Source organism: Sulfurimonas sp. HSL-1716 (genome assembly GCF_039645975.1).
Taxonomy (GTDB): Bacteria; Campylobacterota; Campylobacteria; order Campylobacterales; family Sulfurimonadaceae; genus Hydrocurvibacter; species Hydrocurvibacter sulfurireducens.
This window is the reverse complement of record NZ_CP147918.1, coordinates 115,344-1,038,089: the sequence shown is the minus strand read 5'-3', so window position 1 is coordinate 1,038,089 and position 922,746 is coordinate 115,344. Positions and strand designations below refer to the sequence as shown.

Genomic DNA, 922,746 nt, shown 5'->3' with positions numbered 1-922,746 from the left:
ATGAAAAACATGTCATGTACGTCTGGCTGGACGCACTTTTAAACTACGTGACCGCCCTTGGTTACGGTACGGATGAGAAAAATATGACATTCTGGCCCGCGGATATGCATCTTGTGGGCAAAGATATTCTACGTTTTCATGCCATCTACTGGCCTGCATTTTTAATGAGTCTGGATATGCCTCTTCCAAAGCATATCGGTGCACACGGATGGTGGACGCGTGACGGTGAAAAGATGAGCAAATCCAAAGGCAACGTAGTATCTCCAAGAGAGGTGAGTGAAGCGTACGGATTAGAAAATTTCAGATATTTCATGCTCAGAGAAGTCCCTTTCGGACAAGACGGCGACTTTTCCCAGCGTGCGTTCATAGACCGTATCAACTCCGATCTCAGCAACGATCTGGGCAACCTTCTAAACCGCATCATCGGAATGAGCGGCAAATATTCCGAGTTTCATATCGACAGTGCGGACGTGATCAAATACCACTCAAAAGAGCTGGATGAAGCAAACGGCATACTCGATTCTTTGAACGGTTTTATAGATAATCTTCAGCCTCACAGATACCTTGAAGAGCTGTGGAAGCTTTTCAGCATCGGCAACAAAGCCATAGAGGAACACGCTCCATGGGTCAAGATGAAAGAGGAGAGAAAAGATGAAGCGCTGGCGACGGTCGCCCTGATAGCTAACGTCCTTGCAAAAGCTTCTATAGTACTGCATCCCGTTATGCCTAGCACGACTTCGATCATAGCAGACGCTTTAGGATTTGTCATAGATACAGAATCTTACAGAGATATTGTTTTAGACAAAGCGCTCTTAAAACCGTTCGTCATAAAACAGGTACCTCCTTTGTTCCCGCGTGTCGAGGAACCTTTGATGCAAGAAGCACCTAAAACACTCGAACCCAAAGCTGAGCTAAAACCCGAACCTAAAAAAATGGAAGCAAAAAAAGAGACTACCGTAGAAGACGACAACTTAATAGAGATCGGACAGTTCTTCGAAACATCTCTTAAAATAGGAACCGTATTAGAAGCTGCCGAAGTGCCTAAAAGTAAAAAGCTCATACAGCTCAAGGTCGATGTAGGAGAGGAAGTTCCCCGCCAGATATTAGCAGGTATTAGAGAATTTTACGAGCCTGAAGCACTTGTAGACACACAAGTGTGCGTCGTGGCAAACCTCAAACCTGCAAAACTTATGGGATTGCTTTCTGAAGGGATGCTTTTAGCCGCAAAAGATGAAAACGGACTTTCTCTCATCAGACCGGAGAAACCTAAAAAAGCGGGCACGCCGATTGGATGAGATTAGAAAACGTTATAGCATTAACGAATGCTGCTCTTCTAAACACTCCCTACGTAACTTCGTTTAGCGGCATATCTATTGAGGCAAAAAACCTCAAAAGAGGTTCTCTTTTTATCGCCAGGAACAACGCGGACATAGAGCTTGCCATCGCAAACGGAGCATACGGGATCGTATTTGATTCTCCGACGCAGATAACGGACAACGAGATAGCGTGGATAAAGGTAGACGACGTTGCCGCAGCTCTTTCACGTATACTCAGATTTCATATCCTGGATAAAAATCTTACCGCTTACGAGTGTGACGAGATAACAATTAAACTGGCTTTGCAGATCATGACGGATTCCACGTTAAAGATCTTAAACGGCGACATTTACGAGACTTTTAAAGAGTTGTGGGAAATGAATGAAGATTCCGTCGTTCTCTTCTCTTCCCGTCTGGCATATAAAGAGATATTCGTCAATCCAAAGAGTATGCCAAAACTCGCGGCTTCCAAAATAAACATCATCGAACAGACCCTCTTTGAAACCTCCTTCATCTATGAAGACAAATACTACGAAAGACAGCTTTTATCGCCTTTTTTCATCCCTTATCTGGAGATACTGCTGCATATGTTTAAAACACAGAAGATAAACTTCAGGATCACCTCTTTTAGTACAATAAACCATTTTGAAGCCGTATTTACAAACAAAAACTTTGAAGCCAAAGAGTTCGGCACAAGCGACAAGGTCCTGATATTCGAACCGAGTTTTGAACTCATAGGCTCTCAGATCGATTTTTTACAGACACAGGCGAACTGGGCAAAGATCATATACATCATCCCCTCCGGTAAAAAAAAGAATATGCAAAATACGCAAAATATATATACATATAACACTCAACTTGATATAATCGATATATTAAGAGATGTGAACTTTCATTTTGCTCTCATTGCCGAGCAGAATAAAAGTCTGCTTGAAAAAAGTTTTTTTGTAAAAAAACAGAGACAACTGACTTTAGACTTTTAACGGAGACGGCGGAAAATGGATAGAAGAGATTTTATAACGGCGAGTCTTGGCGCAGCTACGGCTGTCGCACTGAGCGGATGTAACGAGGGTAACCATGTCGCCATCGATTACTCGAAACATCCAAAAAAAAACGATGACGATATCAAAAGAGTAAACGTAAACAAAAATAAAAAAACCGTTATAACCCTTGCTACGAGCTGGCCGGCACACTTTCCCATAATGGGGATCGGTGTCGAACGTTTTGCACAAAAGGTTAAAGATGCAAGCGGCGGTTCTTTGGAAGTAAAACTGTTTCCAAAGAACACTCTTGTTCCCGCTCTAGCCGTTTTTGATGCGGCAAGCAGCGGGCAGATAGACGCTTTTCACTCGGGTCCCTACTACTGGAAAGGCAAAAACAGCTCTTTTTCGCTTTTCAGCGGCATCCCTTTCGGTTTTACGGCTGAAGAGATAAACTCCTGGATGCTTTTTGGCGGAGGATTGGAACTGTGGAGAGAAAAATACGATAAATACAATCTTTTCCCTCTTTTAGGCGGAAACACAAACATACAGATGGGTGGATGGTTCAGAAAGAAGATCAATTCTCTGGCGGATATGCAGGGACTGAAAATGAGAATACCAGGTCTTGGCGGAGAGGTCTTTTCCAAAATGGGAGTTAACCCCATACTTCTTCCGGCAGGCGAGATCTATACCTCTTTGGAGCGCGGCGTGATAGATGCCACCGAATGGGTGGGACCGTATCTGGACATGAAGATGGGCTTTTACAAGGTCGCGCCATACTATTACTCAGGATGGCATGAACCGGGCTCTATTTTGGAACTGACTTTTAACAAACAGTCCTGGAAAAAGCTCGGATTCGAACATAAAGCCATAATAGAACTCGCATCGAGCGATCTGAACTCCGCTATGACCTCAGAGTTTCATTATGAGAATATTCATGCTCTCAAACAGCTTAAATCGCTGGGCGTGGAACTTTTAAAATTCCCGGATGAAGTGAACGAAGCGGGGAAAAAAGGTTTGCAGAAAGTCATAGAGGAACAATCAGCTAAAAATAAAGATTTTGAGATAGTATATGAGTCTATAAAGAATCATTTAGATCTCAGTAAGGTTTGGGCAGATACGAGTTTAAAATACTTTTTAAATGTCAGGTGACATGTAATAGAAAAGGACCTAAGATGATGGAACTGAACTATTTTGATTGGACAGTGATAATGGTAGCTTTTGCCGCTGTTTACATAGCCGTAAGTTTTTTCGGCGAGACGGGAGAGTAGTAAACATCTATCTTAAAAACTCTATTTTATAAAAATCCCGGAGTTCGTTATACAGATCCGGAAAATTTTTCTTTAAAGAGTCCGGTTTTTCAAAAAATATCTCGGTAAGCACTGCGAAAAACTCTGCCTCGTTCGTAGCGGCGTATCCTCCTATAAGCTTGTATTTTCCCCACTCTCTGTTTTTTACCGCGATTTCGCTCAATACTTTGAAATTTCTCTGCAATGTATGCGCCCAGGAGGCATATTTTGATTTTTGAAGCGGAGGGATTCCGTCTATCTCTCCATCCATGAAGTCTATCTCATGTGCGAACTCATGTATTATTACATTGTTGCGGTGCAGATGATAAGCCTCTTTTTTTGCTTCATGCCAGCTTATGACCACAGTGTCGTTTATCGATTGTCCTTCAAGAAAGAATTTTTCGTTCGTATAGACACCGCCGTTTGATTTTATCTCTTTGGTTATGATCGTATTGGGATAGATGATTATCGTTTTAAGGTTATCGTAGCAATTTTGCGTATTTATGTTTAAAAGCAGCAGACAGGCATAAAAACCGATAATAAGCTTCATCTCGGTCGTAACGTTTAAATGAACCCCGATAAACTCTTTTGTATTGACAAAGAGCAGAATCGATCTTTGTATCCTTTCTTTCTCGTCCTGTGACAATCTTTTGTAATGAGGTGTTTTCATCAAAACCTCTTCATATTCATCTAAAAAAGGCAGATTTGAAATGTTTTTGAGTCTATATCTTTTATATATCGAATAAAGTATCAAAAGAAGAACAGCGCCGCCTCCTGCTTCTAAAAGCAAAATAAGAAACGAAAAATAATAATCCATTTATAAATTCTTCCTTTTTTAAGATATAATCCGATTTTTAAAACCTATGAGATTATACACTACTAAAAAGATTATATATGATGAAGATTCTGTTTTTTCTGATACCGATATCCGTTTTTGCTTCGATCAGCGGTGTTTTGATCGACAAGGACACCAACAGCACCGTTTCAAATGCCAAAGTGTTTGATACGAAGAGCGAAGTTTTAAGCGATAAAGACGGCAGATTTACCATTGACAACAAAGATGACCTTCTCCATATAAAAGCTTACGGATACAGACCCTACAGCTTTAAAAGCGATGATAACGATACAAAACACTATCTGCAGCCCATCAGGATAAAAGCCCTGTATCTTTCTTTCTGGGGAGCAAGGATCAATTCAAAGACCTTAAAAAAGATCATCAAAATGATAGACGACAACGAGATAAACGCTGTAGTTGTAGACATAAAAAACGAATTTGGATGGACCTCTTACAAAACGGATTACGAAAATGCGAACAAAATCGGCGCATGGAAACATAGAACCATCAAAAATATAGACAAATTTATGAAACTCATGAAAGAGAAAAACATCTATACTATAGGCCGTGTAGTAGTTTTTAAAGATGAGCTCAGAGCCGTAAACTTTCCGCAATATGCGCTCAAAGAATCAGATGGAAAAGTATGGAGAAACCGTGAGAATATGGCATGGGTAGATCCCTACATATCCAAATCATACGATTATGTTCTTTCGATCGCTGCCGATGCGGCAAAAAGAGGCTTTGACGAAATCAACTTCGACTATATCAGATTTCCCGCAAAACTCTCTTTGGAGTTCAGCAAGAAAAACAGTGAAAAGAACCGTATAGACGCCATCGGAGAGTTCATACAAAGAGCGCAGGAAAAACTTCGCCCTTACGGAACTTTCATCTCGGTCGACACCTACGGAAATGTCTGCTGGGCGGATGACGATACGAACATAGGGCACACGATAAGCTCCCTTGCAAGATACACGGACTATCTCTCTCCTATGCTCTATCCTTCGGGTTTTGCAAGCGGTTCATTCGGATTTAAGAACCCTGCGGCATATCCGTATGAGACCATCTACAGAAGTGTCAAACATATCCATTGCGAGATAGCTCCAAACAGGATCCGCCCTTGGCTTCAGGCGTTTAAAGATTATGCTTTTGATAAAAGATATTATAAAAGAAAAGAGATACAAGAACAGATAAAAGCCTGTGCAGATGCGAATACGAGCGGATGGATGTTTTGGAATCCATCAAGCAGATATGACGAAAGCTACTTCATCCCTATAGATGAACCATCTCATGTATATCAAGCCCAAAACCGCTGAGGCCTACAAACTCTTTTTGTTTTGAAGAGGTGATAAGATTCATACTCTTTACACCAAGAGATTTCAATATCTGAGCACCGATACCGTACTCTTTCATCGAAGAGTCTTCTTCATGCGTCGGTTTGTTTATAAATATCAAAACACCGCTGTTTTGTTTTAAATACTCGATGGAATCGACAAGATGATTGTATCTTGGCTGATTCAAAAACAGGTCGATGTCCGGTATGACGTTATGAACTTTCACGTTTGATACGGAACCGACACTGTGAAACACGATAGCCGTGTGATCTATCTTATTGTGATCCAAAAAGGTGTATTTTTTGACTTTCACACCGAAGAATTCTATCGCTTCTTCTTCCGTTTTACTTACCAATATCTCATTTGCGAGTCTATACTCCACTATATCGGAGATATATACAATGTTCATGTCGTTTTCTTTTGCAAAAATATCCAGATCGTCGCGGCGCGCCATAGTTCCGTCGTCTTTGATGATCTCACAAATTACGGCGCTTTCACTGAGTCCTGCAAGCCTGCAAAGATCCACCGAACCTTCGGTATGTCCCGTACGGACCAAAGTACCTCCCTCTTTAGCTATTAAAGGAAAAATATGCCCCGGTCTTACAAGTTCGTGCTTATTGCTTATGGGACTTGCCAAAACTTTTATGGCCATGTCCCGTTCGCCGGCGGAAATACCGGTCTTTGCATCCGCAGCATCGACGGAAACCGTAAATGCCGTTTCATGAGTAGAAGTGTTTGAGCTTACCATAGGATTGAGATCGAGTCTTGTGGCTATCTCTTTGTTTATCGCTACGCAGATCAACCCTCTTGCGCGAGTCGCCATAAAATTGACATGTTCGGGTGTGGAAAAGACAGATGCGTATACGAGGTCGCCCTCATTCTCACGATCTTCATCATCGACCATGATGACCATTTTTCCTTTTTTCATATCTTCTATAGCTTGTAAAACTCTCGTAGTCGGTGTCATAACTCTTCTTTCCGTATAATTTATATCCGGCATTATATTCAAACTTAGCTAAAAAGCATTATAAACAGAAAAAAGCCTTGACAAAAGAGGTATATTTTCATATAATTTCGGCCCAACAACAGGTTGGCGCAGTCGTAAATACCGCGGAATAGAGCAGTTCGGTAGCTCGTCGGGCTCATAACCCGAAGGTCATAGGTTCAAATCCTATTTCCGCAACCAAGACGTCATTTTAAATATTTAATATTGGGGTATCGCCAAGCGGTAAGGCATTGGTTTTTGGTACCAACATTCGGGGGTTCGAATCCCTCTACCCCATCCAAGAAAAAGATCGCGGAATAGAGCAGCTCGGTAGCTCGTCGGGCTCATAACCCGAAGGTCATAGGTTCAAATCCTATTTCCGCAACCAAGACGTCATTTTAAATATTTAATATTGGGGTATCGCCAAGCGGTAAGGCATTGGTTTTTGGTACCAACATTCGGGGGTTCGAATCCCTCTACCCCATCCACAAAAATCTATCATATTCCTTTTCTTTACCAGATCAAAATATAAACCGAACATACGATTTTATTATCCGTCTGTGTTATTATTAGATATGAAAAAAGAGACCAGAGAACAAAGAAGCGATATCGTCAATGATATCTTACACTATATATACTCATATATCGATACCGATCTCAATGTCGCCGAACTTTCATCGATGAAGCAGATAAGCGCTCATCATCTTCATAGGATCTTCAAAGAGGAAACGGGAAATAATATTTATGAGACAATAAGGTCTATCCGGCTGCAAAAAGCCGCAAACCTCCTTTTGACCAACAGATACGCTTCCATTTCCGAAATCGCTTCTATGTGCGGATATAGTTCACAGACATCTTTTATCAAGGCTTTTAAAAGCAGATTCGAGACTCCTCCAGGTGATTGGAGAAGAGGCGCTTATCTCGCGTTTTCTCAAAAGATATTATCAAGTTCGCCAAGCGCGAGCTCTTCGGATTCGGATTTTACCGGACTGATACCCAAGATCGTAAAAACAGAGCCTGTCAAAGTCGCTTACATAAGACATAAGGGTTACAATATCTCCATAAAAAACACTTGGAACAGATTGTACGCATGGTGTATTGAAAACAGGATAGAAAAAGAAAACAGACAGATAGCCCTGCATCATGACAACCCTGCGATAACGCCTTTACAGGAGTGTGCCTATGTTGCAGCAGTAGAGCTTCCAAAGGGAATCTCTCCTCCTCATGGACAGATCGGATACTTAGAGATACCCGGCTCATTATGCGCCGTATTTGATATAAAAGGAAGATACGGAGACGTATTGCGTTTTATGCGGTACGTATATCATATATGGCTTCCAAACAGCGGTTTTGAGACGAAAACGCAGCCGCCGTATGCCGTTTATAAAAAAAATCATTTTTTAAACGAAAGCGGAGAGTTCGAACTGGAATTTTTTCTTCCCATCCGGATATTATAAAGATATCTCACATCTCTTCGATAAGGGCATAATATACCGCAGAGATCATATCTATCCCCGTTTTTATCTCATCAAGCGTGGGATGCGTAAAATTGAACCTGGCCTCCGAGTTGATCGATACGTCGGTATAAAACTCTCCTCCTGGAACAAAAACCGCTCCGTCGTTCAAACATTTCCTAGCCAGTTCATATGCATCTATCCCGCCTTGAAAACTGCCGTATATGAACATCCCTCCATCCGGCTTTTTAAATTTAAAGTTTGGGATCAGCCGGCCCAGTTCTTGTGCCAAATAATCGCATTTATATTTGTAAACGGCTCTTATTTTCGGCAGATGGGTATCAAACAGGCCGCGGCTGAAAAACTCATCGGCTATCATCTGCGAAAGTGTGGACGTATGCAGATCCGTTCTCTCTTTTAACGCCAAAAGCGGCTTTAACAGCTTCTCTTTTCCTCTTATCCATCCGAGTCTTAGCCCGGGAGCCAGTGTTTTTGAGAAGGAACCTATATGCAAAGAATTCAACGGAGCAAATGAAGTGAGCATGGGTAGTCTTTTTTCAAAAAAAAGCTCCATGTATGCACCGTCTTCTACGATTATTCCGTTGTTTCTTATCGCCGATTCTGCCAAACGTTCACGTTTGTCGATGCTGTAACATTTCCCCGTAGGATTTTGAAAATCACACATCAGATAGGCTCTGCCGATCTTTGAAAATATCTTTTCAAAATTTTCGATATCCACTCCGTCGTCGGCAAGTTCTATCGGATACAAAGGACATTCGTTCGAATTAAAGACATTTAAAGCTCCGAGATAAGCCGGTGCTTCGACCACCGCCCCCTCTTTAAAATAGACACGGCTTATGATATCAAGGGCTTGCTGCGCTCCGGTTGTTATAAGTATGTTTTTAGGATCGGTCTGCAGACCCAAAGAAGTATAATAAGACGCCAGTTTTTCCCGAAGCGGTGCAATGCCCGCACTAAATGAATATTGCAGCGCCTCGGGCGCTGACAATATTTTTTGGGTAATGGAAGAGATATCTTCTGCGGGGAAAAGTATCTCATCGGGCAAACCGCCCGCAAACGATATGGTATCGCTTCCTATGATCTCTAATATCTCTCTTACAAACGAACGCTTCATAAAACATCCTTTTTTTGTTTGAGATTATAAGGGAAAATAAAAAGTTTTTCTTTATCCAAACATACACAGATATTATCCAAAATGTGTATATTTACTATTCAAAACTATTTTACTGGCGCTCTTGACTTGTTTGATCCAAGATATCCTGCTTTTGCACATTAGTGTTCTTTGGCTGTTTTGCCATAAAGCTGATCGTAACCCGTCTGTTCTTATCACGCCCTTCGCTTGTATCGTTTGTCGCTACAGGTCTATATTCGCCATAACCCACTGCCCCCAGTCTGTCGCCGCTGACACCGTCTTTGACCAGCTCTTTTACGACGGATAAAGCTCTCGCGCTCGATAACTGCCAATTATCTTTATACACCGAATCTTTTGCAGGTACGATGTTATCCGTATATCCGTTTACCAGAACATCGACATTGCTTGGCATCTGCTTTATGATCAAAACGATACGTTTTAAAAAGAGCAGAGTATCATGATCTGTTATCTTCGCACTGTCTTTTTTAAACAGCAGCGATGCAGGCATATTTATTATAAAACCGTCTTGAGCGTCTTGTATAGAGACTGCCGAACCGCTTTGCTCCTTTTCGATCGACTCTTTTGCATCGATAACGGCCCGTTTTATATTTAAGAGTTCCATCAGAACCCCGCCGCTTACAATACTGTCCGAACCTGCAACTCCGTTCGTTGCGGCATCTTTTGCGGCATCTCCCTGGTTTGTTACCGGTACTCCGCCGTTTAAAACACTTTTGGATCCCGTTAGCGATCCGGGAGAGGAACCTTGATTTTTATTATCTCCCGGCCGTGCGGCCTTCTTGATCACCGGAGTCATCTGCTGCGGTCTTGGAGCGTAGGAATATATCTGGACAAAAGCGGCTTTTAGTGCTTCCATTTTTACTTTATTAACAGAAGCCAAAGCATAAAGAGCGATAAAAAGAGCCAGCAGCAGACTTAAAAAGTCGGCATACGGGACAGCCCATTTCTCTCCTGCCGGGCACTCCGTTTTCTTACATCTTTTTTTCATTTTTTGCCTGCTTTATTGTTCAAACTTACTTTTTTTCTCTTCGAGCGGAGAGAAATAATGGAATAGCTTGCCTTCAAGTGCTCTTGGATTGTCTCCAGAAGCGATACCTAAAATACCTGCTAGAATGATCTGTTTTTCTCTGATATTATGGCGCGATTTGGCTTTGAGCTTGTTTCCTATCGGGCCGATAAACATATATGCTCCCGCGATACCGGTCACCGTCGCCGTAAACGCACCGGCGATACCTTCTGCCATCGCTACGGGGTCGTTTAGTTTTTGAAGGGCGAGAATCAGTCCCATGACGGCACCGATGAGACCCATGACGGGACACGTCTCCCCTGCGAGTATCCAATAATGCGCCGCACCGTGATAATACTCCTCCGTTTCATCGATCAAGATTTCCAACGTTGTCTCTATCTCATCGATATCTATTCCATCAATTGTCATGCTGAGACCTTTTTTAAAGAACTCGTCATCGATGTTGTTTATATGCGGCTCTAAACCCAAAAGCCCGTCTCGACGTGCAATTATAGAAAACTCTATGATCTGATTGATACGCTCTTGAAAGTTGACGGGGCTTTTCTTAAAGACAAATTTCAGCTCTCTATAGGCTGCTTTGACATAATCTCCGCTTGTCCCCGTCATTGCACTGGCAAGTGCCGTAGGGATAACTATAAGAAACGATGTGATATGAAGAAGACCCAGAGGATTTCCTCCGTCGAGTATATCTCCGGTAGATAGCGAGATGACGGCGAACAACATCCCTAAAATAACGGTTAAATCCAAAACACACTCCAAATCTTAACTATTTATTACTGCGAACAATAGGAATTAGATTAGATCGGCTAAAAAACACTTTCATGTAACCAAAAACACGATCGATAAAAATTATATCACAAATTATCCAACTCTCATTTTTCCCCGATATATATCGATTCCTCTTGTCTGTTTGCTTTTATTCCGTTAACCAAAGCATAAAGGGTAGGCAGATAAAGAAGGTTTAAAAATGTCCCCCAGACAAGTCCGAACCCTATCGATACGGCGATAGGCTGCAGTATGACGGCCTGCCCTGTTGCATAAAAGATCAGAGTGAACAATCCCAAAAAGGTTGTGACAGATGTAATAACGATAGGACGGAGTCTCAACTTCGCACGGTTATAAAACTCATCGGTTTTATGTGTGCCGTGAAGAAAATCAAGCATGATAATACCGTCGTTTATAACGACTCCCGCTAGCCCCAGGATACCGATCACAGAAGGCATCGTCATATTTATACCCAAAAGTTTATGCCCTAAAAGCGCGCCCAGCACTGAAAGCGGGATAACGCTCATTACCATCAGAGCGTATTTTATCTTCGGAAAGATCAGAAGCAGTGTGATAAGAATCAAAAAAAGCGCCAAGAACACCGCTTTTTTCATATCGGTCTTCAACTGGGAACTTTTCTCCTTCTCTCCCAAAAGGTTTACCTCGATACCCGAATCCGCTATCGCATCGAGTGTGGGCTGCAGTTGATCGAGTATCTCCTGAGGCGTTATATGTCTTTTGTCGACATTTGCAAACACCGTTTTTACGATACTGCCGTTGAGTTTGTCTATCTTCTCGTAATCGCGTATTTTTATGATATCTGCGACCTGTAGCAGTTTTACGTAGCGTCCGTCACCCAGAGGAACGTCAAAATCAAGCAGCGTCTTTGTCTTGTCCTTATCCATATCCTCCGTTTTTATCTCCATGACACCGCGATCGTTAAACGTGCTCGTCTGGCGTTTTTCCAAGAAATAATCACTCAGCAGTTTTGCGATTGATCCTTCGCTGAGTCCCAGACTTTCTCCGTAAGGGTTGATCTTGATCTTGTACTCCATCTTTCCGTAGCGGATATTGTCGCTGTAGTTCAAGACTCCATTTATACCCGAAAGCTGTTTTTCAAGTTTTTTGATAGAACTTTCAAGCTCCGCATCGTTCATACCCGAAAGATTTATCTGGATATCGCTTCTGATGATCCCCGGTTTGTCTTCCATCACTCCGAGTTCTACCATATGATATCTCTTTTTATACGGTGCGATTATCTTTTTAGCAAGCGGCGAAAGTTCAAAAGTACGTTTTTTTCTTATCTTTTCGGGGTCGTTAAAATCAAAGGAAAAGTTTAACAGAGGATTGACATATTTGTTTATCCAGTTCGTATCTTCTCTGTCATAGAGTTCCATCGTGATAAAAAATACGTTGTTGGAATGTTCCGTCTCCCCTGAAAGACTTCTTCTGTATCCGCTGGTAGCGGAGATCGATTTGAGAGAGAACTCCTTTTTGTGTTTCATCATCTCATGCTCTATCTCTCTGGCTATTTTAAAAGTGTCCTCTATGGGCGTATCGACGCTCAGTTTTCCGGAAATATACAGGTTGTTACCGTCAAAATTCGGAAAGAATTGAAACTTCATGGATTTCGCGGTAACGACGGTCAGCAGCGGTATGAGGATCAAGAACAGAAGCAGCGAAGTCTTTTTATATTTTATGAATTTGTGCAGAATTTTTTCATAAAGATTTTGAAATCCCGTCCAGTCGAAAAGATTGTCGCTTTTTCGCAAAAACTCCTGTGCATGCAGGGGCAAAAAGAAAAAGCTTTCAAACAGAGAACCAAGAAGTATCATCACTACCACGATGGGAACCATGATCATAAATAGTGCTATTTCACCTGTAAGCATGAACATAGGCAAGAATGCCACTACAGTCGTCACGGTAGCCAGAGTCACGGGCAGCATCATCTCTTTTACCCCGATAAGTGCAGCTTCGTCCCTTGCTCTCCCTTCGTCGATGTGACGCTGAATGTTCTCGCTTACGACTATCGCATCGTCGACCACGATACCAATGACTATCAAAGCTCCCAAAAGGGAGACAATATTGATGGAATACCCCATATAGTATATGAACAGAAGTCCTATGATGAAAGAAAAAGGGATCCCCACAACTACGATGATAGCGATCCTGAGATTTATGAAGATATACATGGACACAAAGACCAGTATCAGCCCGAACATCATATTCGATATGACAGTGTTCAAACGCTCCTTGATAGGTTTGGAACTGTCTTGATAAAAGTCGAATATGACGTCTTTATAGTTTTTTTCTATCTTTTTGACATATTTTCGAAGCTGTTTGGAAAGGACTATGGAGTCCCCCTCTTCCGATTTGTCGATGACAAGCGTCAGTGTCTGATTGCCGTTAAAGGATGAAAGCGTATTCGTCTGTGGATAGTAGATATCCACATCCGCTATATCGCCGAGTCTTACAAATCTGTTGTCTATTTTCAATATCGCGTCTTTATAGTCCTGTTTGGAACCTTTCCCGTTGACTGTGGAAACAAATACGAAGTTTCCTCTGTCTTCTATATTTCCGATCGGGAAGATATAAGAGAGGTTCGATATGGCGCCGATGACGTCTGCGTGATTGAGATTATAGGTGAGTATCGCATTTGAGTTCAACTTGATGGAGAGTTCCTGATCGGCATCTCCTCTGATGGATATTTCGCTGATGCTTTTTATTCTCGAGAGTTTTGTCTGTATCTCTTTGGCTATCGGTATCAGCGCACTTTTTGGCAGCTTCGTGGATGAAATGGAGAGTTTTATAAGAGATTTTGTCTTGTCTAAAAGCTTTGCTACGGGTTCGTTCATATCAGAAGGAAGATACTGCCTCGATGCCGAGATGGAATCTTTGACCTTACTCAAAACGTTTATCTTGTTCGCATGTTCATTCAGCGTCAATATGATCGTAAAAGAACCGGGGATGATGGTCGTCTCCGTCTTGTCTATGCCGCTTATACTGCTTATCTCGTCCTCTATATCGCGGACTGCCATCTTGTCCATGTTCGTCGCGCTCGTTCCCGCATATTTTCCCGTAATGCTTATCTTGTCCAGCTCGACGGTTGGAAACAGCTCTTTTGGGATATTTACATAAGCGTTATAACCGAGATATATCAAAAAGATCAGCAGAACGTAACTGAGATGCTTGTTTTTTATGAAATACTCTATTAATCTGTCCATCGGTTACTCTTCTATCTGTCTGGCTATATGTTCGGGAATACTCTTGCTTGCGGCAGCTCCCAGTTTTTCGAGTTTTTGAAACTGTGTTGTTATGCTTCCCGCACCCAAATGCAGTTTGTTATATGTCTCCTCATACGTTTTTTGTACGGTCTGTATCTGCTTGCCGAGCTTCTCGACACTCTCGACAAATCCTACAAACTTGTCAAACAGCAGCCCTGCCCGTTTTGCTATCTCTTGGGCATTTCTCTGCTGATGTTCATACTTCCATGTGTTTTCCACCGCGCGCAAAGAGACCATGAGCGTCGTAGGACCGACAAGTACGACTCTCTTTTTAAAAGCGTAGTCAAACAGGGTCGGATCGGACTCCATCGCCATCAAAAGTGCGCTCTCTATAGGCACGAACATAAAGATGAAGTCCAGAGTTTCGACACCCTTTAATTTCGTATAGTCCTTGGCGCTGAGCTCATCCACATGTTTTTTCATCGATGCCACATGCAGCAAAGCAAAACGATTCTTATCGTTTTCGTCATTCTCATTTATATACTGTTCATATGCCCTTAACGAAGTCTTTGCATCGATGATGATCTCCCGCGTATCGGGCAGATGTACGATAACATCGGGACGAAAACGGCTTCCGTCTCCCTCATGATGCAAACTGGTTTCACGCTCATACTCATGCCCTTCACGCAGTCCAGAGCTCTCTAATACCCTCTCGAGTATCATCTCTCCCCAGATCCCCTGCTTCTTGCTTTCGCCTTTAAGCGCACGTGTGAGATTTTTGGCATCGGTGCTCATCTGATGGTTTATCTCTTTGATCGCTTTTATCTCGGATTGAAGCATGGAGCGGTCTTTTGCCTCTTTTATGTAGACATCGTCGATCTGTTTTTTAAAAGCGTCGAACTGCTCTTTTATCGGTGTTATCATCTTTGTGAGCGCATCTTTGTTTTGCGTGGAGAATTTTTCGGAATTGGATGCGAGTATCTTGTCCGCAAGCTCTTTGAACTCGAGCTTCATATGTTCTTTGTTCTCTTCAAGCGTACTAAGTTTTTCCGCACTCATCTGACGCTCTTTTTCAAGCATCGTTTCAAGCTGGGCTATCTTGCTTTTGGAGTCCGCATACTCCTCTGTAAGCTGCTCGAATCTTGCACTTTTTTGCTCCAGCCCGCGGACTCTCTCGACTAACGTCGCTTTTTGAGTGTTTAATTCATTTATGTTCTGTCTTTGTCTGTCATATTCCTCTTTTAAAAGCCCTATCTCGTTTTTATGCCTGTTTTTTAGAGATTTAAAACCGACCAGCCAGACACTCAGTCCTCCGGCAAGAAGACTTAAAACTGCGATAATAGACTCGTACATAGAGGTTTATTCCAAATATTTGGCTATCGTCTGGCCGTAACGGACACTCTTTTTGCCGCTTACCAAAAGATCAAACATGTTCTCTTCACTGATAATGACTATGGTCGAACCCATCTCAAAACATCCAAAATCATCGCCTTTGTTCAAATATAGTTCTTCATACTCGTAAACGCTTTGACTGTGCGCATTCGCATTTGTCTTGATGCGCGGCTCAAAAGAGACCTGCATCACACCCACGTTCAAGGCACCGACAAGAACCATATAAAATACTTTTTTATCCAAGGTTTCGCATTTTATGACAACGCGCTCGTTTTCTATAAAAAGGTTCACTCTTTTTTTCAGCGAAGGCATATTTACCGGGTAAAGTTTTCCCGGTATATGGACCGCTTTGAGGACTTTGAGATTCATCGGAATATGGTAACGATGGTAGTCTTTGGGCGAAAGGTAAAAGTTTATGAACTGGCCGTTATGTACCGCTTTTTTCTCTTCATCGCTGAAATTTTCTCCCAACAGTTCATCCGTACTGTACTGCATCCCTTTTATCTGCAGCGCATAACTCTCATCAAGATCTCCGCATTCGGATATCAGCGAATCGCATGGAGAGATAAAATCGGCTCCGTCTAAACTATAATGTCTGTTTTCTCTTAAGCGGCGCGTAAAAAGTTCATTGAGACTCTTGTATGTCGCCGGTGAATGAAACTCGCTCATATCAAGCCCCATCAAGGATACGTAGCTTTGGTTCACGATACGCTGAAACCATGAAGGGAACTTATGCGATGCGAATTTTCCAAATTTTTGTGATATTAAACTCGTTATATGTTTATTCAAGATTTTATCTCCCTCTTTGCTATCTCTTCTATCAATACGGTTGCATACGAGCCTTTTGGCAGAGAAAAATGAAGCTCATACCAGGCTTCTTCCTCTTTGTACTCTCCCTCTACGTTTTCTGGAAATATCCAAGCATAGCGTCTGGCACCGTCGGCTGCGATCTTCTCGTCATAATCTTTTTCGATTAGCCTTGCTTCATCTTTCGCCTGCCATGCCTTTTTACCGCATAACAGCCCGGTTATCGAGACTTTTTTCTCTTCAAATCTTTTTATATCGTCCTGATCGCCTTCAAAATTGAAAAGACGTCCGTGCGGATAATGTTCTATGACATCTCCGACTATCATCTTAAACGGATGTGTCTGCTCTTTCATCTGCTCCAAAGTATGTTTTGAAAGGTTCAGCATAGGTTCCAGTTCTTTAACGCTAAAACTGTTTATTAGCGCACTTATCTCCAGGCGGCGGCTGAGCCAAAGATTGAAAAGATGGCTCTGATACGAGTTTATAAGCAGTTTTTTCACCTTTGGATTACGCTCTTTTGCCTGACCCCGAGCGACTTTTTCTCCGAGAATATAGTTATCGCCGTCATTGCCGAAACGCTGGTATCCGAAGAAATTGGGAAGTCCGAACTCTTTTATATGTTTCAGAGCCAAAGATATTTTTTTGGCATTTGTAGGATTGACTTTTTTCAGACGGATAAAAAACCTGTTTCCTTTGAGATGCCCCGTTCGTATCTTGTTGTCATGATATGTTTTTGAAAGTATCTTGATATCGGGATTATCAAAGCTTTCCATCTGTTTTTCATATTTTTTATTGACGGAGATATACTGCTTGGTCATCGCGTTCTTGTCTTTGAGACCGGCATAACCGATCTCTTTGGCTTTGATGCCAAGATATACGCATATCTTGTCTATCATTTCCCATGTAGTAAGGTTTTTTTTCCTTACATGCAAAATAAGGTGTTCCCCTTCACCGCTAAACTCGTAAAGCGGTATCTCATCTACCACGAAATCTCTAGCCGTTTGTTTGAAAACAAAATCTATACTAGAGTGGTTCATACTATAAAAACGGTTCATATTCGCCTTTTAAAAATGGTGTGGTTTGCACCTGTTTTTGTATCTTTTTCTCGCTGCTTTTGCAAAGACGGTGATCGGCGTTCTCGTCTGTGCCGCACGTCTTTGCACCGCTTTTTTCTCTCTTGCGCCGAATGATACGAGCATCTCATACTCTTCGCCGCTGCAGCCTATATCTTTTGATATTTTTTTTAAAAAATCGTATCCTAAAGCATTTACAGACGACAGTTTATCCAAATCACTGAAAATACCGTCTGAAATATCCATACCAGAACTCAAATATCTTGTAGCACGGGAAATAAAAGCATCTCTGAGCATGATATTTCTAAACTTCGATCTCGGATGAAGCACTCCGCCTCTCAGCAGCTTTTTGAGATCCTTTTTAGAATCTCCTATCCTTCCCGTATAAGCCAAAAGGTCTCCCTTTTTCATCCCACGCCTCAAAAGAGGTTTTTTCGTTTTAGAGATTATCGTCACGCTGATATCGAGCTTGCTGTTGGAGATAGTGTCTCCGCCGATAATGTCGATACCGTATTTTTCAGCGGCTTGTATGAAACCCGAAGATATCTCTTTCATTCCCGATCTGCCTATATCTTTTGGCATTGCGACCGCGAGCAGTGCATAAAGAGGTGTTGCGTTCATTGCAACTGCATCACTGATATTGACTATCATAGCCCTGTATGCTATCTCTTTTAAGCTCATCCAGTTCCGTTTGAAGTGAACATCTTCGAAAAATGCGTCTTTTGAGTAGACATACCCCCCTATTAACGCCCCGTCGTCACCGATTCGTTTACTTTTTATGCTAAAATGCGATATAAAACAATCTTCTAAATTCATGGGGATATTTTATATAAAATGTGATTAAGGATATGTTAAAGTATATCCCTATAAAATAGCTATATATTGTGATACTATGGTTATCATAGTGATACAAAGGACAACAAAATATGAAGTTCTCTATAAAATCGATATTTAAAAATCTTCTATTTTTTTTAACACTCAGTTCTTCATTGCTGTTTGTTATCTCTCTTATTGAAGTCAACAGATATGCATCGTTCAACAAGATCAAAAGTATTAAAGAACAGAAACTGCTCGTAAATAAGATGTACGATCTTGGAAGAAACGATATAGATTACAGTATTATCCAAGTCCGCGGAATGAGTGCCGAACTCAAAACCGAAGCCCTCTCTTTAAATACGATATCGTCATACGACTTTTTGTGGAATATTTTGGGAATGAACGGCGACTTTGAAAAAGATACGAATAAACTTTTAGTGCTTGAAGATGAATATATCGCCAAACTAAGCGCATATTACGAAAACAATACAAATCAATTGGATCGAAAACTGCAAGAACTCACCGCTTCGAAACAAGCGGTTTTGAATCTGCTCAACGAAATGATCTTTAAAAACGTGGATTATGATTACAGAAAATTTTCCATAACACAGTGGCTTATCTATCTTACGTTTCTTAACTCTTTGATAGCTTCCTTCTGGTATTATAAAAAACTAAAGATCATATATAATGATATAAAATCTCTTTTTGCCGTAGGTCATGAAAAAACATCCGAAACCGCGGCAACAAAAGAGATAGACGCCATCCAGCTGAGAATGGTAAGAAAACCTACCACGACCCAAAATCCAAGTATGGTGGATCCCGTTACGGGCATAAAAAACTACAAAGGGATGATCCACGCATACTCCGAGAAAAAAGGGATGAAAGACAGTAATTACACGACCGTTTGTGTCTTTGAAGTGGATAATTTCAAAAAATACGACAAAGAGCTTCCTAAAGAGCTGAGCCAGTCCATCTTGAAAAAGATCTCTTTTATTATGTCTCTTTACGAGCAGCCCACGGATGTTATCGCACGCATCGATTTCGATCAGTTCGCGGTAATACTTTCAAGAGATTCAAAAGAAAAAGCTCTTAACGATTGCGAATCTATCAGAAAAAGCATCGAAGAGGCCGTATTTAAAGATCCAAAAGGCGCAAAGATACCGTTTACGCTCAGCGGAGGCTTTGTCATAAAACAGAGTAACAGATCGTTAGAAGATACTATCTCGCATGCCAAAGAAGTGTTGCAAACTGCAAAAACAAACGGATATAATCGTATCGCCCAAATACGCGACCACGCTGAAAAATTCTAAACCTGTTACAAAACGGAACTTCTAATAAGCTGTTTTTAACTTATAAGTGATTCAAATAGTAACATAACGCCAGTTCGTTCGAATAATAATCAATTTTAATCTTACACAAGCAATATCCAGATACAATAAAGGCATTATTTCTCTTAAAAAGGAAAGCAAATTGAGTATTCCTATTTATACTTATGATGCAGTTATCGTCGGAGCTGGACTAGCAGGTTGTGCAGCTGCGCGAGAACTACAAAATGCAGGCAAACATGTTGCTGTTATAACTAAACTACACCCTCTTCGCTCTCACTCCGGTGCAGCGCAGGGCGGGATCAATGCAGCTCTTAGTGATAAAGACAGCATAGAGTTACACGAGTTTGATACCGTAAAAGGTTCTGATTATTTGGCTGATCAAGACGCAGTCGAATTTATGTGTCAAAAAGCGCCTGAAACAATTCGTTGGGCAGAAAGAATGGGTGCGGCGTTCAGCCGTACCGCAGACGGCAAGATCGCACAACGTCCTTTTGGAGGTCAATCATCTCCTCGTGCATGTTATGCAAAAGACAGAACAGGTCTGACACTTTTGCAAACTATATATGAGCAGGCTTTTCGCGCAGGCGTAAAGTTTTGGGATGAATGGTATGCGGCAGACATCATCTATAAGGACGGAAAAGTCTCCGGTGTCGTAGCGTTTAACATCCGTGATATGCAGATGGCGATCTTCAATGCGAAATCCGTATTGTTCGCCACAGGCGGTTATGCACGTTCGTTCAAGATCAACTCGAACGCACATGCAAATACGGGTGACGGTCTTTCTATCGTAGCCCGTCATGGTCTCCCGCTGGAAGATATGGAGTTTGTTCAATTCCACCCCTCAGGTCTTTCCGGTAACGGCGTGCTTATCTCTGAAGCAGCCCGCGGTGAAGGCGGACGCCTCTTCAACTCTAAAGGCGAACGTTTTATGGAAAGATACGCACCAAACGCACTTGAACTTGCTTCACGTGACGTTGTGAGCCGTGCGATCATGAACGAGATCCGTGAAGGCCGCGGTGTAGGACCGAGAAAAGATGCAGTTTTCTTGGATGTAACGCACTTAGGAAAAGAGTTGATCATGGAAAGACTTCCCGAACTTCGTGATCTTGCCATCACTTTCCTTGGTCTTGATATGATTAAAGAACCTATTCTTATCTCCGCTACGGCTCACTACTCTATGGGCGGTATTCCTGTTGATATTCCTGGTCACGTCCGCAAAAACAACGATGAATTCGTCGAAGGTTTCTATGCGGCGGGAGAATGTTCGTGTGTGTCTGTCCACGGTGCAAACCGTCTTGGTGCCAACTCGGTTCTTGAAGCACTTCTTTTCGGACGTTTTGTCGGTAAGACGATGGTTGAAGAGATCGACAGCATTCCTCTTAGAAAAGCAACTCAAGAAGATGCAAATACCGCATTAAACGAGATAATCTGGATACTGAACAACAACGGAAACGAAACCGTTCCCGCTTTACGTGCAGAACTGCAAGACAGCATGACGCATAATGCAGGTGCCTTTAGAACACAAGAATCTTTGGAAGAAGCCGTCAGAAAAGTAAAAGAGCTGCGCCAGAGATTTAAAAATATCCGTATCGCCGACAAATCAAAAGTGTTTAACACAGAACTTCAAGAAGCGATCGAACTCGGACATATGCTTGATTACTCAGCCTTTATCGTAGAAAGCGCGGTCGCAAGACGTGAAAGCCGCGGTGCCCATTATAGAGAAGATTATCTAGAACGCGACGACGTCAACTTCTTAAAACACACGATGGCATATATGGATAAAAACGGCGATCTAACACTTGACTATATGCCTGTAACTCTTGGTAAACATGAGTTAAAAGCAAGAAATTACTAAGGAGATTACAGATATGGGTACTCATAAAATCACTACACAAGATGTAACTTTTAAAGTATTTCGTTTCAATGCTGATGAAGATTACCTTCCATACTATAAAGAGTATAAGATGGAAGTCACTTCTGAAGAGGTTGTACTGGATATATTAAATAGAATCAAATGGGATCATGACGGCAGTTTTTCTTACCGTCGCAGCTGCCGTCACGGAATATGCGGTGCTTGTGCCATAAAAGTAAACGGCCGTGCCACTCTTGCTTGTAAAGAGAGCATGAACGATATGATAGAACTTTTCGGTAATGAGATCACGCTGGAGCCTCTAAGCATCAAACGCTCGGTAAAAGATATGATCATCGACAAGGGCGATTTCTGGGAAAAACACGCACAGGTACAGCCGTATCTTGTAAGCGATATCGAAGATAATCCCGAATCAGAGCATCTTGTCTCTCCTGAAGAGGCTGAAAGACTGCTTGATTCGGATATCTGTATTCAATGCGGGGCTTGTCACTATGCTTGTCCTGTCGTAGAGGTCAATGAAGATTTCATCGGTCCTGCAGCGTTTGCAAAAGCATATCGTTTTGAAGCCGATGTTCGTGATGAAGCGGGAACTTCCCGTATCAGCGAAGTCAACCAAGAAGCTCAAGGCGTGTGGGATTGTGTCAAATGTTATGAATGTCAAGAAGCATGTCCAAAAGAGGTCAACCCAATTGAGAAGATCACGAAACTTCACAATATGATCTTTACTAAAGGCGTCGCTAAGAACAATGTCGCAACGCGTCATGCCGTCGGCTTCAAACATTCTATCGCTAAACACGGGCTTTTGGACGAGGGTGAACTTGTCCGTTACTCCGAAGGAAATATCGGTGTGATCAAACATGTTCCAGTCGCTATAAAAATGTTTAAAAAAGGTAAGATAGTATTGCCTTGGAATATGCCAAAAGCAGATAAATTGGATGAGATCAAAAAACTTGTCAAATCATCATCTACAGCTAAGTTCTAGGAGTTATAAGCAATGAAAAAATTAAGATATGCACTTTTTACAGGTTGTACCGCTAAAGAGAGTACTCCTGAGCAGATGATGTCGACTATGGCGGTTGCACGCAAGCTCGGAATAGAACTTATAGAACTGACTGAAGCTTCTTGCTGCGGGGCCTCACATCTGCAGGATTATGATGATTTCTTGTCATTGGTACTTAACGCCCGCAATATCGCATATGCGGAAAAACACGGTCTTACAATGGTGACGATCTGTAACACGTGTCAGCTAAACACGGCTATGACAAAACACAGACTCGATAATAACGCCGAACTAAAGTCCAAAGTGAACGAAAAGCTTGCCGAAGTCGGATTGGAGTATAAAGGGACATCACATGTCACTCACTTCTTGTACGCATTGATCGACGATTTCGGTTTGGACAAGATCAAAAGCATGGTTGTCAAACCTCTTAGCCAATTTAACATCGCACCGTTTTACGGCTGTCACAACATCCGCCCTTCCGAGCTTCAAAACGAATCTCACAAAAGCGCGGAGAACCCGTACAATCCTACCTCGCTGGATGATCTTATCATCGCTTGCGGCGGTATGAACGTCGATTATAATGAGAAAAACAAATGCTGCGGTTTCCATGCTGAGCTTCAGGCTCCTCGTACTGCTGCGATTCTTACAGGAAATGCGGTTGCAGGTGCGATGGATGCAAATGCCGACTGGATGGTCACACCTTGTCCTTTATGCCACCTCAAGCTTGATACACAAACAGGTCATGCTTCTAAAGAGATCGGCCGCGAGGTAACGCTTCCTGTACTTCATATGCAGCAGATGCTCGGTCTTGCCCTTGGATGTACATATGAAGAGTTAGGTCTTAAACACCACGTTACCGACGTCAACTTCATATAGTCGTCGTTCTCAAGCTTTGGCTTGGGAATTTTGTGACATTGCCCTTTCATCCGCATAAAGGTGAAAAAACAGATATGTACAAAATCTTCAAACTCTTATCTACTCTTATTGTTGCATTATTCATAAGCGGATGCAGCGCTTTAGTATCGACAAGGTCTCTGCCTTCCACGACGCTGCCAAATAAAAATCTTCATGTAAATAAAAAAATTTTAGCTATCCCCGTCTATTTTAAAGGTTTCGAGCTAAACAGCGATAATATTGAGCTCAAGCACTATGAAGGCATATTGCAGGCGGAACAGTTCTGGATCGCTTCTCCAAGCGATGAACAAAAACTGCAGCTAAAAGAGTCTGCTATAACACTTATAAACGCAGGTTTTGTTCGAGAACTAAAAGCACAGGGTTTGGATATAGAAAATATAGATGCAGCCAAACCTGACGACCCGGAAGGGTTCAAGCTCACAGGAAAGATCAATAGGATCGTCATCAAAACATACGGAGCGGGATTCGGCGGTTTCGGCTCAGCGGGCGATTATTGGGAATGCTACCTTTACCTTGATAAGATAGAGATGACCTCCTTTGACGGTACTCAGACCTATCTTCTTGACAAACCTGCAACAATCTATGCAAAATTAAACGGTTCACCTATTAAACTGGGAAGTTTTCTTGAGGGGTTCATCTGGATGGCAAAGCTTGCAGACAATCCTTTTACATCTCTTCCGCAGTACTACATGAACAATATAGTCCACTCTCCCGTCGAAGTCGCAGGAAGGATATCAGCCCGTATGTTTTTGCAAAAATTAAACGATAACATAATAAAGTAATACTATGTCAAACTCGATAGAAATAATCTCATGGAACGTCAACGGAATACGCGCAATAGCCACAAAAGAAGCACTCAAGTGGCTTGATGAAAGAGATACCGACATCCTTTGTCTTCAAGAGATAAAAGCCTCACAGGACCAGATCCCCGACACTCTTTTTGCAAAACAGCATAACGAGATCATAATCAACAGCGCCGATAGAAAAGGCTACTCAGGGACTGCTACCTTTTCTGCGATCAAGAGTGATTATACCTCTACATGCAAAGATATCGACACTATGAACGAAGGACGCATCATAGAGCAGCATTTCGGCGACGTGGCGCTGTTCAACGTCTACTTTCCAAACGGTCAAAAAGATGATGAAAGGCTCTCGCATAAAATGAAGTTCTATGATGATTTTTTAAAACATTGCGAAAAACTGCGCGAAGAGGGAAAATCGATCATTATCTGCGGCGACGTAAATACCGCTCACCGCGAAATAGATCTTAAGAATCCAAAGGCTAACTCTGAGCGCTCAGGTTTCCTGCCGATCGAGCGTGCCTGGATAGACAAGCTGCTAGAACATGGCTACATTGATACTTTTCGCTATGTTCACGGAGATGTGGAAGATGCTTACAGCTGGTGGAGTTACCGTTTTAATGCACGTGCGAACAATGCAGGCTGGAGGATAGACTACTTTTTCATATCCGAAGATCTTGCAGAGAATCTGGAAGATGCTTTTATCCTTTCAGATATCACCGGCTCGGACCATTGTCCCGTTGGAATAAAAATCTCTATTTAAAAATCTAAAGGGCTGATTAACTTCGCTTTATTTATTTCCGAAACAACATGCGTATAAATCATAGTTGTTTCCACACGTTTATGCCCTAACAATTCCTGAATACTTCTTAAATCTATGCCTGCTTGTAGTAAATGAGTAGCATAACTGTGTCTAAAAATATGATGCCGCCTTTGTTCACTGCTTCTTGGATCAGTTGCAATTTTGATATTTTGAGCTGTTTTATATATAATATTCGTTGAATAAATAGTTATACAAGGAAGTCGAACTAATTATGGACGATTTAATAAGATCATTTGATGTTCCAATTATCCGGAATCTTACTCGGGAAAGGGAATGGTCTTACAGTAACTATTTTAATCAAATTTTGGAAGCTATTGAATTCCATTGCGAAGGAAGTCCAGTTTCTGATTATATGAAGCATCAAATATCCAGAATAATGCATCAAGGCTATGTTCTAATTAATGAAATCCCTTTTTCCTCGCCTGTTAGGTCAATTTATGAATCAATGGAAAAGATTGTTTCAGAAGATAATTGCAGAGGAGTTTTAAAAAATATTACTAAGCAGGTGGGGTTCCCTGTCTTACATACTCATTTTGCACAAAGCTCATGCATAATTGAAAATTGGAAAAATTTCGCACATCAAACTAATCTTTCGCAACAAGCCTTTTCAGTTGAAACCATGTATGAATCATTGATTTCATCACTGGATAAGCCTAAAAAAACTGGTGAATGGATTGTGTTCAGTAAAACTGATAATGGAATTGTTTTTTGGTGCATTTGGCTACATAGTGCTGGAGATGAGAAATTGATTGAAATTATAAAGAATCAGTGTGTATAACAAACTAAAGGAGACCAATCAAAAATCCGCGGGCGGCTTTTTGATTGCTCATTTTAAACGTTATTTTTTCGGCCTAAACGCTTTTATGACTTCTTCATTCGTCTCTATATACGGCCCTTCTATAAGGTCGATGCAGTACGGTACTGCAGGAAATACCGCATCGAGACATTCACGGATCGATTTTGGTTTTCCCGGAAGATTGATGATAAGAGACTTTCCTCTGATACCCGCAGTCTGGCGCGAAAGGATCGCCGTCGGGACATACTGCAGGCTCACCTGACGCATAAGCTCTCCAAAGCCCGGCATCATCTTTTGACATACGTTTTCCGTGGCTTCGGGCGTTACGTCACGCAGTGCAGGACCCGTTCCTCCTGTTGTCACGACCAGACAGCACCCTGCTTCATCACAAAGCTCTTTCATCGTCGTTTCTATGACGTCTTGTTCATCGGGAATACATCTGTAGACTATCTCGAACTCGCTTGTCAGATAGTCTTTCATCGTGTCTTGTATCGCCATTCCCGAGATATCTTCATATATCCCCGCACTTGCTCTGTCGCTTGCCGTGATAACGCCTATCTTTATTTCTGCCATTAAAAAAATCTCCTATTTCGTTTGTAAAAAATGGTTCGCACCTTTGATAAGATACGTGGTTGCGTACTCTTTGAAAAACTCGTTTGCTCCCTGTACATCGATGATCCTGTCTTCGCTTCCGAGATATACTTCGACATGGACTCCGCTGTGTACTATCTCTTGAAGTTTGGAGCTGTCCCACTCATATTCGAGCAGCTCTTTTAGTTCGCTCTCTTTTGTCAGGATATGCTGCGTCTTTTTCAGCTCATGGGGTTCAAAGCACCCTTTTATAAAGTGGCTGAGATAGACCTCTTTGTTTTTTTTGTATGCCATCAGCTGTGCCCGTTTAAAGCTTTCCGGCTTGGTCTGGAAGAACGCCGGTGAAAAAAGCTGGAGTGTATCGACTCTGTCTTTGCAGGACATCGTGTATTCAAACGCCTTGATTGCTCCGTAGCTAAATCCCGCTACCGTATATATCCCCTCTTTGATATACTGCTTAAAAAACGAGACATCGTCTTTTAAAGAAAACCCGCTATAGTACACCATCTAATTTCCTTATGATCTCGTTTTTAGTGATGCTCTCACGTTCAAAAAGAATACCTTCGACATAGTCCAAAACAGCGTTTAGACTGCTTAGAGTTTCTCTTGTTTCGAGGTAAAGCTTATTTAAGATAGAATCTTCCTGCTCTTTGGAGGCAAAAAGAGTCTCTCCCATACCAAAATCCTCTATCATCTCTTTGATAGCCTGTTTTGCTTCATCAAGATCGACCTTTGCACTGCTGGAATGCTCGTTATATTTCAGTTCGCATGCAGCAACTCCCGCTAAAAGCATCTTTATGCGCGATTCTATCTCATGTTTTAAAAGCGGCGTCGTGACGGGCGGAGTCATGGTCTCGTTGGATAAGAGCAGTTTCTCAAAATCGATGTCAAAGACCGTTGCAGCTACGGCTTTACCCGCCTGATAGCATACACGGTGCGCTTTTTGCTCTTCGTTGAGTATCAGAAGTTTTCTTTTGCCGAACATCACCTTGTCTTTTACTTGATAGAAATGTTCCATCGTGACCCTTGCGGTGTTTTGGCGGAGGGAAAGAAGTGCAGCCTCATTAACGAGTGCTGCGAGCGACGCACCGTTAAAACCTACCGTCATATTTGCAAGAGCGTTTATATCCGTTTCATTTGGGATACTTGCCAGATACTTGGAGATGATGGAGGCGCGTTCATGTTTTGTAGGAAGATCGACAAAGATACGTCTGTCAAAACGCCCCGCGCGTAAAAGCGCATTGTCTAAAACATCTATCTTGTTTGTCGCCGCAATCACGATGATGTCGCTTGATTCTTCAAAACCGTCCATCTCCGTAAGAAGCTGATTGAGCGTCGCTTCACGCTCGTCGTTACGGTTTCCGTCACGCTTTTTGCCGACTGCGTCTATCTCGTCTATAAAGATGATCGCCGGTGCGTTTTTCTTCGCGGCGGTAAAAAGATCATGTACTCTTTTTGCCCCCATACCGACATATATCTGTACAAACGAAGCACCGCTTTGGTAGAAAAAAGGTACATCCGCCTCCTTTGCAACCGCTTTTGCTATCATCGTCTTTCCGACGCCCGGAGGTCCCACAAGAAGTACGCCTCTTGGCATCCTCGCACCGAAGTTTCTATAGCGTTTCGGGTTTTTCATAAAGTCGATTATCTCCGAAAGCTCTATCTTGACCTCGCCTATTCCTCCTATATCGTCAAAAGAGACATTCGGCCGTATAGCCTGGATCGGCTCGTTTGAGGAGATCGGAGCGGTCGAATCTAACGGATTTGATGCATGAATAAGCATTTTGTTCTTCTGATACCATCGAAACATGAATGAACCCACACCCAGCATCAAGATCAGTACAAGAAGATAAAGAAGAGAACTCTGCCCGTTTTCTATCTCGACCTCGTAATCCACAAACATCTTTGGAGACACCTGTGAACTCGCTATTTTGTAAAGTCCTTTTCGTGTCTTGAGATAAACATACTCTTTTGTCGCAATGACTTTCGTAACACTGTGGTTTTCAAGCAGTTTTTGTGCATCACGCAGCGTTATGGCATCGGATGTATCGCGCAAAATGGCAAACAGCACAAGCGCTATGATAAAAAAAGCCGACACATAGATGGCGATATTATTATATTTAGATTTGAGCATAGTTATATTCATCCTTCACAATATAATCCCTACATGTAATCCAATTTCCGCTTAAATCTTCATCTGATTTTATAATTACCTTATTGAAATACTGATCTAATCCGTAATACGTATCCTCATTTTTTTGGCTTTCTATCAGTACATCAAGTTCGTTCATATGAGTTTTTCTAAACTTCAGATTTTTTGCGTCTATTAGGGCTGTAAGTTCATGCAAACGCTCTTTGGCAAGCTGCCCGTTTATCTCGCTTTTCATAGCTGCGGAAGGTGTTCCGTCGCGTTTTGAGTAGGTAAAGGCATGAACATGCGTCAAAGGAAGCCGATCTATGTTTTGCATAGCTTCTTTCCATAACGCTTCGCTCTCTCCCGGATGTCCGACTATAAAATCGGTACCCAGAGCGAACCCTTTTTCGCTCAGCATATCAAAGAGTTTAACATCGTTTTCATAGCGGTTGCGTCTGTTCATAAACTTCAGCATCTCAGGCGACGTATGCTGTAGTGCAATATGAAGATGGCGCTCCAGCCATGGCTCGGTAAGTATCTCTTTAAACTCGTCATTTACCTGGATCGGCTCCAGACTTCCTATCCTTATACGTCTGACTCCCCGGATCTGGCTCATTTTCTTCATCAAGCGGGCGATGTTCGTGCCCTCGCCCGTTCCGTAGCTCCCTACATTCGTACCCGTGAGGATGAACTCTCCAAAACCGTTAGCCGAAAGTCTGTATACCTGTTCGAGTATGCGTTTTTCATCGAGGCTTCGCGCATCGCCGCGTACAAAAGGGATGATACAGTAATTGCACCTGAAGTTGCATCCCTCTTGGATCTTGATGAAAGCCCGGCTTTTGCCTATAAACTCCTCGACGACCGCATCATCCACGAAATCAAGATCGCCCAGCTCGTAAAACGGCGTATTCTCTTTTAAAAGAGTGTTTATCTTCTTCTTTTCGCTCTGACCGAACACGCCGAAGACCTTTTTGTTTTCAAAAAGACTTTCACCTTTCGTATGCGCGCCGCATCCCGTCAAAAACACTTTTGCGCCGATACTTTTTTCGACATGGTTCACGTATGAGCGCACGGTAGTGTCCGCACCGTTTGTCACGGTACATGAGTTTACGACGACGACATCCGCTTCGGCTTCGTTCTCCGTTATCTCAAAATCCTGCAGGTTTTGCATCATCACCTGAGAATCAAAAAGGTTCGTCCTGCATCCGAACGTTTTAAAATAGACTTTTTTCTTCATCTACACCTCTTCCAGATACAGTTTCTGTGTCGGATACGCTATGGTGATATCGCCCGCTCTGTTGAACTCTTCTACTATCTCAAGCGAGATGGTGCTTCTTAGGGTCAGCGTGCCGTAAGCGTTTGTCAAGTACCAGGAACTGATGACGACGCCGTTTGGCTCTATGAAAGAGAATATCCTCGGCTCGACGTTCGTATTTTTAAGACTGTAGTTGTTTCTCAGTTTGTTTAACTGCTTACGGGTTATATCCGTATACCCTTTTGAATACTTTCTCGTGATCTCTTTACAGATATTGAGTGCTTTTTTATGGTTGGAATCGAAGGTTATGATTATATCTATCCCGTCCCAGACCGTTTTTAAGGAGTGATGCGTATAGTTGGCGATCATCCTTGTAAAAACATAGTTGTTTGGTATAAACACTATACGCCCCGCACGGCGGTTTTTATGGTACGACGTGAGAGTGATATCTTCTAAGATAGTCATACGCAGCAGCGAAATGTCCAAGACATCGCCGATATACATCATCCCGTCCATGTCCACGCGTATCCTGTCTCCCACATGTATGCTTCCGCCAAATACGATGACCAGCCATCCGAGAATGCTCATAAACCAGTCTTTCATAGCGATCGCGATACCTGCGGATGCAAACCCGAGGATGGTTACCATATATGCAACGTTCTCTATATAGTTGAAAAACAAGATCAACAAGATCAGCGTAAAATTGGTAAACGTAATAATCTTGTTGGCCGTATAAAATCTTTCATTGTCCGTTATGTATTTTTTTATTATGAGCTTTATTAAAAAAGATAAAACGAACAGGCTTACTACGATGATGCCGATCTTTATGAGTTTATATATCTGTTCTTCTATCTTTTTGTTGATGTTTATCTCGATGACCTCGATGCGTTTTTTATAAACGCTGTCCGTTATATTGATGGTGTCAAGGGCGATGGTAAATCTATCAAGCTGTTTTTTCAAAGCTTCGAGCGAGTCTTTGGTCTTTTTGTCTTTTTGCAAAACGATGAGATTATCGTATATCCCTTTTTTCATCTTTAGCAGCTCTATGAGCCTTGTTAAGCGCTCTTTTTGCTTTATATAATCTTCATGATTGTTACGCAGCTGTTTTATGAAAGAATATCCCGTAAAGATATCAAGAGGATTGTTTATAGGCGGTATCTCTCCTATCTCCGGCGGAGTAAGCAGCTCTGCAAAAGGGGTTGCATCCTTGCCTTTTAACTGAAGCATCTGATTTGAAAGAATATTCTCTTTGGAGCGAAGAGCGCTCAATTCTTCGATGTTTTGTCCGTATTTGTTGTTCTTAGAGAGCTTTGCTATTTTTGCCCGCACCTCGGCAAGATTGTTTTTGACCTCTATGGATGTCAGATAGGAACTGTAGTTTTTCATCCATACGCTGTCTGCGGGAATATCGTTATCGATTGCACTCAGTGACGCCGTATATTCTTGGATAAGATGCTGTTTTTGCTTTACAAATTCAGGATCGCTCCTATTGCCGTCTTTGTTTTGTACCGCTGCCGCCCAGACGGACGCGGTAAAAAATAAAACCAAAAGCAGTTTTTGCATCAAAGGGCCTTGAAGGATCTTAATACGTCTTTGACTACGGCGCTGTCTACTTCATCCGTGATTTTGACTCCGCCTATATGCTCTGGAAGGATAAAAGTGATCATCGTGTCCGAGCTTTTTTTATCAAGATAAAAGGCTTCATAAAAGCTTTCTATGTCTTTTACGTCGTAACTCACGGGCAGACGGTATTTTAAAAGAATATTTTTGATCCTCATCGCTTCATGTTCTGTCAAAAGTTCCAGCTTCAACGCCAGTGCATTTGCCATGACCATACCGATGGAGACCGCTTCACCGTGAAGATATGTTTTGTACTCTGTTTCGTTTTCTATGACATGCGCGAAGGTGTGTCCGTAGTTCAAAGCTGCCCGGAGACCTTTTTCCTTCTCGTCTTTTGAAACGACGTCCGCCTTTATCTCGACAGATTTTTTGACGGCTTCTGCCAGAAGCGTCGTATTGTTCAGATCATTTTCTTCAAGCCATGAGAAGAATTCATCATCGAACGTTACGGCCATCTTCACTATCTCCGCGATCCCAGCAGCGAATTCGCGTGAGGGAAGCGTCGATAGAAAATAGGGATCGATATAAACCGCATTTGGCTGATGGAACGCTCCTACGAGATTTTTGCCGTAAGTGTTATTCATACCGGTCTTGCCGCCCACGCTGGCATCCACTTGCGAAAGCAGGGTCGTAGGTATCTGAATAAAATCTATCCCTCTTTGGTAGATACTCGCCGCATATCCCGTCATATCGCCTATGACACCGCCTCCAAAAGCTATCAACAGTGAATTGCGGTTAAAACGGTGATTGAAAAGGTTTTCAAGGATCATATCGATCGTCTCTTGGTTTTTATACTCTTCACCGTCGGGTACGGTGATAACGTAGAGCTCTTTTGCAGAGATAGCATTAAGAAGATATCTGAGATGAAATCCCGCTACGGTCGGATTCGTTATGATCGCCGTTTTTGTATCAAAGTGTATATCTTTAAGTTTGTCAATCGTTATTTTATATGAATCATCCACAACTTTTTTAAGAGCAATATCTACTACCATCGTATACATCCGTCAAATTAAATTTATTAATTTTAGATAATACTTTATTTTTGCTTAAAAGTCTGTGAAACAGTGGTCTGTACAGAGACTTTAGAGTTGTACCGGGATAAATATCTGATGATATTCGTCAAGTTTATAATAGAGTCTTTCGCTGTCTGTCGAAAAGAGGGAGTACAGCTGTCTGCCCACCATCTTTTTGGTAAAAGGCAGCACCTGCAAAAAGTTCTCTTTCTCCTTTAGTTCGCGGATAGGGTTATTCCCGCTTTCGGTAATCTTGATCGATTTGGAAAAGATCGTGGCAAGATTGTTAAAATGCTCGATCACCTGCTCTTTATACTCGTCTTTTTCGTTCGTATAGTTGAAGAGTTCCAGATTGAATCCCATCTGCGAAGAGATATCGAAAATCGTGCTCGAAACCTTTTCCAGATCCCTGTTCTCGGTGAGTATCGCCAATGCGTCTTTGAGCTTTGAAAACGACCTGTTTGCAATTTTAAGTACCGGAACATGAGCGTCATAAAGCATACTTCGCGTATCGTTGTTTTTAAAGATATCTTTTGAGACCATGACAAGACCTATATGATATCTTCTGACATCCGTGTGAAAAGCGTCCTTTACGGACATCTCACTATAATCTATATCCACGGTTACACTGTCTGAGCGCAGCTTTTTGATATGCCGCAGCAGATCGATATCTCCCGGATTATAGACCTTTATATAGAGTTTGTGTTTGAAGTTTTTATGGATAAAAAGAGCGCGTCTGAGCAGATCTTTGACGTTTTGCGGTTTCTCTTTGGACATATCCACGTAAAGATAAAGGTTTGAACCAAAAGGCTCCGGAAACTGCCCGAGTTCACGCTTAATGGCACGGTAGACCGATTTTAACACTGAAGGTTCGCCGACAAGCAGCAAAAGATCGTTCGGATGGATCATGCGCCTGCTTGAAGGCATCATCAATTCGCGGTTTCTGTAGATAGCGACTATTCTCCATCTGTTTTGTTCAATAACGCCTATATGACGGTAAACGAAAGAACTTCCAAACGGGACAAGGACTTCCATTATCTCACCCTCTCCGAGCCCCACGTTCTGCGCAATCACGGGAACGTTAGGAAGATAATCAAGAAGCCTTGAAGCCATTATCTCATGCTCTTTTACATAAACGACGTTGGAATCTTTGTTCTTTATGTTCCATTGGTCCAAAACGATTATGCGAAGCTGTTTTTTTATTGCCCGTATATTTTTGATCGTATTTTCTACGTCTGAGAGGTTGTCCATCGCTATAAGCACCTGTACGAACTCCATCTTCAGAAGGTTGGCAAGCTTGTAAAGACTTGTCGGGTCGAACTCGTAAAACTTAAAACGTGCCGGGTTAGCGTTTTCATATACCGAAGCTTTCATCTGCACCACGTAGTAGATGTTGTCGCTTGTGTAAGTATCCACGACGCGCTCTATAAAATGATTGCCGATCTCGCTGTCGCTGATTATTAGAATCTTTTTCATAAACGTGATTATAGCAGAAGATAAAATAGTGTTATAATTTCAAACATTATATAATAAAGAGAATTTATGGAATTTCAAGTAGAAAAAGTATCGGGCAAAGCCAGAGCGTGCACCATCAAAACCGCTCACTCCATCATCAAAACTCCGGTCTTTATGCCCGTGGGGACCGTAGGAAGCGTCAAAGGTCTCGATATGGCGGACATGAACGAGCTTTTGGGTGCGGACATCATCTTAGCCAACACCTATCATATGTATCTGCGTCCGGGTGACGACGTGGTGGCAAAAATGGGAAAACTTCACGGTTTTACCACTTACCCGAAAAGTTTTCTCACCGACAGCGGCGGATTTCAGGCGTTTTCCCTCAGCGACATCTCAAAACCGAGTGAAAAAGGGATAGAGTTTAGAAGCCATATCGACGGCAGCAAGCATTTTTTCACGCCCGAGAAGGTCATAGATATCCAGCTCAATCTCGGAAGCGACATCATGATGATCCTAGACGACCTTGTGGCACTTCCCGCGACACAGGAGCGCATAAAAACATCCATCGAACGTACGACCGCATGGGCGGAGGATTCCATCAAATATTTCAGAGCCAAACAAAAAGAGGGGATCGGCACGGACCAGAACATCTTTGCCATCATTCAAGGCGGAACGGACAAGGCGTTTCGCACGAAATCGGCAACGGAACTCTGCGCGCTTGATTATGACGGCTTTGCCATCGGCGGACTCTCCGTGGGCGAACTCAACGAAGAGATGTACGATACGGTGGAGCACACGGTACAGTATATGCCGCAGGACAAACCCCGCTATCTTATGGGTGTCGGAACTCCCGAAGACCTCATAGAAAACATCGAGCGCGGGGTGGATATGTTTGATTGCGTCATGCCAACCAGAAATGCCAGAAACGGCACGCTTTTTACCTCGTTTGGAAAGCTAAACATCAAAGGCGCGAAGTTCAAACTCGACCACAAACCCGTAGATGAGGAGTGCGACTGTCTTACATGTAAGCGTTACAGCAGAGCATACTTGAACCACCTCTTCCGTGCAAGAGAGATAACATACTTCAGGCTTGCGACCATTCACAACCTGCACTACTATCTCACGCTTATGAAGCAGGCACGCGAGGCGATACTTGCGGACAGATATACAGAGTTTAAAAAAGAGTTTTACGCAAAAAGGAGCGATTCATGACACTTGGAGTAAACATAGACCACGTAGCAGTCCTTAGAGAAGCCAGACGCGTAAACGATCCCGACATTATGATGGCGCTTTATACCGCCGTACAGGCGGGAGCCGACCAGATAACCATCCACCTTCGCGAAGACAGACGCCATATCCAGGATATAGACGCACAAAAGATCATCGCATCCAGCGGTGTGCCCGTAAACCTGGAGTGCTCCGTAAATCAAGGTATCCTTGATATTGTCTGCGATCTTCAGCCTCACCGCGCGACACTCGTGCCTGAAAAACGCGAAGAGGTCACGACCGAGGGCGGACTTGACATCTTTAAGAACGAGGATGAGGTAGCCCGCGCGATAGAACAGCTGCACGATTCGCTCATTCCCGTCTCCCTGTTCGTCGATCCTACAAAAGAAGCGATGCAACAAAGCAAAGAGCTGGGAGCGGAGATGGTGGAACTTCACACGGGAGAGTTCGCAAACCTTTTTGCGATGCTCAACTCCTCGCTTAGCCACTCGAACCACAGCATCAAAGAGCTTGAGCTTCCGCGCTACGAGCTTGCCTCGCGTCTTGAAAAATCGCTCATAGCACTACAAGAGAGTGCCAAATATGCAAAAGAATTGGGTCTTGAAGTAGCCGCGGGACACGGTCTTAATTATATCAACGTCAAGCACATCACTGCGATAAAAGAGATAAGCGAACTCAACATCGGTCAAAGCATCATCGCACGCTCTGTATTCACGGGGCTTGATGCAGCCGTCAAAGAGATGAAAAGATTAGTCGGCGCATAATGAAAAAGATTGCCATCAGTATCGGCGATATCAACGGCGTTGGACTCGAGATCGCTTTAAAAGCCCATGAAGAGGTAAGCCGTCTGTGCCACCCTGTCTACTGCGTGGATGAGAAACTGCTTATAGAAGGCGCAAAACTTCTGAACGTGAAACTGCCAAAAGAGCTTATCTGCAGATCCGTTGATCTGGATATAAACATAGAGCCTTCAAAAGTCACCAGAGAAAGCGGTACATACTCCTATCTCTCGTTCTTAGAAGCGGTAAAACTTTGCGAAAGAGGCGAATGCGACGCCGTCGTGACTCTGCCCGTACATAAAGAAGCATGGATGAAGGCCGGGCTTAAATATAAAGGACATACGGATATGCTTCGCGATTATTTTAAGCGCGATGCCATCATGATGCTTGGATGCGAGAAGCTTTACGTTCCTCTTTTTACAGAACACATCCCGCTTCGCGAAGTACCCTCGCATATAAAAAAAGAGAAGCTCACCCGCTTTTTGCTCGATCTGCACAAGAGCATAGGAGGCAAACGCGTAGCGGTGCTTGGGCTCAACCCGCATGCGGGCGATAACGGAGCCATAGGCGATGAGGAAAGAGAGATAGAACAGGCCATAGCCCAAGCAAACGGGGAGATAGGAGACGAACTGTTCTTCGGTCCCGTCGTCCCCGATGTCGCTTTTGCACCCTACTTCAGAGACACGGTGCAGTATATCTGCGCGATGTATCATGACCAGGGGCTGGCTCCTCTAAAAGCGCTTTATTTTCAAGAGAGCATAAACGTTTCGCTCAATCTGCCAATCGTCAGAACATCCGTAGATCATGGAACTGCTTTTGACATTGCATACAAAAACAAAGCGGACACCCTAAGCTATATCAATGCCGTAAAAGCAGCCATAGAACTCTCTAAATAAACTCTGCACCGATAGTCAAAGCACCTAAAAGAAGCAGCATCAAAGCGCTCATCTTTCCTGCTTTATTTTTGGAAAAGATGTAGGAGTAAAAAGCTTTTAGGATGTTGTTGCTTCCCGCGGCTATGATGATAGCCGTCGATGCACCCGTAACCGTCACATTGAATTTCGATGACAAAATAGAGAGCACGAACGGATCTATATCCGTAAACCCGATGACAAAGGACAATACATTCAAACCGATATTGCCGTACTTTGAAAAAACGAAATGTGTGATAACAGACATCGCTATAAATAAAAATGCGAATATAAACGCCGTGGAAAGTTCGAGCGGGTTTTTGTCCTGTGCCCCGTCCACGTCTTTTACGGGTTCTTTGACCGCTCTTTTATAAAATATATACGATATGAGCGCACTCAAAGCCGTAAATACGCTAAAGGGCACAAGCAGTTTGCTCGCTATCTCGTAATCAAACGTATAAGCTATCCCCAAAAGCCTGATATACATAAAAGCCGTCGCCATAATGATGGATGACGTAAAAAGGTAGGGAGTATCTCCGCGCGAAGCTTTTTTTGCCAGTACGATCGTCGTAGCGGTACTTGAATATATCCCGCCGAGTATCCCCGCAAGCAGATAGCCTTTTTCTTTGAAGACATATTTTTTAAGGACATATCCCACATAGGAGAACATCGACACCACGACTACGGCCAACCAGACTTTAAAATAGGAAACAGGGATAAACTCCGATATGTTTGTATGCGGCAAAAGAGGCAGGATCACCGCACTTAAAAGAAGCAGTTTGGCAAAAGTCTCTATCTCTCGTTCATCAAAAATCGTATAAAAATGCCCCAATTTTTTGTTAAGATTCGAGATAAAGATTATGGCGACAAAAACAACTATCAAGAACCATATATCGAACTTCACTACTATCATCCCGAAGCTGTAAACAAGAGTACTCAGTAAGAACAAAAGTATTCCCGTACGGCTGTTTTTAAGCTTAAAATAGTAAAAAAGCGCAAAATGGAAGACTATCGCGATGTAGCCGATGATATAAAGAAGCATATCTATCTTGGCAAATATAAAACCGATAAGCGCTATGAACGAAAATGTTCTGACGCTGCCTATCTCTTTTGACGTATCATGGTGGACTCTGTACTCTTTTATCTCCAGACCGATCAGCAGCCCTGCCGTGATAACGACGATAAACTCGACCCAGACCTCGTTTAAAAATGATTCTAACATATCGGTGTCCTACTTTTTTATTAATGCAAAAAGCTTCTCTTTCGCATCTCGGATCTTCATATTGAAATATGCCTGCAGCTCTGAGAGCTGCTCTTTTGTAAACTGTTTTTTGTTCCTGTTTATGAGCTGAAGCCTTTTGCTGTTGTCCTGAATATTTCCAAAGGAGTCCTGCAACTCTTTTAGGTCATACACTTTTTTCAAAGCTTTGTCCTCTTTATCAAGATGTTTTTCATAAGCATCCAGCGCATATCGGAACTTTTTAAACGCTATTCTCAGTTTATGAAGTTCATGCAGAGATGTTTTGTGATCTATCTTGGCAAATCTTTTATAAACGTTTTTAGCACTCTTTTTTATTATCTCGTATCTGCTTGCTTTTTCTATGCCGCGTATCAAAATCTTAGTACTTTTACCAAGCGACTTCAGCTCTTTGACGCTCCTTTTGTACTCTTTATCCCGCAGCAGCGCCAAAAACTTCTTGTTTCGTTTGGGTGCAAATATCTTACGCAGCTTCTCCTTTGTTTCCTGAGCGCAATCGATCGAATCTATCTCGGCGAGAAAAAGGTCGAGATCGCGCAAAGAGGAGGTAGGTTTTAAGAGTTTTTTCAAAAGAGCCGAAAGGTTTAAAGCTCTTTTCTTATCCGTTTTTTTGCCGTATATCTCGCTGTACGCGTAAATCTTTCTTAAATTTACCCGATAACGGTGCAAAAGCTCGATATCGTTGTCAAGATGCAGTTTTTTATACAATCTCTTTGCAAGGACCATTTTGTTTTTAAATGATTTTTCAAACTTCAAAAACCGCCTCCTTTTTATACAAAGATCATCGTAACGATCACACTTTTGTGTGATATACTGATAAACAGATTATATTATAAGGTAAAAATATGAAAATAGCTATCGGTGTAAAAGATGATTCTCTGATTTTTTTTGGAAATGCCGGGCATACACCTGCATTTGCCGTTTTTGATATGACGGGAGGAGGGATGTTTCGTTCGTTCAAACTCGAAGAGATACGGGAAAACCCTAGAACGGATCTTGACGAACATGACCATGACGAAGACCACCACTGCGATCACGCGGATGACGACGCCGAGCATGTAGCCCAGCATTTTAAAATGGGAAAAGTATTGGAGGATTGTGATTATATCGTCGTAAAACGTGCCTGTAAAAACACGGCAAACGCAATGAAAAGCTACGGGGTAAAAATAGTCAAGTACGAAGGTTCTTCGCAAAAAGCGGATGCGATTTTAAAAGAGCTTTCTGGCAAATTTGTTTAAGATCTTATCTTTTCATAGATCTCTTTTCTGTCCTTTTCTATCTCTACAGCAGAGTTCAGGCTTTTATGCTTGAACTTTTTATATAGTTTATATTGAAAAAAGATACCAACGACACCTAAAACCGAAAGATAAATCAGCAGTATTTTCATATCCGTTTTGAAATAATCCAAAAGAATACTGCTGAATCCTCCCGCTATAATGGCCCCGGAGATTATGAACGACCTTATCATCAGATAGTCTTTGAGTTCCACATCCTCTTCTTGCATAAAATCCACCGTATGCACCCTTGCTATCTCAAACGTTATTCCCTGGACAGTGAATATGCTCAGTATGATGTAGGTAAACACAGGTATTGAAACGCTATAGAACATATAACTGCTCATCTGTACTATATCCAAAAGGATCGAAAACAGATATATGCGGTAGATACGTATGTTTTTAAAAAGCGGCTGTATGAAACCGTCAAGCGCACCGATGAGCATAAATATACTTATCATATATACGGGAAGATAGGTTCCTTCCAGCTTCGTGACAAACGGCAAAATGGTCCAGTCTATGTAAGTGATGATGAAGAGAACTAACGATTGGGTTCTAACAAACCTGCTCTTTTTTATCTCTTGGAAGATAGTGGCATAATTACGAAACGGCATCGCTTCTTTCCTGACAAAAAAACTTAATTTCCATTTACGATTGTACTACAATTTAAACACAATAAAGTTGTATAATTTGCATTGAATTTAAGAAAGAATCCAACTGACGGAAAAAACACAGATGATAAAAAAAGGGGCGAGACTGCGCATTCTTCTACTCGAAGACGATCCGCTGATAGGCGATATCGTCTCGGAGTTTTTAGAGGAGTGCGGTTATGAAGTCGTAAATGTGTTTGACGGAGAAGAAGCCGTAGACAAAGCGTATGAAGAGCGTTTCGATGCTTTTATATTCGACGTGAAAGTGCCCTTAAAGAACGGTTTTGACGTACTGAAATCTCTCAGAGCCGCAAAGCAGGATGTTCCGACCATCTTCATAACCTCACTTTCCAGCGTTGAGGACATGTCAAACGGCTATGACGCGGGATGCGACGACTACATAAAAAAACCTTTTGAACTCAAAGAACTTCAGCTGCGTCTTTCAAAACTGCTCAAAAGATCCTTTTCTCTTAACAATGAGGACAAGATCGTTTTAAACGATCTTTGGTCTTTTGAGCCAAATACCGGAAAACTAAGCGGCAAGGAAGGAGATCTTTTCCTGACGAAAAAAGAGACAAAGATACTCAAAACCCTTATATCGCATAAAGGGAAAATGGTCTCTCATGAACAGATCATAAATGCTGCATGGGATTATGACGATGAAGGAACAGAGGAAAATCTTCGTACATACATAAAAAAACTGCGCAAGATATTAGGCAAAGAGATGATACAAAACATACGCAAACAAGGATATCTGCTTGCTGTTAGCTGAAAAACGTTCTCTTTTAAAGTTCGTATCCGTCTTCGTTGCGCTCAACACGGTTTTTCTAGTCACGCTGTCCATCCTTTATTTCAACTACCAAAAAAACGTATATACGGAGATACTCCAAGACGAGATGGTCAACTATGCCGAAACGGCTTCTGAGTCGATCTATTACACCGACAACATAGAAAAACTGGACGATTTTCTGCTTCATGATGCAAGATTCGGCGTAGCTCTGCTGGATAAAAAACAAAAACTTATCTTCCCTGCACAAAACAGTTTTGATATAAAATTCAAAAAAGGTTTTTCCACTTACGGCAGTCACTATTTTTATATAAAGACGATAGAACTCGATCAAATAAAAGAGGTGCATTACCTTGTTGTCAGAGCCGATACCATAGACGAAGAACTGGCAAAGACGCGAAGAATCCTCTATATCGTTCTTTTCTTTTCGATCCTGTTTTTCGGGATAGTTATCTTCATCCTTTCAAAACTTTTTTTACGCCCGCTGCGCGAGTACATCGAACTATTAGACAGATTTATAAGAGATGCCACCCACGAGCTTAATACTCCCATCTCAGTCATCTCCATGAGTCTGGAAAGATTGGACAAAAATGATCTGAGCCGTAAGAACATAAAATCGATACAACACATTCAAGTCGCCACCAAAACGCTCTCTCATCTTTACGGAGACTTGACGTTTTTGATGTTTCCCTCACAGTCATACCCGATAAACAAGATACGGCTGGACAGCCTTATTTTGCAGCGCATAGAGTACTTCATGCCTCTTGCATCCGCAAAACATCTTCGATTTTCGACACAACTGCAAGAATGCGAGATCATGATTAACGAGCACATCATAAGCAGGATCATAGACAACCTTCTCTCAAACGCCATAAAATACAATAAAAGAGGAGGAGAGATAAAAGTGAGCCTCGGGCAAGATTCTTTGAGTATTTCGGACACGGGCATAGGGTTTGATACCGCTTTAAGCGATCAGATATTTGAACGCTATAAGAGACTCGAAAACAGCAGCGGCGGATTCGGGCTCGGTTTGAGCATCGTAAAATCACTGTGCGATATGTATGATATAGATATTCAGGTTCACTCGCAAAAAGATGTCGGCACCACTTTTACGCTCTCTTGGAAAAATTCACGAATTATTCACACTTCATGATATAAAATTCCCGAAGCACAAAAAATGTGTCATACATAACAAAGGAATTTTAATGAAAAAAATCATTGCTCTTGTTCTTGCTCTTGGCTTGACATCTGTATTTGCCACTGAAGCCGTTAAAGCTGATGCTAAAGCTGAAATGAAAACTGAAAAAGCCGAAAAAAAGGCTGAAAAGAAAGAGATGAAAGCCGAAAAAAAAGCTAAAAAGGCTAAAAAACACTCAGCTAAAAAAGCTAAAAAGCATTCAGCAAAAAAAGCTAAAAAACATACAGCTAAAAAAACTGAAAAAACAGAAGCAGCTGCTCCAGCAGCAAAATAATCTTATGAGAGAGACATCTCTCTCATAAACTTTTTAAAAACTCCCCTAACCTCTCTTTTTAAAGATCAAAAGCGTTTTGTCATGCTCATCGTAAAGCGAAAAAGTCTGTTTATCTACAAGCTTTAATGACGGTATCTTTTGAAACAGCCCTATCTTGTGAAAATACTGTACTATCGTATCTTGATGCTTTTTATATCTGCCGTCTTCGCATTTATCAAAAAGAGTGAACTTTGTATGAAGCTCGTCATTTTCAAATACGGCGTCCACTATGAGAAACTCGTTTTCGTTCTCATTGCTCATCGTACCTTCGGCAACATCGCTAAAACCGTAAAGAGTGTTGATGTCAGCTATAAAGACGCCTTCGTCGTTGAGTTTTGAAGCGACCGCTTCCATAAACTTCAAAAGCTCCTCTTTGTTCATAAAATTCAACACGTCAAAGATCGCCACGACCGCATCGTATTTGCCCTCTACATCACTGACATCGATACACTCGGCGTCAAGCCCTATCTCTTTGCACTCATCGACCATCACTTGGCTCAGATCAACACCCTTGCAGGTAACGCCGTCGCTTATCATACGGCGCATAAAACCGCCGCGTCCGCATCCCACGTCAAGAAGCGTCTTTACATTGTAATCATCAAGTTCGGAGCGGTAGAGGTTGTATAGCGATTCTGTCGCTTCTTCTATGCCTAAGAGGTGCTCGGCTTTTGCGTAGAGGTCTAGGTTTGTCATCTCTGCTCGGATTTGATGACTTTTTCTATCTTTTCATAGATATCAAGCACTTCGCTTTTCTTCTCAAAAAAGCTGTTTTTGTTCGCTATGAGGTAGGTAGAAGACTCCATGATATCTTCGACCACTTCAAGACCGTTTTGCTTCATGGTCGTACCCGTCTCCACGATGTCTACTATCATATCTGCAAGTCCGACAAGAGGTGCCAGTTCGATGGAACCGTAAAGTTTGATGACGTCAGCTGCTATGGCACGGTCTGCAAAGTAGCGTTTTGTGATGTTTACCATCTTTGTAGCGACCTTTATCTCCGGCTTGCTAAGGTCGAGTTTTTCGCCCTTTTTCATCCCGATAGCCACCTTACAGATACCGCGGCGAAGATCAAGAAGACGGATGACATCCAGCCCCTGCTCCTCTAAAGTATCCAGCCCGACCACGCCGATGTCCGCTGCTTGATGGTACACGTATGTCGCAACGTCTTGGTTACGTACGAGTAAAAACTTAAACTTCTCAGTCTCTAAAATCAGTTTTCTGTCATCAAATGCAAAAGTATCACCGAAGATATTTGCAAATATCTCCAATGTTTCTTCAGCGATACGCCCTTTTGGAAGTGCAACGGTTAGCATAGATCAGCCTTTTTCATAATATTTTTCATCCCTTTAAAAATCAGCTCGTCATCCAAAACGGCGTCTTTAAAGATATTTTTGAGTTCGGGTGCATCTCCGCCTGTCAGATAAACGGGCAAAGCATAGCTCATAACGTCGCGGTAAAGCAGTCCAACCTGAGCGTAAGTGAGTGCATCCTCGGAATTTTTCGGTATTTTATCCAAATCTATCTCAAAGTTATATGAGTAATCCAGCCTCGGCGATATCCCGGTGTACGCTTTATGGCTTGCACTCAATCCCAGAGCTATGTATCCGCCGACAAACGCACCCTTTCTCACTACATCTACCGTGATGGCGCTTCCCGCATCTATGACAACGCCGTTTTCTATTGACTCGCATACCGCTATGCGGTCTATGCCCATTGTCTCATAGTATTTTTTCATGTCTACAAAGGCTTTGAGGTCTATCCAGTTTGGAAAGTTTTTCAGCTCTTGTCCTACCTTCTCGTTCACGCAGATATAAAATATCTTCTCTTCGCTCTTTTTCAGCTCGTAGTCGGCTGTGGCTATCTTCTCTTTTACGCCCTCACGATAAAAATCGAACGTCGTGTTTCCTATATCGCAGAGAGTCAATCTTGTAGACTCCACCCGCAGCTTAAAAAAGCTTCTCTGGCTTTTGAGCATAACGGCGCATCGATAAAAAGGACTTTGAATTTGAAGCCGTGATCGCTGAATATGATGAGCTTTTGGTAGATCTCCTCAAATTTTTTGACATCTTTCATAAGCAGCCTGCTTGTCTGAGAGACTGCGAATATGGCGGTAAAATACCCTCTTGTGTCTGTCGCATGATATATCTTTATCCTGTTTCTCACGCCCAGCTGAGAAGGTTTTATCTCTACCATTTTTTTGTATAAGTTACCGTTTTCTCTTAGCGAGTCGACTACTGCTTGCATATTTGTGGCTGCCTTCTTAACTATTCAATTACGCAATTATAGTATAATCACACTTATAAAATTCCATAGACTTCTTGCAAAACCCTTGTTATCCTTACCGCTTTTTAGCTCTCTGAGGTTATCAGGGGTTATGCAAGAAGTCTAATAAAAAGTATAAATAATGAACAATATCTCCATAGTCATCCTCGCTGCGGGAAAAGGCAGCCGTATGAAGTCGAACAAAGCAAAAGTCCTGCACAACATCAGCGGCAAACCTATGCTTTACCACATCGTAAAAGAGTCCCTAAAGGTGAGCGATGACGTGAGCATCGTCGTAGCACACCAAAAAGACGCAGTGGAGCAGGAGATAAAAAAATATTTTCCCGACATAAACTTCATAGAACAAGACGACGTAAACTTTCCGGGTACGGGCGGAGCGATGAGAAACATCACGGCAAAAAACTCTCATGTACTCGTGCTTAACGGAGATATGCCGCTCATTACCGCAGAGTCATTGCAAGGTTTTCTGGATGCAAGAGCGGACATCGTACTTTCCATTTTCGATCTCGAAGACCCGAGCGGTTACGGCCGCGTGAAGATAGAAAACGGCGAAGTCAGCTACATCGTCGAACAAAAGGACGCAAACGGGTATGAGATTGCCATTACTCAAGTTAACGCGGGAATATACTCTTTTAAAAAAGAGGTCTTGGATACTTATATACCGCGTCTTGAAAACAATAATGCGCAAAGCGAATACTACCTCACGGACATCATTAAGATGGCAAAAGAGGACGGACTTGTCATCAAGCCTCTTTTGGTAGACGAGGAGCATTTCAAAGGCGTAAACTCCAAGCTCGACCTTGCAAGCGCGGAAATAATCATGCAAGAGCGCATAAAAAACAAGTGGATGACAGAGGGTGTGAGCATGAACCTTCCGCATACTATCTACATCGAAGAGGGAGTACAGTTTTTTGGAGAGTGTCTGGTGGAGAACAACTGCCGCATTACGGGTGAGAGCCTCATCAAAAACTCCATCATCAAGTCTTCAAGCGTCATAGAAGACTCCGTCGTCATCGACTCGGATGTAGGGCCTTTGGCGCATCTGCGCCCGGCTTCACACATCGAGGGTACGCATATCGGCAACTTCGTAGAGGTCAAGAAAAGTACGCTCAAAGGCGTAAAAGCGGGACACCTGAGCTACATCGGCGACAGCGAGGTGGATGAGGGTACGAACATCGGCGCGGGCGTCATCACATGCAACTACGACGGCATCAAAAAACACAAGACTAAGATAGGCAAGAACGTTTTCGTGGGAAGCGACAGCCAGCTCGTCGCACCCGTAGAGATAGAAGACGACGTGATGATAGCCGCAGGAACGACAGTGACAAGCGGAAAAGTGCCAAGCGGAAGCCTAGCTATCAGCCGAACGAAAATACGTTTCATCGAAGGATTCTTTCAGAAATTTTTCGGGAAAAAATAGATGTATAAGATCTTTTTTGCGATAGGCATCGTCTTCATCATCTTGGGAGTCTTGGCTTTCCTGTTCAAGGGAAATCTGTTTCAACTTCCCGGAGACATCGTCGTAAAAAAAGAAAACTTCAGCTTTTATTTTCCTATCACTAGCATGATACTTCTCAGTGTCATGCTAAGCCTCGTATTTACAATTCTTTCAAAAATCTTTAAATAATCCGAACTTTTAGGTAGAATGTTTAAAACTCTATCGGGAAGCTGTTTTGAAGATCATACACTTTAGCGACACGCATCTGGGTTTTAACGACCTCGATGTCTTAAACGATGACAACATCAACCAAAGGGAAGCGGACTTTTACGACGCTTTCTCTCAGGTAGTAGAGCAGATCAAAGAGATAAAACCAGATTACATCATCCACACGGGCGACCTTTTTCACCGCTCACACCCGTCAAACCGCGCCATCACATTTGCACTTGAACAGTTTAAGATCATAGACTCTCTTGACATCCCCTTCATCCTTATAGCGGGAAACCACTCTACGCCCAGAACAAATCTAAGCTCACCCATACTCAAGATATTCGAGAACTTTAAAAACGTCTATCTTTCCTACGAGCAGGCATATAAAAAGGTGGCATTTAGCGATGTCCTCTTTCACACCCTGCCCCACATGAACGACGAGACAAAGGCTCTCTCGCAGATAGAACTCTGCGAAGCAAACATAGACAAAAGCAAAAAGAACATCATGATGATGCACTGCTCCGTGGGCGCATTTTACCTGATGCAGGAGTTTGGCGAGTGGGTCTACCCAAGTGATAAAGAGTACATCTTCAAGATGATGGACTACGTGGCTCTTGGTCACTGGCACGGTTTTGGAAAGGTCGGCAAACATGAGAACGTCTATTACAGCGGTTCGATCGAGCGCACAAGTCTGGGCGACAAACGCAACTCCAAAGGGTTTGTCCTTCTCACGTTAAAAGAGACTTTGTCGGTGGAATACAAAGAGATAGCCATCCGCCCCATAGTGCAAAAAGAGATAGACTGCGAGGAGTATGAAAGCTCCGTCTCAAAGCTCGACACAAGCGACGTCAAAGATGCGCTTGTGGAGATACGTCTTACAAACCTTACCGCGTTGCAGTCCATAGACATCCAAAACTCCGCCATAAAAGAACTATTTCCTGATGCCTTACATGTAAGCGTCAAACGGGAGTTTAAACAGGGAACAAACGAAAGCACTGCCCGTGATGTCGAAGCACTTTCTTTAGAAGAGTTTTTTCTCGAACACATCAAAGAGGATAGCAAAGAGAAGGAGTTTGAAAGACTTAAACACAAAGTCCAAGAGCTCTTTGCAGAGTATGAGGAGGCAGCAGATGATACTCTCTAGCCTCCACTTGGAAAACTTCAAAAAGTACACCGCTTTTGACATCGAGTTCGGCGAGGGGCTTGTGGGGATCATCGGCAAGAACGGAAGCGGAAAGTCCACCATCTTTGAAGCGATCCTTTTAGCCCTCTACGGCGAGATGAAAAGCCGAGGAAACAAAGATCTCATACGTAACGCCGACGCTTCTGCAAAAGACGCTGTCGTAGTGGAACTTGTGTTTGAGTATGAGGGTGCGACATTCAGGGTCGTTAGAGAGTTTCGAGGAAAGACACTCACCGCAAACGCCAAACTCTTTAAAAACGAAGAGCTCATAACAAGCGGAGCAAAAGAGGTGACCTCCTCCATCGTCAAGATAACCAAGATGAGCAAAGACGCCTTCATGCACACCCTCTTCGCTTCCCAAAAAGAGCTCACAAGCCTGAGCACTCTTAAAAATGAAGACAGAAAGAGGATGATACGTAAGCTCTTGGGGCTGGAGAAAATAGACTTCGTAGAAAACAGCCTCATAGAAAAGAGCCGTCAGCTCAAACGCGAGATAGAAGCGTTTAAAGAGGTATTCCTCGGCGATGATGAGATAAAACAGAAGCTCGAGCAGATAAAAGCCGATGAAGCGAGCAAGTCTGCTCTTTTAAAAGATGAGAAGAGCAAGAGCGAAGAACTCTCTCACATCAGACAAAGAGAACAGCATCTTAAACAAGAGCTCTCCCTCCTTACCAAGACAAAAGAGCAGAAACAAAAGCTCTTTGCAGAGTTTGAACGCGCCCAGCAGGCACACGACTCCGAGGTAATGAACCATGTCAAGCTCACGGCGGAACTGCATCAGCTCGAGCACAAACAAGCCGAACTAAAGACACTCGAACCTCAAAAAGCGCAGTTCACACAGCTGCAAGAGCAGATCAAACAGCAAGAACAGCTCAGAGAGTTCCACCTCAAAAAAGAGGGTATCCTCAAAGAGCAAAAAGCCCTCACGGACGAGTGGCACAAGTCAAAAGCCGACATCCATGTACTTGAAAAAGAGTGCGAGATGTATGAGCAGTTCACCTTCGATGCAAAAAACCTGGAGCAGGAGCTCTCCATACGTCAAGACAACATAGAGGTCAAGCACACCATAGAGCGCGAACTCCTTGCAGAGATGGCGGGCGAACAGAAGCTCATAGACAGAACAAACGCCAAGATAGCAAACCTCAAGGAGCTCGGAAGCGAGTCGGCTTGTCCTACATGTACAAGACCGCTTTTAGAGGAGTATGACAACGTCATCAAGTCGCTTGTAGACATCGTCAACAACACCCACAAAAAAAAGGTAGACGAGTACAAAAAACAGCTCTTAGCCGTACAGACCCAAAAAGCCGACCTCGAAGCACAAAAAAAGCTCAAAGACAAAGAGTTCGCAGAGCTGAGCGGCAAGATAAAGATCATAGAGAGCAAGCTCATAGACCTCAAAAAAGCAAAAGAGCACTTCACCCAAGTGGAGCAAAAAGGTGTAAAGAACAAAGAGGAACTAAAAGCACTCGAAGCCTACAGCTACGACGAGAAACTGCACAATGAACTCAAAAACAGCCTTAGCGCCATAGAGCCGCAGTACAAACACGCACTCAGCCTAGAGACGGAGCTAAAACGCCTCGTGCTTGTGAAGTCGGACTTGGAGAACGTCAACAAAAAGATAGCCGAGCTAGCCCTTACATGTAAGAACAAAGACACGGAGTTTAAAAGCATCATCTACGATGAAAAACAGCACGAAAAGACACTTGAAGAGCACGATGCCATCATAAAGACCATAGATGAGAAAACGGCGGTCATAAACGAGTTAAAGGTGCAGATAGCACGCATCGAAGGGGAGATAAAGAGCATCCAAAACTCTCTGGACAACAACGACGCACAGCTCAAAAAGGTGCAAGGCAAAAAAGACGACCTCACGGACTTTGAAAAGATCAAGACAAGCCTAGCCGAGTTCAAGACCCGTCTCAACTCTCAGGTAGCACCGAGGATATCGAGCATCGCCTCGGAGATGTACGCACGCATCACCAAAGGCAAGTACCAGCACATAGAGGTGAGCAACGACTTTGACTTCTTCATCTACGACGAGGGCAAAAAGTACCCGATCGAGCGATTTTCAGGCGGAGAGGTAGACCTCGCGAACCTAGTCCTGCGCATCGCCATCTCAAAGACCCTCACGGAACTCAGTGGTGCTTCAAGCGTAGAGTTTTTGGCATTTGACGAGGTGTTTGGAAGTCAGGACGAAAACAGACGGATGGAGATACTAGAAGCATTCCACACCATCAAAGAGCAATACCGACAAATATTTCTGATAAGCCACGAGATGGAGATAAAAGAGATGTTTGAGCGGATTGTGGAGTTGTGATAAAAAGTTTAATGACTATAATTTATACTATAATTTCCAAGAATATCTTTACGTATAATATTTAAATTCAACAATTCATTAATAGCATTTGAAATATCAGTTTGAGAAAACTTATTTTTTTTCTTTTCAGACCATTCATGGAGCTTTTTGATAACTTCCACTTCATTTATGTTTTGATTATTTAAAATAATAAAACAAACTGTGGCTATTAATTCTAATTTTTCATTGGATGAATATGAATTAACTAGTTTTGCAGCTTTTTTAATGAAAGGTAAAAACATTGACAATTCTTTTTCCATTTTCTCACTAGTTAAAGTTTGATGAGCTACTGCTAATGCTTTTTCTGTTTGAAATTTATGAAATTCTTGAAACTCTTTAATGTCTCTTGACAATATATCTATTGCATATGAATATGGACCATAGTGATGTGCTTGAAATTTAAAATAATCTTTTCTACTTAAAACATTAATAAAGAAAGCAGCTTTTTGTAATCTTATTTTTGAGAACTTATCTAATTCTTTTTTAATGGTCATCAATATCATATGAGACATTGTTAACTTTGGAGCTTTCTTTACATCTGCCTTATACATTAATGCAGGTTCATACACATATATATCCTTTTCTTTTGAAAGAGGAAATATATAACTTTCTATAACTTTTTTGACTTCTTTCCAGTTCAATCCACCATTTCCACTTCCTAATGGTGGGATCGCTATTGATTGAATATTTTTTTCTTTTAATAAGTCTACTAAGGCTTTCATACCATTTTCAATATATTCTATCTTAGATTTTTCTCGCCATTTATCTTTTGTAGGAAAATTAATAATTAATTTTTCATTTTCAAAAAAATAATGTAATTTTCCAGGATGTAATTCATGACTTTTACAAGCTTTCATATAAGATTCATTAGTTAGAGGAAATTTATTTTTAAACTGATAGGCAAGCCCTTTTCCCATGAATCCTTCACAATTCACAGTATTGACTAAACACTCAGCTTCACTTTCTAAAATATTTCCAGTTGTTAATGTATACATTGTAATTAATGTCCTTTAAAAGACTGAGCTTGTACATTTATAAAGAAAGAAGGACTATTACCGTAAATACTTTGGTATAACTCTTGTATGTATTTTTTTGTTGTTTCAGACTTGACAATAATCGACTGGAACGCTCCTGGTAAAATAGCTTCATGATTAGCTACACATTCTGCCATACAAACTTCTTTACATTCTGGATTAGAATACTCTCGTTCGTTCATTAATTCCCAATCAATTTTTTCAATTCCCTCTTCATAATCATAACTTACTAAAGGATTCATATGTTTAGGATGTGTCGGGAAGATTCTGAAATCATTTTCTTTATTAGCTGCAATTCTTCTACGAATGGTAATATATACAAATTCTTCGTCTGGATGATTCATTTGAACTCTTCCAGCAAATGGTGTACCTAAGAAAAAATGGAAAGGAATCAGGTAAGATATCTTATGTTTATTTCTAAAATCTATTATGTCTTGTTCAGCAACATCTTTAAAATCACTACTCAAATTTGATCTAGCTTTCAAACCATCTCTTAAAATTGAATCCATATTCGACAAAGCAGTCAAATGATATAATAACTTTCCATCTTTAATATTTTTGGGCATACCCATTTCCTTTTATTAACTTGAATTTTACAAGATAATTTAAATCTATTTTACTATATATAAAATAAATTCTTATATAAGCTATAATCACCCCATGAAATTCATAGCTGACTGCCATTTAGGGAAGATCGCTAAGTATCTGCAAAAGATAAGATATTTATAAAGCAGCACTTACACTGTAACGCCACTTATGTTGACTTACATGTACATGAAAACCATGCTCTTCAAGCATCTTTTTTAGTGCATGTACCTCATAAAAATGAGCAGGTTCACCGAGAAGTTTTTCCATAGCCCAGAGGCTCTTGCCCAAAAACGTTCCCTTATCAAAATCATAAATAAAGAGTTTTCCGTTTTTTTTGAGAACCCTTACAACTTCTTTCATAGCCATATCCGGATCAGTAAGATGGTGTAGTGATTCTCCCATGAGTACGGCATCAAAACTATCATCATCAAAAGGCAGCGCTTCTGCAGTTGCCGTATGTACTTCTACATACTCCTCGGTATATTTGAGCATACCCTTCGCCGGGTCTACTGCTACATATCTCAGCTTGGGATTGCATCTGTATGCGAACTCGCACATCATTCCTGTCCCTGCTCCGATGTCTAAAACGGATGCTTCGTCACATAACGGTTTTATGAACATGCAAAGTTCTTCCACCACCTTCTTTGGGTATAAAGAGGAGCTAAAGTGTTTAAAGACAAATCCTAGATAGTTAAACGGGATCATAGGTCACTTTCCTTTTATAACGAACAAGAGGTTAGATAATTGTATCATTAAATTCACATTTCCAAAGTAGTTTGAACTTTCATATAAGCTATAATAATCCCATGAAATTCATAGCCGACTGCCATTTGGGAAAGATCGCCAAGTATCTGCGGATATTCGGCTTTGACACACTTTACTTTCAGAGCATAGACGATGACGACATCATAGAGATCGCGCAAAAAGAGGAGCGTTTTCTTCTCACGAGCGACAAGATACTCTACCAGAGGATGAAACATCACGACGCTTTGTATCTTGTCCATGCAGGGTATGAGGAGCAGTTAAAAGAGATATTTCACCACTACAAGCTTTTTGACAAGACCAAGCCGCTCAGCAGATGCATCAAGTGTAATGGCGAGCTTGAAAAAATAGAGAAGCTGGAAGTCATCGAAGAGCTCAAAGCTAAGACCAGAAAGTATTTCGACACCTTTGAAAAGTGCAAAGAGTGCGGCAGGGTGTACTGGCACGGCGACCACTACAAGAACATGCTAAAGTTCACAGAAGAGTTCATTAAATCAAAAATCTTAAAAAAAACAAAGAAAATGAGAGTATAATGTGTACTTATTCCAAGATTAATAGAGGTTATTTATGCTACGAGTATCCTTGTTAATGCTTCTCTTCATCTCCTGCCTGTTCTCAGCGGATATCGCTATTGTCAAAAAGCTCGACGGTGAAGTCTTCGCTAAAAGAAAGAGTGAAATGGTCAAACTAAAGATCGGCGATCAGCTTCAAGTCGGCGATACCCTCATAACACGGCTTCACAGCAGCATAGGGGTCATATTTCATGACGGCACCATCGTGTCGCTGGGTGAAAAAAGCGTCCTTTCCATAGACCAGTATCTTTTCAAACCTGTCGAAAAAGATTACAAGTTTGATATAGACCTGCACAAAGGGGTCGCATCCTTTGAGTCGGGCAAGATCAGCGAACTTTCCCCTCAGTCCGTAAAATTCAAAGTCCCCGAAGGGACCATCGGGATACGCGGTACGAAGTTTTATGTGGAGGTCAGGTAATGGAACCGATAGTAATGATCGCATGGCTGGGGATATTGATAGCCGGGATGATGAGCAATCCGACCACGACCGTAGTACTTGCAGATAACGGAAAAGCAGAGAACGCCATCGTCGTAAAGACAAAAAAGGGTTCGGTCGTTCTTGACAAGCCGGGCTCATACGTAAGCCTCTCATCGCAAAACAGCGCTCCGAGCAGCGTAAAAGTGATGACAAAAGAGCAGATACAAAGCAGATTTAAAGGCGCGATCGCAAGTGCGCCTTTAAAACCCATAAGCGTGCTGCTGTATTTTAAAAACGATTCAAACGAGTTGACGGACGAGTCCAAAGCGAAACTTCCGCAGATACTCAAAGACATTAAAGACAGGATGCCTTGTGAGGTAAATATTATCGGGCATACCGATACGAAGGGCTCCGCCGAACACAACGTAGTGTTGTCTTTAGAGAGAGCCAACAGCGTTAAAGAGTGGATCCAGTCACAAAGCGTAGATATCCTCAAACTGCATGTGGAATCTTACGGAGAGTCAAATCTGCTGGTACCGACCGGAGACAACGTCTCCGAAGAGAAAAACCGCAGGGTAGAACTGCTCATAAGATGACCTAGATGAAAAAGTCGACGCTTCTTTTGGGGTTTCTCTTTACCGTTGTCATATATGCGGCGGTATTTTACAGCGGTGTCATAGAGTACTACGATCTTAAGATCTATGACTACACATACAAAGCAGCCGAATTATATGACAAAGAAACGCAGGCGCCCGTTGTCATCATCGATGTCGATGAGAAAAGTCTGGCTGCATTGGGACAGTGGCCGTGGTCGCGGGTGATACTGGCAAATCTCGTAAAGACGATCGCCTCTCAAAAGCCTGCCAGCATAGGTTTTGACATCATCTTCCCAGAACATGACAAAACCTCCCCAAAAGAGATGCTCTCCTTTTATGACAAGTACTTTTCGACAAAGATCAAAATAGACGGACTCCCAGATGCGCTTATGGATAACGACAAGCTCTTTGCCCAGATACTAAAAGAGACGAAAACCGTCCTGCCGGTCTATCTGAGCAACAAGATACACCCTAACGGCCGCTGTTTCATCCCCCAAAACAACATCCTTCCCTCTTCTTCTTCGCAGAAATATATCGAAGCGAGCTATATGCTGTGCAATATCCGAGAACTTCAAAAAGAGGCTTTTAGCATAGGTTTCATAAACTCACAAAGAGATGCCGACGGCATCTTCAGAAGAACATCGCTCTTCATAAAGTACCACGACAGGGTCATTCCTTCTTTGGGACTCGCGACCCTTTCAAGCGTGGACAGATTGAGTGTCGCCGATGACAAGATATCGGTCCTAGGGCAGAGTTTTCATATGGGGAAAAACGCCGAGGTGCTGCTTGATTTTCACAATACGAAAGATTACCGCGTCCTCTCGGCCGTGGACGTTCTCAGCGGTCATACCGACCTGACAAAACTAAAAGGAAAGTTTGTCCTCATAGGCACATCGGCGGTAGGTCTGCATGACAGGTACATGATCTCCGCTTCACGTACGATCCCAGGCGTGTTCGTCCATGCGGCTCTGATAGACAATATCATGAACGACACTCTGAAATACCAGCCCGAACTCCTTAAAAAGGTCAGTTTCTTTGTTTCGATGTTGTTATCGTTTCTGCTGGTATATCTGCTGATAGAAAGGGATTACTTAAAACTTTTCATCCTCTTTTCATCGGCGATCGTGATCGAATATTTTCTCGGGGTCTACTATCTGGACCGCAACGTCTACATCTCGTCGGGATACTTTCTGATCCCTTTTGGCATCTACTTCTTTATCGTAAACGTCATCGTCATTATCATCGACTACAAAGACAGGCAGAAGTTTATACAAGATCTTGTCAAGGCGCATTCTGCGACTCTGGACAACATGGCGCTGGTCGCCGAGACAAGAGATACGGACACGGGTGCGCATATTTTACGGACGAAGAACTATATAGCGCTTCTGGTGGATCATATGCACACGAACAAGATGTGCAAAGACAAGCTGACAAAGAATTTCAGAGACCTTATGTTCAGGGCTGCGCCTTTGCATGATATAGGCAAAGTCGGGATCCCCGACAAGATACTGCAAAAACCGGGGAAGTTGACCGAAGAGGAGTTCGAGATCATGAAGACTCATACGACGCTGGGCAAAAACATCCTCGAACACGCCATAGAGGGCAACGAAGAGAACGAGTTTTTAAAGATAGCCTACAACATAGCCTACTACCACCATGAAAAATGGGACGGAAGCGGTTACCCCGTCGGTCTGAAAAAAGAGGAGATACCTCTTGAAGCACGCCTGATGGCTGTCTCTGACGTGTATGACGCACTTATAAGCAAACGATGCTACAAAGAGGGGTTTAGCTACGAAGAAGCCGAGAAGATCATCATCGAAGGCAAAGGAACGCATTTCGATCCCGTGCTCATAGATATCTTCATCGAGATAAAAGAGAAGTTCAAAGAGATAGCGGAACGTATAACGGAATAGTCATTTGAGCATCAAGATGCCTGCGAACCTGCCCGTCTGCCCTCTGCTTTGTAAAACTTCGCGCATATAGCAGCCTCACACTTGATGCTAGACAATATGCGTTGAGCTACTCTCTTTGAGCGCTCTCGTTTAATATCCCCTTTATCATGTTTTTAAAAATAAAGAAGTGCATAGGCTTCATGGCATACCAGTAGATTCTGCCCCATATTCCTCTAGGGTAGAAATATGCGGACTGGATGAGCCTGTTGTCGATTATCTTAAACTCCAACCAAGCTTGTCCGGGGAGTTTCATCTGCGCGAACAGCAGAAGTCTTTGGTTTGGTTCTATATCTTCCACCCTCCAAAAATCCACACACTCGCCCAATCTCAGATCGCAGATATCTCTTCTTCCCCTGTTGAGTCCTGCGCCGCCGAGAATCTTATCGATAACACCTCGTATCTCCCACAAAAAGTCGTAGTCATACCATCCGTGCCCTCCGCCGAGGGAAGTGATGGTTTTAAAAACTTTTTCTTTATCGTAACCGTCTATGCTTGCCTCCTGCCTGTCCACAAAAACTGCATCGTTTATCTGCTTTGCATGTGCTTTATCCCACATGGTTCCGTCTGCGTCGCTCCATCTGCTGATGACCTGTTGTTGTTCTATCTCATCCACAGCTTTTTGCACGGCTTGAACATAGGCCATCGGCTTGATATGCGGATAATATTTTTGCGCATTGTCATTTTGTATCACGACTTCCGATCTCAACCCTTCTATAAGTGCTTTTGCGACCTTAAACGGAACGGGAGTGAAAAGATTGAGCCAATAAGATGAAAGATTGATGCTCATAAAGGGTACAGGAAGAAGGTACCTTTTCAGACCCAGAGCCTTTGCGGTTTGAAGCATCATTTCCCTATAGGGCATCTTTTCGGAGCCGATATCAACAATGAGGTTTTTGTCGTATTTAAGATACAAAGATGAAGCAAGATAGTCGATAACATCATCGACTGCAATGGGCTGTGCGAGAGTATCGACCCACTTGGGAGTTATGAGTACCGGGAGTTTTTCTACAAGATGACGGATGATCTCAAAGCTTGCACTTCCCGAACCGATGATCACGCCCGCTCTGATCCAGAGAGTCTGTGTCGTTTTTGAAGAGCTTAGTATCTCTCCTGTTTCGAGCCTGCTCAAAAGATGTTCGCTCGTATCGCTGTTTTTTACACCAAGACCGCCAAGATATACCACTCTTTTTACTCCGCATGCCGTCGCTGTGTCTATGAAGTTTTGGGCTGAAAGTTTGTCGAGTTCTTTGTAGTTTGGTTTGTTGAGCGAATGGATAAGATAATAAGCCGTGTCTACACCTTCTAGTGCATTTCTTAGCGCTTCTTTATCGAATGTGTCACCCTCTATGATCTCATGCACTGCAAGCACTTCAGGAGAAAGACTTTTTTTATTCCGCACAAAGATTCTTAGCTGGACTTCTCGGTTTTTTAAAAGATGTTGTTTTAACCGCCTGCCTATGTATCCGTTTGCACCCGTGAGTAGTACCTTCATAACAAACTCCTCATCTTAAAGTCATTATCATTTCAGCATCAAGATGCCTGCGAACCTGCCCGTCTGCCCCTCCGCTCTGTATGAAAAATACTCTTTTGTGTTACAGGCGGAACAGACACCGTCGTTTTGTATGTGCTCCTCTTGTATGCCGCACTCTTTTAGCTGTGTGAGTATGATCTTGTTTATGTCGAGGTAGTAATTCCCTGCGTGTTTTTCAAAAGCGTAACCAAACTCCTTTTTACTCTCTTCATATATCTCTTCGCCGACCTCATAACAGCACACGCCGATGGCAGAGCCAACGGAGACGATGATCTCTTGCGGGTTTGAACCGTACTCGCTTTGCATCGTCTGCACTACGTTTTTGACAATGTTGCCAAACGCTCCCGCACGACCCGCATGTGCTACGCCGATGGCTTTGTGCACGGGGTCGTAAAAAAGCACCGGAGTGCAGTCTGCGACCATTACCATAAGAGGAACGTTTTTTCTGTTTGTCACGAGTGCGTCGCAGGTCGGCGGAGTATGAAAAGTGTCTTTTGGAGTCACGACATGGACGATGTCGGAGTGTATCTGCTTCATATGCACCAAAACATCTTTGTTATAGCCGAGCTTTTGTGCCAGAAGCGCGTGGTTGGCATCGACGGCTTTTATGTCGTCGCCTACATGAAAAGCGAGGTTGCCTCCCTCATCCCGCGTGGAAAACCTGCAAAGTACTTCCGTAAACTTCTCTATCATCGTCACTCTTTTGCTTCGTCTTCATGTTTGGACTTGTTAAACTCTCTTGCTATTTTGGAGAGTTCCCTCAGACGGTCAACGACCTTTGCATTGACGATTTTTGCATCTTCACCCGTCAGTATGGATATCCCCTCGTCTATGTTCTTGACCGCGTACACGGTAAAAGTGCCGTTTTTCACCGCTTCGAGCACCTCCTCTTTGAGCATCAGATGTTTTACGTTCGCATGGGGGATGATGACCCCGTAAGAGGCTTTAGGGTCATGACGCATACAGATGTCGAAGAACCCTTCTATCTTCTCGTTTACCCCGCCGATGGCCTGTACTTCCCCAAACTGGTTTACAGAGCCCGTCACGGCGATATTTTGCTTTATGGGCAGCTCGCTCAATGAGGAGAGGATGGCGTAAAGCTCCGTGGACGAAGCGCTGTCGCCCTCGACCATACCGTAAGACTGTTCGAACACGAGCGAGACGGAGAGGCTAAGCGGCATATCTTTGGCGTATGTAGAGCCCAGATAGGAACTGAGGATCATTACCCCTTTTGAGTGGATAGGCCCGCTGAGCTCGACCTTTCGCTCGATGTCGATTATCTCACCTTTGCCGATCCTGGTCCTTGCGGTGATCCTTGTGGCCACACCGAAATCATACCCGCCCAAAGAGATGAAGCTAAGAGCGTTTATCTGCCCCACCGTACTTCCGCCGACGTTTATCATGATAGTCCCCTCTTCTATCATCTCGTAAAGCTTTCTTTGGATGCGGTTGAGACGCTCTTTGCGGGTCAAAAGAACTTTGTCGATACTCTGTTTGTCGATTACTCCGCTTCCCTCTTTTTTCGACCAGTAATCCGCTTCTTTGAGCAGGTCCGAAAGCGTTCTGAGATGCGTGGAAAACTTCAGGGCATGCGAGACCTCGCGGGAACTCTCTTCTATAACTCTGGCAACGGCATTTGGAGTCAGAGGAAGCAGTCCGTCGCGCTTTGCTATGGTGCCTATCATCCTTGCATAAAGCCCGATGTTTTCTTTGGAGCGCGGCATATCGTCTTCAAAATCCGCACTGACCTTAAAGAGCTCCTCAAAATCGGGATCGTAGTGGTGCAAAAGATAGTAAAGCACCCGTTCTCCGATAAGAACGACCTTGACGTCTATGGGGATCGGCTCGGGCTCAAGCGAGGTCGTACTGATAAGCGAATACTGCTGGACAAGAGACTCTATGCGTATCTCTTTTGAGCGCAGGACGCGTTTTAACTCTTCATACGCAAAAGGCTGCATAAGCAGTTTTCTCGCGTTTAAGATGAGATACCCTCCGTTTGCTTTGTGCAGCGCACCCGGTTTGATCATCGTAAAATCCGTAATGAGCGTTCCGACCTGTGATGAGTATTCCATCTTTCCTATGATGTTTTGATGCGTGGGATTGTCTTCAAAGATGACGGGTGCGGAGCTGTCCGCTTCGTGAGAGATAAGAAGGTTCACCTCGTATTTTGAGAATGTCGGCGCGTAGAATTCCTGCATGAAAGGAGGCATGTTCATATCGTCCAATTTGACTACAAAATCCCTTACGTTGCGGATGACGTCTTGCTTCAGGGCATCAAGATAAGCGATGATCTTCTCAAAGCCGCCGTATTTTTCGCGAAGATCGTCGATAAGCGATGTCACCGCGTTCTCGGTCGTTTTTTTATCAAGCGATTTAAACTCTTTTTGCTGTGCTTTGGCAAGTTCGCTGACCTTGCGCAATCCCTCTTTTAAGATCGCCTCATATTCTGTCAGTTTACGGTTTATCTCCTCTTTTTGTTCGCCTTTGATGGCTTTGAACTCTTCTGCTGAGAGCTTTTTACCGTCGATGATAGGGACAAAGGTCACGCGCGTCATGGAGGATGCGTCCATCGCGACGTCATGTTTGAGGGCTTCTTCTTGGAGTTCTTTAAAGATAGCGCTTTGCTGATTGAGGTATTTTTCTACGATCGCCTCACGCTCGTTATGATAGCTGTTGCTTTCAAAGACTGTCGGAAGTATCTCTTTTAAAAGTTCGACGAGTTCATCGACATCCTCTTTAAACTCTGCGGCTTTTCCCGGCGAAAGTTCTATGGCGAGCGGTTTTCTCGGATCTTGAAAATTGTTTACGTAACACCAGTCGCTTGGAACTTTTCGGCTTGCCGCTTTTTCCTGCAAAAAGCTCAAGATAGTAGAAAACTTCCCGCTTCCCGCCGGCCCCATGGCAAAAACGTTGTAACCGCTCTGCTGGATGTCGATAGCAAAATCCACCGCTTCAAAAGCTTTTTTTTGCCCGATAGGCTGCGTCAAAGGCTCAAGTTCTTCGGTGCTGTCAAATGAAAAAAGCTCGCTCTCGCATGCATGGTAAAGCTGCGATACCTCTAAAGTATATTCCATAATATCACCTCGTTCACTGTTATATAATCGGGTATTTTAGAAACTCCGGACGATTATATCATCTTTTGATCTTTGCAAATCATCCGGTGTTTTAAGCACACTCTCCTTTAAAATATTTCTTAAGCAGAAACGGAGGAATGACCGTCGTAGCTATGATGACAAAGATCAGCATTGCGTATATTTCGTTTGGAAGGATGCCGTTTACCCTTCCCATCTCTGCAAAGATAAGCCCTACTTCGCCTCTTGGTATCATCGAGATACCGATGAGGGCGTTGTTCCTTGCACAGCTTTGAATGATGAAAAACGCACCTATGAACTTGGTAATAAAAGCAAGAGAGATAAATGAAACGGACATCACCCAAAAAGAAGCCGACGAAAAATCTATGACCCGCAGATCCATGGAGAGACCGACCATGACAAAAAAGATGGGGGTAAATATCTGGATGATGGGGGTCATGTTCTTTCTGACCTCGCCAAGCAGTATCTCGTTTGTGTTCAAAAAAGCTCCAAAAGGCAGAAAGAACCTGCGTGAAAGGGCTACTCCTGCCGCAAACGAACCGAGGATGGCGGGAGCACCTACCAGATGCGAAAAATACGCAAAAAGCAAAATAAGAGAGATAATGATGGTCGGGATATATCCGGGCACGAGATGGCGTCCATGATATTTGTGTATGAGGTAGGAAAGAGTCTTTGCCAAAACGGGTGCGAGCACCAAAAACATCAAAACCATTCCCGCCACGGAGAGGGTATGTCTGAAGTTCGCTTCATGCGAGACGGAAAAGTCATATATGAAAACCAAAAGGATGATGCCGATGATATCGTCTATCACCGCCGCGCCGATGACGATCTGGGCTATATTGGTATTTTCCATATGGATATCCCGCAATACCCGAAGCGTGATGCCTATACTCGTCGCCGTAAGCGTACCGCCAATGAACAAGGAGATGTCAAAAGCCAGTCCGAAAAGATAGTAAGAGGTCAAAAGCCCTGTGCCAAGCGGCAGTACCACACCTAATATCGCGACTACCAAAGATTTCATTCCGGCGTTCTTCAAACGCGCAAAATCGGTCTCTATCCCCACTTCAAACAGAAGCAGGATGATCCCGATCTCAGCCAATATCTTGAGTATTTCGTTTGGCTCGATCACGCCTAAAACAGAGGAACCGAGAAGTACCCCTGCAAAAAGCTCGCCCAAAACGGAAGGGATACCCAGCCGCGCAAAAAGCTCGCCCAATATACGGGCGACGATGAGAATCAAAAAGAGTATCAGAAAAAAGTCATGTGCTTCCATCCAAATATTATACTACATTGCTCTCAAATAATAATGATATAATTTTCAAAAGCTCAAACAAGGGACACGGACTTGGCAAACATAATCATCTATCACAGTCTCATCATAGCCGGCGAACTTCTCGTAGTCCTGGTTCTTGCACACATGTTATATAAGAGACGCACGCCGACGAGCATGATCGCCTGGCTCTTGTTTATGATCCTTATGCCCTATGTCGCGGTCGTTTTATATATGATCTTTGGCTCAAGAAAACGAGAGAACAGGTACAAAAAAGAGCACATCACGCTAAAAAAACATACTCACCGTTTTGACAAAGAGAACCCCATAAACGAAGTCCTGCGAAGTTACGACATAGCAGATGCGGTCGAAAACGAGCATTTTGAGCTCTTTACCGATCCTTTAGAAGCGTATAAAGAGTTCATGAACTGCATAGCGGATGCAAAAAGTTCCATTTACATCTGCACCTATATCTTTAGATATGACGACGTCACCAAAGATATCATAAAGGCCCTTATCAATAAAGCAAAAGAGGGAGTCGAAATAAAGATACTCCTTGATTCTTTGGGTTCCATAGATCTGTATCTCTTTAGCGGCAGACTCAGACGGCTCAAAAAAGCGGGCGTACAGATACAGTTTTTTATGCCTATCTTCGAGATGCCTTTTAGAAACTACATAAATCTTAGAAACCACAGAAAAATATATATTTTCGATAACAAAAAAGTCTTAAGCGGAGGGATGAACGTCTCAAACGAATATTTCGGATCGGCCCCTGACGCTTCCAGACGCGAAGACATACTTTTTTTGGTAGAGGGTTCCTCAGCCGAGCAGTATTTCGAGATCTTTGCATCAGACTGGTTCTACGCTTCGCAAGAAAAACTCAGCTTTTCGGCAGACACTATTCAAAACGGCGGAGATGCGTACGTACAGGTCGTCCCTTCGGGACCTGACATGAAAAAAGATGCTCTTTACGAAGCCCTGCTCTGCGCTATTTACAGTGCCAAAAAACGGATATGGATCGTTACTCCCTATTTTGTGCCGGATGTCTCTTTGGTCGAAGCGCTCGTCATCGCAAAACACAAAGGCATAGACGTCAGACTCATAACGCCAAAAGAGTCAAACTATTTCATAGCCGATCTGACGAGAAGTTCATATATGAGAGAGCTTGAAGAATCCGGCATAGAGGTCGCACTTTATAACGGCGCGATGCTTCATGCAAAGGCCATTATATTTGACGAGACAAGCGTAATGCTGGGAAGCGTGAACATAGACAACAGAAGCCTGTTCTTAAACTACGAGGTTGCCACGTTCGTCTACTCCGCCAAAGTCATAAAAGAGATCGAAGTATGGATGCAGAAGCTTTTGGACAGATCTTCAAACGGCGTAAAACAGCCTTCTGCACCCAGAAGGATCATAGAAAACCTGATGAGGATCATAGCACCGCAATTGTAACGAAGGAAAAGAGAAGAGAATGTTTTTACCAGGCAACTATATAAAATCTTTGAACCATCAAGACAGATACTGTAACGAGAATTTTACCGTTTTATGCTGGAATGTAGCAAAACTCTCTCTTTCGGGCGCTTACAAAGAGTTCTTAGACTCTCTTATCGAAGACAAAAAGATAGACATCCTGCTTTTACAGGAGGTTAAAAAACGGGTAACGAATGAACTGGATATATACGACTACTCCTATATCCTCTCTCCAAATATCCAAACGAAAAGCCATGTTTTCGGTGTTTTGAGTGCATTTAAGATCTCTTGCGACAACGTTCTTTCCCTGCTTACAAAGAAAAAGGAGATGCTCTACACCACGCACAAGGTCACACTCATAACCGAACACAAGATATCAAACGAAAAAAAGCTGATAATAGTAAATCTGCATGCGATAAATTTTGTAAAGAACAGCGACTTTTACAATGAACTCCAAAACATCAGATCAGCTGTCATATCACATAAAGGGGCTATGATCGTCGCAGGAGATTTTAATACATGGAACACCAAACGAGTGGAATCCCTGCGAGAGTTCACAAGCGATCTCTCCCTTAAGCAGGTCACATTTTCCGATAATACGAATCTGAAAAAAGTCTTTTCACACAGTCTGGATCATATATTTTACAGAGGTCTTGAGCTTGTCGATTCGCATGTCATAAACAGCAAAAATATCTCCGACCATAACCCTATCGTAGCAGAGTTCAAGTTTTTAGACTTCTAGAAACAACACCGAAAAAAAGCTCTTAAAGGGCTTAAGTAGCTTCGTTTTTTTAATCTACTTTTTGATTTAAGGCATATAATACTCCTTTATGCTTAGTACTTTGACAAAAGGTAGCCGTATGAGAGATGTTTTACGAATCAAAAACGCACTTTGGGGTCTGTTTATCTCAGACGCCGTCTGTATGCCGGCACACTGGTACTATAATCTGGATTATCTTAAAAAAGATTTCGGGAAGATCACGGGTTATAACGATGCACCTCATCCCCATCTTGAGTCTTTTATGGTCGGTAATCCCTACTTTCCCGATGTGAAAAATGCCAAAGAACTCGGTCGTTCGTACGATATCCTGCATGAACACATCCGCTTTTACGACACCTCGTACAGCCATCTGCAAACAGACGTGATGGCACATTCGGGAGAACACGGCAATCTTATGCCCCGTTTTGATGAAAGATACCACTACCACCATGGACTCAAAGCGGGAGAGAACACTCTGGGAGCGAACCTCATCAGAGTCCTTATGCGCTCCGTCATCAAAAACGGCGGTTATGACGAAAAAAGTTTTTTGGATGATTTTGTACAGTATATGACCTCGGGAACGAACCGCGATCCCTATCTGGAGATCTACCTGCGCGACTGGTTTGAAAACTACTCCAAAGGGATACCTCCGGAGCTGTGTGCAGGAAGTCAAAAGGACAAATGGTCGATCGCCGCGCATGGAGGCATTATCCGTCCGCTTGTGCTTTCTCTGCTCTCAAAGAACTCGTACGAGGGCTTGGGTGTCGCCATAACACATCAAGAACTGACTCACAGGTCTCAAAACATCTCTTCTGCTCTTGGCGTGCTTATACCGTTTTTGACAAAGCTTCTGCACGGTGAAGAACCGATGAAACAGTTGAATGAATATGCAAAACAGATCCCTCTCATCAAGATACACGGAGATGAATTGACAAGGATGTATCATGACCATAAAGGCCCCAGCAACATCCCAAAAGAGCTGATGTGGAAGATACATACCGAATTTTCGGACGAATACCTCGACGAGATCCTCCCCTCCGCCACCGATGAGAGCATGATAACAAAACGTTTTGCCACGGCATGTTATCCCGAACACGGAGTACCTCTGATATTTTATTTCTTATATAAAAACGGTTTTGATTTTAAATCTTCTCTTTTTGACAACGCGAACGCAGGCGGTGACAACGTACACAGAGGAATAATACTCGGTCTTCTCTCAGGCGCTTCTGCAAAAGAGATACCAGAGTCGTTAAAGGAAAGCCTTATAGAGTACAGGACATTAAAAGATGAGATAAACGCTTTTGCAGAATATTGCAAATAAGAGTGATTAAGTATGAAAAAATAGTTTTTGCGCTACACTTTTTATATAAACTTTTTTAATATTTTGCGAGGTGTAGTGTGAAATATTCATTAAATATAAGAGAGGTGACTTACGCCCTCTCGGGAGCGTTGGACTTTGTCGGCATAGACGACACTCTGCACGGCAAAAGAGTGGCATATATGGCAGCTGAACTCGCTAAAGAGCTTTCTTGGGACAAAACACTCATCGACGACATCATCTTTACAGGGATGCTGCATGACTGCGGTGTTTCTTCAACGGATGTTCACACCCATCTCGTCACGGAACTCGACTGGGACAACTCTCAAGTCCACTCCATACGCGGGGAAGGCCTCTTAAAGACGACAAAAACTTACGGCAGATTTTCCACTTACGTAAGATACCACCATACCCATTGGCAAGACCTGCCCGATACGCTCAGCCAACGTGAAAAAGAGGTATCCAACCTTATCTATCTTGTAGACAGGATAGATGCTCTCAACGCTCAGATGAAGAACAGCGGCATAAGATCTATACGCTCTATGCAAGAAACCGTCAACAAATACTCAGGCATTATGTTCTCACCGAAATTAGTAGAAGGTTTTATGACAATATCCGCTCGTGATTCATTCTGGTTTTATCTTGAGAACGAAGCATTGGAAGAGTACTTCTTGGAGTGGATAGAAAAAGGTTTTGACAAAGATCTCTCGTTTGAAGAGATCAAAGAGATATCTCTTATGTTTGCCGCCGTCGTAGATGCGAAAAGCACGTTTACCTCTGAACACTCCATCAGCGTAAGCAGCCTCTCGCGTTATTTAGCCGATCTGTTCGAACTTCCTAAAGAGAGCTGCGAGAAGATAGAGTTGGCTGCCCTGCTGCACGATCTTGGAAAACTAAGAGTCGATGACGCCATATTGGACAAACCTTCAAAACTAAATACCGATGAAAGATTGATAATGAACCGCCACGGATTTGATTCGTTTATCATACTCAGACATATCAAAGGTTTTAAAGAGATAGCCCATTTGGCGTCTCTTCATCATGAAACTCTGGATGCCAAAGGATACCCGTACAATCTCAGTGCATCGGATATTCCCATAGAAGCAAGGATCATAACGGTAGCAGACATATTTCAAGCTCTCATACAAGACAGACCCTACAGAGCAGGACTTGATATGAATGAGGCTTACGATATCCTCTACCGGATGTGCGAAGACGGAAAACTTGATTTTGCCGTTGTAGAGATGTTAAAAGAGCACTTGCAGAGCTGTTATGAAAAAGCCCGCATAAAATATGAGATATTACAGAGTTAAAAACAAGTAGATTAAAGCTATTAAGCCATTTAATGCTAAAATATAACACTTAAACCAAGTATATACGACAAGGCTGAAAATGGTTATACCCTCCGATCTGTTAAAAGACAAGAAAATACTTTTGGGAGTGACGGGTTCTATCGCGATCTACAAATCGCTTGAACTCATCCGTCTGCTTACAAAAGCAGGCGCCGATGTAAGAGTCGTCATGAGCGAAGCTGCCAAAAAATTCGTGACTCCGCTTACATTCGAAGCGCTTTGTACGAACAAAGTGCTCGACGAACAAAGCGAATCATGGTCAAGCGATCATAACCATATTAAAACAACAGAGTGGGCCGATATCTTCGTCATAGCGCCCTGCAGCGCGAACACAATTGCAAAACTGGCTAACGCCGTTGCCGACAACATGCTGCTTCAATGCGCGCTGGCATACCCCTACAAAAAAATAATAGCACCTTCTGCAAACACAAATATGCTTGCAAACCCCATAACACAGGGCAATCTAAAGATGCTCGCCATCGCTAACTATGAAGTGGTGGCAACTCAGACGAAAGAGCTTGCCTGCAAGACCGTCGGGGACGGCGCCATGGCCGAACCTTCCGAGATATTCTGGTATATTGCAAGAGAGATTTTAAAAGAGGATTTTTGGGTAGACAGACGCGTCATAGTGACAGGCGGAGGAACGGTCGAAAAGATAGACGACGTGCGTTATATCTCCAACTTTTCAAGCGGCAAGATGGCAAGCGCGCTTGCAGCTGCGCTCTTTTGCAAAGGTGCGGACGTCAACCTCATAGCCACGAAGTTTGACGCCGATCTGCCAAAAGCCGTACATACCATAGACGTAAGTTCAAGTGAAGAGATGCAGGAGTTCGTAACCGATTCGATACGCATCGCAAAAAAAGGTAAACTCTCAAAACCTTCGCTTGCTTCGGACAAACCGATCGAACTTATACAAAAAGAGCCCTATCTCTTTATGGCTGCCGCCGTCAGCGATTATATCCCGGCATATGCACAAAACGGCAAACTCAAAAAAGAGGCTCTTGGCTCGTCTTGGAGTCTTGAACTAAAACAAAACACCGATATCTTGAAAAACGTAGATAAAGAGGGAATAAAAGTCGTCGGTTTCAAAGCCGAGACAGACGCCGCTCATGCAAAAGAAAATGCGGCTTCGCTTATAACAGACAAAGGAGCAGATGCCGTTTGCCTCAACCTCTTGTCAGACGATAAAAGCTTCGGCACCGATGACAACGAGATAGAGTTCATCACAAAAGAAGGTTCCCTTACGCTTGCACGTACGGACAAACTATCCCTTTCATTTAAAATTCTGGAAAACGCAAAACAGCTATGAGTTTTTCCGTAAGCGACCTTTCCAATATACTTAAACTGGCTTCCTCTTCGCCCGCCGAAGCCAAAGCGCTTATAAAACTGCTCACTATTGACGTGATCAAATCCTTGGGAGAGAGCAAGTATCTCATTCAAACAGCTTCTAAAGAGCTGACGGCAAACAGTGAAAACAAACTGCAAGAGGGTGCAAGATACTGGACGCAGATCGAGGTAAAACAAAACTCGATTCCGATACTTTCAAAGCTTATCAAACATCCCGCCGTTTTAAAACATCTGCAAAATCTTCCTTTGCTCTTTGAAGCAAAAGAGCTGCATAGCATACTGACACATGAAAAGCCGCTTGAAAACATCAAAAACAGACTTCTGGAACATCTCTCGCACGCATCTTCAAAAGAGGAATTTTCCCAGCTTTCCAACCTGCTTCTGTCGGTCTTGCAAAACACGCTGACGATTCCTTTGCAGTATCAGCACTATTTTGGGCTATTTCAAATGAAAAAACGATACAATAAAACTACAAAAAGATCTCAAATAGATTTCTACGCCGCACTTCACAATCTAGGACCGGTCGATGGAACCATAATACTCATAGAAGATGAGATATCCATAGATTTGAACGTAGCGTTTAAAACGACAAAACTTTTTTTGGAAGAGAATTTGAACAATATCAGATATAAAACGAACATACATCTCAAAGAAGATATACAGCCTCTTTATAACCTGCAGACCAACGCTATTTTGGATATAAACGTATGAATAAGGCTTTGCATGTAGCCATCATCATGGACGGAAACGGACGCTGGGCCGAGAGCAAAAAGCAAAAAAGGGTCAAAGGGCACGAACAGGGAGCAAAAGCCGTACGGGAGATAACAAAGTTCTGCGCGACTCACAAAGATATCGAAAGACTCACGCTTTACGCCTTTTCGACCGAAAACTGGAAACGTCCCCGCCTTGAAGTGGAGTTTTTAATGAAACTTCTGGAAAAATACCTGAAAAACGAGCTTGAGGTCTACATCAAAAACAACATCAGATTCGAGCCGATCGGCGATATCAGAGCATTTTCCGCATCGCTTCAAAAACTGATAAAAGAGGTAAAACAAAAAACTGCGCACTGCGACGGGCTTGTTCAAAGCCTGGCTCTAAATTACGGTTCGCATGACGAGATATTACGTGCGGTAAACAAACTCAGACATGAGAAGAAAGATATAACGAACGAGATGTTGTCAAACGCGCTGGACTGCAAACATCAGGTGGATATCATGATAAGAACAGGCGGAGACCAGAGAATATCGAACTTCCTGCTCTGGCAGCTCAGTTATGCCGAACTTTTCTTCACCGACACGCTGTGGCCCGACTTTCATGAGGATGAATTAACAGACATATTAAACGAGTTCGGCAAAAGAGAACGCAGATTCGGAGGGCTTAATTAGTGGAACTTTTTTTAGTATTTATATTCGGTACGCTATTCGGTTCATTTTTAAATGTCGTTATTTTGCGCATACCAAAAGACGAAAGTGTTATGTTTCCCGCATCTCACTGTTTCTCCTGCAATACGCCTTTAAAACCTTGGCACAACATTCCGCTGATCTCATGGATCTTTTTAGGAGGAAAATGCTCGTTTTGCAAAGCGCCCGTCTCCATCCAGTACCCAGCGATCGAATTTTTAAGCGGAATGATATTTTTCATCATCGCCTACAAAATGGGCATTACTCTTTCTTCGACTTTTACGGCACTCGCTTTTTTAGTGCTCCTTGCACTCTCGATGATCGATTTCAAGTACAAGACGGTACCGGACAGTCTCAATCTTTTGGCGCTTTTGCTTGCGGTACTCAGCGCATATTCACTTGATATGCTGATCGTAAATCTTCAAAACGCCCTGCTCTTTGCCGGCGGGTTCACGCTTTTGAGGTTTGCTCTCTCTTACGTACTGACATCAGCTGCCTATAAAAAGGCAAAAAGAAACGATACCCCTTGGACAAAGCATTATCACAGATATCCATTTGTCGAAGCGATGGGTGAAGCCGACATTATGATAGCCGCTACCATGGGTGCGCTTTTGGGACTCAAACTCACCCTTTTTGCCATCTTTTTGGCGGCCGTTTTGGCGCTTCCGGTCATGCTTTTGGTCATGAACCGTTCGGCCGAAGAGCAAAGAGTGCCGTTCATCCCGTTTTTGGCGCTTGCAACGTTCATAACCTATCTTCTCGATTCACAAATCTACAACTATTTGGAAAACCTGTATGCATAAACTCAGACGCTATATCATAAATAATTTTTCTATTCTGTTTTTATCCATATTTTTGCCTCTTTTTGCTATTGCGTCCGTCATATTTATGATAAAGCTCGCGACCTACACGGCGGTAATTCAGCTGACGTTTTTGGAGATGCTAAAGCTTTACGTCTTCGTACTTCCCGAGATACTTTTTTATACCCTTCCCGTTACTTTTTTCATCTCTGCGACCCTGACGCTGTTTCGGCTCTCCAACGATAACGAGATGATAGTCGTCTTTGCACTCGGTATAAAGCCGGGCTTTTTGATAAAGACCTTTCTCAAACCCGCCATACTGCTCTGTCTGCTTTTGGTCTTTGATTTTTTTATCCTCTTTCCGCATGCTACGGTGTTATCGAGTAATTTCATCTCCTACAAAAAGAGCGAAGCCAAGTTTAATATAAAAGCATCCGAGTTCGGAAATAACTTCGGAAACTGGCTTTTATATGTCGGAAAAAATAATGAAGACGGAACTTTCGGAGATGTCTTTTTGTTTAACAAAGAGAAAAATGACGAAATCCTCATAAATGCAAAAAAGGCAGAGGTCATCAACCAAAACGGCATACTAAAGCTCAAGCTTCATAACGGAGAGGGATACAGCTACACCGCAAGCAGCCTTTCACAGATCGATTACGAAACCATGATTATAAACGATATGATGAAAACAGACCTGCACACCTATAGAAAACCTCTTGAATACTGGTTAAGCAAAGACAGAGCGAACAGTAAAAGGCATATGTTCATAACAGACACTCTTTTGAGCCTCTTTCCTATCATATCCCTCTTCTTGGTCATCGCCATCGGTGTCGTACATGTAAGACATCAGAAGGGTTTTGTGTACCTCTATCTTTTTATCAGTATCGTCTTGTATTACGGAGCCACGGTCGGGCTTATAGACGTTATCGGTTTTTACACGATCCCTTTTGTTTTTATAATGTCTTTGGGACTCGGTTACTTCATATATAACAAGAAAATATTGGCAAGATTTTGAAAGTTAAAGCGACCATCTCCTATAACGGTACAAAATTTTACGGCTCGCAGGTTCAAGAGAACAAGATAACCGTGAACGGAACCTTGCAGGAAGTCTTAAAATCGATGGGCGTCGAATCAAAGCTCGAAGCATCTGGAAGAACGGACAGAGGCGTTCATGCGACTGGTCAGGTGGTAGATTTCGAGATTCCGGAATTTTGGAAAGATACGAAGAAGCTTTTAGAGACCATGAACTCCAAACTCCCGCCCTCCATACAAGTAAGAAGAATAGAGATCGCAGGTGATGATTTTCATGCACGCTACGGTGCTTCCAGACGCGTATACAGATATCTTCTCAAAGAGGGACGCTCCAACCCTTTTGAAGATGAATTCGTCACGTTCGTGGACCAACTAAATATAGAAGTTCTTCGCGAAGCAGCAAAACTGTTCGAAGGGACACACGACTTTAAAGAGTTTCATAAAAGAGGAAGCGACAACAAGACCACCGTGCGGACAATATATAAAACATCCGTGTACCGCCACAAGGGCGTAACGGTTTTATATTTTGAAGCAAACGGCTTTCTGCGTTCTCAGATACGATTGATGGTCGCTATGCTGCTTGGCATAAACGAGGGCAGATTCTCTTTAGAAGACCTCAAAAACCGGCTTGAATGCAAAAAAAAGACAGCATTAAAGCCGGCCCCCTCAAACGGGCTGTATCTGGCTAAGATATTTTATTCGTGAGCGTCTCTGCGCTTGTTGAAGTAAGGTATGTACTTTGCCGTCTGGTAAATACCGTGCGCTAATGTCTTCATCCTGTTAAACAGCTCCGGATGCTCTTTGGAATGATCTTTAAGAGGAGTCTGGCTGTCTATTTTGTACAACCCTTCAAACTTGTTCGTGCTTTTATAGTAAAACTCTTTTCCGACCAGACCCAGCGTAGGATCGGCACGGTTGAACATCGTATATGCAAAATGGCTGTCTTTAAACTGCGGATCAAAGACATTGCGTCCCAAAGTCGTAGCCGTGTAATGGATGCCCGCCAATGAAGCGATAGAAGGCAGAGCATCCAGTTCCGACATAACCGTGTCAAAGACCTTATGCTCTTTTATCATAGGCGAGTAGATCACAAACGGTACGCGAAACGATCCCAGTCCCAGATTCGACGTACTTTCTCCCGGCGGCACATGCTGCGAATAGCCGTCTATTCCATGATCTCCCCAAAACACGAAGATCGTATTTTTAAAGTAATCGCTCTTTTCGGCTTCGCGCATAAAAAGACCCACCGAATAATCTAAGAATCTAAAAGAATTATACTCTTCAAGGGACGCAAATCCATATTTTTTTACCTCTTTAAGAGGTACGTCAGTACGGATTTTGAAACCATGCTCGTTATCCGGAATCGTATATGGTCTGTGGTTGCCCGATGTCTGGATGACCGCAACAAACGGCTCTTTCTCTTTTACCAGTACTTTGTTGGCTTCTATCGCCAGATCCGCATCGGATATTCCCCATACGTCTGTACGCGGTGCACTGTATCTTTCTTCCTCGTAAAGATCGAGGTTGTCCATGGATTCATTAAGCATCCCGCGTATATTTCCCCATGACGCTGAGCCGCCTATAAAATAAAGCTTTCTGTATCCTTTAAAATCCTCCAAGATACTGTGCTGATTAACTATGAGCGGATTACGGCTTGACGTTCCGTGAAGCTCCGTATCGGGAAGAGATGTGAGCAGAGCATAGACGCTTCTTGCAGTTCCTACGGTAGGAGTGAAATAGTTTTTAAAATACCATCCTTTGTCTGCATATTTTTTCAAATAAGGAGAAGGATTGATAGGATTCCCCGATACGCTGGATTTATAAGACGCAAAAGACTCCATCAAGACGATGACGACGTTTGGTTTGCCGCCTACCGGATTGATTGGATTTGCCTGACGTTTAAAATAAAGTTTCTCTTTATCTTTATGCACGACGCCGAGATAATCCGCCATCACGTCGTAATAACTTCTGACCTTATTTACATCATAAGAGATACGGCCGTTTTTCCAAGTATCAAAAAAGTAATGGATCGGATTATACGTAAGCTGCGCGGCAAACGGATGTTTTGAAAAAGATGCATCCGACCAGCGAAGCGGGTACTGGTTCAGTTTTCCCCATCCCATGGCAAAAAGTATGAAAAAACTAACAAAACCTACGATGATCTTCATCATAATAGAATAATGAACATTCTCTTTTTTTTCTATGGAGGTAAAAAGTTTGCCGACAAGCCATGCAAACACGCTTACAAGCAGAATAAAGCCGATATTTATCCATATGACATGGTAGCTTTCCCAGACCATTTCCATAGCCGTATCGAAATCTTCCAAAAGTCTTACGGCCGTAAAATCAAGTCTGCTTCCCAGATAAGAGTAAAAACCGAAATCTACTGCGTAAAAGAACATATATACGGCAAAAATGATCGTAAGATAGGTGATCCAAAAATATTTTGCCACTCTGTTTTTAAAAGGGGAAAGATACGGGATCCATCCTAAAAAGAACAAAGGCGCGGCCATGATCACTACCATTCTAAGATCGAATCTGCTTCCAAGCCACAGCGACATCCAAAAGTCATACGATGACAGAGGAGAAAGAGGATCTGTGAAATAAAAATAAAATATCAGTCTCAAAACTGATAAAAAAAGTGTCGTTGAAACTATATAGACGGCTAAAAAACGAAGGAGATGGGGAAGTCTGAACACGCAATAAACCTTGAAATAATTTATATTATTGTATCAAGTTATAGTTAATAACTAAGTAATACATCAACTATTTTTGTTATAATTCCAAAAAAATTTTAGATCATCAGCGGAGAGTGTTTTGGAAAATTTAAGTTATTATGAAATATTAGAGATAGACCAAAATGCAGACAAATCTGTAATTAAAAAAGCCTACAGAAGGCTTGCCAAAGAGTACCACCCCGACAAGAATCAGGGTGACAAAGAGGCAGAAATAAAATTTAAATTTATAAATGAAGCCTATCAAGTGCTAAGCGACGATAAACAAAGATCCATCTACGACAGATACGGCAAAGAGGGGCTTCAAGGAATGGGCACAGGCCGTTCGTCGTCTGGGATGGGCGGTTTTGAGGATCTGGGCAGTATATTTGAAGAGATGTTCGGCGGTTTTGGAGGCGGCGGATCCAGACGTTCTCGCGCAGATATGGACAAGTTCCCTCTTGATATGAACGTCGACATGAGCATCAGTTTTAATGAAGCGGTATTCGGCTGCGAAAAAGAGATAAACTACAAATACAAAAAATCATGCCAAAGCTGTAAAGGTACGGGAGCAAAAGACGGTAAACTCTCTACCTGCGGCCAATGTCAGGGAAAAGGACAGGTCTATATCCGTCAAGGTTTTATGACGTTCTCCCAGACATGTCCCGTCTGTCACGGCGAGGGAAGCATGCCCTCTGAAAAATGCGGTGACTGCCGCGGCAGCGGATACACCGAAGTTAAAGAGAGCGTAACGATCAATGTGCCAAAAGGGATAGATTCGGGCAACAGACTCAGAGTCGGCGGACGCGGTAACATAGGCAAGAACGGCCACCGCGGCGACCTCTATGTGACCTTCAGCGTACAGGCGGACAAACATTTCATTAGAAGCGAAAACGATGTTTATATCGAGATTCCGGTATTTTTCACTCAGGCGATAACGGGAGAAGAGATAACCATCCCTTCACTCACGGGAGAACTGAAACTTCAACTGGATGTCGGTACACGCGACAAACAGCAGTTCAAATTTAGAAAAGAGGGGATCGACGATGTCCACGGTCATGGCAAAGGCGATCTGATCGCTCAGGTGAACATTACCTATCCCAAAAAGCTCAACGACGAGCAGAGACAGCTTCTTGCAAAACTGCAAGAGTCTTTCGGCATAGAATCGAAACCACACGAAAGCGTTTTGGATTCTGCCATAGATAAAATGAAAAGCTGGTTCAAATAGGCTTTTTGCTCTTTATTTGACCTCTATTTTTTTAGCATCAGAGGATTTTGCCAATTTCGGAATAACGACCTCGAGCTCACCGTTTTCGGTAGAGGCGTTGATATTTTCGGCATCGGCATCTTTTGGAAGTGTGAAACTTCTTTGAAACTTGCCATAGCTGCTCTCGCATCTGTAATAATCGTCTTTATCAACTTCGTTTTTGTATTTTCTCTCTCCCGATATCGTTAGTACGTTATCTTTGACATCGATCGAAATATCCTCTTTTTTAACACCGGGAAGATCGACTTCTACGTGGTAGGCGAACTCACCTTCTCGGGTATTGACCACCGGAACAAAACTTGACAGAGAGCCTTCCGGTGAAAGAGAAGGGAAGCTCATAGACATCTTTTTTTCTAAATTGCGCAGCTCTTGAAACGGATCGAACTTAGTAAGAAACATTTTGACTCCTTTTTTATTGATATAATGATATCTTATAACTATATATCTTAATCAATATTTATAAAAAAGCATTAATGAAGGTGTCAACCAAGAGAGATGCTCATCTCGTATATCCATTTTTGAAGCGGAGCCATCGCTTCGTAGTCCTTATAAAGAGTATCTATGAGTTTGCTACCCTCCTCTATCAAATGAGGGTCATATCTTTTATATGCAGCCATCTCTTTATAAAGCGAAAGTTCTGCGTTTGGCATCTCTTTTTTAAAACCGACGGGATATCTTTTCATAGATGGCGGCATGATCTCATACCCCTGCTTTTTCAGGTCTTGTAATATTCCCGCCAGTTCCTCTCTGTGTTGTTCGTTTTTTATATAATGACGGTAAGCTTCCAGTATCTCTTTTTCAAACCATCGTATGCCGACCGCCACGAAAAGCTCGTCTATACCGTAATGCATATAAAAACTGCTGCTTTGCAGACGTTTCTTATTTCCCTGCCAAAAGATATAGCCTATACGGGTTTTAATGGGGTCGCTCAAGGCCGTTTTATTTCTCCGGCTGTCTTTATATATGCGAAAGAGAGAACCGTTGATTTTGGGAACGGCGTTGATAGTAGGCTCAATTGCCATCAGGTGTTCGCCCATCTCGATGACAAAATCGCGAGAAGGTTCGAGTATAATCTTCTCGTATCGTGATTTTTGCGTTAAGAACCACTCTTTGTTGTTATTTTTAGAAATATCTTTCAAAAAAGGGATCACCTCTTTTGAAAATCCGCCAAACTCCATTTTACGCTACTTTACGGCCAATTTTCTGTTTTTAAAGGCAAGAGCTATAAGAGCGAAGATGATGATATACGTTACAGGCACAAAACCGGGGATCGGTACGGGATCGCCCTTTGCGTATGAATGCATACCCGCAAGATAGTAGTTTACGCCGAAATACGTCATGATAACCGACGTAAACGCCAGCAGGGATATGACACTGTAATTAAAAGGCGTATACAGCGATTTAATAAATCTAAGGTGTACGACGACCGCATAGACTAAAATAGTAACCAAGGCCCATGTCTCTTTTGGATCCCATCCCCAGTAGCGCCCCCAGCTCTCGTTCGCCCAGACGCCGCCTAAAAAGTTCCCTGTAGTAAGCATCGCAAGCCCTATAAGAAGACTCATCTCGTTTATGGCGTTGAGCTCGATAATGGAACTGCTGATACGTTTGTCGTTGTGTTTATTTTTTACGACAAAAAGAATGATCGTAATAAAGCCCAAAAGTGCTCCAAGTCCCAAGAAACCGTAACTTGCGGTGATCATGGAGACGTGGATACTCAACCAGTACGACTGAAGCACCGGTACAAGGTTAGTGACTTTCGGATCCATCCAGTTAAGATGCGCAACAAACAGGATCAATCCCGCCAGAATAGATGTCGAAGCAAGAGTGATCGGTGAATGTTTAGAGAAGATAAATCCTGCAAGCACCGTCGCCCATGCAATATAGACCATGGATTCAAAACCGTTCGACCAAGGCGCATGTCCCGAAATATACCATCTCACGGCAAGCCCCATGGTATGCGCAATAAAGAAGGCTATAAGCAGGAACATTGCGGATTTGCTATATATGTCTATCTTAAACGAAGGTCTGAGTATCTTTACAAAAGAGAGCGCTAAAAGCACGAAACCGACAAGGAAGTAAAGAGGCCAAAGCTTTTCAAAGACATACGAGTGGTTGTAAGCTATCTCCAAAGATATTTTTTTATCTTCTGGATAGACCGCCGCACCGTAAAAACGCTGATATTTTTCTATTCTCGTCAACGCCTTATCGGCTTTTGTCCAGTCACCGGTTTTTAAAGCTTTATCGACATTGGAAAAATAATCGATTGCGATGTTTCTGATGTTTAAAGAGATCGTTTTGTCAAAGGTTTGCAGAGCATCGACCGTCGCAAACCACTTATGGTTAATATCGTTTGGTTTCGGCCATATCTTGACAATAGCGCCCGAATAGACCATATACGCGACGTTTACGCGTTCGTCCACGGCTAAAACCGCTTTATCGAAATTATCTCTGTTATTAGGTGCTTTGCGGATCGCTTCATCGGCATATTTTTCAAGTTTGTATCCTTGCAAGTCGTTAGGAGCCTGAAAGAACTGCGAAAAGGAAGCGTATCTTTCGCTTTTAGGGATACCGAGGATCTTATTGATCTCTTTGTTCGACGTATTGATCATCTTGATCTCGCGCCACGCGTCCGGACGTATCATCATCCCGAGTATGACCTGGTTTGCATCAAGCCCCAGTATGGAGTTTCCTCTATGTATCTTGTTTAATATCTCGGTTGCCAGCGTATCAAACGGTTTCATACGTCCGCTGCTGTCTTGTACGACTATCCTGCTGAACTTGTCCGCATGCCCTTTGTCAAAAGACTTTATCGTCTTAATGATAGGGTTTAGTTCCTCGGCATACGAGTTGCTATAGGTAAATACAGCCGCCAGTGCCAATAGTGCCGCTACGGTTCTGCTCGCGCTTATCTCTTTTGCTTTTTTGGAGAGTTTCGCAAATCTGCCGTTTGACATGAACAGAGAACCGAACATTCCTACGGCAAGCATCAAATATCCTATATACGTTATGATCGTACCTGGATCGTTATTGACCGAGAGTATGGTCCCTTTTTCATCCTGATCGTAAGAGGACTGGAAAAATCTGTATCCGCGGTGATCGAGGATATGGTTCATATAGATGCGGTAAGGTTCTTGCAGGTTCTGCTCCTTGTCTATCAGTGTTACCTCGCTTGCGTACGATGCGGGAGACATCGAGCCAGGATAGCGTTCAAGCTGAAAATCGTTGAGTTTTATACCAAACGGCAGATTGATGATCTTTGCTCCGTAATTGATCGAGAGCTTTACGCCGTCCACAAGAACGCTTGAATCGTCCCCGATATCACCCGAACGGCCGTATACCAAGACCGTTTTTTTCTCTTTTGCGTCACCGACCTCAAAGCGCAAAGCGTCTATGCCCGGATTTCTGGCTTTTGCATTCGGATTGCGAACGATCTTTTTCACAGCCGAAGGATAAAACTCGCGCAGCACGAAGTTCGTATTGTTATATGAATGAAGGATGCGGGTCACGAGCTCCTCTTTCGAATTTGCTTTAAGTGTTCCGCCGCTTTTGTCGTCCATCTTAAGATATGTCAGATCCATTTGATGGTTTATGTAGATTTTTTTGTTATCGACAAATATCTCTATCACGGGCTTGTCAAATTTTTTGCCCGAGCCGAAATCCAGAACCAGATCGCCCGTTTCAAAAAACTCTCCCTGTGAAAGCTGAACGCTCTGCCCCCGTCCGTTTAAAGTGACCATCATGCTTGCGGTCGGTTTTCCGTTTTTATCCTCGACAAGCTGTATGACGGCATCGGGAATATATTCTGCAAGTTTTACATGCATCTCTTTGGCACCGATCTTGATATTCTGGTTATAACTGTTGGATGCGTTTTTAGAGAGATAAAGTTTTTTGAAACTTTCTACGGTATTAGTACCGTCGGTCGCTTTGACGTTTAGATAAGGTTCCGAACTTGTCATAACCGAAGAAGTTTGCCCTTCTCGTATATGCATCATCCCTTCAAAACCCATATAGCGCGTGACTGCAGCGCCTAAGAGGATCACAAAGAATGCGACATGGAATACAAAAATAAGTGTTTTCTTTCGTGCGTACATCTTAAAGTTTATAATATTTAAGAAGAGGTTGACGGCCAGCAGTCCCAAAAGGATCTCAAACCATCTTGCGTTATATATATCGGCTTTTGCCGTCATAGTACCGAAATCATTCTCTACGATGGTCGCGTATCCGATAGAAAATGCAAAAATGAGCATCAAAACAGCCGCTGTTTTCATCGAGCCCATAAATGACAATATTTTTTTCATTATTACACCTTTTATATTTGACTCTGTATTGTAATAAAACATAGTAAACACAGAGATAAAAAAACCTATCTTACCTGCTTATTTCAGCTCTCCCCAGTTATCTCCGATGTTTAAAGAGGCTTTGAGAGGAATCTTAAGTTCATATATCTCTTCCATAATTTTTTTGAATCTGAGCCCGAGTTCCTCTGCCGCATCTTCATCAATCTCAAATATCAGTTCATCGTGAATCTGCAAGAGCATCTTTGCTCCGAGATCTTCAGCCCGTATGATCTCGTCGATCTTGTTCATGGAAAGTTTTATAAGGTCCGACACGCTGCCTTGGAACTTTGTGTTCACGCTTTCTCTTTCATATGCGGCTTTTAGCATCGGCGTCGCTTTTGCATAGTCAAAATAGCGTCTGCGGCGAAGCAGTGTTTCGACATAGCCCTTCTCTTTGCTCTCTTCGATGATATAGTTGAAATATTCTTTTACGTTATGAAATTTCTCAAAATATTTCGTAATGATATCTTTTGCTTCTTTCGTGCTAATGTTGAGGGTATCTGAAAGCTTTTTTTGCCCCATGCCGTATAAAAGCCCGAAGTTCACTGTCTTGGCGATGTTCCTCTTGCCTGCTGCCTCCTCTTCTCCAAAAAGCACTATCGCCGTTTGAAGGTGAATATCCTTATCCTCTTTAAACGCGTCTACCAACACCTCGTCTTCGCTAAAATGCGCAAGAAGCCTAAGCTCGATCTGCGAGTAGTCTATCCCGACAAGTTTTTTACCTTTTGGCGCCGTAAAACCTCTGCGTATCTTTACTCCCAGATCGCTTCTTACCGGAATATTCTGGAGATTCGGATTTTTTGAGCTCAGACGCCCCGTTGCCGTTCCCGTCTGAACGAAAGAGGTATGCACTCTGCCGTCTGCACTCTCCTGCGAAAGTTTCAAAAGCGGCTCGATATATGTCGAATAGAGTTTATGCACCTCCCTGTAATCGAGTATATATCTTATGATCTCATGCTCGCCGATAAGAGCGCTTAAGACCTTTTCATCAGTCGAATACCCCGTCTTTGTTTTTTTCCCAGAAGGCAGCCCGAGCGTTTCAAATAAAACCGTACCGAGCTGCTGAGGAGAGTTAAGATTGAACTCACATCCGGCGGCGGCGTAGATATCTTTTGTAAGAGAAGCAAGCCTCAGCTTCACCTCTTGCAAAAAAAGAGTCAAAAATCCGTCATCGACTGTGATACCGTTTTGCTCCATCCTTAAAAGCGTGGATATAAAGGGATATTCTACGTTTGAAGCCTCCTCTAAAAGATACTCCGTCGAGTTGTGTTTAAACTTTTGAACAAGCAGATTGTAAAGCCGAAGCGTGATCAAAGCATCTTCTGCGGCATATCTGCAGGCATCTTCGACCTCGACAGAAGCAAATGTTTCTCCTTTTTTTACCGTATCCTTAAACGAGATCATAGTATGATTTAACATCGTTTTGGAGAGGTGATCGAGCGAGAGTTTGCCTTCGGGATCATGCAGCCATGCAAGTATCATGCTGTCTCCGTAGATATCAAGATCCTCTCTTAAGAATTTTGTCACAAAATGAAGATCGAACTTGATGTTATGCCCTACCACTCTGCAGGCAAATATTTTTTTGATAGCCTCTTTTGCATCCTCTGCGTCTATCTGCCGGGGAACTCCCAGATACGAATGGGCAAGAGGCACGTAAAACGCCTGTTTTGCATCAAAACAGAAGCTGAACCCGACAAGCGTGTCTTTATAGGGATCGAGCCCTGTGGTTTCCGTGTCAAAAGCTACGGTATCTTCGGTTTTTAAAGCCGCTAAAACACTTTTTAATGCTTCAGCGTTCGTTATAAGAGTCGTTTTGAAATCTTCGAGTTTTGGCTCCTTGATAGTTTCATAAACCACTTCTACTCCGTTTTTGGTAGTACCTGTTTTTTGCTCCTCCATAACCCCTTTTGCATGGAGCGATCTTAAAATGGCATTCATCTCATAATGCACAAGTTCGTCATAGATAGGAATAAAAGGATTTTCATAATGCATCTCGTACTCGTCAAAATCAAACTCGTCAAAGACATCTTTTCTCAGTGTAACGAGCCTTTTAGACATAAAAGCATTCTCTTTGTTTTCGATCAGTTTTTTTTGAACTCCCGCGGGAGTGACATCGTCTATGTTTTCGTAGATATTTTCAAGTGTTTTGTAGGTCGAGATAAGTTTTTGGGCAGTCACCTTTCCTATCCCCTTTACACCGGGGATATTGTCCGCACTGTCGCCAAGAAGCGATTGAAAATCGATAAACTGTCCGGGAGTGACGCCGTACTTTTGCATACACTCCGCTTCGTTTATCGTTTTTCTTTTGATGGCATCGACCAATACTACCTTATCGTCGTCTATAAGCTGGTAAAGATCTTTGTCATGGGAAACTATCTTTACGTTATACCCTTTTTTTACGGCTATGCTCGCGACGGTAGCGATCATATCATCGGCTTCATACCCCGTCATGCCAAGAGTACGAAAACCCATCTTGTCTATCCACTCTATCGCCACGGGAAGCTGCAAGGTCAGCTCGTGCGGAGGCGCACTGCGGTTTGCTTTGTAGTTCGGATCTATCTCGTTTCTAAACGTATCGCCTTTTGAGTCTATCGCAAACACCAAATAATCGCTGCTATGCTCTTTTTGCAAAGAGGAGATGAAATTGACAAAACCCGTTAAAAGTCCCGTCGGAAATCCTTCTTTGTTGCTAAGATGCTGCGGAAGCGCATAAAAACTTCTAAAAAAGAATCCGAAAGTATCTATTATGGTTACTGTTTTTGACATAAAATATCCTATAAACAAATCTAAACAGAAGTATATCCAATCTTAATTTATCTATATTTAATCTATTGAAGATAAAATATGAGGTCACGTCGTTCATATAAATTTGACTAATAACAACCGGGATCTGAATTTGAAAACTTACAACACATACTATACGACCCTGCATGATTTTGAACAGTTTTTGGATGTCAGAGACATTGAAGACGGCGAAAATCTGCTTATTCAGATATTTACGGCAAAAAACGACGAAAAAAGTATAGCCGCTCTTTTAGATGAGATCGTTTCACTGCTTCCAAGCGCATCCGTCATAGGAGCCACAACGGACGGAGAGATATGTAACGGTACGGTGAGTACGGAAAAAACCGTCGTCTCCTTAAGCGTCTTTGAAAAAACAAAACTCAAGACAGCACTTGTCGAAAACTGCGTCGACAGCGAAGATACGGGTAGAAAATTAGCCAAAGAGCTTATAGATCAAAACACTAAACTCCTTATAACTTTTTCAGAGGGAATAACCTGTAACGGCGAAGAGTACTTAAAAGGCATCTCGTCGGTAAGCAGCGAAGTGATCGTTGCAGGAGGAATGGCAGGAGATAACGCCAAATTTAAAACGACCTATGTTTTTACACAAAACGGCATCACGTCAAACGGTGCCGTCGGCGCCGCTCTTTCCAATCATGTGCTTCAAGTCCATACCGACTACAACTTTAACTGGCTTAGCATCGGCAAGAATATGACCGTAACAAAAGCCAAAAGGAACAGGGTTTACACCATCGACGGTATTCCTGCTTACGATATATATAAAAGATATCTGGGTAAAGAGACTGCCGACGAACTTCCCGTCTTGGGAGTAGAATACCCCATGATAGTTAAAAGAAACGGTATAAAAGTCGCAAGAGCCGTTTTAAGAAGACACAGGGACCGCTCTTTGTCTTTTGCGGGCAATCTCAACCGCGGAGATATCGTTACTTTCGGATACGGAGACGTTGAGAGCATACTAAACAACTCTATACTCTCCGAACACAACCTGCAAAACAAATCCATAGAATCCATCTTCATCTACTCCTGTATGGCTAGACGAAGATTCATGCCCGATTTCATTCAACAGGAGATAGAACCCTTAAACGAGATCACAGGATGCTCCGGTTTTTTTACGTACGGCGAATTTTTCAGCACAAAAAAAAGAAAAGAGCTCCTAAACCAGAGTATGACCATTCTAACGCTTAGCGAATCAAAAAATGTCAATATTAAAAAAACATTGCTTTCCAACAGAGAGATAAAGTTAAACACTTATCAAAAATCGATAAAGACCCTCTCTCACATACTCAATGTCACGACGAACGAACTGCATAAAAGAAACAAAAAGCTCGAAAAATTCTCAAAAGAGATACTTGCCAGAGAGGAATCTCTCAATCTTGCTCAAAAGATAGGACACTTCGGAAGCTGGGAAGTCGATCTTAAAACAGGAAATTCCATTCTCTCAAAAGAGAGTTACAGGATGTACAAGATCGACTTCAACGAGACGCATGCGACCATTAAAACATTTTTAAACAGAGTCGTCGAAGAGGATAAACCTCTGGCTTTAAAAACGCTCGAAGAGCTCAAAGACGGAACGATAAAGAGTATCGAGCTCAGGATAAGAAGAGCCGATGACATGATCATCCATGTACTTTTAAACGGCAAAATGATCTTTAGCGATAAAGGCGCACCCATCAAAATAGTCGGAACGACACTGGATATAACGGAGCTGGTCGATACAAAGAAAAAACTCGAAGAACAGACAAAACTTCTCAATTTTCAAGCTTATTACGACAGTCTTACCAAGCTTCCAAACCGTGCTTTGTTCAACGACAGACTCGAACAAACGATAGCCAACTCAAAACGCAACGATCAGATATTTGCACTTTTGTTTATAGATCTGGATAATTTTAAAGAGATAAACGACACTCTGGGGCATCACATAGGGGACAAGGTCTTGCAAATAGTCTCCAAACGTCTTTCGACCTGTGTGAGGATCGATGATTCACTTTCCCGTTTGGGCGGCGACGAATTTACCGTGATCATACATAATCTAAAGAATCCCGAAGCAGTGGCGGAAGTAGCGCAAAAGCTTTTAGATATGATAAAGTCAAAGATCACAGTGGACAATAACGAGCTTTATCTTTCAGCCAGTATCGGTATCAGCATCTTCCCTAAAGACGCCTCAAACAGCAGCGATCTCATTAAATTTTCCGACAGTGCGATGTATAAGGCAAAAGAGAAAGGAAAGAACAACTATCAGTTTTATTCGGCGGATATGACACAGATAGCATTTGAAAAGATTTTGATGCAGACCAGCCTCCATGTCGCGGTTAACAAAAAAGAGTTTGTTGTCTATTATCAGCCGCAGGTCGATACCAGGAATGAGTTCATAACGGGTGTCGAAGCTCTTGTGAGATGGGATCACCCGACAATGGGTATCATACCTCCTGACAAATTCATCCCTTTAGCCGAAGAGATCGGCTTTATCGTGTCTTTGGACAAATACGTCATAAGACAGGCTATGTCGGATTTTGCGGACTGGAACAAAAAAGGGCTCTCTCCCGGCATTCTCTCTCTCAATCTTTCCACAAAACTTCTCAACAGCGAACATTTCATAGACGATCTGAAATATATCATAAAAGAGACGGGATTTAATGTCAAACAGCTTGAGTTAGAGATCACCGAAAGCCAGATGATGCAAGATCCTCTTAGTTCCATACAGAAATTACAGACGTTAAGTGACATGGGCATAACGATAGCAATCGACGATTTTGGCACGGGATACTCCTCTTTGGCGTATCTCAAACGTCTGCCCGTCGATAAACTGAAGATAGATAAATCATTCGTAGACGATCTTCCAAACGATGAAGAGGACTGTGCTATTTCAAAAGCCATCATCGCACTTGCAAAAAGCCTGAACCTGAAGATCGTCGCAGAAGGTGTCGAGAGAAAAGAGCAAAAAGAGTTTTTACTTGAAAACGGATGCGATCTCATTCAAGGCTACTATTACTCCAAACCTCTTCCAAAAAAGGATGTGGAAGTTCTTTTCAAAGCGCCCTTTTTCTATAAAGCATATAGCCTGTAAATCTACGGTGTTATCTGTCTTTCGACCTTTAAGCGGTTTTGATCGGAAGCTTCAAGCATATCATCGATACAATCTTCTAAAAGCTCATGGTCATACCCTGCATCGCTGGCTTTTTTCAGACCAATATTTATGGACATCTCACTTAAAGGGTTGTTAACGGGAATTATCGTTTTTACTATATTTAATGCGGTAGAATACTCGGCAAGTTCCGGCGGCGCCAGATGAGGAAAGTCAGAATAGCGTATCATATCGACAAAATCCGTATCGAACTCCCAATGTTCAAAGATTGCAGCGGTAACGGTAGCCGTTGTTTCATCCACGTAAGATTTTTCGACCGTGGCTATATTGTGTGTCATCTCTATCTCCGACTTAAAGGTCATAACCTCGTCATGCTGTATGATATAGCTTGCGATAAGTATCTTTCCCGTTTCCTGCAGCAGCGATGCCAAAAAAAGCTTATCCGCTTTTTCCTTGTCTATTTTTTTATACCAGCTGTAGATAAGAGCTGCCTGCTTTGAAGAGACTTCCGCAAACTTTTCCGATGTCGTAGCGTATGGCTCCATATCTACATTTAAGAGTTTTCTGACGGAGTTGCTTAAAATAATGGAGCGTGTCATGCTCATACCAAACAAAGAAACTGCCTGAGAAACGCTTTTGATGTCCTTTTTAAAACTGTATAACGGCGAGTTTGCGGCTTTTAGCAGGTTTGCGATGATCATAGGGTCGTCTTCGATCACTTTGACCAAATCAGCAATAGAACTCTCGGGATCAAGGAATATCTTTTGTATCTGAGTAATGGTCTTTGGAAGCGGTGGAAGCGATTTTATACTTTCAAGTATAGAGATTTTCATCAAACTGCCTTACGTGTTTTTGTACTTATTATATAATAACTTAGTTTAGATCTCTCCTAAATCGAATATGAAAATGGCTGATATGACTGATCTATATCAGAAAGCTTTAAGGAAAAAAGCTCTTGAACCCTCTTTTGGATATCCAGCCAAAAAGATTCCAAAATGATACTTGAACCCACATTTTTGTCCATCTCGAAGATAGAGCCTTCAAGAGATTCTATGATTTCCAAAACCGTTATCTCGTAAGCCGGACGGGAAAGTTTATAGCCTCCGTTAGAGCCTCTTACACTTATGAGCAATCCTGCTTTTCTCAGCTGTGAAAGCAGCTGTTCGAGATAACTGTGAGAAAGAGATGTCATCGCCGCTATCTCTCTTACCTGCATGGTTCTGCCATTTATCGAATGAGAAAGTACATGCATGGCTGCCAAGCCGTACAAACCTTTTGAACTGACACCTATCATAGTTCACTCCATAAAATCGGGATATATCTTTTTGATCACAAAGTAGACCTTGCAACCGATGCAGTAGCCAAAAAACGTTTCCAGCAGACCGCATAGTAAAAAAACCGCCGTCGTAACAAAGAGCAGTATATCCAACCTTAAATGATACTCCGCTATGAGCAGCAGCATAAAAAACAACCCGAATCCCGCCGCCAATCTTTTAGCTCCGGCATCGGCCATATATGTTTTTAAAGAAAAAACTTTTTTTGTCGCAATAGACAATTGATAGATCAAGCTGTATTGTTTCAAAAAGTAAAGACGCATCAAAAAATCCATAGCTGCAAAATATATAAAAAAAATCTGTGATGTCGTCAAAAACAAAACAACGAATAATAAAATATAAACACTGCTTACTCTTGTAACAGTGGCATCAATCTGTTTAAAAATTATAGGACATGTACTTGTCATCATATTGCCTTTTAACGCTTTATTTGCGTAATAATAATCGTTTTTCAGACGATACACAAGTATTCCTAGTGAATTACTACGGATTAAAACGATAGAAACTTATTGCATAAATTATATTTATATGTGATTATTAGTAGATATAATATAGCGGATTGCGTCATTGTGTAAAATAGGAATTATTTTATCTTATTATCATAAACTATCTAATATAATTATAAGTATTATATGTTAAGATTATAACTATAAATTCCAGAAGGAGAATTGATGAAAAAAATTGTAGGCGTTTTATCTGCCGCAATGATTTTATATGCAAATGGTATCAATTATTCAGATTCACCGTCTCTAGAGCAAGCGATAGAAATGGTAAAATCAGATAATCTAGAGGTAAAGGCGGCGCGGTTTGACGAACAGATCGCAACTGAAGATGCAGATATTGCAAACAGCTATAATTACGGAAGCTTGAATTTCATGCAAGATGTAGCAAGAAGTAACGACGCAGGTAATGTTTTCGGATTCAAACTGACATCAAGAGAAGCAACGTTTGGAGATTTCGGTGCACAGGAGTTTATGACTAATTTTATGGCAGGACATCCTGATTATGTTACACCTCCTCATGATTTGAACTATCCCGAAGACAGAAGTTTCTTCCAGAGCAAACTCAAATATGAAGTGGCAATATTCACGGGCTTCAAGCTTTCGAGCTACCAAAATATCTCTGAAGCTATGAAAAAGATGAAAACGCTTGACAAAGACAAGCTTTTGAACGAAAAAATATATCAGATCAGAAAAAGCTACTATGATATGGCTCTTTTAAAATATACGGTAGAGAATTTAAATATAATTTTGAACAATATAAACACTTTAGAAGATATGACAAAGAACATGATAAAAGAGGGATATGCAAAAAATGTCGACCTTTTGGAAGTTCAAGCAAAAAAAGGCAACGTGACTCGTCTTGTCAATCAGATGACTTCAAACGAAAAACTTTTGTACCACTATCTGAGCTTTTTGCTAAATCGTGATATAACATCTATCAAAACCCCCGATCAGGACATTAAAATGCCTTCGATCAACAACGACGACATTATTGCAAACAACTTAGATATCAAAAGAGCGACGACCGGTCTGGAGATAAGAAAAAATATGGTCAGTGCGGAACAATCGGCTTATTATCCAACCATCGGAGCTTTTGCCGAAATGTCTACGGCTGATGATACTTTTTTAGGCGATGCTGACAAACATAAAGCTTACACAGTAGGTGCAAGACTTACATGGAACATATTTAACGGCGGAAAAGACTCTGCATCCGTGCAAAAAGCACGAATTGAAAGACTAAAAACTCAAACACAGGTCGAACTTGCAAAAAAAGGGATACTTCTTCAAGTTGCAAAGATCAAAACACAAATACAATCTTATGACGACGATATAGCTTCTTTAAAACAAGAGCTGAAACTTGCGGACCAGATATATAAAAACTATGAAGCAAGATACCGCGAGCAGCTTGCGTCTATGAGCGATGTGATCATAAAACAATCGCAGCAGATTGAAAAGATACTAAAACTACAAGAGGCGAGAAACAAAAGAAACGAGCGTATCTTTGCCTTAGAAAACATATCAAACGGAGATAGATAATGAAAAAAATTATAGCTATGGTGCTTCTTAGTTCAGCACTTTTTGCTGAGGCGATGACACTTTCGGGGAGTGTTATTTCAGATAATCAAAAAATGATTACAAGTCGTTTTATGGGGTTTGTTACACAGGTAAACGTGTCAGAAGGGGAAAAAGTAAAAAAAGGACAGCTGCTTTACACGATCGACTCAAAAGAGATCGATTCTGCACTTAATCAGGTCGAACTCGGTATATCTCAAGCGCAGTTGTCACTGCAGATGTACCAAAACCAATATGAGAACGTAAAACTGAACCTAGAGCGTCATAAACGCCTTTTGGAAAAAGACATGGTTTCAAAATACGATGTCGAGAATCTTGCTCTTGCGGCCAAAAACCTTAAAGATATGATATCTATCGCAACCAAACAGGTGGAACAGGCACAAGCACGCCTTGCAGAAGTTAAGAACCAGTATCAATACTTAAACATAAAAGCTCCTAACAACGGTGTCGTCATAGCCAAGAACATAAAGGTAGGTGAGATGGCGATGCCAGGTATGCCTGCAGTCGTACTTTCGGATCTTACAGACCTGAAAATATCCGTAGAGATAGCAGAAAGCGATCTGAAAAAGTTTCCTTACGGCAAAAGGGTAAAAGTAGAGATACCTTCGACGGGAATCGTCACAACGGGTAAAGTAACGGCTATCATACCTAATTCAAATCCTATGACACACTCATTTAAGATCAAAGTATCGTTTAAGAACAACAATGGTGTCGTATATCCCGGTATGTACGCGACCATTACTGCTGAGTAAGGGTAAAGATTATGAAACATCAACCATACGAACCTAAAGATGTAGCAGGTAAATTAGCCAAGACGTTCATACAGAACCCTCTTACTATGGTACTTGGCATATTTTTACTTGCACTGGGCTATATATCTTTGGAGATCATGCCCCGTGAAGAAAACCCGCAGATGGTCGTCAGCGGGTCGACGGTCATCGTTGCCCTTCCCGGTGCAACGGCGGCAGAAGTCGAACGTGTCATAGTGAAACCTCTGGAGAGAAAGCTCAAAGAGGTAAAAGGTGTCGAACATATTTACGGCACGGCTATGGATAACGTAGGGATCGTCAATGCGGCGTTTTTTATCGGAGAGAAAAAAGAGGATTCGAATCTAAAAGTCTACGACAAGATAATGCAAAACTCCGACATGTTTCCAAAAGGAGCTATGAACCCTATTATCAAGCCGCTCGATATCGATGTCGACATCCCTATCGTGTCCGTTGCGTTTTACAGCAATGACAAAAACATGACCGAAACCGACCTTTACGATAACGTAAAAAGTATCCAGCACTACATAAACGGTCTGCCGAACGTTGCCGTTACGGACTTAAAAGGCGGACATAAGCACCAGTTCAACATAGAAGTAGATATAAACAAACTCTCAGGATATAATCTGTCTTTGGGACAGATAACACAAGCTGTGCAGTCTTTAGCGTATAACGTGCCAAATATCAAGAACAGAACAAAAGACAACAAAATAGTGATATTCGGCGTGAAAAACGCTATTCAGAGCGTCGAAGATATCAACAATATAATCGTTGCGGAGTATATGGGTTCTCCTATATATCTCAAACAGGTGGCTACGGTAACAGACGGATACAACTACCAAAACTTCAAATCCGCACAGATCAGTATACGAAGTGCAGATCATAAGTTTAGCAAGCTTCAAAACCAGGTAACGCTTACGATATCCAAACTTCAAGGCACAAATGCCGTCGTGATAGCCGATGCGGTCAAAGAAGAATTGAGCAAATACAAAGATATGCTCTCTAAAAACGGTATAAACTACGTAATCACCAGAAATGACGGCGAACGCGCTAACGATGCGGTAAACGAACTTGTGATGCACTTGGTCGTCTCTATCATCATCATCGCTATCCTGCTCATCTTCGTACTTGGATGGAGAGAATCCCTTATCGTTACATTTACGGTTCCTGCGATCCTCGCCATCACGCTTTTTGTCGCATACTTAAGCGGACAGACGATCAACAGGATCACGCTCTTTGCCTTCCTGCTCAGTCTGGGGCTTTTGGTTGATGCGGCCATCATCGTTATCGAGAACATACACCGTCACTATCATTCGGCGGATTCTGCGCACAAAGACAAAGATGAACTGATGATAGAAGCGACCGACGAGATAGGCTCTCCGACAAACATTGCAACTCTGGCGATCATTATGACGATGATACCGATGGCTTTTGTCGGTCAGATGATGGGACAATTCATGAAACCTATTCCGGCAAACGTTCCCGTCGCACTTATAGCTTCACTTTTTGTAGCTTATATATTTACGCCTTATCTGGCAGTAAGAATTTTAAAAAGACCTAAGCATAATGAGGAGCACAAATAATGTTTGCGAAATTTGAACAGACTGTATTAAAAGGTATTCAAAGCAGTACGCAGAGAAAACTTATTATTCTTGGAACGATAGCAGCCCTTATCTTATCCGTTATGATGATACCTACGGAGATAGTTTTGGCGAAAATGCTGCCAGGGAAGAACAACGACACCTATAACGTCTATGTAAAACTGCCTCAGGGAAGCTCAATAGAGCAGACAAAAAAGGTCACGGACTGTGTCTCTTCTATAATTCAGCAAGAAAAGGAAGTAACGGATCTGGAAGTGTTCCTAGGAATGGGATCGCCTCTTGATTTTGCAGGGCTTATCAAAGGTTCACAGTTTAAAAACTCCGAAAACGTTGCGGAGATCGTAGTCAATCTGACAAAAAAACATGAAAGAGACGAGCCTTCGTATATGATGGTACAGCGCCTTCGTCCGGTTGTTTTAAAAAGCTGTCAGCCTATATCAAAAGAGAGCGATATCTCTTTTGTAGAACCGCCTGCGGGACCGCCTACCCTAGCAGCCGTCGTCGCGGAAATTTACGGAAACGATGCGCCCGGGATAAGAGATTTGGCAGGAAAAGTCGAAAAAATATTTAAAAAGACAAAAGGTCTGGTGGATGTCGATGTCATGGAAGACGCTATCTACGATACTTTCGACATAAAAATCAATCCTGAAAAAGCAGCCCGTTCGGGCGTCGGCATCAAACAGATAAACAATATCATGTACCTTGCGTTTGAAGGAATGGACATAGCGGTAAAGAACTCTCCGAAATACAACGACCAGATACCTATCTTTTTATCGCTCAGCGACGGTTCGAAAAGATTTACAAAAAAAGATCTCAACGCCGTTCAAGCCAAGCTTTCAAGTCTAAAGCTGATGAATAAGTTCGGTATGATGGTCCCTATCACGGAGATGGTTGACATCCAGCCTACGAAATCTCATCCGCTCATTATGAGTAAAGATCTGCACCAAATGACCAACGTAATGGCAGAAACGGACATGGTGTCTCAAGTCTATCCGCTTATGGATGCAAGAAACCAGATTTTAAAAGAACTCAGCGGTGAATACGACATAAGCAAAACGGGGCTTTTCGATCTTGAATTAAAAGACAAAAAAAGCGGTAAGATCTATGATTTGAAATGGGACGGAGAGATGAAAGTCACCCTCGATACTTTCAGAGACCTTGGAGGGGCGTTCATCGCGGCTCTTGTATTGATCTTCTTGCTGATGGTGGTCTATTATAAAAGTTATACTCTAAGCGGTATTATCCTGGTAGGAAGTTTCCTTTCTATCATAGGAGTCATCGTCGGTCACTGGATCATGGACGTGTTTACGACAGATACCTTCTTTTTAACGGCAACATCGCTTATCGGCTTTATCGCCCTTATCGGTATCAGTTCTCGTAACTCGCTGCTGCTTATAGACTTTACAAAATCATTGATGCATGACAAAGGTATGCATAAAGCAGAAGCTATCGCTTACGCGACCGCAACTCGTGCAAAACCGATCTTTTTGACTGCAACAGCTATCATTCTTGCTTCAACGCTTCTGGCGGGTGACGCGGTATTTGGAGGTCTGGGCGTTTCATTGATATTTGGAACCGTGGCAGCGGTGATTGCATCGCTTATCGTAGTTCCGATACTTCTGTTTAATGCTGATCTGGATAAACATTTCCATTTCCATGAGAAAAAAGCCGTATCCATTACGGATCCTCTATAATCATCTCGTACATGCATATATGCATGTGCGAAGCAATTAAAAGTACTTTTTCTTTTCAATGCAGAGCCGTGTCACTGCTAAAAATCGCTAGATGCTTTATCTTTAGATTTTTTACAATGACGTGATAATATCAATACTTCTTTACCGATTCTTCATTACCTATTTTACTATGTCGTGTATTTTTAATAGGCAGTATTGTTATCAAAAAAGGGGAAGAGATCTCATATAAAGAATCAGTATCTGCAAGATCATTGTCACTTATCTGCTTTGCATCGATATTTTGAGGCGTAAACGCCTCAGAAAATTCCGCATTTAACGAAATCTTCTGAAATGTTTTATTCTCTATCATTTCATTGTTTATCTCTTTTGACATAAAGACATCTTTTAAAAAATCTTCTATAAAAAATAGATTCTTTTGGTTCTTCATATAAAAGCCTTTTTCGTTATATCTTTTTGTATATAACGAATTGTAGATGAAATCTCCTTAATCTTTTCTTTAATATAAAGTATTACAATCCTACGATAATATTGTTATATGCGATACCGGCATACGCTTTTTTCCCTACGCTAAAGGAATCCATTTCATCTTTTTTCAAAAGCGTTATCAACAGCGTTTTTTCATTGATTCTTAGTGCAAGTTCCGAGTTTAGATCAGTACTCTCAAGAGATTCTACCGTTCCTTCCAGCAGATTTAGGTCTTTTGTCTCTTTAGGCGGAGCCGCATATATCTTGATATCGCTTGATTTTATGATCGCGTATATATCGCTGCCGACATGCAGGTTCATACTATTAGCCGATTTTGAAGTGATAGTCGACAATACTTCGCTTCCTCCCGACAAAGTTATGGTTATGAGAGAACTTAATTCATTTGAATCGATTTTTGATATCTTTGAAGGGATCTGATTTCTCGCACTTGTCGTGAGAAACGTTCTCTTAAGTATTTTGGATAAGAGTTCCGGGCTGTCTCCGGCTTCGCTGAAACGGTCGATAAACTGACGATGAAGCTCGTTTAGCCGATCGTATGTTTTTATAAGTTCATGTGCATAGGGTGTAAGTGTAGTGCCTCCCCCGCCCTTTCCTCCTATTTTTCTTTGAATGATAGGCTCGTCTGCCAGCTCGTTCATCCCGTTTATTCTTTCCCATGCCGCTTTATAGCTCATCTTCATCTCTTTTGCTGCGGCATTTATGGAACCTGTCTTTTCGATCATGTTCAAAAGTTCGATCCGTCCCGAACCTAAAAAGCTTCGTCCATCTTTTTTAAGCCAAAAACGACCGTCTATTTCCATTGTAAACTACCTTCGGTTTTAATTAATGCATTTTACAGTTTTTTTATATAAATTTAAAGGGAACAAAAAGGATAGGACCTCATTTGTTCTGAGGTCTTTTACAGAAGACAGGTTTCAAGAACCTGTCTGAAAAGGTTTATATCTTTGCGTAGCTTACACTAATGCAGGCATCAAGATTGCCAAGCTCTTTTAACACGATATCGCTAACGGCACTGTCAACAATGATCACGGCCAATGCTTCGGATTTAGAGTTTCTTCCCAGACGGAAATCCGAGATGTTCACGTTATGGCCGGCTAGTATCGTCCCTACGCTTCCGATCACTCCCGGTACATCCGTATTTTTAAAGAATATCATATTGCCTTTTAGCGCGACATCTACGGTAAAGCCGTCGATCTCTACCATACGCTGGATATTGTCGTCAAACATAGTGGCTCTGATCGTAGTTACCTGTTTATCGGTAGTAAGTTTAACCGTTATAAGGTTTTTATATACCGATGAATCCGCCAAAGATTCAGTCTCGACTTTGATCCCTTTTTCTTTCGCTACGAAATCGGCATTGACATAGTTGATCGTATCGCCGCTGTTTTCTGCCAAAGCACCTACCGTAACGAAAGTAGACAATGAATCGACAAACTCGGCAATGGCACCCTGCCCGCTCACCTTAATGGAGACAATCGGAGCACGGTTCTTTTGAGAAGCAAGGAAGCCCAGTTTTTGTCCCATCTCCATGTACGGTTTCACAAATGCAGGTATCTTGTTCTCATCGATCGGAAGGTTCAAAGCATTCGGATACGCCATCCCTTTTGCAGCCTGAATGGCCTGTTCTGCAGCCTGTGTACCGATGTTATATTGAGATTCGTATGTATTTGCACCCAAGTGAGGAGAAACTACGATATTGTCAAGGTCGAGCAGAGGATTGCTAGTAGCCGGTTCTTTGACAAAAACATCTATCCCTGCAAAACGGATCTTACCGGATGTCAAACCATTATACAGAGCTTCCTCGTTGTAAAGACCGCCGCGTGCACAGTTAACGAGAACTACGCCGTCTTTCATTTTGGCGATCTCTTTTTCATTAATGATATTTATCGTTTCGCTGTTTTTTGGAGTATGAATCGTAATGACGTCACAAGCAAGAATATCATCGAAGTTTTCGGTATAAACCATATCCAGATCAGTTACTTTAGACGGATGAATATACGGATCGTATGCTACGATATCCATCTCAAAGGCTTTCGCACGTTTTGCAACACGTGAACCGATATTACCAAAACCGATAATACCGAGTTTTTTGCCTTTAAGTTCATAGCCGTACCATTTTTCGCGTTTCCAGATACGTTGGTTTTTCAAATGATCGTGAGAATAAGGGAACATTCTCATACAAGAAAGCATATGCGCCATTGTAAGCTCGACCGCGGCTATCGTGTTTGCTGTAGGTACATTCATAACGATGATACCCTCTTTTGAACACCCTTCGATATCGACATTGTCCACACCGACACCCGCGCGAACGATCGCTTTCATGTTTTTTGCGGCTGCAATGAACTTCTCATCGACATCGGTAGAACTGCGCGTGATCGCGATATCTGCGTCTGAAAGCATATTTAAAAGTTCTGTTTTGTCGACATCTGCAGCAAAAATATAATTTATATTTTCATCATCCTGAAGCATTTTAAGTCCGGCTTCATGGATATGGTCGCAAACGATTACTGTACTTTTTTCCATTGTTTCTCCTCTTTATAAGGCAAAATTTTTGCATTTATATCATAAGTTTTTAAAGCTTTTACTAATGAATCCAACTTACTCTTTTCTTCAGAGTAAATAAGAAGTTTTGTATCCAAATGATCTTTTTTCAGATAATACCGCATTTTATATTGTTTCAATACTTCTTGCAAACAAAAAAACTGATAAGGGTCGGAGATAGATGCATTTAGCTGATAAATTTTTGTCAAAACTATCTGCTCGGAAAGATCCAAATCAACAAAAATCTCATTGACAGGATAGAAGAATCCGCCTTTTTCACTTTTAGAGAGATGGTTTAACCATAAAGGTTCGGACTTCTCGTCTTTTATTTTTGTATTTTTGATTTTTACATCTACTGCTTGCATATCTTCGGACGGATTTATATCTATCAAAAAGATAACGATAAAAATAGCGACTCCAATCGTTATAATCGGAGTCAGCCATTTAAAAGCACTTTGCATTTTATTGTAGTTGGTCTTTTATCAAATCACCTAAAGAGTGAGATTCGTTATCGTTGATCTCATTCATTAACTCTTGATTTTTAATATAGTCCAGTTTTTTTACCGATAAGCGGATACGGTCACGGCGGGTATCGATCGTAGCGATCGCCGCTTCGATATCCGAACCGATTTGTAGTTCTTCTTTAACTAGCGGTGCCAGATCTTCATCACGGATAAGCGCGTCGATCCCGTCTTCTAGCTGAACGAAGATGCCGAAATCTTTTATATCGCGGATCTTCCCATGTACGACCTGATTTACTTTATGAGTCGTAGCAAACTTGTCGATCGGGCTCTCTTGCAGAGCTTTAGAGTTCAAAGAGATTTTTTGCTCCTCTTTGTTGATCTTCGCTATTTTGACCTTTACTTCGTCGCCGACTTTTAGGAAATCTTTACATTTAACGTTCTTTTCCCAGCTAGCGTCTTGATTATGAAGAAGTCCTTCGACACCGCCGATACGGACAAAAGCGCCAAAATCGGTCAATGATGTAACAGTTCCGTCTACAATATCGCCTTCATGGAAGTTTTTAACGAACTCATCGAAAGGTTTCGGTAAAAGACGCTTAAGCGATACGCGCAGTTTATGTGTTTTAGGGTTTATCTCGATAACTTCGACATCTATCTCTTGACCGACGCTTAAGTAATCCGCAGGGTTTTTAACGTTTTTGTCCCAAGTGATCTCGGAAATATGCAGGAAACCTTCGATATCGTTACCAAGGTCGACAAATACGCCGTACGCTTCAACGTTGCTTACCGTTACGGTAATCGTATCGCCTTCATCCAATTCGTCTTCGACTTCCGCCCAAGGATCCGGTTGAACGGCTTTGATCGATAATGAGAGATGACGTTTGTCTTTGTCGTAAGATATAGCTTTAACGGTTACCACATCGCCTTCTTTATAAAGTTTAGACGGGTTCACAGGACCTTTATAAGAGATCTCGTTATAGTGTACAAGACCGTCGACACCGCCGACATCTACGAACATACCGTAGCTTGTAATCTTTTTGATTGTACCTTCGACAATGACGTCTTCTTGCATCAATGCATCGATGATCTCTTTTTTGCGTTTACGCTCTTCATTGAAGAGTTTGCGGCGCGAAACCACTATCGTGTTCTCGTCGTCGTCTATTTTAACGACCTGCGCTTTTATCTTACGCCCTACTACGTCTTCATTGTCTTTAAAAGCTGCCAATGAACGTGGCATAAAGAAAGAGACATCATCGGCTTCTACAATATAACCGCCGCGATTTTTCTTAGTAATAGTACCTTCTATGATCAGATCTTCGAAGTTCTCTTTGTTCGCTTGAATGAAATCCAGAGTTTTCTTTTGTTCAAGTACCTTCTTATAAGATATCTTTGGACGCTCATTATAATGACCCGTCACCATAACGGTGATCTTATCACCTACTTTGAACGCAAGTTCTCCGTTTTCATCACGCAGTTCATCTAAACTTAGAATACCCTCTAATTTGTCGCCTACGCCTACTAAAGCCCTGTTGTCTTCTGCTTGTATCTCTACGATTTCGCCTTCTGTTATACGATTTGACTCTTGCTCCTTCAGCGAAGCTTCAAACATCTCAGCAAAATTTTCCTCTTCTAATGGTTCGTTATCGATTGCCATACACATTTCCCTTGTTACATATAAAATTGTGTGATTATAACCAAAAAACTGTTACATATATATTAATTTCGCATTTATCTTGGCAAAATCAGAGTATAATTTAACAGGAGATAAAAAATATGCCGTTAAACGAGTTAGCAGGGAAAAAAGCGCCCGAAGAGATTTTAGTAAATATCGAGGAGCTGATCGATTCCTACTACAGTAAAAAACCGGATCTCTCCAAACAAGAGAATCTTGTCTCTTTCGGAACTTCGGGACACAGAGGAAGCTCTTTTAAGGGAAGCTTTAACGAAGACCATATTTTAGCCATCACACAGGCGGTTGCCGAGTACAGAAAAGAGCGCGTCAAAAAAGCTCTTTTCATAGGGATGGACACCCACGCACTCTCTACCTCCGCCCACAAAACCGCACTCGAAGTATTGGCGGCGAACGAAGTCAGCGTGTACTACACTTTAAAATATACGCCGACTCCAGTGATCTCAAATGCCATCCTCACCCATGAAGGTACCGACGGCATAGTTGTGACGCCCTCACACAATCCTCCCGAAGACGGAGGATTCAAGTATAACTCATCAAACGGAGGTCCCGCAGACGAAACAGCGACCTCTTGGATAGAAAACAGAGCTAACGAGATCCTGAAAAACGGGCTTAAAGATGTAAAAAGGCTTCCCTACGAAGAAGCTTTGCGATCCAAATACCTTACAGAGTACGATTTCGTCACTCCCTATGTAGAAGGTTTAAAAGAGGTGATCGACATGCAGGCGATCAAAGCTTCCGGCATATCTATGGGAGCCGATGCACTCGGCGGAAGCGGGATGGATTACTATAATGCGATCAAAAAGTTTTACGGTCTAAACATGACCGTGTTTAACGATACGCCGGATTTTACCTTCTCATTCATGCACTGCGACAAGGACGGCAAGATACGGATGGACTGTTCGAGCCCTTATGCGATGGCGGGGCTCATCGGGCTCAAAGACAGGTTCGACATAGCTTTTGGAAACGACACGGACTTCGACAGACACGGCATCGTCACAAAAAGCAAAGGGCTTTTAAATCCGAACCATTACCTTGCAGTTGCCATCGACTATCTGGCAAAACACAGAGATTTCAAAGGCTTCGGAGTAGGAAAAACTCTTGTGAGCAGTTCTATGATAGACAGAGTCTGTGCAGACAACGATATACAAGTTTACGAAACACCCGTCGGCTTCAAATGGTTTGTCCGTCCGATGATAGAAAAAAAGATATTTTTCGGCGGAGAAGAGAGTGCAGGAGCCAGTTTTTTAAGAAGAGACAAAGATGTCTGGAGTACGGACAAGGATGGTATCATCATGTCTCTTTTAAGTGCGGAAATACTGGCAAAAACAGGTATTGATCCGGGCCAATACTACGAAAACCTGACAAAAAAATTCGGTACTCCCGTCTATGCAAGAATAGACGCCCCTGCTGATTTCGAACAAAAAAAGATACTAAAAAATCTCTCGCCAAGCGATATCAAAACGACCGTTTTGGCAGGAGAGAAAATAGAAAAAATATTGACAAGCGCCGACAATGGGGCAAAAATAGGCGGGCTGAAAGTGGTTTCTAAAAACGGCTGGTTTGCCATAAGGCCCTCAGGTACGGAAGACGTATACAAGATATATGCGGAAAGTTTTATAGACGAATCCCACCTGAAAGAGATTCAAAAAGAGGCTCAGGAGATAGTAAACTCACTGTTTTGATCTTCTTGACACTGCCAAATTCAATATGAGGAGTTGCGATGAGAGTGATTAGTCTGATAAACGGGTCTATGATTTCTGAATCCTCATCCATATATGCCCTGCACTATGCAAAAGAGCTCGGCGCGGTATTTGAGCTGGTTCACATCAAGGGGCAGGATTCCTTGGACGAAGTCAGAAAAAGTGCCGAAGACCTAAGTGCGGCTGCCCTTGCGTCGGATGTCGAAAACGAATTTCTTATTTTTGAGAATTTCAATGAGTTTAGACACTACGTAGCTGAAAAAGATATCGATATTATCTTTTGTTCCACCAGACAAAACCACTCTATCTTCGACAGATCGTTTGCACAGGTGCTCATAAGAGCAAAAATGAAAACGGACCTGGCGGTGGTAAAGATAGTAAAACTTTCCATGCAAGGCAGTGTCGACAAACTTATCCTGCCGATACGAGATTTCAAGCTCTCCGTTAAAAAGTTCTCTTTTTTCACGACATTCGCACTTTCATACGACTCAAAAGCTGAAATATATTCGATAGACAAGGTTTCCAAAGGAAAAATGGCAACTATCGATACCCAAAAAGAAAAAAGCAGACTCAAAGAGATAATCTTTCATCTCAGACACTATTTCCGCCTCGCCAAGATGCTGGATTTTAAATTTTCCGTCAAACATGACTATGCCTTGACCGAAGGAGACAGAGTAAAAGCCCATATAGCCAATCACGGATACGATCTGGCGATAGTCGGCGGTCATCACGACAGAGGTTTTTTCGGGCAGCATCCCATAGACATATTGTTTAAAAAACCTATGCTCAATATCATATATTTTATTCCTTATAAGGATGAACAGTGAGAGCTTATGAGTTGTCCGAGCAAAGTCTCTTAAAAGAGTTCAGGACAACGAAAAACGGATTGAGCCTTCATGACGTGCAAAAAAGGCAGGCCGATTTCGGAAAGAACATAATCGAGAAAAAAGAGAAAAAGAACTATATCAAAGAGTATTTCAAACAGTATATAGAGTTTTTTCCCATTCTGCTTGAGATCGCCGGAATCTTGGCGTTTATAGCCGAATATTACCAGCCGAACCAAGGAAACGACGTCTTGGGATATGCCATCTTCGGCGCCGTCGTCATCAATGCGACTTTTACGTTTTGGCAGAACTTTAAAGCCGACAAAGCGATGGACGCCCTTTTAAAACTTATGCCTACCATCATAAAAGTAAAACGCGAGAGCAAAATCATAGAGATTGAAGCAAGCGAACTCGTACCCGGAGACATCATCGTCCTCGAAGAGGGAGACAAGATAGCAGCCGATGGCGTCTTGCTTGAAGCAAACGAGCTTTATATCAACACCTCTTCGCTTGACGGAGAATCTAAACCGAGCAAAAGAGAGCTTACAAGCAAGGGTGCAAAACGCGAGATAGATGCAAAAAACATGGTTTATGCGGGAACAAGCGTCGTAAACGGCAGCGGTGAAGCCGTCGTCGTGGCTACAAGTATGGCAACGGAGTTCGGAAAGATAGCCACCCTTACCGGCAATATAGAAAAAGGGCTGACTCCTCTTGAAAAAGAGGTGATAAACATGACCAAGATCTTGACCGTACTTGCCCTGCTTGCGGGCGTCGTGTTTTTTCTGCTGGGCTACTTTTCCGGCAAAGGGATGCTTATCGCCGCTATCTTCGCGCTCTCTTTGATCGTCGCCAACGTCCCCGAAGGATTACTTCCAACCATAACCCTTTCATTGTCCCTCGCTTCTCAAAGAATGGCAAAGAAAAACGCGCTTATCAAGAACCTCGCCTCAGTTCAGACTCTTGGAAGCGTGACCACGATATGTACCGATAAGACGGGAACTTTGACAAAGAACGAGATGACTTTAAAAGAGATATATCTTACAAGCGGCGAAAAGATATCCGTCAGCGGGAATGGATATGAGACTAAAGGAGACTTTACGCTAAAGAACAAAAACGAAAATTCGGATAAGCATCTCAAAACGGTTTTATATGCGGGACTGTTTAACTCAAGGGCAAGCATCGATGACGATAAAATAGTGGGCGATCCGACCGAACTAGCCATAATCGCCGCTGCCAAAAAATATAATATACAAAACGATTTTGAAAAAATAAAAGAGAATCCTTTCAGCAGTGAAAGAAAGATGATGTCGACATTTGGAAAAATAGACGGCAAAGAGGTACTTTTTGTCAAAGGAGCACCCGAAATCATCTTTACAAAAACGACACACTATCAAGACAAAGACGAGATAAAAAAGTTTGACAAAGATGCCACGGACAAACTGCAAAAAGAGCTTGAAGATTTCCAAAACAGAGCATACAGAGTCTTAGCGATCGCCCTAAACGACAAAGACGATGAAGAGGGCCTTACTCTGCTGGGGCTTGTCGCTATCATGGACATCGCAAGATCCGAAGTCAAAGATGCACTGCAAAAATGCTACACGGCAGGTATAAGAACCATAATGATCACTGGTGACAATGCCAATACCGCCGCAGCCATCGGCAGACAGATAGGATTAAGATACGACGGAGTCCTCACAGGCGATGAAGTCGCACAAATGAGCGGCGAAGAGCTGCAAAAGATGCTAGAAGACAAGACATACGTCTTTGCCAGAATGGCAAGCAATCAAAAGCTCAAGATCGCCGATGCTCTGCAAAAAAACGGCGAAGTCGTGGCGATGACAGGAGACGGCGTGAATGATTCTCCCTCTTTGAAAAAAGCGGATATCGGCATCGCGATGGGAAGCGGAACGGACGTGGCAAAAGAATCAAGCGATATGATACTGCTCGACGACAATTTCAACTCCATCGTCTCTGCCATCGAAGAGGGAAGAACTGTCTATTTCAATATCAAAAAATTCGTAACATATATCCTTTCATCCAATGTTCCCGAGATCGTACCCTATATCCTCTCTTTCTTTTTAAAGATACCAAATCCACTTTCTGTCATCCAGATACTCTCTATCGATCTCGGTTCAGATATGCTTCCGGGACTTGCCCTTGGAAGTGAAAAACCGGAAAAAAACATCATGAAAAGACCGCCTGTTGGAAAAGATGAAAAGATACTTGATTGGGAAGTGTTTAAGCGCGGTTATTTTTTTATCGGGATCATCGAAGCGAGTGCGGCGATGTTCGCATTCGCAAGCTTTCTTTTTTCTCACGGCTGGCAGTACGGAGATGTAAACCTCAATAACCCACTCTTTCATGCACAGGCAATGACAATGACACTTTTGGGGGCTGTAACAAGCCAGCTCGCCAATGTCTGGACGATGCGAAGCTGGGATTTTAATATCTGGACGATAAGCTGGAAGTCGAACAAAACGCTTTTATTTGCCTGGGGAGCGGTACTTACATGGATATATATGCTTCTAAACGTAGCAGCGGTTCAAAAAGTTTTCAATACCGCCCACGTACCCGTAAAAGATCTGTGGATACTGCTTCCTTTTCCTCTTTTGATCCTAGTCTCGCATGAAACCTATAAATACCTGAGATTAAAAAAGATGCGCTACGCAGAGATCGGCTGAGACTATCTTACTCTTTGCAGATAAACGACACTCAGCGGAGCAAGTGTCAAAACAAGACTATGTTTTCTTCCGTGATGCTCTTTGGCTTCCGATCTTATAGGTTCTTCTCTCGTTTTTGAACACCCCCCGAAAGACTCATGATCGGAGTTGAATATCTCTTTGTACTCCCCCTCTTTTGGAACTCCGATACGGTAATCATTATGCATCGTGTCCGAAAAATTACAAACGGCTATGACGGGCTTCACCCCTCTGCCGCCGATGCGAATAAAAGCGATAACATTTGCCCTGTAATCATTTTCGTCTATCCAGGAAAAGCCGTTTTTTTCCACGTCGTTTTTATGCAGAGCAGGCAGTTTTGCATAAAGTTTATTGAGTGTTATGAGAAGATCGCGTATCCCTTTATGTGCTTTATGCTCCAAAAGATGCCAGTCAAGGCTCTGCTCGAAATTCCACTCCGCAAACTGCGCGAACTCTGCACCCATAAACAAAAGTTTTTTGCCAGGATGGGCGAACATCAACGAATAAAGCGCTCTTAAATTCGCGAATTTTTTCTCATAACCTCCCGGCATCTTGTTGATCAGAGAGCCTTTCATATGTACGACCTCGTCATGACTTAAAGGAAGCAGATAGTTCTCGTTGTACATATAAACGAAACTAAAGGTCAGGTTTTGATGATGATGCTGCCTGAAAAGCGGATTGATCTTCATATATTTCAAGATATCGTGCATCCAGCCCATGTTCCACTTGTATCCGAATCCAAGCCCTCCTACATCCACTGGTCTGGTGACCATCGAGTAGTTCGTGGATTCTTCGGCAAACATCATGATATCGCCAAACTCTCCGTAAGCAGCCGTATTGAGCTGTTTTAAAAATTTGACGGCTCCGCGGTTTATATTGCTCCCGTCCTCGTTTGGCACCCATTCGCCCTCACATCTGGCATAATCCAGATAGAGCATGGAAGCCACGGCGTCTACTCTGATACCGTCAATATGGTACATCTCCAGCCAAAAAAGAGCCGAACTGATCAAAAATGCGCGTACCTCGTTTCTGTCATAGTTGAAAACGGCGCTGCCCCATTCGGGGTGAAACCCTTTTCTCGGATCTTCATGCTCATAAAGACAGGTGCCGTCGAAGTTTATAAGACCATGCCCGTCCGTTACAAAATGCGAAGGAACCCAGTCCAAAATCACGCCGATGCCGCTGCCGTGCATGATATCGACAAAGTTCATAAACTCCTGCGGATTCCCGTAGCGGGACGTCGGAGCAAAGTATCCCGTGACCTGATAGCCCCAAGAGCCTTCAAAGGGATACTCCGTGATGGGAAGAAGCTCGACATGCGTAAAGTTCATCTCTTTTAGATATGTCGCCAGCTCTTTTGCCGCTTCCGTGTAGGTTAAAAAACGGTTCTCCGCTTCGACCTTCCTTTTCCATGAACCAAGGTGGACCTCATAGATCGAGACAGGAGCCTTGTGGGAATTTTTTTTCGCACGCGACCTCATCCATTTTTTATCCCTCCAGCCGTAATCTTCCAGACTCCATATCTTTGAAGCAGAGTTTGGCGCCACTTCGGCATAAAATGCATACGGGTCCGCTTTTTGTGCCGTGCCTTGGTCAGAAGAGATATGATACTTGTAGGTCATCTCCTGTTTTACTTCCGTTATAAACCCTTCCCATATCCCCGATCCGTCATCGCGAAGCTTTAAAGGATGAGCAGAGGCATCATATCCGTTGAAATCACCTATAACAAAAACGCTGCGGGCATTTGGAGCCCACAGCGCGAAATACACTCCACGGCTTTTTTTTCTCTGCATAAAATGCGAACCCAGATGTTTGTAGAGCCTTGAGTGCGTACCCTCTTTAAAAAGATAGATGTCATAGTCGCTAAAGAGCGTTACATCGTAAAATATCTCGTGCTTCATAGGTTCGGCTTTAAAGTGTGTTTTTTCTCTAGGACATATCGGTATACAGCTTCGTATCTCTTTGCCGAATCATCCCAGCTGAAATGCTCTTTCATCGCACGCTCCTGCATATCTTTAAACGCACTTTTGTCCTTACGGTATATCTCTACCGCCCATAACACTGTGTAGTAAAGCGCTTCCGCAGAAGCATCGTAAAACTTGAACCCGTTGCCGTTTTTATGATGTTCGTCGAAGTTGGTTATCGTATCGTCAAGTCCGCCCGTCGCACGGACGATCGGCAGTGTTCCGTAACGCAGACCGTATATCTGGTTGAGCCCGCACGGTTCAAAGAGCGAAGGCATCAAAAACATATCACATCCCGCTTCTATCTTGTGGGCAAGAACGTCGCTGTATCCCACATGCAAGCCGAAATTTTGCCTGTGAAACGCCACATCGTCAAAAAAACTCACAGCCCATCTTTCCCCTGTTCCAAGCATCACGATCTGTACATCGAGATCCAACAGACCGTTTATCACCGTACTGATAAGCCCTATCCCCTTTTGCTCCACAAAACGCCCAATAAAACCGATAAGCGGTACGTCCTCTCGCAGTTCAAGCCCGAAATGTCTTTGAATGTCCCTTTTACACTCCGATTTTCCGCTCATATCGCCGATATCATATTTTTTGGCGATGGCATTGTCAAGGGAGGGGTTCCACTCACTGTAATCGACGCCATTAAGTATGCCAAAAAGCTTGCCCGAATGCGCCCTTATATGATCCTGCAATCCAAAACCGAACTCCGGCGTCTGTATCTCCTTGGCATATTGTTTAGATACCGTAGTGAGGGCATCGGCATGCATGATACCGCCTTTAAGGAGATTTGCACTGTTGAGGCTCTCGAACTCATGGGCATTGAAATGCTCCCAGCCGACCTCCAAAATATCCATGACGTTTTTATGAAATATTCCCTGATGCGCAAGATTATGGATAGTGAGTACCGATTTTGCAAAAGCGAAATCATGCACAAAGCGGGTTTTCATCATAAGCGTCATAGCCGCGGTATGCCAATCGTTGGCATGAACGATGTCGGGAGCAAACTGCAGCATCTTGCTGAGCTGCAGGGTCGCTTTGGAGAAAAATATAAAACGGTTGGCATTGTCTTCATAAGAGCCTTCATGGTCGTCATAAAGCCCGCTTCTGCCGAAATATTTCTCATAGTCTATAAAATATACGGGTACTTCGCTTTGCGCCAAAGAAGTCGTATAAACGCCCGCCCAAAGCTCTCCCATGGAACCCATGGGAACGCCTAAAGGAGCCTCCAGCTTTTTCAAACTGTTTTTATCGATCTGGTAATATCTGGGCATCACGACTATGATGTCGTGTCCGAGTTTTTTTATCGCTTTTGGAAGAGCACCGGCCACATCGGCGAGTCCGCCCGTCTTTGCAAATCCTGCCACTTCCGAAGCAGCAAACAGAATCTTCAATCTCTTTTTGCTCATCTGACATCCTTTAGTAATAGTGCGCCTTGTAAGGAAGCGTCTTGCATCTGCGTCGTTACTATTTTAACATCTTCAAGGGCTATGGGCATAGCAAAATCTTTGATCCTGGAAGTTATTATCTGCAAAATGTCCTCGTTCGCTCTAACGATACCGCCGCCAAGAACCAGTATCTCGGGATTAAAAAGGGTTATGACCGTACCCGCAGCATAAAGCAAAGCCGTTATAAAATCATCATAGATATTTTTTGCCTTTACATCTTTGCTCTTTTTTAATTCTTCCAGATTTAAAGCGCTTTCGACGAGATTATGCTCCTTGTGTTTCAGAAGACCGGATCCCGAAGCAAAAAGTTCCAGACAGTTACTTTTTCCACACCCGCACAAAAAGGGAGTCTCTTTATAGGGAATATGTCCTATCTCCGTCGCCATGCCGGCATGTCCGCGAATCAGTCTGCCTGCGCTGATGACTCCAAGACCCAGTCCCGTTCCTACGTATAAAGCGCATATCTCTTTACTCTGAAAATGTGCAGCTTCCGCCATTACTGCACAGTCAAGATCGTTTTCAATGAAGAGTTTTAAATCATATTTCGTCTCGAAATAGTTTTTTATGTCATGATTGTCTATTTTGATGTTTGGAGCCGAAAGGATTACCCCGTTTTTCACCTGCCCTGCATAAGCGATACAGATGTTTTTTATGCCGTGATGTTTTTTTAATATCTCTTCTATCCACTCTAAAAGACCGATCTTCACGCTTTTTACAAACAATGTTTCCATAAGAGTATCGTTCTCTAGTATCCTAGCACGATAATAGGTTCCTCCCGCATCTATGCTCAAATTCATGCCAGACTCTTATACAGCCTCAGATATTCCAGCGCGCTCGGTCTGAAAGAAAAATCGCACCCCATATTGAACTCGATCGTCGCTTTGAATTTTTTAGCCTCTTTTTTGAGTTTTAAAGCTCTCTCAACGGCAGAGAGAAACTCTTTTTTATTCTGTTTTTTAAAGACTATCCCTTCACCGCAAGCTTTTTTATCTTCATGGACGCTGTCTTTGAGTCCTCCCACCGCATGCACTATCGGGATCGTGCCGTAACGCATGGCGATCATCTGGTTCAATCCGCAGGGTTCGAACTTTGAGGGCATCAGTAAAAAATCCGCTGCAGCATAGATCCTGTGTGAAAGCTCTTCATCATACCCTTCGAAAAATTCAAAGTTATCATGCTCGTTTGAAAACCGCGCCAGCTTTTTGGAAAACTCGGCACTGCCTTCTCCAAGCAAAAACAGATTTATTTTTTTCTCAAGCAGCATCTTTATGGAATCTATCAGCAGGTCTATCCCTTTTTGTTCCACTAATCTAGCGATCATGACAAAAAGCGGCCGCCTCGGGTCTTTTAGCTTGGATCTTTTTATGAAGTCCGCTTTGTTCTTATACTTGTTATCAAGTGTTTTTTCATCATACGTAAAAGGGAGTATCGCATCCTTTGCAGGATCGAAAACAGTATCGTTTATCCCGTTTAAAACACCTGTCAGTTTCTTTTTATGATGCGCTAAAAAACCTTCCAGTCCGCATCCGAACTCTTTTGTCAATATCTCTTTGGCATAACTGGGACTAACCGTAGTTATACGGTCGCTATAGGCTATTGCAGCTTTTAAAAAGTTTACTTTTTCATAAAATTCAAGACCGTCCATCGTAAAATATTTCTTGTCTATACCGAGCCTCTCAAGCGAGTTTTTTCCGAAAATCCCCTGATACGCAAGATTATGGATCGTAAATACCGTCTTGATCTTCATCTTGCGTTCATGAATAAAAAGTGCGCACAAAGCCGTATGCCAGTCGTTAAGATGCAAGATAGCAATATTTAACATCGATGCAAGTTCGACGAGGGCCATGCAAAATATTCCAAAACGCAGATCGTTGTTCGCATAGTCGCCGTCTTTATCGCAGTAAAGGTTTTTAGTAGCACTGAGCAGCGGCGCTTCTATGAAATATGTCCTCATAGAACCGCTTTGTTTCGTATAGAGGTTTATCTTATAGTCGATCCCTCCAAGAGATATCTTATACGATTTTTCATAATCAAATCCGTCTTTGTCCATAAATCCGTATAAGGGCATGACTCTGGAGATTTCGACATACTCTTGCAGGATATGCGGAAGCGCATCGGCGACATCGGCAAGCCCGCCGCTTTTTGCATAGGGAAATATTTCACTCGAAGCGAAAAGAACTTTCATGATACTAATCTCCCCGCAAAAGTCTGGCGCAGTCTTCGGGCACAACACTGTTTATCGCCATTCCGGTAGATATTTCAAAACCGCCGAGATTATATATCCTCGGGGTAATGCGCAGACTAAATCGGTAATTTCTGTCCAGACTTTCCATATAACGTTCGTTTTCAAAGTTTTTATTTAAAGGTGCCATCTGAAAAGAAAGGTTGTAATCAAATCTGCCGAGCTGTCCGCTAAGCTTTTCAAATACGATCCTGATCAAAGCGCTCAGATCCGTTATCTCTTTTCTTGTGCATCTGCCAAGACCGGATATGTTGACAATAGGAACGATCATAACTTCAAAAGGGTAAGCACTCGCATAGGGGCAAAACGCTATGAAATCACCGATCTTGCTGACGATCCTTTTTTTTGCAAGCATCTCGTTATGGATCATATCCTCAATAATCCCTCTTCCATGACGGCTGTAATAGGTCATATTGCGGTCCAAAAAGACAAGCTCGCTTTTTGGCATAACGGGAAGTGCAAGTATCTGGGTATGGGGATGGTCCTGCGTCGATCCTGCGTTTTGCCCGAAATTTTTAAATATGCTCAGATGGATTAACCTTTTGTCTTTTCTCAGATCCTCCATGCGGATGATCATGCTCCTTAGCCAGTTCTCTAACGCATCTGCGTCCAGCTGCACGATGTCGCAGTCATGGCATGGCGAATCTATGAGAATCTCATGCGCACCCACTCCCGGGATCGATTCGAACATTCCGTCTCTTTTTGAAACGTCTTCCAGCTCGATCTGCACGGCTTTATAGAGGTTGGGAACCACTCTTGTCTTCCAAGAAGGAAGATTGGCTTCATTATCTCTGATAGCAAATACTTCAGGAGGGGTCAGATCCTCGTTGCCTTCGCAAAAAGGGCACATAGAACTCGTGTTCTTTTTTTTATCCGTATGGCTGAGATTGGGTCTGTAAAGTCTTTCGGGAGCAATAAGTACATATTGATTATGAATTCTATCTAGTCTTATCTCAGACATCGGACAACTCCAATTCTACTTTTAAATTTAACTTCGAGGAAAAAGGCAGCGTCAAAACAAACGATACTTCCTGAGCCGTTTTATCAAAACCTTTTTCGCTTTTTGATACGGTATTTAATATATACCCGAAGATATTGCACTTTCGGTCGATCTTCAGCCTTAAGACTTTTTTCGTAAAATCGTCGACCATAACAAGTTCATCACAATTATACTCTTTTAAACCCTTTTGCAAGGTTTTACCGTTAAATGTGACCCGGTGAGGATGAGCGAAATGTAAGTTGAACTCCTGTGCATAAAAAAGCTTCTCTTTATACTCGCTGCTGCATTTTAGATCCAGACTAAAGGAGTTATCTTTGAAGCGGTATTCTTTTTTCAAATTCGTTTCATAACACCAATCCAGATATATTCCGCCCGTTCTGCTGAAGCTGTTTTTGTTTTTATGAAACGAGAACGGCCTGTTAGCAAAATCAGCGATATCCGTAAAAGCCATATTCTTAAAGCTTTCCAAAGTAAGCTCGTCACGACAAAAATGGTCTATAAAGGAATATTTTGGATGCCAGTCGTAGATAAGCTCGGCTTTAAGCTTGTCATCCGTTAAGGCTTTTTCACTGTGAATCGTATCTATCCCTGTATCTTCATCAAGACTCTCACCGCTCTCTTTGAGACGAAGCAATTTTTCATGATAGATTTCCTTTTGCCGCATCAGCGTATTTTGCCAGTTAAAAAGCACGTCAAGCGCGCCAAACTCCATCATCTGTCCGCCGAATTTCGATGAAAAAACCATACTGAGGTTTTTTGTGACGACTTTGAGCTCATCATAACCGTCCTTGTCGATATCGAGAAGTTCGATGCTTACCTCTTTTTTTGCACATGATCTTTCAAGTTCCAAAAGATATCGGTATGCATTGTCCCGGAGGTTTGGAAGATATATCCCGCCGAATATTCCGTGCCAGTAGACATCGTTCGTCTGCAGCTTGTAAAGGGATTCCAGCGCATTTTTACCGAGCGCCTCACGCTGCTTACTGAAATAGAGCATTCTTTTGTGAAGATAGTTGCTCTCTTTGTATTTTATAAAAAAGTTTTTCCAGATGCCGCCCTTTATAAAAGAGATTCCCACATCGTTGAAATAATGCTCTCCGACACTTTGTTTTAACTCCTCAAGTGCTTGTGCCTGCGTGCTTTTGAGACTCCATTCCCCCATTTCGAAGTATGACGTGTTGTTAAGGTATGCTATGCCCAGCGAACGGTTTTTTTTCATGTATGTGCCGTAGTGCTGCGAGAGTATTCTATCATCCGCCAAAACGGCTTCTACGAACTCTTTTAGCCAATGTTTCTCATAGACCCACGTATGCGTTTTTGGCCAGAGACCGAACTTTTCCGCATCATCAAATACGACGGCTGCCGAATCTTCATCCGAAGCAGACGATAAAACGGATGCTATGGCATTTTGCACGTCGTAAAACGGCAGCGCGTATCTCAGTGCTTTTGATATGGGGAAAAGTCCTATCTCTTTGGCACTCTCTTCTGTCGTATAATATCCGTTCATCTGGGAGGCTTCAAAGCCGCTGCTTAAAAAATGGTAATCATCCACCACGGCATAATCAATTCCGCATTCTGCCAGATCCGGCACCAGTGCCGATTCCCATACCCTTTCGGTAAGCCATAATCCTCTGGGGCTTACTTTAAAATATTTTTTTATATACCTGTTTAGTTTTTTTATCTGCGCGATGCGGTCGGGTGAGGGAATAGCGCTTAAAACAGGTTCATAATAACCGGCGCTGAGCCATTCTATGGAACCTTGTTTTGTCAGATAACGCATATTCTCAAAGATATCCGGATTTTTTGTTCTGATCCGCTCAAGCAGCCAGCCGCTGCAATGCACGGCAAATTTAAACTCTGGATACTTCGCCATGGTCTCGAAAAAAGGTCTGTAACAGAGATTTACGGCACTTTCAACAGAATCACTGAAATTATCGACAGGCTGATGCATATGGATACCAAACAGCAGCGATACTCTTTTCATCTTTGTTTCCTACACGAACCAGTTATGACTGTAATCATTACCGACATCTATCTTAAGCTCGCCGAATCCCGGCAGAGTCTGGATCACACTGCCCTCTTTTTCCAGTTCGAACCTTATATGTATCTCACCGTTTTTCATTTTACTTTTATCGATGCTGATCTCAAGCTGGTCTTTGCATGCGACATTCACTTCCAGCCCGTCCAGAAAAACCTTTTGCGTTTCAAATCCGACTTTTCCTCTGACATTTATCGGATCTATGATGATCTCTATGAGATCACTGCCGCACAGCTCTTTCATCTTCGCTTCAAATGCAAAGTAGAGTTTTTCGTCGTCTTGTCCGTAGAGTATCCTTTTTATCGGTCCTCTTTGTTTGTCCATCGTCGAAAATATCTTGCTTTCGTCCACGACGCCGCATCCTATCCATTCAAAGAAAGAATCATGTTTTCCGTTGATCACCGGCGATATATCCGACTGCGGTTTGAGCCAGAAACTTTGAGCACTTTTGTTCTTGATAACAGGGATAAAGAGGTCTGAAGGAGGTGTAATATTGATCAGATTGTATATATTTATCAGATGCGAACGGAACAGTTCATCAAACTCCTCCCCGAATTCGCTGTAGTGATCGTCTCCGTACCACCAGAACCAATCCGAACACTCTGCTATGAGAAAATGTTCGTTTATCTTCTCGATCACCTCTTTGTCCAGAGATTCTTTATGATGTTCATAATCTCTTTTGGTCAGATATAAAAGCTCCCATGCCCTTGTCTTTTCTCTGTGCCCCACCCAGGTGTTGAACTCGCCATGTATCCAGCTTCCGGGCGCCAGACGCGATAGTTTTTTTAATGAAAGTCCGCAGATTTCTTCCATGGTTATGGTCTCGCACCAAGGCAGATTTTTCAGCTTTTCATAAAGCGAATTGAAAAAATTAAAACCGTTCTTCTTAAAAAACTCCCATGCGTTTTCACCGTCTAAAATCACGAACACTACGGCATCGGGATTCACGTCGCGTATCTTTTGAAGCTCGCTTATAAAGTTCGAAGACGCTTCATACGAGTCCGAATGCCTGTATGTAAAGCCTATGAGATCGCTTAGGTTATGATCGCGAAAACCGATACAGACGTCATTGTAAGAGTATGGAAAATAGATATCGGCTCTATTGTTCGAGTTGAGAGACTTAAACAGTATCTCCTCATCCGTGGCGATCCATTTCACTCCGCAAAATCTTAAGAGCTCTATGCTTTTTTCATCGACGGCGCCCTCGGCAGGCCAAAAACCTTCGGGCATAAAACCGAATGTGTCGTAAAACAGTTCCTGCGCCTTTTTAACCTGCATCAAAGCGTCCTCTTCAAGGTTGATATACTCTTTTGGCATGTTTGTGGCGGGATTTGCGATGCGGGCATTGCCCATGTCCATAAGCAAAGGAAGGATCGGATGGTTCAACGGCGTCGTAGAGATCATTATGACCCCTTCTTTTTTCAGTTTTAAATAGTAATCGAATATGCCCGAGATAAATATGGAAAGCTCGTTTAAAAGCAAAAACTTCTCTTCTAGATCGTAATCTTTCTGTTTTTTTATCAGTCTTTTTACAAGATCGCTGTTTTCCTGAAGATAGATACCGCACCAAGAGAGCATAAAAAGTATCTCCAGCTCTATGAGTTCATCATTGTTGAAATGTTCTTGGATATAGAGTTCCTTGTACCTCTCAAACGGTACGACCATCGTCTCGTAGTTTGAACTTTTGCATATCTTGATGACCCAGTTCCTGTCGTCTTCATCGAGATAGGAGGGATTTTTCAGCCATAGCTCCAAAAACTTGTCGTTTTCCTGCGGCTTATCGTAATAGAGTTTTAATTGCTGCATCAAGGGAGGAGTGATATTGAAAGTAGCTTTGACGCCACTGTGCTTTGAAAGCATCCATGGCATATCGTAGTAGTCCTTAATCGCATGCAAAAAGACCCAAGGCATCTGCATGATACCGGTGGCATCGCGATAATCGGGCTGATGCATATGCCACATAAAGCTCAGTTTCAAGTCTTATCCTTCTTTAGAAGACCACTCGGCCATTTTCGTGTTATAGCTATTATATAACGCTTCTCCTGATATTTCGTCTTTTGCCTGAATATAGATATTTAGGCACTCTCTGTACTGGTCGGGTATCATCAATATCCAGTCGCTCTCATTCTCCCAGATCTTCACACCGTCGATCAATGATGATTTTTTTCCTTTTGCGTCTTCTAGGAACTTTCTCATCATCTTCCCTTTTAAAGACTGCGGACATTTTACTTTAAAAGCCTTATAGTAAAATTCATCTATTCTTGTGGAGACTTCCGATAGTCTCACGCCGTTATTGCTTAAAAGCTCCATGATTTTCAAGCTCGCATACATGCCGTCACGAGTGTAACTGAACTCTTTAAAACTAAAGTTCCCGTGGACAGTAGCAATAAGATCGTACTTTTTAAGCTGTTCCACTTTAAAATCGGAATATTTTCCGCGCTCTATTATAAGGTTTTCAAAATAGATGATATCCGGTGCCCAAGTCGGCAAGAACACCCGCTTTTTCTTTGATTTTGCTTCCAGATTTAAAAGGTACAAGACACAATAAAGCGCTTTTACTTTGTCAAGAACCTCTCCTTTGTCCGTCACCAGAACTATTTTTTGAACGTTTGGATAGATCAAAACGCCCATCTGATACTTCAGGCTTTGTACGATCCTTGAAGTGTTCTCTTCCGAGCGTTTCTTAAGTGCTTGGATGTTTGAGAGTTTCTGCTCGTCGTAATAGGAGTTTAAAACGATATTTTCGATTCCGATATCATTGAGAATACTTGGAAACATCTCCGCGGCGCTTCCGTGCATCAGATCGACTACGACTCGGAAATTGGCGTACTTTATGCTCGAATGATCCAAAGTCTTTTCTATGGCATATTTATAGCTCATGCATTCCGTTTTATAACGAGTATCGAAGATCTTTCCTATCTTCGAGTACTCTACTCTTCGAAACTTTTCCGTAAAAAAGTTTTTCTCGACGATTTTAGCAAGAGCGGAATTTACTCTTATGGCGTTATCATTGAAGAACGTGAGCTCGGAATTTGTAGGATCGATGACGGATCGTTTAAAATGTACTCCGGCAATAAGGTTCTCATCATTTGCAAGCGTAAACCTCAAAACAGGCTGCGGCGCACTTTTTATGTCCTGCACGTTGATACCCGCAGAGAGCAGTCCTCCCAAAAATGCACGTTTGAGCATACGGGAACTTCTATCGTCATCTCTACCTACAATCACTGTCGATCCTATGGGAAGCTGTACGGCAAAGGCTTCGGCAAGTTTTGTGACCATCTCGCAGGAAAGTTCGACGTTGCTCGTACCAAAGACCGTTCCGTTTTCAAAAATGGAGTTTTTGTATCTGCTTCCAAAAATTATATTGCGGCTGACTATCGATGCGGCTTCTATCTTTTTATCGGCCCAGATGACAACATCTTGTTCAAAAGAGGCAAGTTCGCCTATTTCGCACCCTTCAGCCAGGATCAACCCTGCCTTTACCGTGACGCCTTTTCCTATCGTATTGTTGTTACAGATAATACAGTTGTCAAGTTTGACATGCTTGTCTATCTCTATATCGTTCCACAATACGCAGTTTCTGACCTTGCTTAACGCTCCTATCGTGACGTTGCTGCCTATGACGACATTGCTTAGCTTTACGCCTTTTTTCAATGTGACGTTCTCTCCCAATACGACAGTACCGACTATCTCCACCGTCGGATCCAGATCATATTTTGACGCCGTATAGAGCGTACCGTCGGGGTAATCTTTTTTATATCCGGGAATATCAAACTGTATCCTGCAATTGAGTATATCTTCATAAACCTCTCTATAACTCTCCGGATTGCCTACGTCGCGCCAATATCCGTTAAGGTTGTATCCCATCAGATCTATCTGTTTTTGCATCAGTGAAGGAAAAAGATCTTTGGCAAAATCGAAATTCTCGTTCTCGGGAATGTAGCTTAATATCTCCGGTTCTACGACGTAAATTCCGGTATTGATGGTATCGCTGAACACCTCTCCCCAGCTCGGCTTTTCCAGAAACTTCTCGATGACGTTCTCTTCATTTGCGATCACTACACCGAACTGCAGAGGGTTTTCGACGGAGGTGAGTCCGATGGAAAGTTTTGATTTTTTCTTTTTATGAAAATCAAATAACTTTTGAAAATCAAAATCGGTCACAAGATCGCCGCTTATGACGATAAAGTTCTCGTCTCCTATATGTTTTTGTGCGAGTTTTACGGCTCCCGCCGTTCCGTAATCGTCATCGGGCACGACATAGGTGATATTTATACCGAAGTCGCTTCCGTCTTTAAAATACTCTTTTATGATGTCGGGTTTGAAGTACAAAAGCAATATGAACTCTTTGATGCCTAATTTTTTAAGCATCATCATCGTATGTTCCATCATAGGCTTGTTTATGATGGGGAGCATCGGTTTTGGTATAGAGTGGGTAAGGGGCTGGATCCTCGTTCCAAAACCGCCGGCCATTACTACTGCTTTCATATAGACTCCTCCTTAATCTAAATAGTTTATCGCATCTATCAAATGCTTTGGAAGTTCATATCTCTTTGACACGACCTCTTCTATCTCCATAAAATCAAACTTTCCGCTGTTATATACGACCACTTTATTGGAATCGTTATGCTCCAAAAGGTAATCGATCGCACGGATGGTAAAATCAAAAGCCATCATCCTGTCGTATACGCTGGGACTGCCTCCTCTTTGGATATGCCCCAGTATACTGACTCTGGTCTCCATCCCGAACTTCTCCTCTATCCAGCTATGGATTTCGGGGGTTTTTTTGGCGCCTTCGGAGATTATCGCCAGTATGTAGTTTCTTCCCTCTTTTATCTCTTGGATCAGTCTTCTCTCCAAAGCGTCTTTTTGAAACTCGATCTCAGGGATAATACAGATCTCCGCTCCGCTTACGATGGCCGATACTATCGCCAGATAGCCGCATTCGCGTCCCATCACCTCGACTAAAAAAGCGCGGTTAAAAGATGAAGCGGTATCTCTTATCTTGTCCAGAGCATCTCTTATGACGTTTAAGGAGGTGTCTACTCCCAGACAGTACTCCGTCCCGTAGATATCGTTGTCGATCGTGCTTGGAATACCCACAAAGTTGATATCGAACTCCGAACTTAACTTCTGCATGGCCCGAAATGTCCCGTCACCGCCCAAAACGACCAAACCTTTGATGTTCAAAGCTTTCAAGTTTTCATACGCCTGTTTTCTATATTCGTATTCATAAAATCTTTTCGAACGCGAAGAGCGGATGATCGTACCTCCGAAGTGAACGATTCCCGAAACATCTTTATGCGCCGCTTTTTTTATTTTGTTATCGATGAGACCGTCCAAGCCGTCATATATAAGGTAGGCATCTTGACCTTTCTTATACGTATAATCAACAAATTTTTTTATCGCCGGATTCATACCGGGCGCATCGCCGCCCGAACACATTATTGCAAGTGCCATTATTTTATTTCCTCATCTTTTCTGACATACCGATAATCGTACATCAACTCATAATACTCTTTTGCAAGCCTTCCCGAATCAAACTCGAGATCTATTTCGGTCATAGCGTTTTTCATGATCTTTATCCATTTATCGGGATCATCGTAATAGGTCGGAACGATGACGCTCTCTAAGATGTCCATCATGTTCTTGTTATCTATCTTATCCTGTTCGGATACGTTAAGATTATGATCGACTTCGGGTATGGTAAAGGCGTTTCTGCCGTCTCTTGCGAACTCCGGATGCCATCCGTCGTTTATGGAAAAATGAATGGAACCGTTCATACTGGCAGTCATACCGCTGGTTCCGCATGCTTCTCTCGTGATCCTCGGAGTGTTCAGCCAAATGTCGCTTCCCTGCTTTAAAAGTTTGGACAAAGAGAGTTCATATTCGATAAGAACCGCGATATTTTTATGCTTGTGCCCGATATATATAAGTTCATTAAACATATCGATCGCCCCATGATCGGTAGGATACGGTTTTCCTGCCCAGATGATCTGTACAGGCATATCTTTGTTTTCGACAAGCTTCAAAAATCTGTCCATATCGTATTTAAGAAGTCCCGGACGCTTATACTCGGCAAATCTTCTTGCCCAGACGATGGTCAAGATCTCAGGATCAAACATCTTACCCGTCTGGTCGACGACTTCATCGAAAAGCATCTTTTTGAGGTGCTTTTTTCTTGCGACAAGCTCATAATCCTCGTGCTCGTCAAGAGCCCTCAAAAGTGTTTTATCCGTCCAGTATTTTTTGTTTTGCGCATTTGTCAAAGAGATGATTTCACATCTGTTTGCAACGTCTGCCCACATCTCGCTTGCTACTTTCTGGTGGATCTTTGAAACGGCATTGGCTATTTTTGAAGTCCTTAAAGCGCCTACGGTAAGGTTGAACTTTTCATCGCTCTTATTTCCGTTTATAGTATGGATACTTTGCGGGTCAAGACCGTTGAAAAAGCCCATCTCCCGCAAAAAAGTAAAATCGTGGATTTCATTTCCGGCGGCTTCTGGCGTATGGGTGGTAAAGACGACATGTTCTCTTAATGTCTCGACATCCTTGAAACGGCCGTACAGCTCATATATAAGAGGAAGTGCGTGCCCTTCGTTCATATGGTAGACATCTATTTTTCTATTGATAGCTTCCAGGACTCTCACGCCTCCTATGCCAAGAACTATCTCCTGTGCAACCCTTGTTCTTTCGTTTTCTTCATAAAGTTTATGCGTGATCGTACGCGAAAGATAATCGTTCTCATCGATATCTGTCGAAAGAAGGATGATAGGAGCCGTTCCAAAGATGTCGGGATGAAGCAAAAACGCCTTAATAACAACGTCTTTATTTTGTATCTTGACATTTACTTTTACGTCAAGCTCTTCTAAAAAATAGTAGAATTTCCTAGTATACTGCGGTCTTAAAGTACGGTCTTCATTTCTGACCTGATCATAGTAGCCAAAACTCCATAATATCCCGATACCTACTATGTTTTGTTTTAGATCGTATGCACTGCGCATATGAGAACCCGATAAAAACCCCAGACCGCCGGAATATATCTTCAAGGATTGATCGATAGCAAACTCCATCGAGAAGTATGCAATGCTTGTGGTGAATTTTTGATTGATATCATAGGAGTGAAGTTTCATAATCTACCTTACTTACTTTGCTAAATCTATTTAGCAATCTTTCCATGCAGTCAATTATAATATATTTATTTTACGTAATAAAAAATAAATCTACTTCTTACTTTAATACTCTCAAACTCTTTTAATCAGGGAACTGCGCGCACCTTATGTTTTACCGGACAAATAAGCTGATATTATCTTATCTTAAAAAATTCTACTTGTATGAACAAAAAAAAATTTTCATATATATAAGATTTCAGTTCTTTTTTTTGTTACGAATCTAAACACTTGTCGCTTTAAACAGGAGATATCTTTGATATCGGCAGAAAAAAGAAGATCATCTGTTTTCTATGGCATTTACCACTTTTTGAATGATCCAATCGGGCGTAGAAGCACCCGCACTGATACCGCATAGTTTTTTTGAGTCGAACCAGGACATCTCTATATCTTTTTCATCCTCTATATGGTAGCTGTCATTGCAGTACTCTTTGGCGATACTATAGAGCTGTTTTGTATTCGATGAGTTTTTACCGCCTATTATCACCATGACATCGGCTCTTTTTGCCAGTTTTCTCACCGCATCCTGATTTTCAAACGTTGCATTGCAGATAGTATTGAATACTCTGACCTCTTTGTGTCTTGGTATAAGATAGTTGGCTATCTGGAGATACTCTTCGACTTTACGAGTTGTTTGAGCCACCAATGCCACGCGCTCTTTGAGTTTCAGATCTTCCAGATCCTCTGGCGAGGTGACCACGTGCGCACCTTTTGTGGCGTAGCTTTTTACGCCTTTTATTTCGGGGTGGGCTTCATCTCCGAATATAACGATATCATACCCCTGTTCGCTCATCTCTTCGCATATCTGCTGAGGCTTGGTAACGTACGGACATGTCGCATCGACGACTTCCACGCCGCCGTTTTTTAAAAGTTCCAGCTCGGCTTTTGGAATACCATGCGTCCTGATGACCGCTTTGTCACCTGTTTTAAACGTGGAAAGATCTTCCGTCAATCCCACTTTATAGTCGCTGTCCAGCCTTTGTATCTCTTTTGCATTATGGATCAACGGTCCGTATGTAACGGAGTTTTTATTCTCTTCGGCTATCTTTATGGCACGTTTGACACCGAAGCAAAATCCGTAGTTTTCTGCAAGTTCAAGTTTCATATCGTTATCTTTCGGGCAAAAATTTCATTAATTAATCAAATTTGATTGTCGTCAGGTTCTGCAAAAGCTCAAAGAAGTTCGGAAACGAAGTCTTTATACAATCTATGTCTTCGACTTCCATGCCGCATCTGAGTCCTGCGATTATGAAACTCATAGCGATTCTGTGGTCGCCATAGCTGTTGATCACGGCACTTTTCAATTCACCGCCCTTTACACTGTATCCGTCTTTTACCTCATCGACCTCTATCCCGCAGGATCTCAGACCTTCTACGACCGTTGCTATCCTGTCGCTCTCTTTTACACGCAATTCTTCGGCATTTTTTACGGTGCTTACGCCCTTTGCACATGCAAAAGCGATAGAAAGAGCGGGAAGCTCGTCGATCAGCCAGGAGATATTGTCTTGAACCGTTATTGCTTTTAAAGGAGCATATTTTACCGTGATGTTGCCTATGGGTTCGTATTTGTCCTCTTTAAGATCATACGTTATATCCGCACCCATGCGCTCCAGTGCTTTAAACGCTTCTATGCGGGTCTTGTTTAACGTGACGCCCTGAAGCCTAACGGAAGAACCTGGAGTGATAGCCGCCGCTACGGCAAAGAAAAATGCACTGGACGGATCGGCTGGCACACGTATATCCAAAGGCGACAAAAGCTTCGTAAGCGGAGCGATCGTAGTCTTGAGATCTTCGGAATTTATATTCGCGCCCATCCCTTTTAACATCCTCTCCGTATGATCGCGGCTTAGTTCCGGTTCGCTGTACGTACATACTCCGTCGGATCTGAGAGCCGCAAGAATCATCGCGCTTTTTACCTGAGCCGAAGCGATCTTGCTTTTGTAATCAAACGCTTTTAATGAAGCGCCTCTGATACTTAAGGGCGCCAGATCTCCGTCATTTCTTCCGTCTAGTTTCGCACCTATATCGCGAAGCGGTGCAGTCACTCTTTTCATAGGACGGCGGCGGAGATATTCATCGCCCGTTAAAACAAAATGACCCTTGGCGGAACTCAAAAGCCCGCAAAAAAGGCGTATTCCCGTTCCAGAATTTCCGCAGTCAAGAATATTTTCGCTCTCTTGTATACCCGATGAGCTGATCTTTATGACCTCTCCGTCATCAAGTACTTTTGCTCCGAGATTCTTTACGATCTCCAATGAATTCATGGTATCTTCTGCACGCAGAAAGTTCTTTATCACGGATTCGCCCTCGGCCAACATAGCAAACATGACCGATCTGTGCGATATTGACTTGTCCGAAGCGATCTTATCGGTCTCAAAATCAAATTTTTTTGAAGGATATACGTTTACTTTTTTCATCTAAGAGTAAGCCCCAGTTTTTCATTCAATGCATTCAAGACGGTGTCCATTGTCGACGTGATATCCTCCTCCTCGAGTGTCTTTGTCAGCGACTGCAGAACAAATCTTATAGTAAGGCTCGCATTATCACCGAGCTTTTCGTCCATATATTTGTCGACAGGGTAAAAACGAACGATCTCTTCCGTTTTGTTTTGGGATATGACCTCTTGGACATCTTTATAGCTCAAAGTGTTCGGAACAAGGACGCTCAGATCTCTAAAAGAAGCCTGATACTTCGAATAGGCTTTAGCTTCGACAAGATCAAACGACAGTTTGTCAAAATCTATCTCGCAGATAAAAGTATCGTCCAGATCGAACTCATCTTGAACAACCGGATGAAGCTTGTATATCTCTCCGACCTCTTGAGCGTTCATGAGTATCTTCGCGCATTGATACGGATTTGCCAAGTTGTGTCTGGTTTCATGTTTGACCAAAGCCACGTCACCGATTATATTCGAGACCGATTGGACAAAAGTCCCAAAATCCATTTTTTTGGATTTTCCGCTGTTCAAGACTCCGTCTTTATCCGCATCTCCGCTATAGATAAAAGCCATCTTAATCGACTCTTCCCTTAAAGGAGAAAAAACCGAACCTACCTCAAAAAGCCTTATGTCTTTATAGCCGGATTTTGCATTCAGGCTTGCTGCATTGAGCAGTCCAAGCATCAATGTAGGGCGCATTGTATCAAGCGTGTTTACGATCGGGTTTAAAAGCTCCAGACTCTCCTCCACACAAGAAAAACCGTATTCTTTAAGCTTTGCTTTTTCGTTGAACACGAAATGCACCGTTTCAAAAAAGCCCTGACTGGCAGCGCTGTTTCTGTATTTTCTCAATTTTTTAAATTGGAAGAATCCGCTTGAAAGCGGGTTTTTCTCTCGCAAAGTAAAAGGTTTGGACGGGATGTTGTCTATCCCTACAAGACGTACGATCTCTTCGACGATATCCTGTTTGTTCACTATGTCATGGCGGTATCTCGGAACGGACACGACAAAGCTGCTGCCTTGAGACTTGCCTATATCAAATCCAAGGTTTTGAAGTATCTTAGTGATCGTCGTCTTATCTATATTTGCGCCGATTATACTGTTTATCTCATCTACGCTGATACTTACTACGACATCTTCATACTCGTCGCAAAGTTCGATATCGCCGCCGTAAATATCCGATTGGCTGTACTCTTCGAACATACCTATAAAATAGTTAAGTCCTATATTCAGTTTCGGTTCGCTTCCTCTTGAAGTACGGTAAAACAGGGGACCGTTTTCGATCTTGTTCTCTGCCATCTGCTTTGAGATGATATGCGGCGGAATATAGCTTGCTTCGATAATGGTAAGGCCCTCGTTCGAGCTCATTTTCGATACATCGCACTGTTTTATACCGACGATAGAAGCCACCTCCTCTTTTGCATATATACAAGCATATCCAAGTTCGTTCATCGCCAAAGAGACTTTTATCTTTTTATCGCTTTCTTCACTGTCTTTAAAGAAGTTATAGTCATACGCTCTTAAGATAACGCCTGTCGTATAAGTGGAGTAAAAAAGGATCGCATCCAGATCCGACTGCTGTTTTTCTTCTACCTGAGACAAACGCAACGTGACTATAAAAGGAAGCTTGACATCTTTTAGATCGATCGCCTTGTATCTTAGATTGACGTTTAATCCGTCCGTATGAGAAAACTGAAGGACTCTTCCGATTCCCATCCGTCTGTCTTGATCCTGAGCATCATCTATCTTTTTAAGGGGGCGGCTGTAAGCAGCACACAGATCACGGGACACTCCGTATATACTCAGACAATCTCCTCTGTTAGCGGTTAGTTCTATCTCTATGAGGGTATCTTGAAGATACGGGTTTTCACAAAGCTCCTGACCGAGCTTGAACTCGCCTATAGAGGAATCGAATTCGATGATCCCGCCGCCGATATCCGCAAGACCAAGTTCAGCGGCCGAACAGATCATCCCCTCGCTTTCGACTCCGCGAAGCTTTACGGGTTTTATCTTCAGTCCGCCCGGCATCTCTGCACCGACAGTCGCAACCGCTACATGAAGACCTCTTCTTACATTTGCCGCACCGCACACTATCTGGCGTATACTTGTCCCGATATCCACTTTACAAACATTGAGCTTATCCGCGTCGGGATGTTTTTCACACTCCAGTACATGACCGAAGACTATCTTGTTTGGGATCTTGTACTCTACAACCCTGTCTACCTCTAAACCGATCGAGTTTAGTGTTTTACACAACTCTTCGGTAGATTTATCTTCGATACTTATAAATTCGTTTAACCAACTTTTTGTAACTATCATTGAAACTGCTCCAATAGTCTGACATCTCCCTCAAATAACGAACGAAGGTCTCCGATATGATGTATGAGCATTGCAAAACGTTCAACGCCCAGTCCGAATGCGTATCCGCTCACATTTTCATATTCAACCGCTTTAAAGACGTTCGGATCGACGATTCCGCATCCCAAAACTTCAAGCCAGCCCGTATGAGAACATACACGGCACCCCTCGCCTTTACAGAAGATACAGGAGATGTCTACCTCCGCCGAAGGTTCCGTAAAAGGGAAAAAGCTCGGTCTAAAACGCACATCTACGTCACCGAACATATATTTTAAAAAGTCTTCTAGTATATATTTCAGATTTGCGAAAGAGACCGTACCTGCGTCGTCCACCAGCAGCCCCTCGACTTGATGAAACATCGGTGTGTGGGTCAGGTCATAATCGCGTCTAAACACCGCACCCGGAGCTATCATACGGATAGGCGGTTTCGTACTGAGCATCGTTCGTATCTGAACTGGCGAAGTATGCGTACGAAGAAGCATCTCGTCTTTAAAGTAAAAGGTGTCCTGCATATCGCGCGCCGGATGATATTTCGGCAGGTTCAAAGCTTCGAAGTTATGAAAATCGTCCTCTACCATCGGTCCCGTTTCGACAGAAAAATTCATAGAAGAAAAGTATTCGACGATTCTGTCCATAGTTTCCATCACGGGATGCAAAGCGCCTTTTCTTGAAGTCGTCGAGAAAAGAGAGACATCTATGGCCTCGGCTTTCATCGCTTCTTGCAGCTCTTTTGTCTGCAGAATTATTTTTTGTTCGTTAAACAGTGAAGTCAATTCACTTTTATGGGTATTGAGTTCCTTTGCAAAGGATGCCTTCTGCTCATTTGGCACAGCCTTCATCTTTTCAAACTGTTCGGCTAAAATACCTTTTTTCCCAAAAACAGCTATACGTATATTCTCTAAATCTTCAACACTATCGGCTGATCTGATTTTTTCATACCACTCTTTCAAATAGAGTCTCCAGTAATTAATTTAAAATGATTATACAGAAAAATCCATTACAAAAAGCTTGATGCAGAGGCACTCTTCAGTTTTTAAAGTAAAAAAATAACATTTATGATAGAATCTAAATCAGGATTATTTTAATACTATAAAAAAGGTTAAAAAATGTGTTTATTTTGTAAAATTGTTGATAAAAAGATCCCCGCGAACATAGAGTTGGAAAGTGATGACTTTATGGCATTTCACGATATAAATCCAAAAGCACCCGTTCATATACTCGCTATTCCAAAGCTCCATGTCGACAGTTTTAACGAAGTCTCTGCCCAGACCATGGGAGGCATGACCGCTTTCATCCAGGAACTTACTAAAAAACTAGCAATAGATAAAAGCGGCTACAGAGTCATCACAAATGTCGGGGAAAACGGCGGACAAGAGGTGAAGCATCTTCACTGGCACGTTCTCGGCGGTTCAAAACTAAAATGGGATCATCTCGCAGATGCCGATCCGAAAGATTTCTTATAAAAGATGAACTATGCTTAAAAAAACACTACTATTTATAGCGCTTGTTTCATTTGCCCAAGGCGAAACCTTCAAAGAGTTTCAACAAAAACAGATGAGTCAAGAAAGCGGTAATAAGCAGGAGTTTGCCAAATACAAAAAATCTCAGGAAGATGCCTTTGAAAAGTATAAAAAAGCCCAGCTCAAGGCGTTTGAAGATTATAAAAAATCACTGGGAAAATACTGGAAAGAACCAAAACTTTCTACAAAAAAAGAGTGGGTCGCTTATACTCCGGACAAAAAAACAAGGACCGATGTCGATTTCGAAAAAAACACGATCACTTTAGAAACTATCGCCGATTCTCCCGAGGATGCAAAACAAAAACTCAAAACAGCCCTTGCCAGAGTTGTTACGATCGACAACAAAGGAGTTCAGGAAAGCGATCCGCTTGAAAAGATCCTCGATAAGATCAAAAAACCCTCAGGCGTTATCGATGCGCAGGTGAAGAACGAACCTATTCTTTCAAATATCATTTTCGACAAGACACCGACGAAAAACAGCATAAAAACATATGTAGACGATCATGTAAAAAATAACAAAATCACGGTACTGAACTCGAAAATAGAAGGTTTTCACGTTTATAGTTTAAACATACCGATGCCTTCGGATTCCATGCAAAAAAAAGCGCAGCAATATTACGGCGATGTCAAATACTTTGCCGCAAAAGAGAGGTTGAATATTCCTCTACTGTTTGCGATCATGCAGACAGAAAGCAGTTTCAATCCAAGAGCAAGGTCGTACATTCCGGCATTCGGACTTATGCAGATAGTTCCAAGCAGTGCAGGTATGGATGCATACGATTATCTTTACAACGAAAGAAGACTGGTCTCTTCAAGCTATCTTTACAACAGTACCAATAACATCATGATGGGAAGTGCTTATCTGCACCTTCTGTATTTCAAGTATCTAAAAGAGATCAAAGATCCTACAAGCAGACTGTACTGTACCATTGCGGCATATAACACGGGAGCGGGCAACATAGCATGGGCGTTTAACAAGAACAAAAACCTGTCACGCAAACAGAAATATTCTATGAGCTATGCGGCAGAAGATATCAACTCCCTCTCACCCGGCCAAGTCTATAACAGACTTCTTAGCGATCTCAGATTCGACGAGCCGAAACTTTATCTTAAAAACGTATCAAAGCGTATGATCGCGTACGATAAGATATATAACCATTAGATACCTATTGCGGACAGCTTTCGATCTCGCCCATATCTATATGAGATCCGCCTCCCGATATCATATGCTCGTTCTCTCTTATCGTCTTACCGTTATGAATGACGGTATAGCTTATCTTGACACTGTCGCGGATCGTATTGATAGTCGAGCAGTAAGTCTCCAGTGAAGCCATGACATAGCGTGCCGCAGCCGTATCATCCGCATCGGAATCGAACTTATAGATAAGATGCAGCGTATTGAACTTTCTCGGATGATCGTCATTACGCACTACATCACCTTCGATCGAAAGATTAGTAACGGTTTTTCCCTGATTTTTCGGAAGCAGTATCATATCCGTAGCACTGCATGTAATGATACCGCTTAGAAAATACTCTACGGGAGTAATGGTCGGGCAATCAATGATAAAACTGCTCTTTTCGGTCTTTGCCTCAAACTTCATTGCTTCTTGATGTGTTACGACTACTTTCATACTAATAGCTCCGGATTTGTTTTGGCAATAAACTCTCTAAAATAGTTTAATTGCTCTTTAGTTCTCACAGTTGCAGTACCGCCTTGTGAGGTTCTGGCATTCATAGAGTGTCGTAATGCCAAATACTCCATCACATCTTCATCGATACGCTCATCTATCTCTTTTAAGTATTTAAATTCTATCTTACTCAGATCAACTCCAAGTTCCTCGCCTTTTGCAACTGCACGGCCTGTGATAAAGTGCGCTTCTCTAAACGGTATAGCGCACTTTTCTACCAAATAATCTGCAAGGTCCGTTGCACTTAAGTGACCTATCGCACATGCTTTTTCCATATTGTGTGCTTTTACGGTCATTGTTTTGATGGCTTCTTTTAGTATCTCTAACGAGATTTCCGCCGTGTCCACAGCATCAAATACTCCCTCTTTATCCTCTTGAGTATCTTTGTTATAAGCTAAAGGAAGTGCTTTCATAACGGTTAAAAGTCCCATTAAAGAACCGTAGACTCTCCCTGTTTTACCGCGAAGAAGTTCCGGAACGTCCGGATTTTTCTTTTGCGGCATAATGGATGAACCTGTAGAGTATTCATCGCTGAGTTCTACAAATCCAAACTCATAACTTGACCACATTACAAGCTCTTCACTGAGTCTGGAGATGTGCATCATCATAGTAGAGATATTAAAAAGTATCTCTAAAGCAAAATCCCTGTCGCTCACCGTATCCAAACAGTTGGTACTTACACTTCCAAATCCAAGAAGTTCTGCGGTCATCTCTCTATCGACGTTATGCGGTGTTCCTGCAAGTGCTGCACATCCAAGAGGCGAGATATTATTTCTTTCATACGAGCTTTCAAATCTCTCTATATCTCTTTTAAACATTGCCAGATATGCACTTAGATGAAAAGCAAAGTTGATCGGTTGGGCGTGTTGTAGGTGTGTCATACCGGGGATTAAAGTCTCTGTATGCTGCTCAGCTACAACCAATATCTCAGACATTAGTTTTTTAATAGCTTCAACAATAGATAGATTTTTCTTTAGAGTCCAACGGCGAAAATCAACTGCAACCTGATCGTTTCTACTTCTTGCGGTATGGAGTTTTTTCCCTGCATCGCCGATAAGTGCCGTTAAACGTTTTTCGATCCCCATGTGCAGGTCTTCATCACTAATCTTCCATTCGAACTCGCCGGATTCTATCTCTTGTTGGATCTGCTTGAGTCCTTTTATGATAGAATCAAGCTCTTCTGCTGTGAGAATGTTCTGTTTTTGCAGCATCGTTGCATGAGCGATAGAACCTTCGATATCTTCTTGGTACAATCTTCTATCGAACATGATCGAAGCATTGAACTCATCCAGCAGCGATGATGCCGTTTTGCTAAAACGTCCGGACCACATCTTATCCATAATATCTCCAAATAAAAAAGTTCAGAATTTTAACTTAAGTTACTGTAAGTTACGCTTAGAAAAAAGCCGTATGAGGGAGAATCGATATATTCTTAATATCAGATCGTTAATTGCAGGCAGGGACTTTGCCGCTGTCTTTTGCGTATTCAACAAGGAAGTCTCTAAGATGCTTTGCATTTTTTTTAAACCTGTCACCGCTGAAATATTCTCGGGAGGCTTTCGCTTTTTCGCTTTTTAAATGCACGGCCGCCAGATCGGCGCCGTTGTCTTTAAGCATTTTTTTCCAGGTTCTCATGTTCTTTGACGTTGACATTCCCTGTCCGCCTCCATGACAATGACGACACTCTTTTACATACTCTCTTTGCCCCTTGTAAACGGCAGCGGTTGATGTTGCTTGAGTAATAAAAAAGGTTGAAATTATAAAAAATAATATTCTACTTGTCATCATACGCCTTCCATCAAAACAATAGCCTATAGTACATCAGATTTAATAATAGTTACCTTATACTAAAATAATCACAAATATTTAATTTTTAGAGTTGATACTTTTTGTATAACTGCTCGTCCAAAGTCCATAAACCGCGCTCTTTTAGACTCTCTATCACACCTGCATTACACTCGACGTCACCCGGCCATTCTCTATGAAATCCGTCTATGGTGTTTTTTGTCGTTCCATCGATTCCGACCATCAATCCAGAAACAAAAATATCACGGGTCGCATCGATATTATTCACGACTCTCCAAATAAGCATATACGCATTGGAGATATCGTTTTTTTCCTCATCCACAAAAACCGCTATGCGAACATTTTCACTAAGTACGCTCATAGCGTTAAAACACTCTTTTAAAGGTCTGGATTTTTTTACGGTCATCACCGTTATAGGATTATTCGCATGGCGCATATACTGCTGCAGCCCGGTAACCTCAGGACAGAGCTCCTGCACTTTTTTCAAAAGATCTTCATCGCCTAACAGCTGCGGAGCGGTAACGATATTCGCCGCGGTAACGTCGATACCCAGCTTGCCGCCGACAAGAGCTTCGTTGGAAGAATGGTCAAGAGCATCCGTCACGCCTTCGGTAATAAACAAGCGTTTGGGATCGAATCTGTTTAAAATATATGTCGCCAATGCATCGTAGTTTGTAAGTTTTGGCGCCGATGCATCTAAAAACACCGCATGCTTCACAAAACTCATCTGTCCCGAACCCCAAAAAAGATGCATGAACTGCTTTGCATGACCTTTATAAAGGGTTTGCATCTTTGCAAGTATCAGATTATGAAAAACTCCGTTTTCGGGCATATGATAATCTATAAGATCCGGCGCATTCGTTTTAAGCAGAGGTAAAAAGATCCTCTCTGTCGCCCATCCCATATACTTATCTTCAAGCGGCGGTTTTCCGACGACCGTTGCAAGATACACTGGCTTTTTTTTGCTTGTTATAGCACTTACTTCCATAAACGGATATTTCTCTTTTAACGTGTAATACCCCGTATGATCTCCAAAAGGGCCTTCCACTTTAAATTCGGACGGATCCACCCATCCCTCGATGACATAATCTGCATCAGAAGGTATATAAAGAGGTGTCGTAAGCGAAGACACGAGTTTTGCCGGCTCTTTTTTAATAAGCCCGTAAAGAAGAAGTTCGTTCACTCCGTACGGAAGAGGAGCGGTCGCACACCAGGTATAAAGAGGATCTCCGCCGATCGCCACGGTAACAGGCATCTTTTTGCCCGCTTTTTGGTATTGATCGAAGAAATGAGAAGAGTCTTTATGTATCTGCCAATGCATTCCCAGATGCTTTTTATCATACACCTGAAGTCTGTACATACCAAGATTTACCATCTCTCCGTCCATGCTTTGCGTATACACTTGCCCCATGGTGATGAACGGACCGCCGTCCTCTTCCCATGTCGTAAGTATAGGAAGCTTATATAGATCTATATCATCATTGAGATACTTTATTTTTTGACATTCGCCTTCGCCTTTGAGACGTTTAGGAAAAATGTTCTTTAACGAAAAAAGCTCTCCGAGCATAGACATCTTCGCTTTAAGTCCGCTCGGCGGTTTCATATGAAGAAGTTTCGTTATCTCATCGGCCACAGACTCGATTGTTCTGCCAAAAAGCAGTTCACATCTTCTGTATGAACCAAAGACATTCATAAGTACTGGAACATCAAATTCCACGCCATTCTTTGAATCGACGGGGTGCGTAAAAAGCAGGGCTTTGCCGCCGTCTTTTTTCTTCACTTCGGCATAAGCAAGATGAGGGATCTCCAGATATATGTCGACCTTATCATGTATTACGGTAAGTTCGTTTTCTTTTGTAAGTAACTGTATGGTATTTTGCATTCTTTCTCTTTACGGGGTAAACTGTTTTCCCCTGATTAAAGGGGATATGGGTGTAACTTTTAGATTTACAGGGTCGATGTCATCTTCGATGCCATGACTTCCGCACGGTGTAAAAGCTCTTTTGCGCCTTTAGTTATCATATCTTGGCCTATCACTCTTCCGATACTCTTGTATTCGGATACTTTCGCCGTCGTATCTTCATGCAACACTTCAGAACCGTCAGGCATTCCCAAAATCGCTTTTATCGTTATATCTTCGCCTTTAACTACGGCGTTGACACCTATAGGTACCTGACATCCGCCATCAAGCGAATCTACGAAATCTCTCTCGACGGTCGTGGCTATCATGGTCGAATCGTCCTGCAGTCTCGATACTATCTCGATGACTTTAGGGTCATCGATAGCTTCGATACCAAGTGCTCCCTGCCCCATGGACGGTATCATCTCATCCAGCGAGATCGGATAGACATATTTTACAGAACCCGTGAACCCTAGACGGTTAATACCCGCAGATGCAAGGATGATAGCGTCAAAATCACCGTTCTTTAGCTTTTTGATACGCGTATCCACGTTGCCGCGAAGGTCTTTTATCGTCAGATCGGGGCGGAGACGTTCTATCTGCATTCTGCGTCGAAGAGACGATGTACCGACTATAGCACCCTCAGGCAGTGCTTCGATACTCTCATATTTTTCACTTAAAAGCGCATCCCTTGAATCTTCACGCTCCGTTATGGCTCCAAGAACAAAACCTTTTGGAAGCTCCGTAGGCACATCTTTTAAAGAGTGTACTGCTATCTGTGCTTCGCCGCGCAGCATCGCCTCTTCCAGTTCTTTTAGAAAAAGACCTTTTCCGCCTATTTGAGACAAAGCTTTGTCCTGTATCCTGTCTCCCGTAGTTACTATAACATTTAGTTCAACTTCTAATCCCGGATTTTGCTGCTGTAAAACAGATTTTATATGGTTTGACTGCCATAGGGCAAGTTGACTCCCGCGAGTAGCTATAGTTAGTTTTTTCATAATTTAATGTACCTTTACGCTTTTGTATTTATTTTTCGTCGGATCTTTTTGCCCGTCAAAATAGACGGTAGGCGTTCCGTTTACCAATAGTGCGTTTGCGATCTTCTGATCGGAATTAAACGCGTTTTCGACCATGATCGAATGAATATCCTTGCGCGTTATCTTCGTATCGAGCGCATCGTTTATGACATCGAGTATCTTTTGTTCGTTCGTCTCTCTGGCATTGATCTTAAGATCATACATCTTAAGGAGAGAGTCTTTTTTACCCTGCAGTTCTAGATATATCGCTGCTCTGCACACCGTAGGAGATGCAGGATGCAGTCCTTCGAGCGGATAGTGGTAGTAATAGACCGCAAAATCCTGCGGATATTTTTTCATATATGCGAGCGCGCCCGGCACGAAACTTCTGCAAAACGGGCACAAAGGATCCGAAAAAAGTGCGATTTTATGCGCTGCGTTCTCATCGCCATAAAGCAGATTCGACCTGCTATAGAACTCCTCTTTAAACTTAGGACTTACCGTGTCGTTTAACTTGATCCCCGTTTTAAGATCTATCAGTTCAGTAGCTATAAAGCCGTCTTTTACAAAGTAGATCGAGCTTTGCGATATTTTTTTCTCATCTTTGCCTATCTTTGCTTTTCCCGAAAAAGAGACAATATAGGCCTGCCATCCTTCGGGTCTTTGCAGATCTTTTTTATCTACGACCTTTACATCAAGCGAAATGATATTTGGATTCTTTACGATACTGTCTTTTAAAAACTTTACGACCTCTTTCGAATAATCTTTTGCCTGTGCAAAAACGGAAACCGAAAGCAGACTACTTGTCAGAAATAGTGTCATTAATAACTTCGACATCGATAACATCTTCATCCTTTCTTGTTGTATCAGTTTTAATATTGCATTTCCCGGATTTTACATTATAATAATTAATGATCATCGATGTGAAAACGGAAAATTGTAAAGCTATCCCTATGATATCCGTTAAAAATCCCGGCAAAATAAGTAAAATGGCACCAAACACCGTAAAGAGATTCAGTTTTTGAAACTCCTCCAGATCAATGCAGTTAAAAGAGACCGCGCTAAGATTCTGCAAAAACGTCGTACGAAAATTTATGAGGATTGCTATACCCAAAAAAGCTGTAAATATAATCTCGAAAAAAGTAGCCAAACCGCCTATTTGAGAAGAGATATTTACAGATATAAGGACCTCTAAAAAAAGGTATACGACGAAATAAATCATCTACAGGCGTCCTAAAATAACATGTAAGATATCATCGGCTTTGACATCCTCTTTCGTGTACGCAGCTCTGTCAAATATCTGCACCATCCCGTTGGCAAGCTCTTTTCCGATTATAATCGTATAGGGATACCCTACCAGTTCGGCATCTTTCATCTTAAATCCAAAACGCTCTTTTCTGTCATCAAGTACGGTCTCTACGCCTTTTGCTTTGAGCTCGGCGTAAAGTCTTTCGCCAAGAGCCGTCTGCTCTTCGTCCTTGATGTTTGAGATCATCACGTTTACCATGTACGGAGCGCTCTGCTTGGTCCATTTACAGCCGTTTTCATCATGATGCTGCTCTATGATTGCCGCTACAAGACGGCTGACACCCATGCCGTAAGTTCCCATAATAAACGGTTCAGCCTGTCCTTTTTCATTGAGAAACTCGGCTTTTAAAACCTTTGAATAGGTAGTACCGAGCTTAAAGATATGTCCGACTTCTATCCCTTTGGTATATGAAAGCGTTCCGTCACAGTACGGACAGCCGTCTCCCTCTTTTACTTCCACGATATCGGCAAAATATGCTTCGTTTAGCACCGACATGTCAACGCCTATGAAATGGTAATCTTTCTCGTTTGCACCGCATATCATATTTTTTGCTTCATAAAGATCTTCGTCTATAACGCAATTGACTTTTACCTGGTCAAGAGGTCCCATAAAACCTGCTACAAGACCGATCTCTGCAAGCTCGCTTTCATCCACATCGACTACATCGATGGCACCCGTACTGCTTTGTGCTTTTTTCTCTTGGAGCGTATCGCAGCCGCGGAGGAAGAAGAGCGCAATCTCGCTTCTGTCTTCAAAGACCAATCTTTTTGCTACGGCTTTTACGGTATAGTAAGGATCGACTTTAAAAAACTCAGCGAGTTCCTCTATGCTTTTTACATCAGGCGTCAAAAACTTGTTGAACTGTGCTTCGGGAGCTTCTGGGATATTCTTACGCTTCGCACGTTTTGCCGCTTCGATATTTGCGCCGTATTCGCATTTGTCACAGACCGCTATGGTATCTTCGCCGCTCTCGGCAAGCACCATCAGCTCTTTTGACCCTGTTCCGCCGATCGCCCCGCTGTCGGCTTCGACTATTCTAAAGTTCAAACCTAAACGAGTGAGGACTTTCTTATATGCTTCTTCGACCGCATTGAACTCGCGGTCGAGATCCTCTAGGGTAGCGTGAAAACTGTATCCGTCTTTCATCAGAAACTCACGGCCTCTCATAAGCCCGAATCTCGGACGCGCTTCATCACGGAACTTTGTCTTTATCTGATATAGGTGAAGAGGAAGCTGTTTATAGCTTGTGACCTTGTTGCGGACAAGGTTAACCATCATCTCTTCATGTGTAGGTCCAAGGACGAAAAGATTGTCTTTTCTATCTTTAAATCTTAAAAGTTCTTTTCCGAACTTCTCGATGCGTCCGCTCTCCTGCCAAAGTTCTGCAGGTGTTACGAAGCTGAGTTCGACCTCCTGCGCTCCTATGTCCTGCATCTCTTCGTTTATGATATTCTCTATCTTTTTCAAGACTCTTTTTCCAAGAGGCAAAAAGTTATACAATCCGCTTGCTACCTGTGAGATAAATCCCGCTCGTGAAAGAAAAATATGGCTTGGAAGTGTTGCATCCGAAGGCGCTTCTTTCGTTGTTGGAACATATAAGTTTGACAATCTCATCTACTTTATCAGCCTTTAATAGTGTATTCGCATTTATATTTGTCTAATAGTGAAGATTTTTCATTTCTCAATAAAAACTTTATCGATTCTATCATCGTATCTGCATTGGCCTCGCCGGACACTTGACGTATCTTATGCGTGATATCATGCAAAAATCTTTTCAATACCTGTTCATTCATTTTCAGTATCTCTTTTTCATACTCTTTAGGGATATACCCGTTTGATATGACACGGTTGGTCTCTTCCTGCGCGGCTTTATGAGCATGATTGTATATCTCTTTGATGATAGGCTCTACCGATAAACTTCTAAGCCATTCGTAAAACTGCATAGTTTGACGTCCTATGATCGCATAGGAACGTTTTGCTTCATCCTCTCTGATAGTCATATTTTCGTTGACGATCGATTTAAGATCGTCTATCACAAACAGATTTATGTTCTCGCCGTGAGAAAAGCTTATATCGCGCGGCAGCGCCATGTCAAACCAAAAACGCTCAAAATCACAGTTCTTTATGATCGCATCCGTGATTATAGGTTCTTTAGAAGATGTCGCCGTAAAGAGGATCTCGAATTGATTGACGAGATCGGAGAGTTCGGAAAAATCTTTGACCTTCGCACCGCATTCGACCGCGAGATCTTCTGCACTTTCTCTTGTTCTGTTCACTATATAGACCTCTACTCCGTTAGAAGCCAGGTGCTTGGCCGTGATCTCGGACATCTCGCCTACACCGATGACCAGGGCTTTTTTCCCCTCTATATCTTTTAAGACGTCACGAAGCTTCGTTACCGCGACACTTGCTATGGAAACCGGTTTTGAAGAGATATTCGTAACGTTTCTCACCGCTGCGGCGCATTTAAACGCGTAATGCATAGCACGCGAAAGTTTTTGTCCGCAGAAGTTGTTATCGTAAGAGAATCTAAACGCGTCTTTAAGCTGTCCTGCGATCTGCGTCTCGCCTATGACCAAAGAATCCAGTGAGGACGCGACGCTAAAGAGGTGGTGAATCGCCCCTTGATCGTCAAAGATATCCGCACGGCCTTCAAGCTCTTCTTCGCTTATGCCCGAACGTTCGTTTAAAAGCTTAAAGATATGTTTTGTTGCCGTCATGACGCTAGAGCAGCTTACCAGTACTTCCATTCTGTTGCATGTCGAGATAAGAATACTTTCATGAATGGCTTCTGAAGAGTTTAGCTTTGCCAGACAGTCTTTTAACTGTTCATCGTTTGAGAAAGAGAGTTTCTCACGAATCTCTATGGTTGAATTTTTATGCGTAAAGCTTATCGTTAAGTAGTGCATTAGTAACTTCTTTTTATCATTGTGTCTAAAATTTCTGTCAATTCCACATCCTTTAGAACCGCTTGCTTTGCTTCGTTTGAAAGTTTTACAGCCAGTGCAAACGATTTTTCGATGGATTTGTGTTCATCCATTTTTGTTTTTATCCAGATACTGTCTTGCGAAGATATTTTCTTGCCATGTAAAGAGACCAGTCTTTTTTTGTTTTCATCATCCAAAGAGTGATAAAGATAGATGTAAGGCAAAGTACATTTTCCCTCCACAAAATCGTTCATAGCGGGTTTTCCGAGTGTTTTTTCGTCTGAGACGATATCCAAGATATCATCTATGATTTGAAACGAAAGACCGAGATTCTTACCGTAAAGGGCATACGACGCCATATCTTTACCTGCCAAAACAGCGGCTGCCGTCGCACTCGCCTCTATGAGCGAAGCTGTTTTGAGATAAAGCATGTCCAGATATGTCTTTTCATCATCGTTGAAGTTTTTTGCAAGGTTGACGTCTTGCATCTCTCCCACGGAGAGCGAAGTGACCGCAGAAGAAACGACGGATGCGATCTGTTTATCGAACGAAACAAGGGAGGTGAAGGCTTTTGAATAGAGTATATCTCCCAGCATTATGGCGATCTTGCTTCCTTCAGTAGCATTCACAGAAGCGTTTCCGCGTCTTAGCGAGGCATCGTCTATCACATCGTCATGTAACAGGCTGGCAGCATGTATGAGCTCGATAATGGCGGCCAGCAATACCGATTCGTCGTTCACGGATGCGATTTTCAACACGAGTTTGGCGCGCAAGCGTTTTCCGCCTGCAAGAGTCGAGAACAGATGAGTGACGTCATCATAATCTATCTCTTTTATCAGTCTGTCTATCTCTTGTTCTACTCTCTCAATCATCCCTGCAATGCTTCCTTGGTCAAAAACTTCAAATCTATCTGCTCTTTTTTATCAAAAAGAAAAAGCTCGAAAACAGCTTCTTGTGTCTGATAATCAAATTTTACAAATTTTAAAATAATATACGGCAACGAGTAAAATCCGCCTGCACGCGTTTTTAACTCCACTCTAACCGATTGGTTCACATGATTTAAATAAAGTATATTTTGTGCTACTGCCTCATCATAAGACCTCAGGACAACCAGTCCGTCATTATGATACAGAGTCCATCTAAATTTAAATAATTTTTCAATACCCTCATATTTTACAAGAATTTTCTCTGTTTTATCCTTTTTTAGTTTTATATTGTACTTCGTTTTATAAAGTTGTGCATTAATCGAAACACTAAAAAAGGATAAGAGTAAAATTACCTGTAAAAATCTGATCATTAAAATTCTTACTCGTTCTGAGTCAGAACATTCCCCATACTTTCGATATAAAGACTTTTTACTTTTGTCTGAACATCGTCAAGATTTTCAAAAGCAAATTGTGCAATATCTCTTTCCAATGCTTCTGCATCGTCTGCGTTTAGCATAAGTTCTAAAACAGCCATACGCTCTATGATGCGCTCCAATTCAGCATCGACTAAACCACGGTTTGCATTGAAGATGATATCCATAAATTTGCTCTTAGGCGAGCCCATGAAGATATCATCTTCATCTTCAAAAATATTGTACATATCGGTATCCATTAAATATTATTTTTGCGATTATATCACATCGACTCTATATAAACGCTTACGCATGATCAAGAAAAACTCTCTCATGCTATCTGCACAGGAGGTCTTATTCTGTACACGACAGCGTAGAGTAGCGGAACATAGATTAGATTCAGCACAGTTGCCCAGGTTACACCGAATCCTAAAGAAACGGCCATGGGTTGAAGGATCAAAGCTTGGCCAGAAGCAAAAAAGATAAGGGTAGAAAGCCCCAAAACGGTCGTTATCGACGTTAAAAGAATAGGCCGCAGCCTTGTCCTTGCCATCTTCATAAGCTCTTCGCTGTTTTTTGCTTCTTTAATAAAACTGACCATGATCAGCCCGTCGTTGACCACGACTCCGGCAAGTCCGACGATGCCTATTAGTCCCGGCATCGTGATGTTTATGCCCATAATAAGGTGCCCTGCCAGAACTCCCAGCAGCGACAAAGGTATGGTACTTAACACGATCAGTGATTTTCTAAAGGAGTTGAACAGCCAGATCAGAGTGATAAAGATCAAAAATATTGCGATAATAGCCGATTCGCCTATCTCTTTTTTATTTTTGTTGTTCTCTTTTTCCTCCCCTTTTATATCAAGCGTATACCCTTCCTTTTGCAGTTCTTTGATCACGGGTGTTATTTTTTGCATCACTTCTGAAGAGGTTATTTTTCTCTTATCAAGAGATGCAAAAACGGTACGTATCCTTTTTCCGTCCTCTTTGTTTATCGTGACAAACCCCTGTACTACGATAAAATCACAGATATCTTTCAATGAAACGAAACGATCCGATCCCGGAATGCTCAACTCTATATCGTTTAAAGAGGAAAGTCTGTCTTTTACATCCCCTTCTACCCTTATACGGATAAGTCCGTCTTCATTGAACATCTTTGCATATTCACCCTTTAAATAAAATGACCGAAGCTGGTTTGAGACCGTCTGCTCGTTAAAGCCCAGCGATTGACCGTATCTGTTCACGCGGAGCTTCAGCTCTTTTGCGCCGATAGCCGCATCGTCTGCTATGTTATAAACGCCGTTTACTTTAAAAAGAGCCGACTGCAGTTTTTTCACTCCTTTGATTATCTCATCTTCACTTTTTCCGCTGAGACTGATCTCTATATCGTTCGCCACTACGCCGGCTCCCGGAACGGTTACGCTGAGTTCGTCAAAGACCGGATTTTTGTTCTCGTCTTTTTCGTTCTTGAAATTTTTGATCCACTCTTTTATCTCCTCGGCCATATCTTTTGCATCGCGCTCGCGTACCAATAGCTTTTTATCATAATCGATGCTGAGAAAAGGATTTATATATCTGTTGTAAAAATTATCCGGAGCGCGCTCTTTGAGATCTATAAATATCTGAAACAGATTGTCGCCGAGTTCTGCTTCGTTTTTGGCATCTATTTTGATCCCGATAACACTCGTAACGCTTGAGAACTCTTTTTTATTGAGTTTTTTCAACAGCATCTTCTCTATGCGTGTAACCTGTTTTTCGGTGTCTTGAAGTTCGGAGTTCACATCTACTTTACCGCTTACGTATATCTGCGTAACGTCGAACTCCGGAAAAAGCTGAAACTTGCTTTGTTTGACCATCACGAACGTTCCAAGCAGAATGCTCACAACTATCATTATCAGCGACAAAAGCTTTTTTCTAAATAAAAAATGAAGCAGCACGTCATACCATCTGTAAAGATGCGCCCAGATGGAATGAGTGGCAAAACTCTCTTTTTGCAGCCTTAAAAAATCATAAGCATGCAGAGGAAGAAAGTAGAACGCTTCAAAAAGAGAGCTGAGAAGGAGTACGGATATCATGACGGGAATGATCTTTATGAACGCTCCCATGTCTCCCGTCAGCAAAAGCATCGGCAAAAATGCGAAAATGGTTGTAAGCGTTGCGGTAAGTACTGCGGGAAACATCTCAACAGCACCGATCACCGCAGCCTCGCGCCTGCTTTTTCCCTCTTCCAGATGTCTATAGATATTTTCCGCCACGACGATAGCCTCGTCCACCAGCATCCCAAGAGCGATAAGCGCACCCAAAAGAGAGAGCATATTGATACTGTCACCCAAAAGCTGCGTCGCAATGAGACCTATCATAAAACTGACGGGAATCCCTATAGCCACGACAAAAGCGATACCGCGGTTGACAAAAATGAGCAGTGATGCAAATACCAGAATAAGTCCGAAAAGTATGTTTGAAACAACCGTATTAAGACGGTTTTTTATCCAGATGGAAGTATCCGTATAAACTCTGTACTGCAAGTTTGGATATTGCTTCTCCTTTTCTTTGAGTATCTGTTTTATCTGTCTTGAAAGAGCTATCGCGTTTCCGGATTTCGATTTTGTGATATTGACGGAAATATTTCTCACGCCGTTATAATGAGATATCTCGCTCTCGTCGCTGAGTTCAAAGGATACGGCTGCTATATCGCCTATCCTTACCCTTTTGCCCAAGACGCTTATGAGTGTGTCCTCCACGCTTTTTTTATTTTTTTCGCCGTTATACGTCGATATGAACAGATGCGACCCTCTTTGTTTTATGGTCCCTACAGGAAAGATGGAACTGATATTTGAAAGCGCAGCTACGACCGATGGCTGATCAAGCCCGTATGCTTTGATGCGCTCTTCGTTTATGCGAAAGACGAGTTCGTCATCGGCGTCTCCTCTGATAGTTATCTCACTTAGGTCTTTGAGCTTTGAAAGTTCGCTTTTCAGCTCGTCCGCACGCTGTATCAGCTCTTTTGTACTTACCTTCCCCGCAAGCGCTATCAGAACAAGAGGAAAAGATTTTTCCTGTATCTTGGCTATAGGATCGTTCATATCTGAAGGAAGATCGTGCTTTATCTTGTCTATCGCGTCTTTTACGTCGTTGAGTACGGAAATATTGTTCGAACCGCGTTTGATATCCACGGTTATAGTAAAAGCACCGTTTTTTATGACCGTCTTGATAGTATCGAGTGATTCAATATTTTTGAGTTCGTCTTCTATGTTCTTGGCGGCCATCTTATCAAGTACGTCCGGACTCGTACCTGCATAACCGCCGCTGATGATGATCTGGTCCGTGTCGATCGGAGGGAATATCTCTTTTGGAACGTTGAGATAGGCAAATGCAGACATCACCAATATAAACAGCAGAAATATATGGTTTAAGATCGGTTTGTCTATGGCAAATTCGACGAATCTTCTGATCAAAACAGTTCCTAAAATATAGTGTCGAGTATCTGGTTTTTAAACTTTATCGCCTCTACTTTGGCGTTGATTATCTCATGTTCCTCTTTCAGCGAATCGTATTCCCTTTGCAGTTTGGCGATTTCCCTGCTTTTATAGTATATCTCATGCTGCAGATACATCTTTGGAAAAACCGTTATAAAGACCAAAGAGATTATGAGCAGCAGCTGCAGCAGATACTTTAAATCCAATGCTTTTTTCGGTTTTATAACAGAGGAAACCTCATCTAAAATCTCATGTTTGTCATTCATCTTTTTATCTTAAATACTCTTAATTTCGCACTTCTGCTTCTTGGATTTTTTTTAAGTTCGTCCTCTTTTGCAGTGATCGGCTTTTTCGACTTTACCCTGCCGATAGCGTGATCTCTTGTACAAGTACACCTGAATGCTTCAGGCGGACATATACACTCTTTACTCCACTCGTTAAATCTCTGCTTTACAATCCTGTCTTCAAGCGAATGAAACGAGATGATTGCAACGTCTGTATCGACAAGTCCTATATTTTGTATCTCGTCTAAAAGCGTGTTTAACTCGCCTAGTTCATCGTTTACCTCGATTCGGATCGCCTGCATCAAAAGAGTGGCGGGATGGATCTTCTTGCCGCGAGGAAGAAGATGCCTGAGCTTTTCGCTCAGCTCTTTTGCAGAATGAAAAGGACGGTTATTTACGATGTATGACGCCACCTGTTTATAGTTTCTCATCTCGCCGTAATCTCTGAGTATTTTTTCAAGTTCGATGACAGAATAACCGTTTACGACATCCGATGCACTCAAGAGAGCATCTTTATCCATTCTCATATCAAGAGTATCACTTTCGTAGGAGAACCCTCTCTCTTTTTGATCCAGCTGCAAAGAAGACACTCCGATGTCCGCCAGAATCCCTTTTATTTCAGTAACATCGTTGTTTTTCAGTATCTCTTTAATCACTTTGGAAAAACGACCTTTTTTGATCTCTACTCTCTCTTTAAACGGCCCTAATCGCTCGGTCGAAAAGTCGATGGCCGTCTGATCTTGATCTATACCGATAAGCTTGATACCGGGCTTGTTCTCTAACAGCAGTGAAGAGTGCCCGCCGTATCCCATGGTACAGTCTATTATGATCCCTTCGTCCACGTCGTCAAAAGCCTCTAAGACTTCTCTGTACAAAACGGGGATGTGCGGGATATCTTTCATGACAAACAGGCCTTTTTTAACTTTTAATGTAATTATAGCTTAATAAACTCGGTAAAATCATCCACCAGCATGCTGACTTTTTTGTCTTTTCTCATGATGAGGATAAAATCCCTTTCAAAACTGTAACCGTGAATATCAAGCTCGAAAAGCAAGCCTTCGCGCAGCTCTTTTTCTACGGATATCTTAGGAAGACAACTGATGTAGTTGGGACTCAGTTTCAAGAATTTTTTTATCGTCTCTGTATGATCGAACTCCATATAGATATTTACGGGCTCGGGAGCGATAGCATCCAAAAATACAGCTCTCGTTCCTGAACCTACCTCTCTCATTATCCACTGCATATTTGACAAATTGTCTATGTAGTGGCCTTTTTTTGCCGCCAGTTCTTTGTTAGACGTAACAACTACCAGCTCATCCGTAATTATCTTTTTACAGACAAGTGCCTCGTCATTGCACTTGTCTTCTATGAATCCGATATCGTATACGCCCTCTTTTATCATATGTATTACGTCGTTCGTGTTTGCCGATTTCAAAGAAAATTTTACATTCTTGCGTATACGGCTGTATTCGTCTATATATTTTGGCAAAAGATAATTGGTTATCGTAACACTTGCGCAGATACGCAGATTTCCCTCTATCTTTTGAGAAGAGAAGTTCGTAAAGATTTTCTGAAGAGAATCGACATGCGGAAATATCTGTTCTAAAAAAAGCACTCCTCTTTCATTCAATGTCAATTTTTTGCCTATTCTTTCAAAAAGATTTTCACCTACTATCTTTTCCAGCTCTTTTACCGACATAGAGATGGCGGACTGGCTCATATTGAACTCCGCAGCGACGTCGATAACCTTTTGCTTATGTGCCAGAGATATGAAAACTTCAAGCTGTTTTAATGTAAACATTGTTTTTTCCTTTATAAGTCCTATAATTATATACAAAAAAATTGAATAAAAAGATTAATAAATCTATTTATGTTTTATCAAATTTTTATGATAAAATTCGTAAAAAAAAAGGAACACGCAATATATGAAAAGAAGAGATTTCTTTAAAACGGCTGCCGTTATGGGAGCCGCTACAGTCGGTAGCAGCGCTTTTGGTAGTGAAACTACCACAAGACAGCCTATAGACAATAGACCGATATCTAAAATCAATTTTCCGGAAAAACGGCCGATGATCACCTATTCCGACCGTCCTCCGCTTCTGGAAGCACCGCGTGAAACTTTTACGCAAACCATTACTCCAAACGATCAGTTCTTTGTCAGATGGCATCTTCCTGAGATTCCGACATATAACGATACAGACAAGTTCACTATTTCCATAAACGGTTTGGTAAAGACTCCTTATCAGATAACCCTCAAACAGCTAAAAGAAGATTTTGAACAGGTCGAAGTCACTGCTGTAATGCAGTGCGGCGGAAACAGTCGTTCGGCATTTCAGCCGATAACAGGCGGTATCCAATGGGGCAGCGGTGCTATGGGCTGTGCTAAATGGAAAGGTGTAAGACTCAGCGATCTGCTTCACCGCGCAGGACTTCAAAAAGAATCCGAATGGATTGGTTTTAACGGTCTGGATAATGCAGCATACTACAAAACCCCGAACTTCGTACGCGAACTTCATCTAAGCGAGCTGGATGACCACGTCATCGTTGCATATGAGATGAACGGCGAAGACCTGCCGTACTTAAACGGATATCCGGTACGTCTGGTTCTTCCCGGATACTACTCCGACAGCTGGGTCAAGATGTTAAGCAATATCACCGTAACTGACAAATACAAAAATCTTTTCTTTATGGATGTCGCTTACCGCGTTCCGGATAACGAAACCGAGTCCGAAACTCCCGAGCACAAATATAAAACGACCAAACCGATTACCACTATGAACGTAAAATCCGTCATAGGTTTTCCTGCAAACGGAGAGACCGTCGCATACGGCTCGCAGCTGGTTGTACGCGGTGTTGCATTTGACAGCGGTATCGGTATCAAAGACGTATTTATATCTTTAGACGACGGCAAAACATGGGAAGCAGCCATACTCGATGACGGCAAAGCCGGACGCTATGCGTACAGAGGATTTAGATACAGTTTTAAACCCGAAACCTACGGCGAAGTAAGAATCATGGCTAAAGCGGTGGATAAACTCGGTAATGAACAGCCTCTTACAAAAGACGTCAAATGGAACCACGGCGGATACAAATTCAACGGTATCGACGTAGTAACGATCAAAATCGCATAAAGGGAGAACTGATGAAAAAACTATTATTACTACTGGCATTTAGTACGGCGATGTTCGCACAGGTCAGTAAAGCCGTCGAAGTTCCCTACATCTCTTATGAGATCAAGATGGGTAAAGGGTTTGACGAAGTAAACGCAAACTGTCTGATGTGCCACTCTTTTGGATATATCACGAATCAGGGCCCGCAGTCTCGTGCGTTTTGGAAGGCAAAAGTAGACAAGATGATAACACACTTTAAAGCACCTATCGCCAAATCGGATGCAAAAATCATCGTAAACTACCTGAGCAAACACTACGGAAACGGCAAATAAGCCATTATAAGAGCGGCTGTATGCGGATCTTCTTTGCATATATGCGCCGCTCTTTCATATCCCTCTCATCCAAGTATCCAAAAGAGCGGTTTTTGGATACAATTATCTTATGAATAAACAACTCGTACAATCTCAGATCAAAACATTTTCCCTCTCCATGTTCAGGAAGGATTTCTTTGGGATCTATCACGGTTCCATATCGGCCAAGACAGACTCGAATCAGTTCATCATAAATACGGACGATGCGATCTTCGATTCACTTAATGAGAGAACTCTCATAGAACTTAACTTCAAAAAAGATTATAGATGGAAACAGGCGAGTCTTGATGCAGACATCCATAAAAACATATATGCTCAAATAAGCGATGCCAAGTTCGTCACTTTTACAATGCCCCCTTTTACGACGGCTTATTCGCTCGATCACAACATCATAATCCCAAAAGATTATTTCGGATATATGGAGATCGGACGTTTGGATATCGTCAGCCCTCAGCAGTTTGAAGATTGGTATGACAGGGCCCAAAGCGAGATCACAAAGTATCTAAAAACAAACGATACGGATATCATGGTCATACGCGGGTACGGTATCTATGCATATAACAGGGATATTCATCTTATGGCAAAAAAGCTCGCCATCTTGGAAAAAAGCTGTAGACTTTTGATGCTTGAGAGAGACAAAAAATCTCTCTCTTTCGATTAAATTCTAGCTCGTCAAAGCGTCTTTACGGCCTCAAAAGCCACCTCAAACATCTTGTCTATCTCTTCATGTGTTATGATGTAAGGCGGCATAAAATAAACAGTCGAACCTAACGGACGAAGCAATACCCCGTTATCCAAACCATACTGATACACCTTCAGTCCGATTCTTTGCTGCGGTGTGAAACCTTTAAGATCAAATGCGCATATCATCCCTGTCTGCCGAATATTTTCTACGATATCCAACTCTTGAAATTTTTGCAGTTTTTCATACATGTAAGCAGATATTTTCTTGTTATTTTCTATAACACCGTTTTCTTCAAAGATATCCAAAGTGGCGTTGGCAGCAGCACATGCAAGAGCGTTTCCGGTATAACTGTGTGAGTGTAAAAAAGCCTTATACTCACTGTAATCGCAATAAAAGAGACTATAGATATCATCGGTCGTCAACACCACAGAAAGCGGCAGATACCCTCCTGTCAACCCTTTTGACAGAACCATAAAATCGGGATTTATACCGGCTTGTTCGCACGCAAACATCGTGCCGGTACGACCGAAACCGACCATCACTTCATCTGCGATAAAATGGATCCCGTACTTCTTGCAGGTAAAGCTCACATGCAGTAAAAAATCGGGATGGTACATATGCATAGAGCCTGCACCCTGCACAAGAGGTTCGACAATAAACGCGGATATCTCTCCTGCTCTTCTCTCGCACAGCTCTTCGAATTTTTTTGCAGCGTTAAGTGCTGCTTGTTTAGTTTGATCTTTCGGTACTTCGGTCTGAATCGAGCTTATTAAAAGAGGTTCGTAGGTCTCCTTGTAAAGCTCGACGTCACCTACGGAAAGCGCACCGATCGTTTCTCCGTGATAGCTGTTTTTCAATGAAACAAAAAGTGTCCTCTCTCTTCCGCTGTTTTTATGTGCATGATAACTCATCTTCAAAGCAACTTCGATGGCACTTGAGCCGTTGTCTGCATAAAAACACTTGTTCAGCCCTTCGGGAGTCAGCTCTACGAGTCTTTTTGAAAGTTTTATAATGGGTTCATGGGTAAAGCCCGCAAGGATGACATGTTCGAGTGAATCAAGCTGCTCTTTTATCTTGGAATTTATATACTTGTTCGTATGACCGAAAAGGTTTACCCACCAGCTGCTTACAGCATCGATATACCTGTTTTCTTCAAAATCTTCCAGATAGACGCCATGAGCCTTTTTTACAGGGATAATCGGTAAAAACTCATGATCTTTCATCTGTGTACAAGGGTGCCAAATATGCTCTAGATCCTGATTCGATAGTTGTAAATTATTCATATTCTCTTCCTTTTGCAAAATCATACCAAAAGTAGCTTTTTTTATACAGCTTTAATACGAAATATCATAGAATAACCAAATTTTCAAAATAAGGTTTATTTTTTATGATTTCATGGATGCAAAGACACCGTAAATGGTTAGTTATAACGATTTGGATCTCAACAATAGCGTTTATAGGTGCGGGATTTGTCGGCTGGGGGCAGTACAACTACGGCAAAAAAGCAAGCGCGGCCGCAAAGGTCGGTGATGTCGATATTAGTTACAGTGAGCTCCAGCGGGAATACGGCCGTATGTACGCATACTTTAACAATATGTTTCAAGGAAAGTTTGACGAAGCTCAAGCAAAAAGCTTCGGCCTTCAAAAACAGGCTCTGAGTCAGCTGATCAATCAGGCACTTATCTTAAATCTCGCGAACAGTTATGATCTGAGAGTAAGCGATAAGGAAGTTTTCGATCTTATCAAATCTCAAAAAGGTTTTCAGACCAACGGTGTTTTTGACAAAGACCTCTACAAGACCGTACTTTCCAGAAATAACCTCTCTACCAAAGAGTACGAAGGAGGGTTAAGAAAACAGCTTTTGATACAAAAAACATTGAATATGCTGAGCATAAAGCCCACCGCACTTGAAGAACAGTCCATAAATACAATACTCGATATAGCAGATAAGATAAACTATAAAGTCCTTGACCGTTCGATGATAAAAGTGGACACGTCCGACGAGAAACTGAAAGCTTTTTGGCAGGGAAGAAAATCGGACTTTATGAGCGAACCGAGCTATGATGTCTCATATATAGTGCAAACGCCTCTGAACAAAGAGTACACAGACGGTGAACTTACGGATTATTACAATGCTCATAAATCACAGTTTACGAGTATAGACGGAAAAATCAAGATCCCCGACGATGCTAGAGAACTCATTACCGCAATGCTCAACAAAGAAGAAACAAAAAAAGAAGCACTCAGAACGTTCGTAGCATACAAAAAAGGGGAACTTGATAAAAGTATCGTTATCAAAAATGCATCTTTAAGCAGTTCAAAAAATATTTTTAATGCAGATATCTTAAAAGAGCTATCGGAACTAACAGATGCAAAACCTTACCTGAAACCAAAACTTATAAACGGCAAGTATGTCATCATCAAACTTGACAAAACAAATCCGTCGGCTCCAAAAAGCTTCGAAGCGGCTAAAGCCGAAGTTCTGGCAGTTTATCTTGCAGAAGGAAAAGAGAGCCAGCTGCAAAAACTCGCTCAAGACTCCGTAGCTACATTTAACGGGAAAAATACCGATTTTATAACGGTAAAAGACGGCGGTAAAATACCGGGACTGACCGAACAAGAGGGAACAGAGTTCTTAAATCAGCTTTTTAAGAATAACAAAAAACGCGGTTTTGTTACTCTAGGTAATAAAAAAATAGTTTTATTTAATATTTTGGAACAAAAGTTGCTCGATGATTCCAAAGAGAATGTTGATTCTGTTATAGTTAAGCTAAGAACTGATCTATTAAATCAAAACCTGCTTAAAATGTTGAAAAAGCGTTTTAAAACCGAAATATTTGTAGAAGGACTGTAAGTTGAACAAAACTGTTTTAGCCATAGATATAGGATCAACTAAAGTTAGCGCGATTATCGCGGACATAAACGAAAATGGCAATATACAGATTACAGGTTCAGGAAAAGCCAAAGCTCAAGGCTTAAAAAAAGGCAGTATAACTAACATCGAGTTAGCATCGAAATCTATAAGAAACGCTCTGTCAGATGCCAAACGTGTCGCGGGCATAGACATAAAAAATGCCATCGTCTCCATATCCGGAGCATACACTAAAAGTCTTAACTCCAGCGGTATCGTAAATATTCCGCATAAAGAGATAAGCGTCAAAGAGATAAACCGCGTTATGCATACCTCTTTATATAATGCGAACATCCCAAACGAATATGAAGTCCTTCATGCACTTCCGTACAACTTCAAAGTGGATGAGCAGGACTTTATCGAAGATCCTCTGGGTATGAACGCTTCAAGACTCGAAGTCGAAACACATATCATAACTACGCAAAAATCAAATCTTCATAACCTGCGAAAAGCAGTTAAGGCAGCCGGAGTAGAAGTCGAGAACGTTATACTCTCAGGGTATGCTTCTGCCATCGCCGTTTTAAACCATGATGAAAAAGAGCTGGGTGTCGCGGTCATAGATATGGGCGGAAACACCTGCAATATAGTCGTCCATTCCGGAAACTCCATACGATACAATGACTTCTTGGGCGTCGGTTCCAATCATATAACGAACGATCTTTCCATGGCTCTTCACACTCCGCTCAACGTCGCTGAAAGAGTCAAGATGAACTACGGTTCTTTAAACACTCCGAGCAACGACCTTATAGAACTCCCGATCATCGGAGATGAAAGCTCCACGCATGAAGTATCGTTGGAAGTGGTCCATAACGTCATCTACGCGAGAGTTGAAGAGACACTGATGATAATAGCGCAGTCATTGGAAAAAAGCGGACTCAAAGAACACTTGGGAGCCGGTGTCGTTTTAACAGGCGGTTTTAGCAATATGGACGGGATCAGGGAACTGGCAGTCGCCATCTTTGACAATATGCCAGTACGCCTTGCGCAAGCTCCTGAAATGGACGGACTTTATGATGATGTCAGAGGTCCGCAATTTTCAGCGGCACTCGGACTCATCAAATATGCAGCAGATAACTACTCTCCTTACGAGATAGACGTAAACAAACGTATGAGACATCACGGCGAACCTCCGGTTCAAGACAGTACGGTTGATTTCAATTCAGATGAAATAGTGGAAAATTCCATTCCCGTTCCGCCGGAAAACGATATAAAATCAAAACTGGCGAAATTGCCGAATGAGAAAGAGAAGAAAAGAGATGAAGCGACTGTAGTCTCAAAATTTTGGAATTGGGCTACCCAGTTATTTTAAGCAAGTTAAATCAAAGGAGTGTGTAAGATGGATCCATTTTCAGTAGAAGAAGCAAGAGCTACAAACGGAGCTCGGATAGTAGCAGTCGGTGTCGGCGGCGGCGGCGGTAATATGATAGGGCATATGCTTCGAGAAGGGGTAAACGGTATCGACATGATAGTCGTCAATACCGATGCTCAGGTCCTCGAAGAGTCAAGCGCGTCTACAAGAATACAGATCGGTACGAAACTTACCAAAGGTCTCGGAGCAGGTATGAAGCCTGAGATCGGCAAAGAATCCGCATTGGAGAGTTACGATGAGATCCGTACTGCACTTGAGGGCGCTGATATCGTCTTTGTCGCGGCCGGTCTTGGCGGAGGAACGGGAACAGGTGCTGCTCCGGTCGTTGCGCAGATCGCAAAAGAGGTCGGTGCATTAACCATATCTATCGTCACTAAACCGTTTGTGTTTGAAGGCAAAAAACGCCTGAAGCTTGCAGAAACGGGACTTGAAGAGTTAAAACAAGAAAGCGATTCTATCGTTGTCATCCCAAATGACAAACTTCTTTCCATCATAGACCGTAAACTCGGTATGAAAGAGAGCTTTAAGATTGTTGATTCCGTTTTAGCTCAAGCCGTAAGCGGAACATCGGGTGTTATTCTCTCAAGCGGCGATAACGATATCAATCTTGACTTTGCCGATCTACAAACCGTTATGAGCCATCGCGGTATGGCACTTATGGGTGTGGGCGAGCATCAAGGTGAAAACGCAGCTTATGAAGCCATCAAAGCCGCTATCGAATCTCCGCTGCTTGACAATATGTCTATCAATGGAGCGCTGGGTGTTCTTGTACACTTCAATATGCATCCGAACTTTCCTATGATGGAACTTGCCAACTCTATGGAAGTCGTACATGAAAGCGCACACGAAGATGCGGAAGTTATCTTCGGTACATCTACAGATGACTCTCTTCCTGAAGACTTTGTCCGTATCACTCTTGTCGCGACAGGATTTGAAAAAGATATCAACACAAATAACAGCAATTTTGAACCTGAAGTAAAAGCACCTCCAAGAGCCGTTGTTCGTCCTAGACTTGTCGTCGGCGGCGATATAGGTGATGATTACCTTGAAGTACCGACATATATGAGAAGACAACAAGACTGATCCGATTTTGTCCTCCTTTGAAAAACTCATCAAGGCCAAAACACTCCTCGGCCTTGGTGAAAAAGCCTCCCTTGCAGAAATAAAAAACAGATACAAGACACTGATAAAGAAATGGCATCCGGATAAACACAAAAACGATGCAAAAACCGCCACAAAAATGAGTGCGCAGATAAACGAAGCCTACGAGATACTTCTTGCCTACTGTAACAATTATGATTATCCTTTTGATGAAGAGAGTCTGAAAAAAACAAGCATGTCACCGCAAGAGTGGTGGGAAGAGAAATTCGGGACGAAGAAAAACAGTATTTGATCAGCTGCGTCTAAGCAGCATAAGACGTCTGATAAACAAAACGATCAAAGCCGCGGCAAGTATCTTAAAATCTATCTCGCTGGCTATATGCAGGTTGTCAAAAGTATCGCTTGTCGTCGCTTCCCTGCCCATAGCCTGTAGTTCAAGTATTTTCGGAACATATACGCCGCTGAACATTAACGATGTCGCTACGACAAGAAATGCGGAATAAAAAAGTGTCTTGTCCCTTTGTCCTGTTTTATACATCACCGCTTCATACAGCGCGACACTAAAAGCGAGAAAATAGATAAAATAACTGAATCTTAAAAATATTTCACTCATTATAACGCCTTCGTTATAATGGTCTATCAAAAGATCGACAGCCAGCCTGTCAGTATGAAATATTACGGGAGCGACGATGGCACCCAGCACAAAAACCGCACCGAATGAAGCCGCCAATAAAATCAAATAACCAAAATCCGCATATATTTTTTTATTCATCTATCGCCTTTACTGTAAAACCTCTGTCAAAACCGCTTAAATCTTTGTAAAAATCTATATTGCCGTAAACTTTATCGGATAAAAAGTTTACTATTTTATCCCTTTGATCATAACCCATCTCACAACAAAAAAAACTAATATCCCGATTTAAAAACTCTATAAGAAGCTTTTTTATTATCTCATCTCCTATCTTTCCCCCAAACAGAGCATTTTGAGGCTCATAGGAGAGGTTTGATTCCAAAGGGGCATCATCGGCTATGTATGGAGGATTCGATACAAGAAAATCTATCTTTTCCTTTACCGGTTCGAGTAAAGAGCCGTGTCTTAGTTCTATTCTTTTCTCCAATCCGAATCTTTTTATGTTTTCCTCTGCTATTTTCAATGCGTCTTTAGAGATATCTACGGCAATAAACTCTGCATTTGGCAGATACTGCGCCAAGACTATAGATATGATCCCGCTACCCACTCCGACCTCTGCGAATACAAGCCGGCTCTCTTTGTCTTCGATACGTTTGAGTACCTCGTCGATAAGCAATTCTGTCTCGGGTCTGGGGATGAGCGCACCGTAATCTATAAAAAACTCCCGAGAATAAAAGCTGACGCGGTTGGTAATATATTCAAGAGGTTCGTTCAAAGAACGCCGTTGTGCTTTGTTTATGATCTCGTTCGCATTTTCGATCATCTCGTCTTTATGCATCATAAGCCAAAGTTCATCGCATCCAAACGAGTGCATGAGTATCAACTGTGCTTCGCGTGCGGGTCTTTCGATCTTGCCGTTTAAAATATCAATTAACTCTTTTTGCAGCTCTTTTAATCTATATTCGGACATGCACCCTCTAAAGCACCGGTATCCGCATCCGCTATATCAACGCCTAATGCTTTTAGCCTTTCGATGACAGGCGGATGCGTATAGTGAAAAAATATATATACCGGATGGGAAAGCGGAAAGCTTTTGTTTTCCGTCACGAGTTTTTTCAAGGCATTTGCAAGCTCTATCTCTCCGCTCGCTCCGCCGAGCTGTGCTCCCATCTTGTCTGCTTCATACTCATTATGTCTGCTAAGAATACCCATGACAGGCATCATGACAAAGCTCAACACAGGCATGAATATCAAAAAAAGTATCATGATGATATACGGTGAAGGAGACAAGCCCATCTCAAGGTAGAGGTTTTGAGGAAGATTTCCAAACAGAGCGAACATCGCAAAAAGCATGACGCCTACAAGCGCTATATTTTTATATATGTCGCCATGCGCGAAATGTCCGAGCTCATGCCCTAAGACCGCAAGCAGTTCTTTTGGCTCCAGTTTTTGCAGCAGCGTATCGAAAAGCACTACCCTTTTTGTCTTTCCAAGACCGCCGAAATAAGCATTAAGTCTTGCATCGCGTTTGCTTGCGTCGCTTATAAACACTCCGCTGCTTACAAAGCCTGTCTTATCCATTAACGCTTTTATCTCCTGGGCAAGTTTTTCATCTTCAAGCGGGGTAAGTTTGTCAAAGAACATAGCTCTCACTGTAGGAAAGAACATGTTTATCAAGATCATGACACCGAAGATAAAGACAAAACTCCATAACCACCAAAACTGCAACGTAGTCATTATGAGATAGACGCCCCAAACGACGAGTCCGCCAAAAAGTATGCTCAAGACCAGAGTCACTAACGTGTCTTTTATGAACTGCCCCGCCGTCGATTTGTTAAATCCGAATTTTTCATCCAGTACGAACTTCTCATATATTGAAAACGGCAGTGATATAAGGGAGTTGATAAGGACAAAACCAAGAACGACGGCTACGCTTTTTAGCGCTTCGTTTGCTATGAACAGATTGTTACTGAGATATGCAATCCCAAATCCTATCCATATCAAAACAGTCATATAATCGACAATCGTGTTTGCAATGGAAAGTCTCTCTTTGGCGATGGCATAGTCTGCCGCTTTTACATACTCATCGCACTCCATAAGTACCGGAGCTTTCTTCTTTGCCTGGGCTATATACCCGATCTGCATAACACTGACATAGAGATTTATCAGTACATAAAACGAATATAGCGTTATGATTGTCATTAACATATATTTCCAAAATCCTTTTTTATATTATTTGACCGGTATAGTACCTATATTCTTTTCAATGTGGATCGAATCCGTAACATTAACCAGGTAGTCATAGCTTAGTACATATATTATACCGATGATCAACCCGATCAGGATCACGCTCCATACTACTCTTTTTTTATGACCTTTGAGAGAATCGTAATCAGATATATCTTCCAAATTCGGTTCCGACATTTCAGATCCTTTATTTTATGATCGTAATCATATCCAAAATAGAATATCTATCTCTTAAGCCTTTGAAGCAATATGACGATTTAAGTATATTTTTTATCCATGATCTATCTATGTACCGGCAAAGAAGGCTGATTTTTATATATTCGCTCGGATATATCCGTAAAAAAGGACATAGCTTCAAAATCGGCTATGTCCTTTTATAAAAACGGCGGTTATGTTCTAAAGGCTTCGAGTTTGCTATGCAGCTCGGTCGTCATAGCATTAAGATGGTCCGCAGCAGCAGCGATCTCTTCCACGTTTCTTGCGTTCGTAGAGGAGATATGATTGATCTCGTCTACTTTGGAGACTATATTTTCGATTCCGTTTCCGGCATTTGTGAAATCTTGCACCGTTTTATCGGCGACATCAACGGCTTGATTGACGATAGTAGCCGTATGCGTTATCTTTTTCTCTACTTCTGAAGCCACTTGAGAAAGCTCTTCGATATCTTTTGAACCATTGTTCATCTGAGCGCTCAGATCGATGATCGATTTTACGATGACATTGATCGTCGCATTGATCTCGACAAGAGATTTTTGCGTACGTTCGGCAAGTTTTCTCACTTCGTCCGCAACAACGGCAAATCCGCGGCCATGTTCACCTGCGCGTGCTGCTTCGATAGCAGCATTGAGCGCAAGCAGATTTGTCTGGTCGGCAATATCGGAGATCACTTCAAGTACCGATTTCACCTGTTCGGCATCATTGGAGATATTTTTCATACGATCGGCAAGCTCTATCTCTACTTCTGCTGATTCTTGTACTCTAGATGTCAATCCTATGATATCCTCTTTCGCATCTTCTAAGGTTTCGTTGGCATTGAGAATATCCTCTTTGCTTTTTTGCGAATCTTCGATCGCTTTGAGGATAGAGTTTCTGATCTCATCGGCCTGATGTGTCGCATCATTGATAATGGAAACCGATTTTTCGACGCTGCTGCCCACGTTCATAGCGGTTGCAGACAACTCATGGGCGATCGTAACGTTCTCGTCGCTTTTTCCTTTGGCAATACTTAACGTCTCCCGTACCTTGGATATAAAACTGTTGATCTCAACAGAGGTCTGCCCTATCTCATCTTTTGAATCGATATTAAGTTTTTCCGTAAGATTTCCAGCACCCAGATTGCTCGATACGCGGTTGATCTCTTTTAAGGAAGCTAAAATATATTGAGAGATGACATGCCCGATCACGGAAGCAAATATCACAACGAACGCGTTTGCGATGGTTATGTAGATCAATGTCGTATTTTGTTTCTTCTTGATCTTATCGATAGAGCTCAAGAGATTTTGTGAAAGATGGTTCTCCACGTCTTTTAAAAGGTTTATTTTTTTGGTTATCATCTTGAACCAGTATGTCGCATCGACGTTCAGCTGAACGTCGGGAGTAGCATTTAGTATGATCGAACGCATACGTTCGACCTCGTTTACGGCATCTCCTTTAAGTGTCTGTTTCAAGACTTCGATATTATCTTTGTCCGCCAGTATTTTGAAACTTTTTAAGAAAGTATTTTGTTCGACGATCAGCGTATTGAATTTCGTACGATCCTGGGTAGTTACGCGGCCGCTGCCGAATATACCCGATCCGACCGCTCTTTCTATTCCTGCACGCTCTTTGGAATAAAGAAAATTCACATAGGAGTTAAGCTTTTTTACAACGGTCTGGTTCGTCGAAACTTTTGACAGCACTCCGATGGAATCTAAGAAATCTCCGTTCGTGATCGTATAATAGGCTATGGCGTCTTTTTTAGATATGCTCTGCCCCGTCACGCTTGTACGAATTGTTTTAAGATCATCCAATCTGGCTACGGATTCTTGCAGTTTGGATACGAACTCTTTAGGCATCGCATCCAGGTCCGAATTTTTAATAGTTTCTCTCAATTTTTTCAGCCGTTCATCCGTCAATGTGCGCTGTTTTGGCAGGAGATCGCCGAACTTAGCGCCTTTGGATGCAAGATATCCTGCAGACATGCCGCGTTCTTTTTGCATCTCATGTACCAATCCGCTGACATCCACTGAAACCGTCAATGCTTTTTTTAGAACATCGCTCTCACTCACCACATGAGCTTTTTCGACCAAAACAAGTGCTATCTGTGCCAAGAGCGCAATTGCAGGAATAGCAAAAAGCAAAAATAATTTACCGCGGATGCTAAAATATTTTAATAACCCCATTTCTCTTCCTTTTCTTCAAAATACCGACATCGTAATAAACGAATCATTCATTCTTAGATTTTAATAAAGGTATACTATATCACCTTTTTATTTATATTTCTTTGATTTAGAACATTAAAATTTAAAATATCATCTTTATGAGAATACATAAGTCTTTTTTATATTTTTTCCCGTAGATTAATGTTAAATTAACACACACCTGATAGAATCTTGCACATTTTATTTACTAAGGATATATAGTGCTCAAACTCATCTCTCTCTCGCTTATGATCTTGGCATCGGCATCTTTTGCCGACGAAGGCTACGAGGTCTTTAAAAATAACTGCAAAAAGTGCCATGCCGAACTTTTGACAAAAGAGTACACTCTAAAAAACCTGGACAAAATAAAAGCACCTCCTATGAATGAAGTCGCTAACCGCCTAAAAGAACAGGTTAGCATCAAAGAAGATGAATTCGAGGATGTTAAAAGACGTGTTATAATAGCTTTTATAAAAGACTATATCCAAAATCCGCGGGCCGAAGACACGATGTGCAGGATGGGTGCCGTTGAGAAGTTCGGCGTCATGCCCGCCGTCAAGACCTTAAAAGAGGATGAGCGCCAAGCAGTCGCCAAATGGATATACGACAGATACGAGGATGTGAAATTTTAAGCTATGGACAATGATTTTTTAGAACTGATCGAACCGACACCAAAGATCAAAAACAAAAAATGCGGAGTGCTGGTTTTTTTCATAAGCTTTTTTTTAAAGTTTTCTCCCGCCCTTTTTGCTTTATGGGCATGGTATCTGTATGATTATTTCATAGCGGGAGCCGTGCTTCTTATCACTTTTTTGATCGTAGGCATCATACGTTCAAAATTGCGAAACGAAGTAATCCCGGCAAATCAAAGAGAATTCGCCTATACCGACAACGCCATTGCCGTCTGGTATGTTGCAAAACGTATCTGTTTTTAATCCACAATCTAGTAAACTACCTTTTTTATAAACTTTAGGGATACAAAACAAATATGGCACTAATAGACCTACTAAATATATCTAAACACTACGAAGCGCAAAAGATCCTGGAAAATATAAACTTTCATGTCGAAGAGGGAGAGCGTATCGTCATAATCGGAAAGAACGGCAGCGGAAAATCGACGCTGATGAAGATCGTGGACGGCTCGCTTGAAGCAGACGCGGGAGAGCGCATCACCCGTCAGGACCTAGAGGTAAAAATGCTCTCACAGCGTCCGGAGTTCAAAGAGGGACAAAGTGTAAAAGAAGCCGTCAGAGACGGCTTAAAAGAGCTTATAGACGCCAAAAAGAGATATGACGAGATCTCGCTTCTGCTCGTCGATGATTTTGAAAACAGAAATCTGCTCGATGAACATGCAAAACTTGGAAACTATCTCGACCACCATAGTGCCTGGAGTCTGGATGACAAGATTCAAAGGGTGATAGAGCATTTTAAACTCAAAGAGTATGAAGACAAACCCGTACTTCTCTTGAGCGGAGGAGAACAAAGACGCGTCGCACTTGCTTCACTTCTTCTTCAAAAGCCAGATGTACTGCTTCTTGACGAACCGACCAACCATCTTGACGTCTATATGGTGGAGTTTTTGGAAGATCTTATCTTAAAAGAGAAATTCACGCTCGTCTTTATCTCCCATGACAGATATTTTATAGACAGGATAGCTACAAAAAGCATAGAGGTCGAAGAGTGCAGACTTAGAGAGTTCAAAGGAGGATACAGCGATTACCTTGCTCAAAAAGAGGAGATCCTCCGTACTCTTCAAAAACAGCATGAAAATCTTTTAAGGCTCGTAAAATCGGAAAACGAGTGGTACTCTAGAGGTGTGCGGGCAAGACTCAAACGCAACGAAGGCAGAAAAGCACGTCTGATGGAGCTTCGAGAAGACGCAAAGACAAATCCCGCAAAGATACGCAAAATGAGTGTAGAGCTTGAGCGTGAAGCAAAAAACTTCAACCGCGACAAAAGCGTCAACAGACAAAAAATGCTTTTTGAGGTAGAAGATCTCAATGTAACCCTTGGTACAAAAAAACTCATAGACAATTTCAGTACACGCATCCTGCAAAAAGATGTCATCGCGATAGTCGGACCAAACGGCAGCGGAAAATCAACGCTGCTTAAAACACTTTTGGGACGTATCAAACCGACAAGCGGAACCATAAACCGCGGCGATTTTACTATCGGGTATTTCGACCAGCACAGAGAGATGCTCGATGACAGCAAAGACCTCATCGAAACGTTTTGCCCAAACGGCGGAGACAGAGTAGACGTGCAGGGGAAAAATATGCATGTTTACGGCTACTTAAAGAACTTTCTTTTTCCGAGAGAATTCTTGGACAAAAAGATAAGCGTGCTCAGCGGCGGAGAAAAAAACCGCGTCGCCCTTGCACTTTTATTTACCAAAAAGGTGGATATCCTCATCCTCGATGAGCCGACGAACGACCTCGATATTCCGACCATCAACATCTTGGAAGAAAAACTCACAAACTTCCCGGGTGCCGTCATCATCGTCAGCCACGACAGGTATTTCGTGGACAAGATCGCCAAAAAACTCTTTATCTTCAAAGGCGATGCAAAGATCGAAGAGAGCTATCAGCAGTACTCCGAATACTTGGAACTAGAACGCGAACTTCAAGAGCTCTCGGAGATGGAAAAAGAGAGCACAAAGGAAAAACCCGTCGAGAGAGTTAAACAAAAAACGCTCAAACTGACGTTTAAAGAGAAAATAGCCTTGGAAAAACTGCCATCGGAGATAAATGAGCTGGAAAAACGCATAGATGAGAAAAAAAGCTGTCTTGCCGATCCTTCATGTTATGAAAAGATAGGCATTACCGTCTTAGCGGCTGAGCTTCAAGAACTCGAAGATACCTATGAGCAAAAGGTCGAAGAACTGCTCAGCATCGAAGAGAAGGTCGAGGAGATAGAAAACTCCTAGTTTCTTTTGGCAAGTTCGCTGAAGTCTATCTCCTCTTTAGAGTCCTCTTTGCGTTTTTTGTCTTCATCATAGTTTCCCGTAGTAAAAACAACAGAAGCACCCTTATTGAGAGTACACCCTTTTATTCCGGGAACGCACGGAACGTTTAACAGTTTGCAGTGCCCTTTTAGATCATGTTGACAAGTCCAGCCCATCTTATTTCTCGTAATCTACTACTTTTGTTTTTTCAACGACTTCTTTTATCAACGCAAGGACTTCAAGATGCGCAGGATGCGTCGCATAGAGCGCCAAATCGTCTTTTGTCTCGAACGTTGAATACAGACTCATGTCATAAGCTCTCTCACTATGGTTGAAGTCTATTCCAACTTCCATCTTTTTAAGAACATCGATCTTTGAAGGCAGTTTTTCAAGCATGCCTTTTACCGTTAATATATTATCGTATTTATCTTCATCTTTAAATTTGAACATCACTATATGAACTATCACATTTTCTCCTTGTTACAATACGCTCTTCCAAAAAAATTCGGCTAATATTACGACTGAAATTATACCTGCAATATTTAAAAATAGGCCATATTTCATCATTGTTCTTACATCCACGGCTCCGCTGCTCATAGCTATGGCGTTTGGCGGAGTGGCGATAGGGAGCATAAACGCATATGAAGCGCAGACGGTAGCTATCATCATAAAAAGCGTGACGTTTATGCCCGCTTTGAGCGCAACAGCATAGATGACGGGAAGCATGATGGAAACAAGCGCGGTGTTTGAGGTGATCTCCGTGGTAAAAGTAATAAGCACGGCGACTATGAGGATGAGCAGCATCGGTGAAAGAGCGGTAAAGCCTAATATATATGAAGCAAGAGCGTCGGCAAGCCCTGTTTTTGTAAATGCGGCCGCTATGGAAAATCCGGCACCGAACAAGAACATGATCCTATAGGGTATCCTCTCTTTGTCGCTCATCCACTCCAGAATACGAAAAGGCTCTATAAACAGCAGCAGCCCGGTACCTAAAAGCACGGCACTCTCGTTTAGTCCAAGACCGTTCCAGTAAGGTCTGATCGGTGCATTGACAAACAGAAGCATGATCAGTCCCGTAAGGATATACATCACCTTTTTTTGCTCTCTTGTCAAAGAGAACACCTCCCCTTTACGCTCCATCTTTACATTTTTAACGCCGATAGAAAGTAAAAATCCCACGACAAATATCATGACAAAACAAAGCGGCGCCACCATGAGCACCCATTTTAAAAACGGAATAAGCACCAAAGAGTGCTCCTGCATGATGCCAAAAAGTATGAGGTTGGGCGGCGTACCGATGGGCGTGAGTATCCCTCCCACGCTGGCACCGTATGCGATGGCAAGAGCAAAACGCATCTTCAGCCTCTCCTCTTGCGTGATATACAGCGCAATGGGCATCAGCAGCAAAGCGGTGGTGGTGTTTGAAAGGATCGCACTAAGCAGTGCGGAAGTGATGATGAGAGAGTAGATGATACCGCTTACCGTATCAGGGAAAAAAGAGAGTATCTTTTCTGCCAGATAACGGTGCAGTCCTGTCTTCTCAACCGCTATGGCAAGCAAAAATCCTCCTAAAAACAAAAAAATGATGGGATTGGAGTAGTTAACTGCGGTCGCTTTGGTAGAAAGTACTCCAAAAGCGGGAAAAAGCACGATGGGCATCAAAGACACAACCGCCAAAGGAAGCCCCTCATTTGTCCACAAAACGACCAAAAAAGCGATAAGTCCGAGCAAAGAGCTCTGTGCGATGTTGAAAAAAGAGAATGAGAGAAAAAAGATAGCAATACCTGCCAACCCCGCTGTCGATATCTTTTTTATCTGTGCTATCTGCTCATTCACACTTTACTTCTTTATAAAGAGAAATGCACCGACAACAAAACTGACAGCACCGCCGATATACATCATCATCACTTTGTCTGTTTGCGAGCCTGTAATAGCATGAGTGATTTGCGAACCGACGGATGTGGAGAGTTGGTAACCCCATACTGCAAGTCCAATACCTAAGACCGCTAAAACAATACCGACTAATTTCATTGTACCATTTGAACTATTTGCCATACTGAACTCCTGATGAAATGTTAATTCAAATATTATACTTATTTATTTTCTGATAACAAAATAGAGCTGTTTATATTTTTCCATTCAAATATGCTTTATACAAATCCTTTGGAAATTTTTCTATAGTTTACAGGAAGAAACTATTGCGTAAGCAGGTCTTTGAGACTCTCTTTAGGATCTTTTCCTTCGAGTATCTTGTAGACTTCGGTGGCTATTGGGAGATATATCTTTTTTTCCTCTGCTATCATATGCAAAGCGTAGGCCGTACCTATGCCCTCTGCTACTTCGCCCAGCTCTTTTACTATCGTCTCTTTTGATTTTCCATCGGCCAGACCGAGCCCTACCCTGAAGTTTCTCGACATGGTAGAAGATGCCGTCAAAAAGAGATCACCCGCACCGCTGAGACCTATGAAACTTTCATCTTTTGTTCCATAGTTACGTCCGAATCTCTGCATCTCTACAAGACCGCGTGCGATGAGTGAAGCTGCCGCATTTTTGCCGAGCTTCAGACCTTCGCAGATACCGGCAGCGATCGCGATGACATTTTTATATGCACCTGATATTTCTGCACCCATCACGTCTGTTGACATATAGGTCTTGATAAAACTCGGGAAAAAAGAAGCAAACTCTGCACTGAGTTCTTCGTTTTTCGAGTTGATAACAAGAGCCGTAGGAAGAGAGTGCATCACCTCCGCGGCAAAAGAGGGACCCGATAAAAAGCAGATGTTTTCTTCGGGGATATACTCGTCATATATCTCGTTTAAAAACTTTCCTGTTGCCGCTTCTATGCCTTTTGAGGCTACCAATACTTTTTGGCCGTTAAACATGAAATGCTCTTTTAACCATCCCGATATCTGCTGTGCCGGTATGGTAATAACGAGATATTCAAGTTTTAGTATCTCTTCTATCGAGATAAAGTTTTTTAGCTCCCGCGGTGTTCTGGAAGCGATATATACGTCATTTTTTTCAGACAACGCAAAAGCCAGAGCCGTGCCCCATTTACCAGCTCCAATTACGCCAATTGGCATTGTATCTCCTTCCGATCGTTTTTTCGAACTCTTTTATGTCGTTTTCATAACCTACGATAACCAGTACATCATCCTCTTTCAAAGGCTCTTTATTGGCTTTTTTCGTATATATGAAAGAGGTGTCCAGATTCTCTCTGATGATCGCCAGAACAAGCAGTCCGTATCTGTTTTTCCAGTCTATGCTTTCTATGTTCTGACCTATGACTTCCGAATCTTGCTCTATAGTAACCTGTGCTATTTGAAGTTCATCGTCCGAGTAAAGAATGTTATTTAATATCTCCGTAACAAAGGGACGTTCGAGCATCTCGGTTATGATATTGACCGTTGTTTGCGTGATGGGGATTATCTTGTTGGCACCCGCCATTTTTAGCTTTCTTCCGCTTTCTTGATCGGAAGAGAGCGCGATAATGATCAAATTTTCGTACACCGCTCTAAGCGAGATGGTCAAAAAGATATTTTCCGCCGTATCCTCAAGAGCACAAAACACGATAAGTTCATCGATATCATATTCGTTTTCCAGATCCGACCAATCATCGTCGATACTGAACTTCGAAACTTTAAAATTGTTTTCCTGAAGAAATTTAAAGTCTTTGTCTTCAAGTACGAAAAGAGAGAGATCGTTGTACTTCGTCTTAAGACTATGCGCGATCTCAAGCGCAAATTCGTTATATCCGAATATTATTGCCGATTTCATCTGTCACTCTTTGTGTGAAGGTATTTTTTAAACTCTTCTATAAATACGTAGTCACCTACGATTATAAGCATATCTCCCGTTTCGAGCAGTGTATTTTCGATCGGGTTGAAAAGAAAATGGTTCATGGAACTCTTATATATCCCCAAAAGCAGAAGTTTAAACCTGCTGCTGTCGATATCGGCGATACTTCCGTTGTACCGTATCATAACGTCGTCTACCAGTATTTCGGATATCTGTATGCCGTTCGTTTCCGATCTAAGTGCATGAATAAGCTCAAAAGCGACCGGCTGACCGATATACTCTTTTGCAATAAGACCGATAAACTCCTGAGAAAAGACGATATTTGAAACACCGGCCAGTTCAAGTTTCTTTCTGTTTTGCTTGTTTTGCAAAATGGAGATTATCTCGACCTGCTTGCTGATAGATCTTACCGTAAGAATCGTATAAATGTTGTCTATATCGCTGTCTTCCAGACACAAAACGTATTTTACCTGAGTATTGATATTGAGCTTTAGGTTTTCATAAGTACTGAGCAGTCCGGAATCATGGTCAAATGCAATGAAACCGTCATGCACGGCTTCATCTACATATTTTTTCTCTTTATCCAAGACCACTATGTTTAGTCCGTCTTTTTTTAGTTTCAGAGCTACTTGGCGGCCGATCTCTTTATATCCGCAGATCAGATATATTTTTTTCAGTTTGGCGATATCTTCGATATTCTTGATCTCTTTTATCTCTTCGATCTTTTCGGTGAAAGCAGAAACGACCAAAGATGTCGTAAACGCCATGACCGCGATCCCCGATGTGATAACGATAACGGCAACGATACGCCCCGCTTCGCTTACCGTAACGATATCTCCGTATCCGACGGTAGATATGGTCACAACCGACCAGTAAAAAGCGTCAAAGAGCGTTTTTATCGGAGATTCGGGAAGGTGTGCTTCCATGATGTATACGAGGACGGACGATACAAAGATGATGATAGAAGCAAAGATAAGAAGCGTTATAAATTCGAACTTCTTTGACAAAAGAACCGAAGCAAATGTTTTAACGCTTCTTGTATATCTGAAAAGTTTGAATATTCTAAAGAGAATAAAGATGCGGAGCAGTCTGAGTTCATGGAAGAACGGGACGATCGCAAGCAGATCTATAATGGAACTGATCGAACGGATATGCTCGAACTTCGATCTCATCACCTTGTATAAAGCACGTCTCAGACGAAAATCACGCGAAAGCGCCGTGTCTTTCTCATACTGCGCGATTATGATGGAGGTCGAACTATCATATACCCACAGGCGAAGTGTATACTCGATCATAAAGATGATCGATATCACGTAATCGTTGAAAAATTTAAAATAGACGTTCAGATGGTTCTTAACCTCTTCAATAAGAATGAATACGCTGGCAAAGATGAGAATCATCATAAAAAAATCAACATATTTTTTGAATCTATATTGATCGTTTTCTAAAAAGTTGTAAAAAAAGCGTTTTGTGTTTTCATACTTTTTAGAACCGTTTATGGCATAAACGGCTCCGATAAACAAACGCTTTGCTATATTCATAGTTAACTCAATTTTGCTTTTAGTATGTCATTGACCGCCTGAGGATTTGCACTGCCTTTTGAAGCTTTCATGGTTTGACCCACGAAGAATCCGAACAGTTTGTCTTTTCCGCTTTTATATTCAGCGACCTTGTCCTGGTTTGCAGCAAGGATCTCATCGATGATAGCCTCGATAGCACCCGTATCACTTACCTGTTTGAGACCGAGTTTGTCGATAGCATCGTCGACGCCGCTTTCATTCTCCATCAGATAATCAAGCACCTCTTTTGCCGCTTTGCCGCTGATAGTGTTGTCTTCGATGCGTTTTACCAGCATTCCCAGTTTTTTTGCATCCACAGGCGAGGTTTCGACACTCATACCGCCTTTTAGACGCCCTTGAAGCTCGACCGTAAGCCAGGTTACCGCATTTTTAGCGCTTATACCTTCATCCATCATCTCTTCAAAGAATTTCGCCATCTCTAAAGTAGAAGTAATGACCGAAGCATTATACTCGTTCATACCGAAATCTTTAACGAAACGCTCTTTTTTCTCATCGGGAAGTTCTGGGATCTGCGTCGCCTGAACGTACATTTCATCGGTAACGACCGCTTTTAAAAGGTCGGGTTCCGGGAAGTAACGGTAATCCGCCGCTTCTTCCTTGCCGCGCATACTTCTGGTCTCCTGTTTCGCCTGATCGAAAAGACGGGTTTCTTGAACGATCTCTTGATCGTATACACCGTCTTCCCAAGCCTCTTTTTGACGAGCCACTTCAAGCTCGATAGCTCTTTGAATAAATCTAAAAGAGTTGATATTCTTGATCTCGACACGGGTATAGAGATTCTCATCTCCTTTAGGACGAATGGAAACGTTCACATCCACGCGAAAAGACCCCTCTTGCATGTTTGCATCGGAGATATCGAGATATCTTACGATCGAGTGGAGCTTTTTAAGGTAGAGTATCGCCTCTTCCGCACTTCTCATATCAGGCTCAGAAACTATCTCCAAAAGCGGAGTTCCCGCACGGTTCAGATCCACTTTGGAGATATCGCCGTCATGGATGTTTTTCCCCGCATCCGCTTCTATGTGCGCGCGGTTGATGCCTATGATCTTTTTGCTTCCGTCTTCAAAATCTATCTCCAGTTTTCCATGTTCGACTATCGGAGTATAAAGCTGAGTGATCTGGTAAGCCGAAGGGCTGTCAGGGTAAAAGTAGGATTTTCTGTCAAAATATGAAGTTCTGTTGATCGTCGCGTCTATCGCCGTTCCAAACATCACCGCTTTTTTTAACACCTCTTTGTTAAAGACGGGCAAAGCTCCTGGAAGTGCCAGACAGGTAGGGCAAGTGTTGGTATTTTGTTTATGGTTAAAACTTGTAGGGCATGAGCAAAAAAGTTTTGTTTTTGTATTAAGTTGTACGTGAACCTCTAGTCCTATGACTATTTCAAACATTATTTAGGCCTTTATAAATTTTCTGATTGATGCATAAGCAAAAACTCCGCATGACTCTACAGCTCTTACCTGCTCATCCGTCGTGATTCCGCCCAGTGCGATTATTTTAATGTTTATTTTACCTACAATTTCTTTTAAACGAGCTAAACCTTTTGGAATTCCTTTGCCCGGCGAAAAAAAGACGGGGCTGTATGTCACGGCGTCGGCTCCGAGTTCGCTCGCTTTTTTGATCTCGTCAAAGGTATGCGTACTCACTACCACGAAAAGCCCGAGCCGTTTTGCCGGCCCGATATCATCGAACTGAACGGAAGTCAGATGCACTCCGTAAGCGTTTAGGGTATCTGCAAGCATATAATCTTGGTGCAGAATCGGCGCGATCTTTCTGCTTTTGCATGTAGAGACAAAAATTTCTGCGAATCGGGCATAATTTTTGTTTTCTTTATCTCTGTAAAGAGCAAAGTCTGTCTTGCTGCTGTCAAGTATCGATGAGAGTTTTGTGGAGAATGTTTTAGTATCGGTTCCGTAGTAGGCGGGATCAGTTATCAAGTAGCTTTTTATCATCAAGCCGCTTTTCTATCGTCTGCAGGATCTTTGTCTGTTTTTTGATCTCTTCAAGATGCATTCTTCTTACCCTGAACGAATCGATCAAAAGCATTACTACCAAAGAGATGAAAAGAAATACGAATGAGACGAGCAAAGAGTTTATGACACCCAAAAAAAGAAAGAGCTTAAATGTCATAAACGTGCCTATGATAACAAAGGCCAGCGAGGCACCATGCAAGAAACCAAGAATTCTGTCAAACGTTGTTTTTTGCATGATCGTTACGGGTTAGTGATCTTCAGAGACCGCTACAGCACCGCCAAGATAAACATAAGTAAGCATCATAAAGATGAACGCTTGCAAAAATGCCATAAAAGTAAGAAGCGCAAACGGGATGATAGGCAAGAACCAAGGTGCCAGCATCAAGATTACCGCTAAGAACATATCGTCACCTTTAACGTTACCGAAGAGACGGAAGCTAAGAGAGATGATACGAGAGATATGAGAAACGATCTCGATCGGGAACATCAACCAAGCCAGCCACCAAACAGGCCCCATAAAATGCGCGAAATACGAAATGATACCGTTACGGCGGATACCTTCGAAGTTATAATAGAAAAACACGACTAAAGCTAACGCCAAAGTAAAGTTTAGAGATGAAGACGGAGCTTCAAAACCAGGAATGATTCCTATAATGTTTGCAATACCGACAAATAGACCGATCGTTGCTACTAGAGGAAGATAACGGCGCGCTTCCTCTTTACCCATTACGTCTGCCCCCATTGCAAGCACACCGCCGAGGTATGCTTCTAAAACGTTTTGAGTACCTGTGGGAACCACACGTAGATTCGACATTGCGACCTTAGCCAGTACTAGTACGATAGCCGCTGTAAAAAGCGTATGCGTAATAAATATGAAAATATGGTTCTCTGAAATCAAACCAAAGAATGTAAATAATTCACCCATTCGAGATGCCCCTGTCTTGAAATAATTGCGTGATTATATAAAAACTTCTATTAAACTATTCTTTTTACATCCCTGCATAAGAAGATTATAGAGATAAAAGGCTCTCTTTGGCTATAATTCTGTTATGAAAAAAGTAGCGATCATCGGAGCCGGAGCCGCCGGATTGACCGCCTCGGTCATTTTGGCAAGAGAGGGTGTTCAAGTCGAGCTCTTTGAGCAAAATTCTAAAAATGCAAAGAAAATACTCGTTTCTGGGAACGGGCACTGCAATATCTCAAACAAAAATATCGACGTCTCAAACTATATATCCGATAATCCGCAATTTGCGGAGTACGCTTTAAAACGGTTCGGATTCAAAGAGCTTGAAAAGTTTATGAACTCTCTAGGGCTGCTTCTCTTTTGCAAAGAGGACGGCAAATGCTATCCGCTCTCGTACGAAGCAAAAAGCGTCCTAAGTGCTTTTGAAGAGACGCTGGCGAACCTTGATGTAAAGATCTTTAACGGCCACAGAGTGGAATCGATCACTAAAGACAAATGCTTTACGCTTACATGTAATGATAATGAAAAGCGTTACGGCGGTTACGATGCGCTCATCGTCGCAAGCGGACTCAAAGCCGCCCCTCAGCTCGGCGGAAACGACGACGGGTTGAAATTTGCACGCTCTTTGGGACACACGATATCTGAGCCTTACCCTTCACTAGTCGGGCTTCACAGCGATTCTGAGCACAACGGGATGCTCTCGGGCGTCAAAGTGAGAGGCAGGATCTGTGTCTATGTAGACAGATTCAAAGAAAAAAGTATCAAAGGGGATATCCTTTTTACCGCTTACGGCATCTCCGGTCTTGCCGTGCTCGATATCTCGCAGACTGCTTCAAAAGCACTTTTGAATCATCAAGAGGTCGAATTGTCTCTCGATCTTATTTCAGAGTTTAATCCGCAGTCTCTATCGGCACAGTTGCTTCAGCTATGTAAAAAAGTCCCGCAGCACTCTGTCTTGAGCCTTCTTAGCGGGATCATCCCCTCAAAACTTGCAGCCGTCGTTTTAAAGGAGATGAAGATACAAGAGAGTATGCAGGCTCTGCACTTGAACACAAAGATGATAAAAGGGATAATGAACAAACTTCAAAACTACAGACTCAGGATCATCGATACTCACGGCTATAAACATGCAGAAGTATGCGGCGGCGGAGTAAATACCAATGAAATTGATGCTAAAAGTTTTGAGTCCAAAAAGGTAAAAGATCTCTACTTTATCGGTGAAGTGCTCGATGTCACTGGAGAGCGCGGCGGATACAACTTTCAGTTCGCGTTCGCATCCGCTCATCAATGTGCCAAAGCGGTCTTGAACGGCTTTTCTTAAACATTTACCTCGATTTTGTTGCGTCCGCTTGTCTTTGCAGCATAAAGAGCTTTGTCTACGCGCACTATAGGCGTGTCATAGTTTATATCATCCGCCGATAAAGCCGTCACGCCGATACTTACCGTAAACCCGACACTCCCGTTTTCAATCTCTATCTTCGTTTCAAAAGTTTCCTGCAAAATCCTGTTTGCCAGAACAACGGCGTTGTCTATATTCGTATCGGGAAGAATCATAGCGAACTCTTCACCTCCTATCCTTCCGATAATATCCGCTTTTCTTGAATTAAGTTTTAAGATATCGGCAAACTTTTTCAAAACGATATCACCGATCAGATGTCCGAACGTATCGTTGATATCTTTGAACCTGTCGAGATCAAACATGATTAAAGATATCTCATGGTGTTCATCTCTTTTAATTTTAGATATCTCCTCTTCTAAACGGCCGGTGAAATACCTTCTGTTAAAAAGTTCCGTCAAATAATCCGTCGTAGCCTGTTTCTCAAGTTTTTCCTGCATCTCTTTTTGAAGTGTAACATCCAAAATACTCCAGATCATGGCACTCTTTTGTTTTGTCAGTTCGATCTGAGAACCGATAAATTCGCACCAGATAAGTTTGCCGTCTTTTCTTTTAAGCTGATGCTCCATATGCAGATAGGAATTTTTATCGGTATTGAGAATTTTTTCCCGAGCAGTTTGGTAGGAAAGATCGTCTAAATAATAGATTATCGCATTTTCTCCTACAAGTTCGGATTTTGAAAAACCGATGATCTCACAAAAACGCTTGTTAACCATCAATATCTGGCAACTGCTGTCGATAAGCAGTATTCCCGATGCATTGTTTTCAAAGATCATTTCAAACTGCTGTTTTGCAAGAGAAAGCTCGTCAAGAACGGATTGTCTCTCCAGAAACGATCCCGCCCACCGTGCAAGAAGCTTCATGAACTCATCGTCTATCTTGTCATATTCCAAATGTCTGGCTTGAGCCGAAGAGAAGTTTATCGTACCGTAAATTTTTGAGTTTACTCTGATAGGAGCTCCTATGTATGACACAAGATTGAAGTCTCTGTGGCATGGATGGCCTCTATATTTCGACGTCGTGACATCGGTAATGGCTAAAACACTATCCGTTTCCAGTGTCGTTTTGCAATACGTCGAACCAAGTTCGAACAACTGTCCGTCAAACAGCGTCTGGGGAGGCGATGACTGAACATCGACCCTATACTCTTCACCGACGATATGACTGACGATCCCAAACTCCAAACCGAAATACTCTTTGCCTATTTCCAACGCTTTTCTGAGTGTCTCTATAGGACTTATATCAGATATGGCCGCAATTTCGTTTAATTTATGAAGTACACTGTTTTGACGTTCGACCGTCTTTAATCTATCCGACAAAGTATATTTCCTTTAATTTTATTAAGACGGGATTCTAACAGATTTTAACTGTAATATTTCTTCTATAAATATACATCATACGCTTTATTTTTCCCCGCTGTCATGAAATCATACATCTTTTATTGTGCATAAAGAATTAATATATATAATATATAAAAAATAAGGTTGACAATATGACGATACTCATAATAATTGCGGTTGCGGCGTTGATTTTGATACTTATGTACAACTCTCTCATAGCAAAGAAAAATCAGGTCGAAAACATATTTGGAGGCGTGGATGCAGTACTAAAAAAACGTTATGACCTTATCCCTAATCTCGTTGCATCCGTTTCAAAATATATGGAACATGAAAAATCTATCTTGGAAAATGTGACCAAGCTTCGCTCAGAAGCCAACAAACCGGGTCTCAGCGACAAAGAGAAGATAGAACTGGATACAAAGATCACCTCGGCATTAGGCTCCATTATGGTCGCAGTCGAGAACTATCCTGATCTCAAAGCAAACGAAAACGTCATGAATCTTCAGCATAACCTGACGGAAATAGAATCTCAGATATCAGCCGCACGCCGCGCTTATAATCAGGCAGTTACGGACTACAACAATGCGATCGAAATGTTTCCGACGAATATGATGGCTTCATTTATGAGCCTTGGCAAAAAAGATGTCTTTGTCATAAGCGAAGGCGAGCGCAAGAACGTAAACGTAAAAGAGATGTTTAACTCATAATAGATGAAAAGTATCGGCCATCTTACGGATTTTTACTACAACACCCTTTATCCGACGCTTCAGGAGCTCGAAGAACAAAGACGTGCACTCAAAGACAAGATCATCAAGTTCGGGATACTCCTGGCTGTCGCCGGGCTGTTGATCTTCTATTTTTTAACCGACGGGTTCAAATCGATAGACACCGATATGATAATCTTTTTTATATTTGCTCTCGGCGCTTCGGGTGCATTTTTGTATAAGATACTTATAAAAGACTACGCTTCCTCTTTTAAAACCAAGATTATAGAGCCTCTTATCCATGAGATAGACGATAATCTAAGATACGATCCAGTCTACAAGATCGAAGAGCGTATCTTTATCGATTCAAAACTCTTTACGGACAAGATCGACAGATACAGCGGCAATGACTATGTAACAGGGAAGATAGATTCGGTAGATATAACTTTTTCGGATGTTCATGCAGAGCAGAAACATGAAGATTCAAAAGGCAGAACAACGTGGAGCACGATATTCAAAGGCTTGTTTATCGTCACTTCGTTTAACAAATATTTCTCTAATTCTACTATAATTCTCCCTGATAGTGCGGAGAATCTGTTCGGATCGGTCATAGGAAGCTGGCTGCAGTCAAAAAATCTCGCAAGAAACCAGCTTGTAAAAATGGATGATCCGGCATTTGAAAAAGAGTTTGTCGTTTACGGAAGCGACCAGATAGAAGCCAGATATATTTTGACCCATTCTATGATGAAAAGGATCCTTGACCTGAAGAAAAAAACGGGAAAACCCGTTTACATCTCTTTTGTGAACGGTCAGATGAACCTTGCGATAGAATACGACAAGGACCTGTTCGAACCGTCCGTATTCAGATCACTTTTAGAGTATCAAGTCGCTATGGAATATGTCAAGACTCTGCAATTGACCGTAGCGATAATAGAAGAGCTGAAATTAAATGAAAGATTATGGAGCAAGCGATGAAACAAAATGAGATATTTATCACCAGCATAAAAGATTTTTTTACTCTAAAGATGATGAAATATTCCGTAGCTCCCTTTATCGCGACTATGGTCGTCATCTATGCTCTTTTTTTCTATTTTGCAGGTTCTACCGTCCAGCAGCTTCATCAAGCGACCCTGCATGTAGAGCAGACTCAGTCAAACGTTATTGACGGAGTGGAAAACACGGATTCGTTCGTCGGTGACTTTAAAGGCTCTTCCGTCGTGGAATTTTTGATGAGCCACGCCGTTACGGCATGGATCATGACCTTTTTATTTTACACGGTAGGAAGTATGCTCGCACTTGTGGTCTCTATTTTTATAGCGGTCATCGTCATAGCATTTTTAACCCCTTTTGTATTAAAAGAGCTCCAAAAGAAGCATTATTCCGATATCGAGATGAAAGGGCATGACAACTTTTTTATCTCGATACTCAAAGTGATAAAATGGTTTTTGATAATGACCGCGATGCTTATACTCTTTGTCCCGTTTTATTTTGTACCGATATTGAATGTCATTATGTTCAATATTCCTATGTATTACTTCTTTCATAAAATGATCACTTATGACGTCTCTTCCAACATCAATACAAACGAGGAGTATAAAAAGATAATGTTCTTCTCCGGCAACGATATGCGTATAAAGACCTTTGTCTTGTATCTTGTCTCGCTTATCCCTTTTGCTATTCTTTTCGGCGGGATCTTTTACGTCATATTCATGGGGCACGCATATTTTAAAGAGACCAGAGAGCTCAGACTAAGCGATAACAATAGTTCTATCTAATTTAGCGAACAGATCCTTTAAAGCCGAGCTTTCGGCCTTTATCTCAAAAACAACATCCGACTCAAAACTCTTATTTACTATATCCACCCCGCACTGCAGGCATTCGTACTCGACTCTTCCTATGTCCGTATATGCAAACGTGATCGATACGGTTTCCTCTTTTTTATATTCTAAAAGCTCCGCAGCGTTTATCGCCATATTCACGGCATCGCTGTACGCACGTACCAGCCCGCCTGTTCCCAGCTTTGTTCCGCCGAAATATCTGACCACGATGACAGCCGTGTTCACCAGTTCTTTTCCCTGCAGGACTGAGAGTGTCGGCTTGCCGGAAGTACCTTTTGGTTCACCGTCGTCACTTGAGTTCTCGACTATCTGGTCAAATTCGTTTAGGTACCTGTATGAGGTCACGAAATGTCTTGCTTTTGGATGTTCCCGCTTAAGTGTTTCCAGTGTAGTTTTATATGCAGTATAGGGCACTAGATGCGCTATAAACTTTGATTGTTTCTCTTCGTAGGTTGCGGTGGATTCTTTTTGGATTGTAAACATTAAGGATACTTACATGTAAGAAAATTCTTACATGTGTTCTTTATGCTATATTTGTAAAGATATGCTGGATATCTTCATCGTCTTCTAATCTGTCGATCATCTTGTTTACAGATTCCAACTGCTTATCCGTTAATTCTATCGGGGTGTTTGCAATGCGCTGAAGTTCCGCTTTTTTCAGCTGTATTCCAAGCTTTTCAAACGCATTTTGAAGATTACCGAAGTCGGTATAATCGGCAGTGACCAAAACAACTCCTTCCTCTTCCTCTATCTCTTCAAGACCCGAATCTATCAACTCAAGTTCAAGCTCTTCTAAATCCATATCATCAGTCTTATCAAATTCGAATACAGCTTTGCGGGAGAACATAAATTCGAGTGATCCGTTTGTCAAGACTTCTCCGCCGTTTTTATTTACAGTCGATTTTACGTTTGCAACTGTACGTGTGTTATTATCGGTCGCACACTCTATGAAAAGAAGGACGCCGTGAGGTGCTTTTGCCTCAAAGTTTACTTCAAGCATCGCAGCCGTATCTTTTGCCGTAGCTCTTTTTATCGCCGCTTCGATGTTGTCTTTAGGCATATTTTCAGCTTTGGCATTTAAAATAGCCGTACGGAGTCTCGGGTTCATATCAGGATCTGTCCCGCCCTCTTTTGCCGCCATAGTAATAATTTTTCCAAGTTTTGGAAATACTTTAGACATATTTCCCCAACGTTTCATTTTAGCTGCTTTTCTATATTCAAAAGCTCTACCCATAGTTAGATTCCTAGTAAAATATTTTGGGTGATTATAGCAAACTCACATTTAAAAAAAGATTGTTTATTCAGCAGACGGAGCAGGATCCGTCTACTGGCGGGAATTTTTATTTTGAACTCTAAAAGATCATTTCCAGGTCGTTTCGACTATATGAGCCGATTTTTTGTACGGGAACTTCTCTACAAGCTGTTTAATACCGAGTTTTTGATCACCCGATCTCATAAAGTGTGCCAACGTAACGGAAGCCCAATAGTCATTCTCGTATGCCGTACCTTCAAGTTGGACCGGAATACCTTTGTTGTTTACCGTATGACAGGCCGCACACGTTACAGGCCCTGCATAATTTCCGTCAGGACTGTATTGAAGCGCCTGCTCATGCGTCGTAATGTCGACCGTTCTGCTTTTGCCGTCATAACGAGTCGAATATAGACCGTGAGTCGATTCATGACAAGATTGGCATGCGATATCTCCGTGACCTTTAGAGTAGCGATACAGTGAATGTTTGTTGTTCTGATCGATCGGGAAATACTCTCCTCCCATACTCTCGACAAACGGAGCGGCATGACAATCGGCACAGTGAGGCTCGCCGGCACTCAGCCACCAGTCGTTACCACCTGAAGCCGCGCTGTAAGGGACATCTCCGCCTGTCGGATGATTCCATGGTTTTAAGTCAAGCTTGCCGTTTTTACCGACATTTTTAAGTATCGTAGCCGACTTGTGCTCCGTATAATATCTTTGTACCTCGTTTTTACCCGTAGTTTTAGGATCGATCAGTGCATTAAAACGTTTCATATCCCCTTTTGCAAGTTTTTCAACTATCTCTTTTAAGCTTTTATTACGCAGCGTTTTACCCTCTTGCGTCGCAGCATCTTTTAGATCGTCCGCTTTGTAAAGGGCTTGAGCTATCTTCGTATGACAATTCGTACAGTACAGCCCTCTCAACTCTTTTGCGTTTTTTCCTTTTTCGTCCTTTGTACTGACATTGGCAAAAAGGTATTTGCCGATCGCGTTTAAAAAGAAAGGCGGTTTTGCGGCGGGGTTGGAGTGTGCATCACGACGGACATAACATCCGCCTCCGCTTGTTCGGATATCTTTATTGTTAAAACGTCCTTCACCGTAACGATCGCTCACGCGGAGCGGATTCGTATCATCGTTCATAGACGGATCTTGAAAATGCGTCGGATGACAGGATTGACATGCTTGACTTCTTGAAGCTCCGTCAGGCATAGGAACCATACCCAAGTGAAAGCCGTGAATCGCTTCTGTCAATGTTTTTGCTTTAACGGTTTTATAGCCGGTCGCACCGGGACGAGGTTCCTGCAGATTACCGGAAACATTATCACCATGACAATCGGCACAGTTGATCTCACCTATCTTACCCAAACGGTTCGATGATGCTTTTGGATCGTAATACTTTAAAAACGCAGTCTTATGATGTTTGTCATGCAGACTCAATATATTTATGGATGCTTCTGAAAGCCTTGCCATATATTCACTTTCATCGGGATAGGTTTTCCAATAGTTATACTCTTCATCGGAGAACTTCAATCCTTCGTCTCTGGCCATTTTTGCCGCTTTTCCTTCGCGTGAATGACAGGCATAACAGTTTGGAATATCGACAGGATTGGTGCCGAAATATTCGACTATCTTTCCATGGTCTATGATCGGCCTGCCGCTTTGATCATGCAGTTGAACCATCGATTTTTGAAACGGCTGAAAATCCTTTTCGGTCACGGAACGGATACTGCCTTTTCTCGTATCGTCGTTAAAGGCTGTCAGAGGAAGACCCAAAGCATCCCAGAGATGAGAAGCAGTAAGCTTTAGCTTTACATCGGTCACCGAGGGAACCAGTGTATCCGTAAAGACTATGTTTCCACCGTCTTTTCCTGCATAATCCAGATATCCTCCCGATACATCTTTACCCGTAGGGCCCGCATCTATCTTTACTTTGATATCCTTCCCGACATACAGACGGTCTTTTTTCGTCGCTCCGGCAGGGATTGTACCTTCAAGATCCTTATAGATAAACAGATGTTTCCATACGTAATTTGCGACATTATCACCGGCATCGTCCATATGTCCGTTACCGTCGACATCTTTCATAACACTCCAGTATTTCATTTTATTACCTTCGGAATACGAATTGTTTTTAACGTAATAATAGAGCTTTTTATTATCGTTTGGAGTGATCAAAGCAGGAAGCTGTCCTCCCGTTCCTGTTTTTACAGCTTGCGACTGTATAGAATTGTACGGAGGGATGACACAGCAGTAACTCATCTCAAAACCGACACAATGCATCCCCAGCTCGTAGTTTATAAATATTCTATAGTCCGTTTCCGGATTATAGGCTTTGATGGTCTTTCCTTCACTTTGATATATTACAGGCTGAAGTTTAAATAACCTAAACGGCGGATTCTTATCATATGCGCTCAAAGGCGTGAACGCACTGAAAAAAATAGCGACTATGACAGAAAATCTCAATATTTTTCTTACCATTTTCATTTCCCCCCCCCTCTTTGTTCGTTGTTACGAACACAACAGTGTTACATAAGAAATCTTAATCTAACTTTACATATGTTTTATTTGATTTTTTTATATATTAAACAAAGAAAGAAAATAGATACATCTACAATTTGATATAATCTCATTATTAAAAGGATTTTATATGAGAGCGTTTTCTAAATTGAAACATCATATCTTTAACGCTTTTAGAGAGATATTTATCTATAATCATAACTCTCTGCTCTTTAGGGCAAAACTTTTTGCTCTGCTCGTTGGCGTGGACAATGAAGAGCATGATAATGATTATTATATAAACCTGAGAAGCACTGCGATAAAAATATATAATGACGAAGACAGAGCCGATCTTCTCGTGCTCACGACAAAAGAGATTGTTAGAAAAATCAGAAAATCAAACGAGTTCAATATAGACAAACTGATAGAGTCCGTCGTGCAGGAGTTAAAAGAGATTCCTAGGTATGCAAAAAAAATAGACAAAGAGAGCCTGTCGTCTTTGCTGGAAGTAGCAGATGATGAAGAGACAAAGATATATCAAAACAGGATAATAGAGTTTTTAGATAATTTAAAAGCCGAAACGTATGCGAAACACAATCTTACGGATTGATTCGGCATACGCGTTTTTTTAAAGGTTGAACTTCTCTACCTCAAAAAAACTCTCTTCGGATATATTTTTAAAAGCCGCATTCAAAGATACGAAAAGCGAAGGGTATTTTTTCTCCATTTCAAAAAGCATCTCTTTCATATCGGCCCGTGCATGCGGCATCTTTATATCAAAACGCATAGAAGGACATGCCTCATCGCCGATTGTGGGCATATCGTTTTCCAAAGCAGCGGCCGCAAGCTGACGTTCTCGGAGCTGGATAAGCGGACGTATGACGATGAGACCGTTATCCGCTTTGTATTTGGGTGCGAGAGAACGCATCTGTCCGTTATAGATAAAGTTCATAAAAAAGCTCTCCGCGGCATCATCGAGATGATGCCCCAGAGCCACTTTGTTGCATCCGTATTTCTCTGCGGCACTGTAAAGAGAACCGCGTCTCATACGTGAAAAGAAACTGCAAAAAGAGGAGTTCTTTCTTATCTTGTCTTCTGCAAGATCATAGATGTTGGTATCGTATATCTCATAGGGGATATCATGCTCGGCACAATGCGCTTTTAATCTGTCAAAATTTTCATTCATCCCGTATGAGACCGTTACGGCAAGAAACTCAAACTTAAAGGGCGCACGTCTTTGCTGCTCTTTGAGCGCATGAACAAGCGTTAGTGAATCTTTTCCTCCGCTAAGGCCGACAAGGATCTTATCGCCCTCTTCTACAAGATTAAATTCGGCGTTCGTCTTGCCGAGCTTGCTCATTATCTTTTTTGAAAGTTTTATGGACATATGAAGCTATTTTCCGATACGCTCGACCATCTTCATAACAAATTCGGCACTTATCTTCGCACTGCTTACCAGAAACTCGTCAAAACTGAAACTCGCATCCATATCTGCCGCATCACTGATGGCACGAAGAATAAAGAACGGTACATCTAAGGCATTACACACGACAGCAACGCTTCCGCCTTCCATCTCTAATGCATCGGCATTAAAAGTGGCGCCTATCCAGTTTTTTCTCTCTTCGTTCGCCACGAATTGATCGCCAGTAGCGATGATACCCTCTTTTACGCGCAGTCCCATATCCGATGCTACGCCTTTTGCTATCTCTATAAGTTCTTCATCCGCATCGACATAAACGGCTCCCTCCGGGACATACCCGAAAGGATGCCCGAATGCGGTAATGTCAAGGTCGTGCTGGGAAAGCTTTGTAGCGACGACCAGGTCACCTACTTTTAGATCCGGACTAACAGCTCCGGCAACGCCGCTGAAAAGCAGCATCTGCGCTCCGAAATGTTCAATCATAGTCGCTGCTGTAAGTGTTGAAAACACTTTGCCGATTTTAGAGTAAGCGATGATCAGATCAACACCGTTATAGCTTGCCTCATAATACTTGTTTCCTGCATATTCAGTCGTTTTGTACTCACCGACAGTTTCCAAAATCGGAGATATCTCTTCGGGCATCGCACCCATTATTGCTAATTTCAAATCTTTACCTCTACTGTTTCTATTTTTTCATCAAAAAGCGGCAGCTTGTGCAGTATTTTTGCATCGCTGTCCATTATGCAGCTGCCGCCCCAAAATCCCAGACCGTCTTCAAAACCGACACGATTGACAAATACGACTTTTGTACCGCAATGAAGCGTCAAATTCGTCAGAAGGTCATACCACTGTTCTTGTATCGTAAGAGAATCATCTTTAAAACCGCGTGCAGGAGATGCCGCAAGAACATAAACTATTTTCGGTTTTTTGGCAAACAGCTCTTTTACGGTATCGGGGTTCCAAAGGTCTTCACATACCAAAAGTGCCGCTTCTCCGTACGATGTCTTAAAAGACTCGAACTCTTTTCCGCAGTCAAAATATCTGGCTTCTTCAAACATCCCGTAATTTGGCAGATGAACCTTTTTATGAACGTTTAACAACTCGCCTCCGCTAAAATACAAAGCGCAGTTAAAATACTCATCGTCTATCTTGAGCGCGGCACCGACTACGATATCTCTATGCACGCTCGCATCGCATAGCGGTTTGAGCTCATCTATGAGAAATGCATCTTCAAGCAGCTTGTCCTGTAAAAGATAACCGTTTAGCGCAAGTTCGCAAAAAACGATAACTTCGCTTTTACACGCAAGAGCTTCCTCTACTACGCGATCTAAGTTAGTTCTGTTTAATTTAGGAGTATTTTGAACTAAAGTTATTTTCATGCTTTACGCTTTAAGCGCTTGTATCACACTGTTTAAAGAATCCATGTCCGATACATTGAGCGTCTCGACATCTTTAGCGATTCTGCGGTTGAGCCCTTTTAAGACGTTTCCGTTACCAAACTCGATGAACAGGTCTATATCCGAAGCTATCGCTTCTATAGACTGCTTATATTTTACGGGTTTTACAAGCTGATCTTTTAAAAGAGCGATCGCTTCATCTTTCGTACCGTACGGTTTTGTAGTAACGTTAGAGATGATCGGAGCTGCAAAGTTCTCTTTTACCATTCCCTTCATCGCTTCTTCCAGCGGTGTCTGCGCAGAAAAAAGCAGTTCACAGTGGCTGGCAACGGACATATTTAAAAGTATCGCACGCTTTGCGCCGGCTTCTTTAAATGTACTCTCCATAGACTCCAGGTCGGCTTTCATTCCAGCAACGACGACTTGACCGTCTTGGTTGAAGTTTGCCGCCCATACCTTTTTACCTTCTGTTCTTGCCTGTGCACACACTTTTTCAACACTCTCGTCATCAAGACCGACAAGCGCCATCATTCCCGCTTCGATCCCCTCACATGCTTCTTGCATCAATGCCCCGCGCTTATGTACCAATTCCACTGCATCGACATAATCGATCGCACCTGAAGCACACAAAGCACTAAATTCACCTAATGAGTGACCAAGTAAAAGTGCCGGTGTCGTTGGATTTGCCTCTTGAAACAAGCGATAAGCGATGATACTTATCAATAAAATAGCGGGCTGTGTATACGCGGTCTGAGCCAGCTTGTCGTTCTCTTGGAACAACAGCTCTTGAAAATCAACACCTATCCTTTGCCCTGCTTTGTCAAACATTTCACGTGCCAATTCACTGTTCTCATAAAACGATTTGCCCATACCTATAGTTTGACTTCCCTGCCCCGGAAATATCATCGCTATTTTTTTACTCATTTAACTCCCTGTTTTTTTGATAAATAATTGTATTACAGCCCGTATTCGCTGTTTTCCGAGATCTTTTTTCGGAGTGTGTTTCTGTTTAATCCCAGTTTATCCGCTAACTGCAGCTGCGATTTGAATTTTTTAAGTCCGGCGCGGATAAGAGGAACTTCATATAAATAGAGATTATTTCTATAATCGTTATTCGTTCCTATTTTGTCTTCCAAATAATTTTCAATGAGATGCATTAACTCGTTTACAGTGATATTTTCCAAAAAGGAATAGGAAAATATCTGTTTTTTAAGCGATATAGAGTTATCCGAGACATCGGGAATAAAATTGGATTTGTTAAATTTTACGTCGTCTCTGACTATCTCTTTGATCTCTTCTAGATATATATCGATCAAAGCCTCAACGTCTTCCATTCTTTTACTTAATGGAGGAAGGTCAAGCTTTACGCTGAAAATATCATCATACATCTCGCCGATATTCGTGCTTGCACACGTAGCGATGACTCTGATCTTTTTGTTTTTTATAGCTTGGAAAACTCTTTGAATGTTCGGGGAACTGTCTATGTTGGTTATGATTATCTCGTTTGAACTCTCGATCGCAGTCAAAAGTTCCTCAAAAGAGGAGGCGTCGATAACAGAAGCATTGGGTACGATATATTTAGCCAGTGTTTTTTTACCTGTGCCTCTTTCACCGTAAATAAGGGTATTCACGGTAAGAGTCTTCAGTAAATTAACTGTTTTAAATGCTTCTTTTGAAGCATTTGAAGCGGTAATAAACTTAGTGACAGCCACAGCCACTGTTGCCGCCAGTACTACAACAATCATCATCAACTGCATTTTCAGCAGGGACTCCTGTCATAGCTTCTTCAGCAGATGCGTCGCGAATATTGTTTATTGCAACGGTAAACATAAGATCTTTACCGGCTAGCGGGTGATTGAAATCGATAACGACAGAGCCGTCTTTGATCTCTTTGACAATCACTTGTACGGTAGAACCGTCTTCGCCTTGACCGTAAAGGCTCATCCCTTCTGAAAGTTCTATTCCGGCGAACTGTTCGCTTGGAAGTTCTTGAATGGCTTCTGCATTATAAGAACCGTAAGCATCTTCAGCCTTCACAAGAACTTCGCCTTTATCGCCGATAGTCATATTCTCGATCCCTTTTTCAAGACCCGGAATGATTTGACCTTTACCAAACATAAATACTAACGGTGCTCCGCCGATATTACTATCTACTATAGTATCTCCATCACGTACTTCATACTCAATAGATACTATTTGATTTTTTTCAATTGCCATATTTTCACCTTACGTATATATTTCACGGATTGTATCATTTATAATTTTCATATAGGCTGAAATATAGATAATGATACTGTTATTTTAAGCTTGCTAGAGCTTTTTTTGCCGTTTTTGCTTCACTGCTTGACGGATATGCCGCTATCAATGCATTAAAAAATTTTTTTGCGTTATCGTTGTCTTTCGTATACTTCATCGACAAAGCGGTATGCAGCATCAAGTTGGGCATATATTTGGCTTTATCGTAAAGAGTCGCACTTGTTTTGTAAAAAGCGATTGCATCGCCGTAGTTCTTTCTCTTATAGTTTATCTCACCAAGCATATAGTTGGAATATGCGGGTTTATACTTTTTTGAGATCAAATAAGTAAAATACTCAATCGCTTTCGTATAGTTCTTGCTTTTATAATAACTCTCGGCTTTATTGTAAACCGTCGACGTTTTCATTGAATCTAAGCTGGAACCGCTTTTTCTGGATGATGATTTGATACTCGAACCGACCAGTTTCTTAAATTCGTTGATATCTTTGACAAGATTGTTGAACTCCTCTTTGGAGACATAGTTGGTGTTTATCGTATCTATCGATGCGGATATCTCCGTTATCAGAGCTTTCAGCTTCTCTATATTTTCCGTATTCGTCTGTATGAGAGCATCTATTTTGTCATTGCGCTCTTTTTGTGCAGCGGAAAGATCTTTGGAGCTTTGCAAAAGAGCATTGATATCCGTACTGTTTTTATGCGATTTGTCCGCTATGCTTTCCAAAACGGTCTGAAACCCGTCGATTCTTTCACGCAACGAATCCACTTTGCTGTTTACAGATAAAGTTTTTTTATTGAGAGATTCTAGTTTTTGTTTATTGCCGAAGATCGCTTTTTCACTTGTCGTGAGTCCATAAGGCGACGCAGAGTTCAGATCGCCGGCTCCAAACGCGGAAGGTTCGGAACTAAACAGCGATATCGGAAGAAATGCAGCAATTAATACAAAAGATATACTGCGTTTCATAAGTTACGGAAGAAGCTTGAAATCTACACGGCGGTTTTTTTGCCAGCACTCTTTTGTTTTTTCATTACAGACAGGTGCACTTTTACCATAGCTGACCATTGAGATACGTTTTGCGTCAACACCTTCGTTAACAAGTTCTGTTTTAACGGTTTGGGCACGTTTAAGGCCAAGAGCAAAGTTATATTCATCACTTCCCCATTCGTCACAGTTTCCTTCAAGTTTGATAGAATACGCACTTGCAGCAGCTTTAGCGATATCTGCATCTTTCGTGACAGTTTCTTTCATATCTTGACGAATCGCATATTTGTCAAAATCAAAATATACGGAAGTCATTGTACTTTCTATATTAGCCATAGTCATCTCATTAGAATCAGCTTTCATTGTATCATTAGATGCAACACCTTGAGAAGATACGCTTTCTGTTTGAACACTTGAAACTTCTTCAACAGGCTGAGTTTTAGTAGACGCAGCCTCTTTATTCGTTTCGTCAACCGTCGGCTTATTTGAACTACATCCTGTTAATAATAATACTGCAACAGCAACACTTGAAAGTATAATATTTTTCATTACACACACCCTTATTTATGAAATATCCGCTATTGTAACGAAAAATAGCAAATATGTACATATAAAATTCGGCATTACCAGTCAATTGACTGAATTTTTCCGTAACTGAGAGGGAAAAGATAGTTTTTATTGTACTTTAGCCTTATTACCCCTATAGAACTCTGCTGCATATAGTTTTTAATAAACAATATCGCATCGCCGTCTTGAGAAAATCTTGGAAATTCGTTCATCCCCGTAGCAGTCAATCGTCTTATAAAATCCGTTTCCGTAGATATCAGATGAAGGTTAAAAGTGTTATCCGAAAAATTATCGGAGCTCTCTCTGGATTTATAGACTATATACTGATTATGCGCGCTGCATGATGAGTTGCTTTTACCGTAATAGACCAGCTGCTCGACGCCTTTTTGTCCGATGACTTTTGAAAAAATATTCGGATATCCCAGACGATTTGACACAAATACGATCTTATTGTCTTTTAAAAACTGCCCGTTGACATCTATACCGCTGTATGTCGTAAGACGCCTTGTCTTTCTTGTATCGACGTTGTACATATAGATATCCGGCTGCCCCGAAGGAGCCATCGTCACAAGCAGTTTTTTACCGTCCAGACTTACGTCCGAACAGACGATCATTCCGTCAGAAGAAAGTATATTTGAAACCTTTGCCGTTTTTATATCGACTTTTTTCAGTGACGGTTTCTTTCCACTTAAAGAGGTGTAGTAAAACGCGGTCTGCTCTTTATTCGCCCACTTAGGAAAGACGTTCAGTCCGCCTGTCACTATTTTCTGAGAAAAAGCCAAAGTATAATCGCAGATCAATATCTCGCTCTGTCCGGGAGCGACAAGACGGGAGAGCAATATCTTTTTTTTGATCCAGTCTACGGGCTCTGCACCCATAAAATTATTTATGTCGTAAGCCATCGCATGCGAAACGAAGACATAAAGTTTTTTGTTCTTGATCCTATAGCTTTTTTTCATAACGTCATTAGAGTTCTTTATGATCTTCATATCTATGTTCAAAGCCTGATTGTCATCTTCATAAAGCTTATATCTCAAAACATAGTCTTTATCTTTGTCCTCGGCAACCACTTCGGTATTGTTATAGTGCGTAATATAATTATGACGGTCGACGTTAAAAAGAGACAAGACGTTAAGATCGCTTATCAAAGCTTTAAAAAACCTTTTTTTGAAAGTCGCATCATAACTTATTGACGAGTCTTCCACACCGATAGTCGGCAGAGTATCGACTTTTTTCACTACCTCTATAGTAGCATCCGCTCCAAAAGATAGAGTTATTAAAAATAACAAACTTAAAAAAATACGCAATCTCACTCCTTGGCTTTCAATATGATCGTATAACTTCCGGATCTATTTTCAGGATTTTCCGGAAATTTCAGCATATCGATTCTATTTTTCAATCTGTCCACTTCCCCGTTAAACGTCTCATCGGCAGAATACGACAGGATTATAAAATCCAATACCGTTCCGTCTGCACCAAGTCTTATAAGAACTTTGGCACTTTGTCCTTGAGTGTTTTGGGGCGGAAAAAAATTATTATAGATTTCTCCCTGTATTTTAGCCAAAAACTCGTTAACCTCTTGTCCCGATGAGCCCTCATCGCTTGTTACCTGCACGTCCGCTTTTGCAAACTTCGTATTTTCGACCTTCTCTTTTATGGATTCGACATCGTTTTTACTGCTTCTTTTTATCTTTTTAGTAAGCCGCAGCAGCTGATTTTTATCTATCGAATCCGCTTTTTTTTCACTTATCTTATCAACGGATTTTGTCCAAACGCTTGAGAATAAAGAGGAAACGTCTTTTGGCGCTTCATTTTTCTCGATCTGATCACTATTGTTTTTTTTCGATTCGTTTACCGGCCGGGTCTGCATGACTATCGATACGGTGATAGCATCATTTTTTTGCAAAGCATAAGATTTTATCTGCTGCGATGAAAACAATACATAAGAGAAAAGTATAAAAACGAGAAGCAGTATTACCGATGACATTAAGCCGCTTATGTAAAAGTAGCTGTTGTTGTTATTAACCATTTGTAGCTAGAGATATCTCACTAAACCCTGCTTGTTTCACGGCTGCGATTATTGACATCACGACACCGTAATCCAAGGATTTGTCGGCACTGATAGTGACGGTGGGTTTACCTTTAAGTGTTTGTGCAAACTGCATGAAATTGTCTGCAAACGTGCGCAATTCAAAACTGTTTTTATTGACTTTGATGTTTCTGTCTTTATCGATAGTTATATGAACAGGTGAAACTTTGGATATCTGCTTGATGGCAGAACCTTGAGGCAGATTTATCAACTCTTCATATACTATGTTGGGCGCTATGACCATGAGTATGGCAAGCAGAACCAGCATCACATCCACTAAAGGAGTGATATTGAGTTCCGGCTTCTCATCCCAATCGTAGATCATCATCTATATACTCTTTGAAAGTATAGAATCGGACTGCATTTTCAACAAGCCCGAGAGCTCGAACGCTTTTCTCTTTAATATTTGATGGTACGTATAAGCAAATATCGCCACGAATATACCCGTTGCAGTTGCGACAAGGGCGTCGGACACGCCTGAAGCGATTATTGCCATCGTACCGCTTGACTGTCCTATATGGCTAAAAGTATCCAAGATAGAAACGACCGTACCGAAAAGCCCGATAAACGGTGATGTCGACGCAACGATAGATAAAAAAGAGAGCCCTTTGGTAGCCTCTTTCGTGGCAGCAAAAAGGGCTAGATCAAAAAGCTCTTTTGAGATCTTAGAGGAACTTTTTATAAAGTGGCGCAAAAAAGAGTTTTCAGAGACATGCGACGCCCCCATAAGGACGGTTTCAAGAGAAGAGTTTTCATTTGATATCCACTTATTTAGCGAAAAGAGTCTGTAAAAGAAAACCCAATTGACAATAAAGAAGTATAAAGACAACACTGCCAGCACTATAAGCGTGACAGGATGGCTTTTTATATAAAAATCTATAATCTCATTTATCATAATGAAACTATATTAACTTTTGAGCTGCGTTTTCAAGTCTAGCAGAAACTGTCGCGATCGCAGTCGCGGAATCTGAGACATCCTCAATAAGCTTTTTGGCATCCGCAAGAGCTGTTGCGATTTCGCTTTCAGATTCGCCTTGGATCGCAACCGCACCGTCAACCAGTACGACGACCTTCGACTCGTCTACTTGCACAACTCCCCAATTTATAGCAACCGATTCGACAGTTTTATCTTCTGTCTCCAGGTCGATTACACCAGCTTGCAGCAAAGTAGTCAGCGAAGCGTGATGTGCTAAAACTCCAAACTCACCCTCTTCACCGGGAAGAGTAGCACTAACGACGTCACCGTTATAGATCTCGCCGTTAGGAGTCAGGATTTCAAGTCTGAATGTATCCATAACAATCCTTTAGAGTTTATATGGACTATTTACTTTTTTGCTTTTCAGCTTTAGCAATAGCCTCATCCATACCGCCAACCATATAGAAAGCTGATTCCGGCATGTGGTCGAATTCACCGTCTAGGATACCTTTGAATCCTTTGATAGTGTCTTCAAGTTTAACATATTTACCAGGAGCACCTGTAAATACTTCTGCAACGAAGAACGGTTGAGAAAGGAATTTCTCGATCTTACGAGCACGTTCAACAGTCGCTTTATCGTCTTCAGAAAGCTCGTCCATACCAAGAATCGCGATGATATCTTGTAGGTCTTTGTATTTTTGAAGAGTTTGTTGTACACCACGTGCAACATTATAGTGCTCTTCACCGATAATTTGCGGGTCAAGTAGTCTTGAAGTAGAATCCAGTGGATCAACCGCAGGATAGATACCTTTTTCCGCAATTTTACGGTTAAGAACCGTCGTAGCATCAAGGTGAGCGAAAACTGAAGCCGGAGCCGGGTCAGTCAAGTCATCCGCAGGTACATATACAGCTTGAACCGATGTAATTGAACCGGATTTTGTAGATGTAATACGATCTTGTAAAGCACCCATCTCACGAGCAAGTGTCGGTTGGTAACCAACTGCTGAAGGGATACGTCCAAGAAGTGCAGACATCTCTGAACCTGATTGAGCAAAACGGAAGATGTTGTCGATGAACATCAATACGTCAAGTTTCTTCTCATCACGGAAGTACTCAGCCATTGTAAGACCGGTAAGCGCGATACGGTTACGTGCTCCAGGAGGCTCACTCATCTGTCCGTAGCACAGTGCAACTTTGTCCAAAACGTTCGATTCAAGCATTTCGTGGTAAAGGTCGTTCCCCTCACGAGTACGCTCTCCAACACCTGCGAATACTGAAAGACCGTCGTGTCCGTGCGCAACGTTGTGGATAAGTTCCATGATGATGACCGTTTTACCAACACCCGCACCACCAAATAGTCCAACTTTACCACCTTTTGCGTATGGAGCAAGAAGGTCAACAACTTTGATACCTGTTTCAAACATCTCTGTTTTAGTCGATTGATCAACCAATACCGGAGGATCTCGGTGGATAGACCACATCTCAGAATCCGTAATTTGATCACCCTCATCGATAGTCTCACCGATAACGTTGAATATACGTCCTAGAACTTTTTCGCCGACAGGAACTTTAATAGGAGCACCTGTTGCAACAGCTTCCATACCGCGTACTAAACCTTCACTCATATCCATAGCGATGGTTCTAACACGACCATCACCAAGGTGGGCTGCAACTTCAAGTACAAGACGGAACTCGTTACCTTCAACATTAGCCTTAACTTCAATTGCTTCGTTGACTACCGGAAGATATCCGTCAAAATCAACGTCAACAACTGGACCCATAACCTGACTAATTTTACCAATCATATTTTTCTCCATTATTTCATAGACTCCACGCCGCTTATGATTTCTATAAGCTCTGTCGTAATAGCAGCTTGACGTGCTTTATTGTATTGAACATTTAATGTCTTAACCATCTCTTTAGCATTGTTTGTCGCCGCATCCATCGCCTGCATACGCGAGCTGTGTTCTGCCGCAACCGAATCTATCAACGCGTAGTACATATTGTTTTCAACATACTTGTTAAGCAGAGATTTCAACATTATTTCTTCATCTTGAGCTTCTATCTCCAGTAAAGATTCTTTTGCAGCATCTTCACAGTTGAACTGATCTGAATCGATAGGCAGGATTTTATTTACATGCAGCTCCTGGGTAATAACGTTTTTATACCCGTTGTACACGATGTAGATACCATCTGTTTTCCCATCATAAAAATCATTCATAGATGTAGCAATAAACTTGCTAGAACGCTCTAAGTCGGGCTTCGAACTTAAATCTTTGACTTCATCGAACATGTCGATCTCTTTATATTTAAAGTATTCAATACCCTTTTTACCGATTCCACGAAGACGTATTTTTACTTGCTTAGCTTGGAACTCAGATATCAGTTTGCTCACCGCTTTAATGGTTTGAATATTAAAGCCTCCACATAACCCTTTATCTGCAGTAACAAAAATAATGTCGACTATCTTTGGATTTTCGATCTTTTCAAAAGAACGGTTTCCTATACCTTCGACGTTATAACATTTTATACGACCAGCGATTTCGGCAATAACCTGATTTATCTTATTAGAAAAAAGACGAGAACGTTTAGCCAACTCTTCTGCACGGCGAAGCTTTGCAGTAGATACAAGCTTCATCGCACGTGTTGTCTTTTGAGTGTTTGCAACACTTTTGATCTGTCTTTGAATATTTTTCAAGTTTGCCATAGAAATACTTCCTTACGCTACTACAAAGCTAGTTTTGAACTCTTCTAGTGCTTTTAACATTAACGCATGCGTATCATCGTCAATTTTAGATGAGCTTCTGATATTCTCAAAGATTTGAGGATGAGAAGCTTCAATAAACGGATATAACTCCGCTTCAAAACGAACTACGTTCGAGACATCCATATCATCTAAGAAACCTTGGTTACCAGCAAAGATAATAAGAGCTTGTTTCTCAGCAGAAAGTGGAGAGTACGGAGGCTGTTTAAGAACCTCTACCATTCTTTGTCCACGCTCTAGCTGTTTACGGGAAACTTCGTCAAGGTCAGATGCGAACTGAGCGAATGCTTGAAGTTCACGGTACTGAGCAAGGTCAAGACGTAATGTACCGGCAACTTGCTTGGTAGCTTTGATCTGAGCAGCACCACCGACACGAGAAACTGAAAGACCGACGTTGATCGCAGGACGAACACCTGAGTTGAATAGGTCAGTTTCTAGGAATATCTGTCCATCTGTAATAGAGATGACGTTTGTCGGGATATATGCCGCAACGTCACCCGCTTGAGTTTCAATGATAGGAAGAGCAGTTAATGAACCTGCACCTTTTTCATCGTTTAGTTTCGCTGCACGCTCTAGTAGACGAGAGTGTAGGTAGAAAACATCCCCTGGATATGCTTCACGGCCCGGAGGACGACGAAGGATCAGTGACATTTCACGGTATGCAACTGCATGTTTTGTAAGATCATCATAAACGATAAGACCATGACGTGCATTGTCACGGAAATATTCACCCATAGTTACACCTGTATACGGTGCAAGAAATTGTAATGCAGCAGCTTCAGCAGCCGTAGCAGAGACGATGATCGTATACTCCATCGCGCCATGCTCTTCAAGACGACGAACGACTTGAGCGATAGTAGATTGTTTTTGACCTACAGCAACGTAGATACATACAACGCCGTTACCTTTTTGATTGATAATCGCATCCAATGCAACCGTTGTCTTACCTGTTTGACGGTCACCGATGATAAGCTCACGTTGACCACGTCCGATCGGAACAAGAGCATCAATAGCTTTGATACCTGTTGCAAGCGGTTCATGAACTGATTTACGAGCCATAATGCCAGGTGCTTTTTCTTCAACCACGCGAACTTCTGTAGTTTCGATCGGACCTTTACCGTCGATCGGCTCACCAAGTGCATTTACAACACGTCCAAGTAACGCATCCCCTACCGGCGTACTTAAAAGTTTTCCTAAACGTTTAACGCTCATTCCCTCTTTTAAAGCGTTTCCGCCTCCAAGTATAACGATACCTGCACTACTTTCTTCAAGGTTCATAGCAAGACCAAGAGTTCCCTCTTCGAATTCAACCATTTCACCAGCCATAACATTATTTAAACCGTAAACTTGTGCAACACCATCAGCATAAGATAATATCTTACCTGTTTCATTGATATCAACTTTAAGTTCAAAGTTTTCGATACGTTCTTTAATAATAGAACTTATTTCGTCAGCTTTTACTTTTGCTACCACTACTTTTCTCCTCTCTTCGTATTAAATTGCTTTTAAAATATGCTCAATGATTTGAGTATTTATTCTTGATTTTGAAAAATCGATCTCGATTCCAAGATCTTCTACTTTCATCTTTATACCGTCAAAGTCGTTTTTAACAAACTCTAAAGTGATATTAGAATCGATTTTTTTACTGATTCCGGCACTTAGTTCTTTTAAAACCGTTCCATCAATGTCACTATTGCTATAAACAACTCCATTATAAGAATTATTTATTTTAGCGATCTCTTTTTTTATAACTTTTGATAATGCAGGAATTATGTCTATACGATTATGTTCGACCAACAGATCGATCAGGCTGTTTAGTTTTTGGGATTCGGCAGATTTCACCGAATCTAAAAGAATATCGCGTTTTTGACTCTTTGCAACGTTCGGGCTTTCCATGATCTGAGAATATTTTAAATTTTTAAATTCATCGGCCAGTGTTTCAAAAACAACATCGACAACAACCAATTCATCGCTACTGAAAATATTTTTCAAAGCTTTACTGTAACGTTTTGCTATCAACTCTTCCATTATGCAACCTTTTTCAAGATAACATCGACCATGGCTTTTTTATCAAAACCGTTATTATCTTCTGTCAGTAATTCATTTAGTGTAGCGTTCACTACTTCTCTTACCATTTTTCTTTTTTCAAACTCCATCATAGTGACACTCTGTTTTCCTATGATTTCAAGTTCGTTATTACATTGATTCATAATATTGTCATTTATTACTTTATTCTCTTTTTTAGCAGCTTCTAAAATCTCTTTTGCTAATTTTTCAGAATCTTGAATCTTTTGTAAAGCTTTCTCTTTTGCCGCTTTTGACTCATTCAACTTATCTTGAACTTTTTGCAGTTCGTCAGAGATCGATCTGCTTCTGCCGGAGAAATAGCTTTTTGCCGGTTCCGCGACAAAATACCAGATTATTCCGGCAAAAACTACAAAGTTTATCGTGCGCCACAAAATATCCGTCGAGTGACCCCCACCCTGTTCAGATGCCAGCGCATAAGTTGATACCATAAGCATTAATAATACAATTCTACTCATGAACATCCTTACAGTTGACTAAATTTAGCTTTAATAGCTTCTTTAAACAGTGGAACTTGCGACAACAAGGCACCATTTAACTCTTCACGCTCTTGAGCTAAACTTTGTTCAAACTCAACATATTCACTTGCCAATTCAGCACGTTTTGCTTCTAACTTGCTTTGTGCCAATTCCTTAGCATCTGCAATCACCTTCTCCCTTAAAGCTGCCGCTTCCAATTTAGCATCCATAACAATTTGCTCTGCTTTTGCGATCAACGCATTAACCTCTTCGTCATTCGATCCGATTTGTTGCAGATCTTTTTTAATGTCAGCATCACGCTTATGCATATAAGCTAGCAAAGGGTTATAGAGCCAACTGTTTAGAACGGCAATAAGGATAAGAAATACAACCAGTGTTACACCAAGCAGTATCGGACTTATATCTAACATAGCACCTCCTAAAAGTTGCGTGATTATACTATTTATAAATTGAAACAATAGTTAAACGTTGCTTTTTTTTTATGAAAGTTTTGTTTTTTTATGAAAGTTTTAAAAGAAATTGCTCTATTTGAGCATCATTTGAAAATTCAACGGTCATTTTATTTGATTTGAAGACCGCTTTAAATCCAAGATTTTCAAGTTTTGTTTTTAAATGTGAAAAATCCAATTCGATCTTTTCATCTTGTTGTACCGGTTTTTCGATATCGTTTTTAATCGATTTGACCATACTTTCGACATCTCTTACGCTTAGCTTTTGACCTATGATGGAATCGACGATCAGCTGCTGGTCTTTTTCATCAAGTCCGATAAGAGCTCTGGCATGTCCTGATGAAATCTTGTTGTCTATTAATGCTTTTTGCGTTTTTTTTGAAAGCTGTAAAAGCCGCATAGTATTTGTAATATGCGTTCTGCTTTTATGGATTTTTGCAGCCAGATCCTCATGTGTGATATTATGTATCTTTATCAATTCATCGTACGCATTTGCCATTTCGATTGCATTTAGTTCGTCACGCTGAATATTTTCGATTAACGCCAGTTGGCGCATCTTTTCATCATCTACTTTCATACATATTGCGCGGATGGTTTTTAGTTTTGCCAGTTTTGAAGCACGCAGCCTTCTCTCACCCGACACCAAGATATATCCGTCGATGTCCTCGATCACGACTATAGGCTGTAAAAGGCCGTCATGCTTGATCGATTCACTGAGTTCCATCAATGATTCTTCATTAAAATGCTTTCTAGGCTGATAAGGATTCGGTTTGATATTTTTTAACGATATTTCCAAGACAGAGTTCGTATTTGGAATCTCGTTATCATACACTTTTTCCATTTCACCGAGAAGGGCGCCGAGTCCTCGGCCTAACGCTTTGTTTTTCATTATGCTATTATCGCCTGCGCCAGATCTTGGTATGCTTCCGAACCGCTTGATTTTACGTCGTATAGAATCACAGGCTTTCCAAAAGAGGGAGATTCTGCAAGTTTTACGTTTCTCGGTATAACGATATATTCATCTTCGACATCTTTAAAAAGTTTGCCTTGAAAATGCTGTCTAAGATCTGCGAACACCTGTTTTGAAAGATTGTTTTGAGAGCTGAACATCGTCGGCAGAAAGCCTTTGATGGAAAGCTTCGGATTTATCGTCTTGCGGATAAGCCTGACGGTATTTAAAAGCTGTGCCAGACCCTCAAGAGCAAAAAATTCGCATTGTATTGGGATGATTACGGAGTTTGAAGCCGACAAAGCATTTATCGTCATCGGTCCGAGCGCCGGCGGTGAGTCGATAATAATATAGTCGTAATCCTTTATCACCAAAGAGATCGCCTTTTTCAATACCAGCTCTCTGCCTTGGGTATTTCCTGATTCATAATACTCTTTTTCTATCCCTACAAGACCGATGTTGGACGGTGCGAGATGAAGAGTGGGAAGCGTGGATTTCAGGATTATATCTTTTAGTTTTTTTGTACCGATGAGCACATGATAGATATTGAATTCGTAATCGTTTCTATGAAAACCCAGAGACGTCGTCGCATTGGCCTGAGGATCTGCATCTATCAAAAGAACTTTTTTTTCAGCCACTGCCAACGATGCAGCCAGATTGACGGCCGTCGTAGTTTTACCGACGCCGCCTTTTTGATTCGCTATTACAATTACTTCACTCATCTTAAACTAAATATCCTTTGACCATCGCTTATAATTGAACCGTCTTCCTGCAAAATAGCATTCAAAAGAGAAACTTTTTTATCCCCGCCATGTGCAAAATAGTTTTTGCTTTTGTCAAATTCTAACTTATATTTACTAAAAATATGCTTCCATCCGATATTTTTTTTCAAATAATTAAAATAACAATTTAAAATATTTTCTTTAGAAATGGCAACATCAAGGCTACAGAAGCCTTCCGGCGCCGAAACCAGATTTAATCCTATGCCGCAGATCAGATCGTCTTTGAGTATATTTGTAATAGTTCCTCCGATCTTTTTATCTCCTATATAAAAATCATTGGGCCATTTTAACCAGACTTTTGAGCCTTTATCCTCTAAAACCTGCTTAAGCAGATAGGAGAAATAGATGGAAGACGATTCCAGTCTCAGATCGTCGGGGAGATCTTTTAGGGGAATACTGAACGAAAAGAAAAGGTTTCCCTCTTCTCCTATCCAACTGTTGCCTCTGCTGCCCTGTCCGTCGTACTGTTTCTGCGCCGTAACCGCCACAGGCGAAATCAGTTCTCCCTTTTTTAACGATTCTTTTAAATATCTCTGCGTCGAATCTACCGCCTCAAGATAAATAATCTTCAACTTTTAAATGCTTTCCGTTGATATAAGAGAGAATATCCATCTCTTTTTTCGATGCAGGCTGGACTCTGTATATCTTTATGGCTCCCAAAGTACATCCGACGACTATATGATCATCGTTTATCTCGAGTATTTTTCCGGCATCGTATGCACGGCAGGCAGAACGAAGCATTATCTCTTTTAATTTTAATCCGCTTTTTAGATAGATGCCCGGCCATGGGGTAAACGCTCTGTATTTATTGTACAAAATAACCGCATCCTCAAACTCTATTTCACCGTCGGCTTTAGTGATCTTCGAGCAGTTGGTCGCTTCTTTATTGACCTGCTTCTCCTGTTTATAACTTTCATAATTTCTCAAGACATCCAAAGTCAGATCGGCTGCGATATGCGTCAGCTTCTCAAAAAGAGTACTTACCATCTCATCATCATCTATCGCGGTTTTGGATATTTTGATGATATCTCCGGTATCGAGTCCTTCATCCATCTTCATGGCAGTAACACCCGTATGGGTATCGCCGTTTAAGATAGCTTCTTGTATGGGACTTGCCCCTCTGTATTTTGGAAGGATAGAAGCATGAAGGTTGATGCATGGAGCATGATTTAATATTTTTGGAGGTAGGATCTGCCCGTATGCAGCAACGACGATAAAGTCGCATTCGATCTTTAGAAGTTCGTCTATCACCTCTTTATCTTTGAGTTTTTCAGGCTGATATGTTTTTATACCGGCGCGTTCCGCCGTTATCTTCACCGGAGGGGCAGTCATGACCTTTTTTCTGCCGACCGGTTTATCAGGCTGTGTATAGACAGCCGCAACTTCCATATCCTTCGCACGAATAAGCTCTTCCAGAATTTTTTGGGCATATACGGGCGTACCCATAAAGATAACTTTCAAAATCAAATCTCCTTACATGTAAAGAGTGTTCCGCCTAAATGTTTATCATCTATTAGAAAACTTCTTACATCTTCTAGATTAAATCCGCTCGCCAAAAACATCTCCCGTTCGCATGTAAGCATATATGAAGCCGCTTTTAACTTTGTAACGATGCCTCCCGTTGCAAACTCGCTGTTTGGAGATGCGCACTGCTGAAGTTCGCATTCATCTATAAACCTGACGACTTTTCTTACTTTTGCATCGCTGTTTTTATGTGGATCACTGTCGTAATACGCATCTATGTCTGAAAGTATTATAAGCATATCTGCATTAATATTACATGACACATAGGCTGAAAGCTGATCGTTATCGCCCACTCCGAGTTCATCGGTAGCAGTCGCATCATTTTCGTTTACTATCGGAACCACTCCGTTTTCAAGCAGAATGTTCATAGTGTTCTTGATCTTTTCATTTTGGTTGGGAGTGTTCAAATTCGCAGCCGTCAGCAGGATCTGCGCACACAGTTCGTTATGTTCTGCAAACGCCAAACGGTATTTCTTCATCAAAAGAGGCTGGCCGATGGCGGCTAATGCCTGCTTGTTCTGCAAAATCTTTTTATCGAGCTTCAGCTGCGTGTAACCCGCTGAAACCGCACCCGATGAAACAAGAACGACTTCATATCTTTTTTTCAGATCGATCAGCAGTTTTACAATATTTGCAAGCCTGTCTTCGGCGATATGTGAATCCTGCGTCAAGACGGCCGTTCCGACTTTTATGACTATACGTTTCATTGCTTTCTGTCGGTATGAACTAAATTGAACAGCGCATATTTCAACGCTTCTATATTCTTACTTGTTGCAGAAGAGATAGGAGCTACAAAATAGGGTTTGGTTCTATCGTAACCCAGTGTCTCATCGGCTGTTTTCTGGATGTAATACGGAATCAATTCGTCAAAATCAAAATCACTTTGTTCATTCGCCTGAAGCCCTAAGAGATCTAAAAAGCCATTTACCAGATCATTGACATCTTCTTGAGCGATAATATCTACTCTTGTAAGTGCTACGGCATACTTGCTGTTGGCGAGTATGCCGGAAAATGATGCCACTTCGCTTTTTAAAGTCTCGAACTGTTCTTTGAGATCTCTATATGAAGCAAGGTCTATCATGAACAAAAGGGTTTTCGTTCTCTCTATATGACGTAAAAATTGGATGCCGAGTCCTTTTCCTTCGCTTGCACCGCCGATGATTCCAGGGATATCGGCCATGATAAACGATTCAAAATCACCGATATTGACCTGTCCGAGTTTTGGTGTAAGTGTCGTAAACTCATAGTTTGCTATCTCGGGACGTGCATTTGAAACGGTCGAGATCAGTGTGGATTTTCCGACATTGGGAAAACCTACAAGACCGACGTCGGCAATCAGTTTCAGATCTAATTTTATCCTCTGCGTCTGTCCCGCTTCACCCGGCTGGCAATACGTAGGTCTTTGGTTTGTCGATGATTTGAAATGGGTATTTCCAAGACCGCCTTTTCCACCTTCTAAGAACATCACTTCCTGCCCGTTTTCAAGCATATCAAACAGAACCTCTCCGCTCTCTTTGTCTATGATCTGGGTACCGGGAGGAACGATGATAACTTTTTTTTCTCCGGATTTTCCCGTCATGTTTCTAGGTGCACCCGGCGCGCCGTTATCGGCTTTTATATGCATATTTTTTTGAAAATGAGAAAGCGTATGGGTATTATTGTCGCACTTAAACCAGATATCACCGCCTTTTCCGCCGTCACCGCCATTCGGCCCGCCGTTTACAACAAATTTTTCACGACGGAATGAAGCACATCCTGCTCCACCTTTACCAGAAGAGACCGAAAGCTCTACGCTGTCTACAAACATAAAAATCCTTGTGCAATATTTAAAAATCCATTCTACTTACATGTAGAGAGAAAATGAACTGTTAAAGACTGAAATTTAAAATGAAATTATAGTTAAAAAAATGAATTAAAAAAAGAGTTTGTCAGAGAAATCTTTAGGCAAATGCCTAAAGAAGTGAAAATTATGCAGCAGGTACGATAGAAACTTCTTTACGAGTTTTATCTTTACGACCGAACTCTACAACACCGTCTACAAGCGCATATAAAGTATGATCTTTACCCATACCGATATTTAGACCCGGATGAATCTTTGTTCCTCTTTGACGAACGATAATATTTCCAGCTCTAACTGTTTGTCCACCGTATTTTTTAACACCAAGTCTACGACCGGCTGAATCACGGTTATTCTGTGTACTACCCTGACCTTTTTTGTGAGCCATATCTATCTCCTACTTTTTAGTTAATTACGCAGCAATTTTTGTGATGCGCACACGTGTGAAGTCTCTTCTGAAACCACGTTTTACTTTGCTGTCTTTACGACGACGTTTTTTGAAGGTGATTACTTTTTTAGCACGACCTTCATTGATAACTTCAGCAGTTACGACAGCACCCTCTACAAACGGAGTACCGATTTTTAGTTCACCAGCGTTAACTGCGAGAACTTCTTTGATTTCAACAGTGTCTTTAGGTTCAAGACTCATTTTATCGAACAATAAAACATCGCCCTCTTGAACTTTATATTGTTTACCACCGTTTTTGATGATTGCGTACATAGCGCTTCCTTAAATCTTAATAAGTATATAAAAAGTTCGCGAATTATACATAAACTAGCTTTAAGTTTTGTTTAACTGAAACAAATTTATTTGCAACATAATATCCCATATATAGAGAAAATAGCAACTTTATAAACAAACTTCATCAATATGCCTGAAAACGTATTGAAAAAAAGAGGTACAAAAACGGTACACTCACCTCTTCAAAAATTCATCCTGTAACTTCTTGATCTGCCTTTTATCACTGATGCATGAGTCTGCCGTATTCCATAGGTCGGTCGTGTAATTTGCTACGTCTTTTTGCGTGGTGTTCTCGTCGAGCTTTATTACCGGCATCTCTTGAGTTTTTAAGAGCTCGTCCGGGATCGTTACTGTCGTGACGTTGATGTCATGAACGGTTACTATCTTCGGCTCCGGCTGATTGCTGCAACCTATAAAGAGTATCGAACAACACAGGAGCAACAGGGCCGTCATCTGTTTTTTTAGCATCTTCTATCCTTGTTTTGATTTTTGTTATCTTTTGCGTGCGCTTGATGTCTGCGTGCGATTTTTTGTTGAGAGCTTCGACCAGTGAAGCATTGTCCGCTTTGAGCTTGCCGATCTGCTGTAAGTTTTCTGTGTTCTGCAGCGTAAGCTCATCTACCTTACCCACCGCCTGCGTGTACGATGCTTTCTCGTTTGCGTAGTCCTGCTGAGCCGTCTTCAAGTCTGACCGAGCTATCATATACATGATGAATAACACCGCAAGCGCTCCGCCGAGCAATACGGCAAATATATCTACCGCATACTGTTTTATCGTGTGGAATGATGGAATACTAAACATTGTCTCTCCTTACCAAAATATATAACTGCCGTCCGAGAACAGCTTGTACTGTTGAGCATACTTGTAGATCTGCTCCGGATACTCGTAGTTGATGTCGCAGGCGTTTAGCTTTGTACCGTCTAAAAACGTGATGGTCCTGCGCTTGCAGTATTTTCTTGCTGTGTCGTGCGGTACTTCTCTTACATGTAAGGCTGCTCTAGCTCGTGAGATCTCTTTGTTCACAAGCGGTCCGCCGTTGTATACCTGGTACGCTGTCCACAAGTGAGAAGAGTAAGCCTGCTTCTTGCACTGCTTCATGATGAGCGCCTGAGCACGAAGCTGATTTTCAATGCTTTTGATCTCGACGACATCGTTGTCGTCGAGATACTTCTGCCATACCCTGTAAGTGATCTGCGCGACACCTTGGGAGCCTACGCCGTCACGGCTTATGACGTCTCGGCATCTGCTCTCTTGTTTGAGCTGTCCTATGGCATACCAGTACGGAAAACCTACACCGAAGACTCTGTAATGCTCACGACGTACGTCTTGCACATACGACCGACATCGATCACCCGCCGAAAGCGTAGCAAACAGGAAAAGTAATATATATAGCGATTGCAACATAATGTTTTGCCTTTAATGGTTCATCCCATACTATCTCTGTCCACACAAGTTTTCTAAGTACGTGTGCATGCAGAAAACCTGCATTTGTCAAAAGCATTTTGAGTGCAGCAAGCTGAATAGGTGCCGGTATATGTGAATATGCATTTGAAAAGAAAAGGATCATCAAACATAAAAATAATATAATCTCAAGCCATACTCTTTTTATTTGTGTCATCTATGTATCTCCTCTTTTATTTCATCGAATGTCTGCTTTGCTCCAAGCTTTTCAGTGATGATCAATTCCATAAGATAAAATGTCCTTGTGCCCTGATGTCCAACGAACCCTGCTATTGCAACTGCAAGTAAATCATTTAGACCATATCCGATAAGTCCAATATATGCGAGCATAGTCAATCCGACATTTATGAACATGTCCATTATGAAAAAACCAAGCTTCTTGAAAAATGATCTGTCTTTATGATCTCTTCTAAAAAAATTTAAAGCAGCTCCCCAAGATCCTGCTAAAAAAGCAATAAGTGTAGAGAAATAATTTATATCATTAAAATTGTTGTGCGGCATCCCCTTACTCCCCCTCGCTTTTCTTACAGTGGTTGTATTCAAATCTCTGCAAAAAGCAACAGACCAGATCCAAAAACCGATTTGATTTACCTTGCTGCTGCAGTCTTCCGATGTGACTCGATATAGTCTCGTCTTGACTACCGTTTAGCCAGACTACATTAAATGTCTGATCTTTGACAAGTAGATATCTATACCATCTTGATTTCTTTTTCATATCATCGTCGAACTTTTCAAATAAAGCTTTTTGCTGTTCAGGTGTGCGGTTCATTATGTCGGTCTCCCCGTATTCCATATTTGACTCTGTTGTGTTCCTGCATCCAATAAGATAGCTTGTAAGTCAGTTTTAGTTAAATTTTTAACTGAGTTATCTTTAGCTACCCAAGGAACTGTAGTGGTAGTATCTGGAAGGGCATTAATAGCTCTACTCATACGATCTTGAGAAGTCTCATCTCCTTGATAAACAACTCCGTTATAGGTTACTTCAATACTATCAACGGCTGTTTGTCTGTCTATTTTCCATGCATCGGTAGCAAAAAGTAGATCACTTGCGTCTTCTGCAGTAGTATCTACTGTCATGTCAGATTTGTAGTTTTTAACGTAAACTCCCGGCGACTTTTCAGTCAGCTGTGATACTGGGACTAAAGTTTCTACACCCGCCACAAGTACCTTCAATCTAAGTTCAGACATTTTTAGTTTCTCCTTCGTAAGTTACTATTATTCTTGCGGCCGCAGATGTCGCAGTGGATACATCACTATCAAAACCATGGCCATACAGATTGTCAGTTGAACCCTTAAGCTGATAAGAAGCAGTGAGAACCTCTATACCGTCCGCCTTCGAAAATGCTTTGGCTCCTCTTGAGTTGTTTCCAGAGTCGATAGTCCAACCCGGTTCTGCCCAAACTCCGCCTATTTGAATTTCAAGTTTGACATCACAGCTTTCATACTTGTCATTCCCGAAAGGATTATCTATATAGTATGTGTTGTTTACGGATATAGTTCCTATGTCAAGTATCTTTCTGTTTCCAAGAACTTTGAGTCTGTTTACGATCATATAATCTTCTGCAAGTGTAGGTACATCATAATCATCGATGTTTGTTATGCTCCCATTTGCATCCACATCGACGGTAATTGGCAGATATGCAGGCTGAGGATCTAACGCGACCGCTTTATCGATGTTTAATGTCCCGTCAGCGTTTATAGGAACAAGGTAGAAATCAGTATAGTATTGATCCCCTCCTGTCGAAGAGTACATGCTCACAGACGTAGATACATTGTTTGCTGTAAACTCATACCCCCCTTGTATAGTGTTAGAATCTCCTTGATTTAGAATATCTGACTGATACCCTGTACCGCCTCCTATGCTGATCTTGTTTGTTACAGCGGTACCGGGATAAAATTTAAATACCAGTTTATATCGTTGCCCGATGGCCGTAGCTACTGCAAAATTTACCCAGTGGTTTGACTGCCCGCTACTATCAAGCTTTAAAGATCCTCCGTATAGTGCGCTGTAAGAATCTCCATATAAGATACCTGTATAGTTCGCGAGACTTGCGGATGAGTCGAAAGAATCCTGAAAGTTTGCCTTGTACCACTTTCTTGTTTTAGGACTGAAGCAAGATCCAAATCCAAAAAACTGATCGTACTGCGGTTCGTATTTAGTACCATATAAAGTATTGTCTCCATACAATTTATAAGTATAATTTTTTACGCCGCTCACCAAGTTTGTAGAAGCAAAGGTGATGTTCCCTACGTTTTCAACGCTGTTGTCCATACCTGTAGTCCCAACTCCGTTTGAATAAGACACAACAAGAGAAGCTGCTGATACCTCGGAATTTGAAAGGCTGAATATAGGTTTGCCAAGTACACCCGATCTGCTCATTACCTTTGTATCATTAAGTTCTGATTTAGTGGCAAGGATATCAGGGTTTATGCTCTGTGCATATGCCTGTGCATAGGCGGCGCTTTGTGCTGCTGCGTCTGCATTGGCTTGAACTCCCTGCTCGATGAGTGCTACTTCGTCTTCAAGCTGTGTTACAGCGCTTTGGGTTTCTGTTTCAAGGTATGTCTTTATATCTCCCATAATAGAAACAAGCTTATCCCCTGTTGTAGATATAACGTCATTTGCTGCTATAGTCTGTGTAGGATTAAAATCATTTACAGTTATTGCCATTTTTTATGCTCCTTTTTTGATGTTCTCTATCTGAGACGCTATGTTGATGTCCTCTTTGCTCGCCGCTGCCCAGTCGGTAGACACATAAGCTCCACTTGCGCGTGCGGTCGTACATTCATTGATGTTCGTACCGTCAAGCCAAAGATCTCCGATGTCATACGGAGTGTACGGCTCTACACTAAATACTCTCACGCTGTTGTCGTTCGCTCCGGCACTTACAAGCTGACCGAGCATCTTTTTGATGCTTGCCACCTGTAGCGATGAACAGAAGACCCAGTTACTGCCGTTGAAATATTTATATAAAAAGTTTTGAGTGTCGTTCCATCTCAAGCCGCTCAGTCTCTCGTCATCATAAGTGAATGTCCCTATGGCCACTTCAGACGTACTGAGCTTCCATATATCATAAGCGTTCGGGCTCGCAGGTTCGGAAGCAGATGTATATATGGTCATGATCCCGTCTATAAATGCTTTTTCTATGAGCCCTGCATCGCGGATCATATAGATGAGGCACGGGTCTATGACGTCAAGTGTGTATGTGGTTGCAAGACTCGTATTTTTGGAAGTATCTACGGCATAGAAATCAACTTCGTACTGACCTGTATCGAGGTTGTCTACTGTCAGCGAGTTTGTGACGGCCGTGTATACTTGTCCGTTTATCTCGATCTTATAGTATAAAAAGTCGATTTCCGTGTTTTTCGTCCAGGTAAAATATATTTTCCCGTTCGATGAGCTTGCCGTCACGTTTTGCACCTGAGCTGGAGGATTTGATTTTCCTGTAAAGTAGTACGTTATCTCTTTGGTCCCTACTTTAAACGTGTACGTCTGCCCGGATGTAAGTTCATTTTTAAATACGAAATAGTTGCTGTCGCTCTGGCCGTACTTAGTACCGTTCACGAAGATGTCCGTGCGCATGGCCGTCTGTCCTACCCAAGAGAGGGTGAGCAGTTCGTCCACGCTTCCGTCGTTGTTTTTTACTATGTTCTCCGTCGCCTGCAGGTTTGTGATGCTGTCTACATACACGACCTCCTCCACGTTTATGACCGCCGTATCGTCGTACACGCTTGCGTTGTACTCTATGGCTTTTATCTTGCGCGTGAAGTCACTTGCTCTGCTGATATTTACGACTCTGTAGAGATTGGTCGCTTCGGTGTCCTGACGGCCGAAAGCATACACGTCGTACTTCTGCGGGATATCCGTGAGCGTGTTTACCGTCAATGTGTCTGTGACAGTCTGTACAGTGAGGGCAGGAACGTCGATGATGATGATGCGGTCGTCTTCAAGGCGTACTTGGAGTTCATACGGCACGTCTGCTTCGAGCGTTACTTCCATGTCGAGCGTGACTGTTGTATCTGTAGCGCTGACGATACGGCCGTCTGCCATGGTGTTCGTCATGTAGCGCTTTCCTACTTTTATGACATCTCCTACATTACAAGCTATGGAGTCCACAGAAGCGTTGAACGATACTGTCTCTGTTATGTAGCGGTTGTAGTTGAGCAGAAACTGCGCATAGTCGGCAGCCTGCTGTCTGTCACAGCAACCGTACATGTTTATGCTTGACTTGATCTCGTCCGCACTGCTGTCGTAGCTGCTGCTTTGCAGCTGAACCGTCTTTGCTTTGTAGCCGTCTGTCTTATCATAATACGTCACTTCGACTACGTTCGTGCGTTGGTTGTACGGTATGTATTCAAGTGCAAAACTGCTCTCTAGTATGTTTCCGGACGTAAACAAGAAGCTCTCTGTCGGAATAGCTACTGGCTTGTCGACGATAGGCGTGAATTTGTTGCCCATCTGCACCACGGTAGCACGGCCAAGCAGTGACAACATGTTTAACGCACCTTGAAGTTCTTGCTGAGAGTCTATGTATAGACCGGCTTTCATGTTTTTTGTATCGCAGTACGCTGCCCACTCAGTTAACATATCCATATCGATATCCGACTCAGGTATCCCGTTTCTCGCAAGGAGATCATAGCACGCCCATGCAGGGTTGTCTTTTGGTTTGTCGGTCCCGATATTGACGACATTACATGTAACCGTCGGGAAACCTCCGTTTAGCTGGTCGGTAGCGAGGGCGTTTATACCCAGAAGTGCGACTCCGGGATAGATAAAGTCGTCGTAAACGATCTCGTTCACGTAATCGAGTGCGAAATCGTTTGCTACTCTTGTGTTTGTGCTGTAAGAGCTTGTCCTAACCACCTTGACTTCGTACTGAGCTCTTGGAAGCTGTTCAAGCTTGTACGAAAGACGTTTTGTTGTCTTGTACACAGTGGTTATCTTTTGGACCGCCTCCGTCCCGGATATGATTGACTTATGCGAGTAAGTGTACCTTGGAGTTATGAATCCGTATCCGTCATAGTATTGCGGTCCGTAGTAATACTGTCCTTTGTATGTGCTTGAGATGACCGATGATCCGTCGATGTCGCTTATATAATAATAATTATAAAGGCCGCCTTGCAGATAGTCCCAGTCTACGTCTCCTACCTTACGGTAGAATATCTCGAACTCAAGGCTGATGCTCGCATAGCTGCCGTCGTCTTTGATATTGAAAAGCCCTTTTGGCAGCGAGACAACTACTTCCATCTCTTGCACGGTGTTGCCAGCAGTTGTGTAAGTAGTCTCCGCGTTTAAATCGTTGAGCCCTCTTTGAAGAGACGCAGTCGTAGTGCTGTTTCTAAAGTTTCCTATAACTGACTGATCCGCTGTCCCGCTTGTAGTAGAGTATGTCACATCGGTGAAGTTTGCGATAGGCTGTCCGTTTATCTCTATGTCGGAGATGGAGTCCACCTCTCCGTCGTTTACTGCAAAGAGCATGTTTAGATGCTGCTTGTCCCCATCAAGCGATAGATAACTCGCTATGATTGGCGGTGTGACCCTCGCCTCTCCGAGCATGATCGGAAGTGCGCTTCCTGCCGCGGCCGCATTACTTCCTCCGTCAAAAGCATAGGTAGGAGATATCTGGTCTAAGTTTTTGTTCGTGGCAAGAGACGGCTGTGCGACAGGCATCAAAGCGTTGATGAGAAGACCACCTCCTACGATGACGCCTACCTGAAGAGCAGCGAACGCAAACGAGCTGCCGTAAAACCCTGCACCTACATAACCGGCTGTAGCTCCCGCAAAAGCACCTGCAAGATGCGGAGCTGCTATGACAAGAGCGATCATCGCCACCGTGCGGATAGGATCGCTTCCCCCGCCTCCTCCGCCTGCAGGGATGGCCACAAACGAGATATGGTCCGTCTCTCTTACGATGACGCTTGTATCTTGGATGATATGTCCGTTTTTAGATACGACAATATCCATGCCGTCTTTTGCTTTTGGAAGGTACTCAGATACCGCTTTGCCGTGAATGATCTTTACGATCTCTTTGTCGCGGGGATTGAAAGGATCGTTTAGTACCGTCAGCCACGCCATCTGTAAAATCCTTTTATGATGTTTTTCACAAGCGGAGAGTCTACTTTGACGATGTGCGAGTGAGCGCCTCTGTGTGAGTGCAGCATCGTCTTATAGTCGATCATCACACCGAAGTGCGTCACCAACTTCGGGTGTTCTTCATTCATCGCCATAGCTACCGCGCAGTTTGGCTCCGGAGCATCGATGCGCTCCCATCTCGAAGATATCTCGTGAAGGTACTGCGTAAAACTTCCGCGAACATCAGAAGTATCCACGGCGACGTCGGGTATGTTTATGCCGAGTATATGCTCATACCAAAGCACGAGCACGCCGTAGCAGTCTGCACCCGTGAACGTACGCCCGCGGTCTTTGTAAGGTATGCCGATAAAGCGCGTCATCATACGGACACCCCCTTGTTTCCTATGCTCGGAAAGCCACCGTATCTCGGAGCATTGCCGAGCTGTGTGCATCGCTTGAGCGTCTTGTCGCACACCGTCTCGGCACCTGAGTACCCGCATAGCTCTGACCTGAACTTGAATCTGCAGGAGTTTGGCAGCATGCGGGTAAACGGTATGCGTTTGCTGAACAGATCTCTCGCGCTTACAGTAAAAGACACCTCCATGTTCGTTATATTCTGGCTTGAAAGTGTCAGGTCGTGGCTGTATGCCGGGGTAGTATTGTCAAGGTCTTTTGAGTTCACTACCGACAAAGTTACGTTTATGGGATCAAAACCGTTTTGTTTGATGTAGACGTCATAAGCGCGCACGTACTCGCCGATGATGTTGTTGACGTTCGAGGCTTTGATCTGAAACTGCGATGTTTCGGCGTTCGCGCTCTCACTGATCTCTTCGATGGTAAAAGGAAACTTCTGCCATGTCTGAGAGTTCCAGACTACGTCTTCGTTGTTGTTGGCGATGCGTATCGTCTCTGCAATACCCGGGATGGTGATCTCTAAAAGTATGATGAACACGCTGTCGGTTGTAAGCTTGTTTTTTTCGACTTTGACGACAGGGCTTAATGTCTGCATCAGATCTCCTCTATAACTATTTGTGTACTTTGGTAATCTTTACCGAACTGCTCAAAAGAGATAGAGTCTTCAGAAAATCTTACTATGTACGAGATATCTTCTATCGGATGGATAAACTCAAATGCAACACCCTGATTTACTACAAAAAAATTATCTAGCGTGTCCGCTTCTGCGTTTGTAAGTGCGCCAAAGCTTAACGTGAATTTTTTAAGCGCTCTTGTATTTTTTGGCGCCGTCTGTTCATAGCCAGCATCATATTTTGCTCTGCTTACAGGTTTGATGCGCTGCGTACTAAGTCCTGTAGGCACTAAAGGGAAAGTATTCATCTAATCCCCTTTAACGCATCTCTGATGCCGTTTACGTTTCGTGCGACTCCGTCCAATACGATAGAAATAACTTTCTCCTGTTCTCCGCGCGCATTGGTTCTTGTCATCTCACTTATCTTATCTGCGCTTATAGATTGACCGCTTTTGTTTTCTATGTTTATGACCACATTTGAACCGCCGCCGCCTTTCATGCTTACAGGAATGCTTCGTCCATCAGGAAGCGGTACATATGCTTCAGGCATTCTTCCCTCCCCAAAGAGAGTAAGTTGCGGAGAGTTTGCGATACCTCCGTTTGCGTATGCTTTTAAAGGAACTGGACCGCTGCTTGTCATGATGCCTCCGTTTTCAAAGGCAGTACCTAAAAACCCTCCGCTGCCAAACATAGACCCAAACAGAGGCGCGGTGATCTGCTTCTCGATCGCCATTCTTAAAATATCACTTATGATGGTGTCTGCAAGATCATCGAAGCTGAGCTTTCCTGTCTTTGCAAACTGAACGAATGCGTCTGTGGTCCCTGACAAAGCATCTTGCATTACTTTTTGCCCGTTTTGAAAATCTGTAGGCAGGTTTTTTACATAGTCGTCATACCCTTTTTTCATCCCCTCGAATGCAGATCCTGTCTTGAGGATACTCGCCTGCTCATAGTCATATCGTGCCTTTAAAACATCGTTTACATCCTGCTCTTTTTCGAGCCTTGCTTGAGCCTGCTCTTTAAGGTTTTTAGATAGCGCATCATCAAGTTTTCTATGATCTATGCCGTTCTTTTTTGCTGTGACTATGAGATTTTCTATCTTCGACTCTTCTGCTTTGAGTTCGACAGTTTTTTTAACGTCTAGGTTTTGTTTGTCTACGGTATCTGCGAGAATATGTGCTTTTGCCAAGATATCGTTTTGTACTGCACCGTAGTCTTTGCCGATGATGCTTCGATCGCGCAGCGCTTTGTTTATGCCGATCTGTATCTGGTACTCTTCAGTTACACTTGGGCTCACTTGTTTGAGGCTGCCAACTAGTTGATCTTGAGTAATATTGCTATGCTTTGTAGGGACAAGCATCGCAGGATGCTTTTTATTATCTGTCGATGTATTTTTTGGCTTTGACGGAGTAGGTTGAGAGATAGATTTTTGGAGAGAATCTTCCACCACGTTTTTCGATTTTTCTATGATCGCCAGAAAATCTTCTCTTGCTTTTATATTCTTTTTTGTATCTGCATACATCTTTTCTAAGGCTTTGCTTTCGCTGTCGCTCAGAATAAATCCATGTTGTACTCTAAATGCTGCTCCTGCTATTCTAGCGCCGAGAGATTCAAATCCGTTAGTCAGACCTACTACAGCTTCAGATACTCCGTAAACTACATCTAAAGCTACGACACCGAATGTATCTATGCCTATGGTAAGCTTATGAATATCATCATCACTCATATCATTCATAAGTTTACTGAGTTCGTTCATTCCTTTTTTTGCACCGTTGAATGAATCTTCCGTGATTTTTCCGTCAAGCTGATCCCAAGAGTTTTCAAGGTTGCTTACAGAGACTGACCAGGTATCAGGAACTTCAAACTGTTCAAGTCTGCTTTTTACCAAACCTACGACATCGGATGTATTTTTCAGCTTGTCGTTTGAAAGTCCGATAGATTTTAAGAATCTTCCAAGATCACTGTTTGCAAGGACTGTACCTGTAGCAAGTCCATCAACACCAGCAAGGAGTTCATTAAACTGCACTCCTGCACTCCCCGCGGCTATTGATACCATTTTGGTAAGATCGATCATGTCTTTTGTAGATGCTCCCGCAGCTTTCATGCTCGGATACATCGTTTTATATATTGCTATGGTTTGTGTAAGTGTATGCGGTGTCTGCGCGTTGATAGTTTGCAGATCTTTCAGGATCGAAATGTTTTCTATATTTGCGAGTCTGTACTTGTCTGTGACGCTCAGCATCTTTCCTGTGGAGTCTATATTTTGAGATGTGGCGACTGTAAGAGCGTTAAGACCTGCTTTTGCGTTTTCTATATCTTTGTTGTAGTTAAGACCCTCTGCCATAACTTTTTGAGCGGTAGTTACAGATACATAAGCACTTGCCAAAGACAAAACATTTCTCTTCATGTTACTTATGGCTTTTTTTACACTTGCCTCTGCGCGGTCCATACCTGATACGAGTTTTGTGGTATCGCTTTTGACATCGAAAAGTAAAGTTGCTACAGTGCCTTTACCCATTTTTACCACCTCCGAATATGGCTTTTACTTTAGCGGCAAGACCGCTGAGTGAATCTTTTTTCTTTTCTTTATATGTCAGCATAAAGTCCGTCGCTTTTGCAGACCCGCCCATGAAAGCGTTCATCATGTGAGACATGGTCGCAAGCTGCACTTCAGACCTGTCTGCATGAAACGGTTCCATCTCATAGTACTCCAACCACTCGTGAAGCTCAGAGGCGCTTAATGTATGTTCAAGTTCCGCCACTGTTCTGCCAAGAGAAAGAGCTAACTTAAAAAGGAACTTCCTGTCTGCAGTTACTTTCCCGGAACGTCAGATTTATTGATCTCGTCATAGATCTCTTTAATACCGTCAAATACACCCTCTTTCATTTTTTTAAGATCATCAAGAGGGATTGCAGGCTCTACAAGTGCATAATAAACTGTCTTTGTAACAACCATGACATAGTCTTTTTTTGTACGCTCAATATTTACATCTGCGGCTTCTGCAAGAGTCAGTTCTCTTACTTTTACTTCACCGCCCCATGCTTTTACTTTAATAGTCGTTTCGGAAGTTTTTGTAAACTTTTTTGAAATATCATCTATAGTAAGCATTATGCGGCCGCCGTTTCAGCAGGAGTACCTACAGTCTCTATGGTGACTTCAGCTTTATATTTGCCTTCCTGCTCACCGACTACTTTAAAGTTTGTAACTCGGCAGGTGCGGGTAATGGTTGTACCGTTAGTACCAAGAGAATCTTTCATCTCGACTATGACTATTATTTCAGTATTATCATCGATCGCTGTCTCAAGTAAGTTTACTCCTTGGGATGCAGACGGATCATAAAGCACGGTCATGTTAATGGCGCCTTGGACCAATGCTCCTGCAGCAACGATCTGGTTGTCGCTGTTTATAGGGTTGTATCTTTTAACAGCCCTTGATTTGTCTTTTACTGCGGACAGATCGAGAAGATCACCGACGTCTACAGCAGACGCTACATCTGCTCCGGCTTTTACTATTATCCCTTGGTAATCAGGTAGTGACATTTTTTATCCTTTTTTAAAAATTAAATTCAATGGTCTCTCTAAAGAGTTTTGTATGCTCTTCATATCCGTCAAAACTCGATAAGTTATGAGGAAACTTTGAAAAGCTGTACAGTGCCTCTTTGACCTGCTCTTTTATCGCCTTGACACTAGGATACGTTGTAGCGTAGATATCAATTTGAAACATGTACTTAGATCCGTATGCTTGAGCGCTGTTTAAAGACTGCTGATCGTTTCCGATTATGAGCGTGTAAACGATTGCCGGCTTTTTACAGTTCTCAGGCATAAACAAGGGATATACCCTCTCGTTTACCAGTGGAACATTCATTGATAAATGAGAAAATAGATCTTCTTCTATCATCTTTTTGACCTTTCAAACTCGTTTGATACGCCTTTTTGAAGCGTTTTTTTTACCTGTTCTAATGCTTCATCTGCCTTTGATATTGCAGGTCGCATAAATGGATGAGGAGCGCTGTGCGATGTTCCGAACTCTACAAAATGCGCGTACCATCCTGCAGCGACTTCACCTTTTATCTTCCACCTTGTCCCGTCTTTTAATTTGAACTTTTTTGTTTTTTTCTTACTCGCTCTCGGGAGAACTGAGTAATAGATCTCATTTTTATCTTTGCTCTTTCTCTTTACTACATCAAGGCTGTCTCTTAGACTTCCTGTATCTACTGGAACACGCCTCTTAATATCTTCCATGATGACTTTTGCACCTGATCTCACTGCTTGACGCATAAGTCTTTTTTGAACATTATGCGAAAAGTTTTTCAAGACGTTTAACATCTCATCTTCACCGATAAGAGTAGCCTCAACCACTTGTGACCTCCGTAGCCATGATCTGCAATGTCTTATTTGCTTCGCGTACATTTATGACCGAGTTGATGTCAAACTCTCTTGTGCCGTAGACGATCTTCATATCAGGCGTTACGCCAGGTATGAATCTCATCTCGATCTGATGTGTCACTTCAGAGTTTACGCTTTTGCTCACAAAATACTCTTTTCCTGATAATGGGACTATGGATACATAAACCGTTGCAAAAAGTACATCATCATCTGCTACACCGCCGAACGTGTCTCTTGTTCCTGTATGCTGTTTGATCTCTACTTTGTGTTTTAGGTTTCCGCTTCTCATAGTCGACCTACCCTGTACTTTGAAAGAAGAAAATCGTTATAGTCACTCTTAATGACAGAGTTAATAGTTCCAACGATGATATCTTCTCTATTTTCATACACAGTAGCTACTCGGATGAGAACCCATTGTTTTATCGGTTTTGGTACACTCGCTGCATCTGCATACCCTGAACGATATGTGATTTTTATGGCTTTAAATAAGTCCGCTACATAGAGACCTTCAAAAAAGCGAACCCGTGGAGGCTCACAACTGTCATCTACTTCATAAAGCGTACTGTCTAAAGTCACATAGGCACTATTTCCGTACGGTATATACTCTATGCTGTCTACTGCTATGAGCGGTGACTTTGGAAGTTCAAAGTTGCCTACATAGTCATCTAGATAAAAAACATTAGTAGTCTCAAGCAGATTGCGAGATGTGATCTCCTCTGCCTGAGCTTCCGCAACATCTATCAAAGCTTGAATATAATCATCATCCGTTTCGTCTAAGACTCTAAGATGTGCTTTTGCTTCAACTAATGTTACGGCACTCATCTACTACAGTTCCTTCTCTTTAAATTTTTCGCCCTCTAATGAGACGTCCACAAATGATTCGATTTCCTCATCTGTCAAAACAACACCTTCGATCTCTGCAGTTTTAAGTGCTACTTGACGGTACAGGTCTTTAAGCTCAAGCTCAAGCATTTCTTTGTATCTGATCGCATTTGCTTTTGCTTCACGCTCTCTATCTACTTTGATCTGCTCGTCGAGTTTAAATACTGCATCCTCATATGCTGGTATATTTACAGGCTCTGCTTGATTTGAGTTGATAAGGTTAATAGCTTCTTTTATGGAAACGGTTATCTTATCTCCTGGAGCATGGCTGCCGTCAGGACCGCTTCGCCCTGTCAGCAGCTTTATCTGCAACTTTTTCATAAATTATCCCTTACGCCATTTGTAGCGTTTTTACAGCTTCTGAGAGCACAAGTTTCCCGTCTACACGTTTATCTACTCTAAAACCGATGTGTCCTGTATCAGCATATTTTTCATCAAAACGTTTTACCGTCATGACCTTACGGTCTTTGATGTAGTAGTAACTCATATCTCCAAATGAGATAGGTTTCGCACCAGTAGCGATATCAGGCATATGTTTATTAATAACAATAGGGCGACCAAGTAATGTAGAAGGAGCTCCATTTAGACCTTTATTTACTAGATAGTCACCATTGCTGTCTTTTAACTTCATGATCGCGACTAAAGTATTTCTGTTCATTTTCCACACAGCATTTGCAGCATAGTCTTCATCTAGTGATCCCCAAAGATCGATGATCTCATCTGCAGTGATCGCAGAAGCAGAAGCGGCAGTCTTTCCGACTTCAGCTGTGATAAGAAACCCTGTAGGCTTTTTAACACCGTCGCCAAGAACAAACGCAAGCTCTTCCGCTTTTGTAGTAGACTTTGCAAATTTTAGGGCTACATATGCTTCGATACTTGAGATGCTGTCTTGTAAAAGTTCCTCTGTTACTTTGAGGATGCGGCCCGTTTTATAAGCACCCATGCTGACCTGTCCGATCGTAGGATCTGATTCAGGATATGAGCCCTCTTCATCTATCCATCCATTTGCACCGTCATCACCCTCGACGGGAATATTTTCCACAGAAGAAGACATACTTACAGTAGCTAAAGGACGCATATATGATTTCTCGGTAAGTTTAGCGATGATAGTAGTAGCAAATGTTTCAGGGACTAGATAAGCGCCTTCTGCTGCTACACCCTCGTTCAGTGAACGTGTCATCTCAGGATTTAAAGGTTTACGGCTTTGCATAGTCCAGAAAGCTTCACGGTACATCTCTTTTTTGTCTTTTTCTTGACCTTCTGTACGGACATCAGTTACTAATGGATCTCTCTGGTTTTGACCCATAAAACTTTCACGCTCTTTTGATTTTGCATCACGTTGTATTGCTTTATCAAGTTGAGCACGTGTATCGTCAAACTCTTTTTCAAGATCATCGTATTCTTTTGACTGTTCGTCATTCAGACCGTTAGGATTTGTATCCAACATTGCTCTCATCTTTGCATTTGCTTTATTCATTTTTTCACGTAGTTGTGCGATTAGCATGTAATCTCCCTTTGTTTTAGATTTAATCTTCTACGGAGTATTTCCGTATTTCTGAGACTTGGAGTCTCTGCCTCTTGTGGTTGTACTGTTCCTGCAGATCTTCCGATCGTTGCACCTTTGTCAAAACCTTTCCACACTGCAGATAACTCAACAATAGTAAAGTCTGTTACGAGCACATGTGTAGGTTCACCTTTTTTCTCTGTAATGGTTACATCATGTACGATATAGCCAATACTTACATCCGTGAGTATCCTGTCGTTATACTTTTGGAAGACAAGATATGAATCTTTATCTGATCCAAAAGTTACGTCTGCTTTTACTTCACCATCTTCTATTCTTTTATTTTCTACTCTACCTGCAGCTGTATCAACTGACTTGTTATGATCCTTAAAAAAAGTATATAGTTCATCTAGTCTTGCACCGTTTACATCTAGTTCTTCAATATAGATCTCATCAGTCCACCAGTCATAACGCTCACCGGCATTATCTTTGCTTATCAAGATAAATGGAATCGTTCTATTTTGTACATCGATCTGAGAGACATCGCCTTTTGCTCCCGATGCACGTGTACATTTGTTTCCACAAAATCTATTTATATAACCGACTTCATTCATACGAGCAATGATCTCTTCTTTAGTTCGTGGCATTTTGTTTATCCTTTCCAAAATTTAGAGGTACTAACATATCATCTAGTCCGTCTACAGGGTTTAAATCTTCAAGTTCACGCGCTTCGTTTCTGTTCATCCAACACGCTTTCGTGATCGCTGATTCATAAGCTTGATATCTAGTTAAAGTATCTCCTCGTAGGAGTGCTCCCATGTTGAACTTAACGTAATATGATTTTTTTTCTGTAGCTGTAAAGCATTTTCGTTTTGTCTCTTGTTCTATGCGGATACACCAAGGTCTGATAGCATTTGTCACAAAGTCGATAGACTGCTGCTCAATGTTTGAAAATGTAGCTTTGTCTAGTTCGTTTATCATATGTGGAGGAACACGAAATATTGAAGCGATCTCTGCTTTTGTAAACTTACGAGATTCTATGAATTGACCGTCTTTGTTTGATATGGTAATAGGCGTGAATGTATATCCATCTTCAAGGATAAGAGGCTTTCCTGCATTCATAAGTCCCTGATATGCTTCTTTGAAACTTTCTTTGAATCTTTTAAAAGCTGTGTCACTCATCTTTGTGACTTCTTTACCGCTTACTACGCCGCTTGGATTTGCACCATTTTTAAAAAGAGTGGACCCGAATGTCTCCATGGCTATACTTGCACCTATGGTATGTCTGTTGTAAGCTATGGCGCTGATACCGACAATACCATTTAAGCTCATCCCTATGTAGTGAAGTACCTCGCTGGCATCTAAGCCAACTTCTCCGTAAGATGATGTATAGATATACCCGATGCGGCCGCTATCGAGTCTGACGACTTTCATTTTTTCATTGTCTAATGGGTATATCCCTGTAATAACTCCGGCATTGTTTCTGACTATCTGCGCATAGAAGTTTCCTCTTAGAAGTAAATGGACCATAAGAAGCTGAAAAAATGAAAATGATGTCATATCCGGATTTGGTTCATCATGTAAAATATGATAAAGTTGATGTTGTGTATCTTTTTTATTGAATGTTTTTGATGATCTTATCTCTGTTTTATATACCGATATTGGAAGTGATGCTATTGATTCGCTGACTATGTTTACACAGTCATAGACTGCAGTATGTTCCATAGCCCTTTTAGTTGTAACATTTACACCAGAATATGATTCTGAAGAGAAGAGAGCACTAAGCCACTCTTTTGGACTTGAAAGTGTAGATGTATCACGAGACATAAGAGCATTTATGATATTCATCTTTCACTCTCTTTTTTCCCGTGGGAAAATTTAAGAGATCTGATCGCTTGTATAAAAAAGATAAGCATTAAGATAGCGTGAAGTAATAACGCTGATGCATAGGCATAGCGATATACATTTGGAAATGATAAAGCTATGGCAGAAGCCATACTGAACAATATAAGTCCGAAGAAAATATAAAGTGCTATTAGATACTTAAATGTTTGCATAGTGAGACTATACAATCGATTTTAAAAAGAGGTAAAAAGCATTACATATCTGTAATGCTTTTATATTTAAAACTTTAAATAGTCCTTATTCCTCTCTCCTCATAAACACTTTTTTCTTTAGGTTCATAAGATATAGCACGAGCAAGCGTATTTATGATGGCAGCACATCCGTCTATCTTTCTATTTGGTTTAGACTTATCCGGTTTTATGTTCCCTGCAGCATCACTTAGTACACTCATGTTTGATACCATCCACTTTGTTACAGGGTTTCCGTCATGAGTAAGTGTCTTTTTTTTTATGGAATCTTTAAAGTTAAATGTCGGTTCACTTATAGTCATATATCCTTGTCGTATCTGTACACATCCTTCAAACTCACTCTCACGTTCTATGTTTGATATGAGTGTGGCTGCTCGGTATGGATCATAACAGATCTCATCCACACCATCTTCTATGTCTTTCAAGATATCTTTTTGGATATAGTCATAATCTATTGTATTACCAGGTGTCGCGGTGATATATCCTTCTAAAATCCATTTAGTCAATGGAGCTCTTAACTCACTCTCACGTTCTTTTACAGTATCTGCAGGGATGTAATAGTGCTGAGTCGTATGAAATCTATTATTTGGAAATAGATATGTTTTTGCTTTTGCGGTAAAGTCATCTGTCCTTGATAGGTCTACACCTAATAATACGGCTATAGCCTCACTAAGATCTACTTCATCAGCTTTGCATGCTTCCCAATCATCAAAATTTATGAAATGTTCTGCAGCGTTTACCCATTTATTTAGGTCCTTTACGAAAAAGTTATTGCGTGTCTCACTTCTCTCTTTTGCCTGCTTTGCTTGTTTTCTCATATAATCCCATGACTTTGATATTCCTAAGTTCGGATTTGCTTTATACCATACGCTTTCATCAAATGGATCATCGCCTTTGTCAAGCTCACATATGAAAGCAAAATAATTGTCATCTTCTATGATTCCGTCCATTACTTTTTTTGCATACTCGTATTCAATAGCACCGGATGAAGCTGTATCAAATCCTGCAGTTGTAATATCAAACATCATAGGTTGAACTCTTGATCCTTGAGAGGATTCTATAACCTCCCTCATGTCCCTGTTTGGATGTGCATGTGTCTCATCACCTATACCCATACCAATGTTTAGTCCATCCTCTGTTTTGCTATCACGGCCGAGTGGTCTGATAGTTGTTGATGTAGGATTGATGTTAATTGTAGAATATGCAATAGTCGAATTTTTATTTAATTCGATGTTTGACTCAACCATCTTTTTACATCCGTTCCAAATGATCTTTGCTTGCTCTTTTTTTGTAGCATATGAAACTATCTGGTTTCCTTTTTCCAGTGTGAGAATTGACTCAGCTATACCAACACCGGATGCTAATATAGACTTTCCATTTTTACGAGGTATAAACCAGAATGCATAATTAAAGCGTCTTATCCACTGGACTCTTCCATTTTTTAAAATAGGGTCTCCGTACCTATCTAGTCTTTTCTTTTGCCATCCAAAGCATATAGCTATGGACCTGCGCTGCCAATCTTCTAGCTGTATACGTTGGCCTGCAAGTTCTCCCTCGAAATGTTTTAGCTGCTCAATGATCTTTACATATGCTACGCCAAGCTTCTTATTAAAGCGTATGTCATCACGAAGTCCTGACTCTACTGCTGTTAAGTCTTTCTTATGACGTTCAAACGTCTTTTCATAGTACGGTATACGGTTAGAACTGCTTTGCTTTTTAGACATCTATTTCTTCGTCATTGAGCTGATCCGCTATATCAAATAGGGATGCTTCTTCTTTCTCTGATTCAGGGGTAAGGTTAAGTCGTTTACGTGAAGCTATTGAAAGTCCTAGTTGGCTTGCAGCTTTCATCATGTTATTAAACTCTGATTGTGCAAGGTTCTCGTACGGAGATATGTATACGGTACCTTTAGAGCTTTCTTCTACGGATCCTTGCGACTGTATGATCATGTGAAACTTTAACCATCTCTCATAGCTCAAAGCAAAGCCTACGAGTACCGGTTCATCTAAACTTGAATAATTATTACCGAGCTCTTTTTTCACTTCATCTACTTTACGTAGTGCGATCTTCCCCAGAATAGGATTGCGCATATCTATGAGGGACTTGTCTTTTATGCTGTCTCCGTAGTTCTTGCGGATCCACCCCTCTTTATCTCTTCTTCGCTGCAGAGCTCCCCTTGAAACATCATTTTGTTCGGCGATTAAATTCTCTGATTTTGTTGTTTCCTCAAATTCAGATCTTATATATTCCCAATCGATACCTTTTGCCAAAACTAATCCTTTTGTTTAAGGTTGGAGCATAATTGCCCGAACCTTAAAAAATACATGTGTTTTATCAAAAAATAGCCACCCCCCTAAAAAAACAGTTTGTAAAAAGTTAACAGGGGAGGCGGTGTTCAGGTTTTCAGACTGTAGGTATTTCATGCCCCCCTGCCTTTCATGGATTCATCATCTGCTGTTTTTTTATTGTGACATGAGTGACAAAGCGGTTGAAGATTTGATAGATCAAGTCGTTTTGTATAGTCTTCTGTTATTGGAATAATATGATCTACAACATCAGCATTTGTAATTATGTCTAGTTGTTGACATCTCTTACAAAGTCCTCCGTTACGCTCCATAATAGTTTCTCTTATAGATTTCCATTCTTTAGAATGATAGAACTTCGAGTGATCTTTATTGCGTTTATGATTATCATATATTCGATGTTTATACTTACTCACAATACGCTTATGATCGCCGCAATATCTTTCACTTATAGAGATAAGATTATTGCATCCTACTTGATTACAAATCTTTTTTGGCATGATCCATCTCCATATCACCTATTCCAAAAAATAGCCAGTTAGTGTTCACTTTTCTACGGATACAAAACATTGTAAGAGCATCATAAGATATCAGGTTCCTACTCTTTTGTACTGCTAAAGCTCCGGGTGAAGTTCTTAGTTCGTATGCAACATTCTTATCAAATACCTTACTGTTTGGATAATCTTTACTGATTACATCTTTAATACGTTCTATCACATCAGTTACTTGGATGATCTTCATTTCTTCTTTAGCCATTGATAAACTCCAGTTGTTTTGATTGGTATAGTTCTATGAGTCTCTTTGCTGTGAGCTGTCCGATGAACTTGTCTGTGGTAGATGTGAATTGCATTGTATCGTTGTCATACAGACCGATGCGCTCTACTCCGTCGATTGTGAGCTTCATCTTCTTTGGAAGGTACGATATGTAGATTTCATTTGCCAAAAAGTTTGTAAGGTTGTAGGTCTTTCCGTTGAGATCTTTATCGTGCAGATGCCTCATAGCTGCAAGCTTTAGTAGGTCCAAATCTATGTCGATGCGCTTGAACTCTTGATATGCATCCTCTTTTTTCCCTTTAAACTTCGTATTTACACCGTATATGAAGTAGAGATCATTAAACTCTTTACTGAACAAATATCCTTTTTTGTCTTCACGCGCATTATTATCATTTAGATTAATATCTTCGTTCGGTAAGCGTTCGGCACTATGTTGTGAAAAGCCTATATTTTTGGGTTTATAAGTGTTCGATTCGTTCGGTAAGCGTTCGGCTTGATTTTTAGCATAGCTATAGTGCTGTCTATTTTTAATAGTCCAATGACTTAGAAACAGTTCTATTTCATGGTTAAATTCTTTTATCCAATCATGAGCGGTACTTGTACTCACTTCCCAGCTCTTTGCGTAGAACCTAAACGAATTATGATCTCCGTGTTCCATGTCATCCCAATATTCTTGAAAACACCGTGCTTTCTTGCGCCCGTTTGTCCTCTCGGTCTTGAGTAACCGTATATAGTCGGTAGGATAGTTTTTATAGTTCATTCTCATCATATTATTTGTATCTCTACCTTATCGTTAAATGTTTCTTGTATGCCAGAACGTGTAACCGTATATGTGGTCTCTGCTCTCCTGACGTCGTCAAACTTCAGCTCATCTCTATTAAGCCATAGTTTTATGGGTTCATGATTGACGTCTTGTCTCTCTTTTGTAACCTTGACCTCTACGGAACCGTCACCTGATTGAGAGTGATATACCATGATCTGCATGTCAGCCTCATAGTCACTAAGCCCGGAACCATAACTACTCATAGTTCCGTTCTTTATATCATCCTTTGAAAGCTGTACGATCATCATAAGTGTTATGCCAGTCTCTTGTACTACAGCATTTAGAACAGCATCGATATCGCCTTTTCTATCGCTATCGCTATTACCTTTGAATGTCTTATGAGTAAGCTTCATCTTGGAGTCAATGAGCACAAAACGTATACCATGCTTACGCCACATCATGCGTATCATGCGCGCAACATCCATGACATCCCTGCTCTTCATCATCGATGTATCTATGATCCTGTAGTTGTCTAAGTTCGACTGTCCTTTCATACGCTTCGTAAGTTTTGCCATCTTCCAAGCCGGCATCTCAAAGCTGAAGAAGAGACTGTTAAATCCAACTGATGTATTGAAAAGGATCTGTTTAAGAAGTGTTGTCTTGCCGACATTTCTTTCACCGCCGACATGAACGAGCTGTGCCGGCTCTATACCATCACAAAGCATCTCATCAAACTTTCGTATGCCTGTAGCTATCTTCGGCGGTTCTACCATATTATCGTAGTCGTATATAGCCTGTCTCATGGTAATAGGCATACCGATGTCGCTTGACTCTTCCATCTTTTGAAGTTCCATATCTATCATCGCCTGAACTTCATCAGTCGTCACCTGGTCTTCAAGTATCATCTTTTTGATAGATGTAGCTAGTTCAAGCATCTTCCTCTTCTTCGCATATTCAACTATCTGATCGATGTAGCTTGTGACATTTGCTATAGGATTTGCAGACAGTATGTCCAGCATGACTGCTTCATCAAACTTGTTTTGTTTAGATAGCTGTAGTTTGATGAACTCTTCATCTATCGGTTTGTTCGATCTGTAAAGGTTATGCATGGCATCGTATATATCTCGATGCGACGGAAGATAAAATATTTCTGTATGAAGCCTTGAGAAGATCTCGTCTCTCTCATCTTCTTCCATGGAGAACAGGACAGAGCTTAGTACACTCTTTTCAAATACAAGGTTATAAAGGTTATCATGCATCAGTACGCTCTTGCACCAGTTTTGTTTTCATAAGGGCAGTTTGTGTGTCTGTAGAAGTAGCGTGAGTGTGTACCGCCGCGATCGTTTGGTTCATCAAATACCATCAACGGGCTCGGCGCACCTGCATCTATAAATTTCTTGTGAAGATCTGCTATGCGTTGAGTAAGATGGCGTATCTTCATTTCGTACGCCTCATCAAATGTGAGCGACTTTCCTGCCATGAAATGTAAGTGAAGTTTTGCAGGAGTAGATCCGGATTTGAGTGTGATCTTTGACATCATTCATCCTTTGGTGGTGTTGGTAGATGTTTGAGCTGTTGCTCTAGCTCGAAGTTTGCTGTGTTTGACTCCCGAAGCTCTTTTAAAAGTCTCTCTTTCTCATCTTCTGAGATATTCCCGTCTTCTAGTGCTTCTTTTGCGGATCTAAATACGTCAGAACTTTCCATCATCGCCTTATCTGCAAGCTGACCTATCTTTTTGACTGTAGGTGTGACATCGTCATTACGGACTAAGAGCATGTCGAAATTAGATGCTATGTATTCAAGAGGTCCCATGTCATTCGTAAGTTCAAGAAAGTGGACAAACTCGGTAAGAGTCAAGTCACCGTTTGCGTATGATGGCTTGAGCTTGTTTTCTAACGTACCTGGTTGTAGCCCAAGCTCTTCCGCGACATCATCAAACTCCAAACCGATTGCTTTTCGGTTTACAGTTATAGCCTTTCGTATGAGCTGACACAGTTTCGGGTCTTTTGGGGATTTGTTTTCTGCATAGTCTTTCATGCGGATACCTTTTTATGATTTGTAGGATTAGACTCGTCTTGGTCTTGTTTTGTATCATTTGAAATGTATTTGGATATATCTATCCACGAATCGAATGGGATTTCATGATTTTTTTGAAGTTCTACCATGATTTCATAAGACGGTTTTCTTATGCCTCTCAGGATGTGATTTGATGCCGAATCGGCGTAATACTGTAAAAGTATTTTTTTAAGTGCTTTTCGTTCCATCCGAGAATGATACATAAAGTATCTTTAATAAAATATTAAATGGATACTTTATGTATCTACAAATATAATACAATATGTATCACAGAATATAGGAAAAAATATATGTCGTTTGCCGATAATTTAAAAAAAATTATGAATGATAAAAATATAACAGCTCTTGATATAGCCAATAAACTAAACGTTTCAAGAGGGACTGTTACACATTGGTCGAATGGTGTTAGAACACCTGATCCAGACAAGATAAAAGAACTTGCAAATATTTTAAAGATAAACGTAGCTGAACTGTTTGGTGAAAAATTAAAATCAAGAGTACGCACGATACCGCTCATAGGACTCGCAAGCTGCGGAATACCACAGGAATACGATCTAAACGGATACGAGCCGATACCTGTAAGTGAAGATATCTATGAGGAGGGGATGTACGCAGTACAGGCAGAGGGAAACAGTATGAGTCCGAAGATCAACGACAGGGCCATAGTCTACTGCAACATCCATAGGCAGATCGACAACGGGAATATAGTCCACTATAACTTAAACGGCGTAAGCGGTATAAAAAAGTATAAAATAAACGAGAAGGGAGATATCATCTCTCTCGTACCTCTAAATAGCGACTACGATGTCATTACCGTACACGCAGATGATAATCTGGATCTAAAGATGGCTCGCGTCGTAGGCGTTATAGATATGGATTTTTAAAATTACTGTATAATGGAAAAAAAATAAAGGGAATGTCATGGCTCTACTAGATTGTCCTGAGTGTGGTCATAAAGTGTCAAGTGCGGCGGCATCTTGCCCTAGCTGCGGATCTCCTATAGCACAAGACATCATCGGCGAGCAAAGAACTACTACCATACAGGAAACAAGCAAGAGGCTAAAGCTTCAGATCATTCTCTCGTCAGCTTTGTTTTGGATAGGGCTCATAGCGGTATTTACAAGTCCATTGGAAGCAGCGTCAAGCGCAGTGCCAACTCTCATACTATTTATCGGAGCTGTATGGTACATAGTCGTAAGATTTATGATCTGGTGGAATCATAAATAATATATGATTATTTAATTTTAATAAAAAATACTATACCCAAGATCTATATCCGTCTTCTTTTCAAATGTTGTTTTTGCAGTCTTCACATATCTATATAAATACCTATTATAATGTGCAAGATATGAATCGCATGTAGAAAAATCTAAACTTGTTTTAGCAAATAAAGAATTAGTTATAAGTCCAAATAAAATAAATATCTTCATTGCTTTCCTTTATTTTTAAAATATTATATAAAAAACAATAGATACTAAATGTATCTTTTTTAATATTCCTTTAAAGATACATTTAGTATCATTTTCAAATCACAACATGAAACACATTGAAAAAAGCGTGTTACTTGTTTTGATGTTCTTACATGTAAAGAAACGGGCGCAGGATCACCGTATGTCAAATATAACAGTACCGAAGCTCATCAAGCGGAGTCAGGTTTTAAAGTTCGATGCAGCAGGCTCATCTGTTTGTTGTACAGAGTTTTAATGGAGATAAAAGTGAAAAGAGTTATTTATAAGACTAAATGGGCTTTAACTAGAAAACGTGGTAAACAATGGGATTATAAGCCAAGCAAGTAGAGTAATTTTCCCGCGGGAAAAAAGATGAAAAAAAGAAATGCATAGTCACTTGCTGTGGAAGTAAAAATGGTAAAGATGAACATCTAACTTTTTATATTCCAAATAATGGATCTCATGAGAAGCTAAATGGATATTTAGAGATAGATGGATTAAAAGCTTTTAAAAGCTACAAAATAACTATAGAGGAGATATGATGATAAAGATTACAAAACTACAGCTACAACAGGTATTTAAAACAGTTGATAATAAAAATTCAAAATTTGAATTAAATCATATTTATATAGATGATGAGAATATTGTTTCAACAGATACACGAGCAATATCTATTATTCAGCATGATGAAAAAGTTGATATTCCATTTCTTATATGTAGAAGTATTATAGATGTAGCATTAAAAAATAAAAATGCTTACTTCTATGATATTCATCAGAAAGGTATAGACTTACTTGATAAAGATGATCGTCATATAATGAGCATTATTCAACCGGAAAGAAGTGATAATCATTTTAGGTTTCCAGATTACAAAAGAGTAATACCAAAAAAGACTACTAAGCAAATTGAATTTTATCAAAAGAGCCAAATAAGTGGTTTACTACTAGCAAATAGAGTTTTTATTGATGAAAAATATGTACCGGATGTGAAAGAAGGTACTGTAGGTATAACAGGTTCAAACACTCCAATAATTATAAATGATCCAATTACAAAACTTACATATGTGGCAATGCCTATATGTGGTATTTTAGATGATTAAATAAGGAAATATCTTGGATGCAGCATACGAAGCCTATAAACAAAAGTGCAGAGAGCTTGGTATAAGGCCAAGCCCTAAAGAGAAGATATTTGCAGATGAGATCAAAAGTAGTAGTGGATCTCATCATGAAGATATCACAGAGATCTCAAGAAAAAGAACATTGGAGCGAGGCTTCACTCCAAAAAAGATCAATAATGATACGGAAGAAGATAGCAACATAAAAGAAGAGGAGATAGTCGTGGAAACTACATTTGGAAAAGGCGGGGTCAAGAGATGCGCATCATGCGGATTCACAAAGAGCGCGGGGGAGTTTTACAAAAACAAGACGACAAAAGACGGATTGGAGAGCTACTGCAAAGATTGTAAAAAGTCAAAAAACGGAACATCCAAAAGAAAGCAAAAAGACGAATCAAACCCGTGGCCAAAACAGAACATTTTCCCTATGAGCAAAGAGGTCGTAAGATACATCACGATAGAACGCGCAAAGGAGTTCGTGCTCGAAGCATATAAAAAAGGCTATGAAGATCATGGTCTTGAGATGAAACAGCTTGAAGAAAACATATCTCTCAATGATCTTCTGCAATAAAGGCAAAACAATGGACGCAACTACATACACATTTATAGCTTGGACCATAGGCATAGTGCTGATGGCAGGCGTGGCCATACGCTACATAATGAAATCAGACAAAGACAGCTACATAGAAAGCGATGACTATGTACTGCGCGACTTTATGACAAAGAGGAAGAGATGAGCACTATCTGGAGCGAACCTTACAGCAGAGTGCTCGAAGAGGCTAAGCAGGCTTTTTATCATACGAGGACTGTGATGCGTAGTCAAAAAGTAGAAACGGTCCCGGAGCGTCGTCTCGATCTCAGAGGAAACCCGAGAGCCAAAGATGAAGCAAGAGAAAAAGTTATCGGCTATGTAGATGGACTGAGACGGATCAGGGTTTGGAGATGAAATGTGCAAAGTAACAAGACCGCCTCTCAGATATCACGGCGGCAAGTGGAGAGCAGCTCCTAAGATCATACCTTACTTTCCTCCGCACACTACATACGCAGAGCCGTACGGCGGTGGTGCAAGTGTGCTTCTTAGAAAGCCCAGAAGTAAGAACGAGATCTACAACGACTTGGACGGTGAGATTGTAAACGTGTTCCGGGTACTTCGTGACAAAGATGCAGCAGAAGAACTCATAAGACTTTTACAGCTTACTCCGTTTAGCAGGGATGAAATGCTTTTAGCTTGGGAAGAGTGTGAAGATGAAATAGAGAGAGCACGTAGAACAATAACGAGATCTCAACTTGGTTTTGGTTCTTCCGGAGCAACAAGAGGAAGAAAAAGTTTTGCAGGATTTGCAATCAACAATAATAAAGCACTTCAATTTAAAAGTCTACCAGGTAATTTATATCAGATAACAGAAAGACTTAAAGATGTAATTTTTGAAAATGTTGATGCATTTAGAATTTTTGAGAAACTAGATAGAGAAGATACATTGTTTTATTGTGATCCTCCATATATAAATTCAACAAGAACAAGTATTCCTAGCGGTTCACATTATCAACATGAAATGAGTGATGAAGATCATTTAAAGCTGCTACAAAAAATAAAGATACTAAAAGGAAAAGTTGTGCTTAGTGGGTATCGATCTGAAATGTATATGGATATCTTGAAAGATTGGAAATTTGTAACTTTTCAATCACAGATAAGCAGCCAAAGTAATGGCGGAACACTCCGTGAAGAATGTTTATGGATCAAACCGTCAAATACGCAGAGAGATCTGTTTTCTTGAGGAGAAAGAAATGTGCAAAGTAACAAGACCGCCTCTCAGATATCACGGTGGCAAGTGGAAAGCAGCTCCGAAGATCATCCCGTACTTTCCTCCGCACACTACATACGCAGAGCCGTACGGCGGTGGTGCAAGTGTGCTTCTTAGAAAGCCCAGAAGTAAGAACGAGATCTACAACGATCTTGACGGCGATATCGTCAATGTGTTTCGCGTGCTCAGAGATAAGGAAGCATCGCAAGAGCTTATCAGACTTTTACAGTTTACTCCTTTCTCACGAGATGAGATGATTCTTGCTTGGGATGATACAGAGGATGAAATAGAAAGAGCACGCAGAACGATAGTACGTTCACAGATGGGTTTTGGTTCTGCAGGTGCTACGAAAGGTCGTACAGGTTTTCGTGGACTTGATGTTTATGAGAACAGCTACTCAGCTCCGGCAAAACAGTTTAAAGAACTTCCATACCATCTTCAAGCGATCATCGAGAGACTGCAAGGTGTAGTTCTTGAAAATACAGATGGACTAAAGATCATAGAGCAAGCCGACATAGAAAGTACACTTTTTTATGTAGATCCTCCGTACATGGTACATACACGTTCAAGCATGAAAAGCGGTGCAAAGTATTACCGTCATGAGATGACCGATGAAGACCACGAAGAACTGCTGAAAAGGATACTAAGAGCAAAGGCAAACGTACTCATCAGCGGGTACAAGTCCGACATGTACATGGACATGCTGAAAGACTGGGAATTTGTGACGTTTGAGTCAAGATCTAGTTCAAATAAAGGTACGACTATGCGAGAAGAATGTTTATGGATCAAACCGTCAAATACGCAGAGAGATCTGTTTTCTTGAGGAGAAAGAAATGAGTAAATACCCACATAATCCACTATGGAGAATATCATGAACAATAGAGTAAGACTTTGGCACATAGAGTTCGATGCTGCTCACCCGGACGAGCCGGACTGCTACACGGTCGTGCAGAGTGAAAAGGAACCGACGAAAGAGTGGTGTGAAAAGGTGCTGCCGATGTGCGGTGCGATCTATGTGCAAAGCATAACGGAAGTAACGGAAAAAGATATACGCGGTATCGCGTTAAAGAGGATCATTTATAGGAGAGAGCAAAATGACATTGAGCTTCCTGATCCATTTAATATGATGCAAAAGTCAAGGATATGAGATGAGCAGTATAGAACAGATAGACCTTCCAGAAACAAAAGAGATTTTAAACTTTGATCCACATTTTTTAATAAAAGTAAAAGAAGGTTCAAAGGGAGCTACGATTAGAAATAATCCTGTATCTCTTGGATATAAGAAGATCGATGATGATATAGTCGTAGAAGTAATCAGTTGTGAAAAAACTTTTTTCGTAATAGAGAAAGGTGAAATGTATGCAAGAAATCCGAAAGACTCTACGTTTAGAATAATAACTAATTATAAAGATCTTGGATTTGATTCACAGAGAGATGCTATCAGATTTTATAAATCGTATTTTCATCTAAAAAGAGAGTTTGCCTATATTGTTGTTTTTGAGAGAGTAGGAAAGGATTTGTTATGCGAGTAAACTTTGAAAATTTAGATCTCATCCCGGAGTTACTAAAAAAAATAGAAGATCTTGAGATAAAAATCGAGAAGATGTCCCCTCCCGTAAATAGTAAAAAAGATGTTGCGAGAGTCTTGGACGTAACGCCACGGACCGTAAACAATTATATCACGCAAGGCTACCTTCAAGAGGGAGTACACTTTCATAGAAAAGGTGCTAAAATGTTGGTGTTTATAGAGTCTGCTATTCTTGAATTTAGGGAACAACTAAAAAAAGGAATGGTAAAAAATGAAAAAGTTGCGGTTTAAAAATCGAAACGGGGTTCTTTATTTTGGCGTTGACGGAAAGTTTAAATCATCGAAGATGAAATATAACACCGTGAATAAAAATATTCTCATCGGAAAATTCAACAGAGGCGAGATAGACGATGAGCTATCGTTTTGCGATGAGAAAACGAGTTTTGTAACAGACCTGGTATCTCAGGTCGTAGAGAACAAAAGCAAGCATCTCAAACACAAAACTATGATAGCATACAGGTCGTCGTATTCAAACCATATTGTACCCTATTTTAAAGGAAAAACGGCGTCTGAGATAAAGCCTCTTCATATCAAAGAGTTTCAAGACGCGATGGTCGACCGGGGGCTTAAAAAAGAGAGCGTACAGTTTGCAAGGATCTTGCTAAAAGAGGCATTTGAAAATGCGGTCTTAAATGAGCATATACAAAGCAACCCTGTAGATGCGGTAAGTATGCCGAAGATAAAGTACAAGAAAGAGAAGCCGAAGCCGTTTACGCTCGATGAGATAGATCTTATCTTGGAAAGTGCGAAAGGACAGTTGAAAAACTTTCTCGGCATCTCTTTTTTTACTGGGATGAGATCGGGCGAGTTGTTAGCTCTGACTTGGGATGATTTAGATTTTACGGAAAATACAATAACGATCAACAAAACAGTGGCGCAGGGCATCATCAACTCGGCAAAGACAAGATCTAGCGAGAGAGATATCGAGATGCTCGATAAGTGCAGAGAGTTCTTTAAAAGTCAGAGACTTGTTACAGGTCTTAAAAACAGCTACGTTTTTTTAAATGCAAAAGGGAACCATTACAGCTCAAACGATTATTTCTACGGAAAGTATCAGGCTTTACTTGAATCTCTAAACATTGAAAAAAGAGCGCTGCATAATACACGACACTCGTTTGCAAGTATCATGCTGAACAATAAAGTAGATACATTATGGGTATCTCATACGCTTGGACATGAAAATCTGCAAATCACCTTGAGTATATATACTCACTTTATGCCGAAAAAAGAAAAAATGAGGCTGCACTTCTTAGAAAAGAGGTACAAAAACGGTACAGAGGCTTAACAAAAGCCCATAGATAGGGCTTTTAGTTCTAAGTTTTGTTTAAATCTCTAACTTTTTACTTTCATACCATTTTCTCAACCATCTGTCCAACGGATTGATAAGTTTATATATTACCGGTACAACCAAAAGTGTCAAAAACATCGAGCTAAGAAGCCCGCCGATGACCGCTATTGCCATCGGTGCTTTTGTTTCGCTTCCCAAGCTTGTACTGATCGCAATCGGAATCATAGCAAAAATCATAGCGATTGTCGTCATAAGTATCGGTCTCAGCCTTTTTTCACCAGCTTCAAGAAGCGCATCATCCGCATTTTTACCTTTTTCCACGGCAATATTTGCAAAATCGACAAGCAGTACCGCATTTTTTCCGACCATTCCCATAAGCAGCATAAAACCTATCATGACAAAAAGACTAAACTGTAATCCCGTCAAGTACAGTGCTATCATGACACCGATGATACTTAGAGGCAGAGCCATCATGATGATAACGGGCTGAATGAGCGATTCATAAAGTACCGCTAGGATAATGAACATCAAGATGATCGAAAGCCCTACAGCTGCACCGAAAGCCTTGCCCGTCTTTACCATCTCATCGGCAAAACCCGTGAACTGGTATGTGACTCCCGGAGGCAGCAGTTTATCTATCCCCTCTTTGGTATAGTTCACCGCACCGCCCAGGTCAAGTCCGAAAAGATCAGCATATACACTTACCTGTCTCTGCCTGTCAAAGTGGTAGATGGAAGCCTGCGACGAAGTCTTCGTAAAGTTCACCAAACCGCTTAGATATACAAGTTCGCCGTTTGCTGCACGCAGCTGTATCTTTTTGATATCGGCTATACTTACCCTCTGCGCATCATTGAGCCTGAGCGTAATGTTATACTGTTTGCCGTTCTCTTCAAAGTATGATATCTCCAGATCGCTTGAAAAAGCCGTTGAGATCGCTTGAGATATCTGTGACGCCGAGATACCAAGCCTTGAAGCGTTCTCTCTTATGATGTTGATATCTATCTGAGGTTTTCCCTCATCTAGATTCGTATCGATATCAGCAAAACCTTTTTTCTTGGCCAAATACTCCGTCAGGTTCTTCGTAGCAGTTTTTAAAGCATCGAATGAATCGGATTTCAATACGATCTGGTAAGGCACGGTCACGCCCGCTCCTTTTATATTCGGGATCGCCGCGGCGGTTATAAACATATTTTTATTTTGATAGGGTTTGAGTTCATCTCTAAACATTTGAATGATCTGCTCCTGATTCTGAGCTCTTTTGTTCTTCGGTGTCAGTTTTACGTAGATAAGGGCCTTATTTTTTTCTTGAACACTGTTATACCCGACAGAAAGAGTCGTGAAAAGCACGTTCTTATCTTTTTTTACGAGATTCTCTATCTTTTTGGATTCTTTTATCATCTCTTCCAAAGATATACCCGTATTGGCTTTGAGGTTTATCTCGAACTCCGCTTTATCCTCCTTTGGAATAAAGTCCATCCCTATTTTCGGAAAGAGGCTCAGCGAACCCACAAAAACAAGTATGACAAAAAGAAGCGTCAAGACCTTAAATCTCAATACGAATTTCAGCGTCTTGTCGTACATCCTCTCTAAAAGCTTAAATACCGGCTCGGTAAGATTATAAAACCTGCTCTCGCCTTTTTGCAGGACCCTTGCACTGAGGCTCGGCATAAAGCTCATGGCCACCGTATATGAAATGACAACGGCAAAACCAACCGTCATGGCAAAACTTTCAAAGAATTTGCCTACGATCCCGCTCATGTTGGCGACAGGGATAAATACGGCCAAAAGCATCGCGGAGATCGCAAGAATGGCAAACGCCATCTCTTTTACGCCGAGAAACGCGGCTTCATACTTGCTCATACCCGCTTCCATCTTCTTGTAGATGTTCTCCAGTACGACAATGGCATCATCGATGATGATACCGATGGAGAGCGTAAGTCCGATAAGCGTCATTTTATTTAGATCAAATCCCATATAGTTCATCAATGCGATCGTCCCTATAATGGATATCGGGATGGAAAGTGCAGAAACGGCCGTGATCGTAAAATTACGCAAAAATCCAAATACGATGATAACGGCCAAAAACGCTCCGTAAACCAGATCGAACTCGACATCTTCTAAAGAGTGGATGATAAAGGGTGCCGTATCCTGAAGCGTTTGTACTCCGTAATCGTCTCCCGCCATCTTTTGCAGTTTCGGTACAACAGCCTTTACCCGTTTGATGATATCAAGCGTATTCGTGCCCGAGATCTTTTGGACTTCGAGCATGACGCCCTCTTTGCCGTTATAAGAAGCGTAGCTTTTCGCATCGCTGAGCCCATCTTGTACTTTTGCTATATCTTTTAGTTTTATATTGTCTTTTACGACTATGTTTTTTAATTCATCGATGCTCAAAGCATCGGCTTTGGTTTTGAGCACATACTCTTGTGTTTGAGATACAAGCTTTCCTCCGCCTATCTTGACATTTTCTCTTGCGACGATATCATTTAGCTCTTTGACCGTGATACCGAACTTGTTAAGAAGATCGATGTCAGGATAGATCCGTATCTCCCTGTCTTTGTATCCGATGATGTTGATCGCTCCGACACCGTTTATTTTTTGTAGAGCGGGCTTCACCTTTTCATCGGCAAACACCATAAGGCTTTTGATATTGTCTTTTTTCGCGGTCAAAAATACGTTTATGACAGACGCCGAACCGATATCAAGTTTGCTTACGAGCGGCGTTTTCGCATTGGTCGGCAGAGTCACCGCAGAGACCTTGTCTCTGACATCGTTCGTCGCTTCGTCTATATTTCTTTCCAAAAAGAACTTTACCGTAACGACGCTCACCCCGTCACTGCTTGTAGAGACGATGGTATCCACTCCGCCTATGCTCGATATCGCTTCTTCTATCTTGTCCGTTACCTGCGATTCTATAGTGCTTGATTCGGCTCCCGGGTAGATCGTTTTTACGGTTACCATCGGAAAATCGACATTGGGGAAAAGTGCTGCAGGCATCGATTTGAAGCTCATATATCCGAAAATAACGAGCGTGATGACATACATCAGTGTCGCTATGGGTCTGGTTATCGCTAATTTATACATTCAATACTACTTACTTTTTGTCTGTTTGGATATATCCGTCTCCAAACAGTCCTACGATAAAATCATCTGCTCTTACTTCTGCTTTGATCTTTCTGTTGGAATTATTTGCCGAAGGGTATATCTTCGATATTTTCCCCGTGTACTCTTTTGTATCCCCGTCCACTTTGTATCTGAAGAGATCTCCGACTTTGACCTCTTTCCAATGCGTCTGGTCAAATTCGACTATAAGTTTTCTCTTTGACCTGCTTTGAATATTGAAAACGGTCTTTAGCGTCATGGAACTCACCACATCGCCCGCTTCTATGTCTTTGTTGAAAATCACCCCGTCAAAAGGCGCGTAAAGAACGGTGTTATCAAGCAGCGCTTTTTTATAAGCGACATTTGCCTGAGCTTCGGCAAAAACCGCTTTTGCCCTTTCGTATGCCAGCTTGTACTTGTCAAACAGCGCTTCGTCTATAAGTTTTTTTATCTTCTTTTGTCTCTCATAATCTCTCAGAGTGAATGCAAGGTTCACTCTTGCATCTTCCAGACTGCTTTTTGCCATCTCCAAAGAGGCTTGAAGATCGGAGTTTTGAAGCTCTGCGAGCTTGTCTCCCTTTTTTACATACGAAGAGACATCCACATAGACCTTCTCGACGATGCCGCTTGCATAAAAAGCCAAAGATGCGCTCTTGTCCGCTTTTACATCAAACGTCGCGTAGATGCCTTCTGCATTCAATGCCGAGAAGAGTATCATCAGACTCAGTAATATTTTTTTCATTGTAGATACTCTCCTATATTCTTGCCACCATAGAAATAGTAGGTCGCATAGGCGATCTGCTCATCGTTAAGGGCTTTTGTATAAAGAGCTTTTGCGTCTGTAAGCGAGCTTAATGCATCCAAGTATGTCACATTATCCACGATTCCCGCATTGTACTTCTCTTCAATGGTCTTAAATGCGCTTGTTGCGGCATCCAAAGCACTTTTTGCACTTTTTATCTCCGCTCTTGATGTTTTAAGTCCCTCCTCGGCTATCTCGAAGTTTATCTTCTGCTCTTTTGTTTTGTAGTGTATCTGTGCCTTCAATGACTGGGCGTTGAGCATAAGCGCTTCTTCACTTTGGCTGACTGCACCGAAATCAAAAAGACGGATATTTGCCGTGACCATCACTTTATTCTGGTTTTTAGGCGGTAAATAGCTTTGAGGTATTCCGTCTGTTCCGTCATACTCATACAAACTGTAGCTGTCTTCAACACGGATGTTTGGATAATACACACTTGAAACAGAACGTGCCGTGTAGCCTAAAGAGTCTTTTTGTGCGATCAGTGCTTTTGTATCGTCTGAAAGTTCGTAAGAGTCCTCATTGACCTCTTTAAAAGAGGATTTCTGCAGTACGTCAACCGATTTTCCGACAAGCAGTTCCAACTGTTTTTTTGCAGAGAGTATCTGCAGTTTGAGGGCATCTATATTGTAGCTGTTGGTGTCAAATGCCGCTTGAAGTCTGTCCACATCGTCTTTTGTAGCCACTTTTGCTATATAAAACTGCTGCATTCTGTAGAGTTGTGCTTTGAGTGACTTTTGTGCTTCCGTTTTTGCATCGAGTGAAGCCTGCAGTGTTTTTATATTGTAAAAAGTCTTCGTGATCTGTAAAGAGAGGCTTTTTTTTGTTGCTTCGCTCTCATATCCGCTTGAGAGCAGTTCGCTTTTCTTTTGATCCACCAATGCCGAACGTCTTCCTCCGTCATAGATATCAAGTCCCACTTTTGCGTAACCTACATAGGTAGTTCCAGGCTGGATAGGATTACGTTCATCGTATCTTTGATAAAGTCCGCCAAGATCAAGAGTAGGAAGGTAGCCTCTTTTTTGTGAAGAAAGCTCTTTTTTCTTGGCCTCTTGAGCGAGTGTCTTTGCTACTACCAAATCACTTTTTTGTGTAGCGTAATCCAGCAGCTCTTTTAAGTTATCCGCATAAATGAAAGCGGGGATCAATAACAGTGCGATTCTTCTCATTTTTTTACCTCTATTAGTTCAAATATCGTATCTATATAACTGTTTATCTCATATTCCAAATCATCGATGGCCTCAGTTACGCAACTTGAAATAAACATTCCGCCTCCAAACGCCAAAAGACCGTTGGCAAGTGTTTTTGCACTCTCCACTATCTCTCCTTTTGCAACCGCTTCATCCAGCATATTTGTAAACCACTGCCGGTACGTAAGATGGCATTTTGTCTGAAACTCCAATATCTCTTTCACAGGTTCGGATAAAGAGATCGAAATCAGCTCTTTATAGAGCTCTCTCACCTCAGCCTCTTCCTCATTATAAAAAAAATCAAAAAACAGTTTGATCTTCTCTTTTATTGAACCGGCTTTTGAAAGCTTTTTATCCAAAATGGCATTATGTTCCATCAGTAAGATGTTCACGATCTCAAATACGATATCCTCTTTATTTTGGAAATACTCGTAAAATGTCCCTTTGCCTATTCCGGCTTCTGCGGTGATCTGAGAAATAGTAAGATGCGCTATCCCTTTTTTAACAACGAGATCTTTACATGTAAGAGCAATATCCCTGCGTTTTTGTACCTTATCTACAATAATCGCCATTAAATCTCCATCTGCAAAACAAGAATGACCGACCATCAGTCATTTATAGGATTGTAAAGTTTTTTTACTTTATTTTTGCTAAACTCAAACAACCCTCGTCTCGATTAAAAAGAAAATAAACTTTACTCTGCAGCACTTCACTTGATATAACTCAATGACTTTTTTCTCCCCTTCTCACTATACTTCGCCTGAATTTTACGTCTTTTAACACATTTGTACAGAACAGACGAACAAGGTAAAAAATGAGCGAATTTTTAACAGGCACACAAACGGCATCACCTTTTGAAGGCCAATTCCCGGACGGGCACCCCGTACGGGTCTATCTCGAAGAGAATCTTTTGATACGTAAATATATTTCCGAACTGCGTTCTATCAATATCCAACAACATTATGAGTATTTCAAAGAACTTTTTTCTAAGCTGTGCGACGTGGAAAAACACTTTGTACGCAAAGAAAATCAGCTTTTTCCCTATCTGGAAAAGTACGGCTGGACCAGTCCGAGCCAAAATATGTGGGCTTTTCACGATCAAATACGTGAAGAGATCAAGCAGGCCCGCCAAGCGATAGAATCGAAAGACTTTCAGAGTATCGTCTATACGGCAAACACTGTTTTTAGAAGTCTCGAGCATATTCTACAGGTTGAAGAGGGAAGGCTGCTGCCAAACGCTATGAACATGCTTAGCGAAGAGGATTGGAAAGAGTTCCGTGAGGGTGATGAGGAGATCGGCTGGATGTTCAGTACAGCGCCTACACCTTACCCGGAGCCGGAGTATGTTCACCCAAGCAAAGATACGAAAAAGCGCAAACTGCCTTTTGGTCTCGAGGATAAAACTCACTACGACGAAGGTTATCTTACCCCCGAGCAGGTCAACTCTATCTTTCGGATACTTCCTGTGGACATTACCTATGTCGATGAGAACGATCGCGTCGTGTTTTACAACCGCGGCGATGAACGTGTCTTCCCGCGAAGTGCAGGTATCATTGGCCGCGAAGTAAAGTTCTGCCATCCTCCAAAGAGCGTCGATCAAGTGCTGCGTATTCTTGACGAGTTCAAGAAAGGAACAAAGGATGTGGCTGATTTTTGGATTCAGTTCAAAGGCAAATTCGTCCATATCCGCTACTTTGCCGTGCGCGACGAACAGATGAACTATAAAGGTGTTATCGAAATGAGCCAGGACGTCACCGATATCCGTGCGCTCCAAGGTGAAAAAAGACTGCTTGAGTGGGATTGATAAAAAAAGCCTCCGCTTATTTTTGCTTTATCTTTATATAAATTCAGTGAGCTTTCATCTCGATAAAAAGAAAATGTGCATCGCTCAAAGCACTTATATGTAAGCGGCTTTCCTGCGTTATCTTTATAGCATCGCCGCTGTCTACATGCAAAGTGCCCTGTGGGTGTAAGCCGTTGACATCCGCAGTTCCCTCTATCTGTACGAAATAAAGCTGTCTGTTCTCTTTTATCGAATGTAAGATATTCCTCCCTGCGTCAAGTTCACATACATAAATATTAACATTTTGATGTATCTTTACTTTAGCATCACCCTCCTCATCCGAAACGATATGAAGAAGTCTGTTTTTTCTTTCCTCATATCCAAACGATGCATCGTCGTATATCTTGCTTAGACCTTTTCTAGGAGGCAGTATCCATATCTGCAAAAGTCTGAGATCATCTGTCTTATGGTTATTGTATTCGGAATGATAGATGCCCTCTCCAGCACTCATGTACTGAACATCTCCCCGATGAAGAGTCTTTTCGTTTCCCATCGAGTCTTTATGTGTCATTTCGCCCTCGACGATATAGGAAATGATCTCCATATCACGGTGAGGATGCATGGGAAATCCGCTCTGCGGGTGCACAATATCGTCGTTTAATACGCGCAGAACTCCGAACTTCATATTGTCGTAGTCTCTGTACTCGGCAAAAGAGAAATGAAACCGACTCCGTAACCATCCCTGATTTGATACGAACATCTTATCTTTTTCTATTTTTTCCAGCATCTCTCTTCTCCTTTATTGAATCATCCAGCTTCGCATACTCAGATTGCCGTGTTCTATCCCCTCATAGAGAAAACTGCTTTTATCTCCTTTTTGCATCGCACCTGCGATATAAAGCAGCGGTATGTAATGCTCTGTACTCGGATGTGCAAGATGCGCATATCGCTGCCTGTTTTCGATATCTAATAATGCATCGAAGTCACCTCGCAGGATAGAATCTTTTACAAACCCGTCAAACTCTTTTGCCCAGCTGTCTATGGGTGCGTTTTTATCAAAAAGCACAGCCTCTCGAAGATTATGGGTCACATTGCCGCTTGCTATTATTATAACTTCCTCTTCACGTAGAATTCCGAGGGTTTTGCCCGTCTCAAAATGTTCCTGCAATGATAATGTCGAATTGATGCTCAGCTGTATCACCGGAGTATCCATCTTTGGAAAAAGATGAACAAGCACACTCCAGACTCCGTGATCCAGATCTCTGTTCTCTACCTTTAGCGAAGGGATAAGTTTTTGTAGTTTCGGGATCAGGAACTCTGCGTTTTTGGCTTTATATTTCACATTGTAAAGCGCATCTGGAAAGCCGTACATATCATACATGACATTTTCATCGCTATGCAGAGCCGCTGCACTGTAGGATGTCGTCCAATGTGCAGAGATAAACAATATTGCCTTTGGCTTTTCAAGCATCTTGCCCACTCTTTTCAACGAGTCCGTGAATTCGTTTTTCTCTATGGCGTTCATAGGATTGCCGTGCCCTATGAACAAGGCAGGCATCCTTTTTGTTTCTTTTTTTAAAGGTTGCATTGAATATCCTTTATTTTTGCAGTATTCCTTCCAGTTCGACACTCATTTTAACCTCATCGCCGACCATCACTCCGCCTGTTTCAATGACTTGATTCCAGTTAAGCCCGAAATCCTTTCTGTTGATCTTGCCTGAAAGCGACAGCCCTGTTCTTGTATTGCCCCAAGGATCTTTTACAACGGTTCCGCTGGTTTCAAGTTCCATCTTAACCTCTTTTGTTATACCATGGATAGTCAATTTGCCGTAAGCGGTATCGCCGTTCGTTTTAGTAAGGTTAAAACGTATCACAGGATATTTTTTTGCATCGAAGAAATCCGCACTTTTGAGATGAGCATCTCTTTTGGCATTATCTGTACTTAACGAACTCACCTCGATTTCGCCTTTTAAGGAGCGCAGAGTTTTTGTCTTTTCGTCATAAACGAAACTTCCGTCAAACTTTTTAAACTCCCCTTTGACATTTGAGATCATCATATGTCTCACTTTAAATGCAACGTTGGAATGGTTTGGATCGACTTTATAGGTTCCTGCCAACAAAGAACCCGCACTCAATATAGAAGCTAATAATACGTCTTTTAATCTCATCTTGTATCCTTTAAAGTATCGACTGGTAGTATTTGACTTAAAAAAACTTACTGTGCTTTGTTCAGTTTTCTTAACAATGCAAATAACGTTTGTGTTTCATCCTCATTCAAAACCTCGAAATACTCCTCAAAGTTTTTCGCATGACCGGGAAACAACTTCTCTATAATCTCTTTACCTTTTTGGGTAATGGAAAGTATAGAAGCCCTTTTATCTTTTAAATCAGCAACGGAATTGATCCAACCGTCTCTTTTTAGATTTCTGACAACGACCGTAACATTACCGGGCGTACCCATAGTAAGTTTTGTTATCGCCCCTACGTTCATGTCACCTCTGTGATACAGCACTTCAAGAATCTGAAACTGATTCATTGTCAGCCCGAACGACTGGATATATACAGACTCTTTTGCCCTTATCTTGTTATAAGTACGAAAAAGCTGTATCCATGTTTTCATAGAGTTGTCGGCTCTTGTCCCGTAACTTTTTTCTATATTTATCTTCAAAACAATCACCTCGGCAAAAATTATATTACTAATTAGTAATAATGTCAAGTATAAAAACAATATCTTAAAATTTAAAAATATTTAAAACCTGTACGTATACATAAGTCCGCCGTATATGTCTGGGGTTTTCTGGCTTGTGATGTATGATGACTGCATCTGATAGAAATATGTCAGTTTATGAGCATCGTAATAAAGATCCCCTCCCAGATACAATGAACCGTTGACGTAATTTTTATCCGTATAGTACCCCTCGCTCTTTGCTCCGTCTAAAATATAGGAGTATGCCAGTGCTTCGATATTTATCCCCGCACTAAGAGCCCATCCGAACCCTTTTTGCTTTTTGTTAAGATGCAAAAGAGAAGCCTCCTCCTTTAGATAGGGGTAATGCACGTTAAAGTTTTGGGTGTAGTTTTTTCCAAAACGGAACATACTGCCGGCAAACGCATCCGTGACAAAATTACCCGCCTGAAAACCGCAGTGGCTGAATATATCCATATCGAGACCGCCGGCAGTATGTTTCTGCCAGTTTTTTTTCCCGTATCTGAAAAGAGTGTTTACAATGTAGCGCGTTCTCAGCTGAGTATCCCACCCTTGAGGTATTTTGTTTTTTATGAGCCTGTGAAAGGATTTTTGCAGATTTCCGGCTCCGGATTCTTTTCCCACTACTCCCATATCTACTCTGTACTCTTTAACGCTGTTTTCATCCCACTTAAACAAAAACAGCGACAGTGCCATATACCCGGCATAGGGAATATCGTCATACTGAGGCGTTGTAAGCGTAGTATCTTTTGGGGTGATCATTATCTGGCTTATGCTCGCTCCCGCAGTATAGCTCTTATACTCCGCCGTATCTGTAAAAGGTATCTTGTTTATAAGACCGAGCATCATATCGCTGTAACCGCCAGAGATATTGGCATCATCTTTTGATCTCTCGCTGTCAAGCCAGCTCAGGGCAAATCCGTTCGTGAAATGCTTGTCCGTTCCCGCAAAATAATCATTATACAGCTGAAACGAGAATTGATCCCCATAAAGGCTCATCGAGCAAAAAAGAGCGAGCAAAAACGACGATCTTTTCAAAAGAGTCTTCCTATCTTTCTAAATCCTATCCAGTATAGAAGGATTCCCAAGCTCATGACACCCAAGAAGTAGGGATAAAGCTCTAAAAACGGCGTCCCTCTGTAAAATATGCTCTCACTGCCCTCTATGTAATAACGCAAAGGAGAAAAAAGTGAGAAGAACTCCAGTATCGGATGCATCGCATACACCGGCGTCCATGCACCGCTTAAAAAGATGAGAGGCATCATGATGACTATGGAAAACTGTGCCACCTGCATGATGTCTTTTGCCACGGCTGCTACAAAAAGCCCTATTCCCGCACTTGCGAACGAATACAGAAACGTCAGCAGCATAAATGCCCAAAACGAGCCGTTCATAGGGGTGTCAAAGATATAAAACAAAACAAATCCAAGGCTTAACACGACCCCAAAAGTGACTATGATAACCTGAGAAAAGCTTTTAGCCAGGATGGTTATCCTCGGATCGACCGGCATCAACAGCATGATATCCCAAGTCCCCTCCTCCTTCTCTTTTACAAACACGATAGCGGTGAGAATGACCACAAGCATCGTGATGAGCGAAAGCAGTTCTGAGAGTGCCATAAAGGATTTATTATCGGAGTTTTGATTAAAAAGTTTATGTATCTTCAGCTCGAGAGGAATATCTATCTGTTCGAATCCTAAGATGATGTTTTGCAGATACGAAAGCGTCGTAAACCCTTGAGAAGCTGATGTAGCATCGAGAAGAACGTTTAACTGGGTATCTTTTTTCTGGCGGTAAAGCGTCTCAAAATCCGAATCAAAGACAAGACCGACCATCACCTCCTTGTTAAAGATCGCCTGACTCAGGTCCTTTTGCGAATTAAAACGGATCGGCCGAACGAACTCGGGCGTGTGCAAAGAGGAAAGTATTTTTTGACTGATCCCGCCTCCGCTGTTGTCCACATACCCTACAACGACGTTTCTCGGTTCTATATCGATGCCGTCACCCGCTACATAGATATCTATCGTAAAAGAGTACAAGACCAAAAGGACAAGCATCGGCGAACGCATGAAGCTTGCCATCTCTTTTGCAAAAACCACCAAGAATACACGTATCATCTCATCTCCTTTTTAAGGAGCAACACTCCGCTTGTGAGCAGGGTTATGAAAAAACCTGCCATGATAAAAAGGTAAAGCACTATCTTTGAGGAGTCAAAACCCTGACCTATCAAAAAGGTATCGTAGAGAATATGGTTGTAGTACATAACGGGAAACAGATGGGCTTCGACCCAGGATGCACCCTGCATCGAAGAGATAGGCATCAGCATCCCCGAGTATAAAAACGCAGGCAGGATGGTGATGATGACCGTCATTACCACGGCTACGATCTGTCTACTTGTGACGATCGATATAAGCATCCCTATGCTCAGACTTATGAGAATATACATCTCGCTTGACATCCAGTACAGGAAAAAACTGCCTCTGAAAGGGACTTTAAAAAGCAGCGTTGCCCAGAGAAAAAGGATGAAGATATTGAGAGAATGAAGCAAAAAGACGGGGAGAAGCTTTGCGATCAAAAACTCGAACTTGTTGATAGGCGATGCATAAAAATTGAATATCGTTCCTTTTTCTTTCTCTTTGACAATCAAGAGTGCCGTCAGAATAGCGGGCGCCACGAGCAGGACGAGTCCGATGAGTCCCGGGACTATGGCATCTTCGTCCCTCATCGCCTGATTGAACAGCGTACGGGTGTTCAGTGAGATCATCGGAGCGTTCTGTGCAGCCGCGCTGAGTATGACTCCCTGCACATAGCTTTGCATCGTACTTGCCCTGTTTGCAAAAGCCGCATCGATAAAGACCCCCAGCTCCACTTTCTGCCCTTTGACAAGATTTTTTTCAAACGAGCTCGGGATGATCAGTACGATATCGGTATCTGCCTGTTTGATCGAGTCCAAAGCTTCTTTTTCGTTTTGAAGTTTGAGCGTCGCGTCGAAATACTTTGAATGCTGAAACTTTGAGATAAGCTCTCTTGAAAGCTTCGTGTTGTCATAATCTATGATATTTATTCTCGAATGCGTCACGTCCATGGCTATCCCGTATCCAAAAAGCACGGTGACCATCGAGGGCATCATATAGACCATGATGATAAGGCGCGTCCTTATCAGCTCGGTTATCTCTTTGAGAATGAACGCTTTTATGACCGAAATTCTTATGCCGCTTTTCATCTTGAGACCTTATAAAAATCAAGGAATATATCTTCGAAACTTTTTGCATCGGGATATTTTTTATAGAGATTTTCTACACTGTCGTCTGCGATCTTCTCTCCGTTTTTCAGCAAGACCACTCTGTCGCAATACTCCGCTTCACTCATATAATGCGTCGTGATCAGGATAGAGATGCCCCACACCTCTTTTAGTTTTTGGAGTATCTGCCAGAACTGCGCACGCGCCAGAGTATCGACCCCGCTTGTCGGCTCATCCAAAAACAAAACTAGCGGTTCATGCAAAAGTGCAGCGGCGATCGAAAAGCGCTGGTTCACACCCAGAGGAAGTTCATTTGGAAAACTGTCAAGATGGTGTTCAAATCCTAGTTCAGAAGCATAGATCTTTATCCGTTCTACGGCTTTTAAGGCGTCGATCCTGTGCATCCTGGCAAAATAAAGAAGGTTCTCTCTCACGGTCATATCTTTATACAAGGCGAAGTGCTGGCTGACGTAGCCGATCTTGGATTTAAGCTCTCTTCTGTCTTTTCCGCTTTTTATCGTTTTTGTAAGAAGGGTGAGCTCCCCCTCGTCTATCGGATAAAGCCCCAGAAGCATCTTTATAAATGTTGTTTTCCCTGCTCCGTTGGCTCCCAAAAGTCCGAGTATCTCTCCGCGTTTGAGCTGCATATCTATATTTTTGTTCGCCACGAACGAGCCGAACCGCTTTGTTATGCCATGGGCTTGCATCACTACCAAAGGGATATCTTCGCTGCTCTCTTTTTTCTTGATGGCAATATCTGCTATCTTTCTCTTCTCTTGAAGCGCATTGACAAAGAAAAGTCCTTCTAAAGTAGGCTCGGTAAACGGAGCGGAAAGTTTTTCCAAAGAGTAAGTCTTGTTCGCAAATGAGAGACAGTCCTCATTTTCACAAGAGGATGCGGAGACATATGTGTAGGGACGTATGGAGTCTATCAATTCTGCGGACGTTCCGCCGGCTATGATCTTTGAATTGTGAAAAAGATGCACTCTGTCCATCTTCAAGGCTTCTTGCATATAGGCCGTACTTACGATGATGATGGTACCTTCCTCTTTTCTGATACTGTCAAGTATCTCCCAGAGTTCAAGGCGGCTGAGCGGGTCGACGCCTGTCGTCGGTTCATCGAGGATCAAAAGTTTCGGGCGGTGCAAAAGAGCGCAGATAAGCGAAAGTTTTTGCATCATACCACCGCTTAACTGCTCTGCCCTCCTGTCGGTAAAGTCACTGAGTCCGGACATATGCAGAAGCTTCTTTTTATAATCTTGAAAAGCTGCATCGTTTTTCAATCCCCGCAGATCCGCAAAGAAACGAAGATGCTCGTCCACCGTCAAAGTATCGTAAAGGACCAGACCTATTCCCTGAGGCATGAACCCCGTGTACTCTTTGATGGATTCGGCTTCTTTTGCGGAGTGATATATTTGTCCCAGATAACTGATCTCACCTTCAAAATTACTTACACCTGCGATGGCATGCATCAAAGAGCTTTTCCCGGCACCGTCAGCTCCGATAAAACCGATGATCTCGCCTCTCTCAGCCTCAAACGAAGCGTCGCTTACGGCTGTCACCTTTTTATATCTGAGCGTCACATTTTTTACGTTAAGATCAGCCATGAAGATATTTCCATCTCAGTAAAAACAAAAAAGTTATAGACACAGTCGATATCAGCGAGAGCTCCAATGCCTGCTGCATCCCGTAATGTTCCCAGACAAAACCAAAAAGATACGCACCCACGGCTCCAAAAAGAGCGATTCCCGCATAAAAAATACCGTATATCAGACCTCTGTTATCCGCACTTTTTGCTATGTAAGCACGGTTTGCATTTAGAGAAGCTACCGTAAAAAGCCCTAAAAACCCGTAGGATATCCATGTAAACAAAGGTGTTTGAAGGTACAAAAGCAGTTGAGAGAAAACTCCACTCAAATATGCGAACAGCATTATTTTTTTCACCCCAATCTTGTCTGTCCAGACACCGATGATATAACTCGTTAATGTCTGCATAGTGGTCGATACGACAAAAAGAAGAGGAACAAGCAAAGTCGCAATCCCGACGCTTTTTGCCTGCATGGTAAAAAAAGCGTCATTGAGAGCGGCCATCATAAAAAGAAAATAGAACAAAAGAGATTTTATGACCGTCTTGTCGTTTTGCGTCAGCTTAAAAGAAAGCCTGCCGTATACGGCAGCAGGTTTTGGAATATCCGCTACAAAAAAAAGGACTATGACAAGCCCGATAATACCGGGAAGCAGTGTGGCGTAAAATATATTTCGTATCACGGCTTCGCTCTGCCCGAAAACGTAAAGCATACCGAACAAAAAAACGGTACCGCTCAGCTCGCCGGCAATATCAAGCGTTTTGTGAAACCCGAATGTCTTTCCAGAACTGTTCTTTTGGCTGTAATGCGCGATCATCAGGTCTTTTGGAGCGGAACGCACTCCTTTACCCAAACGCTCGAAACTTTTTATAAGAGCTATCGATTTGTATCCGTGAGTCAATCCAAGCAGAGGCTTGCTGAGAGTCGAGAGCAGATAACCGCCCACTACCAGCGGTTTTACCACTCCGTAGCGATCCGCAATATAACCTGAGATTACGCGCAGACCGTAAGAAATAAATGTGGCAACGGCTACTATAATACCGAGCTTGTCCATCCCTTCATGCAAAACTGTAACGACAAAAATGGGTAATATCGGATTTATCATGGCTGAAGCAAAATCCGTAAAGAAACTCGTCCACCCCAACATCACAACATTTTTGTTGATCGTTCTCATATTTTGGGAATCTCACTTAGCGAACCCGGAAGGTCCTCTCCGTTTAGCGAAACGATACCGATAGCAGGGATACCGAGCTTTAAGAGCGGATTTACCTTCAACGGTCTTAGATGAACGGCATATACCCTCTGGATCCTGTCGCTTCTTACACTGACGTCTTTTGGCGTGAACTCAGCTTTTTGTGCAACTCTGACGACCTCTGCTTGTATGGGTTTATCAGGATAAGCATCTAAAAATATGACCGCTTTGTCGCCCACTTTTATTTTTCCGCTTTGCAGAGTATCTATGAATATTTTCAGATAAAGACTTTTGGGATCGATGAGTGTTGCCACGACCATTCCTGAATTCAAAACCTCACCTTTGTTTGCAACCTTTTCGACTACAAAACCGTCAATAGGCGATTTTATGGAGAGATCATTTATCATGATCTTTAGTTTGTCGCGGTCGGCATTTAATGATGCGATATTATTTTTTGCCGCGTCGACGTTTGCGTCCAATGCGATCAGTTTTTTATTTTGTCCGAGCGCGAGCGTTAACGTATAGTTTGCGATATCTATACTTTTTTGCGCTTGATACAACCGCTGCTGCTGTGAGCTGTAACTGTTTTTTGAATGGGCCAGCTGCAGTTTTGAATATTCGAATTTCTGCTGGCTGATAAGATTTTTTTCAAAAAGTGTTTTGTTGCGTCCAAAATCGACTTCATCCTGTTTTAGCTGCTGGTGCAGCGACGATAGGGAATCTTCAAGCTCTTTTTTTTGAGCGACGGCTATATCTACGGCCTTTTTTGCCTTTTTGATCTCTAGAGGGACACTCTCTTTGGCGATCAAATTTTCCTGCTCAAGTGCCTTAAGTCCCTCTTTTGCAGAATTTATGCCGTCGTTAAGCGAACGCAGCTGCGCTTCATACTCGTCACTTTGCAGTGTTGCCACTTTATCACCCGTTTTGATGCTCTGTCCGTCTTGGACATAGATTTCGTCTATGCGGCCAGGATATTTCGTGTTCAATGCGATGAGATCACCGTCGACATTTCCTGAAGATGCTACGAGGTTATCAGAGAGTTTTACTGGATTTAACTGTTTGTATATCAGGATGGAAGCGAGAAAGAATAATATTAAGACTAAAGCGTAGATTCCATATTTTTTTATCATCTAGACTCCTTCTTTGTACGTCTAGTATAACATAGAGTTACTCTGATATTATAGAAATATCACCATGTAACGTTATAAAAACGTTACTCGATCTTTATTTTACAACGGCGATTGCGTCTATCTCCACTAAAGCATTTTTAGGAAGTGTTTTGACCGCTACGGTAGAGCGTGCCGGTTTGTGAGAGCCAAACGCCTGAGCATATATTTCGTTCACCGTAGCAAAGTCATCCATACTTGCCAAAAAGATAGTCGTTTTAATGACTTGATTCAGATCGCTTCCCGCTTCTTGAAGTACGGCGGTAAGATTTTTAAGAACTTGTTTTGTTTGGATGATTACATCATCTTCAAGCATTACTCCCTCGGGTGTCAGTGCTATCTGTCCTGATGTGTAGACCATACCGTTTGCCACTACGGCTTGTGAATACGGACCGATCGCCGAAGGGGCCTTGTTTGTTTGTACGAATTGCATAAATTTCCTTTTATTATTTGTTTGATATGTAAAATGAGCAAAGCCCATTTTACTACGCTAGGCCGCTATGGCACTAAAGCTTGCCTCATTCGAGGCAGAAAATCAATGTATCTCTATTAATTTTTTAAAGACTCTGTAAAGGTTCTCGACCTCGTCTTTGGTCGTTCTCTCGTTTATGGAGTGAATTGTATCATTTTTGACACCGAATTCTATTACATCCACACCGCAGGGAGCTATAAACCTTGCATCGCTTGTCCCGCCGGCAGTGGAGTATTTCGTTTGTATGCCAGTTATCTGCTTTATCGCCGAATCGATATCTTTTACTATCTTCGTATCGGAGTCCGTTACAAACGGATATGCGCTCTGGTCAAGTTCAAGCGTGTAATCCGTTTCTTTAAAATATTTATGGACAAAATCCTCTATCTCTTTTGTCGTCGTCTTTGTGGAGTTTCTGACATTAAACATCATCTCCAAAGAGTTCGGCGTGACGTTTGTTACCTGCATTCCTGCTCTTATATCCGTTACGACGAATTTGCTTGGCGAAAAATACTCATCTCCCTCATCAAGGTCGATACCCGCGACCTTATCCAGCACTTTTGCGATCTGATGGATAGGGTTTACAGACTTCTCCGGGTATGCCGCGTGTCCCTGTTTTCCCTTTATTTTTATGAGCCCGTTGATGGAGCCGCGGCGCCCCACTTTGATGGCATCACCGAAGATCTGCTCGCAGGTAGGCTCGGCGACTACGCAGCTATCGGGCATCAAAGAGTGTTCTTCAAGGTATTTAAGCACTTCGAGCGTTCCGTATTTTGCTGGTCCCTCCTCGTCTGAGGTTAAAAGCAAAGAGAGCGTCCCATCGAACTTTTCTGTCTCTTTCACCGCCTGAATGAACGCCGCAAGACCGCTTTTCATATCCTGAGCGCCTCGTCCGTAGATATAACCCTCTTTTTCAACGGCCGTATAAGGATCCGTGTCCCACCCGCTTCCCGCGGGTACGACATCGACATGTCCCGCAAAACAGAGATGTCTGCCTTCACTAAATTTTTTGTAGATAAAAAGATTTTTGACTTCGTTTTTATCTACTCTAATGGCAGTAAACCCTTCAAGATAGTTTTTTACAAACTCTAATATTTCTCCGTCATCGGGAGTTTCGCTTTTTGAATGTATTAAAAATTTAAACAGTTCTATAACGTTCATTATTTTTCCGGGTTTTCATAAAATACGTAGGGTGTGGAATAATTACTCACTTCGAAATAGAGCTTCTTTTCGCCTTCGTCCACTTTATAATTGAAATTTTTGTCCAGATAGCCGTATCCGTAACGATAATCTCTGGAAACATCGCCCTGTGTGCTGACGGCTGTCGAGAGTTTGTCTATATTGATAAATCTTTGTACAAGCTTCTCTCCCATGTAGATATCCAGCACTCCGTTGGTACCCGTCCAGTTCTGAATACTTCTGCTGACCTTGTTTTGTGTTTCTTTCGTACACCCGCTTACAAGCAGCAAAACAGCGGCACTGTAGAACAAAATTTTTTTCATCATACGCCTTTTTTTATTTGTATGACAATTATATCAAGAAAAGCTGTTAAAAAAAATTGTTTTCATTTTTATTACAAAATTAATTGATTCTGATATAATGTAACAGTTATTATTTTTTCTTGGAGTTTTTATGAGCAAAATGTTGGATATCTCAGTCTTATATGTAGAAGATGAGGAAACTATTCGAAATTCTGTTACCCGTTCGCTTGCATTAATGGTAAAAGACGTGCATGTAGCAGAAAACGGAGAAGAAGCCCTTTTAAGCATAAAAGATTTTCCCATTGACCTTATCATTACGGATATACGTATGCCCAAGCTTGACGGACTGAGCTTGATCGAAAAGCTGCGTAACGACGGATTGGATGTTCCGGTCATCATTACTTCTGCATTTAATGAGATAGAATATTTGAACAAAGCCATCGATCTTAACGTCGATAAATTTATAAACAAACCTATACGCTTGAACACGCTCATGGATGCCATTACGAAAATTGCGCAGAACATTGAAAATAAAAAACAGTTAAAAGAGAGAATGGAACAGCTTTCACGCTATAGAAAAGTCATTGAAGATACCAACTTTATCATATATGTGTCACCGGATAAAGAGCTTATAGGAATAAACGAAGAGTTTACGAGATTTATAAAAGATCTTGATATAGACCCCAAAAGCATAAAATCGATAGACGATATTTTTCAAAAAGAAGATACAAAACAACTTATGCAAAAGGTTTTGGATTATCAGATTTTCAGTTCTCAAATAACACTTAATTTCGAAGATAAAAGATTTTCCGTCCTGCTTACCGCTTTTGCTTCAGTTTTTCATGGTGAGAATATAAAAGAGATCACATTCCTTTTTAAAGATCTCACTTCGGTTTTAAAAGACAAAGACGAGCTTATCCAGAGATTATATACCGATGATCTTACAGGCCTGCCGAACCGTCAAAAACTTTTTAGCGATCTTTTAGAATCCGAACATCAGTATGATATGATGATCATCGATGTCGACGGCTTTTCAAAAATAAACCATCTTTACGGTTTTAAAAGCGGTGACAGCATCCTAAAACAGATAACAAAAGTCTTAAAAAGCTACTGGCCCGATACAAGACCGCATACGCTTTATAGAGCCGATATGGACCATTTTGTGATCTTAAGCGAAAAGATGGACCCTGTCGACATTGGTGCATCAAGGGAACTGGCTCAAAAGATAATAAAATATCTTGAGGAACAGACCTTCACGATCTTAAACGAAACAGAGATAGACGTCAATTTTACTATCGGCGCATGCTGCGACTCAAACGATGACCTGTACGCCGAAGCATCACTTGCTTTGGAGATGGCAAAAAGCATGCACAGCAACTTTAAATGTTTTAACGACTTTGAAGATATAAAACCTTTGGCAGAAAAAAACCTGCAGATGCAGATCAAGATCAAAAGAGCGCTCAAAGAGGGCAAGATCCTGAACTACTACCAACCCATCGTGGATGCCGAAGGTAAATTGGTCAAATACGAAGCACTGGTAAGAATGGAAGATCCGGATACAGGAAAGATTCTGACGCCTTACCATTTCTTAGATATCGCGCGCGAGTCTAAGAACTATACTCTGTTAACAAAACAGGTTATAAACAACGCTTTTTCGGATTTTAAAACATCAAAGATCCCTTTTAGCATCAACCTCTCTTTTGTCGACATAGTCAACCCTGAGATAGTCTTGATGCTCGAACAGATGATAAAACAGCATCAGGGACCGCCTTTGACGATCGAGCTGTTGGAGAACGAAGGTTTTATAAACATATCCGAAACCATAAAATTCTGTAAGAACATGAAAAGTTTCGGCGCAAAAATAGCGATAGACGATTTTGGAAGCGGATACTCTAACTTTATCTATTTCTTCGATATGCCTATCGATATCTTAAAGATAGACGGCGCTCTTATAAAAAGGGTCCATGACTACCGCGGATATCTGGCATTAGAGACCATCGTCGGTTTTGCCCGTAATCTTGGAATAAAGATCGTCGCCGAATTCGTAGAAGACAAAGAAACGTTCGAAAAACTGCAAGAACTTAAGATAGAGATGTACCAGGGTTACTATTTTTCAGAGCCAAAAGCATTTGACGAGCTGTAGATGAATTTGATAAAGCGGATATCGTCTCATTTTATCATCAAACTGCTGGTAATCATCGTTCCGCCCATGATCATCATCTTGTATCTCACGAGCGAAAAGCTTGCGAACAGTTATCTAAACTATAAAGCGCTCAGCGACGTTAAAAAATCGATCATAGTCTCGACACAAATCGGAAATCTGATCCATGAGATCCAGATAGAAAGAGGAATGTCCGCCGATTATATCGGTTCTAACGGAGTGAAATTTTCAGACGAACTTCCAAAACAATACAAACGCGTAGATATCCGCTTTGCCGCTTTAAAGACATTATTGAAATGCCCGGATTACTGTGCGTTCACTAAAAACATAGACGAGATAAACTCTATCTTTGACACTATTACGGCTATACGTAAAAAGGTGAAAGATCTTGATATCTCCGTCGAGTCCGAGATAGACTTTTATACAAAGATAATCTCGCTGTACCTCAACGATATCTCTCTTTTTTCCAAACGTTCAAAAGACGGATGGCTCACCCGAGAACTGCTCTCTTATGAAAATATCCTATATGCCGAAGAGAGAATGGGGATCGAACGCGCTATCGGCGTCAGTACTTTTGCAAACAAAAAATTCTTTCCGGGAATGCGCGAAAAAATGACGATGGTAGTAGCCGAACATAAAATATTTTTAAAACTTTTTCTCTCAAACAGTAGTGATGAATCGATCACGTATTATTACAAAATAATGAACGCACAATCTTTTGACGAAATAGAACGAATGGAAAAACTTCTGCTTAACAGTAAAGATTCGGACCATTTCGATGTAAATGACACCTATTGGTTCAATCTTATCTCTAAAAAGGTCAACGCTTTAAAAGATGTCCATGAATATCTCGCCCAAAACATCATCAAATATATAAAAACCCGCGAATATCAGATGTACAACAATATGATAGAAACTTTCATTTTGAACATTCTTATGATACTCACGGGAATGCTGGTCACGCCTTACGTCGCCAAAAAACTTTATACCGAGAACAAGGATCAGCAAAAAGTTCTCTTTCAGCAATCCAAAATGGCGGCAATGGGAGAGATGATAGGCGCCATAGCGCATCAATGGCGCCAGCCCTTAAATGCCGTAGGTGTCTTGGCTCAGGAGATAGAGTTCAAATATGAAAACGACATCCTCGAAAAAGAGGAACTAAGAACATTAAACGCGCAGCTGCTGAAATATTTGGACTATATGTCAAAGACCATAAATGATTTTCGTAATTTCTTCAAACCCGACAAGGAAAAAACGATTTTCAATATAGAAAACGCGATCAAAGATTCTTTAAACATCGTCGGCAAACAGCTCGAAGCGCATGGGATAGATATAACGATAAAAGCGATATGCGGATATATAGATAAAAACACGGCCTGTCTGTGTGAAGTCAAAGGATATGAAAGCGAGTTCAAACAGGTCATCATCAATCTTATAAACAACGCCCGTGAAGCGATACAGGAAAACGTAAAAAAATCGCCTTCTGCAAAAAAAGAGATCTCGATCATCATCGAAAGAACCGAATCGGATCTGATCATACATGTAAAAGATACGGGAGGAGGGATAAAGGAGAGCATGCTCGATACGATCTTTGATATCTACATCTCCAGTAAACAAGAACAGCAGGGTACAGGGCTTGGTCTGTATATGTCAAAACTTATAATCGAAAGAAACATGCTCGGAACGATAACGGCAAAAAATATAAAAGACGGGGCAGAATTCGAGATATTTCTTACCCCTGCGCCTAAGGTTTCGTAACATACCCGTTATTGCAGAAGTTCCTTCAACGCTCTGTCTATATCGGGATGAATAAATTGATAACCTGCATCCTGCAAAGCTTTTGGGTATACCTCTTTAGAACCCGTTACTACACCGGCGGCTTCGCCGTATATGATCTTTAGAACAAACTCAGGAAGAGGAAAAATCGTCGGTCGGTGAAGTGCTTTTCCGAGAGCTTTCGTAAACACCCTGTTTGTAACGGGATTTGGTGTAGTGGCATTATATATGCCCGTCAGATTATTTTCGATGACAAATTTATATATGTGTACCAAATCGACGATGCTGATCCAGCTCATCATGGCTTTTCCGTCACCTATGATCCCGCCGACACCCAGCCTAAAAGGGGTCAGCATCTGTTTTAGGGCTCCTCCCTCTTTTCCCAAAACGATGCCAAACCTTAGGATCGCCGTAGGCTTGCTGCATGAAAGTGCGACATTCTCCCACCTGCTTGCAAGAGAACCTAAAAAATCATCTGCTATCTCTTTTGTCGTTTCATCACAAGGGACATTATCCGGATAGATACCGACTGCCGAAGTAGATATAAGATGCTTGACCTCGCTTTCGTTTATGGCTGCAACTAAGGTCTTTGTCGTGTCAACTCTGCTGCTAATGAGAATCTTTTTATACTCCTTGTTCCATCTTTTTATGATAGGCGCACCAGCAAGGTTTATAACGACATCTACCCCCTCAAGCTTTTCAAGGATCAGCTCTTTTGAATCATTTCTGTGGACATAGACCACATCTTTGTATTGCTGCTGTATAGCAGTTCCGACAAATCCGCTTGCTCCCGTTATCGCTATCTTCATCTTCATACCTTTTTATTTTTTAAGGTTTCATTCTCATTCATTGTATATCAAAATTCTATAAATATAATTTAACCCGCCTATGTACTTTTCTTTTTAAAAATCTATACCGCCGTACATTACGATAAAGGCGCAAATAAAGACTCAAGCTCCTTTGGGTAAGGGTTTAAAAACACCTGATCCAAAAGATATCCGATCTTGTATTTTTGGGCATAAAGACGAATCGTAGCCAGCGGCGTACCAAGAGGGATCATCTTGTTTGCATAATCTTTTATCTGTGTATGCAGTACCGCTTTTTCATCTGAAGCAAGCTCGTTTTTAAAAAATCCTGCCATATGCTCCAATACATTTTGATTACATTTTACGGAGCTTTTTTTTGAGAGAGCCGTCTTAAAAAGCAGCTCATAGTTTTTAAACAGTTCTTCAAATTTCAAGCCGTCATGATCTGCCACGACATTGCCCAGCTCTCTGTAAAGCTTCTCGTCCTTTGCCTGAAGAAGAAACTTATACTTTGTATGAAATTCTGCAAGTTCCTTCATCTGCGAGGATGATCTTTTAAATTTTTCAAAGGCATCGTAGCTAAAAAGGTGTATCAGAAAATTTTCTCTCATTTTCGGATCACACAGACGCCCCTCCTCTTCCATCGGCAATAACGGATATTCATCTCTGCATGCTTTTGCGAAAAGCCCGTAACTTTTCCTGCTTTGCAAACCGTTTTTTTCATAAGTCGCTGTAGTACCCAACCCGCAGCTCGGCGACCTTGATTTAAAAATGATGCCTGAAAGGTCTAAAGGTTTAAGGAGTTTCATCTCTGCTTCAACGCCTTTTTCAAGCTCTTTTGTTACATCTGTAAGGTCATGATTTCTAAGCACTTTCAGCTTATCATCGAAACTTACCAGCCTGACTGAAGGTCTCGGCGTGCCAAAAACAACTGCTTCGGGACAAAAAGGCGTGAGCTCGGCATATTTTCCAAGCGCATCAACAATGAAACTATCACGCTTGTCACCTCCATCATAACGGACCTTTTCTCCAAGCAGACAGCCTGATACGGCAATATTCAAAAAAACTCCTCAGATCTTGATTTTTTTCAGGCGAAGCGCGTTGACGATAACCGATACGGAGCTAAAGCTCATCGCCGTCGCCGCAATGACGGGTGATAAAAGCACTCCAAAATACGGATAAAGTATACCCGCGGCAATAGGGATGCCCGCGCTGTTATAAACAAACGCAAAAAAGAGGTTTTCTCTTATGTTTTTCATCGTCGCACGGCTGAGCTTTCTCACTTTGACGATCCCCAGCAGGTCTCCTTTTATCAGTGTGATCCCTGCACTTTGTATGGCAACGTCGGTTCCAGTTCCCATAGCTATGCCCACATCTGCCTGTGCTAGAGCGGGTGCATCGTTGATACCGTCACCCGCCATAGCTACAATCTCGCCTTTGCTTTGCAGCTGTTTGATCACCGCCGCTTTACCTTCTGGCATAATATTGGCATGGACTTCATCGATTTCAAGTCTGCGTGCCACGGCATTTGCCGTACGCTCGTTATCACCGCTTAACATAACGATACGTATCCCTTCTGCTTTGAGCATTTTAACGGCTTTTGCAGATGTCTCTTTGACGGGATCTTCTATACAGAACATACCGCTGAGCTTGGAATCTATCGCCATAAATATGACGCTTTTTGCATCTTTACGCAGATCATCGGCCCTCTCGCGAAGCTCTTTTGTAGAGATGTCCAGACTTTCGAGATAACTATCGCTTCCAAGTACGATCTTTTTATTCTCGATTTCGCCTCTTATCCCTTTACCCGTCAGAGAATCAAATCCCACCACTTCCGCAAGAGAGACATCTTGTTCTTTTGCATATTCGATCACGGCTTCGGCTAAAGGGTGCTCGCTTGCTTTTTCTAAACTTGCACCGTATCTTAAGACCTCTTGTGCATCAAACCCTTCTGCTGTTATCATCTGCGTTACTTTAGGTTTTCCCTGCGTCAGGGTTCCTGTCTTGTCAACGACCAGAGCGGTCGCTTTTTCCATAGTTTCGAGCGTCTGCGCATCTTTTATCAATATCCCCAAAAGTGCCGCTCGTCCCGTGCCTACCATTATGGAGATCGGAGTCGCAAGACCCAAAGCGCACGGACAGGCGATGATAAGTACCGAAACTGCGGCAACGATCCCGTAAGCAAGGCGCGGTTCAGGCCCCCATATCCACCATCCGATAAATGCCAAAACCGCCGATATGACGACAGCAGGAACAAAATAGCTTGAGACCGTATCGGCAAGCTGCTGTATCGGAGCACGCGAACGCTGTGCGACAGCTACCATTTGTACGATCTGAGACAGCATCGTATCGCTTCCGATCTTTTGCGCCTGCATCACCAAAGTTCCGTTTTTATTCAGCGTGGCACCTATCAATCTCTCACCTGGCGATTTTTGGATCCATACAGGTTCTCCTGTTATCATGGATTCGTCGACATTACTGCTTCCCTCCACGACAACACCGTCTACAGGTATCTTTTCTCCCGGTTTGATCCTGAGTCTGTCTCCCACCATGACGGCATCAAGGTTTATATCTTCGTCATTTCCATGTGCATCGATGCGGTGAGCCTGTTTTGGAGAGAGGTTCAAAAGCGTTGTTATCGCACTGTTGGTTTTGCTGCGTGCGTTTAGTTCCAGCACCTGCCCCAAAAGCACCAAGACAGTTATAACGGCGGCCGCTTCAAAGTAAACATGTACCAATCCCTCTTGCGTTTGCATAAGATGCGGAAAGATCTCTGGAAACAGAAGTGCCGTAACACTGTATATCCACGCCGTTGCAACGCCAATGGAGATAAGCGTGAACATATTGAGATTCCATGTCCTGATCGACTGCCAGCCTCGGACAAAAAAAGGCCATCCTCCCCAGAGTACTACGGGCATGGAGAAAATAAACTCAAACCATTGAACACTTTTCATAGAGATCGCCTCAGGCAACAAATCCGGCACCAGATCCGCCGTCATAGCGATGATAAAGACAGGCAGAGCAAAAACCAAACCGATCCAAAAACGGCGCTTCATATACTCCAGTTCAACATTCTCTTCATCTGTTTGCACCGTTACCGGTTCAAGCGCCATGCCGCACTTCGGGCATGTTCCCGGTTTGTCGCTGATGATCTCGGGATGCATAGGACAGGTATACTTTGTTGTGTGCGGCGGAGCAGTTTGAACCTCTTTTTCTAAAGCCATACCGCACTTCGGACAGGTTCCGGGATGATCCTGATGTATCTCCGGATGCATCGGACAGGTGTAAAAGGTTTTTTTGATCTCGCAGCTGCCGTCTTGACAGCTTGCAGGTTCTATTAAATTCATCACTTACCTCCATCTTTAAATGTCGTCAGCCGATTTAAAACCTTGTTCTAAAAATCCCAGTCATCCAAAACAGGTTTTTTCTCTTTTTTACTCTCCCGGCTTTTTTCTTCTATGATATTTATTTCAGGTTCATCGTCCTCGCTTGCAAATACCTGCGGACTTTTCAACATCTCTTCATACTCAAGCTGCAGACCTTTTGAGGTCATTATAAACCCGTTGACCTTTATCTTTCCATCATGGATGAGTTTATGATGCTCCTTACAAAGCGGTATAAGGTTATGCTTGTGGTCTTGATGGAAATGCCCGATGAATCCTGCTTTGTCCGAGAGTGACTGCTGCGAGATATGATGCACGTCTTCTGCCATTGCCCCGCAGATAACGCACTTTGTAACATACAGCTCTTTGTTGTACTTGCTTGTCTTTTTCTTGACAAGCAGCTCAAGTTCGTCAAAATCATTCGCAAGACGTTTGCGTATCGTATTTGCGGTATCTAAAAATTCTCCGTCCATATGCAGTGATTTTGCAAACTCCAACCCGTATATACTGCTTCCGCTGCCTGCTTGAAGAACACGGTTGAAGACGAGGATATCTTTCTCCTCGTCATACTCTACGCTCAGATGCAGGTCTACCACGTTCTTAAGCCTGCGAATCTCTGCCATCGTAGAGAGCTGATGCAGGTGTGTCGCAAACAAAAAGATACTTCTTAATTTTGCCAGTTTTATGATGGCGCTTGCAACTATGGCGACGCCTGAGAGCGTTTCTGTTCCGTGAGATATTTCATCTCCCAAAACCAAGGATTTCACGCTTGCTCGGTTAAATATATTTTTGAGCTCGACCATCTCTACGGCAAATGTGGAAAGCCCTTTAGCCAGATTGTCGCGTGAGACGATGCGGGTAAAGATAGACTCAAAAAGTGAGAACTTCATTGCCGAAGCACTCACGAAAAATCCGCTTTGAGCCATCAAAACGGCGATACCGATACTCTTCATCAACGATGATTTTCCGCTTGAATTGATGCCGTACAGAAGTACGCCGTTAATATCATGCCCGTCATGAACATGCACATCGAGCATCACCGTTTTTGGATATGGTACATCCATGTATTCGCGGCTGCCCATGACAATGTCGTTTGGTATATAGATGCCGCGGCGCTGCTGCAGCTCGATGAGCGGATGGCGAAGCTGCATGATCTGCATAAAATTTTCATCTTCCTTGACATCCACGAGCATCGGCCTTGAGTGGTTATACATCTGCGCGACTTTTGAGGAGCTCACCGCCACGTCCAGATCTGCGACATACTGGATAATACGATCAAACAGCAGTGCATAACGGCGCTCATAAACAGCTTGCAATTGAGTATATCTCTCTTTGACGAGAGCGACTATTTTGCTCTTGTTTCGCATGATTTTATCGGAAAGTTCGTCCAAGAACGGGGAGGTTACTTTGACGTTGTTCGTCAGTTTTTTAACGCTGAACTCGCTAAAACTCACCCGCAACCCTTCAATGTCGATGATCTGGCTTTTAAAGACACTCTCGATCAGCGAATATCTGTTTTTACTCAGCGTGATGTAATACCCCTCTTTTTCAAGAACGCCAAGAGCCACGTTCGCACCCGAGCCGTTTGAGGTAACGCCGTTTATGAGCTCCTGAATATGTTCCATGATGATACTAAACATCTGAAGCATTTTTGCGTTTTCATCCACCAGCGTGTCCACGGCAGAATCGATACCCCGCATCAAAAAGTTTTCATCAATGGTCGCTATGGTAAAGCGTCTTGAGACGTCAAGATCGATGCTTTTGGAGATATCTCTTAAAAACTCGTCTACTTCCTGTTCGCTAAACGTCGTCTTTTGAATCTTGTGTTTTTTAATGTAGTTCATCAGCTCTTTGATGTTTATCATCGACTCATAGATATGATTCATCTCAAAAGGATGCAAGCGTCCCAGATCTAAACGGCGGGAAAGGCGCTCCATATCATATATTCCGCGCATGATCTCTTCAAGATAACGCGTGTGGGAGTTTACCCTCTCGATCAGATTATAACGGCGCGTTAGTTCTTCTTTGTCCATTATGGGATTTAAAAGTCTCTCTTTTAAAAGACGGCGCCCTATTGCCGTAGCGCTTTTGTCAAGCATCTTTAAAAGCGTCATCTCGTTTCGATCTTTTGAGATGATGGAAAGCTGTTCTAACGCATTGTTTCCAAGGTACATATAACGCCTGTTGTCGATGATATTTGGGCGGTCGAGTTTTTGGATGATATGAACATCATGCTCGATGACAAAATGTATGAGTATCGCCAGCGCCTGAGATATCATAGGGGAGCGTTCAAGATCAAGATGTTCTATGGGAGAGAGAAGCGACTGGATCTGATAAACCTTTTCAAACAGTTCGTTTTGATAATCGATACGGGGAATATCATGGTTTACGGTATAGTGATAATGCTCCGGGATCTCAAGATAGTTTAAAACAGAACGCTGATCGTCCACGCCGTCTAAAAACGTGAGCACAACTTCGCTTGTTTTGTAAATATTTAAAAGATTAAAAACCTCGTCAAGCGCATAAGATGGGTCTTCACTGCTCCCATGCGTTTCGTATAACCAGGTCTTGCCCGTCGTTATATCGATGGCGCCGTACCCTACCGTGTAGATATCTCTGTGCTTGTCGATCAAAAGCGAGACTATATAATTGTCGTCGTTATCTATCGTGTAGTCAAAATTCGTACCCGGAGAGATGATCTGCGAGATATATCTGCTTATCTTCGGAGGTTTTCCGCGCTGTTTGACGACGACCACCGTATACTTCTGCTCTTGGATAAGACGGTTTAGATACCTCTCAAAGGAGACTGCAGGTACTCCTGCCAAAAGAGGGTTTTTTGCAGAGTTTTCTATTATCGATTTGTTCTTTTTCGTCAGTTGAATATTTAAAAGTTCTGCAATCTCTTTGGCTTTTCCTATCTGTTCGTCATCATTATTGATTTCATAGACTTCGAAAAAAGTACCGATCTCCATAAAAACTACCGTATCGTTTCCATATTTCTCTTCGAAATGGTTTTGAAGATCGAAATATATCTCCGTCAGAAGTCTGTTTTTCTGGTCTAAAAGTCTATCTATATCTGATGATAACATTGAAAAGCGCCTTTTTTCGTATACACATTTTATGCAATTATAACGCAACTGTTATGATATAAATATTGCATAAGGCATTAAAAGATATACTGTTGGAAATAATTTATTAAAAAGGTAAATTAATGAAAAGGCCTAAGCCTGTTGACAAAAATACGCATTCAGTCAGCCCCACGGTAATTTGCGCCATTCCGATATGCAAAAACACGATGATACTCTCGATATCATCGGCTGCACAGCTTCAAGGAATATCCTAAAAAACATGCTAGAGAAGATATCCTCGCAATACAAAGAGTTAAGAGAAATAGATCAAAATTTTAAACAAATAAAAGAGGAAATTCGATGAAGAGACCATTGCTGTTATCTGCCTTATTATCAAGTATGATTTTTGCTCAAGACTTGAAAACAACGCTTCAAGAGGTTATACAGACCAATCCCGATATCATAGAACGGGCAAAAAACTACAATGTCACAAAAGAGGACATTACCGTTGTTAAATCCGGGTATTACCCCAAACTCAATCTTTCACTGGGTATAGGTAAGGAAAAAAACGACCAATACGACAGACCGGGACTTGCCGATGCAAATACGAATTTCTCCGTTTATGAAAACTCCATTTCACTGACCCAGAACATTTTCGACGGTTTTTCTACGACATATCAGTTACAAGAGCAAAAAGCCCGAACGATTTCCGCAGCATACAGCTACATCGAAAAAGTAAACTCCGTTTCATTTTCTACGGTCAGTGCATATTTGGAACTTATGAGGAACAAAGAGCTTTTACAAACATCAAAAGAGAATGTAAAAATAACCGACGAGATATTTAAAAAAGTACAAAAACTCTACGATTCCGGTCTGACCACGTTATCCGAGGTCAACAAGATTCAATCCTCTCTTTCTTTGGCAAAAGCCAACTATGTCGTTCAAAAGAACAGCCTTATGGACGCCAAATTCGTCCTGCAGAGATTTTTAGGAAGGTATCTTGACCCGGACAAAATGCAAAAGCCGGAACTTGACGTCGCACTGCCAGCTTCAATGGAAGACGCTGCACAAAAAGCGATACAAAACAACCCTTCGATTCTCGTCGCAAAATACAATATAAAACTGGCACAGGCGACTTACAAAGAGAAAAAAGCACCTTACTATCCCTCAGTCGATCTTGAAGTCTCACAATCGATGAACAAAAACCTAAGCGGTATAGAAGGTCATAACGATACATTCAGGGCGATGGCGTACGTAACATACAATTTTTTCAACGGTTTTGCAGATCAGGCGAATCTGCAAAAAAGTATCAGCCAGATACATCAAGAGGTTCAAAATAAAAGCTCCCTGCGCAGACAAGTCATTCAAAACCTCAATCAGGCATGGACCTCCTATAAAAATCTAAAAGAGCAGCTGGAAGATTTAAAAGAGTACAAAACATACAGTTTAAAGACGCTGACTCTATACTCAAAAGAGTATGATCTTGGAAGACGCTCTTTGCTCGATCTTCTCTCCGCCCAAAATGATTTTATAGGTTCAAAATCACAGATCATCAATAATGAGTACAACCTTTTGCTTGCAAAAGCCAGAATCCTTGATGCGATGGGAGGACTTGTAAATGCCGTACTTACGAATAGCGACGTAAACTATTACGGTTCCGTCGGATTACATGGCGCTAAAGCGGAGAATAACGATACCGTCTTGATCTCGTATGACAGAGACAATGATCTTATCGTTGACGACAGCGACCTCTGCGACAACTCCCTTTCAAAAGAGATGAAAGATATCTACGGCTGTTCGTTCAAAGATACCAATATCTCCGTTATCGAAAGATATTCTCCATTTACGTTTGAAGATGATTCCGCAGAGCTCACTAACAGCGGATCAAAAAGGCTCAATGCCCTTGTAAAACAGCTCAGTCCATACGGATTGAAAAAAATAAAACTCACGATCATCGGTAATACCGACAGTGACGACCTGAGTCAAAAAGAGATCTCCAAACTCTCTGAGAAAAGAGCCAAATCGATCGCGGCTCTCTTTGAAAAAGAAGGTGTTTTAAAAGAGAATATACAACTATTGTCCAAAGGAAACGAAGCTCCGCTGGTGAGCGATGAAACATCACAGGGCAAAGAAATGAACAACAGAGTGGATATCATAGTAAAAAAATTGAAATAGCAGGGGAGAAAATACGTGGCAATTGTATCTTATGAAAATCTAAGGATGGACTCTCTTCTTGATTGTCTGGTTTTATTTACAAAACTTTATCATAAACCATACTCCGCAGAAGCCTTAACGGCAGGACTTCCTATAGAGATGGGCAAAGAGACTCCCGAACTGTTTTCCATAAATAACTCTAAAGGGCTTTTTTCCCGTGCCGCCGAAAGAGCCGGACTAAAATCCTCTTTAATAAAAAGACCCCTGCAGCAGATTTCGCCACTTCAACTCCCTATGATCATTCTTTTATCGAATCAGGGCGCATGCATACTCGACAGCTTTAACAAGGAGCGCACAGAAGCCAAGATAATCATGCCTGCCGAAGAAGCGATAGAACAGTGGGTAGACATAGATACGCTTGCCGATGAATATGTCGGTTACGCCTTCATGATAAAAAAAGCCTTCGAATACACGGACGAAACATCAAGAACGCTTCAACTAAAGCAAAAACACTGGTTTTGGAGTACTGTAAAACTCTCTTTTGGCATATATAAAGATGTGATCCTCGCTTCTTTGCTCATAAATCTTTTTGTCCTTGCAAGCCCTCTTTTTACCATGAACGTCTACGACAGGGTCGTGCCAAATAATGCTATGGAGACCCTTTGGGTTTTTGCCATAGGTGTCACCATCGCCTACAGTCTTGATACGTTCTTAAAGTTCACTCGTACCTACCTGCTTGAAATGGCCGCCAAAAAAAGCGACATTATCATGTCTTCTATCGTCTTTGAAAAGGTCATGAATCTTAAAATGGCGTTTCATCCCACTTCTGTAGGTTCTTTTGCCAGTAACATAAAAGATTTCGACGCTATAAGAAACTTCTTGACAAACGCAACGATGGCAGCCGTCATAGATCTTCCCTTCACCATTATTTTTCTTGCCGTTATCAGCTATATCGGCGGAACGATAGTGTTTATACCTATAATTACCATGGGTATCATTTTAAGTTATGCATTTTTTATTAAAAAACCTCTGCGCAAAAGTATCGAAAGCACGCATGAAGCAAGTGCGAAAAAAAGTGCGATCTTGATAGAAACCCTGAACAACATAGAGACGTTAAAAACTTTAGGAACGTTAAACTTAGCGCAATGGCAATGGGAGGAAGCAACGGGAGAGATAGCGTCGCGCGGATTAAAATCCAGACTGCTCTCGGCCTCCATCCCCACCATAACACAATTTCTCATCCAGCTCAATACGGTAATGGTCGTAGTTTACGGAGCTTATCTCATAAAAGATTTTGAACTCTCGATGGGTGGGCTCATAGCGGTCGTGATCCTAACAGGCAGAACTCTTGCACCTATGGGACAGGTCGCAGGGCTGATGACAAACTATGAAAACACTAAAACATCGTACAATACGATAAACGAGATTATCTCACAACCAAGCGAAAGACCCGCGGGCAAAAAATTTGTCGAAAAACCTGACTTTAAAGGGACCATCGAGTTTAAAGAGGTGACATTCAAATATCCGGGTTCGGATGTCGAAGTACTGAAAAACGTATCTTTTCAGATCAATCCCGGCGAAAAGGTGGCTTTTATCGGCAGGATAGGCTCTGGAAAAAGCACCATCTTAAAGCTTATCCTCGGACTCTACGAGCCAGACAGCGGACAAGTGCTTATAGACGGCATCGATATCAAGCAGATAGACCCTGCCGATCTGCGAAAAAACATAGGATACGTATCACAGGACATTATGCTCTTTCGGGGAACGCTAAAAGAAAACATTACATACAGGGCAACACATGCAAACGATGCGGCTATGATCCGAGCCGCGCGAATCAGCACAACGGCAGAGTTTGTGAAAAAACATCCTAAAGGTTACGAGATGCCGGTAGGCGAACGAGGTGCAGGACTTTCGGGAGGTCAGAGACAAAGCATAGGCGTAGCGCGCGCATTTTTGCTTGATTCGCCGATAATGCTCTTGGACGAACCTACAAATGCAATGGATCAGATAACAGAAGCCAAACTGCTAAACAATCTGCAAGAGACATTACAAGAAAAAACATCTATGTTTGTAACACAAAAAATGGCTCTTTTAAAGATCGTAGACAGAGTAATCGTCCTAAATGACGGAAAGATCATTGTCGACGCACCGAAAGAGGAAGCATTAAAACAGTTGCAGGGAGGCAGTTCCAATGGCTAATAACGAGTTTAACGAAAGAGACTATGAGTTTATGCAGAGCCTCAGTGCCGCCATTTTGGAAAAAACTCCTTCAAGAATAAGCAGAGTTTTAAAGATATGGCTGCTGACTATCGCCATAGCGATTATCTGGGCTTCATTTGCATCGATAGACGAAATAACCAGAGGAAGCGGCAAAGTCATTCCCTACGGACAAAATCAAAAAATACAAAATCTTGAAGGAGGTATAGTCGAATCAATAATGGTGCATGAGGGAGATGAGGTCAAAAAAGACCAGATTATCTTGAAGATAAACAACTCAAAATCCACTTCGACCGCTACATCCAACGTCATTAAACTCACGGCGTTAAAAGCAAAAAAACTGCGTTTGCAGGCAGAGGCGAATCTTTTACCTTTTCACATGCCTCAGACCGACGATGAAACTTTCAAGACTCAACTGACATTGGAAAACAAGCTGTACACCTCGGATATGGAGGAGTATAAAGCAAAAGACGATTCTCTTGTCGATCAGATCGAACAAAAAAAACAGGAGTATAGAGAAGCTCTTGACAGCATCGACAATATCACAAGATCCCTCCGTTATGTGCAAGAAGAGATCGAAATGACCGCTCCTATGGTAAGAGAAGGGGTCAAATCAAAAGTGGATTTTTTGAAACTAAAACGCGAAGGCAACGACATTACACAAAAACTCGATGCCGCCAAATCGTCTCTTCCGAGGCTTAAATCGGCTATCAGCGAATATAGGAACAAAAGAATAGAAGCAAAACAAAAATTTGTCAACGACAAAAGAGAAGAGCTGAACAAAGCAACTTCCGATCTGGAAGGTTTAAGCGCCGAGCAGGTCGCATTTACGGATCAAGTCAACAGAACGCTTGTGAGATCTCCCGTGAACGGGATCGTTCAAAAACTTTTTATAAATACCGTCGGAGGGGTTATAAAACCGGGGGATGATCTGGTTGAAATAGTTCCGACAAGCGAGAAGCTTTATCTAGAGGTCAAGATAAAACCGACAGACATAGCATTCATACATCCGGGTGCAGAAGCACAAGTGAAATTCACGGCTTATGACTACGCCATCTACGGAGGGCTTGTCGGAAAAGTGGTCAATATCAGCCCCGACAGTATTACAGATGAAAAAGACAATACCTATTATCTTATAAAAATAGAAACCGCCAAAAATTATTTAGGAACAAAAGAGCATCCTCTCAAGATCATCCCCGGAATGGTGGTCAACGTCAATATTGTAACCGGCAAAAAAACGGTGATGGAATATATTTTGAAACCTATCCTTAAATCGAAGCAGTATGTCTTTACGGAGCGATAAAATGCAAACGATCCTATTTTTCAGTTACGACTATACTATGCTGCAAGAACTTGAAAAAAAAGAGGATCGCCACCCTTTTGAAAGTTTTGATAATGAAGCCGGGCTTATTGCATATATCAAAGAGAACCCCGACTCGATCGTAGTAGCCGATTACGACAGTGTTTCACATGAGGTCAACGATTGGATATCTTCTGACAAAGCTCCAAAAAATCTGATCATCCTTGAAAAAGTACCCACTCTCGCTACAGGGAGATTTTTAATCTCTCACGGCATAAACGGATATGGAAACTCGCGAATGCAAAAGGTACATTATACACAGATGATCGAAACCGTAAGCAGTTCGCAAATATGGACATATCCAGAACTCACAGCAGCTCTTGTAACGTTAAATTCAAACATGATCAATGCCGATGCAAAACCGCTTATACAAAGACTTTCCGATAAAGAAAAGGAAGTCACTTTTTATATATTAAACGGATTTACCAATGCGGCTATCGCTAATAAAATGGATATCTCGACAAGAACAGTCAAAGCGCACGTGAGTTCTATATTTCAAAAGCTGCATGTCAACGACAGAGTTTCATTAGTTCTTTTATTGAAATAAACATATAGAGCACATTAACTGTGATCTACATGTATTTGCGTGTTGATCTCGACGGTTACACTATGTCCGTCATCCGTTGTTCCCGTGTATTGGTGATACGTAGCATCTGTTGCCGTATCTGTTACGATATTATCTCCTAAATGCCATGTCGTATCCGCTTTTCCGTCACCGTTTGAATCATTATTGAGCGTTACAGTGTCATGAGTATCGCCGTCGATCGTTAAAGTATTGTTATTGTCAGTAATATCAAGTACGTCACCGAGCGAGACAGATACGTTTTGAGCACCGTTTCCTAGATCCAAAGATTCTATATTATGAACATTATGAACTATATTTCCAAGATCGAGGTGCATATCTCCGTCGTACATCAATATATCGAACCCGCCGACCGTACTTTGCATCGTAGCTTCATGACCGGTACTGCTTTCAGTCGAAGTAACGGACGCAGTAATTGCATCAAGATGAGTTGTGTCAATTTGACTATTGCTTATTAGAGTAGCATTGACATTCCCTCCTTCATCGACGCTAAGAGTGTAACTCCCGTCACTATTTGCATTTAAAGTATTGCCGTCACTATCTGTTAAAGTAGTGCCGTCTGGAAGATTGTCAATAGTTATATTGCTTAATGTTTCACTGCCATCTGTATCCGTAAGTCCTGCATTTAACGTTACATCATATTGATACTGTGTGGATGTTTGATCCCCTTCAAAGACAATATTTTCAATATTCGATATGGTTGACGGATCACCTTGTATAGTACCATTATCGTCCACTTTATAAATAGAAAATTCGCTATTATCCGAATTACCTGTTCCATTTTTATTTAACGTATTGTAATCATTAAATGAAATCTCGTTATGATTACTGTCAAAAATCTTATAGTCACTTGAAGTTCCTGTAAAATACAATGTATCCGTTCCGCTACCACCATCTATTTTTACATTATTATAGTTACTATTACTATTTAACTGTATCTTATCGTCACCACTTCCTAGATCAATTGAACCGGTATAGCTAGTCGTATCACTATTAGAATCTCCACGATGACTGTGTGAGTCTCCATGATAACTATCTGAATCATCATCTGAGCTACTAGTTGTTACTCCTTGGAAATTACCGTCTATTTGTACGATATCATTGCCTTGCCCCATATTTATTACGCTACCGTCAGCATTCCCGCCAATGATCAAGCTATCGTCACCACTTCCAAGATCGATAGTTTTATCGTTTGCACTATATTTTATATTAATATTATCATCACCGCTGCTTGTAGAGATAGAAGAAGCATTCATATTATCGATATCCAAAGAGATATCTGTACTTCCGTGCGATGTATAATCACTATCTAAATTCGTGCCCCCTGTTTCATGAACTTCTATATCATTAAATATATTACCTAAACTATTTTCTACTACCTGTTCTGCTCCTATATCAATACTCAATGTCGGTACTTCAGCCGTTACATCATTTGCCGTAAATACTCCGCTGTTAACATCATATTTTCCATCGGCAAAATCTATTGTCTCGATATTTCTCAGCTCGTTGACATCACCTATACCGTTACCGTCGCTGTCCGTTGAAACTTTTTCGGTTATTATCGTATTGCCGTTTGCATCTGTCGTGATCGTATAATCAGCTACATTACCGTTGAAAACAGCAGTATCATTACCATTTCCGCCATCGATGACAAGATGGTCATTCGCATCATTGTCATTTATATGTATAGTATCATTTCCTCTTCCCATCATCGCATAATCATCAGTCACTTCCGTCTCGGCATTTGACCATGTACCATGCCAGTAATGAGTAGTATTCGTTTCATCCGTCTGATTTCCTGCCGTGTCTGTTTCGGTAACTTTAAAAAACTCATTGTCGTTTATCGGAGTGCCATCAAGATTACTGATATCCGTACTCCATCTACCGTCTGTTCCGACTGTTGCCGTAGCAACAGGATTATTGTCTTCATCATATAATGTGATCGTATTTCCTGCTTCAGCACCCGTACCGCTCATAGTTATAGAAGTAAAATCACCATTATTATCGACTATATTCGTAATAGCGAGCTTATCCATTTCTGATGCCACCGTATCAACAGTGATACTTTGCGTAGTCTGTGCGCTGTTTCCGGCTGTGTCTGTTGTCGTGATAGTGAGGTTTTGAGTTCCGTCTGCAAGCTGGCTTGTCGTAACAGAGTATGTACCGTCAGTTCCGACTGTCGCAGTTCCTACTGTCTCACCCGCCGCATTGGTAATAACCACCGTTGCTCCGGCTTCGCCTGTTCCGTTGATTGTCGGTGTGTTGTCGCTTGTAATAGTATCAGTCGCAGATGCACCAGTATCGCTAGCAGCAGCGATATCCGCCGTCGGTGTCGCTATGCCCGTATCAACAGTGATACTTTGCGTAGTCTGTGCGCTGTTTCCGGCTGTGTCTGTTGTCGTGATAGTGAGGTTTTGAGTTCCGTCTGCAAGCTGGCTTGTCGTAACAGAGTATGTACCGTCAGTTCCGACTGTCGCAGTTCCTACTGTCTCACCCGCCGCATTGGTAATAACCACCGTTGCTCCGGCTTCGCCTGTTCCGTTGATTGTCGGTGTGTTGTCGCTTGTAATAGTATCAGTCGCAGATGCACCCGTATCGCTAGCAGCAGCGATATCCGCCGTCGGTGTCGCTATGCCCGTATCAACAGTGATACTTTGCGTAGTCTGTGCGCTGTTTCCGGCTGTGTCTGTTGTCGTGATAGTGAGGTTTTGAGTTCCGTCTGCAAGCTGGCTTGTCGTAACAGAGTATGTACCGTCAGTTCCGACTGTCGCAGTTCCTACTGTCTCACCCGCCGCATTGGTAATAACCACCGTTGCTCCGGCTTCGCCTGTTCCGTTGATTGTCGGTGTGTTGTCGCTTGTAATAGTATCAGTCGCAGATGCACCCGTATCGCTAGCAGCAGCGATATCCGCCGTCGGTGTCGCTATGCCCGTATCAACAGTGATACTTTGCGTAGTCTGTGCGCTGTTTCCGGCTGTGTCTGTTGTCGTGATAGTGAGGTTTTGAGTTCCGTCTGCAAGCTGGCTTGTCGTAACAGAGTATGTACCGTCAGTTCCGACTGTCGCAGTTCCTACTGTCTCACCCGCCGCATTGGTAATAACCACCGTTGCTCCGGCTTCGCCTGTTCCGTTGATTGTCGGTGTGTTGTCGCTTGTAATAGTATCAGTCGCAGATGCACCCGTATCGCTAGCAGCAGCGATATCCGCCGTCGGTGTCGCTATGCCCGTATCAACAGTGATACTTTGCGTAGTCTGTGCGCTGTTTCCGGCTGTGTCTGTTGTCGTGATAGTGAGGTTTTGAGTTCCGTCTGCAAGCTGGCTTGTCGTAACAGAGTATGTACCGTCAGTTCCGACTGTCGCAGTTCCTACTGTCTCACCCGCCGCATTGGTAATAACCACCGTTGCTCCGGCTTCGCCTGTTCCGTTGATTGTCGGTGTGTTGTCGCTTGTAATAGTATCAGTCGCAGATGCACCCGTATCGCTAGCAGCAGCGATATCCGCCGTCGGTGTCGCTATGCCCGTATCAACAGTGATACTTTGCGTAGTCTGTGCGCTGTTTCCGGCTGTGTCTGTTGTCGTGATAGTGAGGTTTTGAGTTCCGTCTGCAAGCTGGCTTGTCGTAACAGAGTATGTACCGTCAGTTCCGACTGTCGCAGTTCCTACTGTCTCACCCGCCGCATTGGTAATAACCACCGTTGCTCCGGCTTCGCCTGTTCCGTTGATTGTCGGTGTGTTGTCGCTTGTAATAGTATCAGTCGCAGATGCACCCGTATCGCTAGCAGCAGCGATATCCGCCGTCGGTGTCGCTATGCCCGTATCAACAGTGATACTTTGCGTAGTCTGTGCGCTGTTTCCGGCTGTGTCTGTTGTCGTGATAGTGAGGTTTTGAGTTCCGTCTGCAAGCTGGCTTGTCGTAACAGAGTATGTACCGTCAGTTCCGACTGTCGCAGTTCCTACTGTCTCACCCGCCGCATTGGTAATAACCACCGTTGCTCCGGCTTCGCCTGTTCCGTTGATTGTCGGTGTGTTGTCGCTTGTAATAGTATCAGTCGCAGATGCACCCGTATCGCTAGCAGCAGCGATATCCGCCGTCGGTGTCGCTATGCCCGTATCAACAGTGATACTTTGCGTAGTCTGTGCGCTGTTTCCGGCTGTGTCTGTTGTCGTGATAGTGAGGTTTTGAGTTCCGTCTGCAAGCTGGCTTGTCGTAACAGAGTATGTACCGTCAGTTCCGACTGTCGCAGTTCCTACTGTCTCACCCGCCGCATTGGTAATAACCACCGTTGCTCCGGCTTCGCCTGTTCCGTTGATTGTCGGTGTGTTGTCGCTTGTAATAGTATCAGTCGCAGATGCACCCGTATCGCTAGCAGCAGCGATATCCGCCGTCGGTGTCGCTATGCCCGTATCAACAGTGATACTTTGCGTAGTCTGTGCGCTGTTTCCGGCTGTGTCTGTTGTCGTGATAGTGAGGTTTTGAGTTCCGTCTGCAAGCTGGCTTGTCGTAACAGAGTATGTACCGTCAGTTCCGACTGTCGCAGTTCCTACTGTCTCACCCGCCGCATTGGTAATAACCACCGTTGCTCCGGCTTCGCCTGTTCCGTTGATTGTCGGTGTGTTGTCGCTTGTAATAGTATCAGTCGCAGATGCACCCGTATCGCTAGCAGCAGCGATATCCGCCGTCGGTGTCGCTATGCCCGTATCAACAGTGATACTTTGCGTAGTCTGTGCGCTGTTTCCGGCTGTGTCTGTTGTCGTGATAGTGAGGTTTTGAGTTCCGTCTGCAAGCTGGCTTGTCGTAACAGAGTATGTACCGTCAGTTCCGACTGTCGCAGTTCCTACTGTCTCACCCGCCGCATTGGTAATAACCACCGTTGCTCCGGCTTCGCCTGTTCCGTTGATTGTCGGTGTGTTGTCGCTTGTAATAGTATCAGTCGCAGATGCACCCGTATCGCTAGCAGCAGCGATATCCGCCGTCGGTGTCGCTATGCCCGTATCAACAGTGATACTTTGCGTAGTCTGTGCGCTGTTTCCGGCTGTGTCTGTTGTCGTGATAGTGAGGTTTTGAGTTCCGTCTGCAAGCTGGCTTGTCGTAACAGAGTATGTACCGTCAGTTCCGACTGTCGCAGTTCCTACTGTCTCACCCGCCGCATTGGTAATAACCACCGTTGCTCCGGCTTCGCCTGTTCCGTTGATTGTCGGTGTGTTGTCGCTTGTAATAGTATCAGTCGCAGATGCACCCGTATCGCTAGCAGCAGCGATATCCGCCGTCGGTGTCGCTATGCCCGTATCAACAGTGATACTTTGCGTAGTCTGTGCGCTGTTTCCGGCTGTGTCTGTTGTCGTGATAGTGAGGTTTTGAGTTCCGTCTGCAAGCTGGCTTGTCGTAACAGAGTATGTACCGTCAGTTCCGACTGTCGCAGTTCCTACTGTCTCACCCGCCGCATTGGTAATAACCACCGTTGCTCCGGCTTCGCCTGTTCCGTTGATTGTCGGTGTGTTGTCGCTTGTAATAGTATCAGTCGCAGATGCACCCGTATCGCTAGCAGCAGCGATATCCGCCGTCGGTGTCGCTATGCCCGTATCAACAGTGATACTTTGCGTAGTCTGTGCGCTGTTTCCGGCTGTGTCTGTTGTCGTGATAGTGAGGTTTTGAGTTCCGTCTGCAAGCTGGCTTGTCGTAACAGAGTATGTACCGTCAGTTCCGACTGTCGCAGTTCCTACTGTCTCACCCGCCGCATTGGTAATAACCACCGTTGCTCCGGCTTCGCCTGTTCCGTTGATTGTCGGTGTGTTGTCGCTTGTAATAGTATCAGTCGCAGATGCACCCGTATCGCTAGCAGCAGCGATATCCGCCGTCGGTGTCGCTATGCCCGTATCAACAGTGATACTTTGCGTAGTCTGTGCGCTGTTTCCGGCTGTGTCTGTTGTCGTGATAGTGAGGTTTTGAGTTCCGTCTGCAAGCTGGCTTGTCGTAACAGAGTATGTACCGTCAGTTCCGACTGTCGCAGTTCCTACTGTCTCACCCGCCGCATTGGTAATAACCACCGTTGCTCCGGCTTCGCCTGTTCCGTTGATTGTCGGTGTGTTGTCGCTTGTAATAGTATCAGTCGCAGATGCACCCGTATCGCTAGCAGCAGCGATATCCGCCGTCGGTGTCGCTATGCCCGTATCTATTGTCACATTTTGAGAGATAGAACCTGTATTTCCTGCCGCATCGGTAGCAGTAACCGTCAAATCGTTAGAACCTTCCGGTAATTCTGACGTAGTGATATAATAATTACCTGAATGATCCGCAACACCGCTGCCCACAATATTGCCGCTTGCATCTGTTATTATCACGGCAGCACCTGCTTCTGTCGTACCGATAATAGTAGGCGTATCTATATTGGTAATAGTATCCGTGGTACTATTTGAATTGGATGAATTTTCTAAACTTGAAGTAAGTCCGCTTAAACTCACATCTTTATTAAATAGATTATTTTGTAATGCTATTGTATTTATGTTTGAATCGAGATTGCTTTTGTCGTTTACATCAAAAGAAGATTGTGCTATATGAGGATCTCTTAATGAAGCGTTTATATTTAAGAAAACATTATTTATATCTATCTTATGAAAATCCGCTTTTAGTCCTATCTCATGGAAATCCGCTTTTACACTGTCTGTAGATTCGACCATCGATACACCATCTGTTCCGGCAGCCGTTTGAATATCGTCGATATTAACATCAGCACCATATTTGGTAATAATATTCGTTATTGAATCATGATTGCTAGCTACTTCATCTTGAGAAAACGGCTCGGACGACAAAGATGCATCAAAAAGCTGTGCATTATCACCAAGCAGTACGATATCCGTTCCGTCTGTTCCCGTGACGATTATACTGTCGGTGGAAGAATTCGATTTATCACCGATAACAATCTCACCTTCCAAGATTTGATCGCCTTTTGTCAGAACCCTCAAAGAACCGTCTGCACTTTTTGCATAAAACTTACCGTCTATACTTTCTACTTTTCCAATAACTGCCGCCATCTCAGACTCCTCATATACAATTAATCAACGCTATAATAAAATAATAAAGCAAATTAAGATATTGTACTCGGGTACAATCCTAGGCTATGAAAAGATAAAAAGATGCAAATAAGAGAAATAATATTGACCGAGCTATATACGGCATATGAAATATTACAACATGAAAAAGAAGAGATAAGTTATAAAGAGTTCGAAGATTTAGTCTATGAGATGAAAAAAGAGAATTATAAGATTATAACTCTCATTGATGATAATAGAGCCACGACGTACGCCGGCATAAAAATAGAAACAAATCTAAAATATAAAAAACATTTACATATATACGAGCTTATAAGCATAAAAGATAAAAAAAATCTTCAATATACTATGGAGATGTTATCTTATCTTATAGATTTTGCAAAAATGAACCTATGCAAAAATATATTGTTTTCTTTTAATGAAAGCGATAGTGAATTAAATCTATCAATTATTAAAAACGGATTTCAAAAGGCAGAATCACTCTACATAAAAGAGGTAAAATAAGCGTTATAAAAAGAGAGAGTTGATTGTAAAGATTTGAAAGGAAGGATAAATCCGATAACTAGGCGGCGACCTACGTTTCCACACCTGAAAGGTGCAGTATTATCAGCGATGGGAGGCTTAGCTTCTGGGTTCGGAATGGGGCCAGGCGTTTCCCTCTCTCTGTAGCCACCTAGACAATCGGATATAAAAGCACCGGGATGCGCTTATATCCAACTGCTTGGACTTGAGGAGTTTATTATCAAAGTCAACATTTACAACAACAGACCGCTTTGCTTATACTAAGTAAGGCAGTGAGCTAAAAAAAAGACGAACGTACTATTAGTACTGGTCAGCTAAACAGATTACTCTGCGTACACATCCAGCCTATCAAGCTTGTAGTCTTCAAGCGTACTTCAGGGAAAGTTCATCTTGGAGTTGGCTTCCCGCTTAGATGCTTTCAGCGGTTATCACATCCGTGCGTAGCTACCCAGCGATGCTCTTGGCAGAACAACTGGTGCACCAGTGGCACGTCCAACCCGGTCCTCTCGTACTAGGGTCAGCTCTCCTCAACTTTCCTACGCCCACGGAAGATAGGGACCGAACTGTCTCACGACGTTCTGAACCCAGCTCGCGTACCGCTTTAAATGGCGAACAGCCATACCCTTGGGACCTGCTCCAGCCCCAGGATGCGATGAGCCGACATCGAGGTGCCAAACCTCCCCGATGTGAGCTCTTGGGGGAGATCAGCCTGTTATCCCCGGCGTACCTTTTATCCTTTGAGCGATGGCCCTTCCACTCAGAACCACCGGATCACTATGACCGTCTTTCGACTCTGCTCGACGTGTTTGTCTCACAGTCAGTCCGGCTTATGCCATTATACTCTACGAAGGATTTCCAACCCTTCTGAGCCGAACTTTGTAAGCCTCCGTTACTTTTTAGGAGGCGACCGCCCCAGTCAAACTACCCACCAGACATTGTCCTCGCACGAGATAATCGTACCAAGTTAGCTATCAGAATATCCAAGGGTGGTATCTCAAGGATGCCTCCGTAAAAACTGGCGTTTCTACATCAACGGCTCCCACCTATCCTGCACATGGATATCCCAATAGCAATGTCAAGCTATAGTAAAGGTGCACGGGGTCTTTCCGTCTTTCCGCGGGTAGGAGGAATTTTCACCTCCACTACAATTTCACTGGATCCCTGGTTGAGACAGCTCCCATCTCGTTACGCCATTCATGCAGGTCGGTATTTAACCGACAAGGAATTTCGCTACCTTAGGACCGTTATAGTTACGGCCGCCGTTTACTTGTGCTTCAATTCAATGCTTCGCAGAGCTAACAAATCCTTTTAACATTCAAGCACCGGGCAGGCGTCACACCCTATACATCCTCTTACGAGTTAGCAGAGTGCTGTGTTTTTGGTAAACAGTCGGGAGGGACACTTTGCTGCGGCCTTTGATCGCTTTGGAGAGTAAATCTCCTAACGATTAAGGCACACCTTATACCGAAGATACGGTGCTAGTTTGCAGAGTTCCTTAACCAGGGTTCTTCCACGCGCCTTAGAATACTCATCTCACCCACCTGTGTCGGTTTACGGTACGGGCAACGGCTGTTCTCGCTTAGAGGCTTTTCTCGGCACGACAGTATCAACGATTCAACCCGCTCTCCGAAGAGATTGGATTGCCTGTCAGGTCTCGGATTCGCGATAAGCGGATTTGCCTGCTTATCATCCTACACCCTTCGAGCCACTATTCCATCAGTGACCTCGTTTAACTCTATGCGTCCCCCCATCACTCAAATGAACAACCGTCGGTATCGGAATATTAACCGATTTGCCATCGTCTACCCCTTTCGGACTCGACTTAGGTCCCGACTAACCTACGATGACGAGCATCGCGTAGGAAACCTTGGGTTTACGGCGAAGGGAATTCTCATCCCTTTTATCGCTACTCATGCCTGCATGCTCACTTCCAAACGCTCCACCACTCCTTGCCGGTATGGCTTCTACGCTGTTTGGAACGCTCTCCTACCACTCATAGTAAACTATGAATCTAGAGCTTCGGTGTACATCTTAGCCCCGTTATATTTTCGGCGCAGAATCGCTAGACCAGTGAGCTGTTACGCTTTCTTTAAAGGATGGCTGCTTCTAAGCCAACCTCCTGGTTGTCACAGCAACTCCACATCCTTTTCCACTCAGATGTAACTTTGGGACCTTAGCTGCTAGTCTGGGTTGTTCCCCTCTTGACGATTGATTTTATCACCCACCGCCTGACTCCCGAGGTTGCACATACAGTATTCGGAGTTTGATAGGGTTTGGTACCGCGGTAGGCAGCCCTAGCCCTGTCAGTGCTCTACCCCTGTATGCTAATGCTCGAGGCTATACCTAAATATATTTCGGAGAGAACCAGCTATCACTGAGTTTGATTGGCCTTTCACCCCTATCCACAAGTCATCCCGAGACTTTTCAACGTCAATGGGTTCGGTCCTCCACTGGCTCTTACACCAGCTTCAACCTGCTCATGGATAGATCACTCAGTTTCGGGTCTGCAGCATCTGACTATGTCGCCCTATTAAGACTCGCTTTCGCTACGGCTTCGCGTTCGCTTAACCTCGCCAGATACCACAACTCGCAGGCTCATTATGCAAAAGGCAGTCCGTCACACTTATATAATAGTGCTCCGAATGATTGTAAGCCATAGGTTTCAGGTTCTATTTCACTCTGCTCACCGCAGTTCTTTTCACCTTTCCCTCACGGTACTGGTTCACTATCGGTCTGGTAGTAGTATTTAGGATTGGAGGGTGGTCCCCCGGCTTCAGTCAAGATAACACGTGTCCCGACCTACTCTGGATCCTGCTGGCTTATCGTCGATTTCGATTATGGGGCTATCACCCTCTATGGCCCATCTTTCCAAATGGCTCATCTATCGACTCAAATACCGTATGCAGTCCGCAACCCCTAGTGCAAGCACCAGGTTTGTCCTAATCCCATTTCGCTCGCCGCTACTTTGGGAATCTCGTTTGATTTCTCTTCCTGAAGGTACTGAGATGTTTCACTTCCCTTCGTTCGCCCCCCGTAGGGTGACATGACTCGCGCCATGCCGGGTTGCCCCATTCAGAAATCCCCGGATCAAAGCTTCTTGGCAGCTCCCCGAGGCTTTTCGCAGCCTAGTACGTCTTTCATCGCCTCTACCAGCCAAGGCATCCACCTATGGCCCTTAATATCTTTTTTTTATATGATACGTTATCCGAACAAAGTCCGAATACCTACGTTAACACTGGGTTTACTTCAGCAGTAAGCTCATCGCACTAGTGCGATTGGACTCTCTGTCGAAGAGAACTTAGCGTTAGCGCAGCCTAAGGAATTACTTCCTTTGGCGTACTATTCTAATTTGCGCTCACTGCCTTACTTAACATAAGACAGCGATCTGTTGTAGTTGTTATTTCAAAAATAAACCTTGTTTATTCTTTACTTTAGTTGACTTTGACAATATTAATTTAATGAACTCTTCTTAGACTTTTAAAGTCTAACACTAAACCTACCTCTGTAGGTCTGGTGTTAAACTTCTTTATTCTCTTCTTCATTTTTCAAGTACTATAACTCAAAAATGGTGGGCCTAAGAGGACTTGAACCTCTGACCTCACCCTTATCAGGGGTGCACTCTAACCAGCTGAGCTATAGGCCCGAGAATAATCGGTCGATATGTGAAATAACATAGATCACTGAAAACTAAGCAAGCAGACAACTGAACAACTAACATTTTTTTCTCGTGTGAGATTTTCTTTATATTGAGCATATCAAACGAATGATATCTCTTTACTCTAGAAAGGAGGTGATCCAACCGCAGGTTCTCCTACGGTTACCTTGTTACGACTTCACCCCAGTCGCTAATTCCACCGTAAGCGGTAGCCCCCCGAAGGTTAGCTTCCCGATTTCGGGTGAAATCAACTCCCATGGTGTGACGGGCGGTGAGTACAAGACCCGGGAACGTATTCACCGTAGCAATGCTGATCTACGATTACTAGTGATTCCAGCTTCATGCTCTCGAGTTGCAGAGAACAATCCGAACTGAGAGACGCTTTAAGAGATTGGCTCCACCTCGCGGTATCGCAACTCTCTGTACGCCCCATTGTAGCACGTGTGTAGCCCTGGCCGTAAGGGCCATGATGACTTGACGTCGTCCTCACCTTCCTCCTCCTTACGAAGGCAGTCTCGTTAGAGTGCTCAGCCAAACTGTTAGCAACTAACGACGAGGGTTGCGCTCGTTGCGGGACTTAACCCAACATCTCACGACACGAGCTGACGACAGCCGTGCAGCACCTGTTTTCAAGTTCCCCGAAAGGCACTACCGTATCTCTACAGTATTCTATCAATGTCAAGGCCAGGTAAGGTTCTTCGCGTATCTTCGAATTAAACCACATGCTCCACCACTTGTGCGGGTCCCCGTCTATTCCTTTGAGTTTTAATCTTGCGACCGTACTCCCCAGGCGGTTCACTTAATCCGTTTGGTGCATCACCGAGATGACAAGCATCCCGACGACTAGTGAACATCGTTTAGGGCGTGGACTACCAGGGTATCTAATCCTGTTTGCTCCCCACGCTTTCACGCCTTAGCGTCAGTTATGTTCCAGGAGATCGCCTTCGCTTTCGGTATTCCTAGTGATATCTACGGATTTTACCCCTACACCACTAATTCCATCTCCCCCTCCCATACTCTAGGCTCCCAGTTTCAAGTGCAGTTCTACAGTTAAGCTGTAGGATTTCACACCTGACTTGACAACCCGCCTACGCGTCCTTTACGCCCAGTGATTCCGAGTAACGCTTGCACCCTCCGTATTACCGCGGCTGCTGGCACGGAGTTAGCCGGTGCTTATTCATGAGCTACCGTCATTATCTTGACTCATAAAAGGAGTTTACACACCGAAATGCGTCATCCTCCACGCGGCGTTGCTGCATCAGGGTTCCCCCCATTGTGCAATATTCCTCACTGCTGCCTCCCGTAGGAGTCTGGTCCGTGTCTCAGTACCAGTGTGGCGGATCATCCTCTCAAACCCGCTACCCGTCATTGCCTTGGTGAGCCCTTACCTCACCAACTAGCTGATAGGATATAGTCTGATCCCAAAGCGAAAAAACATTTCCCGTTTAAGCTTCTGCTTAAAAGGTGTATCCAGTATTAATCACCGTTTCCAGTGGCTATCCCGGTCTTTGGGGCACATTAACTATATATTACTCACCCGTGCGCCACTAATCCTAAGAGCAAGCTCTTATTCATCGTTCGACTTGCATGTGTTAAGCACGCCGCCAGCGTTCACTCTGAGCCAGGATCAAACTCTCCATAATTGAATTATTTGAACCAAAGCCCAAGATAAAAATCATTGGCTTTATTTTTTAAAAAGTATCCATTTAATAAATAGTATTAAATAGACGGTTATGTTATAGTTATCTTTAAGTAAACTTCCGACAACCCTAACTCTCGTTAGCCGTCCCCGTCGTCTACTTGCTTAGTTTTCAATGATCTCAAAACAAATCTCCCTGATCCTCAACTCGAAAATCAGCTATTCCATTTTTTTCGCTCGCTATGCTCTCTTCAGAAACATTTCCGCTTCGCGAAAAGCGCTTCGCTTGTTTTGTGGACGGGAATTATAGGGAAAATATTCTTAAAAATCTATTAAATTAGAAAAACTACTGGATATGGACATAACCCGTTTCAGGCTCTATAGCTATTTGTGTTGATTCAGACGATCTCGTTAATGTAATGATACAAGGATTTCCGCCTGCATCTTTTTGAATTAGCTTTGAGGCTCCCCCATCTGTGTAAGGCGCATCCAGCTTATGAGGGCCGTCATACATCGGTCGACCCAAATGATCAAACGATATTCTTAAGCCGCTTCCGCTGCAGTTGCTTGAAAAAGTGATATTTGTAATGCCGTATTCATTTCCTAAATTCAATTTATCGCTTGCATCACTATCACCGTAAGCAACGGTACCTACGCTATAGCCACCCGTTAATCTTTTTGTCTTATCTAACGGATTTAAAGCTATCTCCGTAGGATTTGGAACTCCATCATAATTATTACTATCGCTATATATCGTATATGCCCATTTATTACCGCTTCCACCAGTCTTGGCAAAGAATATCTGCCATCTTTTTTGATACCAATGCGCATCATTAGCATCATATTTATCATCCATCAATGCCAGATGCTGTGTATATCGTATATGTGAGATCACCTGATTCGCTGCTTCAGATAATTTGTTTTGGGCAAATTTTGGGATAAAAATAGCAGCAAGAATCCCGATTACAACAATTACAAAAACAAGTTCCAACATTGTAAAAGCTGATCTTTTCATTTTTTTTCTTTACATAAAATTATTATGCTTCCATTGTAACGAAAAAGTGATATAAAGTAAATTAGAAAAATAAAAAAGTAAAAAAGAGCAAGAAAACGGCTTGGATATAAGCCGAAGAGGACAGAAGAGCTTAAAGCTCTTCTGCTTTTTCAACGCTGTAAAGGATGTCATCCATCGGATGGCGATACATCGGCATTCCAAGACGTTTTTCATCAAGGACATGACCGATGAAGCCGATCGAACGGCCGACCACGAAGAATGCATTTAACGCACCTGCATCGATGAAACCGTCGATCTCATCTTCCGCATAGCCAAGTGCACGCCACATATCTACCATTAAGATACCGATAGTACCGTCAACGTTCAAGATAAGGTTATCTTTTTTACTTGTAGTAAGCTTTTCAACTTCGAGTGCAAAGTCAAGCAGCGGAGTCGCCGGGAAGTTTTCAGCAGCAAATTTTTTAAGTCCGCTTACACGTAGATCCGGATTACGAACCGATTTAATACGGTGTCCGATACCCGAAATTGTTTTACCCTCTTTTTTCATATAGTTGATAAATTCGGCAGGACTCATCCCGTTGTCGTTCGCATATTTAAAGTAACGCGCAGCATCGTCGATCGCTCCGCCGAAACGCGGGCCGATCGTTAAAAGACCTGTAACAAGAGAAGAGATCACATCTTTACCCGCACGAGCCGTAACTTTGGCATTATGAGCGCCCGAAACCGCAGGACCATGATCTGCAACGGTTTTGATAACGGTTTCAATATATTCCGTAGCCCATTTCGGATAACGTTTTTTGAACCATAGAAGTGATATAACATCACCTATACCGAATCCTGTTTCAGGAGTTGCGACCGAAGAGATCGGGAATCCGGCATAAGTCGCTTCGTCACCGCGATCATCACTGATCGTACAGATAAACTCTTTTGCACGACGTACCGTCGGAACTACTTTTAACTCAGGTTCTACAATATCTGTGATTACTCCGTCTGCTTTCAATTTAGTATATACCTCGTTGATTTTCGCCGGAAGATCGTTGAAAGATTCAGGAACAAAGATACCGGCTTCAGCCATCGCTTTATTTTTAGCGGCTGCCGTTTCAGCATCGGCATTCGCACTAGCACCCGCATGACCGAACTGAACGCCAGAACTGAAATGTTTGGCAATCGTACCGATACACCATGCAATGATCGGCTTCTTGATCTTTCCTGATTTTACAGCTTCAATAACTTTGTACTCTTCAGTACCGCCTACTTCGCCAAGTAAGATCATATATTTTACTTCAGGATTACCTTCCATACGTAAAAGATTATCAATGAAGACCGAACCGACAAATCTGTCACCGCCGATCGCAACACCCTCTGCAATACCGTCCGCATTGATAGCGATTATGTTTGAAAGTTCGTTAAACAAACCACCCGAGCGAGTCACAAGACCACAAGAACCTGCACGGTGAAGTTTAGAGTTTACAATATTTTCAATAGTTCCTCCGACGTTTGCAATCTTAAACGCACCCGGAGCGATACCACCGACAGTAGCAGGCCCGATAACCGTAACGCCTGCATCGCGAGCTGATTGGTTCATCTTTCTTGCAAGTCTCTCAGGGATACCCTCTGCAGTAACCATAACAGTTTTAAACTGCCCTTTGATAGCGATCGCTTCCATCGTTACGTCATAAGCAGTTCTAAACGATGCAAAGTTTAGAAGTACGTCAGCTTTTGGAAAAGCTTGTGCCGCTTCGCCTGTAGAACGGAAAACCGGAACCATTATTTCATCCGGTCCATAGAAAAATTTCTCAAATTTATTGTTTGACGTCGGAGCTACGATAGCTGCGACCGACGGCTTCTCGCGAGAAATAGTATAATCATAATCAAGCATACGCTGAATCGCGCTTTTATTGTTATTCCAAAAAATTGCTTGTGTATCTTTAGTAAATAATGCACCCATAATATCTCCTTACTTCTCTAAAGCCATACGAACGATATCGGTAACGTGAGTTTCCGGTCCGTAAACTTCTATGTACAGGCCTAAACGGTCTGCTGCTTCTTTAATGTCTTTAAGACCTTTTTCATAGTTAGGTCCGCCGCGGCGTACGTAAATACGAGTATTATGCGCTTTTAATTTTTCTGCATATTCTTCAAACGACTGGATGATACCGGTAAATGTTTTTGCGACATCAGTAAAGTTTGCGATAGCTCCACCGATGATCAGGATCTTATCACGGCCTTTTGCATCTTTATGACGAGTCATAAGATCAAAAAGAGTATCTGCATAGAATTTTGTTTCACCCGTAGTCGGACCGCCTGAATATTCACCGTAGTTCGCAAGGTCTGAAACATTACCCGAAAGGTCAGCAATAGTATCGGCGTAAACGACCGAAGCGCCACCGCCTGCAACCATAGTCCAGATTCTTCCCATAGGGTTAAGAATAGTAAGTTTAAGTGAAGCACCGGATTTCGCATCTGCTTCTGCAATCGCTTTTTCTTCAGGAGATTGGTCTTCCATGCCAAACGCCGTCGGGAACTCTATCGCACCCCAAGAATCTCTCATCATAAAGCCTGCAGTATCGTCCAGACGAGCCACTAGGTCCAAAATAGCCATTTCGTTATTATCCAGCATAACGATCGGGTTGATCTCTAAGTACGCAAAGTTCAAATCTCTGTAAAATTTAAAGAACTGTATTGCAAATGATGCAAAAGTCGCTTTATTCGCTTCAGGAATATCTGAAGGGATATTAGCTTTTACTGCATGCTCGATATCGCCATCGCTCATATTGATCGGGATATGTACTTCATTTACTTTTTCATCCCAGCCTTCTTCTACTTCCATACCGCCTTCTGCTGACATATAAAGTACATCGTCTTCACCGACAGTTGTTGCAGAGATGTAGTATTCTTGCTCTTGTGAGTGAGGAGTGAAAGGCTCAACTATAAAATGAGTCAACTGTCCATGTTGCCCTGAAAGCAGTGTAGTCGTGTGAGACATTTTTTCATCTATCCATGCAGCGGCATCGGCTAATGTTACGTCACCAGGTTTGTTTGTTTTAAATAGAACAAGATCATTTTTACCACGCTTACCGAAAAGCATATCCGGTTTTGCTACAAGAGGTTCTTGTTTTAGCCATTCAAAACCATGCTCCTCAGCTTTTGCTTTTAATTCAGCACCGCTGGTCACCAGTACAGATTTAAATCCGTAGTGAAACCCGCTGAAATACTTTTCCCAGTGTTTCGAGAAAATTGCTTTACCGTCGTATTCACGAATCGCTCTTTGAGCCATTGCAACTCCTTACTTATAGTTGAATATTTGGGGATGATTGTAGCATAAATTATCTTTTTGATACGTTGTATTTATAATTCTTAGTAGTATTTATAGTTTTATTTGTTAATTTTTGTAACATAAGTTTTGTATACTTTACAGCCTTTGTAACTTATAGTTACATTAATCGAGTCTTTATGTTTGATTTTTGAGAGTGTATTACCTTGACAATAACCTATCTCATAAAACTTCAATCTTAATTGCAGTTTTTTATTGTTTGCATTCACGCAGGCAATATTTTTTTCCTTTAATTTTTCTGCCAGATCTTTTGCGATATGCATATCATATGCAAAATGCTCTTGCGGATCATCTAAAAAGCAGTAAATATATTTATTAAATAATACCATCGTAGCGTTCAATGATAAAAACAGAAGTGAAATTATGAATATCGTCTTGTATGTTCCTCTAAATTGTTTGAGTCTTACCCTGTACGAATGATAAAATGTTTGTGCCGCTATCGGTAAAGCCAGCAAAATATATGGAGCAAAGTTTTCCAGATGAAGTCTTTGCCTAAAAGATAGTAATAAAGAGATCATAAAAGCCGTAGACGATATATACCAGAGAATATCTTCTCTTGAAGTTACATATCTTCTATATAAAATATAAAATATATACACAAATACTATCGGGGTAAAAATAGCGGAATAGATAGCAAGCGTATCTAAAAAATGCCCTTTAGGAAGGCCGGTCGTATCAAAGCCGTTAACATATAAGGATGAAGAAAAAAGAAAAAGATTAAGGAGCGCAAACCGATAGTTTTTCTCCTTTATCGCATAAAACATCAACCCTAAATACAAAAATATTATACTCGGGCTTACAAACCAGATAGGTACTAATAATAAATACTTAAAATATGGATTTATGCTATAAAGGTTTAAATACAAAAACAGTGAAAAAATAACAAGACCGGCACTGTTTACCACTATAGAAGAGCTTAAAACACCCGGAAGAAGTATGAATACGACCAGCAGCCATAATCTGTCTCTATCATATTTTAGATATTTCTTGGAAAAGTGAAAAAGCAGAAGTGCACTTGAGAGATGCAGCAATATCATCGGCAATCTAAGAGCTACATCATTTTGTCCAAATGTCGCTAAAGAAAACTCTTCTATATACTTTAATACAGAGAAACCGCCGTTAAGCAGAGTAACTTCACTATAGCCTATCGACAGCTGCGAAGTTTCATATAATAAAAAAAGAGCATCTAATCCTAAAATTAGGAATAAGATGAGATATTTCTTCATAATTTTAAGAAGTTTCCTATTATCTCGTAACCAAATTCGCTCATTATGGATTCAGGATGAAACTGTACACCGAAAATCGGTTTATCTTTAATACGAAGGGCCATGATCTCATCATCATCCATGCTATACGCCGTCGGTTCGATCACGTTTGGAAGAGAGTCTTTTTCAACAATCAATGAATGATACCTTGTCGCACGAAACTGCTCCGGAATCTTTTTAAATATATCGCATTCAGCCGACTGCTGCATAATCGATGTTTTTCCATGCATCATATTTTTTGCACGCACCACATTCGCTCCGTAGACCTGTGCAATACTTTGATGGCCCAAACATATGCCCAGAATAGGAAGCTTGTCTTTGAAATAATCTATAACTTCCAGAGTTATCCCAGCATCATCGGGGGTTGCCGGACCAGGAGAGACAATGATCTTCTCAGGTTTTAGGGCTTTGATCTCCTCCAAAGTAAGTTCATCGTTTCTTATGACTTTCAAATCTGCCCCGAGCTCCAGACAATACTGGACTATGTTATAGGTAAAACTATCATAATTGTCAATCATTAAAATCATATCTGTATCTCTTTGCTATAAGTGACGTAATTATAGCATCTCAGATATGATTTAGTTCTTACACACTGAAGCACTCAGCGCTTTTTTGTTCTTTTCGATAAATTTTGGTCCGATACCTTTAACTATTGTCAGATCTTCGATACTCTTAAAACAATGCGTCTTTCTATATTTTAAAATAGCATCGGCTTTTTTTATACCTATCCCTTTTAAACTCATCAGCTCATCTTTACCTGCCGTATTTATATCGACCGCACCAAACAACAAACCGGCTAAAATAGCCACTATGACGAAAACTTTCATTTTCTTTCCTTTTTTTGAGATAAGAACACTATAGAACAAAAATAAATATTTTTCAAAATTTATTGCATTTTGTCATGATTTATGATTAAATTCCGGCACTATCTCTTTGAGCTTTTTGAGCTTGTCCTGAGTATCAAGCAGTTCATGAATATCTTGATTTAATTTTTCTATATCATAGTGTGTCTTTCCTGCAACGGTTATAGATTCATACTGCGTTTTTGCATCGCTGTCGTCGATGAGCAGTTCTTCATACAGTTTTTCTCCCGCCCTTAGTCCGCTGAACTCTATCTTAATGTCATTATTGCCCGACAATGTGATCATTCGTTTTGCCAAGTCCGTGATCTTCACGGGATCACCCATATCAAGTATGAATATCTCTCCGCCGCTGCCTATGGCTCCGGCTTGAAGTACAAGTTCGCATGCTTCTGGTATCAGCATAAAATATCTAGTTATATCAGGATGCGTGACCGTGACCGGACCGCCGTTTTCTATTTGGGCTTTAAATTTCGGTATCACGCTTCCGCTGCTTCCAAGAACGTTTCCAAATCTGACCGCCACGATCTCTGTACTGTTTTGATCTCTATTATCCGAAGATGTCGCATTCGCATTTTGTGCATACAGCTCGCATATCCTTTTGGTCGTGCCCATGACGTTTGTAGGACGCACGGCTTTATCTGTGGATATAAGTACGAATTTTTTTACTTTGTGCTTTATGGCACAATCGATTGCATTCTTTGTTCCGACAACATTATTGATAATGGCTTCGGATATATTGTCTTCGACCAAAGGCACATGCTTATACGCTGCTGCATGTATAATGATATCGGGACGATGTTTTTCAAAAGTCTTGTCCAACAGATCTTTGTTCACGACCGATTGCATAACGAGTATAGGTTTGAACTCGCTTAATTCTTCGGCAATACTGTACAGATTGAACTCGCTATGATCCAAAAGGATCAACTCTCTGGCTCCGAAATATGCACACTGTCTGCTTATTTCACTTCCTATACTTCCGCCCGCTCCCGTTATGAGAACCGTTTTTTCCTTGATAAAATCTTCTATGACCGCTTTATCCAAGTCTTTGGGATGTCTTGCGAGAAGATCTTCTACCGAGATATCTTTTAGCTGTTTCGCAAAATCTTTATCCCTCAGTATCTCGTCTAACGACGGTAATATCTTAATAGTTTTAAAATAAGGGCTAAGATCATCGTATATCTCTTTTACTCTTTGCACGGAAGCCGAAGGCATCGCAATAACAAGCAGGTCCACTCTATTATCCTGCGTTATTTTTTCTTGTAGTTCTTCTTTTGACAATATTCTGACACCGTCGATCGATCTTTTCTGGAGTATCTTATCGTCATCGATAAAATATCTGACTTTATATTCACTGTTACGAAACTCTTCTTCAAGCTTTATACCAGCTCTTCCGGCTCCGTATATCACTATCGTTTTGGATTTGCTCACTAAACTCTTGTTCACTAAATAATAATACATATACATGGCGAAATTGATGGAGAACAGATATAAAAAAAGTTCTGAAGCCAGAAATGCAAATCTCGCTTCTCCGTAGAGTACAGGCAGGTAGATCAAAAATGCAGCGATATATACTATACTTTTGATCAAAAACGTTTTTTGAGTCGCTTTACTCCATGAAAGAGAATAATCCTTAAAAATCAGTGCTGAAGCCAAAATACGAACAATCAATACAAAAAGAACGACATTCATGTCAAACGGTATGTGAAAAATAAAGAATGTCCATGAAAACGTTGCAAAAGTCAATGCAATTATTACCAGAAAATTCAATATCCTTTTATCGATCATAAGCATTATTGAAACCCTTTTTTTCTATCAACAAATATCATTACACCGGAAAGTAATAGTAAAGCCATTATAAATGCGATAAATACATTAGAGATGAAATATACCAATAGAAATAAAACTATATTTACGAAAATCGAATATATCACTACTTTACTATGATCCCAGCCGCTTTGCGTAAGTCTTTGATATGCATGTTTTCTATGTGCCTGACTTAATTTTTCACGATTTTTGTATCTTCTAAATAGTGTTAAAGTGGCATCGAACCAAAAAACTCCAAAGAGGATTATCCATACCCATAAATTCGAACTATCCCGGTTTGCATAATATATCGTAAATACGGCTATATTATAGCCTAAAAGAGTACTCCCGACATCTCCCATGAATATTTTTGCTTTATGCCAGTTCCAAACCAAAAAACCTAAAACCGTGACGGCCAACACAAGAAAATGACCGCCGCCAAAAAAAAGATATCCCGCAATAGCAAGAAATACGGCTTCGCTTCCCGCATAGCCGTCTATACCGTCTAAGAAATTATATAAATTGACAAACCATACTATTAAGAAAAATGCAAAAATATTTGTAATGATCTGATTGTTGATCACAAATATTCCAATGTCTAGATTTTCAAATCCTCCTAAGAAATATAATCCTAAAACAGCGACCAGAGTTTGAGCAAACAATCTGAATTTTGCACTTAACTCAAACAGATCATCCAAATAAGATACGGCTGAAATAATCACTCCCGTTATCAAGGCATAAAACAGATTTTGTCCTATTTGATCGTTTAAATATAGATACAAAAGGCCTGCGAACCAAGTAACGGCTATGGCAATACCTCCTCCATGCGGTACAGGGATCGTATGACTGCTTCGTTCATTTACATGAGCAAAAAGCGACTTTTTTATAGCATAGTTTTTTATCAAATAGGTAAGTATGGTCGATAAAATAAAAAATGCAAAATAAATCATTAACTACCTCATATTCCTGTATATAAATTGCTTTATTGCACCGGGCAGCATAAAAAGTATAAAATGTGCGACAGCATAAGCATAACCTTTATATCCAAAACCAAATAAACGTGTTGCTTTAAATTTTAATTTCATTACTTCCAGAGCTCTTTGCATATTTCTTCTTCTATTAAAAAAAGCATTATTCGTTCGAACCTTTACTAAAGTTTCTTGAATATTATAAAATTTACGATTATTTTGAAAGCCTCTAATCCATAGGTCCATATCTTCATTGAACTTTGTAGAATCATACAAACCGACTTCAATAAAAAACCTTCTCCTTATCAGTGTTGTTACATGCGCCATAGAATTTCTTCTTTTCATGCCTTGAAGGATATCTTCATTCAATTCAGGATATTTAATTAACTGCTTTTGATTCGTGTCCATGTTAAACTCTTCAATATATCCGCCGCATACATCGATATCTATGTTCTTTTTCATTACTTCAATCTGTTTTTCAAGTCTAGTATTGACAGAAATATCATCTGCATCCATTCTTGCAATATATTCATAGTCTTTGTTTAAGACGATTTCCAGTAATTCATTTAAGGAATATGCCAACCCTTTGTTTTCATCTCGTTTATTTAAAAAAGTGATTTTTTTCGACTCATATTCAAGTTTTAGAAAATCATTTAGTTCATCCGGGAGTTTACCGTCGCACTGAACAAATATATCAAACTCCTTTATTGTCTGAGCATATAAACTTTCTAGGGCTTCTTTTAAATATTTTAACTTGTCATTTTTATATACCGACATTATTACAACACAATTCATACAACTTGTCCTTTATTACAGTCATATCTGTTTTTTTTAATTTCTTCGTTCGCTAAAACGCCGATAGATATAAACAATATCATTGATGCCGGAAATTTTAAAATCACTTGATAATGAACCATAGACATAATAAACATGATAAACATGATAGAGAATTGTGCATACTTTCTTTTATATTTTACTATTAAATATACTATTAAACTTAGAAAAGTCATCATACTAAACAAACCATATCTAAAGATAGCATTAAAAAAATCTATTTCTCCCATCCCAAATATTTTATAATACCCATTTTCCTGTCCGGAACCGATCAATGTAAAAATTCCGTTTTGATAAAATCCGCTTATCAATTTACTTACAGGTTCCGTAACCATTGCATAAATATACCAATTTAATAGTTCATCTGTAAAGAAAAAATTAATGAACGAAACAATTGCCAATATGACCGTAAAAAAAATCAATGTTAAAAAAAATAGATACAATTTAGTTGCTTTGGCCTGTTTAAACAAAGTCGTTCTCAATACGATATAAATAAGAAACATCATATAGGCGGATTTCGAACCGCTTAGAAAGATAGCAGTTATAGCTAAAAAAATCAAAATATTTAAAGAATCTTTCTTGATATATTTGCGTGAATCAAAAATAAAAGCAAAAAGAACCACTAAAAAAGCTCCCGTGGCCGATGTATCGAACATCGGTCCCCAAGGTTTCGATGCCACCCCTATAATAGGATATTTAACTGTAGGAGGATAAAAATTATTTGTTTTGACAATATATTGAAGATAATGCGTTATAACACCCTTTAATTCAGGGAAAAAGTAATAAAGAAGAAACTCGGCGATCACATATAACGCATACAACAAAGTAAACCTATATATTAAACGGGTAAATGATGAGATATCATAATTAATCAATCTAATATAAAGATAAATAAAAAGCGGAACAACTACATATAAAACAAAAATAAATTGTGAAAAAAGCGTTCCCCTTATTGAAGATACGATTAAATTTATAAAAATAAAAATAAAAAAGAGAAAGACACTAAAATCTATTTTATGGATTTTGTAAGAAAATTTCTTTTTTAACAAAGCTTGAAAAAATGTCGCGATCAAGAGGGGGAATAATGCCACATATATAATACTTCCGCTATATATTTTAATTATTCTGATAAAAATACTAAATAGAACCGTCGTAGAAAGCAAGAAATTCATTATCAATATTTACTTTTAACATTTTTAAAAATGATTTTTATTAAATTAACAGTTGAATTAAACAGAAATCTTCCTAGTGAGATCTTCTCTTCATTGAGCAATAAAGCGTATAAATAAAAAGCTTTTCGATAACTTTTATCTGTTTTTCGATCAGAGATAGAATTGATATCTATTCTATAATCTATAAGGTTCAGATTCATTAAGTAAGGTTTTTTCCCGCTATACACATTATCTATCCAAAAGGCCCAGTCTTCTAATGCGACTAAATGCGGATCCTCTCTAAACTTTATTTTAGAATTATTTCTCATAATTGCAGTATTGATGTTTATATAGTTTGAAAGCGTCAAAATAAAAAAATCATTCATAAGATATTTTAATTTATTAAAAGTTTTTTGATTATTGAACTTACCTATTTTATTACTATGTATATCAATAGTGTATGCAAGAGAATGAACAATGTCTATATTATCAAACTCACTAAGAACAGCTAATTGTTTTTCAAGTTTTTCAGGTAACCATACATCGTCCGCATCCAGGAATGCAATATATTCTCCTTTAGCATTCTCAAGCCCGATATTTCTTGGTCTTGCCGGTCCACCGCTATTGTATTCTAATTTTATTAGCTTTATCCTTGGGTCTGCAATATTTTCAACTACTGTCCTGCTTTCATCAAGAGAGCAGTTGTCCACTATAAGCATTTCCCAATTTTGATATGTTTGATCTATGACGCTTTTAACGGTTTGTAAAATATATTTTTCCGCATTATACATAGGCGTGATGATGGAAACTAAAATTTCTTCGTTCATAATTTGCATTCCAATAGATCAAATATTTTATTTATCTCTTCTTTCATTTTGTCTTTTGTCTCAAAATCTATCAGCGATCTTAATTTGTCGTTTTTCACGCTTACGTCATTATAAGACGATTTATCATCTTTATTTATTTCTATATCTATATGACGCTTATATCGTTTTTCGTACTCATTTTTTATTAGGTATGCAAGTTCAATTACTTCGTAGGTTCTATTTGATGAAAGATTGTATATCTCATTTGTTGCATTTATCCTGAGAAGTTTTTCTATTATATCCGATACATCTCCCATATATATAAAATCTCTTTTTGCTCTGCCGTTACTTTTTAAAATGATTTTACCATTCTCGTAAGCCGATCTTGTCAAATCGTTTAATACCAAATACCATTTGTCACTCTCTGTAAAAGTCGGTGCACCATAACTATTGGTCAATCTTAAAACGGTATATTTTAAATCGTGCGTAAATCCGAACTGTTTCACATAGTATTCTGCAAAAAGATGAGTAGATGCATAATCATTTTTCGGGTTCAATTCGCTTTTTTCCGTAATTGTTCCCTCGCTTGCACCATAAACATGAAACGTACTTAAGTAAACAAAATTTTTTAATTTTTTTTCACTTAATACTTCAAGTAGATTTCTAGTACCGAAAGTATTTATATCCAACGCATTTTTTGCGTAATCTGGTAAGAAAAACTCATTGTAACTTGCCAAGTGTACACAAAAGTCCAGATCAAAATTCAATTTTTCTCTTAGCTCATCTATCTTTGTTACATCTGCTTCAATTAATGTATATTTGATGTTTGCTATTTTTTGTTTTGAACTTCTTGATAAAATATAAACTTCATAACCCAGATTGGCCAGATGTGCACTGATCCAACTTCCTAGATTTCCCAATCCTCCGGTAACTAGAACTTTACCATTCATATTCAATATCTTTTAAATCAATATTTACTGCTTCATCGGGGTCATGTTCCATATCAGCCAAGTTTAAAAGCATGTTATAATCTTCCAATCCTCTAAAAGCCATCCATAGATTTGGTTTGATCGTGAGCCTTTGATAGTTGTTTCGTGAAAGTTTTGCACTAAAAAACTCTTTTGTTTTTTCATCGTATATAACAAACTCTATCTCACCGACAGGCACAACCAAGTTTAACGTCATTTCAGTATGTTTTTTCCATCCTTTGATATAATTTTTATTGATCGTAGAAAAATAAGCCTCTCCAAATCCGTCAAATCCGGGATCACTTTTCTTCATTGCATGAAAAAGATCTCCTTTTGGATGAAAAATCTGTTTTAATGGTGTTAAGCTTACTCCGTCCATGCCAATCCTTTAGTTTTAGCCATAGATTCATACTCTTCTATTTGTTCGACTGTTTTTGTAAAAATATTGTTCTTTGTTTTATAAAAATCATAATACCATTCACTTGTAAACCGAATAGTATCTTTATATTCCAAGTTAGCCTGCCATTTCAGATAAAAAAGCGCCTTGTCACAATTTAATTTTAACAGCCCTGCTTCATGAAAAGGTATATTATCGGTAACCTTATAAGCTTGAGAGACACTGTCAAAATGCCAATATTCGCTTAAATCGATCAACAGTTCTTCGACAGTATGATTTTGCTCTGCTCTTGGACCAAAATTAAATGCTTCACCATGTAAATCTTCATTGTTATACAGATCTGCACCCAAATTCAAATATCCGCTTATCGGTTCTAACACATGCTGCCAAGGTCGTGTTGCCCTAGGACTTCTGATCTCTACGCACTTTCCTTCGCTCCATGCTTTCACACAGTCTACGACGATCCTGTCTTTTGCCCAGTCTCCGCCGCCGATAACATTACCGGCTCTGCCTATAGCCAATCTGACATTACACTCCTTACGTTTGAAAAAAGAGTGGTAATACGATTTTATTATGAGCTCCGCAGCGCCTTTGCTACCGCTATATATATCTTTACCGCCCATTTTATCATCCTCTTTATATCCCCACACCTGCTCGACATTATCATAGGCTTTGTCACTGGTGATAATGATTGCTTTACAAATATGATTCGATATTTTCAGAGCCTCTAAAATATTTGTCGTACCCATCACGTTTGACGAGATCGTTTCTATCGGATCGCTGTATGATGTGGAAACGATAGGTTGCGCAGCCAGATGAAATAAAAAATCCGGTTTCTCGTTAGAGACGATCTCTATCATCTTTTGAAGATCTCTGATGTCTTCTAAATAATGTTTGATCTTATTTTCCAGTTTGAGCTCTTCAAACATAGACGGGCTGGTGGGAATATCTTTTGAAATACCTATAACATCTGCTCCCAACTTTAAAAGCCACGTCGTTAACCAGCTGCCTTTAAAACCTGTATGGCCAGTTACTAAGACTTTTTTGTTTTTATATATATTTTTAAACATCACCATACCTTCCACGGTGCTTGAGCTTCATCCCAAAGTTGATTGAGGTCGTTTTTATCTTTTAAGCTGTCCATAGGTTTCCAAAAGCCTTTATGTTTATATGTAAATATCTCACCGTCATTTGCAAGGTTTTGCAAGGGAGCCTGTTCAAAAACCGTACTCTCATTATCTATGATATAATCGAATACTTTTGGTTCACATACAAAAAAACCGCCGTTTATCCATCCGCCGTCACCTTTTGGTTTTTCTTTAAAATGTGTTACTTGAAAATCATCCGTGATATTAAGAGCTCCGAACCTGCCTTCGGGCTGTACTGAGGTCATAGTAAGAGCTTTACCGTGAGATTTGTGAAATTTAACGAGTTCTGCGATATTCACATCACTTACACCGTCTCCATATGTCAACATAAAAGATTCATTGCCTACGTATTGCTGAGCTTTTTTGATACGACTGCCCGTCATACTGTTAAGCCCTGTATCGATCAACGTGACTTTCCATGGCTCGCTCGAGTTATTTAATATTTCCATATTATTGTTTTTTAAATCAATGGTTACGTCGCTTTGATGTAAAAAATAGTTTGCAAAGTACTCTTTGATGTAATACCCTTTATATCCAAGCAATACTACAAAATCATTAAAGCCGTAATGAGAATAGATTTTCATTATGTGCCATAAAATCGGTTTACCGCCAATCTCTACCATTGGTTTTGGTCTGATATCTGTTTCTTCGCTCAGCCTTGTCCCAAATCCGCCGGCTAATAGTAGTACTTTCATTGCTTATCCTCTTAAAAATATTTTTTATTGTAACTTATCAAACTATAGTTCAATGAATTTATTATAGTAATCCTGATAAGTTCTAAAAAGCTTACTTTTAAATTCATTATTTTTGATCGTAAATTTTGTATCTCTAACATTTTCTTTAAACTCATTGATATAATCTACTACTTCTCCCAATGTAGTATCATATGCAGCGATATTTTCTATATACAGCGGTTTATTTTGGTTAAAAACAGTATCAGTAAACTCGTCAACCACATCCTGAACGTATAAGTAGCGCATATTGATGTTTCTATCAAAAACATTGATTTCCAAATTTTTTATACTGTTATATATCCATGTAGACATTACCGAGTTATAGTTAGGTTTACATCCTTCACCAAACAGATGCGGCAGTCTATAGATAAAACAATTGATACTGTTTTCTTTTGAATATCTTTCAATCAATATTTCAGATTCTCTTTTTGTTTTTCCATATTCGTTTTTCAAGAGTTTTGCATGGATAGAAGAAGCCAGTAATATGGGAATGTTTTTATTAGCCTGTGTCAATATATCAATAATTGCTTTTGTCAATACTACATTGGACTCTTTAAAATCTTCTTCGGTACTACCGGGTCTGACCTCTCCTGCGAGATGACAGATAAAATCACTCTCCAATACCAAGGTTTTTAATTTATCAGCAGTATCGTTTCTATTGAATTCTAAAATACTTACTTTCTTATCTTCTAATTTTTTTAATAGATTTTTTCCGATAAATCCTTTTGATCCCGTAACTAAGACTTTAACCATTATCATCAACTCCACCAAAAATATTTTCTATCCAATTTTCAAATAAATAGTGTTCAAAAACAGGGTCAGAACAAAAATCGCTTTGAAAAAAACCTAGATCTAGCTCTAAATGATCTCTTTTTATAATGATAATATTTTTATCATTATAAAAAGGTTCATCTTTTATATGATAATTTGTTGTCAGCAGTTTCAGTTCAGCCCCGAGCGCCTCGAACGTTCTCATTGTTAAGCCGTTTTGAATGTTTAGTTCTATATCCAACACTGCTTTGGACTCTTTGTATACTTCTAATATTTTATCGGTACCTACAGAATAAGTTTTCAAGTATTTTAAATCTTTGATATTTATTTTTTGAAGCAGTATAAGCCTCAATAAACCCATTTTAGTAATAAAGAGATGATACTTAAAGTTCAAACCATTCTTTTTACATATCTCATCGATCTCTTTTACTATTTTAAGCCTATCGCTGTGGTATGCCCCAAAAAAAACAAGATCATACCGTTTCTTCTTTTTATTTTGTGCCAAAACCTGATATTTTTTTGTATAAAACAATGGCAAATATTTCAGTCCATACTGTTTTGCATCTTCCCGATCAAATGTTTTTACTACATCAAAATATTTGATTATGGAATCATACTTACTTTGCAACATAGAGTCCCATTGATACATTACAAATTTTGCATTCGGCAGCCGCTCTTTTAAATACTCCAGCATTTGCGGCGATAATATCCCGCCTCGTATCACAAATACTATGTCGTACATATCATGCGAAATATTTTGTAATATCTTGTTTCGGTATCTATCTTTTAAATAATCTGCAGCTCTTTTAACAGTTCTATTTAAAACTCGATATAAAGGGGTATATAAATCTTCTTCATAAAAAGTCACCCTCGCGCTTTTTCGTTCTAAAAGATCAATGATGTCTTTATGGTAACTATAAAACTTTGGTGCAATAAATAAAATGTTTTTGCCTGAGATATTCATTCTGTACTTGCTGCTATATACCCTTACTCTTTTTCTTTATAATATAATCTTTTAAACAGAGTATATCAATATCCGTTGATTTAAATGTTCGAATCGCATCCGAAGGTGTTTCAACGATCGGCTCATCCGCTATATTGAATGATGTTTCCAAAATTAACGGAATACCCGTTCGTTTATAAAATGCTTTAATTAAATGATAATATGGCGGATTTATATCTTCTGTTACTGTTTGAATCCTTGCCGTATTGTCTTCGTGTGTAATTGCCGGAACCAGTTCCGCTTTGCCTTTTCTTACGTATGCGGCCAATAACATAAAAGGAGAATCTATCTCTAACTCAAAAAACTCATTTACTTTTTCTGCTAAAACCGAAGGAGTGAACGGTCTAAAGCTTTCCCTAAATTTAACCCTAGAATTAAGGATGTCTTTCATATCCTTTCTTCTCGGATCTGCAATAATACTCCTATTACCAAGTGCTCTAGGTCCAAACTCGCTTCGTCCCTGGAACCAACTCGTTATGTATCCTTGCTCAATATATGAAGCGAACGTATCATATAATTCATCTAGATTCGTATAGTGTATTATTTCAAGATCTTCGTCATTTGAATATTTGTTTATCGCTTCTTTTATGTCATCATCAGTATATTCTTTACCAAGGGAATCTGTTGTCGCTACGTAGGTTCTCGGGTTATTATTAAGAACATTATGTACATAAAGGGCTTGTCCTACTGCTAAACCGTTATCCCCTGAATTCGGGTGAATAAAAATATTATCGAATTTAGAATGTATGAGGACTTGATAATTTGCGACACAGTTAAGACCCACGCCACCGGCTATACAGAGATTTTTAGAACCTGTTTTTTCATAAAGCCAGTTAGCAAGAAAGATCATTACATCTTCTGTTAATTTTTGAACAGCATATGCTAAATCTCTATGTACATCAGTGATCTCTTCCGATTTTAATCTTGTCGGAAAAGATTTTAAAAACTTGTTATAATCCGGTAATTGATATAACACCTCTCTTTTGCTAAAACCTCTTTTTACCAGTTGTTTAAAATCCTTAATACTATACTCCGTTGTATTAAAAATCAGATCTTTTTTCAATATATCATAGTATCTAGGTGATCCGTATGGGGCTAGCCCCATCGTTTTCCCCTCTTCATTCGTTTTAAAGCCGACTTTTTTTGTAAAGGCTGCATACATGCCTCCCAGACTATGCCGAACCGGTAAATCATAGAATGTATCTATCTGATTTCCTTGACCATAAGCCAGACATCCCGATAATTGATCTCCTCCTGTTCTTTTCAAAGGCACGCCTTGTCCGTCAACGACCATAATTGCTGCATCTTCAAAGCCAGAAGGTAAAAAGGCTTGACAGGCGTGACCGAAATGATGCTCTAACTCAACAAATTTTATATTTGGATTTTGATTATAGAAAAACTGCTTCATTGATTCATTATATCTATAACTGTAAGCTACGTAATCAATATCATCGATAGTTAAATTTTGGGAATCTAATAAGTAGTTCAAAAGTTTTAAAAAGTTTGCTGATTTGCTGAAATCTACCGTAGAATAGTCGTTTTGCAGATCAAACGGCAGGTCAACGTTTTTTTCATATATCGCCGGATTAGAGTTCCATCCAAAAGTTTTTAGATCATTTTTAGATATAGGTAATAAAATATCATTTTTAATTCTTGTAAGTCTTTCTAAACTAGTAGCAATTTTTACTTCTCCATCTATAACCAAAACGCCACTAAATCCATGTCCACTCATCGTAAAACTTAATATATTACTACTCATCTATTCAATTTCCTTTTTTTTTTATTTATCTTATCAAATTAACTATAAATGTTAACTTCTATGTGTTTAAAATATTTTCATATTTAATTTTTTCGATCATCTCTTGCGGATTTTCAAAGTATTTAGACAGCTTTTTTAATTTTTCTTCACTTAACATCCACCATCTTGAGGATAAAAGTTCTTCCCTTGTTGCTGTATCGAACCGGAACTTAATATGTTTAGCGGGTACTCCGGCAACAATACTGTATGCTTCTACATCTTTTGTTACAACAGCACCGGCGCCGATTACCGCACCCACTCCGATATTTACTCCGGCTTTTATAATGGCTCCATAACCTATCCAGACATCATAGCCGATATTTGTTATTGTTTGATTACCGACGTAATGGTTCGTATCTATAAAGAAAAACGGCAGAGGCTGTGTATTGTCATAAAAAACAGGACTCGTGCTGACCATATGTGTAGGATGTTCCGATAACCCTATCTGTACTCGGCTCGCTATCGAACAGAACTTTGCGACTTTCGTATTGACCAGAGTGGAAGATGATTGAATGTAGCTATAATCATCAACTTGCGTATTTTGCAAAAATACATCGTCAAACAGAACTGTATTTCTTCCGATCGAACTATCTTTGTCTAAAAAAGCACCATAGTGTATTTTACTGTGGGGGTACTTCTTTAGCAATAAAAAGTACTTGATCGTTTTTTTTATTTTTTTTAACATTGTACCTACTCGCGTGTAATGTCATTTTCTAATAACTTATAAATAAAATCGATATTTCTTTTTAAGTTCTTTCCGTCCAGAGGTCCGATATATTCTTCCATAACTTTACGATCTAAAAAAGGTTCGTATCTTTCATGCTTGTTTTTAAAATCATAAAAAGCCTGAACCATATCATCTACGTTGTTTATAGTAACTAATTCTGAATGGTTATCAAACGGAGGAGTAAATACCTCCGTATCATTTTTATAGTATATCACCGGTATTCCCATGCATGAAGCTTCAAACAGTGTTTGGGAATGTATACTGATATACAGATCTGTTTTTAAAAGGATCTCATTCATTGAAATTGAATCATAAACACTTACCGCCAAATTCGGAAAATATTGGGCTGCAAAATCTTGATACTGCTTTATATATCCGTTTGATCTGACTTTTATATTTATATTTACCTCTGTTTTATTATCTTTAATTTTTTGAAATGCTGCAAGAAGATCATATACAAAATCAAACTCCGTAGCTACATATGAGTTTAAACTACTCACTCCAAAACCTGAAGCACCTATTGTTACGGTCGGATTAGTTCGATCTATACTGTTTTTTTTCATCGATGAATACATGTCCATTCGCGGATCACCGATAGCAACCACATTATCCATCCCTTCAAAATAATTATCTTTAACACTTTGGGAATATGCATTTATCATTGTTGCGTATTTTCCCTCATCGCCGTATTTGCCTAAAAGAAGTCCGTTAGCTATAAAATAGCTGGGAATATTTCTGCTCTTACAAACGCAATCGACAAGTATACTGACCTTACCGATATTGGAAATCAAAATATTCATATTGAGAGGATGTCTGTCAATATAATATATCACATCATCTATAATCTTCAGTTTTTCTATGCAGCTTTTTTCCAACTTGGCTTCAATGATCTTATATATCTGTTTTGACACATTATGACCATTGCTCAAAACCAATTGATAATATCGCTGCTTTTTAAAGTTCTCCAGCAAATCATCTTTTATTTTTTTATACTCTTTTACGAATACGCTAACTGGTATGATTCTGGATAAAAGATTCTCTTTTAAACTGGAAGTTCTCGAAAAACTGGATTGAACGACATTGATCTTATTGTCTGATTTTAACTTTTTTATGATGCTTCGTGTTGGGTAATACTCTTCTACAAAAATACTTTTTTTATCTGCAGTAAAAATCATCTTATCCATAAACAACATACTTTTTGCATGTATCAGCGTAACGGTCTGCTTTAACTGATGCAAAACTTTACGAAAACCTTTTGGCTGTGTTCTTTCTTCCAACCATTTATCTATAGGAAAATAAAAACTATTTTGATTGTTTGTCTCATGTTCGATTATCGTATAGCTCACCGCCAAAGCATCCAATACACTTGATATACGATCAGTATCGGAAATTATAAAGAGCTGTTCGAATTGCATATCCTTTATTTTTGACAAAGATAAATGTAACCTTATATAGGTCAAACAATCATTTAAAATTTCCAGTCTAAAAGAGATTCCAAAAGATACGTTTTTATAACTAAATATATCGTTGCCTTTTGGGTCGTTGTACCAGTTTTTGAGAAACTTATAAACTATCATGTTATTCATTTCCATTGTGTCTGAATCGGACAAGTGATCAATATAAAAAGCACTTCCGCCAATAGATTCTATCTCTTTTTTTAATCTGAGATCGTAAGTGAGCACTAGATCGTCTTTGAGCTGATATTGATCGCTGATACTATGAAAATAATAAAAAGAATCAATTACATAAATTTTTCTAAATTTATTTTTCATATTTTATAGATTAACCTTATTTTTTATCTTACGCATTATAGAGAACAATTCGTTTTTATTCGTTGAAAAAACAACGGGAACAATAAATACTCCGATACAGACCAATATCGTATACACCATGCCCTTCAGTATAAAATTACTTAGATAACCTGACATTATGTCAGGAATCGAACTTGCAAAAAATGCCAAAACAACAAAGAAAACGACTGTATAAAACTGATGAAAAAGAAATGGAAACATCTTGATTTTTAAAACCTTTACATTGAAAAACAATTGTATATTCACACCGACTACTTGAGTCAACACCATTTTCAATGCAAGACCTTCTGCACCAAGTTTATAATGAAAAATAAAAAGGTAGCTAAGGACAAGACCGGAAAATGAAACGAATATACCTATTTTGCTATACGGTTTTGTTTCTCCCATTGCAAAAAACAGTGATCCGTTTAATTGTCCATATGTTTGATGAATAGGAAAAAATGCAATTATTACCAATGCAAAAAAAGCGCCCTTAAAACTTTCATTTGTAAAGATATGTATTAAATTTTCACTTTGAAAAGATATAAACACTCCAAAGTATGCTGCTATTGCATAGAGCATAGGAACGTATCTTTTAAAAAGCTTTTGGATATCTTCGATATTTTTAGAAGCATATGATTTTGAGAATTCGCGAGTGATAACCGGTGTCATTGCACTTGTAAACACAAAACACATCGCAGCAAGAGAATACGCCAAGCCGTAATACCCTGTTTGAACGGAACCGCTTACTTTTTGTAAAAGCCAAATATCGAACAGGCTAACTGAAATAGCGACAGAATTAAAAACGAACAGCGGCGATGAAAATCTATAGAACTCCATTATTAAACTTATATATTTTATTTTCTTGAATATTTGCTTTGTAAAGATACTTTTTCTTATAAATAAAACAGTGATTACCATTAAGAAGGACAGTAATGAAATATAATGAAAATAAAAATAAGAAGATAGATCAAAAAGTGTATAATGAACCATATATAAAAGCAAAAACAATATAGCTATTTTATGCAATATTTTAATTAACTCTACAGAAACCGTCAAAGCATGCGCATCCGATATTTTTATAAAAACTTGTGTAAGCCATGTAAAAAAACCAAACCACATACCAAAATATATATACTTAACGGGAATAGCCGGTAAAAAGGTATTTGTGTATCCAAATACATCTATACTGACTATAAAAATAGATAATACGGTCAATAGCAAGAATGCAAATAGAAAATAAAAAGAGAGCAGGTCTTTTCGTGTATGCGAGGCTGAAAGTTTTGTAAAGAACGCTATGGACGTACTAGCATCCAAAAAAGCAATTACCTGATTAAAAAACTGCTGTATAAAACTAAATTGTCCATAGGTCACAGGGCCGAGTGCTTTTGGCACTATCGCAACCAATATAACATTTATAATACCGGTCACAATATTAGACAATAACTTTATGATGTATCTTTTTTTAAGACTATCTTCCACGTTTATCAGATCTTTTTAATTAATTTTGCAGGGTTACCAGCATATATTGTTCTAGACGGAACATTTTTAGTGACAACGCTGCCTGCTCCAACTATACTGTTTTCACCTATTTCAACGCCGGGCAGTATTATTGAATTCGCACCTATCCAGCAACCTTTTCTCAAGTAAACATTCTCTGCCTCATAACTATATTGTTCTATTAAATATTTTTCCTTATCATCATATTTATGGTTTGACGTATAAATATGTACGCCTGAACCCATCATGACAAAATCTTCAATAATCACTTTCCCTAAATTTTCATCGCGAGGATCGGCAAAGATCATCGTTTGCGGTCTAATAATGACTTTTTTCCCGATAGAGATCTTTGAACAGCATATTGCATAGGCACCTGCTCTAAATTCTGCCGTATCGTCAAAACTTTCAAACTTTTTTTTACAAAGATGCAGCATGCTGGATTTAAAATATAATTTCCAATGTGTAAAAGGGCAATCCGGTCCCACTCTGTCATTTTTTATGTCAAATCTTATTTTATTTATTATATCCAAAAACATAAATCTCTTAACCTTTCACATACCATTCGTTCGGATCATTTTTCTGATCTACGGGGAAATCATTAGTATCTAATCTAGGTATCAACAACCTACTGCCGACAGAAAGATCTGCTACATCGACATCGGTTGTAAATGCCGCTTTACAATTTAATTTAGCCAGGATATCAACGGCTTCATTTGAATATGAGCCATAAGGAAAACAAGCGGTCCAATTATCTATATCGACTCCCACTTCTTGTAAAAAACTTAAAGACGAGGTCAGATCTTGCTCTAATTTTTTCTTGGAAAGTTTATTCCACCAATAGTGATCATACCCATGACATCCTATGTGCATCCCCTCTTTTAACATCTCTTTTATGTTCGATCTGCTCATATATAGTTCATCACTAAACTCTTGCTCATCTTTATTTAGAAAAAGTGAAAATAAAAAATCCGTGATCTTATATCTTACCTCTTCATCAAGTTCAACCTGAAGCAGCCTTTTTACAAATACGACATCCTTATCGTCAAATCTGTTCGCACAAGCAAGTTTATTATAATAATATTCAAAACTATCAAGTCCATACTCATCTCTATAAATATTCAACTGCTCTTTAATGGTATCGACGATCTTGATCGTATCGACTTGGGATGCCAAAATGAAATGTATTTTATTCACGTCCAGAACCTTATTTTCACAAACGGTTTTTGCGGGGATATAAAAACTTCCCTGAACTTTATTCTCTGCTAAAACAGGAAAGACATTTTTATAATGATCGATATAACCGTCATCAAATGTCAAAAGAATTGACTTTGGAGGTAATTCTTTTTGATTTTCCATACTAAAAATCAACTCTTCCATAGTAATAAACCGATAGTGTTTTTTAAAAAACATTATTTGTTCTCTGAACAGTTTTAAGTCTAGACCTTTTATATTTGGATATTTTGAGTTTTTTAAATCTCTCACATAGTGGTACATGACAACTGTTAGTTTTTTGTTCATATCTTGCTACTCACATAATTTGGTCTGTCTTGGTCACCGTCAGCCTTACATTGTCTAAACTTTAGGCCATCTGTTTTATCCGATACACAAAAAACGGAAATATTTTTTTGCACAAAAGGCTCAAAAAAGTTTGGCACGATTATGTCTTCGCTCTCAAAATCCAATCTATCGAACCCGGCGTTAAGCATATGGATATCTTCAAATCCATATGAAATAAAGTCACAATACTCATAATGATTATCGACTATATATTTATATAAAAAATTCGTTATATATCCCATGTTGCGTTCATCACCGTAAAAATCTACAATACGGTAAACTTTTCTATCCAGATATGCAGCCGTTCTGCAAATAAATATATTACTAATCAAACCCGATTTTTTAACCGTATAGATATCATATTTGTATATCGGATAGTTCACAAATCTTTTTTCGATATATTTTAGGTCTTTAAAAGGGACAATCTCTTTAAAGTCATCAAAAACAAATGATTGCAGCTCACTAATATCTTTAGCCAACTCTATTACGACATCGTTACTTTCGTGAAATGCTTTATAAGTTTTCAATATGGATTTGTCTCTGGTTTTTAACACTTTATATTCATCTATCGTATCATTAACCAAAAAGTATTGTTCCATTCTATTCCAATTCATTTTAATGATCTGATAGATCGGCTTTGTTTGAATACCTGCACCGGGTGCGGCAAAAAATCGATGTGGAACATTTTTTATAACAAAATCTCTGAGTTTCAATCCTAAAAGAGGAACGGTACAATCATCTCGTACTTTCCATAATGATCCTGCCAGATCGGGAATCTTCAAAAAATTATATTTAATAAAACCGAAAAGACCGATTATTTCATTTTGAGCATCTTGAGCTATCGCAAAATTTAATTTTTCCTTGTCTTGAAATTCATATAAGAAAAGATGTTTATCAACAGAAAGAATATGATTTTTTTTCCAATATTTATCTAAAAACTCCATGATCTTTTCTGTATCGTTAATAGTCGCAAAAGATATGTTCATTATTAACTATTACTTTTATTTTTAAGGATTTCAGACAATCCATCTACGGTCGCTGCCCGATCATTTAAAATATCATCCGTGTCCAGTGTTACGCCAAAGTTCGTTTCAATATCCAGCAATAAACCGAATAAGGAAAGAGAATCCACATAACCGTTCTCAAACATATTGATCTCACTATCTATTTTGTTTTTTTCTATTCCTGTTTTTTCGCAGATCCAAGAGATCAAAAATTCTTTATATTCATTCATATAGTATCCTTTACCTTTATAATTTGACCCATTCTTTCTTTTCAAACGACTCTTTTGCCTTATGAAACAGGTTTAAACCGTTCTTCGCGTGTTCGATTCCAAAGACATATTTGCTTTTATAGGAGTTTTTCTGATTAAAATTATCGAACTGTTCTGCTATATCAGTATATAAATTTGCAAAAGCTTCGATAAATCCGGAAGGATGTCCCGACGTCATTCTATTATATCTTTTTTCATTTGCGATCATGCAATCATTGCCTCTATCCACAATAATCTTATCGCCGTTAAAAAAAGACATCTTTAATTCTTCTGATTTTTCTTGAACCCAGCTAGCACTTCCTTTTGTTCCATATACTTCTATGCTTAATCCGTTTCTATGTCCAATGGCACTTTTACTGATCCAAAGCGAAGCTTTTTTATTGTCCTTATAGTTTAAAAGCATTTTCACATCATCAATGACATTATATGAGGAAAATGTACTGAAATGCCCTATAATCTCATCAGGTTCCTCTTCAATGAGAAAATAAGCCAAATGATGTAGGTGTGCGCCTAAATCCAGACAGATCATTGGAATGTAATCATCTTTCAATCTCCAAGGCTGCGGATATTTTACACTTTTTGGAGGTCTTAAAAATGTTTCTTGAGGCATCTCTAGTTTAATATTTATTATTTCGCCTAATTCGTTGTTCACTATTCTTTCTTTTAGTTCCCTGACCATTGGATATCCGCTATAATTATTCGTTACTACCAAAAATTTATTTTTAGAGAGTTCTTCCAGTCTTACGGCATCGGCTAATGAAGAAACCAATGGTTTTTCACAGATCACGGGAATATTTTTGCTTAATAGATATTCCAATGCTTCAAAATGCAACGGTGTAGGCGTCAATATCGCAACGATATCGATATCTTCACATTCGAGCATCGTGATGTAGTTATTATAACTTTTTACATTCCATGCTTGTTCCATTTCATGATTAATTTCAGATTTACTGCTAAACACGCCTGCTACAACCTCAAACCTGTCATCCATTTGACTTGCAATATAATGAGGAGTCCCCGCTATTGAGTATTTACTTCCTCCGATAAAAGCCAATTTATATTTTTTCATAATATATCTCCATCTTTTAGTTTTATACTGTAGTCATCAAATGATCAACTTATCTATTACATACTCTAACGGATAATCCATCTTCTCCAACGCTTTTAATATTTCTCCATACCCTTGAACTGCCGTTATCAATATATTGTAATCGGTATTTTTTAAAACTTCCGGCGGTTTAACATCTTTACCGCAAAACTTCTTTGTATGCTTTTTTACATCGCTATCAACAAAAAACTCTATCTCAAAATCTTTAAAAAATATACTTTTTTCAAGTAAACTTTTTGAATTCCCGCTTGCACCCCATATGACTATTTTAGGATATTCGCTAGGTTTTGCAATAAAATCAAGTCCTACATACCGGCATATCTCGTCCACATTTAATTCTTTTACGAACTTTATATCTCTTATTCTTTGTAAAACAATCTCATCGAAGTAAACCGTTTTACAATTTATCTTTTTCAATAACCCGTATAGGATTATCATATTTTTTGTGAAATCGATATCAAGATGCTCATATTTGAAATCCATACTAATTTGAAATAAGCAATTTTGAAGTTCGTTCTTTTCTATCAGATCTGCAAAATTCTCAAGATCTTCAATCGTTCCATTACCCTCAGTAAATAAATATTTAATCGTTACTAAGTTTGGATTTATGGACGAATACTCTATGAGATTGCCTATAACGTCTTTTAAATTATTTCGGCCTCTGACCAACTCAAAAGTTTTTTCAGATCCCGAATCTATACTTGTTGTCAATTGCAGTTTATTTTCTGATAATAATTTTTCTACTATCTCGGATCTTTTTATTCCATTGGTAACCAGCCTATGTCTTGCATTTGGAATTTTATTTGAGATCTGTTCTAAGATGCCGTCAAAATTTTTATCGATAGTCGGCTCTCCTCCGCCCCACACAACGGTATGGCAGTTGTCTAAACTGCCCTCCTCTAAAAATGCGTCTATCGTTCCCATAATATTATACGAAGGCTGTGATCCGCCGTAATATTCATCACTGCAATAGGAACATCTTAAATTACACACTGAATGATATTCGAACGAAAGATATCTGATGTCAAGAGAGTTTATCGCATCCCATTCTTTATATTCCAAGAAAGGACAGCCGTCACAAGGATTTTCAATGCCGGTATTTATTTGATGATGCAGCTCTTTTTTCGCATTTAAAATATCATAACTGCTAATTATCTGCTCAGGATCTTTCTCAACAGAGAGTATGGTCACATCCCCTTTTCTTTGGTTATTTACAAAAAATCTTCGACAGCAGGTATTGACTTCATTTGGTCTTAGAAAAACAGAATAGTGCAGATCGGTACAACTCCAGCTCTTCCCTTCCATACTGCTGACATAATCAAGCACCGCTTCTACTCTCTTGGCAAGACTCATATCTCGTTTAGACATTATGTCCATAAACTCTTTTGTGATTTGACAATACGAGGTCTTACATGTTGATGTTATATTTTTTATTTTATCAATACTTATTAACTTTAAAGAATGGTCATATAAAAATTCATATAGTTTTATAATTTGTTCCCTATTTGAAGAGTGTCTCCTAATCTCCTTCACACGGCTTGCAACCATACCGATTAAACCTAAAGAATAGCTTTCTAGAAATTTTTCTGACAACAACCCGCTGCTAATAGCATCTTTTAAAGTCTTTCCTATCTCACGCCATGCTCTAATATACCCCTCAATATGCTTTTGCGAGACTGTATTTATAATCGATTCTTCTCTATGGCTTTTTAAGTATAGGATTTTATTTAAATAGCCTGTTTTTTCTGCAAATTGATAAATTTTATATATAAAATCTATATCTTCATGCAGACCACCTGCAAAATATATATTATGTTTTTTTATAAGATCCTTTCTCATTGCGGTATAAATGACCGAACCGTCCATTCTTGCAGAAAGAAAATTATCTATTAACGTGTTTTTATCAAATAAAAATTTACCGTCTCTTCTCCCGGTATAAAAATCTTTTCTTGATTCATTATGTTTTGCGGAATCTCTTGCCCAGTCAAATCCGACTGCCATCAGATTTTTATCGTTATGAACGATATACGAGTTTAATGAAGACAGATAATCCTCCGTTACGATATCATCGCTATCTATAAATAATAGCCACTCTCCGTTTGAAGCATCGATGCCATGGTTTCTTGCAGTACCCGGACCTCCGTTCTCAGTTAACTCAATTAATTTTAGGTTCAATTTATTATATTTTTTAACTTTTTTTATCGTATCGTCACTTGAGGCGTCGTCTACGACAACGACTTCAAATTTATCATGCGGAAAATTTTGTCTATTCAGACTATCTAAACATTTATAGATAAAACCGCTGGAGTTATATGTCGGTATTATGATACTAAAGATAATATCTTCATTTTTTTTATTAACTATATCCATACTAGATCCTATTTTAATATATCAAAAATTCAATTTTCAAGGCTTTTTAGAACTACCCTTGCCGGTGCACCATCCGTTCCTATCAGTTTTAAAGGCATACATATAAGCTCATATCTTCCACTTTTAATGTTCGCCAGATTCAAACCTTCAAGGATAATTACGTTTTTTTCTAACAAAAATTTATGAATACTAGCATCTTTAGAATTAAATGATTCAATAGACAAATAATCTATACCTATCAGACCTATATTATTTTCAACTAAATATTTGGCAGCACTCATTCCCAATGAGATGAAATCCTTATGAAAAAAATCATCTTTCCAAAACGTAGAATTTTTAGTTTTAAATAAAATCTTCGTATACCCATGTATGTTATATGATCTGATATCTTCATACTCTATGGTTGTTTGAACATCGACCTCTATTACGAGGCAGTCACCGATCAGCAGTTCAATATCTATCGCATCGACCGTATCGCCGGATTCAATAAAATGATACGGAGCATCTATATGCGTACCGCTATGGACTCCCATGCATAAATTCGTTACGTTACAGAGATCGCCCTTTGCAATGGATACCGACTTCGACAGTTCAACGGACGGATCACCAGGCCAGGATATCATATTTTTCGAAACCGGAACAGAAACATCAAATATTTTCATTATCATTCCTTAAATGAAAAGTCATTGTATCGCTCATACCTTTTTTTTGATATCCATGTTGACCAAAATAATCTCTTTGCGCTTGTATCAGATTTGCAGGCAGCACTTCAGACGATATTGAATCTAAAAAAGACAAAACGGATGACATCACAGGTATCGGAATACGGTGCGTAATGGCTGTAAGTACGGTTTCTCTTAAATTTTCAACTTTTAAGTTTACACAGTCTATTATTTGCCGGGACAGTAAAAGATTTTTATTATTCGTATTTTGTTTCTCAATAATATCCACTAATTTATATAATATCTCTGATTCAATAATACATCCGTTTAACCAAACTTTGGCAACTTCTTGAATGTTTATGTTCCAATTAAATTTATCAGAGGCTTCAGAAATGATCATCAGTCCGTTTACATATGAAATAATTTGTGCTAAATACTGAGCATCTTTCAATCTCAATAAATGCGTCTGTATTTGAGCATATAACTCCTTTTCACTTACACTTTTGGAAGAGTAACAAAAACGTAAATCTGATAGACTTGATATATATCTTTCATTTACAGAGGCTGTTAACGGCGGTGCCGGGACACCTAGGTTTAATGCAGCGATAGAGGTGTCTTTGCCTGTTCCTTTATGACTGGAACTATCAAGGATCTCATCTAAAATATAATTACCATTCTTATCGGTCATCGTAACTATTTGTGCAGTGATTTTCATTAAGTAACTGCGTCCCTCTGCTTCATTCCAATCATCATACACTTTTTTAATTTCATCAGGCTGCATATTGAGCATTCTTTTTTGCATATCATATGATTCTGCTATGATCTGCATTAACGAATATTCGATACCGTTATGCACCATTTTAACAAAATGCCCGGAACCTTCAGAACCGATCCATCGACAACAATATTCATTGTTTCTATCTTTAGCAGCTATTGCCTGCAGTATCTCTTTTGTATCGTTCCATGCACTTACATCGCCGCCGACCATTATTGACGGACCTTTTAAAGCGCCTTCAGAACCTCCGGAAATACCGCATCCAAGATACCTGATCTGTTTTGATGCTAAAAAGTCAAGTCTTCTTTTTGTATCTTCGTAATGTGAGTTCCCGCCATCTATCAAAATATCATTTTTGGCTAAATACTGAATTGTTTCTTCTATAACCTTATCCACCGCATTACCTGCAGTAATCATCATTAAGATTTTTTTAGGATTTTTAAGAGAGCTTACAAAATCATTTATGTTCAAAAATCTGGTAACAGTTTTGTTTCTACATTTTTTATCCATAAATTTTTGTACGGCTTTCTCTTCATTGACATCATACCGATTGAAAACTGCCACATTAAATCCATGGTTTGCAAAATTTAATGCAATATTTTGTCCCATGACGCCAAGTCCATATACACCTATATCGTATTTCACAACATATCCTTACCAATTTGAGTCATTATTTTACTACATATCTCATCTACAGAGTTATCATTACCCATAGAGACGGTCAATACATTATTGTTTATTTCCAAAATATCATATTGACTTTTTAAAAGCTCTTCTGAGAAAAAATGATTCTGTCTCGCTTTTAAACGTCGATAAGCAGTATCATAATCTATATCTAAAAATATATATTGTACGATATCAAACGATCCTTTAGACAATATTTTTCTATATTTTTCTTTTAATGCAGAACATGCAAGAACACTCATCTTATTGTGCTCATTCCAGCCCTTGATCTCTTGAGATAACTTCTCAAGCCACTGTGATCTGTCATCATCCGTTAAAGGAATATTATTTGCCATTTTTTCAATATTGATATCAGAATGATAATCATCTGCATCATAAAAAGGACAGGTCAACAGTTCTGCCAATCTAATACCGACCGAAGTTTTACCCGCCCCTGATACGCCACAAACTATATAGATCATTTTATATCTTCATTAACTTTCTAATTAAAGCCGAGGCATCATAATCTTTGAACATCTCTTGAATTTTAAACTTCATCACTTTTCCCATTGAATTTTTCGGCAAAGCTTCAATAATTTCATATCCCATGGGCTGTTGAAAATCGGCTAAAGAATTTCTACACTCTAATTTAATTTTTGTTAAATTAAAATCCATATTCTTTTTCGGCACTATTACAGCAACTACCGCTTCTCCGAAATAGATATCATCAACACCTATCACTGCACATTCTTCAACAAATTCAAATTTACTGATAACATCTTCTATATCTTTTGGGTACACTAAAGTACCTCCGACATTGATGACATCTTTTTTTCTTCCTTTGAAATATAAAAACCCTTCATCATCGACGTATCCGATATCTCCTGTATAAAAATATCCGTTTTTTACACTTTCATTCGTTGCTTTTTCATTTTTATAATATCCTACAAATTTTGTAAGAGTCTTACAAATAATCTCACCTTCAGTATTTGCAACAACTTCTTCACCATTATCATCAACTATTTTTAAGTCAACATATCTTAGAGGCGTTCCAACACTGCTCACTTTATTTTTACTATCATTAGGTGATAAGTTTGTTGCTGTTCCTATTTCTGATGCCCCATACATTTCATGGAAATCAGCATTAAACTGTTTAATGCATTCACTTTTTATATCATCTTTTAATAACGCTGAAGATGAAACAACTGTGCGCAATGAATCCAAATTAAAAGTCTTCTCTTTTAATTTGAGTAATAACAATTCCAAGTTAGACGCAACTAGTATTGCAAAAGAAACTTTATGTTTTTCAACAGCTTCTAACCAAACCTGAGGATTGAATTTTTTTAGAAGCACTGATGTAGCACCTAACATAATAGGGAGTAAAACAAGTCGCTGTGCTAGAGAGTGGTACATAGGCGATGATGCGATTATAACATCCTCTTGAATCAGTCCATAAAGTTCTTTTGCACTTAGCATAGCCCTATTAATCTTTGTTTCTTGAGAAAAAATGATTGGCTTTGGTTCACCTGTCGATCCAGATGTCATCGTTAGAATATATGGACTGGTTATATCTATATCATATTGCCCCAAAGAGTATGTCTTTGTTCTATATCTTTTTATATCTTGAAAAACTTTACTCTCTAAAACTTTTTCACCGACAACAATCCATTTTTTACTATCCAGAATGGTTTGTAATTTGTCTGCGTGCTGCTTTATAACATTTGACAAGCCGATAATATATTGAATATCTGAACTTTTCATTGCTTTTTCAATAGCATCATCACTCATAGTTGTGTTGATCGGCACTAAAACAGCACCTAAGTTGGCAACTGCAAACATTGTTACAACAAACTCATATGAATTATCTAATAAAATCAATATATGTTCTTTTTTTTGAACACCAACATTTTCTAAAAGTTGAGATAAACATTTAACATCTTCCGTCAACTCCGAATATGTATACGTTTTATCAGATACAATAATAGCTGCTCTGTCCGGAAACTGTTTTGCATTTTTAATTAAAAAGTTTATTATCATAGGCTAAAATCCATCATCTACTATATTTTGTCCTTTTGTATTTTTACTTTATCATTTTTCATTAATTATATGTGCCTTTAATGTAATAAGCTGCTCAATTAATAAATCAAATTTTTCCTTATTAAAAAATTTATAATAAAACAACTGTACAATCGTTTTATAGTTTAATTCGAACTTTTTATTCTTATCTATATCAACAAAAACAACAGGTTTTTTATAAACCCAATCTTCTGCATTTATAGGATTTTTTTGAGCATTTTTATAATAATTTAATGTATCTAGTTTGGAGAACATCGCACGTTTTTCATTTTTAAAAACATTTTTAAGAAAACCATTATACTCATAATCTCTTACTGTTCTATAATTTGAAAAGCAACTCATGATTTTTCTATCTGTTAAAAATGTTGTGTGAGTTTTAACTAATTCAGACTTTTTCAAATGGTTTTCAATTGCATATTGATAAAAGATATCTTGATTATACCTATAACTAGTATAAAAAGACTGCATTATAAAAACTGATATTATACTAAGTAATAGTATTTTACCAAACATATTATTTATTTTCCTCATCAATTGTACACTTGTATACACTAAAATTGATATACCTAGAGGCATTAACAATTGATGACGTGAATCCCAATCATATACTCTGGGTAGTTTACCTACCATAATATATGGAAAAACTGCAAACAAAAAACCACTTATTCCTATAAAAATAAATGTATATGAAATTTTCTTACTTATCTGTAAATTTCTAAATATATACAATAATCCCAACAAAACAATAGTAAAAAAATATAAATGTTTATAACTATATAATAATGCAATTTCTGCTGGTTCATAAAAGGAACTATAAATAGATCGATGGAATAGATCAAAGAGCTTGATTAAATCAAAATGTATGCTATTATAATTTTCATATGCTCCATAAGGAGGAAAGTAGTTTATTTTAATTAACCAATATATAATCGGTAGTAATATAAAATCTATATATTTAAAAAGAAATGATTTAATTTTAAAGTTTTCTTTTGAAAATTCATATTGCAATGCATATAATAAAACCAACCCATAAAATACGAGTAGTGAATTGACACTGAACGACAGAAAAAATAATATATATATTAGAATTCTTTTAAATATATTTTGAGAGTTTTGAATATATTTTACAAATAAAAAAAATGCTATAAAAAACAAAAGCAAATAAAAGTTTGATGGTAAATTAATTAATGCGATTTTTGCACTGTTAAGTGGTATTACTAGATATAATAAAACTATACAAAAAATATCTTCATCTCGTAACTTATCGAGAGATTGTAAGATTTTAAATATCAAAATACCTGTAAAAAAATATGAAAAATAAGTAATAAACCTATATATGACAATACTATTATCAAAGTACAATAATATTCCATGTATTGGCGATATAAAATCCAAGCCACCTGTAGCCTGATTAAAAATATTATGAATAAAGCTATAATCATGCCCTATAAGCGAATAATCATCCCAATATATCCCATCATAATTCAAAAAATTAAGAATATTTGTAATACAGTAAATGAGAAACAGTATCATATATCTTTTATTAGTTTGAGAAATAGTCATGAACAATCCTGCTAATATAGTAAATATCTTTTGGCTTTAATTGATAATACATGGGCAGCCTTACCAATCTTTCACTTTCTCGTGTTGTAAAAATATCTTTCCCAACAAATCTACCGAACTTTTTACCGGCAGCGGACGAATGCAGAGGTACATAATGAAATACTGCAAATATTCCATTTTTGTTTAAATATTCTAAAAATTTTGTTCTTTCTTCAATATCTTTTACTTTCAAATAAAACATATGAGAATTATGAATACATTCTTTTGGGATATTGGGAAGTTCTATTAATCTTTTTTCTTCTAGTGGTTTTAATTCCTTATAATAACTTTGCCAAGAATTTAATCTGTTTTGATTAATTTCATCTGCTTTTTCAAGATTACCCCATAAATATGCTGCACTAACATCATTGAGAAGATAGCTGCTTCCTATATTTACCCATGTGTATTTGTCGACCATCCCTCTGAAAAACAGGCTCCTGTTGGTTCCTTTTTCTCTTATGACTTCTGCTTTTTCAATAAACTGTTTATCATTTATTATTAAAAGTCCGCCTTCTCCCGCACTTGTATAATTTTTTGTTTCATGAAAACTATAGGTTCCTAAATGCCCGATCGTTCCTAGTGGTCTGTTTTTATAACTGCTCATCATTCCTTGAGCTGCATCTTCTACAACAAAAAGACCATATCGTGATGCAATTTTCATAATCGCATCCATTTCGCATGCTATGCCGGCATAATGAACAGGAACTATAACTTTTGTTTTATTTGTGATCGCTTGCTCTATTTTTGTTTCATCTATATTCATGGTATCGGGACGGATATCTACAAAAACAATTTTTGCCCCTCTTAAAGTAAAAGCATTTGCTGTACTGACAAATGTATATGAAGGCATAATAACTTCATCTCCTTCTCTTATATCAAGAAGTATTGCTGCCATTTCAAGCGCATGAGTACATGACGGCGTTAAAAGTACCTTTTCACAATTTAGCTTTTCTTCAAACCATTGATGACATTTTTTTGAAAAGTCTCCATCTCCTGAGATTTTAAGGCTTTTTATCGATTGCAATATATATTGTTCTTCATTCCCAGTCGAAGGAGGTTTATTAAACGGTATCATTTATCTTTTCCTTCCTACTATAAATAAACTTCCGCCACATAAGTTTGGCAAAAATCGGTTTAATTTATTTTCTATTCTTGATATCCAAAGCAATAAGTGATTTAGAGGTGAAATTATTGAAATATCTTTATCATATTCTTGATTTTTGACTTCTCTACCGTTATCTTTTTCAAGTAGTCGCCTTAATATAAGTAGTAAAATTATACTTATAAAAAAATACCTTGCACTCAATACTTCAAAACCTTCTTCCTCTAATTTTTGCATCAATTGTTTTTTTGTATATCTAATTTTATGTCCTGCAATAGCATCACTTCTATTCCAAAGCCACATATGCGAAGGAACCGTTAATACTATTTTCCCATTTTCCTGAAGCATTCTGTTAACATTTTTTAATGCCGCGCTTGCATCTTCGATATGCTCAAGCACATCAAACATACAAACTGCATTAAATTCATTTTCAAATGGAGTGTCAAGTAAGTTGAATTGATAACATTTTTCTATACCGTAGCTTTGAGCATATTTTAATCCTGTTAAATGCATTTCTCCTACAGATATATCTTTATACTCATTTTCTATCAAGTACCTTGATACATTACCTGTACCCGCACCTATTTCTATGATTTTTTCATGTTTTTCAATAAATTTTTTTATATTGTTGAAGATAAACTCTTTTCGTGCAATAAACCAAAAATGTTTTTCTTCTTGTTTATAAAGGTTTTCTAAACCCTTTACATTGTAATCTGCATGACCATCGATAGTTTCATGAAAAATTTTGATGTTATCAACATTTTTATACTCCTGTAAAATCATATATTAGACCTTAGCATTCAAAACTCTTCATAAATTGGGTTGCATTTCGTCCTTCATTGAAAATAAGATCTATTATACTCACGCTATGCTCAAATGGCAAAAAAAGTTGGTTATACTCGGGATAACCGCTGTAGTCTATCCATTCTACTTGAATATTTTCCTGTTTTGCCAGATTTTTATTAAAATAATTTTTTGCAGCAGGTCCACTCAGATATACATTGGCATCACACTGTTTACAAATCGCCAACAGTTTTTCAGTTTGTCCATTTGACAATTCAAATTCATCTGACCATCTGATTTTCGTAGTTATACCGAGTATCTTATTTATAGTCATTATAAATTTATAGTTTATCTCGCTCAAATACTTCTCTTCACCCTTTAAATATAGTTCTTCAAAAATGTCTTTATATTCTTGAAAATATTTTGCTTTTGCATAGCTTTGGGATATTGTACTCCAATGTTTTTTATTCCATCTATTGTCTGCAACTTTAGTATCTTTTATTTTTTGCTCCAAATTTTTTTGTTCTACTGGGATCGTTATCCACTGAACACCCTGAAATGTTTTTATTTTGTTTCGGTTTCGCCAATCATTTTTTGTATATTGAACATCATCATAAAAAATAAATTCATCTACACTGCTTATTAGATCGAAATAACCTTTCCATGGAATATAATTAGATTGTAATATTGCTATTTTTTTCATACTTTTTGCAATATGTACCCGGCAACAATTTTAGTACTCATAATAGGCCCTTTTAGAACTTTAAAATTTTTACCAATACTCCTTTCAATGAATTCCATATCTAAAAATAAAATATTTTCCGGTAAGTTTTGTTTTGTAATTGCATCTCTGACCATTTCATTTGTTTGATCTAGTTTTCTATAATATTTTTCACTGTTTATCGGCATTGAGTTTGTAAAAAAAATATTTTCTTCTTTTGTTAAATAGTCTAAACTACACATTCCTGAAAGAAAAAGCAACGCATTTTCACTCATGATTTCACTGAATTTTTGAATTATATTTTGAAATTTTTCAGGAGTCGAAAAGTGATAAACTCTAAATGCTGCAATACAGTCAAACTGCATTTTTATATTATTAATTTCAAAATATTTTTCATCAGTACCAATAAAAAAATTTACTTTTTTCTCCATCAGGTCGATAAGTTCCAATTGATCAATTTTAGTTAAAATTTTTTTATAATCTAACGCATAATAATCTGGTTCAATAATTAAAGCTTCCTTTATCGCTTCATTAGTAATTACTTCAGATATGAAACGAAATCCTCCACCGCCTATTTCTAAAATTCTTTTCGGTTTATATTTCTGAACTTCTTGAACACATTCATCTACATAAGGCTCTATATGTCCAGGAATATATTGTATCCCTGTTCCAAGCAAATTTGATACTTTTCTTTGATCTCCAACCATTTTAAAGCTCATGACTGTTTTCCTGTTCGTAAATATTTTTTATAATAGTATATGGTCTGTTTTTCACTTCTTTGAAAACTTTAGATAAATAAATTCCCATTATTCCAAGCACCAAAATGATTAAACCTCCAAAAAACCATATTGAGATAATAAGGGATGTCCAGCCTTGAAATGCAATATTTAAAACCAATTTATTATAAATGAGTTTTAAAATAAAGATGGCAGATACTAAAGTTATAAAAAATCCAAAGTAAAAAATGTACACCAAAGGTTTACTACTGAAAGAAGTTATAGAATTAGTTAACAATGAAACTTTTTTTTTGAAAGTATATGTTGTTTTACTATGTGATCCTTTTTTTACTTTTACACCTAACTGGTTATAGCCGGTATCAGCTAAAATTCCTCCTAAAAACACCTCGGATTCGTTATAAAGGATTAAGGATTTGACATATTTTTTATTCATCAACCTGGCTGTTAATATGTTTGATGGAATTTGTATTGATGATAGAGCATCAACTATCTTCCAAAAAATTGTACCGCTTAATTTTTCGAACCAATGGCCTTTCCGCTGAGCTTGGACACCGTAGACGACATCTATATCTTGACTATTTTGCATCTCTGACCAAAACTTAGCTAATAATTCAGGTTCTTCTTCTAAATCACTATCTATCAAAAAAACATAATCACCTTCAGTATGAGAGAGTCCTGTCATAATTGCTTTATGATGTCCAAAGTTCCGTGAAAGTTCTATAACTTTCACTTTACTGTCTTTTTGATGTAAATTTATCGCTTTTTGTAAGCTATCATCCGGGCTTCCGTCATCTACAAAAATTATTTCATAATCGTTCGTAATTTTTCTAGCTTCCTGTGTAATTCTTTCATAAAACTCATTTATATAAAATGATGATTTATACAGCGTCGTTACTATAGACAGTTGCATAGAAAACTCCTTACGACCTTCTTTATTTAATTTTTCATTCTAGTTTTTTAATGGCGTATATTATAAGCTAAACCCATCATCAACTATAATATTCTGTCCGTTCACATACCTGCTCATATCACTAAGCAGGTATACCAGAGTGCCTTTTAGATCACTTTTATCTAACATACCTTTATTTGAGCATTGTTTTTTATATGCTTCCAAAAAAGGTTCCGGCTGATTATCAAATATACCGCCGGGACTCAACGCGTTTACCTTGATGTTCATCCCTTTAAAGTATTTTGCCATATACTTTGTAAGGTGAATAAGTCCTGATTTTATAGCGGCATACTCTACAGGCATTGTCATCGGCGTATTATCGTATATCTCAAACTTTGGAGCGACTACCCCATATATGGAACTGATATTGATGATATTTCCATATCCCTGTTTCTGGAAATAGGTAGCAAATTGCTGTGAAGCAGTAAAATACCCGCCCAGGTTTAAACCTATGTTCTCTACAAAATCTTCATACTTTACATCAAAAAAATGCTTACCGTAGTTTTTATTTCTCGGGTAAGCATTATTTACCAACGCATCTATCCTGCCGTATTTTCCGTCAAGATACTCTAGACACTCTTGTAATGAATCCGTAGAAGTGATATCAAGTCTTATAAAATCTATATTTGAACTGTTCAGTTCTTTTGACAGGTCTGCTTTTGCCTTTGTACCGAGTTCTTCATTTATATCTGCGATTACAGCTATACCGTCATTTTCCACTATGGCTTTGATAAACTCTTTTCCTATAAGTCCTGCACCGCCGGTAACGACTACTACCTTGCTATCTAGCATCTTGTTTCCTCATCAAAAACTCTACAAATTCAAAATCAAGTTCATTGTCTATATCGATCGATCTTTCTTCGGGCATTACGTATAGACCTGTTCTTTCCAAAAAGATAGAATTTTCATTTAATATGGTATCTCTTTTCCATATATAGATCGAGGCGTTCATATCATAGCTTTTTGGTGCGTCTTGTCTTCTTACAACCGTATCGTCCAGTTTCTTGGAGAGTTCTACTTTACCGTTCTTATCTACTTCTACAAGATTAAAATAAGGGCTTCGTCTGCTCGGCATAGCCGTGATAAGATTATCATTGTCGTTTTGTATGAACTGTTCGAACGAATCTACTATATCTTCAACGCTTCTAAGCGGTGCGGTTACATCCAGATCTATCAAATAGTCAAATTTCTTACCGTAATATTCTTCACTCTTCATAAAAGCATCTTTTATGACATCCAGCTTACCTGCGGTATCACCTGCCATTTCAGCACTTCTTTTAAAGAACACTTCAGCACCGTATTTTTTGGCAGTATCAGCTATTTCATCCGAATCGGTACTGATCACAATATGCTCAAATAATCCGGAAGCTTTAGCCTGTTCGATCGTATAAGCTATAAGAGGCTTACCGTTTATCTCTTTGATATTTTTATTTTTCACACCTTTGGAACCGCCTCGAGCACATATAGTACATAGTACATTCTTCATCTATTTTGTTCCTGAATCATAAATACCGTGTTCATAGTTTCCAATCCTTCTTCATAACTGCATACATCGTTTTGATTATCCAAAATCGCTTTATGCATCTGTTCGAACATATGATTTCTTTGCAAAATCTGCATATTATAAACCTGCTCTAGACCGGATTTATCTTTTTGGATTAGATGATTGTTTATAAAGTCTAATTCATAGCTGTGTTCAAAAGTATGCACCAGCATTTTTCTATATGTAATCTTACTTATATAGTCTATCGATACATTAACAATGGTTCCGTTTTTCGTTTTGCCGATGAATGTAGTAAGATCATCCGTCTCAATCTCTAAATCGGAGATTTTTAACTGATAACTTTTGACCTCTTTTATTTTACCGAATAACCACTGTACATAATCTATTTCATGAGTCAGATCAAGTAAAACTCCACCGCCTCCATCTTTTTTCGCACTATATGAAGTTCTATAATCTATATCGGGTCTCCAGTCAGGCAAGTATTGTCCGCAATTTACATATGCACTTAATACTTTTTCTTTATCTATGAGATCTTTCAGTTTTTTCAACAATGGATGAAATCTAAGTACATAACCGACAAAAACTTTATTTTTCTCTATTTTTAACTCTCTTTTTGTTTCAAAAAGAGGTTTTTCGCAAAAAATCAATCTGTCAGAAATTTGAGATTCCAAATATACAAGCTGCTCATAATGTTTATTTGTTTCAGATGCGATGACAAAATAATCATATAAACCTAGATCAGGTACTTGTTCTAAAGATATATATGTTGTTTTGTCTTTCAATGTTTGTTTTGTAACGATATCGATATTCTTAATACTTTCAAACTTGGATAACACATCTTCGTGCCTTTTACCGATTGAACCATAGCCGATAATCAATACTTTCAATCAAAACACCTTATGATATTCATTATTCGCTTTTTCGAACTCTTCCATTCTGCCGATATCCAGCCAATACTCCCGTATAGGAAAAGAGATACTTTTCATATTGTTCGCAATAACTTTTTCAAAAAGTGTCGGCATATCAAAAAATTGGTTTTTCGGTATAAAATCCAATACTGCCCGATCAAGTATATACACTCCGCCGCTTACATAAAAATTGTGTACCGGTTTTTCCGCAATACTTTTTATATTTATTCCGTCTATATTGACAACACCGTAAGGTACCTGAAAATCGTATTCTCGAACCCCCATTGTCGCGACCGAACTATTTTGTATATGATAATCCATCATATGTTCGAAATTAATATTTGTAAGCAGATCACCGTTCATCACAAAAAACGGCTCATTCAACTTCTCTTGTATGAGACTTAATGCTCCTGCCGTACCCATTCTTTTCTCTTCATGAACATATTCTATATGAACTCCAAGCTTTGAACCGTTGCCAAAATAATTTTCGATCATCTCCGATTTGTAACTTACACTAAGAACGATATTTGAAAATCCATATTTTTTGAAATTTAATATAATGGTCTCTAAGATAGGCTTATCTCCGACTTTTAACATCGGTTTTGGTATCTTTTCCGTTAAAGGTCTAAGTCTGGTACCAAGTCCGCCAACCATCAAAACGACCTTATTATTCCTATTCTTAGGTTTTAAAAGCTCATCGACCTCTTCTATGCCTATAAGCTTTCCCGTATTGTCGACTACCGGTATCTGATAAAGCTTTTTTTCTACGGCTATCTCCAGTATTTTCTCTTTTGTATCTTCGATTGAACAGGTTGTCGGTGTTTTAAAAATAATAGGTTCGATGGCATCGTCGAGCGAAAGATTATTTAAAAGACCTCTTCTGATATCGCCGTCAGTAAGCGTGCCTAATAGTTTTTCATTCTCATCAACAACAAGAGCAATTTTCATCGCTCCGCTATCGATGATTTTTAATGCTTCTTTTATGCTGGAACTTGGATTTAATATTATGTTTTTATAATTTTTCATTGAGAAACCTTAACTGTATAAAAAGATTTTTTAAGAATTTGATTCAAATCTGCGTTTTTGATCTCTTTTATTATTAACCGACTTGCACATCCGTCACCATAAGGATTTTTAATATGTTTCAACCTATTTTTAAAAGCATCGGAATAAACAGTATCAAAAGCTTTTAAAATATCTTTTTTTGCCGGAGTACAGTCTATTACGCTGTCCGCTTTGATACGGCCTTTTTGTCTATCTCCGATATTAATAGTGGCAACTTTAAAGCTCGGTGCTTCGATCAAACCGCTCGAACTGTTTCCTGCCATTGCATCAACATATTGCAAAGCACTTAAATATCTAAGTTGTCCCAAAGATGTAAAACCAACCGCTTTGTGCGAATTTTTTGATACATATTCATCTATCATCTTATTTATGATTCTTCCGTCGGTATCGCTGTTTGCTTTGGTAAAGATGATCTTTGTATCTGTAAGTTCGTCAACTGCATCCAACAGCTCTTGAAACTGCTCTTTTGCAGTCGCATTTTCTAAAGTCACGGGATGAAACGTGACGAGTATGTTTTTGATTCCGAGTTTAAAATCGATAGAGTTTTCAAACTCCTCTTTCGACAAGAGTTGAAGTCTTTTGATGTTTTCTATACCCATGCCGCCGACGTTAAAGACTCTCTCAGGATGTTCACCGAGTTGTATTACCCTGTTTTTATACTCCTGTGTAGCAGTAAAATGAAGATGGCTCATCTTTGTTATGCTGTGCCTTATAGCTTCGTCAAAAGCACCTTCTGTCGTCTCTCCGCCATGAAGATGAGCGATAGGAATACGAGCTATCATAGCGGTACTTACTGCTGAAAATATCTCATATCTGTCACCGAGGACAACAAGGATATCCGGCTGCAACTCTTCATAAGCATCTGCAAAACCTATCTGGGCGATCCCCATAGATTTTGATATGCCCACAGAAGTATCAGAAGAGAGCAGCATCTCTATTTTTTTATCTATATGAAAATCTTTCTCTATCTCTTTGTAAGTCAACCCGAATTCAGGAGACAGATGCATACCCGTCACCACGACTTGTAGCTGTAACGTATCATCGGCTTCTATCTCTTTCATCAGCCAATAAAGCAGCCCATACTCTGCACGGGTTCCGGTAACTACACAGATTTTTTTCTTACTCATAACAGCTCATCTTTCTTATAATCTCGTGTCGCAACAGTTCCGATGACCTCATCCCATCTCATCGGGCTTATACCGTTACCGGGTCTTTTTACGGCAAGATTTTCTTGCGTCAAGATATCGCCTTTTTTTATTGCCTTGCCTGATACTATGGACTTTCTGGCGATCGGTTTGTTTTTCAGTTCACTTTTACTCGGTTTTTTGACACTGCTTCCAAGAGCCAGTTCGATATTGCGTATAGCCTGTACCATGGTCTGTAATTCATCCGGTTCTAAACTTGCCTTATGATCGGGACCCTCCATCGTTTTATCAAGAGTAAAATGTTTTTCTATACAGCTTGCACCTAAAGCGACGGCAGCTATATCAACCTCTATGCCCAATGTATGGTCGCTATACCCATAAGGGATGTCAAACGTCCTGCCTATCGTCACCATAGCTTTTAGATTTACATCTTCCAACGGTGTAGGATACTCGGTATTTGCATGTAAAACAGTAATGTTTGCTTTAGATGTACCTGCATCTATCAATATATCTAAAGCATCTTCTATCTCGCCGATGTCACTCATTCCCGTAGAAAGAATGACCTTTTTATTGAGTCTGCCTATATGTCTTAAATACGGAAGATTAGTGATCTCGCCGCTAGGTATTTTAAATACCTGTAACCCAAGATCATTTAAGAGCTCAATACTATCGTGGTCAAAGGGTGTAGAGAGGAACATAACATTTTTTACTTTACAGTACGCCATCAACTCTTTATGCGTGTCAACGTCAAGTTCCAGTTTTTTGATCATCTCGAATTGAGATTCCTCTTTATCGGTAGTCTGTTTTTGATAATCCGCTTTTGCAGCGTTTTTACTCACTAGATTTTCAGCTTTGAACGTTTGAAATTTTACTGCATCCGCGCCGGCTTGAACCGCTGCATCTATAAGTTTTTTTGCCAGTTCGATCGAACCGTTATGGTTTACTCCGGCTTCTGCGATAATAAAAGTTTTACTCATTTTACGACACTCCCGGCTTTTACGAAACCTGATGCTTCTGTATTCTCTTTTGAGGTCGCACTGCTTCCGTAAAACGTATTTGATTTCACTACTGTTCCGCCATTGATGATCGCACCTGTCGATATATGACAGTTATCTTCTACGACCGCATCATGCTCTATAAGTGCTTTTGAGTTTATGATGCAGTTCCTGCCGATTTTTGCATCGGCATTTACAAGAGCGTCATGCATTATGATAGTCCCCTCTTCTACCTTGGCATGTTTTGACACATAAGCTCTAGGGGAGATCACCACAGGCAGTTCAAATCCTGCTCTTTTTGCCAGTTCAAAGAGCCTTACTCTTACCTCCGAAGATCTGATCTGCCCGACCGCAATAAATGCGAATCTGTATTTCTGCGCCAATGTATCGAGATCGGCATCACTGCCTATGACTTCATAACCTAAGACCTTTTTCCCTATCAATTCGGCCTGATCGATTATACCGGCTATCTCGAATCTGCCTTCCTGCTCAATCACATCTATGCAAGATTTACAATGACCGCCGCCGCCGATAAGGATGATCTTTTCCATCTATATTCTCACCGAACTTGGGATGTTCACTATTCTGTCTTCAAGGTAGACCGAGTTTGAGATATCCGTACATTGACATTCTTTGAACATCTCAAGCCTGTTCATCAGTGTCCAGATAGGTCTTGTCATCACGCCGTTCTCATTAGTGAACTTTAAGAACGCGTCTCTATGGGCTCTGTCTTTTAACGATACTGCATGCAGCCAGTAGTTTGATCTGCTGTCTTGCGGTTCTTTTATAAATTCTATATCTGTCAAGTCGGCAAAAAAACCTTCATACTCTTTTGCAAGTTCTCTTTTATTTTGCAAGAACACTTCTAATTGTTCTAGTTGAGCCACTAAAAGTGCTGCATTAATATTGGGAAGGCGATAGTTGTAACCTATCATATCATGGGTATATTCCCATCTATGCGGTACTTTTGCAGTCGTTGTCATATGCTTGGCTTTTTTTGCCAGTTCTTCATCATTTGTGATAATACAGCCGCCGCCGCCCGAAGTGATTATCTTATTTCCGTTGAAGCTGATAGCGGCCAGTTTCCCAAAAGTTCCGGTATGTCTGCCTTTATAATAACTTCCCAGGCTTTCTGCTGCATCTTCGACTAAAACTATATGCCACTTATCACAGATATCTTTTATTTCGTCAATTCTGCATGGATGTCCAAACGTGTGCATCGGTACACAGGCTTTTACGATTTTTCCCGTAATTCTATTGACACATCGGTTCTCTTTTACCTCACAGTTCTCGTTCAGGAATTTCTCTAATGATGAAGGAGAAAGTCCAAGTGTATCGAGATCTACATCTACAAAGACCGGTTGTGCATTACAGTAGCTTATCGCATTGCATGTAGCGATGAACGTCAAAGGTTGAGTTATTACTTCGTCGCCGTTTTGTACTCCTGCCAAAAGCAATGAAATATGTAAAGCACTGGTTCCATTGGTTGTGGCAACGGCATATTTTACCCCCGTAAATTCAGCGATCTTTTTTTCAAATTCGTCTACAAACTTTCCGACTGATGAAACAAAAGTAGAGTCAATACATTCGTTCAGGTATTTTTTTTCATTGCCTATGAACCTAGGCTCATGCAAAGAAATAAACTCTTTCGTGTTATAAATATCTTGAACAAAATTAACAATCTTTTGCATCACATTTTTCCATCTAAGTATTTACCTGTCTCTTTATGTCCGAAATCCGGGATCATCTTAAAAAACAGAGCAACGATCTGCTCTTTTGTCCAGGATTGTTTTGTTTTATATTTTTTAACAGTTTCTTCAAATTCATTTAAAAGATTCTCATCAAAGAGAAGCTCGTTTTTGATGATACCGAGGTTTTCAAACCGCTCCATATCCAAAATTTCCCTCTCGGTAAAGAACTCTTCAAAATCCTTCTCGCCTGTCGTATCGCTTGAAGTAAAAAGACAGGGCCATTTGCCAAGCGGAGGCAATGTCTTCGCCAGCTCTCTCGCTTCGTCTTCACTTTCGCACAGATACGGTTCATAACCCAAATCTTTTAGATATTTTACCGCAATATCCGCAAAAGTTATAAGATGCAGATTTTCACTGAGCTTTGGAAAGAATATATCTCTATTTTCACCGAATATGCAGCTCATTAGACAAAGTTCGCCGCTCTCCTGCGGAGTTACAAAATATCTTTTGATATCATTCGGCGCTACGATCGGCTGCTGTTTTTGAATCCTTTGATTAAATCCGTGAAGAAGCGAACCGTCACTAAAAGCAACATTGGCAAATCGTGCCATAGAAACATCTATCTGCTGAGACCTTCTCATCACGAACATCTCCATGATCCTTTTGCTTGCACCCATCATATTTACCGGATTTGCAGCTTTATCCGTACTGACGCAAAAATATTTTTTAGTTCCGTTTTCAATAGACTGCTGGAGTGTCTTATCCGTATTGAAAATATTAACATCGATCATACGCATCAGAGTAAAAGAATCTTTTTCACTTCTTACATGTTTGAGTGCAGATAAATTCAAAACATAGTCATATTTACCGTCAGCCTTTATAAAAGCGTCATATTCGATACTTCCGATATCGAGTGCAAAAGTCTGAAAATCACCCTCTATATATCCAAAACTGCTTCGTATATCACGTACAAGTTCGACCATATTGTTTTCGGATATATCTACGACATGGAGCTTTTTAGGGTGGCGTTTAAATATCTCTTTTGTTACGGCCTGACCGATACTGCCGGCTCCGCCTATAACTAAAAAAGATGATGACGAAACTTTTTGTGAAAGTTCTTTTTCATAAAATTGAATATCTTCGGTAAAAAGTTCTTTTTCTCTGCCTATTAATTTTAGTATTTTATTCATCCTATGTAATATACCTTTTTTTTATATATTTTAGTATTGTGCTTACCGATTCATCTACACTGAGCTGATCCGTATCTATGATTATTTCTGCATGCTGCGGTTCTTCATATACGTCATTAATACCGGTAAAGTTTTGATATTCACCTTTCAGAGCCTTCTCGTATACTCCTTTATAATCCCTCGCCTTACAAGTTTCAATATCGGCTTTCACATATACGACAACATTGTTTTTTACCATCTCCCGGATCGCTTTTCTAGACTCTTTATAGGGACTCACGAATGAAGCAACCGTTGAGATAGAATTATTTTGAAGTGTTTTTATGAGATGACCGATACGATGCATATGCCTGTTTCTATCTTCTCTGCTAAATCCGATATGCGGAATAAGTTCTCTTATATCTTTAGAATCGATTCTTTCAAGCGGAATATCGAGTTTTTCAAGCTCTTTGTATACCCTATCGGCAATAGTCGTTTTTCCAGAAAGCGGAAGTCCTGTGAACCAAAGGTTGAACGGTTCTATTTTTCTTTTGCCCCATCTGATCTTGACCCATGCACGTTCATGTGCCCAGTAAAGTGCAACTTTTGCGACTGTTTCAATAATACCTGCTGCAATTGCAAGATCAAGCCTTCCAAAGAACACATAAACAATGATAACTGTTGTCGCTGTAGCGAATAATCGCCAACTCATTCCCTTTACAATGGATCTCAGGTTCGTTTCTTTATACATTAGATTGCTTTACAGTCCCATTCAGGAAAATGTTTTCTAACATACGCATTGAGCTCTTTTTCCTCGATCGTATATTCTTTTTTTATTGTATCGTTATCTCTTCTGCTTAAGCCTACTATCATACCTGCACCGACCGTATTGTTCGTAATGCGGTCTATCACTATAAAACTCCCTGTCGGTTTATTCTCTTTATACGCATCAGCTGCGATAGGACGGCTCAACACCATTCTGCATGACGCTATATCATTTAACTCCAGCCTTTCTACCTGCATCCTCTCAAAAGTATTTACATCTATTTTATAGTTTATCTTTTCAATGCTTCCGGATAAAATCGTCGTGGCTCTTTTGATATCATAATTTCGATGAAGTTCCATCGGTTTTTCATCCATCCAAACTATCATAACCTTGATATTATTCGATACGCTCGGCAGAGCGTTTGAATGTACCAGCATATCTCCCCGGGAGATATCGATCTCCTCTTCGGTCATTATCGTAACAGCCATATCACGAAACGCTTCTTGGGTAGTTACATACAAGTTATTTTCCGTAATATCGCCTGCATTAATTATACTTTTTATTTTTGCGCTTTTACCTGAGGGCAGAACAGTGATTTCATCACCGACCTTGATACTTCCAGATACGACAGTTCCGCAAAACCCTCTAAAGTCCAAGTTTGGACGATTTACATATTGCACGGGAAATCTGAACTGTTCTGCTTTTTGCTCTTTTGTTATATCCATCGTGTCAAGAAGGGTCAAAAGCGGTTTGCCTTCATACCATGACATTGATTCGCTTATATTGACGACGTTATCTCCATTTAATGCACTTAAAGGAATATAATATTTATGCTTGATCCCGAGTTTATCTGCCAGCTTATCGTAAGCGACACCGATCTCATTGAAAACCTCTTGGGAAAAATCGACCAGATCCATTTTATTGATCGCCACTATGACATGTTCTATACCGAGTAAAGACACTATAAAGCTATGTCTGCGGGTTTGTGTCAGAATACCCTTACGGGCATCTATGAGTATAATGGCAACATCAGCCGTCGACGCGCCCGTGACCATATTTCGTGTATATTGTTCATGACCCGGAGTATCGGCAATAATGAACTTTCTGTTTTCCGTCGCAAAGAATCGATATGCCACATCTATGGTAATGCCTTGTTCCCTTTCACTTTGAAGACCGTCTACCAGTAAAGCCATATCTATCTTTTCACCTGTAGTACCGTACTTTTTACTCTCACTTTCGGCTGCTGAGAGTTGATCTTCAAAAACCATCTTTGAATCATAAAGCATACGGCCGATCAGCGTACTTTTTCCGTCATCGACACTGCCGCAAGTCAAAAAGCGAAGCATATCTTTGTTTTCATGCTGTTTTAAGTAAGCTTCTATGTCCATCAAAAATATCCCTCTATTTTTTTACGTTCCATCGCACCTTCTTGATCTTTATCTATAAGACGGCCTTCTCTTTCGCTGCTGGTTGAAAGAAGCATCTCTTTAATTATTTCTGGCAATGTAGCAGCAGTCGAATTGATTGCTCCCGTAAGCGGATAACATCCGAGTGTTCTAAAACGAACCATCTCTTTTTTAGCTTTCTTTTTTAGCTCGTTTGGTACTCTCTCATCATCGACCATGATCTTTGTACCTTCATACTCGACAACAGGACGCTCTTTTGCAAAATAAAGGGAGGGTATCTGTATTTTTTCCAGATATATATATTGCCAGATATCCAGTTCCGTCCAGTTCGATATCGGAAATACCCTTACACTTTCGCCTTTTTGAATCTTCGTATTATAAAGGTTCCAAAGTTCCGGGCGCTGGTTTTTAGGATCCCATCTATGATTTTTATCGCGAAAAGAGAATATGCGCTCTTTTGCACGGCTTTTCTCTTCATCGCGTCTTGCTCCACCGATGATCGCATCATAACCGCCGCTATTTAAAGCCTGCTTCAGCCCTTCTGTTTTCATAATATCGGTATGGACCTTACTTCCATGTTCAAAGGGTGATACATCCATATCGATACCCTCAGGATTACTATGTACGATTAAATCAAATCCGATCTCTTTGGCACGTTTGTCACGAAACTCTATCATCTCTTTAAACTTCCAAAGAGTATCCACATGCAATAACGGAAACGGTATCTTGCTCGGGGCAAAAGCTTTCTGCGCAAGGTGAAGCATTACCGATGAATCTTTTCCGATCGAATACATCATGACAGGATTGCTAAATTCCGCGGCTACCTCACGAAGAATAAAAATGGATTCTGCTTCTAACTGTTTTAAATGTGTTAATCTTTGCTCATTCAACATTTAGTTCTCTCTCCAACTTATATATTTATGCTCTACTAAATAATTGATGATCTGTTGACAGGCTTGTTCTACAGAAATATTATCGTTTATAATATGAATGTCAGGTAAAACAGGCGGTTCGTACGGTGAATCGATTCCCGTGAAGTCTTTTATTTCACCTGCTCTTGCTTTTTTATAAAGACCTTTTGGATCTCTGCTTTCGCAGATTTCCAGAGGAGTGTCTACAAAAATTTCAATAAATTCACCCTTTTCTACCAAATCTTTAACCATTTTTCTATCACTAATGAAAGGAGAGATAAAAGCCGTGATTACTATCAATCCGCTATCGATAAAAAGTTTTGCCACTTCCCCTATCCGCCTGATATTTTCATTTCTGCTTTTATCGCTAAAATCAAGGTCGCTGTTTAATCCATGGCGGATATTATCTCCATCCAGCACATAGGTAAGATTTTTGTTATTATGCAATATCTCTTCAAGAGTATTGGCTATAGTAGATTTGCCGCTTCCGCTAAGTCCAGTAAACCATAAAACACAGGGTTCTTGCTTTGTGATTTTGCTTCTCTCTTTTTTTGTCACACGATGATCATGCCAGACTATGTTTTTATCCATTTACTTCACCACAAACCAAGGGTTCAACAGGTTCTCTTTATTGTATTTCAAAGGTTCGTTCGTATCGAATTGATAACTCATTTTTGAGCTTTCCCTCACTATTGCATCTGCAGCTGCCGTATCCCATTCCATCGTAGGTGCCAGTCTTGGATAGATATCCGCTTCTCCTTCTGCAACCATACAAAGCTTTAAAGAACTGCCTTTTGAAACTTGTTCGATCTCTTTGGTTTCAAGATTGTCGATAAAGGCTTGCGTCTCCGGTGACAAGTGGGATTTTGATGCAACCACATAAAGTTTTTCTTTTGGGAAGGTATTTATTTTTAAAGGCAGTTTTTCTACATTTTTATACGAACCGAATCCTTTTTTTGCATAATATATATCGCCTAGCGCAGGAGCATAGACAACACCCAAAACGGGTTCGTTTTTATGAATCAATGCGATATTTACGGTAAATTCACCGTTCTTTTTTATAAACTCCTTTGTACCGTCGATCGGATCGATACACCAATAATATGTCCAGCTTTTTCTTTCTTCATACTCAATGACCTTATTCTCTTCCGATAAGATAGGAATAGCAGGATACAGTGCATTTAAAGCACTGCAGATGAGTTCATTGGACTTAAGATCGGCTTCTGTCAAGGGTGAACTGTCATCTTTATATTCTATATCAAAGTCTTTATTGTAAATTTGCATAATAACCTCACCGGCCTGTCTAGCTATATCTTTTATATCTTCTAGGTTTATGTTATCTAACATTATTTACATACCTTTCATATGCAGTTTCAATACCTTTTTTTAGCTCAATAGTATGTTTCCATCCGAGTGCATGAAGTTTTGACGAATCCGTAAGCTTGACCATCGTTCCGTCTTCTTTATCCGCATTAAAATAGAACTCGCCTTGATACCCTGTTATATCTTTTATAAGATACGCCAGTTCTCTGATGGATATATCCTTTCCCGTACCGAGGTTTATATGTGTGTTTCTTATCTCTTTTGCGTTTTTGTCGTACATATCTTTAAAATCTATGTTTTCCATCAAAAATATACAGGCATCGGCCATATCTTCGCTGTAAAGAAATTCTCGTCTGGGTTCTCCGCTTCCCCAAATCTCTACTTTTGACACATTGTTCACCTTTGCTTCATGTATCTTTCTAAGAAGTGCCGGAAGCACATGGGAAGTTTCAAGATCAAAATTATCGTTTGGGCCGTAGAGATTTGTAGGCATTACGCTTATAAAGTTCGTACCGTACTGGATATTGTAACTCTCGCACATCTTGATACCGGCGATCTTTGCTATTGCATATGGCTCATTTGTATATTCAAGCTCACTTGTAAGAAGATACTTTTCTTTCATCGGTTGAGGAGCATTTTTTGGATAGATGCAGGTAGAACCCAAAAAAAGCAGCTTCTTTACTTTATGCAGATAGCTTTGATGTATAACGTTATTTTGTATCTGCAGATTCTCATAGATAAAATCTGCCCTGTAAGTGTTGTTGGCGGCTATGCCTCCTACTTTGGCGGCTGCAAGTATGACATACTCCGGTTTCTCTTTTTCAAAAAAAGCAGCTACCGCCTGCTGATCCGTCAGATCGAGCTCGTCATGTGTTTTGCAGACTATATTCGTATAGCCTTTGGATAAAAGGTTATTTAGTATGGCGCTGCCTGCAAGCCCTTTATGACCTGCCAAATAGATCTTACCGTTTTTATCCATTTCTCAAACAGTCCTATTCAAAATAGCTCATGGTTTTATAGCCGCCTTCTTGAAGATACACGTCTTTTGTCATCAGTTTCAGATCGGACCGCATCATATCGTTTACCAGATCCTGCAGGTCATATTCTCTTTTCCAACCCAGTTTCTGCTCCGCTTTTGTCGGATCGCCTAAAAGAAGGTCGACCTCGGTCGGTCTGAAATATCTCGGATCGACAGCCACTACTTCCTTGCCGATTTCCATCTTGTACTGAGGGTTTGAGCAGGATTTGACGTAAGCTTTTTCATCTATGCCCTCGCCTCTGAACTCCAGCTCTATCCCCGCATACAAGAACGCCATCTTGACAAACTCTCTTACGGTCGTCGTCTGTCCGGTTGCGATAACCCAGTCCTCGGGCTCGTCGGTCTGAAGGATCATCCACATCATACGCACGTAGTCTTTTGCATGACCCCAGTCGCGTTTTGCATCGAGATTACCTAGATAGAGTTTGTCCTGAAGACCAAGTGCTATCTTGCTTGCAGCTCTTGTGATCTTTCTGGTCACGAACGTCTCTCCCCTGACGGGAGATTCATGGTTAAAAAGAATACCGTTACACGCGAATATGCCGTAAGCTTCGCGGTAATTGACGGTTATCCAATACGCATACATCTTTGCAACTGCGTACGGGCTTCTCGGATAAAAAGGCGTAGCCTCGTTTTGAGGGGTCTCCTGCACTTTTCCGTACAGCTCCGAGGTCGATGCCTGGTATATTTTCGTCTTTTTTTCCAATCCTAACAGCCTTACTGCTTCAAGGATCCTTAAAGTTCCCGTGCCGTCCGCATTTGCTACGTATTCCGGTGTTTCAAAGCTTACATGCACATGGCTCATCGCCGCAAGATTATAGATCTCGTCAGGCTGTGTTTCTTGAATGATTCTAGTCAGATTCATAGAATCCGTCATATCGCCGTAATGAAGGATAAAGTTTCTGTTTTCTACATGCGGGTCTTCATAGATATGATCTATCCTGTCTGTGTTTAGAAGGGAACTTCTTCTTTTGATGCCGTGGACAAGATAGCCTTTCTTCAGCAAGAATTCCGCAAGATACGAACCGTCCTGCCCTGTTACTCCTGTTATTAATGCTACTTTTTTCTTTTTCATCTACTGCCTTGTAAAGTCATCGTCGAGTCTGACTATATCGTCTTCTCCAGTATATCGGCCTACTTGGACTTCAATTATAACCAAAGGTGTCTTACCTTTGTTTTCAAGACGATGGATATCACCTGCTTTTATGTATGTGCTTTCATTAGGATTTACCGTAAATGTCTTATCCTCTATGGTCACTGTTGCCGTCCCGCTCAGCACTACCCAGTGTTCGTTTCTATGGTAGTGTTTTTGCAAAGAGAGTCTTTTTCCTTCTCTGACTTCTATGCGCTTGATCTTATAGCCGCTGGAGTCTTCCAAAACGGTATATGTCCCCCAAGGGCGATGCCCCGTAAGATGGATGTTCGGTAGTTCGGACTTCTCTTTTTTCAATCTTGCCACGATATCTTTGACTTTTTGGCTGCTGCCTTTTTTGCATACCAAAAGCGCATCACTGGTATCTACGATAATGCAATCCTGTATATCTATGGTCTCTACGTTTTTATTTGAGATAATGAAATTGTTACTGGCGTCGTTTTGGAGTTCGCAGGAGAGAGAATCGAAACTCCCCACATCACTCCAGGATATGTCCGAAGGGATGATCTTTACTTTGTCCGATTTTTCCATAACCGCATAATCTATGCTGTTTTCGGGTATCTTTATCATATCTTCGTAGGCTACTCGTATAAGTTCGTTTTTTTTGCTGTTTGCATATGCCTCGCGTGAACTCTCGTAAATATCGGGAGAATACTTTTTCAGCTCTTCTAAAAACACCCCCGCTTTAAAGCAGAATATTCCGGAGTTCCAGTAATGGTTCCCCTTTTGTATATATCTCTCAGCCGTATCAAGATCAGGTTTTTCATGAAAAGCCTTGACATCCTCATCATCCGCTTCGATATAACCAAAACCCGTTTCGGCAAATGTCGGCTTTATACCGAAAGTAACGAGAAAATTCTCTTGTGCAAGTTCTTTTGCTCTTTTGAGGACTTTTTCATACTCCTCCTGATTTTTTATAAGATGATCCGAAGGGGTTATCAAAAGTATTTCTTCCTCATCAAACGCCAGACACGCCAAAGCGATCGCAGGGGCGGTATTTCTTCCGACGGGCTCAAGCAGATATGAACTGCCGGTGCGGTTGAGCTCTTCAAGCTGATCGAGTGCCAGAAAATACTGCTCAGCGTTTGAAACGATGAACTGCCCGCTGCATACCTTGGAGTTTCTCTCTACCGTTAACTGGAAAAGCGATCTATCGTTAAAAAGCTTCACAAACTGTTTTGGCATCAAGGTACGGCTTACGGGCCACAGCCTCGTTCCGCTTCCGCCGCACAAAATTATGTTCGTCACAGTTTTTTTTCCCACTCGTAAGCACTTTTACAGATAAGTCCCAGATCTTCATATCTGGGAATCCATCCCATCTTCTTTTTTATTTTTCTGTTATCCGATATCAGTGCCGCAGGATCGCCTGCGCGTCTTGGGGCAGTCTCCACCTGAAAATCATTAGATGTAACTTTTTTCATAGTTTCGATAACCTCCTTAACCGAATACCCCTTACCATACCCGATATTAAAGATATCACTGTCGTTTTCTTTGAGATATTTCACCGCTTTTATATGTGCTTCGGCCAGATCGTCTACATGGATGTAATCTCTCACTCCCGTACCGTCCGTTGTATTAAAATCATCTCCGAATATCGCCATCTTGTCGCGTTTGCCCAAAGCACATTCCGATGCGATCTTGATGAGATGCGTAGCATTTGGAAAGCTTTGTCCGATACGCGGCAAGAGAGTATCGTTTTCATAATGAATATCTGCACCCGCGACATTGAAATATCTAAATATCACATATTTAAAATCTTTATGCGCTTTTGCCGTGTCCTGCAAAACTCTTTCGCTCATAAGTTTGCTCATACCGTAGGGGTTTATCGGCTCAACGGCAAATTTCTCGTCTAAGCCAAGAACAGGTATCTCCTGAGGCTCTCCATAGACTGCTGCAGTACTTGAAAAGATGAATTTTTTAACGCCGTTTTGCACTGCACAGTTAATGAGATTTGTCGTATTGACTGTGTTATTCATGTAGTATTTCAGAGGATTTTGTACCGATTCTGGAACAACGATGCTTGCGGCAAAATGGATAACGGTGTCAAAGCTGCTCTTGGTGAAAAGTTCGGCTACTTTATCAAACTCTTTAAGGTCCAAATCAATAAATTTGAAGTCTCCAATAGCACGTAGCGTATCAAGAGTCTTTCTGCTTCCCGTGCTGAGATTATCCACTACGGTCACTTTATATGCCGTTGTTTCCAAAAGCTGTTTTACAACATGTGAACCGATATACCCTGCTCCGCCTGTTATAAGGACGTTCACGCTTCTGCTTCCTCTTCTTTTTTAATTCCTTTTACGAACTCCATAAAAAATACCAAAAAAATGGACAATACAAATCCTGCTACGAACGCAACACCGACAATAAGTTTTTTTCTCGGTTTGACGGGATGATCATGAATGACATAATTTCCTACGATATCCGTATTTTTAATATTTGCACTACTCGTCAGATACTCCAAATCATCGATATTTTTTTGTAGATCGATTTTTTTATCTCTCAAAGTGATATTAATTTTATCTTCTAATTTTTTGATATCATCGCGTTGTATATTCGTTTTTTGAACTTTTAGGTTCGGAATGGCTTCCATCTCGATCTTATCTTTTTTCAGTTTTAAATTTTGTATCTGGTTTTGAGCATTTTGTATAAGATTTTGATAGTTCATCATCTGAATAGCAACTATCATGTTTTCAGACTTATCTTTAAGATCATAATGCTGCAGCTTTTCGACGGAATACATATAATCCGTAAGGCGTTTTTGATATGATTTTATTTTTTCATTTAAAGAAGATATCTCATTTTTTTGTAAAAAAACAATCTGGTTGTCAACTTCAACTATTTTCTGCGTTTTTAGCTTTTCTATCTCTCTTTGTACTTCTGGGATTTCAATTTCATCTACGTATTGCAAAGCTTTCTTTCTATTTTCAATACTGTTTTTTGTATTTTCTATAAAGTTATCGATCTTCTTTTTGTAAATGTTTTGTGCATACGTTAAAACTTCTTTGTTCTTTTTCAGCGCTTCATTATTAGAAACACCTTGCGTAGTGATCTCTATAAAATTTTTCACTTGTCTGTTTACAGATATGTTTGTAACTAAACTTTTTATTTTCTTATTAGAGCTTTGGTCATCCACATGAAATACAACACGAAGCTCTTTGTTAATACTTATAGGTTCTCCGAGCAAGGCATCACCTATATATCCTACCTGTATGTCAGATTTCACTTCATATATTGGTGTTTTCATCAAGGCATATATCCCAGCCCCTACTGTAACTAAAATCGTGAAAACAAAAATAAATACTTTATATTTTACAATCGTTTTAAAAAGCTCTCTTATATCTATCTCATCTTCTTGCATATTATTTTCGTTGTTTTGATTCATCTTTACCCTGCTTCATATTTTTTCACTAAGTTTATGATTCTACCTAAGCGATACTTAATCTTTACAAAATCACCATACTTTAATCTCGTTATAGACGCTGTCGCGCTCAACGGGCACAAATCCGCTGTTTTTAATAAGCTGCACAAACTCATCCATTTTCATGCCGTTTGCACTCGCTGCTCCGGCGGCCGAGTTTATGGACTCTTTTTCTATCGTTCCGTCAAGATCGTTTGCTCCGAACTCCTGAGCTATGAGTGCAAGGTTGACCGTGGAGGTCACCCAGTAAGCTTTTAAGTTCGGCACGTTATCGAGTACCAGACGGCTTATCGCCATAGTGCGGAGTATCTCGTTTGCGGTGATATCTTTTTTCACGTTTAAGAAGTTGTTCTCCGTCTGATACACGAGAGGGATAAAACAATTGAAACCGCCCGTCTCATCCTGCAGATCGCGGATGCGCATCATATGATCTATGCGGTGTTCGCGGTTTTCGACATGGCCAAAAAGCATCGTTACATTGCTTTTTTTACCTCTTTGGTGCCATTTTCTATGGATATCAAGCCACTGCTCGGACGTCACTTTCCCTTTACAGATATACTCCCTGACCTTTTCGTCAAATATCTCGGCTCCGCCTCCCGGCATGGAATCCACACCGTTTTGCACCATAAGATCGAGTATCTCGTCATGGCTTTTGCCGTATTCCTCGGCCAAGAAGTTGACTTCTGCTGCTGTAAGCGCTTTTACATGCAGATGCGGATACGCCGTCTTTATCTTTTTAAAGACTTCCAGATACCACTCCAGCCCCGTATTTGGATTGTGCGCCGAGACGATGTGGACCTCTTTGATACCGCGGGAATCTATATCTTTGACGATCTCCATTATTTCGTCATGCGTCATGGTGTACTGGTTGGGATTTTTACGGCTTGCGCTGTATGCACAAAACTTGCAGACATCCTTGCAGACATTTGTCGGGTTTATATGCCTGTTGATATTGAAATAGGTTTTTTTGTCATGCAAGGCGCGTCTTTTTGCATCGGCCAGCTCGGCCAGTTCGAAAAAATCCATGTCATACATCTTCAACGCCTGCTCAAAAGAGATTCTGCTCATATATATCGCCTTTTAAAAAATTGATTAAAATTTAATTTATCATAATGGACTCGAATTATATCGAATATACTATAATGTTAAAAATATAAAAAAAGATTTTAAGATGGACATCATACTTCAGATAGAAAATACGATTGAAAACAACGGCTCCGATTTCGAACTTTCAAAAATTTTCAAACAATATATAAAAGAATACAAAGATTCGCTTTCTGCCCTTTTTCAAAAAAACCAGGGAAAAGATTTTTTGGTCAAACACACCAATGAACTGGACAAGATCATCTCTTTGATGTACAAAACCGTTCTAAGACGCACTTTTGGCATCTATGTTCCGATGAGCACTTCCATCCCCATAACCATTGTGGCTCTTGGCAGTTACGGCCGCGAGCAGCTGTGTGTCCACAGCGACATCGACCTTATGATACTTTACTCGAAATGCGAAGGATACAACACCGATCTTATCATAGAAAAGTTTTTGTATCTGGCATGGGATGCGGGATTGAAACTCGGACACCGCGTCCATGAACTGGGAGACCTCATCAAGGCTTCCCGCGAAGATATCACCATTAAGACAGCTTTCATGGAATCACGTTTTATAACGGGTTCGAATTTTACGTGGCACGGTGCACAAAAAGAGCTGGGCAAGGTCAGACTGGATAATCAAAAAGAGTTTATTCTCGCAAAAATAGATGAAGCAACTGCCAGAAGAAAAAAATATCCGACATCCATGCAGCCAAACATTAAAGAAAGCATCGGCGGACTTCGCGACTCGCAGCTCATTTTTTGGATAGCCAAAACGATCTATGATATCCGCTCGCTCAAAGACCTCAGCGGAACACTTTTTACCGATGAGGAGTATAACGAGTATCGTGTTTCTCTTGAACTGCTTTTTCGCGTTAGAAGCGCTTTGCACCTTATCAACAATAAACAAGAGGACAGGCTTTCATTAGAACAGATGCCCCAAGTCAGCCATATGCTTGGATTTCGCAATGAACGAAAAATGGCGACAAAGCTCTTTCAGGCACAATGGCGCGTAAATAACTTTACACAGATATTCGTCAAAAAAATGGTCAGGTCCTATATAGTCCGTACAGATAACTTCAAGGAGCTGAAAAACTCCCGATTGACAAAAGGTATCTTTCTTATGGAAAACAGGCTGTATGCTTCATACAATCTCAAAGCCCAGCCGATAGAAAGACTTCTGGATATCCTTATATCCCTGCCCGACAGATATTATAGATACGATTCGGGATTTTTGCATCTTTTTACATACTCCATCATCCAGCACCCGTTAAAAACAAAAATATATATGCAGCTCAAAGAGATATTCAAAAAAAACAACAGCTACTGCTTTTTAAAACTCTTTTACAACGCGGGAATACTCCACCAGCTTATCAGCAGTTTCAGAAAAGTAATGTTTTTACCTCAGTTTGACGGGTACCACCACTATCCCGTAGATATTCACTCTATAAAGTGCGTACAAGCACTGGAAAGTATCAAAGAACCGTATATACAAGATATTTACGAAACGCTGAACATGGATGAAAAACTGCTTTTGAAAATATCCACACTGCTTCATGATACGGGAAAAGGAAGGAAACAGGATCACAGCGAAGTCGGCGCAAAACTTATCGCACAGTTTGCCAGACAGCTGAAGTTCAAAGATGAACATATTGACAGGGCCGTGACCATAGTCAAACACCATGTTCTTATGAGTAACGTCGCTTTTAGAGAAAACATACATCACGAGGAGACTCTGTACAAATTCCTCTCGAGTATAAAAGACGAAAAGAATCTGAAACTTCTATATGTTTTGACCTATTCGGATATCAACGGTGTCGGTGAAGATGTCTATACGTCGTTTAATTCAAAACTGCTCAAAGAACTCTACATAAATGCTCTTGAAGTCTCCAAACAAAAAAAGAGGATCAGCGACGCGACCAAGCGTATTCAGATAGAAAAACGCATAAAAAACTCCGATCAGTATGCGACGCTCTCAAAAATAGAGCAGAAAAAAGTTCTGGAGATAGAATCGAATCTCTTCTATTTAAAACACTCTCCTGAAGAGATCATAGAGATAGCAAGACAAGCCAGAAAAACAGAAGAGTTTAGTTTTAAAGTGACGAACAAAACAAGACTGAGCATAGAGATATTTAGACGGGTTCCGCTCAACATCTCCTATCTACTGGCGAGTCTCAGCTATCTGGATGTCGGTTCCATGGATGTCTTTACGCTCTTTAACGGAGTCAAGTATTTTAAAATAGAGTTTTCCGAAAATATCGAAAACGATGCCATTGAACAGATAGAACATATAATAGAAAATTCTTTTGATATGAGCAAGACCATAAATATTAAAAAACCAAATATTAAAAAAGAGGAGATAAATATGGACTGCGAGCATTCTCAGGCATATGCAGAATTAAGCATTCACACAAAAAACCAAAGAGGTCTCTTAGCCTATATTATGGACATTTTTGAGCAAAACAGTATCAATGTAGCAACTGCAAAGGTACATTCTACGAAAACTAAAGCGAGAGATCACTTTTTAATCGAAAAACAAAGCAATATGTGCAATAATGTTGAAAATCTTTTTAAGTTACTAAGTGAGGGATAGTTATATATGTGCGGAATTGTTGGATACTTAGGATCTAAAAAGACAAAGGATATTTTACTTGACGGATTGCAGGAACTTGAGTATCGCGGATACGATTCTGCAGGCATAGCCGTTTTACAAAACGACGACTTTTCGGTTTACAAGGCGGTCGGAAAACTTATAAATCTGCAAGAAAAAGCTTCATCGTTTGACCCGACGGGATTTGCGGTCGGAATAGGTCATACAAGATGGGCCACACATGGAAAACCGACAGAGCTAAACGCACATCCGCATCTAGGCGAATGCTCCTATGTAGTCCATAACGGTATCATCGAGAATTACGCCGTTTTAAAGCAGACCCTGCAGAAAAACGGTGCCAAATTTTTAAGCCAGACCGATACGGAAGTGATCGTGCATCTTTTTGAAAAAGAGTTAAAATCATCCGCATCCGCATTTGATGCCTTTACAAAAACGGTATCACAGCTTCACGGCTCTTTTGCGATCCTGCTCGTAACGAAATCCGAAGACAAAACCATCTTTTTTGCAAAACAGGGCTCGCCTATGATAATAGGCAAAGATGCCGATTCGGAAAAATATTTTGCCTCTTCGGATACTCCGCTCATCGGCAGATGCAGCGAAGTCATATATCTTGACGACGGCGATTACGGTTATGTCACACCCGATGAGATAGCCATCTTTGATAAGGACTCCAAGAAAAAGACTCCCTATTTTTCAAAACTCTCGACAAATAAACTCTCAGCTCAAAAAAGCGGTTTCAGATTTTTTATGGAAAAAGAGATCTATGAGCAGTCCGAAGTCATCGTAGACACACTGACAGGCCGCATAACCGACAAAGAGATACATTTTGAAGAACTTGACTCCCGGCTTTTTGAGGGGATAAACGAGATAAAGCTCTGCGCATGCGGCACCTCTTACCATGCAGCACTTGCTTCGAGCTATCTTTTTGAGAGATACGCAAAGATCAGGGTCTCCGTCGAGATCGCCAGCGAATTTCGATATAAAGAGCCTCTTTTATGCAAAGACACTCTCTTTGTGGTCATATCACAAAGCGGCGAGACGGCAGACACCCTTGAAACGCTTAAAATGGCAAAAAAAGCAGGACTCAAAACCCTTGTCGTGTGCAACGTGGACAACTCATCCATGGTACGCCTTGCGGATGCTTCCCTGCTGACCCGTGCGGGAATAGAAAAAGGTGTCGCATCGACAAAAGCGTTTGCAACGCAGCTTGTAGTGCTGTGGATGCTCTCGCTTTATCTCGCAAAGATAAAAAGTTCTCTTTCTTCCGATGAAATAGCCAGACAGATATCTCTGCTTCGCGAAGTACCGGGCTTATTAAAGATAAAAGAGGAACTGCATGAGAAGATAACCAGACTCTCCAAAAGATACCTTCACGGACACGGCTTCTTTTTTATAGGACGCGACGTATTTTATCCTCTCGCGTTAGAGGGTGCGTTGAAATTAAAAGAGATCAGTTATCTTCACGCAGAAGGATATCCTTCGGGAGAGATGAAACACGGACCTATCGCTCTGGCCGATCCAGAGCTTTTTACTATCGCCCTGCTTCCTCGGCATATGCTTTATGAAAAGAATAAAAGCAATGTCGAAGAGTTAAGCGCAAGAGATTCCACTATCTGCGCCATCAGTCCCGTCGAGTTCGACAAAGCAGACGATTATGTCAAGACATCGGATGTAAAAGACTATATGCTTGAATTTTTTGAGATGATGGTCATCGTGCAGCTTTTATCCATGGAGATCGCAATCAGACTCGGAAATGATGTAGATATGCCACGAAATCTGGCAAAAAGTGTTACGGTTGAATAAGATTAATCTAATCTTAACAATTTATTTTATAATATATAAATAATTATAATAATCGAGACAAGAATGAATACAAAAAATAAATTCCTCTTAATGGTTACTCTGATGCTCGCGGCTCTTGCTACGGCAACAATAGTCAATGTCGGCTTGAACTTTAGAGAGTTTGCCATAAATGCAGCCGTAGCTAAAGCAAAGCTTACCGCCAACATAGTCAAAGACGGTCTTACCGCCCATATGGTCAACCATATAATGGATAAGCGTAAATACTTTTTAAATACCATCACGCAGAACAACGAAGTCAAAAACCTTTGGATAGCCAGAGGCCAGAATGTCATCGAACAGTACGGCAAGGGTTTTAGCTACGAAAACGCCCGTGACGAGATAGACAGAGAGGTACTCGGATCCGGAAAAATGGTAAAAAAAGTAACGGAGACTCCCGACACTGCGGAACTTCGTATAACTATTCCATATATTGCACAAAGTACGGCACAGGTAAGCTGTTTGGAATGTCACAGTGTGAACGACGGGGCCATTCTCGGCGCGATCAGTATGGAGTTCGATATCAACAGCGTCAGAAACGCCAGCACTCTGACAATTGCAAAGATATTCGGTATCAACGTTATATTTATCTTTATCGCTTTATTAGTTCTAAACCATTATATCAAGCCTTATATGGAACTTTTCTCCAATCTAAGAGACGGAATCAAAAAAGCCCACAGCGGCGATTTCTCACATAGATTCGAAACGAGAGTCTCTGGAGAAGGAAAAGATGTCGCAGAACAGATCAATACTCTTTTTCATAAGATGCAGGAAACTTTCGGCGAGATAAAACACAGTCTTTCCACTTTTGTTACAAAATCGAATCTTGCATGTTCTGATCCTCTTTTTGAAGCGAAGATCATTATAAAAGAGCTCGCCGACATCTATAAGTTCAAAAAAACGATAGAACTTGACGATACAAAAGAGCTTGTCTATGAAAGAATCACCACCGTTTTACAAACGAAGTACGATATACACAATTTCTCCTTTTATGAGATCGACAGAATAAACAAGACCAGAGAGGCTATCTATATTTCTCATAAAAGCTATTGCAATACCAATGTAGACAAAAATGTGAATCTATGCAGGGCCTACCGAACCGATACGGACATAATCTCGACGGATTTTCCTGATCTTTGTACCAGCTGCCACCATAACGAAAGCAGATATATCTGCATCCCGTTTGATATAAGTGATGAAGTGTCGCTGACATTGAACGTCGTTGTCGATAACGCTTCGAATTTCGAAGATATTGCCATGAGCGTGTCAAGTATTAAAAACTATATAGAAGCCGCCAAACCCGTGATCGAATCCAAAATATTGACGGACAAGCTCAGAGACACGACCCTCCGCGACGGAATGACGGGTCTGTACAATAGAAGATTCCTAGAACAGTTTATTGACAAGCTGGCAAAACAGGCACTGAGAAACGATACGAAATACAGTGTCTTGATGCTTGATATCGACTACTTTAAGATGGTCAACGATACTTACGGACATGATATGGGAGATGTCGTCATAAAAGCTCTTTCAGAGGTTATAAGAACATCTATCAGAGAAGCCGATCTTGCCGTACGTTACGGAGGAGAAGAGTTTGTCATACTCTTACATAACGCTACTCCTGAAGGCTCATTGTCGGTCGCGCAAAAGATCCATGATGAGTTCAACAAAAGGAAATTTAACGTTAATGGAGAAGTGATACAAAAGACCATCAGTATCGGAATATCACAATTCCCGGATGATGCCAACTCTATCTGGAAAGCTATAAAATACGCGGATACGGCACTTTATTATGCAAAAGAACACGGCAGGGATCAGGTCATTGAATTTAAACAGGAAATGTTCGAAGGAGAAGGAGATAACTTCTAATCAAACTCTGCGTCTGATATGTTTTAAGAAAAAAACTCCTTATATGCGCGACTTTGCATATAAGGAATAAAGATTAATGGCAGCCGCAGCCGTCTGAATTTTCTTCATGTTTTTTCGGTGTCGAAGCGGCCGTCGAACATGCACTCACGCCAGGAGGTGTATTTGGCTGAATAGCCTGATTGTCCACACCGCCCTCATCATTTATCTTTTCTATCATAGCCCAAATCTTTTCAGCTGCCGCCATGTAACGTTTTGCCGTTTCACTTGCAGGCGTAGCATAAACGATAGGTTTTCCTTCGTCTCCTCCCGTTCTTACGGCAGGCTCGATAGGTATCTCGGCAATTATGTTCGTATCGAACTCTTTAGCCATAGGTTCACTCGTACCTTTACCGAAGATGTCATACTCGACACCGGTATCAGGAGCGATGAAACCGCTCATATTTTCCACGATCCCCGCTATCGGAATGTTAAGTTTTTTAAACATATCTAACGAACGTCTTGAATCGTCAAGTGAAACCATCTGCGGAGTCGTGACGGTCAAACCGGCCGTAACAGGGACGCTTTGAGCAAGAGTAAGCTGCGCATCACCCGTTCCCGGAGGCATGTCGATGACCAAGACATCCAGTTCACTCCATAATATATCGCGCAGGAACTGTTCGATCGCTTTCATGATCATAGCACCGCGCCAGATCAGCGACTGTCCCTCTTCCATAAGTGAGCCCATGGACATCATCTCGATTCCGTACGCTTTGATCGGAAGGACTTTGTTCCCGTTTACTTCCGGTCTAAGCGTTTCGACACCTAACATACGAGGAACGTTCGGACCGTAGATATCAGCATCAAGCAGTCCCACTTTTTTCCCCTGCATCGCAAGTGCGATAGCGATGTTTACGGATGTAGTGGATTTACCGACTCCTCCTTTTCCTGAACTGACCATTAAAAAGTTTTTGACTTGAGGAGCGATGTTCTTCCCGTGAGATGAACTTTCTCTAGGCATTTTCGGAGCATTGATAGTAATATTTATATCCGTCGCACCTGCTGCTTTTAGTTCAGCCGTCGCATCATCTTTTATCTGTGCGGCTACTTCAGGCGCACTTGATGTGATATCCACCGATAAACTAACGGCTGTTCCGCTGATATTTATATTATTTACGAATCCGAAAGTTACGATATCTTTCGTAAATCCCGGATACATCACTTTTGAAAGTGCTGATTTAACAATCTCTTGAGTCATCTATTTTTATTTTCCTTTTCATTTGATTTATTACGACGAAGGGGCTAACTCCTTCTATCTAAAATTTGTTTACACTGCTTTGTTTTCTTCTATTATTCTTTCAAGTTCTTCGGTATTTTCCATAATATTTTGAGTTATCTTATAACTGCAGAATTTAGGTCCGCACATCGAACAGAACTCTGCCTCTTTGAACACGTCTTGAGGCAGTGTCTCGTCATGATATTCGCGGGCACGTTCAGAATCGAGCGCGAGTTCGAACTGTTTCTCCCAGTTAAACGCATATCTTGCGTCACTCATCTCGTCGTCCACGTCTCTGGCACCTTTGCGGCCGCGGGCGATATCAGCGGCATGGGCGGCGATCTTGTATGCGATGATCCCTTCACGGACATCCTCTGCATTCGGAAGGCCCAGATGCTCTTTTGGAGTAACATAACAAAGCATACTTGCCCCGTGCCATCCTCCCACAGCAGCACCGATCGCCGAGGAGATATGGTCATATCCCGCAGCGATATCCGTGACAAGCGGTCCCAAAATATAAAAAGGCGCTTCATGACAAAGCTCACGCTGTATTTTCATATTGCGTTCAATCTGATTAAGAGGAACATGTCCTGGCCCTTCGATCATAACCTGAACGTTCTTCTCCCATGCACGAAGTGTCAGTTCACCGAGTACTTTAAGCTCTCCTAACTGTGCATCGTCGCTTGCATCAGCCAAACATCCAGGACGAAGAGAGTCGCCCAGAGACAAAGACACATCATATTTCGCACAGATATCGAGTATTTCGTCAAACGCCGTATAAAAAGGGTTCTCTTTATGATAATGCATCATCCATGCAGCCATAAGACTGCCGCCGCGGCTGACTATTCCCATTTTACGTTTTGCAACCTTAGGCATCGTTTCCAGTAAGAAACCGGCATGAATAGTAAAATAACTCACGCCCTGCTTTGCCTGACGTTCCAAAACTTCAAGCATAACATCTATGCTCAAAGCTTCTATCTTGTTTCCTACATCATGCAGTATCTGATAAATAGGCACCGTGCCTATAGGTATTTTAGAGTTTGCAATTACAGCTTTTCGTATCTCATCGAGATCTCCGCCGGTAGAGAGGTCCATCGCCGTATCTGCTTTATAATGCTGAGAAACCTGAACCTTCTCTATCTCGCCTTGTACGTCGCTTGCAATTGCAGACGAACCTATATTTGCGTTTATCTTGCATTTAGCGGCAAGGCCTATAGCCATCGGCTCCAATGAAGTATGATTGACGTTTGCAGGAATAATAAGTCTTCCGCGCGCAATCTCGCTGCGAACCAGTTCGGGCGAAAGATCCTCTATTTTTGCAATATATTCCATCTCCTCAGTTATTATGCCCTGTTTGGCATAATACATCTGAGTACGAACAGGATCGTTCTGGCGTTTTTTAAGCCATTCGCTTCTCATTTATTTCTCCTTATTACAAACTCTTTTGTACTTATACAAGACCGCACAAAAAATTACCATCTGTATATTTAACAATAAAAAAATTTTCAACTAATTTTAAACTTCCAGAATTTTACACAAACAAGATAAAAAAAAGCTTTTTCACTGTATAATTTCGTAACAGTTTTAGGAAAAACAGGAGAATTTTTGTCTGATTTAACACTAATTATTCTTGCAGCCGGCGGTTCTACCCGCTTTAACAGCCCTATTAAGAAGCAATGGTTAAGAATCGGTCATGAACCGTTATGGCTTTTTGTAGCTTCCCGATTTGAAAAAGCAAAAATATTTTCAAATATCATTATAACGGCATCAAAGCACGACGTTACCTTTATGCACAGTTACACACAAAATAAAATAGTAGAGGGCGGAGCATCCCGTCAGGCATCTTTGAAAAATGCATTAAAGCATGTAGATACGCCGTATGTCCTTGTTACCGATGTGGCAAGATCCTGTATAAGCGACGCGATGCTCGCTAAAATTTTAGAAAAAAAAGATGAGGCCGACTGCATCGTCCCGGCTTTGAACGTAAACGATACCGTCGTGTATGACAAAAACACGATCGACAGAGACAAAGTTCTCCGCATCCAGACTCCTCAGCTCTCCCGCACCGATACGCTGAGAAAGGCTTTGGATACCGACATCGAATATACGGACGAAAGCAGTGCTATAGCCGCAAGCGGGGGTAGCAGGATATTTGTTGAAGGAGAAGAAAATGCTTTTAAACTTACGTTTGCAGGTGATGTCAAAGAGATGGAATGTCTTAAAGGACCCGCAAACGCCGCTTTAATAGGAAACGGGTTTGATGTCCATGCATTTGACGACAAAGGCGAAATGTTCTTATGCGGAGTGAAGATCGAAAACAGTTTTGGATTCAAAGCTCACAGCGACGGGGACGTAGCTATTCATTCACTTATAGATGCTCTTTTGGGAGCCGCGGGAATGGGCGACATCGGTACGCTTTTTCCCGACAGTGATGAAAGCTATAAGGGGATAGATTCGAAAATACTGCTCAAAGAGGTAGTTACGAGTCTTTATAGTTTTGGGTATAGTATAGTAAACGTAGACATAACCATAATCGCCGAAACTCCAAGGATCGGAGCGTATAAAGAGATTATGAGAAAGACATTGTCTTCGATACTGCAGATCCCTGTTTTTCGTGTCAACGTAAAAGCAACGACAACGGAAAAACTGGGTTTTATCGGAAGAAAAGAGGGAGTAGGCGTACAGTCTACTGCTTCGTTAAACTACTTTAATTGGACAAATAAGTGAAAATACTAATCATCGAAAATGAAATTTATCTGGCACAAAGCATTGCGACAAAGCTGGGGGAACTGGGTCACATCTGTGATATGTGTACATCAACGAAAGATGCGCTTAAAAGCAATCTTTACGATGTCGTGCTTCTTTCTACCAATATAAACGGGCAGGACTTCAACCCGATTATAGAAGCGTTTAAAAACTCTATTGTCATCCTGATGGTATCATATATCAGCAACGATACCGTTTCAAAACCGCTCTCGGCGGGTGCAAAGGATTACATCTTAAAACCGTTTATGATCGAAGAACTGATCCGCAAGATCAATCATTTTCAGGATTATGAAAGACTCAAACGCCAGTCCGAATCGTATGAAAGATATCTCAACCACAGTTTCTCCTCAATCTCAAGCGAACATAATTTTGAAAATCTTGAGCTGCCTCTATTTATCTCGTGCAACTTTCAAAAATATTCGGATTCCTTTGCTTTTAAATATGCGAACAAGCAAAATAAACCTCTTTATTTTGTCTCACTGACAAATCCAAAAGCGATGAGCGAGATAGCTTCCCTGCCGATCAGTACCATCATTTATGTTACGGATTTTCAAGTAATCAAAAAATCCGAGAAAAAAGAGTTTTTAGACCTTATAAAAGACAGAAATGTGATAGTATCCAGTACGGATAAGATAGATGACGTGGATTTTGATATCGTAGAGATCAAAAGCGACAATAATATATTCGACCAAAGCGATATACTTCCTATCGAAGATTATGTAAAATATATTGTTTTAAATTATCAACACAAGTTTCCTGATACGGAACTCTCCAAAAAACTTGGAATCTCAAGAAAAAGCTTATGGGAAAAGAGAAAGAAATATGGCATCACAAAGAAAAAATAATTCCCTGTTCATAGATCCTGAAGCAGCATCGGCTTTAGAGTTTTTAAAAGCGGGCCTGTTATACCCTGCGACTTCGTTGATGAATAAAAGAGAAGTTTCAGAAGTACTCTCCACTTCGACGATAAATAAAAAAACATTCCCTTTTCCGTTCATCCTCGCTCCTTCGGGAAAACGCAATGCGAGCGTCCTTAAAGAAGCAAAAGCAGGCGACGAACTCGACCTTATCTGTAACGAAAAACTTTTTGCCACGCTTATCGTCGACGAAGTTTTTGAGATAGATCCAAAAGAGAGACTCCGCCACATATACGGAACGGATGACGAAACACATCCCGGCGTAAGACAGACAAGCAAACGCCTTGGAAAATATGCGGTCTGCGGTGAATATACACTTGCTAAAGAGGTACCCAATCTTCACAAAGATTACATAAAGAACTCTATCGATCTTATCGGTGCAAAAAACATCACAGCTTTGATGATGGCGGTAAATCCTCTGCACAGAGCACATGAACGCCTTATCAGACAGTCGCTGGAAAACAGCGATCTGACAGTCATCTTTTTGCTCAAGCCATATGAGACGGCAGACCTCAAATACAGTATCAGATATGAAGCTCTCAAACATTTTACGGACAACTATCTGCCAAAGAACAGGGTTATCATTGTTCCTCTTGAATCAAACTATATCTTTGCAGGGATCAACGAAATAATCATCGATGCGATCGTCGCGAAGAACTACGGCTGTACAAAACTTACTATCGGGCAAAACCATGCAGGACTTGGGATGTACTATGACAGCAACACGCACAAATCCATCCTCGACCGTGTAACGGATCTGGATATCGAGATCTCTATCGCAAGCGAATATGTCTACTGCAATGTCTGCAAGACTTTAGTCAGTACGAGTACCTGCCCGCACGGACAGCATCACCATATCTCTTATCATGCCGAGTCGATACTCGAGCTTTTAAAACTCGGCATCGTTCCTCCTGCCGTTTTAGTGAGAAAAGAGATATCGGCGTTACTGCTCTCCAAAATGTTTATAAACAGGTTTACAAATCTTGAAAAGCTTTACTATAACCTTCTTCCTATCGGAGGGCTCCTAGAGAACCATACCGAAGAAGATTTTTATAAAGAGCTTATGACACTTTATCAAACGACATCTTTGACATAAGGGTGATGATGAACTGGTTTTTCATAACATTGGGATACAGCGGACTTTTTCCAAAAGCACCCGGCACCGTCGGTTCTTTGGTCGCCCTTATCCTCGGCATACCCCTATCGGCGTATCTCGGCTCTCAGCTTATGTTCACATTAACGCTTTTGATCTCCGCAATCGCAGTCAAAGAGATAAACAAATATGAGCAAAAAAGCGCAGTCCATGACGACAAACGCATTGTCATAGACGAACTGGCAGGCATGTGGCTTGCCCTTAGCATCGCACCTGGCGTTATGCTTGATTTTGACAATATCTTCAACTATGAAAACGGATTTGTCATTCAAGCGATTCTCTCTTTTGTGTTTTTCAGATATTTTGATATCAAGAAGCCTTCTATTATCGGCAGGATAGATAAAAAGATGACAGGGGGACTCGGAGTGATGGCAGACGATATCGTTGCAGGATTTGCAGCGGGAATATCCTCTGCGCTTGTCTGGCAGATAATCTTAAAACTGCAACAGTACTTTTCATAGCCTTTGTATTTAAAGGCTATATACCCTCTGTTATCATCGCATCGGCGACTCTTTTAAATCCTGCGATATTCGCACCGTCTACATAGTTGCCTTCGACTCCGTAATCCTTTGCCGTTAAAGCGACGCGTTTACATATCTGCGTCATCGTCTCTTTTAATCTTTCATCGACCATGTCAAACGACCATTTCTGCATAGAAGCGTTTTGACTCATCTCGAACTCGCTGACGGCAACACCGCCTGCATTGGCAGCTTTTGCGGGCGCAAAACATATTTTATTTGTCAGAAAAAGCTCCGTAGCTTTGGGAGTCGAAGGCATATTCGCACCTTCGCTCACGGAAACACATCCGTTTGCAATGAGATTCTTGGCATCCACTTCCGTTAGTTCGTTTTGCGTTGCGCAGGGGAATGCCGCATAACAAGGTATCGTCCACACAGAGTGTCCGCCGTCTGGATAATCGGCTACCGGAATATAGTTCACATCCTTATAGACCTCCAGATACTCTTTTAGTGTTCCTCTTCTTTCGAGTTTGATCTCTTTTATAAGTTTTAAATCCACGCCTCTGCTGTCATACAGCATTCCTTCGGAATCCGAGCAGGTGACGACTATGGCTCCGATCTCCTGGAGTTTTTCTATCGTATGGATAGCCACGTTCCCCGCACCGCTGACTGTACATACTTTTCCCGTTAAAGGGTCTTTCTTTTCATGTTCGAGCATCGCCTGGGTGAAATAGACAAGTCCGTAACCCGTCGCTTCTGGTCTCATAAGAGAACCGCCGAACATATAGGGTTTTCCCGTAAGCACCCCGTCATATGAAGATGTTATCTTTTTATATTCACCAAACAGATACCCTATCTCGCGGGATCCCACTCCTATGTCACCTGCCGGAACATCGATACGCGGTCCGATATATTTATGCAGTTCGGTCATGAAAGCAGAACAGAACTTCATGATTTCAAAATCGCTTTTTCCTTTCGGATTGAAATCGCTTCCCCCTTTTGCACCGCCTATTGGCAGACCCGTAAGCGAATTTTTCAGTATCTGCTCAAAACCAAGAAATTTCAACACCCCTTCATTGACCGTCGGATGGAAACGAAGACCGCCTTTATACGGTCCCAGCGCATTGTTAAACTGGACTCTGTATCCGGTGTTTACCTGTATCTTGTTGTTGTCGTCCAGCCATGTAACTTGGAACTTGATAACTCTGTCCGGAACGACCAAACGTTCCAGAATCGCATACCTTTTATATTTCGGATCAGATTCCAGCAGCGGAGATATCGAATATATGACCTCCTCCATAGCCTGAAAGAAGATACTGTCTTCGGCACAATTGGAATTTTCAAATTTCATAAGTTCATCTTTTACAGTCTCAAACATGCACTCTCCATCATTAATTTTCTAATGTATGTTATGATTATATCAAATAAAATTCATGGAAAAGACACAATGCAGGAAAATGGTTCACTTGACAGCGCTCTCAACCAAGAGTATGACTTCACTATAAAAGAGATATTATCCGAAGCATGGGAGCTGACAAACGGCGCAAAACTCATCTTAAATGTTTCGTTCATCCTATATATCTTGGTAGCCGTCGTCTTGTCTACCCTTTTATCGTACATTTTTGATCCTAAAATCTATTACGATTCGCATGAGTTTTTAAAAGGTTTTTTGAGTGAACAAGCGCAATCCCTGCTTTCTCTTCCTATCCTTATGCCAATAATTTCCGGTATCGTGATGATGGCTATCAAAAGAGCGGCGCATAAAAAAATAGAAGTTCTTTCCATTTTCAACTATTATGTCCTGGTGTGGCCGCTGGTATTTGCATCGCTGTTTGTTAATGCAGTTGTCATCATAGGCTTTCTTCTGCTTATAATACCGGGAATATATCTAAGCATCACTTTTGCTTTTGTCATCCCTCTTATCATCGATAAACAGCTTGACATCCTAGATGCGATGAAAACCTCCTTTAAGGTCGTACGAAAGAGATGGTTCAAGTTTTTCGGAGTCTATCTTATCCTTATATTTTTAAGCATACTCAGCCTATTGACGTTTGGAATAGGTTTTATATGGGTACTGCCTCTGTCGTTTATGACAAACGGCGTTTTATACCGCAGACTTTTTGGTTATTCAAATCTGGAAAATATCGAGGATGAGAGCACAGAATGATTATTCTCTGATCTCTTTTTTATTTGTCAGCTGCTGCAGATAGTTCGATATGTTTATCAGTGAGAACGTGATAAGGAATATCAAAAGCCCGGGAAAGAAACTTACCCACCACGCTATCTCTATAACCTCTTTGCCGTCGCTTATGATCGTTCCCCAGCTCATCTGGGGAGCGACGATGCCAAGACCGAGAAAACTGAGCCCGGATTCGGCAAGGATCGCTCCGCCCACGCCAAAAGTAAAACTGACAAAATAGATGGGTGCTAAAAGCGGTGCATAATACTTCAGCAGTATCTTCCACTTCGAGACTTTTGCAATGTTTAAGATCTTAATAAAAGGTTGTGAAGTGATAGCGTAACTCTCGCTTCTGATCAGCCTTGCCGTCGTCATCCATCCCGTTATGGAGATGATGACGATCAATACCCAGACCGAAGCGTTGACATAACTGACAAGCGCTAAAAGCAGAAAAAAAGTGGGAAAGGTCAAGAAAATATCTACAATAACGACAAAAGCCTTATCCACTTTTCCTCTTAAATATCCTGCGGTCGCACCAATGATAAGCCCGACAAAAGTCGCAATAAAAGCACTTACGATACCGATGATCAAAGAGACTTTTCCACCCTCTATCAAACGTGCCAAAAGATCGCGTCCGAGCCTGTCGGTACCGAGAAGAAAATGTGTCGAAGGGGGAGAGAGAATAGCCCCTGTGTGAAGATCCGAAGGAGATACCGTGTAAAAAAAAGAACCTGTAAAACTAAAAAGCATCACCGACACAAGGACAGCGATGCTAAAATAGGGAATCAATGCTCTTTACTCTCTACTGTTTAATACCAAGCAGCGTGTTCATCATCTGATCTACGGTCGTTATCACCTTTGCCGCGGCGCCGTAAGATGTCTGATAGCGGATGAGATTGCTCATCTCTTCATCTATATTGACCTGCGAAACGGAATTGTATTCCTGCTGTACGGCATTGTATTTTGCCGTGATAGTATCATTTGCAAGTACTGCAGCATTTGTCTGTGTTCCGACTCCCGTTGCAATCGTATCGAACATGCCATAAACGGTATCGTTGTATGTTACATCACTGTTGGTCTGCGTAAAATCTATTTTTTCAAACTGTGACTGCACCATGTCAAGAGATACGTCGTTATTTCCCGATATCGGAGCGGCATGCGCCGATATCTTCGTAGGATCGCTTTTGAGATCGTATGCCAGACCGATATCGCTTGCATTCGTTCCGTCAAAGAATTTATGCATTCCAAACGCTCCTGCAAAATTGGTCCCCGAACCAAAGCTGTTGCTACTGTCGAGATTATCCTGTATCGCGAACGTATACCCCTGAGATACCAGATCGGAATTTTTTAGATTGATCGACAAAGAACCGCCCGGAGGATAAGTGTCGTAATTTACAGATAGGAAATCGTCGATATCGTTGTTGGCGTTATTGTCTCCGTTATCGTCTTTATTGGTTTCTATCTGGTCTTTGATCGAATCGGTTCCGCTTGTAAGCGTTGTAAGATCATCTATAGTGATCGTACGCCTTGCTGTTTCGTTTCCGTTTATATCGTATAAGACAACATCAAAACTACCCTTTTTTACATTCAGACCGGAACTCACCAAAGTACCTGATGGATCCAGATATACCGGATTTGACTGCATCACGGTATCGGAACTTTTTGCATACACGTTATTCGTGTTTTCTATAAGCCCCGCGGCAAACGAATCCAGCTGATCTTTGACATTTTGCAAAACGCCGTCCGTCGGTACACCGTCCGTCGTATTTAACGTAGAACCCCGCAGGTCAAGAATGGCACCGACTTTGCCGCCCTGTATCTCCTGGGCAAACGGTATCTTTACACCGTCTTGACGTTCGTAATAAAGATCGTACATCCCGCTAGCGTTATCCGTATTGTCTATTCCTATCGGGTGATAAGACGTACCGTCGACCAGGTTAAATCCCGATATGCTTATATTATAACTTCCCGATGCGGTCGCGATGTTCGAATCGACCGCGGTATTGGACTGTACTGTACCGTTAAAGACGGTGGCTCCCACCAGTTTGGATAGCGAAAGTTCAAGAGTGTTTCTTTTATCTCTTAAATCGTTGGCATTATTGATTCCGCCGGATTCGGCATTGTTTATGGCAAGATTTATGCTTGCTATCTCTTTTGCGATCTTATTGACTTCATCGATATTGATCTTTAACTGATCATTTAACTGATTTTGAAGATCGGTCACTTGAGATTTTGTACTTTGTATATGCTGTGTAAGCGTCTGTGTCTGCTGTGCAAGAGCTACTTTGACCGCATTGTTATCGGGATTGTCCGAAAGAGACTGCCAAAGATCGTAATATGCATGCATATCCGATTTGATACCGACATTGTCTATCTCAGGGAAAAACGTCGATAGCTGCTGCAGCGTGCTTTTTGTAAAATCCGAAGCCTCTTTGTCTGCAGAGGTAGAGCTGTAGTTGTTAAATACGAACTGATCAAAGATACGGGCTATCTGCTGAACCTGAGTACCGTTTCCTACGGCGCCCGGAGTTACATTGCTTATAGGAGGAGCGGCCTCTGTAACCACTCTTTGGCGGGTATAGCCGTCAGTGTTGGCATTTGATATATTATGCCCGGTCGTATCGATACCGAGCTGTGCCGCGTTCAACCCCGAATAACCTATGCCTAATGTATTGAATATTGATGCCATGATCTACGCTCTTATTTCCAAAAATGATGGTTTTTTTGATGCTACCTTATTGTATCCGTTCATCTCTGTCGGAACAATACGCTCCAACAGCGTATTGTAGAATGAACTTACCGTAAGGACCATTTTCGCATATCTCTGATTTATATCTCTCAAGTTCGACAATCCCTCTTTGAGCTCGTCAAGAGCTTTATGCTGCTCGTCGTTAAGCAGATCAGAGAGATCTTTTTGCGGGTTTGCGCTCATGAGTTTGGATATTTCATGATCGATCATCGCCTTTTTCGATTCGAAGCTCTTGATCTTTTCATCTTTTAAAGGTATGCGATCAAACTGAGGACTCTGTTTCGCCTCTTTTATATCTTCTATATCAGTCTGCGTTATGCTTATAAGATCTTCAAGATCTTTTAAAGCACTTTTTAAATGGTGTAATAGCATCATAAACTCCTATGTTTTTTAGTTTGGCATCAACTCGTCGGCTATGCGTTTGGACAAAGCCTGTAAATTGATCTTGTACTCGCCGGATTGAATAGATTCTTTAAGCTGGTCTACTTTGCTCATATCCGCCTCTTTGTTCATCTCCTGGGTTTTTTTAGCATTCGTCTTGGGTTCAGTGCCGCCGTTTTGATACGCCGTTTTGATACCCGCACTGTTCAATTGAGATATCATCGATATTCCTTTTTTCTCGAAATGAGAATTTATTTTAGTTTATGATCTATATCTCTATATCGGCTGATAAACTATTTTTTTTAGTTTATCTTGCCCGACTTTTGACTTAGATAGTCATATAACATCTGTGAAAAACCAAAACTTCCCGCACTCGCTTTACTCAACTCCTCACGATACATGGATTTATATATTTTATCTCCAGGATCCTTCTGAGATGAGAAAAGATTTTTCTCATCTTTCATTGCATTATCCATCATCATCTTTATTATGATCGACTCAAACGCATCCGTCTGTTCGCGCAGTTTTTTATTATCCGTCGTCGCTTCTATCTTTGGCGTTGAACTTATATCTTTAGCCAACATCGCCTGCTGTAAAAAAGCGGAATTTATAGAAGAGCTCATTAAATCACCTCCAGATCTGCCGAGATAGAACCCGCGCTTTTCATAGCTTCGAGTATCGATATGATCGCTTTAGGCGACGCACCTAGTTTTTGGAGAGATCTTACGATATTGGCTACGGTTGTAGTCCCTTTTTTCGTATAAACCTCGTTTTCATTTAATCCGATAACCAGATCGTTATCTATCTTCATACTTCCCGCAGGGGTCTGTGGCTGATCCGATTGTTTGATCTTGATGGTTATGTCACCCTGCGTGATTATCACCGGTTTTATCTCTATATCAACTCCAGCAATTATAGTTCCCGTTCTTTCGTTGATGACGATCTTGTTCTCGGGCGTATAGTTCATATCGATATTTTCTATCTGAGACAAGAACTCCGTCATCGAAAGATTCGTAGGGCGTTCAAGTTTGATGGTACGGGGGTCGAGTGCGACCGCTATTTGCGTGTGGTAAAGCGCATTTATCGCTTTTTGCACCGCGACGGCATTTTCAAAGTTCGATTCCTTTAAGGAGAGCGTTGCATATTTTTGATGGTAAAGGTCGATATTGATCTCGCGTTCTATCATACCGCCGGAATAGACGATACCGGCAGTAGGATGAGATGCACTTCCCGCCCCGCGGTCATTTTTTCCGCCTATACTGACCGGTCCTTGTGCAAGTGCATATATCTTACCGTCGACCCCTTTTAAAGGTGTCATCAAAAGCGTACCGCCTTGCAGCGACTTTGCATCTCCGATAGATGAAACGGTGACGTCAAGCTTATCTCCCTGTTTTGCAAAAGGTCCTATCTTTGCGGTTACGACCACTGCCGCGACATTTTTTGATTTTATATCCACAGGGTTCATATCTATGTTCATCGCTTTTAGCATATTTGCAATTGATTGAAGAGTGAACTTCGAAGTCGTACCGTCACCCGTCTTTTGAAGACCGACGACCAAAGAGTAACCGATGACTTGATTTTCCCGGACTCCCACTATGGATGAAATATCCCCTATCTTGGTTGCTTGAAGTGTTAATGATAAAAATAAAAGTATTAAAAAAGATTTCATATACCGTCCTTGCGTATTGCAAAGAAGGTAGCAAAATCTATTCCAATAATCAGTTGTAGTATGTCAAAGAGGTGTTACCGAATTTTTTCGTTTTGATTTTGCTGTATTTACTTATAGTCTCAGGCAGTTTCAGCGAGCTCATATGCTCTATGATTATCATCTCGCAAAGCTCTTTTGGGAACCCTGCTATAAGCGCTATCGTCTTGTCATAGATATCTTCCATTCCCTCTCTTATAGAAAACGGCGGATCTATGTAGATGTATGCGCTTGTATCTAGATTTTTAAGTCTTGATATGACCGTCTTTATATTGATAAAACTATCCCCGCTTATCACCTCGCACGCAGACGGATCTGTCTGAGCGATATTCTCATGAAGCGTACGAAGGGCATCTCTATCCTTTTCCATAAAGATGATCCTGCCTGCTCCGCGGCTCAATGCTTCAAGCCCGATGGAACCGCTTCCTGAAAAAACCTCGACAAAAACAGCATCGAGAATATCGAACTGTATCGTATTGAAAAAAGACTCCAGGACTATACCTTTAGAACTTCTCGTCGTCGTCTTTGAGGGAAGCTTCAAAATTTTTCCTTTGTATTTTCCCGCTACTATTTTTTTTGTGAGACTGGAACTATTTTTCATAAAAGGCTCTTATCGTTTTTATCAGATTTTCCTGATACTCTTTGGTGAGCTTCTCAATCCGCTCCTGTAAAAATCTAAAATCGAGTTCACCGTGTTTATATCCGGCCTCCTCTTTTTGATCTATATCTTCGACAAGAGAAAGGATGTTCTTTGCTTCTTTGTCGCTTTTGATGAGTTTTTCCAAAGCCAAAATAAGCTGTGATCTTGAAAAAGGCTTTACGAGATCTGCATTTTCATCATCGGATATGTAGATACTTTTTTTATCGATATCGAGTTTTTGGTCGCTGATCACGACATCACAGCTTTTGAGCGGACTTAAATATTTTCCCAAAAAAAGTTCCAAACTTTTTTGAAGGAGCGGTGATTCACATTTTACGGCTACTTTCATGGTTATATCTTTAATTTATAAATTTTTGCATATGGGGTCATCTCGACGGCCTCAAAAAGATTTTTGTCGTAATGCTCCAATACAAAGAGCTGAATATACAAAGAATTAAACGTGGCTTCGTCTACTATCAGAAACTCTCCGTAACTTGCCATATATATGACATTGAGATTCGACATGACATTAAATCGTTTCGTATCGGTCTGGAGCTTACCGTCTTTTGCATACCAGGTCTTTATAAAACGGTTTATACCGACACTCTCGTTCCCCATTTTTACGACGGCATCGGATTTTCCTATTGCAATCCCGTTTTGCAGATAAATATACTGAGCGTCTTCATTGACCGCCGGCGAGAAGAAAAACAGCGATCGCTTGAACTTGTCTCCGCTCATCAGGTCCAGATTCGAAAACAGTGTGATCGTCGGATAGATACCAAGCATCCTGTAAGGCAAAAAGAAGTAGATATCTCTTGTCTTTTTAGGCAGCGTGACCTTACCGTTTTGCAAAGCGCTCAAAAAATCGTTTGTATCGTTAAACCCGCCGGCTTTTGTCATCTCCTCTATATTGGAAAATATCTTGGTCTGATTCGCTTCTGATTTTTTCTTATTCTCTTGGGATATGGCAAATGCTCTTACATTGTATTCGACATCCATTCTTGCCATCCTTGCGGCGGCTTCCTGCGGGCTTGTTAGGATGTAACTTACCGGAAAATTGACCTCTCCGCTGTGTTTCCCGCCGTCTACGAGGGTAAACAGATCGCTATAATAACGCAGAGGATATCCGTAATCCCACCAGCTTACCACATAATCTTCCCTGCCGGTCTTTTTTTTCAGATCCTCAAGCAAAGAAACCTCTTTTTTATTAAAGACCGTCGGAACTTTATACTCTTTTATATGTACGATATTGGGAAGCAGGACAAGAACAGAACCGATAAATATGGTCGCATATTGCAGGAAATAACTCGGCATTCTATCTGCCGCTTCGGAGATGATAAAGGCGATCCCAAAGGCCATAGGAACAATGGCATAAATGGTGAACCTGAGTCCGCTGTTGAGTGCTAAAAACCCAAGACCTATCAAAGGCAGAGCCAAAAGCATGACACGATACCTGTAACTTAACCAAGCATATCCTATGACCGACAGACCGAGCGTGACAACATTGCCGCTGATCCTGTTGGCAAAGGTGGTAAAAGAGATATGTCCCGCTTCACGGACCGTCTGCATGACAGTAAAGAAGTGAAGTCCGAGCCCCTGGGTGGAACTGTCGAGGGTCTCTCTAAAGACATACCCTTTTAGCTGCCCCCAGATAGGCATAAACCCACCTGTGGCAAAAACAGCTATGACTCCAAGACCAAAGATATAGTAGACATATTTATCAAACTTTTCATTTTTAAATAAAAAATACAGACCGACTACCAAAGGCAGACGGATGAGGGTATCGGTCATCATCATGGCAAAAAGCATGATCGCCAATAGTTTAAAGTTAAAAAGGTTCTTTCTGTCAAATACCAGCGTATAAAACAATATAAGTCCAAAAAACGCGAACTCCAAAGAGTAACTCTGCGGATACCACCATCTGTACAGCAGGATATCGAGTGCCGTTATCAGCAGAAACTTATGCTGATTCGAGCTGATCGCCCAGATCAGGGACCAAAGCAAAAATATCGGGATCACAATATTGAGCATATCCGTATCATAATACCCCGCCATCGTACGGTTGTAGTAACTCCAGGCGATAGAGGAGAGAAGAGCCGCAACGAATCCGACGTCAAGACGTTTGAAACTGTATGAGATAAGTATGACAGGTATCACTATAAGCGAGCTCAGATAAACCGGCATGTAAAAGATGATGCTTTCAAAAGAAAAAGGCAGTATCTTCGCAAAAAAGTACGTCAGCTGCGAAGCAGCGCTGTGGATCGGAGAAAGGTCCCCCTCTTGATGAACTCCCGAAAGCAGATCCCTTGCACCTTCGGCCCAATAATAACCGTCGTTCGTATTTATCATAAACTGGCCGTTGTACATAAAAGGTTCATATCCGTGAAACTGATAAATCCAGATAAATCGTACTGCGACGCTGAAAAGATATGCAACCGCTATTAAAAGCAGAATCTTTTTACTGTCTTGCGAGATTGTCATTATGTGTCCTATTAAAATCTTTTCATTCCAACGCCGTATTATATCATCTTCATATAATGCTCGATGGAGTATCTTGTATCCTCGTCCAAACTTTCCATACTGCTTAAAACCCACTCAAGGTAATCAGCATCGTTCATGACGATCTCTTCTATAAACCTGCCCTTGTACTTGCCGAAGTTTAGTTTCTCGACAAGAACGGGACCGGCACTTATCTCTTGAAGTCTTTCATCGTCTGCCGTTTCGTTTAGATATCTGTGCAAAAGTCTTGTATGCAGCGCATCGCTCAACACGTCTCCGGGGCGTATCTCGATGCCGAGTTCATCAAAAAGCGCATCTTCTTCTTTGTAAAGTCTCAACTCGTATCTCAAAAACTGCAAAGAGAATCGTTCGCATTCTTGTATCAGGTTTCTGCTGCATTTGAGAGTATCTATAAACGCTGCATTGAAGACGAACCCTTCTTTTTTGAGCATCTCTATGTGAAAACCGATATTATGTCCTACAAACACGGTATCAATGGTATTGTACTTGTGCAGGATCTCTTTTATTTCAGAACTCTCAAAATCTTTTTTGTCTTTAAGCATCTCATTGGTTATATGGTTGAGTGCCGATGCTTCGGGACGTACTTTTTTAGGCGGTTTTACAAGCTCCCGATACGTCGATGCCACATCGCCTTCATAGAGTATCATCCCAAGAGCACATAGCCTGTCGTTTTGCTCAAATCCCGTCGTCTCGACATCCAGATATATCAACATTTCATCAACCTGACCCTCTTACATCTGTTTCCCATCAAAGGGATGGTTATCGCCCCCGATATGAGGATGAAAAGATACAATACGTAGATGTTGTACCATTGATGAGAATCTGCAAAAAGATAACTGACGATAAAAGAGAGTACCATCAAAGCGCTGACAGACCAGATCATGGCCATCATCCATTTTCTAAAAACCTTGGGGATGTCGCCGTAGCCTATCTTCTCTATGGTCTCTTCGCCCCTGCAGGTAAGAAGTTTTAGCACATAGCCTTCATGACAGCGGTTAAAAAAATATTTCACTCCGCGAAAGAGAGAGATCAATAAAGTCAGGTTCCAAATGATGAGAAACCAAAATCTAAAGATATCCAGCAGCGCTTTTAAGACATCCTTGTCGATCGCGGCTGCTCCCTTACCGATATATATGGCGGCCGTGACGATCAAAGAGAGTAAAAACGCCAGAAACACGCTTTCTAACGTGAATCTGAGCGCCCACTCCAGCCACAGCCTGAACCAAAACCTATGCACGCGAATACTTCTCCAGCATGTTATGGTAATGCTCCAATGTCATAAAGCTCTTTTCATATCTCCATCTCAGCACGAACTCGACTATGTTCTCTTTTAAGGCTTCTTCGACGTTCTCGACGCGCCCGAAATACGCAAGAGAGATGTTCTTGCTTTTTACGACGGCTTCTTTGTCGTAAGAGATGGCCAGAATCTGAAGATATTTTCCCTCTTTTATATCTCCGAGCTCTTCGCTTTTGAGCGAGATCCCGGACAGATTGATCGCTTTAAACTCAAAAATATCGGAAAAATTTTCTACTTTTTCGTTTACATGCAGGGATAAGAACAGCTCCTTTAGGAGTTTGAGGTTTTCTTTCCTTGCTACTTCGTAACCCGATATTTTTGATGTTATATCTTTTAATCTGTCTAGTGCGGTACTCATGGCTTCGTAACTTCCTTTTATCCAAAAACAAACTTTAAAAAGATATAATATCATTAAAAAGATAAAGATAAATATGGATTACTTAAAGATTCAAGGCAACACCAAACTAAACGGCTCGATAGACATCTCAGGCGCGAAAAACGCAGCTCTTCCGCTCATAGCGATGACGATCTTGGCAAAAAGCGATCTTGCGATCACAAATATGCCCGACGTCGTCGATATCAGAACTCTTTTGAAACTTCTTCAAAACCTCGGTGCATCTTACACTTTTGAAGATAACAGACTGGATATAAATACCTCTGAAGTACACCATACAAAAGCGACTTACGACATCGTAAAGACCATGCGGGCTTCCATCCTTGTCCTCGGTCCGCTGCTGGCGCGTTTTGGACACTGCGAAGTCTCTCTTCCCGGCGGATGCGCCATAGGTCAAAGACCGATCGACCTGCATTTAAAAGCACTCGAACTGATGGGCGCAAAGATCACCATAGAAGCCGGTTACGTCAAAGCCGAAGCACCCGAAGGTCTTGTCGGATGCGATATCATTTTTGACAAAATCACCGTTACGGGAACCGCCAACATAGTCATGGCAGCAGCTCTCGCCCGCGGAAAGACGACCATCACAAATGCTGCGCGCGAACCCGAGGTCGCCCAGCTGTGCGAAGTGCTAAAAGCAAGCGGTATTGCCATCGACGGTATCGGAACATCCCAGATCACCATAGAGGGAACCGACAGACAGCTTATAGACATGAGCTCTTTTAGCGTCATACCCGACCGCATAGAAAGCGGTACCTATCTTTGTGCTGCGGCCATCACAAACTCTGAACTCACACTCAACAAGGTTAGGATCGATCATCTTGGTTCTATCATATCCAAACTCGAAGAGATGGGATTCAAATTTACAAAAGAGATGAACAAGATAACTATCCATCCCGCCCAGAAGATAAAATCTGTCGATATCATCACTCAGGAATATCCTGGATTTCCGACGGATATGCAGGCACAGTTCTTAGCTCTTGCAACTCAGGCAGAAGGAACTTCCACCATCGATGAACGTCTTTTTGAAAACCGTTTCATGCATGTGAGCGAACTGCAGCGTCTTGGCGCGGATATAAAGTTAAACGGCCACGTGGCAAGTATCAAAGGACCTACGACTCTCTCGGGCACGGACGTCATGGCAACCGATCTGAGAGCTTCAAGCGCTTTGGTACTGGCCGCACTGGTGGCTGAGGGCGAAACAAACATACACCGTATCTATCATCTTGACCGCGGATATGAAAATCTGGAGAAAAAATTGGAAGCCGTGGGAGCGAAAATAGAGAGACTAAAAGAGTAGGTCTTTCTATTTTTCGAAGATTATCATCTCGTAGATGCTTTTTTTCGTGACAAGCGACTTATCCGGAGCAATAGAGCTTGAGTTTCTAAGGCGGGCTATCTCATGGCGGAGTTCGGCGATCTCCTGTTCCATAGAGTCTATCTGATCTTTAAGCCTTATAGCCACATCCACACCTGCGAGATTGACGCCGAGCTCGCGGGTAAGACGCAGGATCATTTTGATCTTGTCGATATCGCGTTGGGAATACATGCGTATCCTGCCGTCCGAACGGGAAGGAGTAATGAGGTTTTCTCTTTCATACTGACGAAGAGTCTGAGGGTGAATCTCCAATATCTTGGAGACGACACTTATCAAATATACCGGTTCATCATAATGGTGAGGCATAATCTACTCCTTTGGTAACTTTTCTTTCATAACGTCTATCAGCTCTTTACTTAGGCTCTCGACCGGAGGCAGGACGATATTCGCTTTTAAATACAGGTCTCCTCTTATATTCGTTTTGCGGTTGAGCACGCCCATCTCTTTGACACGGAAACGCTGGCCGTTCTTGGTATTTTGAGGAACTTTTAGTTTTATCTCTTTTTCCAGCGTGTTTACCGTGATCTTCTCGCCAAAAAGCGCTGCATAAAGCGGTACGTCTATCGTCTTTACAAGATTGTCTCCCTCTCTTTCATACTCAGGAGAAGAGGCTACGTTTATCTTTAAGAAGAGATCTCCCGCACGTCCGCCCTGTGCGTGACCTTTACCACGAACACGCAGCTTTTCTCCGCTTTTTACACCTGCAGGAATCTTGATATCAAATCTCTCTCCGTTAACCGAGACGGAGTGGGATCCGCCCATGATCGAGACGCTAAAAGGGATGGTCACGTTTGATTCGATGTCAAGGTTCGGTTCTTGATGGAACCCTCCGCCGCCGAAGCCGCCGCGTGAACCGCCGCCAAAACCGCCGAATCCGCCAAAGCCCGAAGAGCCGCCGCCAAAACCGCCGCCGCCGAACATATTGCGCAGTATCTCGTCAAGATCAACGTTGCCGCCTTGCGAGCTTGCAAAATCATGGAAATTTTTCCCGCCGAACATTGTATCACCATACTGATCGTACTGCGCGCGTTTTTTCTTGTCGCTCAGTATCTCGTAAGCCGCATTGACCTCTTTGAATTTCTCTTCGGCATTCGCATCTTTGTTGATGTCGGGATGATATTGACGTGCGAGTTTTCTGTATGCTTTTTTTATATCCGCTTCCGTAGCGTTTTGTGAAATACCCAATGTCTCATATAATGATTTGCTCATATCTTTAAATCCTGAAAATATATATTAATTGTTTATGTCGGATTATATCACAATAGTTGAGTCGATGTCAATCAAGTTTTTTTGAAGAGTTTTTATGCCGCTAGACAGGATATTTCACCTGTCTGCCGGGGTTGTTTTTAGTGTAAGAAGTGTCTTGTCTCAGAGAAATAAAGCGCCATACCGTGCTCGTTTGCAGCGGCTATGACCTCATCGTCACGGATCGAACCGCCCGGCTCGATCACGCTTTTTACACCCGCTGCCGCAGCAGCGTCGATGCTGTCACGGAACGGGAAAAACGCTTCGGATGCAAGAGCAGCACCGGTAACATCAAGACCCATATCTTTTGCTTTTTTCAGTGCACACTGGCTTGCATCAACACGGGAAGTCATACCCATACCGACCGCTACCATTGCAGAGTCTTTTACATACACGACACAGTTGGATTTTGTAAGAGATGCCACTTTGTAAGCGATCTCCATATCTTTCAGTTCTTGCTCACTTGCAGACTTAGAACTAACTAGTTTTGCATTTTTCACTTCGTCTTCGCGTACGTAGTCGGCATCTTGAAAAACAAACCCGCCGTCGATGTGTTTGAAGTCGTAGGTATCGTTTGCAAGAACAAGCTTTTCACTTGCGTACTCAAAGAGTTTGATCTTCTTTTTAGCAGCAAAAACATCTTGAGCTTCTTGTGTAATACGCCCTGCGATAAGAACTTCTATGAAGATTTCGTTTATTTTTTCAGCCAAGGCTTTGTCTACCGTACCGTTAACTGCAACAACACCGCCGTAAGCAGAGATAGGGTCGCATTTCAGTGCTTCTGTATACGCCTCTAAAAGAGTGTCTTTAATGGCAAAACCGCAAGGGTTTCCGTGTTTTACGATACATACGGCATTGTCATCGCCAAACGCGGCAGCGATCTTTACGGCGCCGTTGATGTCTGTAAGGTTGTTAAAGCTTGCTTCGCCTTTGAGCGTTTTGAAGTTATTAGAGAACTGTTTGTCAAACTCGTAAAGTGCGCCTTTTTGGTGCGGATTCTCACCGTAACGGGTATCCATCACTTTGTTCCCTACGATGAACTGTTTCTCACCCATTCCGCCGTTGAAACGGCTGTTCATGTAGTTTGCTATCATAGAATCATACGCTGCTGTATGCTCGTACGCTTTTATCATGAGCGAGCGTCTGAACTCTACCGTGTTCGTGTCTTTTTCTATAGCATCTAGAACTACAGAGTAGTCACTCGGGTCTGTTACGATGATGACGCCCTCAAAGTTCTTTGCAGCACTTCTTACCATCGCAGGTCCGCCGATGTCGATGTTTTCGATGATCTCTTCAAAATCATCCGTTTTCTCGATAGTCGCTTTGAACGGGTAAAGGTTCACACATACGAGGTCTATCGCCTCAACACCGAGCTCTTTTGCCTGATCCAGGTGAGACTGTTTGTCGCGGCGATGTAAGATACCCCCGTGAACGTATGGGTTCAGTGTTTTAACACGCCCTTCAAAACATTCAGGAAACTTCGTTACTTCGTCTATCTCTATCGCTTCGATGCCGTTTTCGACCAAAATCTTGTATGTTCCGCCCGTAGAGATTATCTGAAATCCATTGGATACCAGTGATCTTGCAAATTCGACGATGTTGCTTTTGTCACTGACACTTAGTAATGCTCTTTTCATTCATGACCTTGTATAAATAAATTGCGAAATTTTACCCAAATAGAGTTTAGATAAAAGTAAACTTCAAACGAACACATGACTTGATTGGTGTCAACGATTCCTTTTATAAAAAAATATATAATAAAAATAAAAAAAGGGTCTCTTATCGTATACACAATCGTACACACAATCCATCTTTACGCCATCTTCATATACGGCGGTTTCTTATTTGTCGACAATCTTTTCTTATCAAAAATGCCTCTTAACCTTCCCGCAGAGGAAGCGAAAAAAGCAAAAGAAGCCATCATGGTCCATGTAAGAAAAGTGGTCCCCTACGCACTTATGGTCGCGGTTGCAAGCGGACTGTACATGTTCTCTCAGATCTTTGGAGAGATCGGCAGCGACGGACTGAGCCGTTTTCAGATCATGCTCGCCATTAAAGCGTTTTTCGGTCTGTGGCTGGGACTGCGCGGGATAAATCAGAAGTTCTTCGGCATCAACCCCTGGGTATTTAAAAGCCACATCTTCCCTCTTTCCCTCGTCATCATCATGATCTTCCTCTCGCAGTTCATGTATCTGTAAAGAGGGATTTTTTCGTTACAATAGCTCCAAACGAACTTGGAGCCTTTCATGTACAAACTGACCTACTTCGTCCCCGTAGAAGCGAAAGAGAAAACAAAACAAGCCCTTTTCGACATTGGCGCGGGAAGATACGAGAACTACGAGTGCTGCAGTTTCGAGACTCTGGGGCACGGACAGTTCAAGCCCGTAAATGGTGCAAATCCCCACATCGGTGAGCTCGACAAGCTCGAAGTGGTCGAGGAGTATAAAGTCGAGATGATATGTAAAGATGAGCTCATCAAAAAGGCTGTGGAGGTCTTAAAAGAGACTCACCCCTATGAAGAGGTGGCTTATGAGGTTTTTAGGATGGAGGAGATTTAGTTTTATAGATCTCCTTTATATGTAAATATATTAAATCTCATTTGGATAAATATCAGTAAATTCAGCAACCTTACCATTAAATTTTTTCATAGCTTGACGAAGTTCTGGATCACTAGTAACCAGTACTAAATTATTTTTTATTGCAGTTTCAGCAATAAGAGCATCTTCTTCATTCTTTTTTTTCTTTTTATTTAGTGTATTCATATAGTTTTTTATTTCTTGATAAAGAACTCCATCACTAAGTCTTGCTGCATCATATCTTGACTTATCTAAAACAAAAGTTTCTGTAGGTAACATTGCATCTCGAACAAGAGAAAATATCTGATTTAATTCATTTCTTCGTTTTTCAGACTTTGTTTTATTTATCTCATCATATTGGATATGTGTTGCATAACACGTAATATTATTCTTGAAATCACTAATATTGATTTTTTCTTCATCTAAAATAATATTAAATATATTTGTATCTAACATGTACTCCATTAATTTCCTTTTCTTTTTGAACAATTTCTTATTCATAAGCATAAGCATAAGCATTCATTAAATAAATATTATACTTATTTATCTCAATATAATAAAAGAAATAAATACTTTCATATAAAAAGTTTCTCTCTGTACTTTTTTCTCCGCAAAAAAGTACCAAAAAGCTCTTGCAACGGCTTCGAGCCTAACTTCGTTAGGTTCCCAAGAACTAGTAAATCCATTCCTAAAAATGCAAAACTCACTTCGTTCAGACAGTTGCATTTTCTTTACGTCATTACTTTACTATTTCTCGGCTCTGCAGGGGTTGCAACTGACGAAAAGAGTTTGGTCGGCGTTCTCTTTTGTGTCACTTTGGATTTTAGCTTTTTTGACCGAGTGGAGTCGTTAAGAAAATTAAACTGTTTGAACGAAGTGAGTTTTTGATTTTTAGACGCAACGACCGAAAAAAGGCGTGAAAAAATCCAACCGTGACTCGAGCTTTTTTGCATACTTTTTTTGCGGTAAAAAAAAGTATGAGAGAAGTCAATAAAAAATGCTTACATGTAAGAAATATTTATACTAAAAAGAATGAAAAATTCTCTCATCTGTAATTTAATACTCAAACATCTTCACAAGCATATTTGAAATACTTTTCGACACCTTCTCATCGACCTCGCCGATTTTTTTTACCAACCTTGCCTTATCTACGGTTCTGATCTGATCTAGCAGTACTAGTCCGTTTTTATTTTCAAACTTTATCTTCGGTCTAAATATAAAATCAAACCCTTTGCTTGTCATGGGTGCTACTATGACGGTGTTTAACACATTCATCTCATTTGGCGAGATGATGATGCAGGGGCGTGTTTTTTGTATCTCAGAGCCGACTGTTGGATTTAATTTCACCAGATAGATCTCAAATCTTTTTGTATCGACTACCATTCGTAGTCATCCAAGTCACTGTCATCGAGCAGATCATCTAAAAGTGCTTCATCTTTTTTGTTTTTATGGGCAGATAGTACACTATTGATATTTTCTTTCCATGCTTCTCTGCCAACATTGTTGACGGGTTTGATCAACAAGCCATTTTCCACAACTTCAAACTCCAGATTTGCACTTTCTAAGTGAGCTTGTTTGATGATAGTTTTTGGAAGCCGAATACCTTGCGAGTTACCGATCTTAATTAAAGTCGTCATCTTCAACTCCTTTTTTAAGTAATTATATTGTAATTACATTTAAATGTCAATCTGTTTGAGAAGTAGTTATGTATCAAGATTTGCTTACATGTAAGAAAAAAAAGCCCACAGAATCGGGCTTGAAAGGTTATATGAGAGAGATTACAGATCACTCTCTATAACTGTCTTGAAAGTATTGAAGTAGTTATCCTGAAGCTCTCTCATGGTCATAAAGACATTGTTACATGTAAAGTGCTCTCCGCCTACCGTTCCTATCTTTTGAAAAGGCAGTTTTGCAGCCATCTCCTCAAACGCTTTAGCATTCTCAGGTTTTACCTCTATGATGGCGCGTGAGAAGCTCTCGGAGAAGATATCTCTCTCATCGCTTACATCCATACCCGTGTTACATCCAAGACCGCTGACCGCACTCATCTTCGCCAGTGCCATCACCGCACCGCCTGAGCTGCAGTCTTTGGCACACTCTAAGAGACCTTTTTTGTTCGCTTCGATGACCAAGTCCCAAAGAGCAAGCTCTTTTACGTAGTTGATCTCAGGCATCTTTCCTGCTACTACGCTGTAAAGCTCTTTCATGTAAAGCGATCCGCCGAACTCGCTTTTTGTATCCCCTACAAGGTAAAGGAGATTTCCGTTAGCCTGGAAGCTCGACATCAACACTTTGTTTTCATCTTCGTTCACACCCACGGTCGCGATAGACGGCGTAGGGAAAACGGAGATCTTGTCAGTCTCGTTGTAAAGAGAGACGTTTCCGCCGATGACCGGAGTCGTAAGCTCTGCACACGCCTCTTTGATACCTTCACACCCTTGTGCAAACTGCCACATGACTTCAGGGTTCTCAGGGTTTCCGTAGTTGAGACAGTCGGTAATGGCAAGCGGTCTGGCTCCCGACATCGCTACGTTTCTTCCGCTCTCTATGACCGCGGCCGCAGCACCGTTTCTAGGATCAACGTAACAGTAACGGACGTTACAATCAGCACTCATGGCAAGTGCCGCGCCGTTCTCTTTTACACGGATAACGGATGCGTCAAGACTTCCGCCTTTTTTGATCGTGTTGGTTTGTACCATAGAGTCGTACTGCTCATATATCCAAGACTTGTCCACCACTTCCATAGACCTGATGAGTTTAGCAAACGCGTCTTGGTTGCTCACTTTGTCAAAGTCGTTCAGTGTCACGTCGCGAATCGTATCTAAGTATGCAGGACGAGTAGTCGGACGGTCTAACACCGGTGCTTCTTCACTTACAGGATCGACCGGAACGTCCGCACATTTTTCTCCGTGCCAGAAAAGCTCCATTCTTCCGGTGTCTGTTACTTCACCTACGACCGCAGCGTCAAGATCCCATTTTTCAAAGATGTCGATGATCGCCTGTTCGCTTCCTTTTTTCGCACAAAGAAGCATACGCTCTTGGGATTCACTGAGCATAAACTCATACGGAGTCATTCCCTCTTCGCGGGCAGGTACTTTGTCAAGATGCATTATCATTCCCGAGCCCGAACGCCCAGCCATCTCAAACGAGCTTGATGTAAGACCCGCGGCACCCATATCCTGGATACCTACGACGTAGTCGGTCTTGAAAAGTTCCAGACAAGCTTCCAGCAGAAGTTTTTCAGTGAACGGGTCACCCACTTGGACTGTCGGACGAAGAGACTTGGACTCCTCTGTGAAGCTGTCAGAACTCATGACAGCCCCGCCAAGACCGTCGCGTCCCGTTTTACTTCCAACGTAAATTACAGGATTGCCGATACCTTCTGCTTTTCCGTAAAATATCTCATCGCTTTTTGCAAGACCCAAAGTAAACGCGTTTACAAGAATGTTTCCGTTGTAACAGTCGTCAAAACTTGTCTCACCGCCGATAGTCGGTACTCCCATACAGTTACCGTATCCGCCGATACCTTCAACGACACCGCGAACCAAAAAACGCTGGTGTGCGCTGACTTTGTCACCGCGAAGAACATTACCAAAGCGCAGTGCGTTTAGGTTTGCTACAGGACGGGCTCCCATGGTAAAGACGTCACGCATGATCCCGCCTACACCTGTCGCTGCGCCTTGATACGGCTCGATAAAGCTCGGGTGGTTGTGAGACTCCATTTTAAATACGGCTGCATATCCGCCGCCGATATCGATGACTCCCGCATTTTCTCCCGGACCCTGAATGACCCACGGCGCTTGTGTCGGAAAGCCTCTTAAATATTTTTTAGAAGATTTGTAACTACAATGCTCGCTCCACATCGCGGAGAATATTCCAAGTTCTACAAGGTTCGGTTCACGCCCGAGTATTTTTTTGATGTTTGCGTAATCTAGCTGAGAAAGTTTATGTTGAGATAGTAGTTTATCTATATCTGGAAGTTGTTGGCTCACGTACTATTCCTAAGGTTATTGGTTTTTAAAGGGAGATTATATCCAAATAGTGGTAAAACTTTGATGAAACAAAAAATCTTTTTGATCCATAAACAGCCTTGGAGCCAAAGGCCGGATAAAATCAGTGAAATCCAAAATCTTTTTTCGTACGGATGTTTTTCTTTAGTTGAAACAGGGGTGTGTACGAGATATTTACGATCTCATACTCTTTTTTTCCGCCGGGCAGGTTTATAAAAAACTGCTCCTCTTCGGATTTTCCGATCAAAGCTTTTGCCAGCGGCGAATGCACCGAGATCAGTCCGTTTTCGGGTTCGGCTTCCAAAACGCCGCAGATCGTATATGTCTCGCTGCTGTCGTCCTGCAGATTTTCCACCTCCACCGTAGCTCCGAAATGAACTCTGGAATGATCCAATTCCGAAGGGTCTATGACGACGGCTTTTTCGATCATGGAGTTGAGATAAAAAAGTCTTTTGTCGATGTGGCGGAGCTGCTCTTTTGCAGCGTGATACTCTGCGTTCTCGCTTCTGTCGCCCTGTGCTGCGGCGACCTGTTTTTCATGTGTGACACGGGGTTTTTCCACCTCCAGAAGATATTTGAACTCCTCCAAAAGCAGATCGTAACCCTCAAGCGTCATCGGTTCTTTCAAATCAAAGTTCCTTACCGAAACCTATGATATAAAATGTATCTTTCCCGTCCACCTTTTGAAGTTCGACTTTGAATTTTTTGGCAAAATGATCTATCTTTTCAAAAGCTTCCTCTTTTAATGCCTGGTTTGCCGCCTCGACCTTGATCTTCAAAAAATCGTTCGAATTCGACATCGCGACATATCCGCCTATCGGCTTGAGAGAATCGTTGAGATCCATAATGTGCTTCTCTATTTTGTCATAGCCGTTCGTATTTTGTTTGATACGGTGAAACTGTTCGACCAAAGTATCGTTTGGCGTATATCCGAGCTGATTTAACATTGCGCTTGTCTGCATTAAAAGTTCCTTTTTCAAATAAGCCCGCAGCGATTGCCAAATCACCTGAAAACGACATATCTTGCGGGTCAGTTTTTTGGGATTTTAACATATTTATTTTTAATTTTAATTTTACTTTACGTTTGCTGTAATATAATGCTACATAAATAAACGGTTACAGGATACTATATGAACGATAGACTATTGCAACAAATTAGACAGCTTCCGCCTCTTCCCGAATCTGCGATGCAGATAGAAGCCGTGTATCAAAATCCTAACTCGACTTTTAACGATATGGTAAAGATCTTGGAAAAAGATCCGCTCTTGACCGCAGACATCTTAAAAGCCGCAAACTCGCCGCTTTACGGATTTTCACGTGAGATAAACGCCATAAGTCAGGCAGTAGGCCTTTTTGGTATGGGTACCGTCCGCGGTTTTGCATTGGCGAGCATCGTTAAAAAAAGCTTTCCGTTAGATCTCTCCTCCTACGGTATAACAAATACCGAGTTCGCGGAACTCTCTAAAAAGCAGCATGCGATCGTTACCTCCTGGTACATTAAAAAAGATCCTAAGCTTCTTGGTGTTTTGTCTCCTGCTGCATTTTTGGTCGAGATCGGTAAAGTCTTGATCTCACAATACGTCATAGAGGAAAAACTGCAAGAAAAATTCAGAGACACACTTAAAGATTCTCAAAACGTGGAAGCAACGGAGATCGAAGTCGTAGGCGTACATGCACCCGAAGTGAGCGCATCCATATTTACGCATTGGAAATTTGAGGAGAAGCTGGTGGAAACTATCCGCCATTGCGTCGAACCTCAAAACGCGGACGATGATATCAAAAAAGGTGCGCAAAGCCTGCATGTTGCCCGTGTTGCAGTTCCGATAAACGGTGTTATCACGGATGAAAGCGTTGCCCAGGCGAAAAAACTCGTTACCGCTTACGGGCTTGATATGGAAAGCTTCGAAAAAGCTATCGAAAACGTACGTTCATAAATTCTGATTTGAAATCTCTTCTCATACGCCTAACCCTTGGTCTTTACGACCAGGATGTCGATCAGCAGGAACGCCCCTTCGTAGAGGAGTGGCTGGCAAAGAACTACCTCATCAAAGAGGGCAGTCTTTACAGATTCCACTCCAAATACCGTGCAGGCGAAATAACTCTGGCCCAAAACGGCACGGCGTATCTCAACAGCATCGGACTTAACGTCAAAGACCTTTTTATCGATGAAGGCGACCTCGGAGATGCAAAGAACGGCGATCTGGTTGTGGCAAAAAGATTGCTCGCAAAACGCGGCACTCCCAGCGCAAAGGTTGTTGAAGTCGTAGGACGCGCACAAACCTACAGCGTTGCGTTCGTCTCATACAAAGAGAAGAGAAAATCGCTTTTAGATATAAGAACGCTTCATCCCGCGGGCGTGGTCATGGATGAAAAAGAGCTTAGCAGTTATGATATCGGTACCGTTTTTAAAGTGGACAACCTGACATCGACAATCATGGAGGTCCTTGGAAATCTGGATGATCCGCTTGTCGATGAAAAAATAGTCCTTGCCCAGTACAATAAACACGACAAGTTCAGCGACGAAGTGATAAAACTGGCAAAATCATTTGAAGAGGTGGATGCCTCTTTTTATCCTGAAAGAAAAGATCTTCGGCATCTGCCTTTTTGTACGATCGACCCGGTCACGGCAAAGGATTTCGATGACGCCATCTGCTGGGACGACAAAAAACATATCCTTTACGTAGCGATCGCCGATGTGAGCGAATATGTCAAACCGTTCGGCCCTATCGACGCAGAAGCGATGTACAGAGGATTTTCGATCTATCTTCCGCACCGCTCCATCCCGATGCTCCCGCGTCAACTGAGCGAGACACTCTGTTCACTGCAGCCCGATGTAGACAGGCTGGCTTATGCTTTTGAAATCCATCTGGACAAAGATACTTTAGAGGTCGTCCACAGCGATGTATATGAGACGATCATCCACTCAAAAAGAAGATTTAACTACGAGGAGATCGATGAATATTTTGAAGGCAGACTCAAACCGAAAAACGACGCCGAAAAAGAGGTCTTGGACTACATAAACCCTCTGCGCAGGATAACCGACAGACTGAGAGAAAAAAGACTCAAGGTCGGATTTGATTTCAGATCAGACGAGATCGAGATGAAGCTCGATCAAGCCGGCGAGATCATCTCCACGACCGTCTCTGAAGAGACTCCCTCTCACTCTCTCATAGAGGACTGTATGCTGCTGGCAAACAAAGCGGCAGCCTCGATGTACGACAGAGGTGTATTCAGGGTTCATGAGCCTCCTTCTCAGACAAAGATACAATCGCTCTACAATGAACTCGCGGGTATCGGCATATTCGTCGAACCTCAGGAGAATATGAAAGAGACTATCGGCTTCATCCAGAAAAAAGCCAGAGAGATGGGTATAGAGTCCGATGTGGATACGCTCATCATTCAGGCACAACGACGTGCACGCTATTCGCCCGACAACCACGGACACTTCGGCTTGGGGTTTGAGAAATACACGCACTTCACCTCTCCGATACGCCGCTACTCCGATCTCATTGTACACAGGCTTATAAAAGCGATCAAAGCCAACGATACCGAAGAGGGCTCCTACGTTTTAAGAAATATAGAGTCTTTAACCATCGCCGTGAGCGAAAAAGAGCGTGAGAGTGCGGATGTCGAGTTTCGGTTTATGGACAGAAAATACGCCCGCTGGGCGCAAAAGCATATCGGCAAAAAATTTAAAGCGCGCATCGAAGCGACAGACCCGCATCTCATAGCCAAGCTCAACGACGAGATAACAGGAGCGACCCTGCATGTAAGATCGCAGATCCCCGTAATGCTTTTTGACGACGTGGAAGTGATCATCGAAGAAGTGGATATTGCAACGACAAAGATAAGTACGACGGTCGTACAAAAAATCGCAAAATAAGACGGCATATGTATAAAAAAGAGTTTGACCAGCATATATCCAACGACACCCTCTCAAATGCGATTATCCTCTTTGGAGAGAGCCACTTCTTCATCGACAGATACGCAAAGGCATTATCGGATATAGAGGATGCTTCAAAACTTGCCATGTACCACGACGAGTACAATTTTTCGACCGCTTTTGCACATCTGTCGCAGGGTTCGCTCTTTGGGGATGCGAACCTGCTTTTGATAAAAACGGAGAAAAAAGTACCCAAAGCAGATCTTGACAAACTCGTCGAAGCATGCCGGAAAAATCCAACAAACCGTTTTATCTATGCCTATTACGGGAGCGATCACAAAACCTGCGACAAATCATTTACCTCAAAAACGGGCGGAATGGGCGTAAGGTTTTTCGATCCCACACACGGCGAATCGATAGCTTTTATCTCTCAAGAAGCGCAGAAAGCCGGAATAAAAATGGACAAATACACGATCAACCATCTTTTACAAGCCCAAAACAGCGATCTTTTCCTTGCGGCTTCAGAGCTTGAAAAACTCAAACTGTTCGATAAAGAGATAACCACAAAAGATATAGACGAGTTTGTATACGGATTGGCGCATATAACAGTGGAGCAGTTGATAAACAAAGTCCTTATGAAACAGGATTTCAAAGAGAACCTGCAAAGAATACTCGAAGCAGGAGAGGACGAAATACGAATCATAACCGCATTTACCGCATTTATAACGCAGCTTTATCTTTTCAATATATATATCCGCGTAAACGGCGCTCCAAACTCCCTTGAGATACTCGGATACAATCTGCCTCAATTCATACTCAATGAAAAAGCCACTTTCTCGCTGAAATTCAAACCCTCCGCATACAAAAATATGCTCGATATTCTGCTCTCATCGGAACTAAAAATCAAATCCAGCGGTGTAGATAAAGAAGCGATACTCTTTTCCGCGCTCATAAAACTGCAAAAAGCCTTATAAACTCATTTAACACAAAAAAGCTAGTTTTATATTTTAAAATATGTTACCATATAAAGAAGTATACTAACATACTCAGACAGACATGCTTATCATAGGAATCGCGGATGGATAAAAATGTAGTTTTAGAACACTTAAGAGCAGCGAAAAAAGCCCACCTAAAATGGCTTCAACGCGCAAAAGCCTTGATATCGAATATTCCCATAGAAAAAGATGCCATTCCCGTTGACTATACCGAATGTATGTTTGGACAGTGGTTTTACAGTGACGGGCAGGAGATAGCTTTAATGCCGGGGATGGACTGTATAGGCGAGATAGGCAGAAAACACCAGGATCTGCATGATGAGTATATAAAAATATTCAAGATATATTTTGGAGACGCCAACAAATCCCTTTTCTCAAAACTCTTCAATCTAAGAAAAAAAGTCTCCGAACCCGAACAGGATATCGCCAGAAGATATTATGAAAACCTAAAGAACATCTCCGATGAACTTTTAAAACATATAGAAAAGCTCGAAAGACGTATCCACGCACTTCCTCAGTCGGCATTTGACAGAGACTGACCCTTTACGCTTCCTTGAGCGCGTCTCTTACGCGCAGAGCCTGCATATGTTCATAAACGTCATGTACTCTTATGATAGAAGCACCGTTATCTACGGCTTTAAGATGCAGAGCCAATGTCCCTGCTAATCTGTCTTTTGCCTCAGAACCGCTTATGGTATTTATCATGGACTTTCTACTCGCACCTACTAAAAGAGGATGCCCGAAATATAAAAAATGTTCCAGATTTTTTATCAATTTCAGATTATGCAAAAGCGTCTTTCCAAATCCGATCCCCACATCAAGGACAATGTCTTTTATCCCAAAAGCGTCGGCTTTTTCCATTCTCTGTCTAAAAAAATCCTCTACCTCTAAGACAACGTTGTCATAGACGGGATCTTGCTGCATACTCTGCGGAGTGCCTTTCATATGCATGATCACCGCCGTTGCGCCGTAAGCCGCACAAAGCCTGCACACTTCATCATTTGCCAGTCCGGTGATATCGTTTACCGTTTTAAATCCCCGCTCCAAAACGTAAGAGATCACTTTTGGCTCATAACTGTCTATACTAAAAACTGCTTTTTCAAAAAGTTTCTCTTCATATAGAGCGTCTACCAAAGGTTTTACGCGTGAAAGTTCCTCATCTGGACTCACAGCAAGGCTTCCCGGACGGGAAGAGACACCGCCTATGTCTATAATAGAAGCGCCCTGCTCTATCATCTCTTCTATCTTGCTTAACGCCTCAAAATTTTGAAAACGGCTGCCTTCAAAAAAGCTGTCGTCGTTCGCGTTGATGACTCCCATCACATCGACTTTTTTTGGCATGACCGATCTTGAAAAAAGCTTCAGTTCTTTGGCGAGTTCCTTCAAACCCAAAGGCTGAGCAAGCTCTTTTCTGCTGAGCTCCACCAGCTGTTTTTGTGTGACGATGAGCATCGCATCGACCTTTTTCTCTTTTGCCGTTACGGTGCCTCTTGGAACCGCCAGATCGGCACCGATGGAAAGAGCGTCTTGTTTGAGTATATTTGCAGCACCCACATGCATATCTTTGATATAAAAGACATGATGCTTCATCTTTGAGGCAAGGATATCGATCCCACCGCTGTCCACTCCCAGCTTCTTAAGATACTTTTTACGGTCTATGTCGTTGCTTAGTTTTTCAATCTGCATCACTGCCTCCCAAAAAGCTCATCAGTACCAAAGCAAATACGCTTTGAACCCTTGAATTGAGTTCTATCAGCCTGTACGCCTTATCGAAACATTCCAACTGATATTTGGTAAGTATCAGCCTGTCCACTGCCGTCGCTCTGTAAAAAAGGGCTTCGAGGATCTCTTTTGCCTCATGTTTTTTGACCCTTTCATTCTCTTTTAAAAACTTGAATATCATAGCATTGTCGATCTTTGAGAAATCGAACTCTATCTCTTTTATCTTTTGATGATATCTGTTTTTAAGGATAGGAAGACGTGAGCGTATAGTCGGCAGAAGGATCGATTTTGAAGGGACGATAATGATAAAAACGATGTTTCTGGGCGGTTCTTCAAAGATCTTTAAAAGTGCATTTTGAGAAATGGAGTTAAAATTTTTCGCTGCGATAACGATGTATTTTTTATTTTCTTCACTTATATAAGCTTCGGCTACGACCGCTTTTGCATGTTCTACTTTAAAATCCTCTTCGACAAAGGTTACGGTTCTTGCGCTTTTAAGCTCTTGCAAAAGAGAAGAAAGAGACTCTTCCACCTCTTGGCTGATTATGATGTGCGAACCGAGATCATTCAACTTCGACTTCTCCAAAGAGCGCAGCGCTCAAAGAGAGATTAAAGAGGTTAAAAAGCTGCAGAAGCTTTATGTCAAGCAGCGAATCATACGATCTCATAACAAAAGAGTTTTGAAAGTCTTCATCGAATATCCACAAAAAACTGTTATCTTTACGTTTTGCTATGTCTACTCTTTTATCTTCGCCTTTTCCTATATACCAGAAAAAATAATCCTCTTTATAAGAGATAGAGAGCATATCGTCTATCATATCTATCATCTTCGCACCCGAAACTTCGTCGTAGTGGGTATATACGCTGTCGATACTGACTATAGGTATTATCGGACGGTCGTTTGAAGATTTGTTCAAAACAGAAAGTACATACTGCTCGAACCATTTTCGCTCACGGTCGGTGATGAGGACAATGGTTTTGCCCTCCATAATCTGAGAAACGGCGAACTCGGCGACGGTAGTCCATTCAAACCTGCACTCTTCAAGCCAGCTTAAACTCGCACCGTCGCTACGGATAGCGTCTAAAGTCCATTTCTCAAAATCTTGCATATCCGCTGCTTACTTATCTAAAGAGTATGCGTTATGAAGAGAACGCACCGCAAGTTCTGCATATTTTTCACAGATGACCATGGAGACCTTTATCTCGGAAGTAGATATCATAAGTATATTTATGTTTTCATCCGCCATCGACGAGAACGCTTTTGCGGCGACTCCGGTATGCGATTTCATTCCTACGCCGACGATAGAGACTTTGCAGATATTATCATCATAAGAAACCTCTTGTATCTCGTGGGCATCAAGGAAAGTATCTACGACGCTTTTTGCATCCATTACCTCGTTTTTCGGAACGGTAAAATCAAGATTTGTCATGCCGTCATGACCTACCGTCTGGATTATCATATCTATATTCACATTGTTCTTAGCCAATTTGTTGAATATATCCGAAGCGATGCCCGGGCGGTCTTTTACGCCCATCAAAGAGATGCGAGACTGATTTTTATCCAGTGCGATACCGCTGACTAGTGGTTTTTCCATAATATTTTCTTCCTTAGTGATTAATGTTCCCTCTTCATCCGTAAAGCTTGTGCGTGTCACAAGGTTTACATTCAGCTTTTTAGCCAGCTCCACCGAACGGTTTTGTAAAACCTTGGCGCCCAGACTGGCAAGTTCAAGCATCTCGTCATAAGAGATACGGTCAAGTTTTTTGGCTTTTGGCTCGATACGCGGATCGGTGGTATAGATACCGCTGACGTCGGTATATATCTCACACAGATCGGCTTCGAGCGCGCCTGCGATGGCTACAGCCGAAAGATCGCTCCCGCCTCGTCCAAGAGTCGTCACGTTTCCGTTTTCGTCCACGCCCTGAAAACCTGCTACGACTACGATCTTGCCCGCATCGAGTTCATTGTGCATCCTTGAAGGATCGATCTTCTCGATTCTTGCTTTTGTGTGTACGGCATCCGTTACGATCCCCGCAGCACGTCCCGTCATAGACACGGCAGGCAGCCCCATCTCGTTTAACGCGATAGAGAGAAGTGCTGCAGTGACTCTTTCGCCCGAGCTGAGCAGCATATCGACTTCGTTTCTTGAAGGGTTCTTGCTAAAATGCTCGGCATAGCCTAAAAGCTTGTTCGTCTCACCGCTCATGGCCGAAACAACGACCACGACTTTATGACCCTCTTTGACTGTTTTGCTTACACGGTTTGCGACATTTTGGATCCTCTCCAAGTCTCCGACGCTAGTACCGCCAAACTTTTGTACAATTAACATTATAGATAACCCTCTGATTTAAAATATTCAATCACCTTTTTATAAACAGGTTTTTTAAAATCCGCCGTGATGTTCATCACCTCATCGAGCGAAACATATTTGTATTTTACGAACTCCGGATGTTTTGTATCTAGATTAATAGTTGCTTTCTTTTTCAGCCTCACCAAGTAATATCTTTGTGTCTGACCGTGATACGGTTTCATACGTTTTATGATATGTTTTGGAAAATCGTATGCGATCCATTCAGGATACTCGGCAATTATCTTGACATCATCGGTACCTATCTCCTCTTTCAGCTCACGGTACAGGGCCTCTTTTGGAGATTCACCCATATCGATCCCGCCTTGAGGAAACTGCCAAACATCCGCAAGATCCGAACGTTCTGCTATAAATATCTCTTTCTCTTGGGGATATTTGCTTGATACTATTATAGCTGAAACGTTTGGACGGTACGGTTTTGTGTTTGTCATAAAAAATCCTAAAGTTAATAACGCGATTATAGTAAAAAAGTAATTAAATTAATATAACTCTAGGCAACAAAAACGATCGTAAATATGTTTTTTCCTTCCAAATATGCATAATCGAGCTTAAAGCCGTGCTTTTGGACAATCTTGCTCACGATATTAAGACCTATTCCGAACCCTTTTTGTAATCGCTCCTGCTGAGTGAACGCCTGAAGATAATGTTCGAGTTCCCTGTCCAGCTCTTCGCCGCTGCTGCATATCGATATTTTTCTCTTTTGTGCTTTTATAATGACGGGTTTTGAGGTCGAATATTTCAAAGCGTTGTCTATGAGATTTTTCAGTGCCGTTGAGAGATAATGCAGATCGCCCTCTATCTCAAAGTCCTCTATCTCTACTTTTATATCGTCCTCATCTTCTATGTACAGCTTCGAAAGAGCTTCGGCAATGAGCGTTTGCGCTTTGAATCTGCCGTATTCAAGCAGATCTTCCTTGTTTAAAAGCTGCATTTGAAGGATCTCGCTTGTCAAAGTATCCAGATCGTTAAAAGCTCTTTTTATGATCTCTTTTTCTTTGGATTCCGCCACTCCTTCCAATGCAAATTTTCCTTTTGCTATAGGTGTTCTGAGCTCATGACCGACATCTCTTAAAAGCTCCTCTCTTGCGTTTATCATCTCCTCCAGACGCGAGGCCATCTCATTAAAGCTCCGTGAGACATCGCCTATCTCATCCTTTGTCTTTACGGCTGAACGCGCAAAAAGATTGCCTTTTGAAAACTGTCTCATCTTCTGGCTGATATATTTGAGAGGAGAAAGTATCTTTAGTATCACAAGATAGATAACGACCATTAATACCACGTCCAAAACAACAAGCGAATTGGTTATATAACGCTCGTTCCTGCTCTCGTCTTGAGCAGTGTCGTACAAAAGCAGCTCTTGATCCAAATACTTGATATAAAGGTAATATCTCTGAGAATATTTGATTATTTTAAGGACGCCGAAGGTGTGGGGCTGCATAAATACGATCTCTGCGTTTTTAATGATCTTGCCGTCTGTGATGATCTGAAGCCCCAGCTCTTCTATCCTTTTGTTCAGCTCGCTTTCTTGCTTATTGACAAGAGGGGTAAAAAGCTCTTTTGCACTTGTAAGATAGCTGTTTTGCTCGATAGTACGGGCTTTTTGCAAATTTGTTCTCTCTACCCACAGCGCAATAAGGCTCATGGTCACAAGACTGCTGAGAAAGAGAATGGTTATCTTTTTTTGTATAGACATTATCTATCCTGTAAATTTATACCCTATCCCCCACACGGATTTTATATATTTGGCATCTTTTGAATCATCGCCTATCTTTTGGCGGATGTTGCTTATGTGCATGTCGATCGTCCTGTTTTTTGTGTCATGATGCAATGAAGTGGAGTTGATAAGCTGCTCTCTTGAAACCACTTTATTGCGGTTTTTTAAAAGATATACGAATATCTCGAACTCCACCTTGGTAAACTCTATGGGGTAGTCTTCAAGCATCACTTCCCGGCTGGATTCATCGACCGTAAAATCGGATATTTTCAATCTATCGCTTTTTTGGGCACGTTTTAGCACCGCTTCTATGCGAAGGACAAGTTCTCTGGGTTCATACGGCTTGGCAAGATAGTCGTCCGCACCTATCTCAAAACCGTGTATCTTGTTGCCGATATCACCTCTGGCGGAGGAGATGATAACGGGAATATCGGCATAGCTTTTTAAATTCTTGCAGACATCAAAGCCGTCCATATCGGGAAGCATAAGATCTAAGATGACGATGTCGTATCTATCCGCGTTCTTTTTAAAATCTTCGATCGCGTCTTTGGGCTTTGTATAGGATACGACATCGTATCCGTAGTTGAGGAGATAGTTTGAGATGAGTTCTTGCATCTCGATCTCATCTTCTATAAGAAGTATCCGTTTATTCAACTTCCCACTCCTTCATATAGTATAAAAAAAGCTCTCTTTGTTTGGGTGTCAATATATCATGCATCTGCCGAAACATTTCCGCCTGAATATGTACGGACTCTGTTTTTAATTCTACCATCAGTCTCTTATAAGCTTTTATATCGAAATCTTTTTCTAAAAAAAGACGCTTTGTTTTCATCTCGGCAAGCTCTTTTCTTCTATGAAGCTCTTCAAGGTCTCTTTCGTTTTTAGAAAGGATTTTTGAGATTTTGTCTCTCTGCCCTTCATCCAGATGCAGGTATCCCATATCCCGCGGCATATGGAATTCATGATCCCCATGTTTATGTTTCTCCTCGCCAAAAGCAAAGGAAAAGAGCAGCAAAAAGATTAAAAACGCTTTCATTCTCATACCCCGATCTTAGGTATTTTTATATTACTGTCTTCGATAAGCCCTCTTTCTATATCAGAGTGACAGGCTTTACAGTTCGCTTTAGATTTTATCTCTTTTGAGCTGAATATATTTTTATCTATCGATTTATGCCTGTGTTTCCAATACGGAGTCTGCGTTACGGCTATGATATCTTCACTCTTTTTTAATGAGTTCAAAATATAAAACGCACTTTCTTTTGTCGAGCTTTCCGCGGAATTTTTCATCAGATAATCTCTTATAGAAACCCTTGTCTGCTCATCCAAAGAAGCATCGTCGCCAAAGTGATCATCTAAACTGTTCATCACTTTTTCCCATGATGCGCGGGACAGCAGATGCGGCGGATACAGAGTATGGCAGGAGGCGCATTCAGCTACGAATGCAGAATGCTCTTTTTCATAAGAGATCTCTTTGTGAGTGCTCTTTGTCAAAACAGAGTTAAAAAAAAGCGAATAAAAAAGCACACCCGCTGCCAGAGTAAGCGCAAAGAACGAAAACAGTTTTTGAAACAGGTTCAGCGTCACGCTAGGCGCATCAATGTTTTTATGTCCGTTTACGATCGAACCCAGAGTATCCGTTTTTTTATCTATCAGCCTGTCAAACGCCACTCCGCCCAGATGCGCAGCGATAAGTATCATCAAAAAAGTGGAGAAGAACTCATGTATCTCTTTAAAGAGTTTCATCTCTTTGAAATAGGGAGAGTTTAAAAAACCGAGTATCCCTCTTCCCTCTTGAATGCCGTATGCCAGTATTCCCGTCGCGACCGTCAAAAAGACGACGATAAGCATAGTCACCATCACAAAAGAAGCCGCAGGATTATGTCCCGCATATTTTTTATGATCGAATATGTTCAGCATGAACTCTTTTAACTCTTTAAGACTTAGAGGAAAATCCGAAAATCTTGAATACCGAGGTCCCGCAAATCCCCATACGATTCTGTATACGACAAGCACGCCTATGGCGTAACCCAGACTCGCATGGATGTTTAAAAGACTGTCTTCATCCCCGCTAAGAATGGCCGCTGCAATAAAAGCGGCGAACATCATATGAAATACGCGGGTCGGAAGACTCCAGACATATGCTTTCATCTAAGGCCTCCTTAGTCGTCCCATCTTCCGTAATTAGGGATCTTTATGGCTCTCTCGGAATAGATGCCCTTATCTGCTGTCGTATGGCATGCCGTACAGTTGGCGATACTTTTGACCTCTTTTTGTTCTATGAGGCGTTTTGGGATCTTTCTGTGCTCTTTGATAAAGTACGGAGTCTCGCTGATCCTTAGCGGAGCTTCATCTTTTGCCACGCTGTTTGACATCTTTGAAAAATGTTTTGATCTGTATTTTGAATCTCCCGCATTGCTTGTCAGATATGCGAGTATCGTTTTACGGTCTTTTGGATCAAGCGTCGCGTCCACTTCGAAGTGGTTGTCAAGGCCCTCCATCATCTTGTTCCATGAACGTTTTGGCAAGAACTCCGGCTGATACGCCATATGACATGAACCGCACTCCTTTTGATATGTTTTTTCAAATTCGTTTAAAGCTCTCTTTGGCGTGTTCGTCTGCATGTTTGTTTTACTATGCTCATAGACTCTTTTCTCGTATCTTTCATCATCATCCGCAAAAAGTACGGCTCCTCCAATGAGCGTTGCGGCGCTTAGCGCCATTATCAGATATTTTTTCATGATCTTCTCCTCTTAATAGTTTTGGATGTATGTAAGCACGTCGCCCTTTTCAAGCGCACTGCCTTCTCTGTTATAGACGTCGTTAAAGTTGCGTCTCAGCCATTTTTCCACGTTTTTTACGTCGCTAAGTCTTTTCGCGTTCGCTTTTGGCGAAAGAGGCTCTATGGCTTTTGCCGTGAACGTGTTTTCTCCCGCCTTTTTCAAGTCGCCAGTGTGGCAGCTCGCACAAGAGATGCTTTTGCCTTTTTTACCGATATGCTCGGAGGTAAATATCTTTTCTCCTCTTTTGGCGTCAAATCCGCTAAAGCCGGCATCGGCTTTTTTCGCTTCTGCTGCCAGCGTCTGCATATATCCGTCGATCGGTGCGGCAAGACCCATCACTGCAAACAGACCTAAAATCGTCAAAATCTTTTTCATAACTTTCTCCTGAAATCATCTTTACAGTCAAAATTATTCCCCAAAACAATCAAGAGGCACAGGACAGTTTCTTGACAGTTTCTTGACACATTTGGCTATAATTTCGTATGCTGCTTTATATACATATCCCTTTTTGCGATTCCAAATGCTTCTACTGTTCGTTCAACTCCTATGTCGATAAGTTTCATCTCAAAAAAAGCTATATGGACGCCCTGTACCTGCAGCTCTTTTATGAGTTAAAAAGATTCGACGTCAAAGAAAAGGAGATCGAGACCGTCTTTATAGGCGGAGGCACTCCTTCGACCGTATCCGCCGCACTTTATAAAAAGATATTCGAGCTTATAAACCCCTACATAGCGGATGATGCGGAGATAACAACAGAAGCAAATCCAAACAGCGCGACGCGTACTTGGATAGAGGAGATGAAAGAGCTCGGCATCAACCGCATAAGTTTCGGCGTTCAGAGCTTCGATGATAAAAAACTAAAGTTCTTAAACCGCGCGCACAACAGAGACGATGCCCTGCGCGCTGTAAAAGATGCCGCAGATGCAGGGATACAAAATATCTCTATCGATCTCATCTACGCCACGGTGTTAGATACCAAAGAGCTTCTGCAAGAAGACTTCAGACAGGCGTTTGAACTGCCCATCAACCATCTGAGCGCCTACGCACTGACCATAGAGGAAGGTACGCCTTTTGAGAAAAAACCCGATGCCGCGCTTGAGAAGCTCTCGCTTACAAACTTCGTCTTTGAAACCATCAAAGAAAAAGGGTTCACCCAGTATGAGATATCCAACTTCGGCAGATACCAAAGCAGACACAATCTGGGATACTGGCAATACAAAGACTACATAGGTGCGGGAAGCGGAGCCGTGGGATGCAAAAACGGAGTAAGGTACTATCCTTCAAGCGATCTGGAAGCTTACATACGCGATCCTCTGCATGCAAGAGAGGAGAAGCTCACTGCACAGGAGCAGAAAGAGGAAAAACTGTTTTTGGGTCTGCGAAGCATTGTCGGTGTCGATGAAAAGATACTCTCCGAAAAGGAGTTAAAAAGAGCACAACTGCTTGCAGATGAGAAAAAACTTGTAAAAAACGGTAATACGTTTTACAATCTTGATTATCTCTTGAGCGATGAGATATCACTATTTATCATAAACTGATAGAATATCAAAACCGAAATTCTAAACACAGTGATTGAATCGGTATAAGTGGATTTAAATCTTATTTGAGATAAAATCGGAAAATTTTTTTTATGAGGAAACAATAATGTTTGGTATGGGTTTCACTGAATTACTACTTATCGCCGTTGTAGCAATAATATTTTTAGGGCCAGATAAGCTTCCTCAAGCTATGGTAGAGATAGCAAGAACAATAAAAAAAGTAAAAAAACTCGTTGCTACGGCAAAAGATTCCCTTGAAGAGGAACTCCATCTCGCCGACATCAAAGACGAAGCGCTGGCATACAAAAAAGAGCTCACAAGCGCAGGCAATAATCTAAAAAGCATCAACCCCATAAACAACATAAAAGAAGATCTTTATGACGTAACGGTAGAAGAGTCCAAACCAAAGCCGAAACCAAAACCGAGAACCAAGAAAGAACCGGTCAAAGAAAAAGAAGAAGTCACGTTCAAGAAAAAAGAAAAAACACCCAAAGAAGAGAATGAATAATGTTTGAAGACCTAAAACCGCACCTTGCCGATCTGAGAAAAAGACTGACGATATCGGCTATTACACTTTTTGTTATGTTCATAGTCATGTTCTATTTTCACGAGCCGCTGCTTACTTGGATGACGGCACCCTTAAACAAAGCGCTTATTGACGTCGGAAGGGTATCTGCTCTTGCTGCTAATGGTATGGTAACGACCAATCAGGTCGGTGGAGCGTTCTTTGTGGCGATGAAGGTCGCCTTTTTTGCCGCGATTCTGGGCTCTCTTCCGATCATACTTGCTCAAATATGGCTTTTCGTTGCTCCGGGACTGTACGACAACGAGAAAAAGATGCTTCTGCCGTTCGTGTTCGGCGGGACTATCATGTTTGCCATCGGTGTTGCGTTTGCATACTATGTCGTCACCCCTTTTGGTTTTGATTTTCTCATCACCTTCGGTAGTTTCAAGTTTACTCCTTTAATAAACATCGAAGATTACGTAGGTTTCTTTACCAAGATCATGTTCGGTTTCGGTATCGCTTTTGAGCTTCCCGTATTTGCATACTTTTTGGCGCTTATCGGGCTTATCACCGACAAGACGCTGACATCGTTTTTCAAATATGCGATCGTCATCATCTTTATACTCGCGGCGCTGCTGACGCCTCCTGATGTCTTGACACAGCTTCTTATGGCGTTTCCTCTCATCGGATTGTACGGACTGTCGATCCTGATAGTGAAATTCGTCAATCCTGCCCCTAAAGACGATGAGGAAGAAGAAAGCGACGAAGACGAAGAGGATGATGAGGAAGAAGAAGAGGAAGAAAAAAAAGAGATTGAATAAACTCGACCCTCTTTTAACTTCCAGCTATGATTTTAAGCTCCCAGAGGAGCTTATAGCTACTCACCCCGTCGAGCCCCGCGACTCTGCCAGACTGCTTGTGTATGAAAGAGCGACCGACATGCTTACCCACACATACTTTTACGAACTTGAAAAGTTCATCCCAAAAGACGCGGCTTTGATATTCAACGACACAAAAGTCATAAAAGCGCGTCTTTACGGCACAAAAGAGAGCGGAGGCAAGGTCGAACTGCTCATAAACAGACCGCTTAACGCCGTCGAGACGAACGTCTATATACGAGGCAGAGTAAAACCCGGCACAAAGATACTCTTTGATGAAGGTCTTTATGCAAAGATCATCAGACTTCATGAAGACGGCTCACGCGATGTCCTCTTCTTTACAGAGGGCAAAGAGCTGAGATTTGAAGATCTTCTGCCCATCATCGAAAAGATAGGACATATCCCGCTTCCTCCATATATGCAGCGAGAAGATGCCAAAGAGGACGAAAAGGATTACCAAAGCGTCTTTGCCAGAAACGAGGGAGCCGTTGCGGCTCCCACCGCATCGCTTCACTTTACGCAAGAACAGCACCAAAGAGTATGCAGGACTTTTAAACACGCTTTTGTGACCCTGCATGTAGGCGCAGGGACATTTAAACCCGTCGAAGAGGAAGAGATACTAAAACATCCGATGCATAGCGAATACTACGATATCTCAGAAGAAGCGCTAAAGCTGCTCGATTCCGACACGCCTATTCTTTGTGTGGGAACGACATCGGCAAGAACGGTGGAGTACTACGTCCAACACGGCAAAAAAGCCAGAGGCGAAGCAAACCTCTTTTTGCACCCGAACAATCCGCCCCAAAGGGTGAACTATCTGCTGACGAACTTCCACCTTCCCAAATCGACGCTGCTGATGCTCGTAGCCTCTTTTGTGGGCGTGGAAAAAGCGCTTGGGCTTTATGAAGAGGCGATAAAAGAGCATTACCGTTTTTACTCCTACGGCGACGCGATGCTCATCCTTTAGATCACATACACTTTCCCGTTTCGTACGCTTATCTGACCCTCTAACTCGGCTTCGTACACCTTGTCTTGATACTTTAGCATCGCTTCGTCGTAAGTAGGAGCACCCTTGCAAAACTCTATGAACTCATCATCGGGTCTGAGTATGTTCTGAATGCCTGCGAATCGGGCGGCGAACTCGTCGATGTCGTATATCGCTTTAGCAAGACCCTTTTGCAAGAGCGAGTTCGTTCCTTTGCTCTCGCCCAGTCTGTGAGGCAGGACGTATATCTCCTTGCCCATATCAAGCGCAAACTCTACGCTTCGCATGCTTCCGCTGTCAAGATCCGCCTGGGTCACGACAAGGATTTCGCCGAGTGCGACGACCAGCTCGTTTCTTACGACAAAGCTCCACGGAGTCGCTTTAAAATCATCGTCGAACTGACTGAGCAGCAGCCCCTCTTTTTCTATGGAGGCAAGCAGTTTTTTATTGATGGCGGGATACTTGTGATCTAATCCGTTTGGCAGCACTGCAACGGTGTTTGAAGCTTTTGCACCACCGTGGGCTATGGCGTCCACGCCCATCGCTCCGCCGCTGACGATGCAGATCCCTGCACGGCTCAGTGCCTGAGAGAGCTGATGTGTCGCTGCTTTTGTATAGGGATTCGGTTTTCTGCTTCCGATGACGGATATTTTTTTACGTTTGAGCAGAGACGGGTCTCCGCTGTAAGAAAGCTTTTGGGGATAGTTCTGCATCAAAGAGAGCGCTTCGATAGCTTCTTCGATCACTCCTCTCATAGCTATGCTTTATATCTTGTTTATCTGCACCAGATCTACTTGGGAAAGTATATCTTTAGATTCGCGCAGAGCCTCTAACGTGTTTTCATGCGGGTGCCCTATGGCTATCGCGTAGCCTTTTAGTTTCGCAACTTTGACGGCTTCTCTTATCTGGCCTTTCACATAATCGACTTCCATCTTGTGGTCCAAAAAAACATCCCTTGCAATATATCTTTTTCCGTAGGCTTTCATGACTTTTGGAACCTTTGTCTCGGCTATCGTCCTGCTGTCGACGAAGTTTATATGATACTTGTTCAGAGCAAAGATCAGTCTGTTCATAGCTACTTCGTTTGAAGTAAACTTGCTTCCCGTATGGTTGTTTATGTATTTGACCCTCGGAAACAGTTTTACGATCTGATCTATCCTTTTCATGATGACCTGCTGCGAATCTCTCACTTTTAGCGTAATAGGCTCGGAAGCATGAAAATTCATAGCCTCCATAGGCAGGTGGACCATGTAAAAAGGCTCTTTTGAAGCGAGTATGGCAGAGTTTGGATGTATCGCGTTTGGCGGTAAAAAAGACATAGTGACGTTCAAGTTGAGCTTTTTGATCTCCCTGACGTCTCTTGCAAAAGAGACGTCATCGATGATGATCGCCAGTTTGGGTCTGCTCTTGACACCCTCTTTTGCTACCGCTTTGACTATCGGAGGATGTTCCAGTTGCTCGGGCGATTCTTCATACTCATGCGAAGCACCCTCCTGGGCATATCTGTTTTGTTCCTCTTTTAAAACGGTTTTGAGCCTGTCTTTTATATCCTCTTCTTGTGAGGAAGCAGTGGCTTTTTCAAGCTTTTTCAACGCTTTTAACGTCTTTTCTTTCTGCTTGGCACTGCTTATGTCGCTGTATCTCGAACCGTCTTCATATCCGAAATAATAACCGATTCCGATGGAGACTATCGACAGCAGCACCGCAACCAAAACCCAGATGAAGTTCTTTAATATCTTGTTCGTGCTGTTCTTATTTTTTGTTGTTCTTTTCTTTTTCATGAATAGCATTAAACCAAAATAGAACTAATAAAAGACTTATTATTGCATCATGCCATAGTTTTCCTGCCTTTTTGGGTAAAAGTAGGATTAAGTAAAATTTTTGTATAATCACGCGTTCCTTTCTCTTTGTATTGCACGCCGTGCAATGTATTGATATCCGAAAGGGAAACAAAAGCCTGTTACAGGCCTATATTCCAAGAGGAGACTATACTCTATGAGACATTACGAAAACTTAGTAATCGTAAAACCAACATTAACTGAAGAAGAGATCAAAAGCAGCATCGCTGCTGTCGAAGAAGTGATCACATCAAACGGCGGAGAAATTTCTGCACGCGACGCTATGGGGATCCGCAAACTTGCATACCCTATCGCTAAAAACGAGCGCGGATATTTTTACGTAATATATTATACGGTCGAACCGTCTGCGATCAGCGAGATCGAAAGACGTTTTAGAATCAACGAAGAACTTTTACGTTTCGTTACTATCAAATATGATACAAAACGCGAAGTGACGGCTTGGAACCAACTTGTCGAAAAAGTAAACAATCCTAAAAAAGCTCCTGTAAAAGAGGAAGCTGCAGCTGCTGAAGAAGTAACAGAAGAAGCGCAAGCGTAAATATTAAGAGGAAATATCCATGTTTAACAAGATCATATTGGTAGGAAACTTGACTCGTGACATCGAATTAAGATATTCACAAACAGGAATGGGTATAGCAAAAAGCGCTATAGCTACATCTCGCAAATTCTCTGCTAACGGAGAGAAGAAAGAGGAAGTATGTTTTGTAGATATCACTTTCTTTGGACGCAGTGCCGAAGTCGCAAACCAATACCTTCGCAAAGGGAGTAAGATCCTCGTAGAAGGAAGATTGACATTTGAACAATGGGTAGATCAAAACGGACAAAAACGCTCAAAGCACTCTGTTACTGTTGAAACTATGCAGATGCTCGATTCCAAAGGCGACAATAGCGGCGGAACTGCTTACTCTGCTGATGCAGATCAAGATTATACACAGCAGCAAAACTATTCTCAGCCGAATCAATCATATGGCGCTCCACAGCAAAAAAATGCTGAACAGTCATACCAGCAGCCCTCTGCACAACAAACAAGAAAAGTGATGCCTGAGCCGAATATTCCGGTAATCGACATCGATGAAGATGAAATACCGTTCTAGAAAATAATATAAGGAAAAACCTATGGCAGAAAAAAGAAAATACAAAAAAAGATTTTGTAAATATTGTGAAGCAAAAATAGACTTCATGGACTACAAAGACGTTGCATCGTTACGTTTCTCTCTTTCAGAGCGTTACAAAATTATGCCTCGTCGTCTTACAGGCAACTGTAAACGTCACCAAGATATGATATCTACAGTTATCAAACGTGCTCGTGCAGCGGCATTGGTACCATACACTGTTACTCGTAAAGCGGTCGTTACTGCACCGTTTGAGAATCTACGTTAGTAGATCCCGCGAGTGTTTTTAAACACTCGCAAACCTTACAAAACTCTTTTTAAACTTTCCTATCTTTTTATTTAAACAAAAAAATCCGATAATACATTACAATAGTTTTATTTATTATAGAGGATTATGTATGCCGTTTATGCAAAGATTACAAAGCGCTATGATATTAAAGACTTCGCTGCATCAGATGTATGAGACCAATATCGTAGAACATCCCGAAAAAAAGATATATAAAGCGATCGAACAAAACGACGTGCAAAAGATCCAGCAGATGATATATAACGGATACGATGTAGATCTTAAAAGCTCTCACCATATTCCTGCTCTCATCTATGCGACGATCCATAACAGGGTCGATTGTATAAATCTTTTTTTGCAAAACGGCGCGAATGTGAACATATCGGATAAAGACGGAAGGACAGCGCTTCATTTTGCAGTAAACCTCTGCCTTTACGAACTTGTGTATCTCTTGTTGAAATATGGAGCTTCCCCCGATCAAAAGGATGAAAAGTCCCGCAGCGCTCTTGATTACGCTTTGAACTATAAAGACAAAAAAAGTATCAAACTCTTACAGACGACCGAACAGATACCAGTGCACAGCAGCAATCTGCTTACATGCGTAAAAAACGCAAACCTCTATGATCTTTCAAGAAACCTAAAACACAGGAATGTACTTTTTGAAAAGAACAGCATAGGCCAAAGCCTCTTGCACGCGGCCGTGCTGAGCGGCGATATAAAAATGATGAACTACCTGTGCAACAAAGGTTTAAACATAGATGAAAGGGATATTAACCAAAACACGCCGCTGATATATGCCATCTTAAACTCGACCTCTTTGCATACTGTCGAATTTTTATGCAAAAAAGGCGCAGAGATCGACATAAAGAACAGACATGGACAATCGCCTTTATTGGTATCCATAAAATACGGTTTTGACGAAATTGCCGACTATCTCATAGAGACGGGTGCCAATGTGAACATTGTCGAAAACGTCAATACCTCTTTAACGCTGTGCCATTTTGCCATCTACACATACAGGGACAAAGCGGACAAATTCAGAGAGATACAGACAAAACTTATCGCCAAAGGCGCGACGGTCGACATGAGTATCAACAAACTGGGCTGGACGCCGCTAATGCACTGCTGCATACAAAAAGAAACCTCTATGATAAAGGATCATTTCGAAATACTGATCCAGCTCGGCGCAAACCTGAACAAGACGGATATAAACGGAAGAACTCCTCTCATGCTTGCGACATCGGTGGGCAACAGCCACTTTTTGCAGCGGATTATCGAAAACTATGCAGATATCGACAGGACGGACAATTTCGGATGGAGTGCACTTATATTTGCGGTATATTATTCACAAAGAGATGTCGTAAAAGGACTTCTTGTCGCGGGTGCCAACAGCAACATAGTGACAAATAACGGACAATCGGCTTTGCAAATAGCAACGCAGCAGCAAAATCTTGATCTCGTCAACCTGCTCAAAGACTACGGCGCATACGAACACAACAAATAAGGAATAATATTTGCTATTTGAATCTAAAAAAGATTTAATATGAAATATATCCTGGCTCTTTGTTTTTTATCGATCTGGCTGAACGCTTCTACCAACGACTATGAATTGGTTATAAACAAAAGGTTCAACAGCAGCCTGTACGATGTCGTTGAGGATAATGACGATCAGATAAGCGCGGTTGGTTTTTTGGATGATCTTAAAAGTTCAAACGTATCTCATAAGACATATACGAATCCTTTTGATTATCTCTCAAGCATCAATACGGCATATGGAACGCAGATGCATATCGTAAGAGTCGACAACACCGCAAAGATCACTCTTGAAAAAAGTGCGAACCTCTCACGCTTCAACAAAGCCGTTTCTCTTATAAAAACAACGCAAAACGGTTATTTTATCGGCGGATATACCCTAAACGGCCAGCTTCTCGTCACAAAGCTCGATGCTTCGGGAAATCAGCTTTTTATAAAAGAGTTCGGCACGAAGAATTTTGACAAGATGAGTAGACTTATCGCTTTAAGAGACGGCGGAGTATTGGCCGTAGGCTCTTCAACGACGACGCGCGACGCATATGATCCTTTGTACAATACGGGGCTAGGTTTAAACGATATCTTCATCACCAGATTCTCAAGAAAAGGAGAAATACTTTGGAGCAAAAAATACGGAACGCAAAACGATGACAGAGGCATAGACGCCGCTGAAGGGTTTGACGGATCTATCGTCGTTTTGGGCAGCACCTCTTTTGATTCGACCGAAGATGTCGTACTGATGCGATTAAACGAGCAGGGAGACAAGATATGGTTTAAGACCTATGCTCTTGACAAACCTCTTAAGCCTTATGCATTAACCGCGCTGAAAGACGGTACTTTCTTAGCCTCCGTGGGTTCGATAGAAGAGAACAAGAAAGAGCAGATAAACCTTCTCAAATTTGATCTGCAAAAAAACATCTTGATGACAAATCCGATACATACCGCTTACGCTTCGGCTTTATATGACATTAAACAGGCTTCCAACGGTTCGATCATAGGAGTGGGAGAGGTCCGCGACTTTGATAATTCCGATACGGACGGGCTCGCTATGAAGTTCGATGCTTCGCTTAAACTCTCCTGGCAGGAGCATTTCGGCTATGACGGTTATGACGTTTTTCATCATGTAGCGATCCTAAGAAACGGTAAATATGCGGTAGTCGGAACAAAAACACTCGAGGGAAGCGAAATATCCAATATGTGGATACTCAAACTAAACAGTGACGGAACCGTCGCACAAAAATCTACATCCGCAAAATCTTTTTACGACCGTTTATGCCAAGTATTCAAAGAGGAGATCAAAGCCGGCAAAGTGATGATAAAAGAGGATCTAAGCATATCCCTTAATGACGAAAATCTCTACTTTAAAGCCGGACAATACAAACTCACGGAGGTTCAAAAAAACTTTCTAGACGCCTTTTGGAAAAAGCTTGATACCGCTATGACAAAATACAAAAGTGACATAAAGACTCTGGAAATAAACGGGCATACTTCGAGCGAATGGGCCAATGCGGACTTTTCAAAAGGATATCTGAACAACACGAACCTTTCATATCAAAGATCTTTTGGCGTTATAAGTTATATCTTTAACAAACAGGATCTGTCCACGAAAAAATGGCTGACCAAAATACTAAAACAGAGCGGTTACAGTTACTCTAAAAAAGTGCTCGACAAAAAGGGTAACGAAGATAAGAAAAGCTCGCGAAGAGTAACGTTTAAGATCTATCTAACGAACTAACGTGGCCCACAGCATACCGATATACTCATGCATGGCACTTTGCGAGTTCTCAAAAGAGCCTATATTCGGTTTACAAAAAAGTGACCTTACTTTCTGTTTTTTATAATCGGTGGGCGCAGGGATCGGCTTCATTCCTAAATCTTTAAACAGCTTCATCGCACGGGGCATATGAGCGGCAGACGTCACCAATATAAAAGGCTTGTCTTTTACTAAGGTCTTTGTAAAAAGCGCTTCCTCTTTTGTGTCATGAGGCAGAGGGTTGACGATGAGCATCTCTTTTTTCACCCCTAATGCAACTGCCAGATCAGCATTGGCTATGGCATTTGGGAGCGTTGTATCACCTTCGTATCCCGTAAAGATCAGTTTTGCATTCGGATATCTTTTTTGGATCAAAACACCTTCGAGAACTCTTTTCGTACCCGCTGCGCTGAGCATGCTTGAGAGAGGCTGGGTATAGTCGTCGTTGTTTCCGTTACCAAGTACATGTATATATGAGATATCAAGATCGGTAGACTCAAATTTCGTATAACGGTTCTCCAGATTTGTAACAAGCATATTTGAAAACGGAGGATAGGAAAAAAGAAATAGCAATAACAAAGACAAAGATATAAAAAATTTGGCTTTTTTATGGCTACATCGAGTTAAAAAATACAAACCGAGGGATAAAAAGAATAAAATCATACCAAAAGGTTCGACAAAAAAAGCAATAAATTTTTTAAGAAAAAAAAGGATTTCCAAAATAACTCTCCTATATTGCTAAAAACAAAAAGAGTGGTGTAGTTTCAAGGCGAGAAACCTGAAGACGCACACAAAGTGCGTCGAAGGTTGAGCAACGCAGAAAATGCGCCGCTATTTTAGTTTTTAGATGTGTCTACGATTTTGTTTGCAGATATCCAAGGCATCATAGCTCTTAGTTTCACACCTGTCTGCTCGATCAAAGATGCTCTTGCGTTTGCACGCTCTGCATTCATACGAGGATAACCTGCTTGGCCTTCAAGGATGAAATCTTTTGCAAATCTGCCGTCTTGGATCTCTTTTAGGATCTCTTTCATAGCAGCTTTACTCTCAGCATTGATAACACGTTTACCGGAGACATAATCACCGTACTCAGCAGTGTTACTGATAGAATATCTCATATCGGCGATCCCGCCTTGGAACATCAAATCAACAATAAGTTTAAGTTCGTGCAGACACTCAAAATATGCAAGTTCAGGAGCATAACCAGCTTCAGTCAATGTCTCAAAACCGGCTTGAACAAGTGACGCTGCTCCACCACAAAGAACCGCTTGCTCACCGAAAAGGTCAGTCTCAGTCTCATCTTTGAAAGTAGTTTCGATAATAGCTGTTCTACCGCCGCCGATAGCAGATGCATAAGAAAGAGCAAGCTCTTTTGTATTTCCGCTTGGGTTTTGACCTACAGCGATAAGGTCAGGGATACCGCCGCCGCGTACGAACTCTGAACGAACAGTGTGTCCCGGAGCTTTTGGAGCGATCATAGTGACATTGATGTCGGCTCTTGGATGAATTCTTCCGTAATGGATGTTAAAACCATGACCAAAAGCAATAGTTGCACCGTTTTTAAGGTTAGGTTCGATCTCGGTTTTATAGATATGAGCCTGAGTTTCATCAGGAAGCAGAATCATTACGACGTCAGCTGCAGCAGATGCTTCAGCTACAGTCATAACTTTAAAGTTTTTTGCTTCGGCTTTCGCCCAGCTCGCTCCGCCCTCTTTCAGACCGACGATCACTTCAACACCGCTGTCACGTAGGTTTTCTGCATGAGCGTGACCTTGAGAACCAAAACCGATCATTGCAACTTTTTTACTTTTGATTATGCTGATATCACAATCTTTATCATAGTAAACATTCAATGCCATCATTATTTCCTTACATATATAAATGAGCAAAGCCGTGCTTTACTCTTGAAATTTTGCGAATTATACTCCAATTAAGCAAAAATTTTCATTATACGGGAATTATTTAAGAATATTGTATTTATTACTAAGTATAATTCGACAAAAAAGGTAGAGGACACGATGAAAAAGTTCAATCTTTTTAACGAGATCATAGTCATATCGAAAAACGAACTCTTACAAGCTATCAACTCGGAAAAAACATTCGGTATCAATATTCACGGCAAAGCGGTCTTTACACCTTTTGACGCCGGTGAGATACTTATCTATGAAGGAACGCACGCCCCTGCACAAAACACAGCTATCGACATAGAAAGCGCTCTTGGAAAAGATCTGAGAATAGTGATAGATGATGACAGAGTTCTCATCAAAGCTTCTCCGGCATGGCAGGAGATCATCAGACTCAACGCATTAAGAGCGTCTTACGATGACACGACGGGTGACGGGATCTCCGAATTTTCCGATAAAGACCTCGAAGAGATAGGCTGGCATGCAACCGAGTTCAATATTTCTTACCGCGACCTCGTAGAGATTTTAGAAGAAAAATGCGACGGGACTTTGATCTGCATCGAACAGGATGAACCGTATCAGTTCAGCGGTCTTGGATTCGTATATGACAATAACAACGCATACGAGACGCTCTACAAATACTGCCAAGAAAAAATAAAGAAGATGATAGCAGAGGATGATGCCTTTGCCGAAGATGAGTTGACAGACGACGAGCTGGAAGCTGCCGAATATTTTAAGGTTCTTTAGTTCTTAAAAACCTCTCAAGTATTATCATGGCAGAGACGGAATCCACCCTTCCGTCTCTTTTATACCGCATCTGTCCCTTCATTATTTCTTCGGCTTCAAGAGATGAGTTGCTTTCGTCCTGATAAAAAATTTCACCCTTAAAATCAACAAGATTCATAAAATGAGCCACACGGCGGCGCATCTCATCTTCAGAACTTCCACCCATGGGAATACCTACCACTACGGCCTGCGCATCCCACTCTTTTAATATCTCTTTTACCTCATTTGCTGCTTGATAACGGTTTTTCCGCTCTACAGCATTAAGAGGCGTGATCATCTTTGCATCCGGAGAATAAGCAAGACCGATGCGTTTGAGACCGAGGTCGATAGCGATATACTTCACCTATTTTCCCAAACAGAAACTGCCAAACATCTTATCAAGCATCTCGTCGGTTTCATATGGTCTGGTGATCGAGCTCATAGCATTGATCGCTTCTGTAATATGAAACGAGAATATCTCCAGTTCCCCGTCAACAAGAGGTTCTTTTGCTTCTTCTATCGATCCGAGCGTCTTTTTGACGGCTTCTATCTGACGCAGGGAGATAAGCATCATCTCGTCTGAGATATTGTTTTTGTCCATTATCTTTTCAAGATTACCGACCAGCTGCTCTGCGCTCTCTTTTGAGTTTTGCTCTATATAATCGTATCTCTTAAGTTTAAAAAGATCGAACCTGCACGGCAGATCGGCTTTATTTACAATGACGATTATCTCTTTGGAATCTTTATATTTTTCCAGCCACTCGAGTATCACGTCATCTTCACCGTCACACTCTCTTGAATTATCAAAAAGAGCCACGACTATCTCGCTTTTCTCTATCGCTTCTATGGAGCGTTCTATACCGATACGTTCTATCTCGTCACTTGCATCGCGTATGCCTGCGGTGTCTATGATGCGGATCAGGTGCGTACCTATCTTTACCTGCTCCTCTATCGTATCGCGCGTCGTTCCCGCTATGTCGCTGACTATGGCGCGGTTATAGTTTAAGAGCATATTTAAAAGGGAACTTTTACCTACGTTCGGTTTACCGATGATAGAGACTTTAAAACCCTGCATCAATCCCTGTCTTGATTCGCTTGCACGGAGTGTTTTTGTCAAGCTTGTATGTAAAGCATCGAGCTTGGCGATTATCTGCTGTATCAGATCTTTAGGCAGATCCTCTTCGGCATAGTCGATACTGACCTCCGAATACGCAAGGATATGAAGCATCTCATCGCGGATCTCTTCTATATAGTTCTTTAGCGCACCCTTTATCTGGGCAGCCAAAATTTTCGCGGCATCTTCGCTTTTTGCCTCGATGAGCTTGGATATCGCTTCGGCTTCGCTCAGGTCTATCCTGCCGTTAAAAAAAGCACGCTTTGAGAACTCTCCCGGATCTGCGAGCCTCGCACCCGCATCAAGCGTAGCTTTAAGGATGAGCTGGGCGACTATCATCCCTCCATGACACTGTATCTCGACAATATCTTCTCCGGTAAAGCTTTGAGGAGCTTTGAAATATATGACGATCGTTTCGTCTATGAGTTCGTTTTTTTGGTTGTATAGGGGTGTAAGGGTCGCATGTCTGACTTTAAAACCGGACCTCTTTGAAAGTGTTTTTGCAATATCAAGCGCATCGGCGCCGCTGAGCCTTATGATAGCGATAGAACCTATCCCATGTGCCGTAGCGACAGCACTGATGGTATCGTTCATTTGGAACTCCTCTCATAAATCCTAGCATTATATAAATAGTTGGGCAGAGTGTTTTTTGTTCCACTCCGCGTTAGTTTTTTTTGCCTTAGCTGTGGCTAGGGCTTCAAAAAACTGCCTTGATTAAACCAAAAAAACATCTCTGTTTACCTATGCTTGGATTTTTGAGATGAGTTCTAATATCCGTTATAATCGTTGATAATGATAAATTTGAGTCCGTCGCGGGTCGAACGAATCGCTACATATTTATCAGGATAGGTACTGCGAAGCTGTTTTAGAGCTATCTGGACCAAAACGCCGTCAAGGATCTTCGTCTGCGCACGCCCTTCCCTCTCGACAGTTTCACAGACCCCGACAAGATAACGTGATACGGATTCTTCTTGATTTTTCAAAAATTCCGCTATCTCTAAACGAAGCTGCAGCTGGTATTTTGAGTTTATCCAGTTAAAGATCATATATGAAAGCGCTTTATATCTGTACCCTTCTTTACCGATCAACAGAGCCGAGTCTTCGCCCGTTATCTCGACCAACAGAGTAGACGGATCATAAGCCTTTACCTCTATAGCCTCTATATCGAAACAGATATCTTTAAAAAGGTTGTTTATCTCCTGTTTTACGACAGGTACGATCTCATCAATCAGATAGATCTCTTCTATGTTTCTTTCGTTCTCGCTGTCGGAAAAATAGTTTTTGTCCATATCATTGCTGTAGCTGTTTTTATACTCTTGGGCTGAAAGTTCTTCTTCATAATATTCATCGTCCTGACCGCTGACAAATGAAGTAGGGAGAATTGTATCGTTTAAAATGTTTTGTTTCGTGAAGTTTTTCTGTTTACCTTTGGATTGCTGTATCTCTTTTTTTTCTTCCGCGTGTTTTTGCTTTTCCGGTTTTGTATTTGAAGTCTCTTTTTTTGCTTTTAACTGAGGCTGTGGTTTTGCAAAATCGTTTTTGCAAGAGGCAACGATGATCGCCGTTTTTTTAAAGAATCCTAAAAATCCTGAACTCGGATGCTGCAATACCTCTACTTGCAGTTCCGTAACGGAGCAGCTAAAATGCATAGCTGCTTTTTCATAAGCATCCTGCAAAGTAGCCGATTCGATTTTAATCATCTTTTTTCTCCGGTTTCTTCTCTACAACTACCGCTTCTACCGTCGTAAACTGTTTATTTACCATATACTGCTGCGCTATCGAGAAGAGGTTGTTGACAAACCAGTAAAGAACCAGACCCGAAGGGAAGGTTACAAAGAAGAAAGTGAATATAACCGGCAGGAATTTAAACACTTTTTCTTGCATAGGGTCTGTAAAATTACTCGGCGTGATACGCTGTTGATAGAACATCGTTGCACCCATAAGGATCGGTAATATGAACAGGTGATCCATGCGTGAAAGGTCGTGCACCCAAAGGATCCAAGGAGCGCCTTGAAGTTCGGGAGCATTCAAAAATACGCGGTACATTGCGAAGAACACAGGAATCTGTAAGACCATCGGCAGACAACCGCCTAACGGATTGGCACCATGTTTCTTATAGAGCTCCATAACGGCTGCGTTGGTTCGCTGAGGGTCGCCTTTGTATTTTGCCTGAACCTCTTTGACCTTAGGAGCTATCTGCTTCATCTTCTGCATAGAGACCATGCCTTTGTATGTAAGCGGATACAAGACCAGACGGACCAGTGCGGTAAGGCCTATGATAGCCCATCCCCAGTTGCCGAATATAGAATGTAGCCATGAAAGAACCACGAACATCGGACGGGAAGCAAACGTGAACCAACCGTACTCTATCGCATTTACCAAGACAGGATCGATCGCTTTTAGCGTCCTGTATGTCTTTGGTCCGATGTATCCTTTAAAGACGATCTCTTTTGATGCGTCTATATAAACGCGCGGATCCTCTTTTGCATCGCTGTCGGCCAAGATATTGAGGTTTTTGTCAAATCCGTAGATGACGTTTGCAAAATACTGATCGAACGCCGAAATAAGATGAACATCCGTAAACGTAGAGCGGCCTTTGACGTCGCCGTCTTTGAGTATCGTCGTTTTCCCTTCACCGTAGTAGACCATCGCCCCGGCGACCGTCATCATCTTTTTCTCGACACGCGGACGCTGACCTAAGTCTATATAATAACGCGCATCTTTGGATAAAGAGATTTTAGCGTCATAATGACCGTCTTTATAGAACGTAAAGGTCTTTGTTACGGTCAACTCGGAAAGCTTTTGAGTCAAAACGACGGTCTCAGGTTTGTCTGCAAGTACGATCTCCGAGCGGTCGCTGCTGTACGGAGTCTTTACGGCCTCTTGGTTCAGTGCGTCGTCGGCAAATCTTATGAGAAGCGGTTTTACACTGCTTGAATCGACAAGTTCGGCATGCTGCCCTTCGCTCTTGTCGTATTTCTTTTGTAAAAGCAGATCCGAAGAGATACGCCCCAACGTATCTATCTTAAGAACAAAGTTCTCTGATTTGATAGTTATCAGATCGCCTTTATTTCCTGTTTTTAAACTATTGTCAAGCTTAACCGATTCATCGGCAATGACAGCTTTTTTCTCTTTGACGGCAACCTCTTTGCTGCTGCTTGGCTGCATGGTCGCATTACTCTCCGGCTTCGCGGACTTCGGCGGAAATATTGTAGTATACCCTATAAAAAACACAAACGATAGCACGACGGCCACTAATAATCTCTGATTTGATGTCAATTTGTCAAACACATCTACCCTTTAAAAGCAAAATTTTTAATTATATAAAACTGGTTTTTTTTATTTGGAACCAACCAATATTTTATAGTATCAACACTCAGTTTTTTGGGCTTTAAAGAGAGTTTATTCAACACTGGATAATCTATCCCGCCTTCAAAAAGCTGATTGCATCTGAGTATTCTAGTCAAAGTGTGGTAAAAAGCACTTGAAATTTTATTATTTTCAAACTCCCATTTGGCATATTCGCTGCAAGTTGGGTAATATCTACAACTTCCGTATCCGATTAACGTGAAAAATCTTTGATAAATGCGTAAAAAAGATAAAAGGAGTTTTCTAATCATTGCCCAGAGCACCAACTTTTGTCAATACTTTTTTAAAATCGTTTTTGAGCGAAAGGTATGATGTTTCTTTTAAAGCTGTTTTGGCGACAAAAACATATGTTCCGTCATTTAAAAAGGAGGAGTATTCGCTAAAGAGAGCTCTAAATCTTCTTTTAGAACGATTTCGGATAACCGCATTGCCGACTTTTTTGCTGGCGGTAAAACCTACTTTCTTCGCTCCATTAGCATTGAGATAAAAAAGAACGACACTGCTTGAGTGCGCATTTTTACCTTTATTGTAGATATATTGAAACTCTTTATGCTGTTTCAATAATGAAAAATGACTTAAACAGTCAATGATTTACGACCTTTAGCGCGACGAGCATTGATTATTTTACGGCCGTTTTTTGTAGCCATACGAGTTCTAAAGCCATGAGTACGCTTGCGTGGTGTACTATGCGGTTGGTATGTTCTTTTCATGCCAGATCCTCTGTTAAAATTTAAGTCCGCAATGGTACAAAAATATTACTTAAATATCGGTTAAGCTTCACAAAAGAGGGAATCTGCCGATATATCAAAAGAATATTTGTATACAGGACTTTTTATGAACAACTCTTTTGCATTGGACGCGTACAGATCGCATGATCTGAACATTATGATGAGAACATCCAGCGGCGATGTTATAAAAATGGATTTTTCAAATGAACAAAACCTCTCCATGAACCATAAAGAGGGTCAAAACGGAACAAAAGACTCGCTCTCGTTTTCATCCATGCAGTCATTTCAGTTCTCTATCCAGGGCAACGGTCTGAACGAGCAGGATAAAAAAGAGATCCAAAATCTAATGAAGATAGCGCAGCCCTATATAGACAAATACATGAAAGAACTGGACAGCGGCGAACAAAAATCGCCTATTAGTAAAATAGCCAAGCAGATATCGGATATTTTTTTACCGGTGAGCACAAAAGATCAAGATACGAAGAATTATGCCAAAAACGGTATCGTAGATATGTTCGACAAAGCGGCAAAAAGTGTCAAAGACATCAACAAAGTGTTCGATGAAGCTCAAAAACTGCTGAAAAAAACTCTAAGCGATTTCGACAAAACAGTCAAAGCTTTATATGCTTAATTGAGCAGGAAATCTTTCAACGGCTGTTTTACCGACTGCTGCGGAGGCGCGGAAAACAGCTCTTTTTTTAATTTCATATGACAGTCTCTGCACCCGCGTATCACTTTATGTTCGACAACATTGGCTTCTTCTATCTTTTTTATACTGTGGCAAGCAAAACAGTCACTTCCGCAATCCGCCATCTTGTCGGGGTTTGCAGAATGGCATTTTATGCAGGTAAGCATCGGCTTATGACGTGTATCCTGATGAATAGTAGGAAGCAGTTTCGGATGGCAGCTGAGACAATCACCCGTGCATGCCATCAAAGAGATATAAACTGCCGCAAGTATAGATATTATTTTCATGCAGAAATTATAACCCTTTTTTGATTTACGATACCCTGACGTCTATCTCATCGCCTTTCACGTCAAATACGACATTTGAGCCCTCGACGACTTCGCCGCCGAGTATCAGATCCGCCAGCCTGTCCTCTACTATCTCGTACAATGCGCGTTTTAACGGTCTTGCACCGTAAACCGGGTCGAATCCGGCTTCGGATATATACGTTTTTGCATTTTCGGTCAGACTGATCGTTATATCTCTCTCTTGTACTTTTGCGACTATTTCGTTGAAGAAAAGATCAACTATACCCTTGATCTGCTCGCTTCCAAGAGGGTTAAATATGATTATGTCGTCAAGCCTGTTTAAAAACTCCGGTTTAAACGCTGTTTTCAGATCGCCCATCACCGCATCTTGCATCTTCTCATAATCGCTGTTGAGACTCATGATCTTATCGCTTGCAATATTGCTCGTCATGATGATTATCGTATTGGTAAAATCGACCGTAACACCTTTGTTATCCGTTAAACGTCCGTCATCAAGCACCTGAAGCAGGATATTAAACACATCGGGATGCGCTTTTTCCACTTCATCCAAAAGCACGACGCTGTACGGTTTGCGGCGTACCGCTTCTGTGAGCTGACCTCCTTCATCATACCCGACATATCCCGGAGGCGCTCCTACCAGACGTGAAACGGCATGTTTTTCCATGTATTCGCTCATATCTATGCGCACCATCGCCTCTTCGGTGTCAAAGAGGAATTTGGCAAGCGTCTTGGCCGTCTGCGTCTTTCCGACTCCCGTAGGTCCGAGGAAAAGGAAACTGCCTATCGGTCTGTTCTTATCGCTAAGTCCGGCTTTGTTTCTTTTTATAGCCCGGGCCACGGCATGCGTCGCACGTTCCTGACCGATGACCGATAGATTAAGCTCCTCTTCAACATGCAAGATCTTCTCTTTTTCGCTTTGAAGCATCTTGTTGACAGGGATACCCGTCCATCTGCTGATGATAGAAGCTATCGCGTCTTCGTCGACGCTGTTTTTAAGGAGCGTTCCCTCACGCTGCATCTCTTTCCATTTCTCTTGAAGCGATTTCTCCTCTTCCAGAAGTTTTGGGACCACACCGTATTCTATTTCGGCGGCTTTATTGTAATCACCGCTGTTTTTTGCCGTCTCGGCTTCGCGTTTTTTCGCTTCGACATCGGACTTGATAACCGCGATGCGTTCGAATATCTCTTTTTCATGATTGAACTGGGACTCTAAAGAGCGCTTTTCCTCTTCCGTATCGGCAAGCTCTTTATCTATCTCTTCGATACGTTTTGTATTTGCTGCTGATTCCTCCATTTTAAGCGCTTCTTTTTCTACATGCAGCTCTTGGATCTTACGCTTTATGGAAGCCAGCGCGTTGGGTTCACTTTCTATCTGCATCTTCAGCTCTGCGGCGGCTTCGTCGATAAGGTCTATCGCTTTATCCGGCAGGAATCTGTCCGTTATATAGCGCTCACTCAGTTTTGCCGCTGCCACAAGTGCAGAATCGGTAATGGTTACATTATGATGCGCTTCAAGGTTCTCTTTTATTCCGCGAAGGATCTGCAGCGCCTGATTTACATTGGGTTCATCCACTCTCACAGGCTGAAAACGTCGTTGCAGCGCCGCATCCTTTTCAAAATATTTTCTGTACTCTTTTAAAGTGGTGGCGCCGATGGTACGCAGTTCGCCGCGCGCAAGTGCCGGTTTTAGGATGTTTGCCGCATCCATACTGCCTTCGCTTGCACCTGCTCCGATGATCGTATGTATCTCATCTATGAAAAGAATGATGTTGGCACTCTGCTTTACCTCCTCTATGACTGCCTTGAGTCTGTCTTCGAACTCTCCGCGGTATTTTGCTCCCGCGATCAAAGCGCTCATATCAAGCGCTATGACACGTTTGTTTTGAAGAGAAAGAGGTACCTCTTTGTTATAAATACGCTGAGCAAGACCTTCGACAAGAGCAGTCTTTCCGACGCCGGGTTCGCCTAAAAGGATCGGATTGTTCTTCGTCTTGCGGATCAGAATCTGCATCGCGCGGTTGATCTCCTCATCACGCCCGATCACCGGAGAGAGTTTTCCCTCCGCTGCTTCTTTTGTAAGATCGATGCCGTATTTTGACAATGCTTCAAGATTCTCGTCCGCCGTTTGGGATTCTATCTTCTGTCCCGCACGAAACGATTCAAGCGTTTTTGTCAGATCCACTGTATCTACATATTTGGTTATGATCTCTTTAAACGGAGATTCGTTCAGATTCGCGATGATATAGCTGTCTACCGCCAAGAACGAATCGCCGTTTTTGGTCATCTCTCCCGCACCGCGCTGAAGAGAATCTACAAATTTTTTAGAAAGCTTTATATTTTCTTTGTTTACCGACGACGACGTCGGGAACTTACCCGCTATACTTTTTATGTCCAGTTCTATCGCCGTTTTATCGACATTCATTTTATTCAACGCCTGATTTAAAACAGAGTTCGTATTCGTCAGCTGCGCCCATAAGAAGTGTGTCGGGTCAACCTCCATGTTTTTATTGTGTAAAGCCAACGATATCGATGATTCAATGGCCTGTGTCATATTATGTGTTAGTTTTTCAAAAATATTATTCATTTGTCTACCTTTGCTTTAAAGATAAAAAATTATATCTAATTGAGTCTATCGTTGTCAAGTTATTTTAGTCTATTTTCATAATAGAAAAGTAACTTTTTCGGGCTGTACCGAAATTTATTGTTATGTAAATGAGTTTTAAGTATAATATCCAATCTTAAAATTCAACACAAGCTAGGTATATAATGCTAAATAAAAAATTTCTTACAATGGGTTTCATCTCAACGGCTGCCGCACTTAGTTTATTATACTCTACATCGCTTTTTGCGACAGTTCCGCAAGAACCTACCAAGGAAGCATCAAGACTACAAGCTTTGGCAAAATTCACTAAAGTTTTAGGAATCGTTGAAAAATATAACGTCGATGACATAACGCTTCAAGAGCTTATAGACAAATCCCTTCAAGGATTGATGACCAACCTTGATGCGCATTCCACATTTTTAACTAAAAAAAGTTTCGAAAATTTAAAAGTTCAGACGGACGGAGAATTTGGCGGTCTGGGTATCACAGTAGGCATGAAAGACGGTGTTTTGACCGTGATCGCGCCTATTGAAGGCACCCCTGCGGACAAAGCGGGGCTCAAAGCCGAAGATATCATCTTAAAGATCAATAATAAATCGACACTGAACATGACCATCGACGACGCGGTCTCGCTTATGCGCGGAAAGGTCGGAACGCCGATAGATATAACGATAGTAAGAAAGAGCGAAGCAAAGCCTCTGCATATCCATATCGTAAGAGGAAATATAAAGATCCAATCGGTATATACAAAACAGATAGATAACGATATTCTCTATATACGGGTCACAAGTTTTGACAAAAAAGTCGTCGACGGTGTCAAGAGAGCTCTTAACAGATTTAAGAAAAAAGACAAAGGGATCATTCTAGATCTTAGAAACAATCCGGGCGGTTTGCTCGATCAGGCTGTCGGGCTTGTCGATCTTTTTGTGGACAAAGGAGTTATCGTCTCGCAAAAAGGACGTACGAAATCAGAAAATCAAGTTTACAATGCCACATCGAGCGCTACTATCACCAAGATGCCGATAGTCGTTTTAATCAACGGCGGAAGCGCAAGCGCATCGGAGATCGTAACGGGTGCTCTTCAAGATCATAAACGTGCCGTCATTGTAGGTAAGAAAAGTTTCGGAAAAGGAAGCGTTCAAGTCGTACTTCCGATCTCCGAAGACGAAGCGATAAAGCTGACTATCGCCAGATACTATCTGCCGAGCGGACGTACCATACAAGCCGTCGGTATCACGCCTGATATCGAAGTAGACCAGGGTGAAGTGAAAACACAAGGCACTAACGAGTTTATGATAAAAGAAGCCGACCTTAAAGAGCATCTTAAAAAAGAGCTGCAAAAAGATTCGGGCAAAGTCGTAAAAAAAGATACGAAAAAAGAGTCTAAAGACCACATCATAACGCAAGAACAGCTTCAAAAAGACCTTCAGCTCAAAGAAGCCGTCGGAATAATAAAAGCATTAATCATAACAAAAGGATAGAATAAACATGGAAAAACGTGAACTTCTTTATGAAGGGAAAGCTAAAAAACTGTTTACGACAGATGACAAAGATTTGGTAATTTCTGAATTTAAAGATGATCTAACTGCGTTCAACGGTCTAAAGAAATCGAGCGAAACGGGTAAAGGAGCTCTAAACAATAAGATCTCTACCGAGCTTTTCAAACTGCTTGAGGCAAACGGCATTCAAACTCACTTTGTAAAGATGCTTGATGACAACCATATGCTGCATAAAAAAGTCGACGTTATCCTGATCGAAGTCATCGTGCGCAATATCGCGACGGGAAGCCTGAGCAAGAATCTCGGCATCGAAGACGGAAAAGTTCTTCCGTTCACTTTGGTCGAATTTGATTACAAAAACGATGCACTCGGCGATCCGAAACTAAACGATCAGCACGCTTTGATACTCGGACTTGTCGAGTTCCAGGACGAACTTGACAAGATCCGCCGCATGGCAAGACAGATAAATGATATCCTGCGCCCTTACTTTGCCGACAAAGGCTTGAACCTTGTGGATTTCAAACTGGAATTTGGAAAAGACAGCAGCGGAAATATTATCCTTGTCGATGAGATCTCTCCGGACAACTGCCGTTTCTGGGACGCAAAAACAGGCGAGAAAATGGATAAAGACCGTTTCCGCCAGGGTCTGGGCGGACTTAAAGTAGCCTACGAAGAAGTTTTAAATAGAATATTAGGAAAATAAAAATGACAGCAATTGTGAACATATCTCTAAAAAACGGTGTATTGGATTCTCAAGGAAAAGCGGTACACCATGCACTCGATTCCCTTCATTTCGAAGGGATCAAAGATGTCAGAGTGGGAAAACAGATAGTTTTAAAACTTGATACCGAGGATCATGACAAAGCACGCGAAGAGGTTACAAAGATGTGTGAAGACCTGCTTGCCAACACAGTCATCGAAGATTATGATATCGAGCTTATAAAATGAAAGTAGCGGTACTGCAATTTCCAGGTACGAACTGTGAATACGACACGGTTTACGCGTTTAAAAAACTCGGTGCCGATACGGAAGTGGTCTGGCACAAGGATGAATCTCTGCCAAGCGATATTGATCTTGTCGTAGTCGCAGGCGGATTTAGCTACGGCGACTATCTTAGAAGCGGTGCTATTGCCAAGTTTTCACCTATCATGAAAGCCGTCAAAGAGTATGCGAACAAAGGCGGAAAAGTGCTCGGTATCTGTAACGGCTTTCAGGTACTTACCGAGTCCAGACTGCTTCCTGGCGCCTTAAAGAGAAACGACAAGCTTCACTTTATCTCCCGTCATCACCATCTAAAAGTCGTATCCAACGATAATATATTCTTGGAAAAACTAAACGTGGATGATGTCGTGAATGTTCCTATCGCACACCATGACGGAAACTACTACATAGACGAAGAGGGTCTAAAAGAGCTTTACGCGAATAATCAAGTTCTTTTAAAATATACGGATGCAGACGGCGAGATCTCAAATCCTAACGGATCTGTAGACTCTATAGCGGGTATCTGTAACAAGAACAAAAACGTATTTGGTCTTATGCCCCACCCTGAACGCGCCATGGAATCTCTTCTTGGAAGCGACGACGGGATCAAGATGCTAGAAGGATTTTTAAGCGCGTGATACGCTTTATACTCTTTGTTTCGCTCATCTTCTGCTTCTCCTATGCACAAGACGCTATCGTACAGTCTCAAGATACGCAGCAGACAAACCCGAAGGTAGTATATCTCTCTTACGATTCCGTTCCGCAAAGAGTCATCAACGGAGAGATATTTCCCGTGACGATCAAATCTCTTTCGACAAAACCCAATTATCAGGAGATCACTTTTTCTTTTGAAAACGGCAGCGGCGTTAACCTCATCGAAGAGAGTTCAAGCCATACCAAAAACGGAAAGTATTTTTATGATACTTTTTACTTTCAAGCTGAAAAAAACGATGCCATACTTCCCGATTTCATAGCTTCGGTCTCAGATGCCAACGGTGCTCCCTACCCGACGACGACAAGGCTCAAAGGGCAAGACCTTAATGTCATCACCCTAAATCCAAAAGACACTTTTTCCAATATTATTGCCGATTCGTTCAGTATAACCAACTACAAGATCACGAGCTATGACAAAAACTTCAACATCGTCCTTTTCACGGCCGTAGCAGCAAGAAGCGATCTTTCGAATTTCCATATAAACAATGTAGCAAAACAGGGGATCGAATCGCTTGACAACAACTTTATGAGTCCGAAAGTGACCTACTATGCGATCATAAGAAAAGATATCGAGAACTTTACGTTTTCATATTTCAATCTTCAAGAACAAAGATTTAAAAAGATATCTCTTCCCGTAGTCGTAGATGATGACAGAGTAACCACTCAAAGCGACCTCAAACCAAAAGACCAGCAGTTTTCAAAGATCAAAATAGCGGCGGCGGCTTTTGTTCTGGTAGTTCTATTGATCTTGGTACTCTGGAAGAAAAAATATATCTATCTTATCTTTTTGATAATACCGATAGGATATATCGTATATGCCCTGAAACCCTCACAGATAATATGTGTAAAAGAGGGTTCGAATATATACCTGCTTCCCTTAAAGAACGGAACTGTTTTTGAGCAGCTGCCTGCAAAAAACTATCTCGAAGTAGAAGGCACTACAAAGGGATACAAAAAAATAAAACTAGACAATAACAAGATCGGATGGGTCAATAATGAAGATATTTGCTCGAATTAGCTGGGCATACGCCACTTTCATAATATTTACCGCTATGGCATTGATGATAGCGATATTTAAACTGGTTCCACAGCCAAAAGCACAGAAAATCGCTGTAAGATTCATACAGCTGCTGACACTCTGGTCGTTTGAAAAAAAAGGCAAAGAAGATCCTCATGCGCAGATGTTCTTGATCAACCATCAAAGCGATCTCGATATTGCTCTTATGGAACTTTCATCTTCAAGAGATCTGGCATGGGTCGCAAAAAAAGAGCTTTTCGATATTCCCTTTTTCGGACTTACCCTTCGTCTGCCAAACGACATTCCTATCGAGCGTGAAAGCAAAAGCTCGCTTGTCAAACTGCTAAAAGCAAGCAAGGACAGGCTTGATAAAGGCAGAGTCATAACTATCTTTCCCGAAGGGACAAGAAGTACCACGGGAAAGATGCTGCCTTTTAAGCCGGGTGCAAAGATGGTAGCGGACAAATATGCTCTTCGCGTCCAGCCGGTAGTCTTTATCGCAACATCATCCTGCTATAATATAAAAAAATATTACTACAAACCAAAAAAGGTCAAGGTGATATTCTTAGACTCGTTTATTGCAGATAAAGACGATGCCGAGTGGTTGAACAATCTTAGAATAAAGATGCAAAAGGTGTACGATGATGAGTTGGCAAACAATACTGGCAATAGGTAGCGGAGGTTTTATAGGAGCTGTCCTGCGATCATACTTAAACGGAGTGATCTCTCACAGAGTGCCGCATGACCTTCCTTTTGGGACGCTGGGCGTAAACCTCATAGGAAGCTTCATCATGGGTGTGCTTGTGGCATATTTCATGTACACTGCATTTTTCTCTCTGCATATAAAGAGTTTTCTCTCCACGGGTATACTCGGAGCACTTACCACCTACTCCACTTTCGCGATCGAAAGCTTTATGCTTATTGAAAGGGGAAGCCTGACTCTTGCATTCCTCAATATGGGATTAAACGTTTTTGGAACCGTCCTTATGGCAGGCGGCGGGTTTTATACCGCAAAATACTTTATCGACGCGGCTAACTGATCCTTATGATCTCATCGGCACACCATGCCGCAAGATCGATCTCATGAGTGATAAGAAGCATCCCCATATCCGAAAGCTGGGTCAAAAGCATCTTCATCACGTCAAGCTGGATCACATTATCAAGTGCGGATGTCGGTTCGTCTAAGAGCAGAAGTTTCGGTTTCATCAGCAATGCTCTGATAATAGAAGCACGCTGCAGCTGTCCGCCGGAAAGTTCATGAGAAAGTTTATGCAGCTGTGAAGATTCAAGGTTCATCGCATCCAGATAGGTCTGAATCTCTTTTATGTCGGCTACGTCTTTTATCTGATCGATTATCTTGTAGCTTGGATGAAAAGAGCTGTATGGATCTTGAAAGACTTGAGAAACATTCAAACAGGTGATCGTTCCCTTATGCGGTTTTAGATTACCGAGGATCAGCTCAAAAAGCGTGGATTTGCCTGCTCCGCTCTCCCCTACGATCGCTTTTATCTCTCCTTTGTGCAGAGACAGAGAAAAGTCTTTATACAGCAGCTTGTCTCTGCCGTACCCGAAAGTCAGATCTTCTACATGCAGGACTTTTTCACTCAACGTATCTGACCGCTTCCGTATATTTTGTATTTATATGTCGTAAGTCCCTCTATGCCCATAGGTCCGCGGGCATGAAGCTTGTTCGTACTGATACCGACCTCTGCTCCAAAACCGAATGCCCCGCCGTCTGTAAACCTTGTAGACGCATTGAGATATACCGCGGCCGCATCGATCGAGTTTAAGAACTTTTCGGCAGTCGTGACATTTTGCGTGATAATGGCTTCTGAATGCCCCGAACCGAATCTTACGATATGCCCGATCGCACCTTCTACTCCCTCGACTACTTTTATGTTAAGGATATTGGCAAGATACTCCGTATCGAAATCCTCGTCACTTGCCTGTGCGACCGTGATGATCTCCTGAGTCGAAACACAGCCTTTAAGCGATGTTCCTTCTGCATCGAACGCCTCTTTGAGCTTAGGAAGCGTGTCTTTTGCTATCTCTTTATCGACCAAAAGCGTCTCCATGGCATTACAAACACCCGGACGCTGCACTTTTGCATTGATTGCGATTTTGATCGCATCTTCTATATCCGCATCCTTGTCGATATAGGTATGACACTGCCCTTTGTCATGTTTGACGACGGCAACGGTGGCATTGTCGCTTACATAGCGGATAAGCCCTTCTCCGCCGCGGGGAACGATCAGATCGACATATTTGTCCATCTTGATGAGTTTTGCGACACCTTCGCGCGAAGAATCAGGCAGAAGAGAGACCATGGATCTTGGCAGGTTGTTCTTAGCCAATACTCCTCTTAGTGCTTCAGCGATGGCGACATTGGAGTTTTCCGCTTCTTTTCCGCCCTTTAGTACACAGACATTGGAGCTTTTGAAACAGAGGGCTGCGGTATCGCTTGTGACGTTCGGACGAGATTCATAGATGATCCCTATAACGCCGATAGGAATGGAAACCTTTTCTATTTTCAGTCCGTCTTCCGTCACCCAGCCATCAAGTATGCGCCCGACGGGTTCTTTCAATGCCGCTATCTCTTCAACGGCGACTGCCATCGCTTCTATGCGCTTTTCATCAAGATAAAGTCTGTCTTTTAAAGCGGACGAAAGATCGTTCGCATCGGCTTCTCTCATATCTAAAGCATTGGCTTCTATGATATTCATCGTATTTGAACGAAGAGAGTTGGCCATCTCTCGCAGTATCCTGTTCTTATCCGCTCCGCTGAGTTCGTTTAGAACCCGACTTGATGCTTTTGCCTCTTTTAAAAAATTTTCCATATTAACGCCTCTCATTTTTTTCTCATACCGAATAAAACAGTAGTTTTGATATGAGATCGGTCTTTAGACCAAAGTGTCGTAGACCTCTTTTAGTTTTTTGTATAAAAGTTCAGGTTTTATATCGCCGTTCTCTTCCCAGATACGTTTCATTATAACATTATCTTCCGACCCGTTCCAAATCTTGATATACGATCCCTCTTTGTAGCCGTGATCCTGACGAAACTGGTTCAATATATTTTTCCCTACATACAGTCGATACAGACTCGTGATATCAAGTCCGCTCATAGTGACGAGTTCGAAGAAATGGTTTACCATATTCGAGATGTCCGGGCTTTTGCGGCTGAGCGCGTCGATCATCAAAAGTTCGACCTTTTCTATTATTTCACTCTGCGAAGCAAATGAAGAGTTCTCTCTTTGTACCGTTTCATACGCCGGAAGTTCCGCGATCTGTGCTGCTAGATCCTCTAACTGACCGCGCATGTTTTTGGCATACTCCTCAATGGCAAGACTCATAATAAAATGCCACACGTCGACGACTTCTATCTTCAAGTTGTCCCAGTCGGGATCTTGCGATATGTTCTTCCAATGTTTCCATGAAAAGCTGTCTATCATCTCGGCACACTCCATGTATATACATCTCTTCCAGTTTATCTCTTTGCCGTTTTTCGTGATGCCCTCTGTCCAGTTTTCACCGTTTGTCGAATCATTTAACTGCTGCTGCAGCTGTAACATCATCAATATCTTGTCCATCTCTAACCTTTAAAAAACTATTGCTGTATTCTACTGATTTATTAATAAAAAGATTATTACCTAAGTCTCGTTGCTTTATAATATGATAAAATTTTGTAAAAAGAGAAGAATGAGTGTTATGCAGCGTGTCAATTGCAGAAGATGTATCTACTACTATGTTACCTGGAACTCTTCGCAGCCCCATGGGTGCAAAGCGTACGGATTCAAATCCAAGATGATCCCTTCAATGGTGGTAAAACAGAGCAGCGGGGTCGAATGTTCGTTTTTCAGACAGAAGCCTGCGCCTTCTCCCAAATAAGTTTTTTTCCGAATCCGAGATTATTATCGGTCATCTTAAAATACTCTACCTCAATGCGCCAAAGAGTCGGGTTCATAGCCAAAGCATAGGGGAATCTTTTAAAATAACTCTTTGCTTCATCTTCGCATGTAAGCATCACTCCCTCGAACTGGACACCCTGTATCTTTCCGACGATATCGGTCTCAAGATGAACGCTTCCGGATACTTTCGGATTTGACAGGACGTTTTGAATATGCTTTGTTTTTCTATCCGACGCCACGATGAAAGCGTTCTTCTCTTTATCATAAGCATAAAAAAGGGTACATGAAGAGGGTGCACCCTCTTTGCATGTAGCGAGCGAAAGGGTATGATGTTTCTCTAAAAAAGAGACGATCTTTTCTAAATGCTTGTTCATTAAAACTTTATATCTTTATAGAGATACTTCTCAAAAAGCTCAATCTCGTTTATCTCTCTTTTCAAGAGCATCATTTTTCCGATCTCATCCTGGTTTATCGTATCGAATATCTCGACGACGCTCGTTATTTTATAGTAGCTTCTTAAAAAATCTATCAAGATATCAAAATTGTCTTTTTCGTTGTCTTTTATAAACTTTGTCTGCTTGTGTATCTTATATTCTTCCCAGTTTATCTCTATCATAGAACCTCCCCCAATGCTTCATCTAACTGTTTCATGGCCTTTTTCATTATCTGCGCGGATACTGCAAAGTTCAACCTCATAAATCCGCTTCCCTCTTTTGAAAAGGAGATGCCAGAAGACAGACCGAGCCCGGCTTTATTTACAAAAAAATCTCTTAGCTCTTTGTCGCTAAATCCCATTTTAGAACAATCCAGCCATGCCAAATAGGTACCTTCGGGAACGATAAATGAGATTTTATCATTATATTTCTTGCAAATATCACTTAAAAGCGAAATATTTTTCATAAGATGCGTCTTTAATTCGCCGAGCCACTCTTCACCCTCACTGTACGCACTTTGTGTAGCCGTATGCCCGAGTATCGTTCCTTGGGCGAAATGTATATTGTCATATACTTTTTTAAATTTTTCCCTCAAATTTTCATTAGAGATCGCAACTGTGCTTATGGCAAACCCTGCAAGATTAAAACTTTTTCCCGCGCCGAGGGCCGTCAACGTGATATTCCTTACATCTTCGCCGAGACTTGCAAAAGGGATATGTTTGTTAGGCGCATATACAAGGTCGCTGTGTATCTCGTCGGAAAAAACAACGATGTTATGTTTGAGACATATCTGCGCGATCTTTTCAAGTTCCTCTCTTTTCCAGACCCGCCCTACCGGATTATGCGGAGAGCACAAAAGCAGAAGTTTCGTGTCTTTGTCTATCTTTGAAAGCAGGTCGTCTAGATCAAAAACATACATTCCGTCTTCCTCTCTTTTCAAAGGGTTAAACAGAACTTTTCTGTTATGACGGACCACGCTCTTAAAAAACGGAGGGTAGACGGGTGTCTGTACGATTATCTTGTCACCCTCGCCGCTAAAGGCTTCAATGGCCGCATTAATGCTTGCTACGACCGAATGAGAATAAAGCATATCCTTCTCTTCAAAACTGATGCCGTGATGCTTTTTCATCCACTTTATCTGCGCTTTATACATAGACGAAGGGGCCTCTTCATATCCGAAGTTAGGGTGCTCGAGCCGCTTTTTCAAGGCTTCTATGATAAAAGGAGGCGTATCTATATCCATATCCGCAACCCACATAGGGATGAGATCGCTCCTGCCGAAAAGTTTTTCTCTTAGAACATATTTTTCGGCATTCGTCCCTTCTCTATTTGAAGATACAAAAAAATCGTATTTCATCTTTTTTTCCACACGCTCATCTGCGAGATCGTATGCTGATATTTTCTAGCCGTTTCTTTTATAACGAAAGGGATCTCCCGCATATCTATGAACTCAAATTTTTCGGCAAGGATCTTTTTAAGATTATCGATGGTTCGTATCTCGTTGCCAAAGCCGTCTTTGTATCCGCCGAGCCAAAGCTCTTTAGCCGTAGAACTCTCCTGCCATGTATAAGGTGAGGTCAAGATCAATAGCCCGTCTTTGTTCAATCTCGTACCGATCGTTTGCAAAAAGAGTCCAGGATCATAAAGTCTGTCGATAAGGTTTGTCGCCATAATAAGGTCATAAGAGTTCAGATTGGGTTTAAGATTGCAGGCATCACCCTGCCAGAAACTCACTTTATCTTTTACATTTTCATAGCCCAGCTCTTTGAGAGTGGTTCTTTTTAAACTGTAGAGATCACCCTCCTCTTTTGAACGATACGCTATGTACCCTTCCTCTTTCAATCTTGTAGCCACGGAGATGAAACGGGCAGAAAAATCAACCCCTTCGACCTCATCGAAATAAGCCGCAAGTTCAAAAGAGCTTCTTCCCGTCGCACATCCTAGATCCAATGCTTTTGTCCTGTTTTTTATATATGCCGAAGCTTGTTTTACGCAGGCAAGGGCAAAATTTTCTACTCCGAAATATTCGTCTCCGTATTGAAACTCGCAGTACTGGGATACAAGCTCGTCACTTTCATATATATCCGTTTTTTTCTCATCGTTTTGCATAGAGTTTACGACATATCTAAAACCCGCATGCTGATAAAAATGTCTTCTAAAGGCATAACGGGCATGCTTCATGATCTCATTTCCTGTACTTATGAAGGAACCGCCCTTTATGAGATTATGCTTGCCGTCAAACGTAGGAGTAGAGAAATCGTCATAGGCATTATGAATTTTAAAGCCGCTAAATCCGTCTATAGGCGTATCCGTCCACTGCCATACATTGCCCACGACGTCATAAACGCCGTTAAAAGAGAATCTGTCCACACTGCAGGAGGAAAGATGATGAGAAAGGTTGATATTGGCATTTTTATCATCAAAGCTCGGTACGTCTTTCAATCCGGCATGCTCATAAAGTCTGTACCATTGAGCTTCGCTCGGCAGCGAATATGTAATGCCGTCGCGTCTGGAGATATACCTGCAATACGCCTGCGCTTCAAGAGCGTTAACGTCGACAGGCCAGTTCTTTGGCATATCTACGATCCTGCTTATAGTCCTGTATTTAAAGCCTGTCTCTGTTTTGACCCAAAAAGGAGGATATTTCGCACCTCTTATCTGCAGGAATTTCAAACCCTCTTCATCCCAAAGCGTCTCATCCTCATAACCGCCGCTTTTTACAAACTCCAAAAATTCACCGTTGCTTACCAGAAACTTCGAGACTTTAAAATCATCTACTCCGCACATAAACGTTCCGTATTCGTTATCCCAGCCGTACAGATGATGATTGAAATCTTTTCCAAGCCGCAGCGCAGCACCCTTGATGTCTACCATGGCATTTAAAGGAAAATCTTCCCGTCCGTCATCAAAGATATCGAACTCTTTTACCTCTTTTATAAACTCTATGGGCATCTGACGGTGAAGGACCGAAGATGTCTCTATGTGTATGCGCTCATGTTCGATGCCCATCAGTATGATCCAAAAAGGATCTTCCCATTTTATGGGCAATGTAAGGGGAAGGTCGGTGATAAGAGCATCGACGACTTCTCTTACTTTGTCTCTGTATTGTCGTACTTCGCTTACTTTGGGCCATCTGTAATGCTCTTCGTCAAGATCATCCCAAACCATCTCGTCCACGCCGATGGCAAAGATCGATTCAAATTCGGGATTGATCCGCTCTTTGATGATCCCCGCAATCACAAGCTTGTTTATAAAAAAGGCTGCGGTATGACCGAAATAAAATATCATAGGATGGCGGGAGGGCTCGGATTGCCTGTAAAAGACACTTTCATCTTTTAAAAGGTCAAAAACCTTTTCAAACATATCATAACTGTTATGAAAATACCTGCGTATCTCTTCACGTTTATCGCCATCGTCCGTCAGTGTAGGAGGATAACTGTAATATCTGTTCAAAACTCTGCCTTTTGCTATGTTATATAATACGTGATCGGCTCCGGCTTTCCTATGTAAAAACCTTGGGCATAATCTACCCCGAGCGATCTTACCGTTTCGAGTATCTCTACCGAAGATACAAACTCCGCGATCGTCTCCACCTTCATCTTTTGCGCCAGGTCCACTATGGTCTCGACCATTATCTGGGAGTTCTTGTCTCTGTCGATGTTGGATATGATCGAAGAGTCTATCTTGATGTAGTCGATAGGAAGATTAAGCGCATGCGAAAAGTTGGAATATCCGCTCCCAAAATCGTCCAACGCTATTTTTGCACCGTATGACCTGATCTTTTTACAAAACTCCAAGACCTCTTCGTAATCTTTAAAGTCTTCGGTCTCCAAAAGCTCGATAGTTATGAGGTTATTATACTCAAAACTATCAAGCTTTTTATAGATGAACTCCAAAGTGGCTTTGCTTATCACGTCATCGACGGAAATATTTATGGAACATGGTATCTTATATTTTTGAATGACATCCAGTGTATTTTCCACCACTACCTGCGTAAGCTTTTGGTAAAGCCTGTGCTTTTTGGCCACATCGATAAAGGTGACAGGAGCCATGATCCTACCCTCTTCCATAATTCTTACGAGAGATTCATATTTTTTCGGTTTTGTTTTATCTTTAAGCGGCAGTATCGGCTGAAAATAGGATATTACCGTATTGTTCTCAAAAGATCTCAAAAGAATATTGTAGCACTCGATTATCTTGATATGCTCCTCTTCTATTTTTTTATCGTCTTCAAATATCCCTAGAGAGATATTTTTCTTTTTGGCATTTTTTAAAGCCATATCGGCATAAGCGAGCATCTTCGAGGCACCGGAAAAAGAGAGCCCGGCACTCATGATGAGATTGAATTTTTCATCTTCGTATCGAAACTCATTATGTTTATACTCTTCAAGAAGCTGCTCGATCGCGGTGATAAAATCGATCTTGGAAAGATTGGTTTTTTCTACAGCTATGACAAACTCGTCTCCTGTGATATGGTACAGTCTGTAGCCGTCTTTTGATATATATTTATTTATAAAATCGGCACTCATCCGCAGCGCTATATTTCCCGTATCCTCACCGTAAATATCATTGAACTGTTGAAATTTATCGATATCGAGTATTGCCATGTATATAAAATCGGTCTCCTGCATATCCAAAAGCAGCTGATTCCTATTGGGCAGTCCACTCAAATAGCTTGTATATATCTTGGAGTGAAGCTCCTCTGTTTTTTTCTCGATCTCTTTTTCCAAATCGTCGTTATACTTTGCGAGTTCGCTTTTGAGATATCTCTGTTCTCTTTCCGCGTCTTCGGCACGTTTGAGCTGTGTCTTTGCTTTAGAATTCAATGCGATAAGCTTATATATGGAAAAGAAGATAATCAAGAACGAAACGCTGAACGATAAAAATATCCTGAATTTCATATCGGCATTGGTAGCTCTGAGATTATGTATATCTTTTTGAAGTTCATTTTTCACCAGCGCTAGCAAAGCGTTCGTATCTTCGCTGAACTTTTTGTTTATCTTGCTAAATCCAAGCAAAGCGTCTTCTATATCTTCTGTGTTATTGCTGTTTAACGCCTCGTTGATGGATTGATTCACCGCTTCATAACCGACCACTCTGCGTCTGATAATATCGATCTTTTCAGCCAGCTTGTCATGCTCGATATCGATATTTTTTAAAAATCTGCCCACGTTGTCCACGTCGTTTTTTATATTTGTAAAAGAGTCTTGAAGATTGTCTCTTGTTGATTGATTGTTCAATATAATGGCAGTCAGGACATCGGAATTGTTTATCTTGATGTCGTTATCCAGTTTGTATGCAAGTTCTGAGAGTCTGAATTGTTCGTTTACTATGAAATCGATGATCTTATTTGTCGACTTCATACTTTGAATACTGAGATACAAAGGGACAGCCATAAAAGCCATTCCGATGGACACGTATAGATAGAGTTTTCTTTTAAACTTCATGGCTTCTCAAATCCGGCATCCGTGCTTATCGAAAAAAAACGATCTTTTTCATCACAATCCCGGGATAACAGGCTGATCGGAATCGGCGGCATGCTTTATAAGATACTCTTTTAAACGCATCTTTTCGATCTCGTTTAAATTATTTATACCGTACTGCAGCTGTTTTTTATAACTCGAAAAAATTCTCTGCCACTGCGTCGTAGCTTTAGTCCCGGCTAAAAGGTTCATATCGGCGGCAAGCTGTTCTACGCTATCGGCACTTAGTGCCAAAGGAATCAATACGAACAGAAACTTCGATAAAAACCTCATAACATCAATCCTTTTTCAATGTACTCTTTACTTTTTCTGCAAGCTGTTCGGGACGGATACCAAGAGATTTTTCCACTAAAGACGTGTTGCCGTGTTTTATGAAATCGTCTTCATATTCAAAACTTACTACTTCGACATCAGAGATCCCCTCTTCGGACAAAAACTCTAAAATAGCGCTGCCCACTCCGCCCGCTTTTGAACTGTCGCTGAAGACGAACCACTTCGTATGCTTCTTGGCCAAATCCCGCAGCATCACCGTATCAAGCGGTTTTACAAAACGCAGATCCAGCAGCGAAATTTCTCTCTCAAGCAGTTTCATGGTCTGGTATGCGCGTCCCACGCCGTTACCGTAGCCTATGAAGAGTATGTCGCCCTCGCCACTGTTAAGAAGCTGGGATTTTCCGAGTTCAAAATGAGCGGAATCGGGCAGTTCGCACTCCATAAAAGATCCCCTTGGATAACGGATGGCGCATGGACGATCATACGTCGAGGCAAAACCTACGGCTTGATGAAAGGATCTCTCATCATAAGGTGCCAGCAGGGTCATATTGGGTATTGCTCTTAAAAAACTGATATCAAAAGCTCCCTGATGGGTCTCGCCGTCTTCACCGACTATTCCGGCACGGTCAAGAGCAAATACTACCGGTACGCCCATCAGACAGACATCATGGATGATCTGATCATAACCGCGCTGTAAAAATGTAGAGTAGATGGTACAAAAAGGTTTAAAACCCTCTTTTGCCATCGCCGCCATCGATGTGACCGCATGCTGTTCGGCAATGGCAACATCCCAAAAACGTTCCGGATATTTCTCCATCAGTTCGCTTAATCCCGTTCCGCTCGGCATAGCAGCCGTGACACCCACGATCTTGTCGTTATGCGCCGCTGCATGCAAAAGTGCTTCGGTATATATCTGAGTCGCTGATTTTGCGGGTGATTTTTTATAACTGTCACCGCTTTCGATATTAAAAGGCCCTACACCGTGCCATCTCTCATGTTTGCCTTCGGCAATCTCGTAACCTTTGCCTTTTAAGGTCTGTGCATGGATGATAACGGGTTTTTTCATCCCTTTTGCGCGTTCTAGGATATCGATGATAGATTTTAGGTCATGCCCGTCAACGGGTCCTATATAATCTATGCCCATCTCTTCAAACATGATCCCCGGTGTGATCAATTTCAAAGATTCTTCAAGCCTTTTTGCTATATATCTCGCGCCGTCACCGAAATTGTCTACGAACTGCTCTGTTCTTTTTTTAAACTTTTGATAAAACGGAGATGCCATCGCCGAACTCAGCATGCGGCTGACTGCACCTATCGGAGATGCAATGCTCATCTCGTTATCGTTTAAAATGATGATCATCGGATACTTTCTTTCTCCAAGCTCGTTTAGCGCTTCGTAAACCATTCCCGCGGTCATAGAGCCGTCTCCTATCATAATGACGGGAACTCTTTCGTTCTGCTCCCCTTTAAGAGCGATGGCTTTTGCTGCGCCGATACCAAGCGATATAGATGTAGAGCTGTGTCCCGCGACAAAATAATCATCGCTGCTTTCAGACGGTTTTGTATATCCGCTGATTCCGTCAAACTCTCTGAGCGTGTCAAACTCTTTCCAGCGGCCGGTAAGCAATTTATGCGCATATGCCTGATGGGAGACATCAAAGATAAAAGGATCTTTTGACGAATCAAAAACTTTATGCATTGCGACTATGAGCTCGGTCGCACCCAGTGTCGAGCTCAGATGCCCGCCGTTTTTACTGACAACCTCTAAAATTCTTTCTCTGATATCTTTACATAATCTATTTAACTGTTCTATATTGTACGATTTTATATCTATTTTCATATCTTCCTAATCTTCTTTTAACGCCGCTTGTTTCACACGCTCATAACGATTTAATATTTGTGCGTCAATATTGCCTGCATCGCTGATAGCGATCACGCCGCCGGGGCTTACCGCACGGTCCGAGATTATCTCGATATTTCCTAGAGAACCGACTTTTTCCGATACTGCACCATGGTCGTTGGGATTGACTTTGAGTTTTATCTTGCTCGCGCTTTGCAAGTCTTTTATAAGTTCGTTCGCAAGAGTGACCGCAACCTTCGATGAGCTGGAAGTAAGCTCGACCTCTACGACTTCTCTTGCGATGTCCAAAGCGGCTTCCAGGAGCTCCTTTTTTATGCCTTCAAGCACGTTTATATACTCGTTTGCACTTTCATCAAGCTTTTTAACGGACTCGGCAAACTGATTGACCGCGACGATTTTATCATTGTCGAGTTTTGTATCGAACTGCTCCTTGGCATCGTCCATACCGTTTTGATAGGCTTCTTTCTTTGCCGCTTCAAGCTTTTGTGCACACTCCTCTTCACAAGCTTCGAGTTTCATTTGAAGCTTGATAAAGTTTGATGACATCTCGTCCGTCTTTTGCAAAAGAGATTCGACCAACTCATCCTTTTTTTCGCTAGCCGTATGCTTTTGTTCTTCATTGTCCTGTTTTTTTGCATCGAATTGTTTAAAGATCTCTTGTGAATTTTCGGAACTTTCGAGCTCTTTGACTTCTTTATCTCCGTGAGAAAAAACTTTGAACTTATATTTGTCTATCGTATGGTTGTCAAGACGGTCCGTCGTTATTAAAATATCCATCGGTCTACTCTATCATCTCTTCTGATTCGCCCATCTGAACAAGTCCCTGCTCGGCAAGCTGTGTTACGACCTCTACGATCTTACGCTGTGCGGCTTCGACATCTTTCATTTTAACCGCACCCATAAACTGCATCTCCTCTTCAAACGTATCACGCGCACGCTGGGACATATTTGCAAAGAATTTCTCTTTGAGATCTTCAGCCGCACTTTTAAGCGCAAGCATAAGGTCTTGCTTGTCCGAAGCTTTGAGCACTTCCCTGATCGCGTTATTGTCGAGTTTGGAGATATCTTCAAACGTGAACATCATCTCTTTAATAGCAGATGCAAGCTCTTCATCGATCTGTTCGATAGAACTGAGAGTAGCTTTGGAGGCTTTTGCACCCAGACGGTTAAATACATCCGCAACGGCTCGCGGTCCGCCGACTTCGACCTTGTAGCTTGCAAGAGATTCCAGTTTCGATTCCAGCACGGCGCTGACACGCTTGATAACAGACGGTGAAATATCTCCGAGCTTTGCCATCCTCATAGCGACTTCGGCACGAAGATCATCTGAAAAATATCCCAAGACGTCCGCCGCTGCCGTAGCGTCCATATGAGCCAAAATAAGCGCGATCGTCTGAGGATGCTCGTTGATAATAAAGTCGGAAAGCTGCTGCGGTTTGATCTTGGAAAGATATGCGAAGTTTTGTGAGTTCTGCATACTTTTTGAAAGTTTGTCCAAAACTTTTTTCGCCTCATCGGGTCCCAGCGTACGGTATAACAGCTCTCGTGCGTATTCCATACCGCCTGAAGTCAAATACTGGCTTGACTGTACAATGGCGTGAAACTCTTCTAATATCGCGGTAGCCACTGCCTTGTCTATAGATCTGTTTGTGGCGATGAACTTTGATATCTCGGTGATCGAATCCACAGAAAGGTGCGAAAATATATTGGCCGTGACATCTTCTCCAAGCTGTAATAGGAGTATTGCGATCTTCTCGGTCATCGACATCTCTTCGAATTGAGCCTGCTGTGCTGAAGAAAGATTCATCTTATAGTCCCTCCAATTTTGAATAACTCGGTGTATTGGCGACAGACTCCTCGCTTAGCAGACTTTGAATAAGTGCGGCAATATCTTCCGGATGATCATCGGCAATCGTTTTTATTTTTTCTAAAAGGACATCGTATTTGAGTTCGTCTTCATTAAAGTTTTGACCGACGCCGAGCTGGTCTTCGACTTTTTTACGCATCTCCTGCACCCTTTCTACAAGATCATCGTCTTCATCATCTTCTACGGCAAGGACAGGTCTCTCGATATCTTCATCCTCGCGTGATATCTCAAGCATCCTTTCTGCAAACGGAGATATGACTTTTTTGTATAGTACAAACAGAATAATAAGAACAAAAGCATACTTAAACACGGATGCAAACGGTGTAATATACATATCCGTAAACGATACGAATTTGGTGATGCCCTCATTGCCCGTAGCCGTTTCACCGGAACTTTTAAACTGAAAATTCTTGATCGATACCTGGTCGCCTCTTTCTTGATTGATCCCTATGGATTGCGACACGAGCGAAGCAATCGCATCCAGCTGGGACTGGTCTAGGGCTACATACTCCATCTCGTTTGTCGGATTTCCGTTCTTATCGACCTTATGTTGATATTTTCCGTCTACGACGACTGCGGCAGTGATCCTTTTTATACGGGCGAACTGATCTTTTTGAGTCGAAACCGTTTTAGATATCTCATAGTTCGTCGTACCGCTGTTTTTTTGATATTTATCGGTCGTAGTATTGCTTTTAAGCCCCTGCACAGGACCGATGTTACTTACCGTTCCGGGAACACCGCCGACTTTGGCAGGAGTCGAACCTTCGCGTTTTTCCTCTACCGTCTGCTCGCTTCTGACGACATTTTCAGGATCGTATTTCTCGGACGTGGAACTTTTTTGCGAAAAATCATACTCTATGGTAACTTTAGCCACAACATGATCGCTTCCGCCCAAGAAAGGAGCAAGAACGTCGACTATTTTCTGCTCGCTTTTTTTCTCCTCTTTTGATTTATATCTCTGCTCTACGACGGAAAGTTCTCCGAGCTGTGTCGAATCGTCATTGTCGCCAAGCACTTCGCCGTTACTGTTTATAAGGGCAACATTTTCGATCGTAAGTTTGGGAACTGCGGAAGCCACAAGGTTTTTGATGCCGCGGATCTGTTTTGGAGTAAGTGTTCTTCCGTCTTTGAGTTTGACCATCACCGAAGCCGTCGGCTCTGTTTGTTTTGAGACAAATAGAGTTTCTTTAGGAAGGGCAAGAGAAACGCTTGCACCTTCGACGGGATCAAGAGCAGAGATAGTACGCGAAAGCTCACCCTCCAACGCTCTTAGATATTTGACATTTTGATCGAAACTCGTAGCGCCGAACTCCTGGGAATCAAAAAGTTCAAAACCGACGTTTTTATTTGTCGGAATTCCCATGGAAGCTATCGAGATACGTTGTTTGTAGACTATGTTTTTTGGAACTTTTATCGTGTTGTTGTCTGAAAGCGAATATGGTACGTTCTCTTTGTCGAGCTGCTGCACCACTTTGGCGGCATCTTCATTACTGAGCTTTTCAAAGAGGATCTCATAATTGTCCTTCATTTCGCCTTTTGACGTAAAGACGACCAAAAAGACTAAAAATGCGACAATCCCGACGATAGCGCCGCCGATTATAATGCGCTGAGCCTTACTTAGCTTTGAATAAAGTACAACCAGCTGTGAAAAAAGTACCTTAAAATCCATACAAACCCGTTATAAAAATTGTGGAGTCAATTCAAAAAATCTATCGTTTTGAGCAGGTGTTCCCACGGTCACCCTGACAGCATTAAGACCATAACCACTTAAATCTCTTACAATCATACCCTTTTTAAGCAGAGAATCAGCTAATTGTGATGAATTTTGTCCCTTATTTAAACACAATGTAACAAAGTTGGTATAACTTTGTATTATTTCAATAGAGTTTGCCGAAGCAAACTCTTCGTATCGTTTCATCTCGTTGAAGTTGTTCTCTATGCTCTCTTGAACAAACCCTTCATCCTCCAAAGCAACGCTTGCCGCTTCAAGCGAAAGGGTCGTAATATTAAACGGAGGACGAAGCTTATAGAGCGCATCGATGATACTAGACGAGGCTACGCCGTATCCTACCCGCATACCGCCGAGCCCGTAGGCTTTGGAGAATGTTCCAAGATAGATGACATTGTCAAATCTATCGACGATCTCTTTTGGCGTGATCTTTTTAGACGCGTCTTTTGCGATCGCATACTCCATGTACGCACCGTCTATGACGACCAATGTCTCATCATCGATCTTTGCGATAAACTCGAGCAAAGATTTTGCATCGATCGCATCGCCTGTAGGATTGTTCGGCGTACACAAAAAAATGACCGAGGGCTTATGCTCTTGATACATCGCATAAAACTCATCCAGATCATGTTCTTGCAAAGCTGTTCTTACTATCTTTGCGCCGACCTGTTTTGCATATATCTCATACATCGCAAAAGTGACACTGTTCATAAGTACGGTCGAATCTTCATCAAGTTTTGCATGGACTATAAACTCTATGACTTGGTCGCTTCCCGAGCCGATAATAAGGTTTTTGATATCCACGCCGAATCTTTTTGCCAAAGCATTTTTAAGCTTTAACATCGAATCATCCGGATAAAGAGCCATGTTCTTTACTATTTTCGATACCGCGTCTTGTACTTTTTGCGAACATCCAAACGGATTTTCGTTGCTTGCCAGTTTTATGATATCTTTGGGATCTATACCGAACTCTCTTACGACAAGCTCTATAGGTTTACCGGCTTCATACGTCTTTATACTCTCTAAATGTTTGTTAAACTCCATATTTTTCCTTTACATAACTGCCAAGCCAGGTAACCTCTTTTGGATGTTTGTTTATGACTCTTTGCACCGCTTCATCATCGATATGTCCGAAGAAGTCTATAAAGAACCAGTATCCCATCTTGTTTTTCTCTTTTGACGGACGTGATTCTATCTTAGAAAGGTTTATTTTCTCATTATTGAAATCCTGCAGAAAATTCACAAGCGAACCTGCCTTTAAAGGGTCTTTGAGTTTAACCAGTATCGATGTCTTGTCCTCTTTGCTGATCCCGTTTTTAAAATCGCTCAGTATTACGAATCTGGTCGTATTGTCCACTGTATCTTCCACATTCTCAAACATTGTCGGTACGCCGTAAAGTTTTGCCGCTATATGACTGCATATCGCAGCAGCTTCGGGATCGGCAGCTGCAAGTATCGCGGCTTTTGCGGTCGATTCGACAGGGATCTGCTCTATATTGATGAGCTCATGCTCTTGCAAAAACTCCCTGCACTGGCCGAATCCTTTATCTTTTGAATAGATACGTTTTATATCTTTTAACTCTCTTGCTTTTGAGACAAACGCCATATGGATCGGCATATAGAGTTCGGAGACTATTTTAATAGGCGATTTTGCCAGCAGGTCCAGTGTTTCGCCTACCACTCCGTCACGGGAGTTCTCGATAGGCACTACACCAAATTTTGCGCGTCCCGCCTCGATGGTCTTAAAGACCGACTGTATGGAACTAAGCGAAAGATAGCTGCTCATCGCTCCAAAACGGCTCTCTGCAGCTTGATGGGTAAAGCTTCCTTCCGGTCCCAGATACGCTATACGTTCAGGCAGCTCCAGATTACGTGCTACGGCGAATATTTCCAGATATATCGCTTCTATCGCCGAATCGTTCAATAATCCGCCGCTGTCTCTGTTTTTTATGCTTAAGCGCTTGATGATCGCTTTTTCACGTTCAGGTCTGTATATCGCTCCGCCCGTTTCGTTCTTAATCACGCCGACACGCTCGACAACCTTCATGCGCTTGTTTAAAAGCTCTAATATCTGATCGTCTATCTTATCTATATGCTGTCTGCACTCTTCCAAGTTCTTCATAGTCTCTCCATCACGTCTTGCATATCCTCGAATATAAAGTCCGGTTTTTCATCCTCTTTGAGCAAAGGGATGATCTCTTCTGCTTTTGTGTATTTTCCGCTGAGTACAAAGACCGTCTTCATTCCAAATATTGCGGCGCCCGTCAGATCGCCTTTTACATCGTCGCTTATTATCGTAATATCCTCAAACGCGATCGAACTCATCTGTTCTTTAATCCTTTTTAGCGCTTCTGCGTAGAAGTTATCGCTCGGCTTTCCAACGACTTCGTAAGAAACGGAAGTAGCAAATGAGAGCATCTTGAGTATAGCACCTACACCGGGATATCTTTTTGAATTCTTTGCGTAGATGGTCGTCTCATGCATTCCTACAAGCTTCGCTCCTTTAAGCAGGAAATCTATGATGCTGGCATACTCTTCGGAGCTGTAATCGTTTTTGATCGATACCAGAACCGTTTGAGGATTTTCATAATCCAAAGTGTACCCCATAGAAACGACGACATCCAAAAACTCTTTCGTACCGTAAGCCGCAAGACCCTGATCCTTAGCGATCTTGCTCTGTAAAAGCATCAAAGGATCAAGATAATGCTCTTTTTTAATATTCAAGCCTATAGAGTTCAAATAGCTTAAAAAATCTTCGCTTGAATGTTTCGTATTGTTTGTGATAACCATATAGGGAATCTTTTGCAGATTTAGACTGTCGATAAACTCAATACTCCCGCGAACAGGCATTCTTTTTGCATCATCAATAAGAGTGCCTTGGACATCGATAAAGTATGCTTTTTGTCTATTCATATCTCTAGTCGTCTTCTTTTAAGTAATCTTTCTCTAAAGCGATGATATCTTCAAACGTCTCGCGTCTGCGGATGATCCTGTGCGCACCTTTTTGCAGTGCGATTTCCGCGCTGCGTCCTCTGGTGTTATAGTTGCTTCCCATTCCAAAACCATACGCTCCGGCACTGTGAACTACCAAAAGGTCGTTATGAGAAAGTGCAGGAAGATCATAATCTTTTGCCAGAAAATCGCCGCTTTCGCAAACCGGACCGACGATATCCGCTTTTGTCGTTTCAGAACTTTGTTTCAACGCCTCGATCTTATGGTATGCAGTGTAGAGGCTCGGGCGGATCAGATCGTTCATAGCGCCGTCAACGATAACGAAGCGTTTATCTTTGTTCGTTTTTTCATACAATACTTTTGTGAGAAAATATCCCGCATTCGCCGTTAAGAATCTGCCCGGTTCGCAGACGATGGTCAGATCGAGTCCCGTTAAAGTCGATAAGATAGCCTGTGCATAATCATACGGAGCGATCGTGGTTTCATTTTTATACTGCACGCCGATACCGCCTCCGATATCAAAGAACTTCAGTTCGATATCTATCACTTTTAGCGAACGCACAAGGTCGGCGACTATCTCCGATGATTCTCGGATAGGATCAAGCTCCGTCAACTGGCTTCCTATATGAAAGTGAATGCCGACAGGATCGAGATTCGCAGAGTTTTTGGCAAAGATATACATGCGTTTTGCGCTGTCGATATCGACACCGAATTTGTTTGCACTGAGCCCCGTCGAGATGTAAGGATGTGTCTTAGGGTCGATATTTGGGTTCACCCTCACGCTTATACGGCAGATCTTGTCGAGTTCGCGGGCTATAATATCTATGCGCTCCAACTCCGCGATACTCTCCGCATTTATATATAAAATGTCATGCTCTATCGCCTCACGAATCTCGTCGTCGCTCTTTCCTACACCGCTGAAAAGTATCTTATAGGGTGCTATTCCTGCCATCAAAGCACGTCTAACCTCTCCGATAGAGACGCAGTCCGCACCGCTTCCAAGAGAAGCGAAGTGCTTTACAACGCTGAGATTTGAATTTGCTTTTACGGCATAGGCCAAAATCGATTTTCTTCCTCTAAATGCCTCTTTTAACGATTGATACTGCTCGCTCATATAGTCAAAATCATACACATAAAGCGGAGTTTTATATTTGTCGGCTAACTCTTGAAAATTGATCACCCATTATCCTTAAAAAATCTTAATTTTTTTTTGATTCTATCCAAAATTTGCTTAAGGAGATATGTAAAAGGATCAGCGTATATTAAAACGTCTGTATTGCACCGAAGAAGCTATAAATAAAAGGAGTACGGGAAGAATGATACCGACTTCGCTTGAAACGGTCTTGTTGTTGGCGTACTCTATCATCATGAACAGTATCCCCCAGACTATCAATGTCGAAAGTATCGCCACAAACGTAAAAAAAGATATGTTCAAAAATCTGCTGCTGGCGGGAACAAAGAAAAAGATGATAATTATCAGTGCAGGTACGAAGAAAGGGTATACGAATATCTTATAAAGAGCACTTTTGATCTGCGACGTATTAATATTTTGGTTTTTTAAAAGATAAAGAGCATCCAAAGCGTCGCCGATCGTAAAATTAACTTTGCCTTCATAGACCTGATCGAGGATCTTCGGTTTAAAATCATGCAATATTGCCAGATCTTTTTTGTCGGTTATTTTTATTCCCGGATTCTTCAATCCGACTATGCTCGGTTTTTCAATGATATGAGCGTTTTTAAGATGCCAGTCGCCATCGATATATACGGCTTCTTTGGATGTAATGACTTCGCTCAAAGCACCCTCTTTTACCGTAAACACTCTTACGTTCGTTGCTTTTTTCTGCAAAGGGGAAAGTTTTGAAAAGTAGATGTATTTGTCTTCATAGGTAAAGAACAGATTTCTCGTAGGATTGAGATACTGTTCCGTTTTTCTTATGTTGTTCGCAAACTCGTCGGCTCTTGCAAAATTCGTGGCATGCGCACCTATGAAAAGAATAATGATAGAGGTAGATACGAAAATAAAGGGTTTTAAAATATCCGTACGAGAATAACCCAATGAGAAAAAAGATACGAGTGCATTGGATCTGATAAGAAATATTTTCGTCGATATCATAGCAAACACGAGGGCAAGAGGCAAAAGCATGTCAATGGCGAAAAATATTCTGTACACAAGATATATCAAAAGAAGGTTGGCCGATTTTGGAAGGTCGTTCACGTTTTGAAGATAATCGAAACCGACCATAAACAAAACAAGTGCGATCATAATGATCAAAAAATATTTAAGATAATGAAAAGATATATATTTAAATGCGAGCATATGGTATTTTATCTAAATTTGTTTAATAGAGTACTGTGAAGAAACATCTTCCAGACTTATTGTGTCGAGTTTCATTACCGCATCGGCAGCCGCTTTGATCCATTTGTCCAAATGCTCTTTTTCCGCTTCATTGAACGCAGATAGAACATAGTTTACGACTTCGCCTTTATAAGGCGGTTTTGCTATTCCCATCCTGACTCTGGCGTACTCTTTTGAGATCGCAGAATCTATCGACTTTAGTCCGTTATGCCCTCCGTGTCCGCCGCCTCTTTTGAATCTGAGCGCACCAAAAGGCAGATCCAGATCATCATGTATAACTAAAACATCATCAATTTTATAAAAGTTTTTCACCGCTGATACCGAACGGCCCGAAAGATTCATAAAAGTCATGGGTTTTAGCAGGTAATGATCTTTGAACTTAAAGAGTTCACCTTCAAACGAAGCTTTGGAGATAGGGGTAGCGTGAGTTTTTCGCACCAGCTCGTCAATCACCATAAAGCCGATGTTATGACGCGTCTGAGCGTACATCGGACCCGGGTTGCCAAGTCCGACGATAAGCATATTATTTTGCTTTGATGATACTTACTACAGCCACACGGTCTGAGTCTGTAAAAGTCACGTTTTCGATTTTTTCAAGGTCGCGTATCATTTTTGAATCGCCGACATCCATATTTGTAACGTCAACGACGATCGCTCTTGGAAGATCTTCAACGGCAGCTTTTACGCGTAAACGTTTTTTCGAGATGTTTACCATACCTTTGTTTTTAAGACCTAATGCCGTACCCGTTGTTTCAACAGGGATAAAATAATGTGCTTTTACACCTTGTTGCGCTACCATAAGGTCAACATGAAGCAGCTCGCCCGTAACAGGATGAGATTCGTATGATTGAACGACAACATTCAACTCATTTCCACCGACGTTTACAGGGAATGCGATAGTTTCTTTGTTGCGAACAGCACGGATATACTCATTTGATTTAAATGCAGCATTGATGTTTTCAACACCTTTTCCGTAAATATTTGCAATTAGATATCCATCACGACGCAACGCTTTCGTACCACGTTTACCGATACTCTCTCTAATTATGCCTTCTAACATACTAAATCCTTAATTTTAAAAATGGGCGTAATTATATCAAAAAAAATGTAAATTTATTCTTTTAGTTCAAATATCTCGTCTTGTCTGTACTCTTTTTTGCCGTCGCTCTTTTCATCTGAAGATGAAGGCGTCGCGGATATGTCGTTGAGACCTTCCATTTTCAGTTTCAAATCAGACGGAGACGTAGCAAATTCAAAAGCTTTTTCCTGTGATATTTTTCCCATCTGATAAAGGTCTAAAATAGCCTGATCGAAGGTCTGGGAACCATAAATATCTTTACCTTCATACATCGTATCGACTATCTCGTCGTCGCGATTCTCTTTGATAAGCTGCTCGATCCTCGGAGTACGGACCAAAACCTCTAACGCCGCGATACGTTTATTATCGATCGTCGGTATCAACCGTTGAGAGATAACGCCCTTTAAAACACTTCCCAGAGTCAAACGTATCCTGTTCTGCTCATCTGTCGGGAATGTCGAAATGATACGGTTTACGGTCTCTTTGGCATCGAGCGTATGCAGGGTGGAAAAGACAAGGTGACCCGTATCGGCGGCATGCAAAGCGATCTCTATGGTCTCCCTATCCCTCATCTCCCCGACAAGTATGATGTCGGGATCTTCACGAAGCGCTGCACGAAGCGCCGCTGCAAAAGAGAGCGTATCCTGACCCACGCTTCTTTGGTTTACGATACATTTTCGATCTTTATGTACGAATTCGATCGGGTCTTCGATGGTGATGACATGTCTGCGCTTTGACCAGTTTATCTCATTTATAAGCGCTGCAAGCGTCGTTGATTTACCGCTACCCGTTACTCCCGTAACTAGAACAAGCCCGCGCTCCATATGGGTGAACTGATGAACGACTTGAGGCAGTAAAAGTTCGTCAATGGTCAATATCTTCACCGGAATAAGACGAAAAACTGCCGATACCCCTTCCATCTGAAAAAAGATATTTACACGAAACCTGTTGTTTTCGTCAAACGGATAGACAAGGTCTAGCTCTTTTTTTTCGACGAATTCGCCGAACCTGCTTCTTAAAAGCTCTTTTGCAAAAATGATGGAGCTCTCGTAAGAGAACACCTCTCCAGAAAGAGGAATGATCTCACCGTTTATGCGGGCGCGTACGACCGAATTCGCTTTTACGTGCAGGTCGCTCCCTCCTGCTTCTATCATACGTTTCAGATATGCTCTGATCCTTTTTAGCGTCTCGAACGTAAGTTTTGATACGTCTACGTTTCCGTCGGGTTGTGGATTGTTCATAAGTTCTCCAATATCTCTTTGAATGCTTCTTTAAACGCTTCGAGCCCATCTTCGATCTGAATACGGACGACCTCGTCAAAATCTATCTCAGCCTCTTTTAGCTCTTGAAAAAGAGCATCGATCTTTTCTTGTGCTAAAGGAAGTTTTGCCGTTTTATCGCCGCCTTGCACATACGCTTTTATCGTATCGATGGGTGCCGTATTCACACTGTTACCGGCCAGCAGTTCGTCGACATAGTATGAAGCTCTGAGATTGTCGCCTTTGACTCCCGTACTTGCAAAAAGCGTCCTGCATCCCTTAACCTGCAAAGCTTCGACGCTGTTGTAGATATCCGCGGCATTATAGACTCCCGTCAGTGAAGGGGTCATCCCTTTGGAGATCAGGATATCGTCCAATGCTCTGTCGATCCTGCTGACAAACACGCTGATGACCGTATCGACCTCTTTACTTGATCTTTGCTGTCCCCGTGCAAACGCTTTTGCGCATGACACCGCTTGTTCTTTAGAAAATATCAGCGTCGCATTTACCGGGATACCCGATGCACTCAGCTCTTCCATGGCGATATATCCGGCATCCGTCGCCGGCACTTTTATCATGATGTTGTCTCTGGCAATAATATCGTGAAGGCGTTTGCCTTCGGCTACGGTAGCCTGCGCATCGTCACATAAGAACGGATCGACCTCTATGCTTACATACCCGTCATCGCCTTTATCATAAAGCGGTTTGAGAATGTCGGCCGCTTTTTGTATGTCAAAAATAGCAAGAGCTTCGTATTTCTCTTTTGCCGACAGACCGTCTAATGATGAGAGCTGTTCTTTATAAGCCGGCGAGGAAAGGATGGCGTTTTTAAAAATAGCAGGATTGCTTGTCGCACCGTTTATGATGCCCTGGTTTATAAGCTGCTTGAACTCTTTATCCAGATAATCACGCTCGATAAAATCGGCCCACAGAGAAAACTTCAGATCTTTTATATACATACATTCACCTACATTATATTTTGATGAAGATTATATCATCTTTCAATTCAAATCTCCATCTTTCCAGTACTTTGTCCCCTGTATCGTAGCTTGAAGAGCAAGCCCGTTTTGAGTAAGCTTATAGAGTCTGACACCCGGTGCAACCGTTATAGCGGCATTTACAGCACCGCCTTTTTTTCCGGCTTTGGCAGCAGCATCGGCCTGCGCGTTTGCTTCCCATCCGTGATTTACGAAATTATCAAACACTTTTTTGTTCTCAAAGATGAAAACGACCCTGAAGTCTTTGACTCCCAGACCGAGTCCCACTCCGCCTGAAGCCATGTTCATATATATGTTTTTGCCTGTTTTGTTGTTGTGTGCGACACCTTTTCCGCCCTCTGCGGAAAGGATGACAAGGTTTACTCCAAGATTCGTAAACGTTGCGTATCCGTAGGCTCTTCTTATCATTTCCTTGGATTTTGGAGCATATTTATAAAGATAAGCCAATGTCTCTTTGTTTGTTTTTAAACGCTCTTTTCTCAGATCGCTGTTACTCTTGCCCGACCAAAATCCCGAAAAAAACAGTATGGCGGCCATTGCCGTCATCAGTAACTTCATATATTTCATCTTTCACTCCTTTTTAACACAATTATAAATAAATTAACTTAAGGATATATTTTTTTTAAAAGAAGCGGTTTAATGATATCTTAGATATATATTGGTCATTTTTCTATCTGCCACTCATGTTTTATTTCATCGTAAACGACATCTTTTAAACGGGTCAGAAAATATTCGCGTGCTACCTCTTTTGCTCCAAGACTCAGCAGATGCGGTGTCGGAACCTGACAGTCGATGAAACTGTAACCCCATTTTTTGAGATGTTCGACAAGCACTGCAAATGCGGCTTTTGAAGCATCATCGACCTTGGCGAACATGCTTTCGCCGCAAAATACGCCGCCCACTACCACGCCGTAGGCACCTCCTACAAGTTCGCCGTCAAGATAAGCTTCGACGCTGTGAGCTTTGCCCATTCCATGAAGTACGGTATAAGCTTCGATGATCTCGGGCCGTATCCATGTTCCGTTCTGTCCTTTGCGTGGAATCTTGGAACACTCTTTTATCACCTCCGCAAAAGCCGTATCGAACCTATAGGTAAAGTGTTTCATCCTTTTTTTAAGAGAACGGCGCAGCTTAAAATCGGAGAGTTCAAGGATAAGACGCGGATCGGGCGACCACCAAAGGATCGGATCACCTTCTGCATACCATGGAAATATTCCGCTTTGATACGCAAGCATAAGGCGTGAGGGGCTCAGATCTCCTCCGTATGCGACGATGCCCTCTTCACAGGCGGTTTCTGGATCCGGGAAGCTTAACCGATGCGTAAGTTTAGGGATATACAATATCTATTTCTCTTGAAAATCGAACGTCAGCTTTTTATTAAAATCGATATATACGTTTCCGCCATGTCTGAGTTTTCCAAAGAGCATCTCATCGGTCAGCGGATTTTTGACGTTTTCTTGGATGAAACGCACCAAAGGTCTTGCTCCCATCTCTTTGTCGTAGCCCATCTGCGCTATATATCCCACAGCCTTGTCGCTTATATGCAGAGATATCTTTTTCTTGCCGAGTTCTTTATTTATGTTGTTGACGAATTTTCTCACTATGCGCTCGACTATCTCCATTTTCAACGGTTTGAACTCGACGATTGCATCAAGACGGTTTCTAAACTCCGGCGTAAAGAAAGATTTCAAAGCTTCTCCGCGGGAGAGCGAACTGTCTGCATTGAATCCCATGACATTGCGCTCGGTCGCACCTACGTTTGAGGTCATAATGAGCACCACGTTTTTGAAGTTTGCCTTATACCCGTTATTATCCGTAAGAACGGCGCTGTCCATCACCTGAAGCAGTATGTTTATAAGATCGGGGTGCGCTTTTTCTATCTCGTCAAGCAGCAACACCATATATGGGTGCTTTCTTGCTGCTTCGGTCAAAAGTCCGCCCTGCTCGAACCCGACATAACCGGGAGGTGCTCCGACTAAACGTGAAATCGAATGTTTCTCCATATACTCACTCATGTCAAAACGCTCGAAATGTACTCCGAGCACCGAAGCAAGAGCACGGGAAAGTTCTGTTTTACCGACGCCCGTAGGTCCGGAAAATAAAAACGATGCAATCGGTTTATCTTCACCCATAAGCCCTGCGCGGGAGCGTTTTACAGCTTCGCTTACTTTTTGAACCGCTTCATCCTGACCGATGACCACGGCTTTAAGATCTTCTTGTAAAGAAGCGAGTCTTTCGATATCGTCTTCACCTATCTTCGATGTTGGCATGCCCGTGATTTTAGAGATGATCGCCTCTATATCATGCGGAGTCACCGTTTTGCGTCTGCGACGGTGCAGATGAAATGATGCTCCCGCTTCATCCACCAGATCGATCGCGACATCCGGCAAAAATCTGTCCGAAATATATTTTTTCGACAGATCTACCGCCGCACGAAGCGCTTTGTCGGTATATTTTATGTCATGATGTTTTTCATACTTTGGAGCCAGTCCTTTTAGTATCAGGTAACTGTCCTCCAGTGTCGGTTCATCGACGTCTATCTTCGCAAAACGGCGAGAAAGCGCTTTGTCTTTTTCAAAAATATTTCTAAACTCCCCGTACGTCGTCGCACCCATACATTTGAGCTCGCCCGAAGCGAGTGCGGGTTTGAGCTGGTTTGAAGCATCCATACCTCCGCCGTTTACCGCTCCCGCACCGACAAGCGTATGAATCTCGTCTATGAAAAGTATTGCATTCTTGACACCTTTGAGTTCATCTATGACGCCTTTGAGACGTTTTTCAAAATCACCTCTGTATTTTGTCCCCGCAAGCAGCGCTCCAAGATCCAGTCCAAATACGGGAGCGTCTTTGATGATGTCGGGAACATCACCCTCGCTAATACGTAGCGCGAGTCCTTCGGCTATGGCAGTTTTTCCAACTCCCGGTTCGCCTACGAGCAGAGGGTTGTTCTTCTTCCTTCTGCAAAGGGTCTGTATCACCCTTTGAATCTCATTGTCTCTTCCTATTATCGGATCGATAGCACCCTCTTTTGCTTTTTGCAGAAGGTTGATCGTATATTTTGCAAGCGCGCTTTCTTGCTGTTCATCCGAAACAGAAATGCTCTCCTGATGGGAGATAGCTGCCAAGACGTCTATCCGCTCTATCCCGTGAGCTTCTAACAGCATGCAAGAGTAGGAATTTTCCTCCTCATATATCGCAGCAATCAGATCACCCACATCGGCACTCGGTTTCTGTGCGCTTTGTATATGGCGTATCATCTTGTCTATCAGGCGGGAGAGTCCGACAGTCTCGTAAGGATCACTTATGACATCTTCGGGGAGAGACTCCATGCTCGTCATAATATATTCGGCGAGTTCTTCACGCATGACATGCGGATCGGCTCCGCACTCTTTTATAATCGCCATACCTTCGGGGGAGCCTAATATAGAGAAAAATACATGCTCTATCGTCAGGTATTCATGTCTTTGGTCTTTTGCATATGAGAGAGATTTTTGAAATATAGAGTTTAATTCCGCACTTATCATTACTCTTCCTCCATTACTGCTTTTAGAGGGAATCCCTGTTCCCGTGCCAGTTTGTGAACCTGCATCACCTTTGTTTCGGCTATTTCATAACTGTACACTCCGCAAAGTCCTCTCTCCGTTCTGTGTATTTCAAGCATGATGACCTCTGCTTGCTGATAGTTTTTATGAAAGACGTTCATCAAGATATCTATCACAAAATCCATAGAGGTGTAGTCATCATTTAAAAGAAGCACTTTATAACGCTTTGGCGTCATCAGCGAAAGTTCACTGTCCAGCTCATTATCTGTTTTTGTATCCAAAATGGTTTCCTAAAAATAGTCTGTTTGTATATTATATAATTAACTCTACCTATTTTTTCGTATTAGTTGGCTTAAAAAAATATCTATTTCGCCGCATTTAAAAAATCATCAATGATATCCAAAGGATCTTCAAGCCCTACCGATACGCGGACAAGCCCTTCGGTTATCCCGAGAAACACTCTTGTCTTTTCGTCAAAATCGCGGTATATGGTCGACGCCATATGCAGAGCCAGTGTTCTGTTGTCTCCGATATTGGCCGTCAGAGTCGCGATTTTCGTTTTGTTTAAAAAAGAGAACGCTTTTTCTTTACTCCCCATATCCAAGGTAAAAAGCGTGCCGCATCCGTTTTTAAAATCGGTTATGTATCTTTCATGATGAGGATGAAAAGAGAGGCAGGGATGATTTACTTTCAACCCTCTTTCATTCAGTCCTTTTACCACTTTTTCTACACTGCCGATGATCCTTTCCATTCTAAGCGGCAAGGTCTCAAGACCGAGCATGGTCAAATAGCTGTTATATGCGCTCGCACTCATCCCAAAATCGCGCATCGCACGTTTTTTGGCGTTTGCTATCAACGCGGTTTTGCCTATCTTCTCTATGAACTTATGAATATCCGCATATCTTGCGCTCTTAAACTTGTCTTCACCTTCGGCAACAGCACGAAACACCGCAGCACCGCCCAGAGCAGAAGCGTTTCCGCTGATGATCTTTGTCGTCGAGTAAACGACGATATCCGCACCGAGCTTTAGGGGCGCTATGCTCATCGGCGTTATCGTGTTGTCGACTATGAGAACCACGCCCGCGTCGTTTGCTATCTTGGCTATGGCTTTCATATCGGGCAGACGCATGTTGGGATTTCCTACGCTTTCTAAAAAGATGATCTTCGTGTTTTCGTTGACCGCGTCTTTGATAGCATCTAGTTCGTCCACGTCAAAAAAAGAGGTACTTATCCCAAAACGGGGAAGCGTTTCGCTGAAATATGAGTACGTACCCCCAAAAAGGCCTCCGATACTTATCAGCTCGTCACCGCTCTTTAGAAGCGATATCGTAGCAAGAGTCGTAGCCGCCATTCCCGAACTCGTGACGACTGCGCCGATGCCCCCGTCCATATCCGCCAAAATATTCTCAAGCTGTGCGGAGGTCGGATTGCCCATACGCGAGTAAAGCGGTTTTTTCACGCTTCCCTCAAATATACCCTCCGCCGTTTCGCTGTCGCCGTATGCAAATGAAGCGGAACCCGTGATAACCGGGCTTACCGCACCCTCTTTTTTCCCTGTCGACTGGACAAATCTCGTACAAAAGTTCTCAAAGCGATTCATTAGCAAACCTATTATAAAATTGTGACATTATAACGAAAGTTGGCATATGAAAAGAAGAATCTTTATAACCGCAACAAATACTGATATCGGAAAAACTTATACGACAAAACTACTTTTACAAGCTTTTGCCGAGCGCGGTCTTAAAGTAGGAGTGATCAAACCTATCGAGACGGGAGTCGTCGATTATCCGCTTGACGGAGAAGAACTTTTGGAGTGCGTCAAAGGGCTCAATCCCAAACTCTGGTCGCTGGAGGTCGAAGATATCGTCCCTATCACCTACCCTCTTCCTGCCGCTCCTTTTGTTGCTTCGGGCAACACACCGCTTGACCTGAAAAAGATCCTCCAAAAGATAGAGGAGATGGAAGCATTTTCAGACATCGTCCTCATCGAAGGTGCCGGAGGCCTTTACGTACCTATTGACGAAAAAACCATGATGATAGACCTCATCAAACTCTTAAACGCAAAAGCCCTTCTTGTGACGCACTGTTCGCTTGGATGCATCAACGACACCCTGCTGAGCGAAAAAGCGCTAGAAAGTGCGAATATACCGTATATCACTGTTTTCAACTGCAAAGGCGAGGAAAAAAGTTTCAGCGTCGTATCCGAGCCCTATTTTATAAAAACAGGGCAAAAGGTCTTAAAAGTGAGCGATGATATTGATTCTATATGTGAACTCTTGTATAATCTATAAAAAATTATAAGAAGTGTGATCATGCAGCATTTAATCCGTACAGACGACTTGACGATACAAGAGATAGAGACCATTTTAAAAGATGCGAAAAAATTCAGTGACGGCAGGTTTGAGCGGATCCTGCAGGATAAGATCATCATCACGCTCTTTTTTGAAAACTCCACAAGGACGAAAAGCTCTTTTGAGATAGCCGCAAAACGTCTTGGTGCGGAGATAGTACATCTCGACGTCGCAAAAAGTTCTACGAAAAAAGGCGAAACGCTGGTAGATACGGCTATGAACCTCGATGCGATGGGCCCTCATGCCATCATAGTGCGTCATGAAAACGCGGGTGTCCCAAAGATTCTCTCAAATCATACGAAAGCTTCCATCATCAATGCCGGCGACGGAGCTCACGCCCATCCGACACAAGCACTTCTTGACCTCTACACCCTAAAAGAGCATTTCGGCGATGTAAAAGGCAAACGCATCGCGATAGTCGGAGATATCAAAAACTCCCGCGTCGCCAACTCGAACATAGAACTGCTGAGCAGATTCGGTATGGACGTGACTCTCGTCGCTCCGCCGCAGTTTCTGCCGAAAACACCTTTGAAGACGACGCACAGCCTCAAAGAAGCGTTACAAAGCGTGGACGCCGTTATGAGTCTTAGAACCCAGACCGAACGCCACTCTTCTCAAAACTACGCTTCTCTAAAAGACTATGCAAGCGATTTCTGCGTCACAAAAGAGCTTGTCGGCGACCGCGACATCATTATACTTCACCCGGGACCCGTGCACAGAAACATCGACATAGACGATGCGCTTCTTGCAGATGAGAGATGCAAAGTCCTAAATCAGGTAAGTAACGGTGTGAACATCCGTATGGCGGTGCTTAAAAAACTCATATATGATGCTAAATAAAATAGACTCTCTGGCATCCGCCAAAGAGCCCTTTCTCTTCTTCACGGATTTTAAAGCCTCTTGCATAGAGGTTTACAGACTCGACGAACTTGCAAAGAACGACATCGAGTTTACATTTGATGAAAACTTCACATACAAAAAACATGATGCTTCACTTATCAAACACCCGATCTCTTTTTATGAGTACAAAAAAAAGTTTGATGAAGTGATCGAGAACATCAAAGCGGGAAACACCTATCTTTTTAATTTGACCGCGCCCACGGCAGTAGAATGCGATCATGACCTAAAAGAGATATTTCAACTCGCCAACGCCCCGTTTAAACTAAGAGTGAGAGACGAGTTTGTCTGCTTTTCACCCGAAAGGTTCGTCACGATACAGGGCAGCCGAATCTCTACATTTCCAATGAAAGGGACGATAGACGCTTCGGTGGAAAATGCGAAAGAGAAGATACTTTCAAATGAAAAAGAGATGGCAGAACATGTGATGATAGTCGATCTGCTTCGCAACGATCTGGGCATCGTCGCCAAAGATATCAAAGTGGAAAAGTTCAGATATACCGAAGTGATAAATGCAGGAGAAAAAAAGCTTCTGCATGTAAGCTCGAAGATAACGGGCTGCCTGCCTTTTGATTGGCAAAAGAACCTTTCTCAAATACTCTTAAAGCTGCTTCCTGCCGGCAGTATCAGCGGCACGCCTAAAAGAAAGACCGTCGAACTCATCGAAAAAATCGAAGCATATCAAAGAGGCTATTTCAGCGGAATATTCGGTTTTTTTGACGGACAAGAGCTTCAAAGCGCGGTGATGATACGGTTCATTGAAAAAAAGGACGGAAAACTTATCTACAAAAGCGGCGGCGGTATAACCTTAGACAGCGACGTACAAAGCGAATATAAAGAACTTATTGATAAAATATATATTCCCTAAAGGCGGTATATGGATTTTAACAACTTTTTAACGAGCGGTCTCTCTTTTGACAAGAACGAAAGAAAGATACAAAACCGCTACAGCATGGTAAACATATCGTTCATCCTTTCTTCCTTGGCGATCATGTATGCCGCCGTGCACAACTATCTGGTAAAAGAGCTCACTCTGCTTTATATAGAGATCGGTATCGTCTCTTTTAACATCATGCTCTTTAGTCTGCTGCGGATAAAAAGAGAATATTTCGAGTATATAACCACGATCTTATGTTTTGAATACCTCATATTTTTCAATTTTCTTATACTCTTTAACCCTCCATCCGAACTTAGGCACATCTGGATATTCACCTACCCCGTCGTGCTTTTGTATTTTAAGGATAAAAACGGCGTCTACTGGCTGTCTGCTTTTATAGCGGTCATGTTCATACTCAAAATTCAATCATTTGTCGCGACATATTATACTTTGTACCAGATCTCATATCTTGCGCTCGGTCTGATCGTCATATCTATAATTTTGCAGCTTTATAGAAAAAAGATAGACGAGGATGAAGCGACCATACAAAAACAGAACAAAGAGTTGGAAAACTTCTCCTTAAAACTGCAAAACGAAGTGAACCAAAAGACAAAAGAGCTTTTAGAGATAAACCAAAATCTCGAAAAACAGGTCGAACAAAAGGTCAATGAGCTTTTGAAAAAAGACACTATTCTCGTCGCACAGTCGCGACAGGCGGCGATGGGCGAAATGATAAGCATGATCGCTCACCAATGGAGACAGCCTCTTTCAAACATTACGCTTCAGATATCCAATCTTCAGATCAGCTCCATCTTAAACGAGGTCACGACAAAAGAGATACTGGACAAACTTGAAAACATCTCAAACACCATAATCTACCTCTCGGAGACCATCGACGATTTTCAGACATATTTTCAGCCGAACAAGGAAAAAGAGACCATCGATATCTGTAAGATCGTAAAAAGAGCGGTAACATTTACGCTTCCAAGAGCTTTGGCAAAAGATATCTCCATCGATTTCTACTGCCAGAACAACATAACCGTACAGACGCATACGAACGAGCTTGTTCAGGTACTCATAAACATCATTAACAACGCCATAGATGCAACGATGCTGAAAAATCCCGCCGATCCCGTAGTCAATATAAACATAGATCAGTGCGACGGGGACGAATCCGTGTACATCTACATAAAAGACAACGCCGGCGGGGTCAGCGAAGATCTCAAAGAAAAGATCTTCGAACCATATTTCAGTACAAAAGGCAAGAACGGTACGGGAATAGGATTATATATGAGCAAGATGATCGTCGAGAACCATCTTGGAGGAGCTATAGACGTAAGTAATATAGGCGGAGGCGCACGCTTCAGATTGAAATTGCCTATAAACTAAAAGCTATTTTTTCAAAGCGTTATAATCATCCTCCGCCGTTTGGATATCGTCTAAAAACTCATTGGGCTCTCTAAATCCCGCAGTCTCAAAAACACTGCTTTTGGTTTTTGGATCTACAAAATAAACCACGGGTACGATAGGCGTCCTATAGTAATCGGGCATCTTGTCGTTTCTGTCAAGGAGCACCCTGACGAAATTATTGATCTTGTCCTTTACAAAGCTGTCGGACAAAGTTTCTCGCTCCAGTTTTTTACACCATGAGCAGCCATTTTTGACAAGTACGAGCATCATGAGCTTATGCTCTTTTTGCGCTTTTGCTATTCCTTTGTCAAACGAGTTCACATAACCCAGCTCTTTTGCCGCTTTTGATGCGTCGTTTGCATACAACGACAATGCGATAGATATAAACATCAATACTCTTTTCATTTGATCCCTCTAATTCAATCTATAATTTATGGGAACTTCCAAAACCATCTCTTCGCTGGGTGCAGGAAGTTTTCCCTGTAGATTTTCAATGGTCTTTACGGCCGAAGAGTCAAGTATATCATGTGAATGCTTGATGATCGTTACGTCTTTTATCTCGCTGTTTTTTAAAAGCGTAAATTTAACTACAACGTCCCCCTCTATCCCTCTTTTTCTTGCTCTTGTAGGATAGTAGAGGTTGTCTTTGAGCATTTGAACTATCTTTTGCAGGTTCTCGTTGATATATCTTTTTTGAAGTGTTCTTTTTCGCTCTTGGAGTTTTTGTTCTTCCTGTTTTGCCGTATCCTCTTTTTCGACCGGGACCTTTTCCTGAGGTGCTTCCTCTTCGACGGACGTGCTCGCTGCCGGAGGCGGTGTTTTTTCTACAACCTCTTTAGTTTCCACGATCTTTTTCACCTCTTTTTCTATCGGTTTTTCAGGTGTTTTTTTCACAAGAACCTTTTTTGGTTCCTTTTTGGCGACTTTTTTTACAGTTTTTTTCTCGATTTTCTTTTTTATCTTTTTTTCTATTTTTTTCTTTGGCGGTTCTTTAGGTTTTGGAGGAGTTTGTTTGATCTTTTCTTCCGCTTTTGGCATACATCCGCACTCACAATTCATGACACAGCGGGAAAGATCGACGGCGACACGTCTTTTCTCTCTTTGCGAAGAAGCATAGTTGTACATAAGCACAGCAAAAACAAGCACAAGAATGTGAAAAATAAGAGATATGGAAAAAGAACTGCTGTGTCGTATCATAGATACGATTTTATCAAAGGTTGTGTTACAGAAGCATTAAGTCTCATCAAAAAATATGCAAAATAGCGCGAAAAAGAGAGTTTATTCCGCACACTTTTAAAAAGTGTACGAAACGGCTTGCATTGAAAAAAGATCAGATGGCGCGCTTGAACTCAGGATATGCTTCGACACCGCATTCCACGACGTCTATACCTTGGACCTGCATATCGTCTTCGGCTCTGAATGCGATCACTTTATTGATGATGTATATCACGACATATGAGACCGTAAATGTGAAAGCAGCTACTACCACTACACCTTTGAGCTGGTCGATAAACGAAATCTTTTTGACGAAGATCCCCACTGCAAGCGTCCCCCAGATACCGTTGACCAAGTGAACCGAAAGAGCACCGACGGGATCGTCTAGTTTAAGCTTATCAAAGAACGGTACTGCAAAGACCACAAGTATCCCGCCGATGATGCCGACGATCAAAGGCGTGTGTATGTCGTACAGGTTCGCTCCCGCCGTGATGGCGACAAGTCCGCCGAGGGCACCGTTTAATATCATCGTGATATCGAAAAGTTTGTATCTTATGTACATGATCAGACCCGCCACAATGGCACCTGCCAGACCTGCCGTGTTTGTGTTTAAGATGGTAAGAGCCACACTGTCTGCCGCTTCTTTAGTAGAGATAGTACCTACCGAACCTCCGTTAAATCCAAACCAGCCTATCCATAAAAGAAGAGCTCCCAAAACGACCAAAGGGATGTTTGAAGCCGGAATGACTTTTATCATCCCGTTTTTGTATCTGTCCTTACGGGAACCGATGACCAGGATCGCCGCTAAAAGCGCCCATCCGCCGGTAGAGTGGATGACGGTAGAACCTGCAAGGTCGAACATATGAAGTTCTAACATCGTGCCCTTTAAAAGGTTTGCTCCCCAGGTAACGTTAACGACAAGCGGATAGATGATCCCGCCCATGATGACGGCAAAGATCGCCAGAGGTATCATCCTGACACGCTCGCTCACACCGCCGCTCATGATGTTGATGGTCTTACCCACGAACGCCATCTGGAACAGGAATGCCGCCCACATGCTGTACTCCACCTTTTCCCAGGTCCCAAAAGCCAGCTGATACCCTAAAAGTAAAAAAGCCGTCGATGCGACCGCATAAATCATGACGTTGGTAGTCAAAACGGCCGTTACGTTCTTTGTACGCACCAATCCTGCTTCAAGCATGGCAAAACCCGGCACCATAAAGATGATGAGCACCATGGTAAAAAGCATGAAAAACGTATCTATAATATATTTAAAATCTAATTCAGCCATCCTTATATAGCCTCATTGTCTGTTTCGCCGGTACGAATACGGATCACTTTGTCGATATCCGTTACAAATATCTTTCCATCACCGATCTTTCCTGTACGAGCCGATTCGATGATTGTATTTATTACCGTATCCACCTGCTCGTCGGCGATTATCATCTCCATTTTTACTTTCGGTATAAAATCCACTACATACTCTGCACCGCGATAAAGTTCGCTATGCCCTTTTTGACGCCCATAACCTTTTACCTCGCTTACGGTCATACCTGTCACTCCGATATCCGCCAAAGCATCTTTCACATCTTCAAGTTTAAAAGGTTTTATTATAGCCTCAACTTTTTTCATTACAGCCTCCAAGTTTTAATACAGCTATTCTATCAGTTATAAAATTACAATTTTATTATTGTCTAAAAATTTAGTACAAAATATGCATATTAAAATCTCTCTTTTTCATATCTTCTCTTTTTAGCTTGAAATTTTAAAGCCTATGTTATGCAATGCGATGTAAAATGCGCAAAAACGTATTGGAAATAATCTTTATGAACGAATCGACAAGAGAACTTTTTACTTCAAGATCCGCAGAGGAGATACTAACAGCACTTGATACCACTTTAAAAAGCAGAAACGAAAGCCCTTTTTGGATGGACAAGGTTGTGCCTTTTAGCAAGGCGATCCTCTCCGTGCTCATCCCTCTAAGAGAACAAGACCTCCTTTTTAATCCCGAAGGAAGATATCAAGATTCCCTCTCTGCAGAACTTTTTTTGGAATGGATGGATTTTGTGAGCCTGAAGATGCTGGCTTTTACGCTGCAGGCATCAAACGATGCTTCAAAACTTTTAAGAACATCCCTAGACGATGCCAAATGCCTCACATACGAACCCATAGATCTTGAAACTTTGGCGGCATACCTGACGCGATATAATGTGAACCTCGAGAACGAAGCGCTTGATTTTCCCATAGCCAACTATAATGTGCATCAAGGTGTGAAAAACGTCATAAAATCACTGCTGTAAAAGGGACGAACATGCAAGAGAACAAAGCCATTAAAACTCAAAGCTATCTCAATACAAACGAAATCGCAGCTCATCTGGACAATGTCGAGTATATCATCATGGCCGCTCCCGCACCTGAACATTTTTCAGATACTCCCATTCATGTAAGCATCTTTTTAAACACTTCGGAAAATTTCAGCGAAGATATAAAAGAGCTGATATTGGACAAATTCTGCACCGATTACGATATAACGAAATCTGCAGAGGTGATGAGCCAGGTCATGCCCGTCGGATTCGCCCTTACCTCGCATGAAACTCCGATGCCGATGCTTTTGATAAAGCCTCAGGACCGGATGAGCATACCGAGCGTACCTATGCACGTCATAGACTTTTTGGCGGACTCCACCTACTTTGAAGAAGTAAAAACGAAAAGTCTTACCGGATGGAGCTATATCTACGAATCAAAATAAGGAGTCGTCATGCAGCAATACAGTACTTTAAAGACACACTATAAGTTCACCGAAGAGGAAGCACACATACTGCATGAGTTGCAGCCGAGAATGGAAAAGCTTTCCGAAGAGTTCATAGACGGGTTTTACGACTATATCTGGGGTTTTGGAAAAACGGCCCAGTTCCTAAAAAACAAAGATATCATAGCTCATCACCGTCAAAAGATAAAAGAGTGGTTTATCAATCTGTTTTGCGGCAACTACGACATGTCTTATTTTATGCACCTCTACAAAATAGGCGAAGTTCACGTAAAAATAGGATTGCCGACACATTACGTGAACTCCGCGTTCACTTTTGTCAGAACTTTCATCCTGCAAAACATTGAAGGCAATTTTTACAATAAAGAGCAGCACATAAAAGAGATCAAAGCCGTCGAAAAGATAATAGATATGAACCTCGACGTGCTTACAAGCTCCTACAGAGAAGAGGAATTGAGCAAGTTTCTGTCGCTATCGAAATTTGAAAAAACCGTTTTGCTGGGTCTCAAAAAGTTCAATTCCTATGTCAACTTTTTTCTTGCCGGAGCCTTGGCGCTTGTCGCTTTCTTTGCCATCGGTCTGTTTGTCTATGATATCTATCTGCTCTTCTTCTCGGATGTAGGCATAGAAAAAGGGATCTTAACGGTTCTGGGCAGTCTGCTCGTCTTATGGGCGGCTATCGAGCTCATTCATGAAGAGATAACCCATCTGCAGGGCAAAGGTTTTGCCATAGGTGCGTTCATCATGCTGGCTATGGCAGCACTCATCAGAAAAATCTTGATCTATTCGCTCTCATCGGAAAAATCAAAAGAGCTTTTGATCATCGGTGCGGTGATCATCAGCCTTGCCATTGCCTATTGGCTGGTAGGTTCTAAGAATAAAAACAGTTAAAGGCTTTGCAAAAACAGAGATTCTATCTCCTGCACGGTTTTTGCGATATCAAAAGAGAGGTTTTCACATCCCTCTTTTGTCACTAGAATATCATCCTCTATCCTTATCGCGATTCCTCTGTATCTTTTAGGTACTTCTTTATCGTCTTGTTGCAGATACAATCCCGGTTCGACCGTCAAAACCATCCCTTCTTCCAACGTTATCTCTTCGCCTTTTTCATCTTTATACGGACACTGGTCATGAACATCTATACCCATCCAATGTCCTATGCCGTGAGGAAAGTACTTTTTGTCCCTGTTCTCTTTTACAAGCGTCTTTACATCGCCTTTTAAGATACCGAGTTTTATGAGCGCTTCGCATAAAGATTTTCTTGCCGTCTCTTGAAGTTCACTCTTTTTTATGCCGGGTCTTATAGCATCTATCACTAAAAGCTGCGTCTTTAGTACCGCTTCATAGACCTCTTTTTGCGATTTGGTGAACTTGCCGCTTACCGGAATGGTACGGGTGATGTCGCTGGCATACATCTCATATTCGCATCCCGCGTCTATGAGGATGAGTTCACCTCTTTTTAATACTTCGGAATTTTGTACGTAATGAAGGGTATTGCCTCTGTTGCCGCCCGCAACTATGGTCGTATAAGCGTCACTGTACGCCCCGTTCTTTTTGAACTCGTATTCGAACATCGCCTGAAGCTCATACTCGCGGATCCCTGCTTTTTTCATCTTCATCGCCCTGTGATGCGCCTCTTTTGTGATGCTCAAGGCTTTTTTTATAAGCTCTATCTCTTGGGATGTTTTTTTAAGGCGCATCGCCTGAGAAATATCTCTTGCATGCAAGAACTCTTTTGGGGTATATTTTGCGCTTCTGCTTTTTGAAAGTTCTTTTACAAGCTCTTTGACCTGCAATACTCTTTTATCTTCGCTGAAGATATCCAGATAGACTCTTTTTTTATTTAAGAGCGACTTTTTCAGCTTTGCTTCAAATCTCTTTGATGTATATACCTTGTCTACCGAAAATCGCTTCTTTGCTTCCGTCTCACCCAAACGTTTTCCCGTCCAAAGTTCAAGCGTCTCGTCTTTTTTCTGGACAAAGAGTATCTCTTTTGTCGTTTTTTTTCCTTTTATCAGAAGCAAGACGGAATTATCCTCTTTAAAACCGGTAAGATAATAAAAGTCGCTGTCTTGCCTGTAAGGGTATTCAGTATCGTTTGAACGTACTTTCTGCGGTGCGCTGAAAAACAGAGCGGCACTCTCTTTTTTCATCCGTCTTAAAAAAGACTCTCTTCTGCTTTTGTATATTTCCTCTTTTATCATTTTATATCTTCTTTACATCTGTCGTTCAGCCAAAGAGTGTCTTGTTCGATGACATCGCCTAAAGCCCTGCTGATAGCTTTTACCCCTCCTATGGCATCAAGGGAGGCAGAAGGCAGTTTTTTCTCGATCGTCGTGGAGTAAAGAAGCTTGGAAGTTTTATAGTTTATAAGTGAAAAATGTATCTTCACTTCAACCGTCGAACTCTTCATGTCTTCACTGAAACGCTGAATAAAGTTTTCGACACTGTATTCAAGCACATAATCGGGCTGTACGCTTGAGCGGTTTGAAACAATGTCTTTAAATATCTTCGACTCGCGCAGCTCTTTTATGATAGAGTGTTTTATACTTTTAAAAGGGGCTTCCTGCCAATTTGATTTGGTATAAGTTGAGAGCTCGTAATCACCCACGCCGTAATAGATGGAACGGCTCTTGATATGAGTATAGCTCTCTACGTTCTTCACCCGCAGAACATACCCTTTACATCCCGTAGAATCATAGCGGCCTATCTTGTTACCGACATCGATCTTATACTCGTTACTTGCACTGACCACCGTCTGAAACGAACAGCCCGATATGAATATCAAAACCAAACCGTAAAAAAATATTCTCATCATACTCTACTCTCCCGGACCTTTTTTGATCTCTTGTTTTTTAAATAAAAAATCATTCGGACTGTTCTCATATTTTTTCAAAATATTATCGAGTTCTGTCATAACGTTTTGAAGGCTCTCCAAAGAACCGTCCAGATTCTCAAGCGTATTTTTCGATATCTCTTTTATGTTGAACTCTCCGCTTGAGATCGCACGATTGAACTCTGCCATGGATGCCTGGATAACTTTGTAACTGCTTGCAACAGATGCCATCGATCCCGATACGCTGTCCGTAAATGCACTGCCTTTGTCCGCCATACGCTCCACCTTAGGAATAATGACCGTGTCCATTTTATACGTTATATTATCCAGACTTTCAAACGTTCTGTGGAGATGTTTTATGCTTTTTTCATCAAGCAGAAGATTCATTTTTCTTGCGAATTCCTGAGATTCATCAAGCGTGGCAGCTATGTTCTTTTGGTTTTGATCGTTTAAAAGCCTGCTTGTACCATCCAGCATACCTGAAAGTTTTTCCGTGACATTTCCAACCGAACTTTCAAACCGTTTAAAAAGCGAAGGTTTCGATCTGATAACAGGATATCTCTCACCTTCCTCTCTTACCAGATTGGGTGATCGTTCGTCGCCTAAAGAGAGATCGATAAATACCAGTCCCGTGATCCCCTGAGCGTTCAACGTAGCCGTGGTCGATTCCTTTATGGGCGTGTTGGATGTGATGGAGACCAGAACTTCGATCTCCTTCGTGTTTTTATGGCTGATGCGTATATCTCTTACTTTTCCTACGTTTACGCCTCTGTATTTTACGGGCGAGTTCAGGTTCAATCCCGAAACGGATTCATTAAAATATATAAGATACTCTTTTTGGCTGTGCCCGTCCGCCGGCCGCATAAGCCAGTACACGGTAAAGACCATCGACAATATGATCGCCAAAACGACTGAACCCACAAATGTAAAATTTACTTTATTGTTCATATATCCGCCTTAAAAAATGTTTGAATAAACGGTAAATCCATCGAGACGACGTCTTCGAGTCGTCCTTCGGCAACAATGATTTTGTTGTCTATGACGGCGACTCTATCAAGTGTATCATAAATTGATTTTAAATCATGTGAAACCATAACGATAGTAAGCCCCAGCATATCCCGGAGCTTGAGTATCAGTTTATCAAACTCTCTGGCGGATATGGGATCCAGTCCGGATGTCGGTTCATCCAGAAACAGGAGTTTCGGATCAAGCGACAATGCACGGGCCAAAGACGCTTTTTTGCGCATACCGCCGCTTATCTGTGAAGGATAGAGATATGCATCGCTTTGTTTGAGTCCGACTATATCTATCTTGTATGCCACTATCTCCGATATCAGTTTTTTATCCAGCTTCGTGTACTCCTGCAGAGGCAGCGCTATATTTTCATAGAGGTTCAGTGATGAAAAAAGTGCTCCGCCTTGAAAAAGGACACCCCAGCTTTTACGAAGATTCTGGGCGTCATCGTATGAGATGTCCGAGATGTCGTACCCCAAAACCTCTATCATGCCTTTTTGAAACTCCTGAAGCATCACCATCTCCCGCAGGAGCGTACTTTTTCCGCACCCGCTGGGACCGAGTATCCCGTATATATCGCCTTCGTATACATGCAGGTTAAGTCCTTCATGAACGATGTTGTCTCCGAATCTTGTTTGTAAATCCCTGACCTTTATTATTTTTTTCATCTATATCCCCAGGTTCGTATAGATGATCGAAAAGACGGCATCACAAACGATGACCGCAAAGATCGATTCCACGACACTTTTTGTCGTATTAAGTCCTATGCTTTGCGTATCGTCTTTGACCATCATACCTCTAAACACACCTATGGAAGCTATCAAAAATGCAAAGAAAGGCCCTTTGGATATTCCTACGTAAAAATGTTTTACGGCAATGACTTCGTTGAATCTGTCTAAAAACAGCGATGTCGATATGCCAAGATCCAGTTTTGCAACGAGCATCCCTCCCACTATTCCCATGACATCGGATAAAAATATGAGCATAGGCAGCATTATCATAAGAGCGATGATACGGGGCAGAACCAAAAAAATGATGGGATCAAACCCCATGGTACGCATGGCATCAAGCTCTTCTGTTATCTTCATCGCACCGATCTGCGCAGTAAAGGCAGAACCGCTTCTGCCGGCTATGACGATAGCAGTAATAAGAGGAGCTATCTCTCTGAGTATGGATAGCCCCAGCATATCTATTATAAAGATATTGGCGCCGTATATCTTTAGCTGAAAAGCCGATTGATATGCGATAACGATACCCACCAAAAAACTTGTGAGCGCGACGATCGAAAAGGCTCTTATGGCATTTTCGTTTATCTCGAAGAATATCTCTTTATATCTCAGCGAGGATATATGTCTTAAAACATAAAAAAATCCGTATACGATCCGACCGAAAAAGTTCAAAAACTCGGCAAATTTTTCATAACGCAGATAAAAGTCTTCACCCAGCTTTTCTACAAACGATCTGCTTTTATGTTCGGGGATCTTCAACTCTTTGTCGATATTTTTTATATCCCCAAGCGTTCTTAATATCTTTTTATCTTTGCATGTCACAGAAACTCGGATATTCTTTTTTGACAGAGCCGCCGTCAAACCGTTTATATATATCGCTCCCGCCGTATCAAGAAAGAGTACGTTTTCAAGGTTGATATCCAGTTCCGAAATATTTGATAGCCGGTTTGTTATGTATCGTTGTAGTTCCGGTGTAGTAGATAAGGAGATTTCGCCGGTGAGGATCACCTCCAGCCGGCTGTTGTTCAGATCAGATGCGTACGATAATCTTTGTTCGGACGACATACAGCAATTTTTAAAAATCTCTCTCGAGAAGTTTATTTACTTTAAGTATGGTTATGATCCTGTCGGATTGTTTTCCCACACCGTCGATCATGCTTTCATCCTCTTGCATAGTATCGGGTGCGGGACCGATATCGGACTTTCTGATACGAAGTGCTTCGGTCAGTCTGTCTATGACAAACCCCGCAACTTCGTTACCGTCTTTCATCACGATAAAACGCGTTTCATCGCTGTGTTTTTTTGACTGCAGTCCGAATTTCAATCTAAGGTCGATCAAAGGGATGACCGAGCCGCGGAGATTGAAAACACCAAGCACATAGTTTGGCGTCTGAGGGACTCTTGTCCAAGAGATAGGCTTGATGATCTCTTGAATGTTTAATATCGGCACACTGTACTCTTCATCGCCGATGATAAATCCGACCAGCTGGACGGCATCTTCTAATTGGCTTACTGTACCTCTTAACTGCTGATCACTCTGCTTACTGATAATATTTTTTAGTTTATCACTCATTATGCTAACTCCGCTTTAAACTTGATGTTTCTCTGGACGACACTAGCGAGATAATCCGATGAATACGGCTTGGTTATATACTCTACCATTCCGGATTCGACGCCGCGCATACGGTCGGATTTGCTAGAACGGGATGTGACCGCGATCAACGGCAGATTTTTGTATTTATTGTATTTTTTGATCTCGTTTGCCAATGTGTATCCGTCCATTCTCGGCATCTCGATATCTATGAGCATCGCATCAAAACTGTGTTCACCCTGTTTTAAAATATTCAATGCTTCCTGCCCGTCTGCAGCTTCGATGAGAGTTATGCCCATAGGCTCCAAGGCTTTTCTCATGATCATTCTGTCCGTTTTGGAATCATCGACTATCATAACGGCATAATCGCTCGGCTTTGTCTTCTCTTTCGAGACGCTTGATGCGCCCGATTCTACCATAGGTTTCGCTTTTACCCCTTTAGCCATCTGCATAAGCGCCGCAACGTCAACGATAAGAGTAACGCCTCCGTCACCGCGGATAGTAGCTCCCGCAATCCCTTCCATACCTTTGAGGTACTCTCCCAGAGATTTGATAACAATCTCTTCTTGTCCGACAAGAGAATCGACAATGAGTCCCAGTTTGCTCTCAGCCAGACCGAGAACGACGACATAAGCATGTTCGCCGGCATCTATGATACGTTCGACTTCGAAGATATCGCCGATATGAACAAGAGAGAGAACTTCGTCACGAAGCCGCATGACAGAGCGGTTGTCTACGGTATATATCTCGTCTTTAGAGATACGGACGGTCTCTAAGACCGATGCGAGCGGAATAGCGTAGTACTCCTCTTGTACACCGACAAGCAGAGCCTGAATAATCGCAAGGGTCAAAGGAATCTTCAGTTTGATGGAAGTTCCATGACCGACCTCGCTGTCGATATCGATTATTCCGTTTAGTTTTTCTATATTCGTTTTAACGACGTCCATACCCACACCGCGTCCTGAAACGCTTGTTACCGAAGCAGCTGTCGAAAAGCCCGGTTTGAAGATAAGAGCAAAAGCCTCTTTATCGCTCATTGAATCCGCTTCTTTTTCGGTAATGATCCCTTTATCCAAAGATTTGCTTTTCAGCATCTCCGGATCCAATCCTTTTCCGTCGTCATCGATCTGAACGACAATGTGGTTTCCTTCGTTATAGGCTTTTAAGATGATCTTGCCCGTTTCAGGTTTGCTCAGTACTAAACGGTCTTCAGCCGATTCTATACCATGATCGCAGGAGTTACGGATAATATGTACCAGCGGATCTCCTATCTCTTCGACTATGGATTTGTCAAGCTCGGTCTCTTCACCGAATATCTCCAGGTCGATCTTTTTGTTCAGCTCACGAGAAAGATCGCGGATCATACGAGGGAACTTATTGAAAACTTTTCCTATCGGAAGCATTCTTGTTTTCATAACGGCGATTTGCAGATCGGTCGTTACGAGAGAAACGATGGAAACTACCTGGTTGAGTTCTTCAAGAAACTCTTCTCCCTCGTAACGCTCTTCGACATCGACGTTTATCTTGATCAGGCGGTTTTTTGCAAGAACAAGCTCTCCGATAAGATTCATAAGGTGATCGAGTCTTTTTACGTCAACACGAATAGTCTGCTCGACCATAGCAGGAGATGATTTCGTAGGAGCTGCCGCTTTTATCTCTTCTTGTGCCTCTTCCTGTTTTTTAGGAGCCGTCGAAGCTTTTGGAACGATAGCGCTCGCAGCGGCCTTCGGTGCACTTTCTTTCTTCTCTTCAGGTTCTTTGGCAGGTTCTTCTTTGTTCTCCGGCATTTGAGGAACATCTTCGCCCGCCTCTAGTTTCGCTTTTCTTTTTGCTTTGTCTTCCTCTTGTCTTTGGGCTAAAAGTCTCGCTATTTCAGCTTCCACTTCATCTTCGCTCATATCGTCGTAGTTGGGTTCTTCCTCCGGCTCTTCTTGAACTTCCGGTTCTTCTTGAACCTCTTCGACGACCGCTTGTTCCTCTTTGACCTGTCCGGATGCTATATCTACGGAAGCTTCGACGCCGCTTGATTTTTCATCAAGTTTTGCTACACAGGCAGATACGTCTATACCGTCATCGGCACCCGTATCGCGTATAGTAGTCAAAAGTTCTTTCATCAGATCGATCGATTCAAGTACGACGTCCATGATATCGGGAGTGATGATGAGATCCCCGTGTCTGGCTTTATTTAAGATATCTTCCATATGGTGGGTCAGATGGGTAAGTACGTCAAAGTTCAAAAACGATGAAGCGCCCTTGACCGTATGTGCGACACGGAATATGCGGTTTAAAAGATCCAGATCTTGAGGATTCGTCTCTAGCTCGACTAAATCTTGGTCTAACTGCTCTATAAGCTCAAAAGATTCAACTAGAAAATCCTGTAATATTTCTTGAAATTCATCCATAAACTACTCTCCTACTTCATATGCGCACGGACTACGCGCGCAACTTCACCGTAAAATAAATTAGCGTCAAACTTAACCAAATAAGCTTCAGCACCAGCATCTTTTCCACGTATCTCGCTAAAATGGTCGCTTATAGACGAGTTAAACACTATAGGGATATTTTTGAACCTGCCGTCCTCTTTAACGTTTGCAGCAAAATGAAAACCGTCCATCAAAGGCATCTCGACATCTGAAATGATCAGCTTAAGATGTTTGGCAATATTATCCTCATACATGGCATACAGTTCGTCCAGCCGCTCCAGACCGTCCTGTCCGTCACTGGCTTCTATAACATCGAATCCCATCTTTTCAACTGCTTCTTTTACTATTTTTCTTGCCGTCGAACTGTCGTCAAGCAGCAAAACAAGTCCGCTGAAACTGTCGATCTCTTTTGGAATGTCTCCTACATTAGGTTTGTAAAGCCCCAGATCCTGTACGACCGTTTCCAAATCAAGTATCAAAAGAACGGCATCGTCTTCTATGCGCGTTACACCCGTTATCTTACTTCCGTCGATACCATCAGAGTTCGATATAAACGCCGCAGGTTCGATATCTTTCCAGTTGATACGGCGGATACGTCTTGCTTCATGCACGATAAAACCTATAAGGATGTTATTGAACTCTGCGATGATCACACGTGCATTTTTTTCAGCGTCTTCGGGTACGGTGACACCCATCCATCTTGCCAGATTGACAACGGGTATAACCACTCCCCTGAGATCGAATATTCCTTCGATAAATTCAGGCACACCGGGAAGTTCCGTTAAAACGGGAACTCTGATGATCTCTCTTACTTTTGCGACATTGACACCGTAGATCCCTTCATAAACTTCGCCGTCTTCTTGTTTGAAGATACGAAAGTCTACGAGCTCCATCTCATTGCTGCCGACTTTTAACGATGAATCATTTTTCATTACCTAACCCCTTAGAAGTTTGCGCTTCTAATAATAGTTCTTGTTGAGACGATTGTACTATAAAATATCTTTGATTACAAGCAAAAGCAGGCAAATTGATATAGACGAAATCATCGATCTCAAAGCTTCTGTTTTGATGAAAATGACCCTCGATAAAGTAGTCGCATCTGCCTGTAAATCTTTTACCGATACGTGCCGTAATATACTCCTGAAAAGCTTCAAAATCATTACAATCCTCTTTTTTTTGCAGGTATCGGTCAAGATTTTTAAGTATAAAATGATTTCCTAGAATATCTATATATTTTAAGAGATAAAGAACAAAAGGGCTTCTGATCAGTGACGTGTATATTTTGTACAAAATCCCTTCACCAAGATCGCCATGGGCAAGAAGAACTGTTTTATTCTCATATCTGCAAGAGACGGGCTGGGATTTTAGAGGGTATATCTTGATGTTTTCAAAGATCCCCTTCAGGCAAAAATCATGATTTCCTTCCAGATAGACGATTTCGATCTTTTTTGAGATTCCGTTTAAAAGGCCGATCATATCCCGATTTTCATGTACGGTGTAAGGGATGGGAGCAAAAAGTGCATCGAAGATATCCCCCATCAAGATAAGCTGAGACGGGTTCAACCTGCCTGAGAAAATATCTTCAAAAAGTGATTTGAGTTCGGGACGGTGATGCGAAGAGTAGTGAGCATCCGAAATGATGAATGCTCCCTTTTTGAGTTCAAAACTATGGGACATACGCTATATTCGGCAGAGATATATGCTCGTCATACCCCATCATAAGATTTGCATTTGCAACGGCTGCCGAAGATGCACCTTTTAACAGGTTGTCGATCGCAGAGGAAATAAACAGAGTATCGCCGTTTCTTTTGGCAAAAATATCGCAAAAATGCGTTCCCGCAACGCTTTTCATATCAACGGGATTTTCTCTCACGCGGACGAACTTTTCATCTTTGTAGTACTCTTTTAAAATCTCTATAGGATCGAAATCACCGCTTACCTGCATATACACAGACGATATCATTCCGCGTGTCGCAGGAACCAGATGAGGCACGAAACTTACATCCGAAAAATCGATGTTCAGTTTTTCCGCGATCTCGGGAGCATGGCGATGCTCTAAAGGGTTGTACGCAAAAAAATTGTCGTTTACGTTTACAAAGTGCGTGACGTCGCTTAGTTTTTTACCCGCTCCGCTCACGCCGCTTTTTGCATCGACGATGAAAGGAGTCGCAGCTTTTTTGTACTGCATAAACGGCAGTGCACCGAGTATCACGCTTGTCGGATAACATCCCGGATTTGCTATGAGTTTTGCTTTTTTTATCTCCTGGCGGAACAACTCGGGAAGACCGTAGACGGCATGCGTCAGGTTCTCTTGGTCCGTATGTTGGCAGTAATGCTTTTCATAGGTCCCTTTCTCAAGTCTGTAATCAGCCGAAAGATCCACGACCTTGAGACCTTTTTGCAGCAACGGTTTGACATACGCCATCGCCGCTTTGTGGGGAAGCGCCAAAAATACGAGTTCACAGATCTTTGCAACCTCATCGATATCCGCTTTTTGGACATCGCATTCAAAGACGCCTTCTAACGAAGGATGAAGCTCTTTTAAGCTCATATTTCCTTCGCTGTTGGCGACATAGGCGATATTAAAATAGGGATGATTTATAAGCATCTTTAAAAGCTCTAGACCCGTATATCCGCTGGCTCCTATGATCGCTACATTAGTGACATTCAAATACTATCTCCTGATATTTTATCTCTTCGATCTCGAACTCTTTAACACCGCTTGGAAGTTTCACCTTCACGTCGTCTCCCTCTTCGCGTCCGAGAAGCTGTTTTGCCAAAGGAGAGTTAAACGAGATAAGACCGATATCGGGATTGCTCTCGCATCCGCCTACTATGGTATACGTCACCTCTTCACCGCTGTTCATATCGCTAAGAGTGACCGTAGAACCGAAACTGACTCTTGTATGTTCAAGCTCGCCGGGATCGACTATCTGGGCATTGGTAACCAGTTCGGCCAGTTCGATGAGTCTTGTATCTATGAGTCTTTGTTTCTCTTTGGCAGCATGGTATTCTGCGTTCTCCTTTAGATCACCATGCTCCAAAGCCTCTTCTATATCTTTTACTGTCTGCGGGCGTTCAACCAGTTTCAGCTGATTGATCTCGGCTTGAAGTTTTTGGTATCCGAATTTTGTCATGGGTTCTTGTATCTGCATAGTTTCTCTTTTGGCAACATTAGAATTTATTGATACGATTATATCAAAAAATCAAAATAAAGTTTTGATATAATCACATAAAAATTTTTTATTTTCGAGAAAGACCTTAATAATTGCATATAAAAAGATTAGTAAAAGAAGCTTATACAAACTTAAAAATATCATTGATCGGAGTTGCAGCCAGTGCAATTATTTTTAATCTGATTTTTTATAAAATCGTTAATATCAAATATTTAATTTTCTGGGACATCGCCCTGATCTTGGTATCTCTTTGGCGTTTTATCTCTTTAAAAAGATTTGAAAAAGAGAAAGAGCATTTCAGCACCGAAAAATGGAGACGGATATTTTTGGCGGGAGTCATTCTCTCCGCGCTTACCTGGGCCGTGACTCCGTGCATGTTCTTTATAAGCGGTGATTTTACATACCAGACTATAACGGCTATTTTTATCGCCGGTCTGAGTTCGGGAGCTATGAGCAGCCTGCTCCCTCTGCTGCGAGAACTTCGAATATTTTTAACTATCATACTCGTTCCGCTTATCCTGCAGTTCATTTTGCAAGGAACATCTATCCATTACGAGCTGGCCGCGATCATTTCGCTTTACCTGCTTTTATTGTTATATATCTCAAAAATATTCAATAAAAACTATGTCGATTCCATAAAATCGCAGCTTTTGTACCAGATCAAACTAGATGAGCTCTCAAGATCCGAACAGAAATTCGAGACGATCTTTAAAGGCGTGCCTATCGGCATCTTCTTCTATGACAATAACTTTATTATCAAAGAGGTAAACCAGGAGTTTGTCTATTTTCTTGAAGCACCGCGAAATTTTCTCACCGGACTAGATCTCAATACAATCAAAGATAAAAGGATACTTCCGACACTGCAGGCTGCCCTTGAGGGTATACAGGGATTTTACGAAGGTGAATACAAAACCCTGTTTGCAAAAAAAGAGATCTGGATCAATATGACGACTTCTCCTTTAAGAGATATATCCGGAGAGATCATCGGCGCAATCGGGATCGTCTCGGACATAACGCAAAGAGTACTTGCACAACAGCATATAGAACATCAGGCGAACTACGATACTCTCACCGACATACCAAACAGGATGAACCTCCTAAAAGATATAAACAAAGAGATATTGAGATTTAAAAGACACGGCCGGATATTTGGGATCATCTTCTTGGATCTCGACCACTTTAAAAACATAAACGATTCTTTAGGACACAACATAGGAGACGAACTTCTTAAACAAACCGCAAAAAGACTTCTCGATGCCGTAAGGGCCGAAGATGTCGTCGCCCGCATAGGCGGTGACGAATTCGTCATTCTGGCACCCGATCTCTCAAACAATGAGAAGATAGCTGCGACGCATCTTGAATATATTGCCCTAAAAATCCATGAATCTTTAAACATGGTATTTGAAGTAGAAGGGTACAACCTAAATATCTCTTCAAGCATAGGCATCACGCTCATAAGCCATGATACGCAAGACGCGGACGACTTGTTGAAACATGCCGATATCGCGATGTACCAATCGAAAAAAGAGGGCAGAAATACGACCAGATTCTATCAGAGCGAAATGGATAACTGGGTCAAAAGACGCTTGGAGATCGAAAACGAACTCCGTCAAGCGGCGCAAAACGGCGAGTTTGAGATACATTATCAGCCGATAGTCGAGTTCGCCACCTCCGAAATCGCCGGTGCGGAAGCCCTTCTAAGATGGAAAAGCCCTAAACTCGGAGAGATCTTTCCCGATGAGTTCATCCCAATCGCCGAAGAGAGCGGACTTATCTTTGGTATCGGCGAATGGGTGCTTAAAAATGCCGTAGAACAGTTTACACAGTGGCAAAAACGGTTTCCCAATATAACGACATTCAGAAAAATAGCCGTGAACGTAAGCAGTTATCAGTTTAACAACAAAGATTTCTTAGAGCAGATAGAAAAGATCATAAAAAGCAGTGATATAAAAGCGAACAATCTTGAGCTGGAACTGACGGAATCCATTATCGTAAAAGACATAGATTCCGTCCGCGATAAGATGCTGCACTTAAGAGAGCTTGGGGTAAACCTCTCGATCGATGATTTTGGAACGGGCTACTCCTCTCTTTCATATCTTAAAAAGCTGCCATTTACCACACTCAAGATCGACAAATCCTTTACGCATGACATTCAAGACGATGTCGACGACAAAGAGCTTATAAGCACGATAATAACGATCGCCAAAAACTTCAACCTCGAAGTCGTTATCGAGGGGATCGAAACATACGAACAATACTTTTTTGCAAATGAAAAAAGATCGAAATATCTACAAGGGTATTACTGTTCCAGACCTATAGACAAAGAAAGCTTTTCACTAATGCTGGCTTCAAGCAACGGGATCTGCGACAAACTTTTTTAAAGAGCGGGATATTTAATACTGTTAAATTTTGAAAATTAAGATTAAATCTGATACAGTTAATAAAATCCAATCAAAAGAAGTCCGCATGAAAAAGTTTCTTTTTTTTCTGATATTTACGGCGAGTTTTTTATATGCAGGAATGCACAACAAACCTCTGGATATGAGCGTATTTGACAAGATGTCTTCAAAGGAAATCGCTTACGAAGTAGCCACTCAGATGGCAAAAAGTGCACCCATACAGATAGACAGGGTAACAAAGATGACAAGAGCGTTCGCGATCGAAAACCATATCGTTGTAGAGAAGATGGTGAGCGTAAACGACCCGATGTTTAAAGGTCAATGGAAAAAGAACGAAAAGACGTTCAACAAACTGATGTTTAAATACGACTGCCAGATCGCCTGCAACAATCCCTATACGAACTATATCATAACGAAAAAAGACGTCATCATAGAACAGCATTACGTGGATCTCTCTTCAAGACCGTTGTTCGACTATACGATAGAGAAAGAGGATTGTCTAAAAATCCGCTGATCCTTTTAGATCAGGCTCATTTTAGAAAGGTCATATGTCATATTTTTCTCTTCGCAAGTAAAAAAGAGAAGACACCCTTTTTTTGAAAGTTCCTTTGGATTTTGCATATCCTCTAAAAGAGTGAAAACTTTTTTTGTAGTCGGATCATAAACCTTTAGCGAATCTTTGTCCGTAAAAAAGATCCGTCCGCCGCCGCATCCGTCCCCTGCAACTCCTTCACATGCACTTATAGGATCGAACTGTTCTATCTCTTTAAAAGTCATCACTTCTTCCCCGTGAGTCTCATGACAGCCTGCGAACACATTGTCAATCCGAATGTTCCCGTAACTCCCATAAAACTGCCCTTCTCTTTTATGAGTGAGGGTTCGCTTGAAAAGATCACCGTATAGTTTTTGGAGAATTTTCTTTTTTTAAGCTCATAGCGGATCTTCGCACCGAACCTGTCTCCGTGAGTTTTCCAGATGGTAGAAACCTCAACTTTTGTAGGATCGAGTCTTTTTGCCGATCCCACTGCCGAGATAAGCTTTTTGTATGTTTTTTGGGCGAGATAGAGCTTTGCATGGATATCGTCAATGGCATCAAGCACCAGGTCGTACTTATCAAAATCTACAGCGTCTATCCACTCTTTGTCCACTTTTACATGTATGGCGGTAACGCTGGGATAGTGTTTTTTGAGCGCTTCTACTTTCGATTCTCCCAGATGCAGTTCAGACCACATCTGACGGTTTTGATTCGTTTCGTCATAACTGTCGAAGTCTACTATGGTGATGTCGGTTACACCGGTACGTACGAGGCAGTCAAGACATACGCTCCCCACTCCGCCGACACCAAGAAGAAGGATTTTTGCATCTTGGAGTTTCTTAAAATCTTCTCCAAAAAGCATCTCGCTTCTGGCATATCTCAAAGCCACTCCTCGAGCTTGTTCATGGAGTGATAGGCACTCAGGTCCAGATGAACGGGCGTGAGTGAAATATAGCCCTGTTCTATGGCATCATAATCGCATAGCCCTGCATACTTTTCTCTTGGCTTGAAAGCAAGAGGATGCAGCCCCAGCCAGTAGAACTCCTCTCCCCTTGGGTTGCGGTGAAGATGTGCGTCGTTTGCATAAAATCTGTACCCGGCATAGGTCACCATCATCTTTGCTTCCGTGACGCCCATAGGAATGTTCACGTTTAAAAACTCTCTGTGAGGGAGAGGAAACACGCCTCTGCTTATCTTCAGTACGAGTTCTCTGATAGTTTCACAAGCAAGCGTATAGTCGTTGTTCGAAACGGCAAAATCGACTACCTGAGAGATGGCGATGGCGGGAATGTCATGCAGTACGGCCTCCATGGCTCCCGCACAGGTACCCGAGTAGGTGATATCCTCTCCCATGTTCGAACCGCGGTTGATGCCGCTTATGACAAGATCGGGTTTCGTTCCTTCAAAAAGTGAGTTTAGCGCCAGATAGATACAGTCGCTGGGCGTACCGTCGTCAAGCTTATGAAAGTTGTCATCGACGTTCACAAACCTGAGCGGACGCGTCAGAGTGAGCGAATGTCCGCAGGCCGATTTCTCCGTCGCAGGTGCCACGACCGTGAGATCGGCTATATCTTTTAGCGCTTCGATCAAACAGCGCAAACCCTTTGCTTCATATCCGTCGTCATTGGTTATTAATATCTTCAATTTTTTCATAATGAAATTCTACTATATTTATCTGTTTTAGCTAAATATAGTTTGATTTTTGAAGAGTTTTATGCTTTAATACAAGTATGAAAATCATACTATTGGCTTTTTTTATATTTGTAAATCTTTTCGCAGAAAATCTTGAAACGAACTATGCAGAATTAAATGACAAAATAGACAAGATAGCACCCCGTCTTGGCATCGAAGATAAAATCTCCCTTTATTACCTTACTCTTGCAACACATGAGAGGCTGCTTGTCTCTTCATCAGACAAAGACGCATCTTTAAACAAGATAAGAAACGCTACTGTCACGCTTTTGGATTCGCTAAAAAACAAAACCGTACAAAAAGAAGAGATCGAATCGATAAAGAAGAGTTATCTACAGATGAAAAAAGATCTTCCCGCACCTGCTACAAAACAACAAAAGCAAGACATGACACCCAAACCTCAAATACGCACCGTATATGTCGATAAACCCGTTATCAAAAAGGTCGTCGAAAAATCGTCTGCATCATACGTCTTTATATTTATCTCTGCTCTTCTCGCGCTGATCGCAGGAATTTTTGCGGGTTATATGCTGTTTGGAAAAACAAAAGAGACAATCATCGAAAAAATCACAGATACGAACGACGATTTTAAAGACGAAACGATAATGTCTCTGCAAAATGAGATCTCAAAGATCGAAAAAGATATGCATGAACTGCAAGAGGAGAATAACGGATTAAAAGAGCAAAACAGCTCGCTGCATGATACGCAAGAGCAGATCGTCAATGAAAAAAAAGAGCTTGAAGATTCCTATCTCATCACGATAGATGAACTCAAAGAAAAACTCTCAAATCTTGAAAACGAAACGGCATTGCAAATCGAAGATCTAAAAAGTAAACTGGAAAGCTGCGAGGTACACAGCAGCGAAGAGCAGACGGATATAACGCAGCTGCAATCTCAAAGCAAAGAGATATACAAAGTCTTAGAAACCATTAACGACATAGCGGATCAGACAAATCTGCTCGCTCTAAACGCCGCCATAGAGGCAGCCCGTGCGGGTGAACATGGACGCGGTTTTGCCGTTGTCGCGGACGAAGTACGCAAACTTGCCGAACGCACCCAGCAGTCTCTCACCGAAGCCAAAACAGAGATATCCCTTATAGTCGATGCTATAGGCAACCTGAAATAAACTACTTTAACCTCAGCGAGAGAAGAAATCCCGCACTTAACGTAAGAAGAGTGAACCCGTAAAGCGGATGATATCCCAAACGCTCTACCAGTAAAGCGCCTAAAACGGGGAAAAAAAGCCCTAAAGAAGTCAGATTCGACTGCAGCGCAATATAAACGGGACGTTTATGTTCGGGAGCAATGATAAGAATCATGTTTGAAAAAGCGAGGCGAAGACCGTCCATCGCAGCACCTATGAGAAAAAACACCAGAAAAAAAACTTCCTCTTTCGTACTTACAAGCATAAGGGCGATCGCGCTTATGTGCAAAACAAACCCGCTTCGTACTATATATCTGTTTTGAGAAAGATATCCCCAGAGGATATTGCTTATCATTCCGCCTGCCATCTGTGCCGTTATAAGTCCGCCGACGATAAAACCGCTGAGGTGTATCTGATCTTTTATGTCCAAAATAATAAAAGGCAGAGACAGAAGATAGGTATATGAAAACAGGTAAACAAGGATCTGGCATCTCAAGGCTTTGTCGGCCCGCAGAGTTTTAAAACTGTTTTTTAAAAAATGTCTGAACTTCTCCTCTTTTTGCGATACCTGTTCCTTTACCGGCTCCTCTATGGTCGCAAAAGCATAGATGCCAATAAGCATAAGCAGCGCACTGAACATATAAAGCACTCCGTACGAATACGGAGCTTCATACATCGACATTATCCAGCCAGCTATCCCGCCGCTTATGATCGAACCCAGCCCCATAAAGAACTGTCTGTTGGCTATCGCTTTGCCTCGGGTTTTATGGGTAAAGACTTTTGCGACTATCTCGTTAAAATAGACCGACCCAAATCCGGCTGCAAACGAAAATAGAAATAATCCCGTTCCTATACTGACAAGAGCGATATCGGGATGGTCTTTGCCGAAAAAGAAGATGACAAAACCTATGCTAAACCAGGCAAAGAACCTTGCGGCAAAAACGCGGTAAAGATAAGGCATCATCTTGGGATAGCTCTGTGCATAAAAAGCGGCAAACAGCTGTACTAAAATAGAACCGCCTTTGATAAGTGAAGTAAAAAAACCTATAAGCAGATGCGAACCGCCGAAAAAACTCACCATCAGAGGCAAAATGGTCGCAGGTTCGGCAATGGTCGTGGCAATGGAGATAAAAAAGCCATGTACGGCGTACTTGTTTTTCGCAGATCTGTTTTTCAAAGTTATATTTTTGACTGTACCGTTATCTTCGTAGCTTCAAACATCTCTGTGGCTTTTTGTATCATCGGCTCATCCAAAATGGAAGCTCCGTCAAACTCTTTTACCGACTCGTCGCCCTCCGAACAGTTCGTCACACAGCTTCCCGTTCCGACTTCGCTCTCTTCCACCATCGAAGAGGGTTGAGATTCTTCCTCTTCTTGGGATTCTGGCTGGTTTTGCACTATCTGTTCTTCTGATCTGGAGCATGGAAGGTTTTTCATAACCGTTTCAAATCCGAACACCTCGCGAACCAGCTGTTTTATAACACTAAAACCACGGCTAAGCGCTTTTTTGCACTCTTCATCAACACAGCTTTCCCATGTCAACACACCCTCTTCAAAAGAGATAAAACGGATATGTCGGACAAAACACTCTCCCAGTTCTATGTTTCTATCCATAATGTTTGCGACGAGTTTTTCATATTTTTTAAGCGATTCATCATCTGCTTTTTCTTCCGATGAAGTTTCCTCTTGCACCGCAGGTACCTCGGCAGGAGACTGTTTGAGAGGCTCTTCATCCTCATATTTATCGGCTATCTGAGCCGGAGCCGGAACTTTCACGACATCCAGATGCTTCACCTCTTTTTGCAGAGATTCTATCATCTGGTCTATCTCTTTGACTCTAAGGGCTTCGACCATCTTGAAAAAAAGAAGCGAGAGGACAAAACTTCCGTCGGCATTGATAGCGAACAGACTTTTCGAATCATTCAGTATCCTGAAAAATCTATCCAATATAAGCGTAGAAAAGAGCGGATCGTTTGCAAACATCCGCTCTTTTAAGTAGGAAACAAGCTCATCGACAACCATCTCGGCTTCATACTCTTCAAGTACTTTCGTAAACTCGACCAGTGAAGCATAATCTTTGGCAAATACCGCTTTAAATATCTCCGTTATAAAGTTAGGGTCTACTAACCCGAGCATATCGGTAACGGTCTTGACGTCCACGAAGTTCTTCGAATAGATAATAGCCTGATCGAGCAGAGTCAAAGTATCGCGAAGGCTTCCGTTTCCGCTGCGCGCAAGTATCTCCAGAGCCTGAGGTTCATACTCGATATTTTCAAGATGAAGTATATGTGAAAGATGGTGCACAACCTTCAAAGGTGCAATGCGCTTGAACCTAAAATGCTGAGTGCGCGAAAGTATGGTAGCGGGAAGTTTCAACGGATCGGTCGTCGCAAGTATGAACTTCACGTATTCCGGCGGCTCTTCAAGCGTTTTTAAAAGAGCATTGAATGCCGGAGGCGTCAGCATATGTACCTCATCGATGATAAATATCTTATATCCTGCAGATGCCGGTTTATATTTCGTCTGTTCGACCAGTTCGCGTATATCGTCGATCCCGCGGTTTGAAGCCGCATCCATCTCAATGATATCTATATGGCGGTTTTGTTCGGCCATCATGCAGTGTTCACAGCTGCCGCATGGATTTGATGTCGGCCCTCTGTCACAGATGAGAGCTTTGGCAAAGATACGCGCCGTGGACGTCTTGCCGCTTCCTCTAAGTCCCGAGAAAAGATAGGCATGGGAGAGCCGTTTTGAATCAAGTGCAAGCGAAAGCGTCTGAGAGATAGCTTCCTGGCCTATCAGTTCCTCAAAACTGTTGGGACGGTATTTTAATGCTAAGACTTCAGAATTTTCTTTCACGCGCGGCTCCGATATATTTTAAATAGATTCTAGCATTAAAAAAATTAAGAGTTACTATAAAAAATTGCAAAATATTGTATAATTTCCTACTCAGATATTCATAGCGCTTCGCTATTGAGTCAGATCTTTGATTTAGTTTTTTATGTCTGTGTTTGATGAACAATCAAACTTTTCAGAGCGGTGTTTTACTGCTATTTTTATTGTTTTTTAAGAGGAACGAATGAAAATTTCTGATATTAAATTAGAAATGGAACTTTACGGCGTTGATTCAGATGATATTGCTGAAATCTTAGAGCTTTGCAAAAGCAAAGGGTACGACACACATGTGCTCGATAGCGAGCTTGAAAAAAGAGGCTATGAGAAGATCTTCTCGATCAATTATGAAGATTATGATGACATGGATGACTTTGACGATGAATACCCTTCGGTGCAAAAATTCGGTCACAAAAAAAATTACGTTGATTAAAGAAAGATCATGGACAACAAACAACTTGTGAGTGAATACTATGCTATGTGGAACAGTCATGATTTTACAAAAGCGGATCTATTGCTCGATGGCGACGTCCGTTTCAGAGGCTCTTTAGATATTGTCGCCAACGGCATAGACGGTTTTAAAGATTATGCGAAAATGCTCTTTGAGGCATTTCCCAACCTTTATCATGCCGTCGAGATCTTGATCTCTGAGGGAAATGTAGCTTCAGCTTATGTGACCTATTCAGGCAAACATGAAGGAAAACTTCTCGATTATGAACCGACAAAAAAACGTATCAGCTACTCCGGCGCTTCTTTTTTTCACTTTAAAAACGGAAAGATCGCCAGCATAAACGTCTTGGGGGATCTAAACTCCCTGTACAAACAGATCGGTCCTTCATAAATCCGGTTCTTCGGAATCGGATCCTTCCCTTTTTTTATCTCTATAACCGCTTTTACGCTCCGGGTTTTACAACAAACTGCTTATACATATCTTCGTGTTGTCGTTCTTGGCGATCTTTTTTTGAAAAGACAAAACCATATTGATGCTCTCCAGATCTCTTTTTGTTTTTGTTTTTATCACTATGACAGAAGCGCTGACGCTCAGCAGAGCAAACTCTCTCGTCTTGCATTCTCTGTCTTTGGCCACGATATACCCTCTTTGCAGATCCTCTTGGCTATAAAAAGCCTTTACGTCTTGCGAAAACTTTTCTATGATCTCTTTTATGGCATTTACGTAAGCGATCTCACCGTTTTTATGAAATTTGACGGCGACAAAGAAATCATCTCCGCCGATATGCGCTTTAAAAAACTCGCCGGGAAGATTTTGTTTTAAAATATCCGCAAACAGCATTATCACCCTGTCCCCGTTTCTAAATCCATAGTTATCGTTATACGCCTTAAAATTGTCCAGATCAAAATAGCACAGGATGCAGTTGTCATCCGAAATACCGGCAAGATATCTGTCTATTGCCATATTGCCGGGCAGTTTTGTGAGCGGATTTTGTTCTCTTGCAAAGATAAGATTCTGTTCGTTCATGATAGTGATGATCGCACGCGCAGAGAGAAATCCGACATATTTTGAATTCTTTGTAATAAGGATGCCGACCGATTCGGGATTATTGGAAAAAAGCTCTATTATCGTGGATATGTCACTGTTGATATCGGCGGTACCGCATGGTGTCATCAGATTTTTCAGTTTTGTCTTTTGCGTAAAATCGTTGTTTAAAAGCGACATCCCGTAAGGCGAATACAAAAAGTTCTTTATCTCTTTGTCCTGCAGGATGCCCATCGGTTCATCCAAAGAGTTGACAATGGGCATGATACTTATATTCGGATTTTCTTTGAGATATTTGAGTACCTCCGCCGTTTTTGTCTTTATATCAAACGGCTTTGCCCTGTCTATGTATGCGTTTATCTGGGAGTTTATATCTTTTGCTCTTTTATCACTTTTTAGAATCTCCACGATCTCCTCATAACGAGGTTTTATCTCTTTGGCGTTCAAGGTCGGTCTTTGGATGAGATACCCCTGTATATAGTGGCATCCGATATCCTTACAGGTTAGAAGCTCTTCCTTTGTTTCCACCCCTTCTGCTATGACCTTTATACCGAATTGTACCGCCAGGTTCGTTATGTTTCTGACAAGCAGTTTTTTTTTCATGTTCGTTTCGATACCGCTTAAAAAGAATCTGTCTATCTTAATGACGTTTGGAGTGCTTTCATACAGAAGCTTATACCCTGAATGTCCTACCCCGAAATCATCGATAGCTATGCAAAAATCTTCATCCTGATAATGTTTTAAGACTGTGGTTATATCGCATTCCTGAGTTATCTCATGACGTTCGGATATCTCAAAACAGATATTGTCTTTTGAGATATCGAACTGTTCTAATAATCTTTTCGTATTTCCGTGAGAATAGTTCTTTATCTCGAAAAGGCGGTTGTCAAGATTGTAAAAAAGTTTTATCTCTTTGTAGCCGGGTATGGTAGTGAATTTTTCAAACGCGATCTCTCTTAGTTTTATATCAAAAGGGTAAAGGATACCCTCTTTGTATACCTTGTCAAAAAGAGAGAATATAGACTTAAATCCGGCATCTTCGACATTGCGCAGCAGAGCTTCGACTGCATAGATTTTACCGGTATGGATATTTAAGATCGGCTGAAAGGCGATATCCAGAAGATCCAACCTGTCCAGCCAAGTCTGTGTGAGTGTCGTTTGCATAATAGCAATATAACACTACAATATTTCAAAATTGTTACAAGGCTCTTACAGCCCGGGAGCCTTCCACATAGAGGTCGTCACGCCTTCGTCTACAAGCTTCAACTGAGCGCTGTAAGCATGCTCGAACTTTGTTTTTAGCTCATCATAGATCTGCTTGTTTTGCATGTTTGGCTCATACGTTTTATCCCAGACAACCAATCTGTTTGCCGCAGACACTATATCTTCGTATATCCCCGCTCCGACACCAGCGGCCATTGCCGCACCCAAAGCCGTCGCTTCGGTTACTTTTGGGATCTTGACACTGCATCCCGTGACGTCTGCGAGTATCTGAGGCCAAAGGGTGCCTTTGCTCGCTCCTCCGGCAAATACGACGGTATCTATCTCGATGCCCGTAAACTCTTTTATTTTCTGCAGGTTTATGCTCGATACTATCGCCGCATTTTCCTGCAGGCTTCTAAACATCGAAATACGGTTGCATACAGTTGGATCGATAGAGAGGTTTAAAAAGCTCGGAGCGGCATGATACCATCTGCCGTATTTCATAGAATCGGAGAAGATGGGAATGATGCCGTGCGAGCCCGCAGGTACGCTTTTGGCTTTCTCTTCCAAAACCGCGTAAACATCCATGCCTCTTTTTTGGGCTTCGAGTTTTTCCATGTCGCAAAAGGCATCTCTGAACCACCGCATCACAAGACCGCTGAAAAAGGTTATCCCTTCGGCTTGTGACTGCCCCTTTACGACATGCGGATTAACGCGCACAGAGATATCTTTTGGAGGTATGACACCGCTTGAAATGTTGACGATCTGCTGCCAGAACGATCCTCCCAAAATCGCCGCATCACCTTCGTTTACGACACCCAGACCGGCAGAACCGAGCTGGACGTCGCCTCCTCCCATCACGACCTTTGTAGATAAACAAAGCTCCGTCTCATGTGCGGCTTTTTCGCTCACTGTTCCCATAAGCGTGCCGACCTCCAGACATGGAGGAAAAATATCATCTTTTAGGCCGGTCTTTGCCGCCATTTCGCTTTGCCAGTCTCTGTCTTTAAGCGAGAATATCCCCGTAGTGCCCCCGTTGCTCGGATCCGTCGCGATAATACCGCTAAGCTTGAAAAGTATCCAGTCTCCTATCATGGAGATACGCGATACCTTTTCATAGACATCTTCTCTGTTGTTTTTCAGCCACATGATTCGGGGAAGCGCTCCAAGAGCAAAGGTCTGACCTGAGATGGCGTAAAACTCCTCTTCGATGCCGGGAAAGTTCTCTTTGAGATACTTTACCTCATCACAGGCTCTTGCATCTACGTTGGCTACTGCAAAAAGCTCATTGCCCTCGTTATCGTAAAGCACGATCCCCTCACGCATGCTCGTAGCGCTCAGAGCCGTTATCTCTTCGCCTTTGAGATCCGCATTTTTCAAAGATTCTTTTATACATTCGCAGACAAGAAGCCAGTTGTTTTGACAATCAAAGCTCATACTGTTTGGCACACCCGGTTCTTCAAGATGCGTCCACTCTCTTTGAGACACGCTTATCTGCTTGCCTTTTGTATCGAAGATCACCGCCCTTACGCTTCCCGTTCCTGCGTCTATGGCCATCAAATAACTCATTTTACTTCCTTGCTTCCGCTTGTCGACGTTTGCGTCTAAAGACGGATATTTCAAACTCTTAGCCCAGAACTTCCAGTTCATCCGTATATTTATCAAGACAGTAAGGTTCATAACTTGATTTGTATATCTTGTAGTGTGCTGAAGCTTTATGCCCGTCAAGTGCTGCTTCGTCTCTCCAAGTCTCTACCGCCATAAATTTTTCAGGTTTGTTCTCATATTGAAATATCTCGTAAAATATACAACCGTCTTCAGCCTGCGAAGGTATGACCATCGCAGTTAAAAGCTCTTTCATCTTCTCGATTCCATCAGGTTTGGCAATAAATGTCACACGTTTGGTGATCGTCATTTTTTCTCCTTTAAAATAGTATGTTTTGCAGATTTTATCCAAAAAAATCGATATATTCCTTCTTGGATATATCCTGTTCGGGCTTTTCGTCGGTAATTTCGAAAGTATCCCCGTAAAAACCGTTATAGCTATATAAAAGGGATCGTATCTCTTCGATAGAACCGAACATGTCGTTTACTTTTACTATCTTGTCTTTTACAAGCGCTTTGATCTTTTCGTTTTGCGGTCCCGCATCTTTCATCATCTGCTCAAGTTCCTGGACATATGCGGAAAAAATATATTTTTTAATGATCATACTTTTTGATTTTATAATAAAAAAATCTTTGAAGAGTTCGATCAGTTTTTTGACATCGCCGCCGTAAGTGAGCGTATCCGCTTCATTCATAATCTCCTGCCACTCTTGTTTGATCTTTTGCACGCATTCAAGGTTAACGGTATGGCTGAGACTGTCTAGTATTTCATACATCTTAACTCTGTCGTTGCTTTTACATGCCTGTGTCAGCTGTATCAGCGCCGTTATCTCTTTTTGGATGCTTTTTAGCTCCTCGTCATAGTCCTCAAAACCATCCAGTATTTCCAAATACTCTTTTACTTTTGAAAAGTCCGATTTCGAAAACGCTTTCATGAGATTGATGTAGCAGTTGTCGGCATATTTTATAAGCATCTCATATTCTTGAGATTCTTTTAAAAAAGGATACTGTTTTATCAGTCCGAATATCTCTTTGTAGTTTTTCGCATCCAGCCTTTTTTTGAGCATGTTATAAGCAATTTTGTCTTTAAAAAGCTGCTGGATCTGTTTGGTTTTTGAGGGGATGCCGCGAAAATCTTTGAGCAGCTCTTTGACTATCTCGTCCGAACGTGGATCAAGGATAATATCCTGGGCTTTGTTAAACTTTTTGCTCCAGTCGCCTTCCATTTTTTTATACTCTTTCGTATCCAAAAAAGAGGTATTCATAAGCGTCATCTGATATGCCAGTGAATATTTATTGCCTTCGACATAGCTTTTAAACTTCTCGAACTCCGCGAACTCTTTTATGATGGTCTTGATAACGGTTCTTTTTTTCGGTACATCGTTAAAAGGCTCAAGCATCTTTTTCGCTTCTTGCGTTTTTTGCTGCGAAAGGAGCTCTTTAGCAGAGAACAAAGCCTCTTCCCACGTACGTTCCGCTTTTTTGTACGCCTGTGTATAGATGACAAAAGGCGATCTCTCCAGCTCATCGTAAATAGCTAAATAGTCGTTTTTTTCATAAAAGGTTTCGTACTTCTCTTCATCTATAAGCTTCTCTTTATGTATCTCTCCGTTTTGCAGTCCCACATACAGATATCCGTCTTTTGTCAAAGCTATTTTGCTGATAGATGCGTTGAACTTTCGGAAATTATTCGCAAAAAGCTTCTCTTTTGTAAGATCATATACCAAGACCTTTCCGAGCTTTGTGCCGACAAAAAGAAACTCTCTGTTTGCGTCGACTTTTATTTTAGTGATGTCGTCGGGTACTTTTTGAAGTCTTTTCTTTATTTTTCTTTGAACAAAATCAAAGATAATGATATTTCCGTTTTTGTCCGCAGATACCAGTTTTCCATTGTTTAAAAACTCTATTCCGCTGATATACCCTCTATGTCCCGTCAGTTTCACTGGATTTTTCAACGTATTGAGGTTCGTAAGATAGATAGTACCGTCAAAGCTCCCCGTAGCGACAAGCTGAGCAGTGTTTGTCACGGTAATGGCCGTTACATAATCTGCGTGTGAAGGAAGATTATAGAGAAAATGTCCGGTCTGAAGGTTAAATATATATGTTCTGCCGTCAACACCGCCTGATAAAAGGTATTTGTTGGTGTTGTTTATAAAGAGCGTCTCGATCTCTCCGCTGTTTTTAGATATGGTATAGAGTATCTTTTTCTTTTTTACGTCAAGAACAGACGCTTCGTTCGTCTTTGGTTTTGCCAAGACGATATATTTCAAATCATCCGAAATAAACTCCGTTTGTCTTAGGAGATGCTCTTGGACGATACGTGTGCGAAGTCCCCAGACCATCGTTGAAAGGTCATCATTGAATATCCTGAAATCTCCGTCTTGCGTCAATACTCCGAGATGTTTGTTCTCTTCATCGTAAGCGAGATTTTTTACTGCAGTATCGAATTTTTTATTGTCTTTGATCATAAATCCAGCCATTTTTTCGCAATATTTCGCAAGGCATCAGGGTTCTCCGAAGCAAAAAACTTCAACTCGGGAGATGCGTATCTTTTTGTAAAATCGAACTCTTTTTCTAGCTGCTGCGCTATGGCGTCTCCCGAATGAATAAGCAGGCACTTTTTGCCGAAATAGTCTTGCAAAGCATTTGCGATAAGAGGAAAGTGAGTGCATCCGAGGATGACGGCACTCGGAGCCTCAATGGCGTTAAAATAGTGATGAAAAGCAGATTGTATTATCTCTCCCTCGTATATCTCCTCCTCCACGAGCGGAACGAAAAGACCTGTAGCTTTTGCCTGCAGGTTCGTATACCCCAGAGCGTGAAGCTTCTCTTCATAAGATCTCGAATTTATCGTCGCCTTCGTACCGATGATGAGAATATTGGATTCTTTAGAAGTGATGGCATTCTGCGCGGCAAGGGCTCCCGATTCGATAACGCCGATAACGGGGCAGGAAGAATTTTCTCTCATCTCCTCAAGCGCATACGCGCTCACGGTGTTACATGCGACGATAATAAGATCCAGTTCGAAGTTTTTGAAAAACTCTACAGCCTCGATGGCATAACGGATAATAGTATTTTTGTCTTTGATACCGTAAGGGACTCTGGCAGTGTCGCCAAAATAGATGATCTCTTCGAAAAACCGGTGCTTAAGAAGTGATTTAACAACCGTCAATCCTCCGATACCACTGTCAAAAACACCTACTTTCATCAAAGAACTCCTCGGTTATTGATTGTTCATACTTTCTAAAAACTCTGCATTCGTTTTGTTTTTCTGCATCGTGGTATATAGGAATTTGAGCGCTTCGACCTCATCGTCCTGCTTATGAAGCATAGAACGGAGGATAAACACCTTTTGAAGTATTTCAGGAGCGATAAGAAGCTCCTCTTTACGGGTTCCGGATTTAAGGATGTCGATAGCAGGGTAAATACGTCTGTCGGAGATCTTGCGGCTTAACACAAGCTCGGAGTTACCCGTACCTTTGAACTCCTCGAAGATCACTTCATCCATCTTCGAACCCGTTTCGATTAGCGCGGTCGCTATGATGGTAAGGCTTCCGCCGTTTTCTATGTTACGTGCGGCACCGAAGAAACGTTTTGGTTTATGCAGAGCGTTTGCATCGACCCCGCCTGAGAGCACTTTGCCGCTTGAAGGCGTAACGGTGTTGTATGCACGGGCAAGACGGGTAATAGAGTCAAGCAGGATAACGACGTCGCGTCCAAGCTCGACGCGGCGTTTTGCACGCTCTATCACCATCTCTGCGACTTTTACATGGTTTTTTGCAGGCATATCGAAAGTCGAGCTGTAAACCTCTCCTTTTACGCTTCTCTCCATATCCGTTACCTCTTCTGGTCTCTCATCGACTAGAAGTACCATCAAATCCATATCGGCATGGTTATGCGTAATACCGTTTGCTATCTCTTTTAAAAGTTCCGTTTTACCGGTTCTTGGAGGAGCGACTACAAGACCGCGCTGACCGCGGCCGATAGGCGCGAAAAGGTCCATCATACGCCCTGTGAGCTTGTTTGCCTGATACTCTAACTTTATCTGATCGGTTGCATATAGCGGGGTAAGATTTTCAAAAAGAGGACGTTTTTTGCTCTCTTCAGGCGGAAGGTAGTTGATCGCTTCTATTTTAAGAAGTGCGTAGTAACGCTCCTGATCTTTTGGAGGACGCACCTGTCCCGTGACGCTGTCCCCGTTACGAAGGGCAAAACGTTTGATCTGTGTACTTGATACGTAAGCGTCGTGTACGCTGTCTCCAAAATCTTTGTCTATCGTACGTAAAAATCCGTAACCGTCGGGCATTACTTCGAGTATTCCCGTAAAGAGGATAAATCCGCCTTGAGCGACCTGTGCTTTTAGTATCTCAAATATGATATCCTGACGCTTGAGCTCATTTGGATTCTCTACCGCCAGCTCGTTTGCAATGATAACGAGTTCTGCGGTCGTCTTGGTTCTCAAATCCTCGATCTTATGCCCTTGAACGGGAGTATGAGTACGGCTCTTCGTAGTTTTTTTGTTCGTGCTTGTGGTTGTTGTTTGCTCAGCCATTAATTGCTTCACCTTGTATAGTTTGGATTTTATAAACTGAAAGATTTGTGTAGATTTTGAAGTTTTATATTACACTTTAGATACGCCATTTTACAATCATTTATGTTATTATGTCAAGAAATCATCCACTTAAAAGTAGAAATTATGAAAAATAAGTTTTATTTTGATACGAAACCGAACAAAAAGATCCTTGATTTCATCAGTGAGGAAAGAAAAGAGATAGGATTTTACGAGTTATGCCACTCGGATGTGACACCTTATGAAGAGTTCGCAAAAACGGTAAATGCCAAAGATATAGTCGTCATAGGCATCGGCGGAAGCGCACTTGGAACATCCGCTATCTATAAATTTTTAAAATACACAAACAACTATGCAAAAACGCTTCACGTACTGGAAACCACAGACCCCATCGTCATAGGCGACGAACTTGACAAGATCGATCTGAAAAACGCATTTTTCTGTGTTATCAGCAAATCGGGAACGACGGTGGAAACCATCTCCGTATTTAAATATATCGCTTCCATCGTAGAGATAGACAAGAACAACTGTACCGTCATAACAGACGAAGACTCTCTGCTTGAAAAATTTGCACAAGACAACGACATAAAGGTCTTTCATATCCCTCATAACGTGGGCGGCCGTTTCTCGGTGCTGAGTGCAGTTGGTCTTGTACCGCTTTGCATCATCGGAGTGGATATAAAAGCGCTTCTTGCAGGAGCGAAAAAGATATATAACTCGTTTTTCAATCAAGACGGATATGACACTTCGCTCTTAAAAAAAGCGACCTACTACGCCCAGACCTCAAATACCTACAACATAAACTGTCTTTTCAGCTACTCGGAGGTGTTCCGCGAGTTTAACGCCTGGTATGTCCAGCTCTGGGGCGAAAGCCTTGGGAAAAAGCAGATGCATTCGCAGCTTCACGTAGGACTCACCCCCGTTGGGCTTATAGGACCGACGGATCAGCATTCGTTTTTGCAGCTCATCGTCGACGGCAAACGCGACAAAAGCGTCACCGTCATCAAGATAAATAACTTCGACACCTCGATGAAAGTGCCGAACAACTCTTTAAAACATCTGGAGTCCTTGGATATTTTAAACGGACTGAAGTTCTCCGAACTCATCAACATGCAGGCTGATTCCATCATAGAATCTTTGGCATCGTTTGAGCATATCCCTCTTGACGTCATAGAGATATCTCAAATAAACGAAGAATCTATGGGAGAGCTTATCTATTACTACGAACTTCTGACCGCACTGGTAGCCAAGATGCTCGACATAAACGCTTACGATCAGCCCGGCGTCGAGATGGGCAAAGTGATCTTAAAAGAGAAACTAAAAGGAAAATGATCAGACATCTTTTGCAAAGATGAATCTGTTCACGCCCTCTTCATATTCGTATGCTAATACCTGCTTGTGCGCTTTTAAGATGGAATCCACCAGATAAAGACCGAGTCCGAAGCTGTTTTTTGAGGGCGATTCTTTACTAAAAGGCTCTATATAAAAGCTTAACGGATGTTTGAGCTTCTCGCCGTTGCTCTCAAAACAAAGTTCTTCCTCTTTCATCACGATGTTGATATGTTTATCGGGAGAGTATTTCATCGCATTGTCTATCATGTTCTTTATCGCCGTCGTGTAAAGCCTGTAATTGGCGTTCATCTTCACCGATGCGCTTACATCAACGCTCACATGTACGCCGTCAACCATCGACATATCGATGGCTCCGTCGATGATGTCCACCAGCCTGTATTCCGAAAATTCCTGTTTGCAGGTAAGAGAAGTGACCTCCTCTATCATCGCAAAATCGTTTACGATCGTCTCTAAACGCCCGAAGATAGAGGTGAACCTGTCGCGCTGTTTTTGCGAATCCAGCATCTGAGTCGCTATCGTACCTTTTGCGATCGGCGTCTTCAGCTCATGCATGATGTTTCGCAAAAACAGAGTTCTCGCTTCTAAAATAGAGTTTATCTTTATCCTTGCAGTCTCCAGTTCGTTTGCGATAACGGCTATCTCATCGCTTCCTTTTACTTTGAACGAAACGTTCAAGTTACCCTCGCCGAACAAAGCGATACGCTGAAAAAGCCTGATAAGCGGCCGCAGCCGCTGTAGGATCAGCATGAAGGAGATGATGATAATGGATATGATACTCACATATGCCGAGATCAGGCTCCAGGGTTTATAGGGTTTTAACGAGTTGTCTATGATCATAATGGTCCCCGTATCGGAGTTTATATAAAAATAGATCGAACGCTTATACTGCAGCATGGTGGTTCTCATATGCGAGGTGACATTTTGTCTGTAGATCATATCTTTGCTGAAAAAGATCGTACTGTCAATCTGCTTTTCTCCGTCCTCTTTTAGTATCTTTCCTTTTTTCAATATCTCCTTACTCGATTTTTCCGAGATAGTAGACATATTATAAATAGCAAGATTGGCTTCAAAGATAGCAAGAGAACTTCTGTTTTGCTGGTACTCATGAAAAAGCTGTGTAATGATCGAGTGTTTATTGAAGATATTGTTCACATATCTTTTGTAGTTTAACTGAAAAAACTCCCAAAAGATGTAGCTGACGCTGATAAGCGTCACGCTCAATGCGAACAGAACGGTTAGTAATACTGCGTGGCGCTTCATTTAATAAGTTTATACCCTACGCCGCGAACAGATTCGATAAGTGATTTGTCACCGAGTTTGTTTCTTATACGCCCGACCATAACATCGATACTTTTGTTCGACGAATCTTCGTTTATGGCGTTTACGTTATGGATAAGGTCTTCTCGTGAAACGACATTGCCCTGTTTTTGGATCATATACGAGAGTATTCCGTATTCGGCGTTTGTAAGATCCAAAGCACGTCCTTTGTAGCTGATCTGCATGGATGATGCGTCACATTTAAAGTCGCTTTTCATTTCATCTTTTTGCAGAATCTTGGTCTCGTATCTACGGAGTACGGAATGTATACGGGCCTCCAGTTCTCGAGGATCATAGGGTTTTGGCATATAATCATCGGCTCCGAGTTCCAAAGCGCTCACCTTATCGGTAACGTCGCTGCGCGCCGAAGAGATGATAATAGGTATATCCTGACGTTCACGTATGGCCTCGCAGACCTCCAAACCGTCCATTCCCGGTAACGTCAAGTCCAATATCACCAGATCAAAAGGTTCAAGTTTTAAGATGCTTACAGCTTTAAACGGATCATCTTCTGTAATCACTTTAAAATCAAACTGCTCAAGATACTCCGTTAGTATCTCCGCTAATTCCAGATCATCTTCTATCATAAGTATTTTATTCATAATGATACTTTAACCAATTTGTATTAATATTTAGATAATAATCGAAACAATTATTTTTTTGATAATTATTATCATTATTCAGCATTATTTAAGTTGATAATTATTATCATTACTAAATAAAATGTTTCTAACTAGGAAAAAACATGAAAATAAAAATAGTAACAATGGCGTTTTTAATAACATCTTCCGCACTGTTGGCTCACGATATCGAAGTGGATAATCAAAAAAACGAACGTGCCGAATCCGTAAGAGACGTCATCAATAATATAGGAGAGCCGGAAGAAAAAAATATTTCGACTGCCGAAAAATTTAAAAATATGTTCAAAAACGGTAAAGTAACCGGTCAGATAAGAGCGATGTACGCAGGATACGATTTCAAAAACGATACGGACACCTACGCAACCTCTCTGGGCGGTCAGCTGAAATATGAGCTTGCCCAGCTCAACGGTTTCAACGGAGCCGTAGCATTCTACACTGCAAACGACCTGGACTTCGCAACAGGCGACGGTGCAAAACAAAACAACGAACTTTCCTCATCAAAAGGCCATTATACAGACGTGACGGAAGCTTATATCAACTATAAAAAAGAGGGATTTAACTTTCGCGGCGGACGTCAGCTGCTCGACACTCCTCTTGCCGACAGCGACGACATAAGGATGATCCCAAATACTTTTGAAGCTTACGTAGCCACTCTGAACATGGGCAGCTTTACGTTTTTAGCCGCAAATATACAAAAATGGCAGGGGTACGACGCAGGTCTGGACGACGGCTGGCAGAAAACGGGAGAAAACGGCACATGGATGGCATCGGTCTCTTTTTCAAACGATAACTTCGAAAGTTCCGCATGGTATTACAAGATAACAAAAAGCGTTGACGCCTACTACATAGACAGCTCGCTGAACCGCAAAATAAACGAGAATACCACTCTCACGGCAAGCGCTCAGGCACTGATAGAAAAAGAGCTGAACGGCAGCGCAAACGAAGCTGATATCTACGGAGCTTCGGCAGAAGCTCAATTCTACGGGTTCGGGGTGAACATAGCCTACAACAAAGCAGTAGTGCCAAAAGGAAAACAGAGCTTTTCCGGATTCGGCGGAGGAACGCTTTTTACGAGTATGGATACGATGATACTCGACAACATAGCCGTCGACAGAGATGCAGATGCGGTTGTCGGCGGAGCGAGCTACGTATATAAAAGTTTGAACCTCTTTTATGCCTACGGAGATTTTAAAGGCGATAAAGACAGTTTAAACCAAAAAGCGCACATTGTCGAACAAAATGTCGGTTTTGAGTATGACATGAACGAAAACTTCAGAGTCTCTGCGGTATATGCCGTAGAAGAGAACAAAGAGATCCCAGGCGACGCAGCGACCAATTTTAACAGATTGCAGATAATGGCAGCATACAATTTTTAAGGCATTAGATGAATCTTTTAGAGTGTAACAGAAACGATATATTAGAGGTTGTAAAACTTAACACACAGGGCGTTTTAAAACAGAGGCTTATCTCTTTTGGCGTCATCAAAGGTGCTACTATAAGTTTTTTAGGCTATTCACCGACAAAAAGCACCGTCGAAATAAAAGTCGGAAAGATGAATATCGCCCTTCGCAAAGAGGAAGCAAAAGCTATTGAGGTAAAAACGAAATGAAAAAGATAAAGATCGCACTGGTCGGTCAGCCCAATGTGGGCAAAAGTATGCTTATAAACTCTATATCCAACGCCCATCTGCATGTAGGAAACTTCACGGGAGTAACGGTCGAAAAAACGGAAGTACTCCTAAAATACAAGGGTTATGAGATAAATATAGTCGATCTTCCCGGTACCTATATGCTGAGCGATTATTCCATAGAAGAAAAAGTTACCATAAATTTTTTATGCGATGAACCTTACGATATAATCGTAAACGTTGTGGATTCGACCAATATGGAGAGAAATCTGCAGCTTACCAGCGAACTTTTAAATCTGAACAGAAAACTGCTCATCGCTTTAAATATGAGCGACGAAGCGAAAAAAGAGGGTATCGAAATAGATGCCGACCTGCTTAGCGAATTGCTCGGAATAAGCGCCATCAAGGTTTCCGCCGTGACAAAAGAGGGCATAAAGACTCTTTTAGACAAAATAATACAAACCTATGAGAATGAGCTGAACGAGGCAAAGCTGGTATTTAGCGAACCGATAGAAGAGGAGATCGAAAATATCATAGAGTGCCTGAACAAGCACCATTTCAAATCTTACAACTCCTTTAGAAGCATCGCCATCAACCTTTTGCAAAACAGGGAAAAGACATATAAAAAGATGCATGACGATCCGATCTGGATAGAACTTCAGCCCATTTTGCATGAAGCAAACAAACACGTAGCCCTGCATCACGGCACGGAGGATATGCAAGATATCTTCGCCGAAGAGTATATGGCTTTTAACAAGGGGATCATCACCGAGGTCGTAAAGCAGGATCACGTAGCTATTCAGGAGATAAGTACGACGGATAGGATCGACAGAGTCCTGATCCATCCCGTCTTTGGAATACCGATATTTTTGTTTTTCATGTGGGGGCTGTTTCAACTTACGTTTGAGCTTGGTTCCATTCCGATGGATTGGATAGACAGCTTTTTCACATGGCTTGGAAGTACGGTCGGAACGACCATACCAAATGATGAAGTGCGCTCCTTGGTAGTCGACGGTCTCATCAGCGGGGTGGGAGCCGTCATTATGTTCGTGCCAAACATCGTGATACTTTTCATAGGCATCGCTCTTTTGGAATCGACCGGATATATGAGCAGAGTGGCATTCCTGCTTGACGGGTTTTTTCATAAATTCGGACTCCACGGGCAGTCTTTCATACCGCTTGTAACGGGCTTTGGGTGTTCCATCCCCGCATATATGAGCGCAAGGATCCTTAAAAACGACAGAGACAGGCTCCTTACGCTTTTCATCATAGGCTTTATGAGCTGCGGAGCACGTCTTCCCGTCTACGTTCTTTTTTCCGGGGCGTTCTTTTCGCAAAATGCGGCGGGGAACGTGCTTTTTGCCATCTACATAAGCGGAGCCGTCATAGGCCTCATAGCAGCAAAAGTTCTAAAGATGACCGCGTTTAAAGGAAAAGACGAACCCTTTGTCATGGAGATGCCAAAATATCGTCTTCCCTCCTTTTCTCTCATCTGGCATACAGTCAAGACAAAGACCTATATGTATATCAAAAAAGCGGGAACTTTTATTGCCGCGGCTTCTATGCTGGTATGGTTTTTAAGCAATTATCCTCACGATACAAAGTTGAGTGAAAGTTTTCAAGCCAAGATAGAACGCTCACAAAGCCAACAGGAGAAAAAAGCGCTGCAGAATTCGCTAGGCGAAAAACTGCTTGAACAAAGCTTTTTAGGACGTATCGGGAAATTTATCGAACCTGCGTTCATACCGATCGGGATGGATTGGAAGATGGCTGTGGCGCTTCAGACCGGTCTTGCGGCAAAAGAGGTCGTCGTCTCGACCCTTGGAGTCTTATATTCCGTCGGAGGCGATGCGGACGAAAACAATCAAGGTCTTCAAAAAAGACTACATCAAAATATCTCGTTCGCTTCGGCCGTCGCTTTTATCATAATCATTATGACCTATCTTCCATGTTTTGCCGCTACGACCGTATTTACCCGTGAAGCCGGCGGCATAAAATATGCGTTTTATCTGTTTTTGCTGACAACGGGCGTAGCATACTCCCTTGCATTTATAGCCTATAAAACAGTCCTGCTTCTTGGCATCAATTAGAGTTCTTTTAGAGCTCGGTTGATACGCATAGAGTGTTTTTTGCCTACTGATGCTATAATTCCAGCCATAAAGAACATAAACACCAATCCGATAAGGCGATGAATGAAATTTTTATGGCAATCCACTTCTCACTTCAATCTGGCAAATCTTTTTACGATGGTCAATATCACGGCCGGTCTTATGGCGACATACTTCATTACCCAAAACAACTTTTTTACAGCCGTCATACTTGCCTGGATCGGCGGTGCATTTGATATATTCGACGGCAAGATCGCCAGGAAGTTCAAACTCTCAAACGAGTTCGGTATCCAGCTTGACAGCTTTGCGGATTTTTTATCTTTTGTGCTTGTTCCCGTGTTTTTGATATTTCAGGCGGTATATTCAAGTTTGAACGGCGGAGCTCTTGCAGCAGCTGCCGTTATAAGCATCTACTACGTCATCTCGGGTCTTCGCCGTCTGATACAGTTTAACATAAACTCGGATGCGGGAGAGGTATCGAAATTTTTCACAGGCGTACCGACCCCTCTTGGCGCGATCCTTTTGTGGCTGGTCTATCTGTCTAATGTTTACGGACTCATCCCTGCTGTCGCGGTCATAGTTCTTATGGCACTCATAGGATGGAGCCTGAACTCTAAGCTGAAGGTTCCTCACCCTTAAAACTGCAAGAACCCACGGTTATGCTTCTGCCTTTTTTGCAGACATCCTTTACATAAGCAAGTGTTCCTTCGGCACCCTCTTCTCCGATCTCCTCTTTTATGATCCGCAGAAGATCTTGTTCTTTTGTCTGGCGCCAGCTTTTTTCATAAGTGTATTTTGTAAGTATCTTCATCTTCTGTATCGTTTTATGAAAAACAGTATCGGATTTAAAGCCGCTATACACACGTTTTTCATAGGAATCTCCGATTATTTTTTACACATATTATAGGCTTTGTTTCTTAATTATAAACTTATAAATTTTTCAAGCCCTATTTATAAGATTATTTAGATATAATTCCGTTCCGCAAAAATACGGCGGTAAATTTAATAGGGCACCTCTCAACTCTATACGTAGAGTTGAGCCGTGTCCTTAAGCAATGGAATTATATGCAAAACGAAACACAGATTCAGGCGACTGAAGGAAAACAAATGACGTTTGAAGACTTCGGCTTCAAAAAAGACCTGCTCAGAGCCATCGATTATGCCGGATTCAAAGTACCGAGTCCTATTCAAGCCGAAGCCATCCCTTTGGTTATGCAGGGACGCGACATAGTCGGACAAGCACATACAGGTACAGGTAAAACCGCAGCATTCGGTCTGCCGGCCCTTAATGCTATGCGTATGAAGTCCGGCGTAGAGGTACTTGTTATCACTCCGACCCGCGAGCTTGCTACTCAGGTAAGCGACGAACTTTTCAAATACGGGCGCAACCTTGGAGTAAACACCGTAACTATTTACGGCGGCAGCTCGTACAACCGCCAACTTGACCTTATCAAACGCGGAGCCGGAGTCGTTGTTGCGACGCCGGGTCGTCTGCTTGATCTTTTAAAACGCGACATGCTTGATAATTTCGCTCCTAAGATCGTCATACTGGACGAAGCCGACGAGATGCTTGACATGGGATTTTTGGATGATATCAACGAGATATTTTCCTATCTTCCGACAGACCGCCAGACACTTCTTTTTTCAGCGACCATGCCAGCACCTATCAAAGTTCTTGCCGAACGCATCTTACAAAACCCGGCGTTTGTGTCTATCACAAAAGGCGAAACGACAAACAAGGATATCAAGCAGGAGTATTACGTTATCGAAGAGAGCGAACGTGATGCTGCGATCATCCGTTTGATGGAAGCCGAAGAGATGGACAAAGCTATCGTGTTTTGCCGTACAAAACGCGAAGTCGACCGTCTTGCAAACGTACTTTCAGCCGCAGGATTCATGGCTAACGGCCTTCATGGAGATATGGAACAGCGTCAGCGCGAAACAGTCATCAAAGCCGTAAAAGCAGGAAATGTTCAGGTTCTGGTCGCAACAGACGTTGCAGCACGCGGTATCCACGTAAATGATATCTCTCACGTATTCAACTATCATATCCCATTCGATCCTGAAAGCTATGTTCACCGTATCGGCAGAACAGGGCGCGCAGGCAGGGTCGGAAAAGCCATTACCCTCTTAACTCCTTTAGAGTTCAAAGAGCTTCAGCGCATCAAAGCAAAAGTGGGTACGACTATGGAGCACGCTTACGTTCCGAGCAAAAGCGATATGAAAACATCGAGTATCGCTACGCTTGTCGCTTCTATCGAAGAGCAGAACATCTATGACGAAGCACACATAATACTCGATCAGCTCAAACAGGATATCGATGAAGAGACGATGCTCTTTAAGATGATCTCTATGCTTTTAGAAAAACAATCCATCCAGGGGCCTAACAATATCGGTATCCCTGCTGAGAGACTCGAGGGTATCCTTGCGCGTATAAACCGTACGGACAAAGGCTCTAACAAAAACCGCGGAGGAAACCGCCGCGGAGGATTTAAAGGAAACCGTTTCGGCGGAGACAGAGGTCGTTCAAATGACAGAAACCGCAGCGGCGAAAGACGTCCGGGCAAAGATAGAAACCGTTCCCGCGAGCCAAGAGCTTAAAAATGAAGATCTACGAGGATACCGACTTTTTTATCGAAACCGAAGAAAGCGAAATCCCGTGGCTTAAGATCTTTACACAGATCGAATACAAAGAATTAAGCGATCTGCCCCGTGAAAAAAGACTCAGACTTTTCGAGCTTTACGATATCGTAGAGGTCGAAATGATAAACTACTTCTCCCCCGACAAGATCAATATGGCTTCATTTGCAAATATGCTTCCGCGTGTACACATACATGTAATGGCTAGATACAAAAATGACAGTTATTTTCCAAATCCCATGTGGGGAGAGAAACAGCGTGAAGCGAAGCTCGATCTTGCGAGCTTTGAGCTGTTTTATGAGAGACTGCAAAAAAGGTTAGAAGGTTTTACTTCTTAAATCGAAATCCCAGTTCCTGCAGATTTGATTTCAATCTCTCCTGCACTTCGCCTTGAAACTCCATCCAGCCCTCTTTATATGTTCCGCCGCATGCGAGCTTCTTTTTTAAAGTTTTCACTACATCGTTAGCAGCACTGTCTTCAAGACAAAATTCCCCGACAAGCGTCACGATTTTGCCTCTGCGCTTCTCTTTTGTCAACACCAAAAAATGCTTTTCAGGAGCAAGTATCTCTTTTGCGACCGTGCTTCGGCGCTCTGTTACTTCGCTCCAGCCCTCATCTATCTCCGCACCTATAAAAAGATCCAGCTTTTTTCCTCTGCTCAATCTATGACCTTTTGAGCCAGAATGCTCATCCCTTCATGCTCGTAACTGCCTGCAACTACTTTTGAAAATACGGGATTTTTACAATGGATCCTATTGTCGTAAAGCACTACGATGACCTCATCGCCGCTTTGCAGAAATGTCGTCTCCCCGTACTCCGTGTAACGGGTCGCGCCGATGCTTATTACCAATTCTTGCGGATATGCAGCTTCTTTAATATACTCCAAAACAGGTTCAAGCGGTCCAAAATTTTCTTGGGTATTTATCTGATTTTTTATCCACTCAAGAAGTTTTTCGTAAAAATAACTGTATCCTGTGAGTTCGACATCTTCGCCGTATCTAAAGACATTGCCCCCGCGGCGTAAAAAGCTGCAGATACGGTAGTTGTCCATGATTCCGCCTTCGCTGAAGCTGTCTATCTCTATAAGCTGAGAGCTTATCCCTTTGCTTTGCGCTCCCCAGTTCTTTTTCAGACTGATCTTGGGTGCGTTCTTTCGGAGAGAGGTGTCGTTGTAAGCACCAAAGTGAGTCGGCGTTATCGTATCGATCCTGTCATCTTTGTATGTCAGTCTGCATATAAGAGCGACTTCGGGTTCAGCTTGTACATTCACCTCTTCAGAAGGAAGTTTTATAGTATCGTTTGAGATAGGATATGTTCCTAAGAACGTAGAACCGCCTGGGATATAAAAAGGAAAGACTCCCTTTGGAGCGGCTTCATCCACGGTGATGACATCTTTAAAATCCTCAAGCTCTCCGGCTTGTTTGAGATGAAGTGCGAAGTTTCCCGCTATGCCCAGTCCGAGAAAATTTTTATAATCTTTATTCAAAGAGTTCCTTTATCTATCCTCCGCAAAAAGTTTTACGGAGATATCTGAAATATTTCTAGTTAGCGTACTCGAGAGTTCCGTTATGTTTTGCTTCTGCATACTCTTCGTAAGTACCTTTGAAGTCTATATATTTTCCACCAGGGAAGATCTCGATGATGCGATTGGCAAAGGCATCTAAAAGCTCACGGTCATGAGAGATACAGATAACATTTCCGTCAAAGTTGTAAAGTCCTTCGCCGAGGGCTACGATCGCCTCAAGGTCAAGGTGGTTGCTCGGCTCATCGAGAATCAGGAAGTTCCCCTGCTCAAGCATCATCTTTGAGAGCATCATTCTGTGCTTTTCCCCTCCAGAAATCTTTTCAACGGATTTTTCCTGTTGTTCTCCGGAGAAAAGCATACGCCCAAGACAGTTTCTTATCTCGGAGATATCGCGTTTAGGATCGAATCCTCTGAGCCACTCGTAAAGAGTTCCCGTTCCTTTGATCTGATCGGTCGTATCCTGCGGAAAATAACTCTGCTCTATGGTCGCACCCCAGTGGACTTCGCCGCTCGTCGGCTTGAGCTCTTCCATGATGATTTTACATAAAGTGGTTTTTCCCACACCGTTGCCGCCGATAAGCGCGATCTTTTCGCCCGGCTCGACTCTAAAGGTCATGTCTTTTAACACCTGCAGATCCCCGTAGGAGTGTGAAACGTTCTCGACAAGAAGCGCTTCGTCGCCCATCTGGCGTTTTGGTTTGAACACGATGCTCGGATCACGGCGTGAAGAGGGTTTTATCTCTTCGATGTTAAGTTTTTCAAGCTGTTTTTGACGTGATGTTGCTTGTTTTGCTTTAGAAGCGTTCGCGCTGAAACGGCGCACAAATGCCTCAAGATCCTCTTTTTCTTTGAGTTTTTTCGCGTTATCGGCTTCCATCTGTTTAGCAATAACGTTGGCTGCTATATACCAGTCGTCATAATTACCCGTAAACTCTCTTATCTTTTGATAATCGACATCCAGGATGTGTGTTACGACGGCATTTAAGAAGTGTCTGTCGTGAGAGATAACAACAAGAGTCCCCTCATGACGCTGCAGTTCGTCTTCCAGCCAGCTGATCGTTTCAATATCAAGGTTGTTGGTAGGCTCATCCAAGAACAGGATGTCAGGTTTTGGAAAGAGCACCTGAGCAAGCAGGACCTTGAACTTGTCGGAGCTTTTAAGGCTTGACATCAGATCATGATGATGTTCGGCAGAGATCCCTACGTTTTCAAGTATCTTGGCTATGTTTATCTCATATTCGTACGTAGGATCCTCTTCGACACAGATCATCTCTAATTCTGCAAGACGGTCGTTTACCGCATCGTCTTCAAAATCACCCGTCGTGTAAAGTTCCTCTTTCTCTTTTACCGCATCGTACAGACGCTTGTTCCCGTAAAGAACGGCGTCCATGATCGTATAGTTTTCATACGCAAATTGGTTTTGCCCCAATGTCCCTACTTTGAGTCCCGAACCGATGATGACCTCACCTTCGTACTCTTTGTTCTGACCGCTCAATATGTTTAAAAAAGTCGTTTTTCCGGCACCGTTAGCACCGATAAGACCGTATCTTTTATGACGGTCCAGCTTGATGTTTATGTTCTCAAATAAAATTCTGTTGCCAAATCTCTTTGTCAGATTTACTGTTTTTAACATTATCTTCTCTCTTGTACCGCTATTTTCTGCGGTTAATATTTTGCGATTATATCCAAGTGTAGTTTAATGGCTTGTTAAGTGCTCTTTGCACTTCTTGTATTTTTTTCCAGAACCGCATGGACAGGGGTCGTTTCGCTCTATTTTTGAGTTGATGAATCTGCCTTTGTCATACTCCCAGACTCCTTCGTTTTTTACAAAATCACTTCTTTCATGGAGTACGACTATTTCATCATTTTCAAGATAAAACGCCCTAAACTCCACCACCCCGCTCTGCTCCTTTTGCTCTGTCTGCAATATCTCGAGCTTCAGCCAGACGACATTTTTGCAAAACTCCAAAATGAGAGGAATATCTTCGGTATGTCTGTTCTCTTCTGTCGTACTTTTTATCAAATACTCCGCATCCGCCCTAACGTACGCACTGTAGCGCGAACACATAAGCTCTTCGGCCGTAGCCGCACCTTTTTTGCCCGATATGATTAACCCGCAGCACTCTTCGAACTTTTTGTCCGAACCGCAAAAACATCCCATATACCGATCCATTGATAATTTATTTTTATATAAGCATATCAAAAACAATATTGTAGTAACATTATTCATCATACACCCGTCAAAAAGATACTTAAAAAAGATAATATATATGGAATTTCTTTCAAAACTGAACGTAAACGATGTTTTAAACTGCCTGCCGGACCCTATCCTTATCATCGATACCCTTGGCAACATAAAATTCTGCAACGAATCGTTTTCAAATCTTCTTAATTATGAAACGGACGAGATGCAAGATAAAAATATCATCAACTATCTTATTGACGATTCCATCGTTCAGGAGTGTTTGGTAGAACTGTATGAAAATCATCACTGCCTAGACCAGTCCGCGATCTTCATAACAAAAGACAAAAAACACGTGACCACGACGAAAAACCTGAAGCTGATAAAAATCGACGATGAGGAGTATATCTTCATCAACATAAGAGACGTCAGCAGGATAGAACGCATAAACTATGAACTAAGCAGCTCTAAAAGAGAGCTTGAAGAACGCTCAAAACAACTCTCCGACATGCTTGACGATCATAAGAAACAGATCGTAGAAAAACAGCTTCAGCTTGACGAGATCATCAACATCATAGACGAGATCATCTGGTACATCGATGATAAAACGATGGAAATCAAGTACGTTTCCAATGCTATAGAACACATCTTTGGAGAAAAAAAAGAGGACTTTTTAAACGATGTATCGCTTTGGATAAACATGATCCACGAAGAGGATAAACAAAGCGTCATGAATTTTTTCCATGGCATAAAGCCGAGTAAAGCGGACAGCATCGAATTTCGGATACGAAAAAAAGAGGGGTCCATCAGATGGCTTTCAAGCACGATAACGCATCATCCGTCCTTAAACTTCTTTATCGGTGTCACGCATGATATCACTCAAAAGAAAAAAGATCAGCAGAACATGGAGTTCATGGCCTATCATGACGTATTGACATCTCTTCCAAACAGATCTTTTTTAAAAAACGAGATCAACGCCCTGCTGAAAAGATCACAGATCATCCAACAGAACTTTGCGGTGCTGTTTTTAGATCTCGACAACTTCAAATATATCAACGATTCTATGGGACATGACATAGGTGACGAGCTCCTTGTAAAGGTCAGCCACAGATTAAGCGGAACCATCGGGACAAAAGGAATATGTACAAGGTTCGGCGGCGATGAGTTCGTCATACTCATGCAGATGCAAAACAAAGAAGACATAACCATAAAAGCGCAGCAGATCATAGATTCGCTTACCTCTCCTTTTAAAGTGGAAGATCATGAGTTCTTTATAACCTCCTCCATCGGGATATCGATATATCCAGACGATGCAAACAATGCAACAGAACTGATAAAATCTGCCGATACAGCGATGTATGAATCCAAACTTGCGGGAAAAAACAGATACAGTTTCTTTGATACCGCTATGAACACCAGCGTCAAAGAGTTTTTAGAGGTAGAGACCCATATAAAAGATGCGATCGCACATGATTATTTCGAGCTGTATTTTCAACCTCTTGTAGATTCGTCAACCTCTACGCTATACGGTTTTGAAGCGCTTTTAAGACTTATCCATCCCAAACACGGATCTATACCGCCTGACAAGTTCATCCCTGTTGCAGAAGCGACCGGAGACATCCATAAAATCGGAGAATTCGTGATGCAAAATGCCTGCCGATTCGCAAAACGGGTAAACGAACTCAGTTCACATGAGATATTCGTATCGATCAACATCTCTTCGCGGCAGTTCAAAGAGAGCTCTTTTGCAGAGACCTTCTTAAAGCATGCCGCCGACTACGGCGTCAATCCGAATCTTTTAAAGGTAGAGATGACCGAATCCATACTTATGAACGACATAGCTCTAACCGTAAAAGAGCTTGATCTGCTTTGCAAAGCGGGCGTTAAAGTCGCACTGGACGATTTTGGAACAGGGTACTCATCCTTTGAGTATCTTGCACAGCTTCCCGTAAATACCATAAAGATAGACAAATCTTTTATTATTCCCGTATTTGAAAAAAAGAGCAATGAGCATATCGTCACCGCAATAACTTCCTTGGCGCATGCGCTCAATATGGACGTAACTGCAGAGGGAGTCGAGACAGACAGACATGCGCGATACCTAAAAGAGAATAACGTAGATGTTTTACAGGGCTTTTATTATTCCAAAGCGTTACCGGCGGATGAGATCATAAATAACATAGACGAGTATAAAAACTTGTTCAATCTGTGAAAAGGAGAAGATCGATGAAAAGTATCTATATCGCATCAAACAGCAAAAATGCCGGCAGTCTGCTTGTCACGATGGGGATGATGGATATAATAAGCCGCAAAGTGCAAAAGATAGGTTTTTTTAAGCCGATCATCTCGAATGCAAACGAGCCCGACGCCGATATAGAGTTCATAAGGTCCAGATACAACCTTGACGCCGCATATGAAGAGTGCTTCGGTTTTGACATTCCTCATATCGAGATGATGATAGCCAAAGACAAAACGGATCTGCTTCTTGAGAATCTTATCGAAAAATATAAAGAATTGGAGCAAAAGTATGATCTCATCATCTGTCAGGGCATACAAAAACCTTTTTTAAAACAATCGTTCGATTTTGACATAAATATAAAGATTGCGCAAAATTTCGGAGCTTCGTTCATAGACGTGATAAATGCCAAAGATATGGAAGTAACGGATATCATCGAATCCGTAGAGATAAACGCCAAAAACATCGCGGCGCAAAAATGTTTTCATTTTGCGACCTTCATTAACCGCATCGAGGGTTCCGTCTACGCTCAGCTTGTAAAAGAGCTCCCAAAAGAGAATATCTTTTTGCTTCCCGAATTACAGGAGCTTGATACGCCTACCGTGGGGGATATCATAGACGATCTGCAGGCAAAACCAATAATGCTGGATTTTCATGACAGATCGAAATTGATAAGACAGATAAAGGTCGCGGCTCTTACTCTGAACAACTTTTTAGACCATATACAAGACGGCGACCTCATCGTCGTTCCCGCCGACAGATCGGAAATAATAGTGGGAGTCTTTTGTGCATTGCAGTCAAAAAGTTTTGCCAACATCGCAGGCGTTATCATCCCTTTTGATATGCAGATACATCCCAACATCTTAAAGCTCATAAAGGGCATAGGCGGATTTAACGTCCCTATATTCAGCGTAAAGACGGACACATATACTACGGTTCAAAACATTACCGCAACAAAAGCGAAGCTAAAAGCAGGTGATGAAAGAAAAATAGCCCTATCTCTTGGACTCTTTAATGCCAATGTAGATACAAAGACGATAGAATCAAGAATAGCGCTTAAGACTTCTGAGATCATGACCCCGATGATGTTTGAATATAAGATCTCGTTCATAGCAAAAAACCATAAAAGAAGTATAGTTCTGCCTGAGAGCGAAGACGACAGGATATTAAGAGCGACGGAAATAATCCTGCGTTCTAATCTGGCAGAGATCATACTCTTGGGCGAAGAGCAGACGATACACCAGCGCTCTATGCAGCTTGGAATCGACATATCCAAAGCAAAAATTATAGATCCGAAGATGAGCGGAAAACTACAAAGTTACGCAGAAAGTTTTTATCAGCTGAGAAAAGCCAAAGGCATATCTATCGACAGAGCGTTTGATACGATGCATGACAAAACCTATTTTGCTACGATGATGGTACACTTAGGCGATGCCGATGCTATGGTCAGCGGAGCCGCCCATACGACTGCAGATACCATACGCCCAGCATTGCAGATCATAAAGACACAGCCCGGCATCTCGATAGTCTCAAGCCTGTTTTTCATCTGCCTGGAAACAGAGGTCCTGATATACGCCGACTGTGCCATAAACGAGAACCCGACAGCCGAAGAACTTGCTCAAATCGCCGTATCAACGGCAAAAAGCGCGATAAAATTCGGCATAGAACCAAAAATAGCGATGCTTTCCTACTCGACTGGAAGCTCGGGAAGCGGAGAAGACGTGGACAAAGTAAAGCTCGCTACAAAACTCGTAAAAGAAAGAGAACCCTCTTTGCTGGTAGAGGGTCCCATACAATATGATGCAGCTATCGATAAAGAGGTTGCCAAAAGAAAACTTCCTGATTCAAAAGTAGCAGGACAAGCGAACATCTTTATCTTCCCCGATCTCAATACGGGCAATAATACCTATAAAGCGGTACAGCGTTCCACCGGGGCCATCGCTATCGGCCCAGTACTGCAGGGACTGAACAAACCCGTAAACGATCTCAGCCGAGGATGCAGCGTCGTGGATATCGTGAACACGGTAGCGATAACCGCTATACAAGCGGGGCAGAACAGTTGAAAGCGCTTATCTTAAACTCCGGAAGCTCCTCCATAAAATATAAGATATTTGACATGGAATCCGAAAATATCCTTGACAAAGGGATCATAGAGGAATTAAAAGGCAACCGCCACAAAGAGCTCGAAAAGATTATAAAAGGTATGGAAAAGATCGATTTTATCGCTCACAGGGTTGTTCATGGAGGAGATTCTTTCAAAACAGCCACGATCATCGACGATGCGGTGATAAAAGAGATAGACGCCCTCTCACATCTTGCCCCTCTGCACAATCCTGCAAATCTCGACGGTATCCTTACTGCAAAACAACTGGCTCCTGACGTCTTGCAGATAGCCGTTTTTGATACGGCCTTTCATGAAGATATGGAGCCTTGGGCATATATGTATGCCATGCCTCAGGAACTCTATACAAAATACAGTATCAGGCGTTACGGTTTTCACGGGACTTCACACAGCTATCTTTTAAAAGAGTGTGCAAAGCTTCTGAACAAAAAAACAGAGGAGACGAACCTCATCTCGCTGCATCTTGGAAACGGTGCAAGCGCCAGCGCCGTGAAAAACGGAAAATCTTATGACACCTCCATGGGTTTTACACCGCTTGAGGGACTTGTTATGGGAACCAGAAGCGGTGATTTCGATCCCGCCATACTTTTGTATCTTTTAAAACTGGGATTTAGCGAACAAGAGCTTGACGATCTTGTAAATCAAAAAAGCGGTTTGCTGGGGCTTTGCGGCAGCAGCGACCTCAGAGAGATATTAAACAGAGACGACCATGATGCCAAACTGGCGCTGGAGATCATGAGCAAACGGGTAAAAAAATACCTCGGTGCATACGTCGCCGTTCTCGGGCGTGTCGATGCCATCGTATTTAGCGGGGGCATCGGAGAAAACAGTCCACAAATAAGAAAAATGATACTCGAAGGGCTTGATGAAGCGTTTGATATACTTTTGGACGATGAAAAAAACAGCCAAACAGTAGCGCGGACGGCTTTGATCTCAAAAGAGAAAAGCCGTATCCCTCTTTACGTGATCCCTACCGATGAAGAGATTGAAATCGCACATCAGGCCTTTGCTCTTTTAAGATAGGTCTTCGTCATAAAATAAAGAATGAACATCCACATAACAATACTGCTCAAAACGGATATCATCCCCGCTTCTTCGTTCATATGTAAAAGCGATTTCGGGTTTATCTCAAAAGAGCTAAAGAGATGATCCAATCCAATCCCAAAGGCCAGACTTCCAAGAACGATACTCGCCAGATAGATGTAAAGCGAACGTTTGTCCAGCATATTTTTAACCACGCCTATCGTCACCGTGTTTGTTGCAGGCCCCGCACTTAAAAATACGAACGCGGCTCCCGCACTCACACCCGAGAGCATCAATGCCGCGGCGATGGGCAGCGAAGAGGTGGCACAGACATACATCGGCACCGCGATGGCGATCACTATCGCATATGAAAGCCAGGAGTGTTCGCTCAGGATATCACTCAGGTTTTGAGGGATAAGCGAGCTTATCAATGCGCCGATGACAAGACCCCAAAACAAAGGCTTTGCTATATCGCCAAGCAGTGTCACAAAGCCGTATCTCAGAGCTTTTTTCATAGAGAATTTCGCTGTTTTATCTGATGAACTGCAGCATGCCGAGGTCGTGCAGCAGCTCTGCTCTGCGGGTTTGTTCACAGAAAGCGAGAACTTCGGTTTTACCACCTCTTTTTCTTTGTCAAAGAGATTGCTCAGTATCCCCGCCGCCATGGCCACTATCATCGAGGTAAATACTCTGTACAGTGTAAACGCCCATCCAAACATCCCGTAAGTCGCCAAAATGGAATCCACTCCGGTTATGGGCGTCGATATCAAAAATGAAAGAGTCGCCCCGCGGCTTGCCCCGCTCTTTTTGATGCTCGCTGCAAGCGGGATGACGCCGCATGAACATACGGGAAGCGGCACACCAAAGAGCGTAGCTTTGATGACCGAAGCAATACTCTCTTTTCCCAGATGCTTTGTCACCAAAGTCTCAGGGACGCTCTCATGCAATATTCCTGCAAACAGAAGTCCAAAAAGGATGTATGGCGCCATAGCATTGCTCAGATCGACAAGCGAATTTATAAAAATAGATAGATACTCCATATGCAGGGCCTTTTTATTAAAAAGTGATTGTCGTACATTTGTACTTCGAGAGAGCTAAATAAAAAAAGCTATCAATTTTACTAAAAGATTCTATTACCGATTTACTTTGTATATTAGTGATTCTAAAAAGGACAACAATGCAGATAAACTCCAATATAAAGCAGGCGGATCTGTACAAAAAGTACGAAGAGATAAAGATCAAAAAACAAGATGAGATAAAAAGCAGTTTTAGCGACTTAAAGTCAAAGCTTCAAAAAAATTCGATGAGCTACAGTGCGGTTTCCATAGATGTCCAATCCAAAATAGCAAATAACGAAAAGAGTACTTTGGATATCAATCAGGAGGATTTTCAGAATTTTTTAAAAGATATAGGCTATAACGGTAAGAACATCGCTTCACTATCGCAGGAGGAAGCAAAAAAACTTGTAAGCGAAGACGGTTTTTTCGGTATCGCTCAAACCGCGGACAGAATAGCCGGTTTTGTGCTAAACGGCGCAGGGAATGATGAAAAACTTCTTAGAGCAGGACGCGAGGGAATACTACAGGGTTTTAAAGAAGCCGAACAGATATGGGGAGACAAACTTCCCGATATAAGCTATAAGACGATCGACAAAGCTCTCGAAGCAATAGATAAAAAAATGAACGAGCTCGGTTTTTCCCTTATAGACAAAAATGCTTAATTTATAATCAATAAACTGTATATATATTCTTCATACTAAATTATAATTTGTTCGTCAATTATAGTTAAAGGCTCAAAATGAAAGAATATATCGAAATATATAACAACAACAAAGAGAAAATAGAAAGCATCCTTGAAGGAAGTATAGAGAGTCTTAAGCTCAGCAACGAGGCTGAAAACTACTATCAAAAACTTTTTGCCACTTTTCCCTCCTTGGAGGTGGTGTATACGGTAGATGCGGTATCAAAGATCCAGACATCGGCAAATATCTACAGTAAATACAATGACGACAGCCAAAGAGATAAAAGCAGAAGCTATCTGATAAACAAACTCGAAATAAAAGAGAACAACTTCGCTTTTACGGCTCCCTATCAAAGCGCTACAACGGGAACTCTTTGTGTAACCGTATCGAAAAAAGAGGGAAACAAGATAATCTTTATGGATTTTGTCTTAGAGAAACTACTGGAGAGACTCGGACTGATCGAAAAGCATATATATTTTAGCAAGGTTATCAAGGCATTTTATCTTATCGCAGGTTTTTTCATGATGATCCTCTCGACTGCTGCGATCATATACGGCGGATTCGACTTTCTAAAAAACATCTTTCATGAAAGCCTGAACATCGATGCTATTTTTAAGCCGGTGATCGCAACGACACTCGGACTCGCCATCTTCGATCTGGCAAAGACCATTCTCGAACAGGAAGTCTTCTTTAAAAGTTATTCGAAAGATTCAAAGATCGAGATAAAAGTGCTGACAAAATTTCTTATCACCATCCTGATAGCACTTTCGATAGAAACGCTGATGGTCGTCTTTAAGATCGCGATAGAAAACTATGACAAAATGGTAAACGCTCTATACCTGATGGGAGGGATATCGTTCATTATCACGGCACTTGCCGTATTGATCTTTTTGACCAGAAGAAGGGCGGTATGAGGCTGCATTAAGAAAAATAGATCGGAAGGGTTATAACAAACTCTGCACACGAAAGGTCATGATCCTTGTATCTATACTTGACGTTGTGCGCCGATATCGTTCCGTTTAACTGCTGCGTGATGATCGAATACGTAATATATAGACCCAGTCCGGTCCCTTTGGATTTGTATTTTGTAGTAAAATAAGGTTCGAAGATCTTTTCTATCGTCTCACTGTCGATACCCCCGCCGGAATCTTTTAACGTAATGACTATCTTCTCTTCATCACATCTGAGATCGATAAAAAAATATCTCTGCGCCGTACCGTTTTCGATGATCGCGTCTTTGGCATTATTATAGATATTGAGCAAAGCCTGTATCAAAAAATTCTCATTGTGGGTGATAACACACTCTTTCATACTCATGATCATCTCGATGCCGCTGCTTTTAAAGACCTCTTTGGTCAGTTCGTTCACTTTGCCGATAGTATCTTTTATATTAAACGATGCAAAATTTTCACTGTTTGGACTAAAATAGTTTCGAAAATCATCGATCGTCTGCGACAGGTATTCTGTTTGCAGGTTGATATCGTTACTGATTTTTAGAAAATCCTCGTTTTTCATCTCTTTGCCTAAAAGCAAAGCGGTCTCGATCTTTGCCGTGCTAAGCGAGATGACATTTAGAGGCTGTCGCCATTGATGAGCAATATTACTGAGCATTTCGCCTATGGCAGCTATTTTGGACTGTACGATAATGATCTTATTTTGCTTGTCTATCTCCTCTTTTTGATCGGCTATCGTCTGTTTCAGATGGCTTTGAGTATGGATCCATCTTTTTCTGAGACTTATGAACAAAAGAATGAAGTTCAAACTTATCAGCAGCAGTATGAAAATGATCCCTATAAACCATATATCCCTATATTTCAGTTTAAATGCAAGTTCCGTAGGATGGTTATATTTGTATATAAACGTGTCCAGATCTATATTTTTCGTAACTATTCCCAGTACTTTGTAAACCTTTACGATATCGTTTAGCTGGTTTCTGTCCAAATAACCTAAAGGCGTATCTTTTTTTAAAGCTAAATGCTTTAGCACTTCCCCCTCTTTTATCAGCTCGATCAATGTTTTGTGCTGCGTATTGTAATGGTTATGTATGATCTCCGCAGTCTGTGAGATATGATCGAAGGCATATCTCCAGCCTTTGATGCTGGCTTCATAAAAATCTTTTGTCAATTTCGGATTATTTTTTATGAATTTAGAAGAGGTGAAAAGGATATCGCTGTAAAAATAAAACCCGTAATCTTTCGGATCGAAGATCTTATACCCAATCCCTTTCTCTTCCATCCTGATAGGTTCATTGGATATATAAGAAGCCATAGCATCGGTTTTTTTGTTTATAAGGTCATTTAGATTAAAACTATGAGGTATTATCTTGATATCTTTTTGAGCTATGCCGTTTGAAAACAGCATGGCCATAATCGATGCCGTGTCCTTGGCGTCGTTTGTCATCATGATACGCTTGTGCATAAGGTCTTTTACGGAGCTGATATTGGCATCGTCTCTTGTCAGCAGGATCAAAGGAGATTCTTGAAAAATAGAGCCAAGAGCGACGACGTCTTTGCCGTTTATCTTGTCGATCAGCAGGGATGAACGCCCTACGGCGAAGTCGGCTTTGCCTTTTTGGATGACGCTGGAAAGATCTGTGTCGTTTTGAAACTCTTTGATATCGACATCAAGACCTACATCTCTGTAAAACCCTTTCTCTTTTGCCACATAATACCCGGCAAATTGAAATTGATTCAGCCAGCTCAGCTGTAAAACCACTTTTTGAGCTGCAGAGAACGATACCGCCGCCAACAGGATTAAAATTATTTTTTTCATATCGACAATTTTATCCTATAAACGGCGGATTTGCAGATTTTACGACAATACTTGTGTTATTTTTTGATTCTCCAAACTGATCTTTTGAATCTTTTTCAAACTATCTTCATCCAGTTTGAATCTGTTTGTTTTTTGCAAAAGGGCTATGATATCGTCATATGAACTTAAATTTACTTTTTTTTCAAACAGAGCGCAGTCACTTATGTACCTGACGATATCTTCGTTTTTTATCTCTTTGAAATGATCCATGATGTTTTGTGCCATGAGAGAGTTCGTATGTTCATCTCCGTTTAGCGATCTTAAAACTTTTTGATTTGCGGTCTCTTTTTCAAGACCTCTTTTATAAAGACGCATACTCGCGGCGCTTGAAAGAGTGTTTATCGTATTTTTATTTGTATCTATCTCCCGGATCGTTCTTACTCCGGCCGGTAAAACGGAAGCAAACGCAATGTTCGTCATCAAAACCGTGACTATTAATATTTCTCTTTTCATATCTTAAATCCCTTTTATAGATTAACGCAAAAACCATTGTAATGAATCAAAGACAACCAAATACAAATAAAGTAAAAAATTTTGCATGTTGTGTAGTTTTAAAAATCCTCTTCAAAAAGAAGAGGAAAAGAGGTCTTGTAACCCCAAAGGTTACATCATACCCGGCATGCCGCCCATACCACCCATACCGCTCATATCCGGAGCCGGTTTTTCTTCAGGGATCTCAAATATAGCCGCTTCGGTCGTAAGAAGCAGGCTTGAGACCGATGTAGCATTCGTAAGTGCGACACGTTCGACTTTTAGAGGATCGATAATCCCCGCATCGAACATATCCACATACTCACCCGACGCGGCATTGAAGCCCACGTTTTTGTTATCCGCATTCTCTATTGCATTGACTACGACACCTGCATCGTATCCTGCATTGACCGCTATCTGTTTTACAGGAGCTTTTACGGCGCGAAGGATGATCTCGCAGCCAATCTTCTGATCTCCTGCAAGTTCGAGTTTGACATCTAAAGCAGCACGCACTAACGCAGCTCCGCCGCCGATGACGATACCCTCTTCGACTGCTGCTTTCGTAGCAGAAAGTGCATCGTCCACACGGTCTTTTTTCTCTTTCATCTCAGTCTCCGTCGCCGCACCGACTTTGATGACCGCTACACCGCCGCTGAGTTTTGCCAGACGCTCTTGAAGTTTCTCTTTGTCGTATTCGCTGGATGTCGATTCGATCTGAGTTTTTATCTCCGAGATTCTCATCTTCACGGCTTCGCTGCTTCCCGCACCGTTTACAATGACAGAGTTGTCTTTGTCTATTACGACGCGCCCCGCCTGACCCAGATGCTGGATGGTCGCACCTTGAAGCGTATGTCCCGTTTCTTCGGAGATCACCGTACCGTTTGTAAGAACTGCGATATCTTGCAGCATAGCTTTACGGCGGTCGCCGAATCCCGGAGCTTTCACGGCAGTGATGTTCAATACGCCGCGGAGTTTGTTCACGACCAGCGTAGAAAGAGCTTCACCCTCTACATCTTCGGCAATGATAAGCAGCGGACGGGAAGTTTTTTGCACCTGCTCTAAAACAGGTAAAAGATCTTTTAAAGATGTGATCTTTTGGTCACTCAGCAAGATATACGGCTGTTCTATCTCTGCCGTCATCTTTTCGGTGTTGGTTATAAAATACGGGCTAAGATATCCGCGGTCAAACTGCATACCTTCGACAACTACAAGCTCGTCGGAGATACCTTTGGCTTCTTCGACCGTGATGACGCCGTCTTGACCGACTTTATCCATCGCTTCGGCTATCATATCGCCTATCTGTGTATCCGAGTTTGCGGAGATCGTCGCGACCTGTGCTATCTCTTTTTTGTCTTTTACCGATTTTGATGCTGCTTTGAGATTTTCCAAAATAGCTTCGCATGCTTTATCCATACCGCGTTTTACTTCGATAGGATTCGCACCTGCAGTGATATTTCTAAGCCCCTCGCTAAAGATGGCATTTGCCAAAACGGTAGCCGTAGTAGTACCGTCACCCGCTTCATCCGCAGTTCTTGATGCAACCTCTTTTACAAGCTGTGCACCCATATTTTCAAGTCTGTCTTGAAGTTCGATTTCGCGTGCTACGGAGACACCGTCTTTTGTTATGACAGGACTTCCGTAGCTCTTTTGGATAAGTACGTTGCGTCCGCGCGGCCCCATCGTAACTTTTACCGCATCGCAGAGCTGTGCGACGCCTTTTGCCAATTTATTACGTGCTTCGTCTGAAAAAACTATATCTTTTGCCATAAAAACTCTCTCCTAAATTATTTTATTATTCCAAAAACGTCATCAACGTCAATAACTACATACTTAGTGCCCTCAAGAGACAACTCGTTACCGCTGTATTTACCAAACACCACGGTATCACCGTTTGAGATACTTTTTACTTCGCCGCTGACTGCAACGACCTTGCCTTGAGACGGCTTCTCTTTTGCATTATCCGGGATTATTATACCAGTGGATGTTGTACTAGCCTCTTCCGTACGTTCAACTAAAATACGATTTCCTAGTGGTTGAAAATTCATATGTCCTCCTAAATAATTTTTTGAAATTCTACAAGATAAAGGTAAAAATGTCAATATACATTGAGCCGATACAGCTAAACTATATTTACTATAAAGGACTATACTTTTTTAACATCAAGACTGTTTCAAAAAAAGAACCCGTCTTTTAAGATTTCTAAAGGTTTGGTAATATATAATTCTGCCTCTTAAAAAGAATGTCAAGGTAGCTCAGCTGGTTAGAGCGCTGGTCTCATAAGCCGGAGGTCGAGAGTTCAAGTCTCTCTCTTGACACCATTCAAACTTTCATGACGAAAATCACTCTATAAAACGATTCTTATTTTTTATCCGGTTTGGCTATCGAGTCGGGAAGTTCTATCCAAAGCGCTTTTAGAGAGAGTTCAAGATCATATATAAATAAAAAAAGTGCCCAGATCAAGCTGATAATGCTTGCAATGAACAGCGCGACGATGAGATAACCGATATTGATCTTAAACAGAGCGGACCAAAACAGGCCGATGATAATAAACGAGACGAACAAAACGCTCAGTACGGCCATAAAGTTGCTGCCTCTTATCACTTTTGCCCTTATTGTAAGTATCTTGAGTTCGGATAAAATACGGTGAAGATCTGCGCCCGAAGCACTGCGGTACTCGACGGAGAGTTGGCGTGTTCTGTCGATGATACGTCCAAAACGATTGGTAAGGCTTAAGATGATCAGACCGACGCCGGAGATAAGGATGACCGGTCCGATAGACAGCTGCAGGGTGGAAACAAGATCGCTAAGCACCATAAAGATCCTTTTTATATCGGTTTATGACCGCTTTGAAGCAGATTTACGACTTTGAGAGTGACATAGAACGCTTTGTCTTTTTCAAACATAGTCAGCTTTGTATCGATAGGCATTTTCTCTTTTACCAAAGTTCCCTGCAAAGAGTGAAGCACATGGACGTAATTTTGTTTCATAGGCAGAGTGATCTGGTCTATGTGGTCTTGTTGGACTATGTCGGCCAGCAGTTTCATCACGCAGTAGTACGCTTTTTTGTTTATGGAGCGCTGTATCAGATAATCGCGCATCAGCTTTATGTTTTTCTCCAGAACCTCTTTTTCTTCGTCGTTGAGTATACTGTTTTCATGCGTTCTTTGCAGATTTTCCTCTATTTCGTCTTCTACGTTATTGTTTGTCCTGTCCATAAGGTCTGAAAAATTCGGACACCGTTTTTGCAGTATATCCAGCATCTCTCTATCCGACAATGAAACATCAAGCAGATGATCATACGTCTTATTTTTTATATAGTCATGATCGAGCGCTTCTACGAGCTGCAGCGCTATGTTCAGATATACGTATTTATCCTCTTTATTGCTGTCAAAATGTATACTTGTATGAGAAATGACGGGTTTTGGGCCTACATATTTTACTTCCATAGTACAACCTTTTAGATTAGTGGATTAAACGTGCAGTTAATAATAACATAAACTTTACATTAGGTCGCTATATTTTCTATGTCCTATCTGTAAAATATTTTTTTTCTATAGTGGTTTATCTTCTCGTAGTTTATCTCTAAAAACAATGCGATTACAAGCACTGTCATAAAAAACGAAGAAGCGCCGACAGTTCCCAGATTTAGCCCGCCGTGATCTATCGGCTTTGTAAGCAGGTCTCCAAAAGTCGCACCAAAAGGTCTGGTAAGCACGAAAGCCAGCCAGAACAGAAATACTTTGGAGATTTTTGTATAGTAGTTCATCACTACCAGACTGATCAAAACGAGTGATATAAGCGTGGCGCTTTGCACAAAACCTATGTTCAAGTCATCGGCCAGAAAATCTCCCGCAGCTGTGCCTAACGTATTTGCGATCAAAAAGGCTATCCAGTAATACACTTCCGAAGAGGTCGTATATATCTTTTCAACCGACAGGGATCTGTCTTTTTTATGCCAGACATAAAGAACGATACCCAGCAAAGATACCAAGATCAAAGAGCCCACGCTATATCCCAGTTCAAGCGTCCTGTCTATAAAATCGGATATTGCCGTCCCTGCGATCGCCGTAGCGGTAAAAGTCAGCCAGTATGTGATGGGTTCATATCTCTTAAGCGAAAGCTTGATTGCAAAAAAAAGTAAAAAAATCGTCATAAAGATCATGATAGTAGCAGCATATCCAAACTGAAATGTCATCGAGAACATATCGGCTCCTGTTTCTCCAAGAGTGGTGGAAGCTATTTTGATTATCCAGTACAATATAATGATCTGAGGCACTCTTGTATCTACAATCTCTTTTCTCATCTTTGTTCCTATTCATAATTAACGAACCAAAACAATAACTTAAAAAAGAAAATAGATAGAAAAACGCCCTATTTTGCTGTTTCTTTATCCGTTGTCTGCCTGTTTTCTTTTTTCTTTTTTGCGAATCCGGAATTTTTTTTACTTTTTGGTTGAAGCTCAAGTTTTTGAACGAGGGTGCGGTAATCGATCTTGTTCAGGTTCATATGTGCAAAACAGCTCGCTACGACAGCGATGGTATTTGGCACCTCTCCCTTTTTTTTATAGGATTGAAGATTTTTTTCGCTTACTCCGATAAGCTTGCTGAATTTAGGCAAAGTGATGTCGGCATCAAGCAAAAGTTTTTTAAATTCGATAAAGGTCATTGTCTCTCCTGATGATACAAATTATAGCTAATCTCTATATAAAGTTGACATATATCCATATATTCTATACAATAGTAATATTATATTACTATTTTTTGGTGATGTGATAAAAAATCTCAAAAGGATATGGCAATGGCAAAAGCTCTAAAGAAAAAAGAGGTCAAAAAAGTTGTAAAGAAAGCGGCAAAAAAAGTGGTTTCGAAAAAGAAACTTAAACCTGTTGCAAAGCAAGCTGCAAAAATAGTACTGAAGAAAAAGCCTGCAACTGCAAAAAAAGCGAAAAAAGCCGCAAAAAAAGCTCTTAAAAAAGTAGTCTGATTTTTTGTGCGTTATGATTTAGAATGTGAGGGTAATGCGGTAGAAAATCGAGCGGGGAGACCCACTCACAAAAAAGTTACAGTGCTGTAACGTTTTCTGCTTGCGGACCTTTTTCACCTTGTCCTACTTCGAAAGTCACTTTTTGACCTTCGTCTAGTGATACACGGCCGTATCCGTTGCTGTTGATCTGACGAAAGTGTACAAATACATCTTTTCCGCCGTTTTCTTGTTCGATAAATCCGAAGCCTTTTTCACTGTTGAACCATTTAACTGTTCCGTTTACTAATGTTGCCATTGTTATACCTTTTTGTTTGAATACACCCTGTTTCCAAAGTGGTCGAAAATCTAATATGAATTTTATTTTTAGGTGTTTTTAACTGTCAACCGGAAGTCATCAATATAAAGCAGGCCAAAGATATAACTCGAATCATCTTTTGTTAAAAAGAGTATAGCTGAATAAAGGACAAAGCACAAGGAAAGATAAAAATTCGCTTGATTATGTGTTTATTTCCCTGTTTAAATTCCTTTTTACCGATTGTATTTTTGTTTTCAGCCTGTTCTTTGTATTTTTTCTGATATCGAATTTTAAAGAGGAGTAGACTCTTTCGCATCCTTCAAGCTGTTCATATGCCAACTCGATGATATTCAACGCTTCTTTCATAGTATCTGTCTCCACCACGGTACCCATCGGCGTCAGTTGATAGTTTACACCCGACTTGTCTATGGCATCTATGACCCGGCTTACCTGTTTGGACACCGAAGCCCCTTCTCTGCACTCATCGGATGTTGGAAACATACTAAACTCTAACAAAACACTCATTTATGACCTTTCTATGATTTTATCTGCGTTTATTATAATTTTGTTTCTCTTTATTCAAACTTGCATTAAAAAATATCAAGATATAATTACAGACTTAGTAAAAAATAGGATACTTTATGATCAAAAAATGCTTATTCCCGGCTGCCGGATACGGTACCAGATTTTTGCCTGCGACAAAAGCCATGCCAAAAGAGATGCTTCCGATCCTTACAAAACCTCTTATCCAATACGGCGTAGAAGAAGCCATAGAAGCGGGATGCGATACAATGGCCATAGTCACGGGGCGCGGCAAGCGCGCCATAGAAGACCACTTCGATATCTCCTATGAACTTGAACATCAGATAAAAGGCACGTCAAAAGAGCATTACCTTACCGAAATTCGCGACGTCATCGACAAATGCACCTTCTCATACACGCGCCAGATAGAGATGAAAGGGCTCGGGCACGCGATACTCTCGGGAGAAACGTTAATAGGAACCGAACCTTTTTGCGTTATACTCGCAGACGATCTGTGTGACAACGACAGCGGGAACTCCGTGCTTTCTCAGATGAGTGAGCTGTATAAAAAACATAAATGCTGTATCGTTGCCGTCGAAGAGATAGATATCAAAAACTCCAACAAGTACGGTATCGTCGCAGGCGACTTCATTCAAGATGACGTCGTAAAAGTCACCGATATGATCGAAAAACCAGACCCTGCCGATGCACCTACAAACCTTGCGATCATAGGCCGTTACATCCTTACGCCCGATATCTTCGATATCATAAGAGAAACAAAACCGGGAAAAGGCGGAGAGATCCAGATAACCGACGCTCTTTTAGAGATGGCAAAGCAGGGCAAAGTACTCGCCTATAAGTTTAAAGGCAGAAGATTTGACTGTGGAAGCGTCGAAGGCTTCGTAGAGGCCACGAACTACTTTTTCGAAAAAGAAAAACGACGATCATGAAAATAGACAATCCCTTTGAATCGGGACAGATAAAAAACTATCTTCTCTTTTATGCGGCAATAGTGGTCATCATGATCTTGTTCTTCATAGCTACGACTCTCTTTCATGACATCAAACAAGAGAAGACAAAAGTCTTTGACACAAACACCACGGCGAAGCCCGCTGTAAAAAAAACACCCAAGAAAAAAACAAGCGAGAAAAATCCCTCCATTATTTTGATGAAAAAAAACGTTTACTAACTATTGTATATTCACTTATAAAATTCTTGTAAACACCGGCTTTTTTGTCGGTTCTGCAAAAAATACAATAAGGTGAACGATGAATAAAATAAGTTTAAGCAAACAGATAAGCATCGGATTCGGGCTATTATTGTTCTTCTTGATAATCATGGGTTTTGTCGGTGTCAGCAACATCTTAAAAGCCGTCGACAACTCGGATAGACTAGGCAAACAATATGTAAAAGAGGTGCAGATAGTCTCTGCGATAGCACGTGATTTCGCAAACGTACAGATCAACGTAGGAAAATTTCTCTATTCCGAAGATCCCAAATACAAAGCATCGGTGGACAGCGACTTCAAAAAGGTCGACCGATGGATCAAAGACGCTCAACAGCACTCGGACAGATTCCCGAACCTGTTGCAGTTGAAAAAAGAGATAAAACCTCTTGAAGAACGGATAGGAAAATACCATGAAGCACTGGATGCGATCGATCAGGCGTTTAAACAAAAGAAGATTCTCAGAGCCAAATTGGACGATGATGCAAACACCTTTGTCGCCGTTACCAACGAGCTGACCCGCCACCAAAAAGAACTTTTAAAATCCGATATGAAAAAAGGTATCAAGATAGATGCCAGATTGAAAAGGATCCATCTCCTATATGATTCGAACCTGCTTGCAAGCAGCATACGCATCGCAAACTTCAAATCCGCCGCCAGAAGAAATAATCAGGTCTTAAAAGACGGGCTAAAAATATTTGACAAGCTCGATATTCTATACGACAAACTCAGAAAAACCACCACTTCAAAGAGCGATCTTGAAGCTATAGCAAAAGCGGAAAACTCTCTCAAAGACTATAAGGTCAACCTTCAAGAACTCCATGCGGTCTCTCTTGAGGTAGACAGCTATGCTCTGAAAGTAACAGAGAACGGAGCCAACGCTCTAAAATATGTCGACAGTGTGAACAGTGCAGGTTTACAAGGGACAATAAGACTGAGCAACTCCTCCATGAGCTCTTTGAACAGTTCAAAGGCAGTGATGATAAATACCCTTATATTCGGTTTGCTCTTAGGAGTGATACTTGCGGTATATATCATCAAAAACGGTTTGAACGGACCGCTGAACAAATTTAAAAACACTCTTACGAAAATAGGCGATGAAAATGATCTGAGTATCCATGTCGATGAACATGCCCCGCAGGAGATACATGAGATGGCTAAAAGCTTCAACCGTTTTTTAGATCAGCTGCGCAATCTTATAGAGAACTCAAAAAGCTCCTCATCCGAAAATGCGGCGATATCCCATGAACTTTCGACCACCTCTTTGACCGTCGGAACAAACGTCGAACGTTCCGTGAAGATAGTCAACGAAGCGACAAGTTTTGCTTCGAATATACAATCCGAGATACTCTCCGCCATATCCGAAGCACAGCACAGTAAGGAAAATATTATCCAAGCCAACGAAAACCTCGGCAGCGCAAGAGACAATATCATCTCCCTGACCTCAAAAGTACAGGAGACCGCTCAGACAGAGATAGAGCTTTCGCATAATATGGAAGCTTTATCCCAAGATGCAAACGAAGTCAAAAATGTTTTGGAGATCATCTCCGATATCGCCGATCAGACAAATCTCTTAGCGCTTAATGCTGCCATAGAAGCGGCACGTGCAGGCGAACATGGACGCGGTTTTGCCGTCGTTGCGGATGAAGTAAGAAAACTTGCAGAACGTACCCAGAAGTCGCTCACCGAGATAAATGCCACGATAAACGTCGTAGTGCAGTCCATTATCGACGCATCGGGTAAGATGAGCGAAAACTCAAGAGAGATCGAAGAGCTTTCGAAAATATCCAAAGATGTAGAGACAAAGATAAACTATACCGTCGATATAGTCCTCTCCGCAGTACATGCCAGCGATAAAACGGCAAAAGATTTTGAGACGACAGGCAACCATGTGCAAACCATCGTTTCTAAAATGGAGGAGATCAACGCCATCTCTTCCACCAATGCAAGAAACGTCGAAGAGATAGCTTCTGCCTCCGAACATCTCAACTCGTTGACAGAAGAGCTAAACGGCAAACTCGGACACTTTAAGACATAAAACAAGCAGGAGTAAAAGCTGTCTCTTTTTACTCCCCTTTCATGATAAGCGCAAGCTTCTCGTCCCTTCTTAGTTTTTTTATGGCATATTCTCTTTTGGACGCACTGCTTCTGTCGTCGAACTCTTCTTGATACAGCAGTTCTACGGGTCTTCTCGTCTTTGTGTATTTTGCACCTTTTACCGAACCGTTATGCTCTGCTAAGCGCTTTGTTATATCTTTGGTTATTCCCGTATAAAGAGTATCGTCGCTGCACTTCAAGATGTAGACAAAGTAAGACATCACTCTTTCGTAACGATATAAAGCTGCTCGTGATTCAAACGTTTTAATATGTTCATGACATTCACAAAATCTTGGAATCTCGACTCTTTGTCGCTTCTTAAAACCACCGTCTGCGTCTTAGCGATCAACGATAAATTTTTTTCCAGCTCCTCTAGTGTCACTTTGGCTTTGTCGTAATAGATCTCGCCTTTGGCGTTGACGTAGATGGCGACCTCTTTTTGAAGATCGTTCTTCTCTTTTGTTTTGGCTTCGGGAAGATTTACGGGAATGATCCCCTGTTTTACGAACGTGGCGGTAGTAAGCACCATGACAAGAAGTACGAGCATAATATCGATAAACGGTATGACGTTTATCTGATCAAACTTTCTTCTTTGTTTCATCTATCTTTTCGCCTCGCGGAGTATATCGAACTTCACAATTATTTTTTCCATTTTGCGAAGCAGGATCGTATAAAACGAGATGGCGGGAATAGCCACAACGAGGCCTAAAGCCGTCGCTTTTAGAGCGAGGGCAAGTCCCATCATTATTTTTTTTGCATCTACTGCACCTATATCACCGAGACTGTAAAAGGTCAGCATAATACCGATAACCGTCCCTAAAAGCCCGACATAAGGAGCATTCGCACCCATTGCACCGATCGTCGAAAGGTTATCGCTGAGATCGAGTTCGAGCGTATCTTTATTGTCATAATCTTCCAGTCTCACCGATCTGTAGAACATGAGCCTCTCTATAAAGAGCCATAATGTCACGATACTCATCAAAAAAAGTATTCCCATTATTCCGTAATCAAGTGTATTTTCCGCGTACGTTAAAAAAGTCGATGTTTCCATTAGCTGCCTTTAAAGTCTAAAAATATGGTAGTCCCGCTACCTTTTTTCGATTCTATGTTTAATTTTATGCGATGCGTATCGCAAAATCTTTTTACCATAGAGAGTCCGATGCCAAATCCGGGCATACTGTCGTCATTTTGATAATATCTGTCAAAGATACGAAGCAGCACCACCTCATCGATGCCTATTCCGTAATCTTTGATGCGTAACACCTTGTTTTTGAGTGTTATATCTATCTTATTTGCATTTTGTGAATATTTCACGCCGTTATCTATGATATTGTCTATCACTTTACTAAGCCCGATTTTATCCATATTTATAATAAAATTTTCTAAATCCTTGGTAAATTCCACTTCTACGTAAATATTCCGTAAAAATTCTACACGCTCATCTATGAGTTCTTTGAGATCGAAACGCTCTATGATCTCCCTTTTTGTCTGTCTCTTTATCATATAATCAAGCTCGTTGTATCTTTGCGTCAGCATATTGCATGCGGTTTTGATACGGCTTAGACGTTTTAGAGATTTTTCATCGGAAAGCTTCTTTTCTATCATATCGACATTCGTTTTTATGGTAGCGATGGGAAGGTTGAGTTCATGCAGGGTGTCGCGTGAAAGTTCTTCGAGATTTGTTACGTACTCTTCAAGGGGTTCGATGGCAAGCTTTGATATGATGATACCCGATATAACGACGAGGATCAAAAATACCGTGATTATTATATACGCATCTACGGGTTTGGCGGTATCTTTTACATAAGAAAATCCCCCGCCGAAGATGATGACCGTTATGAAATAATATAAAAATATATATCGTCTAAGATTGTAAAACAAGTCTGTAACCCACTGCCCGTATATTCTCGATCATGCCCTCATCCAGAAAATGTTTTAAACGGTTTATATAGACACGGATAGCTCCGTCGCTTACGTCTTCATTGTTGTTCCAAAGCTCATAGACTATCATCTCTTTGGTTACGACTTCGTTTGCATTTTTCATCAGCAGCGATAAAAGCGCATACTCCTTTTGAGAGAGGTCGAGCTCTTTTTGCTTATAGTGGATACGCTTTCTGTTCTTATCGTTGCACAATTGACCGATGCACTCGTTCTCATCGCCTTTATAGCGTTTCAAAACGGCTTTTATGCGTAAAAGAAGTTCATAGGAGTCAAAAGGTTTTTTTATATAGTCGTCCGCACCGTGAAGGAAGCCGATTGAAAGCATCTCCTGTTCTTTGTGCGAAGTAAGAAAAATAGTGGAAGTCTTGTCGTTTGAGAGGCGAAGTTCTTTTAAGAGATCGAGTCCGTTTATGATGGGTACGTTTATATCCAAAAGGTACAGATCAAACCTCTCTTTGTAGGTCAGGTCAAGAACTTCTTGTCCGTTTTTGCACTGCGTGACCTCATATCCTTCGTCTTCAAGAAGATCGGCGATAGTCTCGCACAAAAGAAGATCGTCTTCTAAAAGCAGGATCTTACTCGACATTTTCTATCGACCATCCTATAGTTTCGCCCGCATACATCGGAATGACGCCGGAGTAATTCTGGGGTACTTTAAAAGGCGAAGCGATTAAAGAGACCTCTTTAAACTCCGGACATATCCCGTAAATGCGCTGGGCATTGTCGCTCACAAAATTCTGAAGGTTCTCAAGCGCATTAAACTCGTCGAATATTTCGCACAAAACCTGCAGTGCGATAGGAGCGGTAAATACGCCCGCGGCACATCCGCAAGACTCTTTTTTATCCTGAGGATGAGGAGCCGAGTCTGAACCGAACATCACTTTTGGATGTGCTTCAAGAGCCACTTTTAAAAGAGCTTCCCTGTCCTCGGGGCGCTTTGCGATAGGTTTGCAGAAAAGATGTGGTTTCATCATTCCGCCTACCACGTCGTCCAGCGTTATCAAAAGATGGTGAAGCGTGATTGTTGCATAAAGGTTCTCATACTTCTCAAGCATCTCCACGGCCGCTTTTGTAGTGATATGCTCCATGACTATCTTCAACTTAGGAAAGTTCTGTGCCAGGAGTTCATAGATGCTCATGAATTCCGCTTCTCTGTCCATCACGAAACCGTCCGTCTCGCCGTGAACGCACAAAGGTATCTCAAGGTCGCTCATAGCTTGTAATGTAGGTCTCATCGCTTCGATATCAAAGGCTTTTACACCGCTCTCGGAGTTTGTCGTGATACCGGCGGGATAGAGTTTGATCGCCAAGATAGTATCGACGACACTCTCTAAAAACGCTCTTTCGTAATTTTGGTAAAAAAGGGTCATATAGGGTTCGAAATAGTCATTTGGAACCGCCGCCATGATACGCTCTTTATATGCTAAAACGGCATCTTTTGTCGTCAGAGGAGGAACGAGATTCGGCATGACCAATGCACCGCTGAAACTGTAAGCGCTCAGAGGCGCCACGTTTTCCAGCATAACACCGTCACGGAGATGAAGATGCATGTCAAGAGGCATTAAAAGAGTATGGGTTTTCATTGTTTTCCTTATTTTAGTCATAAAACAAAGTATATCAAAATCCAAATAAAACTTTAGATAACCCCTGTTTCAAAGCCCCAGAGAACAGTTGAGAATAAAAGGATCGCAATAGTGAGGATCGGAAGATATTTATATGTCTTGCTCAGCCCGAACATCGGCTTTCCGTCGACAAAAATTCCCAGCTGAACGGTCGTTACCGCCAAAGATGCGACGATCACGAACAAGACGACCAAAAGCATGAAAAAGTACCACTTAACAAACAGGATGCCGTAGTACAAAAGGGAGACGGCGCTCAATCCTACCAACAGATGCTGCACCAGCATCGCAGTGTTCATAAGCTCCTCTTTTTTATGGACTCTGGCGATCTTGAAATACAAAAATACTAAAAACAAAACGGTGAAAAAGATCATTGTTCAAACTTCCTTGTGGTTTAAAAGTCTGCAATTCTATCTCACTTAAAATTAATTATATGTAAAATTTATATTTATTATTACTTTTACTATAAATCTTGTTTTGCTTTTTCTATAAGAGCGTTTAAAACATTCTCATACGTTTTAAGCTCTTTTTTCGATGTCGATTCAAAACGCGTCACTAAAACAGGCGTCGTATTGCTCGCTCTCACCAATCCCCATCCTTTGTCAAAAACTACTCTTACACCGTCTACATTTATGATCTCTCTAATGTGCGGAAAGTCTTTTGGAGGATTTTTCAAGAGTTCTTTTACTTTCATTATGATCTTGAATTTCTGGACTTCGGTCGTCTCTATTTTTATCTCTTCAGTCGAGAAAATTTCCGGCAGCTTCGCCAGTTCGGCATCCAAATCGATACCGTCTTGCACAAGCTCAAGCATCCTGAGAGTCGCATAGATCGCATCGTCATACCCGAAATAGCGGTTTTTAAAGAAAACGTGCCCGCTTACTTCGCATGCCAGATCGGCACCAATCTCCTTCATCTTCACTTTAAGATTTGAATGTCCCGTCTTGTACATGACAGCCCTACCGCCGCGGCGTTCTAGTTCATCATACATCACCTGAGAGCATTTCACTTCGCCTACGACTACGGGATTTTTTATCTTCAGCGAGTATAAAAGCGCCATCATATCGCCTTTGATATTGTTTTTATGTGTAAGAACCGCTATGCGGTCTGCGTCTCCGTCATACGCAAAAGCGATATCGCCCTCTTTTTTAAGCAGTTTTTTTATATCTTTGAGATTATGTTCGACCGAAGGGTCGGGATGATGGTTTGGAAACGTTCCGTCGGGATCCGTATATATCCCTCTGGCATTTAATCCCAGACCATCAAATATCCTCTGTGTCACTATGCCGGCGACGCCGTTTCCGCAATCATAGACTATACGCTCTTTCATACCGCGAAGATGGGAAAACTCTTTGACCATAAAATCTACATAGCGGCTAAGGGCATCTATCTTCGTTACGCTCCTATTTGTTTCACGCGGCATATCCATCGATTCTACTTCTTGACCCAGTTCATAGATATCTTCCCCGAAAAAAGGGGCTTTGTCTATCGTGATCTTAAAGCCGTTGTATTCACTTGGATTGTGCGAACCTGTGATCATAACGGAGGCATCGGGAGTGATGCCTTCCCACTCCTGATAGTTGGCAAAATAATTGACCGGCGTGGGGACCATTCCCATGTCAAGTATTTTTTTACCACCTGCGTTGAGTCCGCGCACCAGATACTCAAAAAGGATCGGCGAATGGCTTCTGGCATCGTATCCCACTGCCACATATTCTCCCTTTATTCTCTTGCCGAGCGCATAGCCGATGCGCACGACGCTTGCTTCGTTCAACTCTTTTTCAAAGATACCCCGTATATCATATTCTCTGTAAATGCTCAAATATTTTCCTCAAAATTCAGATACGTTCCTTATGTATCTTTTATTTTACATCAACTCCCGTAAACTGCACATAAAATCATAATTATTAGAGCATATTAACATTATAGTCGGTACAATACCGTTACAACTAGGGAGTTTAAAATATGCATAGAATTTTGATCGTTGAAGACAATAAGGCACTGGCAAAACTTATCGCAAAAAAACTCAAAACCTCTCTGAATTTTGAGATAGATATAGCTTTTTCGATGCAAGAAGCCAAACTTTTTACCAAAAAATACGAATATTTCGTGACGCTTCTTGACCTTAACCTACCCGACGCACCAAACGGAGAGATCGTCGATTTTATGATATCAAAAAATATAAAATCGATAATACTCAGTGCCAATATGAACAAAGAGCTGAGAAAATCGATACTTCAAAAAGATGTGATCGATTACATAAAAAAAGACGGCGTGGAGAATATCGACTATATCATATCCACTATCTTGCGTCTTGTGAAGAACCAGAACCATAAAGTTCTCATAGTCGATGATTCTCTTGTGTTTAGAAATCAGCTCCAAAAAATGGTTAAGAACCTTTTTTTCAACGTCTATACGGTCGCTCACGGAGAAGAAGCATTGGGAATGCTTCAAACCCATCCTGACATAAAAATCGTACTGACAGACTATAATATGCCGGTTATGAACGGGCTTGAACTGACAAAAGAGATCAGAAAGACTCACTCTAAAAACGAATTGAGCATCATAGCACTTTCATCGAATCAGGATGATGAGATAACCGCACTATTTTTGAAAAACGGAGCGAACGACTACATATATAAGCCCTTTTCCAAAGAGGAGTTTTCCTGCAGGCTCAACAACGCCATAGAGGCTTTGGAAAATATCGAAAAGATAACGCATAACGCCAGCAGAGACTTTTTGACCGGTGTCTATAACCGCAGACATTTTTATGAAAAAGCGTATGAATACTTCAATGAAGCCAAAGAGAGCGAACAAAACTTCTGTATCGCTATGATAGACATAGACGACTATAAAAAGATAAACGATACGTATGGTCATGAGGCTGCTGATGACGTGGTCGTCAACCTCTCGAACATCCTTACGAAAAACAGCGGTGTCGAAGATATAGTGGCTCGTTTTGGCAATGAGGAGTTTTGTATCCTTTTCAAAGGGATCTCGCAAAACGAAGCAAGGGAAAGGTTACAGACGCTGCAGCATCAAGTCGAAACTTCCTATGTCAAAAGCGCCCAAACAGAGATATCCTACACAGTGTGCATCGGAGCACAGACCTCTCCTGAAGACACATTGCAAGAGAGCGTCAACAGCGCCGATATGCTTCTCTATAATGCAAAGAACAGCGGCAAAAACCAGATACTCTTCAACTAGTCCATAACGATAAGTTCTCCAAAAGGGATATCGCTTTTTTTAGGTGCTATCCACGCTACGTTATATAGCGGCTGCTCTTTTGGAAACATCCCGTTTAGATCGGTAAAATAAAGCAGTAATGCAGTGTCATAGAGATTTTGTTCTATGTACTCAAAGACAGGTCTAAAATCGGTCCCGCCCCCTCCTTTTAACGTGTAGAGAAGTTCGTCTCCCTCATAAAAAGTTTCATGGGAATATACCTTCGCATCGGCAACCAAAATATCTATTTCATAGTTTGAAATGCTCAGCATTATGGAGTTTACCTCGCTCATAAAAGAACTTAACATCTGTTCATCTACCGAACCCGAACTGTCTATGGCAATAGTAAGCTTAAACCTGTTGCTTGTAAGCGAAGGCAGGTAGGTGCCGAGATACAACAGCTTTTTAGCGGGCGGAAGAACCCTGTAGTCATCTTTATAAAAGCGGTCTATCGCATCTCTCAGCTTTTCTCTCCAGTCTATCTTCGAAGAAGAAGTCAGATCAAAGAACCTATCAAGTCCTAAAGGCAGATCACCGCGGATAAGTTCATCTTGGATCAGCTTTTCGTTCATTGTTGAGAGCAGTTCCTCATCTACGATGTTCTCAACCTCCATCTTCGGCGCATTCTCATCTTTTTTATCGCTGCTGCCGGAACTGTTTTGTTTGTTGTTGTGACGTTTGTTATCTTCGTTGAATCCCGTCTCGTCACTCTCATTATCGCTGAACTCCTCGTTTTTTATCTCGTCGCGAAGTATCTCGTATATCTCTTCTGCATACAGACCCTCAAATCGCGGATCATAGTTAACGCCCAAAGGCATATCAAGACCGTTTTGAACGAGCATGGAGTTTATCGCATAGTCGGTAGAGAGCTGCCAAAGCCAGCCATAACGGGAGTTTTTACGGTTTTGATGTGAAAGTACCGTATGCATCGCACCGTTGCTCAAAGCAAACTCCAGCTCGCTTATCTCTAAAGATTTCAGATACTCGTCGTTATATTCCAGTTTCGTTCCGTCGCTTAGAAATGCGGAGATATTTTCATTTTTTATCAGTTTTAGCCTGCTTGCAAGCGTACCGAAATAGGGATAATCGACCAAAAGTTTGGCCTTTGCGCGGGATATCTTTGCTTGCAGACTCATGAGAGCAGATAACTAAACTTTCGCACCCAGTTCTTAAACTCCTGCGAGTGTTCCATCCTTACACCGTAGCGTTGGAGTTCCTGAACTATCATGACGGCAAATTCGCTTTGCAATTCCAAGGTATAACGCAGAAGGTTGTCCAGCCGCTCTTTATTTTTCAAAGTCTTTGAAACGAGTCCTGCACTAAGCGCATAAAGTACATCCACATCGCTTGGGTATTCACCCTCACCAGAAGCAAGTATCTCCTCGATGTCCGGCAGTCTGCCGGCAACTTTGCAAAAACTCAAAAAATCGACTGCGATATCGTGTCCGACCGCCCCTCCTATACTGTCTAAAAGCAGCTTTTCGTCCATAGGTGATTTCAAGACTCTGTCAACAAACTCCCAGCTTCTCGGCGTTGCAAAGCTTTTTTCGTTCTTTGTAGCATCGAAGGTAAAAAGGTTCTCGTTCTTGTAGCCGACATAGGCGATGATACGCTCATCGATACCGTTTTTAAACGCCCACTCCTTATAATCTCCCACATCCACATCCATCTCCAGATGCACGAAACGGTTGGCAAGGGGTGATGGCATCCTATAGACCACGCCCCTGTCACTCTCCCGGTTTCCCGCAGCCACGATCGCCCAGCCTGCAGGAAGTTCATACTCTCCTACACGTCTGTCCAGTATCAGCTGATATGCCGAAGCTTGGACGGCAGGCGGTGCGGAGTTGAGTTCATCCAAAAAGAGTATTCCTCTCCCCTCTTTTGGCAAAAACGAGGGAGCGGCCCATACGGCCGAGTGTTCATGCTTATCGTAAAAGGGTATCCCTTTCAAGTCAGTAGGGTCCATCAAAGAGAGACGCAGATCTATAAAGCCTATATCTTTTTGTTCGGCTATCTGCCGTATGATAGATGACTTTCCGATTCCTGGAGCACCCCAGAGAAATGTCGGTATTTTCTGTTCTACCATCGCTTCTACGGAGTTTTTTATCTCGCTTGCTTTCAATCCTGCCATCCTATGTTTTGAGTTTTTATATGATCTGCAAACGCTTCGTTTTGGCTCACTAAACGCTCCAGTCTTTGATCGAGCCTGAATTCATACAAAAGATCTACCGGGGTTGAAGGATTTTTACACAATGCCTTGATGATCTCAATATCTCCTTCAGATGCCAATTTTCGCAAAATATCTTCCGGTGTCTTCGAGTTTCCGGCAAGAGAGAGGTAGTTTTTTTCATGCAGATAAGCTTCTCTCAGGTTCTCCTCTTTTACCATTTCGTTTGAGAACAAAGAGAGATTTATCTCATCGTCGCCGAGAAGCAATATCTCATCTGCGATATTCTCGTCGATATTCGAATTTGTCGCCAAGGATGCCGTTACCTCTTTGTTATTCAGCGACAAAAGTTTATCTTGCATCCGTTTTGTCAATGTCTTGTTCTTTGCCAGATATTTAGGAGAAATCTGTGAAAAAAATTCAAAAGATTCATTATCAAGCAAAAGATTTTCCGCGATGATATCGGAAAAATTCTCTTGTAGCTGTTTCACAAGCTCAGGAGCAAGATTCGGATTTTTGCAAAGCGATATATTGATCTGTTCTTCGTTCAAAGAAAAAAGTATGTTTTGCAAATCTGCATCAAGATTCTCTTTTGACGCTATGATCTTTCTGATCTCTAGATTCCCGTTTTTAAGCAGTATTTTTAGCACTGAGTCGGGAGTGACACTGTTTTTTGCGATCGAAAGTATTATCGGATATAAAGAGGCGTTGGAAAACCCGTTTTTTATCGGAGAAAGCGTGCTTATGGCTTCGATCAGATTCCCGTCCGTGGTCTGTTCTATCAAATGCATAAGCCCCAATGCCGCATATTGTACATTATGGTTTCTTTCTATATTCTCGTAAAATCTGGATATCAATGCCGCGGTGACGTCACGGTTTTCATCATTTTCAAAGAATCCTTCATTCTGCCAATCGTAAAGTTTCATCAGCTGAAAAAAAAGAGCGTCGTTTATTTTCGGATTCTTAATATACGATAACAATCTGACCCTGTCATGGGAAAGTTTCAAACTCATTAAAAGTGAATCGGCATCGATATTTTCGATCAAGGTCTCTTCCAATACATCGATACTTATAAACTTCTCCTTTAAACCCTTTTCATAGAGCCTGTCTGATTCGTTTTGCTCATAAGGGGTCATCAGTCTGCCCTCTACGATGTATGAAACGCTATCGCTATACTCATTTAGGACCGTTATATTGAAAGTATGAAGCTGATAATCAAACTCATCTCTTTCAAAAGCTCCCGGTTTACCAAAAAGCAAGAGAGTTTTATCTTTTAGCTCATCGATCTTCATAAAGAGAGCACTTTTTCTATCGAATATTTCAGATCGACGTCGATATTGTCCATCGATTTGAGCATCCATCGCAGATATCCGGCATCTTCGGCTGCAACATCCGCCAGGCTTTTGCCTTTGTATTTTCCGAACCTGAAAGTTTTTATAAAGATCGGTTCTTGAGTAAGATACACCATCTTTTCGACCGGGTTTTCACCTGCAAATCTTTCTTCGATAGATTTTTTCAGCTCGGTCAAAAAAAGTTTTAAGGTAAGCACATCGCCTATAGCGTCATGGGCTTTGACCTCTATGCCGAGCTTTTTCGCTTCCGCTTCTTCTTGTTTGTAAAGTCCCATCTTATAGCGAAAAAACTGTAGTCTGTGCGCTTCTTCATCTTCAAAGATATGTTTTGCACACCTCAGCGTGTCGATCAGTTTCATTTTTAGGGAAAAACCCTCTTTTTCAAGCATACCGATATCAAAAGGAGCATTATGGATAATGACATAATTCTCCTCGGTATTGAGCTCAAGCAGCCTTTTATACGCCTGTGTATCTTTGCATACGGGTTTGTCCGCGATCATCTCGGGAGTGATATGGTGAACCTCCATCGCTCCAAACGAGATAGGAACGTCTGTGGAGCAAAATTCGTTTTGCACTTCGATGTCGCCGTTTCCAAGGACCATGTACCCAAGCTGGATGATACGGTCACTCTCACCCGCACCCGTCGTTTCCGTATCCAAGATGATATATTTTGCCATTACTTGATATCCAAAAAAGGGTCTAACATATAGTTTTTCATTGCTTCTAAATACATCTCGTTCAACTCTATCTCCATATGTCCGTCTCCATCCTTTTGTATCTCTTCAAAAGTACAAAAAGTAAGTATGATTTTAGGGTATTTTCTTCCGCCGTATTCAAAGTTCTCGACTGCGATAGGTTCCGTCAGATCTATAAATATCTCTATTATTTTGGACAAGGACGCACTACTATCGTCAAACCCGAAAAGATTAAACAATCTTTTTAACGATATATACATGTAGGGATCTTTTTCATTGGCGATATACGTACTGTAAATGGCTTGTGCAAGTTTTAGCGTATCTTTGTCCAACGGTTCTTTGATCAGCCGTTTCTTATCGATCGTCTGCATATAAATCCTCGAATAATTTATCTAAATCGAATTTTATCAATGGTTCCTCTTTAAAAATATAGTGAGGGATCAGTTCTAAAAACAGGTATACGACAAGGATCATAGGATAAAAAGCGGCAACTTCCTTATACAGAAGTTTATACGTATGATGTTTTTTTATCCAACTCAGCGCTATTTTTGAACCGCCCATCCCCAGTACCACCTCAAAAGCGACTATGAATCCCCATACCAGATATGTAAGGATCGAGCCGAGAAACAGATACCAAAAAGAAAATTCCAGATTATAAAACATAAAACTATTATCTCACATTCAAGCTTATGCTACAATTTGCTTATGATAACATCACCCCTATTATATCTGTTAATCATTGCGGCTATCGGAACATTTTTTGGCTACTTGAAACAAAAAAGCCGTTTCAAAGTTTTTTCTTCGCATATTTATATCATACTCTTCATATTTATCGGCACATCTCTTTTATCGTATCTGGGAATCTTTGCAAATACGCAGGAGATAAAGAGCATCTATCATACACTAAAAAACAATCTGCTTCCCGCCATGATCTTTTTAACCTTTACGGATTTGGATCTTAAAAATCTGCTCAAAGGCTCCGGCATAGGCTGTTCTTGCAATATCGGCCCCAAACGCTACTGGTTTCTCTTGGCTCTTAGTTTTTTTGTCAGTTTGGCATCTCAATTTCTTAGCTTGCACACAATGCTTGCAGAGCCTTTTATAAGTGCCGTTGTCCTTTCCGCTTTTTTTGGAATACTGGCATCGTTTACTCCGTTAAAAAACATCAACGGCATCAAAGACATAGCCGCTACAATGCTCTATCTTTTAGCAGCACTCTTCGCATCACAGATCAGATAAGTCCCAAAAGCGCCGTGAAAAGTACGGGAGGAGTGATCACAAGACCTACTTTCATATACTCGCCCCAAGTGATCTTGACACCTTTTTTTGCCAGTACATGAAGCCACAACAGTGTGGCAAGCGAACCGATAGGCGTCATTTTCGGTCCTAAGTTCGAGCCTAGAATATTTGCATAAGCCAAGGCCTCGTTTCCTGCATATCCTACATGATTTATGGAGATATCCATCAGCATAATGGTCGGCATATTGTTCATGATCGAACTGATAAATGCCGACAAAAATCCCGTTGCGATAACGGCGATCGTATCTCCCTGTTTTATCAGTTCGGTTATCCATGAAGCGATGATATCCGTGATACCCGCATTTTTAAGTCCGTAGACAACCACGTAAAGTCCTATCGAAAACCAAACAACCTGCCAAGGCGCAGCTTTAATGGTCATAATGGGTTTAACCGCTTTGTAATGATTTGCTATAAGCAAAAACAGTATTGCTCCGCCAAGAGCAAAGAGCGAAACCGGCAGATGAAATCTGTCTCCCATGAAATATCCGGCCATCAAAAATGCAAGAAAGAACCAAGAAAGTTTAAACATCGTCATATTTTTTATGACCGAACGAGGCTCTGCCAAAGATGCGATGTCGATGCTTTTTGGAATATCTTTTCTGAAATAGATCCATAAAACCGCTATGGAAGCCATGATGCTAAGCAGATTCGGCAGGAACATATTTTTTGCATATTCGCTAAATCCTATATGAAAATATCCCGCCGTCACAATGTTGGTAAGATTGGAGATGACAAGCGGATTTGAAGCGCTGTCACCGATAAATCCGCCTGCCATCAAAAAGGCAAATACGGCTACGGGCTTCATCTTGAGATGCTTCATCTTTGCAAGCAGGATCGGAGTAAGGATGAGCGCCGCTCCGTCATTGGCAAAGAATGCCGCCACTACAGCTCCTAGAAGCAGGATGTAAACAAACATCAAGTGTCCGTTTCCTCCGCTGTAACGCGCCATCTTAAGTGCGGCGTATTCGAAAAAACCTATTTCGTCAAGCACCATGGAAAGGATAATAATGCCTATAAAAGCCAAAGTCGCGTCCCAAACGATGTTAGTCACGGTTAAAACATCATTAAAACTGACCACACCGAGCACTATGCTGATGAGTGCTCCGACAACCGCTGTCGTGCCTATCTGCAACCCCTTAGGCTGCCAGATGATAAAGATGAGCGTTATTAAAAAGATGCCGCCAGCTAACAGCATTTGTCGTTCATCACTTTTGATTTCAACAGAGCCTGTTCTATCTCCTCTTTTAAAATATCGCCGCTAAGCGTCAGGTTTACATCACCGTCTTTGCCCGAAACTTCCATATTTTTTATCTTTTTTTTCGTCTCATCGCTCATACAGTCGCATTTTCCAGTCTGGCAGTTTTGCACCATAGTCACTATATTTTCTTTTTTGACTTCACCCGTGAAAGAGATATTTACACCGTTTTTGAAGCTTTTTACTGTTTTTTGCATAGTGTGTCCTTTATATTCGTCATGTAAAACTATACCATCTTTTCATCAATAAATCAATATATCTTGATATTTAAAATCTGTGCTATAATTTTCTATGGAAATTTTTTTGACTACCGTATCGGCACTAAACGATGAAACGAGAGTAAAGCTTCTGCGCTTTATAGACGAGAACGGAGCGATGTGCGTCTGCGATCTGCAAGAGTCGTTTGAGATGATACAGTCCCGCCTCTCGCGTCATCTAAAAATACTTAAAGACGCAGGGTTTTTACGGGTCGACAGACGCGGAACCTGGGCATACTACTCTGTCAGATCCCCTTTGGACAGATTTAGAACGGAAGCTCTCAAAGAGATCAAGACACTGGATATAAAACTGCCTAAGTTCGTAAAATGCTCGTCGGAGGCTGAGGGATGCGCTATAAAATGAATAAAAAGACAAAAGACCTATTGCTGGAAGGAAAAGCGGTAATTCTCGGATTTATCGATAAAGAATTGACGCTCTTTGCGGCAAGCCTGAGCTTTTACACCATCTTTACCATCATCCCCCTTTTGATGATAGTGATGACTCTTATTACCTCCCTTCCAAGCTTCAGTGAACATTACGAGACCATAAAGAACTTTATCTTCTCAAATCTTATGCCCGTGAACTCACAGGCTATCATGGGCTATATCGATGGATTTTTGAAAAACTCGGTAAAGATGGGAGTGATCGGATTTGCGAGCGTCATCATCGCCTCCATGCTTTTTTTCCAAAACTTCGAATATATCGTAAACCGCATATTTCACGCGCAAAAAAGAACGGTATGGGAATCCGTGACGACGTATTGGACACTTATAACATTGACGCCAATTGCGTTAGGTGTTTCGTTTTATATCTCCGGAAAACTTGCCATGATCGTCGATGAAAGCATCTTGTCGGGTTGGATAAACATCATCAAGATATTTCCCTATCTCATCATCTGGGCGCTTTTTTTCCTTATCTATCAAATAGCCGCAAACATCAAAATAGAACCCAAAGCTTCGCTCATAGCCTCGTTTATCACATCGACTATCTTCTCTATCGCCAAATCTTCGTTCATCTACTACGTCGTCTACAACAAGACTTATGCAACGATGTACGGTTCTTTTGCGATGGTCATATTCCTGTTTTTTTGGATATACATCTCATGGATCATCTTCATCTATGGGATGAAACTATGCTACATTCTGCATCGCATATATCAGGAAAAGAAAACTGAAAACAGCCAAAGCGTAGAAAAAAAGCCTGTATCTGACAGCCAAAAATGACAAACCTATATGTATGTAAAAGAGTGTGGCACTCACATGCAGGGTTTGAAAACTTTCTCCAAGTGAGAGCAGTTTCAAAAGCCATCCGTCAAAGATCCCTCCAAAGCCCGCCATATGCATCAAGATGCTAAGCGGATAAAAAAGTGTGAACAGTGTCGTCCAGATGATCGAAAGCGGATGCAGCAGGGAAAATATCCCGAAGATATAAAGAGAAAACGGCAGCATGGACAAATAAACGAAAACGGGAAGCAGTAAAAAAATAGAGAGCTTTTTCATTCCTCCCAGATGGATCAAAAACAAAAATATATAAAACACGCCACTCACAGAAAGCCAAAATCCTATGGAAAGAAGCAGCTTCGGCATCAAGGCGACAAGCAGCAAAACACTCACAAAAAGTGTCTGCATCGAGAGCACTTTTAATCCTCTGTCATATAAAAAATACCCGACTGCAAGCATCGTGAAACTTCTAAGCAACGAAGGCGTAAAATCCAAGAACCAGACATAAAAAAACAAAAAGAAAGCAACTGCGGCAAACAGGTCCCGGCCTGCCGATCTGTAGGGAAAATATCTGTTTTGCAGCGGTTTATAAAAAAGCCCGAAGAAAAAAAACAAAACAGTACTCAAAACGCCCAGATGAAATCCGCTGATCGCCATGAGATGGCTTATCCCAAGTGATGAGAGTTTTTGACGGAGTTCTTTTTTCAGCGGCGAAGCGGTGTAGAGCGCCTTATATATCTCGGCGGCATCTTTATTTGAATGCTGTGCAGAGATCAAAGTGTTTAACCTTGTCTTAAAATCGTCCTCGTCCTCACCGTATAAAATCTTGCTTTTTGCATAAAAGCCTTTGAGATATCCTAAAAAATCAAGTTTGTTAAGAGAAAACTCCGCAGTTATTTTCTGTCCGGTCATATCGCCCAAAGAAAGTCTTTGCGAGGTATATACCAACGTATCGCCGCAGTCGAGTTTCAAGATATAGTAACTATGAGAACCTCTGCTTTTTTCATATTGGTTTACAACCTTGCAGGTAAGAGTCGCATTTTTTTGCGAAGAAAGTTTTTTGTATGAAAAATATTCGATTGAGAGCGAAAGTAAAAACAGCGTAAGAAAGAGAAGAAGGACATAAAGATAGCCGCGTCCGCTGAAAAGATCGGGACGCTCTATCATAACCTAAAGCGTGGGCATTGAGACAGAATCGCTGCTGACGCTGATCTCGGCCGATCTTGTATCTACGTTCTCATACACGGTTTCGATCCCTTTTGTATAATCCACAAAGCGTGTAAGTTTTTTCTGAAACATCAGCTTTACATGTCCGGTAGGCCCGTTACGCTGCTTACCGATAATGATCTCAGCTTCCTCCACCTCTTTTTCCTGATATGTCGCCTGAAACTCTTTTCCCTCGGCTTTAGCCGCTTTTTCACGCTCTTTTTCCTCTTTATAGAGATAGACGTCGTCACGATAGACAAAAAGGATGATATCTGCATCCTGCTCGATCGAGCCGGATTCGCGGATATCGCTGAGCATCGGACGTTTGTCGTTACGTGATTCAAGTCCGCGGTTGAGCTGAGAAAGCGCTATGATCGGTATACCGAGTTCACGGGCAAGCATTTTCAGACCGCGGGATATCTCGCTGACCTCCAAGTGGCGATCCTTGCCTCCCGTACCGCTCATGATCTGAAGGTAATCGATAACGGCGACCTCGATTTCCGGATGCTGATTTTTGAGCTTTCTCAGTTTTGAACGAAGCTGATTGATGTTCACAGAACCCTGATCGTCCACAAAAAGTTTTGCTCTGTTCATCTTGTCTATCGCATCGCTGAGCTTGCTCCATTCATCGTCGTTCAAATCACCCACGCGAAGCTTTTGTAAAAATATGGATGTCTGGATGCTCAGGAGTCTCAGCATCAGCTGTTCGGCAGGCATTTCAAGCGAGAAAAAGGCCACCCCTTTTCCGTCATGTATCAGCTTGTTTACGGTGTTAAGGACAAAAGAAGTTTTACCCATTGCAGGACGCGCCGCAATAATGACCAAATCGCCCTTGCCAAATCCCGTCGTCATTTTATTGAGTTCATTAAACCCGGTATCCACTCCCACAAGAGTAGAGTTACCGCGGGCTTTCATCTCTTTGATGTACTCCATCGTATCATACGTCACGGTCGGAGAATCTTTAAAATCGCTCGTTTGAGAATCCTGTGTTATCTCGTAAAGTTTTTTCTCTACCAGATTCACCACGTCATCGCTTGGCAGTTCCTCTTCAAGCGTTACACGTTTTATCTCCGTGGTAAGCGTCAAAAGATGGCGTTTTAAAGATTTGTCTTTTATCTCGTTCACATACGCTTTGATATTGGCGATCGGATTCGCCGAAAGAATATCGAGCATGATGCTCTCATCAAATTTTTTCTCTTTGGAAAGCTCTTTTTTTATAAACTCTTCATCTATGGGCTCATCCCTGCGCGTAAGCGAGACCATCGCTTTATAGATATCCTGATGTGCAGGCAGATAAAAATCGTCATGCTTGAGTAGGGATTCAAGCTCGTCGAACTGCTTGGGTTCGAAGATGATCGAACTTAAAATAGATTTTTCAAATGTCAGGTTATAAAGGTTGTTCTCAGTCATTGCTTGCCATCTTTTCAATTTCATTTATAAAACGTTCTACCAATTTGTCTTCATTCAGGTTTGCCACGACTTCGCCTTTTACCATCACAAGCCCTTTTCCTTTTCCGTAAGCGATAGCAACATCAGCATGCTGTGCTTCGCCTATGGCATTGACCACACAGCCCATAACCGATACGTTCAGAGGTGTTTTTATGTGTGCCGTTCTTTTTTCTATTTCGCTTACCGCACTTACCAGATCGGCTTCGATACGCCCGCACGTAGGGCAGGAGATGATATTGAGCCCCTCAGGTGCCGCACCGCTGTCTTTAAGGATGGCACGGCCGACCTTTATCTCCTCTTCCAGCTCTCCGGTTATGGAGACGCGCATCGTGTCGCCGATACCCTCGAGCAAAAGTGTCCCCAATCCTATGGCGCTTTTAATGGTCGCGTGAAATATGGTCCCGGCTTCTGTGACACCCAGATGAAACGGATAGTTGTTTTTCGGACGAAGCATCCTATACGCTTCGACCGTTCTTTGTACGTCGCTGGCTTTGAGCGAGATCTTTATATCATCGAATCCCATATCTTCCAAAAATTTGATGTTGTACTCGGCTGAGGCCACCATCGCTTCAGCTGTAGGACCGTACTTGTTGTCAAACTCTTTTTCAAGACTCCCTGCATTTACGCCTATGCGGATAGGAAGTTTTCTCTCCCGGCATGCTTTTACGACTTCGCGTACTTTGTCTTTTGAGCCTATATTCCCGGGATTGATACGGATACAGTCCACGACTTCCGCCGCCACTAAAGCCAATTTATGGTTAAAATGGATATCTGCGACAAGCGGCAAAGAGATGCGCTCTTTTATCGCTTTTAGCGCCAGGGCATCTTGCATATCAGGCACTGCCACACGGACGATATCACATCCTGCAAAATGCAGTCTGTTTATCTGCTCCACGGTCGCTTCGACATCTCTTGTGTTGGAATATGTCATAGACTGTACACTTATGGGCGCATCCCCGCCTACCGCAACATCTCCGACATAGATTTTTTTAGTCTCGTATCTTTTTATCATAAAGATATAATATCTCTTTTGGTCTAAAAAACTGCTTTGAAACCAACTTTATGCGAACTCGATGGGATCCATGTCGATTTGCGCCAGCTCGTTTTTACATCCTAAGACGGCTTTGATGATCTCGGTACTTTTTTGAGCGCGCAGAAGTATCATAAATCGATATTTTCCCGCTATCTTCTCGATGGCTGACGGGCCAAAGCCGACGATCTCCACTTCACTAAAAGATTTTAACCTTTCCGCCATGTCCAACATCTCGCTTTGGGCTTTCATTCCGTTTTTATGTGCAAAAAGTACGCGGCAGAGTTTTTTAAAAGGCGGATATACCCCGCGTCTGAACTCCAGCTCGTCTTTTAAAAACCTTTCATAATCATCTATGTAAGCTTCAAAGAACTCTCGGTTGAAAGTCTGCACTATGACCTTTGCTTCTTTTTTTCGCCCGCTTCGTCCCGCTATCTGAACAAGTGAGGAAAGAGCTTTTTCCCTTGCTCTGTAATCGCTCATGTTAAGCATATTGTCAAGTCCCAGAACAACGGCCAGCGTCACGTCATGATAGTCATGTCCCTTGCTTAACATCTGTGTCCCGACCAATACGTCTATCTCTTTGTCATTGAACCTTTTAAGTGTCTTTATGAGCTTGTTTTGCGTAGTGATCACATCTCTGTCAAACTGTTCTATATGCACGTTCTCTAGATTATCTTGAAGATGCTTGAGAGCCTCTGCCGTTCCGAGTCTGGCACTTTTTAAGGAGTGTTCTTTACACTCGGGACAGACCTGAGGGATCTGCGTCGCAAAACTGCAATAGTGGCATTTTAAGGTCTTGCTTTTTTGATGTACGCTCATTCCGACACTGCAGTACGGACACTGATATTTATGTCCGCAATCCGTACAGATAAGATATTTGAAGTTTGCCCTTGTCGGGATAAAGACGATGCTTTGTTCATTTTTTTGTTTGACTTTTCGTATCTCATCTTCTATACGCGGAGTTATAGCTTCTATCGAACTCTCATAAACATACTCCCGATCTGCTTTAAAATGCCCGCCCTTCAGCCTGAAAGAGGGAAATTTCGCATAACTGCCAAGAGACGGCGTAGCGCTTCCCAAAATCACTTTGGCTCCGATGTTTTGTCCCATATATATCGCCATGTCGCGCGCATTGTAGCGCGGTTTGCTGGATGATTTATAACTGTCGTCATGTTCCTCGTCTACCACTATGACGCCCACATCTTTCATGGGAGTAAAAAGTGCCGACCTCGCTCCCGCGACTATATCGACCTCTCCGCTGCGGATACGCTTTAATATCTTTTCTTTTGCTGTTTTTGTGATCTTCGAGTGCCACATCACCACGCGCTGCCCGAAATGCTCTTCAAGCCGGTGTTCCATCTGCGGCGTAAGCGAGATCTCTGGCATCAAAAATATCGCGCGCCTGCCCTCGCGGACGGCATCGCTAAAAAGCTTCATATATATCTCCGTCTTACCGCTTCCCGTATCACCAAAAAGAAGCGAGACATCTTTTGTTTTTATAAATGCAAGTGCTTCGTTTTGTTTTGCAGAAAGTTTTATCTCGTCATCGAAATCACTTTCAACACTCATACAGGAAAGTTTTCTATCAAAGGAAACAAATAAAGAGAATGCTTCTCCAAGAGAACAGAGATAATAATTGGACATAAATACCGCCAATTCCATCTGCTCTTTTGAAAAATAAAAATCGCTTATGCCGGATATATCAAGCGTATTAAATGAAGGCTTCTTTGTTTGAGAGATGATCACGGCATTTTTTTGTCTGCCGTTTAACAAAACCTCTACGAGCGTGTCGGCGGCTATATCTTCTTTGCTTTGATACGTAAGCGGCTGCAAAGGAGAGCCTAAGATAGAAAGTAAGTAGTAATTCATAAAAGAATTATACTTTAACCTAACTATTTATTTCGTTAGGTTGTCGCAGTATGTGCCGGCAGTACAGCTAAAAGTGCCGCTGGCGCTGTTGTATGTAAATGTATTTGTAGTACCCGCAACTTGAAAAGTATATGTGTTCGCCGCCGTTTTCATCCATCCGCCATCGGCATTTTTTGTCGTTATGCCGTATGTCAAAAGAGTGCTTCCCGCAGTGCCGTTGTTGTCAAAGAGAACGACTCCTTCTCCCGGCGCCGCCGCTTGATGGTCAAGTACGCTTATATAGGAACTGTCTCCCTTCATAAAGCGCTTCTGCCTCTCGGTAGATATCGCCGTACGTATCGAAGCGACGTCCGAACGCCCTTTTGCTATAATGGCATCGGTTCTCGTGGCGGTGAATTTTGGTATGGCGATGCCTGCGAGTATGGCAAGAACCACTATGACAAAAACCATCTCTATCATAGTAAACGCTGATCTTTTTTTATTCATATTTTCTCTCTTTATTTTATTGAACTACAGATGTTCCGCGTAAGGGTATAGCGTACATGGATACATTCAAACTATCTTGTAAATGTTTACATAATGCATTAGAAGAGCCTGCCGCTATCAAACTGACATTTAAATCTTCGTTAGTAGCGCTGCTCATTATTCCCAGACTTACACAATCAACACCGCCGACTTTAAATGTTGCTTTTTTATTTGCCGTATCTAAAGTCGCTTCACCTCTATCTACCATGCTTTTCACGGCATCCGACATTACAGAAAGGTCATTAGACACATTACCTTTTGCTACGGCATACAATGTTATGTCGGTAGTTGCAATACTTATATTCATCATTATTTGTGAAACTTTTGCATCATCGCGAGTAGCAGTGAACCTCGGTATCGCAACAGCTGCCAAGATACCTATAATGACAATAACAAAGATCAACTCTATCATTGTAAAAGCTGAGTGTTTGGTTGAAAATATCAAATTCTAAACTCCTCTCACTCACTAAGTTTAAAATCTCATATTTTTATTCTTTGCAATAATGTTTTAATTGAGAAGCAGGCTGAAAAACCGGCCTCTCAAGAATATTAATATACTACGCCTGTACTACCGAATGAATGTGTTTTCGAAGTTCCTGAAGCAGATAAATTGGATGTTTCCGTTGCCGTATATGAGCCGGCACACACTGCATCGGTACTTCCAAGCTCAGTCACCGTCACTACTCCGTTTGTAGTATTCAAATCAAAACTATAACAAGACGCTGTTGTACCATTTGTTAGAAAAGCTTGAGTTGTGTAAGGAGTTGTTGTAGTGATATAAGAAGTTGTACCTCCCGTATTAGTCAACGGTACATTTGTCATATCACCCCAATTTGTTCCCCACGTACCTTTTGATGTCCAGTAAGAACCAAGATCGGTTACAAGAGTAGCAACATTTGCAGCCATTTTTGAAACTTGCGCATCAGTACGAGTTGCTGCAAGTTTTGGAATAGCGACAGCCGCTAAAATACCTAAAATAACGATAACGAAGATCAATTCGATCATAGTAAAACCAGCTCTTTTCATAAAGAACTCCTTTTAAATAAAAAATTAGGATTACACCAGTAACCTTAATAACAATTATTCATCAGTTATTATTAATCCCTGCTTAAATTATATTTTTTAATACTTCACTCTTAAATACTCAATATATGGAATAATTATTGCTTGTTAACATTGACTAGAAAAAACAAAGGGTTTAAAATGAGTATTGAAATATCGCGAGCATATTCTTTAATGGAAAAGGCGTTGGATTACCGCTCTATGCGTCAAGATATGATAGCTTCTAACATCGCTAATGCAGATACTCCGTTTTACAAACCCCGCGACATAAGATTTGAAGACGCTCTTATACAAAAGAAAAAAGAGATATTTGCCGACAGATCAGGAACTCTGGCTATGGCAAAAACAGACGGGGCGCATCTGGACGCACAGCCTGAAGTCGACAATTCAAAAGCCACTCTTTTTTACAGAGACGGTCATATGGCCAGAAACGACGGGAACAGCGTTGATATAGACGTAGAGACAACGGAAATGAGTAAAAACTCGACTATGTATAACGCTCTTATTGCATCGATCAGAAAAGATGCGAATATCTTTAAAAGCGTTATCGACGCTTCGGGTAAATTAAGTTAGGAAATCGATCATGAGTAATTTTTTAAGCAGTTTTGACATCAGCGGTTACGGACTCTCTGCACAAAGGACGCGTGTAGACGTCATATCATCAAACATTGCCAATGCACAAACGACACGTACAGCAGAAGGCGGACCGTATCGCCGCAAAGAGGTCGTTTTCAAGGCTATAAATTTTAACGATGAGATAAATAAGGCTATAAACGGCGAAACGAATTCCGCAAGATACGAAGACCCGCTGGATGAAGGTCAAGTTGGTAATAAAGTAAATCCTGCTATAATGAGTGTAGTAGTTGACAAGATATCGCGCGACGATACGAAACCGAAGATGAAATATGACCCGACGCATCCCGATGCTGATGCAAACGGGTATGTGGCGTATCCAAATATTAATCCAGTTGTGGAAATGGCCGATTTAGTTGAAGCGACACGTTCGTATCAAGCTAATGTTGCCGCATTTGAAAGTGCGAAAAACATGGCAACAAGTGCTATTTCTCTTTTACAGTAAGGCAAGGAATAAATTATGGCAATCAATAATATCAACGGCCTCTCAACAGCCGATCTTTTAAATAAAAAGTCTTCTGTCTCACAAACACCCAATACGGGAGAAGCTTTTGCCGATAAACTGAAATCTGCCATGAACGAAGTGAACGATCTTCAAAAAGACAGCGAAAAAGCTATGAGCGACATAGCTACGGGGCAGGTAAAAGATCTTCATCAAGCGGCTCTTGCTATCGACAAGGCGGAGATAAGTATGAAACTGATGTTAGAGGTACGCAACAAAGCATTGAACGCATACAAAGAGATCAGCAGAACCCAAATGTAAGCAGTTCAGCTTTTCATGCAAAATATCTCAAACAGAACCAAATCAAATAAGATATTTCTTCTTTTTTCCATCATAGTTCTAGGTTTTGTCGTCTTTTTAAGCGTTATGCTTTTTACGGCGATAAATCCCAGAGATATCCCCTCCCTTTACACTTCCGACACGTCCAACGCCAAAAGAGGCAATATCATCAGTGCCGACGGCTTTCATATAGCAACAACGCAGAAGCTTTACAAGGCGATCGTCAATACCAACTATATCGATCCGAAAAAAATGGATCTCTTTATACAGCTGTTTAGCATATACAGCAATATCGATCCAAAAGAGATACAAAAACTTCTGTATAAAAAGAAAGGTGTCGTAGTGTTGAGCTACAACATCAATTCCAAACAGGCTCAATACTTAAAGAATCTTGCATTTGAGCTTAGACGCTACAAGGTGTTCGTCGAGATCGAAAACCCAAAAACGCATATACGCTCGATGCAGGGCCTCAATATCATAGAAAGCGGCGAAGCAAGGATCTATCCGTACGGAAATCTTTTGACTCCTGTTATCGGCTATCCTCACAAAATAGAAGATGACGGTTACACAAAGATACGCGGGGTCAAAGGCGTGGAAAAACGCTATGAAGACGAGCTCTCATCGAAACAGGACGCCAAACAGTTCGCGCCAAGAGACGTAAACAACTATATGATACTCAACAAAGACAGCTATACAAAGCCCGGCATCGACGGGTTGGACGTTAAACTGAACATTCCTGTGACGCTCCAGATAAAAGTCGAGAGAATTTTGGACAAAATGAAAAAAGAGCTTGACGCAAAACATATAATGGCCGTGATCATGTCCTCAAAAGACGGCAGAATACTGTCTCTGGCAAGCTCAAACAGATATCTTCCTCAAAATATATTAAAAAGCGACTATCCTTCACTGAACACCTGGGCTATTGAGTATGCTTTTGAACCCGGTTCGGTCATCAAGCCTCTGACCTTTACTCTGCTCTTGGAAAAAAAGCTGGTAAACCCCTATGATCTGGTAAACGGTCACAACGGAAAGTTCAAGATAGGCAGAAAAGTCATAACCGACGAGCATAAGTTCGATTGGCTTAGTGCGGAGAATGTTATCGTCTATTCATCCAATATCGGTATGGCACAGCTTGCGCAAAAGTTAAGCGGACTTGATTTTTATGAAGGACTGAGCCGGTTTGGACTTTCTCATAAAACAAATATAGACCTTTCATATGAAAAAGAGGGATCGATCCCGACATCTTCGCAGCTCGACGATGAAATATACAAAGCCACCGCATCATACGGGTACGGCATGAAAGTGACGCTTATACAGCTGATAAACGCCTACGACGCTTTTAATAATAACGGAAGAGAAGTGATACCGACCTTAGTCTCTTCACTTATAGACAAAGACGGAAAGGTCACAAAGATACCTATGGATACCAGTCATCAGGTTATAGATCCTGCAACTGCAGAAAGAATGAAGAAAATTCTCATTAAAACGGTACAGGAAGGAACAGGGAAAAAAGCCATTACACCGGGCATTGAAGTGGGAGGAAAGACAGGAACTGCTCATATAGTCGAAGAGGGGGAGTATGTCTATAAATACAACACATCCTTTTTGGGCTTTGCAAACGATGCCAGCCACAAATATACAATCGGTGTCGTGGTCGTACAACCGACAAACAATCATTTTGCAGCACAGACTGCCGTGCCGGTATTTAAAAAGATAGTCGATCTTTTAATCGATGAAAACTACCTAAAGCCAAATATTGTCAAGTAGTCTCGTAGTGCCCGATACCGCTTCGACCAGAATTATCGTATTGCCCGGTTCTACTCTTTGAAGGGGTTTAAACTCTCGATCGACCACAGCCACGTAAGATATCTCAAGCGGTGAAAGTATAGCTCTCATCTGCTCGATTATCCTGTCGCTCTCACATATACCCGACATGATCATGCTCGTAGCCTTCTTTAAAGATGCAGGGATCTTTAATGCTTCTTCCCTCTCTTGGGCGGAAAGATAATCGTTTCTGCTGCTCAGTGCCAATCCGAAAGCATCACGCATAGTATCGACAGGTACGATGTTCACGTCCATGAACATCTGCTTTGCCATCAGAGTTATCAAATTCAGCTGCTGTGCGTCTTTTTTACCGAAGTATGCGTTTGCGGGTCTGACGATGTTTAAAAGTTTCATGACAACGGTAAGTACCCCGCTAAAATGTCCCGGACGGGAGCTGCCCTCTAGGATATATCCTCTTACGTTAGGAGCACAGAGAGAAACTTCGTCTTTTTCATATATGTCGTTTGCATCGGGATAAAAGAGATAATCTACCCCCGCCAATTCACACACACGTTTATCGGCGTCCTGACGTCTTGGATATTTCTCAAGATCTTCCCCTTTTAAAAACTGCGTAGGATTGACGAATATAGAGACAACAACGATATCATTTTGCTCTTTTGCTTTTTTAATTAACGATATATGTCCGTTGTGGAGTGCTCCCATTGTCGGAACAAATCCTATACTGCCGTCTAAACTTCTTAACTCGTTTTTTAGCTCTGCGGGGGATTGAAAAACTCTCATTTTTAAGCCTCTGTGATATATAATCGCAATTATACAACATTAGGAAATCTTTTATGGATAATTACGAATATACAGAACTTTTAAAAACACTGCAGCTTAAGATGAAAAATATCGCGGGAGTCGTCGAGCCGGATAAGATAGAAGCCCGTCTCAAAGAGATCGAAGCCTTAGAGAACGATCAGGAGTTTTGGAACGACACGTCAAATGCGGCGGTTATTCAAAAAGAGAAAACCCAGTTGGAAAGAAAACTAAAAAAATACAAAGATGCTTTTGGAGCACTGAACGATGCCAAAGAGCTCTATGAGATGGCAAAAGACGAAAACGACGAAGATACGATGAATACGCTCTTTGAAGAAGCGGATAATCTGGAAAGCTATGTCCGTCAAATGGAGATAAGCGTCCTATTGAGCGGTGAGACCGATCCCAACAATGCTATAGTTTCCATTCACCCGGGAGCCGGAGGTACGGAATCTCAAGATTGGGCATCCATACTCCTTAGAATGTATAAAAGATGGGCAGAGAGACATGATTTTAAAGTCGAAACGCTCGATTATCAAGACGGTGAAGAAGCCGGTATAAAAGATGCCTCCATCCTGATATCCGGTGAGAACGCCTACGGCTACTTAAAGGTCGAAAACGGTATTCACAGGCTTGTCCGCATATCACCCTTTGACTCCAATGCAAAACGTCATACCTCTTTCACTTCGGTTATGGTGTCACCCGAGATCGATGATAATATAAACATCGTCATAGAAGACAAAGATATCCGCATCGACACGTATCGCGCATCCGGTGCAGGCGGACAGCACGTCAATAAAACGGAGTCGGCCATCCGCATTACCCATATTCCGACCAATATCATCGTCCAGTGTCAAAACGACAGAAGCCAGCATAAGAACAAAGCTACCGCAATGAAGATGCTTAAATCACGCCTTTACGAATATGAACTCGAACAGAAAAAGGCAAAAGAGGCGGGAATCGAAAAGAGCGAGATAGGATGGGGGCATCAGATACGTTCTTATGTTCTTCAACCCTATCAACAGGTAAAAGATACCAGAAGTAACGAAGCCTTCACAAATGTCACCGCTATTCTCGACGGTGATATAGATGCGATGATAGAAGGCGTACTTATCGCCCAAAACAGGTCTTGACCTGTTTCTTTAGAAAATAAGCAGTAGCGTTTTTACGAAGTAAAATATTTCTTCAGAAAATAGATCTTAATCTATTTCTTTGGAAAACCGCTCATAAGGCGGTTACTTTAGAAAACCTACTCTCTCTTTTTTATAAAACTATACGCTAAAAACACAATACCGCTTATTATAAAGAAGATCACAAGATAGCGGATATGTTCTTTTTGTTTTTCTTTGTATGCTTTCATAAAAGAGGGAGGTTTGGGCTTTTTTTTCGCAGAGACTACGCTTTTAGGCAGACTTGCCTCCATTCTGGCTATATTTGCTTCTGCGATCTGGTTCTCGGTCAAAGCGGTATCGGGTTTTGTCCAAAAAAGAGCAGCGATTCCGCCTACTAAAAAGAGTATGCCGATCGTACGAAATAACATTATTTTATGTTTTATTATAAATTCAAGCATTCAAAATTATACACTATTTACGGATATTATTATAAAATCTCTATTATGAAACTATTAAAAGAATGCACACTGACCGACAAATGCTCCTACCTTCAAAATAAAGAGCAGACCGCACATTACAAGATATTGTCCGAATGCAGCAGTGCTTATTGTATGACTCTGACACAACGGGGATGGAGAAGATTCGGTAAAATGTTTTTCAGACCGATATGCGAAGGATGCAGCGAGTGCCAAAGCGTTAAAATCGACGCGCAAAATTATAATTTTTCAAAATCAGAACGCAGAATTATCAGAAAAAACAGTCATATCAAAACCGTATTGCAGCACCCTACGGTAACACAAAAGCACATTGACCTTTTTAATAAGTATCATCGCTATATGCATCAAAAAAAGGGATGGGACAACAATCAGACCGATGCAAAAAATTACTATACCTCTTTTGTCAGCGGACATGACAGCTTCGGACATGAAGTGTTGTATTACGATCAAGACAAACTTATAGGAGTGGATCTTATAGATATCCTTGACAACGGCATATCGTCGATATACTTTTATTATGACCCCGAATATAAAAATCTCTCTCTTGGAAAATATTCTCTATACAGGCAGATTGCATTTGCCAAGATATATGATAAAAAATGGATATATCTCGGATATTACGTAAAAGAGTGCGAAAGCCTATCTTATAAAAGTCAGTTTAAACCCTATCTGACACTACAGGGAAGACCATTGGAGGAGCAAGAGGATATATGGGATTAATAGTTTTGTAATCCCTCTTTTTGCTGCTTATATATCTGTTTCTTTTTATCTTCCACCATCTTTTCAAGCTCTTTTTTCAATGATTCCTGACGTTTTTTATCTTTATCCCTGATTCTTTCGATGTTGGAATATTTCTCTTTAGCGTAGTTTTTATTTCTTTGCTTGCTTAAACGTTCTTTTTCTATCTTATCTTTTTCCATCTCTTCTTTATACGTCATATAATACTGCGTAGTTTCAAGTTGAGCTTTATGCTCGGATATAAAGTTTCTTATTTTTTCTTTTTCTGCTTGTTTATTTACGATTTTCAGATCTATCAGCTCTTTAAATGTTCCAATGTCGTTATCATCGATAGATTTTATAAATTTGGTATTGGCAAGCCTGACAAAACGGTCGTTGATCTTAGAAAGCTTTCTAAGCTCGCTGAGATACTCCATTTTATCATATTTCACGTCGCCTGCTTCGATAGAAAACCCCTTCTTTTTTAACTCTTCGCACTCAGCAGCATACTCGATGATATTTTGTTTTTCGGAACTAAACAAAGAAAGATCGGAAAGTCTTTTGATTTCGCTGACATTATTATAAACGACATCGCCGAGCAGAGAGTAAACAGCAGGGTTTTTGGCAAATGAAAAGAAAAAGACAACGGATAGAATAAACAGTTTTAACATTACAGTTCCTAACGGTTATTATATAGCGGAATAGATATCGGCAAAAATAAAAAAAGATAAATTGCAGAGGACACTCCAAAAGGAGTGTTGAGATGATTATCCGTTACGTTTTTTGATAATCTCTTCAGAAACGTTTCTCGGAACCTCTTCATAGTGATGGAATTCCATAGAGTACGTTGCACGTCCTTGAGTAGCTGAACGAAGGTCTGTTGAGTAACCGAACATCTCAGATAACGGCACGTATGCATCGACGATCTTGTTACCTGCACGGTCACCCATGTTGTTGACTTGACCGCGGCGGCGGTTAAGGTCACCGATAACATCACCCATATAATCTTCCGGAACTTCCACTTCGACTTTCATTAACGGTTCTAGAATCGCAGCACCCGCTTTTCTACATCCCTCTTTGAATCCCATAGAAGCGGCAAGTTTGAACGCCATCTCGTTAGAATCGACTTCATGATATGAACCGTCATATACAGTAACTTCGACATCTTCGATCGGATAACCGGCAAGGACACCGCCTTGCATCGCTTCACTGACACCTTTTTCAATTGCAGGAATATACTCTTTTGGAATAACCCCGCCTTTGATCTCATTGTTAAATTTGAAACCGGCACCCGCTTCATTAGGCTTGATACGCAAGAAGACGTGACCAAACTGTCCGCGACCTCCGGATTGTTTTGCGTATTTGTATTCTTGTTCAACTTCAGATTTGATCGCTTCACGGTAAGAAACCTGCGGTGCACCTACTTCTGCTTCTACTTTGAACTCACGCTTCATACGGTCAACGATGATCTCAAGGTGAAGCTCTCCCATACCGGAAATAATAGTTTGACCTGTTTCTTCATCTGTATGAACTCTAAATGACGGATCTTCAGCAGCAAGCTTGCCAAGAGCGATACCCATTTTTTCTTGATCCGCTTTTGTTTTAGGCTCGACAGCAACAGAGATAACCGGCTCTGGGAAATCCATTCTTTCCAATACTACAAGATCTTTTTCCGAACACAATGTATCTCCCGTAGTTGTCGATTTTAGACCGACAACCGCACCGATTTCGCCCGCATAGATCTCTTTTACCTCTTCGCGCTTGATAGCATGCATCTTCATGATACGTCCGATACGCTCTTTTTTATCTTTTGTAGAGTTGTGGACATATGAACCGGATTCTAAAGACCCGCGGTAAACACGGATAAATGTCAACTGTCCGACGAACGGGTCGGTCATGATCTTAAACGCAAGTGATGCGAATGGACCGTTATCAGTTGATTCGACAGTAACCTCTTTAGTTTCATCTTCCATCATCGTACCTTTGATCTGCGGTACTTCAGTAGGTGCCGGAAGATAAGCGACAACAGCGTCAAGCAGAGTTTGAACACCTTTGTTTTTAAACGCAGTACCCGCCGTCATCGGAACGATATGCATAGCAACCGTTGCAGCTTTGATACCTGCGACGATCTCGTCTTCAGTCAACTCTTCGCCCTCAAGGAATTTTTCCATAAGCTCTTCGTTACCGTCTACTTCAGATATTGATTCGATCATTTTTTCACGATACTCTTCAGCTTTGTCCATCATGTCCGCCGGAATATCCTCTACGTGGTAGTTCGAGCCCATCGCAGCATCTTGATCCCATACGATCGCTTTCATTTTAACAAGATCAACAACACCTTGGAAACCATCTTCAGCACCTATCGGCAGCTGTATAGGCACAGGATTTCCTTTTAGACGCTCACGGATCTGTCTTTCGACTTCATAGAAATCTGCACCCGTTCTATCCATTTTGTTAACGAAAACGATAGAAGGTACACCGTAACGGTTTCTTTGTCTCCAAACAGTCTCAGATTGTGGCTGGACACCGCCGACAGCACAGAAAACAGAAACTGCACCGTCAAGCACACGCATAGAACGCTCAACTTCGATAGTGAAGTCAACGTGGCCCGGAGTATCGATAATATTGATCTGTTTGTCTGCCCATGTACAAGTAGTTGCAGCAGAAGTGATCGTAATACCACGCTCTTGCTCTTGCTCCATCCAGTCCATTGTAGCAGCACCGTCGTGAACCTCACCGATCTTGTGCTCAACACCCGTATAGAACAAAATACGTTCTGTTGTAGTAGTTTTTCCTGCATCGATGTGTGCAGCAATACCGATGTTTCTTACATCTTCTAATTTATGTGATCTTGCCATTTATTTTACCTTAAAAAACTTTTTTTATTTGAGAGCCCAACCTCTTTCATAAACTGATGATTCTCAGTTTATGAAAGAGGTTTTCATGTAAGAACTTCACAAAAGTGAAGTTCGACGGAAAGTAACTATTACCAGCGGTAGTGAGCAAACGCTTTGTTCGCTTCTGCCATTCTGTAAGTATCCTCTTTTTTCTTGAATGCTGAGCCTTTTTCAGAACTTGCATCCATTAATTCATTTGCCAGACGTTCTGCCATAGTACGCTCATTACGATTACGTGATGCGTCAACTAACCAGCGGATCGCTAAAGATTGTTGACGTACTGGACGTACCTCTACTGGAACTTGGTATGTTGCACCACCTACACGACGGCTTTTGACTTCGATAATCGGTTTAACGTTGTCAATAGCGCTGTTAAATGTGTCTATACCAGTTTTTTCACCACGTGAACTAATGATATCTAACGCACTGTAGATAATCTTTTCTGCTGTACTTTTTTTACCGTCTAGCATGATTTTGTTTATAAATTTCGTTAAAACTTTGCTTCCATAAATTGGATCAGGCATAATTTCACGAACGGGAGCTTTTCTTCTTCTCATCTCTGAATTTCCTTGTCTTCAATTAATTTGATAATTTACTCAAAAGCTTTACTGCTTCTGTCACACTCGTGAAAAATTATTTTTTAGGTTTTTTTGTTCCGTATTTAGAACGAGCAACAGTACGATCTTTAACACCGGCACTGTCAAGCGCACCACGTACAATATGGTATTTAACCCCCGGTAAGTCTTTGATACGACCGCCGCGAACTAGTACTATCGAGTGTTCTTGAAGGTTGTGACCCTCTCCACCGATATATGAAATAACTTCAAATCCTGAAGTTAAACGAACTTTTGCTACTTTACGTAAAGCAGAGTTTGGTTTTTTTGGTGTAGTAGTGTAAACACGAGTACAAACACCACGACGCTGTGGACACGAAACAAGCGCTGGCGATTTTGATTTTTTAACCACTTTTTTGCGCTCATTACGAATCAATTGGTTGATTGTAGGCATACAATTCCTTTCTTAAAATGTTCCAGTAGAATTTAATCCTCTTCAGTCCCATATGACAGAGAGAATTATAAACGCGTAATTTTACATAATCAGCTATTAAAGTTAGCTTATTTTAAGTATTTATTAAACTGATACAAGAGTGTTGGTTAGATTATTTACATGTAAGCGGATGTGCTTACATGCAAGGAGAAAAATTAGCTGATAATGTCTTCGAATTTCAAGACAGAATCTTTGTAGATACCCGTTCCTACAGGGATAGTACGTCCGATGATAACGTTTTCTTTCAGATCTGTCAGATCATCGAATTTAGCCGAAACTGCCGCTTCTGTCAATACTTTTGTCGTATCTTGGAACGATGCCGCCGAGATGATACTGTCGGCTGAAACAGCAGCACGCGTAATACCGACCAAGAACGGATCGGCGATCGCAGGGCGCCCGCCTAAGCGGATTATCTTCTCATTCTCTTCGATAAATTTGTTTTTAGATATAAGATCGCCTTCGATGAATTTCGTATCACCGGATTGCAAGATCTTGATCTGACGAAGCATCTGAGTAAAGATAACCTCGATATGTTTATCGGCAATATTAACCCCTTGTGAACGGTAGACTTGCTGTACTTCGCTTACAAGGTAGTTATGCAGCGCTTTGACACCCAGTATCCTCAAGATATCATGAGGAGAACCGATACCGTCGGTCAATTTTTCACCGGCGTGTACATATTCGCCCACATTTACCTGCGGTGAAAGAGATTTGTCTATAAAATACTCTTTTATTATCCCGCTGTCAGAAGTGATCAAAATACGCTCTTTACCGCGTAATGCTTTCCCGAAACTCACAACCCCGTCGATCTCACTGATCACCGCGTTTACTTTTGGACGACGTGCTTCGAAAAGTTCGGATACACGCGGAAGACCTCCGGTAATATCGCTTGATTTTTGAAGCGCTTTTGGTGTTTTCACAAGAGTATCGGCTATCTTGACCTCTGCACCGTTTTGAACGTAAACGGACGATTTAGGATCGATAGCATATCTGATGATCTCACCTTCTGCCGTCGCAAGAACTATGGTCGGTTTATATTCCGGCGAAATATGTTCATTGATCATAAGACGCGTTTTACCCGTCAGCTCATCATATTGCGACGAAGCGGTAACACCGTCGATAACGTCTTCAAAAGTAACTTTACCGTTAGCTTCGGATATGATCGGATTAGAGTATGGATCCCACTCTGCAACGACTATAGATTCTTCTTTAACCGGTTTTGCAATGATAGTATCTGCTTCTACGATCGCATCGTCATCCTGCTCGACGATAGAACCGCGGGCGATATAGTGACGGATCGCTTCATGATCGGAACTGTCTACGATACTTGCAAAAAGACCTTTCTCTTTTACTTCATGACCGGCTTTAACACCTTCATATCTCTCTAAATAATCACCTTTTAAAAGGAAGTACTTAATAGTACCTGTTTCTTTAGCTCTAATTTTTTGAGTGATCGGATCACCGTCTTTTACCATGATTTCAGATGCATACGGTATATGGTTTGGAACGTTCCATCCGTCATTGATCTTCTCAACGATAGATTCCGCGTTTTTGACCATATCGCCATGTTTGTACGGCAGATACAGTTTGCTCTCGATATGTCCGCCGACACCTGCAAGCTCGTTCGGGCGCGCTACTTCGTTCTTTCTAAGCGTATAGCGGATCGTCTCTTTTTCACCGACCACGCTGATGATCATCTCATCGTGAATAGACTGAATCTCGACTCTTCCGTCAAACGGAGCTTTGATCTTCGGTTCTACCAGCAAGATACCGGCATTACGACGGTTGGCAACGATATGTTTACCCTCTTTTGAAGTGTACGTTTTAAAGTTATAATAACGGATAAAACCTTCTTTGGTTGCAATAACCTGACGCTCTTGACGAGTGCTTGAAGCCGTACCACCAACGTGGAAAGTACGTAGTGTAAGCTGAGTACCAGGCTCACCGATCGATTGAGCAGCAATAATACCCACGGCTTCACCGCGGCGAACCAAGTTACCCGTACCAAGGTTGAGCCCGTAACAAAGTGCACATATCCCGCCTTCAGACTTACATGTTGTCGGAGTACGAATATAAGCCGATCTGATACCTGCTTCTACGATAGTCTTCGCTTTTACTTCATCGATCAGAGTACCTTCAGTGAAAAGGATCTCGTTTGTGATCGGATCGATCGCATCATCTGCAAGAACACGTCCGAACAAACGATCTTCCAAAGACTCGATAAGCGAGTTATGATCGGAAATATCGGATATCTCGATACCTTCGTGCGTATGACAGTCATGCTCGACTACTTTAACGTTTTGTGCAACATCAACCAATTTACGTGTCAAGTAACCCGCATTCGCTGTTTTAAGAGCGGTATCGGCAAGACCTTTACGCGCACCGTGAGTCGAAATAAAGTACTCTAATACGTTTAGCCCCTCTTTAAAGTTCGAGATAATCGGAGTCTCGATGATATCGCCGTTCGGTTTGGCCATAAGACCACGCATACCCGCAAGCTGACGGATCTGAGCTGCAGAACCACGAGCTCCCGAATCTGCCATCATATGAATCGAGTTAAATCCGTTTTTATCGGTCTGTACCAACGTCATCATCTGTGTTGCAACGATATTGTTCGTATCTGTCCAAACGTCGATGATCTTATTGTAACGCTCTTGCTCAGTTAAAAGACCTGCTTCAAACTGTTTTTGGATCTCACGAACTTTGTTTTTCGATTCTTCTATCTTCGGAGCTTTCGCTTCTGGGATGATGATATCATCGACAGAGATAGATACGCCCGCTTCAGTAGCTTGTTTGAAACCAAGATCTTTTAATGCATCCAAGAAAGAAGCCGTTATACCGATACCGCCATGTTTTTGAACATAATCGACCAGTTCATTGATCGCTTTTTTCTTCATAACACGGTTCCATAATTCAACCGGAACGAAATCAGGAATGATCGATTTAAGGATCAGACGACCTGCCGTTGTATGAATCAATCTTCCGTTTACACTTGAGCGGATCTTTGCGTGAAGATCCAATGAACCGTGCTGAATAGCGATCTTTACTTCATCAACGTTCGCGAACAGTTTGTTCGAACCTTTTACACCGCTTTTCTCCAAAGTGGTATAGTAGATACCAAGAACCATATCCTGAGACGGCGTAGCTATCGCTTTACCCGATGCAGGAAGCAGAATGTTCATAGATGCGAGCATCAATACTTTTGCTTCGGCAACAGCAGCAGAGCTAAGAGGAACGTGAACAGCCATTTGATCCCCGTCGAAGTCGGCATTGAACGCCGCACAGACAAGAGGATGAAGCTGGATCGCCTTACCGTCGATCAATTTAGGGTGAAACGCCTGAATTGACAATTTGTGAAGCGTCGGTGCACGGTTTAGAAGTACCGGGTATCCGTCGACTATTTCAGCCAAACATTCCCAAACTTCATTTGTTTTGCTCTCGATCATTTTGCTTGCAGCTTTGATCGTTGTCGCATACCCTTTTTCTTCAAGTTTTGCTATCAGATGCGGTTTGAAAAGTTCTAACGCCATTTTCTTAGGCAGACCACACTCATCCATACGTAAAGAAGGGCCGACAACGATTACAGAACGCCCAGAGAAGTCAACACGCTTACCAAGAAGGTTCTGACGGAAACGCCCCTGTTTTCCTTTGATGATCTCAGAAAGAGATTTTAACGGACGTTTGTTTGCACCTTTGACCGCATTTGCACGGCGTCCGTTGTCAAACAGAGCATCGACAGCTTCTTGAAGCATACGTTTTTCATTTCTAACGATAATTTCAGGTGCTTCAAGCTCGACAAGACGCTTTAGACGCTGGTTACGGTTGATAACACGGCGATAAAGGTCGTTTACGTCAGATACGGCGAACTTACCACCGTCCAGGCTTACAAGCGGACGAAGATCCGGCGGAAGCACAGGAAGGATCGTCAACATCATCCACGCAGGATTGTTACCGCTGTTAAGAAACGATTCGATTACTTTAAGACGCTTAGCGATGGTTTTACGTTTTGCTTCAGAATTCGTAGCGTCGATCTCCTCTTTAAGTTGAGAGAAAAGCTCCACAAGATCGATGTCGTCAAGAAGGTCACGGATAACTTCACCGCCCATTCTAGCCTTGAAACCAAGCTCACCGAATCTTTGAACCAAAGTACGGTACTGTTCTTCATTTAAAACATCATATTTTAGGACAGGAGTTTTCGCTTCTGCATCGTAATAAGCTTCACCGCCGCTTTCAACGATATATGCTTCATAGTAAAGTACGCGCTCAAGGTCTTTCATCTTTACGCCGAAAAGCGTACCGATACGTGACGGCAACGAGCTCACATACCAGATATGTGCAACAGGAGTTACAAGGTCGATATGCCCCATACGTACACGGCGAACTTTTGAACTTGCAACTTCAACGCCGCATTTTTCACACACTACGCCTTTATAACGCATTTTTTTGTACTTACCGCACAGACATTCGTAATCACGTACGGGACCGAACACTTTGGCACAAAACAGTCCGTCGCGCTCAGGTTTCAAAGTACGGTAGTTGATCGTTTCCGGTTTTTTTACCTCGCCGTGACTCCATGAAAGTATCTTTTCTGGAGATGCAAGGCGAAACTGCAGTTGTTTTATATCTGTCGGGCGATTATCTTCTTTTACTTCAATTGCTACTAATTTACTCATCGTCTTCAACCTCGTCAAAAATCTCTACATCAAGAGCCAGTGATTGCAGCTCTTTTGTCAATACGAATAATGTTTCCGGGATACCTGATTCAGGAACCAACTCACCTTTTGTAAGCGCTTTATATGCACGGACACGGCCGTCGACATCATCCGATTTGATGGTCAACATCTCTTTAAGAACTGCAGAAGCACCGTATGCTTCAAGAGCCCAGACTTCCATCTCTCCGAATCTTTGACCACCGAAGAGCGCTTTACCGCCGACTGGTTGCTGTGTAACAAGAGAGTATGGTCCTGTGGAACGGGCATGAATCTTCTCATCAACCAAGTGATGCAGTTTCAAGATATACATATAACCGACATTTACACGTTCATGCATCTTCTCGCCTGTTTTACCGTCAAATAAAACGGTTTTACCGTCACTGTCCATCTTCGCCAGTTCAAACAGTTTTGCAAATTCCGCTTGATCGACACCTTCAAAAATCGGTGTCGCAAACTTCACGCCTTTTGCCCAGTCCTGCGCATATTTAAGCAGCTCGTCGTTACTCATTTTCGCTAGAACTTCAGCAGCATTCATAAGTCCGGAAACATCTGATATTTCGATCATTTTTGCACGGATATTATCTAAGAACTCTGCTTGCTTGGCATCAAATTCCGCTTGGATCTGATGACCCAGTTCACGACCGACCATACCAAGGTGCATCTCCAACACCTGCCCGATATTCATACGAGACGGAACCCCTAGCGGGTTAAGACAAACGTCAACGCTGCGTCCGTCTTCCATATACGGCATATCTACCTCAGGTACTATATTAGATACGATACCTTTGTTTCCGTGACGTCCTGCCATCTTATCACCGACTTTGAGGTGGCGTTTTGTCGCTATATATACTTTTACGTATTTTACGACACCGTTTGGAAGAATGTCATCATTTTCCAAAATAGCAAGTTTCTCTTCGTGCTCGTCACGGAAGATTCTCTTTTGCTTTTGGAAATAGTTTTTCATAACATTGTATTGGTTCTGAATATCTTCGGAGAACGACTTGACAATGTTATTCATAGCAAAACGGTTTACGTCTTTAAGGTCTTCACCGTTGATGATGTCGCCTTTTTTATAATCTGTTCCGTTGATAGTGATATCTTTTCCTAACGGCTCTTTTGTTAAAAGTGCAGTTATTCTGAATATCTCCTCTTTATCTATCATAAGAAGACGGTCATAGTGCTCGCGCTCTAAGTAATCACGCTCCTCTTTTTCAAGTTCCAGAGAACGAGGATCTTTGTCATACCCTTTTTTCGTAAAGATCTTGATATCTACTACCACACCTTCCATAGACGGCGGACAGTAAAGAGATTTATTTACAACGTGACCTGATTTTTCACCGAAGATCGCACGTAAAAGTCTCTCTTCCGGAGTCGGTTTAACTTCACCCTTAGGACTTACTTTTCCTACGAGGATCATACCGCCTTTGACGTTCGTACCTATTTTAACGATACCGCTTTCATCAAGATGAGCCAGCTCCTCTTCACGAACGTTTGGAATATCGCGGGTAATCTCTTCGACACCGTGTTTAAGTTCACGTGCTTCACACTCTTTTTCATAGATATGTACGGATGTAAATGCATCTTCGCGGATCATACGCTCGGAGATGACGATCGCATCCTCGTAGTTATATCCGTTCCACGGCATGAATGCGACCATTGCATTGACGCCAAGAGCAAGCTCACCTTGATCCATGTTCGGACCATCAGCGATAATATGTCCTTTTTCAACAAACTGACCGATTTTTACGATCGGTTTTTGCGAGAACGACGTATTTTGGTTCGTACGAAGATTCTTTTGCAGAGGATAGTAATCTATAAAGATACCATCTTCATCTTCACCTTTGATATAGATATGTTTCGCATCGGCTTTCTCGACGATACCCGAACGCTTCGCATAGATACACTCCCAGCTGTCGCGGGCAACAAGTTTCTCGACACCTGTTCCGACCATAGGAGCCTGCGGACGCAATAACGGTACCGCTTGGCGCTGCATGTTCGATCCCATAAGTGCACGGTTGGCATCATCGTGTTCCAAGAACGGAATAAGTGATGCGGCGACACCGACGACCATATGAGAAGAAAGGTCCGCATATTCACAATCTTTCGGTGAACGGTAGATGATCTCACCGTCTTGGCGTACAGCGATCAGATCCTCTATAAACTGTCCTTTTGCATCAAGTTTATTCGAAGCAGCAGCGATCATCTTGCCCTCTTCTTGAGTAGCCGTAAGGTATACGACCTCATTAGTTACGATACCCTCTTTGACAACTTTATACGGAGCTTCGATAAATCCATGCTCATTAACCTTAGAATAGGTTGCAAGAGTATTGATAAGACCGATGTTTTGTCCCTCAGGAGTCTCGATCGGACAGATACGGCCGTAATGAGTCGGGTGAACGTCACGGACTTCAAATCCTGCTCTCTCTTTAACAAGACCGCCCTCTCCAAGTGCTGATAGACGACGTTTATGCGTCAATTCCGATAACGGGTTCGTCTGATCCATAAATTGAGACAACTGTCCGCCGGAGAAGAACTCCATGATCGTCGAAGTGATCATCTTAGAGTTGATCAGGTCATGAGGCATAAGCTCATTCATAGGACCGCTCATAGTAGAAAGCTTGTCTTTGATCGCTTTTTGCATCTTGATAAGACCGTTATGTAACTCGTTTCCTAAAAGTTCACCGATAGAACGGATACGACGGTTACCCAAGTGATCTCTGTCATCTATGTGACCTTGACCGTTTTTAACTTTGATAACGTATTTAACAGTATTGATAATATCTTCATTCGTTAAGACTGTAACATACTCAGGAATGCTCATACCAAGCTTGTGATTCATCTTCATACGACCGACGCGAGTCAAATCATATCTTTCCGGATCAAAGAAAAGCTGGTTGACAAACGCTTTTGCTGCATCTTTTGTTACAGGCTCGCCTGGACGCATTACTTTATAGATACGGATAGCCGAAAGATCGTTTTCATCCTCGATATCTTCCGTTTGTTTTAAAAGTTTTAATGAATCTGCATCTGCAATAAAAGCATTGATGATAGAGCCGTCCACGCCTTCGGCGAGATCATTAGCGATTACAAACGACTCAACGCCTGCTTCGGCCATCTTTTTCAGTTTTGTTTCATCGATCGGAGTCATCGTGTCAAATAGGACTTCACCGGTTTCAGGGTTAATGATCGGTTCAGCAAGATAACGCTCGACTAAAACATCCAAAGGATACATGATGTTTGTCACACCGTCTTCTATGAATTTCTGAGCTTTTTTCGCAGAAAGTCTTTTCCCTGTCGTGATAAGCGTATTTCCTTTATCATCAACTAGATCGAACTCCAATCTTCCTTTAAAATCGTCAGGATTGAACTTAATGGTGAAACTGTTGTCTTTGATCGTAATAGTTTGTAACGGATAAAACAGTTTTAAAATATCTTGTTTAGAATATCCTAAAGCACGGAACATGATCGTAACAGGAACTTTACGGCGTTTGTTGATTCTCATATAAAGGATATCTTTTGGATCATACTCAAAATACAACCAAGAACCGCGATCCGGAATGATCTGACCGGTATAAATAAGTTTATTACCGGAAGTCGTTGCTTCTTCTTCTTTAAAAATAACACCCGGAGATCTGTGTAACTGATTAACGACAACACGCTCTACGCCGTTGATAATAAATGAAGTACGTTCTGTCATCAAAGGGATATCACGGACAAAGATACTTTGCTCTTTTATATCTTTGACACCTAGTTTTTCCTTCGTGTTTTCATTACGTTCCCAGATGACAAGACGTGTTTTCATTCTCAGTGAAACAGCGTATGTCAGCCCGCGCTCCATACATTCGCGGACGGTATATTTAGGCTTGCCGACTTCAGAGCCTATATACTCGACTGTCAATCTGTTTTGCGCATCATGAATAGGAAATACCGATTGAAATACATTTTCAATACCACTTTTTGAACGATCATTTGCATCAAGCATTAAGAAATTGTCATAAGAACTTTGTTGTAATTGGAGTAGATTTGGAACTTCTATTTGCTGAGGAGTTTTTGCAAAGTCTACACGTAAACGATTTCCAGAATATAAAGTGTTTAACATGGGCTACCTCTAAGTAAGTTAGTGCATAATCTATAAGCATAGATCATTAATATCGTGTTCAAGCGTCCTTGAACAGAACCATAATTAAGGCTAATATGGATATAAACGACAGAAAGGCACTTTTATAGTATGATGTAAATCATACCACAAAAGTGCCTATTTCTTTTTGAAGGCAGATGCCTTCAAGCAAAGTTAAATGATTATTTAACTTCTACTTTAGCACCAGCTTCTTCTAATTGTTTTTTAGCGTCTTCTGCAGTTTCTTTATCGACACCTTCTTTGATTGTCGAAGGAACGTTTTCAGTTGCATCTTTTGCTTCTTTTAGACCAAGTCCAGTAAGAGCACGTACAACTTTAATTACGTTGATTTTCTTATCACCTGCATCAACGATAACAACGTCGAATTCAGTTTTGTCATCAGCAGCAGCACCTGCATCACCACCGGCAACACCAGCAACAGCAACAGGTTGTGCAGATACACCGAATTTTTCTTCGAACTCTTTAACAAGTTCAGACAACTCTAGTACAGATAATCCAGATATGAATTCTAATACGTCTTCTTTAGTAACAGCCATAATGTTCTCCATTTTTTTATTTTTTTTATAAATTTATAAAAGCTTGATTAAGCTTCCTCTTTTTGTCTTCTAAGCGCATCGAGACCGATCGTGAAATTTGCAATCGGTGCCATCCAAGTAGCCGCAAGCATACCAAGAAGCTCTTCGCGTCCCGGAAGTTTAGCAAATGCGGCAATTTTAGCAGCGTCGGCAGGTTCTTTATCCAAGTACCCGGATTTAACCGTAAACTTATCGTTGGCTTTAGCGAAATCGGATGCGACTTTAGAAGCGGCAATAACATCATCAGACCATACAAAGATATTCGTATCTTTAAGATCAAGACCAGTCATACCCGCTTTTTCAAGAGCGATAGTAGCTAAAGTATTTTTTACAACCTGAACACTCGTGTCTTTTACTTTTGCTGATTTACGTAACTCTTCCAATTCTGAAACAGTCAGCCCTTTATAATCACAAACTACAACCGCAGTAGAATTTTGAAGGGAAGATGCCAGTTTTTCGATCACTTCAGCTTTTTTTGATTTCAACATAGTATTATCTCCTTTCCAGACATAACTTCAAGCGGGGAGGGAAAGGCCTATTAAGCTACTGCACAGCAGATGCCCCCAACTGTCTTTAGTCCAAGTAATTCAGATTTCCGAAACGAAAATCTTTATTTTAGGATAAAGAATATCATAAAATAAAGATCTTACATTTTTAACCGAGAAGATCCCGGTTAAAAAAACTATCTGATATCAGCAAGTTCCATTACATCTAATTTAACTGCCGGACTCATAGTGAGGCTTAATACGCCGTTTTTAATATAACGTCCTTTTGCCGTAGCCGGTTTTTGCTTGTTGATTGCAGCAACAAACGCAGAGATGTTCTCTGCTAGTTTTTCTGCATCAAAACTCACTTTACCGACACCTGCATGGATGTTACCTTTTTTATCAACACGGAATGCAACTTGGCCGCCTTTTACGTTTTTAACTGCTGCTGCTACGTCAGGAGTGACCGTTCCTGTTTTAGGGTTAGGCATCATACCTTTTGGCCCGAGAATACGACCTATCTTACCGACAAGTCCCATACAATCCGGTGCGGCGACAACTACATCAAAGTTGAAGACACCTTCTTGGATTTGTTCAACCAGATCATCCGTTCCTACGATATCTGCACCTGCTGCTTTTGCTTCATCGGCTTTTACCCCTTTTGCAAATACGGCTACACGTACGACTTTACCTGTACCGTGAGGAAGCACTACCGCACCTCTAACCATTTGATCAGCATGTCTTGGGTCTACATTAAGGTTTAATGCGATCTCTACCGTTTCATCGAACTTAGCCGATTTAAGATCTTTAACAGACACCGATGCATCAGCGATCGAATGAACTTTAGTTGTATCTATCTTTTCTTTTAATTGTTTATAACGTTTTCCTGCCATTTGAATATCTCCTAAGATTTCTGCCGCAAATTTAAGATGACTTTAAAGTCATCAGGTCGTGTATTTTATGACAGATCAATGCGGTCGTTGATCTTTAATTACACAGTTTCGTAGATATTAATCTACGATTTCAACACCCATAGAACGTGCCGAACCAGCGATCGTATTGGCCGCCATCTCCACGTCGGTAGTGTTTAGATCTTCCATTTTGGTCTTAACAATTTCCATAAGCTGATCTTTCGTTATTTTGCCGATCTTGTTTTTTAGAGGATTGTCAGTACCTTTTTTGATACCAGCAGCCTTCATGATCAGCTGTGACGCCGGAGGCTGTTTTGTAACAAATGAGAAACTCTTATCGCTGTAGACAGTGATGACTACAGGAACTTTGAATCCCATTTTATCTTTTGTTTTTTCATTGAATGCTTTACAGAATTCCATGATATTGACACCGCGCTGACCCAATGCCGGACCTACTGGAGGTGCAGGATTAGCTGCACCAGCATTGATTTGCAGTTTGATGTAACCAGTGACTTTTTTTGCCATTTTGCTTCCTTTTGTTGATTTAAATTATTTTTTCTACTTGAGTGTACGAAATATCTACAGGCGTAGCACGTCCAAATATAGAAACGTTAAGCTTTAACGTTCCATGCTCTAGATCGTACTCATCCACCGTTCCCGTAAAGTTCGCAAACGGACCGTCGATAATACGTACCATCTCGCCAGAGTCAAAGAATACTTTCGGCTTAGGCGCAGCGCGGTTGTTCGCACGGTCAAGAATAACTTGGATATCACTTTCACTAAGTGGAGTCGGGTGATTTGCTTCACCTACAAAACCTGAAACACGAGGTAAGGATTGAATAAGATGCTGTAATTCGTTGTTTAGATCGATATAGATAAAGACATATCCCGAGTATAAAGATCTCTCGGTTATCTTTTTCTTACCCTCTTTTACTTCAATAACATCTTCTGTCGGGACAAGAAGATCCTTAATGGCTTCTTGCAGACCCTGTTCGACGATTATGTTTTCTATTGCAGCTTTAACACTACGTTCACTTCCAGAGTATGTCTGAATCGAATACCATTGATGTGCCATATATATTCCTTACCCTAATAAAGCTGAAACAGTTGAAGACATGATAAGATCGATCAATGCTAAAAATAGCGATACAAATGTTACAACGATAACAACAGAGATGTAAGCTTGTTTTACCTGCATCTTACTTGGAAAAATAACTTTACTAAGTTCCAGCTTCGCATCTCTGATATAACTATTTAAATTTTTCATCATCAATCCTATCTACGATTACATTTTCGATAAATAAACCTCTAAAGAATCATTTATTGAAAATCTAGTGGCAGGCGAAGAGGGACTCGAACCCCCAACCATCGGATTTGGAATCCGGCGCTCTACCATTGGAGCTATTCGCCTGTAAAACTTATAAGTAGAAGTTCTCTACTTATAGGTTGAATTATAATTTCATCTCTTTATGAACAGTGTGTTCGCGACAAAATTTACAGAATTTACGTACTGAAAATTTCTCAGTATGAGTCTTTTTATTTTTAGTTGTGTGATAGTTACGACGAGTACATTTCTCACAACCTAAGTGAATGTTTTCTCTCATAGTGTTAACCTAATATAAAATTCACTTCCATAAATTTATGGAAGCGACATCAATTACTTGATGATTTTAGAAACAACACCTGCACCAACTGTACGTCCACCTTCACGGATAGCGAAACGAGTTCCCTCTTCCATTGCGATCGGGTTGATTAGTTCTGCAGTAATTTTTACGTTATCCCCTGGCATAACCATCTCAGTACCTTCTGGTAGAGTGATCGCACCTGTAACGTCTGTTGTACGAACGTAGAACTGTGGACGGTAGTTAGAGAAGAATGGAGTATGACGTCCACCTTCGTCTTTACTTAGTACATAGATCTCAGCTTCGAATGTTGTATGTGGAGTGATTGAACCCGGTTTACATAGAACTTGTCCACGCTCAACTTCTTCTTTACCGATACCACGAAGAAGGATACCACAGTTATCTCCTGCTTCACCTTGAGTCATCTCTTTACGGAACATCTCAACACCAGTAACTGTAGTTGTTTGTGTATCACGGATACCAACGATCTCGATTGAATCACCGATCTTAACAACACCACGCTCGATACGACCAGTAACAACCGTACCACGTCCAGAGATAGAGAATACGTCCTCAACCGGCATCAAGAATTCTTTATCAGTTTCACGAACCGGCTCAGGGATGTAAGCATCAACTTCAGCCATAAGTTTAATGATTTTGTCTGACCACTCACCTAAAGTACCAGTTTTAGCTTCTTCAAGAGCTTTAAGTGCTGAACCTGCAACGATTGGAGTATCGTCACCCGGGAACTCGTATTGATCTAGTAGTTCACGAATCTCCATTTCAACTAGTTCAAGAAGTTCTTCATCATCAACCATATCTTCTTTGTTCATGAAAACAACGATGTACGGTACACCGACTTGTTTTGAAAGAAGGATATGTTCACGAGTTTGCGGCATCGGGCCGTCTGCAGCAGAAACAACAAGAATAGCACCGTCCATTTGAGCAGCACCCGTAATCATATTTTTAACGTAGTCAGCGTGACCTGGACAGTCAACGTGCGCATAGTGACGTTTATCTGTTTCATACTCAACGTGTGAAGTAGCGATCGTAATACCACGCTCACGTTCTTCTGGCGCGTTATCGATTGCATCGTAATCCATCAATTTTGCACCATTTGTTACTGCAAGTACTGCTGTGATCGCTGCAGTTAAAGTAGTTTTACCATGATCGACGTGACCAATTGTACCTATGTTTACGTGCGGTTTCGTACGCTCAAACTTTTCTTTTGCCATATTGTCCTCCGACTGTATTTATGAATAGAAATGGAATTATACCCAAAAATTATTCAATTATTGCTTATACAAAAATAAAAATAAAAAATTTATAATTCTCTGGAGCTGATGACGGGATTTGAACCCGTGCCCTCTTCCTTACCAAGGAAGTGCTCTACCCCTGAGCCACACCAGCGTATCTTTTCTACCACTTTATTGTAGTAAAATAATAATAAAAATTATATGATTTTATTTTAAATTTGTTGGGGTGATTTTATCAAAAAATCCAAATAATGGAGCGGGTGAAGGGACTCGAACCCTCGACCCTCAGCTTGGAAGGCTGACGCTCTAGCCAACTGAGCTACGCCCGCACCTAATTAGTGGTGGTGAGACCAGGAGTCGAACCTGGGAACCCATAGGGAGCAGATTTACAGTCTGCCGTCGTTGGCCACTTGACTATCTCACCGATAATTATTTGGATCAATTTTTACTTACAAAATTCAAAATTCAATGGTGCCGGCACGAGGACTTGAACCCCGGGCCTGCTGATTACAAATCAGCTGCTCTAGCCAACTGAGCTATGCCGGCTTTGAATTTGAGCCAGAATTATAGACAAATTATTTTTCAATGTCAAGAGTTTTTTATTAAAAAATAATTTTTCTTCCGTCTTCCAATATTTTGACTTTATAATCACCTTGAAAACGCTCTATTTCCTCTGTCATCTCTTCTAAAAAAAGCGGTTTGATATGGTTAATATATATGTCTATTTTTCTGTTTTTCATCGCTTTTAATTTTTCAAATAATATCTTCGGCGTTAAATGTTTCGAATCGATTGCCAGCTTTTCCATTCTTGAGGGAAAAGAGCACTCGACCACCAGACTTTTTATATCCTCTCTTGAATCTATAATCTCTATAGTGCTGTCAAGGCTGTAGGTATCTGAAGATATGATGACGGAACTTCCTTTTTTCGTGATGATATATCCGCAGCTTGGAACGGTATGGTCCGTTTTATATGCCTCTATATACGTACCGCTTGAAAGTTCATATTTTTTATTGAACTCGATCTCTTCGTATTCCACGCATTTTAGATCGGATCCAAAAAGAGTGATAGACGAGAAATCCGGCCAAATCCTGTCATTTAAAAAATCCTCTTTTACCGCTTGAAGCGTCTGAGGCAGCCCTCGTATCTTTAAGGTCTTTTTTCTTGCCGCGAAATAGCTGTCGAGTATATACGCTATGTCTATGATATGATCAAGATGAGAATGCGAGAGCCAGATAAACTCTATCTCCGCCGATCTCTCCTTTAGCGGGATCAGCAGATTGCCTGCATCCAAAACATTCTTTTCGTCTATATAAAATGCGCTTGTCCCGACATCTTCACCTTTCGTTCCGTATGCTCCGAGTATAGTAATCTCATTCATGATCAAACCTGTCTGCGAATTTTTCTCTTATCAGTAAAAATCTATCTTTATACTGCAAAAAGATATCTATCAATTTTGGCTCAAAGTGTTTTCCCCGCTCCTCTTTAAAAAGCTCGAATATTTTTTCATCTGCCCACGCTTTTTTGTATACCCTGTCGCTGCCAAGCGCATCGAACACGTCCGCTAGAGCCGTTATGCGTCCGTAGATATGTATCTCTTCACCTGCAAGTCTTCTGGGATATCCCGTCCCGTCCCATTTTTCATGATGCTCATATGCAACGATTGCGGCAGCTTTTAACAGGGCTCTGTTGGAAGATTTTAGCATCTCGTATCCAAGTTCGGCATGCGTATCCATGATCTTGCGTTCCTCTTCGTTGAAAGGACCGGGCTTGTTTAAAACGGCATCGGGTATCGCCACCTTTCCTATATCATGCATCGGCGAAGCCTCTTTTAGACGCAAAGCCTCCTCTTCGTTCATGCCGTATAGTACTGCAAGAAGATAGGAATACTCCGCTACACGCTTTACATGGTTTCCAGTCTCTTTGCTTCTTGTCTCACCTATCGCTCCCATAGTAAAAACGACCTCTTTTTGCGTTTGTTCTATCTCCTCCATTAAAAGCGAAGTCGTAACCGTTTCGGCGGCATATGTGGACGCGAGCATGATATAACGCAGATCATCCTTGGTAAAAAGTTTTCCCTCGAGCTTGTTCACGACCTGAAAAGCGCCTATGATCTCGCCTTCTGTATTGTGCATCGGGATGACCAGCAGTGTTTTTGTTTTATAGCCTGTTTGCTTATCTATCTCCGGGTTGAATCTCTCGTCGCTGTACGCATTGTCGATTATCAGTCTTTTATTATTCACTACTGCTTCGCCTACTATCCCCGAATTGATGGGAATCGTTATGTGCTTTAATCCATGCGCCGCTTTTGTCCACAGATGTTTTTTATCCTGTGATACCACCCAGACCGTACATCTATCCGCTCGAACCAATACACGCCCCATGTCGGCAAGAAGCATCAAGATAGCATCGGGAGAGCGCTCCGCGGTGATCTGCGTTATATATGAAAAGATTATCTCGATAAACTCCGATGATTCAACGTTATTGTTCATCCTGCAACCTACTTTGTCGTCATCTTGTGAACACCCCATGGATGTCTCTCTCTAACCAGCGGTAAAAAATACTTCGATACGCTGTCGTCATATTCGCCGATCAGGTTTTCAAAGATTACTATAGCCTCTTCAAACTTAGAGTTTTTATATAAATCAAGGGCTCGGTCATAATCTTTTTTAATATTTACGTTTCTGTCGCTATTTGACATCAGTTCATACAAGAGGACCGCTTCATCTTTTCCCTTCACTTTCACAGGTTCGATAACCCTTGTCAAAAATCCCTCTTTTAATCTTTTTAAAGTAAATTCCGTTATAAGAATATTGACCGCATAGTTTTTGGTTATCCCCTCCACACGCGAGGCCAGATTTACACCGTCTCCTATGACGGTATAGTTAAAGCGCGTATTTGAGCCCATATTTCCGACAACCACCTCATCGGTATTTATTCCTATCCCTATGCGTATCGGATCTATCCCCTCTAAAGAGAGTTCCTTGTTTAGCTTGTCGAGTTCTTCGATCATCTGCAAAGCTGCTCTGCATGAGGCGTTTGCATGATCGGGTACATCAACGGGAGCATTGAAAAATGCCATGACAGCATCGCCTATATACTTATCCAGCATCCCGCCGTTTTGCAGTACCGCATCGGTCATGGGGGTAAAATAGCGGTTGAGAAGTTTGATCAGACTTACCGGATCCATAGATTCGGAAATTGTTGTAAAACCACGGATATCGCTAAAGAGAATGGAAAGCTCTTTTTTCTCTCCGCCAAGAGAAAGCGCTTCGGGATTTTTTATCAGTTTATCCAGCAGATCGGCCGAAAGATAGCTTGAAAAAGCGTTTCGTATAAATCTGCTGCCCTTTTCCTGTATGGTAAATGCCATAACCTCAACGGATACGGTACTGAGTATAAAAGCGACAAGAGGATAGAAGGCATCGCTGTATATGTTGTAAAAAACAAAGATGTATCGTACAAAGAGATAGACGAGCAGATACCCGACGATATCCAAAACAACCCTGTTTACGACTTTTTTTACAAACAGCAGCAAAATAAAAGGCAAAAGCACCATTATGACTATCAAAACCGAAGTTATATAAGGAGGCTCGGTTATAAGATGATGTGATAATAGATTTGACAAAAAGGTATAGTGAAGCAAAGGACCGTAAAGTGCGCCCATAGGAGTTGCTGCGATATCCCCCGCTCCTACTTCCGTTATTCCAAGTATCACTATCTTGTTTTTAAAGTAATCCGGTTTGACCTTCCCTTGAACCAGATCCAAAAAAGAGATTATTTTGTACTGTTTTGGCTGGTAGAAGTTCAACCGAACAAAACCTTTTTCATTGATATTTACCCTGTACTCGCCTATGCTTACATGCCGGGAATCGATCCGTTTGATATCCTTGTTCAAGATCAGTCTGAGTCCCTGCACTGCAAGTGAGGGAAAAAGCATATTGTCAAAATATACCGCAACCGGATAGGAGCGCAAAAGGTGGTCTGACTCTCTAAGGGTAGAAAAGCTGCCGCTCATACTGCAGCTCTGTAAAATAGGCAGAATATTCATCTCTGCATTGTCCGCGGAGATGAACTTAGGGTCACCGAAGGATGCTATTTGTGATTGCAGAAGGTCTAAAGAGGAATCACCGAGTACGTTTTCCTGATCGGGCGTTATCTTTTGAGTTGCATTGTGCCGCAGGAAAAAACCGCACACGCTGCTCTTTAGACCCGATAACGAATCCGCCAATGCTCTGTCTTTTTGTTTTTCGGTCGGTTCTGAAAATATCATATCCATCAAAACGACGTCGGCTTGATTTAATTTTGATATTCCTTTAGCCAAAATCTCCCTGTCCCAAGGCCATCTTCCATACTCATTGACACTTTGCTCATCAACGGCAACAAAAACTATCCTTTTATCGGGACTCTTTTTTTGCAGATCAAAATCGATGTCGTTAAAACGCAAAGAGAAGCTTTCAAACGGCTCGACCTTATAATGGTATAAAGCAAGACTCGTTAAAAGTATCGGAAAGAGTATGAGAAGATAAAGAAGTTTTTGTTTCATCTCATAGAGTTTGCGATATCTTCAAAACGTTTAAACGAAGCGTTTGTATCGTCATTGAACTCGCTTTCTACGACTTTTTTATCGTCAAAAACGACTCTGTTCCCCGAATCGAGTTCAAACTCTTTGACCATCTCCGCCTTCTGTCCCGCCAGCTCTTTTAAATACTGTTCATATGCGGCCTGCTGCTGATTTTTATAGTTTGTGAACTCCTCTTGAACTCTTTTTCTATAAAGCTCGAACTCCTCTTTTATCGAGGCTATGCCTATTTTTCCCTCTTTTAAGGCAACGGACCTGTCTTCATCTTTTGAGTTGACGATAAAGGTCGTTCCCTTAATGCCGATGATGGCAAAAGGGGTCTTGACGCTGAGCGAATTTTTTGCACTTCTTGAGGTTATCTTATAAAAGATAGAACCCTCTTTTTGCTCCACATTCTTTGTATCGGTAAAATGGATGGACGAGGAGTTGTCCAATATCACCGACGAACCGTCTATCAGCTTTAAAAGCGCCGTGGCGGTAGAGGAAGTACTGATCAGATCGCCTTTGGAGATATTCATCCCTTTTTTTGCGTTTTCTTTTTTTATACTGTCCTCTTTTATGATCTTAACGGAGCCTTTAACATTTTCGATAATACCTATACCTTCGATACTGCCTGATGCAATTTTATCCGCGGACATCGCAAAAGAGAGCATCGAACTAAATAATAAGAACATAATTAAACGCATATCGTCATCTCCCATTTTTATACTCTATTATAGCAAGAATATCGATATAATTGCAAAAAACAAATAGAAGGCGGATTTTGCTGGCAATACTATTTTCACCCTCCGAAAACAAAAATAGAGGTGGAGACGAACGAAGAAAAGAACTTTTTTGTTCAGACAAAGCAAGAACAGAGATACTAAACAGTTACAATGAAATAATTTTGCGGCAAAACGAAGAGGAGCTAAAAGAGCTTTTCGGAATAAAAAACCCTAAAGAGTTCGAACAGTATCTTAAAGGATTAGACACGGACTCGCTCATGTACGCCGTTCAGAGATACAGCGGAGTAGCGTACGATTACCTCGATTACGGGTCGCTCGAAACCGACGCGAAAGAGTATCTTAAAAAGAACGTCATCATCTTTTCAAATCTTTACGGACCTATCCTCGGCGGCGACACTATCGCGAACTACAAGGTCAAGCAGGGTAACGATATAGGAAGTATCGCACCCGACAGGTTTTACAAAGATAGATTTTCTTATCAGCTTGATCTTTATCTGGCAGATAAAGAGATCCTCGATCTGCGCGCGGGATACTACGACAAGTTCTACAAACCCAACAAACCCTTTACGACCCTGAAGTTTTTAAAAGAGGGGAAAGTCCTCAGCCACTGGGCAAAAGCGTACCGCGGAATGGTTCTGCGCGAAGCTGCTAAGCACAATGTGATCTCGCTTGAAGAGTTTAACAAACTGAATATCGAAGGCTTGCATGTAAGAGATATCAAAACGCTAAAAAATCAAACGGAAATCACCTACGATATAGTATAATTGCTTATGCAGAATATAGAATCAATCAATAATATCATAAAAGAAAATCCGGCTGTGATGCTTTACTTCAGTGCGCCTACGTGCAATGTATGCCATGCTTTAAAACCAAAGCTTTTAGAAGCCGTAAGCGAGAACTTTGAAACATTTGAGATCGTCAGCATCGATATCTCGACAGATGCGGATATCGCAGCACACTACAGTGTCTTTGCCATCCCTACCGTTTTAGTGTTTTTAGACGGCAGAGAGTTTTTAAGAAAAAGCCGCCATATGAGCGTGGGAGAAGTTATAAACGAGATAAAAAGGCCTTATGAGATCATGTTCTCATAAAGTCCGGCATAACTCCAAAAACTGCTCTCCGTAGCGTTGGTACTTCACCTCTCCGATCCCGTTTACCTCCAGCATCTCCTCTTTTGTCTTAGGAAGCGCTTTGGCCATCTCTTTGAGTGTCTTGTCACCGAATATGATATACGCAGGCTTTTCTTCGGCTTTTGCAATCGCAGCGCGGAGTATCCTAAGCCGCTCAAATACTTCGCTGTCTACATCTTCGTCTTTATGAACGACAAACTCTTTTTTCGGCTTGAGACTCAGTCTCTCCTCTTTGATAAAGACCTTCAACTCGTTTTTGAGTATCTTCATCCCGGCACCATCAAGTACCAAAGCACGAAATTCGCCTCTTTTTAGGGCACTGAGTTCCATCAGTCTTTCCACTACTCTTTCCCAGTAGGCACGCGACTTCTCTTCACCGATCCCATAAACCGAAAGCTGATCATGCCCGTTATCCAGTATCTTTTGCAAAGTACTGCCGCGAAGGACATCGATGACGTACGCCTGTCCGAATGTCTGGTTTGTTCTGTATATGGCAGAGAGCAGTTTTTGAGCATCTACCGTGATGTCTGAGTGTTTAGTCTCGGGGGCGATGCAGTTGTCGCAGACATCTTTGCAATTCTCTATATCATCTTCAAAATAGGCCGCTATGTAGTGGTGGCGGCACTCCTCCATCGTTGCATACCTCGACATCTGCTCTATTTTGTTAAAGGCATTTCGTTTATACGGCGATTCTTCGAGCTGCTCGATGAACTCGCGCTGCATCACGACATCGCTTCCGCTGTAAAGCAAGAACACTTCGCTTTTTAGTCCGTCACGACCTGCACGCCCGATCTCCTGATAATAGTTTTCTATCGTCTTTGGCAGGTTCATATGCACCACAAAACGGATATTGCTCTTATCTATCCCCATGCCAAAAGCGATGGTCGCCACGACGACTTGTATCTCATCATGCACAAAGGCTTTATAGGTATCTTCCTTGACATGGGTCGGAAGCCCTGCGTGAAACGCTTTTGCCTTTATGCCGTTCGTATGTAAAAAGACCGCCAAGGCTTCCGTCTGTTTACGTGAAAACGCATAAACGATCCCGCTTTCGTTTTTAAAACTGGACAAAAATTCGAGCAGCTGTTTCTTCCCGTCTTTTATGCGCGATTCTACGGTGATATGAAGATTTTCTCTAAATATCTTTCCGTGCACTTCGACGGGTTTGTGAAGCATAAGCGCATGTTTGATATCTTCTGCCACTTTAGAAGTAGCCGTTGCGGTAAATGCTGCTATGGAAGTTGTAGGAAAATTCTCACGCAAAAGATCGAGTTTTCTGTAATCGGCACGAAACTCATGCCCCCATTCACTGACGCAGTGCGCTTCGTCTATGACAAAGAAATTTATCTTTATAGATTTCAAAAAGTTTACAAATTCAAAAGATGCAAAACGTTCGGGCGCCACGTAAAGCAGTTTTATCTCTGCATTTATGAGCCGCTCTCGAACGTTTTGTATCTCCTCTTCATTTTGCATAGAAGAGATCATCTCTGCTTTTATGCCGTTTGTTTTTAATGCTCTCACCTGATCGTACATAAGTGCCAAAAGAGGAGAAACGACAATGGTAACACCATCCATCATAAGCGAAGGAAGCTGATAGCATAAAGATTTTCCACCGCCCGTAGGCATAATCATCAACAGATCTTTTTGCTGCAGTATCGCATCTATCGCCTTCTCTTGAAGCGGACGGAAAGAACCGTAGCCAAAATATGACTCTAATATCTCCTGTTTGATATTTTTGACCTTTAAGAGCTAAATTGCGAAGCCAGGCTCATAAGGCTTCTTTCATCTAAAGCACCCGATACTCTGTGCACCTCTTTACCGCCTTTGAATATTATCAGCGTCGGTATACTTCTTATGCCAAATCTTGCTCCGAGCAGTTGTTCGGTCTCGGTATTTACTTTGGCAAAGAACATTTTTAAAGGAAACTTTTCTGCAACTTTTTCAAAAGTCGGTGCCATCATCTTGCAAGGTCCGCACCAAGGAGCCCAGAAATCTACGATTACCGGAATATCGCTGTTTACGACAGCTTCATCAAAAGTGGTCGCTCTCAGACTTGCGGGTTTTGAATCAAGCAAAGAGCCCTTGCATTTTCCGCAGTTTGCTTTTTTATACGACTCTTTTGCAGGGACATTATTGACTGCCAAACAGTGTGGACATACTACTCTCATCATTACTCCTTTTACATGAATTATAACGCTAAAACCTGCCTCTTTTAAGGCTGAATAATTTTGATATTTTTTATCACTTACTAAAATTATATATTATCTTGGTAAAAAACTGATCAATGCTGCCGTCACAGCCACGTTTAACGACTCCACTCCTCTGTTCATCGGAATCTTTACGGAGTTGTTGCAAAGAGAACGTACCTCTTTGCTTACCCCCTCGTTCTCGTTTCCAAGAACAAAAATTGCCTTACTGCTTATATGTAAGCTCTTAAGCTCATCTTTTGCGTAAGAACTAAGAGCAAATATATCACACCCGTTTTTAATTCTTTGCAAAACATCTTCCAAGGCATTGCAATAATAGATAGGTATCTTAAAAAGCGTCCCTGCACTTGCTTTTATGACAAGCGGAGATATTTTTGCACTGTTTTTTTTCGGTAGAATGATTCCATCAATATTACCCGCAGCTGCACTTCTTATGATCATGCCGAGATTTTGGGGATTTTGTACTCCGTCAAGCGCTAAGAGTCTATAACTTTTCATACTTGCTATCTCATCGGCACTTTTATAGGTATCTGCAATGATATCGGCCGCCACTCCCTGATCCTGCTTCGCATTTTTAGAGATACGCGAAAGAGTGTTCTTGTCATGATAAACTATCTCAACATCTCTTTTTTCGGCAAGCTTAAGTATAGTACTTATCACGCCGTCCGGTTTATTTGAAGTTGAAAGGTGCAGTTTATGGATAGCTACGTTCTCATCTTGCAGCACTTCTGCCACCACGTTTCTGCCGTAAACGGTTATGACTCTTTCAAAAAACGCTTTTTTCTCCAGATACTCTTTTGAATCTTTCACTCTTTTGCCTTTTGGATACAGCTTTGCATCGTCGGAACATCCGCTATTTTATAGTTTACATGGTAGGGCATTGCCTTTGCCGTCGTTTTACCGATAACGACTATATTATGTGTATCTTTGAACATATGATGTTTCAAAAAACAGTTCACGCTCGAAGGAGAAGTGAAGATGAGTGTGGCGTTTTCTTCCACTTTCGTATGCAGGATATCATGCGAACATGAGGTCTCATACATCACGGCTTCATCTATACTGCACCCTTTTTCTCTACATACAGAAGCAAAATCCGAAGCGACCTCTTTTGCACGCAGATACAGCCATCTCTTCTCTTTCGGGTATGAACAGATGATCTCCACCAGATTTTCTCCGTATCCGCTGCCGTATTTCAAAATGTTTCCGCCTTCGTTTTTAACAGCTTTTGCCGTTACATTCGAAACGGCCAAGACATCGAGCTTTTTCCACTCTTCGTTATATGTTTCAAGTGCTTGCAGAACCTGCTTTGAGGTGATGATAAGATAATCATACTTTTTAAAATCTATTTCGGGCGTAAAGTAGCTTACATGCAAAGAGTTTACATGCGTAGCGCCGTCATGGGAAGTAAGAGAGAAAAGGTAGATGGGTCTTTGCTTCATAAAATAACTTTACTGTACTGCTAAACAAATCCACAAAATTGTGGAAAGTTTAGTATGATTTGGAATGTTTTAAGGTTAAAGCGTAGTTCACTACGCTGGATCCTTGATCATTTCAAAGCGTGCTGAAATTTTCTTAATTTACTCCCACTCGATCGTAGCCGGCGGTTTTGACGAGATATCGTAAACCACACGGTTGATTCCGTCGACCTCGTTGATGATACGGCGGGATATCCTCTCTAAAAGATCATGCGGCAGATAAGCAAATGTCGCCGTCATACCGTCGACCGCTTCGACGACACGGATACATACCGTATTGTCGTAAGTACGGTTATCCCCCATAACGCCCACTGATTTTACGTTGAGTAAAACCGCGAACGCCTGCCAGGTCTTCGTATAGTATCCGCTCGCTTTTAACTCATCGATAAGAATAACGTCTGCTTCGCGCAGAAGATTAAGATCAGGCACATTGACGTCTCCCATGATACGGATCGCAAGACCCGGTCCCGGGAACGGGTGGCGGTTAATCATCGATTCGGGAAGATTCAGCTCTAAGCCGAGCTTGCGTACTTCGTCTTTGAACAGCTCGCGCAAAGGTTCGATAAGCTCGAAATCCATCCAATCGGGCAATCCGCCGACGTTGTGGTGAGACTTGATGACCTCTGAAGGACCGTTTACCGAGATGGATTCGATGACATCCGGATAAAGCGTCCCTTGTGCAAGGAATTTGATACCGTCATGCTTTTTCGCTTCTTTTTCAAACTCTTCGATAAAAGTGTGGCCTATGATTTTACGTTTCTGTTCAGGATCGTTTACACCCGCAAGCTTTCCTAGAAAGTTCGCACTTGCATCAACGGTGATCAAAGGCACTTTCAAGTTGATCTTGAAAACCTCTTCGACCTGCTCTCTCTCGCCTTTACGCAAAAGTCCGTTATCGACAAACACCGGGATCAGCTGATCACCGATCGCTTCATATAAAAGTGCCGCAACGACGGAACTATCAACCCCGCCGCTGAGCCCGCACAGAACTTTTCCTGTTCCCACTTTCTCACGGATCAGTTTGATCTGCTCCTTTAAGAAGTGTTCCATCTTCCACTTCTCTTCGACACCGCAGATCTTTCTGGCGAAGTTGCGAAGCATCAGATAACCCTCTTCGGAGTGCTGTACCTCAGGATGGAACTGCATAGCGTAAACACGCTTTTCCTCATTTGCGATAGCCGCGTAGGGAGAGTTTGCGGACACGGCAATAGGAGTAAATCCTTCAGGCAGCACATCGACTCTGTCGCTATGGCTCATCCAGACAATACGGTCATCGTCGCAGCTGTCAAACAGAGGCGATACTTTTCCGTCATGCTGATGAATGGTAAGCTCCGCTTTTCCGTATTCGTGATGATCGCTTCTGATGACAGAACCGCCGAAATCCACGGCTATCCTCTGCATACCGTAACAGATACCTAAAACAGGGACTCCGAGCTTGTAGACATCTTGATCTACTTCATACGCATTTTTGTTATACACGGAAGAGGGTCCGCCGCTAAGAATGACCCCTTTTGGGTTTTTAGACTTTATCTCATCGACTGACGTATGGTATGGAAGAATTTCACAATAAACTTTTTCTTCACGAAGACGACGAGCGATAAGCTGGGTGTACTGAGAGCCAAAATCTAAAACGATAATGCTTACATTTGTCATTATAAATGCCTTTAATAAATAGTAATGAATAAGTTTAAGAGGGAAGTGCACCCTTTCAATTTATGAAAGGATACAATAAATTATATTAAGAGTTGATTTAGTAAATACCTATTATTTCAAATTGAACATACCAGATCGCAATAGAAGCAAGATAGCCGACGAGAATCGTCCATGCATGTTTCATATGCGCGCCGAAAGTATAGATCCCTTTCATTCTTCCCATGACACCGACACCCGCGGCACTCCCGAAGCTGATAAGCGATCCGCCGATACCTGCGGTCATCGTAACAAGCATCCATTGATCTATCCCCATTGTAGGAGAAGATTTTAATATGGCACTCATAACAGGCACGTTGTCTACAATGGCAGACAAGAAACCGACTCCGACGTTTGAAGCAGTACTTCCGATAGCACCGTAAAGATTATGAATATAGTGCAGGAATCCCAAAAAGTGTAATGCACCTACGGCCGAAAGGATACCAAAGAAGAAAAGAAGTGTATCGTTTTCGACTTTTTTCATATTTACGAAAATATCGAATCCTTCAGTACTTTTGCGGTTCAAGTTAAAGGAATATAGTTTCAATATAGCCAAACCGAACATCATACCCCACATTGCCGGGAAATGGAAGAACTGATGTCCCAACACCGCTATAACGATCGTCAGTATTCCCAGATAGACTATGACCATACCGCCTTTTCTGAGTCTCGGCTTTATCTCGGTTTGCGCATCAAATTCAGGTTCGCCTTTAGGCACCGAAAGACTGAGCAGGAATGCCGTTATAAACCAGCCGATTACCGAAGCCGGGAATAGGAACAAGAAGTCGACGAATTCACCTTTGCCTGCCGTCCATGCCATCAGCGTGGTAATATCGCCAAAAGGAGACCATGCACCGCCCGCATTTGCGGCTACGACTATATTTATGGCACCCGGTACCAAAAACGATCGTTTTTCTTTATCTATCGTATAAAGAACCGTTGAAAGGATCAATGCCGTCGTAAGATTGTCAGCGACAGGAGAGATGAAAAACGCCAATGTCCCCGTCAGCCAAAATATCTTTTTATAACTATAGCCTTTTGATATAAGCTTATATTTCATCAGCTCGAAGACGCCTCGCTCTATAAGCGTTTCGATATAGGTCATTGCGACAAACAGGAAGAAGAATATCTCTGCTATTTCTAAAATAAGTTTTTCCAGCTCATTATGAAGCGCGTTTGGATCAAGTCCGTGCATAGCATAGTAGATACCTACAAGCATAAACATGAACGTTCCTGCGAATAAAGCAGGCTTTGCTTTGTTTATCTCATATTTTTCCTCTGTTGCTATAAAGTAGTAAGCTATTAAAAAAACAGCAAAACTAAGTATTCCGACCCATGTGGTCGTTAAATCCAATTCGTGCATTACGCTCTCCTAGTTTTCTTCTATGGTGTGCACACCGATAGATTTTTCCCGTTTCAAAGCCGAAGTCACTATCTCCCTCGCCGTCAATAAACGAAATTTTAAAAGTTTACCAATTTTTTCATTTAAAAGAGCATTAATCTGCCCTAATGCTTCGTTTAATCCCTCTTTTGTCCTTACTATGGACACTTTGTCCCACATTATCTTTCTAAGAAGGTTTTTCTTCTCTTTATCCTCTTTGTAACTCATCACGTCATGCGATACGTCGAACTCTACGAACTCTTTTTTTGTTTTATCTTTTAAAATATCATCAACTGCATGCTTTGCAAAGACAAGCCCCTCTAAAAGAGAGTTCGAAGCAAGTCTGTTCGCTCCATGAACACCCGTCGATGCAACCTCGCCGATCGCATACAACGAACCTACTCCCTCGACTTTTGCATTAAGATCCGTCTTTATGCCGCCGATCGCATAGTGAAATGCCGGAGAGATCGGGACTCTGTCTTGAGGCAGGTCGTACCCCAATGTTTTGAGGCTCTTATAGATGTTTGGAAATCTGTGTATGAAGTATTCGTAACTAAAGTTTTTAAAAGAGAGGTATACTTCCGAACCGGTCTTTTTCTTATAATCGTAGATCGCTTTGCTGACTATATCCCGCGAAGCCAGTTCTCCCCTCGGATCATAATCGAAAAGAAACCTTTTGCCGTTTTTATCTTCGATCGTTGCACCTTCGCCTCTGAGCGCTTCGGTAAGAAGAAGTTTTTGTGCGGAGCCGTTTGTCACGTACACCGTAGGATGAAACTGCATCATCTCCATCATCTCCAGTTTTATGCCCTTAAGCACGCACAGACCCTGCATATCCCCGCTGATCGTAGGAGCGTTCGTATGGTATTCGTAAAGCGAACCGACACCGCCGCTTGCGAGGATCACTTTTTCGGCATAGATGTTTCTCAGTTCTCTGTGATCCAAAACCGTGACACCGTAACATTCGTTGTCTTTTATAAGCAGATCGACCACCCTTGCATTAAAAAGCATAGGGTGGGGATTATGTTCAAGCAGAAAAAGATGCAGATATCTTCCCGTAGCATCGCCTCCCGCGTGAAGAATCCTCTCTCTTGAATGAGCTGCTTCTTTGGTATATAAGAGATTGCCTTCGCTGTCTTTGTCGAACTCGAATCCCATATTGATGATATTGTCTATGGCTTCACGGGAACTTTGGCTCAGCACATCCACCGCATCTTTGTCGCAAAGTCCGTCTCCGGCGTTTAAAGTATCTTCTATGTGTACGGGGATATCCTCTTTGTCCACCGCCAAAGCGACACCGCCCTGTGCATAAAAACTGTTGCATTTGAACGTTTCGCGCTTATTGATTATAAGGACTTTTTTATTTTTTGGTATGTTTACGGCGGCGTAAAGTCCTGCTATGCCGGCCCCCACTATGATCACATCATATTTCATCATTTGCAGTCTACTTCAATCCTCTTTAGGGTTTTTACCGGTTTTACAGTCGTATTATCGTCTTCGTAATAGGGAGCGGCTTTGTATCCGCATCCGAACATATTTAACGATAACAATGCTATAATGGCGATATGAAACAGGCGAACCAAATTATCTCTTCTTTGCAAAATAAACCTCAATTTTCAAAATTATCCAAATTCCGCTGCATAAAAAAAATCCAAGAACTTTTCCCGATGCATCTACAAAAAATGATCATCTACGGATATATAAAAAACAATATCCTCAATTTTGTACTCAGCCATCCTTGGGCTAAACAGGAATTCGATATTATAATACAATCTATTAAAACACCTTTAAAGCAGCTTCCCCCGCCCGAGTGTCAAAATACGGATATTGGCGACATCAGAGCTTACGTATCGTTCAAACAGCACAAAGAAACCGCTCTGCACGAGGGTTCCAGCACGGATGAAAGATTTTCGGAGCGCGCGCACGCAGAATTTATAAACAGCGCGCAGGATGAACGCCTGCATGAGATCATCGAAGATATACGCAGGATCTTAAATGATAGACAAGATTAAAGACCTGCCGCCCTCAGCGGGAATATACCAGTATTTTAACGACAAAGGGCAGCTGCTTTACATCGGCAAAGCCAAAAACCTGAAAAACCGTGTAAAGAGCTACTGGTATTTCACTCCGTCTCTACGGCCGAATCCCTCTCTCAATCCAAGAATCGTAAAGATGCTGGAGGAGACTGCATCCATAAACTACATAGTCGTTCAAAACGAACATGACGCACTCATACTCGAAAACTCTCTGATAAAACAGCTCAAGCCAAAATACAACATTCTCCTGCGCGACGACAAGACATACCCCTATATCTACATAGACTACTCAAAAGAGTATCCGAGATTCGAGATAACCCGAAAGATCATAAACGCCAAAGATGTAAAATACTTCGGTCCCTATTCCGTAGGAGCCAGAGACATTCTTGATTCTGTGTATGAACTGTGCATGCTCGTTCAGAAAAAAGGCTGTCTCAAAGGCAAAAAAGCATGTCTGTACTACCAGATAAAAAAATGTCTGGCACCATGCGAGTTCGATGTCAAAAGCGAGCGCTATCGTCAAGAGACAGACAAAGCCGTAAACTACATAGAAAACAAAAAAGAGCTTATAAAAAAGCTTCAGGAAAAGATGTCTTTTTATGCCGAGGAGCTTCGTTTTGAAGAAGCCAGCGAGATCAAAAACAGGATCCAGAACATACAAAAGTCCAACATCGTTTCCCAGATAGATCTTGCCACGAACGACAATTACGACATCTTCTGCATCTCGCATAAAGAGAATCGTGCGATCGTAGTGAGAATCTTTATGAGAAACGGCAAAGTGGTTTCATCCTCGCATGACTTCATATACCTCAACGAAGGCTTTGACGAGGACGAGATATATTACCGTGCCGTCATGGAGTATTACGGCAGCGAAGCACCTCCGATAATCGCGCCTGTTTTGGTAGCCCATGAATTTGAATCAAAAAAACTGCTCCAAGAGTATCTCTCCGCCGTTTTTAACAAAAAAGCGCAAATAACGAATCCCAAACGAGGGGATAAAAAAAGATTGACGGATCTTGCCATGCTCAATGCCGATGAGCTTTTAAACAAAACTAAAAACGACACTTCATACGAGCTCGCCCTTTTAGTCCAGGAACTTTTCAAACTTCAAAGAACACCTCTGCGCATCGAAGTATTCGACAACTCTCATATGAGCGGACAGGCGACTGTCGGAGCGATGATAGTATATGAAAGCGGTATCTTTGACAAAAAAGCGTACAGAACGTACCATCTGGATTCCAAAGACGAGTATTCACAGATGAGAGAGATGCTGACAAAAAGGATCGAAAGCTTTGAGAAAAACACCCCGCCGGACCTGTGGATACTCGACGGAGGAGAAACGCTTCTCAAACTGGCTATCGATCTGCTTGATTCAAACGGAGTTTTTTTGGATGTCATCGCCGTCTCAAAAGAGAAGATAGACGCAAAAGCCCACAGAGCAAAAGGAGAAGCCAAAGACATCATTCACACGGCAGATACAAGCTTTAACCTGAAGCCGACCGACAAAAGGCTTCAATTCGTCCAAAGATTAAGAGATGAAGCTCACAGAAGCGCCGTTACGTTTCATAAAAAAACAAAGCTGAAACTCGACCAGGAAAGTAAACTTTTATCGCTAAAAGGCATATCTGAAGCAAAGATCAAAAAGCTTTTAAGCTATTTTGGAACGTTTGAAGCGATTAGGGCCGCAGGGGAAGATGAAATCGTTTCTGTATTAAATGAAAAAGACGCCAAAACCATAAAATTACTTTACAACTAAGTCTTTTTTAGTTAATAATATGTTATATTGTGCTCAACTTAGATTTTAAGGTTCTTAGAATGAATAGACCAGATGCGGTTGATGAAGAGTATCATTTTGAAGGAAGGGCTATCGTAAGTGAATCCGACGAAAAAGGCATAATCATATTCGCAAATAGAAAGTTCTGTGAAATTTCCGGATACACGAAAGAAGAGCTTATCGGAAAGCCTCATAATATCATACGACACCCAGACATGCCAAAAGCCGTATTTACTCAAATGTGGAAAGATATAGAGTCGGGTCAGACATGGCATGGATTTATAAAAAATCTACGCAAAGACGGCCTATACTACTGGGTCGAAACGGAAATAACTCCCGTTTTCGACGATGATAAGAACATAACAGGCTATATAGCCGCACGTAAACCTGCAAGCAGAAAAAATATCGAAGAAGCCAGCGCGTTATACGCAAAAATGCTCGAAGCTGAAAAGTAAGGAACAAGTATGCTGATATACAATCATAAACAAGAGTTTATCGGAATCGACGAAAAAGATCTAAAAATATTAGGCTTTAAAAACCTGGCAGAACTGCAGACTGAGTGCAGCGACTTTGCCGACCTTTTCGTAAAAAAACCCAACTACATACACAATTTTAAAAACTTTAACTGGATCTACTATATCCTGCATTCGGACATACACGAAGCAAAGGTCATCATAAACGCCAAGCAGAAAAACTTCACCGCTACGATAGAACTGCAGACCCTATACCTTTCTGATGCACCCGACCAGCCTGCCTATGCGATAACGCTTTTGAACTTGAGAGCTCTAGACGGCGGCGAAAGCGAAGTGTTCGAAGAAGATTTAAAAGAGGTTCCTATCCCTATAGCAACGCCTTCTGAAGAGTCCATAGATGAAGAGTTGCCAGACCTTGAGAACGAAGAATCCGTAGAACTGAGCGAGCCCGACGTATTTGAAACTCCGGTGCAGACACAAATCATAGAAGATCCTTATGATTTCGACTTTAATGCTCCTTTGGATATCGATGATATCTATATGTCCGAGGAGGAACCTCAAGAGGAAGCAGCCTTAGAGACAACGAGCCTTGAGGAAGAGTTCGAACATAAAGAGACAGGTGATGTGGACTTCCTTGCCGAAACAGCAGAAGCAGAAGAAATAGAAGAAAAAGAGGTTAAAAAACCACTGAACAAGCCTATGCTTGGCGACTACACCGCCGCAGCCGACAGTAAATATCTTGATAACCTGAAGGTGAGTCAAGACTATACTTATGATCCGCATGTAGCCTCTGATGAGCTGGGCCTGCCTGTTGATCTTATCAATGAGTTCATAGGAGACTTCATACAGCAGTCGCATGATTTCAAAGATGAATTGTATACCCATATCGCAAGCAGCGATTTTGATGGAGTAAAACTTTTATCGCATAAGCTAAAAGGTGTAGCGGCAAACTTAAGGATCGAAGATGCATTTGAGGTACTAAGCATTATAAACGCTTCAGACAATATCAACGAGATAAAAGCAAATCTGGATCATTTTTACAAAATAATCGCGAAACTTGAAGGAAAAGAGACAGCAGAAACGGCACCTGTCGAAACTGCCGCAACAACAACCCCTTTGGAGGAAGAACCGCTCTTTGATCAGTCCTCAGAAGAGAACATAACAGAAGATATCGGTTTAAAAAACGAAGCTTTAGCCGAAAAAGAGGAACTTGAAGAGTTTATTGAACTGCCCGGCGAATCAGAAGAGGAAAATATAAAAGAGCATATAGGTCTCAAAGAGGATGACGGCATTGAACATCCTCAAGAGCTCAACGAAACCGAAGAGACGGATGACGACATATACAAGGTTGGAATAAAATACCATGAAGATGAACCTATTACCCTTGAACCATACGATTTCAACATCCAGGAAGATTTGGATAAATACGACTTTGACGATGATGATCTTTTAGAGCATAAAGATGAATCCGAACCTTTCATATTAGATGGCGATGATCATCTGATGCATGACGACGATCTTGCAATGCCGCAGATGTACGATCTCAGCGAAAAAGAAGATGATCAAACAAACGATGTTCTCAACGAAGCGCCCGAGGAAGAAAGCCAAAAAGAACCGAGCACGCTCACAGAAGATACGATGCACTACGATAAAAAAGAAACGGCAAACGAGCTTGGACTTGATGAAGAGTTTGTCGATCAGCTTTTATCGGACTTCAAAGAACAGGCAAATGATCTGATCGACGGCATGGAAGCTGCCATACGCGACAACGATTTCACTGCTTTGAAAAATTTTGCCATAAACATAAAAGGTACTTCCGACAACCTTCGTTTAAATAAGATCTCGCATCTTTTAGAAGAGTTGACTTTCGTAGAAGACACCCAAAAAGCGGAGCAGTTGTTGAGCAGTTTTAAAAACTATGTAAATCAAATATAAGGAAGTCAGATAATGCAAATAGGATTAAAAAATAGACTCAGACTTATAAGTTTATTTCCGATTATTATTCTTTTCTCATTAGCTTCATATTATGTCTATAATGCTTACATAAGTTACGACAGTGCCAAACAGCTTCAGGCGAAATTAAAAGAAAACAGATATTTGACACAGTTGCTGGACAATATATCGCGTGAACGCGGAATGACCATTATGTATCTTGGGAACTCCTCTCCAACGACTCATAGATCGCTTCTCGCACAAAGAGCCCTGGTCGATCAAAAAGCACAGGAGTATCTGTCTCATATTCAAAACAACGATTACCTGCATGACCATTCCAACGGTGCGGCAAACTGCCAGGCATGCAAAAACAGTGCCGCAGTATCTGCCATCATGAAAAAAACGCAGGATGTAAGAGCTCTTGTCGATGAACAGAAGATAGAGTTTAACGACGTTTTTTACAACACTTACGGAAAAGCTCAAAACGATATCCTTAGAAGAATAGAGAATATCGCCAATATCCATGTCGATGAAAAGATATCTTCATTGGTGACCGCATATCTTTCATTGGTACGTGCACAGGAGTTCACCGCAGCCGAAAGAGATTATATCTCCTATACTCTGGCACGGGCGATCCCTCTTGAATCCGATGCTATAAACAAATGGCTTTCGTTTATCGGCAAAGCCGATTCCATCAATTACGAAGAGGTGGATCCGGATATATATAAAAAACTGAACGATCTATTTAAAAACGAAGACAACACCGACCTGAGCAATGATATCACCGAAGAGCGCTCAAATATTCTTGAAGCGGCAAAAAAAGGCGAATACGACACGGAATCGGGTATCTGGTTCACAATGCTTTCGGAAAAAGAGAACGTTATAACACAGGCAAAAGAGATCATCCTCGAACAGATGGATAAAAAGGCAAAAACCGTTCAAGAGCATGCTATTCAAATTCTTGTTATCGCGATCTCCATCTGGATAATATCCATTATCGTCGGTATTCTCGGATTGCTGCTTTCAAACGACATTGCGAGAAATATCAAAAATCTCGAATCCGTATTAAGACGCGTCGCAAAAGATACCGGAGACGAAGAAGACAACAGAAACATCAATCTCGATACCGCTTCGGGAACCGCTCAGGCATATCAGCTTCTTGAAGATATCATCGAACAGACCCGCCGCGATAAAGAATACGCAATGGAAGCCAGCGAAGCAAAATCCATGTTCCTCGCGAATATGTCCCATGAGATACGAACACCGCTTAACGGAATCGTCGGATTCACCGAGCTGTTAAAAGATACGGATCTCAGTGAAGAGCAAAGAGAGTTTATCGATATTATCGAAAAATCATCGGAGAACCTGCTTGAAATCATCAACAATATCCTCGACCTTTCTAAAATAGAAAGCAATAAACTCGAGATAGAAGAGGTTGTCTTCAACCCTATCGACGAGTTTGAAAGTGCGGTCGAAGTCTACGCCGTACGTGCATCCGAAAAACATATCGATCTCGGATGTTTCATCGACCCTGAACTCGAACGCCCAATCAAAGGAGATCCTACCAAGATCAAAGAGGTTGTCATCAATCTTCTTTCAAATGCGGTCAAGTTTACAAACAGCGGCGGTGCAATCAACGTCGATATCCGCCGCATCGAGTCTGAACACGGCGGTAAAGTCAAAATAAGATTCCAGGTCCAAGACAGCGGTATTGGAGTAACGAGCGAACAAAAATCCCGTATCTTTGAAGCATTCAGCCAGGCAGATACTTCTATCACGCGTAAATACGGCGGTACCGGTCTTGGACTGACGATCTCAAGCCGTTTCGTTGAACTGATGGGCGGTCAGTTGGATCTGGAAAGCGAAGTTGGACATGGAACCGCTTTCTTCTTTACTTTGGAGTTCGAAGAAGCAGAAACGCTAAACGAAACGATCAAAGGAACCTTCTCCAATATCAATGCACTGATACTCGATTCGACAAACAAGAACAAAGCCCAAAGCAAATATCTGCGTGAATATCTCGATTTTTACGGTGTAAGCTATACTTCGTTCAAAGACCTCAATGAGTTAAACACTCTTGAACAGCAAATCAGCTACGATCTGATGTTTGTAGATTATGATTTTGCGGATGAAAAGGACCTCATAAACTACAGCAAATCACCTGAGGCTATGATACTCATCACGAAATCATACTATATGAAAAAGATAGAGACTTTAGAACTCAACATCTTCAAAACACTCTACGAACCGCTAAACTCCAGTAAATTGAAACTTGTTTTAGAAAATTACGATACATCTTCGTTCAACGAACAAAAAAATAGAAGAGCCCGCCAGAAAAAATTCGATGAAAAGAGCTCGAAATTTGCAGCGAAAGCTTTAGTTGCAGAAGATAATATCATCAATCAAAAACTCATTAAAAGGACTTTGGAAGACCTTGGATTGGAAGTCACTATAGCCAATAACGGCCTTGAAGCCTTTCAAAAACGTAAAAACGGAGACTTCGACATAGTCTTCATGGATATTCAAATGCCTGTCCTTGACGGCGTCGAAGCTACTCAGGAGATACTCGACTACGAAGAAGATTTCAATGTCGCTCACGTTCCTATAGTCGCACTTACGGCAAATGCTCTAAAAGGCGACAGAGAACGCTTCTTGAGCCATGGGCTTGACGAATATACGACAAAGCCGCTGGTACGCTCTGAAATAATTTCATTACTAAACCACTTTCTTGCCGATCTGATCGTAGATGTCAAAACAAAAATCGATGTTGACAGCGCTGCCTCTTCGCTGAATGATGAGATTAAAAAACAGATAGAAGACGAAAAGTCGACACAAGAGCAGGAGCAGGAGACAAAAATCGTTGAAACGGCCGATATCGATATACATGAAGAAAAAGAAGAAGAAACTGATCTAAAAACAGAACATATGCAAGACGAAAACAATATCCTGCTTGTAGAAGATCATCATATCGACAGTAATGAGATAAAACCCTACAAAGCGGATATTCTTCTGACAAAGAAGAATAAAATAGAAACGAAACTGTTTTCTCATATACTCGATGAACTGAAATATACCTATGAGACGGCAGAAAATGTCGAAGAGATGAAAGAGAAACTCAAAGAAAACAGATATAAGCTTGCGCTCTTTGATAAAGAACTTCGCGGTTTGGATCTAAAAAATCTGACGGAAGAGATGAAAAAAATGGATTCGGAAGTTTATTTCGTAATGATGATAGACCCGTCCAGCAAAGAAGAGGAGAGCGATGCGCTCTTCGTTCACGAAATCATAAAAAATATCGTGAACAAAGATCTGTTGCGCCTAGTGTTTGAAAAATTTGTTTAATCAAGGATGAAAAATGTCGAATAAAAAATTGAAAATCTTAGCGGTAGATGATGATATGATCAATCTAAAGCTGCTTAAGTCCATGCTGCTTAAACATGACAACATCTCAGAAGTGCTCGAAGCAAGAAACGGGGCAGACGCTATCGGGATACTCAAATCAACCAACGATATCGATATCATTCTTTTAGATATCATCATGCCTGTAATGGGCGGGCTGGAAATGCTCAAAGTCGTACGTGCAGATGAGAATCTCCATCAGATGCCGGTCATAATGCTCACGACCGATGAAACAAAGAAAACAGAAGCGTTGGAAAACGGCGCGAACGGCTTTTTGATGAAGCCCGTCCGAGCTCATGATCTGACGGACCAAATAAGAAAACTATCCATATAGGACAGTTTTCTTATCTTTTAAACAAATGCCAGCTTAAGCACCTGCTCTATTCTGTTGACTCCGACTATCTCCAAATCGTCTCGAATCTCTTTTGGAATATCGTTTAAATCTCTTTCATAGTTTTTCTGCGGGATTACGACCGTCGTCATTCCTGCTTTATGCGCTGCGATCAGCTTCTCTTTTAATCCTCCGATAGGCAGTACATCACCTCTTAAAGAGACTTCGCCCGTCATTGCCAGGTCGGAACGGACCTTTTTAGAACTAAGGATCGATGCCATGACCGTTGTCATAGCTATTCCCGCGCTTGGTCCGTCTTTTGGCGTAGCACCGTCTGGCACGTGAACATGCAGATCATATCTTTTGTATACCTCGCTATGGTCTACCGCTATATTCTCTTCCTGCTCTTTGTAGCTGAGCGGAATATTATAGGACTCTATCTCGAGCTTGCCGTCGTCTATCAAAGTTTTTACGACGCTTAAGGCTATTCTCGCCGATTCCTTCATAACGTCGCCGAGGCTTCCCGTGAGCTGCATATTTCCTTTGCCTTTGATGCGGATCGATTCTATTTTTAAAACATCACCGCCCACACTCGTCCATGCCAAACCGTTGACCATCCCGATAACCGGCACTTTGTCCGTTTTTTCTATCTCAAACACACTTTTATCAAAGAACTCTTTTATATTCTTGATAGAAACGGAAACCTTCGGCTGATCTGGATTTTGAAGCAGTATTTTTGCCGCTTTTCTTGTTATATCCGCGATCCTGCGTCTTAGATTTCTGACTCCCGCTTCACGGGTGTATTTATGGATGATCTCCTGCAGTGCCGTTTTAGAAACGACAAGTTCGGAGCTCTTTAATCCATGTTTTTTTATCTCTTGAGGTATCAGATAGCGTTTGGCGATTTCAAGCTTTTCTTGAGGTGTATAGCTGCTGAGGGTTATAAACTCCATCCTGTCGCGAAGAGGTGCAGGTATCCCGCCCAGATCGTTCGCGGTGGCGATAAATATCACATCTCTAAGATCTATATTGAAATTCAGATAATAATCACGAAACTCTTTGTTCTGCTCGGGATCGAGTATCTCCAGCAAAACTGCCGTCGGATCGCCTCTGTGCGAGCGTGCGACCTTGTCTATTTCATCAAGTACGATAACGGGGTTCATCTTTTTGGCGTCTATCAAACCCTGTGCTATTCGCCCCGGCATCGCACCGATATAGGTACGTCTGTGACCTCGGAGCTCGTTAACGTCTTCCAATCCGCCGAGTGCGATACGCACCAAAGGGCGTTGAAGCGCTATTGCTATCGAGTTCGCCAAAGAGGTCTTTCCCACACCCGGAGGGCCGTTGAAGCAAAGAATAGCTCCTGCACTTTGTGCATCCTTTTTGCCTCTGAGCTCGAGCAGTTCTTTGACGGCGAAATATTCCACTATCCTCTCTTTAGGTTTTTTAAGTGAGAAATGATCTTCATCGAGCTGTTTTTCGACCTTTTCTATCTTCAGCGATTTTTTTGCAAGTTCACCAAAAGGAATATCCAGAGTCCATTCCAGATAGCTTTGTATCATCCCAGCATCTGCAGAATCAGGATGCATTCTTGCATATCTTTCGATCTGCTTGTTGATCTCCTTGTATGCATCTTCACCCATCTTCTCTTTTTTGGCAGCCAGCTTTTTACGATACTCCTCTATCTCTTCTTCACGCTGCGTATCGCTTCCGAGTTCCCGCTGTATCTGTTTTAGCTGCTCTTTTAAAAAGTACTCTTTATTGACCTTTTCTATTTTAGAGTGGACTTTGCTTCTTATCTCTTTTTGAAGCTTGTTGGCTTCTATCTCTTCGATAAGATAATCTATAAGGATAAGGAAACGGTTTTCGATGTTCGTTTCGGCAAAAAGTCTGTACGCCTGCTCTTTTTTCAGCTTTATCGTACTGCAGATCAGATCTACGATACGGTTGTACTCATGGTTCTCTTCAATGGTACGCAAAAGATCTTGGGGAAAATAGTTGCTCACCTGCGAAAGCGAACGCACCTTCTCTCTGACCACTTCTAGTACCGCATCCATTCGAAGTTCGTTTGCAATACTGGATTTTAGAACATTTACATTTGCTATAAGCGGAGAATCGCTCACATGCGAAAGAATCTCACCACGTGCTAGTCCCTGAAAAAGGACTTTCACTCTGCCGTCTGGCAAAGAGACTTTTCTCATGATAGAACCGATAACCCCTACTTTGTAGAGTGAATCAAAATCTCTTTTGCCCTCCTGTTCGGGTTTAGTCGAACAAACTATCACCAAAGTGTTCTCGTCCATCGCTTTGTTCGCCGCAGCAATGTTACTGTCGTCGCTTAAAAAAAGCGGAGATATCATAAAAGGGTATAAAAATATTTCATCTTCTGCTATAACGGGGATATCCGTAGGAAACTCGCTGTAATTACTTAGCTGCATCATTTTGTACTCCATTATCCGTTATGTTTCCATCACTTTGAATACTGTTTCTTGATACGACGCTGCGGGTATTTGGTATCATGAAGCCGTACCAGCTGGCTTTTCCGTTACCTTCGAACCACTCTCTATACCATGGCGTGTTTGCACGGTTCACCTCATCCCATTTTATCCAAGGCTGAGGATTGACTTTTCTGTAATACTCGGCACTTTTTGGTTTATCTATCCTGTCATAAAGTGATGCTATAGTTTCATTTAAAGCGGCTCTTGCCATATAAAGTCTTGACAGCATGGTGTCTACGATCGGGTAGTAGACTGAATGCGGATACTTGGCTTTAAAAGCGTTCGCCGCTGATATCGCTTCATCGATCAAAGCCTGATCCCGGCGCGGGTTCGGCAATGCCATATATTTTGCCTTTATCTCCAAGAACTCGGAATACTCCTTCTCGTTCGCGTTGGCATATCTTTTCACATACTCGTCCAAAAAATGCTCGCTTAAGAGATACTCTTCATAATACATATGTGCAACGGCCAGTATAAGCGTCGCTTCACGAAGCAGAGGAGAGCCTATATGCTCGCCCTGAAGCGAACTGTAATAGTTATCGGCTTTTTCCAGATTCCCGTCAGAAACACTTTCGATGATCTTAGAGTACCAATACATAGCCGGTTTATTATATTCATCGTCGTTCTTGCTGCAACCGGTAAAAACGACAAAGATAAAAAATAAAGATACTAGTGTTTTTGTCAGTGTCAAAATAAATCCTTCTCTATGTTAGATTGGTATTTTATCGAAAATAATTGTTACACTACATTAATCGGTTACCAAATTAATGCAAATATGCTACAATATTGCCAATGTTATTATAAAGGTTTATTTATGATATTTGAGATAAAAAGTCCCTTGTTAGGTTTTGAAAACATCACGAAAATGGAATTAACAAAGATAGACGATGTTTTTGCAAGGCTTCAAGTCACAGATGCGCAAGAGCCGTCTTTTACGCTTATAAATCCATTTGTTTTACGCGAATACGATTTTGAGATTCCCACGGCCATTCAAACGCTCATGGAAATAAACGAGACTTCTAATCTTCTAATATATAATATGCTGATCATCAACACTCCGATCGAAGAATCTTTTGTGAATTTCGTGGGACCGCTGGTGTTTAATCTTGACAACAATACGATGGCACAGGTTATCTTGGCAGACAACTCTCCATATGCAGTTGCGGAAAAGCTTTCTAACTTTTTACATAAAGACCAATAATGAAAAGATCTATAACACTTGTCGGCAACGGAAACATGGCCTTTGCGATCGCTTCGGGACTAATCTCTTCGTACGATTTGGAAGTGGTCGGGCGCGATATGAACAAGCTGAATGATTTTGAAACAAGATTGAAAACGAATATCAAAAAAACCCTTTATAAAGATTTTAACGCACAGGATAAAACTCTGATACTCTGTGTCAAGCCCGCAAACATTACATCTATGAAAGAACTGATCAAAGGCAGAGCCAAAACTCTTTACTCCGTCCTTGCGGGAACAGGCATCGAGATACTCAAAGCAAACATTGACGCTCAAAACTATGTAAGATCCATGCCCAATCTTGCGGCAAACATCAAGAAGTCCATGACCACGCTTACAGGCGATACTGCCTGCAAAGATGAGGCCCTGGATATATTCGGCTCAATCGGTTATACCCTTTGGGTCTCATCGGAAAAAGAGCTCAATATCGCAACGGCGGTTGCAGGAAGCGGTCCCGCCTATCTAGCCCTCATAGCCGAAGCGCTGGCAGACGGCGGAGTGAAACAGGGACTTAAACGCGATGATGCAATGAAGCTGATGCGCGGATTATTCGCAGGATTTGCAGATCTGGTCCAAGACGTGCATCCCGCAGTCTTTAAAGATGCCGTAATGAGTCCGGGAGGAACGACTGCTGCAGGTTATAGCGCACTGGAAGAAAACGGTGTTAGAAACGGCTGTATTAAGGCTGTAGAAGCGGCTTATAAAAGAGCGACAGAACTCTAATCTCTGCTTTGTAGCCAAGCACTGTAAAAAAAGCTCTCACAGGTTAAGAGGCTTATGCCTCTATCTTCGGTCCCGCCTCGGAGAAATCAAATTCAGAATCTGCACTCTGATATTTTTTGAAGTTTTGTATGAACATAGAAGCAAGCTTATCGCGGGTTTTGTCAAATTCATCTTTATCCGCCCAAGCGTTACGAGGGTTTAAAACATTCGGATTTATCTCGCCGAGTGTTTTTGGGACTGCCAGCCTGAAAGTTCTCGTAGTATCAAATTCGCAATTGTTGATACTGCCGTCAAGTATGGCATTGATACAAGCGCGGGTATCTTTTATGCTCATGCGTTTACCCACTCCGTATCCGCCGCCGCTCCAACCGGTATTTACCAGATAGACGTTCACGCCATGTTTATCTATCTTCTCGCCTAAAAGTCTGGCATAAACCGTCGGATGCAGAGGCAGGAACGCTTCTCCAAAACAAGCACTAAACGTTGCAACCGGTTCAGTGATTCCGCGCTCCGTACCTGCGACTTTTGCAGTATAACCGCTTAGGAAATAGTACATAGCCTGTTCTTTTGTAAGTTTGCTCACCGGAGGCAAGACGCCAAAAGCATCCGCTGTCAGGAAGATAATGTTTTTCGCATGACCGCCTGTCAAAGAAGGCTCATGATTTTTGATATGATCTATAGGATAAGAGACGCGGGTATTTTCTGTTTTTGTGTAGTTTGAGTAGTCGACGACACCTTCATGATCGGTGACGACATTTTCTAAAAGAGCCCCTCTTGTGATGGCTCCGAAGATCTCGGGTTCGCTTTTGGGGTCAAGGTTGATGACTTTGGCATAACATCCACCCTCAAAGTTGAAAATACCTTCATCGTCCCAGCCGTGTTCGTCATCACCGATCAAACGGCGTTCAGGGTCTGTAGAAAGCGTCGTCTTCCCTGTTCCGCTGAGACCGAAAAAGAGAGCCGTATCGTTGTTCTTGCCTATATTGGCAGAACAGTGCATAGAGAGTTTACCCTCTAAGGGCAGCCAGTAGTTCATCATCGAGAATATCCCTTTTTTCAGCTCTCCTCCGTACCACGTACCGCCGATGATCGCCATATTGTTCTCGATATCGAACAACACAAACACTTCCGAGTTCAGACAGTGTTCCTGCCATTTTTTATTTACGGCCTTACACGCATTTAAGACTGTAAAATGGGTCGTAAAGCTTTTCAATTCCTCTTGTGTCGGACGAATGAACATGTTCTTGACAAAGTGCGATTGCCAGGCTATCTCCGTAATGAAACGGATAGAACGCTTACTCGCTGCGCTTGCACCCGTAAACACATCGGTTACATACAAATCCTTGCCTGAAAGCTGATTTTTCGAAAGTTCGAAGAGCTCATCGAATATCTTCTTGTCGATCTTTTGATTTACATCTCCCCAAGCGATATATTTGCTCGAAGGTTCTTGATAAACAAAATATTTATCCTTGGGACTACGACCGGTAAATACACCTGTATCGACCGCAGTCGCACCGCTGCTTGTCATACTACATTCACCGTTTTCCAGCTCGTGTTGAATTAAATCGTCATAACTTAAATTATAATATATGTTACCTATATCTTTTAGTCCAAGCTGCTCAAGTTCTTTAGAATCCATAATATTTTGCCTTCAAAGTTTATGCAATGTTTTAGTAAACATTTTAAATGTGAAATTATACACTTAGATAACCTAAATTAAAAGTAAAAATGATAAAGTTTACAAATATTTAATAGTAGAAGAGAAGATACTATATAGATCAGACAAACTTTATCCGCATAAGCGGATAAAGTTTTATTAATCCATCTTAAACTTATAGATCAAACTGACATATCCGTTTATCATATGATCTATATTTGCCGTTGCGTTCGTACTCGTATTCGTATAACTATATCCTAAATACATGTAACGTGCACCTACTTCAAGATCCAGTTCTTTTCTGAGATGAAAATTGACGCCTATATCGCCGCCGACGTAATCTTTTTTATCGCTGATCTTAGCCACCGACGAGTCGGCTTTGTATTTAAAGTTCATGACACCGATATTCAAACCGACAAACATATTCATCTTTTTTGAGACATCGATGAGATACTGACCTTCGGCACCTATACTGTTGGCATAATCAAAATCCGACATACTGTAATGGCGGGCACTTAAAAAAAGACGATAATTATCGGTCTGCGCACCGATCTTGATCCCTACTTCTCCGAACCCTTTGCTGTTTTTGCTGGTGCTTCCTACCAGACCGTGATCAAAATCGAAGCTGCCAAAACCGCCTTCTACTCCGATCAAACTATGTGTGTTGTATGTAAAATCATCCGCCTGTGCATACGCCATGTTTCCGGCGAGTGCCAGCGAAACAAGTCCAATCTTTAACAATCTTTTCATAGCATTATTCTCCTTCAGCGATAATTCATTATACCACCAATATTTTAAAGAAAAATATAAATTCTTTACTAAGATCGGCCGGACAAAAAAAAGATATACGGGTCTAACTATCTTTTTAAATAACCTCTATATGATATCTTTTTCTATAATATTTTATGACTCCCATTTTTATCACATCGTTGAACACAAACCAAGTGAGGGCATAAGCCCACATCGCCGCTGCCCATTTCCAGCCTATAGGGGTCATAAAGCCAAACCCGTACACCGCTATAAGAGTTCCTGCAATACGGCTTGCAAACGTTGCGGTAAAAAGCTTGAAAGAGGGAAACGGTCGTTTAAAGAACCAATCGTCGATCCTTGTATTGTATATCGTTCCGTGTCCGGCTATAACCAGTTTGGCAAAAAACAGCGTTTGAATAACGTCGATAGGCAGCTGTGCTTTCGTTACCAGCAGCCAAAAAAGCGTGAAAGACGACGCGACTCCGGCCACTCCCAGCCATGTGGAGAGTACGAATATCTCTTTCATATCCCATCTTACAGGTTTTCTTCTCACCCTGGTGTTGTCATAAGCGATGGTCATTATCGGGATGTCATTTAAAAGTGCCAAAATAATGATCATCAAAGCGGTAACGGGATAAAAATCGTAGACCACTATGGAGAGCGTCATAAATATAACGATGCGTATCGTCTCGGCGATGCGAAAGATGGCATAACTTTTCATCCTCTCGAAAATACGGCGGGATTCCTCGATGGCATCTATGATGACCCGCAGACCCGGCGACATCAAAACGATATCTGCCGCCGCGCGCGCCGCATCCGTTGCACCGCTTACCGCTATGCCGCAGTCGGCTTTTTTCAAGGCCGGTGCATCATTGACCCCGTCACCCGTCATACCTACGATATGATCGGCTTTTTGAAGTTTTTCGACTATGTAGTATTTGTCTTCGGGGAAAACCTGGGCAAAACCGTCCGCTTCTTCAATGATGGAGATTATCTCCGATTCATGTTTTAAGATACTGCCTTTTGGCAGAGGCATGTTATAAAGTTCTCTTTGAACATATTTCAATATCTCGGAGACTCTCTGCTCCGCCTGCGCTTTGGATTCTTCCGGATTCAGATTTTTTACGATCGCTTGGGAGAGAACTTTTGAAAGATAAAGATACTCTTCTAAGGATTCCCCTTTGAGGATATGGATATCTTCTATGTTCTCGCCTACGCTGAGCAGACTTGCGATATATTTTGCCACAGCGATATTGTCGCCCGTTATCATCTTTACCGACACCCCTTTTGCCCGTGCGGCTTCGATGGATTCTTTGGAGTCTTCGCGCGGAGGGTCAAAAAGCGATATAAGACCGACGAAATGGTAAAGATCTTCATCGGTATTTCTGTATGCCACACCCAAAGTCCTGAAGCCGCGGGATGCAAAAAGTTCTATCTGCTTGAACGCTTCTTTTTCGTCAAACTTTTTTTCGTCGCATTGGCTTATGATGACCTGCGGCGCACCTTTTGTTATCACAATCTCTTTATCGCCGGTCTTATATATCCCCTGTGTACGCTTGTGTACGGGATCAAACGGAAGAAATTTCGTCTGTTTGTATTTTAAAAGATCGTCCTCCATCTTATTGCTTTTGATATACTCGAAGATCGGTTTTTCGATGGGGTCGCTGTTTTCCTCTTTACTCGCAAGTGCTGCAAAAAGCATCAGATTTTCTTGGGTGTACTCATTGACCGTATAGGGTTGTGCCAGGCTCATGGAGTTTTGTGTCAATGTTCCCGTCTTGTCCGAACAGAGGATATCCATCCCCGCCAACTCTTCGATAGCGGCCAAGCGGCTCACGATCGCATCTTTTGAAGCCAAGACCCTTGCCCCGATAGCCATCGTGACGGTCAACACGGCAGGCATCGCCACGGGGATAGCGGATATGGTAAGCACCAGAGCAAAGATCAGAAGCTCTAAGATTGATTCATTCGTTTTGACACCGTGATATACGATAACGGCTATCATGGCTATGGTAAGAAAAATAAGGAAGTTTCCGACCTTGATGACCATTTTTTGAAAGTGGCTGTGCTCCTCTTTTTGAGCTTTTGCGACAAGACCTACGGTCTTGCCGAAGTAGGTGTCTTTACCCGTTTTCGTAACGCGGGCGATCATCTCTCCCTGCTTGATAACGGCATTGGCGTAAAGCTCGTCCTCCACATTCTTCTCGACTGGAAGCGATTCTCCGGTGAGTGCGGACTGATCCACGAGCAGCATGTCGTCACCCTTGAGAAGTTTCACATCGGCAGGGACGATATCGCCTATCTTTATCTTGATGATATCATCTGGTACCACCATCTTGGCATCCGTTTCGATCCAAGCTCCGTTGCGAAAAACAAGTGCTCTGCGCGCCAATCTCTTTTTTAAGACCGCAATTGCGTTTAATGCTTTTGTTTCCTGATAAAAATCAACAACGGCATTTACAAAAAGCAATACCGTTATAATGACGAAATCTTCCCATTTTTTTGCTATGGCGGAGAGAATGACGGCCGCTTCTATCATCCACGGGATAGGTCCCCAGAATCTTTTAAAAAGACGAAAGGCCCAACTTTGTGTCTTTTCGTTTAGTTCGTTATATCCATATTTTTGTATACGTTCATCTACATCTTTGTCGGTTAATCCTATTATCTCGTCACTCATAAAAGATCCTTCAGACGTTTTACATATTATAGCGTCCTTTTATATACTTCGAACAAACGACCGCACTGCTAAAGGCCCACTGAAAATTGTAACCTCCCAGCTCTCCCGTCACATCTACGACCTCACCGATAAAATAAAGACCGTCGACCTTTTTACTCATCATGGAATTTTTATCCAGCTCCTCCGTTTTGACTCCGCCGCGGGAAGCTTCTGCTTTTGTAAACCCGAAGTTTCCTGCCGGAGCGAATGCGTATTTGTGAATATTTTGAAGGTTTTGCATATCCTCTTTTGTCAGTTTGCTGCACGGTTTGTCTTCTATATTCAAAACTTCAAGCAGGCCTTTTGAGAGACGCTTGGGAAGGTTCAGCACAGATGAGATGTTTTTTTTGGAACCGTTTATAAGCTTGTTTATATCTTTTTGAGGTAAAAAATTTATAGACATACTGCCCTTTTTCCAATAAAGAGAAGCGCTAAGTACGACCGGGCCGCTTATGCCGCGATGTGCAAACAGCATATCTTCGCGTAGTGTTTTTCCTTCGACCGTTATCTCGACTTCGGCACTCACTCCGCTGAGCTCTTTCATCCAAAACTGCTCTTTTTGAAGGGTCATCCCGACAAGAGCGGGAGAAAACTCTATGCTCTGCACTCCAAAACCGGATGCTATCTTAAGTCCGATATCACTCGCGTTCAAACTTTTGTAGCTCTCTCCGCCCGTGGCTACGACCAAACTCTTCGCTCGGTATGTGCTTTTTGAGGTCTTGACAAAAAACATATCCTCTTTTTTTTCTGCATACAGGATATTCTCGCCGAGACGGTAATCGACGCTCTTTGTCAGTCTTTTGAAGATGGAGATTATCTCATCCGAACTTTTCGGACAAAAATAGTAACGGCCTTTGCGGATGACAGGAGACAATCCGTTTGCCTCTAAAAACTCCAAAAGGTCCTCTTTTGTATACTTCGACAGGATCCAAGACACAAAAGCGGCCTCTCCTAAGTAATTTTCTTCGCTGACTTTGGTATTTGTAATATTACACTTACCGCCGCCCGATATCTTTATCTTTGCTCCGATACTCTGATTCGCGTCAATGACGCCGATTTTGAGAGTTTTATGCTCGGCAAGTCCGCTCGCACACATAAGACCGCCGGCACCCGCGCCCAAGATAAGTACGTCATACATCCGCTAACGCTTTAAGAGTTTTAGCGCCAAAAGTCCGGCAATCACCGCAGCATAGATAATATCCGTAAACGAGATATACTTTTGAGCCAGCAGAAAATGCACCATGACAAAGACCATTGCAATGTAAAAAAGTTTATGCCAGGAGTGAAATTTCTTATATAAAAACGGTACGGAGGTGACCGTCATCATCAAGACGATCGCAAATGCCGATATTCCGAATATGACATACAGATGATGGCTTGCCGCTCTATAGATATCACCCATGTCAAAATGATGTTTGAGCCATACAAAGACCGCTACATGCAAGAAGACATAGAAAAATCCAAACAGTCCTATCAATCGTTTATATTTGATAAGGTCAAATTTAAGATAGGTGTGAAGCGGCCTAAGCGCGAGTGTCAGTATAAACAGATTCAAAGCCGTCTTGCCTGCCGTATCTTCCAAAAACTTCACTATATTTCGAGGATGTCCGCCGATATGCAGATGAAGATAATCGTTTAAAAACCTTGCCGTCCCTTCATTCAACTGCCACCAATGTCCCAGTGAATAGCGAAATGACATATAAAATACCGGCATAAGCGCCGCAATCCAGATAATCGTTCTCATGCCGCAATTATACGATATAATGAATTAAGTGTGTATCTAAAAACACTATCTTTTCAAAATAACCGTTTGCTCCGCCTCTTTCTTACCCTTTGTGTTTTTATTCTGCGAACCTGCATTTCTTAAAAGTAATATCCAATATTGGATATAATTGCATAAATATATTAAAAGTGGAACTAATGAGCAAAAAACTGCATATCGTCTCTTTGGGATGTACAAAAAATCTTGTCGACACCGAAGTTATGATGGGACGCCTTCAAAACTATGAACTTACAAACGATCAAGAAAACGCCGATGTCATCATCGTCAATACGTGTGGATTTATCGATGCGGCCAAAGAGGAGTCTATCAACACCGTTTTGAATCTGCATGATGCGAGAAAAGAGGATTCGCTTCTTGTGATGGCGGGATGTCTGAGCGAACGCTATAAAGAGGAGCTGGCAAAGGATATGCCGGAGGTCGACCTTTTTACGGGTGTGGGAGATTATGAAAAGATAGACGAGCTTTTGGCAGATAAAAAATCTCAGTTCAGCGAACAGGTCTACCTCATCGACGGAGCCGAGCGCGTAGTGACGGGCTCGACATACCATGCTTACATAAAACTCTCCGAAGGATGCAACCAGCAGTGCAGCTTTTGCGCCATCCCCTCTTTTAAAGGCAAACTCCAGTCCCGTTCGCTAGATTCGGTCGTAAGGGAGGTAGAATCTCTTGTGAAAAAAGGGTATTATGATTTCAGCTTCGTCTCTCAAGACAGCAGTTCATACCTCAGAGACTGCAAAACGATCGACGGACTGAGCCTTTTGATCCACAGGATCGAACTCATCGAAGGCGTAAAAAGTGCGAGGATCCTTTATCTTTATCCTTCGACCACATCCTTGAAACTTATCCACAACATTGGCAAATCGAAGATATTTCACAACTATTTCGATATGCCTATTCAACATATCAACGACGAGATGCTTCACAGGATGAAACGCGGATTTGGAAAGGAGAAAACGATCGAGCTGCTTGAAGCCATGAGAGCGCTTCCAAACTCATTTGTGCGTACCAGTTTCATCGTCGGTCATCCAAATGAAACAGAAGCTATGTTTGAAGAGATGTGCGAGTTCGCCGCGTCTTTTGGATTTGACAGGATGAACATCTTCAGCTATTCGGACGAAGAAACGACCCCTGCATACGGCATGGATGAAAAGATAGACAAAAAAACTATCCAAAAAAGAGCAGAGATCTTGGGCAAAATCGCCACAGAATGCGAACTGAAAAGTCTTGAAAAAGAGGTCGGCAAAACAGTCGATATCGTCATCGACGGAGAGAGCGAGGAGTCCGAGTTTATCCTCAGTGCCAGAGAGCTTCTCTGGGCTCCGGATATCGACGGGGAACTTTACGTAAACGACAGAGATGTAGATGAAGATCTTGAACTTGGCAGGATATATAAAGCCAAGATCACCTCTCTTGTCGGCAACAAACTTTTGTGTACCGTAGAAAATGCTTAAGATTCAGGATGTAACCTTTTTAAAAAACTCCAAAAACCTTCTCGCCTTCTCGGGCGGAGCCGATTCCACTTCCCTGTTTTTCCTGCTTTTGCAAAACGATATCCCTTTTGATATCGCGATCATCGATTACGCTCTCAGAGCACAAAGCAAAGAGGAGGTCTCTTATGCTCAGGAGCTGGCTTTAGAACATGAAAAGAACTGTTATGTCTTTACCTCCGAATCGATAGAAAAGAACTTTGAAGCGACGGCAAGAGCGGTAAGATACGATTTTTTTGAAGAGCTTATCTTTGAACATGGATATAACAACCTTCTAACCGCTCATCATTTGGGAGACAGGCTCGAATGGCTTTTGATGCAGTTGAGCAAAGGAGCGGGATGCGCCGAGCTGAACTCTATGAAACGCATTACCAAAAGAGAGGGATATGACATCATACGTCCGCTTTTGCATGTAGAAAAATCCGAGCTTATCGCCTATCTTGAAGCTAAAGAGAAAAAATGGTTCGAAGATGAGACGAATCAAGACATGAGCATAAAAAGAAACGAGTTCAGACATCTCTATGCGGCACCGCTTTTGAAAAAATACAAAGACGGGATCCTTAAAAGCTTTGAATATATCGACAACGATACCGACGAACTCATAGAAAACACGGAAGTCCTGCAGGTGCAGGAGCTTTACTATTTCAAACGTACAAAAAATCTAAAAAGCGACATCTATCACATCGACAAGACACTTAAGCAACTCGGGGTCATGATAAGTTCTCATACAAGAGATGAACTAAAAGAGAGCGACGATACGGTTGTCTCAAGAAGATATGCGGTCTGCAGAACCGATGAGTATGTTTTTATAGCTCCTTATCTTTTGGATGTCTCCATGGACAAAGGGTTCAAAGAGAGATGCAGAGTCTTGAAAATCCCCTCAAAACTGCGCCCCTATCTTTTTTTGAATCAAAAGGTTTTTGATACTATTGTTGCTTTGTAGTGTTCGTTTCTTTTAGAGAAACCGTCTTGTTTCTATCTTCGCTTAACGCATAGACTCTCATAGTAAACGATGAGTTTATAAGCTCTCCGTCTCTTTTAAAATGGATAGGGAAGTTCACGCCTATGACCCAGTCGCTTTTGTTCAGACTATCCAGAAAATTATAAAAAACGACAGGCGAGTCTATCTTTGAAGTCGCATTTACTTCATAAAGGTCAAAAGGCTGTTTTTCTTCCATTTTTGATAGTTTCGAGACTTTCAAGTTTTGAAAATACTTTTTGTTCTGGGATATGAACCTGTTTTCATCGAAATCGTTGTCAAAAGCGGTTATGACGTTTCTATATTTTTCCTGCAGGGATTTCAACTCCCCAAGCGTTTGATCGCTTAGCTGCTCATATTCGCCGAGTTCCATAGAGTGTCTGTTGGTCACCGCTCTTGCCTGTCTATACTCTTTTCCCGACGGGATCAAAACCGTAAATGCAAAAATAAGCACGAAGACAAGAAGAAAAAGTGTGATTATCAGAAGATAGAGATTTTGACGGGAAAGCTTAAAGGGTTTCATTTAAGTACCTCTTTATCATCCATCTTGTTCGTCGAAACAAAACTGAGCCATCCGTTGTCTAACTGATAAAAACTTGTGTAAGTACTGTTGAAGATCGAACGCAGCGGCGCTTGAAGCAAAAATTCATACACCTCTTTGCTCGGCGTCGTCCCATAAATGACAAGCGAGTTTTTCTTCAGATCTACCTGAGAAAGAGTGATCCTGTCAGGAACCAGATCGAAAAGGTTTTTGATACTCTCTTTTAAGACGCTGTTCTCCGTAGTGATCTTCTCCGCTTTTTCACTCTCCTGCTCTATCAGGTATATCTGATGCTGCATTTTGACGATCGCGTCATTTAACTCAACCTTTTTTTGTTGTATTTTTACTGCATTTTGTTCAAAAGTGTATATCTTTAGTTTTAAAAATCCGTAGGTCAAAAACAGCATAGCGATCGATATCGTAAAAAATATAAGTACGAGCTGCAGTTCTGCTGAAACGATCTTTTTAAATCTGGGTTTTATATAACTATACGTCATACGTTTTCCCTTTTCGCCAGATCAAGAATCTCCTGACAGATCTCCAGCTGACGGACATAGACCTTTAAGAAAAGTTCCTCTTCAAGGTAATTCTTAAGATCATGATCCACATGGCATGCCACCGCGATATACGCCGATTCGATAAATTTATTTTCATATTTTTCATCTGTGTAGTATTGATTTAACGAACTTTGAATAACACTAAAACGTCTGTAATCTTCATTGAAACCTGCAGCATCTCTGTCATCCGGCTCAAAATGTCTGCTTGCTTCTTTTGAGGGCTCTTTGACTTTTACTTCGGCAAAATCTTCCAGATCATCCATGGTGTCCAGATCTTCGATGTCCGTCAGATCATCGATATCTCCGAATCCGTCGTCAATATCTATCTCTTCGAGGTTCACGGAATGCTGATCTTCCATATCAAAGTTCAACTCCTCTTTGTCGTCATCCAACATCGAAATACTTTCATCGGGCTGCTCTGTTCTCATGTTGATAAACTCCGAATATTTCAGCATTGAGTTTTCAAACACCGTTACTATCAAAGAGTCTTCCTGAACCAAAATAAACAACGCCGCTTCTCCGCTTATCTTGTCTTTAAAAAAATTCTTTATGACGGTGTAGGGCGAAAAGATAAAATCCAGACCGAACGCAGAATATTTCTTTTCAAAATTTATGATATCGACCTTTGACGTAAAACTGTTCCAGCCGTCATGACAGATCTTCTGCGGTGTTTCAAGATCACTGTAGAGGAAAAATTCGCTCCCTTCGCATGAAGGCATCGCCCCCTGACTAATGGAGTAATCGAGTAAAGATATATAATAAAACGGTGTTTCGTCTATAAAAGACTGAACATATTCGATAAGCTCTTCTGAAACATCCCGGCTCGGAAATGTTTCAAAAAAACTCTCTTTTAACGTACCGTTTTTTAAAGCATGAACACAAACACTCGTTTTGGAGTTTGATACGATAATACTAATATATATCTTTAAATACAGACTATGTAGTATCTTAGAAAGTATCATCTGTCTCCTTGCATAACGGATGTGCCTTATTATAGTTCTGCATCTTAAGCGCACTGCCCAACTTCGTGTATATCTGCGTCGTAGCCATGGAAGAGTGTCCTAAAAGCTCACTAACATCGGCTATTCTTGCATTATTATTTAAAAGCACCGTTGCATACGAGTGGCGCAGCTGATGGGGAGTGACCTTTAATGCTGCTCTTTTAAATACCTTAGTAACGCTATATCTTAAACTATTTTCGCTTAATTTTCGGCTATTTTTCTCAAAAAGATATTTTTTTGGCCGCATCTCATCCACATATTCTCTTAAAATCCGAGAGGTAGAAGCCAGCAACGGGACATCTCTTTGTTTGTTCCCTTTACCCACGACACGTATCCATTCATTCTCTATATCTTCGAGCTTCAGGTTTGCCAATTCGGATATACGGAGTCCTAAAGTATACAGCATGATTACAATAAGACGCTCATCCGTCTGCGCAGTTTGCAAAGCTTCCATTATATGCTCATGAGGGATGGGTTTTGGCAGCGTTTTGGCGACCTTTATGCTGTCATCGGCTTTGAGGGTTATATGTTCACCCTGCGTATTGAGATACTCCGCGAACGAACGAACGGCACTCAGCTTTTTTGCGATGGTCTTTTGTTTCAAAGAAGCTATTTTTATACGGTAGGGCATAAGATCAAACAGAGTCCCTGCCGCTTTTTCCTCTATCACAATACTTTGAAACGCTTCGCTCAAAGCTTCGTCGTAGGTCTTTAAAGTAAGATCCGAGTAGCCCCTTGCTTTTTCCAGGTAGATAAGAAAGGACCTTTTATATTGATGAATCGATTTTTTCATAGAGCTTTACGAATTCGCGATGATAATGCGCTGCCTCCTCAACCAGTTTTTTATCGGTCACGACACTCGGAGAAAGTTTTATATATCCGTCTACGACTATCTGCGACATCAGTCTCATCTTCGCTTTATCGGCATTACTCAGAGTGCTTTTATGTGCCAGAGAATCTATATCCTTCATATACTTTTTTGCCTGTTGGATATACTGCGTATACTGCAGCGATATCTGCGACTGTGCCATTATCGTGGATGCCATACGGTTGTAGACATTGAGGTCAAAAGCCTCTTTTGAAAGAGAGAGCGACTTTTTATAATCACCCATATGATAGTAGTATTTCGCTTCAAAAGATTTTTCATATGAGGGGTTCACGATCAGATAGACCGCCATTATCAAGATCAAAGAAAAACTGGCGATCAGCCAAAGATATCTATACGACATGTTGCATCAACCTCTCTTGTATCAGTTTTTTCGCATCTTCGAGCTCAAGACCGTCTAAAACGATAGGTTCGCTTGCAAAGAACTCCAGTGTTCCAAACGGTTTTGGTATGACAAACCTGTCCCAGCTTCCAAGCTGCCAGTAGCGTGTCGGTTTACAATTATACACTATTACTTTTGCACCCGTTTTCTGAGCCATTACCACGATACCGTCGCTGACACTGTAGCGCGGGCCTTTTGGACCGTCGGGAGTAATTCCGATGTCATACCCCTCTTTGAGGCTTTTTATTGCCTGAATAAGGACTTTTGCCGCATTACGGTTTGTCGATCCGGCGATCGTTCCGAGACTAAAATAGCGCATGGTCTTTGAGATAAGCGCTCCGTCAAAGTGATCGCTGATAAGAACATTTGCCTTTGGGGTTTTGCGAAACTGATAATATAGATACGGCTGCATAAGAAGGTCGCCGTGCCAAAAAGCAAAGACGACGGGTTCGCTTGGAATCTCCTGAGGGAGATGAAAGATTTTTTTGTTCGTAAGATATAAAAAACGCATCAGCAGCATACCCAAAAAAGGGACTACTGCTAAGGACAGCGCTCGCAATATTCGTTTTTTCATTACTTTATTTTACTATTTCACCGACTAAAGACACTCTGCCGACCTCGGTTATTTTTACGTCCGCGAACTTTCCGAGCAGTTCTTCACTCCCTTTTACTTTCACAAGATGATTGTTATCGCTTCTGCCCGAGACATACCCGTCGGCGCGCAGCTCTTCGAAATAAACTTCATAGACCTTGCCCAGCAGTTTAAAAACGTTCTTATCCAGAAGTTCGTTTTGCAGTTCTTGAAGCGTAGAAAGCCTCTCAGAGCCTATCTCTTCGTCTATCGTGTTCGTAAATTCCGCAGCTTCGGTCAAAGGGCGCGGAGAGTATTTAAAACTGAATATCTGCTCAAACTCGACTTGGCGCATGACATCGAGCGTATCATAAAAATCCTCGTCGCTCTCACCCGGAAATGCAACTATTATATCTGTGCTCAGGCTGACTTCGGGCACCATCGATTTGAGCTTCTCCACACGGTTTAAAAACCACTCCTTCGTGTATCCGCGTTTCATCTCTTTTAGGACTTTGGAAGAACCGCTTTGAAGCGGCATATGCATCGATTTGCATATTTTTGGATTATTGGCAAACTCCTCTAGGAACTCATCATCCATATGAAACGGATGGGGAGAGGTAAAACGGATACGTCTTAAACCCTCTATTTTGGAGATACGGCGTAATAGCTCCGTAAAGTTGACCTTTTCATGCTCGCCGCTGAAACGGCGGCCGTAGTTATTGACGTTTTGTCCGAGCAGGAAGAGTTCTTTTGCTCCGCCTTGAACAGCTTTTTGCGCCTCTTTTTGTATCAGATCCGCAGGTATGGAGATCTCTTCGCCTCTCGTTTTTGGAACGATACAATACGTACACTGCTTGTCGCAGCCTATGGAGATGTTTATATAAGCTTTATAGGGCGATGAGCGGAAATCCTTGAACGCAAAATCCGATTCGTCGTAATCGATATCTACTTCGACGGATTTGTCTTTATGCAGAACCTCGCCTATTTTGGAAACGTTTCTTGCACCCAAAACGAAGTTGACGTAAGGTGCGCGTTTTATGATGTCTTGACCCAGATGAGACGCCGTACATCCGCATACGCCTATCTTCGCACCCTCTTTTTTTACTTTATTGAACATGCCAAGTTCCGAAAAAAGCTTTTGCACCGGCCTTTCACGGACTGAACATGTGTTAATGAGGATAAGATCCGCTTCACCCGAATTTTCGGTCAGGGTATAATCGTCTTTCTCGTTGAGTTCGGCTATTATGTGTTCGGAATCACGAACGTTCATTGCACAGCCGAGAGTCTCTATATAGAGTTTTTTACTCACATCGATACCTTAAGCCAGTATGTGAACTTCGTACATATACTCGTTGTCTGCCAGTCCGTATTTTACTTCGCGCATATAAAAACTTCTTCCCGAAGCTTCTATATGATCTTGCAGTGCCAAAAGATCTTTATGCGAGTTTTCACGATCAAAATAAAAGATCACCGATCCCTCTTTTTGCGCACTCTCCTCGATCTTTTTCAGATCGATCTTTTTCGGCTTTTGGTCAACTTCAACACGAGCTAATTTTAATTCCATCTATAATCCTTGCTATATAATTATTTGCATTATATTAAAAATTCAATAAATATTCGATTAAGTAGTTGTCATAGTATTTAAAACGTTTTTTAAATAAGTTTTTGCTATAATCATTCTCTTCATAAAAATAAACCTCCTTTTTAATATACTATTTTTTATGAAAACCACCTAAACAAGGGATACTTATGGAAAAAATTTTAGATATCGTCGATGCAATTGCTCACGAAAAAGGGTTACAACCGGACAATGTTATCGAAGCGCTTAAAACAGCTTTCGTCCAAACTGCAAAACGTGTGATCAATCCTAATTTTACTTTTGAAGCAGATATTGATAATAAAACAAAAAAGATGCACCTCTTTCAAACCATCATCGTCGTAGCAGACGACGACGAAAGATTACAAGACGAAGAGATATCGGGTGGATATATCTCTTTAAGCGATGCGAAAAAACTTGATGAGGATGTCGAACTTGAAGATCAGCTTCAGATCGACCACAGCCTGGAAGATTACGGACGCACCGCAGCGGGACGTCTGCATAACGAAATCGAGTATCATGTACAAAGACTCGTAGAAAATGAACTTTACAACAAATACAACTCAAAAATAGGCACCATCGTGACCGGACGCGTGACACTTGTGGATTCGGACCAGAACACTTATATCGAAGTGGACGAGGTTCGTGCGGTCCTGCCTATGAAAAACCGTATTAAAGGCGAACATTTTAAAGTGGGCGATCTTTTAAAAGCAGTCGTGCGCCGTGTAAACATAGATAAACAAAACGGTATTCAGATAGAACTTTCGCGTACTTCGCCAAAATTTTTGGAGCAGCTTTTAACACTTGAAGTACCCGAGATTGCCGACGGAGTGGTCTTGGTCGAAAAAGCGGCGCGCATTCCCGGAGAGCGCGCGAAGATAGCGCTGCTTAGCATGCATCCGCAAGTCGACGCAGTCGGAGCGACCGTCGGAGTAAAAGGCGTGCGTATCAATGCTGTCAGTGAAGAGCTTTTAGGCGAGAACATCGATTGTATCGAGTACACAACCATCCCCGAACTTTTTATGGCCCGTGTTATGAGTCCTGCCATCATCTCACATATCGAGATCGAAAAAAATGAAAAAGGCGAACCGGTAAAAGCGATCGTCACTCTTCCTTCGGATCAAAAAAGCAAAGCGATCGGAAAAAGCGGGATAAATATCCGTCTGGCATCCATGCTGACGGGAATGACCATCGAACTGATCGAACAAGACGGTAGTTCATCTCAAAACGCTTCAACTCAAGAGGGTGAACAAAAAGACGGCGTAGACGCGCTTCAGGCTCTGTTTAGCTAAAACTTTTGCAGGCAAGAGTTTCTTGCCCGCAACATCTCATCTCTCTTACCCTCCTATTAAATTTCCCGTTAATAATGTATAATCGTCTCTATGGAAAAAAAGAAACTATTTATTATCGGTGCCGGATATGCAGGTATAAGAGCGGTTTCTCACCTGTCCAAATGTAAGGATATAGAACTTTATCTCCTAGATAAGAACTCCTATCATTACCTTCAGACCGACGTATACGACTATCTGACCAGTCAGATAAACCTCTCGGATATTGCGATCGATCTCTATACGTACTGTGCAAGCTATAACGATGCAGTAACGTTTTTACATGAGGAGGTTTTACGTTTTGATCTGGAAAAGAAAAAGATCATAACGACCAAAAACCGTTACAAATACGACTATCTTATCATCGCCAGCGGAGCACAGACTCTGCTGCCTGACTCCATCGAAGGATTGAAAGAACATTATCACGGAATCAAATCTCTTGAGAACGCTCTTTTATTCAAGCAGAAATTTGAGTATTTTATCTATAAAAAAATAGAAAGCGAAGGAAAATGCTCTTTAGACGCCAACTTCAACATAGTGATAACCGGCAGCGGGCTCAGCGGTGTCGAGATAGCGTCCGAGATGGCGAACTATTCAAGAGAGTTCTACAAAGACACAGGCTATCTTTGCAGCGGTATAAACATCACGCTTATCAACTCCCATGAAAAACTTTTACCTTCAAACTCCGCTTTTATGCAGGAGGAAGCCGAAAAAAGATTAAACGACCTTGAAATTAACATCATAAAGAATGCCCGTGTCACGAAAGTGATGGAAGACTGCGTTATACTGAACAATTCACAGAAAATAGATATGAACTTTTTGATCTGGACGGCAGGCATAACCTCCAGCGATCTTGTCTTAAACATGGATGCAAAAAAGAATAAAAAAGGGCAACTTGCAGTAGATGAGTTTTTTAGACTCATAGATCATAAAGAAGTATACGCCATCGGCGACAACGCCGATATGTTCGACCCGGCATCCGATACCCGTCTGCCTCCTACAGCACAGACTGCAGAACTCAGTGCGGATTATGTTTCGCAAAACATACTCAAAGAGATATCGGATAAGAAACTTCAGACAAAAAGTATAAAACTGCAGGGATTTTTTGCATCTTTAGGCGGCAGATTCGGATGCGGAGAGGTCATGAACATTCTAAAATTCAGCGGAAAGAAAGCGTATTTTTTAAAAAAATTTATAGAAAAGAGCTACAGATACCCGCTTCATCAAAGATGCAAAAAAGGGCTTAAAAAAATAAAAAGTCTTATGAATTAGCCTCTTTTTGCATAAGGGTTTAATCTGAAAAGTATAAAATCGGCGATCATATTTCCCAAAAGCGTCAAAAATGCGGTTATCATCAGTATCCCCATGATAGAAGGGTAGTCCCGGCTGAGCGCGCTCATATAGAAAAACCTTCCCATTCCGTCTATCCCGAATATCGACTCTAAGATAACGCTTCCTCCGATAAGCCCGGGAAGAGAAAGCCCTAAAAGCGTCACGACGGGCGGCAGGAGATTTGGCATGATGTACTTTCGCAATATGATCTTCTCGCTCAGACCTCTGGCCTTGGCAAAGAAATAGTAATCGCTTTTGAGTATCTCAAGCGTCAATGAACGAATATAGATCACCATGCTTCCAAGACCTACAAAGCTCATGACCCCGACGGGCAAAATAAGATGCCACGCCATATCAAGATAATAGTATATCCCGCTCTTTGCATCCATAGAATGAAGCCCGGAAAAAGGCAGGATGTTCAACTTTACGCTAAAGAGCATGATAAGCAAAAGAGCAAGATAAAAAGAGGGCATAGAAAAGGAGAACAATGAGAACTGACGGATAAGATAATCGCTTTTCTGCCCGTTTTTTAAAGCTGCTTTTATCCCGAGATAGATAGATATGAAAAAAACAAGAAGAAGAGAGACTATGTTGATACTCAGCGTTATGGGGATGCGTTTTGCGATCTCTGCGCTCACATCCTGTCCCGTCACGAAAGAGACGCCGAAATTGAGCGTCAGAATATTTTTCATCCAGTCCAGATACTGGTACAAAAGCGGTTTGTCAAGACCGTAGACCGCTTTGAGCTTTGCCAGCGCTTCTGGTGTCATATTCGGATTTAATTCGCCAGCACTGAAAAAACTGTTGGGTGCGATGTGGATCGCCAGGAACGATATGACGGAGATAAGAAGAAGCATCAAAACAAGATATGATATTTTTTTCATCAGTAAAATCATAAAAATATTATACTACATTCGTTATAATAAACTCATGCAAAAGAAAATAGAAGCTAAATGCTGTTAGAACAGTTCAGGTCATTTTACGCCAGACACTACCCAAACGATATGGAAAAGCAGATAGAATACTTTTCCATCTTCGGCGGTCTGGGATGGCAGATAGACATAGACAAGCCGCTCGATGAGCTTATAGTATCCGTGATCCTTGAGAACTACGGACATCTGCATAATGAACTCGCCGCACTTTCGCTTGACGAGAGCGAATACTCGCGTCTGCTTCACGCCCTCGCCATCGGCGACAGACGCATATTCAAAGCTTTCAGCCGTGCGGGACTCAACAACGGCAACGGCGGAGCGGCACTGGATTTTTTACAAAATAACAACATCTTGGAGATGCAGCACTCACGAGAAAGACATCCCAAAGAAATACATCCCGACCAAAAGCTCAAACGTGAGATCGCCCGCCACCGTATCTCGCACAAAATGCGCTTTACAAAACCTTTTATCAGGTTTTGGTTCTACTTTATAACACCCTTTGCAAGAGAGATCGAAGTCGGAAACTACGAAAACTTCTTAAAAAGATTCCAGACACACCAAAGCAGCTACACCAGTCTGGTCTTTGAAGAACTTTCAGAACTACTGCTCGATTATTATACAAGAGACGATCAGATACTTACAAGCGGCAGCTATTGGGATGCCAACGTAGAGATAGACCTGCTGGCCATTACAAAAAGCATGAAGATATATGTTGGCGAATGCAAGTGGACGAACCATAAAATAAATAAAAAAGAGGTGCACAAACTTTTGGAAAAATGCAATAAACTCGGGATAACTCCCAACAAAGTTCTGCTTTTTTCAAAACGCGGATTCTCAAACGAACTGCAACACAGCCAAAGTCCCAATCTCGCACTTTACTGTGCCGATGATTTTTCTATCCTGTTAAAAAACATCTCGCCAAACGATCTGATCCAAGGATTTGAACCGCCTTATGTCTAACTGACGATCTTGAGTGCACTGTACGCTTCTTGAAGAAGCTGAAACTTCTCCGTATAATGATCGAGCATAGTGGGGCTCGTATGAAAAATTCGGTCCGGATGATATACCCGTACAAGTTTCTTGTAATTTTTCTTTATGGTATCCAATGACGCCCCTACGGGACACTCCAAAACATTGTAGAAGTGAATCATCTGATCGATGTTCTCATCACTGTGCTCATCATAATCAAACATGGAAAAGCCGTTATACAGACGCCGCAAAAAATCGCTGTCATAACTGTACTGAATCTCATAATGCAGGACATTTTTTTTGTTCAGCACACGCTCGAGCATTGTCCTTGATCTCGAATCGCTGACATCCAGAGATATGGAACTGTCGGTAGTGTTTAATACATATATGCCGAACTGTCCTATTAAAAAGCTCATAACCCATGAATTAGGGTAAAACAAAGAGATGTCTACGGTATACCTGTCTCTTGCGTATAACTCTACGCTTACGGCCTGGATATCCTGCATACTTAAAAGTTCTATCTTTATCGGTTTGTTTTTTAGTTTGAGCAGCGACCTTTTAAAAAACTCCTGCGAAAGATCATGTTTTTTGGCATGATAAGAACCGAGCTCTTCTAAGAACTCTTTTCGGCTTTCCACCAGGGATTGGTTTTGAAACACCAAAACGGCTCTGGGCAAAAAGAGCATGTTTTTCGAGTGTTCTATCAAAAAGCTTCTTATCCATTCCTGATTCAATGTATTAAAATCGGTACGGATCAAAATGAGATTGTTCTGCAGTACAATTTCCATCTACATCCCTTCTTTAAAGCATCTAGACAAATAAAGCAAAAAAAGTTCCACAACATAAACGCTTACATATATAAGGATAACAGAGTGTTAACCGCAGTCTTTATGTAACCGTTATGTAATCTTTAGATTTTAAAATGTCGGTAACAAAAACAGGAGAGATTCAAAAATGAAAAAAATAGTATTATCTACATTGGCAGCATTGTCAATCGCAACAGTTGCATCTGCAGATGCTCAATTCTATACAGACTCGAACGGTCAAGTTTTCACAAAAGGCGGCGAAGGTCGTACTGCGATCGAAATGCCAAAAGCAACTTCTCTGTTCACTAAATCAGGCAAACTTGACTTTAGTATGCTAGCATATGTAGGATACCAAAATACTGATTACAGAACACACAATTCTACAAAGCCGGACGAAAGTCAATTTGAATTAAGACGTATGTACTTCCAGGTAAAAGCTCATCTTTTAGAAAATCCTAAAGATTATTTCCGTATCACTTTAGATACAACAAGCAGAGACGGAGATAAAACTATGCGTATCAAGTATGCTTATCTTTACTTAGATAAAATTCTTCCAAACACAGGCGTAGAGATCGGTCAATCACATACTACTTGGTTGGATTATGCAGAGGGTCACTCTTGGCATTACCGTAATATCTTAGAAACGTTCGCTGAGCAAGGTAACGGTGCGCATCTTGACAGTTCTGCAGACCTTGGTGTCGATTTCAAAACTAATACGAAATATGTTTCAACTGAGATCGGTGTCTACAACGGTGAAGGTTACCATGCGGCACAAGGTTCTAATGACAGTACTTATTATGCAGCAAAAAAAGGTATGGATTATGAAGCAAGACTTACATTCCATGTTCTTGGCAACAATACAAAAGATACAAAGAAAACATATTGGGATGCTTCACTTTACGGTAAACACAATACAAAACACGGATCTGACGGAAACGATCTAGACTATATCGGTGTACATACTGTATTTAACACTGAGCCGTTACTAGTCGCTGCTCAATACATCCAATCAAACGACACGGCAAGCGGAAGCGCAGTATCTGTATATGCCGGTGACGGTTACAGTGTGAACTTCGATGCTCGTATGGGTGAAAGAAACCAATACCATGTATTCGGCCGTTACGACAAATGGACTCCTAAAGAAGTGTCAGGTACTACGGAATACGCTAACCGTACATATATCGGCGGTGCAGCATGGGATATGAATAAAAACATTCAATGGGTTGCAAACGTTATCACTAAAGACAACGAAAGCGGTACAGGCTCTAATGCAAGCGTAAACGGCAACGAGTATATGCTTACTGCACAAATAGCATTCTAATTATTTGTTCCTTCAATGTGTTTCCCCTTTTCACATTGAAGGGACTTTCTTTCATATAAAACTTCTTATTTTACTTTAAAATCACTCTACAAGATCATCGTAACACTCAGGGCGTCTGTCGCGTATAAGACCCCAGTAATCCTGAAATTCTCTGTTTTTTTGCAGATCGAACTCCGCATAGATTATCTCCTCTTTATCACGCGGAGCTTCAGCGATCTTCTTTCCGGAACTATCCGTTATAAAAGAGGAACCGTAAAAATCAAGAGTACAGCTTTCTCCTTTCTCTTTCCCGTATCTGTTAGCTGCGATTACGGGAACGAGGTTTGTGCTTGCATGTCCCATCTGGACACGCTGCCAATGCTCTTTGGAATCTACATGTATCTCAGGCTCGCTTCCGATCGCTGTCGGATAAAATATCAGCTCCGCACCCTTTAAAGCAAGCGCACGCGCCGTTTCGCAGAACCATTGATCCCAGCATATCCCCGCACCTATGCGGCCGTATGCCGTATCCCAGACTTTAAATCCCGTATCACCGGGTTTAAAGTAGAACTTCTCCTCATATCCAGGGCCATCAGGTATATGGGTCTTGCGGTAGTTTTCAAGTTCCGCTCCGTCGGCATCCATAACGACCAAAGAGTTAAAATACTCATCACCGCTCTTTTCAAAGTAACTGACAAGAAGTACCACATGCAACTCTTTTGCCAAAGCTGAAAAAGTTTTTAACAGCGGATTATCTTCTCTTTCTCTGGCCCATGCAAAATACTCTTTATCCATATCTTTACAAAAATACAGCCCCTCGAAAAGTTCGGGCAGAAGGATAATATTAGCACCCTCTTTTGCGGCCGTTCGCACCAGTTTTACGGCTTTTTCGACGTTTGCACTCTTGTTCTCACCCATACTCATCTGAATAGCCGCTACTTTTACCATAAATAGAAATCTCCTCTTTTACATATAATGAAATGATAATGCAAACAAGCTATTATTTGAGTTAAAGATCTTTTTTATAGAATTCATATCTCTCTTCTCTTTTCTGTTTTGCCATATACATCGCTTTATCCGCATTATTGAGCAATACACTGCGCTCTTCTCCATCTTCGGGATAGATACTTATACCTATGCTGAGCGAAGGCGCTAAAAAATGCTCGTAAATATAAACCGGTCTTTCTACGCCATGCATAATCTTTTTCACGATATTCAGGCTGTCTTGAGATTCTTTTATTTCCGTTAGAATGACTGCGAACTCATCTCCTCCGAGTCTGGAGACGGTATCATCCTCTCTCACGCACTCCAAAAGACGCTTGGCAACCTCTTTTAAAAGATGATCTCCTATCTCATGGCCCAACGTATCGTTGACCTCTTTAAAACGATTGAGATCTATAAAAAGTATCCCTATCTTGTTTTTGCGCCGTTTTGCCATCTTGATGGCTTGTTCGAGATTATCGTTAAAATGCATCCTGTTTGGCAGTGATGTCAGCGTATCATGACTTGCGAGATGAGCCAGTTTCAACTCATTGTTTTTTCTTTCGCTGATATCGGAAAATACCGATACATAGCCGCTTATGCTGCCGTCTTCGTTCTTGACGGCCGTAATACTCTGCAGCGTAGTAAAACTTTCACCGCTCTTGCGTCTGTTGTTTATCTCACCGTACCAGGTACCTTTGGCATTGATCGTATCCCACATCTTTTTGTAAAAATCGTCATCATGTTTTCCCGACTGCAAAAAGTTGGGGTTCTTTCCGGCCACCTCTTCAAACGTATAGCCGGTGATCTTTGTAAAAGTGCTGTTGACCCTTATGATATTGACATCCGCATCTGTTATTACGATACCTTCATGCGTATGTTCAAATACAAGTGAAGCCTCTTTTAGTGCGATCTCGTAGCGTTTTTTTTCAGTAATATCTTCAACGCTCGACCATATAAAACTTTTTCCGTCTCTTTGCAGCCGGCATCCAGAAAGCCTGACATTTACAAGATGACCGTTTTTATGTATATACTCTTTTTCATATGGGCCGTAGTTTCCTTCATTTAAAAGTTTACTGAGCTGTTCATGTTCTTGAGACGCATATTTTTTAGGGGTAATCTCCCAATACGTCATATTCAAGACCTCTTCTAACGTATATCCGGTCAAATTCAAAAAAGCGGGATTGACATCGAGCATATTGCCCTTCATATCGGTTAAAACCAATCCCATAGGAGATTTTGTAAAAAGCATACGGTTGTATTGTCTGCTTTCTTCGATCTCCTTGATAAGAGGATGCGTAAAGAACAAGACTATGACACTGCCTATTATGATAAGGATTATACTTCCAAAGAAACCGTACTCCGCAGCTTGTATGTATGGAGCCTGTATCTCCGAAAGATCTATTTTTGCGACGATACCCCATCCCAGACTTTTTATCGGTTCATATGCCGCTAAAACCGTACTGCCGCGGTAATCAAGACCGACGAGACTGCCTCTTTTACCGTGAAGCGCCTCACGCATAGGTGCGGCAAGCTTGGAGTCTATGGTAATGGAGTCCATCCTGTCAACTTCGTTATGACGGTGACTCAGTAAAAAGTGTATTGTGTTCTTGTCGAGTTTTGCCAGAGTGTATTCGCCGGTGTCGCCAAAACCGACGAATTTCTCATGTGCGTACATAAGCTTTTTTAAAACGATCGCTTCGGATTGGGCTTTTGATATTTTGTCGGACAAAGCATCTATATTATCCATTTTCAATTGGTAATTTATGATAGCATCTATCATCACCGCTTCGCTTTGAACAATTTCCGTCAAACGTTTTCTCTGCTGTTCAAATCCGATCTTGTATAAACCGTAGATAGAAGTATTTGTGACGATGATAACGACGATCACCATAATAATGATAAGCTGATACGGAGCTTTGAGCAGTTTTTTATAGGAGCCGTTATTTTCACTATACTTTTTCATAACAAGACCTTTATACGTAGGTTTTACTGTTTAAAAAAATATTGACTGTCATACTTTTGGCATAAATATAACAGCATCAAGACAAAACGATTAAAGAGTATAAAAATACAAACAAAGCAACATAATATCACAAATTTGGCTAAAAACTTTTTATATAGCCGGTTAAGATTATTACATGATAGCGATTTAGCGTAAAAATAATCTTGTACTTTTATGCAATTCTGTTCTTTTAAAATATCTCGGCTCTACATTTTTAAATCTTCTAAAAAAACGCTCTTGTTTAGTGTATCAGTTCTATTCTTGTCAAGTGATATGATCTTATATGATTAAATTAAAAGAGCTTAAAAAAAAGTGGTGGCTCGTCTCGGAATCGAACCAAGGACACAATGATTTTCAGTCATTTGCTCTACCGACTGAGCTAACGAGCCATAAAATTTAGAAAGTGATTTCTAGTTGTAGTGGTGGCCAATCTCGGAATCGAACCAAGGACACAGTGATTTTCAGTCACTTGCTCTACCGACTGAGCTAATTGGCCATAAAAATGTGGCTCCGGATACTGGATTCGAACCAGTGACCAAGTGATTAACAGTCACCTACTCTACCGCTGAGCTAATCCGGAATATTTATGAGCCGCAATTATATGTTAAACAAACTTAATTGTCAAGATTTTTGACGTTTTCTTTTTAGATTTCCCAATGGTATTAAAAACTCAAGATTTCCGACTTTTTTTACGGTTATTTCACCGTTTTTTATCAGCTTTTCAAGCCTTGTTTTTGAATCTTTGTCAAATAGAAGTTCTATGTCTTCAAAAGTAAGCGGACGCTTGTCGAGCATATTGATGATCTCATCATTACCGTAGCTGCCGATGCAGCTTTCTGCATGGGTGCGTGAAGCTATATGTACGGGAAGAGAGGCATCAAATATGCGGGCTATCTCGAACAGCTCGCCGTAGCTTATCCCCTGAACGGGATATGCCGGAGGTCTGTCTATGGTTCCAAGATCTATGCGCTGTATATGTTCGAGAGTTTTCAAAACTTCGTTTAAAGCTTCTACTTCCTCTTTCGTGTCGTTGAGCCCGTGAACAAAAAGTACTTCTATGAAAAGCTTGCCTTTAAAACAGCGCGAAAACTCCTGCACCCTGCTGATGAGAGTATCGATATCTATACCCTCATGCGGTCTGTCTATTTTTTTAAAGGTTTCAAGCGTCACTGCATCAAGGGAAAGCTTTACCTGATCGAGCTTTAAAAGCGTATGAAATATCTTCTCGTTTATCAATGCCGCACTGTTTGTGAGGATAAGTATCTCTTTAGCGCCTTTTATCCTCTTTATCTCATCGACAAGTTCATCCAGATAAGGGTAAAGTGTAGGTTCACCGTTTGCCGTAAGCGTGATGACGTCTATGTTGCGGTGTTCTTCAAGCGCAATGCTCAGATCTTTTATGATCGTCTGTACACTTACGACATCTGTCTGTTTATCTATCGTTGCAGCTGGAGTAAGTTCACAGTAAAGGCAGTCGAAGTTACATTGTTTAAACGCCGGAGAGAGATCGACGCCTAAAGAGCTTCCGAACCTTCGTGAATGGATCGGACCAAAAACGGTCTTATTTTCCACTGACTCTATGACACTCGTTTACAAAGTGTTTCGCATTCTCGACCGGGACGTCGGGAAGTATCCCATGCCCAAGATTAAATATATGGCGTTTTCCGCCCATGATCTTTTGAAGCGCTTCTACACATTCGGTGGTAGATTCTTTTGAATAAAGACGGCACGGCTCCATATTTCCCTGTAGCACATACTTATCGCCAAGCTTCTCTTTTGCATACGCCATAGGTGTCGACCAGTCGACACCGAAAACATCAAAGTTTCCGTACACTTGATCTAGGAATGCAGGGATCCCTTTAGGGAACATGATAACGGGGATATGCGGATATTTCTCTTTGAGATACTCTGCTATTTCGACCATATATTTCCATGAGAACTCATCATATTTTGCCGGCTCGATAGCCGCTGCCCAGCTGTCAAATATCTGAACGACGTCCACCCCGCTCTCTATCTGTTTTTCCATATAAAGTTTTACGACTTCAGTCACTTTTGCAAGTATCTTGTGCAAAAGCTCCGGCTCGGAGTACATCATCTTTTTACAGATATTGTAGGTCTTTGTGCCCTCGCCTTCTATCATATATGTGGCAAGCGTCCATGGTGCACCCGTAAAACCGATAAGTGCTTTATCTTCTGCCAGCTGCTCTTTAATGAGTTTTATAGTGTCATAGACATAAGTAAGCTTTGAAGCCGCCTCTTCACCGCCGGTAAGTCTATCCAGATCTTTTTCATCTCTGATAGGATCATCGAATTTAGGCCCTTCCCCTTTTACAAAAGAGAGATCCATTCCCATCTCATCGGGGACCACCAGGATATCGCTAAAAAGGATCGCGGCATCGACACCGACGATATCGACAGGCTGAAGCGTCACTTCACACGCTTTTTTCGGATCATGACAAAGGTTTAAAAAGTTGCCTGCCTGAGCGCGCACTTCCATGTATTCGGGCAGATAACGTCCTGCTTGACGCATCATCCAGACAGGGGCATACGAGGTTTCCTTGCCAAGACATGCGTCTACAAAAATTTTACTCATAAAAATATTCTCCTTAATTTTATTTCATAAAATGAAGGGAACCTCCATTTATTTAAAACAGCCAAAGAGCACAATTAACTAAAGTTGTGCTCCTTTAATGCTTATGTCCTACTTTACTTAAAAAATACAATCCTACGCTCACCGCAGTGATCGAGAGTGCAAAATACATCATCTCCAATGCCCCATGATACTCGGTGTGTCCCACTCTTTGGAAAAAACTCACCACCAAGACCATAACGATCACTTTTGATATCTTGTCTTTCAACTGGTCCAGCGAATGTATCGCCAGTATCTTGTTTTCTCTCTCCTCATCCTCTTTTGCGGCATCTATATCGGAAATAAAGAGCTCGTACAGGCCGAAGGAGAAAAGGAGCATTACTACGCCGATAAGATAAAGATCCACCGCACCTATGATACCGCCTACGACATCCTCATGAAAGTTCTCCGGATGCAGATGGTTATAGTAAGCCAAAAAAACTTTTTTGGCAGTATCGTATATATCGAAACTTGCCACGGCAAAAAGTGCAAAAGCACCGACCAGTCCGAATATAACGGCAAGTAAAACTACAAATCTTGTACTCCACAGACCATGTTCAAATAGTTTTTCCAACATTTTATGCCTCTTGCATCTCTACCCATTTTTGAGCTATACGGACGGCATTTGTAGCCGCGCCTACCCTGAGATTGTCCGCGACGATAAACATATGGATCATATTGTCGTTAAAGAGATCGTCTCTGATACGTCCTACGAATGTCTCGTTTTGATCCATACAAGCTATTGGCATCGGATATTCGCTCTCATTAGGGTTGTCCAAGATCACGATATTTGGTGCTTTGCGAAGCAGCTCTCTTGCCTCGTCCGCCTTGACACCGTTTTCAAACGTGAGCGTAAGCGCTTCTGCATGTCCGCGCAGGGTCGGCACACGCACACACGTAGCACTCAGCTGTATGTTTTTATGCATGATCTTTGATGTCTCGTTGACCATTTTGAGTTCCTCTTTCGTATATCCGTTTTCGGTAAAAGAGTCTATCTGAGGAATAACGTTTAATGCTATTTGATGAGGAAACTTCGTGTGCTGCGCTTCATCCAGTTTAAAAGCAAAAAATGACTGCATCTGATTTACAAGCTCTTCCATGGCAGACTTACCGGCACCCGAAGTCGCCTGATATGTGGCGACATCGACACGTTTGAGTCCGTATGCTTTGTCAAGCGGCTTGAGTGCTTGAACCATTTGAATGGTCGAACAGTTCGGATTTGCTATGATCCCCGTATCTTCCCAAAGCGCTATATCCTCAGGATTTACTTCAGGGACGACAAGCGGAACGTTCTTGTCCATTCTAAAATGGCTTGTGTTGTCTACAACGACGGCACCCGCTTTTACCGCATATGGAGCAAATTTGGCAGAAACGCTTCCGCCCGCACTGAAAAGTGCAATCTGGATATCTTCCTCCTCAAAAACTGTCTCGGTAAGCTCCTTGATCGTTATCTCTTGCGTGCCGAACTCGACTGTAGTACCGGCACTTCTGCTGCTGGCAAGGGGAACAAGTTTAGCAAGAGGGAAATCTATCTCTTGTAAAACTCTCAGTATCTCCTCTCCTACAGCACCGTTTGCACCGACAACGGCAACATTGTACTTACTCATATTTTCTCCTAAATTTTTAATGTAATCCACGGCTTTCTAAAAAAAGGTCTTCCGGCGTAATTTCATCTCCGTCACTCAATATCGCAGCTCTTTGCACGACAGAGATGAGTTCTCTGATATTTCCCGGCCAGCCATAGAGCATCAACTGCTCTTTTGCTCCTTCATTAAATCTTTTTTCACAAAACCCGTACTCGCTGCAGCTCTGCACAAGTATATTTTCGGCGATCGGCAAGATCTCCTCTTTACGCTCACGCAAAGGCGGAATATTCAGAGGAATCGTATTTAAACGATAATACAGATCCTCTCTGAATTCGCCGTTTTTTATCTTATCGGCCAAGTCGGCATTTGTTGCCGATATTATACGGATATCTATCTTAATCGATTTGGATGAACCAAGACGTCTTATCTCTTTTTCCTGCAATGCACGCAAAAGCTTGGCTTGAACACCGTATGGCATCTCCGCGATCTCGTCTAAAAAAAGCGTGCCGCCGTTCGCATTTTCAAAATGTCCCGCTTTTGCTTCTACGGCATCCGTAAACGCACCTTTTTCGTACCCGAAAAGTTCGCTCTCTATAAGATTGTCCGGGATCGCCGCCATATTGATGGCGACAAAAGACTTTTTGGCCCTTTGCGAATTCTCATGGACATATTTGGCAAATACCTCTTTACCGACTCCGCTTTCGCCTAAAAGCAGTACGGTCGCATCCGTTTTTGCAGCCTTGTCGGTGATAGCGATCACTTTTTCCAGTGCTTGCGACGAAGCGGCAAAACCGTTAGGATTCTCGGATTTTGATCTTGAAGCGGCTTTTTTCACCACTTTAGATACATCGTCCGCTCTTTTAATGGCTTTGACCAAGGTATCTACTTCAAAAGGTTTCAGTAGAAAATCTTTAACGCCGAGCTGGATAGATTCTATTGCTCTTTGAAGCGTCGCATTCCCTGTCATTATGATGACTTCGTACTTTCCGTTTAGAGCTTTTACGAATTCGATACCGTCCATTCCCGGCATATTTATATCCGTAATCACGAGTTCAAAACTGTCGTCCAAGCCTTTGAGCGCATCTTTGGCATTCTTGAAGGTCTTAATATCGAACTCTTTATAGTCTTCCATAGCGATCTCTAAAGATTTACGCATATTGATATCATCTTCAACGATGGCAATTTTCACCACAGACCTCACTTTTAATGTTTAAAACTACTATTTAAAAGGGGCTATTTTAACCAAATTATCATTAAACTCGACTGTAAAACATGTCGGCTTTAGAGTCACAATCGTCAGAGAGCTGTTCACGCCGCTGCTTGTCTGTTCATCATTTCTTATATGCAGGCCCAGTGAATTGATATAGGTAAAGAATTGATCGCTATTTTCAAGTATGATCTTTTTTAAATTTTTTGAGTCGCCGGAAGCGGAAAGAAGCAGCTTGGATTTTCCGATTTCGCCGCTGCACGGCGTCATCGCTCTTGAGATATCCAAGCTGTCGTTTAAGAGTATCGCATCTTTTGTAGCATAACGATAAGAGATGATATACTCATCGCCATTAAGATTGCTTAAGCAAAATATTAATGTGCAAATTGAGAATAGGAGATTAAAATTTCCATCTCTACTTCGCACAGACCCTCTTTGAAATTTGTTTCTACGATATTTGCGTTACGCACCATCGCATCTACCGATGTACGCACTGTCGAGCGTTTTACCATCATGTTTTTTATCAAATCATATCCCTCTACTCTGACACCTTTGACTTTTTCGGCGATCATACGGTAAGCATCGGCAACCGCAGCACGTTTTGCAAGCGCATACGCCTGTGCCGGAGAACTTGTGTTCATCGGCGCGACACCTTCCCCCGTAACGCTTATACGTATATCATGAGTAGGCGTAAGTTCTTGTTCTGCAGTATTTGCAACCGCTTTCTTCGGAGAAACCGTTTCCTCTTTTTTTGCTTCGTCACGATTATTACAGTTACAAGTAACATTAGTGGTAGAAGGCGGAGTCGAGACCATCGGTGCAGGTTCGACAGTCTTTACTTCGGTATTTTGCGCAGCTGCTACATCTTCGGCATATACAGAAGACGTAAAAAGCAGTGCCGCTAAAATGAGTGAGTATTTCATTATGCAATCCTTAATAGCAAGTTTATTGTAAAGATTTAAGCATAAACTATTCCAACTCTGATCCTAAGCCCTCATCAGAGTCCGATTCATCCTCATCTTCCTCTTTTTTCGGACAGCGGGAGACATTTACAACATCGTCACCTTTTACAATATAGACGCCGCTTGTGTTTCTGGAAGATTTTGAGATCGTCTGCATATCCACGCGTATCATTTTACCGCCTACCGTAAGGGCCATCATATCCATCTTCTCATCAACCATCAGACATCCGACAACGTTCACGCCTGTTTTTTGGTTGAGTTTCATCGCAATGACACCCGAACCGCCGCGGTTGGTAAGTCTGTACTCTCCGGCATCCGTACGTTTGCCTATACCCTTTTCGCTTACCATCAATATCTCTTGTTCATCATTTTCAATTACGTTCGCATCAACGACCTTATCTCCGGCTATTTTGAACTTGATACCTCTGACACCGCGAGTCGAACGGCCTTGTTCACGGGTTTTTTCGATATCGAATTTGATACATTGCGCCTTTTGTGTCACGATGAAAAGATATTTTGTTTCTTTTGTTGCTATTTTTGCGACTATCAATGTGTCGTCATCATCAAGAACGATCGCTCTTACACCGTTGCTTCTTATGTTAGAGAACTCTGAAAGGTTCGTACGTTTCACGATTCCTCTTTCCGTAAAGAAAGTAAGCGACTTGTCTTCACTGAAATCGGTGGTCGGAAGAATAGAACGGATGTTCTCGTCCGCTACGAGGTTAAGCAGATTAACGACCGCTTTACCTTTGGCCGTTCTGCTTCCTTCAGGAATTTTATAGACTTTCAGCCAATGCAGCTGTCCGCGATCCGTAATAAAGAGCAGGGTATCGTGCGTGTTACATGTAAAGAACTTCTCGATAAAGTCGTCTTCATATACGGTAACGGCAGTTTTTCCTTTTCCGCCGCGGCGCTGTTTTTCGTACTGAGCAAGAGGAACACGCTTGATATATCCGCGGTGAGTGATGGTAACGACCATCGGTTCGTTAGGAATAAGATCTTCTATATCGATATCGTCATAATCGTCTTCGATATCCGTGCGTCTTTCTATGGCGTAGGTCTCATGCACCTCATCAAATTCCGCTTTGATGATTCCGTGAAGAACCTCTTCGCTTTTTAAGATAGATTCCAGATATTCGATAAATGCTATCAGCTCTTTTAGCTCGTTTTCGATCTTCTCACGCTCTAGACCTGTTAATCTTCCAAGACGCATATCCACAATGCTTTGAGCCTGGATAGGCGAAAAGTCGAATTCGCTTACAAGGTTATCACGCGCATCTTCGATACTTGCGCTTGTTTTGATGACCCTGATGATCTCGTCTATGATATCCAGCGCTTTTTTCAAACCTTCTAAGATGTGTGCGCGTGCTTTTGCTTTTTCAAGATCGAAGATAGTTCTGCGGATGATAACCGTTTTACGGTGGTTAATAAACTGTTTTAATATCTCTTTTAATCCGAAAATACGAGGTTCTTGATTAAGGATAGAGAGCATGATAATACCAAACGTCGTCTGCATGTTCGTAGATTTGTACAAATTGTTAAGGACGATCTCGCTCATCGCGTCACGTTTGAGTTCCACGACGACACGGATACCTTCACGATCGGATTCGTCTCTGATCTCGGAGATCCCCTCTACCACTTTCTCTTTCACAAGATTGGCAATGCTCTCGATAAGACGAGCCTTATTTACCTGGTACGGAAGTTCGTCTATGACAATAACGTCTTTGCTCGCTTTTTTCTCTATATGAGTCTTTGCACGCACTTTGATACGGCCGCGTCCCGTTTCATACGCATCGATGATCCCTTTTTTACCGAAGATCGTTCCTCCCGTAGGGAAATCCGGAGCTTTGATGAACTCCATAAGTTCATAAAGTTCACAATCCGGATTTTCCAAAAGGAATTTCAGTCCTTCGACAACTTCTCTCGGATTGTGCGGAGGAATGTTCGTAGCCATACCGACTGCGATCCCGCTTGAACCGTTGATAAGAAGATTAGGTACGCGGGTAGGCAGGACATCGGGTTCCTCCGTCGTACCGTCGTAGTTGTCTATCATATTGACAGTATTTTTTTCTAAGTCTTTTAACAGTTCGCCGGCATATCGTGTCATACGTGCTTCGGTATAACGCATTGCTGCTGCGTTGTCACCGTCGATCGAACCGAAGTTCCCTTGTCCGTCAACTAGCGGCATACTCATAGAAAACGGCTGAGCCATACGTACCAGCGCGTCATAAACGGCAGTATCTCCATGCGGATGGTACTGACCGATAACGTCACCGACTATACGTGCGGATTTCTTGTACTTTGCACCGGCTGACAGATTGAGTTTATCCATAGCATAAAGTATACGTCTGTGAACAGGTTTTAAACCATCACGAACATCAGGAAGTGCACGCCCTATAATAACACTCATAGAGTAGTCGAGATAACTGCTCTGTAAAGTATCTTCTATGTTTATGTTTTGTATATCACTGTTTTCTAACAAATCGTTCATCAATAATGCCTAGAAATAATTTTTGCCTATTCTAGCGAAACTTGGCTTAAGTTTCTACTAACTTGTCAATATGCAATGATTAAGATGAAAGAGTCTGCCTGAAAGCCGCTGTATCGGTCGATCTTTTGTTTTTTTATCTTCCCACCCAATAAATATAAGCCCTGTTTTTTTTATTATATACATTAATATAACGTTCACGCAGCAACTTGACCGATCATTCTCTTATTGATTAAATTTTAATCACAAAATAGATTTTTAATATACAGCATAGTGTTATACTTTTCTCATAAATTAATTCGCTCAAGCGATTGAGTAAAAAGGAAAGAAAATGAAAAAATGGCTTTTAACGGCATTATTGCTCTTACCGTCTTTGGCACTGGCCGAGGACGCTCCTAAACTAGACAGCGGCGATACTGCATGGATGATGATATCTACTGCATTGGTTCTGCTGATGACTCCGGCCGGTCTTGCTTTGTTTTACGGAGGTATGACTCGTGCAAAAAACCTTCTTAATACATATGCGATGGTTTTTGTCGGCTTCAGTGTTGCTTTTATCGTTTGGGTGATCGCAGGTTACTCAATGGCTTTCGGTCATAGCCAAGGCGGTTTGAACGGTGTTATAGGCGGCTTGTCGAACTTTATGCTTAACGGCATTAAATGGACGGACCTAAGCGGTACATACCCGACTTTCGTGTTTATAGCGTTTCAAGGTACGTTCGCAGCTATTACCGTTGCTATCGCCAGCGGTTCTATCATCGAGCGTATGAAGTTCTCTACCTGGTTGGTCTTTGCGGCTATCTGGACAGTTGTGGTATATGCTCCGATCGCACATATGGTATGGGGAGGCGGATTCCTGTTCGATGCAGGTACACTTGACTTTGCAGGAGGAACGGTTGTTCATATGAACGGCGGTCTTGCAGGTTTGGTTCTTGCTTTCTTAGTAGGTAAACGCGGCGGATATCCAAAGATCCCTATGAAACCTATGAGCGTTATGTTAACGGCTCTTGGTGCTGCTATACTATGGTTTGGATGGTACGGATTCAACGCAGGTTCTGCGTTTGGTGCGAACGCTATTGCAGGTGTAGCTCTTTTAACTACTACTATAGCGACTGCCGCTGCAGCTATCGCATGGTTGGTAATCGAATGGATGATCTTTAAAAAGCCTACTCTTCTAGGAGCTGCTTCGGGTGTTGTAGCAGGTCTTGTTGCAATCACTCCTGCTGCCGGTTTCGTAGGTGTAGGCGGAGCTTTCATCATCGGTATAGTAGGTTCGGCTATAGGCTTCTTCGGTGTAGCATTCTTGAAGAAAAAACTCGGATACGATGACAGCCTCGATGCATTCGGTGTTCACTTCCTTGCAGGTCTATGGGGTGCATTGGCAACAGGTATATTTGCCCTCAACGATAAAGATCTTTTATGGGACGGTCCGCTTAAAGCAAGCGGTGATAGAATGGGACAGATCATGGTTCAACTTGAATCGATAGTCACCGTTGGTCTGGTGACTTTGATCGGTACGGTTGTCGTTTATTTCATAGCATCTGCGCTTACAGGCGGCGGACGTGTCGATGAAGAGACCGAAACTATCGGTTTAGATGAAGCGGTACACGGTGAACGTGGACTTAACCTATAATATAAGGACAGATAAATGAAGAAAATAGAAGCGGTTATTAAACCATTCAAACTAGAAGATGTCAAAGATGCTTTGGCAGAGATAGGTGTTACAGGGATGACGGTCAGCGAAGTAAAAGGTTACGGCCGTCAAAAAGGGCACAGCGAACTTTACCGCGGTGCCGAGTATGTGGTAGACTTTCTGCCTAAAGTAAAAATGGAGATGGTAGTCGCAGACGAGCAGGTCGATGCCGTCTCAAACGCCATCATCGATGCGGCCCGCACAGGAAAGATCGGTGACGGAAAGATCTTTATCAGCGAGGTCGACAAGATCGTTCGTATCCGTACGGGCGAAACGGATAACGAAGCTATCTAACTCCGTAGGCACAAACCCCCACTTGTGCCTACTCCTCTTATTTCTACACAATTAAGACTTTTTTTTAAACTTCTCAAACAAAAATTTGTTATATAATGAATCAAGACCTTTGTTAAAGGAGATATCATGTTAGACACTATTTTACTCCGCATTGCCAAAACGGCGATCCTCAGCAGATTTGATTCTGCTTACAAAATCGATAAAGAGAGTCTTATTAAAAAATATCCCTATCTTGCCCAAGACGGCGCAACTTTCGTGACTTTGAACTATGACGGAAATCTTCGCGGCTGTATAGGTTCGATCGTCGCACACAGAGACCTGCTTGACGATATTTTAAGCAATGCGGCATCCGCGGCATTCAATGACCCGAGATTTTCGTCTCTGGATGCAGACGAGCTTTCTCATCTGACCTTGGAAGTATCGCTCTTAAGCTCTCCTCATATCTTGGATTATAACGATTATGAAGACCTTCTTGCCAAAGTAAGACCCCATATCGACGGATTGATCCTAAAACATGGGATATATCAAGGAACTTTTTTACCACAGGTGTGGGAGCAGCTTCCCTCTTCAGAAAAATTCCTGGAACATCTAAGCTACAAAGCGGGGGCAAATCCGTCCATATATAATGAACATCCTGCGATATACCGTTACACGGTCGATTCGATCGAGGAGAAATTCGATGAAGTATTACCGCTATAAAGACGAAGATTCCATCGTTTGTGTTTTATGCAAGCATTACTGTACGTTAAAAAAAGATTCGCACGGCATCTGCGGAATAAACTACAACATCGATTCAAAACTCGTAAATAAAACTTACGGTCATCCAAGTGCCGTTCATGTGGATCCGATAGAAAAAAAACCGCTGTACCATTTTCTGCCCGGCAGCCTCTCCTTTTCGCTGGGTACGGTCGGATGCAATTTCAGATGCCCGTTTTGCCAGAACTACTCTATTTCACAGACATCGGTCGTAGACGAAAGCATCACGATGATGCCCCAAGACGTAGTCGACCTGGCTATAAAACATGGCTGCCAAAGCATCAGCTACACATACAACGAGCCGACTATCTGGTACCCTTATGCAAAGGATATCGGTATTTTGGCAAAAGAGAAAGGGCTCAAAAACGTCTTCGTCTCCAGCGGATATGAATCGCATGAGGTATTAGAAGATATGCCCTCATGGCTGGACGCGGCGAACATCGACCTCAAAAGCTTCTCGCATGATTACTATAAAAAAGTTTTAAAAACGAATCTTGAAGGTGTTTTAGAATCATTAATAGAGTTCGCAAAAAGCGATATCTGGCTTGAGATAACGACGCTTCTTATACCCGGAGTTAATGACAGCAGCGAGGAGATAGAGAAAATGGCCGAATTCATATCCACGAAGCTGGGCCGTGAAATACCTTGGCATTTCAGTGCGTTTCATCCCGACTATAAGATGCAAAGCACACCCTCTACACCGCTTAATACTCTTTTAAACGCCAGAAAAATAGCATATAAACACGGTATCAAATACGTCTATCTGGGAAATATCGCAAACGACAGCAGTACCTACTGTCCGAACTGCAAAGAGAAACTGATAGACAGAAACGGATTTCATTCGCACATTTTGAACTTTACGGACGGTAAATGCGGAAATTGCGGATATAACATAAAAGGAAGATGGTCATGAAAAGAGAGATGAGCGTATCTGGGACGTTTTATCCAAATACTCCTGAGGAAATAAAAAGATATTTTAATCACTTCACAAAAGTGTATGATGAAAAATTCACCCTGCCGGCTTTAAAACCAAAAGCCGTCATAGTTCCTCATGCGGGCTATATATACTCGGGGTTTAGCGCCAACATCGCATACAGAGTATTAAAAAACAGCGGTATCAAAAACTTTGTAATCATCGGCCCGTCGCACAGAGTTGCCTTTCACGGGACGAGTCTATGCGAATTCAAGGCATATAAGACTCCTTTTGGCGAACTGCAAAACGCCGAGGAACTTCTGCATGAACTAAAACAGAAGTTTGATATAGGCTGTTTTGCAGATGCCCACTATGAACATAGTACGGAAGTCCAGTTCCCGTTTATAAAACACTATATGGAAAATGCGAAAATACTGGAGATCATTTACGGAAAAGCGGATCCACACCATATATCTCAGATCATAGACTATCTTTTGACAAGAGAGGATACGGGGATAATAATCAGTACGGACTTAAGCCATTTCTATGATCTAAACATGGCACATCAGCTTGACGGCATATGCATAGAAGCGATCAAAAATCTCGATCTCAAAGAGATTAACGAAGGGTGCGAAGCCTGCGGGATCACAGGTGTAGAAGCGATGATGATGAGTGCGAAAAAAGCGGGTCTGCATACTAAAATACTGGATTATCGAACCAGTGCGGATGCAAGCGGAGACGAGAACAGGGTCGTGGGCTATCTAAGCTCCTGCTTTTATGAAACAAAGTGACTTTAAGAGGTTTGTGATATCTATTACACTATTATCTCTAAAAGAGATAAAATAATATGAAAAAAGGGGCTATATGAAAACGATCGACAAATATTCCAATATCGAAAAAGAGCTGCCAAATCTTGCAGAAGTACTCAAAGAAGCGCTGCAAACCGATTTTTTAGATATTCAACAGGTGGATAAAGATTGTGAAAAATACAAAAAAGAGTGCGAACGTATACATTTTTTAAAAAATGCGGATTATGTCATATATTCACCGCATGTAAAAAAGGAGAACCATCAAAACGAACTCTTTGTCTTCTTGGACGAAACAGGAAAGATTCTCTGTCATGTCGGAGGAGCGGAGCTCGAGCTGTACGGATTGATACGTCCATGTAAGAACCTTGAACTAAGCGAAGAGTATAAAAACTCTATAAGAAAAAAATAGTCCTGTACGTTATAGAGGTTTTCATACCGTACGGCTACTCCTCATAAAAGAAAAAACTTATCATTGAATTATGAATCTTTCAAAATAGACGTTCTTTATGACGTCTCCTTTTAGTCTCTTATTGAGATTTTCTTTGATCGCCGTCGATACGTTTTCTTGATTGATCGTTGACGATCTCAGGTTCATAACGCTGTCGATAACGTCATTTCGTATCACGGACTGTCTATCCATAATATCATCGATCACACCCTCTTTCGTTTCGATAGAGACCTTCATAATAAGCTTGTTTTGTTCTCTGTTGCTGTTGATATTGACGGTAAAATTACCCAGAGAGAGCATGTTGTCGTTGCTCGGATTTCTTTTAAAATTAGTCGAATAATAAAACTCTTTATAGAATTTTGTTTTCATTTTATAGCCGGCATCGCTGCCCTGCCCGTTTCTGTTGCTTACATTTGCAAAATCGGATTTTAATGCAACTTTAATCACCATCAAAATTATAAAAATAACCGACAGAACAAAAATCAAGCTTGTAAATATCTTTTTTATATCCATATTTATCCAATTTATTTTTGTCGTTATGACGTAGTTTGTAAACTTTACATGACAATATATTAGCATAAAAGGTTCGCTTTACAACAAAAACCTCTATGAAGATACTCTGAGTCGAACTATACAAATCGGTAAAAAATTGATTATCTAAAAAAGAAATAAAGAATGTCGGAGGATGGTACGCCCAAAGAGATTCGAACTCCTGACCGCCGGTACCGCAAACCGGTGCTCTATCCAGCTGAGCTATGGACGCACGTATTTAAAGAGAACGAAATTATATATAAAAAAGCTTATACAAACATAAATCAATCGAATTTTTTTAGGATCTCTTCTACCTTCTGCTCTTTCGTGTAAAGTTCATAAGTTTTTCTTACATAAGCTTCGAGGATTCTCTTGACCTCATTGTTGCCGTCAACGTTAAGATCCAAAGCCATCTGCTTGTGTAAAAACGAAGCAAATTTGTCGTCGATATTGAGATCGAAGCGTTTCCCGCCGATCGTTACAGATATTTTTTTACTCATAAACCACTAACTTAATATATTTTCGATCTTGTTGACTATCTCTTCTATCTCCATGTCTTTATTGGCATTTTCCTGAGCAAGTCTTTCGATCTCGTTGTCTTTTATTTGACGTTCGGCTTTTAATGTGATCACCTCGTTTCTTAAGGTTTCATTTTCATTTTTTAAATTATTATACTGATGTATAATCTCAGAAACTTTTGAGCTTAACTTGTCCAACATCGATAATTCTTCCATACACGAACCTACCAAATAATTTTTTTACATCTTTATCCGATACCATAATTCTATCACAAAATAAAAGATTTGACTGCCGCGCTGCGTTTATCGTCCGAGATTATAGGCAAATAACGAAAGATCTGCTTCTATATTACCTGCCGAGAAACATTGGATTTTATGCTATAATCGTTAACAAAGCGCTAAGGAGTTTCCTATACATTCCTCGATCGAATTAGAGATAATCGTGCTGATCTTTGAAACCGCTTTCAATTTTTGCACGGATGAACTAAAAGCGAAATCGATATGATCTACAATAAAACTTTTATGCGCGGACTTTTTCTCGTTCTTGGCGGTATTTTTGCTTTAGTATACTTTTATCCAAAAAACAGTGATGAAAACAAGATTTTGAGTTTTTCACAAAAACAGATCTGTGAATATGCAACGGACAACTGCTACGCGATCTTGCAGATAAATACAAAAAAAAGATCCCTCAAAATAGAGAAATACTTCGGACCGTTTTTCCTCTCCCGCAAAAACAACCAGATACTAGACTGCGGAGGATATATGTCGCATAGCGGAGAATATGCCCACATAATAAACTACGACGGATCAGCGGTTTCCATCAAACATCTGGGTGACATAATGGATTGTTCTCTTACCAAAGACGGCTCTCTTTACTGGTTTTACTATTATGATGAGAACGGTGCCCTCATAACAGTTTACGACAAAAATGCAAAACTTGTAAAAGAGATCAAACCTCATGATGAAGACGTTGTACATTTCGATTACAACGCAACGGATCAGATTATCAAGCTTAATCCACCGTATTAGAAATGGAATTTTGAGAAAAATATTTAAATGGATGAAGTTTATTCGAAGAAGTTTTTAAGCAAAGATCCAAAAGATCTTTTATAGCAGAGGGCAGAGCCCGAGGTGATTAGAAATCACCTACAGCTGCTCTTTTTGGCACGTTTATCATAGCCTTTTCTACACTTTGCGCCATTTTCAGCATATCCGGTGGAAGCGGTCTACCGCCATGGATCGCAAGCGTCATATCCATAGTGATAAGATATCTGTCCCCGTTACCGTACTCCACAAGCATGATTCTACACGGCATGAAACCGCCGTACCAGCGAGAATGGTTTAGAAATACTTTTGCTATCGTCAAACTACATAAAGAGAAGATTCTCGCATGTTTGACCTCATCCGGTTTAGCATCCGCTTTTGTAAACATTTTGATATCGCCGGTTACACGCATATTGTACTCTTCGGCCAAAGCTTTGATCGAATCCGCAACATCTTCGTTTTTAACATCTTTGTTTACTTTGTACTCATTCATCATAGCTCTTGCCGGATCACCGTATTTAGCAACTTTTGTAAACATAGCATCGTATGCCGGCATAGCACCCTCATCTAAATCACCTGACTTAAATACTGCCGTATAACCCATATGCATTGTAGAACATCCACTTATAGTCAAAACCATGGCTAATGCAAAAGCAGCGCCTAAAACTTTTTTTATCATGTTTACCCTCTTTTTTTCTTATTTTTGTAAATACCGGAATCGGCATACCCCCCGAAAACAAGACTTCTTTTCGGAAATGTAAGATAATTGTATCTTATACAACATTGTGTAATCCTGAAAACTTTTAGATAATTCGTTTTTTTCATGATAAAAATGTGATTTTTTTATTTTTCACTCTATCTATGCTCAAATCTTTCATATTTTGATTTGTAAAATACTGACAAATATCAGATATTTTTCTCTCTTTATATTCTTTTTGTACTTCTTATTGTAAAATCTACAAATTAAAAAAGCTTGTGTTAAAAAGCGGACAAATTTCATGTAGGACGGTTATGTTAGATTCGGAATTAAAATTTTATTTAAAAGCCCATCTAGGCAAACCGTCAGTCGGATTCAAACTGAGCGAAGCCGAGAACAACAAGCTGTTCGCTTATTTTAACGAGCACTGCGAAGAGGGATGCCTGCAGGACCCTAAAAGCCAGCAAAAGATCAAACAGGCATTCAAAGAATATTTTGAGCCTGTCGGATATATCCTCTTTAAACTGACCGAGAACAAAATCCTTCTAAAAGTCTTTGCGTATAAAATAGAGCCAAAAGACAGTATAAACCTACCCGCTGTTCTCGAAATACTTTCTCTGCACAAGGATCTCATCCAGTACGATTACAAAGGCAATAAAAATCAGATATCGATACCTTCGAAACTGAAAAAAAAGATATATGACTTCGTAAAGCGCATCAAAAACGAAGAGATCCATAAAAAAGAGCTTATAAGATTTGCCGTCAACGAATTTTTTGAACTGCATGACCATGATATCGTTATCATAAAAGAGGATCAGATATTCGTAAAGAAACTCGATGAAAAATATAAGCGCAAAGTCAGCGAAAATGAAAAGAACACCATAGCCAACAGATATAACGGTATCAACGAAGAGGAGTTAAAATCTCTTTATGACGACTTCTTCTCAAAAGAGGAGAATAAAAGCTTTTTTTACTATGTGGCAAAACTCTTTGTTACGGTACATATGATAGAAAAAAAGATTGACAACCACACATATGAGCAGAAAGTCTTTTCGATTATCCAATCCATCATAGCAGAACAGCTGAACAACACCTACAACCGCAATAAAGATTTTTGTACGGGATTTGCAGGCTATATCTTCAGGGTGCACTTCGAGGAAGTGTTCGGACATATCGCCAGCTTGATCCTGACGGAGATCGCCATATCCAATGAATATATGATGGATTTTTTAAAATACTACTCTTTAAACGTCATTGTCATAGACGGGAAAAAATACAAAGTCCCGGAACTGGAAACGGAGAGCGGACTGAAATGGAACGTCGTATCGATGCTCTCCATAGTAAAGATTTACGTCAAAATAAAATCATCCGTAGACATACTGAAAAAAGAGATAGACGAACTCGATAAAAAGATAAAAGTTCTCTATATCGGAGAGTTTTCTCCCTTAGAGTATCAGAACAAGCTTCAAAAAGAGAAAGAGGAGATCGAACATATCCTGACTCAAGAGAAAAAAAAGTTAGACAGGGTTCAAGACACTTTGCTCTCGGTAAAAAACGAGCAAAGAAAGTTTGTACTGACGCGGGAAAGACTGGAGCTAAAGGAGATCATACAAAAAAAGAGGGACGAAAAGGCTCAGATCATAGCGCAAACCGTTCAAAAAAGCGTCATCACCCAATACAACAATCTAAGAAAAACTCTGGATACTCTCATGCGGCAATTACATAGAAATGAAAAAGTCCTGGAGCAGAACAGACCCTCTTACCTATCCATAAAAAATGCCTTGGCAAAAGCGTTGGTATCCAAAAAAACACTCCTTTGACCGGTTGTTAAACAGACACTACAACCCGGTTTCTTCCCGAAGCTTTAGCTTCGTATAACGCGATATCCGCCGATTTAAAGGTCATCTCCCACGCATGAGACGGATCATGCAAAACAGCACCGAAACTGCAGGTGATCTTGTTTGCGACAGGAAATTTATGCTCTTCAATAGCTTTTCTGATATGTTCAAGCACTTTTGCAAGCGCTGTTTTTTCATCTACTTTTAACAGCAGTAAAAACTCTTCCCCGCCCCATCGTATCAAAATATCCTCTTTTCTTGAAAAGTCATCAAGAACTTTAACCAAATCTTTAAGAACCTTGTCTCCGACATCATGACCGTATGTATCGTTGATCTTTTTAAAATGATCAATATCGACCATAGCAAATGCAACGGTTTCGTTTTGAGACAGAATCCTTTGGATATTTTGTTCGAGGTACTCTCTATTATACGCTTTTGTAAGTTTGTCATGAGTAGTTTTATCCTCTAGATCGCGTTGTTTTACGACCGTCTCGCTAATATCCGTAAAGTTCACCGCATAATCACTGTTGAACTTTCTCACCGAGATGTTAAATGCTCTGACAATCCCGTCTTTCAATGACTGGATCGTTACTATATGCTGATCCTGAGGAAGTCTCAAGAGTACTTCGATCCAGTTTTGTCCCTCTTGAACTTTTCCGAGATGAAAATATGCATCGTTCTTGATAAATCGATAACAGATACAGTTATAGCGTTCTTTAAATTCGTCCAGATCCCTGCAGTTGAAATATTTCAATGCCGCTTTATTCATAAATGAAGATATTTCCCCGTCCGTCAGAAGCATCATGTTGGGCTGTGCGTCTAAAAGACTCGTTATAAATATCTTCTGTTTTTCAAGTTCCGTTTTTACTTCGATCAACTGTCTTTCGTTATTCTTTTGAGCCGTTATGTCATGAAACGTAGCATACAGATAGGGCTTGTTTTCCAATTGTATGGCACGCACGCTGACGTCAACATCCAAGATCGAACCCTCTTTTGTCCTGTGCTTGGTGGTAAATCTGTCCCAGCCTTTTGTGATCATAGCCTCTTGTCTTTTGTTTATCTCGGCTTGATCTTCCAGCATTTCGATGGCAGATATGTCCAATTGCTTGAACTCTTCATTTGTATAGCCGTACAGTTCGGTTGCAGCAGGATTTACTTCCAATATCTTATGTTTGATCGGATCGACGACGGCAATAGGGTTCAGCGCTTCGTTGAACAGGGTAAAAAACTTCGTCTCCGCTTTTTGTATCTCCCGTTCGTTCTCTTTCATCTGCGTAATGTCCACAAACACGCCGAGAGCTTCGCCTGGAGAACCTTCAATGGCTGTCAGACTTTTCATAAGCACTAATGCTTTGCCGTCTTTGCGAAGACAGTTTATCTCTTTATTGTATGTTTTTGATGTCTCAAACGCGATCGAACTTTCTCTGCCGAAACTCTCGTACTCTTCGTCATTGCTATACAGGATACGGGTATCTTTTCCGACGAGTTCGCCTGCCTCGTATCCGAGCATTTTCTCAAAAGCCCTGTTCGTCCAGGTAAATTTTCTGTCCTTTATATGGACAAAGCCTGCCGTTTCTATCTTCAAAAGTGCTTCTTGCTGCTCGATGGTCTTTTTCAGCAGATCTTCGTATGCTTTTTTTGCGCTCATATCTTTTGTAGTGATAAGCAGTCTTGTTTTATCCGGCAGCAAAGCAAGACTCATATTGATGGCGATCTGTTTTCCGTTTTTTACGATGCAGGATTTTTCAAAATTTTCGACGTACCCTTTTTCTATCGCTTCTTGTACGGCTTGTCTGGCTCTTGGGACATCTTCTGGAATACTCATTTCAATGCATGATTTTGTGAGCATCTCTTCACGGCTGAAGCCTGTAAATTTTAAATATGCATCATTGAAGTCAAGAAAGTGAGACTCCAGATCAAGAATGGCTATGCCGTCCTTGGAAGCTTTAAAGATAGTCTCGAACTCCTCTTTTTGAAGACGAAGCTCTTCTTGTGCCTGTTTCTCATCCGTGATATCCTGTCCCGATGTCATCAAACCGATAATATCTCCGTTGTGGTCCCGTATCGCACCGTTATGCCAGGCTATGGTCCGTTCTTCACCTACTTTGGTGATCACGGAATTTTCAAAATACTCTACAGGCTCTATGTTGCCGCTGAAGATGCTCTGCATCAATTCTTTGACATCTGCTTGTACACGCTTTGGCAAAACCGTTTCGATCCAATCTTTTCCCAACAGCTCCTCTTGCGAATACCCTAATATCTCACAGCCTTTGGGATTGATAAGCCGGATTTTTCCGTTTCTGTCCAAAGCAAGCAGCATGACGGCTGCGACATCGAGATACAGCTTTGCTTTTTCTTCTTCTAAACGCAATGCGAACTGCGCTTGTTTAAGCTCATCGATATCTTTGATAACGGCAATATAATAATCGACCTTCTTGTCGGCTTTTCGGACTGCCGTGACGGTCAGGTCCACCCATACCAACTCTCCGTTTTTCTTAAAGTATCGTTTTTCCATACTAAAAGTATCGATAAGCCCTTTATTGATCTCTTCAATATGGTGTAAATCTTCTTTTAGGTCGCTTGCATGACTTATCTCTTGAAAAGTCCTGTTCTGTAGCTCCTCTTTCGTATACCCCAGCAGATCACATAAGCTCTTATTGACTTGTATAAATCCTCCGCTCAAGTCGGCAATGGCCATACCTACATTCGTCATTTCAAAAATCGTCTTATATACGCTTGTATCAGCCATGTTCGTTTATAACCTTGTTAATATTTGTTTATTAATTATTATAACATTTTCATGGAAGACAATTAATGACGGAGGTCATGTTTTATGCTGTAGAACAATCTTTATTTCATAAACTTTTTCAATAAAAAAATCACGATCCTATCCTAGAAAAACCCCAATATAAATACCAAATCGGCTATAATTTCACATGCCGAATTTTAAAGTACATTCACCCTATGCTCCTGCGGGAGATCAGCCCCAAGCCATCAAAGCTCTGAGCGATTCTATATTAAAAGGAAACCGCTACCAAGCTCTTGAAGGCGTAACGGGAAGCGGTAAGACTCACACCATGGCGCGTGTCATCGAAAACGTAAAGATGCCGACCATCATCATGACGCATAACAAGACGCTTGCCGCACAGCTTTACAGCGAGTTTCGGCAGTTTTTTCCAAACAACCATGTCGAGTATTTCGTCTCCTACTACGACTACTACCAGCCTGAAGCCTACATACCCCGTCAGGACCTTTTCATAGAAAAAGACAGCGCCATCAACGACGAGCTGGAGCGTCTTCGCCTCTCATGTACGGCGAACCTGCTCAGCTACGACGATGTCATTGTTATAGCTTCGGTCTCTGCAAACTACGGTTTGGGTGACCCCCAAGAATACCTCAAGATGGTACAAGCCGTAACCGTAGGCGATGAAATAAGCCAGAAGAAACTTCTGCTTCGGCTCGTCGAGATGGGCTACACCAGAAACGACAGCTATTTTGACAGCGGACATATCCGTGTCAGCGGCGATGTCATCGATATCTATCCACCCTATTTCGAAGATGAAGCGATCCGCATCGAATTTTTCGGCGACGAGGTCGAATCCATCTACAAAATAAGCGTCTTGGAAAACAAACGCATCGAAGACTATAAAAACGTGAACATCTATGCGACAAGCCAGTTCAGCGTCTCACAGGATCGTATGGCGATCGCCATAAAACGCATAGAAGACGAACTCGGCGAACGTCTTGATTTTCTTTTAAAAGAGGGCAAGCTTGTTGAAGCACAGCGCCTTAAACAGCGTGTGGAATTCGACCTCGAGATGCTTCAGACCACGGGGATGTGTAAGGGGATCGAGAACTATTCAAGACTTTTAACGAATAAAAAACCGGGAGAAGCGCCCTTTACCCTGCTTGATTATTTTGAGATCAAACATAAAGAGTATCTCGTCATCGTCGATGAATCACACGTGAGTCTTCCGCAGTTTCGCGGAATGTATGCGGGAGACCGTGCCAGAAAAGAGGTACTTGTCGAGTACGGCTTTCGTCTGCCAAGCGCACTGGACAACCGTCCTTTGCAGCTGGATGAGTACATCAACAAAGCACCTCACTATCTTTTTGTTTCGGCAACACCCGCCCAGTACGAGCTTTCCCTTTCAGCCGTAAAAGCCGAACAGATTATCCGTCCCACGGGTCTGCTCGATCCGATAGTCGATATCAAGCCGCTGGATAACCAGGTCGAAGACATCCACGACGAGATAAAAAAGATCACGGCGAAAAATGAGAGAGTTCTTATCACCGTTCTGACAAAAAAAATGGCAGAAGCGCTGACAAAATACCTTGCCGATCTGGGCATAAAAGTGCAGTATATGCACTCGGAGATCGATACCATAGAACGTAACCAGATCATCCGCTCCCTGCGTCTAGGGGAGTTTGACGTACTGGTGGGAATAAACCTGCTAAGAGAGGGTCTTGACCTGCCTGAAGTAAGTCTTGTCGCCATACTCGATGCGGATAAAGAAGGGTTTTTAAGAAGCGAGACTTCGCTTATCCAGACCATCGGACGTGCGGCGAGAAATGCCGCCGGACGCGTCATCCTCTACGCAAACAAGATAACAGGCTCTATGCAGCGCGCCATCGACATAACAAAGAACAGACGCAAGCATCAAGAGGAGTTTAACAAAGCCCACGGCATAACTCCGACGACGACCATCCGTAAACTGGACGAGAATCTGAAACTCGAAGATCACGGCGACCTCTATTCAAAAAGAAAAAATATCGATAAAATGCCGGCAGCAGAAAAGAAAAAGATCGTAAAAGAGCTTACAGAACAGATGAAAAAAGCCGCACGCGAGCTGGAGTTCGAAGAAGCAGCTCGCCTGCGCGGCGAAATAACAAAGATCAAAAAACTTTAGGGTATAAAACCCTTGACACACTAAAGGAAAAAAATGGAAGATATGTTGAGCAACATTGCGACTTACGGATATATAGGTCTTTTTATCTACTCTCTAGGAGGGGGATTCGTAGCTCTTGTTGCAGCGTCCGTTCTCTCATACATGGGAAAAATGGATCTGGCAACTTCGATGGCTATCGCATTTACCGCCAACGTCATAGGTGACAACCTGCTCTTTTATCTCGCACGCAACCAAAAAACAGCTATGCATGACTACCTTCGCAAACATAGAAGAAAACTCGCACTTGCCCACTTAAAGATGAAACAGTACGGCTCATGGATCATCCTGATCCAAAAATTCATCTACGGCATCAAAACGCTCATCCCCATCGCCATCGGTTTAACAAAATACGATGTTAAAAAATTCACGATCTTAAATATCCTCTCCGCAATCGTCTGGACGTTAGTGGTAGGTTTTGCAAGCTACTTTTCAGGCAACGCCATTGTAAAACTTTACGATCACATAGTAGAAAAACCGTATATAGCCATCATAGTGGTAGCGACTATATTCGCTGTTCTCTGGATTTATCTTTCTACGGCCACTAAGAAGAAGAAAAAGAAGTAATAATATATTAAATTAGTTGCTAAGAGGTTATTTAGGAGAAATATTTATCATCCCATATCCTCTATTATCAAAATATTTCCGATGATTAGTATACGTTGATATTAGCGTAATTGCAGAAGCTATAGCATCTGCATAAGCATATTCAATATCATCATAAGAAATAGAATATCCACTGTTGGTTTTTATTGTCAATTCTTTTGCTACATCAACTTCTAAATCATAGTCACATAAGTTTCTCAATATACGTAATTTATCAATATGTGTTCTCATTGTTGGTTCAGTGTTTGATATACAGTTTTTTAAAGTATAATGAGCATCATCTTCTTGTAAACTTGCTTTATCTTTGGAACGAAACTTACCACAATTTAAAAAGCGATCTTTCAATAAGTTAAATACCCCATAATACAAGCGTCCTATAGATGTACGAACTTTTGCTTCATACAATGAAGTATCAACTTCTCTCTCTGCATGTAGTTGTTTTGCTAATTCTATAAATTTTATCGCTTTAGTTGCTATAGGACTTTGTGACAAATTTTATACCATTTGTTGATGTGTTGTAATCTGCCCTATTGCATTATCTGGGATACTAGCAAAAGCTTCACTAATAGCTATATTTGTATTAACAAGCTTTTCAATATCTTTTGATTTTGGTATATTTATAAGAAACGTAGTTATTCCCAACTTATCTTCTGTAATATCAAAAGAATCAATCATATTATCTTCCTTTAAAGAAGTTAATGCAATCTGAATTTTATTCATATAGACCACTTTATTATCGACTTCTGATAAGTATTTAACAATTTCTGAAGGGAATTGATTGACTATATCGACTTCAGATTTAGTCCCTGCATCTGTTGAACCTACTAAAGCAAGAGATACCAACATACCAGCAACGGTATAATTAATTGTACTAGATAAACTTGTTGACGGTTGCATATTCCTACCCTTTCTATTCTCTTGGATCAAGAGTATCAATAAATTCTTTTTTTAATAAGTCAAAAAATGTTTTTTTATTCGCTCTATGGCATCTCATTATTATATCGTCTGGATCTGCAAAAAGATTATTACTTAATTTCACATTTGTATCGATATCAATTACAGAACCAAGTTGAATGTCATTTTTGAACTTTCTACTTGTTTGACTCTTGATTATAACGTTACAGTTAAACCCATCTTCAATAATAGCTCTTTCTAATGTAGTTACTTCATCAAGAATAGAAGTATGATTAAAGTTTAATTCCAACTCAGATTTATTGAAAATATTTATTTTTTCAAAAAAATCTATTGTTCTCAAACCTAATCTATCCGTTTCACTAATAATATTCATTGCATTTATTTTCTTACAAATATCTATAACTTCATCGTGAATATATGAAGTCCACCCCGGATAATTGTCATTATGTAACTCTTTATTGTAAAAAACAGTTAAGACATTTTGACCTACTCCAACCGAAACTTTTTTATCATTCCCTACAAGTCTATACAGAGGTGCAAATTTTAATTCTGGAGCATGAGAACGAATGCTATCGGGTATTTCCAACACATTAGTAGGTAGCATTTCTTGATAACTATCTTTCAAAGCATTATATATCATACCTGGGATAGCACTACTTGGTATAACAGATGTAAATCTAATTTCTAAATTTGATTCAACAATCGGTGTAATGCCTAGTCTACTAGGATGAGGTTGTTGCATTATATGCCTTCAGACAAATTTAATTTCATAATTTTATCATAATATTATGAGTACTTCATTTTTATTTTAGCATAACTTACTAACTAATATACTATTAACAAGCATATAAAGTACCATTGTACTTCATTATGCATAATTTATTCTTTTTTTAGTTTTCTTATAGATCTATTACAAAGTCTATCCGTTTAGATAAATTAATCCTAGCGCAATCTTAGCTAACCACTTGTTCTACCCATTTGTAAATATACTTATGCGTTATACTTTCTACTGAATGCTCAACGAGAAAAATTAATCATATTTTTACCAATTCTCATATTTCACGAACATTATATCCCATTAATTTTTCTGTGTTTAACGAAAAGTCCATACGTCAGTTGCAACATCTGCAGAGCCAAGAAAAAGCAAAACAATGACGTGAAGAAAACATAACTGTTTGAGGCGAAGCCGAGTTTTATGTTTTTAGGAATGGATTTGATTTTTCTTGGGGACTTGACGCAGTCAAGCTCGAAGCCGTTGCAAGAGCTTTTTGGTACTTTTTTGCGGAGAAAAAAGTACATGAAATAAACTTACTTTAACCGTCAAAAAGTATAGAGAAAAGTCTTACATGTAAAGAAAAAAACAGATGAAAAATAAAAAAAGAGGAAAGTTCCCAAAGGGCCAAAACCCTTTAGGAAAAGAAAGATTATATAGAATCGATGATAGCGTTAAGAGTCGCAGATGGACGCATAGCTGCAGCAGCTTTAGCATCAACTGGCTTGTAGTAACCGCCGATATCAGCAGGCTTACCTTCTACAGAAAGAAGCTCTTCCATAATTTTCGCTTCGTTCTCTTCTAGTGCTTTTGCAACAGGAGCGAATTTAGCAGCTAGTTCAGCGTTGTCACCTTCAGCAAGAGCTTTTGCCCAGTACTGTGCAACATAGAAGTGGCTAGCTTTGTTATCCGGCTCACCAGCTTTTCTGCTTGGAGCTTTGTTGTTATCTAGGTATCCGGCATTTGCTTTATCCAGTGCAGCAGTAAGTGCAGCTAGTTTAGCATCCGGATGTTTTTGCTCGATATATCTGAATGACTCGGCAAGTGCCAAGAACTCACCAAGTGAATCCCAACGTAGGTGACCCTCTGCAAGGAATTGGTCAACGTGCTTAGGAGCAGATCCGCCCGCACCTGTTTCAAATAGACCACCACCGGCAAGAAGCGGAACGATCGAAAGCATTTTTGCAGATGTTCCAAGCTCTAAGATCGGGTACATATCTGTTAAGTGGTCACGAAGAACGTTACCGGTAGCAGAAATAGTGTTCTCACCTTTACGTACACGAGCATTTGTATAAGCTGTAGCATCTTGAACATTCATGATCATCCACTCGAAACCGCTTTGATCGAATTCGTCTTTATAGTCGTTGATCTTTTTGATAAGATTTGCATCGTGTGCACGGTTTTCATCCAACCAGAATACAACCGGGCTTCCAGTAAGACGTCCGCGCTCGAACGCAAGTCTTATCCAATCTTTGATCGGAATATCTTTCGCACGGCTCATTCTCCAGATGTCACCTTTTTCTACGTTGTGACTCATAAGAACGTTACCTGCAGCATCTTTAACTTCTACAACACCGTCTTCCGGCATTTCGAAAGTTGTCGGGTGAGAACCGTACTCTTCAGCTTTTTGTGCCATTAGACCGACGTTTGCAACGTTACCCATTGTAGTAACATCGTATTGACCGTTTTTAACACAATCATCTACCATACCTTGGTGGAAACGTGCATAAGAGCTGTCTGGGATTACCGCAACACACTCTTGAACTTTTCCGTCCCAGTTCCACATTTTACCGCCGTCACGTACAACAACCGGCATAGAAGCATCGATGATGATGTCGTTTGACGCGTGAAGGTTAGTGATACCGTTGTCAGAATCAACCATAGCGATCGGAGGTTGAGTACCGTAAGTAGCCATGATAGCTGCTTCGATCTCTGCTTTCATCGGAGAGTTAGCGATCTTTTTGTAAAGATCACCAAGTCCAAGGTTGGCGTTTACACCAAGACGAGCGAACTCATCAGCGTATTTTGCGAAAACGTCTTTGAAGAACACTTTAATAGCGTGACCGAACATGATAGGATCAGAGATCTTCATCATTGTCGCTTTAAGGTGCAGTGACCAAAGAACTCCGTTTGCTTTTGCATCGTCAAGAGTTTTTTGGTAGAACGCTTGAAGTTTTTTCGCTGACATGAAAGTACCGTCAAGAACTTCTTTGTCAAGAGCGTCGATCTCTTTTAGGCATTTACCGTTAAGGTTGATAGTAACTTTTTGGTCACCTGAAACGATAACAGACTGCTCGTTTCCGTAGAAGTCACCGTCTCCGTCCATGTGTTGAACATACGCTTTTGAAGGGTTTTCAAACGCACGAAGTTTGTGAGGGTTTTTCTGAGCGAATTTTTTAACCGCATCAGCAGCACGACGGTCGGAGTTACCTTCACGAAGTACCGGGTTAACGGCAGAACCAAGACATGTTGCATATTTTGCAGCAATGGCTTTTTCCTCTTCAGTCTGCGGGTTTTCAGGGAAATTCGGAAGGTTATACCCTTTTTCTTGAAGCTCAGCGATACACTCTTTTAATTGAGGGATAGAAGCAGAGATATTTGGAAGTTTAATGATGTTTCCTTCCGGCTCTAGTGCAACTTTACCCAAATATGCCAACTCATCAGCTATTCTTTGATCTTCAGTTAAATACTCAGGAAATGTAGAGATAACTCTTCCGGAAAGAGAGATGTCTCTAGGCTCGACGTTTACTCCGGCTTCTTTAGAAAAAGCTTGAACGATTGGTAACAACGAATATGTAGCTAAAGCAGGTGCTTCATCTATCACAGACCAGATAATAGTTGGATTTGACTGTGCCATGTCTTGACTCCTAAATCAGATTTTTAAAATTGGAGTATAGTAACATAGTTTTATGTATCTAAATGAAATTAGATTTTTTTTCATATCTAATTAATTAAAATGTGCAATAAAGTAACATTGTTACATTTTGTAATGTAACAATTCTACACACTTATCACTGAAGACAAAGATATTCAGATACTACTCATATGTAAGAAAAGAGGATGAACATCACGGATGCCGCCAAACCGGATATTACTGCATAGGGAAGCTGGGTTTTTACATGCTCTACAACATCGCATTCACTCGCCATCGCCGAGATAATGGTCGTATCCGAAATGGGCGAACAATGGTCTCCAAATACCCCACCTGAGATCACAGCCCCCATAACAAGGGGAACTTCTGCATTCATAGCTACTGCCATCGGTATTGCTATGGGTGTCATGATACTAAAGGTCCCCCAACTGGTTCCGGTTGAAAAGGACATAACCGAAGCAAGCAAAAATATAATGAAAGCCAAATAGTGGGGAGATAAAATATTTGATGTAAAGGATGCCAGGAACAAACCCGTTTTGAGTTCATTGGTCACCTCTCCTATACCGAATGCAAAAAGCAGTATTGTTGCGATTGGTATCATCTTTCTTATCCCTCTCAAGGAAAGAAAAACACCCTGTTTTATACTCATGACACCGTCAATTTTATAATACAGAATCGATAACACGACCGTAAAAATCATAGTATAAAAGATGGAAGAAGAGCCGCTTCCTTTTAGTATGTTCCCGCTTCCCGTTATATATAAAAAAAGAAAAACAAGCAAGATCATCAGTAAGATAGGATACACCATATGTCCTATCTTGCCGGATCCGTAATTTTTTGAACTGTCGTTTATAACGACAGCGTTTTTCATCGGCCCTATCTCTATATTAAACCAGACGACCAAAAAAGTAACGACTAGTGCAGCCATTGCATAAAAGTTGTATGCGATGGATCTTAGAAGAATATCTATATCGTCTGCAACAAGGACGCCGTCTAGTATCTGTGTGGAGATAAGTCCCAGAAGCAGCGCTCCCCATCCGTTTATTGCCAGCAGTGAGCACACGGGAGCAGAGGTCGAATCGCAAACAAAAGCAAGTTTTGCGCGCGACACTCCGTAACTGTCGGTTAAAGGGCGGCTGACAGTGCCTGCTATAAGCGACGTAATGGAAGATTCGACAAATATCAATATCCCGATAAAGTATGCTAAAAGTAAAGAGGCCCTGGCCGATGTGATGATAGAGTGCTTTTTTTGCACATAGTGGATAAACCCGCCTATGCCTCCGGAGTTTTCTATCAGGAGAACGACGGAACCTACAAGCAGCGCAAATCCGAGAGTCTTTACTATCCAAGCCTGCGACACAAGCTTAAAAAAAAGTCCGGCTGTCGCTCCAAACGTATCTGCCAAAGAGAAACCGTTCAATATGAACAATCCCAAAAATATGCCGCCAAAAAGCGATATAAGAACGTTTCTTGTAAATAACGCTAGGATGATGGCTAAAAGAGGCGGCAGAACACTAAGAGAGTCTATCTTTTTTTCCTTATAGGTGGAATTCTAAAAGAGCAACCCCGCTACGCCCAAATTTCTCTTTGAAAACTTCGCATTTTTTTTCATTTATCACTTTAAATCCGAGTTTTTTGTACACGAGCATTATATCCGCAGAGCCTATCTCGACAACCGTATGAACTATGCGGTATCCCTTTAAACTGGCAGTCAGCAGGCTTTTTTTGACAAGCTCTTTTATAATGACCAAGTCGCTGTAACCGTCTTTTTCTACGAGAAAATCGAGCATCCAGGTTCTTTTATCGCTTTGAAAAGCACAAAGAGATATCATCGAAGAGTGTTCTTCGTTTTCTTCGCTTACTCCCAGTTTTTCAAGAGCTTTTGAAAGCAGTTCCTCCGTCGCTATCCTCGGCTCATAATTACATAAAGTTCCGACATCTTCACCGTCGATGGAAGCGATAAGAAAGTTTGAGTAATGACAATATGTTTTTATCTCCGAAGTAATAAGCTGCTCTAATTTGTTCAATAATAATTCTTTATTATCTATATCAAAGATAAGATCGAATATACCCGTCCTTTTACCGGCTCTTGAACTTTTCAACATTGATAAAGCTAAAAATTTTGAATCGCCGCTGAGGGCTTTTCTAATCTCAATTTTTTTCATTAATCGCACTTTATATTTTTTAAATCTTACTAATAGTATCATATTTTATGATAAAAATATTCTTAATTTTTATACTGCTGCAATTTAACATCTTACATGCAAGGCAGATACTCCTTGTAGTAAGTGAAAACTTCAACTCGACAAAAGCAAAATTGTACACTTTTGAGGATTCAAAGAGCGTTTTTAGGGGTATCGACGTCAACATTGGAAGAAACGGTCTTGCCTGGGACGGCGACGACAAATATTTCCATCACGACAAAAAAGAACCTTTAAAACGGGAAGGCGACGGAAAGTCGCCTGCGGGCGTGTTTCTGCTAAAAAGCAGTTTCGGATATGAAGATAACGATTTTTTACTGCCCTATATAAAAAGCACGACCGAAAAGATATGCGTCGATGATGCAGATTCCGATTTTTATAACCGGATTATTGATATGCCAAAAGAGCAGCCGAAAAGTTTTGAAAATATGAAAAGGGACGACATACAGTACAAAATAGGCGTCGTCGTGGATTATAATCCAAATAAAGTAAAAAACAGGGGATCATGCATCTTCTTGCATGTGCAAAAAGAAAAAGACCACCCGACGGCCGGATGCACATCGATGAGATACGAAGACCTGAGAAAAATTCTAAAATGGCTTGATCCAAATAAGAAACCTCTTCTTATACAGATACCAAAGAATTACATCAAAGAGATTCCCAAAGAGTTGTTAAGTACCGATGCAATATCATTTAAAAAGCTGTGAAGAATCGATAAGTATATTATCCATATTGTGAGTGATTCCAAACGACAATAAATGATAAAGTTCATTAACCAGATGTATCGCGTCTTTATGGGCACTGGCAGTTACAACACTTGCAAAAAGCTTCTTAGAGAAAAAAAGGTTTTGAAATCTCGTCAGCAGATTATTTCCTGCTTTTATTCCGCCTTTTTCATCCGTACAATCCAGTACAATGGCACATAAATTCGGTTTTATAACAATAAAACGGTCACTTTTGCGTATATACGATTCGAAGCTTGTTAAATCAAGTTCTTCGGCAAAACCTATCAAAACAGAATAGTTAATGTTATAGCGTCTATATCTATAATCATAGTCTGTTATCTCGTTCATTATTGTTTTTCGAATATCTTCACGCAGCTCAACTAAGATATTTTTCATGTCGGAATCACCAATAATTTTATTTATCTAATTCGGGTTAGATATGCACTATTCTAACTATTTTTGATTTCATATGTTCTTAATTAATGTATGATTTTCATTTATTATTTATCCTTATCGATAATTAATATGATAAAATAAACATTATTTTAGTTTAAAAGCGTTATTATTGATAAAAGACAAGGAGGTTATCATGCAAGTAAATAATTCAACGAGCAGCTCTTTATTGTACATAAACGATCATAAAAAAAGCGCAGAAGCGTCGCTGGGCAAAATAGTCAGTGCGAAAAATGAGCAGCTTGACAACGCTTCTTTGGCACTCATAGCAGATGCTATTGGCAACGATATCGGTACACTTTCTCAAGGTCTTCAAAACGCGACCGATGCGACAAGTATGATGCAGATCGCAGACGGTGTTCTCAGCGGCCTGTCTCAAAGTGCACAGGATCTTAACGTACTGTCGGTACAATCAAACAGTGCTGCTCTTTCCAGTGAACAAAAAGCTTCACTCAGCAGCAAAGCCGACGCTATCAAATCCAGCATGCAAGACAGCATAAACAATGCCTCTTTCAACGGACAGGCGATTTTCGGCAGAAATATGGAGTTTTCACTGGGTGAGAGTACCGTAACGGCTAACATATCCAACGTCAACGTAAATTCTCTGGATATAAACTCGCAGGACAGTATCGCGGAATTTATGAAAAATCTGGACAGCGTGCGCAGTAACGTAGGATCAACAGTGAATGCTTTACAAAGTTCGACGAACTCTATTCTTACGCAGATAGGTTCTTTGTCGTCTGCAAAATCTCAGTTGAGCGATGCGGATATCGCCAAAGAGTCGACAAACTTCGCGCAGCAAAACATCATGCTCAATGCTTCGCTTATAGCTCAGGCCCATAAAAGCAGTATAAACTCTGCAATGGTCTCTCAGCTTTTAGGCAGCTAAAGAAGAGGTTTCTTAAGCCTCTTCCTCTTCACGTACCATTCTGTCTTTTGCTTCGATCCCAAGCAGACTCATACCTGTTTTTAATGAAAGCGCCACCACTTCGAGAAGTTTTAAAAGTTTTGCCTCATCCTCTGTTCCGATGATTCTGAAATCATAATAGAACTTATGAAGTTTTGCAGCCAAAGATTTTAGATAATCGGTCAGTTTTTGAACCTGTCTTGAACCAAAAGCATCTTCGATCACCTCCGGCAGTAAAAGAGCTTCAAAAAGAAGCGAATCTGCATCGGCGTTCAAGCCTTTTAAAGACACCTCTTCTATCTCTTCTTTTGACAGATCACTTTTTGCGACCATGGTTCTGATACGTGCATGAGCATATTGTATATAATATATAGGATTAGAGCTGTCCTGCTTTTTAAACTCTTCTACGTCAAATTCCAAAGCCGTATCGCTTTTTTTCGAAGCAAAAATAAATCTAAGTGCATCGGAACCTATCTCTTCGACGATATCGCTCATAAGGATCACGTTTCCTGCCCGTTTGCTCATCTTGTAAGGCTCACCGTCTTTTAACAGGCTCACCATCTGAGACAAAAGCACTTCAAGTTTTGAACTCTCATACCCTAAAAATTCGACGGCGGCTTTTACGCGCGGTATATAACCGTGATGGTCGGCTCCCCAGATATTGATATAGTGGTCATACCCTCTTTCAAACTTCTGATTATGATAGACAATATCTCCGGCCAGATATGTCGGACGTCCGTCTTCGCGGACAACGACCCTGTCCGAATCATCTCCTTTTGAAGATGAGGCTATAAACATCTTGTCATCTTTTTTATAGATACCCACGCCCATTTTTGCCATAACCCTGTCCCAATCGTCATATAAAGAGGATTCGTTTACAAAAGTATCAAAATGGATGTTCGTATCTGCCAATGTCTTGACGATAAGCTCCATCACTTTGTCTTTTGCCCAAAGCGCAAGCTCTTTTTGACGCGACTCATCGGTCAGTATCTCTTTGCCGAATTTTTCAACCGCGTCACGTGTGAGATCCGTCATATATTCGCCGCGATAAAAACTCTCAGGCCACTCGATATCGAGCCCGAGTATATTTGCCTGTCCCTCAAGCTGAATAGAAAGACCCAGCAGGTCTATCTGGTTTCCTGCATCATTGACATAATACTCTGCTGTGATATCATAACCGAGATGGCGGCCGAGACGCAAAAGAGTATCCCCGTAAACCGCTCCGCGGGCATGACCTATATGAAGAGGACCTGTAGGGTTTGCGCTGACGAACTCTAAAAGTATCTTCTCTTTTTTGTCAGATCTGCCGAACTCGTCTTGATTGTTTAAAGCCCATGAAGCATATTCGTTCAAAAACGTTTCGCTCAAACGAAAATTGATATAACCCTGTACGGATTCTACGGCGCTGAACATGTCGTCTTCACCGAAAGATGAACTGAGTTCTTCTGCTATAACCATTGGCGATCTACGCAGTTCTTTTGCGAGAGAGAATGCAATTGGAGTAGAAAAATGCCCAAAACTTCTGTCTTTGGGCTTTTCTAAAACAACGTCACGATCAAATTTTTCGCGTAAAAGCGATCCTACACGTTGTTTCAAGATTTATGCTTGTTTTGTTGTTGATGAAGTAGTTTCTTCTGCTGCTGAAGCTTTTTTGTCGGCTTCTACCTGTTTTGGTTGTTCAGAAGACGCTGTTTCAGATCCCGACTCATCGTCTTTCATCTCGTTTTTAAAACTTTTTATACCTTTACCCAAACCTTTTGCAAGTTCCGGAATTTTCTTACCACCGAATAATATAACAATAACAAGAAGGATAATTATCCATTCCCATCCACCTGGCATACCCATGAGACTCCTTTTTGTGCATATAATATCACAATATTTTAAATATTCAGAAGTATATCTACGATTTGCTGTAATTGGTATTAATCTTCCCAATCTATTATAAACTTATTGATCTCCGATGTCGGGATCTTCAGTCTTGCCGCTTTGGCTATGGTGACCAAATGTTTTGCCGCTTTATCCAAGTCGTCGTTTACGATGAAAAACTCATATTCGGATATACGCTGCACTTCGCGCTTTGCCATACTTATACGGTTTTGTATGATCTCTTCGCTGTCGGTACCTCGTACCCTGAGCCTATGTTCAAGCTCTTTTAAACTGGGTGTAGTAATAAATACGGATGTAGCGATATCGCCGAATCTGTTCTTTACGGACATATTCCCCTGTACATCAATATCAAAGACTACGAGTTTTCCCGCTTTTAAAGCTTCTTTCACCGGTTTCACGGATGTTCCGTAATAGTTTCCATGGACCAGCGCATACTCTAAGAACTGCTCATCTTCTATATCTTTTTTAAACTCTTCTATATCCGCGAAATGATAATCTATACCGTTTACTTCACCTTCACGCATAGGACGGGTCGTCGTAGATATCGAAAAATAATGCGCACCTATCTCCTGCGCAACTTTCTTGATCAGAGAACTTTTTCCTGCTCCGCTTGGACCGGAGAGAACAAGGATCGCTCCGCTACTTTTCAACTTTATCTCCGAACGAAATATTTATGGTTATATTCGCACCTTTGAGCGAAGCCGCTATATTGTCGTCACTTAATGCTTTTAGCAGGTTTTTAAGAGCTTCTATCCCCTCGTTGGATGATTTTTCTACTGTTTCTTCTGTATCTTCATCGGGTTGTATCTCTTCATCTTGCTGCATATCGATCCCGCTTGCTTCTGTTTCCTCTTGAGCATCGTCTTGTACGGTCTCGTCTTCGTCTATCTCTTCTCCTAGTGCAATCTTAAGTGATCTTTCATCCAAAGATGAAAGATCGCCGATCTCGGTATCTATTTCCAAATCTATCTCCTGGTCTAAATCTTCTTGTGTTAAATCGTTTACGGCGTTTTCTATCTTATTTTCCAAATCGTCCAGACCGAGGTCCTCATTTGTTTCTTCAGTCTCCGGCTGCGGTTCTTCTTCCAAGGCCAGTTCTTCATCCTGAAGATCATCCTCTTGCAGGACTTTATCTTCTTCTAAGATCTCATCTTCACTTGATTCCATCTCGTCAAGATTCAGATCATCGTCCAAATCATCCAGTTCATCCAACTCCGCTTCTATCTCATCTTCTTGTGTAACAGGATTATCGGCAGACTCTTCTTCATCTGTTTCATCAAAATCTTCTTCGTCAGATTCTACTTCCTCTTGTGTTATATTTTCAAGTTCTTCTTCATCTGATTCTGGTTCCTCTTCTGCTATTTCTTCAAAATCCGCTTCGTCCAACTCCGGCTCTTCTTCAACGCTTTCATCTTCTAATATCTCTTCATCCGGCTCTTGTTCTTCTTCCAGGGTTTCTTCAAGATCGTCCCCGTTCAAATCCAGATCTTCTTCCAGTTCTTGCAGCTTTGACAGCGTTTCCTCTTCTGTTTCAGATTCCGTATCGATATCTTCGATCACGCTCTCCGCTTCTTCCTCAGATTCCTCAGATTCCTCAGATTCCTCAAGCTCATCAAGCTCGTCGAGATCATCCAACCCTTCTATATCTTCCAGAGATTCTTCATCAAGCTGCAAATCTTCCAGATTAAGATCATCTTCACTAAACTCTTCATCTTCTTCGGTTATCTCATCCGCTTCGGTTTCATCCAAAAGATTTTTTACCTCTTGTACTTCATCTTGATCGAGTACGGATCCGGTGAGTTCTTCATTTTGATCCTCATCGTCGAGTTCATCAAAATCGATATCATCAAGATTCAGATCGTCATGATCGAAATCGATATCATCTAGATCATCGTGTTCCAACTCGTCAAGATTCTCCTCTTCCTCTTTGGGCTGATCTTCGATCTCATCGCTATCGCCATCTCCATCATCATCTTCATTTTCATCAAACTCCGGTTCATCTTCTAAATCCATCTCTTCTATATTTTCAAGTTCCAGATCTTCATCATCCGCAGCGGAGCCTGCAAGACTCTTTGAGACCATACTCAACAGCTCTACGAGATCCGTCGGCAAAAACGGCTTTTTGACCTCATAGTCAAACCCTTCCATACCTTCTGATCCGCGGGAAAGCATATAGATAGAACGCTTATATGATATTTTTTCTTTTAATTCGTTTATCATCTCAGGAGAATAGATAGTTTCATCAACTATGACAAGATCATATGTGCTTTCTTTGATATCGTCTACATTGTTTATGATTTCAACATTGTTGCCGGTTTTTTGAGCGCTCAACGTAACAAGTTTACTGACAACAGGATTATCATTTAACAGCAATATATTCATAGTAGGACATCCTTGAATGATTTATAGAATTTAACTTATTGTATCAAAAAAAAGTTGAAACCTCTGAAAATCTATATGTTTTGTCCGCCTGTTTCGTTTAAAAAAGAGTTCCCAGCCAGTTAAACGAATCCTGCATCTGGATTTTAAATATCAGCATCGCCGATGCAAAGGTAGCGATCAAAACGGCGAACGAGACGACTATCTTTATCGGAAATCCGATAACAAGCAAGTTGAACTGCGGCATTGTCTTCATAAGCATACCAAAGATTATGTCAGCCATCCATGACAATGCTATTAACGGAAATGCGATGGTAAAGCCTATTACAAACATGTTCGAGGCTGCGTGAATTATGTAGCTGAAGATATGTTTGCTCATTATAAAACCGCCAAGAGGGATAGCGCTTAAAGATTTATCGATAAACAGAAGCATCCAATGATGCAGATTAAGCGAAAAAAGCATCATCAATGCCATCAAAGACAAAAACTGGCTGACGATAGGCATAGAGACTCCCGACTGCGGATCGATGGCGCTTGCCATGGAAAACCCCATGACAAACGATATCTGTCCGCCGGCAAAAGTGATGACATTAAACGCCAGCTGCAATACGATCCCGATGATTAGCCCAAACAGCAGTTCACTGAGTGTGGCAAGGATCAGGTTTACAACATTTATCTCAAATGCGATAGGTTTCATAGATGCATAAAAGACCACTGTAAAGAAAAAAGCCATAGCGGTCTTTACTACGATCGGTATACTTTGATGTGAAAAAATAGGAACGGCTATAAAAAGCGAAGCAAAACGAAAAAAAAGAAGCAAAAACCCTACAATATTCGTATCGGTAAATATTGTCGCGTAATTCATTATTTTACCTGCAGCAGCTCTTTGTTTTCCAGATGAAAGACCTTATCGCATCTGTCTGCCATATTTTCATCATGCGTCACTAGGATTAAAGCAGCTTTATGATGAACTACATACTCATCAAAGATCTTCATCACTTCCTCCGCCGTTTTGTTGTCAAGGTTTCCCGTCGGCTCGTCCGCAAAGATTATACGAGGCTTTTTTGTAAGGACTCTGGCAATAGAAACCCGCTGCTGCTGTCCGCCTGAAAGCTCACTCACCTTCTGGTACATCACTTCTGCAATATCGAGTCTTTTTAGCAGCTCTTCGTCTATCTCTTCACGACTGAGCATTGAAGCCACTTCGAGATTTTCCATGGCACTAAAGCCTTTAAAAAGATAATGTGCCTGAAATATAATACCGAGATCATTGCTTTTGAGATGCACAAGCTCTTTTTGAGTAAGATCATGCACTCTTTTGCCGAGCAGCTCCACCGTTCCTTCAAGAGGCTCGAGCAACGTGGAAAGTATATGCAAAAACGTAGACTTTCCGCTGCCGCTGACTCCGGTGATCGCTATTTTGTCTCCCTCATTTACATGCAGGGATATATCTTTAAAGAGTTCATAATCAAATGAGTGTGATATGGAAGTGGCTTTTAGTAAATTCATAAAATGGATTATAACAAAGTGAATATAAAAGAAAGGGTAAAAATTATTTTAGGAGTGTTAAAAAATAAAAAAGTGGAATAAGGGAGAACCCTTACGCCATTTGTGCAGCAACTTCTGCAGCAAAGTCGTCGACTTTTTTCTCGATACCTTCACCTACTTCAAGACGGAAGAATGCAGCAATTTTCGCACTACCGCCTGCTGCTTTACCGGCTGCTTCAACAGCCTCTGCAACAGTTTTTTTGTCGTCTAGAACGTAATTTTGATCTAGAAGAGCCTGCTCTTTATCTAATGTAGAGTTGTCATCGATAAAACGAGCAAGTTGACCAGGAACGATCTTATCCCAGATCTGCTCAGGCTTACCCTGCTCTTTAAGAGCTGCTTTGATGTCTGCTTCAGCTTGAGCGATAACCTCGTCTGTAAGCTGGCATCTAGAAACGTACTGAGGTACGTTTTTAAGAGGTTTTTTGAGGCGTGCTAGTTCCTCGTTCTCTTTTTTGATCACTTCGATACGTCCTGCAGTTTCATCTGCAACGTACTGAGCATCGAAATCTTTGTAGCTAAGAGTCGTAGGTTTCATTGCAGATGCATGCATTGCAACGTTTTTAGCCGTATCGACCATAGCTTGTGCAGTTTTAGCACTGTCACATTCGATAGCGACGATAACACCGATACGAGTGTTTGAGTGAACATAACCGTTGATAATAGTGTTCTCGTTGCCGGTCAATGTAGCGATACGGCGGATCTCGATTTTTTCACCGATCTTTGCTACTGCTTCATCGAATACCAATGCAAAAGATTTACCGTCCATCTCAGTTTCGCGAAGAGCCGTAACATCACCACACTCATTTGTAAAAGCTTGAGAAACAGATTTTGAAACAAGGTCTTTGAAACCGTCGTTTTTCGCAACGAAGTCTGTTTCTGAGTTTACTTCTACCAATGTCGCTTTAGAGAAATCGTCAGCGATTTTTAGACCGATAGAACCTTCAGCAGCAACACGGTCAGCTTTTTTAGCCGACTTGGCGATACCGCGGTCACGAAGATACTCTTTTGCTTTTTCCATATCTCCGTCAGTTTCTGTCAATGCTTTTTTACAATCCATCATTGGTGCATCGGTAGCTGTTCTAAGCTCCTTCACCATTGCTGCTGTGATTTCTGCCATGATTACTCTTCCTCTTCTGCTGTTTCTTCCGCTGCTTCTTCCGCTTCAACTTCTTTAGCGTTTGCAGCTTCCATCTCCTCTTCTACATCAGTAGTAGAACCGCCGTTTGCCAATGCTTTACCTTCGTTGATCGCTTCAGCCATTTCATTACAGAAAAGCTGGATAGAACGGATAGCATCATCATTACCAGGGATCGGGAAATCGATAAGGTCCGGATCACAGTTAGTATCTAACGGCGCAACGATAGGAATGTTTAGACAACGAGCTTCCAAAACTGCGATATGTTCTTTTGCCGCATCCAGTACGAAAAGCATATCCGGAAGTTTTTTCATATCACGGATACCGCCGAAGTATGAAGAAAGTTTCTCTTTTTGACGAGAAAGCATCAACGCCTCTTTTTTAGTTAAAAGCGACATCTGTCCGTTTTCTTCCATCTGCTCGATAGCTTCAAGTTTACGGATAGACTTTTGGATAGTTTCGAAGTTCGTAAGCATACCGCCTAACCAGCGATTTTCAACATATGGCATACCGCATTTCAGTGCCGCTTCTTTTAAAGTATTGCGAGCTTGTTTTTTTGTTCCGACAAAAAGGACTGTTTTTCCTTCAGCTGCAGCATCGACGACGATTTGATATGTATTGCGGAAATAACGCAATGTTTTTTGTAGATCGATGATATGGATATTTTTACGCACACCGAAGATATATTTTTTCATCTTTGGGTTCCAACGACGGGTTTGGTGTCCGAAGTGTACACCACATTCTAGTAGGTCTTTCATAGTTACCATATAAGGTCCTTTAAAGGCTTTTTCAGCCAGAAATTTTCTAAAGAAACTTTTTGCTTTCGCAAAACCGCATTCTCTAGTTTTGTCGGTTATCTTGGGTATTACCAGACATCTTCCTCTATTATTTCAGAGGGGACGCACCAACGTTTCGGCATATACTTGCTTTGTTTTTCTTTGTTTTTACAGAAAGAAAATCGCGGAATTATACAAAATTTTAGTTTAAATACTGCTGTAAAAATAATTATAAGATCGATTTTTCCAAGAAGCAAGGGATCTGTTTTAATTAGTTTTTATAATATATTTAGTTACTATGCACAAACAAAAAATATTACAAAAATATAATAAAAACAGGGATGGCCAATGAAAAAGAAAGTAATGATCTCTCTGATGGCAGCGACTTTGCTTGTAAGCAATGCAAGCGCAGCTTCGATGTATGATCGGCTAGAAGCCATGGAAAAAGAGATAAATAAACTAAAAGCGGAGATCGCCGACTTAAAAGCAAAAGAATCCGCTTCAATGAAAGCGGAAAATAAAAAAATCGATGTAAAAGAAACGCCTAAAAACGATAAAGAGGATCTGTCGGAAAAACTGGCCGATATACAGGAGAGCATCGACGATCTTCATAAAAAAACTGGTGGAAACCACTTAAAATTCAACGTCGATCTTAGAAGTGCCGTTGAAAACATACAGTATAAGATGGCTGACGGCTCGACAAACAACAACGATGCTTTTTTTACGAACAGACTGTGGCTTGGCATGAACTGGGCGGCTACCGATAACCTCAGCTTTACTGGACAGCTCGCGTATAACAAAGCCTACGGTTCCAGAAGCGGTGCAAGTACAAACAACTCCTTTGAAAACTTTGACTGGATAACAAATGAAAATGCTTACGACGACACTATCAGAGTTCGTTCCGCTTACTTTTTTTACAAAAACAATACGTTTTTAGGAACAGACATACCGTGGACTTTCAGTCTGGGGCGACGACCTTCCACAAACGGTCATCTGGTAAACCTGCGCGACGACGACCTTGCCGCTTCTCCTATGGGACATACTATCAATGTCGAATTTGACGGATTGAGTTCAAAGTTCGATCTTGAGAGAATGACAGGTGTTTCGGGGATGTATGTGAAGTTCTGCGCCGGCCGCGGCGGAACCAATGCACAGCCAAAATTCAGCGGGGCGCCCTATTCAAAAGACACAAACAGCATAAACGATATAGATTTGGCCGGATTGATCTTTGTGCCCTATGATGACGGGCAGTACAGTATAGGAACGCAATTTTATTATGCAAACAACCTTATCGATGAAAACAATGCTTCCGATCCTTCTGCAGGGTTCAAAAATGTCGGCGGATTATACAGCGGAACCGTTAATTTCGTTGTCAACGGCATCGGCGACGGAATAAGCGATTTTTTAGACTATACCCTATTTTTCATAAGCGGCGCAGTATCTCAGACAAATCCAAAAAGCGGACAGACCATGCTCGGCAGCCCGGATGCCAAAACGGGCCACTCCGAATGGATAGGTGTGCAGTTTCCCTCTTTGATAAGCAACAGCGGCAGATGGGGTCTTGAATACAATCACGGCTCAAAATACTGGAGAAGCATCACCTACGCAGAAGATACGAATATCGGCTCGAAGCTGGCAGCCAGGGGGAATGCTTATGAAGCTTATTTTACCGAACCGCTGATACGAAATATTCTTTCGCTTCAACTCCGTTACACGTATATAGATTACGATTACAGCGGAAGCAACGGATTTTTCGGAAGCGAAACGGGAACGCCTATGACTATGAGCGAGGCAGTGGCGAACGGACACGGCTCCGAAGTAGTAGACAAAGCGCAGGACATCCGTTTTTATCTGAGATACAGATATTAAAGACTTTTAACATATAAACATAAAAGCCCTGTATGTAAACTCTAAGCTCTTAGCTCGTTTAGTTTCTCTTTGACTTCGTTTACATGCAGTTTTTCTATTGTTTCACCATCTTTCTTACGTTTTACGCGCACTTTTACGTTGTCCCATCCCGCAGCGATTTTTCCTTCGGGAGAGACGATATATGTCGTTCTTACGATCCCCATATACTCTTTGCCGTAGTTCTTTTTCATCTTCCAGACATCATAATCCTGCATCATTTTAGTAGAAGGATCACTGAGCAGCGTGACCTCCAGATCATGTTTTTCGATAAACTTTTGATGGCTGAGCGTACTGTCCGCACTCACGCCCATGATGATCGCATCCATATCCGCAAACTCGATCTGTGTCTGGGTGAAATCACAGGCTTCCGTCGTACACCCCGGCGTATTGTCTTTTGGGTAGAAGTACAGGACTATCCACTTGCCTCTCAGATCTCTTAAACATATCTCTACATCATCTTGGTTCGGCAGACAAAAGTCCGGTGCTGTTTTTCCTACTTCAATCATAATTCTTTCTCCTTGATTCTCTTTTTTTTGTAAATGACATATCCAGCTATCAACAATACTGCCGCCGTGACGGCCGCTATCGTGATCTCTTTTAGATACACATGGATGAGTTCCTGATTCTTTCCAATAAAGTACCCCAAAGCTATAAGGATAACACTCCAGACGCCCGCCCCTGCTCCCGTATAGACGAGAAATATTTTCAAGTTCATCTTTGAAAGCCCCGCAGGGATCGATATGAGCTGTCTGATGCCGGGAAGAAGTCTTCCGGTAAACGTCGAGATATGACCATGATTCTCAAAGAAATTATCCATCTTTTCCAAAGAGTTTTGACTGATGAAAAAATATTTTCCGAATCTGTCCAAAAACTTTCTTCCCACGAACATCGCCAGATAATAGTTTACCAAAGCACCGAACAGTGAGCCCAGTATCGAAAACGCAAAGACCAGATACAGGTTCATCTTTCCATCCGCGATCAATACGCCTGCCGGGATCAAAATGATTTCGCTTGGAAACGGTACGAACGAGCTCTCAACCGCCATAAGAAAAAAAATTCCAAGATATCCCCAATCAAAAACCGTCGCCAAAAGCCACTGTGCAAATTCCGCTAACATCTATCCATCCTATATCGCACTTTCAAAAAGTTTTATCATCTCTTCGGCCACGTTCTTATGGGAATGTTCGATGAGTTTTTCACTCTTTTGCTGCAGAGGCTCGTCTAAAATATCAAGCAGCTTCTCTTTCAAATCTTCTCCCTCTCTCTCGCACCAGCCCATATTCTTTTTTACGATAAAGTTTGCGTTGTAAAACTGATGATCTCCCGCCGCATAGGGATAGGGAATGAAAAACGCGGGCAGTCCGTTTGCGCAAAGTTCCCAAAGAGTGCTCGCACCCGCGCGGCTCACTGCCAGATCCGCTCTGCTTACAAGTGAGTTCAGATCTTTGGTAAACGAGTACAGTTCGACCTCTACACCGATCTTTTCGTACTCTTCTTTAACTCTTTTAAAATCGCGCTCACCGCATTGATGGATGATATTTATCCCTTTTTGTTTTAAGGACAGGGCCGTTTGCAAAGCAAGATCGTTTATCGCTTTTGCTCCTTGAGAACCGCCAAGGAAGATGATCGTTTTTAATTCTTCTCTTACTCTGGATGAACTGAAAAAGAGCTCTTTTACGGGATATCCTTTTATAGGCGAATCTTTTTCGTATGCGGATATAAAATATTTTGCGCGGGACCTTAAAACGGAGTTCAATCTCCCCACGACGGCGTTTTGTTCATGAATAAAAAGCGGCAGCCCGGAGATAACGGACGCAAACGCCGCAGGAGCAGCAGAAAATCCGCCTACGCTTATAACCGCTTGTATCTTGTGTCTCTTAAATATTCTTCTCGATTCCAGCACCGCTTTAAAGATATGGTACAAGGCTTTGACTTTTGCCGCACCTTTTTTATTGACGACTCCCGAGGTTTCTAAAAAATATGTATGGGAAAACCCGCTGTGTTCGCCGAACCATGCTCTGTCCTGCCCGTTCGTCGAACCGATAAACACAACTTCATGCCCTCTTGTGATAGCCGAGGAACAAAGTGCTTCGGCGATGCTGAGATGTCCTCCCGTTCCGCCTCCCGTGATACAAAATTTCACCCGTTGAGCCTTTTTTTATCCATATTTACCTTCTTTGATGCCATAAGCACCATCCCGATACCCATGGAAGCGGCGATGATGGCCGAACCTCCATAGCTTAAAAAAGGTACAGATATCCCTTTAATAGGAGCCAATCCGCTTATACCGTAGGCATTTATCAAAAATGCAAAAGATATAAGCAGCCCTATGCCCAGACTGAAAAGATAGTTCACCGAATCGTTCGAACGGTTTGCGATTTTAAATATACGCTGCAGTATCCATAAAAATATAACCGTTACCGTCAATACACCTATAAATCCCAGTTCTTCGGATATTCCCGCCAGTATGAAGTCGGTATGAACTTCACTTAAAAAACCAAGCTTAAACGTACCGTCTCCAAGACCTACGCCGAATATTCCGCCGTTATGTATGGCGTTTAGCGAGTGTCCTATCTGATAGGGTTCGGTTGAAGAAGGGACGCGCAGATGTGAGGCGATCGATTCGGGAAAAAGCTGCAAAATGGAATTTTGCGCCAGAGACCACCATGATTTTATACGCAGTATCCTATGTTCCGCCGTCAAGACAAAAAAAGCAAAAAAGCTGAATGCACTAAAAAGCAGCACCAAGAAGAACTTGAAACTGCTTCCGGCAAACATCAGCATAAAAAGCAGGGTCAATCCGAGGACGACGACCTGTCCGAGATCGTTTTGGACAAAAGCGATGATGAACATGATGGCAACGAAGATGACGGCATAGGGCAAGAAACGCAAAAACTCCTGTTTTATTCCCATTCCTCCGTGATATCCGAGTTTTCTGGAAAAACTCCACGCCAAAAAGTAGATAAACCCTATCTTGAAAAACTCGACCGGCGCCAATGAAAAACCGAGTATTTTTATCCATCTTTTTGCCCCTCCCACTTCCGAGACCAGACTTGCAGGCAGAAACGGCATGATAATCATCAGCAGCATCGAAGTTATCAACAGGATAAGACCGAGCCTGTGAAGCCAGACATCGGGATCAAGCTGAGCGAAAAACCACATGATCAAGATAGAAAGTACTCCAAAGACCGCCTGGCGGATAAGAAAATGGAACTCTCCCATATCAAAAAGTACGACCGTATACGTCGTAAGCGAATAGGACATCAATATGCTCATAGAGATCAATATCGATGTCAAAACAAAAAGTTTTCTATCTGCCATACCCGTCACTTTATCTTAGCTGGTTGATCTTCAATACGAACTCTACTTCCGCCTTTGAAAGATGCAGCTCTTTTGAGATCGTATCGACATCGACCCCCTGTTTAAACAGTGAAGTTATTTTGCTGTCATCGTTTCCATGGACTGAAGAGGGCAGAGATATCTGACGTATCCCGCCTTCGAGATTAGCAAGCCTTGAATCGACTGCGACCGACAGATCCGCCAGATTTCGTTCTATCTCTTTGATATTCGAAGAAACGGGATTTATAAAATCATAAACACTGCGTTCTATCTCCTGATATATCTCTTCATCGTTCATACCTCTTTTTATGTCCGTCGTAGATGACTTTTTATCCATCTCATACAGCTTTTTTTCTATCATGTATATCTGACGGTTCGCATCTTCCACAGCCGAAGCGATCGCTCTTATATTTCGTGTGAGCTGCGCATCTTTTGAAAAGATATAATAGATTATGTAGAGGATGATGACACCGATAACTATTAAAATGTATTCAATCGGTATCACTTTTACCCTCTTTCATCTCTCTGATCAATATACGTTCACGAGCGGTAAGGTACGTGTTCCACTCTTTTTCGTCTCTGTCATGCATCTTGATTATCTCCGCAATATCTCCGTCAAGGGCTTTAAAATATATGCCTATATCCCGCTTCGGATAAACAGGCATCTCGATCCTTCCGTAGTATTCGACTCCGGCGGAAAGTATCTCCTCTTTTATTTTAAAGTGATGAAACCCTATGCTCTCGATATCGGCATGATGCATCAGCTCTATGCGTACGGGCTTTTCGTCTTTTATAAACTTCTCAAGCTCATCTATTTTTCTGTGAAGCTCGACCATCAGATTTAACAACACCGGGTCGCTCTGCGAAGTATCACCGCGGGCTTTTGCGAGTTTGAGCCACTGTGCTATGGGATCGTCGTCGGTTTGACTCAGTTTATGATACTCGCGTAAAAAATTCTCTTCATCTTCTGCGGCAGGACTAAAAGTTATAGATATTGGAGCCGGAACTAAACGTATATTCATGAAAACACCTTATCTAATATTATAAATACAAAAAACACTATACCCAGATAACCGTTAACGGTAAAAAATGCCTTGTCTATCTTGGTAAAATCTTTTCTTACCAGATAGTGTTCATACGCCAGCATCAACAAGCTGAAGATGACGGCAAGATATGCGAAAATACCGAGATTCGCACATACGACGAAAAAACTCCAGAAAACGACGGTCAAAAGATGAAAAAAAGCCGATATGCTCAATGTGGCTTCGGAGCCGTATCTCGAAGGTATCGAGAAGAGACCGTTTTTCTTGTCGAACTCTATATCCTGCAAAGAGTACAGAAGATCAAATCCCGCCACCCAAAACATCACCCCGATACTCAGCAGTACAGACCATGCAGGAATGCTCTCCTGCACCGCCACAACGCCCGCCAAAGGAGCAAGCCCCAAAGATATTCCAAGTACGATATGTGCACCCTCGCTGAACCTTTTAAAATAGGAGTAGCTTCCAAGAACCACCAAAATAGGAACGGAAAGATAAAACGCCAGTGCATTGATAAGATAGGCAACCGCAATAAAAACCAGCGCGTTTACCATCGTGAATATAAAGATGGAGGTAGCATCGAGCCTTCCGTCGACGCTTGGACGAGAAGCCGTACGCGGATTGGATCTGTCAAACTCCCTGTCCGCCCATCTGTTGAGTCCCATAGCAAAATTTCTCGCGCTGATCGCCGCCAAGATCCCAAGAACAAGCAGTCTGAACCCGAACCATCCGTCAGCCGAAACCACCATCGCTATAAAGATAAAAGGCAGCGAAAATATGGAATGCTGGAACATGACCAGCTCATTGAAATCTTTTAATCTGCTTATATATCTCTGCACTAGAATTCCTACAAAACTATTTTTTTCTTATTTTAGCGAAATAACCTTTTAGCTGATATAATTTCAATATGAAACAAATCGCAATTATCGGTCCGACCGCATCGGGGAAAAGTGATCTGGCGCTTAACATCGCTGAAAAACACGATGCATACATTTTGTCCATCGATTCTCTGAGCATCTACAAAGAGATCGATATAGCTTCTGCAAAACCCTCTGCCAAGGAGCTCTTAAAGATACGGCATTTCGGTATAAACGAGATAAACCCAAACGAGAATTTTAACGTAGACATCTTTATAAACATCTATAAAAACGCTCTCTCGCAGGCAAAACACGATAACAAAAACCTGGTTATTGTCGGCGGCACTACTTTTTACCTTAAATCTCTTCTACAAGGGCTGTCTCAGATCCCAAAAATCGAGCAAAAAATAAAAGACGAAGTCGCAGAGCTGCTCCTGCACCCGAAAGACTCTTATAAACTTCTTTACTCGCTTGATGAGGAGTACATGAAAAATATCGACCCTAACGACAGTTATAGAATCGAAAAAATGCTTCTGATCTATAAAGCTTCGGGGCTTACTCCCTCACAATGGTTTTTAAAGCATCCTCCAAAACCGATCATCCAGGACCTTGAAATATACGATATAGAAGTCGACAGACAGACGCTGAGAAAGCGCATAGAAGCAAGGTCTCAGAAGATGCTGCAGATGGGGATCATCGATGAAGTCGCCTATCTCGAACACAAATACACCAGAGAGCCAAACTGCATGAAATCGATAGGGATATCGGAGGTGTTGGAGTATCTTGACGGATCGGTCGATAAAAAGAAGATGCTTGAAAATATCTCCACTCATACGGCTCAGCTGGCAAAACGCCAGCAGACCTTCAACCGTACCCAGTTTCAAGATGTGATCACCGCACCTCTTTTGGAGCTGGAAAAAAGAATACGGTTTTAAATAAGTTTCATGGCGTCTGCCGCCAGTTTCGCCCAAGCGGAGTCTTTATCGGCTTCTATCGATTTTTTGAACTCTTTTTTTGCTTCGTCGTATCTCCACTGTTTTTGCAGAAGCGATCCGAGCAGATATTTTTGTCTTGCTCTTTGCTCTTTGTTCAGCTTCCTGTCATCAAGCGAATAGAGTGTATCCATTGCCCGTGTTATATCGTCTTTATTTAAATAAGCCTGATAGAGTGCGAACTCGACATACGGCGACTGGGTATAAGAGGATGTGTTGTTTTGCAGGTCCATCACCTTTTGCGCATACGTGATGATGATACTGTCATCTTTTAACGCCGTTCCCAGAGTCATCATTTGAACATATCTTTCGATATCTTTAAAATCGTCTCCGAAGATATCCGTTATCTTCGTCATCATCTCTATCATCTTATTGTTGTTGCCGGCCCTTTGATATGCATCGAACATCAATCTATAAATATCCGTGTAGGGACTTTTTTTATCTTTACCTATAAGTTTTATAAGATCATTCCCGATCGTGATGGAGTCCTTGTACTCGCCTATCTGAAAATCGACGTTAGCATACTGATACATCCATTTCATACGCTGTGTCAATATCTTAGAGTCTATATGTTTTGAAGCGATCTCTTTTGCCGAGCTGAACTTCGAAACCTTCATATAACACTTAAAAAGCCCGTCGTCAAATTCGTTTGAGAGCTTTATATCGTACTTGGTCGATATATCTATGACATCGCTGCATCTGTCCTCTTTAAGACGCTCTTTCATCAGGTTTGTCGCTGCTTTGTTTATCATACCGTCTACGCCGGGATAGGTCGTTTTATCCAGCTTTGCAAGCGCATCTTTCATGTTAAGCAGCTCGGGATATCTTTGCTTGTCTAACAATAACTCCGCTTTTTTATATATGGCCTTCTCTCCGATGGAATCGCCTTTATATGTTTTTATGAGGTTATCGTAGTTTAAAAGCTTTGCGCTTATATTTTTATCCCCCGTATCAAAGAAGAGAGAGTCTTTTGTAGTCTGGACCTCTTTTAGAAAACTTCCGTATTCGAACTCTTTGATATACCTGTTTAAGAGTTTGATAGCGTCTGATTTTTCATCGGATTTAGCAAGCCATACTCCGCTGTTTTTAAGAAGCGGTTCATAATCGTCATCGAGTCTTTTCAATGTTTTTAACACTATCTGAGAAATTTTTGATGCTTCAATAAAAATCTTTTTATCGGCCAGCCTCTGCGCAAGCAATATGGAATCCTGAGGATCTTTCAAAAAGTAAGACGGATCGGCCTCAAGTATCTTATCCACATATATCTTGGCTTTTTTCGAATCCGTACCTCCCAGATAGTTCTTGGCTATTTTCTCTGCTGCAATAGCAGCCGTATCGATACTTTTTGTTTCGTTGAGCGCACGTATATAATACTCCCGTGCTTTTTTCGTGTCTCCCGAGTCACTTAGCTGATCCCCTTTGTATATCATCCCTTTTTTTGAAAAATCGGAGTCTGCGTGTTCGGAAAACAGCCTGTCATAAAAATAATCCGCATCGCTGTTAAGGCTCAGCTTGCTATATGCCATTGCGGTAAGCGAAAGAATTTCGGGAACGTTCTCATCAGAAGAGTACGTACGCAGATACTCTTTTGAAAGCTCTCTGACCTCTTCGTATTTATGAAGTTTAGAAAGTGCTTTTATCTTATAATACAGCAGTTCGCTCATAAAGATGGAGTCGGGATATGCGTTCATGATCTCGTTGATGATAGCAAGAGACTGGGCATAATCCTCTTTTTCATATTGCTTTTTCGCTTTTAAGTACGCACTCACGTCTCTTGCTTCTTTTATATGTACCGGATTGCCTTTGATATCCAGACTTCCGATGTAAAACAGGTCCTTATGTGCAAACGTTATCGGTATATTCAACCCTATAGAAGGGGTTTTGTCCTCTTTAAGCATAGAAAACTTGTTCTTATACCCCACCATCATCCATGATCTTGAGAGTTTTACGTCGGATTTATATATTGTTGTTTCGTTCGAAAGGTCAAAAACATCTGGAAGAAGCTTCATCTTGTAAACGGGTGTGACGATAAGAAAGAAAGTGTCTTTTTTCACTTCGCTCACGACATTGAAAAAATCGTCGTTTAAAGGTTTGAACAGCTTTTCGGGTTTTTTGGAAAATGCACAGACGACCTTGTTGATATTTTTAAAATCATCCAACTGAGGTTCGCAGATAAAGGGTGTATCGTTTCTTATGTGTAAGATGCTGTATTTGTCAAAATTCTCTTTGCCCGCCTGAAACGTTATCTCAAGCGCGTAAAGATAAAATGGAGTCATAAGGAGCAGCAGCCATTTCAACACTTATCTTACTCCTTATGTTTTTTTAGTTTTTAGTATCCGCTATTGTACACAAATCTTGTAATAAACTCTAATAACGGGTTTATAGCTATCACAGCAAAAACAGTTCCTATCGCCGCGATCCCTATGATCGTACGAAGAGACGTAGAAGCGTTCATGGAATACACTTTTCCTTCAAGTCCAGGAACAGGCTCTTTCATAAACATATATACTATCAGTTTTACATAGTAGTACCCGGCTATTGCCGAGTTAAGCGCCATGATGAGTGCTAGTACGATGTAACCTCCAGAAACCGCCGAAGATATCATGTAGAGTTTACCCCAGAACAGTCCAAAAGGAGGTATTCCCGCAAGGCTCAGCATAAACAAGGCCATAATAGTCGCTGCTATCGGTGCCGTTTTTATCATACCGGAGAACTTCGTATACGGGTGATCCGAACTTTGTCCCGCCGGAAGATTCTTCTGGCGAGAGATCCAAAGCATAGAGAACGATCCGAGATTCGTAAACGTAAAGAGCGTCCAATATAAGAACAGTGCAGAATTTGATTGAGTGGTGGCGATAAGAACCGCCGCCATAACGAATCCTGCATGCGATATAGAGCTGTATGCCAGCATACGTTTGACGTCCGTTTGGACAAGAGCCCAGATGTTCGGTGCCGTCATCGTGATGACAACCGTAGCGTAAAGAATGACGTCCATCCAGACTACACCGCTGTGAACAAGGAACTCAAACAGACGCATAACAACGACAAAACCCGCTATCTTAGGAACGATAGACATATACCCCGCCATAGAAGCGCTTGCTCCCTCATAAACATCAGGTGCCCATGTATGAAACGGTACCAAAGAGAGCTTGAACCCTACTGCACCGAGCAGGAACACTACACCGATCAAGATATACGGCAGATTTGCAAAACCGTCGGCATGAAACACCGCAGCTATCTGATGTATCTCGACAGAACCGCTCAATGCATAAAAGATCATCGAACCAAAAGCATAGAATCCGGCTGCCAATGCGCCCATCGTGAAATATTTCACTGCCGCTTCAAAAGATTTTGTTCTGTTGTGCAGAGCGATAAGCGTATAAAGCGCCAAAGATGCTGTCTCAAGTCCTATGAAGATAAGGATAAGATTGTCCGTTGCCACCATGAACTGAAAACCTGCGATCATAAACAGGAAAAGCGCAAAGAACTCCGAGTACGAGAACTCATGGAAACGTTTAGACGTAAGCGCAAGCGGAATAAACAGCAGCGATGCGCCGACTATGACAAACTGTGCCAAAAGCGCAAGCCCGTCTACAAGCATAAGGTCGAAATAACCAAGCAGCGTACCGTTCGTATCGAAACGGATAGCGAAATCTATCAAAGAACCGAAATCCAAAAGTACGAAAAGCAGACTCAGCATGACGTACATGGATTTGCTTAGATCCTTTTTGAAAAGATCGATAACCAATATAAAAAGTGCACCTATAATAGGGATTAGCATAGGCACCAGAGTCGCTATGTTCAACGACTCTAAAGAAACATTAACGTGGCTTAACATTATTTTACCTCCGCTTCAGATTTTTGTATAGCGATTTTACCTTCAAGCGCAGGTATACGGGTTTTAGCTTCAGGCGATATAGCTTTTTCATGCATCAAAGCCACAATCGACTCAACGCTGTTGTTGATAGGGTTTAAGATCGGTTTTGGATATACACCCAGCCATACCGCTATGATAGTAAGCGGTATTAAAGCCACCAGCTCTCTTTTGTTGATATCCGGAAGATTTTTGTTCTTCTCGTTCGTTACTTCACCGAAGAAAGCTTTTTTAAATGCACTCAGCATATAGATCGCACCTACGATGATAGCTACTCCGGCTAAAAGCGTCGTTATGTGCGATTGGTTGTAAAATCCTAACAGGCTCAAGAACTCCCCGACAAAGTTTATAAGAAGAGGCAGACCCACAGAAGCCATCATCATGATACCGAAGATCGTCGCGTATCTAGGCATAACGTGTGCAAGCCCTCCAAACTCGCTCATAAGCTTCGTATGACGTCTGTCATAGATAACTCCAACAAGCAAGAACAGTGCACCGGACACGATCCCGTGACCTATCATCAAGAACACGGAACCCGTGATCCCTTCGACATTGAGCGCAAACGTTCCAAGAACGATGACACCCATATGAGAGACCGACGAATAGGCAACGACCTGTTTGATATCCTCTTGCGCATATGCGACCATTGCCGTATAGATGATCATGATGATCGCTAAAACGGCTATCGGGAACATAAAGAATGTTGCCGCATCAGGGAACATCGGCAGTGAGAAACGGATAAACGCATACGTACCCATTTTCAAAAGTACGGCCGCAAGTATCACAGAACCGATCGTCGGTGCCTGACCGTGCGCATACGGAAGCCAGGTATGAAACGGGAACATCGGAACTTTGATGGCAAATCCTATAAAGAATGCCGCAAACAGCCATAACTGATAACTATGCGGTAGTATCAAACGATACCACTCTAAGATAGAAAAGCTCCAGCTTCCTGTTGCCTGATAATACAGATACGCCGTAAACAGCATACCCACAAGCATGATAAGCGATCCCGTGAACGTATACAAGAAGAACTTGACCGATGCGTAAATGCGTAAAGGCCCTCCCCAAGCACCGATGATATAAAGCATCGGAACCAAAGAAAGTTCCCAGAAGACATAGAAAAGTATCGCATCAAGAGCGGCAAAAACTCCGACCATCGTCATCTGCAGGAAAAGCAGCGTGATTACAAGGTTTTTGATCTTTTTCGTTTCACCCAATGAAGCGATCCCAAGCATCGTAAACAGTGCCGCCATTATGATAATGAACAGAGATATACCGTCTATTCCCAAGAGATAGTTGATTCCAAACGACGGAATGATAGGCATACTTTCCATAAACTGCATACCAGAAACATTCGGATCGAAGGCAAACCATAGATACAGAGATCCCAAGAACTCTATGATCGAAACTGCTATACCGTACGTCTTGACACTGTCTTTGTGGATGACAAAGCCCAGTATTCCAGCCAGTGCCGGTAAAAATATTAATATTGATAAGATATGATCTAACATCGATTAAACTCCTAAACCTGATAAGACAGACGTGATAACGTCTGAATATCTAACTGTTAACCCAAAAGCTACCGCCAGTGATAACAATATAACTATACCTACGACCATCCATCTAAGCATGCTCGATAGATTGCCGTTTTGCATAGTGCGTGTATTTTCACCCGTTTTGTAAATAGTCATAGCTATTAAATCAACTGTTGCATCAACAATTTTCAGGTCGACTTTTCTCCAGAAGACATCAGAAAGCTCTCTGTACGGTTTTGCTATATACTCTTCATAAAAATGCGGAATATAGTATTGATTGATAAGAAGCTTGTATGTAAAGCGTTTTTCAAACTCTTTATCTTCGCCTTTGAAGTTGATATATTTTTTATACGCATACCAGATAGAGATGATAACGAATGCCTGTGTTCCGAGGATCATAACCCATTCGGTTACTTCTGAATGTATATGATACTCTGTACCCGGAAGCAGTTTCGTCACCATTTCGAAATACGTACTTTTGAAAAAACCTGCTATCACTGCCAGGATCGCAAGCGGACTCATCGCCAAAAGCATGAACTTATACGCTTCATGCGGATGGAAACCGAACAGCTTGTATCTCTCTTCGCCGTGGAAGATAAGAGCGACCAGACGGAACGAATAAAATGCCGTAAGACCCGCAGTTAAAAGAAGTACGGTATAGATGACGTAATGATGTTCTACAAAGCCTACTTCCAAGATAGTATCTTTTGAGAAGAAACCGGCCAGCGGAAACACACCTGCAAGTGCGATAGAAGCCAGCGTCATCATGATCCATGTGCCTCTCATCTGCTTTTTAAGTCCACCCATCTTAAACGGATCAAGTTCATCGTCCATAGCATGCATGACGTTACCCGCGCCAAGGAACAGCAACGCTTTAAAGAACGCATGCGCCATTAAGTGAAAAAGTGCCACCCAGTATGCTCCAAGACCTGCCGCAGCGAACATATACCCAAGCTGAGAAAGCGTAGAGTAAGCGATGATACGTTTCATGTCGCGGTTAACCATCGCCATAGAAGCGGCGAACATAGCCACAAATGCACCTAGACTTGCGATAAACAATCCCATTTCAGGGATCGTGTCATATAAAGGATTTGCACGAACTACCAAGTATACACCCGCCGTAACCATCGTTGCCGCATGGATAAGTGCAGAAACCGGTGTAGGACCTTCCATCGCATCGGCAAGCCAAGTATGCAGAGGAAACTGTGCAGATTTACCCATTGCACCCACAAACAGGAATATTCCTATATACATAAGCGTTGTGCCGTCAAGTGCCGGAAGCGCAGCGAACACTTTGTCGTATTGAAGAGATCCCGTGTTCCAGTAGACCAAAAAGATACCGATAAGCATACCAAGGTCAGCGATACGGTTCATGATGAAAGCCTCGTTTGCCGCCCAGCTTGCGCTCTCTTTGTGGTACCAGAATCCTATCAGCAGCCACGAACAAAGACCGACCCCTTCCCAGCCGATGAATAGACCGGCAAAGTTATCGCTCATGACCAAAACCATCATCGAGAAAACAAATGCCGAAAGATACGAGAAGAAACGGTTGAAACCTTTATCGTGATCCATATATCCGATAGAGTAAACGTGAACGATAGTAGAAACGATCGTTACGACCATCATCATCGTAACGCTTACCTGATCGACGACAAAACCGAAAGGTATATGCAGATTCCCTGCAGCGATCCAAGTCATCATCTCCACATGGATGGTCTCACCCTCCATTACATGCACAAGCAGAATCGAACTCGCTATAAACGAAGCGAACAGAAGCGACGAGTTTACGACCCCCGTCAGCAGCGTCTTAGGCGTAGCTCCGAAAAGTCCTGCGAACAGCGAACCAACAAGCGGTGAAAACAGTGCTATATATAAGTACAATTCCATTCTTTTATCCTCTCATTGATGACATAGTGTCAAGATTAATATTACCGCTGCGTTTATGCCAAATAATAAGCAAGCCAAGACCTACGGCAACTTCTGATGCCGCGATAGCGATTATGAAAAACGCGAACATCTGTCCCGTAAGATCGTTATAATAATGTGAAATAGCCGCAAATCCGACATTGACGGCATTTAGTAAGATCTCTGTCGAAAAGAACAGCATCAAAAGATTTTTACGCTTCATTACCCCGATCAAACCGATTGAAAAAAGGATCGTCGCCAATACCAGATAATGTGTTAAACCAATTTGCATCATAAAATCACCTTTCTGTTAACTTCCTCGGCCAAGATATCTTCTTCGCGCATAAGGGTCAACGATCTATCCATTTTCTTGCCTGCCATCACGATACCCGCGATCATAGCTACCAGCAACATGACCGCCGCAAGCTCGAACGGCACAAGATATTTCGTAAAGAGAACCATACCTACGGATTGAGAGTTTGTAGCCTCTTTTATCGACGGGTAAAGAGACTCTATCTTCGAACCGATGATCGGAGCCGAAAAGATAACTACCGTAAATACGGCAGAGAGAATCGAAAGTCCCCATATGATAAAAGATGAGCCGCTTCGCTCTTTCACTTCGCGAGTCGTATCAAAAAACATCATACCAAAAGCGTAAAGCGCCATTACGGCACCCGTATAAACGATGATTTGAACAACACCTAAAAAATCCGCACCCAGCATAAAGAAGAATGCCGATATAAAAATCATTCCGGCTGCCAATGCAGTTAATGCAAACAGCGCCTGTTTTGTCGTTACCGTAATGTAAAACATAACAATTGTCAAAATTGCAAACAGATAAAAAGCGATCGCTTCAAACATTTCTACTCCTTAATATGCCAGAGGTGTCTTTTTGACACGCTCGTCTTCATGCGGTGTAATTGCACCGAAACCTTCAAACTCACGCTGTTTCCCAGCTTTGAGCATGTCGATCGGAGTCAACATATCCTCATACATTACAAAGTGCGCTCTTTGCTCACTTGCGTTTTCATATCTTCCGCCATGCGTGATCGCAAGTTCCGGACAGACCTCCGCGCAGTAACCGCAGAATATACAGCGTCCAAGGTTGATACTGTATTCGGTAACCTCTTTACGAGAGTTCTCGTCCAGACGCGTCTCCATACGGATACAGTCTGATATACAGATCTTTTCGCAGAGTCCGCAGCCGATACATCTCTCGGTTCCCGATTCCCAAAGACGCTTCATCTCATGGACTGCACGGTAGCGAGGACCTATAGGCATCTTCTCTTTTGGATACTGGACCGTATGGATATCAAACTTGAACATCTCGCGGATAACGACCCAAAGACCTACAAAAAGCTCCCCTTTGAACGTACGTTTGACGACACGTTTGAACTTACCCCATCCGTCTGTGGGATAATCTTCGATGTCTACTAAAAAGTAGTCATCGCTTATATTTCTGTTTTTAAACTGTTCTATACTCATCACTACCCCTTAAAACATCATCACAAAGCCGGTAACGACTACGTTTACTACAGCTAACGGCATAAGCACTTTCCAGCACAGCCACATCAACTGATCCGGTCTTACATCCGGCCAAGCGGCTCTTGTCCATAAGAAGAAGAAAAAGAAGAATGCGACTTTGCCTACCAGTGCCAGTGCACCCATCACACCGCCGTCTCCGAATCCGCCCAAAAAGACCAATGAGATGACAAACGAAATGAAGAACATATTCGCATACTCGCCGATAAAGAAAAGACCCCATCTCATACCCGAATACTCGGTACCAAAACCGTCGATGATCTCATGATCGTTTGCGATAAGGTGAAACGGCGTACGTCCCGTTTCGGCAAATGCCGCTATCCAGAACAGTACAAAGGCGACAGGCTGATGCCATACCAGCCAATGCGTCACGCCTCCTGCTTGATAATTATTGAAATCGACAAGGGACAATGAACCGACGACCATGATCGGCGCCAGCAAAGAGAGTCCTGTTACAACCTCGTAAGAGATAAATATAGCCGATGTACGCGCTGCAGAGATAAGAGAAAACTTATTTGCCGATGCCATACCACCTAAAAGCAGACCGTATAAACCGATCGCCATAACGGCTAAAATATAAAGCAGCCCTATTTCCGTATCTGCAACGATCGGATGTACCGTGTAACCAAATACGGTAAACTGAGGCCAAAACGGAATTGCAGCAGCAGCCATGAATGCCGTAGCAGCAGTGATGACCGGTGCGAACTTGAATATCGGCGCTACTACGTTTGAAGGAATGATATCCTCTTTGGTAAATAGTTTAATACCATCAGCAGCAACTTGTAAAAGTCCGTAAGGACCGACGCTCATAGGTCCTAAACGGCGTTGCATAAATGCAAGCACCTTACGCTCAAAATATGTACCCAATCCTGCCAATGCAGAAAAGATCAACATAATTACGACGATCTTTACGATCGTCTCGATTAAATATGCCATATCCATACTTACACCCCTTGTATTGTAGCTTGACTAAAGCGGTAACCGCTAAAGAGAGCCTGCGAATTTAAATTTGAATCAAACGTAGGAAGAGTTGCGATATCTCCCTCGATTTTGTTATCACTTATTATCTTGGTACTCAATTCACCAAACTGTGTTTTCACCATGACCGTATCTCCCTCGTTAAAGTCACTTTCTTTAAGATAGGACTCGCTCATGTAGATACCCGCCTCTTCATCAAGATTGGTAGCTTTGTTCGTGAACTCGGTAAACTGACGGACAGGATTTGCCAAGTAAATGATCGTTCCTTCCATTTTTGCTTCAGTTACAGCTTCAACGCTTTCATCACCCGAAGTTTTTACATCGAGATTTGTCAAGGCATAGCCTCTTACTTCCGTGCCGTCGTTTTCATAACGGTTTGGCAGGTTATCGAAAAGCTCTGCCGTAAAACCTTTGTCAACCGGCAGTTTTTGTGTGTAATCTACAGTATACTTAGCCGCAAGTCCCAAAGCGTTCGCGATATCGTTTAGTACATATCCTCTGTAAGGGAGTGCTGCGTTTGTAGGGTTTACTTTCTTGTCTATACTTGTCAGTGTTCCCTCCTGCTGATTGATCGCAGGCATATCAAGATCGCCGCCTCCAAGAGCAGAAAGAGTGAAGTCTCCCTTTGTGTTGTATCCTATCGTGTAACTGCCTTTCTCTGCGTCAAGATCACAGATAAGCGATACGCCGAGTGTGTTTGTAAGCGAAGGGATCATCATGAGTTTAAACGCACTGTATTTTTCGATCAACGCCACGAGTCTTGCCAGATTTTTAGCATTTGGATGTGTATAAAGGTCCGGTCCGACGATAAGAGAGAATTTCTCTTTTTTCGCAAGGAACTTCTCCAAACTTTCCGTAAAGTTCTCGGGTGCACCGACAAGATCTAAAAGACGGTTTTCATCGACTTGAACCTCTTTTGAGACCGTTTTAGGAACCATGGTGGATTTTTCTTCCTCAACCTCTTCCTCTTCGCCGGTCTCTTCGTTCACTTTTTTGACTTTTACGATCTCGACAACTTTCTCTTTTATCGTCTCTTCGACCGTGATGGTCTTCTCTGAGTGAAACGATGCCAGATACTCGACTATGCTTGCAGGCAGTTTCGATTTGTCCGCAAAAAGGTCAAGTAAAAGATACAATACGGCCTCTTCGGCAAGCGGAGCATGGTTAATGCTCATCACGTTCTTGCCGATGCCTTCGATAACAGGGTCTTTTACCGGATGGAAATACAGCCCCGCTCCTTTGTTCATAGAGATGGAGTTGTTAAATGCATATCTGGCATTAGGATTGTCACTCTTTAACGCCGTTCCTACCGAAACTATGAAATCAGCCCCGTGAGATTCGTTCAGATCACTTCCGTAGAGTGATTTTCCGCTTACTTCGCTGTAATTGCCAAGGAAGGTTTGAAACGGTTTTGCTTCACTGTTTACGAGTCTGTATCCAAATTTCTCTTTTAAAGACTGAAGTATCAACGCCTCTTCGTTCGTTATGGTCGAGGTAAAGCTGATGGTATCGGCTTTTTGAAACGCCTCCACAGCAGCTGTGAACGCCGCTTCATCTTTTCCTTCGACTCTGTTTTCATAGTCAAATCCGTAACGCCCCGCACCGCAGAGAGATACGTAGTTCCATTCGTTCATAACGCGGTATATCTTCTCTTCGGAGTTTTCGATATCAGTATGTTTTACGTCATAGCTTATCTGACAGCCCGCACTACAATGTCCGCAGGTCGCAGGGATCTGACGAAGTTCCCATGCGTTTGAACTATATATGAAATGAGTATCGACAAGAGCGCCGACGGGACAGACCGCCGCACACTCGCCGCATGAGGTACAATCAAGCATCTCTTCACCGCTTGTAAGCCCGATAAGAGATTTGTTAAGCTTGTTCCACATAGCATATGCGTCTTTTGGCATGCTCTCTTTAAACTCGGCATCAATAGCGTCGGCACCGCGTGCTACGGTTTTTAGCGCATTATCGCCGATCATATCTTTACATACGGTCACACATCTTTCACATACTATACAAAGACCCGGATTGTAGTGTATATGCCCCCAGTCTTTATCTTTTCTCTCTACGTCTTTTATGGCATAGCTTTGAGAATCGACACCGACTTCCAGAGTATAGTTTTGCAGCTCGCACTCTCCGGACTGATCGCACACCCCGCATTGCAGAGGATGGTTAACATCATAGACTTCCATGATCGCGCGTCTTTCGGCTTCGATATTTTCCGTCGACGTCGTAATGTTCATCCCCTCTTTTGCTTTGGCGTTACAGGCATAGACCTGTTTGCCGTCCGCTTCGACCAAACAGAGACGACAAGCCAAAGTCGGGCTACAACGCGTAAGGTAACATATAGCCGGAATAAATATGTCGTTCGCACGGGCGGCGTTTAGTATGAATTCCCCTTCTGCCGTCTGTATTTCGCGACCATTTATATTAATCGTAATATTACTCATTGTTCACTCTCATAATTTTAGATTTTTGAAATCTGTAAGTTCCTGCACTTTCGTCAAAATCAAACATAGGATTTAGCGCGATCGTGCCTTTTAAAGACTCCTCCTGCTTAAACGTACGCGTAACGGTCTTGCCGCCGAAACTGATCTCGACTTCATCACCGTCACTTACGCGTGCCGCAGCTGCGAATTGTGCCGATCCCCTTAAAGTCGTATCGCGTTCAAGCTGCGAAGTAATATTTGTATAAGCGTTGAACTGAAGTACAGGATTTACGTTGTAGATGATCGTCCCGTTAAACTCCGGCAGATCCTCTATCTCGTTCAGCTCTCCGTTTATATCCGCCTCGATCTCGTCTAACAGATACCCTCTGATATCATCCCCCGACGATGACAGGAAGTTCTCAAGACTATCAAAATCAACAGCTTTAAAGCCGCCATTTACAGGCAGCTCCCGCGTAAGTTCTATCGTATTGGCTTTGCCTATGCCGAACTCTTTTGCTATATCGTTAAGCTCATAACCCTCAAACGCCAATGCCGCATTCGTAGGAACGACACGATTGTCTACAGTCACGAACGTTCCCTCCTGCTGGTTAAGCGCAGCGATCGGCAGATCGGCGTCCGGCAGGCTTGATATGACAAAATCACCGGCAGAATTATATCCAACAACGCCTTTGACATTCTCCTCCGCATCAAGATCGCATATAAGACTCACACCCAGCGTATTGACGTCGCGCGGCACTACAAGTAGTGAAAAATCGCTGTATTTTTCGATCATTGCCGCCAGTCTTGCTATGTTTTTGGCCTCTTTATGCGCCATGATATCGTTTCCGACGATAAGTACTCTGTTTTTTGTACGAGCCAGCGATTTCACCATAAATTCAAGCTCATCTTCGCCGATGTTGCTCTCCGCACTCAGATATCCGTCGTCAAGAGCGTCAAAGTATTTTCTATCTTCGTCGCTCAGATCGGCACCCTGAAGAAGATATTTTGCTAAAAGTGCGATAACGCCCTCTTCTGTCCCTACTTCATACTTTAGGAACTGGGTTATCGTGTTTTGCATAAGTGCATCTTCTACCGGATGTGCATATACTATCTTCGCGCCGTTATGTTTTGCGGCTGTCGTCATTGCATATCTTACGACAGGATTGTCTGTTGCTATCATTGAACCGATGATGATCACCGCATCGGCTTTTCTGACGGCTTCTAGAGTCGCGCTGTGATGCTTTTTGCCGCTTATACCCGCATACGCTTTCATAAACTCTGCGAACTTTCTTGCATCTTCGTTAAAAAGTTTAATACCGAGCTTCTCTTTTAGTCTCTGCAGGATCAAAGCTTCCTCGTTCGTGATCATCGAAGAGAATCTGATAGCTTCTGCATCTTTGAGAGCTTCAAGCGCTTTATGAAACGCCGCTTCCTCTTTTGAAGCTTTGTTGTCAAAATCAAAACCGAATCTTCCCGCTCCGCACAGAGAACTGAACTCAAAGTTGTTCTTGACTCTGTAGATCGAGCTCTCTTTGGAAGATATGCTCATATGTCTCGTCTCATACTCAAGAGGGCATCCCGCTGAACAGTGTGCACAAGTCGCAGGAATGCGCGAAAGCTCCCATGCGTTTGCACTGTACTTAAACCCGCTGCTCACAAGCGCACCGACAGGACATACGGCGATACACTCGCCGCAGAACGTACAGTCAAGCGTGTCGGCATTTTTTGGGATCACTTTTGATTTATATCCCCCGAATTGAATGTCAATAGCGTCATCACCGATCACTTCGTTACATACATGCACACATTTTTCACACAGGATACAAAGAGAAGGATCATAGTTGATCAGCCCCCAGTCTTCCTGTTTGCGATACTGGTCTTTTGCCGAGAAGCTCTGCTTTGCAACACCGAACTCCAAAGTCTTGTTCTGCAGATCGCATTCGCCGGACTTATCGCAGACTCCGCACTCCAAAGGATGGTTTACATCATAAAGCTTCATGATGTTCGTGCGTTCTTGATGCAGGGCATCGGTATTTGTCGTTATCTCTATGCCGTTTGTCGGAGGAGTGTTACAAGAGAGCACGAAGCCTTCGACCCCTTTTGCTTCAACGACACACATACGGCAAGACGCACAAGGCGTAGTCTTGGAGATGTAGCACATCGTAGGAATATATATTCCCTCACGGCGCGCCACACTTAAGATTGTCTCGCCTTTTTTCGCTGTTACGTCTCTGCCATCAATTTTAAAGTTAATCAAATTTTCCATCCAATCCCCTTAAACTGCTGTCATTGCTATATAGTAACAACGCATACATCTATCGGCTTCGCTTAACGCTTCTTCTTGAGTGAAACCGAGATTGACCTCTTTGTTGTTGTACTTACGGTCTTCGACTTCGAGCTTCACACTGACTTCGCGAGGAAGTCCCGGAAGCCAGCCCGTGATCTTCTCTTTTTTGTCATAGACGCGGAGTTTGCGCAGATGGTCTTCCATGATCTCATCATCCGTCAGGCTCACTTCACCCGTTTGAACATATCTGGCGATAACCGAAGATGCCCGTTTTGCCTGACCGACGGCGTTAACGATCGTCATAGGTCCGTATTCGCAGTCTCCTGAAGCAAAAATACCTTTACGGGATGTCATATAATCTTTCCCGTTTGTTTTGATGGTAGCCCAAGAGGTCATCTCTATCTCCCACTCTTCGGGAAGAAGTTTAAGATCCGCACTCTGGCTTACCGCCGGGATAAGGTAATCGCACTCGATCTCATAAGAAGCACCCTCGATCTTTACAAGCTGCGCACGTCCTCCGTTTGGATCGGGAACCAGTTCGAACTTGTCTATGATCAAAGATTTTAAGATATCGTTTTCATCCTTCATCTCCGCAACCGCCGAATGGAACAGAAACTCTACGCCCTCTTCGACGGCTTCATGATACTCTTCATACGTCGTATTACCGATGATGGTCTTTTCGTCCCTGCGGTAGATCATATACACTTTTTTCGCATTTGCACGGATAGAACAGCGCACGACGTCCATAGATGTAAATCCACCGCCGACACACACGACCGTTTTTCCGGTCAAATCGACATAATCGGTGGTTAAAAGGTTTTCCTCTTGATCCTCTTTTGAGATCGTATATCCGTACTTCTCAAAAAGGTTCACTTTATCGAGGAAATCGATGGCTCCCCAGTATCCTTTGACTTCAGCTCTTTCGTTGTCGCAGTATACTTTTTTGGATATACGCGTTCCTGTGGCTACCATGACGGCATCATAGTCTTTTTCAAACTGACGCATCATATCTGCTGTTACTTTCGTGTTGGTTATGAAGTTAACGCCCATATCTTTGATACACTCGATATCTTTGTTGTATTTTCCGATAGGCATACGGTATTCGGGAACACCCACGGCGACCTCTCCGCCAAGAACAGGCAGCTCTTCGTAAACATCGACATCGATACCTTCGAGTGCGAGATAATACGCAGTGGTAAGTCCCGCCGGTCCCGCACCGATAACCGCGACTTTTTTATCTATCTTCGGTTTTTGTTCTTCGGGATGGAAGAATCCAAAACCGTGATCGGTCTCATAATCGGCACCGAGGCGTTTTAGTTCCATGATAGATACAGGCTCGTCCAGATTCGTACGGCGGCATGCATCTTCACACGGGTGGGGACAGACACGTCCGCAGGTATGCGCAAGCGGCATAGTCTGGCGCGTTGCCATCAGTGAATCATCAAAACGAAGATCTCTTACGCCTTCAATATAGCCCGGTATATCGACATGAGCCGGACACGCATCTGTACACGGCGCAGTGATTTTGGCTATATAGTTTATATCCTCTTTATAATGCTTCGAAGGTTTCTTTTTATCGATACACTCCATAAACACGTCTTCAAAATGCGTCATGATGTCCAAAATAGGATTTGGTACGGTCTTGCCTATCTCACATTTTGAAGTGATCTGCATACTTTTGCTTATCTCTTTTAAATGCTCCAGATCAGAAACCTCACCCTCGCCGCGAGCAATTTTATCAAGCATGTCATAAAGTATTCTTCCGCCCCATCTTCCGGGTGCGCAGCGTCCGCACGCTTCTGAATAAACCTGATACTGTGCAGCATATTCCGCCGCCAGGCGTATGACGTCGACGTCCTCATTGAACACCGCTACGCCGTCCCAGCCGATAAACGCTTTGGATTCACGATGCGCATCGTATTGCACCGGCAGGTTATATGCTGATTCTTCCCACTGATCTTCAGGTTTGTTTATGTTGTTGATAAATTCACCATTCCAAGTGGAAAAATAGACTTTACTCAAAATAAATTCCTAACTTTTTTTAACTACGATAGTCCAATCGACTTCGTTAAACTTTAATGAGTTTAGTAGCTCATATCCTGATTCTTTAACCAAATCAGCCGAACGCTGAATCGGAGTAAAATCACCTATCTCAAATAAAAAGATCCCTACCTGCCCCGCAGGATGAGATTTCAATATCTCTTTCATTCTTGGTTCAAAATCGTCTTTAAGATGACGTAAATCGTAACGTAACATTGGGTAATCCTTATCTATCTACTTCACCAAATACGATGTTAGTCGTACCGATAATTGAAACAACGTCTGGAATATAATGACCAGGAAGCAAGTCTGTTAAAATACCCGTATGCCAGAATGAAGGCGCACGAAGTTTTAAACGGTACGGATACGGACCGCCTTGCGAGTTTATAAAATACCCTAGTTCGCCTTTTGGCGATTCTGTAGGGATGTAGACCTCTCCTACTGGAGGACGCATACCCTGAGTTACAAGAACAAAGTGCTGCATCAAAGAATAGTTTTGAGTCATGATATCCAGCTTAGGAGCAGAGATATATTTCGGTGCATGAGCCATCAGTTCAGTCTGATTGTTCTTGACGGTTTCTTGATACATATCTATCACTTGGTAAAGAATATGAGCCGTTTGTCTCATCTCTTCCATATAGATACGGTAACGCGCGAAGTTATCGCCTTTATCTGAAACAGGAACTTTGAAATCCACTTCGTCATAAAGCTCGTACGGTTCCTCTTTACGGATATCCCAGGCAACGCCGCTTGCGCGCAGCATCGGTCCTGTACATCCCCAAGAAAGGGCCATCTCTTTAGAGATCGTACCCACTCCTTCCATTCTCATACGCCAGATACGGTTGGAATCAAGAAGATCCTCGTAATCTTTGATATTTGCAGGAAGTTTATCAAGGAAGGCTTTTAGATCCGCAATAAAGTTGTTTGGAATGTCAAGAGGGACACCTCCTATGCGGATAGCCGCGTGCGTAAGACGCGCGCCGCAGTAATCTTCGATAAGGTCCATAAGATATTCGCGCTCACGGAATGCGTATAGGAAAACGGTCATAGCACCGATATCCAGAGCGGTCGTAGCCAGCCAGAAAAGATGAGACATCAATCTGTTCATCTCCACAAGAAGCATACGGATCACCTTAGCGCGGCGAGGAACCTCCAGACCTATGAGTTTTTCCACCGCCAGAGCGAATCCGTAGTTGTTAGAACTTGATGCGATATAGTCCATACGGTCCGTTGTCGGCATGAACTCGTTGTAGATCATATTCTCTGCCATCTTTTCCATACCGCGGTGAAGATATCCGACATCCGGATGGGCTTTTACTATCATCTCCTGCTGCAGGTGAAGCATGAGACGCAGCTGCCCGTGAGCAGAAGGGTGCTGCGGTCCGAAGTTTAGGACGAGTTCGTTGTCCGCGCGGTCAAATGTAATATTTTCAAAAAACGGTCTTAATCTATTTTGTTGTTGCATGAGCTTACCTATCCCTGTCTGTGATAATCACTGATTTTTTTTCATCGAATCTGTCAATCATAAACACACCGCCCTCTTCTTGGTATGCAAGCGGATTCTTAGGCTCTTTGCCGGTGATCTTCGTACCTTTAGGAACTTCATGTCCCAGGCGGGCGAAACGCTCGCTGTCGTAACGGTCGACGCGTGCCGTATCACGGATCTCAGGCCCGATGATATCACGTGCTTCTTTACCGTAAATCTTATCAACTTCATACCATTGGGCAAACTCGTCGCCCTCAAGCGGATATGTTTTTAGAAGCGGATGCCCCTCCCAGTCGTAAGGCATAAGGATACGTTTTAAAAACGGATGGTTGTTTACTTTTACGCCGAACATATCGTACATCTCACGCTCCGACCAGTCGGCGCTGCGGAAAAGTTTTTCGACGCTGTTGATTGCCTCGTCCTTATCTATGAAACATTTGATGCGGAGGCGTTTTCTTTTTCCCATAGAGAGCATCTGATAAAAGATCTCGAACTGATTGCTTTTTGCCAGCCAATCTATAGCGCTCATCTCCGAAAGCTGCGTGTATTCGAGTTCGTCTCTTAGAAGTTCTAAAACTCCGTAGTTGTCTTTAGCATTGATGTATACCACCATCTGAGATACCTGGATATAAGCGTCAAGAACTTCGAACTTTGCTTTTATCGCTGCCAGATCGGCAGCAAAGACCTCATCGCTTTGAACATCTTGTTTGGGTACCTGCGGAGCCACATAAAATCTATCGGTATAGTACGGCTTTGCCTGTACATTATCTTTAGGCGTATATGCTCTCATTACATCAACCTTTTTGCTTTTTGATTTTTGATCGCTTTTTCGGAACGGATCTTCTTTTGCAGAAGCATCACGCCGTACTGCAGCGTCTCAGGACGCGGTGCACAACCCGGAAGATACAGATCTACCGGAATAATACGGTCAGCCCCCTGAACGGTCGCATACGTGTTGAACATACCGCCCGTGTTCGCACATGAACCCATTGAGATAACCCATCTCGGTTCAGTCATCTGATCGTACAGACGCTTGATGAACTCGGCGTGTTTTTTTGTCAGCGTTCCTGCGACTATCATAACGTCTGCCTGACGAGGAGACGCCCTAAAGATGGTTCCGTAACGGTCGAAGTCATAACGCGACGCACCAGAAGCCATCATCTCTATCCCACAACAAGCCAGACCGTATGTAAGCGCCCAAAGTGAGTTTGAACGTCCCCAGTTTACTACTTTGTCTATTGTAGTGAGAGCTACCGGTAGACCGGCATTCTGCGTATAATTTACTTTATGTTGTGCCATTCTAAGGCTCCTTTTTTCCATGCATATACAAAACCTATTGCAAGCAATAAGATAAACGTCATCATCTCGACGAATCCGAACCAACCAAGATATTTAAAATCTACTGCCCATGGAAACATGAAAACGATCTCAACATCAAAAAGTATGAAAAGCAGCGCAAACAGATAAAACTGCGGAGACAATCTGTTGGGCTGTTTTGTTATCTCAGGTCCACACTCATACACAGAGAGTTTGATCTTTTCTGTATCTTTTGTTGCCATCGCACGGCTTGCAAGTCTTGCAATAATCGTCGTAGTAAAGAACGCACCGAATGTTAATGCAAATAGTACAAATACCCCAAAATATGTATTTGCAGTGTTAATATGCTCCATACACCCTACCTTAGTTTATTTATTTGTTTTCAAACATTATAAAATAGTTTACATTAAATTTTGTAATACTACCGACACTGTTGAAAAAACAGTTGGAGGCACTATATCAAAAAGAGCTTTAAAGCAAGAAGTGTTAATTACAGAAGATAGGAATATGTCACGAAGAGAAACATAAAAATCGCGTTTTTTTAGATTTCGTATCGTTTTGTAACATATTAGAGCAAAGTTTTGTGTAGTTTATTTACATGTTCATATCAAAAATCCCATAGACTTTTCATTGTCGAAATTACCCGCTTTTTCCTTCTCGATATGAGCGATAAAGTCCTCCAGTGTGAAAAGAGGTTCCTCTTTGACCGCAACGCTGTATGCGGTGTTTTTGACAATAAGATGTATCTGCCCGCCCGTCAGCGAGTAGCGGACAAGCTTGTCTATATCAAACCCTTTCTCGTACGGAGCACCGTGAGGAAGCATCTTTTTCCAAAGCTCGCGGCGCTGTTTCTCGTCTGGTTTTTTGAACTCTATCTTGTAGTTAAAACGTCTTGAGAACGCAACGTCGATATTTTCAAGCAGATTCGTCGTCGCTACCAGTATCCCTTTGAACTTTTCTATCTGCTCCAAGAAGATGTTTTGCATCTGGTTGTGCATCTGCTCGGCTCCGCCTCCGGGACCGCTTGAACGCGAACTCAAAAACTGGTCCGCTTCGTTGAGCAAGAGCACCGGTTCCGTTTTTGTTTTGCTTGAAAGTTCATAATAGGTATCAAATATCTTACGGACGTTTTTTTCGCTTTCACCCACGTACATGGAGAGTATCTTCGAACAATCGAAACTGAGAACCTGGCGTTTAAGCGATTTTGCCAGAGAGTGCGCCGTCATGGTCTTACCCGTTCCCGGCGCACCGTAAAAGATGATCCTTGCATCGATACCGCTTTTTTTGTCTTTTATACCCCAAGTAACGAGGCGCGCTACTACTTCTTTGTCGACTTGGCGCATAAGGTTGTGCAGAGTATCCTTTGTTTTCGGGTTCAGTACGACATCGTCGAGATTCGTCTCGGGATCGATCAACTCAAAAATATCCTGATCTTTTATCAGCATATCGAGTTTGAGCTTCGTGACTTTTTTCTTCTTTTGAGGGTGGATGATCGACTGAAGTATCTCATCGCTGATATAAAACGATCTTGATATCCCGCCAAAAGGATTGAGCATCTCTTCGTAGTCTATGATATCCTCGCTGATAAGCTTGGAGCCGTCTTCAAGAAGCGAACGGTTTTTTATACGGTCGTAATCGTCAAAGGAGATAAGATCGATGAGCGCCGTCATCTCCCGCAATGAGGCATCGGTCGCATTGTACTCTTCGCGCAGCAGCGCCAAGAATATGATCTCCTCTTTTTTCTCCAGCTTTTTTTGTTTGAAGAATTTATCCAGAACTATATCTTCTGCCGTTTGAGCGATCCTCTCCACTATTCTCGTCTCCAACAGTTTGAGCTTGTTTTGGATACGGTCGATGCCAAGAGAGTGCTCATGAACATTATGACGGATAGAGCTCATCTTTTGATACATCTCTATTCTAAAGAACTGGTCTTGAAGATATTCCAAGTGGTCTGCATAGGGTTTGACGTCGGGCAGGGACATCTCAAGACTTCCCTCTTCTAAAAGCTTTAAAAACGACGATGTCAGCCCCACTACTCCCGTTAAAAGCTCAAGACTCGTGACTTCGCTGATCTTTACCGGAGTAAAACTTCTCTGGTTTATCCATCCGAGCTCGAGCAGTACTTTTATGTCTGCCAGATGATCGAGATACTCATAGTTTTCAGATCCGTAAAGATCCTGCAATATATCCAGTACGAGCATATCCTCGTTGCCTTGAAGATATTTTTTGACAAGCTGCTGCAGTATCTTCACTTCCGATTCGCTGCATTTTAACTGCGCAAACAGTTCGCTTTTTGCTACATCGTCGTTTTCTATAAAATTAATTACGTTTTTCAAATTTTTCCCTGTTCTCTCAAACGCTCTTTGAGTACGCGTTTGAGAACCTTTCCTGTTGCTGTTTTTGGCAGATCGTCCACAAAATAAAATAACCTTGGTATCTTGAAGTTGGCCAGTCTGTCTTTTAGATCATGTTTGACCTTCGTCTGCGTTATCTGCGTTTTATCTATCCCGTCCTCAAGCACTATGAAGGCGATAGGGATCTCTCCGCTGTGCACATCGGGTTTTGCTATCACCGCACAAAGGTTGACATAAGGCAGATGCATAAGCTCCTCTTCGATCTGACGGGGATATATGTTTATCCCCTTTGATATGATAAGGTCTTTTATGCGGTCGACGATATAGATGAATCCGTCTTCATCCATTTTTCCAAGATCACCCGTACGAAGCCAACCGTTGATAATAGTGTCATAGGTGGCTTCGGGATTGTTTAAATACCCCTGCATAACGCAGTCTCCATGCACGATTATCTCGCCGACCTCGCCAAAAGGTACTTCGAGCATCTCATGATCTACGATCTTTACTTCATAACCGGGCAGAGGTCTGCCGACGGAATATGCTTTTTGAAAGTTTAGCGTATTTACACAAACAGCGGGAGAACATTCGCTCAGGCCGTAGCCTTCTAGCATTTTTGCGCGTTTAAAGACCTTCGTGTATCTGTTCAAAGTATTTTCGCTCAGCGCCGAAGCACCCGAGATAAATATACGGATAGAGTTGAACCATAAAAAATACCATGGCAGTTTTGCGCGGATAAGAGCATTATAGATATCGGGTACCCCTAAAAAAATACTCACACGTTTTAAAAGCGTCTGTTTGATGATATTGCTAAATGGCAACAGTTTTCTCACGATCACGACGGAGGATCTTGAATATATGGGAAGAAGCATCATGATCGAGAACGTAAAAGCATGAAACATCGGCAGATATATGATGAACCTGTCTTTTTGGCGGATGTCAAAAAGCATGCTCCCCCCGATAAGATTGGAAAAGATATTTTTATAGCTGAGCATAGCGCCTTTTGGGTTGCCGGTAGTTCCCGACGTGTAAAAGATGACGGCAGTATCGTCAAGTTCTTTGTCTGCTGCCGTTACTTTTATATCGGTTCTCACCTCTTTATACAGTACGTTTTTTTCATCTATGGACGGAGCTTCGTCTATCCATATCGTTTTTTGAAGCGGCGTTGTTGCAGCAAGCTCTTTTGTATCTTTTTCAAAGTTCGTGGAGGTTATGAGGATCTTGGCTTCGCAGTCGTTTAAGATATATTCGTACTCGTCGCGCTTGAGCATATTGTTTATCGGTACTACCACACCGCCGAGCTTGCATACCGCAAACACGGATATTAAGAATTCCAATGAATTGGGGAGGATGAGAGCAGCCCTCTCATCTGCTTTAAAACCATTCATACTCAGAAATTCCGCAAAAGAGTCTATCTTTTGCAGCAGCTCTCTGTTGGTAAGCTTTTCATCGTCGATGAACACGACTCTCTTGTTTGGCATGACCGCGGTATTTTTTGCGATCATCTCATAAAAATTTTTATATGGATACTCCAATGTCATTAAAATCTATACTCCACTCCGGCTGTTACCAGATATGCACGGGAAGAGGTAAATTTACCGTCTATCGAAGTATTATGTACCTTTCTGTCGTCTTTCACATCGATCAGACCCGCGATTCCGACATTGAGCGTATCGCTGATATCGTAACGCCCTCCGAGTGAAAAGATCTTGCCCGTGGAATCGGGAAGTTCGTATCCCAATGTAGAGTTTGGAACCGGTGAGGGATCATATGCAAAACCGACCATAGCGGTCGTCTTTTTATATTTATGCGTCAAACCAAGACGAAAAGTATCCGTATCCTGCCAGTTTTTTGCTCTCGCCGATCCAAAAAGAGCGTCTGCCGTCGGATCCGAAAAGTCAAAATCCAGCTTCTCGTAAGCCGACCATACGTTATGTTCAAAAACCGCTTCGACCGTCGTATCATTGTCGTAGGTGTGAGACGCCGCGATACTGATGACGGCAGGAACAGGCACCGAGACTTTTACGCCGCCGTTATTGCCCGCTGCTACCATAAACGTGTCTCCGCTTATATGCAGATCTATTTGTGATCTGTACGTTAGTGCGATATTGGTATCCTTGTCCGGTCTAAGCGTGAGAGCGAAATTGTACCCGTAATCAAATCCTTCGCCGTCCATCTTATACCCGGCATTTTTTACGACTCCGCTTGAGTAGATCGCTCTAAGACCAAAAGCCACTGCAAGCTTGTCATTGAGCTTGTACGCAAGGCTCGGATTGAACTCTACTGTTTTTAGGGTGAACTCGTTGGCGGTCAATGATGCGGGAGTATCGCTCCATCTTTTTGAAAGACCCACCGGACTCACTATAGAAAATCCGAATCTTGCTTCATCAAACGCCGGCGAGACATAATGAAACGTCGGTACCGCAAAGCTTTCGGGTTTAGATGAGATGTCCACGGTACCGGCACTGTTTTTAAAATCGATCTTTGAAAGCCCGATATATGTCGCATCTACCTCTATGGCTCCGTCTTTGTTATCGCTAAAGACCATGTTTGCGGGATTATAGTAAGCTGCGTCGGCCCCATGAGCGTTTGCCACGTACGCACTTGAAAGCGCAACGGCATTGAGCGAGCTCTCGGGTATCTTATATCCTCCTGCCATCAAAACACTAACGGCGGCAAATGACGATAAAACGATCTTTTTCATTTTTTGGTTTCCTCTTCAATTCATAATTTCTATAGAATATAAACAATGTTTAACAAAATATATTACACAAAAAAAACTTAATCTACCAAAGAGTAAAGAAGTTTTATCTCCTGTGCCCAGATGCTTTCATCGATCGTTTCTAAAATAAGAGGTATGTCATCCATCCTCTCATCGTTCATGATGAACTTAAAAGCATCGAGTCCTATCTTGCCTTTGCCTATACTGTCATGGCGGTCGACATGCGAACCCAGAGCGGGTTTTGAATCGTTTAGATGCATCCCTTTAAGGTATTTGAACCCGACAATGTTCTCAAACTGCGCCATCGTTATATCATAAGCTTCGCGTGTGCGTATGTCGTACCCTGCGGTGAACATATGACAGGTATCCAGACACACACCTACTCTGCCTTTGTCTTCTACTTTATCTATGATATATGCGAGATGTTCGAACTTCCAGCCCAGATTGCTGCCCTGCCCCGCTGTATTTTCAAGTACGAGCGATACGCCCGATGTCTTGTTCAGTGTCATGTTCATGGCGTCTGCGATCCTGTTTAGACAGATCTCTTCATCAATCTGTTTTAGATGACTCCCGGGATGAAAATTAAGCTTTTCAAGTCCCAGTATTTCACATCTTTTAACCTCATCTAAGAACGCTTCCATCGACTTTTCGCGCTTTTCATCTTCGGGGTGTCCGAGATTGATCAGATATGAGTCATGCGGTAACACATGACGCGGAAATATTTTGCTTTGCTCCAGCAACTTTTTAAATTTGTCTATCGTCTGCGTATCAAGCGGTTTGGCGTCCCATCTGCGCTGATTCTTCGTAAAAAGCGCGAATGCTTTGGCTCCTATGCTCTGTGCATGCGATATGGCGTTGAAAACCCCTCCGCTTGCCGATGTGTGCGCGCCTACGTATTTCATATTGCTTTGCCTTGTTTTTTAAAATATTGTTATACCCAAGAAAGGTTTTTATTGGTAAAATAGCACTCTTATATCAATGGAGAATAAAATGTCTAAACCTACACCCAATAACAATGAGATTGTTTTTCCTGAAAATAATATTATTGTATCCAAAACGGATACAAAAGGAAAAATAACTTATTGCAACGAACTATTTATACAGATGAGCGGATATGAGGAGGAAAAACTGTTAGGCCAGCCGCATAATATTTTAAGACATCCCGACATGCCCCGTATCGTATTCAAACTTCTCTGGGAAAATATCCAAAGCGGTAACGAGATGAACGCTTATATAAAGAACCTCACAAAAGACGGTTCGTATTACTGGGTCTTTGCCAACGTCACTCCCTCTTTTGACAAAGACAACAAGATCATCGGCTACTTTTCAGTCAGAAGAAAAGCCGATGCTTCCAAGCTCGAGTTCATAAAAAATCTATACAAGCAGCTTTTAGCGACGGAAAAGAATCAAGGGATGGAAGCTTCAATGAAACAGCTTCAAAATATTTTAAACGAAAAGGAGCTCTCTTATGAAGAATTTATCCTCTCTTTCTAAAGTTCATTACGCCAATATCGCCATTCTCGTCACGGTATTTTGTACAACGGCGATCACATCTTTATTATACGATTTTCACTTTCTGACGGCGACTTTCAATGCGCTTAACATCATTTTGGCGCTGTTTATTTACCAGTACCTTAAAAAAGCCGAAAGAAGCATCGAAGAGTCCCAAAACGTCGTCACTAACGCCGTGGGAGGAAACTTTGAATATCGCGAGACAAATATCATAGAACATGGTGTTCTCGGTCAGCTGTCATGGGATATCGATAACTTCATGGATCAGTTCGAAGTATTTATGAGAGAGGTAAACACTGCCATAGACTATGCCTCCAAAAACAAATATTTCAGAAGGGTCAACGCAAACGGCCTGAACCACTCTTTTAAAAAGACGGCAGACAAGATAAACAAGGCCATAGATGCAATGGAGCTGGAATATAAAACACAAAAAGAGAAAAACTTCTCGACGGAGCTTGGAAAAACCGGAAAACCTCTTTCTGTCAGCTTTAAGATCATTCAAGACCAGCTCACCGACGGCGTCGAGAAACTGAACAAGACCGTCGATATAGCCGATGAAACGGCAGTTGCGTCAAACCAAAGTATAGATCAGGCGCAAGAGGTTATCTCCAAGCTCAACAACCTGACCGAACATATTAACAACAACTCAGGCGCCGTAGAATCTCTGCAAAGCAGAGCGAACGAGATCGGCGAAGTCGTAAACCTCATAAAAGATATAGCCGAGCAGACGAACCTGCTGTCTCTCAACGCTGCTATCGAAGCGGCACGTGCAGGTGAGCACGGGCGCGGATTCGCAGTTGTGGCCGATGAGGTCAGAAAACTTGCAGAGCGTACGCAAAAAGCAACCAGCGAAATAAATATCTCCATCCAGACACTCCAGCAGGAGACGGACTCCATCTCCAGCTCTGCCGATATCATGAGCAGTGTTGCAGATGAATCGACACAGATCATAGAGAACTTCAAAGAGGTTCTTGACAACTTTAACCTTAATGCCAACAGCATGAAAGTAGATGCCGAAGAGCTGAAAAGCGAGATCATGGTCACGCTTGTGAAGATCGACCACATCCTCTTTAAATCCGATACCTTCGGAAGGGTTATAGGCCATAAAGGAGCAGAAGGGATCTCCACGCACACCGCGTGCAGACTGGGACGCTGGTACATAAACGAGGCAAAAGAGCGGTTCGGTTCCACACAATCGTATAAAGAGATAGAAAAACACCATACTCTGGTTCACAACTGTTCTATCACTTCATCCGAACTCTCCAAAAACGGTTACAACGAGAAAAACAATACAAAACTCATAGAGGAGTTCACGGTAATGGAAAATGCCAGCACCAAGCTCTTCGAGCTGCTTGATAAGATGCTGGTTGAATACAACAATCAATCCGCTTCGTAACAGATTGTTATCTTGATGGAGATATCTTCATCAAGATACCGTTTCTTCTATCCTTAAATCTTATCCCCCCGTTTTTTACTTCGTAACGAATATCCACGTAATCATCTTTTATATTTTGAACAAAACCGTTATCAGTCATTTTGATGTTCTCTCCCCCGTATATCTGTTTTCCGAGGATCACGTTTTGCAAGATATCCGTCGGGTAATGTTCATTTAGATATTTTTGGTTAAACGAACTTTTTAACATACATCCGTCGTCAACGCATATAAGGTTGTTTATCTCTATGCTCTTTACAAGCGTACCCATATCGTAAAGCTCTATTTTCAATGCATTCTTGGTACTTCGTATATATCCAAGATCCGCATATCTAAGCTGTGAAGACTTTATGACGATGATCTTGGATTGATTTATCTCATACTCTTTTACGCTGCATCCGAAAAAGAGAAAAACCGCAAGAAGCCAAAATCCCTTCATATATCATCCCATAGGATAAAGGATATCATTATGTACCTCGTCGCAGGCTTTTAATACGTCGGCACCAAGCTCTAAATCCATCGCCGCCAGCGAAGCGTCGAGCTGCCCTGCAGACGTTGCACCGATAATGGTCGATGCAACGAAATCGAACTGTTTCGACCACGCAATAGCCATCGTCACCGGGTTCAATCCCGCTTCATGCGCGATCTTCAGATATCTTTGCGTGGAGGCCAGCGTTTTGTCATTTAGGAATCTCTGCGCCATCACTCTTTGACGGTTGTTTTTAGAGTTCATATAATCGAAAAATCTTCCTTCACCCTCTTTTGCCTGATTGTATTTACCGCTTAAAACACCCCCGGCAAGAGGAGAATACGGAAGAAGCGAAATATTTTCGTTTTTTGCAAGCAGGGCGAGTTCATCTAAAAATCTTCTGTTTAAAAGCGAGAAGTTGTTTTGTATCGATTCAAAACGGGAAAGCTTCTCATATTTTGAGGTCATCAAAGCTTTTGAGGTACCGTATGCCGTATCGTTGGAGGTGCCGATATATCGGACTTTTCCGCTTTTCACAAGCGAATCGAATGCACGCAAAGACTCCTCTATCGGTACTATCGTATCGGGCCAGTGCATCTGATACAGATCAATATAATCCGTTCCCAATCGCTTTAGCGAACCCTCTATGGCCCGTTCTATATGAAATCTGTCTATTGCCGTAAGCCCGTGTCGCACAGGCGGAACGAACCATCCGTTGGCAGCTCCTGCGATTTTTGTAGCCAAAATAATACTGTCACGAGGCTTTGTTTTCAGCCACTTTGCGACGATCTGTTCTGTGAGTCCGACTGTTTCTTTTTTGGGAGGAATAGAGTAGAGTTCGGCCGTGTCAAAAAAATTTACGCCCGCATCGTAGGCTTTATCCATTATCTTGAAGGCTTCTTTTTCATCGCACTGCGAACCGAAAGTCATAGTCCCCATGCAGACAGGGCTGACGCGGAGACCTGTTTTTCCAATGTATCTAAAGTTCATCATAGCTTCTTTGTGATTGATCTGTCCGTCATTATAACAAATATTGACACATTTTCTTGATAAGTAATTACCAAAGTTAACCTTTTGTAAAGCTTGTTTGTGAGTATAATTAGATATAATGAAGATAAAAAGCAAACTGAGCCCTGATTTTTAGTGCTCTTGTTTTACCTACGTAAGGAGGTATGAATCATGAGATATTTTTTTATAATAATAACAGTTTTTTTCCCTATTTTTTTATTCGGAGCCGGACACGCGACAAGCTATGAAAATCCTTTTTCCGTAGTTTACGGCGGTTCCTCCAGCAATATATACGGTGATTATAAATCGATCGCTTCTTCCGTACAGTGTGTGGATAACGGAGGCGGAGGGTGTAATAACAACTATACGGGATATCTCTTCGATGCCACGACAAGATATGTCAATTCCGTCAGTACTGCGGTAATACCTTTAAACTCTTCGACCGAAACTCTGCAGCTTCCAAGCCAGATAGACGGTTCGAACATAGTATATGCGGGGCTTTATTGGCAGGGAAACATAACAGGTGCGGATGCGGCAAATTATGCGACCGGGATCGTAGGACGCGACAGTGTAACGATAGAGGATTTTAACGGAACCGTGCACACTTTGACCGCGGATAAGGTTTGGTACCATGATTTTTGGGGCGACGGTACCGGCTCTGACGGCGGTTATAGATCCTTTTATCAAGGCTATAAGGACGTAACGGATATCGTCAAAGCCTCATACAGCAGCGCACGCGCGGTAAACAACTTTACGGTCGGAAACATAAAATCCACTATAGGCACGGATTATGCCACATATTTCTGGGGCGACGACACACATGCTTACGACGGAGTCAGAATAGGATTTTGGGGGAACTGGAACCTTGTGGTCGTCTATAAATATAGTTCCATCATAGGAATATCACCACAGCCGACAGCCAAAAACGTCACTATCTTTCAGGGTTTTGACGCACTTATTCCGCTTGGAAGCGGTACGACAAAGAGCGTCAACCTCTCTTTAAGCGGTTTTTTGACTCCGCTCTCCATCCCGGCGGGAGAATCGCTCTCTGCGAAACTTCTCTTTTACGGTGCCGGCGGAGAGAAAAAACTTCAATACGATACTTTTCAAATGCAACAGGGAAAAACCGCTACCTATACCGATCTGTATAACGCAACAAACCCTGTAGACGATGCTTTTAACGGTTCCGTTTCAAGCTTCGGTGTTCCTATCGACAGCTCGATAACCTATTATCCTGGACTCGACAGCGACGAATTTGACGTATCTTCTCAGATGGATGTGGGGCAATCATCGACAAGCCTGTCGTTATCGGCATATAACGTCGGAGGAACGGGTGATCAGATCTTTCCGGGAATGATAGCGTTTTCAACCGATATTTTTGAACCTCAGTTCTGTTACGATTATGCATACAGACAAAACGGTGTCTATTTTACCGAAGACAACAACGGAACGACAGATCCCTACCTTTCCACCGCAAAACTTCCTGCCGGCGTCGTGACGGGCGAACCTATAGAAGTAACGATATACCTGAGAAGCCTTGTCGATACGCAGGTAACGGTGAGCGACATGAACGTCAGCATCCTTGATATGAATACCTCTCAGGCGACCTATATAAGAAATACGACCAGCCTGACACCGACAGGCTCGCTGACGGCACAACCGATAGCCGATTCATCCCTAGGCAGCGTTGATGATGCGAACATCATCGGTGTTCCCATAGGCACTCTGCCTTCAAATCAATCCTTTTATCTGTACTATCAAGTGGATCCGCTGCAGACGAGTTTAAATATGCCTCTTAATGTAAATGTCAGCTATAATGTCGCCGTCGACCCTACCAATCCGATAGCCTACTCGCACAATATCGGTGCCAGTCATAAGATTCAGATGTGTTCGAGTTCAAACTTCACCTACACACCGGTAAAAGGAAAATTCAATGTCGTTAACGACATATTTTACCCTTACAGCAACGGCAATTACTATAACAACCTGCCGACGGAAATAGCCTCAAGAGCGGATAACTACAAGATCGTCGCATACGATCCAAGTAGCCTCGATACGCCAAAAGACGTCAATACCACGGTAGCCGTGGAACTTATAGACGCATCAGCATTTCATGATACGACGACATCATGCGACGAACCGACCAGTGCGATAAGCGACAGGATCTGGATCACCTTCAAAAGTTCTAGCACCGCAAGTTTCACGGGGCAGGACATCATAGACAATATCCTGCTTGCCGATCCGCAGGCGGCAAGCAAGTTTTACCAGACCGCCAGAGAAAACGTTGCATTTAGGGTAAGCTACCCTCCTTCGGATGACAACGGATCGCTTATCGTCGAAGAAACGGCTCCCGGCAAATTCCACCTCGTCAACTTTCCGGGATATGCGGGAAGTACCTGTGTGAGTCCCGTCACCGCCACCATATATACCGGTGCGGCAACACATACCAAAACGTATACTCAAGTACCCGAAGCCTGTGCCAATGCCGGTACATCATCCGCTTCGTCGATGACTCAAAATGAACTCAACGTCTGTATGGAGTGTATATACGGTCACTATGTCCCTTATACCTGTTCCAGAGACAACTTTGCCATACGTCCAGAAGCGCTGATGATCAAAATAAACGATCAAAACCAGACATCGGGAACTACAAAAACAAGAATTGCAGACAGTGTATCGGGTGTGACGACTCCGGTAAACTCCGTAGTGGATATCTCTTCGGGCTACAACTATGACCTCGAGATAACGGCCACTAACCATTTAGACAATACCGCCGCACCGGGATATACAAAATCCTTCGGTTATACCTCGGATGACAATGTCTCTTACATCTGGGAACCAAGAGGCGGAGTCGTGACCACGGGATGTAACGACATCGGCAATAAATCCATCTCTTTGAGATTCTTAAACGGCTATGTCGATCTGAACTCTTCGGTCGATCAGGTCGGAGATTACAGACTTCATGCTATAGATACGAGCTGGACGAAAGTCGATCATGATCCGACTCTTATGACACACCATACGGGAAGCTATTTTCTCTCAAGCAACGTGCCTGATTGTACTTTAAACACCTCGGCTACGCAGACAGTGGGAAGTACGACACTCAACGGCTGTAATATAAGCAGCTCGCACACCAACAGCGATGCCTCGCTTCAATACAACGATTACGATATAACTTTTCATCCATACAAGTTCGACTTATCAAGTATCGTTGCTTCCGTCGGACTCACTAACGATACTACTTTTAACGCGAATACGTTTATATATATGTCGGATATGTCCGTGCCTGCAGATGAGAACATGTCGGTGCATATGAACGGCAATATTCGTCCGATAGGACGCGACGGAGCGCTCTTGAGCAACTTCGTAAACAACTGTTTTGCCAAGCCGATCGATATCAGTATCAGCAAAACGAACTATACCACCACTGCAGCAGGTTACGGTTACCGTTACCATGACTATAACAGTACGGGTGACCTGAACTCGACATTGTTTGCCGATATAAACAATACCTCCGGTCCTATCGCGCTTAACACCACGCACTTTTTAAAAGATATGCTCGGTTCCATAAATTCTATACTGAACCTGAACTTCGACAGGAACATAAGCAAACCGATAGATCCTCAGACTATCACGTTTAACGACTATATCGTAAATTGCCAAAGCCCGGGAACAGACTGTAGTTTCCTTGCGGATCTTACGACAAAAACGACGCAGGGCGATCTCAATGTCAGCAAAACCGTAAAACATTACTACGGAAGGACACATGCACCGAGATACAGATTCCCTACAAATGTCGGCGACGCTTTTATCTACTATGAAGTTTATTGCGGCAGCAGCGGAAACAAAGCGCTTCTGCCAAACGGAACGGCCACTACGGAAAGCATCGACGAGCTGGACTGGTATAACAACACCAATCACCTCCCGGTAAGAGACGGCTCTGTCGGTTCGGTCACGGAGCGAAAGTCATCGCCGAACGTCACATTAAACAGTTTGGCCGGAACCAATCCCGAAGATGCAAATATAATCTATAACCAATCCGCCGGGTATCCGTACAAAACCACGATGCAAAACAGTGCAGCGGGATGGCTGATATATAACAAGTACGACAATACCGCGACTACAAACGAGTTCGAGGTAGAATTTTATAGACCGGGAGGCAATTGGACAGGTGTGAAAAATACGAACACGACCACAGATTCAAATGCCAGCGATACTACGAGTAAAAGGATATTTTGGTGATGCGCCGCGCTTTTACGATGATAGAACTTATTTTTGCCATTGTCGTTATCGCTATAACGGTGATCTCGCTGCCCGTGATGATGCGGGTGAACCAAAATGCGATAGAGGGCAATGTCGTACAAGAAGCACTATTCGCGTCTTCTGCTAAAATGATGCAGGTTCTCAGCTACCCTTGGGACGAACATTCCGTAAACAGCCAGAACCTTGCTTCATACACAAAGGTCGTCGATATTCCGGGAGGAACCGCCAGCTACGGCCGAGCATACGATATGTACGGCAATGCCGACGTAAACGGAAGCTTCAGAGTCGGACATATCATCGAAGACGGACATAGAAGATTCCATAATTTCAACTCGGCAGATGCAGTCGTCTCCACCATAAACGTAGACGATAACAGCAGTATAGATGCCATCGATGACAGGGGCGCGACAAACATCAGCTTTGAGAACGCCGCCGCTACCGCGACAGGATATAAAAAAGATTACAAAATGAACGTCACCATCAGTTATATTCCCGACACGGGTACACCTTTTGTATTTCCAACAACAGGGAACAATACCCCTTCAAATATGAAACTCATAACGGTAGATATAGGCGATACAAACGGAACATTGACACTTTTAAGAGCTTACAGTGCAAATATCGGCGAGATCGATTTTGCTAAGAGGAGATACTAATGAGACGTAAAGCGTTTACTATGATCGAACTCGTGTTCGTCATTGTCGTCATAGGTATCATAGCAAAGTTCGGGGTGGAATTCCTTATAAAAGCGTATGACGGCTACATATTCTCGACCGTTCAAAACAGACTTCAAACACAGACCGAAGTTGCATTGGAACAGATAGCCAACCGTCTTCAGTACCGCATCAAATCCTCAGTCATAGTAAGACGCAACGACAACAATGCCTTCAAACCGCTTGCCGATGCACAAGATATACCCCAAGAGAGGATATTGGAATGGATCGGTTACGATATCGACGGGCTACGAGCCTCTTCTCTTCCGCTGTGGAGCGGGTTTATAGACCTTGATGCAAACCATACTACCGCCATACTGAACTCGCCCGAAACAAACACGAGCGCGGAAAACACTCTTATCGGCACTCTCTCAAACGGAACAAGCGGTATAAATGACAGTGCAATATTTTTTATAGGCGCAAACAGTGATATCAACGGTTATGGATGGTTATGGGGCGGAGGCGGAATAACGGATCAAAACCAGACGATGCATCCTATACAATCCTCTACGGCAAGCTATCTGCTGGCATCCAATACGGCCGGAGGTAACTTTTCAGGACAGGATATATATGAGTTTTACCAGATGGCATGGAGCGCGTACGCTCTGGTTTACACCGGTAACACTATCTCCAATGCGGTAAAATACATAAACAGGCTCGATGACGGAACGGCAAATCCCGCAACGCTCTTTGATACAAACGGCAGCGTTCCCTTAATGTCTACGGCGATAACGAACGTGACGGGAGCTACGAAAAACGGCGATTGGACGAAAACCGCAGCAAACACCTATGTCGTAAAGGTGCATAATACGGATGTCACTTTTACTTATGATCAAGACAGCGGCTCGTTTGATTGTGTCGTGAACGCGACCGCCGCCGGAGAAATCTGCAGAAGGTTGAGAAATTGATAGCAAATAATAAAAAAGCATTTACGATGCTGGAAATGACCTTTGTCATAGTAGTTCTTGGCATATTGGCAGCTGTCGCCATCCCAAAATTCACTGCCACCAGAGATGATGCCATCGAAGCGAGGGTCAAAAAGCAGATAACAGCCATACGCACATCCATAGAGAATGAAAGACAGGCACATCTGCAGTCTGTGGGCGGAATGGAAAACAGCGGAAACGGAACACTGACCCTTTATTATGACTATCAGCCATGGAAAGGAGAAAACTATACCAACGGTAAAAGTGCAGTGATCATGCAGGATGTCGACACTTTTAGATTCCGTACGGTAGGAGACCTCATAAAAGTTCAGCTGTGTGTGAAAGACTCAAATATCTCAAGAGACGGAGGATACTCGATATGCAAAGAAAAAACAGTATTTTAAGATCCTCTAAAAGAGGCGGTTTTGCTATGATTATGGCGATCATCCTCATAGTTGTCCTCACCACGATTATGGCACTCACCTTAAGCCTTACCTCTCAAACGACCAAACAAACGAGCGATCTGTACCTTAGAGAGCAGGCCGTATTGCTGGCAAAGAGTGCAGCCGAACTTGCGCTCCTGAAGGTCTCCGGATGGAACAGAGCCACAAGCGGCTGCCTTACTTCCGTCAATGCGGTTTACCCCTCCACTACAAATAAGATATTCGATATAAACGTTACCATGAAGTATATCGGTTTAGGCTGCGGGGGCAGTGCAGACTACATCCCTGCAATAGTCACGCCCGAATCAAACGGCACCGTCTTGATGGATGTTACCGTGACGAGCGACCCCGGTGTTTCAACAGAACCCATAAGATATTTTAGACGTACATTGCAGAAATTATAATTTTGTAAGGAGTTTTAATGATATAATATTATTACTTGCAACAAAAGGATAATACTATGAATATATCATTGGTAGGGCGTCATGTAGAGCTTACAGACGCGATAAAACAACATCTAAACGCTTCGATAGAGACACTTAAAAAATTTCATCTTGACATCATATCGGTAATGGCCGTCGCTTCGGCTAACGAAAGAAAAGGAAAGATCGGAGTAAGCGTAGAGTTCACTATAAATCTTGCAGGAAAAAATTCCGTTGTCATAAAACAAAACGAAACCGATCTCTACGCTGCTATCGATATAGCGATCGACCGTGCACAAAAAGCGCTGCGCCGTATGCATGACAGGGGAACGGATCATCATAAAGTCGGCATCAACGAAGCGAAAGCGCAATCACAGGCAAACGGCGGCATCGATCTTAGCCGGGAGAGCGAAAATCTTGAAGACGAAATAGTCCCCGTCGAACTCGAACTCTATAAACCCCGTGAAATCGGAGACGTTTTAGAAGAACTCAAAGAAAGCGGCAAGATGTTCGAAATATTTTTAGACCATGAAGACAAGACCCGCGTACTCTACAAAAGAAACGACGGCCGTTTCGGACTTTACTAGCCTTTACGCGCCATAATGAGCAAAAGCCCATTATGATGGCAGGGGCACAATGTCCCTACAACCCCCAAAAGCTACAAAAAAACAAGTTTTTTGAGATATTTTTATTCAAATATTTAAGTCTTTTTTTACCTCTTTGACGATCTCTTCATCTTCACTAAAATCGATCCATTTAAACTCCGAACCGCTTTGATTTACCCCTTTTAGCAGGTCTCCGCTTTTTCGGAACTTCAAATCGAGCTCTGCGATATCAAAACCGTTTTGCGTAGTGCAGAACTGTTTAAGCCTCTCAGATTTGCTTTGATATGTAAAAAGGTAGCAGTAGCCTTTGAGCCCCGTACGGCTTACACGCCCGCGCAGCTGATGAAGGGTCGAGAGCCCGAGCCTTTCGGCACCGACTATTACCACGGTCGAAAGCCGCGGCAGAGAGATTCCGACTTCAACGACCGTCGTAGCTATGAGGATGTCGCCGTTGTCCCTAAAATCCAAAAGAACTTTTTCTTTCTCTTTGTCTTTGCCGTGAGTGACATAGACATTATCGAATTTATCTTCCCAGTAACTTCTCGCCTCATTGATGCTCTGGTAATTGAATGCTTCGCTTTCCTCGACTAACGGGTAAACCAAAAGAACCTGCCGGCCTTGCGTTGTTTCCTCTTTTATATGTTCTAAAAGTTTTGAGAAATCATTTTTTCCTATGACATGGGTCGTTATATCTTTTTTAAAAGGGGTCTTTATGATAAGACTCACGTCAATATGTGCCGATTGGATCATGGCCTGAGTTCTAGGAATCGGTGTTGCACTAAACTGCAATACATGCGCTCTGCTTTCTCCTTCGCTTGCAAGCTTATCGAGCAGGCTTCTCTGCGCGGTTCCGAAACGATGCTGCTCATCGATCATGACAAGCGAGATATCGGGCAGTTCTCTGTACAGCAGCGCATGTGTTCCGACGATAAAATCATATTCGCCAAGATCGACCTTGGAGGTTTTATTCGTTACTAAAACCGTTTTTAAATCCGGCAGAAACTTTAAAGCTTCTTCATAAAGCTGGTTCGCCAAAAGCGTCGTAGGTGCCATCAAAACGGCCTTATACGGTCTTGCCATCATCACAGAAGCAAACATGACCATCGTTTTTCCGCTTCCCACGTCTCCTACTATCATCCTCTTTGCAGCCACATCTTTTGAAAAATCCTCTTTAATATCCTCTATGGCCGACAACTGCTCATCCGTTAAAACAAAGGGTAAAGACTCCTGCCATTTGTCATAATCTGAAAGAAACTTGTGCTTGCATGGAAAATGTCTTTTTTTCTTTGTCAGACGCTTCAGGTTGTCATAGAGTTCCAGATATTTGAAACTGTCGATGTACTCTTTTAAAAGGCCTGTTTTTGATCTATAGGGAATCACGGCTTTTGGGAAATGGACATCCAGTATCTTTTCTATATACTCCTCTTTTATCCCCTCGTCTCTTAAATTTTCCCATGTCAGATGCTTTTGCATAAAACGCATCATCGTGTCGTTTCTAAGCGCTGTTTTATACCTCGGCGTCACTATGCCTGCGTTTGTGATTTTTTTCGGATGCGTTATTATGCAGTGTCCGCCGCTGCAGTTGATGACGCCGTAAAGAAAATATCTCTCACCCTGTACAAACTGCTTGCTCATGTAGGGTTTTGGCTTGAATATAACGGCTTCTAAAGAGTGTGAAAAGTTGTGGACATAGAGATTGATTTTGATAGAATGCGGAGTTTTGACGATAGAGTTCACAGTCGCATCTATAAGCTGTGCGGCTCCCGCTTGCAGATTAGCGTGTAAACGCAGATCCTCATAAGTATGAGGTACGATAAGAGCCAAGTCGATACAAGAAGACGCACCAAGCTTTTTAAGTCTTGCCTCATCCTCTTTATCAAGTCTCATATCAGCTCCTTTACCGATAGTTTACCATCGGTTCTCAAGAGTTAAAATTTATATTGCAAATTGCAATACTATTTTGTTACGACCGCATAAGAGAGAGAAAGTATCTCTTTATGTTTTTTGATAAAATCGTTGAGATCTTGGAGTTTCAGATTCTTGATAAGCTCCAGCTCTTTAGCCGAATATCCGAGTTCCTGACCTTTATAAAACTCCATAAAAGTACGGGAAAGACGTTGTGAAAGCGTCTCGACTCTCAGCGGCTCGCTTCCAAGCAAAAACTTTTTCGTCTGCTCAAGCTCCTCTTCTGTGACACCGCCGTTGACGAAGTTTTCAAATACGCTTTTTACGGTCGCTTTGGCATCGTCTAGAGATTCGAGTTTTGTCTGCAGATAACCCGTGAGGTAAGAACCGGATTTGCCTACATGTACACGCGCATATGCCGAATACGCAAGCCCTTTTTTAACGCGTATCTCTTCCATCAGCCTGCTTCCAAAACCGCCTGTTCCCAGGATGTAAGTAGCCACATGTGCTTTATAGTACTCGTTGTCTCCGACTTTCATATCGTAGGGCGAACCGAAATAGAGATACGCCTGTTTGGTCTCGCGTTTGAGTACGACATCTTTTTCCTGCGAACTCACATTATAGTGTTTGACTTCGCCTGCTTCGCCCACTTGCAGGTTCGAAGCAAGTTCGATTGCTTTTTGTTTGGCTTCTTCAAGCGTAAGGTCTCCGCCAACGACGATGATGAGATTTGATAAAACGATATGTTTGTCCAGAAAATTTTCTACCTCTTCTAGGTTCGTGTCTTTAACGCTTTGTATGGTACCCGAAGCGGGATTTGCAAGAGGAGTTCCTTCGAAAAGCACTTTTTTTAAAGCGTTTGACGCGACATAATCATAATCGTTCTCTTTTGCACTGAGCAAACCTACCATATCGGCTTTTACCTTTTCCAGACTCTTTTGCGTGATATTGGGCTCTTTTAAAAGAGATGAGAACAGATTCATTCCCTCTTTAAACTGCTCTTTGAGCGAACTGTATTCTATGACGAAAGTCTCCGTTCCGATCGACGAACCGATCTGGATCGCTTTTTCATCAAGTGCGGTCGCAAAACCGTTGCTACCAAGAGAAAGCGTTCCCTCGTTCATCATCTTCGAACTCAGCTTCGCAAGCCCCTCTTTATCGCTGACGCTGCCCGCATCCTTAAAGACAAGCTGCATAGACACTATCGGTAGACGATTCTCCTCTTCAAATATCAAAGGGATCTTTACTCCCTTGACCTCTATGTAGTTTATAGTTGCTGCCATTATCACCTGTCCCAATAAAAATAAAGTTAAAAAGAATCTCATTGTGCAAAAATCTCTAACGTTTCATACGCCGTATTGCGTATCGCCGGAATCTCTCCTATGTCACGGATCAACTCCACCATCTCGTCCTTCGCCATTCTAAACCCCGCACCCGCACTTTTAACGACATTTTCTTCCATCATCGTAGAACCCAGATCGTTTGCACCGAAATTAAGCGCCATCTGACCGATGTAAGGACCTTGAGTCACCCATGAACTTTGAATGTTTTGAACATTGTCCAAAAAGAGTCTGGCCACCGCCAAAAGACGAAGATATCTGTTTGGAGTCTGTTTTTCCATGTCAGGGATCAAGCGGAGCAGTTCAGTGTTCTGCCCCTGAAAGCTCCACATGATAAACGCCCTAAAACCGCCCGTTTCATCCTGAAGATCGCGTATCATCTGTAGGTGGTCCAGTATCTCTTCGTCGCTCTCTATCGTTCCGTACATCATGGTAGCGGTTGACTTTATGCCGAGCTTATGCGCTTTTCTGTGGATATCGACCCAAACTTCCGAATCTATTTTTCTCGGCGCAATGATATCGCGTACCCTGTCGCTGAGTATCTCAGCACCCGCGCCGGGAATGGATGCCAGTCCTTTTGCATGCAGACGTATCAGTACCTCTTCGACGCTTATACGCGAGACTTTGGCTATAAAGTCTATCTCGATAGACGAAAATCCATGGATAGTGATTGTCGGGTATTTCGTATGGATATGTTCGACCAGATCTTCGTACCACTCGATCTTGAGTTTGGGATGCACTCCGCCTTGAAAAAGTATCTGTGTTCCGCCTATTTCCAGAAGTTCTTCTATCTTCGCGTCTATCTCTTCAAAAGTAAGTACGTAAGCGTCCTCGTCCTTTTCATGGCGGTAAAATGCACAAAACTTGCAGTCCACCCAGCAGATATTCGTATAATTGATGTTCCTATCGACCACAAAGGTCGTTACTCCGTCGGGATGCAGCTCTTTCTTTTTTGCGCTTGCCATACGTCCGAGCTCTTTAAGATCGGCCTCGCGTATAAGTTTTAGTGCTTCCTCTTTTGTCAGTCTTTTTTGCATTGTCCGGCTTTATTTGTAATGTTTTCAAGTACGTCATTCATTTTTCGTACCGTTTTTGAGGCATGAAAGGCATGTTCTGATACAAGCCAGTTCCCGTCTCTATATGCTATTTTAACGACCCCGCTGCTGTTCTTATAGACAAGGATACGTATCGGCAGATCAAGTCCTGCGGTAATATCTTGTTTCATCAGGGTCGAGCCCATTTTTGAATCTCCTAAGATTACCATCTTCGATTCGTTCAGTCTCATACCGATTTTCTCTGCATCTGCGCTGTGGTCTATAACGGCGAATATTTTCATACCTTCGTTTTTGGCCATACTTTTTATAACACTCACCGTGTCATCGACACTGCAAATACTGTTTTTTACGATCATATCGCCGGCAAAGAGCGATAAAGTAAAAACCGTTAAAAGAATGAGCTTTTTCATCGGGTATAATCCTCTCGGCGATTACGCTTCTTTATCCTTTGAGATCGAATCGAGCACACCGTTTATGAACTTGGGAGACTGTTCCGTAGCAAATGCTTTGGCCACCTCGATAGCTTCATTGATAACGACGGCCGAATCAAGCTCGCTGAAAAGTATCTCATAAGCTCCAAGACGCAGCGTCGCACGTTCGACAGAACCTAAGCGCTCAAAATCCCAGTCTTTGAGATGTTTTATGATCGCTTTGTCAACACGCTCGAGATTTTGCATGACGCCGTCAAAAAGCGTCAAAGCAAAATCACGCTGCTTGTTGCGGATCTTTTTTTCTTCTAGTATCTCATCCGAAAAATCCGCAATGGCTCCGTTTCCAAGGTCATAAGCATAAAGCAGGCTCACGACCGCCATTCTGGCTTGATGGCGCGTCGCCATTATTTGATACCCTCATAAAGATCTAGCATCTCTATCACCGTCGTCATCGCTTCAAAGCCTTTATTTCCGGCTTTTGTTCCCGCACGCTCTATAGCCTGCTCGATATCGTCGGTGGTCAAAAGCCCGAAAGAGACCGGTTTTTGGTATTTCAAACTCATAGAGGCGATCCCTTTCGTCGCTTCGGCAGCCACATAGTCAAAATGCGGCGTCGAACCGCGGATAACGGCGCCAAGCGCACAGATAGCGTCATATTTACCGCTTGCCAAAAGTCTGTCGACCACCATAGGAAGCTCGAACGCACCCGGAATAAGTACATGAGTCAGATCACCCTCGTTGCCTCCGTGGCGGGCAAATGCGTCTTTTGCGCCTTCGACAAGTCTGTCGACTATGAAATGGTTCCATCTCGTACTTACTATGGCAATCTTTTTGCCGTTAATGACTTTTAATTTACCTTCGATCAAATTCATTGTAATCAATCTCCCTTATTATTTAAATTTATCCGTAAAAAAAACAAGTTTTTTTACTTCGCCAAGACCGCCGTAGTCACGAAAGCTTCTCTTTTTTCAAAAGAGAGAATCATATCTCTCTGATCTTCTTTATCTTGCTGACAAGCCCTTCAAGCTCATCTAGTTTTATCATGTTGGGGCCGTCGCTTAAAGCGATGCTCGGATCAAAATGCGTCTCGAAAAAAAACCCGTCTACGCCCACGGCTGCCGCTGCGCTTGCGAGGTAGGGCACCATCGAACTGTCTCCGCCGGTCTTTCCGCCGAGCGCACCCGGCGATTGAACAGAGTGCGTCGCGTCAAAGATCGTCGGCGCGAATTCCCTCATAACGACCAGACTTCTCATATCCACCACGATGTTGCCGTAGCCGAACGAACTTCCTCTTTCGCACAGGTACACGCCGTGTTTGACGGAGTTCTCATAGCTTACTTCGTCGCATCCGCGGGTCTTGAGGACTTTGAGCACCGAGTATTTCATATCGGGCGGATTGATGAACTGTCCTTTTTTGATATTGACCTCTTTGTCGGTTTTCGCACACGCTACGAGCAGATCCGTCTGACGACAGAGAAAAGCGGGTATCTGAAGCATATCCGCAATCTCTGCCACGGCGGGAACCTGCACCGATTCATGAACGTCGGTCACGACCTTGTAACCGAAATCGTTTTTGACTTTTTCCAAAATACGAAGCCCTTCGTCCATACCCGGTCCGCGGAAACTTTCCAAAGAGGTACGGTTGGCTTTGTCAAAACTGGATTTAAAATAAAAATCGATCGTCGGATCGTTTTGATAGACCTCTAACGCTTTGGCTATTTTAAAAATATTTTCTTCGCTTTCAATAACACAAGGTCCGGCCAAGAGTTTCATATATGTGCCTTACATAAAAATAGGATACGATTATAGCATAATGAGCTATATGTAAGATAAATCACTTCGCTTTTGCTACTAAAATTCCCGCCGTTACGATCAGGACTATTCCTGCTGTTGTGAGGGCACCGGGCAGAGAATCACCCAAAAATACTCCCACTACGATTGAAAACGGAATGTTCGTATAACTTACGGCACCGACGATACCCGCTTTGCTCACACCGTACGCTCTTGTCATGTATACCTGTGCAAGAGTCGCCAAAAGCCCCATTGCAAAGACATACAGCCATACTATGCCGCTTGGCATAACAAATTTTGCGAACATAAAATCAAAGCCGGGAATCTGTACATACGGGGAGATAAAAAGCAGAATCGCCGGACCTATAGTGCCCACACCCATAAACGACAAGACTATTGCCCTCGTATCGTAATACCGTTTGAGTTCTCTTACTGAAGTATAGGCAAGGGCGGCACCCACACCGCTGAATATCCCCAAGATATCGTATTTGCTGAAACTCAGTCCGTTTGGCTGTGTTATGAAAAGTATACCGACAAATCCCAAAAAGACCGCACTCCATCCTTTAAATGAAAGTTTCTCGTTTAAAAAAAGCCAGGCAAAAAGTGCGGTGAAGATGGGAGATGTCTTTGAAAACGTCATCGCATCGCCAAGAGGGATGTGCGCGATATTGTAAAAAAACGCCAAGAGCGCCGTAAACCCCATCAGACCCCTGAAAAAAAGCAGAAAAGGTTTTCCGCCGACATGTTTCATGGGACTCTTTAATACGGCAAATCCGACGATAAGCACACCGAACACGTTTCTAAAAAATACTACTTCAAGCGAACTCATATGCTGGCTTGAGAGTTTAGCAAACGCACCCATAACGGCAAAGATCAACGACGAAAAAAGCATATACTTTACACCGTTATCGATTGTAATTTTGAATTTCATAGGCAAAATTATATCGGCGTTAGCTTGATTTACGTATAATTGCTTTATATATAAGAACAGATAAGGAGAGTTTAATTGAATACGATCATACTGATGATCTTGGTGCTGGGTGTTTTTTTATATCTGTCAAAAGGATATAGGAGATACAATACAAACTACGAAGAGCAGTTTAAAAACTTTTCCGTCTCAAAAGAGGCGATCGAACGCAGTGAACTCGGTGTTTTCGTTTCTCTCGTCGCAAAAGTGGCAAAAGCCGACGGTAGAGTAGATGCACTTGAAGCCGAACTTGTCGGCAATATGTTCACCGATGTTTCGCGCGTGTTTCCAGAACCCGAGAAGACAAGAGATATTTTAAAACAGATATTTAACGAACAAAAAGATATAACAGGGAATACGGAAGCTTTAGCTCAAACGCTTCAAAGACTCATCTACAGAGATAAGAACAAACAGATCCAGATGATGGGCTTTTTGATCCAGCTGGCCTTTGTGGACGGAGAGGTAAGCAAATCCGAAGAACAGGTGCTGATAAGTATCGCAGAAGCCCTGCAGATCGATCCGAAGATCTATCACGGCATCTTCGATCAATTCGAGTCCATGATAAAAAATGCCAGACCTCAGGCAACACTTGATGACGCATATAAAATATTGGGAGTGCACCCGCAAGACTCGCTTGAAACCATCAAAAAAGCATACAGAAAGCTCGTGCGCGAATACCATCCCGATATCATAAAAGCACAGGGAAAAGGCGAAGATTATCTCAAAGAAGCCACGATCAAGACGCAGGAGATAAACAGTGCGTACGAGATGATAAAAAAAGCCCGCTCATAGAACGTTTTACTTAAAATCTCTCTCCCAGAAAAAGTCTATCCAGTCCGGCGCCTCGTTAACGGTAAAGTCCGGCTGATGGATCGATGTCTTTTTATAAAAGAGCGTTGCCGTTTTAAACTCTGCTTGAGGGTTGTCGTTTTGCAGTTTTTGCATTATCGCCTCGAGCGTATCGCCGCTGTCGGCTATGTCGTCAACTACCAAAACGCGTTTTTTATTTAAAAGATCACATTCGCCGAAGATGCAGATACCCTCTCTTTTGACATCGTTATCATACAGCTCGGTGCGGATCGATTCGACCGCTCTTATGCCCAACCCCTCGGCCATTGCGTGAGCGAGCGTCAGGCCGCCGCGCGCGACGGCGACTATGACCTCCGGCTCAAAACCACTTACCTCACCGATAAGTTTACGTGTATCGTCTCTAAAATTTTCATAGCTATAATAAATCATAGCGGTATTATATCAAGCTTTTTTTTCAAATATGAAATTATCAAGACTAAAACGCCCCGCTCCATGCGATATGAACACGAGCAGGAACAAGATGTAATAAACGGGGATCTCAAAACCGTTGTTGCCGCACTCAAACCCGTTGTGGATATGCACGGTAAAGATAGCGACAAGCATCACAACTATCAACGGTATCGAGATCAAACGGGTAAAAAGTCCTAAAGTAAGTAATACAACGCCCGTTATCTCTGTCGTTGCGGCCATATAGGCATTGAGATGCGCAAACGGTATTCCCAAAGATGCGAACCAGTCCCCTATGGCACCTATATCGCTCCATTTTCTCATAGCCGGACCGTAAAAACCGTATGCCAAGACCAATCTGGCAAGAAGCAGTGACAATGACTTTAATTTCCCGCCAAAATCCGAAAATTTGATGTAGTACTCTTTTAAGTTCATAATAAACTCCTTGTAAGGGAATATCATATCATATAAATATAAGTTTATATGATATAAAAAATGTAAATAAAAAAATATTTTGCTTCTTTTCAATATTTTATAGATAGAATTTTAAAAAAGCAGCAAAGGAAACGGTTTGGACAACAATGCAACGTATACGATGAGACTGGGAAAAGAACTCTATAACTCTTTTGAACATGTTTTATCAAAATGGATAACCCTTCCTGATGGAGTAGTCCGTTTTTTTTCAAACGAAGTTCTCGGAAACTCTCTTTCAAGATGGGCCTTTTCCATCTTTATGTTCGCTATATTTTTCCTTTTGAGAAAACAGATAACAAGACTTGTACAAAATATTCTCAACAGGATCTCAAGCACTATCCAGTCATCGGACAATATCCAGTCAAACGTCTCCAAACCGCTCTTTAACATCATTCATAAGCCGCTGCGCTGGGCGATCTTGCTAGTGGGATTCAATATCTCCATATCAAGTCTGAACTTCGAGAAAGGGATTAACACCGTTTTGATCACCCTCTCTCACTCCTTTAGGATCTTTTTAGTTGCATGGGTCCTTTTTCTGGCGGTGGATTTTTTATATACCAGCTCTAAAATCCTGCTGAAAAAAAACCGCAATCAATCATTTTACAACTTTATGAATCTCACCAGAAAATTTGTAAAGATAATCATCGGGGTGGTATCGGCGATATTCTTCCTCGATCTGTGGGGATACAATGTAAACGGGCTTATCGCTTCACTTGGACTCGTCGGTATGGCCGTCGCACTTGCCGCGCAGGACACTACGAAAAACATCTTCGGCGCGCTCATGATATTTGCGGATACTCCGTTTAAAGTGGGTGACTGGATACAAACACCCCAGACGGAAGGTTTTATAGAGGAGATAGGCATGCGCTCGACCAAGGTCAGAACCTTTGAAGATGCACTCGTAAGCGTTCCAAACGGGGTCATGGCCAACGCTTCCATCATAAACTGGTCGGCAATGACGAAAAGACGTATCAAGATGTATCTCGGGCTGACATATTCAACGACGCCCGAGCAGATGAAAAACATCTTAAAAGAGATGAGAGAACTTCTTCAAAACGACCCGGATATCGATCAAAAAACCGTTTTCGTGAACTTTACGGATTACAACAGCAGTTCTCTGGATATATTTTGCTACTTCTTCACAAGATCCACCGTTTGGGGAGAGTACCTGAACATAAGAGAGAGAATAAACCTGGAGTTCATGCAGATCGTTCACAATAATCATGCCTCCTTCGCCTTCCCTTCTCAATCTCTTTATATCGAAAAGAACGGCACGAGAGATATCGATGTATAAAGCTCTGTTCTGCCTTATCGCGACTCTTATTATTAGCGGATGCAGTATAAAAAAAGCAGAAGAGAAGCCTCCGCCATGGTATATGAACCCTCCAAAAGACAGCGAATTTATCTATGAAACGGCATCTGCCACAACTCTTCTGGGTGCCCGCAACAACGCTTTGCTTTTGATAAACCGAAATCTCTATTCACAAATCATGAAAACATTTAAAGCTTCCAACAGCCCTTTGCATATAAAAAACGAGCTGGAATATAAAGAGTTGATGCAGGCATCTTCAAAGGCGGTGAACGATATTGTTTTTCAAAGTATAAAGATTCTTCATACCATCCAGTTTCATTCGAATCAGTTTATTCTCCTCGCCGTGCCGAAAAATATGATATTTCAAAAAGAGAAGAAGAAGCTTGATGCACTCTATGAGCCTTTAAAAAAAGAGCTCGAATCGATCGACGGACTGAGTACACTCGAACAGTATGCCAGATTAAAACCTGCAGCACAAAAACTAAACAAGATCGCAGTGCTTGCCGCTTTACTTCAAACGCTCTCGGCCGGATTCGATACACATGAATATTTTACCTTCGTCAACGATACCAAAGAAAGAACTGCCGCCATCAAAAACTCCATGTCCGTCAGAGTCCTCGGAGACTTTAACTCCCTGAAATTGGTAAACCAGTTAAAGCAGGGCCTCAGCAAAGAGGATATTTTTATAGACAAAACCCTAAACAGAGAAAACGGTTACGATATATTTATGCTAACGGATGCAGCACAAAAGACAGATTCCCGATTTTTTAACATAGTATTGACGGTAAAGATCATTACGGCGACCAAAGACAAGAAGATCATATCGGTAAAGACTCATACCTTTACGGGAAAATCGAATAAAAGTTACGAAGATGCAAAGCTGCAGGCGGAATCGAATATGAATGCCAGACTCAGATCTTTAAGAATATTTGACTTCTTGGGATTAATCAAAAAGTAAGAATATCTATGTATAATTATTTATACTAATCCAGAACAGGAGTCATGTCATGATCAAAAACTTTAAAACAATCGCAATGGGAGTAGTTGTAGCGGCTACTTTAGTAGGCTGCGGTCAACCGAAACCGGCACAAGACGAAGGTGATTTCCGTTGTAAACAAGACGGCGTACTTGCTCCGAAATGGACATGTAATCCGCAAAGTTACGAAGGTGCCATAGTCGGTCTCGGCAGCGCCCAAAACAGTAAAGCTGGAATGAATTTTACAAGAAACAATGCCATGGCTGCGGCTCGTAACGATCTTGCTTTACAGATCGAAACACAAGTCAAAGCAAAAGTCGAAAATTTCGTACGCGGTACGGGTGTGGGTGACAAAGAGGTCGTAGACAGCGTCTCGACACAAGTATCGAAACAACTGACAAAAACTACGCTAAACGGCTCTAAACAATTAGAGTTCTGGCAGAATCCAGAAAGCAAAACGGTGTATGTATTAGTCGGTGTTCCAAACGACGTTGTCAATAAAGAAGCAAAAAAAGAGATCGTTAAGAGTTCTCATAACAACGAAGACGCACTATGGCAGCAATTTCAATCAAAACAAGCGTTAGATTCACTAGAGAAAGAGTTTCCTACCGATAAATGAGAGTAGTACTCCTCTCGTTACTACTCCTACTGTTTCCGGGATGCAGCTATGAAGCTGCACCTGCAAAAAAACAGCTCTCAACATATCCGGCTTGGATCAACAACCCGTGTCTCGGCGGTGTTACCGGCTCTGTCGGAAGCAGCCTGCCTCACTTTAAAGGTCCCGCTTACCAGCGTAAACTTGCTATCAGCAGGGCTCTGGATGAACTGGCTCTTCAAAAAGGCGTAGAAATAGACCTCGTCGCAAAACGGGAACAGACTTCCAAAAACGACAATGTACGCTCAACAAGCGATATTCAAAGTGAACAGAGGGTCACAAACTCAAAAGTCACGGCGCATATCGAAGCAACATATACGGACCCCCAGACGAAAGAACTCTTTGTCTGGATGGTTTTGGATTAAACTTTTGTCCACCTTAACGGCGGACGCCTCTTTTTCGCTATAATTACGCAAAATATTTAACTTCAAAAACATTTTTACAAATCGTTGGGATCTTTTACTGTTTATAAAAATGTTTTTAATCACATACAAAGAGACACTATGAAAAAAATCGCCATTATCGGCCAGCCAAATGTCGGAAAAAGCTCACTATTTAACCGTTTGCTAAAAAAACGGGATGCAATCACATCCGAACAAGCGGGGACAACACGCGATGTAAAACGCCGCATAGCCCAGATACTTGATAAACAGGTAGAACTTCTTGATACCGGCGGACTGGACAAAGGGTGTGAGCTTTTTGACAAAATAAAAGAGAAATCGCTTGAAGCTGCAAACAAAGCGGATATCATTCTTTACATGGTAGACGGTAAGACCCTGCCCGATGAAAACGACAAAAAACTTTTTTATCAGCTCGAATCACTTAACAAAGATGTAGCCCTTGTCGTTAACAAGATAGACAACGACAGCCAAAAAGAGAAACTCTGGGATTACTACGAGTTCGGCACCGATCTTATCTTCGGCATCTCCGTTGCACATAACCGCAGCATAAACCCGCTCATAGAGTGGATATATGATCTTCTTCCCGATGAGGACAAAATAATCGAAGCGGATGAAACGGACGAAGAGGAAGATGAGTTCGAACCCTCCGTCTACGACTATGTCCCAGAAGATGAAGAGAGTGAAGAGGGATATGTTGATTTTGACGAAGAGGAGGTGGATGACGACTCTATATTCGGTATGAACGACATGATAAAAGAGTTCGATCCAGAGGATCTCAATCACATCAAAATAGCGATTATCGGCCGTGTGAACGTCGGAAAAAGTTCTCTTCTCAACGCTCTGTTAAAAGAGGACAGATCTGTTGTCAGCGACGTTGCGGGAACTACGATAGACCCGATCGATGAAAGCGTGGACTATCAGGGCAAAACCTTGACCTTTGTCGATACCGCGGGTATCCGCCGCCGCGGAAAGATAGAGGGAATAGAAAGGTTCGCATTGATGCGAACGGAGCAGATGCTCGAGAGCGCAAATATGGCTCTTGTCGTCTTGGATGCTTCAAATCCGTTTATAGACCTGGATGAAAAAATTGCAGGTCTTGTCGATAAAAATTTTCTCGCCTGTATCATCGTTTTAAACAAATGGGATATCGCAGACAGAGAAAACTACGACAAAATCATCCAAGAGGTACGCGACAGGTTCAAGTTTCTGCACTACGCTCCGATCATAACGATCTCGGCAAAAAGCCATCTTCGCGTAAACAAACTGCTTGATATGATCGTAGAGATAAACGAGAACTTCTCTCAACGCATATCGACGTCGGAACTAAACGAAGTTCTTAACCGTGCAATGCGCCGCCATCAGCTGCCAAGTATGCACGGACAGATCATCCGTATCTATTATGCGACGCAGTACGAGACCAGACCGCCGAGGATTGCACTTATCATGAACAAACCAAAAGGACTTCACTTTACATATAGAAGATATCTGACGAACAAGCTCCGCGAAGCATTTGACTTTAGCGGCGTCCCGGTACTTTTTAAAGCCAAAAAACGGGGCGGTGGAAAATAAGGGCTTAAAAAGCCCTCTTCGTTAAGATCAAAACGGTCTTACCACGACCATCGCAACTATAAGAAGAAGCAGTATGGTCGGCACTTCGTTATAAAACCGGAAAAACTTCCCTGTTTTGGTGCAAGTACCGCTTTGCAGTTTTTTACGTATAACATCAAGCGAGATGAAATAAGCTATCAGAAGTGCTACGAAAAACAGTTTCGCGTGCAGCCATCCTCCCGTTTTAAACAGATTGACGCCGTACTCGCCGGTTGACAGGTATATCATCAAACCACCGCTTAATATCGTCGCCCACATTGCCGGAACTCCGATATATTTATAGAGTTTGTACTCCATTATTTTCACGACTTCCAAAAATCCTGCATTGTCTTCATGCTCTTTATGGTAGACAAAAAGACGAGGCAGATAAAATATAGCCGCGAACCAAGATACAAAAGATATGACATGAAACCAGATTATCCAATTATACATAACGCTTCTCCCTGTTTTGATTTAAAAGTTTTTCTCTATATAAAGAGCTTCATAATTCGAGCCGCCGTGCCTGACGTTATTGACAAGCCCGAATACGCCCGAACGGTGTTTTAAAACGACTCCGAAATACGTATCTTTCAAAGGCTTGTATTTCAGGAGTCTGCCTATATCGAAATCCAGACTGAGCTCCAGATAGTTCAGGTAATTCGAGTTATTGTCCCGATTTCTGGTTGCTTCCTCTTTTTCGATATATATGATCCCGTATGTGTACGACGCACCCTCTGCCGCGCCGAAGCGGACACGGTTTTGTGAAAAATCAAAATTATAATATCCTTTAAAATAAAGCGTGTTCTCATACACGTCTTTTTGGTAACCGTTCTCTAGAAACTTGGCAAATCCGCCTTTTATATAGATATCAAACGGGAGATCAAATACGTTCTCGGCTATCTTATACCCTGCATCCACCATCATCACATGCGTACTTGCATGATGGGGAGCTATCTGAGAGCTGATTATTTGGCCGAAATCATTTGCATCTGCACGGCCGTAAGCTACCCTTACATCATAATCGTTTTGAGCATAAAGATTTATTAAACACAGAAAGAGGAGAAAGAGTTTTTTCAAAATACCGCCTAGAAGTTTTGGCGGTATTATAGTATAAGTTATTAAACTTCGGCAACTTCCACATCACGTAAAGAGGTCCCTTTGTGCGAAACCACTTTATCGTGAAGACGGCGGAGCGCTTTTGTCGTTCGCTCTATCGCAAGATCGATCGCTACGTTAAGATCTTCGTCGCTTTGTGAGATGACCACCGGTTGTGCATGTGCGATATGTATATCAAATTCGACGCTGACACCTTTTTTTTCTTTTGCAATATTTACATTATAACTTGTCGTATCAAGACCATATTTACGAAACGTATCGATGGCACTGTTTATATGCGCTTTTGCAGAATCTGTCAATGTTAAATCTTTTGCTCTGATTTGTATACTCATAATGTATCCTTTATATAGGCGATAAAATGCCTTTATTTATCTAAAGAATAGCACACCGAAACTGAATTGGATATAATTTCAAAAAAATAATTGAAAAATGGAAATGAAATGAGAGTTTTTACAGGAATCCAGCCTTCAGGGGATCTTCACATCGGAAACTTTTTCGGCTCGATAAAGCCCATGATAGAGGAACAGGACAAAAATGAAGTATTTGCCTTCATTGCGAACTACCATGCGATGACGACGGTAAACGACGGTGAAAAATTAAAGCACTTAACCATGCAGGCGGCGACAGACTTTTTGGCGCTCGGCATAGATCCTCAAAGATCGACGTTTTGGGTGCAGTCCGACGTCAAAGAGGTCTTGGAACTCTACTGGGTACTTTCTTCGTTCACGCCTACGGGTCTTTTGGAGCGTGCCCACAGCTACAAAGACAAAACGGCACGCGGATTTACGACAAACCATTCTCTCTTCTCATACCCGGTCTTGATGGCTGCGGATATCTTGCTGTTTTCGCCGGACATCGTCCCCGTCGGCAAAGATCAGATCCAGCATGTCGAAATAGCCCGCGACATAGCGATAAAGTTCAACAATGCCTACGGCGATGTTTTAAAGATCCCGCAATACAGAGTCGATGAAAATGTAGCGACAGTTCCTGGAACCGACGGGCAGAAGATGTCAAAAAGCTACGGTAACACCATAAATATTTTTGGTGAAGAAAAGCAGCAGCAAAAGACTATCAAAAAGATCGTAACGCAAAACGTTCCTATGGAAGAACCTAAGGAGTACGAAGGGTGTAACGTATACAACATCGCAAAACTGTTCTTAGCCGACAAAGAGCGCATCGCGTTGGAACAGAGATACAAACAGGGAGGAGAAGGCCACGGGCACTTCAAGCTTTATCTCTCGGAGGTGATCTGGGAATACTACGCGCCCTACAGACAAAAACGCGAATATTATGCACGCCATCAAGATGAAGTAAGGGATATACTGCATGCCGGCGCGGTCAAAGCAAGAGAAGCGGCAGGCGATATTATAGAAAAAGTGAGATCGCTTACGGGTATCTTATACTAATATTTTACGGATACTTTTGCGATAGGCATTTTTTGCGACCAGACAGGATCTTTGAGCTTAAGTATCTTTCTCACTTCGTCGTTTACCAGTCTGTATGAGACCGTAATCACGGCTGTCGTCGCTTTTTTATTATATTTTATCTTTATGACCTTTTCACCTTTTGCAGGCACCGAATCATCCGCAGAAGATCTCTCTGCCATATGGGGAATGGTCGGTTTTTTGTATTTGCTCAAATAGTGTTTGGTTAGCGATACAAAATCCTTGCCGACCTTCCCGTTAAAATTTTTATACTCTATCTCAATAAGGACTTCACGGGAACCAAACCCGCTTGGTATGTTATGAGGCAGATCGTTTTTCAAAGTAATGACAAGATCGTCTCCAGAGATATCCGCACTTACTTTTAAAGCATCTTTCCACATAGAACCCGTATGTGCCCCCTCAAATCCATGTGCTCTGATCCGGCGTGCTTTTGGTTTACCGTTGTCTACTCTCAGCGTTGAAGCGTAAAGTTCTCTCTTTTCACCCATATGACAGGTGACGCATTTTTCCTTAGCGCCTTTGTATTCCTCTTGCATATTTATAAAGATCTTGCCCGTAGCGGTATGGTCGTTCGCATGACAGACAAAACAGAGCTGATTTGGGTCCTTATCCATGAACTCTCTGTACTCCGTTTTATGATACGGAGAGTTTGCATCGCTAAAAGGTCCGCTCATCAGGCCTGTTTTTGACCAGGAAACCCTGTTCATTCCTCTGTGCGATTCGTCCAGTTCGCTGTATATCTTATCTATATTGTGGCAGACGACGCAGTTTATCCCTTCGTTCAAGGTATCGTCATGAACAGCTTTATTTACTTTAGAATTCTTGTCCAGTCCCAAAACGGCGGCTATTTCATAGTCTGTATCGGTGCTTGTTACTGAGATACGAGGATTGTGACAGGTTGCACATTCGACCTTTATCGCGTTGAGGCTTTTATGCGTTTTTCTGCTGACATAATCAACGGAAGCTCTGAAATATTCATCTTTTTTGTAGTGGGAATTAAAATGCCAAGAGTTTTTCCATTCTTTTACAATATGGTTGTGACAGGCTTGACAATCGGATGAACTCTTATATTTTTCACCTACAGCGACGACTTTTGCGGCATCTGCAAAAGAGAAAATTAAAAGCATTGATAAGAGATATTTCATCTTTGTCCTCTTAGTACTTAAATAATAAACAGTTATAATATATAGAGTAATAATAACACAGCCAAACTAAATTGTATCTATTTTTGCCGTATTTCTTGATATTTGTCAATAAATACAATTTTAAATAATGATAGACTCCCTCGCGTACTAGACACCATAGACCGAGGATACGAATATGCGTATTTTGATCATAATATTTCTTTTATTACTTAATTTGGACGCGAAATCTTTATTTACTAATAAACAACAAGCAGAAAACAGCGTTTATATCGGGGCTTTAAAAGACTTATTGATCTCGACTCAGAGAACCAGAGGCCTGACAAACTCTTATCTCAACGGCAACGATACGGTTCTGCTTTTAATATACAACGGCAGAGACGAGATGAAAAGAGCCATCGGTACTATGGAGTCGCTTCCAATTGCCGCAGACCCTGTCATAAACAGTAGAGCGACCTCTATCTCTCAAGCTCTTATCAAACTTAACAATAAAGCTCTCAAACTGCATGCCAATGACGTTTTTGCCGACTACAGCGAACAGATCGGGCAGATTTTGATGCTCGCGCAAAGTGTCAACAAAAGAAATACGAAGGACCTGAATGCTTTTGCCAAAGAGAGCTCCTCTATCATGATGGAGATCATGCTCCCAATGACCGAATATGTAGGCCAGTTAAGAGGGTACGGTTCCGGGATCGCTGCAAAAGGAAACATAAAAAAAGAGGAGTTTGAACATATCTCCCTGCTTATACATGAGATTCAAAAATTCAATGAAAAACTAAAGATACAGATAAATAAACTTATTCACGATTTTCCAAAAGAGAGCTCTGTAGATATGCCCGAGGAGATAGAAGCCGTCTATCAAGCGGCTAAAGACTATACCGAACTTACCGAAGATAAATTTTCTAAAGATGCAATCAGCGTAGATTCAAATAATTATTTCGATAGAGGGACAAAGCTGATCTCGCTCATCATACAAGCATACAATACAAGCAATGAGGCTATTTTAAAAGACTCTAAAGGCTGGCTCTAAACTATTTAGAACCGCCTCTTTGACGATCCAGCCAGACCATCAGACCTTTTTGCGCATGTAAACGATTTTCTGCTTCATCAAACACGATATCGCTGTGTCCTTCTAAAACCGATTCGCTCACTTCCTGACCTCTATAAGCGGGAAGACAATGCAGGAACTTAGCGTTTTTATCGGCTATACACATCATCAGATCGTCTACCATAAACCCTTTGAAGTCTTTGATTCTCTGCTCTTTTTCACTCTCCTGTCCCATCGACGCCCATGTATCCGTCGTAACGACGTTCGCACCTCTTATCGCCTCTTTAGGATCGTTTGACACAAATATCTTTGCCCCGCTTTTTTTTGCGAACGCATAGGCGTCTTCTAGTACCTTCGAATCCACTTCATACCCTTTCGGCGTCGCGATGCGCAGTTCAAAACCAAGTTTGCTCGCAAGCATAAGCCATGAATGGGTCATATTGTTTCCGTCTCCGATATATGCTACGACAGTATTTTCTGCTACACCGTACTCGATCATGGTCATATAGTCCGCTAAAAGCTGTACGGGGTGATATGAATCGGTCAACCCGTTTATCACGGGTACTTTTGAATATGAGGAGAACTCCTCTATCTTGGAGTGTTCAAAAGTTCTGATCATAACCATGTCGCACATACTCGAGATAACGCGCGCAGTATCCTTTACGGGTTCGCCGCGTCCGAGATGGATATCACGGTTTGACAAAAACAGACCATGTCCGCCGAGCTGGTATATTCCCGTCTCAAAGCTCACGCGTGTTCTTGTAGAGCTTTTTTCAAAGATCATCGCCAACGTTTTTTTGGACATATAGTCTTTATGTATCCCGTTTTTCAGATCTTTTTTTATTTCCAGCCCAAGATTAATGATCTCTAAAATCTCCTCTTTCGTAAAATCTTTGAGCGTTAAAAAATGCTTCATTTAAATACTTCCTTTAATTATCGAACAATACGATTATTTTATTCATAAGTAACTTTGATAGAGATAAGTCTATCCGTTTGCAAGTATCTTTGCCACCTCTTTGGCATGATAAGAGATTATTATATCTGCACCTGCACGTTTAAAAGCCACCATTGTCTCCATTACGACGCGTTCATAGTCTATAAGATTGTTCGCTCCCGCATACTTTAGCATCGCATACTCTCCGCTTACGTTGTAAACCGCCAGAGGCAGCGACGTGTTCTCTTTGATGTCTCTGACGATATCGAGATACGCAAGTGCAGGTTTTACCATCAAGATATCGGCTCCCTGCATCTCATCGGCAATACTCTCGGCGATCGCCTCACGTCTGTTGGCCGGATCCATCTGATAGGTAGAACGGTCCCCGAAAGAGGGAACGGATTCGGCCACGTCACGGAACGGTCCGTAGTATCCGCTCGCGAATTTCGTAGAGTAGCTCATGATAGGCAGGTTTTCAAAACCGTTGCTGTCAAGGGTATTTCTAAGAGTCTCTATGATACCGTCCATCATCCCCGAAGGCGCTATCATGTCCGCTCCCGCTTTTGCATGCACAAGCACCTGCGTCGCGGAGATCTCCAAAGTCGAATCGTTGTCGACGGTCTCATGGATATGGTCGATGATGCCGCAGTGTCCATGATCGGTATACTCGCAAAAACACAGGTCCGTCACGACGAACATGTCCGGATGCGCGCTCTTCACGGCACGAACCGCCTGGGCTATGATGCCGTTTTCGCTTAAGGCATCCGAACCTATCGAATCTTTCACATCGGGAATACCGAAAAGTATGATCGAGTAGATACCGAGTGATTTTAACCCCGCGCACTCTTTTACTATCTCGTCTATACTCATCTGATAAACGCCCGGCATGGAAGCAACTTCCGTCTTTATACCTTCTCCTGAACGCGCAAAAAGCGGATATATGAAATCATCGACGCTTACATCTGTCTCCCTTACCAATTTGCGGAGATGCGGATTTAGTCTTGTTCTACGAAAACGCTGAAACATAATAGTACCTTTATCATTATTGGATATAATTTTGAAAATATTATCTAATTCTATCTATTTAAAGTTAAAATAAATGAAAATAACCATATCTGAGGTAGCAAATCTACCGTCCCGCTTTGGAAATTTTAAAGTAAAAGCCTTCAAAGAGGGAAACAAAGAACATCTCGTCATCTATAAAGAACCTTTAGAAGATACGCCTGTCGTCCGTGTTCACTCAGAGTGTTTGACAGGCGATGCGATAGGAAGTTTAAAATGTGACTGCAGAGACCAGCTCGAAGTCGCGCTGAAAATGGCAGAGGATCTGGGCGGTATGGTTATCTATCTTCGCCAGGAAGGACGCAATATCGGTCTTCTTAACAAGATAAACGCCTACGCCCTGCAGGACAAAGGACTCAATACGATAGAAGCGAACCATCAGCTGGGTTTTGCCGCAGACGAAAGAACATATGAGATGGTAACGTTCATACTCAACCATTTCGGAATTAAAAAGATAAGACTTCTGACGAACAATCCGACAAAAATAAACTCAATCGAAAATGTAGAGATAGTCGAACGCATCCCGATCGTCATCAAACCCAACAAACACAATGAGAACTATCTGCATGTCAAGCGCGACGAGATGGGGCATCTTCTTTAAGAGCAGTTAAATACTCTATTTGCTTAAGCTCTTCAACATATCTATGATCTCATCCATTTTAGTGCTGACCGCACTCACGTCATCGGAGATCTCATTTACCTCATCGGCATTTTTGTTTAACGCATCGGAACTATCGGAGATAGACTGAATAAGCACATTCGTAGTGGCAGAGGTTTCCGCCAGACTTTTTTGCGTACGCTCGGCAAGCTTTCTGACCTCATCGGCGACAACGGCAAAACCGCGTCCATGTTCGCCTGCACGTGCGGCTTCGATAGCGGCATTGAGAGCCAAAAGATTTGTCTGTTCGGCTATATCGCCGATAGTCTGTAGTATAACCTTCGTATCATTGGCATTTTGTACAAGTGCTTGAAGATGACCGACCATCTCATTCTCTTTTTGAGATACGTCGTGTATGCGCTCGACGATCGAGTTTATCATATCTTTAAAATCTACGATCGTCGTATTTGTGATATTTTCGATGGTACTGTTCAAGGTATTTGCGGATTCGATGATCTGCTGATTTGAATCCTCATTTTGTTTTTGCATATCCTCAAGCGACTGTCCCAGACTGTTTATATTTTCCAAAAGCTCCGCCATTTTAGCTTCCACGTTTACGTTGCTGCGCGCTTTAAAATCTCCGCCGGCAAAATTTTTAAGCGTTGTTATCGCATTGTCCAAGTTTTTTTCCGCGGAATCGAGCATGTTGTTCATGCTGTTTCTCAATACATGAACATACGGAGTCTTTGTATCCGCACCGATCCTGCATGAATAGTGTCCTTTAGAGACCTTGTCGGTAAGCAGCACCATTTCTCCCGCCACTTTGGTATCGTCCAAAACGATCTTTTCATATTTTAAAAGCAGCTTGTTCAGACTTTTTTCAAGTTCGTCTTGCGTATCTTTTGCTATCTCTACCTTATTCCTTTCAAAATCCAAAAGTTCGTCGATCTCTTCAAGTTTTTCCATTGTGCCCGATCTGGCGCTTGAAGCCGATGAATTTTGCATAACCACTATTACACCCAGTACCGCGACCGTCAAAAGAACATGAACCCATAATGAATCGATAAATATCAAAGAGAGTATCAAGAGACCAAACGCCGCACCCGTTACCGCATTTTTTTGCAATTTGTTCATATATATCTATCCTATTGTAAAGTTTTATATAGATTTTGTGCGTCTTGTATCTCTTTTTCAGACGGCTTTCTTCTGCAAGAGAGATAGGTCTTGGCTTTTCTTATCTCGTCATACATCGGGTACACCGTCGCATAAACCCAATAATGCCCGCCGGTTTTAGTCTTGTTTTTCACATAGCCATGCCAGACTCTTCCGGTCTTTACCGTGTCCCAAAGACCTTTGAATGCCGCTTTTGGCATATCAGGATGTCTTACTATGTTATGATTCTTGCCGACTAGCTCATCTATACCGTATCCTGCTATTTTGCAAAAATCATCGTTTGCAAAAAGGATAATACCTTTTTCATCCGTTTGTGAGACTAAAAAATCATCACTTTTGAGAATATACTCTTGCATAACAACATCCTTCAATGAAATCGGCACTATGATATCATAAAAAACAACAATATAAGTGAACTTGTTGCATTATTTTAAATCAACAAAATATTAATTAAGTATTTTGTGATAAGATTTATTAAGAATAACTCAGTTTTACTACACCTGATAAAGAGAAGCGATAGTTATGAAGAACTTGAACAAAGAGAAAAAGAGAAGAACTCTGTACTTTTTTATTTTCATAACGTTAGTGCCTGTTTTAGGTATCCTGATCATCTCTTCTTATGCATTTTTGCATGTACAAGATGATGTGGACTTCGTCTCTTACGAGATAAGAGGATTAAAGGTCATATCACGAATAGAAAAAACCGTTTTTGATATCCAAGCATTAAGAGATCTGAGCTGCATAAAAGATCCAAATGAAAAATCAATAGAAACTTTAAAAGAAAATATTTCCAAAGATCTGACTTCACTGGAAAATATTTTACTGATCCTTCAAAAAGATATTTCCTTAAAAAGCGAATTGCTGCAATATGTGAAAAAAACAAAAAACACCCCGCTCACTGATAAAGGAGATGAATACTTTACTCATATGATAAACGATTTTATGCTCTTTTCAAATAATATCGCTTTTCGTTACAAGCTTATTTTGGATCCCTATCTAAGCTCTTATGTTTTGATGGACAATGTAGTTTATCTCCTTCCTGAGCTTATGGAATACAACCGGCAGATAAAAGCAATAACGCTAGGCATGCACTGTAAAACTTTAACACCGGAGCAAAAAGAACAGCTGTCTACCCTGCAGATCAAGATCAAAGACAGATTGAACAAGCTGGATTATAACAAGCTTTTTATGCAGAAAAAAGAGGATATCGCCCTCCTTGAACGAGTTCGCAAAAATATTATGCAGACGCAAAACAAAGTTGCTGCACTTGTAAGCGCTACTCTGTCCAAAGAGGACAAAACTGCACTTGAAACAGATAATATTTTCACTTTAATGACAAACGATCTCGATTCCATAAGAACTCTGTATGATTCAAATTTACAACTCTTACATAGTAATTTAGAGAAAAAATTAAAAAAGAACAGAAAACTCTCTGTCATTATTTTATGTGTCGGTCTGTTATCTATTTTGTTCATAATCTATATCAATAGGGTTTTTTACAATAAGAACAGAGAATATATCGACATAATAGAAGAGCTGACCATAACGGACGCCCTAACCTCTTTATACAACAGAAGACATTTTGACGATATCTTTAATAATTTTTTGAAAATTCAATTGAGAGCAAAACAGACGCCCGTTTTTATTATTTTGGATATAGATTACTTCAAACAATACAATGACACCTATGGACATCAGGCAGGCGACATGGCCATAAAAACAGTTGCCAGACATTTAAAAAGATCTTTGAAAAGGGCAGGCGATATGGCTTTTAGACTCGGCGGCGAGGAGTTTGGTATCTTATATACGGAGGAGAATCGATCCAAAGCCTTCTCTTTTGCCGATACTATAAGAAAAAAAATAGAAAGTGAAAAAATAGAACATAGTAAAAATAACGCAAGCAGATATCTGACCGTATCTATGGGAATAATTATAATCGAAGAGGAGTTTGCGGACAACATAAGAAACATTTACAGATGTGCCGATGAAGCTCTTTACAAAGCCAAAGCCGACGGACGAAACAGAGCCGTCATATATAATACCCTTTCAAGTCCTGCTGTATAGGGCCTAATCTCTTTGTATCAGGATCACGTCCATACCTATATCATCATGTTTGATCTCGTTCTTTTTTAAGAGCTGTATCAATCTTTGAAAATCATCTTTATGTATGGGGGTTCCTATTTCATGAGTGTAGAGCAACCTGCTATTTTCTTCGTCAAATTGAAAATGTGCCAACTTGTTCTCTTCTAATAGTTTAATTAAATCTTTCATGCATCCACTTTTTATATATTCATTACATCATCTCTTTTTAAGATATTACCCTAAAAAACAAAAAAAATAAAGACTTATGGGCTGCCGCAATTATTGTTGAGCTGCCAAGGCGGGTATGCCTTTTTCTCTCCACATTTCCCAAAACGCTTTTTCAAGATTTTTTGCAAAACGCTCAGAATCATAGAGAGGAGAGGCTTTGACCTGATCCCTTAAACCATGGCGAAGAGTGCAAAGTGCATCAATATTCGAAGCGAATTCAACCGCCTTGTTAAGATAATCCGTCTGGTCACCTGCAACCCATTCGTTTAGGCCTGCTGCTTGCATAATAGACACGCCTTGGCGCGAAACGAGAAGATCACCTTCTAATGTTAACGTCGGCACACCCATCCAAAGCGCTTCACTGGTCGTTGTAGCACCGGTAAAGGGAGAAGTATCGAGCAAGATGTCTACTTTGTCATAAGATGCCAAGTAATCTTCATAGTTAAGCGACGGCTGGAGAGTTACCCGTGCAAGGTCGACTCCGGAATCATGCAGCCTGTTTTTTATCTCCTCTTGAATTGTCATGTCACTCAATGCACTGTTTTGCAGTCTCAATCTTGCATTAGGCAATGCATTCAAAATTGCTCCCCAGAGATCTAGTGTAGAGTCGTTTATTTTAGATAGCTTTTGGTAGCAGCCAAATGTTATATAGCCATTAGAGAGCGCCGGCAGCGGCGCTACTTCGATGGCGCCAAGCGGAGGAGTCATGCAAAAACGTGTATCCGGAATGTAGTGGATTTTTTCAAGATAATTGGGCTGATCTTCCGAGCGGATCGATACCGGATCTGCGAGAAGGTAATCGATTTGCTCAATTCCCGTACTTGCATGATACCCAAGCCATGAAATTTGCACCGGAGCACTTTTGTATGCAAATATTGCCAGCCTGTGATGCTCCGTATGTCCGTCAAGATCAACAAGAATATGAACTTTGTCGTTATGAATCATCGAAGCGACATCTTTGTCATTAATACCGGAGATCGAATGCCATTTTTCAAAATACGGCTTTATCCGTTCGGTAAGGTCATCTGTTTTTAAACTGCTGTCGTATGCAATGAGTTCTATGTTCAGTGGTTTCATCTGTTTCATAATACTTTCGATAAAAAAACCGATAGGATGGCGGCGTAAACCACCTGAAACAAAACCGATACGGAGTTTTTGCGCTGCTTCATTGCAGGACCATCGGTTAAAGGATGTTTTGATCTGCCGATTAATAATTTGGCCAAAACGACGCGCTTCTTCAAGATAACTTTTAGAAGATTGTTCTTGGGAGTATGAGAGAGCAAATAGCATTTTACTGTAAATGATCTGGTTCTCAGGCTCATGAAGTAAAGCTTTTTTGTAATGCTGTATAGCCTCTTCAAGCTTGCCCGAGAGTTCTAATGTTGTAGCGAGATTGCTGTAAAGCATTGCATGATTTGGTTCTAATTTGATCGCTTCTTCATAGCATGTGACGGCTTCACTGATCTTTCCGGCACTTTTTAATGATTGTGCAAGATTGTTTAATGCAGGAAAAAAGTGAGAATCGGTTTTGAGTGCTTCTTGATAACATGTAATCGCCTCATTCGTATATCCGAGTTCGTATAAGGCGATTCCCATGCAGTTATGAGCTCTCGTGAAAAGGGGATCAATACTAAGAGCCTGCTTTTGTAATGCAACAGCCTGCTCGAATTTTCCCAAATCTGCATAGATAGCACCGGCAAGCATATAAAATTGAGGTTCATGGGGATACTTTTCAATTAAATCGGCAAGGTAAATGAGTGCTTCTTGAAACTGTTTGTTATTGTATAAACCGTGTGCGATATCAATTTCTTTTTGTGTCGGAGTATCAGAAGGACGGATTTTTTTTGCGGCGTTCTTGAGTCCTTTTTTTGCCAGTTTGTTTGTCGGCTGGTAATGCAAAATAGTTTGATATACTTGTGCTGCTTGAAGGTGATTGCCGGCCTTTAATAAAGAATTGGCCTGTATTAACATTTTTCCCAATTCTGACATTATTTAGACCTTCTTGTATATAAATTGATATAAACTCACAAAGCAAACTTTATTCCTTGAATGGACACAATTACAAAAGTACAAGAATCGAAAAAAGTTGTGACAGCCTAAAATAGGTGGTCTCCCCACCAGGACTCGAACCTGGAGCTATCCCTTAGGAGGGGACTGCTTTATCCTGTTAAGCGATGAAGAGTATAAAAAGAAAGTGAGATTTTACCATTTAAAGTTCTAAAAGTACAGTACCGCGCTTTTCTCATCATCAATTCGTATCTATCTTATTTCCGCTTTGCAAAAGGTGCTGCATCTCCTGTTCAGGCAGAGGATGACTAAAATAAAACCCCTGCACTTCATCACAATTCCGCGATCGTAAGAACTCCTGCTGCTCTAAAGTTTCTACCCCTTCGGCTACCGTTTTTAGATGCATGCCGTGAGACATTGATATAATGGCTTGCGAGATAGTGGCATCTTCGGGATCCGAAGTTATATTTTGAACAAAGGACTGATCGATCTTAATCCGGTCTATCGGGAACTTCTTAAGATAGCTAAGCGAAGAATAGCCCGTTCCGAAATCGTCTATTGAAAATGTTATTCCGATCTTTTTGAGTTTGTTCAACATTTCAACGGATCTTTTTGCATCTTTCATAACTATCCGCTCGGTCAATTCAAGTTCCAGATATTTTGCTTCCAATCCGCTCTCATGAAGCGCTTTGGTAATAATCTCGGGAAGATTTTGCTGATTAAACTGGGCAGAAGACAAATTTACCGCTACTCTCATTTTTGGCAGACCTTCGTCAAACCATGATTTTAAACGCTTGCAAACCGTATGCAGCACCCACTGCTCGATAGGGATGATCAATCCGGTTTCTTCTGCAAGCGGAATAAAATTATCGGGCAATATCAACCCTTTTTCTGGATGCTGCCAGCGCAGTAACGCTTCCATACCTATGATCTGCCCGCTGTTAAGATCGATCTGCGGCTGATAATATACAAGCAGTTCCTTGCGCTCCAGAGCGTGCCGCAGATCATTTTCCATCTGCATTCTCTGCATTGCATAAAGAGTAAGCTCTTGCGTATAATACTGGTACATGTTTCGTCCCTGTTCCTTAGCACGGTAAAGGGCACTGTCCGCATTTTTAAATAAAGTGATACTGTCTTCGCTGTCATCGGGAAAAAGACTTATTCCGATACTGCAGGTGACGAATACTTCATGTTCTTGAAGAGTGTATTTTTCAGCCAGTTTCATAATTATTTTTTGGGCGACATCACTGGCAAAATGCGAATCATGAAGCTCTTCAAGAACAATGGTAAATTCGTCTCCACCTAAACGGGATACCGTATCCTCCTCTCTTACACAATCAAGCAGACGACCCGCCACCTCTTGGAGCAGCATATCTCCTACCGGATGTCCCAATGTATCATTGACATTTTTAAAGTGGTCAAGATCAAGGAACATAACGGCTATCTTGTTCTTGTTGCGGCGGGCCCTTGAGAGGGATTGGCTCATTCGTGCATTTAACAACAATCGGTTCGGCAGTCCGGTAAGCGGATCATGATGGGCCAGATGATCAAGTTTTTGTTCGGATTCTTTCATGGCACTTATGTCGGAAAAGACCCAGACATAATTCACTATGCCCCCTTTAGAATCTTTAACGACACTTATATTGAGCCATAAAGGAAAGATATCGCCGTTTTTACGTTTACTCCATATCTCTCCCTGCCAGCTGCCTGTTTTAGAAACTGTTTCCCAGATATCACTATAAAATTTTTCATCATGTCTACTTGATTTAAAAAAAGAGGAGGCTTTTTCTATGATATCTTCATTTTTATACCCCGTGATATCAACAAACGCTTTGTTTATAGAGATAACCTTTTCGTCGGCATCGGTAATGATGACACCTTCTGTCGTGTTTTCAAAGACCGCAGCAGACTGACGGAGACGCTCTTCCATCTGTTTGCGTTTTGTGATATCAAGCATTGTTCCGCTCAAACCGATGATCTTGCCGCTGGAATCATATGTAGGTTTTGCCTGCGTTTGCAAGTTCCTCACAGATCCGTCCAACTGCTGTATCCGATAGTCGAGATTTAGATCATTTCCCTTAAGCCCCTCCTCAGAAGCTCTTTGTACCATCGGTCTGTCGTCGGGATAAACGATCTCCAAAAAATCTTCCAGACCCATAACTTTTTTATATCTGGCATTACCCATAACATCTGCGGCTTCATCTGAAAAATAGATTTTATTTTCGGTAATATCCCATTCCCATCCTCCAAGATGCGCGATCTGCTGCGCCTGCGCCAATTTTGACAGACTGAGAGACAAAGCATCTTGCGTATGACAGCGCTCGATCAAACCGGCCAGCGTATTTGCGACACTACCGAGAAACTTTATCTCCCTTTCATCTTTTTTATGTCCATGCGTTAAATATAAGACGATCACCCCAAGGACGCCGTTAGCTGATAAAATAGGCACATTATAATGACCATGAGGCTCAATACCCTCATATGTGATCTCATGTCTTTTGTCCAGACACGCGGCATACTGGATCTCTTTGCTGGCAGCGGCACGGCCGCATAAACAGTGACCAAAAGGCACGCGCGCACACGCGCTCAGCAGTGCGGGATGAAGTCCGTGCTCTACCGTAAGCACAAGAGTGTCGCTATTGTTATCGACTAAGAAAATTCCGCCTGTCTTGCTTATCGTTAGCCATGACAGAGACAGAAGTATTTCCAGTACCTGTTGTAATTGTTCTTTTAAAGGGATACTCTGCAGGCTAATACTTAAAATCGAATTGAGCGCACGCTGCTCTTCGGATTCAAGATGCAGACTTTCGGCAATCTTCGCCTGTTTTGTAGTGTTTGTACCGAGACATAATGCACCTTCGATGGAGGTCTCTTTATCGCGAAGTACAAAAATTCTCCAAGTGATTAGTTCTGCCGCGTATTTTTCGACTATTTCCAATTCATGCAGCATTGCAACAGCAGCAGGCTCATCCGACATGGCGCGCTTAAATAGATCTGCAATACTCTTTTTTTCGGTCGACAATGAGAGATCGAACCAATTTTTCTTACTTAACTCTTTGAATTTACCGTCAAAGAAGGCCTCGAATTGTTTATTGAACAATAATATCGAGCCGTTAGGATCTATGACCGACATAGCAATATTTGCCGCGTCTAAATCGTTTTGTTCCCATACACGTCTTTTTTTAGACATATTCCGACCTCTTTATAAGAAACGTTCAGTGTTGATGGTAGCCATACCCCGCTTTGAAAATCTTGAATATATCTTTAAACTCTCACAAAAACAGGATTTTATAGCTCTAAGAGTACGGTATCGCGCTTCGTTACGTCCACTCTTTTGCATGCAGATTCGAACGCGCCGCTCTCTCCGATGAGGATACATCTGTGCTTTGCCCGCGTGATCGCCGTATAGATGAGCTTTGTATTGTGCATGATATAGTGAGAAAAAGTAATGGGCATCACGACGATGTCATACTCCATCCCTTGGACCTTATGGATCGTCAGGGCATATGAAAGCATCAGAAGGGTCTTTAACTGTTCATATTCGTACTGAACCACCATATCCTCGTTGGGGTAGTACACATAAATCTGCTCCTCGTCCTCGTCTATACGGAAAAGTAGACCGCTCATCCCGTTAAAGACCCTTCTTTCTTTTGATTCTTCGCCGTCTTTGAAATCTTCGGCGCTCCATGAGGTCATGTTTTCGTTTTTTGTATGCACGACTTTGTCCATCAGACGAAACTCCGCACCGCCTCGTTTTACATACTTTTTGGGATTTGGATTGAAATACTCCTGCAGCACTTTGTTGAGATTGTCTACCCCGAGCGTTCCGCCTTTCATCGGTGTTATTACCTGAAAATAGTTCAGATAGGAACTTATCTCTTTGTTAGTGAGTCTGAGTCTTGCCTTTTGTATCACCTTTACGACTTCATGCATGATTGTCGCTAGGATATCGGCAGAATTTTCCTCTCTCAAAGCTGAAAACTCCGATTGCGAAAGAGAGTTTTTCTGCGCATAATAGTTGGGTATGGAAACATCGATGAACTCAAAATCATCGTACTTTTGGCGGTACGGCGGTACAATCGCCTGACGGATATCGTTTGCTATGAGAGTGATCGCCTGTTCTTCGCTTTGGCGGTATATCTTGGTGAGTTTTACTATGGGCGCGATTTCCAGAGTCAGCGCATCGCTTAGTACATTGCCTGCACCTATGGGAGGAAGCTGTGCATCGTCGCCGACGATGATAAGTACGCACTCTTTTTTCACTTTTGAGACAAGTCTGGCGAACAAAGAGGAGTTTATCATCGAAGCTTCGTCTATAAGCAGTACGGAGTAGGGAAACTCGTCTTTATCTTCGAACCTTACCAAAAGAGACTGTATCGTGGCGCTCTCATAGCCGGTGGTATCGGCGATGCGCTGCGAAGCTATGCCGCTGAGCGCACAGGTCATGATCTCTGCGTAACGCGTATTCAAAAGATTGAGTATCGTCCTTGAAGTCGTACTTTTACCTGTTCCTGCATACCCTACCAAAAAGAGTATACCGGCACCCTGATTGACGATTTTCACCGCTTCTTTCTGCTCTTCGCCAAGCTGCAAATCGCTCTTTGCCAAAAACTCGTCCAGATCGGTTTTTAAGACGCCGAGATCGGCTTTTGCACGGGAAGTGAAATCATCATACAGAAATTTCTCGGCGTCGTAAAGTCTCGCTGGCGAGACCCTGTCGTTTTTCATCAGCACTATACTCTGCTCGCCGACACGCTCGATAAGCGCAGCCTCATAAAGAGCGTCTCTGTCATGAAACTCAAGAAGTTCGTCAAGCAGTGAAAAAAGCACCCTCTTTTGAACACAGCTGTTACCCTGCTGTTCGCAGTAGTTTAAAAGAGCATGGTCCATCGCAGCACTTATGCGGTTATCCGATTCCTTCTCCACTCCCATCTTCAAGGCCAGTTCATCGGCACGTTTAAACCCGATGCCGCTGATACTCGTCAGTACGTACGGATTTTCTTTGATACGCTTTGAAGGCTCTGCAACATCTTTCATGGCTGTAGCAATGGTGGTCAGAAGCACGGGGCTTACATCGTATGGACTTAAAAATTCTCCGAGTTCCCTCATAGATCGGAATTTCTTCCAAGAGTCTTGGATCTTTTTAAGACGCTTCTCTTTGATGCCGCTAAACTCAAGCAGCCGCTCGATATCGTTATCAAGGATATCGACTAACCCCTCATCTCCGAACTTCTCGATGAGTTCGGCGGAAAGTTTTTTCGTAAACCCTTTTACGATACGGTTTAAAAAGAAAAAAAGTTCGTTCTGATTGACCCGCAAAGATTCAAACTTGAACGTTCTGCCGTACTTCTTATGCTCTTCCCACTCCCCTTTTAAGGTGATAGCCGCACCTTTTAAGTGCGAGACTTCGCTTTCAAAATAGGTCCCGCTTACTTTATCGCCGTTTTTTAAACGTGCAATGAAAAAACCCTCGTCTTCAAAAAGGATAGTCTCGATCTGTCCTATGAGCGTCATCCGATATCCTCTAAATATTTAAGTACCTTTCTTGTTAGCGAAGAGATATGTGCGTCTTTAAGCGCATCTTTTTCAAACCATAGGACATCATCCTGCACCTCTGCAAGTTTGTACAGTTTGACGGTGAGTCTGTATTTCGTATAGGAGTGTTTAAACTCGGCTATGAAGTCTTCTTCTATGGGTTCGACGGCGGGAAGTTCCAACATCCCTTTATACATCGGACCCTTCGAGATCTTCAAAGCTATTTTACCCTCCTGCACGGCTATTCCGTAAAAGAGTTCAAGTGCTTCATACACTTTTTTCTGCCTGCGCGTGTAAAATTCCGCTTCCTCTTTACCTCTGCATGCAGGCTCAAGCGGACACTCGCCGCACTTTGGGTTGGTCGCCGTACAGACAAGCGAGCCCAGATCCATCAAAGCCTGATTATGCAGAGTCGGATAAACGGGGTTCACGAACTCTTCGGCACTTTGCCAGATGAGAGCATCACTTTGTTCATGGTGAGCGAAAAAACGCTTGATGACGCGCTCGATGTTCGTATCTACGACCCCGACTCTTTGATGGTAAGCAAAACTGCAGATAGCACTTGCGGTATAACGCCCGATGCCGGGAAGTTTTACGAGCTCTTTTTGTGTCTTTGGAAGCGTATTTGGACAGAGTTTTGCAGTGGCGTGGAGGTTTCTCGCCCTTGAATAGTAGCCAAGCCCGCTCCAAAGCGCGAGCACCTCCTCCTCTTTTGCAAGAGAAAGCGCGCCAAGCGTGGGAAACTTCTCTAAGAATCGGGGATAATACTCCTCCATAACCCGTTTGACCTGAGTCTGCTGAAGCATCACCTCGCTGAGATAGATATGATACACATCCTCGGTATTTCTCCACGGAAGCTCATGGCGTCCGTGTTTTTCGTACCAGCTTAAAAGAGCGTCCCGAACCTGCTGTATCATAACCTGTAGGAGAGCTTACGCTTTGACTCTGGCTATGCGCTCTTGTTCCTGATCTTTATAAAGCTGTGCGCATCCGCGCGAAAGTTCGCGGATCTTTAGGATATAGTTTTGGCGCTCTGCCTGAGATATCGCTTTTCTTGCATCGAGTGTGTTAAAAGTGTGCGAAGCCGACATACAAAGATCGTACGCAGGTAGAGGAAGACCCGCATCGAGCGCTTTTTTACACTCCGCCGATTTAGCTTCGAACTCTGCAAAAAGCATCGCCGTGTCCGCTACTTCGAAGTTGTATTTGCTAAACTCTATCTCGCCCTCTTTATGGATATCGCGGTAAAGCGTCTTGCCGTATTCGTTCTCGTTCCAGACGATGTCAAATACTGTATCAACACCTTGAAGGTACATAGCAAGACGTTCGGTTCCGTATGTTATCTCCACCGCTACGGGATCGCACGCCACACCGCCTACCTGCTGAAAATAGGTGAACTGAGTGACTTCCATCCCGTTTAGCCATACTTCCCAGCCAAGGCCCCACGCGCCCAGCGTCGGAGATTCCCAGTTGTCTTCGACAAAACGGATGTCATGGTCGGCTACGTTTAGACCCAGATATTCAAGACTCTTTAAGTAAAGCTCTTGAATGTTTTTCGGACTCGGTTTTATGAGAACTTGAAACTGATAGTAGCTTCCAAGACGGTTCGGATTCTCTCCGTAACGACCGTCAGTCGGACGGCGCGAAGGCGCCACATATGCGACAGACCATGGAGTTGAATCAAGTGAACGCAAAAAGGTTGCAGGGTGGAACGTCCCCGCACCCGCAGGGATATCGTAAGGCTGAACGATATTGCACCCCTCTTTCATCCAGAACTCTTGTAGTTTTAGTAACATCTCGCTAAAAGTAATCATAACTGCCTCGCAAATAAATTACGAAATTATAGCCAAAAAGGCTTATGTTTTAGAAAATCTCTTTGTGCAAAAACAACTTTTATGGAATATTTTTTGCTTGTTTTTTGCTATGAAAAGGAGCTGTCATGGAAACAGGTGCTGCTTACCAAAACTACTTAACAACGATGCAAAACTACCGGCCGTCCCAAGGGAGAAAAGAGTATCAAGCCCCATATGCCCAGAAGTTCGAAGCGATCTTCAACAAAGCGCAAGAGGCGGATGTAAAGCTCTCCAACGCCAAAGATTTTTTGCAAAGCCTCTCATCTAGCGAACTTACGACCCTGCAGAAATATTCCGGTCTGGCGGATGGAATCGACATCAACTCGCTAAGCAATGAAGGTGCATATAACCTTTTGATGCACGACAAAGAACAGTTCGATTTCAATAACGACGGATCAACAGAAGTCGGGGCCGCAAAAAAGATGTCCATAGTTCCAAGCAACATGCCTCAAGAGGTAAAAGATGCCTACATTAGCGCGATGAATTCACTAAGCGATAAAGACAGGATGACGGCGATGATGCTCACCTTCGATCCCGCGCGTCTTGATTCTATGCTAAACGGCAAGCCCTATACACCGACAAAAATGGATTATGCCTATCTCGATACTCAGGTTCAAAACCATTTAAATCCAAAAGACGGAGCATATACCTCAGAAGAAGCAAAAGCAAGCATTACGGCTTTTTGGAACGCTTTTAACGCCGCATATAAAGGCGACAAGACACAAACCGCCGACACTGAAAAACAATCCGATGACGTCTCTAAGTTTCTAAAAGACCTGCATACAAAAGGTGCCGCACAGTTTTTAGCCGATCTCAATATGGAAAAGATCGAAAAGCAGGCCGAAGAGTATAAAGAAAAACTGATAAAAGAGCTCGGAGACTCTCCCGAAGTGATGAAAAAGATCGAAAAACTGGTAGCGGATTTTAAGAAGAAACTGCTCGAAGAGATGCAAAACGGTCTGGACAGCGACAAAAAAACGCTTCCCGTAAACGGCAACGCGTTGGTACAAATGATACTCGATGCGCAGCAAAAACAGACAAAACCTCTCGAATCGCTTTTAGCAGCCGATAAAAAGAAAGCCTAGAACTTGAACACGGCTCCCAATTTGACATAAACGTCATTGCTCGTACTGCTTGGTTCATAGTATGTATTGCCGCCGCTGCTGACATAATCGGATTTTCCGATTGTCTGTTTTGAAAAAACGGTCTTTATAAAGAAAGCCATATTATCCCTATAGTTATAAGTTACAGGAACGGCCACTTCAAATATATCGGCACCGCCGAGAATAAAACCGAGCGAAGGATTCGAGGAGTGCATTCTGGTGTGAAAACCGTACTGATACTCCGCGGATATACCTGCTTGCATCTTTTTATACTTTACATCCACCCCCAGCATGGGACGAAAAGAATACCACTCATACAGCTCTTTTTGAACAGATGAAAGCTTTCTCTCCCATGCATGGTATCCAAACCCGATCCCGTAAACAAAAGAAAGATATCTTTTATAAAAATATGTATGTCTGTAATCTATACTGGTATCTATAAAGCTGTTGCTTGTAGTACTGATGAGACTGCCGTACGGATCACCGCTTCCCAAGACGGAACCCTTATACGTCGATTTGCCTGCAAGCTGCATAAGGCTTATCCCTATCTCATCCTGATTTCGCGCATATCTGCTGAAGATATACCCAAGACTCATCTCATATCCCGATATATCGCCGAGGTTGGAGTCTTCACTGTCCAAAAGCACGCCGCCGGAGCTATGTTCTTTATAATCCATGCTCATACCGACCAAAGAGAGGGAGTAACTGATACGGTTTTCACTTGCTATCGCACTGCAGGCGAAAAAAGCCGATACGATCATTGCGTAAAGGAGCGTTTTTTTGAATCTCATCGTTCTTCCTTATACCATTTTACAAACGATATCGCCGATATTTTTATCTAAAGACGAAGCTACGACGCTGCATTTTACTTTTAACAGATATGTCAGATTCGTTCTGCACGCCGGGCTTAGACACTCATAGTTTCCCATCCCTTTTGCAATGACCAGATCCGCACTGTCAAAAAGTTTTTTCGATTCTTCGTTGGCTCTGTCATAAATAAAACCGGGAGTGTCCACACCGCTGTCCACAAGGTTGCACAGCTTGTCAAACCCGGCTTCTTCGGCTTCTTTCATCGTCACATCGTTTATGATGGGGCGGCCTCTTACCATATAGGAGATGTAAAGAAGCGGATAAAGCTCTTTGAGCGTCTGTATAAAAAGATGATCGAAGATGTGCTCGCCTACATTATCTCCGATTATAAGCAGTGTTTTTGCTTCTTGTAAAGAGGCTTTCAGTTTGTCAAAATCATCCTGATTAAAATGGGTGTCGAATATCTTTTCCACTTCATCGGCAAGATCAAACTCCACTTCCGCAGCAAGATCTATCACATTGCCCGCGATCGCGACTTTTACGGCGGTTAAAAGTTTATCTTTGGAGTTGTCTATCTTATATTGTAAAAAAGGAACGAAAGAGAGAGCTTTTTGCGTAGAATGACTCTTTACCTCATCGTAAAGGTCTTGCTTCTCGGCGATGACGGACATCATCTCGTAAACACCCGTCGCCACTTCGGGAGGAGTAAGCGAAAACGAAAAATCTTTAGAGCTTTTCGTGACTTCAGAGACCAGTTTCTGCGTCAAGGCCTCATCGGCTTTTATAGCGTTGGCTACTTTTAAACTTTGGTTGATAATACAACCCACACATGCTTCATCAATCGTCATTCTTTATCGGTTGTTGAGTAGTTCTCAACGACTTTCCCCCACATCAGCTTATATTTTCTTCTTAAGAACTCTACCTCTTGCTGAGAAAGCTTCAACTGATCCGTCAGAGTCTCTATGGTTTTTCTGTCCTCTTCGTAAAGTTCTTGAAGCGATGCGAGAGCTTCTTTTAAGAACATATTCTCGTTTTTGATCGATTCTATCGTTTCGTCTTTTGCGTCAAGGACTCTTTCATGAAGGTTGATGATGGTTCCTATCGTCTTTTCGACGAACTGTGCAGGAACCGTCATCCCGGGAGTATTTGATTTTGTCACGTTTTGCAGTTCCGAGGGAACTATTTCGCTGGCGCCTTTTGAAGGGTCAATATAGGTCTGACCGTTTTCGATCTTGCTTACGAGCTTATCCCTTGCTATCAACTCCTCGATAGCAAGCAGTTCAAGTCCTGTCAGATCCGCATACTCTTCAATACTCATCCAATTTAAACTCATAGTGATCCCTTTTGGTAGCTCAAGGTATTAAAGAATAGTCTCTATCTCCATAGAGTCCATCTCGACTTTTTTAGCTTTTGCTATTCTATCCTCTTTTAGCTTTACTCTTAAATCTTCGTTTTCAAGAGCAAGTATCTGCATCGCCAGATATGCGGAGTTGATAGCACCGGCTTTTCCTATGGCTACTGTAGCAACAGGCATTCCAGCCGGCATCTGGACAGTCGAAAGAAGTGCATCTATGCCGCTGAGAGCCGATGCGCTCATAGGCACGCCGATGATAGGCTTGACCGTTTTTGAGGCAAGTACGCCCGCCAGATGCGCAGCCATACCGGCAGCGGCGATAAACACCTGCGCACCTTTTTTCTCTGCATTTTCCACATACTCTTTCGTACGCTCGGGAGAACGGTGAGCCGATGAGATAACAAGCTCGTAGTTAACGCCAAATGCCTCAAACGTGTCCGCACAAGACTTCATGACTTCAAAATCACTTTTACTGCCGATAATTATCGAAACAAACTTCATATTTTTTTCCTTACATGTAAAATTAAATTTTCGGGTGGGTTCCCATATCGCCGTCTGCCGGTATCCTTAAAAAAGTATACGGCGGAAGTATTGTCGGCAGTTCAATAGGGTTTAAGTTTCCGCTGTGGACTTCATCCCAGACTTTCTTGTTCTCTGCAACCAGTTTTTTCAGGCGCATATACCATCTGCCGTCTCTTTGATAGATCGTTCCTGTTTCGTTATCCACCTCTGCTATTTTAGATCCAAGAGGTGCTACGATCTCCAGCTCTTCATCGGGCAGAGTTTTATATTTACACATAAAGTGCGTTCCCTCTAACGTGACCATCCCGCTCACCTGATGCGTTCCCATCTGCATGGTAAAATCAAGGCTTTGCCCGTCATGCTTTTCAAACGGACGGCTTATAAGATACGCGTCTGTATACCCGCGGTTTTGCATGGATTCAAGCTCATGCTGATATTTATCCGGTTCATAACAGCCTGCATAATAATCGTCTATGGCCATACGGTAAGCTTTCGCCGTAACGGCCGCATAGTATGAAGTTTTTGTACGCCCCTCTATCTTGAGTGAATCCACACACCCGCTGTCGAGTATCTCTTTGATGTGCGAAGCGAGGTTCAGGTCTTTTGAGTTCATGATATACGTTCCGATGCCCGGATCCTCTTCGAGTCTGAAAAGTGTTCCCGTCTCGGGATTCGCCGCATAGAGCTCATACGGAAATCTACAGTCGTTAGCGCAGCTTCCGCGGTTTGGAACCCGGCCGCTTTGCAGCGTAGATATCAGACATCTTCCGCTGTATGCAAAACACATGGAACCGTGCACGAACACCTCTACTTCCAGATCGGGAAGCTCTTTTTTTATCTCGCACAGATCTTTTAAGGATATTTCGCGGGCAGCGATAATACGGCGCGCACCCATATCATAATAGATCTTTGCATCCAAAACGTTCAGAACGTTAGCCTGAGTCGAAAGGTGAAGCGGGATATGCGGCGCGAGTTCATTGCATAGCTTCAGCACTCCAGGCGTCGCTACGATGATGGCATCGGGACCGAGCTCCGCCATTTTGAGTATATGTTTTTTTAAAAGGGAAAGCTGAGAGTTAAAAGGAAAACCGTTTATGGTCGCGTAGACCTTCTTTCCTTTCGAGTGGGCGTAGTCTATCCCCTCTTTGAACTCTTCAAAGGAAAACTCTTTGCCCGAACGTATTCGAAGCGAAAAGTGGCTCACACCGCCGTAAACGGCATCGGCACCATAATCGATGGCAATACGAAGTTTTTCTAAATTTCCAGCCGGAGAAAGTAACTCTACTTTTTGCATATTTTCTCTATTATAATCATGCCTGTTTTAATAATAAGCATTGAATTTTCTTGGAATTTTATCCGTTTGCGCCAAATTGTGCAAGTAAGGCTTCTATATCATCGGCATTGACGACATCTTCGGTCGATTCGTCACCAGGAAGATGGACTGCGGAACTTACGCGCTTGTCATCGTCTATTTTGCCCGCAAAGAGTGCGTTCATGTAGTTTGAAAGCGCCCTCATGACATTTATGACGCGCTCGATCTTTTGACGGTGGATATCCTGATACTGCATAATATCCATGACGTTCATCAAAGAGTTGCCGCTTTCTTGAATGGAATCAAACACTTCCTGCGCACCCGCCAGCGCTTCTTCGTTTTCCTCTCTTGCCGTTTTAAAAGTCTGAATATCGGGAAATTTTTCCGTTAGGTTCGTAAAAAGTTTTATGTTGTTTTCAAATATCTTGATGCAAGAAGATATATTTTCCTCTTTTTCCATCATGTCATTGCTGATATTTTCAACGATATCGAATATTTGGGTAGCTTTTTCTTCACTCTCTTTGGTGACATCATCAAGCTGATGCACTACTTTGTTGTCATCATACGGAGGAGGCGGTACTAATTTTTTTGGATGAACTCTGCGATCTTCGAGTTCATCCGGTGTCGGTACCTCTATCTCGTTTGTATAGTCTTGTTCAACATCTATTTCATCAGATTCTTCAGATTCTAAACTATCATCTTCAACAGAATCCAAATCGCCGTTCATCAAAGCATCCAACTCTTCTTGTGTCATAAAACTACTCCAAAATATCTTTCTACTAACATTTTGTACTATAATAGCAAGATAAACTTTAAAAAAAAAGAGAATTGAAAAAATGTTGGTAGATTTGCACAATCACACTACACTTTGTAATCATGCAGAGGGAACCATCGATGAATATGTGGAAGCAGCGATCAAAAAAGGGATAAAATATTTTGGTTTTTCAGATCATGCACCTATGGATTTCGACCCTTCGTACCGTATGAGTTTCGAGGAGATGCCGATCTATGAAAAATGGGTAAGCGAGGCAAAAACAAAGTACCAAGACAAGATAGAGATACTGCTGGGTTACGAAGTGGATTACCTTAAAAATCATATGGATGAAAGAGTGCTGAATGCAGACGTGGATTTTCTTATAGGCTCCGTCCACTTTATCGACGGCTGGGGGTTTGACAATCCGGAGTTCATAGGCAGGTACCACACCGAGGACATCGATAAGATCTGGCAGGAGTATTTCGATGCAGTCGAAGAGATGGCAAAATTCGGAAAATTCGATATTATCGGACATCTCGATCTGATAAAGGTTTTTAAGTTCATGCCCAAACGCGATATTTTATCTATCGCTTCAAACGCCTTAAAAGCGATAAAAAAAAGCGGTGCGGTACTTGAAGTGAACATGTCGGGACTGAGAAAACCCATAAAACAGGCATACCCTTCAAATGAACTTCTCGGCGAAGCTTATGCTCTGGACATTCCCATAACTTTCGGCTCGGACGCGCATACGCCCGCACAGGTAGGATTGTTTGATGAAAGTATAGTCGAGCTGGCACGTCAAATAGGCTATAAAAAATGCGCGGTGTTTAAGAACAGAGACAGAAGTTTTATCGAATTTTAGAGTGTGAAAGGAACGCTTTGTTCAAGCGTTCCTGCGGTAATTATTTGATATTTATCATCCAGATGGAAAAGATATCGAGATAATCCCAAAAGGATTTTATATATTCGGGATCCACTCCCTCTTCTTCAAGCCCGGGAAGAAGCTGTGCATAAAACTCCAGCCATCTTCTTCTTGCATGTTCGTCAATACGAAAAGGTGCATGACGGCCGACCATTCTCGGCTCGCCGCGGTTTTCGCTGAAATAAGCATGACCGCCGCTGACTTGGATCAGAAAATCGGCGGCGTTTTTCTTCGCCTGATCAAAATCATCTTCATCGTTTACGGGAAACAAAAACGCTATGTCGCTGTTTCTTATAAGCTCATAATGATCGCTTACAAGCTTACGGAACCTCTCTTCACCTACTTGATGGAAAAAACCCGGATGCGGTTTGGTGACCGGCGGGCGCACGCCCATCTCTCCGTCTGTAATCTTCAGTTCTATCATTGATCCTGACCTTTTTTTCTTTGAATGATAGTAAAATTAATATTAATCTTCACTATATTTGATAGAATTTTAAAGACACCTTATTTATAAAGAGCAAAAAGATGACAGACAAAGCGGCGCGTATCTTTAAAATATATCCCCACATACTTTCTATCCTCTTTATGCTCCTGTTCGTTTTGCTTGCGATTAATCCCGTAGACAGGGATGTGTGGATCGTTGAAGACACTCCCATCGTCATAACTTTTATCCTTCTTGTTTTTACTTTCAGGTTTTTTAGATTTTCCAATTATTCATATACTTTGATGTCTGCGTGGATGTTTTGGCATACGGTGGGAGGCCACTATACCTTTGCCAACGTACCTTTTGATTTTATTACCCATCTATTTGGTTTTGAAAGGAACAACTTTGACCGCGTCGGTCATCTCGTCGTCGGCTTTTACGCATTTGCCGCAGCAGAACTTTTAACGAGAAAAAAATGGTCAGGTCCTGTACTGGCAACATTTTTCGGGCTTTTTTTCATCATGAGCATTGCGGCATGGTATGAGATACTTGAATGGATATACGCAGTTCTTCACGGCGGGCAGGCAGGTATTGAGTTCTTGGGTTCACAGGGTGATATCTGGGATGCTCAAAAAGATATGCTTTTTGATATGTTCGGGGCTCTCTTTGCATTGGTCCTCTTTTGGATCATCCGTCCCGATTTAAAAATAGACAAACATGTATCGGCAGCTTAAGCGATCACGACTTTGTTTTTTCCCTTTCTTTTGGCTTTATACATGGCGTTATCGGTTCTGATTATTATCGACTGCATCTCGTCATCTTGCAAAAATTCGCTGACTCCGAAACTGCATGTGACGCAACCCACGTCTTTCATATCCTCTTTTTCTATCATCTGACGTAGTTTTTCGGCTGCTGCGGCTGCTTTTTCGAGTATCGTATTGGGCATGATTATTGCAAACTCTTCTCCGCCCCAGCGGGCAAAAACATCTGTCGCCCTCAGTCCAGTTTTAAAGAGGTTCGTGATCTTTTTAAGAACGACATCGCCGACCGGATGCCCGTACGTATCATTGATCCTTTTAAAATTATCCACATCGAAAAAAATGATCGAGAAGGGATCGGATTTATATCTTTTGGCTCTTTGGATCTCGCTGTTGAGCTCGACTTCGAATTTTCCTCTGTTATAAATCCCGGTCAATTTATCCGTAGCGGATAGCATCTCATACTGTGAAGCTTTCTCGTTAAGGACTTTATTGACCTCTTCGAGCTTGTTTTGGCTGGTGCGCATTATCTCGGCCCAGCGGGAGTATATTCTGGCCAAAAGCTCCTCTTGCGTTATCTGGCCGATCGTATCGCCGCTGCTGTTGGTTATGATAAGCCTTTTAAAATGTTTGTCTTTTATAAAACTCAGCGCATCTTTTATCGTAGTGTTGTAATCGACCGTCAAAAGCGGCGAGATCATATGCAGGCGAGCACTTTCCTGCATATTAATATTTCCGTTGAAAAATCTTATGACGTCTTTTGTAGTTATGATCCCTACTGCTTTATTGTTCTCATCCATCAATATGACACAGTCATACATGGTATCATCCATCATGCCGATAATATCGCAAAGAGACATCTCCTGAGAAGCTTTTTTGAGCTCCGAACCTATCAATACTTCGCCTATATATCTGCGCTCGAGCATCGAATTTGGATCTATCGAAGAGATAATATCGTAGTAAGAAACGAATCCGACCAGATTATTCGCATCATCAACGACGCACATCGGATAGTTTTTGCAGTTTATTCTGTTTATAGCATCGAATACCGAGCTGTTTTTATGCAGAGTTTGTATCGTGGGATAAAGGACGGAAGATATCTTTTGATTAAAATCCAATCCGAGTTTTTTCATTTTTATCAGATCTGCCGCACTAAGCAGTCCGAATTTTTTATCACTCTCAGAGACCACGACAACGTCTCTGTGGTTATTTTTGTACATACTTTCTATCGCATCTCTAATAGTTCCGTTTTCAGAAATCGTCAAAACATTTTTCGTGGCAATATCCATTATATTATGATTATTCATACTCATCCTAACTATTAAGTTTGTCATATTGTACTTAAAGTTAAGTGAAAATAGGGTAAACAACTTTCATATTTTCTTTTTTTTGGGTATACTTTCGCCCTTAAAGTCTATCTTGCGGGGTAGCTTTAGAATTTTACAAAAGGAGAGCCGGATGCCAAAGATGAAATCGGTAAAAGGCGCTGTAAAGCGTTTTAAAGTTAAGAAAAACGGTTCTATCAAACGCGGAACAGCGTTTCGTAGCCATATCTTGACAAAACAAGATGCAGCAACTCGTCGTAACCAAAATACGCCAAAAGTAGTGGCAAAAGTCGATGAAAAAAACATTAAGGCAATGATCGCTTAATCAAGCGTTCTTAACTATCTCCACAGCAACTGTGGGAAAGTCCACCAAGAGAGTGGCACCTGTCGCAAAGATGCAGATACGGTAAAGAAAGGAAAAACAATATGCCAAGAGTAAAAACTGGTACTGTGCGTAGAGCACGTCACAAAAAAATATTAAAACTTGCAAAAGGTTTTTATAGCGGTCGTCGTAAACATTTCCGTAAAGCAAAAGAGCAGTTAGAGCGCTCAATGTACTACGCGTTTAGAGACCGTAAACAGAAAAAACGCGAATTCCGTAGTCTATGGATCGTTCGTATAAACGCAGCTTGTCGTTTAAACGATATCAACTACTCGACTTTCATCAATGGTTTGAAAAAAGCCGGCATCGAGCTTGACCGTAAAATTCTTGCCGATATGGCTATGAACGATGCAGCAGCATTTGCTTCTGTAGTTGCTTCTGCCAAAGCGGCACTTTAAGAAGTTAAGAGCATTTCGCTCTTAACTATTTTTTATCAACTCCATCCACTCTTTCATCTTTTTCTCATAACCGATATCTTTTAACTCGACGAACTTTAGATTTTTCGTTAAGTATTGCTGTTTTACATAACCGCCGAAATCGTGCGGATACAGGTAGCCTTTATTTTGCTGTTTGATATTTTGGGGCACTTCAAGAAGAATCCCCTCTTCCACTGCTTTAAGCGCACTGTTTATGGCATTGTAGGCGCTATTGGATTTTGGAGAAGCACAAAGATAGATCACCGCCTGCGCCAAGACGATACGCGCTTCGGGATAGCCGATCTTTGCCACCGTGCTCATCGCAGACGTCGTTAGCGTCAGTGCCTGCGGATTTGCATTTCCAACATCCTCGCTTGCAAGTATTACCAGACGTCTTGCGATAAAATCAGCCGATTCGCCCGCTTTGATAAGACGTGCAAGGTAATAGACGGCAGCGTCCGCATCGCTTCCGCGAACGGATTTTATGAGCGCGCTTATAAGGTCGTAGTGTACGGTCGCATCGCTGCTTCCGTCGTTTTGAGCTGTCGGACGAAGCGATTTTAAAAGCTCTAAAGTGATGTCGTTATCAAGTGCCGAAGCAAACTCCAAAAGCTTGAGCATCGCACGTGCATCGCCGTTTGAACTCACTATCAGATACTCTCTTGCCTCATCCTTGCAGGTAAGCTTTGCCTGAGAAAGTGCTTTGTCTAAAAGTATCCCCATCTCATCATCAGATATTCTCTTTAACTCAAAAAGCATGGAACGCGAGCGCATAGCCGAAGTCAGTGAGAAAAAGGGATTTTCAGTCGAAGCACCGATAAGAAGAATAGAGTTTTTCTCCATAACGGGAAGAAGAACTTCCTGCTGATTCTTGGCAAGGCGGTGCACCTCGTCGATGAAGATAAGCGGACGCTGCAGAGCGTTCTCGTACTGGTCGAATATCTTTCTGAGCTGCTCTACTTTAAGGGAGGTCGCATTGAATTCGTAAAACGGAAGCCCCATCACATTTGCTATGACGCGTGAAAGGGAAGTTTTGCCGCTTCCCGGAGTCCCGTAAAAAAAACTGTGCCCCAAAGCATTGTTTTCACACAGTTTTCTTAGCGGCGCGTCTTTGGAGACAAGATGAGACTGACCGACGATCTCATCGAAATTCTTCGGTCGCAAGAGATGGGTAAAGTCCATTAGCCCGCTATGACTTTTATATAGACCTCACGCTCTTGGCGGGGCCCGTCGAACTCACCGAAAAAGACACCCTGCCATTTGCCAAGTGTCAGCTTTGCATTGACAACAGGAATTGAAACAGAGTTCCCCATACGGGAGCTTTTAAGATGTGCCGCAGCATTCGTTCCCGTATGCTGATACTCGACATCGCTCGGTGCCACGCGGGAAAGCCCGTTTAACAGATCACGGCGAAGAGCCGGATCCTGGTTTTCAAACATAAATACGCTTGCCGTAGTATGCGGCGTGAAAACTACGCATATACCGTCTTTGACACCCGATTTTATCACCTCTTCGCTCACCTCTTTGCTTATATCCATCAACTGTGTTTTATGGCTTGTCGGAAACTTCATTTTTCTCATTTAAAAACCCCTTTTTAAACTTTTTTCATTTTTTTATCGTAACTTTTTTTTTCTTTCTCTTTACTTTTCAATTCATTTTTACGGTTTTTTTCTTCTCTGTCGTAAACTTTCATGAACTCATACAGATGTCCGTACTCGCTTCTGGTCAAAAATCTCACCTTGCCGTTTGGAAGGTTGTTGAGTTCGATACCGCCGAACGAGAGACGTTTCAGATCGACCACCTCTCTGTCAAAATGTGCAAAGAAGCGTCTGACTTCACGGTTTTGCCCTTCGCCTATGGCTATTTTTAAAATAGAATAAGTCGGTGTGCTTTTTACGATCTTGTATGCGTAAAACGGAGCGAAGTTCATCGATTTTATCTCGCTTAGCTCATGGGCTCCCGAACTTGCATCTTCGAGTTCGAGTCCGTTTTGCATGGCAAGCTCCATCTCTTCGCTTATCTCGCCTTTCACCTTGACGCGGTATACCCGCTCCATGCTCGATGTCATAAGGGCCGTCGCCACGCGCGAAGCATCCGTGAGAAGCAGCAGCCCCTCGGTTGCAAAATCCAGTCTTCCGATCGGAATATAGTGCTTGTATTTGCTTGGCAGCGTGTCGTATATGGTCTTTCTGCCTTTTGGATCGCTCTTTGTTACAAGTTCACCCTTTTCTTTGTTGTACACGATCACCGTATATTGCTCGCTCGGTGCTATCTTCTTTCCGCTTACGGTTACTTTGGAGTGCTTTTCATCCACCTGCGTCGCAGGGTTGGTCTCTATTTCCCCGTCGACTCTGACATAGCCGTTTTGGATCGCTTTGTCCGCTTCGCGTCTCGAATAGCTCGAATAGTGTGCTATATATTTGTTCAGCCGCATCACGATATACCTTTCTCTACCAAAGTATGTATATGAAGCACGCCCTTTACTTTTTTGTCTCTGTCCGTTATTACGACGAGCTGTATCTTTCTTTGCTCGATCATTGCCAAAGCTTCGCTGGCAAGCATATTTTGGTCATCTATCACAAAAGGGTTCAATGTAGCGTACCTGCTCACAGGTGCATCGAGAGAGAAATCTTCACGCATCAAAGCACGTCTTATATCTCCGTCACTTACCAATCCTACCAGCTTTTTTTCATCATCGACAAGCAAAACCGTACCGAGACGCCCTTCGCTGATCTTTATGATTGCCTCTTTTATCGGCGTATCGAGTTTGGCAAAAGGCAGTTCCTCTTTTTTCATTAGATCACTCACTCTTACGAAAAGCCTTTTCCCCAAAGAGCCGCCCGGATGAAACGAAGCAAAATCGCTCTTTTGAAAGTTCCTTGCGCTCATCAGGCATACCGCAAGAGCATCTCCCAGCGCCAGAGTCAGCGTCGTAGAACTCGTCGGTGCGATATCTAGCGGACATGCCTCTTTTTCAACGATCACGGGAATGATCAGATCGCTGAATTTTCCAAGAGTGGAAGCATTGTTTCTTGTCATACCGATCAACGGAACGTTGAAACGTTTTACATGCGGCAGGATCGCTCCGAGCTCTTCGCTTTCGCCGCTATAGCTGATGGCGATCACGACATCGTCGCGTCCAATCATCCCCAAATCGCCGTGAAGCGCTTCTGTGGGATGCAAAAAGAAACTCGGAGTACCCGTCGAAGCAAATGTGGCAGCCATTTTTGCACCGATAAGTCCCGATTTGCCGACACCGGTAACTATCAGTTTGCCTTGGCACGCAAGTATGGTCTCTACCGCTTTGTCAAAAACGTCGCCGATCTTCTTTGCAGCGTCTAAAAGTGTCTTGGCCTCTATCTCTAAAGTCTGTTGTGCGATCTCTTTATAATTCATAAGGGAATTATACCTTGTTTAGCTTGATAAGTAACAAACTACTACGATATAATACAAGTAAAATAATATTTGCGGAGAACAGTGATGCGAGATCTGATAGGGACATACGAAAATAGTATAGATTCATTAAAATTGAAGCCGAGAATGCTTACGACCAACACTCTTATTTTGGGTGAAGAGGGTTCTGGAAAAACAAATCTGGCTTGCAGGATCAGAAACTATGTCATCGACAATGACGTACCTACCCTTTATCTTGATTTTTCAAACTCAAATGAAGACGAAATCGAACTGAGATATAAAGATGAACATTTCAACTACATCAAATATGATGAGGGTGAAACATTTTTAAAAGAGTTCAAAACCCTTATCTCAAAAAGAAAACATATCTATATGGCAGTTAACCCAAACTTTTTTTCGAACAAAAGAGATATAAAAAGTAAACTTACAGAAGCATTGCAGGATAAAGACCTTTTAGATAACTATTACTACTTTTTTCACGATATCGCGAATCTAAACGGATTCTATACAAAATTTGAAGACTTCCTGCTCTATATGCTCAGCCTGTTCAATCTGAAAAAATACGGTATCACGTTCTTGACTCAGCCGCATGAGATATTTGAAAACGCCCAGTTAAAACTTCTCTTTACCTTCTTGTTCGTAGGAAAATGCTCGAACGTCGACTACTTCAATACTTCAGTCTTGAAAACCCTGCCGAAAAATAAGTTTCTTTTCCAGCAGAGAACAGCAAACAGAACACTGCTTTTCAACGATATCAAAACCAATATGGTCATGATCGACGAATATATGCTAGACGAGTAGTCATGCAAAACATTTTTGACGAAGTCTCCTCTCTTGACACTCGATGCTACAAAGAGTTTTCTCTTAGCGAAGATATCCTGATGGAGCATGCGGCTGATGGGATGGCCGACTTTATAAGACAAAACTTCCCGCAATGTAAAAGCATCCTTATAAGCTGCGGTTCCGGGAACAACGGGGCCGACGGAATGGCTCTTGCAAGACTTCTGCACAAAGATCTCGACGTAAAAGTCTACCTCTGCAAAGAACCATCCTCAATAATGGCAAAACTTCAATATGAGCGCATCAAAAAACTGCATATCGACACTGTAGAAACAATAGAAGAGTGCGATATTGTAGTCGATGCCGTATTTGGGACTGGTCTTACCCGCGCGCTCGACGAAAAAAGTTCTCTGCATCTCAAAGAGCTCAATGCTCTAAATGCCCTAAAGATCGCCTGCGATGTCCCTACGGGACTGCACATAAACGGCGTATGCGACGAAAATACATTTTCTGCAGACTACACCTTGACCATGGGTGCCCTTAAAAGATCACTTTTCAGCGACGCGGCAAAAGATTTTGTCGGGGAGATAAAAGTGCTGGACCTCGGGTTAAGCAGAAACGTCTATGAAACTCCGTCAAAGACAAAGCTTTTGGATCTGGATGACATGAGACTTCCGCACAGAAAGTCCAAAAGCTCTCATAAGGGAAGCTACGGGCATCTTGCCATCATAAGCGGAGAGAAGCTCGGTGCAAGCGTTCTTTGTGCCTCTGCGGCTCTTCGTTTTGGAGCCGCACTAGTCACGCTGCTTTGCAATGAAAACCCTCAGATACCGACCGAGCTGATGCTCTCCCATCAGCTTCCAAAAAACAGCACTGCCGTAGCCCTTGGCATGGGTCTTGGAATCGAATTCAGCCAAAATGAACTGGAAAGATTTTTAGACAACAGCCTGCCGCTTTTGCTTGATGCGGACATCTTTTACCATCCGCTTATCACCTCGCTTTTAAAGCGTGAAAACATCGTTCTCACCCCTCATCCAAAAGAGTTTACCCAACTTCTGCGTGTAAGCGGTATTGCAGACATCACAGTAGACGAACTTCAAAACGAACGTTTCAGATATACAGCCCTTTTTGCGCAAAAGTACAAAAATGCCGTTTTAGTCTTAAAAGGAGCCAACGTCATCATCGCAAAAGATGATGAAATGTTTGTCAATCCTCACGGTACGAACGTACTTGCAAAAGGCGGCAGCGGAGATATACTAGGAGGACTTATAGCTTCACTTTTAGCCCAAGGCTATACGCCTCTTGACGCATCCGTTACAGGTTCGCTTGCCCATACGAAACTTGCTTTAAACTATGAGGGAGCAGATTTTTCACTCTCTCCAAACGACTTAATAGACGGAATAAAACATCTTTGAAAAAAATCGTAGTACTTTTTAGCGGAGAGGGTAAAAATCTCCACAACATAATAGATAAACTTCACAAAAACGTATGCGAAGTGAGTTGCGCCATAACAAACAAAGCGGATGCTTTAGGACTCAAAGGTCTGCAAATAAAAAGTGAGATACTCGAACATACGAAGTTCTCTTCTCGCGAAGAGTATGATCATGAACTTGTAAAACTCATAAAGAGCTATAAGCCAGACCTTGTAGTCTTAGCAGGGTTTATGAGGATACTCACTCCCGTATTTACGCAAAACATAAGATCGATCAACCTGCACCCTTCTCTTCTTCCAAAACATAAAGGCGCAAACGCCATAGAGGAATCCTTTTACAGCAGCGACAAGGAAGCCGGAGTAAGCGTCCATTGGGTAAGCGAAGAATTGGACGGTGGAGAGATCATCTCACAATCGAGATTTTTAAAAAGCGAAGATGAGACGATGGAAAGTTTTAAAACTAAGATAAAAGAGCTTGAATATGAACTGCTGCCTCGCACCATCTCGGAAATTTTATATAAAATATAAGATTGTATATGTTATAAACCCATCCAGATATTCTGATGCTTCAGCGTCAAGCTTCAGTGACCAAGTGTCAAACGCAGCTGTATGGGCTTTGCTTAAGCAGCGTATTAAACAAGATGGAGGTTTCCTTCATTTTATGAAATAAAATTAAGGAGATAATTATGCACAAACTGAAAATCGGAAGCTATGAACTTGACAGCAGGTTGATAGTCGGAAGCGGAAAATATAAAGATTTCCAAACGACAAAAGAAGCTACTCTTGCATCGGGAAGCGAACTTATCACTGTGGCGGTAAGAAGGCTCAACATCACCGATCCGGCAAAAGAGAACCTCCGCGATACGTTTAGAGGAACGAATGTAAAGTTCCTGCCAAACTCCGCGGGATGTACGACCGCTGAAGAAGCGATAACTACATTTCGTCTGACACGCGAAGCAACGGGGATAGACCTTATCAAACTCGAAGTCATAGGCGACACACAAAAGACTCTCTATCCCGACGTACTAGAGACCATAAAAGCGTGTGAAATACTCGCTCGCGAGGGTTTTACCATCATGGCCTACACTTCGGATGATCCGATCATGGCAAAACGTCTTGAAGATGCGGGTGCCGCAGCCGTCATGCCTCTTGCAGCACCTATCGGAAGCGGTCTTGGGATCCAAAATCCTTACAACATCGTTTTTATACGCGATGCGATAAAAGTCCCTGTCATCGTAGATGCGGGTATCGGCTGTGCAAGCGATGCGGCTTATGCGATGGAACTCGGAGCCGATGGAGTACTTACAAATACCGCCATCGCTCAAGCACATGACCCTATGATAATGGCAGAGGCCATGAAACATGCGGTGATCGCGGGACGTATGAGCTACCTTGCCGGACGTATCGCCAAACGTCCATACGCTACAGCTTCATCTCCCGTCGATGGACTGATCCAGTTCTAAACTTCTATATTTTTGGAGAGATGGGTCATAAGCAGAAGCTTGCCCATCCCTTCAAAAAACTTCTCTATTCCCATATTATCAGTCGATACCGCTTTTTTCAAAGCCGTCAAAAAAACAAGCTGCGACTCCATCGACGCTTGAGCATACGCGTCGATTATCCATTCCAAAGAGAGACTGTGAAGTTCACCGTTCACTTCAAAATCGATCGAAGAGACAGGGTTTACCCCTTTTTCTTTTAATATATTCAAACACTCTGTTTTCATATCCATCACAGTACCCCTACCAGATTTAACATTACAATGACCAGCGAGACGGGAGCGATATACCTAAGACTGAAATACCACACCTCAAATGTACGTCCGAGCTGCGGACGCAGGACCTTTTCTACCTGTGATTTTGGCAGAACGTATCCAACAAACACCGACATGATAAGCCCTCCGACAGGAAGCATAAACGCCGCCGTCAAGAAGTCCGCCCAATCAAAAAAGTTTCTGCTTCCCCATGTAAGATAGGAGGAGTAACCGTCGATATGCGAAAGTATCGCCACTATCCCGACTATATAAAAGAACAAACTTGTCATGACCGATGCTTTTTTTCTTCCCCAGGAAAACCTGTCTATAAAGTACTGTACCATCGGCTCGACAAGTGAGACCGCAGACGTAAGCCCTGCAAAAGCCAAAGAGACAAAAAACATCACCGCAAAGATATTGCCGAGCATTCCCATCTGGTAAAATACGCTCGGAAGAGAGATAAAGACCAATCCCGGTCCCGAAGATGGCTGCCCTCCGTATTCATATAAGAACGTAAAAAGCATAAGCCCGGCAAAAAGCGCTATGGCCGTATCCAAGATAACGACGATAATAGAGCTTTTCACCAGATTTGCATTTTTTTCTAATGACGCCGAATAGGTCATGATCGATCCCATCCCAAGCGAAAGCGTGAAAAAAGCATGACCCACTGCCGTCACAAACGCAGTCGAATTGATCTTTGAAAAATCCGGTTTGAACATGAACTCCACGGCCTTATGAAATCCGTCGAGCGTCGTAGCATACAAAAACATCACCCCGACTATGATAAAAAGCATCGGCATCAACACCATGTTCAGCTTTTCGATCCCGCCTTTGATACCGCGTGCAATAACGAACGTGACTATGAGAAACGAGAGAGTATGATAAAAAAGCTGTGTTTTAAAATCGCTGTGAAGCATTGTCGAAAAAACCGTTTTTGCTTCATCTACAGAAGAGGGCAACCCAAAAAGAGCGCTTACGATGTAGTGAAATATCCAGCCGATGACGACCGAATAGTATATCATCACAAAAAGACCTGCAAGAGACTGGAATCCGCCAAATTTCCAAAGATGTTTACGCGTCGGTGCCAGATTCTCAAAACTGCTTACCGTATCCGCACGGCCGAGATAACCAATGAGCATCTCGGCTATCATGATCGAAAAACCGATAAGAAGCACGGTGACAAGATATATCAGGACAAAAGCCCCTCCGCCATATTCACCCGTGATATAGGGAAATTTCCATATATTACCGAGTCCTACAGCGCTTCCTGCCGCCGCCATTATAAACCCTATCCTACTAAAACGCGCTATTTTCATACCAGTTCACCATCTCCTTTTGGCAAATTATACCTTTTTAGAAAAAAATTACCAAAATGTATTGACAAACTATACAAAATAAACTATAATTTCGCCTCACTAATCAGCGATGAAACGTCGCAAGTTAGCTGAATAGGTCGGGGTGTAGCTCAGTATGGTTAGAGTACTTGGTTTGGGACCAAGGGGCCGAAGGTTCGAGTCCTTTCACCCCGACCACTCAAATGTTATTTAAAATATGGTGGGATTAGCTCAGTTGGTTAGAGCACTAGTTTGTGGCACTGGGGGTCGCGAGTTCGAGCCTCGTATCCCACCCCATAGATTAAAAATTAACAGAAGAAACGAATATTTATACAGTGCGCCCGTGGCTCAACTGGATAGAGTATCGGACTTCGGATCCGACGGTTATAGGTTCGAATCCTATCGGGCGCACCACCAAAGTCGTCGATAGTATGCGTCCTTAGCTCAGCTGGATAGAGCAATGCCCTTCTAAGGCATCGGTCAGAGGTTCGAATCCTCTAGGGCGTACCACTTAAAAGTTTTTGATTTTTAACAGATGTTAAGAATTAAAACTGTAAAGTTGCAAGGCTGAAAAGCAAGACAACACATTTTGGTAATATACCGAAACCACGCGGACGTGGTGAAATTGGCAGACACGCCAGACTTAGGATCTGGTGCCGCAAGGTGTGGAGGTTCAAGTCCTCTCGTCCGCACCACTATAACTCCCTTAATTACATTCATTCACAACATAACTTTTTACACTGTGCAGATTTTGTGCAGATTGTTCCATTTCAAAATCTATATTGTTTAAGAACTTAGCTCGTTTAGTCTGTTTTCTTGGTATATACCGAGCATATTTCGTCAAAGTCGTATGAATATCCCTATGACCCATCATCTGTGAAACCCACCCTATTTCCTCACCTTGTTGCAACATCAAAGATGCGAACGTATGACGTGTCTGATAAAGTATCCTATATTCGATATCGAGCCTTTGTAATAGAGGTTTCCATAATCTCCTAGTCAAGTTGCTAGAATCTTTATAGTTTTCTCCATACTGGTTCAAAAATACAAACTCACTGCGACCTCTTGTTAATTTTGCTTGTTCGAGCAATGTCTCTTTCACGACTAGGAGCATATCAATAGTACGGTAGCTGTTCGCCGTTTTTGGCAGATCCAAAATACCTCTTACCATTGAACGCTTCACGCTGATAGTATCGTTTATAAAGTCGATGTCTTCCCAATGCAAGGCAATCAACTCTCCGACACGCATACCCGTAAAAAATGCAGTAAGCAGATAGTTCCTAAAGTGACCGTTGCTGTTTTTAGTGATGAGTTGCACCTCTTCCAAACTGCAAGGGTTCACTTCGGTTGGTAGAACCTTTGGAGGTTTTACCCTGTCAAATGGATTAGTAGCGAGTATCTCATCCATAAAAGCATCTTGCAATATGCTTCGAAAGACTGTTCTTACGTTTTTGACGGTCTTGCCTGAAATCTTTTTGCTCAGGTCGTTCTGCCATTTTTTCAAGTCAGTCGGTCGAATCTGTGTCACATCCCACTTGCCAAACACTGGCAGTATATGCACTCTGAAATTGCGAAGATAACCTTTTTGGGTGTTTTCTCGTCTATTGGATGAGTTAATATCCAAAGAGAGATACCCGAACTCCTCAACAGTGTAACTCTTGGGTTCGTCGTTTTTTCCTATAAGACTTAAAAGAACGCTCTCGACATTTTTTTTTGCCCAGAGTAGATTTGTTTTTGTGGCTTCTTTCTTCGTACTTTTTCGGTAAAAGACACCGTCCACATGACCTTGCACATAGATGATGTTATTACGAACAAATACACCGCTTTTATTGTATTTCATTGCCGTTTCCTTCTGATTCTGGGAACAGCACTTCTTGCAATCACTATTTTATGCCCGTCATACTTAAAATCCACTTCGGGTTCAAACTCACCGCTTAACAGTTTTGCTCTTAGAGACTGTCGGCTCATTTGTTTGTCTTTTGCGATCTCTGCCAACGAAAACCATTCGGGAAGCTGTAAAAAAGCATCCTTAATGGCTTGAAAATCATTGAGCAGTTGGATAAGTATCTCTCTGTCAGTCATCATCCACCACCTAAAATAAAGAATCTTGTTCTAAAGCTCTGCCACGAGACTTTTTCTCTATGTATGCGAGTTGGAGTCTTTTTATCAGAACGTGTGAATCCAAGTCAGGCTTTAACAGATCATCTTCTAGTTTCTTAATATACTTGTCTAATTCCAAGTCATTCAGCTCTTTTATAATTACTGGTTCGGAGATGTTCTCATAAACTATCTCGATCTCTTTTTTGATTGGAGCATTGTGTATGTATTTAGGCTCTCTGCTCTTATCAAACATATCTTTTGCTTCATCATAGAACTGTTCATCAATGATGACGTTGTGTATATATGCCTTTCTAAGTATTGCCACTTGCTCTTTTATAGCTTCCTCGACCGTATAAGTATAGCTTTTACGCTTCATTCTCTCTAAGGGAAAATCCAGTGCTAAAAACTCTTTTAACTCGTATGAGTCGCTTATATGTTGCCAAAGTGGATGCATATCTGCTTTGTATCTATTCTTGGACTTGACGGAGTTTTCCGAGATGGTAGATAAGTCCACCAGTCTGATTGAATCCATACACTCTTTAAAAAGTTTCTCTGCATGACCGAGTAAGTCATCAACTGTGTCGATGTTGTAGGTCTTGAGATATTTTCTATGAAGTTCAAACTCTATGTTGAATATATCTCCCTCACGAGTAAAACCGTTATTTAAAAAATACTCATACATCATCTCGTTTTTCTTTGAGTTTTTAAGTTCCTCTTTCTTATCGTAGAGACGAAGTAAAAAAGGCTCTCTTCCAATATAGAGTGTTTGCAGTTTATATTTAGATGATACCTCTTTCATGTGAGTCGCATATCTGCGTTTTCTGCTGACAAACATATCTTTTGTCAGCCAAGATAAATCCGTTTGTATAAAGGTGTTTAAATCGACTCTGGTGATAGGTTTATGCTCTGTCACTACCTCTTTGAATATATCATCTACATATCTAAGAAGTGCTTTTAATCCCAGTGTATAAATTCCGACAGCGGTAAACTGTACTTGTATATCATTTAATCCTCTGTTTGTCAGGTTGTCTTTGAATCCTACCGTGACAAAGTTATCCATATTTGTGAACCAGTAGAAGCCTTGAGCTTTACCGTTGAACTCAAATATCTGATTGTTTATCGAGACTTTTATATCACTGTTTGCATAGGATATATCCCGTTTTTCAAATCTTCCTTTACTCTCTTCCATCTGGTCTAATATATCTATAAAAAAATCATCGTATAAATCATTAGTCTCATAAAAATAGTAAAGAGTGTCTATCCCGCAGATCACTTTTGGCGAGTAAGCAGGATTTGTTGTATTGTCTTGCATTTTTACTCCTTGTAATGTTTTTTGTTTTTAATTTATGGTTATATGCTAAGAACCGAGTGTTACCAAACACTCGGACAAACGGCGGGTATATCTCCGCTCAGGCGCGGAGCCTCTCACCGCCGTTTTTTCAGTTTTTAAGGTCAGATACCGTAATAGCTACATTTACCTATGACACCGACTTCGACTTCTACCATTGAGTTAGTCTTGTCTTTATAGAGATTGTATTTCTCTTTAGGGATAGAGATATCTATCAACTCGTTGCGAATTTCTCCGTTACGTAATGGTGTTTGAACTAATAGCTGAAGTTTTACCTTGCCTTTGACTGTCTCACCAGTCTCTTTGTTTGTAAAGTCTGCACTTGTAAATATATGCAGTTGTTTTCCTTTGATAATGAACATATCAAATCCTTGTAATTAGATTTGACAAAGCTTTGTCTTAATGTTGCAACGAGAAAAGTATGACTGGTGATTTGGTTTTTGTCTTGAAGTTATGGTTTTGGGTGTGATAGTTTGAGTTTTAGCTCTGCAAATTTGGTAAAAATCCCTATTATAAGAGATATTGTTCCTAATACAAAAGATTTTTTCTGTTGTGGAAGGTATTGTAAAAGTGGAGCTGGAAAAGCTGAAAACATGTTATGGATTTGGTATATCCATGTGTTTATTGCTTGTTCATCATGAAAAAATTTATCGATATCTTGTAGATTATTTAATTTAGAATTTTTAAACATTCTGAGGACACTGGATGCTAAAAAATATTCTGTAAAACCAAACTCTTTCTTATTGTAAAGTTTCTCAAGAAGCAGTTTTAAGTTTTCAATATCTTCTGTCTTATAGTAATGTTCTTCTGTATTACTTATATACCATTGAAAGATAGGCATACCGTTATATATTCCTGCTAAATAGATATCTTTTTCAGTCAGATAGCTTTGTCTATATCTATCAGCAGTATTGTTTGTTGCATCTATAAAAGTATTGACAAGTTCCTTTGTATGTTTAAAAGCTTTATCTCCATCCATTTTTAGGTTCTGAGTCAAAACGGTATAGATCATGATGAAAGAAGAGTTAATTATTTTATCTTTAGCTATATATGTGTCTTGATAGAACTTTAAAGCTTCTTCCATAGCTTTTAGTGCAATCTGCATGAAAAAATTATGACGATGAATCTTGTTTATAAGATTTTTAAGGAGTGGAAAATATATATATGTTGTACCTAGCAACAAAAGAGCAACTTTTTTATATTCAGGTTTTTTAAGCGGTAATAAAAGCAAGTTCTCAAAAAAGAGTTTAAGTCTATCATTTATATGTATTGACTTATCTAAAATATTGGCGAGATTTTCTTTGAAGAGTTTTTCTTTGTTTGCAGAACCTTTACCTAAAGCTTCCAATGTGTCTTTATCTTCCTCATCATCTTTTTCTCTTTGACAAGCAATAGAATAAGCTTTTTTGTACTCTCCTATGAAATAGATTAAATAAAGAATATTTTGAGGGAGTTTGTAGGGAAGTTTTTTGTTTTTAATAATATAGTCGTATTCGACTATTTTTAGGAGTTTTTTGGAGAGGTTTTCTTTTTCATTTTCTGAAAAAATATCTCCTATATTTTTATTATAAAAACTGAAAGAATTAAAAATAAGATTATAAGAGAGCTTTATTTTCAACATATTTTATAATCTTAACTAGTGAAATAGATTTTATTCTTATTGGCATTCTTTATGTTTTTTCCTATATTCTTCGACATTCTTTAATAAAAATTTTGAAGGTTTATCAATAGTAGAAAATGGATGTGGATACTTTAGCATACTTGCTGCACACACCACTTCTTCTGGTCTGTACCGTGATATCCCCTTGGCAATTGCAAGCATTTTTTGTTGAGTATATTCTTTTTGAAGTAAAAGTGGTATTTTTTGAGTACATCTTGACACAAATAAAAGTTGTTTTGACTTATCCTCTTCTCTGATAGGCCATGTTCCTCTATTTATAATTTCTATTGCATGTCTTTTAAAAATTTGCATGATCAATGTAGAACATGTTAAACCTCCAAATTTATCCTTCTTTATGAATGCCAAATCTTCATCAAAACTTGTTTCTTCAAGTTCAATATCATACGGGATACCTTTCTTGTTTTTTTCAAAAATATCCTCACAATAAAGTGCTAACAACTTCTTATTCGATTTACTCAAAGGAACATTCAGCCAAATAAACTTATCTGAAGGAGACTCGTTTGTTAATTTATTATAGCCTTCCAAATGAAGTAAATTAGGATTCTCTTCAGAGTCTATATATAAAATACCTGCATGACTTTGTGTTAAAGCACAATCACTTGTGAGTGCAACAGATAATGTATCTATATTTAGTAAGAATGTATCCGAGTAATAGTGTATTTTCACCTTTAAACTAATCCTATTAACTCTTCCTCTATATTCTCACCCATACTTTGCAATTGCACCTTTGTCCTATCTAAAAAATCTTCCCAATTAGTAATATATTTTTTCCATGGATATGCTAACCTTAATAACCCAACAAGAATAAGACCTGTAGACTCTTCTATCTTTATTTCTCTTAATACAGTTTCATACTTAGTAAATTCTTTTTTCAACAATATAGTGTGTAATTCAGAATAAGAAGGTTTAAATTCTTTTATGCTTTTGATATCACTCTTATGAATTAAGTGAACAATATGAGGATAATCTATCAAATGAAGATATTTAAGAGAAAGAGAACTACTTCCCATTCCCACAATATCTTTTTTTTCAGTTTCAGACAGCCCTTGCATACTATTAGTATTTGCCACCAAATCATATATAGAAATATTGCTTTTTTCTTTAGGGATCTTTTGTTTTCTGATTGCAAAGAATGAACTTTGTATAATATCATTCATTATTCTATTTTCATCTACTTCAAGATAAGGCTCATAGGTTTCTATCTGTATACTATTCGTCATACGCACTAGCCTTTATTATAGTTTTAAATGCATGTTCTTGAATATCGTGTGCCTTCTCTAACCAGACAGAAATACAATCGGTTGAAAATTTTGCATTTTGACTAATTTTATTCACACTTTGTATAATTGATGTATCCACCAACAAGCCATCTTTACCGTTAATGATAGCATTTGAAAACATTAAAGCAGCAGTCCCCATGTTGTCATCTAACTCAACTTCAAATTGCATATTAATTTTTTTAAAATTTTTACTTGCAATGTAATTATCATAAAAACTTGCAGGTAATTCTGCAGTTAGATGAAAATGAGTAGATATGTAATCTCCAACTGTAATATTTTTATCAGGATAGAAAGCATCCTGATATCTTAAAACTACTTGGGCACTATCAATATTTTTTATATTTTTTAATACAGTTTCATTCCGAAAAAACATAAGTCCTTGAATAATGTCATTTTTAAAGTTAGTCCACGTATAATCTTTTGCAATTTGATTTACGGTAAAAATTCCCATTCCTATTTGTAGGCAGGGCCAAGTATTTTCGCCTTTTCTAAATCTATTAGTTATTTGTTGCGGTAAGTTATGTTGTCCTTTTTGCAAATTTTCAGATACTACATATTTATTTTGAAAAGCTAAAGTTGCAATAATACCAGGAAGCAAACTTTCCTCTTCAATACTAAATTCATAATAGTTTGTTTTAATTTCTCCCCATCTTAATTCAAAAATAGATTCAATCAAGGGAGCATTCTTTAGATTTGCCATCAAAGTCCTCTTCTACATAACAAGTTTCATATTGTATTATACATAAATATGGAGAATTGCCAAAGAACCGTGTGGATATAGTTGATTTTCACTAAAAAGTGTAGAGTTCTACACGCTACTATGAAAAAATAATTAATAGAAAATAAACAAAAGCTGCATGCAAAGTTACAAAGAAACTTTGATTTTATCTTGAGGATACTACTCAGGAGTACAATAATCTAAATTATTTTTAAAAATTGGTGTGTAGATTTTGCGCAGATTTTGCTGTCAAAATTAATTTGTTTTGTCAGATTGATTGTTTGCAAGAAGTGCTTTTTATCCCTATTTTATGGTCGTATTTTGATTTTAAATAAAATATTTTTAAAATTCAGGAAGTAGTAGTATAATCGTTTTGTTTGTGCATCTACTTAATCATAAAATCAATCAATTTTGATGTTAGCATATCAATTGATTTTCGTTTTATTTCACATTCCCAAACTACGAGTACATCGTAGCCCAATTGCTCTAAATTTTGTATATTCTGTTTATCACGCTCAATATTTCTAGCAATCTTAGCTTGCCAATATTCAATTCTAGTCTTTGGGATTTTGGCTTTACTACAATTTTTATGACCATGCCAAAAACATCCATTTACAAAAATAACTTTTTTTAATTTTTTAATTGCTATGTCCGGAGTCCCTGGCAATGATTTCACATTCAACCGATACCTATACCCAGCATCCCATAGAATTTTTCTAACAACTCTTTCTGGCTTGGTATTTTTTCCTTTTACCTGACGCATTACCCAACTTCGTTGTTCCGTTGAGAAAGTGTCCATAGCAATCCTTGGTTTTTTCTATTATGGCAATGCGATTGAGATCAAAATTATTGATAACTTCGACTTTTAAGAAATTTTGAAAATTCCTCGTTGTCTGTAGTCGGAAATTCTATAATTATTTCATCCATAATTTTTTTATGCAAATTATTTCCAATTGAACTTGAAAATTTGCCTCTAAGGGCTTTTTCATACCAATTCAATAACTGACTTTCCGTGATAACGCTTTGTATTCTCGACTTCCAACCTATTTGAGTTAATAATGAAATAATGATTTTCTCTTCAGCATCTTTACATACTATTACAATTCGGTCTGCCGATACAGATGAAACAATATTTGAAGCCAATTCCTCTGTTAATGATAAATGCTTTATTTGTATTGCCAACCCAAAGTTAGCCCACATGTCCAGTCCCCTATCAGCCGCGTTAGTCACTCCAACCCGATTTATTCTAGCTTTTAACTTTATACTAGATGCGGCAGATGACAGTTGAATTACATTCTTAGCAAAATCTGCAAATTCATTTAATAAGTCTTGTTTATCTGGATTCATACTAATCTCGACTGAGACTTCAAGTGCATCAATTAATGATGAAAATAATGCATAAACAACGATTTCATAAATTTTATCAATACTTCTTCTTAATCCGGGTTCATTCCAAAAGATGTCTAAAAATGCACTTAAGTCAAATGTGTCTTTTTTATTGGTATAACAATAATTTAATGCATCAGACAATTGATTAAATCTTTCAGAAAATTTATTATAAATATATGATTCGACGCTACCATTTTCTCTACGATTGACAATGCCTAAGGCTACTAATGCTTCAGGTGGAACAGCAGTTTGATTAAATATATCATCTTGGTATTTTGACGAAGAAGTGCTAACCCTTCCGACAAATTGTTCGCAAATTTTATCTCGCCATTTTTTAGAAATAGCTCTGTATGTTTCAAGTTCAGCTAGATTAATGTCTTTTTCAATCCTGTCTCTATATAAAATTTCAGCCACTTGAATCGGTTTGTAAAAATGAACTCGCCCTTTTTTAATCACATTATCAAGTAGTTTTTTTGCTTCTTCAAATTCCATATCCATTCCTTCTCATTTGCTATTCATTGCATCCATCATTTGTTTTGCGATTGCTTCTATAACAGGAACACTCACAGAATTACCAGCCACTTTTCTTGCTTGAGAATAGGGAAGGTTTATTTTAAAATCATCAGGAAATCCTTGCAATCGTAGCATTTCTCTCGCTGTCAATCTTCTAACTCCATTAACTACAAGATAGTTATAACTTCCACCAGCACGCAATGCACAAGAATATGGCAATGGAGATATATTACCACCTATGTTTTGATGCCATATTGATGGGAAAGGAGGTTCCTTTTTTAAGGCAGCAAATCTTTGTTCTTTAATAGTATCAGAAAGAAAGAAATTTTTCGGAATATCTTCATCAGGTTCAAGAATTTCACTTAATGGCCTATAAAACTTTGGAGGCACAGGAAATTCAAACTCAATAGGTTCCAAAAATCCTACAATATAAATTCGTTCCCTCTTTTGAGGAAGACCGAAATCGAGAGAATTAAAAATCTTATGATGAACCACATATCCAAGTTCTTGAAGCTTATCTAAGATAACCTGAAATGTTCGACCACCATCATGAGTCGTCAATCGTCTTACATTTTCCAATAAAAATGCATAAGGTTTTTTTGCTTTCAATATAGACTCAATATTAAAAAAAAGAGTCCCTCGTGTATCTGCGAATCCAAGTTGTTTTCCCGCAATACTAAAGGGCTGACAAGGAAATCCTGCCAATAGAATATCGTGATTCGGAATTTCTTCCGGTGCAATAAGATTTATATCGCCAAATGGTTTTTCACCAAAATTTTCCTCATACATTTTTTGTGCATGAACATCCCATTCTGATGAAAAAACAGTTTCACATCCATGCGCTTCAAACCCTAATCTAATGCCACCTATACCCGCGAAAAGGTCAATCGTTTTATATTTCTTCGCCATAACTCTATTGTCCCACTTTTCACAAATCTAATTTAATATATGAACATGACATTCATAATATTATTTTTTTGAATTTTATCTAAAATTACTTATGTCGTCCAAAATATTGACAATATGCCAAGATATTTTGGCATATATTGATGCTTCTCTGCTTATAAATAAAGCCCATTTGAGATTTTGTAGCGAAGCGTCTATTTTTAGTTGATTTTATTTTTCAGAACAAGAAAATTGACTTCTTTTACATAATCGCCATAAAGTCATCTATTGTTTTCTTCCGAATTACATATATTCAAAAATTCCTTAATACGATACTATCTCTAATATAATATTTTAGCAAAAGTGTGCAGATTTTGTGTAGATTTAGCTGTCAAAATTAATTTTTTCTGTGAGGTTAATTATTTGCAAGAAGTGCTTTTACTCCTATTTTATGGACTTTTGTAAAAAATCAGTTAGTTTATTTAGTGCCTTCAAGTCCTCTCGTCCGCACCACTTATCTATTTTAAATACTTCCAAAAAATTTATCCAATCATCAAAAGAACTAATCGACTTTTTTAATCTCTATAGTTCCAGACATATTTTTAATATGTTCCTGACCCGACACTACATATCCAAGTTCGTATAATCCACTAGCCGTTCCAAAGTCACCGAAAAACATAACAACATTTCCCCAAGGAGCATAATAAGCAAGCGTTCCTGTCTTTGCATTTGCTAAAGGAGTGTTACCTGTTTGCAGTTTTTTTGGAGGGTAAAATATTTTCTCATTGTTACTGTAGTTTTCAACTTCTACATGTAAAGGCAGTTGTGCATACAATTCTTTTGCAGCATCGGAATTATTTAGTTGAAAAACCGTTGTATGTCCGTTTGAGTTAATACTGATCTGCATATATCCTCCTTTTGTCATATCGCCAGAAACTGCCGGCATCATACTCAACAGACAAGCAAGTACTCTGATTAATAATCGTTTCATTTTTTAGCTTGTAAAACGTTTAAGTACTTGACCGGCGACTTTTGCTTCCTTATGCCCGACTTTTACATCCAATACATTCACGAATGCATATAGCTGTGAAGCAGTAAAGCCCGTGTTCATCGCAGCACCCATATGAAACTGTAGTTGTCCCTCTGTACCGTTCATTGCAGCTAATGCCGAAATGGTGACCAGCTCGCGCTCTTGGTGAGTTAATACATCTCTCGCAAAGATATCAGCGAAAAGATGCTCTTTCAGATAAGTGTCAATCACGGGAGTAAAAAGTTGATATCCTTGTGCTGGTGGTTCTTTATCCCATCCTGCTAGCAACTGGCGTACTTTGGCTCCGTAGGTATCTTTATCCATATCTTTTGGTAGTGGCGTTGCCTCTTTACCGACATTGTCTTTAATACCCTTGGCTTCACGCTCTTGCATCACTTCCATAAAAGTATGAATAGCATTTAAGCTTCGCGGGAACCCGCAGTAGGCATAAAGCTGCACAAGAATCTCTTTTATCTCATTGACGCTCAAGCCAGATTCAAGTCCTATATGTAAAGCCGGTTTTAGTTTTTCCATATCACCGTTTGCCGTAAATACAGAAATGGGGATGATAGCCTGCTGTTTTGTATCTAACATACCCTCTCCTTTATCCTTTGAGGTTGTTATAGTACTCATCCGCTACCGGTTCAAGCCACTCATTACTGGTTTCTTCTCCTGGAACTTCAACGGAGATGTGGCTAAACCAGCTATCCTTTTTTGCACCGTGCCAGTGTTTTACTCCCGTCGGAATAACTGCAATGCTACCTTCACTTAAGCTCACAGGTTCTTCACCCTCTTTTTGAAACCAACCCTCACCGGCCGTGCAGATGAGTATTTGCCCACCACCGCTTTTAGCGTGATGTATATGCCAGTTATTACGGCATCCCGGCTCAAAAGTGACGTTTGCTAAAAAGATCGGTGATTCACCCGGTTTTACCAAGAAGTTCAAAAATGAATCTCCTATGAAATATTGTGCATAGTTGACATTCGGTTCACCCATCCCGAACATATTTGCTTTGTCAAACTCTTCTTTGTTTGTATATTTCATCGTCTTTGGCTCCTTTTAAAATGTCGCCGCATCGATGACGTAACGGTAACGTGCTTTTTTGTTCACAACGTTTTCCCACGCTTCATTGATCTGCTCTGCTGAGATGATCTGGATTTGAGGGTAAAGTTTGTTGTCGGCACAGTAGTTGACGACTTCCTGCGTCTCCGGCATACCGCCGATGAGAGAGGCGTTAAAGTTGACACGGCTTGCGGCAAGACCGATGTTACTCATCATAATTTCGAATTGATCCGGCATACCGACGTAAGTGAAAACCCCGAATGGTTTCACCGCCGAGATGTACGCTGCGATATTGTGTTTATACGGGATCGTGCTTATCATATAGTCCAATGTTCCTGCATAAGGGTGTATCTTTGAAAAGTCATCGACGACGACCGCCTCTTTTGCTCCGAATTTCAAGATGTCATCGACCTTGTCGGTAGATGTGGTAAAAGCATAGACCTCTGCACCTTTTGAGACAGCGATCTTGACGGCCATATGACCCAAACCGCCGATCCCCGCTACACCGACCTTGTCTCCTTTTTTAACGTCAAACTTCATAATAGGAGAGTATGTAGTGATCCCCGCACACAGCAGCGGTGCTGCTTCTTGGAAGCTGATATTCTCAGGAATGTGTACGACAAAGTGCTCTTTAACGACGATATTTGTAGAGTAACCGCCTTGTGAGATTCCCGTAGGAGAGCTATTTTCAGGGTATCCATAAGTAAACACGGTTTGAGGGCAATACTGTTCTTCACCCTTTTTAAAACTTTCACATTCAGGGTTACTGTCTACCATACACCCGACTCCTGCACGATCACCTACTTTGAACTTCGTAACGTTCTTGCCAACCGCTGCAACAACACCGACTATCTCATGACCCGGAACTTGCGGGTACTGCTGTGCTCCCCAATGGCCTTTCATCTGGTGAATGTCGGAGTGGCAGATACTCGCATACTTGATGTTGATTAGTACGTCATTATCGCCCACCGGACGACGCTCGAACTTCCAAGGTTTTAATTTTCCCGATGTGTCTACTGCTGCGTAGCCACGTGATTTTATATTATTACTCATCTTTTGCTCCTTTGCGAATGAATTTGTAGATGTTGAAAACACTAAACCTGCACCTGCTATTGCCGTTTGTTTCATAAAGTCTCTTCTGGACTTGTCATTAGATTTTGTCTCCATTTATACACTCCTTCAAAACCTTCATTTCACAGCTTATCAAGCAATGTCATAACTTAATTGTACTCCAACATAGTAATTTCTTATAGAACATTTCTTCCTCACACTTGCCTAATTCTGCAAAGAGATGTATAATGATAAAAAAATGGATATGCTATGAACACTCTGTCAATGCAAAACTATCGTGAAGAGCTCAAAGATATCATTCAGTCAGTATATAAAGGTGAGAATCTTATTTCTACACAAATCGATCAGCTCACTTTTTATTATAGAACTGATCCGACAGATATGCTTGCAACGCTTTATGAACCTTCTGTCTGCATTATTCTTCAAGGCAGCAAAGAAGTAGGTCTTGGCGGTGAATTGATCCCGTATGATAAAGAGATGTACCTCTTAGCATCTATACATATGCCCGCTCAGGTGCGTGTTGCTACAGCATCAGCGGAGCAGCCCTACATCGGCCTTACTATCACTTTTACTATGGAGCAGATATTTGAAGTATTAAAAGAGATGCCTCCCGCACCACGACAGCTCGGGAGTGCAAAACGAGGTCTGTATTTTGGAGAGATGAAACCGCAGCTACTTGAGTCTGTTACCCGTTTAGTTCGTTTAGTTGATTCGCCGCGAGATATTCCTGTACTATCCCCTTTAATCATTAAAGAGATCCTTTATACCGTTATGCGTGATGAAGGCGGTGACGTGATCCGTCAATATGTTCGCGACGGGAGCGCCCAGCAGCATGTCGTGCAGGCGATAACAAAGATAAAAGATGCATATAATCAGCCGCTTAACATTAAAGAGCTGGCACGTTCACTCAGTATGAGCGAATCCTCTTTGTACCACAGTTTTAAAAAAATGACTGCTATGAGCCCGATACAATTTCAAAAAAGCCTTCGCTTGCAAGAAGCTAGACAACTTTTGATGTCACAGAACATCGAAGCAGCACAAGTAGCTTACAAGGTAGGATATGAAAGTCCTTCGCAATTTAGCAGAGAGTATTCGCGTATGTTCGGATTGCCTCCCAAAGCTGATGTCCACAAACTCCATAGATCGTAAAAGGGTGCATTTTTTATATATAATAAAGATATAATGAAAAATTAATAATAAGAATAAACAGATTTTCTGTCCTGAAGATCTCTCATGAATACTGAAAGATCGGCACTTTAAAGAGTTTGACAAACTAATTATATTATTATATATATTTATAACGGAAAAATTGAATGAAACTTTTAAACCATATATATGAAGATAAAGCAACTTTATACGATTTCATTACTGATGAGCAAATAATCGACAGTAGCTCCGTGCTTATTCAGCTCTTCAGCTCTAATGTTACGGAAGAAGATTTTTTAAAAGTAAGAAAAGAGTTAAAAACTCTTTTACCTTCGTCCTCCATTATCGGTTCATCCACCGCCGGTATCGTTCAAGACGGTAATATCGTCGATAATGCCATAACCGTTTCTTTTTCCATCTTTGAACATTCGATCGTCAAATCAAAAAGTTACTGTCATCTCTCTACGGAGAAGATATTAGAGCGTCTTAGCAAAGAACTCATTACGGAGAAAACAAAACTTTTACTGTTTTTTGCCAATACTTTTACTCTTGATTCCGAAAAGCTTTTGAAACAGATCGCACAAGCATTTCCCTCTTTGGTCATTGCAGGCGGAAATGGGGCCGATGATCTTAAATTTAACAAATGTAAGATATTTTCAAGCTCATGCCAGCATTGCGATGTGGCTTTTGCCGCGATCGACTCGGATGTTTTACAGGTTCAAACAGAATCACTGTTCAACTGGCGCAGCATCGGAAAAGAACTGACGATCACAAAGATCGAAGGAACAAGGCTCTATGAGATTGACGACAGACCTGTTTTGGATATATATGAGCACTATCTTGGCAAAGAGATCATAGATGACTTGCTGGTAAGGGGGATCGAGTTTCCTTTTATTTATAATAAAGACGGACTGGAAGTAGCCCGTGCTCCCGTTGTTGTACATGAAGACGGCTCGATCACCCTTACAGGCAGTCTTGAAAAAGGTGTCAAAGTAAAATTCGGATATGCAGATGTCGAATATATCGACGAGTTCAATAAAGGCGAACTTCTTAAAAAATATCCTTACAAAATGGAAGGAGTCTACGTATACAGCTGTACAGGACGCCGGATGATGCTCGGCAGATACCTTAATGACGAAATTTGCGTCGTTGACAAAATAGCTCCGACAAGCGGTTTTGTGACGTACGGCGAGTTTTTCCACGACATGAATAACGACAACAACAGCCTTTTAAATATCACCAGCACGCTCGTGATACTGAGCGAAAAAATTCCGAACGAAAAAATAGTACAAAAAAATATACCGTCCTATAACAAAAAAGATGCCAAAGATATCACTTTCAAAGCTCTGACAACTCTCATTACACGAACAAGTGCAGAACTTGACGAAAATCTTTTTTATCTTGAACAGTTTAGAAGAGCCGTAGATGAAGTCTCTATCTTTTCCGTCACGGATGCAAAAGGGGTTATCAAAGAGACGAACCAAAACCTTGAAACGATCTCTGGCTACACTAAAGAGGAGCTCATTGGAAAACCTCACAATATCTTACGTCATCCTGATATGCCAAAAGAGGCATTTAAAGAGATGTGGGAAACCATACGGTCCGGAAAGATATGGAAAGGCGTAGTTAAAAACAGAAAGAAAAACGGAAAGCCCTATTATGTCCTAACGGAGATCAGTCCGATCTACAACAAGGACGGAAGTTTCAAAGAATATATCGGCGTTAGAAACGACATAACGGAGCTTGAAGAGTATAAGGAAATTTTAAAAAATGAACTCAGTTCCACAAAAAAATCTCTCGATGACCAAATATACTACATAAGACAGTATGAAGAAGCAGTAAACGCAAACGTTGCCATTTTAAAAACAGACACGGACAATATAATCACCTATGCCAACAATACGCTTTGCAAACTGCACAAATCTACTTTACCCGAATTAATAGGCATGGACTGCTCGCAGCTGCGTCATAAAAAATATCGTGAACAGCACTTTTGTTCGCAGATCACAAAGCGTCTTAAAAATAAAGAGATCGTAAAAGAGACAGTGACAAACATCGCCAAAGACGCCTCAGAATATACAATGGAGACGGTCTTTTATCCGATCTTAGATCTGGAAGGAAACGTCACCGAACATCTTCAGGTAATGCATGATGTCACAGAGATCATCAGTCTCAATGAAGAGATCATCAATACTCAAAAAGAGGTCGTGCTGACTATGGGCGCCATAGGAGAAACTCGTTCCAAAGAAACGGGACTCCATGTACAAAGAGTCGCCGAGTACTCCTACTTGTTAGCAAAACTCACGGGTCTGGATGAAGAAGAAGCAATGCTTTTAAGACAGGCATCGCCTATGCATGATATCGGAAAGGTAGGTATACCCGACAGCATACTGAACAAACCGGGCAAACTGACCAAAAAGGAGTTCGAGGTTATGAAAACCCATACTTCTTTAGGATACGATATGCTTAAACACTCCAACAAAGAGATACTTCAGGCATCATCCATCGTAGCCTATACACATCACGAAAAGTGGAACGGTATGGGATATCCCAACGGGCTTAAAGGCGAAGAGATCCATATATATGGGCGTATTACCGCCGTTGCGGACGTATTTGATGCTCTTGGCCATGACCGTGTATATAAAAAAGCATGGAAGCTAGAAGATATTCTGGAGTTTTTTAAAAATGAAAAAGGCAGACACTTCGACCCTTCTCTTATAGATCTCTTTTTTGAAAATCTGGATCGGTTTTTAGAGATCAAAAAAGAGTTTAACAGCAGATTTTAAATTTTTGCATCCGCCCGGCGTTCACGATCCGTCAATGCCAAGCAGCACCACTGTTGCAAGCAAAAAAAGATTTATCCCATGAAACAGCATCCCTGCACGACTCGGAGTGAGAGAGACGAACAGCATCCTGCTTCCGGCGGCGATAGCGGCTATGACCAATAACGACAGCAGCATCAAAACGGCAAAGTTCTGCACTTCAAATATCACTACGGCAAAAAGACCGCAGAACACTGTCAGCATCCACCATACAAATAACACACGGCGAAATCCGACAGGCCCGAACGCTTCAATGACAGTAGGAAATCCCGCAGCGCGGTAATCGCTTTGGTATTTTGCCATCAGCAGCCAAAAATGGGGTATCTGCCACACAAAAAAGAGCAGTGCCAGAGCAAAAAATTCAGGTTCGGCCAAACTTCTCCCCGCCGCCAGCCAGCCGATAGCCGGCGGGATCACGCCAAGTACGCCTCCCGGTACCGCGGCAAAAGCCGAATGCCGTTTAAGGTGCGTATACAGACCGTTGTACCACAAAGGAACGAAGAGAAACAGAAGCAGACCCGTATAACCAAGCTCGCGGTACACCAAAAACGATGCAGAGACAATCAATACTACACTAACGGTCAGCGCCTTGTTTGGAGTGATCCTGCCCGAAGGGATGGGACGCCCTTTTGTACGGGGCATCCGCCCGTCGCTCTCTCTTTCTTGATACTGGTTCAAAGCAGATACTCCCAGAGCCAAAAGCAGCACAGCCAAAACAGACCACAGCAGAAGCGCTATATCTTTTCCTCCTGCCAACACGAAAGCCAATAGTGCCGAAAGAGTGACCGCAGCCGAGAGAGGAAACTTAGTCAGCTCCATAAACAACCGTATCATTTGACGCCTTTTAGGTATTTTACGAGCGCATTTATCTCATCGGGAGAAAGTATCTTTCCAAACGGCGGCATGATGTTGGGAGGAAATCCCTGCACGATATCGTCATTTGGATGCTCGATAGAGTTATGCAGATACGCCTCATCGGCTGTTATTTCCCGCAACTTACCGCCTGTCAGGACTTTTTGAGTGCTTTTATATATCCCTTTGAGACTCGGACCCGTTTTTCTCGAACCGTCCAAACTATGACACGCGGTACATCCTTTAAGCTTAAACAGAGAAGCTCCGTCCAATGGTCCGGCAGGTACAACCACCTGTACTGCTTTTTTAACGGATTTGGCTGCAGGCTCGCTTTTTGGTTTGACTTTTTGTTCACTCTTCGGTTGCATCTTTTGTTGAGATACAGCTTTGCTTGAAGGCAGATTCTGCTGTTTGATAAACTCGATGATCGCCTTCATCTGCTTTTCATCGATCTGATCTGAAAGGTTCGGCATGATCCCCGCCTGAAAACCTTGTACGACATCTTTTGCAGGTGTTCGTATCGACGCACGGATATAGGTTTCATCGGCAAGCACTTCACGCAGTTTTCCGTTTGTCAAAACCTTCACCTTTGTGCCGTAAAGCCCTTTAAACGTAGGACAGACGATGATCGAACCGTCCAGACTGTGACATGAAACACAGCCGAGCGTTTTATACAGCGCTTCGCCCTCTCCTTTTGGAGCGCTCTTGTCATGAGGACTGAGCTTTTCGCTCGCATACCAAGTATCAAACGCCGCTTTATCCATTACTTCGACCTTGGAAAGCATTCTTGAGTGTCCCGTACCGCAATACTCCGCACATTCGATGTCATAGCGTCCTTTTACGGTAGCTTTGAACCATAGATGGTTTACCCTGCCCGGCACTACGTCCTCCTTGACGCGAAAAGCGGGAACGTAAAAACTGTGCAATACGTCGTTTACGGGCGCATGCAGCAGTAAGCGTATATTTTCTCCCGCAGGCACGTAGAGTTCGGCTGTCCGCTTGCCGTTTGGATAGGTAAACGTCCATGACCAGCGTTTTCCAAGCACATCGACCGTAAAAGCGTTCTTGGGCATAGTGCGCAGTTCCCTAAAAGCGCTGTAACCATAGTAAAAGATGACAAAAAGCAAGATCGTAGGGATCACCGTCCAGGCGATCTCCAGCGGCAGATAGTGTTTGATATTGCGGATCTCTTCGGGTTTGACCCGGCTGTGGTGATAACGGAAGATAAAAAAGAGTATGAGTCCCACCACAAGCAGCAGCATCGCTCCCGAAATACCGATACTGATCCAAAACGCCTGATCTACATCCGCTGCAAAAGTAGAAGCATCCTTGTTAAATCCTGCCAGCATAAGCCCTCCTCTTTTACGAATGTGCCACGTCGATGCCGACGATCACAAAGAAGATAAGCAATATCATCAACGCCATTACCACATAGCCTTTGAGATACGCTTTTTCACTGCGAAGATGCATATAGTACGCGCCTACCAAGCCTATCTTCATGGCAGCTATCAGCAGTTGTACACCGGCGGTCGGTCCCGGCATCAGATGATACAAAGAGGGCTGCATAAACGTCAAGAGCGTCAACAGCAATAATCCTGCCAATACTTTGGTATAAAGAGAAACACTATGCTCCATCTCAGACTCCTATCATATAAAACAGCGGAAAAAGAACGATCCAGATCAGATGCACAAAATCCCAGTAGAGCGTTACATTCTTCATGACTATGGTGTGTTCGGGCTTGATGCGGCCCGAGCGGATAAGCAGCAATACCCAGCCCATAAGGGCGATCCCCGCTATGACATGCAGACCGTGGAGTCCCGTCATCACAAAATAAAGACCGAAAAAAAGGATCTCTCCTTTGTTCATGGTCCCAAGCGCTTTGGAACCCAGATAGATGCCGTGATCGATGTCGATATTCCACTCCGTACCTTTTATGCACAAAAACACTATCGCCATAACGGCGGTCACTCCGACCAGCAAGGCCGAAGCTTTGATCTTGCCTCGGCGCATCATCAATGTGGCAAGCCCCATCGTGTACGTACTCACCAGCAAAATCACCGTATTGGTCCCTCCCAGCCAGACGTTCAGATCACCCGATGATGCAACAAAACTTCCCGTATGACGATAAAAATAGATAAAAAAAAGCAAAAATAAAACACCGAACATCATCGCTTCGGTAAGCAAAAAGACCCAAAAACCCAGCTTTGCTCCGCTATAGTCATCTTTAAACTCGGTAACGGGATGGGGATTACCCTGCATATCGTAAGCCATCTCCTGCTGCATCAGCGTATCCTCCTGAAATCTTCATCGAACTCTACGACCGGTTCGCCGTTTTCATATTCGTAAGGATCAAAATCCACGTAAGGGATTTTGGAAAAGTTCTCCAGGGGCGGCGGTGAAGGGATATGCCATTCCAGCGTCGTACCGCCCCAGGGATTCGGTCCCGCTTCTTTTCCCGATCTCAATCCGCGATAGAAATTGTAAAGCACCGTCAATAGTCCAAAAGCTACGAGCACCGCCCCAACTCCCGCTATCTGATGATAGATGGTAAAAGTCGGCAGATAATCAAAATAGCGTCTCGGATTGCCTAAAAAGCCTGCAATGTACATGGGAAACCAAAGAAGGTTGAACCCCACGAACATCAGACCAAAGGCGATACGCCCTCTGACCTCGTCGTATAGTTTTCCCGTGATTTTGGGGTACCAGTAATGCAGCCCTCCTATAAACATAAAGACCACCCCTCCCAAAATCGTGTAATGAAAATGCGCTACCACGAAATAGGTGTCATGCAGGTGAATATCCGTACCAAGAGCACCCAAAGTAAGTCCCGCCAGTCCGCCGACGGTAAAATTGACGATACTTCCCAAAATCCATAACATAGGAGTAGCCAAGATGATGGAGCCTTTATAAAGCGTAGCCACCCAGTCAAAGATCTTTACCCCCGTAGGCACGGCCACAAGAAACGTCAGCAGTGAAAAGATGATTCTCGCCATGTCGCTTATGCCCGAAGTGAACATATGATGTCCCCACACAAGATATCCGATTCCGGCAATGGAAGCAGACGAGATGGCGATGGAGCGGTATCCGAAAATAGTACGTCTGGTAAATACGGGAAGCACTTCTGAGATGATGCCAAACCCCGGTAATATCATAAGATAAACGGCAGGATGGGAATAGATCCAAAAAAGATGTTCGTAAAGAAGCGGATCACCGCCTTTAGTCGGATCAAATATTCCTACTCCCAGCGTGCGCTCCAAAATGACGAGTATCAGAGTAATACCTATCACGGGAGTTGCAAGAACCTGGATCCATGCAGTAGCGTAAAGCCCCCACACAAACAGAGGCATCTTGAAAAAAGTCATTCCCGGAGCACGAAGACGATGAATGGTAACGACGAAGTTCAGCCCGGTGAGGATCGAAGAAAGTCCCAAGATAAACGCAGCGCTCAAAGTGGAGAGCACATGCGCATCCGTTCGGATACTGTAAGGAGCGTAAAACGTCCAGCCCGTATCGGCAAAGCCGTGCCCGCTCACCAGCGAGGAAAGCGCAGTCACCACGCCTGTGATATAAAGCCACCAAGACAGCAGGTTGAGGCGGGGAAAAGAGAGTTCTCTTGCACCGAGCATCAGAGGCAATATAAAGTTTCCAAGTGCTGCGGCGATCCCCGGTACGATGAACAAAAAGATCATCGTGACGCCGTGAAACGTAAAGAGCTGATTATAAGTATGAGGGTCCAAAAACTGCTGGCCGGGAAAAAACAGTTCTGCACGCATCGTAAGCGCCGCACTCACGGCGAAGAAAAAGAGAGTGAACATCACTCCCATGTACAACAGGGCTATGCGTTTGTGATCGGTGGTAAATATCCATTGCAACACGGGATTGCGGTGCGTCCCGAAAATCGTATTTGTCTCATGATAAAAACTAGGCATCGTCTCTCTCCGATGCCTCTTTTTTTCTCCCCGTAAGCACCAGATAAAGAAAAAATCCCGCCAGAATCAAAGACAGTACGGTGGCGCCTACCTTTTCCGCCGCAAAGACGTAGGTTTTGTTCTTAGGATCATATGCAAAACAAAAGAGCAGGGTCTTTGCGATGGTCGGGCGTACCGTTCCCTCGGATGCTTCCATCATCGCCATCTGGATATCGAACGGAAGCTGCTGTATACCGTTAAGATAGCGGGTGATCTTTCCGCTTGGAGAAAGTGCCACCAATACCGCGGGATGCATATACTGCGTCATCCCTTTGGGTCCGATCTGTTTTTCATAATGAAAGCCCACGCTCTGCGTTATCTTACGGATATTTTCCTCTTTTCCCGTAAGAAACGTCCATGCTCCGGCATCAAAATGACGCTGCATCGCAGCCATAAGATCCGATTTTTTACGGGCGGCGTCTTTGGGGGTTTCAAGAGGATTGAAGCTCAGTGTGATGATTTTGTAGTCTTTGTTTTCGGTGAGTTTTACCATTTCCAGGTTTTTTGCAAGGTCTTGCAATTGGGGCGTACAAAGGCTGGGACAGCCGTAATAGTTCAACGTCAGGATCGTCGGTTTGCCATCCATAAGCTGTCTGAAGGTCACCTGTTTGCCCGCTTCGTTCAAAAAGACGACGTCTAAAGGCACCTGACCTCCGGGATGCTCGTCTACTCCGAGCTTTTCATCCGCATGTGAAGCAGAAAAAAACAGCAATGCCATAACAAGCAGGCGGACTAAAAAAGATAGCAACATTTCATTTTTTCTTAACGCATAAGTAGACATATCAACGATCTCCCTTTGTTAAAACTTTACATTTCCCCGTTCCCAAATAATTAATTTATAAATATTATTTATGTTTTAAGCTGTATCCTAACTTATCAAATTAAAAACGAATCTTTTAAATTTCGTTTACATAGATCATGTTTGTTTTCCTTAAATTATTCAAAAAAACCCATTCATAGAAAAATGTTCGCCTGCTGAAGGCCGAACAATAAATCTTGAGAAAATATTGAGAAAAAAATGCAATAATAAATAAAGATATATATAAAACAAATCTTTTAATCATCAAGTCATATCCGAATAAATATAGAAAAAAGAACATATATGAAAAAACAAAACAGTTTTGCACAAGAAAAGAGTTTTGAACGATTTAGCGCTTATATCAACTCCTCTTCATTCATTTTTTTGTCATGGGAATTGGATACGCAGTGGAACGTAAATTACATATCGCAAAGTATTAGTCAGTTCGGTTACACGCAAGAAGAGTTCTTAAATAAAGAGAAGCGGTATGAACAGATAATCTACCATGAAGATGTCGACCGTGTCGTCATGGAACTTGAAACACACAAAAGCAGCGACGTGGATTGCTTTAATCAGATATACCGTATCGTCACCGCCGAGGGCGACATAAAATGGGTGGACGTCCATACGGTGGTCGAAAGAAATTCGGCAGGAGAGGTCGCCAATTTTCTCGGGATCGTCAAAGATATAACAAAAGAGAAGTTTCAAAGCCTTATCAACGATACTTCGAACTACTCTCTAAAAGAGCTTTACAGCATGAATATCTTGGCTCAGGCGGTAAAACAAACAGACGACATGGTCTTGATCACCAACCATGAGGGCGTCATCATATTCGTAAACGACGCGCTCTTGAAACATTCGGGATATACGCTGGAAGAAACGATCGATCAGACTCCTCGGATATTTAAATCCGAAGAACACAGCAAATCGTTTTACAAAAACTTTTGGGACACCATCCTTCAGGGCAAGACCTACCACGGCGTGTTCAAAAACAGAAAAAAGAACGGAACGATCTATCATGAGGCCGAAACGGTAACTCCTATCACGGATGAAAAATCGAACATAAAATATTTTGTAGCTACTGGAAAAGATATCTCCGACAGGATCGCTTTGGAGAACGAACTGCACAGACAAGCTACCATCGATCTGCTGACAGGCGTTTACAACAGGCAAAAGTTCGTAAAAGAGATAGAAAACGAACTGGATAGATTAAAACGTTATAATAATAAATTCGCTCTTATTATGATAGATATCGATCATTTTAAAGATATCAACGACACCTACGGTCATGACGCCGGAGACAAGATATTAAAAGAGATATGCGACGTCATCGGTATAAAGATCCGTAAAAGCGATACTTTCGCCAGATGGGGAGGAGAAGAGTTCATGCTTATAACTCCGGGGTTGTCCGAACAAGAAGTATTCACATTCGCAGAACGTATCAGACTGAGTGTGGCGTCGTCTGTTTTTGACGGCATAGACCATATCACCATCAGTCTGGGCATAACGCTGCCAAAAGAGGAGGATACGCTCAAAGATATTTTCAAACGCGTGGACGAAGCGCTTTATCACGCCAAACACAACGGACGCAACCAAGTCCATTTTATTTAAACCATTTCAAGAGATAAGAGAGCCTGATGATCAATACTGACACCGAAAGCAAACTAAAACTAATCAAGATACTTTATATCGTCGAAGAAGGCGTAGAACATGATTATCATATCCTGCCCTTTGAACTGATATGCGAGCGCGTCCATATCAGCAGCTTTAAGGATTCCTGGAAACACTATCTGGAGGTAAAACCGGATATTATCATGATCCATGTCGTCTCGGATCACGGCTTTTGCAAAAAAATAATCACCGATATAAAAAAGGTTAACTCAGAATGTGCTTTTATGATCCTCGCAGATGAAGCGCTTCGGGATTTTATACCCGATTCTCTCTGTGAAAAAAACGACAGAATACTTTTTCAGCCGATCAAGTTCGGAGATATGGCGGTCGCACTCGAAGAGATCGTAAGCGCTATGAACATAACCTATTTTATGAATGACAAGCTCTCTTACGAACCGCACAACAGCGTGCTTATGCATGACAACAAACGCATCGAGCTCACTACAAAAGAGAACAAACTGCTGACATATCTGATCCAAAACAGCCATAGAATCGTAAGCTACGACGAGATCGAAAGCTATGTCTGGAACAATATGTACATGAACCGCAACACCCTCACAAGCATCATCAGCAACATAAGGAAAAAAGCCGGCAATGCGAACCTTATCAAAAACTATTCGAATCAGGGGTACAAAGTCGTGACTCAAGACGTCGTAATAAAATGATTTATGACCGGTTTTAGATCTTCACCAGACTTGTCTCCCATCCGTCATATTGACCGTTGAACTTTTCGGAATGATCGATCAGCTCCATCGTCAATTTGTCGATATCACGATAAAACGGGACATCTATCCTGTAGAACTTCACTCCGTAAAACGGTATCTCTTCTGATGGTTCCAAGTTTTTTTGGAGCTTAAACTCTTCGTTTTGGATAAAATCACCGAAAAGCTCTCTCTCCTGCGGCGTCGGAAAATACATCGTATGCTCTATCGCTCTTTTGAGCTTTAGGTTGTCCCCCGCATTTTTCAGCTCGTCGCATGCGTGATGATTCTGGATTATCTGCCATTCTCTTGCCGTGGGAAAAAGCAGCTTTTGATACACTTCCCATTCGCTGTCCAAACGAGAACCCAACTCAAACGTATAATCTTCAAAATAGCCCATTGCCGCGGCAACGGTGTCGCTCCACTCAAAATCCATTTTCAGGTAGTAGATGAAATTGATATGTCCCTGCGTTATGATACGACCGACATATTCACCATGGCGGTATCTAAGCGATTCGAGTTCCAGACGATCTTCGATAAAACCGACCTCATCGACATCCTCTTGAGATATCAGCCCCTCATCTGTGGGCGATTTTAGTTTGACCTTTACAAAAGCGACATAGCCATACTCCTCATCTGGAGCGTTTTGTGAAACGGTGGCGTTAAAAGAGAGCATCGCCGGATACCCGTCAACCGATTTCATGTATGTTTCCCAAAATCCCTGCATAGTATTATCCTGATTTAAATTTTTTCTTTTTGTGTCATTGCATCTCTAGACTCATCAAGAACATGTCTTCGCCGTCTATCACCTTGACGTCTATGCTTTGACACTTCGGGCAGCAGTACTCTATCTTCTCAAGGTCGCTCACAGTTTTGCACTCCTGACATTCGATCTTTAAAGGCTGTATGTTCATGACAAACTCCCCGCCCTCGCAGACGGTTCCCTCTTTAAAGGTATTAAAAGCGGTCTCCAGCAGATAGGGTTCTATCCCGCTCATCACTCCTATTTTGACGACGATCTTTGTGACCTTTGCGGCGTTGTTTGCCGCCGCGTGCTCTTCGCACTGCGTCATAAGCGACTGCACTACACTATATTCATGCATCTTTTTCTCCTTTATAGATCAGTCTTTTGGGTGTTTCAAGAGGACATTTTTTATAAACGAAATCCCTTCTCAAAGAGTGAAAAACGCTTTTTTCATCCCAGAACTGCGGATACATCGTATCGAGCTCCTCTTTATGCCTGCCTGCTATAAGAGCGCCGTCTCTTTGCAGCTTTTCTCTTTTTGCGTCAAGAAGTTCGTACCAAACATCCTCGTCTTGAATGAGACTTTGTACAAAAGCATCAAGTTCCTCATAAAAACTTTTCCTTTCCTCGCCAAATATCTTGTCTACAAGGCCTATTTTCTGCGCTTCTTTTGCCGTAAGCGGCAAAGCATCTTGTAAAAGCCCGTCTGCTTTTGCCTCACCGACTCTTCTTGGCAGAGTGTAGGTATGAAACTCGCTTCCTGTGAGCCCTATGGTCTTATAATGCGCATTGAGCACGACACCTTCACGTGCTACGACATAATCGCACGCAGTACCCAAAAACACGCCTCCCGCTCCCGCACCGCCTCGCAGTGCCGCCACTGTCAGGATATCTTCACACAGCAGCACCGAGCGCACCATATCGTTCATAGCGTTGATATTGCTCCATCCGTCCTCACCCGCTTTTTTGCTGTCTTCGAGGATGTTGAGATGGATGCCGTTTGAAAAGAAATCCTCTCCGCCCATAAGCACAAGCACCTTGCATCGCTCCTGCAGATACTCCACGGCATACTTCAGGCGAATCGATTGTTCGGAACTAAACGCGCCGTTGTAAAAGTCAAAGTAAAGATACGCCGCCTCTTCCTTCATCTGTACGGAGATCTCATAAAACGTCTCTCTGTGCGTCTCCATGATGAGCGGTATCCTAAACTCTTTTATCCCTTTTAACCGTTCTTTTAGGACATAGGTGGCGGGCAGTTTAAAACGCGAGACCTCTTTGAGATGCGATACCCATACCGCGCCGTCAACGGTCTTGATGCAGACCGCTCCGTCTCGTTTGGCAAAGATCTCCTTGGGCTTGGCATTTTGCGAAGCACTTTTTAGTTCTTCGTCTGCTTCAAACGCCTCAAAATGCGCACCGAAAAGATAGCATTTAACGCCCAGCAGCTCATCAAGCACTCCCGGAAAACCGTCTGAAGCGTTGATCTTTTTGACGATCTCCTTTGCGGTATTTTTTTTCCAGTCTATGGCTCTGTCTCTTTGCGTCACTATCTTATGCATCGGCGTCGGAAGCTGCGTAAGGGGCTCAAACGAGCTCTCCTGCAGATGCTCTAAAAGTTTAAAGACCGCTTTGGACGCCGCCGAGCTTACCTCGTGTCTGTAAATAGAGGACTTTTTTGTGTCGCGCATGGGAAAGTTCTGCGAAGCCCAGACGTCTCCGCCGTCAAACTCCCCGTTCGCGCGGATGATGCTCACGCCCCACTCCTCCTTTTCATCGAGGATGGCATGATCGAGCGAATGAGGACCCTTGTCTCCCAAGATTCCCGGATGGATTATGAAAGTCGGAAACTTCGTATAGATGATGTCGGGAATGAACTTCGTCAGATAGGGGCAGATGATGATGTCGGGCAAAAAACTCTCCACGCCGTCTTGCATCAGCTCGTCGCTAATGGCGAACTGCACGGACACGGTATGCCCCGACTCTTTCATCTCGCAGAATATCCTCTGCGTCAAAGAGTTGAACACGGTGGAGATTATCAGTATCCTCATGCCTTATCGTTCCTAACAGATGCGGGGCAGAAGTTCGCCTGTCGGCAGGTCTAAAAACCTTTTCGTACCGTATGAGGAGTTGAGGATCACTTTTTTGAGATAAGCATCGCTCACTTTGCCTATTATCACGGCATTTGAGGAGTTTTCAAAACCGTGCAGCACTTTAAGAGCCTTTTGTACGTGCTCTTTTGGAAGCGCGAGGACGAAAGTCCCCTCGTTCGCCAGGTTCAGCGGTTCAAATCCAAGCATCTCACAGCTTCCGTAGACCTCTTCGCTCACGGGGATGCTCTCTTCATCCACCTCGATGCAGATATTTGACTGCCTTGCCCACTCGTTGAGCACCGCCGCCACGCCTCCGCGCGTCGCGTCTCTGAGGGCGGTTATTTTCACTCCCGCTTCCATGAGCGCATTGACCTGAAGAGACAAAGACGCACAGTCGCTTTGAAGCGCGGAAGAGAACTCTATCCCCTCTCTTGCGGCGAAGATGGTCGCACCGTGTCTGCCGACGTCTCTTGAGATGAGTATCAGATCGTCTTTGGTTATGTTGTTTGAACTGATCCCACGTTGGCGTATCTCGCCGATGCCGGTCGTGTTGATAAATATCTTATCCACGGCTCCCTTTGGAACTACCTTGGTGTCTCCGCTTACAATCACGGCGCCGTTTATCTCCAGCTCTTTTTTCATGGAACGCACGATCTTTTCAAGATCGCGGATTGCAAACCCCTCTTCGATGATGACGCTGCATGTAAGGTATTTGGGCTTTGCACCCATCATGGCAAGGTCGTTACAGGTACCGCAAACTGCGAGCTTGCCTATGTCTCCGCCGGGGAAAAAGATCGGCGAGACGGTAAAAGAATCCGTAGAAAAAGCAAGCTCTCCGTTATGGATGACCGCCGCGTCTTCGCTTTTTGAGAGGATGTCGTTCTCAAACGCCTTATAAAACACCTTGGAGATCAGCTCGTTGTTCTCTTCTCCGCCGTTGCCGTGTGCCAAAGTTATATTTTTTGTCATACTATTTTTCCATCTGTTAAATTCAATCGTTTCATTATTTCAAAGCTCGCTTGATCCATTTTTGAAAAAGCAAACCATTTTTTGCCTAAATCCTTGAGAGATGCTCCTATATGATAGACTTCATCATCGATAAGCAAAAATCTATCATGCGAAAGGTCAAACTTTTTTATCTCGATATGTGGATATTGAGCATTGTATTTTTGTAGATCAAGTTCCAACCGTTTTGATATTGTTTTTGTATAGATAATCACGTTACATGTAGAAACTCTTTTGCTTAAAAGCATTAAAACGCTTTCGTCTACATAGTTGTCAAAAAGTACGATGCTGTTTTTGGCGCTTTTGATGAGTTCAGATACAAATACATAAGCATCGAATATCTGCCCTTCATAAAAAATCCCCTGCTTTGGTTTTATCTCTTTTGCTTCTATCGCTTCAAAAATTTCATCGAGCTTCTTGTCGGTTTTGATCTCATAGCTTAGTTGGCGTTTTTCTAGATCTTTTAATTGCGACAAAAACAGACTATTATCGTTTATGATCCTTCTCATCTGTGCAAAAGTCCTGATAATGGATATCGTGATCTCTGTGGCGATTTTACTTTTAAGTACCGTTGCCAGCATATACACACCCTGCTCGGTAAAAACTTTGGACGAGTATTTTCTATTTTTTAAGCTTTCGTTAAAGGTCGAAATTTTCGACCTCAAGATTTCATCTTCCTCTTTACTCAACTCAAAATAAAAATCAGACGGAAATTTATCGGGATTGTTTCTTACCGCTTCATTGATCCTTTTCGTTTGTACACCGTAAAGCTCCGCTAGATCCGCATCAAGCATCACCTGTAAATCTCGAACGGTAAAGATCTTGTTTTGGATAGTGTGCTCGTCGGTGATGATGCTATTCATATTATTTACCTTTGATACTTTTACATATCATAATACTCAAAATAAATTTTATTGAAAAATATGTCATTCTGTAATTTCTACATGATTTTCTAATATTGCAAGAGCTTTTTTAAAGCTCTCATCATCCGCATAAAAGTACTCTTCCAAAAGCGGTTTGATCTTGTACTCTTTTACAAAATCTAGCTCTTCGCTATTTTGTATATTCATAAAGTAACTATGACCTAACATGTAGTCTTCACTCAGTTTCTCTTTTATAAAATCATTCAACTCATTAAAGAGTTTTTTTGCATTATCATCTTTTACAAGCTCAGCTTTCGGCTTCATTTTCAAAAATGTAAAACGGCGGCGCAGAGCGATGTCGATGGTCGCGATGGATTTGTCTGTGGAGTTCATTGTGGCGATGATGTAAAGATTTGAAGGCACTTTAAAAGGCTCTTTTGAGTACGGCAGCGTTACTTCATACTTATCTCGTTTATCCTCTTCGATGAGTGTTATCAACTCTCCAAATATTTTAGAGATATTGCCTCTGTTTATTTCGTCTATGACTATATAGAAGTTTTGTTGCTTATTTTCAATAATTACATCTGTTGTTTGTTTTATATTTGCTTTGAATTTTTTAAATAACTCATAAACTTTAAAGTAATATGTTGCATGTTGGATTGACAATCTACTGATATTTTCTAGATCTTTTATCTCTTTTCTTTCTTGAATATTTTTATTATAAAACTCTAAAATATCAGAAAACTTCATTCTCAATCCACTTTCATGAGCACTCCAATTATCGCCTTTATATCTAAATGCATCTTTTTCAACTTCAAAAATATACGCTGTATTATTAATATCAAACTTATTTTTTTCAATTATTTCATCAGAGATATATTCACAAAACTCTTTAAATATTTCAGATATTTTTTTCTCTTCTATATACTCATTTGTTGATTTGGAACTATCTTCTAAATTTTTTCGTGCTTCATCAGCTATCAACTTAAAAATTCCATCTTTTCTAATAATATTATTGCTATTTTCATCGGGACGATAACCCTCTATAAAATCTTCATAAGAGTAACTTTGATGAAAAGTCACAAACTCGACTCTTTTCTCTTTTTTTATAGTTTCAAAAGTTTCATTTTCCAAGCTTACATGTAAGTTATTTAAAATAGTTTCAAATATCTCTTTTTGGCTATTGCCCTCTTCTATCATAGCAATTAAGTTTTTGTAATTATGAGTTTTACCAACCCCGGGAGCACCGTAGAGGATGATGTTTTTGATATTCATTAATACTTTTTTTTGCATTTCACTATCTATCACTTTGATGTCATACCCTTCTTGTTTAGCAAACTTTATCATATTGTTTACATTATCACAATTACCACCATTATTACCCCATTGAGTAGTAAAGTAAATCTCTTGATTATTATATTCAACAGGTTCAAAATATCTTTTCTTTAAATCTTCTGTTTTATTTTCCCAGTCTGCTTTCGAAAGAACTACAAAATTATTGTTACAATGCCATTGATTAAAAAGATTTTGTAAATCATGATAATTCAAATTTTTATTTAAATCTAAATAATGTTTGAAAATATCAAAACATAAATTTTTCAATGCATAACCTTGTCTGGCATTTTTTCGATATTCTTTGTCTTTAAATATTACTCTCAAAATAAGTTCTCCATTCTAATTTTCATAATTTCAACATATTTTCCATACCCACACTCTTCACAATCCAAATCCAAACTCTTTACATGTAACATCACTTCTCCCAATTTCAATTCATAATCAAAATGCTCCAAATGCTTCGGATATAAAAGCATCGTATTTGTCTTACCGTAGTTTTTGCCGTAGGCGAACATCTGGTATTTGTCGCTTTGTTTTATGTCCTCTTTTGAGTTTAACTTTTTGTACTTCGTGTCTATGATGGTGTCGTTTATGATGATATCCGGTTTTAATGTCAAGTCTGCGAACCTTTTTTCATTTTGAAGTTGTGTACCCGGTTTTAGTTCTTGAACCATTTTACCTACAAAACGCTCAAAAAGCACATTCATGTCAAATAAAAAAGCAAAGCTCTTTTTGTCTTTTGAAAAGAGCGGAACAGACTTGTTTAAAAGCAATTTTGCAAATTCAAAACTCTCTTGAAACCTGCTGTTAAGCCTATTGAAACTTACATATAAGGTATTGATATCTAAAGTGCTATATTCCACTTCATCAAGGACGAGTTCACACTGTTTTAAAAGCTTTTTGTTTTTCGTAAACGGAAGCAGTGTTTTTACGGCGTATAAGAAAAATTGGTTGAGCGCATTGTTCATACTAAACTCATCATATTCGCAATATATCTTGTTTTTTATGAAGTTGTATTTGAGGTTTTCATTGACAAGGTACTTGCCTCTAAGAGTTGTGAGATTATCTTGTTCGGTGATGTACTCTTTGTAGATTCCACGCTGAAACTCATGAAAAAGATTACGGGCAAAAAGTTGTATAAAAACTTCTAAAATAGTATTATTTTTTTCATTCTTGCAAGAGGCTATATCCTCGTTTTCAAGCTTGATATCATAAGCATACATCAGCATATAAATGAAGATATCTAAATTTGTTTCAGCATCATTTTTATACGCTATCTTTGGAAGCAGATAAAAATTTTTACCTTCAAAATTCAATATCCCGCAATACTGCTTTGTCTTTAATACATTCCAATCAAACTTGAAATATTTGTGAAGTTGCGGTGTAGCGACAATGTAGTCTTTTAGCTTTGTATCCGTAACTTCACTATATTCGTAGATTGTATTTAACATTAACTAATCAGATTCCCATACTTATAGTACGCCGCACATGCGCCTTCAGAACTTACCATACAGCTCCCGAGCGGCGAGCTGGGCTTGCATGCCGTGCCGAATATCGTGCATTCTGGCGGATTTGCCATACCGCGGAGTATATCGCCGCAGATGCATAGCTTGTGGTCTTCGATCTCCTCTTTTGGCAGGATGTCCGCGTAAAGTTTTTCGGCATCGAGCTCTTCGTAGATGCTTTTGAGCCTGTATCCGCTTTGAGGTATGTTTCCAAGCCCGCGCCATTTAAAAAGATCCGCTTTTTCAAAATACTTTTCTATCAGCTGCTGCGCTTTGAGATTTCCCTCGTGCGAGACCAGCCTTTTGTACTGTATCTCAAGTTCGCAGCGCTCTTCATTGAACTGGCGGATGAGCATCAGGATCGCTTCCATCACGTCAACGGGCTCGAACCCCGATACGACGACCGGACGGTTGTACTCTTTTGGAAACTTCTCGTATATCTTTGCACCCGTGATGACGCTCACATGGCTCGGTCCCAAAAAGGCGTCTATCCTGTTGTTGTAACTGTCAACATGTTCGTCACGGCTGTCTATGAGCTCCACCATCACCTCAGGCACCGTCACATGGTTTATATGAAAAAAGATGTTTTTGATACCGCGTTTTAAGACCGTATCGATGAGAGCCACGGTCATGGGTGCGGTCGTCTCGAAGCCGATGGCAAAAAACACCACTTTTTTTTCAGGGTTTTCCAAAGCGATCTTTACGGCATCCAAAGGGGAATAGACAAAACGCACGTCCGCCCCTTTTGCTCTGGCGTCTTGCAGTGAGCCTTTGCTGCCGGGTACTTTTATCATGTCCCCCAAAGTAACGAGTATGACGTCGTCTTGCTGACTCAAAACATACGCATGGTCGATGCGCTCTTTTGGCATGATGCACACGGGACATCCCGGGCCGTGGATGAACTTGATGTTGCCCGGCATCAGCTGAGGGAGGCCGTACTTCATGATCGAATGCGTATGACCGCCGCACACCTCCATGATGTTTATGGGACGGCCGAGCAGTTTGGCTTCCTCGTTTATGAGCTTGGCGAGTCCTCTTATGACACCCGGATCGCGAAATCCGTCATAGAGGTCTTTTAACTGTAAAGTGCTCATCATGTCGTCCTGTTGCCGCAGTCGTCGTCTTCTAAAACAAGTTTTTCCCGCTCCTGTTCATCGAGCTTTTCGAGTATTTCGTTGTAGACCTTCAAAGACTCCATAGCGTCCTCTTCGTCTATCTTGTTCATAACGAAACCTATGTGGATCAGGACATAATCGCCTACCTCTATGCTTCCCTCTTCGACAAGGTCAAGCCCCGCTTTTCTCGTCACTCCCATGGTATCCACCACCGCGACGTTTTGCTCTTTATCGATCTGCACGACTTTACTCGGAATAGACAAACACATACTAACCTCTCATCTTTCTTTTGAACTCTATCCAGTCTATGACTCTTTGGACGGATTCTTTATCTTTTATATTGACCTCTAAAATGTCCACGCCCGGCTTGAGTTTTCTGGCTTCCGTCTTTTCATGCTCGACGTCATAATCGAAGTACGGCAGAAGGTCGATCTTTGTTATGAGCACCAGATCGGCTTGACGAAACATCACGGGATATTTCTCTATCTTGTCGTTGCCCTCGGGCACCGAAACAAGTACGATGTTTAAGTGGCTCCCCACGTCATACGAAGCCGGACATACGAGGTTGCCAACGTTTTCCACAAAACAGACGTCCATAGTATCCATATCCATATGATGCAGCGCTTTATGCACCATGAACGCATCCAGATGGCATGCCGAACCCGTTTGTATCTGATGCGCCTGCACCCCTTTTGCTTTGAGTCTGTCGGCATCACGGCTGGTTTCGAGGTCTCCCTCGACCACACCGAACTTAAAAGACGCCAGCTCCGCCATATGCTCAAGCAGAGTCGTCTTTCCGCTTCCCGGAGAGCTCATAAGATTTATGCAAAGCACGCCGTGTTCATCGAAATGCTCTCTGTTATGCGCAGCTTCATGGTCGTTTTTATCCAGTATCTTCGTAATGACGGCTATGGTTTTTGCATCGTTAAGCTGCGGATTGTCATGCAGATGTTTGTGCGCCTCTTGATGTCTGTGCGAATCTTCGTGATGATCGTGATGATGCCCATGTCCGTGGTGATGTCCGCCATGCGAATGGCTATGCTCCGTTATGCTGCAGCCGCAATCTTTACACATATTTGTTTCCTTTTTTAGTTATTATGCTATCCATACCTGAGCACCTACGACCAAAGAGATGACTCCCGCCGTCGCAAATACCCTGCGGACATTTTTCGTGTTCGCCAAAAGATGATTGTTGATCTGAAGTATAACAGCTCCAAAACCTATAAATACTAAAGAAACGCCCACGACAAACGCCAGAACCATCGTCGAATCTACCGCCGCACCGTGAAGCATGCCCAAAGTGACCAGCATTCCGCGAACTCCGCCCATCCCCATCAAAGCGCCCATCGTCAATGCAGAAGAGGTGTCCGCCCTGTTTGAATGCGTATGCTCTTTGCCAAAGTAGATATGCACATGCTCCTCTCCTCCATGGAAGTGTCTGTTTACATGTATCTTGTTCGCCGCTACCAGATAAAGCAGATAAACGCCCATCCCGATGATGACGGCAGAGGAGATCATATCGCCGTACTTTGTCACCGAAGCAGGTAAAGAATACTCCTGCAAAAGTTTTGCAAATACAAACAGCATCATCCCATGTCCGAATGCAAACATCACCGTGATCAAAAAGGTCTTTTTCATGGATTTTCCTATGGAAAAGTCTGCGATCGCGGTCAGATGGTCGGGACCAAATGCATGAAGTATGCCGTACCAGAATATAAGAACGTACCCTAATTCCATACTCAACTCCTTTACGGTGAATATTCATTCAGATTTAAAAAAATTATAGTATATTTATGTAAAAGAAACATAAATCTTTTGATTTCTTATATATTTTTAGGACTAAATACTATAAAATATTTATTTGAATAAGATGTCTTGGGGAGAAAAAAATGAGTAAGATGAAATTTATTGTTCTGGGCGTCGGCAATATTTTAGAACTCGATGACGGGATCGCAGTCTATGCCACGTCATACTTGGAGAAAAACTACCGTTTTACGCCTGAGATAAAGATCATAAACGGCGGAGTCGAGGGGATCAATCTTCTCAACCTCTTTATGGAAAACGACTCTATTCTCATCCTGGATGCCATAAACATAGATGATAAGCCCGGCAGCATCTACCATATCCCCTCAAGCGAGATCAGCGGGTACGGCATAAACTCCGGAGGTGCGCACGAAGTCGGGGTGATGCAATGCATCGATATGCTTGAGCTGATGGGCAGGCCTCTGCCAAAGTCAAGCGTTTTGGGAATAGTACCCGATACCGTAAAAGTCGGCATAGGCCTGACTCCAAAGTTACGGGAATCTTTTTTGACTTATATCGATACCATCATAAAGATACTGCAAAAAGAAAACATCATAGTAGAAAAACACGACGATGCAGTGTCTTTAGACGATATTATAGAAACTTTTAAAAATCCCAAAAGATAATCCGGACAATCCGGATTAAAATGATATGGTATAAAATCAAATTCCAATAGCCTCAGTAAACCCCTTGAAAAGCCTCTTCTCTCATATTACCGTGTAAGTTAAAAATACATATTTGATCATCTCATTGACAATGAATAGGTATTCACTTATAATTCTTCCGTCATGACCGTTACCCGTCAAAAATATTCAAAGGAGAAAAGATGCTCAAAGCATGCCCTATTACTTATAGAAAAATAGATGAGACCGCCATCAGGATGCATGCCGGTCTCGTATCCGTTTTTGGTCTGATCTTTGTTTTTTCTGCCGATCTTGTCTGGCTTGTTATCCTGTTTTATGATTTTTTTGTAAGAGTGGCGGGATATAAAACGCTCAGTCCGCTGTTTCTGTTCAGCCGGTTTCTTGTCAGATTATCCTCATTAAAGATACATGAAGTCGATGCGGGTCCCAAACAGTTCGCGGCAAAGATCGGGCTGATCTTTGTTATCGGCGCTATGAGCTCTTATTTGTTTGGATTCATCCATGTTTCAACGTTTATCGTAGCCATTTTGACCGGATGTGCTTTGCTTGAAGCACTGTTCGCTTTTTGTGTAGGCTGCGAGGTCTATCCTTTTTGGCAGGCTCTGGTTAATAAAAAAGGATAAAGCTAAAACCCTCTGCCATGCTCGATGCTCGGGTATGCAAAAGTATGCAGTATATCGTCCAAAGAGATTTTATCCTCACGCCTTTTGGCTTTTACTCCGCTTTGCTGCAATACCTCTAGGACGGTGTTTATATAATCCTGCCAGATATCTCTCAAAGCAGTCGTCAGCCCCACTTCCACACTGATGATATCTTCGGGAACGATGCTCACCAAAACGGTGTCTGCCATATACTCAGCCATAGAGCATATCTGCAGCATCTCTGCGATCTCGACCTCGTTTGCCGTTTTTTTGACAAGCGTACCCTCAAGAAATTCGTTGCAGCTTTTCACTGTTATCTTGCCTGCTTCTTTGCCCTCTTCTGAGGCCGTGTTTACGATGACTACCTCTTTGTATTCCTGCAGCAGAGGCATAAGCAAGAAACCCAGCGTCCCGCCGTCGACAAACTCTATTTCAGGGGTGAACTCATAGTTTTCTTTGAGATATTTCACGGCATACAGACCTACGCCCTCATCTTTAAAAAAGGCATTTCCAGAACCGATTATCGCAACGTCTTTATTCATCGATCTCTCCTGTACACCGCTTTCCAGATCTGCCCCAAAGGGATGGATGCGTCGTTAACCGGGGTCTTCTCTTGTATGTAGTATCTGATCTTTCTTTCTTCGAAGACCTCGATAAGGTTGTCTACCAGCACCCTGTTTTGAAACACGCCTCCGCACAGCACCACTGCAAACTGCGGATATCTTTGTACTATATCCAATATAATATTTACAATCGTTGAGATGAGCATACCCGCACCCCTCTTTGCATCTTGAAGCCGTGTTATCTCTTTTATCATCTGCGAAATATCGATCGCTTTATCCTCTATCGTGTAGCCGAACTTCTTCTTTTTATCCACACTCTCGGTGATACTCTCTAAAAGCAGACCGCTGTGCCCCTCGTAATCAAGCTTTTGTATCACCCCCAGCAAAGAAGCCGCCGCATCGAACACTCTTCCCATGGAGCTGGTATACGGGGAGTTGATCCCTTTTTGCCACACCCTGTGAAGGTTCCTTATCTCTTCGGGCGTAAAGCTTTTTACCGTCTCGTTCTCAAGAGCAAGCACCTCTTCTAAGCCATAGCATTCAAACAGCAGGGAGAGTGCGGCGCGTCTTGGTTCTTTTACCGCCCTGCTTCCGCCGATCAGACGAAACTCCTTTAGGTGATAAACTCTTTCATAGCTTTGCGTATCTGCTATGAGGACCTCTCCTCCCCAGATCGTTCCATCGTCTGCGTATCCCGTACCGTCAAAGCAAAAAGCCAGCACCTTTTCATCCAAAGAGTACTCCGCCATGCAGGCAAGGGCATGGGCGTAATGGTGCTGTACCTCTATAAGCTCTATATTTGGATTCTCTTTTATCATCTGCTTCGCCCATTTACTCGTTTCGTACTCCGGATGCTTGTCGCAGACGATGATGTCTGGAGCAAAGTCATAGAACCTCTTAAAAGTTTCCAGTGTCCTTGTAAAATATTCAAACGCATCAAGAGAGTCCAGGTCTCCGATATGGGGAGAAAGGATGATATGATCGCCAAACGCCAAGGCAAGAGTGCTCTTCTGGTTCGCACCCACCGCGAGTATCCTCTTGTTGCTTTTCTTTGGGAGCAGAAAGCTCTTTGGAGTGTACCCTCTTGCAAGACGCATAAAGAGGTTCTTATCTCTAACCGTCTGCGCTACGCTGTCATCGCATCCGTTTACGATCTCTCTGTCATACGAGAGTACGGCGTCTATCACACCGCCCAGTTTTTTAAAGATATCTTTTTCATCCGTGATAATAGGCGCATCGCTCAGGTTCGCGCTGGTGGCTACCATGGGTTTTTTGAGCTGTTTTAACAGAAGGATATGCAGCGGTGTATAGGGCAGAAACACTCCCACTCTGTCAATATCGGGCGCCACATACTTACTAAGAGTGCCGCGGGGATGTTTGGCGACTATTACTATGGGGTGTTCTTTAGAGAGGATAAGTCTTTGCTGTACATCGTCGATGAGAGCCTCTTTTCTTATCGCTTGGATATCTTCAAACATCACCGCCAGAGGTTTGTTCGGGCGTCTTTTTCTCTCTCTTAGAGCCGATACCGCTTCATCGCTTGAAGCGTCGCACACCAGATGAAATCCGCCGAGTCCTTTTAGGGCCAGTATCTTCCCCTCATTTATGAGCTTTGCGGCGAGTGAGATTGCCTCGGAGTCTTCTGCCGTTCTGTTAGCCTCTTTGTCTAAAAGATAAAGCCTCGGGCCGCAATCTGGACAGCTTATGGGCTGGGCGTGGTAGCGTCTGTTTACAGGGTCGTCATACTCTTTTTTACATGCTTCACACATCTTAAAGCTGTTCATAGAGGTGTAGGGTCTGTCGTAGGGAAGCTCTTTGATGATGGAGTATCTCGGCCCGCAGTCGGTACAGTTGATAAAGGGGTAAGCATATCTGCGATTGGCAGGATTGCTCATCTCCTCTTTGCATTTTTCGCACACGGCGATATCTGGCGAGACCATCGTAAGCTTTGAGAGCTTTTCATCCGAAAGCTCTATACGAAAGCCGCTTGTGTCTTTAAGGGGAATATCCCCGCTTGTCACGCTCTCTACTTTTGAAAGTACGGGAGACTCCTCGCTGAGCTTTTTTATGAACAAAGCAAGAGAGGTCTCTTCTCCCTGCACCTCTATCAGGACACCATGGGCATCGTTACGCACGAAGCCTTCAAGAGAATGTTTTAAAGCCAGCTGATAGACAAACGGACGAAACCCGACCCCCTGGACCACCCCTTTGACCCTGATGCGCGCTCTTTTAGAGATAGGCTCCGCCGACAACGGCATTCTCCTTGCCTATGGGATAGTTGACGTTCATAAAAAAAGGCGTCTGTTTGAGGTTTCTGTGCATACGGCTGAAAAGGGAGAGGTTGGCGAAGTGGCTGCCGCAGAGGATGACGTTCTTTGCTTTGGTCTTTGTCTTTATCTCCTGTATCAGCTCGCTGAAATAATCCCCGAGGGATTCGAATATGGAGTAGCTCAAAAGCACGCTCTCTACACCGCCGAGCTGATAGCTCACTATGCTCGAGAGAAACGCGATATGATCGAAGCGGTTGTCTTTGACATGGGTGTCTATCTGGATACCCCCTTTGCCGATGAACTTCAGCGCCTCTTTGGTGACACCGCGCATGTTCTGCTCATCAAGCCCCAGTATGACGGCCGTGGCTTCAAAGAGGTCTATGCTGCCCCTCTCTTGGAGAAGCTCGAGTTTTTGATACACGGCGGGAAGTTTGGCTTTGAGGTTATTCACCAGACGCTCGGACCCCTCCCGTAAAGCAGCCATCCTCTCTAAAAGATCAGCAGCGTTAAAGTCGCGGGGAGGAACGACGCGTATCACTTTCTTACCGTCATAGTATAAAAAAGAGGCCTCCTCGTCGAAGTATGTCCCCACGCAGCTTGTGCCAAATAGACCGTGTTCTGCGATCACCGACATAAAAGAGGCTTCATCCTGATGCATAGAGGTCTGCTCGGAGTGCCACCGCTCTTTATCCTCTCCTTCAAGGACGACCGCTTTTGAGACATGGGCGGATTTGAAATGCTCCATCTTGTCAAAGAGCATCTCATCTCCCTCTTTTATGCCTATAAGCTCATGGGCGATGCTCAGAGTATCGGTTGCGGGAAAAAGTGCAGAGGGGAAGGATACCCGCTCTCCTTCGGCGATGAAGCGGATATCCTTGTCGATAAAGAGCCGCAGCTCTTTTTGGGGTCACCTCCAGATCATGATCCATCACCATGTCACAAGGAGTATCGCTGAGGGCCTCTTCGTAGCAGATATGATCCGTACCCAGTGTTTGCAGCTCTTTTGCAAGCAGGACGGTAAAGCCTTCGTCGGGGTATTTGACATCGGCGGTGTTTCCCAGTGCTCTTTTTAACCCCTCCTCTTTTAGGGCCATATGCAGGATCGGCCGCTCGATGCAAAGCAGCGCGTTGAACTCCTGATCTATCAGGGAGAGATACTCCGTGATCTTTTTGGCATTGATCATCATAAGGATCGAACTCTTGTGTGCATGTTCGCTCTTATAAAAGAGTCTGTACCCCATGGCCGTCTTGACGAGGAGGCGTTTATCGTCAAGCAGCGCTTTTGCCGCGACCTCAAACATCGTCCTAAAACTTCCCGCGTCGTTTGCGTAGCGCTCTTTGCCTTTATGCACCAGCCTCACGGGTACGCCGCATTTATGGCAGCTGTTGATCCTATGGGCTTCTCTGATCCCCACGCCGTTTATCTCAGACTCGCACTCCCCGCAGGCCTGAAAGAACTTAAAAGAGGTGTTCTTGCGCTCATAGGGAAAGCCCGTAAAAAATCCGTACTGTCCTGCGCAGTGGCTGCAGGAGTGAAGGGGTAATAATATCTGCGCGAAGAGGGATCGAAGATCTCTTTTTGGCAGGAGGGGCACAGGCCAAGACCCAGCGGATAGCGTATCTCGTATGAGGGAAGGCTTTGCGGTTCCTCCTTTGTTTCATAGTGCGCACTGCCCGTTAAGAAACAGGATGCCGGCAGACGCCGTGCTATCGCATCGACACAACCTTGCAGGTCCTTATGTCCCGATGCCAGAGCACAGACGATCTTTCCCGCCTCTTTATGTACGGAAGCTTTTATTCCGTGTTCTCTGATGATACTGATGATATAGTTTTTGATATAGTCTTGAGAAGAGCTTGTCTTTAATTCCAGCACGAATGCCATTTGATTCCTTTTAGCAAAGAGGAAGAGCACTTCCTCTTCTGCCGTGTCATATTAGTTCTCTTTGACGAATTTGCTGCCGCCAAACACAATGGCGATATCGCCCTCTTTCCAGAATACGGTGCGCCATATCTGATAATAGATATGAAACATCACCCACGCGACGATATACCACATGCTGTAGTGATGCGCGATACGGACATCCATGATCGTCCCTCCCGTCACGACGAGCGTCCAGTCGGTCGTCAGATGCAGCATCCACGGCCACCAGTTCCCTATCGAGCTTATCCCCGATTCAAGCCCCGAGACGTACAGCTGCAGTCCTGTAAAGAGCATCCACACCAAAAGCAGGTGGAAGATGAGAAAGTAGACGGAATTAAAACTGTCCGTATGCGCGGAATCGAACTTTTTACGTCTGTTGAGCGTCACGAGGTTTAAAAACACTTCGAAAAACTCCGAGACGTTCTTTGCGGTGGGAATCACCTTCTTGTAAGCCTTTTCAAACCTGCTGAAGAAGTAGAGATACGCGATCACCACCGAGGTGACGTCAAAGATGATGGCTACTATGAAGTGCCCCCATCTGTTCCATGCCATCACATACTTGTCCACCGCGCCATCGGCGATGAGTGTCTGGTAATAGGGATGCCCTATATACAGACCCGTTATGATCGCAACGACCATCGAGATCGCATTCGCCCAGTGGATGATACGTCCCGCACTCGTCATGCGTCTTACCTGTTTATGTTCAGAGTTCATGATAAGCCTCCTTAGACACTGCACTGCGTGTCTATCTTATAGACGCCCAGCTCTTTGCCCTTCGTATCGAGCACATGCACCGCACAGGCGATACACGGGTCGAAGCTATGGATGGTGCGGATGATCTCCAAAGGCTGCTGTGGGTCGGCCACTTTCGTGCCGATGAGGCTTGCCTCGTATGCACCCATCCTTCCCTTATAATCACGCGGTCCGGCGTTCCAGGTAGAAGGGACCACGGCCTGATAGTTGGCGACCTTGCCGTCTGCTATTTTTACCCAGTGTCCCAAAGCACCGCGGGGCGCTTCTGCAAGTCCCATACCTTTGGTCTTTACGCTCACTTTATCAAAGTCAAACTCCGTCCAGGTGCGAAGATCGCCCGCTGCTGCGTTTGCGGCGAGTTCATCCGCCCACTCGACGAGCATATCGGCCATCAGCTCCGTCTCCACCGCGCGCGCCGCGGTTCTTCCTACGGTACTAAAGAGCACGGAGACCGGAAGGTTTCCGCGTTTTAAGAAGTTCATCACGTATTTGGTGATCCTCTCGTCTTTTCTTGCCACTCCCACGATCATACGCGCAAGCGGTCCCACTTCTACGCGGGTATCGTTGTAGATAGGAGATTTTATCCAGCTGTATTTCTCATTCGTCTTCAGGTAGGCGATACCGTCTGAGCGTTTGTCAAGACCTGTATATTTAGGAATGGTCTGACCGTCGTAAGGGTGTAGAGGTTTGCTTCCCTCATACCAGGCATGCGTGACGTCCTCTGCGATCTTTTGAGGGTCCACATCCTGTACTTTGGAGATATCGCCGCCGTACACTATGCCGCTGGGAAAAAGCAGAGCGGATTTATAAAAGCCGGTATCGTCCAGACGAAAATCCCCGTAGCTCATATAGTTAAGCAGACCGCCTCCCGTTCCGCCTACGCCTTTGCCCTCCATCAGCTCGCTGAAGGTGGCTTTTGAATCGGTCGCCTCATCGGCGTACATCGTCCCCGCCATGTAAACATCGGGAAGGTATGCCTCTTTTACGAATCTCGTACCGTCTGAGAGCAGCTGTTTGAACAGGGCTATACGCGCAGGGTTCTCGATATCCTGCACACAGGTCACACCGCCCACCACGATGGACTGTGGATGCGGGTTCTTTCCGCCGAATATCGCCTGCATCTTCGCCAGGTCGCGCTGAATATCCAGCGCCTTTAGGTAGTGCGCCACGCCTATGAGGTTCTGTTCGGGGGTCAGTTTATAGTGTTTGTTGCCCCAGTACCCGTTGCCAAATATTCCAAGGCGTCCCTGTTTTACGAACTTGGCGACACGGTCCTGGATCTCCTTGAACTCGCCTTGACCGTCGGTATACGGGTTCACGCCCGCGACACCTGCCCACTTTCTGGCTTCTGCGGCGGTTTTTGCGGGATCTGCCGAGAGTGCGGAGACCACATCCACGAAATCAAGTGCATGCAGATGGTAGAAGTGTACGAGATGGTCATGGACATAGAGCGATCCCTGAATCAGGTTGCGCACGATACGCGCGTTTTTAGGGATGGTGATATCAAATGCATCTTCGACGGCCTCGATGGATCTCTGGTAATGCGTACCCGTACACACGCCGCAGATACGCATAGCCAAGAGTCCGCAGTCGCGCGGATCGCGCCCCTGCAGGATGGTCTCTATCCCGCGGAACATCGTCGATGCGCTGTATGCGTCTACTATGGTGTTGTTCTCGTCTATGACCGCCTCGATCCTCAGATGCCCCTCTATACGTGTTATAGGATCCACTACGATATGTTTCTTGCTCATTATTCTGCTCCTCCGTCTTCTTTTTTACCGCCGATTGCACTGGCGATCGCATGAATACCTATACCTATACCCGCTGCGGTGAGCAGTCCCAGACCGAACTCATCGACGCTTTTCTCGACTCCGCCCGCCGGCGCTTTTATCTTCGCGTTTGCCATCGGGCGTTCATATGCGTATTTATCCCAGAAATCGGGTTCCGAACAGCCGATACATCCGCGTCCGACCCCGATCGGCCAGTTCACCGCTTCGTTATAGCGTATGATGGAGCAGTTGTTAAACGTCATCGGGCCTTTACATCCCATCTTGTACAGACAAAAATTGTTCTTCGCTCCCTCGTCGCCCCACTCTTCCACATACTCTCCCGCATCGAAGTGCGCGCGTCTTTCGCAGTTGTCATGGATACGGTATCCAAAGGCGAATTTCGGACGCAGCAGGGAATCGAGTTCGGGAAGCTGTCCCGTGAGGATATAGTGGATAACGACCCCTACCATGTTGGCCGGGTTTGCCGGACAGGCGGGGATGTTAATGAGGGGTTTGCCTTTTACGACGTCCATGACGCCCACGGCCTGTGTCGGGTTGGGAGCAGCCGCGGGAATACCGCCGAATGTCGCGCACGCGCCTACTGCCACGACTGCCGCAGCATCTTTGGAGACACGCATCAGGTGATCGTAAAAGGTCTCCGCGCCTGCACCTATGGTGCCGTACTGGCCGTTCATCCCCATAGGCACCGAGCCTTCTACAAAGAGCAGGTATTTGCCTTTAAAGGTCTTGATCGCGTCTTCGAGCTGTTTTTCCGCCTGAAAGCCCGCTGCGGCCTGAAGCGTTTCATGGAACTCCAAAGAGATGATATCCAAGACGATCTCGTCAATCTTGGGCCCGTCAGAACGCAAAAGCGCTTCGGAGTTGCCCGCGCAGTCTTGGAGTTCCAGCCAGATGACCGGAGCGCGGTTCATAAGCTCCGCGGCTTCGGCCACTAAAGGGGAGAACATCGGAGGAAGCATAAGCATCGCCGTCGTCGCGCTCACCCATTTCATAAAATCGCGTCTGTCGACGCCGTTGTTACTTAACACTTCGCTAAAATCCAGCCGGTCGTTTGCAGGCTGTGATACCCGTAGTTCCCGTAATCGTGTCTGACACCTCTCAAACAGATCGTTGTAATAAGACTCACCTTTGTTCGTCTCGACTCGAGCGCTCCTTGAGGTAAACAACTTCTTCACCCCTTCGATTCTATCCGGCATACCAAACTCCTTGAAAAATGAATGTTCATTCAATTAGCTAAATTGTAAAGAAATAAATCTTCAAGATTGCTTAAATAATAAAAAGTTATATGTTATTTTGTGTTTAATGAGTGGTGCAGACCGAGCAGACATCAAAAGTCTTGAAAACCAGTTCTGCGATATCTGTATTATTGAGTCCTATCATCGCTTTTTGGGAGACACCGCGGTTTTTATTATCCCCGCCGCACAGGTTCCATTGTGTGGGAGTAATGATCTCGTAGTTTTTTATTACCGAGTTTTCGATCTCTACTTTATGGATCAGAGTTCCTCTGGCCGCCTCTACGGCCGAAGAACCGCTTGAATTGAGCTGAGATATGTCGATATCGGGTTTTATGTAAGAGGGCTCGCTCAGATCCAGTTCTTCGATCAGTGATCTTGAATGCGTTAAAAGCCCTGCTATCTCATATACACGGGCTAAAATCCTTGTGAACATACTGTCTTCATATCTGCCGTGCGCATCTTTGATAAGAGGATTTTTTTTGATCATTGCACGGGCAAGAGGCCCTACCTCATAATATCTGTCGAGATAGTGAACGCTTTTTGCAAACGACGTCGTCGAATCGGATTCTCTCACATCTTCGACAAAGACGTTACGGTATATCCTGGCGTTAAGCAGCTTGCCTTTTGCAAAACAGCTGTTTTCCCCAAAAGCTATAAATCTGTCGTAGCTTTTGCCAAGTTTCTGCCAGCCGTTCTTTTCTATCGTTCTTAAGATATCGGGCAAATCACCCTGCTTTGTCATGATATCTGCCGTGTTTTCGAGTTTTTGCAGCGTTTGAATATCCGCATTTGCGACATTTTTCTCAAAAAATCCTATCGTCTCGTCTATGTAGCGCTGCAGTTTAATGATATCCATATTGGTGATCTCGCAGGCAACTCCTCCCACTATAGCATACGAAGTATGCGGGTACTGGCCGCCAAAGAGCGCTATGGCTTTTCCCATCAGCTGAGACGGATGAAGAGCTTTCATGATCTCCTGTTTCAAACCAAAAAGAGGAAATATAGTCAGGTAAAACCATTTAAAGTGGTTTTGGATGATCTCGAAGTTCAGCGTAAGTTCTCTGATGATCTTTGCTTTTTTTGAGATCTTGATATCCTCGTAACAGCTTTCCAAAGCCTGTACCGTGGCGATAAGATGCGCATGCCCGCAGATGCCGCAGACTCTCGGATTTATCACCAAAGCGTCCAAAGGTGATTTGCCTTTGAGTATCTCTTCGATCCCGCGCGAAGACATAAAATCGACTTGAACGTCATCGATCCTGCCCTCTTGAAAACTAAAGTTAAGTTTGGCTTCGCCCTCGATTTTTTCTATCAGCTTAATCATCAAACAGCTTCCTTTCCAGTCTGTCAATGGTAAACGCTTTGGTGATCCCGGCTAGTGTCAGATAGGTCCGTTTTGATACGCCTACGGGCAGATGTTCCGGTATACCCATATTTTTTTTGGTACTGAAGAGATTTTGTTTTGGAAAGTCCGGTTCGGTGCATCCCATACATGGCAGACCCGCCCGCGTTTTGGAGTTTACTTCGTTCCATAGTATTTTGTTGCAGCTGCCATGGGTGAAAGGGCCTCTGCAGCCATGGTCATAAAACATACACCCTTCCAGTTCTCCGAAATTGTGCTTATCCACCTTATATTCGAAATATTCGTTTCTCGTACAGCCGTTATGCACCGTATAGGAGAAAAACTCTTTTGGCCTCAAATAGCTATCGAGCTTTAAAGAAAGCCTCTTTTTGATCGCATAAAGCGTATTGACCAGAACCTCCGGATGGATCGGACAACCCGAGACCGATACGGTCTTCTCAAAAACATCGTTAAACTTGTCTGTACGGTTTTGTTCTTTAAAATGCAGACCCGAGACATCTTCGTAAGCACTTTGCCTGAATATTCCGCCAAAAGTGGCGCACGTTCCGACAGTGACTATCGTTTGGGCTATTTCGGCATATTTTTTCACGATATCGACCGCAGGGATTCCTGCCTTGATAAAATCATCCGCGATAGCACCCTCTATAAGCAGGATATCACACGCTATCTCTTTGGAGATGATATCTTCCAAAGAGTAATTTGAATCTATGACGGGATGATAAATAAACTCAAAATCATTTAAGAAGCTCTCCAGATGGGGGTAGTTCAAAAAAGAGTGAGTGTTTCCGTTGCAGGCCATCAGGCTCAGCCATAAAACTCTCACTTTTTTCATGATTATACGCTTAATGCTTTATATATATTGGACGCTACGTCGTCGATATATTCGTCGAGCTCTTTTGGAAGTACGTTTTCGCCTTTTAAAAACACCATACCGCCCATATAGCCCATGAAAAGTCCAAACGCGCTGAAAAAATCCTGATCTCTAAGGTCGCCGCATTTTACGCCCTCTTCAAAGTAGATCATGATCTCGGTGACGAAATCGTTGACGCATATCATACCCTCGCATCCCTCTTTAAACACTTCGCGCGTGGAAAGATAGATGCGAAGAAAATAATCTATCATCTCCGGTCTGAGCAGTGCCGTTTTAAAATAGATCTCAACGATCTTTCTGGTCTTTTCTCTGGTAGAGATATTTTGATCGTTTACCTCTTTGATCTTTTTCCCGAAATATGAGGATACGAACTTGATAATCTCTTTTGCAAGCAGGTCTTTTGATTTAAAATAGTTATACATATTTCCGACGCTCATCTTCAAAGATAGTGCAATATCCGGTATCGTCGTGTTATAAAAACCTTTCGTCGCAAAAAGATGCAACGATGCAAGCATGATCTGCTCTCTTTTCTGCTCTTTTTTATCCGTCAAAATAAATGATCCTTTTTTGTGAATAACAGTTCAATATTGTATCAATAAATATACATAACTTTGCAATTATTCATATGATTTTAGCCGTATTAATCGTTCGTGTAACCTATATATACTTTCATATCTCCGGTTGAAACGAAAAACATACGATCAATTTTTTATATTCTTTCTATTGCATCTAAACTATCTATGTTATACTTATCACCATTTAAATCGATCCATAGGTTATTGATTTAAGACATTAAATCGAAATTAACTTTTTTGATATACTATATCATCAAAATTTCACAGGAATTAATATGCCGAAAACTCTGAAAAACTTTATATTCGCGATCAATGTCATCCTTCTTTCCCTGCTTTTTATTTTAATCTTTCTATTTTCGACATACATTCATATGACATTAGCCGAAAGAAGCGCCATTAAATATTCACATACAATTTCAAATCAGATTTTTTCATCTATGTACCAAGTTATGAAAAGAGGATGGAACAGAGATGATCTAAATGATTTTATACACTCTTTCAAATCTAATTTCAACGATTCAAATTACGTCATCAACGTATATAGAGGACCTCTTGTCAAGCAGCTTTTCGGGACGGTGGAAGAAAGCGAAAGAGATGATGTCGTAAACCGTACGTTTGTGACCGGAAAAAAAGAAACGGTAAATAATTTTGGACTCTTAAAAAATTCATTGCCTTTAAATGCAAAAAACGAATGTTTAAAATGCCATGTCAATGCCCATGTAGGCGATACGCTCGGCGTGATCGAAGTGGAACAGGATCTCAACAGTATTATGAGCAAAACGTTTTTTGAGTATATATATTTCTTTTTGATAACTATCCCGTTATTTATTTTGGCCGCTTTTTTCGTATCAAGGTACACCAGCGCAAAAATAACGAATTCGCTGAAACTGTTTAACAACAAAGTGCAAAATATAAACTCGATGGAAGATTTTAAAGAGTTTGATCCGACAGAGATAGATCTGAAGTTTGAAGAGATCAACGAAATCATAGCAAACGTAAACCTTCTTGCCCAAAAACTAAAAGCGATCGCCGTCGACAAAGACCTTTTGGAGTTTGAAGTACAGCTGCTCGACAAGTTCATCATCACTTCCGATGTCGTAAAAGACTGGCGCGACTATATAGGCGAACTTTTGATCGATATCAACCATGTCATGCCTACATATACCCTGATGACAATCTTTAGAGTCGGTGACGACCAGTTCGAAGTCGACATATTCTGGTACGGCGTTCCAGAACCGCATGTAAAAGAGAAGTTCGAACAATATGTAAGAGACGAAGTAAAAGAAACCGACCACTTTTTGGGATACACGGATTATACGATCCGCCACAATATATCCGAACACAGCAAGAACATCAATATCTCGCACTACGAAAACTTTGCCCATAGAACGAAATCGCTCTTTTTGGACACTCCAAAAATAGGAGGCATAGTGGGCCTCAGCGTTCAGTCTGACATAGCGATGGATCCGGTCAAACACATCGTCATCGACAGTATACTCACGACCATGGCAAACCTTGTCGGTTCGGTAAAAGCCATCAACAAATATACCAACGACCTGGAATATTATGCCGCGCATGATCCTTTGACGGGATTGTTCAATCAAAGGATATTTACGGATCTGCTGGAATACGAAATAAAAAGATCAAATCATCACGACTACTCCTTTGCTCTTTTGGTCATCGACTGTGATAATTTCAAACCGATCAACGACCGTTACGGGCATGCATTCGGAGATATCTTCCTGCAGGAATTTTCAAGACTTCTGGTCGAGAACAAAAGAGAGGAAGATATCCTCTCACGCTACGGCGGAGATGAATTTACCCTCATACTCCCGGAATGCGATCTAAAATGTGCAGTCGCCATAGCCCATAAGATCATCAGTGCCATCGAAGATTATAAACTTTTAAGTACGGACGGCAGCTACGTCGGTGTCACCGCTTCTATCGGTGTATCGATATACCCTGACCATGCACAAACGGAAAAAGAGCTTTTCCTCATCGCCGACAGTATGATGTATAAGGTCAAAGAGGAGGGTAAAAACGGGGTAAGGATACCTTCTGGTGACGATATTCTTTCTGTGATAAAAGAACAAAAAGCAAAATCTGCTCTTCTTGTAGATGCCGTTACGAACAACCGCATCGTCCCGTATTTTCAGCCGATTCGTACTACATCCACCGACGAGATCAAGATACATGAGCTGCTGATGCGTATAGAGATAGACGGTAAGATAATACCTGCTTATGAGTTTATAGAGGTCGCAGAAAGTATGAGTATGATAAACCGCATGGATCTCATGGTTATAGAAAACGCATTTAAAAAGATCAATGAGGAGAATTACGAAGGGACACTCTTTATAAACCTTTCTCCAAAATCTCTGATTGTGGGGAATTATGCGGACTCCATAACGACCTTGGTAAAAAAATACAATATTTCAAAAGAGAAGATTGTATTTGAGATAACCGAAAGAGAAACGGTGAAGAACTTCTCAATCCTGGAAAAATTCGTCATTAATCTAAAAATAGCCGGATACAAATTCGCCATTGATGATTTTGGCTCAGGTTTTTCATCGTTTCATTACATCAAAAAATTCCCTATCGACTACTTGAAGATTGACGGCGAATTCATTATCAATATAAACAAAGACAAGCAGGACCGCGCTTTTGTCAACAGTATCTTGACGCTCGCCAAAGAGCTTAACGTCAAAACGGTCGCAGAGTTTGTCGAGGATGAGGATATCGTACAGTCATTAAAAGAGATGGGAGTCGATTATCTTCAGGGCTTCCACATAGGAAGACCTTCAAGCACTTTTTCTAAATAAGTGCTTATCTATAAGAAATAAAAACGGATATGAAAAGAATATTACAGGAAAAAGCAAAACAAATCGCGCAAAACCCGGTCGCAAAAAAAACCATTGCTTCTATGAAACCGGAAAAAACGATATGGGGATTTTTGGGGATCATTTTCTTTTTCATACTGCCAGAGGTCGTGGCATTTTTTTACGGAGCCGACATAACCTCGTATGCAAATGCCCAGCTTCTGCAGCCAAACAGTACCGAGATGTACTACTATTATAAACTTCTTGTGATGATGTTTGAAGACGGTGTCAGCTGGTTAAACCTCACAGTTGGCTTTGGTCTGCTTGTCTGGCTATTTTTTTAACACCATTTTTGTGATATTATAAAGGTAAAATAGCACGTAATCATACAGAGGTGTATAAAAGTGGTTGTAAATGTTGTAGAAAATATCGGTAATGCTGCGATAAGAGCCGGTTCATCCGTATATGAAGCCATCAAGTTCGCTATCATATGCATGGTGCATATGTTAAGACCAAAAAGCTACAACCCCGCAATGATAACGGTGCTTACAAAACAGATCTACTTTACCGCCGTGGAGATCATCCCTTTTTTTACCTTTCTTGCGGTTCTGTTCGGTTCTATCATCATAGGTTTTGTCGTATCCTTGGCATTTGAGTATTCGCTTCAAGACCAGATAGGATCTATCATCATCAACTTTACGCTCGATGAGTTCGCACCTTTTTTTACTGCCCTGCTCATATCGCTGCGCTCAAGTACGGCGGTCAATACAGAAATAGCAGTGATGAAAGTCAACCATGAACTAAGCACGCTCGAACACTTCAAGATCGATCTCATCGATTATCTTTTCATCCCGAGGATCTTCGCAGGAATGCTGAGCGTCACGTCTTTGTCCATAATTTTTGCTATCATCATGCTAAGCAGCGGGTATATATTTACGCTCTTTTACATGGGGATGGATATGAACTCTTATATCAAGATGCTTATCAGTTCCATCGAGGTCAAAGACCTCGTCGTTTTGATCTCTAAAAGTGTAGCATTCGGATTTGTAATCATGCTTATTCCCATATACAGCGGGCTCAAAACGATGCAGAGCTACAGCGCCATCCCCATCTCCGTTTTAAACGGCATGGTCAAGCTCTTTATCGCTATCTTCGTTATCGAGGTGTTATCATTACTGCTGCAATTACTATAAAACTGTTTCATCACTATAATGAACTTGAAGAGTATGTGGACTCTCTGCAAGATACAACCGTTATCAGGGAGCATATACCGCTTATATCGAATCTCAATATCGTAGAGAACATCGCTATAATCCAAGAAGTTCATGCGTACAAACAGGTCATAAAAGCCGAAGCGGAGGCACTAGAACTTTTAAGGATTATAGCCCTTGAAGAGATAGCTCAAAAAAGAGCCTCCCAGTGCAGCGAGTTCGAAATCTTCTGCGCCATGCTCCTTCGCGCCTTGATGAACGATAACGAAAGAATCGTCATAGTGACGCCCTTTAGTTTCATCACCTCGCTTACCAGTATAAAAGAGATAGCCGAAGTTATCTACAAACTGGATATAAAAAAAGATATAATAATAGCGGATATGAAAAACAATCAGACCAATTACGAAGGAGACCTATGCCATATAGCAGAATGAAATTAGCAGTCGGTGTCTTCGTGATCGTTCTCACAAGCGTCCTGACCATTTTTTTCTATCTTATCCTCAAAGAGAAAGGCGCTTTTGAAAAAAGATACAGCTACAACTTCTATGCCGCAAGCGCCGCTCCTTTTAAGGTCGGTATGCCTCTTTCATATTCGGGCTTTGACATAGGTACGATCGATGACATAAGGCTCACCGACGACGGCAACGTCCATCTTGTCTTCTCCGTTTCCAAAGAGAACAGCAAGTGGGTGTGTAAGTACTCCGTGCTGCTTTTGGTAAAACCGCTTATCGGCTCTCCGCATATAGAAATTCTAACGACGGTAGGCAACACCCCTCTTAAGCCGAATACAACTCTTGAGCTTTTAGAAAGCGACGATATCAACGATATGATCACAAAACTTCAACCTGCAATCACAAAGATGATAAAAATCATAGACAACATCGAAACGATCACTTCAAGACTCTCCAGCGATAAAGGCGAACTGGCGCATTCGATGAAGAACATAGACACTATCACGACCCGCATAGCAAATAACAAGTCTCTGCTTACAAGCATAACCGGAGATCAAAACAGCACAGATGCACTTGTCTCCTCTTTAAATGAGACGCAAAAGACTATGCAGCAAATACATGATATCAGCGTTAAACTCGATAAGATCATGGGCGGACTGAACGAAAACCTGGTAAAACCGTCCAATGAAGCGTTACAAAACATCAATCTCATCATGAAAGATATACAGCAAAAATTAAAAACCCTCAACGGTACGGTAAAAGCGGTCGGCGGCTACGATAAGGATCTCACAACCATAAAAGAGCAGATAATGACGGGTATAGATAAGACCAATAAGGTGATGGAAAAAGTGGACGCTCTGCTTCAAGACGATAAAAAAAGCAAGGTCGTGCTGCCATGATAAAATATATACTTCTTTCATGTACTCTTGTTCTTCTTGCTGGCTGTTCGTTTGCAACTCCGAAAAACGATTGGCAGATAAACAGTATAAATGCATATGAAAGCTATAAAAGATACTATTTGAAAAATGAGGACAATCTTGCAGACACCGATCTCAAACGCGCCGTAAAATATGCAAAACAAAGTGCCGATCTGGATACTCTGGCAAGAATCTACTTAAGTGAATGCGCATTACATACGGGTGTTTTAAAAAAAGATAGCTGCGAAAAGTACAAAGATTTAGACTCTCTTGTGGTCTCAGACGAACTGCACGGCTATTACCTGTTTTTACAAAACAGGATCACTAAAGAAGAGATCAAGAATCTGCCTTCGAGATACAGGGACTTTGCCGCGTTCAAAGAAAACGGTGATTATAAAGATGCGCAAAAAGAGGTGCAGAAAATGGACGACATAGTCTCGAAAATGATAGCCGCTTCGCTGATAAAGGATGCCTTAAGTGCAGATACCGTCAAAAAAATTATCGAGGAGGCCTCGTTCTACGGTTACAAGAAAGCCGTTGTAAGCTGGATGAAGTTTTATAAAACTAAAATAACCGATGATAACGAAAAAGGCCTGATCATGAAAAGATTGAAAATACTCAGTGACTAAAAGTGATAAATGGACATATCACTTTTAAATCAAGCTTTGAATTTTAAGGATTCTTAGAATCTTACACGAAAATAGTTACAGTAGTGTTAATAAAAACAGTGTCAGCTTTTACAGTTTTTTTAGATTTTATCAGATACTATACGATGAAATCGATTTTTTCGCAAATACTTGGATCAAGGATTAAAAATGAGTATTAAACAATGTACCTCGCTGCAGGAAGTAAGAGAAGAGATAGATAAACTGGATGACGAGATAGTCGAACTTATCGCCAAAAGAAACCGCTATGTACATCAGGCTGCTTCGTTTAAAGAGAGCGTCGAAGAGGTCAAAGCCCCCGAACGTGTCGACGCAGTCCTGCAAAAAGTCCGTCACAAAGCTCTTTCATTGAACCTTTCTCCAAATCTTATCTCCGAGCTTTATAAGATCATGATCAATGAAATGGTGGAATCGGAAATAGCCGAATTCAGAAACGGCGGAAACTTTTAATGAAATTTATAACGGCAATACTCCTCTTTTCTTTAACTCTTTTTGCATCCGGCGGATTCATCTCCGTCGATGAACTTCAAAAAAAAATAGATGATAAGAACCTGATCATTATAGACGTCACCGACCACGCAACATATAAAAAAGGGCATATCAAAAATGCCGTTTTGGCGGATGTGACAAAATTTATAAACCAGACAGGCTCATACCGGGTCATGAAACCCTCGGCAGAAATACAAAAACTGGCTCGCGGGCTAGGAATAAATAACGATTCACAAATCGTTATTTACGGTCATGGAAATAAAAAAGAACTGCTCAAAGAGAGCTATCTCGCACTTTGTCTTATCGTAAACGGTGCAAAAGACATATCTATCCTCGACGGCGGATATCTTTCATGGACTTTTGAAAGCAATCTTCTTTCCTCCACTCAAAACGTAACGAACAAAGAGGGCAACTTCACTGCCGTTTACAATCCAAACATCGTAGTCGGTCTTGATTATGTAAAAAACAATATTTCCAAGATTCCTATGCTTGACGCCCGTTCAACCGAATTTTATTACGGTACGGCGATACCTGAAGGTGTAAAACGTGCAGGACACATAAAAAACGCAATGTCTAGTTTTTGGAAAGATAAGTTCTTAAAAGACGAAACCCTGCGTTCGGATGAAGAGTTAAAAGAGATGTTTCTGACAGGTTATGATCTACATGCTGAGGATGAAGTCGTCTCCTACTGTACGAGCGGACTTGAAGCTTCGATGAACTGGTATATATTATACAACCATCTGGGGCTTAAAAATGCGAAGATATACGATGCTTCTATGAGAGAATGGGGGAATCGGGACGATACGCCTATGGTACGTTTTAAATGGGAGGTCTTAAAATAAAGATCCCCGCATGCAAGAAGCTGCATGCAGGAAATTTGTGTGTTACTTGTATCTGTAAGTGATACGGCCTTTGTCAAGAGAGTATGGAGTTAGTTCCAGTTTTACACGGTCACCCGGTAATATCTTTATATAGTGCATACGCATCTTTCCTGCGATATGACACAATATAATATGACCATTATCCAGCTCTACACGAAATGTTGCATTTGGTAAAGCCTCAACAATCTTGCCATCAACCTCGATAACATCTGATTTTGCCATCTTTAAATCCTTGTTTCTCTTATGGTAGAGATAAAATTTCAGCCTTGCCACCAACTATAGCGACAGTGTGCTCATAATGTGAACCGCGCAAACCGTCGGTACTAACTACATCCCAGCCGTTATCAAGGATAACTGGCTTTGATTCTTTTTGACATATCATCGGCTCTATACAAAAAACCATTCCGTTTTTGATCTTCGGACCTGCTTTGGGATTGCCTCCCTCAAGATAGTTCGGGATCTCCGGCTCTTCATGAGGTTTTTTACCGATACCGTGGCCGCAAAAGTTTCTAAGAGGAACGAATCCTCTTGAGATTATAAAGTTTTCCAGCAAAAGAGACAACTCTTTAAAGCGTATCCCCTCTTTTATATTTTCAATAGCGTAGTACAAGCTGTCTTTCGCACATGCGATCAACGCTTCGTCTTCAACACTTATCTTGCCGACACCGACTGAAACTGCCGCATCGCCGAAGTATCCTTCTCGTTCAGTTCCGATATCATAACCGATGACATCTCCTTCTTGCAGCTTGTATTCGCTCGGTATCCCGTGGATAATAACCTCGTTTAAAGACGTACATACGGCATTTGGAAAACCGTACAAACCTTTAAACGAAGGTTTAGCGTCATGACTTCTGATGTAATCTTCAGCCATTGCATCCAGCTCTTTTAAGGAAATTCCGGGTTTTGTATTTTCTACAAGAAGTTTTAAAGCGCCGCCAACGATTTTGTTGGCGGCTCGAAGTTTATCTATCTCTTGAGGTTTTCTAAGAGCAATAGCCATTTTTATAAGCCAACCGCACTTAATGTTTCATATTTGCTCATATATATTTGCGCTTCGATTTTTCTCATCGTATCAAGTGCAACCTGAACGACGATCAAGACCGCGGTTCCTCCGAAATAAAACGGAACGCCCATCCCTTTTATGATCATAAACGGCAATGTTGCGATAAGACCCAGGTAAAGCGCACCCGTAAAAGTAAGGTTGCTGGCAGTTACGTTCAAAAAGTTTTTAGTAGCTTCTCCGGTACGGATACCAGGGATAAAACCGCCTTGACGTTTTAGATTGTCGGAGATATCTTTTGCATTGAACGTGATCGATGAATAGAAAAATGCAAAGAACACGACGAACAGGAATGTCAAGAATTCAAAGAAATAACTGCCCGGATGCAAGAAATCCGCTACTGCCTGAACCGTAGGGTTCTGACTGCTTGAAAGCACCGTCATAGGGAACATCAGTATCGCACTGGCAAAGATTACCGGAATGACGCCCGAAAGGTTCACTTTGATCGGAATATAGTTCATAACGCGTTTGTTTTGATTTTGCATCATAGTCTTTTTAGCGTATGTAACCGGTACACGGCGCTCACCGAGTTCGACATAGATGATGACACCGATAGTTCCAAGGATCAAAGCAACGACAGCGATCAGAGTGATAAAACTCATCTCACCCGTATTGATCATCGTAAACGTATGCCCGATCGCATTTGGAATAGCCGATACGATACCCGCAAAGATGACTAAAGAGATACCGTTTCCGATACCGTTTTGAGTTATCTGCTCTCCTATCCACATAAGAAGCATGGTCCCTGCAAGCATCGAGACTGCAGATAATAAAATAAATGTATTATGGTCTATTAAGATAGCACTGTTTCCGCTTGGTCCCGTCATACTTTGTAATCCTATACTTACTCCGATAGCCTGAATGATCGTAATAACAATAGTCGCATAACGAATAATCTGCATATATTTAACCATACCGTCGCGCTCTTTTTTCATTTGCGCAAGATTTGGAAAAGTAGCCGCTAAAAGCTCCATGATAATTGAAGCGGTGATATAAGGCATGATTCCAAGAGAGATGATCGACATACGTTTGACAGCGTTACCGCTGAACATATTCATTAGACCTAAAGCATCATTATGATGATTATTGAAGAAAGAGGCGATGACAGACGCATCTACACCGGGTACCGGCACATATGCCAGTAAGCGGTAGATGAATAAAAAACCAACCGTAATAAGGATCTTATTTACGAGATTTTTATTCATAATTATTTACCTGTAGTTAAAACGTTTTCGTCTTTGATTTTAGATGCTAAGTCTTTAGCAGTCGAACCGACAAGTTTAACTTTTGTTACAGATTTTCCAAGTTTATGCACTGAACGGATAGTCTCCATCGTGATCTCCGCAAGCTCGGCTACAGCCGGTATGCGTTCTACGTTGATCACGTACGGTTTATCGTTAAGAACTGTAAACCCGATTTTTGGTAAACGGCGTGCTAAAGGCTGTTGTCCACCCTCGAAGTTACGTTTTCTGCTGTAACCCGTACGAGCTTTTTGACCTTTGTTACCTTTACCGGCAGTTTTACCAGTACCACTTCCCTGTCCGCGGCCTATTCTTTTTCTGTTAGCAACAGAGCCGGGAGCAGGAGTCAAGTTTTCTAATGCCATTTCTTATCCTTTTATTCTTGATAGAGCTTCGATTGTAGCACGTACCAAAGTATTTGGATTGTTTGAACCGATAGATTTAGTCAAGATATCTTGGATACCCGCTAACTCAAGAACTGGACGAGCAGCTCCACCGGCGATAACACCCGTACCTTCTGAAGCTGGCTTCAAAAGAACACGGCTTGCGTTATATTTATGCTCTATATCGTGAGCTATTGTACTGCCTTTAATCTTAACAGTAGTTAAGTTCTTAAACGCATTATCAACTGCTTTACGAATAGCATCCGGGACCTCTTTAGCTTTACCTACACCGTAACCGACAGTACCGTTTTTGTTACCGACAACGATCAGTGCGGTAAAACGAAAGCGTCTACCACCTTTTACAACTTTGGTCACACGACCAATATTTACGATTGATTCTTCAAAATCTTCTCTATTGATTTCCATCATGACCCCTAGAACTTAATTTCGTTTGCACGAAGTGCTTCACCAAACGCAGCTACAACACCGTGATATTGGTAACCGTTACGATCGAAAACAATTGTAGTGATACCGGCTTTTTTAAGTGTCTCAGCGAATGCAGCACCTAATGCGGCAGCACCGTCTTTGTTTGCACGAAGACCATTTGCTTTTGAGTGAATAGCCGCCAGTGTCGTCGAATTCGTATCGTCAATAGCCTGTGCACTCAAATATCTGTTTGAACGGAACACAGAAACACGAGGAAGTGTAGTGTTGCCAGATATCTTTGAACGAATACGGCGCTTACGTTGAATACGTTTTGCCAATTTCTGTTTCATAACTTTAGCATTCATCTATCACCCTCCCTTATTTCTTAGAAGTTTTACCGGCTTTACGCACGATAACTTCACCAACATATTTAACACCTTTACCTTTATAAGGCTCCGGTGGACGGAACGCACGGATCTCCGCACATATCTGACCGAGTTGTTGTTTGTCTATACCTTTTACGGTAATGATGTTTTTGTCAACAACGATCTCGATTCCTTCAGGAATCACATAATCGATATCGTGAGAAAAGCCAAGCTGCATGTTAAGAACATTTCCTTTAACGGCAGCACGGTAACCGACACCATTGATCTCTAAAGATTTAGTATATCCAGTCGTTAGACCAGTTACAATGTTTGCCGCCAATGAACGGTAAGTTCCCCAAAACGCACGGTCTTCACGTGAATCAGAGTTTTTGCTAAAAGTTAAAGTGTTTCCTTCAACAGCGATACCGACGTTTCCTTTAGTATCTAGATCAACACTGTTTTTGCCTTTTGTAAAAGTGATAACAGGTCCATCAACTTTAACATTGATATCTGAAGAAAATTCTACAGGATTTTTTCCAATACGACTCATCTTCTACCTCCTACCATACTGTACAAAGAACTTCGCCGCCAACGTTAAGCTCATGTGCTTTATCGTTAGTGATTACGCCCTTTGATGTACTTACTATGATCGTTCCGTAACCGTTTTTAAAACGTTTGATCTCAGATGCCGGTTTATAAACACGACGACCCGGTTTAGATATACGTTTAAGTTCGTTGATTACAGTCTTACCGTTTTCATCATACTTCAAAACAACATTGATAGTTTTTTTAACGCCGTCTTCGACAACGTTACAACTTTCAATATAACCTTTTTCTACTAAAATATTTGCTATTGCCTCAACAGATTTGTTGTGAACAAGTGTTGTTACATCAAGTCTGCGCATAGCTGCATTACGAATACGAGTCAACGCATCTGCAATTAAATCATTAATCATCTATTTTCCTTGTTGCTATTAACGATTAGAAGTATCGAGCCTCTTACCAGCTTGACTTTCTAACGCCTGGGATCATCCCTTCATTTGCCATTTTTCTAAAGCAAACGCGACAAATACCGAAATCACGAAGTACAGAGTGCGGACGACCGCAGATCTGACAACGTGTATAACCACGAACTTTGAATTTTGGAGTTCTTTTCGCTTTCGCGATCATTGACTTCTTAGCCATTATTCTCTTCCTTTTGCAAAAGGCATACCTAGTTTTGTAAGTAATGCGAATGCTTGCTTGTCATCAGAACCGGTAGTTACAATTGTGATGTTCATACCATGGATCTGCATTATAGAATCATAACTGACCTCAGGAAAGATCAATTGCTCTTGCAGACCGAAGTTATAGTTACCGCGACCGTCAAAACCGTTACGAGCAACACCGCGGAAATCTTTCACACGCGGAAGCGCTATAGAGATCAGACGATCAAGGAAGTTATACATGTTTTCCCCGCGTAATGTAACTTTAACACCTACAGGCATACCTTCACGCACTTTAAAACCTGCAACAGATTTTTTTGCGATAACAGTAGTAGCACGTTGTCCGGCAATTGCCGTAATCGTGTCCTCTATGTTTTGGATAAGTTTATTATCTTTCATCGCAAAACCGGCACCGACACTTATCATGATCTTTTCAACCGCAGGAACGTTCATAACGTTCTCGATTCCAAGCTCTTTTTGTAGTTCCGGTTTTAGAGAAAGATATTTTTCTTTTAAACGTGCCATGAATTATGCCTCCACTTTACGTACATTTGACGCATCGATAGGCATCTCTTTATTTAAAAAGCCGCCTTTTGGATTGTCTTCGGTTGGTTTGACAGCTTTTTTTGCTACTTTACAACCTTTTACGACCACTTTGTTTTTCTTTGGCATAACCGCTAGAACTTCCGCTTTGGTGCCTTTATCGTCACCGGCGATGATCTCTACGGTATCACCTTTTTTGAAATTAAATTTTGCCATTACACAACCTCCGGCGCAAGAGATACGATCTTCATAAAACCTGAATAACGAACTTCACGGCTGATCGGCCCGAATATACGTGTTCCGATAGGCTCACGTTTTGCATCCAGGATAACTGCTGCGTTATCATCAAAACGGATCAAAGAACCGTTTTCACGATGTACCTCTTTTTTAGTTCTAACAACTACAGCTTTGACAACCGCACCTTTTTTAACTTTTGCAGTCGGTATAGCTTTCTTTACTGAAGCAACGATAACGTCACCGACAGTAGCATAGCGTTTTTTAGATCCGCCAAGTACCTTGATACACATTATCTCTTTTGCACCTGTATTATCCGCAACGTTAAGACGAGTAAAACTTTGAATCATAACTGCGCTCCTGATACAATGCTTTTCAATCTATAAGATTTAGTTTTAGATAATGGACGACATTCAGTCGCAACGATCTCATCACCAACTTTAAGTTCATTACGCTCATCATGTACCAGGTACTTTTTGAAACGTTTAACAACTTTGTGATATTTCGGGTGCATTACACGGCGTTCTACTACGATAGATACAGTCTTGTCACCAGAAATCTTAATTACATTACCTTGAATTTCACGTTTATGTGTCATTACCAACCCTTACTTCATTGCGCTAAGCGCAGTGTTGATACGTGCAATATCTTTTTTAGCTACGCGAAGTTCGCTGCTGTTATTTAATTGCATCATTTTTTGTTTTATTTTCAAAGTAAACAGCTCAGTTTTTTTCTCTTTAAGCATTACTTGAAGCTCAGCTGCACTCTTTCCTGCTAAATCAGAATATTTCATTGTTCATCTCCGCAGTTATGATTTTAGTTTTGAATGGTAGTTTGTGCATTGCAAGAGTCAGCGCTTCACGTGCCAAATCATGGTTTACACCGCCCATTTCAAAGATTATACGACCCGGTTTAATATTCATTACCCATTGATCAACTCCACCTTTACCTTTACCCATACGAGTTTCTAGAGGCTTAGCAGTCAACGGTTTTGCAGGGAATACTCTGATCCAGATCTTTCCGTTACGTTTAATATGACGAGTAGCCGAGATACGAGCTGCTTCTATTTGGCGAGAATTGATACGGCCGGCTTCGACAGCTTTAAATCCGATACTTCCAAATGCAAGTGTATAACCGCTACGAGCGTAACCGCGGTTACGACCCTTCATTACTTTACGATATTTAGTTCTCTTAGGCATCAACATGATTATTCAGCCTTTCCGCTATTTTCGCGTTTTGGAGCACGTTTCGCAGGACGACGCGACTCTTTTTTCTCTTCTTTTGCTTCAGCAGGGATACCTTTTGTTAGTACCTCACCTTTGAAGATCCATACTTTAATACCGATGATTCCGTATGTAGTATGTGCTTCAGCAAAACCGTAATCGATCTTAGCACGTAGAGTATGAAGCGGAACACGTCCCTCCAAATACCACTCTGTACGAGCCATTTCAGCACCGCCAAGACGACCTGCAACAGATATTTTAATACCTTTTGCACCTGAACGTTGAGCACCTTGCATAACTTTCTTCATAGCACGACGGAATGCAACACGACGCTCTAACTGAGTAGCAACGTTCTCTGCAACAAGTTGAGCTGAAGCCTGCGCTTTTTTCTCTTCTTTGATGTTTACAGAAACCGGTTTGCCGATCAAGTTCTCAAGGTTTGATTTTAGTTTCTCGATATCTGAACCTTTTTTCCCGATGATGATACCAGGACGAGCAGCGATGATAGTTACACGAAGACGTTTAACCGTACGCTCGATGATGATGTTGGAAACACCGGCATAGTAAAGCTCTTTTTTCAAATATGTACGAATTTTGTGATCTTCACCTATATTAGCGGCAGCACTTTTGAAATTAGGGAACCAGCGGCTCTCCCAATTACGGTTGATACCAAGGCGAAGGCCGATAGGATTAACTTTTTGTCCCATAATTATTTACCCTCTACTTCTACTAAGATATGTGCTGTCGGTTTACGAATACCAGATGCCATACCACGAGCACGCGGACGGAAACGTTTTAGTACCGGACCGTTGTCAACACGGCAAGATGTGATAACACAATCTTCTGCTTCATTGCCGCTGTTAGCCACTGCAGATGCAACGACTTTAGCAATAATTTTTGCCGCTTTGTTCGGAGTGAATTCTAAAGCCGCAAGAGCCTGCTCAGCATTCATACCTTGAATTTCACGAGCTATAAGACGTGATTTGATAGGTGACACACGGATAAATTTCAATAATGCTCTAGCCATGATTAACCTACCTTCTTTTGTACAGAACCTTTATGGCCCTTGAATGTACGAGTTGGAGCGAATTCTCCAAGTTTATAACCGATATGGTTCTCCGTTACATATACAGGTATAAACTGACGTCCGTTATGAACGTTGAAAGTTATACCTACCATATCTGGAAGAATCATACTACGACGTGACCAAGTTTTAATAGGTTTGTTGTCTTTTGCAGCTTTTGCAGTAACAACTTTTTTCATTAAATGGTCATCAACAAATGGACCTTTTTTTACACTTCTTGCCATTTAACTACCTCTTCGGATTAGATTTACGGCGAGTAATAATTAGTTTATCACTAGCTTTTTTACGACGAGTTTTAGCACCCTTCGTTGGTTTACCCCACGGAGTAACCGGATGACGGCCTGAATTCGTTTTACCTTCACCACCACCGTGCGGGTGATCGATAGGGTTCATCGCAGAACCACGAGTTTGAGGACGAATACCCATATGACGAGAACGACCCGCTTTTGCAATAACGATGTTTGCGTACTCTTCATTACCAACAGTACCGATAGTAGCAATACATTCACCTAAAACCAAACGCATCTCAGAAGACGGCATACGAAGTGAAACATATTTACCGTCACGACCCATGATCTGAGCACTTGTACCGGCTGAACGAACCATTTGACCGCCTTTGCCAGGCTTTAGCTCGATGTTGTGTACTACAGTACCCACAGGAATGTTCATTAGTTTCATAGCATTACCGACTTTAACGTCAAGACCTGATTCTGCAGATGAAATAACATCACCTACGTTTAGACCTTTTGGTTGAAGGATATAACGCTTTTCACCGTCAGCATAGTTGATAAGTGCGATACGACAGTTACGGTACGGATCATACTCGATAGCTGCTACCGTTCCAGGGATATCGAACTTGTTACGTTTGAAATCGATGATACGATACAGTTTTTTCGCACCGGCTTGCTTATGACGAGAAGTGATACGACCATTGTTGTTACGACCGGCATGTGCAGGAAGTTTTACAAGTAATGAACGGACACTTGCTTTAGCAGTGATATCACTGCTGTCAATATTTGTATAAAAACGACGACTTGGTGTTATCGGTCTATAAGTTTTAATTGCCATCTTATACCGCCAAACTTTCTATTTGTGCACCCTCTGGCAACGTTACATAAAACTTCTTGAAGTTGTTTTGTTTACCAGCGATACCACGGAAACGTTTTACTTTTCCCGTTTGGTTAAGAGAGTTGATGCGGGTCGGAACGATCCCAAAATACTCTCTAAACACCTCTTTAAGACCTGTTTTGGTCATACGAGGAGATGTTTGTACCACGATGACACCATCTTCTTGAAGACCAAGAGTCTTTTCTGTATATAAAATTGATTTGATATCTGTAATATCTGCCATTATTCAGCCTCTCTTACAAGATTTTCCCAAACCGCTTTTTCTATCACTACCGAGCGATAAGTTGCAGCTAAGAATGCATTCAATTCGTTTTCTTCAATCAGATAAGCAGATTGAATATTACGGAATGCTAAGAATGTTTGTTCATCTAAGATAGATTTTACAAACAATGCATCACGTTGACCAAGAGCGTTAAATATCGCTTGTGCGTCTTTTGTCTTCCCAGAAGCAACTTCTATGCTGTCAACGATAAACAGTTTACCTTGATTAGCAAGCGCATCTAAAGCAAACTTTAGAGCAAGTTTTTTCTGTTTTTTGTTAACTTTAAGATCGTAGTTACGGTTGTTTTTCGAACCGAACGCTTGACCCCCGCCAACAAATAGAGGTGAACGACGTGAACCGGCACGTGCGCCGCCTTTACCTTTTTGAGCCCATGGTTTTTTACCACCGCCGCTTACTTCCGAACGTGTCTTAGTAGAAGCAGTATTAGCGCGTAATGCTGCTTGGTAAGACTTTACGTAAAGATATAAGTTGTGTGAATTGATCCCACTAAAACTCTCCGGTAATGCTAACTCAGATGCTTTTTCAAATTTTTCATTAAGTACTATAGCGCTCATTATTTAGCAACCTTTACACGACCTAATGCACCGTTAGCGCCCGGAACGGATCCAGTTACTACAAGTACACCATTTTCAGCGTCGTAAGAGATAATTTCATTTTTAACAGTAACTTTGACATTACCGTATTGACCCGGCATTTTTCTTCCCGGTTGTACACGACCCGGCCATTCAGCATTACCGATCGAACCGACTAGTCTGTGGAAACGTGAACCGTGACCGCCAGGACCACCTGCAAAGTTCCAACGTTTCATAGCACCGCTGAATCCGCGACCTTTCGTCGTAAAAGAAGATTTAAGAACTTTTGCTTCCGCTAACGGACTTAAGTCTAAATCACCGGCTTCTGTGTTTGAAACACTCATTGTGACAAAACGATTAAACTCAGAAGATAAAGAGTATTTCTTTTGTTGACCTTCTATAGATTTATTCATTTTTTTACCATCGTTGTACGCAACAATAGCGATCCCATCATTAACTTCACATACTTTAGCTTCTTTTACTTTTAATAAAGTAACAGGTTTACTAGGTACAGTGATAGTACGGCTCATACCGATTTTTTCAACAATAAATTCCATGACCTCTCCTTACTTATCCATAGAGCGAACTTCTACGTCCACTTCCGGTGCAAGATCAAGCTTCATTAAAGAATCAACGGTTTCCGGCGTAGCGGATACGATATCTATTAAACGAGCGTGCATACGGATCTCGAATTGCTCACGAGAATCTTTGTTAACGTGAACAGATTTTAATACCGTATATTTACGAATCTTTGTTGGCAAAGGGATCGGACCGCGGATTGCGGCACCAGTACGCTTTACAGCCTCAACGATTGATGCTACCGAACGATCGAGAACACGATGATCATAAGCTTTCAATTTCAAACGAATTTTTTCCATGTTTTTCCTTCTAAAGAACTCGTCAGGTCAAGCCTAACTATATTAAGGGAGCGGAATTATACCCAACTACTCTTCGATATTCAAGGATTTAGGGGGTAAATTTCATTTTTTTATAAAATTTATTTCCTTTTAATAAGGAAATGATAAAATTGCGATAACAAAAAAATCGGATAATTATGGAAATATTACTAGAAGAGCTGTATAAAATAGACTTGACTGCCAGCCACTATGTCCAAAGAAAGCTGCAGCTTGATTCTCAAAGCTATCAGATCAACGGTATCGCGCAAAGCGGAAAAACGGAGCTAGTCAAGGCATACCTGCTCACCCGCAAAAAAAGCAGCTATCTCTATATAGACGCAGATGACGTCAGAATAGAGGTCGACGAACTTAATGAAAAACTGCAAAACTTCTGTACGTCCAACAAGATAGATATCCTTGTCCTTGACAATTACCACCCCGAAATAAAGATCATAAACGTATCACAGCTTATCGTCTGTTCGCGCAGACACTATGAACTCGATTTTTTGATCTCGAAAACGCTTTATCCGCTTGATTATGAAGAGTTTTTGGCATTTGAAAGCCGATATGATTCGACTGCGGTATCGCACTATCTGCAGATAGGCGGATTTGCGGCGATGCACAGGATCTCGACAGACAACCGTGCCAAATACATACAAGAAAAATTCAGATATGCCCTCTCAGCGCTTGAATTCGATATTTTGCTAACGGCAGCAAGATTTGCGGGGCAGAAACTTTCTGCTTTTAACGTATATGAAAAATTGAAACTAAAAAGAAAGATATCAAAAGATATGCTTTACAGATCTTTTGAGACGATGACGACGGACGGATATATCCATCAGCTCTCAAAACTGGCCCATCCAAAAGCCACCAAAAAAATATATCTGTGCGATATCGTGTTCAAACATACCATCACTATACAAAAAAACTTTGCAAGGATTTTTGAGAACATGGTCTTTTTAGAGATGTTTAAAAACGAAACCGAATGTTTTTACGACGAAGGGGTGGATTTTTATATTCCCAAAAGAAGCGAGATCATACTCTGTATGCCCTTTGCGGATGAAAGAACGCTCTTTAAAAAACTGGAATCCATAGAGGCTTTTATCTTCTCCAATCAGGTTCAAAAAATCACATGTGTTACTATGAGTAAAGAGGGGACTATAAGCCACCCTATGAGCCAAGTAGAGATTATTCCCTTTGCCGAGTGGGCACTGAGTGATTAAAAAATAACTGTACATGTTACCAAATTACTATATAAATAGGCTACAATACTTAAAACTTTCACATTAGGACTTGGCTTTATGTTTTTTTCAAAAAAAGATGATAATGACAGAATCGAGGTATTGGAAAATAAAATCTCATCTCTTGAGAAAGAGCTGGAATTTTACAAAGAGGCTGCGAATTTCTCTCAAGAAGAGATGCTGATCGCCCTGGACGAAAGTGGAAATCCTGTCTTTCAAAATGAAAAAGCGTCCCAAAGTGTAAAAGAACCGCAGATGCTCGCACGCGAACTTTTACAAGGCGGAAATATCATCGAACTTAACGATTGCACCGGAAAGGTCGAATCCCGCAAGGTCAAAAACGGCAGCGCGACACTCTACATCATCAAAAAAACAGACATGAGAGATACTCGTGACAGCAATATCCTAAGTATGCATCAAAAGGCCATCACTATTGCCCTGACCGATACCCAGAAAACATTTTCACAGATGCTCGAAGAGCTGAAAGTCATGAAAAGCGAATCTACGCAGATCGCCGAAGAATCCAAAGAGGGTCTTGTCCTTATAGAGCAATCATCGGGTGCTATGGACATATTGAACCAAAACATGCAAGAAACCATGCACGGAATGCGTTCCTTAAATGAAAGAAGCGGCGAGATATCTACCGTTGTGACTCTTATCCAAGATATTGCCGACCAGACGAATCTGCTTGCCCTAAATGCCGCCATCGAAGCGGCTCGTGCCGGGGAACATGGACGCGGCTTCGCCGTTGTCGCCGATGAGGTTAGAAAACTTGCCGAAAAAACCCAAACGGCCACAAAAGAGATCTCCCTCGTAGTAAAAGCGATGCAGCAAGAAACCGTACAGGCAGAAACAAATACGAACGAGGTCAACGAGATAGTGGTAGATACCAAAGATAAGATAGAAGACCTCAACGTAAAGATCAAATCGTTTGAAAAGAATGCCTCCCGCAACCAGTATGAAGTGGAACATATAAGCGACAAGATCTTTACGTCTCTTGCAAAGATCGATCATGTCATCTATAAACACAACGTCTATGCCTTGATATTCGGCGAAGAGCATAACTTCAAAGCATCGTCACATAAAGAGTGCCGTTTAGGAAAATGGTATTCAGAAGGGATAGGAAAAGAAAACTTTTCGCAAATGCCTTCATATCCGAAACTGGAGAAACCGCATGCCCTCGTACACGAACAGGCAAATCTACTCGCAAACGAATGCGGCGGCGACAAAGTTCTCTGCTCTAAAGAGATCATCGAAGAGCGCATAACGGCCATAGAAAATGCAAGTCACGACGTCTTTAAATACCTTGACGAGCTCGTTGAACAAAGAGCGGACGTCGTAATGCATCAAGCCGCAAAAAAACTATTTAGCTAAGGGAGAAAAAATGAGTAAAAAAGAGAGCTCTATTGTAATCATAGATGATGAAAACGACATTTTATCGATGCTGGAAAAATACCTTACCCGTGAAGGCGGATACAAGGTCAGAACATTTAACAATCCGGTAACTGCGATTTCGTCCATTTCCAAGGACACGGATCTGGTACTTCTAGACATTATGATGCCGCAGATGAACGGCCTGGACGTACTTCCAAAACTTCTGGAAAAGAACCCTGACGTAAAAGTGTTGATGATGACTGCGTATTCGACACTCGACAAAGTCCTAAACGCCCACAGAAAAGGCGCGACCAACTACGTGATGAAGCCTTTCTCTTCACTCAACGAACTCGGTAATAAAATAGAAGATATGTTAAAAGATTAGCAGATGGGCATCAATACTCTGACGGCGTTACTCGTAGAAGACAACGATTCGATAAGAGAACAGACGCTAAAGATCTTAAAAAGAACACCCTTTAAAGAGATATATACCGCCAAAGACGGTGAAGAGGGTTTAAACCTGTACTATAAATATCAGCCCGATATCGTTCTTTCGGATCACTACATACCGAAAATGAACGGTCTGGATATGTCTGAAAAGATCAAAGAGGACAATCAGGATATCCCGATCATCCTCATAACTGCCGCAGAACAGGTAAATATACTTGAAAGAGCCATCAATATCGGAATAGACGGATACATATTCAAGCCCGTAAGAGTAAAAAAACTGTTGCATCTCATAGACAAGCTTTCCAAACGCGCGCTGCTTCATAAGCATCTCAAAAACCAGCATAAGCTCTTAGAGGAGTATAAAGGCGCCATAGATGCCAGTGCCTCCGTAACCAAAACAGACCCTACCGGCGTGATAACTTACGTAAACGATTCTTTTTGCTATATGTCTGGATATGAGAAAGAGGAGCTGATCGGAAAAAGACATAATATCGTCAAACATCCAGACACCAGCGTCGAAATATATAAGAATATGTGGGGGACCATAACGAACAAACAGGTATGGAAAGGACGCATAAAAAACCTCAAAAAAAATCATGAGGTCTACTACGAATACGCCGTGATCGTACCTATCCTCGACGAAGATGACGAGATCGTAGAATATATAGCGCTGACTCAGGACATTACGGATCTGTATCTGCATGAACAGTACCTAAAAGAACGGATAAACGAAGAGATCAATAAAAACACAAAACTTTTAAAAGAGCGCGAAGAGGAGCATATCCGTGAAGAAAAATTCTCGACCATCGGAAAGATGGCGGCGGGGATCACCCATGAAATAAACACTCCGCTGACATATATCAAAGGAAATCTCGAAATTATGTTTCAAGACATTGCCAGCCTGAGTGACGATATCAAACAAAAAGCTTATCTCCAAGACGATATTAAGACCATACTAAACGGAGTCAACAGAATAGCAAGCATCGTCGAATCGATGCGGGAGATGGCTTCAAAATCTACAGAACTGCCCAAACCGACCAATGTTTATTCCTGCCTGATGACCGCTTTGACCCTCTCTAGTAACAAAGCAAAACAGATCTCAAAGATCTATGTCCAAGACGAACTTTTTACACTTGATTTGAATAAAAACAGATACACGTTCAATGCCGTCTTGCAAAAACAGAGAATAGAACAGCTTTTTATCATCATCATAAACAATGCCCTTGACGCACTCAATGTCATCGAAGATTTCGATTCACGTGCTCTTATGATCACTTTGTATGAGCAGGATGAATATATCGTCGTAAAATTCAAAGATACGGGCGGCGGAATCAGTGAAGAGATACTGCCGAAAATATTCGACCCGTTTCAAAGCAATAAAGAGGAGGGAGGCATAGGAATAGGTCTCAATGTCGCAAAACGGATCATAGACGATCATGGAGGAAAAATAATCCCCTCAAACTGGGAAAACGGTGCTATCTTTGAGGTATATCTTCCAAAAATACGAAAAGAGATAGAGGAGTATTGATGTTATGCGGGATAGACGAAGCGGGACGGGGTCCCATTGCCGGAGATTTGGTGATGGCCGGCTGTGTCTTGCATACAGAGATACAGGGCTTGAACGATTCAAAAAAGCTCACGGCAAAAAAACGCGAGAAGCTGTATGAAGAGATTGTCCGAAATTCCCGATACCATATCGTAAAGTTCAGTGCGCAAAAGATTGACACTCTAGGCATCTCCCAATGCATTACAAGCGGGCTTAAGGAGATTTTAGAGAACCTGCCTGCCGATGAATACCTTTTTGACGGCAACAGCACCTTCGGTGTTAAAGGGTTGCAGACGATGGTAAAAGCTGATGGCAAAGTGCCCGAAGTAAGCGCTGCTTCCATCCTCGCAAAAGTGGTACATGACAAAGATATGCTCAAACTTGACGAGCTCTACCCTCAGTACAACTTTGCCTCTCATAAAGGGTACGGAACCGCCCTGCATGTACAGATGATAAAAAAACATGGCTACTGCGACGCTCACAGACGCAGCTACAAGATCAAAGCATTGCAGCCTTCACTATTTTAAAATACTAAGCTATAATCACGTCTATGAAATCAATAGAATATATAAAATCGGCACTTAAAGAACTTGACATGGAGGTCGAAGAGACTCTTTTAAACATGAAGCTCTCATTAAAAGAAAAAGACAATATAATGCTTCCTCTACTGCAGCAAAAAAAGGTACTTATGCAGACTTTGGAAGACCTGACATATCTAAAAGAACATCCTCCGGCTCCAAACCTGCCTTGCGGAATATCGAAATACAGAACGGATTAACCGCTCAATTCCACTCTGTTTCTTCCGCCTTCTTTTGCTTTATACATAGCGTTATCGGCTCTTTTGATAGAACTCTCTATGCTGTCATCGTCAGAATTTATCTCCGATATCCCTATACTGATCGTAAATTTTATGATCTCGTTCTTATCTGAGACGACTTCCAGGGTTTCCACGTTTTTTCTTATCTTCTGTGCCAGGTGCAAAGCGCCTTTTACCCCGATATTTGGCAGTAAGACCACAAATTCCTCTCCGCCGAAACGAGCAATGATATCACTATGCCTCGTATGTTCGATTAGGGCCGCAACCAGAGTCTTTATGACCTTGTCTCCCTCTGCATGCCCGTGCGTATCGTTTATGTTCTTAAAGAGATCGATATCGATCATCATGATACAGGCTTCTTTGCGCTCCCTATGAAACAGCGCCATATAGTTTTGAGCAAGTTCTGCGAAATATCTTCTGTTGTAAAGTCCCGTCAGATAATCTTTGTGTGCCTGTTCTTGAAGCTCTTTTTGAACCTCTATAAGCTGTGCTTCCTTCTCTTTTATATATGTCAGATCTATAAACGTAGTGATCCTCAAGACCCTTCCGTTTATCTCAAAAGTATGCCCTTTGACCAGACATGGCAGCGTAGACCCGTCTTTTTTCACTCCCATAATTTCATAAGGTTTCATATAGTTGCGCTGTATGTTCTCTTTTACGAGCTCTTTGTATTCGTCTGCTACGACCTCTTCGATCGTACGCCCTATAAGATCGATCTTTGAATCGTAGCCGCCTATCTCGATGGCGGACTTATTGGCATTGATGCATATAGAGTTGTGAAAGATCAAGATACCCTCCATCGTAGTATCGAGTATATGCTCGATCTCGCGGTTTTTATCAAGAAGTTCCTGTGTTCTTATTTCGACCATATGCTCAAGATTCTCGCTTATATGCTCGATCTCTTTTTTTAAAGTGATATCATGCATTATCGCATGAAATCCAAAAATATTTCTACCTATCGCTTCAGGGTTGAAGATCACTTCCGTCCAGTAAAGGTCACCGTTTTTTTTAATATTTTCAAGCTCTGTCCTATAAGAATCACCGTCGATCACCGCATCGATTATATTGTCGAAGATCTCTGTTTTATTTCTGTTATTTACAAGTTTTAAAAATTTTGAACGCAGCAGCTCGTCCTCCGTGTAACCGCTGATCGCAATAAACGCATGACTCGCATGCACTATATCGCCGTCCAGATTTACAATGACGGCTACGACGTTTTTATCGAAAGTGTTAAGCATTCGGTGAAATTCCCGCAGGTTTTTCTTCAGCTTTACGTTAAGCCTGACGGATACAAAAAAAAGTATTAAAATGATAAAAATAAACAGGGCAATGATATTGTAGACAAGCGCACCGTTATCGGCAGTTTTTTGTCTGTTTGCTCCGTTCCATCTGTTGTAGATATCGGATATATCTTTCTCATTGACCGAGGCAACGGCTCTGTTTAAGATAGAAAGAAGCACAAAGTCATCGTTTCTGACCCCTATACCAAGATGCAAGAGATCGGAAAACTGACTTGAGATATTGATCTTTCCTACATATTTGTCCTCTATCAGATAGTTAAGGCGCATTGTGGACTCTGCCATCGCGTAGAGTTCGTTTTTCAATAGTTTTTTAAACCCTTCTTGCAGATTCTCGACTTCCACGATATCTATATTCGGATATTTAAACATTATTTTCGATTTTATTCCGCTTCCCTTCAGCACTCCGACCTTTTTACCGTTTAATACCGATATGTCGTTCATAAAAAGTTTATCCGAAGTCGTGGCAAAAGATATCCGTGCATCCATAAGGGGTGCGGTAAAGTTCATATATTTTTTATTTTCATCTGTTTTGACGGCAAGAGGGAGGATGTCGCATTTTTTATCTCTTACGAATTTCAAAGATTCTTCGAAGTTTTTCGTTTTTATCTGCTTAAAAGTCAGACCCGTTTTTATTTTGAGCAGGTTCATGACCTCCGGCTCAATTCCTATGAGAGTACCGTTTTTTATCGTCTCAAGAGGCATCAAATCCGAATTTACACACATGGATACGACACGTTTTTTACCTATATAATCCGCCTCCAGCTTTGTGAAACTGTCGCTTCTTATCTTTTTAGGCACAAAAATATCATATTGCAGCGACATAGATCTTTTATCTAAAAATCCCAGACTGTCATATACTTTTAAAATATCGATAATGCGTTTTTGATCTATATCTCCAAACGCCACACCCTGTTTCAGTGCCAGTTTTTTAAGTACTCCGGCTTCGTAGCGGTACGCTTCTTTTGTCTTTAACTGCGTATTGTATTTTTTTAAGATCACATCTACCGTCTCGTCGATATGACTAAAAGCGTAGTTCCATCCTTTTATCGACGCGGCATAAAATCTGTTTACGATCTTGGGATGTTTTCTTGCATAGATGTTTGAAGTAAAAAGAATATCATCATAGAACTTGTATCCGTAATCAGCCGGATCGAAAATATTAAACTTATACCCTCTTTTTTTTAATCCGTAGGGTTCGTTTGACACATAAGCCATCATAGCGTCCGCTTTATGCGCAGTGAGCTCATCAAGACTGAAACGGTTCGGCACTTTCGTGTAACTGTTTTGCGTTAAGCCTTTTGAATACAACATCGAATCGATCGATACGTTGTCTATTTCACCGTCGTTAAAGATGATGCGCTTGTCTTTTAAAGAGGATATATCTTTAATATCGCCCTTCGTGATAAGAACAGAGGGTGAGGTCTGGTATGCAGCCAATAAGAACAGCAGGTTCAAATCGCGATTGGCATTGTAAAGGAAAACGGATGAGTCACCTACACCGAAATCGGCTTCATTGCTCATGACCTTTTTTACGACATCATCGCCGAACTCAAGCTCTTTTATGTCAACATCAAGACCGAGCTCTTTGTAAAATCCTTTTTCCTTTGCCATGTAATAACCGGCAAACTGAAACTGATTTCTCCATTTCAACTGCAGCGTCACCTTGACGGGATCGGCACTAAAAAGGGTCATAAAAAGAAAAGAGAGTATAAATAAGAGTTTCAGTTTAGCTCCTTGATCATAGAACTTGAGATTATAATATCACCAAAAACTATAAAAAAAGCTTACTGTAATTTTAGTTGCGGATTTTATTTAAACGAGGTACTCCCCTCCAGATACCTGCGGCACATAACAAATCAAAGCGTGCTGCTGTATTCCTACCCTGACACATTACTTCAAAATATCATTGCACAGGTCTAAAGGAGAGCGTTCAAAACATAGACTAAAGTATGCCCTGAGCGCTTTTGAGAGTGCAAGTATATCAAAAAAAAAACTATTTTAAAAGAGGAATACGATAAAATGCCGATATGTCGTATACAGTTGCGGCATTACGTGCCAAAGCGTACCGTACTATACGGAGATAAAAGTTAAGAGGAAGAATATATGGCTACTGCAGTGATCACCGGAGCAAGCAGCGGAATAGGAAAAGCCGTCTCATTGAGACTTTTGGAATTTGGATACGACGTCATCGGTATCAGCAGAAACATAGACAAGAACGCCATCGACCATCCGAACTTCAGCATGCTTTGCTGTGACCTTAGTGACGAGATAGAACTAAACGCCATAATTCCCCTGCTGCAGACGGATCCTTCTATATCCATTCTCTGTAACATCGCCGGTTTTGGAGTCTTTAAACCGTATGAAGAGATAGATACAAACACCATATCCAAGATGGTCGCACTCAATCTCAACGCTCCCATGATCTTAAGCAACGTCTTGCTTAAAGTCTTAAAATTCAATCAGGGGATCATATTTAACATAACCTCCATCGAAGCGTTGCGTTCATCCAAGTTCTCCGCAATCTACACGGCCACGAAAACCGGTCTTAGAGCATTCAGCCAGTCTCTTTTTGAAGAGGTAAGAAAAAGCGGAGTAAACGTCGTAAGCATAAACCCCGATATGACCGACACCTCGTTTTTCGACGAACTTCGTTTCAATCCTTCGGCCGAGTTTGACAAAAGGCTTGAGGCCGAAGATATAGCCGACGTGATCCAAAATATTCTGGAGATGAGAAACGGTGCCTGCATAACAGATATAACCATACGCCCGCAAAAGTTTGCAATAGTCAAAAAAAGCTAACTGGAATCATTTTTGCTTGTCATATGACTTAATTAAAGATTCTTTAGACTCTGTCGATTATACATTCAATGATAAATAAATCTAACAATTTTATAAAAAAGGATTTGTTATGGCTGGAGTTATTAGCTCATTAGGTCTGGGTTCCGGTGTTTTAACATCTGATGTCATCGATAAACTAAAAGCCAACGATCAAACACTGACCGTTACGCCCATAGATAACAAGATCACGCTCAATACGCAAAAACAGCAAGCTTTAAGTCTATTGCAGAGTTTGACGACATCGTTTAATTCGTCCGTTTCCTCTCTTCAAGACAGCTCTTTATATCAAAAAAGGACCGTTTCTGGCAGCAACGACGGTGTAAGCGTCACCGCGGATACCGGTGTGGCGATACAGGATTTTTCTATATCCGATACAAAGCTTGCTACAACAAACGTCATACAATCCGGCACGTTCTCTTCATCTTCCCTTTCTGTCGCAAGTGCTTCGGGGACCATGAACCTGAACATCAACGGAACCGATTACCAAATAGCATACGATTCGAGCACGACTTATGACGACCTAAAGACCAAGATCAACGATGTAGCGGGCAGCGACGTGACTGCAAGTATCCTGCAGACGGGAGACGGCGCTTATAGTCTTGTCATAAACTCGAAAACCACTGGAAAAGATCAGCAGATGACTTTGACCGATCTGGGAACAAGCGGCGGAGCAAGCGCATTAAACTCCAATTTGGTCAATGACTCCTTGACATCCGGAGCATTTACCTCCAAAACCTCTGCTATCGCAAGCGGTTCGGGAACGCTGACGCTTAACGCAGCCGGAGTGGATACGACCTTTAACTATAGTTCGTCCACTTCCCTTACGGATCTGGCAGATATGATAAACAGTGATGCAACAGCAAGTCAAAGCGTGTATGCGAGCGTCATTAAGGATCTTAACGGGGAATACCGTCTTTCCTTGAGCGCAAAAAGCGGAGGCGAAAATCAATCAATCTCCATTACAGATCAAGCCAGCGGAGGAACATTGGATACGAATCTGACAAGCAACAGCTGGGTAGACGGCGGCATGTCGGATATCCAGACGGCTTCGGATTCCTCTTTCAAATATAACGGGATTACGCTTACAAGATCATCAAACACGATTACGGACATAACCGTAGGACTTACCATAAACCTCTTAAGCGACAACTCCAGTGCGAATATCAGTATCACGCAAGACGCACAGCCCATAAAAGATGCCCTGCAATCTTTGGTTGACAGCTATAACACTATGAGCAAACAGCTCGATTCCATGACCTTAACGGACACCGAAGCGGGCAAAGTGGGTATATTTAACGGCGACAACTCCATCAACAGCATAGGCAGGGATATCAGAAGCATACTCTCTTCGGTAGACAGCAATACCGGGCTGGGGCTTGCGCAGTACGGCGTGACTCTTAATAGAGACGGAACGTTAAGTTTTGACAGCAGTACCTTTGACACCAAAATGGCAGAGGACCCCGATGCGATGGCCACCTATTTCAGCGGCAGTACCACGGTCGATTCCAACGGCAATACGACTACCACCGACGGCGTGTTCAATACACTTTATGACAACTTGAAGAACCTGACCGCTACGAACGGAACGCTCACGGCTCTTGGAGACGGTCTCACTACCGAAGGCAAATCCCTTGCCGATGACAGAACAAAAGCCCTTGATTTGTTAAACAGCAAATATGATACTATGACGGCGAGATTTATTGAATATGACTCGATCATCAGCAATATGAACAACCAGTTTTCAGCACTGCAGCAACAAATTTCTATGGCGATCAGCGGTAAATAAAGGATAATAATTATGTATCAGACAAATGCTTACAATACGTATGCACAAAACAACGTGGGGGTCGAATCTCCGCAAAAGCTTATAGAGATGCTGTATGAAGGTGTTTTGCGTTTTAACACCCAGGCAAAACGAGCCATAAGAGATAACGATATAGAAAAGCGCACATATTGGATAAACCGCTCAAATGCAATCTTCACCGAACTGATAAACACTTTGGATATAAGTCAGGGCGATATCTCCGCTTATCTTCACGGACTCTATACCTATCAGCTGACTCTCTTGGCAAAAGCCAACTTTGAGAACAAAGAAAGCTCCCTTGATGAAGTAAACCAAGTGGTCCGCGGACTTTTAGAGGCCTGGAGAGAAGAGACTAATGTGGCTGAATGAGTTCAAAGTCGCGATCGTCACCAAAGATACGAAAAAAATAAACTCTCTTATGGCAAGCATGCCGCAGTTTGAAGAACTCGCCGAAATGGAGGAGGCTTTTTATCTGTTTCAGCAGGCAGATAAACTCCTAAACGAGCTCAAAGACGAAACGGCGAAGACCATGAAAAAACTAAGAGACAATATCTCTTTCATAGAGTCTACATACACAAAAAACACTTCAAAACTTGATATAATGCAATAATTATTATTTTAGGTAAATTTATGTTTAATCAAAAGAACATCCTTATCACAGGCGGAACGGGAAGTTTCGGAAAACAGTTTGTGAAAACTATTTTAAAACTTTACAAACCGCACAAGATCATCATATATTCCCGCGATGAGCTAAAGCAATACGAAATGTCTCAAAAATATAATGATAGCTGTATGAGATATTTTATAGGTGACATAAGGGATCTGCCCCGCCTGCAGCGTGCTATGAGAGATGTCGATTTTGTGGTTCATGCGGCTGCATTAAAACATGTACCTATAGCCGAATATAATCCTATGGAATGTATCAAAACCAATGTCATAGGAGCACAAAACGTCATAGATGCCGCCATAGACAACGGCGTGAAAAAAGTGATAGCGTTATCGACGGACAAAGCTGCAAGCCCCGTCAATCTTTACGGCGCTTCAAAACTTGCATCGGACAAACTTTTTGTAGCCGCAAACAACATCACGGGAACGGCATTGACCCGTTTTAGCGTCGTACGTTACGGAAACGTCTTGGGAAGCCGCGGTTCGGTTCTGCCTCTTTTTCAAAAACTCATCGACGACGGAGCCGATTCTCTGCCTATTACGGACGAGAACATGACGCGGTTTTGGATCACGCTTCAAGAGGGTGTGGATTTTGTCCTTAAAAACTTTCAGAGAATGCACGGCGGCGAAACTTTTGTGCCGAAAATCCCCTCTATGAAACTGACCGAGATGGCAGAAGCATTGGCACCGAATCTTTGCCAAGACATCATAGGAATACGTCCGGGAGAGAAACTGCATGAGGTGATGTGCCCTCAAAACGACGCACATTTGACGCTTGAGTTTGACGATCATTATGTCATACGCCCGACCATACAGTTCACCCAAAAAGTCGATTTTAAGAAAAATGCCATAGGCGAAACAGGAAAATCCGTAGAGTGCGGTTTTGAATACAGTTCGGACAAAAATACGCACTGGCTGACGCATGACGAACTTTTAGAAAAAATAGAACTCACGAAAACAGAAGAGAAATGATCCCCTACTCCCGTCAAAGTATCAACCAAAACGATATAGACGAAGTCGTAAAAGTCCTTCAAAGCTCTCATCTCACTCAAGGCAAAGAGGTGAAACTTTTTGAAGATGCGATATGCGAATATATAGGATGCAGATACGCGGTCACTTTCAACTCTGCCACCTCCGCATTATTAGCTTCTTACAGCGCTGCTGGCATCGGTGAGGGCGACGAGGTCATAACCTCTCCCGTGAGTTTTGTCGCAACTTCAAATATGTTTGTAAATCTCGGAGCAAAACCTCTCTGGTGCGATATCAAGCTTGACGGCAATATCGACGAACGCTTTATAGAACGTCTCGTCACTTCAAAAACAAAAGCGATAGTTCCTGTGGATTTTGCGGGCAAGCCCGTCGAGATAAAAAAAATAAACGAGATAGCAAAAAAACATGATCTCTTAGTCATTCAGGACTCTTCGCACGCTTTTGGAAGCGCTATCGGTGAAAAAAAGGTCGGTACTTTTTCGGACATGACGATCTTTAGTTTTCACGCCATAAAACCGCTTACTACCGGAGAGGGAGGATGTGTCGTGACCGATAACGAAGAGTTTGCCGCACATCTTCGTCTTTTCCGCTCGCACGGCATCGTAAAAAAGCAGCTGTGGACATCGGATATGGTGATGCTCGGACACAATTTTCGCATGACGGAGTTTGCCGCAGCTCTTGGAAGAAGCCAATTAAGCCGTATAGACGAGTTTATCGGCAGGCGCAATGAGATCGCAGAATACTACGATGAAAGATTTCAAGGACACAAACTCTTTACAACCGTAAAACTGGACAAGAACACTCGTTCATCCAGGCATCTTTATCCCATCATACTCTCTCTTGCGCTGCAATGTCCCAAAGAAGATATCTTCACTCAGCTTCAAGAGCGCGGTTTAGGTGTACAGGTGCATTACAAACCTATATATCAAAACAGTTTTTACAAGAAGAGGTTCGGCGAAGTCAACTTGCAGGTAAGCGACGACTTCTACCGCTCCGAACTATCTATTCCATGCCATCAAGAGATGAGTATGGAAGATGCTGCATTTGTAGCCGATACTTTTTTGGAGATAGTCGAAAAATACGGCTACCGCGGGTGCAGTTTCTAATTCAGATAAGCTCTATCGCATAAACAGCGGCGTTTTCAAGACTTATATGTAAAACCGCATCCCCCTCATAAGCCGGCTTGATCACCAGATCCGTATCGTCGACGGCTTTTACACGCTGCGATGCCACCTCATGACCCGATACTAGATAACGCAGCACCACTTCGCCGTTTTTACATGCAAGGTTGAGCCGTAATCTGCGATCATAAAAACTCAAAGAACATGTCTGCAGCCACCCCTGCGTCGAGGCAGCTCCCACCAGCCGCTCTTTTTGCACAATACTGCAGCGTGTCACCCATATGGGCTGTTGTATAACTTTGGTAAAATCTTTTTCATGCAATCCGTGTTCAAAGTTGGAATCGGAATAATAGAGCTTGATATGATCTTCTTCAAAGACCGGGGCTGAGGGTGTCGTGACCATTCCTCCCTCATCTCTAAAATTGAGATCCCAAGGGATAAAAGCTTCATCGCTTATGCGCCTCCATGATTTTCCGTCACGACTGTAAGCCAAAAATATCTCCATTTTTCCTTGATTCGTACCGCGGGGCAGCTCTTTTTCTATCTCAAAAAGCCATAAAAATCCCAAATATCCGCTGCCGTAAGCAAACGGACACAAACCGTAAAAATCACTCCAAAAAAATCCGCGTTTTTTTGCAATATCATCCTCGCCTTTACCGGGAATCCATACAGTCTCGATACTGCTCCAACCGATAAAATCACGGCTTTGACTATAGCCTATACAGCGTCTGGTTCTGCCATCGGCATCTATCTCATAGGTCTTTATCATCGCTTTGTAAAGATCGCCGTCTTTGTATGCGGGAGCTACGTCGCTGTACCACATCTTTTTCGTATAGCGGTTAGGAAACTCCAAAAGCTCGATGACGGGATTGTACCCGTATTCGTAAAACTGTCTGCCGTTTTTGGAGTAAAGGGCTCTATACCCTGCCTCGCCGTAGGCAAAAAGCTTATAGGGCTTTTCGGACTTAGGCTCGTAAATGACGCTTGGCATATGATACCCCGCGGCAAGATTGGTCATCTCCTGTCCTTCGCCGAGCTTTGGCACATCCGAGGCTTCAAGAGTATCATTTGCCTGCACCACTTTATGAGCAGATGCCTTAAAATCGGCCGCGTTTATCATAGGTTTCTCCCATACAAGGCCGTCATTGCTTATGGCATACCCTATGCGAAGGGCATTTCCGCACTGGTAATACATCTCATACCCCGATTCTTTTTTGATAACCGTGCCATACATATGAGTGCGATTGCCTTCCCAATGAAATTCGGGCTTTAAGATCGCTTCGGAGGGTTTTATTTCTGCCTGTCTGTATTCAATGTTATAAGAAGCGGCGATATGATCGTCATCCGGAAAAAGTATCGTCATCTAGCCGTATATCTCCTTCACACGTCCGACCTCTTTGTTCATAAGACGCACTTTGATACCGTGAGGATGAAAAGCCGAATTTGTCAGGATGTCGCGCACTACGCCTTCGGTCAATTTTCCCGTGCTTTGATCCTGTTTAAGCACTATCGCCACGCGTATGCCGCTTCGTATATTTTTGCGTTCTCTGCCGTCTATCAAACAACTTCCTTTGTATATCCCGTTTTAAGGGCATTTTGAGATTGGTTCTAGCTATAATTATACTATGAATTTGTATATCATCATTCAAGCCCGCATGACCAGCACCAGACTAAGAGCCAAAGTAATGCTTCCCCTGTGCGGCAAAACGATTTTGGAAGTGATGCTCTCTCGTCTGGAGGAGTTTAAAGAAAACATCATCGTAGCTACCACGGATGACGGCTCGCAGATGCCCATAGTCGAGCTTTGTAAACGTCTGCATGTAAAATATTTCCAAGGCGATACGGATGATGTCTTGGCACGATACTACCACAGTGCTTCAAAATTCGGCGCGGATGAAAAGAGCATCATCGTGCGCTGTACAAGCGACTGCCCGCTCATTGACGCACAGATCGTAAAAAAGACGATCGAGTTTTACAAAAACAGCGATGCCCGGTATGTCTGTGCCTGTCAACAGAGCGGTTTTCCGCGCGGGATGGATACGGAGGTGTTCTCCTTTGCCCACCTCAAAGAAGCTTATGAGAATGCGATAACAGAGCATCACAAAGAACATGTCACGCCCTACATCAAAGAAAACGTGAAGTGCGCGTCTTACAAAAACTCTCACGACCATTCAAGATACCGTCTGACACTCGACGAGGAAGATGACTACAAAGCAATAACCGAGCTGTACGAAAAACTGAACTGCGAAACGGACTTCAGCTACGAAAAGCTCATCGAGACCCTGGAACAAAACCTTTACATCTATGAAATGAACAAGCATGTCGAACAAAAAAAACAGTAATTTATCTGCCTTGCAAGAGGCAAGCTTTAGTGCCTCAGCGGCCAGCGCAGCACAAAGGGACTTTGCTCCTGTGGGCGTGATATTGATAAGAATGGATTCTTCTTCGGCCATCGGTCTCGGTCATCTTATGCGCACGCTTCTTTTGGCAGAAGGATTGAGAAATGATTTTTCTATCACCTACATCACGCAAGAACTCAAAGGAAACCAAAACCGTCTCATAGAGCAAAACGGGTTTGCCCGCAGGATCGTAAGCAGTATGGATTGCAGCGAACTCATAGAGATCGCTAAAGAGCTGAAGCCTTCCCTTTTCATCATCGATCACTACGGAGTCGATATAAACTGCGAAGCAAAGCTCAAAGAGCTCTGCCGTGTTTTAGTGTTTGACGACGAGTTCAAGGAACATCGTGCAGATATCGTTTTAAACCACTCTTTTATCGCAGATGAAAAGGACTACTCCTATCTAAAAGACACAAAGATACTTGCGGGAGCCAGATACACTCTTTTAAAAGATGATTTTTTATCTCATAAGAACCGTTTTACTCCCCTTGACTCTCTTAAAAACAAAAAAGTGCTTGTAACGCTTGGAGGAAGCGATCCGCTGGGTCTCTCTCTTCGTGTGAAAAAATATCTTCTATCGCTTGAAAAGACTCTGTCCGTGACCATTGTTACGACCTCTGCAAACCAAAAGATCACCTTTTTAAAGATCAGAGACAAAGAGCTTGTCATAGATGAAAAGGAGATGGCAGAGCTTATGAGAGCACATGATCTCATCATCACGAGTGCGAGCACCTCTCTTTTAGAGACATTCGCCCTAAAAAAACCGTTTATCGCCATAAAATGCGCTTCAAATCAGGCACGAACCGTCGATATACTAAAAAGACAAGACCTTAAAAACATCATAGAGGTTTTTACGCCTGCAGCTTTAAAAAAAGCGCTTAATTTTGTACAATACCACCCTTACAAGATCAAAAGAGTCTTAGACAGATACAGCTTTAAAAAAAATGGTGTGGCAAAGGAGTTGATAATTGAATACAAATAGCATCGCATTCTTGTCAAATACCGTCACAAAGCCCTTTGACAGATTCTTAAAAGAGTATTCTCTTACGCACTATCCGCTTGATACGATTATCGATACGCTCTATGCGAAGGTAGATGAACAAGTGTTAATACTGCTTTTGGACAGCAGTTTTTTTGCCGATGATCACGATGAAAGCTTCGCTGTTTTAAAAAATGCTCTGCTTCATTTTAGGATGAACAACAGCGCAAAGATCATCATAAACACGCTAAACGAAGAGTTTAACGATATTTTCACTCCCGACAAAATACGCCAAGAACTCGAACTTGCAAAGCTAAACTGCAAGATCGCTTCGCTTCAAGAGGAGCTAAACGGTCTTGCAGTTTTGGATTTTTACACAATGTGCAAAGAACACGGAACAAAAAACCTCATAAGCCAGAGGAACCGTTATCTTTTTCAGACACCCTTTACAAAACTTGCGACAGAACTTCTCAGTGCAAAGATACAAGAACTTATCTCACTTTTTGATGCTCCGCGCATCAAAGCGATAGCCGTCGATGCCGACAACACGCTCTGGGGCGGGATCATCGGCGAAGACGGACTGGGAGGGATCAAAATAGACAACAACTACCCCGGCATCGTCTACACGAAGTTTCAAGAGTATCTGCTGGAGCTCAAAAACAGCGGGATCATCCTTATTTTACTCAGCAAGAACGATGAAAACGCCGTGCAGGAAGTGTTTGAAACAAAAACGATGCCGCTTGGCCTTGATGATTTTGTCGCGCACGCAGTGAACTGGAACTCCAAAAGCGAAAACCTAAATGCCGTTTTAAAGGAGCTCGGCCTCACCAAAACGGGTATCATCTTCATCGACGATTCCGACGCGGAGTTAGCAGAGATGCGCCAGCGTATGGGGATAGAATGTTACAAAATGAACCCGGCAAACCCGCTTTTAAACATCGAAACGCTAAAGAAGATCACCGCTTTAAAAACTCTGCACATAAGCGCTGAGGATGCAAAAAAGACGACACTTTACAAAGATGAGAAAGAGCGTCTGGATCTAAGCTCAAAGATGCCCAGCAAAGAGGATTTCATCGCTTCGCTTGGCATCCGCATCGGTGTCACATGCAACAACGAAAAGAACATAGAGCGCATTACGCAGCTGATTAACAAAACGAACCAGTTCAATCTTACCACCAAACGCTACGAACTCTCCTTTGTAAAAGAGCTGATGCAAAGCGGTTTCGTGTACGACTTCAGTGTCAAAGACAAGTTCGGTGACATGGGGATCGTCGGGGTAGTCATCATCAAGGACGGCGATATAGATACCTTTTTGATGAGCTGCCGCGTGCTCGGACGCGGGATCGAAGAGAGCGTCTTGAACTTCATCACCCGCAGACATCAAGATCTCACCGCATCTTATTGCAAAACGGACAAAAACGCGCTTGTCGAAGAGTTCTATGAGAAAAACGGTTTTGAAGCGGTAAAAAACGGCGATTGCAAACATTATAAATTCAAGCGTTTTGCCGATGTTAATGAAAGTATAAAGGTAGAGTATGGATCTTAAAGAGATTATTTTAAAAGCTGTAAAAAACATCAACGAAGAGCTGAATATAGAAGAGCTGCAAAACGTGAACGACGAAACGCCGCTCTTTGAGCTGCTCGATTCGCTGGGCACGCTTGATCTGATCTTGGAGCTTGAATCCTCGCTCGAAGATGCCACCGGAAATTACATCGCCGTGGCAAGCGAAGAAAGCATGGACGCCAAGAACACTCCCTTTAAAACGATAGTGACGCTGGAAAAATTTTTAGAGCAAAGGATTGCCGATGAGTCAGATCAGTTTTGAGAACATCGCCGTCACGGCGATGGCGACCACGGTGGGTGGCAACATCATCGACCTTGAAGATGAAAAAGAGCGTTTCGGGTTTGACGACGACTCATTTAGCAGACTTCAAAGAAGCATAGGGCTGAAAACCCGCTACATCGCCGATGAAGACGTGTGTACGAGCGACCTGTGCGTGCAAAGTGCGGAAGATATCTTTACCAACACCGACATCAAAAAAGAGGAGATAGAAGCGCTTTTGTTCGTGACGCAGAGTCCCGACTTCAAAGCGCCCTCCACCGCCATCATCATGCAAGATCGTCTGGGACTGCCGAAGAGCTGCGGAGCTTTTGACATCAACCTCGGATGCAGCGGTTTTATCTACGGACTCTTTACAGCCTACAGCTACGTCAACAGCGGCATGAAAAAAGTACTTTTGTGCGTAGGCGACGTCAACAGCTACTTCTCGGGGGAACGGGATAAGATATTCACTCCCTTGATGGGCGATGCGGGAAGTGCGATAGTCATCGAGAAAAAAGATGCACCAAAAAGTTTTTTCTCGCTCTACAGCGACGGAAGCGGATACAAGCATCTCATTATCCCCGCAGGCGGAGCGCGAACTCCCACGACACATGAAACGCTTGTTGCAAAACTTCGCGAAGACGGCGGTATAAGACGCGACGAAGATCTCTTTATGGACGGTAAGGAGGTGTTTAACTTCGCCATCAAGACCGTGCCTCCGCTCATCAAAGAGGTCGTGGAATCTGCAGGACTGCAAAACGACGAGATAGACTATTTCGTACTGCATCAAGCAAATCCTTACATCCTAAAAACCATCGCCTCGCGCCTCAAAGTGGCACCGCAAAAAGTGCCGATGGAAACGGGAAAGATCTACGGCAACCAAAACGCAGCTTCCATCCCCGGGACTATCAACGGCTTTTTAAACGAGGAGTTTAGCGCAAAGAAACTCACTATCGCCGTTGCGGGATTCGGCATAGGTCTAAGCTGGGGCGGAGCCGTGATCCAAACGGACAATATCTACGCACCGCGTACTCTAATCTACAAAAAGGAAGCATGATGAGTGAAGAAGAATTCTTGATCCGCCTCGCCGAAGAGGTACAGCTTGACCGCCCTTTAAACCCGGACGAACTGCTGTGCGATATCCCTGAATGGGATTCGCTTGCGATGCTCGGTGCACTGAGTGTATTTGACGAAATAGGCGCGTCCGTGGAGATAGACGAACTTGAAAACTGCGTGAGCATAAAAGATATCCTGACAAAGGCGGGCTTTGACGCTTAAAGGTTTTGACATAGCACTCACGCCCCTCGAACACAAAGATATCGAAACGGTACGCTTTTGGCGAAACAGCGATGAAGTAAAGCGCTACGCACTCGATCAAAGCCACATCACGCAAGAGCAGCAAGAAGCGTGGTTCGCCTCTTTGGCAAAAAAAGAGGATGAGTATTTCGTTATCCGAGTCAAAGAGAAACCCATCGGGCTTATCTGGTTCAACAAGCGCGGTGAAAGCGTAGAGACCGGATTTTACCTTTACGACGCTTCAAAGCAGAACTCGCTCGTGCCGTACAAGATAGTCACGCTGTTTCACGATTATCTTTTTAACGAAAAAGATTACAGGATTCTCAGATGCAAGATCATGCACGACAATCCAAGAGCAATACGCTTTAACCTCTCTTTGGGTTACAAAGAAAAAGAGGAGCATGAACTTTATAAAAGTTATGAACTCGCATATGAAGATTATAAAAGAGCGGATGCGAAGATATCAAAACTGCTTTTAAGAGAGAAAGAATGAAGATAGGTACACACGACACGGACAAAAAAGTCTTTATCATCGCAGAGCTCTCGGCAAACCACAACCAAGATTTTGAACTGGCAAAAAAGGGAGTAAGAGTCGCGTATGAAGCGGGATGCGACGCCGTAAAACTACAGACCTACACACCGGATTCACTTACCCTTGATGTCAAAGAGGAGAGGTTCAAAGCGGGTGACCTGTGGCAGGACGAATACCTTTACGACCTTTACAAACGTGCATGTATGCCTTATGAGTGGCACAAACCGTTAAAGAAGTATGCAGACGAACTGGGCATCTTGCTTTTTTCATCGCCTTTTGATCTGCAGGCGGTCGATGTCTTGGAAAAGATAGAAGTACCCGCATACAAAATAGCCTCCTTTGAGATAACGGACATCCCGCTTATCCGTTATGCCGCTTCCAAAGGCAAGCCCGTCATCATCTCCACGGGTGTCGGCGATACCCTAGACATCGAGCTCGCAGTCGCTGCCTGCAAGAGTGAGGGCAATGAAAATATCGTGCTTTTAAAATGTACAAGCGCCTACCCCGCCGCACCCGAATCCATGAACCTGCTCACCATCGCCGATATGAAAGAGCGATTCGCTGCGGAGGTCGGACTTTCCGATCATACGCTTGGCAACGACGCGGTCATCGCCTCGGTGGCACTCGGTGCGAGAGTGATAGAAAAACATTTCACCCCCGATGAAAACATAGAAACGCCCGATGGCGCCTTCTCACTCTCGCCCTCTCAGCTGCGCGAGATGGTGCAAAGCGTGCGAAACGTCGAAAAGATGCTGGGACACGTAAAATATGACGACAAATCCAAAAAATACGCCAGAAGCCTCTATGTCAGCCGCGACATCAAAAAAGGCGAAAGCTTTACAAAAGAGAACATCAAAAGCATCCGTCCGGGCGACGGGCTGCATCCAAAACACTATGAAGAGATTTTGGGTAAAATTGCACTAACCGATATAAAGGCAGGCACACCGCTTTCATGGGAGAATATCAATGTATGACGTCATCATAGTCGGAGCAGGATTTGCGGGCAGCGTCCTAGCTCACAAACTGGCAACCCGGCAGAACAAAAAAGTTTTGATCATAGACAAACGCCCCCATATCGGCGGAAACTGTTTTGACAGCATCGATGAACACGGAATTCTCATCCATAACTACGGTCCGCACCTTTTTCATACCGACAGTCAAAAAGTATGGACTTTTCTTAGTCAGTTCACCTCATGGCATAATTACCATCATAAAGTAGAAGGATTCATAGACGGACACTATGTTCCGATCCCTTTTAACCTCAACACCCTTCACAAGCTTTTCCCCCGTTTCATGGCCGAATCGATCGAAAAAAACCTGGTAGAAACCTATGGTTACGGAAAAAAAGTCACGATCCTGGAACTTCAAAAGACAGCCGACAAAGATCTCAGATTCATCGCTGATTTTATTTACGAAAAGATCTTTTTGCACTACTCCGCAAAACAGTGGGGCAAAAAGATCGAAGAGCTTGACCCTGCGGTGAGCGCAAGGGTTCCCGTAGCCATCAGCAAAGACGACAGATATTTCCACGACCCATTTCAGGCGATGCCCCAAGAGGGATATGCAAAGCTTTTTGAGAACATGCTTTCTCATGAAAATATAGAGATACGCCTTAACACGGAGTTCAAAGACATCTTGCGCATAGAGGGTGAGAACTTTATATTTGAAGATCGCCTCCTTGAGGGTGAAGTCGTCTTTACGGGAATGATCGATGAGCTATTTGATTTTAGATTCGGCACGCTTCCCTACCGTTCGATAGAGCTGGTGTTTGAAAACCACGAAACGGATTCCTTTCAAAATGCCACGACGACGAACTATCCTAACGATTATGATTATACCCGTATCACCGAATTTAAAAAGATGTATGACGCAAAACACGAATCAACGACCATAGCAAAAGAGTATCCGCAAGAGTTCGTCTACGGAAAGAACACACCTTACTATCCGATCTTCACGGATGAAAATCAAAAACGCTATGAAGAGTATAAAAAGTATGCGCAAAGCTTCAAAAATCTCACTCTCGTAGGGCGTCTGGCGGAGTATAAATACTACGATATGGACGACATCGTATTGCGCGCATTGGAAGTGTTCGAAGAAAGATTTGCCGATGCATGACATCTGTGCCGTAGTCGTCACATTTAACCGCAAAGAGCTGCTTTTGGAGTGTTTGGACGCACTTTTAAAGCAGACGTATGCACTCAAAAAAATATATCTTATCGACAATAACAGCAGCGACGGTACACATGAAAGTTTGGAAGTAAAAGGGTATTTGGCGCATCCGCAGATAGAGTACGTAAAACTCTATCGCAACATCGGCGGGGCAGGCGGATTTGCTCACGGGCTAAAAACGGCATACGAAAACAAGCACGATTTTTACTATCTTTTAGACGACGATGCCCAGCCCGCAGAGGATGCCATTGAAAAACTCGTACCCTATTTGGATCAAAAACACAGCGCTTTTGCATCGGCAGTCTATAATAATTTCGAGCTGCAAGAAACATCGCATCGAGGCCGTTTTGACTGGTGCGATATCTATCCGACGCCCCAAAAAGCACTCCCTCTGCAAGAATACGACAAAGAGAGCGTCGAGATCGACATGGCTTCATTTGTGGGAATACTGATACCCATAGATTCCATTACACGGATCGGTTTTCCAAGAGATGAGTTCTTTATCCACTTTGACGACACCGAATACTGTATGCGCCTTTCAAAGCTTTCAAAGATACTGATGATCCCGCAAAGCATCATCTACCACAAAGAGAAGCGACAGGAAGAGAAGATCCAAAAGAGCTTTTTATGGTTTAAAAAGAACCGTATCAGATATGATAAACTCTGGATAAAATATTTCGGCAGAAGAAACAGCATCTATCTGGCCAAACGATACTCTACATGTAAAATATCTTTTTATTTTAAATTATTTAATGAATATCTGAATTTAATGAAAGATATTTTACTTTATGACGATAATAAACTAAGACGAATAAAGTTTTCTACACTTTCTTATTTAGATGGTTTGAATGAACTCTTTGATAACGAAAAAGCAAAAAATATTTTAAAAGGTTTTGAGTGAAAGATTTAGCGATAGTAATATGCAATTACAATAAAGTAGAATACTTAAAAGAGTGTTTACACTCCATTTCAAATGCGGTATTTGAAAACTATTCCAAAGATATCATTGTCGTCGACAATCTTTCAAACGACGGCAGTGCGGATATGATCGAAAAACATTTTCCCGATGTGATTTTAATACGAAACAACGAGAACAGTGGAGGTGCTGGCGGTTTTGCAAAAGGGATGCAGTATGCTCTTGATCATGGATACCGATATGTCAGCTTACTCGATAATGACACAAAAGTGGAAAAAAACAATTTCATAAATTTAATCAAGCATCTCAATGACGACAGCTCAATCGGAGTAGCCGGTTCTACCATCCTTCAGATGGATAATCCTCAAAACGTACAAGAAGTAGGCGCTATGCTTGATTGGGAAAACTATATCCTAAAACTTAATTATAAAGATTTTAACATTGAAAATCCAATTATCCCCCAACAGATCGAGTGTGATTACGTACCTGCTTGCTGCCTTATGACTACCGGTGAAGTTTTACAAAAAGCCGGTATTTTTGACAGAGATTATTTTATCTATTTGGATGATATCGACTGGTGTACACGGGTGAAAGACTTAGGGTATAAGATCGTGGCTTTTAAAGATTCCCTCGTTTGGCATAAAGGCGGCGCAAAAATAGCTACCAATACGATGTATCACTATTATTATTACAGGAACATGACGCGTTTTTTTCTCAAGAACATCTCGCCCGACAAGCTTGAACATTTTATCAACGAAGTCAGCAGCAAGATAAGCAAGATGATGTTCTTTGCCAATCTCAAAGGTCAAACAAGTTCGGTCCGCTCTATGCTTATAGGCATAGACGATGCCTATGCTAAAAGACTCGGTGCGCAGTGGAGTGGAATATACCCGAAAAAAGAAGCGGCCAACAAGATATATGAGCTCTCCTCGACAAAACAGGATATTTTGATCATAGACAACATCGACAGCGTGGACTTTCAACAGACAATCGTCAATATCAGAATGCATACGGATGCTAAAATAACCGTTTTGGCAAAATACTTAGAGTTTGAATACGTCTCATCGATCCTGGATAATATAGACAATGCATATGCGACCAAAGAGATCGGCGACCTGTCAGAGTATGACATGGTCATTCAAAGCGTGGAGCATATAACCAATTATAAAGATTACGATGAGTGCGGTGCATACATAGACGCTTTTGGAAACTGTATCGCAGACGATGCCGATAAGATAAATGTTCAAAGCTACGGATCTTTTATGACCATGTTCGACAACATCACAAAACCTGTGTTGCAACATAAGTTTACGACTCTCTTTAAAGAACTGAACATCAAATGAAATACTACATATACACCGTTCCAAAAGCCGGTACATATCTTTTAGCCGTTCTTTTGGAAAAAGCAGGAGTCCATAACACGGGTTATCATATCAAGCCCGGTAAGTACCTCGATACGAAAGCTGCCGGCATGAACGATAATATATCGTCTCCGAGCAGGCAGTCAAAAGAATCTCCTTCAGATCAACTGCTGGATAAGATAGCAGAGGGAAGCTTTTTGTTCGGTCATATGACACCTTTTCATTTTAGAAAAGACCAATGGCAAAATCTCAATGTTCTCCTCTCGATCAGGGATCCAAAAGAGGTCGTAGAATCTGAGTTCATCGATTTTAGGTTTAGAAGAGATGATATTCAGTGGGTATCAAAAGAGGTCATCAAAGACGATACTCTGGCCTTTGAACACTATCTGCAAAAAAATCTGATCCATACGGAAAATATCTTCCGCGAGATGCATAATTTCTACAATAAGATAGCGACAAAAACCTTACCCAACGATGCGAATCTTTATATCTTGAATTTTAAAGAGTTTTTGAACAAAGAGGAGGGTTTAAAAATCTTGCAAAAGATCATCGATCTGTTCAAATTAGATACTACGGCTGCAGATATGGACAATCTGTATGACGAAATCATCAATGAAGAGAACAAAACGAAAACCGTAAACGAACCCGTCTACGTGGATAAAGAGATTTTGTGGTCAGACAAAGCCAGAGCTATCTTCGACCAAAGCGATGTCACTTCGACTTATGAGACACTACTTTCATTCAAAGAGCAGCAAAATGAACTCTAACAAAAAATTTATTTCTCTTTGCAGCAGCAGCACCGTTGAAAAAAGATTTTTGGAGCTTTTACAAGATCCTGATATTAAAGTAGTGTCATTTGATATTTTTGAAACTCTTGTATTTCGAGAAAGCCTAAACCACGAAGAGATCTTCTTGGCAGTTGGAAGAGATCCCTATGTCAAAAATATTTTTCAAGATGAACACACATTTACAAACTTTCGGATTGCAGCGCAAAAATCTGCCAAGAAAAAATTGAAAAAAGACGCCGTTGCAATCGATGAGATATATGATGAATTCAGCTATTTGACAAAAAAACAACGTTTAAAAATCATAAAGCTCGAACTTCATGAAGAAAAAAGATCGCTCTTTGTAAATCACCAACTTGACAGATGGATTAAAATTGCACATGACCATAACAAACAGATCATACTGATCTCAGATATGTATCTTAGTAGAAGCGATATCGGAAAAATTGCCCTTAGCAAGCTTAAACACAAAACATTTATCAGCGATCTGTTCATATCTTCAGAGTTTAATAAAAGCAAACATACAGGTGCACTCTATTTAGAGGTTCTCTCCCGACTTCAGATACGCTCCCATGAAATGCTCCACATAGGAGATAACCAGCATACTGATTTTACAATGGCGAACGCTCTTGGCATAGCCACCCTTTTATATGATGCTGACCACTATATGAAAAGTATGCTCCGACACGAAAACTACTACACAAAGTTCACGCATCCCGCCAAGATCGTCCCGCTTAGGATTTTAACAACCCTCTTAAATCCGTATGAGGGTGAAAAAGAGAGGTTTTATTATAATTTCGGTGCTTTTGCAGGAGGACCTTTACTGCATTCGTTTAGCAGCTGGGTCATAGATACGGCAAAGAAAAACAATATTAAAAAAATATACAGCATCATGAGAGAAGGAAGAATATTCAATAAATATATAAATATTTTGCTGCAGCAAAACGGTCTTGATCTCTCTCTTGACCATATCTACGCTTCAAGGGTTGCCACCTATCTTTTAACCCTCGATGAAGACAATATCGCTATTAATGATCTGACCTTCTTTAATTTCCGAAAATTGTCCGTGAACGATTTTTACAAGATCTTTAAACTTGATCTTGACAATACGCAATTAAAAACTTACTCTAGTGTTTTTATATCTGACCTGGACAATGACACCTTAGAAAAGATACAAAATGATCTGGCAGATAAAAAAGAGGTTATCAGACTCAATATTCAAAAAGAAAAACGCATCTTTAGCCAGTATCTCAAACAGCTAAAGATAACCAAAGGGTCTATGCTGCTCGATTTTGGCGGTTCAGGGACGGTTCAAGGGATTATAGACGGCTTTTTAAAACACAACGTCACGTTGCTGCATGCTCTTTTTTATATCTCCGAGGACGCATTTGAAAAAAGAGTACAGACAAGACTCTTTCCTTTCCTGCCGCTTACGAATGAGACTTACAGAAATACGCAGCTGTTTAGAAGATCGCCCGATATTTTTGAATTTCTATTTAACGGCGAAGAGAATACCACTATCTCTTTTGAGAAACATGATCATCAGATCATCCCTATTCTGAGCGAAAACTCTCTATCCCAAGAATATCGATCGATCATAAACGCTTTTGATGCCGGCATAGACGCGTATTTTGAAGTGATACAAAAGTACGGTTCAAACGAATTGCAGTATGAACAATCATATATCTTAAAACTGCTGTCAAGAATAGTAGACTTTCCGACATACATGGAGATACAACAACTTGGAGACCTGCCTCTTGAGCTCAACTATACCGCGGAAAATACAGAGAAAATAATCGATAAAAGAGGTTTAGATTTTTTAAATCGCAACGGTCTTGAAAATGTCATGAATGATTTTTATGACGACCTGTCCAGATACTTCGATGAACTGCCATGGCCACAAGGTGCTGCAGGAAAAACAGACATCAAGTATATTCAGCAAAACAGATATATATACAAACAAAACATAAATGATTTTGCATTGGAGAACATATTGCTTCAAATCGACAGTAACGGTTCGCTCAGATCTCTCTCTATCTACGGCACGGGAGATTTTCTATTATTGGTCATGCCCGAACTGTTAAGACGGGGCATAAAGATCAACTATCTCATAGATTCAAAAGCGGAGAACGGGAACTTCACTCTTTATAACTATGAGGTCATCACTGCAAAACAAGCGCTTTTAAAAGGAGAATCAAATTTTTTGATCGCATCCGTTGCCTTTTCAAAAGAGATCTCTGCAAAGCTTTCAAATCTATCAAAAGAGATTCGTATCATCTGTTTTTAGGAAATCTTAATAACTATGGCATGCCCGTTAAGATTATATATAACCATTCTGTCAGTCAATTGTCTTTGTTCATTTACAAACTTTGTAATTCCGTCACAAGACTCAAAACCGTAATCATCAAAGACTATCATACCCCCGACTACCAATCTTTCCCATATCCAATCTACAATATCTATCGCCGACTTATATACATCTACATCTATATGACAAAATCGAAATTTCTTATCTTTAACTACAAAAGATGTATCATCAGGAAAGATACCTGTCAATATTTCGACATTTTTCAAATCCAACTTACGTATTAAATCTTCAACATACTCTATACTAGTATCTGCATGTTCTCCATCGAAGTAATATGTATCATGCTCACTGGACTTTACGACACCTGAAAAAGTATCGCATAGATATATATGCTCACGTATATCGCAATCTTGAGCCCGCTTTGCTATGAGTGTACCGGTTCCGCCCCTCCATACACCAACCTCTATAAGACTTCCTTCTGCAAGTTTAGAGGTTTGTTGAACTAATTCCCATAACTCATAAGCCTTATAAATATCGACAAGGGTATGAGTCGAAATGATCTCGAAAGTCTCAAAGAAACTGTTATCTATCTTCCATGGTGCGTAATTTGCATTTGAAAAGATATTTTCATACCCCACCTTGGAAAACTGCTTCCCTATTTTAATGACCGATATCCTGTCTTTATCAATGTTCAGTTCATTGATAAGATAGTCGATAATCTTCTCTTCCCGACCCAAAACAGTCACGATGATTTTGTTATGTTCGAGATACGGTAGTTTTGTCGGGGCATATACTCTCTCAAAACCCGTAAGATCTGAAATTTCCAAATATCTCATATCCACGATACTAGAAATCTTCTCCGATATTTTAGAGTATATATACTCGCCTACTATCCCGAAACCATATAAAATAAACTCTCCATCTGCTTGACGAAAAGCTTCGATCTCTCTATTTAGCTCATTAAGATATCTGGAGAAAACATATCTCTCTTTTATATTTAATAGACTCATAAACTACCTCAATAAGATTATCTTGTCATTATCAAGATGATATGTTTTGCAAAGCTCTTGAACGATCTGTTCTTCTCGGCCGAGAAGAGTGATGATGATGTGGTCGAACTCCATGTTTTGAAGGTTCTTCACCGAATATACGACATCGCGTTTACTGTGCGTATCCGTCAGATCGCTGATGCCGTCGACAAATCCGACGATTTTATCGCCGAGAAGATCATCTAACATCCGTCCGAGGTTCCCGTATCCGTAGACAACAAACCTGCTATTTTGATTTTTCAGTTTTTGGATACCCGTGAGCAGTTCGCTGAACTCATTTGGAAATCTGTCCTCGATCTTTGGTTCCAGGTGAGATCTTTCTTTTTGGATCTCTATGATCTGCAAGTCGCTCTTTTTTCTTACTATAAACTCTATCGCCGATTCCACATTTGGCTGCAGAGTCTGATCTGCCCGATACAGATTATGATTATAGAACTCACTGATCTTTTCTACTTTTTCAATCTCTATATGATCCTGAAACTTACGCAGCAGATCAAAGATATTGATAGAGTGCTCAGACCAGCTCTGACTTTTTTGGATCGTGAACGTATGCTTATGATCCGTGTTATAGACGCTCGGCCATTGTTTTTGTTCATACATATCTTCATCCGGGACCGTAATGATAAGATAGCCGCCTTTTTTGGTTATGCGCAGCCAGTTTTGGAAAGCTTCATACACATCGACCATATGCTCCAGACAATGGCTGGATACTACAAAATCAAAACTTTCATCTTCGCAGTTCTGCATTTTTTGAGCGTCTCCATCCTCTAGATCCCAGATCTTTACGGATCTGACTAGCGGAAACACTCCTATATACTGGGAAAACGGATCGGGTTTGCCGCCGATGTCGATCCCCTCACCATTAAAATATCTGTTATGAAAATTGCCATTATAAAAACGTCTTCTGGCTGCTTTGCTTTGCTCTAACATATCTCATATCTTCCTTTTTGTCTTATCTTGAACTTTATTATCTTTTCATGTGCAACATGATGTTTTTCAACCAGGTCCTTTATGATCTCGTTCTCTCTTCCAAGCAAACTGATAATGATCTTATCAAACTCGATATATTCTAGGCTTTTAGGAGAATGGATATTCTTTTTATCTGCCGTTTGACCTACCAAAGATGAATTGTTATCCACTATTGCGATACATGCATCGCCTAAAAACTTATCAATTGTCTGACCAAAAGAACCGTTACCGTATATGACAAATCTGCTGCCGCTTTGTTTTAAGTTCATTATCTCTGCAAAGATCAGACTGTAATCCGATGCGAACCCGTAATTTCTTTTTATTTGGTTGGGTATGAGATACGACTGTTTTTCAGCCTCTGTTTGTCGTACATCTTCCGAGCTAAAAGAGATACCCACCTGTTGAAATATCTCATTTAATTTTGATACCGCTTGATCGATTCCGATCTCATTGATATCCAAAGCCGAACCGTTATAATAAAGCTCTTTATACTTCATAAAACTATTCTCATCATATTCAAAAGGGTATAAAGCAAAATAGTTTTGTACATGGGATGCCGGATACGGCGTAAATTTACCGAAATGATTTGCATTTGATAGGACGAAAACAGGCTTATCCAGAGCTGCAGCGATATGCACGGAACCAGTCTCGTTTGAGATCATCAGCTTCGAATTTGAAATTAAAGCCACAACATCGACCAGAGACGTCTCGCCTACAAGATTATAAAACTTCTTGCCGGCTACCGCGGCTGCGACTGCATCCGCATCATCAGACTCTTCATTTCCCCCACACAAGACGACTGCCAGATCCGTTACATGTAAAATATATCTTATCAGTTCTATATAGTTATAGACACTCCATTTTCTATATTCCGCATCTGCACCGATAAATACCACAATATAATCAAAATCAAAATTGATCTGCATCTGCCAAGAATCCGGTAAATGTAGGGCAGGCTTCGCCTGTAAGATCTTTTCATTTAAAATAGTTTCAAAAACACTCTTTAACTGGTCAAACTCGAAGACTTTGTTATCTGTTATATCATACACCGACATATAATTTTTATCAAAAGCAGCAGCATCAAATAATCTGTTTTGATGTACCCTGTCTTTGACAAGTATTTTATCTCCGGCATCTACGGAACCGATGAACCGTTCCAGTGCATCATGTCTGGCAAACATCGCATTGATCACGGTATCATACTGATACTGACAGATCTCCTGATTTTTCCTTTCATAGTACCATTGACCCAAAATATATTTTTGCAGATCCACATAAAAATATCCGTCGGCCAAGTCAGGATCAAAGAACTCTACTAACTCTTTTACTCTTTGGTTGACTACAAAAAATACCTTATAATCTTTAAACCTGCTGCTCTTTTTTATCGCATACATAATATTTCTGAAAATGATGTAATCGCCGATGTGGTCCGGTCGGACGAACAATAAATTTTTACTATTCAATCAGCTCTCCGTAAAAAGGGTCTATGTCCAGAGATATAAAGTTATGACGACTCAAGGATTCATCTCCTTTTAGTTCTCTTATGATCGCGATCGCTCTTCCAAATACACTCACGAGTACATCTTTAGGTTCTTTTTCTTCTCTTAATTTGTCCAGCGAAAATATTTTTATATCGTTTAAACAGGTGTTGTGCTTACTGTGATCCCTGTCTACAATATATTCGCACTTTTTGCTTTCTATGCTCAGCAGTAAAGACGCGCCCGTTCCCGCTCCGTAAATAACGAACTTTGTATCCGCATTTTTCAATCTTTGATGCAAAACATTTAGATATTTTGAAAAAAGCATACTAAGATTATTATTATAATAACCCATCTTCAGGTCTTCGGCTACAAAATAATTGCTTGGCTGTAAACTTTTTTTCAACTCCCGGATATTTTCGGATAAAAGTTTCCTCTCATCCAGATCTGTCATAGGCTGTTGAATGAAGCTTATGATCTCGTTCTCCTGAGATACGAAGTTCTCATGGATCTGCCGTATCTTTTTTTTGGCATTTGATCCCAGCAGTTTAAAATCCGAGATATCTATTCGTTTGGGATCGTGATAATCAAACAGCAATCCGTCCACTCCGTCTACAATATATTCATTCATTGTAGGATGGTCCGGCGATATTACACATTTGCCATAGCTCATAGCTTCCAAAAACGCTTGTCCGATACCTTCATAAAGTCGTGGAGCGATAAATATATCACACCCCTGCATCACTCTTTTTATATCCTCTTTATCTTCAAACCAACTTGTCCTGGTAATATTATATTTTTCGATCTCTTCTTTGCTTGGCGGTTTAAAAAATATATCTTTTTGGACATTATCGTTGAGCCTGTGAAGATGGATCGATTCTATTTGATCGAGGTCCAGAAGCTTTTTGATAAGCTCAAAGTTTATCGCATTGCCTCTTTGCCAAAAAAAAAGTTTTGCTTTTGTTGAAACAGCCGAAGGTATGCTGTCGTCAACGTCGGGAGCATACTGGACATATAGATTATCTGTAACCCCTAAAAACGAGAACTTGTCGTAAAGCGTTTTGGAAAAGTTGATAAATTTGTATTTTGCGAACTGTCTCCACTTGCCGTATGTAATGTTCAAATCATTGTCATACATAGGTATTAAAATAATATTTTGACATTTGAAAAACTGCAATTTCTCTTTTGTAAGCATAATCTGGAACAATATCACTGCATCATACTCAGAATGTATCAAAGGCGAGTTCATCACATCTAAAGATGCTTCAAACTGCCCACACCAAATGAAATCTATCTCATAATGCTTTGCGAGTATGTCTATAAAAAATTTTGTGGACAATGTTTTTTTATGGAACTCAAGCCCTATATATAAAATTTTTTTCATACTTCTATACAACCTTCTGTAGTATTCATGATTATCGCAACATTGATTTTAGCAGACTCTTCACTCGTATCCTTTTAATTCCGCTTCTATCATCTCTTCAACGATTTCGTGCAGACTCTTTGTGTGTTGAAATCCGATAGCCGAAATCAATTTTTCAGTGTCTCCGCAAAGCGGCAGCTTTTCACTCGCCCTAAAAAATCTTTGATCGATCTTAAAATAATCCCTATAATCCAGTCCAAGATATGAAAACGCTATATCTAAAAACTCCCGGACGCTGTGAAGCTTCCCTGTTGCCATGATATAGTCATCAGCTTTGTCCTGCTGCAATATTTTCCACATCATTAAAACATAATCTTTTGCGTAACCCCAATCTCTTTTCGCATCTAGATTACCTAAAAAGATCTCTTTTTGCAATCCTTTTTTAATTTTAACGGCAGCCGTAACGATCTTTTTGGTCACGAACTGATTTCCGCGTCTTGGACTTTCATGGTTATACATAATCCCGGTGCAGGCAAAGATATTTTCTTTTTCACGATAATTTTTTATTAGATAATAACTTGAAACTTTAGATATCCCGTAGATGCTCTTTGGATTAAACGGTGTTTTTTCATTTTGTGGGAACTCCACCGGTTCACCGAACATTTCACTTGTGCCGGCAAAAAACAATCTACATGCAGGCTTTAGCTCTTTAATAATCGATAGTAAATAGTGTGTAGAACTAAAATTACTGCTTATTGTTTGAAACTCTTCGTCAAAAGAGTAATCGACAAACGTCGAACCGGCAAGATGATAGCACTCGTCCGGCAAAACTTTGGCAAATATCTTGTATATGGAAAGATGATCACTCAGACTACCCGCATGCAGAGTGATCTTGTTCTCTATATGTGCGATATTTTTTAATTTTTCACTATTTTCCAGAGTTTCACGTCTTACAATCGCATGCACTTCATACTCTTTTGAAATCAGAAGTTCTGCTAAATAAGACCCGTCCTGTCCGGTAATGCCGGTTATAAGCGCCGTTTTCTTCATCAATTACCTTTATAACTTAGATCAAAAGCAACTATTTTACTTCTGTTGACATGTAATTGTTCAACCAGATATTTTATTATTTCCTCTTCTCTTCCCAAAACTGTCACGACTATCTTTTCAAAATCATAATTGTGAATATTTTTTGGATTATCCTTTATGATTTCACCTTCTATCCTATTATCTATTGAAATGTCAAAAATCACTTTCACAGATCTATTTAAAAAAGGAAGAATAAATTTAGTGATGTTTCCGTCCCCATAAAGTGCGATAGAGCTATTACGAAAAGAATCGACCTCCTGTATCAATCTATTCACCAGATCCGCAAAATATCTATTTGGATTATTATCGAATTTGATCAGCCCTTTATATGCCGTATGCTTATAAATATCGTTTTGATCCTCTTTATATGTTGAAACGATATAGGTCAACTCTGCATACGCTTTTACATAGTTTTCATCCCAGAATCCCTCTTTTAGGTAATTGGCTATAGGTATATCGATAAATTTAAACTTATGTCCGTTGTAATAAAGTTTCATCATCAGATCGGCATCGCTGGCGATCTTGTAGGTTGTATTAAACTTATATCTTTTCAGCGGATCGATTCTGGTAAACATCGATTGATGATTGCATGGAAATCTTTTTTCCATCACATCTAAGGACTGTGCCGGCTCATAGAAAATGATTTCATCATTCTCTATTATATTGACACCTCCGCAAATGACGTCATAGTCGGATAGATCATGATTAAAAATCGATGAAATCGTATTGCTGCTTGCGAACGTATCTCCTGCATTCATGAAGTTGACCCAGCTACCGGTTGCGACTTCTATGCCTTTATTCATTGCATAATATATCCCCCCATCCGCTTCGCTTATCCAATAAGATATATTTTTTTCATACTTTTTGATGATATCAACAGTTCCATCACTGCTTTTGCCGTCAATAATAATATATTCTATATGGGCATAGTCTTGATTGATCACGCTTTGAATAGTTTTCTCTAAATATTTTTCTGCATTATAAGTTATCGTGATTACTGTAATTTTTTGTGCATTATTCACCTGAAAACCTTTCGCCCTTTTTTCAATAAACAGAGTTTTTCTCGTCTTATTATAGCTGTAAATACCGTATTGACCATAGGATTAAAACTTCTCACGCATAAAGTCTCCGATAATCTTATATATTCCGCCCCTCGAATTCATTATATAATTCAAATTATATTCAAGCTCCGTATCGCTTCTGGAATCATAAAAATCAAAATACTGTTCTATCATCTCTTCGCGCGAGAACTCCCTGCCATTAATATGATACATGCTCTCAAAATCATACCCGTAAAATTTGGCAACCGATGCATAAGATGGATATCTTATCCAATCCAAAGCGGTCTGTGCAGGTGTAAATGTACCCGTATAGTCCAAATAATCCAATATATTTCTGGATACATAATTTAAAAGATCGGTCGTAGGATGGTTACAGGTATAGAACAGTTTTTTTGTTTTATTATTTTCAATGATGGATGAGACAGACAAATCACACTCCAGTTCATACTCTTGTAATGTCAAGATACTGTCATCAAACATCTTTTTGAGAATATCGCTATAATAGAAATCATCATCATAAAAAATATCAACAAGCTGTTTTTTCGTTAATTTTTTCATATAGCCGATAAAAATCACCAGATCATGATAATGTGCAGGAAAATCTAAATTACTAAAACCATTAAGATTTTTAAAATAAAACATCTCAGGATTATATCCTTGAAAATATATAGACGGAAAAACAAATAAATTTTTATCAAGTTTTTCTTTTATGTTTTTCAGACTTATTGATGTAAAATAATTTCCTAAAGGTTGTGTGATAATTAAATCAGCATCATTTAGCAATTGCAATACTTCATCTTTTTTTATTTCATCTTGCGCGATAGTATGTACAAGCGGCACATCAAAAAAAGTGACATTATCTTTGAGATGCTCTTTTAAAATATTTTTTATTACCTCACCTTGGCAATTTGTAAGAACGGCAATGTTTTTCATCTGATACAGTTCCTCTTTATAAACCAAACAATTGTTTCAACAGTCTCATTCCACTCAACTGATCTGTATCTATAACGATTTAGGTATGCTGCGCTTAAATATCTAATGTGATTATCCTATCTTTTTGAACACCAGACTCTTTTAAAAGATAGTTTATTATCTCCTCTTCACGACCAAACACGCTAATAATGACCTTCTCATATTGCATATTCGGTAGATTTTTTGGAGAGTACACGGCACCAACTGCTATATCGCAAGAGATCACATTACTTGATATATCGACAAAAGCGACTATTTTTTCAGGGATAAGCTTATATATCACTTTGCCGATCGTTCCGTGTCCGTAGATAATGCATTGTTCTTCAATACTGTTTATCTGTTCAAAAAACTTATTGAAGTTTTGTGAAAACCTCAGCTTTTTTGTCGGCAGAAAACTCCTACATGTTAAACCTAACAAAGCATCAAAATAACTGTTAACATCAATATTTCTGTCTTGGTAGTAAAAACTTTCTTCTTTGAGTTCTTCAAAGAGTTTGTTGTATGCTTTTGCTTGATGATGGAGCTGATACTGTTGCACTATCAGTTCTCGACCATTTTTAGCTTTATCTTCTCTGCTTTTTTTATCTATTATCAGCTCGTAAACAGCATCACTTAAAGCTTTGATATCGCCTTTTGCAACGATTTTGCCGTTTTCCTCGCTTATTATATCTTGTGCTCCGCCCGTATCAAACGCTACTACGGCGGTTTGGCACGAAAAAGATTCCAAAATGGTATTTGGTAAATTATCCTCGAGTGAAGGCAGGATGAAGATATCTGCCGCACTATAGATACGGCTCAGCTCTTCGTCGTTATCTACGAGACCTAAATTAATCACGGGGATAGGAAAGTCGTCGCTGCATTCTCCTCCAAAAAAGAGGCCGATGACATCAAGCTCTTTTATCCTCTCTTTGAGCATTTTCATCGCTTCAACCAGTTCAAAAAAGCCTTTTCGTTTTTCACTGTGATTCATGACCCCGAAGGTCAGAACGATCTTTTCCTTATCTATCCCGAGACTCCCTTTGGCTTCTGCTTTGTCGATAGCTTTAAAGACACTGCTGTCAATGCTGTTTGGTATGACTTCAATCCTTTTATCTTTAAACAACGAACTTTTTCTCGCTTCGTCTGCAAGCCACTGACTGGGAGCCACTATCGTGATATTTGCATTTTTCAGTATCTCCCGCTTTGCTTGTAAAACTGTTTTTGGCAGGCTTTTACTATCGTTTATGAGCTGCGGACATTCTGAGCAATCACTTTCATAACCTTTACATGTAGAACTGTAATGACATCCGCCGGTAAAAGGTTTCATGTCATGCAGGGTCCACACGATCGGTCTATTTGATCTGGTTAATTCATATAGGTTGTTCAGAGATAAAAAGAACTCTATCCAATGCAGGTTAATCACATCATACTCATCCAGACCGGGTAAACTCGTATCCTCATATGAGAAAGAAAAAAGCGTGTTGCTCAAAGCCGTCCTGTTTTTTACAATATAATTGCTATAAAATGCAGAATCCGCCTCCTTGAGATCACCGTTCTTAAAGTCAAGTTTTTTTGCTTGAGAGAGATCGTCAGCTTTGTGTGAGACAAAATAATCGATGTCGATATTTTGCATATTTTGCAGCCCGCGCTTCAGCCTGTAAGTCGCACGAGCCGCTCCTCCGCTGTTATCGGTTGTCGAGAAAAGTGCTACTTTCACTGCTTGACCGCTTCCATAAATAAAGAATCGGGCTTTCTGACGGTGCCCTCCACTTCATTATCCAGACAGTACGTCGTAAAATCTTTGATATCGGACTCATTGAACCCAACCCTTTTTATCTTTTGAAATCCTATGTCGGCCAGTAAAGTTCCTAAAGAATACTCATCGTACATCCATTGGTGTACCTCTCCAGAAGTTCTAAATTTACCGATCTCATCTGCACTTTTTTTTATACACTTTTTGTTCGGTACGCTGTTGGGGCCTTTTCTGATGTTCTCAAGCACATTTTTCACTTCCGAACCGACTCTTTGGATAACAAACTCTTCTTGAGGCATCGGATTTTGCTTCCAATACTCAAGCATCTCCCCGCCTCCATAATTTCTGACCATCTGATCAAACAGTTCTATCATGATCCATTCATATTTTTGTCCGGCATCGATATCGCCTTTTTTCGCTTTATCCAAGAATTCGATATAACTTCTCATCAGCTGTTCCAGATCAGGCACGACAACCCTAAATATCCCTTGCGGTTTTAAGACCCTGTAACACTCTTTTAAAAAATTCGGCGCTTCACATTTTGAAAAATGCTCCAATACATGAGAACTGTATATGACATCCATACTGTCATCTTCAAACGGTAGTTTCTCGTGCAGATCAAACGCTTGCACATGTTCATTGTTTGATTTAAAATCTAAGTTTATCCACTCTTTGTGGTATCTGCTTCCACAACCCAAATTCAATAGTTTCATTTTCTGTATCCAAAAATATTCAGCTGATTGTCAAAACCGACGTAGTCTGTTATGCTTTCAAACGGATGAGAGGATTTGACACCTATATGTTCAATATAATATCTAAAACCATTTTTTTCTAAAATAGAAAGTATTGTCGAGAGCGTCTGAGGTTTGTCGCTAAACGAATGGTACTCTATAAAAATATTTTCAACATTTTTCAATTCGTTTTGGCATTCTAAAAGCACATCGGTTTCAGCACCCTCGATATCGATCTTCAAAAAATCTACGTTTACATCTTTGAGATATTCACTTAACTTGACCGTCTGCACCTCGATGATTTGCTGCTTTTCGTCATCTGCTGCTATCCTTCCCCCGTCTGCACCTTCGGAAAAGAATCTCAGTGTCGTCTCCTGATTCCAAAGAGCTTTATTTATAAGCTCGGCATCTTTGTATCCAAACGATTCCACATTGCTCTTTAGATATTTAAAGATCTCTTTGTCAGGTTCGAACGCAATGATCTTTGCATGAGGATACAATCTTTTAAAATATATGACACTCAATCCTATATTTGCGCCGCAGTCGATGATAAGAGGTTTTTTTGTCCGGGTACTAAACTTGTATATCTCCAGCTGAAATATCTCTTTGAGTAAAAAGAAGAAAGATGCGACGTCCGGGATATAAACCTTTTTATCGAAAAGAATCAGATCATTCTCCACAAAACGTGTAGATTCTCTTAGCTTTATATAATCTTCATCACTCAATAGCTTCAATGTTTTACCTTTTCTGCGTCAAGTTGAGCATGTTCGCTCCAAATTAAATCGATTAATTTTATACCTTTTTCGAGCCAGTTGTTATGATGAACAAATTGATATCCATGACTCTCAATGTCATAAGGTGTTATCGGACAATTGGTTTCAAACAGATCATTAACCCGGCAATTTTTTATTTTAGATTGATCAAACGGTATCTCTAAAATCGTAAAAATCTTTTTGATTATTTCATAGAATACTATGTTTGTCGGATGATTATGCGTAATAAACAACTTCTCTTTTTTATAATTTTGTTCAATGAAGTCTGATATTTTAATATCAGTCTCGTACTCTTTTTGAACCAAGATATCGATGCTCTCTTGAAATCTATTTTGTAAATCAAAATCGATATGACCGGACATGTATTTTTCTAATATCTCATTTTTTGTATGTTGTTTTTGTATCAAGCTTATAATGGCTTCTTCACCATATATCTTTCCATAACTGTTACCTTCTGCCATCGGAGCATGACTCATTGAATAGATACCACTGTTAAATATATATGGAAAAGTCAGACTTACACTCTTGTGTTTTATATTTTTTTTGATATTTTCATCACTCAACTCATTATGTTTGGACGATAAAGGCTGATACACTAAGATATCGGCGAGACGTATAATATTTAAAATCTCTTCACCTAAGAGCATATCACCTGTTCTGGAGTTATTGGAAAGATTGATTATCTCATACTCGTTTTGCGGCAAGAAATGTGACATTAAAAGTGCCATCTGCCCCGCTTGACAATTTCCAAAAACAACTATTTTTTTCATCTGTCACCAATCCATATCAGTTTCATAACCCAATTGAATCAATAAATCTGCAGTGGCTATTTTAAATCTTTTCTTATGTTCATTACTAAAGTAGTTTTTCCAGTCACCTTCCTGGCCTTTTCGATAATGCGATTTTTTATTTTCCACACCAACATCCCTATCTTGAGTCATTGCTTTAAAACTATACTTGTCTAAGATCTTATCTACTTCCCACGATGATAATGCAATATCCAAGAATTGAAAAAGTTCACTAAATATCTCTTTTTGCCTTGCACCGATCAAATCTTCATATTTCACTACTCTTACACTGGCGTTATCTTTTGATTCAAGCCATGACAGCAAAGATGTGTACAAAGGATTTTTTGCATTATAAAAATCATATGCTTTTTCTAAAAAGTAGTTAAAACCAGCTTCTTGATTTAAACTTTGCAATATCTTTCGATCTCTGGCATGATCTTCATCAATAATTGGATGAGAGAATGTGTATGAGAAGTAAAGTGACGTAATAACATCCCTGGGATCTCTCATGATCCAAAATGCTCGGTAACTATCAGGCTTTTTCATATATAAAAATGATTCATAATCAATATAAAGCGGTGTTACGATACTGTTAAGTTCAAATCCGGCTAATAGATCATCATGATCTCTTTTAGACCATAAATAATCTTTGCTGGGTGCATATAATTTTTTATTCGACCTCTCCAATATAAGCGGATCGCTTAAAATATTGCGTATCCACTGTGTAGCACTTTTTTGTATCCCGCAATGGTATATATTTTCAATCATATTTTCAGATCCTTGCCAAGAGCATTTTTAAATGACTCCTTGAAATCATATTTCAAATATGTTTTATAACAATTTTTTTTGTATATTTCATAATTGCTCATTATGTTCTCAAAAGCTTTCTGTACTTCGTTAAAATCATCTAAGACTATGCCGCAGCCGTTATCTTCCACCAATGTTTTCATATTAGGTATATTATTTGCGATTACGGGCACCCCGCATCTTACGGAATCAAAAAATTTACCCGAAGACCATGCGGCATATTTTAAATTTAAATTCACAGGTTCGTAATATACGAAACTTATATCGGCTGATGCAAATATTTTAAACTTATCTTTGTGCTCCAATATTGTATTTGAGTAATAAATTTGACCGCCGTTGCTTTTCATTGCAGATTCTATACACTCTTTAATATTCCTATCCGGCAGCCAGCCATGTAAGACCAGGACAAATTCATCGCTGCAGTTTTTAAATGACTCGAGTATTTTATCAACACCGGTAATGCTCATCAAAGTCCCCGTCACCAAACAAATTTTTTTGTCCTTATCAATATCAAACATATCTCTAAAAAAATCGCTCTTTTCAAAAATCGGTTCACCTATTGTACTGTTATAAACAACGGATAATTTACTTATAGGGACATGAAGCGTTTGAGATAAAATTTCGGCTCTATATTTATCCTGCGTAAAAATTCCTTCTGATTTGTTTGCAAAAAACTTCTCAGCGACTTTCTTTTGATCTTCTCTCTCATAAAATTCTAATGAGTGATAATAAAACCGTATATTATTTTTTAATCCATATATCCCGGCACGGATTAAACCCTCCTCATCATAACCGATCAGAAAATCATAATCTATATCTTTAGAAGTGATAAAATCTATAAATTCTAAGTCCTTTTTATTAACTTGCAAATCGATATACTCTTCTAGAATATCTTCGCCTTTATAATCATAAAAATATATGTTCACATTATCCAAATTAAATAACGGCTCATTCAATCCCATACGATTACAAGCTTCATTTTTATCATAATATAGATCTATTTTGTAACCAAATGAATGCAAATACTCAACACTGCTGACAATTGGCGTACTCACTCCGGCCCATCCAAACGGAGCTATCAGTGCGATATGCTTATCAGTCATTCTTTAATATCCATAAAACATTCCAGCTATTGAAATTCGGTTTATCATGAGTCATCCACTCATATTTTTCTACTATTGTTAAGCCGACTTTTTCACATATCAGTTCCAACTCCGTATCAAAGAGGTATCTCATCTTATGAAGCTCTTTTTTTTCGATGATCTGCGTAGTTTTTTTATTCTCGATAAAAAGGTCGTAATGAACATCTACTACATTTTTTTCTACATGTAAGACAGGTTCGACGAATCTCGTGACTTTTATCTCATTGTTTTCAAGCCTTTTGACCCTTGTCGTCGGCAAGTCCGTTAAAACAGCCGGTCCGTACCAAAAATCAAAGATAAAGATTCCACCCTCTTTTAAATGCTCTCTTGCTACTTGAAAAGCCTGTAACAGCTCATCATTTGAATTTTGGTAGCTCATTACATGAAACAGCGAGACAACGGCATCAAATTTTTTATCTAGCTTTAATTTTGTAATATCGGACTTACTAAAAGTGAGATTATCTTCTTTGCCTGTACGTCTTGATTCTGCAATGCCAAGCATCTCTTCACTGAGGTCTACGCCATGAACCGTATACCCCTTATCGCAAAAAAGTTCCGCATGTTTTCCCGTACCGCATCCCATATCAAGCAGAGTTTTTGCATCTTTGCGGTTTGCGGCGATCAGCCCGTTCACATAATCTACTTCACCCGCATAATCTTTATCGGCGTAAAGCAGGTCATAATACTTGGAATACAATTCTCCGAACTGGTTCATACTAAGACCTTATGTAAAATATTTGAAACCTCTCGTATCTGCTCTTTTGTCAATGCCAGACCGCTTGGAATATAAAAACCTCTTTCATAGAGTTTTTCGCTATTTGGCAGATCATCGTCTAAGAACAGTCCCATCTTATGAAAAACCGGCTGTTTGTGCATCGGATAGAAAAACGGACGTGTCCCTATCTGAAGTTTTCCAAGTTCTGCCATGACCTCTTTGGCATTTTTTTTGTAATCATCTTTTAGCAGGAGCGCATAGACCCAGTATATATTTTCACAGTACTCTGTTTTTTCCATCGGCAAAGTTATCACATCTATATCTTTTAAAAATTCGCTATATGTACGGCCTATCCAGCGTTTCTTTTCTACGACTTGATCGATCTTTTCAAGCTGTGCCACGCCCAATGCCGCTTGCATGTTCGTCATACGATAGTTCCAGCCCAGCTCTTCATGAACGAATCTATCGGCCGTAAAACATAAGTTACGCAGACTTTTTGCTCTTTCATCAAGATATTTATCATCGGTCAGGACCATTCCTCCTTCACCCGTAGTGATATGTTTGTTTGGATAAAAACTAAATATACTGATATCTCCGAAACTTCCGCATTTTTTGCCCTTGTACTCCTGTCCGTGCATCTGAGCGGCATCTTCTATGATCTTTAATCCATACTTCTTGGCAAGCGTGAGTATCGGGTCTACATCGACGCAAAGTCCGAAAATATGCACGATCATAATAGCTTTTGTCTTTGGTGTGATCTTTGCTTCGATATCTTCGACTTTCATATTGTAAGTAAATAGATCACTGTCTATAAGGATCGGTTTTACCCCGCGGTTCACCAATGCCTGCGCACAGGAGATGATGGTAAAAGAGGGCATTATGACCTCATCGTCCTTTTGAAGGTTTAAAGCTGCCACAGCTATGTCTAGCGCAGCACTTCCATTGGCACATGCAGTCGCATGCTTTCGTCCCACGTACGCAGCCATATCATTTTCAAATCTCTTTATAAACGGACCTTCGGAGCTTATCCATCCCGTGTCTATACATTCATTGAGATATTTTTTCTCATTGCCGTTTAAAAGAGGTTCGTTAACGGGTATCAATTATGAACCCTTATCTGTGTTTCTTCCACATGCTCAAATCGTGTCTTATCATTATCCCCTGCATATGGACCCTGTTTGATCTCTATCATCTCTAAATCTTCCAAAACTTCAAATCCGTGGCCGCCGCTAGCTAAAAGAATGACATCTCCCGTCTCTAAAATTCTACTTTCCAAGTATACTTTGCCTTGTGTGTAAAAATCCACTCTCAGCTTTCCTTTTCTGATGACTAGAACCTCTTGTGTCAACTGAACGTCGCGGCTCACCTTATTGTGCACATGCGCATCTATCTTTTTGCCTTTTTTATGCGACATATATGCGAGTTGCTGAGAATACTCATCGGGTGTGAAAAACTGCATTCCCTCTTTTGAGTAGCTGTTTTTTATGATGATCGCTATCTGTTGATCGCCGCTCATAACGTTATATATCATATTTTTTCTCCGACAAACGCGAAATAACAGTAAACTCTCTGATCGTCAAACTCTTTCATGAGTTCTGGCAGGTTTTTATAAAAGATTATTTTACCTTTTATACCCTTTGGCAGGTTCTTAAATATTCGCTCGTAAAAGATTTTTGCGGAGTAATGTCTGGCAAAGGGAACGGCATACACATCGTCTCTCCATACTTTAGCCGCATCCTCGTCAAAGCTAACATTTTTCTGATCGCATTTGTCGCTTGTACAGTTAAAATAGGTTTTGTCAAGATAAAGAGGAAGGATAACGAACCTGCCTTTTGGCTTTAATATCCTTTGTGCTTCTGAAAGATACTCGATGTCCGCTTTTCCTTCGAAACATTCGTAAGCGCAATGCATCCCCATCTTGTCTATAAATTCGTCCGGCAGTTTCGTATCGCCCGCATTCGCACCGATCTTGTTGCCATGGATCCCCTCCGGATACGAAAGGTCCAATACATACGTCTGCTTTACTTTTTTACCGTAATAAAGATCATCGGCATACTGGCTTCCGCTTGCCGCGATATCCATAAATATGTCCGTTGTTTTAAAATCAAGAACTTTATAACTTAAATAATGTTCCAGACATTTCTCGATATGCACTTCACCGTACGCTTGATACTGGGTGTTTATCCTTGTGAACTCTTTTAGCCAGGACTTAAACTCGTCTATATCTATCTCTTCTTCTACGACATCGATGCCGTACTCGATCAGCCTGTCTTTGATATCTACGAAATCATCATAATATCTTAGGGGTTCTTTGGTCATATCGACTTCGGATAGATAAATTTTAGCACTCATTCTGCTGACCACCTTCTTTTCTTATATTCGATCACACTTTTTAAGATTTCGATTATATCGCTTTTTTTTGCTTCCCACTTCAATACCGCTTTTGCTTTTTTACTGTCGGCTATCAGAACAGACGGATCCCCTTTTCGCGGATCTTCAAATCTGTAGGGAACCCTCTTTTTACTAAGCGATTCGACCGCTTCTATCAACTCTAGTATCGACACTCCCGTACCTGTACCTAAATTAAAATCGTCAGAAACAAGATCTCTGTTTAGATATTCAAGAGCTTTTAGATGTGCATCGGCCAGATCCTCTACATGGATATAGTCTCTGATGCATGTGCCGTCTTTTGTCGAATAATCATCCCCGTAGACCTCTAAAAACTCTCTTTTGCCCTCTATGACCTCAAATATTATCGGTATGAGATGAGGTTCTGGGTCATGCATCTCTGCGAGTTCGCAATCTTCATCCGAGCCCGCTGCATTGAAATAGCGTAAGACTATGCTTTTCAAGCCGTAGGCCTTGTCATAATCCTCCAGTATCTGCTCTATCATCAGCTTTGTTCTTCCGTAAGGGTTGATAGGCGACTTGGGATGTCTTTCGTCCATCGGCAAAAACTTCGGATCCCCGAAAACGGCACATGTAGAAGAAAATACTATCTTTTTGACATCGTATTGTAACATTGCATTTAACAGATTAAGGGTATTTACGACATTGTTCATATAGTATTTTTTTGGATTTTCTACGGATTCTCCGACATAGGCAGAAGCCGCAAAATGAATAACGGTGTCGATATCGAAAGCTTCAAAGACAGTTTTTATGCTCTCGCTGTCGTTTAGGTCTCCAAACACAAACTCGCCGTATTTTGCCAGCTCTTTAAAACCTGTGGAAAGATTATCGAAAATGATAACTCTGTATCCGTTTTTCATCAGCGTCTTGCATGTATGCGAACCGATATACCCTGCACCGCCGACGACTAAAATATTTTTCATATCGATTCCATGAACAGATTATAATCATAATCCATATAGTCTTCTTTTATTACCCATGCAAAAAGTTTCGGGTCGTTTTTAACCTCTTCTTGATGAAAGATGTATCCGTCCAGATAACCGTTATGCATCACATCTTTAAGGGCATCTTCCGAAGAAGCAGACTCTTTTGTAGATACCCTCTTTGCTTTTCTCTCTTCTAGATCGCTGAACTGTCGGTATTTTCGTAATTTACTATATGAATCGCAGACTCCTTGATAGAACATCCTGCTGTACATATATTCTTTGGTCAATCTTTGAGCGGGTATATGGTGGTGCACCAAAACTGCAGGGTTATAGTAAGCTTTCACGTTTTGCTCTATCGCTTTATAACTCAGTCCGCTTTCACCGTCTCCTTGAAAACGCTGCAGTTTTGAGGGGATATTGTCGGGATTGAAACCGCCTAGTTTTAAAAACAGCTCTTTTTTTATGCTGAAGTTCAGCCCCCAGACATACAGAGGCGAGATCTCGATGGTATCTTCACCCATATCGATCAGGCTCAATTGTCCGCACATCCGGATATTGTCTTTGACCGTCCATAATGTATCAAGCCATTTTGGCGGTTCTATTTCATATACGGGCAAAGATCTTCCGCCTAAAATACCGCACTCCTTTATCTCTTCGAAAGTATCGCGGATGCTCTTCAGCCACAGGGGATCAACGGTCACGTCATCGTCAATGAAAGTAAGGATCTCTCCTCTCGCCGTTTTCGCACCGCTGTGTCTTGCCGACAAAAGTCCTGCAACAGGCTCATACTTATAAAATATGTCGATGCTGTCATGTATCCGTTGCACTCTGCCGACCCGCTCTTTCGTATCGTCTGTGGATGCATTGTCTACGACGATGATCTCGTATGATGCTTTGGAGACGCCTTGGCTGCTGCAGAGCGATTCTATACATTTTTCAAGCACCCTTGCTCTGTTGTATGTCGGTATTATCACTGATATCTTAATATCTGAATTCATCGTAAATCTCTTTTGTATGTAAAAAATCGTCTATGAAACTTTTTTCTTCATCACTGAGTTCTATCAGCTTCTCTTTTCTCGTATGTTTGTTAAACATCTCGTCTTCCTCGCATTCTTTACCCTCTTGCGTACCAAATTCACCGTAGATCTTTATCCTGTACTCATTAGCAATGGCAAATAGTTCGGCGATCTCTTCTGCACTTAGCTCAACGTTACACAGAGAAAACATATCACTTATCAGAGTATTGTTTTTTTCGAGATCTTCATATCTGATGATTTTATATCTTTCTTTTGAGATATTTTTTAAAGAATCCAGAGCTAGTTTGTTATGAGCGTACCACATATCCGCTGCACTCTCTACGGTAGCGGGAAAATGCCCTTTACCCCAGGTCTTAGCACCGTTTAATATCGATTTTACGACATCGTAAGGATTTCTGATCATCAAAATGAATTTTGACTCGGGCAGGATCTCGTTGATCGTATCGATAACCAAAGCATGAGAAGGAGTTTTTTCTATGAAATATTTTTCACCGGATAGATCCGCAGTATAACTGATCATTTTATAAAACAGCTCTCTTTGAGAGCTTAAAAACTGCTCATATGTGAAATAAGCCGGCAGACTAAGTCCGCATCTTACATCTTTATATTCAAGCATATTTTTAAAAACCTTTAAATTATGCGCTCCGATCGTAGTAAAGAAATCGCTTTCCTGTCCTGTCTCAAACAAAGAGTGTGTAGCCATTACTTTTTGGATCCAAGTCGTCCCGCTTCTTGGGCTTCCAACTATAAATAGAATATTTTTTTTCAAATAAGTCTTCCTCTCTTTGCCCTTAATTTATATACCGAATATATTTTTATATTTGTCCAAAAAATATTGCGACACATTTGCTTTTCCTATTCTCGGCATAGAATCTTCAGGAAACTTTTTTCTATATTGATCTTGATCTGCAAAATTAAACGGCTGTTTATTCTCAAATAAAACAGCGTACATCTCCTTAGTGGCATTTAATATCTCCTCTGCCGTATTATCTAAAACTTGATATTTATTTAAAATCTCAATTTCATCTCGTATTGCGGAAAGATATATTTTATTATCCATATACTCAGATATTCCGATAATCAGGTCATTAACTTTATTTTTAAACATTTTCAATAGGTAAATATCACCTTTCATATATCTTGGCTGAACCCACGATGCGACATTAGTGCTAATCACAGGTCTTCTAAACATTTGTGACACATCGCTAACACCTGTTATTGTCCCGATCAAAAAAGTTTGCTCAGACATCAAATAGAGATCCATTATTTTACTTTTAACATTACTATTTGCATAGTCTATAACTTTACTGTTGTTATAAGATAGCTTCTGCACGCCTTTGTCCCCTAATCGTATCACAAAACCGCCCTTGGACGTAATAAATTCGATAGCTTGCTCAAAACTGTGTATATTGCATGATCTTATCTGGTTATACTCTCTATCATCTCTTGCATGAACACAAACAAACCAATCATTTTCCTTGATACCAAAACTCTTGTCTAAGATCTCTCGACAATTTTCTTTCTCTCCCTCCGGAAAAAAAAAGTTTTGCTCCTCATTATTCACTAATGGCCTATAGACACTTGGCATATATTTCAATACGTTTAGATCTGTTTTTTCCATTATATTATTATCTTCAACTAGAAAATATTTATCTACCATCTTCATAAAATTATTACCCGCGTTATAATTTAAGAACTTATAATGGAACATAAAATAAAATAAGTGAAACAAATAAAAATTTTTGATTGTTATAAATTTGCTAGTTACGATATCCAATAAATATCTATTACTGGTATTCGTTTCATCAACTATTGCTATAAACTTGTATTTTTTAAAATCATCATTTGCGAGTAAAGCATCCGGTTCTAATGCCATATGTCCAAAGCCGGGAAATCTAAAATTATAAACTAACCTAAAATTCAATATATATAACATAAGGGCAAATGGGAAAAACAAGACTAAAAATACAGGATATAAAAATTCGACAATTTTTATATATCTTCTTTTATTAATTTTCCATCTTGGTGATAAAGAGTATTTAACGGCTTCAAAAAGAGTATTATATGAAAAAACTTGATAATTTTTAAATCCATGCATTTTGAGAGTATGTTTCATGGTTTTTTTATGTTTTTGCGATGAAATCACTATCTTATAGTTAAATTTATCCGCCAACCTGACTCCCTCATCAATTGAAAGAACATCCAGCCCTTCTACCTTCTGCCCTTGCAGATTCTGATCAATGAAACATATGACATCCTCTTTGTCGTACTCCATCTTCAGCTTTGCAATTCTTCCTTCTGTTCCTGCTCCGTAAATGATAAACTTCTGTATAGACATCACTTATCCATATATGTTTCAATTGTATCAATCAGTTTTTGTAAATCTAACGAATCCATACAAAATTCATTATTGGTGCATATAGGAGAGTAACAGTATTTACACTCGAATTGTTCACTTAAATTTAAAGCGAGACCTTTGCCATAAAAATAAATTTCATCTGCTGATGTAGGACCGAACAGGCAGATAACATATTTATCAAGGGCTAAAGCGAGATGAAGTCCCAGTGAATCTTGAGTTACAATAACTTTGCACGAATTAATCCACTCGATGTAATCCAATAAATTATTTTTGCCCTCTTGCCAACTGTAAGGGATGTTCCTATCTTCTAAACGTTTTTCAAGTTCTTCCCATTTAAATTTCGACATGGCTTTGGAAGGCCATTTTGAACCTACCAGATAGTTTAATCCGACTCTACGGATTTCCTCTGTTTTTGGTTTATACCCTAAAGAATATTTCTGGTCTTTCCATTCTATGCCCAGCATATTTAAAATAACCTGCTGCCATATCTGCTTATGCGTTTCTTTATTTTGTATATACTCTTTTGCTCTGACTGATTGAAAATATGTATCGTATTTTCCATCAATCTCATCAAATCGAAAGCCTATCTTTTCCCAGGCATTGATCATATCTGTCAAAGCACAAATACCGTCAATTTTTTCTAAATTGATCACGATATCATACTTTTCTCTCATAAGGACAAACGGAACGAATTCATCCCAGACTAAAACTCTGTCGATCAAGGCATTGTTTTTAACTAATTCCTGTGCTTCTTTTGAAACAACCCATGTAATATGGGGATTCTCATATTTTTTTTTCAATGGTTCTAAAACGACCGTGCATCTTACAACATCGCCAAGACTGACAATTTTACTGGTTTCGCTATCAAGAGTCTCAGATAATCCGAGTTTAATGATCAAAATCTTCATTATTGTCCCTTACTCACGTAAAAAATTTCTTAACGCTTCTTTCCAGCCCCTTAATTTAGGAGCTCGTACAGAAGCTATCGGCGTCCTTAACGGTTTATAATACTTAGACGGGAAATCTTTATCCAGCGCCTTGATAATATCTTTTTTTATCCCCAATATTGCAGCGACTTCCGATACAAATTCGTAAAACGAACAAGACCCTTCATTAGCGATATGATATGTTCCGTATTCATACTTCATGAGAATCATTTGTACAATCTGCTCTGCTATGTCATCAGAAAAAGATAACGTATCTATTTTGTCCGTAGCTACTTTCACATCTTTCTCTGATCTTAGCCATTCCAGCACTTTATCGGTAAACCCTTTTTTATTGTTCTCTCTGTTTCCGAACATTGTGGGTACTCTAACGATATAAAACTTATCACATATACTTTCAACGAACTGTTCTGCCAATAATTTCGTACCCGCATAAATATTCATAGGTCTAGGTTTGTCGGTCTCATAATAATAATCCTCTTTTGTACCGTCAAAAACTGCATGTGTACTAATATATACATAAGTCATATCGCGTTGCAAACAAAAATTCGATATGAGATATGAAGGTAGTGTATTTATACTAAAAGCTTCCAACGGTTTTTCATCACAAGGCTCTATACCTACTATCGCAACAGTATTTATAATATGTGTTGGCTTTTCCTGCTCTAAAATACTTTTTAGTTCTTCAAAATTTTCTATATCTACTTCTTCATGAGATAGAACAAAAAAATCCACACCTTTGGACAATAGTGCTTTTCTTAATGCCACCCCCAATACACCTGTACTTCCTAAAATGCATATTTTCAAAACTGGACCTTCTTATATAAAATTTATATGATCTGGTTTTTGTTGGAGGTTATACAAGAAACGATTAATATATTCATGCCTGCAGTTGCTTTCACATCCTGTATGAACATTGACATTTTTCATATTCTCTTGTACTTGCCAGTAGCGCTCAGATGCAAGTATATCCATAAAAGAGTTCTCTATGATATTTCCCATGAGATATTTTTCTTTTTCGATATCAAACCAGTGTCCGCAAGGGAAAACATTGCCATTGCCGCTAATTTGCAATAAGAATTTCGTACCGTTACATACGTTATACTCTTTCTTGCCGCCTGTTAAAATCTTATTCCATTTAATGATAACTTTATAGTTATCAGTTGAAAAACTTTCCGCCTGTGTAAAAACATCTTGTGAATCATTATACTTGCCATAGTCTGAGCCTAAGTCATTATTTGCAGTATCGGAAGTTGGTTTCACGACAAAATAATCCACGCCCAATTCGCGTCCTATCTCTGCGAGTCTGACAACATCTTGAATATTGTCGTTTAGCATAACCATCTGTATACCTATGGTCGTACTTAGATTATACTCTTTTTTCATATTCACCATAAGTCTGATATTTTCTAGAACATGCTCAAACATGTTTTTACTTACTCTGTGAATATGATGGAATTTTTCCGGAGTAGAAGCACTTAAATTCACCCTGATCCATACTAAAGACTCAAGTAAATTTTTGATTTTATCTCTTGGAATATTCATACCATTAGTAGCCATACCAAGATCCATATTGATCGATTTTCCATACTCTACGATCTCTATTAAATCAGGATGCAGGGTATTTTCTCCCTCGCCTATTAAAGCGATAGAACGGACTCCGGCATCTTTTGCATCTTTAAAAAAGCTTTTCACGCGCTCTGTGGGCATATTGTCATTTTTTTGATAACTGACATTCCCCTGTATGCTTCCATAACAATATCTGCATGCCTGATTACATCCTGTGGAGATACCCATATCAATGTGTAAAGGAGCAATACGTTTTCCCTGTTGCCAATCTGCTACTCTATCTAGATGCCATAGTAGTTTATGGCCGTCCATATTGTATTTATCACTCATTTTATTCCCTCCATGGCACTATAATACTGAATTCACTAATGTTTTTATTACGGATATTCGTTTTGATATTTTCAATATGCTGTCTATTCATTGTACATATTATGAAAACATATTTAGACTCTTTATCAATGCCGGCAGTCGATTGTATAGTAATGCCGTCGTAACGGGCACCTATTTTACTCGGAGTATCGTCAAATATCGTTACGTCACATCTCTGTGCCAAAACCTTTTTAACGATTGGATACACCGACAAGAATACATTGCCAAAACCGTAAAATGCCACTTTATATCCCTGATCGCAGAACTCTTGAATACTCTGCAATGTTGCAGCCTGCCCGGCCAAATAGCTCTCAATCAACGTTTGATAATGATCGTTTTGCTCATATATCATTGTATTGTTGCTATTACTGTTTTTTTGATAGATAGCATAGATACCGTTGCTAAAATCATCAGATATAAGTATTTCCGTAAAACCGCTAGCCTGTAAGACCAAGCGCAGGGTTTCTTTAAAATAATAACCTATGTGTTCTGTAATAAAAAACTCGCTGACATCCTCCAGATCCCGTTTTGTATTTGGAACTTCTACAAAAATATATGCTCCCTCATTTAAAACGGCATGTATCTCTTGTAAAAACTCTTGCGGCTTGTCTATATGCTCCAACACATGTCTTGTTATGACCAAATCGAATTTATTTGAAAAAAGTTCTTTTGTAAATAATCCGTTGATGGTAGGTACTTGAGCTTCCCTTTTTAACGGGTCTATCCCAAGGATATTGCAATTTTGATTTGCATCTTTGAGCAAATATAAGAAATCCCCTCGGTTAGAGCCTATTTCCAAAACATTTGTTATGTTATCAAACGACAAATGCTCGGTTAAAAAATCTAGGGCGTCTTTATAGTAATCCTCTGTCGATGGAAATATTCTGTTATCCATTAACGTATAATTTTTGTAAGTCGTTTTTCCAAGTTCTTCATATTCTTTGCTGTTCAAAGCAGAATCCTGAAAGATGAATCCGCACTTTTGACATCTGCTAATACTAAAATCTATATGTGCGATATCTTCAATTCGCCCAAAGGTACTAAACCCCTGTTCCTCTTTGGTCACAATAGTAATATACTCTTTGTCATGACATACAGGACAATTAATACTCATTTATTTTTCACTTTTGATAATTTTTATTATTGAATCGGCGTCTATTTGTAACTTTTGTCGCAAATAAGCACAATTTCCGATCTCATGTATATAATGATTCGGGACCGCAATTTTTATGATATCGACCAATATCCTTTTTGTTTGAGCCAAATCACATAAAATGCTCCCCAGTCCACCCTCTTTAAAATGTTCTTCTACGATATATATTTCATTATAGTTTTGCAAAATTTTTATTACCTCATTTTCATCAATCGGTGAGATCATGGGCATGGAAATGATTGCTACATCTTTAAGCTCTAAAGAGGCTTTCATTACCTCATCAACAATTGAACCGTGAAAAAGAAGAGCCTTTTTTTCCCTTTTTTTCATTATGATCGGTTTTGAAATATCGATCTCTTGATCGAAAAGAACCGCTTCTCCGCTTTTTGAAAGCCTTATAAAAGTAGGATTTGCACTGCTGATCGCGTATTCAAGAGCCTTCTCCACTTGAACAGGATCTGAAGGTGAAATAATATTAAGATTAGGCATAGTTTTAGCCAGAGCGATATCTTCTAGTGCATAATGCGTCATTCCCGCAGGAGCATACGTGATACCCGAACCAATACCTATCATGATAACGGGCAAATTCTGATATGCTATATCTACGCGTACTTGCTCATAGTTGCGCATAATTAAAAAAGGGATTATATTATAGATAAAAACTTTATGTCCGCTCAGAGCCATCCCCGCTGCTAATCCGGTCATAGCTGCTTCATTTATACCCGTATTTATATACTGTTTTTCCAACTCTTGCTGGAACTCTTCCCATACACCAAAACCGGCATCTCCCGATATTAAGAAACCATCTGAATTGCTTTTACAGTATTCAAATATTTTTTTTGCGGCAGTATTTCTCATAGACTATGCTCCAACTCGTTTAATCCTTGTTGCAAGATTTCGTCGGTTACTATGAAATAGTGCCATTTGAGTTCATTTTCCATAAAAGAGATTCCTTTCCCTTTTGTTGTATCACATATAATAACCTTTGGTTTATCCGACTCATTATTTAGAGCAGTTTCAATCTCTTTGAAGTCGTGTCCATCAATTCTTGTGACATTCCAATTGAAACTCTTAAACTTGTCCTCTATTGACTCAAAAGAAACGAGATCACTTGGTTTACCGTATCCCTGCAAATCATTTCTGTCCACTATGGCGATTAAATTGTTGAGTTTCATCTTCGGAGCCAACATCGCGGCTTCCCATACAGAACCTTCCTGAACTTCTCCGTCTCCCATCAAAACATAGACTTTGGAAGTTAGATTTTTTAATTTTTTAGAATATGCGAATCCGAGTGCTTGAGGCAATCCGTGTCCTAAGCTTCCGCTTGACACTTCGATTGCCGGGTTTGTCGTCATATCTAAATGCGCCGGTAAGCTGCCCCCGTTTTGATAATAACTCGACAACTCTTCTTTTGACAAATACCCTTTTTCATACAATGTGGCATATAGAGCCATAGCTCCATGCCCTTTGCTCATAATGAAGATATCTCTGTTTTCATCATTAAAATCTTCTATCTTCAAGACTTTGAAATACAAAGTAGTTAAAATATCTACACTTGACAGAGCAGTACCGACATGCGGTCCCTTTGAGCTATTGGCTATTCTAAGAATATTTTTTCTTATATTGGTTGATCTCTCTTTTAAATCCATAACAGACCCTCATATAAAATTTATATGTTTTAAAGTAGGATTTTTCAATTCCCATAAACTTCTGTTTATGGCATCTAAACGACAATTGGGCATACATTCGCCTTTACAATCCAAGCGATTTTTTGCAAAGTCTAAAATCTTCTTTCTTTTATCGCCATGCATAATTTCTTCAACGCTTTGCTCATGAATATTCCCATAGCAATAATCACTGTTATTTAAATATGGACCACAGCTGTAAACATTACCGTCACTTAGTACAACACTAAAGATCGGCAATGCCAGACAATGATCATAACTTCTGTCATGATATTTTCTGAACGCTTCTTTTCTTGCGATTACTTTATACTCTTTTGTCGAATATTGTTCAGCTTCGTCTAAAATGCTTTCTACTTCTTGTAGCGAGAAGTTTTTCGAAAATTGATATCCCTCTTGATCATTGTGTTGTACAAAAGGTTTGATCGCCAAATAGTCTACCCCTATTTCTCGACCGATTTTCGCAAGGTCCACGATTGTATGCAAATTTTCCGGTATGACAACTATCTGCAATCCTATATCGGTTTGAATATTTTTCTCTTTTTTTAACTTTACAGCATATTTTAAATTTTCAACGACCTTCTCAAAATCATCACTTTTATGTATTTCATTATAGTTTTCTTTTGTCCCCGCATTAAAAGAAACCCTGACAAATGTCAGCTTATCAAGTATTTTATCAGCTCTTTTTGGAGTAAAAAGCACACCGTTCGTATATATAGCACTGTCAATTTTATTATCATAACAGGTAATAATAAAATCATCGATGTCAGGGTGGATTAGCGGTTCGCCCTCACCTGCGAAAAGCATAGCTTTACATCCGAGTTTGCCAAACGCCTTAATCGACGCTATCGTCTTTTGTGTGTCCAGTCTTCTCGATTGATATCCTATATAATCATAAGCGCAAAAAGTACATCTATGGTTGCAGCTTCCCACCGGAGAATATTCAACATATACTGGGTCTACCGCCTGATCTGTTAAAAGCTTATATGACGTTTCATACTGATAGAACAGCTTATGTCCGTCAAAATCAAAATTAGCCATTTAAAAACTCTCTATCTTTTTCATAATCATAATATCCCATTCCAAAATCTTTTTTTGTCAATCTTTCTTTTTGACTTTCTGTCAGCTCTTGTATATTTTTAATCTCTACAGACGTGTGTCCAAATATTTGGTGACGATTTGTTTTAACCTTGATATCGCAAGGGTTACAGTGCCCAAACACAAAACATGGACGATATACATCTTCTATTTTAAAATCTGGATCTAAAATATGTCCTATTGGCGTTCTGCTCTCGTATAAATCCGAATGGCACCTATACACATGGCCGCTTGGTCCGATAATCAATTCACTCGTCTTACAGTCACAATATTTTTCAATTTTTTGAGATACGGCTTCTGGAAATTTGTATGTACCGTGCCACTCTACACCATCAAAACCAAGATATTCTTTAATCCTGAAATCTATACCAAGATCAATACACCGTTTTTTAACATCTTCGATATGCATTTTATTTTGAGGAACGACAACAGAATAAAGTCCAACGTAAAATCCTGCATCTGCCATCTTTTTAGTTTTTTCTATTAGATTGTCAATATCGTTTTGACCTGGATGATAACTTACACGGATAGCCGCATACTTTGCCTCACGCGTAAATTTTTTAGGATCGACTTTTTTTATAAACTCATCTACATCAAATACCATATTTGTCAATAAATCAAGTTTGATACCGTCATCTATGGCATTGATCATCTCATAAAATTCTTTATGAACTGTCGGTTCACCGCCTTGGATCGTAACAGGCAGATCATTATTTAAAATATGCAGTCTGTTAATCGCTCTAGCCCAGTCAAGTCCGCTCATCGGTTTTCTGGACACACTTTTACGATCACTTCCATCTTCATTTAAATTTATACAATATGAGCAATTTAAATTACAATTCAGTGAAATAAATGCACCGATATAATTATATTCTTTTGGGACAATTACTCTATCCATTTTGAAACAGCCTTCTTATTTTTATCATGTAATCTTTAAATCTTTTATCTTTTAAAACTAAATCTATAATATCGAAAAAAGAAAAATCAAATTGTGTCTTATTATGTTTAAATGTGTACTCTATGTGATTCATTTTTAAATAATATTCCATAATACAAATCCAAAAATTGTTGTTATATTTTTTTACGAAATCTTTACCTATGCTCAAACCCTGAACTAGTATCTTATATTGTAAGCTTTCATAATCAGCGGCATTATAATCTAATAACGTTGTATTTTTCGTGCCGGTATTATTATAAAGTGAAACATAAATATTCCTATTATATTTTATTAGATTTTTTGTCAGCTTATAATATTCTGCCCATATACCGACTTCTATATTGGCCAAGTAATTGATAGAAAATATCTCCACTTCCTGTGCGATATCATAAATATCATTAGGTATCAAAAACTCTATTTTACTATTACTATTGGCAAAAATATTTTCTAAGAATTTTCTCTGTTTATCATTAAAATAAAATGCTTTTAAAGTTGCTTGCGGGAATCTACTCGTAAGTTCTTTTAGATAGTTTGTAAATTCTATATCATGAAGGTTTTCTTCCAGCGCTAAAAAGCCTATCGCATCTTTTTCATAAAGGTTTTCAAGTCGTTCTTTATCGATGGTTGTTTCTAGTGAATTTTGAAAAGCGAATATATTATAATTTTCGTCGTCTCTTGATGGTATAGCTAACGAAGCCATTATGTCCATGTCTTCATCAATATATACAAATTGTAATTGATTTGATCTCAAAGCATATTTTTCACAAGGTTTATATTCTATACAAAGCTGTTTAAGATCAAAGATGTTATTTACAGCTTTACCGCCTTTATGTATCTCATCTATTTTTTCATCGTCTATATACACATCTATGTGCATATTTTGTAAATATCTTAAACTAATTGCTAAGTTTATAGTGTTTATATGCTCCTTCAGAGTTGCATCTTCATTATTGTCTTGATCTATCTTCAACTGAGGCACGTTTACTTCTTGAGTGCTGTTTAAAATATGTCGAACAGCATAAAATCGCTTATCTTCCAATTTTTCAAGATCATAGATAAACATATCTATCTCCTGATAAAGCTCATAAATACTTTTAGGAGCGATAAAGCGTATGAAATCGCGTTCTCCGAAGAATAGATGCTCAGAAGATTCTCTCTCTCTTTGTGTCCAGCAGATAAACTTGAACACGACCTTTGGAAATTTCTTTGAGATCTCTTTGATGCACTCTATGAATTCTTTGTTTTCATAAATGCCTTCTACCGGCAGCAGACCGACGGTAAACACATCGTCTTCATCTTTTTTCACTCTGACGAACCGTTTCTTATCCAGAGTCGCTTCGAGCGAATTGACGAACATGAACTTGTCAAAAAGCCCGTCACTTCTGCTTGGCAGATGCACCTCGACATTGAAAGTTTTAGCTTCATCACTGTAGCAAAACTTCAGTTTGTCTACTTTATGCGCAAACTTATCTTCAAGTATATAGTTGATGCACAGACGCTTCATGTCTGCAAGATTTTTCATGAATTCGTCAGAATGATCTATATGTAGCAAATCTATCTCTTCATCTTCTATATAAACGCGTATGAGCGTTATGGTATTGAAGTCTATTTTCATCTCTATGCCCATATTGATAGCATCTATGGTAGCCTGCATCATCCCTGCGAGTGAGAAGAGCCAATATCTGTGCGCGAGCACCCAGTCTATCATCTTTTGACGCTTATCGTTGTCCGTTAAAACGTTTCTTACCTGTATTTTTGCCAGTTCGATCTCCTGATGCAGGATCATCGCCTGAGTGGAATCGGTGAAGATATTTGCAAATTTCTGATCATCAAAATACTCTTTTATACGGTCGATCTCGCTCATCACGTTGGATAAAGCCTGATAATCAAGCTTTGCATACCGTTCATCTTCTTTAACGCTTTCGATGCTTTCACACTCTCTTGCCACATGCAAGAACGTGGTCTCGACCTCTTTTTCAATTTTTATAGCGTAAGCGAGCATCTCGTTTATTTTTACGCCAATCTTCTCTACATTTGCTTCTATCGTTTTCTCATCGGGTTTTGTCAGCTTTATCTGCTCTTTTTTGTGGGTAAAGTCAACATATTTTTCGATCGCTTCGGCAAAAGGCATCTCCACGGCACCCTCTATCCTTGCTCCGCCTTCTGTCGCGTTAACAGTTTTTATCCCCTTGGCATTGGCATAACCGATATCAGATTCAAAAAAATTCTTGAACAATCTCCATATGACCGTACTTTCTACGGTGCCCTCGCCTCCGTATGCAGGGATCATATAACGCTGCTTGTTCTTATCTCTCTCTTGTATTCCGTAAAGATGTCCTTCACTGTGAGTCGAACCGTCTGCGCCGTAGGCCAGATCCTGCCCTATCAGGATACAGTTTTCAAAATTCGCATGAAACATCATCTCATATGCCATGTTCGCTGCACTCATCCCTATCCCCAGATATCCGTACTCGGGCATCTCGAAATAACTGGTATAGCCAAAGGGTCTCATACTTATCTGCAGCGTTCCTGCTTTTATATCCTTAAAAAGATCCGGATGAGCGATGGAGGTTATGACGAACACTATATTCTCTTGAAACTCTTTTGACGTCTCCTGATAAAACTTGGCTGTCTCGATAACACGTTCGATGGATATGACGACATCAGGTTTTATACCCTCTCTTTCCAAAAGAGGAAGACTGGCGTCGACACATAAAAGCGTCACATGCTCTTTTATCTTTTTTAGAAGCGGAAGCTGTTTTTTAAGCGAAGGCCCCGTCGAAACTATGACCGCCGTGTTACTGTTCTTTACCTTTTTTATCAACTCCAGCGTAGTCGGGGTGTGCACCATTCTCTGGGCATTTGCGATCTGATGCTGCAAACCGATAAGCGCATCGGTAGAATCGTTTCCAATCCCGCGCACGGCGTGTTCGATCGCCTGCAGGAACATCCTGTTTATCGCTATGATAAGCTCCCCGTACTCACTCTCGTAAAAAGGAAGCAGTATATGAAATTGGTATGTTTTTGAAAACAGCCTCGATTCAGGATGCATGAATATCTCGGAAGCCAAAGAAAAGGTTATATCCTCTGCCAGCAGTATGACAAGCCTGCCCGAAGCCAGCTCTTTTGAAAAATCATTGAAATGAAGTGCCATAAAAAGTATCTCTATTTCAGGCTCGACAATGACGATCCTTCTATGTGTTTCATCCTGTAAAAGAGCCTTGTAAAAGACGCCGTTGCCCATCCCGAAAAAGTAGAGATACGGATAACGCTGATACTCTTTCATAAAAGAGTTCAGATACTCTTCCGTCTGGCGGATAGGCACGCCTTCATACAGTGTTTTTCCGTTTTTATTGCTGGCTATGTTTATGTTCAGAGGGTCTTTTTTATCAACGAAGACTTCAAACTTTTCATTGGTTTTAAGCCCAAAAAGCGTAGTTGCTACTTTTATGTTCACCTGTAAAAGAGCTTGAAGATTTTGTTCATAAATAGACATCCATTTCCTTTGTTGGTATATCGGTAATCCAGTATTTTTTTGAAGAGGAAGCAGAGCCTAAAATACTCTGCAAAAAAAGAAGAAAAAGTTAAAACTACTAAAGCAGCTTGAGAACGTTTTCTAAAAATGTGCTCGTAGCTTACGCTACGTTATTTTAAACTACTGAAGCAGTTTAAGCACATTTTGTTGTACGGCATTAGCCTGACTCATAGCAAATGATCCGGATTGTGCCAAGATATTGTGTTTAGAGAAGTTTGCGCTCTCTGCCGCGAAGTCGACGTCACGGATCTGAGATTCCGCCGATTTTACGTTGACCTGCGTCACAGAGATATTGTTTACGGTAGAGACAAGCTGATTTTGAACGGAACCGAGATCCGAACGTACGGCGTCAAGTGCTCTAAGCGCGGAATCGGCTATCTTCATAACGGCCATCGCACCTTTAAGCGTCGTTACACCGGCACCTTTATCAGAAGTGATGTTCAACGCATTTGCATTTGCATTGAAGCCCATTGCACTTGCCATATCAGCAGTAGTAGCACCTTTGATATCGCGCAGACTCGATGTCGCTTCCGCAGAGTTCAATATCGAAAATTCTAACCCTGTGGTCGCACTGTTACCGGCACCCGAAGCACTCACGATAATATCAGCAGCACCCGTACGGGTAAGCGTCAAACGACCTGCATTGAAATCTTGATCCGAAGTTCCGATTCCCGTCAATGCGGTTAAGTTCGTTCCCGATACCTGGATCGCACGTCCATCGCTCGATGTAAGTTCCAATCTTCCCAGTGCATCTGTTGAAGCTCTGACTCCCGTAGTCGAAGAGAAGTTGTTGATAGATGCAACAAGTACGCCGTTGCTGTCGTTTGGATCACTGACATTGATATTACCGATATTAACGCCGTTGATGGTTAATCCTGAGATCGTACCCGTTTGTATCGGTGTGCTCCCTGTATCTATGACCGTATAACTCGCCATGACACCCCCGAGGATATCTGCATTTTTATTAATAACCTCAGCCAATACTCCAAGACCAGTACCCACGCTTGTAGAGATGATGACGCTCTCTAAAGTCACGTCGTTTGTTCCGTCGACATTTTTAAATGTCAAAGTCGACGTACTGCTTGCAGTGATCGTTGCAGTCGTTTCAAAACGTGCATTACCGATTTTATCCGAGCTTGTAGCACCGATACTCGCTTTTACGGATTGATTCGAAAAAGCACCGATTTGGAACTCTTTGTTCGTGAACTGACCTGAAAGAAGGTTCTGTCCGTTAAACGAAGTAGTACCTGCGATGTTATCAAGCTCTTCCATAAGACGAGTGATATCAGCTTGAAGCGCTTTACGAGAATCGGCACTTTGACCGTCTTGTGCAGCTTGAGTAGCTTTTGTCTTGATAGTATCAAGAATCTTGATCTGTTCATCCATCGCTTTATCGGCGATCTGAATAATAGAGATACCGTCATTTGCATTCGCTATTGCCTGACCAAGAGCTGAAGCTTGTGAACGTAAAGAATCTGCAATTGACATACCAGAAGCATCGTCAGCGGCAGTATTGATACGAAGACCTGAACTTAGTTTACTAAGTGAACTATCTATAGCACGGTTGTTCAGCATTGCATTTGTATGAGCATTCATAGCCGCAATGTTTGTATTTATTCTAAAACCCATCTTTTATCCTTTTAAGGTATGTAGTTTCACATCCTTGTAAAATCTAGTTAAGAAGACAAAAGCAAAAGGTGTTCCAACTTTTATAACAGATTAAGATTCGATTGGTTAAGTATAAATAGATTAAAAGATTTGCACGAAAGAAAAAAAGCCGCAGATCGAAAGACCTGCGGCTGAAGTTTTAGAGGAAACACTTTAGATTATTATAATCGTCTAAAATCGTTTTCTAAAGAAACGTCCTCGCTATCTTACGATAGCTTATTCAGACTACTGAAGTAGTCTTAGGACGTTTTGTTGAACAGCGTTAGCCTGACTCATAGCATATGAACCAGATTGTGCCAAGATGTTCAGTTTAGAGAAGTTTGCACTCTCTGAAGCGAAGTCAACGTCACGGATTTGAGACTCCGCAGCTTTAACATTAACTTGAGTAACAGAAATATTGTTAACAGTTGAAACAAGTTGGTTTTGAACAGAACCTAAGTCTGAACGTATTTTATCTAGACCTTTTAATGCAGCATCTGCTATTTTCATAACAGCCATCGCACCTTTAAGAGTCGTTACACCCGCACCTTTGTCAGTACTGATATTAAGCGCATTTGCATTCGCATTGAATCCCATCGCACTTGCCATGTCAGCAGTAGTAGCACCTTTGATATCGCGTAGGTTCGTAGTAGTTTCAGCAGAACCAGTAATAGCCGTATTTAAAGCAGTTACACCTGTTCCCGTCGCACTTACAAGAATATCAGCAGCACCGGTACGTGTAAGAGTTAAACGACCTGCATTAAATTGTTGATTAGAAGCCAGACCTGCAACAGTTGTCAAGTTTGTACCAGAAACTTGGATAGCACGACCATCAGCAGATGTAAGGTTTAAGTTACCACGGCTGTCGATTGATGCTGTAACACCGGTAGTTGACGAGAAGTTGTTAATAGCCGCTACAAGAACACCGCTGCTGTCATTTGCATCATTAACAGTAATGTTACCGATGTTTGTACCGTTAATAGTAAGACCAGAGATCGTACCAGTAGCTACTGCTGAAGAACCTGTTTCAACAACTTGGAAGCTTGCTTGGATACCACCAAGAAGATCTGAGTTTTTATTGATAGTCTCAGCCAATACTCCAAGACCTGTACCGGCACTTGTAGATATGATCACGCTCTCTAAAGTCACGTCATTTGTACCGTCAGCTTTTGTAAATACCATCGTTGCCGTACCGCTTGCAGTGATCGTTGCTGTCGTTTCAAAACGCGCATTCCCTATTTTGTCAGAGCTTGTCGCACCGATACTTGCTTTTACCGATTGGTTAGAGTATGCACCGATCTGGAACTCTTTGTTCGTGAACTGACCTGAAAGAAGGTTTTGACCATTAAACGAAGTAGTACCTGCGATATTATCAAGCTCTTCCATAAGACGAGTGATATCAGCTTGAAGCGCTTTACGAGAATCGGCACTTTGACCGTCTTGTGCAGCTTGAGTAGCTTTTGTTTTGATACTATCAAGAATTTTAAGCTGTTCATCCATCGCTTTATCGGCGATCTGAATAATAGAGATACCGTCATTTGCATTTGAGATCGCTTGACCTAAAGAAGAAGCTTGTGAACGGAGACTATCTGCGATTGACATACCAGAAGCATCGTCAGCAGCAGTATTAATACGAAGACCTGAACTTAGTTTACTAAGTGAACTATCCATTGCACGGTTGTTCATTAACGCATTTGTATGCGCATTCATAGCCGCAATGTTTGTATTTATTCTAAAACCCATAATAAATCCTTTTCGGGCGAGAGCTTTGAGCTCTTCAAAATTTTCTCAGCGTCCTTGCTGATACAAACTATATCGACACCTAAAAAAAAAGCTTTAAATTATTTTTTCAAATTATTTTATTTTTTTTTGATACACTTTCAAAATCGAAAAGTAGCATACTACTATTATATAGGAAAATATTTTGGACTTAATTATCGTCGAATCACCGGCCAAAGCGCGAACAATAAAAAATTTTTTGGGAAAAGGATATGAGGTCATAGCCTCAAAAGGACATATCAGAGATCTTCCAAAATCCCGTTTTGGAATAACCGTAGATGAAAACAATGAACTTACTCCCGCGTACAGCGTGGCAAAAGAGAACAGCGGTGTCGTTAAAGAGATACAGGATCTGGCAAAGAAAGCAGATACCATCTATATCGCGACCGATGAGGACCGCGAAGGAGAAGCGATAGGCTGGCATATCGCATACGCTATCAAAAAAGACCCTAGCACGCTTCCGAGAATCGTATTTCACGAGATCACAAAAAGTGCCATCATGCATGCACTAGAGACTGCCCGCAGTATCGATATGAACCGCGTCAATGCACAACAGACGCGCCGTCTGCTTGACAGAATAGTCGGTTACAAGCTCTCGCCTCTGCTGAGCTCAAAGATACAAAAAGGGCTCTCGGCAGGACGCGTCCAATCATCGACGCTCAAGATCATAGTCGACCGTGAACGCGAGATAGAAGCGTTCGTACCGCAGGAATACTGGAGCATAGATACTATCTTTAAACCTGATATCGAAGCGAACTTGATCTCTTTTCGCGGCGATAAGATAGATAAACTCTCCATAAAGAATGCAGAGGAAGCCAAAAAAATAGTCTTAGAAGTACAAAATGATTCTTTTTTGGTATCTTCGATCGAAACCAAACAGCGTAAGAGCTCGACACCGCCGCCGTTCATGACATCGACTCTGCAGCAGACCGCTTCAAGCAAACTCGGATATTCTCCTAAAAAGACGATGATGATCGCACAATCTCTTTATGAAGGAGTCAAAACGCCCGAAGGAACCTCCGGCGTTATCACGTATATGCGTACGGACTCATTGAACATGGCAAAAGAAGCCGTCGATGCCGTAAGAGAGGAGATAACCAAAAGATACGGAGATAAATATGTTCCCGCATCACCGAAAATCTATGCGAAAAAGTCCAAAGGCGCACAAGAAGCGCATGAGGCGATCCGCCCTACTATGCTTCATTTTACACCCGAAACTGCAGCAAAATATCTTAAAGCAGACGAGATAAAGCTCTATAAACTCATCTATGAAAGATTTATGGCATGTCAGATGAACGATGCGCTGTTCGAACAACAAAGCATCACCTTTAGCGGTAAAAATTCCCAATACAAAGCTACGGGAAGAAAACTTCTTTTCGACGGTTTTTATAAAGTTCTCGGTAGTGACGACAAGGACAAACTGCTTCCTACTTTAAAAGAGAATGAGCCTATCGACATAAAATCTATCAAGCCGACACAGCACTTTACGGAGCCGCCGGCACGTTACTCGGAAGCTTCGATCATCAAAAAGCTCGAAGCCGAAGGTATAGGACGTCCTTCGACGTACGCACCGACCATTTCGACATTGACGGTGAGAACCTATATAAACGTAGAGAAAAAGCAGTTAGTCCCTACAAAGATGGCTTTCACCGTGACCGAACTTTTGGAAAAACATTTTAAAGAGATCGTCGATGCTTCTTTTACCGCCAATATGGAAGAGGTACTCGACGAGATCGCCGAAGGGGGCAAGGACTGGCAGAAGACTCTGCAGGATTTCTACTTCCCTTTCATGGAAGAGATCGAAGAGGGCAAAAAGAACATCGCAAGTACAAAACTGGCGCAGCCTACGGGAAAAAACTGTCCCAAATGCGGCAGCGAGCTTCTGCTTCGTTCGGGGCGTTACGGAAACTTTATCGCCTGCAGCGGATTTCCTAAATGTAAATACACCGAACAGATAGAGGGCGAAGAGAAAAAAGAGCAGGAGACGGCAGAGACAAGTGACGAAAAATGCGAAAAATGCGGCAGCGATATGATCGTCAAAAACGGACGTAACGGAAAATTCCTGGCATGCAGCGCATACCCGAAATGCAAAAACACCAAAGCACTTGAATCTACTATGAAAGAATCACAGATCCCGTGCCCGGACTGCGGGGGCAAACTGCTGTTCCGTCAATCCAAAAGAGGAGCGTTCTGGGGATGTGAAAACTATCCGAAATGTAAATTCATCTCAAAGTTCGAACCTACAGCGCATAGATGTAAGGAAGAGGGCTGCAACGGAGTACTTGCAGCAAGAGTATATAGAAACAAAGAGGTCTATGAGTGTATAAAATGTAAAAACCGTACTCCAAGAGAGAATAAAGAAGAATAAAATGAAGATAGGCATACTCTCAGACACGCATAAAAAATCCAAGCTGTCACAAAAGGTGATAAACCACCTGATAAAAAACGGTGCGGAATTTTTGATACATGCCGGAGATATCGGTGAGCCGGAAATTCTCGAACAGTTAAAAAAGAGCGGGCTGAAATATATCGCCGTATACGGGAACAACGATGCTCCGCTCGTCGCCCATCATAACAGATACAACCTTGTGCAAGAACCCTATTATTTCAAACTCTCAGGCGTGAAGTTCAAGCTTATGCATCTGCCATTTTACATGAGCCCGGATGCAGACATAGTCATCTTCGGACATACTCATATCTTTGAATGCGATTTTAAAAACAACACGCTTTTTTTAAATCCCGGAGAAGCATGTGCAAGAAATAAACCTCTTGCAGAATGGGCTATGCTTGATATCACGGAAAAAGGCTACAACGTAACTTACTATAATAAAAACACGAAAAACGGCGATCTTAACGAATCGCACTTCTTTTTTGAGAGGACGCTATGAGCAAAAAGATTTTTTTATGCGCGATAAGCAATATAAACAGCGGTACATGCAATGAAGACTGCAAATTTTGCTCTCAAAGCGTAAAATACAAAGCGGACATACAGCGCTACATCCAAAAACCCATAGACAACATAGTAGCCGAAGCAAAAGAAGCGCATGCAAGCGGCGCTTTGGGTTTTTGTCTGGTAACTGCGCATAAAGGGCTTGATGAGAAGACTTTAAAGTTCGTATGTCAAGCCGCGCGCGAAGTAAGCCGTGAAATTCCCGCTTTAAGACTCATCGCCTGCAACGGAACAGCGTCTCTTGAACAGCTTTTAGAACTCAAAGAAGCGGGCATAAAAGCATACAACCACAATCTGGAGACTTCACGCGAATTTTATCCTCAGATATGTACGACCCACCCATGGGATGAAAGATACGAAACCTGTAAAAACGTGCACAAAGCGGGGTTAGTACTTATCAGCGGCGGAATCTTCGGACTCGGCGAAACACAAGATGACAGGATAAGTATGCTAAACTCACTCAAAGAGTTGAACCCGACTTCCGTACCTATAAACTTTTACCATCACAATCCGGCACTTCCGTTAAAGCCCAATACTTTGACGGCCGACGAAGCCTTGGAGCTGATACGGCTCACACGTGAAGTCTTATGCGATGCCAACAGGATCATGGTTGCCGGAGGAAGAGAGATGATGTTCGGCGACAGACAGGCCGAGATATTTGAAGCGGGTGCCAACTCGATCGTCATCGGCAACTACCTGACGACACCCGGAAGGGAAAAGAACAGGGATTTACAGATGCTGAAATCTTTAAATCTCGATATTGCGACCTCGCCTGAGGTCTAATGCACAAAGGAAAAGAGTTTTGATAGATGATGTAAATCTCATATTGACTATCTCTATGATAGTGATATTTTCTCCCTTTTTTGCAAAAATATTAAAACTTCCCACAACCCCGCTTGAGATAGTGTTCGGCTCGCTGATGGGCTATGTCGGATTTTTACATCATCAAAATATTTTCGATATCATCGCGGAGTTTGGATTTTTATATCTGATGTTTATCGCCGGTACCGAGATCGACTTAAAAAAAGTGTTGAAAACACCTCCTAAACTTGTAAAAACGATCCTGCTTTACCTTCTTCTGCTCTATAGCTTTTCCATAGCGTTTTCTCTCTATTTTTCGCTTGGCAAGATATTTATGGTTCTTTTACCTCTTATCTCCGTCGGGCTTGTCGCAGCACTTTCAAAAGAGTACGGCAAAACGGAATGGCTTACACTTTCGATGACGGCCGGAGGGATCGGAGAGGTCGTCAGTATCGCTCTGCTCACCCTTGTCTCCGCCGCATTGGAGTACGGAAACGGAATGGGATTATTTAAAGCTCTTTTGGCACTTGTCCTGTTTTTGCTTTTTATGCTTTTTCTGTTTCGCTCTTTGCAGCTTTTGTTTTGGTGGTTTCCCGAAGTCTCCGTTGCGCTTATGCCGCACAACGACAACAAGGAACAAGACATAAGACTCTCCATGGGGATATTTTTCATCCTTGTGGCAGTCATGCTCTATCTTGATCTCGAACTGGCGTTCGGTGCATTTTTAGCGGGGATATTCATCCCTACTTTCTTCGAGCATAAAGATGAGCTGCCTGAAAAACTGGCAAGTTTCGGATTCGGATTTTTGATACCTATATTTTTTATCCATATCGGAAGTACTTTCAATCTTAACGCCCTTTTGATAAACGGTCTTATCACAAAAGCGTTGATCATAACCTTTGTCATGATAATCATGCGTCTGCTCAGTTCTCTCGTGTTTATCAAAGAGTACGGATTCAAAGCATCTATACTTATGGGGCTCAGCCATTCTATGCCGCTTACCCTGCTTATTGCGATGGCAACACTCGCATACAATGCCAACAGTATAGACCAGTTTCACTACTACGCTTTCATCCTTGCATCGCTCTTTCAGGTCATCCTTGTCATGCTCATAATCAAGATCCTAAACATCTATCTAAAAGAGAAAATAACCGCATAATCTGCTATAATTAAAAAAACGGCACAAAAAGGAGTCGCTGCAATGGCAAGATCACCGCTTTTACAACTTGTACGCGACTCCATCGAAGAGGTCATCGAAGCAAAAAGAAAAATAGACAGAGAATCTCTTTTAAAGGAGTACCCTGTTTTAGAGCAGAAGATAGCTTCGGAAGTCTCCATAAAAGTCGATAACGAAGTCCGAGGTCACGCTTCATCTGCAGAGGCCTTGAAGCCCCTTGTGGACGATATCATCTATAATGCGAAAGTGGCGGCTTTTCAAGATACAAAAAACTCTCCGATCTCTACTGCCGAGTATCTTCACTGCTCCATAGAACTCTCGCTTCTTATCCCCAACGAAGAGGGAGGTTTTGACATCGAGACCTCCACGGACGGTCCTATCGTAAAAGATTAAGAGTGATGTTCGTTGATATGACAGGCTATTTTATAGCCATGATTGAGTCCCAGAGCAATCGAACCACCTGACTCTTGCGTGATATCCCCCGCGACAAAAAGTCCCTCTATCGCTGTCTCATAATTATCGTCATGAACCGGTTTGCCGTCTTGCTCCTCTATGCCAGAACTCGCCAAGAATGCACTTGGAGTCGTTCCGCCTATGGCGTAGATCACTCTGTCGTAAATCTCTGGCTCTATCTCATCGTAAACGACCCTTACTCTTCCCTCTTCATCTTCGAGCGCCGAAATGTTCACGCCTAAGATAGGACGCACCTCGCTATGGGCTATAGCATTGGCGATATCTCTTTGGTTTATCGGGTTTGCACGTCTGAAAGTTTCTCGTCTATAGCAGATCGAAACATCGTTCTTGGGACTCAGGTCCACGGCGTACTCGATAGCACTGTCACCACCGCCTACGACCAGAATTTTCTCTCCCTCGCTGCAATCATCAAGCGTATAGCCCACTCTTTTTTTGATATTTGTAGGAATCTTGTACTCGGGCTTGTTCGGTTTTCCCATTCTGCCGATCGTAACGACGACATATTTCGCTTTGATACTTCCTCCGGCGATAAAGACATCGAATATCTCACCGCTCTTTTCTATCTTGCTCACTTCGGTATGCGTCACAAGCTCTACGCCGTGAGCTTTTATCACCTCATCGAAAAAATCCAGCGTGGTCTCTTTGGTGCCGTCGAGAAAATAGATGTTGCCATCCAGCTCCACTTTCTGTCCTTTCCAGTCCTTATCGACACGCTTGTTGTCTTTGTAGTATTTTCGGATCGTAGCATTATGGTTCTCATCTTTTTCCAGCATCAAAATATTTCTTATACCCAAAAGATAACTTTCGACCGCTGCGGCTATACCGGCAGGTCCGGCTCCGACTATAACCATATCATACACTTTCTCCATGCTCTCTCCTAAATAAGTTTTTATTATTTTACCACATTATAGAAAAATTAAATAACAGCCCTTTTTCTCTCCTGTTTTACGCCAGTTTTTCGGGAAATCTGGTCATAAACTTTTGAAGCTTCGGAGCGATGACGACTCTGCAGTAACCCTGATTCGGATTCGAGGCAAAATAGCTTTGATGATATCTTTCTGCAGGATAAAATTCGCTTAGTGGAGCAACCTCCGTCACTATCTTGTCGTCAAAATCCGAAGATACCTTGGCAATGGAATCTTGTATCTTTTTTTTCTCTTCGTCGCTGCCGTAAAAAACGACGGAGCGGTACTGCGTGCCGACATCGGCTCCTTGGGCGTTCAATGTAGTGGGGTCATGTATCTCCCAAAAGATATCCAAAAGTTCCTCCATCGTTATGATTGCATCGTCATAACTTATCTCGACTACTTCGGCATGCCCCGTAGCTCCGCTGCACACCTGCTCGTATGACGGGTCTTTTCTTCTTCCTCCCGCGTAACCGCTTAGAGCTTTTTTTACACCTTTGACATTGCTGTATACGGCTTCGATACACCAAAAACAACCTCCGCCCAGCACAAGTTTTTTCATAGACATCCCAGATCCTTGCTAAATTTATGTGATTTTACATCATTATCGTATGAACAGTTTTAAGCCGGCAGATTAGAGTTTAAAATTTAGTTATAATTAGCAAAAATCAAACAAGCGAGTGCTATATGAGATCCTTTTTCCTGACGCTATTTCTCTTTTCCTCTTTAATCTGTGCAGACGATCAGTTTCCCTACATCAAACCTGTATCCGTTGAAAGAGCTCCCGTCGTAAAACTAAAGCCCGTTGAAAAAAAACAGGAGATAAAAAGCGAACAAAAAGAGAAGCAAAAGCCGCAGACAAAACAGCAGGTCGTAAAAAAAGAGCTTGACAGTGATAATGACGGAGTACCCGATATTAAAGACAAATGTGCGAACACCCCTGAAGATTTCGCGGTCGATGAAAACGGCTGTCCTACCGCCAAAATACTGCATGTGACATTTGGTGCAGACCAATACAAGGTGACCGACGCCGTTATGAACGACGTAAAAAAGTTTGCCGACTTTTTACGCCAAAATGACGAATACGATATTGTCATTTTGGGATATACGGATTCATCGGGCGACGCCCAAAAGAACCAAAATCTTTCTCAAAGAAGAGCCGATTCCGTAAAAGAAGCCCTTATGAGATACGGTATCTCCAAAGCCAGACTCACGGCGATCGGCAAAGGGGATAAAGATCCGATAGCCGACAACTCTACGGCAAAAGGACGTGCACAAAACCGCCGTATCGAGATAGAATTGGTCAAATGATATCAGTGGTGGACTTTTAGAAGTTCGTCATAATATCTTTGTATATCGGGGATGTTTATATGCAAAGCATCCGCTTCTCTTACCAGATAGCCGCACAGAGTTTCCAGCTCGTCTCTTCTTGTAGCCTTGATATCTTTATGCATCGAAGTCGAAGCGTTCTTTGGCAGTTTTGAAGCCGTATGCAGCGCTTTTGCTATCTCTTCTTCAATATCTATATCTTTTGCTTTTGCTATCAATGCGATCTCTTTTAAGACGCTCAAAGCTTTATCATAATGATTTTCGTATACCGATCTTATCGATTCGTCGTAGTAGCTTGTCAGCATCGCAAAAGTGGAGATAAAGATATATTTTTTCCAGATGGCTTCTTTGACATTTTGCGGTACTTTATATCTCAGTCCCGCTTCCTCACACATATCCGCCAGAAGTTCACTGCCCTCCCCTGCAAATATAAGTGCGAACACGTCGCCGCTTTTTTTTATCTCTCCGGGAGCTTTTATATGCGAAAGGATATAGACGCAGCCATCGAGCACCTTTGCATGTAAAAGTCTGCGAAGCGTACCGCCATGCTCTACTCCGTTAGCCAGGCTTAAAACGATGCTGTTTTCATCTATAAAAGGCTTACAAGCAAGTACGGCATCCTCCAGATCATAGCTTTTTACGCAAAAAAGAACCATGTCGAAATATCCGCCAAGCTCTTTTTCCTCAACCGCTTCGATATTTGTCGTTCTAAACTCTCTGTCGTCTTCTACTACACGCAATCCTCTCTGTTGTATCGCTTTTAGATGCTCTCCTCTGGCGACTCCGACAATTTCATTTTCCGTACGGCAAAGATACGCGGCTATATACCCGCCGACTCCGCCGAGCCCATAAACAAGAACTCTCACTTTTATCTCCGGACGATGACGTTATTATCAAGAACTTAAGCTGGTTTTAACGCCAATAATTCTAATATTTTCTATTAGATGAAATTATAACATAAGGATCGATATGAAAAAAGTTCTAGTTTTAGGCGGCGGATTTGCCGGAATAGAGTCTGCGATCTACTTAAGAAAAAACAATTTTGACGTGACTCTGGTAAGCGACAGAGATTTTTTTTACATATATCCTACATCCATCTGGGTACCTACGGGAGAAACAAAATTCAAAGACATATGCGTCGAACTGATAAAACTTCAAGACGCACATGGATTCAAGATCATCATCGATCCCGTCAGATCGATAGAAGCAAAAGAGCACCGCGTTACTTTAAAAAGCGGCAGAGTCATGGATGATTATGATTATCTCGTAATCGCCATAGGAGCTTCAAAAATGAAAGCCAAAGGGATAGAACACACCCTTTCCATCTGCGGAGCGCCGGAACAGTCGCTGCTCATAAAAGACAGGGTGCAGGAGCTTGTTGAAAAGGGCAGCGGTAAGATCGCGTTTGGTTTTGGCGGCAACCCCAACGATACTTCCGCCGTGAGGGGAGGCCCAGGATTTGAACTGCTTTTTAACGTACACAATCTGTTGAAGAAAAAAGGGATAAGAGAGAACTACGAGCTCACTTTTTTTGCTCCGATGCCAAAACCGGGCGCAAGGATGGGTGAAAAAGCACTGAAAATGATGGACATGTTCTTTGAACGTACCATGGTAAAAAAACATTTCGGCAAAAAGATAAAGGCTTTTCAAAACGACGGCGTTATCTTTGAAGACGACAGCAAGCTTGAGAGTGACTTTACGATGTTCATCCCCGCCGGAGACGGACATGAGATCATCAAAGATTCCGATCTGCCTAAAAACGCTGCGGGATTTGTTAAGATAGATGATTTCTGTCGGGTCGAAGGCTTTGAATACATTTATGCAGTAGGCGACGTAGCTGCTATAGAGGGTCCTGAATGGAGAGCAAAGCAGGGGCATATCGCCGAGGTCATGGCCAGAAATGCGGCTCATAATATTAACGAACAAGAGAATAATGCCGATAATCATAAAGGATACCAAGAACATCTCAACATTCTTTGCGTCATGGACAGCGGAGACGGTGCGGCATTTGTATACAGGGATGAAAAAAAAGCGAAAATGATCCCTCTGCCTATCCTTGGACACTGGCTGAAAAAGGGATGGGGAAAATATTGCAGACTTTCAAAATTAGGACGTATACCCCGTATTCCCGGATTATAGTATAATACAATAATAAATAATAAGGGGGAGTTATGCTAAAGAGCTACAAACCTTATGCAGCAATACTGCTGCTTCTTATTATTGTTATCGGCGGTTTTGTATTTAGTTACGTGCAGTTAAATACGAAAAAGATACAAAACTCCATCTATACGCATGAAGCCGCTTCTATGCGTAAAAACGTCAAACTGATGATCCTGCAGAAACAAAAATCTACTCTGGCGATCGCACTGAGTCTGGCTAACGATAAGAATCTGATCGAGCAGATAAAACAAAACAAAATAGCTTCCGATTCTTATAAAGACCTCCTTGACAAGCTTACACAACAAACACTTTACAAAAACGTCTGGATTCAGATCATAAACAAGGACGCCGTCTCTTTGTATAGAAGCTGGAGCGATCTCAAAGGCGATCTGCTTCATGATGTCAGAAAGGATCTAAAAAACATCCTTTTACATAAAACGGTAAACTACTCTATAGATATCTGCCGGTTCGACCTCTCGATCAGAACCATCGTTCCGCTGTTTGAAAACAAAAATTTCATAGGTATCTTAGAGGTCATCACACATTTCAATTCCATCGCAAACAGTCTGAAAGATTCGAAGGTCGGCTCTGTCGTCGTAGTAAAAAAAGAGTTCACGGACAAAATAAAATTCCCTTTGACGAATCAATTTATAAACGATCACTACGTAGCAAATCTCAATGCGCCTGAAAATCTTACAAATTACCTTAAAACGCATGGTCCTACAAACTATTTTAACAATTCGTATAAGATCGAAAACGGCTATATCATAGTCTCTTACGAATTAAAAAATTCTCAGTCGCAGGCCATCGGATATTTTATAATGTTCAAAAAGCTCTCGGACGTACAGACAATGAACCTGGAGTTCTTTGTCTTTAAGTGGATGAGCGTTTTCGTACTGCTCGGTCTGCTCGTCCTTTTTATTATCAGCAACATTATCCTGATCAAAAACAGAAATCAAAAAAAATATTATAAAAGCATCCTCGACACCGCCAGCAACATAGTGATCGTAAACGACGGTAAAAAATTGGTCGACACGAACAAAGCCTTTTTCAAATACTTTTATTCTTACAAAACTATCGATGAGTTCTTAAAAGATTACGACTGCGTATGCGATCTGTTCGCAAAAGAAAAGGGTTATCTGCAGCAGCCTATGAACAATAGATACTGGATAGAGTATGTTATACGAAACAGTGATATCGTACATAAAGCAAAAATACTATATCTGGATGAGATTTACTATTTTTCCGTGACAGCCGCTTTGATCTCGGAAGATCCGAAACATTACAGCGTCGTTCTCTCAGATATTACCAAAGAGGAACAGTACCAAAAAGAGCTGCTTATATTAAGCATAAAAGACACGCTTACGGATATATACAACCGCCACTATTTCGATCAAAAGATCGATGATGAGATATTCAGGGTCAAACGCTACGAATATCCGCTCTCTCTCATTATGCTCGATATCGATTTTTTTAAAAACGTAAACGACGACCATGGACATGATGTCGGAGACAGTGTTTTGATCGAATACACCAAACTCATATCTTCTCTGCTAAGAAAAACGGATATCTTCTGCAGAATGGGCGGAGAGGAGTTTATAATCATCCTTCCTCACACCGATATAAACGAAGCCGTAGGGATCTCTGAAAAGCTGCGCTGCGAGATCGAAAAATATAAAAAGATACTGCCTATAACCATGAGTTTCGGAGTGACACAATACAAAACAGACGAAACGGTACAAACGTTCCTAAAAAGAGTGGACGAAGCTTTGTACAAAGCAAAACAGAGCGGAAGAAACAAAGTCATTGTAAGCTGAATCTAGGGTTTTGGCACTCCTGCATATACTCTATCTGAAAATCTATCATCTTTTTAAAAGGGTTTAAAAAATCCTCCAGCGACTCTTTTTCTATCCTCTCATCCCCGTTTTCATTCAAAAGTTCCATAACACTTAAAACAGACTCTATGGTAGAAAGACAGTACTCCTCTGGCTGCTCTTTTATGGCAAATTCGGATTTTTTTGTATGCGTGAAGCTGATGCTTTGCAAAGCGGAGATCTTCTTGCTCAGACGAAGCATCTTTTTTGCACATGCCCAGGTAGAATCGATGATAAATATTACGGTATTTCTACCCTCGCACGATATCTTATGCGAGTTTATCTCGATGCTCTTTTTGGAAGGGTAAAGAAGGTAACAGATGTTCTTTTCATCATCCAATATCTCGTTGATTCTGGTATGGGAACTAAAGTCTATGCCAACATGCAGTTCGGAATTCGGTAAAGAGAGACGGGTCAGATGCCCCGTGCCGTTTCTGATCTTTCTGTACTCTTTTGGATGCATCAGGATCACAAACTTCGTCTTTGTCTCGACAGCTCTTATATGCAAACACATACAGCTCGATAGAGGTCTAAAACACTCGTAACATTTCTCTCTTATATTTTTGTTCAAGATCTTTTATCCTTAAACGGCTTTTTTTGTAAAGATATCCTCATTATTTTTTATGCTCCGTTTGGATAGAATGATATCAATAAATCACTAAAGATAAAGAATGTCAGTAAAACAGCAAATATTAGAGACTATAAAAAAGCGTCCGCTTATCATCGACGGTGCGATGGGTACGCAGCTGCAGCAGCGCGACGAGCAGATACCAAAAGAGGCATGGGAAGGGCTGGAGGGGTGTAACGAGCTCCTCAACGTCACTGCAGCCGATGTCATGGAAGATATCTTCAGCGCTTATCTAACAGCGGGTGCGGATCTCATCACCACAAATACCTTCGGCTCTTTTTCATGGGTGCTTGACGAGTACGGCATCGGACACCGCGCATATGAGCTTTCGCGTGCGGGAGCGGCGGTCGTTAAAAAGATGTGCGACAAATTTTCCACCCCTGAACATCCGCGTTATGTTCTAGGCTCGATAGGTCCCGGAACAAAACTGCCCTCTTTAGGACATATCCATTATGACGAGATGTTCGAAGGTTACAAAGAGTGTGCTCTTGGTCTCATCGACGGCGGAGTCGATCTATTCCTCTTAGAAACATGTCAAGATCCGCTCCAGATAAAAGCCGGTCTTCATGCATGTGATGCAGCCAGTCGCCAACGCGGTACGGAGATTCCGGTTATGGTTTCGGTCACCATCGAGCTTGCAGGTACTATGCTCATCGGTACGGATGCTTCGACCATCGCGACCATTTTAGAGCCGTTTGACATCTTAAGCCTCGGATTTAACTGCGGTACGGGTCCTGAACAGGTCAAAAAACATGTCAAGACTTTAAGCGAAATATGGGGCAAACCTATTTCCGTCCATGCCAATGCAGGTCTGCCGCAAAACCGCGGAGGCTACACTTTTTACCCGATGGGACCCGATGAGTTTGCAGACAAGCAGGAGGAGTTCTTAGAATATGAAGGTGTGAGCTTTTTGGGCGGATGCTGCGGAACTACGCCTCAGCATATCCGTGCGCTAACAAACCGTGTTACGGGCAAAACGCCAAAAGCGCCTAGCGGAAGCCAGCCCAACTCGCTTGCTTCGCTTTTTAATACCGTACCTTTAATGCAGGATCCTGCTCCGCTGCTTGTAGGAGAGCGCTCTAATGCAACAGGTTCAAAAGCGTTCCGCGAACTGCTTTTGGATGAAAACTATGAGGGAACCCTCAGTGTCGGACAGCAGCAGGTACGCGTAGGTGCGCATGTGCTTGACGTATCGGTAGGCTTTGCAGGACGCGATGAAACAAAAGATATGCGAAACGTTCTCTCGCTTTATGCACAAAAGATCGCCCTGCCGCTCATGCCCGACTCCACGCAGACCCCGGCACTCGAAGAAGCGCTCAAACTTATCGGCGGCAAGCCTATCATCAACTCGGTCAACCTCGAAGACGGTATAGAGAAGTTCGACGCGGTGTGCTCTTTAGCTAAAAAGTACGGCGCTGCACTTGTATGTCTCACAATTGATGAACAGGGAATGGCAAAGACCATAGAACGAAAACTCGAAGTAGCAGAGCGCATCTACGAACTTGCTACCAAGAAGCACGGAATAAATCCAGAAAACCTCGTGTTCGACCTGCTTACCTTTACCCTTGGAAGCGGTGATGAGGAGTATTTTGATGCGGGCATCAACACCATCGAAGCAATCCGTGAGCTGAGAACTCGTCACCCTGAAGTTGGAGCAATTCTCGGGCTTTCAAACATCTCGTTTGGTCTGCACAAAGACGCAAGGCCATATCTGAACTCAATGTTCTTGCACCACTGTATAGAAGCGGGACTTACATCGGTCATCATCAACGTGCAGCACATCATTCCGATAAACAAAATAAGCCAAGAGGATCAGCAAATATGCGACGATCTTATCTTCAACCGCAAGCCTGAAGGCGAAGCACTCTTTACGTTCATTGACCATTTCAGCGGCAAAGAAGCGGTAGACACTGCGGCTAACGATGAAGCATTCAATGCCCTAAGCGATGAAGAGAAGATAAAAAAACTTCTCATGGACGGCGACAAAGAAAGAATGCTGCCGCTTGTAGAAGAGGTACGCAAAACCATAGCCCCTGAGAAGATAGTCAACGAATACCTCATCGACGCGATGAAAGTGGTCGGTGAGCTTTTCGGTGCGGGACAGATGCAGCTGCCGTTTGTTTTACAGAGTGCAGAGACTATGAAAGCAACGGTTGACCACCTGCAGCCCTACCTGCCAAAGATCGACAAAAAAACAGATACGACACTGGTGCTTGGAACGGTAAAGGGAGATGTACATGACGTGGGCAAAAACCTAGTGGATATCATCCTCTCAAACAACGGTTTTAAAGTCATAAACCTCGGGATCAAAGTGGAACTTGACGACTTCGTCAAGACCCTTAAAGAGAGCAACGCCGATGCCATCGGTATGAGCGGTCTGCTTGTTAAGTCCACACAGGTGATGAAAGAGAACCTCGAAACGCTTAAAAGTGCGGGGATACAAGTACCCATCCTGCTTGGAGGCGCGGCGCTTACCCGTTCGTTTATAGACGATTTTTGCCGTCCTTTTTATGACGGGCCGATCTTTTACTGTAAAGACGCATTTGACGGCGTAACGGCGATGAGCCGTATAGAGTCGGGCAACTTTGACACCAATCTGCATCCCGATGCACCTGTGATCGAACATGTTGAAGATGCCCAGATCATCATCCCGCCTTATGAAGAGATCAAGATGCCTTCACGCGACGTTGTAGTGCCAACTCCTCCGTTTTGGGGAAGAAGAGAGATGAAACTTACACCCGCGCAGATAGAAAAAGCGTTCGACTGGGTCAACCACAAGATACTTTTCAAATCCCGCTGGGGATACAGCTCTAAGGGAATGAGCAAAGAGGAGTACCAAAAGCAGCTTGACGAAGTTGTATGGCCGGCATATGAAAAACTCAAAGCACAGTTTTTGGACGAGAAGCTTTTCGAGCCGACGATCATCTACGGCTACTGGCCGTGCAGGAGCGACGACAACCGTCTGGTAATATTCGATGAAAGCGAAGGATATACAGGCAAAAACAACATCAATACCGAGCCGTTTAACGAAGCATATCCAAGAGCCGTAGAGGAGTTTGACTTTCCAAGACAAAGGCGCAAACCGCACCGCGCACTGAGCGACTTTTTTCATCATGACAGACATGATGTCCTCGCCCTTACCTGCGTAAGTGCGGGGAGCAGGCTGAGCGAAGCGGAGCGCAAACTCTACGAAGAGGGAAAATACACGGAGTACTACCAGTTTCACGGTCTTGGCGTCGAGCTCGCCGAAGCACTGGCGGAGATGGTACATAAACAGATACGCTTAGACCTCAACATCGCAGAGAACGAAGGAAGCACCGTTAACGACGTGCAGATGAGTAAGTATCAGGGTGCTCGTTACTCATTCGGTTACGCGGCGTGTCCCGACCTTGAGCTCAACCGTCCGCTCTTTAACCTCCTAAAACCTGAAGAGTTTGGCATAGAGCTTAGCGAGACGTTCCAGATACATCCTGAGCAGTCCACTTCCGCACTTGTGGTTTACCACCCGAACGCGACCTACTACAACGTTTAACAGATTTGCCTAAGGAGCATGTAATGGCAGATAAAACATTTCTTCGCTCCATCTTACAATCTCTAAAGAACTTCGGCAGCATTCTGCCGATGCTTGCAGCCGTCATCTTGACGATGGGGCTGTTTCAAACATACATTACAGAAGATATGCTCAAAAGCATTTTCAGCGGAAACACCCTTGGCGACACGCTCATAGGCACTCTTGCCGGCGGCGTGTCTGTGGGAAACCCTGTGGTCAGCTATATTCTCGGCGGTGAACTGCTCTCTAGCGGCATCAGTCTCTATGCCGTTACCGCATTCATACTCTCCTGGGTGAGCATCGGTGTCGTTCAGCTGCCTTTAGAGTGGCAGCTTTTTGGCAGACGTTTTACTATTGTTCGAAATCTGCTCAGCGTTATCGGAGCTATCGTGGTTACCTTCTTAACGGTAATGACGCTCAAGGTGTTCTCATGAAACAAGCACCAAAAGCAAGGGTAAGCGGAACGATCTTTTTGCCTATCGTCATTACAACATACATAGTACTGGCCTTCTTGCATCCAAGCAAGACACTCACTGCCCTAGATGCCAGCTTCCATGTATTTCTTAGAATTCTTCCCATCATTACAGCCGTCATCATCCTTTTGGGAGTATTCAACTACTTTTTCGATGCAAAAAAATTTTCGCAAAAACTGCAAATGGGTTCGGGTGTAAAGGGGTGGTTCTTTGCTTTGGCGGGAGGAGTCATAAGTCACGGACCGGTGTATGTCTGGTACCCGCTGCTAACCGATCTGCGAACCCACGGAATGCGTGACGGGCTCATCGTAGCTTTCGTCTACTCACGCAGCATTAAAGTGCCGATGCTGCCGGTGATGATAGACTACTTCGGATGGAAATTCACGGTAATTCTGTCTATTTATATTTTGATTGCTTCTGTTTTGCAGGGGGTTGTTATGGATTTTTTTAAAACAAATTCTCAATCATAATTTTTTATTAGGTATATTGCTTTCCAAGATAAAAATATTGTAGCTATTCTTGCTGCTTCTCCAACTCCTTTTTTACATGCACCTTCAAATGCTTGGTTTTGAATATCTTCCCAATCAAATTTAAAAGCTTTGAGTTCTTGAATTGATACTTTATAGTTATGTTTATGAGCATATTTATTTCTAACGTTGTTAATTGCTTTAAATGCTGAATAGTAGTTATCATTTAATAAACCCATTGCATAAGCTAAATCAACTTTAATATCAAAAGAACGGTTTTTTTTGAAAAATGTAGAAGGGTTTTGTAAGTTATTAGATAACAAAGTTTCTAAAACTTGTTCTATAAAAATATGCCCTTTTAATATTGGTGAAACTTCTTCATCATCGAATATAAGGCATTCCATTGCATGCTGATCCAGCTCATCATAAGACATTTCATCGAATTTCATACTAATATCCAAGTGTTATGAACACTCAACATGTAGATACATAACTTCAGTAGAAAATTCAGCTACTAATATATATTCATCATCATTTGAATAAATGCGTAAAGGATATAAAGCGGACGCATCTTCAAAAAAATCTGATTTGATCCATAATTTATTGTCTTTTATTGTAAGTACAATGTCAAACGGGTTTAAATTTATATTGGAAATTTTTGATTTCAATGTGGCTCGAATAGTTTGTTTGTCTTGTGATAAGACTAAACTATTCTCAACTTGAATACAATCATAACATTCAGAACCATCTTTGAAAAGATAACGCATTACGAATTCTTCTATAGTTGCTAAGTTTATCAACATTTATCCTTTTATCATAAAACATATTTTGAGTGAATATTATAGTCATTTATTTTAAAACGACAAAATAATTAATTTACATGTAAAAGGCTTTATCTCATACTTTTTGTTCGCAAAAAGTAAGCAAAAACTCTGCAACGGCTTCGAGCTTGACTACGTCAAGTCCCCAAGAAACTCCTCACAAATCTCTAAAAATTCAAAACTCGCTTTGCTCAAACACGTTGAATTTTCTTAACGAGATTTATAAGCATTTTCTTAGCTCTGCAGATGTTGCACTGGCGTGGCAGTTGTATAGGCTGTTTTGTATCACTTTGGATTTTAGTTTTTTTGACCGAGTGGAGGCGTTAAGAAATCCAACTGCTGACACGATTTTTGTGCTGCTTTTTCTAAAAAAGTAGTGAAAAGAAAGTTTATCGTATGCGGAGCTGATATCCATGCCCTTTGACATTGACGATCAGCTCGGAGGACGTTTTGCTTCTGAGACGTTTAATAAATGTCCTTAATCTTTCTTCACTGGCCTCCTCATCCGGCCAAAGCTTCTCTTTGATACTGTCGCTGTCTACTGTCATCTTACCGTTTTGACCCCGTTCTACGAGCAGTTGTATAAACTCGATCTCTTTTTTTGAAAGCGCGATATAGCGGTTGTTTTTATAAAGGACTCCCGTACCTTTGTTGAACGAGAAGCCGTCGCTGAGCTTTATGAGCTTGTTTTCGATCTTGTTTCCTATGGAGTTTATGTACTCCAAAAGTTCATCGGGATCATAGGGCTTTATAAAGTACTTGACCACGCCTATGTCGATGGCATTTAAAAATTTGTCCGTCTCGCTGTACGCGCTGAGGATGATAATGGGGATATCTTTGTTCGTTTTTCTTATCTCTTTTGACATCTCTAGTCCCGTCATACCGGGCATCATGATATCGGTGATGATGATATCGGGTTTAAGCGCATAATATTTTTCCAGCCCTTCTTGTCCGTTGTTTGCGATATAAAATCTGTAAAAACTGTCTCCGATAGCATCTTTAAAAGAGTTCGCCAACTTCTCTTCGTCTTCGACCAGCAACACTTTGAGCTCTTTTAAAAATTTCTTTCTCATCTTATTGTTCCATAGGTATTTTTATAATGAAGGTCGTCGTGTTTTTGTTTGTTTTTACGTCTAAAAAACCGTTAAACCCCTGTTCACAGATCATCTTTGACATAAATAGCCCCAGCCCCGTTCCCTGGCTCGTATGCTTTGTGGTAAAGTAGGGTTCAAATATCTTGTACGGGTCTTTTTCTTTGATGCCGCCGGCATTGTCTTGTACCTCTATAACCGCAAATTTTCCCTCTTTTTTTGCACTTATGCTCATCTCTCTTATAAGGATCGAGTTGCTGATGAAAGCATCCTTTGCGTTTTTTATAAGATTTATGATGACCTGCGAAAGCTCGTTTGGAATCCCCATGACTTCGATGTTGTCTATGTTCAGTTTGATGTTTATCATCTCCTGTTTTATGATCCGCTCAAGGATATGGACCGATTCGTTTATGCTCTCGGCAAGATCAAAGTAACATTTTTCCTTATCCGGTCTAAAAAAGTTCGTGAAATCTTCGATCGTGTTGGACATGTTCTTTATAATGCGTTTGCTCTCGTCGTAATACCTGACGATGCTCTCTTTGTCGTCATTGAGAGAAGCTTTTTTAATGCTGAACAGAGTAAGATTCAGCTCGGTGAGAGGCTGTCTCCACTGATGCGCTATATTTGCGAGCATCTGCCCCAGACTCGCCAGCCTCGACTGCCAGAACATGACCTGCTGTTTTGCTTCGTTCTTTGCTATCTCGTCTTTTACCCGTAGCTCCAGCGTCTGGTTCAGCTCTTTTAGCTGCTTTGTTTTCTCTTCGATTCTCTCTTCGAGATTTCTGTTGAGTTCTTCGAGCTCTATCTCTTTTTTTTGGAGCTCTTTTTTATAAAAGACCTCTTTTGTCACATCGTAGCGGATGGCCATATACTCCACTATATCCCCGTTTTCGTCGAGTATGGGGATCACGGTCGTATTTACATAGAACGTGGAGCCGTCTTTTGCCAGATTTTTAACCGTATCTTTGTATATGTTTTTATTTTTTATGGTATCCCAAAGAAGCTTGAACTTTGAAGGGTCGACGTCCGGATGTCTTACGATATTGTGATTTTTACCGATCAGCTCTTCTCTGCTGTACCCGGATATCCTGCAAAACTCGTCATTGACGAACGTGATGATACCGTCCGTATCTGTTTTAGAGATGATATTTGTCTTTTCGATGGCTTCTTTGTATTGTTTTAACATACAGATATGTTATCAAACAATTATTTAAAAACTGTACCGAATGAGAATATTACCGAGATACTTTTTGCGGATACACGCTTCTCTACGCGTATGTTTTGCAAAAGAAAGATCGCACTCTTCGATCGATATCATAAAAGAGGGGTAAAATCGGATCCGTGAGATCCTTACAAGGAGAGAAAAGGCCTGCAGTGGCCTTTTCAACACAAGGCATGAAGATTGCGCTTCAGATAAAAAACGCCGGGAGCGCAAAACAGAGGTATACCCTCTTACACCGGCGCTTATCTTATCCTATTTGATACTTATCTATTTATATAAATATTATCGTTCGGATGGTTCGGTTTGCTCATTTCAGGTTTTTTCACTTCTCTTTTGTCATAGTGAACGACATCTTCTGCTTGAAGAGAGCTGAACGCTAAAACTGCAACTAACATAATCTTTTTTACGGAAAGTACATTTGATCCATTTAACATCTTTTTTCCTTTATTTTTTAAATCGGACAAATTTTATCCGATTTAAAATTCAATAATCATTATCAATACTTGATAATAAAAAGACGTTATTTTCGTTTAAGGTTACTTATCTGTCTCATAAGTATGGATTATGCTCTTTTATTCCTCGATAGTCCACAGCTTTTTACTGACTGTTGAAACTACACTTTTAAAGTTGTCTTCTATAAGTTCTAAAAAGTCTACTCCCGCAAAATTTTCATGAAGCAGATCTTTTTCATATTTGAATCTCTCTTCTTCATTGGCTGCAGCTATCTTACTGTTTGCTTTGAGATCGACTGCTCTGCCTGTCTGAGTGTTTGCCAGCAGCCATAAAGCGATAAAATCTTCGGAGTAGGTATTTAATACCCCGCCTGCATACTCTTCAAAATCTTTGTATCCGCTCTGCTCGTACATTTGTATAATAAGTGTAAGCAGTGAATGAAGATGCTCAAGAGGAACCATAGAGAAGATCATCCTTCCCACGGAGTGTCCTCCTGAATGTTCTGCTCCTAAAAATATTCTCGCCCCGCCTTCTGCAGCTCCGAAGTTATTTGTTCTCAGTCCGATAAGCCCGATATCAGAATGCTGATGTCTTCCGCATCCTTTGGCACATCCTGAAAATCCGACCTGCAGTCTATGCTCATTGATCTTGTCCAGAGGAAGGTATACCGTCTCGTTCTTGATGCTCCAGTATGAGAAAGGGCAATACTCACTGCCCGCACATGCGACTATCGTCGCACTCTCTTTTGGAGAGTTCAAAGGCAGAGTTTTCTCTTTCAGTCCAAGCAGGTATATGTTCTGATCAATCCCGAAGCGGATCTGGGCATCATGCTGTGTAGCATATTTGGCTATCTCGGTTATCTCTTTTACATCAAGCCGCGCAAAGTCCGTCTGATAGCAAAAAGCGTATGTTCCGTCTTTTAGCTTTTGGCTTTGTGTAAACTTCTCTTTTTGCAGCAGCAGTTTGCCCGCAGGTTCGAACGGCTTTGCATACTCCTCTTGAACATACTCTTTGAACTGCTCCATACCGATCTGCTCAAGCAGATGGAACAAACGGCTTTTCCAACGCGATTTACGCAGACCATGTATAAAGAAGGTTTCTACGAACGCGGCAAAAAAATCAGGAACCTCCTCTTTTAATAAAAAGATGTTCGCATCTTTGGCGATCTCCGAGTTTTTGCCTCCCATATAGACATTGAAGCCCAACGTGCCCTCTTTCTCCGCCAAAGCAAAATAAAGATCGTTTGCGAACAGTGATACTACATTGGCACGGTTCCCCGATACCCCGACCGAGATGCGGCGGGGAAGCATCCCGACGTAACGCGGGTTTTTCAAGATTTTTTCCTGCATCTGCATGATTATCGGGTATGCCTCTATCTCGCAATGCTCTCCGACACCGTCGTAGATATCGGTTACTATATTACGCACATTGTCGCCGAAACTCTGCCACGTCGTGATCTCAAGGGCGTTGATCTGATCAAAGACCTCCAAAACGTTATCCCCATACAGTCCATGGATCTGCATTCCCGCCCGCGCGGTCAATATGATATGAAGATCATGCTCTGCGACGATATCGGCTATGCTTTGAAATTGCCGTGCGGTCAATCTGCCTCCGGGGACACGGATCCTTATGGTAAACTCGCCTTCTAAAAAGTCGGCGTTGAAAATACCGAAGTCCTGCAGATAATATCTGTCGGCATCTGATATGTTCTCAAAATCAAGAGACCTAATTTCGGGAAAGAAGTCATAAGGGCACTTTCGCATCTTATAACGTTCATATTTATTTAATTTCTCATCTGCTTCCATAGATTCACTCCGATAGTTTAAAAGCGTTATGTTAACTTATGAAATACCAAAAAATGATGATTTGCGTCAATAAAAATGATCTTATCTGAAAACTATTTCTATGCTGTCTGAAAGCAGATTCTTATCGATTTTTTTCTTTGAAGCGGTTATCTTTCCGATATTGTCTCCCGTATCCAGAAAGTTTTGCAGATAATATTTTTTATTATATCCCCGTGCCTTGAGATCTTTTATGATGGCGTTTATATCCTGTTCGTCTATAAGGTCGGTATGAACAGTCGTCCGTGCTTCAAAGTCGATACCGCTTTCTATCAGATAATGCAGACTTTTTGAAAACTCTTCGTACTTGCTTGATTTGGTTACCTGCTGAAACTTATACTCCGGCGCTTTATAATCAAGTGCCACGTAATCGATAAGACTCGATTCACACAAAGTTTTAAGGCGTTGGAAATTGGTGCCGTTGGTATCAAGCTTGATTTTAAACCCGAGCGCTTTGATCTGAGTACAGAATTGTGCAAGATCATAATCCGTTGCTTCACCGCCGGAGAGGACTACTCCGTCAAGCAAACCGATTCTGGTCTTTAAGAATTCGATCACGTCGTCTAACGAGTGACTTCCGTTTTTTGCAAAAACTATCGCTTGGTTGTAGCAATAGTCGCATCTCATGTTACACCCCGCGAACCATATTATACATGACAGGTGATCGGGAAAATCGAGATGCGTAAATTTTGTAATATCGTAGACGATTTTAGTGTTCAATAAATTGTTGTCTTTGTTTATGCTCACCTATTTTTCCCAGGTTGAAACTCTCCACAGGTCTGTGATATCCCATAACTCTCGTATATACGGTACATCTTTGTCTTTTCTCTTTCAATAGGTTTAATACGTCGTTCTTTTTCATGTTTTTCTCCTTGTTTTAGTTTTATGAAACTTCGCGTTTTGCCGTTTCGTATTCTTGTACGATCTCTTCATCACACTTAGGACAATACTCATGCTCTCCTTCGATATATCCATGTTTTGGACATACGGAGAAAAGCGGAGTGACCGTTATATAAGGAAGTCTGAAATTGGTTATGACATTTTTTACCAATTTTCTACAAGCTTCCGTAGAGCTCACCTGCTCTTGCATATAGAGATGCAAAACGGTTCCGCCCGTATACTTACATTGAAGATCGTCTTGAAGACTCAACGCTTCAAACGGATCGTTCGTCAGATCGACAGGGATTTGAGAGGAGTTCGTATAATAGATGTTTTGCCCCTCACCCGCCTGGATGATCGAATCGTTGTATCGTTTTTTATCCTCTTTTGCAAATCTGTACGTCGTTCCTTCTGCAGGTGTCGCTTCAAGATTATAAAGGTTACCCGTCTCCTCCTGATACTCGACCATTTTGTCTCTCATGTGGTTTAATATCTCCGTAGCAAACTCTATACCTCTTGGGTCACTGATATCGTAACTGTCACTCGTGAAGTTTCTTATCATCTCGTTGATACCGTTCACGCCGATAGTGGAGAAATGGTTCTTAAATCCCGGAAGATAACGTTTTGTATACGGAAACAACCCTCTGTCATACATCTCCTGAATAAATACGCGTTTTTTCTCCAAGGTAGATTTTGCCATCTCCATCAACTGATCCAAACGCTCGTAAAGCGCTTCTTGATCTCCTTTATAAAGGAACCCTAATCTCGCCATATTTATAGTAACGACACCGATGGAACCTGTCATCTCGGCAGAACCGAACAATCCCCCTCCGCGTTTTAGAAGCTCTCTGAGGTCCAGCTGAAGACGGCAGCACATAGAGCGGACATGCCCCGGTTTGTATGCTTCTTCATTCGGAACAAGATTTCCTTCTGCATCCCTTTTATATTGAGACCCGATAAAATTTTGAAAATATGAAGAACCTACTTTTGCGGTGTTTTCAAACAACACGTCCGTATTTTCTCCGTACCAGTCGAAATCTTCGGTAATATTTACCGTAGGGATCGGGAAAGTAAAAGGCTGTCCCGTAAGATCGCCTTCGGTCATGATCTCATAGTACGCCCTGTTGATCTGGTTCATCTCCGGTTGAAAATGAGCGTATGTCATGTTTTCTAGCGAAGAGGCCCCTCTTTTAAGAGCTTCTTCTTGAAGTTCTTTGTCCAAGACCCCTTTAAAGAGGTGTTTTTGTTTGCTTGTAGGTATCTGGGATTTCAAATCCTCAGGGACCGTCCAGTCGATCGTTATGTTGGTAAAAGGCGACTGCCCCCATCTTGCTGGCACGTTTAGATTGTACACAAAACTTCTGATCGCTTTTTTGATATCGTTATACGGCAGTTTATCTTTAAATGCGTAAGGTGCCAGATAGGTATCGAACGAACTAAACGCTTGAGCACCTGCCCATTCGGACTGTAATATACCAAGAAAGTTTGCCATCTGTCCAAGTGCTTCGCGGAAATGTCTCGGAGCACTGGATTCGACCCGTCCCCTTACGCCGTTAAATCCTTCATCCAAAAGAACTCTTAGGCTCCATCCGGCACAATAACCCGTGAGACAATCAAGGTCATGAATATGATAATCGCCGTTACGGTGGGCATACCCTTCCTCTTTGGAATATATTTTGTCCAGCCAGTAGTTTGCTATCACTTTTCCGGCCGTATTGTTTACAAGACCGGCATTCGAATACCCCGTGTTCGAATTGGCTTTTATCCTCCAGTCGCTTCCGTTGATGTACTCTTCGATAGTCTGTGTCGAATTGATGTATGTCGTGTCTTCATCTAAAACACGCTCTCTTTGCATTTTGTGAGTGTGGCGATAAAGCATGAAGCTTTTTAACACATCAAAGTATCTTGCTTTGTACAACTCTTGTTCTATTAGGTCTTGAATGTCCTCGACAGCGACCACTCTTTTGTTTTTAAGCTCTTCCAAGACATTAAAAAACACAGAACTGTCATACGTCACATGCTGAGATTTAAAAGCTTTTTTTATCGCATCTTCGATTTTGAAAGATAAGAACTCTTTATATGTGCCGTCTCTTTTTAAAATATTTTCTATCATAAGTCACTCCAAATATTATCTGTAGTTTATATGATGATGCGTTAAAATATCCTAACAATTCATGTCACTATTGTGTCACTTTCATGCTGCTTTTCTCTCTCGTCTTTTAGTCTCAAAGATGTCAAAAAAGCCGCTGTCAGAACCGCTGCAGTGATACCGTAAAGTATTTTATAACTGCTTATATGAACGATCAATCCGCCTAAAATAGAAAAAAACATTCCAAATGAAACTATGTTGATTTGTAACGCTACGTATATAGAACGCTTTTGCGGCGGCGCCAAAATAAGTATGAGGTTTCCCGAAGCGATGCGGTTTCCGTCCGCCGCCGCTCCTATCAAGAAAAAGATCAGCATATATTCATAAAGCGTTGTTGCAAAGAATGCCGTCAAAACGGCAATGAGATGCATGCCGATGGCGATGCCGGCCGTATGCCTGTTCTTGCCGCTGCCCGTCAGTTTTCCCCACAAAAAATTACTGAGCATCGCCCCGACCATCTGCGTGGTTATAAGGATGCCTATGGCCGATGCGCTCAACTCAATTTTGCTCTTGGCATCGAGTATGATAAAAGGCAGCGCCATAAGATAGCCGTACGCAAGCAAAAACGTCGTGACCTGGATCTGCAGATCTTTATCGGCTTTGAGTGTTTCAAGCGCACTGTATAAGAACTTTTTGAAAGAGTTTTCTCTGGGCGCCATTTCGATTTTTTCGGGTTCGTCCACCGTTGCAAAAGCCAGATATCCGAACCCCATGAAAAATGCACTGATCATGAAAAGATAGCCGTAGCTCAAAGGCGGTTGAAAAAGATCGAGAATGACCGCCGCAAGAGAACCGCTCACCAATCCTCCCAAAGCGGTAAAAAACTGTCTGTATGCCATGCTTCTGCCGCGAAATTTATGCGTAAATATCTTTGCAAGTATATCTTTAAAGTAGATCGCTCCAAACCCTGCACTGAAAGAAAAGATGAACAGTCCCGTTCCGATGCACAAAAGTGTTATGTTCGGATGGGATGTTCCAAAGAGAAGTATCGACACGCCGATCCCGAACCAGGCAAGAAAACGTATGAAAAAAACGCGTCTCAGATAGGGAAGCATCCTTGCATAGTTCTGTGACTGAAAAGCCGCAAACATCTGCACGATGATAGCACCTCCGCGAAGAAAGGCGGAAAAAAAGCCGACCAGCAGTGCTCCTCCGCCAAAAGCGTTCAAGATCAGCGGCAGGATGGTCGAAGGTTCGGCGATCGTCGTTCCGATAGAGAGAAAAAACCCGTGAAGGACATTTCTTATATGGTTGGAGCGTTTATCCATTTAGCATTTCAAAAGCGTCGTCGATGCTCTTGGCTTTTTGTGCGACGAAAAGATAGATAGCAGCATTTAATTTTGCAAGTTTCAAAAACTCCGCAGAAGGGTTATTTACCTGTTCCAAGGATTCTTCGAGCGAAATACACTCCCATGATTTCTGATAGCGTATCCCGTAGTGCTCCGGATCGATGATAAACTCTTCTGCACCTTCACCGTTGGCGATCCACAGTCTGCCTTTACTGAAAAGTTCCGGTGTTCCCTCATTCCCTTGGATCAAGGCAAATCTCTCATAACGGTCCGAAAAAACTTCGATATATTTTTTGACATAGGGTTTGTGAAAGACGCCTGTTATCGCGTACTCGCTGCCCGCGACACGAGGAAGCTTTTCTATCGTGTTAAAACCCGTACGAAGTCCGAGCCGCATACGCACTTCCGTCAGATTATGAAGCTCTTTGAAAAAATCTTTTCTGTCGAAAAAATGGCAGTTGGCGTTCAGCTCAAGATGCGTACATATCTCTTTTGTAGTGATGCCGTGTTTTGCCGGCTGCAGATCGTCACCCATGACCACAAGACTAAGACCCGCATCTTGAAGCACACGGGCAACAAGAGGAAAAATATAGGGATTATTTGCTTTGCCGTCAAAAGGATAGCCAAGCTCGATCGAGTTTTGAATCTTAACGGGCGTGATATATGAATCACATGCTTTGATAGCTCCTCGAAACTCCGTCGTGGTTTCCGGTTTAAGTCTCCACCCCAGCAAAAATGCCGCGATCTGCTCCGTGTGAACGCTTTGATCCAACATCTGACGCATCATATCTTCGGCTTCTTCGAAGCTTAAATCTCTGTTTCCTTTTACTCCCGTACCTACCGCATGTACGTATTTTCGAAAATTCATCGGTTACCCTTCTCTTTTTTCAAATAATATATCAAATTTTTGAAACAATTCTTGACATTTGTTAATGCAGAAAAATGTATTTTACATTAATATTCTAAAATTATCTTCAACTCAAAGGTCTATTATGAATGTATTACCTGAGTATGCTACGAAAATCGATGTCCCCGGTGCGACAGTGGATTTTTATACGTACACAAGAAACGACGTAACTTATTATCAGTTTGACACATCCCTGTGTGAGCCGCCTTTTCCTATGGTCAATGCTATGAGAGGAATCGAACTTATCAATGCTACCGACCACAAATTAGTGATGATCAATCACAAAAAACCGATAGGATTATTTGAAAAAATAAAACAAAACTACGACATTTTTACAGAAGACCTTGAAGACGGTCGTGTAAAAATAACTTTCAGTTACAAAGCAAGCTAAGACAAAAGAAAGAGTAAGTAAGAAGATACAGATGTTTGTAATTAACCGTGATTTTGCGCCGCCTTTTAAACTGATCGCACCCTACTTCATTATCGGCGTCATCTTTTATATAGTAAGCAGTCTTTTTGCTCTGTCTTTTAATATGTCGGTCATCGGTTATACGGATCCTTTCGTTATAGCGTGGGTACACCTGTTTCTTTTGGGATTTGTCATTATGATCATTTTCGGTGCGATGGCGCAGCTGGTGCCCGTCGTGTTAGAGAGCGGTCACTTTGCCGTAAACCTCTATTATGTGATCTGGCCTCTTCTTCTCGGCGGAACACTGATGATGGCTTACGGATTTACAATTTCCCCTTCTTTCCTGCCTTTTGGCGGTATGACCGTATTGGCAGCGATGTTCACGTTTCTTTTAGATACTTTTTTAACGATCAAAAAAATTCAAAAAAAACTGACTTTTACAATGCTGAGCATCATCATAGCCAATCTGTTTTTACTGCTGGGCATACTCTTTGGCATCACTCTGGCATTCGGATTTGCCGGCAAGATCAGCATCGACCTGCTCGAACTTCTCAAAGGGCATGTATATCTGGTCGTCGTCGGATATGTCATGATCACAATTTTCGGACTCTCGATGACTTTGATCCCGATGTTCGCACTTTCACATCACTTTTCATGGCGTCCGATAAAAACGGCTCTTTTATCGATATCCCTCGGCGTACTATCCGTAGCGGCGGCATCGCTGCTTCATTTGACGGTTCTTGCATATATAGGGTATCTTTTAAGCGCAGTATCGCTTCTGTTTTATCTTTACCAGATATATATCCTATATAAGACACGCGCGCGTAAGGAAAACGATATCTATGCAAAATCTCTGTATATATCGCATGCTTCGCTTTTAAGCTCGCTGCCCTTGGGGCTGTATTATCTCTATAACGGCAGCGAAGCAATAGTCTTAGCGACAGGCTGGCTGATATTTACGGGGTTTTTCGGATTTATGATCATCGGGCACCTATACAAAATCGTACCTTTTTTGATCTGGTTCGAACGCTTTTCACCTCTTGTCGGAAAGGAAAAAGTACCGATGCTTGCGGAAATGGTGCCGCAGAAAAGTGCCAATATACAAATATTTTTCGGTACCATAGGAGTATTTGGCGGGACTTGCGGAATCCTGTTTGGCAATAACATGCTTTTTAAGTTCGCAGTAGCATCCCTATCGGTCGGCAGTCTTTTTCTGCTGCGCAATCTAATTTATATTATGAGGTTCAAATAATGCTTAAAGAAGAAACTATATATCAGTCTATCGCAACGGTCATCGATCCCGAGGTCGGGTTCAATCTGGTTGAAATGGGCTTGATCTACAACGTAGAGATCAAAGAATCCAACGACGTCGTTGTGACCATGACGCTTTCAACGCAGGCATGCCCGCTTCACCAGTTGATAGTACAATGGGTCAAAGAAGCATGCGAAAAAGTCGAAGGCGTAAAAGAGTGTGAGATCAACCTGGTTTGGGAACCTGCATGGAATATTACGATGGCGGACGATAATGTCAAAAAAGCGCTTGGAGCATAAAACTTCTACCGAACACGCCTCATAATTGACATAAAATCATTTTATGTTTGACTTACGTCAACCATATATATTTATGTATATCATATAATACTCTTATATATTATATATAGGAGCATTATATGAAAAAAATAGGAATTAGTCTTTTGACTTTATTGGCATTATCGGGTACACTTATGGCAGATGGTGCTGCAGTATATAAAAAATGTGCAGGATGCCATGGTGCTAAAGGTGAAAAACATGCACTCGGAAAAAGCAAAATTATAAATACGTTTACAAAAAGTGAAATCGTTGCGGCTATCAAAGGCTATCAAGACGGAACTTACGGCGGAGCTATGAAGGGTGTTATGAAAGGTCAAGTTAAAAATATGTCTGAAGCTGATATAAAAGCTGTTGCGGATCTAATAGGTAAATAAAAACCTATTTGACTTTAGGCAATTCGCCTCTTTGTAGGCGTTTTGTCCAAGCAGCAGTCAATATTATTAGCCTCCTTAAGCTAACTTCTGACCGATTTAAGTATTTTTCTGCTGTTTGGACAAAAAAATTTATATCAAAGACGACAAGATGACAGATTTGAGGCATTTTTATTTTTTTGAGAATCTCTCCGACGAACAATTAACAACCATAAACTCTTTTGCTACACGTACAAAAATGTTAAAAGGCTCCATTCTTTTTTATGAAAAAGAGCAGCCAAAAGCATTGACCCTGCTCATAGACGGCACACTAAAAGTATACAAAACGGATCTAAAAAACAACGAGATCGTTATGCATCGTTTTACACCGATGGCTTTTGTCGCGGAAATGGCTGTTCTTGAAGGGCTTCCCTACCCAGCCTCTGCTGTTTTTGAAACAGATGGCGAAGTGATCCAGATCGATTTTGAACGGTTTAAGAACGAATTTTTAAACGATCCCGATATCGCTTTTATCTTTTTTAAATCTCTTTCAAAAAAGATGCGTTATCTGGAATCGGTCATCGCTCTTAATGTCGTACTGGATTCAACGGCTCGACTCGCTAAGTTCATTTACGATACCGACGGAGAAGCACTTGTCAAGTATAAACATTATCAACTGGCCGAACATCTGCATATGACTCCCGAAACACTTTCGAGAGTCTTTAAAAAACTGCTTAAGCTCAACCTCTTGGAAAAAGACGTCAATAGCTATAAAATCAAAAACAAAGAGGGTTTACAAGCCCTTTTTGATTAAATACATATATATCATATCTCTGCCAAGCGTCTATGCAAACACCTCGGACGCTATTTTTGACGTCACTTTGACATTTTCTCATCATTAAATACAGCTTTATAAATCTTAACAAATTTTGATTTTAAGGATACCGTGCATCCCGTATCCTCTCTTGATAAGTATCAAGATTTTTAATAGATAATCATATTAAAATTCGAAATAAAAAAGTGATATCACTTTGTTCAAGATATAGGAATATAATGAAATTTCAGACCATAGAAGAAAAAAAAGAAAACTATTTTTTATCTCAGCCGCATCAGCCTTTTTTTATGCTTGGCGTCGTAAACGCGATCATTATGATGCTCGTCTTTGCTCTGGATTATAAAGGAGTTTTATCGCTGCAAATAGACGTGCTCTCTTTTCATGTATATTCACTCGTATTTATAGTTTTTACAAATGTGTTCACGGGATTTTTATTTACGACCTTTCCTAGATTTTGTCAGACGCAGGTCATAGATAAGAGCTATTACACTAGAATATTTTATGCCAACGTAAGCGGTTCGGCTCTCTTTTTAATCGGTTCATTCACTGATGGTTCTGTCATATTGGCCGGTATGGGTATCCTTTTCGCCGCACAGGTTTTTATAATTTTAAAACTGACGGCTATATATAAAAACGGACAATCTTCAGATAAAAAAGATGCTTTTTGGATCTTGATCGCGCAATACTCAGGTCTTTTGTCCCATCTTCTTTTTATACTCTCCCTGCTGGGATTGCAGATTCAGAACTTTGCCACCAACTTGTCTTTTTATATATATCTCATCTTTTTAACTTTTATCGTGGCACAAAGAATGATCCCGTTTTTCTCACATTCGTACGAACCTAAAAGCGAAAACCTTTTAAAAACCGTATTCGTACTTTTACTTTTAAAAACGCTTTTCGGTTCATTTGACTATACCATTGCTCAGATCACAACAGATATCGTACTGGCTTTATATTTATTAAGAGAGTTTATCAGCTGGAAACTTCCGGTGTTTACTTCACCTGCTATTTTATGGGTACTGCATCTCGGACTGTTTTGGCTTCCCGCCGCCCTCTTTATCTCGGCCATCGCTCATATCGCACAGCTGTTTTTAAATACGGATTTTTATTTTATCGGCATCCATCTTTTATCTCTAGGTTTTGTAACAACCATACTCATAGGTTTTGGGACAAGGGTAACCTTGGGGCATTCAGGGCAGGTTCCGCATGCCGACAGATTCGCGACAAACATATTCTGGTTCATTCAGGTGATCGTATTGCTAAGAGCTTTATACAGCCTCAATATCGCTTTTGGATGGGGTGCGGAATTTTTATTTGATATCTCTTTTACCGCTTGGCTTATTTTATTTCTGATCTGGGGAACCAGATACGGCAGGATTTTGGTATTTGGACATAAGATTTAAATATCTTTTGTCCGAGCGACAGCATCAGCCGCCGGTCTCATAAAAAGCACGGGTGGAGACTTCATCGTCCGATTCGCTCCAGCGGTTCTTTTCCGGTTTTGTACGTACCACCTCTTTTAAGACAAGAGCAGCACCTTTTATATCTTTGCGCTGAATAGCCTCTTTTATGCTCATTGCCTCATCGAAGTACAGACACGGTATGAGCTGCCCTTCGGCGGTCAGGCGGATACGGTTGCACTTCTTGCAAAAATCGTCCTCATAAGGTTCTATGATACCGAATCTGTATCCGTCTTGCATCTTGAAGTAATGCGAAGGAGAGTGTCCGTCGAACCCTTCGTCCGTAAAGTCGTAATGTTCTTTTAGCAGTGAAAGAAGCTCGGGGCTTTTCATCCCTTTGATATCTGCTGAAGCATGGGAGTTTTGCATATACTCTATAAAGCGTATGCTCATACCGCGCTCTTTACAGTATTGCAGCACGTCTACTATCTCCTGAGCGTTTACGCCTTTCATAGGCACCATATTGACTTTTACCTTCAGTCCGACCTTTAAAGCCTCCTCGACTCCGGCAAGTACGTTTGCAAGTACATCTTTTCCTGCTATGCGCTGTGCCACTTCGGGTTTTAAAGAATCGATAGAGACGTTGAGGCGTTTTAATCCTGCGTCTTTAAGTCTTTGTGCAACGCCTTTTAAAAGATACCCGTTGGTTGTCATCGCCAGATCTATATCGCTCTTGTAGTCGTATATCATCTTGATGAACTTGTCCAGGTCTTCTCTAAGCAGAGGTTCGCCTCCGGTTATGCGAATCTTCTTTACGCCCTCATCGATCGCTATCTTTAAAAACTCGAACAGCTCTTCAAATGAAAGCAGGCTCTCTTTTGGAACCCAGGAAAAAGGTTTCTCCGGCATACAGTATTGACATCTGAAATTACATCTCTCCGTTACCGATACCCGGATATAATCCACTACTCTCTCATAACTGTCTTTTAACAAATAGGTCCTTTTGTTTTACAAGTCGTATCAGATTCGATCAACGAGTAAGAAATATAAAAAATAGTATCATTTTCTTGATTTGTATCATACTTATAAAGTTACTGAATGATATAATAAAAAAAGTCAAACCGATTTGACCTATCTCAATAAAAAGAGTTGAAATTGACACTACATGATCTTGTTATGATATTGGTAATGACGTTTCCAATGTTTATTTTTACCGTTTTCGCCGGCATCAAAGCAGCAAACTATTTAGAAGAAAAGCATAAGATCACGGAGAAAAATAAACGAACGGTCATGCTTAGCATCACTTTTATCTCCGCACTTATTTTATCTTCGCTTTTATATTATGTGTAATATAAAAAACCACACGAATATTTTTCTTTTTTCTCTTGTTTTTTACTGTTAAAAAGGCTTATGGAAAGTAGAATTTAAAGAGTAATTAATTAAAATCAGAATCTCTGGTAATTCTGATTTTAATTCGCTTTGAATGAATGAGATTATAATGTAAATGTCTCAATAGAAATTTTATTGAAAAAGTTTGTCAAAGTTTGTCAAAATCATAGATTTTACTTTTTTATTACGATTTTATATCCAAGCCCATACTCATTTTGAATAATATTTTTAGGCAGCTTCTGACGAAGGCGTTTTACCAAAGATGTTATAGCATCTTGTGAAAACTCTTTATCGCTCTGCTGCGCATACAGTTTATAGAAAATGCTTTCACTTGAAAAAGCATGATTGATTCTGGAACAAAGTATACTTAAGAGCATCGACTCCCGCTCTTTTAATGAAATTTGCTCGGAATTATGCCACAACGTAGCATCTTTCTTATTCCAGAAAAAATCATCTCCCAGATAGATACGCTCGGATCTGTTCCTGATCGTATCTACGATATCAAAAAGAAATTTTTTGAGAACTTCGTTTTGGATCGGTTTTATAAGATATGTTACAAGATGCAACTCGACCGCATGAAGAAGCTTTTCCTGCTCGGAATGTGCGCTCATTATAATGATCTTTGTTTCACTATCCGATTTTCGTATGCGGGATATCATATTGAGTCCGTCGAGATTGGGCATATTGATGTCCGTTATTATTATATCGGGATGCTTTTCCAAATAGAGCATATAGGCGCTGTGTCCGCATTTTGCCACATAGACATACTTGAAAAATATCTGAAGATATTCCGCAAGATAGTTTCTCAGCTCCTCTTCGTCTTCGGCTATCAAGATAGTAATATCTTCAATCTTCACATAACATCCTTATGCAAAATAATGCTCCGTTTTCGCTGTTTTGCGCACTTAAAGTGCCTCTCATGTTGTTTTCGATGATCATTTTGGCTATATAGAGCCCAAGACCTACGCCGACGGATTGATGTTTCGTCGTAAAATAGGGATTGAATATCTTGGGAAGGATCTCTTCGCTGATCCCTCCGGCATTATCTTTTATGAGCATAACGGCATGATCGTCTTCTTTATACACCGATATGTCGATCTTTACTTCTAAAAGACCTCTTTCTTCTATCAGGTCATTGATATTTAAAAGTATCGATACAATCACCTGGATATATTCGTTCATCACACCGTTTATTTTCAGAGTTTCATCCACGTCCAGATCGATCTTTATAGATTCTTTGTTGATGGTAAAGTCGACTATCTCAAGTGCTCTGTTTAGCGCTTTATGGACGTTAAAAACGGATTTGACCTTATTTGGACGGTAATAATTGATAAAATCTTCGATAGTATCGGACATGTACACTACACTTTTTTCTATTTTTGCGAGTTTGTCCGATATCTCTTCTTGTGTCAGTTCGCTTCTGTTGTTTTTCTCGTTTAAGATCGCTATTAAAGTGTTCACTGCACTTAAAGGCTGTCTCCATTGATGCGCAATGCTGCCTATCATCTCTCCCATTTCCGCTCTTTTTGACTGCTCAAAAAGTAGTTTGTCGCGCTCGAAAATAGTTTCCTCTTTTTCCTGAAGTTCTTTAATGATATCTATAAGTTCAAGATTATATTTCTCTTCGATATAAAGCCCGCAGTCCAGATCTTTCATCTTTTGGATAAGATCGGGAATATATTTCTTGATGATGATAGAGCCGTGCTGGGGCGCGATCAGGTCAATATCGAGCTCTTCGATCTTGGAGAGGGCATAATTGAAAATATCTTTGCTGGGCATATACTCCTGATGAAATCTTTTTGCTTTTTCAAAGTAGGTTTCATCGGCGTAAAACTCCCATGATTCTTCAATACCTCCGAAAATATCTCCAGAAAACAGGGTCTTCGTCTTGGCTTCGTAACTGACGAATGCTCCGGGCGAATGGCAATAAGGTGTAGTTAAAAAATCCAGTCTGAAGTTGTTGGAAGTAATAAGCACATTGTCATGTTTGTCGATTTCGTAATATTTCGAGGTAACAAGATAGTGTTTGATAAGAGCCGACATCCGCGAATGCGTTACGATCAAAAGATCGTCTCTGTTTATTATTTTTTCGATCTCCGGCACCGCTGCTGCAAGATCGGGGTCTTGATGATGCAAGATGATATACTTTATCGATCCCATATCGCATATCGTTTTTATCTTTCTGACCGTTTCGTCAAACTCCAGCATGGAGCCGGGATCGATCAGGATCGATTCATTACCGTTTTTTATGAGGTAGGGATGACATTGAAAGGGATCGTTTTCCAGAAACATCCCTACCCAATATATATCGGGTGCTACGCAAACTGCTTCTTGAAAATCAAGGTTTTGATTAATCATTACCCTTGAACCATTGCAGCTGTTCACGAAGGTTAACCACTTCTCCAACTATAATGAGTGCAGGAGTAGGCATATCGACAGCTTTTTCAACTATATCGCCAAGCGTACCCACAACGACTTTCTGATCTTTTGTCGTTCCTTTTGAGATAACGGCACACGGATAATTGCTCGGTTTGCCGATACCTATAAGCTTTTTTGAGATCTTTGACAGATTGTGCAATCCCATCAAAAAGACGATGGTGTCATCGGTCTTATAATTGTCCCAAGGGATCTGCGACTCTTTTTTATTCGGAGATTCATGAGCGGTAACTACACGAAAAGATACCGCTACCCCGCGATGCGTAACAGGAATTCCCGCATAAGCCGGGACGCTGACGGCAGAAGTGATGCCGGGTATGATCTCAAACTCGATATTGCGCTCTTTAAGATAAGCACCTTCCTCTCCGCCGCGGCCGAAAACGAAAGGATCTCCTCCTTTAAGCCGTACGACCTTATTGTATTTTAAGGCATTTTGATAGATCGTTTCATTGATCTGGTCTTGAGGCATGATATGATGGCCGTCTTCTTTGCCGACATAGACAAACTCGCAGCCGTTTTTCGCTTCTTTTAAAATATCGGGATTAGCAAGACGGTCATAGATGATCACGTCAGCTTCTTTTATGACTCTAAGCGCTTTTAGCGTCAATAGTTCTATGTCACCGGGACCCGCACCCGTCAAATACACTCTGCTCATTTATTAGCCTCTTCATATATAAATATACCCGATGGTTTCTTGATCGTAAAAATCTCACGGGACAGATACCATTTTTTCGTATTTATAACAGCGACCTTATTTGTGTCGTTGACCGATACATATAGCTTCGGTTTTTCATTTGACCATCTTACATGCAGAACTTTTCCGTCAAATTCAAAACGCTTAATCACTTTAAGCGTCGCCGTATCTATGATCTGGATGACCGGGAATTTTTTGCCGCTAAACGTCACGGCAAGATATTTTTGATCCGGACTTAAAGATGTAAATACCGGGAGTCCCTCTGTTTTGATATTTTTAACGAAATTAAATTTAGGGTCGTAGACCAGAACTTTATTGTCGCCTACGGCAGGCAGGAATACATATTTTTTGCTGATGCTCCAAAATCCGAAATGAGGCACTTTTAAGACAGGCTTGCGGTTTCCGAGCAGAATTTTGATCCTTCTATACTTCATAGTATCAAGATTGAGAACCCCGAAAAAAGGACTTTCGAAAAATCCGGTTATGAAATTGCTGCCTTTGATCATAGCGTCAAAAGGCATCGTGCCGACATTGTCAAACTCTTTGTAAACTTCGAAATCAGGTATTTTCTTACCCTTGTTCTTATCGCGGAGCACCATGATCTTGTCATTATCCATCTCCGAAAACACTAAATAGTTCTTATATATCTTTATACCGACGTTTCTTGAGTTTGTCACGAATGCTTTGATCGGTTTTAAATTACGATCCAAAATATCGACACTTTTGTTATCATAATTGGCAACAGCGACATAATATTTATTGATCACGAATCCTATCGCGCTTTTGCTGGTCTTATACTCCGCCAGTTTTTTCTCTTTTATCGGATCAAACTTGACGATATAACCGTCGCGGCTTATAAGATATCCGTCCTTTCCGTAAAATTTGACGACCCCGTGATTCATATTGTGCATATTTTCCATATGTGAACGTGGAAGATCATCTTCGATCACGGCCAAAGAGCTGCTTTCTCTTTCAACTACGAATATCTTTTCAAACGCATAAGCATTTACATATAAAGATAGTGACAAAGCGATACCGAACAATATTGTTTTTATTTTCATTAATCTATCCTTCTTTCTTCTAAAGTTAAGTAACACGACGGGTCTTCGCTCCATAAATCACCGCTCATGGCAAAAGCCCTCGCACGTGAACCGCCGTTGCATATATCTATCTGCTGACAATCGGCGCATATTCCGGATAATTCCCGCGGATGTATCCTTAATCTGTCCAGAAGCTCTCCTTTTTGCCATATAGTACCAAAATCTTCGTTAATTATATTGCCTATGAGCACCGGAAAAAACGGATCAGGACGAACATCTCCTTCACTGTTTATATTTAAAAGTTTTCTTCCCGCACTGTTTCCGCCCCATTTTACCAGTCTGTCTCTCATCTTCTCTTTTAGCTCCGGGTAATGTTTTGAAAACTCGTTTAAGAACAAGACGGCGTCTTGTTCCATGTTCCCCGTAACGATCTCGATATCTCTTTTTGTTTTATAATACTCGAACGCTTTTTTCAAAATAAACTCGACGGCTTTGCGTCTTTGTTCTTTTGTCAGATCCATCTTCAAATTGTCAAGCCCGCGTCCCGAATAGACGAGATGCGATATATATATTTTGGGAATATTGTTTTTTTCCGCCAGATCGAAGATATACTCCAAAGAGTCTATAGTGTCTTTTGTCATTGTAAAACGGATCCCGACTTTTGCTCCGGTCGAATTCGCCAGCAGAACCGCTTTTAGGGTTTCTTTAAAAGCACCTTTTAGTCCGCGGAAATAATCATGCGTTTCTTCATCCCCGTCTATACTGATACCGACATAATTGAACGTATCTACTATCTTTTGCACGTTTTTCGTGGTAAAGTACAATCCGTTACTCGAAAGATACGTAATGATTCCGTTCTCTTTACAAAAATCGGCGATCTCAAAGATATCTTTTCTTGTTAAAGGTTCCCCACCCGAAAAGATAATAAACTTGATCCCGTTCTCTTTCATCTGCAGGATCGTTTTTTTGATCTGCTCGGTAGTCAGCGTATCGACCTCGTCTAAAGTAGACTTGGAGTAACAATGCAGACATGAAAGATTACACCTGTTTGTAAAGTTCCAGATCGCTATCGTACCGTTTAGATTCCGCTCCGGCTTGTCTTCGACGACAGATGCTATTAAGTTTGACAGCCTAAACATTATTTTCCTTTGAATGAAAGAATATATTTGGCAACTGTCTCTTTTTCTTTATCGGTTAAATTCAACTGGCTCATCGCTGTTCGTTTATAGCCAAACGCTTTATACATCGATTTAGGACTCGTAATATAAGCCTCGATCTCTTCGAGCGTACGTTTTTTGGCTATCTGTGTGAAGGGTGGTCCGAAAGCCATCGCAGTTTGATGATGACAGCCCCAGCAATATGTTTCAAAAACCTTTTTTCCGTCTAACGATCCAGCTTGTACAAGTGAACAAAAAGCAAGTATAACAATAAAATATTTTTTCATAATTTTTCCTCGCCTATAAAAGCTTACGTATTATATATAAATTCTCCTCAAAAGAGGAGAACTTATCGCGATTATGCACCAGGAACTGATTGTCTATGCTCGATAGAGTAAGTAAATGTTGGTGTAGTTAATCCTTCGATGTATTTAATGAATTTACCTGTTTTAGAATCATAAACACCGATACGACCTGCATTCCACTCAGAGATCATAGTCCACATACCATGGTTAGCCGGTTCAGCATGTAGGATTCTTGGAATAACCGGGTTGCCTTTAGCATCTTTTACAGTAGGAACTTTCCATTTGTAAAGAACTTTATGACTTGCAGCATCAGTAACTGTTCCCTCTTTTGTACCGACTGTAATGATACGGTCAAGTTCAAGAGTTTGTTTGTTGATCAAGTGTACTTTGTTCCAAGCTGACGGTCCGCCGATTACGTTGTCTGACCATAAGAACGGAGTATGCTCGCTTGTTCCGATGAACAATCCACCGCCTGCTGTACGGATATGTTTAACAACATCCCAGTTACTGTCCCAGATAACGACATCACCGACGTTCATACTGTTAGTAGCCGCAAGTTGTCCGTAGTCTTTGTTATACCAAGAGCTTCCTTGACCTGGGTGTGGCTTAGTTCCAGGACCAGTATAAACTTTAGCAACTAATGATTTTGTTTTAAAATCGACAACACCCATTACGTCGCTTCCTTGAGAAGCTTGGAATAAGTAACGACCGATCTCTTTACCTTCATTTTCGAAACCGTCATGAAGAATTTTACCGATATTTGGAATATCACCAACGATCGGATAGTTTGGTTTAGAGTAGTCTACGATATAAACATGACCTGCATCTTTAAGTGCAAATGCGATGTATGGACCGTATGGAGTATCATAAACACCAGCTACACGAGATGAACCGATGTTACCTTCAGTATCAATAACACTTGAAGTAGGATACACTTTAAGCGGTTTTAGAGTCATAGCGTCCATTAAAACAGCACCGCCCGGTACATAGTCACCTGCCATTAGGTATTTACCGTCTGGAGAAACCGCAAGACCGCGAGATTCACTACCGACTTGACATTGAGCAACTTTTTGTTGGCCCGGAGTGTTAAGGTCGAACATTGTTACAAGACCTGAACGTGAGATAGAGTATGCGTAACGAGGTAGACGTTTGTTTGTCACCGTAACGTGTACAGCAAATCCGGCAGGATGTCTAGACAATAGTTTACCTGTCGTACCATCTAAGAAAACAACACGAGCAGCATCACGCTCAGTTACGAATACGATATCCGTATTCTTTTTAACATCTGCAGGATGTGGATATTTTTTAAAGAAATCCATTCTGTCGTGAAGCGGTTTCCAGCCTTTTGTAACTTCTTCTAAAGTCAGTTGCTTGATTTTTCTGCCTTTAAAGTGTTGTAGATAGTCAACCATTTTATCAGCATCTGCTTGAGTGAACTTGTTTTTAAACGGAGGCATTGCCGTACCGGCTCTACCGTTTAAGATAGTTTCTGCCAACATATAAGTATTTTTCTTAGCGATTTTTGCTGGGCGAAGATCCGCACCGACCCCACCTTCATGGTTAGGACCGTGACAGCCTTGACACTCACGCTCGAACACTTTTGCAACATCCATATTAGATGTATCCGCTAATAGACCTGACGAAACAACCGCTAAAGCAGCAGCTGATACAATTAATTTATTAAACTTCATTCTATTTCTCCTTCTAAAAAAAATTAAATAGGCCCCCCTATAGGGCCTATCACCTACTTCTCATTTTTCAAACGAGCTTTTTCTTGAAAGTAAATCCAAATCATCGGAAGTACAATAAAAGTGTGAAGAAAAATCGTTAAGAACAATGGTCCCTGATTCAACGTGCCGAAGAAGCTCGGCACTACGTCTGTAAACGGTTCAAACATTTTTATCTCCTTATCTTATGTGAACAGCACTTTTTCCTGTGCTTAACAAGTCTTTAGCCAAGAATAGGAATCCTACGAATGTTACAACACCCATTAGAAGTCTCCAATCCATAGCTTGTTGGAACCAAACGCCGTCTTGACCGTCAAAATATGCTGCCCATGTCGCACCCATTTGTGCACGTGAAACAAGAACTTGAACATAACCTGCAATTGTAAGTGCGATGGTCATACCCATAACACCTCCGGTAATTAAAGAAACACCCCATAGAGATGCTTTAGTATGATTTAAGACTTTAATACCGTTGCTGCCCTGAACAGCTATGTACATCATTCCCACAAGAATAGTTGCATAAGCACCAAAGAACGCAAGGTGACCATGCGCTGCTGTAAACTGTGTACCGTGCGTATAAAGGTTTACTTGAGGTAGAGTATGGAAGAATCCCCATATACCAGCACCCAAGAAGTTACCGAACGCATTGAGAACGAACCAAGTAAACGCAGGTTTATTATTGATAGTATGACCTTCAATTTTATGTCCTTCGTGTACTTCTGCCATTTGAAGACCTGTTTCTTTCCCCCAATCGTAAAGAACATGGATAAACATAGCAACAAGCGGCAGAGGTTCTAGTGCAGAGAACAATGCTCCGATCTCCCACCAATACTCAGGTGTACCGATCCAGAAATAGTGGTGTCCAAGACCAAGGATACCTGAACCAAATAGCATAGCTACTTCGATCCATAACCACATTTCAACAACTTGACGATGTGCACCGATCATTTTGATCAGACCATAAGCTGCGATAGAACCGACGAAGACTTCCCAAGTAGCCTCAACCCATAAGTGGATTACCCACCACCACCAGTATTGATCGACAGAGATGTTATTTGTAAAGAACATACCTGCAAGGTAAAGACCTGAGAACGCTATCATATCAGCCATCAAAACTGTAACGATACCTGTTTGTCTGCCTTTCATTCCTGTTAAGAAAAGGTTGGCGACAAATCCAAGAGCAACAACTACGATACCCCAGTCTGCCCAACGCGGCGCTTCGATATACTCACGACCTTCCGTAATAAACCAAATAGTTGTGTTGTCTGCCGGTCCGACTTGAACCAATAAGAATACAAGAACAACGACTACTATAGCAGCTGCGAAGATCCAAAATAACAGTTTTCCGAGTTTAATACCGACAGTTTCGATACCTGTTTCGTCTGGTAACAACCAATAAACGGAACCGAACATAGCAAAAACCATCCAAACGACAAGTGCATTAATATGCAGGATTCTTGCGATCGAAAAATCTAGGACCCCATATAGAAAGCCTGGTACAACGAACTGAATAGCCACGACCAAACCAAATACTAATTGAGCACCAAAGATGATAGCAGCAAAGGTAAAATACCAAGTCGCTAACTGTTTTGATTCTGATTTTAAATAATTATTTGCCATGTATCGCTCCTTGCATTTTCCCGAAGTTTCTTGGGAAACCGTTTGTATCTATAGATGACATATGTTTAAGGAAAGCCACTAAGCCTTTAGCCTCTTTAGCAGTAATACCAAGATCCGGCATCATACGTGCATGAGTAGGATACTGATTTGGATGTTGTAAGAACTCAGCCATCGCTTCTTCTCTTGTGTTTTTTCCTGTCATCGCTTGCATTGAACCGTTTGGTCCCCAAGCCGGATCCAACCACGCTTTTGTAAGGTCAGGCGCATAATAAGCTCCATTTCCCAATAGCGTATGACAATCCATACAGTTTTTAGCTTGCTCCGCCAGTTTACCTAAGTGTAACAGCGCAGTCGCTTCTTTTTCAGAGTAGTCGTCTCTTCCGAAAAACTTCTCTTTCTCTCCGATCACAGGAACTTCATGCCCGCGTTTCGGACTCATTTCATAAGTGATCTTATAATTGATAACCGTAGGTCCAGGAACCCTTTTGGTTACACCATTTTTTAAATCTGCATCATTACCCATTGCGATTTGACCCGAAGTATCAAATGTCAACCAGATTAATAAAATTGATGCAAAACCCGTAACCCACGTTGCTGTTCTTCGCCAGAAACGATTGTCACTCCATACAGATTTATTAGCCACTATTTTCCCCCCACTAAAATTAATTGTTGAAAATATTCACTAATCAATGTCCATTCTCTTCATGAACTTGATTTTGCATATAATAGATTGCATGAGGAAGTATCAGATACCCTATCATTGCAACTACTAATACTTTTGCTGTAAACTCTCCTACATGCATTAAACTACCCATTATATAAAGCATATAACACGTTAAAAACCAAAACAGGTATGCCAGAGGCATTGCCCATTTTTTTAGCATATTAACCTTTACTGCCGTATATATACCAACATATAACGATCCGAATACTAAAACAAACGCTGAAGAAATAAAAATTGGCAGAAAATCATTCAATGCTATTTCAGGTCTAATCATTGATTCCATCATATATATCCCCCTAATTGTATTTTAATATTGGATTGCTAGTTAGTAGTCTAATCTATTTCAATAATAAATGCTTTGACATTAATCAATATATTTAAACCAACATAATATTTCAAAATTTAATTTTTATTACTTATGTAAATAAAAGATAACCTACCAGAATCTTAACGGATCTGGATAAATGAACTCATATTTTAGATATTCGACGACTTTCTTTGAAAGGATTTTTCGTCTTGTCATCCCTTCGAATCTTCCCGGTTTAAAGCCGAATTTTTCCGCATTACTGCGGTGAATAGCAGAACGCAGAGGATGCTGCGGAGCTACGACGTTAAAAATACCGCTACTTGTTTTCTTTAAAAGAATCTTTTGTATTATGCCTATGACATCGTCGCGATGGACGTAATTGACGGGGCCGTCCTCAAATGTAGATACTTTGCTCCATTTTCCCGAAATACGGTCTTCTCCCATCAAACCGCCCAATCTCAAGACAATAAGTTTTTTTCTTAATCTCTGCATAAGAATTTCGGCTTCATACTGTTTTCCCGTCTGCGTAATCGGAGTCTCTTCATCAACTTCGCCGTCATATTCGCGATATACGGAAATACTGCTCAACAGAATAACGACCGCTTCACTGTTCACATATGCCGCTATCTGTTTTAATGTTTCGAGATAATTGTCTTTCGTGGATATAGCGACGATCGCATAGTCGCAATCCCAAAACGAACTGCTTTGTGGAGGATTGTAACAATAATTTTCAAAAGAGGATTCCTCTTTTTGTCTGGTAGAGCAGAAGACTTCGTATTGTTTAAAAAGAGTTTGAAAGAGAGGTTTTCCCAACCACCCGCATCCGATGATACTAATGCGCGGTTTTTTCGTGCTGGTCATAACTTTTTTGTATTACAAGCATTTCATAGATGGAAATATGTGGTGAAGCCTTATTTATCAAAGCATCCACATCCGCATATTTGCCTTTGATCTTGTCTATATAATCATACCCTTTGGGAGAGATTTCGTTCATAGCAAAACTGATGGAGCCGGCCCACATCAATATGATCATTATCCATACGATATTTCTCGCTTTGGCATATACGCCGATAAAATGGAAAATAACACTTAAGACAATACCTACCGCGATAATAATATAAAGATTCATAGATCCACCTTTTCGCCGATGGGTTTTATAGTAATATTTGTATCTTTGAACATTCTATCTCCTAAATCTTTTACTAAAAACGTACCGGCAAGCATCAAGGCAACGATGAAAACAAGAATCAATAACGCAATAAGATAACGTTTAAGTGCTGCCATCATCTTAGAAGCTTATTTTTCCGCCGACTGCATCATAGAAGTATAATCTACGCATCTTGACGTATGAAAAGAGCGCGTATGATTATCCGAGACGAAAAGATCTCCTTCAAGACGCCACTCGAATTTTTTCGAGATCAGAACCGATTGGGAAATAGTTCTGTGCATTTTGTTCTCACAGATGATGGTACCGCCGTCGTTAAAGATCTGTTTGACGCCGTCCATACGTTTGACGGTAATATAATAATGTAATGAGATCATGATAGCAAAAAGCGCAAACACTCCGATCATTCCATATTTAAAAGATTTTTTCGGCAGTGTCGATTGTGTGGTCACTATCGCAGTGACGATCAAAAAGAATATGCCTATGACGATATAGGCGATCTCTAGTCTAAAAAAAAGTTCCATTATCCTTCCTCTTTTACATGTAGGTTTTCCCAAGCTTCGAACTCGGGCGTAAAATACTCTATTCTTACTTTCTTGAACTCTCTTGATGAATAAAGAGGCATATAAGAACGGGCATCAATCTCATTTGCTATCTCTTCTATGACAGCGTTTGTCTCCTCTTTCGTTTTGCCGTGGATCATTGTAAAAAGATTATACGGCCAATTCTCGTATTTCGGTCGTAAATAGCAGTGGCTTACGGCACTAAATGCCGCCGCTTGCTCGCCTGCTGCTTCCCCTTTTTCCTGATCGACGTCCCACACTACCATCGCATTGGCGCCAAATCCGGCCTTACGATGATTGAGTATCGAAGCAAAACGTCTCATGACACCTGCGTTTTGCAGCTGTTTTAAGATGGAGAAGAAAGTATCGTAATCGATGTCCAGCTCATCTATGATCTTTTTAAAAGGCTCGCTTACAATATCTATATCGTACTGTACACGTCTGATAATCGCATGATGAAGCGGAGTCATCTCTATCTCGGTGTGTTTTACTTTTTTAACTTTCTCTTTTTTTTCATCTTTTCCCGTCGTATCGAGTTTTACGGATATCTTAAAAAGTTTGAGTGTCGGCAGGATTATATGGCTTTTGGCTTTTGTCAAAGAAGCCAATATCTCCACGCTTTTTTCCAAACCCAGTTTGGAATCGGGAGCAACGGCTATCGTAAACCAGATATTGAACTCATGGTTACGCTCATAGTTATGCGATATCCCGGGATGGGAGTTGATAATAGATACAGCTTCGTCGATATCGGCTTCGTCTATTTTAAATGCCACCAGCGACGATACGTATCCTAAACGTTTGGTATCGAAGATGGCCGATGTCTGGCGGATAATGTTTTTGCTTTTTTCCTCTTGTAAAATAGCAAGGACATCTTCCTCTTTCATCCCCAGATCTTCGGCGATCGATCGAAAAGGTCTTTCTACTAAAGGGAATGATTTTTGGATCCGCGAAAGTACTTCTTGTTTCATAATGAGCCACATCTTTCTGTTTTTGATTTAAAAGTAATTGTAATCATTTTTAAAATTATATATGTTGATTTGCATCAAGTAAGCTATGATAGAAACTATTC

At 41.6% G+C, this 922,746-nt stretch carries 917 protein-coding genes, 21 tRNA genes, 3 rRNA genes, 1 other RNA gene and 3 pseudogenes (2 of these 945 running past the window's edge); 280 read left to right on the top strand and 665 right to left on the bottom strand.

The window, feature by feature from the left end; translation table 11 throughout:
* The 3 genes in view from metG to WCY03_RS05320 are tightly spaced (at most 15 nt apart) and all read left to right on the top strand, a layout consistent with a single transcriptional unit that may run on beyond the window.
* Window positions 1-1,295, top strand: partial view of a methionine--tRNA ligase gene (metG, locus tag WCY03_RS05330; RefSeq protein WP_345993962.1) — the 3' portion only. It extends 655 nt beyond the left edge of the window; 1,295 of the gene's 1,950 nt are visible here — the last part of the coding sequence; the start codon falls outside the window, past its left edge; its stop codon occupies window positions 1,293-1,295.
* Window positions 1,292-2,299: a hypothetical protein gene (locus WCY03_RS05325; RefSeq protein ID WP_345993961.1), complete on the top strand. Its 1,008-nt coding sequence runs from the start codon at window positions 1,292-1,294 to the stop codon at window positions 2,297-2,299. Before metG ends, WCY03_RS05325 begins: the two co-directional genes overlap by 4 nt.
* 15 nt (window positions 2,300-2,314) lie before the next feature.
* Window positions 2,315-3,448 carry a substrate-binding domain-containing protein gene (locus WCY03_RS05320; RefSeq protein WP_345993960.1) on the top strand — a complete coding sequence of 378 codons (1,134 nt, stop codon included), beginning with the start codon at window positions 2,315-2,317 and terminating at the stop codon, window positions 3,446-3,448.
* 126 nt (window positions 3,449-3,574) lie between these two features.
* Here the strand turns inward: WCY03_RS05320 and WCY03_RS05315 are convergent, their stop codons facing one another.
* The gene (locus WCY03_RS05315; RefSeq protein ID WP_345993959.1) at window positions 3,575-4,402 is read right to left on the bottom strand and encodes a M90 family metallopeptidase; all 828 of its coding nucleotides are present in this window, start codon (window positions 4,400-4,402) and stop codon (window positions 3,575-3,577) included.
* 77 nt (window positions 4,403-4,479) lie between these two features.
* Between WCY03_RS05315 and WCY03_RS05310 the strand changes: the two genes are divergently transcribed.
* Complete coding sequence (locus WCY03_RS05310; protein ID WP_345993958.1) at window positions 4,480-5,733, top strand: putative glycoside hydrolase; 1,254 nt, start codon at window positions 4,480-4,482, stop codon at window positions 5,731-5,733.
* Here WCY03_RS05310 and WCY03_RS05305 read toward each other — a convergent pair.
* The gene (locus WCY03_RS05305; RefSeq protein WP_345993957.1) at window positions 5,690-6,718 is read right to left on the bottom strand and encodes a bifunctional 3,4-dihydroxy-2-butanone 4-phosphate synthase/GTP cyclohydrolase II; all 1,029 of its coding nucleotides are present in this window, start codon (window positions 6,716-6,718) and stop codon (window positions 5,690-5,692) included. The genes WCY03_RS05310 and WCY03_RS05305 overlap by 44 nt on opposite strands.
* A 142-nt stretch (window positions 6,719-6,860) precedes the next feature.
* Here WCY03_RS05305 and WCY03_RS05300 point away from each other — a divergent pair.
* The 5 genes from WCY03_RS05300 to WCY03_RS05280 all read left to right on the top strand — a co-directional run bounded on the left by WCY03_RS05300 (window position 6,861) and on the right by WCY03_RS05280 (window position 8,193).
* A tRNA-Met gene (locus tag WCY03_RS05300) sits at window positions 6,861-6,937 on the top strand.
* A 25-nt stretch (window positions 6,938-6,962) separates the two neighbouring features.
* Window positions 6,963-7,037, top strand: a tRNA-Gln gene (locus tag WCY03_RS05295).
* Between the two features lie 10 nt (window positions 7,038-7,047).
* Window positions 7,048-7,124: transfer RNA gene (locus tag WCY03_RS05290), tRNA-Met, on the top strand.
* Between the two features lie 25 nt (window positions 7,125-7,149).
* Window positions 7,150-7,224, top strand: a tRNA-Gln gene (locus WCY03_RS05285).
* Window positions 7,225-7,311: 87 nt separating this feature from the next.
* The gene (locus WCY03_RS05280; RefSeq protein WP_345993956.1) at window positions 7,312-8,193 is read left to right on the top strand and encodes a GyrI-like domain-containing protein; all 882 of its coding nucleotides are present in this window, start codon (window positions 7,312-7,314) and stop codon (window positions 8,191-8,193) included.
* Between the two features lie 7 nt (window positions 8,194-8,200).
* Here WCY03_RS05280 and WCY03_RS05275 read toward each other — a convergent pair whose 3' ends face one another.
* The 8 genes from WCY03_RS05275 to WCY03_RS05240 all read right to left on the bottom strand — a co-directional run bounded on the left by WCY03_RS05275 (window position 8,201) and on the right by WCY03_RS05240 (window position 18,465).
* On the bottom strand, window positions 8,201-9,325 hold the full coding sequence (locus tag WCY03_RS05275; RefSeq protein WP_345993955.1) for a PLP-dependent aminotransferase family protein: 1,125 nt from the start codon (window positions 9,323-9,325) through the stop codon (window positions 8,201-8,203).
* A gap of 109 nt (window positions 9,326-9,434) precedes the next feature.
* Complete coding sequence (locus tag WCY03_RS05270; protein ID WP_345993954.1) at window positions 9,435-10,349, bottom strand: OmpA family protein; 915 nt, start codon at window positions 10,347-10,349, stop codon at window positions 9,435-9,437.
* A gap of 12 nt (window positions 10,350-10,361) precedes the next feature.
* Window positions 10,362-11,135 (bottom strand): flagellar motor stator protein MotA, encoded by a 774-nt coding sequence (gene motA, locus WCY03_RS05265; RefSeq protein ID WP_345993953.1) that lies wholly within the window; start codon window positions 11,133-11,135, stop codon window positions 10,362-10,364.
* A gap of 125 nt (window positions 11,136-11,260) precedes the next feature.
* On the bottom strand, window positions 11,261-14,377 hold the full coding sequence (locus WCY03_RS05260; RefSeq protein WP_345993952.1) for an efflux RND transporter permease subunit: 3,117 nt from the start codon (window positions 14,375-14,377) through the stop codon (window positions 11,261-11,263).
* A gap of 3 nt (window positions 14,378-14,380) precedes the next feature.
* Complete coding sequence (rmuC, locus tag WCY03_RS05255) at window positions 14,381-15,730, bottom strand: DNA recombination protein RmuC (RefSeq protein ID WP_345993951.1); 1,350 nt, start codon at window positions 15,728-15,730, stop codon at window positions 14,381-14,383.
* A gap of 6 nt (window positions 15,731-15,736) precedes the next feature.
* Entirely contained in the window at window positions 15,737-16,558 is an 822-nt protein-coding gene (locus WCY03_RS05250) for a phosphatidylserine decarboxylase (RefSeq protein WP_345993950.1), read from the bottom strand.
* Window positions 16,555-17,631, bottom strand: a complete 1,077-nt coding sequence (gene truD, locus WCY03_RS05245; RefSeq protein WP_345993949.1) for a tRNA pseudouridine(13) synthase TruD — start codon at window positions 17,629-17,631, stop codon at window positions 16,555-16,557. The genes WCY03_RS05250 and truD overlap by 4 nt, the downstream gene beginning before the upstream one ends.
* Window positions 17,632-17,640: 9 nt before the next feature.
* Window positions 17,641-18,465, bottom strand: a complete 825-nt coding sequence (locus tag WCY03_RS05240; protein ID WP_345993948.1) for a thiamine-phosphate kinase — start codon at window positions 18,463-18,465, stop codon at window positions 17,641-17,643.
* A 110-nt stretch (window positions 18,466-18,575) separates the two neighbouring features.
* Between WCY03_RS05240 and WCY03_RS05235 the strand changes: the two genes are divergently transcribed.
* The 6 genes from WCY03_RS05235 (at window position 18,576) to WCY03_RS05210 (ending at window position 25,141) form a co-directional block, all read left to right on the top strand.
* Entirely contained in the window at window positions 18,576-19,775 is a 1,200-nt protein-coding gene (locus tag WCY03_RS05235; RefSeq protein ID WP_345993947.1) for a GGDEF domain-containing protein, read from the top strand.
* A 160-nt stretch (window positions 19,776-19,935) separates the two neighbouring features.
* On the top strand, window positions 19,936-21,648 hold the full coding sequence (gene sdhA / locus WCY03_RS05230) for a succinate dehydrogenase flavoprotein subunit (protein WP_345993946.1): 1,713 nt from the start codon (window positions 19,936-19,938) through the stop codon (window positions 21,646-21,648).
* 13 nt (window positions 21,649-21,661) lie between these two features.
* On the top strand, window positions 21,662-22,645 hold the full coding sequence (gene sdhB, locus WCY03_RS05225; RefSeq protein ID WP_345993945.1) for a succinate dehydrogenase iron-sulfur subunit: 984 nt from the start codon (window positions 21,662-21,664) through the stop codon (window positions 22,643-22,645).
* Between the two features lie 12 nt (window positions 22,646-22,657).
* Window positions 22,658-23,539: a CoB--CoM heterodisulfide reductase iron-sulfur subunit B family protein gene (locus WCY03_RS05220; protein ID WP_345993944.1), complete on the top strand. Its 882-nt coding sequence runs from the start codon at window positions 22,658-22,660 to the stop codon at window positions 23,537-23,539.
* A gap of 74 nt (window positions 23,540-23,613) precedes the next feature.
* Window positions 23,614-24,360 carry a hypothetical protein gene (locus WCY03_RS05215; RefSeq protein ID WP_345993943.1) on the top strand — a complete coding sequence of 249 codons (747 nt, stop codon included), beginning with the start codon at window positions 23,614-23,616 and terminating at the stop codon, window positions 24,358-24,360.
* Between the two features lie 4 nt (window positions 24,361-24,364).
* Window positions 24,365-25,141 carry an exodeoxyribonuclease III gene (locus WCY03_RS05210; protein ID WP_345993942.1) on the top strand — a complete coding sequence of 259 codons (777 nt, stop codon included), beginning with the start codon at window positions 24,365-24,367 and terminating at the stop codon, window positions 25,139-25,141.
* On the opposite strand, the gene WCY03_RS05205 is transcribed toward WCY03_RS05210, so the two are convergent.
* Window positions 25,138-25,341, bottom strand: coding sequence for a tyrosine-type recombinase/integrase (locus tag WCY03_RS05205; RefSeq protein WP_345994064.1), 204 nt, complete (start codon window positions 25,339-25,341; stop codon window positions 25,138-25,140). The two genes, WCY03_RS05210 and WCY03_RS05205, sit on opposite strands and share 4 nt — an antisense overlap.
* 71 nt (window positions 25,342-25,412) lie before the next feature.
* Here WCY03_RS05205 and WCY03_RS05200 point away from each other — a divergent pair, with 71 nt between their 5' ends.
* Complete coding sequence (locus WCY03_RS05200; protein ID WP_345993941.1) at window positions 25,413-25,979, top strand: hypothetical protein; 567 nt, start codon at window positions 25,413-25,415, stop codon at window positions 25,977-25,979.
* A gap of 60 nt (window positions 25,980-26,039) precedes the next feature.
* Here WCY03_RS05200 and mog read toward each other — a convergent pair whose 3' ends face one another.
* From mog to WCY03_RS05165, 7 genes are all read right to left on the bottom strand, one after another.
* The gene (gene mog, locus WCY03_RS05195) at window positions 26,040-26,570 is read right to left on the bottom strand and encodes a molybdopterin adenylyltransferase (protein WP_345993940.1); all 531 of its coding nucleotides are present in this window, start codon (window positions 26,568-26,570) and stop codon (window positions 26,040-26,042) included.
* A 12-nt stretch (window positions 26,571-26,582) separates the two neighbouring features.
* On the bottom strand, window positions 26,583-27,095 hold the full coding sequence (gene bioV / locus WCY03_RS05190; protein ID WP_345993939.1) for a pimelyl-ACP methyl ester esterase BioV: 513 nt from the start codon (window positions 27,093-27,095) through the stop codon (window positions 26,583-26,585).
* On the bottom strand, window positions 27,082-28,722 hold the full coding sequence (locus WCY03_RS05185; RefSeq protein WP_345993938.1) for an AAA family ATPase: 1,641 nt from the start codon (window positions 28,720-28,722) through the stop codon (window positions 27,082-27,084). The genes bioV and WCY03_RS05185 overlap by 14 nt, the downstream gene beginning before the upstream one ends.
* Window positions 28,709-29,959, bottom strand: coding sequence for a tRNA (N(6)-L-threonylcarbamoyladenosine(37)-C(2))-methylthiotransferase MtaB (gene mtaB, locus WCY03_RS05180; protein WP_345993937.1), 1,251 nt, complete (start codon window positions 29,957-29,959; stop codon window positions 28,709-28,711). The genes WCY03_RS05185 and mtaB overlap by 14 nt, the downstream gene beginning before the upstream one ends.
* Window positions 29,960-31,540, bottom strand: coding sequence for a mechanosensitive ion channel domain-containing protein (locus WCY03_RS05175; protein WP_345993936.1), 1,581 nt, complete (start codon window positions 31,538-31,540; stop codon window positions 29,960-29,962).
* Window positions 31,540-32,589 (bottom strand): 3-dehydroquinate synthase, encoded by a 1,050-nt coding sequence (gene aroB / locus WCY03_RS05170; protein WP_345993935.1) that lies wholly within the window; start codon window positions 32,587-32,589, stop codon window positions 31,540-31,542. The genes WCY03_RS05175 and aroB overlap by 1 nt, the downstream gene beginning before the upstream one ends.
* Before the next feature lie 90 nt (window positions 32,590-32,679).
* Complete coding sequence (locus WCY03_RS05165) at window positions 32,680-34,086, bottom strand: TrkA C-terminal domain-containing protein (RefSeq protein ID WP_345993934.1); 1,407 nt, start codon at window positions 34,084-34,086, stop codon at window positions 32,680-32,682.
* A gap of 66 nt (window positions 34,087-34,152) precedes the next feature.
* Here WCY03_RS05165 and tgt point away from each other — a divergent pair, with 66 nt between their 5' ends.
* The 3 genes from tgt to pdxA are packed head-to-tail and all read left to right on the top strand — an operon-like array spanning window position 34,153 to window position 36,967.
* Complete coding sequence (gene tgt / locus WCY03_RS05160; RefSeq protein ID WP_345993933.1) at window positions 34,153-35,277, top strand: tRNA guanosine(34) transglycosylase Tgt; 1,125 nt, start codon at window positions 34,153-34,155, stop codon at window positions 35,275-35,277.
* Window positions 35,274-36,056, top strand: coding sequence for a pyridoxine 5'-phosphate synthase (locus WCY03_RS05155; RefSeq protein ID WP_345993932.1), 783 nt, complete (start codon window positions 35,274-35,276; stop codon window positions 36,054-36,056). Before tgt ends, WCY03_RS05155 begins: the two co-directional genes overlap by 4 nt.
* Window positions 36,056-36,967, top strand: coding sequence for a 4-hydroxythreonine-4-phosphate dehydrogenase (gene pdxA, locus WCY03_RS05150; RefSeq protein ID WP_345993931.1), 912 nt, complete (start codon window positions 36,056-36,058; stop codon window positions 36,965-36,967). Before WCY03_RS05155 ends, pdxA begins: the two co-directional genes overlap by 1 nt.
* Here the strand turns inward: pdxA and WCY03_RS05145 are convergent.
* Together WCY03_RS05145 and WCY03_RS05140 are read right to left on the bottom strand one after the other, a co-directional pair.
* On the bottom strand, window positions 36,960-38,204 hold the full coding sequence (locus tag WCY03_RS05145; protein ID WP_345993930.1) for a DUF4010 domain-containing protein: 1,245 nt from the start codon (window positions 38,202-38,204) through the stop codon (window positions 36,960-36,962). The two genes, pdxA and WCY03_RS05145, sit on opposite strands and share 8 nt — an antisense overlap.
* Before the next feature lie 9 nt (window positions 38,205-38,213).
* Window positions 38,214-38,996 (bottom strand): CHAD domain-containing protein, encoded by a 783-nt coding sequence (locus tag WCY03_RS05140; protein WP_345993929.1) that lies wholly within the window; start codon window positions 38,994-38,996, stop codon window positions 38,214-38,216.
* Window positions 38,997-39,085: 89 nt separating this feature from the next.
* On the opposite strand from WCY03_RS05140, the gene WCY03_RS05135 reads away from it, so the two are divergent.
* Window positions 39,086-39,478, top strand: coding sequence for a hypothetical protein (locus WCY03_RS05135; RefSeq protein WP_345993928.1), 393 nt, complete (start codon window positions 39,086-39,088; stop codon window positions 39,476-39,478).
* Here WCY03_RS05135 and WCY03_RS05130 read toward each other — a convergent pair.
* Window positions 39,475-40,128: a hypothetical protein gene (locus WCY03_RS05130; RefSeq protein WP_345993927.1), complete on the bottom strand. Its 654-nt coding sequence runs from the start codon at window positions 40,126-40,128 to the stop codon at window positions 39,475-39,477. The genes WCY03_RS05135 and WCY03_RS05130 overlap by 4 nt on opposite strands.
* A gap of 121 nt (window positions 40,129-40,249) precedes the next feature.
* Between WCY03_RS05130 and WCY03_RS05125 the strand changes: the two genes are divergently transcribed.
* The 3 genes from WCY03_RS05125 to WCY03_RS05115 are packed head-to-tail and all read left to right on the top strand — an operon-like array spanning window position 40,250 to window position 42,423.
* Window positions 40,250-40,936, top strand: coding sequence for a response regulator transcription factor (locus WCY03_RS05125; protein ID WP_345993926.1), 687 nt, complete (start codon window positions 40,250-40,252; stop codon window positions 40,934-40,936).
* On the top strand, window positions 40,923-42,104 hold the full coding sequence (locus tag WCY03_RS05120) for a HAMP domain-containing sensor histidine kinase (protein ID WP_345993925.1): 1,182 nt from the start codon (window positions 40,923-40,925) through the stop codon (window positions 42,102-42,104). Before WCY03_RS05125 ends, WCY03_RS05120 begins: the two co-directional genes overlap by 14 nt.
* A 52-nt stretch (window positions 42,105-42,156) precedes the next feature.
* Window positions 42,157-42,423, top strand: coding sequence for a hypothetical protein (locus WCY03_RS05115; RefSeq protein WP_345993924.1), 267 nt, complete (start codon window positions 42,157-42,159; stop codon window positions 42,421-42,423).
* A gap of 45 nt (window positions 42,424-42,468) precedes the next feature.
* On the opposite strand, the gene WCY03_RS05110 is transcribed toward WCY03_RS05115, so the two are convergent.
* From WCY03_RS05110 to WCY03_RS05095, 4 genes are read right to left on the bottom strand one after another with little or no spacing between them, the layout of a single operon-like run.
* Entirely contained in the window at window positions 42,469-43,155 is a 687-nt protein-coding gene (locus WCY03_RS05110) for a class I SAM-dependent methyltransferase (RefSeq protein ID WP_345993923.1), read from the bottom strand.
* Window positions 43,152-43,775, bottom strand: coding sequence for an ATP phosphoribosyltransferase (gene hisG, locus WCY03_RS05105; protein WP_345993922.1), 624 nt, complete (start codon window positions 43,773-43,775; stop codon window positions 43,152-43,154). The genes WCY03_RS05110 and hisG overlap by 4 nt, the downstream gene beginning before the upstream one ends.
* A complete protein-coding gene (locus WCY03_RS05100; RefSeq protein ID WP_345993921.1) occupies window positions 43,769-44,401 on the bottom strand; it encodes a type III pantothenate kinase in 633 nt (210 codons plus the stop codon). Before WCY03_RS05100 ends, hisG begins: the two co-directional genes overlap by 7 nt.
* Entirely contained in the window at window positions 44,383-44,706 is a 324-nt protein-coding gene (locus WCY03_RS05095) for a hypothetical protein (protein ID WP_345993920.1), read from the bottom strand. Before WCY03_RS05095 ends, WCY03_RS05100 begins: the two co-directional genes overlap by 19 nt.
* 160 nt (window positions 44,707-44,866) lie before the next feature.
* On the opposite strand from WCY03_RS05095, the gene glmU reads away from it, so the two are divergent.
* Genes glmU through WCY03_RS05075 form a run of 4 tightly spaced genes read left to right on the top strand, consistent with a single transcriptional unit; the run spans window position 44,867 to window position 49,893 of the window.
* Window positions 44,867-46,165 carry a bifunctional UDP-N-acetylglucosamine diphosphorylase/glucosamine-1-phosphate N-acetyltransferase GlmU gene (gene glmU / locus WCY03_RS05090; protein WP_345993919.1) on the top strand — a complete coding sequence of 433 codons (1,299 nt, stop codon included), beginning with the start codon at window positions 44,867-44,869 and terminating at the stop codon, window positions 46,163-46,165.
* A complete protein-coding gene (locus WCY03_RS05085) occupies window positions 46,166-46,372 on the top strand; it encodes a DUF2905 domain-containing protein (RefSeq protein WP_345993918.1) in 207 nt (68 codons plus the stop codon).
* Window positions 46,373-46,418: 46 nt separating this feature from the next.
* A complete protein-coding gene (locus WCY03_RS05080; RefSeq protein WP_345993917.1) occupies window positions 46,419-47,537 on the top strand; it encodes an exonuclease SbcCD subunit D in 1,119 nt (372 codons plus the stop codon).
* Complete coding sequence (locus WCY03_RS05075) at window positions 47,524-49,893, top strand: SMC family ATPase (RefSeq protein ID WP_345993916.1); 2,370 nt, start codon at window positions 47,524-47,526, stop codon at window positions 49,891-49,893. Before WCY03_RS05080 ends, WCY03_RS05075 begins: the two co-directional genes overlap by 14 nt.
* Window positions 49,894-49,901: 8 nt before the next feature.
* Here WCY03_RS05075 and WCY03_RS05070 read toward each other — a convergent pair whose 3' ends face one another.
* The 3 genes from WCY03_RS05070 to WCY03_RS05060 all read right to left on the bottom strand — a co-directional run bounded on the left by WCY03_RS05070 (window position 49,902) and on the right by WCY03_RS05060 (window position 52,259).
* Window positions 49,902-50,927: a macro domain-containing protein gene (locus WCY03_RS05070; RefSeq protein ID WP_345993915.1), complete on the bottom strand. Its 1,026-nt coding sequence runs from the start codon at window positions 50,925-50,927 to the stop codon at window positions 49,902-49,904.
* A gap of 5 nt (window positions 50,928-50,932) precedes the next feature.
* A complete protein-coding gene (locus WCY03_RS05065) occupies window positions 50,933-51,532 on the bottom strand; it encodes a DarT ssDNA thymidine ADP-ribosyltransferase family protein (protein ID WP_345993914.1) in 600 nt (199 codons plus the stop codon).
* Between the two features lie 157 nt (window positions 51,533-51,689).
* Window positions 51,690-52,259 carry a class I SAM-dependent methyltransferase gene (locus WCY03_RS05060; protein WP_345993913.1) on the bottom strand — a complete coding sequence of 190 codons (570 nt, stop codon included), beginning with the start codon at window positions 52,257-52,259 and terminating at the stop codon, window positions 51,690-51,692.
* 71 nt (window positions 52,260-52,330) lie between these two features.
* Here WCY03_RS05060 and WCY03_RS05055 point away from each other — a divergent pair, with 71 nt between their 5' ends.
* The 4 genes from WCY03_RS05055 to WCY03_RS05040 are packed head-to-tail and all read left to right on the top strand — an operon-like array spanning window position 52,331 to window position 55,815.
* On the top strand, window positions 52,331-52,849 hold the full coding sequence (locus WCY03_RS05055) for a Mut7-C RNAse domain-containing protein (protein ID WP_345993912.1): 519 nt from the start codon (window positions 52,331-52,333) through the stop codon (window positions 52,847-52,849).
* 34 nt (window positions 52,850-52,883) lie between these two features.
* Entirely contained in the window at window positions 52,884-53,306 is a 423-nt protein-coding gene (locus tag WCY03_RS05050; protein WP_345993911.1) for a FecR domain-containing protein, read from the top strand.
* Window positions 53,306-53,902, top strand: coding sequence for an OmpA family protein (locus WCY03_RS05045; RefSeq protein WP_345993910.1), 597 nt, complete (start codon window positions 53,306-53,308; stop codon window positions 53,900-53,902). Before WCY03_RS05050 ends, WCY03_RS05045 begins: the two co-directional genes overlap by 1 nt.
* A gap of 5 nt (window positions 53,903-53,907) precedes the next feature.
* Window positions 53,908-55,815, top strand: a complete 1,908-nt coding sequence (locus tag WCY03_RS05040) for a CHASE2 domain-containing protein (protein ID WP_345993909.1) — start codon at window positions 53,908-53,910, stop codon at window positions 55,813-55,815.
* Window positions 55,816-55,921: 106 nt separating this feature from the next.
* Here the strand turns inward: WCY03_RS05040 and WCY03_RS05035 are convergent, their stop codons facing one another.
* The 4 genes from WCY03_RS05035 to WCY03_RS05020 form a co-directional block, all read right to left on the bottom strand.
* Entirely contained in the window at window positions 55,922-57,346 is a 1,425-nt protein-coding gene (locus tag WCY03_RS05035) for an SDR family oxidoreductase (RefSeq protein ID WP_345993908.1), read from the bottom strand.
* 27 nt (window positions 57,347-57,373) lie between these two features.
* A complete protein-coding gene (gene pgeF / locus WCY03_RS05030; RefSeq protein WP_345993907.1) occupies window positions 57,374-58,078 on the bottom strand; it encodes a peptidoglycan editing factor PgeF in 705 nt (234 codons plus the stop codon).
* 2 nt (window positions 58,079-58,080) lie between these two features.
* Complete coding sequence (locus WCY03_RS05025) at window positions 58,081-60,459, bottom strand: ATP-binding protein (RefSeq protein WP_345993906.1); 2,379 nt, start codon at window positions 60,457-60,459, stop codon at window positions 58,081-58,083.
* 91 nt (window positions 60,460-60,550) lie between these two features.
* On the bottom strand, window positions 60,551-61,750 hold the full coding sequence (locus tag WCY03_RS05020) for a cation:proton antiporter (RefSeq protein WP_345993904.1): 1,200 nt from the start codon (window positions 61,748-61,750) through the stop codon (window positions 60,551-60,553).
* Window positions 61,751-61,822: 72 nt separating this feature from the next.
* On the opposite strand from WCY03_RS05020, the gene WCY03_RS05015 reads away from it, so the two are divergent.
* The 10 genes from WCY03_RS05015 (at window position 61,823) to truA (ending at window position 71,931) form a co-directional block, all read left to right on the top strand.
* Entirely contained in the window at window positions 61,823-63,199 is a 1,377-nt protein-coding gene (locus WCY03_RS05015) for a phospholipase D-like domain-containing protein (protein ID WP_345993903.1), read from the top strand.
* Window positions 63,200-63,218: 19 nt separating this feature from the next.
* Complete coding sequence (locus WCY03_RS05010; protein ID WP_345993902.1) at window positions 63,219-63,959, top strand: endonuclease/exonuclease/phosphatase family protein; 741 nt, start codon at window positions 63,219-63,221, stop codon at window positions 63,957-63,959.
* Between the two features lie 118 nt (window positions 63,960-64,077).
* Window positions 64,078-65,298 carry an ADP-ribosylglycohydrolase family protein gene (locus tag WCY03_RS05005; protein WP_345993901.1) on the top strand — a complete coding sequence of 407 codons (1,221 nt, stop codon included), beginning with the start codon at window positions 64,078-64,080 and terminating at the stop codon, window positions 65,296-65,298.
* A gap of 77 nt (window positions 65,299-65,375) precedes the next feature.
* A complete protein-coding gene (locus tag WCY03_RS05000; protein WP_345993900.1) occupies window positions 65,376-66,608 on the top strand; it encodes an HD domain-containing phosphohydrolase in 1,233 nt (410 codons plus the stop codon).
* 79 nt (window positions 66,609-66,687) lie between these two features.
* A complete protein-coding gene (gene coaBC, locus WCY03_RS04995; protein WP_345993899.1) occupies window positions 66,688-67,956 on the top strand; it encodes a bifunctional phosphopantothenoylcysteine decarboxylase/phosphopantothenate--cysteine ligase CoaBC in 1,269 nt (422 codons plus the stop codon).
* Entirely contained in the window at window positions 67,953-68,705 is a 753-nt protein-coding gene (locus WCY03_RS04990) for a hypothetical protein (protein WP_345993898.1), read from the top strand. Before coaBC ends, WCY03_RS04990 begins: the two co-directional genes overlap by 4 nt.
* Complete coding sequence (locus WCY03_RS04985) at window positions 68,702-69,379, top strand: di-trans,poly-cis-decaprenylcistransferase (protein WP_345993897.1); 678 nt, start codon at window positions 68,702-68,704, stop codon at window positions 69,377-69,379. Before WCY03_RS04990 ends, WCY03_RS04985 begins: the two co-directional genes overlap by 4 nt.
* The gene (locus WCY03_RS04980; protein WP_345993896.1) at window positions 69,379-70,197 is read left to right on the top strand and encodes a prepilin peptidase; all 819 of its coding nucleotides are present in this window, start codon (window positions 69,379-69,381) and stop codon (window positions 70,195-70,197) included. The genes WCY03_RS04985 and WCY03_RS04980 overlap by 1 nt, the downstream gene beginning before the upstream one ends.
* Window positions 70,190-71,209, top strand: a complete 1,020-nt coding sequence (locus tag WCY03_RS04975) for an LptF/LptG family permease (RefSeq protein WP_345993895.1) — start codon at window positions 70,190-70,192, stop codon at window positions 71,207-71,209. Before WCY03_RS04980 ends, WCY03_RS04975 begins: the two co-directional genes overlap by 8 nt.
* A complete protein-coding gene (gene truA, locus WCY03_RS04970; protein WP_345993894.1) occupies window positions 71,206-71,931 on the top strand; it encodes a tRNA pseudouridine(38-40) synthase TruA in 726 nt (241 codons plus the stop codon). Before WCY03_RS04975 ends, truA begins: the two co-directional genes overlap by 4 nt.
* On the opposite strand, the gene WCY03_RS04965 is transcribed toward truA, so the two are convergent.
* Window positions 71,922-73,787: a sulfatase-like hydrolase/transferase gene (locus tag WCY03_RS04965; RefSeq protein WP_345993893.1), complete on the bottom strand. Its 1,866-nt coding sequence runs from the start codon at window positions 73,785-73,787 to the stop codon at window positions 71,922-71,924. The two genes, truA and WCY03_RS04965, sit on opposite strands and share 10 nt — an antisense overlap.
* Before the next feature lie 256 nt (window positions 73,788-74,043).
* On the opposite strand from WCY03_RS04965, the gene dnaJ reads away from it, so the two are divergent.
* Complete coding sequence (dnaJ, locus tag WCY03_RS04960; RefSeq protein WP_345993892.1) at window positions 74,044-75,168, top strand: molecular chaperone DnaJ; 1,125 nt, start codon at window positions 74,044-74,046, stop codon at window positions 75,166-75,168.
* A 12-nt stretch (window positions 75,169-75,180) separates the two neighbouring features.
* Here the strand turns inward: dnaJ and WCY03_RS04955 are convergent, their stop codons facing one another.
* The 4 genes from WCY03_RS04955 to polA form a co-directional block, all read right to left on the bottom strand.
* Window positions 75,181-75,606, bottom strand: coding sequence for an Hsp20/alpha crystallin family protein (locus WCY03_RS04955; protein ID WP_345993891.1), 426 nt, complete (start codon window positions 75,604-75,606; stop codon window positions 75,181-75,183).
* A gap of 83 nt (window positions 75,607-75,689) precedes the next feature.
* Complete coding sequence (locus WCY03_RS04950) at window positions 75,690-76,385, bottom strand: TIGR02453 family protein (protein ID WP_345993890.1); 696 nt, start codon at window positions 76,383-76,385, stop codon at window positions 75,690-75,692.
* A 6-nt stretch (window positions 76,386-76,391) separates the two neighbouring features.
* Window positions 76,392-79,508 carry a cytochrome c biogenesis protein CcsA gene (gene ccsA / locus WCY03_RS04945; protein ID WP_345993889.1) on the bottom strand — a complete coding sequence of 1,039 codons (3,117 nt, stop codon included), beginning with the start codon at window positions 79,506-79,508 and terminating at the stop codon, window positions 76,392-76,394.
* A gap of 78 nt (window positions 79,509-79,586) precedes the next feature.
* On the bottom strand, window positions 79,587-82,313 hold the full coding sequence (gene polA, locus WCY03_RS04940) for a DNA polymerase I (RefSeq protein WP_345993888.1): 2,727 nt from the start codon (window positions 82,311-82,313) through the stop codon (window positions 79,587-79,589).
* A 130-nt stretch (window positions 82,314-82,443) separates the two neighbouring features.
* Here polA and WCY03_RS04935 point away from each other — a divergent pair, with 130 nt between their 5' ends.
* The gene (locus WCY03_RS04935) at window positions 82,444-85,416 is read left to right on the top strand and encodes an EAL domain-containing protein (protein WP_345993887.1); all 2,973 of its coding nucleotides are present in this window, start codon (window positions 82,444-82,446) and stop codon (window positions 85,414-85,416) included.
* Window positions 85,417-85,418: 2 nt separating this feature from the next.
* Here WCY03_RS04935 and WCY03_RS04930 read toward each other — a convergent pair whose 3' ends face one another.
* Genes WCY03_RS04930 through WCY03_RS04920 form a run of 3 tightly spaced genes read right to left on the bottom strand, consistent with a single transcriptional unit; the run spans window position 85,419 to window position 87,232 of the window.
* Window positions 85,419-86,267: an HDOD domain-containing protein gene (locus WCY03_RS04930; protein WP_345993886.1), complete on the bottom strand. Its 849-nt coding sequence runs from the start codon at window positions 86,265-86,267 to the stop codon at window positions 85,419-85,421.
* Window positions 86,268-86,323: 56 nt separating this feature from the next.
* Window positions 86,324-86,728 (bottom strand): Rrf2 family transcriptional regulator, encoded by a 405-nt coding sequence (locus WCY03_RS04925; protein WP_345993885.1) that lies wholly within the window; start codon window positions 86,726-86,728, stop codon window positions 86,324-86,326.
* Window positions 86,729-86,731: 3 nt separating this feature from the next.
* Window positions 86,732-87,232, bottom strand: coding sequence for a DUF4395 domain-containing protein (locus WCY03_RS04920; RefSeq protein WP_345993884.1), 501 nt, complete (start codon window positions 87,230-87,232; stop codon window positions 86,732-86,734).
* A gap of 207 nt (window positions 87,233-87,439) precedes the next feature.
* Between WCY03_RS04920 and WCY03_RS04915 the strand changes: the two genes are divergently transcribed.
* From WCY03_RS04915 to WCY03_RS04900, 4 genes are read left to right on the top strand one after another with little or no spacing between them, the layout of a single operon-like run.
* Window positions 87,440-88,807: a TolC family protein gene (locus WCY03_RS04915; protein ID WP_345993883.1), complete on the top strand. Its 1,368-nt coding sequence runs from the start codon at window positions 87,440-87,442 to the stop codon at window positions 88,805-88,807.
* Window positions 88,807-89,595, top strand: a complete 789-nt coding sequence (locus WCY03_RS04910) for an efflux RND transporter periplasmic adaptor subunit (protein WP_345993882.1) — start codon at window positions 88,807-88,809, stop codon at window positions 89,593-89,595. The genes WCY03_RS04915 and WCY03_RS04910 overlap by 1 nt, the downstream gene beginning before the upstream one ends.
* 11 nt (window positions 89,596-89,606) lie before the next feature.
* Window positions 89,607-91,193: an efflux RND transporter permease subunit gene (locus WCY03_RS04905; protein ID WP_345993881.1), complete on the top strand. Its 1,587-nt coding sequence runs from the start codon at window positions 89,607-89,609 to the stop codon at window positions 91,191-91,193.
* Window positions 91,193-92,905, top strand: a complete 1,713-nt coding sequence (locus WCY03_RS04900) for an efflux RND transporter permease subunit (RefSeq protein WP_345993880.1) — start codon at window positions 91,193-91,195, stop codon at window positions 92,903-92,905. The genes WCY03_RS04905 and WCY03_RS04900 overlap by 1 nt, the downstream gene beginning before the upstream one ends.
* A gap of 130 nt (window positions 92,906-93,035) precedes the next feature.
* Here the strand turns inward: WCY03_RS04900 and WCY03_RS04895 are convergent, their stop codons facing one another.
* The 5 genes from WCY03_RS04895 to WCY03_RS04875 form a co-directional block, all read right to left on the bottom strand.
* Window positions 93,036-93,332: a hypothetical protein gene (locus tag WCY03_RS04895; protein ID WP_345993879.1), complete on the bottom strand. Its 297-nt coding sequence runs from the start codon at window positions 93,330-93,332 to the stop codon at window positions 93,036-93,038.
* An 82-nt stretch (window positions 93,333-93,414) separates the two neighbouring features.
* Complete coding sequence (locus tag WCY03_RS04890) at window positions 93,415-94,191, bottom strand: TOBE domain-containing protein (RefSeq protein ID WP_345993878.1); 777 nt, start codon at window positions 94,189-94,191, stop codon at window positions 93,415-93,417.
* 136 nt (window positions 94,192-94,327) lie between these two features.
* The gene (serA, locus tag WCY03_RS04885) at window positions 94,328-95,914 is read right to left on the bottom strand and encodes a phosphoglycerate dehydrogenase (protein ID WP_345993877.1); all 1,587 of its coding nucleotides are present in this window, start codon (window positions 95,912-95,914) and stop codon (window positions 94,328-94,330) included.
* A complete protein-coding gene (locus WCY03_RS04880; protein ID WP_345993876.1) occupies window positions 95,896-96,393 on the bottom strand; it encodes a hypothetical protein in 498 nt (165 codons plus the stop codon). Before WCY03_RS04880 ends, serA begins: the two co-directional genes overlap by 19 nt.
* 1 nt (window position 96,394) lies before the next feature.
* On the bottom strand, window positions 96,395-98,050 hold the full coding sequence (locus WCY03_RS04875) for a 30S ribosomal protein S1 (protein ID WP_345993875.1): 1,656 nt from the start codon (window positions 98,048-98,050) through the stop codon (window positions 96,395-96,397).
* Between the two features lie 119 nt (window positions 98,051-98,169).
* On the opposite strand from WCY03_RS04875, the gene pgm reads away from it, so the two are divergent.
* The 3 genes from pgm to WCY03_RS04860 are packed head-to-tail and all read left to right on the top strand — an operon-like array spanning window position 98,170 to window position 103,294.
* A complete protein-coding gene (pgm, locus tag WCY03_RS04870) occupies window positions 98,170-99,771 on the top strand; it encodes a phosphoglucomutase (alpha-D-glucose-1,6-bisphosphate-dependent) (protein ID WP_345993874.1) in 1,602 nt (533 codons plus the stop codon).
* 38 nt (window positions 99,772-99,809) lie between these two features.
* Window positions 99,810-100,616, top strand: a complete 807-nt coding sequence (locus WCY03_RS04865; protein ID WP_345993873.1) for a hypothetical protein — start codon at window positions 99,810-99,812, stop codon at window positions 100,614-100,616.
* Entirely contained in the window at window positions 100,613-103,294 is a 2,682-nt protein-coding gene (locus tag WCY03_RS04860) for a cation-transporting P-type ATPase (protein WP_345993872.1), read from the top strand. The genes WCY03_RS04865 and WCY03_RS04860 overlap by 4 nt, the downstream gene beginning before the upstream one ends.
* A gap of 2 nt (window positions 103,295-103,296) precedes the next feature.
* Here the strand turns inward: WCY03_RS04860 and glgB are convergent, their stop codons facing one another.
* The 14 genes from glgB to pheS all read right to left on the bottom strand — a co-directional run bounded on the left by glgB (window position 103,297) and on the right by pheS (window position 124,924).
* Entirely contained in the window at window positions 103,297-105,213 is a 1,917-nt protein-coding gene (glgB, locus tag WCY03_RS04855) for a 1,4-alpha-glucan branching protein GlgB (RefSeq protein ID WP_345993871.1), read from the bottom strand.
* Complete coding sequence (gene glgA / locus WCY03_RS04850) at window positions 105,210-106,691, bottom strand: glycogen synthase GlgA (protein ID WP_345993870.1); 1,482 nt, start codon at window positions 106,689-106,691, stop codon at window positions 105,210-105,212. The genes glgB and glgA overlap by 4 nt, the downstream gene beginning before the upstream one ends.
* Window positions 106,688-107,527 carry an ROK family protein gene (locus WCY03_RS04845; RefSeq protein WP_345993869.1) on the bottom strand — a complete coding sequence of 280 codons (840 nt, stop codon included), beginning with the start codon at window positions 107,525-107,527 and terminating at the stop codon, window positions 106,688-106,690. The genes glgA and WCY03_RS04845 overlap by 4 nt, the downstream gene beginning before the upstream one ends.
* Window positions 107,524-108,915 (bottom strand): glycogen/starch synthase, encoded by a 1,392-nt coding sequence (locus WCY03_RS04840; RefSeq protein ID WP_345993868.1) that lies wholly within the window; start codon window positions 108,913-108,915, stop codon window positions 107,524-107,526. Before WCY03_RS04840 ends, WCY03_RS04845 begins: the two co-directional genes overlap by 4 nt.
* 4 nt (window positions 108,916-108,919) lie before the next feature.
* Entirely contained in the window at window positions 108,920-109,933 is a 1,014-nt protein-coding gene (locus WCY03_RS04835) for a UTP--glucose-1-phosphate uridylyltransferase (protein WP_345993867.1), read from the bottom strand.
* Window positions 109,926-111,956, bottom strand: a complete 2,031-nt coding sequence (locus WCY03_RS04830; RefSeq protein WP_345993866.1) for an alpha-amylase/4-alpha-glucanotransferase domain-containing protein — start codon at window positions 111,954-111,956, stop codon at window positions 109,926-109,928. The genes WCY03_RS04835 and WCY03_RS04830 overlap by 8 nt, the downstream gene beginning before the upstream one ends.
* A 9-nt stretch (window positions 111,957-111,965) precedes the next feature.
* Window positions 111,966-113,987 carry a glycoside hydrolase family 57 protein gene (locus WCY03_RS04825; RefSeq protein ID WP_345993865.1) on the bottom strand — a complete coding sequence of 674 codons (2,022 nt, stop codon included), beginning with the start codon at window positions 113,985-113,987 and terminating at the stop codon, window positions 111,966-111,968.
* A 3-nt stretch (window positions 113,988-113,990) separates the two neighbouring features.
* A complete protein-coding gene (locus WCY03_RS04820; RefSeq protein ID WP_345993864.1) occupies window positions 113,991-116,498 on the bottom strand; it encodes a sugar phosphate nucleotidyltransferase in 2,508 nt (835 codons plus the stop codon).
* Window positions 116,499-116,510: 12 nt separating this feature from the next.
* Window positions 116,511-117,470 carry a 6-phosphofructokinase gene (locus WCY03_RS04815; RefSeq protein WP_345993863.1) on the bottom strand — a complete coding sequence of 320 codons (960 nt, stop codon included), beginning with the start codon at window positions 117,468-117,470 and terminating at the stop codon, window positions 116,511-116,513.
* A complete protein-coding gene (glgP, locus tag WCY03_RS04810) occupies window positions 117,470-119,143 on the bottom strand; it encodes an alpha-glucan family phosphorylase (RefSeq protein WP_345993862.1) in 1,674 nt (557 codons plus the stop codon). Before glgP ends, WCY03_RS04815 begins: the two co-directional genes overlap by 1 nt.
* Window positions 119,144-119,459: 316 nt before the next feature.
* Complete coding sequence (locus tag WCY03_RS04805) at window positions 119,460-120,284, bottom strand: 4-hydroxy-3-methylbut-2-enyl diphosphate reductase (RefSeq protein WP_345993861.1); 825 nt, start codon at window positions 120,282-120,284, stop codon at window positions 119,460-119,462.
* A 31-nt stretch (window positions 120,285-120,315) separates the two neighbouring features.
* On the bottom strand, window positions 120,316-121,596 hold the full coding sequence (aroA, locus tag WCY03_RS04800) for a 3-phosphoshikimate 1-carboxyvinyltransferase (RefSeq protein ID WP_345993860.1): 1,281 nt from the start codon (window positions 121,594-121,596) through the stop codon (window positions 120,316-120,318).
* Window positions 121,593-123,935 (bottom strand): phenylalanine--tRNA ligase subunit beta, encoded by a 2,343-nt coding sequence (gene pheT / locus WCY03_RS04795; RefSeq protein WP_345993859.1) that lies wholly within the window; start codon window positions 123,933-123,935, stop codon window positions 121,593-121,595. The genes aroA and pheT overlap by 4 nt, the downstream gene beginning before the upstream one ends.
* Window positions 123,932-124,924: a phenylalanine--tRNA ligase subunit alpha gene (pheS, locus tag WCY03_RS04790; protein ID WP_345993858.1), complete on the bottom strand. Its 993-nt coding sequence runs from the start codon at window positions 124,922-124,924 to the stop codon at window positions 123,932-123,934. The genes pheT and pheS overlap by 4 nt, the downstream gene beginning before the upstream one ends.
* 156 nt (window positions 124,925-125,080) lie before the next feature.
* Between pheS and WCY03_RS04785 the strand changes: the two genes are divergently transcribed.
* Window positions 125,081-125,437 carry a histidine triad nucleotide-binding protein gene (locus WCY03_RS04785; RefSeq protein ID WP_345993857.1) on the top strand — a complete coding sequence of 119 codons (357 nt, stop codon included), beginning with the start codon at window positions 125,081-125,083 and terminating at the stop codon, window positions 125,435-125,437.
* A 10-nt stretch (window positions 125,438-125,447) separates the two neighbouring features.
* Window positions 125,448-126,656, top strand: coding sequence for a murein transglycosylase domain-containing protein (locus WCY03_RS04780; RefSeq protein ID WP_345993856.1), 1,209 nt, complete (start codon window positions 125,448-125,450; stop codon window positions 126,654-126,656).
* 4 nt (window positions 126,657-126,660) lie between these two features.
* Here WCY03_RS04780 and WCY03_RS04775 read toward each other — a convergent pair whose 3' ends face one another.
* From WCY03_RS04775 to WCY03_RS04700, 16 genes are all read right to left on the bottom strand, one after another.
* The gene (locus tag WCY03_RS04775) at window positions 126,661-127,125 is read right to left on the bottom strand and encodes an OsmC family protein (protein ID WP_345993855.1); all 465 of its coding nucleotides are present in this window, start codon (window positions 127,123-127,125) and stop codon (window positions 126,661-126,663) included.
* Complete coding sequence (gene argH, locus WCY03_RS04770; protein ID WP_345993854.1) at window positions 127,122-128,522, bottom strand: argininosuccinate lyase; 1,401 nt, start codon at window positions 128,520-128,522, stop codon at window positions 127,122-127,124. Before argH ends, WCY03_RS04775 begins: the two co-directional genes overlap by 4 nt.
* A gap of 106 nt (window positions 128,523-128,628) precedes the next feature.
* Complete coding sequence (locus WCY03_RS04765) at window positions 128,629-128,970, bottom strand: cytochrome c (protein ID WP_345993853.1); 342 nt, start codon at window positions 128,968-128,970, stop codon at window positions 128,629-128,631.
* 85 nt (window positions 128,971-129,055) lie between these two features.
* Complete coding sequence (locus WCY03_RS04760; protein ID WP_345993852.1) at window positions 129,056-130,870, bottom strand: menaquinone biosynthesis decarboxylase; 1,815 nt, start codon at window positions 130,868-130,870, stop codon at window positions 129,056-129,058.
* Between the two features lie 65 nt (window positions 130,871-130,935).
* The gene (hemC, locus tag WCY03_RS04755) at window positions 130,936-131,886 is read right to left on the bottom strand and encodes a hydroxymethylbilane synthase (RefSeq protein WP_345993851.1); all 951 of its coding nucleotides are present in this window, start codon (window positions 131,884-131,886) and stop codon (window positions 130,936-130,938) included.
* Between the two features lie 3 nt (window positions 131,887-131,889).
* Window positions 131,890-132,741 carry a thioredoxin domain-containing protein gene (locus tag WCY03_RS04750; protein ID WP_345993850.1) on the bottom strand — a complete coding sequence of 284 codons (852 nt, stop codon included), beginning with the start codon at window positions 132,739-132,741 and terminating at the stop codon, window positions 131,890-131,892.
* On the bottom strand, window positions 132,704-133,126 hold the full coding sequence (locus WCY03_RS04745) for an FxsA family protein (protein WP_345993849.1): 423 nt from the start codon (window positions 133,124-133,126) through the stop codon (window positions 132,704-132,706). Before WCY03_RS04745 ends, WCY03_RS04750 begins: the two co-directional genes overlap by 38 nt.
* Window positions 133,127-134,827: a proline--tRNA ligase gene (locus tag WCY03_RS04740; protein ID WP_345993848.1), complete on the bottom strand. Its 1,701-nt coding sequence runs from the start codon at window positions 134,825-134,827 to the stop codon at window positions 133,127-133,129.
* A gap of 8 nt (window positions 134,828-134,835) precedes the next feature.
* Window positions 134,836-136,122 (bottom strand): glutamyl-tRNA reductase, encoded by a 1,287-nt coding sequence (gene hemA, locus WCY03_RS04735; protein WP_345993847.1) that lies wholly within the window; start codon window positions 136,120-136,122, stop codon window positions 134,836-134,838.
* Window positions 136,122-137,009 (bottom strand): polyprenyl synthetase family protein, encoded by an 888-nt coding sequence (locus WCY03_RS04730; RefSeq protein ID WP_345994063.1) that lies wholly within the window; start codon window positions 137,007-137,009, stop codon window positions 136,122-136,124. The genes hemA and WCY03_RS04730 overlap by 1 nt, the downstream gene beginning before the upstream one ends.
* The gene (locus tag WCY03_RS04725) at window positions 137,009-137,437 is read right to left on the bottom strand and encodes a hypothetical protein (protein WP_345993846.1); all 429 of its coding nucleotides are present in this window, start codon (window positions 137,435-137,437) and stop codon (window positions 137,009-137,011) included. The genes WCY03_RS04730 and WCY03_RS04725 overlap by 1 nt, the downstream gene beginning before the upstream one ends.
* A gap of 8 nt (window positions 137,438-137,445) precedes the next feature.
* On the bottom strand, window positions 137,446-137,727 hold the full coding sequence (locus tag WCY03_RS04720; protein WP_345993845.1) for a DUF2018 family protein: 282 nt from the start codon (window positions 137,725-137,727) through the stop codon (window positions 137,446-137,448).
* Between the two features lie 83 nt (window positions 137,728-137,810).
* The gene (locus WCY03_RS04715; protein WP_345993844.1) at window positions 137,811-140,933 is read right to left on the bottom strand and encodes an efflux RND transporter permease subunit; all 3,123 of its coding nucleotides are present in this window, start codon (window positions 140,931-140,933) and stop codon (window positions 137,811-137,813) included.
* Between the two features lie 8 nt (window positions 140,934-140,941).
* Window positions 140,942-141,220 carry a hypothetical protein gene (locus tag WCY03_RS04710; RefSeq protein ID WP_345993843.1) on the bottom strand — a complete coding sequence of 93 codons (279 nt, stop codon included), beginning with the start codon at window positions 141,218-141,220 and terminating at the stop codon, window positions 140,942-140,944.
* A complete protein-coding gene (gene rsmH / locus WCY03_RS04705; RefSeq protein ID WP_345993842.1) occupies window positions 141,217-142,140 on the bottom strand; it encodes a 16S rRNA (cytosine(1402)-N(4))-methyltransferase RsmH in 924 nt (307 codons plus the stop codon). The genes WCY03_RS04710 and rsmH overlap by 4 nt, the downstream gene beginning before the upstream one ends.
* 32 nt (window positions 142,141-142,172) lie before the next feature.
* Window positions 142,173-143,039: a LysR family transcriptional regulator gene (locus WCY03_RS04700; protein ID WP_345993841.1), complete on the bottom strand. Its 867-nt coding sequence runs from the start codon at window positions 143,037-143,039 to the stop codon at window positions 142,173-142,175.
* A 124-nt stretch (window positions 143,040-143,163) separates the two neighbouring features.
* Between WCY03_RS04700 and WCY03_RS04695 the strand changes: the two genes are divergently transcribed.
* The 3 genes from WCY03_RS04695 to WCY03_RS04685 all read left to right on the top strand — a co-directional run bounded on the left by WCY03_RS04695 (window position 143,164) and on the right by WCY03_RS04685 (window position 145,380).
* Window positions 143,164-144,369, top strand: coding sequence for a molybdopterin-dependent oxidoreductase (locus WCY03_RS04695; protein ID WP_345993840.1), 1,206 nt, complete (start codon window positions 143,164-143,166; stop codon window positions 144,367-144,369).
* Between the two features lie 11 nt (window positions 144,370-144,380).
* The gene (locus tag WCY03_RS04690; protein ID WP_345993839.1) at window positions 144,381-144,680 is read left to right on the top strand and encodes a sulfite:cytochrome C oxidoreductase subunit B; all 300 of its coding nucleotides are present in this window, start codon (window positions 144,381-144,383) and stop codon (window positions 144,678-144,680) included.
* Window positions 144,681-144,789: 109 nt separating this feature from the next.
* Window positions 144,790-145,380 carry a class II aldolase and adducin N-terminal domain-containing protein gene (locus WCY03_RS04685; protein WP_345993838.1) on the top strand — a complete coding sequence of 197 codons (591 nt, stop codon included), beginning with the start codon at window positions 144,790-144,792 and terminating at the stop codon, window positions 145,378-145,380.
* 11 nt (window positions 145,381-145,391) lie between these two features.
* Here the strand turns inward: WCY03_RS04685 and WCY03_RS04680 are convergent, their stop codons facing one another.
* Window positions 145,392-146,687 (bottom strand): adenosylmethionine--8-amino-7-oxononanoate transaminase, encoded by a 1,296-nt coding sequence (locus WCY03_RS04680; RefSeq protein ID WP_345993837.1) that lies wholly within the window; start codon window positions 146,685-146,687, stop codon window positions 145,392-145,394.
* 104 nt (window positions 146,688-146,791) lie between these two features.
* On the opposite strand from WCY03_RS04680, the gene WCY03_RS04675 reads away from it, so the two are divergent.
* From WCY03_RS04675 to WCY03_RS04660, 4 genes are read left to right on the top strand one after another with little or no spacing between them, the layout of a single operon-like run.
* Window positions 146,792-148,258: a SurA N-terminal domain-containing protein gene (locus WCY03_RS04675; protein ID WP_345993836.1), complete on the top strand. Its 1,467-nt coding sequence runs from the start codon at window positions 146,792-146,794 to the stop codon at window positions 148,256-148,258.
* 1 nt (window position 148,259) lies between these two features.
* Window positions 148,260-149,624 (top strand): cell division protein FtsA, encoded by a 1,365-nt coding sequence (ftsA, locus tag WCY03_RS04670; protein ID WP_345993835.1) that lies wholly within the window; start codon window positions 148,260-148,262, stop codon window positions 149,622-149,624.
* A gap of 27 nt (window positions 149,625-149,651) precedes the next feature.
* Window positions 149,652-150,767 carry a cell division protein FtsZ gene (gene ftsZ / locus WCY03_RS04665; protein ID WP_345993834.1) on the top strand — a complete coding sequence of 372 codons (1,116 nt, stop codon included), beginning with the start codon at window positions 149,652-149,654 and terminating at the stop codon, window positions 150,765-150,767.
* Window positions 150,768-150,774: 7 nt separating this feature from the next.
* Window positions 150,775-151,077, top strand: a complete 303-nt coding sequence (locus WCY03_RS04660; protein WP_345993833.1) for a J domain-containing protein — start codon at window positions 150,775-150,777, stop codon at window positions 151,075-151,077.
* Here the strand turns inward: WCY03_RS04660 and WCY03_RS04655 are convergent, their stop codons facing one another.
* The 5 genes from WCY03_RS04655 to WCY03_RS04635 all read right to left on the bottom strand — a co-directional run bounded on the left by WCY03_RS04655 (window position 151,078) and on the right by WCY03_RS04635 (window position 156,044).
* Complete coding sequence (locus WCY03_RS04655; RefSeq protein ID WP_345993832.1) at window positions 151,078-151,557, bottom strand: DUF4149 domain-containing protein; 480 nt, start codon at window positions 151,555-151,557, stop codon at window positions 151,078-151,080.
* On the bottom strand, window positions 151,550-152,386 hold the full coding sequence (prmC, locus tag WCY03_RS04650; protein ID WP_345993831.1) for a peptide chain release factor N(5)-glutamine methyltransferase: 837 nt from the start codon (window positions 152,384-152,386) through the stop codon (window positions 151,550-151,552). The genes WCY03_RS04655 and prmC overlap by 8 nt, the downstream gene beginning before the upstream one ends.
* Window positions 152,368-153,624 (bottom strand): M48 family metallopeptidase, encoded by a 1,257-nt coding sequence (locus WCY03_RS04645; protein WP_345993830.1) that lies wholly within the window; start codon window positions 153,622-153,624, stop codon window positions 152,368-152,370. Before WCY03_RS04645 ends, prmC begins: the two co-directional genes overlap by 19 nt.
* 24 nt (window positions 153,625-153,648) lie before the next feature.
* The gene (locus tag WCY03_RS04640) at window positions 153,649-153,840 is read right to left on the bottom strand and encodes a hypothetical protein (protein ID WP_345993829.1); all 192 of its coding nucleotides are present in this window, start codon (window positions 153,838-153,840) and stop codon (window positions 153,649-153,651) included.
* Window positions 153,841-154,052: 212 nt separating this feature from the next.
* The gene (locus WCY03_RS04635; protein ID WP_345993828.1) at window positions 154,053-156,044 is read right to left on the bottom strand and encodes a methyl-accepting chemotaxis protein; all 1,992 of its coding nucleotides are present in this window, start codon (window positions 156,042-156,044) and stop codon (window positions 154,053-154,055) included.
* Between the two features lie 239 nt (window positions 156,045-156,283).
* Between WCY03_RS04635 and WCY03_RS04630 the strand changes: the two genes are divergently transcribed.
* From WCY03_RS04630 to abc-f, 3 genes are read left to right on the top strand one after another with little or no spacing between them, the layout of a single operon-like run.
* Entirely contained in the window at window positions 156,284-156,694 is a 411-nt protein-coding gene (locus WCY03_RS04630) for a cytochrome c (protein ID WP_345993827.1), read from the top strand.
* Between the two features lie 3 nt (window positions 156,695-156,697).
* The gene (locus tag WCY03_RS04625; RefSeq protein ID WP_345993826.1) at window positions 156,698-156,997 is read left to right on the top strand and encodes a hypothetical protein; all 300 of its coding nucleotides are present in this window, start codon (window positions 156,698-156,700) and stop codon (window positions 156,995-156,997) included.
* Window positions 156,998-157,050: 53 nt separating this feature from the next.
* Window positions 157,051-158,988, top strand: coding sequence for a ribosomal protection-like ABC-F family protein (abc-f, locus tag WCY03_RS04620; RefSeq protein WP_345993825.1), 1,938 nt, complete (start codon window positions 157,051-157,053; stop codon window positions 158,986-158,988).
* On the opposite strand, the gene WCY03_RS04615 is transcribed toward abc-f, so the two are convergent.
* From WCY03_RS04615 to WCY03_RS04565, 11 genes are all read right to left on the bottom strand, one after another.
* On the bottom strand, window positions 158,985-159,182 hold the full coding sequence (locus WCY03_RS04615) for a hypothetical protein (protein ID WP_345993824.1): 198 nt from the start codon (window positions 159,180-159,182) through the stop codon (window positions 158,985-158,987). The two genes, abc-f and WCY03_RS04615, sit on opposite strands and share 4 nt — an antisense overlap.
* A 1-nt stretch (window position 159,183) precedes the next feature.
* Window positions 159,184-159,474 carry a Dabb family protein gene (locus WCY03_RS04610; protein ID WP_345993823.1) on the bottom strand — a complete coding sequence of 97 codons (291 nt, stop codon included), beginning with the start codon at window positions 159,472-159,474 and terminating at the stop codon, window positions 159,184-159,186.
* Between the two features lie 12 nt (window positions 159,475-159,486).
* On the bottom strand, window positions 159,487-160,842 hold the full coding sequence (locus tag WCY03_RS04605; RefSeq protein WP_345993822.1) for a DASS family sodium-coupled anion symporter: 1,356 nt from the start codon (window positions 160,840-160,842) through the stop codon (window positions 159,487-159,489).
* A gap of 3 nt (window positions 160,843-160,845) precedes the next feature.
* Window positions 160,846-161,061: a DUF3185 family protein gene (locus tag WCY03_RS04600; protein WP_345993821.1), complete on the bottom strand. Its 216-nt coding sequence runs from the start codon at window positions 161,059-161,061 to the stop codon at window positions 160,846-160,848.
* A 140-nt stretch (window positions 161,062-161,201) separates the two neighbouring features.
* A complete protein-coding gene (locus WCY03_RS04595) occupies window positions 161,202-162,089 on the bottom strand; it encodes an NAD(P)H-dependent glycerol-3-phosphate dehydrogenase (protein WP_345993820.1) in 888 nt (295 codons plus the stop codon).
* Window positions 162,061-162,783 (bottom strand): TrkA C-terminal domain-containing protein, encoded by a 723-nt coding sequence (locus WCY03_RS04590; protein WP_345993819.1) that lies wholly within the window; start codon window positions 162,781-162,783, stop codon window positions 162,061-162,063. The genes WCY03_RS04595 and WCY03_RS04590 overlap by 29 nt, the downstream gene beginning before the upstream one ends.
* Entirely contained in the window at window positions 162,780-164,345 is a 1,566-nt protein-coding gene (locus WCY03_RS04585) for an ion transporter (RefSeq protein WP_345993818.1), read from the bottom strand. Before WCY03_RS04585 ends, WCY03_RS04590 begins: the two co-directional genes overlap by 4 nt.
* 2 nt (window positions 164,346-164,347) lie before the next feature.
* Window positions 164,348-165,772: an Asp-tRNA(Asn)/Glu-tRNA(Gln) amidotransferase subunit GatB gene (gene gatB / locus WCY03_RS04580; RefSeq protein ID WP_345993817.1), complete on the bottom strand. Its 1,425-nt coding sequence runs from the start codon at window positions 165,770-165,772 to the stop codon at window positions 164,348-164,350.
* 3 nt (window positions 165,773-165,775) lie between these two features.
* Window positions 165,776-166,333 carry a thiamine phosphate synthase gene (locus WCY03_RS04575; RefSeq protein WP_345993816.1) on the bottom strand — a complete coding sequence of 186 codons (558 nt, stop codon included), beginning with the start codon at window positions 166,331-166,333 and terminating at the stop codon, window positions 165,776-165,778.
* Complete coding sequence (locus tag WCY03_RS04570) at window positions 166,308-166,589, bottom strand: hypothetical protein (protein WP_345993815.1); 282 nt, start codon at window positions 166,587-166,589, stop codon at window positions 166,308-166,310. Before WCY03_RS04570 ends, WCY03_RS04575 begins: the two co-directional genes overlap by 26 nt.
* Window positions 166,590-166,601: 12 nt before the next feature.
* Entirely contained in the window at window positions 166,602-167,279 is a 678-nt protein-coding gene (locus WCY03_RS04565) for a F0F1 ATP synthase subunit A (protein ID WP_345993814.1), read from the bottom strand.
* A 124-nt stretch (window positions 167,280-167,403) separates the two neighbouring features.
* Here WCY03_RS04565 and WCY03_RS04560 point away from each other — a divergent pair, with 124 nt between their 5' ends.
* Complete coding sequence (locus WCY03_RS04560) at window positions 167,404-168,639, top strand: NAD(P)/FAD-dependent oxidoreductase (protein WP_345993813.1); 1,236 nt, start codon at window positions 167,404-167,406, stop codon at window positions 168,637-168,639.
* Here the strand turns inward: WCY03_RS04560 and WCY03_RS04555 are convergent.
* Window positions 168,636-170,033: a diguanylate cyclase gene (locus WCY03_RS04555; RefSeq protein WP_345993812.1), complete on the bottom strand. Its 1,398-nt coding sequence runs from the start codon at window positions 170,031-170,033 to the stop codon at window positions 168,636-168,638. The genes WCY03_RS04560 and WCY03_RS04555 overlap by 4 nt on opposite strands.
* 173 nt (window positions 170,034-170,206) lie before the next feature.
* On the opposite strand from WCY03_RS04555, the gene WCY03_RS04550 reads away from it, so the two are divergent.
* The 3 genes from WCY03_RS04550 to WCY03_RS04540 are packed head-to-tail and all read left to right on the top strand — an operon-like array spanning window position 170,207 to window position 172,533.
* Window positions 170,207-170,761, top strand: a complete 555-nt coding sequence (locus WCY03_RS04550) for a LemA family protein (RefSeq protein WP_345993811.1) — start codon at window positions 170,207-170,209, stop codon at window positions 170,759-170,761.
* A 3-nt stretch (window positions 170,762-170,764) separates the two neighbouring features.
* Window positions 170,765-171,733 carry a DUF3137 domain-containing protein gene (locus WCY03_RS04545; protein ID WP_345993810.1) on the top strand — a complete coding sequence of 323 codons (969 nt, stop codon included), beginning with the start codon at window positions 170,765-170,767 and terminating at the stop codon, window positions 171,731-171,733.
* Window positions 171,730-172,533, top strand: coding sequence for an EI24 domain-containing protein (locus tag WCY03_RS04540; RefSeq protein WP_345993809.1), 804 nt, complete (start codon window positions 171,730-171,732; stop codon window positions 172,531-172,533). Before WCY03_RS04545 ends, WCY03_RS04540 begins: the two co-directional genes overlap by 4 nt.
* Here the strand turns inward: WCY03_RS04540 and WCY03_RS04535 are convergent.
* From WCY03_RS04535 to WCY03_RS04525, 3 genes are all read right to left on the bottom strand, one after another.
* Entirely contained in the window at window positions 172,507-173,079 is a 573-nt protein-coding gene (locus WCY03_RS04535) for a YigZ family protein (protein ID WP_345993808.1), read from the bottom strand. The genes WCY03_RS04540 and WCY03_RS04535 overlap by 27 nt on opposite strands.
* A gap of 40 nt (window positions 173,080-173,119) precedes the next feature.
* A complete protein-coding gene (locus WCY03_RS04530; protein WP_345993807.1) occupies window positions 173,120-173,830 on the bottom strand; it encodes a YebC/PmpR family DNA-binding transcriptional regulator in 711 nt (236 codons plus the stop codon).
* Between the two features lie 126 nt (window positions 173,831-173,956).
* Complete coding sequence (locus tag WCY03_RS04525; RefSeq protein WP_345993806.1) at window positions 173,957-176,332, bottom strand: hypothetical protein; 2,376 nt, start codon at window positions 176,330-176,332, stop codon at window positions 173,957-173,959.
* Between the two features lie 163 nt (window positions 176,333-176,495).
* Here WCY03_RS04525 and WCY03_RS04520 point away from each other — a divergent pair, with 163 nt between their 5' ends.
* The gene (locus WCY03_RS04520) at window positions 176,496-176,954 is read left to right on the top strand and encodes a hypothetical protein (protein WP_345993805.1); all 459 of its coding nucleotides are present in this window, start codon (window positions 176,496-176,498) and stop codon (window positions 176,952-176,954) included.
* Between the two features lie 18 nt (window positions 176,955-176,972).
* Here WCY03_RS04520 and WCY03_RS04515 read toward each other — a convergent pair whose 3' ends face one another.
* From WCY03_RS04515 to WCY03_RS04230, 58 genes are all read right to left on the bottom strand, one after another.
* Window positions 176,973-177,731 carry an ATP-binding protein gene (locus tag WCY03_RS04515; protein WP_345993804.1) on the bottom strand — a complete coding sequence of 253 codons (759 nt, stop codon included), beginning with the start codon at window positions 177,729-177,731 and terminating at the stop codon, window positions 176,973-176,975.
* Between the two features lie 6 nt (window positions 177,732-177,737).
* On the bottom strand, window positions 177,738-178,430 hold the full coding sequence (locus tag WCY03_RS04510) for a 5'-methylthioadenosine/adenosylhomocysteine nucleosidase (protein ID WP_345993803.1): 693 nt from the start codon (window positions 178,428-178,430) through the stop codon (window positions 177,738-177,740).
* Window positions 178,427-179,143: a nitrilase-related carbon-nitrogen hydrolase gene (locus tag WCY03_RS04505; RefSeq protein WP_345993802.1), complete on the bottom strand. Its 717-nt coding sequence runs from the start codon at window positions 179,141-179,143 to the stop codon at window positions 178,427-178,429. The genes WCY03_RS04510 and WCY03_RS04505 overlap by 4 nt, the downstream gene beginning before the upstream one ends.
* 3 nt (window positions 179,144-179,146) lie before the next feature.
* On the bottom strand, window positions 179,147-180,085 hold the full coding sequence (gene fabD, locus WCY03_RS04500; protein ID WP_345993801.1) for an ACP S-malonyltransferase: 939 nt from the start codon (window positions 180,083-180,085) through the stop codon (window positions 179,147-179,149).
* Window positions 180,086-180,117: 32 nt separating this feature from the next.
* Entirely contained in the window at window positions 180,118-180,918 is an 801-nt protein-coding gene (locus tag WCY03_RS04495; protein ID WP_345993800.1) for a sigma 54-interacting transcriptional regulator, read from the bottom strand.
* Window positions 180,860-181,378 (bottom strand): peptidylprolyl isomerase, encoded by a 519-nt coding sequence (locus tag WCY03_RS04490; RefSeq protein ID WP_345993799.1) that lies wholly within the window; start codon window positions 181,376-181,378, stop codon window positions 180,860-180,862. The genes WCY03_RS04495 and WCY03_RS04490 overlap by 59 nt, the downstream gene beginning before the upstream one ends.
* Window positions 181,379-181,457: 79 nt before the next feature.
* Entirely contained in the window at window positions 181,458-182,378 is a 921-nt protein-coding gene (locus WCY03_RS04485; RefSeq protein ID WP_345993798.1) for a tetratricopeptide repeat protein, read from the bottom strand.
* A gap of 3 nt (window positions 182,379-182,381) precedes the next feature.
* A complete protein-coding gene (locus WCY03_RS04480; RefSeq protein ID WP_345993797.1) occupies window positions 182,382-182,945 on the bottom strand; it encodes an OmpA family protein in 564 nt (187 codons plus the stop codon).
* Window positions 182,946-183,019: 74 nt separating this feature from the next.
* Window positions 183,020-184,276, bottom strand: a complete 1,257-nt coding sequence (gene tolB / locus WCY03_RS04475; RefSeq protein WP_345993796.1) for a Tol-Pal system protein TolB — start codon at window positions 184,274-184,276, stop codon at window positions 183,020-183,022.
* Window positions 184,273-184,950: a TonB C-terminal domain-containing protein gene (locus WCY03_RS04470; protein WP_345993795.1), complete on the bottom strand. Its 678-nt coding sequence runs from the start codon at window positions 184,948-184,950 to the stop codon at window positions 184,273-184,275. The genes tolB and WCY03_RS04470 overlap by 4 nt, the downstream gene beginning before the upstream one ends.
* A gap of 34 nt (window positions 184,951-184,984) precedes the next feature.
* Complete coding sequence (locus WCY03_RS04465; protein ID WP_345993794.1) at window positions 184,985-185,380, bottom strand: biopolymer transporter ExbD; 396 nt, start codon at window positions 185,378-185,380, stop codon at window positions 184,985-184,987.
* On the bottom strand, window positions 185,381-185,947 hold the full coding sequence (locus WCY03_RS04460) for a MotA/TolQ/ExbB proton channel family protein (protein ID WP_345993793.1): 567 nt from the start codon (window positions 185,945-185,947) through the stop codon (window positions 185,381-185,383).
* 7 nt (window positions 185,948-185,954) lie between these two features.
* Entirely contained in the window at window positions 185,955-186,347 is a 393-nt protein-coding gene (gene atpC / locus WCY03_RS04455; RefSeq protein WP_345993792.1) for an ATP synthase F1 subunit epsilon, read from the bottom strand.
* Window positions 186,348-186,372: 25 nt separating this feature from the next.
* Window positions 186,373-187,773, bottom strand: coding sequence for a F0F1 ATP synthase subunit beta (gene atpD, locus WCY03_RS04450; protein ID WP_345993791.1), 1,401 nt, complete (start codon window positions 187,771-187,773; stop codon window positions 186,373-186,375).
* A gap of 11 nt (window positions 187,774-187,784) precedes the next feature.
* Window positions 187,785-188,675 carry an ATP synthase F1 subunit gamma gene (gene atpG, locus WCY03_RS04445; RefSeq protein ID WP_345993790.1) on the bottom strand — a complete coding sequence of 297 codons (891 nt, stop codon included), beginning with the start codon at window positions 188,673-188,675 and terminating at the stop codon, window positions 187,785-187,787.
* Between the two features lie 12 nt (window positions 188,676-188,687).
* Window positions 188,688-190,205 carry a F0F1 ATP synthase subunit alpha gene (gene atpA / locus WCY03_RS04440; RefSeq protein ID WP_345993789.1) on the bottom strand — a complete coding sequence of 506 codons (1,518 nt, stop codon included), beginning with the start codon at window positions 190,203-190,205 and terminating at the stop codon, window positions 188,688-188,690.
* Between the two features lie 21 nt (window positions 190,206-190,226).
* Window positions 190,227-190,760 (bottom strand): F0F1 ATP synthase subunit delta, encoded by a 534-nt coding sequence (locus WCY03_RS04435; RefSeq protein WP_345993788.1) that lies wholly within the window; start codon window positions 190,758-190,760, stop codon window positions 190,227-190,229.
* Window positions 190,760-191,275, bottom strand: a complete 516-nt coding sequence (locus WCY03_RS04430) for a F0F1 ATP synthase subunit B (protein WP_345993787.1) — start codon at window positions 191,273-191,275, stop codon at window positions 190,760-190,762. Before WCY03_RS04430 ends, WCY03_RS04435 begins: the two co-directional genes overlap by 1 nt.
* A gap of 8 nt (window positions 191,276-191,283) precedes the next feature.
* Window positions 191,284-191,706, bottom strand: a complete 423-nt coding sequence (locus WCY03_RS04425) for a FoF1 ATP synthase subunit B' (RefSeq protein WP_345993786.1) — start codon at window positions 191,704-191,706, stop codon at window positions 191,284-191,286.
* 88 nt (window positions 191,707-191,794) lie between these two features.
* The gene (locus tag WCY03_RS04420; protein ID WP_345993785.1) at window positions 191,795-192,634 is read right to left on the bottom strand and encodes a ParB/RepB/Spo0J family partition protein; all 840 of its coding nucleotides are present in this window, start codon (window positions 192,632-192,634) and stop codon (window positions 191,795-191,797) included.
* A complete protein-coding gene (locus WCY03_RS04415; protein ID WP_345993784.1) occupies window positions 192,634-193,416 on the bottom strand; it encodes an AAA family ATPase in 783 nt (260 codons plus the stop codon). Before WCY03_RS04415 ends, WCY03_RS04420 begins: the two co-directional genes overlap by 1 nt.
* Entirely contained in the window at window positions 193,413-194,048 is a 636-nt protein-coding gene (locus WCY03_RS04410; RefSeq protein ID WP_345993783.1) for a biotin--[acetyl-CoA-carboxylase] ligase, read from the bottom strand. The genes WCY03_RS04415 and WCY03_RS04410 overlap by 4 nt, the downstream gene beginning before the upstream one ends.
* Entirely contained in the window at window positions 194,029-194,937 is a 909-nt protein-coding gene (fmt, locus tag WCY03_RS04405; protein ID WP_345993782.1) for a methionyl-tRNA formyltransferase, read from the bottom strand. The genes WCY03_RS04410 and fmt overlap by 20 nt, the downstream gene beginning before the upstream one ends.
* 2 nt (window positions 194,938-194,939) lie before the next feature.
* A complete protein-coding gene (gene proB, locus WCY03_RS04400) occupies window positions 194,940-195,707 on the bottom strand; it encodes a glutamate 5-kinase (RefSeq protein ID WP_345993781.1) in 768 nt (255 codons plus the stop codon).
* On the bottom strand, window positions 195,704-196,807 hold the full coding sequence (obgE, locus tag WCY03_RS04395; protein ID WP_345993780.1) for a GTPase ObgE: 1,104 nt from the start codon (window positions 196,805-196,807) through the stop codon (window positions 195,704-195,706). The genes proB and obgE overlap by 4 nt, the downstream gene beginning before the upstream one ends.
* Window positions 196,808-196,967: 160 nt before the next feature.
* Window positions 196,968-197,225, bottom strand: coding sequence for a 50S ribosomal protein L27 (gene rpmA / locus WCY03_RS04390; RefSeq protein WP_345993779.1), 258 nt, complete (start codon window positions 197,223-197,225; stop codon window positions 196,968-196,970).
* A 24-nt stretch (window positions 197,226-197,249) separates the two neighbouring features.
* Window positions 197,250-197,558, bottom strand: a complete 309-nt coding sequence (gene rplU, locus WCY03_RS04385) for a 50S ribosomal protein L21 (protein WP_345993778.1) — start codon at window positions 197,556-197,558, stop codon at window positions 197,250-197,252.
* Window positions 197,559-197,946: 388 nt separating this feature from the next.
* Window positions 197,947-198,381, bottom strand: coding sequence for a hypothetical protein (locus WCY03_RS04380; protein ID WP_345993777.1), 435 nt, complete (start codon window positions 198,379-198,381; stop codon window positions 197,947-197,949).
* 9 nt (window positions 198,382-198,390) lie between these two features.
* A complete protein-coding gene (locus WCY03_RS04375; RefSeq protein WP_345993776.1) occupies window positions 198,391-198,912 on the bottom strand; it encodes a hypothetical protein in 522 nt (173 codons plus the stop codon).
* Between the two features lie 16 nt (window positions 198,913-198,928).
* A complete protein-coding gene (locus WCY03_RS04370; protein WP_345993775.1) occupies window positions 198,929-199,198 on the bottom strand; it encodes a hypothetical protein in 270 nt (89 codons plus the stop codon).
* Window positions 199,195-199,584: a hypothetical protein gene (locus tag WCY03_RS04365; RefSeq protein ID WP_345993774.1), complete on the bottom strand. Its 390-nt coding sequence runs from the start codon at window positions 199,582-199,584 to the stop codon at window positions 199,195-199,197. The genes WCY03_RS04370 and WCY03_RS04365 overlap by 4 nt, the downstream gene beginning before the upstream one ends.
* Window positions 199,547-199,834: a hypothetical protein gene (locus WCY03_RS04360; RefSeq protein ID WP_345993773.1), complete on the bottom strand. Its 288-nt coding sequence runs from the start codon at window positions 199,832-199,834 to the stop codon at window positions 199,547-199,549. The genes WCY03_RS04365 and WCY03_RS04360 overlap by 38 nt, the downstream gene beginning before the upstream one ends.
* The gene (locus WCY03_RS04355) at window positions 199,810-200,229 is read right to left on the bottom strand and encodes a DUF4376 domain-containing protein (protein WP_345993772.1); all 420 of its coding nucleotides are present in this window, start codon (window positions 200,227-200,229) and stop codon (window positions 199,810-199,812) included. Before WCY03_RS04355 ends, WCY03_RS04360 begins: the two co-directional genes overlap by 25 nt.
* Window positions 200,222-201,622, bottom strand: coding sequence for a hypothetical protein (locus WCY03_RS04350; protein WP_345993771.1), 1,401 nt, complete (start codon window positions 201,620-201,622; stop codon window positions 200,222-200,224). Before WCY03_RS04350 ends, WCY03_RS04355 begins: the two co-directional genes overlap by 8 nt.
* A 93-nt stretch (window positions 201,623-201,715) precedes the next feature.
* Entirely contained in the window at window positions 201,716-205,117 is a 3,402-nt protein-coding gene (locus tag WCY03_RS04345; protein ID WP_345993770.1) for a phage tail protein, read from the bottom strand.
* Window positions 205,105-205,497, bottom strand: a complete 393-nt coding sequence (locus tag WCY03_RS04340; RefSeq protein ID WP_345993769.1) for a hypothetical protein — start codon at window positions 205,495-205,497, stop codon at window positions 205,105-205,107. The genes WCY03_RS04345 and WCY03_RS04340 overlap by 13 nt, the downstream gene beginning before the upstream one ends.
* Complete coding sequence (locus WCY03_RS04335) at window positions 205,494-206,123, bottom strand: DUF1833 family protein (protein WP_345993768.1); 630 nt, start codon at window positions 206,121-206,123, stop codon at window positions 205,494-205,496. The genes WCY03_RS04340 and WCY03_RS04335 overlap by 4 nt, the downstream gene beginning before the upstream one ends.
* The gene (locus tag WCY03_RS04330) at window positions 206,123-206,449 is read right to left on the bottom strand and encodes a hypothetical protein (protein ID WP_345993767.1); all 327 of its coding nucleotides are present in this window, start codon (window positions 206,447-206,449) and stop codon (window positions 206,123-206,125) included. The genes WCY03_RS04335 and WCY03_RS04330 overlap by 1 nt, the downstream gene beginning before the upstream one ends.
* Complete coding sequence (locus WCY03_RS04325) at window positions 206,446-208,659, bottom strand: phage tail tape measure C-terminal domain-containing protein (protein ID WP_345993766.1); 2,214 nt, start codon at window positions 208,657-208,659, stop codon at window positions 206,446-206,448. The genes WCY03_RS04330 and WCY03_RS04325 overlap by 4 nt, the downstream gene beginning before the upstream one ends.
* Window positions 208,652-208,903, bottom strand: a complete 252-nt coding sequence (locus WCY03_RS04320; RefSeq protein ID WP_345993765.1) for a hypothetical protein — start codon at window positions 208,901-208,903, stop codon at window positions 208,652-208,654. The genes WCY03_RS04325 and WCY03_RS04320 overlap by 8 nt, the downstream gene beginning before the upstream one ends.
* 50 nt (window positions 208,904-208,953) lie before the next feature.
* Window positions 208,954-209,250 (bottom strand): hypothetical protein, encoded by a 297-nt coding sequence (locus tag WCY03_RS04315; protein WP_345993764.1) that lies wholly within the window; start codon window positions 209,248-209,250, stop codon window positions 208,954-208,956.
* Complete coding sequence (locus tag WCY03_RS04310; RefSeq protein ID WP_345993763.1) at window positions 209,250-209,681, bottom strand: hypothetical protein; 432 nt, start codon at window positions 209,679-209,681, stop codon at window positions 209,250-209,252. Before WCY03_RS04310 ends, WCY03_RS04315 begins: the two co-directional genes overlap by 1 nt.
* A gap of 13 nt (window positions 209,682-209,694) precedes the next feature.
* On the bottom strand, window positions 209,695-210,039 hold the full coding sequence (locus tag WCY03_RS04305) for a hypothetical protein (protein ID WP_345993762.1): 345 nt from the start codon (window positions 210,037-210,039) through the stop codon (window positions 209,695-209,697).
* Window positions 210,036-210,500, bottom strand: a complete 465-nt coding sequence (locus WCY03_RS04300; RefSeq protein WP_345993761.1) for an HK97-gp10 family putative phage morphogenesis protein — start codon at window positions 210,498-210,500, stop codon at window positions 210,036-210,038. The genes WCY03_RS04305 and WCY03_RS04300 overlap by 4 nt, the downstream gene beginning before the upstream one ends.
* On the bottom strand, window positions 210,493-210,816 hold the full coding sequence (locus WCY03_RS04295; RefSeq protein WP_345993760.1) for a phage head closure protein: 324 nt from the start codon (window positions 210,814-210,816) through the stop codon (window positions 210,493-210,495). Before WCY03_RS04295 ends, WCY03_RS04300 begins: the two co-directional genes overlap by 8 nt.
* Window positions 210,813-211,349 (bottom strand): head-tail connector protein, encoded by a 537-nt coding sequence (locus WCY03_RS04290; protein WP_345993759.1) that lies wholly within the window; start codon window positions 211,347-211,349, stop codon window positions 210,813-210,815. Before WCY03_RS04290 ends, WCY03_RS04295 begins: the two co-directional genes overlap by 4 nt.
* Before the next feature lie 3 nt (window positions 211,350-211,352).
* Window positions 211,353-211,730, bottom strand: coding sequence for a hypothetical protein (locus tag WCY03_RS04285; RefSeq protein ID WP_345993758.1), 378 nt, complete (start codon window positions 211,728-211,730; stop codon window positions 211,353-211,355).
* Between the two features lie 10 nt (window positions 211,731-211,740).
* Window positions 211,741-212,913 (bottom strand): phage major capsid protein, encoded by a 1,173-nt coding sequence (locus WCY03_RS04280; RefSeq protein WP_345993757.1) that lies wholly within the window; start codon window positions 212,911-212,913, stop codon window positions 211,741-211,743.
* A complete protein-coding gene (locus WCY03_RS04275; protein ID WP_345993756.1) occupies window positions 212,907-213,560 on the bottom strand; it encodes a peptidase in 654 nt (217 codons plus the stop codon). The genes WCY03_RS04280 and WCY03_RS04275 overlap by 7 nt, the downstream gene beginning before the upstream one ends.
* A complete protein-coding gene (locus tag WCY03_RS04270) occupies window positions 213,547-214,761 on the bottom strand; it encodes a phage portal protein (RefSeq protein WP_345993755.1) in 1,215 nt (404 codons plus the stop codon). Before WCY03_RS04270 ends, WCY03_RS04275 begins: the two co-directional genes overlap by 14 nt.
* A gap of 283 nt (window positions 214,762-215,044) precedes the next feature.
* Window positions 215,045-216,730 carry a terminase TerL endonuclease subunit gene (locus WCY03_RS04265; RefSeq protein ID WP_345993754.1) on the bottom strand — a complete coding sequence of 562 codons (1,686 nt, stop codon included), beginning with the start codon at window positions 216,728-216,730 and terminating at the stop codon, window positions 215,045-215,047.
* Window positions 216,723-217,277, bottom strand: a complete 555-nt coding sequence (locus WCY03_RS04260; protein WP_345993753.1) for a P27 family phage terminase small subunit — start codon at window positions 217,275-217,277, stop codon at window positions 216,723-216,725. Before WCY03_RS04260 ends, WCY03_RS04265 begins: the two co-directional genes overlap by 8 nt.
* 149 nt (window positions 217,278-217,426) lie before the next feature.
* On the bottom strand, window positions 217,427-217,810 hold the full coding sequence (locus WCY03_RS04255) for an HNH endonuclease (RefSeq protein ID WP_345993752.1): 384 nt from the start codon (window positions 217,808-217,810) through the stop codon (window positions 217,427-217,429).
* On the bottom strand, window positions 217,791-218,066 hold the full coding sequence (locus WCY03_RS04250) for a hypothetical protein (RefSeq protein ID WP_345993751.1): 276 nt from the start codon (window positions 218,064-218,066) through the stop codon (window positions 217,791-217,793). Before WCY03_RS04250 ends, WCY03_RS04255 begins: the two co-directional genes overlap by 20 nt.
* Window positions 218,059-218,853: a hypothetical protein gene (locus tag WCY03_RS04245; RefSeq protein WP_345993750.1), complete on the bottom strand. Its 795-nt coding sequence runs from the start codon at window positions 218,851-218,853 to the stop codon at window positions 218,059-218,061. The genes WCY03_RS04250 and WCY03_RS04245 overlap by 8 nt, the downstream gene beginning before the upstream one ends.
* Window positions 218,850-220,106, bottom strand: a complete 1,257-nt coding sequence (locus WCY03_RS04240; RefSeq protein WP_345993749.1) for a DnaB-like helicase N-terminal domain-containing protein — start codon at window positions 220,104-220,106, stop codon at window positions 218,850-218,852. Before WCY03_RS04240 ends, WCY03_RS04245 begins: the two co-directional genes overlap by 4 nt.
* Window positions 220,106-220,384, bottom strand: coding sequence for a hypothetical protein (locus WCY03_RS04235; RefSeq protein ID WP_345993748.1), 279 nt, complete (start codon window positions 220,382-220,384; stop codon window positions 220,106-220,108). The genes WCY03_RS04240 and WCY03_RS04235 overlap by 1 nt, the downstream gene beginning before the upstream one ends.
* Window positions 220,384-220,884, bottom strand: coding sequence for a phage regulatory CII family protein (locus tag WCY03_RS04230; RefSeq protein ID WP_345993747.1), 501 nt, complete (start codon window positions 220,882-220,884; stop codon window positions 220,384-220,386). Before WCY03_RS04230 ends, WCY03_RS04235 begins: the two co-directional genes overlap by 1 nt.
* 329 nt (window positions 220,885-221,213) lie before the next feature.
* Between WCY03_RS04230 and WCY03_RS04225 the strand changes: the two genes are divergently transcribed.
* The 12 genes from WCY03_RS04225 to WCY03_RS04170 all read left to right on the top strand — a co-directional run bounded on the left by WCY03_RS04225 (window position 221,214) and on the right by WCY03_RS04170 (window position 228,160).
* Window positions 221,214-221,807, top strand: a complete 594-nt coding sequence (locus WCY03_RS04225) for an XRE family transcriptional regulator (RefSeq protein WP_345993746.1) — start codon at window positions 221,214-221,216, stop codon at window positions 221,805-221,807.
* A gap of 37 nt (window positions 221,808-221,844) precedes the next feature.
* Window positions 221,845-222,150, top strand: coding sequence for a zinc ribbon domain-containing protein (locus WCY03_RS04220; protein WP_345993745.1), 306 nt, complete (start codon window positions 221,845-221,847; stop codon window positions 222,148-222,150).
* 762 nt (window positions 222,151-222,912) lie between these two features.
* Window positions 222,913-223,470 carry a hypothetical protein gene (locus WCY03_RS04215; RefSeq protein ID WP_345993744.1) on the top strand — a complete coding sequence of 186 codons (558 nt, stop codon included), beginning with the start codon at window positions 222,913-222,915 and terminating at the stop codon, window positions 223,468-223,470.
* Between the two features lie 13 nt (window positions 223,471-223,483).
* On the top strand, window positions 223,484-224,056 hold the full coding sequence (locus WCY03_RS04210) for a hypothetical protein (protein WP_345993743.1): 573 nt from the start codon (window positions 223,484-223,486) through the stop codon (window positions 224,054-224,056).
* A 10-nt stretch (window positions 224,057-224,066) separates the two neighbouring features.
* Complete coding sequence (locus WCY03_RS04205; protein ID WP_345993742.1) at window positions 224,067-224,222, top strand: hypothetical protein; 156 nt, start codon at window positions 224,067-224,069, stop codon at window positions 224,220-224,222.
* Window positions 224,223-224,296: 74 nt separating this feature from the next.
* Window positions 224,297-224,431: a hypothetical protein gene (locus WCY03_RS04200; protein ID WP_345993741.1), complete on the top strand. Its 135-nt coding sequence runs from the start codon at window positions 224,297-224,299 to the stop codon at window positions 224,429-224,431.
* A 1-nt stretch (window position 224,432) separates the two neighbouring features.
* Window positions 224,433-225,260 carry a DNA adenine methylase gene (locus tag WCY03_RS04195; RefSeq protein ID WP_345993740.1) on the top strand — a complete coding sequence of 276 codons (828 nt, stop codon included), beginning with the start codon at window positions 224,433-224,435 and terminating at the stop codon, window positions 225,258-225,260.
* 10 nt (window positions 225,261-225,270) lie between these two features.
* Window positions 225,271-226,110, top strand: coding sequence for a DNA adenine methylase (locus tag WCY03_RS04190; protein WP_345993739.1), 840 nt, complete (start codon window positions 225,271-225,273; stop codon window positions 226,108-226,110).
* A 48-nt stretch (window positions 226,111-226,158) separates the two neighbouring features.
* On the top strand, window positions 226,159-226,434 hold the full coding sequence (locus WCY03_RS04185; protein WP_345993738.1) for a hypothetical protein: 276 nt from the start codon (window positions 226,159-226,161) through the stop codon (window positions 226,432-226,434).
* A gap of 1 nt (window position 226,435) precedes the next feature.
* On the top strand, window positions 226,436-226,819 hold the full coding sequence (locus WCY03_RS04180) for a hypothetical protein (protein ID WP_345993737.1): 384 nt from the start codon (window positions 226,436-226,438) through the stop codon (window positions 226,817-226,819).
* The gene (locus WCY03_RS04175; RefSeq protein WP_345993736.1) at window positions 226,810-227,106 is read left to right on the top strand and encodes a hypothetical protein; all 297 of its coding nucleotides are present in this window, start codon (window positions 226,810-226,812) and stop codon (window positions 227,104-227,106) included. Before WCY03_RS04180 ends, WCY03_RS04175 begins: the two co-directional genes overlap by 10 nt.
* Window positions 227,087-228,160 (top strand): tyrosine-type recombinase/integrase, encoded by a 1,074-nt coding sequence (locus WCY03_RS04170; RefSeq protein ID WP_345993735.1) that lies wholly within the window; start codon window positions 227,087-227,089, stop codon window positions 228,158-228,160. Before WCY03_RS04175 ends, WCY03_RS04170 begins: the two co-directional genes overlap by 20 nt.
* A gap of 39 nt (window positions 228,161-228,199) precedes the next feature.
* Here WCY03_RS04170 and WCY03_RS04165 read toward each other — a convergent pair whose 3' ends face one another.
* The 4 genes from WCY03_RS04165 to WCY03_RS04150 are packed head-to-tail and all read right to left on the bottom strand — an operon-like array spanning window position 228,200 to window position 233,829.
* On the bottom strand, window positions 228,200-231,247 hold the full coding sequence (locus WCY03_RS04165; RefSeq protein ID WP_345993734.1) for an efflux RND transporter permease subunit: 3,048 nt from the start codon (window positions 231,245-231,247) through the stop codon (window positions 228,200-228,202).
* Window positions 231,248-231,257: 10 nt separating this feature from the next.
* Entirely contained in the window at window positions 231,258-232,007 is a 750-nt protein-coding gene (locus tag WCY03_RS04160; protein ID WP_345993733.1) for an efflux RND transporter periplasmic adaptor subunit, read from the bottom strand.
* Complete coding sequence (locus tag WCY03_RS04155; protein ID WP_345993732.1) at window positions 232,004-233,236, bottom strand: TolC family protein; 1,233 nt, start codon at window positions 233,234-233,236, stop codon at window positions 232,004-232,006. The genes WCY03_RS04160 and WCY03_RS04155 overlap by 4 nt, the downstream gene beginning before the upstream one ends.
* Window positions 233,233-233,829, bottom strand: a complete 597-nt coding sequence (locus tag WCY03_RS04150) for a TetR/AcrR family transcriptional regulator (RefSeq protein WP_345993731.1) — start codon at window positions 233,827-233,829, stop codon at window positions 233,233-233,235. The genes WCY03_RS04155 and WCY03_RS04150 overlap by 4 nt, the downstream gene beginning before the upstream one ends.
* A 242-nt stretch (window positions 233,830-234,071) precedes the next feature.
* On the opposite strand from WCY03_RS04150, the gene WCY03_RS04145 reads away from it, so the two are divergent.
* Window positions 234,072-235,061 carry a PAS domain-containing protein gene (locus tag WCY03_RS04145; RefSeq protein ID WP_345993730.1) on the top strand — a complete coding sequence of 330 codons (990 nt, stop codon included), beginning with the start codon at window positions 234,072-234,074 and terminating at the stop codon, window positions 235,059-235,061.
* A 43-nt stretch (window positions 235,062-235,104) separates the two neighbouring features.
* On the opposite strand, the gene WCY03_RS04140 is transcribed toward WCY03_RS04145, so the two are convergent.
* The 13 genes from WCY03_RS04140 to WCY03_RS04080 form a co-directional block, all read right to left on the bottom strand.
* On the bottom strand, window positions 235,105-235,827 hold the full coding sequence (locus WCY03_RS04140) for a pirin family protein (protein ID WP_345993729.1): 723 nt from the start codon (window positions 235,825-235,827) through the stop codon (window positions 235,105-235,107).
* Window positions 235,828-235,839: 12 nt separating this feature from the next.
* Window positions 235,840-236,628, bottom strand: a complete 789-nt coding sequence (locus WCY03_RS04135; RefSeq protein ID WP_345993728.1) for a class III extradiol ring-cleavage dioxygenase — start codon at window positions 236,626-236,628, stop codon at window positions 235,840-235,842.
* Between the two features lie 10 nt (window positions 236,629-236,638).
* Window positions 236,639-237,208, bottom strand: a complete 570-nt coding sequence (locus tag WCY03_RS04130; protein WP_345993727.1) for a YceI family protein — start codon at window positions 237,206-237,208, stop codon at window positions 236,639-236,641.
* Between the two features lie 47 nt (window positions 237,209-237,255).
* The gene (locus WCY03_RS04125) at window positions 237,256-237,708 is read right to left on the bottom strand and encodes a MarR family transcriptional regulator (RefSeq protein ID WP_345993726.1); all 453 of its coding nucleotides are present in this window, start codon (window positions 237,706-237,708) and stop codon (window positions 237,256-237,258) included.
* Window positions 237,709-237,789: 81 nt separating this feature from the next.
* Entirely contained in the window at window positions 237,790-238,785 is a 996-nt protein-coding gene (locus tag WCY03_RS04120) for a lipid A deacylase LpxR family protein (RefSeq protein WP_345993725.1), read from the bottom strand.
* Complete coding sequence (locus tag WCY03_RS04115) at window positions 238,782-239,864, bottom strand: ABC transporter permease (RefSeq protein WP_345993724.1); 1,083 nt, start codon at window positions 239,862-239,864, stop codon at window positions 238,782-238,784. Before WCY03_RS04115 ends, WCY03_RS04120 begins: the two co-directional genes overlap by 4 nt.
* Window positions 239,861-240,970 carry an ABC transporter permease gene (locus WCY03_RS04110; RefSeq protein WP_345993723.1) on the bottom strand — a complete coding sequence of 370 codons (1,110 nt, stop codon included), beginning with the start codon at window positions 240,968-240,970 and terminating at the stop codon, window positions 239,861-239,863. Before WCY03_RS04110 ends, WCY03_RS04115 begins: the two co-directional genes overlap by 4 nt.
* Window positions 240,967-242,595 (bottom strand): ATP-binding cassette domain-containing protein, encoded by a 1,629-nt coding sequence (locus tag WCY03_RS04105; RefSeq protein ID WP_345993722.1) that lies wholly within the window; start codon window positions 242,593-242,595, stop codon window positions 240,967-240,969. The genes WCY03_RS04110 and WCY03_RS04105 overlap by 4 nt, the downstream gene beginning before the upstream one ends.
* Window positions 242,588-243,748, bottom strand: a complete 1,161-nt coding sequence (locus tag WCY03_RS04100; protein WP_345993721.1) for an MFS transporter — start codon at window positions 243,746-243,748, stop codon at window positions 242,588-242,590. Before WCY03_RS04100 ends, WCY03_RS04105 begins: the two co-directional genes overlap by 8 nt.
* Window positions 243,745-244,896, bottom strand: coding sequence for an HlyD family efflux transporter periplasmic adaptor subunit (locus WCY03_RS04095; RefSeq protein WP_345993720.1), 1,152 nt, complete (start codon window positions 244,894-244,896; stop codon window positions 243,745-243,747). Before WCY03_RS04095 ends, WCY03_RS04100 begins: the two co-directional genes overlap by 4 nt.
* A 94-nt stretch (window positions 244,897-244,990) precedes the next feature.
* Window positions 244,991-245,365 (bottom strand): RidA family protein, encoded by a 375-nt coding sequence (locus WCY03_RS04090; RefSeq protein ID WP_345993719.1) that lies wholly within the window; start codon window positions 245,363-245,365, stop codon window positions 244,991-244,993.
* Window positions 245,366-245,467: 102 nt separating this feature from the next.
* Window positions 245,468-246,562, bottom strand: coding sequence for a succinyl-diaminopimelate desuccinylase (gene dapE / locus WCY03_RS04085; RefSeq protein ID WP_345993718.1), 1,095 nt, complete (start codon window positions 246,560-246,562; stop codon window positions 245,468-245,470).
* Window positions 246,562-246,903, bottom strand: a complete 342-nt coding sequence (locus WCY03_RS04080; protein ID WP_345993717.1) for a hypothetical protein — start codon at window positions 246,901-246,903, stop codon at window positions 246,562-246,564. The genes dapE and WCY03_RS04080 overlap by 1 nt, the downstream gene beginning before the upstream one ends.
* 130 nt (window positions 246,904-247,033) lie before the next feature.
* On the opposite strand from WCY03_RS04080, the gene WCY03_RS04075 reads away from it, so the two are divergent.
* Together WCY03_RS04075 and WCY03_RS04070 are read left to right on the top strand one after the other, a co-directional pair.
* Complete coding sequence (locus WCY03_RS04075) at window positions 247,034-249,025, top strand: EAL domain-containing protein (RefSeq protein ID WP_345993716.1); 1,992 nt, start codon at window positions 247,034-247,036, stop codon at window positions 249,023-249,025.
* Window positions 249,026-250,801 carry a nitrate- and nitrite sensing domain-containing protein gene (locus WCY03_RS04070; protein WP_345993715.1) on the top strand — a complete coding sequence of 592 codons (1,776 nt, stop codon included), beginning with the start codon at window positions 249,026-249,028 and terminating at the stop codon, window positions 250,799-250,801.
* An 8-nt stretch (window positions 250,802-250,809) separates the two neighbouring features.
* Here the strand turns inward: WCY03_RS04070 and WCY03_RS04065 are convergent, their stop codons facing one another.
* The 4 genes from WCY03_RS04065 to WCY03_RS04050 form a co-directional block, all read right to left on the bottom strand.
* Window positions 250,810-251,628 (bottom strand): TIGR01777 family oxidoreductase, encoded by an 819-nt coding sequence (locus WCY03_RS04065; protein ID WP_345993714.1) that lies wholly within the window; start codon window positions 251,626-251,628, stop codon window positions 250,810-250,812.
* A 116-nt stretch (window positions 251,629-251,744) separates the two neighbouring features.
* Window positions 251,745-252,686, bottom strand: coding sequence for a DUF523 and DUF1722 domain-containing protein (locus WCY03_RS04060; protein ID WP_345993713.1), 942 nt, complete (start codon window positions 252,684-252,686; stop codon window positions 251,745-251,747).
* Between the two features lie 9 nt (window positions 252,687-252,695).
* Entirely contained in the window at window positions 252,696-254,972 is a 2,277-nt protein-coding gene (locus WCY03_RS04055; RefSeq protein WP_345993712.1) for a copper-translocating P-type ATPase, read from the bottom strand.
* Between the two features lie 47 nt (window positions 254,973-255,019).
* Complete coding sequence (locus WCY03_RS04050) at window positions 255,020-258,097, bottom strand: HNH endonuclease (protein WP_345993711.1); 3,078 nt, start codon at window positions 258,095-258,097, stop codon at window positions 255,020-255,022.
* Between the two features lie 122 nt (window positions 258,098-258,219).
* Here WCY03_RS04050 and WCY03_RS04045 point away from each other — a divergent pair, with 122 nt between their 5' ends.
* From WCY03_RS04045 to WCY03_RS04025, 5 genes are all read left to right on the top strand, one after another.
* Window positions 258,220-258,351, top strand: coding sequence for a hypothetical protein (locus WCY03_RS04045; RefSeq protein WP_345993710.1), 132 nt, complete (start codon window positions 258,220-258,222; stop codon window positions 258,349-258,351).
* 85 nt (window positions 258,352-258,436) lie between these two features.
* Entirely contained in the window at window positions 258,437-260,251 is a 1,815-nt protein-coding gene (locus tag WCY03_RS04040; protein WP_345993709.1) for a TolC family outer membrane protein, read from the top strand.
* 45 nt (window positions 260,252-260,296) lie between these two features.
* Window positions 260,297-262,429 (top strand): type I secretion system permease/ATPase, encoded by a 2,133-nt coding sequence (locus WCY03_RS04035; protein WP_345994062.1) that lies wholly within the window; start codon window positions 260,297-260,299, stop codon window positions 262,427-262,429.
* A complete protein-coding gene (locus tag WCY03_RS04030) occupies window positions 262,422-263,750 on the top strand; it encodes an HlyD family type I secretion periplasmic adaptor subunit (RefSeq protein WP_345993708.1) in 1,329 nt (442 codons plus the stop codon). Before WCY03_RS04035 ends, WCY03_RS04030 begins: the two co-directional genes overlap by 8 nt.
* 1 nt (window position 263,751) lies before the next feature.
* Window positions 263,752-264,354 (top strand): LuxR C-terminal-related transcriptional regulator, encoded by a 603-nt coding sequence (locus tag WCY03_RS04025; protein ID WP_345993707.1) that lies wholly within the window; start codon window positions 263,752-263,754, stop codon window positions 264,352-264,354.
* 14 nt (window positions 264,355-264,368) lie between these two features.
* On the opposite strand, the gene WCY03_RS04020 is transcribed toward WCY03_RS04025, so the two are convergent.
* Window positions 264,369-271,418, bottom strand: coding sequence for an Ig-like domain-containing protein (locus WCY03_RS04020; RefSeq protein ID WP_345993706.1), 7,050 nt, complete (start codon window positions 271,416-271,418; stop codon window positions 264,369-264,371).
* Between the two features lie 102 nt (window positions 271,419-271,520).
* Here WCY03_RS04020 and WCY03_RS04015 point away from each other — a divergent pair, with 102 nt between their 5' ends.
* On the top strand, window positions 271,521-271,940 hold the full coding sequence (locus WCY03_RS04015) for a GNAT family N-acetyltransferase (protein ID WP_345993705.1): 420 nt from the start codon (window positions 271,521-271,523) through the stop codon (window positions 271,938-271,940).
* 57 nt (window positions 271,941-271,997) lie between these two features.
* Here WCY03_RS04015 and rrf read toward each other — a convergent pair.
* The 61 genes from rrf to mqnE all read right to left on the bottom strand — a co-directional run bounded on the left by rrf (window position 271,998) and on the right by mqnE (window position 336,063).
* Window positions 271,998-272,113 (bottom strand): 5S ribosomal RNA (rrf, locus tag WCY03_RS04010).
* A 124-nt stretch (window positions 272,114-272,237) separates the two neighbouring features.
* A 23S ribosomal RNA gene (locus WCY03_RS04005) occupies window positions 272,238-275,147 on the bottom strand.
* Window positions 275,148-275,524: 377 nt separating this feature from the next.
* Window positions 275,525-275,601, bottom strand: a tRNA-Ile gene (locus WCY03_RS04000).
* Between the two features lie 140 nt (window positions 275,602-275,741).
* Window positions 275,742-277,256 (bottom strand): 16S ribosomal RNA (locus tag WCY03_RS03995).
* The 16S, 23S and 5S rRNA genes sit together here with 1 tRNA gene alongside, the layout of an rRNA operon.
* A gap of 342 nt (window positions 277,257-277,598) precedes the next feature.
* Window positions 277,599-278,267, bottom strand: coding sequence for a type II secretion system protein (locus WCY03_RS03990; RefSeq protein WP_345993704.1), 669 nt, complete (start codon window positions 278,265-278,267; stop codon window positions 277,599-277,601).
* 130 nt (window positions 278,268-278,397) lie between these two features.
* Complete coding sequence (locus WCY03_RS03985; RefSeq protein ID WP_345993703.1) at window positions 278,398-280,215, bottom strand: citrate/2-methylcitrate synthase; 1,818 nt, start codon at window positions 280,213-280,215, stop codon at window positions 278,398-278,400.
* A 9-nt stretch (window positions 280,216-280,224) separates the two neighbouring features.
* The gene (locus WCY03_RS03980; protein WP_345993702.1) at window positions 280,225-281,544 is read right to left on the bottom strand and encodes an ATP citrate lyase citrate-binding domain-containing protein; all 1,320 of its coding nucleotides are present in this window, start codon (window positions 281,542-281,544) and stop codon (window positions 280,225-280,227) included.
* A 98-nt stretch (window positions 281,545-281,642) separates the two neighbouring features.
* On the bottom strand, window positions 281,643-282,827 hold the full coding sequence (locus WCY03_RS03975) for a hypothetical protein (protein WP_345993701.1): 1,185 nt from the start codon (window positions 282,825-282,827) through the stop codon (window positions 281,643-281,645).
* Window positions 282,824-283,393 (bottom strand): aminodeoxychorismate/anthranilate synthase component II, encoded by a 570-nt coding sequence (locus tag WCY03_RS03970; RefSeq protein ID WP_345993700.1) that lies wholly within the window; start codon window positions 283,391-283,393, stop codon window positions 282,824-282,826. The genes WCY03_RS03975 and WCY03_RS03970 overlap by 4 nt, the downstream gene beginning before the upstream one ends.
* A 51-nt stretch (window positions 283,394-283,444) precedes the next feature.
* Window positions 283,445-283,693, bottom strand: coding sequence for a helix-hairpin-helix domain-containing protein (locus WCY03_RS03965; protein ID WP_345993699.1), 249 nt, complete (start codon window positions 283,691-283,693; stop codon window positions 283,445-283,447).
* Between the two features lie 72 nt (window positions 283,694-283,765).
* Entirely contained in the window at window positions 283,766-285,520 is a 1,755-nt protein-coding gene (locus tag WCY03_RS03960) for a nucleoside-diphosphate sugar epimerase/dehydratase (RefSeq protein WP_345993698.1), read from the bottom strand.
* Window positions 285,520-286,482: a glycosyltransferase family 4 protein gene (locus WCY03_RS03955; RefSeq protein ID WP_345993697.1), complete on the bottom strand. Its 963-nt coding sequence runs from the start codon at window positions 286,480-286,482 to the stop codon at window positions 285,520-285,522. Before WCY03_RS03955 ends, WCY03_RS03960 begins: the two co-directional genes overlap by 1 nt.
* Before the next feature lie 3 nt (window positions 286,483-286,485).
* A complete protein-coding gene (locus WCY03_RS03950) occupies window positions 286,486-287,295 on the bottom strand; it encodes a glycosyltransferase (RefSeq protein WP_345993696.1) in 810 nt (269 codons plus the stop codon).
* Window positions 287,292-288,425, bottom strand: coding sequence for a hypothetical protein (locus WCY03_RS03945; protein WP_345993695.1), 1,134 nt, complete (start codon window positions 288,423-288,425; stop codon window positions 287,292-287,294). Before WCY03_RS03945 ends, WCY03_RS03950 begins: the two co-directional genes overlap by 4 nt.
* 83 nt (window positions 288,426-288,508) lie before the next feature.
* Window positions 288,509-289,312 carry a glycosyltransferase family 2 protein gene (locus WCY03_RS03940; protein WP_345993694.1) on the bottom strand — a complete coding sequence of 268 codons (804 nt, stop codon included), beginning with the start codon at window positions 289,310-289,312 and terminating at the stop codon, window positions 288,509-288,511.
* Entirely contained in the window at window positions 289,309-290,241 is a 933-nt protein-coding gene (locus WCY03_RS03935; protein ID WP_345993693.1) for an NAD(P)-dependent oxidoreductase, read from the bottom strand. Before WCY03_RS03935 ends, WCY03_RS03940 begins: the two co-directional genes overlap by 4 nt.
* Window positions 290,231-290,638: a WxcM-like domain-containing protein gene (locus WCY03_RS03930; protein WP_345993692.1), complete on the bottom strand. Its 408-nt coding sequence runs from the start codon at window positions 290,636-290,638 to the stop codon at window positions 290,231-290,233. The genes WCY03_RS03935 and WCY03_RS03930 overlap by 11 nt, the downstream gene beginning before the upstream one ends.
* Window positions 290,626-291,726, bottom strand: a complete 1,101-nt coding sequence (gene rfbG / locus WCY03_RS03925; protein ID WP_345993691.1) for a CDP-glucose 4,6-dehydratase — start codon at window positions 291,724-291,726, stop codon at window positions 290,626-290,628. The genes WCY03_RS03930 and rfbG overlap by 13 nt, the downstream gene beginning before the upstream one ends.
* Window positions 291,726-292,499: a glucose-1-phosphate cytidylyltransferase gene (gene rfbF / locus WCY03_RS03920; RefSeq protein WP_345993690.1), complete on the bottom strand. Its 774-nt coding sequence runs from the start codon at window positions 292,497-292,499 to the stop codon at window positions 291,726-291,728. Before rfbF ends, rfbG begins: the two co-directional genes overlap by 1 nt.
* 42 nt (window positions 292,500-292,541) lie before the next feature.
* Window positions 292,542-293,291 (bottom strand): NAD-dependent epimerase/dehydratase family protein, encoded by a 750-nt coding sequence (locus WCY03_RS03915; protein WP_345993689.1) that lies wholly within the window; start codon window positions 293,289-293,291, stop codon window positions 292,542-292,544.
* The gene (locus WCY03_RS03910) at window positions 293,284-294,273 is read right to left on the bottom strand and encodes a hypothetical protein (protein ID WP_345993688.1); all 990 of its coding nucleotides are present in this window, start codon (window positions 294,271-294,273) and stop codon (window positions 293,284-293,286) included. Before WCY03_RS03910 ends, WCY03_RS03915 begins: the two co-directional genes overlap by 8 nt.
* 13 nt (window positions 294,274-294,286) lie before the next feature.
* Window positions 294,287-296,071: a carbamoyltransferase C-terminal domain-containing protein gene (locus tag WCY03_RS03905; RefSeq protein ID WP_345993687.1), complete on the bottom strand. Its 1,785-nt coding sequence runs from the start codon at window positions 296,069-296,071 to the stop codon at window positions 294,287-294,289.
* 58 nt (window positions 296,072-296,129) lie between these two features.
* The gene (locus tag WCY03_RS03900; protein WP_345993686.1) at window positions 296,130-296,795 is read right to left on the bottom strand and encodes a CatB-related O-acetyltransferase; all 666 of its coding nucleotides are present in this window, start codon (window positions 296,793-296,795) and stop codon (window positions 296,130-296,132) included.
* Between the two features lie 5 nt (window positions 296,796-296,800).
* The gene (locus WCY03_RS03895) at window positions 296,801-298,609 is read right to left on the bottom strand and encodes a hypothetical protein (protein WP_345993685.1); all 1,809 of its coding nucleotides are present in this window, start codon (window positions 298,607-298,609) and stop codon (window positions 296,801-296,803) included.
* A gap of 3 nt (window positions 298,610-298,612) precedes the next feature.
* The gene (locus WCY03_RS03890) at window positions 298,613-300,109 is read right to left on the bottom strand and encodes a polysaccharide biosynthesis protein (protein WP_345993684.1); all 1,497 of its coding nucleotides are present in this window, start codon (window positions 300,107-300,109) and stop codon (window positions 298,613-298,615) included.
* Window positions 300,110-300,114: 5 nt separating this feature from the next.
* A complete protein-coding gene (locus tag WCY03_RS03885) occupies window positions 300,115-300,663 on the bottom strand; it encodes an acyltransferase (RefSeq protein ID WP_345993683.1) in 549 nt (182 codons plus the stop codon).
* Between the two features lie 7 nt (window positions 300,664-300,670).
* Entirely contained in the window at window positions 300,671-301,645 is a 975-nt protein-coding gene (locus WCY03_RS03880) for a polysaccharide deacetylase family protein (RefSeq protein WP_345993682.1), read from the bottom strand.
* Window positions 301,642-302,628 carry a hypothetical protein gene (locus WCY03_RS03875; protein ID WP_345993681.1) on the bottom strand — a complete coding sequence of 329 codons (987 nt, stop codon included), beginning with the start codon at window positions 302,626-302,628 and terminating at the stop codon, window positions 301,642-301,644. Before WCY03_RS03875 ends, WCY03_RS03880 begins: the two co-directional genes overlap by 4 nt.
* Window positions 302,629-302,672: 44 nt before the next feature.
* Window positions 302,673-302,918 (bottom strand): acyl carrier protein, encoded by a 246-nt coding sequence (locus WCY03_RS03870; RefSeq protein WP_345993680.1) that lies wholly within the window; start codon window positions 302,916-302,918, stop codon window positions 302,673-302,675.
* Window positions 302,919-302,934: 16 nt separating this feature from the next.
* Complete coding sequence (locus WCY03_RS03865; protein ID WP_345993679.1) at window positions 302,935-304,026, bottom strand: Gfo/Idh/MocA family oxidoreductase; 1,092 nt, start codon at window positions 304,024-304,026, stop codon at window positions 302,935-302,937.
* A 36-nt stretch (window positions 304,027-304,062) separates the two neighbouring features.
* On the bottom strand, window positions 304,063-306,435 hold the full coding sequence (locus WCY03_RS03860) for a glycosyltransferase (protein ID WP_345993678.1): 2,373 nt from the start codon (window positions 306,433-306,435) through the stop codon (window positions 304,063-304,065).
* 29 nt (window positions 306,436-306,464) lie between these two features.
* Window positions 306,465-307,097: a cyclase family protein gene (locus WCY03_RS03855; protein WP_345993677.1), complete on the bottom strand. Its 633-nt coding sequence runs from the start codon at window positions 307,095-307,097 to the stop codon at window positions 306,465-306,467.
* A complete protein-coding gene (gene gnd / locus WCY03_RS03850) occupies window positions 307,084-308,517 on the bottom strand; it encodes a decarboxylating NADP(+)-dependent phosphogluconate dehydrogenase (RefSeq protein ID WP_345993676.1) in 1,434 nt (477 codons plus the stop codon). Before gnd ends, WCY03_RS03855 begins: the two co-directional genes overlap by 14 nt.
* Window positions 308,514-309,017 carry a gluconokinase, GntK/IdnK-type gene (locus tag WCY03_RS03845; RefSeq protein ID WP_345993675.1) on the bottom strand — a complete coding sequence of 168 codons (504 nt, stop codon included), beginning with the start codon at window positions 309,015-309,017 and terminating at the stop codon, window positions 308,514-308,516. The genes gnd and WCY03_RS03845 overlap by 4 nt, the downstream gene beginning before the upstream one ends.
* A gap of 1 nt (window position 309,018) precedes the next feature.
* A complete protein-coding gene (locus WCY03_RS03840) occupies window positions 309,019-310,572 on the bottom strand; it encodes a class I adenylate-forming enzyme family protein (RefSeq protein WP_345993674.1) in 1,554 nt (517 codons plus the stop codon).
* A 51-nt stretch (window positions 310,573-310,623) separates the two neighbouring features.
* The gene (locus tag WCY03_RS03835) at window positions 310,624-312,174 is read right to left on the bottom strand and encodes a hypothetical protein (RefSeq protein ID WP_345993673.1); all 1,551 of its coding nucleotides are present in this window, start codon (window positions 312,172-312,174) and stop codon (window positions 310,624-310,626) included.
* Window positions 312,155-313,288, bottom strand: a complete 1,134-nt coding sequence (gene rffA / locus WCY03_RS03830) for a dTDP-4-amino-4,6-dideoxygalactose transaminase (RefSeq protein ID WP_345993672.1) — start codon at window positions 313,286-313,288, stop codon at window positions 312,155-312,157. The genes WCY03_RS03835 and rffA overlap by 20 nt, the downstream gene beginning before the upstream one ends.
* Entirely contained in the window at window positions 313,289-314,098 is an 810-nt protein-coding gene (locus tag WCY03_RS03825) for a class I SAM-dependent methyltransferase (protein ID WP_345993671.1), read from the bottom strand.
* A 10-nt stretch (window positions 314,099-314,108) separates the two neighbouring features.
* On the bottom strand, window positions 314,109-314,801 hold the full coding sequence (locus tag WCY03_RS03820; protein ID WP_345993670.1) for a WbqC family protein: 693 nt from the start codon (window positions 314,799-314,801) through the stop codon (window positions 314,109-314,111).
* The gene (locus tag WCY03_RS03815; RefSeq protein ID WP_345993669.1) at window positions 314,798-315,538 is read right to left on the bottom strand and encodes a hypothetical protein; all 741 of its coding nucleotides are present in this window, start codon (window positions 315,536-315,538) and stop codon (window positions 314,798-314,800) included. The genes WCY03_RS03820 and WCY03_RS03815 overlap by 4 nt, the downstream gene beginning before the upstream one ends.
* Window positions 315,528-316,466, bottom strand: coding sequence for a glycosyltransferase family 2 protein (locus WCY03_RS03810; protein ID WP_345993668.1), 939 nt, complete (start codon window positions 316,464-316,466; stop codon window positions 315,528-315,530). Before WCY03_RS03810 ends, WCY03_RS03815 begins: the two co-directional genes overlap by 11 nt.
* Before the next feature lie 60 nt (window positions 316,467-316,526).
* Window positions 316,527-317,297: an oxidoreductase gene (locus tag WCY03_RS03805; RefSeq protein WP_345993667.1), complete on the bottom strand. Its 771-nt coding sequence runs from the start codon at window positions 317,295-317,297 to the stop codon at window positions 316,527-316,529.
* The gene (locus WCY03_RS03800; protein WP_345993666.1) at window positions 317,287-317,991 is read right to left on the bottom strand and encodes an acylneuraminate cytidylyltransferase family protein; all 705 of its coding nucleotides are present in this window, start codon (window positions 317,989-317,991) and stop codon (window positions 317,287-317,289) included. The genes WCY03_RS03805 and WCY03_RS03800 overlap by 11 nt, the downstream gene beginning before the upstream one ends.
* The gene (locus WCY03_RS03795; protein WP_345993665.1) at window positions 317,988-318,896 is read right to left on the bottom strand and encodes a Gfo/Idh/MocA family oxidoreductase; all 909 of its coding nucleotides are present in this window, start codon (window positions 318,894-318,896) and stop codon (window positions 317,988-317,990) included. The genes WCY03_RS03800 and WCY03_RS03795 overlap by 4 nt, the downstream gene beginning before the upstream one ends.
* Window positions 318,897-319,943: a nucleotidyltransferase family protein gene (locus WCY03_RS03790; protein WP_345993664.1), complete on the bottom strand. Its 1,047-nt coding sequence runs from the start codon at window positions 319,941-319,943 to the stop codon at window positions 318,897-318,899.
* Window positions 319,940-321,109, bottom strand: coding sequence for a UDP-N-acetylglucosamine 2-epimerase (gene neuC, locus WCY03_RS03785; RefSeq protein ID WP_345993663.1), 1,170 nt, complete (start codon window positions 321,107-321,109; stop codon window positions 319,940-319,942). The genes WCY03_RS03790 and neuC overlap by 4 nt, the downstream gene beginning before the upstream one ends.
* Window positions 321,106-322,104, bottom strand: a complete 999-nt coding sequence (gene neuB, locus WCY03_RS03780; protein WP_345993662.1) for an N-acetylneuraminate synthase — start codon at window positions 322,102-322,104, stop codon at window positions 321,106-321,108. Before neuB ends, neuC begins: the two co-directional genes overlap by 4 nt.
* Window positions 322,101-322,673 carry a NeuD/PglB/VioB family sugar acetyltransferase gene (locus WCY03_RS03775; RefSeq protein ID WP_345993661.1) on the bottom strand — a complete coding sequence of 191 codons (573 nt, stop codon included), beginning with the start codon at window positions 322,671-322,673 and terminating at the stop codon, window positions 322,101-322,103. Before WCY03_RS03775 ends, neuB begins: the two co-directional genes overlap by 4 nt.
* Complete coding sequence (locus tag WCY03_RS03770; protein ID WP_345993660.1) at window positions 322,674-323,816, bottom strand: LegC family aminotransferase; 1,143 nt, start codon at window positions 323,814-323,816, stop codon at window positions 322,674-322,676.
* Window positions 323,813-325,003, bottom strand: coding sequence for a UDP-N-acetylglucosamine 4,6-dehydratase (locus tag WCY03_RS03765; protein ID WP_345993659.1), 1,191 nt, complete (start codon window positions 325,001-325,003; stop codon window positions 323,813-323,815). Before WCY03_RS03765 ends, WCY03_RS03770 begins: the two co-directional genes overlap by 4 nt.
* A 1-nt stretch (window position 325,004) precedes the next feature.
* Window positions 325,005-325,691 carry an adenylyl-sulfate kinase gene (gene cysC / locus WCY03_RS03760; RefSeq protein ID WP_345993658.1) on the bottom strand — a complete coding sequence of 229 codons (687 nt, stop codon included), beginning with the start codon at window positions 325,689-325,691 and terminating at the stop codon, window positions 325,005-325,007.
* Window positions 325,692-325,729: 38 nt separating this feature from the next.
* Window positions 325,730-327,133 carry a sulfate adenylyltransferase subunit CysN gene (gene cysN / locus WCY03_RS03755; protein ID WP_345993657.1) on the bottom strand — a complete coding sequence of 468 codons (1,404 nt, stop codon included), beginning with the start codon at window positions 327,131-327,133 and terminating at the stop codon, window positions 325,730-325,732.
* Complete coding sequence (gene cysD, locus WCY03_RS03750) at window positions 327,133-328,044, bottom strand: sulfate adenylyltransferase subunit CysD (protein ID WP_345993656.1); 912 nt, start codon at window positions 328,042-328,044, stop codon at window positions 327,133-327,135. The genes cysN and cysD overlap by 1 nt, the downstream gene beginning before the upstream one ends.
* Window positions 328,045-328,653, bottom strand: coding sequence for an adenylyl-sulfate kinase (cysC, locus tag WCY03_RS03745; RefSeq protein WP_345993655.1), 609 nt, complete (start codon window positions 328,651-328,653; stop codon window positions 328,045-328,047). It abuts the gene before it with no gap.
* Window positions 328,654-329,409 carry a 3'(2'),5'-bisphosphate nucleotidase CysQ gene (gene cysQ / locus WCY03_RS03740; protein WP_345993654.1) on the bottom strand — a complete coding sequence of 252 codons (756 nt, stop codon included), beginning with the start codon at window positions 329,407-329,409 and terminating at the stop codon, window positions 328,654-328,656.
* The gene (locus WCY03_RS03735; protein WP_345993653.1) at window positions 329,399-330,364 is read right to left on the bottom strand and encodes a GDP-L-fucose synthase; all 966 of its coding nucleotides are present in this window, start codon (window positions 330,362-330,364) and stop codon (window positions 329,399-329,401) included. Before WCY03_RS03735 ends, cysQ begins: the two co-directional genes overlap by 11 nt.
* Window positions 330,365-330,377: 13 nt before the next feature.
* On the bottom strand, window positions 330,378-331,499 hold the full coding sequence (gene gmd / locus WCY03_RS03730) for a GDP-mannose 4,6-dehydratase (protein WP_345993652.1): 1,122 nt from the start codon (window positions 331,497-331,499) through the stop codon (window positions 330,378-330,380).
* A complete protein-coding gene (locus WCY03_RS03725; RefSeq protein ID WP_345994061.1) occupies window positions 331,500-332,825 on the bottom strand; it encodes a mannose-1-phosphate guanylyltransferase/mannose-6-phosphate isomerase in 1,326 nt (441 codons plus the stop codon). It lies immediately after the preceding gene.
* Window positions 332,822-333,841, bottom strand: a complete 1,020-nt coding sequence (galE, locus tag WCY03_RS03720; protein ID WP_345993651.1) for a UDP-glucose 4-epimerase GalE — start codon at window positions 333,839-333,841, stop codon at window positions 332,822-332,824. Before galE (WCY03_RS03720) ends, WCY03_RS03725 begins: the two co-directional genes overlap by 4 nt.
* Window positions 333,838-334,959, bottom strand: coding sequence for a Wzz/FepE/Etk N-terminal domain-containing protein (locus WCY03_RS03715; protein ID WP_345993650.1), 1,122 nt, complete (start codon window positions 334,957-334,959; stop codon window positions 333,838-333,840). Before WCY03_RS03715 ends, galE (WCY03_RS03720) begins: the two co-directional genes overlap by 4 nt.
* Before the next feature lie 69 nt (window positions 334,960-335,028).
* Window positions 335,029-336,063: an aminofutalosine synthase MqnE gene (mqnE, locus tag WCY03_RS03710; protein ID WP_345993649.1), complete on the bottom strand. Its 1,035-nt coding sequence runs from the start codon at window positions 336,061-336,063 to the stop codon at window positions 335,029-335,031.
* A gap of 103 nt (window positions 336,064-336,166) precedes the next feature.
* Here mqnE and WCY03_RS03705 point away from each other — a divergent pair, with 103 nt between their 5' ends.
* The 3 genes from WCY03_RS03705 to WCY03_RS03695 all read left to right on the top strand — a co-directional run bounded on the left by WCY03_RS03705 (window position 336,167) and on the right by WCY03_RS03695 (window position 342,400).
* On the top strand, window positions 336,167-338,674 hold the full coding sequence (locus tag WCY03_RS03705; RefSeq protein ID WP_345993648.1) for an HD domain-containing protein: 2,508 nt from the start codon (window positions 336,167-336,169) through the stop codon (window positions 338,672-338,674).
* 6 nt (window positions 338,675-338,680) lie between these two features.
* The gene (gene glmS / locus WCY03_RS03700) at window positions 338,681-340,495 is read left to right on the top strand and encodes a glutamine--fructose-6-phosphate transaminase (isomerizing) (RefSeq protein ID WP_345993647.1); all 1,815 of its coding nucleotides are present in this window, start codon (window positions 338,681-338,683) and stop codon (window positions 340,493-340,495) included.
* 63 nt (window positions 340,496-340,558) lie between these two features.
* Window positions 340,559-342,400 carry a GGDEF domain-containing protein gene (locus WCY03_RS03695; protein WP_345993646.1) on the top strand — a complete coding sequence of 614 codons (1,842 nt, stop codon included), beginning with the start codon at window positions 340,559-340,561 and terminating at the stop codon, window positions 342,398-342,400.
* A 73-nt stretch (window positions 342,401-342,473) separates the two neighbouring features.
* On the opposite strand, the gene WCY03_RS03690 is transcribed toward WCY03_RS03695, so the two are convergent.
* Window positions 342,474-343,634, bottom strand: coding sequence for an Mrp/NBP35 family ATP-binding protein (locus WCY03_RS03690; protein ID WP_345993645.1), 1,161 nt, complete (start codon window positions 343,632-343,634; stop codon window positions 342,474-342,476).
* A gap of 69 nt (window positions 343,635-343,703) precedes the next feature.
* A complete protein-coding gene (thiC, locus tag WCY03_RS03685; RefSeq protein WP_345993644.1) occupies window positions 343,704-345,071 on the bottom strand; it encodes a phosphomethylpyrimidine synthase ThiC in 1,368 nt (455 codons plus the stop codon).
* Between the two features lie 186 nt (window positions 345,072-345,257).
* Here thiC and WCY03_RS03680 point away from each other — a divergent pair, with 186 nt between their 5' ends.
* Genes WCY03_RS03680 through WCY03_RS03665 form a run of 4 tightly spaced genes read left to right on the top strand, consistent with a single transcriptional unit; the run spans window position 345,258 to window position 348,949 of the window.
* On the top strand, window positions 345,258-346,379 hold the full coding sequence (locus WCY03_RS03680) for a bifunctional 2-C-methyl-D-erythritol 4-phosphate cytidylyltransferase/2-C-methyl-D-erythritol 2,4-cyclodiphosphate synthase (RefSeq protein ID WP_345993643.1): 1,122 nt from the start codon (window positions 345,258-345,260) through the stop codon (window positions 346,377-346,379).
* Window positions 346,376-347,263, top strand: coding sequence for a response regulator (locus WCY03_RS03675; RefSeq protein WP_345993642.1), 888 nt, complete (start codon window positions 346,376-346,378; stop codon window positions 347,261-347,263). The genes WCY03_RS03680 and WCY03_RS03675 overlap by 4 nt, the downstream gene beginning before the upstream one ends.
* The gene (locus tag WCY03_RS03670) at window positions 347,241-348,431 is read left to right on the top strand and encodes a sulfate adenylyltransferase (RefSeq protein ID WP_345993641.1); all 1,191 of its coding nucleotides are present in this window, start codon (window positions 347,241-347,243) and stop codon (window positions 348,429-348,431) included. The genes WCY03_RS03675 and WCY03_RS03670 overlap by 23 nt, the downstream gene beginning before the upstream one ends.
* An 8-nt stretch (window positions 348,432-348,439) precedes the next feature.
* Window positions 348,440-348,949: a phosphatidylglycerophosphatase A gene (locus tag WCY03_RS03665; RefSeq protein ID WP_345993640.1), complete on the top strand. Its 510-nt coding sequence runs from the start codon at window positions 348,440-348,442 to the stop codon at window positions 348,947-348,949.
* A 16-nt stretch (window positions 348,950-348,965) separates the two neighbouring features.
* Here the strand turns inward: WCY03_RS03665 and gdhA are convergent, their stop codons facing one another.
* The gene (gene gdhA / locus WCY03_RS03660) at window positions 348,966-350,297 is read right to left on the bottom strand and encodes an NADP-specific glutamate dehydrogenase (protein ID WP_345994060.1); all 1,332 of its coding nucleotides are present in this window, start codon (window positions 350,295-350,297) and stop codon (window positions 348,966-348,968) included.
* A 96-nt stretch (window positions 350,298-350,393) separates the two neighbouring features.
* On the opposite strand from gdhA, the gene WCY03_RS03655 reads away from it, so the two are divergent.
* Entirely contained in the window at window positions 350,394-351,113 is a 720-nt protein-coding gene (locus WCY03_RS03655) for a hypothetical protein (RefSeq protein WP_345993639.1), read from the top strand.
* Here the strand turns inward: WCY03_RS03655 and WCY03_RS03650 are convergent, their stop codons facing one another.
* The 12 genes from WCY03_RS03650 to WCY03_RS03595 all read right to left on the bottom strand — a co-directional run bounded on the left by WCY03_RS03650 (window position 351,114) and on the right by WCY03_RS03595 (window position 360,775).
* Window positions 351,114-351,911, bottom strand: coding sequence for an ABC transporter permease (locus WCY03_RS03650; protein ID WP_345994059.1), 798 nt, complete (start codon window positions 351,909-351,911; stop codon window positions 351,114-351,116).
* A 16-nt stretch (window positions 351,912-351,927) separates the two neighbouring features.
* Window positions 351,928-353,814, bottom strand: a complete 1,887-nt coding sequence (flgK, locus tag WCY03_RS03645) for a flagellar hook-associated protein FlgK (RefSeq protein ID WP_345993638.1) — start codon at window positions 353,812-353,814, stop codon at window positions 351,928-351,930.
* Between the two features lie 3 nt (window positions 353,815-353,817).
* Window positions 353,818-354,246 carry a hypothetical protein gene (locus WCY03_RS03640; protein ID WP_345993637.1) on the bottom strand — a complete coding sequence of 143 codons (429 nt, stop codon included), beginning with the start codon at window positions 354,244-354,246 and terminating at the stop codon, window positions 353,818-353,820.
* Window positions 354,247-354,264: 18 nt separating this feature from the next.
* Window positions 354,265-354,477 (bottom strand): flagellar biosynthesis anti-sigma factor FlgM, encoded by a 213-nt coding sequence (locus tag WCY03_RS03635; protein WP_345993636.1) that lies wholly within the window; start codon window positions 354,475-354,477, stop codon window positions 354,265-354,267.
* Window positions 354,478-354,557: 80 nt separating this feature from the next.
* A complete protein-coding gene (locus WCY03_RS03630; RefSeq protein WP_345993635.1) occupies window positions 354,558-354,878 on the bottom strand; it encodes a rod-binding protein in 321 nt (106 codons plus the stop codon).
* Window positions 354,878-355,924 (bottom strand): flagellar basal body P-ring protein FlgI, encoded by a 1,047-nt coding sequence (locus WCY03_RS03625; protein WP_345993634.1) that lies wholly within the window; start codon window positions 355,922-355,924, stop codon window positions 354,878-354,880. Before WCY03_RS03625 ends, WCY03_RS03630 begins: the two co-directional genes overlap by 1 nt.
* Before the next feature lie 49 nt (window positions 355,925-355,973).
* Window positions 355,974-356,561 (bottom strand): 16S rRNA (guanine(966)-N(2))-methyltransferase RsmD, encoded by a 588-nt coding sequence (gene rsmD / locus WCY03_RS03620; RefSeq protein WP_345993633.1) that lies wholly within the window; start codon window positions 356,559-356,561, stop codon window positions 355,974-355,976.
* A complete protein-coding gene (locus WCY03_RS03615; RefSeq protein WP_345993632.1) occupies window positions 356,551-356,949 on the bottom strand; it encodes a hypothetical protein in 399 nt (132 codons plus the stop codon). The genes rsmD and WCY03_RS03615 overlap by 11 nt, the downstream gene beginning before the upstream one ends.
* 2 nt (window positions 356,950-356,951) lie before the next feature.
* The gene (locus tag WCY03_RS03610) at window positions 356,952-359,081 is read right to left on the bottom strand and encodes an STT3 domain-containing protein (protein WP_345993631.1); all 2,130 of its coding nucleotides are present in this window, start codon (window positions 359,079-359,081) and stop codon (window positions 356,952-356,954) included.
* Between the two features lie 38 nt (window positions 359,082-359,119).
* On the bottom strand, window positions 359,120-359,833 hold the full coding sequence (locus WCY03_RS03605) for an exonuclease domain-containing protein (protein WP_345993630.1): 714 nt from the start codon (window positions 359,831-359,833) through the stop codon (window positions 359,120-359,122).
* A complete protein-coding gene (locus WCY03_RS03600; RefSeq protein WP_345993629.1) occupies window positions 359,827-360,357 on the bottom strand; it encodes a hypothetical protein in 531 nt (176 codons plus the stop codon). The genes WCY03_RS03605 and WCY03_RS03600 overlap by 7 nt, the downstream gene beginning before the upstream one ends.
* The gene (locus WCY03_RS03595; protein WP_345993628.1) at window positions 360,350-360,775 is read right to left on the bottom strand and encodes a hypothetical protein; all 426 of its coding nucleotides are present in this window, start codon (window positions 360,773-360,775) and stop codon (window positions 360,350-360,352) included. The genes WCY03_RS03600 and WCY03_RS03595 overlap by 8 nt, the downstream gene beginning before the upstream one ends.
* 73 nt (window positions 360,776-360,848) lie before the next feature.
* On the opposite strand from WCY03_RS03595, the gene murA reads away from it, so the two are divergent.
* Entirely contained in the window at window positions 360,849-362,111 is a 1,263-nt protein-coding gene (murA, locus tag WCY03_RS03590; protein ID WP_345993627.1) for a UDP-N-acetylglucosamine 1-carboxyvinyltransferase, read from the top strand.
* Window positions 362,112-362,117: 6 nt separating this feature from the next.
* On the opposite strand, the gene WCY03_RS03585 is transcribed toward murA, so the two are convergent.
* The 3 genes from WCY03_RS03585 to purH all read right to left on the bottom strand — a co-directional run bounded on the left by WCY03_RS03585 (window position 362,118) and on the right by purH (window position 365,071).
* Complete coding sequence (locus WCY03_RS03585; protein ID WP_345993626.1) at window positions 362,118-362,495, bottom strand: helix-turn-helix transcriptional regulator; 378 nt, start codon at window positions 362,493-362,495, stop codon at window positions 362,118-362,120.
* 3 nt (window positions 362,496-362,498) lie between these two features.
* Window positions 362,499-363,398, bottom strand: coding sequence for a J domain-containing protein (locus WCY03_RS03580; protein WP_345993625.1), 900 nt, complete (start codon window positions 363,396-363,398; stop codon window positions 362,499-362,501).
* A gap of 137 nt (window positions 363,399-363,535) precedes the next feature.
* Entirely contained in the window at window positions 363,536-365,071 is a 1,536-nt protein-coding gene (gene purH / locus WCY03_RS03575) for a bifunctional phosphoribosylaminoimidazolecarboxamide formyltransferase/IMP cyclohydrolase (RefSeq protein WP_345993624.1), read from the bottom strand.
* Between the two features lie 87 nt (window positions 365,072-365,158).
* On the opposite strand from purH, the gene WCY03_RS03570 reads away from it, so the two are divergent.
* Both WCY03_RS03570 and WCY03_RS03565 read left to right on the top strand, forming a co-directional pair.
* Entirely contained in the window at window positions 365,159-365,632 is a 474-nt protein-coding gene (locus WCY03_RS03570) for a hypothetical protein (RefSeq protein WP_345993623.1), read from the top strand.
* Window positions 365,633-365,680: 48 nt separating this feature from the next.
* Window positions 365,681-365,992, top strand: coding sequence for an NGG1p interacting factor NIF3 (locus WCY03_RS03565; protein ID WP_345993622.1), 312 nt, complete (start codon window positions 365,681-365,683; stop codon window positions 365,990-365,992).
* A 30-nt stretch (window positions 365,993-366,022) separates the two neighbouring features.
* Here WCY03_RS03565 and WCY03_RS03560 read toward each other — a convergent pair whose 3' ends face one another.
* The 6 genes from WCY03_RS03560 to WCY03_RS03535 form a co-directional block, all read right to left on the bottom strand.
* Window positions 366,023-366,475: a hypothetical protein gene (locus WCY03_RS03560; RefSeq protein ID WP_345993621.1), complete on the bottom strand. Its 453-nt coding sequence runs from the start codon at window positions 366,473-366,475 to the stop codon at window positions 366,023-366,025.
* 591 nt (window positions 366,476-367,066) lie between these two features.
* A complete protein-coding gene (locus WCY03_RS03555) occupies window positions 367,067-367,393 on the bottom strand; it encodes a type II toxin-antitoxin system PemK/MazF family toxin (protein WP_345993620.1) in 327 nt (108 codons plus the stop codon).
* Complete coding sequence (locus WCY03_RS03550; RefSeq protein ID WP_345993619.1) at window positions 367,387-367,647, bottom strand: AbrB/MazE/SpoVT family DNA-binding domain-containing protein; 261 nt, start codon at window positions 367,645-367,647, stop codon at window positions 367,387-367,389. Before WCY03_RS03550 ends, WCY03_RS03555 begins: the two co-directional genes overlap by 7 nt.
* Window positions 367,648-367,788: 141 nt before the next feature.
* The gene (gene purL / locus WCY03_RS03545; RefSeq protein WP_345993618.1) at window positions 367,789-370,002 is read right to left on the bottom strand and encodes a phosphoribosylformylglycinamidine synthase subunit PurL; all 2,214 of its coding nucleotides are present in this window, start codon (window positions 370,000-370,002) and stop codon (window positions 367,789-367,791) included.
* A 121-nt stretch (window positions 370,003-370,123) separates the two neighbouring features.
* Entirely contained in the window at window positions 370,124-370,648 is a 525-nt protein-coding gene (gene greA, locus WCY03_RS03540) for a transcription elongation factor GreA (protein ID WP_345993617.1), read from the bottom strand.
* Between the two features lies 1 nt (window position 370,649).
* Window positions 370,650-370,982, bottom strand: coding sequence for a hypothetical protein (locus WCY03_RS03535; RefSeq protein ID WP_345993616.1), 333 nt, complete (start codon window positions 370,980-370,982; stop codon window positions 370,650-370,652).
* A gap of 168 nt (window positions 370,983-371,150) precedes the next feature.
* Between WCY03_RS03535 and WCY03_RS03530 the strand changes: the two genes are divergently transcribed.
* The 4 genes from WCY03_RS03530 to WCY03_RS03515 all read left to right on the top strand — a co-directional run bounded on the left by WCY03_RS03530 (window position 371,151) and on the right by WCY03_RS03515 (window position 375,437).
* Window positions 371,151-371,954 (top strand): HDOD domain-containing protein, encoded by an 804-nt coding sequence (locus WCY03_RS03530; protein WP_345993615.1) that lies wholly within the window; start codon window positions 371,151-371,153, stop codon window positions 371,952-371,954.
* Between the two features lie 8 nt (window positions 371,955-371,962).
* Window positions 371,963-373,903, top strand: coding sequence for a ribonuclease R family protein (locus tag WCY03_RS03525; RefSeq protein WP_345993614.1), 1,941 nt, complete (start codon window positions 371,963-371,965; stop codon window positions 373,901-373,903).
* An 8-nt stretch (window positions 373,904-373,911) separates the two neighbouring features.
* The gene (gene holA, locus WCY03_RS03520) at window positions 373,912-374,877 is read left to right on the top strand and encodes a DNA polymerase III subunit delta (RefSeq protein ID WP_345993613.1); all 966 of its coding nucleotides are present in this window, start codon (window positions 373,912-373,914) and stop codon (window positions 374,875-374,877) included.
* 104 nt (window positions 374,878-374,981) lie between these two features.
* Window positions 374,982-375,437, top strand: a complete 456-nt coding sequence (locus WCY03_RS03515) for a CZB domain-containing protein (protein ID WP_345993612.1) — start codon at window positions 374,982-374,984, stop codon at window positions 375,435-375,437.
* Window positions 375,438-375,441: 4 nt separating this feature from the next.
* Here the strand turns inward: WCY03_RS03515 and folP are convergent, their stop codons facing one another.
* The 11 genes from folP to WCY03_RS03460 are packed head-to-tail and all read right to left on the bottom strand — an operon-like array spanning window position 375,442 to window position 383,858.
* The gene (folP, locus tag WCY03_RS03510) at window positions 375,442-376,584 is read right to left on the bottom strand and encodes a dihydropteroate synthase (protein ID WP_345993611.1); all 1,143 of its coding nucleotides are present in this window, start codon (window positions 376,582-376,584) and stop codon (window positions 375,442-375,444) included.
* A complete protein-coding gene (locus WCY03_RS03505) occupies window positions 376,574-377,191 on the bottom strand; it encodes a DNA polymerase III subunit delta' (RefSeq protein WP_345993610.1) in 618 nt (205 codons plus the stop codon). The genes folP and WCY03_RS03505 overlap by 11 nt, the downstream gene beginning before the upstream one ends.
* The gene (locus tag WCY03_RS03500; RefSeq protein WP_345993609.1) at window positions 377,184-377,729 is read right to left on the bottom strand and encodes a HobA family DNA replication regulator; all 546 of its coding nucleotides are present in this window, start codon (window positions 377,727-377,729) and stop codon (window positions 377,184-377,186) included. The genes WCY03_RS03505 and WCY03_RS03500 overlap by 8 nt, the downstream gene beginning before the upstream one ends.
* A 9-nt stretch (window positions 377,730-377,738) precedes the next feature.
* Entirely contained in the window at window positions 377,739-378,950 is a 1,212-nt protein-coding gene (locus WCY03_RS03495; protein WP_345993608.1) for an aspartate kinase, read from the bottom strand.
* On the bottom strand, window positions 378,950-379,420 hold the full coding sequence (locus WCY03_RS03490) for an RNA pyrophosphohydrolase (RefSeq protein WP_345993607.1): 471 nt from the start codon (window positions 379,418-379,420) through the stop codon (window positions 378,950-378,952). The genes WCY03_RS03495 and WCY03_RS03490 overlap by 1 nt, the downstream gene beginning before the upstream one ends.
* Window positions 379,421-379,479: 59 nt before the next feature.
* Window positions 379,480-380,682 carry an ArsS family sensor histidine kinase gene (locus WCY03_RS03485; RefSeq protein ID WP_345993606.1) on the bottom strand — a complete coding sequence of 401 codons (1,203 nt, stop codon included), beginning with the start codon at window positions 380,680-380,682 and terminating at the stop codon, window positions 379,480-379,482.
* Window positions 380,683-380,685: 3 nt separating this feature from the next.
* Entirely contained in the window at window positions 380,686-381,357 is a 672-nt protein-coding gene (locus WCY03_RS03480) for a response regulator transcription factor (protein WP_345993605.1), read from the bottom strand.
* Window positions 381,350-381,739, bottom strand: coding sequence for a periplasmic heavy metal sensor (locus WCY03_RS03475; protein ID WP_345993604.1), 390 nt, complete (start codon window positions 381,737-381,739; stop codon window positions 381,350-381,352). The genes WCY03_RS03480 and WCY03_RS03475 overlap by 8 nt, the downstream gene beginning before the upstream one ends.
* A 2-nt stretch (window positions 381,740-381,741) precedes the next feature.
* On the bottom strand, window positions 381,742-382,851 hold the full coding sequence (locus WCY03_RS03470) for a cytochrome b/b6 domain-containing protein (protein ID WP_345993603.1): 1,110 nt from the start codon (window positions 382,849-382,851) through the stop codon (window positions 381,742-381,744).
* Window positions 382,852-382,862: 11 nt separating this feature from the next.
* Window positions 382,863-383,441, bottom strand: a complete 579-nt coding sequence (locus tag WCY03_RS03465; RefSeq protein WP_345993602.1) for a diheme cytochrome c — start codon at window positions 383,439-383,441, stop codon at window positions 382,863-382,865.
* Window positions 383,442-383,453: 12 nt separating this feature from the next.
* Window positions 383,454-383,858: a DUF1924 domain-containing protein gene (locus tag WCY03_RS03460; protein ID WP_345993601.1), complete on the bottom strand. Its 405-nt coding sequence runs from the start codon at window positions 383,856-383,858 to the stop codon at window positions 383,454-383,456.
* A gap of 107 nt (window positions 383,859-383,965) precedes the next feature.
* Between WCY03_RS03460 and hemW the strand changes: the two genes are divergently transcribed.
* The 4 genes from hemW (at window position 383,966) to queA (ending at window position 387,371) form a co-directional block, all read left to right on the top strand.
* Window positions 383,966-385,021, top strand: a complete 1,056-nt coding sequence (gene hemW, locus WCY03_RS03455; protein ID WP_345993600.1) for a radical SAM family heme chaperone HemW — start codon at window positions 383,966-383,968, stop codon at window positions 385,019-385,021.
* A 106-nt stretch (window positions 385,022-385,127) separates the two neighbouring features.
* Window positions 385,128-385,529, top strand: coding sequence for a Sec-independent protein translocase protein TatB (gene tatB / locus WCY03_RS03450; RefSeq protein WP_345993599.1), 402 nt, complete (start codon window positions 385,128-385,130; stop codon window positions 385,527-385,529).
* A complete protein-coding gene (tatC, locus tag WCY03_RS03445; RefSeq protein ID WP_345993598.1) occupies window positions 385,529-386,347 on the top strand; it encodes a twin-arginine translocase subunit TatC in 819 nt (272 codons plus the stop codon). The genes tatB and tatC overlap by 1 nt, the downstream gene beginning before the upstream one ends.
* Window positions 386,307-387,371 carry a tRNA preQ1(34) S-adenosylmethionine ribosyltransferase-isomerase QueA gene (queA, locus tag WCY03_RS03440; protein WP_345993597.1) on the top strand — a complete coding sequence of 355 codons (1,065 nt, stop codon included), beginning with the start codon at window positions 386,307-386,309 and terminating at the stop codon, window positions 387,369-387,371. The genes tatC and queA overlap by 41 nt, the downstream gene beginning before the upstream one ends.
* Here queA and WCY03_RS03435 read toward each other — a convergent pair.
* Window positions 387,368-388,144: a DNA-processing protein DprA gene (locus WCY03_RS03435; RefSeq protein ID WP_345993596.1), complete on the bottom strand. Its 777-nt coding sequence runs from the start codon at window positions 388,142-388,144 to the stop codon at window positions 387,368-387,370. The two genes, queA and WCY03_RS03435, sit on opposite strands and share 4 nt — an antisense overlap.
* A gap of 9 nt (window positions 388,145-388,153) precedes the next feature.
* Window positions 388,154-389,170, bottom strand: a complete 1,017-nt coding sequence (locus WCY03_RS03430; protein ID WP_345993595.1) for a divergent polysaccharide deacetylase family protein — start codon at window positions 389,168-389,170, stop codon at window positions 388,154-388,156.
* 214 nt (window positions 389,171-389,384) lie between these two features.
* On the opposite strand from WCY03_RS03430, the gene rpsF reads away from it, so the two are divergent.
* From rpsF to WCY03_RS03405, 5 genes are all read left to right on the top strand, one after another.
* On the top strand, window positions 389,385-389,786 hold the full coding sequence (rpsF, locus tag WCY03_RS03425) for a 30S ribosomal protein S6 (RefSeq protein ID WP_345993594.1): 402 nt from the start codon (window positions 389,385-389,387) through the stop codon (window positions 389,784-389,786).
* A gap of 19 nt (window positions 389,787-389,805) precedes the next feature.
* Window positions 389,806-390,342 carry a single-stranded DNA-binding protein gene (locus WCY03_RS03420; protein WP_345993593.1) on the top strand — a complete coding sequence of 179 codons (537 nt, stop codon included), beginning with the start codon at window positions 389,806-389,808 and terminating at the stop codon, window positions 390,340-390,342.
* 22 nt (window positions 390,343-390,364) lie between these two features.
* Window positions 390,365-390,628: a 30S ribosomal protein S18 gene (gene rpsR / locus WCY03_RS03415; protein ID WP_345993592.1), complete on the top strand. Its 264-nt coding sequence runs from the start codon at window positions 390,365-390,367 to the stop codon at window positions 390,626-390,628.
* A gap of 130 nt (window positions 390,629-390,758) precedes the next feature.
* On the top strand, window positions 390,759-392,150 hold the full coding sequence (locus tag WCY03_RS03410; protein WP_345993591.1) for an ankyrin repeat domain-containing protein: 1,392 nt from the start codon (window positions 390,759-390,761) through the stop codon (window positions 392,148-392,150).
* 39 nt (window positions 392,151-392,189) lie between these two features.
* The gene (locus WCY03_RS03405) at window positions 392,190-393,911 is read left to right on the top strand and encodes a hypothetical protein (protein ID WP_345993590.1); all 1,722 of its coding nucleotides are present in this window, start codon (window positions 392,190-392,192) and stop codon (window positions 393,909-393,911) included.
* Here the strand turns inward: WCY03_RS03405 and WCY03_RS03400 are convergent.
* The gene (locus WCY03_RS03400) at window positions 393,900-394,466 is read right to left on the bottom strand and encodes an ElyC/SanA/YdcF family protein (protein ID WP_345993589.1); all 567 of its coding nucleotides are present in this window, start codon (window positions 394,464-394,466) and stop codon (window positions 393,900-393,902) included. The genes WCY03_RS03405 and WCY03_RS03400 overlap by 12 nt on opposite strands.
* A gap of 299 nt (window positions 394,467-394,765) precedes the next feature.
* Entirely contained in the window at window positions 394,766-395,788 is a 1,023-nt protein-coding gene (gene ilvC, locus WCY03_RS03395) for a ketol-acid reductoisomerase (protein WP_345993588.1), read from the bottom strand.
* Between the two features lie 159 nt (window positions 395,789-395,947).
* On the opposite strand from ilvC, the gene WCY03_RS03390 reads away from it, so the two are divergent.
* Entirely contained in the window at window positions 395,948-396,580 is a 633-nt protein-coding gene (locus tag WCY03_RS03390) for a hypothetical protein (RefSeq protein WP_345993587.1), read from the top strand.
* On the opposite strand, the gene ruvX is transcribed toward WCY03_RS03390, so the two are convergent.
* The 7 genes from ruvX to rpmH form a co-directional block, all read right to left on the bottom strand.
* On the bottom strand, window positions 396,567-396,962 hold the full coding sequence (ruvX, locus tag WCY03_RS03385) for a Holliday junction resolvase RuvX (protein WP_345993586.1): 396 nt from the start codon (window positions 396,960-396,962) through the stop codon (window positions 396,567-396,569). The genes WCY03_RS03390 and ruvX overlap by 14 nt on opposite strands.
* Window positions 396,963-398,306, bottom strand: a complete 1,344-nt coding sequence (gene mnmE / locus WCY03_RS03380; RefSeq protein WP_345993585.1) for a tRNA uridine-5-carboxymethylaminomethyl(34) synthesis GTPase MnmE — start codon at window positions 398,304-398,306, stop codon at window positions 396,963-396,965.
* A gap of 173 nt (window positions 398,307-398,479) precedes the next feature.
* Complete coding sequence (locus WCY03_RS03375) at window positions 398,480-399,412, bottom strand: Jag N-terminal domain-containing protein (protein ID WP_345993584.1); 933 nt, start codon at window positions 399,410-399,412, stop codon at window positions 398,480-398,482.
* Window positions 399,405-401,003: a membrane protein insertase YidC gene (gene yidC, locus WCY03_RS03370; protein WP_345993583.1), complete on the bottom strand. Its 1,599-nt coding sequence runs from the start codon at window positions 401,001-401,003 to the stop codon at window positions 399,405-399,407. Before yidC ends, WCY03_RS03375 begins: the two co-directional genes overlap by 8 nt.
* A gap of 2 nt (window positions 401,004-401,005) precedes the next feature.
* Window positions 401,006-401,332, bottom strand: a complete 327-nt coding sequence (yidD, locus tag WCY03_RS03365) for a membrane protein insertion efficiency factor YidD (RefSeq protein WP_345993582.1) — start codon at window positions 401,330-401,332, stop codon at window positions 401,006-401,008.
* Window positions 401,325-401,642: a ribonuclease P protein component gene (gene rnpA, locus WCY03_RS03360; RefSeq protein WP_345993581.1), complete on the bottom strand. Its 318-nt coding sequence runs from the start codon at window positions 401,640-401,642 to the stop codon at window positions 401,325-401,327. Before rnpA ends, yidD begins: the two co-directional genes overlap by 8 nt.
* A gap of 14 nt (window positions 401,643-401,656) precedes the next feature.
* Window positions 401,657-401,791 (bottom strand): 50S ribosomal protein L34, encoded by a 135-nt coding sequence (gene rpmH, locus WCY03_RS03355; RefSeq protein ID WP_345980577.1) that lies wholly within the window; start codon window positions 401,789-401,791, stop codon window positions 401,657-401,659.
* A 124-nt stretch (window positions 401,792-401,915) separates the two neighbouring features.
* Here rpmH and WCY03_RS03350 point away from each other — a divergent pair, with 124 nt between their 5' ends.
* Complete coding sequence (locus tag WCY03_RS03350; RefSeq protein ID WP_345993580.1) at window positions 401,916-402,440, top strand: hypothetical protein; 525 nt, start codon at window positions 401,916-401,918, stop codon at window positions 402,438-402,440.
* Here the strand turns inward: WCY03_RS03350 and WCY03_RS03345 are convergent.
* Window positions 402,437-402,784, bottom strand: a complete 348-nt coding sequence (locus WCY03_RS03345) for a hypothetical protein (protein ID WP_345993579.1) — start codon at window positions 402,782-402,784, stop codon at window positions 402,437-402,439. The genes WCY03_RS03350 and WCY03_RS03345 overlap by 4 nt on opposite strands.
* 25 nt (window positions 402,785-402,809) lie before the next feature.
* Entirely contained in the window at window positions 402,810-405,389 is a 2,580-nt protein-coding gene (locus WCY03_RS03340; RefSeq protein ID WP_345993578.1) for an AAA family ATPase, read from the bottom strand.
* Between the two features lie 182 nt (window positions 405,390-405,571).
* Between WCY03_RS03340 and WCY03_RS03335 the strand changes: the two genes are divergently transcribed.
* From WCY03_RS03335 to crcB, 7 genes are read left to right on the top strand one after another with little or no spacing between them, the layout of a single operon-like run.
* Window positions 405,572-406,888 (top strand): S41 family peptidase, encoded by a 1,317-nt coding sequence (locus WCY03_RS03335; RefSeq protein ID WP_345993577.1) that lies wholly within the window; start codon window positions 405,572-405,574, stop codon window positions 406,886-406,888.
* 7 nt (window positions 406,889-406,895) lie between these two features.
* Complete coding sequence (gene purC, locus WCY03_RS03330) at window positions 406,896-407,609, top strand: phosphoribosylaminoimidazolesuccinocarboxamide synthase (protein WP_345993576.1); 714 nt, start codon at window positions 406,896-406,898, stop codon at window positions 407,607-407,609.
* 2 nt (window positions 407,610-407,611) lie between these two features.
* Entirely contained in the window at window positions 407,612-407,854 is a 243-nt protein-coding gene (gene purS / locus WCY03_RS03325) for a phosphoribosylformylglycinamidine synthase subunit PurS (RefSeq protein ID WP_345980571.1), read from the top strand.
* Complete coding sequence (purQ, locus tag WCY03_RS03320; RefSeq protein WP_345993575.1) at window positions 407,851-408,525, top strand: phosphoribosylformylglycinamidine synthase I; 675 nt, start codon at window positions 407,851-407,853, stop codon at window positions 408,523-408,525. The genes purS and purQ overlap by 4 nt, the downstream gene beginning before the upstream one ends.
* Window positions 408,522-409,619 carry a hypothetical protein gene (locus tag WCY03_RS03315; protein WP_345993574.1) on the top strand — a complete coding sequence of 366 codons (1,098 nt, stop codon included), beginning with the start codon at window positions 408,522-408,524 and terminating at the stop codon, window positions 409,617-409,619. Before purQ ends, WCY03_RS03315 begins: the two co-directional genes overlap by 4 nt.
* Complete coding sequence (locus tag WCY03_RS03310; RefSeq protein WP_345993573.1) at window positions 409,597-410,295, top strand: lysophospholipid acyltransferase family protein; 699 nt, start codon at window positions 409,597-409,599, stop codon at window positions 410,293-410,295. The genes WCY03_RS03315 and WCY03_RS03310 overlap by 23 nt, the downstream gene beginning before the upstream one ends.
* Window positions 410,264-410,659: a fluoride efflux transporter CrcB gene (gene crcB, locus WCY03_RS03305; RefSeq protein WP_345993572.1), complete on the top strand. Its 396-nt coding sequence runs from the start codon at window positions 410,264-410,266 to the stop codon at window positions 410,657-410,659. Before WCY03_RS03310 ends, crcB begins: the two co-directional genes overlap by 32 nt.
* Here the strand turns inward: crcB and WCY03_RS03300 are convergent.
* From WCY03_RS03300 to WCY03_RS03290, 3 genes are all read right to left on the bottom strand, one after another.
* Window positions 410,652-411,227 carry an ATP-binding cassette domain-containing protein gene (locus WCY03_RS03300; RefSeq protein ID WP_345993571.1) on the bottom strand — a complete coding sequence of 192 codons (576 nt, stop codon included), beginning with the start codon at window positions 411,225-411,227 and terminating at the stop codon, window positions 410,652-410,654. The genes crcB and WCY03_RS03300 overlap by 8 nt on opposite strands.
* A complete protein-coding gene (locus WCY03_RS03295; protein WP_345993570.1) occupies window positions 411,224-412,456 on the bottom strand; it encodes a glutamate-5-semialdehyde dehydrogenase in 1,233 nt (410 codons plus the stop codon). Before WCY03_RS03295 ends, WCY03_RS03300 begins: the two co-directional genes overlap by 4 nt.
* Before the next feature lie 63 nt (window positions 412,457-412,519).
* A complete protein-coding gene (locus WCY03_RS03290) occupies window positions 412,520-413,206 on the bottom strand; it encodes a dUTP diphosphatase (RefSeq protein ID WP_345993569.1) in 687 nt (228 codons plus the stop codon).
* Window positions 413,207-413,315: 109 nt separating this feature from the next.
* Here WCY03_RS03290 and WCY03_RS03285 point away from each other — a divergent pair, with 109 nt between their 5' ends.
* Complete coding sequence (locus WCY03_RS03285; RefSeq protein ID WP_345993568.1) at window positions 413,316-413,504, top strand: uracil-DNA glycosylase; 189 nt, start codon at window positions 413,316-413,318, stop codon at window positions 413,502-413,504.
* Here the strand turns inward: WCY03_RS03285 and WCY03_RS03280 are convergent.
* From WCY03_RS03280 to WCY03_RS03165, 24 genes are all read right to left on the bottom strand, one after another.
* Window positions 413,473-413,898 (bottom strand): pyridoxamine 5'-phosphate oxidase family protein, encoded by a 426-nt coding sequence (locus WCY03_RS03280; protein WP_345993567.1) that lies wholly within the window; start codon window positions 413,896-413,898, stop codon window positions 413,473-413,475. The genes WCY03_RS03285 and WCY03_RS03280 overlap by 32 nt on opposite strands.
* Entirely contained in the window at window positions 413,898-414,140 is a 243-nt protein-coding gene (locus WCY03_RS03275; RefSeq protein WP_345993566.1) for a hypothetical protein, read from the bottom strand. Before WCY03_RS03275 ends, WCY03_RS03280 begins: the two co-directional genes overlap by 1 nt.
* Window positions 414,137-415,315: a PatB family C-S lyase gene (locus tag WCY03_RS03270; RefSeq protein WP_345993565.1), complete on the bottom strand. Its 1,179-nt coding sequence runs from the start codon at window positions 415,313-415,315 to the stop codon at window positions 414,137-414,139. The genes WCY03_RS03275 and WCY03_RS03270 overlap by 4 nt, the downstream gene beginning before the upstream one ends.
* On the bottom strand, window positions 415,312-417,411 hold the full coding sequence (gene ovoA / locus WCY03_RS03265; protein WP_345993564.1) for a 5-histidylcysteine sulfoxide synthase: 2,100 nt from the start codon (window positions 417,409-417,411) through the stop codon (window positions 415,312-415,314). The genes WCY03_RS03270 and ovoA overlap by 4 nt, the downstream gene beginning before the upstream one ends.
* Window positions 417,412-417,425: 14 nt before the next feature.
* Window positions 417,426-419,405 carry a bifunctional diguanylate cyclase/phosphodiesterase gene (locus WCY03_RS03260; protein ID WP_345993563.1) on the bottom strand — a complete coding sequence of 660 codons (1,980 nt, stop codon included), beginning with the start codon at window positions 419,403-419,405 and terminating at the stop codon, window positions 417,426-417,428.
* Window positions 419,406-419,456: 51 nt separating this feature from the next.
* Window positions 419,457-419,714 carry a hypothetical protein gene (locus WCY03_RS03255; protein ID WP_345993562.1) on the bottom strand — a complete coding sequence of 86 codons (258 nt, stop codon included), beginning with the start codon at window positions 419,712-419,714 and terminating at the stop codon, window positions 419,457-419,459.
* A 4-nt stretch (window positions 419,715-419,718) separates the two neighbouring features.
* On the bottom strand, window positions 419,719-421,548 hold the full coding sequence (gene dxs / locus WCY03_RS03250) for a 1-deoxy-D-xylulose-5-phosphate synthase (RefSeq protein ID WP_345994058.1): 1,830 nt from the start codon (window positions 421,546-421,548) through the stop codon (window positions 419,719-419,721).
* A gap of 12 nt (window positions 421,549-421,560) precedes the next feature.
* A complete protein-coding gene (fliH, locus tag WCY03_RS03245) occupies window positions 421,561-422,352 on the bottom strand; it encodes a flagellar assembly protein FliH (protein ID WP_345993561.1) in 792 nt (263 codons plus the stop codon).
* A gap of 4 nt (window positions 422,353-422,356) precedes the next feature.
* Complete coding sequence (gene fliG, locus WCY03_RS03240; protein ID WP_345993560.1) at window positions 422,357-423,382, bottom strand: flagellar motor switch protein FliG; 1,026 nt, start codon at window positions 423,380-423,382, stop codon at window positions 422,357-422,359.
* Between the two features lies 1 nt (window position 423,383).
* Complete coding sequence (gene fliF / locus WCY03_RS03235; protein ID WP_345993559.1) at window positions 423,384-425,111, bottom strand: flagellar basal-body MS-ring/collar protein FliF; 1,728 nt, start codon at window positions 425,109-425,111, stop codon at window positions 423,384-423,386.
* A gap of 9 nt (window positions 425,112-425,120) precedes the next feature.
* A complete protein-coding gene (hisC, locus tag WCY03_RS03230; RefSeq protein WP_345993558.1) occupies window positions 425,121-426,215 on the bottom strand; it encodes a histidinol-phosphate transaminase in 1,095 nt (364 codons plus the stop codon).
* The gene (pheA, locus tag WCY03_RS03225; protein WP_345993557.1) at window positions 426,205-427,293 is read right to left on the bottom strand and encodes a prephenate dehydratase; all 1,089 of its coding nucleotides are present in this window, start codon (window positions 427,291-427,293) and stop codon (window positions 426,205-426,207) included. The genes hisC and pheA overlap by 11 nt, the downstream gene beginning before the upstream one ends.
* The gene (locus WCY03_RS03220) at window positions 427,290-428,084 is read right to left on the bottom strand and encodes an HAD-IIA family hydrolase (protein ID WP_345993556.1); all 795 of its coding nucleotides are present in this window, start codon (window positions 428,082-428,084) and stop codon (window positions 427,290-427,292) included. Before WCY03_RS03220 ends, pheA begins: the two co-directional genes overlap by 4 nt.
* A 4-nt stretch (window positions 428,085-428,088) precedes the next feature.
* The gene (lysA, locus tag WCY03_RS03215) at window positions 428,089-429,303 is read right to left on the bottom strand and encodes a diaminopimelate decarboxylase (RefSeq protein WP_345993555.1); all 1,215 of its coding nucleotides are present in this window, start codon (window positions 429,301-429,303) and stop codon (window positions 428,089-428,091) included.
* A 72-nt stretch (window positions 429,304-429,375) separates the two neighbouring features.
* Window positions 429,376-430,440, bottom strand: coding sequence for an LptF/LptG family permease (locus WCY03_RS03210; RefSeq protein ID WP_345993554.1), 1,065 nt, complete (start codon window positions 430,438-430,440; stop codon window positions 429,376-429,378).
* Between the two features lie 12 nt (window positions 430,441-430,452).
* On the bottom strand, window positions 430,453-431,001 hold the full coding sequence (gene pth, locus WCY03_RS03205; protein WP_345993553.1) for an aminoacyl-tRNA hydrolase: 549 nt from the start codon (window positions 430,999-431,001) through the stop codon (window positions 430,453-430,455).
* A 1-nt stretch (window position 431,002) separates the two neighbouring features.
* The gene (locus tag WCY03_RS03200) at window positions 431,003-431,539 is read right to left on the bottom strand and encodes a 50S ribosomal protein L25/general stress protein Ctc (RefSeq protein WP_345993552.1); all 537 of its coding nucleotides are present in this window, start codon (window positions 431,537-431,539) and stop codon (window positions 431,003-431,005) included.
* 53 nt (window positions 431,540-431,592) lie between these two features.
* On the bottom strand, window positions 431,593-432,798 hold the full coding sequence (locus tag WCY03_RS03195) for a PilT/PilU family type 4a pilus ATPase (protein ID WP_345993551.1): 1,206 nt from the start codon (window positions 432,796-432,798) through the stop codon (window positions 431,593-431,595).
* Window positions 432,795-433,775: a transaldolase gene (locus WCY03_RS03190; RefSeq protein WP_345993550.1), complete on the bottom strand. Its 981-nt coding sequence runs from the start codon at window positions 433,773-433,775 to the stop codon at window positions 432,795-432,797. The genes WCY03_RS03195 and WCY03_RS03190 overlap by 4 nt, the downstream gene beginning before the upstream one ends.
* 42 nt (window positions 433,776-433,817) lie before the next feature.
* The gene (locus WCY03_RS03185) at window positions 433,818-434,381 is read right to left on the bottom strand and encodes a hypothetical protein (protein ID WP_345993549.1); all 564 of its coding nucleotides are present in this window, start codon (window positions 434,379-434,381) and stop codon (window positions 433,818-433,820) included.
* Window positions 434,382-434,476: 95 nt separating this feature from the next.
* Window positions 434,477-435,154, bottom strand: a complete 678-nt coding sequence (aat, locus tag WCY03_RS03180; RefSeq protein ID WP_345993548.1) for a leucyl/phenylalanyl-tRNA--protein transferase — start codon at window positions 435,152-435,154, stop codon at window positions 434,477-434,479.
* Between the two features lie 3 nt (window positions 435,155-435,157).
* On the bottom strand, window positions 435,158-437,338 hold the full coding sequence (gene clpA, locus WCY03_RS03175) for an ATP-dependent Clp protease ATP-binding subunit ClpA (protein WP_345993547.1): 2,181 nt from the start codon (window positions 437,336-437,338) through the stop codon (window positions 435,158-435,160).
* A complete protein-coding gene (locus WCY03_RS03170) occupies window positions 437,338-437,637 on the bottom strand; it encodes an ATP-dependent Clp protease adaptor ClpS (RefSeq protein WP_345993546.1) in 300 nt (99 codons plus the stop codon). The genes clpA and WCY03_RS03170 overlap by 1 nt, the downstream gene beginning before the upstream one ends.
* Before the next feature lie 83 nt (window positions 437,638-437,720).
* Window positions 437,721-438,956: an aminotransferase class I/II-fold pyridoxal phosphate-dependent enzyme gene (locus tag WCY03_RS03165; protein ID WP_345993545.1), complete on the bottom strand. Its 1,236-nt coding sequence runs from the start codon at window positions 438,954-438,956 to the stop codon at window positions 437,721-437,723.
* Window positions 438,957-439,002: 46 nt separating this feature from the next.
* Between WCY03_RS03165 and bioD the strand changes: the two genes are divergently transcribed.
* The 4 genes from bioD to WCY03_RS03145 are packed head-to-tail and all read left to right on the top strand — an operon-like array spanning window position 439,003 to window position 442,870.
* Entirely contained in the window at window positions 439,003-439,647 is a 645-nt protein-coding gene (gene bioD, locus WCY03_RS03160) for a dethiobiotin synthase (protein WP_345993544.1), read from the top strand.
* A gap of 21 nt (window positions 439,648-439,668) precedes the next feature.
* The gene (locus WCY03_RS03155) at window positions 439,669-440,547 is read left to right on the top strand and encodes an aspartate carbamoyltransferase catalytic subunit (RefSeq protein WP_345993543.1); all 879 of its coding nucleotides are present in this window, start codon (window positions 439,669-439,671) and stop codon (window positions 440,545-440,547) included.
* Window positions 440,534-441,472: an aminodeoxychorismate synthase component I gene (locus tag WCY03_RS03150; protein ID WP_345993542.1), complete on the top strand. Its 939-nt coding sequence runs from the start codon at window positions 440,534-440,536 to the stop codon at window positions 441,470-441,472. Before WCY03_RS03155 ends, WCY03_RS03150 begins: the two co-directional genes overlap by 14 nt.
* Before the next feature lie 9 nt (window positions 441,473-441,481).
* Window positions 441,482-442,870: a HAMP domain-containing sensor histidine kinase gene (locus WCY03_RS03145; RefSeq protein ID WP_345993541.1), complete on the top strand. Its 1,389-nt coding sequence runs from the start codon at window positions 441,482-441,484 to the stop codon at window positions 442,868-442,870.
* Between the two features lie 3 nt (window positions 442,871-442,873).
* On the opposite strand, the gene WCY03_RS03140 is transcribed toward WCY03_RS03145, so the two are convergent.
* The 4 genes from WCY03_RS03140 to WCY03_RS03125 all read right to left on the bottom strand — a co-directional run bounded on the left by WCY03_RS03140 (window position 442,874) and on the right by WCY03_RS03125 (window position 445,738).
* Window positions 442,874-443,296: a thioredoxin family protein gene (locus tag WCY03_RS03140; RefSeq protein ID WP_345993540.1), complete on the bottom strand. Its 423-nt coding sequence runs from the start codon at window positions 443,294-443,296 to the stop codon at window positions 442,874-442,876.
* A gap of 9 nt (window positions 443,297-443,305) precedes the next feature.
* Window positions 443,306-444,088 (bottom strand): TonB family protein, encoded by a 783-nt coding sequence (locus WCY03_RS03135; RefSeq protein ID WP_345993539.1) that lies wholly within the window; start codon window positions 444,086-444,088, stop codon window positions 443,306-443,308.
* A 133-nt stretch (window positions 444,089-444,221) separates the two neighbouring features.
* Window positions 444,222-445,397 carry an ammonium transporter gene (locus WCY03_RS03130; RefSeq protein WP_345993538.1) on the bottom strand — a complete coding sequence of 392 codons (1,176 nt, stop codon included), beginning with the start codon at window positions 445,395-445,397 and terminating at the stop codon, window positions 444,222-444,224.
* A 2-nt stretch (window positions 445,398-445,399) separates the two neighbouring features.
* Window positions 445,400-445,738, bottom strand: a complete 339-nt coding sequence (locus tag WCY03_RS03125) for a P-II family nitrogen regulator (protein ID WP_345993537.1) — start codon at window positions 445,736-445,738, stop codon at window positions 445,400-445,402.
* Between the two features lie 164 nt (window positions 445,739-445,902).
* Between WCY03_RS03125 and WCY03_RS03120 the strand changes: the two genes are divergently transcribed.
* Genes WCY03_RS03120 through WCY03_RS03110 form a run of 3 tightly spaced genes read left to right on the top strand, consistent with a single transcriptional unit; the run spans window position 445,903 to window position 447,764 of the window.
* On the top strand, window positions 445,903-446,406 hold the full coding sequence (locus tag WCY03_RS03120) for a hypothetical protein (protein WP_345993536.1): 504 nt from the start codon (window positions 445,903-445,905) through the stop codon (window positions 446,404-446,406).
* Window positions 446,407-446,417: 11 nt separating this feature from the next.
* Window positions 446,418-446,855 (top strand): hypothetical protein, encoded by a 438-nt coding sequence (locus WCY03_RS03115; RefSeq protein ID WP_345993535.1) that lies wholly within the window; start codon window positions 446,418-446,420, stop codon window positions 446,853-446,855.
* Between the two features lie 9 nt (window positions 446,856-446,864).
* A complete protein-coding gene (locus tag WCY03_RS03110; protein WP_345993534.1) occupies window positions 446,865-447,764 on the top strand; it encodes a protoglobin domain-containing protein in 900 nt (299 codons plus the stop codon).
* On the opposite strand, the gene WCY03_RS03105 is transcribed toward WCY03_RS03110, so the two are convergent.
* The 11 genes from WCY03_RS03105 to greA (WCY03_RS03055) are packed head-to-tail and all read right to left on the bottom strand — an operon-like array spanning window position 447,761 to window position 458,620.
* On the bottom strand, window positions 447,761-449,077 hold the full coding sequence (locus tag WCY03_RS03105) for an aminopeptidase P N-terminal domain-containing protein (RefSeq protein WP_345993533.1): 1,317 nt from the start codon (window positions 449,075-449,077) through the stop codon (window positions 447,761-447,763). The two genes, WCY03_RS03110 and WCY03_RS03105, sit on opposite strands and share 4 nt — an antisense overlap.
* Window positions 449,074-449,691, bottom strand: a complete 618-nt coding sequence (locus WCY03_RS03100; RefSeq protein ID WP_345993532.1) for an ABC-type transport auxiliary lipoprotein family protein — start codon at window positions 449,689-449,691, stop codon at window positions 449,074-449,076. The genes WCY03_RS03105 and WCY03_RS03100 overlap by 4 nt, the downstream gene beginning before the upstream one ends.
* Window positions 449,692-449,694: 3 nt before the next feature.
* Window positions 449,695-450,657: an MlaD family protein gene (locus tag WCY03_RS03095; RefSeq protein WP_345993531.1), complete on the bottom strand. Its 963-nt coding sequence runs from the start codon at window positions 450,655-450,657 to the stop codon at window positions 449,695-449,697.
* The gene (locus tag WCY03_RS03090; RefSeq protein ID WP_345993530.1) at window positions 450,654-451,391 is read right to left on the bottom strand and encodes an ATP-binding cassette domain-containing protein; all 738 of its coding nucleotides are present in this window, start codon (window positions 451,389-451,391) and stop codon (window positions 450,654-450,656) included. Before WCY03_RS03090 ends, WCY03_RS03095 begins: the two co-directional genes overlap by 4 nt.
* Window positions 451,392-452,516, bottom strand: coding sequence for an MlaE family lipid ABC transporter permease subunit (locus WCY03_RS03085; protein WP_345993529.1), 1,125 nt, complete (start codon window positions 452,514-452,516; stop codon window positions 451,392-451,394).
* A 10-nt stretch (window positions 452,517-452,526) separates the two neighbouring features.
* Window positions 452,527-453,024 carry a chemotaxis protein CheW gene (locus WCY03_RS03080; RefSeq protein WP_345993528.1) on the bottom strand — a complete coding sequence of 166 codons (498 nt, stop codon included), beginning with the start codon at window positions 453,022-453,024 and terminating at the stop codon, window positions 452,527-452,529.
* The gene (locus tag WCY03_RS03075; protein ID WP_345993527.1) at window positions 453,024-455,444 is read right to left on the bottom strand and encodes a chemotaxis protein CheW; all 2,421 of its coding nucleotides are present in this window, start codon (window positions 455,442-455,444) and stop codon (window positions 453,024-453,026) included. The genes WCY03_RS03080 and WCY03_RS03075 overlap by 1 nt, the downstream gene beginning before the upstream one ends.
* A gap of 11 nt (window positions 455,445-455,455) precedes the next feature.
* Complete coding sequence (locus tag WCY03_RS03070; RefSeq protein WP_345993526.1) at window positions 455,456-456,397, bottom strand: chemotaxis protein; 942 nt, start codon at window positions 456,395-456,397, stop codon at window positions 455,456-455,458.
* On the bottom strand, window positions 456,387-457,142 hold the full coding sequence (locus WCY03_RS03065; protein ID WP_345993525.1) for a metallophosphoesterase: 756 nt from the start codon (window positions 457,140-457,142) through the stop codon (window positions 456,387-456,389). Before WCY03_RS03065 ends, WCY03_RS03070 begins: the two co-directional genes overlap by 11 nt.
* Window positions 457,132-458,136, bottom strand: coding sequence for an N-acetyl-gamma-glutamyl-phosphate reductase (gene argC / locus WCY03_RS03060; RefSeq protein WP_345993524.1), 1,005 nt, complete (start codon window positions 458,134-458,136; stop codon window positions 457,132-457,134). The genes WCY03_RS03065 and argC overlap by 11 nt, the downstream gene beginning before the upstream one ends.
* Entirely contained in the window at window positions 458,123-458,620 is a 498-nt protein-coding gene (greA, locus tag WCY03_RS03055) for a transcription elongation factor GreA (RefSeq protein WP_345993523.1), read from the bottom strand. Before greA (WCY03_RS03055) ends, argC begins: the two co-directional genes overlap by 14 nt.
* Window positions 458,621-458,880: 260 nt before the next feature.
* Between greA (WCY03_RS03055) and WCY03_RS03050 the strand changes: the two genes are divergently transcribed.
* Window positions 458,881-461,022 (top strand): EAL domain-containing protein, encoded by a 2,142-nt coding sequence (locus tag WCY03_RS03050; RefSeq protein ID WP_345993522.1) that lies wholly within the window; start codon window positions 458,881-458,883, stop codon window positions 461,020-461,022.
* Between the two features lie 85 nt (window positions 461,023-461,107).
* The gene (locus WCY03_RS03045) at window positions 461,108-461,554 is read left to right on the top strand and encodes a hypothetical protein (protein ID WP_345993521.1); all 447 of its coding nucleotides are present in this window, start codon (window positions 461,108-461,110) and stop codon (window positions 461,552-461,554) included.
* Between the two features lie 5 nt (window positions 461,555-461,559).
* On the opposite strand, the gene WCY03_RS03040 is transcribed toward WCY03_RS03045, so the two are convergent.
* From WCY03_RS03040 to surE, 3 genes are read right to left on the bottom strand one after another with little or no spacing between them, the layout of a single operon-like run.
* Complete coding sequence (locus tag WCY03_RS03040) at window positions 461,560-461,820, bottom strand: thiamine biosynthesis protein ThiF (RefSeq protein WP_345993520.1); 261 nt, start codon at window positions 461,818-461,820, stop codon at window positions 461,560-461,562.
* Window positions 461,817-462,458 (bottom strand): ThiF family adenylyltransferase, encoded by a 642-nt coding sequence (locus WCY03_RS03035; RefSeq protein ID WP_345993519.1) that lies wholly within the window; start codon window positions 462,456-462,458, stop codon window positions 461,817-461,819. The genes WCY03_RS03040 and WCY03_RS03035 overlap by 4 nt, the downstream gene beginning before the upstream one ends.
* Window positions 462,455-463,228: a 5'/3'-nucleotidase SurE gene (gene surE / locus WCY03_RS03030; protein ID WP_345993518.1), complete on the bottom strand. Its 774-nt coding sequence runs from the start codon at window positions 463,226-463,228 to the stop codon at window positions 462,455-462,457. The genes WCY03_RS03035 and surE overlap by 4 nt, the downstream gene beginning before the upstream one ends.
* A 77-nt stretch (window positions 463,229-463,305) precedes the next feature.
* Between surE and WCY03_RS03025 the strand changes: the two genes are divergently transcribed.
* Window positions 463,306-464,394: a methyl-accepting chemotaxis protein gene (locus WCY03_RS03025; RefSeq protein ID WP_345993517.1), complete on the top strand. Its 1,089-nt coding sequence runs from the start codon at window positions 463,306-463,308 to the stop codon at window positions 464,392-464,394.
* Window position 464,395: 1 nt separating this feature from the next.
* Here WCY03_RS03025 and WCY03_RS03020 read toward each other — a convergent pair whose 3' ends face one another.
* Both WCY03_RS03020 and WCY03_RS03015 read right to left on the bottom strand, forming a co-directional pair.
* Window positions 464,396-465,589 carry an MFS transporter gene (locus tag WCY03_RS03020; RefSeq protein WP_345993516.1) on the bottom strand — a complete coding sequence of 398 codons (1,194 nt, stop codon included), beginning with the start codon at window positions 465,587-465,589 and terminating at the stop codon, window positions 464,396-464,398.
* Window positions 465,590-465,591: 2 nt separating this feature from the next.
* Entirely contained in the window at window positions 465,592-467,271 is a 1,680-nt protein-coding gene (locus tag WCY03_RS03015) for a DNA polymerase III subunit gamma/tau (RefSeq protein ID WP_345993515.1), read from the bottom strand.
* A gap of 220 nt (window positions 467,272-467,491) precedes the next feature.
* On the opposite strand from WCY03_RS03015, the gene WCY03_RS03010 reads away from it, so the two are divergent.
* Together WCY03_RS03010 and WCY03_RS03005 are read left to right on the top strand one after the other, a co-directional pair.
* Entirely contained in the window at window positions 467,492-467,737 is a 246-nt protein-coding gene (locus tag WCY03_RS03010; protein WP_345993514.1) for a hypothetical protein, read from the top strand.
* A gap of 9 nt (window positions 467,738-467,746) precedes the next feature.
* Window positions 467,747-468,145, top strand: coding sequence for an ester cyclase (locus WCY03_RS03005; protein ID WP_345993513.1), 399 nt, complete (start codon window positions 467,747-467,749; stop codon window positions 468,143-468,145).
* 66 nt (window positions 468,146-468,211) lie between these two features.
* Here the strand turns inward: WCY03_RS03005 and WCY03_RS03000 are convergent, their stop codons facing one another.
* The 6 genes from WCY03_RS03000 to rho are packed head-to-tail and all read right to left on the bottom strand — an operon-like array spanning window position 468,212 to window position 476,159.
* The gene (locus tag WCY03_RS03000) at window positions 468,212-469,963 is read right to left on the bottom strand and encodes a GGDEF domain-containing protein (RefSeq protein ID WP_345993512.1); all 1,752 of its coding nucleotides are present in this window, start codon (window positions 469,961-469,963) and stop codon (window positions 468,212-468,214) included.
* Window positions 469,964-470,008: 45 nt separating this feature from the next.
* Window positions 470,009-471,571: an autoinducer-2 kinase gene (lsrK, locus tag WCY03_RS02995; protein WP_345993511.1), complete on the bottom strand. Its 1,563-nt coding sequence runs from the start codon at window positions 471,569-471,571 to the stop codon at window positions 470,009-470,011.
* A 58-nt stretch (window positions 471,572-471,629) separates the two neighbouring features.
* A complete protein-coding gene (locus tag WCY03_RS02990) occupies window positions 471,630-471,917 on the bottom strand; it encodes a putative quinol monooxygenase (protein ID WP_345993510.1) in 288 nt (95 codons plus the stop codon).
* A gap of 34 nt (window positions 471,918-471,951) precedes the next feature.
* On the bottom strand, window positions 471,952-474,075 hold the full coding sequence (locus WCY03_RS02985) for a hypothetical protein (protein ID WP_345993509.1): 2,124 nt from the start codon (window positions 474,073-474,075) through the stop codon (window positions 471,952-471,954).
* On the bottom strand, window positions 474,072-474,815 hold the full coding sequence (gene murI, locus WCY03_RS02980; RefSeq protein WP_345993508.1) for a glutamate racemase: 744 nt from the start codon (window positions 474,813-474,815) through the stop codon (window positions 474,072-474,074). The genes WCY03_RS02985 and murI overlap by 4 nt, the downstream gene beginning before the upstream one ends.
* A 15-nt stretch (window positions 474,816-474,830) precedes the next feature.
* Window positions 474,831-476,159 carry a transcription termination factor Rho gene (gene rho, locus WCY03_RS02975; RefSeq protein WP_345993507.1) on the bottom strand — a complete coding sequence of 443 codons (1,329 nt, stop codon included), beginning with the start codon at window positions 476,157-476,159 and terminating at the stop codon, window positions 474,831-474,833.
* 144 nt (window positions 476,160-476,303) lie between these two features.
* Between rho and WCY03_RS02970 the strand changes: the two genes are divergently transcribed.
* Complete coding sequence (locus WCY03_RS02970) at window positions 476,304-477,509, top strand: glucose-6-phosphate isomerase (protein ID WP_345993506.1); 1,206 nt, start codon at window positions 476,304-476,306, stop codon at window positions 477,507-477,509.
* Here the strand turns inward: WCY03_RS02970 and WCY03_RS02965 are convergent, their stop codons facing one another.
* Window positions 477,510-478,790, bottom strand: a complete 1,281-nt coding sequence (locus WCY03_RS02965; RefSeq protein ID WP_345993505.1) for an ArsS family sensor histidine kinase — start codon at window positions 478,788-478,790, stop codon at window positions 477,510-477,512.
* The gene (locus WCY03_RS02960) at window positions 478,787-479,449 is read right to left on the bottom strand and encodes a response regulator transcription factor (protein ID WP_345993504.1); all 663 of its coding nucleotides are present in this window, start codon (window positions 479,447-479,449) and stop codon (window positions 478,787-478,789) included. Before WCY03_RS02960 ends, WCY03_RS02965 begins: the two co-directional genes overlap by 4 nt.
* A 143-nt stretch (window positions 479,450-479,592) precedes the next feature.
* Here WCY03_RS02960 and WCY03_RS02955 point away from each other — a divergent pair, with 143 nt between their 5' ends.
* From WCY03_RS02955 to WCY03_RS02940, 4 genes are all read left to right on the top strand, one after another.
* Complete coding sequence (locus WCY03_RS02955; RefSeq protein WP_345993503.1) at window positions 479,593-480,864, top strand: hypothetical protein; 1,272 nt, start codon at window positions 479,593-479,595, stop codon at window positions 480,862-480,864.
* 8 nt (window positions 480,865-480,872) lie between these two features.
* On the top strand, window positions 480,873-481,097 hold the full coding sequence (locus tag WCY03_RS02950) for a FeoA family protein (protein ID WP_345993502.1): 225 nt from the start codon (window positions 480,873-480,875) through the stop codon (window positions 481,095-481,097).
* Window positions 481,094-483,205 carry a ferrous iron transport protein B gene (gene feoB, locus WCY03_RS02945; protein WP_345993501.1) on the top strand — a complete coding sequence of 704 codons (2,112 nt, stop codon included), beginning with the start codon at window positions 481,094-481,096 and terminating at the stop codon, window positions 483,203-483,205. Before WCY03_RS02950 ends, feoB begins: the two co-directional genes overlap by 4 nt.
* Before the next feature lie 102 nt (window positions 483,206-483,307).
* Complete coding sequence (locus WCY03_RS02940) at window positions 483,308-483,862, top strand: CDP-alcohol phosphatidyltransferase family protein (RefSeq protein WP_345993500.1); 555 nt, start codon at window positions 483,308-483,310, stop codon at window positions 483,860-483,862.
* Here the strand turns inward: WCY03_RS02940 and WCY03_RS02935 are convergent.
* Window positions 483,837-484,034: a hypothetical protein gene (locus WCY03_RS02935; protein WP_345993499.1), complete on the bottom strand. Its 198-nt coding sequence runs from the start codon at window positions 484,032-484,034 to the stop codon at window positions 483,837-483,839. The two genes, WCY03_RS02940 and WCY03_RS02935, sit on opposite strands and share 26 nt — an antisense overlap.
* A gap of 254 nt (window positions 484,035-484,288) precedes the next feature.
* Here WCY03_RS02935 and WCY03_RS02930 point away from each other — a divergent pair, with 254 nt between their 5' ends.
* Together WCY03_RS02930 and WCY03_RS02925 are read left to right on the top strand one after the other, a co-directional pair.
* A complete protein-coding gene (locus WCY03_RS02930; RefSeq protein WP_345993498.1) occupies window positions 484,289-485,824 on the top strand; it encodes a DEAD/DEAH box helicase in 1,536 nt (511 codons plus the stop codon).
* A 2-nt stretch (window positions 485,825-485,826) separates the two neighbouring features.
* Entirely contained in the window at window positions 485,827-486,201 is a 375-nt protein-coding gene (locus tag WCY03_RS02925) for an HIT family protein (protein WP_345993497.1), read from the top strand.
* On the opposite strand, the gene WCY03_RS02920 is transcribed toward WCY03_RS02925, so the two are convergent.
* The 4 genes from WCY03_RS02920 to WCY03_RS02905 form a co-directional block, all read right to left on the bottom strand.
* Complete coding sequence (locus tag WCY03_RS02920) at window positions 486,191-486,526, bottom strand: translation initiation factor (protein WP_345993496.1); 336 nt, start codon at window positions 486,524-486,526, stop codon at window positions 486,191-486,193. The two genes, WCY03_RS02925 and WCY03_RS02920, sit on opposite strands and share 11 nt — an antisense overlap.
* Window positions 486,523-487,350 (bottom strand): DUF5718 family protein, encoded by an 828-nt coding sequence (locus WCY03_RS02915; RefSeq protein WP_345993495.1) that lies wholly within the window; start codon window positions 487,348-487,350, stop codon window positions 486,523-486,525. Before WCY03_RS02915 ends, WCY03_RS02920 begins: the two co-directional genes overlap by 4 nt.
* Window positions 487,351-487,405: 55 nt before the next feature.
* Window positions 487,406-489,022 (bottom strand): ATP-binding cassette domain-containing protein, encoded by a 1,617-nt coding sequence (locus WCY03_RS02910; protein WP_345993494.1) that lies wholly within the window; start codon window positions 489,020-489,022, stop codon window positions 487,406-487,408.
* A 63-nt stretch (window positions 489,023-489,085) separates the two neighbouring features.
* On the bottom strand, window positions 489,086-489,550 hold the full coding sequence (locus WCY03_RS02905) for a YchJ family metal-binding protein (RefSeq protein WP_345993493.1): 465 nt from the start codon (window positions 489,548-489,550) through the stop codon (window positions 489,086-489,088).
* 109 nt (window positions 489,551-489,659) lie between these two features.
* Between WCY03_RS02905 and WCY03_RS02900 the strand changes: the two genes are divergently transcribed.
* The 3 genes from WCY03_RS02900 to WCY03_RS02890 are packed head-to-tail and all read left to right on the top strand — an operon-like array spanning window position 489,660 to window position 494,952.
* Window positions 489,660-491,783, top strand: coding sequence for an EAL domain-containing protein (locus WCY03_RS02900; RefSeq protein ID WP_345993492.1), 2,124 nt, complete (start codon window positions 489,660-489,662; stop codon window positions 491,781-491,783).
* A 14-nt stretch (window positions 491,784-491,797) separates the two neighbouring features.
* The gene (pta, locus tag WCY03_RS02895; protein ID WP_345993491.1) at window positions 491,798-493,870 is read left to right on the top strand and encodes a phosphate acetyltransferase; all 2,073 of its coding nucleotides are present in this window, start codon (window positions 491,798-491,800) and stop codon (window positions 493,868-493,870) included.
* Entirely contained in the window at window positions 493,804-494,952 is a 1,149-nt protein-coding gene (locus tag WCY03_RS02890) for an acetate kinase (RefSeq protein WP_345993490.1), read from the top strand. The genes pta and WCY03_RS02890 overlap by 67 nt, the downstream gene beginning before the upstream one ends.
* On the opposite strand, the gene WCY03_RS02885 is transcribed toward WCY03_RS02890, so the two are convergent.
* A complete protein-coding gene (locus WCY03_RS02885) occupies window positions 494,928-495,992 on the bottom strand; it encodes an SO_0444 family Cu/Zn efflux transporter (RefSeq protein WP_345993489.1) in 1,065 nt (354 codons plus the stop codon). The two genes, WCY03_RS02890 and WCY03_RS02885, sit on opposite strands and share 25 nt — an antisense overlap.
* Before the next feature lie 137 nt (window positions 495,993-496,129).
* On the opposite strand from WCY03_RS02885, the gene WCY03_RS02880 reads away from it, so the two are divergent.
* Entirely contained in the window at window positions 496,130-496,672 is a 543-nt protein-coding gene (locus WCY03_RS02880; protein ID WP_345993488.1) for a hypothetical protein, read from the top strand.
* A gap of 77 nt (window positions 496,673-496,749) precedes the next feature.
* Window positions 496,750-497,607: a PDC sensor domain-containing protein gene (locus WCY03_RS02875; protein WP_345993487.1), complete on the top strand. Its 858-nt coding sequence runs from the start codon at window positions 496,750-496,752 to the stop codon at window positions 497,605-497,607.
* A gap of 7 nt (window positions 497,608-497,614) precedes the next feature.
* Here the strand turns inward: WCY03_RS02875 and WCY03_RS02870 are convergent, their stop codons facing one another.
* The 4 genes from WCY03_RS02870 to groES all read right to left on the bottom strand — a co-directional run bounded on the left by WCY03_RS02870 (window position 497,615) and on the right by groES (window position 502,020).
* Window positions 497,615-499,465 (bottom strand): ABC transporter substrate-binding protein, encoded by a 1,851-nt coding sequence (locus WCY03_RS02870; protein ID WP_345993486.1) that lies wholly within the window; start codon window positions 499,463-499,465, stop codon window positions 497,615-497,617.
* A gap of 39 nt (window positions 499,466-499,504) precedes the next feature.
* Window positions 499,505-499,957, bottom strand: a complete 453-nt coding sequence (locus WCY03_RS02865) for a hypothetical protein (RefSeq protein ID WP_345993485.1) — start codon at window positions 499,955-499,957, stop codon at window positions 499,505-499,507.
* Window positions 499,958-500,107: 150 nt separating this feature from the next.
* On the bottom strand, window positions 500,108-501,742 hold the full coding sequence (gene groL, locus WCY03_RS02860) for a chaperonin GroEL (protein WP_345993484.1): 1,635 nt from the start codon (window positions 501,740-501,742) through the stop codon (window positions 500,108-500,110).
* A 17-nt stretch (window positions 501,743-501,759) separates the two neighbouring features.
* Window positions 501,760-502,020, bottom strand: a complete 261-nt coding sequence (gene groES / locus WCY03_RS02855) for a co-chaperone GroES (RefSeq protein ID WP_345993483.1) — start codon at window positions 502,018-502,020, stop codon at window positions 501,760-501,762.
* Between the two features lie 196 nt (window positions 502,021-502,216).
* On the opposite strand from groES, the gene WCY03_RS02850 reads away from it, so the two are divergent.
* Window positions 502,217-502,293, top strand: a tRNA-Met gene (locus WCY03_RS02850).
* Between the two features lie 40 nt (window positions 502,294-502,333).
* Here the strand turns inward: WCY03_RS02850 and WCY03_RS02845 are convergent.
* The 4 genes from WCY03_RS02845 to WCY03_RS02830 all read right to left on the bottom strand — a co-directional run bounded on the left by WCY03_RS02845 (window position 502,334) and on the right by WCY03_RS02830 (window position 504,640).
* On the bottom strand, window positions 502,334-502,789 hold the full coding sequence (locus tag WCY03_RS02845; RefSeq protein ID WP_345993482.1) for a DUF2721 domain-containing protein: 456 nt from the start codon (window positions 502,787-502,789) through the stop codon (window positions 502,334-502,336).
* 11 nt (window positions 502,790-502,800) lie between these two features.
* Window positions 502,801-503,421: a hypothetical protein gene (locus tag WCY03_RS02840; protein ID WP_345993481.1), complete on the bottom strand. Its 621-nt coding sequence runs from the start codon at window positions 503,419-503,421 to the stop codon at window positions 502,801-502,803.
* A gap of 83 nt (window positions 503,422-503,504) precedes the next feature.
* Window positions 503,505-504,278 (bottom strand): hypothetical protein, encoded by a 774-nt coding sequence (locus tag WCY03_RS02835; RefSeq protein ID WP_345993480.1) that lies wholly within the window; start codon window positions 504,276-504,278, stop codon window positions 503,505-503,507.
* 68 nt (window positions 504,279-504,346) lie between these two features.
* The gene (locus WCY03_RS02830; protein WP_345993479.1) at window positions 504,347-504,640 is read right to left on the bottom strand and encodes a hypothetical protein; all 294 of its coding nucleotides are present in this window, start codon (window positions 504,638-504,640) and stop codon (window positions 504,347-504,349) included.
* Window positions 504,641-504,772: 132 nt separating this feature from the next.
* Here WCY03_RS02830 and WCY03_RS02825 point away from each other — a divergent pair, with 132 nt between their 5' ends.
* Window positions 504,773-504,958, top strand: a complete 186-nt coding sequence (locus tag WCY03_RS02825) for a hypothetical protein (RefSeq protein WP_345993478.1) — start codon at window positions 504,773-504,775, stop codon at window positions 504,956-504,958.
* Window positions 504,959-505,034: 76 nt separating this feature from the next.
* Here WCY03_RS02825 and WCY03_RS02820 read toward each other — a convergent pair whose 3' ends face one another.
* Together WCY03_RS02820 and WCY03_RS02815 are read right to left on the bottom strand one after the other, a co-directional pair.
* Window positions 505,035-505,253: a cold-shock protein gene (locus WCY03_RS02820; RefSeq protein ID WP_345993477.1), complete on the bottom strand. Its 219-nt coding sequence runs from the start codon at window positions 505,251-505,253 to the stop codon at window positions 505,035-505,037.
* Between the two features lie 201 nt (window positions 505,254-505,454).
* Complete coding sequence (locus WCY03_RS02815) at window positions 505,455-505,778, bottom strand: MTH1187 family thiamine-binding protein (protein ID WP_345993476.1); 324 nt, start codon at window positions 505,776-505,778, stop codon at window positions 505,455-505,457.
* Between the two features lie 116 nt (window positions 505,779-505,894).
* On the opposite strand from WCY03_RS02815, the gene galU reads away from it, so the two are divergent.
* The 3 genes from galU to WCY03_RS02800 all read left to right on the top strand — a co-directional run bounded on the left by galU (window position 505,895) and on the right by WCY03_RS02800 (window position 509,038).
* Complete coding sequence (gene galU / locus WCY03_RS02810) at window positions 505,895-506,725, top strand: UTP--glucose-1-phosphate uridylyltransferase GalU (protein WP_345993475.1); 831 nt, start codon at window positions 505,895-505,897, stop codon at window positions 506,723-506,725.
* Entirely contained in the window at window positions 506,722-506,964 is a 243-nt protein-coding gene (locus WCY03_RS02805) for a hypothetical protein (protein ID WP_345993474.1), read from the top strand. The genes galU and WCY03_RS02805 overlap by 4 nt, the downstream gene beginning before the upstream one ends.
* A 79-nt stretch (window positions 506,965-507,043) precedes the next feature.
* On the top strand, window positions 507,044-509,038 hold the full coding sequence (locus WCY03_RS02800) for a methyl-accepting chemotaxis protein (protein WP_345993473.1): 1,995 nt from the start codon (window positions 507,044-507,046) through the stop codon (window positions 509,036-509,038).
* A gap of 28 nt (window positions 509,039-509,066) precedes the next feature.
* Here the strand turns inward: WCY03_RS02800 and WCY03_RS02795 are convergent, their stop codons facing one another.
* The 8 genes from WCY03_RS02795 to WCY03_RS02760 form a co-directional block, all read right to left on the bottom strand.
* Window positions 509,067-509,318, bottom strand: a complete 252-nt coding sequence (locus WCY03_RS02795) for a GIY-YIG nuclease family protein (protein ID WP_345993472.1) — start codon at window positions 509,316-509,318, stop codon at window positions 509,067-509,069.
* Window positions 509,318-509,698, bottom strand: coding sequence for a biopolymer transporter ExbD (locus WCY03_RS02790; RefSeq protein ID WP_345993471.1), 381 nt, complete (start codon window positions 509,696-509,698; stop codon window positions 509,318-509,320). The genes WCY03_RS02795 and WCY03_RS02790 overlap by 1 nt, the downstream gene beginning before the upstream one ends.
* Window positions 509,699-510,148: a TonB-system energizer ExbB gene (exbB, locus tag WCY03_RS02785; protein ID WP_345993470.1), complete on the bottom strand. Its 450-nt coding sequence runs from the start codon at window positions 510,146-510,148 to the stop codon at window positions 509,699-509,701.
* On the bottom strand, window positions 510,148-510,978 hold the full coding sequence (locus tag WCY03_RS02780; RefSeq protein ID WP_345993469.1) for a HAMP domain-containing sensor histidine kinase: 831 nt from the start codon (window positions 510,976-510,978) through the stop codon (window positions 510,148-510,150). Before WCY03_RS02780 ends, exbB begins: the two co-directional genes overlap by 1 nt.
* Window positions 510,962-511,624, bottom strand: coding sequence for a response regulator transcription factor (locus WCY03_RS02775; RefSeq protein WP_345993468.1), 663 nt, complete (start codon window positions 511,622-511,624; stop codon window positions 510,962-510,964). Before WCY03_RS02775 ends, WCY03_RS02780 begins: the two co-directional genes overlap by 17 nt.
* Window positions 511,614-512,621 (bottom strand): dihydroorotase, encoded by a 1,008-nt coding sequence (gene pyrC / locus WCY03_RS02770; RefSeq protein WP_345993467.1) that lies wholly within the window; start codon window positions 512,619-512,621, stop codon window positions 511,614-511,616. The genes WCY03_RS02775 and pyrC overlap by 11 nt, the downstream gene beginning before the upstream one ends.
* 53 nt (window positions 512,622-512,674) lie before the next feature.
* Window positions 512,675-513,031 carry a hypothetical protein gene (locus WCY03_RS02765; protein ID WP_345993466.1) on the bottom strand — a complete coding sequence of 119 codons (357 nt, stop codon included), beginning with the start codon at window positions 513,029-513,031 and terminating at the stop codon, window positions 512,675-512,677.
* A gap of 89 nt (window positions 513,032-513,120) precedes the next feature.
* A complete protein-coding gene (locus WCY03_RS02760) occupies window positions 513,121-514,479 on the bottom strand; it encodes a phosphomannomutase/phosphoglucomutase (protein ID WP_345993465.1) in 1,359 nt (452 codons plus the stop codon).
* Between the two features lie 143 nt (window positions 514,480-514,622).
* Between WCY03_RS02760 and WCY03_RS02755 the strand changes: the two genes are divergently transcribed.
* Window positions 514,623-515,864 (top strand): diguanylate cyclase, encoded by a 1,242-nt coding sequence (locus tag WCY03_RS02755; RefSeq protein WP_345993464.1) that lies wholly within the window; start codon window positions 514,623-514,625, stop codon window positions 515,862-515,864.
* On the opposite strand, the gene WCY03_RS02750 is transcribed toward WCY03_RS02755, so the two are convergent.
* Genes WCY03_RS02750 through WCY03_RS02725 form a run of 6 tightly spaced genes read right to left on the bottom strand, consistent with a single transcriptional unit; the run spans window position 515,861 to window position 520,759 of the window.
* Window positions 515,861-517,018, bottom strand: a complete 1,158-nt coding sequence (locus tag WCY03_RS02750; protein WP_345993463.1) for a VWA-like domain-containing protein — start codon at window positions 517,016-517,018, stop codon at window positions 515,861-515,863. The two genes, WCY03_RS02755 and WCY03_RS02750, sit on opposite strands and share 4 nt — an antisense overlap.
* Window positions 517,015-518,004: a MoxR family ATPase gene (locus tag WCY03_RS02745; protein WP_345993462.1), complete on the bottom strand. Its 990-nt coding sequence runs from the start codon at window positions 518,002-518,004 to the stop codon at window positions 517,015-517,017. Before WCY03_RS02745 ends, WCY03_RS02750 begins: the two co-directional genes overlap by 4 nt.
* On the bottom strand, window positions 518,001-519,341 hold the full coding sequence (locus tag WCY03_RS02740; RefSeq protein WP_345993461.1) for a hypothetical protein: 1,341 nt from the start codon (window positions 519,339-519,341) through the stop codon (window positions 518,001-518,003). Before WCY03_RS02740 ends, WCY03_RS02745 begins: the two co-directional genes overlap by 4 nt.
* Entirely contained in the window at window positions 519,338-520,078 is a 741-nt protein-coding gene (locus tag WCY03_RS02735; RefSeq protein WP_345993460.1) for an exonuclease domain-containing protein, read from the bottom strand. The genes WCY03_RS02740 and WCY03_RS02735 overlap by 4 nt, the downstream gene beginning before the upstream one ends.
* Window positions 520,078-520,467, bottom strand: coding sequence for a hypothetical protein (locus tag WCY03_RS02730; protein ID WP_345993459.1), 390 nt, complete (start codon window positions 520,465-520,467; stop codon window positions 520,078-520,080). The genes WCY03_RS02735 and WCY03_RS02730 overlap by 1 nt, the downstream gene beginning before the upstream one ends.
* A complete protein-coding gene (locus WCY03_RS02725) occupies window positions 520,451-520,759 on the bottom strand; it encodes a hypothetical protein (protein WP_345993458.1) in 309 nt (102 codons plus the stop codon). Before WCY03_RS02725 ends, WCY03_RS02730 begins: the two co-directional genes overlap by 17 nt.
* A 42-nt stretch (window positions 520,760-520,801) precedes the next feature.
* Here WCY03_RS02725 and WCY03_RS02720 point away from each other — a divergent pair, with 42 nt between their 5' ends.
* Entirely contained in the window at window positions 520,802-521,335 is a 534-nt protein-coding gene (locus tag WCY03_RS02720; RefSeq protein WP_345993457.1) for a DUF819 family protein, read from the top strand.
* Here the strand turns inward: WCY03_RS02720 and WCY03_RS02715 are convergent.
* Window positions 521,328-522,590 carry an arsenic transporter gene (locus tag WCY03_RS02715; protein ID WP_345993456.1) on the bottom strand — a complete coding sequence of 421 codons (1,263 nt, stop codon included), beginning with the start codon at window positions 522,588-522,590 and terminating at the stop codon, window positions 521,328-521,330. The genes WCY03_RS02720 and WCY03_RS02715 overlap by 8 nt on opposite strands.
* Window positions 522,581-522,847 carry a hypothetical protein gene (locus tag WCY03_RS02710; protein ID WP_345993455.1) on the bottom strand — a complete coding sequence of 89 codons (267 nt, stop codon included), beginning with the start codon at window positions 522,845-522,847 and terminating at the stop codon, window positions 522,581-522,583. The genes WCY03_RS02715 and WCY03_RS02710 overlap by 10 nt, the downstream gene beginning before the upstream one ends.
* Before the next feature lie 94 nt (window positions 522,848-522,941).
* Here WCY03_RS02710 and WCY03_RS02705 point away from each other — a divergent pair, with 94 nt between their 5' ends.
* Together WCY03_RS02705 and WCY03_RS02700 are read left to right on the top strand one after the other, a co-directional pair.
* Window positions 522,942-523,271: a metalloregulator ArsR/SmtB family transcription factor gene (locus WCY03_RS02705; RefSeq protein WP_345993454.1), complete on the top strand. Its 330-nt coding sequence runs from the start codon at window positions 522,942-522,944 to the stop codon at window positions 523,269-523,271.
* Window positions 523,268-524,131 carry a YihY family inner membrane protein gene (locus tag WCY03_RS02700; protein WP_345993453.1) on the top strand — a complete coding sequence of 288 codons (864 nt, stop codon included), beginning with the start codon at window positions 523,268-523,270 and terminating at the stop codon, window positions 524,129-524,131. The genes WCY03_RS02705 and WCY03_RS02700 overlap by 4 nt, the downstream gene beginning before the upstream one ends.
* On the opposite strand, the gene WCY03_RS02695 is transcribed toward WCY03_RS02700, so the two are convergent.
* The 7 genes from WCY03_RS02695 to WCY03_RS02665 all read right to left on the bottom strand — a co-directional run bounded on the left by WCY03_RS02695 (window position 524,039) and on the right by WCY03_RS02665 (window position 531,236).
* Window positions 524,039-525,295: a ComEC/Rec2 family competence protein gene (locus WCY03_RS02695; protein WP_345993452.1), complete on the bottom strand. Its 1,257-nt coding sequence runs from the start codon at window positions 525,293-525,295 to the stop codon at window positions 524,039-524,041. The genes WCY03_RS02700 and WCY03_RS02695 overlap by 93 nt on opposite strands.
* Before the next feature lie 3 nt (window positions 525,296-525,298).
* Window positions 525,299-526,744, bottom strand: a complete 1,446-nt coding sequence (locus WCY03_RS02690) for a replicative DNA helicase (protein WP_345993451.1) — start codon at window positions 526,742-526,744, stop codon at window positions 525,299-525,301.
* Window positions 526,737-527,795: a flavodoxin-dependent (E)-4-hydroxy-3-methylbut-2-enyl-diphosphate synthase gene (gene ispG / locus WCY03_RS02685; RefSeq protein ID WP_345993450.1), complete on the bottom strand. Its 1,059-nt coding sequence runs from the start codon at window positions 527,793-527,795 to the stop codon at window positions 526,737-526,739. The genes WCY03_RS02690 and ispG overlap by 8 nt, the downstream gene beginning before the upstream one ends.
* A gap of 48 nt (window positions 527,796-527,843) precedes the next feature.
* The gene (locus WCY03_RS02680; RefSeq protein ID WP_345993449.1) at window positions 527,844-529,685 is read right to left on the bottom strand and encodes a primosomal protein N'; all 1,842 of its coding nucleotides are present in this window, start codon (window positions 529,683-529,685) and stop codon (window positions 527,844-527,846) included.
* A 27-nt stretch (window positions 529,686-529,712) separates the two neighbouring features.
* Entirely contained in the window at window positions 529,713-530,171 is a 459-nt protein-coding gene (locus WCY03_RS02675; protein ID WP_345993448.1) for a type II secretion system protein, read from the bottom strand.
* Window positions 530,172-530,187: 16 nt separating this feature from the next.
* Window positions 530,188-530,655, bottom strand: a complete 468-nt coding sequence (locus WCY03_RS02670; protein WP_345993447.1) for a type II secretion system protein — start codon at window positions 530,653-530,655, stop codon at window positions 530,188-530,190.
* Between the two features lie 104 nt (window positions 530,656-530,759).
* Window positions 530,760-531,236 carry a prepilin-type N-terminal cleavage/methylation domain-containing protein gene (locus tag WCY03_RS02665; RefSeq protein ID WP_345993446.1) on the bottom strand — a complete coding sequence of 159 codons (477 nt, stop codon included), beginning with the start codon at window positions 531,234-531,236 and terminating at the stop codon, window positions 530,760-530,762.
* A gap of 177 nt (window positions 531,237-531,413) precedes the next feature.
* On the opposite strand from WCY03_RS02665, the gene flgB reads away from it, so the two are divergent.
* The 4 genes from flgB to WCY03_RS02645 are packed head-to-tail and all read left to right on the top strand — an operon-like array spanning window position 531,414 to window position 534,453.
* Window positions 531,414-531,845, top strand: coding sequence for a flagellar basal body rod protein FlgB (gene flgB / locus WCY03_RS02660; RefSeq protein ID WP_345993445.1), 432 nt, complete (start codon window positions 531,414-531,416; stop codon window positions 531,843-531,845).
* Between the two features lie 10 nt (window positions 531,846-531,855).
* Window positions 531,856-532,350, top strand: a complete 495-nt coding sequence (gene flgC / locus WCY03_RS02655) for a flagellar basal body rod protein FlgC (RefSeq protein ID WP_345993444.1) — start codon at window positions 531,856-531,858, stop codon at window positions 532,348-532,350.
* Window positions 532,351-532,365: 15 nt separating this feature from the next.
* On the top strand, window positions 532,366-532,668 hold the full coding sequence (gene fliE / locus WCY03_RS02650) for a flagellar hook-basal body complex protein FliE (RefSeq protein ID WP_345993443.1): 303 nt from the start codon (window positions 532,366-532,368) through the stop codon (window positions 532,666-532,668).
* A 15-nt stretch (window positions 532,669-532,683) separates the two neighbouring features.
* The gene (locus WCY03_RS02645) at window positions 532,684-534,453 is read left to right on the top strand and encodes a penicillin-binding protein 2 (RefSeq protein WP_345993442.1); all 1,770 of its coding nucleotides are present in this window, start codon (window positions 532,684-532,686) and stop codon (window positions 534,451-534,453) included.
* Here the strand turns inward: WCY03_RS02645 and panC are convergent.
* Window positions 534,430-535,251 (bottom strand): pantoate--beta-alanine ligase, encoded by an 822-nt coding sequence (panC, locus tag WCY03_RS02640; RefSeq protein ID WP_345993441.1) that lies wholly within the window; start codon window positions 535,249-535,251, stop codon window positions 534,430-534,432. The genes WCY03_RS02645 and panC overlap by 24 nt on opposite strands.
* A gap of 53 nt (window positions 535,252-535,304) precedes the next feature.
* Between panC and prfB the strand changes: the two genes are divergently transcribed.
* Window positions 535,305-536,402 carry a peptide chain release factor 2 gene (prfB, locus tag WCY03_RS02635; protein WP_345993440.1) on the top strand — a complete coding sequence of 366 codons (1,098 nt, stop codon included), beginning with the start codon at window positions 535,305-535,307 and terminating at the stop codon, window positions 536,400-536,402.
* A 116-nt stretch (window positions 536,403-536,518) separates the two neighbouring features.
* Here the strand turns inward: prfB and WCY03_RS02630 are convergent, their stop codons facing one another.
* Window positions 536,519-536,809: a hypothetical protein gene (locus WCY03_RS02630; RefSeq protein ID WP_345993439.1), complete on the bottom strand. Its 291-nt coding sequence runs from the start codon at window positions 536,807-536,809 to the stop codon at window positions 536,519-536,521.
* Window positions 536,810-536,884: 75 nt separating this feature from the next.
* Here WCY03_RS02630 and WCY03_RS02625 point away from each other — a divergent pair, with 75 nt between their 5' ends.
* Window positions 536,885-537,598 (top strand): arginyltransferase, encoded by a 714-nt coding sequence (locus WCY03_RS02625; protein WP_345993438.1) that lies wholly within the window; start codon window positions 536,885-536,887, stop codon window positions 537,596-537,598.
* Here WCY03_RS02625 and WCY03_RS02620 read toward each other — a convergent pair.
* The 24 genes and pseudogenes from WCY03_RS02620 to WCY03_RS02505 all read right to left on the bottom strand — a co-directional run bounded on the left by WCY03_RS02620 (window position 537,595) and on the right by WCY03_RS02505 (window position 560,519).
* Window positions 537,595-538,266, bottom strand: coding sequence for a hypothetical protein (locus WCY03_RS02620; RefSeq protein WP_345993437.1), 672 nt, complete (start codon window positions 538,264-538,266; stop codon window positions 537,595-537,597). The two genes, WCY03_RS02625 and WCY03_RS02620, sit on opposite strands and share 4 nt — an antisense overlap.
* Before the next feature lie 96 nt (window positions 538,267-538,362).
* Complete coding sequence (fusA, locus tag WCY03_RS02615) at window positions 538,363-540,453, bottom strand: elongation factor G (protein WP_345993436.1); 2,091 nt, start codon at window positions 540,451-540,453, stop codon at window positions 538,363-538,365.
* Window positions 540,454-540,581: 128 nt separating this feature from the next.
* A complete protein-coding gene (gene rpsG, locus WCY03_RS02610) occupies window positions 540,582-541,049 on the bottom strand; it encodes a 30S ribosomal protein S7 (protein ID WP_345993435.1) in 468 nt (155 codons plus the stop codon).
* Window positions 541,050-541,125: 76 nt separating this feature from the next.
* On the bottom strand, window positions 541,126-541,500 hold the full coding sequence (rpsL, locus tag WCY03_RS02605) for a 30S ribosomal protein S12 (protein ID WP_345993434.1): 375 nt from the start codon (window positions 541,498-541,500) through the stop codon (window positions 541,126-541,128).
* Window positions 541,501-541,694: 194 nt separating this feature from the next.
* Window positions 541,695-546,212: a DNA-directed RNA polymerase subunit beta' gene (rpoC, locus tag WCY03_RS02600; protein ID WP_345993433.1), complete on the bottom strand. Its 4,518-nt coding sequence runs from the start codon at window positions 546,210-546,212 to the stop codon at window positions 541,695-541,697.
* Window positions 546,205-550,350 carry a DNA-directed RNA polymerase subunit beta gene (rpoB, locus tag WCY03_RS02595; protein ID WP_345993432.1) on the bottom strand — a complete coding sequence of 1,382 codons (4,146 nt, stop codon included), beginning with the start codon at window positions 550,348-550,350 and terminating at the stop codon, window positions 546,205-546,207. Before rpoB ends, rpoC begins: the two co-directional genes overlap by 8 nt.
* 200 nt (window positions 550,351-550,550) lie before the next feature.
* Window positions 550,551-550,925: a 50S ribosomal protein L7/L12 gene (gene rplL, locus WCY03_RS02590; protein WP_345993431.1), complete on the bottom strand. Its 375-nt coding sequence runs from the start codon at window positions 550,923-550,925 to the stop codon at window positions 550,551-550,553.
* A gap of 47 nt (window positions 550,926-550,972) precedes the next feature.
* Window positions 550,973-551,452: a 50S ribosomal protein L10 gene (gene rplJ / locus WCY03_RS02585; protein WP_345993430.1), complete on the bottom strand. Its 480-nt coding sequence runs from the start codon at window positions 551,450-551,452 to the stop codon at window positions 550,973-550,975.
* Window positions 551,453-551,646: 194 nt separating this feature from the next.
* A complete protein-coding gene (rplA, locus tag WCY03_RS02580) occupies window positions 551,647-552,342 on the bottom strand; it encodes a 50S ribosomal protein L1 (RefSeq protein ID WP_345993429.1) in 696 nt (231 codons plus the stop codon).
* Between the two features lie 117 nt (window positions 552,343-552,459).
* Entirely contained in the window at window positions 552,460-552,885 is a 426-nt protein-coding gene (gene rplK / locus WCY03_RS02575) for a 50S ribosomal protein L11 (protein ID WP_345993428.1), read from the bottom strand.
* 19 nt (window positions 552,886-552,904) lie between these two features.
* Window positions 552,905-553,435 carry a transcription termination/antitermination protein NusG gene (nusG, locus tag WCY03_RS02570; RefSeq protein WP_345993427.1) on the bottom strand — a complete coding sequence of 177 codons (531 nt, stop codon included), beginning with the start codon at window positions 553,433-553,435 and terminating at the stop codon, window positions 552,905-552,907.
* A gap of 9 nt (window positions 553,436-553,444) precedes the next feature.
* Complete coding sequence (gene secE / locus WCY03_RS02565) at window positions 553,445-553,627, bottom strand: preprotein translocase subunit SecE (RefSeq protein WP_345993426.1); 183 nt, start codon at window positions 553,625-553,627, stop codon at window positions 553,445-553,447.
* Window positions 553,628-553,695: 68 nt separating this feature from the next.
* A tRNA-Trp gene (locus WCY03_RS02560) sits at window positions 553,696-553,771 on the bottom strand.
* 40 nt (window positions 553,772-553,811) lie between these two features.
* Window positions 553,812-553,964 (bottom strand): 50S ribosomal protein L33, encoded by a 153-nt coding sequence (gene rpmG / locus WCY03_RS02555; protein ID WP_345980367.1) that lies wholly within the window; start codon window positions 553,962-553,964, stop codon window positions 553,812-553,814.
* 53 nt (window positions 553,965-554,017) lie between these two features.
* Window positions 554,018-555,217 (bottom strand): elongation factor Tu, encoded by a 1,200-nt coding sequence (gene tuf / locus WCY03_RS02550; RefSeq protein WP_345993425.1) that lies wholly within the window; start codon window positions 555,215-555,217, stop codon window positions 554,018-554,020.
* A gap of 100 nt (window positions 555,218-555,317) precedes the next feature.
* Window positions 555,318-555,392, bottom strand: a tRNA-Thr gene (locus WCY03_RS02545).
* A 98-nt stretch (window positions 555,393-555,490) separates the two neighbouring features.
* Window positions 555,491-555,567, bottom strand: a tRNA-Gly gene (locus tag WCY03_RS02540).
* A 10-nt stretch (window positions 555,568-555,577) separates the two neighbouring features.
* Window positions 555,578-555,662: transfer RNA gene (locus tag WCY03_RS02535), tRNA-Tyr, on the bottom strand.
* A 45-nt stretch (window positions 555,663-555,707) separates the two neighbouring features.
* Window positions 555,708-555,784, bottom strand: a tRNA-Thr gene (locus WCY03_RS02530).
* A 56-nt stretch (window positions 555,785-555,840) separates the two neighbouring features.
* The gene (locus WCY03_RS02525; RefSeq protein WP_345993424.1) at window positions 555,841-556,617 is read right to left on the bottom strand and encodes an MBL fold metallo-hydrolase; all 777 of its coding nucleotides are present in this window, start codon (window positions 556,615-556,617) and stop codon (window positions 555,841-555,843) included.
* Window positions 556,610-557,233 (bottom strand): annotated as a pseudogene (locus WCY03_RS02520) (HD domain-containing phosphohydrolase); the annotation flags it as partial. The gene WCY03_RS02525 and the pseudogene WCY03_RS02520, both read right to left, overlap by 8 nt.
* Before the next feature lie 78 nt (window positions 557,234-557,311).
* A pseudogene (locus tag WCY03_RS02515) lies at window positions 557,312-557,620 on the bottom strand (GAF domain-containing protein); the annotation flags it as partial.
* Between the two features lie 116 nt (window positions 557,621-557,736).
* On the bottom strand, window positions 557,737-559,782 hold the full coding sequence (locus WCY03_RS02510; protein ID WP_345993423.1) for an adenylate/guanylate cyclase domain-containing protein: 2,046 nt from the start codon (window positions 559,780-559,782) through the stop codon (window positions 557,737-557,739).
* The gene (locus tag WCY03_RS02505) at window positions 559,779-560,519 is read right to left on the bottom strand and encodes a FecR family protein (protein ID WP_345993422.1); all 741 of its coding nucleotides are present in this window, start codon (window positions 560,517-560,519) and stop codon (window positions 559,779-559,781) included. Before WCY03_RS02505 ends, WCY03_RS02510 begins: the two co-directional genes overlap by 4 nt.
* Window positions 560,520-560,581: 62 nt before the next feature.
* On the opposite strand from WCY03_RS02505, the gene WCY03_RS02500 reads away from it, so the two are divergent.
* Together WCY03_RS02500 and WCY03_RS02495 are read left to right on the top strand one after the other, a co-directional pair.
* Window positions 560,582-561,307, top strand: a complete 726-nt coding sequence (locus WCY03_RS02500) for a YaaA family protein (RefSeq protein ID WP_345993421.1) — start codon at window positions 560,582-560,584, stop codon at window positions 561,305-561,307.
* Window positions 561,308-561,313: 6 nt separating this feature from the next.
* Window positions 561,314-561,634, top strand: a complete 321-nt coding sequence (locus WCY03_RS02495; RefSeq protein WP_345993420.1) for a thioredoxin family protein — start codon at window positions 561,314-561,316, stop codon at window positions 561,632-561,634.
* On the opposite strand, the gene recQ is transcribed toward WCY03_RS02495, so the two are convergent.
* The 8 genes from recQ to WCY03_RS02455 form a co-directional block, all read right to left on the bottom strand.
* The gene (gene recQ / locus WCY03_RS02490) at window positions 561,629-563,392 is read right to left on the bottom strand and encodes a DNA helicase RecQ (protein ID WP_345994057.1); all 1,764 of its coding nucleotides are present in this window, start codon (window positions 563,390-563,392) and stop codon (window positions 561,629-561,631) included. The genes WCY03_RS02495 and recQ overlap by 6 nt on opposite strands.
* 23 nt (window positions 563,393-563,415) lie before the next feature.
* Window positions 563,416-563,841 carry a thioredoxin TrxC gene (trxC, locus tag WCY03_RS02485; protein WP_345993419.1) on the bottom strand — a complete coding sequence of 142 codons (426 nt, stop codon included), beginning with the start codon at window positions 563,839-563,841 and terminating at the stop codon, window positions 563,416-563,418.
* 93 nt (window positions 563,842-563,934) lie between these two features.
* Window positions 563,935-564,690 (bottom strand): RNA methyltransferase, encoded by a 756-nt coding sequence (locus tag WCY03_RS02480; protein WP_345993418.1) that lies wholly within the window; start codon window positions 564,688-564,690, stop codon window positions 563,935-563,937.
* Window positions 564,687-565,319 (bottom strand): uroporphyrinogen-III synthase, encoded by a 633-nt coding sequence (locus WCY03_RS02475; RefSeq protein ID WP_345993417.1) that lies wholly within the window; start codon window positions 565,317-565,319, stop codon window positions 564,687-564,689. The genes WCY03_RS02480 and WCY03_RS02475 overlap by 4 nt, the downstream gene beginning before the upstream one ends.
* 138 nt (window positions 565,320-565,457) lie before the next feature.
* The gene (gene guaA, locus WCY03_RS02470; protein ID WP_345993416.1) at window positions 565,458-567,008 is read right to left on the bottom strand and encodes a glutamine-hydrolyzing GMP synthase; all 1,551 of its coding nucleotides are present in this window, start codon (window positions 567,006-567,008) and stop codon (window positions 565,458-565,460) included.
* Between the two features lie 97 nt (window positions 567,009-567,105).
* The gene (nhaD, locus tag WCY03_RS02465; RefSeq protein WP_345993415.1) at window positions 567,106-568,407 is read right to left on the bottom strand and encodes a sodium:proton antiporter NhaD; all 1,302 of its coding nucleotides are present in this window, start codon (window positions 568,405-568,407) and stop codon (window positions 567,106-567,108) included.
* A 9-nt stretch (window positions 568,408-568,416) separates the two neighbouring features.
* Entirely contained in the window at window positions 568,417-569,859 is a 1,443-nt protein-coding gene (gene nadB, locus WCY03_RS02460; protein WP_345994056.1) for an L-aspartate oxidase, read from the bottom strand.
* Entirely contained in the window at window positions 569,859-570,026 is a 168-nt protein-coding gene (locus WCY03_RS02455; protein WP_345993414.1) for a hypothetical protein, read from the bottom strand. Before WCY03_RS02455 ends, nadB begins: the two co-directional genes overlap by 1 nt.
* 66 nt (window positions 570,027-570,092) lie before the next feature.
* On the opposite strand from WCY03_RS02455, the gene WCY03_RS02450 reads away from it, so the two are divergent.
* The 6 genes from WCY03_RS02450 to WCY03_RS02425 are packed head-to-tail and all read left to right on the top strand — an operon-like array spanning window position 570,093 to window position 578,373.
* Complete coding sequence (locus WCY03_RS02450; RefSeq protein WP_345993413.1) at window positions 570,093-570,437, top strand: hypothetical protein; 345 nt, start codon at window positions 570,093-570,095, stop codon at window positions 570,435-570,437.
* A complete protein-coding gene (gene uvrC, locus WCY03_RS02445; RefSeq protein WP_345993412.1) occupies window positions 570,421-572,217 on the top strand; it encodes an excinuclease ABC subunit UvrC in 1,797 nt (598 codons plus the stop codon). The genes WCY03_RS02450 and uvrC overlap by 17 nt, the downstream gene beginning before the upstream one ends.
* 59 nt (window positions 572,218-572,276) lie before the next feature.
* Window positions 572,277-572,690, top strand: coding sequence for a PAS domain-containing protein (locus WCY03_RS02440; RefSeq protein ID WP_345993411.1), 414 nt, complete (start codon window positions 572,277-572,279; stop codon window positions 572,688-572,690).
* A 9-nt stretch (window positions 572,691-572,699) separates the two neighbouring features.
* The gene (locus WCY03_RS02435; RefSeq protein ID WP_345993410.1) at window positions 572,700-574,643 is read left to right on the top strand and encodes an Hpt domain-containing protein; all 1,944 of its coding nucleotides are present in this window, start codon (window positions 572,700-572,702) and stop codon (window positions 574,641-574,643) included.
* A 12-nt stretch (window positions 574,644-574,655) separates the two neighbouring features.
* On the top strand, window positions 574,656-577,982 hold the full coding sequence (locus WCY03_RS02430) for an ATP-binding protein (RefSeq protein WP_345993409.1): 3,327 nt from the start codon (window positions 574,656-574,658) through the stop codon (window positions 577,980-577,982).
* Between the two features lie 13 nt (window positions 577,983-577,995).
* The gene (locus WCY03_RS02425; RefSeq protein WP_345993408.1) at window positions 577,996-578,373 is read left to right on the top strand and encodes a response regulator; all 378 of its coding nucleotides are present in this window, start codon (window positions 577,996-577,998) and stop codon (window positions 578,371-578,373) included.
* Between the two features lie 17 nt (window positions 578,374-578,390).
* Here the strand turns inward: WCY03_RS02425 and lon are convergent, their stop codons facing one another.
* A complete protein-coding gene (gene lon / locus WCY03_RS02420) occupies window positions 578,391-580,808 on the bottom strand; it encodes an endopeptidase La (protein ID WP_345994055.1) in 2,418 nt (805 codons plus the stop codon).
* Entirely contained in the window at window positions 580,795-581,559 is a 765-nt protein-coding gene (bamD, locus tag WCY03_RS02415; RefSeq protein WP_345993407.1) for an outer membrane protein assembly factor BamD, read from the bottom strand. The genes lon and bamD overlap by 14 nt, the downstream gene beginning before the upstream one ends.
* Before the next feature lie 123 nt (window positions 581,560-581,682).
* On the opposite strand from bamD, the gene fliW reads away from it, so the two are divergent.
* Window positions 581,683-582,069 carry a flagellar assembly protein FliW gene (fliW, locus tag WCY03_RS02410; protein WP_345993406.1) on the top strand — a complete coding sequence of 129 codons (387 nt, stop codon included), beginning with the start codon at window positions 581,683-581,685 and terminating at the stop codon, window positions 582,067-582,069.
* Complete coding sequence (locus tag WCY03_RS02405; RefSeq protein ID WP_345993405.1) at window positions 582,069-582,830, top strand: pyrroline-5-carboxylate reductase; 762 nt, start codon at window positions 582,069-582,071, stop codon at window positions 582,828-582,830. The genes fliW and WCY03_RS02405 overlap by 1 nt, the downstream gene beginning before the upstream one ends.
* 52 nt (window positions 582,831-582,882) lie before the next feature.
* Here WCY03_RS02405 and pckA read toward each other — a convergent pair whose 3' ends face one another.
* The 5 genes from pckA to WCY03_RS02380 all read right to left on the bottom strand — a co-directional run bounded on the left by pckA (window position 582,883) and on the right by WCY03_RS02380 (window position 589,652).
* Window positions 582,883-584,469, bottom strand: a complete 1,587-nt coding sequence (gene pckA / locus WCY03_RS02400; RefSeq protein WP_345993404.1) for a phosphoenolpyruvate carboxykinase (ATP) — start codon at window positions 584,467-584,469, stop codon at window positions 582,883-582,885.
* A 177-nt stretch (window positions 584,470-584,646) separates the two neighbouring features.
* Complete coding sequence (locus tag WCY03_RS02395) at window positions 584,647-585,237, bottom strand: outer membrane beta-barrel protein (protein ID WP_345993403.1); 591 nt, start codon at window positions 585,235-585,237, stop codon at window positions 584,647-584,649.
* Window positions 585,238-585,352: 115 nt separating this feature from the next.
* Window positions 585,353-587,914, bottom strand: a complete 2,562-nt coding sequence (locus tag WCY03_RS02390; RefSeq protein ID WP_345993402.1) for a plasma-membrane proton-efflux P-type ATPase — start codon at window positions 587,912-587,914, stop codon at window positions 585,353-585,355.
* Window positions 587,915-587,933: 19 nt separating this feature from the next.
* A complete protein-coding gene (locus WCY03_RS02385; protein ID WP_345993401.1) occupies window positions 587,934-589,091 on the bottom strand; it encodes an aminoacetone oxidase family FAD-binding enzyme in 1,158 nt (385 codons plus the stop codon).
* A gap of 3 nt (window positions 589,092-589,094) precedes the next feature.
* Window positions 589,095-589,652 (bottom strand): ferric reductase-like transmembrane domain-containing protein, encoded by a 558-nt coding sequence (locus WCY03_RS02380; protein ID WP_345993400.1) that lies wholly within the window; start codon window positions 589,650-589,652, stop codon window positions 589,095-589,097.
* A 221-nt stretch (window positions 589,653-589,873) separates the two neighbouring features.
* Here WCY03_RS02380 and rimO point away from each other — a divergent pair, with 221 nt between their 5' ends.
* Both rimO and tilS read left to right on the top strand, forming a co-directional pair.
* Window positions 589,874-591,187 carry a 30S ribosomal protein S12 methylthiotransferase RimO gene (rimO, locus tag WCY03_RS02375; protein WP_345993399.1) on the top strand — a complete coding sequence of 438 codons (1,314 nt, stop codon included), beginning with the start codon at window positions 589,874-589,876 and terminating at the stop codon, window positions 591,185-591,187.
* Entirely contained in the window at window positions 591,180-592,166 is a 987-nt protein-coding gene (tilS, locus tag WCY03_RS02370) for a tRNA lysidine(34) synthetase TilS (RefSeq protein ID WP_345993398.1), read from the top strand. Before rimO ends, tilS begins: the two co-directional genes overlap by 8 nt.
* On the opposite strand, the gene WCY03_RS02365 is transcribed toward tilS, so the two are convergent.
* The 8 genes from WCY03_RS02365 to WCY03_RS02330 are packed head-to-tail and all read right to left on the bottom strand — an operon-like array spanning window position 592,150 to window position 597,704.
* The gene (locus tag WCY03_RS02365; protein WP_345993397.1) at window positions 592,150-592,725 is read right to left on the bottom strand and encodes a hypothetical protein; all 576 of its coding nucleotides are present in this window, start codon (window positions 592,723-592,725) and stop codon (window positions 592,150-592,152) included. The two genes, tilS and WCY03_RS02365, sit on opposite strands and share 17 nt — an antisense overlap.
* A complete protein-coding gene (locus WCY03_RS02360) occupies window positions 592,722-593,240 on the bottom strand; it encodes a hypothetical protein (protein WP_345993396.1) in 519 nt (172 codons plus the stop codon). The genes WCY03_RS02365 and WCY03_RS02360 overlap by 4 nt, the downstream gene beginning before the upstream one ends.
* Window positions 593,237-594,262: a hypothetical protein gene (locus WCY03_RS02355; RefSeq protein ID WP_345993395.1), complete on the bottom strand. Its 1,026-nt coding sequence runs from the start codon at window positions 594,260-594,262 to the stop codon at window positions 593,237-593,239. Before WCY03_RS02355 ends, WCY03_RS02360 begins: the two co-directional genes overlap by 4 nt.
* Entirely contained in the window at window positions 594,249-595,094 is an 846-nt protein-coding gene (locus WCY03_RS02350) for a tyrosine-type recombinase/integrase (RefSeq protein ID WP_345993394.1), read from the bottom strand. The genes WCY03_RS02355 and WCY03_RS02350 overlap by 14 nt, the downstream gene beginning before the upstream one ends.
* Entirely contained in the window at window positions 595,069-595,530 is a 462-nt protein-coding gene (locus tag WCY03_RS02345; RefSeq protein ID WP_345993393.1) for a hypothetical protein, read from the bottom strand. The genes WCY03_RS02350 and WCY03_RS02345 overlap by 26 nt, the downstream gene beginning before the upstream one ends.
* Window positions 595,520-596,143 (bottom strand): lysophospholipid acyltransferase family protein, encoded by a 624-nt coding sequence (locus WCY03_RS02340; RefSeq protein WP_345993392.1) that lies wholly within the window; start codon window positions 596,141-596,143, stop codon window positions 595,520-595,522. The genes WCY03_RS02345 and WCY03_RS02340 overlap by 11 nt, the downstream gene beginning before the upstream one ends.
* Before the next feature lie 4 nt (window positions 596,144-596,147).
* The gene (gene miaB, locus WCY03_RS02335; RefSeq protein WP_345993391.1) at window positions 596,148-597,449 is read right to left on the bottom strand and encodes a tRNA (N6-isopentenyl adenosine(37)-C2)-methylthiotransferase MiaB; all 1,302 of its coding nucleotides are present in this window, start codon (window positions 597,447-597,449) and stop codon (window positions 596,148-596,150) included.
* Window positions 597,450-597,458: 9 nt separating this feature from the next.
* On the bottom strand, window positions 597,459-597,704 hold the full coding sequence (locus tag WCY03_RS02330; RefSeq protein WP_345993390.1) for an HP0268 family nuclease: 246 nt from the start codon (window positions 597,702-597,704) through the stop codon (window positions 597,459-597,461).
* 185 nt (window positions 597,705-597,889) lie between these two features.
* Between WCY03_RS02330 and nusA the strand changes: the two genes are divergently transcribed.
* Both nusA and WCY03_RS02320 read left to right on the top strand, forming a co-directional pair.
* Entirely contained in the window at window positions 597,890-599,029 is a 1,140-nt protein-coding gene (gene nusA / locus WCY03_RS02325; protein ID WP_345993389.1) for a transcription termination factor NusA, read from the top strand.
* Between the two features lie 90 nt (window positions 599,030-599,119).
* Window positions 599,120-600,337, top strand: coding sequence for an FAD-dependent oxidoreductase (locus tag WCY03_RS02320; RefSeq protein WP_345993388.1), 1,218 nt, complete (start codon window positions 599,120-599,122; stop codon window positions 600,335-600,337).
* Here the strand turns inward: WCY03_RS02320 and WCY03_RS02315 are convergent.
* Window positions 600,334-601,293, bottom strand: coding sequence for an ABC transporter permease (locus WCY03_RS02315; RefSeq protein WP_345993387.1), 960 nt, complete (start codon window positions 601,291-601,293; stop codon window positions 600,334-600,336). The genes WCY03_RS02320 and WCY03_RS02315 overlap by 4 nt on opposite strands.
* A 57-nt stretch (window positions 601,294-601,350) precedes the next feature.
* On the opposite strand from WCY03_RS02315, the gene WCY03_RS02310 reads away from it, so the two are divergent.
* Window positions 601,351-602,289, top strand: coding sequence for a DUF234 domain-containing protein (locus WCY03_RS02310; protein ID WP_345993386.1), 939 nt, complete (start codon window positions 601,351-601,353; stop codon window positions 602,287-602,289).
* Here the strand turns inward: WCY03_RS02310 and WCY03_RS02305 are convergent.
* Entirely contained in the window at window positions 602,286-603,086 is an 801-nt protein-coding gene (locus tag WCY03_RS02305; RefSeq protein WP_345993385.1) for a DnaJ domain-containing protein, read from the bottom strand. The two genes, WCY03_RS02310 and WCY03_RS02305, sit on opposite strands and share 4 nt — an antisense overlap.
* A 166-nt stretch (window positions 603,087-603,252) precedes the next feature.
* Here WCY03_RS02305 and WCY03_RS02300 point away from each other — a divergent pair, with 166 nt between their 5' ends.
* The gene (locus WCY03_RS02300; RefSeq protein WP_345993384.1) at window positions 603,253-604,425 is read left to right on the top strand and encodes a hypothetical protein; all 1,173 of its coding nucleotides are present in this window, start codon (window positions 603,253-603,255) and stop codon (window positions 604,423-604,425) included.
* Between the two features lie 81 nt (window positions 604,426-604,506).
* On the opposite strand, the gene aguB is transcribed toward WCY03_RS02300, so the two are convergent.
* The 13 genes from aguB to gyrA all read right to left on the bottom strand — a co-directional run bounded on the left by aguB (window position 604,507) and on the right by gyrA (window position 616,265).
* Window positions 604,507-605,352: an N-carbamoylputrescine amidase gene (gene aguB / locus WCY03_RS02295; RefSeq protein ID WP_345993383.1), complete on the bottom strand. Its 846-nt coding sequence runs from the start codon at window positions 605,350-605,352 to the stop codon at window positions 604,507-604,509.
* A gap of 61 nt (window positions 605,353-605,413) precedes the next feature.
* The gene (locus tag WCY03_RS02290) at window positions 605,414-607,351 is read right to left on the bottom strand and encodes a diguanylate cyclase (protein ID WP_345993382.1); all 1,938 of its coding nucleotides are present in this window, start codon (window positions 607,349-607,351) and stop codon (window positions 605,414-605,416) included.
* Window positions 607,352-607,703: 352 nt separating this feature from the next.
* Window positions 607,704-607,779, bottom strand: a tRNA-Phe gene (locus WCY03_RS02285).
* A gap of 31 nt (window positions 607,780-607,810) precedes the next feature.
* Window positions 607,811-607,886 (bottom strand) — tRNA-Phe (locus WCY03_RS02280).
* Between the two features lie 9 nt (window positions 607,887-607,895).
* Window positions 607,896-607,970, bottom strand: a tRNA-Asn gene (locus WCY03_RS02275).
* Between the two features lie 41 nt (window positions 607,971-608,011).
* Window positions 608,012-608,962, bottom strand: coding sequence for a radical SAM protein (locus WCY03_RS02270; RefSeq protein ID WP_345993381.1), 951 nt, complete (start codon window positions 608,960-608,962; stop codon window positions 608,012-608,014).
* Complete coding sequence (gene hemE, locus WCY03_RS02265; RefSeq protein ID WP_345993380.1) at window positions 608,952-609,983, bottom strand: uroporphyrinogen decarboxylase; 1,032 nt, start codon at window positions 609,981-609,983, stop codon at window positions 608,952-608,954. The genes WCY03_RS02270 and hemE overlap by 11 nt, the downstream gene beginning before the upstream one ends.
* Before the next feature lie 94 nt (window positions 609,984-610,077).
* A complete protein-coding gene (locus tag WCY03_RS02260) occupies window positions 610,078-610,596 on the bottom strand; it encodes a YqhA family protein (RefSeq protein WP_345993379.1) in 519 nt (172 codons plus the stop codon).
* A gap of 1 nt (window position 610,597) precedes the next feature.
* Window positions 610,598-611,626 (bottom strand): aspartate-semialdehyde dehydrogenase, encoded by a 1,029-nt coding sequence (locus WCY03_RS02255; RefSeq protein ID WP_345993378.1) that lies wholly within the window; start codon window positions 611,624-611,626, stop codon window positions 610,598-610,600.
* A 16-nt stretch (window positions 611,627-611,642) separates the two neighbouring features.
* Window positions 611,643-612,794, bottom strand: coding sequence for a sigma-54 dependent transcriptional regulator (locus tag WCY03_RS02250; protein WP_345993377.1), 1,152 nt, complete (start codon window positions 612,792-612,794; stop codon window positions 611,643-611,645).
* 30 nt (window positions 612,795-612,824) lie between these two features.
* Window positions 612,825-613,100, bottom strand: a complete 276-nt coding sequence (locus tag WCY03_RS02245) for a hypothetical protein (RefSeq protein ID WP_345993376.1) — start codon at window positions 613,098-613,100, stop codon at window positions 612,825-612,827.
* 86 nt (window positions 613,101-613,186) lie between these two features.
* The gene (locus tag WCY03_RS02240; protein WP_345993375.1) at window positions 613,187-613,735 is read right to left on the bottom strand and encodes an LPP20 family lipoprotein; all 549 of its coding nucleotides are present in this window, start codon (window positions 613,733-613,735) and stop codon (window positions 613,187-613,189) included.
* A 46-nt stretch (window positions 613,736-613,781) separates the two neighbouring features.
* On the bottom strand, window positions 613,782-616,265 hold the full coding sequence (gyrA, locus tag WCY03_RS02235; protein ID WP_345993374.1) for a DNA gyrase subunit A: 2,484 nt from the start codon (window positions 616,263-616,265) through the stop codon (window positions 613,782-613,784).
* A 328-nt stretch (window positions 616,266-616,593) separates the two neighbouring features.
* Between gyrA and WCY03_RS02230 the strand changes: the two genes are divergently transcribed.
* From WCY03_RS02230 to WCY03_RS02205, 6 genes are all read left to right on the top strand, one after another.
* Entirely contained in the window at window positions 616,594-617,895 is a 1,302-nt protein-coding gene (locus WCY03_RS02230) for an ammonium transporter (protein WP_345993373.1), read from the top strand.
* A gap of 15 nt (window positions 617,896-617,910) precedes the next feature.
* The gene (locus WCY03_RS02225) at window positions 617,911-618,249 is read left to right on the top strand and encodes a P-II family nitrogen regulator (protein WP_345993372.1); all 339 of its coding nucleotides are present in this window, start codon (window positions 617,911-617,913) and stop codon (window positions 618,247-618,249) included.
* 126 nt (window positions 618,250-618,375) lie between these two features.
* Window positions 618,376-618,948 carry an AmmeMemoRadiSam system protein A gene (gene amrA / locus WCY03_RS02220; RefSeq protein WP_345993371.1) on the top strand — a complete coding sequence of 191 codons (573 nt, stop codon included), beginning with the start codon at window positions 618,376-618,378 and terminating at the stop codon, window positions 618,946-618,948.
* Window positions 618,929-619,918: an AmmeMemoRadiSam system radical SAM enzyme gene (gene amrS, locus WCY03_RS02215; protein WP_345993370.1), complete on the top strand. Its 990-nt coding sequence runs from the start codon at window positions 618,929-618,931 to the stop codon at window positions 619,916-619,918. Before amrA ends, amrS begins: the two co-directional genes overlap by 20 nt.
* Window positions 619,915-620,709: an AmmeMemoRadiSam system protein B gene (amrB, locus tag WCY03_RS02210; RefSeq protein ID WP_345993369.1), complete on the top strand. Its 795-nt coding sequence runs from the start codon at window positions 619,915-619,917 to the stop codon at window positions 620,707-620,709. The genes amrS and amrB overlap by 4 nt, the downstream gene beginning before the upstream one ends.
* Before the next feature lie 73 nt (window positions 620,710-620,782).
* Window positions 620,783-621,136 carry a hypothetical protein gene (locus WCY03_RS02205; RefSeq protein WP_345993368.1) on the top strand — a complete coding sequence of 118 codons (354 nt, stop codon included), beginning with the start codon at window positions 620,783-620,785 and terminating at the stop codon, window positions 621,134-621,136.
* Window positions 621,137-621,196: 60 nt separating this feature from the next.
* On the opposite strand, the gene WCY03_RS02200 is transcribed toward WCY03_RS02205, so the two are convergent.
* From WCY03_RS02200 to WCY03_RS02185, 4 genes are all read right to left on the bottom strand, one after another.
* Window positions 621,197-621,754, bottom strand: a complete 558-nt coding sequence (locus tag WCY03_RS02200; protein ID WP_345993367.1) for a flagellar basal body-associated FliL family protein — start codon at window positions 621,752-621,754, stop codon at window positions 621,197-621,199.
* A 107-nt stretch (window positions 621,755-621,861) separates the two neighbouring features.
* A tRNA-Arg gene (locus tag WCY03_RS02195) sits at window positions 621,862-621,938 on the bottom strand.
* A 52-nt stretch (window positions 621,939-621,990) separates the two neighbouring features.
* On the bottom strand, window positions 621,991-622,206 hold the full coding sequence (locus WCY03_RS02190) for a hypothetical protein (protein ID WP_345993366.1): 216 nt from the start codon (window positions 622,204-622,206) through the stop codon (window positions 621,991-621,993).
* 6 nt (window positions 622,207-622,212) lie between these two features.
* Window positions 622,213-622,440 carry a hypothetical protein gene (locus WCY03_RS02185; RefSeq protein WP_345993365.1) on the bottom strand — a complete coding sequence of 76 codons (228 nt, stop codon included), beginning with the start codon at window positions 622,438-622,440 and terminating at the stop codon, window positions 622,213-622,215.
* Window positions 622,441-622,725: 285 nt separating this feature from the next.
* On the opposite strand from WCY03_RS02185, the gene WCY03_RS02180 reads away from it, so the two are divergent.
* Entirely contained in the window at window positions 622,726-623,253 is a 528-nt protein-coding gene (locus WCY03_RS02180; RefSeq protein WP_345993364.1) for a hypothetical protein, read from the top strand.
* Window positions 623,254-623,359: 106 nt separating this feature from the next.
* Here the strand turns inward: WCY03_RS02180 and WCY03_RS02175 are convergent, their stop codons facing one another.
* Window positions 623,360-623,947: a DUF302 domain-containing protein gene (locus tag WCY03_RS02175; protein ID WP_345993363.1), complete on the bottom strand. Its 588-nt coding sequence runs from the start codon at window positions 623,945-623,947 to the stop codon at window positions 623,360-623,362.
* A 332-nt stretch (window positions 623,948-624,279) separates the two neighbouring features.
* Here WCY03_RS02175 and WCY03_RS02170 point away from each other — a divergent pair, with 332 nt between their 5' ends.
* A complete protein-coding gene (locus WCY03_RS02170; protein WP_345993362.1) occupies window positions 624,280-625,785 on the top strand; it encodes a hypothetical protein in 1,506 nt (501 codons plus the stop codon).
* A 7-nt stretch (window positions 625,786-625,792) separates the two neighbouring features.
* On the opposite strand, the gene WCY03_RS02165 is transcribed toward WCY03_RS02170, so the two are convergent.
* A complete protein-coding gene (locus WCY03_RS02165) occupies window positions 625,793-628,552 on the bottom strand; it encodes a PAS domain S-box protein (RefSeq protein WP_345993361.1) in 2,760 nt (919 codons plus the stop codon).
* 187 nt (window positions 628,553-628,739) lie between these two features.
* Here WCY03_RS02165 and uvrB point away from each other — a divergent pair, with 187 nt between their 5' ends.
* The gene (gene uvrB, locus WCY03_RS02160; protein ID WP_345993360.1) at window positions 628,740-630,713 is read left to right on the top strand and encodes an excinuclease ABC subunit UvrB; all 1,974 of its coding nucleotides are present in this window, start codon (window positions 628,740-628,742) and stop codon (window positions 630,711-630,713) included.
* A gap of 33 nt (window positions 630,714-630,746) precedes the next feature.
* Window positions 630,747-631,316 carry a DedA family protein gene (locus WCY03_RS02155; protein WP_345993359.1) on the top strand — a complete coding sequence of 190 codons (570 nt, stop codon included), beginning with the start codon at window positions 630,747-630,749 and terminating at the stop codon, window positions 631,314-631,316.
* A 27-nt stretch (window positions 631,317-631,343) separates the two neighbouring features.
* On the opposite strand, the gene WCY03_RS02150 is transcribed toward WCY03_RS02155, so the two are convergent.
* The 6 genes from WCY03_RS02150 to WCY03_RS02125 all read right to left on the bottom strand — a co-directional run bounded on the left by WCY03_RS02150 (window position 631,344) and on the right by WCY03_RS02125 (window position 638,079).
* Complete coding sequence (locus WCY03_RS02150) at window positions 631,344-631,847, bottom strand: hypothetical protein (protein WP_345993358.1); 504 nt, start codon at window positions 631,845-631,847, stop codon at window positions 631,344-631,346.
* A 3-nt stretch (window positions 631,848-631,850) separates the two neighbouring features.
* The gene (locus tag WCY03_RS02145) at window positions 631,851-632,252 is read right to left on the bottom strand and encodes a hypothetical protein (RefSeq protein ID WP_345993357.1); all 402 of its coding nucleotides are present in this window, start codon (window positions 632,250-632,252) and stop codon (window positions 631,851-631,853) included.
* A gap of 13 nt (window positions 632,253-632,265) precedes the next feature.
* Window positions 632,266-633,012, bottom strand: coding sequence for a TIGR04255 family protein (locus tag WCY03_RS02140; protein ID WP_345993356.1), 747 nt, complete (start codon window positions 633,010-633,012; stop codon window positions 632,266-632,268).
* A 682-nt stretch (window positions 633,013-633,694) separates the two neighbouring features.
* A complete protein-coding gene (locus tag WCY03_RS02135; RefSeq protein WP_345993355.1) occupies window positions 633,695-635,899 on the bottom strand; it encodes an NADP-dependent isocitrate dehydrogenase in 2,205 nt (734 codons plus the stop codon).
* 184 nt (window positions 635,900-636,083) lie between these two features.
* Window positions 636,084-637,349: a Na+/H+ antiporter NhaC family protein gene (locus WCY03_RS02130; protein WP_345993354.1), complete on the bottom strand. Its 1,266-nt coding sequence runs from the start codon at window positions 637,347-637,349 to the stop codon at window positions 636,084-636,086.
* Between the two features lie 103 nt (window positions 637,350-637,452).
* The gene (locus tag WCY03_RS02125) at window positions 637,453-638,079 is read right to left on the bottom strand and encodes an acyl-CoA acyltransferase (protein ID WP_345993353.1); all 627 of its coding nucleotides are present in this window, start codon (window positions 638,077-638,079) and stop codon (window positions 637,453-637,455) included.
* Between the two features lie 47 nt (window positions 638,080-638,126).
* On the opposite strand from WCY03_RS02125, the gene WCY03_RS02120 reads away from it, so the two are divergent.
* The gene (locus tag WCY03_RS02120; RefSeq protein WP_345993352.1) at window positions 638,127-638,822 is read left to right on the top strand and encodes a L,D-transpeptidase family protein; all 696 of its coding nucleotides are present in this window, start codon (window positions 638,127-638,129) and stop codon (window positions 638,820-638,822) included.
* Here the strand turns inward: WCY03_RS02120 and WCY03_RS02115 are convergent.
* A complete protein-coding gene (locus WCY03_RS02115) occupies window positions 638,805-639,236 on the bottom strand; it encodes a hypothetical protein (RefSeq protein ID WP_345993351.1) in 432 nt (143 codons plus the stop codon). The two genes, WCY03_RS02120 and WCY03_RS02115, sit on opposite strands and share 18 nt — an antisense overlap.
* A 193-nt stretch (window positions 639,237-639,429) precedes the next feature.
* On the opposite strand from WCY03_RS02115, the gene WCY03_RS02110 reads away from it, so the two are divergent.
* Window positions 639,430-640,182: a flagellin gene (locus tag WCY03_RS02110; RefSeq protein ID WP_345993350.1), complete on the top strand. Its 753-nt coding sequence runs from the start codon at window positions 639,430-639,432 to the stop codon at window positions 640,180-640,182.
* 12 nt (window positions 640,183-640,194) lie between these two features.
* Here WCY03_RS02110 and argS read toward each other — a convergent pair whose 3' ends face one another.
* The 8 genes from argS to rpsB all read right to left on the bottom strand — a co-directional run bounded on the left by argS (window position 640,195) and on the right by rpsB (window position 647,919).
* Entirely contained in the window at window positions 640,195-641,796 is a 1,602-nt protein-coding gene (gene argS, locus WCY03_RS02105; protein WP_345993349.1) for an arginine--tRNA ligase, read from the bottom strand.
* Window positions 641,797-641,799: 3 nt separating this feature from the next.
* Window positions 641,800-642,045, bottom strand: a complete 246-nt coding sequence (locus tag WCY03_RS02100; protein WP_345993348.1) for a twin-arginine translocase TatA/TatE family subunit — start codon at window positions 642,043-642,045, stop codon at window positions 641,800-641,802.
* 77 nt (window positions 642,046-642,122) lie between these two features.
* Window positions 642,123-642,737: a guanylate kinase gene (gmk, locus tag WCY03_RS02095; protein ID WP_345993347.1), complete on the bottom strand. Its 615-nt coding sequence runs from the start codon at window positions 642,735-642,737 to the stop codon at window positions 642,123-642,125.
* Window positions 642,727-644,469 carry a hypothetical protein gene (locus WCY03_RS02090; protein WP_345993346.1) on the bottom strand — a complete coding sequence of 581 codons (1,743 nt, stop codon included), beginning with the start codon at window positions 644,467-644,469 and terminating at the stop codon, window positions 642,727-642,729. Before WCY03_RS02090 ends, gmk begins: the two co-directional genes overlap by 11 nt.
* Before the next feature lie 97 nt (window positions 644,470-644,566).
* Complete coding sequence (fliR, locus tag WCY03_RS02085; RefSeq protein ID WP_345993345.1) at window positions 644,567-645,331, bottom strand: flagellar biosynthetic protein FliR; 765 nt, start codon at window positions 645,329-645,331, stop codon at window positions 644,567-644,569.
* Complete coding sequence (locus WCY03_RS02080) at window positions 645,331-645,975, bottom strand: ABC transporter ATP-binding protein (RefSeq protein ID WP_345993344.1); 645 nt, start codon at window positions 645,973-645,975, stop codon at window positions 645,331-645,333. The genes fliR and WCY03_RS02080 overlap by 1 nt, the downstream gene beginning before the upstream one ends.
* Window positions 645,976-646,066: 91 nt before the next feature.
* Entirely contained in the window at window positions 646,067-647,134 is a 1,068-nt protein-coding gene (tsf, locus tag WCY03_RS02075) for a translation elongation factor Ts (RefSeq protein ID WP_345993343.1), read from the bottom strand.
* Window positions 647,135-647,136: 2 nt separating this feature from the next.
* Window positions 647,137-647,919, bottom strand: coding sequence for a 30S ribosomal protein S2 (rpsB, locus tag WCY03_RS02070; RefSeq protein WP_345993342.1), 783 nt, complete (start codon window positions 647,917-647,919; stop codon window positions 647,137-647,139).
* A 357-nt stretch (window positions 647,920-648,276) separates the two neighbouring features.
* Here rpsB and WCY03_RS02065 point away from each other — a divergent pair, with 357 nt between their 5' ends.
* Window positions 648,277-649,797, top strand: a complete 1,521-nt coding sequence (locus WCY03_RS02065) for a DUF3373 family protein (RefSeq protein ID WP_345993341.1) — start codon at window positions 648,277-648,279, stop codon at window positions 649,795-649,797.
* 41 nt (window positions 649,798-649,838) lie between these two features.
* Here WCY03_RS02065 and WCY03_RS02060 read toward each other — a convergent pair whose 3' ends face one another.
* Genes WCY03_RS02060 through mqnP form a run of 7 tightly spaced genes read right to left on the bottom strand, consistent with a single transcriptional unit; the run spans window position 649,839 to window position 655,054 of the window.
* Entirely contained in the window at window positions 649,839-650,342 is a 504-nt protein-coding gene (locus WCY03_RS02060; protein WP_345993340.1) for a peroxiredoxin, read from the bottom strand.
* Window positions 650,339-650,953 carry a DedA family protein gene (locus WCY03_RS02055; RefSeq protein ID WP_345993339.1) on the bottom strand — a complete coding sequence of 205 codons (615 nt, stop codon included), beginning with the start codon at window positions 650,951-650,953 and terminating at the stop codon, window positions 650,339-650,341. The genes WCY03_RS02060 and WCY03_RS02055 overlap by 4 nt, the downstream gene beginning before the upstream one ends.
* Before the next feature lie 9 nt (window positions 650,954-650,962).
* Complete coding sequence (gene murG / locus WCY03_RS02050; RefSeq protein ID WP_345993338.1) at window positions 650,963-651,979, bottom strand: undecaprenyldiphospho-muramoylpentapeptide beta-N-acetylglucosaminyltransferase; 1,017 nt, start codon at window positions 651,977-651,979, stop codon at window positions 650,963-650,965.
* Window positions 651,976-653,157: an FtsW/RodA/SpoVE family cell cycle protein gene (locus WCY03_RS02045; RefSeq protein ID WP_345993337.1), complete on the bottom strand. Its 1,182-nt coding sequence runs from the start codon at window positions 653,155-653,157 to the stop codon at window positions 651,976-651,978. The genes murG and WCY03_RS02045 overlap by 4 nt, the downstream gene beginning before the upstream one ends.
* 10 nt (window positions 653,158-653,167) lie before the next feature.
* Entirely contained in the window at window positions 653,168-653,680 is a 513-nt protein-coding gene (locus tag WCY03_RS02040) for a hypothetical protein (RefSeq protein ID WP_345993336.1), read from the bottom strand.
* Window positions 653,667-654,197, bottom strand: a complete 531-nt coding sequence (locus WCY03_RS02035) for a hypothetical protein (protein WP_345993335.1) — start codon at window positions 654,195-654,197, stop codon at window positions 653,667-653,669. Before WCY03_RS02035 ends, WCY03_RS02040 begins: the two co-directional genes overlap by 14 nt.
* The gene (mqnP, locus tag WCY03_RS02030) at window positions 654,194-655,054 is read right to left on the bottom strand and encodes a menaquinone biosynthesis prenyltransferase MqnP (protein ID WP_345993334.1); all 861 of its coding nucleotides are present in this window, start codon (window positions 655,052-655,054) and stop codon (window positions 654,194-654,196) included. The genes WCY03_RS02035 and mqnP overlap by 4 nt, the downstream gene beginning before the upstream one ends.
* Window positions 655,055-655,122: 68 nt before the next feature.
* On the opposite strand from mqnP, the gene miaA reads away from it, so the two are divergent.
* Complete coding sequence (gene miaA, locus WCY03_RS02025) at window positions 655,123-656,007, top strand: tRNA (adenosine(37)-N6)-dimethylallyltransferase MiaA (RefSeq protein ID WP_345993333.1); 885 nt, start codon at window positions 655,123-655,125, stop codon at window positions 656,005-656,007.
* On the opposite strand, the gene WCY03_RS02020 is transcribed toward miaA, so the two are convergent.
* The 20 genes from WCY03_RS02020 to nfo all read right to left on the bottom strand — a co-directional run bounded on the left by WCY03_RS02020 (window position 656,004) and on the right by nfo (window position 681,438).
* Window positions 656,004-658,364: a flagellar protein gene (locus tag WCY03_RS02020; RefSeq protein WP_345993332.1), complete on the bottom strand. Its 2,361-nt coding sequence runs from the start codon at window positions 658,362-658,364 to the stop codon at window positions 656,004-656,006. The two genes, miaA and WCY03_RS02020, sit on opposite strands and share 4 nt — an antisense overlap.
* Window positions 658,365-658,393: 29 nt before the next feature.
* A complete protein-coding gene (gene nuoN, locus WCY03_RS02015) occupies window positions 658,394-659,902 on the bottom strand; it encodes an NADH-quinone oxidoreductase subunit NuoN (protein WP_345993331.1) in 1,509 nt (502 codons plus the stop codon).
* A complete protein-coding gene (locus tag WCY03_RS02010; RefSeq protein ID WP_345993330.1) occupies window positions 659,902-661,452 on the bottom strand; it encodes an NADH-quinone oxidoreductase subunit M in 1,551 nt (516 codons plus the stop codon). The genes nuoN and WCY03_RS02010 overlap by 1 nt, the downstream gene beginning before the upstream one ends.
* Before the next feature lie 3 nt (window positions 661,453-661,455).
* Window positions 661,456-663,363: an NADH-quinone oxidoreductase subunit L gene (gene nuoL, locus WCY03_RS02005; protein ID WP_345993329.1), complete on the bottom strand. Its 1,908-nt coding sequence runs from the start codon at window positions 663,361-663,363 to the stop codon at window positions 661,456-661,458.
* Window positions 663,364-663,367: 4 nt separating this feature from the next.
* Window positions 663,368-663,676 (bottom strand): NADH-quinone oxidoreductase subunit NuoK, encoded by a 309-nt coding sequence (gene nuoK, locus WCY03_RS02000; RefSeq protein WP_345993328.1) that lies wholly within the window; start codon window positions 663,674-663,676, stop codon window positions 663,368-663,370.
* Window positions 663,673-664,242 (bottom strand): NADH-quinone oxidoreductase subunit J, encoded by a 570-nt coding sequence (locus WCY03_RS01995; protein ID WP_345993327.1) that lies wholly within the window; start codon window positions 664,240-664,242, stop codon window positions 663,673-663,675. The genes nuoK and WCY03_RS01995 overlap by 4 nt, the downstream gene beginning before the upstream one ends.
* A gap of 9 nt (window positions 664,243-664,251) precedes the next feature.
* Window positions 664,252-664,866, bottom strand: a complete 615-nt coding sequence (nuoI, locus tag WCY03_RS01990) for an NADH-quinone oxidoreductase subunit NuoI (protein ID WP_345993326.1) — start codon at window positions 664,864-664,866, stop codon at window positions 664,252-664,254.
* 9 nt (window positions 664,867-664,875) lie between these two features.
* Entirely contained in the window at window positions 664,876-665,865 is a 990-nt protein-coding gene (gene nuoH, locus WCY03_RS01985) for an NADH-quinone oxidoreductase subunit NuoH (protein ID WP_345993325.1), read from the bottom strand.
* Window positions 665,866-665,867: 2 nt separating this feature from the next.
* Window positions 665,868-668,345, bottom strand: coding sequence for an NADH-quinone oxidoreductase subunit G (locus WCY03_RS01980; protein WP_345994054.1), 2,478 nt, complete (start codon window positions 668,343-668,345; stop codon window positions 665,868-665,870).
* A 1-nt stretch (window position 668,346) separates the two neighbouring features.
* A complete protein-coding gene (locus WCY03_RS01975) occupies window positions 668,347-670,599 on the bottom strand; it encodes an NADH-quinone oxidoreductase subunit G (protein ID WP_345993324.1) in 2,253 nt (750 codons plus the stop codon).
* Between the two features lie 9 nt (window positions 670,600-670,608).
* On the bottom strand, window positions 670,609-672,642 hold the full coding sequence (locus WCY03_RS01970; protein WP_345993323.1) for an FAD-dependent oxidoreductase: 2,034 nt from the start codon (window positions 672,640-672,642) through the stop codon (window positions 670,609-670,611).
* A 9-nt stretch (window positions 672,643-672,651) separates the two neighbouring features.
* Window positions 672,652-672,876, bottom strand: coding sequence for an NADH-ubiquinone oxidoreductase subunit E family protein (locus WCY03_RS01965; protein WP_345993322.1), 225 nt, complete (start codon window positions 672,874-672,876; stop codon window positions 672,652-672,654).
* Between the two features lie 10 nt (window positions 672,877-672,886).
* On the bottom strand, window positions 672,887-674,125 hold the full coding sequence (gene nuoD, locus WCY03_RS01960; RefSeq protein ID WP_345993321.1) for an NADH dehydrogenase (quinone) subunit D: 1,239 nt from the start codon (window positions 674,123-674,125) through the stop codon (window positions 672,887-672,889).
* Window positions 674,126-674,129: 4 nt separating this feature from the next.
* The gene (locus tag WCY03_RS01955) at window positions 674,130-674,936 is read right to left on the bottom strand and encodes an NADH-quinone oxidoreductase subunit C (protein ID WP_345993320.1); all 807 of its coding nucleotides are present in this window, start codon (window positions 674,934-674,936) and stop codon (window positions 674,130-674,132) included.
* Window positions 674,936-675,445, bottom strand: coding sequence for an NADH-quinone oxidoreductase subunit B family protein (locus WCY03_RS01950; RefSeq protein ID WP_345993319.1), 510 nt, complete (start codon window positions 675,443-675,445; stop codon window positions 674,936-674,938). The genes WCY03_RS01955 and WCY03_RS01950 overlap by 1 nt, the downstream gene beginning before the upstream one ends.
* On the bottom strand, window positions 675,427-675,816 hold the full coding sequence (locus WCY03_RS01945; protein ID WP_345980244.1) for an NAD(P)H-quinone oxidoreductase subunit 3: 390 nt from the start codon (window positions 675,814-675,816) through the stop codon (window positions 675,427-675,429). The genes WCY03_RS01950 and WCY03_RS01945 overlap by 19 nt, the downstream gene beginning before the upstream one ends.
* 249 nt (window positions 675,817-676,065) lie before the next feature.
* Window positions 676,066-677,799, bottom strand: a complete 1,734-nt coding sequence (locus WCY03_RS01940; protein ID WP_345993318.1) for an ATP-binding protein — start codon at window positions 677,797-677,799, stop codon at window positions 676,066-676,068.
* On the bottom strand, window positions 677,796-679,355 hold the full coding sequence (locus tag WCY03_RS01935) for a long-chain-fatty-acid--CoA ligase (RefSeq protein WP_345993317.1): 1,560 nt from the start codon (window positions 679,353-679,355) through the stop codon (window positions 677,796-677,798). The genes WCY03_RS01940 and WCY03_RS01935 overlap by 4 nt, the downstream gene beginning before the upstream one ends.
* Complete coding sequence (locus WCY03_RS01930) at window positions 679,355-680,518, bottom strand: outer membrane protein transport protein (RefSeq protein WP_345993316.1); 1,164 nt, start codon at window positions 680,516-680,518, stop codon at window positions 679,355-679,357. The genes WCY03_RS01935 and WCY03_RS01930 overlap by 1 nt, the downstream gene beginning before the upstream one ends.
* Window positions 680,519-680,595: 77 nt before the next feature.
* A complete protein-coding gene (nfo, locus tag WCY03_RS01925) occupies window positions 680,596-681,438 on the bottom strand; it encodes a deoxyribonuclease IV (protein WP_345993315.1) in 843 nt (280 codons plus the stop codon).
* Between the two features lie 88 nt (window positions 681,439-681,526).
* On the opposite strand from nfo, the gene WCY03_RS01920 reads away from it, so the two are divergent.
* Together WCY03_RS01920 and WCY03_RS01915 are read left to right on the top strand one after the other, a co-directional pair.
* Window positions 681,527-682,030 (top strand): PAS domain-containing protein, encoded by a 504-nt coding sequence (locus WCY03_RS01920; RefSeq protein WP_345993314.1) that lies wholly within the window; start codon window positions 681,527-681,529, stop codon window positions 682,028-682,030.
* Complete coding sequence (locus tag WCY03_RS01915) at window positions 682,005-683,444, top strand: methyl-accepting chemotaxis protein (protein WP_345993313.1); 1,440 nt, start codon at window positions 682,005-682,007, stop codon at window positions 683,442-683,444. The genes WCY03_RS01920 and WCY03_RS01915 overlap by 26 nt, the downstream gene beginning before the upstream one ends.
* A 7-nt stretch (window positions 683,445-683,451) precedes the next feature.
* Here the strand turns inward: WCY03_RS01915 and WCY03_RS01910 are convergent, their stop codons facing one another.
* Window positions 683,452-683,919, bottom strand: coding sequence for a hypothetical protein (locus WCY03_RS01910; protein WP_345993312.1), 468 nt, complete (start codon window positions 683,917-683,919; stop codon window positions 683,452-683,454).
* Between the two features lie 3 nt (window positions 683,920-683,922).
* The gene (locus tag WCY03_RS01905) at window positions 683,923-684,939 is read right to left on the bottom strand and encodes an aldo/keto reductase (RefSeq protein ID WP_345993311.1); all 1,017 of its coding nucleotides are present in this window, start codon (window positions 684,937-684,939) and stop codon (window positions 683,923-683,925) included.
* Between the two features lie 189 nt (window positions 684,940-685,128).
* Between WCY03_RS01905 and WCY03_RS01900 the strand changes: the two genes are divergently transcribed.
* From WCY03_RS01900 to raiA (WCY03_RS01875), 6 genes are read left to right on the top strand one after another with little or no spacing between them, the layout of a single operon-like run.
* Window positions 685,129-689,199, top strand: a complete 4,071-nt coding sequence (locus tag WCY03_RS01900; RefSeq protein WP_345993310.1) for a hypothetical protein — start codon at window positions 685,129-685,131, stop codon at window positions 689,197-689,199.
* Window positions 689,199-689,876 carry a type II secretion system protein gene (locus WCY03_RS01895; protein ID WP_345993309.1) on the top strand — a complete coding sequence of 226 codons (678 nt, stop codon included), beginning with the start codon at window positions 689,199-689,201 and terminating at the stop codon, window positions 689,874-689,876. Before WCY03_RS01900 ends, WCY03_RS01895 begins: the two co-directional genes overlap by 1 nt.
* Window positions 689,876-690,841 (top strand): prepilin-type N-terminal cleavage/methylation domain-containing protein, encoded by a 966-nt coding sequence (locus WCY03_RS01890; protein ID WP_345993307.1) that lies wholly within the window; start codon window positions 689,876-689,878, stop codon window positions 690,839-690,841. Before WCY03_RS01895 ends, WCY03_RS01890 begins: the two co-directional genes overlap by 1 nt.
* Window positions 690,838-691,263 carry a type II secretion system protein gene (locus WCY03_RS01885; protein ID WP_345993306.1) on the top strand — a complete coding sequence of 142 codons (426 nt, stop codon included), beginning with the start codon at window positions 690,838-690,840 and terminating at the stop codon, window positions 691,261-691,263. Before WCY03_RS01890 ends, WCY03_RS01885 begins: the two co-directional genes overlap by 4 nt.
* Entirely contained in the window at window positions 691,239-691,706 is a 468-nt protein-coding gene (locus WCY03_RS01880) for a hypothetical protein (RefSeq protein WP_345993305.1), read from the top strand. The genes WCY03_RS01885 and WCY03_RS01880 overlap by 25 nt, the downstream gene beginning before the upstream one ends.
* A gap of 56 nt (window positions 691,707-691,762) precedes the next feature.
* Window positions 691,763-692,311, top strand: a complete 549-nt coding sequence (raiA, locus tag WCY03_RS01875) for a ribosome-associated translation inhibitor RaiA (protein WP_345993304.1) — start codon at window positions 691,763-691,765, stop codon at window positions 692,309-692,311.
* A 105-nt stretch (window positions 692,312-692,416) separates the two neighbouring features.
* Here the strand turns inward: raiA (WCY03_RS01875) and recG are convergent, their stop codons facing one another.
* The 8 genes from recG to WCY03_RS01835 all read right to left on the bottom strand — a co-directional run bounded on the left by recG (window position 692,417) and on the right by WCY03_RS01835 (window position 699,782).
* Window positions 692,417-694,216 (bottom strand): ATP-dependent DNA helicase RecG, encoded by a 1,800-nt coding sequence (gene recG, locus WCY03_RS01870; protein WP_345993303.1) that lies wholly within the window; start codon window positions 694,214-694,216, stop codon window positions 692,417-692,419.
* A 68-nt stretch (window positions 694,217-694,284) separates the two neighbouring features.
* Entirely contained in the window at window positions 694,285-695,517 is a 1,233-nt protein-coding gene (locus WCY03_RS01865) for a pitrilysin family protein (RefSeq protein WP_345993302.1), read from the bottom strand.
* 38 nt (window positions 695,518-695,555) lie between these two features.
* Complete coding sequence (locus tag WCY03_RS01860; protein ID WP_345993301.1) at window positions 695,556-696,611, bottom strand: dehypoxanthine futalosine cyclase; 1,056 nt, start codon at window positions 696,609-696,611, stop codon at window positions 695,556-695,558.
* Window positions 696,596-697,039 (bottom strand): DUF302 domain-containing protein, encoded by a 444-nt coding sequence (locus WCY03_RS01855; RefSeq protein ID WP_345993300.1) that lies wholly within the window; start codon window positions 697,037-697,039, stop codon window positions 696,596-696,598. Before WCY03_RS01855 ends, WCY03_RS01860 begins: the two co-directional genes overlap by 16 nt.
* Window positions 697,040-697,060: 21 nt before the next feature.
* Window positions 697,061-697,465, bottom strand: coding sequence for a transcription antitermination factor NusB (gene nusB, locus WCY03_RS01850; protein ID WP_345993299.1), 405 nt, complete (start codon window positions 697,463-697,465; stop codon window positions 697,061-697,063).
* Window positions 697,465-697,932: a 6,7-dimethyl-8-ribityllumazine synthase gene (ribE, locus tag WCY03_RS01845; protein ID WP_345993298.1), complete on the bottom strand. Its 468-nt coding sequence runs from the start codon at window positions 697,930-697,932 to the stop codon at window positions 697,465-697,467. Before ribE ends, nusB begins: the two co-directional genes overlap by 1 nt.
* 109 nt (window positions 697,933-698,041) lie before the next feature.
* Window positions 698,042-698,833: a 3-deoxy-8-phosphooctulonate synthase gene (kdsA, locus tag WCY03_RS01840; protein WP_345993297.1), complete on the bottom strand. Its 792-nt coding sequence runs from the start codon at window positions 698,831-698,833 to the stop codon at window positions 698,042-698,044.
* 61 nt (window positions 698,834-698,894) lie between these two features.
* The gene (locus WCY03_RS01835) at window positions 698,895-699,782 is read right to left on the bottom strand and encodes a DMT family transporter (protein ID WP_345993296.1); all 888 of its coding nucleotides are present in this window, start codon (window positions 699,780-699,782) and stop codon (window positions 698,895-698,897) included.
* Between the two features lie 75 nt (window positions 699,783-699,857).
* Between WCY03_RS01835 and WCY03_RS01830 the strand changes: the two genes are divergently transcribed.
* Window positions 699,858-700,610, top strand: a complete 753-nt coding sequence (locus tag WCY03_RS01830; protein ID WP_345993295.1) for a DnaJ domain-containing protein — start codon at window positions 699,858-699,860, stop codon at window positions 700,608-700,610.
* 6 nt (window positions 700,611-700,616) lie between these two features.
* Here WCY03_RS01830 and WCY03_RS01825 read toward each other — a convergent pair whose 3' ends face one another.
* Both WCY03_RS01825 and WCY03_RS01820 read right to left on the bottom strand, forming a co-directional pair.
* A complete protein-coding gene (locus WCY03_RS01825; RefSeq protein WP_345993294.1) occupies window positions 700,617-701,057 on the bottom strand; it encodes a phosphoribosyltransferase family protein in 441 nt (146 codons plus the stop codon).
* 12 nt (window positions 701,058-701,069) lie between these two features.
* Window positions 701,070-701,510, bottom strand: a complete 441-nt coding sequence (locus WCY03_RS01820) for a DoxX family protein (protein ID WP_345993293.1) — start codon at window positions 701,508-701,510, stop codon at window positions 701,070-701,072.
* 136 nt (window positions 701,511-701,646) lie between these two features.
* On the opposite strand from WCY03_RS01820, the gene WCY03_RS01815 reads away from it, so the two are divergent.
* The 5 genes from WCY03_RS01815 (at window position 701,647) to der (ending at window position 706,462) form a co-directional block, all read left to right on the top strand.
* Window positions 701,647-702,843: a mechanosensitive ion channel family protein gene (locus WCY03_RS01815; RefSeq protein ID WP_345993292.1), complete on the top strand. Its 1,197-nt coding sequence runs from the start codon at window positions 701,647-701,649 to the stop codon at window positions 702,841-702,843.
* On the top strand, window positions 702,836-703,819 hold the full coding sequence (locus tag WCY03_RS01810) for a hypothetical protein (RefSeq protein ID WP_345993291.1): 984 nt from the start codon (window positions 702,836-702,838) through the stop codon (window positions 703,817-703,819). Before WCY03_RS01815 ends, WCY03_RS01810 begins: the two co-directional genes overlap by 8 nt.
* Before the next feature lie 49 nt (window positions 703,820-703,868).
* Entirely contained in the window at window positions 703,869-704,456 is a 588-nt protein-coding gene (locus WCY03_RS01805; RefSeq protein WP_345993290.1) for an LPP20 family lipoprotein, read from the top strand.
* A complete protein-coding gene (locus WCY03_RS01800) occupies window positions 704,453-704,857 on the top strand; it encodes a hypothetical protein (protein ID WP_345993289.1) in 405 nt (134 codons plus the stop codon). Before WCY03_RS01805 ends, WCY03_RS01800 begins: the two co-directional genes overlap by 4 nt.
* Window positions 704,858-704,995: 138 nt before the next feature.
* The gene (gene der, locus WCY03_RS01795; protein WP_345993288.1) at window positions 704,996-706,462 is read left to right on the top strand and encodes a ribosome biogenesis GTPase Der; all 1,467 of its coding nucleotides are present in this window, start codon (window positions 704,996-704,998) and stop codon (window positions 706,460-706,462) included.
* A gap of 27 nt (window positions 706,463-706,489) precedes the next feature.
* Here der and hemJ read toward each other — a convergent pair whose 3' ends face one another.
* From hemJ to raiA (WCY03_RS01780), 3 genes are read right to left on the bottom strand one after another with little or no spacing between them, the layout of a single operon-like run.
* Window positions 706,490-706,933: a protoporphyrinogen oxidase HemJ gene (gene hemJ / locus WCY03_RS01790; protein ID WP_345993287.1), complete on the bottom strand. Its 444-nt coding sequence runs from the start codon at window positions 706,931-706,933 to the stop codon at window positions 706,490-706,492.
* A gap of 21 nt (window positions 706,934-706,954) precedes the next feature.
* Window positions 706,955-707,557, bottom strand: coding sequence for a hypothetical protein (locus WCY03_RS01785; RefSeq protein ID WP_345993286.1), 603 nt, complete (start codon window positions 707,555-707,557; stop codon window positions 706,955-706,957).
* 41 nt (window positions 707,558-707,598) lie between these two features.
* Window positions 707,599-707,928 carry a ribosome-associated translation inhibitor RaiA gene (raiA, locus tag WCY03_RS01780; RefSeq protein WP_345993285.1) on the bottom strand — a complete coding sequence of 110 codons (330 nt, stop codon included), beginning with the start codon at window positions 707,926-707,928 and terminating at the stop codon, window positions 707,599-707,601.
* Window positions 707,929-708,036: 108 nt separating this feature from the next.
* Between raiA (WCY03_RS01780) and trpS the strand changes: the two genes are divergently transcribed.
* Window positions 708,037-709,002: a tryptophan--tRNA ligase gene (trpS, locus tag WCY03_RS01775; protein ID WP_345993284.1), complete on the top strand. Its 966-nt coding sequence runs from the start codon at window positions 708,037-708,039 to the stop codon at window positions 709,000-709,002.
* On the opposite strand, the gene WCY03_RS01770 is transcribed toward trpS, so the two are convergent.
* Window positions 708,999-710,186, bottom strand: a complete 1,188-nt coding sequence (locus tag WCY03_RS01770; RefSeq protein ID WP_345993283.1) for a hypothetical protein — start codon at window positions 710,184-710,186, stop codon at window positions 708,999-709,001. The genes trpS and WCY03_RS01770 overlap by 4 nt on opposite strands.
* Before the next feature lie 289 nt (window positions 710,187-710,475).
* Here WCY03_RS01770 and WCY03_RS01765 point away from each other — a divergent pair, with 289 nt between their 5' ends.
* A complete protein-coding gene (locus tag WCY03_RS01765) occupies window positions 710,476-711,213 on the top strand; it encodes a nitrate- and nitrite sensing domain-containing protein (protein WP_345993282.1) in 738 nt (245 codons plus the stop codon).
* A 1-nt stretch (window position 711,214) separates the two neighbouring features.
* Here WCY03_RS01765 and argF read toward each other — a convergent pair whose 3' ends face one another.
* Both argF and hemB read right to left on the bottom strand, forming a co-directional pair.
* Entirely contained in the window at window positions 711,215-712,147 is a 933-nt protein-coding gene (gene argF, locus WCY03_RS01760) for an ornithine carbamoyltransferase (protein WP_345993281.1), read from the bottom strand.
* Window positions 712,148-712,216: 69 nt separating this feature from the next.
* Window positions 712,217-713,191, bottom strand: coding sequence for a porphobilinogen synthase (gene hemB, locus WCY03_RS01755; protein WP_345993280.1), 975 nt, complete (start codon window positions 713,189-713,191; stop codon window positions 712,217-712,219).
* Between the two features lie 73 nt (window positions 713,192-713,264).
* On the opposite strand from hemB, the gene ribA reads away from it, so the two are divergent.
* The gene (gene ribA, locus WCY03_RS01750) at window positions 713,265-713,828 is read left to right on the top strand and encodes a GTP cyclohydrolase II (RefSeq protein ID WP_345993279.1); all 564 of its coding nucleotides are present in this window, start codon (window positions 713,265-713,267) and stop codon (window positions 713,826-713,828) included.
* A gap of 15 nt (window positions 713,829-713,843) precedes the next feature.
* Here the strand turns inward: ribA and WCY03_RS01745 are convergent, their stop codons facing one another.
* Both WCY03_RS01745 and WCY03_RS01740 read right to left on the bottom strand, forming a co-directional pair.
* On the bottom strand, window positions 713,844-714,959 hold the full coding sequence (locus WCY03_RS01745; RefSeq protein WP_345993278.1) for a methyl-accepting chemotaxis protein: 1,116 nt from the start codon (window positions 714,957-714,959) through the stop codon (window positions 713,844-713,846).
* An 11-nt stretch (window positions 714,960-714,970) separates the two neighbouring features.
* The gene (locus WCY03_RS01740) at window positions 714,971-715,354 is read right to left on the bottom strand and encodes a PAS domain-containing protein (protein ID WP_345993277.1); all 384 of its coding nucleotides are present in this window, start codon (window positions 715,352-715,354) and stop codon (window positions 714,971-714,973) included.
* A gap of 166 nt (window positions 715,355-715,520) precedes the next feature.
* On the opposite strand from WCY03_RS01740, the gene WCY03_RS01735 reads away from it, so the two are divergent.
* Window positions 715,521-717,062 (top strand): GGDEF domain-containing protein, encoded by a 1,542-nt coding sequence (locus WCY03_RS01735; RefSeq protein ID WP_345993276.1) that lies wholly within the window; start codon window positions 715,521-715,523, stop codon window positions 717,060-717,062.
* Between the two features lie 3 nt (window positions 717,063-717,065).
* Here the strand turns inward: WCY03_RS01735 and WCY03_RS01730 are convergent, their stop codons facing one another.
* From WCY03_RS01730 to glyQ, 7 genes are all read right to left on the bottom strand, one after another.
* Window positions 717,066-717,269 carry a hypothetical protein gene (locus WCY03_RS01730; protein WP_345993275.1) on the bottom strand — a complete coding sequence of 68 codons (204 nt, stop codon included), beginning with the start codon at window positions 717,267-717,269 and terminating at the stop codon, window positions 717,066-717,068.
* Window positions 717,270-717,359: 90 nt separating this feature from the next.
* Window positions 717,360-719,297: a tetratricopeptide repeat protein gene (locus WCY03_RS01725; protein ID WP_345993274.1), complete on the bottom strand. Its 1,938-nt coding sequence runs from the start codon at window positions 719,295-719,297 to the stop codon at window positions 717,360-717,362.
* Between the two features lie 117 nt (window positions 719,298-719,414).
* Window positions 719,415-719,490 (bottom strand) — tRNA-Arg (locus tag WCY03_RS01720).
* 66 nt (window positions 719,491-719,556) lie between these two features.
* Window positions 719,557-722,505: an EAL domain-containing protein gene (locus tag WCY03_RS01715; RefSeq protein WP_345993273.1), complete on the bottom strand. Its 2,949-nt coding sequence runs from the start codon at window positions 722,503-722,505 to the stop codon at window positions 719,557-719,559.
* A 98-nt stretch (window positions 722,506-722,603) separates the two neighbouring features.
* Window positions 722,604-724,829 (bottom strand): AAA family ATPase, encoded by a 2,226-nt coding sequence (locus WCY03_RS01710; RefSeq protein ID WP_345993272.1) that lies wholly within the window; start codon window positions 724,827-724,829, stop codon window positions 722,604-722,606.
* The gene (locus WCY03_RS01705; RefSeq protein WP_345993271.1) at window positions 724,826-725,767 is read right to left on the bottom strand and encodes an A/G-specific adenine glycosylase; all 942 of its coding nucleotides are present in this window, start codon (window positions 725,765-725,767) and stop codon (window positions 724,826-724,828) included. The genes WCY03_RS01710 and WCY03_RS01705 overlap by 4 nt, the downstream gene beginning before the upstream one ends.
* A gap of 15 nt (window positions 725,768-725,782) precedes the next feature.
* Window positions 725,783-726,664: a glycine--tRNA ligase subunit alpha gene (glyQ, locus tag WCY03_RS01700; protein ID WP_345993270.1), complete on the bottom strand. Its 882-nt coding sequence runs from the start codon at window positions 726,662-726,664 to the stop codon at window positions 725,783-725,785.
* 125 nt (window positions 726,665-726,789) lie between these two features.
* On the opposite strand from glyQ, the gene WCY03_RS01695 reads away from it, so the two are divergent.
* Window positions 726,790-727,788: a hypothetical protein gene (locus WCY03_RS01695; RefSeq protein ID WP_345993269.1), complete on the top strand. Its 999-nt coding sequence runs from the start codon at window positions 726,790-726,792 to the stop codon at window positions 727,786-727,788.
* On the opposite strand, the gene WCY03_RS01690 is transcribed toward WCY03_RS01695, so the two are convergent.
* From WCY03_RS01690 to WCY03_RS01665, 6 genes are read right to left on the bottom strand one after another with little or no spacing between them, the layout of a single operon-like run.
* The gene (locus WCY03_RS01690) at window positions 727,785-728,597 is read right to left on the bottom strand and encodes a hypothetical protein (protein ID WP_345993268.1); all 813 of its coding nucleotides are present in this window, start codon (window positions 728,595-728,597) and stop codon (window positions 727,785-727,787) included. The two genes, WCY03_RS01695 and WCY03_RS01690, sit on opposite strands and share 4 nt — an antisense overlap.
* Window positions 728,598-728,606: 9 nt before the next feature.
* The gene (locus WCY03_RS01685) at window positions 728,607-729,464 is read right to left on the bottom strand and encodes an ARMT1-like domain-containing protein (protein ID WP_345993267.1); all 858 of its coding nucleotides are present in this window, start codon (window positions 729,462-729,464) and stop codon (window positions 728,607-728,609) included.
* Window positions 729,461-729,949 carry a DUF3972 domain-containing protein gene (locus tag WCY03_RS01680; protein WP_345993266.1) on the bottom strand — a complete coding sequence of 163 codons (489 nt, stop codon included), beginning with the start codon at window positions 729,947-729,949 and terminating at the stop codon, window positions 729,461-729,463. The genes WCY03_RS01685 and WCY03_RS01680 overlap by 4 nt, the downstream gene beginning before the upstream one ends.
* A gap of 27 nt (window positions 729,950-729,976) precedes the next feature.
* Entirely contained in the window at window positions 729,977-730,471 is a 495-nt protein-coding gene (purE, locus tag WCY03_RS01675; protein ID WP_345993265.1) for a 5-(carboxyamino)imidazole ribonucleotide mutase, read from the bottom strand.
* A 22-nt stretch (window positions 730,472-730,493) separates the two neighbouring features.
* The gene (locus WCY03_RS01670) at window positions 730,494-731,786 is read right to left on the bottom strand and encodes a peptidase U32 family protein (RefSeq protein ID WP_345993264.1); all 1,293 of its coding nucleotides are present in this window, start codon (window positions 731,784-731,786) and stop codon (window positions 730,494-730,496) included.
* A 58-nt stretch (window positions 731,787-731,844) separates the two neighbouring features.
* Complete coding sequence (locus tag WCY03_RS01665) at window positions 731,845-732,558, bottom strand: chemotaxis protein (RefSeq protein WP_345993263.1); 714 nt, start codon at window positions 732,556-732,558, stop codon at window positions 731,845-731,847.
* 82 nt (window positions 732,559-732,640) lie between these two features.
* On the opposite strand from WCY03_RS01665, the gene WCY03_RS01660 reads away from it, so the two are divergent.
* Window positions 732,641-733,420, top strand: coding sequence for a histidinol-phosphatase (locus WCY03_RS01660; RefSeq protein WP_345993262.1), 780 nt, complete (start codon window positions 732,641-732,643; stop codon window positions 733,418-733,420).
* Window positions 733,421-733,460: 40 nt separating this feature from the next.
* Here WCY03_RS01660 and WCY03_RS01655 read toward each other — a convergent pair whose 3' ends face one another.
* Window positions 733,461-733,901, bottom strand: coding sequence for a globin (locus WCY03_RS01655; RefSeq protein WP_345994053.1), 441 nt, complete (start codon window positions 733,899-733,901; stop codon window positions 733,461-733,463).
* A gap of 104 nt (window positions 733,902-734,005) precedes the next feature.
* Between WCY03_RS01655 and WCY03_RS01650 the strand changes: the two genes are divergently transcribed.
* The gene (locus tag WCY03_RS01650; protein WP_345993261.1) at window positions 734,006-734,638 is read left to right on the top strand and encodes a DUF2238 domain-containing protein; all 633 of its coding nucleotides are present in this window, start codon (window positions 734,006-734,008) and stop codon (window positions 734,636-734,638) included.
* On the opposite strand, the gene WCY03_RS01645 is transcribed toward WCY03_RS01650, so the two are convergent.
* Window positions 734,635-735,969, bottom strand: coding sequence for a diguanylate cyclase (locus tag WCY03_RS01645; protein ID WP_345993260.1), 1,335 nt, complete (start codon window positions 735,967-735,969; stop codon window positions 734,635-734,637). The genes WCY03_RS01650 and WCY03_RS01645 overlap by 4 nt on opposite strands.
* A gap of 151 nt (window positions 735,970-736,120) precedes the next feature.
* Here WCY03_RS01645 and rpmI point away from each other — a divergent pair, with 151 nt between their 5' ends.
* Both rpmI and rplT read left to right on the top strand, forming a co-directional pair.
* On the top strand, window positions 736,121-736,312 hold the full coding sequence (gene rpmI, locus WCY03_RS01640) for a 50S ribosomal protein L35 (protein ID WP_345993259.1): 192 nt from the start codon (window positions 736,121-736,123) through the stop codon (window positions 736,310-736,312).
* Between the two features lie 101 nt (window positions 736,313-736,413).
* Window positions 736,414-736,767, top strand: coding sequence for a 50S ribosomal protein L20 (gene rplT, locus WCY03_RS01635; protein WP_345993258.1), 354 nt, complete (start codon window positions 736,414-736,416; stop codon window positions 736,765-736,767).
* A 21-nt stretch (window positions 736,768-736,788) separates the two neighbouring features.
* Here the strand turns inward: rplT and WCY03_RS01630 are convergent, their stop codons facing one another.
* From WCY03_RS01630 to WCY03_RS01615, 4 genes are read right to left on the bottom strand one after another with little or no spacing between them, the layout of a single operon-like run.
* Entirely contained in the window at window positions 736,789-737,967 is a 1,179-nt protein-coding gene (locus tag WCY03_RS01630) for a replication-associated recombination protein A (protein ID WP_345993257.1), read from the bottom strand.
* Entirely contained in the window at window positions 737,967-738,365 is a 399-nt protein-coding gene (locus WCY03_RS01625) for a secondary thiamine-phosphate synthase enzyme YjbQ (protein WP_345993256.1), read from the bottom strand. Before WCY03_RS01625 ends, WCY03_RS01630 begins: the two co-directional genes overlap by 1 nt.
* A 14-nt stretch (window positions 738,366-738,379) precedes the next feature.
* A complete protein-coding gene (locus tag WCY03_RS01620; RefSeq protein ID WP_345993255.1) occupies window positions 738,380-739,219 on the bottom strand; it encodes a pseudouridine synthase in 840 nt (279 codons plus the stop codon).
* Window positions 739,219-740,181 carry a KpsF/GutQ family sugar-phosphate isomerase gene (locus tag WCY03_RS01615; RefSeq protein WP_345993254.1) on the bottom strand — a complete coding sequence of 321 codons (963 nt, stop codon included), beginning with the start codon at window positions 740,179-740,181 and terminating at the stop codon, window positions 739,219-739,221. Before WCY03_RS01615 ends, WCY03_RS01620 begins: the two co-directional genes overlap by 1 nt.
* A gap of 84 nt (window positions 740,182-740,265) precedes the next feature.
* On the opposite strand from WCY03_RS01615, the gene WCY03_RS01610 reads away from it, so the two are divergent.
* The 4 genes from WCY03_RS01610 (at window position 740,266) to WCY03_RS01595 (ending at window position 743,874) form a co-directional block, all read left to right on the top strand.
* Window positions 740,266-741,000, top strand: a complete 735-nt coding sequence (locus WCY03_RS01610; RefSeq protein WP_345993253.1) for an ATP-binding protein — start codon at window positions 740,266-740,268, stop codon at window positions 740,998-741,000.
* A 2-nt stretch (window positions 741,001-741,002) separates the two neighbouring features.
* A complete protein-coding gene (locus WCY03_RS01605) occupies window positions 741,003-742,394 on the top strand; it encodes an NAD(P)H-hydrate dehydratase (RefSeq protein WP_345993252.1) in 1,392 nt (463 codons plus the stop codon).
* On the top strand, window positions 742,391-742,939 hold the full coding sequence (gene purN / locus WCY03_RS01600) for a phosphoribosylglycinamide formyltransferase (RefSeq protein WP_345993251.1): 549 nt from the start codon (window positions 742,391-742,393) through the stop codon (window positions 742,937-742,939). Before WCY03_RS01605 ends, purN begins: the two co-directional genes overlap by 4 nt.
* A 155-nt stretch (window positions 742,940-743,094) precedes the next feature.
* On the top strand, window positions 743,095-743,874 hold the full coding sequence (locus WCY03_RS01595) for a thiazole synthase (RefSeq protein WP_345994052.1): 780 nt from the start codon (window positions 743,095-743,097) through the stop codon (window positions 743,872-743,874).
* Here WCY03_RS01595 and WCY03_RS01590 read toward each other — a convergent pair.
* Together WCY03_RS01590 and WCY03_RS01585 are read right to left on the bottom strand one after the other, a co-directional pair.
* A complete protein-coding gene (locus WCY03_RS01590; protein ID WP_345993250.1) occupies window positions 743,871-744,143 on the bottom strand; it encodes a hypothetical protein in 273 nt (90 codons plus the stop codon). The genes WCY03_RS01595 and WCY03_RS01590 overlap by 4 nt on opposite strands.
* Entirely contained in the window at window positions 744,143-745,480 is a 1,338-nt protein-coding gene (locus WCY03_RS01585; RefSeq protein WP_345993249.1) for a sodium-dependent transporter, read from the bottom strand. The genes WCY03_RS01590 and WCY03_RS01585 overlap by 1 nt, the downstream gene beginning before the upstream one ends.
* A gap of 138 nt (window positions 745,481-745,618) precedes the next feature.
* Here WCY03_RS01585 and WCY03_RS01580 point away from each other — a divergent pair.
* The 5 genes from WCY03_RS01580 to WCY03_RS01560 all read left to right on the top strand — a co-directional run bounded on the left by WCY03_RS01580 (window position 745,619) and on the right by WCY03_RS01560 (window position 746,193).
* Window positions 745,619-745,696 (top strand) — tRNA-Pro (locus WCY03_RS01580).
* A 22-nt stretch (window positions 745,697-745,718) separates the two neighbouring features.
* A tRNA-His gene (locus tag WCY03_RS01575) sits at window positions 745,719-745,795 on the top strand.
* Between the two features lie 40 nt (window positions 745,796-745,835).
* Window positions 745,836-745,912, top strand: a tRNA-Arg gene (locus WCY03_RS01570).
* Between the two features lie 19 nt (window positions 745,913-745,931).
* Window positions 745,932-746,008: transfer RNA gene (locus WCY03_RS01565), tRNA-Arg, on the top strand.
* A 100-nt stretch (window positions 746,009-746,108) separates the two neighbouring features.
* Window positions 746,109-746,193: transfer RNA gene (locus WCY03_RS01560), tRNA-Leu, on the top strand.
* An 11-nt stretch (window positions 746,194-746,204) separates the two neighbouring features.
* Here the strand turns inward: WCY03_RS01560 and WCY03_RS01555 are convergent.
* From WCY03_RS01555 to WCY03_RS01485, 15 genes are all read right to left on the bottom strand, one after another.
* Window positions 746,205-747,338 carry a site-specific integrase gene (locus WCY03_RS01555; protein WP_345993248.1) on the bottom strand — a complete coding sequence of 378 codons (1,134 nt, stop codon included), beginning with the start codon at window positions 747,336-747,338 and terminating at the stop codon, window positions 746,205-746,207.
* Window positions 747,335-747,583 carry a hypothetical protein gene (locus WCY03_RS01550; protein ID WP_345993247.1) on the bottom strand — a complete coding sequence of 83 codons (249 nt, stop codon included), beginning with the start codon at window positions 747,581-747,583 and terminating at the stop codon, window positions 747,335-747,337. The genes WCY03_RS01555 and WCY03_RS01550 overlap by 4 nt, the downstream gene beginning before the upstream one ends.
* 7 nt (window positions 747,584-747,590) lie before the next feature.
* On the bottom strand, window positions 747,591-748,910 hold the full coding sequence (locus WCY03_RS01545; RefSeq protein ID WP_345993246.1) for a hypothetical protein: 1,320 nt from the start codon (window positions 748,908-748,910) through the stop codon (window positions 747,591-747,593).
* Between the two features lie 140 nt (window positions 748,911-749,050).
* A complete protein-coding gene (locus tag WCY03_RS01540; RefSeq protein WP_345993245.1) occupies window positions 749,051-749,308 on the bottom strand; it encodes a hypothetical protein in 258 nt (85 codons plus the stop codon).
* A gap of 89 nt (window positions 749,309-749,397) precedes the next feature.
* Window positions 749,398-750,567 carry a hypothetical protein gene (locus WCY03_RS01535; protein ID WP_345993244.1) on the bottom strand — a complete coding sequence of 390 codons (1,170 nt, stop codon included), beginning with the start codon at window positions 750,565-750,567 and terminating at the stop codon, window positions 749,398-749,400.
* 36 nt (window positions 750,568-750,603) lie between these two features.
* The gene (locus tag WCY03_RS01530; RefSeq protein WP_345993243.1) at window positions 750,604-751,293 is read right to left on the bottom strand and encodes a hypothetical protein; all 690 of its coding nucleotides are present in this window, start codon (window positions 751,291-751,293) and stop codon (window positions 750,604-750,606) included.
* Window positions 751,294-751,295: 2 nt separating this feature from the next.
* Window positions 751,296-751,847, bottom strand: coding sequence for a hypothetical protein (locus tag WCY03_RS01525; RefSeq protein WP_345993242.1), 552 nt, complete (start codon window positions 751,845-751,847; stop codon window positions 751,296-751,298).
* Window positions 751,837-752,607, bottom strand: a complete 771-nt coding sequence (locus WCY03_RS01520) for a TIGR04255 family protein (RefSeq protein WP_345993241.1) — start codon at window positions 752,605-752,607, stop codon at window positions 751,837-751,839. Before WCY03_RS01520 ends, WCY03_RS01525 begins: the two co-directional genes overlap by 11 nt.
* 403 nt (window positions 752,608-753,010) lie before the next feature.
* Complete coding sequence (locus tag WCY03_RS01515; protein WP_345993240.1) at window positions 753,011-753,424, bottom strand: very short patch repair endonuclease; 414 nt, start codon at window positions 753,422-753,424, stop codon at window positions 753,011-753,013.
* A 47-nt stretch (window positions 753,425-753,471) separates the two neighbouring features.
* Window positions 753,472-754,506, bottom strand: a complete 1,035-nt coding sequence (locus WCY03_RS01510) for a HaeII family restriction endonuclease (protein WP_345993239.1) — start codon at window positions 754,504-754,506, stop codon at window positions 753,472-753,474.
* A 12-nt stretch (window positions 754,507-754,518) separates the two neighbouring features.
* Window positions 754,519-755,436 carry a DNA cytosine methyltransferase gene (locus tag WCY03_RS01505; RefSeq protein WP_345993238.1) on the bottom strand — a complete coding sequence of 306 codons (918 nt, stop codon included), beginning with the start codon at window positions 755,434-755,436 and terminating at the stop codon, window positions 754,519-754,521.
* A 538-nt stretch (window positions 755,437-755,974) separates the two neighbouring features.
* Complete coding sequence (locus WCY03_RS01500) at window positions 755,975-756,319, bottom strand: cyclophilin-like fold protein (RefSeq protein ID WP_345993237.1); 345 nt, start codon at window positions 756,317-756,319, stop codon at window positions 755,975-755,977.
* A gap of 87 nt (window positions 756,320-756,406) precedes the next feature.
* Window positions 756,407-757,036, bottom strand: a complete 630-nt coding sequence (locus WCY03_RS01495; protein WP_345993236.1) for a carboxymuconolactone decarboxylase family protein — start codon at window positions 757,034-757,036, stop codon at window positions 756,407-756,409.
* 10 nt (window positions 757,037-757,046) lie between these two features.
* Window positions 757,047-757,487 (bottom strand): cupin domain-containing protein, encoded by a 441-nt coding sequence (locus WCY03_RS01490; protein WP_345993235.1) that lies wholly within the window; start codon window positions 757,485-757,487, stop codon window positions 757,047-757,049.
* A 15-nt stretch (window positions 757,488-757,502) separates the two neighbouring features.
* Window positions 757,503-758,672 (bottom strand): alcohol dehydrogenase catalytic domain-containing protein, encoded by a 1,170-nt coding sequence (locus tag WCY03_RS01485; RefSeq protein ID WP_345993234.1) that lies wholly within the window; start codon window positions 758,670-758,672, stop codon window positions 757,503-757,505.
* A 153-nt stretch (window positions 758,673-758,825) separates the two neighbouring features.
* Between WCY03_RS01485 and WCY03_RS01480 the strand changes: the two genes are divergently transcribed.
* Window positions 758,826-759,725 carry an AraC family transcriptional regulator gene (locus WCY03_RS01480; RefSeq protein ID WP_345993233.1) on the top strand — a complete coding sequence of 300 codons (900 nt, stop codon included), beginning with the start codon at window positions 758,826-758,828 and terminating at the stop codon, window positions 759,723-759,725.
* 164 nt (window positions 759,726-759,889) lie between these two features.
* Window positions 759,890-762,508 (top strand): HD domain-containing phosphohydrolase, encoded by a 2,619-nt coding sequence (locus tag WCY03_RS01475; RefSeq protein WP_345993232.1) that lies wholly within the window; start codon window positions 759,890-759,892, stop codon window positions 762,506-762,508.
* 21 nt (window positions 762,509-762,529) lie between these two features.
* Here WCY03_RS01475 and WCY03_RS01470 read toward each other — a convergent pair whose 3' ends face one another.
* Genes WCY03_RS01470 through WCY03_RS01445 form a run of 6 tightly spaced genes read right to left on the bottom strand, consistent with a single transcriptional unit; the run spans window position 762,530 to window position 768,116 of the window.
* Window positions 762,530-763,378 (bottom strand): UbiA family prenyltransferase, encoded by an 849-nt coding sequence (locus WCY03_RS01470; protein WP_345993231.1) that lies wholly within the window; start codon window positions 763,376-763,378, stop codon window positions 762,530-762,532.
* Entirely contained in the window at window positions 763,375-764,745 is a 1,371-nt protein-coding gene (gene coxB / locus WCY03_RS01465; RefSeq protein WP_345993230.1) for a cytochrome c oxidase subunit II, read from the bottom strand. The genes WCY03_RS01470 and coxB overlap by 4 nt, the downstream gene beginning before the upstream one ends.
* Window positions 764,746-764,758: 13 nt before the next feature.
* Window positions 764,759-765,031 carry a cytochrome C oxidase subunit IV family protein gene (locus WCY03_RS01460; RefSeq protein ID WP_345993229.1) on the bottom strand — a complete coding sequence of 91 codons (273 nt, stop codon included), beginning with the start codon at window positions 765,029-765,031 and terminating at the stop codon, window positions 764,759-764,761.
* A gap of 1 nt (window position 765,032) precedes the next feature.
* The gene (locus WCY03_RS01455; protein WP_345993228.1) at window positions 765,033-765,680 is read right to left on the bottom strand and encodes a cytochrome c oxidase subunit 3; all 648 of its coding nucleotides are present in this window, start codon (window positions 765,678-765,680) and stop codon (window positions 765,033-765,035) included.
* Window positions 765,680-767,326, bottom strand: a complete 1,647-nt coding sequence (locus WCY03_RS01450) for a cbb3-type cytochrome c oxidase subunit I (protein WP_345993227.1) — start codon at window positions 767,324-767,326, stop codon at window positions 765,680-765,682. Before WCY03_RS01450 ends, WCY03_RS01455 begins: the two co-directional genes overlap by 1 nt.
* Window positions 767,319-768,116: an SCO family protein gene (locus tag WCY03_RS01445; RefSeq protein WP_345993226.1), complete on the bottom strand. Its 798-nt coding sequence runs from the start codon at window positions 768,114-768,116 to the stop codon at window positions 767,319-767,321. The genes WCY03_RS01450 and WCY03_RS01445 overlap by 8 nt, the downstream gene beginning before the upstream one ends.
* Before the next feature lie 351 nt (window positions 768,117-768,467).
* Between WCY03_RS01445 and WCY03_RS01440 the strand changes: the two genes are divergently transcribed.
* Complete coding sequence (locus WCY03_RS01440; RefSeq protein WP_345993225.1) at window positions 768,468-769,775, top strand: diguanylate cyclase; 1,308 nt, start codon at window positions 768,468-768,470, stop codon at window positions 769,773-769,775.
* Window positions 769,776-769,801: 26 nt separating this feature from the next.
* Window positions 769,802-770,500 (top strand): helix-turn-helix domain-containing protein, encoded by a 699-nt coding sequence (locus WCY03_RS01435; RefSeq protein WP_345993224.1) that lies wholly within the window; start codon window positions 769,802-769,804, stop codon window positions 770,498-770,500.
* Between the two features lie 13 nt (window positions 770,501-770,513).
* On the opposite strand, the gene WCY03_RS01430 is transcribed toward WCY03_RS01435, so the two are convergent.
* From WCY03_RS01430 to WCY03_RS01380, 11 genes are all read right to left on the bottom strand, one after another.
* A complete protein-coding gene (locus WCY03_RS01430) occupies window positions 770,514-771,263 on the bottom strand; it encodes a DUF695 domain-containing protein (protein WP_345993223.1) in 750 nt (249 codons plus the stop codon).
* Between the two features lie 34 nt (window positions 771,264-771,297).
* Window positions 771,298-771,639, bottom strand: coding sequence for a hydrogenase/urease nickel incorporation protein HypA (gene hypA / locus WCY03_RS01425; RefSeq protein WP_345993222.1), 342 nt, complete (start codon window positions 771,637-771,639; stop codon window positions 771,298-771,300).
* Complete coding sequence (locus WCY03_RS01420) at window positions 771,632-773,329, bottom strand: hydrogenase maturation protein (RefSeq protein ID WP_345993221.1); 1,698 nt, start codon at window positions 773,327-773,329, stop codon at window positions 771,632-771,634. Before WCY03_RS01420 ends, hypA begins: the two co-directional genes overlap by 8 nt.
* Before the next feature lie 12 nt (window positions 773,330-773,341).
* A complete protein-coding gene (gene hypE / locus WCY03_RS01415) occupies window positions 773,342-774,340 on the bottom strand; it encodes a hydrogenase expression/formation protein HypE (protein ID WP_345993220.1) in 999 nt (332 codons plus the stop codon).
* Window positions 774,337-775,239 (bottom strand): ORF6N domain-containing protein, encoded by a 903-nt coding sequence (locus WCY03_RS01410; RefSeq protein WP_345993219.1) that lies wholly within the window; start codon window positions 775,237-775,239, stop codon window positions 774,337-774,339. Before WCY03_RS01410 ends, hypE begins: the two co-directional genes overlap by 4 nt.
* 63 nt (window positions 775,240-775,302) lie before the next feature.
* On the bottom strand, window positions 775,303-776,898 hold the full coding sequence (locus WCY03_RS01405; RefSeq protein ID WP_345993218.1) for an AAA family ATPase: 1,596 nt from the start codon (window positions 776,896-776,898) through the stop codon (window positions 775,303-775,305).
* A complete protein-coding gene (locus WCY03_RS01400) occupies window positions 776,895-778,025 on the bottom strand; it encodes a restriction endonuclease (protein WP_345993217.1) in 1,131 nt (376 codons plus the stop codon). Before WCY03_RS01400 ends, WCY03_RS01405 begins: the two co-directional genes overlap by 4 nt.
* Entirely contained in the window at window positions 778,025-779,173 is a 1,149-nt protein-coding gene (hypD, locus tag WCY03_RS01395) for a hydrogenase formation protein HypD (protein ID WP_345993216.1), read from the bottom strand. Before hypD ends, WCY03_RS01400 begins: the two co-directional genes overlap by 1 nt.
* Window positions 779,173-779,463, bottom strand: coding sequence for a HypC/HybG/HupF family hydrogenase formation chaperone (gene hypC / locus WCY03_RS01390; protein ID WP_345993215.1), 291 nt, complete (start codon window positions 779,461-779,463; stop codon window positions 779,173-779,175). Before hypC ends, hypD begins: the two co-directional genes overlap by 1 nt.
* Window position 779,464: 1 nt before the next feature.
* Window positions 779,465-780,268 carry a hydrogenase nickel incorporation protein HypB gene (hypB, locus tag WCY03_RS01385; protein WP_345993214.1) on the bottom strand — a complete coding sequence of 268 codons (804 nt, stop codon included), beginning with the start codon at window positions 780,266-780,268 and terminating at the stop codon, window positions 779,465-779,467.
* A 21-nt stretch (window positions 780,269-780,289) separates the two neighbouring features.
* Window positions 780,290-780,931: a hypothetical protein gene (locus tag WCY03_RS01380; RefSeq protein ID WP_345993213.1), complete on the bottom strand. Its 642-nt coding sequence runs from the start codon at window positions 780,929-780,931 to the stop codon at window positions 780,290-780,292.
* Between the two features lie 152 nt (window positions 780,932-781,083).
* Between WCY03_RS01380 and WCY03_RS01375 the strand changes: the two genes are divergently transcribed.
* Complete coding sequence (locus tag WCY03_RS01375; RefSeq protein ID WP_345993212.1) at window positions 781,084-781,623, top strand: HyaD/HybD family hydrogenase maturation endopeptidase; 540 nt, start codon at window positions 781,084-781,086, stop codon at window positions 781,621-781,623.
* 200 nt (window positions 781,624-781,823) lie between these two features.
* Window positions 781,824-782,264 carry a DUF4395 domain-containing protein gene (locus WCY03_RS01370; protein ID WP_345993211.1) on the top strand — a complete coding sequence of 147 codons (441 nt, stop codon included), beginning with the start codon at window positions 781,824-781,826 and terminating at the stop codon, window positions 782,262-782,264.
* 2 nt (window positions 782,265-782,266) lie between these two features.
* Here WCY03_RS01370 and WCY03_RS01365 read toward each other — a convergent pair whose 3' ends face one another.
* The 11 genes from WCY03_RS01365 to WCY03_RS01315 all read right to left on the bottom strand — a co-directional run bounded on the left by WCY03_RS01365 (window position 782,267) and on the right by WCY03_RS01315 (window position 793,599).
* Window positions 782,267-782,824 (bottom strand): hydrogenase maturation protease, encoded by a 558-nt coding sequence (locus tag WCY03_RS01365; protein WP_345993210.1) that lies wholly within the window; start codon window positions 782,822-782,824, stop codon window positions 782,267-782,269.
* Complete coding sequence (gene hypF, locus WCY03_RS01360) at window positions 782,821-785,103, bottom strand: carbamoyltransferase HypF (RefSeq protein WP_345993209.1); 2,283 nt, start codon at window positions 785,101-785,103, stop codon at window positions 782,821-782,823. Before hypF ends, WCY03_RS01365 begins: the two co-directional genes overlap by 4 nt.
* Window positions 785,075-785,875, bottom strand: a complete 801-nt coding sequence (locus WCY03_RS01355; RefSeq protein WP_345993208.1) for a hypothetical protein — start codon at window positions 785,873-785,875, stop codon at window positions 785,075-785,077. The genes hypF and WCY03_RS01355 overlap by 29 nt, the downstream gene beginning before the upstream one ends.
* Window positions 785,876-785,903: 28 nt before the next feature.
* Window positions 785,904-786,530: a hypothetical protein gene (locus WCY03_RS01350; protein ID WP_345993207.1), complete on the bottom strand. Its 627-nt coding sequence runs from the start codon at window positions 786,528-786,530 to the stop codon at window positions 785,904-785,906.
* Window positions 786,531-786,535: 5 nt separating this feature from the next.
* Complete coding sequence (locus WCY03_RS01345; protein WP_345993206.1) at window positions 786,536-786,997, bottom strand: hypothetical protein; 462 nt, start codon at window positions 786,995-786,997, stop codon at window positions 786,536-786,538.
* A 51-nt stretch (window positions 786,998-787,048) separates the two neighbouring features.
* Window positions 787,049-787,750 carry a cytochrome b/b6 domain-containing protein gene (locus WCY03_RS01340; protein WP_345991435.1) on the bottom strand — a complete coding sequence of 234 codons (702 nt, stop codon included), beginning with the start codon at window positions 787,748-787,750 and terminating at the stop codon, window positions 787,049-787,051.
* 11 nt (window positions 787,751-787,761) lie between these two features.
* Window positions 787,762-789,540 carry a nickel-dependent hydrogenase large subunit gene (locus WCY03_RS01335; RefSeq protein WP_345991437.1) on the bottom strand — a complete coding sequence of 593 codons (1,779 nt, stop codon included), beginning with the start codon at window positions 789,538-789,540 and terminating at the stop codon, window positions 787,762-787,764.
* Window positions 789,540-790,775, bottom strand: a complete 1,236-nt coding sequence (locus WCY03_RS01330) for a hydrogenase small subunit (RefSeq protein ID WP_345991439.1) — start codon at window positions 790,773-790,775, stop codon at window positions 789,540-789,542. The genes WCY03_RS01335 and WCY03_RS01330 overlap by 1 nt, the downstream gene beginning before the upstream one ends.
* Window positions 790,776-790,878: 103 nt before the next feature.
* A complete protein-coding gene (locus WCY03_RS01325) occupies window positions 790,879-792,138 on the bottom strand; it encodes a nickel-dependent hydrogenase large subunit (RefSeq protein WP_345993205.1) in 1,260 nt (419 codons plus the stop codon).
* Window positions 792,131-793,009, bottom strand: a complete 879-nt coding sequence (locus WCY03_RS01320) for a hydrogenase (protein WP_345993204.1) — start codon at window positions 793,007-793,009, stop codon at window positions 792,131-792,133. Before WCY03_RS01320 ends, WCY03_RS01325 begins: the two co-directional genes overlap by 8 nt.
* A 2-nt stretch (window positions 793,010-793,011) precedes the next feature.
* On the bottom strand, window positions 793,012-793,599 hold the full coding sequence (locus WCY03_RS01315) for a TetR/AcrR family transcriptional regulator (RefSeq protein ID WP_345993203.1): 588 nt from the start codon (window positions 793,597-793,599) through the stop codon (window positions 793,012-793,014).
* Between the two features lie 299 nt (window positions 793,600-793,898).
* Between WCY03_RS01315 and WCY03_RS01310 the strand changes: the two genes are divergently transcribed.
* From WCY03_RS01310 to WCY03_RS01275, 8 genes are all read left to right on the top strand, one after another.
* A complete protein-coding gene (locus WCY03_RS01310; RefSeq protein WP_345993202.1) occupies window positions 793,899-796,442 on the top strand; it encodes a bifunctional diguanylate cyclase/phosphodiesterase in 2,544 nt (847 codons plus the stop codon).
* 29 nt (window positions 796,443-796,471) lie between these two features.
* Window positions 796,472-796,783 carry a hypothetical protein gene (locus WCY03_RS01305; RefSeq protein WP_345993201.1) on the top strand — a complete coding sequence of 104 codons (312 nt, stop codon included), beginning with the start codon at window positions 796,472-796,474 and terminating at the stop codon, window positions 796,781-796,783.
* A gap of 60 nt (window positions 796,784-796,843) precedes the next feature.
* Entirely contained in the window at window positions 796,844-797,632 is a 789-nt protein-coding gene (locus WCY03_RS01300) for an ABC transporter permease (protein ID WP_345993200.1), read from the top strand.
* 35 nt (window positions 797,633-797,667) lie between these two features.
* Window positions 797,668-798,084 carry a hypothetical protein gene (locus WCY03_RS01295; RefSeq protein ID WP_345993199.1) on the top strand — a complete coding sequence of 139 codons (417 nt, stop codon included), beginning with the start codon at window positions 797,668-797,670 and terminating at the stop codon, window positions 798,082-798,084.
* Window positions 798,066-799,001 carry a hypothetical protein gene (locus WCY03_RS01290; RefSeq protein ID WP_345993198.1) on the top strand — a complete coding sequence of 312 codons (936 nt, stop codon included), beginning with the start codon at window positions 798,066-798,068 and terminating at the stop codon, window positions 798,999-799,001. Before WCY03_RS01295 ends, WCY03_RS01290 begins: the two co-directional genes overlap by 19 nt.
* Entirely contained in the window at window positions 798,998-799,648 is a 651-nt protein-coding gene (locus tag WCY03_RS01285; RefSeq protein ID WP_345993197.1) for a hypothetical protein, read from the top strand. Before WCY03_RS01290 ends, WCY03_RS01285 begins: the two co-directional genes overlap by 4 nt.
* 186 nt (window positions 799,649-799,834) lie before the next feature.
* Window positions 799,835-800,134, top strand: coding sequence for a chorismate mutase (locus WCY03_RS01280; RefSeq protein ID WP_345993196.1), 300 nt, complete (start codon window positions 799,835-799,837; stop codon window positions 800,132-800,134).
* Window positions 800,134-801,015 (top strand): rhodanese-like domain-containing protein, encoded by an 882-nt coding sequence (locus tag WCY03_RS01275; protein ID WP_345993195.1) that lies wholly within the window; start codon window positions 800,134-800,136, stop codon window positions 801,013-801,015. Before WCY03_RS01280 ends, WCY03_RS01275 begins: the two co-directional genes overlap by 1 nt.
* 42 nt (window positions 801,016-801,057) lie before the next feature.
* On the opposite strand, the gene infA is transcribed toward WCY03_RS01275, so the two are convergent.
* From infA to rpsJ, 23 genes are read right to left on the bottom strand one after another with little or no spacing between them, the layout of a single operon-like run.
* On the bottom strand, window positions 801,058-801,276 hold the full coding sequence (gene infA / locus WCY03_RS01270) for a translation initiation factor IF-1 (protein WP_345980154.1): 219 nt from the start codon (window positions 801,274-801,276) through the stop codon (window positions 801,058-801,060).
* Between the two features lie 19 nt (window positions 801,277-801,295).
* Window positions 801,296-802,054 (bottom strand): type I methionyl aminopeptidase, encoded by a 759-nt coding sequence (gene map / locus WCY03_RS01265; protein ID WP_345993194.1) that lies wholly within the window; start codon window positions 802,052-802,054, stop codon window positions 801,296-801,298.
* A 2-nt stretch (window positions 802,055-802,056) separates the two neighbouring features.
* Window positions 802,057-803,319, bottom strand: coding sequence for a preprotein translocase subunit SecY (secY, locus tag WCY03_RS01260; RefSeq protein WP_345993193.1), 1,263 nt, complete (start codon window positions 803,317-803,319; stop codon window positions 802,057-802,059).
* Window positions 803,320-803,321: 2 nt separating this feature from the next.
* On the bottom strand, window positions 803,322-803,720 hold the full coding sequence (gene rplO, locus WCY03_RS01255; protein WP_345993192.1) for a 50S ribosomal protein L15: 399 nt from the start codon (window positions 803,718-803,720) through the stop codon (window positions 803,322-803,324).
* Between the two features lie 3 nt (window positions 803,721-803,723).
* On the bottom strand, window positions 803,724-804,164 hold the full coding sequence (gene rpsE / locus WCY03_RS01250) for a 30S ribosomal protein S5 (protein ID WP_345993191.1): 441 nt from the start codon (window positions 804,162-804,164) through the stop codon (window positions 803,724-803,726).
* 8 nt (window positions 804,165-804,172) lie between these two features.
* On the bottom strand, window positions 804,173-804,529 hold the full coding sequence (gene rplR / locus WCY03_RS01245) for a 50S ribosomal protein L18 (protein ID WP_345993190.1): 357 nt from the start codon (window positions 804,527-804,529) through the stop codon (window positions 804,173-804,175).
* A gap of 13 nt (window positions 804,530-804,542) precedes the next feature.
* On the bottom strand, window positions 804,543-805,079 hold the full coding sequence (gene rplF / locus WCY03_RS01240) for a 50S ribosomal protein L6 (RefSeq protein WP_345993189.1): 537 nt from the start codon (window positions 805,077-805,079) through the stop codon (window positions 804,543-804,545).
* A 10-nt stretch (window positions 805,080-805,089) separates the two neighbouring features.
* Entirely contained in the window at window positions 805,090-805,485 is a 396-nt protein-coding gene (gene rpsH, locus WCY03_RS01235) for a 30S ribosomal protein S8 (RefSeq protein WP_345993188.1), read from the bottom strand.
* 43 nt (window positions 805,486-805,528) lie between these two features.
* A complete protein-coding gene (locus WCY03_RS01230) occupies window positions 805,529-805,714 on the bottom strand; it encodes a type Z 30S ribosomal protein S14 (RefSeq protein ID WP_345993187.1) in 186 nt (61 codons plus the stop codon).
* The gene (gene rplE, locus WCY03_RS01225; protein WP_345993186.1) at window positions 805,714-806,259 is read right to left on the bottom strand and encodes a 50S ribosomal protein L5; all 546 of its coding nucleotides are present in this window, start codon (window positions 806,257-806,259) and stop codon (window positions 805,714-805,716) included. The genes WCY03_RS01230 and rplE overlap by 1 nt, the downstream gene beginning before the upstream one ends.
* Window positions 806,260-806,262: 3 nt before the next feature.
* Entirely contained in the window at window positions 806,263-806,493 is a 231-nt protein-coding gene (gene rplX, locus WCY03_RS01220; protein WP_345993185.1) for a 50S ribosomal protein L24, read from the bottom strand.
* On the bottom strand, window positions 806,493-806,861 hold the full coding sequence (gene rplN / locus WCY03_RS01215; protein ID WP_345993184.1) for a 50S ribosomal protein L14: 369 nt from the start codon (window positions 806,859-806,861) through the stop codon (window positions 806,493-806,495). Before rplN ends, rplX begins: the two co-directional genes overlap by 1 nt.
* Window positions 806,858-807,109 carry a 30S ribosomal protein S17 gene (gene rpsQ / locus WCY03_RS01210; protein WP_345993183.1) on the bottom strand — a complete coding sequence of 84 codons (252 nt, stop codon included), beginning with the start codon at window positions 807,107-807,109 and terminating at the stop codon, window positions 806,858-806,860. Before rpsQ ends, rplN begins: the two co-directional genes overlap by 4 nt.
* Window positions 807,110-807,118: 9 nt before the next feature.
* Entirely contained in the window at window positions 807,119-807,304 is a 186-nt protein-coding gene (gene rpmC / locus WCY03_RS01205) for a 50S ribosomal protein L29 (RefSeq protein ID WP_345993182.1), read from the bottom strand.
* A complete protein-coding gene (gene rplP / locus WCY03_RS01200) occupies window positions 807,291-807,716 on the bottom strand; it encodes a 50S ribosomal protein L16 (RefSeq protein ID WP_345993181.1) in 426 nt (141 codons plus the stop codon). Before rplP ends, rpmC begins: the two co-directional genes overlap by 14 nt.
* 2 nt (window positions 807,717-807,718) lie before the next feature.
* Window positions 807,719-808,441, bottom strand: a complete 723-nt coding sequence (gene rpsC, locus WCY03_RS01195) for a 30S ribosomal protein S3 (protein ID WP_345993180.1) — start codon at window positions 808,439-808,441, stop codon at window positions 807,719-807,721.
* A 2-nt stretch (window positions 808,442-808,443) separates the two neighbouring features.
* Window positions 808,444-808,761, bottom strand: coding sequence for a 50S ribosomal protein L22 (gene rplV / locus WCY03_RS01190; RefSeq protein WP_345980138.1), 318 nt, complete (start codon window positions 808,759-808,761; stop codon window positions 808,444-808,446).
* 2 nt (window positions 808,762-808,763) lie between these two features.
* Window positions 808,764-809,042, bottom strand: coding sequence for a 30S ribosomal protein S19 (rpsS, locus tag WCY03_RS01185; RefSeq protein ID WP_345993179.1), 279 nt, complete (start codon window positions 809,040-809,042; stop codon window positions 808,764-808,766).
* A 4-nt stretch (window positions 809,043-809,046) separates the two neighbouring features.
* Complete coding sequence (gene rplB / locus WCY03_RS01180) at window positions 809,047-809,886, bottom strand: 50S ribosomal protein L2 (RefSeq protein ID WP_345993178.1); 840 nt, start codon at window positions 809,884-809,886, stop codon at window positions 809,047-809,049.
* Window position 809,887: 1 nt separating this feature from the next.
* Complete coding sequence (locus WCY03_RS01175; RefSeq protein ID WP_345993177.1) at window positions 809,888-810,169, bottom strand: 50S ribosomal protein L23; 282 nt, start codon at window positions 810,167-810,169, stop codon at window positions 809,888-809,890.
* Complete coding sequence (gene rplD / locus WCY03_RS01170; RefSeq protein ID WP_345994051.1) at window positions 810,169-810,786, bottom strand: 50S ribosomal protein L4; 618 nt, start codon at window positions 810,784-810,786, stop codon at window positions 810,169-810,171. Before rplD ends, WCY03_RS01175 begins: the two co-directional genes overlap by 1 nt.
* Window positions 810,783-811,358: a 50S ribosomal protein L3 gene (gene rplC / locus WCY03_RS01165; protein WP_345993176.1), complete on the bottom strand. Its 576-nt coding sequence runs from the start codon at window positions 811,356-811,358 to the stop codon at window positions 810,783-810,785. The genes rplD and rplC overlap by 4 nt, the downstream gene beginning before the upstream one ends.
* Before the next feature lie 9 nt (window positions 811,359-811,367).
* A complete protein-coding gene (gene rpsJ / locus WCY03_RS01160) occupies window positions 811,368-811,679 on the bottom strand; it encodes a 30S ribosomal protein S10 (protein ID WP_345993175.1) in 312 nt (103 codons plus the stop codon).
* Window positions 811,680-811,855: 176 nt separating this feature from the next.
* Here rpsJ and WCY03_RS01155 point away from each other — a divergent pair, with 176 nt between their 5' ends.
* The 6 genes from WCY03_RS01155 (at window position 811,856) to WCY03_RS01130 (ending at window position 817,086) form a co-directional block, all read left to right on the top strand.
* The gene (locus tag WCY03_RS01155) at window positions 811,856-812,920 is read left to right on the top strand and encodes an ATP-binding protein (RefSeq protein ID WP_345993174.1); all 1,065 of its coding nucleotides are present in this window, start codon (window positions 811,856-811,858) and stop codon (window positions 812,918-812,920) included.
* Between the two features lie 78 nt (window positions 812,921-812,998).
* Window positions 812,999-814,312, top strand: coding sequence for a methyl-accepting chemotaxis protein (locus tag WCY03_RS01150; RefSeq protein WP_345993173.1), 1,314 nt, complete (start codon window positions 812,999-813,001; stop codon window positions 814,310-814,312).
* Window positions 814,313-814,322: 10 nt separating this feature from the next.
* Window positions 814,323-814,697 (top strand): response regulator, encoded by a 375-nt coding sequence (locus tag WCY03_RS01145; RefSeq protein ID WP_345993172.1) that lies wholly within the window; start codon window positions 814,323-814,325, stop codon window positions 814,695-814,697.
* A gap of 3 nt (window positions 814,698-814,700) precedes the next feature.
* A complete protein-coding gene (locus WCY03_RS01140) occupies window positions 814,701-816,290 on the top strand; it encodes a response regulator (RefSeq protein WP_345993171.1) in 1,590 nt (529 codons plus the stop codon).
* Window positions 816,290-816,835: a ribonuclease HII gene (locus tag WCY03_RS01135; RefSeq protein WP_345993170.1), complete on the top strand. Its 546-nt coding sequence runs from the start codon at window positions 816,290-816,292 to the stop codon at window positions 816,833-816,835. The genes WCY03_RS01140 and WCY03_RS01135 overlap by 1 nt, the downstream gene beginning before the upstream one ends.
* Window positions 816,836-816,858: 23 nt before the next feature.
* Window positions 816,859-817,086 carry a hypothetical protein gene (locus tag WCY03_RS01130; RefSeq protein ID WP_345993169.1) on the top strand — a complete coding sequence of 76 codons (228 nt, stop codon included), beginning with the start codon at window positions 816,859-816,861 and terminating at the stop codon, window positions 817,084-817,086.
* On the opposite strand, the gene WCY03_RS01125 is transcribed toward WCY03_RS01130, so the two are convergent.
* Together WCY03_RS01125 and ffs are read right to left on the bottom strand one after the other, a co-directional pair.
* Window positions 817,083-820,076, bottom strand: a complete 2,994-nt coding sequence (locus WCY03_RS01125) for a diguanylate cyclase (protein ID WP_345993168.1) — start codon at window positions 820,074-820,076, stop codon at window positions 817,083-817,085. The two genes, WCY03_RS01130 and WCY03_RS01125, sit on opposite strands and share 4 nt — an antisense overlap.
* A gap of 175 nt (window positions 820,077-820,251) precedes the next feature.
* Window positions 820,252-820,349: signal recognition particle sRNA small type (gene ffs, locus WCY03_RS01120), an RNA gene on the bottom strand.
* A gap of 180 nt (window positions 820,350-820,529) precedes the next feature.
* Between ffs and WCY03_RS01115 the strand changes: the two genes are divergently transcribed.
* The 6 genes from WCY03_RS01115 (at window position 820,530) to pseC (ending at window position 825,830) form a co-directional block, all read left to right on the top strand.
* Window positions 820,530-821,225 (top strand): SDR family NAD(P)-dependent oxidoreductase, encoded by a 696-nt coding sequence (locus WCY03_RS01115; RefSeq protein ID WP_345993167.1) that lies wholly within the window; start codon window positions 820,530-820,532, stop codon window positions 821,223-821,225.
* Between the two features lie 109 nt (window positions 821,226-821,334).
* Complete coding sequence (gene fliD, locus WCY03_RS01110; protein ID WP_345993166.1) at window positions 821,335-823,050, top strand: flagellar filament capping protein FliD; 1,716 nt, start codon at window positions 821,335-821,337, stop codon at window positions 823,048-823,050.
* Window positions 823,051-823,062: 12 nt separating this feature from the next.
* The gene (gene fliS, locus WCY03_RS01105; protein ID WP_345993165.1) at window positions 823,063-823,437 is read left to right on the top strand and encodes a flagellar export chaperone FliS; all 375 of its coding nucleotides are present in this window, start codon (window positions 823,063-823,065) and stop codon (window positions 823,435-823,437) included.
* On the top strand, window positions 823,424-823,678 hold the full coding sequence (locus tag WCY03_RS01100; RefSeq protein ID WP_345993164.1) for a hypothetical protein: 255 nt from the start codon (window positions 823,424-823,426) through the stop codon (window positions 823,676-823,678). Before fliS ends, WCY03_RS01100 begins: the two co-directional genes overlap by 14 nt.
* Before the next feature lie 20 nt (window positions 823,679-823,698).
* Entirely contained in the window at window positions 823,699-824,706 is a 1,008-nt protein-coding gene (pseB, locus tag WCY03_RS01095) for a UDP-N-acetylglucosamine 4,6-dehydratase (inverting) (protein ID WP_345993163.1), read from the top strand.
* Window positions 824,703-825,830, top strand: coding sequence for a UDP-4-amino-4,6-dideoxy-N-acetyl-beta-L-altrosamine transaminase (gene pseC, locus WCY03_RS01090; RefSeq protein ID WP_345993162.1), 1,128 nt, complete (start codon window positions 824,703-824,705; stop codon window positions 825,828-825,830). Before pseB ends, pseC begins: the two co-directional genes overlap by 4 nt.
* A 1-nt stretch (window position 825,831) precedes the next feature.
* Here the strand turns inward: pseC and WCY03_RS01085 are convergent, their stop codons facing one another.
* Together WCY03_RS01085 and WCY03_RS01080 are read right to left on the bottom strand one after the other, a co-directional pair.
* A complete protein-coding gene (locus tag WCY03_RS01085; RefSeq protein ID WP_345993161.1) occupies window positions 825,832-827,208 on the bottom strand; it encodes a hypothetical protein in 1,377 nt (458 codons plus the stop codon).
* A complete protein-coding gene (locus WCY03_RS01080; RefSeq protein ID WP_345993160.1) occupies window positions 827,209-827,406 on the bottom strand; it encodes a YwbE family protein in 198 nt (65 codons plus the stop codon). It abuts the gene before it with no gap.
* A 64-nt stretch (window positions 827,407-827,470) separates the two neighbouring features.
* Between WCY03_RS01080 and WCY03_RS01075 the strand changes: the two genes are divergently transcribed.
* From WCY03_RS01075 to WCY03_RS01015, 13 genes are read left to right on the top strand one after another with little or no spacing between them, the layout of a single operon-like run.
* On the top strand, window positions 827,471-828,187 hold the full coding sequence (locus WCY03_RS01075; RefSeq protein ID WP_345993159.1) for a glycosyltransferase family protein: 717 nt from the start codon (window positions 827,471-827,473) through the stop codon (window positions 828,185-828,187).
* Window positions 828,165-829,226, top strand: a complete 1,062-nt coding sequence (pseG, locus tag WCY03_RS01070; protein WP_345993158.1) for a UDP-2,4-diacetamido-2,4,6-trideoxy-beta-L-altropyranose hydrolase — start codon at window positions 828,165-828,167, stop codon at window positions 829,224-829,226. The genes WCY03_RS01075 and pseG overlap by 23 nt, the downstream gene beginning before the upstream one ends.
* Entirely contained in the window at window positions 829,213-830,769 is a 1,557-nt protein-coding gene (locus tag WCY03_RS01065) for an HAD-IIIC family phosphatase (protein WP_345993157.1), read from the top strand. The genes pseG and WCY03_RS01065 overlap by 14 nt, the downstream gene beginning before the upstream one ends.
* Complete coding sequence (locus WCY03_RS01060) at window positions 830,759-831,049, top strand: hypothetical protein (RefSeq protein WP_345993156.1); 291 nt, start codon at window positions 830,759-830,761, stop codon at window positions 831,047-831,049. Before WCY03_RS01065 ends, WCY03_RS01060 begins: the two co-directional genes overlap by 11 nt.
* Window positions 831,030-832,103 carry a ketoacyl-ACP synthase III gene (locus WCY03_RS01055; RefSeq protein ID WP_345993155.1) on the top strand — a complete coding sequence of 358 codons (1,074 nt, stop codon included), beginning with the start codon at window positions 831,030-831,032 and terminating at the stop codon, window positions 832,101-832,103. The genes WCY03_RS01060 and WCY03_RS01055 overlap by 20 nt, the downstream gene beginning before the upstream one ends.
* Window positions 832,103-832,324: a hypothetical protein gene (locus tag WCY03_RS01050; RefSeq protein ID WP_345993154.1), complete on the top strand. Its 222-nt coding sequence runs from the start codon at window positions 832,103-832,105 to the stop codon at window positions 832,322-832,324. Before WCY03_RS01055 ends, WCY03_RS01050 begins: the two co-directional genes overlap by 1 nt.
* Window positions 832,314-832,835 carry a GNAT family N-acetyltransferase gene (locus tag WCY03_RS01045; protein WP_345993153.1) on the top strand — a complete coding sequence of 174 codons (522 nt, stop codon included), beginning with the start codon at window positions 832,314-832,316 and terminating at the stop codon, window positions 832,833-832,835. The genes WCY03_RS01050 and WCY03_RS01045 overlap by 11 nt, the downstream gene beginning before the upstream one ends.
* Window positions 832,832-833,848 (top strand): pseudaminic acid synthase, encoded by a 1,017-nt coding sequence (gene pseI, locus WCY03_RS01040; protein ID WP_345993152.1) that lies wholly within the window; start codon window positions 832,832-832,834, stop codon window positions 833,846-833,848. Before WCY03_RS01045 ends, pseI begins: the two co-directional genes overlap by 4 nt.
* On the top strand, window positions 833,841-834,989 hold the full coding sequence (gene glf, locus WCY03_RS01035) for a UDP-galactopyranose mutase (protein WP_345993151.1): 1,149 nt from the start codon (window positions 833,841-833,843) through the stop codon (window positions 834,987-834,989). The genes pseI and glf overlap by 8 nt, the downstream gene beginning before the upstream one ends.
* Complete coding sequence (locus tag WCY03_RS01030; RefSeq protein WP_345993150.1) at window positions 834,982-835,944, top strand: glycosyltransferase; 963 nt, start codon at window positions 834,982-834,984, stop codon at window positions 835,942-835,944. Before glf ends, WCY03_RS01030 begins: the two co-directional genes overlap by 8 nt.
* Window positions 835,941-837,302, top strand: a complete 1,362-nt coding sequence (locus tag WCY03_RS01025; RefSeq protein WP_345993149.1) for a glycosyltransferase family 2 protein — start codon at window positions 835,941-835,943, stop codon at window positions 837,300-837,302. Before WCY03_RS01030 ends, WCY03_RS01025 begins: the two co-directional genes overlap by 4 nt.
* Complete coding sequence (locus WCY03_RS01020) at window positions 837,299-838,087, top strand: hypothetical protein (protein ID WP_345993148.1); 789 nt, start codon at window positions 837,299-837,301, stop codon at window positions 838,085-838,087. The genes WCY03_RS01025 and WCY03_RS01020 overlap by 4 nt, the downstream gene beginning before the upstream one ends.
* Window positions 838,077-840,392 carry an HAD family hydrolase gene (locus WCY03_RS01015; RefSeq protein WP_345993147.1) on the top strand — a complete coding sequence of 772 codons (2,316 nt, stop codon included), beginning with the start codon at window positions 838,077-838,079 and terminating at the stop codon, window positions 840,390-840,392. The genes WCY03_RS01020 and WCY03_RS01015 overlap by 11 nt, the downstream gene beginning before the upstream one ends.
* Here WCY03_RS01015 and WCY03_RS01010 read toward each other — a convergent pair.
* From WCY03_RS01010 to WCY03_RS00855, 32 genes are all read right to left on the bottom strand, one after another.
* Window positions 840,389-841,423: a TylF/MycF/NovP-related O-methyltransferase gene (locus tag WCY03_RS01010; protein ID WP_345993146.1), complete on the bottom strand. Its 1,035-nt coding sequence runs from the start codon at window positions 841,421-841,423 to the stop codon at window positions 840,389-840,391. The two genes, WCY03_RS01015 and WCY03_RS01010, sit on opposite strands and share 4 nt — an antisense overlap.
* Before the next feature lie 3 nt (window positions 841,424-841,426).
* The gene (locus tag WCY03_RS01005; protein ID WP_345993145.1) at window positions 841,427-842,392 is read right to left on the bottom strand and encodes a class I SAM-dependent methyltransferase; all 966 of its coding nucleotides are present in this window, start codon (window positions 842,390-842,392) and stop codon (window positions 841,427-841,429) included.
* Window positions 842,386-843,894 (bottom strand): glycosyltransferase family 9 protein, encoded by a 1,509-nt coding sequence (locus WCY03_RS01000; protein ID WP_345993144.1) that lies wholly within the window; start codon window positions 843,892-843,894, stop codon window positions 842,386-842,388. The genes WCY03_RS01005 and WCY03_RS01000 overlap by 7 nt, the downstream gene beginning before the upstream one ends.
* Window positions 843,887-845,293 carry a glycosyltransferase gene (locus tag WCY03_RS00995; protein ID WP_345993143.1) on the bottom strand — a complete coding sequence of 469 codons (1,407 nt, stop codon included), beginning with the start codon at window positions 845,291-845,293 and terminating at the stop codon, window positions 843,887-843,889. Before WCY03_RS00995 ends, WCY03_RS01000 begins: the two co-directional genes overlap by 8 nt.
* 60 nt (window positions 845,294-845,353) lie before the next feature.
* Window positions 845,354-846,322 (bottom strand): GDP-mannose 4,6-dehydratase, encoded by a 969-nt coding sequence (locus WCY03_RS00990; RefSeq protein ID WP_345993142.1) that lies wholly within the window; start codon window positions 846,320-846,322, stop codon window positions 845,354-845,356.
* A complete protein-coding gene (locus WCY03_RS00985; protein WP_345993141.1) occupies window positions 846,322-847,383 on the bottom strand; it encodes a glycosyltransferase family 2 protein in 1,062 nt (353 codons plus the stop codon). The genes WCY03_RS00990 and WCY03_RS00985 overlap by 1 nt, the downstream gene beginning before the upstream one ends.
* A gap of 81 nt (window positions 847,384-847,464) precedes the next feature.
* Window positions 847,465-848,355, bottom strand: a complete 891-nt coding sequence (locus WCY03_RS00980; RefSeq protein WP_345993140.1) for a WcbI family polysaccharide biosynthesis putative acetyltransferase — start codon at window positions 848,353-848,355, stop codon at window positions 847,465-847,467.
* Between the two features lie 94 nt (window positions 848,356-848,449).
* A complete protein-coding gene (locus WCY03_RS00975) occupies window positions 848,450-850,090 on the bottom strand; it encodes a glycosyltransferase (protein WP_345993139.1) in 1,641 nt (546 codons plus the stop codon).
* Complete coding sequence (locus WCY03_RS00970) at window positions 850,087-850,839, bottom strand: methyltransferase domain-containing protein (RefSeq protein WP_345993138.1); 753 nt, start codon at window positions 850,837-850,839, stop codon at window positions 850,087-850,089. Before WCY03_RS00970 ends, WCY03_RS00975 begins: the two co-directional genes overlap by 4 nt.
* A complete protein-coding gene (locus WCY03_RS00965) occupies window positions 850,836-851,591 on the bottom strand; it encodes an FkbM family methyltransferase (protein ID WP_345993137.1) in 756 nt (251 codons plus the stop codon). The genes WCY03_RS00970 and WCY03_RS00965 overlap by 4 nt, the downstream gene beginning before the upstream one ends.
* Entirely contained in the window at window positions 851,588-852,400 is an 813-nt protein-coding gene (locus WCY03_RS00960) for a WcbI family polysaccharide biosynthesis putative acetyltransferase (protein ID WP_345993136.1), read from the bottom strand. Before WCY03_RS00960 ends, WCY03_RS00965 begins: the two co-directional genes overlap by 4 nt.
* A 3-nt stretch (window positions 852,401-852,403) precedes the next feature.
* Complete coding sequence (locus tag WCY03_RS00955; RefSeq protein WP_345993135.1) at window positions 852,404-853,186, bottom strand: sulfotransferase domain-containing protein; 783 nt, start codon at window positions 853,184-853,186, stop codon at window positions 852,404-852,406.
* On the bottom strand, window positions 853,183-854,328 hold the full coding sequence (locus WCY03_RS00950; protein WP_345993134.1) for a hypothetical protein: 1,146 nt from the start codon (window positions 854,326-854,328) through the stop codon (window positions 853,183-853,185). The genes WCY03_RS00955 and WCY03_RS00950 overlap by 4 nt, the downstream gene beginning before the upstream one ends.
* Complete coding sequence (locus WCY03_RS00945; protein ID WP_345993133.1) at window positions 854,321-855,082, bottom strand: class I SAM-dependent methyltransferase; 762 nt, start codon at window positions 855,080-855,082, stop codon at window positions 854,321-854,323. Before WCY03_RS00945 ends, WCY03_RS00950 begins: the two co-directional genes overlap by 8 nt.
* Complete coding sequence (locus WCY03_RS00940) at window positions 855,079-856,185, bottom strand: DegT/DnrJ/EryC1/StrS family aminotransferase (protein WP_345993132.1); 1,107 nt, start codon at window positions 856,183-856,185, stop codon at window positions 855,079-855,081. Before WCY03_RS00940 ends, WCY03_RS00945 begins: the two co-directional genes overlap by 4 nt.
* Window positions 856,182-856,613, bottom strand: coding sequence for a hypothetical protein (locus WCY03_RS00935; RefSeq protein ID WP_345993131.1), 432 nt, complete (start codon window positions 856,611-856,613; stop codon window positions 856,182-856,184). Before WCY03_RS00935 ends, WCY03_RS00940 begins: the two co-directional genes overlap by 4 nt.
* A complete protein-coding gene (locus WCY03_RS00930; RefSeq protein WP_345993130.1) occupies window positions 856,610-857,434 on the bottom strand; it encodes a hypothetical protein in 825 nt (274 codons plus the stop codon). Before WCY03_RS00930 ends, WCY03_RS00935 begins: the two co-directional genes overlap by 4 nt.
* A complete protein-coding gene (gene galE, locus WCY03_RS00925) occupies window positions 857,431-858,414 on the bottom strand; it encodes a UDP-glucose 4-epimerase GalE (RefSeq protein WP_345993129.1) in 984 nt (327 codons plus the stop codon). Before galE (WCY03_RS00925) ends, WCY03_RS00930 begins: the two co-directional genes overlap by 4 nt.
* Complete coding sequence (locus WCY03_RS00920) at window positions 858,411-859,415, bottom strand: glycosyltransferase (RefSeq protein ID WP_345993128.1); 1,005 nt, start codon at window positions 859,413-859,415, stop codon at window positions 858,411-858,413. The genes galE (WCY03_RS00925) and WCY03_RS00920 overlap by 4 nt, the downstream gene beginning before the upstream one ends.
* Complete coding sequence (locus WCY03_RS00915) at window positions 859,399-860,223, bottom strand: sulfotransferase (RefSeq protein WP_345993127.1); 825 nt, start codon at window positions 860,221-860,223, stop codon at window positions 859,399-859,401. The genes WCY03_RS00920 and WCY03_RS00915 overlap by 17 nt, the downstream gene beginning before the upstream one ends.
* A gap of 27 nt (window positions 860,224-860,250) precedes the next feature.
* The gene (locus WCY03_RS00910; protein WP_345993126.1) at window positions 860,251-861,792 is read right to left on the bottom strand and encodes a TIGR04372 family glycosyltransferase; all 1,542 of its coding nucleotides are present in this window, start codon (window positions 861,790-861,792) and stop codon (window positions 860,251-860,253) included.
* The gene (locus WCY03_RS00905) at window positions 861,792-862,721 is read right to left on the bottom strand and encodes a glycosyltransferase family 9 protein (protein ID WP_345993125.1); all 930 of its coding nucleotides are present in this window, start codon (window positions 862,719-862,721) and stop codon (window positions 861,792-861,794) included. The genes WCY03_RS00910 and WCY03_RS00905 overlap by 1 nt, the downstream gene beginning before the upstream one ends.
* Window positions 862,722-862,730: 9 nt before the next feature.
* Window positions 862,731-863,564, bottom strand: coding sequence for an NAD(P)-dependent oxidoreductase (locus WCY03_RS00900; RefSeq protein WP_345993124.1), 834 nt, complete (start codon window positions 863,562-863,564; stop codon window positions 862,731-862,733).
* 12 nt (window positions 863,565-863,576) lie between these two features.
* A complete protein-coding gene (locus WCY03_RS00895) occupies window positions 863,577-864,656 on the bottom strand; it encodes a radical SAM protein (protein WP_345993123.1) in 1,080 nt (359 codons plus the stop codon).
* A gap of 1 nt (window position 864,657) precedes the next feature.
* Window positions 864,658-865,809 carry a class I SAM-dependent methyltransferase gene (locus tag WCY03_RS00890; protein WP_345993122.1) on the bottom strand — a complete coding sequence of 384 codons (1,152 nt, stop codon included), beginning with the start codon at window positions 865,807-865,809 and terminating at the stop codon, window positions 864,658-864,660.
* The gene (locus WCY03_RS00885; protein WP_345993121.1) at window positions 865,810-866,706 is read right to left on the bottom strand and encodes a transketolase C-terminal domain-containing protein; all 897 of its coding nucleotides are present in this window, start codon (window positions 866,704-866,706) and stop codon (window positions 865,810-865,812) included.
* Window positions 866,703-867,497, bottom strand: coding sequence for a transketolase (locus tag WCY03_RS00880; protein ID WP_345993120.1), 795 nt, complete (start codon window positions 867,495-867,497; stop codon window positions 866,703-866,705). Before WCY03_RS00880 ends, WCY03_RS00885 begins: the two co-directional genes overlap by 4 nt.
* Window positions 867,498-867,506: 9 nt before the next feature.
* Complete coding sequence (locus tag WCY03_RS00875; protein WP_345993119.1) at window positions 867,507-868,571, bottom strand: radical SAM protein; 1,065 nt, start codon at window positions 868,569-868,571, stop codon at window positions 867,507-867,509.
* The gene (locus WCY03_RS00870; protein WP_345993118.1) at window positions 868,564-869,526 is read right to left on the bottom strand and encodes a radical SAM protein; all 963 of its coding nucleotides are present in this window, start codon (window positions 869,524-869,526) and stop codon (window positions 868,564-868,566) included. Before WCY03_RS00870 ends, WCY03_RS00875 begins: the two co-directional genes overlap by 8 nt.
* Window positions 869,519-873,061 (bottom strand): 6-hydroxymethylpterin diphosphokinase MptE-like protein, encoded by a 3,543-nt coding sequence (locus WCY03_RS00865; protein ID WP_345993117.1) that lies wholly within the window; start codon window positions 873,059-873,061, stop codon window positions 869,519-869,521. The genes WCY03_RS00870 and WCY03_RS00865 overlap by 8 nt, the downstream gene beginning before the upstream one ends.
* 159 nt (window positions 873,062-873,220) lie before the next feature.
* Window positions 873,221-874,729: a flagellin B gene (locus tag WCY03_RS00860; RefSeq protein ID WP_345993116.1), complete on the bottom strand. Its 1,509-nt coding sequence runs from the start codon at window positions 874,727-874,729 to the stop codon at window positions 873,221-873,223.
* 264 nt (window positions 874,730-874,993) lie between these two features.
* The gene (locus WCY03_RS00855) at window positions 874,994-876,490 is read right to left on the bottom strand and encodes a flagellin B (protein WP_345993115.1); all 1,497 of its coding nucleotides are present in this window, start codon (window positions 876,488-876,490) and stop codon (window positions 874,994-874,996) included.
* 181 nt (window positions 876,491-876,671) lie between these two features.
* Here WCY03_RS00855 and topA point away from each other — a divergent pair, with 181 nt between their 5' ends.
* From topA to WCY03_RS00830, 5 genes are read left to right on the top strand one after another with little or no spacing between them, the layout of a single operon-like run.
* Window positions 876,672-878,894 (top strand): type I DNA topoisomerase, encoded by a 2,223-nt coding sequence (gene topA, locus WCY03_RS00850; RefSeq protein ID WP_345993114.1) that lies wholly within the window; start codon window positions 876,672-876,674, stop codon window positions 878,892-878,894.
* Between the two features lies 1 nt (window position 878,895).
* Entirely contained in the window at window positions 878,896-879,414 is a 519-nt protein-coding gene (locus WCY03_RS00845; protein WP_345993113.1) for a metallophosphoesterase family protein, read from the top strand.
* Window positions 879,411-880,259 carry a biotin synthase gene (locus tag WCY03_RS00840; RefSeq protein WP_345993112.1) on the top strand — a complete coding sequence of 283 codons (849 nt, stop codon included), beginning with the start codon at window positions 879,411-879,413 and terminating at the stop codon, window positions 880,257-880,259. The genes WCY03_RS00845 and WCY03_RS00840 overlap by 4 nt, the downstream gene beginning before the upstream one ends.
* Window positions 880,260-880,278: 19 nt before the next feature.
* Window positions 880,279-881,436, top strand: a complete 1,158-nt coding sequence (locus WCY03_RS00835) for a cation:proton antiporter (protein WP_345993111.1) — start codon at window positions 880,279-880,281, stop codon at window positions 881,434-881,436.
* Window positions 881,437-881,478: 42 nt separating this feature from the next.
* Window positions 881,479-881,847 (top strand): AMMECR1 domain-containing protein, encoded by a 369-nt coding sequence (locus WCY03_RS00830; RefSeq protein WP_345993110.1) that lies wholly within the window; start codon window positions 881,479-881,481, stop codon window positions 881,845-881,847.
* On the opposite strand, the gene WCY03_RS00825 is transcribed toward WCY03_RS00830, so the two are convergent.
* A complete protein-coding gene (locus WCY03_RS00825) occupies window positions 881,844-882,797 on the bottom strand; it encodes an NAD(P)-binding domain-containing protein (protein ID WP_345993109.1) in 954 nt (317 codons plus the stop codon). The genes WCY03_RS00830 and WCY03_RS00825 overlap by 4 nt on opposite strands.
* Window positions 882,798-882,873: 76 nt before the next feature.
* Entirely contained in the window at window positions 882,874-883,395 is a 522-nt protein-coding gene (gene msrA / locus WCY03_RS00820; protein ID WP_345994092.1) for a peptide-methionine (S)-S-oxide reductase MsrA, read from the bottom strand.
* A 125-nt stretch (window positions 883,396-883,520) separates the two neighbouring features.
* Between msrA and WCY03_RS00815 the strand changes: the two genes are divergently transcribed.
* A complete protein-coding gene (locus tag WCY03_RS00815; RefSeq protein WP_345993108.1) occupies window positions 883,521-884,144 on the top strand; it encodes an OmpA family protein in 624 nt (207 codons plus the stop codon).
* Window positions 884,145-884,146: 2 nt separating this feature from the next.
* On the opposite strand, the gene WCY03_RS00810 is transcribed toward WCY03_RS00815, so the two are convergent.
* Entirely contained in the window at window positions 884,147-885,028 is an 882-nt protein-coding gene (locus tag WCY03_RS00810) for a 2-dehydropantoate 2-reductase (protein WP_345993107.1), read from the bottom strand.
* A 103-nt stretch (window positions 885,029-885,131) separates the two neighbouring features.
* Here WCY03_RS00810 and WCY03_RS00805 point away from each other — a divergent pair, with 103 nt between their 5' ends.
* On the top strand, window positions 885,132-886,301 hold the full coding sequence (locus WCY03_RS00805; protein WP_345993106.1) for an FAD-dependent oxidoreductase: 1,170 nt from the start codon (window positions 885,132-885,134) through the stop codon (window positions 886,299-886,301).
* Window positions 886,302-886,333: 32 nt separating this feature from the next.
* Window positions 886,334-888,139 carry a diguanylate cyclase gene (locus WCY03_RS00800; RefSeq protein WP_345993105.1) on the top strand — a complete coding sequence of 602 codons (1,806 nt, stop codon included), beginning with the start codon at window positions 886,334-886,336 and terminating at the stop codon, window positions 888,137-888,139.
* On the opposite strand, the gene WCY03_RS00795 is transcribed toward WCY03_RS00800, so the two are convergent.
* On the bottom strand, window positions 888,126-888,767 hold the full coding sequence (locus WCY03_RS00795) for a tRNA-uridine aminocarboxypropyltransferase (RefSeq protein ID WP_345993104.1): 642 nt from the start codon (window positions 888,765-888,767) through the stop codon (window positions 888,126-888,128). The two genes, WCY03_RS00800 and WCY03_RS00795, sit on opposite strands and share 14 nt — an antisense overlap.
* Window positions 888,768-888,867: 100 nt before the next feature.
* Between WCY03_RS00795 and metH the strand changes: the two genes are divergently transcribed.
* The 3 genes from metH to WCY03_RS00780 are packed head-to-tail and all read left to right on the top strand — an operon-like array spanning window position 888,868 to window position 893,317.
* Entirely contained in the window at window positions 888,868-892,356 is a 3,489-nt protein-coding gene (gene metH / locus WCY03_RS00790; protein WP_345993103.1) for a methionine synthase, read from the top strand.
* Between the two features lie 23 nt (window positions 892,357-892,379).
* Entirely contained in the window at window positions 892,380-892,808 is a 429-nt protein-coding gene (locus WCY03_RS00785; RefSeq protein WP_345993102.1) for a permease, read from the top strand.
* Window positions 892,805-893,317: a permease gene (locus tag WCY03_RS00780; RefSeq protein ID WP_345993101.1), complete on the top strand. Its 513-nt coding sequence runs from the start codon at window positions 892,805-892,807 to the stop codon at window positions 893,315-893,317. Before WCY03_RS00785 ends, WCY03_RS00780 begins: the two co-directional genes overlap by 4 nt.
* On the opposite strand, the gene WCY03_RS00775 is transcribed toward WCY03_RS00780, so the two are convergent.
* The 10 genes and pseudogenes from WCY03_RS00775 to WCY03_RS00730 all read right to left on the bottom strand — a co-directional run bounded on the left by WCY03_RS00775 (window position 893,308) and on the right by WCY03_RS00730 (window position 903,927).
* Complete coding sequence (locus WCY03_RS00775) at window positions 893,308-893,763, bottom strand: hypothetical protein (RefSeq protein WP_345993100.1); 456 nt, start codon at window positions 893,761-893,763, stop codon at window positions 893,308-893,310. The genes WCY03_RS00780 and WCY03_RS00775 overlap by 10 nt on opposite strands.
* Before the next feature lie 15 nt (window positions 893,764-893,778).
* A complete protein-coding gene (locus WCY03_RS00770; protein ID WP_345993099.1) occupies window positions 893,779-894,114 on the bottom strand; it encodes a hypothetical protein in 336 nt (111 codons plus the stop codon).
* A gap of 410 nt (window positions 894,115-894,524) precedes the next feature.
* Window positions 894,525-895,208 carry a response regulator transcription factor gene (locus WCY03_RS00765; protein WP_345993098.1) on the bottom strand — a complete coding sequence of 228 codons (684 nt, stop codon included), beginning with the start codon at window positions 895,206-895,208 and terminating at the stop codon, window positions 894,525-894,527.
* A 1-nt stretch (window position 895,209) separates the two neighbouring features.
* Window positions 895,210-896,412, bottom strand: a complete 1,203-nt coding sequence (locus WCY03_RS00760) for a PAS domain S-box protein (RefSeq protein ID WP_345993097.1) — start codon at window positions 896,410-896,412, stop codon at window positions 895,210-895,212.
* 299 nt (window positions 896,413-896,711) lie between these two features.
* Window positions 896,712-896,882: a hypothetical protein gene (locus tag WCY03_RS00755; protein WP_345993096.1), complete on the bottom strand. Its 171-nt coding sequence runs from the start codon at window positions 896,880-896,882 to the stop codon at window positions 896,712-896,714.
* Window positions 896,883-897,020: 138 nt separating this feature from the next.
* Window positions 897,021-898,706, bottom strand: a complete 1,686-nt coding sequence (locus WCY03_RS00750; protein ID WP_345993095.1) for a nitrite/sulfite reductase — start codon at window positions 898,704-898,706, stop codon at window positions 897,021-897,023.
* An 81-nt stretch (window positions 898,707-898,787) separates the two neighbouring features.
* Window positions 898,788-899,489: an anaerobic ribonucleoside-triphosphate reductase activating protein gene (locus WCY03_RS00745; RefSeq protein WP_345993094.1), complete on the bottom strand. Its 702-nt coding sequence runs from the start codon at window positions 899,487-899,489 to the stop codon at window positions 898,788-898,790.
* Window positions 899,452-901,734: pseudogene (locus WCY03_RS00740) on the bottom strand (ribonucleoside triphosphate reductase). The gene WCY03_RS00745 and the pseudogene WCY03_RS00740 overlap by 38 nt, the downstream one beginning before the upstream one ends.
* 59 nt (window positions 901,735-901,793) lie before the next feature.
* The gene (locus WCY03_RS00735; RefSeq protein WP_345993093.1) at window positions 901,794-903,038 is read right to left on the bottom strand and encodes an MFS transporter; all 1,245 of its coding nucleotides are present in this window, start codon (window positions 903,036-903,038) and stop codon (window positions 901,794-901,796) included.
* The gene (locus WCY03_RS00730; protein ID WP_345993092.1) at window positions 903,031-903,927 is read right to left on the bottom strand and encodes a glycosyl transferase; all 897 of its coding nucleotides are present in this window, start codon (window positions 903,925-903,927) and stop codon (window positions 903,031-903,033) included. The genes WCY03_RS00735 and WCY03_RS00730 overlap by 8 nt, the downstream gene beginning before the upstream one ends.
* 124 nt (window positions 903,928-904,051) lie before the next feature.
* Here WCY03_RS00730 and WCY03_RS00725 point away from each other — a divergent pair, with 124 nt between their 5' ends.
* The 6 genes from WCY03_RS00725 (at window position 904,052) to WCY03_RS00700 (ending at window position 908,553) form a co-directional block, all read left to right on the top strand.
* Window positions 904,052-904,357, top strand: coding sequence for a hypothetical protein (locus WCY03_RS00725; protein WP_345993091.1), 306 nt, complete (start codon window positions 904,052-904,054; stop codon window positions 904,355-904,357).
* A 31-nt stretch (window positions 904,358-904,388) separates the two neighbouring features.
* Window positions 904,389-905,627 carry a hypothetical protein gene (locus WCY03_RS00720; protein ID WP_345993090.1) on the top strand — a complete coding sequence of 413 codons (1,239 nt, stop codon included), beginning with the start codon at window positions 904,389-904,391 and terminating at the stop codon, window positions 905,625-905,627.
* Window positions 905,627-905,926, top strand: coding sequence for an iron-sulfur cluster assembly protein (locus WCY03_RS00715; protein ID WP_345993089.1), 300 nt, complete (start codon window positions 905,627-905,629; stop codon window positions 905,924-905,926). The genes WCY03_RS00720 and WCY03_RS00715 overlap by 1 nt, the downstream gene beginning before the upstream one ends.
* 119 nt (window positions 905,927-906,045) lie before the next feature.
* A complete protein-coding gene (locus WCY03_RS00710) occupies window positions 906,046-906,339 on the top strand; it encodes a c-type cytochrome (RefSeq protein WP_345993088.1) in 294 nt (97 codons plus the stop codon).
* Window positions 906,340-906,454: 115 nt separating this feature from the next.
* Window positions 906,455-907,129 carry a Crp/Fnr family transcriptional regulator gene (locus tag WCY03_RS00705; RefSeq protein ID WP_345993087.1) on the top strand — a complete coding sequence of 225 codons (675 nt, stop codon included), beginning with the start codon at window positions 906,455-906,457 and terminating at the stop codon, window positions 907,127-907,129.
* 239 nt (window positions 907,130-907,368) lie between these two features.
* Window positions 907,369-908,553: an NnrS family protein gene (locus WCY03_RS00700; RefSeq protein WP_345993086.1), complete on the top strand. Its 1,185-nt coding sequence runs from the start codon at window positions 907,369-907,371 to the stop codon at window positions 908,551-908,553.
* A gap of 24 nt (window positions 908,554-908,577) precedes the next feature.
* Here WCY03_RS00700 and moaA read toward each other — a convergent pair whose 3' ends face one another.
* Window positions 908,578-909,543, bottom strand: a complete 966-nt coding sequence (moaA, locus tag WCY03_RS00695; RefSeq protein WP_345992666.1) for a GTP 3',8-cyclase MoaA — start codon at window positions 909,541-909,543, stop codon at window positions 908,578-908,580.
* A 162-nt stretch (window positions 909,544-909,705) separates the two neighbouring features.
* Here moaA and WCY03_RS00690 point away from each other — a divergent pair, with 162 nt between their 5' ends.
* On the top strand, window positions 909,706-909,900 hold the full coding sequence (locus tag WCY03_RS00690; protein ID WP_345993085.1) for a hypothetical protein: 195 nt from the start codon (window positions 909,706-909,708) through the stop codon (window positions 909,898-909,900).
* A gap of 212 nt (window positions 909,901-910,112) precedes the next feature.
* Here WCY03_RS00690 and WCY03_RS00685 read toward each other — a convergent pair whose 3' ends face one another.
* From WCY03_RS00685 to WCY03_RS00610, 16 genes are all read right to left on the bottom strand, one after another.
* Entirely contained in the window at window positions 910,113-910,796 is a 684-nt protein-coding gene (locus tag WCY03_RS00685; RefSeq protein ID WP_345993084.1) for a response regulator transcription factor, read from the bottom strand.
* On the bottom strand, window positions 910,786-912,297 hold the full coding sequence (locus tag WCY03_RS00680) for an ATP-binding protein (RefSeq protein ID WP_345993083.1): 1,512 nt from the start codon (window positions 912,295-912,297) through the stop codon (window positions 910,786-910,788). The genes WCY03_RS00685 and WCY03_RS00680 overlap by 11 nt, the downstream gene beginning before the upstream one ends.
* Window positions 912,290-913,030 carry a uroporphyrinogen-III C-methyltransferase gene (cobA, locus tag WCY03_RS00675; RefSeq protein WP_345993082.1) on the bottom strand — a complete coding sequence of 247 codons (741 nt, stop codon included), beginning with the start codon at window positions 913,028-913,030 and terminating at the stop codon, window positions 912,290-912,292. The genes WCY03_RS00680 and cobA overlap by 8 nt, the downstream gene beginning before the upstream one ends.
* On the bottom strand, window positions 913,027-914,130 hold the full coding sequence (locus tag WCY03_RS00670; protein WP_345993081.1) for a cytochrome D1 domain-containing protein: 1,104 nt from the start codon (window positions 914,128-914,130) through the stop codon (window positions 913,027-913,029). Before WCY03_RS00670 ends, cobA begins: the two co-directional genes overlap by 4 nt.
* On the bottom strand, window positions 914,130-915,248 hold the full coding sequence (locus tag WCY03_RS00665; RefSeq protein WP_345993080.1) for a radical SAM protein: 1,119 nt from the start codon (window positions 915,246-915,248) through the stop codon (window positions 914,130-914,132). Before WCY03_RS00665 ends, WCY03_RS00670 begins: the two co-directional genes overlap by 1 nt.
* Window positions 915,248-915,553, bottom strand: coding sequence for a cytochrome c (locus WCY03_RS00660; RefSeq protein ID WP_345993079.1), 306 nt, complete (start codon window positions 915,551-915,553; stop codon window positions 915,248-915,250). The genes WCY03_RS00665 and WCY03_RS00660 overlap by 1 nt, the downstream gene beginning before the upstream one ends.
* A 71-nt stretch (window positions 915,554-915,624) precedes the next feature.
* Entirely contained in the window at window positions 915,625-917,262 is a 1,638-nt protein-coding gene (locus tag WCY03_RS00655; RefSeq protein WP_345993078.1) for a cytochrome D1 domain-containing protein, read from the bottom strand.
* A gap of 216 nt (window positions 917,263-917,478) precedes the next feature.
* A complete protein-coding gene (locus WCY03_RS00650) occupies window positions 917,479-918,918 on the bottom strand; it encodes a cbb3-type cytochrome c oxidase subunit I (RefSeq protein WP_345993077.1) in 1,440 nt (479 codons plus the stop codon).
* Window positions 918,908-919,561, bottom strand: coding sequence for a c-type cytochrome (locus WCY03_RS00645; protein ID WP_345993076.1), 654 nt, complete (start codon window positions 919,559-919,561; stop codon window positions 918,908-918,910). The genes WCY03_RS00650 and WCY03_RS00645 overlap by 11 nt, the downstream gene beginning before the upstream one ends.
* 43 nt (window positions 919,562-919,604) lie before the next feature.
* The gene (locus WCY03_RS00640) at window positions 919,605-919,928 is read right to left on the bottom strand and encodes a hypothetical protein (RefSeq protein ID WP_345993075.1); all 324 of its coding nucleotides are present in this window, start codon (window positions 919,926-919,928) and stop codon (window positions 919,605-919,607) included.
* Between the two features lie 150 nt (window positions 919,929-920,078).
* A complete protein-coding gene (locus WCY03_RS00635) occupies window positions 920,079-920,810 on the bottom strand; it encodes a hypothetical protein (RefSeq protein ID WP_345993074.1) in 732 nt (243 codons plus the stop codon).
* Window positions 920,782-921,078, bottom strand: coding sequence for a hypothetical protein (locus WCY03_RS00630; protein WP_345993073.1), 297 nt, complete (start codon window positions 921,076-921,078; stop codon window positions 920,782-920,784). Before WCY03_RS00630 ends, WCY03_RS00635 begins: the two co-directional genes overlap by 29 nt.
* Window positions 921,075-921,236 carry a hypothetical protein gene (locus WCY03_RS00625; protein ID WP_345993072.1) on the bottom strand — a complete coding sequence of 54 codons (162 nt, stop codon included), beginning with the start codon at window positions 921,234-921,236 and terminating at the stop codon, window positions 921,075-921,077. The genes WCY03_RS00630 and WCY03_RS00625 overlap by 4 nt, the downstream gene beginning before the upstream one ends.
* 9 nt (window positions 921,237-921,245) lie before the next feature.
* Window positions 921,246-921,638: a hypothetical protein gene (locus WCY03_RS00620; RefSeq protein ID WP_345993071.1), complete on the bottom strand. Its 393-nt coding sequence runs from the start codon at window positions 921,636-921,638 to the stop codon at window positions 921,246-921,248.
* Window positions 921,638-922,645, bottom strand: a complete 1,008-nt coding sequence (locus tag WCY03_RS00615; RefSeq protein WP_345993070.1) for an Lrp/AsnC family transcriptional regulator — start codon at window positions 922,643-922,645, stop codon at window positions 921,638-921,640. The genes WCY03_RS00620 and WCY03_RS00615 overlap by 1 nt, the downstream gene beginning before the upstream one ends.
* A 95-nt stretch (window positions 922,646-922,740) precedes the next feature.
* Window positions 922,741-922,746: the 3' portion of an ABC transporter ATP-binding protein gene (locus WCY03_RS00610; protein ID WP_345993069.1), read on the bottom strand. It continues 684 nt past the right edge of the window; the window shows 6 of its 690 coding nt (coding positions 685-690); the start codon falls outside the window, past its right edge; it ends in the stop codon at window positions 922,741-922,743.

Excerpts from the sequence above, each read along its gene's own strand:
- WCY03_RS05325 (WP_345993961.1), top strand. The coding sequence starts at position 1,292 with ATGAGATTAGAAAACGTTATAGCATTAACGAATGCTGCTCTTCTAAAC.
- WCY03_RS05320 (WP_345993960.1), top strand. The coding sequence starts at position 2,315 with ATGGATAGAAGAGATTTTATAACGGCGAGTCTTGGCGCAGCTACGGCT.
- WCY03_RS05315 (WP_345993959.1), bottom strand. The coding sequence starts at position 4,402 with ATGGATTATTATTTTTCGTTTCTTATTTTGCTTTTAGAAGCAGGAGGC.
- WCY03_RS05310 (WP_345993958.1), top strand. The coding sequence starts at position 4,480 with ATGATGAAGATTCTGTTTTTTCTGATACCGATATCCGTTTTTGCTTCG.
- WCY03_RS05305 (WP_345993957.1), bottom strand. The coding sequence starts at position 6,718 with ATGACACCGACTACGAGAGTTTTACAAGCTATAGAAGATATGAAAAAA.
- WCY03_RS05280 (WP_345993956.1), top strand. The coding sequence starts at position 7,312 with ATGAAAAAAGAGACCAGAGAACAAAGAAGCGATATCGTCAATGATATC.
- WCY03_RS05275 (WP_345993955.1), bottom strand. The coding sequence starts at position 9,325 with ATGAAGCGTTCGTTTGTAAGAGAGATATTAGAGATCATAGGAAGCGAT.
- WCY03_RS05270 (WP_345993954.1), bottom strand. The coding sequence starts at position 10,349 with ATGAAAAAAAGATGTAAGAAAACGGAGTGCCCGGCAGGAGAGAAATGG.
- WCY03_RS05260 (WP_345993952.1), bottom strand. The coding sequence starts at position 14,377 with ATGGACAGATTAATAGAGTATTTCATAAAAAACAAGCATCTCAGTTAC.
- rmuC (WP_345993951.1), bottom strand. The coding sequence starts at position 15,730 with ATGTACGAGTCTATTATCGCAGTTTTAAGTCTTCTTGCCGGAGGACTG.
- truD (WP_345993949.1), bottom strand. The coding sequence starts at position 17,631 with ATGAACCGTTTTTATAGTATGAACCACTCTAGTATAGATTTTGTTTTC.
- WCY03_RS05240 (WP_345993948.1), bottom strand. The coding sequence starts at position 18,465 with ATGAATTTAGAAGATTGTTTTATATCGCATTTTAGCATAAAAAGTAAA.
- WCY03_RS05235 (WP_345993947.1), top strand. The coding sequence starts at position 18,576 with ATGAAGTTCTCTATAAAATCGATATTTAAAAATCTTCTATTTTTTTTA.
- sdhB (WP_345993945.1), top strand. The coding sequence starts at position 21,662 with ATGGGTACTCATAAAATCACTACACAAGATGTAACTTTTAAAGTATTT.
- WCY03_RS05220 (WP_345993944.1), top strand. The coding sequence starts at position 22,658 with ATGAAAAAATTAAGATATGCACTTTTTACAGGTTGTACCGCTAAAGAG.
- WCY03_RS05215 (WP_345993943.1), top strand. The coding sequence starts at position 23,614 with ATGTACAAAATCTTCAAACTCTTATCTACTCTTATTGTTGCATTATTC.
- WCY03_RS05210 (WP_345993942.1), top strand. The coding sequence starts at position 24,365 with ATGTCAAACTCGATAGAAATAATCTCATGGAACGTCAACGGAATACGC.
- WCY03_RS05200 (WP_345993941.1), top strand. The coding sequence starts at position 25,413 with ATGGACGATTTAATAAGATCATTTGATGTTCCAATTATCCGGAATCTT.
- mog (WP_345993940.1), bottom strand. The coding sequence starts at position 26,570 with ATGGCAGAAATAAAGATAGGCGTTATCACGGCAAGCGACAGAGCAAGT.
- bioV (WP_345993939.1), bottom strand. The coding sequence starts at position 27,095 with ATGGTGTACTATAGCGGGTTTTCTTTAAAAGACGATGTCTCGTTTTTT.
- WCY03_RS05185 (WP_345993938.1), bottom strand. The coding sequence starts at position 28,722 with ATGCTCAAATCTAAATATAATAATATCGCCATCTATGTGTCGGCTTTT.
- mtaB (WP_345993937.1), bottom strand. The coding sequence starts at position 29,959 with ATGAAGAAAAAAGTCTATTTTAAAACGTTCGGATGCAGGACGAACCTT.
- WCY03_RS05175 (WP_345993936.1), bottom strand. The coding sequence starts at position 31,540 with ATGCAAAAACTGCTTTTGGTTTTATTTTTTACCGCGTCCGTCTGGGCG.
- aroB (WP_345993935.1), bottom strand. The coding sequence starts at position 32,589 with ATGGTAGTAGATATTGCTCTTAAAAAAGTTGTGGATGATTCATATAAA.
- WCY03_RS05165 (WP_345993934.1), bottom strand. The coding sequence starts at position 34,086 with ATGAAAAAGATTCTAATAATCAGCGACAGCGAGATCGGCAATCATTTT.
- tgt (WP_345993933.1), top strand. The coding sequence starts at position 34,153 with ATGGAATTTCAAGTAGAAAAAGTATCGGGCAAAGCCAGAGCGTGCACC.
- WCY03_RS05155 (WP_345993932.1), top strand. The coding sequence starts at position 35,274 with ATGACACTTGGAGTAAACATAGACCACGTAGCAGTCCTTAGAGAAGCC.
- pdxA (WP_345993931.1), top strand. The coding sequence starts at position 36,056 with ATGAAAAAGATTGCCATCAGTATCGGCGATATCAACGGCGTTGGACTC.
- WCY03_RS05145 (WP_345993930.1), bottom strand. The coding sequence starts at position 38,204 with ATGTTAGAATCATTTTTAAACGAGGTCTGGGTCGAGTTTATCGTCGTT.
- WCY03_RS05135 (WP_345993928.1), top strand. The coding sequence starts at position 39,086 with ATGAAAATAGCTATCGGTGTAAAAGATGATTCTCTGATTTTTTTTGGA.
- WCY03_RS05130 (WP_345993927.1), bottom strand. The coding sequence starts at position 40,128 with ATGCCGTTTCGTAATTATGCCACTATCTTCCAAGAGATAAAAAAGAGC.
- WCY03_RS05125 (WP_345993926.1), top strand. The coding sequence starts at position 40,250 with ATGATAAAAAAAGGGGCGAGACTGCGCATTCTTCTACTCGAAGACGAT.
- WCY03_RS05115 (WP_345993924.1), top strand. The coding sequence starts at position 42,157 with ATGAAAAAAATCATTGCTCTTGTTCTTGCTCTTGGCTTGACATCTGTA.
- WCY03_RS05110 (WP_345993923.1), bottom strand. The coding sequence starts at position 43,155 with ATGACAAACCTAGACCTCTACGCAAAAGCCGAGCACCTCTTAGGCATA.
- hisG (WP_345993922.1), bottom strand. The coding sequence starts at position 43,775 with ATGCTAACCGTTGCACTTCCAAAAGGGCGTATCGCTGAAGAAACATTG.
- WCY03_RS05095 (WP_345993920.1), bottom strand. The coding sequence starts at position 44,706 with ATGCAAGCAGTAGTCGACTCGCTAAGAGAAAACGGTAACTTATACAAA.
- glmU (WP_345993919.1), top strand. The coding sequence starts at position 44,867 with ATGAACAATATCTCCATAGTCATCCTCGCTGCGGGAAAAGGCAGCCGT.
- WCY03_RS05085 (WP_345993918.1), top strand. The coding sequence starts at position 46,166 with ATGTATAAGATCTTTTTTGCGATAGGCATCGTCTTCATCATCTTGGGA.
- WCY03_RS05075 (WP_345993916.1), top strand. The coding sequence starts at position 47,524 with ATGATACTCTCTAGCCTCCACTTGGAAAACTTCAAAAAGTACACCGCT.
- WCY03_RS05070 (WP_345993915.1), bottom strand. The coding sequence starts at position 50,927 with ATGTATACATTAACAACTGGAAATATTTTAGAAAGTGAAGCTGAGTGT.
- WCY03_RS05065 (WP_345993914.1), bottom strand. The coding sequence starts at position 51,532 with ATGCCCAAAAATATTAAAGATGGAAAGTTATTATATCATTTGACTGCT.
- WCY03_RS05060 (WP_345993913.1), bottom strand. The coding sequence starts at position 52,259 with ATGATCCCGTTTAACTATCTAGGATTTGTCTTTAAACACTTTAGCTCC.
- WCY03_RS05050 (WP_345993911.1), top strand. The coding sequence starts at position 52,884 with ATGCTACGAGTATCCTTGTTAATGCTTCTCTTCATCTCCTGCCTGTTC.
- WCY03_RS05045 (WP_345993910.1), top strand. The coding sequence starts at position 53,306 with ATGGAACCGATAGTAATGATCGCATGGCTGGGGATATTGATAGCCGGG.
- WCY03_RS05040 (WP_345993909.1), top strand. The coding sequence starts at position 53,908 with ATGAAAAAGTCGACGCTTCTTTTGGGGTTTCTCTTTACCGTTGTCATA.
- WCY03_RS05035 (WP_345993908.1), bottom strand. The coding sequence starts at position 57,346 with ATGAAGGTACTACTCACGGGTGCAAACGGATACATAGGCAGGCGGTTA.
- pgeF (WP_345993907.1), bottom strand. The coding sequence starts at position 58,078 with ATGATAGAGAAGTTTACGGAAGTACTTTGCAGGTTTTCCACGCGGGAT.
- WCY03_RS05025 (WP_345993906.1), bottom strand. The coding sequence starts at position 60,459 with ATGGAATATACTTTAGAGGTATCGCAGCTTTACCATGCATGCGAGAGC.
- WCY03_RS05020 (WP_345993904.1), bottom strand. The coding sequence starts at position 61,750 with ATGGAAGCACATGACTTTTTTCTGATACTCTTTTTGATTCTCATCGTC.
- WCY03_RS05010 (WP_345993902.1), top strand. The coding sequence starts at position 63,219 with ATGTTTTTACCAGGCAACTATATAAAATCTTTGAACCATCAAGACAGA.
- WCY03_RS05005 (WP_345993901.1), top strand. The coding sequence starts at position 64,078 with ATGAGAGATGTTTTACGAATCAAAAACGCACTTTGGGGTCTGTTTATC.
- coaBC (WP_345993899.1), top strand. The coding sequence starts at position 66,688 with ATGGTTATACCCTCCGATCTGTTAAAAGACAAGAAAATACTTTTGGGA.
- WCY03_RS04990 (WP_345993898.1), top strand. The coding sequence starts at position 67,953 with ATGAGTTTTTCCGTAAGCGACCTTTCCAATATACTTAAACTGGCTTCC.
- WCY03_RS04985 (WP_345993897.1), top strand. The coding sequence starts at position 68,702 with ATGAATAAGGCTTTGCATGTAGCCATCATCATGGACGGAAACGGACGC.
- WCY03_RS04975 (WP_345993895.1), top strand. The coding sequence starts at position 70,190 with ATGCATAAACTCAGACGCTATATCATAAATAATTTTTCTATTCTGTTT.
- WCY03_RS04965 (WP_345993893.1), bottom strand. The coding sequence starts at position 73,787 with ATGTCGCTGTGGCTTGGAAGCAGATTCGATCTTAGAATGGTAGTGATC.
- WCY03_RS04955 (WP_345993891.1), bottom strand. The coding sequence starts at position 75,606 with ATGTTTCTTACTAAGTTCGATCCGTTTCAAGAGCTGCGCAATTTAGAA.
- WCY03_RS04950 (WP_345993890.1), bottom strand. The coding sequence starts at position 76,385 with ATGGAGTTTGGCGGATTTTCAAAAGAGGTGATCCCTTTTTTGAAAGAT.
- ccsA (WP_345993889.1), bottom strand. The coding sequence starts at position 79,508 with ATGAAAAAAATATTGTCATTTATGGGCTCGATGAAAACAGCGGCTGTT.
- polA (WP_345993888.1), bottom strand. The coding sequence starts at position 82,313 with ATGTCAAAAACAGTAACCATAATAGATACTTTCGGATTCTTTTTTAGA.
- WCY03_RS04930 (WP_345993886.1), bottom strand. The coding sequence starts at position 86,267 with ATGAAAATCTCTATACTTGAAAGTATAAAATCGCTTCCACCGCTTCCA.
- WCY03_RS04925 (WP_345993885.1), bottom strand. The coding sequence starts at position 86,728 with ATGATAGGTGTCAGTTCAAAAGGTTTGTACGGCTTGGCAGCCATGCAT.
- WCY03_RS04915 (WP_345993883.1), top strand. The coding sequence starts at position 87,440 with ATGAAAAAAATTGTAGGCGTTTTATCTGCCGCAATGATTTTATATGCA.
- WCY03_RS04910 (WP_345993882.1), top strand. The coding sequence starts at position 88,807 with ATGAAAAAAATTATAGCTATGGTGCTTCTTAGTTCAGCACTTTTTGCT.
- WCY03_RS04905 (WP_345993881.1), top strand. The coding sequence starts at position 89,607 with ATGAAACATCAACCATACGAACCTAAAGATGTAGCAGGTAAATTAGCC.
- WCY03_RS04900 (WP_345993880.1), top strand. The coding sequence starts at position 91,193 with ATGTTTGCGAAATTTGAACAGACTGTATTAAAAGGTATTCAAAGCAGT.
- WCY03_RS04895 (WP_345993879.1), bottom strand. The coding sequence starts at position 93,332 with ATGAAGAACCAAAAGAATCTATTTTTTATAGAAGATTTTTTAAAAGAT.
- WCY03_RS04890 (WP_345993878.1), bottom strand. The coding sequence starts at position 94,191 with ATGGAAATAGACGGTCGTTTTTGGCTTAAAAAAGATGGACGAAGCTTT.
- serA (WP_345993877.1), bottom strand. The coding sequence starts at position 95,914 with ATGGAAAAAAGTACAGTAATCGTTTGCGACCATATCCATGAAGCCGGA.
- WCY03_RS04880 (WP_345993876.1), bottom strand. The coding sequence starts at position 96,393 with ATGCAAAGTGCTTTTAAATGGCTGACTCCGATTATAACGATTGGAGTC.
- WCY03_RS04875 (WP_345993875.1), bottom strand. The coding sequence starts at position 98,050 with ATGGCAATCGATAACGAACCATTAGAAGAGGAAAATTTTGCTGAGATG.
- pgm (WP_345993874.1), top strand. The coding sequence starts at position 98,170 with ATGCCGTTAAACGAGTTAGCAGGGAAAAAAGCGCCCGAAGAGATTTTA.
- WCY03_RS04865 (WP_345993873.1), top strand. The coding sequence starts at position 99,810 with ATGAGAGTGATTAGTCTGATAAACGGGTCTATGATTTCTGAATCCTCA.
- glgB (WP_345993871.1), bottom strand. The coding sequence starts at position 105,213 with ATGAAGCACGAGATATTTTACGATGTAACGCTCTTTAGCGACTATGAC.
- glgA (WP_345993870.1), bottom strand. The coding sequence starts at position 106,691 with ATGAGCAAAAAGAGATTGAAGATTCTGTTTGCTGCTTCGGAAGTGGCA.
- WCY03_RS04845 (WP_345993869.1), bottom strand. The coding sequence starts at position 107,527 with ATGAATTTGAGCATAGATGCGGGAGGAACCTATTATCGTGCTAGGATA.
- WCY03_RS04840 (WP_345993868.1), bottom strand. The coding sequence starts at position 108,915 with ATGAAAGTTCTTTTCGCTTCGAGTGAAATATTTCCCTATGCAAAAAGC.
- WCY03_RS04835 (WP_345993867.1), bottom strand. The coding sequence starts at position 109,933 with ATGTCTGAGATAAGACTAGATAGAATTCATAATCAATATGTACTTATT.
- WCY03_RS04830 (WP_345993866.1), bottom strand. The coding sequence starts at position 111,956 with ATGAAAAGAGTATCGCTGCTGTTTGGTATCCATATGCATCAGCCTGTC.
- WCY03_RS04820 (WP_345993864.1), bottom strand. The coding sequence starts at position 116,498 with ATGAAAGCAGTAGTAATGGCCGGCGGTTTTGGAACGAGGATCCAGCCC.
- WCY03_RS04815 (WP_345993863.1), bottom strand. The coding sequence starts at position 117,470 with ATGGCACTTGCAATAATGTGTTCGGGCGGCGATGCGCCCGGTATGAAT.
- glgP (WP_345993862.1), bottom strand. The coding sequence starts at position 119,143 with ATGAAACTTCACTCCTATGATATCAATCAAAAATTCACCACAAGCATT.
- WCY03_RS04805 (WP_345993861.1), bottom strand. The coding sequence starts at position 120,284 with ATGAAACTTGAACTTGCAGAAAACTACGGATTTTGCTTCGGTGTCAAA.
- aroA (WP_345993860.1), bottom strand. The coding sequence starts at position 121,596 with ATGAAAAAAGTAAACGTATATCCTTCAAAAAAATTTGATTTTGAGACC.
- pheT (WP_345993859.1), bottom strand. The coding sequence starts at position 123,935 with ATGATAGTTACAAAAAGTTGGTTAAACGAATTTATAAGTATCGAAGAT.
- WCY03_RS04785 (WP_345993857.1), top strand. The coding sequence starts at position 125,081 with ATGTGTTTATTTTGTAAAATTGTTGATAAAAAGATCCCCGCGAACATA.
- WCY03_RS04780 (WP_345993856.1), top strand. The coding sequence starts at position 125,448 with ATGCTTAAAAAAACACTACTATTTATAGCGCTTGTTTCATTTGCCCAA.
- WCY03_RS04775 (WP_345993855.1), bottom strand. The coding sequence starts at position 127,125 with ATGAAAGTAGTCGTAACACATCAAGAAGCAATGAAGTTTGAGGCAAAG.
- argH (WP_345993854.1), bottom strand. The coding sequence starts at position 128,522 with ATGGATAAGATGTGGTCCGGACGTTTTAGCAAAACGGCATCATCGCTG.
- WCY03_RS04765 (WP_345993853.1), bottom strand. The coding sequence starts at position 128,970 with ATGATGACAAGTAGAATATTATTTTTTATAATTTCAACCTTTTTTATT.
- WCY03_RS04760 (WP_345993852.1), bottom strand. The coding sequence starts at position 130,870 with ATGCAAAATACCATACAGTTACTTACAAAAGAAAACGAACTTACCGTA.
- hemC (WP_345993851.1), bottom strand. The coding sequence starts at position 131,886 with ATGAAAAAACTAACTATAGCTACTCGCGGGAGTCAACTTGCCCTATGG.
- WCY03_RS04750 (WP_345993850.1), bottom strand. The coding sequence starts at position 132,741 with ATGTCGAAGTTATTAATGACACTATTTCTGACAAGTAGTCTGCTTTCG.
- WCY03_RS04745 (WP_345993849.1), bottom strand. The coding sequence starts at position 133,126 with ATGATTTATTTCGTCGTATACCTTTTTTTAGAGGTCCTTATATCTGTA.
- WCY03_RS04740 (WP_345993848.1), bottom strand. The coding sequence starts at position 134,827 with ATGAGATTGTCAAACTTATATGTTCCAACAACGAAAGAAGCGCCTTCG.
- hemA (WP_345993847.1), bottom strand. The coding sequence starts at position 136,122 with ATGCACTACTTAACGATAAGCTTTACGCATAAAAATTCAACCATAGAG.
- WCY03_RS04725 (WP_345993846.1), bottom strand. The coding sequence starts at position 137,437 with ATGATCAGATTTTTACAGGTAATTTTACTCTTATCCTTTTTTAGTGTT.
- WCY03_RS04720 (WP_345993845.1), bottom strand. The coding sequence starts at position 137,727 with ATGTACAATATTTTTGAAGATGAAGATGATATCTTCATGGGCTCGCCT.
- WCY03_RS04710 (WP_345993843.1), bottom strand. The coding sequence starts at position 141,220 with ATGAATGACAAACATGAGATTTTAGATGAGGTTTCCTCTGTTATAAAA.
- rsmH (WP_345993842.1), bottom strand. The coding sequence starts at position 142,140 with ATGAAAGATATCCCGCACATCCCCGTTTTGTACAGAGAAGTCTTAGAG.
- WCY03_RS04700 (WP_345993841.1), bottom strand. The coding sequence starts at position 143,039 with ATGTTTACATTAAAACAGCTTGAAGTTTTCATATCTCTGGCACATAAG.
- WCY03_RS04695 (WP_345993840.1), top strand. The coding sequence starts at position 143,164 with ATGAAAAGAAGAGATTTCTTTAAAACGGCTGCCGTTATGGGAGCCGCT.
- WCY03_RS04690 (WP_345993839.1), top strand. The coding sequence starts at position 144,381 with ATGAAAAAACTATTATTACTACTGGCATTTAGTACGGCGATGTTCGCA.
- WCY03_RS04685 (WP_345993838.1), top strand. The coding sequence starts at position 144,790 with ATGAATAAACAACTCGTACAATCTCAGATCAAAACATTTTCCCTCTCC.
- WCY03_RS04680 (WP_345993837.1), bottom strand. The coding sequence starts at position 146,687 with ATGAATAATTTACAACTATCGAATCAGGATCTAGAGCATATTTGGCAC.
- WCY03_RS04675 (WP_345993836.1), top strand. The coding sequence starts at position 146,792 with ATGATTTCATGGATGCAAAGACACCGTAAATGGTTAGTTATAACGATT.
- ftsZ (WP_345993834.1), top strand. The coding sequence starts at position 149,652 with ATGGATCCATTTTCAGTAGAAGAAGCAAGAGCTACAAACGGAGCTCGG.
- WCY03_RS04655 (WP_345993832.1), bottom strand. The coding sequence starts at position 151,557 with ATGAATAAAAAAATATATGCGGATTTTGGTTATTTGATTTTATTGGCG.
- prmC (WP_345993831.1), bottom strand. The coding sequence starts at position 152,386 with ATGTCCGAATATAGATTAAAAGAGCTGCAAAAAGAGTTAATTGATATT.
- WCY03_RS04645 (WP_345993830.1), bottom strand. The coding sequence starts at position 153,624 with ATGTTAATGACAATCATAACGCTATATTCGTTTTATGTACTGATAAAT.
- WCY03_RS04640 (WP_345993829.1), bottom strand. The coding sequence starts at position 153,840 with ATGTCGGAACCGAATTTGGAAGATATATCTGATTACGATTCTCTCAAA.
- WCY03_RS04635 (WP_345993828.1), bottom strand. The coding sequence starts at position 156,044 with ATGGGGTTATTAAAATATTTTAGCATCCGCGGTAAATTATTTTTGCTT.
- WCY03_RS04625 (WP_345993826.1), top strand. The coding sequence starts at position 156,698 with ATGGACAATGATTTTTTAGAACTGATCGAACCGACACCAAAGATCAAA.
- abc-f (WP_345993825.1), top strand. The coding sequence starts at position 157,051 with ATGGCACTAATAGACCTACTAAATATATCTAAACACTACGAAGCGCAA.
- WCY03_RS04615 (WP_345993824.1), bottom strand. The coding sequence starts at position 159,182 with ATGGGCTGGACTTGTCAACATGATCTAAAAGGGCACTGCAAACTGTTA.
- WCY03_RS04600 (WP_345993821.1), bottom strand. The coding sequence starts at position 161,061 with ATGGCAAATAGTTCAAATGGTACAATGAAATTAGTCGGTATTGTTTTA.
- WCY03_RS04595 (WP_345993820.1), bottom strand. The coding sequence starts at position 162,089 with ATGCCAATTGGCGTAATTGGAGCTGGTAAATGGGGCACGGCTCTGGCT.
- WCY03_RS04590 (WP_345993819.1), bottom strand. The coding sequence starts at position 162,783 with ATGAAATCGGCAATAATATTCGGATATAACGAATTTGCGCTTGAGATC.
- WCY03_RS04585 (WP_345993818.1), bottom strand. The coding sequence starts at position 164,345 with ATGAATATAGCAAAGCGTTTGTTTATCGGAGCCGTTTATGCCATAAAC.
- gatB (WP_345993817.1), bottom strand. The coding sequence starts at position 165,772 with ATGTTTGAAATAGTCATAGGACTAGAGGTTCACGTACAACTTAATACA.
- WCY03_RS04575 (WP_345993816.1), bottom strand. The coding sequence starts at position 166,333 with ATGATAAAAAGCTACTTGATAACTGATCCCGCCTACTACGGAACCGAT.
- WCY03_RS04570 (WP_345993815.1), bottom strand. The coding sequence starts at position 166,589 with ATGCAAAAAACAACGTTTGACAGAATTCTTGGTTTCTTGCATGGTGCC.
- WCY03_RS04565 (WP_345993814.1), bottom strand. The coding sequence starts at position 167,279 with ATGGGTGAATTATTTACATTCTTTGGTTTGATTTCAGAGAACCATATT.
- WCY03_RS04560 (WP_345993813.1), top strand. The coding sequence starts at position 167,404 with ATGAAAAAAGTAGCGATCATCGGAGCCGGAGCCGCCGGATTGACCGCC.
- WCY03_RS04550 (WP_345993811.1), top strand. The coding sequence starts at position 170,207 with ATGACGATACTCATAATAATTGCGGTTGCGGCGTTGATTTTGATACTT.
- WCY03_RS04545 (WP_345993810.1), top strand. The coding sequence starts at position 170,765 with ATGAAAAGTATCGGCCATCTTACGGATTTTTACTACAACACCCTTTAT.
- WCY03_RS04540 (WP_345993809.1), top strand. The coding sequence starts at position 171,730 with ATGAAACAAAATGAGATATTTATCACCAGCATAAAAGATTTTTTTACT.
- WCY03_RS04535 (WP_345993808.1), bottom strand. The coding sequence starts at position 173,079 with ATGTTTACAATCCAAAAAGAATCCACCGCAACCTACGAAGAGAAACAA.
- WCY03_RS04530 (WP_345993807.1), bottom strand. The coding sequence starts at position 173,830 with ATGGGTAGAGCTTTTGAATATAGAAAAGCAGCTAAAATGAAACGTTGG.
- WCY03_RS04525 (WP_345993806.1), bottom strand. The coding sequence starts at position 176,332 with ATGAAAATGGTAAGAAAAATATTGAGATTTTCTGTCATAGTCGCTATT.
- WCY03_RS04520 (WP_345993805.1), top strand. The coding sequence starts at position 176,496 with ATGAGAGCGTTTTCTAAATTGAAACATCATATCTTTAACGCTTTTAGA.
- WCY03_RS04515 (WP_345993804.1), bottom strand. The coding sequence starts at position 177,731 with ATGTCCATAAAACTTTCAAAAAAGATAATGAGCAAGCTCGGCAAGACG.
- WCY03_RS04505 (WP_345993802.1), bottom strand. The coding sequence starts at position 179,143 with ATGAAAATAACTTTAGTTCAAAATACTCCTAAATTAAACAGAACTAAC.
- fabD (WP_345993801.1), bottom strand. The coding sequence starts at position 180,085 with ATGAGTAAAAAAATAGCGATGATATTTCCGGGGCAGGGAAGTCAAACT.
- WCY03_RS04495 (WP_345993800.1), bottom strand. The coding sequence starts at position 180,918 with ATGCAGTTGATGATGATTGTTGTAGTACTGGCGGCAACAGTGGCTGTG.
- WCY03_RS04490 (WP_345993799.1), bottom strand. The coding sequence starts at position 181,378 with ATGGCAATTGAAAAAAATCAAATAGTATCTATTGAGTATGAAGTACGT.
- WCY03_RS04485 (WP_345993798.1), bottom strand. The coding sequence starts at position 182,378 with ATGAAACGCAGTATATCTTTTGTATTAATTGCTGCATTTCTTCCGATA.
- WCY03_RS04480 (WP_345993797.1), bottom strand. The coding sequence starts at position 182,945 with ATGAAAAATATTATACTTTCAAGTGTTGCTGTTGCAGTATTATTATTA.
- WCY03_RS04470 (WP_345993795.1), bottom strand. The coding sequence starts at position 184,950 with ATGTCATCGGTAATACTGCTTCTCGTTTTTATACTTTTCTCTTATGTA.
- WCY03_RS04465 (WP_345993794.1), bottom strand. The coding sequence starts at position 185,380 with ATGATGATCTACGATTGGGATGAGAAGCCGGAACTCAATATCACTCCT.
- WCY03_RS04460 (WP_345993793.1), bottom strand. The coding sequence starts at position 185,947 with ATGATAAATGAGATTATAGATTTTTATATAAAAAGCCATCCTGTCACG.
- atpC (WP_345993792.1), bottom strand. The coding sequence starts at position 186,347 with ATGGATACATTCAGACTTGAAATCCTGACTCCTAACGGCGAGATCTAT.
- atpD (WP_345993791.1), bottom strand. The coding sequence starts at position 187,773 with ATGATTGGTAAAATTAGTCAGGTTATGGGTCCAGTTGTTGACGTTGAT.
- atpG (WP_345993790.1), bottom strand. The coding sequence starts at position 188,675 with ATGGCAAACTTGAAAAATATTCAAAGACAGATCAAAAGTGTTGCAAAC.
- WCY03_RS04435 (WP_345993788.1), bottom strand. The coding sequence starts at position 190,760 with ATGGAAGAGTTGATAGCAAAACGTTACAGTAAAGCTTTGAAAAATATT.
- WCY03_RS04430 (WP_345993787.1), bottom strand. The coding sequence starts at position 191,275 with ATGAGTAGAATTGTATTATTAATGCTTATGGTATCAACTTATGCGCTG.
- WCY03_RS04425 (WP_345993786.1), bottom strand. The coding sequence starts at position 191,706 with ATGTTAGATATAAGTCCGATACTGCTTGGTGTAACACTGGTTGTATTT.
- WCY03_RS04420 (WP_345993785.1), bottom strand. The coding sequence starts at position 192,634 with ATGAAAAACAAAGCGTTAGGCCGAGGACTCGGCGCCCTTCTCGGTGAA.
- WCY03_RS04415 (WP_345993784.1), bottom strand. The coding sequence starts at position 193,416 with ATGAGTGAAGTAATTGTAATAGCGAATCAAAAAGGCGGCGTCGGTAAA.
- proB (WP_345993781.1), bottom strand. The coding sequence starts at position 195,707 with ATGAAACGTATAGTCATAAAAGTCGGAACGGCCGTCTTGACGCAGGAT.
- obgE (WP_345993780.1), bottom strand. The coding sequence starts at position 196,807 with ATGTTTGTAGACAGCGTAGAGCTTTCGGTCTCTTCTGGTAAAGGTGGA.
- rpmA (WP_345993779.1), bottom strand. The coding sequence starts at position 197,225 with ATGGCTCACAAAAAAGGTCAGGGTAGTACACAGAATAACCGTGATTCA.
- rplU (WP_345993778.1), bottom strand. The coding sequence starts at position 197,558 with ATGTACGCAATCATCAAAAACGGTGGTAAACAATATAAAGTTCAAGAG.
- WCY03_RS04380 (WP_345993777.1), bottom strand. The coding sequence starts at position 198,381 with ATGTTTAGTATTCCATCATTCCACACGATAAAACAGTATGCGGTAGAT.
- WCY03_RS04370 (WP_345993775.1), bottom strand. The coding sequence starts at position 199,198 with ATGACACAAATAAAAAGAGTATGGCTTGAGATTATATTATTTTTATGT.
- WCY03_RS04360 (WP_345993773.1), bottom strand. The coding sequence starts at position 199,834 with ATGGAATACGGGGAGACCGACATAATGAACCGCACACCTGAACAGCAA.
- WCY03_RS04355 (WP_345993772.1), bottom strand. The coding sequence starts at position 200,229 with ATGTCTGAACTTAGATTGAAGGTACTTGTGGCGGGTGTAGAAACTTTA.
- WCY03_RS04350 (WP_345993771.1), bottom strand. The coding sequence starts at position 201,622 with ATGGGAGATATAAAGACATACCTTGAAACAGAAACCCAAAGCGCTGTA.
- WCY03_RS04345 (WP_345993770.1), bottom strand. The coding sequence starts at position 205,117 with ATGGCGTGGCTGACGGTACTAAACGATCCTTTCAATCCCCGCGACAAA.
- WCY03_RS04340 (WP_345993769.1), bottom strand. The coding sequence starts at position 205,497 with ATGATGACGCGCTTTATCGGCATACCTTACAAAGACCGCGGGCGTACG.
- WCY03_RS04335 (WP_345993768.1), bottom strand. The coding sequence starts at position 206,123 with ATGCAGACATTAAGCCCTGTCGTCAAAGTCGAAAAAAACAAGCTTACA.
- WCY03_RS04330 (WP_345993767.1), bottom strand. The coding sequence starts at position 206,449 with ATGAATACTTTCCCTTTAGTGCCTACAGGACTTAGTACGCAGCGCATC.
- WCY03_RS04325 (WP_345993766.1), bottom strand. The coding sequence starts at position 208,659 with ATGGGTAAAGGCACTGTAGCAACTTTACTTTTCGATGTCAAAAGCGAT.
- WCY03_RS04315 (WP_345993764.1), bottom strand. The coding sequence starts at position 209,250 with ATGCTTACTATAGATGATATTTCAAAAAAGTTTACAAAAACTTCCGAA.
- WCY03_RS04310 (WP_345993763.1), bottom strand. The coding sequence starts at position 209,681 with ATGTCACTACCTGATTACCAAGGGATAATAGTAAAAGCCGGAGCAGAT.
- WCY03_RS04305 (WP_345993762.1), bottom strand. The coding sequence starts at position 210,039 with ATGATAGAAGAAGATCTATTTTCTCATTTATCAATGAATGTTCCACTG.
- WCY03_RS04295 (WP_345993760.1), bottom strand. The coding sequence starts at position 210,816 with ATGAGAAGCGGAAACCTAAAACACAAAGTAGAGATCAAACAGCATACA.
- WCY03_RS04290 (WP_345993759.1), bottom strand. The coding sequence starts at position 211,349 with ATGAGTGCCGTAACATTAGTTGAAGCAAAAGCACATCTTAGAGTCTTA.
- WCY03_RS04285 (WP_345993758.1), bottom strand. The coding sequence starts at position 211,730 with ATGAAAAAGTTGCAGATAAAGCTGCTGACAGGGCGAAGCGGTCCTGAC.
- WCY03_RS04280 (WP_345993757.1), bottom strand. The coding sequence starts at position 212,913 with ATGCTAATCGCACAACTACGTGAAAAAATGAATAAAGCAAATGCAAAG.
- WCY03_RS04275 (WP_345993756.1), bottom strand. The coding sequence starts at position 213,560 with ATGCCACGAACTAAAGAAGAGATCATTGCTCGTATGAATGAAGTCGGT.
- WCY03_RS04270 (WP_345993755.1), bottom strand. The coding sequence starts at position 214,761 with ATGAATATCATAAATGCTCTTATGTCTCGTGATACATCTACACTTTCA.
- WCY03_RS04265 (WP_345993754.1), bottom strand. The coding sequence starts at position 216,730 with ATGTCTAAAAAGCAAAGCAGTTCTAACCGTATACCGTACTATGAAAAG.
- WCY03_RS04255 (WP_345993752.1), bottom strand. The coding sequence starts at position 217,810 with ATGCCAAAAAAGATTTGTAATCAAGTAGGATGCAATAATCTTATCTCT.
- WCY03_RS04250 (WP_345993751.1), bottom strand. The coding sequence starts at position 218,066 with ATGGCTAAAGAAGAAATGAAGATCATCCAAGTAACTGATGTGATAGAA.
- WCY03_RS04245 (WP_345993750.1), bottom strand. The coding sequence starts at position 218,853 with ATGATGAGAATGAACTATAAAAACTATCCTACCGACTATATACGGTTA.
- WCY03_RS04240 (WP_345993749.1), bottom strand. The coding sequence starts at position 220,106 with ATGCATGATAACCTTTATAACCTTGTATTTGAAAAGAGTGTACTAAGC.
- WCY03_RS04235 (WP_345993748.1), bottom strand. The coding sequence starts at position 220,384 with ATGTCAAAGATCACACTCAAATCCGGATCTACTCCTGCAAAACTTCAC.
- WCY03_RS04230 (WP_345993747.1), bottom strand. The coding sequence starts at position 220,884 with ATGAAAGACTATGCAGAAAACAAATCCCCAAAAGACCCGAAACTGTGT.
- WCY03_RS04225 (WP_345993746.1), top strand. The coding sequence starts at position 221,214 with ATGTCGTTTGCCGATAATTTAAAAAAAATTATGAATGATAAAAATATA.
- WCY03_RS04220 (WP_345993745.1), top strand. The coding sequence starts at position 221,845 with ATGGCTCTACTAGATTGTCCTGAGTGTGGTCATAAAGTGTCAAGTGCG.
- WCY03_RS04215 (WP_345993744.1), top strand. The coding sequence starts at position 222,913 with ATGATAAAGATTACAAAACTACAGCTACAACAGGTATTTAAAACAGTT.
- WCY03_RS04205 (WP_345993742.1), top strand. The coding sequence starts at position 224,067 with ATGGACGCAACTACATACACATTTATAGCTTGGACCATAGGCATAGTG.
- WCY03_RS04200 (WP_345993741.1), top strand. The coding sequence starts at position 224,297 with ATGCGTAGTCAAAAAGTAGAAACGGTCCCGGAGCGTCGTCTCGATCTC.
- WCY03_RS04195 (WP_345993740.1), top strand. The coding sequence starts at position 224,433 with ATGTGCAAAGTAACAAGACCGCCTCTCAGATATCACGGCGGCAAGTGG.
- WCY03_RS04190 (WP_345993739.1), top strand. The coding sequence starts at position 225,271 with ATGTGCAAAGTAACAAGACCGCCTCTCAGATATCACGGTGGCAAGTGG.
- WCY03_RS04185 (WP_345993738.1), top strand. The coding sequence starts at position 226,159 with ATGAACAATAGAGTAAGACTTTGGCACATAGAGTTCGATGCTGCTCAC.
- WCY03_RS04180 (WP_345993737.1), top strand. The coding sequence starts at position 226,436 with ATGAGCAGTATAGAACAGATAGACCTTCCAGAAACAAAAGAGATTTTA.
- WCY03_RS04175 (WP_345993736.1), top strand. The coding sequence starts at position 226,810 with ATGCGAGTAAACTTTGAAAATTTAGATCTCATCCCGGAGTTACTAAAA.
- WCY03_RS04170 (WP_345993735.1), top strand. The coding sequence starts at position 227,087 with ATGAAAAAGTTGCGGTTTAAAAATCGAAACGGGGTTCTTTATTTTGGC.
- WCY03_RS04165 (WP_345993734.1), bottom strand. The coding sequence starts at position 231,247 with ATGTATAAATTAGCGATAACCAGACCCATAGCGACACTGATGTATGTC.
- WCY03_RS04160 (WP_345993733.1), bottom strand. The coding sequence starts at position 232,007 with ATGAAAAAAATATTACTGAGTCTGATGATACTCTTCTCGGCATTGAAT.
- WCY03_RS04155 (WP_345993732.1), bottom strand. The coding sequence starts at position 233,236 with ATGAGAAGAATCGCACTGTTATTGATCCCCGCTTTCATTTATGCGGAT.
- WCY03_RS04150 (WP_345993731.1), bottom strand. The coding sequence starts at position 233,829 with ATGGCGATTATTGTAGATAAGGTACAAAAACGCAGGGATATTGCTCTT.
- WCY03_RS04145 (WP_345993730.1), top strand. The coding sequence starts at position 234,072 with ATGAGCGAATTTTTAACAGGCACACAAACGGCATCACCTTTTGAAGGC.
- WCY03_RS04140 (WP_345993729.1), bottom strand. The coding sequence starts at position 235,827 with ATGCTGGAAAAAATAGAAAAAGATAAGATGTTCGTATCAAATCAGGGA.
- WCY03_RS04135 (WP_345993728.1), bottom strand. The coding sequence starts at position 236,628 with ATGCAACCTTTAAAAAAAGAAACAAAAAGGATGCCTGCCTTGTTCATA.
- WCY03_RS04130 (WP_345993727.1), bottom strand. The coding sequence starts at position 237,208 with ATGAGATTAAAAGACGTATTATTAGCTTCTATATTGAGTGCGGGTTCT.
- WCY03_RS04115 (WP_345993724.1), bottom strand. The coding sequence starts at position 239,864 with ATGATACGTGTATTCTTGGTGGTTTTTGCAAAAGAGATGGCAAGCTTC.
- WCY03_RS04110 (WP_345993723.1), bottom strand. The coding sequence starts at position 240,970 with ATGAAAAGCGGCATAAGAATTTCGGTCATAAAAGCGTTCATTCTCAAA.
- WCY03_RS04105 (WP_345993722.1), bottom strand. The coding sequence starts at position 242,595 with ATGGCTGATCTTAACGTAAAAAATGTGACGCTCAGATATAAAAAGGTG.
- WCY03_RS04100 (WP_345993721.1), bottom strand. The coding sequence starts at position 243,748 with ATGAGAACGATCAACAAAAATGTTGTGATGTTGGGGTGGACGAGTTTC.
- WCY03_RS04095 (WP_345993720.1), bottom strand. The coding sequence starts at position 244,896 with ATGATAAAAAAATATGGAATCTACGCTTTAGTCTTAATATTATTCTTT.
- WCY03_RS04090 (WP_345993719.1), bottom strand. The coding sequence starts at position 245,365 with ATGCAATTCGTACAAACAAACAAGGCCCCTTCGGCGATCGGTCCGTAT.
- dapE (WP_345993718.1), bottom strand. The coding sequence starts at position 246,562 with ATGAACGTTATAGAACTGTTTAAATTTTTAATACATTCAAAAAGCGAA.
- WCY03_RS04080 (WP_345993717.1), bottom strand. The coding sequence starts at position 246,903 with ATGAAAAAAATTTTGTTCTACAGTGCCGCTGTTTTGCTGCTTGTAAGC.
- WCY03_RS04075 (WP_345993716.1), top strand. The coding sequence starts at position 247,034 with ATGAGCAAAATGTTGGATATCTCAGTCTTATATGTAGAAGATGAGGAA.
- WCY03_RS04070 (WP_345993715.1), top strand. The coding sequence starts at position 249,026 with ATGAATTTGATAAAGCGGATATCGTCTCATTTTATCATCAAACTGCTG.
- WCY03_RS04065 (WP_345993714.1), bottom strand. The coding sequence starts at position 251,628 with ATGAAGATAGCGATAACGGGAGCAAGCGGATTTGTCGGAACTGCTATA.
- WCY03_RS04055 (WP_345993712.1), bottom strand. The coding sequence starts at position 254,972 with ATGAATTTAATAGAACCTGCAAGCTGTCAAGACGGCAGCTGCGAGATC.
- WCY03_RS04050 (WP_345993711.1), bottom strand. The coding sequence starts at position 258,097 with ATGTTATCATCAGATATAGATAGACTTTTAGACCAGAAAAACAGACTT.
- WCY03_RS04045 (WP_345993710.1), top strand. The coding sequence starts at position 258,220 with ATGAAAAGGCCTAAGCCTGTTGACAAAAATACGCATTCAGTCAGCCCC.
- WCY03_RS04040 (WP_345993709.1), top strand. The coding sequence starts at position 258,437 with ATGAAGAGACCATTGCTGTTATCTGCCTTATTATCAAGTATGATTTTT.
- WCY03_RS04035 (WP_345994062.1), top strand. The coding sequence starts at position 260,297 with ATGGACTCTCTTCTTGATTGTCTGGTTTTATTTACAAAACTTTATCAT.
- WCY03_RS04030 (WP_345993708.1), top strand. The coding sequence starts at position 262,422 with ATGGCTAATAACGAGTTTAACGAAAGAGACTATGAGTTTATGCAGAGC.
- WCY03_RS04025 (WP_345993707.1), top strand. The coding sequence starts at position 263,752 with ATGCAAACGATCCTATTTTTCAGTTACGACTATACTATGCTGCAAGAA.
- WCY03_RS04020 (WP_345993706.1), bottom strand. The coding sequence starts at position 271,418 with ATGGCGGCAGTTATTGGAAAAGTAGAAAGTATAGACGGTAAGTTTTAT.
- WCY03_RS04015 (WP_345993705.1), top strand. The coding sequence starts at position 271,521 with ATGCAAATAAGAGAAATAATATTGACCGAGCTATATACGGCATATGAA.
- WCY03_RS03990 (WP_345993704.1), bottom strand. The coding sequence starts at position 278,267 with ATGAAAAGATCAGCTTTTACAATGTTGGAACTTGTTTTTGTAATTGTT.
- WCY03_RS03985 (WP_345993703.1), bottom strand. The coding sequence starts at position 280,215 with ATGGGTGCATTATTTACTAAAGATACACAAGCAATTTTTTGGAATAAC.
- WCY03_RS03980 (WP_345993702.1), bottom strand. The coding sequence starts at position 281,544 with ATGGCTCAAAGAGCGATTCGTGAATACGACGGTAAAGCAATTTTCTCG.
- WCY03_RS03975 (WP_345993701.1), bottom strand. The coding sequence starts at position 282,827 with ATGAAGAAATATCTCATCTTATTCCTAATTTTAGGATTAGATGCTCTT.
- WCY03_RS03970 (WP_345993700.1), bottom strand. The coding sequence starts at position 283,393 with ATGATTTTAATGATTGACAATTATGATAGTTTTACCTATAACATAGTC.
- WCY03_RS03965 (WP_345993699.1), bottom strand. The coding sequence starts at position 283,693 with ATGAAAGTTTTCGTCATAGTGGCTATTTTAGCCGGTTTGTTGTTTGGT.
- WCY03_RS03960 (WP_345993698.1), bottom strand. The coding sequence starts at position 285,520 with ATGCTTATGATCGATAAAAGGATATTGAATTTTCTGGTAATAATTGCA.
- WCY03_RS03955 (WP_345993697.1), bottom strand. The coding sequence starts at position 286,482 with ATGATTTATTTTGCATTTTTTATTTTATCGACCATACTTACCTATTTG.
- WCY03_RS03950 (WP_345993696.1), bottom strand. The coding sequence starts at position 287,295 with ATGAATTGTGTTGTAATAATGTCGGTATATAAAAATGACAAGTTAAAA.
- WCY03_RS03940 (WP_345993694.1), bottom strand. The coding sequence starts at position 289,312 with ATGAACGAAGAAATTTTAGTTTCCATCATCACGCCTATGTATAATGCG.
- WCY03_RS03935 (WP_345993693.1), bottom strand. The coding sequence starts at position 290,241 with ATGAATGGTAAAGTTCTAGTTACCGGAGGATTGGGAAATCTAGGAAGT.
- WCY03_RS03930 (WP_345993692.1), bottom strand. The coding sequence starts at position 290,638 with ATGGACGGAGTAAGCTTAACACCATTAAAACAGATTTTTCATCCAAAA.
- rfbG (WP_345993691.1), bottom strand. The coding sequence starts at position 291,726 with ATGTTTAAAAATATATATAAAAACAAAAAAGTCTTAGTAACTGGCCAT.
- rfbF (WP_345993690.1), bottom strand. The coding sequence starts at position 292,499 with ATGAAAGTACTACTATTAGCCGGCGGATTTGGGACAAGGCTGAGCGAA.
- WCY03_RS03915 (WP_345993689.1), bottom strand. The coding sequence starts at position 293,291 with ATGGTTAAAGTCTTAGTTACGGGATCAAAAGGATTTATCGGAAAAAAT.
- WCY03_RS03910 (WP_345993688.1), bottom strand. The coding sequence starts at position 294,273 with ATGAATATCTCAGGCAAAAACATTTTATTTATTGCACCAAAGTTTTAT.
- WCY03_RS03905 (WP_345993687.1), bottom strand. The coding sequence starts at position 296,071 with ATGAGTAGTAATATATTAAGTTTTACGATGAGTGGACATGGATTTAGT.
- WCY03_RS03900 (WP_345993686.1), bottom strand. The coding sequence starts at position 296,795 with ATGTTAAAAAAAATAAAAAAAACGATCAAGTACTTTTTATTGCTAAAG.
- WCY03_RS03895 (WP_345993685.1), bottom strand. The coding sequence starts at position 298,609 with ATGAAAAATAAATTTAGAAAAATTTATGTAATTGATTCTTTTTATTAT.
- WCY03_RS03885 (WP_345993683.1), bottom strand. The coding sequence starts at position 300,663 with ATGTTTTTGGATATAATAAATAAAATAAGATTTGACATAAAAAATGAC.
- WCY03_RS03880 (WP_345993682.1), bottom strand. The coding sequence starts at position 301,645 with ATGAACAAAAAACTAACAGTTGTCATGTACCACTATGTGAGAGATTTA.
- WCY03_RS03875 (WP_345993681.1), bottom strand. The coding sequence starts at position 302,628 with ATGGAGTTTTTAGATAAATATTGGAAAAAAAATCATATTCTTTCTGTT.
- WCY03_RS03870 (WP_345993680.1), bottom strand. The coding sequence starts at position 302,918 with ATGAATGAATATAAAGAATTTTTGATCTCTTGGATCTGCGAAAAAACA.
- WCY03_RS03865 (WP_345993679.1), bottom strand. The coding sequence starts at position 304,026 with ATGAAAAAATATAAATTGGCTTTTATCGGAGGAAGTAAATACTCAATA.
- WCY03_RS03860 (WP_345993678.1), bottom strand. The coding sequence starts at position 306,435 with ATGGATATAGTTAATAAAAAAAATGAAGATATTATCTTTAGTATCATA.
- WCY03_RS03855 (WP_345993677.1), bottom strand. The coding sequence starts at position 307,097 with ATGAAAATATTTGATGTTTCTGTTCCGGTTTCGAAAAATATGATATCC.
- WCY03_RS03845 (WP_345993675.1), bottom strand. The coding sequence starts at position 309,017 with ATGATCTATATAGTTTGTGGCGTATCAGGGGCGGGTAAAACTTCGGTC.
- WCY03_RS03840 (WP_345993674.1), bottom strand. The coding sequence starts at position 310,572 with ATGATAATAAACTTTTTAATTAAAAATGCAAAACAGTTTCCGGACAGA.
- WCY03_RS03835 (WP_345993673.1), bottom strand. The coding sequence starts at position 312,174 with ATGACTATTTCTCAAACTAATAAAAGATATATGATACTGTTTCTCATT.
- rffA (WP_345993672.1), bottom strand. The coding sequence starts at position 313,288 with ATGATACCGTTTAATAAACCTCCTTCGACTGGGAATGAAGAACAATAT.
- WCY03_RS03825 (WP_345993671.1), bottom strand. The coding sequence starts at position 314,098 with ATGATTTTACAGGAGTATAAAAATGTTGATAACATCAAAATTTTTCAT.
- WCY03_RS03820 (WP_345993670.1), bottom strand. The coding sequence starts at position 314,801 with ATGAAAAAAATAGCAATATTACAATCTAATTATATTCCATGGAAAGGT.
- WCY03_RS03815 (WP_345993669.1), bottom strand. The coding sequence starts at position 315,538 with ATGAGCTTTAAAATGGTTGGAGATCAAAGAAAAGTATCAAATTTGCTT.
- WCY03_RS03810 (WP_345993668.1), bottom strand. The coding sequence starts at position 316,466 with ATGCAACTGTCTATAGTAACGACGCTGTATAAATCATCATTTTATATA.
- WCY03_RS03805 (WP_345993667.1), bottom strand. The coding sequence starts at position 317,297 with ATGCTAGATAGCAAGGTAGTAGTCGTTACCGGCGGTGCAGGACTTATA.
- WCY03_RS03800 (WP_345993666.1), bottom strand. The coding sequence starts at position 317,991 with ATGAAGAATGTACTATGTACTATATGTGCTCGAGGCGGTTCCAAAGGT.
- WCY03_RS03790 (WP_345993664.1), bottom strand. The coding sequence starts at position 319,943 with ATGAAAAATTATAAAAACATAATATTAAATCCAAGTTCCAGCATAAAA.
- neuC (WP_345993663.1), bottom strand. The coding sequence starts at position 321,109 with ATGAGTAAGAAAAAAATCTGTGTAGTTACCGGAACCCGTGCAGAGTAT.
- neuB (WP_345993662.1), bottom strand. The coding sequence starts at position 322,104 with ATGAGTAAAACTTTTATTATCGCAGAAGCCGGAGTAAACCATAACGGT.
- WCY03_RS03775 (WP_345993661.1), bottom strand. The coding sequence starts at position 322,673 with ATGGAAAAGATCATCCTTATCGGCGGCGGCGGTCATTGTAAATCTTGC.
- WCY03_RS03765 (WP_345993659.1), bottom strand. The coding sequence starts at position 325,003 with ATGAATAAAATACTAAAATTAATAGGCAGAGAAAAAGAACTTTTTACC.
- cysC (WP_345993658.1), bottom strand. The coding sequence starts at position 325,691 with ATGAGTTGGCGATTATTCGCTACAGCGACAACAGTTATCATTGTTTAT.
- cysN (WP_345993657.1), bottom strand. The coding sequence starts at position 327,133 with ATGGACATAGAAGCTTACTTAAAACAGCATGAAAACAAAGATATGCTT.
- cysD (WP_345993656.1), bottom strand. The coding sequence starts at position 328,044 with ATGTTGAATGAGCAAAGATTAACACATTTAAAACAGTTAGAAGCAGAA.
- cysC (WP_345993655.1), bottom strand. The coding sequence starts at position 328,653 with ATGGATAAAAACATAGTCTGGCATGATCATCGTGTGACAAAAAAAGAG.
- cysQ (WP_345993654.1), bottom strand. The coding sequence starts at position 329,409 with ATGTTAGATAACATAAACCTAGAAGATATAAAAGATATAGCTAGACAG.
- WCY03_RS03735 (WP_345993653.1), bottom strand. The coding sequence starts at position 330,364 with ATGGATAAAAACGGTAAGATCTATTTGGCAGGTCATAAAGGGCTTGCA.
- gmd (WP_345993652.1), bottom strand. The coding sequence starts at position 331,499 with ATGAAAAAGAAAAAAGTAGCATTAATAACAGGAGTAACAGGGCAGGAC.
- WCY03_RS03715 (WP_345993650.1), bottom strand. The coding sequence starts at position 334,959 with ATGAATCAAAACAACGAAAATAATATGCAAGAAGATGAGATAGATATA.
- mqnE (WP_345993649.1), bottom strand. The coding sequence starts at position 336,063 with ATGAGCAGAATCTCTTTTGAGCAGGCGTTGAAGATGTATGACATGGAT.
- WCY03_RS03705 (WP_345993648.1), top strand. The coding sequence starts at position 336,167 with ATGGACATCATACTTCAGATAGAAAATACGATTGAAAACAACGGCTCC.
- glmS (WP_345993647.1), top strand. The coding sequence starts at position 338,681 with ATGTGCGGAATTGTTGGATACTTAGGATCTAAAAAGACAAAGGATATT.
- WCY03_RS03695 (WP_345993646.1), top strand. The coding sequence starts at position 340,559 with ATGAATACAAAAAATAAATTCCTCTTAATGGTTACTCTGATGCTCGCG.
- WCY03_RS03690 (WP_345993645.1), bottom strand. The coding sequence starts at position 343,634 with ATGACTCAAGAGATTGTTAAATCAGCACTTTCAAAAGTGATGTATCCG.
- thiC (WP_345993644.1), bottom strand. The coding sequence starts at position 345,071 with ATGAGAAGCGAATGGCTTAAAAAACGCCAGAACGATCCTGTTCGTACT.
- WCY03_RS03670 (WP_345993641.1), top strand. The coding sequence starts at position 347,241 with ATGGCATCACAAAGAAAAAATAATTCCCTGTTCATAGATCCTGAAGCA.
- WCY03_RS03665 (WP_345993640.1), top strand. The coding sequence starts at position 348,440 with ATGAACTGGTTTTTCATAACATTGGGATACAGCGGACTTTTTCCAAAA.
- gdhA (WP_345994060.1), bottom strand. The coding sequence starts at position 350,297 with ATGAAATTTGAAAATTCCAATTGTGCCGAAGACAGTATCTTCTTTCAG.
- WCY03_RS03655 (WP_345993639.1), top strand. The coding sequence starts at position 350,394 with ATGCAGGAAAATGGTTCACTTGACAGCGCTCTCAACCAAGAGTATGAC.
- flgK (WP_345993638.1), bottom strand. The coding sequence starts at position 353,814 with ATGGCATCAATATTCAATACATTAGGCATAGGTTATTCGGGGTTGAAC.
- WCY03_RS03640 (WP_345993637.1), bottom strand. The coding sequence starts at position 354,246 with ATGCTATTACACCATTTAAAAAGTGCTTTAAAAGATCTTGAAGATCTT.
- WCY03_RS03635 (WP_345993636.1), bottom strand. The coding sequence starts at position 354,477 with ATGATATCTCAATTGAACAGTGCGGGTATCAAAACGGCGTATCAAAAC.
- WCY03_RS03630 (WP_345993635.1), bottom strand. The coding sequence starts at position 354,878 with ATGAGCTCTTCTATAAATTCCGCTTTTTTACAGCAGGCGATGTTGGCT.
- WCY03_RS03625 (WP_345993634.1), bottom strand. The coding sequence starts at position 355,924 with ATGAAATCTTTTTTAATACTTTTATTTTTATCATTAACACTTCAAGCA.
- rsmD (WP_345993633.1), bottom strand. The coding sequence starts at position 356,561 with ATGAAAAATAGTTCCAGTCTCACAAAAAAAATAGTAGCGGGAAAATAC.
- WCY03_RS03615 (WP_345993632.1), bottom strand. The coding sequence starts at position 356,949 with ATGAAAGTAGCCGTAAAATGTGAATCACCGCTCCTTCAAAAAAGTTTG.
- WCY03_RS03610 (WP_345993631.1), bottom strand. The coding sequence starts at position 359,081 with ATGACAATCTCGCAAGACAGTAAAAAGATTCTGCTTTTAATAGCGGTT.
- WCY03_RS03605 (WP_345993630.1), bottom strand. The coding sequence starts at position 359,833 with ATGTTGATATATCTGGATGTCGAGACGACGGGATTTGAGCAAAACGAC.
- WCY03_RS03595 (WP_345993628.1), bottom strand. The coding sequence starts at position 360,775 with ATGAGTACCGCACTAGACAGATTAAAAGATATAACATCAAAAATATCG.
- murA (WP_345993627.1), top strand. The coding sequence starts at position 360,849 with ATGGATTACTTAAAGATTCAAGGCAACACCAAACTAAACGGCTCGATA.
- WCY03_RS03585 (WP_345993626.1), bottom strand. The coding sequence starts at position 362,495 with ATGCCTCACCATTATGATGAACCGGTATATTTGATAAGTGTCGTCTCC.
- WCY03_RS03580 (WP_345993625.1), bottom strand. The coding sequence starts at position 363,398 with ATGAGCAAATCATTATATGAGACATTGGGTATTTCACAAAACGCTACG.
- purH (WP_345993624.1), bottom strand. The coding sequence starts at position 365,071 with ATGAAAAGAGCATTACTAAGTGTCAGTGACAAAAGCAACATCGTCGAA.
- WCY03_RS03565 (WP_345993622.1), top strand. The coding sequence starts at position 365,681 with ATGTACAAACTGACCTACTTCGTCCCCGTAGAAGCGAAAGAGAAAACA.
- WCY03_RS03560 (WP_345993621.1), bottom strand. The coding sequence starts at position 366,475 with ATGGAGTACATGTTAGATACAAATATATTTAATATTATTTTAGATGAA.
- WCY03_RS03555 (WP_345993620.1), bottom strand. The coding sequence starts at position 367,393 with ATGGTAGTCGATACAAAAAGATTTGAGATCTATCTGGTGAAATTAAAT.
- WCY03_RS03550 (WP_345993619.1), bottom strand. The coding sequence starts at position 367,647 with ATGACGACTTTAATTAAGATCGGTAACTCGCAAGGTATTCGGCTTCCA.
- WCY03_RS03535 (WP_345993616.1), bottom strand. The coding sequence starts at position 370,982 with ATGCAGACAAGCGCAATGTTAAATCAGCTCGGATATACGCCAAACGAT.
- WCY03_RS03530 (WP_345993615.1), top strand. The coding sequence starts at position 371,151 with ATGAACGATAGACTATTGCAACAAATTAGACAGCTTCCGCCTCTTCCC.
- holA (WP_345993613.1), top strand. The coding sequence starts at position 373,912 with ATGTATAAAAAAGAGTTTGACCAGCATATATCCAACGACACCCTCTCA.
- WCY03_RS03515 (WP_345993612.1), top strand. The coding sequence starts at position 374,982 with ATGGATAAAAATGTAGTTTTAGAACACTTAAGAGCAGCGAAAAAAGCC.
- folP (WP_345993611.1), bottom strand. The coding sequence starts at position 376,584 with ATGCAGATTGAAAAACTAAGCAACGACATAGACCGTAAAAAGTATCTT.
- WCY03_RS03500 (WP_345993609.1), bottom strand. The coding sequence starts at position 377,729 with ATGCAAGATTTTGAGAAATGGACTTTAGACGCTATCCGTAGCGACGGT.
- WCY03_RS03495 (WP_345993608.1), bottom strand. The coding sequence starts at position 378,950 with ATGTTAATTGTACAAAAGTTTGGCGGTACTAGCGTCGGAGACTTGGAG.
- WCY03_RS03490 (WP_345993607.1), bottom strand. The coding sequence starts at position 379,420 with ATGACAAACACAAAACCGTACCGTCCAAACGTTTCAGCTATAATAGTA.
- WCY03_RS03485 (WP_345993606.1), bottom strand. The coding sequence starts at position 380,682 with ATGTCTATACAAAAAAAGATAACCATTCTCTTTCTCAGCAGTCTTGTG.
- WCY03_RS03475 (WP_345993604.1), bottom strand. The coding sequence starts at position 381,739 with ATGAAAGCGTTTTTAATCTTTTTGCTGCTCTTTTCCTTTGCTTTTGGC.
- WCY03_RS03470 (WP_345993603.1), bottom strand. The coding sequence starts at position 382,851 with ATGAAAGCATATGTCTGGAGTCTTCCGACCCGCGTATTTCATATGATG.
- WCY03_RS03465 (WP_345993602.1), bottom strand. The coding sequence starts at position 383,441 with ATGAAAAAATATCTGATAATGGCGCTAAGCGCCGCAACGCTCATTGGA.
- WCY03_RS03460 (WP_345993601.1), bottom strand. The coding sequence starts at position 383,858 with ATGAAAAAGATTTTGACGATTTTAGGTCTGTTTGCAGTGATGGGTCTT.
- hemW (WP_345993600.1), top strand. The coding sequence starts at position 383,966 with ATGCTGCTTTATATACATATCCCTTTTTGCGATTCCAAATGCTTCTAC.
- tatB (WP_345993599.1), top strand. The coding sequence starts at position 385,128 with ATGTTTGGTATGGGTTTCACTGAATTACTACTTATCGCCGTTGTAGCA.
- tatC (WP_345993598.1), top strand. The coding sequence starts at position 385,529 with ATGTTTGAAGACCTAAAACCGCACCTTGCCGATCTGAGAAAAAGACTG.
- queA (WP_345993597.1), top strand. The coding sequence starts at position 386,307 with ATGAGGAAGAAGAAGAGGAAGAAAAAAAAGAGATTGAATAAACTCGAC.
- WCY03_RS03435 (WP_345993596.1), bottom strand. The coding sequence starts at position 388,144 with ATGAGAGGAGTGATCGAAGAAGCTATCGAAGCGCTCTCTTTGATGCAG.
- WCY03_RS03430 (WP_345993595.1), bottom strand. The coding sequence starts at position 389,170 with ATGAAAAAGAAAAGAACAACAAAAAATAAGAACAGCACGAACAAGATA.
- rpsF (WP_345993594.1), top strand. The coding sequence starts at position 389,385 with ATGAGACATTACGAAAACTTAGTAATCGTAAAACCAACATTAACTGAA.
- WCY03_RS03420 (WP_345993593.1), top strand. The coding sequence starts at position 389,806 with ATGTTTAACAAGATCATATTGGTAGGAAACTTGACTCGTGACATCGAA.
- rpsR (WP_345993592.1), top strand. The coding sequence starts at position 390,365 with ATGGCAGAAAAAAGAAAATACAAAAAAAGATTTTGTAAATATTGTGAA.
- WCY03_RS03410 (WP_345993591.1), top strand. The coding sequence starts at position 390,759 with ATGCCGTTTATGCAAAGATTACAAAGCGCTATGATATTAAAGACTTCG.
- WCY03_RS03405 (WP_345993590.1), top strand. The coding sequence starts at position 392,190 with ATGAAATATATCCTGGCTCTTTGTTTTTTATCGATCTGGCTGAACGCT.
- WCY03_RS03400 (WP_345993589.1), bottom strand. The coding sequence starts at position 394,466 with ATGCTTGTTACAAATCTGGAGAACCGTTATACGAAATTTGAGTCTACC.
- ilvC (WP_345993588.1), bottom strand. The coding sequence starts at position 395,788 with ATGGCATTGAATGTTTACTATGATAAAGATTGTGATATCAGCATAATC.
- WCY03_RS03390 (WP_345993587.1), top strand. The coding sequence starts at position 395,948 with ATGAAAAAGTTCAATCTTTTTAACGAGATCATAGTCATATCGAAAAAC.
- mnmE (WP_345993585.1), bottom strand. The coding sequence starts at position 398,306 with ATGAACGATACCATCAGTGCTGTCGCTACGGCACATGGGATAGGTTCT.
- WCY03_RS03375 (WP_345993584.1), bottom strand. The coding sequence starts at position 399,412 with ATGATTAAAATCGAATCGGCTACTTTGCAGGATGCTTATGAAAAAGCA.
- yidD (WP_345993582.1), bottom strand. The coding sequence starts at position 401,332 with ATGATTAGAAAACTCCTTTTATCTTTTTTACGCATTTATCAAAGATTT.
- rpmH (WP_345980577.1), bottom strand. The coding sequence starts at position 401,791 with ATGAAAAGAACATACCAACCGCATAGTACACCACGCAAGCGTACTCAT.
- WCY03_RS03350 (WP_345993580.1), top strand. The coding sequence starts at position 401,916 with ATGAACAACTCTTTTGCATTGGACGCGTACAGATCGCATGATCTGAAC.
- WCY03_RS03345 (WP_345993579.1), bottom strand. The coding sequence starts at position 402,784 with ATGAAAATAATATCTATACTTGCGGCAGTTTATATCTCTTTGATGGCA.
- WCY03_RS03340 (WP_345993578.1), bottom strand. The coding sequence starts at position 405,389 with ATGAATAATATTTTTGAAAAACTAACACATAATATGACACAGGCCATT.
- WCY03_RS03335 (WP_345993577.1), top strand. The coding sequence starts at position 405,572 with ATGCTAAATAAAAAATTTCTTACAATGGGTTTCATCTCAACGGCTGCC.
- purC (WP_345993576.1), top strand. The coding sequence starts at position 406,896 with ATGGAAAAACGTGAACTTCTTTATGAAGGGAAAGCTAAAAAACTGTTT.
- purS (WP_345980571.1), top strand. The coding sequence starts at position 407,612 with ATGACAGCAATTGTGAACATATCTCTAAAAAACGGTGTATTGGATTCT.
- purQ (WP_345993575.1), top strand. The coding sequence starts at position 407,851 with ATGAAAGTAGCGGTACTGCAATTTCCAGGTACGAACTGTGAATACGAC.
- WCY03_RS03310 (WP_345993573.1), top strand. The coding sequence starts at position 409,597 with ATGAAGATATTTGCTCGAATTAGCTGGGCATACGCCACTTTCATAATA.
- crcB (WP_345993572.1), top strand. The coding sequence starts at position 410,264 with ATGAGTTGGCAAACAATACTGGCAATAGGTAGCGGAGGTTTTATAGGA.
- WCY03_RS03295 (WP_345993570.1), bottom strand. The coding sequence starts at position 412,456 with ATGGAAAATTTTTTAAAAGAGGCAAAAGCATCAAGTCGGGTTCTAAAC.
- WCY03_RS03290 (WP_345993569.1), bottom strand. The coding sequence starts at position 413,206 with ATGGACAAGATATTGATGATGTTACAGCTGCAGCAGCAGTTAAATGAT.
- WCY03_RS03285 (WP_345993568.1), top strand. The coding sequence starts at position 413,316 with ATGAGTGTTATGCAGCGTGTCAATTGCAGAAGATGTATCTACTACTAT.
- WCY03_RS03280 (WP_345993567.1), bottom strand. The coding sequence starts at position 413,898 with ATGAACAAGCATTTAGAAAAGATCGTCTCTTTTTTAGAGAAACATCAT.
- WCY03_RS03275 (WP_345993566.1), bottom strand. The coding sequence starts at position 414,140 with ATGATAGAGATAAACTGGGAAGAATATAAGATACACAAGCAGACAAAG.
- WCY03_RS03270 (WP_345993565.1), bottom strand. The coding sequence starts at position 415,315 with ATGAAATACGATTTTTTTGTATCTTCAAATAGAGAAGGGACGAATGCC.
- WCY03_RS03260 (WP_345993563.1), bottom strand. The coding sequence starts at position 419,405 with ATGAAGTTTAAAAGAAAACTCTATCTATACGTGTCCATCGGAATGGCT.
- WCY03_RS03255 (WP_345993562.1), bottom strand. The coding sequence starts at position 419,714 with ATGAGGTTTTTATCGAAGTTTCTGTTCGTATTGATTCCTTTGGCACTA.
- fliH (WP_345993561.1), bottom strand. The coding sequence starts at position 422,352 with ATGGATATTTTAATAACGACGGACCGTCTTGACAACCATACGATAGAC.
- fliG (WP_345993560.1), bottom strand. The coding sequence starts at position 423,382 with ATGAATCTTTCTTCAGCACAGCAGGCTCAATTCGAAGAGATGTCGATG.
- fliF (WP_345993559.1), bottom strand. The coding sequence starts at position 425,111 with ATGGATTTTAAGGTACTTTTTTCACAGCTGGTTGTACTTTATTCAAAG.
- hisC (WP_345993558.1), bottom strand. The coding sequence starts at position 426,215 with ATGGAGTTTAACAAACATTTAGAGAGTATAAAGACGTATGAAGCCGGT.
- pheA (WP_345993557.1), bottom strand. The coding sequence starts at position 427,293 with ATGAAGAACTTGGAAGAGTGCAGACAGCATATAGATAAGATAGACGAT.
- WCY03_RS03220 (WP_345993556.1), bottom strand. The coding sequence starts at position 428,084 with ATGAATAGACAAAAAGCATACTTTATCGATGTCCAAGGCACTCTTATT.
- WCY03_RS03210 (WP_345993554.1), bottom strand. The coding sequence starts at position 430,440 with ATGCTCGCATTTAAATATATATCTTTTCATTATCTTAAATATTTTTTG.
- pth (WP_345993553.1), bottom strand. The coding sequence starts at position 431,001 with ATGCTTATCGTCGGACTTGGCAACCCGGGTCCGATGTACGCTCAGACG.
- WCY03_RS03200 (WP_345993552.1), bottom strand. The coding sequence starts at position 431,539 with ATGTTAGAAGGCATAATTAGAGAGAGTATCGGTAAACGTGGTACGAAA.
- WCY03_RS03195 (WP_345993551.1), bottom strand. The coding sequence starts at position 432,798 with ATGAACAATCCACAACCCGACGGAAACGTAGACGTATCAAAACTTACG.
- WCY03_RS03190 (WP_345993550.1), bottom strand. The coding sequence starts at position 433,775 with ATGTATATAAAAGATCTGAAGTTTTCTCTGTGGGCCGATTTTATCGAG.
- WCY03_RS03185 (WP_345993549.1), bottom strand. The coding sequence starts at position 434,381 with ATGAAATATATGAAGTTACTGATGACGGCAATGGCCGCCATACTGTTT.
- clpA (WP_345993547.1), bottom strand. The coding sequence starts at position 437,338 with ATGATAAGTGCGGAATTAAACTCTATATTTCAAAAATCTCTCTCATAT.
- WCY03_RS03165 (WP_345993545.1), bottom strand. The coding sequence starts at position 438,956 with ATGAATCGCTTTGAGAACTTTTGTACGAGATTTGTCCAGTCGACAGGG.
- bioD (WP_345993544.1), top strand. The coding sequence starts at position 439,003 with ATGAAAAGAAGAATCTTTATAACCGCAACAAATACTGATATCGGAAAA.
- WCY03_RS03155 (WP_345993543.1), top strand. The coding sequence starts at position 439,669 with ATGCAGCATTTAATCCGTACAGACGACTTGACGATACAAGAGATAGAG.
- WCY03_RS03150 (WP_345993542.1), top strand. The coding sequence starts at position 440,534 with ATGATGCTAAATAAAATAGACTCTCTGGCATCCGCCAAAGAGCCCTTT.
- WCY03_RS03145 (WP_345993541.1), top strand. The coding sequence starts at position 441,482 with ATGGATTTTAACAACTTTTTAACGAGCGGTCTCTCTTTTGACAAGAAC.
- WCY03_RS03140 (WP_345993540.1), bottom strand. The coding sequence starts at position 443,296 with ATGAAAAGAGTATTGATGTTTATATCTATCGCATTGTCGTTGTATGCA.
- WCY03_RS03135 (WP_345993539.1), bottom strand. The coding sequence starts at position 444,088 with ATGATACGACACAGCAGTTCTTTTTCCATATCTCTTATTTTTCACATT.
- WCY03_RS03130 (WP_345993538.1), bottom strand. The coding sequence starts at position 445,397 with ATGGCTGAATTAGATTTTAAATATATTATAGATACGTTTTTCATGCTT.
- WCY03_RS03125 (WP_345993537.1), bottom strand. The coding sequence starts at position 445,738 with ATGAAAAAAGTTGAGGCTATAATAAAACCTTTTAAACTTGAAGATGTG.
- WCY03_RS03120 (WP_345993536.1), top strand. The coding sequence starts at position 445,903 with ATGCGCAAAAACGTATTGGAAATAATCTTTATGAACGAATCGACAAGA.
- WCY03_RS03115 (WP_345993535.1), top strand. The coding sequence starts at position 446,418 with ATGCAAGAGAACAAAGCCATTAAAACTCAAAGCTATCTCAATACAAAC.
- WCY03_RS03110 (WP_345993534.1), top strand. The coding sequence starts at position 446,865 with ATGCAGCAATACAGTACTTTAAAGACACACTATAAGTTCACCGAAGAG.
- WCY03_RS03105 (WP_345993533.1), bottom strand. The coding sequence starts at position 449,077 with ATGATAAAAGAGGAAATATACAAAAGCAGAAGAGAGTCTTTTTTAAGA.
- WCY03_RS03100 (WP_345993532.1), bottom strand. The coding sequence starts at position 449,691 with ATGATGAGAATATTTTTTTACGGTTTGGTTTTGATATTCATATCGGGC.
- WCY03_RS03095 (WP_345993531.1), bottom strand. The coding sequence starts at position 450,657 with ATGAACAATAAAGTAAATTTTACATTTGTGGGTTCAGTCGTTTTGGCG.
- WCY03_RS03090 (WP_345993530.1), bottom strand. The coding sequence starts at position 451,391 with ATGAAAAAAATAATAAAGGTCAGGGATTTACAAACAAGATTCGGAGAC.
- WCY03_RS03085 (WP_345993529.1), bottom strand. The coding sequence starts at position 452,516 with ATGTCGTCCGAACAAAGATTATCGTACGCATCTGATCTGAACAACAGC.
- WCY03_RS03080 (WP_345993528.1), bottom strand. The coding sequence starts at position 453,024 with ATGAGTGATAAACTAAAAAATATTATCAGTAAGCAGAGTGATCAGCAG.
- WCY03_RS03075 (WP_345993527.1), bottom strand. The coding sequence starts at position 455,444 with ATGGATGAATTTCAAGAAATATTACAGGATTTTCTAGTTGAATCTTTT.
- WCY03_RS03070 (WP_345993526.1), bottom strand. The coding sequence starts at position 456,397 with ATGAAAAATGATTCATCGTTAAAAGTCGGCAGCAATGAGATGGAGCTC.
- WCY03_RS03065 (WP_345993525.1), bottom strand. The coding sequence starts at position 457,142 with ATGTCCCATAGTTTTGAACTCAAAAAGGGAGCATTCATCATTTCGGAT.
- greA (WP_345993523.1), bottom strand. The coding sequence starts at position 458,620 with ATGCAGATACAAGAACCCATGACAAAATTCGGATACCAAAAACTTCAA.
- WCY03_RS03045 (WP_345993521.1), top strand. The coding sequence starts at position 461,108 with ATGAAAAAGTTTCTTTTTTTTCTGATATTTACGGCGAGTTTTTTATAT.
- surE (WP_345993518.1), bottom strand. The coding sequence starts at position 463,228 with ATGAAAAAATTGAAGATATTAATAACCAATGACGACGGATATGAAGCA.
- WCY03_RS03025 (WP_345993517.1), top strand. The coding sequence starts at position 463,306 with ATGAAAATCATACTATTGGCTTTTTTTATATTTGTAAATCTTTTCGCA.
- WCY03_RS03010 (WP_345993514.1), top strand. The coding sequence starts at position 467,492 with ATGAAAATTTCTGATATTAAATTAGAAATGGAACTTTACGGCGTTGAT.
- WCY03_RS03005 (WP_345993513.1), top strand. The coding sequence starts at position 467,747 with ATGGACAACAAACAACTTGTGAGTGAATACTATGCTATGTGGAACAGT.
- WCY03_RS03000 (WP_345993512.1), bottom strand. The coding sequence starts at position 469,963 with ATGCAAACGACACTCACACAGACTTGGCTGGACAGGTTGGATCTTCTG.
- lsrK (WP_345993511.1), bottom strand. The coding sequence starts at position 471,571 with ATGAGTTATTTGATGGCCATAGACGCAGGAACGGGAAGCGTAAGGGCG.
- WCY03_RS02990 (WP_345993510.1), bottom strand. The coding sequence starts at position 471,917 with ATGACGATCACCAAACGTGTGACATTTATTGCCAAACCTGATGGAATC.
- WCY03_RS02985 (WP_345993509.1), bottom strand. The coding sequence starts at position 474,075 with ATGATCAAAGACAATAAAAAATTCGATACTGCAGTAAAAAATCTCGCT.
- murI (WP_345993508.1), bottom strand. The coding sequence starts at position 474,815 with ATGAAAGTAGGTGTTTTTGACAGTGGTATCGGAGGATTGACGGTTGTT.
- rho (WP_345993507.1), bottom strand. The coding sequence starts at position 476,159 with ATGGCTGAGCAAACAACAACCACAAGCACGAACAAAAAAACTACGAAG.
- WCY03_RS02970 (WP_345993506.1), top strand. The coding sequence starts at position 476,304 with ATGAAAAATAAGTTTTATTTTGATACGAAACCGAACAAAAAGATCCTT.
- WCY03_RS02965 (WP_345993505.1), bottom strand. The coding sequence starts at position 478,790 with ATGAAGCGCCACGCAGTATTACTAACCGTTCTGTTCGCATTGAGCGTG.
- WCY03_RS02960 (WP_345993504.1), bottom strand. The coding sequence starts at position 479,449 with ATGAATAAAATACTTATGATAGAAGATGATCTGGAATTAGCGGAGATA.
- WCY03_RS02955 (WP_345993503.1), top strand. The coding sequence starts at position 479,593 with ATGAAAATAAAAATAGTAACAATGGCGTTTTTAATAACATCTTCCGCA.
- WCY03_RS02950 (WP_345993502.1), top strand. The coding sequence starts at position 480,873 with ATGAATCTTTTAGAGTGTAACAGAAACGATATATTAGAGGTTGTAAAA.
- feoB (WP_345993501.1), top strand. The coding sequence starts at position 481,094 with ATGAAAAAGATAAAGATCGCACTGGTCGGTCAGCCCAATGTGGGCAAA.
- WCY03_RS02940 (WP_345993500.1), top strand. The coding sequence starts at position 483,308 with ATGAAATTTTTATGGCAATCCACTTCTCACTTCAATCTGGCAAATCTT.
- WCY03_RS02935 (WP_345993499.1), bottom strand. The coding sequence starts at position 484,034 with ATGAAGATACTTACAAAATACACTTATGAAAAAAGCTGGCGCCAGACA.
- WCY03_RS02930 (WP_345993498.1), top strand. The coding sequence starts at position 484,289 with ATGCAAAACGAAACACAGATTCAGGCGACTGAAGGAAAACAAATGACG.
- WCY03_RS02925 (WP_345993497.1), top strand. The coding sequence starts at position 485,827 with ATGAAGATCTACGAGGATACCGACTTTTTTATCGAAACCGAAGAAAGC.
- WCY03_RS02910 (WP_345993494.1), bottom strand. The coding sequence starts at position 489,022 with ATGTTAAAAACAGTAAATCTGACAAAGAGATTTGGCAACAGAATTTTA.
- WCY03_RS02905 (WP_345993493.1), bottom strand. The coding sequence starts at position 489,550 with ATGGGATGTTTTTGCGGTTCGGACAAAAAGTTCGAAGAGTGCTGCGGG.
- WCY03_RS02900 (WP_345993492.1), top strand. The coding sequence starts at position 489,660 with ATGGAATTTCTTTCAAAACTGAACGTAAACGATGTTTTAAACTGCCTG.
- pta (WP_345993491.1), top strand. The coding sequence starts at position 491,798 with ATGAAAAGTATCTATATCGCATCAAACAGCAAAAATGCCGGCAGTCTG.
- WCY03_RS02890 (WP_345993490.1), top strand. The coding sequence starts at position 493,804 with ATGCAGCGTCGTGGATATCGTGAACACGGTAGCGATAACCGCTATACA.
- WCY03_RS02885 (WP_345993489.1), bottom strand. The coding sequence starts at position 495,992 with ATGGAGTATCTATCTATTTTTATAAATTCGCTTGTCGATCTGAGCAAT.
- WCY03_RS02880 (WP_345993488.1), top strand. The coding sequence starts at position 496,130 with ATGCAGATAAACTCCAATATAAAGCAGGCGGATCTGTACAAAAAGTAC.
- WCY03_RS02875 (WP_345993487.1), top strand. The coding sequence starts at position 496,750 with ATGAAAGAATATATCGAAATATATAACAACAACAAAGAGAAAATAGAA.
- WCY03_RS02870 (WP_345993486.1), bottom strand. The coding sequence starts at position 499,465 with ATGAAAAAAATAATTTTAATCCTGTTGGCGGCGGTATCGTTCTCTGCA.
- WCY03_RS02865 (WP_345993485.1), bottom strand. The coding sequence starts at position 499,957 with ATGAAAAGAGAAATATTAATAGTCACGGTTTTGATGACGAACATTGCG.
- groL (WP_345993484.1), bottom strand. The coding sequence starts at position 501,742 with ATGGCAAAAGATATAGTTTTTTCAGACGAAGCACGTAATAAATTGGCA.
- groES (WP_345993483.1), bottom strand. The coding sequence starts at position 502,020 with ATGAATTTTCAACCACTAGGAAATCGTATTTTAGTTGAACGTACGGAA.
- WCY03_RS02845 (WP_345993482.1), bottom strand. The coding sequence starts at position 502,789 with ATGGTGCTTAGCGATCTTGTTTCCACCCTGCAGCTGTCTATCGGACCG.
- WCY03_RS02840 (WP_345993481.1), bottom strand. The coding sequence starts at position 503,421 with ATGGAAGTAAAATATGTAGGCCCAAAACCCGTCATTTCTCATACAAGT.
- WCY03_RS02835 (WP_345993480.1), bottom strand. The coding sequence starts at position 504,278 with ATGAGAAAAGAGATTGTAGATACAAGAGTGCCTCAGATCATTATATTG.
- WCY03_RS02830 (WP_345993479.1), bottom strand. The coding sequence starts at position 504,640 with ATGACCTTTATCGAATTTAAAAAACTTTTGCTTGATGCCGACATCACT.
- WCY03_RS02825 (WP_345993478.1), top strand. The coding sequence starts at position 504,773 with ATGGCAAAAGCTCTAAAGAAAAAAGAGGTCAAAAAAGTTGTAAAGAAA.
- WCY03_RS02820 (WP_345993477.1), bottom strand. The coding sequence starts at position 505,253 with ATGGCAACATTAGTAAACGGAACAGTTAAATGGTTCAACAGTGAAAAA.
- WCY03_RS02815 (WP_345993476.1), bottom strand. The coding sequence starts at position 505,778 with ATGAGTGTTTTGTTAGAGTTTAGTATGTTTCCAACATCCGATGAGTGC.
- galU (WP_345993475.1), top strand. The coding sequence starts at position 505,895 with ATGATCAAAAAATGCTTATTCCCGGCTGCCGGATACGGTACCAGATTT.
- WCY03_RS02805 (WP_345993474.1), top strand. The coding sequence starts at position 506,722 with ATGAAAATAGACAATCCCTTTGAATCGGGACAGATAAAAAACTATCTT.
- WCY03_RS02800 (WP_345993473.1), top strand. The coding sequence starts at position 507,044 with ATGAATAAAATAAGTTTAAGCAAACAGATAAGCATCGGATTCGGGCTA.
- WCY03_RS02795 (WP_345993472.1), bottom strand. The coding sequence starts at position 509,318 with ATGTCTTACTTTGTCTACATCTTGAAGTGCAGCGACGATACTCTTTAT.
- WCY03_RS02790 (WP_345993471.1), bottom strand. The coding sequence starts at position 509,698 with ATGAAACAAAGAAGAAAGTTTGATCAGATAAACGTCATACCGTTTATC.
- exbB (WP_345993470.1), bottom strand. The coding sequence starts at position 510,148 with ATGGAAACATCGACTTTTTTAACGTACGCGGAAAATACACTTGATTAC.
- WCY03_RS02775 (WP_345993468.1), bottom strand. The coding sequence starts at position 511,624 with ATGTCGAGTAAGATCCTGCTTTTAGAAGACGATCTTCTTTTGTGCGAG.
- pyrC (WP_345993467.1), bottom strand. The coding sequence starts at position 512,621 with ATGAAAACCCATACTCTTTTAATGCCTCTTGACATGCATCTTCATCTC.
- WCY03_RS02765 (WP_345993466.1), bottom strand. The coding sequence starts at position 513,031 with ATGATCTTTTTCACCGTTTTGTTTTTAGTATTTTTGTATTTCAAGATC.
- WCY03_RS02755 (WP_345993464.1), top strand. The coding sequence starts at position 514,623 with ATGCATAGAATTTTGATCGTTGAAGACAATAAGGCACTGGCAAAACTT.
- WCY03_RS02750 (WP_345993463.1), bottom strand. The coding sequence starts at position 517,018 with ATGAGTCTGCAAGCAAAGATATCCCGCGCAAAGGCCAAACTTTTGGTC.
- WCY03_RS02740 (WP_345993461.1), bottom strand. The coding sequence starts at position 519,341 with ATGAAGATCGATGAGCTAAAAGATAAAACTCTCTTGCTTTTTGGTAAA.
- WCY03_RS02735 (WP_345993460.1), bottom strand. The coding sequence starts at position 520,078 with ATGGCAAAATATATCATCTTGGATACGGAAACGACGGGTGCGGGTGAG.
- WCY03_RS02730 (WP_345993459.1), bottom strand. The coding sequence starts at position 520,467 with ATGCAGACGATCGATAAGAAACGGCTGATCAAAGAACCGTTGGACAAA.
- WCY03_RS02725 (WP_345993458.1), bottom strand. The coding sequence starts at position 520,759 with ATGTTTTATAATCTGGAATTTTCTTTTTGGTATCTGTTTCTCGGCTCG.
- WCY03_RS02720 (WP_345993457.1), top strand. The coding sequence starts at position 520,802 with ATGATAACATCACCCCTATTATATCTGTTAATCATTGCGGCTATCGGA.
- WCY03_RS02715 (WP_345993456.1), bottom strand. The coding sequence starts at position 522,590 with ATGCTGTTAGCTGGCGGCATCTTTTTAATAACGCTCATCTTTATCATC.
- WCY03_RS02710 (WP_345993455.1), bottom strand. The coding sequence starts at position 522,847 with ATGCAAAAAACAGTAAAAAGCTTCAAAAACGGTGTAAATATCTCTTTC.
- WCY03_RS02705 (WP_345993454.1), top strand. The coding sequence starts at position 522,942 with ATGGAAATTTTTTTGACTACCGTATCGGCACTAAACGATGAAACGAGA.
- WCY03_RS02700 (WP_345993453.1), top strand. The coding sequence starts at position 523,268 with ATGAATAAAAAGACAAAAGACCTATTGCTGGAAGGAAAAGCGGTAATT.
- WCY03_RS02695 (WP_345993452.1), bottom strand. The coding sequence starts at position 525,295 with ATGATAGAGCGTCCCGATCTTTTCAGCGGACGCGGCTATCTTTATGTC.
- WCY03_RS02690 (WP_345993451.1), bottom strand. The coding sequence starts at position 526,744 with ATGACTGAGAACAACCTTTATAACCTGACATTTGAAAAATCTATTTTA.
- ispG (WP_345993450.1), bottom strand. The coding sequence starts at position 527,795 with ATGATAAAAAGATACGAGACTAAAAAAATCTATGTCGGAGATGTTGCG.
- WCY03_RS02680 (WP_345993449.1), bottom strand. The coding sequence starts at position 529,685 with ATGAATTACTACTTACTTTCTATCTTAGGCTCTCCTTTGCAGCCGCTT.
- WCY03_RS02675 (WP_345993448.1), bottom strand. The coding sequence starts at position 530,171 with ATGAATAAAAAAAGATCAGCGTTTACTATGATAGAGATGGTTTTTGTC.
- WCY03_RS02665 (WP_345993446.1), bottom strand. The coding sequence starts at position 531,236 with ATGAAAAGAGCTGGTTTTACTATGATCGAATTGATCTTCGTTATCGTT.
- flgB (WP_345993445.1), top strand. The coding sequence starts at position 531,414 with ATGAGTATTGAAATATCGCGAGCATATTCTTTAATGGAAAAGGCGTTG.
- flgC (WP_345993444.1), top strand. The coding sequence starts at position 531,856 with ATGAGTAATTTTTTAAGCAGTTTTGACATCAGCGGTTACGGACTCTCT.
- fliE (WP_345993443.1), top strand. The coding sequence starts at position 532,366 with ATGGCAATCAATAATATCAACGGCCTCTCAACAGCCGATCTTTTAAAT.
- WCY03_RS02645 (WP_345993442.1), top strand. The coding sequence starts at position 532,684 with ATGCAAAATATCTCAAACAGAACCAAATCAAATAAGATATTTCTTCTT.
- panC (WP_345993441.1), bottom strand. The coding sequence starts at position 535,251 with ATGAGAGTTTTTCAATCCCCCGCAGAGCTAAAAAACGAGTTAAGAAGT.
- prfB (WP_345993440.1), top strand. The coding sequence starts at position 535,305 with ATGGATAATTACGAATATACAGAACTTTTAAAAACACTGCAGCTTAAG.
- WCY03_RS02630 (WP_345993439.1), bottom strand. The coding sequence starts at position 536,809 with ATGTTATTTCGTACGATCGGCATACTCTTTTTAGTAGGCGGAATCGCT.
- WCY03_RS02625 (WP_345993438.1), top strand. The coding sequence starts at position 536,885 with ATGAAACTATTAAAAGAATGCACACTGACCGACAAATGCTCCTACCTT.
- WCY03_RS02620 (WP_345993437.1), bottom strand. The coding sequence starts at position 538,266 with ATGTTAAAACTGTTTATTCTATCCGTTGTCTTTTTCTTTTCATTTGCC.
- fusA (WP_345993436.1), bottom strand. The coding sequence starts at position 540,453 with ATGGCAAGATCACATAAATTAGAAGATGTAAGAAACATCGGTATTGCT.
- rpsG (WP_345993435.1), bottom strand. The coding sequence starts at position 541,049 with ATGAGAAGAAGAAAAGCTCCCGTTCGTGAAATTATGCCTGATCCAATT.
- rpsL (WP_345993434.1), bottom strand. The coding sequence starts at position 541,500 with ATGCCTACAATCAACCAATTGATTCGTAATGAGCGCAAAAAAGTGGTT.
- rpoC (WP_345993433.1), bottom strand. The coding sequence starts at position 546,212 with ATGAGTAAATTAGTAGCAATTGAAGTAAAAGAAGATAATCGCCCGACA.
- rpoB (WP_345993432.1), bottom strand. The coding sequence starts at position 550,350 with ATGTTAAACACTTTATATTCTGGAAATCGTTTACGTGTAGACTTTGCA.
- rplL (WP_345993431.1), bottom strand. The coding sequence starts at position 550,925 with ATGGCTGTTACTAAAGAAGACGTATTAGAATTCATATCTGGATTATCT.
- rplJ (WP_345993430.1), bottom strand. The coding sequence starts at position 551,452 with ATGTTGAAATCAAAAAAAGCTGAAGTGATCGAAAAACTGGCATCTTCC.
- rplA (WP_345993429.1), bottom strand. The coding sequence starts at position 552,342 with ATGGCAGGAAAACGTTATAAACAATTAAAAGAAAAGATAGATACAACT.
- rplK (WP_345993428.1), bottom strand. The coding sequence starts at position 552,885 with ATGGCAAAAAAAGTCACTGGTTACATCAAACTGCAAATCAATGCTGGT.
- nusG (WP_345993427.1), bottom strand. The coding sequence starts at position 553,435 with ATGGCACATCAATGGTATTCGATTCAGACATACTCTGGAAGTGAACGT.
- secE (WP_345993426.1), bottom strand. The coding sequence starts at position 553,627 with ATGAAAAATTTAAATAGTTATATCAGAGATGCGAAGCTGGAACTTAGT.
- rpmG (WP_345980367.1), bottom strand. The coding sequence starts at position 553,964 with ATGAGAGAAAACATTCACTTAGGTTGTGAGAAATGTACTCGTCGTAAC.
- tuf (WP_345993425.1), bottom strand. The coding sequence starts at position 555,217 with ATGGCAAAAGAAAAGTTTGAGCGTACGAAACCGCACGTAAACATAGGT.
- WCY03_RS02525 (WP_345993424.1), bottom strand. The coding sequence starts at position 556,617 with ATGAATGAGATTACTATACTCGGAGCATACGGAACGAAAGGTGAAGAT.
- WCY03_RS02510 (WP_345993423.1), bottom strand. The coding sequence starts at position 559,782 with ATGAAACAAAAACTTCTTTATCTTCTCATACTCTTTCCGATACTTTTA.
- WCY03_RS02505 (WP_345993422.1), bottom strand. The coding sequence starts at position 560,519 with ATGGGAGATGACGATATGCGTTTAATTATGTTCTTATTATTTAGTTCG.
- WCY03_RS02495 (WP_345993420.1), top strand. The coding sequence starts at position 561,314 with ATGCAGAATATAGAATCAATCAATAATATCATAAAAGAAAATCCGGCT.
- trxC (WP_345993419.1), bottom strand. The coding sequence starts at position 563,841 with ATGAGAGTAGTATGTCCACACTGTTTGGCAGTCAATAATGTCCCTGCA.
- WCY03_RS02475 (WP_345993417.1), bottom strand. The coding sequence starts at position 565,319 with ATGAAGCAAAGACCCATCTACCTTTTCTCTCTTACTTCCCATGACGGC.
- guaA (WP_345993416.1), bottom strand. The coding sequence starts at position 567,008 with ATGACAAATGTAAGCATTATCGTTTTAGATTTTGGCTCTCAGTACACC.
- nhaD (WP_345993415.1), bottom strand. The coding sequence starts at position 568,407 with ATGCACGAATTGGATTTAACGACCACATGGGTCGGAATACTTAGTTTT.
- nadB (WP_345994056.1), bottom strand. The coding sequence starts at position 569,859 with ATGAAATATGATGTGATCATAGTGGGGGCCGGCATAGCAGGACTTTAC.
- WCY03_RS02450 (WP_345993413.1), top strand. The coding sequence starts at position 570,093 with ATGCATCTACAAAAAATGATCATCTACGGATATATAAAAAACAATATC.
- uvrC (WP_345993412.1), top strand. The coding sequence starts at position 570,421 with ATGATAGACAAGATTAAAGACCTGCCGCCCTCAGCGGGAATATACCAG.
- WCY03_RS02440 (WP_345993411.1), top strand. The coding sequence starts at position 572,277 with ATGAATAGACCAGATGCGGTTGATGAAGAGTATCATTTTGAAGGAAGG.
- WCY03_RS02435 (WP_345993410.1), top strand. The coding sequence starts at position 572,700 with ATGCTGATATACAATCATAAACAAGAGTTTATCGGAATCGACGAAAAA.
- WCY03_RS02430 (WP_345993409.1), top strand. The coding sequence starts at position 574,656 with ATGCAAATAGGATTAAAAAATAGACTCAGACTTATAAGTTTATTTCCG.
- WCY03_RS02425 (WP_345993408.1), top strand. The coding sequence starts at position 577,996 with ATGTCGAATAAAAAATTGAAAATCTTAGCGGTAGATGATGATATGATC.
- lon (WP_345994055.1), bottom strand. The coding sequence starts at position 580,808 with ATGCAGCTAAGTAATTACAGCGAGTTTCCTACGGATATCCCCGTTATA.
- fliW (WP_345993406.1), top strand. The coding sequence starts at position 581,683 with ATGATATTTGAGATAAAAAGTCCCTTGTTAGGTTTTGAAAACATCACG.
- WCY03_RS02405 (WP_345993405.1), top strand. The coding sequence starts at position 582,069 with ATGAAAAGATCTATAACACTTGTCGGCAACGGAAACATGGCCTTTGCG.
- pckA (WP_345993404.1), bottom strand. The coding sequence starts at position 584,469 with ATGGATTCTAAAGAACTTGAGCAGCTTGGACTAAAAGATATAGGTAAC.
- WCY03_RS02395 (WP_345993403.1), bottom strand. The coding sequence starts at position 585,237 with ATGAAAAGATTGTTAAAGATTGGACTTGTTTCGCTGGCACTCGCCGGA.
- WCY03_RS02390 (WP_345993402.1), bottom strand. The coding sequence starts at position 587,914 with ATGAGTGACGAGATAATAGGATTAACCGACAAAGATGTAGATGAACGT.
- WCY03_RS02385 (WP_345993401.1), bottom strand. The coding sequence starts at position 589,091 with ATGTATGACGTACTTATCTTGGGCGCGGGTGCCGGCGGTCTTATGTGT.
- WCY03_RS02380 (WP_345993400.1), bottom strand. The coding sequence starts at position 589,652 with ATGTCATTTCGCTATTCACTGGGACATTGGTGGCAGTTGAATGAAGGG.
- rimO (WP_345993399.1), top strand. The coding sequence starts at position 589,874 with ATGAGCAAAAAACTGCATATCGTCTCTTTGGGATGTACAAAAAATCTT.
- tilS (WP_345993398.1), top strand. The coding sequence starts at position 591,180 with ATGCTTAAGATTCAGGATGTAACCTTTTTAAAAAACTCCAAAAACCTT.
- WCY03_RS02365 (WP_345993397.1), bottom strand. The coding sequence starts at position 592,725 with ATGAAACCCTTTAAGCTTTCCCGTCAAAATCTCTATCTTCTGATAATC.
- WCY03_RS02360 (WP_345993396.1), bottom strand. The coding sequence starts at position 593,240 with ATGACGTATAGTTATATAAAACCCAGATTTAAAAAGATCGTTTCAGCA.
- WCY03_RS02355 (WP_345993395.1), bottom strand. The coding sequence starts at position 594,262 with ATGATACTTTCTAAGATACTACATAGTCTGTATTTAAAGATATATATT.
- WCY03_RS02350 (WP_345993394.1), bottom strand. The coding sequence starts at position 595,094 with ATGAAAAAATCGATTCATCAATATAAAAGGTCCTTTCTTATCTACCTG.
- WCY03_RS02345 (WP_345993393.1), bottom strand. The coding sequence starts at position 595,530 with ATGTCGTATAGATATCTTTGGCTGATCGCCAGTTTTTCTTTGATCTTG.
- WCY03_RS02340 (WP_345993392.1), bottom strand. The coding sequence starts at position 596,143 with ATGAAAAAACGAATATTGCGAGCGCTGTCCTTAGCAGTAGTCCCTTTT.
- WCY03_RS02330 (WP_345993390.1), bottom strand. The coding sequence starts at position 597,704 with ATGGAATTAAAATTAGCTCGTGTTGAAGTTGACCAAAAGCCGAAAAAG.
- nusA (WP_345993389.1), top strand. The coding sequence starts at position 597,890 with ATGGAAAAAATTTTAGATATCGTCGATGCAATTGCTCACGAAAAAGGG.
- WCY03_RS02320 (WP_345993388.1), top strand. The coding sequence starts at position 599,120 with ATGGAAAAAAAGAAACTATTTATTATCGGTGCCGGATATGCAGGTATA.
- WCY03_RS02315 (WP_345993387.1), bottom strand. The coding sequence starts at position 601,293 with ATGATTTTACTGATGAAAAAAATATCATATCTTGTTTTGATGCTTCTT.
- WCY03_RS02310 (WP_345993386.1), top strand. The coding sequence starts at position 601,351 with ATGCTGTTAGAACAGTTCAGGTCATTTTACGCCAGACACTACCCAAAC.
- WCY03_RS02305 (WP_345993385.1), bottom strand. The coding sequence starts at position 603,086 with ATGGAAATTGTACTGCAGAACAATCTCATTTTGATCCGTACCGATTTT.
- WCY03_RS02300 (WP_345993384.1), top strand. The coding sequence starts at position 603,253 with ATGAAAAAAATAGTATTATCTACATTGGCAGCATTGTCAATCGCAACA.
- aguB (WP_345993383.1), bottom strand. The coding sequence starts at position 605,352 with ATGGTAAAAGTAGCGGCTATTCAGATGAGTATGGGTGAGAACAAGAGT.
- WCY03_RS02290 (WP_345993382.1), bottom strand. The coding sequence starts at position 607,351 with ATGAAAAAGTATAGTGAAAATAACGGCTCCTATAAAAAACTGCTCAAA.
- hemE (WP_345993380.1), bottom strand. The coding sequence starts at position 609,983 with ATGAGTAAAATTTTTGTAGACGCATGTCTTGGCAAGGAAACCTCGTAT.
- WCY03_RS02260 (WP_345993379.1), bottom strand. The coding sequence starts at position 610,596 with ATGTTGGAAAAACTATTTGAACATGGTCTGTGGAGTACAAGATTTGTA.
- WCY03_RS02255 (WP_345993378.1), bottom strand. The coding sequence starts at position 611,626 with ATGAGTAAGTACAATGTTGCCGTTGTCGGTGCAAACGGTGCTGTAGGA.
- WCY03_RS02240 (WP_345993375.1), bottom strand. The coding sequence starts at position 613,735 with ATGAAATACTCACTCATTTTAGCGGCACTGCTTTTTACGTCTTCTGTA.
- gyrA (WP_345993374.1), bottom strand. The coding sequence starts at position 616,265 with ATGAACGATTTGTTAGAAAACAGTGATATACAAAACATAAACATAGAA.
- WCY03_RS02230 (WP_345993373.1), top strand. The coding sequence starts at position 616,594 with ATGAAAAAATGGCTTTTAACGGCATTATTGCTCTTACCGTCTTTGGCA.
- WCY03_RS02225 (WP_345993372.1), top strand. The coding sequence starts at position 617,911 with ATGAAGAAAATAGAAGCGGTTATTAAACCATTCAAACTAGAAGATGTC.
- amrA (WP_345993371.1), top strand. The coding sequence starts at position 618,376 with ATGTTAGACACTATTTTACTCCGCATTGCCAAAACGGCGATCCTCAGC.
- amrS (WP_345993370.1), top strand. The coding sequence starts at position 618,929 with ATGAAGTATTACCGCTATAAAGACGAAGATTCCATCGTTTGTGTTTTA.
- amrB (WP_345993369.1), top strand. The coding sequence starts at position 619,915 with ATGAAAAGAGAGATGAGCGTATCTGGGACGTTTTATCCAAATACTCCT.
- WCY03_RS02205 (WP_345993368.1), top strand. The coding sequence starts at position 620,783 with ATGAAAACGATCGACAAATATTCCAATATCGAAAAAGAGCTGCCAAAT.
- WCY03_RS02200 (WP_345993367.1), bottom strand. The coding sequence starts at position 621,754 with ATGCTAATATATTGTCATGTAAAGTTTACAAACTACGTCATAACGACA.
- WCY03_RS02190 (WP_345993366.1), bottom strand. The coding sequence starts at position 622,206 with ATGAGTAAAAAAATATCTGTAACGATCGGCGGGAAACGCTTCGATCTC.
- WCY03_RS02185 (WP_345993365.1), bottom strand. The coding sequence starts at position 622,440 with ATGGAAGAATTATCGATGTTGGACAAGTTAAGCTCAAAAGTTTCTGAG.
- WCY03_RS02180 (WP_345993364.1), top strand. The coding sequence starts at position 622,726 with ATGATCTACAATAAAACTTTTATGCGCGGACTTTTTCTCGTTCTTGGC.
- WCY03_RS02175 (WP_345993363.1), bottom strand. The coding sequence starts at position 623,947 with ATGATAAAAAAAGTTTTAGGCGCTGCTTTTGCATTAGCCATGGTTTTG.
- WCY03_RS02170 (WP_345993362.1), top strand. The coding sequence starts at position 624,280 with ATGTTAGATTCGGAATTAAAATTTTATTTAAAAGCCCATCTAGGCAAA.
- WCY03_RS02165 (WP_345993361.1), bottom strand. The coding sequence starts at position 628,552 with ATGGCTGATACAAGCGTATATAAGACGATTTTTGAAATGACGAATGTA.
- uvrB (WP_345993360.1), top strand. The coding sequence starts at position 628,740 with ATGCCGAATTTTAAAGTACATTCACCCTATGCTCCTGCGGGAGATCAG.
- WCY03_RS02155 (WP_345993359.1), top strand. The coding sequence starts at position 630,747 with ATGGAAGATATGTTGAGCAACATTGCGACTTACGGATATATAGGTCTT.
- WCY03_RS02145 (WP_345993357.1), bottom strand. The coding sequence starts at position 632,252 with ATGCAACCGTCAACAAGTTTATCTAGTACAATTAATTATACCGTTGCT.
- WCY03_RS02140 (WP_345993356.1), bottom strand. The coding sequence starts at position 633,012 with ATGCAACAACCTCATCCTAGTAGACTAGGCATTACACCGATTGTTGAA.
- WCY03_RS02135 (WP_345993355.1), bottom strand. The coding sequence starts at position 635,899 with ATGGCACAGTCAAATCCAACTATTATCTGGTCTGTGATAGATGAAGCA.
- WCY03_RS02125 (WP_345993353.1), bottom strand. The coding sequence starts at position 638,079 with ATGAAAAAAATTGAGATTAGAAAAGCCCTCAGCGGCGATTCAAAATTT.
- WCY03_RS02120 (WP_345993352.1), top strand. The coding sequence starts at position 638,127 with ATGATAAAAATATTCTTAATTTTTATACTGCTGCAATTTAACATCTTA.
- WCY03_RS02115 (WP_345993351.1), bottom strand. The coding sequence starts at position 639,236 with ATGAAAAATATCTTAGTTGAGCTGCGTGAAGATATTCGAAAAACAATA.
- WCY03_RS02110 (WP_345993350.1), top strand. The coding sequence starts at position 639,430 with ATGCAAGTAAATAATTCAACGAGCAGCTCTTTATTGTACATAAACGAT.
- WCY03_RS02100 (WP_345993348.1), bottom strand. The coding sequence starts at position 642,045 with ATGGGTATGCCAGGTGGATGGGAATGGATAATTATCCTTCTTGTTATT.
- WCY03_RS02090 (WP_345993346.1), bottom strand. The coding sequence starts at position 644,469 with ATGAATATATTGCTGTTAAATGATAATCCTGTTGTCAGTAAACTTGTT.
- fliR (WP_345993345.1), bottom strand. The coding sequence starts at position 645,331 with ATGAATTACGCGACAATATTTACCGATACGAATATTGTAGGGTTTTTG.
- WCY03_RS02080 (WP_345993344.1), bottom strand. The coding sequence starts at position 645,975 with ATGAATTTACTAAAAGCCACTTCCATATCACACTCATTTGATTATGAA.
- tsf (WP_345993343.1), bottom strand. The coding sequence starts at position 647,134 with ATGGCAGAAATCACAGCAGCAATGGTGAAGGAGCTTAGAACAGCTACC.
- rpsB (WP_345993342.1), bottom strand. The coding sequence starts at position 647,919 with ATGGTAACTATGAAAGACCTACTAGAATGTGGTGTACACTTCGGACAC.
- WCY03_RS02065 (WP_345993341.1), top strand. The coding sequence starts at position 648,277 with ATGAAAAAGAAAGTAATGATCTCTCTGATGGCAGCGACTTTGCTTGTA.
- WCY03_RS02060 (WP_345993340.1), bottom strand. The coding sequence starts at position 650,342 with ATGATTGAAGTAGGAAAAACAGCACCGGACTTTTGTCTGCCGAACCAA.
- WCY03_RS02055 (WP_345993339.1), bottom strand. The coding sequence starts at position 650,953 with ATGTTAGCGGAATTTGCACAGTGGCTTTTGGCGACGGTTTTTGATTGG.
- WCY03_RS02045 (WP_345993337.1), bottom strand. The coding sequence starts at position 653,157 with ATGGCAGATAGAAAACTTTTTGTTTTGACATCGATATTGATCTCTATG.
- WCY03_RS02035 (WP_345993335.1), bottom strand. The coding sequence starts at position 654,197 with ATGAATATACGTTTAGTTCCGGCTCCAATATCTATAACTTTTAGTCCT.
- miaA (WP_345993333.1), top strand. The coding sequence starts at position 655,123 with ATGAAACAAATCGCAATTATCGGTCCGACCGCATCGGGGAAAAGTGAT.
- nuoN (WP_345993331.1), bottom strand. The coding sequence starts at position 659,902 with ATGTTAAGCCACGTTAATGTTTCTTTAGAGTCGTTGAACATAGCGACT.
- WCY03_RS02010 (WP_345993330.1), bottom strand. The coding sequence starts at position 661,452 with ATGTTAGATCATATCTTATCAATATTAATATTTTTACCGGCACTGGCT.
- nuoL (WP_345993329.1), bottom strand. The coding sequence starts at position 663,363 with ATGGAATTGTACTTATATATAGCACTGTTTTCACCGCTTGTTGGTTCG.
- nuoK (WP_345993328.1), bottom strand. The coding sequence starts at position 663,676 with ATGATGCAAATTGGTTTAACACATTATCTGGTATTGGCGACGATCCTT.
- WCY03_RS01995 (WP_345993327.1), bottom strand. The coding sequence starts at position 664,242 with ATGTTTGAAGCGATCGCTTTTTATCTGTTTGCAATTTTGACAATTGTT.
- nuoI (WP_345993326.1), bottom strand. The coding sequence starts at position 664,866 with ATGAGTATAGAACAGTTTAAAAACAGAAATATAAGCGATGACTACTTT.
- nuoH (WP_345993325.1), bottom strand. The coding sequence starts at position 665,865 with ATGGATATGGCATATTTAATCGAGACGATCGTAAAGATCGTCGTAATT.
- WCY03_RS01975 (WP_345993324.1), bottom strand. The coding sequence starts at position 670,599 with ATGGAAAATTTGATTAACTTTAAAATTGATGGCAGAGACGTAACAGCG.
- WCY03_RS01965 (WP_345993322.1), bottom strand. The coding sequence starts at position 672,876 with ATGTTACGTTACGATTTACGTCATCTTAAAGACGATTTTGAACCAAGA.
- nuoD (WP_345993321.1), bottom strand. The coding sequence starts at position 674,125 with ATGCAACAACAAAATAGATTAAGACCGTTTTTTGAAAATATTACATTT.
- WCY03_RS01955 (WP_345993320.1), bottom strand. The coding sequence starts at position 674,936 with ATGAGAGCATATACGCCTAAAGATAATGTACAGGCAAAGCCGTACTAT.
- WCY03_RS01950 (WP_345993319.1), bottom strand. The coding sequence starts at position 675,445 with ATGGCACAACATAAAGTAAATTATACGCAGAATGCCGGTCTACCGGTA.
- WCY03_RS01945 (WP_345980244.1), bottom strand. The coding sequence starts at position 675,816 with ATGGAGCATATTAACACTGCAAATACATATTTTGGGGTATTTGTACTA.
- WCY03_RS01935 (WP_345993317.1), bottom strand. The coding sequence starts at position 679,355 with ATGACATTGGAGTATCCATATAAAAATTTTTATGAGATGATCGCAAAA.
- WCY03_RS01930 (WP_345993316.1), bottom strand. The coding sequence starts at position 680,518 with ATGAAAAAGATCGTTTTATCGTCATTTGCCGCCGTTAGTGTTTTGATG.
- nfo (WP_345993315.1), bottom strand. The coding sequence starts at position 681,438 with ATGAAATACGTAGGCGCGCACACATCGGCAAGCGGAGGGGTTTTCAAC.
- WCY03_RS01920 (WP_345993314.1), top strand. The coding sequence starts at position 681,527 with ATGTCTAAACCTACACCCAATAACAATGAGATTGTTTTTCCTGAAAAT.
- WCY03_RS01915 (WP_345993313.1), top strand. The coding sequence starts at position 682,005 with ATGAAGAATTTATCCTCTCTTTCTAAAGTTCATTACGCCAATATCGCC.
- WCY03_RS01910 (WP_345993312.1), bottom strand. The coding sequence starts at position 683,919 with ATGAAGGGATTTTGGCTTCTTGCGGTTTTTCTCTTTTTCGGATGCAGC.
- WCY03_RS01905 (WP_345993311.1), bottom strand. The coding sequence starts at position 684,939 with ATGAACTTTAGATACATTGGAAAAACAGGTCTCCGCGTCAGCCCTGTC.
- WCY03_RS01900 (WP_345993310.1), top strand. The coding sequence starts at position 685,129 with ATGAGATATTTTTTTATAATAATAACAGTTTTTTTCCCTATTTTTTTA.
- WCY03_RS01895 (WP_345993309.1), top strand. The coding sequence starts at position 689,199 with ATGCGCCGCGCTTTTACGATGATAGAACTTATTTTTGCCATTGTCGTT.
- WCY03_RS01890 (WP_345993307.1), top strand. The coding sequence starts at position 689,876 with ATGAGACGTAAAGCGTTTACTATGATCGAACTCGTGTTCGTCATTGTC.
- WCY03_RS01880 (WP_345993305.1), top strand. The coding sequence starts at position 691,239 with ATGCAAAGAAAAAACAGTATTTTAAGATCCTCTAAAAGAGGCGGTTTT.
- raiA (WP_345993304.1), top strand. The coding sequence starts at position 691,763 with ATGAATATATCATTGGTAGGGCGTCATGTAGAGCTTACAGACGCGATA.
- recG (WP_345993303.1), bottom strand. The coding sequence starts at position 694,216 with ATGAGACTTGATAAAGAGGATGAGGCAAGACTTAAAAAGCTTGGTGCG.
- WCY03_RS01865 (WP_345993302.1), bottom strand. The coding sequence starts at position 695,517 with ATGGCAGCAACTATAAACTACATAGAGGTCAAGGGAGTAAAGATCCCT.
- WCY03_RS01860 (WP_345993301.1), bottom strand. The coding sequence starts at position 696,611 with ATGCAAAAAAGACTGACAAAAGAGGAAGCACTAAAACTTATACGCGAG.
- WCY03_RS01855 (WP_345993300.1), bottom strand. The coding sequence starts at position 697,039 with ATGAAAAAGCTCATTCTTTTAACGGTTTTTACTTTATCGCTCTTTGCC.
- nusB (WP_345993299.1), bottom strand. The coding sequence starts at position 697,465 with ATGGCGACGCGCCATCAAGCCAGAATGGCGGTCGTGAGCCTGCTTTAT.
- ribE (WP_345993298.1), bottom strand. The coding sequence starts at position 697,932 with ATGAATTTGATCGAAGGTAAATTAAAAGTCATTAACGGCAAAAAGATT.
- kdsA (WP_345993297.1), bottom strand. The coding sequence starts at position 698,833 with ATGAAACTCTTGGCCGGACCTTGTGTTATTGAAAGCGAAGAAAATATT.
- WCY03_RS01835 (WP_345993296.1), bottom strand. The coding sequence starts at position 699,782 with ATGAAATTCAAAATTACAATCGATAACGGTGTAAAGTATATGCTTTTT.
- WCY03_RS01825 (WP_345993294.1), bottom strand. The coding sequence starts at position 701,057 with ATGATTTATTATAGCTATGAAAATTTTAGAGACGATACACGTAAACTT.
- WCY03_RS01820 (WP_345993293.1), bottom strand. The coding sequence starts at position 701,510 with ATGAACTTAAAAGAGTACTACATCAAATTTTCGGATTTTGGCGGGAAA.
- WCY03_RS01810 (WP_345993291.1), top strand. The coding sequence starts at position 702,836 with ATGTATAAAGCTCTGTTCTGCCTTATCGCGACTCTTATTATTAGCGGA.
- WCY03_RS01805 (WP_345993290.1), top strand. The coding sequence starts at position 703,869 with ATGATCAAAAACTTTAAAACAATCGCAATGGGAGTAGTTGTAGCGGCT.
- WCY03_RS01800 (WP_345993289.1), top strand. The coding sequence starts at position 704,453 with ATGAGAGTAGTACTCCTCTCGTTACTACTCCTACTGTTTCCGGGATGC.
- der (WP_345993288.1), top strand. The coding sequence starts at position 704,996 with ATGAAAAAAATCGCCATTATCGGCCAGCCAAATGTCGGAAAAAGCTCA.
- hemJ (WP_345993287.1), bottom strand. The coding sequence starts at position 706,933 with ATGTATAATTGGATAATCTGGTTTCATGTCATATCTTTTGTATCTTGG.
- raiA (WP_345993285.1), bottom strand. The coding sequence starts at position 707,928 with ATGAGTATACAAATCAGAGCAAAAGATTTAACATTGACAGATTCTGCA.
- trpS (WP_345993284.1), top strand. The coding sequence starts at position 708,037 with ATGAGAGTTTTTACAGGAATCCAGCCTTCAGGGGATCTTCACATCGGA.
- WCY03_RS01770 (WP_345993283.1), bottom strand. The coding sequence starts at position 710,186 with ATGAAATATCTCTTATCAATGCTTTTAATTTTCTCTTTTGCAGATGCC.
- argF (WP_345993281.1), bottom strand. The coding sequence starts at position 712,147 with ATGAAGCATTTTTTAACGCTCAAAGATTTTACGAAAGAGGAGATTTTA.
- hemB (WP_345993280.1), bottom strand. The coding sequence starts at position 713,191 with ATGTTTCAGCGTTTTCGTAGAACAAGACTAAATCCGCATCTCCGCAAA.
- ribA (WP_345993279.1), top strand. The coding sequence starts at position 713,265 with ATGAAAATAACCATATCTGAGGTAGCAAATCTACCGTCCCGCTTTGGA.
- WCY03_RS01745 (WP_345993278.1), bottom strand. The coding sequence starts at position 714,959 with ATGAACAAATTGCAAAAAAATGCGGTAACGGGTGCGGCGTTTGGTCTC.
- WCY03_RS01740 (WP_345993277.1), bottom strand. The coding sequence starts at position 715,354 with ATGCAAGAGTATATTCTCAAAAGTGATGATTTTTTAGTCTCACAAACG.
- WCY03_RS01735 (WP_345993276.1), top strand. The coding sequence starts at position 715,521 with ATGAAGAACTTGAACAAAGAGAAAAAGAGAAGAACTCTGTACTTTTTT.
- WCY03_RS01730 (WP_345993275.1), bottom strand. The coding sequence starts at position 717,269 with ATGAAAGATTTAATTAAACTATTAGAAGAGAACAAGTTGGCACATTTT.
- WCY03_RS01725 (WP_345993274.1), bottom strand. The coding sequence starts at position 719,297 with ATGTCAGAATTGGGAAAAATGTTAATACAGGCCAATTCTTTATTAAAG.
- WCY03_RS01715 (WP_345993273.1), bottom strand. The coding sequence starts at position 722,505 with ATGTCTAAAAAAAGACGTGTATGGGAACAAAACGATTTAGACGCGGCA.
- WCY03_RS01710 (WP_345993272.1), bottom strand. The coding sequence starts at position 724,829 with ATGACGCTCATAGGACAGATCGAGACTATCCTTTTTGAAGACGAGGGT.
- WCY03_RS01705 (WP_345993271.1), bottom strand. The coding sequence starts at position 725,767 with ATGATACAGCAGGTTCGGGACGCTCTTTTAAGCTGGTACGAAAAACAC.
- glyQ (WP_345993270.1), bottom strand. The coding sequence starts at position 726,664 with ATGATTACTTTTAGCGAGATGTTACTAAAACTACAAGAGTTCTGGATG.
- WCY03_RS01695 (WP_345993269.1), top strand. The coding sequence starts at position 726,790 with ATGGAAACAGGTGCTGCTTACCAAAACTACTTAACAACGATGCAAAAC.
- WCY03_RS01690 (WP_345993268.1), bottom strand. The coding sequence starts at position 728,597 with ATGAGATTCAAAAAAACGCTCCTTTACGCAATGATCGTATCGGCTTTT.
- WCY03_RS01685 (WP_345993267.1), bottom strand. The coding sequence starts at position 729,464 with ATGACGATTGATGAAGCATGTGTGGGTTGTATTATCAACCAAAGTTTA.
- WCY03_RS01680 (WP_345993266.1), bottom strand. The coding sequence starts at position 729,949 with ATGAGTTTAAATTGGATGAGTATTGAAGAGTATGCGGATCTGACAGGA.
- purE (WP_345993265.1), bottom strand. The coding sequence starts at position 730,471 with ATGAAGTTTGTTTCGATAATTATCGGCAGTAAAAGTGATTTTGAAGTC.
- WCY03_RS01670 (WP_345993264.1), bottom strand. The coding sequence starts at position 731,786 with ATGCAAAAAGTAGAGTTACTTTCTCCGGCTGGAAATTTAGAAAAACTT.
- WCY03_RS01665 (WP_345993263.1), bottom strand. The coding sequence starts at position 732,558 with ATGACACAAGAAGAGTTGGATGCTTTGATGAACGGCGATTTGGATTCT.
- WCY03_RS01660 (WP_345993262.1), top strand. The coding sequence starts at position 732,641 with ATGTTGGTAGATTTGCACAATCACACTACACTTTGTAATCATGCAGAG.
- WCY03_RS01650 (WP_345993261.1), top strand. The coding sequence starts at position 734,006 with ATGACAGACAAAGCGGCGCGTATCTTTAAAATATATCCCCACATACTT.
- WCY03_RS01645 (WP_345993260.1), bottom strand. The coding sequence starts at position 735,969 with ATGAATAATCATAATATAATGGATATTGCCACGAAAAATGTTTTGACG.
- rpmI (WP_345993259.1), top strand. The coding sequence starts at position 736,121 with ATGCCAAAGATGAAATCGGTAAAAGGCGCTGTAAAGCGTTTTAAAGTT.
- rplT (WP_345993258.1), top strand. The coding sequence starts at position 736,414 with ATGCCAAGAGTAAAAACTGGTACTGTGCGTAGAGCACGTCACAAAAAA.
- WCY03_RS01630 (WP_345993257.1), bottom strand. The coding sequence starts at position 737,967 with ATGGACTTTACCCATCTCTTGCGACCGAAGAATTTCGATGAGATCGTC.
- WCY03_RS01625 (WP_345993256.1), bottom strand. The coding sequence starts at position 738,365 with ATGAGAAAAATGAAGTTTCCGACAAGCCATAAAACACAGTTGATGGAT.
- WCY03_RS01620 (WP_345993255.1), bottom strand. The coding sequence starts at position 739,219 with ATGCGGCTGAACAAATATATAGCACACTATTCGAGCTATTCGAGACGC.
- WCY03_RS01615 (WP_345993254.1), bottom strand. The coding sequence starts at position 740,181 with ATGAATTATAAAGAGATCGCACAACAGACTTTAGAGATAGAGGCCAAG.
- WCY03_RS01610 (WP_345993253.1), top strand. The coding sequence starts at position 740,266 with ATGCGAGATCTGATAGGGACATACGAAAATAGTATAGATTCATTAAAA.
- WCY03_RS01605 (WP_345993252.1), top strand. The coding sequence starts at position 741,003 with ATGCAAAACATTTTTGACGAAGTCTCCTCTCTTGACACTCGATGCTAC.
- WCY03_RS01590 (WP_345993250.1), bottom strand. The coding sequence starts at position 744,143 with ATGGATATGAAAACAGAGTGTTTGAATATATTAAAAGAAAAAGGGGTA.
- WCY03_RS01585 (WP_345993249.1), bottom strand. The coding sequence starts at position 745,480 with ATGAAAATAGCGCGTTTTAGTAGGATAGGGTTTATAATGGCGGCGGCA.
- WCY03_RS01555 (WP_345993248.1), bottom strand. The coding sequence starts at position 747,338 with ATGAAATACAATAAAAGCGGTGTATTTGTTCGTAATAACATCATCTAT.
- WCY03_RS01550 (WP_345993247.1), bottom strand. The coding sequence starts at position 747,583 with ATGATGACTGACAGAGAGATACTTATCCAACTGCTCAATGATTTTCAA.
- WCY03_RS01545 (WP_345993246.1), bottom strand. The coding sequence starts at position 748,910 with ATGCAAGACAATACAACAAATCCTGCTTACTCGCCAAAAGTGATCTGC.
- WCY03_RS01540 (WP_345993245.1), bottom strand. The coding sequence starts at position 749,308 with ATGTTCATTATCAAAGGAAAACAACTGCATATATTTACAAGTGCAGAC.
- WCY03_RS01535 (WP_345993244.1), bottom strand. The coding sequence starts at position 750,567 with ATGTTGAAAATAAAGCTCTCTTATAATCTTATTTTTAATTCTTTCAGT.
- WCY03_RS01525 (WP_345993242.1), bottom strand. The coding sequence starts at position 751,847 with ATGACGAATAGTATACAGATAGAAACCTATGAGCCTTATCTTGAAGTA.
- WCY03_RS01520 (WP_345993241.1), bottom strand. The coding sequence starts at position 752,607 with ATGGCAAATCTAAAGAATGCTCCCTTGATTGAATCTATTTTTGAATTA.
- WCY03_RS01515 (WP_345993240.1), bottom strand. The coding sequence starts at position 753,424 with ATGGACACTTTCTCAACGGAACAACGAAGTTGGGTAATGCGTCAGGTA.
- WCY03_RS01510 (WP_345993239.1), bottom strand. The coding sequence starts at position 754,506 with ATGGAATTTGAAGAAGCAAAAAAACTACTTGATAATGTGATTAAAAAA.
- WCY03_RS01505 (WP_345993238.1), bottom strand. The coding sequence starts at position 755,436 with ATGGCGAAGAAATATAAAACGATTGACCTTTTCGCGGGTATAGGTGGC.
- WCY03_RS01500 (WP_345993237.1), bottom strand. The coding sequence starts at position 756,319 with ATGCAGATCAGTATTAACTCAAACGGACATACAACGGTTTTTCAACTA.
- WCY03_RS01495 (WP_345993236.1), bottom strand. The coding sequence starts at position 757,036 with ATGTTAGATACAAAACAGCAGGCTATCATCCCCATTTCTGTATTTACG.
- WCY03_RS01490 (WP_345993235.1), bottom strand. The coding sequence starts at position 757,487 with ATGAAATATACAAACAAAGAAGAGTTTGACAAAGCAAATATGTTCGGG.
- WCY03_RS01485 (WP_345993234.1), bottom strand. The coding sequence starts at position 758,672 with ATGGAGACAAAATCTAATGACAAGTCCAGAAGAGACTTTATGAAACAA.
- WCY03_RS01480 (WP_345993233.1), top strand. The coding sequence starts at position 758,826 with ATGAACACTCTGTCAATGCAAAACTATCGTGAAGAGCTCAAAGATATC.
- WCY03_RS01475 (WP_345993232.1), top strand. The coding sequence starts at position 759,890 with ATGAAACTTTTAAACCATATATATGAAGATAAAGCAACTTTATACGAT.
- WCY03_RS01470 (WP_345993231.1), bottom strand. The coding sequence starts at position 763,378 with ATGATACGGTTGTTTATGGAGCTGACTAAGTTTCCTCTCTCGGCTGCG.
- coxB (WP_345993230.1), bottom strand. The coding sequence starts at position 764,745 with ATGCTGGCAGGATTTAACAAGGATGCTTCTACTTTTGCAGCGGATGTA.
- WCY03_RS01460 (WP_345993229.1), bottom strand. The coding sequence starts at position 765,031 with ATGGAGCATAGTGTTTCTCTTTATACCAAAGTATTGGCAGGATTATTG.
- WCY03_RS01455 (WP_345993228.1), bottom strand. The coding sequence starts at position 765,680 with ATGCAGCAGGAGATGGCTTACGATATGCAGGGTAATCCCCATCCCGTT.
- WCY03_RS01450 (WP_345993227.1), bottom strand. The coding sequence starts at position 767,326 with ATGCCTAGTTTTTATCATGAGACAAATACGATTTTCGGGACGCACCGC.
- WCY03_RS01445 (WP_345993226.1), bottom strand. The coding sequence starts at position 768,116 with ATGTTGCTATCTTTTTTAGTCCGCCTGCTTGTTATGGCATTGCTGTTT.
- WCY03_RS01440 (WP_345993225.1), top strand. The coding sequence starts at position 768,468 with ATGAAAAAACAAAACAGTTTTGCACAAGAAAAGAGTTTTGAACGATTT.
- WCY03_RS01435 (WP_345993224.1), top strand. The coding sequence starts at position 769,802 with ATGATCAATACTGACACCGAAAGCAAACTAAAACTAATCAAGATACTT.
- WCY03_RS01430 (WP_345993223.1), bottom strand. The coding sequence starts at position 771,263 with ATGCAGGGATTTTGGGAAACATACATGAAATCGGTTGACGGGTATCCG.
- hypA (WP_345993222.1), bottom strand. The coding sequence starts at position 771,639 with ATGCATGAATATAGTGTAGTGCAGTCGCTTATGACGCAGTGCGAAGAG.
- WCY03_RS01420 (WP_345993221.1), bottom strand. The coding sequence starts at position 773,329 with ATGAGGATACTGATAATCTCCACCGTGTTCAACTCTTTGACGCAGAGG.
- hypE (WP_345993220.1), bottom strand. The coding sequence starts at position 774,340 with ATGACAAAAAATATAACTTTGGCACACGGCAACGGCGGAGAAGAGAAC.
- WCY03_RS01410 (WP_345993219.1), bottom strand. The coding sequence starts at position 775,239 with ATGAATAGCATCATCACCGACGAGCACACTATCCAAAACAAGATCTTT.
- WCY03_RS01400 (WP_345993217.1), bottom strand. The coding sequence starts at position 778,025 with ATGTTAAATACAATCTACGAATATAGTGAAGTTACGGATACAAAGCTA.
- hypD (WP_345993216.1), bottom strand. The coding sequence starts at position 779,173 with ATGAGCACTTTACAGTTAAAAGACCTCTATGACGGATTTCGCGATCCG.
- hypC (WP_345993215.1), bottom strand. The coding sequence starts at position 779,463 with ATGTGTTTGTCTATTCCGAGTAAAGTCGTGCAGATCGATAAAGAGCAA.
- hypB (WP_345993214.1), bottom strand. The coding sequence starts at position 780,268 with ATGTGTAAAGATTGCGGCTGCAGCATAACGGAGCATAGCCATTCGCAT.
- WCY03_RS01380 (WP_345993213.1), bottom strand. The coding sequence starts at position 780,931 with ATGGAATTAGGGTACGTTCTTATATTCTGGTACGGCATACTTCATGCA.
- WCY03_RS01375 (WP_345993212.1), top strand. The coding sequence starts at position 781,084 with ATGAGTAAGATGAAATTTATTGTTCTGGGCGTCGGCAATATTTTAGAA.
- WCY03_RS01370 (WP_345993211.1), top strand. The coding sequence starts at position 781,824 with ATGCTCAAAGCATGCCCTATTACTTATAGAAAAATAGATGAGACCGCC.
- WCY03_RS01365 (WP_345993210.1), bottom strand. The coding sequence starts at position 782,824 with ATGAATAAAGACGTTGCGATAATCGGTTCTGGAAATGCCTTTTTTAAA.
- hypF (WP_345993209.1), bottom strand. The coding sequence starts at position 785,103 with ATGCCGTTGTCGGCGGAGCCTATCTCTAAAAGAGCGCGCATCAGGGTC.
- WCY03_RS01355 (WP_345993208.1), bottom strand. The coding sequence starts at position 785,875 with ATGCTCTTTGACAAGATGGAGCATTTCAAATCCGCCCATGTCTCAAAA.
- WCY03_RS01345 (WP_345993206.1), bottom strand. The coding sequence starts at position 786,997 with ATGGCATTCGTGCTGGAATTAAAGACAAGCTCTTCTCAAGACTATATC.
- WCY03_RS01340 (WP_345991435.1), bottom strand. The coding sequence starts at position 787,750 with ATGAACTCTGAACATAAACAGGTAAGACGCATGACGAGTGCGGGACGT.
- WCY03_RS01335 (WP_345991437.1), bottom strand. The coding sequence starts at position 789,540 with ATGAGCAAGAAACATATCGTAGTGGATCCTATAACACGTATAGAGGGG.
- WCY03_RS01330 (WP_345991439.1), bottom strand. The coding sequence starts at position 790,775 with ATGCCGGATAGAATCGAAGGGGTGAAGAAGTTGTTTACCTCAAGGAGC.
- WCY03_RS01325 (WP_345993205.1), bottom strand. The coding sequence starts at position 792,138 with ATGATTAAGCTGATAGAAAAAATCGAGGGCGAAGCCAAACTTAACTTT.
- WCY03_RS01320 (WP_345993204.1), bottom strand. The coding sequence starts at position 793,009 with ATGAAAAAAGTGAGAGTTTTATGGCTGAGCCTGATGGCCTGCAACGGA.
- WCY03_RS01310 (WP_345993202.1), top strand. The coding sequence starts at position 793,899 with ATGCCGAAAACTCTGAAAAACTTTATATTCGCGATCAATGTCATCCTT.
- WCY03_RS01305 (WP_345993201.1), top strand. The coding sequence starts at position 796,472 with ATGAAAAGAATATTACAGGAAAAAGCAAAACAAATCGCGCAAAACCCG.
- WCY03_RS01290 (WP_345993198.1), top strand. The coding sequence starts at position 798,066 with ATGCCATATAGCAGAATGAAATTAGCAGTCGGTGTCTTCGTGATCGTT.
- WCY03_RS01285 (WP_345993197.1), top strand. The coding sequence starts at position 798,998 with ATGATAAAATATATACTTCTTTCATGTACTCTTGTTCTTCTTGCTGGC.
- WCY03_RS01280 (WP_345993196.1), top strand. The coding sequence starts at position 799,835 with ATGAGTATTAAACAATGTACCTCGCTGCAGGAAGTAAGAGAAGAGATA.
- WCY03_RS01275 (WP_345993195.1), top strand. The coding sequence starts at position 800,134 with ATGAAATTTATAACGGCAATACTCCTCTTTTCTTTAACTCTTTTTGCA.
- infA (WP_345980154.1), bottom strand. The coding sequence starts at position 801,276 with ATGGCAAAATCAGATGTTATCGAGGTTGATGGCAAGATTGTTGAGGCT.
- map (WP_345993194.1), bottom strand. The coding sequence starts at position 802,054 with ATGGCTATTGCTCTTAGAAAACCTCAAGAGATAGATAAACTTCGAGCC.
- secY (WP_345993193.1), bottom strand. The coding sequence starts at position 803,319 with ATGAATAAAAATCTCGTAAATAAGATCCTTATTACGGTTGGTTTTTTA.
- rplO (WP_345993192.1), bottom strand. The coding sequence starts at position 803,720 with ATGGCATTAGAAAACTTGACTCCTGCTCCCGGCTCTGTTGCTAACAGA.
- rpsE (WP_345993191.1), bottom strand. The coding sequence starts at position 804,164 with ATGGAAATCAATAGAGAAGATTTTGAAGAATCAATCGTAAATATTGGT.
- rplR (WP_345993190.1), bottom strand. The coding sequence starts at position 804,529 with ATGAATGCTAAAGTTATGAAACAGAAATTGGCAAAACGTATTCAACGT.
- rplF (WP_345993189.1), bottom strand. The coding sequence starts at position 805,079 with ATGAGTCGTATTGGAAAAAATCCTGTAGAATTTTCTTCAGATATCAAT.
- rpsH (WP_345993188.1), bottom strand. The coding sequence starts at position 805,485 with ATGATTAATGATTTAATTGCAGATGCGTTGACTCGTATTCGTAATGCA.
- WCY03_RS01230 (WP_345993187.1), bottom strand. The coding sequence starts at position 805,714 with ATGGCTAAGAAGTCAATGATCGCGAAAGCGAAAAGAACTCCAAAATTC.
- rplE (WP_345993186.1), bottom strand. The coding sequence starts at position 806,259 with ATGGCACGTTTAAAAGAAAAATATCTTTCTCTAAAACCGGAACTACAA.
- rplX (WP_345993185.1), bottom strand. The coding sequence starts at position 806,493 with ATGGCAAAATTTAATTTCAAAAAAGGTGATACCGTAGAGATCATCGCC.
- rplN (WP_345993184.1), bottom strand. The coding sequence starts at position 806,861 with ATGATTCAAAGTTTTACTCGTCTTAACGTTGCGGATAATACAGGTGCA.
- rpsQ (WP_345993183.1), bottom strand. The coding sequence starts at position 807,109 with ATGACACATAAACGTGAAATTCAAGGTAATGTAATTAAGATTTCTGGT.
- rpmC (WP_345993182.1), bottom strand. The coding sequence starts at position 807,304 with ATGAAATATTCTGATTTAGCAGGAAAGAGTGCAGCTGAGCTTCAAGTA.
- rplP (WP_345993181.1), bottom strand. The coding sequence starts at position 807,716 with ATGTTGATGCCTAAGAGAACTAAATATCGTAAAGTAATGAAGGGTCGT.
- rpsC (WP_345993180.1), bottom strand. The coding sequence starts at position 808,441 with ATGGGACAAAAAGTTAATCCTATCGGCCTTCGCCTTGGTATCAACCGT.
- rplV (WP_345980138.1), bottom strand. The coding sequence starts at position 808,761 with ATGGCTAGAGCATTATTGAAATTTATCCGTGTGTCACCTATCAAATCA.
- rpsS (WP_345993179.1), bottom strand. The coding sequence starts at position 809,042 with ATGGCAAGAAGTGTAAAAAAAGGTCCATTTGTTGATGACCATTTAATG.
- rplB (WP_345993178.1), bottom strand. The coding sequence starts at position 809,886 with ATGGCAATTAAAACTTATAGACCGATAACACCAAGTCGTCGTTTTTAT.
- WCY03_RS01175 (WP_345993177.1), bottom strand. The coding sequence starts at position 810,169 with ATGGCAGATATTACAGATATCAAATCAATTTTATATACAGAAAAGACT.
- rplC (WP_345993176.1), bottom strand. The coding sequence starts at position 811,358 with ATGGAATTTATTGTTGAAAAAATCGGTATGAGCCGTACTATCACTGTA.
- rpsJ (WP_345993175.1), bottom strand. The coding sequence starts at position 811,679 with ATGGAAAAAATTCGTTTGAAATTGAAAGCTTATGATCATCGTGTTCTC.
- WCY03_RS01155 (WP_345993174.1), top strand. The coding sequence starts at position 811,856 with ATGGAAATATTACTAGAAGAGCTGTATAAAATAGACTTGACTGCCAGC.
- WCY03_RS01150 (WP_345993173.1), top strand. The coding sequence starts at position 812,999 with ATGTTTTTTTCAAAAAAAGATGATAATGACAGAATCGAGGTATTGGAA.
- WCY03_RS01145 (WP_345993172.1), top strand. The coding sequence starts at position 814,323 with ATGAGTAAAAAAGAGAGCTCTATTGTAATCATAGATGATGAAAACGAC.
- WCY03_RS01140 (WP_345993171.1), top strand. The coding sequence starts at position 814,701 with ATGGGCATCAATACTCTGACGGCGTTACTCGTAGAAGACAACGATTCG.
- WCY03_RS01135 (WP_345993170.1), top strand. The coding sequence starts at position 816,290 with ATGTTATGCGGGATAGACGAAGCGGGACGGGGTCCCATTGCCGGAGAT.
- WCY03_RS01130 (WP_345993169.1), top strand. The coding sequence starts at position 816,859 with ATGAAATCAATAGAATATATAAAATCGGCACTTAAAGAACTTGACATG.
- WCY03_RS01115 (WP_345993167.1), top strand. The coding sequence starts at position 820,530 with ATGGCTACTGCAGTGATCACCGGAGCAAGCAGCGGAATAGGAAAAGCC.
- fliD (WP_345993166.1), top strand. The coding sequence starts at position 821,335 with ATGGCTGGAGTTATTAGCTCATTAGGTCTGGGTTCCGGTGTTTTAACA.
- fliS (WP_345993165.1), top strand. The coding sequence starts at position 823,063 with ATGTATCAGACAAATGCTTACAATACGTATGCACAAAACAACGTGGGG.
- WCY03_RS01100 (WP_345993164.1), top strand. The coding sequence starts at position 823,424 with ATGTGGCTGAATGAGTTCAAAGTCGCGATCGTCACCAAAGATACGAAA.
- pseB (WP_345993163.1), top strand. The coding sequence starts at position 823,699 with ATGTTTAATCAAAAGAACATCCTTATCACAGGCGGAACGGGAAGTTTC.
- pseC (WP_345993162.1), top strand. The coding sequence starts at position 824,703 with ATGATCCCCTACTCCCGTCAAAGTATCAACCAAAACGATATAGACGAA.
- WCY03_RS01085 (WP_345993161.1), bottom strand. The coding sequence starts at position 827,208 with ATGACGATACTTTTTCCGGATGACGATCATATCGCCGCTTCTTATAAC.
- WCY03_RS01075 (WP_345993159.1), top strand. The coding sequence starts at position 827,471 with ATGAATTTGTATATCATCATTCAAGCCCGCATGACCAGCACCAGACTA.
- pseG (WP_345993158.1), top strand. The coding sequence starts at position 828,165 with ATGTCGAACAAAAAAAACAGTAATTTATCTGCCTTGCAAGAGGCAAGC.
- WCY03_RS01060 (WP_345993156.1), top strand. The coding sequence starts at position 830,759 with ATGGATCTTAAAGAGATTATTTTAAAAGCTGTAAAAAACATCAACGAA.
- WCY03_RS01055 (WP_345993155.1), top strand. The coding sequence starts at position 831,030 with ATGAGTCAGATCAGTTTTGAGAACATCGCCGTCACGGCGATGGCGACC.
- WCY03_RS01050 (WP_345993154.1), top strand. The coding sequence starts at position 832,103 with ATGAGTGAAGAAGAATTCTTGATCCGCCTCGCCGAAGAGGTACAGCTT.
- pseI (WP_345993152.1), top strand. The coding sequence starts at position 832,832 with ATGAAGATAGGTACACACGACACGGACAAAAAAGTCTTTATCATCGCA.
- glf (WP_345993151.1), top strand. The coding sequence starts at position 833,841 with ATGTATGACGTCATCATAGTCGGAGCAGGATTTGCGGGCAGCGTCCTA.
- WCY03_RS01030 (WP_345993150.1), top strand. The coding sequence starts at position 834,982 with ATGCATGACATCTGTGCCGTAGTCGTCACATTTAACCGCAAAGAGCTG.
- WCY03_RS01020 (WP_345993148.1), top strand. The coding sequence starts at position 837,299 with ATGAAATACTACATATACACCGTTCCAAAAGCCGGTACATATCTTTTA.
- WCY03_RS01015 (WP_345993147.1), top strand. The coding sequence starts at position 838,077 with ATGAACTCTAACAAAAAATTTATTTCTCTTTGCAGCAGCAGCACCGTT.
- WCY03_RS01010 (WP_345993146.1), bottom strand. The coding sequence starts at position 841,423 with ATGAGTCTATTAAATATAAAAGAGAGATATGTTTTCTCCAGATATCTT.
- WCY03_RS01005 (WP_345993145.1), bottom strand. The coding sequence starts at position 842,392 with ATGTTAGAGCAAAGCAAAGCAGCCAGAAGACGTTTTTATAATGGCAAT.
- WCY03_RS00995 (WP_345993143.1), bottom strand. The coding sequence starts at position 845,293 with ATGAAAAAAATTTTATATATAGGGCTTGAGTTCCATAAAAAAACATTG.
- WCY03_RS00990 (WP_345993142.1), bottom strand. The coding sequence starts at position 846,322 with ATGAAGAAAACGGCGCTTATAACCGGCATTACCGGACAGGACGGGTCT.
- WCY03_RS00980 (WP_345993140.1), bottom strand. The coding sequence starts at position 848,355 with ATGAAAAACATTGCCGTTCTTACAAATTGCCAAGGTGAGGTAATAAAA.
- WCY03_RS00970 (WP_345993138.1), bottom strand. The coding sequence starts at position 850,839 with ATGAAACTATTGAATTTGGGTTGTGGAAGCAGATACCACAAAGAGTGG.
- WCY03_RS00960 (WP_345993136.1), bottom strand. The coding sequence starts at position 852,400 with ATGAAAAAAATAGTTGTTTTTGGAAATTGTCAAGCGGGGCAGATGGCA.
- WCY03_RS00955 (WP_345993135.1), bottom strand. The coding sequence starts at position 853,186 with ATGATTGAAAATATATACCATTGCGGGATACAAAAAAGTGCTACACAG.
- WCY03_RS00950 (WP_345993134.1), bottom strand. The coding sequence starts at position 854,328 with ATGACTGATAAGCATATCGCACTGATAGCTCCGTTTGGATGGGCCGGA.
- WCY03_RS00945 (WP_345993133.1), bottom strand. The coding sequence starts at position 855,082 with ATGAACCAGTTCGGAGAATTGTATTCCAAGTATTATGACCTGCTTTAC.
- WCY03_RS00935 (WP_345993131.1), bottom strand. The coding sequence starts at position 856,613 with ATGATATATAACGTTATGAGCGGCGATCAACAGATAGCGATCATCATA.
- WCY03_RS00930 (WP_345993130.1), bottom strand. The coding sequence starts at position 857,434 with ATGAGTGCTAAAATTTATCTATCCGAAGTCGATATGACCAAAGAACCC.
- galE (WP_345993129.1), bottom strand. The coding sequence starts at position 858,414 with ATGAAAAATATTTTAGTCGTCGGCGGTGCAGGGTATATCGGTTCGCAT.
- WCY03_RS00920 (WP_345993128.1), bottom strand. The coding sequence starts at position 859,415 with ATGAATTCAGATATTAAGATATCAGTGATAATACCGACATACAACAGA.
- WCY03_RS00910 (WP_345993126.1), bottom strand. The coding sequence starts at position 861,792 with ATGTCTATACAGAAGTTTATCATTTACGGAGCAGGAACAGAAGGAAGA.
- WCY03_RS00905 (WP_345993125.1), bottom strand. The coding sequence starts at position 862,721 with ATGAAGATTTTGATCATTAAACTCGGATTATCTGAGACTCTTGATAGC.
- WCY03_RS00895 (WP_345993123.1), bottom strand. The coding sequence starts at position 864,656 with ATGAGTGATAAATACAATATGGACGGCCATAAACTACTATGGCATCTA.
- WCY03_RS00890 (WP_345993122.1), bottom strand. The coding sequence starts at position 865,809 with ATGAGTATTAATTGTCCTGTATGTCATGACAAAGAGTATATTACTATT.
- WCY03_RS00885 (WP_345993121.1), bottom strand. The coding sequence starts at position 866,706 with ATGAGAAATACTGCCGCAAAAAAAATATTTGAATACTGTAAAAGCAAT.
- WCY03_RS00880 (WP_345993120.1), bottom strand. The coding sequence starts at position 867,497 with ATGGATTTAAAAGAGAGATCAACCAATATAAGAAAAAATATTCTTAGA.
- WCY03_RS00875 (WP_345993119.1), bottom strand. The coding sequence starts at position 868,571 with ATGGCTAATTTTGATTTTGACGGACATAAGCTGTTCTATCAGTATGAA.
- WCY03_RS00870 (WP_345993118.1), bottom strand. The coding sequence starts at position 869,526 with ATGGATAGAGTAATTGTCCCAAAAGAATATAATTATATCGGTGCATTT.
- WCY03_RS00865 (WP_345993117.1), bottom strand. The coding sequence starts at position 873,061 with ATGTCTATTTATGAACAAAATCTTCAAGCTCTTTTACAGGTGAACATA.
- WCY03_RS00860 (WP_345993116.1), bottom strand. The coding sequence starts at position 874,729 with ATGGGTTTTAGAATAAATACAAACATTGCGGCTATGAATGCTCATACA.
- WCY03_RS00855 (WP_345993115.1), bottom strand. The coding sequence starts at position 876,490 with ATGGGTTTTAGAATAAATACAAACATTGCGGCTATGAATGCGCATACA.
- WCY03_RS00845 (WP_345993113.1), top strand. The coding sequence starts at position 878,896 with ATGAAGATAGGCATACTCTCAGACACGCATAAAAAATCCAAGCTGTCA.
- WCY03_RS00840 (WP_345993112.1), top strand. The coding sequence starts at position 879,411 with ATGAGCAAAAAGATTTTTTTATGCGCGATAAGCAATATAAACAGCGGT.
- WCY03_RS00830 (WP_345993110.1), top strand. The coding sequence starts at position 881,479 with ATGGCAAGATCACCGCTTTTACAACTTGTACGCGACTCCATCGAAGAG.
- WCY03_RS00825 (WP_345993109.1), bottom strand. The coding sequence starts at position 882,797 with ATGGAGAAAGTGTATGATATGGTTATAGTCGGAGCCGGACCTGCCGGT.
- msrA (WP_345994092.1), bottom strand. The coding sequence starts at position 883,395 with ATGAAAAAACTTGTGCTGGGCGGAGGTTGTTTTTGGTGTATCGAAGCC.
- WCY03_RS00815 (WP_345993108.1), top strand. The coding sequence starts at position 883,521 with ATGAGATCCTTTTTCCTGACGCTATTTCTCTTTTCCTCTTTAATCTGT.
- WCY03_RS00805 (WP_345993106.1), top strand. The coding sequence starts at position 885,132 with ATGAAAAAAGTTCTAGTTTTAGGCGGCGGATTTGCCGGAATAGAGTCT.
- WCY03_RS00800 (WP_345993105.1), top strand. The coding sequence starts at position 886,334 with ATGCTAAAGAGCTACAAACCTTATGCAGCAATACTGCTGCTTCTTATT.
- metH (WP_345993103.1), top strand. The coding sequence starts at position 888,868 with ATGTCAGTAAAACAGCAAATATTAGAGACTATAAAAAAGCGTCCGCTT.
- WCY03_RS00785 (WP_345993102.1), top strand. The coding sequence starts at position 892,380 with ATGGCAGATAAAACATTTCTTCGCTCCATCTTACAATCTCTAAAGAAC.
- WCY03_RS00780 (WP_345993101.1), top strand. The coding sequence starts at position 892,805 with ATGAAACAAGCACCAAAAGCAAGGGTAAGCGGAACGATCTTTTTGCCT.
- WCY03_RS00775 (WP_345993100.1), bottom strand. The coding sequence starts at position 893,763 with ATGAAATTCGATGAAATGTCTTATGATGAGCTGGATCAGCATGCAATG.
- WCY03_RS00765 (WP_345993098.1), bottom strand. The coding sequence starts at position 895,208 with ATGAGAAAGAAATTTTTAAAAGAGCTCAAAGTGTTGCTGGTCGAAGAC.
- WCY03_RS00760 (WP_345993097.1), bottom strand. The coding sequence starts at position 896,412 with ATGTTAAAACAATACAAAGAAGCCATCGAAAAGACAAATATCATCTCT.
- WCY03_RS00755 (WP_345993096.1), bottom strand. The coding sequence starts at position 896,882 with ATGTTAAATGGATCAAATGTACTTTCCGTAAAAAAGATTATGTTAGTT.
- WCY03_RS00750 (WP_345993095.1), bottom strand. The coding sequence starts at position 898,706 with ATGGAAGCAGATGAGAAATTAAATAAATATGAACGTTATAAGATGCGA.
- WCY03_RS00735 (WP_345993093.1), bottom strand. The coding sequence starts at position 903,038 with ATGGATAAACGCTCCAACCATATAAGAAATGTCCTTCACGGGTTTTTT.
- WCY03_RS00730 (WP_345993092.1), bottom strand. The coding sequence starts at position 903,927 with ATGAATTTTCGAAAATACGTACATGCGGTAGGTACGGGAGTAAAAGGA.
- WCY03_RS00725 (WP_345993091.1), top strand. The coding sequence starts at position 904,052 with ATGAATGTATTACCTGAGTATGCTACGAAAATCGATGTCCCCGGTGCG.
- WCY03_RS00720 (WP_345993090.1), top strand. The coding sequence starts at position 904,389 with ATGTTTGTAATTAACCGTGATTTTGCGCCGCCTTTTAAACTGATCGCA.
- WCY03_RS00715 (WP_345993089.1), top strand. The coding sequence starts at position 905,627 with ATGCTTAAAGAAGAAACTATATATCAGTCTATCGCAACGGTCATCGAT.
- WCY03_RS00710 (WP_345993088.1), top strand. The coding sequence starts at position 906,046 with ATGAAAAAAATAGGAATTAGTCTTTTGACTTTATTGGCATTATCGGGT.
- WCY03_RS00700 (WP_345993086.1), top strand. The coding sequence starts at position 907,369 with ATGAAATTTCAGACCATAGAAGAAAAAAAAGAAAACTATTTTTTATCT.
- WCY03_RS00680 (WP_345993083.1), bottom strand. The coding sequence starts at position 912,297 with ATGATTAATCAAAACCTTGATTTTCAAGAAGCAGTTTGCGTAGCACCC.
- cobA (WP_345993082.1), bottom strand. The coding sequence starts at position 913,030 with ATGAGCAGAGTGTATTTGACGGGTGCGGGTCCCGGTGACATAGAACTA.
- WCY03_RS00670 (WP_345993081.1), bottom strand. The coding sequence starts at position 914,130 with ATGAAAATAAAAACAATATTGTTCGGTATCGCTTTGTCACTATCTTTA.
- WCY03_RS00665 (WP_345993080.1), bottom strand. The coding sequence starts at position 915,248 with ATGTTTAGGCTGTCAAACTTAATAGCATCTGTCGTCGAAGACAAGCCG.
- WCY03_RS00660 (WP_345993079.1), bottom strand. The coding sequence starts at position 915,553 with ATGAAAAAATATTTTATTGTTATACTTGCTTTTTGTTCACTTGTACAA.
- WCY03_RS00655 (WP_345993078.1), bottom strand. The coding sequence starts at position 917,262 with ATGAAGTTTAATAAATTAATTGTATCAGCTGCTGCTTTAGCGGTTGTT.
- WCY03_RS00650 (WP_345993077.1), bottom strand. The coding sequence starts at position 918,918 with ATGGCAAATAATTATTTAAAATCAGAATCAAAACAGTTAGCGACTTGG.
- WCY03_RS00640 (WP_345993075.1), bottom strand. The coding sequence starts at position 919,928 with ATGATGGAATCAATGATTAGACCTGAAATAGCATTGAATGATTTTCTG.
- WCY03_RS00635 (WP_345993074.1), bottom strand. The coding sequence starts at position 920,810 with ATGACCAGCACGAAAAAACCGCGCATTAGTATCATCGGATGCGGGTGG.
- WCY03_RS00630 (WP_345993073.1), bottom strand. The coding sequence starts at position 921,078 with ATGAATCTTTATATTATTATCGCGGTAGGTATTGTCTTAAGTGTTATT.
- WCY03_RS00625 (WP_345993072.1), bottom strand. The coding sequence starts at position 921,236 with ATGATGGCAGCACTTAAACGTTATCTTATTGCGTTATTGATTCTTGTT.
- WCY03_RS00620 (WP_345993071.1), bottom strand. The coding sequence starts at position 921,638 with ATGGAACTTTTTTTTAGACTAGAGATCGCCTATATCGTCATAGGCATA.
- WCY03_RS00615 (WP_345993070.1), bottom strand. The coding sequence starts at position 922,645 with ATGAAACAAGAAGTACTTTCGCGGATCCAAAAATCATTCCCTTTAGTA.